The sequence below is a fragment of the Brevibacterium sp. K72 genome (genome assembly GCF_050562175.1).
Taxonomy (GTDB): Bacteria; Actinomycetota; Actinomycetes; order Actinomycetales; family Brevibacteriaceae; genus Brevibacterium; species Brevibacterium casei.
Genome location: NZ_CP191582.1, coordinates 1,423,441 through 2,331,818 on the forward strand (window position 1 = coordinate 1,423,441; position 908,378 = coordinate 2,331,818).

The following is a 908,378-nucleotide window of genomic DNA, read 5'->3' on the forward strand; positions in this document are numbered from 1 at the left end:
GGCGTGGCGGACGCTCGATCTGGGCATCCCCAACGCCGACGGATCGCTCGTCGTCGACTTCAACCGCGCGGTGAACTACCCGTTCGCGTTCTCCGCGTTCGCCACGTGCCCGGCTCCGGTGCCGGGCAACGTCGTGCCCTTCGCCGTCACCGCCGGAGAACGGCGGCCCCCGTTCTTCTACTCGGAGGCCGGCATCAATGTCCCCTTCCTCTTCTACCGCTGGTGGGACGAGGCGAGCGCCGAGGCGACCCGACCGTGGTACGCCCGGTTCGGCCTCGACATGACCGTCCTCAACCCCAACGAGGATGAGATCGACCAGTCGCTCGTCGGCTTCGACGGGGTCGCGATGTCCGGCGGCGATCTCTCCCCGCTCACGCGCAAGGCGCGCTCGCGGTTGGTCAGGGTCGCCACCGATGCGCTCACCTCACGGCTGCCGGTCATCGGGATCGGGGCGTTCGCGGAGTTCGTCATCACCGCCCAGCGGGAGCTGCGCGACCAGCAGGGCCACACCGAGGCGACCCCCGAACCGCCCGCGACGACACCCGGGCGGGTGCCGATCGTCATGAACAACGAACTCGACCCGGCCTCGGTGGGACTCGACGTCGTCGGCACCGACGCGACCGGACTCATCTACGCGGAGGCGGACATGACGCTGCCGCTCGAATCGACGTACCGCGAGATCGGCGAATTCGAGGCGGCGCTGGCGGCGAAGGCGCCGATCGGCAGCTGGGAGGAGTTCGACTTCCGCGTCGTCACCATGGTCCGCCGGCACCGCTAGAGGCGCGGCGACCCCGATTCCGGCAACCCTCCGGGCGCTCGGCAACCCCGCGCAGGGTTGCTCAGCGCCCGGAGGGTTGCCGGGACGAGATCTACCAGATCGTCACGCGGGCCTCGGGCGCGAGGTACATGGCGTCGGACTCGCTCACGCCGAAGGTGTCGTGGAAGGCCGTCATGTTCTTCACGACCTGGTTGCACCGGAACTCCTCCGGCGAATGCGGGTCGATGCTCAGTCTGCGGACGCGCTCCTCGGTGCGCATCTTCGTCCGCCACGCCTTCGCCCATGCGGCGAAGAACTCCGCGGCCTCCGCCTCGGTGGGGGTGCGGCCGAGCTCGAGTTCGAGCGCCTTCCACCCGATCGACAGTCCGCCGAGGTCGCCGATGTTCTCTCCCACGGTCAGTGCCCCGTTGACATGCTGACCGGCCTCGAGACCGGCGGGAACGAGCGCGTCGTACTGGTCGATGAGGGCCTTCGTGCGCTCCTCGAAGCGCTCCCGATCCTCGGCCGTCCACCAGTCGACGAGGTTGCCGTCACCGTCGTAGCGCGAGCCCTGATCGTCGAAGCCGTGCCCGATCTCGTGGCCGATGACCGCGCCGATCGCCCCGAAGTTCGCCGCCACCGAACCCTCGGCGTCGAAGAACGGAGGCTGGAGGATCGCGGCGGGGAAGACGATCTCATTCATCACCGGGTGGTAGTAGGCGTTGACCGTCTGCGGGGTCATCAGCCACTCGGTGCGGTCGATCTCACCGCCGATGCGCGTGATCTGGCGGGCGTGCTCGGCCCGGGCGGCGCGGCGGACGTTGCCGACGAGGTCGTCGGCGGCCATCTCGGCCGGGTACTCTCGCCACTTGACCGGGTAGCCGACCTTCGGCGTGAACTTCGAGAGCTTGACGAGCGCCCGCTGCTTCGTCTCCTCGCTCATCCAGTCGAGTTCGGTGATCGACTTCTCGTACGCCTTGATGAGCATGTCGACGAGGTGGTCGATCGCGTCCTTCGCGGCAGGCGGGAACTCGGCTTCGACGTAGAGCTTGCCGACGGCCTCGCCGAGGAGGGACTCGACGAGCCCGACCCCGCGCTTCCAGCGGTCCCGCAGCGCCGGAGTGCCCGAGAGGGTGCGGGAGTTGAAGTCGAAGTCCTCTTCGACGATCTCGTCGGTGAGCAGGGACGCCGTCGAGGTGAGCACCGACCACCGCAGCCACACCTTGAGCGTCTCGAGGTCGGTGTCCTCCCAGACCTGGGCCATGCCGGCGACGTACGAGGGCTGGCCGACGACGACGGTCTCGAGTTCGCCGTCGATGTCGGCGGCGACCGCGGCGAACCACGCATCGAAGTCGAACCCGGGGCCGAGCTCGCGCAACTGCGCGAGCGTGTGCTTGTTGTACGTCTTCTCGGCATCACGGGTGGCCACGCGGTCCCAGTGGTGGCGGGCGAGTGCGGTCTCGAACGCCATGACCTTCGCGGCCACCTCGGCGTCGGTGATCCCCGCAGCCTCACCGAGGCCGGCGAATCCGGACATCCTCTGCACATGCGCGAGGAACTTCTCCCGCACCTCGGCGAAGTCGTCGTTGAAGTAGTAGTCCTCGTCGGGCAGGGAGATCCCGGCTTGGACGAGGTAGAGGGCGTAGATGTCGGAGTCCTTGGCGTCGGCGGTGACGTACCCGCCGAGCAGCCCCCCGATGCCCTCGGTCTCCAGCCGCCCGAGGAGGTTCGCGAGCTCCGCCTTCGACTCGGCTGAGTCGATGGCGGCGAACGTCGCCTCGAGCGGGGTGATGCCGAGCTCGTTGATCCGCTCGAGGTCCATGAACGAGGAGAAGAGGTCCGCGACCTTCTGCCCCTCGCCGCCGGCCTCCTGCGGGTCGTCGACGACGGAGCGGATGATCGAGCGCACCTTCGTCTCCGCGGTGTCGAAGAGCTCGCGCATGGCTCCGTCGCCGGCGCGGTCGTCGGGGATCGTGAACGCGTCGATCCACCGCCCGTTGATGTGGCGGAAGAGGTCGTCCTGCGGGCGCACCGACTCGAGGGGAGCGATGTCGGCAGAGGCTCCCGCGGACTCGGGATTCACCGGTGACGTCGAGGTGTGAGAAGTCATGGTGCAACAGTATCGTGGACGGTGGCCTTGTCCCCTGAGTGAGGAGTGAGAGTATGGCTCTGCCGTCCGTCGTGTTCGTGTGCACCGGCAACATCTGCCGGTCCGTCACCGCCGAACGCGTCCTCGAACGTCACTTGGAGACCATCGGCGCCGAGGCGGTCGTCGACTCAGCCGGCATCAGCGACGAGGAGGAGGGCAACCCCATCGACCCCCGGCAGGCGCGGGTGCTCGCCGCCGCCGGCTACCGCACCGACGACCATGCCGCCCGGCAGATCACCGCCGAATGGCTCGCCGACCGCGACCTCGCCGTCGCGATGACCGCCCGCCACTACCGCGCCCTTGAGCGTCTCATCGCCGACCTTCCCGCCGAGGCGCGCCCGGAGCTGCGCATGCTGCGCGAGTTCGACCCCGAGGCGTCGGTCGACCCCCGCCGAGGCGGGACGGCGGATCCGTACGGGAGCGGGGGCCGCCTCGGCGGGGGAGACGATGACGCACCCGCTCCTGACGTCCCCGACCCGTGGTACGGCGGCCGATTGACCGATTTCGAAGAAACCCTTGAGACAATGGAGAGGTCTGTGACCGGCCTCACAGATCACCTGCGCGCCGTCGCCGCGCATCCTCGGTGAGGCTGGGATCTGGGATACTGGAGGGGGCGGGACTCGCCGATGGCGAAGTCCCCTTGCCGTGACAATCGTTGAAGGAGAATCGCAAATGACTCGAACACAGTGGTCCGCTCTCAGGCTCGTGTTCGCCGCCCTCATCGTCGCCGCGCTCAGCGTCGTCGCGGCGGCACCGGCCAGCGCCCATGATCAGCTGATCTCGACGAACCCCGAGAACGGGGCGCAGCTCGACAAGCAGCCGGAGTGGCTCGAGATGAAGTTCTCCGGCGAGATCCAGGCCGTGGGCTCCGAGGTCATGGTCAAGGTCGACGGCACCGACGTCTCCGCAGGTGAGCTCACCGCGGAAGGCACGACGCTCTCCGTCGCGCTGCCCGACAACCTCAAGCCCGGCGCGTACACCGTGGTGTGGCGCGTCGTCTCCTCCGACGGTCACCCCATCTCCGGCGACTTCGCCTTCACCATCGGCGACGCCGAGGGCGCCGGCGGTTCGGTCGAACAGTCGACGAAGGCCGGCCTCGGCGGAGCCGTCGTCGACGAACCCGGCAAGAACACCGAAGAGCGCGGTCAGATCGGCGAATCGACCGGCAGCGACACCGGCATGTCGATGCCGATGATCATCCTCCTCGGCGTTGGTGCGCTCGCCATCATCGTCATCGTCGTCCTCCTCATGCGCCGCAAGGCCCAGGGCCTGCCCGGCACGAAGGACGACGGCAACGGCGGCACGAACAGCTGAGACTCGTCACCGCGGGTCGCATCCCGCGCTGAGCCTCGACTCAGCACAGCAGGTCCCCGGACGGAGGCGTCAGGGGACCTGCTCTATTCATGGGTGGCTGGGTGCTGCATTCACGGGTAGTGGGGTGCGAGCCGGTCGCATTCACGGGTGGTGGGGTGGCGGTCGGTCGGCGGTGGGGCTCGGCTCTCCATCCACGCGGGGCTCGAATATCGACGCTCCGGCGAATCCCGGTTCTCTCGTTCCACGCGGGGCCGGAAATCCGCGTCGCCCGCGGCGCGGATTTCGAGTGTCGCGTGGATCGGGGGTTGCGAGCGCTGATCGGGGGGTTGCGAGCGTGGATCGACGGGCTCGCGGTTGGCGGTTGGAAGCGGGGCTCAGGTGTCGGGCCAGGTCGAGGCGCGGGCCACCCGTGCCCCGGTCGCGGAGTCGCTGATCGCGCTCGCGGTCTCGGTCGTGTGCTTCGCCGAGGCGGTCGCCGCCTCGAGGATGTCCCGGATCGGTGCGCTCGCCCACGCGGCCATCGCCACCTGCTGGGCGACCTTGTCATCCCAGGTCAGCGGCGGGGAGATCTGCCGGGCCGCCTCGGCGCCGTGGAGGAGCGCGATGATCGTGCCCGTGCGGACGTCGACCGACTCACCGCCGTCGAGGACGGCGCCGATCTCCGCGCGCAGCCGTTCCTCGGGTGCCGGGTCGAGCACCTGCCACGACGAGGTGGGGAAGAGTCCGAGGAAGCGGGAACTGCGGTGGTGGAGAACGCCGTGGTTGCCGAGCCGGACGAGGAGGACGTCGTCGAGGCGGGGGAGGAGGATCGGCAGCGCCGACGACAGCGGTCGCTCCTTCTGCCCGAGGAGCGCGATCGCGTTGACGAACATCGGATCGGTCGGGCGCGGCACCTCGGCGGGACGGACGAACGGCGAGGCCGGGTCGGAGCCGGGGAGGATGTCGATGAACCCCGCCTCGGCGAGGTCGACGAGGAGTGCCCCGGTGAGTGCGGACTCGAGTCCGGGGGTGATCTCGGGGATCTTCCCGGATTCGGGCAGGAGCAGGAGCATGAGGTCCTCGCTGATGAGGAGGTCGCGGCGATCGGGGCCTGCGGTCATGGTCGGGTCCTTCCTCGGGGCGGGCAACCATTCGAACGGATGGTGCGGTGACCTGTGCCACGCAGTCTAGCCGCCAGGGCGCGACAGGTCAGCCGGCCGCGATGACGGCATCCGATCAAATAGCCCCTATCACTTGTTTACATCGTAAGGTAATGTTCGATCGGCAGGGTGTGTTGCTGCTCGTCCGTGCGCTGCCGCACGTGCGTGCATTGCCGCTTCTGCATGCGGGGACGACGGCCTGAGCACTGAGAAGACTGTGAGCGCCGAGGAGACGGGACCGGCCGTTCTCAGCGTTCCGACCATGACGATTCGACGGAGGTGACAGGGTGACAGCGGAGAGGATCAGAGCGATCTCCCTTCCCGCCGATCACCCCTACGTTCTCGCGATCACGGACCCGACGGCGGTCGAGATCCTGCCCGCGCCGGGTGACGGATCCTCCGGTGCCGACGCCGTCGTCGAACAGTTCCTCATCGAGGCGTGGGACGAGGACCAGGCAGCGGACGCCGATCTCGTCCACGTTCACTTCGGCTTCGAACTCGTTCCTCTGTCCGCACTCGAGCGATTCGTCGCAGCCCTCGACAGGCTCGGACTGCCGCTCGTCCTCACGGTCCACGACCTCGAGAATCCGCAGCTGCCCGAGCATGCCCAGGACGACTTCGCTCGCCGACTCGAGGTCCTCCTCCGGCATGCCGTCCGTGTCATCACCCTCACCGAGGGCGCACGTGCGGAGATCATCCGGCGGTGGTCACGCGAGGTGTCCGTTGTGCCGCACCCGCCGCTGGGCTCCGACGTCGCCGAGGCTGTGGTGGCGAGCACTCAACCGCCCGGCGCGCCCGTCGCGAACCGTCCGTCGTCGCCCGGCGCGCCCGTCGCGGCGCGGCAACCGTTCGCCGCACGGCGACCGTTCACCGCGCGGCGACCGTACACTGCCGGAATCCTCCTCAAGGATGCCCGCCCGTCGCTTGATCTCGCGGCGATCGCCGCCCTCGCCCGGGCCCTCGGGACCGATCCTCTCCGCAATGATGACTGGCGGCTCACCGTGATCCGGCGACCGACCGTGCGCGCCGGTCGGGAATCCGAGGTCGCCGAGCTCAAGCGCCTGCTCGACCGGTCCGAATCCGCCGACGTCGAGGTCTGGGCGTCGATGTCGGATCGCGAACTCGAGGACTGGCTCGCCCGTCTCGATGTCCTCGTCCTGCCCTACCGGCACGGAACTCACTCAGGGCTGCTCGATCTGGCCAACGACCTCGGCACGCGGGTCCTCTACGCCGAGGTCGGCCATCTCGCCGATCAGCGGCCCGGGACGAACCTCGGCGTGGACTTCCATGATGCCGACTCGCTGCGCGCTGGCCTGCACGCGATCGCCGAGGCGCCGCCGCTGCCACCCCGCTCCCGTGAGGACGGACTCCGCCTGCTCGCCGAGGTCCGTGACGCGCACACACGGCTCTACCGGTCGGTCGCGGCGAGACGGGCGAAGACGCCAGCCGCGGCTCCGGCAGTGACGCCGCCAACTGCGACACCGCCAGCCACTGCGGCAACTGCAACGACACCGGCAACGCCCTCACCCGCTGACACGGCAGGTGCCCGGTGAACCGGCCGCTGCGCATCCTCGTCATCGCCGACTACCGCTACCCGTTGCGCGAACCGCTGCGCGGCGGGCTCGAGACGCACGAGTGGAACCTCGTGCGGGAGCTGCGGCGGCGCGGCCACGACGTCACCCTCGCAGCGAAGGAGGGCTCCGACTTCCTCGAGAACTCGCCGCCGGCCCTCGTCTACCCCGAGCTGCCATGGCCGCTGAGCGCTCCCCGATCGGATGCGCACCTGCCCGACGAGGTCGCCGCTCACCAGGCCGCGTGCCTCCACACCGTCATGGACCACCTCGCGGTCGAAGGGCGAGGGTTCGACGTCGTCCACAACCACGCCGTGAGCACCGTCCCCCTCACCCGAGCGGCCGAGATCCCGGTGCCGCTGTTCACAACCCTCCACACCCCGCCGCGGATGGACCTCGTCGACGTCATCGACTCCGCCGGAGCGGAGCGGGTCTTCACCGTCTCCCGGTACGCCCAGTCCTCGTGGGCGAACGCCGGAGTCGCCACCGACGTCGTCACCAACGGTGCGGACGCGACCGTCTGGCCGCTGGGCGCGGGCGGCCCCGGCCTGTGCTGGTTCGGGCGGATCGTGCCCGAGAAGTACCCGCACCTCGCTGTCGACGTCGCCACCCGCATCGGGGTGCCGCTGCGGATCATCGGTCCGATCGGCGACCCCGACTACTTCGACGCCTACGTCGCCCCCGCGATCGCGCGCTCCCATGGACTCGTCGACTACCTCGGGTGCCTCAGCCAGCGGGAGACCGCCGAGGTCGTCGGCGCCTCCGCTGCCACCGTCGTCACCCCGATGTGGAACGAGCCGTTCGGCCAGGTCGTCATCGAATCCCTGTTCTGCGGCACCCCCGTCGTCGCACTCGAGCGTGGTGCCTTCGCCGACCTCTACTCCGACGTCGACGGCGTCACCCTCGTCCCCGCGGCCCGCGCCGACGACGAGGTCCTCGACGACCTCGCCGAGGCGACCCGCCGTGTGCTCACCGCGAGCAGTTCCGGCGCGGTCGGCACCGCTCGCGCGAGGATCCGAGACCACGCCGTGTCCCGGTTCAGCGTCGGGGCGTGCGCCGAGGTCCTCCTCGACCGGTTCACCGCCGCCGTGGCCGCGCGCACCCCTGACCTCGGAACCGTCGGGCCCGATCGCGAGGGCTCCCGCCTCGGCGCCTCCCGGCTGGCGCGGACCGGAGGCGCCGGGTGATCGGCTGGTACGTCCACCACCACGGGCACGGGCATCTGCGGCGGATGACCGCGGTCGTCCCCCACCTCGACGACGACGTCGTCGTCTTCTCGAGCCTGCCCCGGCCGCAGCGGCTGCCGCGCTCGCGCACGAGTGACGTGGAGTGGATCGAGCTCGAGGCGGACACGCCCCCGCACGGGGAGCCCGCCGACCCGACCGCCGGTGGGCACCTCCATTGGGTGCCGACGAACGCTCCCGGTCACCGGCGAAGGATGGTCAGGATCGCCGAGGCGGCACCGCGTCTCTCGGGCATGGTCGTCGACGTCTCGGCTGAGGTCGTCCTCCTCTCCCGTCTCCTCGGCGTGCCGGTGACGGTCATCGCGCAGGCTGGAGAGCGCACCGACGCCGCGCACCGGCAGGCCTACGCGCTCGCCGACGCACTCCTCGTCCCCCTGCCGGCACCGCAGGCCGCCGATGACGCGGTCTATGCCCGGGCTCTGCCGCACACGGTCAGGCATGCGGCGAAGACGACGTTCGTCGGCGGGATCTCCGCATCCGCGCCCACCGACGACAGCACCGAAGCGGCCGGCGGCAGCACCGCTCCGACCGATGACAGCACCACTCCGACCGATGGCAGCGCCGAGGCGGGTGAAGGTCGACGCTTCCTCCTCCTCGGATCGCGCGGCGGAACGAGCCTCGGAGCCTCGACGTTCGAGCGGCTGCGGGAGAGGAGTCGCCATGACTGGAGCGCGATCGGACTCGATGTGCAGTCGTGGACCTCTGACGTCCATGCCGCGCTGAGGTCCTCGGCGCTCGTGCTCAGCAATGCCGGTCTCGGTGCGATCGCTGACATCATGGCCGCGCGCAGCCCCGCGATCTTCGTCCCTCAGACCAGGCCCTTCGACGAGCAGGTCGCCAACGGCCTCCTCCTGCAGGCGCTCGGGTTCCCCGTGCGCGACCGACTCGAGATCGGGGAGCCTTTCGACGCGGAGGTCGACGCCGTCTCCCGGTGTGACTTCCCATGGGAGGCCTGGCAGACCGAGGGGGCACCCGGCCGGGCCGCCGACGTCATCCATCGGGTGTGCGCGAGTTCCGGAGGTCTGACCCATGTCGTCTGAGCGGACCGTGGTCATCAGCCTCGCCTCACCCGACCGCTTCGACCGGATCCGGAGTCAGCACGCGGAACTCCGGCGCCTCCACCCCGACCGCATCGACGACGGCAGTCTCCGCCATGTCGTGTGCCTGCTCTCCCCCGGAGCCTCCGCGGAATCCGTCCTCGCCGATCATGCAGGCGCGCTGCCGGCGACGATCGACACCACCGCCGCCGACGCGACGGGCGGGAAGGTCAGACTCGGAGCGGCACGGAACGCCGGAGCCGCCGCCGCAGTCGAGCTCGGCGCCACGCTGCTCGTCTTCCTCGACGCCGACTGCCTGCCGGCAGAGCGCCTCCTCGAACGCTACGAGGAAGCTGCCGGGACTGTCGAGCGCGCTGCGGCCGGGCGCGACGGCACTGCGACCCGTCGGCTCCTCCTCGGGCCGGTCACCTACCTCACGGAGGAGGAGACGGAAGGGCTGGCCGCCTCGGCGCCGGTCATCCCACACCCTCACCCCGCTCGACCCGATCCGAACGATGGCGAGGTCGTCGACGTCGACCCGGACGCGACGGCAGACGGACCGGGCGCTCCCGATCCGTTCGCCCTCTTCTGGTCGCTGTCGTTCGCGTGCCGTCCCGAGGTCTTCGCCCGGATCGGCGGATTCGACGAGACCTACGCCGGATACGGGGGCGAGGACACCGACTTCGCGTTCGCTGCCAGGAGGGCCGGGGTGGGACTGCGCTGGGTCGGCGGCGCGCACGCCTTCCACCGGTACCACCCGGTGAGCTCCCCACCCGTCGAACACGTCGCCGACATCGTCGCCAATGCGCGGATCTTCTTCGACCGGTGGAGGATATGGCCGATGGAGGGGTGGCTGCACGCCTTCCGCGACCTCGGCCTCGTCACCTTCGATGCCCGTTCCGGATGGCGTCTGACGGCAGAGGGCTGAGCACACTCCATCGCAGGGCCTCGACCTCGATCAGCTCTCGGGCGGGCGATCCTCCCCGTGGGCGAGGGCGATCGCGTCCTGTCGCCGGCTCACCCCGAGCTTCGCGAAGAGGGCGTTGATGTGGGACTTCACAGTCGAGACGCCGAGGAAGAGGCGCTCGGCGATCTCGGGGTTCGATGCGCCTTCGGCCATGAGGTCGAGGACCTCGGCCTCCCTCGCGGTGAGCTCGGGGAACCGGTCGCGCACCGAGGCCGGGCGCGCCTCCGGGAGGCCGGCGACGACCCGTCCGGCGATGCGGGTGTCCAACGGAGTGCCGCCCACGGCCGTCGCACGGATGGCGGCGACCATCTCCTCACGACCGGCGTCCTTCGTCAGATAGCCTGCGGCACCGGCCCGCAGCGCCGAGTCGATGCTCGCGTCGTCGGCGAAGGTTGTGAGCACGAGGACTCGGATGTCGGGACGGCTCTGCGTCAACTGTGCGGTCGCCTCGGCCCCGCTGAGGCCGGGCATGCGCAGGTCCATGAGGACGACGTCCGGCTCGAGTTCCGCGGCGAGGGCGATGGCCTCGGTTCCGTTGCGGGCTTCGCCGATGACCTCGATGCCGTCGGTGAGGGAGAGGACGACGACGATGCCGTCGCGGACGAGGGCCTGGTCGTCGGCGACGAGCACCGTGATGCTCATCGGTCGGCCCTCGATGGTGTGACGGGTGAGGTCGTGGAGTGATCCGCATCGGTCGGGGGCACCACCGGCACCCATGCCTCGGCGACGAAGGTTCGCCCGCCGACGAGGCGCCCCTCCGCGCCGCCGCCGAGAGCCTCGCAGCGTTCGCGCATGCCGAGCAGTCCGAACCCGCCGGTGCCTGTTCCCGCCGCGGGAGTGGAGGAGCGTGACATCGCCTCACGCATCTCCGAAGTGTCCCCGACGAGGTTGCGGGCGCTGATGCGCACGATGGGAACGGGAGGCACCTCGGCGCCGGCAGGGCCGGGTCCGTGGCCCGCGCCCGAATCGAGAGAGGCGTCCGCGAACCTCATCTCGAGGGTCACCGCCTGCCCGGGCGCATGGCGGCGGACATTGGTGAGCATCTCCTGGACGGCGCGGAGCAGGGCCTCGACCCCTTCCGGGCTGAGCCGGGCGAGCACCGCCTGCGGTCGGTTCGGAAGGATCGTGAGCACGTCGGCGCCGCTGTCACGATGAGCGCGCAGCAGCTCGGCGACGCCGTCGAGCAGGTCCTGGCGCGGCTGCTCCCTCAGGGCTGCCACCGCCCGGCGGGATTCGGCGAGACCGTCGGCGGCGAGCCCTCGCGCCCGGTCGATGCGGGCGTCGAGTCCCTCCCAGCGGCGGGCCTGGGCGAGCGCGGCGGCCGCGTCGAGCTGGAGCGTCAGCGCCCCCAGGGAGTGCGCGAGCACGTCGTGGAGGTCGCGGGCGATGCGGGCACGTTCGGCGAGCGCCGCGGTCGTCGCCCGCTCGCGCTGGGAGATCAGCTGCTCTTCGAGGAGCGCGCGTTCCTGGGTCTCGGCGAGGAGGCGGCCGGCCCGGAGTCGGGTGAGCAGTCCCACGCCGGCGCCGACGAGCAGGTAGATGATGAGGAGTTCGGTCGGGGCGCCGACGGCGATCGCCGCTGCGAGAAGGGCGCAGGCATCGGCGACGATGGTGAGCGTGACGACGAGGACCGAGCGGTCGGAGCGGCGGACCAGTCGGGCGAGGCCGGCGACGGCGAGCGGGATCATCGTCGACCCCGGGGCGAAGGCGAGGGCGCACGCGATGATCTGGGAGACGACGAGCAGCCCCGTGCCCACCGCGTGCTGTCCGGGTGAGGCCCGGCGGTAGTCGTTCGTCGTCGCCCCGAGCATCATCTCCGCGACCCAGAGCGCCACTGCCGCCAGCGCCACTGCTCGCAGTTCGGGTACGGACACCTCCCATGCGAAGAGTGTGAAGAACCCGCCGAAGACGACGCCGAGGATGAGGGTGAGGACATCCGCGGGTCGCCATCGACTGCTCAGATTCCCGCGTTCGTCGGTGCGGCGGGACGGATCCGGCCTCATGGCCGCGATCCTACCCCACCACCGAACGGGCGAGACGGCGTACGCGAATGCGGTCCGGACCTTGGTCGGCTCACGGGCGAGGAGGGTCGCGGCGGACCGGCGCCCCGGCATCGACTCCGCCGCTCAGTTGGTGAGCGGCCCACCGGGCGGCGATGCGGGTGCTCGTCAGCCGGGCGAGGCCGATCGAGATGAGGAGCAGTCCGGTGGCGGTGGCCATCTCCGGGGAGATCACGGCCGCCAGCCCGAGATCCATGCCGATGCGCACGGCGATGAAGCCGAGCCAGAGGGCGACACCGAGCCATCCCCCGCGCATGCGGACTTCACCGTCCGGGCCGGTCGAGACCTCCGCGAACCGGCCCATCACCCATCCGCCGGCGAGCGAGACGGCGACGATGAGGACGATGGCGGTCACGGCCGATGCCCAGGTGAGGTCGGCGTCTCCGAGCTGGAGGGGCAGGGTCATCGTGCCGAGGACGATGACGATGACGGCGACGCGCACCATCCGGGACAGGCGCCGCCAACTGAGCTGACGGTAGAGGATGAGGGCGAGGACGACGAGGGCGAGCAGCACGTTGGCGATCGGGATCCACGGGGCATCGAGAGTCACGGTTGGTCTCCAGAGTGAGGGGGATCGCCGGGTGCGATCCGCTGCCCCCATCCTTCGTCGAGGTCGAGCCGACGCGAACCACCCGCGGGTGGAGATCCGGGTGGAGACCGCTCACCCGACCCCGTCGCCCTATCCCTCGAGCCGTACGTACCGGGAGAGCTCCGACTCCGCCGAGGCGAGTGCCCGGGCCGTGCTCAGCACCGTCCTCTCCATCGCCGAGGCGGCCGTGGTCGGCCGTACGTCCGCGCGCTGGGCGAGGCTGACGGCGCGCGAGAGGCCGGGGTCGACGAGGCGGACCGAGCGCAGCCGCGGCCGGTCGACGAGGACCATCGCGGGGACGATGGCGATCCCGAGTCCGCGTTCGACGAAGCGGATCGCCGCATCCATCTCGACCCCTGCGACGACGACGTCGGGGGTGAGTCCCGCCGCCTCGAACGCCGCCGAGGTGGCTTCCCGGAGGTCGTAGCCGTGGTGGAAGACGACCTGGGGGCGGCGGGCCACCTCGGCGAGGGTGATCGTGTCCCCGAGGGCCGGCGCGGATGCCGAGCCCGTATCCGCGGTTCCGGGTGCGTCGGCCGCCTCCGGTGCGTCGGCGGCTGCGATGACGACGAGGTCTTCGCGCAGCACCTCTTGCATGTGCAGGCGCGGGGCGATCGCCCCGAGGTCGAAGGTCCGGGTGATGAGCGCGAGGTCGAGCTGCCCGGCACCGAGGGCCTCGACGAGTTCGCGCGAGCCCTTCTCCATGACCTCGAGTTCGATTCCGGGATGCTCGGCGTGGAAGCGGCTGAGCGCCTCGGCGACGAGGCTCACGCACAGGGTCGGAGTCGCCCCGAGACGGACTCGACCCTGCCGCAGACCGGCGAGTTCGTCCATGTCGAGGCGGATCGCCTCGGCGTCGGCGAGCATCCTCCGCGCGGTCGGCAGCAGCGCCTCACCGGCCGCGGTGAGGGTGATGTGGCCGCGGGCGCGATGGAAGAGCTCGGCCCCGAGCTCCTTCTCCAGGGTCGAGATCTGCCGGGACAGGGAGGGCTGCGCGAGATGGAGGGTCGCGGCGGCCTTCGTGAAGTGCCCGGTGTCGGCGACCTCGACGAAGCTCGCGAGCTGTTCGAGATTCATGGCAATAGTCTATTGCTATCGTGTTCAGTCGAACAATGCATTGGACGTATCGTGTAGGCGATCCTAACGTGGAAGGCATGAGCAGAACACAGGGCAACGCCCGCATCAGAGAACACGCTCTCTCGACCTCCGTCCTCGTCATCGGCACCGGCGGCTCCGGTCTCCGGGCGGCCATCGAGGTCGCCGAATCCGGCGTCGACGTCATCGCCGTGGGCAAGCGTTCGAAGGACGACGCCCACACCTCCCTCGCCGCCGGCGGCATCAACGCCGCTCTCGCGACGATGGACCCCGAGGACTCGTGGCAGCAGCACGCCGCGGACACGATCAAGGAATCCTACGACCTCGCCAACCCGCGCACCGTCGAGATCGTCACCCAGGGTGCCGAGCAGGGCATCGCCGACCTCGAGCGCTACGGGATGGACTTCGCGAAGGAGGACGACGGCCGGATCTCGCAGCGCTTCTTCGGCGCTCACACATGGCGGCGGACCGCCTTCGCCGGCGACTACACGGGCCTGGAGATCCAGCGCGCCCTCATCCACCGCTCCGCCGAGCTCGACATCCCGATCCTCGACACCGTCTACATCACCAAGCTGCTCACCGCCGACGGCCGGATCTTCGGCGCCTACGGCTTCGACCTCGTCGACGGCACCCGCTATCGCATCCACGCCGACGCCGTCATCCTCGCCGCCGGCGGTCACAACCGGATCTGGCGCCGCACGTCCTCACGCCGCGATGAGAACACGGGCGATTCCTTCCGCCTCGCCGTCGAAGCCGGCGGCCGGCTCCGCGACGCCGAACTCGTCCAGTTCCACCCCTCGGGCATCCTCGAACCCGAGAACGCAGCGGGCACGCTCGTCTCCGAAGCCGCCCGCGGTGAGGGCGGCATCCTCCGCAACGCCCTCGGCGAGCGGTTCATGGAGCGCTACGATCCCGAGCGGATGGAACTGTCCACCCGCGACCGGGTCGCGCTCGCCGCGTACACGGAGATCGCCGAGGGCCGGGGCACGGAGAACGGCGGCGTCTGGCTCGACGTCTCCCACCTGCCGCGCGAGACGATCATGTCCCGGCTCCCGCGCGTCTACCAGACGCTCATGGAGACTCAGATGCTCGACATCACGAAGGACCCGATCGAGATCGCTCCGACCGCGCACTATTCGATGGGCGGAGTGTGGGTCGATCCCGTCGACCACAGCACCGACGTCGAGGGACTGTGGGCGATCGGCGAGGCCTCGTCCGGCCTCCACGGGGCCAACCGCCTCGGCGGCAATTCCCTCATCGAACTCCTCGTCTTCGGCCGGATCGTCGGACAGTCGGCGATCGCCTACTCCGATGAGCTCGAGGCTCAGGTGCGCTCGCAGGAGTCCCTCGCCGAGGCGCGGGCCGAGATCGATGACCTGCTCGCCTCCGATGGGGCGGAGAACGTCCGGGCCCTGCAGCGCGAGGTCCGCAACCTCATGACCGAGCACGCCGGCGTCGTCCGCGACGAGGCCGGACTGCTCGCGGGTCTCGAGAAGCTCGCGGCGATCGAGGCGCGGATGGGCGACGTCGGCATCCACCCCGACATCGCCGGCTACTCCGACCTCGCGCACGCCTTCGACCTCAGGTCCTCGGTGCTCGCGGCCCGCGCAACGCTTGAGTCCGCGCTCGAGCGGCGGGAGACCCGCGGCTGCCACAACCGCAGCGACTACCCCGAGCTCGACCCTGAGCTCACCGTCAACCTCGTGTGGTCGCCTGAGACCGGAGTCGTACGCGAGACGATCCCGGCCGTCGACCCCGAGGTCGCAGCGCTCATGCACTCCGGGGAGATCAGCGTCGAGGGCAAGCTCGTCGAGTGAGGCGGACGCGTGAAGTGAGCACGTGAGCCGAGCGCGGGACCCCGGAGGTCCCGCGCTCGTGCGTTGGTCACCGCGCCGAGGTGGTCGGGCCGACATCGCGTCCCCGACCTCGGGGGAGTGACCACTGAATCCGACCGCCTCGGGGGAGTGACCACTGAATGGGCTGCTGTGGGGGCGACCGCCTCGTCGGGGTGTCAAAAGTGCGTTAGGAGGTGTTAAGACCGCGTTAGGATCCGGGTCCGTGACCTCGGGAGACGTGTGTGATGGGGGAGTACCGCACAGCGGCGCACCGCGCCGTCGTGCACTGACCCACCCGCACGAGAAGAACGAGGCCACACCGTATGGACGCTCCTTTCGCCGATCTCCTCTACCTGCTGCTCGCCGTCGCGACTGTCGCTGGGCTTGCCGCCCAGGCGTTGGTCTTCGAGAAGGTCACCGCTGAGAGCGCGACGACCGCGCGCATCACCGACCCGAGCAGCACCCCCGGCACGACGCCCGGAACCACCGGCAGCACCCCCGGCACCCCCTCCACCCCCGATTCGAGCGGGGAGGCGCGCGCATGACCTGGTTCACCGGCATCACGCAGATCCTCCTCGTCCTCGCCGTCCTCGCCGCCGTCCATGTGCCCTTCGGCAACTACATGGCAGGCGTCTTCCTCTCGACGAAGGACACGAAGGCCGAGCGGCTCTTCTACCGTCTCACCGGCGTCGATTCCTCATCCGAGCAGCGGTGGAAGACCTACTTCCTCTCCGTCCTCGGGTTCTCCCTCGTCTCGATCCTTCTCCTCTACGGCCTCATGCGCCTCCAGGAGTTCCTGCCCCTGTCCAATGGCAAGCCCGCCGTCACCGCCGATCAGGCGTTCAACACGGCGGTCTCGTTCGTCACGAACACGAACTGGCAGTCGTACTCCGGTGAGGCGACGATGGGCTACCTCGTCCAGATGGCCGGCCTCGCCGTGCAGAACTTCGTCTCCGCCGCCGTCGGCATCGCCGTCGCCGTCGCCCTCATCCGCGGGTTCATGCGGCAGCGCTCGCTCTTCATCGGCAACTTCTGGGTCGACCTCACCCGCACCGTCCTCCGCATCCTCCTGCCGGTCTCGGTGGTCTTCGCCCTCATCTACATCGGCTTCGGCGTCATCGAGAACCTCACCCCGGACCAGGTCGTCCAGACCGTGGCCGGCGGATCACAGGTGACGCAGACGATCCCGGGCGGACCGAATGCGAGCCAGGAGGTCATCAAGCACCTCGGCACGAACGGCGGCGGCTTCTTCAACGCGAACTCCGCCCACCCGCTCTCGGCACCGAGCCCGCTCATCAATCTCGCCAACATCTTCCTCATCCTCCTCATCCCCTCCGCCCTGCCGCGCACCTTCGGCGTCATGGTCGGCAGCCGCAGGCACGGATGGGCGATCCTCGGCGCGATGGCCTCGTTCTTCGCCCTCTCCCTCGTCGCCGTCATCCTCACCGAGACGACGCTGTCCACGCCGGCCACCGATGCGGCCGGAGCCGCGATGGAAGGCAGGGAGACCCGCTTCGGCGTCATCACCTCCGCATTCTTCGCCGTCTCGACGACGCTGACCTCGACGGGTGCTGTCGACTCGTTCCACTCGAACTACTCCGGCCTCGGCGGCGGCGTCCTCATGCTCAACATGATGCTCGGCGAGATCGCCCCCGGCGGCGTCGGCTCCGGCCTCTACGGCATGCTCGTCGTCGCCGTCCTCGCCGTCTTCATCTGCGGCCTCATGGTCGGCCGGACACCGGAGTTCCTCGGCAAGAAGATCGGACGCACGGAGATCACGCTCGCCTCCGCCGTCATCCTCATCACCCCGACCCTCGTGCTCACCGGCACCGCGGTCGCGACGATGTGGCCGAACGCCGCGGACTCGATCCTCAATGCCGACAGCCCCCACGGTCTGTCCGAGATGCTCTACGCGTTCACCTCGGCGGCGAACAACAACGGATCCGCGTTCGCGGGACTCAACGCGAACACCCCGTTCTTCAACACCGCCCTGGGACTCGCGATGCTCATCGGTCGGTTCGGTCCGATCTGTGCGGTCCTCGCGCTCGCCGGGGCGTTCGCCGCCCAACCCTCCACCGAGGCGACCCCCGGCACCCTGCCCACCCACCGACCCCTTTTCGTCGGGGTCACCGTCGGCACCGGACTCATCGTCAGCGCCCTGACGTTCCTGCCCGTCCTCGCCCTCGGCCCGATCAACGAAGGACTCCTCTGATATGCGCACCGACACCAAGGCCTCCAAGCTCACCAGCAGCCCGACGCCCTCCCGCCTCGTCGAGGACACCCCGACGACGCCGTCCGGCACAGGACACCGACCCGAACCCACCGACCGGCCGACGAGCACCGGCCACTCGATCACGGTTCCGGCGCTCACTCAGGCCGTGCTCCTCGGGCTGAAGAAGTTCGACCCCAGGGTCGCGTGGCGCAACCCGGTGATGTTCCTCGTCGAGATCGGCGCGGTCGTCACCCTTGTCCTCGCGATCACAGGCCCCACCCCGTTCACGTGGGCGATCAGCATCTGGCTGTTCCTCACCTGCGTCTTCGCCAACACCGCCGAGGCGCTCGCCGAGGGCCGCGGCAAAGCGCAGGCCGATTCCCTGCGGGCGACCCGGGTGACGGCGAACGCGACCCGGATCCTCGACAAGGGGCAGCGGGAGACCGTCCCCGCCTCCCAGCTGCGCGCCGGGGACCGCGTCCTCGTCACCGCCGGTGAGGTCATCCCCGGCGACGGCGACGTCATCGAAGGCGCAGCCACCGTCGACGAATCGGCGATCACCGGTGAGTCCGCCCCGGTCATCCGCGAGGCAGGCGGCGACCGGTGTGCCGTGACCGGAGGGACGAAGGTCCTCTCCGACGAGATCACGGTCTCGATCACCGCGAGCCCCGGCGAATCCTTCCTCGACAAGATGATCGCGATGGTCGAAGGCGCGAGCCGCCAGAAGACCCCGAACGAGGTCGCCCTCGGCGTCTTCCTCTCCGTCCTCACCCTCATCTTCATCCTCGTCGTCGCCACCCTCGCCCCGATCGCGGCGTTCTCCGGCGCCCCGCAGTCCCTCACCGTCCTCATCGCCCTCCTCGTCTGCCTCATCCCGACGACGATCGGCGCGCTGCTCTCGGCGATCGGCATCGCCGGCATGGACCGGCTCGTCGCCGCGAACGTCCTTGCGAAGTCCGGGCGCGCCGTCGAGGCCGCCGGCGACGTCTCGACGCTCCTGCTCGACAAGACCGGGACGATCACGATGGGCGACCGCCAGGCCACCGACTTCGTCGCCCTCGGTGGGACGACCGATGAGGAGATCGCCGAGGCGGCCCGCCTGTCCTCACTCGCCGACGAGACCCCGGAGGGCCGGTCCGTCGTCGCCCTGGCCGAAGGCGACTTCCGCATCGACGCCGCCGGCCTCGAGGCCTTCCCGACCGCCGAGTTCATCCCGTTCTCCGCCGCCACCCGTCTCTCGGGCATCATCCTTCCCGGTGAGAAGGGAGTCGGGTCGCGCACGATCGTCAAGGGGGCGGCCCGTGAGGTCATCGCGTGGGCGATCGACCGGGGTGCCGACATCCCCGCCGAGGCGAGCGCCGAGGTCGAGCGCATCAACACCGGTGGAGGCACCGCCCTCCTCGTCGCCGAGGCGACCGCCTCGACGGTGGATGCCGCCGACGCCTCCTCCGCCCGGGTGCTTGGGGTCATCGACCTCCGCGACATCGTCAAGCCGGGCATGGCCGATCGCTTCGCACAGCTGCGGGAGATGGGCATCCGCACGGTGATGATCACCGGCGACAACGAGCTCACGGCCCGCTCGATCGCCCGGGAGGCCGGGGTCGACGACTACCTCGCCGAGGCGACCCCGGAGGACAAGCTCGCCCTCATCAAGTCCGAGCAGGCCGGGGGCCGGATGGTCGCGATGACGGGGGACGGGACGAACGATGCGCCCGCGCTCGCACAGGCCGACGTCGGGGTCGCGATGAACACCGGCACCTCGGCGGCGAAGGAGGCCGGCAACCTCGTCGACCTCGATTCGGATCCGACGAAGCTCATCGACATCGTCGCCATCGGCAAGCAGCTGCTCATCACCCGAGGGGCGCTGACGACGTTCTCGATCGCCAATGACGTCGCGAAGTACTTCGCGATCGTACCCGCGATGTTCCTCCTCGCGTTCCCCGGGCTCGGGGCGCTCAACATCATGGGCCTGCACAGTCCGGAGTCGGCGATCCTCTCCGCGGTGATCTTCAACGCCCTCATCATCGTCGCCCTCATCCCCGTCGCTCTGCGCGGGGTGCGGTTCGCCACGACGAGCGCGGCGAGCCTGCTGCGGCGCAACCTGCTCATCTTCGGACTCGGCGGGCTCATCGTCCCCTTCATCGGGATCAAACTCATCGACCTCGTCATCAGCCCGTTCCTCTGACCGGCCGCCACACCCCCCGTCCGCGGCGGCCGGGTCTCACGCCGCCGCGGCGCCCCTCCCGGGGCAGCCGGATCCCGGTCGGCACCCCCGCCCCGGGCCGATCGGCCCACCGCCCACCTCACTCAGACAGGACAGACCATGCTCATCCGTCAGGCCTTCACCGGGCTCAAAGCCCTCTTCGTCTTCACCCTCCTCCTCGGCCTCGCCTACCCGCTGACGATGGTCCTCATCGCCAAGGTCGTGCCCAGTCAGGACTCGACGATCCGCAACTCAGAGGGCGCGGTCGTCGGCTCCGCGCTCATGGCCCAGCCGGTCACCGGCGACGAATGGTTCTACCCGCGCCCCTCGGCAGGCGACTACGACGGGCTCGCCTCGGGTGCGTCGAACCTCGCCGCGACCAACCCCGAACTCGTCGCCGCGATCACGACCCGCCGCACCGAGATCGCCGAGCGCGAGGACGTCGATCCGGCGAGGATTCCCGCGGATGCGGTGACCGCCTCGGCGTCGGGTCTCGATCCCGAAATCAGTCCTGAGTATGCTCGACTGCAGATCGATCGCGTCGCCAGGGAGACCGGACTGAGCAGGGAGGAAGTCGAGACGATGGTGGAGAAGAACACGAAGCAGCCGATCCTCGGCTTCATCGGCGAACCCCGCGTCAACGTCGTCACCCTGAATAACGACCTGCAGAACACCCCCGGCACCGCCGTGAACGTCGCGGATCCCGAGAACTGATGGGGTCACCTCGGCGGGGGAAGCTCACGGTCTTCCTCGGGTACGCACCCGGAGTCGGCAAGACCGTGGCGATGCTCGAAGCCGCCGCAGGTGCCAGGGATGCAGGGCGTGACGTCGTCGTCGGCATCGTCGAGGACCACGGCCGCGCCCACACCGCGGCACTCGCGCAGGGGTTCGAGACCCTGCCGCGCGCCCAGGTGCCCTACCAGGGGCGGACCTTCGAGGAACTCGACGCCGAGGCGGTGCTCACCCGAGCGCCCGAGCTCGTCGTCATCGACGAACTCGCCCACACGAATGTCCCCGGCTCCGGGGACCGGGAGAAGCGGTGGGAGGACGTCGCGGCGATCCTCACTGCCGGGATCGACGTGTTCACGACGATCAACATCCAGCACCTCGAATCCTTGGGCGACGTCGTCGGCTCGATCATCGGCCGCGTCCAGCACGAACGCGTCCCCGACCCGTTCCTCCGCACCGCCGACGAGGTCGAACTCGTCGACATCTCCCCGGTCGCCCTGCGCGCCCGCCTGTCCGAGGGCAACATCTACGCCGCGGCGAAGGTCGATGCGGCGATGTCGAACTACTTCCGGCTCGGCAACCTCACCGCCCTGCGCGAACTCGCCCTCCTCTGGCTCGCCGACCGCGTCGACGAAGGCCTCGAGGAGTACCGGGATGCCAAGGGCATCCGCGACACGTGGGCCGCCCGCGACCGGATCATCGTCGCCGTCACCGGGGGTGCCGAGTCGATCACGCTCATCCGCCGCGGCCTGCGCATCGCCGGTCGGGTGGCCGGCCGGGAACTCCTCGTCGTCCACGTCGTCGAACCCGACGGCACCCGCTCGGCCACCGCCCCTGACCTCATGCGCGCCCGCGAGCTCGCCGAGGCGAACAATGCGACGTGGCACACCGTCGTCGGCGACGACGCCGCCACCGCGCTCGTCGAGTTCGCCCGCACCGTCAACGCCTCCCAGATCGTCCTCGGGGTCTCCCGCACCCCCTGGTACGGCCGGATCTTCAGCCCCGGGGTGGCCAATCGTGTCATCGCCTCCGCCGCGGACATCGACGTCCACATGGTCACCCACTCGCAGGCCGCGCGCGTGTGGCGGCCCCGCCGGGAAAACCGGCCGGGCAGTGCGATCTCGAAGCTGCGCCGGATACTGGGCTGGGTCATCGGCGCGCTCGCCCCACTCGCACTCACCGTCCTCTTCATCGCGCTCGGACCGGGAGCGGTGTCGCTGAGCATCAACTTCCTCAGCTACATCACCGTCGTCGTCATCGTCGCCCTCATCGGCGGGCTGTGGCCGGCGGTGATGACAGCCGTGCTCGGCACCGCCCTCATCAACTGGTTCTTCACCCATCCCGTCGGATCATTCACGATCGCCGAGTTCGAGAACATCCTCGCGCTCGCGATCTTCATCGCCGTGGCCGTCGCAGTCGCCACCGTCGTCGACCTCGCCGCGCGCCGCAGCCGGCAGGCCCAGGCCGCCGAACACGAGGGGTCGGTGCTCAGCGAGCTCGCCCGATCGATGATCGCCGAAGGCGACAGCACCGAGTCGATGGTCGAGAGCATCCGCACGACCTTCGTCCTCGACGGTGTCGCCGTGCTGAGCAAGGACGAGGCAGGGGAGTGGGCGGTGACCGCCTCGGCGGGGGAGCCGGTGACCACCCGGGCCGAGGCGACCGAGACCTTCGACCTCGACGACGACACCGCCCTCCTCCTCAAGGGCCAGCCGCTCAGCGCCGGCGAACAGCGGATCCTCGACGCCTACGCGGGGCGTCTGCTCCGGGTGCTCACGGAGTCCGAGCTCGCCGCGACCCGGTCGCAGGCCCGCGAGCTCAGCGCCGGCAACGCCGTGCGCACGGCCCTGCTCACCGCGGTCTCGCACGATCTGCGGACCCCGCTCGGGGCAATCAAGGCGGCGACGTCGACGCTCATGCTCGACGGGATCGAGCTCTCCGACGCCGATGAGCGCCTCATGCTCACGACCATCGAGAACGGCACGCTGCGGCTCGAGAAGCTCATCGACAACCTCCTCGACATGAGCCGGATCCAGTCCGGTGCGGTGACGATCTCGACGTCCCCGGTCCCCGTGTCCGATCTCGTCGTCTCTGCCCTCGCCGAGGTGGGGGCCGACAACGTCCGCACCGTGACCGCGGGCGAGCGGGGTGCGGGTGGGGATGCCGAGGGTGCGGGCGCCGGGGCTGTGGTCGGGCCTGCTGGTGGCGCGGCCGCGTCGGTCGGGAACGCGGACCGGTCGAGTTCGCGCACTGTGTCGGGCCGGGGTGCCGCAGACGGTTCTGGCCCCGAGATCACCGTCGACATCGATCCCGACGCGTGGGTCGATGTCGACTTCGGGCTCCTCGAGCGGGTGCTCGTCAACATCGTCGAGAACTCGCTCAAGTACGGTGACGGGGCGCCGCTGACGATCGATGCCTCGACCGGCGCCGAGGCCGTCTACCTCCGCATCGCCGACTCCGGACCGGGCGTGAGCGATGATGCACTCGAGACGATCTTCACCCCGTTCACCCGGCTCGATGAGTCGAACGCGAAGGGCCTGGGACTCGGCATGGCCGTCGCGCTCGGCCTGTGCCGGGCGATGGGCATCGACCTGGCCGCCGAGCACACGCCGGGCGGCGGCTTCACCGCGGTGCTCACGTTCCCGCGCTGCGGGAAGGGTGCGATGACGCCGCCGGACGGGTCAGACGCCGGCCCCGCGACCGACGAACTCATCGGTGCCGCCGCGGGAACCGCCTCGGCGGACGAACCCGGCGGCGAGGACGACGAACTCATCGGCGCCGCCGCGGGAACCGCCTCGGCGGGCGACGATGACTCGGTGAGGGCAGACGTCGGCGAGAAAGCGACCGACGACATGGCGACGACGACCGAGGACGACCGACTGCAGGCAGGGGAGGGCCGCCGATGAAGCGGGTGCTCATCGTCGAAGACGATGCCGATATCGCCACGGCTGTGGGCATCGGCCTCCAGGCGAAGGGGCACGATGTCGTCGTCGCCGGCAGCGGACGGCGGATGAACGAGGTGCTCAGCGAGTCCGAGGTCGATGTCATCCTCCTCGATCTCGGACTGCCCGATGTCGACGGGATCGAGCTCATCTCCCAGGTGCGGCGGTGGAGCGAGGTGCCCATCGTCGTCGTCTCGGCCCGGCACGATTCGCACGGGAAGATCGCCGCTCTCGACGCCGGTGCCGACGACTATGTGACGAAGCCGTTCTCGCTCGGCGAGGTGCTCGCGAGGCTGCGGGCGATCGAGAGGCGGACGGGCCGGACGGGGGAGTCCGGTGTCGTGCGCACCGCGGACGGGCGCGTCGTCATCGACCTCGCCGCCCACCTGCTCGAGGTCGAGGGCGCGCCGGTCCACCTCACTCCGATCGAGTGGAAGATGCTCGAGGTCTTCGTCAAGCACAAGGGCGCGCTCGTCGAGGCGCAGACCCTCCTCACCGAAGTGTGGGGCCCGGAGTTCGGCAAGGAGCGGAACTATCTGCGCGTCTACATGTCGCAGCTGCGCTCGAAGCTCGAGGCCGATCCGGCGCGCCCGCAGTACCTCCACACGCAGATGGGCATCGGCTACCGCTTCACCCCGTAGGGCACGAAGCGATTTGCTGGTCGCTCCACCGAGGCACCCCTTGATTTGCTGGTCACTCCGCCGAGGCGGCTGGGCTGATTTCGGCCGCGCCACCTCGGCGCAGTGACCAGTGATTGTCACGCCACCTCGGCGCAGTGACCAGCAAATCGCCAGGCCGGTCTCCCAACCCGCCCGGCGCCCCTCACTCCTCGACGCGGGCCCTGCGGCGGTCCTTCTCGATGCGGACTTCGTGGCTCGACCGCGACGGGTTGAGCAGCTTGAGCAGCGAGAGCGCGAGGATCGCCCCGAGCACCGCACAGCCTGCGGGCAGGAGCATCGCAGTGTGCGCCCCGTAGTGGTCGATGAGGTTGCCGGCGATCGCCGACCCGAACGCGACGCCGAAGCCGAGCGAGGTGCCCAGCCACGCGAAGGCTTCGGTCAGCCGCCTCGGCGGGGCGAGCTGCTGGATGACGGAGTTCGCGCCGACGAGGCTCGGGGCGATCGTGAAGCCGACGATGAAGAGGATGAGGCCGAAGGTGACCATGTCGCGGGCGAGCAGCATCGTGCACGTGCCGATCGCCAGCAGCGAGACCGTCACCCCGAAACGGTGGTGGGTCGCGGAGTTCCAGTTCCTCGCCCCGTAGATGGCACCGGAGATGAGGGATCCGAGCGCGAACGCGCTGAGGAGGAAGCCGGCGAGCGACTTCACGCCCTGCTCGTCGGAGAACGCGACGGCGATGACGTCGATGGCGCCGAAGTTCACGCCGAGGAAGACGTTGACGATGATGATCGTGAAGATCCCCGGGTTGGAGAAGACGTGGCCCTTCGCCTCGGTGGACCGTTCGATCGGCGGCGGTTCGGTCGACTTCTGGATGTAGAGCAGTGCGGATCCCACACCGGCGGAGATCATCGAGAGGATGATGCCCGCGGGCGGCCACACGGCGGTCGCGAGCACCGTGGCGAGCACCGGTCCGGAGACGAAGAGCAGCTCGTCGGCGACGGATTCCCAGGAGAACGCCGTCTGCAGCTGGTTCGGCGAGTTCACGAGGTGCGACCAGCGAGACCGCACGAGCGATCCGACGGAGCCGACGGTGGCGCCGCCGATGCCGGCGAAGACGAAGGTGAGACCGACCCACCAGTCGAGGTAGACGGAGACGATGAGGAGGGTGAGCGCGATGAGGTGCGTGATGACGATGGGCACCATGACCTTCGCCTGGCCGCGACGGTCGACGAGGCGCGCAATCCCGGGACCTGCAAGGGCTTGGACGATCATGTACACGGCGGCGACGATGCCTGCCAGGCCGTACGAACCGGTGACGCCTTGGATGAAGAGGACGATCCCGAGTCCGAGGACGGCGATCGGCATCCGTGCGACAAGACCTGCCAAGGAGAACTTGAGAGCACCGGGAAGCGACAGAATTTCCCGATAGTTTGTGAACATCAGACGAGTCTATCTCCGCCCTTACGGCTCGCAACCGCGGATCCCGCAGGTTGAGTGGCATCTCACCCTGTGATCTCACCGGGATCCGTCGCCGTTCCGTCCTCTTCCGTTGGATCCTCCTGTTCTCGATGCGGAATCCGTGTCCGTCGTCGTGGGTGGTCATCCCCTCGCCGAGGTGGTCCTCCGACCGGCATCGCCCCTTGCCGACCCGTCCCTCCAGGACGCCTGACGGCCCCCGCCGCAACCGGCTCCCGACCCGGCAAGCAGCCCTGCCATCAGGGGTTCGACAGGCCACGCGAATCGGCAGAGTGGGTCATCGGGACGTCATCGGACCCCTATACAATGAGCGGGATTGCCCACTCTCCTCTGCCGGCCCCTGCGCCGCCCCGAACCCAGATCCGGAGCGCCGATGACGGACAACAACCCGTTCGATGACATCTTCACCAACGACAACGACAGTGAGGAATCCCGGCGACCGCGACGGAAGAAGAAGCGCGTGTGGCGCAAGGTCCTCGTCGGCGTCCTCGTCGTCGTCGTCCTCGGCGTCCTCGGTGTCGGTGTCTACCTGTGGAACGTCGGTCGGTCCTTCGACGACAATGCCAATCAGCTCAGCGATGAGCAGGTCTTCGGTTCGCAGCGCCCCGAGGCGAAGAATGAGGAGGGCGGAACGAACATCCTCCTCCTCGGCTCCGACGAGCCGATGAAGGACGTCGACGTCAACTCCTCGCGCGGCCTGCGCTCGGACTCGATCCTCGTCATGCACCTGCCTGAGAACGGGTCGAACGTCCAGATCATGTCGATCCCGCGCGACAGCTGGGTCGACATCGAAGGCCAGGGCAAGGCGAAGATCAACGCGGCACTGTCCTACGGCGGACTGCCGTTGGCCGTGAAGACGGTCTCTGACTTCATCGGCACCCCCATCGACCACGTCGCCATCATCGACTTCGAGGGCTTCAAGGGACTCACCGACAGCCTCGGCGGGGTCCGGGTCAACTCCGAACAGGCGTTCACCCAGAACGGGTACACGTTCGAGAAGGGCGAGAACCTCCTCAACGGCGACGAGGCGCTCACCTTCGTGCGCGAGCGCAAGAGCTTCAAGGACGGCGACTTCCAGCGCGCCCGCAATCAGCAGGCGTTCATCAAGGGCCTCATCAATGAGCTCATCTCCGCCGACACCCTGTCGAATCCGGCGAAGATCCAGGAGATGGTCACCGAGTTCGCCCCGTACATGTACGTCGACTCCGGTCTCAACGCCCAGTACATCTCCTCGACCGCGTTCGCGATGCGCGACGTCCGCCCCGGCGACATCGAGTTCTTCACGTCCCCGACCGCCGGCGTCGGCCGTTCGGCCGACGGTCAGTCGATCGTCAACGTCGACCAGGACGAGCTGAAGAAGCTCCAGGACGCGTTCAAGAACGACACCGTCGACGAGTACGTCAAGTCTGCGCCCGAAGCTCACCTCTGATCATTTCGGTTCCGACGGCCCCTCGCCGAGGCGGTCCCGTCCTGGCCGTCGACGCGCAGTGACAGCTGAACCCCGTTCCGGGTGATCCTGGCAGCGGGGTTCTGCTGTGTGCCGCAGGCCTCCGCTCAGCTTCCCGGTGCCGCAACAACCTTCAGCCGAGCTGATCGGACAGCGACCGTCCACCGAGGAGATGAAGGTGCGGGTGCGTGATCTTCTGGTTCGTGTCCGGCCCAAAGTTCCAGGCGAGCCGGTATCCACGAGACTCGAAGCCCAAGGTGCGCGCAGTCTGAGCGGCCCGGCGCATCAGACGTCCGGCCCCTCTGGCGAACTGTCGAGATACGAAGGCAGATCGGCTGCGTGCTCGCGCGGGAACAGGAGAACGTGTGCCGGGGTCATCGGGCGCAGTGGAGTGATGGCCAGACAGTCGTCATCTTCGAAGATGATCTCGGCCTCTTCGGTCCCGTTGGCGATCGCACACAGGATGCATGTCATGCCTCAATTCTGGCACCTGTCGAACCACAGTCTGATGACGCGACTGAACTCGCTCGAGGATGTGAGTCGTAGACAGACCTGGTGAGGGCCAGCCTCATGGCACGTCAAATGCGTCAAACTGATGAGGCGAAGTACCTCTGATGTGTCGAGCGCAGAGTCTCTTCATCTCGGCTCGTGAGAACCGCCAATTCCCAGTCGGAGCCGAAGTGAGTTTCGGCCAGCTCCATACGCCGTCGGACGGCGTCCTTGGACTCACCGAACTTCTCCAGAACCACGAGCTCAGCGGTGCGCTTGTTATAGGCGAGGACGAATTTAGTCATCACGGTCCCCTCTCACTAACGCGAGTAGCCTTTGCTCCATGTCGTGCAACGACCGCAGGATCGGCTCCTCACCCTTCTTGTCTTCATTGTACTTGGACGCCAGGATCTTGCGTGTGGCTTCGTCGACTGATTCGGAAACGTGAGACAAGTGACTGAGAAGGTTCAGGCGACCCTCGAACTCTGCGATGGTCCGTGATTCTTGCAGCATCGACACTACGAGGCTTCGCCCGGGAGCATTTGACGGCATACCTCCGTAGCGAATCTCTCGTCCCACAATCATCGCGAGAAGTTCATACGCGTTGGCCCATGCGCTCTGAAGCTGCGTTCGAAGCTGAATTTCGCATCGGCCCGCCGGATACTTGGTCAAGACGTGGACTGCACGATACCCACTGTGTTCGCCTCCACGCAGATCTTTAATGAAGACGTTCGCATCACCAACCTCGTCGCGAATTGTGGCCGCGACCGAATCAGCGAACGCAGTTTGCACCGAAAGAGACATATCGGCGTCGATGCGAACCCCTGCCAGGTCGCCGATGTTCTGCAATGGAGTCGAGCGATCTCGCCGGAGTTTTTCGATCAAAGTGCCAACTGTCTTTGGGCGCGATGTTCCGGGCGCCGCTGCCAATCCCAGTGGCGACCAATCGAGGCCCTCGAGGTGCTCCAGGACATCGCCAGAGAAGTCGAGGTACCACGCAAGTACCTCCTCATAATCTGGTGCCCTGCCTGGGGGCGTTGTTCCATCCCGGAGTGCCTTCCCGAGCGCCCTGAGGTCGTTTTGAGACCAAGGTGGCGTCTGCAGCCGAGGTGGATTGGCCATTTCGCAACTATAACCGGATGATCATCTGGCCTAGGGTCTTCGCGTGGCCGCAATCGAAATTCCTCCCAGACACAGCGAACCCCGTCCCAGGTGATTCTGGGGCGGGTTTTTGCTGTGTACCGCGGCATCCGCTCAGTCTCACCGAGGCGGTCGTCCGGAACCGTGCGAACCCCGCCGAGGCGGGTGATCACAGCAGAGCGCCCCGCCCCGGATTCCTCCGGGACGGGGCGCTCTGCGCTGCTCAGCTCTCTGGCCGGTTCATTTCGCGGCCGGCGACGCTGGGGCGGCGAGCGGGGCCGGGTTGCGGACGAACCAGCTGCCGACCACGGCGATGAGCGAGAGCACCGCGCCGGCGAGGAATGCCACCGAGACCCCGTCGGCTTGCGCGGCGACCGAGGCCGCGCCCGAACCGGCGGCCTGGACGGTGCCGATGCTGAGCACGGTGATGAACAGTGCCGTGCCGATCGCCCCGGCGACCTGCTGGATCGCGCCGACCGTCGCCGACCCGTGCGAGTAGAGCTGCGGGGTGAGCGATCCGAGCGCCGAGGTGAGCAGCGGCGTCATCATGAAGGCGACGCCGATCGAGAGCCCCATGTGTCCGAGGAGGACGAACCACGCCGGTGAGTTCTCGTCCAGCTGGGTGAGCGACCAGAGCACGGCACTGGCCATGAGCGCCCCGGGGATGACGAGCGGTCGCGGACCGAAGCGGTCGAAGAGGCGACCGACGATCGGCGCGGCCAGGCCCATGACGAGGCCACCGGGGAGCAGGAGCATCCCGGTCGTCACCGAATCGAGGGCGAGGACGTTCTGCAGGTAGATCGGCAGGAGGATGATCGAACCGAACATCGCCGCCATCATCACGACGACGAGGCCGATGGCCAGGGCGAACGTCCGTGACCGGAACACTCGCAGATCGAGCAGGGCCCGGTCGTCCCGCTGGAGGACGATCTGCCGCCAGATGAACAGTCCCAGGCTGAGCACACCGACGGCCAGGGCGGTCAGCGCTTGAGGGGCGGAATCGGGCGTGGCGCTGCCGAGGGTGCTGAACCCGTAGACGAGTCCACCGAAGCCGAAGGCGGACAGCGGCAGGGAGACCCAGTCCAGCGGTGAGTGGCTCTGTTCGCCGATGTTGCGCAGACGCAGCGCCCCGATGATCATCATGAGGATCGCCACGGGCAGGATCGTCCAGAACAGGAAGTGCCAGTTGAGCACGTTGAGGATGAACCCGGACAGCGTCGGTCCGAGGGCCGGGGCGACGGCCATGACGATCGTGATCCGTCCCATGAACCGACCGCGTTCGTGCGCGGGAACGAGGGTCATGATCGTCGTCATGAGCAGCGGCATCATCATCGCCGTGCCCGAGGCTTGGATGACGCGAGCGACGAGGAGGACGGAGAACTCCGGTGCGAGTGCGCCGAGCAGCGTTCCGGCGGTGAAGAGGCTCATCGCCAAGAGGAACACCTGTCGCGTGCTCAGGCGCTTGAGCAGGTAGCCCGTCGTCGGGATGACGACGGCCATCGTGAGCATGAAAGCCGTGGTCGTCCATTGGGCGAGGGTGAGCGTGACGCCGAGGTCGGTGACGAGGTGCGGGATGGCGACACCCATGACCGTTTCGTTGAGGAGGGTGACGAAGGCGGCGCCGAGGAGGAGCCAGATCACCCCGGTGCCTTTGCGCGGGGTCGCTGACTCGGGAGTCGGGTCAGCGGCCGCGGCCCGGTCGACTGCAGTGGATTCCCTCATCGTCATCAGACCCCTGCGATGCGCAGAACAGCGACAGCGAGTGCGACGACCATAACGATGATGTTCATGGTGAATGCCTCGTTGTGCTTCCTGTGGGCGAAGATCGCGAGGAACTGGATGAGGGCGAGCCCGAGTGCGGAGACGACGGTGAGCCAGGGGAGGATGCCGAGGAGTGCGGGCAGGATGATGCCGATCGCCCCGAGGACTTCGACGATGCCGATCCACCGGACCTGACCGGGTGTGTAGTCGAGGAGGGTGGGCATCGGCTTCGTCGAATTGTGCGGGCTGCGCACCTTGGCGAGGCCGGCCATGAGGAAGAGTGCGGCGAGGAGGCCGGAGAGGGCCCACGTGATGATGGAGAGAACGAGCATTGTGCCCCTTTCGGACGGTTCGTACTGTCAATAGTTACCAGTGGTAACCTAGATACCGTCGGTAATTATTCCGCAGGGTGTGGCACGCACAGCAACGTCACCGAGTCACACGGAGGTAACCATTTGACCTGGCCAGGGACGATCTCTGGGGTGGGTCGCCTCGGTGAGGAGGGGCACGACAGGGCCGCCGCACCGAGGCGAGTCGGCAATGCGAGGGGATGAGAGGAAGGCGATGACTGACCCATCAGTGAGGACAGTGAGCGAGGCCCACAGAGGCATCGATGAGCCGCGCATGGAGGCGATCTGCGAAGGTCCGAATGTTGATCCCGAGGTGTTCCGGTCGATCCTTGCCCGCGTCGGCGACAAGTGGTCGATGATGCTCATCGGCATGCTGCAGGAGGGTCCGCGGAGGTTCACCGAGCTCAAGTCGATGACTCCGGGGATCTCGTCGCGCATGCTCACACAGACGCTGCGTCAGCTCGAGCGCGACGGTCTCGTCGAGCGGGAGATGTTCGCCGAAATCCCTCCGCGCGTCGAATACCAGGTGACGCCGTTGGGTCTGTCCCTCGTGCCCGCCGTCCTCGCGCTGGCCGAATGGGCCGCTGCCCACACGGCCGAGATCGCTGCCAACCGCGACGCCTACGACGCGGCAGCCGAGTGATCCGCGTCCCCGCGGGGACGTCCCGGACCGTCTCGCCGGCGACCGCACACGAGCAGGGCGCCGGTTCCCGACGTGGGAACCGGCGCCCTGTCTGCGCGTCTCAGCTGATCAGCCCTGGCGCGACTTGAAGCGCGGGTTGAGCTTGTTGATGACGTAGGTGCGTCCGCGACGACGGACCACCTGCGAACCCGGCTGCTTCTTGATCGAGCGAAGGGAATTCCTGGCCTGCATGACTGCCTCCTAGTTGACGATTGAATGAGTCAACGGAGAACCAGGCGAGAGTATTCCGCAGGCCCTAGCGTCCGAGCCTCACCCTTGCGGCTGTTTGCCGAGCACCCCGTCGACGAGGCTGCGGGCATCGTGCTGGACGGCGCGCAGGTGGTCCTCGTCGCGCAGGGACTCGGCATAGATCTTGTAGACGTCCTCGGTGCCCGACGGTCGCACGGCGAACCACGCGTTGTCGGTCGTCACCTTGAGTCCGCCGATCGGCGCGTCGTTGCCGGGTGCCGAGGTGAGCACCGAGGTGACGTCCTCCCCGCCGATCGTCGATGCGGTGACCTGCGAGGGTTCGAGGGCGCCGAGGCGGGCCTTCTGCTCGCGGTTGGCCGGCGCGTCCTGGCGGGCGTAGGCGCTCGTGCCGAACTTCTCGGCGAGCCCCGCATAGCGCTGTGACGGTGTCTGCCCGGTCTTCGCCGTCATCTCCGAGGCGAGCAGGGCGAGGATGATGCCGTCCTTGTCCGTCGACCACACCTTGCCACCTCGGCGAAGGAAGGACGCACCGGCGGACTCCTCACCTCCGAACGCGAGGGTCGAGTCGAGGAGGCCGGGGACGAACCACTTGAAGCCGACGGGGACCTCGAAGAGGCGGCGCCCGTGGGCGGCGACGACCCGGTCGACGATCGAGGAGGTCACGAGCGTCTTGCCGATGGCCGCCTCGGCGGGCCAGTCGGGACGGTTCTCCAGGAGGTAGTCGATCGCGGCCGCGAGGTAGTGGTTGGGATTCATCAGACCGGCGTCGGGGGTGACGATGCCGTGGCGATCGGCGTCGGCGTCGTTGCCGGTGGCGATGTCGTAGTCGTTCCGGGAGGCGATGAGGCCGGCCATCGCGAACGGCGACGAGCAGTCCATGCGGATGTTCTCGTCCCAGTCCAGCGTCATGAACGACCAGGTGGGGTCGAGTTCGGGGTGGACGACGGTGAGGTTGAGGTCGAAGTCCTCGGCGATCGCGGCCCAGTAGTCGACGCTCGCCCCGCCGAGAGGATCGGCCCCGATCCTCAGCCCGGAGTCGCGGATGAGGTCCATGTCGATGACCGACGAGAGGTCGCCGACGTAGTTGGAGATGAAGTCGAAGTTCTCGGTGTTCTCGAGATGGAAGGCGCGCTGGAAGCTCGTGCGCGGGATCTTCTCCCACCCTGCTTCGAGGTAGGCGTTGGCGCGGTCGGCGATCCACTTCGTCGCCTCGGTGCCGGCGGGGCCGCCGTGGGGCGGGTTGTACTTGATGCCGCCGTCGGCCGGGGGATTGTGGCTGGGGGTGATGATGATGCCGTCGGCCTGGGCGTCGCCGATCGACTTGCCCGCGTTGAAGCCGAGGATCGCGTGCGAAAGCGCCGGGGTCGGCGTGTAGCCGTCGCGTTCGTCGATGAGGGCGGGGACGTCGGCGGCGGCGAGGACCTCGAGGGCGGTGAGGAACGCCGGTTCGCTCAGTGCGTGGGTGTCACGGCCGAGGAAGATCGGTCCGCGCACCCCATGATCCTTGCGGTAGTCGACGATGGCCGCGGTGATCGCGGCGATATGGGCTTCGTTGAACGCCCGATTGAAGCTCGAGCCGCGGTGCCCCGAGGTCCCGAAGCTCACGGCCTGTCCCGGCACCGACGGATCGGGGACGAGGTCGTAATAGGAGTCGAGGAGTGCGGGGACGTCGATGAGGTCCCTGTCCTGGGCGAGCTGGCCGGCACGAGTAGTCATATGCCTACCTTGCCAAACACGTCCGCATCGACACAGTCAGGGCCCCCGAGTTCTTGCATCGTGGACGCAGACGCCCATGCATGAGGGCAGGTCACAGGCGGTGGTCAGCCCACGTCCAGGGTCGCGGCGTCGTGCCGCGACTGCCTCACTTCACCCAGGGTTCCTGGCCGGTCTCCGAGACGATGGGCTTGCCGTTGTCGATGTTCCACGAGCCCATGCCGCCTTCGACGTTGTAGGCGTCGAAGCCGTTGAGGTTGAGCCACGCCGTCGCCCGCAGCGACCGTCCGCCGGTGCGGCAGATGATGTACATGTCGTCGTCGAGCGGCAGATCGTCGAGGCGTTCGGGCAGTTCGCCGAGGGGAACGTGGATCGCGCCCTCGATGTGTCCGGCTTCCCACTCGTCGTCCTCGCGCACGTCGACGATCGCGGCGCCGTCGGGGATCTCGGTCACGGTGACAGATGGTTCGCTCATGCCTCCCAGTGTAGGACCGTGCCCTGACGCTCGCATCAGGCCCATCCCCTCGCCGAGGCGGTCGGACCGTCCCCGGTGGGTCCGCGGTTCCGCAGTCTCAGCGATTCGCCGAGGTGGCCGAACGCGCTCAGGCGAGTGCAGAGCGCCCGCCGCCGGTTGAGAACCGCCAGTTGAGACAAGGCCACTGTTGTTTTCGGCGCGCTCGTGTGAGAATGACGGCATGACCGTCCGTGGTCTGCCGGGCAGCCGCTCGAGTGTAGGCACTCGAGGACGGAATCCGTCTGCGAAGGGGAGCATCATGAGCCGCAACAGGAATGAGTCCAACGGAGAAGAGACGGCACGCGACGCCGCTGCCGGCCTCGACCACGCCACTGAGAAGATCGGCGGCACGTCCGACATCGAAGAGGGTGCGAAGGTCGGCTACACCGAGGAGAACGTCGAAGCCCGCGCTCAGGAGACCGCGACCGCCGAGGGCTTCACCCTCTACCGCAACCCGGACGGCTCGCACACCGCGATCGACGAGTCCGCGACCGTCGGATACGCCGCCACCGGTCCGCAGCGCGACGCCACTGACCGTCGTCACCGACGGGACGAGTCCGGAACCGACGGCCTCGACCAGCGCGACGTCGTGCGCATCCTCCGCGACTCCAAGTACGTCATGCTCACGACGGCGCTCGCCGACGGCAAGCTCCTCGCCCACCCGATGGTGCCGCAGCAGGTCACCGACGATGCCGACGTCTGGTTCTTCATCGGCCTCGACGGTGATCAGGCCGGAGCCCTACGGCAGAACCCGCACGTCAACATCGCCGTCTCCGAGGCCGGGAACTGGCTTTCGGTAGCCGGCATGGTCGAATTCGTCGACAGCCGGGCGAAGATCGACTACCTCTGGAACGACGATGCGGCCACATGGTTCGAGGGCGGCAAGGAGGACCCGAACCTCGGCCTCCTCCACGTCGTCACCGACTCCGCCCAGCACTGGGGGCTCAAGGGCGGGAAGGTCGCGGGCCTTGCGCAGATGATCAAGGCCAAGGTCACCGGCCAGCGTCCCGAAGGCGGAAGCCAGACGACGGAGCTCTGAGTCCGGCCCTCGGTCAAGCCGGAGCGCACTTTTCGACGGTTCCTCGCTTCGATATGTGCGCTCCGGCTTGACCGAGAACGGTCTTCGGCTTCACAGGTCGAAGAACGTCGACAGCGGTACCGGCTGCGCGACCGGTCGCTTCATCGTCTGCGCGAGTGACGCAGCTGCATCCTCGGCGTGCGCCGGATGGCCGGCACCGGGTGCAGCCTCGCCGCCGCGACCCGACAGGCACGTCACGGCGAACCCGCACTCGCGGCCCTGGCACCAGCCCATGCCGGCACGCGTCATGTTCTTCTGCGACCGGGCATCGGTGGCGGCCAGCCCGTCGCGAGCACGGACGATCGCACCCGCCGGCACCTCCTCGCACCGGCAGACGATTGTGTCCTCGCCGAGGCGGCCCTCCCACCCCGCAGGCACCGGATGAGCCCGGTGCATCGATGCGGCGAACGCCCGGTGGCGAGCGATCGTCGCCCGCTCGGCGCGCAGCCCCGGCGCCGTCCGCCCGGTGACCTCAGCGGCGGCGACGGCTCCGGCCACACGACCCTCGGCCACCGCGAGGGCAGCACCGCCGACCCCGGTGACCTCGCCTGCGAGGAGGAGCCCGGGCTCCGAGGACCGCTGACCCTCGTCGACGACGGCGACGAGCGACCCGTCGACATCGACCCGTGTGTCCGCCCCGAGGGCGACCGGCAGCTCGAGCTGCGGGGTGAACCCCCACCCCAGACCGACCGCGTCGATGTCGTCGAGGATCCGTTCAGTGCCGGCAACCACCTCGCCGAGGCAGTCGATCCGTGCCGTGCGCACGGCCTCGACCCGATCGTCGCCGAGGATCTCCGTGATCACGGTCTGGGTCCGATAGGGGATGCGCTCGCGGAGGAACGTCCACGCGTAGCCGGCACCTTCGAGCGCCTTCTCCGGCACCCTTGCGGCCGACCTCATGTGCGGCAGCCACCCGCTGAGGCGGGAGGATTCGAGGACGGCGGCGACCTCGCCGCCGAGCCGGACGACGGTGTCGGCGACGGGGAGGAGGAACGGGCCGGTGCCGGCGATGACGAAGCGCCTGCCCGGCAGCAGGTCGTTCTGCTTCGCGAACCCCTGGATGCCGCCGGCGGCCATGACCCCGGGCAGGTCCCAGCCGGGGATGGGGATCTGCCGGTCGTAACCGCCGGTGGCGATGATGAGGCGCGACGCCCGGACGACCGGGTCGGGAGACTGTCCGGGGCCGTGGCTCGGGGCGAGCCGCAGGATGAAGCCGTCCTCGCCCGCTGCCACCGCCCACACCGAGGTTGAGGGCCGGAAGTCGATGACGCCGGTGGCGATGCTCGCATCGAAGGCCGCCCGCAGAGCGAGGTAGTCGTCCCACCCGTGGTGGAGGTGCCCGTCATCGCCCGCCGAGGCTTCGGTGCGGTGCCGCCAGAACTGACCTCCCGGTTGGATGGCCGAATCGACGACGAGGATGGTCGACGCTCCGCCGGCGGCAGCGGCATTCGCTGCCGCGAGGCCGGCCGGCCCGGCTCCGATGACGGCGATGTCTGCCGTGAGAGCGGGACTCATCGTCTGCCCCGATTGTCGGCGGTCGTCCCATCGTCACCGCGGGGAGGTGGGCCGTCGGCGCGGGGAGGTGGGCCGTCGGCGCGGGAAGGCCGACCGCCACCGCGGGGTGTCGGACGCACCCGACGAGCGTGTCCGCCCGCACTGCGGATGTCCATGCCCTCGGCGAGCGGGATCATGCACGCCCGCTGCCCGGTCTGACCGTCGATGTCGACGAGGCAGTCGAAGCACACGCCGATCCCGCAGAAGAGTCCGCGCGGCCGACCAGCCCGGGTCGTCCGCCAGCTCGTGCGTCCCGAAGCGAGGAGGGCGGCGGCGACGCTCGCTCCCGCGGGCGCGCTCAGCGGGGATCCGTCGAAGGACGCGGTGACCTCATCGCTCATGCCGACTCCTCCCTCCATGTGGGGACAGCATTTCGCCCTGTCGTCTCGACCCCCGCCGGCCCGACGATCCCCGAATCCCCGGTGACTTCTGCCGGCCCGTCGAGGAGTCCCGACTGCTCGAACCGTTCGGGGGCGAACGGCGTGAGGTCGCGGTCCGCGTCCTCGCCTGCCATCGCCTGGGCAAGGAGCTTGCCCGTGCCCACCGACAGTCCGATGCCCGCACCTTCATGACCGCACGCATGCCAGAGCCCCGGCGCCCGCGGATCGGGTCCGATGACCGGCAGATGATCGGGACAGTACGGGCGGAAGCCGTGGTAGTGACGGAGGATGCGGGTGTCTGAGAGGAACGGGAAGAGGGCGGCGGCGTTCCGGGCGATCGCCCCGAGCGCCTCACTGCTCACCCGTTCGTCGAAGCCGACGCGCTCCCGGCTCGAACCGATGAGGATCGACCCGGCCGGGGTTCCCTCGACGACGGGACTCGCCTGGAGGTCGTCGGCGGAGCTTCCGACGTTGTCGATGTACTCGGCGGCGTAGACCTTGTGGGCGATCATCGGCGGCAGGGGTTCGGTGACGAGGACGAAGCCGCGCCGCGGCAGGACGGCGAGCTCGATCCCGGCCATCGCGGCGATCTCGCTCGCCCACGTCCCTGCGGCATTGACGATGTGCCCGGCGGAGTACGACCCGGTCGGCGTCCGCACCCCGGTGACCCGATCGCCGGCGCGCAGCAGCTCGACGACGGGGGAGTCGGTGACGAGCCGCGCCCCGCGATCCTCGGCAAGAGCGAGGAGGTGACCGGCGGCGAGCATGGGCTGGACCTGGGAGTCATCGGGATAGAACGCGGCCCCGAGCGCCTCGGCGGTGATATGGGGTTCGAGCTCGCGCAGCTGATTCGGGTCGAGCGGGATCGCTTCGACGCCGAAGGCCCGCTGGGCAGCGGTCACTCGGTCGAGAGAGGCCAGGCTCGATTCGCGGGAGGCGACGATGATCCCGCCCTTGGCCTCGAACTCCCAGCGGTCGGCGAAATCGGCGAGTTCGCCCTTCCACAGGCTCAGCGAATACTGGGTGAGGGCGAGCTCGGGTCCGAGTTCCTTGTCGGAGACGAGGAGGTTGCCCTCACAGCGGGACGAGGTTCCCGAGGCGGGCAGACCGCGCTCGACGACGGTGACGCTCAGTCCCGCCCGGGTCGCATAGTAGGCGATCGCGCTGCCGACGATGCCGGCGCCGATGACGAGAACGTCGCTGGTCCCGTCCGGCCGCCTCATGCGCCCGAACCCGTCACGGTGCATCTCCCAGGCCGCCGAAGCCTCCCGCACTGCCGACACCCGCACCGCCGGAGCCTCCCGTGTTGCCAGCACCCGCATCGCCGGCGTCGCCCGCCTCGCCGCCGGTTGCCCAGATCGAGCGGGCATGGCCGATGTGGGCGCGCATGAGCGCTTCGGCGCCGGCCCCGTCACGGTCGCGGAGGAGACGGATGAGCTCATGGTGCTCCTGCGCGGAGGCGACGAGCCTGCCCTGGCGGGCGAGCGCGGCGATGCCGTAGAGGCGGGTGCGCAGGCGCAGGGAGGTCGCGAGTTCGGTGAGCTGCGGGTTGTCGGCATAGGAGAGGACCCGGGCGTGGAAGCTGCGGTCGTGGGCGAGGTACTCGGCGAGGTCCTCCTCGGCGGCGCCCCGGGCGCACGCATCGGCGAGTGCCGTGAGCTCGGCGAAGGCCTCCTCGGTGATGTTCTCGGCGACCGCGTGCATGACTGGCGGTTCGATGAGGAGGCGGATCGCGGCGAGGTCGTCGAGGTCCTTGTCCGTCATTGTCGTCACCCGGAAGCCCTTGTTCTTCACGGTCTCGACGAGGCCCTCGCGGGAGAGGTCCATCATCGCCTCGCGCACCGGGGTCGCCGAGACCCCGAGCTGCTCGCCGAGCACCGGTGCCGAGACGAGCTCCCCCTCGGCGAGGTCGCCGGTGATGATCGCCGTGCGCAGGCGGCCCAGCACGGTCTCGCGCAGGTTCTTCGGGCGATCGAGGCGGGGGAGATCCGGCACGGGAGAGTCCTTTCGTCGGCTGACTACGAGGATACTCATAGGAGGAATCCCGCCGGGAACGGATCGGACGGATCGAGGAAGTACTGGGCGGTGCCGGTCACCCAGGCCCGGCCGGTCACGGTCGGCACGACCGCAGGCTTGCCGCCCACCGTGGTCTCCCCGACGAGGCGGCCGACGAACCGGGAGCCGATGTAGGACTCGTTGACGAAGTCGGTCTCGAGGGGCAGCTGCCCGCGGGCGTGGAGCTGGGCCATCCGCGCGCTCGTGCCCGTCCCGCACGGGGACCGGTCGAACCAGCCCGGGGCGATCGCCATCGCGTGCCGGGACCGTGCGGCATCCGAGCCCGGGGCCGTGAGGTAGACGTGGTGGAGGCCGCTGATGTCGTCGCGCTCCGGGTGGACGGGCGGATCGCTCGCGTTGACCGCGTCCATGATCGCCATCCCCGCCGCGAGCAGCTCGTCCTTGTTGCTCCGGTCCTCCCGGAACTCGATGCCGAGGCTCTCGGTGTCGACGATCGCATAGAAATTGCCCCCGAACGCGAGGTCGTAGGTGACTGTTCCGAGGCCCGGCACCTCCGCCTCGGCGCCGAGGCGGTCGGAGAAGGAGGGGACGTTCGTGATCGTCACGGAGTCGGCGTGACCGTCGGTGACGGCCACCTCGGCGAGGACGAGCCCTGCCGGGGTGTCGAGGCGGATCGTCGTCACCGGTTCGCTCACCTCGACCATTCCCGTCTCGACGAGGACGGTGGCGACGCCGATCGTGCCGTGACCGCACATCGGCAGGCATCCGGAGACCTCGATGTAGAGGACACCCCAGTCCGCGTCGGGTCGGGTCGGGGGTTGGAGGATCGCCCCCGACATCGACGCGTGCCCGCGGGGTTCGGTCATGAGCAGGGTGCGCAGCTCGTCGCGGTGGGCGATGAACCACGTGCGGCGCTCGGCCATCGTCGCGCCCGGGAGCACGCCGACCCCGCCGGTGATGACGCGGGTGGGCATGCCCTCGGTGTGCGAGTCGACGGCGTGAAAGACGCGGGATGTGCGCAAGATGGCCTCCTCTTCGACGGCCAGGGTCCCCTCGGCGGTGAGGGGGTGCGGTTCGGGTGACCGGATCCCGGGTGGTCCCGGGATCCGATCGTCGCATGATTCCTAGAGCGCCGAGGCGTTCGCCCGGGTCTCGGACGCGTACCCCTTCGCGGCGGCCGTTTCGGTGTCGGCGACGATGCGCTCGACCAACGGCTGGGACAGGGGCAGGCGCGGGGGACGGCAGAGTCCGCCGCGCAGGCCGAGGACGTCCATCGAGAGCTTGATCGCCTGGACGAACTCGGTCTTCGAGTCCCAGCGCAGCAGCGAGTGGAGGTCGCGGTAGATCTCCTGGGCGCGGACGAGGTCGGCGACGTCGCCGGAGGTGCACAGCTCGAAGAGCTCGATGCACGCGCGGGGGATCGCGTTCGGGTAGCCCGAGACCCAGCCGACGGCACCGGCGAGGCCGACCTCAAGGACGGTGTCGTCGGTGCCGATGAGGATGTCGAGGGTGGGGGCGAGCTCCTTGATCTCGTAGATGCGGCGGGGGTCGCCGGAGAACTCCTTGACGCCGACGACGTGGCCGGCGGCGTGGATCTCGGCGATGAGGGAGGGGACGAGGTCGACCTTCGTGTCGATGGGGTTGTTGTAGGCGACGACGGGCAGGCCGACGGAGGCGACCCTCGCGTAGTGGTCCTTGACGATCTCGGCGTCGGCCCGGTAGGTGTTCGGCGGGAGCTGCATCACCGAGGTGGCCCCGGCCTCCGCTGCCTGTTCCGCCCACCGCTGGGACTGGAGGGCACCGTAGGCGCCGGTGCCGGCCATGACGTGGAAGCCTGCCGGGCTCGCCTCAACGGCGGTGGCGATGACCCGGGCGCGTTCGTCGTCCGAGAGCGTCTGGTACTCGCCGAGCGACCCGTTGGGGGCGACACCGTCGCAGCCGTGGGCGGCGAGCCACGCGACGTGCTCGGCGAAGGCGTCGTAGTCGACGGCGAAGTCGTCGGTGAACGGCAGGGCGGTGGCGACGATGACACCGTGCCAGGGCTTGGTCGACATGGGTTCTCCCTCTGGTTCGATCGCATCTTCTTTAATGCGGTGTGACATGTTACTGTGCAATGGTACACACATGGAGTGGCGTGTGTCACGTTCACCGGTTCACCGTTCAGCGGTCCCGTTTCCGCAGTCCCTGTCACTGAGTCCATGTCACAAAGGAGTAGACCTATGGACGACCTGCTCGACGTCATCGGCACGATCAACACCGGTATCTGGAATCCCATGGCCTATATGGCCCTCGGTCTCGGCCTGCTCTACACGATCTGGACGGGGGCGGTGCAGATCCGGCGGCTGCCCGATCTCGTGAAGATCCTCAAGGAGAGCTCCGCCGGCGACGAGGGAGGGATCTCGAGCTTCCAGGCGCTCGCCCTCACGCTCTCGAGCCGCGTCGGCGTCGGCAACATCGCCGGTGTCGCCACCGCGATCGCCGTGGCCGGGCCCGGTGCCCTGTTCTGGATGATCGTCATGGGCATCCTCGGCGGGGCGACGGCGTTCGCCGAGTCGACGCTCGCCCAGGTCTTCAAGCGCCGAATCGACGGCGAGTACCGCGGCGGCATCCCCTACTACATCGAGCGCGGCCTCGGGCAGAAGTGGCTCGCCGTCATCGCCGCCGCTGCCACCGTCATCCTCTACGCGATCCTCGCCCCCGGCGTGCAGAGCTTCAACATCGCCAACAGCGCCAACGTCGCCTTCGGCGCCCCCGAATGGGTGACCGGCCTCATCGTCGCCGTCGTCTTCGGTGTCATCGTCATCGGCGGGACGAAGCGGATCACCGCGGTCGCCGACAAGGCGGTGCCGTTCATGGCCGCCGGCTACATCCTGCTGGCGATCGTCGTCATCGTCGTCAACCTCGACAAGGTGCCTGCGGTCATCGCGCTCGTCTTCAGCTCGGCCTTCGGTGTCCACGAGGTCTTCGGCGGCATCGTCGGCGCGGCCGTGGCGTGGGGTGTGCGCCGGGCCGTGTTCTCCAACGTCGCCGGAGTCGGTGAGGGAACGTACGCCTCGGCGGCGGCATCGGTCTCCCACCCGGCCAAGCAGGGCATCGTCCAGGCGTTCTCGATCTACGTCGACACGGTCCTCGTGTGCTCGGCGACGGGGATCATGATCCTCATGACCGACAGCTACAACGTCGTCACCGAGGCGGGGCGGACCCTGGTGGAGAACCTCCCCGGCGTCGAGGCCGGCACCGAGAACACGCAGGTCGCCCTCGACTCGGTCTTCCCCGGATTCGGGTCGGTCTTCGTCGCCCTCGCCCTCTTCCTCTTCGCGTTCACGACGCTCATCGCGTTCAACTACATCTCCACCTCGGCGGCCGCATACCTTTTCAAAGGTGCCGCGCTGCGGATCGTCACCCGCATCCTCCAGGTCCTCATGGTCGTCATCGCGTTCGTCTCCGCAATCCTTCCCGCGGATCTCATCTGGGGCATCGGCGACATCGGCTACGGTTCGCTCGGCTGGATCAACATGGTCTGCCTCGTCTTCCTCGCCCCGCTCGTCGCGAAGGTGCTCCGCGACTACACGGCGCAGAAGAAGGCGGGACTCGACCCGGTCTTCGATCCGATCAAACTCGGCATCCGCGGCGCCGATGCGTGGACGGGGGAGAACCCGCCGGCCGCCGTCGCCGTGGCCCGCGCGAACAGTGAGCGGCTCGAGGCCCGCGAGGCGGACGTGCGCCAGCGGTAGCAGCGCCCTCGCTCAAGCCTGAGCGCACTTTTCGGCTGTTCCTCGCGTCGACAAGTGCGCTCCGGCTTGAGCGAGGCGGATCCCGCGTCGTTCGTCATCCTGCCACGCGGTTCGAGCGGACGACGTTCGCCTCTCGCGGGGATGAGACGAAGGTCGGCGCTCACGCAGATGTCTGGAAAGCGGTCTGTGATCGTCGGACCACGCCCGGGGAAGGCCAATCGATGATTGAAATAGAAACACTACAGATGCCTGCGCAACTGTGTGACGATTGACGGATGAACGAGCAGGGCGAACAGGAAAGTTCGGACTCCCCTGGGTGGTTTGTCATATCGCTGATTGTGATAGTCGTCGTCGCCATCGCATTGGTGATTCTGGCCGTGATCGGCCTCGTGGCAAGCCTCATCGTCTGGGCGATCATCGAAGTGGTGACCGACCACGACAACGCGTTCCGGGTGATCGGAGAGAATGCCGGCCCCTTCGGCGCGTGGGCCGCCGCCATCGTCGGGCTCACGACAGTGGCGGTCTTGGCCAAGACCAATCGCACGCGAGCGCGTGAAGCTGTTCGGAACGACTTCCGCGAGTTCATGCAATGGGCTCTCGAGAACCTCAACCAAAACGATGACATCGTGTCGAGACTGTTTGCGTTTGAGGTCGTCAAACAGTTTGCTGAAACACCGCCGAAGTTCCTTGATCAGAAGAACAAAGAGTTGGCGGCCGAGGTTCACTCCAGGGTCTTGGCGGAGTTGGAGAAGGAGCAGCAGGAAAGGAAGAGGAAAGGAGGGAGGAACAGCAGGAAAAGAAGGACGAGATGGACGTTGAAAAATCCGGAGCCGACGCCGACAATTGAGAGACGCCGGTTGAGATCTCGACCGGGCAAGTGAGTGGAGTCGTGATGACCGATCCCCGGATTGATCCCGAATCGGTGCCGGGCCTGAGCAATGAGCGAGCCCAAGTGCTCTTCGACGAGATGGTCCGCGACGCACTGGCCAAGCAAGAAGAACGCGAGCGAGCCGAGGAGCATGACGGCGGCGGGTCCGACCGTCACTCCTCGACGTCCTACGCAAGGCGGGTCTGGCGCGACGTCAAGAATGTCCTCAACCCACCACCCCGCAAGAAGCGCACGTGACCGCATTGGCCCAGACCGGGTAATGCTGCACCCGCCTGGACCGGGTCTGACCGAGGCTGGAGTCAGTGCGCTTCGGTCCTGAACTCTGACAACGGCGCGGCGATCATTGACCCGGCCAGCCGTCACCGATAGCGTGCAGACGTCGAGGCACACCGTGGTGCCCGCTGCCGAAGGGACTCCGATGATCACCGTGACCACGCGTGAGGACACACTGCTCGACGGCTCCGCGACAGCGCGGTTCATCGGCGACGACCACGGGGCCGACGTTTCCTTCTTCTGGGTCGATGCCGCCCCCGGTAAAGGCCCGGGTTTCCACTGGCACCCCTACACCGAGACGTGGGTCGTCCTCGAGGGTTCGGCCCTGCTCGAAGCCGACGGTGAGAGCGTCGACGCCCGCCCGGGCGACATCGTCACCGTCGGCGCTGAGACCGTCCACCGCTTCCGCGTCACCGGGGAAGGCAACCTGCGGCCACGCCTCGCCGACGATGATCCAGACCTTCGTCGAAGAGGCCTGAGCGAGCGCGAAAAGTGCGCTTGTGCTTGAGTGAACCAGCCACCCACCAGGCAGTGACGACGCTCACTCCGACAGGCACGTCACCCGGTCTGACATGGGGCGGTCCCGGTCTAGCATGGAGCTATGGGGAAGCAGATCGTCATCATCGGTGCCGGCTTGGCCGGAACCACCGCCGCCAGAGAACTCAGCCAGGCGGGCCAGCCCGTCACCCTCATCGACCCGGAGGCGGGTGACACGTACGAGCGGCCGCCGCTGTCGAAGCACCTCTTCGACGACGCCCGCTACCACCTGCCCTATCACCTCGAATCCGATGAGGGCATCACTTTTGTCCGGCATCGCGCCGTCTCCCTCACCCTCGCCGAGGCGGGGGCCGAGATCGCCGGAACCGTGCACCTGGCCTCGGGGGAGACCCTCGACTTCACGCACTGCATCCTCGCGACGGGAATGGAGGCCGACCGGCCGGAGATCCCCGGGTACCCGGATGCGGTGCCGGTCTACAACCTCGGCGATGCGGAGTGGATCCGCGATTTCGTCGCCGAGGCGGGCGACCCGCTCGACGTCGGTGTCCTCGGGTCGGGGTACCTCGGGATCGAGGTCGCCAGTGCCGCGGTCGCAGCCGGGCACAAGGCGACGGTCTACCTGCGCGGGACCGAGCCGCTGCGCCGACAGCTCTCGGCGCCGGTGCGGCAGGCGCTCTTCGCCAAGCACAGGGAGGCGGGCGTCCGCTTCGTCACCGAGCACACCGATGCCGCGGCGATCCCGCAGGGCGTCCACGATCTCTTCGTCACGAGTGTCGGCGCCCGCCCGGTGCGGATCCCCATCAACGGGGCTCTGCCGACGACCGACGAGCATCCTGCCGATCCCGAGGGCACGGTGTCGGGAGAGGCGCCGACGTTCGCATGGGACGTCGACGCGCACCTGCGCACCGCCTACCCGGGAGTATGGGCGGCAGGTGATTGTGCCCACATCACCGGCGGCCGGTTCCCGCTCGACCATCCGTGGGCGTGCGAGCCGGTGGCCGAGAGCCACGGGAAGTACCTTGCCGAGCAGATCCTCGCCGAGGATGCCGACAGTGGCGTACGGGACTGGACGACCGCCTCGGCGGGGGTGGAGCCGTGGGACGACGTTCCGTGGCACTGGAGCTTCCAGGGTCCGGAGAAGGTCTTCACGGCGGGTCTGACCAGCCCTGATGCCACTGACACGATCGTCCGCAGCGATCCCAGTGGCGCGAAGTTCCAGGTCTTCCACTTCGAAGGACCGGAGCCGGAAGCTGAGCTCGTCGGCGTCGAAACGCTCAACTGGCCGCCGATGCAGGCCGCGGCCCGGCGGGTCCTCGCCAGTTCCAACCGTCCCACCCGAGCGCAGCTTGAGAATCCCGAATTCGACTTCAAGGCTCACAGTCGCTTGTGAGATCGGCAGGCAGTCATCGCGTAGACTTCCTGTGTTCAAACCCCCATTGTCGACGAGAGAATCTTTACCTACATGGACATGGCCAAGCTTGCTGCCGAGCATGGACTCGACAGAGTGGGTGGGCGGCCGTCTCTCCCCCAATACATCAAGCAGCTGTGGAAGCGCAGCGATTTCACGCTGACGCTGTCCCGGTACCGGATTCAGTCCGAGAATGAGCGCAACCGGCTCGGCATGCTCTGGGTCGTGTTGCGACCGACGTTCTCGGCGATCATCTACGGCGTGATCTTCGGCGTGATCCTCGGCGGTGCCGGAATGCGGCCGGATGATTTCGTGCCCTTCGTCGTCATCGGCGTCTTCATGCTCGAGTTCTTCAACTCGTCGATGAACGGCGGCGCGAAGTCGATCATCTCGAACGCCTCTCTCGTCCAGTCCCTGCCGTTCCCGCGCATCGTCCTACCGATCGCGACGGTCATGCAGAACCTGCTCAACTTCATGCCGACGATGGCGCTGATGATCATCGTCGCGGTCATGTGGGGGGCGAGGCCTTCGTGGGAGTGGCTGCTCTTCATCCCGCTCATCATCCTCTTCTGGATCTTCTGTCAGGGTATTGCGTTCATCTTCGCGCGTATCACCGTCCATTTCAGGGACCTCAGTCAGGTGACGCCGTTCATTTCTCGGATGATCTTCTACACGTCCGGCGTGTTCTTCTCCCTCAACGAGATGATCGCGAAGACCTATCCCTCGCTGCAGCCCTTCGCGGATTGGCATCCGCTCAACGAGGTGCTCTCGATCTCGCGCGGCATCCTTATGAAGGGCTACGAGATCCCCTATGAGTATTTCGGGTACTTCGCCATCTGGGCCTTCGGCATCTTCATCTTCGGGTTCGTCTTCTTCTGGCAGGCTGAGGAAAGGTACGGTCGCGATGAGTGAGGCAGAGAAGGTCCACGACGAAGTGCACGAGTCCACCCCGCCTGTCGTTATCGCCGATGATGTCCACGTCATCTATAAGACTCTGGCCACGGGCAAGAAGCTCAAGCTCGGCGGTGCCGGAGGCATGCTTCAGAAGACCCGCGGACTGCGCGAGGTCCACGCGCTCAAGGGCGTGAGCTTCGTTGCCCACGCCAATGAGTCGATCGGCGTCATCGGCAGCAACGGTTCGGGCAAGTCGACGCTCATGCGGGCGATCACCGGATTGACTCCGACGACGCAAGGCGCGGTCTATGCAAGTGCCCGGCCGAACCTCCTCGGTGTCGGTGCCGCGCTCATCCCCGACCTCTCAGGTGGACGCAACATCGTCCTCGGCGGTCTGGCTTTGGGCCTGTCGCGGTCGCAGATCGAGGAGAAGTTCGACGACATCGTCGACTTCACCGGCCTTGGCGACTTCATCGACATGCCGATGCGCACGTACTCCTCAGGAATGTCGCAGCGCCTCAAGTTCGCCATCGCGACGGCGGTGCAGCACGAGATCCTCATCGTCGACGAGGCGCTCGCCGTGGGCGATAAGAAGTTCCAGCAGCGCAGTGAGGGGCGGATCCGCGAGATCCGCGAGAACGCCGGTACGGTCTTCCTCGTCTCGCACTCGATGCGCTCTATTCGCGACACGTGCAATCGCACGCTGTGGATCGAGAAGGGCGTTCTGCGGGCCGACGGTCCCACCGACGACGTCGTCAAGGAGTACGAGTCGTTTAAGTAGGGGAGTGGTCGTCGACCGAGCTCAGGTCGACGATCAGTTGACCGAACGACTGTGGGCGCCCGGATCATCCGGGCGCCCACAGCCGCATTCAGTTAGTTTGAGAGGCGGTCAGTTCCACACGCCTCGGGTGTCGTGGACGATCTTCTGGGCGAGCAGCGAACGGTCAATGCGTGCGAACTCGGTGTGGTCGACGAGCAGCAGGACGATGTCCGCGTCCTTCACAGCATCGTTGAGATCGGTGAGGGTGACATTGGCCCGCTCAGCGAGATCGGACGGCAATTCGTCGATGTTCGGCTCGACAGCCATGATGGTCGCGTCGGGAAGCTTGTCCGAGAGCTCATTGACGATCTGACGGGCCGGGCTCTCGCGAAGGTCGTCGATGTTCGGCTTGAACGCGAGGCCGAGCGCGGCGATCTTGACATCCTTGATGCGGTTGGCCTGCGGAAGGAGCTTGTCGAGGACGAACTGCGGCTTCGAGTCGTTGACCTCGCGGGCGGTCTTGATGAGCGAAGAGAAGTCGGGAGTCGTGGCGACGATGAACCACGGGTCAACGGCGATGCAGTGTCCGCCGACTCCTGGACCGGGCTGAAGGATGTTCACTCGCGGGTGGTGGTTGGCGAGGTCGATGAGCTCCCAGACGTTGATGTCGAGCTTGTCGGCGATCATCGACAGCTCGTTCGCGAAGGCGATATTGACGTCGCGGTAAGCGTTCTCGGTGAGCTTCGACAGTTCTGCGGTGCGAGCATCGGTCATGAGGAACTCGCCCTCGCAGAAGAGCTGATAGAGGTCGCGTGCGCGCTCTCCCGCGTTGCCGTTGAGGGTACCGACGATTCGGTCGTTCGTGCGGAGCTCGATCATGATGCGGCCCGGAAGCACACGCTCCGGGCAATGCGCGAAGTAGATCGACTGCGCCGTGCCCGGCTTGAGGGTGAGGTCGGGACGAGCTGCGATGATCGTCTCGGCGAGGAACTCCGTGGCCCCAGGGGGAGACGTGGATTCGAGGATGACGAGTTCGTTGCCCTCGAGCAGGGGCGCGATCTGCTTACCGGCTGCCTCGATGTAGGAGAGATCGGGCTTGTGCCCATCGGTGAACGGAGTCGGAACCGCCACGATGTAGTTGTCGGCGTGGGGAGTATCAGTTGTTGCCCTGAGGAAGCCCTGCGAGACCACACCGGCGACTGTGGTCGCCATGTCCGGTTCGACGAACGGCACCTGGCCCGCGTTGATTACGTCGACGTTCTTCTGATTAATGTCGACTCCAACGACATCCGCACCGGTGCTCGCGAGAATCGCTGCGGTGGGAAGGCCGATGTAACCGAGGCCGATCACGGCAACGGACGGACGTGCGGTGTCCACGGGGGCATTCATGTGGTTGGGCTCCAAATGGTCGAGGCGCGATGGGCTGCTGGACGAATCGCCAGCGGGCAACTCAGCGCCGTTGGTTGGTGATGCGATGAACTTCCCATTCTGCGAACGAAAGCTGACACCACTGAAATCAGGCTCAACTATATCAACGACGCCGAGATGAAGTATTTTCGTCGTACACGTGAATAGAATTCTGCGCGGGAAAAGCGACATCAACGCCCGATGCTATTCTGTCCCGGGGATCGACGGGCACCTTTTCGACGCCCCGCCGCGCTGGGCTTTGGGCCCAATCGCTAAAATCAGCACAAGTGCTGGTCATCCACCGGTAACCAATGGATCATTGAAGCCCGACAACGGGGGTAGAGGAGTAGCTGTGAGCGAAGTCGAGGCGGCCGCGAAGCCGACGGTCATGGTTGTCTACGGGACGCGCCCTGAAGCGATCAAGGTGGCCCCGGTGATCAAGGCTCTCGAAGAGGATCCTCGCCTGACGCCGGTGGTCGTCGTCACCGCCCAGCATCGAGAGATGCTCGACCAGGTCAACGAGGTCTTCGACATCACTCCGAACGTCGATCTCAATCTCATGGCACATGGGCAGACTCTCAATGGGATTGCCGGGACGGTCATCTCGAAGATCGACGAAGTTCTCGAAGCGCACAAACCCGACGCCGTTATTGTGCAGGGCGACACCACAACTGTCATGGGAGCGGCAATTGCTGCTTTCAACCGCGAGATTCCCGTTGTTCACCTTGAGGCGGGACTGCGCAGCGGAGACATCAATTCTCCGTTCCCGGAGGAGGCGAATCGCAAGATCGTTTCGCAGATCGCCCGGATCCACCTGGCCCCTACCGAGGTGTCCCGAGCCAACCTCCTCGCTGACGGGGTGCCTGATGAGAACATCCACGTCATCGGCAATACCGTGATCGACGCTCTGCATTGGGCGGTCGCTCGCCCCACAGAGAACACCATTCCCGAGCTTGAGGATAGCGCGGTCGAGGACAGGCGCGTGCTTCTCGTGACCACTCACCGCAGAGAGAATCTCGGGGATAACATGGTCAATATCGGTCGAGCGATGAGGCGCCTTGCGCTTGATTATCCGGACCTCCTCATCGTCTGGCCGGCACACAAGAACCCGAAGGTCAGGGCATCCATCGCTCCGCAGATCGCTGACCTCGACAACGTCGTATCAATCGAACCGGTCGAGTACGGCGAGTTCTCACACCTCATCGCTCGCTCGGACATCGTCCTCACAGATTCCGGCGGGATCCAGGAAGAGGCGCCCAGCCTCGGAAAACCGGTACTCGTCCTCCGGGAGAACACTGAGCGGCCGGAAGCTGTCGATGCAGGAACGGTCAAGCTCATCGGCACGGATACCGAGCGGATCGTCTCGGAGGTCTCCAACCTGCTCGACGATGAGTCCGCCTACAAAGAGATGGCAAACGCAGTGAACCCCTACGGAGATGGACTCTCTGCGGGCCGGAGCGTGGAGATCCTCAACTCACTACTTGTGAGGTGAAAACCTAGCTGGACCCACTTTGCGTCGGCTTCGCTCAGAACAGGTAATGATCGGGTGAGAATCCGAAGGAGTGGACGTTGCTGTTGGCCAACAGGAGGTCATCTTCGACGGACCAGGTATGCGTGTGCTCACCCCGCACCTGGACGAAGTTGAATCGGTCTGCCGAATAGATGCGCGCGCCAGCGTCGACGATTCTCCGTTGGAACTCGGTGTCCTCACCCAGCGTGCGTTCCGCGAACGGATGCGTAAGGAACAGTTCGCGATCGCCTACGAGGGTCGGACCCATGACGAGATCTGTGAACCGATGTTCGCGTTCGGGGAATCGGCACATGACGATGTTCCGGCTGCGCAGGTGCAGGTAATGCGCTTGTTTTCCGACAAGATCCGCTCCGGAGTATCGCAGGGCGGCCAACTGATCCGCCAAATAGTGTCGTCCGTAGAGGTCGTCGTCATCCATCTTGGCGATGATGAGTCCATCGGCGGCTTGGATGCCTCGGTTGAGGCAGGCGCCCAGCGTCTCGGAGGCGTCGACGCGAACAACCTCCAACTGGTCGATACCAATGTCGCGTGCCCTCGCGATGAGGTCTGTCGGAACGTCGATGCCATGCGCGACAAGGATCAGCTGCCTCTGCGAAAAGCTCTGCTTGGCGTGGGTGTCGATGATGTCGGATAGGTGATCCGGGCGATTGGTGGAGACGATCGCGGACACGGTGGTCCGCAGCGGATCATCGAAATCGATGCCGACGGAGTTCATGACAGTCATTGCCCTGTGACTGTACGTGTGTTCGTCCCAGATGCGGCGCTGCGCCTTGTGAACGATTCGATTGCGCAGTTCCGGGCTGCGCACCAGAGCGCGAAGCGTCCATTCGGCGTCTTGTTCCGTGTCCGGCTGCGGCACCTCGTCCTGCTCGAAGAATTCTCTTGTCGCGGCACTGGGCGTCGTCACGACAGGAGTCCCGGAGGCAGAAATCTCAAAGATCCTTCGTGCGCACATACTGGGCGAATCCACAACGGAGTTGACGTTGAGGAAGACCTTGTAGTTCTTGTATGCGGTGAGCAGATTGCGATACGGCAGTGAACCGACCACCCGGTCGGCGAGCCTGCCCGGAAATTGGTAACGTTCGTCGTCGCCGAGGAACCGCGAGAAGATCTCCAGCCCGTAGTCCATCCGATCCGAGACTGCGTCCGCTGCTCCCAGCAGGAGGTCCATCTGTTCCCTGCGCTCAGGGAACTTGTGGGCGAAGTACATCCCAGCGAACGCGATGTCGCGGGCCGCGAAGCCTCGAGCCGGCCGCGCCGGCGAATGGATTGCCGGTTGTGCGGCAAAGGGCAGGACGCCAACCCTGTCATGTCCCAGCTCCGCGCGGTACCGCGGTATCAAGCGCACGTCACTCGTGAAGACGACGTCGCAACGTTCTGCCAGTGGAAGGAAATCGTCGAAGTGCGGAGGATCCTCCTTGTTCCAGAACACCGTCGCGATTCCCCGGCGCCGACATTCATCCAACAGTGCGATGACGTCTGGTTTGAGCCCGGAGTCGCCAGTGAGCTGATACTTCCATTCTCCCTGGTTGCCGTTCCACGCAGATTCGATGAAGACGAAGTCAAGCTCGTCGAGCTGTCTGTGCCAGCCAGCGCGTGTGAGCGGTTCCAGGGTCCATTCGTAGCCGAAGCTCTCGGCTGAGAACTCGTCGAGAATCACTCCAACTTTGATATCGCCGAAGACTGGGAGTTGAGCTGACCGCGGCATCGCCGGAAACTGTTCAGTCAGAGACACGGCGCCCAGCTTGGTTGCTTTGGCCGCTGGGGCGACCTCTACGATTGGTTGCAGGATGCGCTGCCTTCGTCGCCAAGTCTTCAGTTGGCGAACCCCTCCGTGCCTGAGATGCCACAGTGCGGTCCTGACTGTGCGCAGTCGCGTCGCAATCAACGTTCATGTCCCTTCTGAGCCGACAAGCTCATTTCGCTCGTTGAACGATGCAAACATGAACTCGAATCGAAATCTTCATGCTGAGGCTGACCTCGTGAACGTTATGACCGTCGGAAAACCCATCGCTGATGGTGACGTACCACGTGTTTCCGTTCTATCGAATTCATCTCAGGCACGACCACTGTATCTGGCCTATCCGGATCAATAGTACAATCGTGGAGTTGATCGGCGCTGGCCTGCAACCTCGAGAGCTCTAGGCGACAGGGGTGTTGGTACGACAGTAGCGCTTTGGCTGAAAGAAATGAGGATTGTGGGACGCAGTATTGGGCCCGACGCCTCAAGTGCCCGTGTTGCCAAGGGCCTACGGGCTGTAGTCCGATCGTTGGCGGATGGCCTTATATTTGCACTGATTGTCTGTGCAATGGTGCTCTTCCGTTTCGACTTCCACCTAACCTCGTTAAGTCTTGCCGGGATGCTCGTCTCCGCGGGAATCGCAGTGATTGTCTTCCTGATCTGTGGACCGCTTGCAGTTTATCGCGGGCGCTATTATAACGGTTCTCCGGATCAGTTTGCTGCAATTGCGGGCACCGTCGCTCTAGGTGTCGGCCTCATGTGGGTTGCCGAATTCGCGTTCGTTTCCCGTCTGCTCATTCCGACTAGTGTCCCTATTGCTGCAGGCGCAATGATGCTTGTAGTAAAAAGTTTGGAGAACTGGATTCGGCGAAACTATCGGCAGAGGCTGCGTTTGGGGTCTCGCTCGTCCAAACCGGCACTCGTCATTGGGGCGGGGACCCAGGGCATGCGGGCTCTAGACATGATCGCTGAAGACCGCAATCATGAGTATTCGGCTGTTGGCCTGCTCGATGACGATCCCCATAAGCGACATCTGCGCTACAACGGAATTCGCGTCGTCGGTCCAATCTCAGACCTCGCCAATCAAGTCGACCGAACCGGGGCTACGGTCGTCATCATCGCAATTGCGGATATTCCTCCCGAGATGCTTCAGCGCGTTGCTTCGAGTCTCGACGGTCGACCCATCGAGATCAAGATCCTCCCGACAATCGCCGAATCTGATCTCGGTCGTCAGGAATCGCACTCAACTGCGGTGGCAGATCTGCGTTCCAAAAACTTCCGCGATATTAGCCTCGAAGACCTAATCGGACGCAAACCGATCTCAACAAATATTGACGACATATCAACTGCGATCAGCGGTCGGGTGGTCCTTGTCACCGGAGCCGGCGGATCGATAGGATCCCAACTTTGCAGGCAGGTCGCGCGGTTTGCGCCCGCTAGATTGGTGATGACCGACCGTGACGAGTCCGGCCTGCACGCAACGCAGCTCGGGCTTGAAGGATCGGCCCTTTTGACTAGCGACGATCTCGTGCTGGGGGACCTCAGAGACACCGCATTCATCGACGCTCTGATCGCAGATACCAGACCCGACATCATCTTCCACGCGGCGGCGCTCAAGCATCTAACCTTCCTCGAGCGGTTTCCCGAGGAAGCAATTCGCACCAACGTCGGCGCTAGCCTGGATCTGCTCAATGCCTCCCTCGCCAATGACGTCGAATCGTTCGTCCATATATCGACGGACAAGGCTGCGAATGCGATGTCGGTCCTTGGTCGGACAAAGTTCTCCATCGAACGCGCCATTGCCTCGGTCGCCGCTGAATCGGGTCGTCGCTATATGTCCGTTCGATTCGGCAACGTTCTTGGTTCTCGGGGGTCGGTCCTTGAGACGTTTGTCGCTCAGGTCGCAGCTGGCGACCCGGTTACGGTGACGGATCCGGAAGTCTCTCGATACTTCATGACTGCGGACGAAGCTTGCGAATTGGTACTGCAGGCCGCAGCGATCGGTCAACCGGGTGAAACGTTGGTTCTTGATATGGGAGTGCCCATCAAGATCGACGACCTTGCTCGTCGAGTTATTGCATTAAGCGGGCGGTCAGACGCTGAGATCGTCTATACGGGGCTACGCCCAGGTGAGAAGCTTACTGAGTCGCTTCTGTCACCCGGTGAAGAAGACATCCGACCAGTGCACCCGCTGATAACGCAGGTGAAGATCGTCCCTATCGAGATTTCTGCTCTGCGCGACTTAGTGTCTCACGCTCGTGAAGCTAGCTCTTACGGGCGTCGCGACAGTTTGGCGTCTGAACTCGCGAGTGCCCTCGATATTACCGATCTCGGAGCCGACGGCGAGCCTTCAGGTGGGTCCGCCCCACCAGTGGAGAATAGGTGTTCGCTCACCGGAAAAACGGCAGAGGTCGCTCCCGATGATGGTATGGGTGTGGGAGACACGGCCAAATGACCGTGCTGTCCGTTGTTGTGCTTATCGTCGCGGCAACAACGACGATCGGCACCGCCTTAGCAGTGTTCCCTCTACTCCGCCGTGCGGGAGTTGTTGATATTCCGTCGCACAGATCTTCGCACACCGAGGTGACTGTGCGCGGTGGAGGGATCGCGATCGGTTGCGGTGTCACTATTGCGACACTCGTCGCCACTGTGTGGAATGTTCTTGAGAACGGGGTTTTCGGCCTCGGGGGCATCTTTATGTCGGTTGGATTCCTCGTCCTGACGTGGTGCTATTCGGTCATCGGAATGAGCGACGATCTCGATTCGCTCCAACCGGTCGCACGTCTGATCGGTCAAGTGGCACTGGCTCTCATCTTCAGCGGATGCATCACTCTTGTCTCGGACCATGGAATCTCACAGGTCTTCGTCTTCGCGGCAGTTGGCGTGACACTAGTCAACGCCGTAAACTTCGTCGACGGACTCAACGGTTACGTAACGGGCTGGACGATCGTCACCGGAGCCTGGTATGCGTTCGTTGCTTCGTGGACTGGGCAAGACGACGTCATGATGCTCGCACTGGCATTGACCGGATCCGCGTGCGGCTTCCTACCGTTCAACGTTGGGAGTGCCCGCGCGTTCCTCGGAGATACAGGAAGCTACGGGATCGGGGCGGCAGTGTTTGCCCTTGCGGTATGGCTTTTCGTCTCGGAGGTGCCTATCGTCGTTGTTGTCGCTCCTCTTGTTTTCGTTCTGTTCGATGTCGGTTCGACGATCGCGTGGCGACTGTTTCAGGGGGAGAACATCCTGCTCCCCCATCGCAAACACATCTATCAGCGGATGCAACAGGCCGGATGGTCTCACGGGTCCGTTTCACTATTCCACGCGGCACTTACAGTGGTTGCGTGTGTGCTCGCCGTTCCGACCCTCATTTCAGGCAACACACCGTCGACGTATCCGGCTCATGTGTTCTGGGTCGGGCTCCTCGCGCTTTATGCACTTGTTCCTCTATGGCTGCGTCGGCGGGCCTCGACCTGGGCGGTGGCGTCGTGAGGATCCTTTTGCTCTCGCACTACTATTGGCCGGAGGTTGGTGCACCACAGCGGCGGTGGAGCACTATGGTCAGTCATCTAGTCGCCAAGGGCCACGAGATCGTTGTTGCAGCCCCACATCCTCACTATCCGTACACGTGTCGCGACGAGTTTTTCGGTTCAGGTGTGGGGCGTCGACGCGCTCGCGTACGTGCGAGTTTGGCAGGAAGTTGGGACACCGGGGAGTTCGGCGAACGGGTCATCCGCGTGCCTTATCTTCGCAGTGGGGCATCCATGGCCCGACAAATTCTCGACCAGGCCGTAGCCGCCTTCGGGGCAGTGAGCACGTCGCTGAGGATCATGCGCGGAGCGAACCGTCCCGATGTCATCATCTCGACGACGCCGGGGTTGCCGACGCTGCTGGCCGGCGACTTCCTATCTCGGGTACTCGGTGTGCCCCATGTCGCTGAGGTGCGCGACGCATGGCCAGATCTCATCCACGAGCTGTCCCTGGTCACGAACGCAACAGGACGGTTCTTGCCGAAGATGCTGACTGGGAAACTCGAGGACACCGTGCTGCCCGGGTTACTCACTCGAGCTCAGCAACGAGCTGCGGCCGTCGTAGTAACCACCGATAGCTTCTGCAAGCGCCTGCAGGATCGAGCAATCAACGCGACAGTGGTCCGGAGCGGAGTGGGCCGCGCGGAGATCGAATCAGATCCATTTGAAGCCAGTAGCCCCCTGCGGCCTCGGAGCGGAGTGAACCTTCTTTATGTAGGCACGGTCGGCTGGTCACAGGATTTGAGAACGGCCGTTCGCGCCGCAAGCAAGGTGCCTGGGGTGCGGTTGAGAATAGTGGGAGACGGCGCGGACAAGGTCGCGCTCGTCGCGCTGGCGCAGGAACTTGGTGCTCCTGTGAACTTCTACCCCCAATCAACCGGTACGGAACTGGCATCACACTGGGACTGGGCGGAGGCTGGCTTAGTCAGCCTCGGCGACCTTCCCGCACATACTCGTACCGTGCCGTCGAAGTTGTACTCGCTCATGGTTCGGCGGGTGCCCATTCTGGGCATCGTTGCTGGCGAGGCAGCCGAGATTATCACTGCAAACGGTGCTGGAACTGTGGCGCATCCAGGCGACGTCGACTCGGTCGCCAATGCGATGAGGCTCTTCGTCACTTCCGTCGTCGAGCCAAGCCACCGTGCGCGTCAGTGGGCGATCGACCATGCTTCGGTGGAAATCATGGGCCGGGCCTACGAAACACTTCTGGAGGACGTGTGCCGATGAATCCACTCTTCTTGGGCCGCCAGATCATCAACGCGATCGCCACAACCACAGCTCATGTGCGTGAGGACAGAGTCTTCTTCGGAATGCAGCTTGCCCGACGCCTGCCATCCGCGGCGTCAAAAGTCGTCGGCCGGATTCTTGGCCACCTACCTGATCCCGCCTCACGAACTGCTGCGGCATGGCTCCTCGGGCACGAATCCCACGCACGCGAACTTGTCCTCGACTATGAAACGACTCGACCTTCACGTCTGCTCGGCGAGATCGCGTTGAATCTTGGGCAATTTGAATCGGCATCGCGGATCGCCGATAGCGTCGCCGGCGGCGCCTCGTTGCGTTCGCGAATCCTCTGGAGCGATGGTCGCATCGATGAAGCGATCGCTGTACTCCGCGACGGCGGCAGGCGCCGGCGTCTCGTCGCTGAGAAGCGGTCTCTCGAACCCGGATGGTGGCCGGAGGTCTCCGGCAGGATCCTAGGGGCCCACGATATTGCTGGTCATCGTCCTGAGTCTCCGACGTCGTTGCATGTGCTGACCAATTCCCTCCCGCACACGCGCTCGGGCTACGCCTACCGCAGCCATCTCATCCTCAAGACCCTGCAGGATTCTGGTCATACAGTGATGGCTGCGACCCGCCCGTCGTACCCGATGACGATTGGGAGACTCAGCTCAACCCCCCTCGAGACGGTGGACGGAGTCGAATATCTTCGTCATGTCCCGCTGCTTCCGACAGCTACCCCTACGGCTCGACTGTCTCAACAAGCACGGTGGATCGCCGACCGGGTTGCCCAGGGAGGTGTCGATGTTCTGCATACCACTACGCATTACGTCAACGGTCTGGCCACCGGTGCAGCGGCACGCGCTACTGGAATTCCCTGGGTGTACGAAGTCAGAGGCGTACTAGAAGAGACCTGGGCGGCGTCCGGTGGCGGAGACGCTGAGCGCGTTGCCCGGCGAGCCAGCCAGCGCTTTGCCATGATGCGGGAGAAGGAGATCGAGGTTGCTCGAGCCGCCGACGCCGTGATCACGTTGGGCGAAACCATGCGCGCGCATCTCGTTGACAACGGAATCCCCGCCGACGCAATCACTTTGATTCCCAATTCCGTGTCGGAAGCCGTAGTCGGCGCGGAGGTCACAAGAAGGCCGGCCGAATTGCGAACAGAACTCGGCCTTCCCGAGGGCGGCGTCTGGGTCGGCACGGCGGCGTCTATCGTCGGTTACGAAGGTCTTGATGACTTAGTCGACGCTGTAGCCATCGCCCGTGCGCAAGGAGTCGATCTCCGCCTCCTAATCGCTGGGGACGGTACAGCGCTTCCCTCGTTGCGCGAGCGAGCGAGACCACTCGGGGACAACGCGGTTTTCACAGGACGTGTCTCTCAGAAGTCTGCGATTGCACATCAGCTTGCCCTTGATGCGATCGTAGTGCCTCGGAAAGACGAACCGGTATGTCGTCTCGTCACCCCAATCAAACCTGTCGAGGCCATGGGTTTGGCCCGCCCCGTTGTCATCTCCGACCTACCCGCTCTGAGAGAATTGGTCCCGGCTAGTGCCGGACTGTGGACAGAGCCGGAGAATCCGCAGTGCTTGGCCGCTGTGTTGGCCGAGCTCGCTCTAGATGCAACGACTAGAGAGAGCTTGGGAAATAATGGTCGGGAACATGTTTTGTCAACGAGGCGATGGAAGGACATCGGTCAACGCTATGGAGAAGTCTATTCTCGGCTCGTGGGAGCGAACGCGAAGTGAGTGATCCTCGTAATCCACTCGGCTTGACGTCCATCCCGTCGGTTTCGAGTGAGGGGCTAGTTCCGGTCGGCAAGCGAACGAGCCTGCGCAGCTACCTGTCGAGCCTGTGGGACCGACGGCACTTCATTGTCGCAGAATCCAGGGCAAAAGTGTCCGGATCGACACGCAAGAACCTCCTTGGCTATGGTTGGATGTTCCTCAATCCGATGCTGTCAGTCCTCGCGTTCTGGTTCATCTTCGGCTTCATCTTGCAATCTTCCGAAGGTATCGAGAACTTCGTCGGGTACCTCGTAATCGGCGTGTTCTTTTTCCAGTACACAGGCAAGAGCATGACCGGGGGCACGAACGCTATACGGTCGGGATCATCGATGATCAAAGGGTTCCAGTTTCCCCGCGCAGCGCTCCCAATCTCCACGGTTGTGCGGAACTTCCTCGACTTCATTCCAAGCTTTGTCGTCATGGTGCTCCTGATTGTCATCGTCCCACCACCGGAAAATATCACGTGGCGGGTCGTTCTGATCCTCCCGGTCATCATTCTGCAGACGGTGTTCAACATCGGACTGGCGTGTCTGCTCGCGAGAATCGGGCACAAAATCCCCGATTTAAGCAACGTTATGACGATCATTAGCCGATTCTGGCTCTACGGTTCGGGAGTATTCTTTTCCTTAGAAGACCGATTGGCGCAGTATCCTGAGCTCCTTACTGTGATGCAGCTCAATCCGATGCATTCCTTCCTGACTCTGGCGCGGAATTCATTGCTCTACGGAATCGATTCGCCACTGTGGATGTGGCTCATCGCCGCAGCGTGGTCCTTCGGGCTGCTGACGGTAGGGTTCCTGTATTTCTGGCGGGGGGAGGAGAGTTATGGTCGGCTCTGACCTAGACGAACCGAACATTGTCGCTGAGAACGTCCAAGTTCGCTACACGGTCAACACAAATGACCCTACGCAACGACCAAAGAACTTAATGCAGCTTCTTGGGCGCACAGTAACCGGGCGTGGCGGAACGACGACAGTCCGAGCTCTGCGAGGGGTGAACTTCGTCGCACGCGAGGGCGAGATGGTGGGCATCGTCGGCACAAACGGCTCGGGCAAATCGACGTTCCTACGCAATGTCGCGGGGGTTGAACAGCCTGACCGAGGACGAATTCTCGTGCGTTACCAACCGCTGCTTCTCGGAGTGAGTGCCGCTTTGCAACCTGCACTATCAGGCAGCGAAAATGTCCGTCTGGGTTGCCTGGCTATGGGGCTCACTCCCGAAGAAGCCGCGAATGCATTTGATTATGTCGTCGAACTGTCAGCTTTGGGATCCGCGATCCACCGTCCAATGGGTACATATTCGTCGGGCATGGGATCTCGACTGAGGTTCGCCATCGCCCTGGCCGCAAGGCCTAAAATCCTCCTCATCGATGAGGCATTGTCGACTGGTGACGCAACCTTCGCCGAGCGGAGCGAAAGAGCCATGGACGAGCTCCTTGCTGAGGCGGGGACCGTGCTGCTTGTCAACCACGCAGCGAAGGTGATCCAGGAGTTGTGCACCCGCGCTGTATGGATGCACAAAGGTGAGATCCTCATGAACGGTCCCGCCGAGGCTGTCGCCGAGAAGTACCGGTGGTGGGCCTGGAATGTAGCAAAAGGCAATGAGGATGTTTCCGATAAACTGCTCCATGACGTGATGAGCAATGCGCAGCACGAAGGGATCAATATACTTGAGCCCGAGTTGGTCAAGAATCCCGTTCCGCGCCACGCCACTAGGCCAGCGGCTGTAAGAAAGAAGGGTTCAAGCGCCGCAAGACACGTTCGTCGCCAGAAGCACAAAGCCGAAGTCGAAGAGGCTCCACTCGAACTACTTGCCTCGGCAGAGTCTCAAGTATGGCCGGACCACATCCAATCGCCGATGCCACAGGCGAAGTTTCCGGTTCTTCCGAAGCCAGCATCGGACGCTGTCAGCGCCCAGACGAAGTACGACGACCCGCCGCCCCTACGACTTCGCCCTGGCGACAAGAAGGTAGTTCTCCGGGCAGCCGATCCAAAGGATCGCGCGTCTTCGGTCGCCGAGGACAATGACTTGGCGGGCCGCCGTCTCGCGTCCCAGGCACGTAAATTCGCTGATCAGAGATATCAGGAACGGCAGCGGCGCAGAGCATTGGATGGCAGCTCGCCCGCTCCGGACCTGGCTGCCGAGCACGCGAACTCTCGCGACCAGAAAACGGTCCGAGCTGGGCGGGGCAGCTCGAAGTGAATATCGCGATCTTCGGCTCCTGTGTCAGTAGGGACACTTCCGAATTCATTCCGGACGCGAACGTAATTGCCTACGTCGCGCGTCATTCCGTGACCAGCCTCGAGACACCACACGGGGCAGAGGGCGTCGACCTTGGGCAACTGAGGTCGTCCTTCCAAAAGCGTATGGTTACTAGCGACCTCCTTGGTAGTGGACTCAAACAGGTATGTGACGGCCGCGACGCTGTGGATCTAGTTCTAATTGACCTCGTCGACGAACGACGCGGATTTTGGAGCTTTCCCAACGGTACGACTATGACAAACTCACTTGAAGTTGAAGCTTCCGGTGCGGGAGAAGCGGCCGAAAAAGCAGGAGCACGGCTCGTTGTATTTGGCTCTGATGAGCACTTCGAAGCGTGGAGTCGGGGTTTCGCCGTTCTTGTCGAAGGCTTGAGAGGCGCTGGCTTGTGGGAGAAAACTATCATTCTCGATGTCGAGTGGGCGTGTGCTGTCGACGGAGCCCTCCACCCGCAGTCTCACCGGATGAACAAGCTGGGGCGTAAATGGCGAAGATTGCAGCGAGGCGTGAAGGAAGCGAACCGTGTACTTACCGATAGGCGCTCGATTCGCGAAGCGTTGACCAGCCTCACCGACGTGGCGCCCACTGAGGCGGAGGTCTTCGCAGATAGAGCAACCGCCGCTAACCGCGAATACGTCCGGTACCGAAATCTGGCGCGGTCGCAGTTACGGTTCGCCGTCGTACGTTCGAGCAGCGACGTCCGAATAGATCGTGACCATAAATGGGGGCCTGAGCCCTTTCATTACCGCCGCGAAGATTATGAGTCGATCGTGCAATCTATTTCAGCCATTATGAGTGACGAAATGGATCGCCCCAAAAGTGACGGGTAAGAACCCAAGAAAGCTCTTGTTAACTCAATATTCATCAAATAGTGCATTGTCGGAGAAGATTTCAGAAAATGCAGTCGATCGGGAAGCGAGCGTTGGGAACGGCAATTGTGAATGATGCTGTATTGTAGTCGGAAGCATGTCGTTTTCATGCGCCCACTACCTCGGGCCGACCTAGCTAGACGATGCGATGAACCCTGCCCCGATGAGACGAATTGGAGAATCATGTGACTGACGAATGGTCCGACCCGGTGGTGCTCTTTGCGGAATCAAAAGAGCTGGCACCTGGCCAGGCGATTCCGCTGGCCAGCTACAAATGGAACGGCGATACGAATCCAGGAGCGGTGCTGCGGTGGGGTTTCCGTACCGACGGGGCACCTTCTCCAGATCAAGTATCAATGGAGTACTTGAACGCGGCCGGCAAGGTGCTGAAGAGTGGAAGGCCATCGTTTAAGATCACCCGGGATGCCGATGGCCTGTTCGCCGTCGCGATGGAGGTCTCAGTACCCGCAGACTGTGCTTCTCTAGTGCTGAGCGGCACGGATAAGGGCCGGCACATAGCAATGATCGGGCCGGTTGGAAGGGAAGAATTTTCTTCATCCCGCAATAGGGCGTTTCTTGGTCGGACTGCCTCGTTCAATATTCCAGACGGCCAGGGAAGCCTGCAATTGGAGAGCCTGGTCGTAAGCGGTGAAGATAGCACTCCCGTCCATTTCGCAATTCAATTCTACAACTCGTCAGGCATGGAGATCATGCCTAGTTCCGAAACCAGTATCAGCCCGATTCTCGGATCCTACGTAGTTTTGGACAAAAACGAGTCAACCAGCTGGACCGCGCGACAAGTGTTACTTCCTGAGGGCACTTCCAGCGTTACTGTATCGGCGTTGAAGTCTCGACCCGAAACTGGTGTGGCGTGTGGGCTGCGGGTTCGGACCCGCTCCCGATCGGCCGAGTCGCTGATTGCATTTTTGGAAGAACTGCCTTCAGGAACGCCTTTGATCTTTATTGATTCCACTGCACCACCTTTAGGATCTGGCTTAATTACTATCCGACCGAATAATATGTCGGTCCAGTACACCTCGTTGGGGTACGCTGTCGTTTCTGTAGGCTACGGGGGGCTCAATGGCGTAGACCGTCGCGCGATGGATTTGTTCTATCAAGCTCCTCGTGACGAATTTGGTGAAGTGATCGAGACACTTTCCGACGAAAGTCGTCGCCGAGAATGTCTATATGTTTGCAGTTCCTTTCCGTCGCCGACCGCGGCAGTTGCTGTAGATACTCTTCGACGAAAAGGTTGGAAGACGTTGTACGAAATTCGAGACGATATGGAGGAGTTTAAGCGTGTCGGATATTCGAAATGGTACACACCGGAAGGTGAAAGCCTGATCTGTCGGCGCGTCGACTACATTACGACCGTGAGCCCGGCGTTGGCGCACAAGGCATCCGCCCTCTCACTGCAGCGTATTGATCCGAAAGTTATTCCCAATGGGATCCAGCCGAGGTTTATTGACAAGGCAGTACCACTTCGGTCCCTGGAAGTCGTGGAAAGAAAGCGATTGAACGGTGTCGTCGGTTACGTCGGTCATCTTACAGATGCGTGGTTCGACTGGGACTATGTGCTGCGGTGTGCTGAGGCGTTGCCTAATAATCGGTTTGAAATTATTGGTCCTGGAAAGCCCGATTCATTGCGTTTGCCTGCAAATGTTGAGTACCTGGGCCCGCAACCACAGGAGTTGCTCCAGGATTTTACCGAGAATTGGGCGGTCGGTCTGGTTCCATTCAAGAAATCGCCGTTGACTCGAGCAGTTGATCCAAATAAGTTGTTCGAGTACGTTGCCTGGGGTATGAGGACGGTCGCTGCCCAGATGGGCTCTATAGATGAGTGCCCAACTGCTACGTCTTATCACACTTACGAAGAAATGATCGCGGGTGTACGAGACGCTCTGAATCGTCCCTGGACGCAGCACGAATTGGATTTGGCTGAGCAATTTCTGCTCGAGTCGACGTGGAGACGTCGCGCTGAGGCTACGTTGGAGGTAGTTGGACTGTGACCGCGATTTTGAGAATTGCCACTGATCTGGGAATGGACGAGCTTCGAGATTTGTCGTCAAATCACGATTTTTCGGTTGCCGTTGTGGGCAATACCGAACAAGTTGCACCACATCGAGGACTGACGTGGCGTCATGTCACACGTGCAAGGCTCGAGAACATGGCTCGTGCTTGCAGCGGTGTTCGGGCATTCAACGAGGTGAGAATTTCGGACGACGCGAAAGTTGCAAATGCGGTCTTCGGAAGTAAAGGGCTTAAAAGTCGGTTGAATACCTGGATGGTTCGGTCGACTGAGGCTGGTCGAATTCAAACCGAGATCGACGCTCTGGATTTTACCCATGTTGATCGTGTATATGCTACGTCTGTTACGGCTGCAAACTTCCTCAAACGCAGAGTGCCTCCGGAAACGATCATTGAAACTTTGTCGCCGTCGCGATTGAGCGGTGTCGGTATCTCGAACCAGCCAGTTGAGCGTCTTAGTTGGATCGGCTCGGCCAATCCGGATGAAGGGTTACAGGACTTCTTGCGCATCGCGGCGCAGGTAGATCTGCCAGTAGAGATTGTGTGGACGCGCACTCCGGCGCCTACTGAGTTCACTTCTGCCGTATCATCGATTTCCATGCTCGGTCTCGAGGACAGGGTTGAGTTCGGTGTTCCCGGTACTTTTGAAGCATTCGAGCAATTGGGCAGGACATCCTCAGAAGTAGGCAGATTGTGGTTCTTGGCGGCGCGAGACTATCCGGCCCGGTCGGGTTACGAGCTGTTGGTCCAGCTGGGAGCGCGTGTGATGGCTTTCGACAGCCTTTACGCTCGTAACCTTGCCGCTTTATACCCTGGCCGTATTGAGCTTGTATCTGAAGGGGATGTACTTGAGGCGGCCGACTCGATTGAAATCGCACGGAAGGCGGTCGCATAGTGATGAGTACTGTCGAGGCAAAGGTTCTTGGAGGAATCGTTGCTGTCACTGCTGTTCTCGCCGTTGCCGCTATAATTGCAGGTCTATGGCAAATTTCAGGGATTCTTGCGGTCTGTTTGATACTTGCGTCAGTACTGCTAATGCTTGTTGTGTTACGGCGCATAAGCAATCTGTCATCAACTCAAGGTAAAAACACGAAAACTCGGTTGGCGCAATTGAGCGAGACCACGAACCAGATGCGGTCATCTGTCTCAGCGCTGGATGCGAAGGTCGCGCGGGTAGAGTCCGCTCAGTCTGCCCTGAAGAGCTCGCTGGGCGACATGAAAAAGCAAATCAGTCAGACAGCGAACTCTGGGTCGTTGCCACAAGCAACTGGGTCCGCAACGCGTACCAAGAAGACGACGATCTCTGTGATTCCGGAATCCGGGAAGACCCGTAATGTGGCCGACGTGGATATCTACACCGTTGGTAGACGACCCGACGACACTAGTCTCGGGACAAGTGGAGTAGTGCAGATCTACCCGTCGTCAATCCCGGCGCCGGCAACGGTGAAAGCTGGCTCAATTGTTCTGATCGATGAGTCAGGCTTCCAGCGGGGGGCATGGAAGAGCTTCGGACAGCAGCACGACTCCTATTTGCTCGGCGCATTGAACGACTTGCAGCGCCTTGTTCAGAACCGAGGCTTGGAGGTACATACAGTAGTTGTCGACGATACGCCAGGTCCGTTCAGAGTCACACGCAGCTGGGGAGAAGTAGTCAGCTCTGTAGAGCAGTATCTAGACATGCGATCCCGGGTTCAGAATGTGCGGCTTAGTGCTCACAAATGACGCATCCAGATACGGCTTATGTGACTTGAAAGGTTCGTATACATCCTTGGGTGATATAGTCGGTCATATTTTGGAAACTTCCATTCGCCCGGATTTACTGGCTCTTCGCGGTTCGTGGTGAATGACCCTGTTGGGGCGGGTATTCACGCTACGGTTTTCGCGGCGCTGGCCAGCAGGATACGCATCCGGTAGTTCTCCGCGTTTCGGAAGCCGCGGCCGGTGCGTTTGATGTTCTTGATGCCGGTGTTCGCGGCCTCGACTCGGGCGGTGGTCGCGCCGGTGACGATGAGGACCTCGATCGCGTCCCACCAGGTCACGATGGTGTCGTAGAGCTTGGTCGCCTCGGGCATATTCGCGATCTGGGAGAAGTAGCCCATCCGCATCCGTTCGTCCCAGGCCTGGGCGAGGGTGTCGGTATCCAGGAGGCGGCGGAGCTGCTCTTTGATGCCCCAAGCGGCGGAGAGCTCGTCGGTGGGATCATCGGTGCGGAACACCGTCTCCAACCGCTCCCAGGCACGCGGGCTCAGGGTGTCAGCGCCGCGCAGCAACAGCATCCGGTGCGCCCAAGCCGGGTCATCCTTCCGGCCCCGACGACCGCGATGAGTGCGAGCCAGGCGTTGCCGCACGGCGGTGACCATGTCGTTCCCGAGCTTGACGAGGTGGAACTTGTCAACCGAGACCGCAGCACGGGGCAGGTAGGTCCGCAGTGCCTTGCGGAACGCGGCCGACGGGTCGATCGCAACGATCTCGATCCGCTCCCGCCAGGCGTCCGAACGCTGGGCCAGCCAGTCCCCGACGGCGGTGGAGTCCCGGCCGTCGACGACGCCGAGGACCTGCCCGGTGGTCAGGTCGACCAGGGTCGTCATCCATGGCTCGAACCGTCTCCAGGCACCTTCATCGGTGCGGAACCAGCGCACCGAACGGTAGCGGTGCTCATCGATGCCCAGGCGCGTCACGGGCACGTCCTCGGCGGCGGGGAGGACCACGGCGGCCGCCGCCAGCGCTGCCTGGACCAGCCACCACGAGACGCCATGGGCCCGGGCGACCTCGGAGGCAGCCCGGCCCGAGGTGATCACCGCGGAGACGACCTGATCCCGCAACCGGGTCGTCGAACGCGCACGGTAAGGGACCTGGTCGGTGGCTTCCCAGAACGTGCCCCGGGCGCAGGCCGGCTCGAGGCAGAACCAGCGCCGCTTGGCCCACACCACCTCCACCGCCCCGGCCACGGGGACGTCGCGCACCTTCTGGGACCGGCGGGAGTGGACCTTGGTCGCGAGCACCCCGCAGGACGGACATCCGGGCGGGACGGTCGAGGCGATCACCACTCGACGGCCTCCGTCGGGCAGGTCGATCGCGTCTGTGACGCGGTAATCGGGCAAGTTGAAGATCGTGCTCGCAGCATCACGCTGCGAACCAGTATTCTCGTGCACAGGCTCGTGGTCCTCTGAGGTGTGGATGTCTTGACAACACCCATCACAGCAGGACCACGGGCCGTTCTACGCCAGCGACGCGACGCTCTCCTTCACCACGAGCCGCGAAGAGCCGATTTACTGTGGGTTCGTCAAACGGCGCTTATGCGAGCGTGGAGGGCAAAACGTTCGCCCACAAAAAATAAACTCCGAACGAGTTTATGCAAGCTTCCAAGACAGCAAAGAAGGGTAGTTCGGCGTGCTGAGTGATGAACCCGCGGTTACACCAGAATACGGATTCTCGTCTCTAGATTCCGCAGAGATGATTATCGACCTGGGAGGAATGGACTCGCAAGCGGTCGAGTCATATCTACGGGACGTCAGACGGGGTGCCGGCCTCCATACGTTCAGCTTGATAGTAATCGTTGATGAGCTGCCCGCAGAGTTAGATGACGTCGATGTGACATTCGTCGAAGCGGGACAAAACTTCGACGCTACAGAACGTCTCAGTCTTGCATTTCAGATGGTGTCATCCGAACGGGTAATTGTCTCGAACTCAGCGCTTGAGTTTGATGCCAGAATGATTGACTCGCTTCTTGATGGTTTGGATCGTGTTTCCGTTGTGGAAGCCGATATACCGACCAAGGTTCCCACACAGGATGGCATGCTCGATGTCCGATCCTCACGGACAGTGGTCTTCGGGATAAGCTTCGATCTGTATTGCCAGATTCGAGGCTTCGATCTAAGAATCAGGACTGCTCGTGATGCTTTCGGCGATCTTGTACGGAGGGTGCGACAATGGCACGGCACATACGAACGTCTATCGCTCGAGAACGTTTGGGCATGGGCTCCAAAGACAATACTACCTTCAAAGCCCCAGTCTTTCGCCTTCTGGAAATCGAGCTCCATCTTCGTCAATCTTCCTAGATGGAAATTCATGCCTTTCCACGCGAGAAGCTTTGTCGACGTGGTTCGTATTAATCACACCCCGGTTTCGGATTTCGATGGCATTGAAGCACAAAGTATCGACGGTTACACGATTGTCGATTTGACGGCTGGGCCCGGAGACGAGCTCAATGTGCTGAGATCCTATTGTGCTGAGAACGGTGATAGACTTATAGCTCCGGTATTCAGTAACCAGGTAATTCCGCCGTGGCGGATAGTCGAGCAGATTCAGCAGATCCGGACCGGAAGTACTTATTGTGTGGCCCGGGCAGCCATCTCACAGGACTCTCAAGTCGGAGTGATCTCCGCATCGCAGACCGACCAGCCGCTGACTGCCCCCACAATCACCGCATTGACCACGGTACTCGCTCGCGCCGACGATATGGTCTCGCTTATCGAGGGGCGCCCCCAGTCAGATTTGAAAAGGGTTCAATCGAATTCCATCGTGGTGGCTGGCGACCCCGAACTGATGTGGGATGGTTGCGCTGTACCTGCCACAAATACGGAAAAGTCACGCCTCGCTCCGTACCTTGACGGGATCAATTCTGAACGCTATTTGATTTTCGATCAGTACACTGTCGGTCGTATTGACTACGTCGACGGATATGACCGAATAGACGCGTTGGTAACGCTGATCGGTGAAGACGGCCAACCAAAGCGAGAAGTCGCTGCTATCTCAGCTCCGACTCAACAAGATTTGGATACCTTAGCGAAGTTGGGTCTGCCTTTCAGTCTTATGGGGCTTAATGAATCGGAATCCGATATTGTTGGCATTCTTGCGAATGAAGTTCTTACCAAGCATTTTCGTAACGATACGCTCCTGCAAGCGGTTCCGGCCGGCAGTAAGGCCCAAACATTGGCCACTTCTCACCCCCATCCAATGTTATTCTGTAAACGCTACCCTGGCGATTTCAAAATCTTTGAACTGCGAACTGAAAGCGCACCCGCGCTTCCCTCAACGATCGACAACATAGATCTCGGCTTGCTAGATAAGGAAGTTGCCGTATGGATGGCGTGATGGAGCAGAAGTTTCATATTCTGTTGCCCGTACACACAGTTGCTGATTGGGGAGGACTCCAGGACTGGACGGTCGGCATGGTCAAGGGTCTGGTCGCAAACGGAGCCACAGTTACCTTGGTCTCAAATAATTCCCGAATAATCAACGAATGCCGAGGATATGTTGCCGGTTCGTACCTCGTAGATTGGAATAAGTGGGACGCGCCGGCGAAGCGTATTGCAAAAGAATCCGATTTCGACATCATCTTCGCCCAGCCATTCAAATCGCGCGAACTTGCGTTGGAACTTCGCAGGATGACTGGTGCCCCGGTCGTGTACATGTTCCACGGAAACAACTCCGATTACGCATACCTCTGGAAAGACGAGGTGCAAAAGTTTCTTGTGGCGAGTTCCTCCCTAATTCCAATGCTCACAGATTTTTGCCAGACTGGATCGATACCAATTGAGGTGTTGCCTAACGGCGTTCCGTCGAAGCTTTTTCTTGAGGACACAGTCGGCTACGAGACTCGGATGGCGGAGGGATCCTATGACTTTGTTCTGGCCGCTCGTCTGATGCCGGATAAAATTTCGCAGGTTGAGGGTCTCGTTCAAATAGCAAGCACTCTTCTTGATAACGGGATTATTCCGCGTGCAAGCGTGCATGTCATGGGAGGGGGGCCGTCTCGTGGTGAATTCCAGTCACGACTGAACGCATTCGCGGACCGGATGGGCGTGGTTGATGTTCAATTTCACGGTTGGGTTCCACAGAGCACTGTCCTCGATTATCTTCGGGCAGCAGTGTTTTCGGTTGCTGGTGGCGTTACCGGGGCTCAGAGTGTGGCACTTGGCACCCCGTGTCTTGGTGCCGGCATTCGGGGGATCTGTGGTGTATCGACTCCAAATAACATTGACCGAGTGCTTGGTAGCAATTTTGGTGATCATAGCGCGAGATTGAATATGACCAAAAAGGAAATAATTACTGATTGTCAAGCCATACTTTCTGAATCGAATTTTGAATCGTTCCAGAATACTTATGTGCCATTGATGCGTGAGCAGAGAACGCATGAAGCGATAGCAGCCCTGGCGCTCGATCAAATTTTAGATGCTTACAATTCTGTTACATACTGATATTAAGATTTGAGGACGTCTATTGCGGATTCCCTGGCTGTCTTTATCTTAAATTATGTGATTTCCTCGTTTTGGTCGCCCTTGTGCGGCCCCAGTTTGTTGTCACAAAGGGTGCAGGCTCAACGGTAGGCAATCCAGGGTATTGCGCCCAACGCTAAGACTCCACGAACAGATGGCGGTTTTGAATCCCTGCTGTGTACAGTTTCGACTAGAATGGACTCATGGACTACTTCGAACGAATGCAACGCCGCCTCGACGGCAAAGAGCCGTTTGTCCCTGGATTTCTCGGCGCTAAGAATAGGGTGCGTCAGATCGCCGATCTGATGGGTGTTCGCACTCCTCGGATACTCAAATCGGGGTCGATTGCCCAGTTGATGGATGGGGACCTTCCCAATGAGTTCGTCCTCAAGCCATCGTTTGCCTCTACGTCGTTGGGCGTCCGTCTTCTTCGGAAAACACGGGACGGTTTCAGGGATCTCGTTACTGGGGATGATCATTCGCGTGAGGAGATAATCGGTAGCGCCAACGAAATCAATACGCGCTATTTTGGAGAAGGCGAGGGCGGTGACTTCTTTATCGAAGAGCTGCTTTTAGACCGGCAAGGAAACTTCCCTCCAGACGATATTCGCGTATATAGCTTCCAAGGGGAGGTTGGGATGGTGCTGATGGAGCAGCACCTTTCGAGCCCTGCTAAAGCCATGTATTACGATGGCGACTTCTTGCCGTTTCCTGACGTGCATTTGCGATACGGTGTGGCCGACAATCAGGAGCATTTGGAAGAAATAGTCGAGGCGAAGACTCCTGAACACTGGCGGGAAATCTTGAACGTCGCTCGTCGAATTTCATGTGCAATGCCGACTGCTTTCTGTCGTGTTGATCTATACGACACGCCTAATGGGGTTTATTTGGGCGAGATAACATTTTATCCCGGTACCTTTATTACTCGTACCCGGAAGATCATGAGTCAGTCTGAAGCTGAGCGGCTGGGTAGGATTTGGGGAGATGCTGAAGATAGGTTGTCGGGTAGTCTGGAATTGAAGTACGGTTCGCAGATTCGTGACGTCGTTCGCACTGACAGTTCGAAGTAACCTATTTGGACGGTCGGTTTCGCCCTGAGGATCGCTCTTTCGTTGGGGTTTGTCTGAGTTACTTTTTGCGTTGAGGCGTAGGTTTTAAACCGGCTGCTTTGATGTGGTCTAGTGGCGGTTGTTGGCACAATTGGGGGGCTCACCCGCGGGGGCGAACCTGACGGGGTGTCGAACGTCATCGGACACTGATTTTCGGGGGTGGTGAAGTGTGAAGCGAACGCTGCATATCGTTGGCGCTTTGGCCTCAGTGCTGGTGATCGCAGGATGTTCGTTCAACCCTGCGACGAGGGACTCCGCGACGGAGTCGTCGGCGTCGTCGCTGAGCCCGACTTCGACGGCGTTCGCTCAGAACCTCGGCCCCAGACCGACCGGCGATGCCGGCACGATTGCCATCTCCGAAGACGGATCGGGCGAGGACTTCGGCGCGTCAAATATCGGCATCTCGTTCGAGGCGACCGACCTCGCTGATCCCCGACTCGACCCGGCGGCCTCCAACCTTGACGATCTGCTTGTTTCCCTTGGCAGTCCGGCGTTGCGGTTCGGAGGTAACGGACTCGACCGACGGACCTTCTGGACGTCGACGGGAGAGACCCCGCCGACGGCCGAGCAGGTGGCTGTTACCCCTGACGATTTCAAACGGTTGAAGAAGCTTGTCGACCTTACGGGTTCCACCGTGACGATCGGTATCCCTCTGGGTGAGTATGACCCTAGACGCGGCGCTGATATGGCTGCCAATGCAATCGACATTTTGGGCGAGGCCCTGGTTGGAATTTCCGTTGGCAACGAGCCGAATGGCTACACGGTCGAAGATGTTCCAGGTGGTGCTGTTCGAGGTGACGACTGGGACAAGACGAAGTACGTCGAACAGCTGAATGCGTACGTTGAAGCAATTCGGTCTCAACGTCCAGACGCGCCCATCATCGGGCCGGATGCGTTCGACGGAGCATGGATGGACGCTTTCCTCGGCGCAGATGTTGAGAATACCGCTGCACTCGCACAGCACTGGTATCAGCTTTACGATTGCGATTCTGATGTTGTTCCGGGCCGTGGTCCCGAACCGGAGAATCTTCTGGACCCGTCCGCCAAGGAGGCCGCAAAGAAGAATATCGGCATCGGCCTGGCCAAGGCCGACGCCGCCGGCCTCCCGCTCTGGCTCGAGGAGACCGGCCCGACGAGCTGCGGCGGCACGAACGACACCTCTCTGACCAACGCGATGTCCCTGTGGGCTGCCGACTTCACGCTCTACGCAGCCTCCCTCGGCGTCGACCGCCTTGCCATGCACTCGATGCTCGGTGCCTGCAACGGCGGTGCCCCGATGTCGCTCGTCTGCGACCCCGCCGACCACGGCACCGCCTCGAATACGTTGCAGGGTCGCCCGCACTTCGCGGCGATGCGCCTCCTCGTCCCGAGCATCGGCGGCACTTTCACGAAGACGGACATCGACGGCGGCGGGAACATGAGCGCCTACACCGTCACCAAGAACGACGGCCAGAGCCTCGTCACCACGGTCATCAACGCCAACGACGCCGCTGACATCGGCGGCAACCCGGTCACACTCGAGATCCCCGACGGCTTCTCCATCGACCGGGCCTCCCAGATCTACGGGCCTTCGAACGAGGCGAAGAACGCCACCCAAGTCATCCCCGCCAACCCGCTGCCGGACACTGTGCCCTACAGCGGGCCGGCTCCGACGGCGAGCCCCACGGACGACAACGAGCTGCGCATCGATCTTGCCGCCAGCTCAGCGACCGTGTTCATCATGAGCAAGGACTGACCCGGCTAGCACTCTCGCGGCTTCGCCTCAGTACCCGAGCGACGCGACGTAGCGGAGGAACTCCTTGAGGTCGTGCCCGCTGAGGGCTTGCCGCAGAGCGGGCAGCGCCTCGGCGTCGAAAGCCACCCTTACCGTCCCGTCCGCCAACCGCTCGGATTTCGCCGGCACCGTCACGGCGATGACGTCGTCCTGCGGGATCTGCCGGATGACATTGGCGAGCTTGCCCAACTCGATCGTCGTCAGCCCTCGATCGGTGCGGACCCCGGCTGACACCGCGTTGAGCACCGCCGTGAGCTTCGCCGGATCCTTCGCCAGCCCGCCCTGTCGCAGCGCCTGGACGAGCGCGCGCAGCAGAGCCCGCTGGTTGCGGGTGCGCGTCTGTCCGGCATCGTCGACGGCGGCCGCCGAGGCGAACGTCACCGCGGCGGCGCCGTCGAGTGAGTTCGTCCCCTCGACGAACGACGTGCCTTCGGCCTCGAACGGGGTCCTGCCGTAGACGGCTACGGGGCCGATGACGTCGATGACGTTGCCGAGCGCCTCGGCGGAGAGCTCGACGACATGGTCGACGCGGACACCGAAGACCTCCTCGGCGATGGCGACGAAGACCGGCCATCCTCCCTCGTCGACGAGGGAGGCGAGGCTGCGTCCGGATTCGATCTCGACGGACGGGTTGAGGACGAGGAATCCTGCCGTGTCACCGGTCGCGGGCACATGGACGAGGGCGAAGAGGTCGTTGACGCTCGAGTCCGCCGCCGCGGCGGGTTCGGCCGGAGCCGTGCCGGGCACGGACCCAGCCGCCTCCCCGGGCACGGTCGGAGTGGTGACGCGCAGAGCAATCGTCCGCGCGTCGCTGGCCGTGGGGCGGATGTCGGCGGGTGGGAACGCCTGCTCGTCGGCGAGCTTGCGGGAGGAGTCGTCGAACGCTGCCCGGGCCTTGTTGATGTCGCCGAGCGACCCCAGGGCCGATGCCACCGTCTTGAGCCTGACCATCGCCGTTCCCCTCTCAGCGCATTTCGATTCTTCACGTCGGTGAGCCGGATCCGTGAACCCGACGACCATCGGCTCCGCCCGGGCTCGCAGCCTCATCGCCGACCACGGACGAGATCCTGGTGGAAGGGGAGGTGAGAGGCTCACTGACGCACCTCAAACTCTATCGCCACCGGCAGGGCAAAGGGAGCGAACACGACGGGGGCGGAGACGCAATCGCGCCTCCGCCCCGCCGGGTCTCTCACAGTTCAGTCCGCCGTCACCTCGCGCTCACGTCCGCGATAGCGTTGCGGGCGCGACAGCCTCACGTCCGCGACAGCGTTGCCGGTGCCCCGGACGCCGGTGCCTCGGACTGCGGTGACCCGGACTCCGGTGCCTCCACCTCGGGCGATTCGACGGTCCCGCCGTGGTTCTCCGGGTCGAGGCTGAGCTCGTCGAAGGGACTCGACCCGTTCAGTGCCGCCCGCGCCTGGTCGAGGTCGAGCTCCTTCGTCCACCGGCCGATGAGCAGGGTGGCCACGGCGTTGCCGGTGAAGTTCGTCAGCGCGCGGGCCTCGGACATGAACTTGTCGATGCCGACGATGACGCCCATGCCGTCAAGCAGCTCGGGCCGGTGCGCCTGGAGGCCTGCGGCGAGGGTGGCGAGTCCGGCGCCGGTGACACCGGCTGCCCCCTTCGAGGCGATGATCATGAAGACGAGGAGCGAGATCTGCTGCCCAAGGTCCATCGGCATGCCCATCGCACTCGAGACGAAGAGCGCGGCCATCGTCAGGTAGATCGCGGTCCCGTCGAGGTTGAACGAGTACCCGGTGGGCACGGTGATGCCGACGACCGGCTTCGAGACCCCGGCATGCTCCATCTTCGCGAGCAGCCGCGGCAGCGCCGACTCCGAGGACGAGGTCGAGAAGATGAGCAGGTACTCGCGGGCGAGGTACTTCATGAGGAGGAAGATGTTGAGTCCGGTGACGATCTTGAGCAGACCGCCGAGGACGATGACGATGAAGAGGGCGCACGTGAGGTAGAAGGCACCCATGAGCACGGCCATCGACCCGATCGCCGCCCACCCGGTGGCGCCGACGACCGCGGCGATCGCACCGAACGCGCCGACGGGGGCTGCCCACATGATCATCATCATGAGCTTGAAGACGACGGCCTGGATGTGGCGAATGCCGGTGATGACCGGTTCGCCCGCCTTGCCCATCGACTGCAGGGCGAACCCGACGAGGAGCGCGAGGACGAGGGTCGGCAGCACCGGGATGTCCCCGGGGATGAGGCCGAGGAGGAAGACGACGGTGGCGTTCTCCTCCCCGCCGGCAGCATCCTCGTAGGGCTTGAGCTGGAGTCCGGTGCCGGGGTGGATGAGGTTGCCGACGACGAGGCCGATGATGAGCGCCAGGGTGGCCATGCAGAGGAAGTAGATCATCGCCAGGCCCCCGACCTTGCCGACGGTCGCGGCCTTCGCGACCGACCCGACGCCGAGGACGATCGTGCAGAAGATGATCGGGGCGATGATCATCTTGATGAGCGCGATGAACGCCGTGCCCAGCGGCTTGAGCGCGATGCCGACCTCAGGGGCGATGAGGCCGATCGCGGCGCCCGAGACCACGGCGACGATGACCATGATGTAGAGCCAGTGGGTGCGGTCCCGCTTCTTCGCAGGAGTCTGCGCTGTGGGCGCGGGGGTCGTGTTCTCAGGCGGCATTGCCTTGTCTCCTCATTGAGTGATCGATGGGTCTTTCGCTCACCCAGAGTGGCAAGGGCCGTGACGCCTGTCACGGTTGCGTTCATAGTGTTCATGGCCGGGCGGGCGTGCGAAGCTTGTCTCGGTGGGAAGGAGAGACGATGGCGACATCACGCACGTCCGGGCGTCGGTCGGTGCCCTTGGCGCGGCGGCTCTTCGTCCTCCAGCTCGTCCTCATCGTCGCCGTGTGCGCGGTCCTCAGCGTCACGAGCTACCTCACCGCCCGTGACTCTGCGCGGGATGCGACCGCGGACCGGGTCCTCAGCATCGCCGAGACCCTGGCCAACGACCCCTTCGTCGCCGAGGCGGTGACCGGCCCCGACCCGTCCGCCCGGCTCCAGCCGTACGCGCAGACCGTCGTCGACACCGCCGACGTCGACTTCGTGACGATCATGGACCGCGACCGCACCCGCTACACCCACCCGGATCCCGACGAGATCGGCCGGCCCTACATCGGCAGCATCGACACCGCCCTGACCGGGCGGGCCGAGACCGAGGAGTACGTCGGCACGCTCGGCCCCTCGGTGCGGGCGATCGTCCCCATCGTCGACGACACCGGTGGAGTCACCGCGATGGTCTCCGTCGGCGTCACCCTGGAGACGATCTCGCTCACCCACGCCGCGGCGCTGCCGCAGATCCTCATCATCGCCGCCGTCGCCATCGCCCTCGGCGGGCTCGGCGCGTGGATCCTCAGCCGCTACCTCCGCCGTGTCACCCTCGGCTACGGGCCCGAGGAGCTCAAACGGCTCTTCGCGTTCTACGACTCCGCGCTCCATTCGCTCCGTGAGGGCCTCATCCTCGTCGACGACCGGGGACAGCTCGTCCTCTACAACGATGAGGCCGCCGCCCTCCTCGACCTTCCCCGTCCCACCGACGATGAGCCGGTTCCCCTCGCCGAGGTGGCCCTGCCGACCTCGATCCGTGACCTCCTCGACTCCGGTCGGGTCGCCGTCGACGAAACCCACCTCACCGCCGATCGTGTCCTCGTCCTCAACCAGAAGCGGGCCGCACAGCCTCACGCTCGCGTGTCCCGGGACGGGGAGGCTTCTGCGGCGAGCGGCACCGTCGTCACCCTGCGCGACCGCACGGACCTCACCGAACTCACCGGTGAGCTCGAGACGATGCGGACCCTCTCCGAGGCGCTGCGCGCGCAGACCCATGAGCACGCCAACCGCATGCACACCGTCTCGACGCTCATCGAGCTCGGGCGCAGCGCCGAGGCGGTCGACTTCGCCGTCCGCGACGAACAGGAGTCCCAGCGGCTCACCGACACCTTCGTCGGCTCCCTCGACGAACCCTTCATCACCGCGCTCATGGTCGGCAAGGCCGCCCAGGCCCACGAACGCGGCATCGAACTCACCGTCTCCGCGACCGGGGAGCTGCCGCCGGGCAGCCTCGACGCCCGCGATCTCGTCACGATCGCCGGCAACCTCATCGACAACGCCCTCGACGCCGCCGCGGACTCGGAGGAACGGCACGTGTGGGCGGACTTCGTCGCCGCCGACGGCGAGCTCATCATCACCATCGCCGACTCCGGTGCCGGAATCGACGAGACGGAGATCGAGGCGATGCTCCGCCTCGGTGCCACAGGCAAAGCCGAGGCCGCGCACCCCGGCGGGCGCGGCTTCGGCCTCGCGCTCGTCCGGCAAGCGGTCGCCCGCCTCGGCGGACAGCTCACGGTTGAATCCGACGGAGGGGCGATCGTCACGGTGACGCTGCCGGTGACACGGGCCGACGATCCGGCGGCAGGGAACGATCGCCTCGGCGGGGGAGATGAGGCGACGACGGAGACAGATACAGAGACAGAGACAGAGACAGGGACAGGGAAGGGGCGGGAGCGCACGGATGGCCGCTGAGAAGAACGACCTGCGGGTCCTCATCGTCGAGGACGACCCGATGGCGGTAGAGGCCCACGCGGACTTCGTCCGGCGGATCCCCGGCTTCACGGTGGCCGGGATCAGCCTCGGCGGGACTGCGGCACTCGAGCGCTTCGACGCGTTGACCGCGGAGGGCAGGCCGGTCGACCTCGTCCTCCTCGACATGAACCTCGTCGACGCCCACGGGCTGGAGGTGGCCAAGCGGATGACGAGCCGGAACACCGGGGTCGACATCATCGCGATCACCGCGGTGCGGCATCTGCCGGTGATCCGCTCGGCGATCGCGGTGGGGATCACGCAGTACCTCATCAAACCGTTCGCGTTCGCCGCGTTCCGGGAGAAGCTCGAGAACCAGCGGGCGTTCCGGCAGGGCCTGAGCGGGGGAGGGGAGCTCGCGACGCAGGAATCGGTCGACAGCGCGCTCAGCGCCCTCCGGTCGGTCGCCCCGGGCCGCCTGCCCAAGGGTCTCATCGAGGAGACGCTCGAGACGGTCTCGGCGGCGGTGCGGGAGGCACCGGCACCGGTGTCGGCGACCGAGGTGGGGCGGGAGCTCGACCTCTCCCGGGTCACGGTCCGTCGCTACCTCGAACACCTCGTGACCACCCGGCAGGCGGTCAAGCAGCCCCGGCACGGCACCCCGGGCCGCCCCGAGTACGAGTACCGCTGGGCGTAGGGGCGCGCGGAGAGGACCGGCAGCGCGGCGGCAGGTCACCGTCGGCGCGTCACTGCCTGCCCCTCACTGCAGGGCGCTCAGCCTCGGCAGGGCTCCGGGGGTCTCGTGGACCGCGGCCTCGAGGTCGTCGAGGAACCGGGTGGCCCACCGGCAGAGACTGTGATCTGCCACCGTCGTCGCCATCGCCTCGATGCGCGAGTGCGCGCTCGCCGCCTCCGTCGCCACCGCCTCGGCGATCGCGTCCTTGAGCGCATCGCGGTCATGCGGGTTGACGATGAGGGCCTCGGTGAGCTCATCGGCGGCACCGGCGAACTCCGAGAGGACGAGCACCCCGCCGCGGCCGCGCCGGGCGGCGACGTATTCCTTGGCGACGAGGTTCATCCCGTCGCGCAGCGAGGTCGCGAGCAGGACATCGGCGGTGAGGTACCACTTGACGACGTCGTCGAACGGGTACTCGCGGTGGAGGTAGTGGATGCTCGCCCCGCCGAGACCGCCGAACTTCCCGTTGATCCGCCCCACCGTCCGTTCGACGTCGGCGCGCAGCTGACGGTAGGCCGGGATCGCCTCACGCGAGGGCACGGCAATCTGGACGAACCGTGTCGTCGCCGGGTCGAGGGTGCCGTCGTCGAAGAGCTCCTCGACGGCGAGCAGTCGCTCGAGGATCCCCTTCGTGTGGTCGAGTCGGTCGATGCCGAGGAGCACGGTCTCCGGATCGCCGAGCTCGGATCGGATTCTGGACGGTGCCCCGTCGCGCACGGCGCTCTTCGCGAGCGTGCCGATGCGCTCGGAGTCGACGGAGACCGGATAGGCGCCGACGATGGTGCCGTCCTCGCGCGGGTCGACGCCGAGGATGCGGGTGCACGCGGCGATGAAGTTCTCGACGTCAGCCTGTCGTTGGAAGCCGATGACGTCGGCGCCGAGGATGCCCGAGAGCACCTCGGTCCGCCACGGCAGCTGCGCGAAGAGCTCGACGGGCGGGAACGGGATGTGCGTGAAGTACCCGAGCCGCACATCGGGCCGCATCGACCGGACGAGTCCGGGAACGAGCTGGAGCTGATAGTCATGGACCCACACGAGCGCATCGGGTGCCGCCGAGGCGGCGACCTCCTCGGCGAAGCGACGGTTGACCCGCTGGTGGGCCTCCCACCATGACCGCTTGAACTGCGGAGCGACGACATGGTCGTGATAGAGCGGCCAGACGGTGCTGTTGGCGAACCCCTCGTAATGGGATTCGACCTCGTCTGCACTCAGGCGCACGGGGATGAGGGCCATGTCGGACTGCTGCTCGGGTTCGGTCTCGTCGTCGGCGATGCCGGACCAGCCGACCCACGCGCCGCCGTGGCGCTGGGCGACGGGGGAGAGGGCGGCGACGAGACCGCCGGGAGAGGACCTCCAGGCGTCGGCGGCCCGCTGGCAGGGCAGCCGGTTGGCGACGACAAGGAACCTGTGGCGCTGTGATTCTGTGGACACGATGATCTCTCAGCGGCAGCCGGACGGCTGCCGCGATTCTCGGGGCCGGGCGCACCGGGAGGCACTGCCTGTTCGCGACGAGAATACCGCCCTCTACTTTACGTCGTAAAGCCGGAAAAATGAACCCTGGTCGACTTGCCGGTGAATCGCCTTCTCGCGGCGGCCTCATGGCTTTTGTTGGCATTGCGATCCCAGTGGGATTACAGTGTAAGAAAGCAGCGAGGCGGCTTGTCTCCGCGCTGATCTCCTGGACCTGGAAACCAAGGCCAGGCCGCTGATCCGCGACTCCTGTGAGCTCGAGCGACCGATACGGTCGCGGCGGACTCAGAGGCCCACCGGATCCCATTATGCAGTTGAAGGAAGTTACTTATGGGTTTCATCGCTTATCTCATTCTCGGCCTCATCGCCGGTGCCATCGCCAAGGCCATCCTGCCCGGTCGGCAGGGCGGCGGCTGGATCGCCACCCTCATCCTCGGCGTCATCGGCGCCCTGGTCGGAGGCTGGCTCGGTGGCCTGATCTTCGGCGCTGAGATGAACGCGTTCTTCTCGCTCTCGACGTGGCTGTGCGCCATCGGCGGTTCGATCATCGTCCTCCTCATCTGGGGACTGATCACCGGTCGTTCGCGCGCGACCAACGCGTGAGTCGCTGACCTGTGAACACAGCGTCGCAGGTCATCTCGGTGGGCGCGTTCAGTGCACTAAACTGGGCAGTGAACGCGCCCGCCGCCGACGCCGGTCCGACGGTTCGGGCACGAACGAGGACCTCGCGACAGATCGCGGTCGGGGTGGCATCGGCCTCCCCGACCGGGATCAGTGATTCCAGGAGTAGTAATGGCCCGTCAGCGCTTGCGCCAAGAGGACATCGTCCGGGCGGCGATTGCCTTCATCGATGAGTTCGGTGTGCAATCGCTGTCCATGCGCCGACTGGGGATGTCGCTCGAGGTGGAGGCAATGGCCCTGTACAACTATGTCTCGGGACGCGAAGAGCTCGTCTCGCTGGCCGTCGATGAGCTCATCGACGATCTCTTCGACGACGAGCTGATGCAGGAGCAGCCCGCATCATGGGAGGCGTTTCTGCGGTTCGTCGCGAACGCAATGCGCGACCTCGCGCTCAGCCATCCGCGGATGTTCCCGCTCATGATCACCCAACCGCCGGAGGCGCCGTGGCTGCGCCCGCCGCTGCGCAGCGTGCGCTGGGTCGATTATTTCCTCTCCACGCTCCAGGACTACGGCTTCTCCGACGACCGTGTCGTCGACGCCTACAAGGCCTTCACGAGCTTCCTCCTCGGTCACCTCGTCCTCGAGGTCTCCGCGCTCGGCATCGACATCGCCTCTGAGATCGACGACGACGCCGACGGCGGGGAGAGCAGTGAGAGCCTCGGGAACTACCCGACGCTCAACCGCCTCCAGGACATGCTCGCCGAAGACCACTCCGACCGCGAGTTCGATGACGGCCTCGACGACCTCATCGAACGCATCCGCACGACAAAGGACTCGTGACCCGAGCCGCCCCCACCGAACGGACCACCGCGCCGACGTCGGCGCGGGCCGCCGACGGCAGCCAGGCGCCGCCGCCCTCACATCATGACGGTCAGGTCCTGACGGGTCCTCGACTGTCGACTTCGGAACCGCCCCACCGATCGAAGGGATGAGTCCCGCCCATGCACACACCGCTCGTCGGAGCCCTCACCGAACTCACCAAGCCCTGGTACCGGCCGGGCACCGATTCGCCCCATGAGGACGAATTCCTCAAACTCGTCACGAGCACCGCACCGCTGGCCACGCGGCTCGCAGCACTCCAGGGGTTCTGGAACCTCACCGGCACCTCCTCGGCGCTCAAGCAGTGGGACGCGCTCACCGCCATCGCCTCCGCTGATGTCGCCGTCGCCCGCATGCTCGAACCCCACATCGACGCCCTCGGCATCCTCGCCGAGGCGGGACACCCCACCCCGGGGCCGGAGTCCTCATGGGGCGTCTTCGCCGCCGAGATCCCCGGCAGAGTCGTCACCGCGACCCCGGCGGCCGACGGCACGCTCGTCCTCCACGGGGAGAAGGCCTGGTGCTCGCTCGCGACCGAGCTCACCCACGCCATCGTCTCCGTCCGCCTCGGCGAGGCCCGACAGACCGTGGCCGTCGACCTCACCGGGCCCGGGGTCCACCCCGCCGAGGCGGACTGGCCGGCCCTCGGGCTCGCCGAGATCCCCAGCGGCCCCATCGTCTTCGACGGCGCGCGTGCCACCGCGGTCGGACCGCCTGAGTGGTACCTGCAGCGGCCCGGGTTCGCGTGGGGCGGCATCCGCGTCGCGGCGTGCTGGTTCGGCGGGGCGCTCGGGCTCGCCCGCAACGCAGCCCAGCGCCACTTCGGAAGGCCCCAGCCCTCACCCCTGGGGGCGATGACGCTGGGACAGATCGACACGGAGATCACGGCCGCCCGCACGGTCCTCGCCCACGCCGCGCAGCTCGCCGGCAGCGGCGACATCGACTCCCACGACGACTCGTGGACCCAGGCCCTGCGCGTGCGCAACCTCGTCTACCGCGCGTGCCAGCGCATCCAGGAGCTCAGCCGCGAACTCGCCGGTCCCGCAGCGCTCACCGGCGACCGAGAGTTCGCGAAGGCCGACGCCGACCTCACCGTCTACCTCAGCCAGCACCACGGCCCCCGCGACGAAGCCTCCCTCGGCGAGGCGATCGTCGCCGACGCGACACCACGATGACCTTCACCCACCTCGACGAGACGACCCCGGAGGACGCGTGGGCGGAGGCCGGGGTCGCCGGGCTGCCCCGGTTCGCGCCGGACACCCTGCCGGGCGGGTCCGTCGTCGTCCTCCTCGCCCACCCCGACGACGAGGCCCTCGGCTGTCCGGGACTGCTCACCCGCCTCGGTGCGGAGGGGCGCGACGTCGATGTCCTTCTGTGCACGGCTGGGGAGAACTCCCACCCGCAGTCCCCGACGCACACCCCCGAGCAGCTGCGGGAGATCCGCCTTGCCGAGTTCGACTCCGCCCTCACCGGGCTGGGAGGGTCGATCACGGCGCGGTTCCTCGACCTCGGCGACGGTGGGCTTCCGGCCCGGTATGAGGAGATCCTCGCCGAGGTGGACGCCGCCGTCTCCGCCCTGCCCGCCCCGGTGACGATCGTCGCTCCGTACAGCCGTGACGGCCACGGCGACCACGAGACCCTCGGGCGGGCGGCCCTCGAGGTCGGCCGGCGGCGGTCGGCGACGGTGCTCGAGTTCCCCATCTGGTACTGGCATTGGGCCGACCCCACCGACCGTGCATGGCGAGAGTGGGAGTTCCTCCCCGATCCAGCCGGTCTCGACAGGCAGGCACTGTGGGCGCACTATCCCTCGCAGATCCGACCGCTGTCGGACCGGCCCGGCGACGAGGCGATCCTCCCGGCAGAGTTCCTCGCGCACTTCGCCCGCGGCGGGGACACGTTCGCCGTCACCCGCTTCGGACCCGCCGACGGCCACGCCGGAACGGGAAAGGGGCGGGAGACGAACGATGCCCGCACCGCCGAGGCGGTCTTCGATCGCGTGCACACCGAGCGACCCGACCCGTGGGAGGTGCGCACCTCGGCTTACGAGATCGCCAAACGCCGCGCCCTCATCGCCGCCCTGCCGGAGGGACGGTTCGACCACATCCTCGAGATCGGGTGCTCGATCGGCGAGCTCAGCCGTGCCCTCGCCGAGGTCGCCGACCACGTCACCGCGGTCGACGCGAGTTCCGCAGCGCTCGCCGAGGCGCGTCGCCGGCATTCCGGGCACGGCATCGACTTCGTCCACGGCACCCTGCCCGACGATTGGCCGGCAGGCCGCTTCGACGCCGTTGTCCTCGCCGAGACCGGCTACTACCTCACACCCGTGCAGCTCGAGCAGACCCTCGACCAGATCGCGGAGTCGACCCGCGACGACTTCATTCTCGTCCTCTGCCACTGGACCGGGGAGATCGAGGACTGGCCGCTCGACGCCGCGCAGGTCCACGCGATCTGCCTCGACCGCTGGCCGGATGCCCTTCGCCTCCACCACGATGTCGGCGAGTACCGGCTCGACGTCCTCCACGTCTCCCGCACGGTGCGCGTCGGCGGGGAGGAGGCGTGATGATCGACCACGTCGCCGTCGTCGTGCCCGCCCACAACGAGGAAGCGGAGATCCTCGGCTGCCTCACCGCGCTCGTCGCCGCGGTCGAGGCCGCGAGCCCCCTGTCCTCGGTGCAGATCATCGCCGTCGCCGACAGATGCGCCGACGGCACCGCCGACCTCATCGAGCGCTTCGCCGCCAGGCACCCGGTCGTCACTCCTATGACCGTGCCCTTCGGCAACGTCGGCCGCGCCCGCGACGCCGGGGCACAGGCGGCGCTCGATGCGATCGCCGCGGTCGATGCCGACGAGGCTGTGCTCGAGCGCACGTGGCTCGTCTTCACCGACGCGGACACCCGGGTGCCCGAGAACTGGATCACCGCGCACCTCGACCATGCCGGGCAGGGCGCGGACTGCGTCGTCGGCACCGTCGAACCCCGAGCCGACGTCGGCAACGACGACCTCATCGAGGCATGGTTCGCCGCGCACCACCTCGGCGAGGGTCACGACCACGTGTTCGGAGCGAACCTCGGGATCCGGGGCTCGCACTTCGTGCGGATCGGCGGATGTCCGCCGCTGCGCCTCGGCGAGGACGTCGCGATGGTCCACGCCGTGACCGCGGTCGGGGGCACCGTCCGGCGGACCGACGACTGCCGGGTCGTCACCTCGGCGCGGATGCTCGGTCGCTGCCACGGAGGATTCAGCACCTACCTGCGGGAGCTCGCCGACGAGACGGACGGCCGCCTCGGCGACATCGATGCTGAGAAGTCCCACGCAGGATGATGTGAGAATCCTGTCGCGTCAGGGGAACTTGGTACGCTGGGGAGAGTTGACTTTTCAAGAACCGAAATGGAGTGAAGCCGCACGTGGGAACCACCGCGGATATGGGGTCGTCGTCCGACGACCCCGGCGACTGTTGGAATTGTGAACTGAGCGCGCATCGTCGCGCCTCTGATCGGCCGGCCGGGGCGGGGGTGAGCGCCCCATGGGCTCCGAACTCCTGATGCTGGCGATCGGCTGCGTCCTCGTCCTCATCATCATCGCCGCGAACGGGTACTTCGTCGCCCAGGAATTCGCGTACATGTCCGTCGACCGCTCGCGGCTCGCAGCCCGCGCGGAGAACGGGGACCCCGCCGCCAAGCGGGCGCTCGCCGTCACCAAACGCACATCATTCATGCTCTCCGGCGCGCAGCTGGGCATCACCGTCACCGGTCTGCTCGTCGGCTACGTCGCCGAACCGATGATCGGCCAGTCCCTCGGCGCGCTTCTCGGGGGACTCGACATCCCGCCGGCGGTCACGGTCGCCGTGACGACCGTCGGCGTGCTCCTCGTCGCGACGATCGTGCAGATGGTCTTCGGCGAGCTCTACCCGAAGAACCTCGCGATCGCCGCCCCCGAGACCCTTGCGCTCGCCCTCGCCCGGTCGACGCAGATCTACCTTGCCGTCTTCGGCTGGCTCATCGCGATCTTCGACGTCGCCGCGAACCTCTTCCTCAGGCTGCTGCGCGTCGAACCCGTCCACGACGTCGACCCGAGCGTGTCCGCCGACGAACTCCGCCGCGTCATCGAGGAGTCTCGGCAGACCGGTGACCTGCCCACCGACCTCTCGCTCCTCATCGACCGAGTGCTCGAGTTCCCCGATGCCGACGTCGAACACGCGATGATCCCCGGCTCCCGTGTGGCCACGGTCGACCACGAGGTCACCCTCGGGGAGCTGCGCGAGCTCATGGCCCACGCGCACAGCCGCTACCCGGTCCTCGACGAGACCGAGGCGCCGGTCGGCGTCGTCGAACTCGTCGACCTCCTGCGCACGAGCGAGCCGATGGACGCTCCGGTGACGACGATCATGCGTCCGCCCGTCGTCGTCCCCACCCTCATGGCTCTGCCCGATGCGCTCGCGGAGATGAACCGCGGCGATTCGCAGCTCGCCTGCGTCATCGACGAGTACGGCGACCTCGCCGGCATCCTCACGACCGAGGACGTCGCCGAGGAGCTCGTCGGCGAGATCACCGACGAACACGACGAGGAGAGCCCCACCGCGATGGTCGAAGAGGCCCCGCAGACCTGGATGGCCGACGGAGGCATGCCGCTCGACGAGGTGCGCCGCATCGTCGGCTACGACCTGCCCGAGGGCGACTTCGAGACCCTCGCGGGGCTCGTCATCGCCACGAGCGGCGGGTTCCCCGAGGCCGGCGACCGGGTCACCGTGCCCGTCCTCGCCGAGGCGTCCGACCTCCTCTCCGACGACCCCGTCGAACGCGAGCTCGACGTCGAGGTGCTCACCGTCGACCGCCACGTGCCCGGGCAGATGCGGGTGACGCTCATCGAGACCACCGCCGATGAATCGGCCGCCGACGACCCTGTTGCGGATGGCCCCGACGCGGGAGGCCGCGACACGGGTGAGTCCGCCGCTGAGGAAGGGAGGGACCGATGACCGACTCACCGCTCTTCGTCATCATCGGCACGATCGCACTCATCGTGCTCAGCGCGTTCTTCGTCATCATCGAGTTCTCTCTGCTTGCCGCCCGCCGGCACCGGCTCGAGGAACAGGCGTCGACCTCGGCGCCTGCGCGGGCGGCGCTGCGGGGAATGAACGAGCTGACGATCATGCTCGCCGTCGCCCAGTTCGGGATCACGATCTGCACCTTCGCGCTCGGCGCGATCACGAAGCCCGCCGTCGACGCGTGGCTGGCCCCGCTCTTCAGCGCAGTGGGCGCGCCGTTCTGGCTCGCCGACTCGGCCGCCTTCGTCCTCTCCCTCCTCTTCGTCACGTTCCTCCACCTCGTCATCGGTGAGATGGCGCCGAAGTCGTGGGCCATCGCCCACCCCGAGCTCGCGGCGACGATCATCGCCCTGCCGGCCCGAGCCCTCGCGTGGCTGCTGCGCCCCTTGCTCGTCTGGGTCAACAGCGTCGCCAACAGGCTCGTGGCCGCAAGCGGATACACCCCCGCGGAATCGCGGGCGCTCGGCGGGCAGGACATCGATACGATCCGGCAGCTCGTCGAGCATTCGGCGGCCGCCGGCGAACTCGACGACGCCTACCGCGACCAGCTCACCCACGTCTTCGAACTCCAGAGGATGAGCGTGGGCAGCCTGCTGCCCGGCGGGACGCGTGCGCTGACCTCGGTGCCGGAGACGGCGACGGCCGGGAAGGTGCGCGACCTCGCGGCGGAGTCCGGACACATGCGCATCCTCGTCGAGCGCGCGGGGAAGGCACCGGGGGTCGTCCACGTCCGCGATGTGCTCCTCCTGCCCGCCGACCACGGGATCGAGGAGTTCACCCGCGACTGCCTCGTCCTCGACGCGGAACTGCCGGTCCACGAGGCACTCACCCTCATGCGCGATGAAGCCGAGCAGCTTGCCGTCGTCACCCGCGACGAGCGCATCGTCGGTGCGGTGACGATGGCCGACATGCTCCGGCGGATCCTGCCCGACGGGTCGAGCATCACGCTCTGAGTTCGGGCCGGACCTTCGGGAGCCAGCCGGGCGGAGAGCTGGAGTCAGCCGGGCGAAGAGCACGGGTGCGCACGGAGTGGACCGGCCGCCTCGGCGGGGTGAGCTGGGACACCTCCGCGTCCGATCCATGGGTTATGCTGGCACGACGACCGACCTAGGAGGTCCGCGCCCGCCTCAGGCGGGCCGGTCGTGGAGCGCGCGATCGTCCGACCCCCACCCCGGTCGGCAGGGTGCGCGCGGCGTCACCGGCCACCCTGCGGCGACTGCGACTGCGCCAGCGTCCGACCGGCTCACCGGTCCGACCTGCAATGTGAGACCACGACGACGGCCGCCGAGGCGGGCCGTCCCCACTGACGACGAGGATCATCGATGACGACACCGACCGCTGACGACAAGGGACAGGCTCCGGCCGCCGCCATCACCGAAGACGAGATCTTCGCAGGACACCACCACGGCAAGCTCGCCGTCGAACTCACCCGTCCGCTCGAGACCCAGCGCGACCTCTCGATCGCCTACACCCCGGGCGTCGCCCGTGTGTGCACCGCGATCGCCGAGGAGCCCGAACGGGCGAAGGAGCTGACGTGGTCCGGGCGCCTCGTCGCGGTGATCTCCGACGGATCGGCCGTGCTCGGACTCGGCGACATCGGCGCGAGCGCGTCCCTGCCCGTGATGGAGGGCAAGTGTGCCCTGTTCAAGCGCTTCTCCGGGCTCAACGCGATCCCCATCGTCATCGACACCAACGACGTCGACGAGATCGTCGACACGATCGTGCGGATCTCCCCGACCTTCGGGGCGATCAACCTCGAGGACATCTCCGCGCCGCGGTGCTTCGAGATCGAGGACCGGGTCAAGGCCGCCCTCGACATCCCCGTCATGCACGACGACCAGCATGGGACCGCGATCGTCGTCCTCGCGGCGCTGATGAATGCCGCGCGCGTCGTCGGCAAGGACATCACCGACCTCAAGGTCGTCATCTCCGGCTCGGGTGCGGCAGGCGTCGCCGTGACGAAGATCCTCCACGAGGCCGGTGTCTCCGACATCGTCGTCCTCGACTCGAAGGGCATCGTCGAATCCGGGCGCAGCGACCTCACCCCGACGAAACAGGCGATCGCCGCGGACTCGAACCCGCGGGGGATGAGCGGGGGAGTGGAGACAGCCCTTGACGGAGCCGACGTGTTCATCGGGCTCTCCTCGGGCACGATCGACCCGGAGCTGCTCTCGACCATGGCCGACGACGCGATCATCTTCGCGCTCTCGAACCCCAACCCCGAGGTCGCCCCCGACGTCGCCGCGCAGTACGCCACGGTCGTCGCCACCGGTCGCAGCGACTTCCCGAACCAGATCAACAACGTCCTCGCGTTCCCGGGGGTCTTCCGCGGAGCGCTCGACGCCGATGCCACGTACATCACCGAGGAGATGAAGCTTGCCGCGGCGAGTGCGATCGCCGCGCTCGTCGGCGACGACCTCGCGCCGGACTACATCGTCCCCGGAGCTCTCGACGAGCGGGTGGCCCCCGCAGTCGCCGCCGCGGTCGAGGCGGTCGCGCGCGGGTGATCGAGGGATGACTGCACATGACTGATCAGTGACCGGAAACGGTCAGCGGCCCCGGGAGGACTCCCGGGGCCGTTTTTTGTTGAACAATCGAGGCGCGAATTGTGGAACGAAAACAGGAAGATGTCTTGACGCGCCGGCGTTCGAGTGCGGCGTCGGGAGAACGGTGTGGCGGGCGTTGGGGTCTCTGTCCAGTGCTGATGTCTGCGGTGTGGGGGTGCGAGGCGACTCTCGGCAGGCGTTCTTGACGTCGATGAACGGCCGAGGCCGTGGTATGACACGCCGAAACGGATCCGTGGATCTCGCAGTCGATTCGATGGCGCGGGAAGCGGTCTTGCCCGTGGGATCTCAGCGTTCGCACAGGGGAGCCGTACCGTGGGCGGAGGGGAATCAGCCAGGCGAATCACAGGGAATCTTGTGAAAGTTATGAATTCGTGACCGAAATCATGGGTTCCCATAGTAGATTGATCGTTGAACTTGCAACGAGAGCCTGCCGTGTCTCCAGCTCGGTGAACCCTGCATCCCCGACATCCCCCATATCCGGCTCTCAGTGATCCTCCAGCCCCACGCGCACCATCACGATTGAGGAACAGTATGGCGTCGACCCACTCCATATTCTCCGCTGGTTCCCAGCGGAACTCGGACATCGCTTCGCGAGCCCGGGTGGTCCTCTCTGCGTTCGTCGTCCTCGTGCTGCTCTTCGCCGTCAGCGGCGTCCTCATGGCGCCCGCCCCAGCCGCCGCAAGCGGTTCCGGACTCGGCGAGGCGCCGTCATCGCCGAGCGGGTCCTCGACGCCGAGCGAGTCTTCGCAGCCGAGTGAGAAGTCCTCAGGCTCGGGCCTCCAGGACAGCGGAGGCCCTTCGCAGTCCGAGCCCGCACCGTCGGGTTCGTCGAGCCCCTCGCCGTCGCCGAGCCAGTCGGAACCGGCTCCTATGCCGACCCGGGTGGAGCCGCAGGCTGTGACGATCGCCTGCAGTGCGGGTACTGTCTACGCCTCGACTGGCTCCGGACAGATTCGGCGGATCGACGCGAACGGCCAAGTGACGAATATCAGTACTCTGTCGCCGGCTCCGACCCAGCTGAATGGGCTGGGGATCAGTGCCGGCGGCCAGATGATGTATGCGTTCGATCGCACTGGAAGCACCTACGGTATCGCAACGATCTATTCGTTCAACCCCGCGACGGAAGCCTGGTCAAAGCGCTCTCAGCCGTATGACACCACGTTGGCAAGCAACGGCGGTTTCAACGGTGCTCTCATCGGTGGAGCCGTCGATCTCTCACCCACCGGCGGAAACTACTACTTCGGTGGATTCACATCCAATGGCCAGGAGTTCAAGCTGTGGAGCTTCAACCCCGGGACCGGCGGTTTCCGTTATCTGGGGTCAGTGGACACGAGGGCCGGAGCGGGAACGAACAGCAACGGTGACATCGCCTTCGACAACCAGGGCAACTTGTTCATCGTTCGCGGAATCGGTACGACCACCACGGTGTTCAGCGTCACGAACGATGCTATTGCCCTCGCGAATGGCGGCCTCATCCCCTCATCGGCGGGAACCTCAGTGGACGCTCAGATGTCCGGGGTCAACGGTGTCGCCTTCGACGCCAACGGAAAGGTCTACCTCAACAACGGTACAACTGTCCGGTCGTACAACATGCCGAACTTCTCGGGTGGCACCGCTATTCCAACGAACCCGGCTCAGACTGGGCTCACCGACCTCGCGTCGTGCTCGTCGCCGGCGACGATCACTGTCGAGAAGGACGTGAAAAACCGCGTCGCTTCCGGCGATCAGTTCGGGTTGAGGATGGCTCAAGGTTCGACAGAGCTGGGAACAACGACGACGGCCGGCACTGCCAACGGGATCCAAAGCCAGCGGCTTGGACCATTGCCAGTGGCGCGGGGCGCGCAGATCAGCTTCTCCGAATCGGCAGCGGGTACGACGAATTTGAGCAACTACGCGTCGAGCTATTCTTGTTCGGTCGACGGCACGCCGATGAGTACTTCAGGCAATGGCACGTCGGCTACAGTGACGATCCCGGCTACCGGAAACGAGATCATCTGTCGTTTCGTCAACTCGCCGCTCACGGCGAACGTGACGATCAACAAGAAGACCCAGGACCAGAACGGCGGCAACGAGCAGAACGCCTCCGGCTGGACGGTTGGGTCCAGGGCGACAGCAGCGACCGGCACCGTCACCCAGTCACCGACGGCCGCGACCCAACAGACCGGCACCGACGGCAACGCCAAGTGGACACTCAACTTCGGCTCCACCTCGGCGCGCGCCAACCTTGCTGTCCTCGAGCAGCAGCAGTCCGGCTACGAATTCGTCAGCGGGTCGTGCCGCATCACTCGCCTTGACGGTACGACCGCCAACGTCACTCTGACCAGCGCCAGCGAACAGACCCTGTCTCAGCAGATCCAACCGGGTGACAAGGTCGAATGCGGGTACGTCAACAAGAAGTCCTCAGCCGACGTCACGGTGAACAAGAACTGGGTGATCGACGGCAAGACGGTCGCCAACGGCAGCCAGCCGGCGGGTATGAGCGCCAAGCTCCTCCTCGACCCGGCCGGCCAGCCTGCCGGTGACCCGGCCTTCGGCCAGAAGCGCACCGGTTTCGCCGTCGGCGACACCGTGAAGATCGGCGAGACCGCGACGATCGACTCCCAGAAGTTCCCAGGCTGCTCGGTGAAGACGAAGACGATCTCCGGTCCCGGCATCACCGGCACCGTGGCGCTCACGGACACCTTCAGCACGAAGCTGCCCGGGGCCTCGAACACGTACACGGTGACGAACACCGTCGAGTGCCAGACGCTGACGATCACGAAGGACGTCGAGAACGACAACGGCGGCACCCTGACCGCCGCTGACTGGAACCAGCGCCTCTTCGCGAAGCAGGGCACCAACCCTGCTGTGCCCTACGACTCGGGTGAGAAGAAGTACGTGACCACAGGCTCCTACGTCATCTCCGAGAACAGCCTGCCCGGCTACGAGCAGGTCTCGATCAGGTGCACCGGCGCCACCTATGACGAGTCGACGAAGACGGTGACCATCGCCGCCGGGCAGAACGCCCAGTGCATCGTCGCGAACGCGGACTCCTCGGGCACCGTCTCGTGGGAGAAGGTCAACGAGTCCGGAGCTCCTCTTGAGGGCTCGGAGTGGACCATCCGCGACGCGGCCGGCAATGAGATCCCCCTCGACGACTGCGTGGCGACCTCGGCTGAGGGATGCACCGGCCGTGACGTCGACCCGGAGGCGGGCCAGTTCCGCGTCGAGGACCTCGACTGGGGCGACTACACCCTCGTCGAGACCAAGGCTCCGGCCGGGTACGTCCTCGACGAGACCCCGCGTCCGTTCACCATTTCCCGCGATCGGCTCGACTTCGCCTTCGAGGAGCCGATCGCCAACGAGCAGGCCAGTTCGCCTGAGCTGCCGTTCACCGGCGGCATCGGAACGACCGGTTACATCATCGGCGGGGTGGTTCTCCTCCTCGGCGGTGCGGCCGGCGCGATCTGGCAGTACCGACGTCGAGCGCACGGGAGGAGCTGACCCACTATCCGATTCCCCTCACGGGGTGTGACTGACATGCTCCACACACGTCACGTGCAAACGACAACCGACTCACAGATTTATACGAACACCGGAAGGAACAACCAACCATGAAAGCGACTCTGTTCACGCGGATGAGGTGGATCCCTGTCCTCGCCGCAGCAGCTGCGCTCAGCCTCGTCGGGGTCAGCCTCGATGCGCCGACTGCCGAAGCTGCGGGCAACATCAACCCCGACACCCCGTCGTCACTGACGATCAACAAGTACGACGGTGACCAGGGACCGCGCGGCGACGGCACCGAGATCGAGGACACGTCGTCCCTCGGCACTCCGCTCGCCGGCGTCGAGTTCACGATCCGGCAGGTGCTCACGGCCAACGGAGAAGAGGTCAACCTCGACACCGCGGCAGGCTGGGACGCCATCGACGGAGTCGTCGTCGCAGATGTGCTCGCCGGCGACGGGTTCACCTTCGGCGATCCGATCACCGTGACCACCGACGCCAACGGACAGGTCACGCAGTCCCTGCCTCACGGCCTCTACATCGTCGAGGAGACCGATCCGGGTCCGAACAACATCGTCTCCCCGGCGCAGCCGTTCCTCGTCACCCTGCCGCTTCCGCAGACCGGCGGTCAGTGGCTCTATGACGTCAACGTCTACCCGAAGAACAAGACGAACCAGACGACCCCGACCAAGGAGGTCTCGGGTCCGACCGCTCCGGTGCTCGGCAACGACGTCACCTGGACCATCACCGCGCCGATTCCGGGCAAGGCGGGCGACGACACGTACCGGTCGTTCACCATCACCGATACCCTCGATCCGCGACTGACGTGTAAGAGCATCACGGCCGAGGGCTTCACCGCCGGGACCGACTACACGGCCACCTGCTCGGGTCAGACCGCGAACATCGAGTTCACGTCGACCGGACTGGGCAAGCTCGAAGGCGGTCAGAACGTCGTCATGAACGTCGTCACCACCGTCACCTCGCTCGGTGACAACGGCCAGATCGAGAACAAGGCGATCGTCTCGACCAACGGCTCCGAGGTCACGACCAACCCGGCGAAGACCAACTGGGGACCGCTCGAGATCCTCAAGTACGCCGACGACGACACGTCTGCCACCCTCGGCGGGGCACGGTTCGAGATCTACGAATCGCGCGACGCCGCGGAGCCCATCGGCGAACTCACCACCGGTGAAGACGGCACCGCGTCGATCAGCCTGTGGGTCGGCAGCAACGATGTCACCTCGCGGGACTACTACCTCAAAGAGGTCGCGGCACCGGCCGGCTACACGCTGCCTGCGGATCCGTGGACGACCGTGACCGTCCAGGCCAACGGCGAGTCGAACCCGACGGTCGTGCAGATCTCGAACCAGCAGAAGGAGCGCGGTGAGCTTCCGTTCACCGGTGCCAACGGCCAGCTCATGCTGACCATCCTCGGCATCGCCCTGCTGCTCCTCGCGATCGGCGCAGCTGTGGTCCGCTACACCCGGGCCCGCAAGGCCTGAGGACAACGTCTCCTGCCGAGGCGGCGGTGAGCCTCCGCGTCGGCTGAGACACCCGAGAGGGCCGAGTGACTTCCACGTCACTCGGCCCTCTTCTGTGCTACCTGCCGACCTCGCGAACCGCGGCGCGTGCGTGCCCTGACCAGCGATCACTGTCGCACCGAGTCGCGCGCGTCACCCTGGGTTGCGCATCTCACACCAGGTGTTGTGAATGTTATGAGTCCGTAATCATTTTCAAGTTTCCGGCTAGTAAGTTGGTCATTGAACTTACAACAACGGTCTGCCGAGTCCCCAGCTCGGCCCCCGCAGCATCCCCGACATCCCCTACGTTCCGACTCCCCTCAATCCCCGGCACCACCACGAAATAGGATCAGCATGGCGTTTTTCAGGTCCGCATCCCCCGCGAATCCCCGGCGCAGCCCGAACCAGAGCTCACCCCTGAGGGGGCTCCTCGCTGCGTTCGTCGTTCTCGTGCTCCTCTTCTCGGTCAGCGGTGTCCTCATGGCACCGACCCCCGCCGAAGCGGCCGGAAAGGGAATCGACTCTGCTCCCTCATCGTAGGGGGAGTCGTCGAAGCCGACCGAGAAGTCGTCGGGCTCAGGCCTCCGCGACAGCGGCGACGCCGCGCAGTCCGAGCCTGCTCCTTCCGAATCTCCGAAGACCGAGTCGGCGCCGGTGCCGAGCAGGGTTGCCGCGCAAGCCGCAGTCTCGATCTCGTGCGCTCCGGGCGTCGTCTACTCGATCAACGCTACACCCGGGCAGCTGCAGCGGATCAACCCCGACGGGTCCTGGGTTCCGGTCGGTGCTCCTGCCAATGCGACCACTCAGCTCAACGGCCTCGGCATCGGAGCCGGGGGGACCTCCGTCATTGCCTACGACCGCGGACCGAACCCCTACCAGGCGACTTTCCTCAGGTTCAACCCCGGCACCGGAACGTGGTCGTCCACCGGGCACACCTTCAACTCCGAGACGACTGCCAACGGCGGCGCGAAGGTCAACCTCATCGCCGGCGCTGTCGACCTGTCGACCGGACTCTACTACTTCGGCGGCTTCTTCGATGTTGCCAAGAAGTTCCGCCTCTGGAGCTACAACCCGGCGACCGGACAGATCTCGCTCAAGGGAACGATCGCCACCGACGGTCTCAGCGACAGCGCGAACGGTGACATCGCCTTCGACAACCAGGGCAACCTCTTCATCGTGCGCAACGAGAACAACAACTTTGCGCAGACCCAGACGAAGATCTTCAGCGTGACGAATGAGGCGCTCCAGGCGGCCGGCGGCAACGTCACCATTCCGGCGTCGGAGGCGTTCGGCCAGTCGACCGTCGGGGGAGTCAACGGCATCGCGTTCGACTCCAACGGCAAGGTCTACCTCGGAACCGCGGCATCCGGCGGCACGGAACGAGTCAACGCCATCACCGCGTATGACATGCCCGGTTTCACCAATCGGAAGCTCGTGAACAGCGCCAACCTCGGCACCACCGACCTGGCGACATGCTCGTCCCCGCCGACGATCACCATCGAGAAGGACGTTGTCAGCCGAGTCAACACCGGTGACCAGTTCAAGCTCAACCTCAACTCGGGATCGACGACACTCGCGACCGCAACGACGACGGGCTCTGCCAACGGAGTACAGAAGGAACAGGTAGGTCCTCTGCCGGTGGCACGGGGAACGTCATTGACCTTCGGTGAGACCCCGGCGGGGACGACGAACCTCGGTCGGTACGCCTCTCGGTACTCCTGCACCGCCGACGGCAAGCCGATCAGCCCGTCCGGCAGCGGCACCGGAACAACGTTCACCTTCCCCGCCACGGGCGACGAGGTCATCTGTCGGATCACGAACGCCCCCGCGACAGCGGATGTGACGATCAACAAGAAGACGCAGGACCAGAGCGGCGGCAACGAGCAGAACGCGTCCGGCTGGACCGTCGGCGCCAAGGCGACCGCGGCGTCGGGAACCGTGTCGAAATCGCCGACCGCGGACACGCAGACCACCGATGCCTCGGGCAATGCGAAGTGGACGCTCAACTTCGGATCGAACACCTCGTCGGCTCGCCTCGCCGTCTCCGAACAGCAGCAGACCGGCTACGAGTTCGCCAGCGGCACGTGCCGGATCACGCGGTTCGACGGGACGACCGCGAACGTCACCCTCACCGGTGCGGCAGAGCAGACGCTGTCCGAACAGGTCCGCCCCGGCGATACGGTCGAATGCGGGTACGTGAACAAGAAGTCCTCCGCCGATGTCACGGTGAACAAGAAGTGGGTCATCGACGGCAAGACGATCGACAACGGCAGCCAGCCGTCCGGCATGAGCGCGAAGCTCCTGCTCGACCCCGCCGGGCAGGGCTCCGGCGAGCCGGCCTTCGGCCAGAAGCGGACGGGCTTCGCCGTCGGCGACACCGTGAAGATCGGCGAGACCGCGACGATCGACTCCCAGAAGTTCCCGGGCTGCTCGGTCAAGTCGAAGACGATCTCCGGTCCCGGCATCACGGGCACCGTGGCGCTCACGGACACGTTCAGCACGAAGCTGCCCGGCGCCTCGAACGTCTACACGCTGACGAACACCGTCGAGTGCCAGACGCTGACGATCACCAAGGACGTCGAGAACGACAACGGCGGTGAGCTCACCGCCGCCGACTGGAACCAGCGCCTCTTCGCGACCCGCGACGGAGGAGCAGCGGTGCCGTTCGACAGCGGAGAGAAGAAGTACGTCACCAGCGGCACCTATCTCATCTCCGAGAACAGCCTGCCCGGCTACGAGCAGGTCTCGATCCGATGCACCGGCGCCACCTTTGACGAGAAGACGAAGAAAATGAGCATCGCCGCCGGGCAGAACGCCGAGTGCATCGTCGCCAACGCCGACTCCGCGGGCACCGTGTCCTGGGAGAAGACGAGCGAATCCGGCGACCTCCTCGACGGGTCGGAATGGACGATCCGGGATGCCGACGGCAACGAGATCGATCTCGATGACTGCGTCGCCGCCTCGGCGGAGGGATGCTCCGGCCGGGATCGGAACCCCAAGGCGGGCCAGTTCCGCGTCGAGGACCTCAAATGGGGCGACTACACCCTTGTCGAGACCAAGGCTCCCGCCGGATACGAACTCGATGAGACCGAACGACCTTTCACCATTTCCCGCGATCGGCTCGACTTCGCCTTCGAGGAGCCGATCGTCAACAAGCAGGCCGAGTCACCGCAGCTGCCGTTCACCGGCGGCATCGGAACGACCGGCTACATCATCGGCGGAGCGGCTCTGCTCCTCGCCGGTGCGGCGGCCGCTGCCTGGCAGCACCGACGTCGAGCGCAGGGGAGGAGCTGACACCCCTTCCATTCCCCTCGCGACCACACGACCATCGACCCCAGAATTCACAGAAAGCACCGAAAGGAACAACCACGAATGAAAGCGACTCTGTTCAAGCGCATGCGGTGGATCCCCGCCCTTGCCGCAGCAGCTGCGGTCAGCCTCGTCGGCGTCGGCGTCAACGCGCCGGCCGCCGAAGCCGCCTCGGGCAACATCGACCCGAACCGCTCGACCTCGCTGACGATCAACAAGTACGACGGTGACCAGGGACCGCGCGGCGACGGCACGAAGATCGAGGATCCCTCGAGCCTCGGCACCCCGCTGGCCGGCGTCGAGTTCACCATCACCCCGGTGACCCAGCGCAACAGCCAGGCGATCGACCTCAAGACCGACGCCGGCTGGAACCTCATCGACGGCGCCACCATCGACAACGTCACCGAAGGCAACGGCTACACCTTCGGCACGCCGATCACGGTGACCACCGACGCCAACGGACAGGTCACGCAGGACCTTCCCTTCGGCCTCTACAAGGTCGAGGAGACCGGGTCGGGCGACAACAACATCATCTCGCCCGCGCAGCCCTTCCTCGTCACCCTTCCGCTTCCGCAGACCGGTGGCAAGTGGCTCTATGACGTCAACGTCTACCCGAAGAACAAGACGAACCAGACGAAGCCGACCAAGGAGGTCTCGGGCCCCACGGCTCCGGTCCTCGGCAACGACGTCACCTGGACGATCACCGCTCCGATCCCGCAGGTCGCCAACGACGACGAGTACAAGTCCTTCGTCGTCACCGACAACCTCGATCCGCGACTGACCTGCAAGTCGGTCACCGTCGAAGGCTTCGATGCCGCCGACTACACCGTCGACTGCTCGGGTCAGACCGCGAAGGTCACCTTCACCTCGTCGGGACTGGCGAAGCTCCAGGCCGGCCAGAACGTCAAGGTCAACGTCGTCACCACCGTCACCTCGCTCGGCGGCAACGGCGTCATCGAGAACAAGGCGATCGTCTCGACCAACGGCTCCGAGGTCACGACCAACCCCGTGACCACCAACTGGGGTGCGCTCGAGATCCTCAAGTACGCCGACAACGACAAGTCGGCCACGCTGGCCGGCGCGAAGTTCGAGATCTACGAATCGCGCGACGGACAGCCCGTGGGCACGCTGACGACCGATGCCAACGGCAAGGCCTCGATCAGCCTCTGGGTCGGCAGCAACGACGTCACCTCGAAGGACTACCACCTCAAGGAGATCGAAGCTCCGGCCGGCTACACGCTGCCGCAGGATCCCTGGACGACGGTGACCGTCAAGGCCGGCGGATCCTCCGATCCCGTGCTCGTGCAGATCTCGAACAAGCAGAAGGACCGCGGTGAGCTTCCGTTCACCGGTGCCAACGGCCAGCTCATGCTGACCATCCTCGGCATCGCCCTGCTGCTGCTCGCGATCGGCGCCGCCGTGATGCGCTACACCCGGGCCCGCAAGGCCTGAGGACAACGTCTCCTGCCGAGGCGGCGCTGATGCCGCCGCCTCGGTGAGAGGCAGAGCCGGGGCCGAGAGATGATCACGTCTCTCGGCCCCGTCCCGCACAAACCATGAGATGCTGGAGATATGACCGCGACCATCACTGATCCCGCACCAGCGGATCCGACACCGCCGAAGCCTCGGTGGAAGCTGTCGGTGCCCGCGGTGATCATCGCGGTGCTCTTCCTCGTCGGCACATGCGTGTGGACCTACCCGTCGATGGCCGCCTGGTTCTCCCAACTCGACCAGTCGGAGGTGCTCAAGAACGCGACGACGACCGAGGACCCCAACGCCCCGCAGAACGCGGAGCAGCTCAGACTCGCCGACGAGTACAACAAGAAGCTGCAGGCCGGAGGCGCGCGGATCAACGCCGGACAGCGTCTGCCCCAGCCCGGCCAGAGCGCGGGCAAGGACCCGAGCGGCACGCTCGGCTACAACGACATCCTCACCTCACCGTCCAGCGACGTCATGTCGCGGATCCAGATCCCCAAGATCAACGTCGATCTGCCGATCTACCACGGCACCTCGGACGAGACCCTGCTGCGCGGCATCGGCCATCTCGAAGGCACAGCGCTGCCCGTCGGCGGTGTCGGCATGAACACCGTCGTCACCGGTCACCGCGGCCTCGCCGAGGCGGAGATGTTCACCAACCTCGACAAGATCGGCAAGGGCGACTACTTCACGTTCAACACCTTCGGTCGCGTCGTCACCTACCGGGTCATCGAGACGAAGATCGTCGACCCCGACCAGACCGAGACGCTCGACCCCGTCGCCAGCAAGGACCTCGCGACCCTGGTCACCTGCACCCCGCTGGGCATCAACACCCAGCGCATCCTCGTCATCGGCGAACGCGTCATCCCCACTCCGCCCGACGCCCTCAAGGACGCGACCGAACCGCCGGACATCCCAGGATTCCCCTGGTGGATCGTCATCATGGCAGGCGGTGCCGTGGCCGGTGCCGGCTACGTGTGGTTCGCCGGCCGTCCCGTCAAGCCCAAGCCCCGCCCCGCCCGCAAGCCCGCGCACTGACCGGCTGGGCATCCGCCTCGGCGAGAACCGCCTCGGCGAACCGCCTCGGCGAATCGGTGAGTCCCTCCCCGAGGCTGAGGGCCTCCTGCACGCCCGCCGAGGCGGGGGTATGGGAGGATTGAGAGCGTGCCGAACGTTCTCACCCCCCTCACCCCCGAAGGGCTTCCCCCGCTGGCGGAGAAGCCCGGAGTCTCCTACATCATGCCCGTGCTCAACGAAGCCGAGCACATCAGGCAGGCGATCACGACCGTCCTCTCCCAGGACTACGACGGCGTGAAGGAAGTCGTCCTCGCCCTCGGCCCCTCGACCGACGACACGGACGCGATCATCGCCCGCATGGCGCAGGCCGATCCGCGCATCCAGACCGTCGACAATCCCGAGGGCGCCACTCCGATCGGACTCAACCGCGCGATCCGGCACACCCGCCACCCGATCGTCATCCGCGTCGACGCCCACTCGGGCCTCGAACCCGACTACACCCGCCAGGCCATCGAGACTCTGCGGGAGACGCAGTCGGCCAACTGCGGCGGGCTCATGCGCGCCCGCGGGAAGTCGGCCTTCCAGAAGGCCGTCGCCCGCGCATACATGTCCCCGATCGGACTCGGCGGACCCGCCTACCACTCCGGCGACGAGGCGGGGGAGTCGGAGTCGGCGTACCTCGGCGTCTACCGCCGGGAGGTTTTCGACCACCTCGGCGGGTTCGATGAGGACATCCGACGCGGACAGGACTGGGAGCTCAACCTGCGCATCCGCTCGGCCGGGGGACGGATCTGGTTCAACCCGGACATGGAGGTCACGTACTGGCCGCGGGGCACCTGGTCGAAGATCGCCCGACAGTTCTGGGCGACGGGCATCTGGCGTGCCGAGCTCATCCGGCGGTACGGGTCGAAGAACTCCCTGCGGTACTTCGCGCCGCCGCTGCTCGTCCTCGGCATGGCCGCGAGCGTCATCGAGGCCCTCCTCCAACTGGCCGGGCGCACGAAGCGGTGGCCGAAGCCCGTCCGGCGCTTCACCTCGCTCGTCCACGTCCCCAGTCTCACGTATATCGCCGGCATCGTCGCCGCCGCGGGGACCGCGAAGGACTGCGGACGCCGCGAACGGTTCTGGTTCGGCCTCATCCTCCCGACGATGCACCTGTGCTGGGGGGCGGGCTTCCTCCGCGGCCTCGTCACCGGCGCCGGATCGACGAAGGACGGCAGCCGATGAGCGAGGACCGCATCCCGATGCCCGAACAGCCGGAGCCGAAGAAGTTCAACGCGCCCCTGTGGGCCGGAGCCGTGGTCGTCGTCGGCCTCATCATCGTCCTCCTCGTCAACGTCTTCGGCGACAAGGACACGCTCAACGTCGACGACCTCAACCCACCGGCCGTGGCTGCCCTCGACGGCGGCTCGGAGGTCTACCCGCCGAACTCGGAGCTCGCCTTCACCGAGAACGTCAAGTTCGGCTACCTCCCGGCCCCGACGCTGACCACGCTCGACGACGGCACCGTCGTCGCCGCCGACCCCGAGACCGCCGCCGAGACGCTGGGACTGCCCGACGGCCTCGGCGGGCTCACCGTCGATGAGTTCGAGGACAGGACGATCAAACCCCCGCGCGAAGGCACCGAACCGGGCACGCCGATGACATGGCAGCAGGTGCTCGACGCCGTCGCCGGCAGCACCGTGGTCGTGCCGCTCATCCCCGACACGGCCACCGCGGAACCGGCCCTGGCCGCGATCGCGAAGGCGGACATGGCGGCCTCGACGATCGTGCGCACCGCCGACGCCGAGGTGGCCCGCGCCGCCGCCGATGCCGGGATCGCTGCGATGTTCGTCGGGGATCCGACCGCCACGGCGGAGAAGGAGCTCGCCGATCAGGGGTACACGATGGTCGCCGTCGACGCCGCCGACGCCGGTGACTGGACGGACTCGGGTCTGGGGGTCTGGGCGACCGGAGTCGCAGACAAGAAGCAGCTCGACGACCTCGCCTCACAGGGCGTCATCGGCGCGCTGGCGACGAATCCGTACGCGGTCCTGCCCTCGACCGTGAAGACGAACTGAGTGTGACACGATGACCGGGGACCCGCCTCGGCGGATCCGCACCGCTCGCCCAACGAACAGGAGACGACCATGACGCAGCCCATCGGCAATCCCTCCCACATCGGCAACCTCGATGCCGGGCAGCTCGGCCCGCAGCCGACGTTCCTCCCCGACGACCACCCCGACGTCGAGGCGAAGCGCCGCCTCGATGCCGGTGAGGAGGCCCTCGACATCGTCGCCGACCTCCCCGCCTCGTCGCTCGCGTGGGCGGTGCTCGCCGATGAGGCCCACGCCGAAGGTCGACTCGTCGACTCCTATGCCTATGCCCGTGTCGGCTACCACCGCGGACTCGACGCCCTGCGCGCCGCGGGTTGGCGCGGCGCCGGTCCGATCCCGTGGTCGCACGAGGTCAACCGCGGGGTCCTCCGTGCGCTCTATGCCCTCGGCCGCGCCTCGGCGGGGATCGGGGAGAGCGAAGAAACCGCGCGCATCGAGGAGTTCCTCCGCTCCTCCGACCCGGCAGCGATCGACGCCATCGTCGCGGGGTGAGCACTTCCTTCGACGATCTCATCGCCCTCGGTGCCGACGCCGACGTCTCCGGGTGGGACTTCGCGTGGCTCGAGGGCCGCGCCACCGAGGAGCGGCCCCCATGGGGCTACGCCCGGCAGCTGGCCGAGAGATTGGCTGCCGCCTCGGCGTCGCTCGACATCCAGACCGGTGGGGGAGAGGTCCTCGCCGAGGCGACCCGGTTCCCACCGACGGCCGTGGCCACCGAATCGTGGCCGCCGAACATCGCACGGGCCACCAGCCTCCTCCATCCTCGTGGCGTGGTCGTCGTCGCCGATCCCGACGAACCCCCGCTGCCCTTCGCCGATGCCGCCTTCGACCTCGTGACGAGTCGACATCCGGCGACGATCTGGTGGGAGGAGATCGCTCGCGTGCTCCGACCGGGTGGGACGTACTTCGCCCAGCACGTCGGTCCGGCGAGTGTCTTCGAACTCATCGAGTTCTTCCTCGGCCCCCAGCCTCAGGCCAGGCGGGCGCGGCACCCCGACGACGAGGCCGCTGCCGCCGAGGCGGCGGGCCTCAAGGTCGTCGACCTCCGGACCGCGGACCTGCGCATCGAGATCCACGACGTCGCCGCTGTCGTCTACCTCCTGCGCAAGGTCGTCTGGTGGGTGCCCGGCTTCACCGTCGAGGGATACCGGGACCGCCTGCGCGAACTCCATGAACGCATCGCCTCCGACGGTCCGTTCGTCGCCCACTCGACCCGCCATCTCATCGAGGTGCGGCGGGTCTGAGGCGTCTCCCCGAGGAGGATCCAGTTCGAAATCGGGCTGGGATTCGCACCGGATCCTCCTCGCGAAGAGTGCTTGGTCGCCCTGCCGGGCTGTCTTCCCGCCACCTCGGCGACGCCCAGTGACTCGATCGGTTCCCTTCGTGCAGTTAAGGCAATAGAATGGAATGCACGATACGCACGATTGGAGTGGGTGATGGGCGCAGTTTCCGGGTCGCGTGCGGTCGCCGATGGCGGACAGCCGGTCCACGACGCTGTCGAATCTCTGCGCGCTTCGCTCAGAGGACTCTCTCCCCACGCTGCGATCGCCCGTCTGGACGAACTCGAAGACGAACTGCGCCTCCTGCGATTCGAGGTGCTCGAGGGCGAACTGCAGAGCAGCATCGCGAGTGCGCAGCCGAGCCCGGCCATTGCTGCGGGCTTGGCGGCATCCCAGCGACGGCTGGCCGCGCTCGAGAACAGTGACGAGACGCGTCTGCTCAGCGCGGGTGAGGTGGCTGAGTATGTCGGCCGCGGACGCAACTGGGCGGCTCAGCGTTCCAAATCCGGCAGCCTCATCCGCGTCGAGCACGCAGGCAGGACGCTCTACCCCGCCTTCCAGATCGATCCCGAAACCCGCGCCGTCCGTGATTGGGTCGCTCCGATGGCTGCCATGCTCGACGAGCTCGGGTTAGACGGTCGAGACTTCGCGATCTGGGCGGCCGCGCCCTCTCCGAGGTTCTCAGGCGACCTGCCGGTGCGGAGCGCGGGAGACCCCGAGTTCCTCTCCACGGCAGCGGCCGCCCTCGCGGACGTCTGATGGCGCGACCGGTGGCGACGCCGCCAGACCCTTTCGACCCCGCCGAGGACCTGGTTCCCGCGGGGACCGTTCTCCTCCGCGTGTACTCGCCGGGGCCTACGAACCGTGCGCCGAACGACTTCAATCCGGGAACGTCCTTGGCAGTCCGGGCGACGCAGAGGGACGATGTCTTCCCGGTTTCGCGGTTCTCGTTCTTCCTCGACGATGCAGAGCCCGCGAGGCCGGTCCCGACGCTTTACGCGTCGCCCTCAGAGAACGTCGCGCTCTGGGAGACGCTGCTTCGCGACCGCGCCCCTGACGACACCGATGCCCTCCCACGCGTACTGTTCCGCGGTCGGGTGTTGGCACAGGTCCGGGCGAGCCGGGACCTCAGGGTCGCCTCTCTGGCAGGCGCTGACATGCACACGCTGAACATGCCGCGGGACGAACTGACATCTCCCGGGTCGAACCGATATGCGGAGACGATTCACTGGGCGCGCACCGCTTGGCGAGCGGGCTTCGACGGAATCCGCTATGTGTCTCGGCGAGATCCCTCAGGGCTGGCCTTCGTCTTCTTCGACTCGGGGCAGTCGGCCCCATCGTTCGAGCGAGCCCGGCCAGGGGACATGCTGCAGTCGTTCGACGACCTCAGTGACGATGGCGGCTTCGACTGGCTTGCGGCCCGACTCGCCCGTTGGGGCATCGTCGCTGAACTCTGACCTGCCGACGGAGCGAGGAGTGGGGGAGCCAGAGGCTGCGGTGGGTCGACGCGGCGAGTGTGAGGACTCGCCACCGAGGAGGACCGGGTGCGAAAACCAGCCCGGTTTCGAACCGGATCCTCCTCGCGGAGGCAACCGACGGTTGGGCGAGGGCAGACTTGGGCGCTCCTGGCGGCGGAGGTCGAGCCTCGGGCCCGCGCTGTAGCATGGGTGGGAGACTCACGGGGTGCGATGGGCCCCGGAATGACGAGGCAGAGTGGGAGCAGGGCGTGGCGAGCGAAGCCGTCGAGAGATCGGCCGTCTATGACGTCGACGCCAGCGACCCGCAGCAGAGCCTCGTCGACCGCTCCGGCATGGACCCCGCCGACGTCGAGCAGATCACGGAGCTCATGACCGCCTTCGGCGAGCTCCGCGACACCGAGCAGGAGATCTCCGAGGCCTCCCGCCGCTATATGCGCCTCGGCGCCACGGACATGAAGGCGCTTCATTACCTCATCGTCTGCCGTCATCGCGACATCCTCGGCACACCCGGCGGGATCGCCGCCCACCTGACCATCTCACCGGCGGCGACGACGAAGCTCCTCGACCGGCTCGAACGCGGCGGCCACATCACCCGCGCCCCGCACCCGCACGACCGCCGCGCGCAGACCGTGTCGATCACGCAGGGAACCTACGCCTCGGCGATGGAGACCGTCGGTCGGCAGCAGGCGAGGCGCTTCCACGCCGCAGCCCGACTCACTCGGGACGAACGTGAGGTCGTCATCCGCTTCCTCCGCGACACCCGCGAGGAGATCGCCCTGAGCGGGCAGAGCTGGGCAGAGGCCGACGCTGAGTCAGACTCCGCCTCCGACCAACCGGGCACCTGAGACGGCCTCGGCGGACGGCCTCGGCGGGCGAGGCCAGTGGGCGCCGCGCGCACGCGCCGGAACTGCGTGACTTGCCCGGCAATCACCGCACCCCCGCCGCTGTGGTGAGCGTTCAACACTCAGCCACGGCGTTCAGCGCTGAGCCAGGAGCCTCGTCGCCGACGACTCGTCCGCGGCCGTCGTCGCTGAACGCGCATCGGGACGGCGCGGACGCGCGAGCCGCGAGGGCCACCACAATCGGTCGCCGATCCAGATCGCCAGCGCCGGCACCAGCAGGGTGCGGACGACGAGGGCGTCGAGGAGGACGCCGAGGGCGACGATGATCGCGAGCTGGAGGAGGAACTGGATCGGGATGACGACGAGGGCGGCGAAGGTCGCGGCGAGCACGATGCCCGCGCTTGTGATCACCCCTCCGGTCACCGACAGGCCCCGCAACGTCCCCTCCTTCGTGCCGTGACTGAAGGTCTCCTCGCGGACCCGGGTCATGAGGAAGATGTTGTAGTCGATGCCGAGCGCGACGAGGAAGACGAACGCATAGAGCGGCACGGACGGATCCGACTGCGGCTGTCCGATGACCTGGAAGATGAGCGCGCTGAGCCCCAGCGCCGTGCCGAAGCTGAGCACCGTCGTCGCGAGCAGGACGAGCGGCGCGACGAGGGAGCGCAGAAGCAGGGCGAGCATGATCGTGATGACGACGAGTACGATCGGGATGATCACCGATCGGTCGGACGAGGAGGTCTCGTTCGTATCGAGGTCGACGGCCGTGCTCCCACCCACCGCCGCATCGTAGGGGCCCAGCTCAGTCCGGAGGTCGCGGACGGTCTGCTCGGCCTCGAGGGAGTCCGCAGGATCTGAGAGGGTGACGGAGAACATCACCTCACCGTCGATGACGGTCGGCTCGGCTGCCGGGGCCGGCGCACCGCCGGGACCGCCTCCGGCCGGGCCTGCGCTCTCGACCTCGCCGGAGGCGTCGACGGGAACGGTTCCGGACGGTGAATCCTGGGCGATGAGCGCGACCCCGTCGATTCCGGGGGTTCGGGCGATCGCCTCGGCGACGTTGTCCCGTTCCGAATCATCAGCGAGGACGTAGGCGGGGGTGCCCGATCCGCCGGGGAAGTGACGGTCGATGACGACCTGCCCGTCACGGGCCTCGGACTCGCCGAGGACGAACTCGCTCTGCGGGACTCCCTCGGCGTCGAGGACGAGGAGACCGCCGCACCCGAGGACGAGGACGACCGTGACCCCGGCGGCCATCCGCTTGGGTCCTGCGGCGACGACACGGCCGATGCGGGACCAGGGCCCGGTCGCCTCGGGGCCGGTGAGGACAGGATGGGCGGTGCCGAACCGCGGGGCCCGGGGCCAGAACGCGACACGGCCGGTGACGGCGAGGAGGGCCGGGAGGAACGTCAGCGAAGTGAGCATCGCGCAGACGATGCCGATCGCGGCGACCGGGCCGAGAGCGGAGTTCGACCCGAGGTCGGACAGGAGCAGGCAGAGGAGGCCCGCGATGACAGTGCCGCCGGAGGCGGCGATCGGCTCGAGCACACCCCGCACTGCCCGCCACGCGGCCGTGGGCGGCGACTGGGTGTCGCGCAGCTCCTCCCGGTATCGGGCGATGAAGAGGAGGGAGTAGTCCGTGGCCGCGCCGATGACGAGGATGAAGAGGATCCCCTGCACCTGGCCGTTGAGCGTGACGACGTCGGCTCGGGCGAGGGCGACGTTGAGGAGGACGGCGGCGCAGAGCGCGGTCATCGACGCGAGGAGGACGAGGATCGGCAGCAGGGGGGAGCGGTAGACGATGACGAGGATGACGAAGACGACGGCGAGGGCGACGAGGAGGAGGATGCCGTCGATGCCGCTGAACGCCTCCTGCAGGTCGGCGGTGAACCCGGCGGGCCCGCTCACCCACACGCCGAGGTCATCCGGCAGGACCGTCTGCGCCTCGGCTTCCAGCGCGGTGACGGCGTCGCCGACCTCGGCGTCGGAGGGAACGGCGACGACGATCTCCACTGCCTGCCCGTCCTCGGAGGGGATGACCGGGGACGCCGACGCCCCGGGGACCGTGGTTGCCGCGCTGTCGGCGAGCTCCTCGAGACCTGTGCGGTCCGCCTCGGCGAGGCCGTCACGGCGTTCGGCGACGATGATCGCGGGAACGGCATCGGATCCGGTGAACTCCGTGATCTCGTTCTGCACGCGGGTCGACTCCGCGCTGTCGGGGAGGAAGCTCGACCGTTCGTCGGAGGAGACCTCGCTGATGTCTGAGAAACTCGCGCCGCCGAAGCCGAAGACGGCGAGCCAGGCGAGGATGAGCACGATGGGGATGAGGATGCGGAGGGCGCCGGGTGATCGAGGGGAGTCCTTCATGGAGTCAGTATTTCACCAAGTTAACTAAATTGCCAGACGACGAAGCGCCCGAACGCCGAACCGCTTCCCGTGGGGGAGGCGGATCGGCGCTCGGGCGCTCGGACCGGGCCGCGGCTCACCCGACGGTGGGCCGGGTGCCCGTGGGCGAATCAGCCCTGGCGGTAGCCGTCCTCGATAGCCTGGCCGACCTCTGCGTCGATGTTCTTCCAGTAGGCGAACACGTTCGAGAGGACCGGTTCCTCGAGATCGGACTTGAGCATGTCGACGACCGTGTTGACGAGCTCCTGGCGCTCCTCCTCGGAGTAGACCTCGCGGACGAGGGTGTGCGCCTGGCCGAAGTCGTCGTCATCCCGGTGCAGGGTGTAGGCCATGCGGACGAGCTCGCCGTCGGCCTCCCACCCGTTGTCGACGACGCCCTGCGTGTCCTGGTAGGCGCGACCGTACGAGTTCGGAGCGTACACAGGTGCAGCACCGGTGTGGTGGTACTGCATGTGCCCTTCCTTGTCGTAGTTGTTCGTCTTGACGACGGGAGCGTTGACCGGCAGCTGGTTGAAGTTCGTGCCGACGCGGTTGCGTTGCGCATCCGGGTAGGAGAACACTCGGCTCAGCAGCATCTTGTCCGGGGAGACTCCCGTGCCGGGCACGGTGTTCGACGGGCTGAACGCGGCCTGCTCGATCTGCGCATAGTGGTTGATCGGGTTCTGGTTGAGCGTGAACCGTCCGACCTCGATGCGCGGGTAGTCGTTCTTCGACCAGATCTTCGTCAGGTCGAAGGGGTTGAACCGGTAGGTCTTCGCGTCCTCGTACGGCATGATCTGCACGTGCAGCGTCCACGACGGGAAGTTGCCGTCCTTGATCGCGTCGAAGAGGTCGCGACGGTGGACGTCGGCATCCTCACCGGCGAGCTTCGCGGCCTCCTCGTTCGACATGTTCTCCACACCCTGGTCGGTGAGGAAGTGGTACTTGACCCAGAACTTCTCGCCGTCCTCGTTGACCCACATGTAGGTGTGCGAGGAGTAGCCGTTCATGTTCCGCCACGTCTTCGGCAGGCCGCGCGGTCCCATGAGGTAGGCGACCTGGTGGGCCGACTCGGGCGAGAGCGACCAGAAGTCCCACTGCATGTTCGGGCTGCGCAGACCCGAATCGGGCAGGCGCTTCTGCGAGTGGATGAAGTCGGGGAACTTCATCGGGTCGCGGACGAAGAACACCGGGGTGTTGTTGCCGACCATGTCGAAGTTGCCGTCTTCGGTGTAGAACTTCAGGGCGAAGCCGCGGACGTCGCGCCACGAGTCCGGCGAACCGAGCTCACCAGCGACGGTGGAGAAGCGCGCGAGCATCGGGGTCGTCGTCCCGGGCTGGAGGAACTTCGCCTTCGTGTACTTCGAGACGTCGCCGGTGACGACGAACTCGCCGAACGCGCCGGAGCCCTTCGCGTGCGGGCTGCGCTCGGGCACGCGCTCACGGTCGAAGCGGGCGATCTTCTCGACGAGGGCGACATCGTGAAGGAGCAGAGGGCCGTCAGGACCCACGCTCAGCGAGTGTGCGTCTGACTCCCGCTTCGTTCCCACCTCGGTCGTCGAGGGCTTCTTCGGATCGAACCACTGGTCGACCTGTTCTTCGGGCGTAGGCATATTCGTTCTCCATTCGCTTCGATGCTGAAGAGGAGTGACACGCGTATGACTGCAGGTCACACGGCAACCTCTGTTCCCACTCTAGGCATGTCAGGCCGTGACAGTAAAGGCCGGTGAACCTGCCGTTCTCACCAGGCAAGATGACTGCCGTGATGCGGTGAGGGTGGGGGCATCTGCGGAGATTTGAGCAGAACGTGCATTGCCGGAAAGAAGGCTGAGGATCCGCCGGTGGGCGGTGGTTGAGATGATCAGCCCGCCGAGGCGGATCAGACCAGCCCGCCGAGTAGGAGCCCGAGGCCGGCCGCAGTCGTGGCGAGCACGAGGGTGCCGAGCCCGCTCATCGCGCTCGCCCACCACGCGCGCTGTTCGAGGAGGCGGATGGTCTCGTAGCTCGCCGTCGAGAACGTCGTGTACCCGCCGAGGAAGCCCGTGCCGATGATGAGGAACCACTCCGTGGGCAGGAGGTTCCCTGCCGCCAGCCCGGTGAGGAATCCGAGCACAAGAGAGCCCGAAACGTTGATCGCGATCGTCCCCCACGGGGTGGCCCCTGCCAGCCGCGATCTGATGAGTCCGTCGAGGACCATCCGCGCCGCCGCGCCGATCCCGCCGGCCACGGCGATGCCTGCGAAGAGCAGCGGCGTCATCGGCGGTCACCGTCCCGTCGGCCCGTCCCGGCGGCGCCGGAATCGTGCGGATCCGATTCCACCGGAAGGACCGCCTCGGCGGGGGAGCCTGTCGCCTCCGCGCGGCTCCCCGCCGTACGGGTCGCGGTCGTGCGAGTCGCAGCGTGCGGGCACTGGGCTCGCGTGAGCGCGCCGATGGCGATCCCCGCCCATGTCGCGAGCCCGCCGATGATGACGGTCGCGAGCCCATAGCCGACGCCGATCCCGGTGGAGGCGGTGACCGCGGGGACCCCACCCGCCGACTCCGTTCCCGGCACCCCGCCGAGGAAGAGCGCCGCATCCGTGGCCAGCGCACTGTACGTCGTGAACCCGCCCATGAACCCGGTGCCGACGAGGAGGCGCACCCGGCGTCGAGCGCCCTCATCCGGCCCGCGCCGGGCGAGGGCGGAGAGGAGGAGTCCGAGGAGGAACGCGCCGAGGATGTTGATGCCGAAGATCGCCACCGGGATCCCCGCGAGGGAGGGAACGGTGAGACTGATCGCCTCCCTGGCTGCCGTCCCGAGCGTGCCGCCCGCAGCGACGAGGATGAGGGAGGACGCTCGCAGGTGGGTGGGGGCGGTGCTCATGGTCTCTCCTACCTTTCGGGCATGCTGGCGCCGGTCGAGGTAGGGACTGTTGTCGGAGCGGACTGCTCCGAGGTTGGGTACGGCGAGCCCCACCGCCGTGACGGATGCGCGTCTCTGTCATTGTGGCACATGCGTCGAAGCGGTGGGGCTCGCAGCGATCATCGTGGGGCGGGGTGTCGGCCGCCGATGTGGTCAGCCCTCGCGGATCGTCATCGAGGTGAGCTTGTCTCCCTTGGTGGTGAACCTGAACGAGGACCGCCCATTGGCGTAGTTCGACTTCCAATCGCCGACCACGGTGACGGAGTCGTCGTCAGCGCTGACTTCCTCAGGGGTGAGGACGCCCTGTGAGCCGATGAACTCCTTGTCACTCCAACCTTTGATCTCGTCACGGCCGGTGAAGGTGCGACCCCAGTCATCGACGAACGCGTCATCGGTGAATGAGTCGAGGAAGCCTGCGTCGTCATGGGCGTTGACGGTGGCGATGAAGTCGGCGACGGGCTGGGGGATGGACTGGTCGGTCATGATTCCTCCTGGGTCGGCTGGTCTCAGCCTAGGGGCTGGGGTCGCAGCGGTGAACGGGTGGACGCGGGCTCAGCGGGTGCTGAAGCCGCCGTTGGGGAAGATCGTCTGGCCGGTGATCCACCAGCCGTCGGTGGTGAGGAAGCGGACGATCGGGGCGATGTCCTCGATCTTCGTCAGCTGGTCGCCCATTGCCTGCGACTTGAGGAACTCGACGCGCTCAGGCGTCTCCTGGCCGTAGAGGAACGGAGTGTCCATCGGACCGGGGGCCAGGGTGACGACGGAGATGCCGCGCTCTGCATACTCCTTCGCAGCGGCCCTCGTGAAGTGCTCGACCGGGGCCTTGCCGCCGGCATACGTCGAGTACCCGTCGGTGAATGCCGCGAGCAGCGAGGTGGCCATCGTGACGATCTTCCCGTTGTCGGCGAGGTTCTTGCCCGCCTCCTTGATGAAGAAGTACGCGGCCTTGGCGTTGACGGCGAACATCTCGTCGAACTCCTCCTCCGTTGTCTCGACGATGGGCTTGCGGAGCACCTTGCCGACGGTGTTGAACGCGATGTCGATCGGGCCCAGCGCCGAGGCGGCATCGGCGAAGAGCTTCTCGACGTTCGCCGGCTGGGTGAGATCCCCGGTGAGGAGAACGCCCTTGACACCTGCGGCTTCGACCGCCGCCAGGGTTTCCTCGGCATCCGGACGGGAGGATTCGGAGTTGTAGTGGATCGCGACGTTGGCCCCCGCCTCGGCGACCTGCCGGGCGACGAGGCCGCCGAGGTTCTTGCCGCCGCCGGCGATGAGGACGTTCTTGCCTTCGAGGGTGTGGGTGGTCATGTCTGCTCCTGATCGGTCGTGACGATAGGGACTCTGCGGGCACTGCCGTGCGGTGGTCCCGCAGAGACGAGATGTAGCGTCGGTACATCTCGTTATATCGACAGTACACGATAGTATTGCGATATGACAGAGGGATCTTCGCTCGATACACAGGCGGTCGATACACGCACCCGCCTCCTCAACGCCGCGGCCGACCTCATCGCCGCCGCGCCGGGAGAGGACTTCTCGCTGCGCGCCGTGTGCGACGCGGTCGGGGTGAAGATGCCGACGCTCTATCACTTCTTCGGCAGCAAGCAGGGACTCATCGACGCCGTCATCGAACGCGGATTCGACATGTACCTCGCTGAGAAGTCCGCAGCAGAGCCGAGCCACGACCCCATCCAGGCGCTGCGCCAGGGCTGGGACGCCCACGTCGCGTTCGGGCTCGAGAATCCCGGCTTCTATACGCTCATGTACGGCAAGGTCCGGCCCGGCCATTCGCCCGACAAGCAGTCGAGGCCCGGCGAGATGCTTCGGGCAGTGACGAAGCGCGCCGAGGAGGAGGGGCGACTCGTCGTCGGCTACGAGGAGGCGGCCGCCCACATCATCGCGACGAACATCGGGGTGACGCTGCGCCAGATCATCCTCGGCGAAGCCGATCCCGACCTCTCAGCGCACGTGCGCGAAGGCGTAATCGCAGCGATCACCGGGACCGGGCCAGCCGGGGCGGGCGACGAGGCCGATGCCCGCCTCGGGCACGCGGTCATCGAACGCGCCGCCGCGAACCCGGAGATCCTTGGCGAGACGGAGACTCAGCTCCTCATCCAATGGATCGGTCGCCTCGGCTTGGAGATAGGGTAGTCTGATCCCACAGTGTCCCCGCTGCCGATCCGGACGCAGGGGCCCGCACCGAGACGCAGCGACGCGCCTCGCCTACCCATCAGCGAGGACCCGATGGCCGCGACCGATCTCACCGAGACCATCCCGTCAGCCCGCCATCCCCGCTCTGTGCTCGTGCTCGGGGCCACCGGCTACATCGGCGGCCGCCTCGTGCCCCGCCTCCTCCAGGCCGGGCACGCCGTGAGCGTGGGCGTGCGCTCGCCGGACAAACTCAGCGCGGTGCCCTGGGCCGATGAGGTCACCGTCCACACCGTCGACCTCGACGACGGCACCGGCCTGAAGGCGGCGATGGAGGGCATCGACGACGTCTGCTACCTCGTCCACTCGATGAACTCCGGCCGCGACTTCGAACGACACGAAGCGCAGGCGGCGACGAGACTCGTCGAGGCCACCGCTGCGGCCGGGGGCCGGCAGATCATCTACCTCGGCGGCCTCCACCCCGAGTCGGCGAAGCTGTCGATGCACATGCGCTCCCGAGCGAAGGTCGGGGAGATCTTCCTCGCCTCGAGCACCCCGGCGATCGTCTTCCAGGCTGGGATCATCATCGGCTCCGGGTCGGCGTCGTTCGAGATGATCAGGCACCTCGCCGACGCCCTGCGCTGGATGCCCGCGCCCGACTGGGTGGCCAACCGGGTCGAACCGCTGTCCGTCCGCGACGTCCTCTACTACCTCGTCGCCGCCTGCGACCTCCCGAAGCCGGTCAACCGCGCCTTCGACATCGGCTCCGGAGACGTCCTCACCTACGCCGAGGTGATGAAGGACTTCGCGCGCATCCGCGATCTGCCCCCACGTCACGTCATCGCCCTCCCGCTGCCGGCCCCGACGCTCTCAGGCATCTGGGTCGGGCTGGTCACCCCGCTGCCGTTCGCGCTCACCCTCCCGCTCGTCCAGTCGCTGCAGGAGGACGCGGTCACCCGCAACGACGACATCGACGCCGTCATCCCGCCGCCGAGTTCGGGACTGCTCAGCTACGACCAGGCGGTCCGGCTCGCCCTGCGCCGGGAGAAGGAAGGGGCGGTGGCGACGAACTGGGACGCCGATTCGGGGGAGCTCGAACAGGCGGCGAAGCCGTTGCCCAACGACCCGCAGTGGGCAGGCAAGAAGGCGTTCGTCGACGACCGCCGGCGGCTGCTGCGCGACCTCGCCGTCTCCGACATCTGGCCGGTCATCGTCAGCATCGGCGGGCGCAACGGCTGGTACTCGTGGCCGCTGGCGTGGAAGATCCGCGGCCTCTGGGACAAGATCGTCGGCGGGGCCGGTCTTAACCGCGGACGCCGACTGCCCGATGCCCTGCGGGTCGGCGATCCTGTCGACTGGTGGCGGGTCGAGGAGATCGTCCCCGACCACAAGCTCCTCCTGCGCGCGGAGATGAAGGTCTCCGGAGACGCATGGCTCGAGTTCACCGTCGACCAGGTCGGCCCCGACTGCGAATACCGGCAGCGGGCGATCTTCTTCCCCCGCGGCATCCGCGGCCGCCTCTACTGGGCGTTCGTCTCACCCTTCCACCGGTTCATCTTCCCGGCCATGGCCTGCAACATCGAACGGGCTGCTCGGCGCAACGAGAGGCGTCGGCGATGAGTGAACGCTCCTCCCTCGAGACCTATTCGCGCACCGCCGAGCGGGCCGCGAAGTCCGTCATCGACGGGTATTCGACGTCGTTCGGCGCGGCGACGGCGCTGCTGGGCCCCTCCCACCGGTCCCACGTCCGCAACGTCTACGCCCTTGTCCGCGTCGCCGATGAGATCGTCGACGGGTTGCCGAGCAGTGCCGGGGTGGGGCCCGACGAGGTGGGGGAGATGTTCGAGGACTTCGTCGCCGAGACCTATCGGGCGCTCTCGCGCGGGGTGAGCACCAATCTCATCATCCACGCGTTCGCCCGGACGGCGCGGCAGACGGGGATCGGCAGCGACCTCATCGAACCGTTCTTCGCCGCCATGCGCTCCGATCTCGACGCCGAATCGCCTGCGGGACACCCGGCGGCACCCGGGGTGCGGTGCCTGAGCGCCGGGGAGCATGCGGACTATGTCTACGGATCCGCCGAGGTCGTCGGCCTCATGTGCCTGCGCATCTTCCTCCACGACAACCCCCGCGACGACACTCAGCTGCCCATCCTCGAGTGCGGGGCCCGCCGCCTCGGCGCGGCCTTCCAGAACATCAACTTCCTCCGCGACCTCGCCGACGACCGTGACCGCCTCGGTCGCAGCTACCTCACCGAGGAAGCGCGCCTGAGCACGAGTGCGCGGGACGCTTGGATCCTCACCATCCGTGATCAGCTCGCCGATGCCGAGGCTGCGATCCCGCTCCTGCCCTACGACGCGAGGCTCGCCGTCGGCGCCGCCACCGCGCTCTTCGCCGCGCTCATCGACACCATCGCCGCCGCCCCCGTCGAGCGGCTCTACCGGGAGCGGATACGCATCCCCGGCCACGTCAAGGCGCGTCTCCTCGCCCGCTCGACCCTGGGCACCCTGCGCGGCCGGAGTTCGTGATGGCGCAGGTGAGCGTCATCGGGGCGGGTGCCGCAGGACTCGCCACCGCCGCCCTGCTCGCCCGAGACGGTCACAGTGTCGACGTCTTCGAGAAGAACGCCGAGGTGGGCGGGCGCATCGGTCGGATCGTCCGGGACGGGTTCCGCTTCGATACGGGCCCGTCCTGGTATCTCATGCCCGAGGTCTACGACCACTTCTTCGCGCTCATGGGCACGAGCGCGGCGGTTGAGCTCGACCTCGTGTCCCTCGATCCCGCCTACACCGTGTTCACCGACCCGGACGCGTCGACCGCGCCGAGCGTCACCGCCGAGGCGGCACCGGTGAGTGTCCCGCTGGGACGGGACAGAGTCGTCGCGGTCTTCGAGGACCGCGAGTCCGGCGCGGGCAGGCGCCTGCAGGCCCATCTGCGCTCGGCCGCCCATGCGAAGGCGATGGCCGAGCGGCTCTTCCTCTACAACCCGTTCACCTCTCCGCTCTCCGTCCTCGACCGTTCGCTCCTGCCCTCGATTCCGTCCCTGGCCCGCCTGCTCACGGAGAGCCTGAGCAGACGGGCCGAGCGAACCGTGTCCGATCCGCGTCTGCGGCAGATCCTCCAATACCCTGCCGTCTTCCTCGGCACCGACCCGCGCCGGGCACCGGCGATCTATCACCTCATGAGCGCCCTCGACCTCGACGAGGGGGTGGACTACCCGATGGGCGGTTTCCGCACGGTCGTCGACGCTTTCACCCGTCTCGCCGAACGCGCCGGGGTCCGCATCCACACTTCGGCGGAGGTCGAGGCGATCGAGACCGAGACCACCGGTCGCAGGCGACCGCGGGTGACCGGGGTGACCTGGACCGATGCCCGATCAGGTGCCCGGCGTACGGGGGCTGATATCGTCGTCTCCGCCGCCGATCTCCACCACACGCAGACCCGGCTGCTCCCTCCCGCTCTCCGCGGTCGTTCGGAGGACCGGTGGTCGCGGATGGTCAGCGGCCCAGGGGCGGTGCTCGTCTTCCTCGGCGTCACCGGCGACCTTCCGCAGCTGCCCCACCACTCTCTCTTCTTCACCCCGGACTGGACGGAGAACTTCGACGCGATCTTCGGCCCGCGCCCGCGGGTGCCCCACCCGGCTTCGCTCTACGTCTGCCGTCCCAGCGCCACGGACCCGACCGTGGCACCGCCGGGATGCGAGAACCTCTTCGTCCTTGTCCCCGTCCCCGCCGATGCCGGGCTCGGGGGCGGTGGTCCCGAAGGCAGCGGCGATCCCCTCATCGAGCGCGCCGCCGATCGGGCGATCGCGCAGATCGCGGAGTGGGCGGACATCCCCGACCTCGCCGAGCGCATCGTCGTCCGCCACACGATCGGTCCGACCGACTTCGCGCGCGACTACAACTCGTGGCTCGGCGGCATGCTCGGGCCCGCGCACACTCTGCGCCAGTCCGCGATGTTCCGGACGCAGAACGTCTCCCGCACCGTCGACGGCCTCTACTTCGCCGGTGCGACCACGGCGCCGGGGGTGGGCGTGCCGATGTGCCTCATCAGCGCCGAGCTGGTCCTCAAGCACATCCGCGGCGACTCGAGTCCCGGTCCACTTCCGGCCGGGGACGGCGTCTAGGGGTGCCTGCCCGCGCGGCCCTGTCTGGGCCGTGTGGGCCGCCAGTGCCGCCGCACATGCCGCCTGAGCACCGTGCCGCCTCTGCGGCGTGCCATCTCCCGCCGTGCCGTAGTTTCCCGCCGTGCCGTGGTCTCCCGCCGTCTCAGCCGCGCGTCGTCGTCCGCCGCATCCGCCCGAGCAGGCCGCGTCGGAGCAGGCCGCGCGGGGGCGGTGACCACAGGTCGGTGCCCGCGACCCGCCACCGGGCGAGCAGAGCGTTCGCGGCGAGCGCACCGGTCGTCGCCGCGCGCTCCATGAGGGCGACGGGCGCATCGCAGCGCACCCAGTCCCCGGCGAGGACGAGTCCGGTCAGCGGGGTCTCGACGCCAGGCCGCTCGTGCCACGGGCGCGGGTCGGTGAGTCCGCAGTCGTCACGGATGAGCAGCTGCGACTCGCGGGCGGTCAGTCGCGACGTCTCCGGCCAGACGGTGTGGAGGTCGGCGAGCAGCCGGTCGGCGATCGCCTTCTCAACCACCGCCCGTGGAGCCACCGCGCCCTGGGACGCCCCACCCTGGGGCATCGCGGTCTCCGGCACCGCGGTCTCCGACACTCCGGCCCCCGACACCGCGGTCTCCTGCAGCGCAGTCCCCGTCAGCGCGTAGGCGTGGAGTTCGACGACGGACCCTCCGTGCTCGCGCACCCAGTCCGCGGCGCCGGCCTCGAAGCGGTCGAGGCGGGAGACGTTGTCGAGGAGGTCGAAGCCGCTCGTCCCGAGGAAGGCGGGACGGTCGGGGTCGACGGGTCCGTCGAACCACAGTCTGAGCACCGCGAACGGGGGCGCGTTGCGGGTGGCGGCGACCCGGCTCGCCCACTCGGCCTCCGCGGGCTCGTCAGCGCGCAGCGTGGCGACGAGTCTGCGGGCCGCGGCCGGATCGGCGGCGAGGACGACGGCGTCGGAGTCGACCTCCCGGCTGTCCGTCGTCACCGTCCACCTTCTCGGGCCACATCTGAGCGCGGTCGCGGTGCGGTCGGTCTCGATGCGCACGCCGAGGTCGGCGAGATGGTCCCCGAGCGGTGCCCACAGCGCGGTGTCGTAGTCGTCGGTGGGGACGTCGAAGAGGAGGCCTTCGGAGGAGCCGGCGAAGTACGTGTGGAACATCGCGACGAGTTCGCCGGCGGAGAAGTCATCGGGGTCAGCGAAGAACGACCGGGCGAACACCTCGAGTGCGAGATGCCGGGCCTCCGCCGGGAAGCGCAGGCGGTCGAGGAAGGCCGCCGCCGATTCGCCGTCGTACCGGGCGAAGGAGTCGGGGAAGTCGACGTCGATGAGTTCGAACGCCGCCGCGGTGTCGATCTCGGTCAGTCCCGACAGGGGGAAAGTCGGGCTCGAGAGGACGAACCCGGCGAGGTTGAACGGCGGTGTCGTCGGGATCGCGGCGAACGAATCGGTGGCCCCGCCTCGGCGGGTGAGGGGATAGTCCGCGAGAGGACGCAGACGGGAGAGGTCGGGATCGGCACGGCGGAGCAGGTCGCGGAGGTTGTAGTACTGCCGGAAGAACGCGTGGAACCCGCGACTCATCGTCCGCCCGCCGGGCAGCGGCCATGCACTCACCCGCCCGCCGAGGCGGGGGCCCGATTCGACGAGCACGACGTCGACTCCGCGTTCGGCGAGGACGGCGGCGGCGTTGAGTCCCGCGATCCCGCCCCCGATGACGGTCACGCTCTTCGGCCGCAGCGGCCGCGACCTGCCGGGGGCGGCCGGGAGCCGGACGGCATGACGGTCGGCGGGGCGGAGACGGCCCTCGGTGCCGGCACCGGAACCTGTGCGGGTCCGGGCGGTCATCCGTCCGCCTCGGTGGGGGAGTCCGCCTCGGCGCTGCGCCGGTTGAGGTTCCACTGCCAGAGCATGAGGACCGCGGTGATCATTGCGAAGCCGAAACCGAAGTCCTCGATGGGGATGTCGAAGGGGACGCGGATGCCAGAGAACATATCCGGGTTGTAGACGACGATGGGGTCGCGCAGCTTCGTCAGCCAGCCGTCGACGAGGCATTGGAAGAAGAGGCAGATCGCCAGCGCGGCCCAGTACTGGGCGCGTCGGAAGATGCCGCTGCGGAAGACGAAGAGTTCGAGGGCGATGACGAGGACCATGCCGGCGACCGTCATGACGGTGTATTCGGGGATCATCGCTCCTTCCTCCTCGTCAGCCGCGCCCACCAGTGCGGGGCGCGGGCAAGCACCGTGCCGACGGCCTCGTAGCTGAGCAGGGCGCAGATGGGGATGACGACGAAGAACCCGAGCTCTTCGAGCGGCAGGGCACCGAATTCGATTCCCGTGACGAACTCCGGGTTGTAGGACCAGTGCTCGCGGGCGATCGCGATGAGGTCCCAGACCGCGAAGACGATGACGACGGGGATGAGGGCGGCGAGCAGGAGCCTCCACCGGCGATAGACCCGCGCGGCGAACACGAACTCGAGGGGCAGGGTGATGAGCACACAGGCCGCCATGAGCGCGAGGTACTCCCACTGGCCGAACATCAGCGCCGCCGCGGACGGGACGGGACGGTGAAGCCGAGGTCGAGACCACGCAGGCGGGCCCCGGCAATGACGGAGTCGTGACCGACGATCGGGGTCGTGAGGAGGGTGGGTTCGCACGCCAGGAGGCGGTGGAGGAGAGCGTCGGCGACGACGAGCGCCACGGGCTGTCCCGGGCAGCGGTGGGCCCCGTCGCTGAAGCTCAGTCCCGCGGGAAGGACGGTCCGTCGCCGGCCGGTCTGGCCATTGTGCTCGGTTCGGGCCGGACAGACCGCCTCGGCGGCCGTCCCGAACGCGGACGGATCGACGTTGGCGGCTGCGACGTCGATGTCGACGAGGTCGCCGGCGGGGATCGTCGTCGCCAGTCCGTCGATGTCGACGGTGAGATCGTCGGTGACGCGCCGGTAGAGATGGCCGACGATGGGGTCGAGGCGAATGACCTCCTCGAGCATCGTCAGCCGGGCGTCCCGGGCGGCGCCGAGGTAGTCGTGGCGGAGCTCATCGTCCCTGAGCAGCCGCCACGCGGCGAAGGAGATGAACTCACGTGTGGTGACCATGCCCGCGGTGCCGTAGGTGACGCATTCAACGAGGATGTCCGCGGTGCCGGCACCGGTGTCGAGGAGGTGGGAGATGATGTCGTCGCGAGGACTGCGACGGTGGTCGCGGATGGCGGGCAGCACGTCGCAGACGTGGAAGGCGGTGAGCGGGAAGAGCCCGTTGATGGCGGCCTGCAGCCATTGGCGGTTCGTCCGCCCCCAGTTCGGGGCGGCGAGGTCGACCGGCGGCTGCCGGAAGAACGCCGTGAGCCGCGAGGCGAGGGCCGGGACCGGGGACGCGGTGAGGCCGACGATGCCGGCGGTGACGCCGACGGTGTAGAGCAGAGCGGCGTCGTCGAGGCGGCAGCGACCGGTGACGACGGCCTCATCGACGATCGCCTGGGCCTGCGCCTCGATGTCTGCCCCGTACCGTTCGTCGACGACGGACGGCGCGAAGAAGCGGGCGAGGGCACGCCGCTGCTCATCATGCGCGGGGCCGTCGGAGATGAGGATCGGGTGGCGGCTGAACCACCCGCGGGGGATCCGCTCCGCGGTGAAGCCGGCCTGGACCGTGGAGCGGCGGGCCCGGAGGACCTCTCGGGCCGCCGCAAACGAGCGGATCCGGTGGTAACCCGGGGCAGGGTCGGCGCGCGCGGAGTCGTGTCCTCTCACGGCCGCAGGCTCTCGAAGACGCCCGCGGCGAACTGATCGACCATCCACGGGCTGAAGACGAACGGGGTCGCACTCAGCGCCGCACGGACCTCAGCGATCGGAGTCCAGGACCATTCGGCCACCTCGGCGGGGGAGGGGTCCAGCGGCGAGGCGATCCGGGCGACGTAGACCGGGCACACCTCGTTCTCGACGATGCCGCCGGCATCGACGGCACGGTAGCGGAAGTCGGGGGCGATGACCGTCACGGCGCTCACGGTCGTGCCGAGCTCCTGGTCAGCCCGCCGGACGAGGGCGTCCTCGATGTCCTCCCCGGGCGCCGGATGACCGCAGAAGCTGTTCGTCCACACGCCCGGCCACGCCGCCTTCGTCAGGGCGCGGCGGGTGAGGAGGATGCGGTCCTCGTCGTCGATGAGATAGCAGGAGAACGCGGAGTGCAGCGGGGTGTCGGCGGTGTGGACCTCGGACTTGGGCATCGACCCGATGGGGCGGGCCGCCTCGTCGAGGAGGACGACGCGTTCGACGGCAGTGTCAGCGGTGCCGGGAGTGGTCATCGATCATCAGCTCCTTCGAACACCGGACGGTCAGCCCCATGCTACCGGTGCGAGGGCCGTATCGGGGCGGGGCCGGGGACGGAACGGGGGCTGCATCGGGGCGGGGCCGCGGACGGAACGGGGGCGATGTCATGACCAGCAAGTAGACTGTGGAGGTAATGATCCCCTTCTTTCACTTGAGGTGAAACACTCATGCCAGCAATCGTTGTCGTCGGCGCTCAGTGGGGCGACGAAGGTAAAGGGAAGACCACCGACATCCTCGGCACCAGCGTCGACTACGTCGTCAAGCCCAACGGCGGGAACAACGCTGGTCACACAGTTGTCGTCGGCGGTGAGAAGTACGAGCTCAAGCTCCTTCCCGCGGGGATCCTCTCGCCCAACGTCACCCCCGTCATCGGCAACGGCGTCGTCGTCAACCTTGAGGCGCTCTTCGAGGAGATCGACGCCCTCGAATCGCGCGGCGCCGACACCTCGAAGCTGCGGATCTCGGCCAACGCGCACCTCGTCGCCCCTTACCACCAGACGCTGGACAAGGTGACCGAGCGCTTCCTCGGCAAGCGCGCGATCGGGACGACCGGCCGCGGCATCGGGCCGGCGTACATGGACAAAATCGGGCGCCTGGGCATCCGCGTCCAGGACATCTTCGACGAGTCGATCCTGCGCCAGAAGATCGAGGGCTCGCTCCACCAGAAGAACGAACTCCTCGTCAAGGTCTACAACCGTCGCGCGGTGAGCGTCGAGGAGGTCGTCGACTACTTCCTGCCTTACGTCGAACGGCTGCGCCCCTACGTCGCCGAGACCGAGCTCATGCTCAACGACGCCCTCGACCGGGGAGACGTCGTCGTCATGGAGGGCGGTCAGGCGACGATGCTCGACGTCGACCACGGCACGTACCCGTTCGTCACGTCCTCGAACCCGACCGCCGGCGGTTCGTGCGTGGGCTCCGGGATCGGCCCGACGCGGATCAACCGCGTCGTCGGCATCGTCAAGGCCTACACGACCCGCGTGGGCGCCGGACCCTTCCCGACCGAGCTCTTCGACGAGATGGGCGAATACCTGCAGAAGGCCGGCGGCGAGTTCGGCGTCAACACCGGACGACCGCGCCGCTGCGGCTGGTACGACTCGGTCATCGCTCGGTACTCCGCACGGGTCAACGGCTTCACCGACTACGTCCTCACGAAGCTCGACGTCCTCACCGGCATCGAGCAGATCCCCGTCGCCGTGGCCTACGACGTCGACGGTGAGCGCTTCGACGAGATGCCGATGACGCAGACCGACTTCCACCACGCGACGCCGATCTTCGAGTATTTCGACGGCTGGACCGAGGACATCTCCGGTGCCCGGACCTTCGAGGACCTGCCGGAGAACGCACAGAAGTACGTCCTCGCCCTCGAAGAGCTCTCCGGCTGCCGGATCTCCGTCATCGGCGTCGGCCCCGACCGCGAGCAGTCGATCGTCCGCCACGACCTGCTGGACTGAGGGTACTGGTTGCGCCTGGGGCGCGACTTGGCCTGGGCGCGACGGCTCGAGTCGCTGAGCCTCGGCGTCGATCCACGCGCAGCTGGAAATCAGCGTCGCCCGCGACTCGGAATTCGAGCCTCGCGTTGATCGAGCGCGCCGCGGTTCGTGGGAGGCGTGGAATTCCTGCCAGCCGTGGATCGAACGCGCGGACCAGCGCAGCATGCTGCTCGGGCGGCAGCGCGGCCGTCGATACACGCGCAGCCGGAAAGCCGAGTGTCGATCCACGCGCAGCCGGAAATCCGCGTCGCCCGCGACTCGGAATTCGAGCTTCGCGTTGATCGAGCGCGCGGCGATTCGTGGGCGACGCGGAATTCGAGCCCCGCGTTGATTGAGGGCGCGGCGATTCGTGGGAGGCGCGGAATTCGAGCCAGCCGTGGATCGAGAGTGAGAGGGCGTGCGGGTATCGGGTGCGGCTTGCGGTACGGTGCGGGACCAGATTCGCCGAGGCGGCCGCAGCGACTCCGCGTGGATCGACATCGCGCGTTTGGCAGGCGGATCGTGTCACCAAGCGGTGCTGCTGCGCCGGCTTCTCCCCGACCGATGCCGTCCCTCCGCAGATCAGGCATGCTTGACGCCAAAGTCGTTGAAAGACGATAGATTTGCCTCCCCGGTGATCGCAGCGATCGACCTCATCCCCTCAGGAGGACGCCATGCCGAAGAACCAGCCCGAACCCGTCCGCGATCCTGCCAGTGACCACCTGCTCACCCCCAGCAACTGCGCCATCGCGCTCATCGACTATCAGCCCGAGCAGTTCTCGACAGTCGGGTCGACGACCCGCGATGAGATCCTCCTCGGCGTCGTCACCCTGGCCAAGCTCTCCCGCGCCTACGAGATCCCCACGGTGCTCTCGACCGTCGGCGTCGACCTCGGCGTCAACACCGGCACGATCTCCGAGATCAAGGACGAGCTCCCCGACCTCGAGGAGATTGACCGCACAGGCGTGAACTCGTGGGAGGACGCGGACTTCCGCGCCGCCATCGAGGCGACCGGTCGGAAGAAGATCGTCCTCGCCGGCCTGTGGACCGAAGTCTGCCTCACCTTCCCCACCCTTGACCTCCTCAAAGAGGGCTACGAGGTCTACCCCGTCATCGACGCCGTCGGCGGAGTCTCGGACGACGCCCACAACTCGGCGGTGACGAGGATGGTCACCGCCGGAGCGCACCCGATCACCTCGCTCGCCTTCGGAGCCGAGCTCATGCGCAACTGGGCCCGGTCCGACTCCGACCGCTACCGCACGATCATCAACGACTACTTCCAGCGTCGACGTGCGATCGGCGACACCTTCGGGAACTGAGGCCCGAGCGCCCGGACCGCCCCAGCCAACCGGGATCCGGCCCCCGCAGCGAACCCCGCCGCTGCTGACAACTGAATCGCATTACCGCTGACCAGGAGAGATGACCGCATGACCGACACCGCTCAGGCCCCTCCCGAAGAGCGCATCGCCCTGGTCACCGGAGCGACCGGTGCGATCGGCGCCGCTGTGAGCAGAGCTCTCGTCGGCCAGGGGATCCGGACCGCGATGCTCGCCCGCAACCTCCGTCGACTCGAGCGGCTCGCCGAACAGCTCGACGCGCCCGACCTCACCCTGCCGGTCCGCGCCGATGTCACCCAGCCCTTCGACCTCGTCGAGGCCCGCGACGCCATCCGTGACCGCTTCGGCGCCGACCCGGACCTCGTCATGGTTTCAGCCGGCGTCATGCGCGCCGGCGACTTCGAGCAGGCGGTGCCCTCGGAGTGGAAGGCGATGATCATGACGAACGTCGAGGGTGCCCTCTACACCGCGCAGACCTTCGCCGACGGGCTACTCCGGATCGGCGAGACCGGGCACCGGGCCGACCTCATCTTCGTCGGCTCGGCCCCGGCACCGCAGCGGGCGAAGAGCTACGCGGTCTTCTCTGCGATGGCGACCTCCGTCGAGCAGCTCGCCAAACACCTGCGCGCCGAGTACGGCGAACGCGGTGTGCGCGTGCACCACATCGCCCCGTTCTACGTCACCTCCGAACTCGGCGCCGACATGAGCGACACCGAGCACTACCAGCGGTTCCTCGAACGCGCCGACGAGTTCTCCTCGATCGACCCGGGAAGCGTCGCCCATCTCGTGAAGTTCATGATCGGCCTTCCCGCACGGTCGAACCTCGCTGCCGCCACCATCCGACCGGTGAGGAGCTGACATGGTCACACGCTTGAGCAGAGGACTCGCCGCGTTCTTCCGCACGGAGAGCGCCGGTGCCGTCGTCCTCCTCGCAGCCACGGTGATCGCGCTGCTGTGGGCCAATCTCTCCCCGGACAGCTACAACACGGTCATCAAGACGGAGTTCGGCTTCGTCGCCGGTGGATCCGAACTCGAGATGTCGCTTCAGCACTGGATCAACGATGCCGTGATGATGGCCTTCTTCTTCCTCGTCACCCTCGAGGTGAAGAAGGACGTCGTCCTCGGCGAACTGCGGTCGTGGAAGCGCGCGGCCCTGCCGATCGTCGGCGCGGTGGCCGGCCTCATCGTCCCCGCCCTCATCTTCGTCGCCATCACCCGCGGCACCCCCGAGGTGGGGGCGTGGGGTGTCGTCATCTCCACCGACACCGCGTTCATCGTCGGCATCCTCGCCGCCTTCGGTTCCCGCATCCCCGCCCAGCTGCGGGTGTTCATCCTCGCCCTCGCGGTCGTCGACGACATCGGGGCGCTGGCCGTCATCGCGTTCTTCTACACCGAGGACATCGACCTGCTCTGGCTCGGCATCGCCGCAGCCCTGGCGGCGGTGACCTGGTTCGTCCAGAGGATGCAGGCGTGGCGCGGCCTCGTCTACGCGATCCTCGGCGTCTTCCTCTGGTTCGCCGTCCTCCAGTCCGGGGTCCACGCGACAATCGCCGGTGTCATCCTCGGCCTGATTCTGCCCGTCTTCCCGCCGAAGCACCAGCTCGTCGACGAGGCGGAGGACCTCACGCAGAGCTTCCGCCGCAGCCCCAACGCCGAACGCGGGATGTCCGCCGCCGAGGGCATCCTCCGCTCCGTGTCGATCAACGACCGGTTCCAGCTCTCCCTGCGCCGCGTCGTCAGCCTCGTCATCGTCCCGGTCTTCGCGCTCGTCAACGCCGGCGTCCTCATCACCCCTGAGTCGCTGTCCCACGCGTTCGGGTCGGCTCTGACCTGGGGCGTCATCGCCGGTCTTGTCCTCGGCAAGTTCGTCGGCATCTTCGGTGCGACGATGCTCGGGCGTCGCCTGCACATCGGCGAGCTCTCCGAGGCGCTGCGCCCCCGGCACATCGCCTCGGGTGCGATGCTCACCGGCATCGGGTTCACGATCTCCCTCTTCATCGTCGACCTCGCGATCACCGACCCGGTCGCCCAGTCCGACGCCCGCATCGGCATCCTCACCGCGTCCGCGCTCGCCGCGCTCATCGGCGTCATCAGCCTGCAGCTGACCGCCCGCTACGACCGCAGGCACGCGCCCGCCCGGGTCCAGCTCAACCGGCCGATCGACCCCGAGCGCGACCACATCTACGGACCGCCCGAGGCGAAGAACTCCCTGACGGTCTACGGCTCCTTCGGCGGCCTCGACGACGCGAACACGGAGGAGATCCTCGACCAGGTCATCGACCACTACGAGGGCGACATCAACTTCGTCTTCCGCCACATCCGCCCCACCGCCGAGGGCGCGCCCGAGCAGACCGCCGAAGCCCTCGAGGCCGTCGCCGCCCAGCAGCGCAAGCTCTTCTGGCCGATGCGCCACGAACTCAACGAGATCAGTGAGGAACGCAGCTTGGACAATCGCGAACTCCTGCGCGCCAGCGTCAACATCGGCGCCAACCTCAGCCGCGTCGAAGACGACCTGCGCCGCGGCAACCACCTCGGCCGCGTCGACGAGGACTACCTCGACGCCGAGAACATGGGGCTCACGCGCGGTCCCGTCCTCTTCGTCAACGGTCTGCTCTACAAGGGGGACATGGAGCCGAACGCGATCATCGCCGACCTCGACGCGACCCGCGCCGAGGCCCCGGATCCGAAGACCCGACCCGACCACATCCTCACCTCGGACTGTGCCGTGCAGGGCGGCGCACCCGTCCAGGCGAGCGCGGGGAGGTCGGCATGACGGAGTCGACGACCGCCTCGGCGGAGGTCCCCCACGTCATCACCGGAGGAGCCCGCGGCGTCGGCCTGGCCACGGCCAGGCGGCTGCTCGACCGGGGGGACTCGGTCGTCGTCATCGACCGGAACCCGCTCCCGGACGAGTTCGCCGACCACCCGAAGCTGACGTACTTCGAGCAGGACGTCGCCGATCTGGCGGGCCTGACCGAGCTCGGCGCCACGATCCGGCAGCGGTGGCCGCGATGCGCCTCGGTGATCGCGTGCGCCGGCGTCACCTATGTCGGCTCCTTCCCCGACACCGAGTTCGCGAAGTGGAACGAAGTGCTCACGACGAACATCACCGGTGCCGTCCACATCGTCCACGCCGTCCTCCCGTCCTTGGAGGCCACCGCCGAGGCGGGGGAGCGGGCCGACGTCATCACGATCGGATCGATCGCCGACCAGGCCTACTTCGACGATGCGACGATCTACGGCGCGTGCTCGGCGGCGCTCAAGGCCTTCGCCGACCACCTGCGCATCGAACTGCGAGAGCGGAACGTGCGCGTGTCGAACATCGCGCCCGGGTACATCCGGGGAGCGTTCGCCGAATTCCTCGGCGGGCTCGAGCAGGAGTACACGCAGCTCGGCGAAGGTCTGCTCCTTCCCGACGACGTCGCCCACGTCATCGAGTTCACGCTTGACCAACCTGCCGGGGTCCACCTCGGCGATCTCGACATCGTCGCGACTGCACAGGGCTGGGCATGACCATGCGACGGCGAACCCGGCGGGGAGGGCGAGGGCGATGACCCTCGAAGACCTCTCCCGGCTGCAGTTCGCGCTCACCGCGATCTTCCACATCATGTTCCCGGCGATGACGGTGGGGCTCTCGGTGTTCCTCACCGTCGTCTACGGGCTGTACTGGAAGACCAGGCGTCCGGTCTACCTGCAGATGTTCCGATTCTGGCGGCGGATCTTCGGGGTCGGCTTCGCCCTCGGCGTCGTCGCCGGTGCCGTGCTCACCTTCGAGTTCGGACTCAACTGGGGTGTGTTCTCCCGGGTCACCGGTCCGATCATCGGACCGATCATCGCGATGGAGGTCGTCACCGCGTTCTTCGTCGAAGCCGGATTCATCGGCATCCTCCTCTACGGCGACGGGCGGGTGAAGGAGCGGACGATGTTCGTCTCCACCCTCCTCGTCTCGATCGGCACCCTGCTGTCGACGACGTGGATCCTCATCGCGAACTCGTGGATGCAGACCCCGGCCGGGTTCGCCATCGCCGACGACGGCACCTTCGTGCCGACGAACTGGCTCGAGATCATCTTCAACCCGTCCTTCCCGCTGCGCTTCCTCCACATGTTCCTCGCGGTCCTCATCTCCGCATCGACCTTCATCATCGGCATCGCCGCGTGGTACCTCATCCGCGGCCGTTCGCTGCCCTTCGCGAAGCGCTCGTTCTCGATGGCGATCGGCGTCCTCGCGGTTCTTCTGCCCATCCAGATCTCCGTCGGCGATGACGTCGCCCTCGAGGTCGTCGTCGAACACCAGATGCCCAAGTTCGCGGCGATCGAGGGACACTGGCAGACGGACAGCAACGGCTACAACCTCCTCATCGTCACCGACCAGGCCGACCAGGAGAACCTCGCGGACGTCGAGGTGCCCTTCCTCGGCGCCCTCATCGGACAGGATCTCACCGGCCAGAACTTCCTTCCCGGCCTGAACGACGTCGAACCCGATCCGGACCTGCAGCCGCCGATGTGGATGACGTTCTGGGGCTTCCGGCTGATGTTCTACGGGTCGATGGTCCTCTTCGGCATCGCCATGGCCGGCGTCGTCCCCCGCCTGCGCGGGCGCCTCTTCACCTCCCACCGCTTCCACAAGGTCTGCATGTGGTCGGCACCCGTGGGGATCCTCGCGATCATCGGCGGCTGGGTGACCGCAGAGACCGGGCGCCAGCCGTGGGTCGTCTACGGCCGTCTGCGCACCGAGGATGCCGTCTCCGACCTCGCCCCCGCCCACCTCGTCTTCTCCGTCATCGGGTTCGTCGTCCTCTACGCCGTCATGCTCGCCGCCTACATCGGCTACATCGTCTGGGCCGTGCGCCGCGGACCCGAGCATGACCGTCCCGGAGCGATCATCGCCGACGACGATGATCTCGATGATCTCGACGCCGAGGCGACCGCCGGGTCCACAGGTGCCGCCGCTTCCGCGTCGGTGGGGAGCGGGGGCACCCCGGTGACCGGCGGGAGCCCGCCGATGACGGACGGGAACGCCGAGGCGGCCGAGGGAAGGGCGGAGTCATGACCATCGCCGACGTGTGGCTCATCGTCCCCGTCCTCTGCCTGACGATGTACATCGTCCTCGACGGATACGACCTCGGCATCGGCATCCTCCTGCTCGTCGAACGCGATCGTCGGCGCCGCCGCGAGGGCGTCGAAGTCGTCGCGCAGACGTGGGACATCAACGAATCGTGGCTCATCCTCCTCGGCGTCTCGCTGTGGGCCGGATTCCCCGCTGTCTACGGCGCGGCCCTGCCGCACCTCTACATCCCGCTCATCGTCATGCTCTTCTGCCTCATCGTCCGCGGCTTCTCCACCGAGCTCATCTCGCACCGGCACGACACCGCCGAGGCATGGGTGCGGGCCTTCGCGGTCGCCTCGCTCGGTGCGGCGATCGCCCAGGGTGTGGCGCTCGCGGGCCTCGCGCGGGAACTCACCCTCGACGCCGAGGGAGACTTCGTCGGTCCGACCACCCCGTGGGACGCCGCTTCGGTGCTCTTCACGATCGTCGTCGTCATCGGCGTCGTCGCCGTCTACACAACACTCGGGGCGTCGTTCATGCGCACCAAGGTCGACTCCCCGCTCGCGGTGCGCACGAGCCGCTCGCTCGTCGCCGCGGCAGCCGTCGTCCTCGCCCTCATCGTCGCTCTGCTCGGGACGACGGCTGCGCCGCTGACCTGGTCGGGGGTCCAGGGTGTGCTCGTCACCGCCCTGCTCGTCCTCGCTCTGGCGGCGGCGATCCTCGCATGGCGGCAGCTCGGCCCCGGGCCGCGGCGCGCCGGGGGATACCGGGCGGCCCTGACCATGGTCGTCGCAGTGCTCGCCGCGATCGTCGTCGGTCGCTATCCCGTCATCCTCAGCCCCGGCGTCACCGTCGAGGACGCAGCGGCGCCGAGCCTCGCCCTCTACGCCCTGCTCATCGGGGTGGGCATCAACATGCTCCTCATCGTCTTCTACACGATCTTCGCCCACCGCACGTTCTCCGGTCCCCTCTACCAGGACGCGATCCCGGGAAGCACCGAGGCGGGGAGCACGCGCCCGGCGGGGAGCGTGCGGGCGGCGGGACGCACAGGCGAGAGGGAGGTGCCGCGATCATGAGCGACCCGAGCCCACACGAGCCGGAGCAGCGGGAGCCGGAGCCGCGAAAGCCTGGCGGGCACGGCCCGGAGCAGTCGGGGTCGTCGACGCATCGGCCGGAGTCGTCGACGCACCGGTCGGGCACGCCCGGTGCGACGGCCGGGCGCGGGAAGCGGATCCTCCGTCGCATCGGCCTCGTGCTCCTCGGCATCATCCTCTACACGATCAGCATGAATATGTACTCCGGCTACCCGGAGGTCGGTTCTCAGTGGTTCAACCGGGCAGCGATCCTCGCCATCGTCGTCTTCGCCGCCGTCGTCTTCATCCGCGATGAGAGGCGCCGCGCCCACGAGGACGACCACGACGACGATGGCGCCTGATCGGGGAGCAGCCACCTCGGCGCCCTCGCAGGACCCCACCCCGATGCGGGACGCGTCGGCGATGGAGTGGATCGCCTCGCAGTCGGGACCGGGTCGGACGCTGTTCCGGCTGTCGGGACTCACCGAGGTCGCCGCGACGGTGGCGCTCATCGGCCAATGGGCATTCCTCGGCGCCGGGGTCACGGCGTGGATGACGGGAGCGGGCAACGTCGTCGGCCTGCTCATGGTCGCCGCGACGGCCGCGCCGATGCGCCTGCTCTTCCGGGCGCTCGCCGCGCGCCTGGCGGCAGCCGGACGCGAGCGGGTGAGCACGCGGATCCGCACCGACCTCGTCCCCGCCCTCCTCGCCGCGGCGGGACGGACACCCGCGACGGAGGCCGCCGACGTCCTCATCGACCACGCCCCGGTTGTCGCCGGCTATCTCTCGGGAACGCGGCCGCTGCGCGTCGCGGCCGTGCCGTCGACGCTGCTCATCCTCGGCGCCGTCGCCCTCGTCCACTGGCCGGTCGCGGTCCTCCTCGCCGTCTGCACGCTCCTGCTGCCGCTCAATCTCCGCCTCGCAGGCCAGGCGACGGTGACCGCAGGGGAGAGGCAGCTCGCCGCAACCCGCCGACTCTCGGCCGTCATCACCGAGAGCGTGCGCGGACTGCCGACCCTCGTCAGCCTCCGCGCAGTGGCTCGGAGACGAGCGGTCCTCGACCGGTCGTCCACGCGGCTCGAGGCCTCGACTCTGAGAGTCCTCTCCTACGCGTTCCTCTCCGGGGCGGTCATGGACGTCGCGGTGACGTTCGCGATCGCGGTGTCGGCGACGTACACGGGTCTCGTCCTCCTCGGCTTCGTCACCCTTCCGGGGGCGCCCGGCCTCGACCTCGGCGAGGCGCTCTTCGTCCTCCTCCTCTGTCCCGCGTACTTCGCTCCCGCGCAGCGGGCGGCCAGGGGCTTCCACGATCGTGACGACGCGCTCGTCGCCGCGCGCGCGATCTGCGAGGCGGCGGGGGTTGAGGACAGCTCCGCGGGGGTCGCGGACGAGGCGGCGGGGGACGAGTCCGCACGGCCAGGCTCTGCCGCCGCGGAGCCACGGCCCGATGCCCCCGAGCCGAACCCCGATGCCGCGACGGGCACGACTCCGGCGCCATACCGCGGTGCCGAGCCCACCCCCGGCACGACTCTGACCCCGGAGGGCGGCACCGACCCCGGACCTGACCGGGTTTCGGCCCCGCGTCGCGCCGCGCTCGCCCCGCGTGTCGACCTGCGAGGCGTGAGAGTCGTCGAAGGGGATGCCGTCATCCTCGACGACCTCGACCTCACGATCCCGGCCGGGGAGTGGACGGCGATCAGCGGACCGTCCGGGTCGGGCAAGACGACGCTGCTCCAGCTCGTCGCCGGCACCCGGATTCCGGCGGCAGGGTCGGTCGAGGTGATGAGGCGTGGGGCCGGTGCCATGCACAGTGGGGACACGTCCGACGGCGGTCACGGATCGGGCACCTCCCACGGCTGGCTCGGAGCGGACACCGTCATCCTCGAGGCCACCCTCGCCGAGAACATCGGCCTCGGCGATCCGACGATCAGCCCTGACGCGATCCGCACGGCTGCCCACGACGCCGGCCTCGAACAGGTGCTCGCCGATCTGCCCGAGGGCATCGACACCGTCCTCGGCCGCCGCGGCCGCGTGCTCTCGGCAGGGGAGAGGCGGCGCGTCGCGCTCGCCCGCCTCCTCGCCGCCGACCGCGACCTCTGGGTCCTCGACGAACCGACCGCCCACCTCGACCACGAGACGGAAGCGGAGATCCTCTGGACCCTGCGCCGGGTCGGGGCGGGGCGCACCGTCGTCATCGCGACCCACTCGCCGACGGTGACGGCTGCCGCCGAGCACGCGTGGGAACTGCGCGCCGGACTCCTCGACGTGCAGACTCGAGTGGGCGGGGGCACGGCGTGAGGAACCGACCTCGCAGGCACGTGCTCGCACTCACCGTCGCCGTCGCCGCCGAGCTCTGCTCGCTCGGTCTGCTCGCCGTCTCCGGGTGGTATCTCGCCGCCTGCGCGCTCGCCGGTCTCGGCCTGCTCGCGACCTTCTCCTACCCGACGCCGAGCGGCATCGTCCGCCTCCTCGCCCTCGGCCGCATCGGCGCCGGTTACGGACAGAACGTCCTCCTCCACCGAGCAGCCCTCGCCGACACGACCCGCGACCGCCTCCGCGTCTTCGACGACCTCGCGGCCGCCGGTGCCCGACCCGTCGACGACCGGACGGTCGACCGCCTGCTCACTGAGGCCCAGGTCGAAGGGGAGCGGGTGCTCCGCGTCACCGCCCCGCTCGTCGTCACCGTGAGCGCGATCCTCACGGCGGTCGTCGTCATCCTCCTCACCTCTCCGCTCGCTGTCATCCCGCTCGTCATCGGGGCGGTGACCCTCTTCGCGTTCGCGCTCGTCCCCGCCGAGTCCGACCCCGGCCGCGGTCGCCTGCGCGCCGAGGTGCTCGCGAGCATGGACGCCGCCCCCGAACTCGAGTCGCTGGGAGCTGCGCCCCTGCTGCGCGCGCGGATCCTCGACCAGCTCGACGACCTCACCGCCGCCGAGCAGCGCCGCGATTCCCGACAGCTGCGCCGACAGGTGGTCGCAACACTCGCCGGTGGTCTCGCGTTCGGCGCGGTCATCGTCGTCAGCGCCGCCACCATCGGAATCGGCGACCTTGTCGAGGTCCCGCTCTTCGTCATGATCGTCTGCCTCGCGTTCGGGGTCGTCGAGCGCACCGTCGCGATCAGCGCCATCGTCCCCCACCTCGAACGACTCCGCGGACACCGGGCCCGCCGAGGCAGCGATCCCAGCCGTGTCCCCGTGCCCCCGCCCCCGGTCGACGTCGCCGCCGACGGCACGATCACTCTCGGGACTGGTACCGGTTCGGCCACGCTGCTCACGATCCCGCCCCGTGAGAGCGCGGCGATCATCGGTCCGTCCGGCGCGGGCAAATCGACCCTGCTCACCTCCATCGCCGAGGCGGTGCGCGGTGCCGGGACCGCGACCGCCGCCGAGCGCACCGCCGCGGTCCCCTCCGTCGCCCATGTCGCCGACGACGAGTTCCTCTTCACCGGCACGATCGCAGCGAACCTCCGCCTCGGCGCGCCGACCGAGCTCACCCCGGCTGACCTCACCGGGGTCCTCACCGCCCTCGGGCTGGACGTCGACATCACCCCGGACACGCGCACGGGAATCGGCGGGCGTGCGCTCTCCCGCGGAGAGACGCGGCGCCTCGTCATCGCCCGCGCCGTCCTCACGGCACCGGATGTCCTCCTCGTCGACGAGCCCGATCTCGGTCTCGACACCGACACCTTTGTGCGGATGCTCGAGTTCATCCGCACCCGACTCCCGGCCGCGACGATCATCGTCGCCGCCCACCGGAGCCCACCGGGAGTCGAGTTCGTCCTCGACCTCAGCCGCAGCGAAGCTGCCGGAACCCGCGTGCCCGCCGACGCCGACGTGCCACCCTGCACCGACGGGCCGACCGATGACCCGCGACCTGGTCAATGACCGAGTGCCCCACTGACCCGCGTCCCGGCCGGATCAGTGACCGAGCGACACGCTGACCTGCATCCCTGCCGGTGACCTCCGCGCTCGTCGGCGCCCAGTGACCCCGCGCCGCGAGCGGGTTAGACTGCCCCCATGTCCGCACCGGACGACGACCGGATCCGCGCTCCGCATCCGCGGCTGCGCCCCTACCTCGGCGACTATGTCGGCTACGACATCAGCGGCGTCCCCGCGGGGACGCACCTCGGTCTGCCGTCGGGGGCGCTGACGTTCATCGTCACGATCGGCGAGCCGCTGCGCCAGGTCGATGCGGGACGCTTCGACGTCCTCCTCGCGGGCCTCCACCTGCGCCCGACCCGCATCCGTCACAACGGGACGATGGCGGGGATCCAGATCAACGTCTCCCCGTTCGCCCCGCGCGCCCTCTTCGCCCTCACTGCCGCCGAGCTCACCCACCGGACCGTCGGCCTCGACGCCGTCTCCCGCCCGCTCGCCGCCGAACTTCACGACCGCGTCAACGCCGCCGCCACCTGGGCGGAGCGATTTGCGGCGATCGACGCCGTGCTCCTGCGCGTGCTCAGCGACGATGCCTCCCCGCGCCCCGAGGTCGGCCGGGCCTGGGCGCAGATCGTCCGCAGCCGGGGTCGGGTCCCGGTCGGCACCCTCGCCGAGGAGGTCGGGTGGAGCCGCCGGCACCTCAGCGCCCGCTTCCGTGCCGAGCTCGGCATCGGCCCGAAGGAGGCCGCCCGTGTCATCCGGTTCGACCGGGCTAGGCGGATGATCGCCGGCAGCGCTGGGAGCACCGGCCGGGACGAGAGTGCAGGCCGTGCGGACGGTGCGGGCAATGGTGCGTCCCCGACCCTCGCCGAGGTGGCCGCCGCCTGTGGCTATGCCGACCAGTCCCATCTCGACCGGGACTTCGCCGCCTTCGCGGGGACCTCCCCGACCGCGTGGCTGCGCTCGGACCCTGTGGCCGCGCGCGGATCCAGCGCCGAACTCGCCGCACGCTGACCGGTTCCCATTCGTCCAAGACGTCGGCGGGCACGGTGCGCGAGGCTGGAGCCATCCACCCGCGATGAGAGGACGAACCATGACGACGAACAACCCCACGACCGACCCGACGACGACCGATGAGAACCGCACGACCGATGCGAACCCCACGGCCGCCTCGGCGAGGGGAGAGGCGAACATCTGGCCGGCTTTCCGCTACCGGGACGCGAAGGCGGCGATCGCCTTCCTCCGCTCGGCATTCGGCTTCGAGGTCACCGCCGAATACACGAACCCCGAGGATCCCGGTCTCGTCGACCACGCCGAACTCACGTGGCCGGGCGGGGGAGGGATCATGCTCGGGTCCGCCCGCGACGACGGGAGCGTGATGTCCGACGTCGGCATCGCCAGCGGCTCGGTCTACATCGCCGTCGACGACGTCGATGCGCTCTTCGATCGGGCCGTCGCCGCCGGGGCCACTGTGGTCAGCGGTCCGAGCGAGAAGGACTACGGGTCCCGGGACTTCAGCGTCACGGACCCCGAGGGCGTGCTGTGGAACTTCGGCACCTACCGGGGCGCCGGCCGCGGCTGAGCACCCTCGATCCGGGCGTTCACACCCTCGGCCCACCGGTAGGGGCGGGTGGCGATGAGGGCGCCGATCGAGCGGCGCAGACGCGAGACCTCGGCACGGACGGTGACGACGTGGTCGGCATCCCCGTAGAGGAGGGTGCTCAGCGCCGAGGCGCTCACGCCCGCCTGCCCCGCCGAGGTGATCGCGGCGAGGATCTGCGCGCGTCGCGGGGTGAGGGGGACGACGAGCGGATCCGCTGAGGAGGCGACGTCGAGGACCGCGGGATCGGTCTCGAGTCGCAGGGTCACCGAGGTCTGCCGGTCTCCGGCAGGACGCAGCACCCAGCCGCCGGTCACCCGCTCGGGCAGGCAGAGTCCGGCACCGGGGATGAGCACGGTCCGTTCGGGAATCGGCGCCTCGATCCGCTCCCGGGTCGTCACACCCTGCCGGTAGGCGACCCAGCCGTCGTCGTCGACGATGAGCGCCGGCTCCCTGCTGGCGCTGAGCATCGGCGAATACCGGTCGCGCAGACCGCCCAGGCGCTCCTGATGACCGAGGAGGAGCCGTGCCTCGGCGAGCCGGACGGCCGTGGTGACCAGGGACTGCACCGTCGGATGGAGGGTGAGGGCGGGGCCGCTGATGTCGACGACTCCGAGCAGCTGCCCGTCGCTCGGGTCGTGGATGGGTACGGCGCTGCAGTACCAGGGGTGCTGGGAGGTCTCGAAGTGCTCGGCGGAGAAGAGCTGGACCGGGGCCTCCTCGGCCAACGCGGTGCCGATCGCGTTCGTCCCGAACACCGATTCCGACCAGTGGGCGCCCTCGACGAAGCCGAGTCCGTCCGCCTGCCGCTTGGCCCGGGAGGCGCCGTCGCGCCAGAGGATGACGCCGTCGGCGTCGGTGACGACGAGGATGAAGCCCGCCGAGGCGGGGGTGCGGAGGAGGACCGACCTGAGTTCGTCGACGATGAGGCGCAACTTCGACCGGTGCCTGCGGGACTCGACGTCGGCCTCGGCGGAGTGGACCCGACGATTGCCCCCGCCGGGGTCGAGGCCGAGGCGGAGCATCCGCTGCCACGAGCGCGCAACGATGTCCCGCGGCGGCGACGGCGGCGGACCGCCGGTGACCACGGCATCGTGGATCCTGGTCAGATCCCTGGCAAGATGCGCCAGGTCCGGCTGAGGCATGCCACGAGTATAGGGCCTCGGGATCGGAGTAGCCGTGGAGTCGGGGTGGCGGTCGGCGCACCGCCTCGGCGCGTGCATGGAGCCGGGGCTCGGACGGCGGTGATGCAACCGAGTGCAACCCTTTCGACGGCGGACCCCGGAGCATAGCGTGATCGCACACCGCTCAACGACGAGGAGTGCATCATGACAATGACAGTGGACCGTCCCCAGCTCACGGCCGACGACATCGCCACCGGATGGCTGAACGACTTCGCCTCGACCCTCGGCAGCCGGGACATCGAGGCAGCGATGGGGCTCTTCGCCGCCACCAGCTTCTGGAGGGACCTCGTGTCCTTCTCGTGGAACCTCACGACCACGGAGAACCACGACGGGATCCGTGACCTCCTCCAGGAGACCCTCGACCGCGTCGATCCGAGCGACTTCGCGCTCGCCGAACCCGCGGAGACCGCCGACGGAGTGACGACGGCCTGGTTCACCTTCACCACCTCGGTGGGGCGGGGCAAGGGACTCGTCCGCCTCATCGACGAGGACGGGACGAAAGCGTGGACCTTGCTCACCTCGCTCCAGGAGCTCACCGGTCACGAGGAGCCGCGCGGCATCCGCCGGGTCAAGGGCGCCGAGCACGGGGTCGATCCGCAGCGGAAGAGCTGGTCGGAGAAGCGCGCCGAGGAGGATGCCGCGTGGGGCGAGACGGCCCACCCGTACGTGCTCGTCGTCGGCGGGGGACAGGGCGGGATCGCGCTCGGGGCCCGACTGCGGCAGCTCGGGGTGCCGGCGCTCGTCATCGACCGCTGGGAGCGGCCGGGGGACCAGTGGCGGTCACGGTACAAGTCGCTGTGCCTGCACGACCCCGTCTGGTACGACCACCTGCCCTATCTCAAGTTCCCCGACAACTGGCCGGTGTTCGCACCCAAGGACAAGATCGCGGACTGGTTGGAGTTCTACACCCGGGTGATGGAGATCCCGTACTGGTCGTCGACGACGGCCACCTCGGCGAGCTATGACGAGGGGAGCGGGCAGTGGACGGTGGTGGTCGAGCGCGGAGGAGAGACGATCACGCTCACTCCCACGCACCTCGTCATGGCCACGGGCATGTCGGGCAAGCCGAACATCCCGAGCTTCCCCGGCAGCGAGGTCTTCCGCGGCGAGCAGCAGCACTCCTCGCAGCACCCTGGCCCGGACGCGTACGCGGGGAAGCGGGTCGTCGTCATCGGCAGCAACAACTCCGCGTTCGACATCTGCGGGGCCCTCTACGAGAACGGCGCCGACGTGACGATGGTCCAGCGCTCGAGCACCCACATCGTCAAGAGCGATTCGCTCATGGAGATCGGCCTCGGCGCGCTCTACTCGGAGGAGGCGGTCGCCGCCGGAGTGACGACGGAGAAGGCCGACCTCATCTTCGCGTCCCTGCCCTACCGGATCATGCACGAGTTCCAGATCCCCCTCTACGAGCAGATGAAGGAGCGTGACGCCGACTTCTATCGGCGGATGGAGGAGGCCGGGTTCGACCTCGACTTCGGTGACGACGGGTCCGGGCTGTTCCTCAAGTACCTGCGCCGAGGCTCGGGCTACTACATCGACGTCGGTGCCGCCGAACTCGTCGCCGACGGCAAGGTGCGCCTCGCCAAGGGGCAGGTCGATCATCTGAGCGAGGATGCCGTGGTGCTCGACGACGGCACGGAACTGCCCGCCGACCTCGTCGTCTACGCCACCGGGTACGGGTCGATGAACGGCTGGGTCGCCGACCTCGTCGATCAGGAGACCGCCGATCGGGTCGGCAAGTGCTGGGGACTGGGCTCGGACACGACGAAGGACCCCGGTCCGTGGGAGGGCGAACAGCGCAACATGTGGAAGCCCACTCAGCAGGAGAACCTCTGGTTCCAGGGCGGCAACCTCCACCAGTCGCGGCACTACTCGCTCTACCTGGCTCTCCAGCTCAAGGCCCGGTTCGAGGGGATAGACACCCCCGTCTACCGGCTGCAGGAGGTCCACCACCTCGGGTGAGGGGTCGTGGGGCGACCGCTCTGGGGTGGGGTGGTCGCCCTCGGGGCTTTCGCCTCTGGGGCTTTCGCCCTTGGGGGGGCGGAGCTGAGGACGCTGGGTGTCGATTCGCGAGTCGCAGATCGACACTCAGCGTCCTCGGCTCGTGCCTGCACTGTTCAGCTCAGGCCGAGGTGGCGTCGGATCTTGGCCTCGAGCTGTCGGTAGTCCGTGCGGCCGGTGACTCTGAAGACCGTCCACCCGTCGAGGCGCATCGCCTCGTCGCGGGTGATGTCCCTGTTCCACTGGTCCTTCGACGTCCGGTGGTGGTCGCCGTCGTATTCGAGCGCGAGCTTCTCGTTCTCGTAGCCGAGATCGGGTTCGACGACGCGGTCGATGCTCGGGCAGAAGATGCGCGGATGGACCGTGGGTTCGGGCAGACCGACCGAGCGCGCCCACAGTCGCAGGTCGGTCTCCCGCGGCGAGTCGACCGTGGGGCGGACGAGCGCGAGAGCATCGAGCAGGTGGCGACGGGAGCGGATTCCTCGCGTCTCGGAGACGTAGGCGCGCAGTCTGTCGAGGTCGATCTGGGGTGGCCCATGCCAGTTGCCCACTGCGGCATCGCCGATCCGCACCAGGTCCTCGACGGACAGGTCCCGCCCCAGCGAGGTGAAGGCCTCCGCAGGACGGAGCAGCGGCAGATCGAAGTACTGATGCACGGCGAACAGCTGTGATCGCAGGAACCGGACGTCTCTGGATCGCACTCGCACGTTCAGATCGCTGGCGACGACGTGGAGGGGTAGGAGCCGTTGGTTCGTGGGAAGCGGCCACCCGTAGAGTCGGGCCGCTGTCACATGCCCTGCCGCCACGCAGGGAAACGTCAACACCACTGCTCTGAGGTACTGAGCCGTTGATGCCCACGTGTCATCCGCCCAGACCGGCATCGGCCGCATGACCAGCGACGCCGGATCTTGTCTGACTCCTCTGACGACCGCGGGGTACTTCGCCGTGTGGAACAGCGAGTGCCGACTGATGCCCATCTGTGTGGCATCCCCGGTTCTGAAGAGCCGAGGCGCCTCACGAAACTCCCATTCACCGATGTGTTCGCCGCCGAAGAACATGACGACGATGGTCTCCCACGCCGTGGGGTGGACGAAAGGTCGGCCATCTCACCTGTGGAAGGCGCCCGGGCGTCCACAGTCCTTGCGCGCACGAGTGGCCAAGCGCGTGCACAGCGCGTCGCGCACGGCATTCCGGGGAGATCGTTTCCGTGCATGACGCGAAGCAGCTCGAGCGAGAGGTGAGAACGCCTCAGCGCACGAGAGGCCCGAAGGGCTGCGTGTGCCGGCCTCCATCCGCCGGTATCCCCAGCCTGGCGCACACGAGTCGGCGTCCTGGACAGCGGAGTCGAGGACGCTCAGTGTCGATTCTGGGCGCGCAGATCGACACTGAGCGTCCATGAGTCGCGGGTGGCGGTGCTTGTCGGCAACCTCAGGGGCCCTGAGTACCCTCGCGGCACTGCACCGTGACACTCGCTGGCACCCTTTGGGGTGAGGGCGGAGCGCATTGGGCCGGGCGCAGAGGCTGGGCGTGGCGCGAGGTACGGGGGCGGAGGCGGCATTCGTCCACACGGCAGGCAGGCGTTGAGCCGCGAGTCGAGGACGCTCAGTGTCGATCTGCGCGCCCAGAATCGACACTCCGGGTCCACAAGTCGCCGGAGTGGGGCGCCCTACAGCCCGAGGCGGGCCAGGACGTCCTTGACGTGGACGAGCGCCTCGGACTCCGAGAGCCCGAAGTTCTGGTTGAGGTACATTCCGTCGCCGATGAGCTGGATCGTCATCGCCAGGTGCGGGTCGCCGAGGTGGTCGTTGAGGACGGCGAACCACTGCTCGCGCGTCTCCCGCAGCGCCACCCGCGCCTCGTCGTGCTCCTGGGCGAGGCGGGTCGCGGCGATGAGGCTGAGGTCGAGTGGCGTCCCCATCTCCGCCGAGGTCTCGAGGTAGTAGATGTGGGGGCCGAGTTCGGAGGATCGCATCGCCGCGATGTCGGCGTCGACAAGGCGGCGCAGGCGGTCGAGGCTGCCCTGCATGAGCTTCGCCTTCGACCCGAAGTGGTAGAGCAGGCCGCCCTTGGACACTCCCGCCTCGGCGGCGACGGCGTCGAGCGTCGCCCCGGCAGTGCCGTGCTGTTCGAGCAGCCTGTCGAAGGCGTCGAGGAGCTTCTCCCTCGTATCGGCGGAATTCCGTGCCATGGACACGAGCCTAACCGAGATCCTGCGCACCGACTGTGAGTCCGGCCTCACCGTCGCCCCAGACCTTGGAACTGTACCGTCTAGACGGTACAGTAGAGGCATGTTCACAACGCAGACTCCACCTGTGCGCGCCGGCCGGCGTGAATGGCTCGGCCTGGCTGTGCTGATGATCCCTGTCCTCCTCATCTCGATCGACAACACGGTGCTCGGCTTCGCCCTGCCGGCGATCAGCACCGGCCTCCACCCCACAGGCACCCAGCTGCTGTGGATCGTCGACATCTACGCGCTCATGCTCGCCGGACTCCTCGTCGCGATGGGCAGCATCGGCGACCGCTTCGGGCGCCGGCTACTCCTCGTCATCGGTGCCATCGGCTTCGGGGCCGCGTCCCTGCTCGCGGCGTTTTCGACGACCCCGGAGATGCTCATCGTCGCCCGCGCCCTCCTCGGCGTCTTCGGCGCCACGCTCATGCCCTCGACGCTCTCGCTCATCCGCAACATCTTCCTCGACGCCAGGGACCGGCGGATCGCGATCGCGACGTGGGCCGCGCTCTTCGGCGGCGGTGCCGCGCTCGGCCCCGTCGTCGGCGGCATCCTCCTCGAGCACTTCCACTGGAGCTCGATCTTCTTCATCAACCTCCCCCTCATCGCGCTTTTCATCCCGGCCGCGCTCCTCCTCCTGCCGGAATCGCGCGACCCGAATCCCGGCCCCATCGATCCTCTCTCGATCGTGCTCTCGATGCTCACGCTCACCCCGCTCGTCTTCGCCATCAAGCACGGGATGTCCGAGGGCCTCGACTGGCTCCTCGTCGCAGCGGTCATCGTCTCGCTCATCGCAGGGTTCCTCTTCGTCCGCCGGCAGCTGGCGTCCGCCAACCCGATGCTCGACGTCCGGCTGTTCGCCAACGCCGTGTTCACCTCGGCGGTGACGGCGAACCTGCTCAGCCTCATGGGGCTGGCCGGGTTCCTCTACTTCGGCACGCAGGTCCTCCAGCTCGTCCTCGGCCTCTCCCCGGTCGAGGCCGCGCTCGCCCTGGTCCCCGGACTGATCATGTCGATCGCGGCCGGCTACCTCGCCGTCCCGCTCGTCGCCCGGATCCAGCCGCGCATCGTCGTCCCCGCCGCGCTCGCCCTCAACGCGACCGGCCTCGGCTTCGTCGCCTTCACCCCGGAGCCGAGCGTGCCCGGCATGATCATCTCCTTCATCGTCCTCGGCGCCGGCATCGGCACCGCCGAGGTGATCACCAACGACCTCATCCTCTCCGCGGTACCGGCGGACAAGGCCGGAGCCGCCTCGGCGATCTCCGAGACCGCCTACGAGTTCGGCTCGGTCATGGGCACGGCCGTCCTCGGCGGCCTGACGACGATGGTCTTCGGCCGCCAGCTCGCCTCCCACCTCGGCGAGAGGGCCGAGGATCCGGCGTTCGAGACGCTCGGATCCGCGCTCGAGCGCGCCGGTGAGATCGGCGGCCGCCTCGGCGATGAGCTCGCCGATACCGTTGTGCGCGCCTTCGACCTCGGCGTGCAGTGGGCGGCCGGGGGTGCGACCGTCGTCGTCCTCACCGCCGCCGTCCTCACGGCCTTCGGCCTCAAGGGCGCCGGCCGCGGACCGCAGACTGAGGCCGCTGAGGTGCGGGAGCCCGTGTCCGCGCACTGACGCTCCCGCGATGAGAAGCGCCGAGGTGGGGCGGACACGATCGTCCGCCCCACCTCGGCGCTTCGGTGCCTCACATCCCCGCGGTCAGCGAGCGGCGAGGGCCTCGGCCCGTGCCCGCTGCCGCCGGCGGGCGAGGACCCGGCCGGTGCCCGTGTAGATGAGGGCGGCGATGAGGATGAGGTAGAGGACGACGGCGATCGGCGAGGAGATGAGCACCGAGAGGTCGTTGCCCGAGGCGAGCAGCGCATCCCGGAGGTTCGTCTCGGCGAGCGGGCCGAGCACCATGCCGATCATCAGCGGTGCTAGCGGGACGCCGTAGCGTTTGAGGACGAAGCTGATGATCGCGATCCCGAGGAGGACGAAGAGCTCGAACGTCGACGCCGAGGTCGCATAGATGCCGAGCCCGCAGAAGACCGCGATGCCGCCGTAGAGGTAGGGCTCGGGGATCTTGAGCAGCTTCGCCCACAGTGGGGCGAAGGGCAGGTTGATGATGAGGAGGACGATCATCGCGATGAAGAAGCTCGCGATGAGGGCCCACACGAGTTCCGGGGCCCGGTCGAAGAGCAGCGGCCCCGGCTGCAGACCGTACTGGCGGAATGCGGCGAGCATGATCGCCGCGGTCGCCGAGATCGGCAGACCGAGCGCGAAGAGCGCCCCCATCGCGATGCCCGTCGTCGCACTGCCGGCAGCCTCCGGGGCGGCGAGGCCGCGGATCGCGCCCTTGCCGAACTGCGGGTCCGCCCGGCGGGAGTCGAGCTTGCGTTCGAGCCCGTAGGCCATGAAGGTCGGCACGTCGGCACCGCCGACGGGGACGACGCCGAAGGGCAGGCCGATCGCCGTGCCGCGCAGCCACGCCGGCAGCGCCTCCTTGAATTCGCGTCCCGAGAGGAACGGCCGGCCCGAGGCGTTGATCGTGTTGTCGGCGGCCTTCCGCCGGATCCGGGAGGCGATGTAGAAGACCTCGCCGAGGGCGAGCATGCCGACGGTGACCGTGACGAGCGAGACGCCGTCGAAGAGCTCGGGCACCCCGAACGTGAACCGCTCCGTGCCCGAGACCGAGTCGATGCCGATGACCGAGATCCCGATGCCGAGGAGGAGCGCCATGAGCCCCTTGAGCACGGAGTCGGCGACGACCGAGGAGGTCGCGACGAAGGCGAAGAGTGCGAGCGCCAAGAACTCGGCGGGACCGAAGTTCGCTGAGAGGTCCGCGAGCAGGGGCCCGATGAAGACGACGAGGAAGCACGAGACGAACCCGCCGATGAACGCCCCGATCGCCGCTGTCGCGAGCGCCTGCGGGGCTCTGCCGGCCCTGGCCATCTTGTGGCCCTCGAACGTCGAGGCGATCGCCGAGGCCTGCCCCGGGGTGTTCATGAGGATCGCCATCGTCGAATCGCCGAAGAGCCCGCCGAAGTAGACGCCGGCGAACATGATGAACGCGCCCGTCGGGTCGAGGGCGAAGGTCATCGGCAGGAGCAGCGCCACAGCCATCGACGAGCCGAGACCTGGGAGCACACCGACAGCGGTGCCGAGGAAGCAGCCGACGAGCACCCAGAGCAGGTTCATCGGGGTGAGCGCGTGGGTGAACCCTTCCATGAGGGAGGAGAGAGCATCCATGTCAGAACCCCCCTCCGAGCAGACCCGAGGGCAGATTGAGTCCGAGGAGGACCGCGAAGGCGAGGTAGACGAGAGAGGAGAACGTCAGCGCGAGCGTGAGGTCGAAGAGCGGGCGCCTCGATCCCATCGCGCGGGCCACGCACCAGAAGAGGAGGGCGGCGGCGATGATCCACCCGGCGAACTCGAGGATCCCGGCGAACGCGGCGAAGCCGCCGATCGCCCAGGCCAGGGAGGTGAAATCGGAATGGGTCCGGTGCCTGGCATCCTCAGCGCGCGCCTCGGCGAGGGCTCGACGATCCGCACTCGGCTCGTCCTCCTCGTGCGGGGACAGCCGGGAGGCGGCGACCGCCGAGGTCACCGGGGTGGAGAACGCCTTCTCCTCCCTCGCCTCGGCGGGGGCGGCCGTGTCGGCGTCGACGGGTTCGGGATTGCGGATGATCGCGAGGACGAGGAGGACCGTGATCACGTACCCGAGGACCATGATGATCATCGGGAAGAACTGCGGGCCGGGCGGATCGGAGTCCTCGGCGACCTCCATCGTGAGGATCCCGATGAGCAGGTACGTCGAGAACGCACCGAGGATGAGCGGGACGAGCAGACCCGAGCGGCCGTGCCACCAGGTCCCCTCGCCGAGGTGGCCCGTCCGGGTCCGTGCGGGTGTGTCCGTTGTCGTGCTCACAGTCCCAACTCCTCAAGGAGCGCTTCGATGCGCTTGGTGTCTTCGACGATGAAGTCGGCGAACGCCTGACCAGTCAGCCACACGTCCGTCCACTGGTTGCGTGTCAGGGCGTCCTTCCATTCGGCGCTGTTGCGGGTCGCCTCGAGCATGCCGACGAGCTCCGCGGTCTCGTCGGCGGTGATGCCGGGGGCGCCGAGCCAGCCGCGCCAGTTCGTCAGGGTGACCTCGAAGCCCTGCTCGCTCATCGTCGGGATGTCCTCGAAGCCGGCCAGGCGTTCGGGGGCGGCGATGCCGATCGCCTTGACGCGCCCGGCCTCGATCTGGTCGGAGACCTCGTTGAACCCGGTCGAGGCGAAGTCGGTGGTGCCCGAGAGCAGGGTCTGGATTGACTCGCCGCCGCCGGACTTGGGGATGTAGGTGATCGACGAACCGGGGATCCCGCCGAGCTGCGCGAGCTGGGCGATCGTGAGATGGTCGACCGAACCGGCCGACCCGCCTGTCCACACGAAGCCTTCGGGGTCCTCCTGCCATGCGGTCATGACGTCCTCGAGGGTGTCATACGGGGAGTCGGCGGCGGCGATGAGGACGTCGTAGTCCTCGGCGACGCGGGCGAGCAGCGTCGTGTCGTCGAAGCCGACGGGGGAGTCGTTGAGGGCGATTCCGCCGACCATCGCGGTGCCTGTGGCGAGGATCGTGTCCGCGCGTCCGTGCATCGTCGAGAACTTGCCGAGACCGATGGTCCCGCCCGCGCCGGGGATGTTGACGACCTGCGCGTTGTTCGCCGTGCGGGTCGCCCGCATCGCCTGCTGCGTCTCGCGGGCGAATCCGTCCCAGCCGCCGCCGGCGCCGGCCGGGGCGATGAGCGTGAGGTTGGAGGAGAGATCTCCCTTCGCCGAGGCGGACCGGATCGAGTATCCCGTCGCCGTGCCGATCGCGGCCACCGCGAGGACGCCGTAGGCGACCCGTCCGAACATGCGCCGGGAGACGCCGGAGTTCCTGTTGCCGGAGTTTGCGGCGTTGGGGTTTGCGGTGTTGGGGTTTGCGGTGTTGGGGGAGGGGTCGGTGTCGCCAGCGCCGGTGCCGCCGGGATCGGGGCTGCCGGGCGGACTCGCGTCGCCGGAGGACTGCATCATCGGGTCCCTTCTTCATCATCGAAGACGTGTATGTGTGCCGGCGGCGGCGCTCGGCCTCACCGACATATGTGCGACCGATTCTATTGTGGCCCAGGTCACGGTGCCTGTTTGAGCGCATTGATCTCGTTTCGCGCGTTCTGCGCCTTCTGCGCATTCTGCTCATCTTTGAGCGCGTGGGATTGGGAGTGAGTGGCTGGGCGTACCCCTCCCGAGCCCCGTCAGTGGCTGGGGTCGTCCCCTCGAGCCCCATTTGTGACTGGGACCGTCCTCTCGAGCCCCGTTTGAGGTCGAAAAACCGAGGAGATTCGGCCCAGAGAGGCGATTTCCCTCGGTTTTTCGACCACAAACCGGTTGGAGTGATGGGTATGGGCGGGGTGGCGTGGCGGTGCGTTGCGGTGCGTGTGTGGGCGGGAGTGTGCGGCCGGGAGTGTCCCCTCGAACCCCGTTTGTGGTCGCAAAACCGAGGAGTTTCGGCCCAGAGAGGCGATTTCCCTCGGTTTTTCGACCGCAACCAGGTTGGAGAGGCGGTGGGGTGGCTGGGACCGTCCTCCCGTGCCCCGTTTGTGGTCGCAAAACCGTGGAGATTCAGCCCAGAGGCGCGATTTCCCTCGGTTTTTCGACCGCAACCAGGTTGGAGAGGCGGTGGGGTGGCTGGGACCGTCCTCCCGTGCCCCGTTTGTGGTCGCAAAACCGAGGAGTTTCGACCCAGAGAGGCGATTTCCCTCGGTTCTTCGACCGCAACCAGGTTGGAGTGATGGGTGTGGGCGGTTTTGGGTGGTGGCTGAGGCTGAAGAGGAGCAGTGGGTGTGGGCGGGGTGGCGTGGTGGCTATGGTGGGGGCATGACGTCTTCCGACTCCTCGCAGTCCAGCACCCCCACGCCCTCCTCCGCAGGGTCCAGCGACTCCACGCCTGAGACGACAGCCGCGCCCACCCCCACCTCGGCGCCGGTGGCGAAGAAGATCCCGCACGAGCGCACCCACCACGGCCACACCTTCGTCGACGACTACGAGTGGATGCGGGAGAAGGACTCGCCCGAGGTCATCGCCCACCTCGAGGCGGAGAACGCGTGGACCGAGGCGCAGACCGCCGAGCTCGAACCGCTGCGCGAGGCGATCTTCACCGAGATCAAGACCCGCATCAAGGAGACCGACATGTCTGTGCCGACGCGGCGCGGCGGCTACTGGTACTTCACGCGGACGAAGGCGGGTCTCGACTACGGCATCCACGTCCGCGTCCCTGCAGCCGACGACGGCGACTGGACTCCGCCGGAGATCGGCGAGGATCCGCTGCCCGGCGAAGAGGTCGTCTTCGACTCGAACCAGGCGGCGCGCGGCACGGACTTCTTCTCACTCGGCACGTTCTCCCTCACCGAGGACGGCCGCTACCTCCTCTACGGCGTCGACACCGCCGGCGATGAACGCTACGTCCTGCGCATCCGCGACCTCTCGACGGGCGAAGACCTGCCCGACCGGATCGAGAACACGTTCGCCGGCGCGACGATCGATCCGAGCGGCCGGTTCGTCTTCTACACGACGGTCGACGAGGCATGGCGTCCGGAGAAGGTCTGGCGCCACACGGTCACAAGCGACGGCGCCGACGACTCCTCAGCGACCGACCCGACCGCCGCCCCCGAGGCGAGCGGCGCCGAAGACGTCTGCATCTTCCACGAACCCGACGAGCGGTTCTTCGTCGGCGTCGGCTTCTCCCGGTCCGAGCGCTACCTCTTCATCGTCACCGGCTCGAAGACGACGACCGGGTACTGGCGGCTGCGCGGCGACGACCTCGAGGCGGCCCCGCAGGAGATCTGGCCCCGGGTCGACGGGGTCGAGTACTCCGTCGAACACGCCGTCGTCTCCGGCGAGGACCGCTTCCTCATCACCCACAACCGCGACCGCGCCGACTTCGACATCGTCGACGTCCCGGCCGCCGATCCGACCGGGGACGCGACCGAGACCGCCGATGCCGTCGACGAACCCGCGGGCACCGGTGCGGATCCGACGACGACCGGACGGCGGGTGCTCGCCGACGTCTCCGGGCTGCGCATCGAGGAGGTCGACGCGTTCGCCGACTTCGTCGTCATCTCCTATCGCCGAGGCGGCTTCGCCCGAGTCGGCATCGTCCGTCTCACCGGCGACCCGACGGTCCCGTACGCGCCGCTTGTCGAGCTGCCATTTGACAGGGAGACGGGCACCCTCGGATTCGGGCCCAACCCCGAGTTCGACCAGCCGACCGTGCGCCTGACCTTCACCTCGATGTCGACCCCGGCCGTCGTCTACCAGCACGATGTCGCCACCGGCACCGACACGGTCCTCAAGCGCCAGCCCGTGCTCGGCTCCGTCGACCTCGGCGCCTACGGGGAGAGCCTCGTGTGGGCGAGTGCCTCCGACGGCACCCGCATCCCCGTCTCGCTCGTCTACCGCACCGACCTCGTCGACGTCGACGAGGAGGGTCTGCCGACCGCCTCGGCGCCGCTCATCCTCTACGGCTACGGATCGTACGAGATCAGTGTCGACCCGTACTTCTCCGTCGCCCGGCTCTCGCTGCTCGACCGCGGGGTCGTCTACGCGATCGCCCACGTCCGCGGCGGCGGGGAGATGGGCCGGCACTGGTACGACGAGGGCAAGACGACGGCGAAGGTGACCACCTTCACCGACTTCATCGCGGTCGCACGCCACCTCGTCGAGGCGGGATGGACGACCCCGGAGCAGCTCGTCGCCACCGGTGGGTCCGCCGGCGGCCTCCTCATGGGCGCGATCGTCAACATGGCCCCCGAGCTCTTCGCCGGCGTGAGCGCGCACGTGCCCTTCGTCGATGCGCTCACCTCGATCCTCATGCCCGAGCTTCCGCTCACCGTCATCGAATGGGAGGAGTGGGGCGACCCACTCCACGACCCCGAGGTGTATGAGTACATGCGCTCCTACACCCCCTATGAGAACGTCGCCGAGGCGGCCCACCCGAAGATCCTCGCCGTGACCTCACTCAACGACACCCGGGTCCTCTACGTCGAGCCGGCCAAATGGGTGGCCCGTCTGCGCGAGGTCGGCGCCGACGTGATCCTGCGGACCGAGATGGCCGCCGGGCACGGCGGCGCGTCGGGGCGCTACGACGCGTGGAAGGAGACGGCCTTCGACTTCGCGTGGATGCTCGGGGTTCTGGGACGTTCCGACGTCGTCATCGAGCCCTGAGCGGACGTTCGGCTCGGCAGATAACGATCTGCTGACGAAACGTCCCCAAAGCGTGATTCGGGCCACTGGCGCCTCAGGTGCCGAATAGAGTGGTCACTATGGCAGTCGTCCCCACCCGGACTTCGCCCTCATCGGAGAGGGCGAAGTCCGGGTGGGGACGGCTGATGCCTTGATCGTCGCCGACGACGGAGACGATCGAGGACGCGCATGGGTTCGTTGCGGTCCGCAGATGCCGGACCGAATTTTTCAAAGGGGAGAAGTATGCGTCTCAAGCAACTGGCTGTCGCGATCGTCGCCGTCGGCTCGATGGCTGCGGTGTCCGCGTGTTCCGGCGGTGACAGCGGCGGAGGTGAGGGCGGAGGGGACTCCTACAGCATCGGCATCTCCCAGCTCGTCCAGCACCCGGCGCTCGACGCCGCGACCTCCGGCTTCAAGAAGTCGTTCGAGGACGCAGGAGTCGAAGTCGACTGGGATGAGCAGAACGCCAACGGCGAACAGGCCAACGCGACGTCGATCGCACAGAACTTCGCGAGCTCCGACCTCGACCTCGTGCTCGCCGTCGCCACCCCCGCCGCGCAGGCAGCGGCGCAGGCGATCACGGACAAGCCGGTCCTCTTCACCGCGGTGACCGATCCGGTCGAAGCCGGTCTCGTCCAGTCCAATGAGGCACCGGGCGGCAACGTCACCGGCACCTCGGACCTCAACCCCGTCGCCGATCAGCTGCAGCTTGTCAAGGACGTCAAGCCGGACGCGAAGACCGTCGGCATCGTCTACAGCTCCGGTGAGGTCAACTCGCAGGTCCAGGTCGACCTCGCGAAGGAGGCCGCGAAGGGCATGGGCCTCGAGATCAAGGAGGCGACGATCGCGAACTCGGGTGAGCTCGGCCAGGCCGTGGACTCGCTCGGCAAGGTCGACGCCTACTACGTGCCCACCGACAACAACGTCGTCTCCGCGGTGACGACGATGGTCCAGGCCGCGGAGAAGAACAAGGCGCTGCTCGTCGGCTCCGAGGCCGGACAGGTCGAGCAGGGTGCGGCGATCACCCGCGGCATCGACTACACGAAGCTCGGTGAGCAGACGGGTGCGATGGCGCTGAAGGTCCTCAAGGACGGCGCGAAGCCGGCCGACCTGCCGGTCGAGACGAGCGACACGCTCGAACTCGTCGTCAACCCGGAGGCCGCGAAGCGGCAGGGCGCGGAGATCCCGCAGAACCTCATCGACGAGGCCGCCACCGTCATCGAATGACGCCGAGGCGGGCCCGCGGGAGCTCCCTCCCGCGGGCCCGCCTGCGACCTCACCCATCCTGACGAACCGATCGGACAGCAATGTACGGAGCATTGGAGCTCGGGCTCATCTACGCAGCCATGGCCTTGGGCGTCTACCTCACCTTCAAGGTCCTCAACTTCCCCGACCTCACCGTCGACGGAAGCTTCACCACGGGCGGCGCCACCGCGGCCTCCCTCATCATCGCCGGGGTCAACCCGTTCCTCGCGACACTGGCCGCGATCGGAGCCGGCCTCGTCGCCGGCTTCATCACCGGTCTCCTCCACACGAAGGGAGGCATCGACGGTCTGCTCGCCGGCATCCTCACGATGATCGGCCTGTGGTCGATCAACCTGCGGATCATGGGCGCGGCGAACCTCTCACTGCTGCGCGAGGACACCGTCTTCACTCCTTTGCGGGAGAACATGTGGCTGGGGTCGTGGGTGTCGATCGCGATCCTCGTCGCCTTCACCCTCGTGCTCAAGTTCCTCGTCGACTGGTTCCTCACCACCGACCTCGGGCTCGCCATCCAGGCCACGGGCAACAACCGTGAGATGATCCGCAGCCTCGGCGTCAACACCGACAACACGACGATGCTCACGCTCGCGCTCTCGAACGGTCTCGTCGCGCTCTGCGGGGCGCTCATCGCGCAGTACCAGGGCTTCGCCGACATCAGCATGGGCATCGGACTCATCCTCGTCGGTCTCGCCTCGGTCATCCTCGGCCAGGCGATCTTCGGCAACCGGAACATCGTCATGGCCAGCCTCGGTGCGATCCTCGGGTCGGTCATCTACCGGATCATCATCTTCCTCGCCCTGCGCGCGGGCCTCAACACCGATGACATGAAGCTCACCACCGCGCTCCTCGTCATCGTCGCCCTCCTCCTGCCGAGGTGGGGCTTCCTCAAACGGATCCCGTCGTTCGGAAGCCGCGGCAACCGGGCGCCGACGAAGCTGCCTCCGGGCACCACCGACGACCCCGCCGCCGTTCACGCCGCGCCCGCCGGGGCGGGTACGGGGACGCCGGGGACGACGACCGCCTCGGCGGGCAGGGAGGGCTGAGCCATGCTGACCATCGACACGATCTCGAAGACCTTCTTCCCCGGCACCGTCAACGAGCGCAAGGCTCTCCAGGGGCTCTCGCTCACCCTCGAGGAGTCCGACTTCGTCACCGTCATCGGCTCGAACGGTGCGGGCAAGTCGACGCTGCTCAACACGATCTCCGGGCGCCTGCCCATCGACTCCGGGTCGATCACCATCGACGGCGCCGAGGTGGCGAAGAAGCGCGAATACCATCGTGCCGCCTACCTCGGGCGGGTGTTCCAGGACCCGATGGCGGGCACCGCGCCCGACCTCACGATCGAGCAGAACCTCTCCCTCGCCCTCAAGCGCGGACAGCGGCGGGGGCTGGGGAGGGGGACGACCTCGGCGAGGCGGAAGCGGTTCCGCGCCGAACTCGAGACCCTCGAACTCGGACTCGAGAACCGACTGAAGACGAAGGTCGGGCTGCTCTCGGGCGGCCAGCGGCAGGCGCTGAGCCTGCTCATGGCCGGATTCACGCAGCCGCGGATCCTCCTCCTCGACGAGCACACGGCCGCGCTCGATCCGCAACGGGCAGCGCTCGTGACCGAGCTGACGGAGAAGATCGTCGCCGCCGACGGTCTGACCACGCTCATGGTCACGCACAACATGGAGCAGGCGATCGCGCTCGGCAACCGGCTCATCATGATGCACGAAGGGCGCATCATCTACGAGGCCGACGCCGAGGCGAAGAGGACGCTCACCGTCGAGACCCTCCTCGGCGAGTTCTCGAAGCTCAAGGGCGCCTCGCTGGGGGATCGCGCACTGCTCAACTGAGCGCTGTGCGCTGCCGGGATGCTCGGCAGCCCCGCCCCGACCACGGCCGGTCCGCGACTCCGCGGGCCGGCCGTAGCCGTGCCGGGCAGCCGGGTCCGCGTGCCCCGTCTGCCGGTGTGCAGGCGTCGGTGCGACAGGGTCGACTGCCGGGTGCCGATGCGTCCGAATGCGTCGCCGCGGCGTTGAGAAGCCCGCGCGATGCTGTTAGCCTCAACGACCGTGGGCCGCAACGGGTGAGCCAAGTCCCGTTGCCGTGACCGGCCCCCTGCGCCTCCCGCGCGGCTGAGATGGTTCGCGTGGTCGTGAGTGCCGCGGTCGTCGTGCCGCCGGACTGCTGAGCAGCCCCGGCCGAGATGCCGCGGCCCGGAGGCCGGTGCGAGATCGACAACTGAGAAAGGCCCTTCGTCATGTCCGATGATTCGGTCAGCGACACCCAGCGCTCCGCGCATCATCACACTCCGCCCGAGCACACCACCGCCCGCAGAGCCACCCGCGACCGCTTCAAGGCCGACGCGCGACGAGTGGGCAGGGATGCGAAACGGGTCGGCCGCGATGCCAAGCGCGTGGGCAGGGACACCGGCAAGCGCCTCGGCGCCCTCGACTACGCCCGCCCCAAACGGGACTCCGCGACGGCGGCCGATCCGACGCTCGATCCGAACACCCAGTACCCGCACGACATCCACCCGATCCTCGTCCCCGGCATCGCCATCGACGAGCAGCGGCGACGGTACTCGATCGACAAGGTGATCTTCGCGGTCGCGGGCTCACTCACGGTCGCCTTCGTCATCTGGGGCATCTCGGATCCCGGCAGCGTCGCCTCGGTGGCCCAAGGCGCCTTCGACTGGTCGACGCTCAACGTCGGCTGGTTCTTCAACCTCGTCGCCATCGTCGTCCTCGTCTCCCTCCTCATCCTCGCGTTCTCCCCGTACGGGAGGATCCCGCTCGGCAAGGACGGGGAGAAGGCCGAGTTCAGCACGTTCGCGTGGGTGGCGATGCTCTTCGCCGCAGGCATCGGCATCGGCGTCCTCTTCTTCGGCCCCTCCGAACCGCTCACGTACTTCATCACCCCGCCGCCGCTGACGAACGACCCCGAGACGACGGAGGCCCTCCACGGCGCGATGGCGCAGACCTACTACCACTGGGGCTTCCACGCGTGGGCGATGTACGCCCTCGTCGGCGGTGCGATCGCCTACGCCGGGTACCGGCGCGGACGCTCTCTGCTCCTCTCCTCGATCTTCCGCACCCTCTTCGGCAAGCGCCAGACGGAGGGCTTCGCAGGCAAGCTCGTCGACATCTTCGCGATCGTCGCCACCCTCTTCGGCACGGCCGCGGCCCTCGGCATCGCCGCGATGCAGATCGGCACCGGGGTGAGCATCGTCACCGGTGTCGGACCGATGACGAACGCGATGCTCGTCGGCATCATCTGCGTGCTCACGATCGGCTTCATCATCTCCGCGGTCTCCGGGGTCTCCCGCGGCATCCGCTACCTGTCCTCGATCAACATCGTGCTCACGATCGGCATCGTCGGCCTCGTCCTCTTCCTCGGCCCCACCCTCTTCCTCCTCAACCTCCTGCCCTCGGCGCTCATGGAGTACCTCGGGTCGTTCTTCGACCTCATGGGCCGGTCGCTGTCGTGGGGTGCCGAGACCCAGGAGTTCCAGTCCGTGTGGACCGTCTACTACTGGGCGTGGTGGATCTCGTGGTCGCCGTTCGTCGGCACGTTCATCGCCCGCATCTCCCGTGGCCGTTCGATCCGCCAGTTCATCCTCGGCACGATCTTCATCCCCTCGACGCTCCTCTTCGTCGCCTACGGGATCATGGGCGGAACGTCGATCTGGCTCTACCGGGAGGGCGCGGCGGGCTTCACCGACACCATGGCCGCCCCCGAGGTGTTCTTCACTCTCATCGACAACCTCCCCTTCCTCGGCTGGCTGCCGGCGGTCGCGATCGTCGTCCTCGCGATCTTCTTCATCACCTCGGCCGACTCCGCGTCCGTCGTCATGGGCATGCTCACGAGCCGCGGCGACCAGTCGCCGCGGAAGTGGGTCGTCGTCTTCTGGGGTCTCGTGATGTCGGGCATCGCCGTCGTCATGCTCCTCCTCGGCGACGCGAGCGCACTCGAGGGTCTCCAGCAGCTCGTCATCGTCACCGCCGTCCCCTTCGCCCTCGTCATGCTCTTCATCATCGTCGCGTGGGTCAAGGAGCTGCGCACCGACCCGATGGCCCTGCGTCGCCGGTACGCGCAGAACGCCGTCGACAACGCCGTCGTCGCCGGCGCCGAGACCTACGGCGACAACTTCGCCCTCCAGGTCGTGCCGACGGAACCCGGCGACGGTGCGAACGGCGACATCGTCTCCGAGGACGAGGCCTACACCGACTGGTACCAGCGCACCGATGAGGACGGCGAGCCCGTCGGCTACGACTACGGCACCGGGGAGTGGGAGGACGGCTGGACTCCGGAGACGAAGGACACCGCCCCCGCCGAGGCGACCCCCGACTCCGCCTCGGGCGCTGAGACCGGGGATGCTGAGTCCGCAGACGCCGAGCCCCGGTCGGCCTCAGAGGTCGACGGCGAGGCGAAATCCCGTGTGACCGAGTGACGTCTCCGGGGTGACCGCGCTGCGCGCCGAGGTGCGGTAGCGGCGGCAGTACGAGGCGTGGCAGAGGTGTGAGCCGCCGCGGATGACCGCCCGCGCATCATCGGGCCCGAAGCTTCCGCTCGTCCACTCCCAGACGTTGCCGGTCATGTTGTGCAGCCCGAAACCGTTCGGCGGGTACGCGTCGACAGCGACGGTGCCGACCGGTTCGGTGGGGTGGTCGGGGAAGGTGCCGACGAAGGTCTTCATGCGCGGGACACCGTCAGGTTCCCGGATCGACCCCCACGGGTAGGGCTGCTGGTCGAGTCCGCCTCGGGCCGCGTACTCCCACTCGGCCTCGGTCGGCAGCCGGGCGCCCACCCACTCGGCATAGGCCTCGGCGTCATACCGCGTCACGTGGGTGACGGGATGGTCGGGGCGTGCGACGATGAATCCATGGTCCGCTCTCAGCCTCGCGTCGGCACCGCGCTCCTGGCCGGTGCCGCGCTCGCCGCCGCCGGCGGCGCCCTGCCCGACCAGAGTGCGGCCCGGGCCCTCGGGGTGCAGCCACGACGCACCCGCGACCTGCCGCCACCACGGGGTCGCCGCCACAGCCGGGGAGGTTTCGAGGGCCTCGGCGTCGAGGAGACCGGCGAAGACGAGCGAATCACCGTACGCCTTGGCGCCGGTGCGGTGACCGGTGGCGAGGACGAACGCGGCGAACTCGGCGCGTGTGACCGTCGTCGCCGCGATCGCGAACGGAGCGATATCCACCTCACAGACCGGCCCCTCACCGTCCTCCGGGTAGGCGAGGGCATCCTCGCTGCCCATGCGGAAGACCCCGCCGGTGAGGCCGACCATGCGCAGCTCGGCGGACGCGTGCTCGGCGAGGGCGGCGATGACGCCGTCCTCGTCGCGGGACGGTTGCCGGCTCGGCACAGCCACCTCGGCGGGGGATTCTTCTTCCACAACACCCACCTCGGGTGGGGGCGACGCCTGCCCGTCGGACTCGGTCGGCGATGTCCGCGAAGGACCGCAGCATGACTCCATTCCCCACCTCACCGACGTAGCTCACGGCGCGCCCGACGATGGTCGCGCCTTCATTCGCAAGGACGTGACCAGCATATGCAACCCCCGAACATCGTCGTCATCCAGGCCGACCAGATGGCGGCCGAAGCTCTCGGCGCCTACGGCAACGAGGCGGCCCTGACCCCGCACATCGACGAGCTCGCAGAATCCGGTGCCGTCTTCGACCGTGCCTACTGCACGACTCCGCTGTGCGCCCCCTCGCGGGCGTCGATGATGACCGGGCGCATGCCCTCGGAGATCGACTGCCTCGACAACGGCGATGACTTCGCCGCCTCGGTGCCGACGTTCGCCCACCGGCTGCGCAAGCTCGGCTACCACACCGCCCTCATCGGGCGGATGCACTTCATCGGCCCCGACCAGCACCACGGCTTCGAGGAGCGGCTGACGACCGACGTCTACCCGGCCGACCTCGACATGGTTCCCGACTGGACGCGACCGCTCCACGACAGGCTCCAGTGGTACCACGAGGCCGACCCCGTCTTCACCGCGGGAGCGGCGACGGCGAACGTCCAGCAGGACTTCGACGACGAGGTGATCTTCCGGACCCTGCGCCATCTGGGCGACCGGAAGCGGGCGAACCAGGCGGCCGGCGAGGACCAGCCGTTCCTCATGGTCACCTCGTTCATTCACCCCCACGACCCGTACGAACCGCCCAGGGAGCACTGGGACCGCTTCGCCGAGGCGGCCATCCCCGACCCCGCCCACCCCGAGGTTCCCGACCCGGCCGTCGATCCCCACAGCCACCGGCTGCGGACGATGTCCGGGCTCGACGAACGGGAGCCTGCCATCGAGGATGTCCGCCGTGCGCGGCGGGCCTACTATGCCGCCGTGTCCTACATCGACGACCACGTCGGGGCGATCACGGCGCGCCTGCGCGATCTCGGACTCGACGCGAACACCGTCGTCATCGTCACGAGCGATCACGGCGACATGCTCGGGGAGAAGGGGCTCTGGTACAAGATGTCCCCGTACGAGCAGTCGTCCCGGGTCCCGCTCATCGTCGCAGGCCCCGCCGAGGTGGTCCTCCCCGGCCGGTACGCCAACCCCGTCTCCCTGCTCGACCTCGCCCCCACCCTCGTCGAGATCGCGCACACCGGCACCGGCGGGGTCGCCCACCACGCCGATCGGGGGCTCTCGGGGCTCTCCCTCCTCGAATCGGCTCGCCGGGAGGCGGCAGGTGAGCAGGGGCCGGGGGACAGGGACATCCTCATCGAGTACTTCGCCGAGGGGACGTACCGACCGCAGGTGACGATCGTGCGCGGGACCCTCAAGCTCACCGTCTGCCCCGGCGATCCCGACCTGCTCTTCGACCTCGCGGACGATCCGGACGAGCTGCACAATCGCGCGGATTCACCGGAGTATGCTGAGGCCGTCGCGCAGCTGCGGACGGCGATCGCTGCCCGCTGCGACCTCGAGGTCATCGAAGACCATGTGCTCGCCTCCCAGCGCAGCCGTCATCTCGTCGCCGATGCCCTCCGGGTCGGGCACGTCCGCCACTGGGACTTCGAACCGACGGTCGACAACGGGTACGTCCGCGGGGACTTCTGGGCGGCGTTCCGGTTCGGGAAGATCCCCGACCTGCGCGAGCAGGCGGCTGGGCGGCGACCGGCGGCTGGGCGCGATTCAGAGGTCGAGGGCGTCGGCCGTGGCGACGACCTCGATCAGCGCCGCGAAGAACTCCTCCCGGCGCTTGCGGGACCAGCCGGCGGTGAGCCGGTCGGCGACCTCGCCCTGCCACTGACGGGCATCGACGAGCAGCCGCTGCCCGGTCGGCGTGAGGTGCACGGTCCGCCGTCTCGCGTCATGGGCCGAGGCGGCGGTGGCGACGAGTCCGGCGTCCGCGGCGGCCGTGATGAGCCGTGACGCTCCGGACTGGTCGATCCCGATCTCAGCGGCGACAGCGTTGACCGTGGGCTCGATGTCCTGCCGTGCGAGGGCATCGACCGCCTCGGCGACGAGGACGAGCCGACCATTCTCGGCCACGGCGTCTTCGCCGGTGATGGGCATGCGGGAGAACCGGCGGACGAAGGCGAAGAGCGGGTGGGCGGCGGGGGCGCTCATGGTGTGGGCGGTTCCTCGGTGGCCGCCATCTCCCTGGCGAGTTCGAGTGCGGACCGGAGATCCGGGAGCCGCAGGGCGGCGGTGACGACATCGCCGGAGGCGCGGAAGACCGTGGCCACGCGCGTCGGCGTCGGAGTCTGCGGCCAGGTCGCGTCCTGCTCGACGACGATGAGGCGTTCGCTGATCGGGTGCCAGGAGCGGGGGCGCAGACGGATGCCCGAGCGTGCGACCCAGCCGGCGAAGTCCGCGGGACTGATCGGTCCCGCCCCCTTGGGACCGAGGACGACGACGGGATCGCCGACCGCCTCGGCGCACCGGTCGAGGTCCCCTGAGTTCACTGCCTCATGCCACGCATTCACCGCGGTCTCGAGGTCGGAGTGCTGGGGCGTTGCCATGCTGGGAATCATATGCGTCATGCATACATCTGTGCAATGGGTGCCGACGGTGATCGGTCAAGGTCGGTTGTCTGCCAATTCACCGGGCATTGGGCGAGTTGTGGATCACACTTTGAGGTTGGGGTGGGAAGATCGGAGGACAGGAGGGATGTCATGACCAAGTTCGAGTGGACCTCGGAAGTCCCGCTCGCCGCAGAGACCGTCTTCGACTGGCACGCTCAGCCCGGAGCACTCACCCGCGTCTCACCGCATTGGGCCCAGGAGGTCGTCCAGGAGAGCTATCCTCCGCTCGCACCCGGCTCGGTCGCCGAGGTCAAGGCGAGCCTGCCCGGCAGCTACGGACTCGTCCGCCGCCCCTTCACCGCCGTCCACTCCGAAGGGCCGTCGCGGTTCTCCTTCGTCGACGAGCTGATGAAAGGCCCGCTCAGCCAGTGGAAGCACACCCATGAGTTCACCTCGGAGGCCGGGGGCTCACAGATCACCGATACGATCGAGTTCTCGATGACCCCGCAGGGCTTCGAGACGATCGACCGCGGCATCACCCACTACATCGAGGCGACGTTCGAAGCCCGTCAGCGGCGCCTGCTCATGGACTTCGCGTTCCTCGAGCGGATGAGCGCACCGCTGCTGCGGATCGGCAAGGGCAGAGGCAAGCACATCCTCATCGCCGGCGGCAGCGGACTCGTCGGGCGGCAGGTCGCGGCTCTCTTCTCCACCGGCGGGCACTATGTGCGCCTCCTCGTGCGCGGGACGCCGAAGTTCCCCTACGAGGTGCACTGGGATCCCGAGGTCGGGATCCTCAATCCGCAGAACCTCGCGTGGGCGGATGCGGTCGTCCACCTCGGCGGGAAGTCGATCGCAACCCGGTTCACGAAGAAGGCGAAGGAGGAGATCCGGTCCTCGCGGATCGACTCGACGACGCTGCTCGCCGAGACGATGTGCTCCCTGCCCGAGGCGAAGCGCCCCGAGGTCTTCGTCTGCGCCTCGGCGGTCGGCGCCTACGGTGCCCATGCCGAGGTGCCCGTCGACGAATCGGGAGCGTTCGGGGAGGGGTTCCTCGCCGAGCTCTGCCGTGACTGGGAGGCCGCCGCCTCCCGGGTCGAGGACGCCGGCATCCGGTGGGTCTCGATCCGCTCGGGCATCGCGCTGACGACGCTCGGCGGGTTCCTCAGAGCGCAGGCCCCGCTCTACCTCGCCGGAGCTGGCGGGCGGCTCGGCAGCGGAGAGCAGGGCCTGGCCTGGGTCTCCCTCGACGATCTTGCCCGCTCGTACGTCCACGCGGTGCTCACCGACTATGTGCGCGGCCCGGTCAATGCGGTCGCCCCCGAGCTCATCACACAGAAGGAGTTCGCCGAGGCGCTCGCCTCCCACCTCCACCGCCCCGCCCGGATCCCGACGCCCGGGTTCGTCACCGAACTCGTCCTCGGTCGGGACGGTGCCAGGGAGCTCGCCCTGGCCGATCAGAAGGTCCTGCCGACCAAGCTCGAGGAGACCGGGTACCAGTTCGCCCATCCGACGCTCGACGACTGCCTCGTCGAGGAGCTCGGCAAGGGCGCCTGAGCGACCGGCTCGGTGCGGGCGACCGGTGTCAGAGTCGCGCCGAGGCGAGTGCCGCGCCTTCGGTGAGCGCCTTGAGCTTCGCGACGGCGATCTCCGGGTGGACGCGTCCGCCGAGGCCGCAGTCGGTCGAGGCGACGACGTTGTCGGGGCCGACGAGTTTCGCGAAGCGGCTGATGCGTTCGGCGACGAGCTCGGGATGCTCGACGACGTTCGTCGCATGCGAGACGATGCCGGGGATGAGGTACTTGCCCTCGGGCAGTGTCGTGTCCTCCCAGATCCGCCACTCGTGCTCGTGGCGGGCGTTCGCGGCTTCGAAGGTGATGCCGGCGGCGTTGATCGTGAGCACCTGGTCGACGATCTCGGCGAACGGCAGGTCGGTGACATGCGGGCCGTGCCAGGAGCCCCAGCACGTGTGGACCCGGACCTGGGCGGGATCGATGCCGCGCAGGGCGTGGTTGAGGGCGTCGATGCGGATCTGCGTGAAGGCCCGATAGTCGTCGAAGCTCGGCTCGGGATTGATCTGGTCGAAGTTCTCCGCGAGCGAGGGGTCGTCGATCTGGACGGTCAGCCCCGCCTCGGTGATGGCGAGGTACTCCTCCCGGAGGACATCGGCCCACGCCCAGATGAACTCCTCCTCGGTGGCGTAGTGCTCGTTGGCGATGCGGGACGCCGAGCCGGGTGAGAGCGCATTGATGTAGCCGTCGCGAGTGTCGTATCCGGCAGCCGACAGGCCGGCCTTGAGGTTCGCGATGTCGGCGGCGACCTGAGCGTGGCCGATGTAGCTGATCGGTCCGGTGGCCTTGGGGAACTGGGGCTGGGTGCCGGTGTCGGTGCCGGAACTCTCATCACCGTAGACACCGGCGAAGAGGTTGCGGTCGCGGCGGTCGCCGAAGCTCGTCAGGCGGATCGCGCCGGGCTCGGAGCGCTTCGCCGGGGCCTCCCACTTGTCGACGTCGTCGAGTTCGAGGCCGTCGGTGCGGGCGAACGAGTAGTGCCACCACGCGCCGTAGTCGAAGTCGGCAGCCATCGCATGACCGTACTCGCCGTCGTTGGGGAGTGAGATCCCCAGTTCCCGCTGGCGCCCCACGAGGTCGACGACGCTCGCGGTGAGCAGATCGTCGTAGCGTTCGGTGTCGACGTCGGTCACGGTCTCCCCGGCGAGGCGGGCAGTGTTCTGGGCCTGTTTGGCCCTGTTCGCCTCGAGAAGTTCGGGGGTGCGGGGCAGTGAGCCTGCGTGCGAGGTGCGGATCGTGGCCATGGAGGTACTCCTTCTCTCGTTCGGATGTCGTTCGCCGAGGTGGTCGCCGCGGTGGTCGCCGGGCGGCGGCCGGCGCCGGCGCCGAAGGGTGTCGGCGGGTCGTCTTCAGGCAATCACATGAGAGTCCGTGCAGGGGTGTGAGTCGTCATCTGCGGTCGCAGGGGGCGAGGGAGTCGCCTCCGCGCCCCGGTCGAGCGCATAGAGTGAGGGCATGAGCGACCTTTACCCGCATGGCAGGGCCGACCAGTGGAACCGGCCGAATCAGTGGACCGGCCCCGGGAACGTGCCGCCGCGGAACGCGGGTGTGCCCGCTCACCTCCGCCAGGACGGTCCTGATGCGGGATGGGGACAGGCGGGCGGGCAGCCCCCGCGCACGTCGGCCCTGGGGCAGGCGGGTCCCTTGGGGTCTCGGCCTGCTGCGGTGATCGCCCCGAACACGACGGGGTGGCTTGCGCGGTTCCTCCTCTGGGCAGGGATATTCATCGGCTTCCTCCCGGCGGTTCTCCTCGTGCCGATCCTCATGAGTGCAGATTTCGAAGAGGTACGACGTCTCCACTCGCTCGTCACGGTATTCACGGGAATCCTCTCGTTGCTCCTCGCCGCGGCGGCGTTCGCGCTCATCCGGAACACGTCGTGGGCGAGGCGGTTGATCGGCGGAGGGCTCTTCGTCTTCGCTGAGATCCTTGGTCTGACGGTCCCGCTCGCCCTCGTAGCGGTCGTCGCTGAGATCTCCTACCAGTTCAATGCGGGGTTGTGGGTGAGCACGGTCGTCTTCGCCGTGTTCTCCGCCTTCACGCTCACTCTCCGGCTCGTCGGATGGTCGATCGCGCGCAATCGGCGCTGGTGGGTGCTCCTCGTTGCGGCCGGCTGCGGTGTGGTCATTCCGGTGATCAGTGCGCTGCTCCAATCTGCGACGAGCACCACGCTCGATCGTCCCGGACTGCCGTACTGGGTGGGCGGCGTCATCGTCCCGATCATCGCGCTGCTTCTCGTCTTCGGTGCGCTCGGGCTCCTTCACATCCTCGGCGGACTCCGCGGCGGAGCGGCTCCCGTCGTCGCCCAACCGACGCTCGGCGAAGGACGGCCGCGCCGCAGCGCGTCGAGCACAGCGCTGGCTCCGTATCCGGGCGGGGCGCCGGGCCAGGGTCCTCTCGGCCAGGGGCCCGGGCACGACGCGAACGGTCAGCAGTCGTCCGGTCAGTTGCAGCCCGGCCAGGTGCCGTACGGCGGCCAGCAGCCCTATGGCCAGGCCGCCTACGGAGGTCAATCGCCATACGGCCAGCAGTCGTCTGGCGGCGGTTTCAGTGGACCGGCGAGTCGGCCCCAGCCGAACGCTGGGCCTGATCCGTACCGGGCGCCCGATGACTCGAGGCAACAGGCGGACCGTCGACCTGGCCAGGCAGGGGACCCACAGCGGTGGAAGCCGAGGCCGTCGGATCAGCAGCCGGGCCCGGCAGGTCAGCAGCCGAACTCCTCAGACCAGCAGTCTCCGCACCGCCCCCGGCACTGACACGGGGCGACCCGCACCGCGGCGGCGAGGTCTTAGGCCCACCTGTCGTCGACGACGTCGGCAAAGCTGCCGATCTCGTCCCGCAGGCGCTCGATGAGCGCGTCGCCTTCAGTCTGGCTTCGCCGTCGACTTTCCTCGGACTTCCAGCCGTCGAACGGGTCGAAATGACTGTTCCAGTACGAGTTCCAAGCAACGATGTCTGCGCTGAGTGCCTCCGACAGTCCGAGGTCCTCGGGGTAGAGCGCGTAGTTGGCCGATCCGTTCTCCCAGAGGACAGTTCGACAGTAGTCAGGGAAGAACCTGATCGTCCGCCTGGGGTTCCCGCTCGGCTTTGTTGATTGCGGGTTGTCGTCGCGTGCCATGATGCCTTCTCGTTTCTGCGAGATCGGGGTGCTCAGGGTCATCGGAGCGCTCGGGGTGTTCGGGGTGCTCAGAGTCTTATCGGTCGGACCGCAGTCACCGTCCTCGTCCGGTCCTTCGAGGTGAACACAGACGGGATGGACTCGTCAACCACACCGGTACCTCGACTGCCGACCTCGGCGCGAACGACATCGGTGTATTCGACGGCTGTGCGCTCCCACCAGCGACGTTGCCTTGTCTGCGACGTGCTGCACCGTTAGCGTAGTGAGCACCACGGCGAGCGACGAGACACCCCGAAGGAGCTGATCGTGTGAACCCGAAACGAGACCGCATCGTCGGACTGATCTGCGGCGTGCTCGGCGCCGCGGTCATCGGCATCGGAGTCTTCTGGGTGAGCCTGCCGGCGCTCATCCTCGCGGCCGCGATGGCAGCCCTGCCGATCGCCCTCATCGTTCGCGGAAGCGACGATGCCCCTCCGAGACAGCCGTGGCACCGCTGGGTCGTCGTCGGACTGCTGTTGGCCACGGTGGTCGTCGCGATCGCCTCCCTGCTCGACATCGCCCCACTGTGGCCGGTGGTCTTCGGTTGCCTGGGTGCGGCGTACTACAGCCTCGGCATCCTGCTCCTGGCCAGGCGCAGGCCGGTGGCGCCGAACGCGGCGACAGACGCCCGACCCCTCAGCTGACGAGAACCATCCCCGCCGAAGGCACATCCCCGCCAACGCTGACGACAGAGCCCCCCCAACGCAAGAGCCCCGCATCCCGACAGTGAGATGTCGAGAGGCGGGGCTCTGCGCTGTACGGTCCGGCCGGACGGCTCAGCCGAAGTGCTTCGGCAGGGTCTCCGCGTGGGCGTTGCGCAGTTCGTCGAGACCGACGGAGAAGTGGTCGACGACCTCGAGCTGAGGCGAACCGTCCCCGGTATCGGTCATGCCGATGCGGATGAATGGGAAGTTCCTGGCGGTGCACATGTCCTTGAACCGGACCTCCTCCGAGCGCGGGACGGCGACGATCGCCCGCGCCGTCGACTCGGAGAACAGGGCGGTGAAGACGTCGATGCCGTCGCGCTCGCACAGCTCGTCGAGCCAGATCCGCGCCCCCGTGCCGTAGCGCAGGCACGACTCGACGAGGGCCTGCGAGAGGCCGCCCTCGGAGAGATCGTGGGCGGCATCGACCATCCCGTCGCGCGAGGAGTTGATGAGGATCTCCGCGAGTTCGCGCTCGGTCTCCGGCCGGTACTTCGGAGGAACCCCGCCGAGGTGGCCGGCCGTGACGTCGGCCCACGCCGACCCGTCGAGCTCGGCCTCCGTGGTGCCGAGCAGGTAGATCGTCTGTCCCGGCTCCTTCCAGCCGCTCGGGGTGCGGCGGGCGACGTCGTCGAAGATGCCGAGGACGCCGACGACCGGGGTCGGGTGGATGGCCACGCCGCCGGTCTGGTTGTACAAGGAGACGTTGCCGCCGGTGACGGGGATGCCGAGGTCCTGGCACGCCTCGGCGAGGCCTTCGACGGCGGCGGCGAACTGCCACATGATCTCCGGGTCCTCCGGGGAGCCGAAGTTGAGGCAGTCGGTGACCGCCCGCGGGATGGCGCCGGCGGTGGCGACGTTGCGGTACGCCTCGGCCAGGGCGAGCTGCGCACCGCGGGCCGGGTCGAGGTAGCCGTAGCGGCCGTTGGCGTCGGTGGCGATCGCCACGCCCAGACCGGACTCCTCATCGACGCGGATGACACCGGCATCGTCGGGGAAGGCCTGGGCGGTATTGCCCTGGACGTAGCGGTCGTACTGGGTGGTGATCCACTCCTTCGACGCGAGGTTCGGCGAGCCCGCGAGGGCGACCATCGTCGCCTTGAGCTCCTCATCGGTCTCCGGTCGCGGAAGGCCTGCGGACTCGACGGAGTTCGCGGCCACCTCGGCGGTCCATGACGGTTCGGTCATCGGACGCTGGTAGACGGGACCGTCGTGGGCGACCGACCGCGGGGGCACGTCGACGATGACGTCGCCATGCCATTCGATGATGAGGCGGCCGGTGTCGGTGACCTCGCCGAGGACGGAGGTCTCGACGTCCCACTTGTCGACGATGGCCATGAACTCGTCGAGGCGGTCGGGCCGGACGACGGCCATCATCCGCTCCTGCGACTCGGACATGAGGATCTCCTCGGGCGTGAGCGTGTCATCACGCAGCAGGACGTCGTCGAGGGCGATGTGCATGCCGCCGTCGCCGTTCGAGGCGAGCTCCGAGGTCGCGCAGCTGATGCCCGCGGCACCGAGGTCCTGGATGCCCTCGACGACGCCGGCGCGGAAGAGCTCGAGGCAGCATTCGATGAGGACCTTCTCCGCGAAGGGGTCGCCGACCTGGACGGCCGGGCGCTTCGAGGGCTTCGTGTCGTCGAAGGACTCCGAGGCGAGGATCGAGGCCCCGCCGATGCCGTCGCCGCCGGTGCGGGCACCGAAGAGGACGACCTTGTTGCCCTTGCCCGAGGCGTTCGCCAGCCGGATGTCCTCATGGCGCATGACGCCCACCGCCAGCGCATTGACGAGCGGGTTGCCCTGATAGACGGAGTCGAAGACCGTCTCGCCACCGATGTTGGGCAGGCCGAGGGAGTTGCCGTACTGGCTGATGCCGGAGACGACGCCGTGGACGACGCGGGAGGTGTCGGGGTGGTCGATGGCGCCGAAGCGCAGCTGGTCCATCACAGCCACGGGGCGGGCGCCCATCGAGATGATGTCGCGGACGATGCCGCCGACGCCGGTCGCAGCACCCTGGTGCGGTTCGACGTAGCTCGGGTGGTTGTGGGACTCGACCTTGAAGGTCACGGCCCAGCCGTCGCCGATGTCGACGACGCCGGCGTTCTCGCCGATGCCGACGAGGAGGTGCTCCTTCATCTCGTCGGTGACGTAGTCGCCGAACTTCGACAGGTGGACCTTGGAGGACTTGTAGGAGCAGTGCTCGGACCACATGACCGAGTACATCGCCAACTCCGCCGAGGTGGGGCGACGTCCGAGGATCTCCTTGATCCGTGCGTATTCGTCGGCTTTGAGGCCGAGTTCGGCGAACGGCTGGTCGACGTCGGGGTTCGCGGTGGCGAACTCGACCGTCTCCCTGACCTTCTTCGAGGTCGCCGGGACCTCCTGGGACTCGTCCGCGCGAGCAGACTCGGAATTCGCGGAGATGAGGTTTTCTGACATGTCCTCTGGGTGGCCCTTTCCTACGACACGGAGCTCGCCGTCCATCTTATCCGGGCAGGGCAACGCCGCGCGCCCTCGCCCCTGGGACAGCCCGCCTCGGCGAGGACGGGGCAACCGCCTCGGCGAGGGCGATCGGGCTCCGCCTCGCCGGACGAACTGTCCGCAAATTAGACTGGGAGCCATGGCAACTCCCAAGATCGTGCTCTTCTACGTCTTCACCCCACTGCCCGACCCTGAAGCGGTCAGGCTGTGGCAGCACACGCTCGCGCAGAGCCTCGGGCTCAAAGGGCGGGTCATCGTGTCGAAGGATGGGATCAACGCGACTCTCGGCGGTGACATCGACGAGGTCAAGGCCTACGTGCGGGCGACGAAGTCCTACGAACCGTTCCGGAAGGCCGACATCAAATGGTCGAACGGACAGGGCGATGACTTCCCGCGTCTGAGTGTGAAGGTCCGCCCCGAACTCGTCACCTTCGGCACCACGGACGAGATCACGGTGACGACCGACGGCGTGCAGGGCGGGGGAGTCCACCTGGGGCCGGGAGCGCTGCACAAGCTCCTCGACGAACGCGGCGATGAGGTCGTCTTCTTCGACGGGCGCAACGCGATGGAGGCGCAGATCGGGAAGTTCCGCGATGCGATCGTCCCCGACACCGAGACCACCCGCGACTTCATCGCCGAGATCGAATCCGGCAAATACGACGACCTCAAGGACAAGCCCGTGGTCACGTACTGCACCGGCGGCATCCGCTGCGAGGTGCTGTCCGTGCTCATGAAGAACCGCGGCTTCGATGAGGTCTATCAGCTCGAGGGCGGCATCGTCCGCTACGGCGAGACCTTCGGCAACACCGGCTACTGGGACGGTTCGCTCTACGTCTTCGACAAGCGCATGCACGTCGAATTCGGTGAGGGTGCCGAGTCGATCGGCCACTGCGTCGAGTGCGGGACGCGGACTCCCGAATTCGTCAACTGCGCGAACCTCGAATGTCGGAAGCAGTACCTCCGGTGCGCGGAGTGCACGGCTGCCGGGCTCCAGCCCGAGTGCACGGACTGTGCCGAGGATCCCGCCCTCGCCGAGGCGGCCGCCGGCTGAATCCCGTCGTCGACCGAGGGTCGACAACGCCCGATCGTCGCCGTCACGTGAGGAGCCGGCGTCGGACGTCAGGCGAGGAGTCGGTCGAGGATGTGCTCGCGGGCCGCGTAGGCAGAGCGGCTCTCCGCGATCGCGGGCATGAGGTGATCGCCGAGGCGGGTCGACATCGCGATCACGCACCGGGCCTCGACCTCGACTGGATCGGCGCAGATCTCGCCGACGAGCTCCCGGAGGTAACCGAGGTGCTTCTCATCGACTCGGCGCAATCGGCGTGCCACATCCGGATCCCGGAGACCCCAGTGGCGGATCGCGAGCTCGACGTCGACACCGGTGGCAGGTCGGTCGTCTGCCTCGTCGACGACGTCGACGAGACGCCGCAGCCGCTCGCGAGGGTCGTCTCCGGCGCTCTGCTCGGTCCGGTCGACGATGCGGTCGGTCACCTCGTGCTCCCACACGTCGAGCATCTCCGTCAGCAGCGCCGACCGATCGGCGAAATAGCCGTAGAAGCCGCCCTTGGTGACGCCGAGGGACTGCGCGAGAGCCTCGACTCTCACCGCCTCCGGACCGCCGACGGCGAGTGCCCGCAGGCCCTCGTCGATCCAGGCGCGCCGGGGAGTTCGTGGATGGGCCATGGTCACCTCTCTCACTTCAGATCTATACGGTAGCGCATAGACCGTGGTAGCGTGCTTCTATACGCTGACGTATATATCGAGGTGACCATGAGACTGCCCCGGAGCGCCTACACCTCCAGGCACTGGCGCATGCACGAGATCGCTCCCGACTTCACGGTCGAAGACGTCTGGGAGCTGCCGATCCGCGGAGACCGCGACGAGCTGCCCCGGGTCGTCGACGCAATCTTCGGCAGCGCGTTCCCCGATGAGGCGCCGGCCGTCGTCCGCGTCCTCTGGGCAGCCCGGTGGAAGATCGGCGCGCTGCTCGGGTGGGACGACGTCGGTGGCGGACTCGACGAACGCGTGCCGTCTCTGCGGCAGCGGCTGCCCGACGACCTCCGACCCGACGCGGACGTCCGAGTGGACCCCTTCACGCTGGTCTTTGAGACCGAGGACGAGTTCGCGGCCGAGCTGGCGAACCGCACCGTCCACACGGCGATGCACCTGGGCTGGCTGCCCGGCGACGCCGGCCGCTATGTCTGCCGGATGACCGTGCTCGTCCGCCCCAACGGCCGACTCGGCGCGTTCTACATGACGGCGATCAAGCCCTTGAGGCTGCTCTTCGTCTACCCGGCCCTGCTCCGGTCGATCGGGCGGCGCTGGGAGGCGTCCGCCTCGGCGCGGTGATCCCGCCTCGGCCAGGACCCGCGCGCCGAGACGATGAGGACGGCGCCGATCTGGAGGACGACACCGTAGCGGACGACCTCGGCGAAGCCGACGGTCGGCAGCATCGCGATGAGGAAGCAGAGGAGCAGGCCGGCCGCGAGTTTGCCGACCCAGCGCCACAGCGGACCGACGATGAGCAGGGTGCCGAGTGCCGCCTCGGCGACCGTCGCGATCACCCCGGCGACGGCGGCGAGCGGACTCGGCGCCCACGGCAGCAGCACCCCGACATAGGCGAGGAACTCCGGCCACGATCCCCATGAGACTCCGGGAGCGCCGGGCGCTCCGAGGAGTCCGAAGCGATCGGCGACCGAGAGCAGCAGTTCGATCCCGACGACCGCGCCGAGGAGACGGCCGGTCAGCCACCGTGCCCACCGACTGCGGGTCAGAGCTGCCACGCCCGCGATGACGGTGAGTGCGGTGAGGGCCGTGACGATTGGACCGACCGTCACGCCCTGCAGCACGCCGATGCCGGCGACGATGACGCCGAGTGCCGTCCAGATGAGACCGCCTGCCAGGCGGTACCTGTCCATGTACTCCATGTTCACTCCTGTGCTCCTGAACCGCCGTGGTCCGCGGCGGTGGTCATGGTGATTGCTGCCCGCCCCACGTCTCGGCCTGTGACGCCTGCTGTGGCTCCGATGCCCGTCCTGACGCACTCCCCGCGCCCTCACGGCCGCCGCCCGAATGGTAAGGTGGTTGACTGATTTCAGGATAGGAGGCTGGGGAGAAATGGTCAAGGACTTTACCAATCCTCTGCGGGAGCGACCGCTGCCGCTCGGTTCCCTGCTCTCGTCGACGGCGCAGCACCTCCTCGGCGGCCTCGACGATGCCCTCGCTCATGCGGGACTGGCGGGGATCCGGTCCGCGCACGCGCCGCTGTTCCTCGTCATCGATCCCGAGGGGACGAGGGCGTCGGAGCTCGCGAAGCGGACGAAGATGACGAAGCAGGCGATGGGGGAGCAGGTCCGTCACCTCGAGAGGCTCGGCTACGTCGAGGTCGTGCCCGACCCGAGCGACGGCAGGGCACGGCTCGTGCGGCTGACCGCATCCGGTTGGGAGGGAGTCGAGATCGCCGAGGCGGTGATCACCCGCTTCGACGCGTGGCTTGATGAGCGCATCGGCGCCGAGGCGGTTGCGCAGGTGCGTGTGACGCTTGGCGAGATCCTCGGCAGTGACTCATCCGAATGGGGTGCTCGGTCAGCGGAGCCGAATGCGACAGAGAGCGCAGACGAGCAGGCCTGACTGCGGGCGGACGACCCAGGCGCTCGATGCCGGACACCAACCGTCGCGCTTCGGGTGTCGCCTCACTCCGCCACCGTCTCACCTCTTCGTCAGCGCAGGAGACTCCTCACCGCCGCGCTGACGTCGGTCCAGCGGAAGTCGAAGCCGGCGGCTTCGAGCCTCTCCGGCAGGACCCACCGGCTCTTGAGGACGAGCTCCGACTCCTGCCGGAGGACCGCCATGCCGGTCTCGAGGAGCCACCTCGGCGCGGGGATCCCGATCGGCATCCGCACCGCGCTGCGCAGGGCGGCCATGAGTGCGGCGTTGTCCGAGACTCCCGGGCTGGAGAGATTGACCGGCCCCGAGATCTCCGGATGCGTGTCGATGAAGCGTATCGCGGCGACGAGGTCGTCGATGTGGATCCAGCTGAAGCGCTGACGGCCGTGAGTCGGCTCGTGCCCCCGCCACACGGTCGGTCCGGAGGCGTGCGGTCCTATTCCACGGTAACGCCGATGACCGAACCACCGTCCCTCGAGCTGGCGACCGCCTGCGCCGAAGCGAGCGGCCGTCGCGAGCATGCTCAGGGCCGCACCATCACCGAGGACGATCGCCATCCGGGCGGCCACGCGGCGAGTGCGCGGCAGTTTGCCGCGGAAGAACTCCGCTTCCCAGCCGGTGGCGACGTCGACGGAGAATCCCTCCCCGATGTCTCCGGTCGATTCGGTCTGCGGGCGGTCGATCGCGTGACGGTAGATCGTCGCCGTGCTCGCGTTGATCCACAGCCGCGGCGGCGCCGAGGCGGAGCTCACCGCGTCGTGGAGTGCCCGGGTCGTGAGGATGCGGGAATCCCAGATCTCTTGCCGATTACGGTCGGTGTAGCGGCATCCGACGCTTCGGCCGGCGAGGTTGATGAGGAGATCGGCGCCGTCGACTGTGACTCTGATGCCGTCCGGGTCATCCCATCCGGTATCGGCAGAGCTACCGCGACCGATCGTGCGCACCCGGTAGCCCCACTCCTCGAGCGGGCCGATGAGTGAGCGGCCGATGAATCCTGAGGCGCCGGCGATGACGGCGGTGGGGGAGTGGACGGGAGATGCGGCAGGCTCGCTCATGAGGTCACCGTAGCGTGGCGAGCATCGGACTCTCGGGTGCCGGCTTCTGGCGAAACGCTGCGTCTCAGCGCGCGGCTCGCTGATGGTCCTGGTCCTGGGTTGCAGTGCTCGATTCGAGGCGGCTGGCGCGGCCCGATTCGGGTGGCGTGGGTCATGTGGTGGTTGTCACCCTGCCTGGTGTGGTTTCGGGGTTGCGTGGGGGTGTTCTGGTGGTCTAGAGTTATATCTCGTTCGCCTCACCGGGAACACCACAACAACGCGGTGTTTCCACCGGGTGTCACCAGCGCAAACACAAGTTTGGCCAGGACAGTCCGGGTGTGTGGATCGGGCGGACGCAATCCTGTGGATGCCCCCAGCGAGCACGCGAATATTCGTGTGTGGTGTGGGTGTGTGTTTGTGGTTTGAGAATCCAATAGCGTGTTTGTTTGAACAATGTGATGCCAGAAATTTTTTCTGGTAAGACAACCAAAAACCCATGGACTGTTTCGGTTCATGGTGGGGTCACCGTCCACCCCCGTGGATGGGTGACTGTCTTGCCGGGATCACTAGAAGTAAATTTTTTATGGAGAGTTTGATCCTGGCTCAGGACGAACGCTGGCTGCGTGCTTAACACATGCAAGTCGAACGCTGAAGCCTGGTGCTTGCACCGGGTGGATGAGTGGCGAACGGGTGAGTAACACGTGAGTAACCTGCCCCTGACTTCGGGATAAGCCCGGGAAACTGGGTCTAATACCGGATACGACTGTCGGACGCATGTCTGGTGGTGGAAAGTTTTTTCGGTTGGGGATGGGCTCGCGGCCTATCAGTTTGTTGGTGAGGTAATGGCTCACCAAGACGACGACGGGTAGCCGGCCTGAGAGGGCGACCGGCCACACTGGGACTGAGACACGGCCCAGACTCCTACGGGAGGCAGCAGTGGGGAATATTGCACAATGGGGGAAACCCTGATGCAGCGACGCAGCGTGCGGGATGACGGCCTTCGGGTTGTAAACCGCTTTCAGCAGGGAAGAAGCGCAAGTGACGGTACCTGCAGAAGAAGTACCGGCTAACTACGTGCCAGCAGCCGCGGTAATACGTAGGGTACGAGCGTTGTCCGGAATTATTGGGCGTAAAGAGCTCGTAGGTGGTTGGTCACGTCTGCTGTGGAAACGCAACGCTTAACGTTGCGCGTGCAGTGGGTACGGGCTGACTAGAGTGCAGTAGGGGAGTCTGGAATTCCTGGTGTAGCGGTGAAATGCGCAGATATCAGGAGGAACACCGGTGGCGAAGGCGGGACTCTGGGCTGTAACTGACACTGAGGAGCGAAAGCATGGGGAGCGAACAGGATTAGATACCCTGGTAGTCCATGCCGTAAACGTTGGGCACTAGGTGTGGGGGGCATTCCACGTTCTCCGCGCCGTAGCTAACGCATTAAGTGCCCCGCCTGGGGAGTACGGTCGCAAGGCTAAAACTCAAAGGAATTGACGGGGGCCCGCACAAGCGGCGGAGCATGCGGATTAATTCGATGCAACGCGAAGAACCTTACCAAGGCTTGACATACACCGGACCGTCCTGGAAACAGGTCTTCTTCTTTGAAGCTGGTGTACAGGTGGTGCATGGTTGTCGTCAGCTCGTGTCGTGAGATGTTGGGTTAAGTCCCGCAACGAGCGCAACCCTCGTTCTATGTTGCCAGCACGTGATGGTGGGAACTCATAGGAGACTGCCGGGGTCAACTCGGAGGAAGGTGGGGATGACGTCAAATCATCATGCCCTTTATGTCTTGGGCTTCACGCATGCTACAATGGCTGGTACAGAGAGAGGCGAACCCGTGAGGGCAAGCGAATCCCTTAAAGCCAGTCTCAGTTCGGATCGTAGTCTGCAATTCGACTACGTGAAGTCGGAGTCGCTAGTAATCGCAGATCAGCAACGCTGCGGTGAATACGTTCCCGGGCCTTGTACACACCGCCCGTCAAGTCACGAAAGTCGGTAACACCCGAAGCCGGTGGCCTAACCGTAAGGAGGGGGCCGTCTAAGGTGGGACTGGTGATTGGGACTAAGTCGTAACAAGGTAGCCGTACCGGAAGGTGCGGCTGGATCACCTCCTTTCTAAGGAGCACACCAGTATGGTGCCCACCAACAGAACCCATGTGTGGTTCGGGTGGGTTGCTCAAGGGTGGAACATCACACACTTTCCGCTCATCCTTTCCGTGTGGTTCGGTTCGTGCCGTGACTGTGTGGGGGTGATGGTCGGGATAGGACGAACACGCTGTTGGGTCCTGGAACCACAAGTGGTTTCAACAGGCACCGACCCAACCCAGAGGCAGCAGCAGTGCTGGTGCTGGCTGGGGTGGTGATTGGTAGTGGTTTGAGAATCGTATAGTGGACGCGAGCATCAAGCACCAGCCGGCTGGCTGGTGTGTAGTGTGATTTTCTTTGAGTCAAAAAATCTTAGTGTGATATTTTCGCGCACACTGATACCAACCTCTAGGGGTGGGTGTGAGTGTGTAAGAGCGCATGGTGGATGCCTTGGCATCAGGAGCCGATGAAGGACGTGGAAATCTGCGATAAGCCTCGGGGAGCCGATAAACGGGCTGTGATCCGAGGATGTCCGAATGGGGGAACCCCGCCGCATGCGAGTGCGGTGACCCGCACCTGAATATATAGGGTGTGTGGAGGGAACGCGGGGAAGTGAAACATCTCAGTACCCGTAGGAAGAGAAAATAAGAATGATTCCGGGAGTAGTGGCGAGCGAAACTGGATGAGCCTAAACCGTGTGCGTGTCAAGCGTGCTGGTGTTGCGTACATGGTGTTGTGGGGTGTGTGTGTTCGGTTCAGCATGACCGAGACGCTGATGAGTGCTGCGTGTAGTCGAAGCTGGTGGGAAACAGTACCGGAGTGGGTGAGAGTCCCGTAGACGAAACGCGTGGCCCCGGTGTTACACACTCTCCCGAGTAGCACGGAACTCGTGGAATTCCGTGTGAATCTGCCAGGACCACCTGGTAAGGCTAAATACTTCCTGATGACCGATAGCGGATCAGTACCGTGAGGGAATGGTGAAAAGTACCCCGGGAGGGGAGTGAAAGAGTACCTGAAACCATGTGCTTACAATCCGTCAGAGCACCCGTGTTGGTGTGATGGCGTGCCTTTTGAAGAATGAGCCTGCGAGTTAGCGGTGCGTGGCGAGGTTAACCCGTGTGGGGTAGCCGTAGCGAAAGCGAGTCCGAATAGGGCGAGTCAGTCGCGTGTCCTAGACCCGAAGCGGAGTGATCTAGCCATGGGCAGGGTGAAGCAGCAGTAAGATGTTGTGGAGGCCCGCACCCACTTCAGTTGAAAATGGAGGGGATGACCTGTGGTTAGGGGTGAAAGGCCAATCAAACTCTGTGATAGCTGGTTCTCCCCGAAATGCATTTAGGTGCAGCGTTGCGTGGTTCTTGCCGGAGGTAGAGCTACTGGATGGCTGATGGGCCCCACCGGGTTACTGACGTCAACTAAACTCCGAATGCCGGTAAGGTTCAGCGTGGCAGTGAGACAGTGGGGGATAAGCTTCATTGTCGAGAGGGAAACAGCCCAGACCATCAACTAAGGCCCCTAAGCGTGTGCTGAGTGGGAAAGGATGTTCAGTTGCGAAGACAACCAGGAGGTTGGCTTAGAAGCAGCCACCCTTGAAAGAGTGCGTAATAGCTCACTGGTCAAGTGATTGAGCGCCGATAATGTAGCGGGGCTAAGTACACCGCCGAAGTTGTGGCAGCATCACGATACTGTAATGGTGTGGTGTTGGGTAGGGGAGCGTCGTGTCGCCAGTGAAGTCGCCGTGTGAACGAGTGGTGGAGGCGTCACGAGTGAGAATGCAGGCATGAGTAGCGAAAGACGGGTGAGAAACCCGTCCACCGGATGACCAAGGGTTCCAGGGCTAGGCTAATCCGCCCTGGGTAAGTCGGGACCTAAGGCGAGGCCGACAGGCGTAGTCGATGGACAACCAGTTGATATTCTGGTACCGACACACAACCGACAATACCAAAACACATGAGACTAACTCCCCGGTCCACCCGTGGCGTCTTCGGATGTCTGGTTGGTGGTCTGGTGAGGACCTGAGTGTGGAGTCGGTAAGCGTGAGGTGTGACGCAGAAAGGTAGCCAGGCCACGCGATGGTAGTCGTGGTCTAAGGTCGTAGCATGTGGGGGTAGGCAAATCCGTCCCCACGCAAGTGTGAGAGCTGATGGGCGCCCCACAGTGGTGGGGTGATCTGGTGATCCTCTGCTGCCGAGAAAAGCATCGACGTGAGGGTGTGTGTTGCCCGTACCCTATAACCGACACAGGTGGTCAGGTAGAGAATACTAAGGTGATCGAGAGAATCGTGGTTAAGGAACTCGGCAAAATGCCCCCGTAACTTCGGGAGAAGGGGGGCCATCCTGGTGAACGACCCTTGCGGTTGGGAGCTGGTGGTGGTCGCAGAGGCCAGAGAGAAGCGACTGTTTATTAAAAACACAGGTCCGTGCGAAGATGTAAGTCGATGTATACGGACTGACGCCTGCCCGGTGCTGGAAGGTTAAGAGGACCCGTTAACCCTTTGGGGTGAAGCGGAGAATTTAAGCCCCAGTAAACGGCGGTGGTAACTATAACCATCCTAAGGTAGCGAAATTCCTTGTCGGGTAAGTTCCGACCTGCACGAATGGCGTAACGACTTCTCTGCTGTCTCAACCACGAACTCGGCGAAATTGCATTACGAGTAAAGATGCTCGTTACGCGCAGCAGGACGGAAAGACCCCGAGACCTTCACTATAGTTTGGTATTGGGCTTCGGTGTGGTTTGTGTAGGATAGGTGGGAGATGTTGAAGCCTGGTCGCCAGATCGGGTGGAGTCGGCAAGTGAAATACCACTCTGACCATTCTGGATTCCTTAACTTCGGACCCTGATCGGGTTCAGGGACAGTGCCTGATGGGTAGTTTAACTGGGGCGGTTGCCTCCTAAAGAGTAACGGAGGCGCCCAAAGGTTCCCTCAGCCTGGTTGGCAATCAGGTGTCGAGTGTAAGTGCACAAGGGAGCTTGACTGTGAGACGGACGTGTCGAGCAGGAGCGAAAGCTGGGACTAGTGACCCGGCCATGGCTTGTGGAAGCGTGGTCGCTCAACGGATAAAAGGTACCTCGGGGATAACAGGCTGATCTTGCCCAAGAGTCCATATCGACGGCATGGTTTGGCACCTCGATGTCGGCTCGTCGCATCCTGGGGCTGGAGTCGGTCCCAAGGGTTGGGCTGTTCGCCCATTAAAGCGGTACGCGAGCTGGGTTTAGAACGTCGTGAGACAGTTCGGTCCCTATCCGCTGCGTGCGTAGGAAATTTGTGGAGGGCTGTCCTTAGTACGAGAGGACCGGGACGGACGAACCTCTGGTGTGCCAGTTGTACCGCCAGGTGCATGGCTGGTTGGCTACGTTCGGGAAGGATAACCGCTGAAAGCATCTAAGCGGGAAGCCTGCTCCGAGATGAGATTTCCATCCCTTTGTGGGGGGAGGTGCCCAGGAGAACACTGGGTTGATAGGCCGGGTATGGAAGCACTGTGAGGTGTGGAGTTGACTGGTACTAATACGCCGATCACTCACACAACCCAAGAGGGTTGGTGTGTGCGTGAAGGTATTGATGGGTTTTTTGATTGAAGTCGCCTGTTGTGGTGCTCGCGTTCGCTGTACGGTTCTTGGACCACTACCACACACTCTCGTGTGTGGTGGTTGTCTGATGGTTTTGCGGTGGTGATAGTGGTGGGGAAACGCCCGGTTAACCGTTCCGATCCCGGTAGCTAAGCCCATGTCATGCTGATGGTACTGCAACTTGGTGGTTGTGGGAGAGTAAGTGACTGCCGCAATAATTGTTGGTGGGGGCACTCCTTTTCGAAGGGGTGCCCCCACTTTTTCATTCACAGGCAGATCCGATTCGTGGGGGACAGGCAGATGCGTGCCTTCACGGGAGTGGACGCCTGCGAATGAGTGGTGGGGGGCGACCCAAGTGGGTCGCCCCTTTTCTGCATTCACGATCACTGCGCTGCGCCGGCTGATTCGCTCGGCCCGCGCGTCCACGAGGCTGCTGAGGAAGACCACGACATTGCCGGGGAATTCGGGGTACTGTCGGGTCATGATCATTCGCCGCGAGACCGAGGCCGACATTCCTGCGATCCGATCGGTGACCGCTGCAGCGTTCGCTGCCGCCGCGCACAGTGCCCCTCCTGTCACTCCCGGAGGCGATCCCGGCGAGGTCACACTCATCGAATGGCTGAGAGAAGACGAGAGCTGGATCCCCGAGCTCTCCGTGGTCGCCGTCGTCGACGACACCGTCGTCGGCCACCTCGTGGCCACTCGAGCCCATATCGGATCATCGCCGGCGATCGGCATCGGCCCTGTCAGCGTTGTGCCGGAGATGCACGGCAGAGGTGTCGGCTCGGCGCTCATGCACTTCGCGCTCGGCGCCGCGGACGCGATGGGGGAGACCGTCGCCGGCCTCCTCGGTGACCCTGCGTTCTACACCCGCTTCGGTTTCGCGCCGGCCGCGGCGATGGACATCACCGGCCCCGATCCCAGCTGGGGCGACTACTTCCAGGCGCGAGCCCTCTCTTCGTATTCCGGCCAGCGTGGCGCCTTTCGCTATGCGGAGCCGTTCTCCAAGCTCTGAAGCCTGTCGTAAACAGTTAATGGCGCGTGTTTTAACCAGTAGAACCGTTTATGCCTGCGATCAGCGACAAGAGGAGGCGACATGGACGTCACACGGTCCGTCTCTCGACGCCTCGTCGACATCGGCGGATCGATTCGACGATGGCGCCTCATGCAGACTCTCAAATCCGAGGAGCTCGCCGAGCGTGCCGGCATCTCGAGATCGACATTGCAGAAGACCGAACGGGGAGAAGCTGGCGTCTCGATCGGGGCCGTCATGTCAGTCATGCACGCCTCGGGCAACTCGACCACGTTGCGGGCGCATTCGACCCCCTGAGCACGGATGTCGGCCGATGGCGGTCCGCTGAGACGCTGCCGGAGCGGATCAGGCGGTGAGCACCGAGGTCTCCGTGGACCTCGATGTCGACGGCGCACCAATGCCCGTCGGCACCGCCTGCTTCCACTTCGCGCGAACTCAGATCTCGACGACTTTCATCCACGGAGAGTCGTATCTCGCGCAGCGCTGGGCGTACGCGATCGACCCCGTCCTGCCCCTGTCCTCCGCCCCGTTCAGTGTCAGCGGACTCCACGGTGCTTCAGCGACTGTGAGGAGCTGTTCCGTCGGATGGTCTATTCCGTTGCGATGCACAACACCGATGACCACCTCCGCAATCACGGCTTCGTCGCCGACATGCGGGATGGGAGCTCAGCCCGTCAATCTCGAACCGGACCACGCCGCCGAACGGCAGACTGCTGTCAATGGAGCGAAAAGCGTCAACGACGATGTTGAGGCCTTGGTCCAATTCGGCACGCTCTGTCACCTCGAAGAGTCAGCGGTGCGGCAGACCGAGGTCGACGTCGCCGAGGCTGCAGGTCGTTAGCGATCCGTCGCCGGACGACTCAACCTGCCGGATTCCGATATCGCCATGTTCGCATCCGTCATCGATCGGCAGGTCGACGCGATCCGCGCCGCAGCTATGTCGTGAGAAGCCCTGAACCGGTGACGACGACCAAGCCACCACTGCCCTGACCAGCGGATTCATTTCAGACAACAGTGGGCCGCCCCCGTTGTTAGGTCCGGTCTCTGTGTGAGTCGTCGGGTTCCATTTCGTGGGTGCAGTGGCGAGCATAGTCGGCCGGGGTGAGGTAGCCCAGCGCCGAGTGGCGTCGCACGGTGTTGTACTCGACCTTCCAGTCGCCGATGACGACCTGGGCGTGCAGCAGTGAGTAGAAGCTGTTGATGTTCAAGCACTCGTCGCGCAGGCGGGAGTTGAACGACTCGACGTAGCCGTTGAGCCACGGCGAGCCGGGCGGGATGTACGACAAGCCGGTGCGGGTGCCGGCCCAGTCGGCGATCGCCTGGCTGATGAACTCGGGCCCGTTGTCGCTTCTGAGGACCGCGGGCGGTCCGTGCAGCTTAACGAGGTCGTCGAGATGGTCGGTGAGACGGTCGGCGGTGATGGAGCGTTCCACGAGGCCGCCGAGGCAGACCCGGGTGTGCTCGTCCACGATCGACGCGATTTTGATCGGACGCCCGGCCTCGTCGACGTCGAACTGGAAGTCGATGGCCCACACCACGTTCGGGGCGCACGCCTTGGGGGCGTCCGTGGTCGAGGAGCCGATGCGCTTACGGCGACGTCGCTGGGGCACGCGTAGGCCTTCCTCGCGCCATAGCCGCTGGATCTTCTTGTGGTTGACCTGCCAGCCCTCGCCGCGGGCGTCGTGGCACGCGCGCCGGTAGCCCCAGCGGGGGTGCTTCTTCGCGTAACCGCGCAGCCATTCACGCAAGGCGGCGTCGGGGTCGGCGACGGTATCGGCCTTGAGGGTGCGCCGGTAGGCGGACCTGGATAGCCCGGTCAGCCGGCACGCCATCCGCTCGCTCACCCGCATCTTCGCGATGAGGTGAGCGACAGCGGCGCGCCTCCTGCCCGGGCCTAGAAGTTTCCCTCTGCCAGCTCCTTCAGCGCCGCCTTCTCCAGCTCTGCTTCAGCGAGCAGACGCTTGAGGGTGGCGTTCTGCTTCTCGAGCTCCTTGAGGCGCTTGGCGTCGTCGGCCTTGAGCCCGCCGTACTGGTTGCGCCACCGGTAGTACGTCTGTTCCGACACGCCCAGCTCGCGGCACACCGCCGCGACGTCCGCGCCATCGGCCAGCATCCGGTCGGCCTGTCCGAGCTTGCGCACGACCTGCTCAGGCGTGTGCCGCTTCCTCGTGTTCGTCATGATGAGACCAGTCTTCCTGCCCGCAGCAGCGAGCATCAAGACGACTCACACAACGACTGGACCTACATCCCGGGGTCAGCCCAACAGGTGTGTGGTGGTTGTCACCCTGCCTGGTGTGGTTTCGGGGTTGCGTGGGGGTGTTCTGGTGGTCTAGAGTTATATCTCGTTCGCCTCACCGGGAACACCACAACAACGGGGTGTTTCCACCGGGTGTCACCAGCACAAACACGAGTTTGGGCAGGACACTTCCGGGTGTGTGGATCGGGCGGACGCAATCCTGTGGATGCCCCCAACGAGCACGCGAGTTCTCTCGTGTGTGGTGTGGGTGTGTGTTTGTGGTTTGAGAATCCAATAGCGTGTTTGTTTGAACAATGTGATGCCAGAAATTTTTTCTGGTAAGACAACCAAAATCCATGGACTGTTTCGGTTCATGGTGGGGTCACCGTCCACCCCCGTGGATGGGTGACTGTCTTGCCGGGATCACTAGAAGTAAATTTTTTATGGAGAGTTTGATCCTGGCTCAGGACGAACGCTGGCTGCGTGCTTAACACATGCAAGTCGAACGCTGAAGCCTGGTGCTTGCACCGGGTGGATGAGTGGCGAACGGGTGAGTAACACGTGAGTAACCTGCCCCTGACTTCGGGATAAGCCCGGGAAACTGGGTCTAATACCGGATACGACTGTCGGACGCATGTCTGGTGGTGGAAAGTTTTTTCGGTTGGGGATGGGCTCGCGGCCTATCAGTTTGTTGGTGAGGTAATGGCTCACCAAGACGACGACGGGTAGCCGGCCTGAGAGGGCGACCGGCCACACTGGGACTGAGACACGGCCCAGACTCCTACGGGAGGCAGCAGTGGGGAATATTGCACAATGGGGGAAACCCTGATGCAGCGACGCAGCGTGCGGGATGACGGCCTTCGGGTTGTAAACCGCTTTCAGCAGGGAAGAAGCGCAAGTGACGGTACCTGCAGAAGAAGTACCGGCTAACTACGTGCCAGCAGCCGCGGTAATACGTAGGGTACGAGCGTTTTCCGGAATTATTGGGCGTAAAGAGCTCGTAGGTGGTTGGTCACGTCTGCTGTGGAAACGCAACGCTTAACGTTGCGCGTGCAGTGGGTACGGGCTGACTAGAGTGCAGTAGGGGAGTCTGGAATTCCTGGTGTAGCGGTGAAATGCGCAGATATCAGGAGGAACACCGGTGGCGAAGGCGGGACTCTGGGCTGTAACTGACACTGAGGAGCGAAAGCATGGGGAGCGAACAGGATTAGATACCCTGGTAGTCCATGCCGTAAACGTTGGGCACTAGGTGTGGGGGGCATTCCACGTTCTCCGCGCCGTAGCTAACGCATTAAGTGCCCCGCCTGGGGAGTACGGTCGCAAGGCTAAAACTCAAAGGAATTGACGGGGGCCCGCACAAGCGGCGGAGCATGCGGATTAATTCGATGCAACGCGAAGAACCTTACCAAGGCTTGACATACACCGGACCGTCCTGGAAACAGGTCTTCTTCTTTGAAGCTGGTGTACAGGTGGTGCATGGTTGTCGTCAGCTCGTGTCGTGAGATGTTGGGTTAAGTCCCGCAACGAGCGCAACCCTCGTTCTATGTTGCCAGCATGTGATGGTGGGAACTCATAGGAGACTGCCGGGGTCAACTCGGAGGAAGGTGGGGATGACGTCAAATCATCATGCCCTTTATGTCTTGGGCTTCACGCATGCTACAATGGCTGGTACAGAGAGAGGCGAACCCGTGAGGGCAAGCGAATCCCTTAAAGCCAGTCTCAGTTCGGATCGTAGTCTGCAATTCGACTACGTGAAGTCGGAGTCGCTAGTAATCGCAGATCAGCAACGCTGCGGTGAATACGTTCCCGGGCCTTGTACACACCGCCCGTCAAGTCACGAAAGTCGGTAACACCCGAAGCCGGTGGCCTAACCGTAAGGAGGGGGCCGTCTAAGGTGGGACTGGTGATTGGGACTAAGTCGTAACAAGGTAGCCGTACCGGAAGGTGCGGCTGGATCACCTCCTTTCTAAGGAGCACACCAGTATGGTGCCCACCAACAGAACCCATGTGTGGTTCGGGTGGGTTGCTCAAGGGTGGAACATCACATACTTCGCTCGCCCAACCAGCCGGGCTGGGGTCAATGCCCCGGGCACGGTGGGTGGGTGGTCGGATAGAACAGACACGCTGTTGGGTCCTGGAACCACAAGTGGTTTCACCAGGCACCGACCCAACCCAGAGGCAGCAGCAGTGCTGGTGCTGGCTGGGGTGGTGATTGGTAGTGGTTTGAGAATCGTATAGTGGACGCGAGCATCAAGCACCAGCCGGCTGGCTGGTGTGTAGTGTGATTTTCTTTGAGTCAAAAAATCTTAGTGTGATATTTTCGCGCACACTGATACCAACCTCTAGGGGTGGGTGTGAGTGTGTAAGAGCGCATGGTGGATGCCTTGGCATCAGGAGCCGATGAAGGACGTGGAAATCTGCGATAAGCCTCGGGGAGCCGATAAACGGGCTGTGATCCGAGGATGTCCGAATGGGGGAACCCCGCCGCATGCGAGTGCGGTGACCCGCACCTGAATATATAGGGTGTGTGGAGGGAACGCGGGGAAGTGAAACATCTCAGTACCCGTAGGAAGAGAAAATAAGAATGATTCCGGGAGTAGTGGCGAGCGAAACTGGATGAGCCTAAACCGTGTGCGTGTCAAGCGTGCTGGTGTTGCGTACATGGTGTTGTGGGGTGTGTGTGTTCGGTTCAGCATGACCGAGACGCTGATGAGTGCTTACGTGTAGTCGAAGCTGGTGGGAAACAGTACCGGAGTGGGTGAGAGTCCCGTAGACGAAACGCGTGGCCCCGGTGTTACACACTCTCCCGAGTAGCACGGAACTCGTGGAATTCCGTGTGAATCTGCCAGGACCACCTGGTAAGGCTAAATACTTCCTGATGACCGATAGCGGATCAGTACCGTGAGGGAATGGTGAAAAGTACCCCGGGAGGGGAGTGAAAGAGTACCTGAAACCATGTGCTTACAATCCGTCAGAGCACCCGTGTTGGTGTGATGGCGTGCCTTTTGAAGAATGAGCCTGCGAGTTAGCGGTGCGTGGCGAGGTTAACCCGTGTGGGGTAGCCGTAGCGAAAGCGAGTCCGAATAGGGCGAGTCAGTCGCGTGTCCTAGACCCGAAGCGGAGTGATCTAGCCATGGGCAGGGTGAAGCAGCAGTAAGATGTTGTGGAGGCCCGCACCCACTTCAGTTGAAAATGGAGGGGATGACCTGTGGTTAGGGGTGAAAGGCCAATCAAACTCTGTGATAGCTGGTTCTCCCCGAAATGCATTTAGGTGCAGCGTTGCGTGGTTCTTGCCGGAGGTAGAGCTACTGGATGGCTGATGGGCCCCACCGGGTTACTGACGTCAACTAAACTCCGAATGCCGGTAAGGTTCAGCGTGGCAGTGAGACAGTGGGGGATAAGCTTCATTGTCGAGAGGGAAACAGCCCAGACCATCAACTAAGGCCCCTAAGCGTGTGCTGAGTGGGAAAGGATGTTCAGTTGCGAAGACAACCAGGAGGTTGGCTTAGAAGCAGCCACCCTTGAAAGAGTGCGTAATAGCTCACTGGTCAAGTGATTGAGCGCCGATAATGTAGCGGGGCTAAGTACACCGCCGAAGTTGTGGCAGCATCACGATACTGTAATGGTGTGGTGTTGGGTAGGGGAGCGTCGTGTCGCCAGTGAAGTCGCCGTGTGAACGAGTGGTGGAGGCGTCACGAGTGAGAATGCAGGCATGAGTAGCGAAAGACGGGTGAGAAACCCGTCCACCGGATGACCAAGGGTTCCAGGGCTAGGCTAATCCGCCCTGGGTAAGTCGGGACCTAAGGCGAGGCCGACAGGCGTAGTCGATGGACAACCAGTTGATATTCTGGTACCGACACACAACCGACAATACCAAAACACATGAGACTAACTCCCCGGTCCACCCGTGGCGTCTTCGGATGTCTGGTTGGTGGGGTGGTGAGGACCTGAGTGTGGAGTCGGTAAGCGTGAGGTGTGACGCAGAAAGGTAGCCAGGCCACGCGATGGTAGTCGTGGTCTAAGGTCGTAGCATGTGGGGGTAGGCAAATCCGTCCCCACGAGTGTGTGAGAGCTGATGGGCGCCCCACAGTGGTGGGGTGATCTGGTGATCCTCTGCTGCCGAGAAAAGCATCGACGTGAGGGTGTGTGTTGCCCGTACCCTATAACCGACACAGGTGGTCAGGTAGAGAATACTAAGGTGATCGAGAGAATCGTGGTTAAGGAACTCGGCAAAATGCCCCCGTAACTTCGGGAGAAGGGGGGCCATCCTGGTGAACAGCTCTTGCGGTTGGGAGCTGGTGGTGGTCGCAGAGGCCAGAGAGAAGCGACTGTTTATTAAAAACACAGGTCCGTGCGAAGATGTAAGTCGATGTATACGGACTGACGCCTGCCCGGTGCTGGAAGGTTAAGAGGACCCGTTAACCCTTTGGGGTGAAGCGGAGAATTTAAGCCCCAGTAAACGGCGGTGGTAACTATAACCATCCTAAGGTAGCGAAATTCCTTGTCGGGTAAGTTCCGACCTGCACGAATGGCGTAACGACTTCTCTGCTGTCTCAACCACGAACTCGGCGAAATTGCATTACGAGTAAAGATGCTCGTTACGCGCAGCAGGACGGAAAGACCCCGAGACCTTCACTATAGTTTGGTATTGGGCTTCGGTGTGGTTTGTGTAGGATAGGTGGGAGATGTTGAAGCCTGGTCGCCAGATCGGGTGGAGTCGGCAAGTGAAATACCACTCTGACCATTCTGGATTCCTTAACTTCGGACCCTGATCGGGTTCAGGGACAGTGCCTGATGGGTAGTTTAACTGGGGCGGTTGCCTCCTAAAGAGTAACGGAGGCGCCCAAAGGTTCCCTCAGCCTGGTTGGCAATCAGGTGTCGAGTGTAAGTGCACAAGGGAGCTTGACTGTGAGACGGACGTGTCGAGCAGGAGCGAAAGCTGGGACTAGTGACCCGGCCATGGCTTGTGGAAGCGTGGTCGCTCAACGGATAAAAGGTACCTCGGGGATAACAGGCTGATCTTGCCCAAGAGTCCATATCGACGGCATGGTTTGGCACCTCGATGTCGGCTCGTCGCATCCTGGGGCTGGAGTCGGTCCCAAGGGTTGGGCTGTTCGCCCATTAAAGCGGTACGCGAGCTGGGTTTAGAACGTCGTGAGACAGTTCGGTCCCTATCCGCTGCGTGCGTAGGAAATTTGTGGAGGGCTGTCCTTAGTACGAGAGGACCGGGACGGACGAACCTCTGGTGTGCCAGTTGTACCGCCAGGTGCATGGCTGGTTGGCTACGTTCGGGAAGGATAACCGCTGAAAGCATCTAAGCGGGAAGCCTGCTCCGAGATGAGATTTCCATCCCTTTGTGGGGAGAGGTGCCCAGGAGAACACTGGGTTGATAGGCCGGGTATGGAAGCACTGTGAGGTGTGGAGTTGACTGGTACTAATACGCCGATCACTCACACAACCCAAGAGGGTTGGTGTGTGCGTGAAGGTATTGATGGGTTTTTTGATTGAAGTCGCCTGTTGTGGTGCTCGCGTTCGCTGTACGGTTCTTGGACCACTACCACACACTCTCGTGTGTGGTGGTTGTCTGATGGTTTTGCGGTGGTGATAGTGGTGGGGAAACGCCCGGTTAACCGTTCCGATCCCGGTAGCTAAGCCCATGTCATGCTGATGGTACTGCAACTTGGTGGTTGTGGGAGAGTAAGTGACTGCCGCAATAATTGTTGGTGGGGGCACTCCTTTTCGAAGGGGTGCCCCCACTTTTTCATTCACAGGCAAAAGTGACCATGCGCATCGGGTGGGGTTTTCCAGTCCCCCACTGACGTGGAATCCGCATGGAGGCGCCGCCTCGGCGACTCTAGCCTGAAGACATGCGCAACGACACTGCAGTCTCCACAGCACCTGACCAGGGAACGCATCCGTCCCGTTCCCGCACTCGAGCCGTGGTGACCAGCCTTCTGTGGGCCGGCCACTGGCTGCTGCGGCTCTGGCTGGCCGTCTACCTCCTCATCTACGGCTGGTCGAAGATCTTCCACATGCAGATGGGCTACGCGGACTTCGCCGATGCGCTCGTCCAATACGGTGAGATGAGCCCGATGGGCCTGCTCTGGCGATTCATGGCGTTCTCGCCGACGGTGCAGTTCCTCGCCGGCCTCGCCGAAGTGGTCGCTGCCGTGCTCCTGCTCTTCGGCCGCACCGCCTGGCTGGGGGCGCTTCTCGCCGCTATCGACATGTCGGTCGTCTTCCTGCTCAACCTCACGTTCGACGTGCCCGTCAAACAGCTCTCCGGGCTGATGGCACTCGTCGGGCTCATCCTGCTCCTTCCCAACATCCTGCGCCTCGGACGGTTCGTCATCGGGCTGCCGACCGGACCGCCGGTGCAGGGCACGATCACCGAGAACCGTCGCTTCCGCGCCGTTGTGCGGTGGGCAAGTCCACTGCTCGCCCTCGTCCTCGTCGTCGGCTCGGGCCTCGCCCTGGGGCTCCGCGCGAACTGGGGCCAACCCGACGCGCCGTCGGCGATCGCAGGGGTCTACCGCGTGACCGACGTCGGACAGCGGACCCTCGCGGGGTCCGAGATCAGTCAGGTCGCGTTCGGGCAGATCGCCGTGGCAGGGAGGGCGAGGGCGGCCATCCGGTACACCGACGGGACCTACCAGGACGGCATGCACACGCTCGAGGACGGCAGCACGGTGACGCTGTCCCTCTACCCGAAGCGCAACGGCGATCAGGGCCTCATCCGAGACGTGGAGACGACGATCAGCCTCGCGTTTGTGAAAGCCGGCTCGGGAGACCTGAGGCTCTCGGGCGAGGGCCTCGACCTCACACTCGTCAGCGACGAAGAGAGGCGCTACCTCTTCGACCGCGACTTCAGCTGGTCTCCCCGGGAACCGATCAACCGCTGATCGTGCCCATAGACGGCAGGGTTCGCCTTGCCGCCGCGACCCCGACAGCGCGGAACGGTTCGCGACACTCAGCGGCCGAACAGGCGGGAGAACAGCCCCTTCTTCTTCTCCTTGGGCTCCTCGCTGCGCGCGGCCTCGTCGGTCGGTGCGGCCTCGTCCTCGGCAGCGGCGGCGTCCCGCTCGCGAGCGGCGGGTTTGGACTCAGCCTCCGCGCCACGGTCGGTTCCGGCCGTGGCAGCGGCCGCCTCGGCGGGGGAGGGTCGGACATCGGAGCGCTCAGGGGTCTCGGCAGCCGGCACTTCGGCACGGTCGGACCGAGGCTCCTCCGGACGTGCAGGAGTCGAAGTCCCTGCGGACGATTCCCCACCCGTGGTGCCCTCCGCAGCGGCTGCCTCGTCGGCCTCGGGGGAGGAGTCGGCAGCGACCGGAGCCTCGGCGCGGTCGGGAGTCGGCGTCTCCGCAGGCGAGGCGGCGGCCGGGGTCGGCTCCTCGGTCGCCACCGTGATTCCGGTGATCTCCGAGTACTGCGTCGCGGCTTCTCCCTCGAGGGGTGCGTGGACCTCGCAGTTGGAGATCCGTCGCATCTCGTCGAAGCTGATGTCGGCGCTGCCGTCGGCGAAGAGCAGTCGCAGGCCGCCACCTGCCAGCGGTGCGGTGGGGATGCCGCGCTTGGCGACGTACGCTTCGAGGGCGGCGCGATGGTCGTTGACCGTCGTCTGGGTCAGCCCCTGCATGAGGGCGCGCACGGATGCCTTGACCGTGGGCTCGGGAAGCACGAGCTCGGGCACGTCGACGAGCAGCCAGACCGTCGTCCCCGCACCGGCCGCAGCCGGATAGTGCGCCCACTTGCCGGTCGCCTCCTTCGCCGCGAGCGTGAGACGCAGAGCGAGCTCGTCGTCGAGGTCGAGTTCCGGGGTGACGAATTCGCTGAGATCCTCTGCGGCTCCGAACTTCCGCACCTCGTGGGAGAGGCCGACGACGGCCTCGGGGAACTCGTTGATGTTCTCCCACCCCCACAGCCATGTCCCCTGGGACGTCGACTCCGATCCGAGGAGATGCGGTCGGGTGCGCAGCGCTGCGCCGTCCTCGTCGGTGAACGTGAGATGCGGATCCGCGGTGAAGTCGACCTCCCAGGCGGCATCGGCGATGAGGCCGCCGAAATGCGTCTGCGTCTCCGTCGAGAGGAAGACGGCGCGGTTGACGAGGTCCTGCAGTGTTGTGCTCATGCCCTCAAGCGTACGGGGGTGCACCGACAATGCGAGGAGGCACGCGGACTCCCGGCTCGTGTCAGTGCCGTCTGGTGTCCTGAGGGCACGGCGCTCGGTGGATCCGGATCATGCGAAGGAGGAGGATCGATGTAAGATAATGTGTTGCGCTCTCAGCACTCGACTGTTCAGTCTCGAATCACGAACCCCAGGATGTCCACTGTGGCCCTCTTGCGCCTGACCCTGAAATTTGCGAAGTCCTATTGGCTCTTCATCGTCTTCGTCGTCGTCCTCCAGCTGGCGTCGACGATCGCCGCCCTCTACCTGCCGAGCCTCAACGCCCGGATCATCGACGAGGGTGTGGCCGAGGGCGACACCGACTTCATCTGGTCGACTGGCATGACGATGCTCATCGTCTGCCTCGTCCAGGTCATCACCGCGGTCACCGCGATCTACTTCGGGGCCCGGTCGGCGATGGGAGTCGGCCGCGACATCCGCCGTGCGATCTACAGCCGCGTCGACGAGCTCTCGACGCTCGAGGTCGGGAAGTTCGGCAGCGCCACCCTCATCACCCGCAACACCAACGACGTCCAGCAGGTGCAGATGCTGGTCCTCATGACGCTCAACTTCATGGTCTCGACCCCGATCATGTGCATCGGCGGCATCATCATGGCCTTCCGCGAGGACCCGGGGCTCTCGTGGCTCGTCTGGGTCTCGGTGCCCGTCCTCTTCGTCGTCGTCGGCATCCTCGTCGTCCTCCTCATGCCGCTGTTCCGGCGCATGCAGGACCAGGTCGACGGCATCAACGGAGTCCTCCGGGAGCAGATCAGCGGCATCCGGGTCATCCGCGCATTCGTCCGCGAGCCGTTCGAAGCCGACCGGTACGCCGACGCCAACCGCGCCCTGACCGAGACCTCGGTCAAGGTCGGCAACCTCTTCGTCCTCATGTTCCCTGCGATCATGATGATCCTCCACCTCGCCACCGCAGCCGTCCTCTGGTTCGGCGGGCACCGCGTCGACGCGGGTGTCATGGAGGTCGGGTCGCTCACCGCGTTCCTCCAGTACCTCCTCCAGATCCTCGTCGCCGTGATGATGGGCGTGTTCATGGTGATGATGATCCCGCGTGCCGTCGTGTGCGCCGAACGCATCTGCGAAGTCCTCGACACGAAATCGTCGATGGTCGTCCCCGACGGAGTCGCGGAGCTGCCCCGCCGAGGCGAGCTCGAGTTCCGCAACGTCACCTTCGGTTATCCCGGCGCCGAGGTTCCGGTCCTCGAGGACCTCACCTTCACCGCCCGGCCGGGAACGACGACGGCGATCATCGGGGCGACCGGATCCGGCAAGTCGACGATCGTCGGGCTCATCCCGCGGCTCATCGACCCGCAGGCGGGCGAGGTGCTCATCGACGGTGTGCCCGTGAGTGCATTCAACCGCCGGCAGCTCGCTCAGCTCGTCGGCCTCGTCCCGCAGAAGCCGTACCTGTTCTCCGGCACGATCGCTTCGAACCTGCGCTTCGGCAGCGAGTTCGCCGACGACGCGCAGCTGTGGGAGGCGCTCGAGACCGCACAGGCCGCCGACTTCGTCGCCGAGAAGCCCGACCGGCTCGAGGAGAGCGTCGCCCAGGGCGGGACGAACTTCTCCGGCGGTCAGCGTCAGCGACTGTGCATCGCCCGAGCGCTCGCTGCCAAACCGCTCGTCTACGTCTTCGACGATTCGTTCTCCGCCCTCGACGTCGCCACAGACGCCCGTCTGCGGGAAGCCCTCGGACGCACCACCGGTGAGTCGACGGTCGTCGTCGTCGCCCAGCGGGTTTCGACGATCCGCGACGCCGACCAGATCCTCGTCCTCGACGATGGGAAGATCGTCGGCCGCGGCACCCACGACGAACTCCTCGAGACCAATGCGACCTACCAGGAGATCGTCGAATCCCAGCTGACCGCGGAAGGGGTGAACTGACATGGCGAAGAAGGACCCGCACGACGCCGAACCCACCGCGACGAGCGGTGCGGCCGTGGCCGCCGAAGCCGAGGACGCCTACGTTCCCCACGGCGACGACGGAGACATGTTCGGGGGCACCCCGGCCCGCAAGCCCAAGCACTTCTGGCCCTCGGTCAAACGGCTCTTCGGGCTCATGGCCAGTGAGAAGGCGGGACTCGTCAGGGTCGTCCTCCTCGTCATCGGCTCGGTCGTCCTCACCGTCATCGCCCCCAAGGTGCTCGGCAAGGCGATGGACGTCATCTACTCCGGCGTCATCGGCGCTCAGCTGCCCGCCGGAGCGAACATCGAGGACATCATCGCCGGCGCACGTGCGCAGGGCCTCGACGACTACGCGGAGATGCTCGCCACCGCCGGAGTGGTGCCGGGACAGGGCATCGACTTCACCGCGCTCGGCCAGATCATCATCATCGTCCTCCTCATGTACCTCGTCGCCTCGATGCTCATGTGGGCGCAGGGCTACATCCTCAACGCCCTCGTCATGCGCGTGATCTACCGACTGCGTGAGGACATCGAACGCAAGATCAACCGTCTGCCGCTGCGGTATTTCGACACGCGGCAGCGCGGTGACGTGATGTCGCGGGTGACGAACGACGTCGACAACATCCAACAGGCCCTGCAGCAGGCGTTCTCCCAGCTCATCCAGTCGGCGCTGACGATCATCGGCATCGGCGTGATGATGTTCGTCGTGTCCTGGCAGCTCGCGCTGCTCGCCCTCATCGCGCTTCCGCTCTCGGCGATCATCGCCGGGGTCATCGGCACCCAGGCGCAGAAGAGGTTCAAAGCGCAGTGGAAGTACACCGGCGAGGTCAACGGCCACGTCGAGGAGTCCTTCTCAGGACTCGACGTCGTCCGGGCCTTCGGTCGTGACCAGGTCATGCTCGACGAGTTCGACCGCCGCAACGAGGAGCTCTACCGTGCCTCGTCGGGTGCTCAGTTCGTCTCCGGGATGATCATGCCCTCGATGCAGTTCGTCTCCTACCTCAGCTACGTCCTCATCGCCGTCGCCGGCGGTCTGCGCGTGGCCTCGGGGCAGATGACGCTCGGCGACGCCACGGCGTTCATCCAGTACTCCCGGGAGTTCTCGCAGCCCATCTCCGAGATGGCCGGGGTGGCGAACATGCTCCAGTCCGGCGTCGCCTCGGCGGAGCGGACGTTCGAGCTCCTCGACGCCGACGAGGAGGAACCCGACGACGCGAGGGCGCAGCTGCCGCCGCGGACTCCCGGTCAGGTCGACTTCTCACACGTGAGCTTCCGCTATGCCGAGGACAGCCCGCTCATCGAGGACGTCTCCTTCACCGCCGATCCCGGGCACACCATCGCGATCGTCGGACCCACCGGTGCCGGCAAGACGACCCTGGTCAACCTCGTCATGCGGTTCTACGAACTCACCGGAGGGACGATCTTCCTCGACGGCGTCGACATCCGCGACCTCACCCGCGCCGATCTGCGCTCGCATGTCGGCATGGTCCTCCAGGATGCGTGGCTGTTCGAGGGAACGATCCGTGACAACATCCGCTACGGGCGGCTCGATGCCACGGACGAGGAGGTCGTCGAGGCGGCGAAGGCGACGATGGTCGACCGCTTCGTCCGCCAGCTTCCCGACGGCTATGACACGGTCATCGACTCCGACGGGGGAAGCGTGTCAGCAGGTGAGCGTCAGCTCATCACGATCGCACGGGCCTTCCTCGCCGATCCCTCGCTGCTCATCCTCGATGAGGCCACCTCGTCGGTCGACACGCGCACCGAACTCCTCGTCCAGCAGGCGATGGCCGCGCTGCGCACGGACAGGACCTCGTTCGTCATCGCTCACCGCCTCTCGACGATTCGCGATGCTGACACGATCCTCGTCATGGAGAACGGCGCGATCGTCGAACAGGGCACTCACGAGGAGCTGCTCGCCGCCGAAGGCGCCTACCACCGGCTCTACATGACCCAGTTCCGCGGTGAGGACGCGGAGGAGCACTTCACCTCCGAGGTCCTCGACGAAGCGGAATCCGAGCCCGGCATCCGCGGCGATGCGGCGGCCCTCGCCGAGGACGAGGCCGACGCGATGGTGGCTCGGGCCGAAGCGACAGAAGGCGACGAGGTCGAGAGCCCCGGTGTCGCCGACGCCGCGGTCGAGCGATCGAAGCCGGAGTAGCATCGAGCGTCGGTCCCGTCGACGACGGGGCCGACGCGTCGCCGCAGCCGCAGCGCAAGGAGTGCTCGGTTGCCTATGAGGCGGGAGAACCCGGGCGGTCCGCAGGTAACGATATTCGGCGATGGATCGGCCGACTTCGCACAATCGCAACATCGTGACATCTCCTCGGCGGACGCCGACCCACTCGACCGGCATCGCCCAGCGCGGTGCCCGACGCGGCTCGAGGCGGCAGTCTCACCAGGACCGATCGACGCATGGCCGGTGCCGACGGTGAGCGCGGCAGGAGCTGACAGGCGATCTTGTCCACAGGTTTGACCACAGCTGTGGTGACAATGTGATAACGGTCGGCCGTGATGTGCATCACAGATCCGTCATGAACTCAATGAACGAAACTCCCCAGTCGCGCTCAACCTGAGTACCGTCCAGATCACCCACAGCAACAGGTCCGCCGGCCGAGCGGACACCGTTGGAAGGACGATCATGAAACGGCTCATCCTCGCGACCACCCTCGCACTCGCCGTCACCACCCTGGGTGCCATGCCTGCCGCTGCAACGGCACCGGACATCGTGGCACAGGCGAGCAGCACCACGGACCCATCCCCAGACCCTGCTGCCGATGCCGACGGCTCCACCGACGAGCCCGACGGCACGTCCACCTCGGAGGGCACCGACGACGCCGGCGCCGCCGACGGAACGGACACCGACTCGGGCACCGCCGACACGCAGGGACAGGCAGAAGGCGGTGTCGACGGCACCACCGGACCCACCACCCCCGGTGAAGCCGATACCGACGGCACCGACGAGACCGAAGGCACCGACGACACCGACGGCACCCCCACTGAATCCCCGGAGGCAGAACCTCTCAATCCCGCGCTGTTCCTCGATTCCGGCGAGGTCACCGTCAGCGACATCACCAACCCTGACGTGGGACTCCGATTCTTCGTCGAGGGAGTCCTCGCCGGTGACACCATCGCCTGGGGCGACGGCGACGGAACCCACGCGACGGCCCAGGAGGACGGCACCTTCACCGGGACGTTCTTCACCACCCAGGACGTCTCGCCCGGCGACACCGTCACGGTCACCGTCGACGTGCAGCGGGGTGAGGAGAGCGCGACGCTCTCCGCATCCGCCACCGTCATCGAAGGCGAGGGGGAGACTGAGCCTCCGGCAGACACGTCGACTCTCGACATCAGCCCCGGATCACAGCAGCTCAACGACTTCCTCAAGGGCGGCGTGGACCTGATGATGACCGGCTGCAACGTCGACTCCGAGGTGAGCTTCCGCATCAGCACCATGTACGACCCCGACACCACGGTGTGGGAGACCACCCAGGTCGCCGGTGAGGATGCCGCTGCGGCAGTCAACTACACCCCGCCCGAGGTCGACGACGGCTACGGCTTCATCGGCGAATACCTCGTCATGGCCTCATGCGGCGACCAGTATGAGGAAGGGTCGTTCACGGTGACGCCGAACGGCAGCGACACGATCGACCTCACCCTCTCGGTGGATCCTGAGCGACTGCCTGCCGTCGACTTCATCAACCGCGACAAAGGCGTGACCATGACGATGAACAACTGCACTGCCGGTGAGGTGCGCTTCCAGGTCTGGGGCTTCGAGCCCGGAGAACTCCTCTACGATCGGACTGCTCCGACCAACGAGGTGGGACGCGCAGCCGTCCAGACCTACGGCCTCTCGAACGATGCCTCAGCCTACGTCGGCAAGTACCAGGTCGAGGCCACGTGCGGTGAGGAGACGCTCACCGGACAGTTCGTCGTCACCGCCTCCGGCGGCGGAGGTGGAGGAGACAACGGCAACGGCGGCGGCAGCGGAGGCGGCGGAGGCAACTCCGGTTCGATGCCCCGCACGGGTGCCGAACTCACCGGACTCGGAGCAGGTGCACTCCTCATCCTCGCCGGTGCAGGCGCAGTCCTCTTCGCCCGCCGACGCGGACAGCTCGAGAAGTGACAGGTCTCCCGTCAGGTCGGTGACCTCACCCGGCCCGACGGCGAACGCAGAACGGCCCCGGAGCCTCGACGAGATGTCGAAGCCCCGGGGCCGTTCACTGTGCTCAGCCGGCAGAGATCAGCGCTGCGCTCGGCAGGCTGAGGCGATCTCCGGGGTCAGCGGGTCGAGACGAGGGTGCGCACAGCGGAGGAGAAGAACCCCTGGCCGTCGACACCGCTGCCGTCCGGACCGAAACCGGCCTCGACGGCGTGCTCAGGGTGGGGCATGAGGCCGACGACGTTCCCGGCCTCGTTCGTGATCCCGGCGATGTCGCGCATCGATCCGTTGGGGTTGCCGCCCTGATAGCGGAAGACGACGCGACCGGTGGCTTCGAGCTCGTCGAGGACCTCCGGGGTTGCGACGTAGCCGCCCTCACCGTTCTTCAGCGGGATCCGGATCGTCTGACCCTGCTCGTAGTCGCTCGTCCACGGAGTGTCCGCGTTCTCGACGAGGAGGTCCTGATCGCGGCAGATGAAGTGCTGGTGGTCGTTGCGGATGAGGGCGCCCGGCAGCAGGTGCGATTCGCAGAGCACCTGGAAGCCGTTGCAGATCCCGAGGACCGGCATCCCCGACTCAGCCGCTTTGACGACGGACTCCATGATCGGGGCGAACCGGGCGATCGCCCCGGCGCGCAGGTAGTCGCCGTAGGAGAATCCGCCCGGCAGAATGACCGCGTCGACCCCGTCGAGGCTCGTGTCGGCGTGCCAGAGATTGACCGCCGAGGCGCCGGCCAGGGTGACGGCGCGTGCGGCGTCACGGTCGTCCAGGGTCCCGGGGAACGTGACGACGCCGATCCTCGCACCGGAGTCGGCAACCGCCTCGGCGGCGGGAGCGGTCGTTGCCGTCATCAGGCGTCCTCGGCGACGCGCACGGCGACGACGTTCTCGATGACCGGGTTCGACAGCAGAGTCTCAGCGGCTTCGCGAGCCTGCGCGAGAACCTCATCGGTGGCCTCGCCGTCGACCTCGAGTTCGAAGCGCTTTCCCTGCCGGACCTCTCCGAAGCCGGAGAACCCGAGTCGGGTGAGGCCACCGGCGAGCGCCTTGCCCTGCGGATCGAGGATCTCGGGCTTGGGCATCACTTCAACGACGACACGTGCCATGCGTGTTTGACTCCTTTGAGAATGTGGTCGGGAGCCGCCTCCCGCGCTCGCCCCAAGTCTAGCAAGCACGGGGAGCACACAGCCGCCCCGGCTCCCGGTGCGGACACCGGGAGACAGGGCGGGCGGAGGTGGTCGGCCTCAGGAGTCGAAGCCCATGCCCACGGCGTCGAGGATCTTGAGCAGCGGGCCGCGGCGTCCCTGGTTCTCATCGGCCTTGATGAGCGCCTTGGTCGTCATCGTGATCCCCAGCCACGCAACGGGTTCGGGCGGGAACGGCAGCGGCTGCTTCCGCACCATCTCGAGCCGGGTGAGCTCGGTGTCCTCCCCGGAGAGGAGATCGAGCATGACGGTGCCCGCGAAGCGCGAGGCGCCGACGCCGAGGCCGGTGAAGCCAGCCGCCATCGCCACCTTCCTGTCGTAGGCGACGGTGAAGAACGCGAAGAAGCGCGAGCACGTGTCGATCGCCCCGCCCCACTTGTGGGTGAAACGCACCCCCTCGAGCTGCGGGAACGTCTCGTAGAAGTGCCGGGCGAGGGTTTCGAACGTCTCCCGATTCTGGTCGTACTTCCACGACACCTGACGGCCGTAGTGGTACACGGCGTCCCACCCGCCGAAGAGGATCCGGTTGTCGGCGGTGAGCCGGTAGTAGTGGAACCGATTCGCGCAGTCGCCGATGCCCTGCCGCCCCTCCCAGCCGATCGCCGCCATCTGCTCATCGCTCAGCGGCTCCGTCATGAGCGCATAGTCGTAGACCGGCACGGTGTGGAGACGGGCGCGCTTGAGTAGGGAGGGGAAGACGTTGGTCGCGAGCGCCACCCGGTGGGCGCTGATCGACGCCTGCCCGGCGCGGCCCGTCCGGTCACCGGAGACGGGTTCGGTGGTCACGGTCACCGTCGTCTTCCGATCGCGGAGCCCGGTGACCTTCGTGCCCTCGTACACCTCGACGCCGAGTTCCCGGATGACGCGCAGCAGCTCCCAGCACAGCTTCGCCGGGTTGAGCATCGCGACCTCGCGGGAGTCCCAGAGCGCTCCTTTGTACGTGGGGGAGCGGACGAGGTCGGCGAGCTCCTGCTGCGAAAAGAAGATGAATCCGGCCTCGGGGTCGTGGCCTGCGCGGAGGTCGGCGACCTGGTAGTCCTCGGTCGCGACGTCGAGTTCGCCGGTGCGTTCGAACTCGCAGTCCATGCCGTACTTCGCGACAGCGGCCTCGATCGCGTCGAGGTTCTCCCGGCCGAGCGCGGCGAGGCGCTCGTTCTCCGCCGGCAGGTGGGTCTCACCGTTGTCGTAGCCGTGGGTGAGGCTCGCGGCGCAGAAACCGCCGTTGCGTCCTGAGGCCGCCCACCCGACGGTGTTGGCCTCGACGAGGATGACCCGCCGATCGGGGTCGCGCTCCTTGGCCTGGAGCGCGGTCCACAGCCCGGTGAACCCGCCGCCGACGACGACGAGGTCGGCGTCGGTGTCTCCGGTCAGCGGCGGCAGGGGTGCCGGGCGCTCATCGGTGTCGAGCCAGAACGGAACGGTTGAGGCGTCGGCCAGGGCGGCTTTGACGTCCATGTCACTTCGCTTTCTGCCTTGCGGCAATGCTGGTGCTGGGTGGGTCAGTGGGGTCCCCACCGTCATCCTGCCATCGTCTTGATGATCTCGGTCGAGTTGCTGCCGGCCCTGCGCAGCACGAAGCCGACGAAGGCCAGGGCCGCCAGGGTGAGGACGAACATCACCGTTGAGATCGCCGCGACCTCGGGGCGCAGGGCCACGCGGACGGCGGAGAAGATGTAGACCGGCCACGGGGTGTAGCCGGGCTGCTGGACGAAGCTCGAGAGGATCGTGTTGTCGAGGCTGACGGTGAAGGACATGAGCGCACCGGCGAGGATGCCGGGTGCTGCGATCGGCAGGGTGATGTCGCGGAACCGCCGCCACGGGGTGGCGCCCAAGTCGGCTGCGGCATCCTCGAGCTGGGTGTCGATGCCGGCCAGGCGGGCCCGGACGATGAAGGTGACGATCGCCATCGAGAACATCGCATGGGAGATGATGAGGCGCACCAGGCCGTTGTTGATCGGGGTGATGCCCCAGTCGACGCCGAGGGTGACGAACCACGGCAGGAACGAGATGCCGTCGACGATCTCCGGGGTGACGAGGGTGAGGGCGAGCAGGCCGGTGAGTCCGAGCGCCCACCACGCGCCCTTCGGCGCCCGGGCCAGCGCCACTCCGCCGAGGGTGCCGAAGACCGTCGAGACGATCGCGGCACCGACGGCGGCCTGGAGGCTGGTGACGACCGAGGAGATGATGATGTCGTTGTTCAGCCCCGTGATGTAGGCGTCGAGGCCGAAGCCGCGGAAGGCCGCGAGCACCCGTCCGGTGTTGAACGAGTAGGCGATGATCACGGCGATAGGGATGAAGAGGTAGATGAAGACGAGGATGCCCCAGACGTTGAGTCCGATGTCCGTGGGCGTCCTCCGGGCGAAGGTGTTCTTCTTCGACATGTCATGCCCTCCCGTCGGTGAGCGGAACGCTGTTCAGCTTCGCTGCGATCTTCTGGCCCAGCCACAGCAGCGCGAACCCGATGCCGACGACGGCGAGGGTCGCTGCGATGAGGATGAGCGCCATGGCCGCCCCGAGCGCCCAGTTCTGCGAGGCGTTGAACTGGTTGGCGATGAGCTGGCCGATCATCGACCCGCTGGCCCCGCCGAGGACGGTGGCCGTGACGTAGTCGCCGTTGAGCGGGATGAAGACGAGCAGGCAGCCGGAGATGATGCCTGGCATCGCCATCGGCAGGGTGACCCGGAGGAACGTCGTCACCTTGCCCGCGCCGAGGTCGTAGCTGGCTTCCCGCAGTCTGCTGCCGGAGGCGTCGATGGCGACGAAGAGCGGCAGGATCATCAGCGGCAGGTAGTTGTAGACGACGCCGATCTGCACCGCGGCACGGGTGTAGAGGATGTCGAGCGGGGCGTCGAGGATCCCGATGCCCTGCATCCACTGCGAGAGGAACCCGTCGGGGGAGAGCATGATCTGCCAGCCGAGGGTGCGGACGAGGAAGTTCGTCCAGAACGGGACCATGACCAGCGCCAATGCGAGCGAGCGCCTCGCCGGGGCGACCTTGATCGCCAGCCAGTACGCGAACGGCAGGGCGATGACGAGGCAGAGGAACGTGCCGAGCAGTGAGATCCGCAGGGTCGCGAAGAACGTCGCGATGAAGCTCGCCGACAGTGCTTCTGGGTAGCGGTCGAAGGAGAGCTGATCGGTGGCCACGGCCGTGAACTGGTCGGGTTTGTAGCCGAAGCTGTAGAAGACGACGAGGGCGACGGGGATGACGAAGAAGAACAGCGCGTACGCCCAGGTCGGGAACGACATCGCAGCCGCACCGAAGACCCGGGTGGACAGGCCACCGGACCTGCGCTGCGGTGCCGGCGCCGAGGCGGCCGTGCCGTTCTCGTCGGGACGGTCTGCTGCCGTGGTCGGCTGCTGGGTGGGTGTGCTCATGCTCCGCTCCTTGCCTGGGCGTCGGCGAGGATCGTCGTCCGGATCTGGTCGGCCGGAGTCTGAATGCTCGGCTCCAGTCGGTCGAGGACCTCCTGCGTGGGGAAGATCAGTGCCTGTTCGCTGAGATCGGCGGCCTTCGCCTGCTCGGCGAGGCCCTTCGTCCCGATCGGGTAGCCGATGTAGTCGAGCTGGGCGACCGCGGTCTCCGGCGAGATCATCTGGTTGATGAACGCGTGCGCCGAGTCCGGGTGCGGTGCCCCGGTCGCGATCGCCCAGTTGTCCATCCACAGGTTCGCCGTCGGGGTCGGGAAGACGAACTTCCAGTCCTCGGGGTTCGTCACCTCCGACAGGCCCTGCCGGGCGTCGCCGTTGAACGCCTGGAGGAGCGTGAAGCTGCCCTGGATCATCCCGGTGGCGACGTTGCCGATGTAGGCCTTCGTGTTCGGGGCGATCTGGTCGACGACGACGGCGCGGGCCTCCTCGAGTTCCCTCTCGTCCTCGGTGTTGAGGCTGTAGCCGAGGGTGGCCAGGGCGATCGCCGTGACCTCCCACGGGTCCTCGAGCAGCGAGGTCGTGCCCGCCGCCTCGTTCTGTGCGGTGTCGATGAAGTCCTGCCAGCTGGTGAGCTCCCGGTCGATGGCCGAGGTGTCGTAGACGAAGCCGGTGGTGCCCCAGGCCTTGCAGATCGTGTACTCGTTCTTCGGGTCGAAGTACTGACCGGTGAAGTTCGGATCCATGTTCGAGAAGTTCGGGATGAGGTCGAGGTCGAGCTTCTGGAGAAGATTGTGGTTGAGCATCTGCGGGATGTTCGACCCGGTGGGGACGACGACGTCATAGCCCGAGGTCCCGCGCGTGGTCGAGAGCTTGGCGACGAGCTCCTCGTTCGAGCCGTAGCTGTCGACCTGGACGAGGACGTCGTTCTTCTTCTTGAACGCGTCGATGAGCTCGGGGTTGTCGTAGTCACCCCACGTGTAGAGGTTGAGCTTCGACTCGAGTTCGCCGTCGACCGGGGGAGAGGCCGCCATCTTCGTCGTCTTCCCGCACGCGCTCAGCGCCCCGAGCGAGGCGACGCCGAACCCGGCGAGCACGGCCCGCCGGCTCAGCCGCTTCGCCGCCGCCCGTGGGGCGAGGAAGTGCACATCGGCCACCTCACTCACCGCCTTCCGTGCCGTAGACGGCGACGGCGTCGGCATCCCAGCTCAGGTCCACCTCGGCGTCGGGACCGAGGATCTGGGAACCGGCGGCGGGCACGCGGGCGAGGATCTCGTCGTTGTCGCCGACGACGACCATGTACTGGACGACATCGCCGAGGAAGGACGTCGAGAGCACCCGGCCGCGGGCACCGTTCGTGGTCGGGGGCTGGGAGCCTGCCGGACTCACGCGCATCCGTTCGGGTCGGATGGCAGCACGGACCCGGTCGCCCACGGTCAGGGTGCGGGCCTCGGTGCTCGCCGAGGCGGGACGGAGCTCGGTCACGGCCGTCTCCATCACGGTGTTCGCCGTCCGCAGCCGCACGGTGTCGCCGTCGGCGGCGATCACCTCGGCGGGGACGAAGTTCTGCTTGCCGATGAAGCCGGCGACGAAGCCGTTGGCCGGGTCCGCGTAGATCTCCTCCCCGGAGCCGATCTGCTGGATGACGCCGTCGTACATGACGACGATGCGATCGCTCATCGCCAGCGCCTCCTCCTGGTCGTGGGTGACGAAGACGAACGTCGTGTCGAGCTTCGCGTGGAGGCGTTTGAGCTCGAGCTGCATCTCCTCGCGCAGCTTCCGGTCGAGGGCCGACATCGGCTCGTCGAGGAGGAGGACCTGCGGCCGGTTGACGAGTGCCCGGGCCAGGGCGATGCGCTGCTGTTGGCCGCCGGAGAGCTGCTCGGGTTTGCGGCCGGCGAAGTCCTCCATCCGCACGAGGGAGAGCACTTCGCGGACGCGGTCGGCGATCTCGGCCTTCGGGGTCTTCGACTGCTTGAGGCCGTAGGCGATGTTGTCGGCGATGTTCATGTGCGGGAAGAGCAGGTAGGACTGGAACACCGTGTTGACCGGCCGCTTGTGCGGGGGCAGGGAGACGATGTCGCGGCCGGCCAACAGGATCTGCCCGTCGGTCGGCGCTTCGAAGCCGGCGATCATCCGCAGCAGCGTCGTCTTCCCGCAGCCCGAGGGTCCGAGCAGGGAGAGGAACTCGCCCTGTCTGACGCCGAGGTCGAGTCTCTCGATCGCGGTGTTCTCACCGAAGACCTTCTTCACTCCGCGGATCTCGAGGTGATCGGTTCCGGCCGGGGCGGGGTGGGCCGTGGCGGCCTCAGTCGTGACGGTCATGATGGCCTTTCTTCAGAGGTGGTGTCGTGGACGACGATGCCGCCCGCGATCGTCAGCGCAGTCCGGGTCTCGGAGATGCGGCCGGGGTCGAGGTCGAGGGGGTTGCGGTCGGCGAGTGCGAGGTTGGCTCTCTCGCCGAGGCGGATCCCGCCGTTGGCCTCCGAGCGCAGCAGGTGCGCGGAGCCGGCGGTGTAGGCGCGCAGCGCGGTGGCGACGTCGATGGCCTGCGCAGGCACAAGCGGAGCAGGGTCGCTCGACTCGGGGTGCGAGCGGTTGACGGCGACGTGGATGGCGTCCCACGGGTTCGGCGTCGACACCGGCCAGTCCGAGCCCATCGCCAGATGCGTCCCGGAGTCGGCGAAGCCGCGGAACGGGTACTGCCAGTCGGTGCGCTGCTCGCCGAGGCACGGGATGTTGAGGTCGACCATCTGTTCGTCGCGGCTGGCCCACAGGGCCTGGAGGTTCGCGGTGATCCCGAGGTCGGCGAAGCGGGGGATGTCGGCGGGGTCGACGACCTGGACGTGGGCGATGTGGTGGCGGGCATCGGGTCTGCGGTCCGCGCCGAGGGCGGCGAACGCGTCGAGGGCCGCGCGCACCGCGGCGTCGCCGATCGCATGGCAGTGGATGTCGAAGCCGGCGGTGTCGAGCGCGGCGAAGGCTTCATGGAGGTGCTCTCTCGTGAAGTAGCTCGTGCCGAAGCCTCCGCAGCCACACGTGTACTCCTCGCTCATCGCCGCGGTGCGGGATTCGACGATGCCGTCGAGCATGAATTTCACCGAGGTAGTGCGGAAGGATCCGTCCGTGCGGCGGCGGGTGGTGAGCTCGGCGACCTGGGCGGGGACGTCGTCGACGTCGCGCGGCCACCACAGGCTCCCGACGACCTCGGCGGTGAGCTCGCCGGACTCTGCGGCTCGGACATAGCTGTCGAAGTTCGACCGGTGCCCGCCGTAGTCGCCGACGATCGCGTCCATCCATGCGGTGACCCCGAAGGAGGCGAGGTAGGACTGTCCGGCGAGCAGTCCCGCGCGCAGGTCCTCATCGGAGGAGGGCGGGAGGTGGGAGGAGACGAGGTCCATCGCGGACTCGTGAAGGCAGCCGATCGGCTCGCCGGCCGCGTCCTTCTCGATGACCCCGCCCTCGGGGGTCGGCGTCCGCGCGTCGAGACCGGCCAGGCGCATCGCCGCACTGTTCACCCACGCCGAATGGTGATCGGCGCTGAGCAGGAGGATCGGACGGTCGGCGCTGAGGTCGTCGAGGAGGTCTGCGGTCGGCACGCCGCCGGCGAAGTCGGCCATCGACCAGCCGCCGCCGACGAGCCAGTTCGCGCTTGCCTCGCCGCGGTCGGCGGTCGCGGCGAGGTGGTCGGCGATGACCGCGCGCACCTCGTCCGCGCCGTGGGTCCCGCTGAGGTCGCAGCCGAGCGATTCGAGGCCGCCGAACGTCGTGTGGACGTGAGCGTCGACGAACCCGGGGGTGAGGAGAGCGCCGGCGGCGTCGACGGTGCGGGTGTGAGGGGTCGCCGGGGCAAGTGTGCCGACCGTGGCGATCCGGCCGTCGCGGATGCTCACGGATGTCGCGGCGATGACTTCGGCGCCGTCGAAGACGACGGCATCGACGATGTCGAGATCGGCCGGGGTCGCACCGGCGGGTGCGGCCGTAGTGTCAGGGGTCACTGGGGTCCTCCGACTTCCTTGTCGTCTGGTGTGCGCATCCCGAGCAGGGGTGCACAGGCTGGGGTTGGGGTCGCTCCCGGCGGCTGTGGCGGGGGGCCGGGATCCGCTCGTGTCCCGGAGGTGACCGGGACGGCCCATCACGTCGTGAAGATCGTGTCCTGCCACGCGTGGTGCGGGTCCTCATGCTGGTCGATGAAGACGTGTTTGATCTGCGTGTACTCGTCGAACGAGTACTGGCTCATGTCCTTGCCGAAGCCAGACGCCTTGTACCCGCCGTGCGGCATGTCGGAGACGATCGGGATGTGCTCGTTGATCCATACGCACCCGGCTTCGATGTCCGCGGCCGCCCGCAGCGCCCGGTTCGTCGACCGGGTCCACGCGCTCGCCGCGAGCCCGTACCGGGTGTCGTTGGCCAGCGCGATCGCCTCGTCGTCGGTGTCGAAGGGGACGGCGACGAGGACGGGTCCGAAGATCTCCTCCCGCCACACCTCGGCGTCGGTGTCGATGCCGGTGATGAGCGTCGGAGCGTAGTAGGCCGTCGACTCGGGGTCTCCGGGAAGATCCCCGCCGAGGTGGTCCCGGGTGGGGATCTGCCCGCCGGTGCGGATCGTCGCCCCGGCCTCCCGGGCGCGCTCGACCATCGCGGCGACGCGGTCGCGATGGGTGAGCGAGATGAGCGAGCCCATGTCGGTGGCCGGGTCGGACGGGTCGCCGAGGCGCACGCCGGCCATGAGCTCGGCGACGCGGTCGGTGAAGGCGTCGAAGTGCTCGGCGGCGACGATCGCGCGGGTCGCCGCGGTGCAGTCCTGTCCGGAGTTGATGAGCGAGCCGGCCACGGCGCCGCGGGCTGCGGCTTCGATGTCGGCGTCGGCGAAGACGACGAGCGGGGCCTTGCCGCCGAGTTCGAGGTGGACGCGGGCCCCCTTGCGTGCGGCGAGCTCCATGATCCGCCGGCCCACGGGAGTCGATCCGGTGAATGAGGTCATGACGACGTCGGGATGGGTGACGAGCGCTTCGCCGGCGTCCTGGCCGTCACCGGCGATGACGTTGATGACTCCGGGTGGGAATCCGGCTGCGGTGGCCGCCTCGGCGAGGATGAGGGAGGTCCCCGGTGTCATCTCCGAGGTCTTGAGGACGATCGTGTTGCCCGCGGCGACGGCCGGCAGGATCTTCCACGCAGCCATCTGCAGCGGGTAGTTCCACGGCGCGATCGAACCGATGACGCCGAGGGGCTCCCGACGGATCATCGACGTCGACTGCTCCCAGTAGGTGCCTGCCGAGAGTCCTGTGAGCTGCCGGGCGGCGCCGGCGAAGAAGCGGGCGTTGTCGATCGACCCGGGGACGTCGAACTCGGTGGCCAGCCGGATCGTCTTGCCCGTCTGCTGCGACTCGAGGGCCGCGATCTCCTCGCTGCGCGCCTCGAGCTCGTCGGCGAGGCCGAGGAGGAGGTCGGCGCGCTCGCCAGGGGTGAGCGCCTTGAACGCCGGGTACGCCGCCTTCGCGGCAGCGACGGCCTCGTCGACGTCGTCAGCGGTGGCGAGCCGATACGTACCGGTCGTCGCTGCCGTGGCGGGGTTCGTCAGGGTGAACGGTGCTCCCCGTCCCTCGTGCTGTTCGCCGTTCCAGTGGTGCATGCATATCGGTTCCCGCCTTGTGCGTGTGGACCTGCGCCGGTGATGCGGTGTGGCGCGGGTCACTGTTTCGGATCACAGTAACGGATTTCGCTCGTGAGTTCCACTAGATCCGTCGTATCAGACCGGAAGTGACGGGAGAACGCTTGCCGAAAGCGCGAATGACCTGCTGAAACAGTGGTCCGCCGAGGTGGTGGCGAGGTGAGGGGCCGTGCGCTCGCTCGAGTGGCCGGCGCGCGCCCACCGACGAGTCGAGGACGCTGAGTGTCGATTCCTCAGTCGGAAATCGACACTCAGCGTCCTCTGCTCGTGTTGGAGGCGCTGGCTGCGCGCCGGGAGCGCGGGGCAGCTGCCTTACGCGGGGAAGGACTCGCCGGTGAGCGTCTCGAACGCCTCGATGTAGCGGGCGCGGGTCTTCTCGACCACCTCGGCGGGCAGGGCCGGCGGGGGAGTGTCCGAGGACCTGTCCCACCCGGACTCGGTCGTCAGCCAGTCGCGGACGAACTGCTTGTCGAAGCTCGCCTGCACGGTGCCGGGCGCGTAGGACTCGGCGTCCCAGAAGCGCGAGGAGTCCGGGGTGAGGACTTCGTCGGCGAGGACGATCGTCCCGTCGGGCAGCGTCCCGAACTCGAACTTCGTGTCGGCGAGCACGATGCCGCGCTCCCGGGCGATCTCCTCGGCGCGGGAGTAGATGTTCAGGGTGAGGTCGCGGATCCGCTCGGCCTGGTCGGCGCCGATGGTCTCGACGACCTGCTCGAAGGACACGTTCTCGTCGTGGTCGCCCAGTGCTGCCTTCGTCGCCGGGGTGAAGATCGGCGGCTCGAGCCTGTCGGCCTCGGTGAGACCCGCGGGCAGCTCGACGCCGCACACGGCACCCGTCTCCCGGTAGTCGCTCAGGCCGGAGCCGGTGAGGTAGCCGCGGGCGACGCACTCGACGGGGATCATTGTGAGGTTCTGGACGATGAGCCCGCGCCCGCGCACGGCCGCGGGGACGTCGGTGCTGATGACGTGGTTGCCGATGATGTCGGACAGCTGGTCGAACCACCACAGGCTCAGCCCGGTGAGCACCCTGCCCTTGTCGGGGATCTCGGTGTCGAGGACCCAGTCGTAGGCGGAGATCCGGTCGGAGGCGACCATGAGCAGACGCTCGGCCGAGGCGATGTCTGCTGCATCCTCGGGGATGTAGAGGTCACGGACCTTGCCCGAGTACACATGCGTCCAGCCCGGGAGGACCGGGGCACCAGAGCCGGGCGCTGCGGTGGGAGCGGTGTCACTCGAACCGGCAGGGCCCGCCTCCGCTACTGCCTCGGGGGCGGCATAGATGTCGGCGACCTCGATCGTCCCGGCCGCGGCCGCCTCGGCGATGTCGCTGCGGTGCTGCTCGCCGTCCCAGGAGATCTCGTCGACGGCGGCATATGCCCGGGCCCGTGCCTCGTCGAGGTCGCCGCCGAGGGCGACGACCGAGAGGACGCGTCCCCCGGCGGTGAGGACGTCGCCGGCGACGTCCTCGGACGTGCGGGTGCCGGCGTGGAGGACGGAGACGTCCTCGCGGGCGTCGGCGGCCTCGAGTCCGGAGATGACATCGCCCGTGCGCGGGCTCTCCGGGTAGCCTTCGGCGGCCATGACGACGGTGACCGCGGTGCGCGGATCCCAGTCGAGCTCGCCGACCTCGTCGAGGCGGCCCTCGGCGGCGGCGAGCAGCGTCTGCCCGAGCGGGGTGCGCAGGCGGGCGAGGACGGACTGGGTCTCGGGGTCGCCGAAGCGGACGTTGAATTCGACGACGCGCAGGCCCTTCGAGGTCAGGGCCAGCCCGCAGTAGAGGAGACCGGTGAACGGGGTGCCGCGGCGGGCCATCTCGTCGACGACGGGCTGGGCGACGGTGCTGACGATGTCCTCGACCATGCCCGCAGGTGCCCACGGCAGCGGCGAGTAGGCGCCCATGCCGCCGGTGTTCGGTCCCGAGTCGCCGTCGCCGATGCGCTTGAAGTCCTGGGCGGGGGCGAGCGGCACGGTCCGGGACCCGTCGCAGAGGACGAAGAGGGAGACCTCGGGTCCGTCGAGGTAGTCCTCGATGACGACCCGGTCGGAGACCTCGAGGCACGAATGCGCGTGGTCGAGGGCTGCCTGCCGGTCGGTGGTGACGACGACGCCCTTGCCCGCGGCGAGCCCGTCGGCCTTGACGACGTACGGGGCGCCGAAGTCGTCGATCGCAGCGGCCGCCTCGTCTGTGGTGTAGGCGACGACGGTGCGCGCGGTCGGCACCCCCGCCGCCTCCATGATCTCCTTGGCAAACGCCTTCGAGCCTTCGAGGTGTGCGGCCTCGGCGCTCGGACCGAAGACCGGGAACGAGGCCTCACGCAGGGCGTCGGCGACCCCGGCGACGAGCGGGGCCTCGGGTCCGACGACGACGAGGTCGACGTCGAGGCGTTCGGCGAGCGCGGTCACCGCCTGCGCGTCGGAGGCGTCGAGCGCCTCGGTGTGGGCGATCGCCGCGATCCCCGGATTCCCGGGGGCGGCGATGACGGCGTCGACCTGGGGGTCGCGGCTGAGAGCAAGGACGAGGGCATGTTCGCGGGAGCCCGACCCGATGACGAGAACCTTCACACGACCAGCCTATAAGGTCGTACGCTTGAGTGCGTGAGCCTCTCCACCTTCCATCCCGCCGAGGCGGTCGAGCTCGCCGTCGTCGAGCGCAGCGGATTCGTCGAGTCCCGTCACCTCGGTTCCGCCGTCGTCCTCGACCCTGACGGGTCCCCGGCGCTCAGCCTCGGGTCTCCCACTGCGCCGATCTTCACCCGCTCGAGCCTCAAACCGCTTCAGGCGCTCGCCGCGATGTCGCTCGGCGCCGACCTCACCGGGACCGCGGCGGCGCTCGCCACCGCCTCCCACCGCTCAGAGGCCGGGCACGTCGAGACCGTGACCGCGATGCTTGAGTCCGCGGGACTGAGCGCCGACGACCTCCGGTGCCCCTCCGTCCACCCCGCCGACGGGGCGTACCGGCGCAGCCTCGCCGAGGCGGGAGACCCGATCTCGCCCGTGCACTTCAACTGCTCCGGCAAGCACGCAGCCTTCCTCCGTGCGGCGCTTGCCGTCGGTGCGGACACCGCGAGCTACCTCGACCCCGCTCATCCCGTCCAGGTCCGGGTCGCCGAGGTCGTCGCCGCCTTCGCCGATGAAACGCCTGCCGCGGTCGGCACCGACGGGTGCGGGGCTCCCGTGTTCGCGCTCAGTCTCACCGGTCTCGCCCGGGCGATCGGCCGCGTCGTCGGCCTCGGTGCTGATGCGCCCGGATCCGCGGCACCCGGACTCGCCGACTTCGCCGACCACGCCCGCACCCTCATCGAGGCGGTGTTCGCGCAGCCGTGGGCGATCGAAGGGCACGGGCGACCGAACACGACGGTCATCGACCGCCTCGGCATCTTCGCGAAGGGCGGTGCCGAAGGCGTCATCGTTATGGCCACCCGGGACGGTCACGCCGTTGCCCTCAAATGCCTCGACGGCTCGTCGCGGGCCACCGGCCTCGTCGCCCTCACCCTCCTCCGGCGGGCAGGCGCCCTGCCGGAGGTCGGCGACGACGAACTCGCCGAGGTCGCCCGTCTCATCACCGAGCCCGTCACGGGAGGCACGGATTCCGAGGGGCGGACAGCGGTCGTCGGCACCGTGCGCGTGAGCGAAGATGCAGCAGGAGGAGGGAGCTGAGATGGCGATTCGACGACGGATAGACCCCGACGAGGGCAGGCGCGCACTCGAGATGTGGGTGGCCCACGCAGACGCCGACGCAGCCCCGGGCGACCGGGCGACACTGGCGACCGCGGTGCGCTACACCCTCGAGGAGCTCGCCTCCCGCGCCGAGGGCAACAGCGTCGAGGTCCGGGTCCCGCCCTTCGGCGTCACCCAGTGCATCCCCGGCCCCCGGCACACCCGCGGCACCCCGCCCAATGTCGTCGAGACCTCCGCCGAGGTGTGGCTCGACCTCGTCACCGGACGCACCGACTTCGCCGAGGCGCTCGCCGCCGGCACCGTCGACGCCTCGGGCACCCGCGCCGACCTCTCCGACTTCGTTCCGCTCTTCACCTCAGCCGAGCTCGAAGGACCGCGATGAGCGCCCAGATCACCCAGACGACCTCGTTCATCGGCGGCCGACACGTGCCCTCGCTGACGACGTACGCGAACATCGACCCTGCCACCGGCGACCACCTCGGCGACGTCTCCCGGGGCGGCGCGGACGAAGTCGACCGGGCGGTCAAGGCGGCGGCGAAGGCACAGCGGGAGTGGAAGCGCTCGAGCCCCGAGCAGCGCTCCCGTCTCCTCGTCGCCACCGCCGAGGCGATCCGCACCCACCGCGACGAACTCGCCCGCATCGAATCCGAGGACACGGGCAAACCGCTCACCCAGGCCTACGCCGACGTCGATGTGTGCGCCCGCTACTTCGAGTTCTACGGGCACACCATCGAGGCGTACTACGGCACGACGATCCCGCTGGCCGAGGACATGCACGTCTACACGCGCCGCGAACCCTACGGGGTGACCGGGCACATCGTCGCGTGGAACTACCCGCTCCAGCTCATCGGCCGGGCTGCGGCCACTTCGCTGGCCACTGGCAACTGCGCGGTCGCCAAACCCGCCGATGAGACTCCCCGGTCGACCGTTCGCCTCGCCGAGCTCCTCCACTCCGTCGGGTTCCCCGCAGGGGCCTTCAACGTCGTCACCGGTCTCGGCGCCGAGGCGGGGGCGGCTCTGGCCGCGCATCACGGCGTCGCCCACCTCGGCTTCGTCGGCTCCACGGAGGTCGGTGCGCAGATCGCCCACGCCGCGGCCGAGAGGGTCGTGCCGACGATCCTCGAACTCGGCGGGAAGTCGGCGAACATCGTCTTCGCCGACGCCGATATCGATGCGGCGATCCCCTCGCTCGTGCGCTCGATCATCCAGAACGCCGGACAGACGTGTTCGGCCGGAGCCCGCCTCATCGTCGCCCGCGAGGTCCATGCCGAGGTCATCGAGAAGCTCGCTGCGGCCATGGAGCAGGTGACGATCGGCCACGGACTCGACGACCCGATGCTCGGCCCGCTCATCTCGGTGGGGCAGCAGGCCCGGGTCGAGGGCTTCCTCACCGACATCGGCGACGCCCGCATCGTCACCGGTGGGTCCCGTCCGCAGGGACTGGCCGACGACCTCGGCGGGGGTGCCTTCATCGCCCCGACCCTCGTCGACGGCGTCACCCCGGGGTCGACGATCGCCCAGCAGGAGGTGTTCGGCCCCGTCGTCGTCGCGATGACCTTCGCCGACGACGAGGAGGCCGTGGACCTGGCCAACGGCACCGAGTACGGTCTCGTCTCCGCCCTGTGGACCCGGGAGCTCTCCCGTGCCCACCGGATCGCCGCCGAGGTGGAGGCCGGGCAGGTCTTCGTCAACACCTACGGGGCCGGCGGGGGAGTCGAACTGCCCTTCGGCGGGTTCAAGAAGTCAGGGTACGGCCGCGAGAAGTCGATCGAGGCCCTCGACGAGTACACGCAGACGAAGACGGTCGTCATCAGACTGTGACTCCGGCGGTCCTCACCCTGGTGCTCGTCGCCGCGGTCGCCCACGCCGTGTGGAACCTCGCGGCGAAGACCGTCGCCGGCAAGGGCTATGCGTTCGTCCTCGCCTACCACGGGCTCTCCGCGATCCTGCTCGCCCCGATCGCGATCTGGCTCGTCGCCACCGGTGCGCAGCCGCTGGACTGGGCGCTCATCATCGCAGCGCTCGTCTCCGCTGTTCTCCACATCGGGTACTCGATCTCCCTGCAGTCCGGCTACGACCACGCACCGCTCGGGGTCGTCTACCCCAGCGCCCGGGGGTTCGGGCCGGTGCTCACGATCATCGTCGCCGTCGCCTTCCTCGGGGAGAGGCCGAGCGGGTTCGAGATCACCGGGGCCCTCATCGTCCTCGCCGGCATCGCCGTCGTCACGCTCCAGCCGCGCCGGACCACCGGTCAGCCGCGCGGGATCACCGGGCGGGCGGGGTCCGCCGGCGTCGTCCGGGGCCTCGCGTGGGGCGGTCTCATCGGGGCGTTCATCGCCGCCTACACTCTCTGGGACGACTTCGCCGTCAACCACATCACCGGCTCCCCGCTGCTCTACTTCGCCGTCTCCGAGGTATGCGTGGCGCTGGTCATGGGCGCGGGCATCGTCACGCTTCCCGGTGGGGCGAGCAGGCGGGCGGACCTCCGGTCGATCGTCACCGAGCACAGGTGGGCGCTCATCACGGTCGCGGTCCTCTCCCCGGTCGCCTACCTGCTCGTCCTCTATGCGATGCAGCGCGCCCCGGTCTCCCTCGTCGCACCGGTGCGCGAGACGTCGATCATCGTCGGCACCCTGCTCGCGTGGTGGTTCTTCGGTGAGCGGGGTGTGGCCGCGAAGCTCATCGGTGCGATCGTCGTCGTCGCCGGCATCGGCCTCATCGCTCTCGGCTGAGCGGACGATGAGCGGACGACGAGCGGGTCAGCCTTCGGCTGTGCCTCAGCTCTTGGCGGCCTTCTTCCGACGGGGGACGCGGACGACGCGGACGGGGCAGAGCGCATGCGCGAGGACACCCTGCGAGGTCGACCCGAGGAGTGTCGCGGCGAAGCCGCTGCGCCCGCGCGAGCCGATGACCATCTGGTCGGCCGTCTGGGTCGCCGCGACGAGGACCTCCGTGGCCGGGGCGTCGCAGATCGTCCAGCGGACGTCGAGGTCGGGGAACTCGTCGCGCAGGGTCGCGGAGGCGAGTTCGAACCCGGCTGCGGCCTCGTCGTAGAGCTTCGTCAGGTGCTCTTCGCTCGGCAGCCACTCGGGGGAGAGGATGTGGGCGGCGGTGACGCCGACGAGGTGGAGGGGCTTGCCGTAGATGCGGGCCTGCTCGGCGCCGGCGCGCAGCACCGGGCTGTCGGTGTCGAAGGGGTCGAGGCCGGCGACGATCTGCCCCGTGAACTCGGGATGAGCGCCCGGGCCCTTCGAGGCGTCGACCGTCGGACCCTCCTGCGAGGTGCGCACGGGCGGTTCGATGGGGTTGTGCTCATCGTGCGGCGGGCGCTCGGGCCATGTGGTCGGGATGACGACGGTCGGGCAGTGCGCGTGCGCGGGCATCGCGAGCGCCACCGAGCCGAGCAGGCGACCGGAGAACCCGCCGTGGCCGCGGGCGCCGACGACGGCGAGGTCGGCGTTCGTCGATGCGTCGATGAGGACGCCGGAGGCGTCTCCGGAGGAGACGAGGGTCGACACGGGGACTCCGGCTTCGGTGACGACGGCGGCGGCCGCCTCGGCGAGCTGCTTCGTCGAGTCCTTGACGGTGGTGTCGAAGTCGGCCGGGTAGACGATGTCGGCCCGGCTCATGTTCACTCCGGGGACCGTGTACGCGGCGATGAGGCGGATCTGCGCGCCGGTGAGCTGGGCGTGGTCGATGGCCCAGTTGAGCGCACAGCGGCTGTTGGCGGAGCCGTCGATTCCGACGATGATCGTTTCTGACATGTCCACCCCTTGTGAGAGCCTTCGCGTATCGTCTCCTCAGTCTATGGGATTGCCTGGGAATCGGGGCAGGGCCGCTGGACTAGACTGTGTGCGACTTCGTCGGCCCGGCCGACGCCATCCCCCGCGCAAGGAGATCATGAAGGACCAGATCGACGTCTCGGTGCGTCGCAGCCCCAAGTACGCCGCGTTCATGGCCGTGGGCGCGATCCTCGGCGTCCTCGTCGCCGGACTGCTCACGCTCGTCGTCGATCCCAGTGAGATCCCCGCGGAGACGACCGTGGCCAAGGGCGCGGGCCTCCTCGTCGTCTTCCTCGGCATCATCGGCCTCTTCCTCGGCGGCCTCGTCGCGCTCCTCCTCGACTGGCGCGGCCGGCGCAGGGCCCGCGAATTCCGGGTTGAGGCGCAGATCGACATGGTCGACGATCCCAAGGCCGTCGCCGCCCGGCGTCTCGCGGAGATGCGCGGTGAGCCGGTCCCCGATCCCGGGACCGAACCCGGCCCCGAGGCGGGCGGTGAGTCCCCGGATTCCCCCGCCGAGGCGGCCCCCGGGACTCCTGCCGACGACACCGGCGACCGGGGTGACCTGGGACGCTCCGAACGGCCGGGTTCCGGCGCCTGAGGCGGCGGTCGGCGGCCCTCCGGCAGTGTGAGACAATTCTTCACGTGGCAAGAGGAGACGGGCAGCTGACCCACGAAATCGACCCCCTGGACCGCGGCCCACAGGACGCCTGTGGAGTGTTCGGAGTCTGGGCTCCGGGCGAGGAAGTCGCCAAACTTTCGTACTTCGGGCTCTACGCCCTCCAGCACCGCGGGCAGGAGTCCGCGGGCATCGCCGCCTCGAACGGCAGCCAGATCCTCATCTACCGGGACATGGGACTCGTCTCCCAGGTGTTCCAGGAGCGCGATCTCGAACTCCTCCAGGGACACATCGCCGTCGGGCACACCCGGTACTCGACGACGGGATCGCCGTCGTTCGAGAACGCCCAGCCGACGCTCGGACCGACCCCGTTCGGCACGGTGGCGCTCGCCCACAACGGCAACCTCACGAACTTCGACGAGCTCGAGGCCCTCGCCGACTCCCGCAGCGACCACGCGCACCGTGTCGTCGCCGAGGCGACGAAGAAGCGCACCCGCACCCGGGCCTTCCGCGACTCGTCCAACGACACCTCACTCGTCACCGAGCTCTTCGCGACCGAGCAGGGCGAGGACCTCACCGACGCCGCGCTCAAACTCCTGCCGCAGGTCGAAGGCGCGTTCTCGCTCGTCTTCATGGACGAGAACACGCTCTACGCCGCCCGCGACCCGCAGGGCGTGCGACCGCTCTCGCTCGGCCGCCTCTCCACTGGGTGGGTCGTCGCCTCGGAGACCGCGGCCCTCGACATCGTCGGCGCCTCGCACGTGCGCGACGTCGAACCCGGTGAACTCATCGCCATAGACGAGGACGGACTGCGCTCGTTCCGCTTCGCCGAGGAGAAGCAGGCCCGCTGCGTCTTCGAGTACGTCTACCTCGCTCGTCCCGACAGCGTCCTCGACGGGCAGATCGTCCACGGCGCGCGCACGGAGATGGGACGCAGGCTCGCCCGGGAGTACCCGGTCGACGCCGACCTCGTCATCGCCACCCCCGAGTCGGGCACTCCCGCCGCCGTCGGCTACGCCGAGGAGTCCGGGATCCCGTTCGGACAGGGGCTGATGAAGAACGCGTACGTCGGACGGACGTTCATCCAGCCTTCGCAGACGCTGCGCGAACTCGGCATCCGCCTCAAACTCAACCCGATCCGCGAGAACATCGAGGGCAAGCGCCTCGTTGTCGTCGACGACTCGATCGTGCGCGGCAACACGCAGCGGGCGCTTGTGCGCATGCTCCGGGAGGCCGGGGCCAAGGAGATCCACATCCGCATCTCCTCCCCGCCGGTCAAATGGCCCTGCTACTACGGCATCGACTTCGCCACCCGTGCCGAGCTCATCGCCAACGGTCTGGGCGTCGAGGAGATCTGCACCTCGCTCGGCGCCGATTCGCTCGGCTACATCTCCCTCGACGGGATGATCGAGGCGACACGGCAGAAGCGCGACCAGCTGTGCACCGCCTGCTTCTCCGGCGAGTACCCGATTCCCGTCAACACCACCCCCGTCGACAAAGGATGCTGAGTTGAGCCACGACGACAATGCTGTGGAGGCTGCCCCGCAGTCCACGACCTATGCCGCGGCCGGCGTCGACGTCGAAGCCGGCGACCGGGCCGTCGAACTGATGAAGTCAGCGGTCGCCGCCACCCACAACGCCAGCGTCGTTGGCGGCGTCGGCGGGTTCGCGGGACTCTTCGACGTCTCCGTCCTCAAGGACTACACGCGTCCGCTGCTCGCGACGTCGACCGATGGGGTGGGCACGAAGGTCGCGATCGCCCAGGCGCTCGACATCCACGACACGATCGGCTTCGACCTCGTCGGCATGGTCGTCGACGACATCATCGTGTGCGGCGCAAAGCCGCTGTTCATGACCGACTACATCGCGTGCGGGAAGGTCCACGCCGAACGCATCGCCGCGATCGTCCGCGGCATCGCCGAGGCCTGCGCGCAGGCCGATGTCGCGCTCGTCGGCGGTGAGACCGCGGAGCACCCGGGTCTCCTCGGCGTCGACGAGTACGACGTCGCGGGCGCTGCGACCGGTGTCGTCGATGCCGAGAACCTCCTCGGGCCCGACAAGGTCACCGCCGGAGACGTCCTCATCGCCCTGCCGTCCTCAGGGATCCACTCCAACGGGTACTCGCTCGTCCGGCACATCATCGCCGAGGCGGGATGGACGCTCGACCGTGAGGTCCCCGAGTTCGGGCGCACCCTCGGCGAGGAGCTGCTCGTTCCCACCCATGTCTACACGGGCGAGCTCAACGCGCTCTTCACCGCGCTGCCCGGTGCCGTCCACGCCGTCTCGCACGTCACCGGCGGGGGACTCTCGGCCAACGTCGCCCGGGTGCTGCCGCCCGGACTCGTCGCCGCGATGTCGCGCGACTCGTGGGAGATCCCCGCGGTCTTCTCCGTCCTCGGCGACCTGGGCGGGGTGCCGCGCGCCGACCGCGAGAGGACCTGGAACCTCGGTGTCGGCATGGTCCTCGTCACGGCCGCCGAGGCCGCCGACGAGGTGCTCGCCGCCAGCCCCGGGTCGTGGGTCCTCGGCGAGGTCCGCACCGACGACGGGGCACTGGCCACAGAGCTCGACTACGTCCAGGGCGCGAAGGGCGTCGACGGGGGAGCGGCGATCCTCCGCTGACGGGCCGCAGCCGGCGGGCGTCCGCCGGCGGGCCACAGCCGCACGCGCGGCGAGCTGCGCACACGGAAGAGGGGCGGAGACCGAAGTCTCCGCCCCTCTCTCAGTGTCTGAGTTCAGCGTGTGTGATCAGCGTCTGCGATCAGGACCGGCGCTCGGAGTAGTCGTCGTCGTCTTCGTCGTCGACGTTGTACTTGTCCGCGTACTCGGAGTAGTCAGGCTCATCGTCGTAGGGATCGGAGGCGCCGGACTTCTGCGAGTCGGAGCCAAGCTCTTCTTGGAGACGATTCAGGTCGGTGTCCGGGCTGTAGTACTTGAGCTTCCGGGCTACCTTGATCTGCTTTGCCTTTGCGCGGCCGCGACCCACTGGCGTGACCCCCTCCGTCGTCATGTGGGGTGTGCAACCCCGGACTAGATCTCTGCTATGCGCTTAAATCCTACCTGTTCGCGGTGGGAAGTTCCATTTCGCGAACCGACCTTGGATAGGGTGATCCCATGTCCTACAGTCGCGAATATCTCGTCTCCCTGCGGATCTTCGAACCCATCGTGGTTCATTCCGAATTGCAAGACAGGCAGGTCGAGGACAACCGTGCGCGCATCGAGGCGCAGGTGGCCGATGACGCGGATCAGCGCCTGATCTCGCTTCCTCCTAGCCCGGTCGCCGAGTCGTTCCGGAACACACCGATCTTCCTTCCCGCGTCTCAGACCCCGGACGGAGTGGATCGGTTCTCGCCCGCGCAGGAGGACATCCGCGGGTGGGAGGCCCTCGAATCGCTCACCGAGCACACGTCGAAGGCGACCCTTGACATCATCGCTCCGAAGTCCGCGCGCAGGCGCGCGGCGAGCCTGCGTGCGGAGTGGCTCCAGGACACCAAGGACACGCGGATCTTCGCTCGGGTCTCGGCGTGGGATGTGCCCCCGGCGTGGTGGCTGTTCTTTTCCCTCGGGGAGGACCAGGTGATCACCGAGGAGACCGACGAGGGGCTGCGGGTGCTCATCCGCACCGACATCCTCGCCGCCTCGGCGCGTATGGAATGGGCGTCGGAGACCATTGCGGAGAAGTCGAAGGTCGTCGACATGGTCGAGCAGACGAGCGTGCTCGCGCAGTGGATCGACAGCTTCGACATGAACTCGATCCTCGAACTCGACCTCGGCGGGATGAGCGAGGTGCTCTGGCCCAACGAGGGTCCCGAGCTCGTCGACGCGTGGGTGACGGCGCTGAGCAATGACGACCTCGAATCCGCGACCGCCGCGTTCCAGAAGTACGCGGCGGCGTGGGAGCAGCTCAACCTCTACGCCCGCGGTTCGTGACCGACCGTCCCCGGCAGCCCTGCGAGCGCTGAGCAACCCGGTGCCGGGTTGCCCAGCGCCCGGAGGGCTGCCGAGAGTGCGAGATTCCGGCCACAGGTGCCTCGCTCGCTGAGCGTCGGTCGTGACCCGGGACGCTACGATTGTCTCCGAGATCGACGAGGTGGGGCCCCTGCATCGTCTGAGAACACCGTCCGCGCAGCCCAGGTGCCGGACTGAGGGACCGACCGCGGCATGAGAAGGTGAACCCCGCAGCACATGGATGAGAAGAAGCGCCGACTCCTCACGAGCACCCCGCCCGGCGAGCCCCCGACGGACGCCTCCGGAGTGACGGACGCCCCCGGAACCGCGGATGCCTCCGGCGCGTCAGCCGCCTCGGCGAAGGCAGGGGCCGCGAAGGCCCGCACTGGGAAGTCCCCGAAGCCGATGTCGAGGATCGGCATGGGCTGGCGCATCGGGGCGACGGCGATCGCCCTCGTCATCCTCACGGCGGGGCAGTTCCTCAATACCAACGACTTCTTCCCGCTCGGCTCGCTCACGCAGTACGCGACGGCGAAGGATCTCAACGGTGAGGTGAATTCGACGTGCATCGCCGCGCAGTTCCCCGGCGAGGACGAGCCGACCAAGCTCGCGTTCAACATCGACACGGTCGGCATCGAACGCGGCGACGTCGAGTCCCAGCTGCCGCGGGTCATCGCGAACCCCGAGCTGCTCCAGACGCTCGCGGACTCCTACATCCGCCTCCACCCCGGCCAGCCCGAACCCGAGCGGATGATCCTCTGCCGTACGACCACGCAGCTCGAGAACGGGCGCAGCGTCGGCGAACCGGTGACGAAGGTCCTCGCGGAATGGGAGGTGCGATGAGCCCGGCCCCCGCCGCAGCGCCCGGCACAGCGCCGGACACCCGCAATGCGTTCCTCCGCTGGTTCATGCCGCAGCTCCCGCTCGCCCGGGTCGCGGTCTTCCGCGTTGTCATCTACCTCTTCATCATCATCGACGTCCTCACGATCTCCGCCGACGTCATCCCGCACGGCTGGACGCCCGAGCTCTACCAGCCGCTGTGGCTGGCCCGGGTGCTCGGCATCCCTCCGGTGAGCGTGCTCGGCGCGCAGCTCCTGCTCGCCGCGATCATCGTCTTCTCCCTCCTCGCCGCCGCCGGCATCCTTCAGCGCATCAGCGGCTGGGCGGTCGCGGTCACCTTCGGGCTGTGGATGTTCTACACGCAGGGCTACGGGTACGTCGCCCACGATCACATGGCGCTCGTCATCGCCTCCGTCGTCCTCCCCACGGTCGGCGTCGCGCGGTTCCGGGACGGGGGAGCCACCTCGGCGAAGGCGGGATGGGCGCTGCGGGTCGTCCAGATCGCCGTCGTCCTCACGTACTTCTACTCCGTGCTCATGAAGTGGATCGCCTCGGGCAACATCACGCACTGGGCCAACGGCGCGGTGATCATCTGGGCGCTCATGCGCCGCGGCGCGGAGTGGTCGAAGCCGTTCCTCGAGATGCCCGGCCTCCTCATCGCCGCGCAGTGGGCGACGCTCGCCTTCGAGTTCCTCTCTCCGATCGCGCTCTTCCTCAAGGGCAAGTGGCTCTACTTCGTCGTCGCGTTCTTCTGCCTCTTCCACCTCATGACGTACTTCGCTCTCGGCATCCACTTCCTGCCCACCGTCATCTGCTGGGCGGCGTTCCTGCCTCTGGAGAAGCTCGTCCCTCGTCGGTTCGCTTCAGGGCGTCGAGCACGCGCCTGACGGCGACGCGCTCGGCGGTGTCCGGGCGCATGACCGCGACGACCCACCGCCTCGTCGCGACCCCGGTGAGCGGGATGAGGGTGATGCCGGCATTCCGCGGGGTCGTGTATCGGGGGAGGAGCGCGAGCTGGTCCGAGGAGGCGACGATCGCCTCGATGAGGCGGTTGTCCCGGATCCGTTGGACGACGTCGAGGTCGCGACCGGTGACGTGCTCGATCGAGGTGAGAACGGAGTTGAACGGGTAGCCGATCGGAACCCCCACCCACTGCCAGTCGACGACATCGGTCGGGTGCAGTGACGTGCGCCCGGCGAGCGGGTGGGCGTCGGCGACGGCGACGTCGATCGGCTCCCTCGCCAGGGGGACGACGGTGAGTCCCTCGGTGCCCGCCGGCCGGGCCGAGACGAGGCTGTGGGCGATGACGATGTCGACCTCACTCGTCAGCCCTGCGAACTCGTGTTCGGCGAGGTCGACGTCGTGGGTGCGCAGGACGATTCCCGGGTGCGTGTCGGCGAGCTCACGCAGCGCATCGGGCAGGAGGTGGGTGAGCGCGCTCGGCAGTCCGGACAGGGTGATCTCCCCGACCGGTTCGCCGAGGTGGCCCTCCCAGTCCGCCTGCACGCGGGCGATCGCGCGGGCCACGTCCCGCCCGCCCGCGGCGAGCAGTCGGCCCGCGGCAGTGAGCCTGAGTCCGCGGCCGGCGGGTTCGACAAGAGCGTGGCCGAGTTCGCGGGCAGCCTGCCTGAGCTGCTGGGAGACCGCCGAGGGCGTGCGGTGGCTGAGACGGGCGACCTCGGTGACGCTGCCGTGCTCATCGAGGGCGCGGAGCAGTTCGAGGTGCCGCGGATCGAGGGCACGCTGCTCGGGGACCATGAAGTCATGCTACACAGTCGATGAAGAACTTTGCGATTGTGCTCAACAGTGGCGGCGTCGAGGATGGAGGCATGTCCTTCAAGCACTGTCTCCTCGCCGCCTCGGTCGCCGTGATGTGGGGGTTGAACTTCCTCGCGATCGACCTCTCGCTCGAGCAGTTCCCGCCGTTCTTCCTCGTCGCATTCCGCTTCGCCCTGCTCGCGATCCCCACCCTCCTCTTCGTGCCGATGCCGAAGGTGAGGTTCCGCTGGATCCTCGGCTACGGGCTCGGCTTCGGGATCCTCCAGTTCGCGTTCCTCTACTGGGGCATGGCCGCAGGCATGCCGGCTGGACTCGCCTCACTCGTCCTCCAGGCTTCCGGGCCGTTCACGGTCTTCCTCGGGATGACGGTCCTGCGCGAGCGGGTCCGTCCGTCCCAGATGGCGTTCCTCCTCGTCGCGATGGCCGGGCTCGGGGTCGTCGGCTGGCAGCGCTTCGACTCCTCGGCGAGCCTCCTGCCCTTCCTCCTCACCCTCGCCGGCGCCTTCGGGTGGGCGATCGGCAACATCTGCAACCGGCAGGCGCATTCGACCGAACCGGTGAAGCTGACGATGTGGATGTCCGTCGTCCCGCCGGTGCCGATGCTCATCGTCGCCCTCCTCGTCGAAGGACCCGACCGGATCGGGCAGTCGTTGACGACGCTGGCGACCCCGACAGGTCTGCTCGGCCTCGCGGGGCTCATCTACACCGTCGTCATTGCCACCGTCATCGGCTCGGGCGTGTGGTCATGGCTGATGTCGCGCAACCCCGCCGGAGTCGTCGCCCCGTTCTCCATGCTCGTGCCGATCGTCGGGATGAGCGCGGCGTGGCTCGTCTTCGGAGAGACGGTGAGCCTCGGCGAACTCTGCGGTGCCGGCCTCGTCATCGTCGGCGTCCTCGGTGCCGGACTCAAGGCCGCGAAGGGGGCGCGGATCGCCGGTGCCCTCGCCGAGGCGGTGCCCGAGCCCGTGCCGGATGTGACCGAGCCAGCCGGGGAGTCGAACCCCGTGTCCGACGTCCCCGCTGGGACGCGGGAGGAGGACGTCCCCGCGGGGACGGCGACGGGGTCCCACCTCGGCTGGGCAGCTCACCCCAGCCGCGAACGGCCGTAGGTGAGGCGACGGAGGACCACCTCGGCGGGGCCCTTGTGGTTCCTCGACTCCATCCACATCGCCAGGGCGACGGAAACGACCCACACCCCGATGGCGAGGAGGAACGCCGGGGTCGTGTTCCACGTCCGACCCAACCCGAGGCCCCACGCGGCGAGCAGCGGTGCGAAGACGACGGACTGGAAGAGATAGAAGCTCAGCGAACGTTTGCCGAGGTAGGCGATCGGCAGGAGCAGCCTCGGCGGGTTGTCCTGGAGGCGCAGGCCGATGAGGCCGAAGAGGGCGGCGTACCCGATGCCCGCGCACGCCCCGGTGGCCGTCGAGAGGACAGAGAGCAGCTGGACGGGGCCGGAGTCCTCGGCGACCCAGCCGAGGTAGGCCAGCGCCTGCGGGACGCTGCCGAGCACACCGAGAGGGATGCCGATTCCGGCGACGAGGCCGAGGCGGGGACGACGGGGTGCCAGCGGGTTGCGGGACTCGATCCACCGGTGCCGGGCGGCGAGGCCGCCGAGGATGATGCACAGGGGCACGATGAGGGAGAAGGTGCCGAGCACGGTCGCCATCACCCACACGAGGAGGCGGACGCCGATCGCCGTGAGGTAGTTCGTCTCTCCTGTGCCTTGGGTGAGGAGGGTGTCGGTGATCGCCCCGAACGCCGCGGATTCCTCGGGCGTCATGTCCGCGCCGGTGCCCGAGTCGCCTGCGAGGACGAGGGAGACGACGATGAAGAAGACCTGGACGAGGACGAAGAGCGCAAGGATGCCGGCGAGGATCCAGACGGTGATCCTCAGTGCTCGGTCCCCGGCGGCCTGGATGAGGTAGCCGAGGATGAGACCGCACAGACCGTAGGCGCCGAGGATGTCCCCGCCGAAGAGCAGCGCGGCGTGGATGAAACCGAAGACGACGAGCCAGAGGCTGCGGCGCACGAGCATCGAGGTGATCGTCCGCGGGTCGTCGCCGGCGGCGGTGCGGCTGCGGGTGAACTGGACGATGCCGTAGCCGAAGAGGAACGCGAACATCGGGTAGATGCTGCCGTCGACGAAGAGGATCGTGAGCACGGACAGGGTCGTATCAAGCGGGGAGTCGCTCGTCGGGTGGCCGCTCATCATCGTCGCGGCCTTCGTGCCCCACAGGTACGCCGAGACGTTGGCGATCGCGATGAGGCAGAGCATGAGACCGCGGGCGAGGTCCGGGGCGAAGGCCCGCCGAGGCGCGGGAGTGGGAGGGCCGGGCGCGCGACTGCTGTGCATCATCGGAGCCGGCTGGTGCGGGAAGTCTGGGTGCGTCATGTGATGTTTCGGGTCGAGGACGGTTGGACGGTGTCGGACGGGTGAACGGCGACCGCCTCGGCGAGGATCCGGTTTCAGTCCTGCGGGGCGAGGCTGGGGACCTCGGTGATGCCGAACCGGTGCTTGAGCGCGCGCTGCGCGGCGAACCAGCCGTTCATGCCGTGGACGCCGGGGGCGGGTGGGGTCGCCGACGAGCAGAGGTAGGCGCCGGGCACGCCGAGGCTGTAGTTGTCCCAGTTCGTCCGCGGGCGGGCGAGCATCCGGTAGAAGGTGATGATGCCGGTGGCGATGTCGCCGCCTGTGTAGTTCTGGTTGTGCTCGGACATCTGCGAGGCCGGCACCGACCGGTAGTCGACGATCGTGTCGCGGAAGCCGGGGGCGAAGCGTTCGAGCTGCCGAGTAATGTACTCGGCCGGGTCGATCGGACAGTCGAAGGGGACGTGGCAGTACGTCCACAGCGGCCGCAGGCCGTTGACCTCACGCGAGGGGTCGAAGACCGTCGGGTCGGAGACGAGGCAGACCGGGTGCTCGGGCATCCGCCCGGCGACGACGTCGCCTTCGGCCGCGGCCATCTGCTCCCGGGTCCCGCCGAGGTGGACGGTGCCGGCGCGCGCGACGTCCGGATCCGCCCACGGGACGGGCCCGTTGAGGACGAAGTCGACCTTGGCCGCGGCGTTGCCGTGCTTGAAGGTCCGCAGGGCGCGCTCGACGTGAGCGGGGAGGAGGCCGGAGAAGATGTCCGCGGCATTGCCCGCCGAGGTGTCGAGGATGTAGGCGCGGGCCGCGGGCATGTCGGCGACGTGGTCGACGCGGACCCCGGCCGTCACCCGACCGCCGTGGGCTTCGAGATCGGCGACGAGGGCGTCGGTGATCGCCTGCGAACCGCCGACGGGGGAGGGCCACCCGCCGGCGTGGGCGATGGTGGCGAGCATCGTCGCCGTCGCTGCCGTGCCCATCCCCGGCAGGGGGCCGATCGCGTGCGAGCCGACGCCGGTGAACAGCGCCTGGGTGGTCTCGTGGGAGAGCGGGATGTTCCACGCGGGACTCGCCTGGGAGAGCAGCCGCATCCCGAACTTCACGACGTTGGCGATGCCCGAGGCATCGCGCAGGGTCGGCGGCAGCGACCGCTTATCGCCGAGGGAGAGCCAGATCGTGTCGTCGACGCGCTCGAGGAGGGGACGGAAGAACCGGTCCCATTCCGGTCCCGCCTCGCCGAGGTGCTCGACCGTCTTCGCAAGATCGTGGAAGGCCAGCGCGGCGGGCCGACCGTCGAGCGGCTGGGCGTAGGAGATCTCCGGGGTCGTGAACTCGAGTCCGCGGGCCCGGAGGTCGAAGTCGACGAAGAAGGGGCTGGCGATCGCGAGCGGGTGGACGGCCGAGCAGATGTCGTTGACGATCCCCGGGGCCAGCCCGAGGTCGAGAGTGCGCGAGCCGCCGCCGATCGTCGGCTGGGCTTCGAGGACCTCGACCGAAAGCCCCGCCCGAGCCATGGTGACGGCGGCCGCCAGACCGTTGGGGCCGGATCCGACGACGACGACATCAGGCTGGGTGCTCATGGCTTCAGTCTAGGTCAGACGCCCGAGGCGGGCTGAGAGTGCGTGCCGCGGGCTGCGCGCTGCGGTGCGAATCGCGATCAGAACTCGCCGATCCCGTTGTGGAGGATGTCGCGCAGGGCCGAGCGGATGAGGCCGAGCTCTTCGAAGCCGTCGAGCTCGGCGTCGCCGAGGACGACCGTGTCCGCCGTCAGCTCCCTGACGCTCACGACGCTGCTCGTTCCCAGTTGGTCGGTGCCGAAGAGGAAGAGGTTCGCGACGATCGGGGTCTCCCCCTCGGGCAGGGCGCGAGTGGCAAGTGCTCCCACCCGCGGGTCGAGGGGGCCGGTCGGTGAGTCGGCGGGGACGAGGGTGCTGAGCTCGGGAAGCGTCTCGCGGGTCAGCCGCGAGGCCTCGTCGTCTTCGTCGAAGCTGTCGATGAGTCCGAGCTCGAGTTCGAACGCCGTTCTCGAGAGGACGCCGGTGAGCAGGTTCTCGTCGAGGAGCGGTGTGCGTCGGGTGTACCACCGGATGACGTCGTCGGCGTCGTTGGTGAGGATGAGCGACCAGACCGCGCTGACATCGACGTCGGCGGGCAGGGGGAGGAAAGCCCAACCGGCGAAGAGGTCCCCGAACGTCGTGACGGGAGGCGGCGGCACTTCGGCCGCCGGGCCGGTCGACTCTGCCGCGGCTGCGGTGGTGCGAGCGTCGCCTGCCGACGCCCCGGCGTCGTCGGCCTCGTCGTCGAAGGGGCTGAAGGAGAGCGTCTCGGCGAAGCGCATCTGCGCGACACGCAGCAGGCCCTCGATGAGTTCACTGCTGACGTCCTCGTTGAGGAGTTCGACGTTGCCGGATTCGAACGGGTCGTCGTCGCAGAGGATGGCGACGTAGCGGCCGGTGGGTTCGTGGCCCTCGGGCAGAGGGTAGATCTTCAGCCGGGACAAGGCCGCCGAGGCCTCCTCGACGAGGACGTCGCCGCTGAGATCGGACAGGGTGCTGTTGACCGGGGCGTCGGCGCTCGTGCCGTCGGTCTCCTCGTCGACGTCGTCGTCGACCCATGCGTTCGCCGACTCGGTCTCGACGAGGAAGCCGGCGATCTGCGAGAGGATCGTCGCATACGACGCGCCCTCGGTGGTCCGTTCGATCCACCCTGTCTCGCCGTCCTCATCCTCCGTCTCGAAGTATCCCCACACCATGGTGGGGAAGAACTTCGGCGGCACGGATTCGATGATGTCGGGGCGGAACAGCCCGAACGGGATCCATTCGGAATCGTGGTCGACGGGGGAATCGTTCATCGGTCAATAGTGCCACGAGCCGGGCGGATCCGCCGACGGTCGGCAGGTGAACAGCCACCCTGCCACTCCGCCGGGCAGGTATAGCATGGCACCGTCCGCACAGCCGGTGGCCGTCGACTGCCCACCGGACCGGCACACGACGCTGACCTGCGAAAGGATCTCCATGAGCGCGTTCTTCGTCTCGCCCACCCCGACCATCAGTGCCCTGCGCGGCTTCGCCCGCGCCCACTCGGACCGTGTGGCCCTCACCGAGGACCCGCTCTTCGTCCGCTCCCGCACCCGGACCCCTGAACGCCGAGTCGGCCTCGTCTCCGGCGGCGGATCGGGCCACGAGCCCATGCACGTCGGTTTCGTCGGGCAGGGCATGCTCGATGCGGCAGTGCCCGGCGAGGTCTTCGCCTCCCCGCACAACGCGCAGATCTACTCCGCCTCGCGCGCCGTCGCCGGAGCAGACGGGGTCCTCCACATCGTCAAGAACTACACCGGCGACGTCATCAACTTCGCCATCGCCGCCGAACGCCTCCAGGCCGCGGGCATCCCGACACGCACCGTCATCGTCGACGACGACATCGCCACCGACAGCGACGAGACCGAGACCGGCCGCCGGGGCACCGGAGCGACCGTCGTCGTCGAGAAGATCCTCGGTGCCGCCGCCGACTCCGGGCTCGGGCTCGACGAACTCGCCGACCTCGGCGCCGAAGTGGCCGACCGTTCCCGCAGCCTCGCCGTCGCCGCCCGCGCCCAGACCGACTCCCACACAGGGAGGCCCGCCTTCGATCTGGCCGAGGGAACGCTCGAGTACGGGGTCGGCATCCACGGTGAACGTGCCGCTTCCTCGATCGACCGGGAGGACTTCGACGCACTCGTGGCGAGGATGGTCGACGAGGTCCACGCCGCCGTCGCAGGCGACCCCGCCGACGGCGACCTCCTCGTCTTCGTCAACGGACTCGGTGCCAGCACGCAGATCGAGCTCTTCAACGTCTTCGACGCCGTCACCCGCGCCCTCGAAGCCAAGGGCGAGAAGGTCGCGGCGTCCCTCGTCGGCGACTACGTCACCGCCCTCGACATGACCGGCTTCTCGATCACGCTCACCCGAATGCAGCCGCAGTGGTTGGACTGGTGGGAAGCCGCCACCTGCACTGCGGCCTTCCCCGCGCCCGTCGCCGACGGCACACCGACCGCATCTATCGCCGAACGCGTTACCGACCAGGGTGGCGCAGACGAGACCGACGTGGGCACACTGCGCACCCGCGCACAGGATCGCAGCACCGACCTCGAGACCGCCGTCGTCATCCGCTTCGCCGAACTCGCCGAAGAGCATCACGGCCACCTCACGCGACTCGACCAGGTCACCGGTGACGGCGACTTCGGCGACAACCTCCGCGGCGGTCTCCGCCATGCGACCCGACTCATGGAGGAGGCCGACGCGGCGGGATTCGCCGCCGCCGAACGTGCCTTCCTCAACGGCGTCGGCGGCACGAGCGGGCCTCTGCTCGGCCTGCTCTTCCAGGAGCTCAACGCCGGATACGCGAAGCTTGGGGACGACGAGCACCCGAGGACCGTCTGGGAGCAGGCGACCGCGGCTGGCTCGGCGGCGATCCGCCGCGTCGGCGGAGCCGAGCCCGGCGACCGGACGGTCATCGACGTCCTCGAACCGACCGCCTCAGCGCTGAGCGGAGGATTCGCCTCGGCCGCCGAGACGGCCGCCGACGCCGCCCAGGCCACGGCCGAACTCCAGGCCAGGCGCGGTCGTGCGAGCTATGTCGACGGGCGCGGCCATGGCACCCCCGACGCGGGCGCGGTCGGGATCTCGCTGCTCTTCACCGCGGCCGCCGAGGTCTACGAACGCTGAGCCCGGTACGCCTCATCGAAGAACGCGCGCTCGAGCCCGACGGCCCGCCCCCACAGCGCGGTCAGCCGCTTTCGGGTCGTGACCGACTCGGCGTCATCACCCCGGGGAAAGACGCGTTCGAGTTCGTCGACGAGGAACTGCACCCACGCGGAGAAGTCCTCACCGCGGTGGAGGTCGATCCAGCCGACGTGGACGGCACGGGTGGGCATCTCCCGCTCGAGCTCACCCCAGTCGAGGTAGAGCCATTCGGCGATGACGAGGACGACGAGGAGATCCGGGTACGACGCCGAGGCGACGGCGGTCCGCATGACCTCGCGGAAGCCTTCTGTCGGAGCGAGGAGGACAGGGTCGGCGTAGTCGTCCTCGGTCACCCCTACCTCGGCGAAGGCGCGGATGAAGTACGAATCCTCATCGGCTTCGAGGAACCCCAGCTGCCGGGCGAAGCGGAGCTTCGCCTCGATCCGGTCGGCATGCGCGACGCACGCGCCGAGCATCGCGAGAAAATCCTCGAAGAACTGGTAGTCCTGGACGAGGTAGGTCGCCATGACGTCGTCAGGCACGGTGCCCGCGAAGAGCTCCTCGACGAACCGGTGGCCGACCGCGGCCGACCAGTCCTCGTCCGCTGAGTCGCGCAGCGCCTCGACGGCGCCGCCCTGGGACACAGTGATCATTCGTCTCCTCCAACTTCCTCCGCCGGCATCATCCGGATCAGGTGTAAGGGTCTGCCTTCGCACTCTCAGCGCCGGGTCAGGCGCTCCCCTGTGGTGGTCTGAGACTATCAGGCCCGGTCAGGGCACGGGAATGCCCGCAACCGCGCCGAGGCGCAGGCTCAACTCCTCGGCGATGCGCGCTGCCGCGGGCTGCCGGCCGGCCGCACGCTCGGCCTCCTCGACGGCCGAGTTGTAGTTCGTGTTCGTGTTGATGTCGTAGACGACCTGCCGGCCGTCGGTGGTCTCGATGAACTCGACACCGGCGAAGTCGATGCCGAGGTCGCGGAGCAGTTCCTCGAGTCGGCCGATGAGCGGGGTCTGTGCGGTGATCTCCTCGCGCCGGGTGAACTGGCTGACCGGCGCCGAGGCGGTGCGCTGGTCCCCGGCGGTCCCAGCGGTCAGGATCTCGCACGCGTCGGCGGGGCAGAGTTCGAACGAGCCGGCAGAGACATCGACTCTCACGGCATAGTGAAACCGGCCGCCGATGAACTCGGCGCGGGTGATGAACGGTGCGGCCGGCTGCAGGTACTCCTGGATGAGGGTGATGCCGTCGATCGGCTCGTCCGCGCCGTCGGGTCCGAAGTCGGCGATCGCCTGCTCGAGGTCGGCGTGGGAGTCGAACCGGCGCACGCCCAGGCCCTTGCCGCCCTGGTTGTGCTTGGTGATGAACGGGGGAGCGAAGTCCGCAGCCGCCTCGGTGATCGCGGTGCTCCCGAACGCGGCGGCGGTCCTGGGGACGTCGAAGCCGTGGGCTGCGAGTTCACGGTGCTGGCGGATCTTGCTGACCTCGAGCTCGTAGACGTCGGAACCGTTGATGACCGTCCGACCGGCGGCCTCGAGCCACGCGAGCACCGCCCGGCCGAAGTCCTTGACATGCGGGTCGGTGCGCGTGTGCGAGGACGCGGAGAGGCGGGACCAGAAGAGGGCCTCGGGCGGCTCGGCGGCCAGGTCGATCGTCGCTCCGGGCAGCAGCCATTCGACGTAGTCGACGCCCTGGGACTCGAGCGCCTCGGCGAAGGGGGTGATCCACTCCGGGTTGTCGTGGATGATGTAGACCGCGGGCCTGTCGGCGACGGGCAGCTGCTGGGTGCTCATGGAAGGCCTCTCGATGTCGTGTCGGAACGCTGGACGTATTGCTCAACAATCCTACGGGTCCGGGGATTCCCGGCCGAAGCCGTTCACCGCGTCCGTCCACCGGCGTAGACTCAGGCTATGGCTATCGCAAAGCAGCCCGTGATCGTTCTCGACGCTCCGGATGCTGGTGAGCTCGCCCGCTTCTCCGGCGACCTCCTCGACTGGCAGGTCCGCGTCGACGACGACGGCACGTGGGCTGAGATCACATCCGACTCCTGGCCGCCCATCTGCTTCCAGCAGGTCGAGGACTACCACGCCCCGAGCTGGCCCAGCCAGGAGCATCCGCAGCAGATGCACATCGACGTCATGGTCGACGACCTTGACACCGCAGAGGCACAGGTCATCGAACTCGGTGCCGGCAAGGCCGCGGTGCAGCCGGGGGAGACCTTCCGCGTCTTCCTCGACCCCGCCGGCCATCCGTTCTGCCTCTGCGTCAGCTGAGGCGGTGCCGGCCGACTGAGGCGGCGCGGGCCAGCCGTGACGGCGCCCGCGTCTACGATGGCGAGCATGGACCTCATCGCGTCGTTCGACGACATCGCACCGAGACCGTGGGCCAATGGCGCAGGTGAGACGACCGAACTCGTCTCACTCGACGAATCCGCGCGCCTCACCCCGGATCGCCGCCGGTGGCGGCTGAGCATCGCCCGCCTCGATCGTCCGGGTCCGTTCTCGTCCCTGCCCGGACTCGATCGGATCTTCTGTCCCACCGCCGAGGTGGTCCTGTCGATCGACGGCACCCTCCACCGGGCGGGCCCCGGGCGTCCCCTGCGTTTCAGCGGCGATGCCGACGTCGCTCTCACCGAACTGCGAGAGTTCTGCTTCGCGATCAACCTCATGACCGAGCGCGAAGGCGACCACCCTGCCCTGACGATGCTGCCCGCACCCGCCGAGCGGCCACGATTCGTCCTCACACTCGAACCGGTCGAGGGATGGGGGCGGTTCACCCTCCTCGAACTCGACGGTTCCGAGGAGCTGCCGGGCCGCCTCGGCGTCATCGAGATGAGCTGAGGAGGGGGAGGCTCCGGTCGCGCCCACACGGAAGCGAATCCTGAGGAAAACGTGCGAGTCGGGTGTACCGGCGGTCACAGGTCGAGGCGTCGTTGCTGGTCATCAGCGGAGTCGTCGGCCGGGCGTCCAGGAGGCTCCCAGGCTCGGGTGGGCCCGGTCAGGGTCTCTGGACTTCCACGGAGAATACTGGGAGCTGACACACGTTCTGGGAGGTACTTTGGCGTCGCAACAGAGAGACCCGCACAACTCGTCCGATCCCGCAGGCGCGAACGGCGCCGCGGGATCGATGCCGCAGCCGACCCCTGGTGCCCAACCGACCCCTGGTGCCCAGCCGACCCACGGCACCCAGCCGTCACAGACGCTGCCGCTCATCACCGAGGAGATGACAGCGGCGCATCCGGCGACGACCCCGGTCATGCCGCCCAACCCCATTCGTCATGATGCCCAGCCCGCGGCAGCACAGCCGACGGCAGCGCAGCCCGCTGCGGGGCATACCGAGTCCACGGCTGTCGCGCCCGCCGTGGCACAGGATGCTCAGACCGGCGAGGACCAGGACGGCGAGAAGAAGGAGAAGTCCGGGAACGGGATGTCGGCCACCCAGCTGCTGGCCGGCGCCGGTGCGGCAGCGACGTCATCGGTCATCGGCGGACAGCTCGGCGTCGCCGGCACCGTCATCGGCGCAGGCATCGCGAGCATCGTCACTGCGGTCGCCGTGAGCCTCTACAGCAAGAGCCTTGAGAAGGGCAAAGAAGCGGTCAAGGAGGTCGGCGCAAAGCTCGCCCCCGCGGTGAAGAAGGGTGCAGGTCTGCCGCTTGCCGGAGGCGGAGCTGCCCTCGGTGGGGCGGCCGCGGCCGCCGGTCCCCAACTGCGCACCCCTGACGCGAACCCGGACGCGAACCCTGACGCCACCGCCGTCTACGGAACGACCTCGCCGACCGGCGGCACTGCCCCTGATGAGACGGCCGTCCACGGAGCCGTGGGCGACGGCGATCGCAGCGACACCGCGTTCGGCAACCTCGACGAGGCCGAAGCGGACGCCGAGGCCGCGGCCGGTACAGACACCGACGACGAACCGAAGTCGTGGTGGCAGAAGCTCAAGCGCAAGCGCGTCCTCTACCCTGTGGCGATCGGCGTCGCGGCCTTCGGCATCGGCCTCGGCGGAGTCGTCATCGCCGAGAACCTCACCGACGCCGACATCTCTCCGGGCACCTCAGAGATCTCGAAGTCGGTGACGGGCGGCTCCGGTGGCGGGGAATCCGACACTTCGCGCGAGGGCGGCAGCGACGGCGGTTCGGGTTCGTCGAACTCCAGCGCGAACGGTGAGCAGGCCAACACCAGCAGCAACAGCAGCTCGTCGACGACCGGTGAGAGCGACCAGAGCTCGACGTCGACCACCCAGGGCGACCAGACGGGCACCGAACAGGGAACGGACTCGAGCAGCGACACGAGCGGGACGTCCTCGGACACCTCGGGATCGAGCAGTTCGGGCTCGGACTCCTCGACCACCTCGGACGGGTCGGGCAGCACCTCCGGCAGCGATTCGGGTACGTCCGGCTCCGGCAGCAGCTCCGACGGCTCGGGATCGAGCGGCAGCGGTTCCGGTGGGAGCGGAAGCGGATCGAGCGCTTCCGGCGGTTCAGGCTCGGGCTCCGGTTCCGGTGGTGCGGGCAGCGGCTCCGGTTCGGGAAGCTCGGGCTCCGGCGGCAGCGCAGCCACCTCTCAGGGCTGAGCCGGCGCACAGCTGAGCCACCCCGGCACCATTCACCTCTGCGTCGGGCGGTCACCGTGACCGCCCGACGCTTTGCTGTCCGCGGCCGGGATCGTTAGCCTGAGAGCGTGAGCACACCAGAAGCATCCAGGACCGGGCTGTCGGCACGCCGATAGCCCGATAGACCTCAGCGCGCACGTCTCAGCCGCACACAGGCCCGGCATCGGCAGTGCCCTTCGGAAGAATCCATTCACTGCTCATCCGAAAGGCCGGCTCATGCCTGCTCTGCTCTATTTCCTTGCCCTTGCCGTCTTCGCGCAGGGCACCTCCGAATTCGTCCTCGCCGGGCTGCTCACCGATATCGCCGCCGACCTCGGCATCACGCTCACCGAGGCGGGACTGCTCACCACGGCGTTCGCGCTCGGCATGGTCCTCGGTGCCCCGGCCATGGCGATCCTCGCCCGCCGGTTCTCCGCGCGGACGGCACTGACCTCGTTCCTCATCGTCTTCGTCGCAGCCCACATCGTCGGAGCGCTCACCGACTCCTTCCCGCTCCTGCTCCTCACCCGCGTCGTCGCGGCCGTCGCCAACGCCGGCTTCCTCGCCGTCGCGCTCGCCCTCATCGTCCGCATCGTCGAACCGCACCGCCAGGCGAGAGCCGTCGGCGTCGTCCTCGCCGGGACGACCCTGGCCCTCATCGCCGGAGTGCCGGCGGGAGCGGTCCTCGGTGCATCCTTCGGGTGGCGAGCGGCGCTGTGGGCCATCGCAGTCCTCTGCGTGCCGGCCCTCCTTGCCGGCCTCACCGCGCCGACGGGCGCAGGCGGCGGCACCGGTGGAGCACAGCGGCCGCCGCTGCGCACCGAACTCGCCGTCCTCCGCTCCCGCACTGTCCTCGGCGTCATTGCGGTGACGGTGCTCGTCAACGCGGCGACATTCGGTGCGTTCACGTATCTCGCGGTCATCGCCGAGGCGGGGCTCGGTCTTCGGCCCCTCGCCGTGCCCGTCCTGCTCGCTCTCTTCGGCGTCGGTGCCTTCGTCGGCGTCACCGTCGCCGGCCGGTACGCCGATCGGCACTGGGCTCGGATCGTCGGTCTGCTCGGTCCCTGTCTCGTGCTCGTCTGGGCGTCGCTCACGGTGGTGGTCGCAGTGGCCGGCCTAGGGGCACGCGGTGGGGGCGACCACCTCGGCGTGGGGATCTTCTGGGTGCTCACCCCCGTAGCCGGGGCCCTCTCCTTCGCTCTCGGCAGCACTCTCATCGCCCGGATCGTCTCCGAGGCGAGGCACGCGCCGAACCTCGGGGGAGCGTTCGCGACGGCCGCCCTCAACCTCGGTGCCGCACTCGGGCCGGTCGTCGCGGGACTTGCGCTCAGCCGCCTCGGCGAGGTCGGACCCTTCGCGGTCGCAGCGGTCTGCGTAGGATCTGCCGTTGGGATCTGGGTGCTCATCCGTCGGGCAGGACTCCTTGCGCCCGGCTGAGCACGGGCCATACTGGGGGTATGCCGGAACTGCCCGAAGTCTCAGCGCTCGTCGAGTTCCTCCGGCCCCGTGTGGTCGGCGACTTCATCGCGCACGTCGACATCGCCGAGCTCGCGCTCCTGCGCACCGCGGACCCGCCGCTCGATGCGGTCATCGGGCTCGAGATCACCGGCGTCATGCGGGTCGGCAAAGCCCTCATCCTCGAGTTCGAGGGACTCTTCCTCGTCTGCCGCTTCGCCCGTGCAGGGTGGCTGGTCTGGCACGATGCTGTGCCGACCGGGCCGGTGCGGATGGGCAAGGGCCCGCTGGGGATGCGGGTCGGCCTTGCCTCCGGTGCCGGTTTCGACCTCACCGAGGCGGGGACGAAGAAGAATGCGTCGGTCTCCCTCGTCCGCGACCTCAGCGAGGTCGAGGCGATTGCGCAGGCCGGACCCGATGCGCTCGAGCTGACGGCCGACGAGTTCGCCGAGGTGCTCGCGGGAAGTCGGTCGCGGATCAAGACGGCGCTCGAGGACCAGTCGCTCATCTCCGGGATCGGCAATGCGTTCTCCGACGAGATCCTCCACACCGCGAAGGTCTCACCCTTCGCCACCGCCGAGAAGGTCGATGCCGCGGTCGTCCACGATGCGATGGTCGCGGTGCTCACCTCAGCGCGGGAGGCGCTCGTCGGCCTGCCGCCGGCGAAGGTCAAGGCCGCGAAGAAGAAGCTCCTGCGCGTCCACGGGAGGGCGGGGGAGACGTGCCCGGTGTGCGGGACGACGATCGCCGAGGTGTCCTTCGCCGACAAGTCCCTCCAGTACTGCCCCGGCTGCCAGACGGGCGGCAAGCGGCTGAGCGACCGCCGGATGGACCGGCTGCTCAAGTAGGGGCACGCACCAGCAGCGGGCGCATCGCAAGGAGACCGAGGACGGGGCCGGGCAGGAGGAGCCACAGGGCCATCGGGCCGAGGGCTGTGAGCACGCTCTGGAGGAGGACGATGCTTCCGACGCTGACGGCGAAGCCGATCGCATTCATCGCCGTGAGACCGGTGCCGGTGAGATCGGCGGGAGCGAACCGTGAGGCGAGCTCGGAGAACTGCGGGGAGTCGGCGACGACGAAGAATCCCCAGAGGACGAGGGCGACGAGCAGGAGAACCGGTGCGTCGGGCAGAAGCGGGAAGAGCAGGCACATGAGCCCCGACCCCGCGAGAGTGGTGGCCGCGACGCGGGCGCTGCCGAGGCGCCGGCTCGCCATTCCGCCGAGGACGCACCCGAGCGTGCCGACGGCGATGACCACGAAGCTCGCCGCCGCGATGCCGGTGACATCGGCGCTCCGCGCGAGAACGCTCAGCGCCAGCACGGGCACGACGGCCCAGAAGGCGTAGAGCTCCCACATGTGCCCGACGTAGCCGAATACCGCGGCCCGGTATCCCCTGTCGGCGAAGAGCCGCCGCAGAGCCGAGCCCGCCCCCGCGCCCCGTGCGGGCCGGCTCGATGATGGGGACGCAGCCGTCGCCTCGGCGGGGGTTCCGGTTCCGGCGATCGTCGCGATGAGCACCGCCCCGACGACGGCGAGGCCCGTCGATCCCCACATGATCGACTGCCACGGCAGCGCGGTGCCCACGGTCGCGAGCAGCTGCGGCATCGCCGTGCCGAGCACGAGCATCCCGACGAGCCAGCTCAGCGCCTGCGCCGAGCGCTGAGGCGATCGCTTGACGATCATTGTCATGCCCATGGGGTAGACGCCGGCCAGACACACTCCGACGGCGAACCGGGCGAGCCACACGAGCACGAGGTTCGGCGCGAAGAGCGTCCACGCGAGGTTGAGCGCGGCCCCAAGCAGGCTCGAGACGATGAAGATCCGCTCGGGCGGGAAGCGGTCGGCGAGCCCGGTCGTCGCGCTCACGAGGGTGCCGACGATGAAGCCGATCTGGGTCGCGGCGACGATCCACCCGAACTGCGCCGCGGTGGCGTCGAGCCAGTCGGCAAGGCCCGCGGCCGCCCCGCTCGGGCTGAACCACAGCGACGTGCCGAAGCACTGGGCGATGACGATGATGCGCGCAGACGAACCGCGGCGTCCGTCCGTGTCGGTCAACGCTTCTCCTCCGCGGTGAGGCAACGGGTGGGTCGAGCCTCATCCTAACGAGTGCTCACCCCAGACTACGCTCACCCCTGACAGCGCTCACCCCTGACAGCAGTGTCCTCCGGACTCCGGCGCGGGCACGTCGAGGACGGGCGAGCGGTCGAAGAATCCCTCGGGCCGCAGCGTGAAGCCGACGGTGTCGACGGGCATGATCGGCCAGTCCTCGATGCGCGGGAAGTGCGTGAGGCCGAAGGTGTGCCAGACGACGATGTCCTCACCGTCGATGTCCCGGTCCGCCTGCGTCCACGTCGGCAGACCGCCGTGGCCGCCGTGCTGGTTGGGGAAGTCCCCGGTCGGGTACCGCTCGTCGACGGCGTACTGGCTCACCCACAGCGCCTTCGACGCGAACGTCGCCCGCCGGTTCACCGAGGAGTCCGCGGCGGCGAGGAGGGTCGGCAGTCCCGTCGGGTGGAGTTTGTACGCCACCGGTTCGCCGAGGCGGTTGATCGACTCCGGGTTCGACACCACCCAGGTCCGGGCGACCGACTGGTCGGCGTCGCGCTGGGCCGCGAGCTCGGTGGGCAGCAGGGTGCGTCTGCGGGTGAAGGCGTTGCCGCGGGGGTTCGCCTCCGAGAAGGGAAGTCGGACGACGTCCTCCTCCTCGACGCGGCAGCCGCCGCCGTCGAGGGCGAAGTCGAGCCTGGCGCCGAAGAGGTGCTGGTGGAAGGGGGCACCGAGGCCGGGCGCGATCTCCGAGGCGAAGTCGCTCGACCCCTCAGGCAGCGCCGAGGTGAAGACGATGCCCGTCGCCTTCGCCTCGAACTCGATCGTCCCGTCGAGGTAGAGGTACCAGTAGAACCCGTAGTCGTAGTTGCCCACCGTTGTGAAGAACGAGACGACGAAGCGGCGGTTGCGCCGGGTGTAGGCGACCCCCGACCACAGGTCGGTGTGCTTGGCGAGGACGCCCGAGTCCTCCTCATGCATGCAGATGCCGTTGCGGATCTGCCGGGGCTCACCGAGGTTGTTGACGACCCACGGGGAGAGGTAGGTGATGTCGCCGAGGCAGTCGCACCCGAGTTCGAGCGAGTTCGCCCACTGTCCGACGAGGTACTCGCCGGTGTCGAAGTAGTTCTGCCACGACCGCACGGGGGAGGGGTCGCCGTAGGGGACGACCATCTCCGCGATCGCCGCCCGGTCGAGGATCATCCTCGTCTCGTCACCGTCGGCGAAGGCGATGTTGTGGAGGATGAGGCCCTCGCGCATGTCGAAGCCGACGTCGAAGGACCATTTCTCCCACTCGATGTGGTTGCCGTCGGTGACGGTGAAGCTCGGGCCCTCGGGCTGGGTGATCTCGATCGGCTTCTGGCTCGTGCGCAGCGGGCCCGTGAGCGCAGGGTCGGTGTAGTTGCCGTGCTCGGCGGGCACCGGCATGACGCCTAGGTCGATGACCTGGTCGACGGTGCGGTGGGTGACGTCGACGTAGGCGACGAGGCCGTCGATCGGGTGTGCCCACGCGCTGTCGCTCGCGTGCTGCTGGTGGAAAGCGAGGCCGCGGAGGATCCGCCGGCCCTGCTCCTCTGGGTACTCGAAGACCCCGGCCGAGAGCGGGGCGACACGGACCTCGTCGAGCGGGATCTCCCGCTTCGCGATCGCCTCCTGCCAGGCGGGATCGGCGGCGAGGACCTCCTCGACGACGGCGAACTCCTCCTCCATGACGGGGAACTCGCCGGCGAGCGAAGAGTCCACCTCGGTGACGGATTCGACGGTGCCATGGGTGGCGGAGACGACGATGTCCCGGGCGGTGCCGGCGGTCTTGTCGAGGACGAAGGTGCGGAAGCGGCGGTCGACGTTCGTCGTCGTCCGGGGCTCGCCACGGACGGGATCGAGGAGGCCGAGGTAGGCCATGCGCGCCGAGGCGGGGAAGAGGCCGGCGTCGCGGAGCACCTCGGTGACGGTCGTGATCTCAGCCTCGGTGGGCAGGGAGAACGGGGTCGTGCGGACATCCGCGGTCGCGCGGACGTCCGTCGTCGGGGATGGGGTGTGAGCGGACATGAGGCACCTTCGCTTCTGTTGTCGGCGTGAGCCGGATCACGCTAAAATCTACATGCGTAGAGAATAAAGTCAAGACCGCGGAGGACAGATGCCCAAGATCGTCGACTATGCCCAGCGCCGTCGCGACCTCGTCGAGGCGACGACGCGGATCATCGTCCGGCAGGGGCTTTCGGGCACGACGATGCGCGACATCGCCGCCGAGGCCGGCTTCGCCAACGGCGTCGTCAAGTCCTACTTCGGGTCGAAGGCCGATCTCCTCGCCGCGACCTATGTCGACGTCTACGAGGCGACGAACGCCCGGGTGGCGCTGGCGACCGAGGGGCTGCGGGGGATGGCCGCCCTGCGCGGATTCGCCGCCGAGGTCGTGCCCACGACGCCGGCCCTCCATGACGAGGCCCGCGTCGTCCTCTCCTTCCTCGCCGAGGTGGCCCAGGACCCCGACCACGCCCGCGCGGTGAGCGCGACGATGGCGAGGTGGCGCGGATGGATCCGCGGGTGGCTGGCCGAGGCGGCGGCGGACGGGCAGATCAGCGCCGAGGTCATCGTCGAGACCGAAGCCGACACGTTCCTCACCTACCTCCTCGGGGCGCAGACGACGGCGATCGTCGGCGGGGAGGGGTTCGACTTCACCGGGATGCGCGCCCAGCTCGACTACCTCATCTCCCGGATGCAGACTGGGATGAGCGCCGACACCGACGTCGGCGAATGAGCTGAGGAGAGCGATGATGCTTCTGGACGGCACGGCCGCGGACTTCGACGAGTGGCGCAGCCTCGTCTCGGACTCCTTCGTCCCGCTCGAGACCGAACCCCAGCGCCGGGGCGGCTTCACGGGCAGGATCAGCGCCCGCGACTACGATGCCGTCGTCATGTCCCACATCGCCGCCGACCCGCACGCGGTGCTCCGCACCCCGGAGCTCATCGGGCGCGGCGACCGTGACTACTACAAGGTGTCCCTCCAGCTCAGCGGGCACGGGCTCCTCATCCAGGACGGTCGCGAGGTCGCGCTCGCGCCGGGCACGCTCGCGATCTATGACACCTCCCGGCCGTACACGCTCAGCTTCGACGCGGACTTCTCCTCCTACGTCATGATGTTCCCGCAGGCCCGGGTCACCCTCCCCGCCGACACCGTCGCCCAGCTCACGGCGACCCCGATCGGAGCCGACCACGACCTCGGCGAGGTCGTCACCGGGGTCATCGCCCGGGCCGGGACGATGCTGCCGACGCTCACCCGGTCGGTCGGGGTGCGGTTGGCCGGCAACGTCGTCGACCTGCTCACGACAGTCATGGCCGATGAGCTCGACACCGGCGCCGAGGCAGCGGATGAGCGATCGCGACTGTGGGCTGAGGTCATCGCCCACATCGACGCGCACCTGGCCGATCCGCAGCTGAGTCCGGGGTCGATCGCGGCCGCGCACTTCATGTCGGTCCGCGCCCTCCACCAGCTCTTCGAGGGCGGTCAGAGCGTGGCCGGCGAGATCCGCCGACGCCGGATCGAACGGTGCCGCACCGACCTCGCCGACCCCCTGCTCGCGCATGTGCCGGTCGCCGCGATCGGGGCCAGGTGGGGCCTGAGCGATCCCGCGCACTTCTCCCGCCTCTTCCGCCGGGTCGTCGGCGAACCACCCGCGCTCTACCGGCGGACCGCGCTCGGCGGGGCTGCGGCGCACTGAGTCATCGGCTGAGCCCTGCGCTCACGGTCAAGGGATCTGCTCCCAAAGCCAAGACGCCGGGGACGGGCCTGGGGCATCCTGGCTGGGACATCGTCGTCTGTCAGGGGGATCACATGAGCGCAGATATGGGGCAGCGTACGGAAACGACCCCCACCTCGGCGAGCCTGGAAGGGCGACGGATCGGGACCGCCTCCCTCGTCTTCATGATCATCGCCGCCTCGGCGCCGCTGACCGTCGTCGCCGGGGGAGTGCCGAGCAACTTCGCGGTCACGGGGCTGCTCGGGATCCCGCTGTCGTTCCTCGTCCTCGGCGTCGTCCTCATCCTCTTCGCGATCGGGTATGCCGCGATGAGCAGGCACGTCCACAACGCGGGGGCGTTCTTCGCCTACATCGCGAAGGGGCTCGGGAAGCCGGCGGGCGTCGGGGCCGCGCTCACCGCGCTCGTGGCCTACAACGCGATGCAGATCGGGATCGTCGGGATGTTCGGCTTCGTCCTCTCCTCGATCCTCGATGCGCTCTTCGGGCTCACGGTGCCGTGGGCGGTGTGCGCGCTCATCGCGTGGGCGGTCGTCGGGCTCATGGGCATCGCCCGGGTCGACTTCTCCGCGAAGGTCCTCGGGGCCATCGTCACCGCAGAGTTCCTCGTCGTCATCGTCTTCGACCTCATCGGACTCGTCCAGAGCCCCGAGGGCGTCACCGCCGACGGACTGCTGCCCGATTAGCTCTTCGCTCCCGGGATCGGGGCGGCGCTCGCCTTCTCGATCGCGGCGTTCATGGGCTTCGAATCGGGGGCGATCTACAACGAGGAGGTCACGGATCCGACGCGGACGGCGGGGCGGGCGACGATCATCGCCGTCAGCCTCATCGCCGGGTTCTATGCGCTCTCGGCGTGGGCGATGGTCGTCGGCGTCGGGCCTTCTCAGGTCATCGGGCAGTCGCAGGAGCTCGGTCCCGACCTCATGTTCGCCTTCCTCGCCGACCATGCGCCGGTCTGGTTCGTCGACCTCGCGAACCTCCTCTTCCTCACCTCGCTGCTCGCGGCCCTCGTCGCCTTCCACAACATCGTCGCCCGGTACTTCTTCGCACTCGGCCGGGACCGGGTGCTCCCGACCTTCCTCGCCCGTACCTCGCGGCGCTCGGGTGCGCCGGTCGCCGGCTCGCTCACGCAGTCGGGACTCGCCCTCGTCGTCCTCCTCGTCTTCGCGATCGCCGGAATCGGGAGCACGGATCCGCTCTTCCCCGTCGTCACGCTCTTCACGTGGCTGACGAACATGGGGGCGTTCGGACTCGTCCTCCTCATGGGACTGACGGCGCTCGCGGTCATCGGCTTCCTCCGCACCCGCAGGGACGAGTACTCGACGTGGACGCGGATCATCGCGCCCGGCATCGCCGCGCTCGGACTCTTCGCCCTCTTCGTCGCCATCGTTGCCAACTTCGACGTCCTCATCGGGGCGCGCGAGCCGACCGTGCTCTCGTGGCTGCTGCCGGCGATCGTCCTCGTCCCCGGCCTCGCCGGCACCCTGTGGGCGCTCACCCTGCGCCGCCGAGACCCGCACCTCTATGCAGGAATCGGTTCCGGTGGAAGTCTGGGATGAGAAGGACATACCCCCTGACCCCAACTTGCCGCCCACAGCAATCCGCCGGCCGCCACAACCCGCCTCCCACCGCAACCTGCCTGCCACTGCAGCCCGCCACCTGTCACCCGCGGCAACCCGCCACCACATCAAGGAGAATCATGACCACCCACGAGACCACTGCTCCGGCCGACGCTTCCCAGTCCTCCGGCCCGGCCGCTGACCTCACGACCTTCGGCGGACTGCTCGCCGCGGTCACCGACCCGACCGGGCGGGAGATCCTCGATCCGGCGACCGGCGCGGTCGTCGGCCGCACCCGCGAAGGCAGCCCTGCCGACATCGACGCCGCTGTCCTCGCCGCTGCCGCCGCGCAGCCGGCGTGGGCCTCGCGTCCCGTCGAGGAGCGCAACGACCTCCTCAACAAGGCGGCCGATGCCATCGAGGCGTCTGCCGAGGCGCTGGCCGAGCTGCTCTCCCGTGAGCAGGGCAAACCGCTCAACGGACCGAACGCCCGCTTCGAGGTCGGTGCGTGCGCGGCGTGGCTGCGCGCGAACGCCGCCTTCGCCCTCGAGCCCGAGGTCCTCGTCGACGAGGACGGCACCCATGCGGAGCTCCACTACGCACCGGTCGGCGTCGTCGGGGCGGTGGGGCCGTGGAACTGGCCGATGATGATCTCCGTCTGGCAGTTCGCACCGTCGCTGAAGATGGGCAACACCGTCGTCCTCAAGCCCTCCGAGTACACGCCGCTGTCGGTCCAGGCCCTCGTCGCCGTCGTGAACGAGGTGCTCCCTGCCGATGTGCTCACCGTCGTCCCCGGTGACGGGAAGGTGGGTGCGGCGCTGACCGACCACGACGGCGTCGACAAGGTGATGTTCACCGGCTCGACGGCGACGGGCCAGGCGATCATGCGTGCGGCGGCCGACAATCTGGCCAGGCTCACCCTCGAGCTCGGCGGCAACGATGCAGGCATCGTCCTCGAGGACGCCGACCCCAAGGCGATCGCCGCCGACCTGTTCTGGGGTGCCTTCATCAACACCGGTCAGACGTGTGCGGCGATGAAGCGCCTCTATGTCCCCGATTCGCTCTACGACCAGGTCTGCGACGCACTCGTCGAGGTCGCCGGGCAGATGCCGATGGGTGTGGGGCTGGAGGAGGAGAACGTCCTCGGGCCTCTGCAGAACCGGCAGCAGTACGACATCGTCGCGGGTCTCGTCCAGGCGGCGAAGGACGGCGGGGCGACGATCCTCCTCGGCGGGGATCCGGACGAGGATCAGCCCGGGTACTTCTACCCGACCACGCTGGTGGCCGACATCGACAACGACAATGCACTCGTCGCCGAGGAGCAGTTCGGTCCGGTGCTCCCGATCGTGAGGTACTCCGATCTCAACCAGGCGATCGTCTGGGCGAACGAGCTCGAAGTCGGCCTCGGCTCCTCGGTGTGGGGGACCGACCTTGAGGAGTGCAAGAAGGTCGCGTCACGCCTCGAAGCGGGCTCGACGTGGATCAACAAACACGGCGCGGTCGACCCCCGCGTCCCCTTCGGCGGCGTGAAGAAGTCCGGCTACGGCCTCGAGTTCGGCCTCGAGGGCCTCAAGCAGGTGAGCGTCCCCCACGTCATCAGCTGGTAGGGGTCGGATTCCGCACCGGGCGGGTCGCGATCGTGAGACCTCAGGAAGTCGACCGCGCTTCCGCTTCCGCAGACGAGTTCGACGAAGAGAGCATCCGCTGGCAGGTCAGCAGCCGCTCTGGCTGCACGCTTTTCGCACAGCAGAAATGTGTTCTGTCCGGTGGATCCGCGTTCCGGCGCCGTGACCGGAGTCTGTCGACGATGCAGGGTCCTCTCCGATCCGCACTGGAGATCTCTCCGTCGACCGACGGTCGAAGCTGGTCATGAGGGCCTGACCGACGTGGAGGCGGCAAAGGATTGGAGGTGGGCGAGTTCGCGTCGACGCGGGCGTGGGCGGCCGAGTGTCCGCTGACGATCGCCGCAACACGCCTCACCCTCTTCTCATTCAACAGAAAAACCCTGTGTCTGACATTCGCCGAACCATAGCGTGAGCCCTGCATCGACGGGGATGTGCGGACCGTTTCGTGAGCAGTCTGCTGCAGCGTCCCTTCCCAACGAAAGGGTGCAGCCATGTCCATCCGCGAATCGATCGACCGAGCTCCGATCACTGCGTTCCAATTCGGTGTCGTCGGCACCTGTCTCCTCATCCTTCTCACCGAAGGCTACGATCTTCTGATCATGGCGTTCGCCGCCTCGAGCATCGCTGCCGAATGGTCCCTGACCGGATCGCAGATCGGCCTCCTCCTCAGCGCGGCACTGGTGGGAATGGCACTCGGTTCCGCATTCGTGGCGCCGCTCGCCGATCGAATCGGCAGAAGACCGCAGACCCTCGGGTGCCTGACCGTCGTCGCCGGCTCCATGACCCTGGCCTCGATGACAGGGAATGAGATCCAGCTCGGTCTGTGTCGGTTCGTCACCGGCATAGGCATCGGTGGGCTCATCGCGACACTGCCGGTGGTCATTGCGGAGTTCTCTCCCCAGCGGCGCAGGGCGACGATGGTCGCCATGTACATCAGCGGGCTCCCGCTCGGCGGTGTGATCGGAGGACTCGTTGCCAATGCACTCCTGGCCAACTACTCCTGGCGAGCCAGCTTCGTTGTCGGCGCGATACTGACTGGCATCCTCCTGGTGGTCGTCTATTTCTTCCTTCCCGAATCCATCGACTTCCTCCTCGAAAAGCGCCCGCCTCGGGCACTGGATTCCATCAACCGGACGTTGCGGAAGCTGCACCTCGATACGGTCTCGGAACTTCCCGAACCCGTTCGGGCGTCCGGCGGCGCAGTTCGATCAGCAGGACTGAAGGAAATCAACTGGGTGCGAACGACTCTGCTCGGTGCCGCATTCTTCGTCATGCTGGCGGGATTCTACTTCGCCACCAGTTGGACTCCGCAGCTGCTCGAGCAGAGCGGATTCTCTGCAGAGCAGGGTATCAGCGGAGGAATGCTGCTCAACCTCGGCGGCGCAGTCGCGTCCTTCGCGTTCAGTCTGTTCGCTATGCGTTTCAACAGCCAATGGCTGACTGCCGCGACGCTGGCAGGAAGCGCTCTCATGTTCGCGGCGATGAGCATGTCGATGGGCACACTCGGCATCGCTCTGATCGCAGCGATCGCGGTGGGCGGATTCACCAATGCCGCCGCCGCGGGGCTCTTCGCACTCGCTCCTGACTGCTTCCCCGCGTCCGTGCGCTCAACCGGTGTTGGCTTGGTCTCGGCGATCGGTCGCCTCGGCGCGATCGGCGCACCGATCGTCGCCGGCATGCTCATCGACCTGGCGTGGTCTCCGACGTCCCTCTTCCTCGTCTTCGCCGTTCCGCTTCTGCTCGGAGCAGTCTTTGTCCTCGCGATCAGAGTTCCGCGTGAACCTCACGCGCGTGCGACCGGTTCGGAAACCACTGACCGGGGCACCGCTGAACCCGAGCGGATGTCGTGAACGAGGTCTGCGCCCCGGAACTCCGGACGGGCCGGTGGGCCGAGATGCGACAGAACGGTCCGCCGAGGCGGTGTGACAGAAGATGTTAGGGTAACCTATGTGCCGCTGACTCCCTCCTCCGGCGCGGCGCTCCTGCGACGCGCGGCCCGCCGCCGTCTCCGGCTCCTCGTTCCCGGGGTCATCGCGATGTCGCTGTGGCAGGTGTGCGAGGCGCTCGTGCCGGTGGCCATCGGCATCGTCGTCGATGTCGCGATCATCCCGCTCTCGTTCCCGCTGCTCGCCGTCTCGATCGCCGGTCTCCTGCTCCTCTTCACCGTCCTCAGCTACGGGTACCGCTTCGGTGCGCGGTGGTGCAATGCCGCGCGCGAGCATGAGGCGCACGCGCTGCGGGTCGAGATCACCCATGCGGCGCTCACCTCGGCGAACCTGCCCGCCGATCGCGCCTCCGGGGAGGTCCTGTCGATCGCGTCGGCCGACGCCGACACCGCCGCGCAGTCGTTCTCACAGCTCGGTCGCGGCATCGCCGCGGTCCTCGGAATGATCACGGCCGCCGTCTTCCTCCTCATCGCCGATCCGGTCACCGGCCTCGTCGTCCTCGTCGCCGTCCCGATCGGCTTGGTCGTCGTCTCGCTGCCGGGCCGCTCGGTCTCGGTGAAGGCGAGTGCCCAGCTCGAGGCCGTCGCGCGGGCCGGTCGCTCGGCCGCCGACCTCATGAGCGGGCTGCGCGTCATCAAGGCCCTCGGCGGTGAACGGTGGGCCGCCGAACGCTACCGCGCCACCTCGGATGCCGCCGCCGAGGCGGGTGTCGCCACCGGTGAGCGCACCGGACGCCTGGCCGGCCTCGGCGCGCTTGTCATGTCCGTCGTCCTCGCGATCGTCCTCGTCCTCGCCGGCCTGCGCCTCATCGACGGCCAGCTGAGCATAGGGGCGCTCATCGGCATCCTCGGCATGACGGCCTTCCTCACCGAGCCCATGCGCGCGCTCGCCGACATCGTTGGCCTCTTCGCGCAGTCCCACGGCGCCGCCGGCCGGATCTCCCGCCTCCTCACCGATATCGAGCACGTCGACCGGAACGGCACCCCACCGAATCGCGCCGGTGCCGCCCACATCGACCACGCCGGTGCCGCCCAGGTCGACCGCGCCGGCGATGCTGCCGCCGACCGCGACCCCGCCCACGTCGACCCGGCCGACCGCGACCCCAACGCCGTTACCTCCACCAAGGCGACCGGCCCCACACCGACCGACGATCCGGCCCATCCCACAGGCCAACTGGGTCCCGCAGACGTACAGCGTCCTGCGGACCCCCAGCGTCCTGCAGGCCCACAGAGTCCCCGACACCCACAGCGCCCTGCAGGACTACAGCGTCCCGCGGAACCCGAGGTCCACCTCGGCGAGGGCGGTCTGACGGTGCGGAACTGGACGGTGGGGGAGCAGCGTATGTGTGCGTTCGACGTGCCGGTCGCTACGTTCACGTGCCTCGTCGTCGAGGACCACGCGCACGCGTCCGCGTTGGTGACCGCGCTGGTGACCCACGCGCGGGGGCGCACGACCGAGGACATCGTCGTCGCCCCGCACGCGGTCGACCTGTTCGAGGGGACGATCCGCTCGAACATCACCATGCTCCCCGGTGAGCGGACCGCCGAGGTCGATGTCGAGGTGCTCACCGCCTCGGGCACCGACGAACTCCTCGACCTCGTCGAGGACGGGCTCGACCATCGGATCCTCGAGCTCGGCGGCAACCTCTCGGGCGGTCAGCGCCAGCGCATCGCTCTGGCCCGCGCGCTCCACACGGGGCCGCAGCTGCTCGTCCTCGACGAACCGACGACGGCGGTCGATGCCGTCACCGAGGCGCGCATCTGTGCGGGACTGACCCGGCTCCGGCGCTCGTCGGAGACGACCGCGACGCTCCTGTTCACGAGCTCCCCGGCCTTCCTCGCCGCCGCCGACTCCGTCGTCTTCGTCCCGGCCTCCGGCCGTGTCCGCGTGGGCGCGCACGCGGATCTGCTCGACGTTGAGGCCTACCGGACGGCGGTGACCCGATGAGCGCGACGACGACCCCGACCACCCTGCCGATCGCCACGAGACGCGAGGCCTTCGCGCGCCTGACCCCGCTGCTGCGTGCCCGCGGCTGGTGGATCGTCCTCCTCGTCGTCGCCGGGACCGCGAATGCGGCGGCCGGGCTCGTCGGACCGTGGGCGATCGGTCGCCTCGTCGACGAGCTTCCCCGCGGTGCCGGCGCCGAGGTGGTGTGGCAGAGTGCGATCGCGGTCGCGATCGCCGGCGTGGTCATGGCGCTGGGGACGTGGATCGGGGCATGGGCGCTCGCCCGGATCGCGATGCCCGTCGTCGCCGAGCTGCGCACCGAGGTCGTCGAATCGGCGCTGTCCCTCGAGGCGCAGAAGGTCGAGCGGACGGGCACCGGCGACCTCGTCTCCCGAGTCGCCGACGACTCCCGGATGATCAGCGAGGCCGCCGCGCAGGTGCTGCCGATCATCGTCGAATCGCTTCTCGTCGTCATCGTCTCGGCCGTCGGCATGGCCGCCATCGACTGGCGGCTGGGGATCGTCGGGCTCATCGCGCTGCCGATGTACTGGCTCACGCTTCGCTGGTATCTGCCCAGGTCGGAGCCCATCTACCGGGAGCAGCGGGCCGCGTTCGGCAGGCGAGCCGGGCGCCTCCTCGGCGGGTTGACCGGAGCGGGGACGCTGCGTGCCTTTCGCGCCGAGGCGGGGGAGCTGCGCCGCATCGATGCGGCCTCCGGTGAGGCGCGGGACCTGTCGATCGGCGTGTTCCGCTTCCTCACCCGGGCGTTCAGTCGGAACAACCGCGCCGAGGCGGTCGTGCTTTCCCTCATCCTCATCGCCGGTTTCGCGCTCGTGTGGTTCGGGGAGTCGACCGCGGGTGCGGTGACGACGGCGGCGCTCGTCTTCCACCGTCTGTTCAACCCGATCGGGGCGCTCGTCGGCCTCTTCGACCAGGTGCAGTCCGCCGGTGCGTCCCTGACCCGGATGGTCGGTGTCATCATCGAAGCCGAATCCTCGCCGAGGCGGGAAGCCGGGGTCGATCGTGCTGCCGGTGGCGCGGACGGCCTCAGTGTCTCCTCGGGCTCTTCGGTCCGACCCGGCCCGACACTCGTGCTCGAGGACCTCTGGTTCACCTATGACGAGGATCCCGCCTCGGCCCATCAGGTGGTCAGAGGAGTGAGCCTGCGCATCGAACCCGGTGAGGTCGTCGCCGTCGTCGGCACGACCGGAGCCGGGAAGTCGACGCTGGCGCGGATCGCTGCCGGCCTGTCGGCGCCGACGCGAGGTCGAGCCGAACTCGTCGTGACGGGCGGAGACCCTGCTGCTGGCGAGACATCCGAATTCCGCGTCTCCTTGGACGCGCTTTCCGAACCGGTGCTGCGCTCGCACATCGCGATGGTCGCGCAGGAGGTCCACACCTTCGCCGGGACCGTGCGCGACAATGTCGCCCTGCCGGTGCCCGGCGCCGGGGAGGATGAGATCGCCTCGGCTCTGCGGGCAGTCGGTGCGACGTGGGCGTTCGAGCTGCCCGATGGGCTCGAGACCGAGGTCGGCGACGGAGGGACACGGCTGAGCCCGGTCCAAGAGCAGTCGCTGGCACTGGCGAGGCTGGTGCTCGCCGATCCTGATTTCGCGATCCTCGATGAAGCGACTGCCGAGGCCGGGTCCGCCGGAGCCCATGTCCTCGAGCAGTCGGCCAGGGCTGCACTTGAAGGCCGCGGTGCCCTCGTCGTCGCCCATCGTCTGAGCCAGGCCGAAACGGCCGATCGGGTTCTCGTTATGGAACATGGCCACATCGCCGAAGAGGGCACGCATGCCGACCTGGTGGCGTCGGGTGGTCGGTACGCCCGTCTGTGGGAGGCGTGGTCGGGTTAGGCTGCTCGTGCGGAACACATGGACGTGTGCCGATCACGTGGAAGTGTGCAGGTCACTGTGCAGGTCTCATGGGGAAGGGAATCAGAACGGCGGTGGTCCGCCGGGATCCCAGACCCAGCGCTTCTTCCGCGGCTTCTTGTAGATGATGTTGCCCTCCGCCGGGACCCATCCGGCCGCTCCGTCTCCGCCTGCGGGCTCCGGGCATTCATCGGCGAATCGTTCGTCGCCCGGTGACGGCGGCGGTTCCTGCCCATCATCCGAGTCGATCGGATCTGTGACGATGGCCTGCATGAGGCGGGCCTGCTCGACGTCGACAGGGTTGTCCCCTGGAGAGAAGATCGCTTCCACACCGTGGGCGAACCGGTATTCGAGCACGCCGGGACAGTCCATGCGCACCGCGTATCTGCAGTCGGTCTTCGCCTGGTGGTGGAGCTTGCACATCGGGTGGAGGTTGCCGAAGACTGTCAGCCCGCCTGAGGCCGGATCATCGTGGTCGAACGGGATGATGTGGTCGACTTCCGACGTCTCTGCTCGACGCCGGCATCCGGGCACACTGCACCATTGCCATTGGGCGACGAGCGTCTGCCTCACCTGAGCGGGAATGTAATAGGACATCGCCTTCGCATCGATCGGGGTGCCGGTCGCGGGATCGGTGAGGATACGGGTCCACGTCGAGCACTGGCCGGCGATCGTCCGAGCCATCTCCGGCGGGACGGGCGAACCGTCGGAGAACGTGCCGGGCAGATCGGCGAGGCCGGCGAGCGAGATGAAGGGCACTGTGGTGATCATCTTCGACTGGCCGCCGAGCCAGAACGGCGTCGTCGGCATCGTCAGACCCAGGTAGAACGCGTATCGGCCCTGTTCGTCTGGATCGGAATCCTCGATCCGGGTCAGTTCCCCCTGCCTTGCGTCCGGAGAGCAAACGGAACCATCCGGTCCATCGTCATCCGTCGATCGAGCACCGTCATCCGTCGATCGAGCATCGCCGACCGTCCGGTTCTCCGTATCGGGACCAGTGCAGTCGACTGCGGGCGCACCGCCGACGGGTACTGCACGGTCGACAGGAATGACATTGCCGAACGAATCGGTGGCTGCTGCCTGGGCAGGAGCAGCTGTCGGTGCGTCGTTGAGACTGCCGGCCGTCGGGGCGACGGGATCACCCTCGTCGACACGGACGCCGCCGAGGCTGCTGGGGTCGATTCCGACGGATCCGACGGCAGTGCCGATCGCCTCGGCGATGTCATGGACGGTGCGGGCATTCTCCAGGTCGAGAGGGATGTCGCGGCTCGAGTTCTGCCCGGTGTCGGTGTCGTGTGCGCGGATGTGGATGCGAGCCTGCGGGATGGTGCGGGTGATGATGTCGAACATCAGGGCGTCGATGCTGCGGTCGTCGTCGATGATCGCTCCTGCGGGCATCTGGTCGGTGAACGCCGCAGTGTTGCCGTTGCGGATGGCTCTCGCGAAGGCCTCGATGCGCAGGTAGCACGCTTGAAGTTCGGCTGACGGTCCGGTGAGCGTCAGGCACGCGGTGCCGTCGGGGAAGGTGGTGATGCCGACTCGACGACGCTCATGGGCCGCCTCGGTGCGCTCCTCCTCGGGCTGGACGATCGAGACCTTGAGCGAGAGCGACTTCCTGAAGGTCTCGACCGTGATGTCGGCTCGCCGCTCTTCGAGGTAGCAGTCGATGACGGTGAGGCGCTGGAATTGGAGGTCTTGGCACATGCGGGTCGCGGCGATCGCATGCTCGATGGTGAACTCCCCGGCAAGGCAGCGGGCGTAGAACTTCGGAAGCCCGTGGACGAGGGTCATCGCCGCAGTGACGTGAGCGTAGGTCGCGGGGATCGTCGAGCCCCGGATCGCCGAGAGCTCGGCGATGTCCTCGGTATGGGAGAGGGAATGGACCCACCCGTAGATGGTCTGGGTCTCCCGGAACTTCGGGAACCCGGGGAGGGGCGCCGGGACAGTGAAATCAGGCACCGAGGTGGGGGCGGCTTCGGGATCCCCGGCAGCGGGTGAAGGAGCCGGGTCAGGGTCGACCTCGGAGACCCAGTCGGCGTCGGAGCCGTGGGTCCGGGCGTGACGGCGGGCGGTCTCGGTCAGCGATGCGTGCCGGTACGGGGATTCCGGAGAGGGGTTGAGGAGATCGAGGTGAGCGATGACATCGTGGAGGAAGAGGGATGCGGTCGTCTCCCATGCGGCCAGCTGCGCGCGATCGCAGGCGCTGTAGACGGAGAGCGCATCAGCATAGGGGGAGTCAGGATCTACGCGGAGGCGGCGAGGATCGGGAGGCTCGTCATCGGCGGCACCGCAACCGGCCCCTAGGGGGTCCGAAGGATCCTTCATCGCCGTTCACCTGCCTTTCCACGTCAGTGTGGATCGTTACCCTTAGTGTAGAACGCGTCACGAATCGTGTCAATACATTTTTCGAAACTGATCCGAACGAAAATTTGTTTGAATTCATGATGCTCAGCGAAAATCGCAGGCTGACTCTCGCGAGATCGGGCTGCGTTCGGGGCCTCGATCGGGGGCTGCGATCGGGCGCGCCGGACGTTCGGCCACGCCAGAACCGCTCGGCACGGGCGCACGAGTACGCTCGGCACGCGCGCACGAGAACGCCCTCCCACCTCGGCGAGCGAGGGGAGAGGGCGGTGGAACCGGCCGCAGGGGAGGCGGTCAGTCCTCCTGGTAGGCGTTGTCGATGGTCTCGGGCATGCCGTCGATGACGTCGACCTCTTCGACGCCGTCGTCAGCGAGGGCGTCGACGTCGAGGTCGTCGCCGCTGAGTTCGGCGACCTCGGAGTCGTCGTCGCCGTAGGAGACCATCTCGTCGCCGTCGCGATTGCCCTGCTCTGCGGCGGTGATCGGGTCGGTGTCGAGGTCGCCGTCGAGCGCGGGGGCGTCCTGTTCGTCGTCCCAACCCGCATCGTCGATGAGCGCATCGTCGGCACCTTCGATGCCGGTGCCCTCGGGACCTTCGGCGCCGGGTTCGATGTAGGGCTCGTCCTCTTCTTCGGAGTCGGCTTCGAAGTCGGGATCCTCGGCGTCGGCCTCGGCCGCGTCCGCGGTCTCTTCGAGTCCGTCGAGGTCGACGCCGGTGGGCTCGGCGTTGTCCTCTTCCGTCTCCTCCGCATCGAATTCGTCGTCCTGCGTGAGGAAGTCGGCGTCGTCGGTGGGATTCTCGCTCATGATCGCTCCTTGAATCGGGTCGGTTTCACCTCATTGTCGCACTGTTCCCCGCACGTGCACATGGGTGCTCTCGCCGGTCGCAGCGGTCGGCGCGATGGCAAACCATCGGCAGTGTGGGTTGCCGTTCGCAGCGGCCCGGGCTGCCGTTCGCGGTCGCTCGGCTGACTTTCCCCCGTCCGCGATTGTCTGGGCTGACTCCCACTGTCCGCTGCGGCCTGGGCCGTCGTCCGCGCTGGCTGGGCTGCCGTCCGCGATTGCCCGGGCCGTCGTCCGCGCGGCCTGGGCTGTCGTCCGTGTGAGCCCGGCTCGTCGAACAGCGCAGCCGCATGAGTCCCGCGTTCGTCGGTGCGAAGCCGCACGCGTCGAAATAGAACTCGCGGAGGTGATCGTCGAAGTCGACGTGGAGCCACTCGCAGCCGGCCGCGGTCGAGTGCTCGCGCGCGATCTCGATGAGTCGGCGTCCGATGCCTCGGCGACGGGCGCGCACGGCGACCGCTGTGTCCTCGATGAACGCGTGGACGCCGCCGTCCCAGATGATATTGACGAAGCCGACGAGCCCGACGGCGTCGCGGGCCGTCACCCAGCCGAGGCTGAGCGCCTCGAGGTGGGTGAGCCAGTCGTCGTCGAGGACCCGGTGCTCGAACGCCTCGGCGTGGAGGATGTTGATCTCGTCGTTGGTCACCTCGCCGCGCCACTCGAAGGCGAGAGACCGATCTGTGACAGGGGCAGAGCCGTCAGGAGTGGTCATTGCATGGGCCCTTCTCGATCGGTGCGTTCATGAGCGCATGCTAGCGCCACTGCGCGAAGTCCGGGACAGCGTTGAGCGAAGTCCGGGATTGTGCAGCGCAGATCGCGGCACTGCGCAGCACACGTCCGCGAACCCCGGCGAGTCAGCATCGGCATGATTCCCGCGGCATGCGGCGAGCCCCGCGAGGATCCGCGGGGCTCGCCGTCGGTGGCAGTGAGGCTGGTTCAGGCGCTCAGCCCACTCACACCACCGCCCGGTCTGATTCGATCGTCGCCCGCTCCGGCGCGTCGGTCGCCCGCTCCGATGCGGCGGCTGCCTGGTTCGGTGCAGCGGCAGCGCCGCTCCGCGCGGCCGACGTGTTCTGCGCGGCCGACCCGCTCTGCGCGGCCGACTGCGGTGAGGCGAGGATCGCATCGAAGACGCGGTTGAGCTCGTCGGCGGCGTCGGCCACGGAATCGATCGACCGGTAGGCGACGTAGCGGTCCGGGCGCACGATGACGACGCCCTCCGAGCTGATCCCGCGGTTCTTCATCCATGCCATCCGCACATCGACGTAGTCGCTGCCTTCGAGCCCGACGGTATGAGCCCTGATCCGCAGGCCGCGGTCAGCGGCGATCTGCTCGGCGGCGGCGACCCAGTCGTGACCGTCTTCGCCGGCAAGGACGAGGAAGTGTCCGCCGTCGACGAGACTGCTGAGGGCGAAGCGCTCGTTCGACTTCTCGACGAAGGCATGGGGGAGCGGATGACCCGGTTTCGTCGACGGTTCGTAGAGTCGGACCGCGTCGATGGGCACATAGTCGGGAGAGCCGTCCGATACGACTGCGGTGGAATCGTAGCGGTACCCGAACTCGACGTTGTGGTGGCGGAACTCCATGGTCTGCGTGCCGATCGCGCGGTTGAGCGCGTGGCGCTTCTCTGCGGCGTTGGGCTTCGAGTCGTCCCAGATGGGTTCGAGCTCCGCCCAGTTCTCAGCCGCGGAGGCCTCCGGAGAGAGGTTGAGGGCTCGGTCGATCGTGAAGTGATTCATCGCCGAGGCGACCGCAGCGTTGACGTTGTCCTGATCGACCGGCTTGCGTTCGGCTTCGTAGGAGTCGAGCAGTGCATCGCCGGCTCTGCCCTCGAGCACGAGAGCGAGCTTCCATGCGAGGTTATAGCCGTCGTGGATCGCAGAGTTGAGTCCGAGGCCTCCGGTCGGCGGGTGCCGGTGGGCTGCGTCCCCGATGATGAAGACGTCCCCGGCGCGGAACCTCTCCGCGACGACGCCTTCCATGATCCACGGTGACACCTTGTGGATCTCGAGCGCCGAGCGATCGACGCCGAGCACCGTGCAGAGGCGGGCGATGACCTGGTCGTCCGTGAGCGCCTCGGCATCATGGGTCGCATAGTCGAGGTGGACGACCCACTCCTCGGACTTCGTGCCCCAGTGCTCCGGGCCCATGGCCACGAGGACTCCTGAGGACCATGATCCCCCGAACTCAGGGTTGACGAGCCAGCGGATGAGCACATCGTCGTCGAGGGCCCATTCCGAGAGGTCGGCGGAGAAGTGGACCGAGACCATCATCATCAGGTCCGTCGGTCCGGTCATCCCGACTCCGAGGGCCGGACCCACCGTGCGGCCCCGGTCCGCGGCGATCGCATACCGGGCGCGCACCGTGTATTCGGAGCCGGAGTCCTTGTCGAGCACTGTCGCGAGGACTCCCTCGTCGAGGAGCTCGACAGCGGTGACCTCGTGATTGAACCGAACGCCGTCGGGACGTCGGTGCAGTCTGCGCGCGTGGTCGAGGAGCAGAGGCTCGAGTCGGATCTGCGGAAGGTTGCATGTGCGCTTCGCACTCGCCGCGATGTAGTCGGGGTCGGTGTAGCCGCCTCCCCAGACCTCGAGGTGGCCGAGGCGACGACCGGAGTATTCGTGATCGCCGACGAGACCGGCGTACCACCCAGTGCTCTTCATGTTCTCCGCTGGGGTGCTGCGCTCCTCGATCGCCGGCGCCACCCCGAGCTCCTCGAAGATCTCCATCGTGCGCTGATTGAGCACGTGGGCCTTCGGCAGCTTCGACGTGTAGGGGAGTGAACTCACCAGGAGGTGATCGACTCCGAGTTTCGACAGGTTCATCGACGCGGACAGTCCTGCGCCTCCGCCTCCGATGATGAGCACGGGTACTTCGATGTCAGCCATGGTGCCTCCTTGCATCCTGGCGCCGGTGCTTCTGTGGCACCGACGGTGGTCCGACGGGAGCGACGAAGTGGACCGCCGCGTGACCTCCACGGTATGAGCTGAATCACTATATTGCAATAGAAAAAAGATATTTTGGCAGGGTCTCGTCGAAATACGCATATGTCTATACTGGCGACATGGCTGCATCTCGGGTCGGAAGCACTCTGTCCGCCGAAGCGTATGACCGTCTGCGGGCGGAGCTTCTGCGGGGATGCTTCACGCCCGGCTCCAAGCTGCGCATCGGCGAGATCGCCGACCGGTTCTCCGTCAGCCCGTCCGTGCTTCGTGAGGCGATGACGAGACTGGCTCAGGACGGACTGCTCAGCGCCAGCCCCCAGCGAGGGTTCTCGGTTCCCGAGCTCACTGCGGGTCTGCTCGAAGATCTCACGCGTGCGCGCCGGATCATCGAAGCCGCCGCGCTGCGGGAGTCGATCGCCGACGGCGATCTGGCGTGGGAGTCCCTGGTGCTGGCGGCCCATCACACGCTTGAGAAGACGCGCTTCACCGACGAGGGCGGGCACATCACCGGGGAGTGGGATCGCGCTCACAGGGCGTTTCATGCCGCCATCCTCGCCGGTGGACGGAGTGAGACCCTGGCGAAGGTCGCGACGGATCTGCGTGCCCGCTCCGAACTCTTCGTCCATTGGTCCCGCGAGCTCGTCGCCGATGAGACCCGCGACGTGCCCGAGGAGCATCGGCGGATCGCCGAGCTCTCGGTCGCCCGTGATGTCGCCGGCGCTGTGGAGGCGCTCGAATGCCATATCCAGCGGTCCGCCGACGTGCTCATCGCGAGTGCGGGCTCTCAGATCAGCGCGTGACCGTTCCACTGGGGGCGTGATCGATCCACCGGGGGAGTGCCCTGATTATGCCCGTGAACGTTCTGCCGGCGAATGCGAAGAACCCCGCGGAATCCGCGGGGTTCTCGTTCTGTGGTGGCTCCGACCGGCGTCGATCCGGTGACCTTTCGATTTTCAGTCGAACGCTCTACCAACTGAGCTACAGAGCCTGGTCGCCGACATACGTGATGCATGCCGAGAGAAACAAAGGCTCTTCCGAAGAAGAGCCTTATGCTCCGCGACCCTGACGGGACTCGAACCCGCGACCTCCGCCGTGACAGGGCGGCGCGCTAACCAACTGCGCCACAGGGCCTTGCTGTTGTGGTGCGCGACCTTTCGATCTTACACCGTACCCCCAACGGGATTCGAACCCGTGTCGCCGCCGTGAAAGGGCGGTGTCCTAGGCCTCTAGACGATGGGGGCCTAGTTTGCTCTCGGATTCCCCGTGGGCAACGACGTTAAGCTTATCCCAACCATTTCCGAGAATGCAAAACAGATCCCGGTGTCCTCCGTCACAGATTTCCGGGCCCCGAAATCGGCTTCCGCAGGAGCCCTCGACCCCTCCTTCTCACCCCATCGCCGAGGCGCTCGCACCGCCCCGTCCGACCCCGCCGAGGCGGTCGTGCGGTGCCCACCCCGCCGAGGCGGCCGTGCGCATCCGTGACCGCCCCACCCCACCTCGGCGAGGGGATGACGACGAGGTGAACGGGGAAGGATCCCGTGTCACGGGTGCCCGATAGGATCGGGCCATGGAGTACCTGAGCGAGGAGGAATTCGAGGCGATCCTCGACAAGGCGATCGAGGACCTGCCTGCCGGGGTCACCGACGAGCTCGACAACGTCGCCCTCTTCGTCGAGGACGCGCCCGAGGACGGGAGCCCGACGCTGCTCGGCCTCTACGACGGCACTCCGATCGGCGAGCGCGGGCAGCGTGGCCTCGAGATGCCCGACACGATCTTCCTCTACCGCAACAACCTCATCGCCTACGCCGAGGACCGTGACCACCTCCGCGAGGAGATCGTCGTGACGATCGTCCACGAGATCGCCCACTTCTACGGCATCGACGACGACCGCCTCCACGAAATCGGTTGGGGGTGACAAGGCACCTGACCTCAATCTCCCCGCGTGAACAGGAGGGAAACAGGCTACCGGCGAGTTCGCGGACGCGCCATTGATTGGCATTGGACTTGACGCTTCGCCTATTGTGGGCGGGTACGGAAACAGCAATCGAGAACAACATTCCGTCCGTATCGACGCGGGACATCTCGGGGCCGCCGGGCCTTGGAGGGTGTCCCGTTCGGTCCACGGGCAGGAGGCACGATCCCCCCTATGACAGTTGCATCCAAACCGGCAAGCGCGGCGACCCCGGCCGTCCGAGTCCTCAATCTCGCAGGAATCGACTACAGCCTGCACAGCTTCGACCACGATCCCGCCACCCGACGCTACGGCTCGGAGGCCGCCGACAAGCTCGGCGTCGGATCCGACCAGGTGTTCAAGACCCTGATGATCCAGGTCGACGGCTCGCCCGTCACCGCCCTCGTCCCCGTCTCCGGACAGCTCGACCTCAAGGCGCTGGCCTCGGCGCGGGGAGCGAAGAAGGCCCAGCTCGCCGGCGTCGCCGAGACCGAGCGCCGCACCGGCTACCCCGTCGGCGGGGTCTCCCCGTTCGGGCAGCGCCACGCCGTGCCCGTCGTCATCGACCGCACCGCCCTCGAGCACGCCTCCGTCTTCGTCTCCGCCGGCCGCCGCGGACTCGAGATCGAGATCCGACCCGAGGACCTCGTCATGCTCACGAACGCGCAGGTCGCGAAGATCGCCGCTCTCGACTGAGCGATCCGCCGGCAGGCTCAGCGCACGCGCACCCTCAGGCCCATTCGACGTCACCGACGTTCGGATGGGCCTGACCTGCTGTGAGGTCGGCGAACATCGCCAGTGCCGGGTCCACCTCGGCGACGGGGACGAGGACGGTCAGCCCCACCTCGGCGCCGTAGCTGGCCCGCACCGACCATCCCCGCACCTCGGCGGCTCGTTCGAGGGCGTTCGCCCGGGCATAGTCGACGCTGGCACGCACCGGGACGAGTTCCCGTCTGACCACGACGGGGGCGCGATCGACCGCCGCCGAGGCGGCCTGACCGTACGCGCGCACGAGTCCCCCCGCACCGAGCAGGGTCCCGCCGAAGTACCTGGTGACGACCGCGACGACAAAGGTGAGCTCGTGGCCGAGGACGACGTCGAGGATCGGAGCGCCCGCGGTCCCGGCCGGTTCGCCGTCGTCGCTGAACCGCTGGGTGCGGGAGTCGGGATCGAGGACGAACGCGGTGCAGTGGTGACGGGCCTTGGGGTGGAGGGCGCGCTGCTCGGCGATGACCTCGCGGGCCTCGGCCTCATCGGCGACCGGGGCGACGAGGCCTAAGAACTTCGAGCGCTTGATCTCGATCTCGGCCTCGGCGCGGTCGGTGATCGTCCGGTAGGGCATGCGGCCCACTCTAGCGAAATGCCACCGGCACGCCCTGACCTGCCCTGCGCAGTCCCGACCTCCTCTACCATGGCCGTAGGCGGCGCCGCCGCACCGAACCCCACGGCGAAAGGCCATCGACATGGAGAAGTTCAGCGACGCGGAGCTCGAGGCGATCCGAGCCGAGTCGGCCCGTGCCTACGATCTCGACCGGGCCCACGTCTTCCACTCGTGGTCAGCGCAGAGGACGCTCGACCCGATGACCGTCTCCCGGACCGAGGGCTCCTACATCTATGACGGCGAGGGCCGGCCGCTGCTCGACTTCTCCTCCCAGCTCGTCAACACGAACATCGGTCACCAGCACCCGAAGGTCGTCGCCGCGATCAAGGAGCAGGCCGACCTCATCTGCACGATCAGCCCCGCCCACGTCAACGCCGCCCGCTCCGAGGCCGCCCGCCTCATCACCGAACGCACCCCGGCAGGCCTCGACCACGTCTTCTTCACCAACGGCGGCGCCGACGCGAACGAGCACGCGATCCGCATGGCCCGCCTCCACACCGGCAAGCACAAGGTCCTTTCCCGCTACCGGTCCTACCACGGCGGCACCCAGACGGCGATCAACGTCACCGGGGATCCGCGGCGGTGGAGGAACGACCTCGGCGACTCCGGCGTCGTCCACTTCTTCGGTCCCTTCCTCTACCGCAGCGAGTTCGACTCGACCACCGAGGCCGAGGAGACCGAGCGCGCCCTGCGCCACCTGCGGCGCACGATCGAACTCGAAGGCCCCTCGACGATCGCGGCGATCGTCCTCGAGTCCATCCCCGGCACCGCCGGCATCATGATCCCGACCCCCGAATACATGCAGGGTGTGCGCGCACTCGCCGACGAGCACGGCATCGTCCTCATCGCCGACGAGGTCATGGCCGGGTTCGGCCGCACCGGGAAGTGGTTCGCCTTCGAGCACTTCGACATCGTCCCCGACATCATCACCTTCGCCAAGGGCGTCAATTCCGGGTATGTGCCGCTGGGTGGGGTGATCATGAGCAACGACATCTACGACTCCTTCGCCGAGGTGGCCTACCCCGGAGGGCTGACGTACTCCGGTCATCCGCTCGCGTGCGCCGCCGCGGTCGCGACGATCGATGCGATGGAGAACGAGGGGATGGTCGAGCACGCGGCCCGCATCGGCGAGGAGATCATCGGACCCCGCCTGCGCCAGATCGCCGAGTCCTCGAAGCACGTCGGCGAGGTCCGCGGCACGGGTGCGTTCTGGGCGATCGAACTCGTCTGGGACAAGGAGACGAAGGAACCGCTCGCCCCCTACGGCGCAGGCTCGCCCGAGGTCGCCTCGGTGCTCGCGTCTCTCAAGGAGTACGGTCTCGTCGCGTTCACCAACTACCACCGCATCCACGTCGTCCCGCCGATCAACATCAGCGAGGACGACCTCGAGAAGGGCCTCGGGATCCTCGACAAGGTCCTCACCGACCTCGATTTCGCCCGCTGAGGCAGCTACCTCGCGTCGTGGGTGAATGCGCCGCCGAGGACGGTGGCGCGCACGGGGATGTCGGCGATGTCGGCCGGGGCCACCTCGGCGGGGTGGGCGTCGAGGGCGACGAAGTCGGCGAGCTTCCCACGGCTCAGCGTCCCCTTCTCCGCCCCCTGCCCCGAGGCGATCGCGGCGACCGAGGTGTAGGCGGCGACCGCCTCGGCGGGGGAGAGCCTCTCGGAGGCCGCCCCCATGACGTCGCCCTCCCGGGTGGCGCGGGTGACGAAGGCGCCGATCCCGCGCAGGGCGGTGCCGTCGGCACACGGTCGATCCGAGCTGCCCGGCAGCAGGACCCCGGCGTCGACGAAGGACTTCGCACGGTAGAGCAGCCTCCGACGCTCGGGCCCGAGCGAGCGGTTCATCCCATCCCCGATCGCCTCGGCGAACGCGGCCTGCGGGGTCACGGCGATGCCGTGGGAGGCCAGGGTCTCAAGGTGCTCGTCGTGGACGAGGCCCGCATGCTCGATCCGGTTGGGCACGGCCCGTCTGCCGAAGCGGGTCTGGGCTTCGACGATGTTCGCGATCGCCGCATCGACGGCGGCGTCGCCGATCGCGTGGACGGCGAGTGACCATCCGGAGGCGTAGGTGTCGAGGATGCGCTGCCGCAGCTCCTCGGCATCGGCCTGGAGGTAGCCGGGATGGTCGCGCCCCTCGTAGTTCTCCCGCAGCGCCGCGGTCTCCCCGGACATCGCCCCGTCCATGAAGAACTTCACAGGCCCGATGCTGATCATGTCGTCGCCGAGGCCGGTGCGGAGCCCCGCGTCGAGGCCGATGCCGAACCCGTCGGCGGAGTTCGCAGCGATCGGGTGGAGGCCGTCGGCCTGCGGCATGAGCTGGGCTCGGGCGCGCAGCTTGCCTTCTTCGCGGGCGCGCAGGTACGCGGAGATCTCGATGGGGGAGTGGCCGATCCACCCGTAGGCGATGCCGCACTCCCCGAACGAGGTGATGCCCTCCCTCGCGTACTGCGCGGTGGCGAGGTCGAGGGCGTCGACGATCGTGTCCAACGAGTACGGGCGGATGAGGTCCTGAACAAGTCCCTGCGCGGTCTCCTCGACAAGGCCCGTCGGGTGCCCGGCGGCGTCGCGGACGACCTTCCCGCCGATGGGGTCGGCGAAGTCGGCATCGAGGATGCCGGCGAGCTTCATCGCCGCGGTGTTGACGATCGCCGCGTGCCCGGAGGTCTGGCGCATGAACAGGGGGCGGTCTCCGGTGATCTCGTCGAGGCGGCTCAGTTCCGGGTACTGTCCGTCGTAGTCGCGGTGGGCGAAGCCGGTCGCCTCGATCCACTCCCCGGCAGGGGTGACTGCGGCCGCCTTCTCAAGGGCCGCGTAGACGTCGGGCAACCCGCCCGGCATCGCCGTGACGTCGACCGAGGCAAGCGTGAGGCCGTACCACGTCGTGTGACAGTGGACGTCGTTGAAGCCGGGCAGCACGGTCGCCCCGCCGAGCGACTCGACGCGGTCGGCGCTGATCCCGTCGAGCTCCTCGTCGAAGCCGATGATCCGCCCGGAGCTCACGCCGATCTTCGTCGCCCGGGCGCGGGCGGGGTCGAGGGTGTGCGCGTCGAGATCGGTGAAGATCGCGTCGATTCTCACGGAGTGCCTTTCGCGTGTGCGTTCAGAGTCTCGGCCCGCGGATCGCGGGATCGGTGATGCAGTGGACGATGGCCGGTCCCCGGTGGGCCAGTGCCGCGGCGAAGGCCTCCCGGAAGTGCTCGGTCCGCTCGACCCGGATCCCGAGTCCCCCGAACGCCGTGGCCATCGCCGCGAAGTCCGGGTTCTCAAGCGTCGTTCCCGTCGCCCGACCCGGGTAGTCGCGGTCCTGATGACCGCGGATCGTGCCGTAGACCGAGTTGTCGTTGATGACGATCGTGACATCGACCCCGTACTGGACGGCCGTCGCGAGCTCCTGCCCGGTCATGAGGAAGTCCCCGTCGCCGGCGATGCAGAACACCGTCCGGTCGGGGGCGACGAGTCCCGCGGCGACCGCGGCGGGCAGACCGAAGCCCATCGACCCGTTCCGCGGCCCCAGCGCCGAGGGGAATCCGTGCGTGGGCAGGAACCGTGTCGCCCACCCGGAGAAGTTCCCCGCCCCGAACGTGATGATCGCGTCCGCCGGCAGCAGCTCCCTGACGTGGACGAACGCCTCGTCCATGTCGACGAAGGTGTTCCCCGCCGAGGCGGCCGTGGCCACCTCGTCTGCCCCTCCCGGCTCCTTCGCCGAGGCGGCTCCCGCCGAGATCGCCCCCGCCGGGACCGGGACCGGCTTCGGCTGCCGCCAGTCCGACAGCTCAGCGCGGGCCTCCTGGATCCAGGAGGGCAGGGTCGTGTCGTCGGAGCCGGCGTCGTCGGCCGCCCCGCCTCTCGTCCCACCGTCTGCCACCTCGGCGATGCTGCCGTCGGCGGAGATCGTGTACGCGGGGGTCCCGTCCTCGGTGAAGAGCCGTTCGGCGAACCGGTTCACCGAGGTGACGATGTGCTCGTCGAGACGCCCGAAGTGCCCGTGCGCGTCCGGATCGGGACCGATGATGATCGTGCGCTGATCCGTGCCGATCGTGAACCCGTCGGTGGCGACATCGGTGCGCACGCAGCCGAGGAAGATGTGGAGGTCGGACTCGGCGAACACCCGCTTGGCCACGGGAGCGGCACCGTAGCCGAGGATCCCGAGGAAGTTCGGCGCATCGTGGTCGATGCCGTCGTAGGCGCGGAACGTGGCGATGACGCCGAGCTCGCGGTCGCGCGACCACCGGGCGATGCGCTCGGCGGTGGCCGGGTCCCAGTCCTCGCCGCCGATGACGAGCACGGGACGTTCGGCCTGGTCGATGCGGGCGCGCAGCTCGGTGAGGTCCCCGTCGGCCGGGGCCGGGACTCCGAGCGCCCGCGGGGCCAGCACCGGCGCGGATGTCCGCTCGGTGAGCACCTCCTCGGGCAGGCCGATGACGACGGGACCCGGCCGGCCGGACACGGCGGTGTGGAGGGCATCGACGACCACCTCGGCGGCCTTGTCAGGATCGTCGAGGACGAGGACCTTCTTCGCCGTCGTTCCGAACCACGCGGAAAGGTCGAACTCCTGGAACGCCTCACGCCCGCGCGCGGCGGTGGGGATGAGGCCGACGAAGACGACGAGCGGGGTCGCATCCTGGTAGGCGGTGTGGACGGCGGCCATGACGTTCGCCGCCCCCGGCCCGCGGGTGACCATGGCGATGCCGGGGATCCCGGTCATCCGCCCCTCGGCCACTGCCATATAGCCGGCACCGCTCTCCTGCCGGCACACGATGGTCTCGATCGGGGAGTCGTGGAGGCCGTCGAGGACGTCGAGGTACGACTCCCCGGGCACGAGATACGCCCGCCTCACTCCGTGGGCCTCGAGCTCCTCGACGATGAGATGGCCGGCGGTCTGTGACTCGGTGACATCCATGATTCATGCTTATCACTCTTTCGTCTCAAGTGGGCACCGCGGTGTCCACGCGTTCGAGGGGAGGCCGTATGATCGTCAGCACAACGGATTCCGCACCAGCGCACCACCAGCCAGGAGGCTCCAGCATGACCGGCATCGATTCCGACGATTTCCCGGGAGGCGCCCCCTTCGCCTCCGGCCTGTCCTCGGACAGGGGCGGCAAGCCGGTGTCGACCCGCCAGGGCTTCCTCACTCGGCCGGAGAAGGCCAGGCTCGAACGTGACCCGGGGATGCCTGCGAGCACGTGGCGGCTGCGCTCGGACGCATGGGAGTACCTCAAGTACGCGATCAAGCGCCTCGTGATGAGCGGCGGAGACTTCTCGATGATCGCCGCCGACGGTGAGGTCTGGCGGTCCCTGCGGTCGCTGAAGACGATCGAGCTCTACTGGGGCGGGTTCGGTCAGCGCTACGTCGAGGAGATCGCCCAACTCCTCTCCGACGGCGAATTCGACAAGGCCCATGACATGATCACCCGCGCGGTCAACCGGCTGCGGGGAACGACGGTGCCGGACACGATCGACGAGGAGCTCACCGAGGAGGAGCGTGCGGAGATCCGCGACCGGCAGGACCCGCGGCCCCGCTTCGAGGTCCTCATCGTCGACGAGACGACCGAGGGTGGGCGCGACGAACTCCACGCCGACCTGCTCAAGCTCCGCAGCGCCTCCGACCAGTTCATCTACGACTACGTCATCGTCCCCACCGCCGATGACGCCGTCGTCGCCGCGCTGACGAACCCCAACCTCCTCGCGTGCGTCATCCGCCCCGGTTTCACAGACCGCACCCGCGAAGTGCTCAGCCGCGATCTCCGCAACGCCGTGGCGCTCGCCCACGAGGGCACGACCTCGTCGCCGACGGGTCCGATGAGCCCGCTCAACTCGGTTCGCCGGGTGCTGCGGCTGGCCGACACGCTCGCGGGCCTGCGCCCCGAACTCGACCTCTACCTCATGGCCGGAGCCCACATCGAGAGCCTCGCCGGGGCGCTCACCCACCGCTTCCGCCGGGTGTTCCGGCGCGAGGACCAGTTCGAACTCCACCTCTCCCTGCTCCGCCGTGTCCAGCACCTCTACGACACCCCGTTCTTCGCCGCCATCCAGGAGCACGCGAGGCGGCCGGCCGGCGTCTTCCACGCTCTGCCCGTCTCCCGTGGCGGTTCGGTCGTCGGGTCGAAATGGATCTCCGACTTCGTCGACTTCTACGGCCTCAACCTCCTGCTCGCCGAGACGAGCGCGACCTCCGGTGAGCTCGACTCGCTCCTCGCCCCCGTGCGCACCCTGAAGAAGGCACAGTCGCTGGCGGCCCGCGCGTTCGGGGCGAAGCGGACGTACTTCGTCACCAACGGCACGTCGACGGCGAACAAGATCGTCCACCAGGCCGTCGTCGCCCCGGGCGAGATCGTCATGGTCGACCGCAACTGCCACAAGTCCCACCACCATGCGCTCATGCTCACCGGCGCCCGCCCTGCCTACCTCGAGGCGTACCCGCTCAACGACTTCGCGTTCTACGGCGCGGTGCCCCTGCACCGGATCAAGCAGCTCCTCCTCGACTATCGGGCCGCCGGCCGCCTCGACGAGGTGCGGATGATCACGCTGACGAACTGCACGTTCGACGGCATCGTCTACGACCCCGAGCGCGTCATGGCCGAGTGCCTCGCGATCAAGCCCGACCTCGTCTTCCTCTGGGACGAAGCGTGGTTCGCCTTCGCCCGCTTCCACCCCGTCACCCGCAAGCGCACCGCGATGGTCGCGGCCGAACGCCTCGACGAGACCCTGCGGACGAACTCCCACGATGCGGCCTACCGGGAGCAGCGCAAGCGCCTGTTCGATCCCGTCACCGGGGAGCCGGCCCCCGACGAGGTGTGGCTGAACGAGACCCTGCTCGCTCCGCCGGACGCGACGATCCGCGTCTACGCGACCCAGTCGACGCACAAGACGCTCACCGCGCTGCGGCAGGGCTCGATGATCCACGTCTACGACCAGGAGTTCGGCTCCGGCGCCGAGGAGGCCTTCCACGAGGCGTACATGACGCACACCTCGACGTCGCCGAACTACCAGATCCTCGCCTCCCTCGACCTCGGCCGCCGGCAGGTGGAGATGGAGGGCTTCGCGCTCGTCCAGAAGCAGCTCGACCTCGCTGTCAGCCTCGCCTCGGCGGTGGCCAGGCACCCGCTGCTGAAGAAGACGTTCCGCGTGCTCACCGCCAAGGACCTCATCCCCGCCGAGTACCGGGAGACGACCCGGTCGATGCCGCTGCGGGATGGACTCGCGACGTTCTGGAACGCGTGGACGACGGACGAGTTCGTCGTCGACCCCAGCCGGATCACCGTCGAGATCACCGGCACCGGCGTCGACGGGGACACGTTCAAGCACGAGTACCTCATGGACCGCTACGGCATCCAGGTGAACAAGACGAGCCGGAACACCGTGCTCTTTATGACGAACATCGGCACCTCCCGATCCGCCGTCGCCTACCTCATCGAGGTCCTCGTCAAGCTCGCCGAGCGGTTCACTGACCCGTACAAGGTCGGCCCCTCCGACGCCTCGACCGAGCCGAGCGCGGTGATGCCGCCCCTGCCGGACTTCAGCGCCTTCGCCCCCGAGTACGCCGCCGAGGTGCCCGCCGACGACCCCGCGGCGCAGCTGCCCGACGGGGATCTCCGGTCGGCCTACTACGCGGGCCTGCGGCAGAAGTCCGTCGAGTACGTCCTCCCGCACGAACTGCGGCGGCGCGTCGAGAACGGGGAGGCCCCGGTCTCGGCCGGGTTCGTCACCCCGTACCCGCCAGGGTTCCCCGTGCTCGTGCCCGGTCAGGTCATCACCGCCGAGGTGCTCGACTTCATGTCCGCCCTCGACACCCGGGAGATCCACGGCTACGACGCCCGCCTGGGCTACCGCGTCATCCTCGCCGAGGTGGCCGGAGAGGCAGAGGTCACCGACGTATAGGTTACGGACAGTGTGACCTGTGCCATACTCGGTGCATGGACATCCGACTCGAACCCGGAGACATCGATCCCTCAGTCCCGCCCTCAGGGCCCGGCTGCGTCGAGTGCGAGGAGACCGGCGGGTGGTGGGTCCACCTGCGCCGGTGCGCGGCATGTGGGCACATCGGCTGCTGTGACACCTCGCCCTCACAGCACGCGAGCAGGCACGTCAAGGAGACCGGCCACCCGGTCACCCGCAGCTACGAGCCCGGGGAGGAGTGGTTCTTTGACTTCCGCACCGAGCAGGCCTTCGAGGGCCCGGAGCTCGCGCCGCCCCTGGCCCACCCCGAATCCCAGTCCGTGCCCGGGCCCGCCGACCGCGTGCCGGCAGACTGGATGGACAAGATCCACCGCTGAGGCCCACCCCTGAGAGAGGACTCCCCATGACCACCGACAAATCGATCCACGAGCAGATCAACGCCGCCGTCGAGGAGGAGCGCGAGCTGCGCCGCCGCCTCGGGCAGGGAGAGATCACCGAGGAGCACGAGCACCAGCGCATCGCACAGCTCGAGGGCGAGCTCGACCAGCTCTGGGACCTGCTGCGCCAGCGCCAGGGAGAGCGCGACGCCGGACGCGATCCCAACCTCGCCAAGGAGCGTCCCGTGAGCGAAGTCGAGGGCTACCTCCAGTGACCGAGGCCGTCCAAGGCTCAGGGGACTCCGTCGAGGACGCACCCGAGTACGACTTCGTCATCGTCGGCTCGGGGCCGGTGGCGGTCCGCTCGCGGCCAACCTCGCCGAGGAGGGGTTCACCGTCGCCGTCCTCGAGGCCGGCGGGAACCACGAGTGCGGGTACTACGACACCCCCGTCATGCAGGCCTATGCGAGCGAAGACCCCGACATGGTGTGGAACTTCGCCGTCTCCCACTACGACGATCCCACCCGGGGGCGGGAGGACTCGAAATGGGACGACGACCTCGGCGGGATCCTCTATCCCCGCGGATCGACGCTCGGCGGCAGCACCGCGGTGAGCGCGATGGTCCACATCGCCCCGCAGCCCCGGGACTGGGACGGACTCGCGGAGCTCACCGGCGATGAGAGCTGGGGGCACGGCCCGATGCGGGAGATCTTCGAGCGCATCGAGGACTGGCAGGGCGTCGACGCCCTGCCGCTGCCCGGTGACAGCGAGGCCGACCGGGACGCGAAGGCCCGCCACGGGCGCGACGGGTGGTTGCAGACGACACGGGCGGACCCCGCGATCGCCGGCCGGGAACCCCGCTTCCTCGACATCATCAACGCCACCGAGACGACGAGTCGGCAGCTCTTCGGCATCCCCGAGGACATCTCCCTGCCGCGCGACATCAACGCCGCCGACACCCCGCCGAGCTATCAGGGCATGTCCTTCGTCCCCGTCGCCGCCGGCGGCGGCCGGCGCAACGGCAGCCGGGAGCGCCTGCTCGCCGCACGCGCCGCACATCCGGATCGGCTGACGATCATCGAGGATGCGCTCGCCACCCGGGTGCTCTTCGACGGCACCCGTGCGATCGGCGTCGAATACCTGGCCGGGGCCGGACTCTACGCTGCGACCCCGCCGGAGCGACGCTCCGATGATCCCTCGCCGAGGCGGTCGGCCGTCCGTGCCCGCAACGAAGTCATCGTCGCGGCAGGGGCCTTCAACACCCCGCAGCTGCTCAAGCTCTCGGGCATCGGACCGGCGGCGGAGCTTGAGGAGTTCGGGATCCCCGTCGTCGTCGACGCGCCTGGGGTGGGGGAGAATCTCCACGACCGGTATGAGGTCTCCGTCGTCAACGAACTCGATGCCGACTTCCCGATCTTCGACGACTCGACGCTCGACCTGCCGGCGCCGGGTGAGCCCGATGACCATCTGCTGCGCGAGTGGAAGGACGATCGCGGCGGGCCGTACTCGACGAACGGGTCGCTCGCGGCGATGGTCGCGCACACGAGCGCCGGGGACGGGGACAACGCCGACGTCATCATCTTCTCGCTCGCGGCGGACTTCCACGGGTACTACCCGCACCACTCCTACGATGCGAAGCCGCACCACGATCGGATGAGCATGCTCGTCCTCAAGGGGTGGACGCGGGACCGAGCGGGCTCTGTGCGACTGCGCTCGGCGGATCCGCGCGATGTGCCCGACATCCGCATGCGGTACTTCGACGAGGGGTCTCCCGGGTGGGAGCGCGACCTCGACGGGGTCGTCGACGGACTCGAGATGGCGCGGACGATCGTCGGCAGCATCGAGAACACGAAGGTTGTGCGCGAACTCGTGCCCGGTGCCGAAGTCGCCAGTCGCGAGGAGCTGCGCGAGTTCGTCAAGCGCGAGGCGTGGGGCCACCATGCCTGCGGAACGGCGAAGATCGGCACTGACGATGACCCGATGGCCGTCCTCGACGGAGACCTGCGCGTGCGCGGGGTCGAGGGTCTGCGCGTCGTCGATGCGAGCGTGTTCCCCGACACCCCGGGCTTCTTCATCGCCAGCGCCGTCTACATGGTCAGCGAGAAGGCCTCGGACCAGATCATCGCGGAGTATCGCGACCGCTGAGTGCCGCTGGTGCCGAGGGGACCACTGCGCGGCGAAGGGACTGCCCAGAGCTCGTCCCCTCGCCGCGGAGCAGTCCGCTCGGCGGACAACAGAAATGAAGTGCCGCCACTCTCTGGACCATTTGATGTTGTTTGCTGTACATTAATGACTTATGGTCACGGTCTTCAGTTCGAAAGAACTGCGGGATCTCGGGTTCTCCGACTCCCGTCTGCGCGAACTCCTGGACTGCTGTGCGAAACAGGTGAGACGAGGCCACTTCGTGCTGTGGGAGGAGTGCGCGAATGATGAGCACGCTGTGCTCCATGACCTCCACGTGGAGACCGGCCGGCCCTATCCCCAGCAGTTCGATGACATCCGCGACAACACTGAGCAGCTGAAGATCCTCGTGCGCTCATACGCAGGGGAGCTCCTTCCCGATGCCGTCTTCTCGCACATCTCCGCTGCCATCATCCACGGGCTCGATCCCGCCTTCCCGGCAGCGAGCGCAATGGAGATCATTCGACCCAACTTCCACCGGGTCACGACCAGGTGCATCTGCCACCAGCGGACACTGCGGGATGACGAGAAGGACCGTGTCGGGGATCTGCCGGTGACGGCTATGCGACGCACGCTGCTCGACATCGCTCACGACTATCCGCTGGAGACATCGGTGCCTCTGATCTCTCAGGCTCTGCGCGAAGGGAGAATCGACAAGAGCTCCCTTCAGAACGGGATCCGGCCGCGCACGCGTGGCTGCGCGGTTGCACGGAGGGCAGTCGAGCTCGCGAGTCCCTTGTACGAGTCTGCAGGTGAGGCATTGTGCGCCGTGAAGTTCCACCGCTTCGGGATCACCGGCATGGTTCCGCAGGTCGGCTCGTACGATGCCAACGGCTCCTGGATCGCCCGCAACGACTTCCGACACGAGTCTTTGCCGCTCGCCGTCGAGTTCCACGGACTCGGCAAGTACTTCCTCAACGAGGGCGGCCCTGATCAGGCGAGTGCGAAGAACCATGAACGGCACATGAAGCTGCTCAACTCCGGGCTGCGCGTGTTCAACCTCGTGTGGGGGGACCTCTTCCGCGCCCAGCCGTTCCGGCAGATCAAGGCCGAGCTCGACGCGCTCGCCTCATCGAGACCGCCACTTAGCGCCGAGACCGACACTTCTAAGCGTCGGTCTCGGCGTTAACTGGCGGTCTCGATGCTCAGCCGCTGCTCTCGGGGCTGAAGCGCTCGATGTAGCGGCGCTGCCACGGCGTCTCGACCGCGCGGGGGTCGTAGTGCTCACGGACGAAGGCGACCGCCTCGGCAGGCGGGACCCCGTCGAGGATGGCGATGCATGCCAGCGCAGTGCCTGTCCGACCGCGGCCGCCGAGGCACGCGACGCCGACGCGCTCGGACTGCGACCGGGTCCACGCCTCGGTGAAAGCGGCAGCGGCGTTTCCAGAATCGTGCGGCAGGCGGAAGTCAGGCCACCTCACCCAGCGGTGCTCCGTCAACGCTCGACCTCCGGCCACCGTACCGCCGACCACTCCACTCGCCCTCGCCTCGAACTCCCGGCGCGAGCCGAGCAGGATGAGCTCGAAGTCCGCCGGCCCTGAGCCGCCTGAGCCTCCGACGTCACCAGAGTGTGCGAGCGAGCGCCCGCGCACCAGGCGACCTGACGGCAGCTCGAGGACGCCCGGCTCCGTGGCCTCCCACGTGGTCACAGCGTCCCTTGAGCGGACTGCGTCGGGGCGAGGGGACCGCTCCGGGCTGGTCCCCTCGCCCGCAACAGGTCCGCTCGGCGACTCCGACGTCTCACTCGAGCTGCCCCGGGTGGAGGACCCGGGAGAGGAAGTGCTTCGTGCGCTCGTGCTGGGGGTTGCCGATGACCTCGCGCGCGGGACCCTCCTCGACGACGACGCCGCCGTCCATGAAGACGACGCGGTCGGCGACCTGCCGGGCGAACTCCATCTCGTGGGTGACGACGACCATCGTCATCCCCGCCTCGGCGAGACTGCGCATGACGAGGAGGACATCGCCCACGGTCTCCGGATCAAGCGCTGAGGTGGGCTCGTCGAAGAGCATGAGGTTCGGGTCCATTGCGAGCGCTCGGGCGATCGCGACGCGCTGCTGCTGACCGCCGGAGAGCTGGTCGGGGTAGCGGTCGGCGAGTTCGGCGAGACCGACCTGCGTGAGCTTCTCACGCGCCACCTTCTCCGCCTCCGCCTTGCCGCGCCGCAGCACTCGGCGCTGCGAGATCGTGCAGTTGTCCACAACGGTGAGGTGGGGGAAGAGGTTGAACGCCTGGAAGACCATGCCGACGTGGCGGCGGAGGCTGTTGATCTCGACGTCGGGGTCCGTCGCGTCGTAGCCGGCGACGGTGATCGTGCCCGCATTGGGCTGTTCGAGGAGGTTGACGCAGCGCAGCAGCGTCGACTTGCCCGACCCTGAGGGGCCGATGAGGCAGACCACCTGTCCGGGCTCGACCTCGAGGTCGATGCCCTTGAGCACCTCGACGTCGCCGTAGGACTTGTGGAGGCCGGTGATCGTGCAGCCCTCGGCATGGATGTTCTCTGCCGGATTCGATGTGGTCGACATGTCCACCTACTTCTTGATCTTCGCGGTGCGGGATTCGAACCGTCTGGCCAGCAGCCCGAGCGGAACGGTGATGACGAGGTAGCAGACGCCGGCGACGACGAGCGGGGTGAGGCCCGCCTCGGGATTCGAGATCGCCTCCCGGCCGAACTTCGTCAGTTCGTACTGCGACGCGGTGAGCCCGAGGATGTAGATGAGCGAGGAGTCCTTCGTCATGAGGATGATCTCGTTCGTCAGCGGCGGCAGGATGATCCGGAACGCCTGCGGGATGACGATCGTGACCATCGCCCTCGTATGCGACATGCCCAGTGATCGGGCGGCCTCGTACTGACCTTTCGGCACCGCCTGGAGTCCGGCGCGGATCGTCTCGGCGATGTAGGCGGACTCGACGATGCCGAGCGCGAGCATGACCGTGACGTACGTGTCCATGCGGATGCCGAACGCGTAGGGCACCGCGTAGCCGAAGGCGAGGAAGACGAGGAGGGCGGGAACGCCGCGGAAGAGCTCGATGTAGGCTGTCGCGATCCACCGGTACGGGGCGACCGAGGAGATCTTCATGAGCGCGAGCAGGATGCCGAGCGAGAGCGCGAGGACGAACCCGAGCGCGGTGTAGATGAGGGTGTTGACCAGTGCCGTGGTGATGACCGCGGGGAACTGCGCGGCGATGACCTCGGGGTTGAAGAATTTGAGGTAGATCGTCTGCCAGTCGGCGAAGAACGCCGCGGCGAGGACGGCGATGATGAGGATGGCGTATTGGATGCCGCGCGATGTCCGTTCGCGCTGGCGCACGCTGAGAGCCAAGGTGTCTCCAAGGATCAGGGCTCGGCCTGAGATCGGTCAGGGCTCGAGCCGAAGGCGGGTCGGGTGCGTCGGGCGACGCTGGTGGTCCGCACACGGCTGGGGTCCGAGCGGCGAACGATCGCCGGTCGGACCCCAGGTGGGTGCATCAGCCCTGTGAGGCTCCGCGGTCGGCTTCCGGAATCCGGGCCGCGTCGGCGACATCGCCGAACCACTTGTCGACCGACTGATCGTAGGACCCGTCCTCGTACAGGCGCTGCATCGTGTTCTCGAACGCGTCGAGCATCGGCTTGTTGCCCTTCTTCACGGCGGCCCCGAGGACCTCTCCCGTGTCGAACTCCTCGACGAAGACGAGCTTGTCATCGGCGGCGACCGCCGTCGAGATGATCGAGATGTTGCCGATGACCGAGTCGACCTGCCCGGTCTGGATCGCCTGGGTCATCAGTCCCGAGTCCTCGAACTGGACGGGGGTCGCGCCGTTGTCCTTCGCGTACGTCTCACCCGTCGTCGCCTGCTGGACGCCGACCTCCTTGCCCTTGACGTCGGCGATGCCCTTGATGCCGGACTCCTTCGTCGCCATGAGCCCGAGGTTGTCCTTGAGATAGGGGGCCGAGAAGTCCATCTTCGTCTTCCGGTCCTCCGTGATCGACATGCCGGAGATCGCGATGTCGCACTGTGAGGTGTCGAGTGCGGAGCCGGACTGGATGGCCTCGAAGGCCGTGGTGATGACGTTGAGCTCGACACCGAGGTCGTCGGCGAGGCCCTGCGCGAGGTCGATGTCGAAGCCGACGTTCTCCCCGTTCTCGACGAACTCGAACGGTTCGTAGGGGATGTCGGAGCAGACGGTGAGCTGTCCTTCGCTGACGACGGGGACTCCGCCCTCAGCCGTCGGCCCCGCATCCGACCCCGAGCCGCCCCCGCCGCAGGCGGAGAGCGCGAAGAGGGCACCGGCGGCCACGGCGGCCATGGTCAAGCGTCGTTTCATGGATCCTCCCAGATCATCCGTGACGTCGGCGTCACGCGGGTGTGCGCCGCCCAGACTCTCAAACCTGGGCGGCATCTGTGAAGAATCGTACCGTGTCCTGTGTCACACCCATGTTTCCCCGGCCCTCGCCGAGGTGGTCGTTGCCGAATCGTATCCTTGCCGGGTCCCAGCCCGGCTCAGCTCAGTTCGGCCTCGATGTCGAGGTCCGCGGTCTCCTTCGCAAAATAGAGCGCGACGAGGGTGAGGATCGCGGCACCGACGATGTAGAGGCCGCACCAGAGGATCGTTCCGCCCTCGGCCTGCCAGAGGGCGACCATCGCGAACGGCGCGGGCCCGGCACCGATGACACCGGCCATGTTGTAGCTCACCGCCGAGCCCGTGTAGCGGACGTTGGCGGGGAAGAGTTCGGGCAGGTATGCGGCCATCGGTCCGAAGGTCAGGCCCATGAGGGTGAAGCCGATGATGAGGGCGGCGACGACGCCGACGGTGCCGGCGTTGAAGAGCGCATTCACGCTCAACCCGTAGGCGGCGATGAGGACGGTGACCCCCATGAGCATCTTCCGGCGTCCGAGCCGCTCGGCGAGCGGACCGGAGACGACGGTGAAGATGCCGAAGAACACGACGCCGATGATGAGATAGGTGAGGAACTCGTTCTTCGCATACCCCAGCCCCGCGACGAAGCCCGCGGGATCGAAGGGCTTCCCGGCCGCCTCGGCGGCTGCCTCTGCCTGACCCACGGTCGCGGGCGAGGTGCCGTACGTGAGCGTGAACGCGGTCATGAAGTAGAAGATGACGTAGGTCGCGAGCATGATGAACGTGCCGAGCAGCAGCGGCAGCCAGCTGCCGGTGAAGACGCGGCCGATCGGGGCGCGCGAGATCTGCTGGCGCGCCTCGACGAGCTGGAACGCCGGGGTCTCCATGAGGGTGAGGCGGACATAGAGGCCGACGGCGACGAGGAGGGCGGAGAGCAGGAACGGGATGCGCCAACCCCACGACAGGAACGCCTCGGGTGAGATCCACGTGCTCAGCCCGACGAAGAGGAGGTTCGCGAGGATGAAGCCGACGGGGGCTCCGAGCTGCGGGAATGTCCCCCAGATCGCGCGCTTGCCCGGAGGGGCGTTCTCCGTGGCGAGGAGTGCTGCACCCGACCATTCGCCGCCGAGGCCGACACCCTGGCTGAAGCGCAGAAGGACGAGGAAGAGCGGGGCGAGGACGACCCAGCCCGGCGTCGAGGCCGTGGGCAGGAGGCCGATGAGGAACGTGCCGATGCCCATGATGAGCAGGGATGCGATGAGCGTCTTCTTCCGCCCCACCCGGTCGCCGAAGTGGCCGAAGATGATCGACCCGACGGGGCGGGCGACGAAGGCGACGCCGAAGATCGCGAACGAGCTGAGCATCTGCGTCGTCGACGTCTGATTGGGGAAGAAGAGGGCGGGGAAGACGAGCGACGACGCGGTCGCGTACGCGTAGAAGTCGAAGAACTCGATCGTCGTGCCGACCATCGAGGCCGAGAGGACCTTGCCTCGGGTGTTGTTCTTCCGGGTCGCAGCGATCCGGTCGGACTCCGCTGCCGACTCCGCGCCGGGCTGTGTTTCAGTGGACATGTTCTCGTGTGCTCCGCGGTGGTGATGAGAGGAAGGCACGGGCGGTGGTGCTCGTGTCGGACGGACTGACAGTACGCCTGTCTCAGGGAGTGCACATGAGATGTCCCGGACTGTGAGATTGTTCTGATGTCCGAGTATTTCGGGTCAGAATCCTTCCCTCGCCGAGATGCTCGTCCTTCCCTCGCCGAGGCGGGGGTCCGGGTCCGCCTCAGACGTCGAGCTTCGTCCGGTGGGAGGTGTGCGGGCCGCCTCGGCGGAGGGCGATCGCGATTCCGAGGACGATGAGTCCGGCGAGGCAGAGCCCGACCCCCACCCAGGCCGGCGCCCGGTAGCCGAGGCCCGCGGTGATGACGATGCCGCCGAGCCACGCGCCGAGGGCGTTGGCGAGGTTGAACGCGGCATGGTTCATCGCCGCCGCCAGGCTCGGGGCATCGGTCGAGTCGCGGAGCAGTCGCATCTGCAGGGCAGTGGTGATCATCGAACCGGCGATGCCGATGAAGAAGAGGGCGACGATCGCGATCGCCGCGATCTGCGTGAACGCACCGAAGATCGAGAGCACGATCGCCGAGAGGACCATGCCGGCGACCCCGGAGCGCTCGATCGACTTGTCGACGAGTGGCCCGGCGATGAGGGAGCCCGCGGTCATCCCGAGGCCGTAGACGGCGAGCACCCAGGGGATCGCGGTGCCGGGGACGTGGGCGACCTCGGTCATCGTCGGGGTGATGTAGGTGTAGACGGCGAACATGCCGCCGAAGCCGACAGATCCGGCGACGAGGGTGAGGATGATCTGCGGCCTCGCCAGGGCCTTCATCTCCCCGCGGGCAGACGGCGCCTGGCTCAGCCTCACCTTCGGCACGGCGATGGCGACCATGATGACGGTGAGCACGCCGAGGGCGGCGACGAGGGCGTAGGCGCTGCGCCAGCCGAAGGCGTTGCCGAGCGCCGCGGCGACGGGGACGCCGACGATGTTCGCGATCGTCAGGCCGAGCATGACGCGGGCCATCGCCCGTCCACGTCGATTGAGTGGCACGAGAGAGGCGGCGACGATCGCACCGATGCCGAGATAGGCGCCGTGGGGCAGGCCGCTGACGAAACGCGCGATGTTGAACGTCGCTGGGTTCGGCGCGAGCATCGAGGCGATGTTGCCGAGAGCGAAGAGACCCATGAGGCAGAGCAGGAGCACCTTGCGGTCCATGTGGGCGGCGATCGTCGTGATGAGCGGTGCCCCGACGACGACGCCGAGGGCGTAGAGCGAGACGGCGTGTCCCGCCTCGGGGACGGTGATGTCGAGTTCCGCGGCGATGTGCGGCAGCAGACCCATCGTCGCGAACTCGGTGACGCCGATGCCGAAGGCGCCGATCGCGAGCGCGAAGACGGCGAACTTGTACGTGCTGCGGGGCACAGGGGCATCGCTCATGGCTGTCCTCTGGACTGGGGTGCGGGTGAGGTCGTGGGCGGCAGGGGCGCTCGCCGCAACCGGACCAGCCTAGTGGCCAGGGCTCGGCGCGGGAAGTCCCGGTCGTCACAATGTGAGCGGTCGAACAGGCGCCGCTGTGTCAGTGCACCGGGCTGCCGTGTCAGCGGTCGGGTCTACGCTGAGGGTGGTCGCAGCAGTCGAGGCAGTCTCGAGAGGAGTGTGCCATGGGCGAGAGCGTTGCCGCGGATCCGCACGCCGCGGACCCCGAACCGCCGCCGGGCGGGCAGCGGACGTTCCTCCATGTCCTCGTCAACACGGCGATCGCGAACGTGACGACGAGCTTCCTCTGGTTCGCGCTCACCTTCTGGGTCTATGTCGAGACCCGCTCGGTGCTCGCCACCGGCGTCATCGGAGGGGCGTACATGCTCCTCGTCGCCGTCTTCTCGATGTTCTTCGGCACCGTCGTCGACCGATTCCGCAAACGCCGGGTCATGGTCACCGCGACCGCGGGCACCCTCGTCCTCTTCGCGCTCACCGGGCTCATCTACCTCTCCGTGCCCGACGCCGTCCTCCTCGACGTGGCCGGGCCGTGGTTCTGGGTCTTCAGCCTCGTCATGCTCGCCGGCGCCGTCGTCGAACAGCTGCGCGGCATCGCCCTGTCGACGACCGTGTCCCTGCTCGTGCCCGGGCCGAGGCGGGCCAACGCGAACGGCCTCGTCGGCACCGTCCAGGGTCTCGGCTTCCTCGTCACCTCGGTGTTCAGCGGGCTGGCGATCGGGTACCTCGGGATGGGCTGGTCGATCCTCATCGCCGTCGTGTGCATCGGGCTCTCGCTTGCCCACCTGCTCACCCTCCGGATCCCCGAACCGGTCATCGTCCCCGCCGAGGGACAGCCCGGCTGGATCGACATCCGCGGCGGACTGACTGCGGTCCTCGCCGCTCCTGGGCTCTTCGCTCTCGTCCTCTTCACGACGCTGAACAACCTCGTCGGTGGCGTCTACATGGCGCTCATGGACCCCTACGGCATCGAGGTCTTCGGCACCGTCCAGACCTGGGGCATCGCGCTCGCGGTCGTCTCGACGGGCTTCATGGTCGGCGGCGCCCTGGTCGCGAAGTTCGGGCTCGGGCGCAACCCGATCCGCACCATGCTTCTGCTCTGCTGCCTCATCGGCGCCCTCGGAGCGGTCTTCGCGATCCGGGAGGCGTGGCTGCTCTACGGGCTGGGCATGCTCGGGTTCTTCATCGTCCTGCCCGCCGTCGAAGCCGCCGAACAGACCGTCATCCAGCGGGTCGTGCCCTACCGCCAGCAGGGGAGGGTGTTCGGCTTCGCAATGACCTTCGAGACCGCGGCAGCCCCGATCACCGCATTCCTCATCGCCCCGCTCGCGGAGTTCTGGATCATCCCCTACATGGACTCACCCGCAGGTGAGGACCGCTGGGGCTGGCTGCTCGGAACCGGAGAGGTCCGCGGGATCGCGCTCGTCTTCGTGTGGTCGGGAGTGATCTCGATCCTCCTCGCTCTCGCGGCCTTCGGCACCCGCGCCTACCGGATGCTCTCGACCCAGTACCGGGAGGTCGCGGCGAACGATGAGAAGGACGTCGCCGAGGACAGCGACCCAGCCACCGGCGACCGGACCGCCTGAGTCCTCAGTCGAGTCCCTCGGCGTCGACTTCGGCCAGCGCCTCGGAGGCGACGGCGAAGGCGGTGTTGGCAGCGGGCACGGAGCAGTAGATTGCCGACTGGAGGAGGACCTCCTTGATCTCGTCACGGCTGAGCCCGTTGCGCAGGGCGGCTTTGACGTGCATCTTCAGCTCGGCCTCGTGGCCGCCGGCGACCATCGCGGTGAGCGTGATCGCCGAGCGCATCCGGCGGTCGAGTCCCGGCCGGGTCCAGATCTCTCCCCACGCGAAGCGGGTGATGAGGTCCTGGAAGTCGGCGGTGAAGTCGGTGACCGCCGCGTTCGCACGGTCGACGCGGGCGTCGGAGAGGACCTCGCGGCGCACCCGCATGCCCGCGGCCCACACCTCGTCTCGGTCGGCATCGCGGGGTCCCGACTCGGTCGGCAGTCCCGCCGCATCGTCCGCCTCGCCGACGGCCGTCACCCCGTCGGAGATCCGGCCTGAGAGGAAGTCGGCGAGCAGCGTCGCGGTGAGCGCGGGCGCCTCGATGGGCACGAGGTGGGCTGCGCCCTCGATGACCTCGAGATGGGACTCGCGCACGCCCGAGGCGATCTCGGCGAGCTTGGGCGGCGGCGTCGGCTTGTCCTCGGATCCGGCGACGGCGAGGACGGGAACGGTGATCTCCGGCAGCCGATCGCGGATGTCGAAGTCGGCGAGCGTGAAGCACAGCGCGGCGTAGGAGAACCGGTCGGCGTCCTGGAGGGAGTGGAGGAGTGCGGCCGAGGCCTCCGGCTCCCGCTCCATGAACCCGGGAGCGAACCAGCGCTCGGCCGAGCCGATGACCTGCGTCGGGGTGCCCGAGATCGCGACGGTCTCCGCCCGCTCCTCCCAGCCTTCGCGTTCGCCGATCTTCGCCCCGGTGCAGAACGCCGCGACACGCTCGAAGCGCGTCGGGTGGTCGAGGGCGAGCTGGAGGGAGAGGGCCCCGCCGATCGAATCCCCAGCCACGGAGACCCGGGAGTCGGGGGCGGCGACGTCGGGCAGGACGCGGTCGAGGGTTGCGAGCACCGCCTCGGCGAGGTCGGTCATCGTCACCGTCGGCACGTCCGAGCGGACGGTTCCCGCGGGGACGTCGAGGGCGGGGGAGCGGCCGTGGCCGGGCAGGTCGATGCCGACGACGGCGGTGTCCGGGGTGAGCCGTGCGAACTCCTCGGCCGCGGTCTGCCACAGCGCGCCCACGGAGGTGCCGAGGGAGGGGAGGACGACGAGCACCGAGGCGGCGGGGGTCGTCGGGGCGGTGAGGACAGAGGCGGTGAGTTCCACGGTGGTCGCTTTCGTCGGGGCTGTGCAGGTCAGAGCTGGTCGGGTCAGTGCTGATCAGGTCGGGGGTTGCGCTCGGCGATCGTCGCGATGATCGTCTGCCGGATGTCCTCGGCCTCGCCGAGGCTGTTCTCCGGGGCGAAGAATCCCGTGAGATCCGGTGGGGTCGGGTCGTCCGACGACCCGGACGACTGCGCGAGAGCGTGTCGCAGCCGCTGCTCCGGGTCACCGCCCGGGGCGGTGATCTCCGCGATCTGCGCCTTCGACAGGCGGTCGCCGAAGACGGTCGTCACCTTCTCCGCGAAGATGCCGGGACTTGCGGCGTCGAGGTTGGTCCGCATCCGCGCCGCGTCCGCGCTCAGCCCGGCCACCGTCTCCTCGAGGAGGGTGAGCGAGGACAGGGCGAGCGTCATGAGCTCGGCCAGGGTCGGCCATTCGGCGTGCCACGCTCCGTCGGAGCGCTCCTCGACCGCCTCGGCGGACGTCGTCACCAGGGTCGCCATCGCCCCGGGCACGCGCATCCCGTTGCGGTGGAGGAGGACCGCCGAGGTGGGGTTGGTCTTCTGCGGCATCGCCGAGGATCCGCCGGTCGCCGCCAGGCGCAGCTCCCCGACCTCGGGGCGGGTGCCGATGAGGACGTCGCGGGCGATCGAGGCGCCGACGGTCACGCACTGCGTGAAGTGGGTCCCCCACGTCAGCACGCGGACCCGGTCGGTGTGCCACGGCACCGGCACCGCGGCCAGGGCGGCATCGGGTCCGCGCAGCTGGACCTGGAACTCCCGGAGGAGGACCTCGGTGCGCTCGCCGGGGAACTCCCGGATCGCCGCCCGGGTCCCTGCGGCACCGCCGACCTGGACATAGTTGATCGCGGGAGTCAGCCGCCTGACTTCGTCGACCTCGGCCGCCCATGTCGCGACCCGCAGCCCGAAGGTCGTCGGCAGGGCCGGCTGGGTGAGCGTGCGGGCGAGGCAGAGGGTCTCGGCGTGGGCGTCGGAGAGCGCGACGAGCCGGGCGCTGATCCCCTCGAGTGCGGCCTGCGTCTGCCGGACGGCTCGGGAGACGAGGACACCGAGGGCGGAGTCGAGGACGTCCTGGCTCGTCAGGCCCCGATGGACGATGCGACCGGTCGCGGGGGCGAGGCGGGATCGGACTGCGGTGAGGAACGGGATGACGGGGTTGCCGCCGGCCTCGGCGTCGGCGGCGAGGGTCTCGAGCGCGGTCGCATCGGCGGCCAGCGACCACGCGCTCGCCTCGATGGCCTCGACCGCATCGGTCCGCTGGTCGGCGGAGATGAGGCCGGCGGCCGACTGCGCGTTCACCCATGCCGCCTCGACGTCGCCGATGGCCGTGATGAGTGCCGCGTCGTCGATGCTCTCAGCCCCCCGGAGGTCGCCGGGGGCGAAGAGGAGGCGGGTGTGGGCCACCGGGTCGCTCATGCGGTCTCCCTCGTCGATGCTCGGTGCTGCCTCAGTCGTCGTGGCTGGGGAAGCGGAGGAACGGGGTCTCGTCCTCACCCTGCAACCGTATGTCGAAACGCAGGGATCCGTCAGCCTCCCGGACGGCGATGAGACGCTGCCGCTCCGCAGACTCCAGTGAGCTGAGGAGCGGATCGGTCGCGTGCGCCTCGGTGTCCTCGGGGAGGTAGACGCGGGTGAAGAGCCGGTTGAGCAGGCCCCGGGCGAAGACGACGACGCTGATGAACCGGGCCCGTCCCGCCTCGGTGGGGCCGGGTTCGACGGTCGAGAAGCTGAAGCGCCCTTCGGGGTCGGCCGCACACCGGCCGAAGCCGGTGAAGGTGAACCCATCGCGGCGCAGGGACCCGGTCCTGAGCACGACGGTCCCGGTCTCGTCAGGCTGCCAGATCTCGAGGATCGCGTCGGGCACGGGGTCTCCGGCCCCGTCGTAGACGACGCCGTGGAGCTCCACGGCCCGGCTGGAACCCGGCGGGACGAGTTCTCGGTCGCCGGGGTAGGGCAGGGCGTAGCCGTAGAAGGGCCCGACGGTCTGGCCGGGGGTGGGGGTGAGGCGCGTCTGCTCAGTCATGGTCTTCCTCTTCCATCCAGGTGCGGTTCGACCCGGTGAGCACGATGTCCCACTGGTAGCCCATGAGGTACTCGTGTTCGGTGAGGTCGTGGTCGTAGGTCGCGATGAGGCGCTGCCGGGCCTTCTCGTCGGTGATCGACTGGTAGATCGGGTCGAGGGCGAAGAGCGGGTCACCCGGGAAGTACATCTGCGTGACCCTCCGCTGCGTGAACTCCGAGCCGAAGAGCGAGAAGTGGATGTGGGCCGGCCGCCACGCATTGTGGTGGTTCTTCCACGGGTAGGGGCCCGGCTTGATCGTGAGGAACGAGTACGACCCGTCGGGGCCGGTGAGCGTGCGGCCGACACCGGTGAAGTTCGGGTCGATCGGCGCCGGATGCTGGTCGCGCTTGTGGATGTAGCGTCCCGCCGAGTTCGCCTGCCAGATCTCGACGAGCTGACCGGCCACGGGGCGGCCGTCGCCGTCGAGGACCCTGCCGGTCACGCGGATGCGCTCGCCGATCGGCTCCCCGCCGTGCTGGACGGTGAGGTCGGATTCGAGGATGCCGATGTCGCGGTGGCCGAAGGCAGGGGAGTGGAGTTCGATCGTCTCCGGGTCGGCGTGGCGCAGGTCCTTCGTCGGGTGGCGCAGGAGCGATGACCGGTAGGGCAGGTAGTCAAGACGCGGCTGCGTCTCGGCCGGGGCTCCGCCGGCAACGGCGTCACGGTATTCGGTGCCGATCGCATCGATCTCGGCGCTCAGGGTCGCCTGCGACTCCGCGGCATCGTCGGGACCGGGGACTCTCGTCGCACTCATGGTCGGGCCTCTCTTCTCTCGTGGTCAGGTCTCTCGTGGTTTAGGGAACTGGTCAGCTGTGCGGCCATCCGGTGTAGCACTCGGCGAGGTAGCGTCGGCCGTGCTCGGAGTCGAGCAGGGTGGTGAGCTCGCCGAGGCTGCGCTTCGTCTCGAAGGCATCCGCGGTCGGGTCGGTGTGGAGCATCCGCGTCATCTGGTAGGAGAAGTTCTGCGCCTTCCACACCCGCTTCGTCGCCGTCGTCGAGTACCGGGCGAGCGCCTCGGCGTCGGAGTCGCGCAGTGCCGCGACCAGCGCGGGGGCGAGGACGGCGACGTCGGCGAAGGCGAGGTTGAGTCCCTTCGCCCCGGTCGGGGGCACGGTGTGGGCGCTGTCGCCGGCGAGGAAGAGGGAGCCGTGCTGCATCGGTTCGGTCACCGCCGAGCGGAAGGGGAGGACGACCTTGTCGATGATCGGTCCTGTCTTGAGTTCGAACCCGTCGGGGCCTGCGACTCGGGCCTGGAGTTCGGTCCAGATGCGGTCGTCGGACCAGTCGTCGGGATCCGTTCCCGGGTCGGCCTGGAAGTACATGCGCTGGACGTCGGCGCTGCGCTGGGAGATGAGCGCGAAGCCGCGGTCCGAGCGGGAGTAGATGAGGACCTCGTGGCTCGGCGGGGCCTGGCAGAGGATCCCGAACCAGGCGAACGGGTACTCGTGGAAGAAGCGCTGCCTCGAGGCCTCGGGGATCGACGCGCGCGACGGGCTGCGGGAGCCGTCGGCGCCGACGACATAACGGGCGGAGATGCTCAGCTGCTCACCGTCCTCGGTGACCGCGCGGAGGGACGGGGACGTCGAGTCGATGTCGGCGAGGCGAGTGTCGGTGACGGAGTAGAAGGTCGGGCGGCCGGTCCGGGCACGGGCGGCGGCGAGGTCGACGAAGGCCTCGTTCTGCGGGTAGAGCCACACGGACTCCCCGACGAGGGAGGGGAAGTCGAGAGGGTGGCTGATCCCGTCGACGCGGACGTCGATGCCGTCGTGGCGATGGCCTGCGGAGTGGACACGGGAATCGACGCCCGGAGTCTCGAGCATCCGGACCGAGGCGGCTTCGAGGATGCCGGCACGATGGGTGGCGGCGATGTCGTCATGGCTGCGGTTGTCGATGACGACCGAGTCGATGCCCGCGGTGTGGAGCAGGTGGGCGAGCATCAGCCCCGCGGGTCCTGCGCCGACGATCGCGACGTCGGTGTGGAGATCTGGCACCGTGGCCTCCTTGCCTGTGTGGGTGATCCCAGTGTGCTCTGGGCCACTCCGCTGCCGCGAGGGCGTTCCCATTGAACGGAAAAGAGATCCTTGACGTCGTCGTGCAGATTGCTCAACAATAGAGGGCGTTGTCCATCGAACCCGTATCTCGTTACCAGACTGTATGAACGATCGGTGCGGAGCCGATGCTCAACAGTCTCCGCCTCCTGGTGTGTGCCGGGAGGCCTCCCACAGAAGGACCACTCATGATCATCACCGGACTCGTCGTCGGTCTGCTCCTCGGTTTCGTCCTCCAGCGAGGGCGCTTCTGCGTCACCGGCGCGTTCCGCGACCTCACTTTGACGGGGAACACGCGATGGTTCTCCGCCCTCATCGTCATCATCGCCGTCCATGCGGTCGGACTCGCGATGCTCACCTCTCTCGGCATCATCGCCCCGGAGGCGACGGCCTTCCCGTGGCTCGCATCGATCCTCGGCGGGCTGATCTTCGGGTTCTCGATGATCCTCGCCGGCGGCTGCGCGACAGGGACCTACTACCGGGTCGGTGAGGGCCTCGTCGGCAGCTGGATGGCGCTCATCTTCTTCGCCCTCACCGCCGCCGTGATGAAGACCGGTCCTGCGGCCGGGCTGACCGACGGGCTGCGGTCGATCACGGTCGCCGACGGGTCGCTGTCGGCGACGACCGGTCTGAGTCCCTGGGTGTTCGCCGTCGGCCTCTCCGGTATCGCGGTGTGGCTGACGATCCGCCACAATCGCAGACTCGGTACGCCGGTGGCGACTCTGTCTCCGCGGAAGACGGGGCTGGCGCATCTGCTCACCGAGAAGCGCTGGAATCCGTTCGCGACAGCGGTCGTCATCGGCATCATCGCCACGGTCGCGTGGCCCCTGTCTGCGGCGACGGGGCGGAACTCGGGGCTGGGCATCACGACTCCATCGGCGAATCTCGTCTCGTTCTTCGCGACGGGCGACCTCACCCTCGTCGACTGGGGAGTCATGCTCGTCATCGGCATCCTCGTCGGCTCCTTCATCGCGGCGAAGGCCTCAGGGGAGTTCCGGGTGCGCGTGCCCGATCGGGACACGCTCCTCAAGGCCATCGTCGGCGGAGTCGGCATGGGCATCGGCGCGGCGATCGCCGGGGGATGCACCGTCGGCAACGCGATGGTCTCGACCGCACAGTTCGAATACCAGGGATGGGTGGCGACGTTCTTCATGATCGTCGGCGCAGGAATCGCTGCGAAGGCCACCATCCGTCCACGAAGCACAGCGGGAGCTCCGGTGCCCGCGGAAAGCAGGACAGCATGAAGCAGATCCTCGAGACCAACGGGCTCGTCTGCCCCTTCCCTCTCGTCGAGGCCAAGGACGCGATCGGGCAGCTGAGCGCAGGCGACGAACTCGTCATCAACTTCGACTGCACCCAGGCCACCGAGGCGATCCCGCAGTGGGCGGCCGAGAACGGCTACCCGGTCACCCACTTCGACCGCACCGGCGACGCCTCGTGGACGATCACCGTCCAAAAGGCGTAGCCCCTGACTAGACTCGCCGTATGAGGATCACGGTACTCGAAGGCGACATCACCACGGTCCACGTCGACGCGATCGTCAACGCGGCGAACTCGAGCCTCCTCGGCGGAGGCGGCGTCGACGGGGCGATCCACCGCGCTGCGGGGCCGAGCCTGCTCGAGGAGGCCCGCGAGATCCGGCGGACGACGCATCCGCGGGGACTGCCTCCCGGTCAGGCCGTCGCGACCGGGGCCGGCGACCTCCCCGCCCGCTGGGTCATCCACACGGTCGGCCCCAACCGCAATGCCGGGGAGGCCGACCCCGAGGTGCTCGAGTCGTGCTTCGAGTCGAGCCTCAACCTCGCCGAGGAGCTCGGGGCGAGCACGATCGCGTTCCCCGCGATCGGCGGCGGGGTCTACGGGTGGTCGCCCCGGGACGTCGCCGAGGCGGCGGCCTCCGTCATCGTCGACGGCCGGGCCCGCGGGCGCTGGGACTCGATCGCCGAAGTCCAGTTCGTCCTCTTCTCCGACACGATGACGAGCGTGTTCTGCCAGGTCTTCGACCACGACCAGTGGTGAGGGGGAGTCATGAAGGTCCACAGCATCATCGCCGATCTGCCGGTGCCCGACATCGACGGGGCCAAGGAGTTCTACGCCGACTACCTCGGACTGTCGACGGAGGAGTTCAACCTCGGCTGGGTCGCCCGGTTCACCTCCCCGGAGACCGGTGCGCACCTCCAGGTCGTGACCAAGGATGCGACGTCCCCGGTCGATGCCGTCGTCTCGGTCAAGGTCGACGACGTCGACGCCGCCTTCGCCGAGGCGGTCGACCGCGGGTATGAGATCGTCCACCCGCTCACCGACGAGGAGTGGGGAGTCCGCCGCTTCTTCGTCCGCGCCCCCGACGGCAACGTCCTCAACATCGTCGCCCACCGGGAGTAGGGGGCGCTAGGCTCAGGACATGCCCCTTGCCCTCATCACCGGTGCCGCCCGGGAGAACAGCATCGCCGCCGGCATCGTGCCCCGATTGCGCGTCGACGGCTGGACCGTCGTCACGAGCGACCTCGAGAACGCCGACTACGCGTGCGACCTCGCGACGCCGACCGGACCCGAGGAGCTCATCGCGGCGGTGAGGGCCGGCCACGGCACGATCGACGCGCTCGTCCTCTCCCACGCCCACGACGTCGAATCCGGAATCCTCGACACGAGTGCCGAGAGCTTCGACGCCCACCTCGCCGTCAACGCGCGGGCTAGCCTCCTCCTCATCGCCGACTTCGCCCGTCAGGTCTCCGATGACGGCGGGGCGATCGTCGCCTTCACCAGTGACCACACCACGGGCAACCTCCCCTACGGGGCGTCGAAGGGCGCGCTCGACCGCATCGTCATCTCCGCGGCCCGCGAGCTCGGCCCCAAGGGGATCTCGGCGAACGTCGTCAATCCCGGTCCCATCGACACGGGGTGGATGGACGAGGAGCTGCGGTCGTCGCTGCGCCCGCACCAGCCGCTCGGGCGCCTCGGCACTCCAGGCGACATCGCCGGCGTCGTCGCCTTCCTCCTCTCACCCGAGGGGCGGTGGGTCTCCGGTCAGCTGTTCGGCGCCGACGGTGGGTTCTCGGCCCGGTACTGAGCGCCGCCTCGGCGGGCTCACCCCTCGTCGCGGGTGAGTCTGAGGAGGAGGCGGAGGAGTTCGCCGTCGGAGTCGTCGTCCTCCGCGGGACTGTCGACGTCGTGGACCTCGGCGTGGAGCTGCTCCATCTTGCGATCGAGCTCCCCGGCGGCGTTCGCTGCCCTGGTGAGCTCCTCGACGAGGCGGTCGGGCACGTCCCCTTGGTACTTGTAGTGGATCTTGTGCTCGAGGCTCGCCCAGAAGTCCATCGCGATCGTGCGCACCTGCACCTCGCAGACGATCGGCACCGGACCGGCCGAGAGGAAGACGGGGATCTCGAGGATCGCGTGCAGACTCTTGTACCCGTTCGGCTTGGGGTGGGCGATGTAGTCCTTGATCTCGATGATCCTCACGTCGTTCTGCGAGGTGAGCGTCTCGAGCACGCGGTACGTGTCGGCGATGAAGCTGCACGTGATGCGGATGCCGGCGATGTCGGTGATGTTCGCCGTGATCGCGTCGATCTCGAGCGGCAGGCCCCTGCGGGTGATCTTCTCGATGAGGCTGCGCGGGGACTTCACCCGCGAGCTGATGTGCTCGATGGGGTTGTAGCGGTGGAGGTGGAGGAACTCCTCGCGGAGGATCGAGACCTTCGTGAGCATCTCATCGATCGCGAACTGGTGGTGCATGAGCATGCGCGCGAAGTCGGTGCGCAGTCGCCGGACCCTCTCGGCTTGGCCTGGGGTGAACGGGTCTGCGGGGCTGGCCATCGACGCTCCTGGGGTTCTCATTCCTCACCGGGTGCGAGGACGCTGTCAGTCTACGACGGCCGGTGCGGGGGTTCCCGTGTTGCCGGGAATGTGATTGAGTCAGCTCAAGGAGGAGTGATGGGAAAAGTGACATGGGGCTTCTCGTGCTCGCTCGACGGGTTCATCGCCGGACCCGGACACGACATGTCGTGGCTTTCGGCAGCCGAACCGCTCGCCGACGGCACCACCGAGGCGATGGCCGCGCAGGTCGCCGTCATCATCTCCGGCCGCCGCGGCTACGACGCGGCCAAGTCCCAGGCCGAGATCCGCGACGAGATGACCGCGGAGGCCTACGGCGGCGCGTGGTCGGGCACCGAGTTCGTCCTCACCCACCGGCCCGAGGAGCTCGCCGATGACCCGTCGGTCATCCCCCTCGACTGCTCCATCGCCGAGGCGGTCGAGCGCGCCCAGGCCATCGCGGGTGAGCGGGACATTCAGATCATCAGCGCCGACATCGCCCGGCAGGCGCTCGAGGCCGACCTCATCGACGAACTCCAGTACTTCTCCGTGCCTGTCTTCCTCGGCGACGGGGTCCGGATCTTCGATGTCCCCGGCGGTCGGCGCCTCGACTGGGAGCTCGTCGACATCGACGAGGCGAATCCGCGCAGCTTCGGCAGAACCTACCGCCCCAAGGGCCGTGCGGCGTACCGTTGAGGCATGTGCCGGAACATCCGAACCCTCCACAACTTCGAACCCGCCGCCACCTCGGACGAGGTCCACGCCGCGGCCCTGCAGTACGTGCGCAAGATCGCGGGGACGACGAAGCCCTCGCAGGCCAACGCCGAGGCCTTCGATGCGGCCGTCGAGGAGATCGCCTACGCCACCCAGCACCTCCTCGATGCGCTCGTGACGAATGCCCCGCCGAAGAACCGTGAGGTCGAGGCCGAGAAGCGCCGGGCGAGGTACGCCGCCCGCACGTGAGCTCACTCGCCCGCCCGGGTCCCCTGGGCGATGAGGTCCTGCGTGATCCCCGCCGAGGCGGTCCGCAGTGCCTGCATGATCGCAGGCATCCCGACATTGCGCTCGGAGTCGACGACGACGCCGAGGCCGGCGATCGTCAGCCCGCTGCCGTCGAAGACGGGCACCGCGATCCCCGTGGTGCCCTCGTCGATGTGTCCGACGAGCTCGGCCCGATGGTAGGTCCTGATCGTCTGGAGCATCCGGCGCAGGATCGTCGGATCCGTCGTCGTGTGCTCGGTGAAGGCCGAGAGCGGACCGCGCAGGTACGCCTCACGGACGTGACGGGGAGCGTGGGCGAGGAGGACGAGACCGCACGACGAGGCATGGGCGGGCAGACGTCCCGCGGTGCGCGAGCGGTGGACGACCGCGCTTGGCTTCGACATCCGTTCGACGAAGAGGACCTCGCGTTCGCGGAGGATCCCCAGCTGCGTGTTCTCCCCGACGAAATCGTGGAGGTTGGTCATGTGCGGGCGGGCCAGGGAGGCGAGCTCGACGGCGTCGGAGGCGCGGTTCGACAGCTCCCACATCCCCACCCCGATGCGGATCCTCCCCGACGGATCCCGCTGCAGGAGGTCGTGGCGCATCATGTCGTTGATGAGGCGATAGGCCGTCGACTTCGGCAGCTGCGCCCGCGCCGAGAGCTCGTCGGTGCTCAGCGACGGGTGGTCCGGATCGAAGGAGCTGAGGACGCGGACGAGCCGATCGATCATCGAATCGCCCGATGGTGAGTTCGCCATGTCAGCCATCGTAGCTGCGCAGCGGTCCGCTTCCCAATGAATGAAACACTTCTCGCTCTCGGTGGTGCGCGTCACTATCGTGGCAAGCAGTGCGGTGCGCACCGCGGATCCGCGGTGCGCACCGCAGCCATCCTGGTCCCGCCTCAAAGGAGAGCAGCGTCGATGACGACGGTCTCGGTCCGACACGCAGTCCACGAACTCATGGCCTTCCACGGCATGTCCACGATCTTCGGCAACCCCGGTTCGAACGAGCTGCCGTTCCTCAAGGACCTGCCGGCCCACTACGTCCTCGGACTCGGCGAGAGCTCCGTCGTCGCCATGGCCGACGGCTACTCGCAGATCACCGACCGACCCACCCTCGTCAACCTCCACGCTGCATCCGGGACCGGCAACGGACTCGGTGCGCTGACGAATGCGACCATCTCCCGGTCGAAGCTCGTCCTCACCGCCGGCCAGCAGGTCCGGGACATGGTCGGCCCCGAGGTCATGCTCGCCAATGTCCGGGCCACCGCCCTGGCCGCGCCGCTCGTCCACCAGTCCCTCGAACCGCTCTCGGCCGCCGATGTGCCCCGCGCGTTCTCCCAGTCCGTCTTCGCCGCTGAGGCCGGACCCGTCTACCTCTCCGTGCCCTACGACGACTGGGACGCCGAGGTGCCCGCTGCCGTCATCGACCAGCTCTCCCGAACCGTCACCGCAGGTGAGACCGTCGATGCGCAGACCGTTGCCGAGCTGCACTCCCGTCTGCTCGAGGCGAACGACCCCGTCCTCGTCCTCGGTCCCGACGTCGACGACCCCCGCGCCTGGGAGTCCTCCATCGCACTCGCCGAGGCGCTCGATACTCCTGTCTGGGCCGCGCCCTCCCTTCCCCGGCTGCCCTTCCCCAACCAGCATCCGCTCTTCCGCGGGGTCCTGCCAGCATCCATCGCCGGCATCGGGGAGATCCTCGGAGCCCACGACCTCGCGCTCGTCATCGGTGCCCCCGTCTTCCGCTATCACCAGTGGCAGCCCGGCGAGTACCTGCCCGAGTCGACGACGCTCATCCAGATCGGCGATGACCCGGCCGCGGCGGCCCGCGCCCCGTTCGGCGACGCCGTCCTCGCCGATCCCGTGGCCCTCGTCCGCGCCCTCGCCGAGGCGGTCGCCCCCGCACCCCACACCGTGAGCGAGTGGACGGCCGAGATCGACCCGCCGGTCACCTCGGCGAGTGAGGGAACCCTCCACCCGGAGGAGGTCTTCGCGACCCTGCGGGAGGAGCTGCCGAAGGACACCCGGTTCGTCGTCGAATCGACATCGACGAACGCCGCCTTCTGGGCGCAGATGGACCTGCGCGAGCCCGGCTCCTACTTCTTCCCCGCCTCGGGAGGCCTCGGCTGGGGTCTGCCCGCCTCCATGGGCATCGCGCTCGCCGACCCCGATCGCCCGGTCGTCGCGATCATCGGCGACGGATCGGCCCACTACTCGATCGCCGCCCTGCGCACCGCCGTCGACGAGGGCATCGAGCTGACCATCGTGGTGCTGCGCAACCGTTCGTACGCGGCACTGGACTGGTTCGCAGGCATGCTCGGCGTCGACAAGGCACCGGGACTCGACCTCGGCGAGGTCGACTTCGTCTCGATCGCCCGCGGCTACGGAATGACCGCCCACCACGCCGACGACAGCTCTGACCTCGCCCGACTCCTGGGTGAGGCGTCCGGACCCACGCTCATCGAGGTGAGCACCGAGAAGACCCGACCCGAGAAGAAGTAAGAGGAGACCACGATGAGCACGGACACGTTCCTCGGCACCGACTGGCACGGATCGATCTTCACCGGGGCGTGGAGCCCAGGCGGAGGCGAGACCTACCCTGTCGTCGAACCCGCGACAGGTCAGACCCTGGCCGAGATCGGTGCGGCGAGCGCCGACGACGTCTACGCGGCGGCCGCCCGTGCCGCCTCCGCCCAGAAGCAGTGGGCGAGGACGACCCCGGCGGAGAAGGCGGCGGTGCTGCGCCGGGCCGGTGACCTCTGGGCCGAGCACGCCGCGGAGATCGGCGAGTGGATCGTCCGCGAATCCGGGGCGATCCAGCCCAAGGCCGACCTCGAGACGACGATGGCCGCGCAGATCTGCTACGAATCGGCGAGCCTGCCCAGCCACCCGAAGGGCGAGGTGCTGCCCTCGAACGAACCGCGCTGGTCGTTCTCCAGGCGCCTGCCCGCCGGAGTCGTCTCGGTCATCGCACCGTTCAACTTCCCGCTCATCCTCTCCATCCGCTCGGTCGCGCCTGCGCTCGCCCTCGGCAACGCCGTCCTCCTCAAACCCGATCCGCGCACCGCGGTCTCCGGTGGCGTGACCCTGGCCCGGATCTTCGCCGAGGCGGGACTCCCTGAGGGGCTCCTCCAGGTTCTGCCCGGAGGCCGGGACGTCGGCGAAGCCGTCGTCGACGCCCCCGAGGTCTCGGTCATCTCCTTCACCGGGTCGACCGCGGCGGGGCGGAAGGTCGGTGAGGCGGCCGGTCGCCTCCTCAAGCGCTGCCACCTCGAACTCGGTGGGAACAATGCGCTCATCGTCCTGCCCGGTGCCGATCTGGCGGCGGCCACCTCGGCGGGGGCCTTCGGATCCTGGATGCACCAGGGGCAGATCTGCATGACGACGGGCCGTCACCTCGTCCACGACAGCCTCTACGACGACTACGTCGGCGCCCTGTCCGAGCGCGCCCGGAACCTGCCGGTCGGCAACCCCGCCGCCGAGGAGGTGGCGCTCGGGCCGATCATCGACGAAGGGCAGCGGAGACGGGTTCGGGACATCATCGACAAAGCCCAGGCCGACGGCGCACGCCTGGCCGCGGGAGGGGCGGGGGAGGGCGCGTTCGTGCCGCCGACCGTGCTCGCCGACCTCACGCCGACGAACCCGGCGTGGACGCAGGAGATCTTCGGCCCGGTCGCCCCGGTCGGACGCTTCTCGACGCTCGAGGAGGCGGCCGAACTCGTCAACGCGAGCGAATACGGGCTCTCGCTCGGCATCCTCGGCGATGTCGGGATGGCCCTCGAACTCGCCGACCTCGTCGACACGGGCAAGGTCCACATCAACGAGCAGACCGTCTCCGATGAGGCCAACGTCCCCTTCGGCGGGATGAAGGACTCCGGCAACGGATCCCGCTTCGGCGGGGCGCAGGCGAACATCGAGGCCTTCACCGAGACCCAGTGGGTGACGATGCGCCCGGAGATCGCTGCGTACCCGTTCTGATCCCTGCCCCGCCTCACCCCTGCCACCGCCTGGCCCGACCACACGACCGGAGACACCGATGTCCGCACCCGCCGCTCCCTCCCTGCGCCCTGCCGGGGAGACCCGCTGGCCCGCCGTTCTGTGCTGGCTCGCCGTCGCCCTCGAGGGCTTCGACCTCGTCGTCCTCGGCGCCGTCATTCCCCAGCTGCTCGCCACCGGCGCGCTCGGATTCACCCCGGAGGGGGCGACCCTCGCGGCGACGATGAGCCTCGTCGGCGTCGGCCTCGGGGCCGCAGGCGTCGGACCGATCGTCGACCGGGTGGGCAGGCGCTGGACGATCATCGTCTGCGTGATCGTCTTCTCCGTGTTCACCCTCCTCGTCGCGTTCGCCCCGAACGTCGCCCTCTTCACGCTCTTCCGGTTCATCGCCGGGCTCGCTCTGGGCGCGGTCATGCCGAGCTGCCTCGCCTACATCAGCGAGCACAACCGCTCCGGCAGGACGGGGAAGGCGACGACCCTGACGATGACCGGGTACCACGCGGGTGCCGTCGCGATCTCCCTGCTCGCCGTCTTCTACTCCCACAACTGGCATCTGCTCTTCATCGCCGGCGGCCTCGCGGGGCTCCTCCTCGTGCCGCTGCTGTGGTGGAAGCTGCCGGAGTCGAGCGAGTTCCTCGCCGCGAAGGCGGCTGTCGGTGCCGGTGCGTCGACCCCCGCCGAGGCGGTCCCGAAGCCGGGCATGGCCTCGCTGTTCACCGGCCGGTTCGCCCTCGTGACGATCGGCGTGTGGCTCGGCAGCTTCATGGGCCTCCTCCTCGTCTACGGGCTCAACACGTGGCTGCCGAAGATCATGGCCGATGCCGGCTACGAGGTCTCCGATTCCCTCGTCATGCTCCTCGTCCTCAACCTCGGCGCCGTCGTCGGCCTCGTCATCGCCGGCTGGCTCGCCGATAGACACGGCACGAAGCGCATCGTCCTCCTGTGGTTCGTCCTCGCAGCGGTCTTCCTCGCGGTGCTGAGCATCCCGATGACGAGCCAGGTGCTGCTCAACCTCATCGTCTTCATCACCGGAGTCTTCGTCTTCTCCGCGCAGGTCCTCATCTACGCGTTCGTCTCCGGGATCTACCCGGCGACCGTGCGCGGCACGGCACTCGGCATGGCGTCAGCGATCGGTCGACTCGGCGCGATCACCGGGCCCTTCATCACCGGCACCCTGGTGGCAGCGGGCATCGCCTACCCGTGGGGGTTCTACCTCTTCGCCGTCGTCGCCGTCCTCGGCTTCGCCGCGATGGCGATCGTGCCGAAGTCAGTCGCTCCCGCGGCAGGGGAGGGGCGTTCGACTACCCTGGCCTCATGACGCGATGGATCGACGCCGCCTTCGTCCGCGGCGGGACGAGCAAGGGCGTGTTCTTCCGCGCCGACGACCTCCCGCCGCTCGCGGACGACACGGGTGGAGATGATCCCTCCGCGGGCCGAGACCGCTCCGCGTGGGATGCGATCTTCACGGCCGTGATGGGCTCGCCGGACGCCTTCGGCCGTCAGCTCGACGGCATGGGCGGCGGGATCTCGTCCCTGTCGAAGGTCATGGTCGTCTCCGCCTCCGAGCGTCCCGGCGTCGACCTCGACTACACGTTTGCGCAGGTCGAGATCACTGAGGCGACCGTCGACTACTCCGGCAACTGCGGCAACCTCTCCTCCGGAGTCGTCCCTTTCGGCCTGCTCGCCGGGCTCATCGACGCCGGCGACGGATGGCACGTCTTCCGCCTCTTCAACACGAACACGGGCAAGCTCGTCGACGTCGGACTCACCGTCGAGGGCGGTCAGGCCGCCGTCGACGGCGACTTCACCCTCCCGGGAGTACGCGGCACAGGCGCGCCGATCGAGCTCATCTACCCTGACCCTGCAGGCAGCAGGACCGGTGCGCTCCTGCCGACCGGGAAGGCGAGCGAATCGATCGATGCCGATGGGATCATGTTCGATGCCACCCTCATCGATGCGACGCTTCCGCTCGTCATCGTCCCCGCCGCGGCTGTCGGCCTGAACGGAGACGAGCTGCCCGAGAGGATCGACGCCGACGGACCTGCGATGCGCGTCATCGACGACCTCCGGCGGAACGCGGCCGTGCGCATGGGGCTGAGCGAGACCCGGGAGACCGCTCCGCAGGTCGTGCCCAAGGTCGCCGTCGTCACCCCTCCGACGCCGACGCGTCTCCTCGACGAGACGACGCTCGCCGCGGAGGACGCCGACATCGTCGTCCGGGTGATCTCGATGGGGCAGGCGCACAGGGCCGTTCCCGGCACCGCAGCGATGTGCCTGGCGGCCGCGGCCCTCGTGCCCGACACGATCGTCAATCTCATCCTCACCCGCTCCGAACGCCCTCCGGCAGGACCCGAACTGAGGATCGGCACGCCCTCCGGTGTCGTCACGGCCGCCGCTGTGCGCGATGAGAACACAGGGTCGGTCACCGCGGCGTCCCTCTTCCGCACCGCGCGCGTGCTCATGCGCGGACAGGTCGCTGTCCCGGACTGAGACTCGCCGTCCCGGACTGAGAATGCTGCTGTCGTGGGCTGTGGCTCGGAGATGACACGGGCCGAGACAGGCGTGAGCCCCGGACCGAGCGGTCCGGGGCTCACAGTCTGCTCGGGGCTGCGACTGGGTCAGTGCTGTGGCTGCATCAGCGCGTCGGCGAGATCAGTGCTCGGCACTCGCCTTGCGACGCCGAGCGATTGCCACGGCTGCGGCTCCGACGAGCAAGAGGCCCGCCGCGATCGACACCGGCGCGGTGAGCTCGGAACCGGTCCGCGGGAGGTTCCCGCCGCGGCCTGCATCGCTCGCGGAGGTCCCATTCGCCGAGGTCCCATTCGCGGTGCTGCCGGAGTTCGCGCCGGCTGAAGAGCCCTGCCTGCCGCCGTCCTCGTCAGCATCGTTCTGCGAACCGTCGGAGTCGGCACTGCCCTGATCGCCGTCGGAATCGTCCTGTCCGCCGTCGGCGTTCCCATTGTCCTGCGAGCCGTCGGCCTCGGCATCGTTCTCCGCGCCGTTGTCGTCCGCCGTGGCGTTCGCCTGGGCGCCGTCGGCGTCATCACCTCCGCCGCTGCTGTCCTCGTCGAAGAGACCGACGAGAACGGGATCGTGGTCAGAGGCGCGGAACTGATTCGGCTCGTAGAGGTCGCTGATGTTGTAGTTGAAGCGGCTGTACTCGAAGGCGAGCGGTTCGACGGAGTTGATGCTCCAGATGTCGGCTCCGGTGACCGCGTCGAACGCGCTCGTCGGCAGGTCCGCCTGGCTGCCGGTGCCTGCGGTCCCGGAGGTGTCGAGGGCGAGGATATGGTCGAGGCTGCCCGTCCGACCCTTGAAGACGTACGTCGACTTGTCCGTCATCTCCGAACCGACGTCCTTGTACCCGGACTCGTAGAGGACCTGCATCGGGTCCTCCTGCGTGTACGAGTTGAAGTCGCCGAGGAGGTAGACGTAGTCGGAGTCCGCTGCTTTCTGCTGTTCGCCGGCGAAGTCGACGAGCGATTTCGCCTGCTTGACGCGGTCGGCGTTCGAGAAGCCCTGCCCGTCACCGGTGTCCTCGTTGCCTGGGCCCTCGCCCGAGCCCTTCGACTTGAAGTGGTTCGACACGGTGACGAAGGTCTTCTCGGCCTCCGGGGTGCCGGAGGCATCCTTCGGGGCGTAGGCCTGGGCGAGCGGTTCGCGCGCATTGGAGAAGGCGTCTTGGTCGTCGAGGATGACGGACTCACCCTGCGGGGCCACCTCGGCGGGCTGATAGATCTGCGCAGTGCGGATGACGTCCTCGTCGGCGGGAACCTTCTCCGGGGAGGGGACGAAGGCCCACTTCTCCGACCCGGCCGCCTCGTTGAGGCGGTCGACGAGCGTCTTCAGCGCGGCGTCGCGGTCGTCGCCGAACCTCGCTGAGTTCTCGATCTCCATGAGCGAGACGACGGAGGCGTCGAGGGTGTTGATCGCGGTGACGATCTTCGTCTCCTGGCGCTCGAGGCTCTCAGCGGTCGCCGCACCGCGGGCATCGCAGCCCCCGCGGACCGTGATCGGGTTGCCCTCGCGGTCCTCGTAGAACGTGCAGCCGGGGACCTGGTCACCGGTCGTCGTGAAGTAGTTGAGGACGTTGAATGCCGCGAGACTGACCTGGCCGCCGACCGCCTCAGGCGTGTCCTGTCGGGTGTTCGTGAACGTCGCCGGCTGGACCGCCTCGGCGTTGGCCCCGGTCAGACGCGTCAACGGCTGGAACCGCCACTTGCTGTGGTCGAAGCCGAGGACGACGGGCGAGGTGAACGTCGCGCTCGCCCCGACGCGGACGGGAGCATCCTCGGTGAGGTAGGGCAGCGGGACGTCCTTGTCGCTCTTGAGGTAGTCGACCGTCGCACCGTCGTCGAGGACAACCTCGCGGGCGAGGTTCTCCTCCTCGATGGCCTTCGCCTCGGCGCTGCCGGGACGGGCGACATCGGTGGGCTGGCGCAGGACCCCGTCGCCGGTGGCGAGCGTGACCTCGCCGTAGGTGTTCGTGTTGTAGTTGTCGGTCACGGTGAGCTCACCGCTCGGCTGGAGGAGCATGCCCTCAAGCGCCTCGCGCTCGGCATCGCCGGTGGGGAACGCCTCCTCGACGGGCTTGACCGCCTCGGCGGGTTCGTCGAGGGTCGTCGCACCGGAGGCGGCGACGCTCATCTGGGTCTGGCCGTAGCGTTCGGACACGGTGCCGGTGAGTTCGAGGTGGTCGCCGATGCTGATGTCGCCCACGGTGTCGGGGGAGTAGACGAAGATGCCGTCGGAGGCCCCCGGGGTCGCGTCCTCGGCGCCCCCGGTGCCGGGCGTCTGCACGTAGTAGCCGCCGAGCCCACCGCTCGGGTAGGCGGCGGTGACGACGCCGCGGGTCCTCACCGTCTGGCCCTGCAGCGGACTCTCCGCGCCGGTGCCCTGGATGTCGGCGATCGGGGTGATCTCCCTGGGCTCGGGGTTCTCCCCGCCGTTACCGTCGGGCAGCACGTTCGGGGTCGGGGGAGCCGAGGTCCACGAGCCGTCGACGAATTGGATCGACTGCCCGCCTGCCGCGACGGCACCAGTCGGCTCGGCCTCCTGGTCGACGACGGGATCCGGGGTGTACGTCCCTGACTTCCCCGTCACACCCCTGCCGCCTGTGACTCCGCCGATCTGGTCGAAGTCGATGAGGCTGCCCGAGTCGTCGATCGCGAACGCCGAGGAGCCGTACTCGCCGTCAGCGGCGGAACCGGACTTCACGGAGTTCGTGATCGGCACCTCGATCGCCAGCGCCCCGGAGTCGCCGACGGTTGTGCCGTCGGGAACCGTGACGGCGTTCTCGGCGGCCTGGACGCTGCCGCCACGGGTGACCGAGCCGATCGTCCACCCGGAGAGATCGGTGCCCGGATCAGCGGCGATCTCGATGAAGTCGGCATCGAGGGTGTAGCCGATCTCGCTGATGTGCGGGCTGACGGCTGCTGCGGCCGGGCCGGTCGGCGCGACGAGACCGATACCGGCGACGAGGCCGAGGACAGCTGCGGAGGAGAGGGTGGTCGAGACTTTCATGGAGGCCTTTCGGGTCACGATGGCACACGGAGTCACAGAGGCAGGAACCCTTGCACACTATCGGGCCCCATGGAGGCGACGACGGCAACCATGTGAACGCGATGTGAACACTCGGGAAGTCCACTGAATGCTGGAAGTGTGACCGAGCCTACATGGAGGTCAGGACATGGGCGGGGAGCCGCGCTGTCAGCCCTGCGGATCGACGATCACGGCTTTCTCCGCTGCGTCGAATCGCACCTTCCCCATGTCGGAGAGCCGCACCTCGGCGGCTAGGGGGATCTGCGGGTCGGCGTTGATGCCGATGACCGTGCAGCCGGCGGCGGTGGCTGCCTGTGATCCGACGGGGGAGTCCTCGAAGGCGACCGCCGTCGCGGCGGCGAGCCCCAACTTCTCAGCCGCACGGAGATAGACGTCGGGTGCCGGCTTCCCCTGCTCGACGTCGTCGATCGTGACGATCGCATCGAAGAACCCGAGCAGTCCCGCTCGGTCGAGGAGTCCGCGGACATCGTCGCCGCGGCCGTTGCTCGCGACAGCGATGGGGACGGTGCCCGAGAGCGCCCGGTCGAGTTCCGGTGCCCCCGGCATGGGGGAGAACACCTCGGCGAGGGCGGCCGTGTAGTCACGGTCGACCTCGGCCGCCGTCGGCGCAGTCCCACTGCCGGCCTCGACTTCGGAGCTCACGCGCCGCAGCTGCTCCGCCGCCTCGGCGCCGGTCAACCCCCGGAACGACTCCGCGGGAACCCCACCGGCACCGAGGCGGTCGAGGTAGGCGGCCATGAGGTCGATCCACGGCTGCTCGGAGTCGACGAGGATGCCGTCGCAGTCGAAGATCGCACCGCCGAGAGGAATGGTCTGTCGAAGAGTCACAGCGTAACTCTAGCGGCAACCCGAAGGGCGCTCAGCCACCTCTCGCAAGGTGGCTGAGCGCCCTTTGGGTCGCTGGGGTGATCAGGCTCGGGTGATCACGCCTTGAGTTCGGCGGCGAGCTCGTGGAAGTCACGGCTCGGGTTGCCGAAGCGGTGCAGCGTCATCGACACGGCCTGCTCCTGCACGTAGTAGCGCAGCTCGACCCGACCCGAGGAGGTGACGGGCTCGTCGATGACGGCGACCTCGGGACGCTTCGCCGCAGCGGCGAGCAGCTCCGGCTCAAAGTCGCCGAGCACGCGGATGCGGGCACCGACGGTGTCGTCGTACCTGCCGTCGGCGACCATCGTCGCGAAGACCCCGGCCGATTCGGTGCGGGAGGGCACCCCCGCCTCGGTGACGGCGATCTTCACATCGGCCGAGACGTCCTCGGCGACGCTCAGCTGCACCGTCGACCCGACGGTCGCGGCTGCCGAGAGCGAGCGCTTGAGGTCGAAGACCGTGGCGGCCGAGGTCACGCGCAGGGTGACGGGACGTGGACGGTAGCGGAAGATGTTCGCCTCCGAGCGCAGACCCGTGTGGTCCTTGGCCGCACCGAACTCGGCCTCGAACCAGCGCTTGTCATCGGCCTGGGCCCGCTCGAGGCTCTGCCCGCCGCCGACCGAACCCGGCAGGGTCGCCGGATCGTCGGTGTAGTGGCCGAAGAGCATGAGGTAGTTCGGACCGCCGGCCTTCGAACCGAGCCCGACCGAGGACTGCTTCCAGCCGCCGAAGGACTGGCGCTGGACGATCGCTCCGGTGATGCCGCGGTTGATGTAGGCGTTGCCGACCTCGACGCGGTCGATCCACTCGCGGACCTCCTCCGGGTCGAGGGAGTGGATGCCTCCGGTGAGACCGAAGTCGACGGCGTTCTGGAACTCGATCGCCTCGTCGAGGTCCTTGGCGTGCATGAGGCCGAGCACGGGACCGAACACCTCGGTGAGGTGGAAGAACGACCCCGGCTTGACGCCCTCCTTGATGCCCGGGCTCCACAGGCGACCGGTGTCGTCGAGCTGCTTGGGCTCGAGCAGCCAGGACTCGCCGGGCTCGAGCGTCGTCAGCGCACGGCGCAGCTTGTCCGAGGGATCCTCGGTCAGCGGGCCCATCGTCGCCGAGAGGTTGACCGGCCAGTCGACGACCATCGAGGACGCGGCGTCGACGAGCTGCTTGCGGTAGCGCTCCGAGTCATACGTCGACCCGACCATGATTCCCAGAGAGGCGGCCGAGCACTTCTGTCCGGCATGGCCGAACGCCGAGTAGACGAGGTCGGCGACCGCGAGGTCGCGGTCGGCGGCCGGGGTGACGACGAGCGCGTTCTTGCCCGAGGTCTCCGCGTTGACGTGGAGTTCGGGGCGGAAGGACTTGAACAGCGACGCGGTCTCCGAGGCACCGGTGAGGATGACGCGGTCGACATCCGGGTGCGAGACGAGGTGCTGGCCGAGCTCCCGCTCGATCGGGGCGCACAGCTGGAGGACGTCCCGGGGGACACCGGCCTCCCACAGGCATTCGACGATGAGCGCCGAGCAGTACGGCGTCGGCTTCGACGGCTTGTGGATGACGGCCGAACCCGCGGCGAGCGCTGCGACGGTGCCGCCGGTCGGGATCGCGATGGGGAAGTTCCACGGCGGGGTGACGACGACCATCTCGTCCGGGTGGAACTGAGCTCCCTCGAGCTTCTCGAGTTCGAGTGCGTGGAGTGCGTAGTAGCGGATGAAGTCGATGGCCTCGGAGATCTCCGGATCCGACTGCGACGGCATCTTGCCGACCTCGGCGGCCTCGACGGCGATGAATTCGCCGCGGCGGGCGGCGAAGACCTCGGCGGCGCGGTGGAGGATCTCCCCGCGGGCGGCAGCGCCCATCTCACGCCAGTCCTTGGCGGCGGCGCGGCCCTTGGCGATCATCGCGTCGAGCTCATCGGTCGAGTCGATGCGCGGCGCCTGCGGGCGGGTCTCGAGGTAGCCGGGAGCGGTCGCCTCGGCGATGATCTCCTTGACCCACTTCTGGTTCGCCGGCAGGGAGGGATCGGTGTCGGGTTCGTTGGCGAAGACGACCTGGGCGGGACCGGGAACGTGCGGGGCCGAACGGTCCTGCGTGCGATTGGGCGCGGGAGCGGCCTCACCGTCGGCGGCGAGCTCGGCCTCGAGCTGGGCGACCGAGGCGCGGAAGCGGTCGGCTTCGCGGTCGAAGATCTCGTTGCCGTTGGCGAGCTCGAAGATGCCCGACATGAAGTTCTCCGTCGCGGAGTTCTCCTCGAGGCGGCGCACGAGGTAGGAGATCGCGACATCGAACTCCTTCGGGTGCACGGCCGGGACGTAGAGGAGGAGGTCGCCGACGTCCTCGGTCACTGCCGCCGCCTGCTCGGTCGCCATGCCCTGGAGCATCTCGAACTCGACGCGGGAGGTGACGTCGCGCTCGACGGAGAGGTGGTGGGCGAAGGCGATGTCGAAGAGGTTGTGCCCGGCCACGCCGATGCGCAGGCCCTCCATCCGCTCCGGGGTGAAGAGCCAGTGGAGGACGCGCTTGTAGTTGGCATCCGTCGACTGCTTCGAGTCGCACGTCGTCGTCGGCCAGCCGGCGACCTCGGCGTGGACGGTCTCCATCGCGAGGTTCGCGCCCTTGACGAGGCGGACCTTGATCCCCGCACCTCCGGCGGCCACCCGCTGGCTGGCGAACTCGCTCAGGCGCTGGATCGCGCCGAGCGCGTCGGGCTGGTAGGCCTGGATGACGATGCCGGCCTCGAGGTCCTTGAACTCCGGTTCGGAGAGCAGGCGGGTGAACACGGCGAGCGTGAGCTCGAGGTCGCGGTACTCCTCCATGTCGAGGTTGACGAACTTCGCGCCCGTCGGGGCCTTCGCGGCCTGCGCGTAGAGGGGGCGGAGGCGGTTGACGACGTACTCGACGGTGTCGTCGAAGGCCCACATCGACAGCTGCGAGGCGACCGAGGAGACCTTGACGGAGACGTAGTCGACGTCGTCGCGGGCGAGCAGACGGTGCGTCTCCTCGAGATGGTGGTCGGCTTCCGCGTCACCGAGGACCGCCTCGCCGAGGAGGTTGATGTTGAGTCGGTGGCCCTCGCCGGTGAGCTTGGCGACGGTCGAGCCGAACTGCTTGTCGCGGGCGTCGACGACCATGTGCCCGACCATCTGGCGCAGGCGGGTGCGGGCGGCGGGCACGACGACCTGCGGCATCACCTTCGCCAGTGCTGCACCGGCCTTGATCTGCGCACGGTCGAGAGCCGACATCGTCGCCGGCGCGAGCTTGCCGACCTCGTTCAGCGCGTCGGCGGCGGCGTGGACGTCATCGGTGCGCACGACGCGGTCGACGAAGCCGACGGTGAAGTCGAGCCCGTTGGGATCGGAGAGGACCGCCGAGAGGCGCTCCGCGGCGGGGTTCTTCGCCGCCGTCTTGTTCGTCGCGACCCGCAGCCATTTGCGGACCGTGTCGACCGAGCGGGTCGTCAGCGCTTCGAGATCGGTGTCAGTGTGCAGCACCTGCTATCCGTCCTTACTTCTAGTGGTTGTTCCCGGTGTTCGGGAGTCCACGTGGTCGTCGTCGACCGCCTGCCCCCGCCGTTGTCCCCTCAGTATGCGCCGGGCCCAACCGGGGGTGAATGGTCGGCGACCGCCCGCCGAAACGTTTGAGTCAGAAGTCGTGAAAGCGAGCGTAGAATGAGGGAATGTTCACCCCGGAGTTCCGTCGCAGTGTGGTCGTCCGTGCGGCTGCGACGTCGATCGCTGAGGCGGCCGCCGAGGCGGGGGTGTCCGAGTCGAGTCTGCGCCGCTGGGTCCGTCGCTCGGACCTGGCCGACCGTCCCCGCAGCGGCCGCCCGCAGATCCAGAGCACGGCGACCCAGGTCGTCGAAGCCCTCGTCGGGACCGCCGGGGCGCGGATCTCGGGCAAGGACTATTCGACCCGGGCGATCGCCGAGGCGACGGGTCTGAGTCAGAGCATCGTCTCCCGCGCGGTGCGGGAGATGACGGTGCCGCTGAGCGACCTCCACACGATCCGCGAGGACGGGGCCGGCGGCGACGAGGTCGTCGTCGCGGCGAGCGGCTTCCCGCTCATCGTCGTCGGATTCCGCCTCGGGGCCGGTGGCGCCGATCCCTCGCCGGTGCCGGCCCGGCGCATCCAGCGGCGCATCGCCGGGGTCGTCGCCGGCCTGCGCTCGGCCGGCGTCACCCGCTGGCCGCAGCGCTTCGGCAGCGAGCACCGGCAGACCGATGAGGCCGCGATGGGCATTCTCCTCGACGGGGTCGCGGGGATCGACCCGGTGCGGCTGCGCCTCGTCGTCTACGATCCCCTCGGCGAGGCCGCCGAACTCGTCGCCGACCCCGATGCGGGTCTTCCCGCCTTCGATGTCCTCTCCCTCCACCACGGACCCGAGGACTTCATCGACGCGCTCAAGGCCGGCCTTGCGCACTGCCAGGACATCCCCGGGTCGCTGCTCGACCTCGTCGCCGGTCGCGTCCGCCACGGTCTCGAGGGCGTGAGCTGGCAGGCGGGGCGGCAGGCGGACGTCCCGAAAACTTCCACGAATTCTGACTCAATGGAGATCTCCTCGTGGCTGCCGAGCTCGACCCGGTCGATCACCGAGCACCTCGCGATCGCCCTGCGCGAGGAGATCATCGACTCCGGCTACCAGCCCGGCGACCGGATCAATCCGCGCCTGCTCTCCCGCCGCATGGACGTCCCCCGATCGTCGGTCGATGCGGCACTGCGCCGCATGGTCGACGACGGACTCCTCGACGGGTCCCGGGGCGGGGCGCGGATCCCGCTCATCACGACGCTCGACGTCCTCGACCTCTACGCCGCGCGCATGGCCGTCGGCGAGGTGGTGCTGCGCTCGCTCGCTCTACGTCCGCAGCGGTTCCTCGTTCCCGTCCAGCTCGCCCTGCGCCAGGTCGAGGCCTCTGCCGCGACGCGCAGCGGCATCGACGTCGAGGACGCCGACCTCCACTACCAGCAGGAGCTCGCCCGCGCCTCGGGTCTGCGGCAGAGCGCGCGGGCCTTCGAATCGCTCACCCTTCGCCTGCGCCTCTTCATCTCCGTCCTCCGCCTCGACTATTCACCGGCGGCCGACCGCATCCTCGGCGACGACCGAGGGATGTACCGGGCGCTGTCCCGCGGGGATGCGGAGACGGCGATCGACGTATGGCGCGGCAAGGTCGACAACGCCGTCCGGCACATGTCCGGTCTGCTCGCCCGCCGCCGCTTCGATCAGGAGCTGTGGGACCAGCTCACCCGCAGCCTGCGGTGAAGTCTGCCCTCACAGCCCCATGATCGAGATCGCGATCGTGAAGTAGACGAGCAGACCGCTGGCATCGCAGAACGTCGAGATGAACGGCGTCGAGACGACCGCGGGATCGACCCGGCACGCCTTCGCGACGATGGGGATCGACCCGCCGACGAAGGCGGCGACGGGGCAGTTGACGATGAGCGTGAGCGCGATGATCGCACCGATCTCGATGCCGTAGAGCGGGGAGGCGATCGCGAACGCGGGGACTGCCAGGAGGACGCCGAGGAGGAGACCGGTGGAGAGCTCCTTGCCGGCGACCCGGAACCAGTCGCGCAGCCCCACCTCGTCCATCGCCAGCGCCCGGGTCACCGTCGTCGCCGCCTGCGACCCCGTGTTCCCGCCGATGCCGGTGAGAAGGGGGATGAAGAGGGCGAGGGCGACCACCTCGGCGAGGGTCGACTCGAAGACCTCGAGGACATGGACGGTGAGGACCGCGGAGACCGCGAGGACGAGCAGCCAGACGATGCGGCTGCGGGCGAGGTGGACGATCGGCGTCGGCAGGTACCGGCGGTAGAGCGGCTGGGTGCCGCCGGAGAGCGCGAAGTCGGCCTCGTCGGCCTCGGCGATGATGCGGGCGGCGTCGTCGATGGGCACGATCCCGACGAGACGGTCCTCGCTGTCGCACACGGGCAGGACCGTGATGCCGCCGGTCAGGGCCGCGCGGGCCGCGGTCTCCTGGTCGTCGCTCGTGTGGGTGATCTCCTCGATCGGGTCCATCACCTCGGCGATCGGGGCGTCGGGCGGGCAGCGGAGGAGCTCGAGGGGATCGAGCGTGCCGAGCAGGGTCCGGTCGGGGGCGAGGACGGGGACGAGGCGGACGTCGGCGAGATCGACGTCGGTGTCGCGGATGCGGGCGGCCACCTCGGCGACGGTGTCCGCATCCCACGCGACGACGGCGGTCGGGGACATCCGGCGGGCGATCGAGTTCCGGTCGTAGCCGGCGATGGCCATGACGGCGTCGAGGTCGGACCGGGAGACCGCGGAGAGCAGCTTCGTCGCGACCCCGGCGGGGAGTTCGTCGACGAGGCGGGACTGGTCCTCGGGATCGAGGTCGGCGAAGATCGCGGTGAGCTCCTCGGTGCCGAGGGCCGCGATGAGATCGGAGCGGGTGCCGCGGTCGAGGCGGTCGAAGACGTCGACGGACTCGTGCTTGGGCAGGAGGCGGAAGACGACGGCCGCCTCGGTGGCGGGGAGCTCGGCGATGAGGTCGATCGTCGCGGACTCGCCGAGGTCGCGCACGGCGGCGGCCAGCCGCGTGAGGTCACGGTCGTCGGTCAGCGATCGGATGGTGGTGGCGTCCATGATGATTCTCCAGGCAGTCGTCGGGAGGACGCCTGGGCCGTTCGATGTCGGCAGGGCAGGGCGCGGCGGTGCCGGAGCGCAGGCGTCAGTGAATGGGGGAGGCGGTGCACAATCGAGAGTCGGAATCCATCGACGACCACCTCCTTCGACGAGCTGCGGGCATCACGCACTGAGGTGCGGATGCGGTTTCCTCCACCCTATCCGAGGGCGGGGCGGATCGGGGAATCGGGTAGATTTGGGGAGATCATTGTCCGCAGCCGTCGGCGGCTGCGGCGGCACCCGTGGGCGAGTGGGAAAGTGCGAACGTGGAGATTCTGACAGTGGGCGTGGCCGGGGGCACCGGCAGCGGGAAGACGACGCTGACGCAGGCGCTGCTGGCCAAATGCGCAGGCGTGTCCTCGGTGCTCTACCACGACAACTACTACAAGCGGCAGGACGAGCTCACCTTCGCGGAGCGGGAGAAGGTCAACTACGACGACCTCGACGCCTTCGACAACGACCTCTTCGTCGACCACCTCGAAGCCCTGCGCTCAGGCATCGCCGTCGAGAGCCCGATCTACGACTTCGCCGACCACAACCGCGCGGCGGAGACGACCGTCGTCGAACCCGCGCCGGTGATCATCGTCGAGGGCATCCTCATCTTCGCCGAACCGCGCATCTGCAGCCTCCTCGACATCAAGCTCTTCGTCGACACCGACGCCGATGTGCGCCTGCTGCGCCGGATCAAACGCGATGTCGTCGACCGGGGGCGCACCCTCGAATCCGTCGAGGAGCAGTACCTCGGCACCGTCAAGCCGATGCACGAACTCTACGTCGAGCCCTCGAAACGCAACGCCGACCTCATCATCCCCGAGGGCGGTCACAACATCGTCGCGATGGACATGATCATGCGGAGGATCCAGGCCGGGGCGTAGGGGGTCGTCGGCGGGGTCGGTTCTCGTGTCAGAGTCGGCGCGATTCTCGTGTCAGTGGCGAGGTCTACTGTGATCACATGGACGTCGAACCCGTCCGGGAGCCGATGGAGGCTCCCGATCTCCTCGCCGAGGTGGCCCGGCTGAGCGCAGTCCTGCGCGGTGCCGCGCCGGCTGAGACCGAGGATGAGGCGCTCGCGCGGATCACCGCGCTCGAAGAGCTGACCGGGACGATCGTCGCCGCCCAATCCGCCGAGGCCGTCGCCTTCGCAGAGCTGCGCCGCGACCGGGACAGGCTCAACGGCCTGCCCGTGCATGAGTGGGCGCTGCGTGCCGGCGACGAGGTGGGGCTGGCCAAACGCGTCTCACCCGGGTCGGGGCGGAAGTTCCTCTCCGGTGCCCGTGCGATCGTCACCGAGATGCCCGAGACGTTCAAGGCGCTGAGCGCCGGGGAGATCTCCGCCGAGAAGGCTCGGATCATGGTCGACGAGACGGCGACGCTCGCTTCGCCTGATCGCCGCCGTGTCGATACGCGGATGCGGGAGAGTCTGGGCCAGTCGGGTCCGCGGAGTCTGCGCGCCGAGGTGCGGGCGATGGCGATGCAGGTCGACGGTGAGGATGCCGATCGGAAGGCGCGGGAGGCCGCGAAGCATCGGAGGGTCACGCTGACGACGCTCGCCGACGGCATGGGGCGGGTGAGCGCGATCCTTCCGCTGACCGAAGCCGTCGCCGTCTGGACGGGGCTCAAGGAGACCGCCGATTCGCTCATCGCCGCCGGTGACGCGGGCGGGCGTCGGCAGCCGCAGGTCATGGCCGACACGTTCGTCGAAAGGCTCACGGGCCAGGAGTCCGCGGCCGCGGTGCCGACCGAGGTCCATGTCGTCATCGACGCCGAGTCGCTGTTCTCCGACGGCATGGTGCCCGCGTGGATGCCCGGCTTCGGGCCGCTGCCGGCGGCGACCGCGCGCAGTTTTCTCGCCGCGAACGAGGCCGAGGTCTTCATCCGGCGCATGTTCACGACCGTGTCCGAAGGTCAGCTCGTCGGCACCGAGGCGAGGGGTCGGGCCTTCACCGGACGGCTGCGGGAGATGGTGATCTTCCGTGACGACCGGTGCCGGACCCCGTGGTGCGATGCGCCGATCAAGCACGCCGACCATGCTCGGCCCTTCGCCGAGGGAGGGGCGACTTCGTGGGAGAACGGGTCGGGACTGTGTGCGTCGTGCAACTTCGCGAAAGAGCATCCCGGGTGGTCGCATGAGGCGAGTGCCGAGGGACTGACCGTGACGACTCCGGCGGGCCGCTCGTACACCTCGATGACACCACCGTTCGTCAGGCGGATGAAGTACCCGCGCCCGCCGGTTCGGGCCGGAGATGAGGCGGTGCAGGCCGGCGATGAGGCGGTGCAGGCCGGCGATGAGGCGGCACCGCCGCCGGGACCGGATTGGCGCCGGCAGCTCTCAGGCCTGCTCGAGGTGAGCACCCTACCCCCGCGGGGGAGTCCGCCGTCGGGTGCCTCGTCGCCCCCTCGCGATCCGATGCTCGGCGATGATCCGATGCTCGGCGATGATCCGGAGTCCGGCGTTGAGCGACCGAGGGGGACCGTGGTGAACTCGCCAGGCGCGGAGGAGTCAGCACCGCCCCGCGCGGAGAACCGCCTGAGCACTGCAGTCGAGCGGAGCGACCCCGAGACCGTGCCCATCCCTCCGGGTCTCCGAGTGGTCATCGCCCCGACCGGTGGATTGATTCGTCCGGCACCCGCTCCCGCCTTGCTCAAGCGGACCGGCAGTGTTTCCGATGCCGAGGAGCTCCTGCGGACACGGATCCTCGCCGCCGGGTGAGGGCGCCTGACGCGAGCCGGTGACAGTTCTGCAACATCGCTGTCACCGGCCCGGCCGGGCAGCGCCGAAGAATGATGGTCATGAACACCGTGGACCGTCCCGACGCGATCGGCACGCAGCTGCTCCCCCAGGGCAGGCGCGCACGCTGGATCGCCCGGTGGCTGCCGCTGATCACGGTGGCCGCGTGGATCGCGATGATCTGGATCCCGGTGCTCGACAGCGGCAACGACAGAGGTCCACGCCTGCTCGTCACCTCACTCGGTGAGCACCCGATCAGCCCCGAGAACTTCGACGTCGCCTTCGTCCTGCCCTGGGCGGCGATCCTCGTCTGCGCGGTCACCGCGTGGCTCTCCCGATCGCTCACTCTCTGGTCCCCGGCCGCCGTCATCGTCGGCCTCGTCCTCCTCGTCGCCCTCGTGGCGATGATCATGGACCCGCCGTTCTTCATGTGGGACGGCCAGGACGAGCAGGGGCGCTGGATCGGCGGCATGGAGATCGGCTACCCGGCTCCCGGCGCCGCACTCTGGGCGCTCGGCAGTGCCGCCCTCATCGTCGGGGGCATCTTCGGGCTCGCCGGCAGCCGCCACTGCCGCCACCGCAGGCACGCGGAGCGCTTCTCCGGCTCGCGGTTCTGAGGCGGCGGCGGTCGAACGGCCGCGTCAGCCACCAGCGGCGACCCGCGCGACGTCAGCGATCGGAGACGGCGGCCGCGAGCTTGTTGAGCGACTCGTCGAGCTGCTCCTCGCTGACGACAGGGAAGAGCGGCAGAAGCTTCGGGTCGTCGACCTTCGACCAGTCGTAGGTGAGCGTCACCTCGGTGGAGTCGGGTCCGGCCGCGTTGAGCTCGTACAGCCATTCCCAGCCGCCCGGCTCCTTCGGGTCGTCGGCCTGCGCCGGCTGCCAGCCGACCATCTTGTTCTCGTCGTACGCGGTGACATGGTTGTGCATCTGGTAGTCGCCGCCCATCGCCTCGGCGTACATGTTCATGACGAACACGTCGCCGACACCCTGGATGCGCTGGGACTTCTCCGCCGACTGCACCATGCCCGAACCGTCGAACTGCGTGTGGTTGTCGGGCAGGGTGAGGACGTCGAAAATCTCCTTCGTCGGGTGGTCGATGGTCCGTGTGACTGTGATGCTCTTCTCATTCGTAGCCATACGTTCACCCTGCCACAGACAAGCTGACTTTCCGATACCTCGGCGCAGGTCGTCAGTCAGCTCTCAGCTCGCCCGCACTCCACGGGAAGCGGGTGCAGCCGCTCCCAGGAAACCCGCGCCTCACTCCTCGGGGAGGAAGACCCCGGCGAAGAACTTCCCGATCTCCTCGCGCGCATCGAGCGGGAAGACACCGGAGACGTACTGGTCGGGGCGGACGATGACGACGGCGCCGTCCCGGCTGATGCCGCGGGTCTCGAAGATGTCGTCGTCGGGCAGGGCGGCGTAGATCTTCTCGAGGTACTCGAGACCGAACTTCCCGACGTAGGGGCGGAAGACCTGCGGCACGTCGGTGAAGTCGAACTCCGTGTGCGGCTGCTGGTAGATGACGTTGAGTTCGACGAGGGCGTCGATGTCCTCGCCCGTGCGGCGGTACGCGACGAGCGGAGACGCCGGATCGGATTCGAACCACTCCGCCAGTGCGGGCACACCCGTCACCGCCGCCTCGTCGACACCGGCCGCGGCTTCCACGGCCGGTGCAGGTGCCGCCCGATCAGCGAAGACGTAGACCCGCCAGCGTCCGTCGGCCTTGGCCTCATGCCCGAGGTGAAGGGGGTAGGCGTCGCAGACGCGGTTGACCATAGCCGACTTGAACCGCTTGCCCACGGGGAATCCGGTCGCGAGCTCCTGGTTCTCCGTCGTCGCCGTGATCATCGACTCCGTGTACTCGGTCATGAAGCCGGCGGGGAACTCCGCGGTCTTGACGTAGAACTCCTCGAGGTACGCCTTGTCCGGCAGCTCATCCTGAGGGGTGGCCATGAGCGTCGACCACTCCTTGTCGAAGTCGATGAGGTTCTTCGCCGTGACCTGCCGTTCGGCCGAATACGTGCGCAGCAGCTCGTCCGAGGAGCGTCCCGAAGCGACCTGCCCGAGCTTCCACGCGATGTTGAACCCGTCCTGCATCGAGACGTTCATGCCCTGTCCGGCCTTCGCTGAATGCGTGTGGCAGGCGTCGCCGGTGATGAACACGCGCGGGCAGGGGGAGCCGGGGGTGGTGTCGTCGGTGTCGTCGAAGGCGTCGGTGAGCCGGTGCCCGACCTCGTAGACGCTGTGCCACGCGACGTTCTTCACGTCGAGCGAGTACGGGGTGAGGATCGCATTGGCCTTCGCGATGATCTCCTCGATGCTCGTCTGGCGCACCTTCCTGGCATCGTCGGCAGGCACCTCGCCGAGGTCGACGTACATGCGGAAGAGGTGACCGCCCTCGCGCGGGATGAGGAGGATGTTGCCGTGCTTCGACGAGATCGCGCACTTCGTCCGGATGTCGGGGAAGTCGGTGTTCGCGAGCACGTCCATGACGCCCCACGCATGGTTGGCCTGGTCGCCGGACATCGTCCGCCCGATCGCCGAGCGCACGCCCGAGCGGGCGCCGTCGCTGCCGATGACGAAGCCCGCGCGGATCGTCCGCTGCTGACCGGCGCGTTCGCCCGCGGTGTAGCGCACGATGACGGAGACCGGGTGCTTCGGGTCGGCCGCCGTCGCCGGGTCCTCGACGGTGAGGTCGACGAACTCGATGCCGTAGTCGGGTTCGATCCGTGCCGGGGACTGCCGGGCGAACTGGGCGAAGTAGTCGAGGACGCGGGCCTGGTTGACGATGAGGTGGGGGAATTCGCTCACCCCGGTCTCGTCGTCCTTGGGTCGGCCGGTGCGGATGATGTGCCCGGGATTGTCCGGGTCGGGGTTCCAGAACGCCATCTCGGTGATGTGGTAGCCCTCGCGCATGATCTCCTCGGCGAACCCGAAGGCCTGGAACGTCTCGACCGATCGGGCCTGGATGCCGTCGGCCTGACCGATGACGAGCCGGCCGTCGCGCTTCTCGATGATGCGGGTGTTGACGTCGGGGTATTGCGCGAGTTGGGCGGCGGCGACCATGCCGGCGGGACCGCTGCCGACGATGAGTACGTCGACGACGTCGGGCAGGGACTCAGGTCGATCGATGCCGTAGCCCGCTGCGTCCTCGATCCGTGGGTCCGCGGACACGTACCCGTCCTGGTGGAAGTGCATTTCAGCCTCCGGTTCCTCACACGCCTTTGTGCGCCGTGGTGATCGTCTGTGATCCGGCGCGCACCTTGTGATCCAGATCGTATCAGTTCATATACGATCACGCCGAGGCGGGGGTGCGTTCCGACAAAATTCGGTCGAACCCTTGTCGACCGCTTCTGCATCGTATACGATCCAAGAAGTCAACGACGAGAGAACGAGGTTTCGATGACGAACGCAGCAGTCCCCACCCGGCCCGGCAAGATCATCGCCGTCCACGTGGCCTACGAGTCCCGTGCCGCCCAGCGCGGCCGCCGACCCGCCGCTCCCTCGTACTTCCTCAAGGCGACGAGCTCGCTCGCGGACAGCGGTGAGACGATCTCCCGTCCCGCCGGCACCGAACTGCTCGCCTTCGAAGGCGAGGTCGCCGTCGTCATCGGCACCCCTGCCCACCGCATCCCCGCCGAGGCCGCATGGGACCACGTCTCAGGCGTCACCGCGGCCAACGACTTCGGCCTCTATGACCTCAAGGCCCCCGACAAGGGCTCGAACGTGAGGTCGAAGAGCCGTGACGGCTACACCCCCCTCGGCCCCGAACTCATCCCCGCCGCCGAGGTGGACCCCGAGGCCCTGCGCATCCGCACCTGGGTCAACGGCTCCCTCGTCCAAGACGACGGCACCGGTCCCGAGCAGCTGATCTTCCCGCTCATCCGGATCATCGCCGACCTCAGCCAGCACTTCACCCTCGAACCCGGTGACGTCATCCTCACCGGCACCCCGTCGGGCTCGAGCGTCGTCGTCCCCGGCGACGTCGTCGAGGTCGAGGTGAGCACCGCCTCGGCGAGGACGGGGCAGGAGCTGAGCTCCGGTCGCCTGCGCACCGAGGTCGTCGAGGGCCCCGGCGACTTCGACGCCGACCTCGGCAGCACTCCTGCCGTCACCGACGACCTGCGCATCGACGCGTGGGGCTCGGCGGAGGCCGCCGGCCTGCCGGCCGAGGGCGGCACGGACAGTGCCGCCCTCGGCGCAGCCCTCCCCGCAGAGCTGCGGGCGAAGCTCGCCGAGGCCCCGACGGCGGGACTCTCGGCCCAGCTGCGGGCCCGCGGGCTCAACAACGTCGTCATCGAGGGCGTCGCCCCGCTGACCCCGGGCAGCCGGATCGTCGGCGTCGCGAAGACCCTGCGCTTCGTGCCCAACCGTGAGGACCTCTTCACATCCCACGGCGGCGGCTACAACGCGCAGAAGCGCGCCTTCGACAGCCTGGGGGAGGGCGAGGTCATCGTCATCGAGGCCCGCGGTGAGTCCGGATCGGGCACCCTCGGCGACGTCCTCGCGCTGCGGGCCAAGGCTCTCGGCGCCGCCGGGGTCGTCACCGACGGAGGAGTCCGCGACTCCGCCGAGGTGGCCGGCATCCTCCCGGTGTTCGCGACCTCCCGCAACCCTGCGGTGCTCGGCCGCAAGCACGTCCCGTGGGAGTCCGATGTGGCCGTGGCCTGCGGGAACGCGACCGTCCTTCCCGGCGATGTCATCGTCGGCGACGACGACGGCGTCATCGTCATCCCCCGGAACCTCGCCGAGGAGGTCGTCGACGCCGCCCTGGCCAAAGAGGTCGAGGACGGCTGGGTCGCCGAGCAGGTCGCCGCCGGCAACCCGATCGAAGAGCTCTTCCCGCCCAAGGGCGAATGGAAGGCGAAGTTCGAGGAATGGAAGTCCGCGCGATGAGTGCGCAGCCGGTGTCGCCGAGCCAGCCTCTGAGCAAGGCCGAGCACGCGTACCAGTGGATCCGTGAGCGCATCGGCGATCACACCTTCGACGCCGGTGACAAGCTTGTGCTCTCCCAGATCGCCGTTGAGCTCGACACCTCGGTCGTCCCCGTCAGGGAGGCGATCCGCCGGCTCGAGGCCGACGGACTCGTCACCTTCGAACGCAACGTCGGGGCCCGGGTGGCGATGGTCGACCACGGATCCTACGTCCAGTCGATGGAGGCCGTCGCCGTGCTCGAAGGCGCGGCGACCGCACAGGCCCTGACCCACATCACCGCGGCCGACCTCGCCGCGGCGGAGGACCTCAACGAGCAGATGCGGGCACTGCTCACCGACTTCGACGCCGTCGAATTCACCCGCCTCAACCACGAGTTCCACGCCGCGCTCTTCGCCCGCTGCCCCAACGACCGGTTGCGCACGCTCGTCGGCCTCGAATGGGATCGGCTCGCGCACCTGCGGAACTCGACGTTCGCGTTCGTGCCCGGACGGGCACGCGACTCCGTCGACGAGCACTCCCGGATCATCGCACTCATCCGGGCGGCCGCCTCGGCGGACGAGGTCGAACGGGTCGTCCGCGCCCACCGCACCGCCACACTGCACAGCTACCAGGAAGCCACCACCGCACCAGAGAGGGACAAGTCATGACCGATTCCACCACTGCACCTGCGAACCTGCCGGAGAAGATCCGCCACTACATCGGCGGGGAGTTCGTCGACTCCCTCGACGGCGACGAGTTCGACGTCATCAACCCGGTGACCAACGAGCCCTACATCAAGGCCGCCTCCGGCAAGAAGGCCGACATCGACCGGGCCGTGGCGGCAGCGAAGAAGGCCTTCGAGGAGGGGCCGTGGCCGACGATGCTCCCGCGTGAGCGCGCTCGGGTGCTCAACAGGATCGCCGACATCGTCGAGAGCCGCGAGCACGAGCTCGCCGAGATGGAGTCGTACGATTCCGGTCTGCCGATCACCCAGGCCAAGGGCCAGGCGCGTCGGGCGGCGGAGAACTTCCGCTTCTTCGCCGACCTCATCGTCGCCCAGGTCGACGACGCCTACAAGGTTCCCGGCCGGCAGGCCAACTACGTCAACCGCAAGCCGATCGGCGTCGCCGGCCTCATCACCCCGTGGAACACCCCGTTCATGCTCGAGTCGTGGAAGCTCGCCCCGGCGATCGCGACCGGCAACACCGTCGTGCTCAAGCCCGCCGAGTTCACCCCGCTCTCGGCGTCGCTGTGGCCGGGCATCTTCGAAGAGGCGGGCCTGCCCACCGGCGTGTTCAACATGGTCAACGGCTTCGGGGAGGAGGGCTTCGCCGGGGACTCTCTCGTCAAGCACCCCGACGTCCCGCTCATCTCCTTCACCGGTGAGTCGAAGACGGGACAGACGATCTTCGCCAACGCCGCACCCTGGCTCAAGGGCCTCTCGATGGAGCTCGGCGGCAAGTCCCCGGCCGTCGTCTTCGCCGATGCCGACCTCGACGCAGCGATCAACGCGACGATCTTCGGTGTCTTCTCCCTCAACGGGGAGCGCTGCACCGCCGGTTCGCGCATCCTCGTCGAGGAGTCGATCTATGACGAGTTCGTCGAGCGCTACGCCGCGCAGGCCAAGCGCGTCAAGGTCGGCCTGCCCTCGGACCCCGCCACCGAGGTCGCAGCCCTCGTCCACCCCGAGCACTACGAGAAGGTCATGTCGTACGTCGAGATCGGCAAGGGCGAGGCGCGCCTCGTCGCCGGCGGCGGCCGACCCGAGGGATTCGAGACCGGCAACTTCGTCGAACCCACCGTCTTCGCCGACGTCATGCCCGACGCCCGGATCTTCCAGGAGGAGATCTTCGGACCCGTCGTCGCGATCACCCCCTTCTCCACCGACGAGGAGGCGCTCGCGCTGGCCAATGACACGAAGTACGGGCTCGCCGCCTACATCTGGACTTCAGATCTCAAGCGGGCGCACAACTTCTCGCAGGCCGTCGAGTCCGGAATGGTGTGGCTGAACTCGAACAACGTCCGAGACCTGCGCACCCCGTTCGGCGGCGTCAAGGCCTCGGGTCTCGGCCACGAGGGCGGATACCGCTCGATCGACTTCTACACGGACCAGCAGGCCGTGCACATCAACCTCGGCGAGGTCCACAACCCCGTCTTCGGGAAGCAGTGAGAGGAACACCATCATGACCGAATCGATCACCACCCCCACCGTCGCCGCGCCCGATGTCGTGCGCTGCGCGTACATGGAACTCGTCGTCACCGACCTGCAGAAGTCCCGGGACTTCTACGTCGACGTCCTCGACCTCCAGGTCACGTGGGAGGACGAGAACACCGTCTACCTCCGGTCGATGGAGGAGTTCATCCACCACAACCTCGTCCTCCGGAAGGGCCCGGAGGCCGCCGTGGCCGCGTTCTCGTTCCGGGTCCGCACCCCCGAGGACGTCGATGCCGCCGAGGCGTTCTACCGTGAGCTCGGATGTCCCGTTGAGCGGCGGTCCGAGGGCTTCGTCCGCGGCATCGGCGACTCCGTGCGCGTGCAGGATCCGCTCGGCTTCCCGTACGAGTTCTTCTACGACGTCGACCACGTCGAGCGCCTCGCCTGGCGCTACGACCTCTACTCGCCCGGTGCGCTCGTCCGCCTCGACCACTTCAACCAGGTCACCCCGGACGTCCCGAAGGCCGTGGGCTACATGGAGGACCTCGGCTTCCGCGTCACCGAGGACATCCAGGACGACGAGGGCACCGTCTACGCAGCGTGGATGCGGCGCAAGCCCACCGTCCACGACACCGCGATGACCGGCGGCGACGGGCCGCGCATGCACCACGTCGCGTTCGCCACGCATGAGAAGCACAACATCTTGGCGATCTGCGACAAGCTCGGAGCGCTGCGCCTCTCCGACATGATCGAGCGCGGACCCGGCCGCCACGGCGTCTCCAACGCCTTCTACCTCTACCTGCGCGACCCCGACGGCCACCGCATCGAGATCTACACGCAGGACTACTACACCGGCGACCCGGACAATCCGCGGGTGACTTGGGACGTCCACGACAACCAGCGCCGCGACTGGTGGGGCAACCCGGTTGTGCCCTCGTGGTACACCGATGCCTCGACCGTCCTCGACCTCGAGGGCAACCCGGTGCCGCTGACGAAGCGCACCGACGACTCCGAGATGGAGGTGACCATCGGCGCTGACGGATTCTCCTACACCCGCCGCGAGGATGCCGAGAGCGACACCGCCGCCCACTCGGGCGCCGATGACGGCGAAGAGGAATTCAAGCTCGGCCACCAGCTCTGAGCCGACCGCGGGGAAGAGCCCAGAAGGAGGATCACCATGCTCGATGAGACGGTCATCGCCGGCATCGCCGACGATCTCGCCGCCGCCGAGAGGTCACGGGAGAAGATCGGGCTGCTCACCGCCGCCCACCCGGACATGACGGTCGAGGACTCGTACGCGGTGCAGGCGGAATGGCGGCGCCGCGGCGAGGCCGAGGGACGGCGCGTCGTCGGTCACAAGATCGGGCTGACGTCGAAGCCGATGCAGCAGGCAACCGGCATCACCGAACCCGACTACGGGACGATCTTCTCAGACCAGGTCTATGAGACCGGGGCGGTCATCGACCACTCGCAGTACTCGGGGGTGCGCGTCGAGGTCGAGCTCGCCTTCGTCCTCGGCGAGGACCTCGCGGGTCCCGGCGTCGGTCTCGTCGACGTGCTCAGGGCCACCGAGTACGTCGTGCCCGCCCTCGAGATCCTCTCCTCCCGGATCGAGATGGAGGGACGGACGATCGTCGATACGATCTCCGACAATGCAGCCCTGGGCGCGATGGTGCTCGGCGGTCGTCCCGTGACCGTCGACTCAGTCGACCTCCGCTGGGTCGCAGCCCTGCTCTACCGCAACGAGACGATCGAGGACTCCGGCGTCGCCGCCGCTGTCCTCGACCATCCCGGGCGGGGCATCGCGTGGTTGGCGAACAAGCTCGCCGACCACGGGGAGACCCTGCGGGCGGGCGAGACCGTGCTCGCCGGCTCGTTCACCCGCCCGATGTGGGTGCATCCGGGCGACACCGTCCACGCCGACTACGGAGACCTGGGAGTCATCACATGTCGTTTCGCCTAGACCTGCCCCCGACCTTCGCCGACCGCCTCGCCGAGCTCGAGGACGGCGGTCATCTCGCGGGGATGTGGGTGAGCTCCGGCTCGCCGGTGTCCGCGGAGATCGCCGCCGGATCCGGTCTCGACTGGGTGCTCCTCGACGCCGAGCACTCGCCGTTGGGTCTGGAGACGACGACCCGTCTCCTCCAGGCCATGAACGGCTACCCGGCGACCCCCGTGGTCCGGGTGCCCGCGTGCGACCGCGTGCTCATCAAGCAGCACCTCGACCTCGGTGCGCAGAACATCCTCGTGCCCATGGTCGACACCGCAGCCGACGCCGAGGAGGCGGCCCGGTCCGTGCGCTACCCGCCGCACGGGGTGCGCGGGGTCGGCTCCGCCCTCGCCCGGGCATCGAGGTGGAACACCGTGCCCGACTACCTGGGGAGGTCCGACGAGCTTGTCTCCCTCACCGTCCAGATCGAGTCGGTGACGGCGGTGGAGAACGCCGAGGCGATCGCCTCCGTCGAGGGCATCGACGCGGTCTTCGTCGGTCCCTCCGATCTCGCCGCCTCGATGGGACTGCTCGGTCAGCAGACGCACGAGCGGGTGACCGCGGCGGTGCTCGAGACCTTCGACGCCGTCCGTGCCGCCGGCAAACCCGTCGGCGTCAACGCCTTCGACCCCGTCCAGGCGAGGAGGTACCTCGACGCCGGTGCCTCCTTCGTCCTCGTCGGCGCCGACGTCGGACTCCTTGCCAACGGCTCCCGGGCGTGGGCGAAGGAGTGGGCCTCGGGAGTCTGAGGTCGAGTCAGCGCCGATGCCACCGGCGTGCGGCATCGGCGTGCGCAGCGGCGAGGAGGTCGAGCGCGAGCCCCATCGTGTTCGGTCCCGGTGCGACGATCGCGACCCACCCCTGCGTGCGGTAGAGAGGATGGGGGAGGAGCGTGTCCGCGGCGGCGAAGTCCCAGCCCGTCTCGGCGCCCGGCGCGGTGGGCTCCTCGCCGAGGAGGTCGGCGAAGCGATGCCGCCCGACATGGATGTTCACCCGCCACCGCCCTGTCTCGCTCAGTCGTGACAAGGTGTCGTCGGGGTAGTCCTTCGTGATGATCGTCGCGTAGGGCTGGACCCGCTGCGGGACCTCGCCGTCGGGGGCGAAGTAGAGGAAGTGATCGCCCCACGCGACCTCGGGATACTCACTGCCCGGAGTCGGAGCGAGCTCGAGGACCCCGTCGAAGCGGCGGACGGCGTCTAGGATGTCGTTCATGCTCATGCTTCAAGTGTGCACTTCAAGTGCTTATGTCGGATCGCGCCCGTGGGCATGACGACGGCCGAGGCGGCACGGGCGGCCGGCTGTTCGGTGCAGCAGGTGCGCAGGCTCGAGACCCTCGGAGCGATACCGGCCGCCGAGCGCCTGCCGAACGGCCATCGCCGGTTCACCGAGACCCATGTCCGCGCACTCATCGCCTATCGGCGCCTCGCCTCGGCGATCGGTCCCGTGGCCGCCCTCGATACCTTCATCTCGCGGTCGGAGCGCTCGCCTGCCGACACGGCAGCGGTCCTCGGCGGATTCGCCGCCGGTCTCGACGCGGAGCGGACCCGGGCGGTCGCGGTGCGGGAGATGCTGGTCGGCCTCGATGCGGAGACCGACGACGGCGCCGAGTCGATGACGATCAGTCAGCTCACGCACGCCCTCGGCGTCCCGGCCTCGACCCTGCGGTTCTGGGAGGACGAGGGCCTGGTCTCGCCCGACCGGGTGGCCCGCGGCGCAACGCGCGCACGGATCTACCGGCCGGCCGCGATCCGGGAGGCGAGGATCACCGCGGAGCTGAGGGCAGCCGGGTATCGGATCCCGGCCGTCCGCGAGTTCCTCGATGCGCTGCGTGTCCACGGCGAGGTCGATCAGGCCCGCGCCGCCCTCGAGTCCCGCATCGAAGCTCTCACCGGACGGCTCCTCGACCTCTTCCGCGCAGCGGCGACGATCGTCGAGGGCGGCTGATCCGTGAGCGGGCCGATCACTCATCGCGGTTCCGGCGTCCGGTGACGAAGAGGATCGCGCCTCCGAGGCCGATGAGGACGATGCCGACCCCGATGAGCATCGTGTGCCCCTGGGCTCCCGTCCGCGGCAGTTCGTCCGGGGCGCGCGGAGCCTCCGGCTCCTCTGCGACGGGTTCGACCGGTGGGGGAGTGCTCGGTTGCTCGGGTGCCGGCGGCGGACTTGGCTGCTCCGGTGCGGGCGGGGTCGACGGCTGCTCGGGTGACGGCGGGGTCGACGGCTGTTCGGGTGACGGAGGCGCCGGAGGCGTGCTCGGCGTCTCGGCCGGCGGACGGCTGACGGTCTCCGACGGGATGCCCCAGTCGCTCGTCCACCCGCGGTGGACGTCGTCGGCGTGGATCGTCGTCACGAACGTCACCCACCCGACGGGCATGTCGATCGGCTCCGTGCTCACCGTGGCCGTTCCCTCCTGGTCGGCGACGACGGTGATGTCCTGGGAGGCGAGCTCCGTGCCCGACGCCTCTGTCGACTGCTCGGGTTCGGAGTCGGTGCGGTACGCGGTGACGGTGAGCTTCGCCTCGGCGCCGGGACGCAGGCCGGTGACGGCGACCTCGTCGGTGACCTGGGATCCCTCGATCTCGGCACGGGTGTCAGCTGTCGGCGTCCATGGGACGAATCCCGTCTCCTTCGGCTGGCCGTGGATGCCCTTCCACTCCGACGTCTTCTCGTCGGCGGCGATCGTCTCCGTGAAGTAGACCCAGCCGCGCACATCCTCAGGGATCCGGATGCCCGCCGAGGTGTGTGTGCCGTTGCCGATGTCCTTCGATGTCACGGTGCCGATGACTTCGGCATCGTCATTGCGGGTGCCGATCGCGGGCTTCGACGAGGTGGTCCACAGCTCGTGGACGACATCGACCCTGTGATCGCCGATGAGACCGGAGACCGTGAACGCATCGGTGACCATGTCTCCCGGCTGCGGTCGGTCCTCGGAGATCTCCGTGGTCACCCGCGGCTGCGAGTCGACGTCGAGTGAGACCTCGTCGGTGACGGTCACGGGTTCGTCGGCGGTGATGACGCGTTGGACGCGGGTGCCGGAGGTCGGCTCGTAGAGGCGCACGGTCTCCGGGGCCACGGCTGCCGTGGCGGTGACGCTCACTGTCCCCGGCTCGGTGGCCCTGAGCATCTCGGTGATCTCTGCCGTCCCGCTCGTCACTCTCGTCGGACCTTCGGCTCCCTTGATGGTGAGTTCGATGGGGATGTCGGGGACGAACGCTCCGGAGGCGCTGGTCAGGGAGACGGTGAGGGTGACCGCGCCCGAGGTCGGAGGGACGTCGGCCGTCGACGGCGCGGCATCCTCCTCGGTGCTGCCGTAGGGTTCGAGGACGGGCATGTCGAGGGAGCGTTCGAGGGAGACGTCGAGCGTGTACGGGCCGGCGAGCCTCTTCGCCTCCTTCGTGATCGCCGCATACTGCTGTGCGGCCCCGGCGAAGTCCGCGCCGAGTTCGCCCGGCTCCTGCGGCGGCACCGCATGGTCGTGGTCGATCCGTTCGTCGAGTCGGGCCATCGTGCTCAGTGCCGCCTGGACGTCGGCGGAAACCGAGGTCCCGTACGTGTGCAGCGCCCACGCGGTCTGCGCCGAGGTGACCGTGCGCGGTCGCGCACCGTCGAAGTTCTCCGGCTGCGGGGACTGCCGTCCGGCGTCGATGCAGTAGGCGTACCTGTCGTCGAACGTGCGGTAGGCGCCGTACCAGGTCCTGCCCTCGGCGGCCTCATGCCAGAGGCCGGGACCGTAGAGTCCGGAGCCCGCTGAGAGCGGGACCTCACCGAGGTTCGACCTCCCCGCTGCCGGGGACGATCCCAAGGAGAGGAGGAGAGCGAGGACGACGAGGAGGACGGATGGACATGTGAGAGGTCTGTGAGTGCTCATGGCACGATTGCACGCCCGACAGGCCGCGGTGACCAGAGGCGATTCTGCGCCTGTGGACAGCGGATCGAGCCTCCACAGGCGAACGAGCACGAGTGGCAGCGGCTGGGGAGACGAGTGGGGGACGGCACACCACCGGGGTCGGCGCGGGACGGACCGACCGCCTCGGCGAGGACGAGGGGATTCGGCAGGGCGACGAGACGCGAACGCGGGAAGGGGATCCACACCCGCTGGGACACGAGTGGGTGGGAGACGGATGGCCAGGCGGGTTGTTGCCGAACAGACACGAACCGCTCGGCCCGGTGTCAGCGATCAACCGTAGACTGGACGAGCAGTCAACGCCCTGCATCCGATCGAGAAGGACGGTGTATGTCGGAACATGCAGGCCCTCCGCACGGCCCGGGCCCGAATCACGGTGGTCAGCATCCTGGCCCCGTCGTCGATCCCCGCCGCAGCGATGACCGCTTCCGCCCGCGGCCGCAGAACCCCCAGCGCACCGCGGCCCCGCCGCCGATGCGGCGGCAGGCCCCCGGACCGGGTCCCGACCTCGGCCTGCGCATCCCGCCGCCGGGGCAGATGACCCGTCCCGGCCACCAGTCCCATCCCGGCCAGCCGATGCAGTCCCGCGTCTACGAGCAGCCGCGGTTCGCGCCGACGGTGACGCAGGAGATGCGGGTGCGCGCACAGATGCAGCCCCCGCAGCACCGGGTCGCCGAGACTCCGTGGACAGGGGCCGTGCGGCGCACGCCGGAACCGGCCGAGCCGGGATCGCCGGGCAACGTCGTCCGCCTCGTCCTCGCGATCCTCGCCGTCTGCGCCCTCGTCTTCGGTCTCCTCGTCATGGCGATCTGGGGCGGCTTCAGCTTCGGTGCCCGCCTCTTCGGGCTCATCGGACTCTCGGCCATCCCCCTCATCGGGATCATCGTCTACGTGCTGTGGCTCGATCGGTGGAAGCCCCAGCCGAAGCTCCTCCTCGGCCTCTGCCTCCTTTGGGGAGCGGTCGCCTCCGTCGTCCTCACCCTCTTCGTCTCCCTCGTCGGGGAGGTCGCCCTCTACTTCGCCGGCGTCGGCGCGGTGCCCGACGTGTTCAAGACCGTCGTCGAAGCCCCCGTCGTCGAGGAGACGACGAAGACCGCCCTCCTCGTCGTCATCGTCCTCCTCGCCCGGCGTCATTTCGAGGGGCCCCTCGACGGCCTCGTCTACGGCGCGCTCATCGGGGCGGGCTTCGCGTTCACGGAGAACGTCCTCTACCTCGGCGCCGCGTGGGAAGAGAGCACCTCCGGCCTGTGGGTGACCTTCGTGCTCCGCTGCCTCTGCTCACCCCTGCTCCACACGGCGTTCTCGTCCTGGGCCGGGGTGACGATCGGCTTCGCCGCCCGCAAATGGCCGTGGTGGGCGGTCATCCTCATGTGGTTGCCCGGACTCTTCGTCGGCATGTGCCTCCACGCGATCTGGAACGGGTCGATGACCGGTCTCCAGCTCATCAGCCCCATTGCGCAGATCATCGGCCTCATCGTCCTCAGCTTCATCCTCACCACCTGCTGGGTCGTCGCCGGCCTCATCCTCCGCCGCAGCGAGCGTTTGCACACCCGCAACATGCTCGGCGACTACGCGAACTCCGGGTGGCTCTCCCACGCCGAGGTCGACATGCTCGGAACGTGGAAGGGCCGCAAGCAGGGCAAACGCTGGGCGAAGACCTTCCCCGGGGGCAAGCAGGAGATGCGGACGATGATCCGCCTCGCCGGGCAGCTGGCGACGACACGGATGCGTCTGCTCGCCGGTCTCGGCGGACCCAAGGAGCGCACCATCGAGAACTACGAACTGCGTGAGTTCGCCGGAGCCCGTGACCGTCTGCTCTCAGCCTCCCGAGGTGAGGCGAGGCCGGCGTGATCGTCGACGTCATCATCGTCCTCCTCGGTATCGCTGCGCTCTTCCTCGGCTTCCGGCAGGGCTTCATCATCGGCCTGTGCACGGTCGTCGGCTTCGTCGTCGGCTGGATCGCCGGGCGGCTGACCTCCCCGCTGGTCGAGAACATCTCCGCGGGCACCCAGGCGATGGAGAACCCCGGGGTCATCGCCCTGCTCGCGGCGATGCCGCTCGTCCTCAGCGTGCTCTTCGCGTTCGCCGGCAACGGCATCGGCATCGCGATCCGGCGGGCCATGGACTCCGAGCTCGGGCAGGGCATCGACTCGATCGGCGGGACGGTGACCGCGGGCATCGTCTACGTCCTCGTCCTCTGGCTCGCCGCCGGATTCGTCCGTGCCTCCCCGCTCGTCGAACCCAACCGGTGGGTCGCCGACTCCGCGGTCATCGCCGCGATCGACCGGACGATCCCGTACTCCTCGCAGGTGGCGCTGGGCGACCTCGCCTCGACACTGCGCGCCACGGGCTTCCCACAGGTCTTCTCCGGCCAGACCGAGGAGATCCGCGGTGTCGGCGAACCCGACTCCGGTATGGTCGAGGTCGGCCGCAGCGTCGAGGAGTCCGTCGTCAAGGTGACGACGACGACCACCCGATGCGCCGCCGGATCCGAGGGCACCGGGTTCGTCTACAGCGACGGCCTCGTCGCCACCAACGCCCACGTCGTCGCCGGGTCGACGAGCCTCGCCGTCCAGGTCGGAGGGACGGGGCGTCCCTACTCCGCCGAGGTGGTCGAATTCGATCCCGAAGCCGATGTCGCCGTCCTCAGGGTCCCCGAACTCGATGCTCCCGCGCTCGAGTTCGGCTCACCGGCCGGTCCCGGTGACGACTCTGTCGTCGTCGGCTTTCCCGCCAACGGTCCGTACACGATCTCTCCGTCGCGAGTGCGCGAGAGGATCAACGCCCGCGGGCTCGACATCTACGACGAGTCCAGCGTCGTCCGCGAGGTCTACTCGGTGCGCGGAATCGTCCGGGAGGGCAATTCGGGCGGACCCCTCCTCGACTCCGACGGCAACGTCATCGGCATGGTCTTCGCCCGCTCCGCCACCGATGAGGAGACCGGCTATGCGCTCACCCGGGCCGAGATCCGCGACGAGCTGCAGGCGGGAGCGAGCAGCAGCACCCCGCAGCCGACGGGCCAGTGCACGAAGTGAGTGTGCTCGTCAGCTGAGGTCGAGTCCGGCGATGACGGCGCGGTGGTCGCTCGTGCCCCGTCCGAGCACGCGGTCCGAGGTCGCATCGAAACCGCGGTAGAGGATGTGGTCGAGACGGGTCACCGGGAACACCGACGGCCACGTGAAGCCGAAGCCGCCGTGGGCCTCGACCCGGGAGTCCTCGAGCGGGGGCACGAGTTCGGAGAAGTTGCGGTCCGTCGTCGCGGTGTTGAAGTCGCCGGCGACGATGACCCGCTCGGCCTCGTCGGCGGAGACGATTGTCGCGAGGCGGCGCAGGGCGGCATTGCGCATCGCCTCATGCCCGGGCCGGACCGAGGGCATGTGCACGGCGTAGAAGCGGACATCGCCGTGGTCGGTCGACACCGTCGTTGCGAAGGCCCGCTCCCACGGCAGACCGAGGTCGACCGCCTCGGGGGCGGACATCGGCCACTTCGACCACACCCCGACAGTGCCGACGACCTGTGAGTTCTCGAACGCCGAGTCGAGCTCCTTGCGGATGATCTGGCCTGAGAGCGACTCGAGTTCCTGGATCGTGAGGATGTCGGGCTCTGCGTCGATGAGGTTCTTCGCCGTGGCGGTGGGCTGCGGCAGGCGGGCTCCGACGTTCTGGGTGGCGACCGTGAGGTCGGCCGTGCCCGCGTCCTTGCCCGGCAGGAGTGCTGTGCCGAACATCGTCAGCCACACGATGGAGGGTACGAGCACGCCGATGACCGAGAGCACGGAGAAACGGAAGAGCGCCATGAGGGCGACGAGGCCGACGATGACGCCCGTCCACGGCAGGATGCTCTCGACGAGCAGGGCGATGCCTGCTCGGGAGGGGAGGAGGTGGTGGAGGAGAAGGAACGCGGCATAGAGGATGCCGAAGACGAGTGCGGTGACTCCCTTCGCGGACCTCCGCGCGGAACGGGTTCGGGGATATGCCTGATTCATCGATCAACGAGCATAACCGCGAAGTCTGACCCCCTCCTGGGTGGGTGGTGCGACCCGGATCACCGGTGCGCGGTCGCCGACCACACGGTGACGTCGGGGTGCGTGTCGTACCGGTAGCCGGCACCCCTCATCGTGCGGATGACCGAGGAGTGCTCGCCGAGGCGGCGCCGGAGCCGGCGGATGTGGACGTCGACGGTGCGCTCGTCCGGTTCCTCCGAGCCCGACCACACGGCGGCGATGAGGGCGTCGCGCGGCAGGGTCTCATCCGGGTGCGAGACGAGGGTGGCGAGCAGGTCGAACTCCTTCGTCGTGACGTCGACGAGGTCGCCGTCGATGCGCACCTCCCGGCGGGGGATGTCGATGCGCAGACGCTCGGCCGCCTTCTCTCCGAAGGCTTCGCCCGGGTGGGCGCCGTAGCCGCCAGCAGCGGCGTCGTCGCGCAGCGCAGGCGGGTGGATGCGGTTGGGAATGCGGGAGCGCACGGGTCCGTGGGTGCCTGCGGGGGTGCCGCTGGCGGCCGGCGAGCCGTTGGCGACGGCGCGGACGGCATCGATGTCGCTGCCGCGGCCCTCCGGGGCCAGGGCGATGACGGCCTGCGTCTCGGCCTGCGAGGCGAGCTCCTTCGCGTACGCCTGGAGTTCACCGGCGATCGCGGAGAGGTTCGTGCCGTCGGCGGCGGCCTTCGATTCGTCGAGGCCGATGTAGACGATGATCCCGCGGGCGGCCTTCGGGGAGGGGACGACACCGCTGGGTCCGTACGTGTGCGGAGGGTTCTGCGGATCGACGGCGCTCAACCTGGCTCCTGCCCTCCGGACGGCGACGGCACTGCGGGGGTGGACGTAGTTCGGCTCTGGATTCGGCATGGCTGTCCTCTGAGTGAGTCGTGGGGGTCCGCTGCGTGGCTGACGTACACTCGTTCGCGGTCGGACAGCGGAAGGACGATCACCGACGACGAACGCAGGGCATACACATGGCTGCCGCGCACATTCGTGGCTGATACGTCACAGAGGTCATGTCTTCATTATTCGTCACAGTCTGACGCGCCTGCAAAGGATTCGCCGTTTTTGAGACGAGTGTGACGAACTATGACGCCGAGGCTCTCAGTCGACGATGCCGTACATCCGGTCCCCGGCGTCGCCGAGCCCGGGGACGATGTACCCCTGCTCGTTGAGGCGTTCGTCGAGGGCCGCGGTGTAGATCTCGACGTGCGCCGACTCCCCGTACGACTGTTCGATGCGCTTGACGCCCTCGGGGGCGGAGACGAGGCAGACGGCAGTGACGTCGCGGGCACCGCGGGCCAGGAGGAAGTCGATGGCCATGGCCAGGGTGCCGCCGGTGGCGAGCATCGGATCGACGACGAAGATCTGACGACCGCTGAGGTCATCGGGCAGCCGGTCGGCGTAGGCGGTGGGTTCGAACGTCGTCTCGTCGCGGACCATGCCGAGGAATCCCACCTCGGCGGTGGGGAGGATGCGCAGCATCCCGTCGAGCATGCCGAGGCCCGCGCGGAGGATGGGGACGACGACGGGACGGGGTTCGGCCAGGCGGGTGCCGGTGAACGTCGAGACCGGGGTGGACACCTCGCGGTCCTCGACGGCGACCGAGCGCGTGGCCTCGTAGGCGAGAAGCATGACGAGCTCCTCGGTGAGCTGCCGGAACCGCGCGGAATCGGTGCTCTCGTCACGGAGGACGCTGAGCTTGTGGGCGATGAGCGGGTGATCGGCTACGTGTAGGCGCATACAGGAAATGGTACGTCGAAACACAGGCGGAGAAAGAGCGGATCCTGTGGTGAAAGGACTGAGAAGAGTCCACAATGGAGACATGTCCTACTTCAGTGAGATCCTTGCCGAGTCCAGCGACGGCTTCCGCGCCCTCGACGTCGACGTCCGTGACGCCGCGGACCTCGACGGCCTGGTCGACATGATGCGCACCGCAGGCTCCGACGACGGTGAGGCGATCGCCGTCATCGAGCACGAGGACGAGTGGTTCGGCCTCGTGCGGCTGTGCCGGGACAACGAGGTCAAGGTCTTCCTCTCCGACCTCCGGGCCGTCGAGCTCAGTCCCTTCGCTGCGATCTTCGCCGACTACCTCGACTCCCGCCCCGACGCCTACGAGGCCGAGCCGGAAGAGGAGTTCGGCCTCGACGAGGAGACGCAGACCTCCGAGGACGAGGACGAGGACGACAACGACGACGAGATCGAGATGCTCGACTTCGACGGCGACGCCGAATGGGGCGGGGACGCCGACATCTACGCCGACCGGGGGCTCCCGGCGGCCGACCTCATCGAGCAGGTCGAGCAGCACCGGTCGGACCCGGCCCGCGTCGTCGCCCACGTCGGCGAGACCGTCGGCTTCGCCGATCAGCTCGAGGCCGCACGCTGAACCGCTTTCCCGAGTGGATGGATCTTGCCCTCGCCGAGGCGGCCCGGGCGACCGCACATGACGACGTCCCCGTCGGCGCCGTCGTCGTCGATGAGGACGGCCGGGTCATCGGCGCTGGCCACAACCGGCGCGAGGTCGACGAGGATCCGCTCGGCCATGCCGAGCTCATCGCCCTGCGTGCCGCCGCCGAGGCGACCGGACGCTGGCGCCTCGACGGCTGCACCCTCGTCGTCACCCTCGAACCGTGCGTGATGTGCGCGGGCGCACTCGTCGGCTCCCGCATCGCCCGCCTCGTCTACGGCGCCTTCGACGAGAAGGCCGGAGCCGTCGGCTCGATCTGGGACATCCCGCGCGACCGTGCGGCTCTCCACCACCCTGAGGTCTACGCGGGCGTGCGCGCGGAGGAGAGTGCGGCGCTGCTGCGCGAGTTCTTCACCGCCCTCCGAGGGTGAGGTGCCGACAGAGGTGACCGCTCTCACGGTGCGATGATTTGGCCCTCCTGCGGCACCGACTGTATTGTTGTCGGCGGTGGCGTGTCCGAGCGGCCGAAGGTGCAACACTCGAAATGTTGTGTACGGTAACCCCGTACCGTGGGTTCAAATCCCACCGCCACCGCCACATGAACCCCCTGGTCATCCAGGGGGTTCTCTGCTGTCCGGAGTCGTCACGGCGACCCGGAGACTACACTGGTGTCAGTTGTGTCTCGATTCCCCTCACGGCCCTGTGACGATTGACACACCCCTGGGTGTGACGCGAGACTGTCCAAATGAAATAGAAATAGTTTTCCGCATCGTGGAAGTCCTGGCGGGGCCTCCCGTGCGCTGACTGTCTCGTTTCAATGCGCACGTTCAAGGCGCAGGGCCGCGACGACGATGTTGCGGCCGACCAAATCGAACAGTTTGAGGTGGTCCATGAAAATGGCTGACAACGATTCAGGGCGGGACACGGCACCCGTCGAGCACGGCAGTCCCAGTGCACTGGACAGATTCTTCGAGATAACCCAGCGCGGATCCTCGGTGCGCCAGGAGATCCGCGGCGGCATCGTCGCCTTCGTGGCGATGGCCTACATCGTCGTGCTCAACCCGCTCATCCTCGGCGGCTCCGCCGACGTCACCGGCGGCACGCTCGACTTCGCGCAGCTCACGGCCGTCACCGGCCTCGTCGCGGGTCTCATCACGATCCTCTTCGGCGTCGTCGCCCGGCTCCCGTTCGCGCTCGCCGCCGGCCTGGGGATGAACAGCTTCCTCGCCGTCTCCGTCGTCCAGGAGGTCACCTGGGCCGAGGCGATGGGGCTCGTCATCATCAACGGCGTCATCATCGTCGTCCTCGGCGCCACGGGCATCCGCACGGCGATCTTCAATGCCGTTCCCCACGCCCTCAAGGTCGCGATCACGGTGGGCATCGGCCTCTTCATCGCGTTCATCGGCTTCGTCAACTCCGGCTTCGTCACCCGCACGCCCGCCGGTCCGCCCGTCCAGCTCGGGCAGGACGGATCGATCGCCTCCCTGCCGACCGTGGTCTTCATCGGCGCGCTCATCCTCATCGGTGTGCTCGTGGCCCGGAAGATCCCCGGCGGCATCCTCATCGGGATGATCGTCGCGACGATCGCCGCGATCATCATCCAGGCGTTCGCGAAGCTCGGCACCGTCGGCGACCCGGTCAACCCGGACCCGCAGGGCTGGAACCTCAGCGCTCCGCAGCTGCCGAGCCAGATCGTCGCTCTGCCCGACTTCTCCCTCATCGGCGCCTTCGACCTCTTCGGCTCGTTCGAGCGCATCGGAGTCCTCGCCGCGACGATGCTCGTCTTCACCCTCGTGTTCACGAACTTCTTCGACGCGATGGGCACGATGACGGGTCTCGCCCGCAGTGCCGGCCTGCAGACGAAGGACGGCATGTTCCCCCGCATCCGCGGCGCCTTCATCATCGAGGGTCTCGGCGCGGTCGCCGGCGGCGGCGCCTCGGCGTCGTCGAACACGGTCTTCGTCGATTCCGCCGCAGGCATCGCCGAGGGTGCACGCACCGGTCTCGCCGCGTGCGTGACCGGCGTCCTCTTCCTCCTCTCGATGTTCTTCGCTCCGCTCATCGGGGTCATCCCGATGGAGGCCGGCGCGGCAGCCCTCGTCGTCGTCGGCGCGATGATGGTCTCCCAGATCCGGGAGATCGACTTGAGCGACTTCCGCACCTCGCTGCCGGTCTTCCTCACCATGGTGACGATGCCCCTGACCTACTCGATCGTCAACGGCATCGGCGTCGGATTCATCTCCTGGGCGCTCATCCACGCGTTCAGCCGTCGCGGACAGCACGTCCACTGGCTGCTCTGGGTCGTCTCCGTCGGATTCGTCCTCTACTTCGTTCGCGGTCCCATTTCGGCTATCTTGGGAGGGTGAGCATTGTGACGGAGCAGACAGCTTGGACGAAGGGGCAGATCGCCCACGGCGACTGACGCACGCCGGTCCGTCGGTGGCCTGTGCCCCGACGCCCTCACTGCTCTCCGCTGCTGTTCGCATGGATAACCAGAAGTCCGGGAGAGCGAAGGCATCTGTTCCAACCATGCACTGTGCGCCTCACCGACGAGGCGCAGGAGGTGAGTGCGATGTCCGCGTCGACCACGGAACGCTCGAGCTGTCGGATCTCGGTCAACGGCACCGATCACGACTTCGACGGCCCCACACATACCAACGCCCTTGACTTCCTCCGCGGTCAGGGGCTCACGGCAGCCAAGGAAGGCTGCGCGGAAGGCGAATGCGGAGCCTGTGCCATCCTCATCGCCCGACCCGATGGCGAGAACGGCACCCGCTGGACCTCGGTGAATGCGTGTCTGCTGCCGGCAGCGGCCCTCGACGGCCAGGAGGTCATCACCGCCGAAGGCCTCGGCTCGGTCGACGACGTCCACCCCGTCCAGGAGGAGATGGCCGTGCGCGGCGGCTCCCAGTGCGGCTACTGCACCCCGGGCTTCATCTGTTCGATGGCCGCGGAGTACTACCGCCCCGAGCGCCCCACCGACTCCGACCACGGTCCCAACGGATTCGACATCCACGCCCTCTCCGGCAATCTCTGCCGCTGCACCGGCTACCGCCCGATCAGGGACGCAGCCTACGCCCTCGGCGACCCCACCGACGATGATGCCCTGGCCGCGCGCCGCAGCGACCCGGCGCCGGCCTCGGCGGCCACGGACCTCCACCGACCCGACACCCCCACCGGTGAGCTGGGACGGTATCGTCGTCCCACCCGCCTCGCCGAGGCGGTCGAGATCCTCAGCCTCGAACCCGACGTCCTCGTCGTCGCCGGCGCCACCGACTGGGGTGTCGAGGTCAACATCAAGGGCGCCCGGGCGAAGTCGCTGCTCGCGATCGACCGGCTGCCCGAGCTCCGCGGCGTCCGCTGGACGGAGACCCATGTCGAGATCGGGGCGGCGAACACCCTGAGCGAGATCGAACGCGAACTCGCCGGATCCGTCCCGCTGCTCGGCAAGCTCTTCCCGCAGTTCGCCTCGCGCCTCATCCGCAACGGTGCGACGATCGGCGGCAACCTCGGCACCGGCTCGCCGATCGGCGACACCCCGCCGGCCCTCCTCGCCCTCGAGGCCGAGCTCGTGCTCACCTCGGCGGGCGGGGAGCGGGTCGTGCCGCTGGCCGACTACTTCACCGGCTACCGGCAGACCGTGCGCGAGCCCGGCGAGCTCATCACTGCGATCCGGATCCCGCTGCCGCTCTCCCCGCTCACCTCGTTCCAGAAGATCACCAAGCGCCGCTTCGACGACATCTCGTCGGTCGCCATCGGCTACGCCGTCGACGTCTCCGACGGCATCGTGGACAAAGCCCGCATCGGCCTCGGCGGCGTCGCGGCGACCCCGCTGCGCGCCCTCGCTACGGAAGCGGCGATCGAAGGCAGGCCGTGGACGCTCGAGACCGTCCATGACGCGGCCGAGACCCTCGCCGCCGAAGGCACCCCGATGGACGACCACCGGGCGAGCTCCCGGTACCGCACTGCGATGCTGCGCTCCTCACTCGAGCGCTTCTTCGCCGAACAGCTGGGCGCGAGCGGGCCCGGCATGATCCGAACGGAGGCAGGACGATGAGCCATCTCTCCCAGCGCCCCGCCGACCCTGTCGTCGGCGAATCCCACCACCACGAGAGCGCCTTCGGTCACGTCACCGGCGCCGCGCTCTACACCGACGACCTCGTCGGGCGACTCACCGGCGTCCTCCACGCCTACCCCGTCCAGTCCGAGCACGCCCACGCGAGCCTCGACCGCGTCGACGCGGCGCCTGCGTACGCGGTGCCCGGAGTCGTGCGCGTCATCACCGCAGCCGACGTTCCCGGGGTCAACGACCAGGGCGTCAAGCACGACGAACCGATGCTGCCCACCGACGAGGTGATGTTCTTCGGCCAGCCGGTCGCCTGGGTCCTCGGCGAGGACCTCGAGGCGGCGAAGGCCGGCGCCGCCGCGGTCGTCGTCGACGCCACCCCGCTGCCCTCGCTCATCACCGTGCGCGATGCGATCGCCGCCGGCAGCTACCACGGGGTCCAGCCGGTCATCGACAAGGGCGACGTCGACGGCGCCTTCGCCGACGCCGCGCACGTCTTCTCCGGCGAATTCGAATTCGCCGGGCAGGAGCACTTCTACCTCGAGACCCAGGCCTCGCTCGCCCACGTCGACGAGTCCGGCCAGGTCTTCATCCAGTGCTCGACCCAGCACCCCACGGAGACCCAGGACATCGTCTCCCACGTCCTCGGGATCCCCGCCAACGAGGTCACCGTCCAGTGCCTGCGGATGGGGGGAGGATTCGGCGGCAAGGAGATGCAGCCCCACGGGTACGCAGCGCTCGCCGCCCTCGGCGCGAAGCTCACCGGTCGGCCCGTCCGGCTGCGGCTGAGCCGCACGCAGGACATGACGATGACCGGAAAGCGCCACGGCTTCCATTCGACGTGGCGGATCGGCCTGACCGAGGACGGGCGGATCCTCGCCCTCGACGCCACGCTCACCGCCGACGGCGGGTGGAGCCTCGACCTCTCCGAACCCGTGCTCACCCGCGCGATGTGCCACATCGACAACGCGTACTGGGTGCCCAACATCCGCGTCCACGGCCGCGTCGCGAAGTGCCACAAGACCTCGCAGACGGCGTTCCGCGGCTTCGGCGGCCCGCAGGGGATGCTCGTCATGGAGGACATCCTCGGCCGCATCGCCCCGCAGCTGGGGCTGAGCGCCCGTGAGCTGCGCCGCCGCAACTTCTACCAGGCCGGACAGGACACCCCCTACTACCAGCCCGTGCGCCATCCCGACCGGATGGAGGCCTGCTGGGATGAGGTCGTCACCTCCGCCGAGGTGGCCGAGCGGGAAGCGGAGATCGCCCGGTTCAACGCCACCCACGACCACGTCAAACGGGGGATTGCGATCACCCCGGTGAAGTTCGGGATCTCGTTCAACCTCACCGCCTTCAACCAGGGCGGCGCGCTCGTCCTCGTCTACAAGGACGGCTCGGTCCTCGTCACCCACGGCGGCACCGAGATGGGTCAGGGCCTGCACATGAAGATGCTCCAGGTCGCGGCGACCACGCTCGGGGTTCCCCTCTCAACCGTGCGGCTCGCCCCCACGCGCACGGACAAGGTCCCCAACACCTCGGCGACGGCGGCGAGCTCCGGCTCCGACCTCAACGGCGGGGCCGTCAAGGATGCGTGCGAGCAGATCCTCGGCCGTCTCCGGCAGGTCGCGGCAGGACTCCTCGGGGCCCCGGCGCACGAGGTCGAGATCAGCCGCGGGATCGTCAGCGCGCTGTCCTCGCCGAAGACGATCACGTGGGAAGAGCTCATCAACACCGCGTACTTCCAGCGGATCCAGCTCTCGGCCTCCGGCTTCTACCGCACGGAGGGACTCCATTGGGACCTCTCGACGATGCGGGGTGAGCCGTTCAAGTACTTCGCCTACGGGGCGGCCGCCTCCGAGGTCGAGGTCAACCGCTTCGACGGGTCGTATGTGCTCCGCCGGGTCGACATCGTCCACGACGTCGGCGACTCGCTCTCCCCGCTCATCGACATCGGCCAGATCGAGGGCGGCTTCGTCCAGGGCGCCGGATGGCTCACGCTCGAGGACCTGCGCTGGGACACGAGCGACAAGCCGAGCCGCGGTCGGCTCGCCACTCAGGCGGCGAGCACGTACAAGCTCCCGAGCTTCTCCGAGATGCCCGAGGTCTTCAACATCGCCCTCCTCGACAAGGCCCACGAGGAGGGGGCGGTCTACGGCTCGAAGGCCGTCGGCGAACCTCCGCTCATGCTCGCCTTCTCCGTCCGCGAGGCTCTGCGGGAGGCGATCGCCGGCTTCGGACCGGCAGGCACCTCGGTCGAACTCGCCTCCCCGGCGACCCCGGAGGCCGTGTTCTGGGCGCTCGAAGCCGTCCGTGATGCGACCCCCGATCGGCAGCCTGTGCCGTCATGACCTGGATGGACGCAGCAGCCGAGCTCCGCAGCGCTCGGGTGCCGGCGGTCCTCATCACCCTCGCCTCCGTCCGCGGGCACGCACCGCGGGAGGCGGGAGCGAAGATGATCGTCACCGCCGATGACCTCTATGGGACCATCGGCGGGGGCAATCTCGAGATGACCGCCGTCACCCGCGCCCGCGAGATGCTCACCGGGGACTCCGGCGATGCGGGCGACCGCCCCTTCGAACCGGAGATGCTCACCCTGCGGCTCAACGACAAGGCACCGGCGAAGTACGGTCGGCAGTGCTGTGGAGGCGAGGTCGCCCTCCTCCTCGAGCCGTTGCCCGTGCCCGCCACGGTCGCGATCTTCGGGGCCGGCAACATCGGCCTCGAGCTCACGCGGATCCTCGCCCGCCACGAGCTCGACCTCCACGTGACCGACTCGCGGCCCGAGCACTTGGGCGAGCTCGACCGGCTCGAGCCCCCGGTGGCCGAGCTCAGCCGCCACTTCGCCGTCGTCGGCGAAGAGGTGCTCACGTCCCTGCCGCCGGGCTCGCACGTGTTCATCATGACCCACGACCACGCCGAGGACCTCCACCTGTGCCAGGCCGCGCTGAGCCGCGGTGACCTCGGCACGATCGGGCTCATCGGCTCGAGCGCGAAATGGCAGCGCTTCCGCAAGGCCCTCATCGCCGACGGCCACGCCCCCGAGGTCGTCGACACGATCTCGTGCCCCATCGGTCTGCCCGCCCTGACCGGGAAGCAGCCCGCGACGATCGCGCTCAGCGTCGCCGCGGACCTCCTCACCCGGTTGCGCTGACCCCATTCCCACCCTCCTGAGAGGAGCACCACCATGCAGATCTTCCGTGCCCGCGTCTTCGACACCCCCACCGATCCCTTCGCCGGGGGCACCCTGCGATCGGAGTCCGACACCGCGCTCGTCGTCGACTCCGGACGCATCGTCGCCCGCACCGACTTCTCCACCGCCAGGGACCGCCATCCCTACGCCGAGGTCGTCGACCTCCGCTGCGGCGTCCTCCTGCCCGGCTTCGTCGACACCCACGTCCACTTCCCGCAGATCCGGGCGATCGGCCACCTCGGCCGGCCCCTGCTCGACTGGCTCGACCAGTGCGCCCTGCCCGAGGAGGCGAAGCTCGGCGACGACGCCTACGCCCGGGCGCTGGCCGGGGAGTTCCTCACCGGACTGACGAGCGCCGGGACCACCTCGGCGATGGTCTTCGGATCCCATTTCGCCTCCGCGGTCGACATCCTCTTCGCCCAGGCCGCCGAGGTGGGGCTGCGGATCACGACGGGACTGGTCACCAGCGACCGGAACCTCCCCGACATCCTCCTCACCGACGTCGACCGCTCCGTACGCGAGAGCCAGGAGCTCATCGACCGCTGGCACGGGAAGGGGCGGCTGCGCTTCGCGGTGACCCCGCGGTTCTCGTTCTCCGCCGGACCCGAACTCCTCGCCGCGGGCGGGCAGCTCGTCGCGGACAACCCGGGGATCTGGGTGACCTCGCACCTCAACGAGAACCGCGACGAGGTCGCCGGGGTCGCAGAGATCCACCCGGAGGCGAGCGACTACCTCGACACGTACGACCGCGCGGGACTGCTCGGGAGGCAGACGATCCTCGCCCACAACGTCCACCCCACCGACCGGGAGCTGGGGCGCATGGGGGAGGCGGGGGCGGCGGCAGCGCACTGCCCGACGTCGAACTCGGCGCTTGCGAGCGGCTTCTTCCCGCTGCGGCGCCACCTCGACGCAGGCGTCCGGGTGGCGCTCGGCTCCGACGTCGGGGCCGGCACCGGGTTCTCCCTGCTCAAGGAGGGCGTGCAGGCGTACTTCATGCAGCAGCTCGACCCCGCAGGCGGAGTGCCGCTGACCTCGACCCACCTCCTCCACCTCGCGACCTCGGCCGGAGCCGGGGCGCTCGGCCTCGACGAGACGGTCGGCGACCTGTCCGTGGGCAAGCGCTTCGACGCCGTCTTCGTCGATCCCGCGGCCGGGCAGCCGCTCGACGTCGGCCTCGCCCACGCCGAATCCGATGAGGATGCGCTCGCGAAGATCTTCGCCCTCGGCACCCCCGCCGACCTCACGCGGGTGTGGGTCGACGGAGACCTCGTCAAAGGCTGAGGCTTCGTCAGAGCCTGAGGTCAGCCTGCCAGCAGCCCTCCGGGCGCTCGGCCACCCCCAGCAGGGTGGTCAGCTCCGGAGGGCTTTTCGCATCGAGGGCTGCTGGTCTTGACTCCCCACTCCGCCGATGCGTATGCTGTTTTCATCCAACGGAAATGAACTTCCACAATACGGAAACTTCCGCAAATCGCAGAGTCGCGAAGGAGACCCGATGTCGACGTTCGACTTCACTCAGGCAGACAGCTACATCCTCACCTGTTCCACCCTGCTCACCGAACTCCCCGTTCTCGAACGCGCGCAGGCCGCGAAGGACGCAGGCTTTGCCAAGGTCGAGTTCTGGTGGCCCTTCGACGGCGACCCGACGCCGAGCCCCGCCGAGGTCGACGCGTTCATCGCCTCCCTCGAATCCGCCGGCGTCGAGCTCAAGGGCCTGAACTTCTGGGCCGGGGACATGGCCGCAGGTGACCGCGGCATGGTCTCGATCCCCGGCTCGCAGGCCGACTTCACAAAGAACGCGGAGATCGTCGCCGGCATCGGCGAACGCACCGGGTGCCGCGCCTTCAACGCCCTCTACGGGCTGCGCGTCGACGACTCGACCCCGGAGGAGCAGGACGCCGTGGCGCTGGAGAACCTCGCCGTCGCCGCCCGTGCCGTGGCCGGCATCGGCGGCACCGTCCTCGTCGAACCCGTCTCCGGGGCGGACGCCTACCCGCTCAAGACCGCCGCCGATGCGGCCGCAGTCGTCGAGGCGGTCCGTGCCGGCGGGGCGGAGAACATCGCCGTCCTCGCCGACTTCTTCCACATGGCCGTCAACGGCGACGACGTCGCCGCCGCGATCGAATCCGGGGCCGCGGACTTCGGCCACATCCAGATCGCCGACGCCGAGGGCCGCGGAGCCCCGGGAACCGGGCAGCTGCCGCTGAGGGAGTGGATCGACCGCTCCTTCGCCCTCGGCTACTCCGGGCAGATCGCGCTCGAGTACAAGCAGGACCGCGAGACCGCCTTCGCGTGGCTCGCCCACTGACCGACCGCCTCGGCGGCTGACCACCCCGACCCATTGCAAAGGACAGAGAACATGACCACCATCGCCTTCATCGGACTCGGCATCATGGGACTTCCCATGGCGAAGAACCTCGTCGACGCCGGCTTCACCGTCCGCGGCTTCAACCGCACCCCCGCCAAGGCCGAGGACCTCGCCGCCGCCGGCGGGCAGGCCGCCTCCACGATCGCCGAGGCGGTCGACGGGGCCGACGTCATCGCCACCATGGTCCCCGACTCGCCCGACGTCGAAGCCGTGCTGGACGGGATCCTCGCCGCCGCGAAGCCGGGAGCGATGTGGATCGACTTCTCGACGATCCGGCCCGACGTCGCCAAGGAGCTCGCCGCGCAGGCGAAGGAGGCCGGACTCAAGCCCCTCGACGCCCCGGTCTCCGGCGGTGAGCCCGGCGCCGTCGACGGCGTCCTCTCGATCATGGTCGGCGGTGACGAGGCCGACTTCGCGGCCGCCTCCGAGGTCTTCGAGGCGGTCGGGAAGACGATCGTCCACGTCGGCCCCTCGGGCGCCGGCCAGACCGTCAAGGCCGCGAATCAGCTCATCGTCGCCGGCAACATCGGACTCCTCGCCGAGGCGGTCGTCTTCCTCGAGGCCTACGGCGTCGACACCGCCTCGGCGCTCGAAGTCCTCGGCGGCGGACTCGCCGGCTCCAAGGTGCTCGAGCAGAAGGGGCAGAAGATGCTCGACCGCGAATTCGCCCCCGGATTCCGGCTCGCGCTCCACCACAAGGACATGGGCATCGTCACCGCCGCCGCCCGCGAGGCCGGGGTGACGATCCCGCTCGGCGCCGCCGTCGCCCAGCTCGTCGCCGCCACCGTCGCCCAGGGCAACGGCGGACTCGACCACTCCGGCCTCCTCACCGTCGTCGAGCAGCTCTCGGGAACGACCGCCTCGGCGGAGGATGAGGACGCGGACGCACAGGAAGGAGCGGCGTGATGACGAGAATGCGCGCAGTCGACGCCATCGTCCTCATCCTCGAGAAGGAAGGCGCGACCGAGACCTTCGGCCTGCCGGGAGCCGCGATCAACCCGCTGTATGCGGCGATGCGGGCCCACGGCGGGATCCGCCACACGCTCGCCCGCCATGTCGAGGGCGCCTCGCACATGGCCGACGGATTCACGCGGGCGGCACCGGGGAACATCGGGGTCTGCCTCGGCACCTCGGGACCGGCGGGCACGGACATGATCACCGGTCTCTATGCGGCTGCCGCGGACTCGCAGCCGATCCTCTGCATCACCGGGCAGGCGCCGGTCGCCGTCCTCGACAAGGAGGACTTCCAGGCCGTCGACATCGCGGCGATCGCCGCCCCCGTGACGAAGATGGCGAAGACCGTCCTCGAAGCGGGGCAGGTGCCCGGTGTCTTCCAGAAGGCGTTCCAGCTCATGCGCTCGGCGCGTCCGGGGCCCGTCCTCATCGACCTGCCCATCGACGTCCAGCAGACGGAGATCGACTTCGACATCGACACCTACGAGCCGCTGCCCGTCGACCGGCCGCAGGCCACCCCGGCGCAGGCGGAGCGGATCCTCGACCTCATCGCCGAGGCGAAGCATCCGCTCATCATCGCCGGCGGCGGGATCTTGGGTGCCGATGCCAGTGAGCGGCTCGTCGAGTTCGCCGAACTCACCTCGATCCCCGTCTCGCCGACGCTCATGGGGTGGGGCACGATCCCCGACAGCCACCCGCTGGCCGCCGGCATGGTCGGGATCCAGACGCACGTGCGCTACGGCAATGCGTCCTTCCTCGAATCCGACCTCGTCATCGGCATCGGCAACCGTTGGGCCAACCGTCACACCGGTGACCTCTCCGTCTACCGGAAGGGGCGGAGGTTCGTCCACATCGACATCGAGCCGACCCAGATCGGGCGCGTCTTCGCCCCCGACTACGGCGTCGTCTCCGACGCCGGGGCCGCCCTCGACGCGCTGCTCGACGCCGCCCGCGGCCGGGCCGCCGGTCGTGGCCTGCCCGACTTCACGGAGTGGGCGCACTCGTGCACGCAGCGGAAGTCGACCGAGCATCGGAAGACGAACTACACGGAGAAGCCGATCAAGCCGCAGCGGGTCTACCAGGAGATGAACACCGCCTTCGGCGAAGACGTCACGTACGTCTCGACGATCGGGCTGAGCCAGATCGCCGGCGCGCAGATGCTCCACGTCTACCGGCCCCGGCACTGGATCAACGCCGGTCAGGCCGGTCCGCTCGGATGGACGGGGCCGGCGGCGCTGGGAGTCGCGAAGGGCAAGCCCGGGCAGACGGTCGTCGCGCTCTCGGGCGACTACGACTTCCAGTTCATGATCGAGGAGCTCGCCGTCGGTGCGCAGCACCGGATCCCCTACGTCCACGTCGTCGTCAACAACTCCTACCTCGGCCTCATCCGGCAGTCCCAGCGCGGCTTCGACATGGACTATCAGGTCTCGCTCGCCTTCGACAACATCAACTCCACGGGCGAGACCGCCGGCTACGGCGTCGACCACGTCGCCGTCGCCCAGGGGCTCGGCTGCAAGGCGCTGCGCGTCGAGGATCCCGAGCTCATCGGGGAAGGGCTGCGCGTGGCCAAGGAGCTCATGGACGAACACCAGGTGCCCGTCGTCGTCGAGATCATCCTCGAGAGGATCACGAACATCTCGATGGGGCTCGCCCTCGATGCCATCAACGAGTTCGACGTCCTCGCCCAGACGCCGGCCGACGCGCCCACCGCGCTCACCCCGCTGAGCGAACTCGCAGCGGCGAAGTGATCGACCGCCGGTATACCATGGCCCCGTGAGCGGGGCCGACCCTAGGCTCAGGAATTCGAGGAGGAACCCATGAGCGTCGATGGCGCACAGACCCAGACGCCGACCGAGGCCGATGCCGGCGTCGATCTCATCATCCGCGCGAAGCGCGCAGTCCTGCCCGAGGGCATCGCCGCCGCCGAGGTGGCCGTGCGCGACGGACGGATCGTCGAGATCGCGACGGGGGAGGACCGGGTGAGCACCACCTCGGCGCAGGTCCTCGACGTCGACGACACGCAGGTGCTCCTGCCCGGCCTCGTCGACACCCACGTCCACGTCAACGATCCCGGACGCAGCGAATGGGAGGGCTTCGCCTCGGCGACGAAGGCGGCGGCGGCCGGGGGCGTGACGACGATCCTCGACATGCCGCTCAACTCCCTGCCCCCGACGGTCGATGTCGACGCCCTGGAGACGAAGCGGGCAGTCGCCGCACCCAAGGCCTTCGTCGACGTCGGCTTCTGGGGCGGGGCGATCCCTGGCAACACCGGGGAGCTGCGCCCCCTCCACGAGGCCGGGGTCTTCGGCTTCAAGTGCTTCCTCGAGGACTCCGGGGTCGACGAGTTCCCGCCGCTCACCCCGGTGGAGATGGAGACCGACCTCGCGGAGATCGCGGGCTTCGACGGCCTCCTCATCGTCCACGCCGAGGACCACGCGGTCATGGCCGAGGCCCCGACCGCCTCGGGGCGGAGGTTCGCCGACTTCCTCGCCTCCCGCCCCCGCGAAGCCGAGAACGTCGCGATCGGACGCGTCATCGACGCCGCACGCGCCACCGGCGGGCGCGCGCACATCCTCCACCTCTCCTCGGCCGATGCGCTGCCCCAGATCGCCGAGGCGAAGGCCGAGGGGGTCCGGCTCACCGTCGAGACCTGCCCCCACTACCTCGTCTTCTCCGCCGAGGAGATCCCCGACGGGGCGACGACGCACAAGTGCTGCCCGCCGATCCGCGAGGAGGCCAACCGGGAGGCCCTGTGGCAAGGGCTCATCGACGGCACGATCGACTGCATCGTCTCCGACCACTCGCCCTCGACCGCGGAGCTCAAACTCCTCGAGTCCGGTGACTTCGGAGCGGCATGGGGCGGGATCTCCTCCCTCCAGCTCGGCCTCCCGCTCGTCTGGACGGAGGCGCAGCGGCGGGGCATCGAGCTCGCCGAGGTGGTCCGCTGGATGTCGGCCGCCCCCGCGGCGATCGCCCGCGTCGAGGGCAAGGGGTCGATCGCGGTGGGCAACTCCGCGGACTTCGCGCTCTTCGCCCCCGAGGAGGAGTGGACGGTGTCTGCGACCGAGCTCCACCACCGCAACCAGATCACCGCCTACGACCAGCGCACCGTGCGCGGGGCCGTGAGGCAGACCCTGCTCGCCGGCACCCCCGTCGACTTCGACGCCCCGCACGGCCGCCTGCTCACGGCCTGATCGCGCCCCGACGACGACGCGGCACCGCAGGACTTCTGCGGTGCCGCGTCGTCGTGTGCCCTCAGGCTCAGGCGTCGAGCCTCAGACGTCGAGGGTCTCTCGGAGGCGACGGACATGGCCGTCGGGGGAGACGTTGTACTCGGCGAGCTGGAGCGCGCCCGACTCGTCGACGACGAAGGTCGAACGCAGCGTGCCCTCGACGGTGCGGTCGCCGATCGTCTTCTCCCCGAAGCTGCCGTAGGCCTTCGCGACGGCGCTGTCTGGGTCGGAGAGCAGCGGGAAGGTCAGCGACTCGTCGGCGGCGAACGACTGGAGCTCCTCGGGGCTGTCGGGGGAGACCCCGAGCACGGCGAAGCCCCCGGCGGTCAGGGAGGCGAGGTTGTCGCGGAAGTCGCACGCCTCGGTCGTGCAGCCCGGAGTCGCGGCCTTCGGGTAGAAGTAGAGGATGAACCGCTGTCCTGCGAGACCCTCCTTCGAATAGGTCCGGCCGTCGGCGTCCTGGAGGGAGAAGTCCGGTGCCTGCTGCCCGACGGTGAGTGTGTTCGCCATGATCAGTGCCCTTTCGGTTGGTGTCCTGCCTGCTGGTGCCCGGCCGCCACGAGCGCGCATGCATGTGCGGCGGTCGATTCGATGAGGTCCTCAGCCTGCGCCGAGAGTTCGGAGAGGTCCGCCGGCCCCGGGGCGATCGAGAGCGCCGCGGTGATGCCGGCCTCCCGGCACTCGGCGGGAGTGAGTGCGACCCGTCCGGCGACGACGATGATGCTCGCCGAGGCGGGGGCATGATCGCGGACGGCCGCGACGACCTTGCCCCCGAGCGACTGCGAGTCGAACGACCCCTCCCCGGTGAGGACGAGATCGGCGTCGGCGAGGGACTGAGACAGCCCGACCGCCTCGGCGACCATCGTCGACCCGGGCACGACCTCGGCGCCGAGGAGGGCGGTGAGCGCGAGCGGGATCCCGCCGGCGGCTCCGAATCCGGGGGTCGCGGCCATCGACTCGGCCTCGGCTGCGGACCCGGCGAGCACCTCGGCGACGTGGGTGAGACCGGCATCGAGACGCTCGACGGCGGGGGCATCGGCGCCCTTCTGCGGACCGAACACGGCAGCGGCGCCGCGGGGACCGGTGAGCGGGTTGTCGACGTCGACGGCGATGCGCCAGCGCACGGCGCGGGCACGCGGGTCGAGGCCGGAGTCGTCGATGGCGGACAGCGACGCCAGACCACCGCCGCCGGGCGGGATGGGTTCGCCCGCCGCATCGGTGAACCTGGCCCCGAGCGCGGTGACGATTCCGGCACCGCCGTCGGTGCTCGCCGAGCCGCCGATGCAGAGGAGGATCTCGTCGACCCCCTCCTCGAGGACGCGGGAGGCGATGAGGCCGACGCCGTAGGTTCCCGCCCGCTCGGGTTCGAGAGGCACGTCGGAGACCTGGGGCAGGCCGTTGGCCTGGGCCGCCTCGATGACCGCGGTCCTCCCGTCGGCGGAGAGCCCGTAGCGGGCGGTGGTCGGGCGCCCGAGCGCGTCGACGACGTCGACGGTCCGCGCCGGGGTGCCCCAGACGGCCAGCAGCGCTTCGAGCGTGCCCTCACCGCCGTCGGCGAAGGGCAGCTGCGTGATCCGCGCGCTGGGGAAGGCCTGGGCCGCTCCACGGGCGAGTGCCGCGGCCGCGGCGGGGGCACCGGCTGAGCCCTTGAAGGAATCGGGCGCGCAGACGATGACGGGGGCTTCTTCGCTCATGAGCACATTCAACCTCACGGTTCCACTCGACACCACTGGCGCACTTGCGTTCATCATACGGAAAAATATTTCCGAAAGCGATGACTTTCCCGGTGCTACCGCGGGCGTCATCGCCGCTGTCGGCGGATTTGACATCGCTGTGAGACCCGGGCCACACTCGAGGCAACGAATGGAAGAGTGCTTCCGAGATGCGAAACGAGGTCGATGTGGACCTGATCGAATTCGATCGGCTGCCGGAGGGTGAGGCCCGCGAGGTCGTGCGCCCGTGCCTCGACGTCGAGCGCTGGATCTCCGGCGTCGTCGCCGGTCGCCCCTACGCCGATGTCGAGGCGGCGCTCGAGCGTGCCCGCACCGTCGCCTCGCCGCTTCGGCCCGAGGAGATCTCCGCCGCGCTCGCCCATCATCCCCGGATCGGGGAGAAGGCCGCAGGCGATTCCGCCGAGGCTGCCCATTCCTCCCGCGAACAGGCCGGACTCGGCGCCCTCGACGGATCCGTCGAGGAGCGTCTGCGCGCCGGCAACGCCGCCTACGAGGAGCGCTTCGACCGGGTCTTCCTCATCCGCGCCGCCGGCCGCTCGCCGGAGGAGATCCTGGCCGAACTCGACCGCCGCATGACCAACACGCCCGAGGACGAACTCGCCGAGGTGGGCGACCAGCTCATCGAGATCGCCGTCCTCCGACTCTCAGGGATCCTCGCATGAGCTTCATCACCGCCCACGCCCTCGACTCGACCGCAGGCACTCCGGCCGTGGACCTCGCCGTCACCCTCTTCGACGGGGACACCGAGATCGTCAGCGCCCGCACCGACGCGGGCGGCCGGGTCAGCGACTTCGGACCCGAGCGCCTCGAGCCGGGAACCTACCGAATCGTCTTCGGCACCGGAGAGTACTTCGAGGCCCAGGGCATGGACCACTTCCACCCGCAGGTGACGATCGACTTCACCGTCAAGGAGGGCGAAGCCCACTACCACATCCCGCTGCTGCTCAGCCCGTTCGCGTACAGCACGTACCGGGGAAGCTGAGGCACCACAGCACTGCGCGACCACAGACACCAGGGGAAGCAGGCCCCCTGCAGGATCTCCATCCTCAACAAACCGCCGAAGCTCGCCGGAGACCCGGCAGCCTCGTTTTCGATATCCGGGCCGATCACGGCACAACGAGGAGTACGGCAATGAGCACAGTGAAACTCACGACGAACCAGTACGGCAAGGCGGAGAACCGCCTCATGCGGGTCTACCGCGACACCGACCGCCACGAGATCCGTGATCTCAACGTCACCTCCCAGCTGTGGGGCGACTTCGAGACCGCGCACACCGAGGGCGACAACGAGCACGTCGTCGCCACGGACACCCAGAAGAACACGATCTTCGCGAAGGCGAAAGAGCTCGGAGTGACCTCCCCGGAGCAGTTCCTCCTCGGGCTCGCCGACCACTTCACCTCAAGCTTCGACTGGGTGAGCGGCGGACGCTGGGAGGCCGAGGAGTTCGGCTGGGACCGGATCAACGACCACGACCACTCGTTCTACCGAGCCGCCCCCGAGGTGCGCACGGCGCTGCTCACCCGTGACGGCGACAAGGACACCCTCATCTCCGGCTTCCGCGACCTCACGGTGCTCAAGACCACCGGCTCCGGATTCGTCGGCTACCCGCGGGACAAGTACACGACGCTGCCGGAGACCGAGGACCGGATACTGGCGACCGACATCGCCACCCGCTGGGTCTACAACACGACCGACCTCGACTTCGAGGCGACGTACGAGAAGGTCAAGGCGATCATCCTCGACGCCTTCACCGACCACTACTCGAAGGCCCTGCAGCAGACCCTGTACAAGATGGGCGAGAAGGTCATCGACCAGGTCGACGAGATCGACGAGATCCGCTTCTCGTGCCCGAACAAGCACCACTTCCTCTACGACATCGAGCGCTTCGAGCTCGAGAACCCGAACGAGGTCTTCATCGTCGCCGACCGTCCCTACGGTCTCATCGAGGCGACCTTCACCCGCGACGGCGTCGAGGAGTCGAAGGACGCCTGGACGAACGTCCGGGGCTTCTGCTGACCCGCTAGAGCGGACTCGGACCCGCGGGAGACCCTCCCGCGGGTCCGTTCGTCGACCCCCGCACCGCGTTGACCCCGACTTTTCGTCGACCCCGACTTTTCGTCGACCCCTGACAGAGAGGCAAACCCCGATGACTGCACTGTCCTCCCGCCCCGACCACACCACCGCAACCAGCACCACCGCAACCACCGCCGACGAGGAGGTCGACGAGTGGCTCGAGTCCTGGGAGGGGCTCGTGAGCACCCAGGGCACCCTGCGCGCCGGTGAGATCATGGAGGCCCTGCGCCGGAGGGCGGCGACGAACTCCGTCGCCCAGCCCAAGGTGACGACGACGGACTACGTCAACACCATCCCGGCCGACCAGGAGCCCGCCTATCCGGGGGATGAGCGCCTCGAGCGCCGCTACCGGAAGTGGCTGCGCTGGAACGCCGCGATGCTCGTCCACCGGGCCCAGCGGCCGGAGATCTCCGTCGGCGGGCACATCTCGACCTATGCCGGGGCGGCGACACTCTACGAGATCGGGCTGAACAACTTCTTCCGCGGCCAGGACCATCCCGGCGGCGGCGACCAGGTGTTCTTCCAGGGCCATGCCTCCCCGGGCATGTACTCCCGCGCCTACCTCGAGGGCAGGCTCACCGAGGCGCAGCTCGACGGCTTCCGCCAGGAGGCCTCCCGGGCGCCGAACGGCCTGAGCTCCTACCCGCACCCGCGGCTCATGCCCGGCTTCTGGCAGTTCCCGACCGTGTCGATGGGGCTCGGGCCGATCAACGCGATCTACCAGGCGCAGATGAACCGCTACCTCCACCACCGCGGGATCGCCGACACCTCCGAGCAGCGGGTGTGGGCGTTCCTCGGCGACGGGTAGATGGACGAACCCGAATCGCGCGGCGCACTCCAGCTCGCGGCGAACGAGGGACTCGACAACCTCACGTTCGTCGTCAACTGCAACCTCCAGCGCCTCGACGGGCCCGTGCGCGGCAACGGCAAGATCGTCCAGGAGCTCGAGGCGGTCTTCACCGGCGCCGGCTGGAATGTCATCAAGGTCCTCTGGGGCCGCGAATGGGACTCCCTGCTCGCCGCCGACCGCACGGGTGAGCTCGTGCGGATCATGAACGAGACCCTCGACGGGGACTACCAGACGTTCAAGGCCGAGTCCGGAGGGTTCATCCGCGACAACTTCTTCGGCCGCTCCCCGGTGACGAAGGGCCTCGTCGAGCACCTCAGCGACGATGACATCTGGAACCTCAAGCGCGGCGGCCACGACTACCAGAAGGTCTTCGCCGCCTACGACCGGGCGGTCCGGGAGCCCGATCGGCCCACCGTCGTCCTCGTCCAGACCGTCAAGGGCTACGGGTTGGGGACGAGCTTCGAGTCGCGCAATGCGACCCATCAGATGAAGAAGTTCTCCGCCGATGACATCAAGGCCTTCCGTGACCGGATGGACATCCCGATCTCCGATGCCGTCATCGATGCCGACCCGTACCAGGTGCCCTACTATCATCCGGGACCCGACGACGAGGCGATCGAGTACCTCATCGAGCGGCGCCGCCGCCTCGGCGGGTTCGTCCCCGAACGGAGGACCGAGCGCAGTGCGATCACCCTGCCCGCGGTGAGCGAGAAGGCCTTCGCCCAGACCAAGAAGGGATCAGGGCAGCAGAAGGCGGCGACGACGATGGCCTTCGTCCGCCTGCTCAAGGACCTCATGCGCGAGAAGGGCGTGGGGGAGCGGATCGTGCCGATCATCCCCGACGAGGCGAGGACCTTCGGCATCGACGCATTCTTCCCGACGGCGAAGATCTACAACCCCAACGGGCAGAACTACCTCGCCGTCGACCGGGAGCTCTTCCTCTCCTACAAGGAGGCGAGCTCCGGTCAGCTCCTCCACGTCGGGATCAACGAGGCGGGGGCGGCCGCCGGGTTCACCGCCGCCGGCACCGCGTACTCGACGCACGGGCAGCCGATGATCCCCATCTACGTCTTCTACTCGATGTTCGGCTTCCAGCGCACCGGCGACGCGTTCTGGGCGGCAGCCGACCAGATGACCCGCGGGTTCATCATCGGTGCGACCGCGGGGCGGACGACCCTGACCGGGGAGGGACTCCAGCACGCGGACGGGCACTCGCCCGTGCTCGCGGCGACGAACCCGGCCGTGCGGATCTACGATCCGGCCTTCGGCTACGAGATCGGCCACATCATGCGCGACGGCCTCCACCGGATGTACGGCGAGCACGACCTCGGCGAGGCGGCGCGCAACGTCATGTACTACCTCACCGTCTACAACGAGCCGATGGTCCAGCCGGCCGAACCCGAGGACGTCGACGTCGAGGGGATCCTCAGGGGCATCCACCGGATCGCCGAGGCGGGGGCAGGGTCGCGTCCGCGCGTGCAGCTCCTCGCCTCAGGGGTCGCGGTGCCGTGGGCGCTCGAGGCCCGCGGGCTGCTCGCCCAGGACTGGGACGTCGATGCCGCCGTGTGGTCGGTGACCTCGTGGGCGGAGCTGCGCCGGGACGGACTCGAGTGCGAGGCCGCGCGTCTGACCGATGTCGAGGCCGCATCGCGGGTGCCCTACGTCCGTCGCCGCCTCGGCGGGGAACCCGGTCCGATCGTCGCCACCAGCGACTTCGACTCGACGCAGCCGGATCTCATCCGGCCCTTCCTCTCCCAGGACTTCGCGACGCTCGGCGCCGACGGGTTCGGCTTCTCCGACACGCGGGCCGCGGCTCGGCGTCACTTCCGCATCGACGCCCATTCGATGGTCGTCCGGGCCCTGCAGCTCCTCGCCGACCGGGGCGAGGTGCCGACTGCGGCCCCCGCCGAGGCGGCCCGGAGGTACCGACTCGACGACGTCAGCGCGGGCAGCTCGGGCACGGCGGGCGGGGATGCCTGAGGGGGCTCAGGAACCGCGGCGCATGTCGCGGGAGATCTGCTCGGCCGCCGAGCGGAGCAGGGGGATCGCGCGGTCGGCGAAGTCCTCGTCGACGCGGCTGATCGGCCCGGAGACGGAGATCGCGAGCGGGGACGGGGCATCGGGGACGGACATCGCGAAGCAGCGCACCCCGAGCTCCTGCTCCTGTTCGTCGATCGAGTACCCGCGCTGACGGATCCGCTCGAGTTCGGCTTCGAGCTCCTCGATCGTGCCGATGCTGTGCTCGGTCGGGGTGGGCATGCCCGCGGTGGTGACGATGTGGCGGACCTGCTCGGGGTCGAGCTCGGCGAGGATCGCCTTGCCCACACCGGTGTCGTGCATATGGGTGCGGCGTCCCACCTCGGTGAACATCCGCATCTGCCGCTCGGAGGCGACCTGATCGACGTAGACGACCATGTCCCCGTCGAGGGTCGCGACGTTCGCGGACTCGCCGAGCTCCTCGACCAGCGTGCGCAGGTAGGGTCGGGCGATCGCCCCGAGCTGCGCACCGGCGAGATTGCCCAGGCGCACGAGTCCCGGCCCGAGTGCGTAGCCGCGGCCCGGCAGCTGACGGACGACGCCGAGGCCGAGCAGGGTCGAGAGCAGCCGGTGGATCGTCGGCAGGGGGAGGTTGACGTCGGCGGCGATGTGGCTGAGCGTGGCCGAGCCGGAGGAGTTCGCGATGCACTCGAGGAGGCCGAACGCGCGCTCGACGGACTGCACCCCGCCCTTGGTCTGGCGGATCGCGGGGGTGGCTGAGTCGTTCGTGGTCATCCGTAGTCCTCTTCCTCGAAGTGGGCGACACCTCCGCTCAGTCTACTGCGGAATGGAAGAAAGTTTCCGTTGACCGCCCGCTCCCGCTAGATTTTCCATGATGCAGAAGCTAACATCCGTAATACGGAAATGATTCCATCAGAGAGGATGACATCATGGCTGTTCCCAGCCCCGGATACTCCATCACCCTGCGTGTGGCCACGGCCGTCGGGCAGTCGTCGACCTCGGATCTCGTGGCCGCGGCCGCGGCGACCGGCGCCGGCATCACCGCGCTCGACGTCGTCGAATCCACGCCGGACACCGTCGTCATCGACGTCAGTGCCGACACCCGCGACGTCGCCCACGCCGAGGAGGTCTCGACCGAGCTGAGCGCCCTGCCCGGCGTCGACGTCCGGAAGGTCTCCGATCGGACCTTCCTCCTCCACCTCGGCGGGAAGCTCGAATCGACGCCGAAGGTGCCGCTGCGCAACCGCGACGACCTCTCCCGTGCCTACACCCCCGGCGTGGCTCGGGTGTGCAAGGCGATCGCTGCGAACAAGGACGACGCGAGGCGCCTGACGATCAAACGCAACACCGTCGCCGTCGTCACGGACGGGACCGCGGTCCTCGGCCTCGGCGACATCGGGCCCGAAGCGGCGATGCCGGTGATGGAGGGCAAGGCCGTCCTCTTCAAGCAGTTCGCGGGGGTCGATGCGTGGCCGGTGGCCCTCGACACGAAGGACACCGAGGAGATCATCGCGATCTGCAAGGCCATCGCCCCGGCCTACGGGGGGATCAACCTCGAGGACATCTCGGCCCCACGCTGCTTCGAGATCGAACGCCGCCTGCGCGCCGAACTCGACATCCCCGTCTTCCACGACGACCAGCACGGCACGGGCATCGTCACGCTCGCGGCGCTGAAGAACGCCCTCAAGGTCGTCGGCAAGGACATCGCCGAGGTGCGCATCGTCGTCTCCGGGGTCGGCGCTGCCGGGCACGCGATCATCCGTCTCCTCCAGGTCGCCGGGGCGCAGACGATCATCGCGTGCGGTCGGGACGGGGCGATCGGACCGAACTCGACCGTCGACACCGAGCACAAGGTGTGGCTGAAGGAGAACACGAACCCCGAGGGCTTCGAGGGCAGCCTCAAGGAGGCGGTCCGCGGTGCCGACGTCTTCATCGGCGTCTCGGCTCCGAACGTGCTGAACGGTGACGACATCGCCGCGATGAATGACGGGGCGCTCGTCTTCGCGATGGCCAACCCCGATCCCGAGGTCGACCCCGCCGAGGCGCTCAAGCACGCCGCCGTCGTCGCCACCGGGCGCAGCGACTACCCGAACCAGATCAACAACGTCCTCGCGTTCCCCGGGATCTTCCGCGGTCTCCTCGACGCCGAGGCCACCGACGTCGACGAGTCGATCATGGTCGCCGCCGCCGACGCGATCGCCTCGTGCATCCCGGAGGAGGACCTCCATCCCGGCTACGTCGTGCCCTCGGTCTTCGACCCCGAGGTCGCGAAGAAGGTCGCCGAGGCGGTCGCCGCGGTCTCGCGGTGAATGTGGGTGACAATGGTGGGGAGCCGGCACGCTCACTCACACGGCAACGGAAGAGGATGAAGTGAAGCAATCAACGCTCGATGACATCGATGCTCTGCTCGCGGACACGGACGAGCTGCTGAGCACGCGTTATCCGGGCGATCGGGACGTGCGCCAACCCATCCACACGGTCTACGTCCCAGGTCACCAGGCCGATCCGACCGTCCCCCGGCAGTGGGGTGAGCAGGCGCTCGCTGCCGTCGAGGACAACGGCGGCATGGTCCAGCTCGCCGAACGCGTCATCGTCGCCGCCCGCAGGGAGGCCGACGAGACCCTGGGGCTCACCCCGCCGAGCCTCCACCAGGTCGCCCGGGAGGCGGAGCTGCTCGCCGAGGCGGTGACGCGGAAGCTGACGACGGAGCCGATCGAGGATCTCCGCTACGACTTCGAGGACGGCTTCGGCGACCAGGGCGACGAGGCCGAGGACGCCGCGGTGCGCGAGGCGGCCCGTGCGGTCGTGGCCGGGATGGCCGAGGACACCGCGCCGGCGTTCGTCGGGATCCGGTTCAAGTGCCTCGAGGCTGCGACCCGGGCACGGGGTCTGCGCACCCTCGACCTCTTCGTCTCAGGCGTCATCGCCGCCCACGGTTCCCTGCCCGAGGGGCTCGTCCTCACCCTGCCGAAGGTGAGCACCGCCGACCAGGTCACGGCCATGGTCGCGGCACTGCGCGACCTCGAGGAGGAGCACGGCCTCGACGACGGGGCACTGACCTTCGAAGTCCAGGTCGAGACCCCGCAGCTCATCCTCGGCGCCGACGGCACCGTGCCCGTGGCCCGGGTCCTCGACGCCGGAGCGGGACGCATCACCTCGCTCCACTACGGCACGTATGACTACTCGGCGTCGATGGGCGTGGCCGCCGCCTACCAGTCGATGGAGCATCCCGTCGCGGACTTCGCGAAGAATCAGATGATGGTCGCCGTCGCCGGCACCGGCGTCCACCTCTCCGACGGGTCGACGAACATCCTCCCGGTGGGGGAGCCGGCGGCGATCGAGCAGGCATGGAGCCTCCACGCCCGCCTCGTGCGCAGACATCTGCGCCGCGGCATCTACCAGGGCTGGGACATGCACCCGCACCAGCTGCCGACCCGGTTCCTCTCGACCTTCCGGTTCTACCGGGAGGGGCTCGAGCTCGCAGCGCAGCGGCTGCGCAGCTACGTCGGGCAGGAGGACTCGGCCGTCCTCGACGAACCGGCGACGGCGAAGGCGCTCGCCCGCTACCTCAGCCGGGGCCTGTCCTGCGGGGCGCACACGCCCGAGGACATCGCCGAACGCACCGACATGTCCGCCGAGGTGCTCGAGCAGATCGCCCGCACCGGCGGCATCGCCACAGAGAAGGAGACCCGCGCATGAGCATCACCACCGACCCGTACACCTATTGGGCTCCGACCGGTGGGCACCCGCCGCAGTCGGATCTGCTCACCGACAGGGCGATCGTCACCGAGGCCTACACGGTCATCCCGCGTGGGGTGCTGCGCGACATCGTCACCTCGGCGCTGCCCGAATGGTCGGACACGCGCTCGTGGGTGCTGAGCAAGCCGGTGGCAGGGGGAGCGGTGACGTTTTCGCAGACGATCCTCGAGGTCCAGCCCGGCGGCGGCTCGCAGGCCCCCGAACCGCAGCCCGAGGTCGAGGGATTCCTCTTCGTCATGGCCGGTGAGCTCACCGTCACCCATGAGGGCACCGACCATGTGCTCACCCCGGGCGGGTTCGCGTACCTGCCGGCCGGATCGACGTGGTCTGCGCACTCGACCGGCGCCGAGGCGGCCCGCTTCCACTGGGTGCGCAAGCGCTACCAGCCGGCGGCCGGGCTCATCCCCGAGGCGGCCTTCGGCAACGAGGCCGATGTCGAACCGTCCCCGATGCCGGGAACCGACAACCGGTGGCGGACGACGAGGCCGTTGGATCCTGGGAACCTCGCCTACGACATGCACGTCAACATCGTCACCTTCGAACCCGGCGCGGTCATCCCGTTCGCGGAGACGCACGAGATGGAGCACGGCCTCTACGTCCTCGAGGGCAAGGCCGTCTATCGTCTCAACGGCGACTGGGTCGAGGTGCAGGAGGGCGACTTCATCTCGATGCGCGCCTTCTGCCCGCAGGCCTGCTACGCGGGCGGACCCGGCCGCTTCCGCTACCTCCTCTACAAAGACGTCAACCGCCAGGTCGAGCTCTGAGAGCGGGACCTGACGGCTGAGGTGTGGAGCTGGAGCGCCTCAGATGAGCTGCAGCGTCCTGGCGGTGTACTCGGAGAGCTCGGTGAGCAGAGTCTCGTCGTCGGCGAGGCTGCGCCCGAGCGAGGGGACCATGTCCTTGAGCGCGGGCTCCCATCCGTCGTACTGACGGGGGAAGCAGGTCTTGAGCAGGCCGAGCATGATCGCCACCGCGGTCGACGCACCCGGTGAGGCGCCGAGGAGGGCGGCGATCGAACCGTCGGCCGAGGACACGAGTTCGGTGCCGAACCCGAGGACGCCGCCGCGCTTGGCATCGTGCTTCATCACCTGGACGCGCTGACCGGCCTGGATGAACTCCCAGTCGGCAGGGTCGACCTCGGGGATGAATTCGTTCATCGCCGCGAATCGGGCCTTCTTCGAGGCTGCGAGTTCGGAGAGCAGGTAGGTGACGAGGTCCGTGTTGTCCTTGGCGACGCCGAGCATCGTCGGCAGGTTGTTCCCGCGGACGGAGAACGGCAGGTCGGTGAAGCGACCGCGCTTGAGGAACTTCGGCGAGAACCCGGCGTAGGGGCCGAACATGAGGTAGTCGTTGCCGTCGACGACGCGGGTGTCGAGGTGGGGCACGGACATCGCGGGTGCGCCGAAGGAGGCCTGGCCGTAGACCTTCGCCTGGTGGCGGGAGACGAGCTCGGGGTTCGCGGTGCGCAGGAAGATGCCGGAGACGGGGAAGCCGCCGTAGCCGCGTCCTTCGGGGATCCCGGACTTCTGGAGCAGCGGCAGGGCGCCGCCGCCGGCGCCGATGAAGACGAACTTCGCACTCACCTTGTGCGTCTCGCGGGAGAGCAGGTCACGGACCGTGACGGTCCAGCCGTCGGAGGAGCGGTCGAGGTCGGTGACCTGGTGGCTCGTGCGGATCGTCGCACCCTTGTCGGCCATGTAGCGCAGGAGCTGGCGGGAGAGCGAACCGAAGTCGACGTCGGTGCCGATCTGGGTCCGGGAGATGCCGTTGACCTGGCCCGGTCCGCGGCCCTCGAACATCAGCGGCAGCCATTCGGCCTGCGTGGCCGGATCGTCGGTGTACTCCATCTCGGCGAAGAGCGGGTTGCGGACCATCTGCTCACGACGGTTCCTGATGTAGTCCCGACCCTTCTCGCCGCGGCCGTAGCTGATGTGCGGGACCTGGTTGATGAAGTTCTTCGGCTCCGGAAGGACGCCGGTGTCGACGAGGTGCGACCAGTACTGGCGCGAGTGGTGGAACTGCTCGTTGATCTGCGAGGCCTTCTTCAGGTCGATGTGGCCGTTCGCATCCTCGGGGGTGTAGTTGAGCTCGCACAGAGCTGCGTGACCGGTGCCGGCGTTGTTCCACGGGTCGGAGCTCTCCTTGGCGACATAGTCGAGCTTCTCGTAGACCCGGATATCCCATTCGGGCTGGAGTTCGGTCAGCATCGCGCCGAGGGTGGCGCTCATGATGCCGCTGCCGATGAGGACAACGTCGACCTTTTCCTGCGTTGAGGGCATTTCCGCTCGCAATCTTCGTCAGAGGTGTGAAGTATCGACCTTCACATTACTCCCCGCCGGGGTCCGGGCCGAAGTCGGGGCCGTTGGCGCCCGCACGGACCCCGATCAATGGCAGTGCCAACCCCAGCCGACATCGTGGCAGTTGTCACCGGGCTCCGTCGGCGTCGGAGACCGAGTGGGAGGGCTCGTCGGAGGAGGTTCTGTCGGCGGCGGGCTCGTCGGTGGAGGTTCCGTCGGAGGAGGCTCCGTCGGTGGCGGGCTCGTCGGCGGAGGGCTCGTCGGTGGAGGTTCTGTCGGCGGAGGGCTCGTCGGTGGAGGTTCTGTCGGTGGCGGACTTGTCGGCGGTGGTTCCGATGGCGGAGGATCGGTCGGCGGCGGAGGCGCGGGCCGTCCCGGGCCGGGATCCCCCGGTCCGGGATCCCCCGGACCAGGATTGTTCGGGCCGGGATCGCGAGGTGCCGGCGGCGCCGCGTTCGGACCGCCGGGCTCGCCGGGAGCCGGAGGAGCAGGGGCCGGGTTCCGAGGTCCCTCGTTCGCCGGGACCGCGGGCACAGCGGCATCGGGAGAGCCGGCCGCCGGAGGGGCGACCGGAGAGCGCAGGTCCTCGCCGGGGTCGTCGTCGGCCAGGCCGGTCTCCGGCTGCACGGGCGAGGAGGTGGGACCCTCGACCTCCGGAGCGTTCGGGCTCGGGTCGAGTGCCCACACGGTCGCGGCGATCGCCGCCGTCGCGATGAGGGCGGCCGCGGCGATCTTGAGGCCGAGGGCAAGACCCGAAGGCGAGCCTGCCGCGCCGCTGCCGGACTGGGAACTGAAGAAGACGGTCTCGGAGTTCTGCGCGCCGGCCGGCTCTGCTCCGGCCGACTCTGCTCCGGCCGGCTCTGCGCCGGCGTTCGCGGCGGCGACGGGCGGGACAGCCGGGAACTGCTCGGATTCGATGAGCGCGGCGGCGAGGACGGCGGGGGTCAGCCACGCCCCGAGCTTCGTGTTGATGCGCCCGAGCAGCAGCGTCTGCCGGCGGCAGTACTGGCAGTGCCGCAGATGCGTCTCGATCGATGCTCCCCGTCGGCGGCCGAGCTGCTTGCGGACGTAGCGGGCGAGTTCGGAGGAGTACGCCGCGCATGCGGGCCTGGCCGGTTCGACGAGCTCCTGGAGGTAGGCGGTGCGCAGTCCTTCCCGAGCCCGGCGGAGCAGGGAGTTGAAGGAGTTCGGGGAGAGGCCGAGGGCCCCTGCCGCCTCGGCGGTGGGGGTGCCGTCGATGTCGATGAGCGTGATCGCGGTCTGCCAGGTCTCCGGCAGTGAGGAGAACGCACGGGCGAGGTGCTCGCGTTCGGCGATCTCGTTCGCGTGATCCCGCGAGCTGCTGCCGGCGAGGACGTCGAGGACCTCGGGAAGGACGGCGGTCGTCGCGCTCGTCGTCGCGGTGCAGCGGTAGGACTCTGAGCGCACGGCGGTCATGAGGTAGGACTTGAATGCGTCTTCGGGGCCCGCGCCATTGCCCCACGCGCGCCAGATCTTCGCGAACGCCTCGGCGACGGCGTCCTCGGCGCGCGGGCGGTCGCCGGTGAGGCGGATCGCGTAGTGGAGGGCGGGATCGTGGTGGCGGGCGTAGAGCTCTGCGAAGGCCTGCCGTCCGCTGGCCGAATCCGGGGTGTGCTCCCGGATGAGAGCGACGAGCTCGGCATCGGTCGCCGTCCCGCCGTCGTCCACGGGACTCTCGTCGTCAGGGGTGGGACTGGGGGATTCGGTCATGGACTCGTCATCGTCGGAAGCGGGGAATTCGACCGTCGAACCCGCGCGAGGGGAGGGTGCCGCGCTCGTTCGCCGGTGGGGTGCGCAGGGGAAGCACTGACCTCCCATTCTAGATACACCCGTCGTGCTCTCACAATGCGGAATCTCCTGATGTGGTCGGCAATCTGTGCCAACCCGCTGACCTGGGAGTTTGCCGAATCGAGAAAAATCTTCCCGGAGTCGCGAACGAACAGGCGCAGTTTCCGGTCTAGATGAGTGAAGGGGTCGCCACCCACGTCCCCTTCCGCGTTCGGCACGACACGCGTCCCCTCGAGTCCCGGACTCATCATCCCCGGTGGCCCTGATCGATCCCGCGATCTCAGGGCCACCTCCCATGTGCGGGCACGGGCACCCCTCTCGAATGCCGGCCGCTGTGCCGAGCATTCGTTGCCTGTGTCACGATATGTGCATGTCGAAACGATTCCTCCTTCGCGATGCCCTGACCCAGTTCCCGCCCTATAAGCCCGGCAAACCGCCGTCGGATGCCCCGGGGCTGGCCCCGTACAAACTGTCGTCGAACGAGAACCACTTCGCCCCGCTGCCGGGCATCACCGAAGCCGTGGCCGCCGCGACGCAGGTGCCCGCCGCCTATCCTGATCCGAAGTCGGCGAAGCTCGTCGCCGAGATCGCCGCCTACCTCGACGTCGACCCGAGCGAGGTCGTGCCCGGGGCGGGCGCCTCGGAGATCCTCTCGGCCCTGACGAACATCACCCTCGAGGCTGGGACCTCCGTCGTCTACCCGTGGCCGTCGTTCGAGATGTACCCGATCCTCGCGTCGGCCCGCGGTGCGGAGAAGCGCGCGGTGCCCCTGCTGCCCGACGGCCGGCACGACTTCGCGGGGATGCTCGCCGAGATCGACGACACGACCCGCCTCGTCCTCCTCTGCTCACCGAACAACCCTACGGGTCCGTCCGTGCGCACGTCCGAGCTCGACGGATTCATGGCCGAAGTGCCCGCCGGGGTCATCGTCGCCCTCGACGAGGCGTACTGGGAGTTCGCCACCGACGCCGAGGCGGTCGACGGTCTCGCCGCGTTCCGGAAGTACGACAACCTCGTCCTTGCCCGCACGTTCTCGAAGGCGCACGGACTCGCGGGACTGCGCGTCGGCTACGGCGTCGCCGATGCCGAGATCGCCACCGCTCTGCGTCAGGTCGTCGCCCCGTTCAGTGTGACGACCGGCGCTCAGGCCGCCGCCTCGGAGTCGCTCGCGCGGGTCGGCGAGGTGCTCGTCCGGGCGAAGGAGGTCGCAGCGACCCGTGACCGCTTCGCCGCTGACCTGCGCGACCTCGGCTTCGACGTCCCTGATGCGCAGGGCAACTATGTGTGGATCGCCCTCGACGACGAGGCCGCAGCCGCGTTCGAAGACGCGTGCGCAGCCCAGGCCGTGGCGATCCGCCGACTCTCCGGCGGCGTGCGGGTGAGCATCGGCGCCGATGAGGCCCTTGACCGCGTGCGCGCGGTGGCCAGAGAGTTCGCCGCCCGCTGATGAGCGTCGAGGAGGCGGCGGCCGGCCTCGGCGTGCTCGCCGAGCAGCTCAGCCCCGGTGCGCTCGTGACCGACCGCGACGTCGTCGACGGCTTCGCCTCCGACCGGGCGCTCTTCTGCCCGGCCGGGCGGGCGCTCGGTCTCGTCCGGGCCAGGAGCGTCGATGATGTCGTCGCCGTCATGCGCTTCGCCACCGACCACCGCATCCCCGTCGTCACACAGGGGGCGCGGACGGGGCTCTCGGGCGGGGCGAACGCCGTCGACGGCGCCCTGCTGCTCAACCTCGCCGGAATGGACGCGATCGTCGAGATCGATCCCGTCGACCAGATCTGCCGGGTCGAGCCCGGCGTCATCAATGCCGACCTCAAGGCCGCCCTCGCCGCCGAAGGACTCGCCTACCCGCCCGATCCGGGGTCGGTGGCGATCTCGACGATCGGCGGGAACGTCGCGACGAACGCCGGCGGCATGTGCTGCGTCAAGTACGGGGTGACGAAGGACTACGTCCGTGGACTCACCGTCGTCCTCGCCGACGGCACGGTGACGAAGCTCGGCCGCGCGACGGCGAAGGGCGTGGCCGGCCTCGACCTCGCCGCTCTCCTCGTCGGGTCGGAGGGCACGCTCGGGGTCATCGTCGCGATCACCTTGGGACTCACCCCGCTCCTGCCGCCGCCGCTGACCGGGGTGGGGATCTTCCCGGACACCGAATCGGCGGGCCGCACGGTCGCGGAGTTCATGGCCTCCGGTGCCCAGCCGTCGATGCTCGAATTCATCGACGCTGCGACGATGGCGATGATCAATGACTACGGCGACTTCGGCCTGCCCGCCGACGCCGGTGCCCTCCTCCTCGTCCAGTCCGACAAGCCCGCCGCCGAGGCGGCCCGTGACCTCGCCGGGTTCGAGGCGATCGCTGAGGCCAACGGGGCGACCGAGACCGTCGTCTCCGACGACCCCGACGACAGCGACATGCTCGTCGCCGCCCGGCGGGCCGTGGCACCGGCGATGGAGAGGTACGCGAACACCATCGGTGGGGGAGAGCTCGTCGACGATGTCTGCGTGCCCCGCTCGCGCCTCGGCGAGTTCTTCGCCCGGCTGCGGGAGATCGACGATCGCCACGACGTCGTCGTCGCCACCGCGGGACATGCGGGGGACGGGAACATGCATCCCTCCGTCGTCTTCGACGCCCGCGACGAGGCGATGGTCGCCCAAGCCCAGGAGGCGTTCGCGGAGATCATGCAGCTCGGCCTCGACCTCGGCGGGACGATCACCGGCGAGCACGGGGTCGGCTACCTCAAGCGAGAGTGGCTTGGCCGCGAGCTCGACGCCGGTGCCCAGCGCATGCAGGCCGCGATCAAGGACTCCCTCGACCCGCTGGGGATCCTCAACCCCGGGAAGATGCTCTGAGCACGAGCTCTGCGATGTCCGCGGGCGTCGTCCGGCAGCAGCCGCCGACGATCCGGGCCCCGCGGGCGATCCAGTCCGCGACCGGCCACGCGCCGAGGCGCTCGCCCGCCTCCGCGGTCGGGTCCTGCCACGTCATCGACTCCGCATCGTAGGTCTCGCCCGAGTTCGGATAGGCGATGAGGGGCAGCTCGGTGACCGCGGCCAGCGCCTCGAGCGCGGGAGACACCTGGTCGGGCCGCACGCAGTTGACGCCGACCGCGCGGACCGTCGGATGGGCGGCTGCCACCTCGGCGAGGGCCGTGAGCGGGGTGCCGTCGGGAAGTCGCGGGACGCCAGTGGGTCCTCCGTCGGCGAGGGTCACCGACAGCCACGCAGGGACGCGGGTCTCCTCGACGAGGTCGGCGAGGACCCGGATCTCGGGCAGGTTCGGTTGGGTCTCGAGCGCGATGACGTCGGCGCCCGCCTCGGCGAGGGCTTCGATGCGGGGACGGTGGAAGGCGGCGAACTCGGCATCGGTGAGCGCATAGTCGCCGGTGTACTCGGACCCGTCGCCGAGGACGGCCCCGAACGGGCCTACCGACCCGGCGATGAGGACGGGAGCGGCGGTGCCGCGTGAGGCAGCCTCGCGGGCGAGGGTGACGCTGTCGGCGCACAGTCGACGCACCGCAGTGTCCGTGAGCCCAGTGTCCGTGAGCCCAGCGCGCGGGCCTATCTGATAGCTCGCGGTCGTGACGATGTCGGCACCGGCTCTCGCGAAGGCGGCGTGCACCTCGGCGAGGGTGTCGGGATCGTCACGGAGGAGACCGGCCGACCACAGGTCGTGGTCGAGGACGATCCCGCGGGACTCGAGCGCGGTGCCCAGCCCTCCGTCGGTGACGAGGGGACGGCGGGAGCGCACGGCGGTCTCGAGCACGGCGGTGAGTCTCGGTCGCATCCACCCAGTTAAACTTGGCGGGTGACCGACATCGACACGCGTGCAGCATCTGAGACAGCGACACCGCCCATCAACGACCGTTCGCAGTTCGGCTTCGAGGTCGGCACCAGGCTCGAGACGGGCGGGCGCACCGGGGTGATCTCCACCCCGCACGGGCAGATCCGCACGCCTGCGTTCATTCCGGTCGGCACGAAGGCCACGGTCAAGGCCGTCAAGCCCGAGGACGTCGCCGCCCTCGGCGGGCAGGCTGTCCTCGCCAACGCCTACCACCTCTACCTCCAGCCGGGCTCGGACATCGTCGACGAGGCCGGGGGACTGGGACGGTTCATGAACTGGCCCGGCCCGACGTTCACGGACTCGGGCGGATTCCAGGTGATGAGCCTCGGCGCCGGGTTCAAGAAGGTCATCTCGATGGAGGTCACGGGCGAGCAGAACGACGACGCCATCGCCGCGGGCAAGGAGCGGCTGTCGAACGTCGACGACGACGGGGTGACGTTCAAATCGCACCTCGACGGCACGATGCACCGGTTCACGCCCGAGGTCTCGATGCGGGTCCAGCATGAGCTCGGGGCCGACATCATGTTCGCCTTCGACGAGCTGACGACGCTCGTCAACACCCGCGGCTACCAGGAGACCTCGCTCGAGCGAACCCGCCTGTGGGCGATCCGCTGCATCGAGGAGCACCAGCGGCTGACTCAGGAGCGCTCGCGCCGGCCCTACCAGGCGCTCTTCGGGGTCCTCCAGGGTGCGCAGTACGAGGATCTGCGACGCAAGGCGGCCCGCGACCTCGGCGCGATGGACTTCGACGGATACGGCATCGGTGGGGCCCTGGAGAAGGAGAACCTCGGGACGATCATCCGCTGGGTGTGCGAGGAGCTGCCCGAGGACAAGCCGCGGCACCTGCTCGGAATCTCCGAACCCGATGATCTCTTCGAGGCGATCAAGACCGGCGCGGACACCTTCGACTGCGTCTCCCCGTCCCGGGTCGCCCGCAATGCAGCGGTCTACACCCGCGACGGCCGGTACAACCTCACGGGGGCGAAGTACCGCCGCGACTTCGGACCCCTCGACCCCGAGTGCGACTGCTACACGTGTGAGAACTACTCGCGCGCCTACCTGCGCCACCTCTACAAGGCCAAGGAGATGCTCTTCTCGACGCTGTGCACGATCCACAACGAGCACTTCGTCGTCAGCCTCGTCGCCGAGATCCGGCAGGCGATGGAGGACGGTCGGTTCTCCGAACTCGAGGCCGAGGTGCTCGGACGCTACTACGCGTGAGTCAGGCCCAGCCGTGCGGCTCAGACCTGCGCGTAGCTCGGTTCGTGGCGTTTGACGAGCGTGATCACTCGGTACGTGACGGGCAGGAGGATGACCTCGACGCCGACCTTGTAGACGAAGCCGACGACGACGTAGTTGACGAAGTCCCAGCCGGGGATGACGCCGGCGAAAGCGATCGTGCAGAAGAGGAGCGTGTCGACGAATTCGCCGACCCCCGTCGAGGTGAGCAGTCGCACCCACAGCTTCGACTCGCCCATCCGCTTCTTCACTGCGACGAGGACGTACGAGTTGAGGAGCTGTCCGACAAAGTAGCCGGCCAGTGAGGCCAGGACGATGCGTGGGTAGAAGCCGAGGACGGCGGCGAAGGCCTCCTGGTTCTCGTATCCGGGGCCCGGTGGTGAGATGAGGACGAGCCAGAAGACGAGGGTCGCGAGCACCTGCAGGGCGAAGCCGGTGATGACGGCCTTGCGTGCGGCCTTGAAGCCGTAGACCTCGCTGATGACGTCGCCGAGGATGTAGGCGATGGGAAAGAGGAACGCCCCGCCGTCGGTGACGATGGGGCCGAAGCCGATGACCTTCGTCGCCGAGATGTTCGAGATGATGAGCACCGCGCAGAAGACCGCGAGGAAGATCGCGTAGTACCGACCGCGCGAGGACGCGAAGGCCGCCAAGCGGTGAGAGGGGGGAGCGTCTGCCGAGTCGGGCGTCTCAGGACTCGTCGGCGACAACGGCGATCTCCTTCCCCCCGGTGAGCGTGACGAGCTGGTCGTAGGTGAGCGGCATCATCGACTGCGGGGTGCCCGCCGCCGCCCAGAGGACGGGGAAGTCCCGGAGGGCCGTGTCGATGAACGTGGGGATCGGCGCGGGGTGGCCGATCGGGGCGACGCCGCCGATGACCTGGCCGGTCGCCGCCCGGACGAGGTCCTTGTCCGCGCGGTCGAGCGAGTCGACGCCGATGAGGCCTGCGACGTGGTCGGTGTCGACGCGGTGGGCGCCCGAGGTCATGATGAGCACCGGGTCCCCGCCTGCGGAGAAGACGAGGCTGTTCGCGATCGCTCCGACCTCGACCCCGACCTTCTCCGCCGCCGAGGCGGCCGTCGGGGTGGCCTCGGAGAACACCGTGATCTGCGGGTCGATCCCGTTGTCGGTGAGGATCTCGGCGATGCGGGTGTTGTTCGCGTGGTGCTTCGGGGCGGGGGCAGGGTCACCGGCGGGGGACGGGTCACTGTCCTCAGGCACCGGCTCCGCGAGCCCGCGACGGCGCAGCAGCGGTGCGACGTCGGGACGGACGCCGAAGAACTTCTCGATCGCCGTCATCGGGTCGACGGAGTAGCCGGGGGCGAGGATCGCCTCGCGGAACGCCTCGCCGGCCTCACGGTTGAGCCCGCCCTGGGATTCGAACCATTCGCTCACCCACGCGGCGATGACCTCGGAGTAGAGGTACGAGTAGTAGCCGGCCGCATAGCCGGAGGCGAAGATGTGGCCGAAGTACGTCGTGCGGTAGCGCGGGGGCACGAGCGGGGAGAAGCCGGCGGCGTCGAGCACCTCGGATTCGAAGGAGAGGACGTCGGTGATGTGCTCTCCGGCCTCGAGCGAGTGCCACGAGAGGTCGAGCATGGCGGCGGCGAGGTACTCGATCGTCGAGAAGCCCTGCCCGAAGTCCTCCCCGGCGATGAGGGAGGCGACCATGGCCTCGGGCATCGGCTCACCGGTCTCGACGTGCTTCGCATAGTGGGGGAGGACCTGCGGGTGGAAGCGCCACATCTCGTTGAACTGGGAGGGGAACTCGACGTAGTCGCGGGGCACCGAGGTGCCCGCCGTCGAGGGGTAGGTCGAGTTCGCGAAGAGGCCGTGGAGGACGTGGCCGAACTCGTGGAAGAGCGTCGTCAGCTCGGTCGGGGAGAGCAGGGTGGGCCGGCCGGGACCGGGCTTGGCAAGGTTGAGGGAGAGGGTGACGACCGGGAGGTCGCCGGTCAGCCGGGAGGCGGGCACGAGCTGGTCCATCCACGCGCCTCCCCGCTTCGTGTCCCGCGCATAGGGGTCGATGAGGATGAGGCCGAGGGTGCGACCGCCGACGTCGGTGACCTCGTAGGCGCTGACGTCGTCGTGCCAGCCGACGACGCCCTCCGCGGGAGCGAAGGTGATCCCATAGAGCCCCGTGGCGGCGAAGAAGACGCCGTCCGTGAGCACAGTGTCGAACTCGAAGTACTGCGCGACCTCGTCGGGGTCGATGCCGAACTCGTCCTGCCGGTACTTCGCGAGGTAGTGCATGACGTCGGACGGGGCGATCTCGTCGAGGCCGTAGCGGTCGCGGACGGTGTCGAGCTCGGCCGCCAGCTGCGCATTGGCGGGCGCGATGAGGGAGGAGACGATGTCGGCTGCCGCGTCGGGGCCGCCCGCCGTCTGGTTGTCGATCGCGTAGGAGGAGTACGACGGGTAGCCGAGCAGCTTCGCCTGCAGGGCCCGCAGGGCAGTGATGTCCGAGACCTGCGCCCGGGTGTCGCCGTCCCCGCCGCGTGCACCGCGCGCCATCGAGTTCCGCAGCACGTGCTCCCTCGTCGCGGCGCTCTCGAGCGGTCCGAGGACGAGCTGCTGAGTGAAGTTGTTCAGTCCCAGCAGGTAGCCGGATTCGTCGCGTTCGCCCGCGCGGGTGGCTGCGGCCGCGATCTGGTCCTCACTCAGCCCCTTGAGCTCGTCCGCCTCGCCGAGGTGGACCGCGAGTTCCCTTGTGTCCGTTCCCAGTGCCCGGGAGAAGGAGGTCGAGAGCGCGGTGAGTTCGGCTTCGATCGTCGCCATGTGCGCACGGTCCTCCTCGCCGAGGCGGGCGCCGGCCCGGACGAAGTTCTCGACCGTGAGCTCCTGGTGGCGCTTGTCCTCGGGGTTGAGGTCGGTGACCGGGACCTGTTCGATGCGGTGGAAGAGATCGACGCCCAGCAGCATCTCGGTGCGGGTCGCGGACAGCCGGACCCACACCTCGGCGACGGCATCGGTGAGCTCAGGGGTGAGGTGGTTCGATTCGAGGGTGCGGACGAGGGCGGCGAGCCGGGCCATCGGCACGGTCGCGGATTCGAAGCGGACGGTCGTGGTGACGAAGGTCGGGTCGGCGTCGTCGGTGACGATGTGCTCGACCTCGGCGAGGGCGAAGTCGGTGGCGGCCCGGGCCGCGGTGCTGAGGGTGTCAGGGGTGACCGCGGAGAAGTCCGGGAGGGAGAAGTCGCCTTGTGGGTCGAGGAGTGCCTCCCAGACATCGATGGCTGTTGGTTCGGAACTCATCGTCGACGTACCACTTTCCTCACGATCTTCTCTCATGACGCCTCCGATCCTAACGTGTGGCGGCCGCCCGGTGCATGGTTGCTGGCTAGACTGGGGCGCATGAGCAGCGCATCCTTCCCTGTCACCAATGCCTTCCGCGTCGGGTTCGTCGGAACCCTCGGGGTAGGGCTCGCGATCGCGCTCATCACGGCGCTGCAGTCGGTGGGGACGGTGCTCATCTACATCGGCCTGGCGCTGTTCCTCGCGCTCGGCCTCGATCCCATCATTCAGTGGCTCGTCGCGCGCAAGGTCTCGCGGACCCTCGCGGTCATCCTCGTCGTCGTCGCGTTCATCGGCGTCGTCGTCGGCGTGGTGCTGCTCATCGCACCCGCCGTCATCTCGCAGATCCAGCAGTTCATCGCCGATCTGCCGCAGATCGTCTCCCGTCTGCAGACGACCGAGTGGGTCGCCGATCTCGAGCGGCGCTTCACCGGAGCCGTCGACCTCGACTCGATCTTCGCGAGCGTGAGCTCGTGGGTCTCCGATCCGAAGAACGTCCTCTCCCTCGGCGGCGGCGTCGTGTCGATCGGGGCGGGGATCCTCAGCTTCATCACCGGGGTGATCATCGTCGTCATCCTCACGATCTACTTCGCCGTCACGCTGCCGACGATCAAGTCGGCGATCCTCTCGCTCGTCGCGGCGAGCTCACGGGACACCGTCGACTCGGTGTCCGAGGAGATCACGCGGTCGGTGGGGCGCTATGTGCTCGGGCAGGTGTCGCTCGGCATCATCAACGGCGTGTGCTCGGCGATCTTCCTCACGATCATCGGGGCGCCGCTGCCGGCACTGCTCGCGTTCGTCGCCTTCCTCGCCTCGCTCATCCCGCTCATCGGTCCGATCTCCGGCGCGATCGTCATCACCGCATCGTGCCTCATGGTCTCCCCGGGCCTCGGCATCGCGGCGGGCATCTACTACCTCGTCTACATGCAGATCGAGGCGTACCTGCTCAGCCCGCGGATCATGAACGCGGCCGTCGCCGTGCCCGGTGCGCTCGTCATCATCGCCGCGATCGCCGGCGGCACGCTCGGTGGGGTCCTCGGCGCCGTCGTCGCCGTGCCGGTCGCCGCCTCGTTCCTCATCATCATCCGCAAGGTCATCATCCCCGCGCAGGACAAGAAGTAGCGGCCGGACTCCTGCGGAATTGGCTGCGCCGAGGTGGGTCTCAGGCCTCGTCGAGGTGGTTCAGGCCTCGTCGAGGTGGTGCTCAGGCCTTGTCGTCGCCGTCCGTGCCGCTGTCGCGGGCGGAACCGCCGTGGTCCGTGCCGTGTCTGCGCGCGGAGTTGCTGTCGCGCGCGGAGCTGCGGTCGGCGAGGCGGCCGATGACGAAGCGGCTGAGGAAGAACGTCGCAGCGCAGGTGAGGGCGCCGATGACGATTCTCATCATGACGTCGACATCGCGACCGAGGGGGAACCCGACGAAGACCATGGCCGCGATCCCCAGCAGATAGGGGAGGACCCGGAGGGTGGGGCTCAGCTCGCTGCTCATGCGCTCAAGCCTAGCGCGCGTGCTTGAGCATCCGAGTCGGATGAACACGGGGCCCATACAGGGATGAACACGGTCCCATACAGGACAGTCGAGCGGCAGTTCGCGGCAGGTGATGCACGGAGACCCGCGCGGACCGTGAGTTGGTCACGATCCGCGCGGGTCGGCCGACGAGGGGACTTCCCGCTCAGCCAGCGGTGCGCTTCCCTCTGCGAAGGGTGCGCTTCAATCAGCGAACGGCGCGCCTCACTCCGTGAACGGTGCGCTGTCCTCGTGGAGGGCGTTGTGGAGGAAGTCGATGGCCACTGTGCGGGCGAGGTTCGCCGCCTTCGTGTCGCGGAGACTGTCGAGGAGGAGGAAGTCGTGGACCATGCCCGCCACGCGCAGCGACGTCACAGGGACACCGGCTTCGCGGAGCCTGTTGGCGTACTGCTCGCCCTCGTCGCGGAGGACGTCGGCCTCGTCCGTGATGACGAGGGCTTCGGGCAGTCCCTTGAGATCCTCGAGGCTGGCCTGCAGCGGTGAGGCGTACTTCTCCTTCCGCTGTGCCTCGTCGGTGGTGTAGGCGTCCCAGAACCACTTCATGCCGTCGCGGGTGAGGTAGTAGCCGTCCTCGAACTGGATGTACGAGGGGGTGTCGAAGTCGGCGTTGGTCACCGGGTAGAGCAGGGCCTGCGCCTTGAGGTCGAGCCCGCCGCGGTCCTTGTTCATCAGCGCGAACACTGCCGACATGTCCCCGCCGACGGATTCGCCGGTGACGGCGATGCGTGAGGTATCCATGCCGTGATCGGCGCCGTTCGCTGCCACCCATTGGCCGACGGCGTAGTTCTGCTCGACCTGGGTCGGGTACTTCTTCTCAGGAGCACGGTCGTAGACGGGGAAGACGCCGACGGCGTTCGCCCCGACCGTGAGCTCGCGGAAGAGCCGGTCATGGGTCTTGTCGTCGCCGAAGACCCAGCCGGCACCGTGGATGTAGAAGAGGACGGGCAGGTCGCCGGTGGCACCCTTGGGTCGGATGATGCGCGTGCGCACGGTTCCCCATTCGCCGGCGTCGACCTCGACCCATTCCTCGTCGACGTCAGGACGCTCGACGCCCTCGCCGCTCTGGAGGTCGAGGAGGATCTTGCGACCTTCCTCCGGCGGGACTTCGTAGATGCGCGGATGCGGGGCGGTCGCCTCGGCGAGCTCTTTGGCTTCGGGCTCGAGGAACGGGGTGATGGGGGCTGGGATCTCGGACATGGGAACGTGCTCCTTTTCATCGGATGAGGTCTCGCCTCAACGAGTGCGGCTGGGCCGAGGTCGGAGGATTCTGACAACCGACCTGTTCCCCCAGGCTATGAGTGCGCCTAAGCTGACGCCATGGTCACAAACGACATGCACCCGGGCGATGATGACAATCGGCGGCAGGCGAGCGACCTCGGGGACGGTCCGAGAGACGGTCCGGGGGACGGTGCGGGAAACACCGAGGAGCCTCGTTCGGAGATCGCCATCGTGCGGTACCGCGAGTGCCAGCTCGCCGCGGTCTACGGACTCACCGATGTCTTCCGCGTCGCGAACGAACAGTTGGCGCTGCTCGGCCGAGACGAGACTGTGCGAGTGAGCCACTGGGAGTGGTCGGAGGACGGGGTGCAGTGCGTGTTCGACTCGCACCCGGGGAGGCCGAATGCGCCGACTCACGTCGTGTTCCCGCCGAGCCTCGTGCCACCGCAGGGGATGGATTCGGCCCATGCCCTCCGCGATTGGGCTCTTGCGCGCCGAGGTGACGGGGCAGTGCTCTGCGGACTGTGCGCGGGCGTGTTCGTGCTGGCTGAGACGGGTCTGCTCGATCATCGGTCGGCGACGACGCACTGGGCGTTCGCCGAGGAGTTCACCGAGAGGTTTCCTGCGGTGCGCCTCGATGCCCGGAGGATGGTCGTCGACGAGGGAGAAGTCATCACGGCCGCCGGCATCATGGCGTGGCTCGACTTCGGGCTGTCGCTCGTCGAGTCGATGTTCGGTCCGAGCATGATGATCCGGACGTCGCGGTTCATGCTCGCCGATGCGCCGCGGACGGATCAGCTGCCGTACATGGGGACGCTTCCGTCGACGACTCATCAGGACGAGGTCGTCCTGCTCGCCGAGGAGACGATCGATCGGGAGCTGGGGTCGGCGATGACGCTCGGCCGGTTGGCCGCTGTGACGGCCACGCACCCGAGGACTCTGCAGCGCCGGTTCAAAGCCGCAACGGGGAAGACGGTGACGCAGTACGTCCAACAGCTGCGGGTCGAGCGAGCGAATCATGCGCTGGCGACGACGGACGACACCTTCGAGTCGATCGCGCGCTCGGTGGGGTACGACGATCCCACGACGCTGCGCAGGCTCATCCTCCGCGAGACTGGTCTCACCCCGACCGGGTACCGGCAGAAGTTCGGCGCGAAGTCGTTGGTCGGGGGACGCCGAAACTGACAGCGTCAGTGAATTGGCGCGGAGTTCCGGCAGTAGGGCAGATCAGAAGGGGCTGATCAGAGCTGTGGCTCAGAAGGGCGGAGGATCGCCGTTGTCCCAGACCCATTCGGTTTCGGTCCGCTTCTTTCCGTTGTAGCTGCGAAAGAAGTCGGTCCGTTTCACCCACCCCGGTGTCCCGATGCTGCCTTCGGGTCCTGGGCACTCCTCACCGGTGCGGACGTCGCCGGGCTGGGGGTCGGGTTCCGGTGGCGGTGGTGGGAAGCGCGGATCGAAGTATTCGTCCGATGAGCCGCTCTTCATGAACTCGCCCTTCTCCATGAGTCTGGCGTGCTCGACATTGACAGGGTTGTCCCCTGCCGCCACCGAGGCCCGGATTCCGTGGGGGAATCGGTACTCGATGATCCCTTTGTCGTTCATGGCCACGGAGTAGTTGCCGTCGGTCTTGCTCTGATGGTCCTTCTTGCACAGGGGATGGAGGTTGCCGAACACGGTCAGACCTCCCAGAGCGGGATTGTCGTGGTCGAAGGGGATGATGTGGTCGACTTCGGATGCTTCGGCGCGTCTTCGACAGCCGGGCATCGTGCATGCCTGCCATTTGGCGGTCAGGGTCTGCCGGATCCTCGCTGGAATGTAGTAGCTCGTGGCGTTGGCGTCGACAGGGGTTCCTGTTGCGGGATCGGTGAGGATCCGCGTCCACGTGGAGCATTCCCTGGCGATCCTGCGTGCCGTGTCGGCAGGGATCGGCGAACCGTCGGGAAAGGTGCCGGGCAGGTCGGAGTATCCGAGGAGAGTGAGGAACGGCACCGTGGTGATCATCTTGCCCTGCGCGGCCAGCCAGTAGGCGTCAGTGGGCATAGTCAGGAGGATGTCGACCATCCGGCCCTTCCCGCGGACGGTGCCGATGAGGTGGTCGTCTGTGCTGTCACCGCCGATGCCGTGGGCGGTGCGGGCAATGGGACCGAAGGCCGAATCGGTAATCTCGGATCCCGAAGCGTTCTCCGCGTCTGCCCCCGGGCCGGCAAGAGCGTCAGTGCTGGCTCCGGTAGTGATGCCGGCGCTGTCGCCGGCGATGCATGCCCCGGTTCCGGCGAGCGATCCTCGGTTGTCGGTCACCGAGGGGTCCGCGGAGATGCCGACCGCCTCGGCGGCTGCGGTGATCCGCTCGGCGACATCGGCGACGTTGCGGACGCCTTCGAGGTCGAGCGGCAGTTCGCTGGTGCCGATCACCCCGGTGTCGGTCTCCTCGGTGCGAACCTGGATGCGGACCTGTGGGCAGGTGCGAGTGAAGATGTCGAACATCAGTGCCGCGATTGCGCGGTCGTCCTCGATGACGGCACCGTCGGGGATCTGGTCGCCGAACGCAGCCGTGTTGCCGTTGCGGATCGCCTTCGCGAATGCTTCGATGCGGAGGAAGCACGCCTGCAGTTCTGCCGATGGCCCGGTGAGGGTGAGACACGATGAGCCGTCGGGGTAGGTGGTGATGTCGACGCGGCGACGCTCGAATGCCTGTTGGGTGCGCTCGTCGGCGGGTTCGAGGACGCTGACCCTCATCGCGAGCGACTTCTTGAACGTCTCGATGGTGATGTCGGCGCGCCGGGTCTCGAGGTAATCGTCGATGTGGCGGAGGTCGGAGAACCGGACGCTCTTGCACAACCGAGTCGCGGCGTGGACGTGGGCGATGGTGAACTCTCCTGCCAGGCACCGAGCATGGAACTTCGGCAGGCCGTGGACCAGAGTCATCGCGTCGTTGATGTGTGCGTAGGTGCCTGCGGTGGTGGTGCCGAGAATGACGGTGAACTCGCCGATCTCCTCGGTGTGGGAGTGCATGTGGACCCATCCGTCGATGGTCTGGGTCTCCCGGAACCTCGGGAAGCCGGGTACGGACGTCGCATCAGGGGTGGCTGAGGGGGCTTCCACGAGCGCGGCATCGCCGTCCGCGGTCGACTCAGCGGATGGATCCGACGTGCTTTCCGCATCCGCCTCGGCGGGAGGCGTGGCAACTCCGTCGCCGCTGATGGACTCGCCCTCCCTATTAGCGGCATCTGCGAAACGGGACGCGGTCTCGGTGAGGGTTGCGTGCCGGTAGGGGGATTCCGGATTGGGGTTGAGGAGGCCCAGGTGGTCGATGACTTCGGCGAGGAAGAGCGAGGCCGTGGTCTCGAGGGCGGCGAGCTGAGCACGATCGCTGCTCGTGTAGACGTCGAGGACGTCGGCGAAAGGGGAATCGGGGTCGACCTCGAGGCGAGGAGGCGTGCTCGGTTGATCGGGAGGCTCCTCGTCGGCAGCACTCGAGCCGGGTCCTGCGGGGTTCGCGAGGTCTGTCACTGCCGGTCACCTGCCTTCTCCACAACGGTGTGGATCGTTGCTCTCAGTCTAGACCTCAGAGGGAATCTTGTCAATAGAAAGTTCGAAACTCGTTCGAACTAAGGTTCATTTGAATTCACGCAGGTGAGCGAGTTTTGAAGCGCTTCGACCTCGCCGTGGACCACTCTTGTTCTCTGGTCTGCCGAGGCCTAGGCTGGAACGACGGAGTCGGTCGACGGGAGGCTTGTCGCCTGCAGACGAGTCGGCGGTCGTCCGCCGGAGGTGGACTGGGATCGGCGATGAGGAAGTTCGACATCGACCCCATCATTGCGGAGGTGGAGGACAACGGCGCGATCGCGCCGCCTCAGCGATCCGCGAGAACCGGCTCCTGCGACAACCGATGGAGGTCATGTCATGAGCGAACAGATCGACACCGCGAAGGTCGGTGACGACCGGATCCCCGCCGACCGGAGCCCAGCAGAGTCGACGCCCGCTGGCCGCAGCGCACCCGATGAGCACGCCGAGCCAGCCGACCAGACCGCTCCGACCGCACTCGAATCGTCACCGACGATCGAGGGGGAGACGAAGTCCCGGGTGGCGATGACGCAGGCCACGGTCGACCTCCTCGGCGACCTCGTCGCCAAGCACGGTCAGCTGATGTTCCATCAGTCGGGCGGCTGCTGCGACGGCTCCTCGCCGATGTGCTTCCCCGAAGGCGACTTCCTCACCTCCGATGCCGACGTCCTCCTCGGCCACTTCGACCTGCCCCTGCCCGAGGCCGACGCTGACGGCGCCACCACCTCGGGGATCGACTTCTGGATGTCGGCCGAGCAGTTCGCGTACTGGAAGCACACCCACCTCACCGTCGACGTCGTCCCCGGCCGCGGCGCGGGCTTCAGCGTCGAATCCCCGACGGGAAACCGCTTCATCATCCGCTCGACGCTCATGGACGTCGGATAACGGGCGATATCGGGTAGGCAAGCGTCGGACGGGAAGGCGTCGGACAGTGTGCCGGACCGCCGCATCCGGCAGTCCCGCCGCGCCTACCTCGTCTTCCCCGATGCGATGAGCTCGGGCTCTCCCAGGGAGAGCATGAGCCGGTTCGCCCAGTTGAAGAACGCCGCCCCACCGAGGACATCGATGATGTCCGCATCGGTCAGTCCCGCATCCCGCAGCGCCGCCACCCGGTCCGGTCCGAAGGCCGGCGGGGTGAGGCTGAGAGCGACCGAGGCGTCGACGACGGCATCCCACACCGGATCGCCGAGGTGGGACGGCTCATCCGTCCCCGTATCCAACATCTGCTGGACGAGGTCCCGTCGGCCGGACTCCTCGCTCGCCCGGTCCGAGTGGATCGACGCGCAGAACAGGCACCCGTTGAGTCGGGAGGCCGCCGTTGCCGCGAGCTCGCGCTCCGCCCGGCCGAGGCCGTCGCTGACGTTGAAGAAGATGTCGAAGTCGGTCAGGGTGCGCGCCCGCAGCGCCGCCGGATCCCGCGCGAGCAGGCGGAAGTACGGGTTCTTCGCCCGCCCGGCCTCGATGAGGGCATCGCGCTGCGCCTCGGTGAGGTCCGCCTCGGCGACGGGCGCGATCCACGGCACCCAGCCGAGCCCGGACTGCTGGAAGACCTCCGGCCGCGCGAGGTCGGGGTACGTCTTCACCCGGGCCCCCACCTCGGCGAGGGCCCTGGACCGCGATCCCGGCGCACCCGTATCGGAACCGGATGCCGCATCCGCCGAGGTGAGTGGGCGGGAGGGGATCTGCTCCTCGGCCGCGGCGGGGGCGTGGAGGAGGGCGGCGAGCCCGGCGCTCAACCGGATCTGGAAGTTGAGGAACGAGATCAGCTGGGCGAGAGTGACGATTCCGTCCTCGTCCCAGCCGGCGGCGAGCAGCCTGGCGAGGTCCTCGGGCCCGGCATCGCGGGGATGGAGGACGAGGAGGTGGGCGAATTCGATCCCCGCCGAGGTGACCGGCCCGAGCGTGTCCCGTGCCTTCGCACCGACGCTCAGCCAGGGACCGTTGACGTTCTCTGCGACCAACCTCGCGGATCCGTAGTTCCCGTACGGGCCGCGGACGGGGTTCGTCGCGTCGAGGTCGACGACAGTGTCGTCGAGGAGTTCGGCGATCGCCCACGCCGCAGCTTCGTCCTCGTCGCGCAGCAGGTCCCGGTAGAACTCCTCGCCGGCGGTCGAGCCGAGCAGCCCGGCGGTGAACGCGGCGATGACGTAGCGGTCGCGGTAGGAGAAGTCGCCCGGCTCCTCGGGTTCGAGGAGTGCCTCGAAGCTCAGCTGCGCGTTCTCCTTCGCCTGAGGGCGGTGGTCGCGGAGGCGGTCGAGGGGGTCGCCCTCGGTGAGGCCGGCGAGGAGGTTGATGATGTCGGGCATCTCAGCGCGCCGATCCGGCCGCCGCAGCCCCGAGACCGACAGAGCCGCCGCCGGCGCCGGCAGCACCAGCTCGCGCACCCGAGCCACCCTCGACCTTCAGCCCGAGCGCCGGAGCGACCTCGGTGGCGAGCAGTTCGATCGAGCGCAGCGTGTGCTCGTTCGTCGCCGGCACCGAGTGGACCTGGAAGCTCACGTCGCTCACCCGCGGCAGCACCCGGTCGGCGGCGAGGCTCTCGATGACCTGCTCGGGCGTGCCGAGGTGGGTGTCGGTCGCGATGAGCAGCTCGTCGAGGCTGAGACCGGAGGTGTCGTAGCCGACAAGGCGGTTCGCCTCGGCGCGCAGGGCGGGTTCGGTAAGTTCGCGCAGCCGGGGGAGATCCTCGGCGTCGGCGACGACCGCGGTGCGCGAGGCGAGGATGCGCGGCTCGACACCGTCGGGCAGCGCGGACAGGTAGGTGTCGATGACGGGCAGCTGCACCTCGTCGAGGGTCGCGGAGATGTTCTCCGCCGGGCGCGGCTGGGTGCGCGAGAGCATGAGTCCGTCCCCTGCTGTTCCCGCGGCACCTGCCCCGACCGCGGAGAACGTCGCCTGCCACAGACGATCGGCCAGCCCCGGCGCCTGCGGGTAGAGACGGTAGCCGTCCGGCTGGACGTCCCCCGCGGCGAGCGCGTCGCCTGCGAACAGGGTCCTCAGCGCCGCGAGGTTGTCGGCGAAGACGGTGCGCCGATCGTCGAAGGTCGTCCCGAAGGCGGGGAACGACTTGGGGTTCCCGCCCGAGCCGAGCCCGATCTCGAGGCGACCGCCGGTGAGCGTGTCGACGACGGCGGCGTCCTCGGCCACGCGTACCCCGTTCTCCATCGGCAGGGTGATGATCGCGGTGCCGAGCCGGATCCGCGAGGTCCGTGCCGCCGCGTGGGAGAGGAAGACGAGCGGCGAGGGCAGTCCTCCCTCGGTCGCGGAGAAGTGGTGCTGGGCGACCCAGGCCGTGGCGAAGCCGAACCGCTCGGCCGTCTCGATCTGCTCGAGCGCGAACCGGTACCGCTGCTCGGCGGGCGCGTCCTCGAGGAGGCGGGTGAAGAACCCGAGCCGGGGGCCGGTCGTGGGCGTGGGGTTGGTGATCGTGTCGGTCATCGTGGATCTCAGCTCTCTGCCGCGGCGAGGGTGCCGGCGGCGGTGGGGTCGGAGGGGGTGGCGGAGTTAGGGGCGGAGGTGTCGGGGAGGCCGGAGGCACCGTGGGCACTCGGGGTGCCCGGGGTGCGGCTTCCCTGGAGCGCGAGCGGGCGGGGGATCGCGTCGAGGAGGGTGCGCGTGTACGCCGTCTGCGGCCGGGTGAAGAGGTCCTCGGTGCGCCCGGACTCGACGAGGTGGCCCCCGGACATCACCGACACCGTGTCCGCGATCTGCCGAACGACGGCGAGATCGTGGGAGATGAAGACATAGGTGAGTCCGAGTTCGTCCTGGAGCTCGCCGAGGAGGCGAAGGATCTGCGCCTGGACCGTGACGTCGAGCGCGGAGACCGCTTCGTCGAAGACGACGAGTTCGGGTCCGGCGATGAGCGCGCGGGCGATCGCCACCCGCTGCAGCTGCCCGCCCGAGAGCTCGCGCGGCCGCCGCTGCACATACGATCCCGGCAGGGCGACCTTCTCGAGGATCGACGCCACCCGCTGCCCGCGGTCGGCGCGGGTGCCGATGCGGAAGTTCCGCAGCGGCTCGGTGAGGATCGCCCCGATCGACTGCTTCGGATCGAGCGCGGAGTAGGGGTTCTGGTGGACGAGCTGGACCGTGCGCCGCAGTTCGCGCAGCCGCCGGCGCCGCTGTCCTCCCTCGCCGAGGCGGGCCGCATCGATCTCGCCGATCCGCACCGACCCGGCCTGCGGGGTGAGGAAGCCGGCGAGTGCCTTGCCCGTCGTCGTCTTCCCCGACCCGGATTCGCCGACGATGCCCTGCGTCGTCCCGCGGGCGACGGTGAGGGAGACGTCCTCGACGCCGATGACCGGGGCGGGTTCGGCGGCAGAGGTTCCGGTGGCAGGGTCGTCGGTACGCGCGTAGACCTGCGTGAGGCCCTCGACCGAGACGAACCCGGCAGCCGCCTCGGCGCCCTGACCTGCCGCCTCGGCGCTCGCATCTGTCCGCACCTTCGTCTCTCTGACCTGCAGGGCTGGGGCGTCGGCGAGCAGCCGCGAGGTGTAGTCGGTGGCCGGGCGGGAGAAGATCTCCTCGGCCGGTCCTGCTTCGACGACCCTGCCCGACTGCATGACGACGACGTCGTCGGCCCGTTCCCCGGCGACCGCGAGGTCGTGGGTGATGAGGAGGACACCCATGCCGGTCTCCGCACGCAGTTCGTCGAGGAGGTCGAGGATGCGCTTCTGCACGGTGACGTCGAGCGCCGAGGTCGGTTCGTCGGCGATGAGCAGCCGCGGCCGCAGCGCGATGCCTGCGGCGATGAGCACGCGCTGGCGCATCCCGCCGGAGAGTTCGTGCGGGTACTGATCGGCCCGCAGTTCGGGACGGTCGATGCCGACGCGCTCGAGGAGGTCGAGGACCTCGGCGCGAGCGGTGCGGCGATCGGACCGCCGGTGGATGCGCAGCGCCTCGGCGACGGACCGGCCCACGGTCTGCAGCGGGTTGAGGGAGCTGCCGGGATCCTGGGGGACGTAGCCGATCTGGGCTCCCCGCACATCGCGCCAGGCACGGGGTGACAGGGAGTCGAGTGCTACCTCGCCGAGGTGGATGCTCCCGGCCGTGACCCGCGCGGATTCGGGGAGGAGACCGAGGACGGCGTTCGCCGTCGTCGACTTGCCCGACCCGGATTCGCCGACGACCGCGGTCACGTGTCCGGGGCGGACGGTAAGGTCGAGCCCATCGACCGCAGGGTCACCGGTCCCGCCGCGGTGGGAGTAGTCGACGGTGAGTCCGCGCACGGACAGCAGAGACGCGGTCGGGGGAGCGAGGAGGTCGGTCATGATGTCGCCTTTCGCAGGGTGTTGCCGATCTGGTGAGTGGCGAGCACGATCGCCATGACGACGAGGCCGGGCAGGACCGTCAGCCACCACGCGGTGGCGACGAAGTTGCGGCCCTCGGCGATGATGAGGCCCCATTCCGGAGTCGGCGGCGGCGTGCCGTAGCCGAGGAATCCGAGCGTGGAGATCTGGAGGATCGCCGAGCCGATCTGGAGGACGGCGAGGGTGAGCACCGGCGAGATCGAGTTCGGGAGGATGTGCCGGACGAGCACGGACCAGTAGGTGCCACCGGACCCGTACGCGGCGGCGACGAAGTCGCTCGTATCGATCCGCACGGCCTCGGACCGGGCGAGCCGGGCGAACTGCGCGATTGCGGTGACGCCGACCGCGATCGCCGCGTTGATCGTGCCGAAGCCGAGGACGATGACAATCGAGAGGCTGAGCAGGATCGCGGGGATCGAGAGGAGGACGTCGACGGCGCGCATGAGGACGTCGTCGACCCAGCCGCGGCGGGTGCCCGCGATGAGTCCGATGGTCGTGCCGACGAGGAGGCCGACTCCGACCGCGATGAGCGCTGCAAGCAGGGACTGGGAGGCGCCGTAGACGACGCGGGTGAAGACGTCGCGTCCCGTCTGGTCGGTGCCGAACCAGTGCTCGAGGCTCGGGGCGAGCAGTGCCGGCGTCGTTCCGCCGTCGTTGGGATCGTACTGCGTGAACAGGCCGGGCAGGAGAGCCCAGAGGACCGCGATGAGGAGGACGAGGCCGGAGACGACGGTGGCCGGTCCGATGAGCGCACCGGCACTTGAGCGCCGTCGCCCGGAGCCAGGGCGGGTCCGTCGGGAGTTCGGGCGCACGCGTCCGGTGCCCTGCGCTGTGCGCGTGAGGCTGAAGATGAAGCTCATGGGGTCCTCTTTCCGTTCAGGGCTCGGCCCGGCTCGGCCGCGTCCTGGGCAGAGGTGGCGGGTCCGTCGGCGGCAGAACTGTCTGCGGGGCCGACGGCAGAGCGCTCTGCCCAGTTGAGGGCGACGCCGACGCTGGACGCGCTCGCCGCCAGCGCCTCCTTCGTCGTGGGATCGGTGGCGGTGACTGCGCTGTGTGCGGTGCTCGAACGAGCGCCGCCTCGACCACTTCCGCGTCCTGCCCTCGCCGAGGCGGTTCCCGGCTTCCCGCGCAGACGGACGTCGATGACGGGGTAGAGGAGGTCGACGGCGAGGTTGATGACGACGTAGCCGAGCGTGGCGAGAACGACGACGGCGAGCAGGATCGGGTTGTCCCGGTTCGTCACGGCCTGCGCGGTGATCTGGCCGATGCCGTTGCGGCCGAACACGGTCTCGGTGACGACGGCCCCAGCGACGAGCTCGCCGAAGACGAGTCCGACGATCGTCAGGCCCGGCAGCAGGGCGTTGCGGGCGACAGTGTGGATGAGGATCCACCGCTCGGACGCGCCCTTGGCGGCGGTGACCTTGACGAAGCCCGCGGCTTTGACCTCGGTGATCGAGCGGATGAGGACCTGCGCGATGGGGGCCGAGAGCGGGACGGCCACAGTGAGCGTGGGGAGGACGAGCGCCTCGGCGGGGGTGGGGGAGACGACGGAGACGATGCCGAGCTGGAAGGAGAAGACCTGGATGAGGAGGATCCCCAGCCAGAACACGGGGATGGAGATGAAGAGGCTCGGCACGGAGTCGAGGACCCTGCGCACCCACGCCTGCGGGCCGGTCGCCGGACCGTAGGTCGCGAAGACGGCGATGAGAACGGCGAGGACGACCGCGGTGAGGAAGCCGGAGACGGCCAGGGCGATCGTCGACGGCAGGGCCGCTGCGACGATCGTCGAGACCGCGGCCCCCGTCTGGACGGAGAAGCCGAAATCGCCGGCGAGGAATCCTCCGAGCGTGATGAGATAGCGGGCGAGCAGCGGCTCGTCGGCCCCGGTCTCGGCACGGATCGCCGCGACCTGGTCGGCGGAGAGGCCGAGCGCGGGATCGGCGAAGCGTGCCGTGACGCCGTCGCCGGGGATGACCGAGAGGAGGATGAAGGCCGCGGTGAAGGCGAGGAGGAGGACGAGCACGGCTTGGCCGAGTCGGAGGAGGACATAGCGGAGGTCGATCATCATCAGCTCGCAATCCAGGTGCTGTAGAAGTCGGGACGGCCCACGGGTTCGGTGGTGAAGCCGTGGACGCGGCGACGGAACGCGAAGACCTGGGGCTCCTCGAAGAACGGGAGGACATAGGCCTGGTCGACGAGGTAGTCCTGGACCGCCTCGGCGGCGGCCTGGCGCTTCGTCGTCTCCGGTTCGGAGGCGAGCTCCTCGAGGAGGCGGTCGATCTCGGGGTCGACGGTGTCGTCGGCGGCATCGTCACGGCCGGCCGCGTTGAGGAAGACGTCGCGGTTGACCGAGGAGTAGTTCGACCGGAGGTTGTCGTAGTCGGCGCGCGCGACCATCGAGTGGTAGATCTGGATGCGGTCGAGTTCGAGGGCGTCGAGCGTCTGCTTCGCCTGGTCACCGGGGTTGATCGACAGGCGCACGCCGACGCGGCGCAGCTGCTGCTGGATGAGCGTCTGGACCTCGTTCGACCGCGGCTGGGGCAGCGCCGTGTTCACCGTCAGGGCGAGCACCTGCCCGTCCTTGACCCGGTACCCGTTCTCGCCGAGGCGCCAGCCGGCCTCGTCGAGGAGGCGGGCCGCCTGCCCGGGGTCGTAGACCCACGACCCCGACTGGTCCTTGTAGCCCATCGCCCCCTTCGCGAGGAGACCGGTGGCCAGCGGGTAGTTCGGGGTGAAGAGCTTGTCGACGATCTCCTGCCGGTCGATCGCGGCGATGAGCGCCCGGCGTACCCGGATGTCGGCGAGCAGGTCCGTGCGGAAGCGGAAGTTGATGCTGTTGTTGATCCCGTTCGTCGCCTTCGCATAGAGGCGCAGCCCCTGCTCCTCGACGCGGGTCTCGTCCGGGGCCTGGACGTCGCGGACCCCGTCCGCCTGACCGGAGAGGACGGCGCCGATGCGCACCGAGTACTCGTTGTTGACCAGGTAGTCGATGCCGTCGAGGTAGGGCCTGCCCTGGTGCTTGAGGTGCGGCGGTGCCCAGTCGTAGTCCTCGCGGGCGCGGACGGAGAGCTTTGTGCCGATCGTCTCCGCGGTGATGCGGAAGGGGCCGGCGGTGTGGATCTTCGTCGCCTCGCCGGGTCCGAAGCCCTCGGCGTCGAGGTCGAGGGTGGAATCGGCGAGGAGGCCCGCGTTCATCGTCGACGTCGCCTGCGCGAAGCCCGGGGACGGGGCGCTGAAGTGGAAGCGGACGCGGCGGTCGTCGAGGACTTCGCTGCGCTCGTAGTTCGAGATCTGCTCGGACACGGGCAGGGTCCGGGCTTCGTCGCCGCGGCCGAAGAGGTCGAAGTTCTTCGCGACGTTCGCCGGTGTCAGCGGCGACCCGTCGGAGTAGGTGACGCCGTCGCGCAGGGTGAACGTGTACTGCGTGGCGTCGGCATTGACCTCGGGCAACTCGGTGGCCAGCCACGGATGGAGCTCGAGGGTCGTCGGGTCCTGCCAGAGCAGGCGGGCGGAGATGTTGTTCATGATCCCGCCGTTGGGGTAGAAGCCCACCGACGGCGGGTAGAGCAGCGTCCATGTCTGCGGCTCGAAGTACGTGAGCACCCCACCGGTCACCGGCGCTCCGTCGGTGAGCGGGTCGGTGTCCGTGGGCGTGCACGCGCTCAGCGTGATGAAGGTGCCGAGTCCGAGGCCGACGCCGAGGATGCTGCGGCGGGTCCGCATCGCCCTCGCCGAGGCGGGGGAGCGGGTCTCCGTCGGGGTGGGGACGGTCATGGGGTGAAGTCCTTAGAGCGGGTGGGAACGCGGAGGATCCCGACAGCGGTGGAGCGACGGTGCAGAGTCGAGCCGATTCGGATCGGAGCTGTTTAGCTCAACAATCGATGGGCGGCATCAATTCCGGGGTGGCGCACGTCGATGTCCGACATGTGGCGCGCTGTGGGGTCATCTGCATGGAATGAGTCAACCGCACCGGGATATGTGGCGTCAATTCGTGCCTTAATATTGAGACATGCTGCTGCCGCGCACCTTCGATCACGTCGTCATCGCTGTCCCCGATCTCGCTCGATCTGTTGAGCAATGTGAGTCTGTCCTGGGGGTTCGTCCAGTTGAGGGTGGGTCTCATCCCGGCGCCGGGACCGCCAACGCCCTCCTCGGCCTCGAGGTGGCGGGATCTCCGCTCATCCGCGGCTATCTCGAGATCCTCGGCCCCGACCCCGAGCAGGATCCGGCCCTGGCCGAGACCAGGCTCGCCGGGGTCACCGAACCCATCGTCCAGCGGTGGGCGGTCCACCCGGATGACTTCGACGGCCTCGTCGCGGCTGCTGCGGTCTCGAACGATCCGCCCGTCGACCTCGGCGGGGTCTATGACATGAGCCGGCGGACCCCAGAAGGTGAGGTCCTCGACTGGCGGCTGACGCGGCGGACTCCGCTCGCGCTCGGGGGAGTCCAGCCCTTCCTTATCGATTGGAAGGGCTCACCGCACCCGGCCGAGCAGGACCTGCCGCGGGTCACGCTCGACCAGTTCTGGGCGACGAGCCCCGACCCCGGAGCCGTCCGCGCCGTCCTCGCGACCCTCGATGCGAGGATCGAGGTCGAGGAGGGTGAGGTCGACGCTCTCTATGTGCGGCTCGAGGGGCCGGGTGGACAATGGATCCTGTGATCCCTGCTCATCTTGACCACCTCGTCGTCACCGTTCCCGACCTCGCTGCCGGGGTCGACGACTTCGCGCGGGCGACCGGAGTGAGGCCGGTGCCCGGGGTTCGGGACGGCGAATTTCCTCGTCGGACTCGCCCCGGCCGGATTGCAGGCGGGAGCGCGCACGTACCTCGAGATCCTCGGCCCCGATCCTGGGCAGGAGCGCCCTGCCGACGGGACCCTGCCGCTCGATGCGCATCTGGCGACAGCCCCGACCCTGCAGACATGGGCGATCCACCCGCCGGAGTTCCCGGACAGGGTTGCGGCGGCGAACTCCGCGGGCGTCGACATCGGCGAGGTGAGGGACATGTCGCGTGAGACCGCGGACGGCGAGCTGCTCGAGTGGCGACTGACCTCCCGGGCGCCCCTGCCGGCGGAGGGGACGCAGCCGTTCCTCATCGACTGGGGAGAGTCGGCGCACCCCGCCGAGGCGGGACTGCCGACCGTCGAGCTGCTGTCCCTGCAGATCGTGTCGCCCGATGTGGGAGCCACACGGCAGGCGCTCGAGGTGCTCGGGGCCGGTGACGCCGAGGTGATCCCCGGTGATGAGTACCGCGTGCGGGCGGTGCTGCGCGGGCCGGGCGGTCGGCTCGAGTTCTGAGGGCAACTCCCCGTTAGACTCGCCCTGTGACCCATCCCCGTTCGCGCGCCGTCCGCGCCGCCTCGGCGCTCGCCGTCCTCACGCTCCTCGCCGGTATCGGCGCGTGCGCGCCGGCTGCTGAGCCGACAGAGACGCGGCGGACGCCGCAGGTGGTCGAGACGATCGCCGCCCCCTCGGTGACCGAGCCGGCCGAGCCGACCACGGGTCCGACCACCGGGTCGACGCAGGAGGCGGTGAGCGAGGACGACATCGAGATGGAGGGCAGCGGAGAGTGGAAGCGGCCCGCCGAGGAGGTCGGTCCCAATCGCGACGGCGGCCGGACCTTCCAGGTCGCGCTGCGGGTCGAGGACAACCTGCCGATCGACGTCGACGAGGCGGCCGGCTTCATCATCGACACGCTCCAGGACGAGCGGGGCTGGCAGGACATCGACGATGTCTCGATCGAGCTCGTCGACAAGGGACAGGATGCGATGATCAGCATCGCGAGCCCGAACACCGTCGACGAGATGTGCCTGCCGCTGCGCACCCTCGGCAAGCTCTCGTGCCGCAACGGGCCCAATGTCATCCTCAATGCGAAGCGCTGGGTGAGTGCGACCGAGGAGTTCGACGATCTCACTCAGTACCGGCAGTACCTCATCAACCACGAGGTCGGCCACGCCCTCGGCCACGGACACGCATCGTGCCCGGGCACGGGAAAGACCGCCCCGCTCATGCAGCAGCAGACGAAGGGACTCCAAGGCTGCAAGCCCAATGGCTGGCCGTCTGAAGGTTAGGGGCACAGAGGGTTAAGGGGCACAGGCTCCCCTCAGCCCTCAGCCCTCAGCGCCCGAATCTGCGTCCCTGAACCTCCGGGTCGCGACATCCTGCTGGGCCAGCCGGCGCAGGGCGAGCAGCACGGGTTCGAGGAGCAGAGTGCCGAGCACGGCCTGACGGACGGCCCCGTCGATCTCATCGGTGGGCACGGTCGCCACCTCCGCCTCGGCGAGGTCATGGATCGTACGACCGTATCGAGCGAGCCCGCCGTCGAGGACCTCGACGCCGCCGGCCTCGACGGCGCGCAGCGCGCTCGCAAGCTGGCGGACCTCGACGCTCTCCGGATCCACCGACCATCCGAGTTCGGCGATGAGCGCAAGGGCAGGGCCGTCGTCGGGGGCATCGGCGGGCTCCTGCGCGGTCGCCTCCTGTGCGGCGCCGAGGACGCCGATGAACGTGTCCGGCGGATCGTCGATGACTCCGAGCACGCGCTTCGCCTTCTCGATCGAGAGCCGTGCCGGGCCGAGAAGCGCGCGGATGAGCTCGAGGCGGTTGACGTGCGCCTCGGTGTAGACCGCCTGCGTCGCCGAGGTCCGCTCGCCGGCGGGCAGCAGACCTTCACGCAGGTAGTACTTGATCGTCGCCACCGGCACGTCGCTGCGGCGCGAGAGCTCGGAGATGCGCATGCGGACCTCGTTTCGTTCATCGGAGACGAATGTCGACCGACCCTTGACATTGGAGAGTCAAGGTATCCAATATTGGAGAGTGCAGATATCCATTATGGCAGGGGCGAGCGATGGCGACGACAGCGAACACACCAGAGGCGACTGATCCACCGACCGGCGCAGGCGCGCCGACGAGTTCGCGGCGAGCGGTCCCCGGGCCGGAGAAGCTCACCCACGACTACGACGGCGAGCTCGTCGTCTTCATCATCGGCATGCGGATCCGCCGATGGTGGCGCTTCGACCAGTGGATACCGGTCTTCGCGGCCATGCCGCGGATGCTCGCCGAGCTCTCCGCGGACCCGGACTCGGGAATGCGCGGCTACCGGCTCGTGTTCGATCTCCGTGGACCCTGGCTCGTCCAGTACTGGGATTCGCTCGAGAAGATCTACAGCTACGCCGCCGCCCCCGAATCCGAGCACCGTCCGGCCTGGACGGCGTTCAACAAGCGGGCCCGCTCGGCGCCGAACGCCGTCGGCGTCTGGCACGAGACGTTCCCCGTCGCCGGAGCCGAGTCGATGTACGTCGGCACGCCGCCGTTGGGACTCGCGAAGGCCGTCGGCACCCGTCCGGTCGGTCCGCGCAGCGTCCGCGCCCGTGACCGGCAGGCGCGTCGCGACCGGTGAGGGACCCGCGCCGCAGCGGCCGCGGAGACCTCGCTCACGCTCGGATTCGGGCGGGGAATAACCCCGAAGTGATTCTCGTTGATTGGGTCAAAGGACTTAACTGAGTCACCCTGACTCAACTTTCAAGAGGAGGTCACTTTGGCTAACTTCTTCGGACCTTCCAGCGGCGGCGAGGGCTCGTTCGACGAGTTCCTCGCCCGCTACCTGCAGGGTCAGAACACCCCACGTCAGGGCCGTTCCGTCGACATCAACCGGCTGCTGTCCAAGCGCACCCGGGAGGTCGTCGACGGTGCCGCCGCCCTGTCCCGCGGTCGCGGCCAGGAAGAGGTCGACGCGCTGCACCTGCTGCGCGTCATGGTCGAATCCGAGCACGGCTCGGCGTCGCTGCGTCAGATGGGCGCCGACCCCGAGGCGATCGTGACCGCGATCGACGAACGACTGCCCGAGGCAGCCGAATCACGCACCGGCGACGGTGCGCCCACGCTCACGGGCGCTGCTCAGAAGGCGCTGCTCGACGCCTACCAGGTGGCCCGGGCGTTCGGATCGACCTACATCGACCCCGAGCACGTGTTCTTCGCCTTCGTCCTCAATCAGGAGATGCCCGCCGGGCGGATCCTCGCACAGGCCGGGGTCACCCAGGCCACGCTGCAGGCCGGTGCTCAGGCCGCCGAGGCGAAGCAGAATGCGAACGCCTCCGGTGAGACCAATGGGGAGGAGTCGATGCTCGAGAAGTTCGGCACCGACCTCACCGCGCTCGCCGCTGAGGGTCGGCTCGACCCGGTCATCGGCCGCGGCGACGAGATCGAGGAGACCATCGAGATCCTCGCTCGCCGAACGAAGAACAACCCCGTTCTCATCGGCGAAGCCGGTGTCGGCAAGACCGCGATCGCCGAAGGCCTCGCCCAGGCGATCGAGTCCGGCGAGATTCCCGCGCAGCTGCAGGGCAAGCGCGTCATCGCCCTCGACATGCCCGGCATGCTCGCCGGTACCCGCTACCGCGGTGACTTCGAGGAACGACTGACCAACACGCTCGACGAGATCGCCGCCGACGGCGACACGATCGTCTTCGTCGACGAGCTCCACACGCTCGTCGGCGCCGGCGGCAACGGCGAATCGAACTCGATGGACGCCGGCAACATCCTCAAGCCGCGGCTCGCCCGCGGAGATCTCCACCTCCTCGGCGCGACGACGCTGCGGGAGTTCCGGACCATCGAGAAGGACTCGGCACTCGCCCGCCGGTTCCAGCCGGTCATGGTCGGGGAGCCGAGCATCGAGGACGCCGTGACGATCCTCGACGGCCTCTCCGGTCGCTACGCCGACCACCACGGCGTCACCTACGACGCCGAGGCGATCCGGGCAGCGGTCGAACTCTCGCACCGCTACATCACCGACCGGTACCTGCCGGACAAGGCGATCGACCTCATCGATCAGGCCGGAGCGCGGCTCTCGCTCAAGCGCGGACCCGTCGTCGACACCTCGGCGCTGCGGGCACGCCTCGGCGAGCTCGAAGCGGAGAAGAACTCCGCGATAGCCGCCGAGCACTACGAGCGGGCCGGGGAGATCCGTGACGAGATCTCCGCCCTGACGGATCAGCTCGAAGCCGTCCTCGGCTCAGCGGCCGCCTCGGCGAAAGAGGGCGGCGACCGCGTCGTCGATGCCGAGCAGATCGCTGCCGTCGTGTCCCGGGCGACCGGGATCCCCGCGTCGTCCATGACGCAGGAGACGAAGATCCGCCTCGCCGGGCTCGAGGACATGCTCCACGAGCGCGTCGTCGGTCAGGACGACGCCGTGACCGCGGTGTCGAAGGCCATCCGCCGGTCGCAGACCGGCATGGGCGACCCGCAGCGGCCGATCGGCAGCTTCCTCTTCCTCGGCCCGACGGGCGTGGGCAAGACGGAGCTGGCGAAGGCCCTCGCTGCGACCCTGTTCGATGACGAGGCGGCGATGATCCGCTTCGACATGAGCGAGTTCGGGGAACGGCACACCGTGTCGCGTCTCGTCGGTGCTCCTCCCGGCTACGTCGGCTACGACGAGGCCGGACAGCTCACCGAGCAGGTGCGCAGGCGCCCGTATTCGGTCATCCTCCTCGACGAGGTCGAGAAGGCGCACCCGGATGCGTTCAACCTGCTCCTCCAGGTCCTCGACGACGGTCGGCTCACCGACGGTCAGGGTCGGACGGTCGACTTCCGCAACACCGTCATCATCATGACCTCGAACCTCGGGTCCGAGTTCATCGGCCAGAGCACCCCGCTGGGCTTCACCTCGGCGGATGCGACGGTCACGGACAAGGACCTGCGGGCGAAGGTCAAGGGCCGGCTCAAGGAGGTCATGCGTCCCGAGTTCCTCAACCGGATCGACGAGACCGTGATGTTCTCCCGGCTCGACCGCACGCAGCTGCGGGAGATCGTCCGCCTCCAGCTCGAACTCGCGATCGAGCGGCTCTCCCGTCAGGGGATCGCCCTCGAGATCACCGAGGAGGCCGTGGACTTCCTCGCCGAGGCGGGCTACGAGCCCGAGTTCGGCGCCCGTCCGCTGCGCCGGGTGATCCAGCGCGAGCTCGACGACCGGATCGCCGACATCCTCGTGACCGAGGCCGTCGCCGAGGGCGGCACCGTCGAGGTCTCCGTCTCCGACGGTGAGCTCGTCGTCGCCCCGCGAGAGGAGCGCGCGCCGCTCGCTGCGTGAGGAGCGCGCGCCGCTCGCTGCGTGAGGTCGGTTGCGTGAGGCTGGCCGCGTGCGGTCAGGCGTGTGAGATTGGCTGCTCGAGGCCAGGCGTGTGAGGTCGGCCGCGTGAGGTAGGCCATGCGAGCGCCTGACCAGCGACGTTCCTCGAGCATCGTGTGTGACTGCACGGCCAGTGCCCGGGTGGGAAGCGTATTCCCACCCGGGCACTGTGCTGTCTGGGCGCCGAGAGCTGTCTGGGCACCGAGTGCTGTCTCGGCGGAGCGCACTCTGGGAGCGATCGCGGCGAGTACGTCACCGACGCGGTGAACCGACACGAACGCGGTGAACCGACACGACGCAGATTACCGACGCGGTGGTCCGACATATACGCGGTCTGCTAACCGCGTATATGTCGGACCACCGCGTCGGTGTTGTGCGCCCGCACCCCGCCGAGCCCGCACCCCGCCGACTCAGGCGAGCGGAACCGTGATCTCCTTCATCCAGGCCTTGCGCTTGAAGTCACGCGCGCGGACCGTCACGGAGTCGTCCGAGACCTCGACCTGGAGTCCTTGGTTGAACCCGCCGGGCACGCTCTTCTCGCCGCCGGTTCCGTTGTCGGTGTAGCCGGTCTCGATCGCGCCGGTGTTGAAGACATTGAAGCCGGAGAGGTTGCCCGAGGAGGGGACGACGCGTCGCGTGTACCAGTCGGAGAGCTCGAGGTCCCAGTGCGTGTGTCCGGAGAAGAGGAAGACGTTCTTGTACGGCCCGAGCAGGTCGAGGAGGCGATCGGACTGCAGGTAGTTCGAGAGGTAGAGCTTGTTCCTCGTCCCGGAGACCGTGTTCGGCAGCGGGTGGTGGGTGATGATCATGATCGGCTTGTTCCGCCGGTTCCAGTAGTCGAGGCGATCCTCGAGCCACGAGAACTGCTTGTCGCTCATCCAGACCTCGTCCCAGAGCTTCTCGTCGTGGTACCGCATGTAGCGTTCGGTGCCGATCGCGAGCACAGGGATGCCGCCGAAGCTGAACTCCTCGTAGATCGAGTTGCGGCCGGCGAAGTTGTAGAACGACTTGAACAGCGAGTCCTCGACGACGTCGTTGGGCCACGTGTCCTGGGACAGCGTGTTCGGGTCCTTGTACTTGGGAACGTAGAACTCGTGGTTGCCGATCGCCCACGCCACCGTGCCGGGGGACGTGTGCTTGTCCATGCGCTTGCGCACGTTCGCGTACTCGAAGTCGTATCCGCGAGGGGTGATGTCGCCGGCGATCGCGAGGCCGGAGCTGCCCGGGTTGATCTTGGCCATGTCGTCGAGTGCGACGCCGAAGTCCCCGAGGTCGCCCTGGATGTCGGAGATGACGTTGAAGGTCGTCACCTGGCCCTTGTCGCGGCCCCGGCCGCGGCCCCTTCCCTTGTCGTTGCCTCCCGGTTTCGCCGAGGCGGGTGCTGCCAAGCCGAGCGATGCGCCGAGGGCGCCGACGCCGGCGGTGGTGATGAGTGTGCGTCTGTTGACCATGGCGTCACGATAGGGGCGCCACACAGAGGCGAAGTGTCCGCTCGGTTGACCGGACCTGAACCGGGGAGTTCAATTCGAGTTCATGTCCGTCACCTCAGGACCAACTACAGTTCACGTGGCGCGCCGGTGTGATCGACCCCGAGGGCGCGGTTGATGACCAATCGTTCGCCGAGCGTCCACGCCGTCGTCGTCAGGAGGTAGAGGGTCGCTGCGAGCGGCACGAAGGCGGCGATGACCGCGGTGATGAACGGCATGAAGCTGAGCATCCTCGTCATCTGCGTGAGATCGGGCATCGTTCCCTGACCGGGTCCTGAGCCCGCCGAGGCGGCCCTCCCTGAGGCTGTCGCCGCCGTCTCGGGGATGGGTGGGGTGAGCAGGTGCCGGGAGAGGCCGGCGATGACGGCGATGAGGATGATGAGGACCGCGAACAGCGTTCCCGAGACCCACGTCAGCGACCCCGAGCCGATGAGCCCGACGAGGCTCGAGCTCAGCGGGATCCCGAAGAGCGTGTGGCCGAGCAGCTCGTTGGCCTGTCCGCCGATCGTCGCCTGGACGAAGAGGCCGTAGACGGCCATGAGGACGGGCGTCTGTGCGAGCACCGGCAGGCACCCGGCGAACGGGGAGGCGTTCTCCTCCCGGTAGAGCGCCATGAGCTTCTCCTGGAGCACCTGCTGGTTGTTCCGGTGCTTGGTCTGGAGCTCGGCGATCTTCGGGGCCAGACGCCGGCGGGTGATGCCGGCCCTGACCTGGGAGAGCCCGACGGGGATGAGGAGGCAGCGGACGGCGATCGTGAGCACGATGATCGCCAGTGCGGCACCGTTTGCGCCGGCGAGCGGTGCGAGCAGGTCGCTCAGGGTGGTGACGAGCCAATAGGCACCGCCGAGGAGGAGGCGGATGGGCAGGAAGTCGTAGATGTTCATGGTGAGGTCCTTCGCGAGGTGGTGGGGTGGAGGAGTTCACCTGAACGACGGGGCAGTGACCTCGAGAGAGGCGAGCCCCGACCCGGCTGCGGTCGTGGACCGGAGATCCTCGAGTGAGTTCTGCAGGGCGGGACCTGTGCGTCCGCGGAGCCGGCCTAGGCAGCGAGGCGTTGCCGGAGGCAGAGACGCGGTCGGCCAGCAGTCGGTCAGCGACGGAGCGACATGTCCGCACGGGCCGAGCCGAGAGAGCCAGTCAGCCCGTTCGCCGGTCTCGCCGTGGCTGATCGCACACGAGCGAGCGGCTCCGATGCGAAGTCAGCGACTGGCGGCGCGATCAGCGGCCGGCAGAGTGCGTGCGTGAGCAGAGGTCGGGGGTTGTCGTTCAGGCGTGGGCGCGAAGGACGGACGAGGGCGCTCTGGCCAGGGCGGTGCCGGGAGTGCCCGGGGCCTCCGGGAGGAGGACGTCACGGACGAGGCCGGGTTCGCGGCGTCGCCACGGACCGTGCGGGGCCAGGGAGAGGACCCGGACGAGGGCGCTGCTCACCCAGGCTCCGGCGGGGGAGAGGAGAGCGGCGCCGAGGAGGACGAGGACGAGAAGATGCGCCGGGGACTGCGGAAGGACCGCGTCGAGGTCGGCGCTGAGCACGACGACGATGAGCTGGATCGCCATCCACAGACTCAGCATCGCACCCGCCTCTCATTCATCGTTGGGCTTCGATGCTATCACCGTGACCTGACGGAACCGCGCAGCTCAGACTCCGTCATCGTCGCCTCACGGCAGCGCCGTCCCCTCACGACAGCGCCGTCTGCTCACAGCAGTTCCCCGCCGCTCACGGCAGAATCCTGCCCTGCCCGTTGCATGTCGGTGCCACGGTGGGCACATGTCCACACACACTGCTCCGCCGGCCTGGACCGATGACGAGAGCCCCACCGCGACCACCGTCCCCGAATCCCACCGGATGCTCTACGCGTACCGCTCCGTCGTCTTCAACGGCGAACTCCGCGACGACAACGGCATGGAGATCGTCTCCCGCCTCACCCTGCTCTCCGCCGAGGACCCCGACGCCGACATCTTCCTCTGGATCAACTCCCCGGGCGGTTCGGTGCCGATGATGCACGCGATCACCGACGTCATCGCGACCCTGCCCAACGATGTCGTCACGGTCGCGTTCGGGTGGGCCGCCTCGGCGGGGCAGTTCGTCCTCACCCTCGGCACCCCCGGGAAGCGGCTCGCCCTGCCCCACGCCCGCATCCTCCTCCACCAGGGATCCTCGGGGATCGGGGGTGCGGCCGCCGACATCGAGCTCCAGGGCAGCGACCTCCGTGCGGTCCGCGACTCCGTCCTCACGCGGATCGCCGAGGCGACGGGCCAGGACTACGACCGGATCTTCGCCGATTCCCTCCGCGATCGGTGGTTCTCCGCCGAGGCGGCCCTGAGGTACGGTCTCATCGACCGCATCGTCGACTCCCCGTCCGATCTCTTCGCCCCGATGGGGACCGGCCGACCGTTCGGGCTGAGCAAGGTGGGGGTCCGGTCATGAGCCAGTACACGATTCCCCACGTCATCGACCGCTCGGGTGGGAGCGAGAGGATCGTCGACGTCTACTCGCACCTGCTCGGCAATCGGATCATCTACCTCGGCGTCCCGATCGACGACGGGGTCGCGAACACGGTCATCGCCCAGCTCCTCCACCTCGACTCCTCGAGCCACGAGCTGCCGATCCATATGTACATCAACTCCCCGGGCGGCTCGCTCACCGCAATGACCGCCGTCTACGATGCGATGCGCCACGTCGGATCGCCCGTGGCCACGACGTGCGTGGGGCAGGCCGTCGCCGATGCCGCGGTGCTGCTTGCCGGGGGAGAGCCCGGACAGCGATCGATGCTCGCCCACGCGCGGGTCGTGCTGCGCCAACCCCACGCCGAGGGGGCGCGGGGGACGATCCCCGACCTCATCGTCGCCGCCGACGAGATCGTCAGGCAGCGCCGTGAGGTCGAGGCGGTGCTCGCCGCCGACACCGGGCGCAGCCCTGAGCAGATCCACGCCGACCTCGACCGGGATCTCGTCCTCGACGCCGAGGCGGCGAAGGCGTTCGGCCTCGTCGATCAGATCGTCTGACGACGGCGCTCGCCCGGACCGCTCAACGACGGGCGTGCGCGACGCTCAGGCGGCGAGGGCGAGCATCGCCTGGCCGGTCGGGCGGAAGTCCGCCGTCCGCGCGGGGCCGCGGAGGTGTGGGCCCGGCGCCGACGCGAGGGCGCCCAGGCTCGCGAGCTGCAGGGATCCCTGTTCGGCGTCGGCGGCGGCGAGGACGAGGACCTGGGGCAGGGCGAGACCGAGGACGTCGGCGATCGCCTCGATGACCTCCGACGACGGGTCCTTGAGTCCGCGTTCGATCTCCGAGAGGTATTGGGTCGAGACTCCGGAGAGGCGGGACACCTCGGCGAGGGTGAGGCCGAGTTCGGTCCGACGCACACGGACGACGCGGCCCAGGGCCTGACGCCACAGCCGCGGCGGGGGCGGGGATGCTCTCATGCTGTGAGCCTAGAGCCGGCGGGCACGGGGAGCGAGCCTTTCCGCTGTGAGCAGAGGCGAGATTTCAAAACTTCTGAAAAGTTAAGTTAGGCTGTCCTTGTCAAAGTTCCGGCCGAGTTCCGGCCACCCCGACGAAAGGGCAGGGATGTCGCTCAACTTCGTGCGTCGCACCATCGCCGCAGGCACGATCATCGCGCTCGCACTCACCGCGAGCGCCTGCAGCCCGGATACGCCGACCGAGGAGTCCTCAGGCTCCGGCGACTTCACCCCGGTGACGATCGAGCACGCCCTCGGCAAGGCGGTCATCGAGTCTGAGCCCGAACGCGTCGTCACCCTTGGACAGGGGTCGACGGAGACGGCGATCGCCCTGGGCAAGACCCCCGTCGGGATGGAGGAGTACGCATGGGGCAGCGACGACACGGGCTACATGCCGTGGATCTACGAGGCGGTCCAGGAACGTGGCGACGAGCTGCCCCAGCAGTTCCAGGGCGATACCGAACTCGACGTCGAGAAGATCGCCGAACTCGCTCCCGACGTCATCCTCGCGCCGTGGTCGGGCATCACCCCCGAGCAGTACAAACAGCTCGATCAGATCGCTCCGACCGTCGCCTACCCTGAGCAGCCGTGGACGATCAAGTGGGACGAGCAGATCACGACGATCGGCAAGGCGCTCGGTCAGGAGGACGAGTCGAAGAAGCTCGTCGATGACGTGAAGAAGCAGCTCGACGACGCCAAGCGCGAGGAGTACAAGGACCTCACCTTCTCCTTCATCTACAACTCCGGACCCGGTACGCTCGGCGTCTTCTACCCGCAGGAGCAGCGCGTCGCGATGGTCTCCGCGCTCGGCCTCACGCCCGACCCGGTCATCGAGGATCTGCGCAAGGAGTACGACGCCCCGGGCACTGACTCCGCGCTCATCGGCCTCGAGAACGCCGACAAGCTGAACGACTCCGACCTCATCTTCACCTTCTACTCCGACGAGAAGAACCGGAAGGAGATCGAGTCGCAGGGCGTCTACGCGAACATTCCGGCGATCAAGGCCGGCGCCGTCGTCGCACCCGAGGACCAGCCGTTCGTCACCGGGTCCTCGATCATCAATCCGCTCACTGTGCCCTGGGCGCTCGAGCGTTACGTCCCGATGATCGACGAGGCCGTGAAGAAGCTCGACAGGTAGGGCTGAGCTCACTCCCGGTCGCGGCGCAGGCGCTCCCTGTGGCGTGACCACGCGGCGGCGAGGTCGACGTCGTCGATGAGCCACGACATGTAGTCGTGCATGTTCGTCACCCGGGCATGGGCATCCGTGCCCGGGTCGACGTGCGTGAGCGCTGCCGCGGCGAGTTCGCGCTGAGCCCGGAGGTAGGCGTACTCGCGTTCGAGGAAGCCCGCCCACACGTCGGCGTCCATGACGAATCCGTCCGCCCGCGAACCCGGCCGTCGGACCCGGCGGACGAAGCCTGCGTCGATGAGGCGCCTCGTCGCCGTCGACACCGTGCCCGTGCTGATGCCGAGCGTGTCTGAGAGTTCGGCGGCGCTCACCCCGCCGGAGGAGTCGAGGAGCAGGTAGCCGGCGATGCGACCTTCGAGCGCCGAGGCCCCCGACATCGCCCACAGTGTGCCGAAGCGGACGGCGAACTCGACGCGGAAGTCCCCGTCGTCGTGCGGTCGCGTCGTCATCAGCTCAGCGCGCTCATCTTCTTCCAGTCCTCCCAGTCGTAGACCCAGTCCGAGATGTCGCTGTCCTCGGTCGAGAGGTCGACTGAGGAGTCCTTGACGATGACGGGGTCGCCGTAGATCGCGGAGTCGTAGTACTCCTTCGCGCGCTTCGTCGTGAGGTTGATGCAGCCGTGGGAGACGTTCTGCGAGCCCTGCACACCCGCCGACCACGGTGCCGCATGGACGAACTCGCCGTTGTTGTGGATGCGCACGGCCCACTTCACCGGGGTCGTGTACCCCCACCGCGCCGAGGTCATCGTGTAGTCCGAGTGCTTCGACATGACGACGTGGACGCCGTTGTACGACGGTGCCTTCGCCGATCCGAGCGAGGTCGGGAAGTCCATGACCTCTTTGCCGTCGCGGGTGACGACCATGCGGTGGGTCTTCGCGCTCGCCTCGGTGATCTGCTCCCGCCCGATCTCGAAGTCGAGGGTGAGGTCGTTCTCACCGACCCGCCCCTTCGCTGTGGGCACGTTCTTCAGCGGCGCGTCGACGGAGACCTTCGAATGCGCCGGCCAGTACTCCTTGGGGCGGAAGTGCAGGCGCGACTGCGGATCGTCGGGCAGCCACGCCCACGAGCCCTCGACCTCGCGCTTCTTCCCGTCCATGTCCGTGACGTCGACGCTGAGGCGGTGCTCGACGTCGTCCCGGTACTGCTTCGCCACGGTCGACCCGAAGCTGAGGATGATCGGCGCGGCCACGCCCACCGTCTGGTCGTCGGAGAGGACCGTGCGCACCGCCATCGGATCGCCCACGGAGTCATCGACTGTCGCCGAGGCGGTGAAGTCGTGGTCCTTCCCGTCCGGGGTCGTCGCGGTGGCCGTGACCTCGTAGGTGCTCGAGGCAACGAGGTCGAACTCCGAGACCCACGACGCAGACCCGTCGGGAGCGGGGACCCTCGCGTCGTCGGCGGGATCCTCGGCCTCGATGACGGTGCCCGCGTCGTCGAAGAACGTTCCGGGATCGGCGCTGATGCGCGGGTGGTCGGCGTCGGTGATCGTCACGTCCTTGAGGGTGGCGCCCTCGACGCTCAGACTGATCCGCTTGCCCGCCTTGACGTCGACGGACGATCCCGACGCGACGGTCTCACCGGTCGGTGCCTGGCTGGGGTCTGCGGTCGCGCTGGGACTCCCGGGTGCCTCGGCGGCGGTCTTCTCAGCCTTCCCGGTGTCGTCGACGGCACCGACGCGGAAGGTCGGGGCGGGGGAGGCCTCGGTGGTGGCGGAGTCCTTCCGGGTGGCATCGGGATCGGAATTCGTCGGAGTGCAGGCGGCCAGCAGCGCCAGTGCTGAGACAGCGGCGACTGCTCCGGTGGATTTCAGACGTGACAAATCGGGGACCTCGTTCGCAGGACGGGAGCGGGGAGCACGCACAATGCTAGGAAAGCCACATCTCGAAACTATGACGGATGTTGTCTCGCGCTCATGGATGCGGCCGGCGGATCGGCTCTGACCTGGGGAATCAGTCGGAGAGGGAGTTGCCGAATCGTGATCTGGGCAAAGAGGACTCCCCGTGCACCCGCCAGAGCTCGCTTACCCTTGCTGCCTTCCGGCCCTGGGGGAGTTCACAAGATGACGCCGCACGGGGAGCCACCGACCAGTCTAGGCGAGAGCGACGCCGGGGGACAAAATGAGCGGGTGCGAGGTCGCTCACGGCGGCGCGGTGAGCCGGCGCTCACCCCTGCGCGGTGAGCCGGCGCTCACCCCTGCGCATCGACGACTGCGGCATCTGCCCCGCCGAGCCGCCGGGCCTTCCCACGCAGCACCTCACGCTCCCGCTCATTCGTCGCCAGCTCCGCGGCCCGTGTGAACTCCGCAACCGCCTCGGCGTCCCGGCCGAGCCTCGCGAGAAGCTCGCCGCGGACGCTGGGGACGAGGTGGAAGCGGGCGAGATCATCGGCGATCCCGCTGTCGTCAAGGAGGCGCAGGCCCGCGGCCGGACCGTCGGCCTCGGCGATCGCGATGATCCGGTTGAGCCTCGTCACCGGCGAGGGCGCGAGCGCCTCGAGGTCGGCGTAGAGAGCGGCGATGCGCACCCAGTCGGTGTCGGCGAAGCGGCGGGCCGAGGAGTGGACGCCGGCGATCTGAGCTTGCACCGTGTAGGATCCGCGCCGCTCGCGCAGTCCCAGCGCCGTTGTCAGGGAGGCCTCGCCGAGGCGGATGAGCGACCGGTCCCACCGGGACCGGTCCTGATCGGCCAGGAGCACCGGCTCGCGTGCCGGCCCGAGCCTGGCGGGGAAGCGGGCCGCGGTGAACGCCATGAGGGCGACGAGTCCGTGGACCTCGGGTTCGCAGGGGAGGAGGCCCGCGGTGATGCGGGTCAACCGCAGCGCGTCCATCGAGAGCTCCGGTCGCATCCAGTCCCGGCTCGCGGTCGCGACATGCCCTTCGGAGAAGAGGAGGTAGAGGACGGAGAGGACGGCGGAGAGTCGGGCCGGCCACTCGTCGGCGGGTGGGAGTGCGAAGGGGACATCGGCCGCGGCGAGCGCTTTCTTCGCCCGGACGATGCGCTGCTGGATCGTAGAGACCGGGACGAGGAAGGCGCGGGCGATCTCCTCGCTGGTCAGGCCCCCGACGACGCGGAGAGTGAGCGCGAGCTGAGCCTCCCGGCGCAGGACGGGATGACAGGAGATGAAGACGAGCCGGAGGACGTCGTCGTCGATGGCATCGGGGTCCCAGGGCAGTGCGTCCGAACCCGAGACCTGCTCATCCTCGAGGCTGCGCCCGAGTGCTGCGATGCGCTCATCGAAGCGCTCACGCCGCCGCCACGCGTCGATCGCACGTCGCTTCGCCACGGTCATCAGCCATCCGGCGGGATTCGCCGGCACCCCGGACTCCGGCCACGCTGCCAGGGCCTCGGACAGCGCCTCCTGCGCAAGGTCCTCGGCGAACCCGAAATCGCCGACGTGGCGGGTGAGGGAGGCGACGATCTTCGCCCCCTCGATCCGCCACGTCGCCGCGATCACCCGGGCCACCGCCTCGGCGGGGTCCGGGGAATCAGGACCGCCTGAGGTCACGATGTCCCGCCGACCTTCCCCTCGGCGATCCATTCCTGCTCCTTCTGGATCCATTCGTTGTCCTGCGGGAAGTCCTCGGGACCGGTCACCCGACGGATCTCGATCTGGGATCCGACCCCGAGCGGAGCGCGCTTGGCCCATTCGATCGCCTCCTCCTGCGAGGGCACCTCGAGGATCCAGAAGCCGTTGAACAGCTCCCGCAGCTCGCCGTAGGGGCCGTCGGTGACGGCGGGATCGTCCTCGCCGAAGTCGACGACCGCGCCCTCGGAGGCGTCGGTGAGTCCGGCCCCATCGGCGAGGACTCCGGCGTTGACCATCTGCTCGTTGTAGGCGCCCATGGCGGCGATGATCTCGTTGAAGTCGGCCTTTTCGAACGCGTCCACGGCGGCCTGGTCGACGGTGCGCATGATGAGCATGTACTTCATGATGACTCCTGTGTCAGGGGTGTCGGAGGATCCCGGGCGGGACCCTCTCATGCACTGCGTCGAACAAGCGTATGCCGGATCGACACCTTCCCGGATCTTTTTCGCCGAGGCGGTCGGCGGCTGCTCCGTCCGTGTGGACCGGGGGTCCGCCGAGGTGGTCGGGTTCTCCCCGCCGACGACGAGGGGATCTCCCTGCTGTGACGGTGGGGAAAGCCGCCCACCTGCGGATCGAGACCACAGTGTTATGGCCTCGTGACGCGAACGCGACCGAATCGTGCTGGCCCCCTGCATAGGGTGGAGTGTCCGCTCCCCGAACCCCCAAGGAATCATGCAGATCTTCCGCCGTGTCATCCTGCCCAGTGCGTTTCTTCTCGTCCTCGTCGTCATCGCGGCGATGCTCGCGTGGATCGCGTTCAAGCCGGCGCCGGAGGACGGGTTCGATGCCGCCTCGGCGAGCGGTCAGCCGGTCGGTTCCTCGGTCGTCGCCGAACGCGGGTCGATCGCCAACACCCTCGAGCTCAAGGGTGCGATCGCCGTCGACAGCCCGACCGCGGTCAAGGCGGGACGGGAGGGCACCGTCAACCACTTCTTCGTCGAACCCGGCGCCGAGGTGCTCGAAGGTGCAGAGCTCTTCCAGGTGAGAAGCGAGGGCGAACCGTCAGCACCGTCCGAGGACGGTGGAACCGGGGACGGTGGAACCGGCGACGGAGCTGCGGCGCCCGCGGCCCCGCCGAAGCCGAAGTACCACACGGTCGTCGCTCCCGCCGACGGCACGGTCGGCGACTTCGCCGTCGACAAGGGCGACACGGTCACCGCCGAGACCGAGGTGACGCAGCTGCTCAAGGACTCCTTCACCGCGCAGGCGTCGATTCCTGCAGTCGACCTCTACCGCGTGCCGAAGCTGCCGGAGACCGCGTCGATCACGATCACCGACGGACCCGAGCCCTTCGACTGCACGGCGCTGCGCCTCGACCAGGGGGCCGCGGTCAAGCCGGCGCCGAAGGCCGACGGCAGCGGCGGCGAGTCCGACCCGGCGGCCGAGGACCCGGGCACCGACACCTCGGCGACGGCCGGTGACGGACCCAAGCTCATCTGCGCGATCCCGGAGAAGCAGACCGTCTTCAACGGTCTCGATCTCACGATGACCGTCGAGGCGGGGGAGGCCTCCGACGTCATCGTCGTCCCCGTCACCGCGGTGCGCGGACTCACCGACACAGGCACCGTGTGGGTCATCGGCGACGACGGACAGCCCACGGAGCGGGCGATCGAGATCGGCCTCAACGACGGGGCGATGGTCGAGGTGAAGTCCGGGCTCGAGGAGGGGGAGGAGATCTCCGAGTTCGTCCCCGGCACCGAACCCCAGGACGAGGGCGACATGTCGGGTGACATGTCCGGCGAGGAGTTCGACTTCTGATGGCTGAGGTGCCACTGCTGGCCCTGCGCCACGTTGCGAGAACCGTGCCCATCGGCGAGGGGAGACTCCTGACGATCCTTGCCGACATCAACTTCACCGCGAGCTCCGGAGAGCACATCGGCATCGTCGGCCGCTCCGGCACCGGAAAGTCGACCCTGCTCAACATCCTCGGCCTCCTCGATGCCCCGACCGGCGGGGAGATGGAGTTCGAAGGGGTGCCCGTCCACTCGATTCCCCGCAACCGGGCGGCGAAGATCCGCGGACGCGACGTCGGCTTCGTCTTCCAGCAATTCAACCTCCTGCCCGGCCGATCGGCGGTCGAGAACGTCGAAGCACCGCTCATGTACGGCACCGGCAGGGAGTTCCGGAACCGGCGGCGGATCGCCTCGGAGATGCTCGATCGCCTCGGCCTCGGCGACCGCCTCGACTCGAAGCCCAACCGCCTCTCCGGCGGCGAACAGCAGCGGGTCGCGATCGCCCGAGCACTCGTGCGTTCACCGAAGATCGTCCTCGCCGACGAACCCACCGGCGCTCTCGACGTCGAGACCGGTCAGCACGTCATGGCCCTGCTCGACGGGATCACCCGGGAGTCGGGAGCCGCTCTCGTGACGATCACCCACGACCTCAGCATCGCGAACATGGCCACCAGGCGGTACTCGCTCCACCGCGGGGCGCTTCATCCGATCACCGCGGGGGCGACCGCGGAGTCGCTGGTGGGAGGTTCACGATGATCTCAGCATTCGCCGCCTCGATCGTCGAGGCGTGGCAGGAGCTGCGCGTCCACAAGGTCCGGGTCCTCATGTCCCTCATCGGCGTCGGTGTCGCCGTCTGCGGCCTCACCCTCGTCGTCGGCTTCGGCGACATGATGCAGAAGGGCCTCGCCGACGACTTCGAGAAGCAGAGCGGTCGGGAGGCGACGTACACGTACACGCTCACCTCATCGGGTCGGGCCACGCCGGCGGAGACCGAGCGGATCGCCACGGCGCTCGCCGAGACCCAGAAGCGCTTCGGCATCGACTACGTCTCGGCGAGGGGGTACGCGGAGACGCGCGTGCAGAGCCCCTCGGGTGCGGTCACCGCCTCGGCGAACATCGTCGATCCCGACTTCGCCGTGATGCACCGCGTCACCGTCGAGACCGGCCGCTGGTTCATCGCCGGCGACGCGGAGAACCTCTCCCCGCCCATCGTCGCCGACACGACGTTCCTCGAGCAATACGGGATCGATCCCGAGGCGCTGCCGGCGACCGTCGAGCTGCCCGGTCATCAGACGGGTACGGCCACGGTCATCGGCTCGGTGCGCGGCTACCCCGACGCCGAGGCGGGCGAGATCTACGTCCTCAACGGCCAGGAGCAGAAGTTCGGCCCCGACGTCACCGCCCCCACCGACTACGAGATGTGGCTGCCGCCCGACGTCGCGAAGCAGCTGAGCAAGCAGGTCGAGACCGATCTCAAACGACAGCTGCCGGGAGTCGGCGTCGAGACGATGCGCTCGGATATGGCCTCCGACATCGGGGATGCCCTGGGACCGGTGAAGAACGTCCTCCTCTTCATCAGCGTCCTCATCCTCTTCATGGGCATGCTCGGCCTCGTCAACATCTCCATGGTGACGATCCAGCAGAGGATCAGGGAGATCGGCATCCGCCGCTCCTTCGGTGCGACGAGCAGGCGGATCTTCTTCTCCGTGATGATGGAGAGCGTCGTCGCGACGACGCTGGCCGGCGGCATCGGGGTGCTCATCGCGGTCCTCGTCCTCAAGGCCCCGATCGTCGGGGAGACCGTGTTCCAGGGCATGACCGCCCCGCAGGTCCCGTTCACCGCAGTCATCGTCGGCATGATCGTCTCGATCGGCATCGGCGCGCTCGCCGGACTCGTTCCCGCGCTCGTGGCGATGCGGGTGCGCATCATCGACGCGATCAGGGCATAGGCACCTGACCCTCGCCGAGGCGGGACCCGGGTGGGCGCGGTGCCGCCGGGTCCCGCCTCGGCGAGGTCATCGGGCGCGTTCCCCAGGGAGGGCCGCCTCGGCGAGTTCAGGCACCTGCCCGGCCCGGGTCAGGCCGGCGTCGCCGCCCGCTGGACGCGCAGGAGCACGAGGGCACCGGCGCCGAAGACGAGGCTGAGGACGATCTGGGTGAGGCTCGCGAGTGCGAAGGCGTCGTCGTAGCCGAACCAGGCGGTGAAGACGTGGAAGAGTGCGCCGAGGAGGGCGACGCCGACGGCGATGCCCGCCTGCTGCATCGTCGCGATGAGTCCGCCGCTCAGTCCCGCCACCCGGTCGGGTACGGCGCTGACGACGGTCCCGACGAGGGGCCCGAACTGGAGGGCCTGACCGGCGCCGAGGATGAGCGCCGGCAGCTGGAACCACAGGTTGAACTCCCGACCGGCGGCGTCGGCGACCTCGGCGACGCCGAGGAGGCCGAGGATCTGCAGGCCGGTGCCGAGCAGCATCGTGCCCGGTCCGCTCAGGCGCCTGACGATGCGGGGGACGAGGAGGGAGACGGCGAGGAACGCCGCGGCGAAGAGGCCGAGCGTCATCCCCGAGACGAACGCGGGATCGCCGTGCCCGGTCTGGCTGGTCAGGGCGAAGTTGAAGAGGAACGTGCCGAACCCGCCGAAGAAGACGAACGACATGAGCATCCCCACCCACGCCGCGGGGGCGCGGACGACCTGCGGCGGGATGAGCGGGTCGCGGCCGCGCGCCTCGGCGACGGACTGCCAGACGGCGAACGCCGCCAGCGCTGCGGCGGAGACGACGAGGAGGGTGGCCGGCAGCGGCACCCATCCGGTGACGGGACCGAGGGCGAGTCCGATGACGAGGCCGACCATCCCGATGCCGAGCAGTACGGCCCCGCCGAGGTCGAGCGGCGCCGGTGACGGTGTGCGGGATTCGGTGAGCCGAAGTGAGCCGAGGAAAGCGGCCAGAGCAACGACCGCGCAGCTGAGGAACGCCGCACGCCAGCCCCACGTCGGACCGAAGGCGGAGATGAGGCCCCCGCCGATGACCTGCCCGCTGACGGTGCCGACGCCGGAGAAGGCACCGAAGAGGCTGATCGCCTTGAGCCGCTCGGCACCGAAGAGAGCGTGCTGGATGCTCGCGAGGATCTGCGGCATCATCACGGCCGCCGCGAACCCCTGGACGGTGCGGGCGATGAGGAGTTCGGCCGTCCCCGGAGCGAGGCCGACGGCGAGGGAGATGACGACGAGGGCGGCGGTGCCGAGGGTGAAGAGGCGCCGACGTCCGAACCGGTCGCCGATGCGTCCGCAGAGGATGAGACCGGAGGCGAAGGCTGCGGAGAAGAGGCCGACGACGAGCGCCGAGGCGGAGTCCCCGGCACCGAGCGCCTCCTTGACCGCAGGGATCGCGATGTTCGACACGGAGAACATGTAGGTCGCGAGGAACGCCCCGACGTGGAGCGGCCAGAGGACCGCGCGGTCGGTCGCCTCGGCGGGGGTGGTGTGGTCGTCGACGGGAGCGCTCGATTCTGCCTCAGCGGCACCAGGGGTGATTCTCATGCTTCCATTCTTCGGTGCCCGTGACCAGAGTGGGAGGGCGTGGTCATGGTGGTGGTCGCGCCACCTGGATGCGGGCGGGGCAGTGGGCGGAGAATGGGGAGCATGGCACAGGAGAGGACGAGCGAACTGGGACGGTTCCTGCGGTCGCGCCGCGACCGCGTGCGGCCCTGCGACGTCGGACTGGCGAAGGGACCGCGGCGGCGGGTGCCCGGGCTGCGGCGCGAGGAGGTCGCGGTGCTCGCGAACATCGGGACGAGTTGGTACACGTGGCTCGAGCAGGGGCGCGAGGTCCATCCCTCCGAGTCGGTGCTCGAGGCGATCGCCGAGGCGCTGCTCCTCGACCGCGAGGAGCGCGCGCACCTCTTCCTCCTCGGCGGGTACCCGGATCGGGTGACGAACCCTGGGGATTCGGAGGTGGGGGAGCAGCTGCGGACGATGCTCGAGGAGCTCCTGCCGCTGCCGGCGATGGTCACCGACCCGACCTACACGATCCGGGCCTTCAATCCCGTCGAACGCTACCTCGTCACCGACCTCGCCGAGGTGGCCCCCGCCGACCGCAACTGTGCGATCCAGGCGTACGAGAACCCCGAATGGGCGGAGATCTTCCAGCCCCTCGACGAGCACAAGCGCCTCCTCGTGGCGAAGATGCGCGCGGCCTACGCCGAGTCGCTCGAGGACCCGGAGTGGGGACCGCTCCTCGAGCGCCTCGGCCGATTCGAGGAGTTCCGCACGCTCTGGGACTCCGGCAACGTCGGACGCAGGCCGGGGCGGACGAAGGTCATCGAGAACCCGTACGTCGGCACCCTCAACCTCACGATGACGACGCTCATCGCGCAGGAGAACCAGCGGCTCACCCTCTCGGTCTACCTGCCCGTCGACTCGGTGACGCGGTCGCGGCTCGAGACCCTGCACGGGTGGATCAAGGACGGCAGCATCGAGAAGCGGCGCGCAGAGGTGGTGGCGGCGCGGGAGGCTGCCGCGCGCGAGGCGGTTGAACGGGCGGCGGCTGAACGGGCGGCTGCTGAACGGGCGGCTGCTGAACGGGCGGCAGTTCCGGGGCGTCACCTGCGGGCCGTCGGTGACTGAGCGGGCCGTTCACCTGAGGGCGGGCGGGCCGTTCACCTGCGGGCTGTCGGCGACTGGGCGGCCCGTTCACCTGCGGGTCGTGTGATGGTTCACACTTCGCCGCCGCGATTTCGCATTGCGGTGACGACTCCGATAAGCTGATCCGCGGAGGATTCGCCTAGTGGCCTATGGCGCTCGCCTGGAACGCGGGTTGGGTTAACGCCCTCAGGGGTTCGAATCCCCTATCCTCCGCCACACGACGAAGCCCCTCACCGGTAGTGCCTCGGTGAGGGGCTTCTTCGTGCCGCCACGATATCGCCGACGCGATGTGGGTTATAGGACAGAAAGTGTGTCTTTTCCGGGCGCGTCACCCGCGTCGTCCTCCCCACCCCTTCTGGATGCCGATGCCGTCTTCCCACGAGAACCCTGTCCCGTACTCCACCGGTCCGATCGGCTCCTCACGAGGAGCACGCACACGCTTCGGCGGTGCCCAATGCTCCGGCCCGACCAAGGACCACCCCGTCCCGGCCTGATGAGACCTCTCGAAGAGGAACCAGTCCACCCCACGCCGGGCATGCCCCTCACTCAACCCGCGGTGTGCCCGCAGCAGTCCTTTGATGCCCGCATTGATCCCGCCTTCTAACGCGTTCGTCGTCCGCGCGAGCTCGATACCCTCGTCAGCGGCATCCAACCAGGTGAACAAGTGTCCTTTCGCGATGATCCGTGAGAGGAAGAAATACGCTCGACGGGTCCGCAGATGCGTGTACCACCACGACTGTCCACGACGGACATGCGCCGGCCTCGCACCAGCGTCTTTGGCCCTGGTGCGGTGTTTGAGGAACCTTGACCACTTCGCCTCCCACGACGCGAACGCCGCCAACCACGCTGCTGCTTGATCGCGGGAGTCAACCCGCGGCAGCGCCTGGTACAGGCGCAACAGTTCCTGGTTGGCCGGCAAGCTCGGATTCCGGGTCAGGTGCCGGTGTCCGGCCTGCCGGATATGGAAGAAACACCGTTGGATGCGGGTATCTGGCCACAGCGTCTCGATCACAGTGGTCAAAGGACCGTTGCCATCGACGACGGCGTATCTCGGGGCAGGGATACGGGCGATCAACGCCGTCCAGGACGCGGTCTTCTCCCGATCACACCACTGCCAGTGAATGACCTTCTCCCCGGTGTAGGCGATGAGGACGCACCACCCGTTGAAATAGGTGCCATCGAGCATGATCTGGTCATGGATCTCCCCAGTCGCTGACACGGTCGGGGCGATTCGCCAGCACCATTGAGTGCGGCGGCGGAAGGTTCGGGTCGACCCGAAGTGATCGACAGCCGTCTGTGGTGCGGGACCGAGTAGCCAGTCGAGGAAGACCCGCAGCTCGGTTCTTCGTGTCGATACGGCCCGTGTACCGGTGCTGCTGGCCCCGCAGTTCGGGCACCGGTACCTCGGTGTACCAGCACTGGTCGTGCCGTTCTTCTTCAGCCTTGTTTGACAGATCACGCATGTACGTCGATTGCAAGCACCCCATCGATGCTAAGCCCGATCAGCTAAGCAAACCGGGTATTGCCGTTGGGATTGCTGGGCACGAGCCTGATCCGAGACACACTTTCTGTCCTATAGCCCACAACCGCTCGGTTTCGATCCGCACGCTATGGATCGGACCAGCGCGTGCGGATCGAAACCGAGCGGTTGCTCCGGCTGCGGCTCGGAGCGACGCCGCGCGCGTCACCCCATCGTGAACGACGCCGACTTGAGCTTGAGCGCACTGCGCAGCTCCGCACCCGTGCGCGTTGCCGTCTTCCCTGTCGTCGACGTCGCCTTCGCCGAGGTGACGAGACCGGAGGAGGAGCGCTTGAGGTCGACGCGGGCGATGTCGGGGAGTCCGAAGGCCTTCGCCATCGCTGCCTGCGAGGGTCGCACCGTCCACGACGCATTGGGATTGCCCGCGGACTTCGATTTCGCTGCCGCGTCGTCGCGCGAACGGAGGTAGGGGACGTCGCTGCCCCACACCTCGGCGGCGGAGTTCGTCTTCCCACCCGAGGACGACGAGTACACGGCATCGATGAGCGCGCCCTTGTACATGACGACCTTCGCGTTCCTCACGGTCGACCCGGACCCGGACTGGGTGGCGCGGACGGCATTGCGCCACGGTCCGCTGTCCTTCGCGTTCTCATGCCCCCAGCCCTTGAAGTGCTGGGAGGTGACCTCGTCGTAGACGTTGCACGCGCACGCCGACTTGAGCGGTCCGAGATTCCGATAGGCGTACGTGCGCGCGGCGATCGCCTGCGCCTCGAGGGCGGGTGCCCTCCACGAGGCGGGCACCTCGGCGACGCCGGGCAGGTACTCGCTGTTCGTGCGCATGACGCCGAGGACGTTGAGCGCGTTCTTCAGCTGCCGGATCTCGATCTTCCCGTGCCGATACGTCCCCGTCGACCCGCTCTGCGCCTTCGACACGGCGACCGTCGTCTTCTGCGAGCCTGACCAGTAGCGGGTGCCCTGCCATTCAACGGTCAGCCATGAACCCTCGTACGACTTCTTCCCGACCTTGGCCCGCACTTTGCCCGCCGAGGTGCGCTCGACGGTGATCTTCCCACTCGACTCCGCGGTCGTCTTCCCGACCCGCACCCGCAGTCTGCCCGAGGCGGGGGTGAGCGTCACGGACCTCTCACCGGCGAGCAGCTGGACGGTGATGTCCGAGTTCGCGTTCGTCGTCGTCGAGGTGACCTTCGCCGGGTTGTAGTAGTGCTCGAGGATCTGGGTGGCGGTCTTGCCCTGGGCGGCCATGCCCTGGGCGCCGTACTGGCTCATCCCGACGCCGTGGCCGAACCCTGAGCCCTTGAGCGTGAACGACGACGGCGCCGCCTCCTTGACGACGACTGTCGCCCCGCCTCTGCTCGTCCACGTGATCCGGCCGTTCTGAAAGTCCTGGCGGGTCTGCGAGCCGGACCTGTACTCGTTGCTCGTCGGGTACCCGAGCGGACCGTTCTCCCAGCCCGATCGCTGCCAGGCCGCGCGGATGGCACCCCAGGTGGCATGCGCCCCGGTCGCCTTCGTCCAGTGGATCGTGCCCGACCGGAAGGTCTGATAGCAGCCGCGGTCCTTGAGCGTGCAGCGCTCCGGGCCCGTCGCCGGTCCCAGCCGTCCCTTGTCCCCTCCGAGCGAGCGGTGCGTCGCGCCGATCCCGCCCTTCGTCGGGTAGGCCGCCTCTGCCGGTGAGGCGACACCGAAGAAGATGAGGAGCACGGCGATGAGCAGGCAGGACACGAGGCCGGACGCATTGCGCCCGGGGGAAGAAGCACGCATGGCATGATCCTATGCCGAGGTGTCAATTCCTCCGGGCAGACGCCGGATGACGAACAGACGAACTCCCCGGACCGGGGCTATCAGGCAGGGTCCGGGGAGTCCGCTCAGGTGTGTGGGGTCAGCTCAACTTCTCGCTGATCGCCTGGTTGAAGGCGTCGAGATCCCCGGGGTTGCGCGAGGTGATGAGGTTGCCGTCGACGACCACCTCGGCGTCGGTCCAGTCGGCACCCGCGTTCTCGAGGTCGACCTTCGTCGACTCGAACGAGGTGAGCTTCCGGCCCTTCGCGACTCCCGCCTCGGCGAGGATCCACGGGGCGTGGCAGATCGCGGCGACGGGCTTGTCGGCGTCGAAGAACGCCTTGACGAACGCCACGGCGTCGTCATCGGTGCGCAGGGTGTCGGCGTTGATCGTGCCGCCGGGCAGGACGAGGGCATCGTAGTCAGCGGCGTTCGCCTCGGCGAGCGGCACGTCGACGTCGAAGACCTCGGCGTGGTCCCAGTCGCCCTCCATCGCCTGGAGGGTGCCCTCGGACGGGGAGATGAGCACTGTCTTTGCGCCGGCCTCGTCGAGTGCGGCGCGGGGGCTGGTCAGTTCGACCTGCTCGACTCCGCGGGTGAGGAGGAATGCGATCGTCTTGTCAGAGACTGCCATGGTCGTTCTCCTTCGCTGGGTTTCGGCAATACCGGTTGTCATCATAGAACGCCATCGGGGTGCGCGGGTATTCCCTCCCAGGGGAAGAGTCCGGTGGGTGAGAGGAGTCTTCCCAGTCCTCCCGGGTGTCGTCGTCGACGGGGAGTTCAGCTGACGTCCGGCCCGTCCCCGAGGGCGACGATCGCCCCCGCCGAGGCGGCGACCGCGTCATCGACCCAGGCGGGAACCTCAGTGCCGATGAAGGGGCGGACGATGCCGTACGGGGCGAGCCGCGTGCCCATCGACAGCAGCTCCCGCCGGTGCGGGGTCGGGTCCGGGAAGCGGCGGACGAGCAGCTCCTCCATCGCCGCATCGATGTCGTCGTTGATGTGGAGGGCGTCGTCACGCACGCCGACCGGCCCGTCGGCGGCGAGTCGGGATGCCCGGTGAAGGAGCATCGAGCGGGCCTCCAACGGGTGGTCGCGGCAGAAGGCGGAGACGTGCCTCGCCGAGGCGGTCACCGCCTCGTGCGGATCGGGCAGGGCGTACGCGGCGAGCAGGCCCTCGTGGAAGTGGGCGATCGAGCGCAGCCAGAGTCTCGCGAAGACGTCGTCGCGTGAGGCGAAGCGGTGGTAGATCGAGCCGGTGGGCCCACCGATGGCGCGGGCGACGTCGGCGATCGTCGCGCGAGGTCCGTGGTCGGCGAGCGCGCGAGCGGCGCCGTCGAGGATGTCGTCGTCGGAGAAGCGTGAGGGTCTTGCCATGACACCTCATCATAGCTAGTTTTAGAGCATGAGTTTTAGAACAAAAGATTTAAAACCGTCCGCACCCACCGTCCCGGTCCAGCGCTGGGCGCTCCTCGCAGGGTGGGGGAGTCTCCTGCTGCCGCTGCCGAGCGTGCTCTGGCGACTCCTCATGCTCGCCGGCGTCGACGTCGGGTTCGGGCTCAGCGGTGAGGTGCGGGAGTCGGCGGCGGGGATCGGCTATGTCCTCGGTCTCGAGGTGCTCACCGTCCTCGTCGCGGTCCTCGGCTTCGGACTCATCCGACGCTGGGGAGAGGTGGTCCCCGGATGGGTGCCCCGCCTCGGCGGGCGGACGATCCCACCCCTGGTCCCGATCATCGTCGGCGGCATCGGGAGCGCGGTCCTGCTCGGCCTCATCGGCTCGATGCTCGCCACGTTCGTCCTCGCGTGGACGGGGACGGTGCCCGGCTGGACCCCGGATGTCGGGATGACCGCCGGTGAGCGGGCCTTCCTCCTCACCTGCTACGTCCCGTTCTTCCTCTGGCCGGTGGCGATCGCCGTCGCCCTCATCGGGTATGCGCGCAGACGGCTCGGGACCCGCCCCGACCGCACGAGGGTGCGGCAGGGACGGGCCCCGATCCTGTGCTGAGGCGCGCGGCTCAGCCGACGAGGAACTCCCGCTGGGAGTCGGTGAACGGCTTCGGCTCCGTCTTGAGCAGGACCTTCCCGGCCGGGTGGCCCTCACGGAGGAAGCGGTAGGCGGCCTGGACCTCGGCGAGATCGAAGACGCCGCCGATGGGCACATAGACGTGACCGTAGGCGATGGCCTTGCCCAGCCACGCGAGATCCCCGCGCCCTGCTGCGGCCTCACCGGAGGTGTGGACGCCGAACCTCTCGGCGACCTCTCCTCCTGCGGCGATCGAGTTGATCCGATCGGCCGGCACGCCGAGGCGCAGCAGCATCTCGATCTCGTCCTCACCGCGCGTCGAGTACGCGGCCTGGATGCCTCCTGGCGCGGCGTCCTTGAGGCGGTCCTCGAGTCCGTCGCGGTAGTCGATCGCGTCGATGCCGAGCGCCCGGAGGAGTTCGACGTTGTCCGGGCCCGCGGTGCCGATGACGCGGGCGCCGAGGCCGAGCGCGAGCTGGGCTGCGATGATGCCCACTCCGCCCGAGGCGCCGGAGACGAAGACCGTCTCCCCGGCGGTCGGGGCGATCGCACGGATGCCGGCGATGGCGGTGCGGCCCGCGATATAGAGTCCGCCGGCGACGTCGGCGCCCAGGCCCTTGGGGATCGGGTCGAGGCGGTTCTCGGGGTCGGCGATGACGATGGTCTCGGCCTGTGAATGGTTGGGATAGCCGCCGAAGACGAGCTGGCCGGGGGAGAAGTCCTCGACGCCGTCGCCGACCTCGGTGACGATGCCGGAGAAGTCCATGCCCACCCCGCGGGTGCCCTTCGTGGGCCCGAAGCCGCCGGAGAGGATCGTGAGGTCGACGGGGTTGAGTCCGGCGTAGAGCACCTGGACCCTCACCTGACCCGGGCCGGTCTCGGGGACCTCGACCTCGGCGGTGTGGAGTTCGTCGATGTCGCCGTTGCGATCGAATTGCACGCGTGTGGTCATGGGGCACTCCTCGCTTCTCCGTCATGGCCGGTGGCGGCCACCGGCCGGCACTGGTGACAACGATTCGGGCCCCGAAGTTGTTCCGCGCCCTGCCCGCGAACACGGCGACGATGTCTGGGGCGGGGACTATTCTGAGAGGAATCTCGCCGCCGATGTCGAGAAGCCGATCCCAGCTCCGACCCAGTGATGTCAGCCCGCACACCTCAGTGCCCGGCGACGCCGAACAAGGAGAAAACCATGGCCAAGTACCTCATGCTCAAGCACTACCGCGGTCACCCCGACTACATCGACTTCGTGCCGATGGACAAGTGGACGCCTGAGGAGATCGACGCCCACGTCCAGTACATGAACGACTTCGCCGACCGCCTGCGGGAGACCGGTGAGTTCGTCGACGCGCAGGCGCTCTCGCCCGAGGGCGTCTTCGTCCGTGCCGACGGTGCCGGCAGGCCCCCGGTCACCGACGGGCCCTTCCCTGAGACGAAGGACCTCATCGCCGGGTGGATGGTCATCGACGTCGGCAGCTACGACCGGGCGCTCGAGCTCGCCGCCGAACTCTCCGCCGCCCCCGGCTACCTGGGGAGGCCGATCAACGAGTGGCTCGAACTCCGGCCGTTCCTCGGGCCCGCGCCCGGCAGTGACGGGTGGGAGGGCAGTGCCGGCTGAGTCCGGCAGTGACTCCACGGGCGAGGGGGCTCGTGCCCACCGTCATCGGCATCGCGTGCCCGCGCCGTTCCCGTGGGGGAGGCTGACGGCGCACAGGCCGGGCTCGCGGCTGAACTATCATCATGAACACCAGCCGCACAGCCGACGAAGGAGCGCACCATGGTCGAGGCGACGGTCGAGAGCGTGCGAGCTTCGCTCGACGCACTCGAGGACCCCAAGGCCCGGGAGATCAACGAGCGTCATGGCGGCTCTTCAACTTTGAGCGTGGTGCTGGGTGTTCACGCCGCGATCGGTCGGGGCGCATAGCCAATGATGCGGCATCTGTAGTTCCGATGGTTGCGGTACCCGCGCCCGACCCTCTTGATCGTCTTGGCGGTCAGGTTCGCCGCCTCGGTGCGAGCGTTCGTGACCCTGGTTCGGCAGAAGGTGAGCAGCTCACGACGCCAGGCCAGCAGGGTCCGGAACAGCGCGGCCGGCTCGGGCAGGTGGGTGGCTCGCACGGCGCTCTCAAGGCGGGCCCAGTGCCGCTGGAAGGAGGGCGTGTCGGTGGCGGTGAGGACCTGGCGGACGTGTTCCTTGATGCCCCACGCGACGGCCAGCTCGACGTCCTCGGCCAGGATCTGCTGCAGCTTGGTGCGCTGCCGGACGGTGAGCCGGTCACCGGCGCAGGTGAGCAGCTTGCGGTACTTCCACGGGGTGTCGGTCGCCCGCCCTCGGCGCTCGTGCAGCTCCCACACCCGGCGCCTCCTCACCTTGGTGACCATCTCGTTGGCCAGCCGCACCACGTGCCAGTGGTCCACGCTGACCTTCGCCCGCGGTAGTGCCTTGCGGACCGCGGCCCGGAACTCACTCGACATGTCCAGGGCGACGACCTGCACCCGCCGGCGCCACCACCGCGGCCGCGCCGCGAGCCAGGAGGTGACGACCTTGCCGCGGCGGCCGTCGACGACGTCCAGGATCGCGCCGTCGTCCAGGTCGGTGAACACGATGGACCACGGCTCGACCCGCTTCACCGCGTGGGTGTCCGGGTCGCGCAGGTAGCGCACGGTGCGGAACCGGTGCTCATCGATCCCCAGGTGCCGCACGTGCCGGCGGTCCACGCCGGTGTCCAGGTCCAGGGTGGGGGGGCTTGACCCCGGTTCTTGGACACGCTGAATCCAGCACCTGCTGGGGAAGCGAGATGATCCAGGAATCATGGCCAGGAAGAACTACTCCGAGGAGTTCCGTCGTCAGGCCGTCGACTTGTACGAGTCCACCCCGGGCGCCACGGTCCGCGGCATCGCCGAGGATCTCGGCATCGTGCGCGGCACGCTGCGGCACTGGCTCGAGGTCTACGGGACCGGCAAGAAGACCGCCGCTGACGGGACATTGACCTCCAGCCCACTGCAGTCCAAGCCGTCGCCGACAAGCCCTACGGGTCCCGCCGGTGAGACGCCTGAGCAGAAGATCGCCCGGCTCGAGGCCCGGGTCAACGAGCTCGAGGTCGAGACGACGAAGCTGACCACCGAGCGGGAGATCCTCCAGCGGGCGGCCAAGTATTTCGCTGGGGAGACGGGCTGGTGAGTCGCTTCCAGTTCGTCGCCGACAACTCCGCCACCTTCGAGGTGAAGCGACTGTGTGAGCTCGTCGAGATCGAGCGCTCGTCCTACTACGCCTGGCTCAAGGCTGCCCCGGCCCGAGAAGCCAGGGCAGCTGACGACGCGGCGCTGGCAGAGCGGATCAGGGCTGTCCATGCCGAGGACAACACCCAGGGTGCGCCACGGATCACCGCCGAGCTCAACGACAGCGCGCCTGCCGGTGAGCGGGTAAACCACAAGCGCGTCGCCAGGGTGATGCGGCTGCAAGGAATCCGGGGCTATGTGAAGAAGCGGCGGGTGCGGACCACGATCCCCGAACCGTCTGGCCAGAAGTACCCCGACCTGCTCAAGCGCGACTTCACCGCCCCGGCGCCAGGGCTGCGCTACGTCGGCGACATCACCTATCTGCCGATCGCCGACGGCACGAACCTCTACCTGGCGACCGTGATCGACTGCTACAGCCGTCGGCTTGTCGGGTGGGCCATCGCTGACCACATGCGTACCGAGCTCGTCGAGGACGCGTTGAAGGCCGCCGCCGCAACCCGGGGCACCCTCAAGGGCAGCGTATTTCATAGCGACCACGGGTCGGTCGGTGAATTCAACTGGTCGTCGCATCACCTTGACCGTGGAGGTGTTCAGCTGTGGCGACGAGGGACTGGGCCGCGAAGACGAGCGATGTGCCCGAGGGTGCGCGTCGGCAATGGCGTGCGGATCGGGCGTTGCGTCCGCCGATGCGTTCGCCCGGGCGGCCTGAGCCCTCGCGGGCGGTGCAGCGGCAGTTCTGGCGTCTGATCGCGACGGGCATCACCTCAGCCGAAGCGGCTCTGAAGGTGGGCGTGTCTGTGCCGGTCGGGTCCCGTTGGTTTCGCCACGCTGGCGGCATGCCACCGATCTCACTTGCCGAGCCCAGCGGCCGTTACCTGTCCTTCGAGGAGCGTGAGGAGATCGCGCTCCTGCGCGCCAAGCAGGTCGGCGTGCGTGAGATCGCGCGCAGGATCGGCCGCGACCCGGGAACGATCTCCCGCGAACTGCGCCGCAACGCGGCCACGCGCAGCGGGAAGCAGGAGTACCGGGCGTTGGTAGCGCAATGGAAGGCTCAGCAGACAGCGAAGCGCCCGAAGACGGCGAAGCTCGCGACCAACGACCGGTTGCGTGAGTACGTCCAGGAGCGCCTCGCCGGAAACGTCCGTCGGCCTGACGGCAGCATCGTCGTGGGGCCGGAACCGCTGGCATGGAAGGGGCTGAACAAACCTCACCGGCAGGACCGGCGGTGGGCGACCGCGTGGAGCCCGGAGCAGATCTCGCACCGGCTGAAGGTCGACTTCCCGGATGATGAATCCATGCGCATCAGCCACGAGGCGATCTACCAGTCGCTGTTCATTGAGGGCCGTGGTGCGCTCAAACGCGAGCTCGTCACGTGCCTGCGCACCGGCCGCGCCCTCCGGCAGCCGCGGGCTCGAGCACAGAACCGCCCGCAAGGTCACGTCACCGCCGATGTCGTGTTCTCCGAACGGCCCGCAGCAGCCGCGGACCGCGCCGTGCCCGGGCATTGGGAGGGCGACTTGATCATCGGCACAGGCCGGTCCGCGATCGGCACTCTCGTCGAACGCAAGAGCCGGTCGACCCTGCTGGTGCACCTGCCGAGGCTGGACGGGTGGGGCGAGGCGCCGCCGATCAAGAACGGGCCCGCGTTGGGCGGCTACGGCGCAGTCGCGATGAACGCCGCGCTCATCGCGTCGATGATGAAGCTCCCCGAACAGCTCCGCAAGACGCTCACCTGGGACCGCGGCAAAGAACTCTCCGCGCACGCCCAGTTCGCGCTCGAGACGGGCACGAAGGTGTTCTTCGCCGACCCCCACTCGCCCTGGCAGAGGCCGACGAACGAGAACACCAACGGGTTGCTGCGGCAATACTTCCCGAAGGGCACCGACCTCTCACGATGGTCCGCTGAAGACCTCGAAGCAGTCGCCCTCGCACTAAACAACCGACCCCGCAAGAGCCTCGACTGGAAGACCCCCGCCGAAGTATTCCAGGAGCAGTTAAACTCGCTCCAACAACCCGGTGTTGCAACGACCGGTTGAACCCAGGGTCTACTGCTCGAAGGACTACGCCAAGCTCTGTCGCAAGCTCGGCGTCACCCAGTCCATGGGCGCCGTCGGGTCCAGCGCGGACAACGCGTTGGCCGAGTCGTTCAACGCCACCATGAAGCGCGAGGTTCTCCAAGACGCCGCCTGCTGGAGCAACGAACTGGTCTGCCGCCGGCAGGTCTTCAGGTGGCTCGTCCGCTACAACACCAAGCGACGCCATTCGTGGTGCCGCTACGTCCCGCCGGTCCTCTACGAGACCGGCAACACCGCTACGCTGCCGACGGCTGCGTAATCACACCCCGTGTCCAAGATCCGGGGGTAGGGCCCTTGCGCGGTGCCGTCTACTACACCGACGGTCAGCTCGAGGACGACGCCCGCCTCGTGATCGCGCTGGCCCGCACCGCCGCGGCGCACGGCGCGGACGTCCTCACCCGGTGCGCCGCGACCGACCTGCGTGAGGACCGACTCACCCTCACGGACGAGACGACGGGCGAGAGCGTCGAGGCTCGGGGCACGGTCGTCTCGGCGACCGGCGTGTGGGCCGGTGAACACGACCCGTCGTTGCGGATCTCGCCGAGCCGCGGATCCCACCTGGTCGTGCGGGCCGAGGCGCTCGGGTGTCCCAGCGCCGTGTTCACCGCGCCGGTGCCGGGTCACTTCGGCCGGTTCGTGTTCGCTCTGCCACAGAGCGACGGCCTCGTGCTCGTCGGCCTCACCGACGACGCCGCTCCCGGGGTCGACGGCATCGCTCCGCCGGTGCCGGAATCCGACGAGGACTTCCTCCTCGCCACGATCAACCGCGCGCTGGAGCGCCCCCTGACCAGGCAGGACGTGGTGGGCCGGTTCGCCGGGCTGCGGCCGTTGGTGCTGCCGACTCCGTCGGGCGGGTCGACGGGAGGGACGAAGAGGCGGATCGGGAGGCACGGGTTCGGGGAGAGGCGCGAGCACGGCGCGTCGGGGGATCTGTCGGAGGGCGCGGAGCGCGCACTCGTCGAGGCGGGCGCGACCGCCGACGTGTCCCGACGGCACCTGCTCATCGACGAACCTGGCCGGCCCCTGACGATCGCCGGGGGCAAGCTCACGACCTATCGCACGATGGCCGAGGACGCCGTGGACGCCGCCTGCCGTCGTCTCGGGACGGACCGGGAGTGCCGGACGAGGACGCTCCCGCTCGTGGGCGCGGCGCCGCGGGAGGTGCTGGCCCGTCTCGAGGAACCGACCCGTCCCGTGCGCCGTTACGGCACCGAGGCCGGTCGTGCCGCGGAGTTGGGCCGTCGGTACCCCCGGTTCGCGGGCCCCGTCGCCGAGGGCGTCGCCTACACCGGTGCGGAGATGCTCTTCGGCGTGCTGGCGGAGGGCGCCCTCACGGTGGAGGACCTCGTCGAACGCCGCACCCGCACCTCCTTCGTCGAGTCCGCCGTCCCCGCCGCGCGCGAGGTCGCCGCCCAGGTCCTGGAACTCGCGACCACCTGACCCCCGCCCCCCGGATGACGTCATCGGGAAAGGGGGAGAGGAGGAAGGGGCAGGGGGCCATCGACACGGCTGAGCGCGTCGAGCGCGTGCTCGCCCTCGTGAGGTCCGAGGGCGCGGACGGCCCCAGAGCCACGGCGTTCCAAGTCGAGAGGCCCCCTCCCGGGTTGGAAGGGGGCCTCTCGCTCATCGCCGGTGCGGACGACCGGGCGAGCGCCGGTCTCGATCCGCCGGCCTGGTCAGCTCTCCCAGCCCGCGTCGGCGATCCAGCGGAGGGCGGTGAGGGAGGGCATGAACATGTATTCGCCGCCGCGGAGGCGGTTGAACGTGGTCACGCCGTCGACGCGCTTGCGGACGGGGCGGTCGGGGATGGTGAACCGGCCCGGTTCCTCGTGGAGTCCGACGACGGGGTCGCGTTCGGTGCCGAGGTCGACGAAGTTGCCGCGGTTGATCCACTCCTGCTGGAGGAACTCGACCGTGTCGTAGGCGCGGGCGCTGATGAAGATGAAGAACAGGCCGCGCTCGTCGTCCTTGTCGTCGGCGGCGGTGAGGTCGGGGTCCCATTCGGGGCCGAACGTCGAGGAGCGGCGGATGATCCGGTGGATGTTCTCGTCCGAGAGGATCGTCAGCTCGCTGCCGCGGGGGTTCATGCGGCGCACGTGCGCCGAGTGGGGGCACATGAGGCCGCGGCGGTCGTCGGAGTAGTCGAAGTCGTCGTTGCGGGACTGATCCATGCCGAGGTCGACGTCGTCCTTCTCGGGGGAGAGGACGAGCGGCGCCCCCGACCGCCACCGGCCGACGAGCTTCGCGCCGAGGGCGTCGCGGGACTCCTGCGTGTCCTCCTCCGCGTGCTCGCGGAGGAAGTCGTTCCAGGCGCCGACACGGCTGTCGTACTTGCGGAGCACGACGAACGAGCCGTTACGACCCAGCACGTCCGGCGAGGGCATGGCGACGGGCGAACCCGTCTCGCTGTCCTCCCCGAGGATGAACTCGCCCGCCGCGATGGCCCGCTCCTGCCCCGGGAGGGCGTCGACGCCGGCGCCCGCGACGCGCGGCTGGCTGAGCGAGTCGTGGTAGCCGAACGGGTTGGCCGCATCCGGCGCCCCGAACGCGTGCGTGCCGAGCAGGGTGACCCCGTCGATCTCCTCCAGGTACCCCAGAGCCTTCTCCACGGCGTCCGCCAGGGACTCCTCCGAGTCGGCGTAGATCGTCACCGCGACGTGCAGGGAGTCGTCCTTGTAGAACTCCTCCCACGTCTCCGGGGCGTTCTCGCCCGTGTCCATGAGCTGGCCCGCGCGGGCCGCCATGCCCTGCCGGAACGGCAGCGGGAAACTCGCGAGGGACTCCTCCGGCAGGCCCATCGCCTTGAGGCCGGCGTGGCTGATCGCCACCCCCGTCCACGCGTGCATGTCCGCGGTCCAGTCCTGCGCCGAGGGGACGTACTCGACGAGCCGCCCCAGCAGGGCACGACCCCCCTCGGGGGTGTCGACCCGCAACCCCGCGTGGATCCCGACGTAGGGCTCGGGCCGCGACCGCAGGATGAGGGACTGGATGTCGTCGAGCTGCAGCGTGACGCTCTCCCGACGGAACCGCTTGCGCAGCTCCCTGAGGTGCTCGAACGGCATCAGTAGTCCACCCCCTGCGGCGTCGCCACCGCGTCCGACAGCGCCGACAGGGCCTCCCGGGTCGTCGCGTCCATCGCGGTGTTCGCCGCCATCGCGTCGAAGAACGTGTCCAGGGCCTGCTCCATGCGCTGGTACCGGCGCACGTCCACGACCGTCACCTGCGGGTTCGCGACGAACCACGCGGCGGCGTCGATCTGGTGGTCGGCGATGTAGTCCTTGACCTTCGGGGAGTCGATCCCCGGCCAGCCCTCGACGTTGGCGAACAACAGGTCCATGAGCTCGGGGATCTTCGTCGCGAAGTCGTCGATGTAGGTGTCCCAGTCGCCGTCGTAGGCCGTGGCGAACAGCACACGCGTGTCGTCGTCGAAGACCACGAACCGCATGTTGTGCAGCGTCGAGACGCGCTTGGCGCCGTCGAAGTCGCCGCCGGTGAGGCCGAAGATGCGGCGCAGCCGGTCGGCGCCGCCGGGCCTGAGGTCGGCGATGGCGGTCAGCTCGGACACGTTGCCGGAGCGGGCACCGGCCCGGCCGGCCGACTCGTACGTGCCCTCGTGCAGCGGGTTCTTGTCGGTGAGCAGGGAGTTGATCGCGATCTGGGAGATCGTCGGCGCGTCGGCCGCGACCTCCTTGACCACGCGGCGGAACTCCTCCATGCGGCTCTCCTCCGAGAGGCGCGGGTCGATGCGGGTCTGTTCGGACGTCAGCTTCTCGTTCATGGGGTCCTCCAAGGGGGTGAGGGGTCAGGCGGTGAGGTCGGCGAGGGAGTCCGGCTCCCGGCGGGCCACGGCGTTGAGGTCGTGCCGCTGCCGCGAGGACGACTCGTAGGCGAGCTTGCGGACGCGCATGATCGAGCCGAGCGGCCGGTGCGCCTCGACGCCGTTCCACGGGTTGAACGCGAGCCGGTCGTCACCGGCGACCCGACGTTCGGGGGTGAACACGTCCTGCGGGTCGAAACGGACCGTCGCGACCACGCGGAACGGGGACTCGTCCTCGTCCCAGAGCACGGCGGCGTCCTCGACGGGCATGGTCTTCAGGTCGGTGCACAGCTGCGCCCGCAGCTCGTACGTCGCGCCCTTGGTCATGAAGTGGCGGACGACCGCGGTACGCATCGCGTCGAAGTCGTCGCCGACGTCGACGCCGGTGAGCTCGGCGACCTCCCCGGTCGGCGCGAGGGACATCTTGGCGACGTGGTCGCCGTAACGGATCGCGGCCTGGGTGTAGAAGGTCTCACCGAGCATGTGGGAGTAGTCGTTCGCGAGGCCCTGGACGGTCGCGCCGGGGGTGCGACCGAGTTTCTCGGTGATCGAGGCGATGCCCCGGGCGGCGGCGGAGACCGCCTTCTGCGCGGCGGCCGGGTTGCTCGCGTTCTTCTCGAGGATGTCGAGCATGTCCTCGTACTTGGTCACGGTGCCGAACGCGAGCGTCGGGAAGTTCACCATGAGGAAGTCCTGGTTGGCGCCACCGAGGTCGGGGGACAGGCGCTCGCCCTCCACGCCGATGATCTTGAGCGCGAAACCCCGCGGGGCAGGGATCTCGTCGGAGTGGATGTCGCCGGGTGCCGACGAGAGGCGGGCGACGACCTCGTGGGTGCCGGGGGTGGCGAAAATGCCCTGCGCGAGCTCGTGCGGCAGGTCGTCGTGGACGGTGAGTTGCCCGGTGATGATCGCGTGGCTCTTGGCGTGCGCGTCGCGGTGGGCGTGGCGGTGACGGTCGGCGTTCTCCGCCTGGGTGGCGGCCATTCGTTCGACGATTCGCTGGGAGATCTCGGCCTCGTTCTCGACGGGGACCTCGACGTCATCGTGGTAGCGGATGGGGTTCATCGGTATGCCTCCTCGACATCGCGACAACAATATTGTACTGGACTCAATTTGGCTCTTCAACTTTGAGCGTGGTGCTGGGTGTTCACGCCGCGATCGGTCGGGGCGCATAGCCAATGATGCGGCATCTGTAGTTCCGATGGTTGCGGTACCCGCGCCCGACCCTCTTGATCGTCTTGGCGGTCAGGTTCGCCGCCTCGGTGCGAGCGTTCGTGACCCTGGTTCGGCAGAAGGTGAGCAGCTCACGACGCCAGGCCAGCAGGGTCCGGAACAGCGCGGCCGGCTCGGGCAGGTGGGTGGCTCGCACGGCGCTCTCAAGGCGGGCCCAGTGCCGCTGGAAGGAGGGCGTGTCGGTGGCGGTGAGGACCTGGCGGACGTGTTCCTTGATGCCCCACGCGACGGCCAGCTCGACGTCCTCGGCCAGGATCTGCTGCAGCTTGGTGCGCTGCCGGACGGTGAGCCGGTCACCGGCGCAGGTGAGCAGCTTGCGGTACTTCCACGGGGTGTCGGTCGCCCGCCCTCGGCGCTCGTGCAGCTCCCACACCCGGCGCCTCCTCACCTTGGTGACCATCTCGTTGGCCAGCCGCACCACGTGCCAGTGGTCCACGCTGACCTTCGCCCGCGGTAGTGCCTTGCGGACCGCGGCCCGGAACTCACTCGACATGTCCAGGGCGACGACCTGCACCCGCCGGCGCCACCACCGCGGCCGCGCCGCGAGCCAGGAGGTGACGACCTTGCCGCGGCGGCCGTCGACGACGTCCAGGATCGCGCCGTCGTCCAGGTCGGTGAACACGATGGACCACGGCTCGACCCGCTTCACCGCGTGGGTGTCCGGGTCGCGCAGGTAGCGCACGGTGCGGAACCGGTGCTCATCGATCCCCAGGTGCCGCACGTGCCGGCGGTCCACGCCGGTGTCCAGGTCCAGGGTGGTGGTGAGCATCCGCATCACCGTGGGCCAGGACAGGTGCGCCTCGTGCGCGACCCGGGACACCGCCCGCGGCTCGGCCCGGCAGGCGGATATCACCTGCTCGGTCAGCCGGGTCGTGACCCTCGCCCGCGCGGGCAGCTGCTCGGTCTCCTCGGTGAACGACCGCCGCGGGCACAACGACTCACGGCAGGCGTAGCGGCGCTTGCGCACGAGCACGTCGAGCCGCTCACCCCCGCACGGCACGTCCTTCACGCGCTGGGTAGGTCTTGCCTGGATCCGCGAGGACAGCACCCCGCAGGAGGGGCAGGCGCCCTCGCTCGTGGTCGTCTCGATCAGCACCTGCCGCGGTTGCTCAACGCCGACGCCAGGGGTGGCCGAGACGACTCGGTAACCGGACAGGTTGAACAGGATCGACGCCGCATCGACGTCGAACGTAGGCTTGTGCACGCTCGCGGTCCTCGCTCATGAGATGTCTAGACAACACCCATGCTGGCGTAGGGCCGCGAGCCCTACTTCAGGGCCCCACCACGCTCAAAGTTGAAGAGCCGTCATGGCGACGATCACGGTGTCAACCTCACCAAGCTGCGGGGCATCGCCAAGGAGCTGAAGAAGAACGACGACCTCGCCGTCGAGCTGTGGGCGACCGGGGATTCGGCGGCCCGCCTCGTCGCGCTGCTCATCATGCGGCCGAAGTCCTACGATGCCGAGCAACTCGATGCGATGCTGCGCGAGTCCCGGACTCCCAAGGTCCAGGACTGGCTCGTCAACTACATCGTCAAGAAGTCCCCGCACGCCGAGACCCTGCGACAGCGGTGGATGGACGATCCCGATCCCACCGTTGCCTCGGCGGGGTGGGCGCTCACCTCGGACCGGGTCAACCGGAAGCCCGAAGGCCTCGACCTGCCCGGCCTCCTCGACGTCATCGACGCGGAGATGAAGGACGCCCCCGAACGCCTCCAGTGGGCGATGAATGCGACCCTCGCCGCCATCGGGATCGAGAACCCGGACCTCCGCGACCGTGCCCTTGAGATCGGCGAACGCCTCGGAGTCCTCAGGGACTACCCGACCCCGCCGAACTGCACCTCACCGTTCGCCCCCATCTGGATCACCGAGATCGTCCGTCGCCGTGCCGAGGCGTGAATGCGCGAACGGCCCGGCCGTCGATGGCCGAGCCGTTTCGCGAAGCGCGCCTGAAGCGCAGCGCCTGAGTCCTCATCCCCCTGCGAGCTCCCGCAGGGCTTCGACGTGTCCGTCGAGGCGGCGGGCACCGTCCTCGGTGAGCGAGACCCACGTGCGGGGTCGTTTGCCGACGTAGCCCTTGGCGACGGAGACGAGTCCCGCCTTCTCGAGTGCGGTGATGTGCCGGGAGAGGACGGAGTCGGAGACTCCGAGGGAATCGCGCAGCAGCTTGAACTCCGCGCGCTCCCGGTTCTTCAGGCTCGCGACGAGTCCGAGCCGGGTCGGGTTGCCGAGGTCGGGGTCGATCCGAGCCAGGGACTCGCCGAGGTGGGGGATCGTCTCGTCGGCATCGTCGGTTTCGGGTTCGGTGTACGGGTTCATCGTGTGCTCCTTCATCTCCGGGCGCCTCAGCGGCGCAGCCCGAGGAGGGCGAAGACGGGGGCGGCGAGCCAGATGAGGCCGGCGGCGGCGAAGGTCACCCACGATCCCTGGGCGAGCGTGTCGGCGACGACGCCGACGATGAACGCGATTGCGACGACGGGCAGCCATGTGAAGAGGAGCATCGTCGAGCGCCTGCTCCAGCTCAACGCTGAGGTGAGGTAGACGACGAAGGCCGGGATCATCCATGCCGCGCACGCAGCGAGGAGGGTCAGCTGCAGCGTCTCATCGGCGATGACGCCGATCGCGAAGAGCCCGATCGAGGCTGCGGCACTGAGGACGATGAGAAGGATGACGAGCGGCCAGGCGTCGCTGGTGCGCGCCTGTTTCTGCGTCGAATCGATCTGGGCGAGAAGGTCGGTGGCCTGCTGCGGGGTGGGCGTGGTCATGGCGACTCCTTCGGTGCGGTGATGACTCCTGCTTCCCGGGTGGAAGTGATTTCATCGTAGCAACTACTTTCCATGATGGAAAGTACTTTCGCAAAGAAATCTCTACAGTGCCGATGCGGCCACCGTCGCGGCCAGTTCCGTCGCCGTCTCGAGGTCGTCGTCGGTGACCTCGCCGGTGAGGACGAGAGGGTCGAAGACGAGTGACCAGCCGAGGCCCGTCGTGATCTGACTCATCGCCCGCTCCGCCCCGGTCGTGTCGTAGCCGCCGTGGATCCAGTACGAGAACGGACGGCCCGCCGTCGGTTCGCGCACGGCGTCGTACGTCGTGTCGAAGAAGTGCTTGAGGGCTCCGGAGATGTAGCCGAAGTTCGCGGTCGTCCCGAGCACGAAGGCATCGGCGGCGAGGACGTCGTCGACGCTCGCCTCGAGCGCGGGGCGGACGACGACGTCGATGTCGCCGAGTTCGGGCAGGCGGAGTCCGGCCTCGGCCGCCTCGGCGATCCTGGCCGTCGCCGGTGACGGTGAGTGATGAACGAGCAGTACGCTGGCCATAGCGGTCAGCCTAGCCTGACTGGAATGGGGGAGGACATGAGCGAGGAGTCAGAGGAGACCATGGCCGTCATCGTCGATCCGCTGCGCGGACGCACGAAGCCGATCGCGAGCCACACCGATGAGCAGATCATCGACGTGCTCACCACCGGGCACTCACCCTCCGACTGGGCGGTGCTCACGGGTGCGGGGATGAGCACGGACTCAGGCATCCCCGGCTACCGGGGCCCCGACGCCGATCCGCGGCGGCCGATGACGATCCAGAACTTCCTCTCCCACCCCGACCAGCGGGCCCGCTACTGGGCCAGGTCGTGGGTGGGGTGGCCGCGGTTGCGCTGGGCCGAGCCGAACGCCGGACATCTCGCGCTCGCTCGACTCGGCGTAGGCGGCATCATCACGCAGAACGTCGACGGCCTCCACCAGGCCGCCGCCGAGGAGGTCGGCAGTTCGAGCCCCGTCATCGACCTTCACGGCAGCCTCGACCGGGTGGTGTGCCTGAAGAGCGGCCATCTCTTCGACCGCGACTGGGTCCAGGAGCAGCTCACCGCGCTCAACCCCGACTTCGCCGCGCTCGCCGGCATCGACCCGATCGACGTCGAGACCGCCCCCGACGGCGACGTCGACCTCGAGGAGACCGCGCACTTCCGCGTGCTGAACTGTCCGATCTGCGGGGGACTGCTCAAACCCGACGTCGTCTACTTCGGCGACGCCGTGCCCGCCGCCCGGGTCGAGGTCGCAGCGGAGATCTGCGACACCGCATCGGGGCTCGTCGTCCTCGGAACCTCGCTTGCCGTCCTCTCGGGGCTGCGGTTCGTCCGAGCGGCGGCGAAGGAGGACAAGCCCGTCGTCATCGTCACCGACGGTCCCACCAGGGGCGATGAACTCGCCGACTATCGGTCGACGTCCCGGGTCACCGACTTCGTCACCGCGTGGGCGTCCAGAGGAATCCAAGCCGAGACTGAGAGACTGCCCCTATGACCAGTCTTGCTCGCACAGAACGACTGCGCCTCGTCGCCGCCGCCCGCGCCGCCGGCGAGGACGCCCCCACCCTCTGCGAAGGGTGGACGACCCGTGACCTCGCGACCCACCTCGTCATCCGCGAACGCGAACCCGTCGCAGCCCTCGGCATCGCGCTGCCCGCCTTCTCCGGACGACTCGAGGACACCGCACGCGACTACGCCCGGATGCCCTACGTCGAACTCCTCGGCCTCGTCGCCTCCCCGCCGGGGTGGACCCCGGGTGCGTGGCCGGGCGTGGGCTCGGTGCTCAACACCGTCGAATACCTCGTCCACCACGAGGACATCCGCCGCGCCGAGATCGAATGGTTCCCGAGGCGGCTCTCGCAGAAGGACAACGAGACCGTGTGGGCGCAGGCCCGCATGGCCCTCCTGCCGTACGCGGCGAAGTCCAAGGGCCGCATCGAGATCGTCAGCCCGGGCTTCGGTCGGCGCGCCGCCGGCCGCGGGGAGACGACGACGGTGACAGGAGAGCCCGTCGAGATCCTGCTCTGGCTCATGGGCCGGAGCGACCACGCCCTCGTCGACGTCCGCTGAGTCCGACCCCGAGCGACCGTGAGGTCGGGTTTTCCCCACCGAGGCGGGCGGTTATGTCCATTCCCCGCGGCTCTGCCGGTTCCTAGGCTGAAGTCACCAGCACGAACCCGCAGAGAGGCACCGTCATGGACCAGCAGCCCTACGCTCCGCAGTCCCACCGTCAGCCCTACCCGCCGTACGAGTCCGATCCGCAGCAGCCCTACCCGCTGCAGCGGGCGACCGAGGATCCGGGCAAGGTGCTCGGCATCATCTCCCTCATCGCCACCCTCTCGACGTTCATCGGCTTCAACTTCGTCGGTCCGGCCATCGGCATCGTCACCGGTTACATGGCCCGGAGGAACTCGAAGGAGGCCGGCTTCGCCGACAACGAGATGGGCAAGTGGGGCTTCATCCTCGGTCTCGTCTTCCTCGGCATCGCCGTCGTCGGCGGCTTCCTCGGTCTCTCGATCAGCGTCATCGGCGCGATGGTCGCCGCCCTCGCCTGACCGCACCCAGCACGTCTCGGCTCAGTACCCCACCCACGCTCCGCGCTCCTGATCGAGCACGCGCGGGTGGAGGAGGGTCGAGGGTTCGACCCGACCGACGGAGGCGCGGTCGCGATCGGGTGGGAACGTCGTCGAGGCGGCGAGCACCTCGGCGGTGGCGAACCTCAGCCCCTCGGGCGCATCCGGCGCCAGGGTGACGACCGGGCCCCCGGACTCGGTCCGGGTGATCGCAGGATCCCCGGGAACGGCGGCGAGGAAGTAGCCCCAGTCGCCGAAGCTCGGGACGTCGACGTGGTACGGCGTCGTCGTCAGCCCCGCCTCGGCGACGGCCTCACCGATGCCCCAGTACGCCTCGGGGGCGAAGTACGGGGAGCCGGCCTGGACGACGAGGCGGGCGCCGGGAGCCATGACCTGGCGGATGAGCCCGTAGAACTCGATGCTGTAGAGCTTCGAGGTGGCGACGTCGTCGGGGTCGGGCAGGTCGGCGATGATCGCATCGTAGGCCGGGTGCTCGGCCTCCCGCAGCCACGTGAAGGCATCAGCGGCGATCGTCGTCACCCGCGGATCGTCGAGTGAGTCCTCGTTGAACGCGGTGAACCGCTCGGAGTTCCGGGCGAGGTCGAGGATCCGAGGATCGAGGTCGACGAGGGTGACCGACTCGACGTCGGGGTACTTGAGGATCTCACGCACCGCGAGCCCGTCCCCGCCGCCGAGGACGAGGACGTTCCTCCGGCCCCCGTTGAGCAGGGGATGGACGAGGGACTCGTGGTAGCGGTACTCGTCGGCCGAGGCGAACTGGAGGTCCCCGTTGAGGTAGAGGCGCGTATCGCCCGTGCGGAGGGATTCGGTGAGGACGATCTCCTGATAGTCGGTGCGCTCGGAGAGGACGATGGGGTCGCGGTAGAGGCGCTGGCGGGTGGTCACCTCGATGTCGTCGGTGAAGACCCACACGACGGTCAGCCCTGCGACGATGAGGACGAGGAGGGCGGCGAGGAGCACCCGCATCCGGGCGGTGAGTTCGGCGCGGAAGAGCCAGAGGACGATGAGGATGCCGACGACGGTGTTCGTGATGCCCACGGCCAGGGCCCCGCGGGGGAGACCGAAGAGCGGGAGGAGGACGAACGGGAAGGCGAGTCCGCCGATGAGCCCGCCGACGTAGTCGGCCGCAAAGAGGTCGGCGACCGCGCTCGAGGCGCGCTGGGCGCGGATGCGCTGGACGAGCTCCATGAGCAGCGGGATCTCCGCGCCGATGAGGCCGCCGATGACGAAGGCGAGGCCGATCATCGCAACCGTGTAGACGTCGGCGAAGGCGAACGCCAAGTAGAGGAGGATGACGGAGAGACCGCCGATGATGCCCAGCGCCGCCTCGATGAGGGCGAAGGCGAGTGCCGCGAAGCGGGTGAGCCGCTTCGTCGCGAGCGAGCCGACGCCCATCGCGAAGACCATGACGGCGAGCACGATCGAGGCCTGGACGATCGTGTCGCCGAGCAGGTAGGACCCGAGGGCGACAAGCGCGAGCTCGTAGACCATCCCGCAGCTCGCGCAGATGAAGACGGCGAGGAGGACGAAGAAGCGGGCGGGACCGGGCTGGAGCGGAAGCGTCAGGGGTGCCGGTGCGAGCGAGCTCACCGCGGTCGCGTCCCGCCGGGTGGTGCAGGCGGTGCTGTGGTCACAGGAGCGCGGCGGCCATGATGCCGGCGATGCCGATGTGCGCGGACGCGTTGACCCACACCTCGGGGTGGAGCGAGGAGGCGTGGACGATGTCCCCGCGCTTGCCCGGGGTGAGCGCATCGATGAGGAGGAAGCTCACGGCCATGAGGATGATGCCGATGATGCCGAAGAGCAGCGTCGTCACGATCCCCGCACCGAGGTCGTCGGCACTCGCCCGGATCGCTGCGATGACGATGATCGCCACGCCGAGGAGGTCGGAGGCGACGAGGACTGCGGCATTCGGGGACTTCTGCTCCCAGAGGATGACGTGGAGCTTGCCCGGGGTGAGAAGATCGACGACGAAGTAGCCGACGAACATGAGGAGGATGCCGCTGCCCGCATACGCGAGGACGACCCCGGTCTCGTAGAGGAGCATGTCGAGGATCATGGCTGCCTTTCCTGGTGCTGTCGTCGCTGTCTCTGACTGGTCATTTGCCCGATCCCGGGCCGCCGCCGCGGAAGCCGGAGCCGTCGCCGTAGTTCGAGCCGGTGCCTCCGCCCCCGCCGCCGAAGAAGAACGGGAAGAAGAAGAATCCTCCGCCACCGCTGGAGCGTGAGGGATCGCAGCCGACGTAGTCGTAGCTGTCGCCGTTCCTCACGTAGTCCCCTTGGTTCGGGTTCTCCACGTACTGGCCGTCGACGAGGTCGTAGTCCCCGCAGTTCGCACTGCCCGAGTTCGCCCCGCAGCTCTGGAAGAGCATCGCGACGAGGAGAAGGACGACGACGAGCCCGATGACCGCGCCGCAGCCGAAGCGGCGCGGCTTCCTCCCCGAGCCCCCGCCGGGTCCGCCGCCCGGCCCATTGCCGAACGGGCCTCCCGGACCACCCGGACCGCCCGGGCCGCCACCGGGGCGGTGTTCGGCGTCGAAGTCGAAGGAGCCGCCGCCGGTGGAGATGTTCGGGTTGTTCGTCATCGCACGCCCCTCGCCGAGGCGGACGGGACGTCGGGTGCGTTCGTCAGCACGGTCGTCGTGTGGACGATCTCGGTCTGCTGCGGGTAGACGTGCCACGTCTGCCAGCTCAGGTGGCCCGCCTCGGCGCCTGAAAGGGCGAGCGCGGTGATGGCGTCCGGGTCGCCGGGGAACCCGACGACGAGGTGACGGTCGTGGCCGCGGACACGGTCGAGCGCCTCGGCGACGGCGGTGCGGAACTCATCCGCAGCGGTGGTGCGGGTGGCGCGGAACCCATGGCAGGTGAATCCCGCCCACGCTCCGCGGGTCACCTGCCGGGTGCCCCAGTGGGGCGTCCCGTCGTTCGCGACCTGCGGTGCGGGGCCGTCCGCGGTCGGAGGGCAGGCGAAGGTCTCGATGAGATGGTCCTCTGACCCGGCGGGATGGTCCTCTGACCCGGCGAGGACGACCTGGTGGGAGGAGCCGATGACGTGGAGTTCGAGGCGCAGCCCGGGGCAGCCGAGCGGTTCGAGGTCGACGATCTCGGTGGCGAGCGCGGCGATGCGCGGGCGGTCGAGGGAGAAGCGCAGCTGCTCGGAGCTCGTGTCGGCGAAGGGGACGTCGACGGTGATGGGAAGTGGGGGTGCGAGGCTCATCAGCTGCTCGAGTAGATGGTGAAGGAGCCCACCGGGACGGACTCGCCTGTGCTCACTTCCCACCGGCCGTGGTCGAAGCGCTCGAAGGCGAGCATCTTCCCGTCGGGGGCTTCGTAGTCGACGTAGTCGAGGCCACCCTTCTCGTTGAGCCCCGTCGTGCCCTCGGAACGGTAGGAGGCGGTGCCGTGTTCGACGATCTCGTACTCGGTGCCGTCGATCGTGATCGTCTTCGACGTCGGTTCGATGTCGAGGTCGGGGCGGTCGCGCCACCGGGAGACCTGGAGGTCGGGGTCGTGTTCGACGGTGAGCCAGAGGCGGGTCGCGGAGTCGTCGGACTGGAAGAAGTGCTCGGCCCAGTCGTAGCCGCCCTCCGAGATCCGCAGGGTCCCGCGGACGAAGTACTTCTCGTTGCCGAACTCGAGGAGGTCGCCGGCCTTGATCGCCGCCGGGTCGCCGCCGGTGTTCTGGTCGGAGGCGAACGGGTCGCGTGGGGTGGAGGCGGCCGCGGCCTGGGTCTCGCGCTCCCGCTTCGCCTTCGCCGAACGCGCCCGGATGATGAGGATCGTCACGAGCACGACGATGACGAAGACGACGATCATGATGATGACGTTGGAGGACACGGTAGCCTGCTTCGCTTCGATGCGGGTGCGGTCACTGGTCAGTGTAGTCGAGAACGGGGCCTTCGAGGGCCGTCATCGTGTCGACGACTCGGAAGCCGAGGTCCTCGTTGAGGGCGAGCATCGCGGCATTGTCGGTCGAAGTGTACGTCTGGATCCAGCGGGCACCGGCGGCCTCGGGGACGTCGTGGAGCTGGCGCATGTTCGCGACCTTGAGGGCCCGTCCGATGCCGAGGCCGCGATGGGACCGGTCGACGAGGGTGTCCTCCTGGATGATGATGTCGGGATCGTGCGCGGAGACCATGATCTCCGTGTAGCCGACGGCGAGCGTCTCGGGGTCCACGTCGTCTGCGCCGGACTCGGTGCCCGGTTCGTCGACCTGCGCCATCGAGCTGACGAGGATCCACCCCTGTTCGGCCATCCTTTCCTCATACGTGCGGATGGCTGCGACGTCGGCGTGATGGTCCGAACGCGTGAGGTCGCCGAGCGGCACGTCCTCGTCCATCTGCCGCCGCAGCCGCGCCCACGACTCGACGAGCTCCTCGGGACACATCCCGATCCAGGACACGATCGTCCAGTCCGGTCGCGGATGGACCTCGGTCGGGTCGGCGGGGCCGACGGTCGGCTTCGGTCGCTGCCGCTGCTTGTACCGGTTCGCGTCGGCCTCGAGGTAGGCGGGCAGGTCGAGGAGCATCCGCTGCTCCTCATTGCCGATGTGCAGTCCCCGGGACTCGGCGAATGCGATCCCCTCGGGCGTATAGGTCTCGGTCTGGACGAGCGTGGCGGGGGAGTCGCGGAGGATCGCCTCGACCGCCTCGGCGAGGGCTGTGCCGTGACCGGACCGACGGTGCGCCGGGAGGACGGCGAGTTCGACGATGGCGGGGGAGTCGGTGAGGAGATTGATCTCGGCCCCGCCGATGGGTTCCCCGCCGAGGTGGGCGAGGAGGGCGATGTCGGTCTTGTCGTGGCGGGGGTGGGCGAACTGCGTGAGCATCGCCGGCTCGCTCGCCCACCATGCCCCGGTGCGACCGGCCGTGTAGCCCTCGCGCATGACGGCCAGCCACTGCCTCAGTCGTGAGGCATCGTCGGGGGCCAGACGGGTGATGCTGAGCTCAGCCATGAGATGAGTGCATCACGCTCTGACCCCGCAATCAAGGGGTGCGGGAAATATTCTCCCAGGTCAGTGCCCCTATTAGGTCAACGGTCCCTGCCGTCGCCGAGGTGGTCGTCCGGTCCCTCGTCGCCCTTGTCCCAGCGAGGATCGGTGGGGTCCCAGCCGGGGGCGGAGGGGTCGGTCCGTTCCGGGGAGGGGCCGCCTCGGCGGGGGTCGTCGCGATTCGGGTCAGGCTTGGGCAGGCGTGAGCCGATGTGGGAACCGGGCTTTGTCATCACCCGATGGACGAGGAGAAAGCCGATCGCGAAGACGATGATGATGGCGATCGTGAGGAAGATGACCGCATCGAGGCCGGGAGGCATCAGCGGGCCATCCGGCGGCGGTCGAAGTAGTTGGCGAAGCGGGCACGGAAGCTGCCCATGCCCACCGAGCCGCTGACGACGACGGTCGGGGCGCCGGGGGCGGGGAGCGCGTTCGCCGCTGACTTCACCGAACCCCATGACTTCGCGAGGTCGTCGACGTTGACGGCCCACTCGTCGGGGACGACGATGACGAGCGTGCCGGCCCCGGCGACGACGTCGATGTCGATCGTCGTGAGGTCGGTGTCGACCTCGAGGAAGTTGAGTTCGATCGTCGACATCGACGGTTCGCAGCGGATGTAGGGCGGGACCTGCCATCGGCCGCGGCGGTGCTCAGAGTCCCACGTCGCCTTGATGACGAGCGGGTCGACGGGGTCCCAGCCGTGTGCGGACCGTGCGGGCGGGAGCCGGCGGGCCACCTCGGCGCGGGGGCGGTAGCGGTCCGACGGCAGGTCGGGGGTGAGGTCGGAGAGGACGGCATCGAGGTCGACAGGGTACTTCGCGGCCTGGACGGCCTCCATCCGCTCGTCGAGTTCGTCGACGGTGATCCGGCCGTCGCCCACGGCCTCCCGGAGGAGTTCGATCGCTTCGTCGCGCTCCTTGTGTCCGATGCGGAAGGTGCGGGCCGGATCGGGTGGTTCGGGGGAGGAGGTGGAGTCCGTCATACCGACTATCGTGCCCGAAGTGAGTCCGCGGTCTCAACGGCCTGTGCAGTGTCTCTGTGTCGCGTCAGGGGGTGGCATTAGGCTAGGGCTGTGTCCACCGCACTGTACAGACGATACCGCCCAGAGACCTTCGACGAGGTCATCGGTCAGGAGCATGTGACCGAGCCGCTCAAGGCCGCGATCGACCGTGGTCGCATCAACCATGCCTACCTGTTCTCCGGGCCGCGCGGCTGCGGCAAGACGACCTCGGCGCGGATCCTCGCGCGGTGCCTCAACTGCGAGAAGGGGCCCACACCTGTGCCCTGCGGCGAGTGCCCGAGCTGCCGCGACCTCGCCAACGGCGGACCCGGCTCGCTCGACGTCGTCGAGATCGACGCGGCCAGCCACAACGGCGTCGACGATGCCCGTGATCTGCGCGAACGCGCGATCTACGCACCTGCTCGTGACCGGTACAAGGTGTTCATCCTCGATGAGGCGCACATGGTCACCTCGCAGGGCTTCAACGCCCTGCTCAAGATCGTCGAGGAGCCGCCGCCGCACATCAAGTTCATCTTCGCGACGACGGAACCCGAGAAGGTCATCGGGACGATCCGCTCACGCACCCACCACTATCCGTTTCGGCTCGTGCCGCCCGAGGCGCTCGGGAACTACCTCGAGGAGCTCTGCCGACGCGAGGACGTCCAGGTCGACAAGGGCGTGCTCCCGCTCGTCGTGCGTGCCGGCGGCGGGTCAGTGCGCGACACCCTCTCCGTGCTCGACCAGCTCATCGCAGGCTCCGGTCCGAACGGCGTCGACTATGCGACGGCCGTGGCGCTGCTCGGCTACACCCCGGATTCTCTGCTCAGCGACATCGTCGACGCGTTCTCCGCCGGTGACGGCGCCGGTGTCTACCGGGCGATCGAGCGGGTCATCGAGTCGGGTCAGGATCCGCGCCGGTTCGTCGAAGACCTCCTTGAGCGGATGCGCGACCTCATCGTCATCCATGCCGCCCCCGAGGCAGCCCATGCCTTCCTTCCGGAAGTGCCGCCGGATCGGCTCGAGCGCCTCACCCTGCAGGCGCGCGGCTTCGGTCAGGCCGAACTCTCCCGTGCCGCCGACATCCTCAACCAGGGACTGACCGAGATGTCGGGGGCGACCTCGCCGAGGCTGCAGCTCGAACTCATCGCCGCCCGCATCCTCCTGCCCGCCTCGGGTCGCAGTCGCGACGCCGTGCTCAGCCGCGTCGAGCGGATGGAGCGGCGCATCGGCATGTCCGCGTCCGGTTCGGGCGGGAACGTTCCGCCCCAGGCCGGTGGTCAGGGGCCGGGTGGTGCTCAGGGCGTTCCGCAGAGTGCGGCGACGCAGGGCGGAGCGCCTCAGGAGGCTGCTGGGGCTCGGGGCAACGGACCTCAGGGTGTCGGACCTCAGAGCGGATCGACTTCGGCTGAGTCGGCTTCGGTCGAATCGCCTTCGGTCGGGGCGGGTGCCCAGACCGGTCGGGCCGGTGCGCCGGGGCAGAGCCCCGTTGCGCCGTTGTCCGCTCCTGCGCCCGACGACTTCGACGAACTCACCGCAGCCGCGGCGGCCGCCGAGTCGCTGCTCAACGACACTCCGGCGCCGGCCTCGACTTCGTCGGCACCAGCGTCGGCTTCACCGGCACACGGTGCTGACCGGAAGCCTGCACCTATGCAGAATCGCCCCGCTCAGACCGAACGCGCATCGCAGGACGACCAGCCTCGCGGAGCAGCTGGCGACGATCAGAGTCGCGGAGTCTCTTCCGACGATCAGCGGCGCGAAGCGCCCGCCGCCGATCAGCGTTCCGGCAGGGTGCCGCAGGCGCGTCAGTCCGGTCAGACTCCGCAGGCACAGCCCCCGGCAGATCAGCACGCGTCATCAGGGCGCTCGAACCAAGAGCAGGCTCCGACCGGTCAGCAGCCGATGCGCGAGGCCGCTGCCGGCCAGACCTCTGCGTCGTCGCCGGCGGGCGGCACGTCTTCGAACGATCGTGCAGCGAACGATAGCGCCGCGAACAGTGGCGGCGGTCGGACCGATGCCGAGCCGCCTCAGTCGCCTGCAGCAGAATCACAGCCGGGGCCGGCCGGAGCCGGCGGCATCGGCGGAGAGATCGAAGCGATCCGTCGCGCCTGGCCGAGCATCCTCGCAGCCGTCGAGAAGCGCAGTCGTCTGACGCGTGCGATCATCGCGGCCAATGCCATCCCGCAGTCGTTCTCCGACGGCGTCGTCTACCTCGGCTTCAACAACGCCGGTTCCGTGCAGGGCTTCCAACAGCGCGATCATGCCGCGAAGCTCGCCACGGCGATCAACGACGTCCTCGGCATCGACGCGCGCATCGACATCGGCGACGTCGGCCGCATCGGTGGGAACTCGGGCGGAGCGCCCGGGGGAGGAACAGGCTCGCCAGCGCCGCAGCAGAATCAGAATCGCGGACCCGGAACCGAGTTCCGTCGCCCCAGCCCTGAAGAGGTCGCCGCGGTCGTCGGCACCCGCGAGGTCGACAAGCCGCAGGTCGATCGCGAGAAGTTCTGGGAGACCGGCGACGCCCCGCAGGGCCCGTGGTCTGCCGACGACGAGGAGGGCGAAACAGGCCCCCGCCCCGAAGCGGCGGATGACTCTGCCCGTGATGAGCCCCCTGAGGCTCGCGCCGGACAGGGCGATGCCGGAGCCGAATCGAGCAACGCCGCTGCCGCACCGGCAGAGACAGCATCCTCCGACCTTCGCGTCGATTCGTCAGGCGCCGGTGATGTGAACGCCGCGGAAGCAGAAACCGATCCCGGTTCGAGCGCGCAACCAGCCTCGCGTCCCGAGCAGGGCGCGTCGCCGTTCGGAGGCACTGACGCTCCGTCCCACAGCGAAGAGCCATCGGTATCGCAGCCCTCGTCCCCGGTCGACGACATCGTCGTTCCCGACCTCTCGGACGAGGACTTCTTCGGCCCTTCTGGCGGCGGTGCGAACCCCGCCTCCTCCGTACCGTCGCCTGCTCAGGAACCGACTCCGGCATTCGATTCGACCACCCGTGGTGGGGAATCGGAGTCCCATGGCGGACAGTCGTCACGTGACTTCTCCGACGACGAGCCGATGGAGTATGTCCAGCCGCGGTGGGAGGAACCCGTGTGGCACGACGCGCCGCAGCAGTCGGCTCCCGCCGGTGACGACGCCGATTCGACGAGTGCCGGCAGCGGTGCCGTCGATGTCGGTGCCGTCGTCGTCCCGCCGCCCGAGGACGACGAGGGGGACTACCTCGGCGCCTATGGGGATTCCGATCTCGATTCCGGGGGCGCGGGGATCGCGAATGGTGCGCAGGGGAACGCTTATCCTCAGGGAAGCACGAACGGCTCCGCCTCCGCGCCTGCCAGCGGTGCGAAGCCATTCAAATCCCGGTTCGCTGCGATCGCCGAACGCCACGGCATGGACACCGGCGGATACTCGGCTGGCAGCTCCGGCACAGGCAGCGGTGGGTTCGATGCGCCTGCACCCACCTCGGCGGCGGCACCGGTCGATGCTCAGCCCACCGGCTCCGGCCGGGACGAGGACGAGTATGATCCGGAGACGGACCTCGACATCACCGACGCCCCACAGGTCGGAGTGGCCGTGATCGCCAAGGTCCTCGGCGGAGAGATCATCGATGAAAGAGAAGTATGAGCGCAGTGTATGAGGGTGCCCTCCAGGACCTCGTCGAAGAGTTCGGCAAGCTCCCGGGCATCGGGCCGAAGTCGGCCCAGCGGCTCGCGTTCCACATCCTCCAAGCCGATTCCGGTGATGTGAACGCGTTGGCTCAGGCTCTGAGCAACGTCAAGAAGCGTGTGCGCTTCTGCGAGATCTGCGGCAACGTCTCGGAAGAGGCCGAGTGCACCGTGTGTCAGGACCCGCGCCGTGATCGGACGATGATCTGCGTCGTCGAGGAGCCCAAGGACGTCGTCGCCATCGAGCGCACTCGCGAATACCGCGGTCTCTACCACGTGCTCGGGGGAGCGATCGATCCGATGGCCGGCGTCGGCCCGGACAACCTGCGGATCAAGGAGCTCATGCCTCGCCTGCAGAACGGCGAGGTCACCGAGATCGTCATCGCCACCGACCCCAACCTCGAAGGCGAGGCCACCGCGACCTACCTCGTGCGGCTGCTGAGCACTCTCGGGGTGACGGTGACTCGGTTGGCTTCGGGTCTGCCCGTCGGCGGAGACCTTGAGTACGCCGACGAGGTCACGCTGGGCCGGGCGTTCTCCGGTCGCCGCGAAGTCGACTGAGCAGATCCCGCCGCGGCCGAGCAGGCCTCTCAGCGGCCGTTGGTCGTGACGGCTCCCTGAGGCGTCTCCACTCACCCGGCCACCACACTCTGAGGCGACGCCACCCCGCCTGCCAACCTGTTTGCGGTCGAAGAACCGAGGAGAATCCGCGATTTTCGCGATTTCGCCTCGGTTCTTCGACCGCAACTCGTCCGCAGCGGCGGCTCACCTCGCAATATTCTGGTTCGACGCCCTTGACACCTTATCGATTATCGTGAAGCATGTTGTTTATCGATATATCGAGTATCGATAAGAGCAGCCCGAATGCGACCAGACGGAGTGTCCCGGTCGTCGAGATGGAAGGTGTGACCAGTGATGGGTGAAACGAACGGAATGCCGGTGGAGATGACGAAGTCGAGCGAAGGCAAGTCGAGGTCGGGAATGGAATCCGTCATCAGCGGAGTGCTCGGAGTCTACGGCGTGTACTTGGCTTACATTCTCGTCAAGGGACTGATCGCCAACGAGATCGGTATTCGGTTCGAGTTCGCCGATGATGCGTCGGCAGCCATCGACGTCGGAGGCAGCGCGGTTGCTCTCTCCGGTCCCGCTGACGTGACCGTTTCGACGGTGCTGCTCGCTCCCGAGACGATGGTGCTCCTCATCATCTCGAAGCTCACGGTGATCATCGGCCTCATCGGTGCGGCGATCATCTGCTTCCCCATCCTCAGGGACATCGCTCATGGAACGCCCTTCACGTCGCGCGCACTCAAGGCGCTGTCCGTTCTCGCGCTGTCGGTCGCAATTCTCGTCGTCATCTACGCGATCGCTGCGACGCTCGGCTCCAACCTCGCCTCGCGCGACCTCGGCATCTCCGACTCTGTCAGCGGCGGTCTCGGAGTCACCCAGGTGTTCCTCTTCCTCGGCATCGCCGGCGGCATCGCGCTCCTGCAGCGCAGCTTCGCATCCGGGCGGAAGGCGCAGGAAGAACTCGAGGGGCTCGTCTGATGCCGGCCGACCTCGGCGAAGGGCGAGTGGTCTGCCACCTCGACGCGCTGCTCACCCAGCGGGAGATGACGCTCACCGAACTGTCGAACGCCGTCGGCGTGTCCCTGGCCAACCTCTCCGTGCTCAAGAACAACAGGGCAAAGGCCATCCGGTACTCGACGCTCGTCGCCCTCTGCGCCGCGCTCGACTGCCAGCCCGGTGACCTCTTCACCGTCACCACGGCGGAGGACTGATCGCGGCCACCGGCGGCTCGGTCAAGCCGGCCAGCACTTTTCGAAGCGAGGAACGTTCGAAAAGTGCTGGCCGGCTTGAGCGAGCGTCGCGAACGGCTGGGGGCGTCGAAAAGTGCTGGCCGGCTTGAGTGAGCGTGGCAATCGGCCTGGAGCGTCGAAAAGTGCTGGCCGGCTTGACCGAAAGAGACCACTGCCCAAGGTGAGACAGGTGTCTGTATGACGGGCACCCCCTCGGCCCGAAGTGCCCACCTCCTACAATGGTGGGGACGCCGGTCCGCCGACGCCGTCTGCCTCACCGCAGCGCTCGGCACTGCGAGAGCAGTCGATCGGCGCAGTCCGCATCAGCGAACAGGAAGAGACTTCAGTGAGCTTAGTCGTCCAGAAGTTTGGCGGGTCCTCGGTTGCCGACGCAGAGTCGGTCAAACGGGTGGCCCAGCGCATCGTCGAATACCGACAAGCCGGCCACGAGGTGGTCGTGGTGGTCTCGGCGATGGGGGACAGCACGGACGACCTCATCGACCTCGCCCAGCAGGTCTCTCCGCTGCCGCCTGCGCGTGAGCTCGACATGCTCCTCACCGCCGGAGAGCGGATCTCGATGGCCGTGCTCGCTATGGCGATCGCCAACCTCGGCTTCGAAGCCCAGTCGTTCACCGGTTCCCAGGCCGGAGTCATCACCGATGAGCAGTTCGGCAAGGCGCGGATCATCGACGTCACTCCGGGGCGGATCCGCTCCGCCCTCGACGACGGCAACATCGCCATCGTCGCCGGATTCCAGGGCGTGAGCCAGACGGCGAAGAACATCACGACGCTCGGCCGCGGCGGCTCCGACACCACGGCCGTCGCCCTCGCCGCCGCCCTCGACGCCGACGTCTGCGAGATCTACACCGACGTCGACGGCGTCTTCACCGCCGACCCTCGCATCGTCTCGACCGCGCGCAAGATCGACGAGATCGGCTTCGAGGAGATGATGGAGATGGCGGCCTCGGGCGCCAAGGTCCTCATGCTCCGGTGCGTCGAGTACGCTCGGCGCTACGACGTCCCGGTCCACGTGCGCTCGTCCTTCTCGCGCAAACAGGGCACCTGGGTGACCGATTCGGCCATCCCCGAAGCATTTCTGCCGGCACGGAGTGCGAAGGCAGCGGAAACAGAAACGGAGTCCACCATGGAACAGGCAATCATCTCCGGAGTCGCGCACGACCGCTCGGAAGCCAAGGTCACGATCGTCGGCGTCCCCGACGTCCCGGGCAAGGCGGCGGAGATCTTCAAGACGATCGCCGCGCAGGAGATCGACATTGACATGATCGTCCAGAACATCTCCACCCGCGAACCGGGGAAGACGGACATCTCGTTCACGCTGCCGAAGACAGACGGAGCGAAGGCCATCGAAGCCCTCGACGGTGCGAAGGCGAAGATCGGCTTCGACCAGGTCCGCTACGACGACCAGATCGGCAAACTCTCCGTCGTCGGCGCCGGCATGCGCTCCCACCCTGGGGTCACCGCGACGCTCTTCGAAGCGCTCAGCGACGCCCAGGTCAACATCGACATGATCTCCACCTCGGAGATCCGCATCAGCGTCGTCACCCGAGCGGACCTGCTCGACGACGCCGTCCGTGCCGCCCATGCGGCCTACGGACTCGACACAGAGGACAACGAAGCAGTGGTCTACGGAGGTACAGGACGATGAGCGTTTCAATCGGAGTGGTCGGAGCCACCGGCCAGGTCGGCGGTGTCATGCTCGACCTCCTCGCCGACGATCCCGGGTTCGAGATCGAGAACCTGCGGCTCTTCGCCTCGGCCCGCTCGGCAGGCAAGGTCGTCGAATTCCAGGGCCGTGAGATCGTCGTCGAGGATGCCGCCGAGGCGGACCCGACCGGACTCGACATCGCCCTCTTCTCCGCCGGCGGGGCGACCTCCCGTGCCCAGTCTGAGCGGTTCGCCGCCGCCGGGGTCATCGTCGTCGACAACTCCTCGGCCTGGCGCTCGGACCCCGAGGTGCCCCTCGTCGTCAGCGAGGTCAACCCCGACGCCCTCGACACTGTGCCCAAGGGCATCATCGCCAACCCCAACTGCACGACGATGGCCGCCATGCCGGTGCTCAAGGCGCTCGACACGGAGGCGGGGCTGACCCGCCTCGTCGTCTCGACCTACCAGGCCGTCTCCGGATCAGGGCTGAGCGGCGTCGAGGAGCTCGCCGGTCAGCTCGAAGCCGGCATCGCCGACGCCCGGGCGCTCACCCGCGACGGCAGCGCCGTCGAACTTCCGGCGCCGAACAACTACGTCGAACCGATCGCCTTCAACGTCCTGCCGATGGCCGGCAGCATCGTCGACGACGGCGAACTCGAGACCGACGAAGAGAAGAAGCTGCGCAACGAGAGCCGGAAGATCCTCGGACTCCCGGACCTCCTCGTCGCCGGCACCTGTGTGCGCGTTCCCGTGTTCACCGGGCACAGCCTGAGCATCCACGCGGAGTTCGCCTCCGACATCACACCCGAGCGGGCCACGGAGATCCTCGCCGAGGCGCCCGGAGTCGTCCTCGACGACGTCCCCACCCCGCTCAAGGCGGCCGGCACCGACCCGAGCTACGTCGGCCGCATCCGCGCCGACCAGTCGGCTCCCGCCGGCAAGGGCCTCGTCCTCTTCGTCTCCAACGACAACCTGCGCAAGGGTGCGGCGCTCAACACCGTCCAGATCGCCGCGCTGCTCGCGGCGAAGCTCGAGGCGCAGGCGGCCTGAGCGGTCGTGCGGTCCCAAGCGGACCGTACTGGGAACCATAAACAGGTCGCTATATATAAATATTTATATTAGTGGCGGGCCCTTCGGCTGAGTACTGTGATCGGAGAGATCACCGACTCGACACGAAAGGCCCGCCATGCGCTTGTCCCGACACCTCCTCCCCGCCGGGTCGATCGGTCTCGTCACCGGCCTGGTCCTCAGCGGGTGCGGCGGCGGGCAGAGCGGGGATTCGGCCGAGCTCTCGGTCGTCACCTCGACGAACGTCTACGCCGACATCATCTCCGCCGTCGCCGGGAACACCGCGGACGTCACGGCGATCATCGACGATCCCAATCAGGACCCGCACTCCTACGAGGCGACGACCCGGGACCGGCTCCGCCTCTCCAAGGCCGACCTCGTCGTCATCAACGGCGGCGGATACGACAGCTTCATGACGACGATGCTCGAGGCCTCCGAAGTCAAACCCGAGGTCATCGACGTCGTCGCACTCTCGGGCCTGCCGGGCTCCGAGGACGCCGCCGGTGAACCGCACTCCCACGACCACGCCGACCACGACAGCGCAGACAACGCCGACCACGACCACGCCGGGCATGGAGAGGACGAGTCCGCAGAGGCCGACGGCCATGCCGGACACGACCACGGGGAGTTCAACGAACACCTCTGGTACTCGGTGCCGACGATGACGAAGCTCGTCGACGATGTCGCGCTCCACCTCGGCGAGGCTCTGCCCGACCAGGCGGAGACGATCACGGCGAACGCGGAGGAGTACACGGACCGCCTCGGCGAGCTGGAGTCGACGATCGCTGCGGTCAAGGACGAGCACGGCGGAGAGAAGGTCGCGGCGACCGAACCGGTGCCGCTGCGGCTCTTCGACGACATGGGGCTCGAGACCATCACGAGTCCCGAATTCCTCGCCGCTGTCGAGGAGGGCAATGACGTGCCGCCCCTTGTCCTCGAGGACGCCGAGGAGCAGATCTCCTCCGGGGAGGCGGTGCTGTTCGGATACAATACGCAGGCGGCCGGACCTCAGGCAGAGCAGCTCAAGGCCACGGCCGAGGGGGCAGGCGTTCCCGTCGTCGACCTCGCCGAGACGATGCCTCAGGGCGCCGAGTACACGGACTGGATGGGCGGGCACATCGACGCGATCGCCACGGCACTCGAAGGGCATGGGCACTGATGATGACAGGGGATTCCGACACGGTGACGAGGACTCGGCCCACCGCCGACGCCGGGCAGGCGAGCCGGTCGCTCCACGGTGGGGGCCCGACCCCCGCGATCAGCCTCCACGATGCCGAGCTGCGTTTCGGCGACCGGGTGCTCTGGCACGATCTCAACCTCGCGGTCGCACCGGGGGAGTTCCTCGCCGTGCTCGGCCCCAACGGCACCGGCAAGACCTCGCTGCTCAAGATCCTCCTCGGCGAGCATGGGCTCTACCGGGGCACCGCCGAGATCGACGGTCACCGGGTCCATTCGGGCAACCCGGCCATCGGCTACATCCCGCAGCAGCGCGGCATCGACCCGCACACGCCGATGCGCGGACGCGACATCGTCCGCATGGGCATCGACGGGTACCGCTGGGGTCCGGGCTGGCCGTCGCGGAAGCGACGGAGGCACGTCGACGAACTCCTCGCCTCGGTGGGGGCCGAGAGCTATGCCGACGCGCCGGCGGGCACCCTGTCCGGGGGAGAGCTGCAGCGGCTGCGGGTCGCCCAGGCGCTCGCGAGCAACCCCTCGGTGCTCCTCTGCGACGAACCTCTGCTCTCCCTCGACATGCACCATCAACAGGTCGTCGCAGGACTCATCGACGAGCAGCGGCGGGCTCGCGACGCCGCGGTCCTCTTCGTCACCCACGAGATCAACCCGATCCTGCCCTACGTCGATCGGATCCTCTACATCGTCGGCGGGCACTTCCTCATCGGCACCCCCGCCGAGGTGATGACCTCGGAATCGCTCACCCGCCTCTACGGCTCTCCCGTCGAGGTGGTCCGCGTCGGCGGTCGCCTCATCGTCGTCGGCGGTGAGGACGAATGCACCGACCATCATGTCCACCACCGGGGTGACGTCCACGCCGATGCACCGGCGGTCACCGAGACGGAACGGGGGTCGATCTGATGTCGATCGCCGAGATCGTCTCCAGCCTGTTCTCCTTCGAGGACTACGGGGAACTCGTCGCCCTGCTCACCAATTCCCTCATCGCCGCCGCCCTCCTCGGCGTCGTCGGCGGTCTCATCAGCGTCTTCGTCATGGCCCGGGACATCCCGTTCGCCGTTCACGGGGTCTCCGAGCTCTCCTTCGCCGGAGCCGCCTTCGCCCTGCTCGTCGGCTTCGACGTCGTCGGCGGGTCGATCGCAGGCTCCATCCTCGCGGCCCTCATCATCGGCATCGGCGGGGCCCGGGCCTCGGAGAAGAACGCGATCATCGGCGTCCTCATGCCCTTCGGGCTCGGGCTCGCGATCCTCTTCCTCGCCCTCTACGACGGGCGCTCGGCGAGCAAGTTCGGGCTGCTGACCGGACAGATCGTCGCGATCACCCCCGGCCAGATCCTCACCCTCATCGTCTGCGCCCTCATCGTCCTCGTGGTCCTCGCCGTCGTGTGGCGGCCGCTCCTCTTCGCCAGCCTCGACCCCGAGGTGGCGCGGGCCAAAGGGGTGCCTGTGTCCGGGCTGACGATCGTCTTCATGCTCGTCCTCGGTCTCGCCGTGGCGCTGAGCGTCCAGGTCGTCGGCGTCCTCCTCGTCCTCGCCCTCCTCATCACGCCCGCTGCCGCCGCTACCCAGGTCTCCGCCTCACCGGTGTGGGTGCCCGTGCTCAGCGTCGTCTTCGCCGTCACCGCCTCGGTCGGCGGGATCCTCCTCGCCCTCGGCTCACCGGTCGTTCCGATCAGCCCGTTCGTCACGACGATCTCCTTCCTCATCTACCTCGTCTGCCGAGTCGTCGGGCACCGCCGGCTCAGCTCCCTCCACCGGCGTCGGGCTGCCCGGGGCGAGGGGGGGCACCGAGCATACGCAGTCGGTGTGACAAGGTCGGTTGGTGCTTGAGGGTATCCGACACCGACTAAACTGTGTCGAATGAAGACACGCGCACTCGCCGTAGGCAGCCTCGCCCTCCCTGCGGCCGCCGGCCTCTGGGGTGCAGGCATCGAGCCCCATCTCTTCGCCGTCCGCCGCCACACCCTGCCGCTGCTGCCGGCCGGACACGAGCCGCTGCGCATCCTCCACGTCTCCGACCTCCACCTCACCTCGTGGCAGAAGCACCGCGCGGCGTGGGTGAGTGCGCTCACCCGCCTCGAGCCCGACCTCGTCGTCAACACCGGCGACAACCTCTCCGCCGACATCGTGCCGCAGGTCCTCGAGGTCTTCGACGGGCTCCTGAACGTCCCCGGCGTCTTCGTCCTCGGCTCGAACGACTTCTTCTCCCCGCAGGCGAAGAACCCCGCGAAGTACCTGCGCTCGCCCTCCGAGGTCAAGCACCGCACGAGCCCCGACCTCGACGTCGACGCTCTCATCAAGGGGTTCGAGGACCGCGGGTGGATCTTCCTCGACAACGCCGAGGCGACCATGGAGATCCGCGGCACCCTGATCGACCTCTCCGGCCTCGGCGATGCCCACATCGACCGCGATCGGATCCGCTGGACCGAGGACGGCGAGCTCGTCCACCCGCGCTTCGATCGGGCGGCTGACCTCAAGGTCGGCGTCACTCACGCCCCATACTCGCGGACTCTGGAGGCGTTCGCCTCGGCGGGGGCGGACCTCATCATGGCCGGGCACACCCACGGAGGGCAGATCCGGGTGCCGTTCTGGGGCGCACCGGTGACGAACTGCGACCTCGATCGGACACGCGCACGCGGCGTGTTCCCCTATCGGGGTTCGACCGTCGAGATCTCTGCAGGGCTCGGCTTCTCACCGTTCTCACCTGTGCGTTTCGCAGCCCGACCCGAAGTCAGCCTGCTTACGCTCGTGCCCAGGACGTAGCACTTTCACCGTTCTCTGAGACGGCGCTCAACTCCGGTTGGTTAAACTTGGTTTCATGGTGTCTCCTGAGTCAAATCCCGAACCGACCAAGATGGCGGCCTTCCTCCAGTTCGTCGCGGTGAGCGCGGTGGCCGGAATCGTGGCCGCCGGTCTTGCCATCCCCGGCGTCGGTGTCGCCACTGCCAGCGCGAACAGCGCCGTCGAGATCTTCAATGCGCTGCCGGCCACGCTCGAGGAGCGCGACCTCGGCGAGAAGTCGACGATGCTCGCCGCCGACGGCTCGAAGATCGCTGACTTCTACTGGCAGAACCGCGTCGAGGTTCCCCTCGACCAGATCTCCCAGGAGATGCAGGACGCGACGATCTCGGTCGAGGACTACCGGTTCTTCGAACACGGAGGCATCGACCTCGAGGGCATCGCCCGCGCGGCGGTGCACAACATGGTCTCCTCGACGACGCAGGGCGGTTCGACGCTGACTCAGCAGTACGTGAAGAACGTGCTGGCCGAGAACGCCCACGCGGAATCGAACCGGGAAGGCGTGGAGGCCGCCAGGGAGTCCAAGGGCACGGCAGGCTACGCGCGCAAGCTGCGTGAGGCGAAGCTCGCCGTTGCGGTGGAGAAGAAGTACGACAAGAAGGAGATCCTCAACCGCTACCTCAACATCAACAACTACTCGGGATCGCCGAACGTCTACGGCGTGCAGGCAGCGGCTTACCGCTACTGGGGCATCGACGCGAAGGACCTCAACATCCAGCAGTCGGCGATGCTCGCCGGCATCGTGCAGAACCCGTCGGCGTTCAATCCCGAGCGCTTCCCCGACGCCGTGCTCGAGCGCCGCAACGTCGTGCTCGGGCAGATGCTCAAGTACGGTCACATCACGCAGAAGCAGTACGACGAGGCAGTCAAGACCGGCCTCGACCTCAAGATCAGAGAGACCCCGAACGGCTGTTCGGCGGCGGAGAACAGCGCCGCGTTCTTCTGCAACTACGTCGTCAACGTCATCAAGAACGACGAGAGCTTCGGCAAGACCGTCGAAGATCGCATCGCCACCCTCCAGCGCGGCGGCCTGACGATCAAGACCAGCCTCAATCCCGACATCCAGAAGATCGCGGACAAAGAGGTCAAGAAGCGCGTCCCCGTCGGCGATCCCTCGGGAGCCGGCCATGCCCTCGTGACGATCGAACCGGGTACCGGTGAGGTCATCGCCATGGCTCAGAACCGTGAGTACACAGAGGGCGAGGTCGAGAAGAAGGACAAGAACAAGAAGACGAACATCAACTACACCGTCGACAAGAAGCACAACGGCGGTGCCGGCTTCCAGGTCGGTTCGACGTGGAAGCCGTTCGTGCTGGCCACGTGGCTGAAGTCGGGCAAGAGCCTCAACGCCTCGGTGAATGCGACCAAGCGCAACTTCCCGGCGAGTTCGTGGAAGTACAGCGGCTGTCCCAACATGGCCGGTGACTGGGATCCGAACAACGCCGGCGACGGTTCGGGCAAGGGCTCGATGACGGTGCTCAACGCCACGAAGAACTCGGTGAACACCGGGTATGCGGCCATGGGCAACCAGCTCAACATGTGCAAGATCATGGACACCGCGATGGATCTCGGCATCCGCTACGGCAGCGGAGAGAAGCTCGACTACGCCGACAAGTCCGGCTTCATCCAGGCGCTCTCCCCGTCGTCGATCCTCGGCACCACGGAGACGACCCCGATCGCGATGGCCGCGGCGTTCGCGACCTTCGCCAACGACGGGAAGTTCTGCGGACCGAAGCCGATCCTCGAGATCACGGACCGCAACGGCAAGAACATCGACGTCCCGGGCGAGGAGTGCAAGCAGGTCCTCGACAAACAGGTCGCGCGCGGCGTCGCCTACGCGCTGACGCAGACATTCAAGGGCGGTACGACCAGCAGTCTGGGAATCGGAGTGCCCGCCGGTGCGAAGACCGGTACGACGAACTTCGAGGTCGGCCACACCTGGCTGCTCGGATTCACCAAGACCCTGTCGACGGCTGTGTGGACCGGTGACCCGCGAGGCACCCGCGACTGGCGCAAGAACGGCAAGGGCAAGGTGCGCGGTCAGATCTACGGTGCGACAATCTCCGGTAAGACCTGGCAGGCGTTCATGAGCAAGGCCGTCAAGGAGACCAAGGGCAACACCGGATTCCCGAAGCCGAGCTCGAAGTACTTCCAGGGCGGGGGCTCCGGTGGCGGAGGCGGTTCGTCATCGACCGGCACCAACCGCGGCGGCGGAGGCGGAAACGGCGGCGGCGGTTCCTCCAACGGCGGCGGAGGCGGCGGCGACCGTGGCAACGGCGGTGGCGGCGGCAACGGCGGCGGTGGAAACGGCGGCGACGGTGGCGGCGACAACGGCGGCGGGGGAGACGAAGCCCCCGGCCTCGGCGGCAACTGAGTCGACGGCGGCTGACATCGGTGGGGCGGAACGATCTTCTCGATCGTTCCGCCCCACTCGCGTCTGCGACGTCCCCGTCGCCATTGTTCCGCCTTCTCCGCTAGTGTGGGGTGGGGCAATGAGCGACGCGTGAACACGCGCCGAGACTGCCAGCCCGCCCGGGCCGAGACACGTGCACCGGGTGCCGACGAACCGAGTAGGAGAGCCATGACCAAGTGGGAATACGTCACCGTTCCGCTCATCGTCCATGCGACGAAGCAGATCCTCGATCAGTGGGGTGAGGACGGCTACGAACTCGTGCAGGTCGTGCCGGGGCCGGACAACAACGGTCTCGTCGCCTACCTCAAGCGCCCCAAGCCCTGACCCCCGCTCAGCAGTCTGCACTCTTCGTCGAAGGAGACCACCCATGTCGACCGTCCTTGACCGCATCAGCGAACTCGGCCTCGAGCTGCCGAAGGTCGCAGCCCCCGCCGGCGTCTACGTCCCGGCCCTGCGCACCGGCAACTACGTCTACACCTCCGGTCAGCTGCCGGTCGTCGACGGTGCGCTGCCGACGACGGGCCACCTCGGCGCCGAGGTCGACGTCGACACCGGCTACCAGCTGGCGCGGATCGCCGGGCTCAACGCTTTGGCCGCGATCGCCTCGGTGATCGGCGACCTCGACAGGATCGTGCGCGTCGTCAAGGTCACCGGCTTCGTCAACTCCACCGACGACTTCACCCAGCAGCCGTCGGTCATCAACGGCGTCTCCGAGCTCTACGGGGAGATCTTCGGGGACAAGGGCCAGCACGCCCGCAGCGCCGTCGGAGTCAACACGCTGCCGCTCGGCACTCCCGTCGAGGTCGAGGTCGTCGTCGAGGTCGAGGACGATGCCGCTTAGCGGACGCTCCCTCCCGGTCTCCACGGAACTCACCTGGCTGCTCGACCTCTGGCGCTCAGAGGGACGACGGCCGGTTCCCGAGCCCCCACGGCCCGCCTCGGCGATCATCCTCGTCCGCGACACCCGTGAGGGGCTCGAGACGTTCGTGACGCGTCAGCTCGACGCGCGCGGCGTCGAGGACCGCAACCGCTGGGCCTATCCCGTCGGGGACCTGCGCCCGAGCGATCTGCGCAAGCTGCCGGTCACCGGATGGAAGTCGTCCCGGTGCGCGATGACGCTGAGCATCGAGAACAAGTCACGCGCCCTGCAGCAGTTCTCCGCTGCCGCGCGCGTCGCCTTCGCCTCGACCGGGGTGCTGCTGGCAGAGAACGTCGACCACGACCTCGTCGCGAGTCCGCAGACGGAATGGCAGGCGACACGGTATCGGCTGCTTTCGAACGAGGTGTCGTGGTCGCAGGTGCTGCGCGAGCGGGACCTGCGGCTGCGCCCCGACCTCCTCAAGCCGTGGCTGCGCTGGATCAACACGGCGACCCAGCTCCACCGCTTCGACACCACGTACTTCCTCGCCGCCGTGCCCTTCGGCCAGGAGGTCGACTTCCTCGCCTCGAACGAGAGCTCGGGCGGGTGGAAGCGACCCGAGGAGATCCTCGCCGACGCCGCCGACGATCCCGACCGGATCAGCGCGAGCACGCGGCTGATCGTCGAGAGCCTGCAGACCGTTCCGACCGTGGGAGCGGCCATGGCCCAGGTCCGCGACGTCCACCCCCTGCGTCCGGAGATCGCCGACGAGGACGGCGAATGGCGGCTCGTCATCCACCCCCGCCGGGACTTCCACCAGAAGGGCACCCTGCGCGACCGCGATGTGGCCGTCGGCGACGATGAGGAAGAGGACCGCACCGGGCTGATGAGCCTGGGCGCCGACGACGATGACCCGACCAGCGCAGACGAGGACACCGACGACTCATGAGGATCCGTGCGAACAACCCGTCCCCGATGACCCTGACCGGGACGAACACCTATGTGCTCACCTCCCGCGACGACACCGCGGCCGTGATCGTCGACCCCGGACCAGAACTCGCTGAGCACCGTGAGCGCTTCCTCGCCGAGGTGGGGGACCGGAGGCTGGCGGGCATCGTCCTCACCCACCAGCATGCCGATCATTCCGAGATGCTCGGCAGCGTCGCCGACTGGGCGCCCGAGGTGCCCGTCTACGCTGTCCTCGACCGGTTCGCCCGCCACACCCCACCGGTGGCCGACGGCGATCGCATCGTCTTCGGGGATGATCCTCTCGACGTGATCGAGGTCGTCGCGACGCCGGGGCACACCGGTGACAGCATCAGCCTCCTCCATGACGGCGTCCTCTACAGCGGCGACACCATCCTCGGTGAGGGGACGACGATAGTCACCCACCCCGAGGGGTCGCTCGGGGACTACCTGGTGAGTCTCGATCGCCTCCGCGAGCTCTATGACTCAGGGGCGTATGCGCGCATCGAACCGGCCCACGGCCCGACGATCGACTCACCCGCCGAGGTGATCGACCACTACCGCGACCACCGCCGTGAGCGCATCGCCCAGGTCAGGGCCGCGCTCGAGCAGGGCGCGACGACCGCGGCCGAGGTCTGCGACATCGTCTATCACGACGTCGACCCGCGGGTCCGCGGAGCCGCCGAGCAGATTGTGCGCGCCCAGCTGAGCTACCTCGGCGCCCTGTCCCCGGACGACGCATAGGACAGGGGCACCAGGCGAGGTGCCGCCCGACCCGACCGCCTCGGTGAGGAAGTGGTGCCCGGCCAAGTTGTTGATGCCCGGCCAGGTTGTGGTCGAAAAACCGAGGAGAATCGGCCGTTTTGGCTCATTTCCCTCGGTTTATCGACCACAAACGCTGGGGTGAAGGGGGGGGGAGACGTCGCTGAAGGCCCCGGCAGACGGCGAACGCCCCGACAGTGACTGTCGGGGCGTTCGTCATCGACCGGTCGAACCGGCCGGCGTGATCAGCGGGCGCGGTTGCGCATGCGCTCCATGTCGAGGATGACGACCGAGCGGGCCTCGAGGCGGATGAAGCCGCGGGCGGCGAAGTCGGCCAGCGCCTTGTTCACGGTCTCACGGGAGGCGCCGACGAGCTGCGCGAGCTCCTCCTGCGTGAGGTCGTGGGCGACGAGGACGCCGTCGGGTGCCGGCTTCGAGAATCGGGCGGCGAGGTCGAGCAGCGCCTTGGCGACACGGCCGGGGACGTCGGAGAACACGAGGTCGCCGACGGTTTCGTTCGTCCGGCGCAGGCGCTGGGCGAGGGCCTTGAGGAGGTTGAGCCCGGCCTGCGGGCGGTCCTTGAGCCAGGTCGTGAGGTCTTCGTGCTTGAGGCTGAGAAGTTCGGACTGGGAGACCGCGGTGACGGAGGAGGACCGCGGGCCCGGATCGAAGAGGCTGAGTTCGCCGATGATCTCACCCGGTCCGACGACGGAGAGGAGGTTCTCGCGGCCGTCGGAGGACTCGCGGCCGATCTTGAGCTTCCCGGTGGAGACGATGTAGAGCTCGTCCCCGGCGTCGCCTTCGTGGAAGAGCACGGTGCCCCGGCGGAGGCTCCGCGGCTTCATGAACTTCATCAATGCGCTCGTCGATTCGTCATCGAGTCCGGCGAAAAGCGTTGCGCCCCTCACAACTTCAATATCCACAGTGTCCTCCTTGTGATGGTCTCCACACATAAATCTACCTGGTCAAGGGTACCTGGACCACCAAATACGCGCGGGTCGTGGGAATTGAGGGTCCCTTGTGTCGTTTCCTCGGCCCTCGCCGAGGTGGGTCCCGGTTGCGTGCGCACGCTGTGAGCCGGACAACTGCGGTATCGGCTCCTGCGGATTAGAATCGACACTTGTGTTGACCGTGGCAGAGAAGAGCGCGCGCAGGTTCGCCAAGGAGACCCCTCTGGGGAAGAAGCGCCGCGCGCGCAAGATCAATCGGATCCTCGCCGAGGTCTACCCCAATGCGCAGGTCGAACTCGACTTCGCGACCCCGTTCCAGCTCCTCATCGCCACCGTGCTCTCGGCGCAGACGACGGACATCCGCGTCAACTCCGTGACCCCGGGACTCTTCGCCGCCTTCCCCGACGCGCACGCGCTCGCGGTCGCCAACCTCGGCGAGGTCGAGGAGCTCATCCGCTCGACCGGGTTCTACCGGGCCAAGGCTCGCAACATCGTCAAGCTCGCGAACGACCTCGTCGACGACTACGACGGCGAGGTGCCGCGGACGATGGAGGAGCTCGTCAAGCTCGCAGGGGTCGGGCGGAAGACGGCCAACGTCGTCCTCGGCAACGCCTTCGACACCCCCGGCATCACCGTCGACACGCATATGGGCCGCCTCGCCCGGCGGTTCGGGTGGACGACGGAGACCGACCCGGTCAAGGCCGAGGAGGACATCGCCGCGCTCTTCCCGACGAAGGAGCTCACGCTGCTCTCCCACCGGGTGATCTTCCACGGCCGCCGGATCTGCCACTCTCGCAGACCGGCGTGCGGGGCCTGCCCGCTGATGGCGCTGTGCCCGTCGTTCGGCATCGGCGAACTCGACCCGGTCAAGGCCGAGGCGATGCTCAAGTACGAGATGGCTCCCTTGGCATGAGCGAATTCCTCGACGGCCTCAAGGGACCCGGGAGGCATGCTGCTGACGGTGGAGTCCCCGTTGCCGACGGGGCGGTCCCGACTGCCGACGCCGAGGCGGTTCCGCCGAGGTCGGCGGATCCGCAGCGCGCGGACGATCCGGAGCTGCGCGACCAGCTGGCGCGTCTCGCCGAGTCGAAGGGGTCACCGCTGTGGCTGCGCCGCGCGAAGGCCCGCGGCGATGCCGTGGTCCGCGACGCCGCTGTCCTCATGCTCTTCGGCCGCGGCGGCGCCCCGCGCACGGATGCCGGTCGAGCCGCCCTGCCGCACCTCGAGGAGAAGGGCGTCGCCGACGTCGACATCGTCCTCCTCCAGCGCGCGAGCACCCTGCGCCTCCACGCCGGGCAGGTCGCCTTCCCCGGTGGGGGTCGCGATCCCGAGGACGACTCGATGGCCGCCGCCGCGCTGCGTGAGGCCGAGGAGGAGGCCGGCATCGTCCCGGCCAGCGTCGACGTCCTCGGTCAGCTCGAGCCCCTCTACATCCCGGTGAGCAAGTTCCAGGTCACCCCCGTCGTCGGCTACTGGGCGGTGCCCGGGGTCGTCGCCGTCATGGACGAGGCCGAGTCGTATTCCGTCTACCGGGTCGCGATCGCCGACCTCGTCGCCCCCGCCAACCGCGGCAGCTTCTCGAGGCCTGATCTCGCGATCACCACCCCGGCCTTCGACGTCGGCGTGCTCAAGGTGTGGGGCTTCACCGCGGGCATCCTCGACTTCGCCCTCGACGAACTCGGTTGGGCGCTCGACTGGGATCGCAAGGCCGCCATCGACATCGACTACTGAGCCGGGACGCAGGCCGGACGTCCCCGCGGGGACGTCCAAAACGCGAATGGCGCCGAGTCCCACGCGGGGACTCGGCGCCATGCCTGTCGATGGTGGTCGGGTCAGTACCTCGGACCCGAGGGGTTCGTCAGCGCCCGCTTGACCGCGGCGACGATCGACTTCGCCGAGGCGATCGCCCCGCCCGGAACCGGGTTGCCCTTCTTCAGCAGCGGGACGGCGATGAGCACGAGGATGACGGCGATGACGGCGAGGATGCCGAAGATGATGAGGAAGCTCGCCCACCACGGCCAGTCCAGTCCTTCGCGGAACGCTGCGGCTCCGGCGAAGATCACCATGAACGACCCGAGGAACAGGAAGAACAGGGCCGCGAGCGCCAGGGCCGATCCGATCCCCAGGTTCTTCGCCCCGGCGGTGGCCTCGGCCTTCGCCAGCGCGAGCTCCTCCTCGGCGATCGCCTTGGAATCGTCGCCGATGTCCTTGATCAGTTCGCTGATCGACCTCTCGGCCATGAGTGCTCCTATCGCCAGAAACGTTGTGACAATCTTTCTCAAGAGTAGTCTGAACGTCCCTCGTCACCAAAGACGTCTGAGCTCAGTGTCGACTCACGATTTCGCCACCGATTCCTCGATGAGCTTCATCACCGACGAGTCGGCCAGCGTCGTGGCGTCACCGACCTCACGGTTCTCGGCGACGTCCTTGAGCAGACGGCGCATGATCTTGCCCGACCGGGTCTTCGGCAGCTCGGAGACGATGTGCACCTGCTTGGGCTTGGCGATCGGACCGATCTCCTTGCCGACGAACTGGCGCAGCTCCTCGGCGGTCTCCGGACCGTCGTCGACTCCGCCGACGGTGATGACGAACGCGATGACAGCCTGGCCGGTCGTGTCGTCGGCGGCACCGACGACCGCCGCCTCGGCGACGGAGGGATGGGCGACGAGGGCGGATTCGATCTCCGCGGTCGAGAGGCGGTGCCCGGAGACGTTCATGACGTCGTCGACGCGGCCGAGGAACCAGATGTCCCCGTCCTCGTCACGGCGCGCACCGTCCCCGGCGAAGTACGTGTTCTCGAACCGGGACCAGTAGGTCTCCTTGAAGCGCTCGGGGTCCTTCCAGATCCCGCGCAGCATCGACGGCCACGGCTGCCGGATGACGAGGAGGCCGCCTTCGGGGCCGGCAGGGTTCTCCCCGGTGTCGTCGACGACGTCGACGGAGATGCCGGGGATCGGACGCTGCGCCGATCCCGGCTTCGTCGCGAGCACCCCGGGCAGGGGCGCGATCATGTGGGCGCCGGTCTCCGTCTGCCACCACGTGTCGACGATCGGGCAGCGCTCCCCGCCGATGACGCGGTTGTACCAGCGCCAGGCTTCGGGGTTGATCGGCTCGCCGACGCTGCCGAGGAGGCGCAGGCTGCTCAGGTCGTACTTCGCGGGGATCTCCTCGCCCCACTTCATGAACGTCCTGATCGCCGTCGGCGCGGCGTAGAGCGTCGTCACCTTGTTCTTCTCGACGATCTCCCACCAGCGGCCCTGGTCGGGCGTGTCCGGTGTGCCCTCGTAGATGACCTGCGTCATTCCTGCGGCGAGCGGTCCGTAGGCGACGTACGAGTGACCGGTGACCCAGCCGACGTCCGCAGTGCACCAGAAGACATCGGTCTCGGGCTTCGCGTCGAAGACGGACTTCATCGTGTAGAGGACCTGGGTGAGGTAGCCGCCGGAGGTGTGGAGGATGCCCTTGGGCTTTCCCGTGGTGCCGGAGGTGTAGAGGATGAAGAGCGGGTTCTCGGCTTCGAAGAACTCGGCCTCATGCTCGGGGCTCGCCTTGTCGACGGTGTCCTGCCACCACTGGTCCCGGCCCTCGGTCATCTCGACGTCCTGGCCGGTGCGGCGGACGACGATGACGTGCTCGACCGGGGTGTCGCCGTGGGAGAGCGCCTCGTCGACAGCCGGTTTGAGGCTCGTCTCCTTGCCGCGACGGTAGCTGCCGTCGGCGGTGATGACCACGCGCGCCTCGGCGTCGATGATCCGCGAGCGCAGGGCGTCGGCGGAGAAGCCGCCGAAGACGACGGAATGGGCAGCGCCGAGGCGGGCGCAGGCGAGCATCGCGATGATCGCCTCAGGGATCATCGGCAGGTAGATCGCGACCCGGTCTCCGGCCTCGACCCCGAGTTCGGTGAGTGTGTTCGCCGCCTTCGACACCTCGGCGAGGAGCTCGGCATACGTCAGCGTCCGGGAGTCCCCGGGCTCGCCTTCGAAGTTGATGGCCACCCGGTCGCCGTTGCCGGCGAGGACATGCCGGTCGAGGCAGTTGTACGCGACGTTGAGCTTTCCGTCGGCGAACCACTTGGCGAACGGCGGGTTCGACCAGTCGAGCACCTCGGTGAAGTCGTCCTTCCAGTCGACGAGTTCACGGGACTGCTCGGCCCAGAAGCGCTCGAAGTCCTCGGCACCGCGCTCATAGGCGTCTTCCCTGACATTGGCGGCGGCTGCGAACTCCTGTGGCGGGGCGAAGGTCTCGGTCGCCTCGGCGCTGTCGGTCATGATTCCCTCCGGCTTCTTTGATGGAACGAAGATTCCCTCCGACTGTATACCCGCAGAGGTGACGCCGGTCACCCTGACCCCGGTGATGAGCGGGGGTGAGCGGGGGTAGTCATGACGGGTCCCATGTGCTAAAGCGGTGTGCGGCGGAGCTTCGGCAAGGGGACTGGCGGCGAAGAATTGGGTGCGCACGGGTGCCGGGGTCTGCAAGGATGGCCCTAGGTCTGCCAGGATGGACCCCGCAGACAGCACAGTGTCCCTTCGATCGACTGGAGCAAGCGATGAGTTCGCCGCACCATCCCACAGGACCAGGAGCGCCGCAGTGGCGCGACCAGCCGGGACCCCACCCCGGACCCAACAGCCAGCCGCCCGCCGGCGGTCAGTACGGACATGGCCCGGGAGGTCAGGCCCCCGGTGGCCAGTACGGACAGGGCCCGGGAGGTCAGGCCCCCGGCGGCCAGTACGGACAGGGACCGGGTCCGTATGGTCCGGACGCCCAGGGCGGGCAGCCGACTCCGTACGGATCCGGTCCGGGACCCTATGGTTCGGGACCCGCGCAGTACGGTTCGGGGCCGGGGCCCTACGGTTCGGGGCCGGGACAGTACGGCCAGGCGCCAGGCCAGTATGGGTCGGGACCGAGCCAGTACGGGTCGGGCCCAGGACCCTACGGGTCCGGACCGGGGCAGTTCGGGTCGGGACCCGCCCCGCAGCGTCCTCGCCGCACGGGACCCGGGCTTGTCGGCCCGCTCACCCTGCGCGACCTCTTCCTCCTCTTCGCGGGCCTGCTCGCACTCATCGTGCTCTTCGTGCCCTACAAGAACTACGACATCATCACGATGCCGCTGTGGTCGTGGAACATCGATTCGATGGGGACGCTCGTCTTCGTCGTGCTCGCCATCCTCCTCATCGTCGGGGCCGTGCTCATGAACAAGTTCGGCAACGGTCGGATGCGTGTGGGATCGCTCGGCCTCGACCAGTTCATCTCCGTCCTCTCCTCGGTCGCGTTCGCCTTCGCGTTCGTCCAGCTCATCACCTCGGCGCCGTACTGGAGCGTCGGCGCCTACCTCGCGTTCTTCGCCGCGCTCATCGCGTTCTTCGCCGGTGTCTTCACGATGCTGCCGTTCTTCGCCGCTGAGTTCGCCGGACGCGAGGACGTCCCCGCCCACGCCAAGGCGCGCCCGGTGACCAAGACCGCTCAGCATCCCGCGCCGCAGGCCCACGTGCCCGGCGGATTCGACGGCGGGTACGGCAGCGGCCCCCACCCCGGTGCGCAGGGACCCCAGGGTCAGGGTGGCCCCGGCGGGGTCGGCCCGGGCCAGTACGGGCAGGCCGCGCCCGGTCAGGGCGGCCCGAGCCAGTACGGCGCCCCGCAGGGCGGCTTCGGCCAGCCCGGCTACGATTCGGCACAGCCCAACTGGGGATCCGACCAGCCCTCGTACGACGCAGGGCAGCAGGGTGGACCGGGCGAGCAGGCCGCGTCCGGCCGGCACGCCTACTCCGATGATGCGGGCAGCCCGTTCACCGGTGGAACCCCGCGCCCGCAGGCCTCCTTCGCCCCGCCGGCCGAGGACCGCTCCTCCGGCACCGATGACGCCTCGGGACAGCCGGTGCAGAGCACGGGATCCGGGCAGACGTACCTCGGCGACCAGCATCCGCGGGACCCGCGGCATTCGCAGAGCGAGCCGACGCAGACCTTCGGGCTGGGCACCGAACCCGAGGAGTCCGCGTGGACGTCGACCGCCTCGGCCGCCGAGCCGACTCCGGCGGCATCGCCCACGGCATCGCAGACCGATGCTGACGACGCGTCTGCGGCACGTCGCGACGGGACCGCTGGTGACGGCAGTGCCGACGCCGCGGCCCCGCAGACCAACGCCGATGACACCGTGGCGATCAGCCGGACCGTCGTCGAGAGCGGCCCGACCTCGACCGAGGAGGAGACCATCACCTCGGTCTCCGAGCGCCGCCGCGGACGCCATTCCGCACCCGAGTCCACCTCGGAGACCGAGACCTCGGCCAGCGCCGCGTCACCGGATTCCGAGGCACGGTCGGGATCGAGCACGGTCTCGCAGCCCGGCACGGTGACCTCGTCGACCGTGACCTCGGCCGACGAGCCGGGCCCCGGCCCGCTCGGGGTCTTCGACGGCGGCACGAAGGCCGCCGCGTCTCAGGGCACAGAGTCCCGGTCGGCAGCTGCCTCACCCGAATCGAGGGAGGGTGCGTCCACGGACGCGACGTCTTCTAATGCGGCGTCCGCGAACACGACATCGTCAGACGCGACGACGACCTCCGCATCCGCCGAGGCCGACGAGAGCAACATCCGCTCGACCGAGGCGACCGTGGTCAACGCCGAGGGCGTCGTCGAGACCGATCCCGGTGCGGATCCCACCGGCAAGGAAGCTCCCGAGTCGAGGACGGATGACTCCCGCTCCTCGACCGAGCGCCGAGGCGTCGTCGCCGCATCGAGCGGAGTCACCGTCGCGTCGGGAGACGACGTGACGACCACCGAGGCTGAGTCCGAGACCGAGCGGAGCGCGACGACGGGCGACCGCGTTGCTGGCTCGGGCGACGGCGACTCGTCCGACCGCGCTCCGGACTCGGCCGACCGCGGGTCGGCCGGTGACCGGCGACCCGAAGGCCAGGGCTCGACCGAGACCGTCAGCCGCGAGACCGTCGGCGACGAGACCGTCCAGGTCGACGCCGTGACCTCCCAGGGAGGCGGTGCCTCGGCGGAGCCGACGACCGAGCGGACCACCCCGCCGGACTCCGACGAACCGACGCAGTACGTGCCGATGACGAACTACCGGGACTCCTCGGAGCAGCGGACCGCCTCGGCGGATGGGGAGTCGTCGGACCGCAGCGCATCGGGCTCGAGGGAGGACCGGCAGGCGTCGGACTCCGCGGAGACGACCGAGGAGAAGACGGTCATCCAGGCGTTCTGGTTCGCCGTTCCCGAACCGCGCGAGGCCGTCGACGCGAAGACCGGGATGCCCGTCTTCACGATCTACCCGGGTGACTGGTTCCTCGCGCTCGAGGATCACGGGACGTCGTTCACGGTCCGTGACTCCGACGGCAAGGAGGGCGTGCTGCGCAACCTCGAAGGGATCCAGCGCGGCTGACTCGTGTGCCGAGGCTGTGGACGGTGCGGCCGGTCAGCGCCGCACCCGAGCAGCCGTGAGGCGCGCACCCGGCGTCGCACGTCCGGTCTGACCGGGCGCGATGCGCTGGCGAAGCGATGAGGGGCGGCCCCTTGTGACTTGTGTCCACAGGCGCCGCCCTTCGTCGTCCCCGTCCACAGCCCTGGCCCGACCACTGGTCGCAGCCGCCGCATCGGGGCCAGTCTGGGCGCATGGAGATCGCGCTCATCACCGACCTCGGCGCCATCACGGAGGAATGCGCCCGTGTCGCCGAGAGCATCGGCGTCGACCTCAAGGTCCTCCCACCCGATTCGGGCGGGTGGCAGAAGGCGGCGCTCATCCTCCTCGGCGAGGACGTCACCGAGGTGCCCGCCACCGACGGTGCGGACCGGATCCTCGTCGTCCTCGACGGCGACGAGACCGCCTCGGCGTGGCGGCGGGCCGCGCACCTCGGCGTCGAACAGCTCGCGATGCTGCCCTCGGCCGCGGAATGGCTGAGCCAGCGGATCATCGCCGCCGTCGAACCCCCGGTGACCCCCGGGGTCACGGTCGGCGTCGTCGCCGGCTGCGGCGGGGCGGGCGCCTCGGTGCTCGCCTGCGCCCTGGCCAGGCGGGCCGGCGGCGAGGTCCCTACGGTCCTCGTCGACGCCGACCCGCTCGGGGGAGGCCTCGACCTCGTCCTCGGCGCCGAACAGGTCCCGGGACCGCGGTGGTCGGACCTCAGCGCCTCCCGCGGGCAGCTGCGCCCCTCGGTCCTGCGCCAGGCCCTGCCCGTCCACGACGGCCTGGCGATCCTCTCGTGGGGACGCGACGACACCCTCGACCTCGACCCGGAGATCTTCGACGACGTCCTCTCCGCCGCCGCCCAGGCCTTCGACCTCGTCATCGTCGACCTGCCCCGCCACGCCCCACCGCAGTGGACCAGGCGCTGCCACCACGTCCTCCTCGTCGCCCCCGCCCGGGTGCGTTCGGCCGTCGCCGCCTCCCAGGTCGCCAAGCGCCTCTCGCACTCCCACCCCGACGTCCGCCTCGTCGTCCGGGAGACCGGCAGCGGCGGACTCGACGCCGACCTCCTCGCCGACTCGATCGGACTCGGCCTCGCCGGCAGCATCCGCGACGACCGCGGGCTCTCGGCCGCCGTCGACCGCGGTGAGGGCATCCCGGGCGGGGCGAGGCTCGGCCGCCTCGTCGACCGCCTGCTCGGGGAGTGGGTGGGATGAGCGAATGGCTCGACGCCTCCCTCGTCGCCGAGGTGCGCAAGACCCTGCTCGACAATCCCGGACCGGTGACGACGGCCGCCGTCGCCGAGGCGGTCCAGCGCACCGGCCGCGTCCTCGGATCCGCGGCCCTCCTCGACCTCGTCACCCGGCTCTCGGCCCAGCTGTCGGGAGCCGGTCCCCTCCAGGCCGTGCTCGACGTCCCCGGCACGACCGACGTCTTCGTCAACGGCCCCCGGGAGGTCTTCGCCGACACCGGTGCGGGCCCGGCCCGGCTCGAGCTCTCCCTCGGCTCCGAGGAGGACGTGCGCTCGCTCGCGGTGCGCCTGGCCGCCCTCGGCGGGCGCCGCCTCGACGATTCGAGTCCCTTCGTCGACGTCCGCCTCCCCGACGGGGTGCGGATGAACGCGATCGTCCCGCCGATCTCGGGGGAGCACACGTCGATCTCCTTCCGCGTGCCCCGGCGTTCAGGCTTCACCGTCGACGACCTCCGCGCCGACGGATTCATCCCCGCCGAGGTCGCAGCCCTGGTCACCGAGGCCGTGGGCTCACGGGCGAACATCCTCATCTCCGGGGGCACCGGCACCGGCAAAACCGTCCTCCTCGGCGCCCTCCTCGGCCTCGTCGACCCGCTCCACCGCATCGTCGTCGTCGAGGACTCCCGCGAACTCATCGTCGGCCACCCCCACGTCGTCCAGCTCGCCGCCCGCCAGGCCAACGTCGAAGGCGGCGGCGAGGTCACGCTCACCGACCTCGTCCGCAACGCCCTGCGGATGCGCCCCGACCGCCTCGTCGTCGGCGAATGCCGCGGCCCCGAGGTCCGGGACATGCTCACCGCCCTCAACACCGGGCACGAGGGCGGGTGCGCGACGATCCACGCGAACACCGCCGAGGCCGTCCCCAGCCGCCTCGCCGCGCTCGGGGCGCTTGCCGGAATGAGCCCGCAGGCCGTGCACTCCCAGTTCGCCACCGCCATCGACCTCGTCATCCACCTGCGCCGGGTCGGGGTCGACCGGGGCCTGACCGAACTCGCCATCCCCACCCGGGACACCGGCGAGTCCCTGACGATGGAACCCGTGTGGGGGCGAGCCTCCCCGCGCTCGCCCGGGGAATTCAACCGGCGGGCGCTCGCCCGCTTCGAGGCCGTGCTCGAGCAGAGGTCGACATGATCCTCCTCCTCGCCGTGCTCGTCGCGGCCGGCATCGTCCTCGCCGCCCCCTCCGACCCCGGCGTGCGCCTGCGCGAGCTCCTCGCCCCCCGCCGAGGCGGGTCCGCGGTCCCCGTGTCCCCTCGCCGAGGCGGGCGCCGGGGTGCCGATGACGAAGCGGAGCGGCTGTGGGCGATCGGGGCGGTCGAGAACTGCGCGCATCTGCTCCGGGTGGGCATGACGCCGCAGGCGGTGATGGCGACCCTGAGCAGGCAGGACGAGCGGCTGCGCCCGATCTCGCGGGCGATCGCGCTCGGGGAGGACCCGGGTCGGGCGATCGCGAACCGCGGGCAGGCGCTGCCGACCTCCGCCGCCGAGGTGTTCGCCGGCATGGCCGCGGTGTGGACGGTCTCGGAGCGCTCGGGTGCTCCGGCCGCCGACATGATCCTCCGCTATGCGACGGCACGTCGGGACGCCCTCGACGCCGACCGGGAACGGCGGATCGCGATGGCCGGGCCCCGGGCGACCGTGCGGGTGCTCAGCTGGCTGCCGCTCATCGGGATGGGGCTCGGGCTGCTCATCGGCGTCCGCCCCCTCGAGCTCATCGGCGGTCTGCCCGGACAGCTGAGCATCGGGGCGGGACTCGTCCTCTACGTCCTCGGCCGCTGGTGGATGATGCGGATGATGCGGCGGGCGGAGCGCTGATCCCGATGAGCGCCGTCGTCGTCGGTCTCCTCGTCGGACTCGGCGTCCTCCTGTGGTCGGGCCGGTCGGCGGGACGCCTGCGGGGCCTGCTCGAAGGAGCCGATCAGTCGGCCACGGACGTCCGCGGACGACGGGACGGGGTGGTCGGGGGCGGAGCGGTCGCGGGCGGCGGGACCACCGCCTCGGCGAGGGGAGGGGGCCCCGCCTCCGGGAGGTCAGGGGTAAGCGATGAGGAGCTCGCGTTCGACCTCGACCTCGTCGCGATCTGCCTCACCGCGGGACTGCCGATCCCCGTCGCCCTCACGCTCACCGCCGAGGCGACAGGGGACCGGTCGGGCCTGCTGCGGATCGCGCGGGCGAAGACGATCGGCGGCGACGACCTCGCCCCCGACGACCGCCTGCGGCCGGTGCTCGAGGTGTTCGCCTTCTCCGAGCAGACCGGGGTCGGCCCGGCACCGCTCATCGAATCGGTCGCCGGCGAACTCCGGGCGGCCTCCCGGCGGCGACGGCAGGAGGCGGCCGCCGCACTCGGGGTCGGCCTCGTCGTCCCGCTCGGGGTGTGCATCCTCCCGGCGTTCCTCCTCCTCTCCGTCGTCCCCGTCGTCATCTCCCTGCTCACCGACCTCACGACGGTGTTCTTCTGAGATGACAGCTCGTCTGCGGTTGATAGGGTCGGGCCATGTCTACTGTGACACCGTCCTCTGTGGCACCCTTCCAACGGCTCACCGACGTCGCCGAGGCCGAACGGTACGCCGGTCACCTCTTCGTCGGCACCTCCGTGCGGCTGCGCCCCCTGCAGTCCGACGATCTGCACTATCTCGAGCAGTGGTGGTTCGATCCCTCGATCGTCGTCCTCCAGAACCCGACCGTCCTGCCGCGGCCCGAAGGCGGTGTGTCCGAGCAGTTCACGCAGTGGAGTGCGAACACCGACTCGAGTTCGGTGGGCTTCAGCATCGAGCTGCTCGAGACCGAGGAGTTCGTCGGTCACGTCACCCTCTTCGGCCGCGACACGATCAATCAGTCGGCGACGCTGGCGATCATCCTCGGACCCGAGTTCCACGGTCACGGGTTCGGCGCCGACGCCGTGCGCCTGGCCCTGCGCTACGGGTTCCTCCAGCTCGGGCTCAACCGCATCGAACTGCGCACGTGGGCATTCAACACCCGCGGCATCGCCGCCTACACGAAGGCCGGCTTCGTCGAGGAGGGCAGGCGGCGCGAAGCCGTGTTCTTCAACGGTCGCCGCCACGACGAAGTGATCATGGCCGTCCTCAGGGACGACTGGGCCGACTGAGGGCCTTCCGGCCGGGCGGCGGCCGAGCCGGCCGGGCGGCCGAGCCGACCGGCGACCAGAGCCGACAGGTGACCGCGCGACTCGTGTCCGTTCTCCTGTGGAGAACGGTGCGACTCGTGTGCCACGGGCCTGTGGACGCCCAACCGGTTTCCACAGCCTCGGATCCGCCCCTCGACCCGACCCCTGTGCCTCCTCCACGGTGGAGGACCGTTCGCAGAGCGCGCACGGTCACTTCTTCGAGGAGGAGAACATGAGCACAGACACCTCGACGACCCCGACCCCCGACGAGGCACCGCCGCCGGAGATCCGGCCGCACGAGGGTCCTCCGAGCGCCGAGTCGCCGCTGGGGCCCGATGCCGAATGGGGTCCGGACACCGGGGCGACGACGGCGGAGTACGCGATCACCACACTGGCCGCGTGCGGCTTCGCCGCCCTCCTCGTCGTCATCCTCAAGTCGGAGCCGATCAAGGAGCTCGTCACCGGCGTCATCCAGACCGCTCTCGGCCTCGGAGGCTGAGATGGCCGTCCGCGGGCACGCCGGCGCGGAGGGCAGGGACCGGGGGACGGCGACCGCGGAGTTCGCCGTCGTCCTCCCCGCTCTCGTCCTCCTCGTCGTCGTGCTCGCCGGGGCGGCGGCGATCGGGTTCACCCAGCTGCGCGCCTTCGACGCCGCGCGTTCGGCCGCCCGCGAGATCGCCCGGGGCGAACCCCACGCGGCGGTCGTCGACGAGGCGAAGAAGCATGCGGGCGCCGCGTCGACCGTGCGAGTGGGCTCCGACGGCGGCTACGCGACGGTGACCGTCACCGTGCGGCTGCCCGAGGCGATCTTCTTCCTCGACGAGGTCGAAGCGGCAGCGACGGCCCGGACCGAGGGCGGACGCTCGGGCGGTGATCCGGGATGACGAACATCGTCATCGGACTGTGCGCGGTCATCCTCGGTCTCGTCACCGCCATCGGGGCGCTGAGCCAGGCGTTCGTCGCACACAGCACCGCGCAGGCGGCCGCCGACCTCGCGGCGCTCGCCGCCGCCGACGCCGTGCGCGGACTGTCGCCCGGTCAGCCCTGCGAGGTCGCGAAGGAGGTGAGTGAGCGCAACGGGGCGGTCATGCGCGACTGCCGTGCGTCGACCGCGGAGCAGAGCGCCTATGTCGAGGTCGCCGTCGACATCCCAGGGCCCCTGCCGGAGGTCGCGGAGAAGGCCGTCGCCGGCAAGTGATCTAGAGTACGGCCCGGAGCAGGCGCAGAGCGGCATCCTTGTCGAGCGGTTCGTTGCCGTTGCCGCACTTCGGCGACTGGACGCACGAGGGACAGCCGTCGACGCACTCGCACGCGGCGATCGCATCCCGGGTGGCACCGAGCCACTCCTCGATGACCTCGCTGCCGCGCTCGGCGAAGCCCGCGCCCCCGGCCAGACCGTCGTAGACGAAGACCGTGGCCATGCCCGTGTCCGCGTGCAGGGCCGTCGAGACGCCGCCGATGTCCCACCGGTCGCAGCCGGCGAAGAGGGGCAGCAGACCGATCGAGGCGTGCTCGGCGGCATGGACGGCACCGGGCAGATCGGCCTTGAGGACCTCCGCGGACTCGAGGAGCGCGCGCGGGATCGTCCACCACACGGCAGAGGTCCGCAGGGTGCGCTCGGGCAGGTCGAGTTCGTGTTCGGCGAGGATCGTCCCGCCGCGCTTCGCCCGCATCCGATAGGCGACGACCTGGTCGGTGACGTCGACGGTGCCGCTGGCCACGCCGACTCCCGAGGGGAGGGTGCGCTGGCTCACGGTGTCGACGATGGAGATCTCCGTGAGCGACCGCGCCTGCGTCGTGTAGTCGACCTCCGTGCGGTCGACCAAGGCGATGCGTTCGTCGAGGTCGAGGTCCGCGACGAGGAAGTCCGTGCCCTGGTGGGTGTAGACCGCCCCGGGGTGCGCGCCCCGGTGCGCACCGGTCTCGTCGACCGTGCCGAGCAGAGTGCCGGTGCTCGCTTCGACGAGGCGGAACTGACCGCCGCCGGAGCCGCGGATGTCGGACTGATCGGTCGCCGGTTCGTCCTTCGCCCAGAACCAGCCCAAGGGCCGGGCGCGCAGGAGCTTGCGTTCGACGAGGTCGTCGACGACTTCGGCGGCGTTGTCGGGGAAGTGCGCGAAGTCCGAGCGGGTGAGCGGCACCTCGGCGGCGGCCGCACAGAGGTGGCCTCCGAGGACGTAGGGGTTGCCGGGGTTGATGACGCCCGCGTCGACGGGGGCGTCGAAGATCACCTCGGGATGGTGGACGACGTAGGTGTCGAGCGGGTCGTCGCGGGCGATGAAGACCGCCATCCACCGCTGACCGTCGCGTCCGGCGCGACCGGCCTGCTGCCACAGGGAGGCCAGCGTCCCCGGCCACCCGGAGACGATGACGAGGTCGAGGCCCGAGATGTCGATGCCGAGCTCGAGCGCGTTCGTCGACGCCACCGCGAGGAGCCGCCCCGAGCGCAGCGCCGATTCGAGGGCGCGGCGCTCCTCGGCGAGGTACCCGCCCCGGTAGGCGGCGACCTTGCCGGTGAGGGACTCGTCGACCATGCCCACCTGCTCGCGGACCGTCGCCGCGAGCGTCTCGGTCCCGCGTCTCGAGGCGATGAAGGCGAGGGAGCGGTAGCCTGCGCACATCGCATCGGTGAGGACATCGGCGGCCTCGGCCATGCCCCCGCGCCGGTCACCGGCAGCCGACATCGGCGGCTCCCACAAGGCGAAGCTGCCCGCGGCCCGCGGTGAGGCGTCCTCGGTCACCGGATGGGCGGGGCGGCCGGTGAGCCGGGCGAAGGCGACATCGGGCTGGGCCATCGTCGCCGAGGCGCCGATGACGACGGGGTGGGCGCCGTAGTGGGCGGCGATGCGCAGGAGTCGGCGGAGGATGAGGGCGACGTGGGATCCGAAGACGCCGCGGTACCGGTGGGCCTCGTCGACGACGATGTAGCGCAGGGACTTGAACAGGCGTGCGAAGCGCTCATGCTGGGGGAGGATCGCCCGGTGGAGCATGTCGGGGTTGGTGAAGACGATGTTCGCATGCCGCCGGGCCCAGTCCTTCGCCGCTTGCGAGGTGTCGCCATCGTAGGCGGCCGGGCGGACCCCGCGGACGATGAGCTGCTCGAGCTTCGTCAGCTGGTCGGCCGCGAGCGCCTTCGTCGGGGCGATGTAGATCGCCGAGGCGGTGCGCAGACTGTCGCGGGTCGTCTGGATCGACTCGAGGACCGGCAGCCAGAAGCCCAGTGACTTCCCCGAGGCGGTCGGGGTGGCGATGACGACGTCCTCGCCGTCGCGGGCGGCCTGCGCCGCCTCGACCTGGTGGCGCCACGGTCGGTCGACGCCGATGGCCGCGGCAGCATGGCGCAGCTCCTCGTCGACCCAGTCCGGCCAGTCCGACTCGTGCTCGACACGCTGTGGAATCTCGCGGAGGTGGACGATCCGATCGTCCCTGACACCGAACCCGGAGACGATGTCGTGGAGAGCGGAAGAGGACATGTCTCAATTATGTCCCAGGCCCGCCTGGCTAGGATTCATCTGTGACCGAAGAGACGCACCCCCTCACCTCCGACCAGTTGGCCGGAGCCGAACACCTCGGCGCCACTCTCTATGCGGCCGGGTACACCGAACCGTATCTGCGGCAGTTCTGGGGCGGTGCCGTCTCCGACGCGCTGACCCGCTCCAACGCCGCCCCGGCCCTTCACCACTGTCGCAGCGTCCTCGACGAGAGACTCGTTGAGGTGATCGGCAGCGGTGCCGCCCGCCTCGCACCCGCCGAATCACCCGCCGATTCGGCCGACGACGCCGGGTCCGATGCCCTCCCGCCCCTGTCCGGTGACGAACGGCTGGCCGCGATCACCCTGGTCTTCTGGCTGCGCGAGCAGGTTCCCGCGATCGTCCTCGCCGCAGCCCTCGGCCTCGAGGCGTACCGGGCGGCCCGCGATCTCGGCCTCGTCGACGAGGTCCGCCCCGACGGGACCAACCTGCGCGCCTTCGCCCCGTACGCGCTCACCCCGTACGAGATCCCCGTCGGCGTCCCCCGGGGCCTGCGCCGCGGCGATGAGAACCTCTACCTCGTCGCCGACCACGGCACGCTCACCTCGCCCGAGGTCCTTCCCGGCGACTTCGTCCTCGGCCTCGGCGGGGCCGGTCGCACGCTCGTGGCCCTCACCCCGCGCGAACCGGTGACCACCGCAGCCGACATCGGCACCGGCTGCGGCGTCCAGGCGCTCCTGCTGGCCCGCCACGCCGAGCGGGTCATCGCCACCGACATCTCCGCCCGGGCGCTGCACCTCACGGCGCTCGGCGCCGCGCTGGCCGGGGCGACGAACATCGACCTGCGCCAGGGCTCGCTGCTCGAACCGCTGAGCGAAGACGTCGACCTGCTCGTGTCGAATCCGCCGTTCGTCATCACCCCGCGCACCACCGCCGCCGAGGCGGTCGTCCCCGACTTCGAGTACCGGGACGGAGGCATGAGCGGGGACCGCCTCGTGCGCGGCCTCTTCGCCGAGGTCCCCTCCGTGCTGACCGCCGGCGGTCGCGCGGTGTGCCTGGGCAACTGGGAGGTCACCGCAGACTCGTCGACCGGACCCGAGACGTGGGTGGTCGACTCGTCCACCTCGGTGCTCGTCATCGAACGCGAAGTCCTCGATCCTGTCGCCTACGCCGAGACGTGGATCCGCGACGGCGGCATCCAGCGGGCGAGTGAGGAGTGGAACGCGGCGACCGCTGCGTGGCTGGACGACTTCGCCTCCCGACAGGTCACCGGCATCGCCTTCGGCTACGTCCTCATGCACCGGGCAGATAACGATTCCCCAACTCTTTCGCCGGACGACCAGCCCTCCACCGAGGCGGCAGCGGTGCCCGCGTCCCGCGAGAAGGTCCGGATCACCTCGGCGCAGGCGACCAACCCCCACGGGATCGGCGCGTTCCTCACCACAGTCGAGGAGCTGCGGTCGTGGCTGGCGCAGGCGAGCGACGAAGAGATCGCGGCGACCGCGTTCACCCGCTCGCCCGACCTCGTCGAACACCGTCACCACGTGCCGGGACAGGAGGACCCGACGTCGATCACGCTCGAGCAGGGGATCGGCTTCGGCCAGGTCTTCGACCTCGACACCGCGCTCGCGGGCTTCGTCTCCGTCGCCGACGGATCGCTCACGCTGCGGCAGACGGCCGCCGCTCTTGCGCAGCTCCTCGACGTCGACGCGGCAGCCCTCGAAGCCCAGCTCATCGCCCAGGTCAGGGGCCTTGTCGGGGCGGGTGCCCTGCTCCCGGGCACCCCCTGAACCGGGTTCGCCCAGCCCCCTGCGCCGAGGCGGGGGAGGCGATCCGTACGCGAGCGGGTGCGCCCGCCCCGATGGAGAGGGCAGGGTGACAACAGTGTTACATTGGGCCGGATCGTCCATACTGTCGATCACCGCACCGCCGTGAGAGGAATGAGTGAACGTGGCCACAACCGAGAAGCAGCCCCGTCGTCTCGTCATCGTCGAGTCCCCGACGAAGGCGCGCACGATCGTGGGGTACCTCGGCGACGGTTATGACGTCGAGGCCTCGGTCGGGCACATCCGCGACCTGCCGACGCCGTCGGAGCTCCCGGCCGACATGAAGAAGGGCCCCTACGGGAAGTTCGCGGTCGACGTCGACAACGGCTTCGACCCCTACTACCGCGTCGACCCGGGCAAGAAGAAGAAGGTCACCGAACTCAAGCGCCTGCTCAAGGACGCCGACGAACTCTACCTCGCCACCGATGAGGACCGCGAGGGCGAGGCCATCGCGTGGCACCTGCTCGAGGTGCTCAAGCCGAAGATCCCCGTCAAGCGCATGGTCTTCCACGAGATCACCCCCGAGGCGATCGCCCGGGCGCTGGAGAACACCCGCGAGATCGACGACGCCCTCGTCGACGCGCAGGAGACCCGACGCATCCTCGACCGTCTCTACGGCTACGAGGTCTCCCCGGTGCTGTGGCGCAAGGTCCGCGCCGGACTCTCCGCCGGCCGCGTGCAGTCGGTGGCCACCCGCCTCGTCGTCGAACGCGAACGCGAGCGCATGGCCTTCGTGCCCGCCGACTACTGGGACCTCGACATCGACCTCGGCCTGCCCGACGGCTCGAACCCGTTCGCCGCGAACCTCACCACCCTCGACGGATCGCGCGTGGCCAGCGGCCGCGACTTCGACGACAAGGGCCAGCTGAAGACGAAGTCCGCGGTCGTCGTCGACCAGGCGAAGGCCGAAGAGCTCGCCGGTCTGCTCTCGGGCAGCGCGAAGGACGCGCTCACCGTCACCGCCGTCGAGTCGAAGCCGTATTCGCGGCGTCCCGCCGCGCCCTTCACGACCTCGACGATGCAGCAGGAGGCCGGCCGCAAGCTGCGGATGAGCGCGCGCCAGGCGATGCGCACCGCGCAGTCGCTCTACGAGCACGGCTACATCACCTATATGCGCACCGACTCCTCGGCGCTGTCCGGGCAGGCGATCTCGGCCGCTCGGCGCCAGGTGACCGAGCTCTACGGCCCCGAGTTCGTCCCCGAGGCACCGCGTCAGTATTCGAGGAAGCAGAAGTCCGCGCAGGAGGCGCACGAGGCGATCCGTCCCGCCGGTGACTCGTTCCGCACCCCCGCCCAGGTCGCGAAGTCGCTCAACGGCGACGAGTTCCGCCTCTACGACCTCATCTGGAAGCGCACGGTCGCCAGCCAGATGGCCGACGCGAAGGGCAAGACGGCGACGATCCGCGTCGCCGCCGACCTCGGCGACGGCCATGAGGCCGGCTTCAGCGCATCCGGCACCGTCATCACCTTCCGCGGCTTCCTCGCCGCCTACGAGGAGGGAACGGACGCGAGCCGGTACGACACGAAGTCCGGCGAGTCCCGGCTGCCGCAGGTCGAGGAGGGCCAGGCGCTCTCCGTCGTCTCCGTCGAAGCCGACGGGCACACCACGGCACCGCCCCCGCGCTTCACCGAGGCGAGCCTCGTCAAGCAGCTCGAGGAGCTCGGCATCGGCCGCCCCTCGACGTATGCCTCGATCATCTCTGTCATCCAGGACCGCGGCTACGTCACCTCGCGCGGCAACGCGCTCGTGCCCAGCTGGCTCGCGTTCTCCGTCGTCCGCCTCCTCGAGGAGCACTTCACCGAACTCGTCGACTACGAGTTCACCGCCGACCTCGAATCCGAGCTCGACCGCATCGCGATGGGCGAAGAGGACCGCAAGGCGTGGCTGGCGCGGTTCTACTTCGGAGCCGAGGGCTACGACCGGGAAGGGCTCAAGGAGATCGTCGACGACCTCGGCGACATCGACGCCCGCGAGGTCAACACGGTTCCCATCACCGACGGCGTCGCCCTGCGGGTCGGCCGCTACGGTCCCTACCTCGAGGTCGCCTCGGCGGCCGAAGGGGAGGACCCCAAGCGCGTCTCCCTGCCCGACGACCTCGCCCCCGATGAGCTCACCGCCGCGAAGGCCGCGGAGCTCATCGAGAGCCAGGGCGACGGCGACCGCGAACTCGGCGTCGACCCGGAGACCGGGCACACGATCGTGGCGAAGAACGGCCGGTTCGGCCCCTACGTCACCGAGGTCCTGCCCGAGCCCGAGGAGAAGCCGAAGCGGGGCGCGAAGAAGCCCAAGCCGCGCACCGGGTCCCTGTTCAAGTCGATGGACCTTTCGACGATCGACCTCGAGACCGCGCTCAAGCTCCTCAGTCTGCCCCGCATCGTCGGCCAGGACGAGGAGGGCACGGACATCACGGTGCAGAACGGCCGCTACGGCCCGTACCTGAAGAAGGGCACCGATTCGCGGTCGCTGACCGACGAGGAGCAGATCTTCACGATCACCCTCGAGGAGGCGCTGAAGATCTACTCCGAACCCAAGCAGCGCGGCGGCCGCACGGCCAAGCCGCCGCTCAAGGAGCTCGGGGAGGATCCGGAGACGAAGAAGCCGATGGTCGTCAAGGACGGGCGCTTCGGTCCCTACGTCACCGACGGCGAGACGAACGCGACCCTGCGCAAGGACGACGACGTCGAGTCGATCACGCCTGCCCGCGGTGCCGAACTCCTCGCCGAGAAGCGCGCGAAGGGCCCCGCGAAGAAGAAGGCGCCGGCGAAGAAGGCTCCCGCGAAGAAGTCCACGGCCAAGAAGACGACCGCGGCGAAGACCACGGCTGCGAAGAAGACCACGCCGAAGTCGACGACTGCGAAAACGACGACTGCGGCGAAGAAGACGACTGCCGCGAAGCGGACGACGAAGCCGAAGACCCCCTGAGGTCAGGCGCGGCGCGGGTCAGGATCTTCGCCCGCGCCGCACAGGCACCGTGGGACTCTGCGCGGCTCGAACTCAGAGCGCGTGCTTGGCGGCCTGCTCGGGCAGGGCGGCGAGCTCCTCGGGGGTCGGTGAACTCGGCGTGAGCACACGGTCGCGACCGTAGTAGGAGGCGAACGCCTCGGCGACGGCATCGACCGTGATCCCCGGGGCCATCTCACTGATCGACCCGCCCGTGGTCGGATCCCACTCGACGCCGAGGGCCGCCTCGACGTCGGTGAGGACGGCCCTGATCGGGTCGGGATCGGTGACGACGACCGAGGACGAGAACAGCCACGCACCGGCCACGACGCGCTGCGCTGTGCCGATCGCCTTGATCCGGCCGGCGACGTTGACGCTGTACTCTCCCGGGCAGTACTCGCCGGGGATCTCCCCGACCCGGGCGTCGACGCCGAGGGAACGGAGCACCTCGGCGTAGTCGGCGCCGAAGGTCGAGAAGCGCTTCGTCGTGTCCGTGATGAACGCATCGCTCGGTTCGATGTGGTCGATGACGACGGACCCGGGATGGTAGGCCGCTGCCCGCCCGCCGAGGCTGCGCAGGGCGGGGGTGAATCCGTGGGCGCGGGCGGCCTCGATCGCCGCGGGGAACCCCGGGAGGAAGCGGTCGCGGGCACCGAAGGCGAGCGTCGGGGCCGGCCGGTAGATCCGCAGGGTCGCGCCCCGGCGCCCGGACTTGACCGAGTCGAGGAGGACGCGGGCGAAGGCGAGCTCATCGACGGGGCCCAGGCCCTTCGTCTCGACGACGTCCATCGTCTCTCGTCGGTCCTGGTCCTCGGATGCGCGCTCTCTCGTCACGGAACAAGAGTAGAGGACAAGCCGACCCGCCGCCGCGCCCGACCCGTCGTGACGCTCAGCGGCCGACCCGTCGTGACGCTCAGCGGCCGGGTGAGGCAGGGCGCCGACCGGGACCGCCCTTCCAAGAGAGATGTCAGACGCTGCCGATAGGGTAGAGGCGTGAGCATGTTGACGACTACAGGACATCGGCTTCCCGGCGCACCCGGCCGGTTGGTCACCGAAACCGCGGTCTGGGGCGCACTCATCGTCCTCGCCGCGATCAGCTACGTCGTGGCCGGCACCAGCGGCTATCTCACGACGGTCAGCGGTCGCGCGTTCACGATGATCGGGGAGACGCTCGTGGCCGGGGAGTTCGACAACCTCGCCGGCAGCCTCTCCCTCCTCATCGTCTTCGTCCTCGCCGGGGCGCGCCTCTTCATCCCGTCCACCGTGTTCGCCCGCCGCGGTCCCGGGGTGCGCAAGCTCGCCCTGAGCATCGCCATCATCGCCGAGGCGGTCCTCCTCATCGTCCTCAGCCTCGCTCCCAGCGCCTGGCTGACCTGGGTCTGTGCCCTCATCCTCGGCGCCGTCATCGGGCTGCTCATGAGCCTGACCCCCTTCACCAACGAGAAGCCGTGGCGTCGCGTCGGCGTGCCTGCGACCGTGCTGCTCTTCCTCGCCTGCTCCTTCCAGATCATGGGCGGATCCTCCGCCGGTACCCAGGCCCTGGGTTGGATGAGCCTCGCCGTCGGCATCGCCATGGCCATCGGCGCCGTGATGATCTACCTCACCCCCGAACGCGCCCTCCACGCGGAGTCGGCGACGACCGGCGCCTTCCCGGTCGCGAAGGCGAAGATCGCCAGGCCCCCGGCGACCATCGACAAGCCGTGGGTGCCGACCGCGCTCTTCGCGGTGCTCGGAGCGGCGTTCATCCTCGCCCAGCCGACCGCCATCGAGCACGGCTTCGGGCAGGCCGGATACGCACTCATCCTCGTCGTCGCCCTCCTCGGATGGGCCATCGGCTTCGAGATGGGTCCGACCTTCGCACCGGGCATGTCCCGCCCCCGCGTCTCGGCCTTCGCCCTCACCGTCTCCGGCATCCTCCTCGTCGCCACCGGCGCGATCGACGAGCTCTCGGGCAAAGTGGTCCTCACCGGAGCCGTCGCGTTCCTCGTCGGCATCGGCGTGCGCTCGCAGGTCTACGACTTCTCCCGCCGCATCGGCGCTGTTGCCGGCGGTCTCATCGCCCTGCTCATCAACGCCGTCAACGTCACCGTCGACCCCATCGGCGCCGACCCGATGTGGTCGCTGCCGCCCGCCGACGTCGCCTTCGTCCTCATCGGCCTCGCCGCGCTCATCGCCGGCATCGTCGGCCTCTTCGTCTTCGACCCCCACGGCATGCAGGGCCTCTCGGTCGACATCGTCCACGGCTTCCGTCCGCACGCCCACACCGATGATGCGAGCAGGGACGGCGTCGGCGCGCTCGCCGACCGGTTCGGCCCCGGCTTCTTCATCGCCATCGAAGGCGGCGACGGGTCGGGCAAGAGCACGCAGATCGCCCGGATCTCCCGGGCACTGGCCGATGAGGGCTACAGCGTCGAAGCGACCCGGGAACCCGGCGGGACCGAACTGGGCCGACAGATCCGGTCGGTGCTCTTCGACTCCGAACCCCCGAGCCCGCGCACCGAGGCGCTCCTCTTCGCCGCCGACCGTGCCCATCATGTCGCGTCCCTCGTCGACCCCGGTCTCGACGCCGGCAGCATCGTCATCACCGACCGCTACATCGACTCGACCGTCGCCTACCAAGCGGCCGGCCGCGAGTTCGACCCGACGACGATCCTCGCCCTAAGCCGGTGGGCGACCGAAGGGCTCATCCCGCACCTGACGATCGTCCTCGACATCGACCCCGAGGTCGCCGCCGAGCGGATGAGCGCGCGCGGAGGCAGCAACTACCTCGACGAGGAGAGCCAGCAGTTCCACCAGCGCGTGCGCCAGACCTACCTTTCGCGTGCGCAGAAGGACCCTGAGCGCTACGTCGTCCTCGACGCGTCCGTGACCGCCGACGAACTCACCGGCCAGATCCTCGAAGCCGTCCATGCGCGGCTGCCGCACACCCTGACCAAGGGGTCGGGGAACGCGGCCGACGCCGAGGCGGTCGCTGAGTCCTCGCCACCGCCGGTCACCGCCGTCGCCGAGGAGTCGGAGACCATCGTCCTCGGAACCCCCGGTGCGCCTGAAGCGCCGAGCACGGGTGCACCCGATGCGCCTGGCCCCGCGGCAACTGACGCGCCGAGCCCCGGTGGGGAACACCGGTCTGACGAGCGCGAGTCGGCGGGGGACGACGAGGCCGATGAGCGGTCGCGGTTCATCCCCGTCTCCGACGAGCGCGTCGTGCCGACGGCACGTGCCGATGCCGATGAGGACGGTGTCGCGACCGATCGCGTCGACCTCGGCGCCGACCTCAGAGACGACCGTTCCGACGAGGCGGACGCCGACTCCGCCGCAGGCAGGAACGACGAGGACGACCTTGACGACGAGATCGTTGTCATCGAACGCGAGACGCCCGTGTCTGGTGCGCGTGCCGCATCCGCCACCGACGCCGAGGCGACCGACCGCGAAGCCGCCGACCGCGAAGCCGCCGAGCGTGGGGACAGGGATGAGCCGACGCGGTCCGCCGACCAGCCGGGCGATCCCGGGGAAGCGGCGACGACCGTGCTGCCGGCCCAGCGATTCACCCCCAGGGCTCCGCTGACCGATGAGGACGACCCCGATGAGGCGCCGACGAATGTCATCGACACCTCGGCGGCACGGGGACATGACCGGTCGGCCGATGACGGACCTGCCGCTGACGAGGCGGAGACGACCGTCCTGCCCGCCCGCAGCGCCCGGCAGACGAGCCGGGAGCGCCTGCAGGCGCAGGCCGAGATCGAACGCCAGGCACGCGAGCGGGTGCGTCGACAGCGTGAGCGCAACCGCTCCCGCGGCAATGGTCCGGGGGGAAGCCGGTGAGCGTCTTCGACGAACTCGTCGGCCAGGACGATGTCGTCCGCCAGCTCGAGTACGCCCTCCACTCTCCGGGGGCGATGACGCACGCGTGGCTCTTCACCGGTCCTCCCGGGTCGGGGCGCTCGAACGCCGCGCGCGCGTTCGCCGCCGCGCTCATCTCCGGGGGAGAGGCTCCCAACGAGGTGACCGATCGTGTGCTCAAAGGTCACCACGAGTCGCTGACGATCATGTCGACGCAGAAGTCCGTCATCGCCATCGACGAGGTCCGCGATCTCGTCGGCACTGCACAGTCGGCGCCGGTGAATGCGCCGTGGCGCGTCGTCATCATCGAGGACGCGGACCGGATGACCGAACGCACCGCCAACGTCCTGCTCAAGGCCATCGAGGAACCGCCGCCTGCCACGGTCTGGCTGCTCTGCGCGCCGAGCCCGATCGACGTGCTCACGACGATCCGGTCCCGGTGCCGTCCGGTGCGGCTGCGCATCCCCTCGCGCGAGGCCGTCTCGACGCTGCTCATCGAACGCGACCACGTCGCCCCCGAGCGGGCGCGCTGGGCGGCCGCGGTCGCCCAGAACCACATCGGGCGGGCCAAGCACATGGCGCTGAGCGAGACCGCTGCGGACGAACGGCGGAAGATCCTCGACATCCCCGGCAAGCTCACCTCGGTGGGGGCGACGATCCGGTTGGCCGGTCGCATCGTCGACGAGGCGGCGGAGACGGCGAAGGCCCGGGTGGAGGAGCGCAACGCGAAGGAGCGCAGCGATCTCATGGAGACCCTCGGCATCGCGGGGGAGAAGACCGTGCCCCCGTCGGCCAGGGCGCAGATCCGCAGGCTCGAGGAGGAGCAGAAGCGGCGGTCGGTGCGGGCGCGCAACGATGAGCTCGATCGGATCTTCCTCGAGCTCATGAGTCTCTACCGGGACATCCTCATGTACCAGCTGGGGATCCGCGACGGGTGGATCAACGCCGGTGAGGACGAGCTCATCGCCGAGCAGGGCAACAGGGACACCGCCGATACGACGCTGCTGCGCATCGACGCCATCGCCGAGGCGAGGCGACGCCTGCAGACGACGATGTCACCGGTGCTCATCGTCGAATCCGCGTTCGTCCTGCTCTCGAATCCGTGGCTGGCCGCGGACCGGGACGGCGCAGCCTGACCGACCTCGGATCAGTCCTGCACAGCGTGGGGCTGCTCAGGCTTCGTCGAGGATTTCGCCGACGAGGGCGGCGGTGAGTTCGACCCGGCGCGGGATCCACAACTGCAGGGCGTGCTCGGTGCGAGCATGCGAACCGCCGCCGACGGTGCCGAGCCCGTCGAGCGTGGGCGTGCCGACTCCGGCGGTGAAGTTGCCGTCCGAGCCGCCGCCGACGGCGACCGAGCGCAGCGGCGGGTGGCCCAGGGTCGAAGCGAGGCGCTGCGCTCGGGCATAGAGGGCCATGGCCATCTCCTCCTCGAGCGGTGCGCGGTTGATGCCGCCGCGCAGGTTGAGCTTCGCTCCGGCGACGGACGGGGTGAGGGACCGCAGTTCGGCGTCGATGCGCTCCTGTTCGGACACGGTCGCGGCACGTGAGTCGATGCCGACGACCGCCTCGGCGGGGACGGTGTTCGTCGTCGATCCGCTGTGCATGACCGTGGGGACGACGGAGGTACCGACGGCCGGGGCGTGGAGGGCCGCGATCCGCACGACTTGGTTGGCGATCTCGACGGTGGCGTTGATGCCCTTCTCGGGTTCGACTCCGGCGTGGGCGGCCAGGCCTTCGACCTCGAGGGAGTAGATGGCCACCCCCTTGCGGGCGATCTTCACCGAGCCGTCGGGGGCTCCGCTTTCGAAGACGAGGGCCGCTTTCGCTCCGCGGGCCTCGTTCTCGATGATCTCGCGCGAACCGGGGGAGCCGAGTTCCTCGTCGGCGGTGATGAGGATGCTCACCCCGTCGAGGCTGCCGCGTTCGGCCCGCATTCGTGCCATGGCGTAGAGGGCGATGAGGACCCCGCCCTTCATGTCGTCGGCGCCGGGGCCGCGGACGACGCCGTCGACGGCGGAGTAGGGGAAGGTCTTGAGGGTGCCGGTCGGCCAGACGGTGTCGTGGTGGCCGATGAGGACGACCTCGCGAGGGCCGTCGCCGAAGCGCCAGAGCAGGTGCGGGCGTGAGTCCGTCTCGATGACGTGCGGCGCCGCACCGAGGAGTCCTGTGCCGATGCGGGAGATGAGGCGGGCGCTGCGGGCGAGCGCCTCGGGGTCGTGGGAGAACGATTCGCATTCGATGAGCGCTTGGAAGTCGCTCATGAACTCTGTGGAATCGAACTCTCTCACGGACTGTGCCTCTCTTCTGCTTTCAGATCGTCCTCCCAAGGTTAGCTGGTCAGCGGCCTGTGATCCGTGTCGCATGGGAGTCGGGCGCTGGGCGGCTGATCCGTCCGGCTTCCGAGCACGGCGGGATTTCCCTGGATGAATGCGCTGATCAGAGGGCTTCCCGTCGAGGTGAACACGTCCCCGCGGGGACGTCGCTGACTGGGCTTCGCCGTTTTGACCCTGGGCACGGACATTGGCTAGAGTTGGTGCGGTTGCCGCCTTAGCTCAGTCGGCAGAGCGATTCACTCGTAATGAATAGGTCGCGGGTTCGATTCCCGCAGGCGGCTCGGTGACCAGGCCGGATACTCAGGTATCCGGCCTTCGTCATATCCGAATGACACGATTACGCCACGCTTTGTGTGGGTTATAGGACAGAAAGTGTGTCTTTTCCGGGCGCGTCACCCGCGTCGTCCTCCCCACCCCTTCTGGATGCCGATGCCGTCTTCCCACGAGAACCCTGTCCCGTACTCCACCGGTCCGATCGGCTCCTCACGAGGAGCACGCACACGCTTCGGCGGTGCCCAATGCTCCGGCCCGACCAAGGACCACCCCGTCCCGGCCTGATGAGACCTCTCGAAGAGGAACCAGTCCACCCCACGCCGGGCATGCCCCTCACTCAACCCGCGGTGTGCCCGCAGCAGTCCTTTGATGCCCGCATTGATCCCGCCTTCTAACGCGTTCGTCGTCCGCGCGAGCTCGATACCCTCGTCAGCGGCATCCAACCAGGTGAACAAGTGTCCTTTCGCGATGATCCGTGAGAGGAAGAAATACGCTCGACGGGTCCGCAGATGCGTGTACCACCACGACTGTCCACGACGGACATGCGCCGGCCTCGCACCAGCGTCTTTGGCCCTGGTGCGGTGTTTGAGGAACCTTGACCACTTCGCCTCCCACGACGCGAACGCCGCCAACCACGCTGCTGCTTGATCGCGGGAGTCAACCCGCGGCAGCGCCTGGTACAGGCGCAACAGTTCCTGGTTGGCCGGCAAGCTCGGATTCCGGGTCAGGTGCCGGTGTCCGGCCTGCCGGATATGGAAGAAACACCGTTGGATGCGGGTATCTGGCCACAGCGTCTCGATCACAGTGGTCAAAGGACCGTTGCCATCGACGACGGCGTATCTCGGGGCAGGGATACGGGCGATCAACGCCGTCCAGGACGCGGTCTTCTCCCGATCACACCACTGCCAGTGAATGACCTTCTCCCCGGTGTAGGCGATGAGGACGCACCACCCGTTGAAATAGGTGCCATCGAGCATGATCTGGTCATGGATCTCCCCAGTCGCTGACACGGTCGGGGCGATTCGCCAGCACCATTGAGTGCGGCGGCGGAAGGTTCGGGTCGACCCGAAGTGATCGACAGCCGTCTGTGGTGCGGGACCGAGTAGCCAGTCGAGGAAGACCCGCAGCTCGGTTCTTCGTGTCGATACGGCCCGTGTACCGGTGCTGCTGGCCCCGCAGTTCGGGCACCGGTACCTCGGTGTACCAGCACTGGTCGTGCCGTTCTTCTTCAGCCTTGTTTGACAGATCACGCATGTACGTCGATTGCAAGCACCCCATCGATGCTAAGCCCGATCAGCTAAGCAAACCGGGTATTGCCGTTGGGATTGCTGGGCACGAGCCTGATCCGAGACACACTTTCTGTCCTATAGCCCCTTTGTGTCCGGGCGATGAACGCGTCGAGAACCCCGACAACATCGGCAGGACCGCGATTCTCGTGCTCTATGTAGTGCTTGCTGGTCACGCCCACCTCGGAGTGCCCAAGCTGCTGTGAGGCCCCCTTGAGGTCCGACGAGCGGTAGACCTGCGTAGCGACAGTCTTTCGGATGGTGTGCGATGTCACCCATGACAGATCCACACCGTCGGCCATCTCGCGAACCTGCCGAAAACGCGCAGCGTAGTTGTTCTTGTCTAGCCAGGTGCCGACTGATGTGGGGAAGATTGCACCCGAGTCGGGGACTCTGTCATGCCCCGGGGATAAACGAGGCAGGGAGATTGGAAGAAGGAGTTTCTCTCTTGCCAGTGAAATACACCGACGAACTCAAGGCTCGTGCCGTCGAGCTCGTCATCCATGCCCAAGCCGATCCCGAAACTGCGAACGGAGCCATCACCCGCGTCGCGAAGGAACTCGGCCTGAGCAAAGTGACCCTGCGGGTTTGGGTGCGCAAGCACAAGGAATCCGGCAAATCCACGCCGACTGAGTCAGTCGACCTGGAAGCGGAGAACCGCCGGCTGCGGGCTGAGCTGGCCGAAGCGAAACGAGCCAACGAGATCCTGAAGAGAGCGTCGGCTTTCTTCGCGGCGGAGCTCGACCGCCCATCGAAGTAGTCGTTGATTTTATCGACGACAATCGTCACGAGTTCGGAGTCGAGCCAATCGTGCGCGCCCTGAAAGGGACTGCTGCACGGATTGCTGTGAGCTCGTATTACGCGTACAAGAAGCGCCCACCCTCGGCACGTGCGATCAGAGATCGGGAGCTCATGGTCGTCATCAGAGACGTCTATGAGGCGAACTATTCCTGTTACGGGGTGCGGAAGATGTGGAAGGCGATCAACTGCGAATACGCCGATGAGTTCGGTCCTGTTGCCCGCTGTACGGTGGAGCGGTTGATGCGTCGGTTGGGCATCGACGGGGTACGGAGGAAGCGCAAGCGTCCGAAGACGGTCTCGGCCCGTGCTGAGGAGTGTCCGGACGATCTCGTTGAGCGTGAGTTCACAGCACCGGGCCCGAAACGCGTCTGGGTCGCCGACATCACGTACGTCCCGACTCAGGCTGGGTGGGTGTACACGACGTTCATTCTTGATGTGTTCCATCGGGAGATCGTGGGCTGGCAGGTGACGAACCATATGCGGGAGTCTCTGGCCAGAGACGCTTTGACGATGGCGTTGGCGGCGAAGTATCGGGTTGGTGAAGACGTGTCCGGGCTGGTGCATCACAGCGATCGCGGGGTTCAATTCCGGTCGATTCGCTATGGTGAGGCCCTCGCGGAGTCAGAGATCGTCGCGTCTGTGGGATCGCGTGGGGATTCGTTCGATAATGCGATGGCTGAGGCACTGAACTCGGTGTAGAAGGCTGAGTTGATCGACCGTAAGGTGTGGTCGGGGTTGATCGAGGTGTTGGCGAAGACGCCTGCGTGGGTGGCCTGGTACAACCAGTCCAGGCTGCACTCAGCGATCGGGTACCGCCCGCCGCTCGAGGTCCATTCGGAATGGAGCAACCTGTCCGCGACAACACCCGCAGCTGCAAGGAAACCAAGAAAAGGAACCTCTACGAAACCCGGGGCTTGACATTACGAACCGAGGCACTGACCTACGCCCCGTCGCTCACACCGAGCGGCGGGGCCACCTTTGATGCCTTCCAGCGCGGCGCTACACCGACAGGTTCGAGGTGACGTATGGTGATACAGAGATTCGTGTCAGTGACGCGTGGAATAGTCTCTTTGACCAAGGCGCTCTTTGAGAAACCTACAGGAGAGAGGGGGACGGCGATGGCTGAACTTGTTTACCAGGCCGCAAGGAGAGAAGCCAAGCGACTCCTTGACACGGTGTGGAGTGGCAACTATCCGGTCCGCATGAAGCCCTTCAACTCAGAGGTGGGGGCGCAGGCTTACGAAGCAGACTTGGGCGACGATCTGTCTGGCGTTGTCTCGAAGGAAGCTGGGAAGCCAGCAAAGATCGTACTCAACTCCCGACACGTCAAGCGCCGGAACCGGTTCACGTGGGCGCACGAAATTGGGCACATAGTTGAGCGTCGCGAACTTGCCGACGACGACGACTATTCGTTCGAAGAACTGAAGCGGAGCACCGACTACGATCTGCATGAGTTCTTCGCAGACGAGTTTGCCGGAGCTTTGCTGATGCCTGAGGCGAAGATCCTCGAGCTCAAAGAAAGTGGTTACACACTTGCAGAGATGGCTGAGTTCTTCGACGTTTCCGTTGACGCTGTTTCGAAGCGTCTGCAGCGCCTGAGGAAGCACCCGAGGTGAACAAGGCGAGCGACGACTCTCTCGGGGACGCCGGTGGTGTCATAGCGTCGAAGCAACACTCCCGGTCGGCGGGGGTCTGATCGGTGGAGTGTGCAGATGGCGCGGGTGGGGTTGTCGTTCAGCGACAGGTCGGAGATCTCGGCGGCCTCGAAAGCGGGCTGGTCGGTGCGGAGGATCGCCCGTCACCTGGGGCGTTGCCCGTCGGTGATCTCGCGGGAGCTTCACCGGAACTCGACGAAGACCCGCGGCTACCAGGCCGTGACCGCAGACGTCAGAGCGCAGCGTCGGCGAGCTCGCCCGCAGCAGCGGAAGGTCGCGGGGGATCCGGTGCTGCAGGCGAGGGTGGACGCCGACCTGGCCGCGTCCTGGACGCCGAACGAGATAGCGGGCCGGTTGCGTCTGGAGGCGACAGACCCGACCGTTGAACGCATGGCGAACTCTCCTGACGCACGCGGCCGAACCGTCTCCGGTGAGGCTATCTACCAGTACATCTACGCAATCCCGAAGGGTGAGCTCGCCCGCAAGGGCATCTTCCTGCAGTCCAAGCGGACCAAGCGCCGACCACGTACGACCGGGCGGACGCGCGGTGGCCCAATCGTAGGTATGGTCCCGATCGCGGAGCGAGGTGAGGACGCCGCCCAGCGTCGGGTGCCGGGGCACTGGGAGGGTGACCTGATCATCGGGAAGAACGGCACCTCGTGCGCGGCGACGCTGGTGGAGCGGATGAGCGGGTTCACCGGGCTGCTGGCCCTGCCCTCGAAACACGCCGAGCCAACCGCTGACGCGGTCATCGAGTTTTTCAACGACCTGCCCGAGATGATGAAGGCATCGTTGGCGTGGGACCAGGGCAGCGAGATGGCCCAGCACGCGAAGGTCTCCCTGGCCACGGCGATGCCGGTCTACTTCGCCGATCCCCACTCGCCCTGGCAGAGGCCCAGCAACGAGAACACGAACCGGCTCTACCGGGAGTATCTGCCCAAGGGCACGGTGATCCCCGATCACCAGCCCTACCTCACCACCATCGCCGAGGAGATCAACAATCGACCCCGCCGCCGACTGGGCTATCTCACGCCCACCGAGGCATTCGCTCGACTGCTCGCCGGCGAGCCCCATGTTGCTTCGACGCCTTGACATCGCCGCCCCGGCGGAAGAACTAAAGACCAATGTCAATCGCTCGGAAAATGTGTCGGACCTTGCCGGCGAAATTGCACAAGGAGTCAAGCAGCGCAACGGTCAGCAGAAGATTCTCTTTGTGGGAGTCTGTTTTCTCGTCGTCATCAGCTTTTTGCTGACTGTGATTCTCGTTTTCATGCTAGGTATAGGGGCTCTTCGCAGCTGAGAGTGTAGTCGGGTTGGGCGCGTCGGTCGCTGGATAGGGGTCGAGGCCCTCCGAGGATGGAAGTTCTGACACTGCCCATCCTGAGGACCTCGACATGGATCACGCTACCTTCGTTCGCCCTGACCTGACCACGTTCTGCCGTCTCGACGAGCTCGGCCTCGAGGCCGTCGGGCAGCGGGTTGAGCCTGATCGTGCGGTGATCCAGTGCCGGGTCCTGGAGCCGGACCCGTGGTGCAGGGAGTGCGGGGCCGAGGGCGTGCCCCGAGACACGGTGATCCGCCGGTTGGCGCACGAGCCGTTCGGGCACCGGCCCACGACCTTGATGGTCCGGGTCCGCCGGTACCGGTGTGTTACCTGCCGTCGGACGTGGCGGCAGGACACGTCGAAGGCCGCGGCGCCGCGGGCGAAGATCACCCGTGGCGGGGTGGGCTGGGCGCTGACCGGTGTGGTCGTGGACCACCTCACCGTCAGCCGCGTCGCTGCCGGGCTGGGAGTGTCCTGGCATACCGCCAACGAGGCGGTCATCGCCGAGGGCAAGCGGGTGCTGATCGACGATCCGGCCCGGTTCGCCGGGGTCACCACCATCGGGGTCGATGAGCACGTGTGGCGTCACACGCGCCACGGCGACAAGTACGTGACCGTGATCATCGACCTCACCCCGGCCCGGAACAAGTCCGGGCCCGCGCGGCTGCTGGACATGGTCGCGGGCCGGTCGAAGGCCGTGTTCAAGCAGTGGCTGGCCGATCGTCCTCGGGCGTGGCGGGACGGGGTGGAGGTCGTCGCGATGGACGGGTTCACCGGGTTCAAGACCGCTGCCGCCGAAGAGCTACCCACCGCAGTACCGGTCATGGATCCGTTCCACGTCATCCGTCTGGCAGGTGAGGGACTGGACCGGTGCCGGCAGCGCGTCCAGCAGCACACCCTCGGGCACCGGGGCCGGGCCGGGGACCCGCTCTACCGGGCGCGGCGGACCCTGCAGACCGGCGCGGACCTGCTCACCGACACCCAGCGCGCCCGGCTGGACACGGTATTCGCGGCAGACGAGCACGTCCAGGTCGAAGCGACCTGGGGCATCTACCAGCGGATGGTCGCCGCCTACCGCGAGCCCAACAAGACCACGGGCAAGCAGAGGATGCGAGCGGTCATCGAGTCGGTCGCCAGCGGCGTCCCAGACGCGCTGGTCGAGATCCGCACACTCGGCCGGACGCTGAAGCAGCGCGCCGCAGACGTGCTCGCCTTCTTCGACCGGCCCGGGACCTCGAACGGGCCGACAGAGGCCATCAACGGCCGACTCGAACACCTCCGCGGCTCCGCCCTCGGCTTCCGCAACCTCACCCACTACATCGCCCGATCTCTACTCGAGGCCGGCGGATTCAGACCCCGACTACACCCTCAACTGCGATGAGCCGGTATAGGGAACATGGAATTGACGGCATCCGGTCAGGTAGCTGCGATCGCGGCATTCGGCGTGCAGCCGTTCATTCTAGTCGGCGTCCTCACGTCGAACGTTTACCGAGGCAGCCCCTTCGAGCTCAGCGATAAGTCAAACGGCGCCAACTAACGTGTCACCAAAGGCCTCGAGCTGGATAGAAATGGCCCCCATCGCATCACGCGGTGGGGGCCTTTCGTCAGGCCTGAAACCGACTTTGGCTGTGCGGCGGAATGAAGGGTTCAGGAGTGGAGGTAAATCGTCCCTTCCGAGTAGCCGGGGTCTCGAGTCTCGCCCGGCTTTAGCGAGGGGCGATGATCGTATCTCGCGATTCTAACGCTGTCCTTGTGCCTCCCGGTGGTGACGACGGCAAACACCTCAACCAAGCGGGGGGCCGGATTTTGCGATCGTTTAGCCCACTCCAAAGTCTCGTCAAGGCTCGCCTTGGAGGATTCGTACACCGCGACAGACGTGAGATCTTGCGGATCAGATTCGTTGCCGTGCCAGAACGCAACGCGAAAGGCGTCGACTACATCCTCGTGTCGGACGTCTCGCTCGTCGATTAGATGAAACGTTTCGGCGCTCATTGTTCCCTCAACTGGTTGTGTAAATGCAGACTCCAGTCACGCAAGGATCGCTGTTTCATATCCTTTTCCAGACCGTCTTAGATTGCGTAGCTGTTCGCTTGCCCGCGAGGGATGGGTGGCTGGTGATGATCCACGTGCTTGTGCCGTTCCAGAAGCCCGTTCCTCTGCCGCCGTTCGATCCCACGACCGGGGTGTAGTATGGATCGGAGAACCTCCCAGTATTGGCCGTGAGTGTAATTCTCGCATCGCTCCGAGCCCTTGTCTGAGCCTTTCCCGGCCGCGAGCTTGAACTGGCAGCAGGATACAGACTGAGTAAGCCCCTGACTCGCAGGCTGATTTTGGTGCTGACTCCTTTCGACTCGCATTTGTACCTAGTCTTGTATATAGCTCCACGTGCTCCATTTGAGTAATGCGGGTAGTCAATTCTCGCGGTGCACTTTACGAAGCGGGCATTTTCTTCCTCGGATGATTCGGCACTTCGAGAAGCGACCTGGCCCCCGAGCGTCACCGTCGTTTCCACGTACTCCCGGGTGTCGCCAGCCTGTCGAAGGATTTCCTCTTCCGACATATTGAGTGCGTCCGTCTCGACTCTTTCGGACCATGCTTCGTACTGCAGCATGGTTGAGGAGGCAATTTGCGCATCTTCGTCTTCTTCTGCGGATGCGGGAGACGAGACGCCTGCGGCAAGCAGGATCGACATGCCTATCGCCAGAACTACCTTGGGTGGCTTCACGCGATTCCAATTCTGCTAGCTCCGCCTCGGCAGCCACGATGCGACCGAGCGTCGGAGTGAGGTGGGTTGATACTAAGCAGTAGCCGACCGAAAGGGTGCAGGGATGCACGAGCGATGTCGAGATTGTGATCGAATCGAGACCCGAACTCCTGGTTCGCCTGTGGACTTACTCTCCTGGCGAAAGTCCAGGCTTGATCTAGCTCACACGGATCTTTTGGTCGGCGCCGCCAATATGATCCTGAACAGGCATTTCGAGGTTGATGATTGCTGTGGGCACCGTCGCGAGTGTGATGAGGACCCAGCCGGGGACGTCTCCGCGATCGGGGCGGTCACGGTCGAGATGATCGCGGCCGGTTCGCGCAAGGGAAAAGCCCGAACCGGAGCCGTCGATGATCTGGCGGCGGTGGCGCGCCGTGCGGCGGGGGACAGAGGTCTGCCCCGGCGACGACGTGGGATCGGCTGCCCAGCCGAGGGCGAGCAGCGTCAGGCTGGTCGTGAGGTGCCGGAACATCGGGTCTCCTCCGTGGGGGTCGGGTTCTGTCAGCGGCGAGGCGGTCGGGTCGGCTGTCATGGGCTGAGGTCGAGGACGGCGAGGCCGATGGTAGCGAATTCCTTGTTCATGAACGTAGAATGAGGGACCCGATTTCCCCGGTTGGAGCAATTTGCTCTTGCTCTAACCGGGGATCCCTTATTTCTTTTGCTTCTTCCTGATGAAGAGGCTCAGAAGGCCAGTGGTTGCTTTGATCAATGCGGCTAATCCGAAGAGTATCGCGGCGATTCCGGCCAGTGGGTGGTGTCATAGCGTCGAAGCAACACTCCCGGTCGGCGGGGGTCTGATCGGTGGAGTGTGCAGATGGCGCGGGTGGGGTTGTCGTTCAGCGACAGGTCGGAGATCTCGGCGGCCTCGAAAGCGGGCTGGTCGGTGCGGAGGATCGCCCGTCACCTGGGGCGTTGCCCGTCGGTGATCTCGCGGGAGCTTCACCGGAACTCGACGAAGACCCGCGGCTACCAGGCCGTGACCGCAGACGTCAGAGCGCAGCGTCGGCGAGCTCGCCCGCAGCAGCGGAAGGTCGCGGGGGATCCGGTGCTGCAGGCGAGGGTGGACGCCGACCTGGCCGCGTCCTGGACGCCGAACGAGATAGCGGGCCGGTTGCGTCTGGAGGCGACAGACCCGACCGTTGAACGCATGGCGAACTCTCCTGACGCACGCGGCCGAACCGTCTCCGGTGAGGCTATCTACCAGTACATCTACGCAATCCCGAAGGGTGAGCTCGCCCGCAAGGGCATCTTCCTGCAGTCCAAGCGGACCAAGCGCCGACCACGTACGACCGGGCGGACGCGCGGTGGCCCAATCGTAGGTATGGTCCCGATCGCGGAGCGAGGTGAGGACGCCGCCCAGCGTCGGGTGCCGGGGCACTGGGAGGGTGACCTGATCATCGGGAAGAACGGCACCTCGTGCGCGGCGACGCTGGTGGAGCGGATGAGCGGGTTCACCGGGCTGCTGGCCCTGCCCTCGAAACACGCCGAGCCAACCGCTGACGCGGTCATCGAGTTTTTCAACGACCTGCCCGAGATGATGAAGGCATCGTTGGCGTGGGACCAGGGCAGCGAGATGGCCCAGCACGCGAAGGTCTCCCTGGCCACGGCGATGCCGGTCTACTTCGCCGATCCCCACTCGCCCTGGCAGAGGCCCAGCAACGAGAACACGAACCGGCTCTACCGGGAGTATCTGCCCAAGGGCACGGTGATCCCCGATCACCAGCCCTACCTCACCACCATCGCCGAGGAGATCAACAATCGACCCCGCCGCCGACTGGGCTATCTCACGCCCACCGAGGCATTCGCTCGACTGCTCGCCGGCGAGCCCCATGTTGCTTCGACGCCTTGACATCGCCGTGTCCCTGCATCCATATTCTCAACTCTCGCGTAGTTGTGGTCTCAGATCTGGTGACCGAACGCGATGAGATTTTCGTCTCGAAGTAGAGTTCGTGCATGCCGAATCGCTGAACTCGCCTCTGCACTGATGTCGTCACAGATTTATTGCCAAAGCTTGTCGGATTCGTAGCAATCAACACGGTCGTGTCCGTGCTATCCCTCAAGCTTGGGAGAGTCCGCACAGAAGAACAACCAGGAGGATCCGCTTGTCCATCTACGACGAAGCAATTCAGCGTGCCGGTCGAACTCTCACCGAAGGTGTTCGCCGCTTACTAGAGGGCACGACCCGCGAAGCTGCGGAACGCACCCACACTTTCCGTGGCCCGAGTACCGGCGATCTTGAAGCCCGGGGTATCACCCGGTTCCGCTTTGTTAGTGATCAGGGAGGGGGAGAGGGCAAATGAACCGACTTCTCACCGATGATGAGGTGGCCGAGCAGATCGGTTGCTCGAAATCTAAGCTGCACAACGACCGGGGTCTCGATCGTGGGGATGGAGGCGACCGTGTACCCAAATGGATTGAAGTCGGCACCTCGTGGCGCAAGCGAACAAGAGGTACAAGGCAATCAGCTGTCGACGAGTGGCTCGATCGACATGAATTCGGCTCTTCAACTTTGAGCGTGGTGGGGCCCTGAAGTAGGGCTCGCGGCCCTACGCCAGCATGGGTGTTGTCTAGACATCTCATGAGCGAGGACCGCGAGCGTGCACAAGCCTACGTTCGACGTCGATGCGGCGTCGATCCTGTTCAACCTGTCCGGTTACCGAGTCGTCTCGGCCACCCCTGGCGTCGGCGTTGAGCAACCGCGGCAGGTGCTGATCGAGACGACCACGAGCGAGGGCGCCTGCCCCTCCTGCGGGGTGCTGTCCTCGCGGATCCAGGCAAGACCTACCCAGCGCGTGAAGGACGTGCCGTGCGGGGGTGAGCGGCTCGACGTGCTCGTGCGCAAGCGCCGCTACGCCTGCCGTGAGTCGTTGTGCCCGCGGCGGTCGTTCACCGAGGAGACCGAGCAGCTGCCCGCGCGGGCGAGGGTCACGACCCGGCTGACCGAGCAGGTGATATCCGCCTGCCGGGCCGAGCCGCGGGCGGTGTCCCGGGTCGCGCACGAGGCGCACCTGTCCTGGCCCACGGTGATGCGGATGCTCACCACCACCCTGGACCTGGACACCGGCGTGGACCGCCGGCACGTGCGGCACCTGGGGATCGATGAGCACCGGTTCCGCACCGTGCGCTACCTGCGCGACCCGGACACCCACGCGGTGAAGCGGGTCGAGCCGTGGTCCATCGTGTTCACCGACCTGGACGACGGCGCGATCCTGGACGTCGTCGACGGCCGCCGCGGCAAGGTCGTCACCTCCTGGCTCGCGGCGCGGCCGCGGTGGTGGCGCCGGCGGGTGCAGGTCGTCGCCCTGGACATGTCGAGTGAGTTCCGGGCCGCGGTCCGCAAGGCACTACCGCGGGCGAAGGTCAGCGTGGACCACTGGCACGTGGTGCGGCTGGCCAACGAGATGGTCACCAAGGTGAGGAGGCGCCGGGTGTGGGAGCTGCACGAGCGCCGAGGGCGGGCGACCGACACCCCGTGGAAGTACCGCAAGCTGCTCACCTGCGCCGGTGACCGGCTCACCGTCCGGCAGCGCACCAAGCTGCAGCAGATCCTGGCCGAGGACGTCGAGCTGGCCGTCGCGTGGGGCATCAAGGAACACGTCCGCCAGGTCCTCACCGCCACCGACACGCCCTCCTTCCAGCGGCACTGGGCCCGCCTTGAGAGCGCCGTGCGAGCCACCCACCTGCCCGAGCCGGCCGCGCTGTTCCGGACCCTGCTGGCCTGGCGTCGTGAGCTGCTCACCTTCTGCCGAACCAGGGTCACGAACGCTCGCACCGAGGCGGCGAACCTGACCGCCAAGACGATCAAGAGGGTCGGGCGCGGGTACCGCAACCATCGGAACTACAGATGCCGCATCATTGGCTATGCGCCCCGACCGATCGCGGCGTGAACACCCAGCACCACGCTCAAAGTTGAAGAGCCATGAATTCGGACGCGGTTCAGGCGGCGAAGGTGAGCGGAGTTGATCAATCTCGAACGGTTGCTCACGGCGAAACAGGTGGCAGAAATACTGAATTGCTCAGTACAGCATGTCAACCGTCTTCGCGGTCGAGGTGATCTCGCTGCTATCGCAGTAGGAGGCATGTATCGATATTCCCCGGACGAGATTAGCCGGTATATCGACAGATAGGGCTCCTTGGGTCACCAGTCTTTACAACGCGATGTTGGCCAAGGTGAAGTCGCGACACGGCGATGTCAAGGCGTCGAAGCAACATGGGGCTCGCCGGCGAGCAGTCGAGCGAATGCCTCGGTGGGCGTGAGATAGCCCAGTCGGCGGCGGGGTCGATTGTTGATCTCCTCGGCGATGGTGGTGAGGTAGGGCTGGTGATCGGGGATCACCGTGCCCTTGGGCAGATACTCCCGGTAGAGCCGGTTCGTGTTCTCGTTGCTGGGCCTCTGCCAGGGCGAGTGGGGATCGGCGAAGTAGACCGGCATCGCCGTGGCCAGGGAGACCTTCGCGTGCTGGGCCATCTCGCTGCCCTGGTCCCACGCCAACGATGCCTTCATCATCTCGGGCAGGTCGTTGAAAAACTCGATGACCGCGTCAGCGGTTGGCTCGGCGTGTTTCGAGGGCAGGGCCAGCAGCCCGGTGAACCCGCTCATCCGCTCCACCAGCGTCGCCGCGCACGAGGTGCCGTTCTTCCCGATGATCAGGTCACCCTCCCAGTGCCCCGGCACCCGACGCTGGGCGGCGTCCTCACCTCGCTCCGCGATCGGGACCATACCTACGATTGGGCCACCGCGCGTCCGCCCGGTCGTACGTGGTCGGCGCTTGGTCCGCTTGGACTGCAGGAAGATGCCCTTGCGGGCGAGCTCACCCTTCGGGATTGCGTAGATGTACTGGTAGATAGCCTCACCGGAGACGGTTCGGCCGCGTGCGTCAGGAGAGTTCGCCATGCGTTCAACGGTCGGGTCTGTCGCCTCCAGACGCAACCGGCCCGCTATCTCGTTCGGCGTCCAGGACGCGGCCAGGTCGGCGTCCACCCTCGCCTGCAGCACCGGATCCCCCGCGACCTTCCGCTGCTGCGGGCGAGCTCGCCGACGCTGCGCTCTGACGTCTGCGGTCACGGCCTGGTAGCCGCGGGTCTTCGTCGAGTTCCGGTGAAGCTCCCGCGAGATCACCGACGGGCAACGCCCCAGGTGACGGGCGATCCTCCGCACCGACCAGCCCGCTTTCGAGGCCGCCGAGATCTCCGACCTGTCGCTGAACGACAACCCCACCCGCGCCATCTGCACACTCCACCGATCAGACCCCCGCCGACCGGGAGTGTTGCTTCGACGCTATGACACCACCCACGTTAACGACACGGAATCAAGCTGAAACTTTCACTTAGGCGGGGGTTGGGGCGCAGATGCTCTGCTGCTTGACGGCGCCGTAATTGCAGGTCAGAGAGTGACTGAAGCAGACTCGTGCATACCAGGAGAAACAATCCTCCACATAATGAATAGGTCGCGGGTTCGATTCCCGCAGGCGGCTCGGCAACGCCCCTCCCCAGTCTCAACAGGCTGGGGAGGGGCTTTTTCTGTTCCGCCTGCACCCCTTCGCGAGGAGGAACTCTTTGCCATCGACGGATCGCCCGGCGATCACATCTTGAGTGTTGAACGATCACGCCTGTAATGGTGAACGATTCTGCTACAGTGCATCCCGTAACTGTGTTGTGAACCACACCGGCGTGGTGCCGGCCCTCAGGCATCCGATCGTTGAAAGCAGAAGATGAAACCAGTCTCGAAGCGCCTATTCGCCCTGTCGGCCGTCGCCGCCGTCGTCGCCTCATCACTGTCGCTGAGCAACCCTGTCGCAGCAGTCGAATCGACCTTCACCCCACCCTGTGTCGACGACCCGGTCGCCCTCGGACCCGAGGAGGAACTCGTCACGAAGCCGGCTCCCCGCGAGCTCCTCCGCTCCAGCGGCCTCGCCGACTTCGTCACTGCCTTCGCCGAAGACCTGTGCGCCCGGTCCGGGGAAGAGGCGATCGATGCCCTCGTCGAGAACCGGTCACGGGAACTGTGGACCCGCGGCATCGACGCCGCTCGAGCGATGACCGGGGGCGATGGTCTCGACGCGGACGACCGCCCCCTCTACTGGGCCCGCCTGGCGATGATCGGCGCCCTCAAGCAGTGGTCGGCGGAGAACCGGGTCTCGGACGAGACCCTCGCGGCCCGCACCGCCGTCATCGATCGGCTCTCCCGCGGTCAGGACACCCTCGACCCCGATGCGAGCGAACGCGACGTCGCCGTCATCACCGGATTCGACCCCTTCTCCCTGCGCTCCGAACCGCGGATCTCCAATCCCTCGGGAGCCATCGCGCTCGCGCTCGACGGTGAGGTCATCGACGGCCCGAACGGACCGGTCGAGATCCAAGCGGCGCTCTTCCCCGTGCGCTGGCGCGACTTCGGCGACGGGATGGTCGAGAAAGCCCTGACGCCCGCGTTCTCGGCCGAGAACACCCCCGAGCTCTTCTTCACCATCAGCCAGGGACGTCCCAACCAGTTCGACCTCGAAGCCTTCAACGGTGCCTGGCGTGGAGGCTTCGTCGACAACGAACTAGTCTGCTATCAGGGAATCGCTCCCATTCCCGCGGGCGTGACGACGGTCTCGCCGCAGCCGCAGTGGACGGAGTCGACCCTGCCGCGCGAGGCAATGGTCGCGGATACTGCCGGGAAGCCGTTCGCCGTCAATGATCGACGCTCGGTCACGGAGCTGCCCGGTGACACTCCGGCGACCGAACCCAGGCTCGGGTGCCCGGCGGACTCCGCGCTCAACGAAGGAACCCAGCGCGAAGACGGACCGAGCGAAGGCTCCGTCGCCCGAGCCGGCGGTGGCGGGGACTACCTCTCCAACGAGATCGCCTACCGCGCGACCCTGCTCCGAGACGCCCTCGGTCTCACCGACCTGCCGGGCGGCCACGTGCACACTCCGGTGCTCGAGGGAGTCCAGAAGACCGAATCGGAGATCAGCAATCCCGAGTTCGTCTCCAACCGGCAGGACATCATCGCCCAGACGAAGCTCCTGCTCGAAAGCGCCCTCGCCCAGCAGCCCGTAGACGACCCGGAACCGACGGACGAGCCCACTGACGAACCGACCGGCTCGCCGACGGAGACGCCCGCCCCCACCGAAGGCCCGACAGAGCCGACGTTGCCCACGAGCGGCCCGTCGACACCGGCGGACTCAGGGGCATCTGCAGACTCCGGTGCGACCGCGGACGGATCCAACGTCGCAGCCTCGGCGGACGGTGGCGACGGAGCAGGCCGAGGCGAAGCGATGCCGCGCACCGGTGGTCTGCCGATGTCCACGGCCGTCATCGGTGCGCTGCTGACCGTCGTCGGAGCTGGACTCGTCTTCGGTGTCCGTCGTCGCAGGCGGGGGTGACGTCGTCGGCTCACTGAGCGACGAGGCGGGCTAGAGCATCTTCCCCTGGACGTTCCAGCCCTGCGTCTTCACCTGGCTCAGCGCCTTCATCCTCCGGAACCCGACGGCATGACCGGAGAGGAAGTTCGACAGACGCAGCCAGAAGCCGTTCTTGTGCCGGTCGACGGACCGGATGTAGGCGTCGACATCGACCCGTGAGGCGAGGTTCTTGCCGGAGAAGAGGGCGATCATCTTCATGGCGTCCTCGGGCGCATAGTACGACGCCGTTCTGTCGGCGGTGTACTCCTGAGCGCGTGACAGCGTCGGGGAGAGCCGCAGGAGGACGAGGATCGGCTGGATCCCGCTGCGCCACAGGTTCACGTGCCCGCATCTGATGTGTCCCAGCTCGTGGCCCATGATGAATCGCAGCGCGCCGAAGTCTCCGTGGACGTAGGCGAGGTCGACGAGGTCGCTGTAGACGACGACATATCCGCGTTGCAGCTGGCATTTGGCGGCGTAGGCGTTCATCGTGCCGTTGCCGTTGATGACGTAGATCTGCGGGATCCCCGACATCCTCCCGGTGCCGGCGCCGAAGCCCATCTCGAGCGCGAGTTCCCGGTAGACGGCGTAGAGCTCCGGGAACTGCTCGTCGGTGACTTCGACTCCGTTGGAGATCTTCGACCAGTAGAGGTAGCGGATGTAGATGAAGCTCGCCACCGGAGCGAAGAGGCCGATGAGCACGCCGAAAGCCCACTCATCGAGGGGGAGTCCGACGAGGATGAAGACGAGCGCTCCGGTGACGACGATCGCTGTGAGCTCGATGCCGACGACGAGCATCGGCATCTCTGCCCGATGCCGCAGTTCGCTGACCGTGGGGCCGGTGGGTCTGAGCGCGGTGGAGGGGTCGGTGAGTGCCATGGGTCAGTTTCCTCGTGAGATCCGTTCGGTGCGAACCGGGGGGGTCGGAATGCGGTTCGCGTCCGAGGAGCCAGCGCGATCACGCCGAGGTCATCACGCTGACAGCGCTCGGAGAGTACGCGAAACACTAACATGGGGACACCCGATCGAGGGATCGACGAGAGTCCGGCACCCATGAGCGCCGCGGCGCCTGGGGCTCAGAGCCCGAGCAGCTCGTAGGCTCGGCGGTACTTCTCCGTCAGCCGCGCCCGGGTCGCCTCGTCGAGGCGAGCCTGCCTGGCCGGATCGGTGTTGTCGGCGAGATCGGCGGTCTTCACGCGCACGGCCAGCGGGTTCGCGCGGACCCGAGCGAAGTAGTCCTCGACGTCCTCACCGGAGCGCTTCGTCACCGCGATGACCGCGTCGACCACCCCGGCGGGGAAATCCCCGCGCAGATCATCCTCCGTCACCGAGGTGTCCTCGACGACATCGTGCAGCCATGCGGCCGCGACGACCGCGGTCGACTCGTCGTCGCCGAGGTCATCGGCGACGAGGGCCGCCCGCGCGTTCGCCGCGACCCGGCGCGGATGGTCGATGTAGTCGAGACCGGCCTTGTCGACCTGCCCGCGGTGAGCCTCACGGGCGACCGCCTCGGCGCGGGCGATGATCTCGTCGTTCATCGCCAACGCTGCCACGCCGCCTGCCGGCTGACATCGGCGAGCTCGGCGACGCGGGCCCAGGAGTTGTGCTCGGCGAGGAGGCGGGCGCTGGTGCCCAGTGCCTCCCCGACCTCCGAGGACAGGGAGATGAGGGCGGAGAACGCCGCGGGATCGGGGGAGTGGGCGAGGCCGTTGATCGCCTCGCGTGCCTTTGCCACGAGTTCGGCGACCTCGGCCACTGCGGCATCCTGTGACTGCGTGCCTCCGGTCGCGCCGCCAGAGGGGGTCACGCGCGTGCCGGCCGTGCCGGAAGTCGAGCCGCCCGTGCCGGAAGACGTACCGTTCGAGCCGGTGAGGTCCACGGGTTCGGTGCTGTCGTCGAGGGTCACCACGATCATCTCCTCCGGAGAACTGAGGCTGCGGGTCCACCTGCGGGAGTGCCACCGGTACTCGACCTCGCCGCGCAGGGGTCGATAGACGGCAGTGTACAGGGTGCCGAAAGCGTTGTCGTAGTCCCCGCTGAAGACCCCCGGGCCGAGCATCGCCTCGGCCATCTCGTCGACTCCGCGGCCCTCGTCGAGGGCGTCGGTGAGCAGGTCCTGACGCTCGACGCTGCGGAAGCGGCGGGCATGATCGGGGTACTCCGGGTGCCGGCCGCGGTGGTTCGTCGCCACCGGGTCCTCGACGACCTCCGGGGCCATGCCGGGACCGACGTAGGCGGTGGCGCGCCTGCCCGCGGAATCGACCATCGTGAGGTTGTAGTACATCGACACCGGAACGGTCTGCAGCCTCCGCAGCGCCTCGGGCACGTCACCGGCGACCTCGAGGAGGAAGCGGACGACGAGGGGAGCGGCGAACCCGTCCCCGTCACCGGGCCGACCCCCGAAGGCGAGCGAGACGGCCAGTCCGTCCTCATTCATCCCGTCGAGCAGCCCCCACAGGCAGTCCGAGGTGCCGATCACCCGGCGGGTGCCGAAGCGCGTCGAAGCGTGGACCTGCTCGAAGAGCTCGAGTCCGTAGTCGTAGTTGCGCAGCAGCGCGGGTTCGGGGGAGCGCATCGCGACCTGGGAGCAGCCGGGCAGGAAGCGCGGCGGGTTCCACAGGGTGAGCATCCGGGCAGCCGTCTCATCATCGCCGGTGAGCTCGACGAGGCGCTGCCACGTGGGCACGAGCTCGGGCATGTGCTCACGCAGCTTCGCCTCGGCGGTGGCCAGGTCGGGGCGGGCCCAGTCGCCGTCGCGGAGATACCAGGCGCGGTAGGCCGGCCACACGGCGTCGAAGAGTGCCTTCCAGCGGGTCGAGGGGCGGTCTTCGGTCATTCCAAAGAAGGTGAAAGAAGTCATGTGTCAAGGTTAGGTTGACACTCTTCCAGGTGTCAAGAAAAAGTTTACAGATCGTCGTGGTCCGCCGGTGACCCGCGGCTGTGTACTCTGAGAGCACGCGCATCGTCGAGGCGAACGGAGAATCGCATGTCGCTGCTCATCCACCTCGTCGTCCTGTGCGGCCTCTTCCTCATCATGGGGTTCCTCACGACGCCGCCGGGGCACCGGACGTGGCGACGGGTCGGCGGCTTCCTCGGCGCGATCGGGCTCGGGCTGGCGATGACCGTCGTCGGCATGGTCATCGTCATCATCATGCTCGGCCTCTACATCGGCGGCGTCGCCCTCCTCGACATCAGCCTCGGCCTCTTCCTCGGCGTCATCTCGGTGGCTCTGGCATCGGGGATCGTCATGTTCCTCATCGTCCAGCCGATCATCCAGCGCACCGGAATCAGCGCCGAGCTGCTGACGATCACCGAGTACTACATCCAGTGGTTCCTCATCTACGTCACCGTCTACCAGGTGATCTTCGAGCAGCTCAACGGCCTCGGCCGGGTGATCAACGAACGCGACGTCACGCAGGAGCTCAACTCCTACCTCTCGTCGGTCCTCAATCCCTCCGCCCTCATCGCGATCCTCCTCCCGGTGCTCCTGTCCATCTGGGTCGCCGTCGCCATCGCCAAGATCCGAATCGACGCCGACCCCGCCGAGGCGGCGCCCGGTTCCGCGGGGGAGTCGCCTGCCGCTGAGGTCGAGTCCCCGGACGCGGATGCCGAGAGGGCGCGCAGACCCAAGCACTGAGTTCCGCGAGATCACTTCTTCTTCGGCGTGAACGACGTCGAGCACGACCACGATGTCTTGCCCTTCTTCGCGGTCACCGTGACCTTGACCTTCTTGCCCGGTGTCGCCCCCGAGATGTAGTACTTGAGGTTCGCCGTCCCCTTCTTCGAGGCGGTCGCGGACTTCTTCGTCTTCGTCGTCTTGTAGTGCGCGGTCGTCGTCACCTTCGCCTTCGCGCCGACCTTCGTGACCTTGACCGTCGTGTTCGAGTACTGCTTCGGCTTCGAGTTCGACATCGAGACCTTGCACGACTTCGTCGCCGCCTCTGCAGGGGAGGCGTCGAGAGCGATGGGGCCGGCGAGCAGACCGGCGGCGAGGATGAGAGCGAGGCCTGGACGCAGGCGGGCAGGGGTGAGCGCGGACATGATTCTCCTGAATCTCGAAGGGATGGGGTGACTGCTCGGAGCGAGGCGTCGCCTTATCCTAATCACTGCGCCTGTTGTCCGGGTGTCCCGTGACCGAACCGAGATGTGACCTTCGGCACGCGCCTGCAGGCGGCGTCGTCCCTCGCGAACGGCGCTCGCGATCCGCGCTGACAGGCGGTGGATCGGGCGTGTGTTGACCATCACAGCGATGCGGTGTTCAATGGGATCGACACCATTAGTGAACGATCGATCAGCTTCGATCGGCGGGCTCACCGGCGACGGTTCGCTGTCGCTGCGAGTGCGAGTCACCACCATTGCGGGGAGAGGTGCGATCTCCCTGACGACTGTGAGGAACACATGAGCGAAGCGTTTATCTACGACGCCGTGCGCACGCCGCGCGGCCGGAACCGCGGCGGCGCCCTCCACGGCACGAAGCCCATCGACCTCGTCGTCGGCCTCATCGACGCCGTGCGCGAGCGCAACCCCGACCTCGACGACGCCCAGATCGACGACATCGTCCTCGGCGTCGTCTCCCCGGTCGGCGAACAGGGCTCGGACATCGCCCGCACCGCGGCGCTGGTGGCCGGACTCGACGAATCCGTCGCCGGCGTCCAGATCAACCGCTTCTGCGCCTCGGGTCTCGAGGCCGTCAACCTCGCCGCCCAGAAGGTCGCGAGCGGCTTCGAATCCCTCGTCCTCGCCGGCGGCGTCGAATCGATGTCACGCGTCCCCCTCGGCTCGGACGGCGGCGCATGGTCGCACGATCCGACGACGAACTTCGACACCTACTTCGTCCCCCAGGGCATTGGTGCCGACCTCATCGCCACGACCGAGGGCTTCTCCCGCACCGACGTCGACACCTACGCCGCCGAATCCCAGCGCCGCGCCGCCGAGGCGTGGGAGGCCGGGCGCTTCGCCGACTCAGTCATCCCCGTCAAAGACCTCAACGGAGTGACGATCCTCGACCGGGACGAGCACATGCGTCCCGGATCGACCGTCGAATCGCTGTCCCAGCTGCCTCCTGCCTTCGCCAAGCTCGCCGCGCAGACCGGCTTCGACGACGTCGCCCTGCAAAAGTACCACTGGGTCGAGGAGATCGACCACGTCCACACGGCGGCGAACTCCTCGGGCATCGTCGACGGCGCCGGCCTCGTCATCCTCGGCGATGAGAAGGTCGGGCAGGCCATGGGCATGACCCCACGCGCCCGCATCGTCGCCACCGCCGTCGTCGGATCCGAACCGACGATCATGCTCACCGGACCGACCCCGGCGACGAAGAAGGTCCTCGACAAGGCCGGAATGACCGTCGACGACATCGACCTCTTCGAACTCAACGAAGCCTTCGCCGCCGTCGTCCTCAAGTGGATGAAGGACCTCGACATCCCGCACGAGAAGGTCAACGTCAACGGCGGTGCGATCGCCATGGGCCACCCGCTGGGGGCGACCGGGGCGATGATCCTCGGCACCGTCCTCGACGAACTCGAACGCCGCGACCTCAGGCGCGGACTGGTCACCCTGTGCATCGGCGCAGGCATGGGCATCGCGACGATCATCGAAAGGGTCTGACATGACGAACGCTGAATACTCCCGCACCACCGACGCCGACGGCATCGTCACGATCGTCCTCGACGACCCCGACTCCTCGGTCAACACGATGAACGACCACTTCGGGGCGGCCCTCGAAGAGACCGTCGACTGGCTGGAGGCCAACGTCGACGACATCACCGGCGTCGTCCTCACCTCGGCGAAGAAGTCGTTCTTCGCCGGCGGCGACCTCGAGAGGCTGCGCCGCGCGGACCCGGACAACTCCGAAGCCGAGACCGCCCAGGTCGAGCACATCAAGGCGCTCCTGCGCCGACTCGAGACGCTCGGCAAGCCCGTCGTCGCCGCGCTCAACGGAGCGGCGCTCGGCGGCGGCCTCGAGATCGCGCTCGCCACCCACCATCGGATCGCCGCCGACGACGTCAAGTCCGCGCGCTTCGGTCTGCCCGAGGTCACGCTCGGACTCCTGCCCGGAGGCGGCGGCGTCTCCCGCGTCGTGCGGATGCTCGGTCTCCAGGACGCCCTGCAGAAGGTCATCCTCCCAGGCACGAAGTTCACGGCAGCCGACGCCCAGGCACTCGGCCTCGTCGACGAACTCGCGCCCGCCGCCGAGCTCGAGGACCGGGCGAAGGCGTGGATCAAGGCCAACCCCGAGGCGGTCCAGCCCTGGGACGTCAAGGGCTTCACAATCCCCGGCGGGGCGCCGAGCTCGCCGAAGATCGCGATGATGCTGCCCGCGCTGCCGGCGACTCTGCGCCGCCAGACGAAGGGAGCGCCGATGCCTGCCCCGCGCGCGGCCATGGCCGCCGCCGTCGAGGGTGCGCTTGTCGACATCGACACCGCGCTCACCGTCGAGACCCGCTACTTCGTCAGCCTCACCCACACGCAGGTGGCGAAGAACATGATCAAGGCGTTCTTCTTCGACCTCGGCCACATCAACGCCGGGGGCTCGCGCCCCGACGGCTTCGAGCCGCGTCCGGTGACGAAGCTCGGCGTCCTCGGAGCCGGAATGATGGGGGCCGCGATCGCCTACACCGCGGCCCGGGCCGGGATCGAGGTCGTCCTCAAGGACGTCGAACTCGCCAACGCCGAGAAGGGCAAGGACTACGCCCGCAAGCGCGAGGAGGCCGCCCTGGCCAAGGGCAAGACCACCCCGGAGAAGTCCGAGGCGGTACTCGCCCGGATCCACCCGAGTGCGTCCGTCGACGACTTCGACGGCGTCGACTTCGTCATCGAGGCCGTCTTCGAGTCCGTGCCCGTCAAGCAGCAGGTCTTCGGTGAGATCGAGGACGTCGTCGCCCCCGACGCCGTGCTCGGATCGAACACCTCGACCCTGCCGATCACGGAACTTGCGACCGGAGTCGAACGGGAGAAGGACTTCATCGGCGTCCACTTCTTCTCCCCGGCGGACAAGATGCCCCTCGTCGAGATCATCACGGGAGAGAAGACCTCTGATGAGACGCTGGCGCGGACCTTCGACTTCGTCCAGCAGATCAGGAAGACCCCGATCGTCGTCACCGACTCCCGCGGGTTCTTCACCTCCCGTGTCATCGGGACCTTCATCGCCGAGGCGGTCGCCGCCGTCGGTGAGGGTGTCGAACCCTCCAGCGTCGAGCAAGCGGCCCTCCAGGCCGGGTATCCGACCGGGGCGCTCCAGCTCCTCGACGAACTCACGCTCACCCTGTCCCAGGAGATCCGCCAGGAGACCCGGGCCGCCGTCGAGGCGGCCGGGGGCACGTGGGATGAGCATCCCTCGGAGGCCGTCATCGACTGGATGGTCGAGCAGGGACGGACCGGGCGCAAGGACGGTGCCGGGTTCTACGAGTACGACGAGACCGGCAAGCGCACCCACCTGTGGCCGGGCCTACGCGAGCACTTCGAGTCCGGGTCGACGACGGAGCCCTTCGCCGACCTCCAGGAGCGGATGCTCTTCGCCGAGGCGATCGAGACGATCAAATGCCTCGACGAGGGCGTGCTCACCTCGGTGCCCGACGCCAACATCGGCTCCATCTACGGCATCGGATTCCCCGCGTGGACCGGCGGCGTCCTCCAGTACGTCAACCAGTACGAGGGCGGGCTGGCAGGGTTCGTCGAGCGTGCGAACGAGCTCTCCGCCACCTACGGTGAGCGCTTCACCCCGCCCGCCTCACTCATCGAGCGCGCGAAGACCGGCGAGACGTACGAGTGAGATGACCTCGACCGCCCGTAGAGCTCACGGGCGTGCCCATCCGCCGGAGGCCCGGACGACGCGATTCGTCCGGGCCTCCGGCGTCGTCGACGCAGGGTCGGCGGTTGGTCAGCGGGAATAGTCGGCGGTCGTGCGCTCGGCCAGCTGCGGGTAGTCGATGACAACACCGTCCTCGTCGAGCGTGAGCTCGGCGGTGAAATCCCTCGTCCCGCTCGTGTATCGGACGTGCTCGGCGTCGATGCCCGCGTAGATCTGTGGGCCGGCGATGACCTCGAGTGAGGGCATGTCGATCCACGCCATCGTCAGCGGGTGCTCGTCGGCGGTGTCCGTCTGGACGTCCAGGCGCCGGATCGGCATCGTGTTCGTCAGCGGGCACAGACCGAGGTCGCAGTCGAGGGCCCCGGAGAGCGCTTCGGCATCGACGATGCCCGGCTCGGCCAACGGGGTCGTCGGCTGTCCGGACGCATGTGTCTCACCGGCCCACCAGCCGGTGTCGGGATCGCGGGACAGGGTGAGCGTTCGCCGCCACCCCGTACCCTGCACGGCGATATCGACGGTGCGCGTGACCCATCCTGCTGAAGCGTCGACCGTCCACGCTGCGGCATAGTCCTCGGTGACCTGTCGGCCGAACGCCCGCAGTCCGTCGTCGAGGAGGATGTCCGCCGAGTCACGGCGGGCCGGGTCGTCGACCCCCACCCAGGACACCTGGCGCGACCGAGCGTTGCCGACACCGGCCTCGAAGACGAGCAGCGACTGATCGTAGTACCTCGTCGTCTCCCCGAGCGCGGTCATGCCGATGCGCCGGCATACCGCGTGCGACGCGAGGTTGTCGGCGTCGACGACGGCGATGACCCGATCGAGACCGCTCGCCAGACACGCGGACAGGAGGAGCTCTCCCGCCTCGGTGGCGAAGCCCCGGCCCCCGAAGTCCGGATGGAATCGCCAGCCGACCTCGACCTCGTCGCCGGACTCCCCGCTGCTGTAGGGAATAGGCTTGGCGATCACCGCACCCACAGGCGTGCCGTCATGGAGGGTCACGCACCAGCGTCCGCGAGCGTGGCCGCTCATCGTCTCCGCCTCGGCGATCCAGGCCAGGGCGTCATCGGCGCTCGACATCACCGCCGAGGGGATGAATCGGGCGATGCCGGGATGCGCATGGAGCCCGAGGACGAACTCGGCATCTTGGTCATCGAAGCGACGGAGGATGAGACGGTCGCTGACGAACTCGGGCGGAGGAGAGTCATGGAAGGCCATGGCACGAGGCTACGCCGGCGAACTGACACGACCTCGGCGTGACGGAGTCGACCGACGACGTCAGTCGAGGCCGACGATCGGGACGTTCGGAACAGTGGGCCGACGATCGGAATAGCGGATGGGCCGGGGATGTTGTGCGTCGCATGGGCGCACAACACGGTGCGGCCAGACATCTCACTCCGCACCCTGCCTGAGGAGACACCATGCGCGCAGCCGTCTACGACCGGTTCACCGACGACTTCGATGACATCGAGGTCCGCGAGATCGACGACCCCAAGGTCCCGCCGGCCTCCGTCCTCATCGAGGTCAGAGCCGCAGGAGTCAACCCCGTCGACTGGAAGCTCGTCGGCGGCGGTCTCGACCGGTTCCTCCCCACACAGTTCCCCGTCATCCCGGGCTGGGACGTCGCCGGCACCGTCATCGGCCTCGGCTTCGACACCCCCGAGTTCGTGATCGGCGACGAGGTCGTCGCCTACGCCCGCAAGGACGTCCTCGGCGGCGGCACCTTCGCCGAGAAGGTCGCCGTCCCCGTCCACGCCGTGACGAAGAAGCCCGCGGGGCTGAGCTGGGAGCAGGCCGGCGGACTGCCGTTGGCCGGCAACACCGCCCTGCGCACGCTCGACGCCCTCGGCGACCTCGACGGGAAGACCCTGCTCATCCACGGCGCCGCCGGCGGGGTGGGCAGCATGGCCGTGCAGATCGCCAAGGCTGCAGGTGCCCGCGTCATCGGCACCGCCTCGGAACGCAACCACGACTACCTGCGCGGGCTCGGTGCCGAGCCGATCACCTACGGCGACGGCCTGGCCGACCGCGTCCGCGAACTCGCCGGTGGTCCCGTCGACGCCGTCGCCGACTTCGTCGGGGGTCAGCTCGAGATCACGCTCGCCGTCCTCGCCGATGCTGGCACGCACGCTTCGATCGCCGACCCCACTGTCACCGAGCACGGCGGCCGCTACATCTGGGTCCGCCCCGATGGGGCGACGACCGCGCGCCTGACCGAGCTCGTCGACAACGGGCAGCTCACCGTCGACGTCGACCAGATCTTCCCCCTCGCCGAGGTGGCCGACGCCTTCCGCTCAAGCGCTGAGGGTCACACCCGGGGCAAGCTCGTCATCGTCCCCTGAGGTCGTCGACCTCCGCCGGGAGCCCCAGCGCCGCCGCAGCGGCGGCCCGCAGCTCCCGGCGGACCACCTCGGCGGCGGATCCCCGCGCCTGATACGGCGTCGAATTCATCATCCCGAACGCCGCATGCACCCGCACCGTCGCGGCCTCGAGACTCCACTGCGGGTGCACGAGCACGGCGACCTGCGCCCACTGGCTGACGTACGCCCGCTGCAGTCTGCGCACGGCCCGCCGCGAGGCCTCAGGCAGGGCCGCGAAGTCACGGTCCTGGATGCGGATGAGATCGGGTTCGGCCATCGCGAACGCGATGTGGAAGTCGATGAGCGCGCTCAGCGTTGAGTCCGCGCCAGCGGGGGACGGGGGAGTCGGGCCCACCTCGGCGGGGGAGTCGTCCGACCGCGCCACGAGCGCGTCTCCGGGGATCTCAGCGTCGCCGACGATCTCCGCGTCGCCGACGATCTCCGCGCCCCCTGACTGGAGGTACTCCGAGATCCCGACGAGCAGCTCCTCGAGCACCGCCTCCTTCGAGGAGAAATGCCTGTAGACCGCGGGTGCGGAGATGCCCGCCCCCTTCGCGAGGTCGTCGAGCCGGACACCATGGAAGCCGTGCCGGGCGAAGAGCGTCTTCGCGACCTCGAGCAGCTGCTCGCGCCGGGCGGCCTTCGCCTCGGCGCGCGTCGACGTCGTCACTGCCATCCTCGCTCCTCCCAGCCATCTGCCTCGGTGCTGTCTGCGTGGGCGTTGTCACATCCGCCCTGTGGGCAGTATCATAGCAGTCAGTTAACGACGATTAACTGAATCTGCAGCAAGGGGACATGGAATGAGAGCAGTGGGAACTGCGGTCGATCCGGCGAAGGGCCAGGCCAACGCCGAGGCACACGCCGCACTCATCGCCAAACTCCGGGAGCGCATCGGCGCCACCGCCCAGGGCGGTTCGGAGAAGGCCAGGCAGAAGCACCTCGACCGCGGCAAGCTGCTGCCCCGCGACCGCGTCGAAGCCCTCCTCGACCCGGGCTCCCCGTTCATCGAACTCTCCCCGCTGGCCGCGAACGGCATGTACGGCGACGCCAGCCCGGGCGCCGGGATCATCACCGGCATCGGCCGGATCTCGGGTCGCGAATGCGTCATCGTCGCCAACGACGCGACCGTCAAGGGCGGCACCTACTATCCGATGACGGTGAAGAAGCACCTGCGGGCGCAGGAGATCGCGAAGGACAACCGACTCCCGTGCATCTACCTCGTCGACTCCGGCGGGGCGAACCTGCCCAGCCAGGACGAGGTCTTCCCCGACCGCGAGCATTTCGGGCGGATCTTCTACAACCAGGCCACCCTGTCTGCCGCAGGCATCCCGCAGCTCGCCGCCGTCCTCGGCTCCTCGACCGCCGGCGGCGCCTACGTGCCCGCGATGGCCGATGAGACGATCATCGTCTCCGAACAGGGCACGATCTTCCTCGGCGGCCCACCCCTGGTCAAGGCAGCGACCGGTGAGGTCGTCAGCGCCGAGGACTTAGGCGGCGGCGCCCTGCACTCCCGCACCTCGGGCGTCACCGACCACCTCGCCGCCAACGACTCCCACGCGCTGGAGATCATGCGCGACATCGTCACCACCCTCGGCCCGCAGCCGGCCCCCAACTGGGAGGTCATCGAGCCGGAGGAGCCGCTGCACTCCCCGGACGAGCTCACCGCGGTCGTGCCCGTCGACTCGAAGGTCCCCTACGACGTCCACGAGGTCATCGCCCGCCTCGTCGACGGATCGAAGTTCCACGAGTTCAAGGCCGAATACGGCACGAGCCTCGTCACCGGGTTCGCTCACATCGACGGCCATCCGGTCGGGATCATCGCGAACAACGGCATCCTCTTCGGCGAGTCTGCGCAGAAGGGTGCACATTTCATCGAACTCTGCGACCAGCGCACGATCCCGCTCGTCTTCCTCCAGAACATCTCCGGCTTCATGGTCGGCCGCGACTACGAAGCCGGCGGCATCGCCAAGCACGGGGCGAAGATGGTCAACGCCGTGGCCACCGCGCGCGTGCCGAAGTTCACCGTCGTCATCGGCGGCTCCTTCGGCGCCGGCAACTACTCGATGTGCGGCCGTGCGTACTCACCGCGCTTCCTGTGGATGTGGCCCAACGCCCGCATCTCCGTCATGGGCGGCGAACAGGCCGCCAGCGTGCTCTCGACGGTCAAACGCGACCAGCTCGAAGCCCACGGTGAGACCTGGTCCGCCGAGGCCGAGGACGAGTTCAAGCAGCCCATCCGCGACCAGTACGAAGCCCAGGGCAACCCGTACTACTCGACCGCCCGGCTCTGGGACGACGGGATCATCGAACCCGCCGACACCCGAGAGATCCTCGCCCTCGCCCTCGACCTCGCCCGTTTCTCGCCCCTGGCCCGGCCGCTCGATGCCGACGGCTACGGCGTCTTCAGAATGTGAGCTGACTATGTTCGACACCATCCTCATCGCCAACCGCGGCGAGATCGCCCTGCGCGTCATCCGCACCGCCAAGCGGCTGGGCATCCGCACCGTCGCCGTCTACTCCGACGCCGACGCCCACGCCGCCCACGTGAGAGCCGCCGACACCGCCGTGCGCCTCGGCCCCGCCCAGGCGAGCGAGTCCTACCTCGACATCGACAAGGTCATCGCCGCCGCGACGGCGACGGGAGCAGAGGCCATCCACCCCGGCTACGGGTTCCTCTCCGAGAACGCCGACTTCTCCGCCGCGTGCGATGCCGCGGGCATCGTCTTCCTCGGCCCCGGCCCCGAGGCGATCCGGACGATGGGCGACAAGATCACCGCGAAGCAGGCGGTCTCCGCTCGCGGCGTCCCCCTCGTGCCGGGCACGAAGGACGCCGGGTCCTCCGACGAGGCGCTCATCTCCGCCGCCAGCGACATCGGCTTCCCCGTCCTCATCAAGCCCTCCGCCGGAGGCGGCGGCAAGGGCATGCACGCCGTCTTCGAGCCCTCCGAACTCCCGGCCGCACTCAAGACCGCCCGCCGTGAGGCCCAGAACTCCTTCGGCGACGACACGCTCTTCCTCGAACGCCTCGTCGCCACCCCGCGCCACATCGAGGTCCAGGTCATGGCCGATGCGCACGGGAACGTCATCCACCTCGGCGAACGCGAATGCTCGCTCCAGCGCCGCCACCAGAAGGTCATCGAGGAAGCGCCGTCGGCGCTCCTCGACGACGAGACGCGGGCCCGGATCGGTGAGGCCGCGATCGAGACGGCCCGCTCGGTCGGCTACCGGGGTGCCGGCACCGTCGAGTTCATCGTCGGCGCCGACCGTCCCGACGAGTTCTTCTTCATGGAGATGAACACCCGCCTCCAGGTCGAGCACCCCGTCACCGAGGAGGTCACCGGGGTCGACCTCGTCGAACTCCAGCTGCGCGTCGGCGCCGGCGAGGAGCTGCCGCTGAGCCAGGACGACATCACGCTCACCGGCCACTCCGTCGAGGCCCGCATCTACGCCGAGGATCCCGCCCGCGGCTTCCTGCCGACCGGCGGCCGCGCGATCGACGTCGTCTTCCCGAACGGCGAGGGCATCCGCGTCGACAACGGCCTCGAAGCCGGCCAGGCAGTCGCCTCCGACTACGACCCGATGATCGCCAAGCTCATCGCCACCGGACCCGACCGGGCGACCGCTCTCGACCGACTCGAGTCGGCACTGGCCGCCTCGGCTGTGCCGGGTGTCGTGACGAACATCGACTTCCTCCGCACCCTCATCACCCTGCCCGAGGTCGCCGCCGGTGACCTCGACACCTCGCTCATCGACCGCCTCGGCGAGGAGCAGCTCGCCCACACGGCCACGGACATCGACCGGCAGTTCGCCGTCGCCGCCGTGCTCGCGACCCAGGGTCGGGCGGGCGCGGAGATCACCGGGGAGTTGACCGCGGACACGCTCGCGATGGCGGGCGCCGCCTCGGCGTGGGCAGGGCCGCGGACCTTCCGCACCTCCCGTCCGGACTTCCGGCCCACGGTCGACCTCACCGTCGACGGGGAGTCCGTGCACGTGGAGAGCCGCGTCGACGACGTCGTCGTCGATGACGACGGGATCTGGCACGTCCTCGTCGACGGCGTCCAGCACACCGGGAGGGTCTTCTCCGACGCCCGCGACCGGACGATCTGGGTGGCGGGGGACCGGGGCATCCACGTCTTCACCCGCACCCAGGCCGACACCTCGCTCACCCCGGGCGAGGGCGGCGCCGAGGTGCTCGCCCCCATGCCCGGATCCGTCGTCGAGGTCCGCGTCGACTCCGGCGACCACGTCGAGGCGGGCGATGCGATCGTCGTCGTCGAGGCGATGAAGATGGAGCACGTGCTCACCGCCCCCGCGGCCGGCACCGTCACCGTCACCGCAGTGCCGGGAGCCCAGGTCGCCCTCGACGAGGTGCTCGCCACCGTCGTCGACGACACCGCAGACTCAGCCGTCGTCGACGACACCGCCGACACCGCCCCCGCGAACACCGACCGATGACCACCGCACCCACCAAGGAGACCACCATGACCACCGCATTCGCACCGGGCATGCTGCCCGAGGAGTACGAAGACCTGCGCCAGGGCGTGGCGAAGTTCGCCGACGAGGAGGTCGCCCCCGTCAGCGCCGAACTCGACGCCAAGCACGAGTTCCCCTACGCCCTCGTTGCCAAGATGGGGCAGATGGGCCTCTTCGGCCTGCCCTTCGACGAGGAGTACGGCGGCATGGGCGGGGACTACTTCGCCCTGTGCCTGGCGATCGAGGAGATCGCCCGTGTCAACCAGTCACTCGCGATCACCCTCGAGGCCGGGGTCTCCCTCGGCGCGATGCCGATCTACCGGTTCGGCACCGAGGAGCAGAAGCAGGAGTGGCTGCCGAAGCTCACCGACGGCTCGGGGTTGGCCGCCTTCGGTCTCACCGAACCCGAGGCCGGCTCCGATGCCGGCGGCACCCGGACGAAGGCGACGCTGGAGAACGGCACGTGGACGATCAACGGCTCGAAGTCCTTCATCACGAACTCGGGCACCGACATCACCCGCCTCGTCACCGCCACCGCCGTGACCGGGACGAAGACCTCGAAGTCGGGTCGTGAGGTCCCGGAGATCTCGACGATCATGATCCCCGCCGGCACCCCCGGCTTCACCGCCGAACCCGCGTATGACAAGGTCGGCTGGAACTCCTCGGACACCCACCCGCTCACCTTCGACAACGTCGAGGTCCCCGAGGCGAACCTGCTCGGCGAACGCGGCCGCGGCTACGCGAACTTCCTCCGCATCCTCGACGAGGGCCGCATCGCCGTCGCCGCGCTCTCCGTCGGCGCCGCCCAGGGCTGCGTCGACGAATCTGTGAAGTACGCGAAGGACCGGCAGGCGTTCGGGCATGCGATCGCCGACTTCCAGGGCATCCAGTTCAAGATCGCCCGCATGGAGGCCCGCGTCGTCGCAGCCCGCACCGCCTACTACCTCGCGGCCTCCCGGATGCTCGCAGGCCTGCCGTTCAAGAAGGAGGCGGCGATCGCGAAGATGATCGCCGGCGACGCGGCGATGGACAACGCCCGCGACGCCACGCAGATCCACGGCGGCTACGGCTTCATGAACGAATACCTCGTCGCCCGCCACTACCGCGACTCGAAGATCCTCGAGGTCGGCGAGGGCACGACCGAGGTCCAGCTCATGCTCATCGCCCGCGAACTCGGACTCTGAGATCTCGTGACCTTGAGGTGACCCTCCCGGTCTCTGCGCCGGAGTCGCACCACCCACCCCTCGCCGAGGCGGTCCCGTCGTTCCGTACGGAGCGGCGGACCGCCTCGGCGAGGGGTTCGTCCGGTTAGGGTGGACCTCAACCGAGGAACGGAGGTCGCGGATGGAGCCCATCGACTGGTCGTCGATCAACTGGACGACGGTGCTGTCGGTGACCTGGATCGTCATCGAGTACATCGTCAAGATCATCGCCATCGGCGTCGTCCCGGAGAACCGGCGGCCGTCGTCGTCATCGGCGTGGCTGCTCCTCATCCTCTTCCTGCCCATCGTCGGCATCCCCCTCTTCCTCCTCATCGGCAGCCCCTACATCAACCGCAGGCGGGCGCGCATCCAGGCGATGGCGAACGAACTCATGCACAAGGGCGCCGACGACCTGCCCGATGTCCCGCCGTCGCTCAAGGCGCCGCGCGACTTCGACCTCATCGCCGAACTCGCCCGCAACCTCACCGAACTGCCCATGGTCACCGGGACCAACCACGGCATCAGCATGGACTACGACCGGACGATCGAGCGGATGGCCGAACTCGTCGACGGAGCCGAGAACTACGTCCACGTCGAGATCTACATCATGGCCTGGGATAGGACGACAGACGTCTTCTTCGAAGCGCTCAAGCGGGCAGCCGCCCGCGGAGTGCACGTGCGCGTCCTCTACGACCACATCGGATCGCGGAAGTACCCGGGATTCCATTCGCTCGGCAAGCGTCTGACCGCGGCCGGGATCGAATGGCACCTCATGCTCCCGTTCATCCCGTGGCAGGGCAAGGCGCGGCGCATCGACCTGCGCAACCACCGCAAACTCCTCGTCGTCGACGGCAAGCGGGCGATGATGGGCTCGCAGAACATGATCGACTCGAGCTACGACATGAAGGCGAACATCAAGGTCGGGCGGCACTGGCACGACATCATGGTCGAGGTCAGCGGGGAGATCGTCGCGACGATCGAAGCCGTCTTCGCCACCGACTGGTACACCGAGAGCGGGGAGGAGCTCGGCATCCGCGACTACGTGTGGGGCGTCGAGGTCCCCGACGTCGGGGGAGACGTCTGCGGGATGCAGCTCGTGCCCTCGGGGCCGGGGTTCACCACCGAGCCCAACCTCAAGGTCTTCAACTCCCTCTTCTACCTCGCGCAGGAGAAGCTCTCGATCGTCAGTCCCTACTTCATCCCCGACGAGTCGCTGCTCGCGGCCATCAACACCGCCTCCTACCGGGGCGTCGACGTCGAGCTCTACGTCAGCGAGGAGGCCGACCAGTACGTCGTCGGCCGCGCCCAGGCCTCGTACTATCAGGCGCTGCTCGAGGCGGGTGTGCGCATCTTCCTCTACCCCAAGCCCGCGGTCCTCCACACGAAGTGCTTCGTCGTCGACGGGAAGTACGGGGTCATGGGCTCATCGAACATGGACATGCGCTCCTTCGGGCTCAACTACGAGATCAGCCTGCTCACCACCGGCGGCAACCTGGTGGGCGACATCTCCGCGGTCATCGACGACTACCGGGAGAAGAGCCACGAGCTCACCCTCGAGGAGTGGATGCAGCGGCCGTGGACGCGGAAGTACATGGAGTCGGCGATGCGGCTGATGTCGGCGCTCGCGTGAGGCGCGGATGACCGCGGTCCCAACAGGATCGGTACCCCTCTCGCCGAGGCGGCGGCTCAGTTCCGTTCGGCCCCGCCGATGCCCTCGGGGTCGGCGACGGTTGAGAGCCGGCGATCGAGCGGGTCGTCCCACCACCGGTCGGTGCCCCGGTCGAGGACGGCCACACGTTCGCTGAGCGCCTGATGTTGGGATGCCGGACAGATCGAGGCGAGATCGGCGAAGAGCGCGCGCAGGCGGCGCTGGATCTGGATCGAGGTCGTTCCGAACTGGCGGATCTCGTCGGTGGCGGCGGCGACGTACTCCGCCCAGCTGCGCATCCAGTCGCGCAGCACCGACGCGTCGGGACGGGAGGCGAGCTCCTTCTCCTGAGCGTCGATCATCGGTGAGAGCCGGATGAGGATCGCCTCGATCTGGTCGAGCGCCTGGACTGCTCGGGACGGGTCGTTGACCGCCGGCGAGAGCGCCTTGAGCGCGATGTCGGAGATCGTGCGGATCGCCCCGAAGGGACCGTTCTCCGGGGATTCGATGTCGCCGAAGGCCACCGCTTTCTCGAGTTCGGCCTCCTGTCTGCTCGTCAGCGCCTCACTCGTCCGGAAGAGCAGGGTGTGGACGGGCACCGGGGTTCCCACCGTGGGCACGAGTTCGATCGTGCATCCCCACGCGTCCTCGAAGTCGAGCAGACGAGGAGTGTTGACGGCGAGCAGAGCGTCGCCGCCGGAGCCGTAGTGTCGACGTCGGACGAGGTGGCCGTCGGGCACCGAGCGTTCGGAGACGGCGACGGCGTGGGTGTGGAATCGGTCCGGGGAGAAGCGCAGGGCCTTCCACCCGTCACGGGCGAGTCGGCGCAGCAGCGCCCCGGAGTTGAGCAGTGTGCACACGCGCACGACGAAGGCGAGGAACATCACCGCGCAGGCGAGGGTGACGAGGACCGCTCCGACGGTGCCCGTCCACGGTTTGTAGCTGTCCTCGCCGAGGGCGATGCTCAGGGCGATGAGCAGCGAATAGACGAAGGTGGCGACGAAGGAACCCAGGGCCCATTGAACGACGCGGTCGCTCTGGAGGAGGGGCGCCAGGCGCACGGACATCGTCGTGATCCCCAGGCTCATCGCCGTCGTCAGGGCGGCGAATGCAAGACCGGCCAGCGTGACCATGGCACCGGAGATGATCCCGAGCAGCGAGGCGACGCTGCCGGAGTCGAGATCCGGATACGGGGAGAAGACCTGGGCGAGTCCGCGGTCGACGAGCGGGGTGAGCAGACCGAGGACCACCGAGGCGATGAGAAGGCGCAGCGGGACGTCCCACATCGTCGTCGGCCGGATGTGCCGGCGCATCTTCCGCCATTCCCGGCGGTCGGCAGCGCTCTCCCGGGGCGGACCGGTCTTCTCTGACGGGGAGCTCGACTCGCCGGTCGCGGAAGGATGGGGGTGGGCCTGCGCCATCGGCTGCCTCCTTGGAAATCCGGTGTCGGTCGCCGTCGACGCGGTGCTGCGGCCTCCGGCGGAGCAGGGGCAGTTGCGAGTCTAGCGCGGGCTGGCACGGTGCGCTCAGGCGTCGACGACCTCCGGGTTGAGGACTCCGGCATCGTGGCGGTAGAAGGCGGGTGCCCGACCGGCGGGTTCCTCCCAGCTCTCCTGCCGGCCGAGCGCGGTGAGATCGAGCATGCGGTATGCGGGCATCATCACCTCGAGGCCCCGGGCGTAGACGGAGTAGGGGTGGAAGACGTCGTCGCCGTCCCTGAGGAAGGTGCTGATCCCCGGCTGCTCGCCCCGATACGTCGTCAGCCACCCCTGGTCAGCGGCGATGAGCTCGTCCCCGTCCCGGAAGTTGTATGAGTTCGGGGCGAGGTCGGGATCGAGGGTGACGTGGAAGTCGAGGTTGAAGTCGCTGCCCGCCGAGGAGACCCAGGGGAACGACCAGCCCTTTGCTTCCCGGTAGGCGATGAGCTTGGACAGCGGTGCGCGGGAGACCGCGGCGAACGCGGTGCCGCGGCCGGCGAGCTGGTCGAGCAGCGCCGGATGTGCGGCGGAGCTCGCCATCGCGGTGCAGCTCGAACAGCCCGCGTCCCAGGCGGGATCGAACATGAAGTGCTGGACGATGAGCTGTCGGTGGTCGCCGAAGAGGTCGCGGAGCCCGACATCGCCGTCGGGGATCTCGAACCGGTAGTCCTTCGTCACCGGCACCATCGGCAGGCGTCGGCGTTCGGCGTTGAGGCGATCGATCTGCGCGGTGAGGTCCTTCTCCTTCTCAAGCAGGCGCCTGCGCGCTTCGTACCATGTGGCTTCGTCGACGATCTCTGGAATGGACATGTGACTCCGATCACAGCGTGAGCATGGTGGGAATGAGTCTACGGCGTGTGACTTTCATCATGCAAGTGGATAACGGTAGGATTTCTGAACATGTTGGGAAGCAAGTACGCACGTGAGAACTGCTCGGCGGCCCGAGCGCTCGACGTCGTCGGAGAGAGGTGGAGTCTGCTCATCATCCGCAATGCGGCGTTCGCCGGGATGACGCGCTTCTCCGAGTTCGAACGCAGCCTCGGTATCGCGCCGAACATCCTCACCAAGCGCCTCGCCGACTTCGTCGCCAACGGCCTCATGGCCATCGACGAGTCGGCCACTGGAGGCGGGAGGGAGTACCGGCTGACAGAGAAGGGCGCCGAACTCGGGCAGGTCGTCATCGCGCTCACCGCGTGGGGCGACCGCTGGGCTGCACCCGACGGCCCTCCCGTCGTCTACCGGCACTCCGGCTGCGGGGGAGAGTGCGGGGCGCGGACCGCATGCGATCGCTGCGGTGCCGAGGTCGCCGTCCCCGGCATCGAGGCCCACCCCGGCCCCGGTGCCACCGAGGCGCAGAGACAGCGTCTCGAGTCCCGCCTCGGCGGGTGACCGGGGAGAGCGGGGTGCGCTGAGACCGAGACGCCTCCCCGAGGAGGATCCGATGCGAAATCGGGCCGGATATCGGACCGGATCCGCCTCGGGGGCGCCGCGATACGACCGGCGCCTACGCGGAACCGGTGACGTCGGCGCCGAGGCTGCCCTGCTCCTCGAGCGGGACGTCAAGGAGGTCGAAGACGCCGTCGAGGATCTCGTCGGGGCGGAACGGATACTTCCGGACATCCTCGGCGGTGGAGATCCCCGAGAGGACGAGGACGGTGTGCATGCCGGCCTCCATGCCCGCGATGATGTCGGTGTCCATGCGGTCGCCGATCATCGCCGTGCTGATCGAGTGCGCTCCGATCTTGTTGAGCGCCGAGCGGAACATCATCGGATTGGGCTTGCCGACGACGTAGGGCACCCGGTTCGTCGCCTTCGTGATGAGGGCCGCGATCGCGCCGGTCGCCGGGAGCACGCCCTCGGGGCTCGGGCCGGTCGCGTCGGGGTTGGTGACGATGAAGCGCGAGCCCGCATCGATGAGCCGGATCGCCTTCGTGATCGCCTCGAAGGAGTAGTTGTGGGTCTCGCCGACGACGACGAAGTCGGGGTCGTGCTCGGTCATGATGAACCCGGCTTCGTGGATGGCCGTCGTCAGTCCCGCCTCGCCGACGACGTAGGCCGTGCCGTGCTCGACCTGATGGGAGAGGAAATCGGCCGTGGCCATCGCCGAGGTCCAGATGTTCGCCTCGGGGACCTCGAGCCCGTTCGAGCGCAGGCGCGCAGAGAGGTCCCGGGCCGTGTAGATCGAATTGTTCGTGAGCACGAGGAACGGGATGTCGGCCCGCCGCCATTGGGCGAGCAGCTCGGCGGCACCGGGCAGGGCGCTGTTCTCCCTGACCAGGACGCCGTCCATGTCGGTCAGCCAGCATTCGATCGATTCGCGATCCATGACTCTCCTCGTGCTAGTCCGGGGGCCGAAGCGCCTGCCTCCTAGCCTAGTCGGCTTTCGACGCTTCAGTCGGATGACGAGGTGAATCCTCCCTGTCCGAGGCGCATCGAGACGGTTCTCGACAGCACCCAGTAGAGGCCGCCGGCGACCGCCATCGACGGCAGGGATGCCGTGAGCCAGCGGAACGGCTCGGACGGGACGTAGTCGACCGGGTTGAGGAGGAGCGCGTAGACGAGCGCACCGGCGGCCATCGAGGCGAAGGCGACGAGGTTGAACCCGCCGGTGTAGTGGTACGGAGAGCCGGATCGGTTGTCGTACATCGAGCGGATGTCGAGGCGCTGCCTGCGCAGGACGAAGAAGTCGACGAGCTGGATTGCGCACAGCGGTCCGAGCACGATCGCACCCCACGAGACGAACCGACCGTAGTTGTTGTAGGTGGCGTCGGGGAAGAAGACGAGGACGACGGCGGGGATGAGGATGACCGCGCCGAGTACCGGCCAGGGCATCCTCCGGCCGATGTTGCCGGTGCCTCCGCGCACGGCGACGAGTGCGGCATACCCCTGGGCGACGATCGAGGTGATGTTCGCGAAGCCGACGAAGACGAGCGCCAGTCCGCCGAGGACGAAGCCGCCGAGCGGGATCATCCACTGCGTCGGGTCGTCCGAGCCGAGGGCAAGCGCAGAGAACGCCCCGACGACGGCGGCGATGACCGAGGCGAGGAAGAGGCCGATCATGTTCGGCCAGTACGCCGCCCGCGCACTCCGCGTCAGCCGGGCGAGGTTGCCGACGTTCGGCCACCATGCGAGGCCCCCGGCGATGTTGAGCTCGATCGCGAGCATGAACGCCATGTGCTTGTCGGTGTCAGAGGCCAGCGGCGGCAGGTCGACGAGCTCGGACCATCCGACCTGGGTGAAGATGAGGGCGAGCATGACGAGGGTGACGACGACGAGGCCCGGCGCGACGATCTTGTTGACCGTCTCGATCGAGGTGGGACCGCGCATGAGGATGATCCATGAGACGACGACCGCGGTGAGGCCCATGAGCTTGACGGTGAGGCTGTCGGTGGCGAAGTCGGTGCCGAAGAGCGCATTCCGCACGTTCGCGAACGCGTGACCGCACATGATCGCGAGCACCGCGGCCCACGCGGCGGCGAGCAGGGCGGAGAGGGCGAGCATGATCGCCCGGGCACCGCCGGTGCCGAAGGCCGAGCGCAGGGAGACGAACTGCTCGATCCCGTAGCGGACGGCGGGGATGCACGGGGCGAGGGCGACGAGGACGATCGAGATCCCGTAGCCGATGACGATACTCGCCACGGCCTCCTTCGCTCCGACGTAGTAGGCGACGGCCCCGCCCTGGAGGAAGGCCCAGGTCGCGATCGCCAGACCGATGTTCGCCGCCGAGAAGTCCCAGAAGCTCCAGATCCGGTCCCTGCGCAGCAGCGGCAGGTCGCTCGTCGATCCGGCATCGGCGAGGTCGGTGCGCTGGAAGCGGCGCTGCGCCCGGCTCACAGCAGGCACCACGCGAGGAGGGCTGCGGAGAGGACGGCGAGGACGGCGACGGAGACGCCGAGGTCGCGCCACGGCAGGGGATCGAGGATGCCCTCGTCGCTCTCGGGGTCCTCGTAGAGGTCGAAGCGGCGGTCGAGTTCTGTGCGGAAGTCCCTGTCCATCATCGGCTGTGGTCTCCTTTGACCGTTCGTCCTGCATTGCGCGGCGTCTGAGAGCCATGCGCAGGTGCGACTCTATACCGTCCGGACGGTTCTGTCGTGGAGATCGTCACAGAGCGGACAGGGCGCCGACTACGCCGCGACGAGGTCCTCGACGATCCGCCGGGCATGGGTGAGACGATGATCGTCGCCGTCGATGCCGCGGTGGACGATGCCGCCTTCGAGGAGGAGGAAGATGTGCTCGGCGAGCGACCGCGGATCGGGGCTGTCGCCGAGGATGTCCGCGAGCAGTCCTTCGACCGCACGCTTGTGGGCGCGGATGACGCCGCGCGCAGGATGATCGGACGGAAGCTCGGCGGCGGCGTTGACGAAGGCGCAGCCGCGCGCGGTCGTCTCGGAGTCGAGGGTGTAGGAGTCGAACACCGCGAGCGCGCGGCTGCCCGGTGTCGACTCCGCCGAGAGCGCGGCCAGGCGTTTCTCCAGGCGAGCCCACCAGGCCTCATGTCTGACCTGGAGGTAGGCGGCGATGAGGGCGTCCTTCGACCCGAAGCGGTCGTAGAGGGTCCGCTTGGTCAGCCCCGACTCCTCGGCGATGGTGTCGACGCCGACGGCGTGGATGCCGCGGGAGTAGAAGAGCGCGGCGGCGGTGTCGAGGATCCGTCGCGCGCCAGGCGTCAGTTGCGGGGGAGTGAGGTCGTCGTGCGGGTCTGGCCTCATCGCTGCTCCCTCCCTCGGGTTCCGTGTCGACCGCCGTTCGGCGTCCGGTCTTCACCGGCGTCGATGTCGATTCGGACTTTACAGATCAGTGTACCTGCCTGCAGGATGGTTCACAGACCTGTGAAGTTCGAGGGCGGCGACGCGCTCTGAGACTCGCTCCGACGAAGCCCTCCGGAGAGGACCGACGATGACCACGACGAGCACCGGCGGACAGACTCTGGGGCGCTGGGCTACCCTGCGCCTGACCGCGGCGGGGCTCTGCCTCATCGCCGTCTGCTACGGCCTCGCCCGATTCGCCTACGGCATGTTCCTCCCCGCCTTCCGCGCCGAGTTCGGACTCGACGCACAGACCGCCGGCGCCATCGCCTCCGGCTCCTACATCGCCTACTGCGTCGCGATCGTCGTCTCGACGATCCTCACACCCCGCCTCGGTGCTCGCGTCGTCGCCGTCAGCGCAGGAGCCGTCGCCGCGGTCGGCACCGCGGTCGTCGCCGTGGCCCCGAACGCCCTCGCGCTCGCGGCAGGCGTCCTCCTCGCCGGATCGAGCACCGGCATCGCCTCGCCGCCGCTCGCCCATGCCGTCGCCCTCTTCGTGCGCAGCGGCGTCCGAGATCGGACGCAGACGGTCATCAACGCAGGCACCGGCGCCGGTGTCGCCCTCGCGGGACCGGTCGCCCTGCTCACCGTCGGACAGTGGCGGCTGGCGTGGTGGGCCTTCGCCGTCATCGCCGCGGTCGTCACCGTCTGGGTCGCTCGCGCGGTTCCGCGCCGCGGCGACGAGCCCGCGGTCGCCGGCCCAGGCGCCGCGAGGCGACGACCGCGCATGCCCGGACCGCTGCTGCGAGCGGGCGGGGTCCGACTCATCGCCGCCGCCGCACTCATGGGAATCGCGAGCTCAGCGGTGTGGACCTTTGGCCGCGACCTCCTCGGCGGGGCCGAGGGGATCGGTCCGACCGCCTCGGCGATCGCCTGGATCCTGCTCGGGGTGTGCGGACTCGTCGGGGCGATCACCGGCGATGCTGTGCGGCGGCTGGGCCTGCGCCCGGCGTGGACGCTGTCGATGCTCGTCCTCGCCGCCGTCACCATCGCCTTCGCCCTCGTCCCCGGCAGCCTCGCCACAGCATGGACGTCGGCAGCGGTCTTCGGTGCCGTCTACATCGTCCTCACCGGTCTGCTGCTCATCTGGGGGACGGAGATCTGCGCCGACGCACCCGCGGCCGGGGTCGGACTCGGGTTCCTCGTCCTCGCTCTCGGCCAGGCCATCGGCTCCCCGCTGGTGGGAGCTCTCCTCGCCGAGGCCGGACCGATCCCGGCGTTCTCCGTCGCCGCCGCATGCGCAGCTCTCGGCGCGCTCATCCGCCCGCGCCCGCACTGAGCCGACCTCACGCGGACCTCCCACCCGTCGGGTGTGTCACGGGCGGACGGTATGGTGAAGAGCATCACGACGAAGGAGCGGAGAATGAGCGAGAGCAAGGTCGTCGAGCAGCGCGGACTGTGGCTCGACGAGATGGAGGTCGGCACCGTGTACAGGCATGCGCCGGGCCGGACCATCACCGAGGCGGACAACACGTGGTTCACCGCGGTGACGATGAACACGCAGGCCCTCCACCTCGACGCCGCCTTCGCCGAGACCGAACCCTTCGGCCAGCGCCTCGTCAACTCGATGTTCACGCTGGCGACCCTCATCGGGCTCTCCGTCTCCCAGCTCACGCAGGGCACGATCGTCGGCAACCTCGGCTTCTCCGAGGTGAGCTTCCCCGCCCCGCTCTTCCACGGCGACACCCTCTACGCGGAGACGACGATCCTCGACAAGCGCGCCTCGAAGTCCCGCCCCGGGCAGGGCATCGTCACCCTCGAGCACCGCGGATACAACCAGAACGGGCAGCTGGTGGCCAAGGCCGTGCGCCAGACGATGATGTTCGACTCCTCGCATGCCAAGCCCTCCGGTTCTGCGGCACCTTCCGCGGATGCGGCGGCGCAGTCGCAGAACTCGGATTCGCCAGCCCCGTCAGCGCAGTCCCCGCAGACCTCGACCGGAGAGTGAGGAGACCACCCATGGCACTCGATTTCGCCCCCGCCTGGCTCTTCGTCCCCGGAGACCGGCCCGATCGGTTCCAGAAGGCCGCCGAACGCTCCGACATCGTCATCCTCGACCTCGAGGACGCCGTCAACGACGCCGACAAGGCCGAGGCCCGCGAAGCGATCGTCGACTACCCGCTCGACCCGTCCCGCACCGTCGTGCGCGTCAATCCCCGCGACTCCGACCACCTCGGCGAGGATCTGCGGATGCTCGAGCGCACCGACTACACGACCGTGATGCTGCCGAAGGCGGAATCCGCCTCGGACCTCACCGTCTTCGGAGGCCTCGAGGTCATCGCCCTCATCGAGACGGCATTGGGGGCGATCAACGCGGCCGAGATCGCCGCCGCCCCCAACGTCCACGGCCTCATGTGGGGCTCCGAGGACCTCATCGCCGATCTCGGCGGGGGATCCTCGCGTCGCGCCGACGGCACGTGGCGCGACGTCGTCTCCCACGTCCGCAGCTCGACGCTGCTCGCCGCGCGCGCCCACGGCAAACACGCCCTCGACTCGATCTGGGCCGACATCCCCGACCTCGACGGTCTCCGCGAGGAAGCCGAGGACGCCTGCGAATCGGGGTTCAGCGGAAAGGTCTCCATCCACCCCAACCACGTCCCGGTCGTCCGCGAGGCCTTCCGCCCCAGCGAAGAACAGTTCGAGTGGGCGCGCGCGGTCCTCGACCTGGCACGAACGGAGAAGGGGGCGTTCGCCTATGAGGGGAAGATGATCGACGCCCCGCTGCTCAAGCACGCCGAACTCATCGTCGCCCGCGCCCGCTGACCGGCCCGACCACCAGGAGTTCCCCGTGAACCTCACCGATGCGATCGTCGCTCAGCAGATCGACGAGGTCCTCGCCGCGGCGGACGCCCACGACGGCATCGCCCCGATCGTCGGGGCCGGCGATCCGATCCTCCGCACCCCGGTGCTGCCGTACTCCGGTCAGGTCGACGACGCGACCCTGGCCCGCCTCGCCGAGGTGATGGCGAAGACGATGCGCGAGGCCCCCGGTGTCGGACTCGCCGGCCCCCAGGTGGGCGTCGGACTCTCGATCTTCGTCGCCGAGGATCCCGCAGCCGTGTCCGCCGAGGTCGCCGCCGTCCGCGAACGCGAGCCGCTGCCGCTGCGCACCGTGCTCAACGCGCAGTGCGAACCGGTCACCGGTGAGCTCGCCGCCTTCTACGAAGGGTGCCTGTCCATCCCCGGCTACCAGGCCGTCGTCGCTCGGCCCCGCACGATAGGGCTGCGCGGAGTCGACCTCACCGGTGCGCCCATCGACGAGGAGATCACCGGCTGGTCGGCGCGCATCGTCGCCCACGAGACCGACCACCTCGACGGCATCCTCTTCCTCGACAAGGCCGAGATGCGGTCCCTGTCGACGAACGCGGCGGTCGCGAGACTGTGGAACGAGCCCTCGACCCAGCGGGCTGCGACGGAACTCGGGTTCACCCTGCCGAGCGGCCTGCTGCTCTGACGACGGTGCCGGTGCTCTGACGACGCTGCCGGAATCTCGGCGCACGGAGGGGCGGTTCGGGTCGTGGCCGGGAGACTCACACGCGCACCTCAGGTGCGCATGATTCGATGAGGGCATGCGCCTTCCCGACATCCCAGCACGCCACCGTCTCCTCGTCCGCACCGTCTCGACCATCGGCTCCGGTGCACTGAGCATCGTCCGCCGCCGCGACTTCGCCGCCGAGCACCAGAACACGGCACGGGCCGCCTACGCCGTCGCGACCGCAGCGATGACGTGGCTCGGCGGGACGAGGGCCTTCGCGGACACCGATGTCGACCTCGTCGCCCCCGGCGGCGCTGAGGCGGGAGAGCCTGCCCGCTACGCCGAGGACGAACCGTTCGGATACGTCGACGGCGGCGATCCGGAGGCCTGGTGGATCGAGGATGCGACGTGGAGGTCGCGGGCGTTCCTCAACCTCGCAGCCGCCGCCGCGGCCGGTGCTGCGAGCTGGATGCTCTGGGGACCGATCCAGAACCTCAAGGACTCCTGGGACGAGAAGCTGCCCGACGGGCTCGGTCGCGGACTGGGTGCCGTCATCAACTCCTCAGTCGTCGCGGGCACCGCCTTCGCCGTCGACAGAGCCGAAGAGTTCGTCGCCCGCGAAGCCCTCGACGGGCACATCGACGTCGCTCCCGTCGAGATCGAACTCCCCGCGCACGTGCGGGCCTCCCTCGACGCCCTCCTCGACGAACCCCACCCGCAGTCCCAGGACGTCGCCGAGGTCATCCGCGCCCAGCTCGACCACGGCCGCTTCTTCATCACGGTGCCCTACTCGAGGAAGCAGTTCCCCGGGGATGACCCGATCGAGCTCTCCGATGCCGACCTCTCCGCTCTGCTCGCCGAAGAGGACGTCTCGAGCATCGACGTGTACCTCGACGCAGAGGCTCCGAGGGCGATCCCCGCGAACCACACCTACCCGGTCAGTGCGCTCTTCGAGCGGGACGCGGACAGGTCCGGATCCAGCGCTGACCCCGCACTCTACGAACTCAGCCTCGACATCCGGGACGGACTCCTCGACCGCATCGACCTCTACGGAGTCGATGCCGAGCTCGATGCCGAGGTCGCGGCGATGACGGCCGACAACCTCGGCGCCTCAGCACCGGGAACCCTTCACCCCGAGGGGATCGAAGGGTGGGTCGAGCCTGACCTCAGCGACGGCGAGGACGTCGACGACGCTGACCTCGCGGCGGTGAGCATCGAAGCGCCCCTCACGCTCGCGGACTGGCCGGCACCCGAGGACCTCACCTTCCGCACCGACGGTGCTTGAGCGGTGCGGGAATAAGCGGGCACGGACGTCGTTGTACCTGTTATGAGCGAACTCCGCACTCTCACCCTCGGCGCAGGCTGCTTCTGGTGCCTCGACGCCGTCTACCAGCGCACCACGGGCGTGACCTCGGTGATCTCCGGATACACCGGCGGTCACACCACCGACCCGCACTACCGTGAGGTGTGCTCGGGCACGACCGGTCACGCCGAAGCCCTTCAGGTCACCTTCGATCCCGAGATCGTGCCCGAGAGCATCATCCTCGGACTCTTCTTCACCGGGCACGACCCGACGAGCCTCAACCGGCAGGGCTACGACGTCGGCACACAGTACCGTTCGGCGATGTTCTACCGCGACGGGGAGGAGAAGGCCCGGTTCGCCGAGGCGATCGAGGCGGCCCAGGAGTACTTCGACAAGCCCATCGTCACGACCCTCGAACCGCTCGGTGTCTTCTACCCCGCTGAGACGGTCCACCAGGACTTCTACTCGAACAATCCCGACAACGGCTACTGCCGGGTGATCATCGACCCCAAACTCTCGCAGGCACGGAAGGCCTATGCGAACTGGGTGAGCTGAATGGGGAGCAGGAAGAAGTCCGGGTGCGCGAAGAAGGACAAGCGCCGGAGGAAACGCGAGCGGCCCGACCACGAACGGGAGCTGACACGGGCGTACTTCCTCGACGGTGAGACCGGTCCGTGGGCGATGAAGCTCGCGGCCAGGGAATCCCTCACTCGCCTCGGCGCGGGGGCCGTCGAGGACGACACGGTCGTCGGCGGTGCTGCGCTCGGCGATGGGACGAGTGTCGGCGACGAGACGAACGTCGGTGACGCCGCGGGCGGCGGCTTCGGCACCACCGGCGAATCACCCGCTGCCGCCGACGGTGCCCGTCTCGCTCCCGCGAAGGCGGACAGAGGGCGCACCGGACCGGACTACTCCGCCCCGAGTTCGATCGACTCACTCACCGATCCGGTGCTCCACGCGATCGCCACCCGGCGTTCGATCTCCAAGGTGGGCCCGGAGACGCCGAGCGACTCCGACCTCCGGGAGATCATCCGCATCATCTCGACCGTCGCCGACCACAAGGCTCTCAAACCGTGGCGCTTCCTCATCCTCCGGGGAGACGACCGGATCCGCCTCGGTGAGGCCCTCGACGAAGCCGACGGTGTCACGCGCAAGGACGGTGAGGTCAATATGAAGCCGCTGCGGGCCGAACTGCTCCTCGCGCTCGTCTCGTCGCCGACCCCGCACCCGAAGGTCCCCGAATGGGAGCAGCACGCGACCGCGGCGGGAGCCGGTCACCTCCTCGAACTCGCCCTCTGGCAGGCCGGGTGGGGAGTGATGTGGCGCAGCGGGCACCTGACGAACGCCCCGGCCGTGCGCAGGCTCCACCGCCTCAGGGACGGCGAGCTGCTCATGGGCTGGTTCTACATCGGCTCGGTCCCCGAACGGTACCGCGCGCGGCTCGCCGCGGGCACCCGACCCCGGCCGGACCCCGACCAGTTCCTCGACACCCTGTGAAGGGCGAGGACCAGGCAGCCAAGGACCCGTCGACGCCGAGGCGGCTGCCTACCGAGATCTACGTCCTCGTCGCTGCGGCCTTCATCGTCGCGCTCGGCTACGGCATCATCGCCCCCGTCCTCCCGCAGTTCGCCGCGAGCTTCGACTTCGGGGTGACCGCGGCGTCGATCGTCGTCTCCTCCTTCGCCCTCTTCCGGTTCGTCTTCTCACCCACATCGGGTCGCCTCGTCGACGCCTTCGGCGAACGTCGGATCTACATCACGGGTCTCCTCATCGTCGCCGCCTCCACCGCGGCCGTGGCCTTCGCCCAGAACTACTGGCAGCTCCTCGTCTTCCGGGGACTCGGCGGCATCGGATCGACGATGTTCACCGTCTCCGCGATGGCGCTCATCATCCGACTGGCCCCCGTCGACGCCCGCGCGAAGGCGTCGAGCACGTACGCCACGGCGTTCCTCGTCGGCAACATCGCCGGACCGGTCCTCGGCGGACTCATGGCCGGGTGGGGGATGCGCGTGCCGTTCATCATCTACGCCGCAGGCCTCGTCGTCGCCGCCGCCGTCGTGCGGATCTTCCTCGCCTCGACCGCCTCGGCGGGATCGGCGACAAAGCTCGGCCGGGCGCGGATCGCCGCAACCGCGGATCTGCCTGCGCAGGAGGTGATGACGTTCCGGCAGGCCTGGCGGGACTCCGCGTACCGTGCCGCACTCGTCTCCGCGTTCGTCCAGGGCTGGTCGGCGATGGGCATCCGGGTGGCGATCTACCCCCTGTTCGCGATCCAGGCGCTGCGCGCCGACACCGCGGCGGCCGGACTCGCGCTGACGATGTTCGCCCTCGGCAACGCGGCAGCCGTCGCACTCGTCGGCCGCTTCGCCGACACCTACGGACGCAGGCCTTTCATCATCTGGGGTCTGCTCACGCTCGGGCTCTCGACGGCCGCGCTCGCCTTCACCGATGCACTCTGGGTCTTCTTCGCGCTCTCGATACTCGCCGGCATCGGCTCCGGGCTGGCCAATCCCGCCCAGCAGGCCACGGTCGCCGACGTCGTCGGCCGTGAGCGCAAAGGCGGGCGGGTGCTCGCGAAGTACCAGATGGCGCTCGACGGGGGTGCGATCCTCGGCCCCGTCCTCGCCGGAGTCATCGTCGACCACGCCGGCTATTCGTGGGCGTTCGCGCTCACCGGGGCACTCGCCGTCCTCGCCGCCGCGTACTGGCTCACCGGACGCGAGACCCGCCCGCGAGAGCTGCGTTGACTCCGACGCGGTGAACCGACAAAAACGCGGTCTGCTAACCGCGTATTTGTCGGATGACCGCGTCGGTGCGGCTGAGGGTTCGCAGAACCTGCACAGGGTGCACTGAGGAGAAAGCGCGGCGCCGGGTCACTAAGATGAGCGTGGTGTCGCCGAGCGCCGGTGACCCAGCCGGCCACCCGAGCAGAAAGAGCCCACGTGAGCTTTCTCACCCGCCTGAGTCTGAAGAACCGAGCGCTCATCGCCCTCATCTCCGTCGTCGCCGTGATCTTCGGCGTCATCGGAGCAGGAGCACTCAAGCAGGAGCTCTTCCCCTCCCTCGACAATCCCCAGGCCACGGTCACCGCGACCTATGAAGGGGCCACGCCGCAGGCCGTGGAGAGTGAGGTCACCGACCCGCTCGAAGCAGCGCTCTCACCCCTGCCGGAGGTCGAGGACATGACCTCGGTGTCCTCGGCCGGCAGCGCCACGATCACCGTGAGCACGAAGTACGGCGAGAACTCCGACGACATCGTCCGGTCCCTCCAACGCGCCGTCTCCCAGGTCCAGCCCCAGCTGCCCGACGGAGTCGAACCCAATGTGCTCACCCTGAGCACCGACGACATCCCCGTCCTCGCCCTCTCCGTGACCTCCGACGCCGACGAGGACAAGCTCGCCGCAGAGCTCAACGACATCGTCGAACCCGAGCTCTCCAAGGTCGACGGCGTCTCCCAGGTCCAGATCGCCGGCGCGAAGACCAAGCAGGTCGAGATCCGCATCCGCGAGGACGACCTCGAGGACGAAGGGGCGAGCATCGACGAGATCGCCGGCGTGCTCCAGGCCAACGGCGTCCCCACCTCGGCGGGGGACCTCGAAGGAGGCGACGGGACGGCCCCGGTCGAGGTCGGGTCCCGCATCCGATCGGTCGACGCGATCAAGGACCTCGTCGTCTCCGGCACCGACGGTCCGGTCAAGCTCTCCGACGTCGCCGACGTCGCCATCGCCGACGCCCCGATCGAATCGATCTCCCGCACCAACGGCAAACCCTCCCTGTCCCTGTCGGTGATGAAGGAGTCCGATGCGAACACCGTCGACGTCTCCCACGCGGTCTCGGCGAAGCTGCCGGAGCTCGCGAAGACGCTCGGCGACAACACGGAGTTCGTCTCCGCGTTCGACCAGGCCCCGTTCATCGAGCAGTCGATCGACGACCTCCTCAAGGAGGGCATGCTCGGCCTCGTCTTCGCCGTCCTCGTCATCCTCGTCTTCCTCCTGTCCGTGCGCGCGACGATCATCACCGCGATCTCGATCCCGCTCTCCCTCCTCATCGCCCTCATCGGCCTGTGGATGGGCGGGGAGACGCTCAACATGCTCACCCTCGGGGCGCTGACAATCTCCGTCGGCCGCGTCGTCGACGACTCGATCGTCGTCATCGAGGCCATCCGCAGGCGGCATGCGGCCGGCGGCGACAAGTTCGCCAACATCCTCGCAGCCGTCGCCGAGGTGGCCGGAGCCATCACCGCCTCGACCCTGACCACGGTGGCCGTCTTCCTCCCACTCGCCTTCGTCACCGGGCAGACCGGGGAGATGTTCCGCCCGTTCGCGCTCACCGCGACGATCGCGCTGCTCTCGAGCCTCTTCGTCGCGCTCACCATCGTCCCCGTCCTCGCGTACTGGTTCCTCCGCCAGCGGGAGGCCAAGGTCAGGCTCACGCGGGAGGAGAAGGCGGAGATCAGGCAGAGCCGCAGGCAGATGCTCACGCAGTGGCGGGCGGAGAAGAGGGCCGCGCGCAAGGCTGCGAAGAAGCAGAGCATCACCGCCGCCGGCCGCCACGACGCCGGCGGCGACGTCGAGACCGACGAAGGCGTCGTCCCCGCAGGCCGAGCCGCCGGACTCGGTGCCGCAGCGGGAGCGTCGGAGGCCGCCGAGGTCGATGAGCTCGCCGCCCTGCGCTCACCGGTCACGCGCCTGCAGAGGACCTACCTCCCGGTGATCTCGTTCTCGACGAAGCACCCGGTGCTCATGATCGTCGCCGCGCTCATCATCCTCGCCGGCACCGGCGCGATGGTCCCGCAGCTGAAGACCGAACTCTTCGGCGACACCGGGCAGGAGCAGTTGCAGGTCACACAGACCTTCGACCCGGGCACCGACCTCGACGAGGCCTCCGAGCAGTCGCAGCAGGTCGAGGACATCCTCGTCGCCGATGACAGCATCGAGTCCTACCAGGTCTCGATCGGCGGCTCGACGTTCGGGTTCGCCGACGACTCCGGGCTGAGCGGCACGTTCATCGTCAACGCGAAGCCGGGCACCTCCGCGCAGTCGATCAGCGCGGAGCTGCAGAGGAAGTTCGATGCCCTTGAGGGTGTCGGACAGGTCGAACTCCAGGACCAGAGCTCGGCACCGGGCGCGCAGACCATCGACGTGACCCTGACCTCGAGTGACACCGCCGTCCTCGAGGACACCACGGAGAAGGTCGCCCAACGCCTCGAGGATGTGCCCGGAGCGCAGTCGGTGACGAGCGACGTCGAAGCCGTCCAACCCGTCATCGAGGTCAAGGTCGACCAGGAGAAGGCCGCCGAGGAGAACCTCACCGAGGCGGCGATCGGTCAGTACGTCCAGCGCGCGATGCGAGGCCAGAGCATCGGAGAGGTGATCATCGACGACGTCACCCACTCCGTCCTCCTCTTCGACCGGGAGGCGAACACCGTCGAGGAGCTGCGCGACCTGCAGATCCCCGGAAAGCCGGAGACCCCCGACGCACCGACCGGAGCAGGCTCCGGCGCGGGAGCCGGTGCCGGTGCAGGCGCGGGAGCCGGGGCAGGTGCGGGTGCAGGCACCGGTGCGGGTGCTGGCACGGGCGCCGGGGCGGGCGCGGGTGCTGCGCCGGCCGCTGAGCCGCGTCTCATCGATCTCGACGACGTCGCCGACGTCGAGGAGGTCACGACCGCGCCGAACATCCGGCACACGAACAGCCAGCGGTCGACGACGGTGTCCGTGACCCCTGAGGGCGACGACCTCGGGGCAGTGTCGGCCGCGGTGCAGTCGGCACTGGGCGAGGTCGATGTGCCCGACGAGGTCTCCGTCGACACCGGCGGCGCCACCGAGGAGCAGCAGGACGCGTTCTCGCAGCTCGGCCTCGCCATGCTCGCTGCGATCCTCATCGTCTTCGTCATCATGGTCGCGACCTTCAAGTCGCTGCTCCAGCCGCTCATCCTCCTCGTCTCGATCCCCTTCGCAGCGACCGGATCGATCGCCCTGCTCCTCCTCACGGACACGGCGATGGGGCTGACGGCGATGATCGGCCTGCTCATGCTCATCGGCATCGTCGTGACGAACGCGATCGTCCTCATCGACCTCATCAACCACTTCCGCGCCCGCGGCGTCGAGCTGCGACCGGCGATCGTCGGGGGTGCCCGGCTGCGCTACCGGCCGATCCTCATGACCGCGGCCGCGACGATCTTCGCGCTCGTGCCGATGGCGCTCGGGCTCACCGGCGGGGGAGTGTTCATCTCCAAGCCGCTGGCGATCGTCGTCATCGGCGGTCTCGTCAGCTCGACGATCCTCACCCTCATCCTCGTCCCCGTCCTCTATCTCCTCCTCGAGGGGGCGAAGGAGCGCCGAGCCGAGAAGAGGCGGGTGAAGAACATGGCCCGCGGAGAAGTCCTCGACGCCGCCGAGGCGCGTGCCGAGAGGGAGACGGCGACCGCGACGACCGGTGCCGCGGCAGGCGGCGGTCCCGCAGCGCGCACCGACGACGGCGGCGATGCGCGAGGCGATGAAGCGAAGCACTGAGCCCAGAGGCGAGGAGGAGCGGTGAGCACAGCGAGCGAACTCGCACCGAAGGAGCGGCGACGCCTGTGGTTCGAACTCGGGCTCGTCGCCGCACTCTCGCTCGGGCAGTCGGCGGTCTACGCCGTCGTGCGCCTCCTCGACATCGTCACCCGCGGACCGATCAGCGACGCCGAGGCCAAGCTCAACACCTCCCTCAACCCCCGACCGATCTTCGACCTCGTCTACCAGCTCCTCGACATCGGCTTCAGCCTCGTTCCCGTCGCCCTCGCGCTCTACCTGCTCACCCGCGACCCCACCCCGAAGCCGCTCGCCCAGCGTCTCGGAGTGCAGGGGAAGGCGGTGCGCGACTTCGGACAGGGCGTCCTCCTCTTCCTCGTCATCGGTCTCGGCACCCTCGCCGTCTACGCGGGCGGCCGGGCACTCGGGATCACAGCCGAGGTGCAGCCGGCCAACCTCGGCGATCATTGGTGGACGATCCCCGTCCTCGTGCTCGCGGCGGCGAAGAACGGCGTCCTCGAAGAGGTGCTCATCTTCGGCTTCGGCGCCGAGCGGCTGCGACAGCTCGGATACGGCCCGTGGACGATCATCATCGCCCTCGCGCTCTTCCGCGGCAGCTACCACCTCTACCAGGGGATCGGGCCGTTCATCGGCAATGTCGCCATGGGGATCATCTTCGGCTGGTTCTATATGCGCACCCGCCGGCTCATGCCCATCGTGTGGGCGCACACGATCATCGATGTCGTCGGGTTCCTCGCCCCCGGGGTGCTCAGCCTCGTCGACCCTGGTTGAGTTCGCACGGAACGGGACCACCTGACGTCCCGGCGGAGGGTGGGGAACGAGCCCTGCCGGGAAGCGGCCCCGGGAATTTAGGTCAGTTCTCCATGACGAAATGCACTGGTCAGCGCCGGTTCATCCCCGGTTCACCATATGGTCGGGCCAGGGAAAACCTCCCCTGGAAGCCTCGACCGGGTGAGCGCCGGATGCCGGTGCGGACCCTGACATCGACCCCCGAGGAGACGAATGATGGCACCACTGCGCGAACTGCTGCCCATGGCCGGACACGTGCGTGGCAAGCGGAGTCCTGTGACCTGCGCGCTCAAATGCGACAACGCGTGCAGCAAGGCGATCTGCAACACCTCGTCCAACGGCTACTTCCGTGACATTGTCGGCGCGCAGCTCTCCCGCCGGGCCGTGCTCGGCGCCTCGGCCGCCGGGGCGCTGGCCATCGCAGTGACCACGGCACCGAGTCCCACCGCGCGTCGGGCGGCAGCGGCCCCCGCCGGGACCCTCGACTTCTCCGCGATCGACCCGGTGCCCGCCGAGGTCGACGACCTCATCGTTCCCGACGGCTACTCGTGGCATCCGATTATCCGGTGGGGGGATCCGATCTTCCCCGACTCACCGAAGTTCGATCCCGAGAACCAGAGCGTCGAGGCGCAGCGACGTCAGTTCGGCTACAACAACGACTTCCTCCAGATCCAGATCGACGAGTCCGGTGACGGCAGCCGGGCCGTGCTCTTCGCCAACCAGGAATACACCAACGACGCCATCATGTACCCCGACAGCATGGACGGGGCGACGAAGCGGGCGATCAGCCGTGACGCCCACGGACTCACCGTCGTCGAACTCACCCGGGCGAATGAGAGGACCCCGTGGAAGGTCGACGTCAACGGCGAGCGCAACCGCCGCTTCCTCATCGACACCGAATACGCCTTCACCGGACCCGCCGCCGGCACCGACCTGCTGCGGACCAAGGACTACCCGCAGGGCGACAAGGTCCAGGGCACGCTCGGCAACTGCTCGGGCGGGCTCACTCCGTGGGGAACCCTCGTCTCCGGCGAGGAGAACTTCAACTCCTACTTCAGGGCGCAGGGCACCTCGGAGGCGGACAAGCGCTATGGGCTGACGAACGACGACTCCGCCTACGGCTGGGAGGCCGACCTCGACCGCTTCGACACGAACTCGAACGGCTTCGCCAACGAGGCGAACCGGTTCGGCTGGATCGTCGAGGTCGACCCGTGGGATCCCACCTCGACGCCGCTCAAGCACACGAGCATGGGCCGCTTCAAGCACGAGGGCGCGAACATCACGATCGCCGACTCCGGGCACGCTGTGGCCTACATGGGCGACGACGAGAAGTTCGACTACCTCTACAAGTTCGTCTCGAAGGACCGCTACGTCGAGGGCGACCGGGCGGCGAACATGCGCCTGCTCTCCGAGGGCGACCTCTACGTCGCGAAGTTCACCGGCAACTCGCCCAAGAGTGAGATCGACGGCAGCGGAACGGTCCCCTCCGACGGTGAGTTCGACGGTGCCGGACAATGGCTGCCGCTGGTCAAGGGCGGGAAGTCCCAGGTCTCGGGCATGACCGTCGCCGAGGTGCTCGTCAACACCCGTCTCGCCGCCGACAAGGTGGGGCCGACGAAGATGGACCGCTGCGAGGACGTCGAGCCGAACCCGGTCAACGGACGGATCTACGTCGCGTGCACGAACAACTCCGACCGCGGCGTCGACGGCAAGGCCGGCGCCGACGAGGCGAACCCGCGCACCGAGAACCGCGACGGTCACATCGTCGAGATCACCGAGCGCGGCGGCGACCACACCGGCACCGAGTTCGACTGGACGCTGCTCCTCGTGTGCGGCGACCCGAAGCAGGGGGACGCGACCTACTTCTCCGGGTTCCCCGCCGAGCAGGTCTCGCCGATCTCGTGTCCGGACAACGTCACCTTCGACACCGCAGGCAACCTGTGGATCTCCACCGACGGGGCCCCGTCGGGAATCGGGTACTGCGACGGTCTGTTCAAGGTGACCATCGACGGCGACCAGCGCGGCCGTGTCGAGCAGTTCCTCTCCGTTCCCCGCGAAAGCGAGGTGTGCGGACCGCTCGTCCACGACGCGTACGATTCGGCGTTCGTCGCCGTCCAGCACCCCGGCGAGGACGGGGAGTGGTCGAACCAGCACTCGCGCTTCCCCGACTACGTCGATGAGACCGATGTCGACGCGGGTCTCGCCGCCCTGCCGAGGCCGACCGTCGTCCAGGTGATCAAGGGCGCGGGCGAGGAGCCGACCGAGACGCCGACCGAGGACCCGGGGGACGCCGACGAGGACGCGAACTCCGCGGCCGAAGGCGACCAGGACGGGGCGAACGAGGACGAGGACAACGCGCAGGCCGACTCGTCGGGCTCGAAGAGCGGCGCGCAGGACGCGGCGAAGGACGCCGCCGCGGCGGGAGCCGGTGCGGCCGGTGACGCCGGCGGCTCCGGCTCAGGCGGCTCCGGCTCGGGCGGCTCCGGCTCAGGCGGCAGCGGATCCGGTGGTGCAGGCGCGAACGGCGGTTCGGGTGCAGGCGCGAACGGCGGAGGCTCCGGATCCGGTGGTGCGGGAGGCGACCTGCCGCGGACCGGCACGGACGCGACGCTGCCCCTCCTCGGCGGGGGAGCGGGGCTGCTCGCGGCCGGCGGTGCACTCGCCACCGCTGCGCACCTGCGGCGGCGGAGGGCCGCCGACGGCGATGACGTCGCCGAGGCGGGAGACGGATCCCAGGGTCCGACCCCGGCCTGACCGGGCCGGGCTGGAGGAGTCCGGCCGCAGACGACAGTGGTCACAGGACCGAGGCGGAATCGCTGACAGGGCGGTTCCGCCTCGGTTCTGTGACCACAGCTGAGGCGCAGGGCCTCAGATCGTCACGAGACCGTTGCGCTCGGTCGCGAACGTCACCGACATGATGCCCGGGGCACCGTGCGGCGCGGACCAGTCGATGTGGATCTCCGGGATCGGCTTGGCGTCGTCGGTGCCGAGCCAGTCGCGAAGGCGATCGCGGTCGCCGGCGATCTGCAGGGTGTCGATGGAGACATCCTCATTGGTCTTGTACGACGAGGGGTGCTGGGACGAATCGGCGGACCACTTGATGAAGAACGGCAGCTGGGGGTCGGCGATGAGCCCCTTGACTCCGATCTGCAGCCACTTGAGCTCCTCGCCGGACTCCGGAGTGCGGTTGCCGTCGACGGCTTTGCGCTCGAGGCGCGTCTCGACCTCCGAGAGGTCGTCGACGGACACGCACCAGCCCATCCAGCCGCCGCCGAGCTCGGACCGGGTCCGCACGGCTTGACCGAAGGGGGTGGAGAGAGCGGCCGGGTGCTCCAAGGCTTCGACGACTTCGAGGTAATGGCCGCCCGCGAGGGGGAAGATGAGATTCCTGGTACCGAAACGCGGATGCACTCCACCGTCGTAGGGAACCACTCCGAGCTGCTCCGAGATGCGCTCGGCGGTTGCTCTGTAACCGTCGGGTTCGCTGGCGAAGGACACATGGTCGAGTTTCATGTCACGAGAATCGCATAACCTGGCTCACACTTCTCATTAGGCTCACCTAAGCTCCGGTTTCGCTCCCGGAGGCGGACTCGGGGCGGGATCAGCCGAGGGCAGGATCACTTGACAGGGTAAGGGAACGCAGCAGCAGAAGGCCGCTCTCGCGGCTCCGTGAGCCCTTCACCTGGAGCCTCGGTTCAGATGGGTATGACAGGATTCTCCCTATGCCTCCCACACCCGTCCCCACCCAGTCCGAGGCCCCGCTCTTCGTGCGGTGGCTGCCGCGAGTGCTGACGATCGTCGCCGTCTTCATGCTCGTCCAGCTCATCACCCCGGCCGGAAGCTGGCTCGACCGGTTCTTCGAGTTCATGTGGCGATGGTTCGTGCCATTCACTCCGGTCGACTTCGTCACCTCGGTCGTCTTCATCGTCCTCGCCGCAGCCTTGGCCATCCGCAAGCGGGCGGCGTGGTGGATCACGCTGGTCTTCCTCTCCATCATCTTCGCTCTCTACGCCGTCATCCTCTACGGCTTCATCGTCTTCGCCCCCGACGAGATGACCGGTGACCTCTTCACCGGGATGATCCTGCCGGTCATCGTCTTCATCGGCCTGATCGTCCACCGCAGGTGGTACAACGCGAAGACCCAGCCGCGGGGATTCCTCAAGGCCATCGGTGTCCTCGCGCTGGGCATCGTCATCACCGCCGCGATCATCCTCGTCGTCCAGTACTTCATCGGCGGGCTCACCGGAGTCCAGGCGCGCCAGATCATCGCCGAACTCGCCGGACTCAAGGAGAGCACGGAGGCGAGCTGGATGCTCTCGGTCTTCGGCTTCGGCACCGGCGCAAGCATCATCCTCGCGTTCTGGACTGGCCTGCGCTCGGCCAGGGACGCCGAGCGCATCGACATCGATCAGGAGCGCAGGATCCGCGAAGGTCTGGCCGCACACTCCTCGGACTCACTCGGCTACTTCGGCACCCGCCGCGACCGTTCGGCGTTCTTCGCCGACGACTGCGTCATCACCTACCAGGTCCACGCCGGCGTCTGCCTCGTCGCCAGCGACCCGGTCGGACCGCCGCAGCAGTGGGCGGCGGCCGCGCGGTCCTTCGTCGCGCACGCCGAGTCCTTCGGCTGGGTGCCGGCCGTCCTCGCCGCCTCGAAGCAGGGCGCTCAGGCCTATCACGATGCCGGCCTCAAAGTCCTCCACGTCGGCGACGAGGCCGTCCTCCACACGAAGGACTTCACGCTCTCCGCGCTGCCGGAGGTCCAACGGGCCGTGACCAAGCTGACCGGTCTCGGCTACACGATCCGCATCCGTCACCAGTCCGAGATCCCCGCCGCTGAGCTCGAGGAGCTCGCGATCTTCGCCGACGAATGGCGCGACGGAGAGAACGAACGAGGCTTCTCGATGGCCCTCGGTCGCTTCGGCGACCCGGCCGACGGCGGAAACCTCTTCGTCGAGGCGCTCTTCCCCGCCGACGCGGGAACCCTGGCAGGGACCACCGCCGGACTGCTCGGCTTCGTGCCGTGGGGCGCCTCGGGAGTCTCGCTCGACGTCATGCGCCGACACCCCTTCGCGGAGAACGGCGTCACCGAATTCATGGTCGCCGGTCTCATGCGCGAGGCAGGAGACCTCGGGATCGCAGCCGTCTCCCTCAACTTCGCGGTCTTCCGCTCCGCGTTCGAGCAGGGCAAGGAGCTCGGGGCGGGACCGCTCAAGCGGCTGTGCGCAACATCCTCCTCTACCTCTCCCGGTTCTGGCAGCTCGAATCCCTCTATCGGTCGAACGAGAAGTACGATCCGGAGTGGGTGCCGCGCATGCTCTGCTACCCGGAGGGATCCGACCTCGCCCGCATCGGTCTGGCCGTGAGCATCGCCGAAGGCTTCCTCTCCCCGCCGAAGATGTTCACCAAGGGCAATGAGAGCCAGCCGATCTACACCCGTGAGCAGGCGGCGCCGCTCCTCGACATCGCCCCGCCCGAACCCGCGCCCACGGGCAGAGTCCGGGTCTCCGACCAGGTCAGGCACCGCCTCGGCGTGCGCGATGCGATGCTCGAGGCCGGGGTCGAACCCTACCCCGCCGAGGCGGCACCGGCGGCGGCGAAAGGCACCGTCCTCACCGGGCGGGTGCTCGGCATCCGCGATCACGGCGGCGTGGTCTTCCTCGACCTGCGCAGCGAGGGACATGACCACCAGCTCGTGTGCGAACGCGAGGTGCTCGGTGAGGAGTCGCTGAGGCGACTGTCCGCGTGGGTCTCCCGCGGCGACCGGATCTCCGTGAGCGGGCGCGAGGGCACCTCTCGCAACGGGACCCCGTCGTTCCTCGTCACCTCATGGACGATGTCGGCGAAGTCCCTGCAGCCCTGGCCGAGCCTGTGGCAGGGACTGAGCGATCCCGAGGCGAAGGTCCGTCAGCGCTACCTCGACTTCACGATGAACACCGGCCAGCGCGACCTCATGGTCATCCGCTCGAACACGTTCCGCACGATCCGCGAGACCCTCCAGTCCCGCGGCTTCCTCGAGGTCGAGACCCCGATTCTCCAGACGGTGCACGGGGGCGCGAACGCGCGGCCGTTCCTCACCCACATCAACGCCTACAACCTCGACCTCTACCTGCGCATCGCCCCCGAGCTCTACCTCAAGCGCCTCCTCGTCGGCGGGTTCGACCGGGTCTTCGAGATGGGCCGGAACTTCCGCAACGAAGGCGTCGACGCCACCCACAACCCCGAGTTCTCGATGCTCGAGGCCTATCAGGCCGGCGGCGACTACAACACGATGCGCGAGCTCACCCGCACGATGGTCATCAACGCCGCCGAGGCGGCCCTGGGCACCACGGTCGTGCGCGGCACCGTCGACGGCGTCGAACACGAGATCGACCTCGCCGAGGAATGGCGGACCGTCTCGCTCACCGACGCGATCTCGGAGAAGATCGGCGAGGAGGTCTCGACGGCCACCTCGATCGAGACCCTGCGGAGGATCGCAGCGCGAACCGGGCTCACCGTCAATCCGAAGTGGGGTTGGGGCATGCTGCTCCAGGAGATCTACGAGGAGGTCGCCGAGGGATCGACGGTGGCGCCGACGTTCTACACGGACTTCCCGGCCGAGACCTCCCCGCTGACCAGGCAGCACCGCACCGACCCGATGCTCGCCGAGAAGTGGGACCTCATCATCTTCGGCTCCGAGCTCGGCACCGCCTATTCGGAGCTCGTCGACCCCGTCCTCCAGCGTGAGCGGCTCACCGCGCAGTCCCTGGCGGCAGCCGGCGGCGACCCCGAGGCGATGCAGCTCGACGAGGACTTCCTCACGGCCCTCGAATACGGGATGCCGCCCGCCGGCGGCATGGGCATGGGCCTCGACCGGCTCGTCATGCTGCTCACCGAGCAGACTATCCGCTCGACGATCACCTTCCCGCTGGCCAAGCCCAAGGGCCACTGAGCCGCGCCCGACGACGGTTGCCCGGACCGCAGAGAGACGAACGGAGACAGATGCGCCGGATCTTCGCAATCCTGCTCGCGGCAGGGGTGCTCATCACCTACGACTCGTGGGTGCTGCTCTTCCTCAGCCCTCACCCGCAGCCGCTGTCGGGCTACCTCTCCGAGCTCGCCGCGATGGATCAGCCCGCCTCCTGGGTCTTCCGCAGCGGGGACGCGATCGCCGGGACCCTCATGGTCCTCATCGCCGTCCTCGGTGTGCGCGGGTGGCGCTCCCGCTTCGGTCGGGCGACGGTGCCGCTCGCCATCGCAATCGGCCTCACGGGGCTTGCCACGATCGGAGACGCGATCGCCGCCCTGCCGTGCACGCAGACCTTCGATCCGGTCTGCTACGCCGAGTACACGGCGAACCCGCTGCGCGCCGACTTCCTCCTCCACACGATCGCCTCGACGATCGTCGCGCTCGCCGCCCTGGCGAGCATGGTCATCGCGGTCATCGCCCTGCGTCGTCGCGGCAGACTGGGCACACCCTACGGTCGCGGCGTCGTCGCCGTGCTCGTCGTCCTCCTCGTCACCAACCTCGCCTCGGTGATCATCGAGGCCGTGTGGCGCTCCGGTCAGGGCTATGTGCAGGCGATCGCCGTGCTCACCATCGCCGCGTGGAGCGCGCACCTGGGCTACCTCGCCGTCGTCGGCCGAGGCGAGGCCGACAGGTCCCCGGAGAAGCGGAGAGAGGCGGGCGATGTCGGCTGAGCCGGAGTTCGCGCGGTGGTCGCGCGCCGTCGTCGACGGCTTCACCGTCTACCAGCGCCCGGCGACCGCCTCGGCGGGGGAGGGGAAGGATCCCGTCCTCTTCCTCAACGGCTGTGCGCTCGCCGCCGCCGGCTGGCTGCCCGTCATCGCGGAGATGCCCGACCGGGACGTCATCGCGCTCGACCGTCCGGGCTTCGCCGGCACCCGGTGGCCGGGCACGCTGCCCGACCTCGCCGGCGAGCTCGCCGCGATGGAGCGGGCGATCGCGGGCCATTCCCGGGTCGTCATCGTCGCCCATTCCATGGCGGCGTTCCGGGCCGAGGCCTTCGCCCGGCTGCGTCCCGAGCGCGTGGCGGGCATCGTCCTCGTCGACCCCTCGATCGAGGACTACCGGTTCCGGGGCCCGGCCGGCCGCTTCTCGCTCGCCACATGGATGCCGGTCCTCGGGGCGCTCGTCACCCGTGAGCAGATCGGTGAGGCCGCCTCCTGGCTCTCTCATCAGGGATTCCTCCGGCAGAGCGGTTCGGGTCGCGCCCTCGATCCCGAGGCGTTCAAGGATCCGTACACGGATCCGGACACGCTCAGGGCCGCGATCGCCGAATGGCTGAGCTACCGCAGCCAGGCCGCCGACCTCGAATCGCTGCGGGGCCGGATCGAGCCGGTCCGGGCCAGGACCTCGGCGCTGCTCGCACCTCCTCTGCCGAGCCGGAGCCGCTCCCGCATCCTCGAGGCGGCCTTCGCCGATCTCGTCCGTCATGAGATCCGCGATTCCCGGCACCTGATGATGATCGACCGCCCCGACATGATCGTCGAGGCGGTCGATGAGGTGAGCTGAGGTGAGCTCGGCTCCAGAGGCTCAGAGGCCGATCAGTGCGCGTCCTTCTTGAAGCGCTCGATCGAGGCGGTTACCTCGGCCTCGGCGGCCTCCCGGCCGACCCAATTCGACCCCTTGACGAACTTGCCCGGCTCGAGATCCTTGTAACGGGTGAAGAAGTGCTCGATCGCGTCGAGGGTGAACTTGTCGACGTCGCCGATGTCCTGGTAGGAGTCCCAGCGGGGGTCGCCGGCGGGAACCGCGAGGACCTTGTCGTCGCCGCCGGCCTCGTCCTCCATCTGGAACATGCCGATGGGGCGGACGTCGACGAGCACACCCGGGAACAGGGGTTCGGTGAGGAGGACGAGCACGTCGAGGGGGTCACCGTCGTTGCCGAGAGTGTCCTCGATGAAACCGTAGTCCGCGGGGTACTGCATCGACGTGAAGAGGTAGCGGTCGAGCTTGACCCGGCCGGTCTCGTGATCGACTTCGTACTTGTTGCGCGAACCTCGAGGGATCTCGATGGTGGCCAAGAGTTCCATAGTGCTCCTTACGCGTTAGGGTGGCATCACTAGGATAGAGCCTACAAGTCCCCGCCGAGACATCCTCAGCCCTCCTCCTCGGCCCAGAGAGGGCCCGCCGCCGAGACGAATGGGAGCCCGCTTTTGAACCCCACCTCCGATCACCGTCCGCAGGACTCCGCGGACGGTCCCCGCCGCACGCGCAGGCGGGGTCGGATCGCAGCAGGGGTGAGTGCCGGCGTCCTCCTCGCCGGAGCGCTCGGCTACGGCGTCGCCGACGCCGCCGACGTCGTCCCCGGATTCCTCACCACCGAGCCCGCGATCGAAGTCGACCCCGTTCCCACACCCGAAGCGCAGGGACGCGACGTCCCGGCCCCCGCCTCGGCGCTCGACGACACCGCACCGATCCCGACGAAGGTGGGACCGGAGGTCGAGCGCATCCTCGGCGATTCGAAGGTCAAGGGCTTCGGCGTCGAGGTCCGCGACGGTCTCACCGACAAGGTCCTCTTCGCCGCCGACGGGGACAGGGCCCGGACGCCGGCGTCGGTGACGAAGGTCCTCACCGCCTCGGCGGCGCTGCTGGCCATCGGCGGAGACGAGCGGCTGACCACGACGACGACGTTCGACCCGGCCACGGGGACGGTCTCGCTCGTCGGAGGCGGGGACGTCCTCCTCGGCGGCGGCGTGTCCCAGCCGGGATCCGTCAACGGCCATGCCGGACTGACGACCCTGGCCCAGGAGACTGCGGCGGCGCTCAAGGAGCGGAAGACCACCGAGGTGGCACTGCGCCTGGACACGAGTCGATACCCCGGCACCGACTTCAGCCCCGGCTGGGAGCGCGCGGACATCGGCAAGGGCGTCATCACCCCGATCCAGCCGCTCATGGTCGACAGCGGATACCTCGGCGACCCGAACAACGCGTGGCGGGCGCGCAGCGACAAGCCGGCCCAGGTCGCCTTCGACGCCTTCCGCACCGAGCTCGAAACCGCAGGGATCACCGTCACCGAGGCTGCCCCCGCCGAGGCGAACGCTGAGTCGGAGCAATCCGCTGGGTCAGGGGAGACCGCCGGGTCCGGGGAGACCGCTGGGTCCGGGGAATCCGCGGAGACGCTCGCGTCCGTCGAGTCCGCGACAATCTCCGAGATCGTCGAGTACGCCCTCGTCCACAGCGACAACGTCGTCGCCGAGGTGCTCGGCAACGAGGTCGCGATCGCGCAGGGGATGCCCGGCAGCCTCGAGAACGGACCCAAGGGCGTCATCGCCGCCCTCGAGGACACCGTCGACCTCGGGCAGACCCAGCTCAACGACACCTCCGGGCTCGACTACGGCAACCGGATCAGCCCGCACGACCTCACCACGGTCCTCCAGTCCTCGGTGACGGCGAAGGACTCGCTCTCGAGCCTCATCAGCTCTTTCCCGGTCGGGGGCCTGACCGGCACGCTCACCGACCGCTTCGGCGACGACGTCAACGCCGCAGGGACGGTGCATGCGAAGACCGGGACGCTCTCGACGGTGACCTCGCTGGCCGGGGGAGTCCTCGACGCCGACGGTCGGTACCTCGTCTTCAGCGTCCAGATCGACGGCGTCGACAAGGACAAGATCCTCGAGGCCCGGAAGACCGTCGACGATCTCGTCTCCGCCCTCGCCGACTGCGGGTGCCGATGATCGTCGACGAGAGGTTCGCCGTCCGGACGGCCAAGGAGGTCGTCTCCGCCGCGAAACTGCCTGCACCCGGAGAGGTCGAGGCGCTCGTGGCGGAGATGAAGGAGAACGCGCTCACCGCCCAGGACCTCGTCGTCGACGCCTTCCTCCTCGACCCCGCCCATGCCGACGACGTGCGGGGCAGGCTCGGGGCGGGTGCGGTGCTCGTCCTCGACCAGGTCGGCTGGATCAAGGCCAACGCCGAGTCCCTCAACGGCATGGTCGACGTCTCCGCGTTGCCGGTCGCCCCCGGTCCGGCGGCGCGCAGGGCGGCCGGAGCCGAGGTCGCCGGGGTCCTCTCCCTGCTCTCGACGCGGGTGCTCGGCCAGTACGATCCGTTCGCCACGGACGCCGGTCGCCTGATGTTCGTCGCGCCCTCGATCCTCATCGCCGAGGAGGCGATGAAGGTCAGACCCCGCGACTTCCGGATGTGGGTCGCCCTCCACGAAGCCACACACCAGGTCCAGTTCGCCACCGCACCGTGGCTGCGCGAGCACATGCGGGGTCTGCTCTCCCAGCTGGTGGCCACCCCGCTCTCGGCCCCGGGACTCTCGACGCTCGCCGAGGTGTTCGCCGTCCTCGGGCGGATCGTCCGCGGACAGGCGAGCATGGTCGATCTCATCCGGGACGAGAGTATGCGCACGGCACTCACCGACGCCTCGGCGATCCTCAGCCTCCTCGAGGGACATGCCGACGTCGTCATGGACGAAGTCGGCCTCAGCGTCATCCCCAGCGTGCGGAAGCTGCGCCGCCGCTTCGAGGCGCGCCGCGACGCCGGACAGGGCGGGTTCCTCTCCAACCTGCTCGGGATGGACCTCAAACTCGCACAGTACCGCGACGGGGCGAAGTTCGTCCGCGAGGTCCGCAACGAGGTCGGGCAGACCGGCTTCGGCGCCGTCTACTCGAGCCCGGCGAACCTGCCCACGAGCGCGGAGATCCACACGCCTCGGCTGTGGCTCGACCGCGTCCACGGGTGAGGCCCGCGATGGCTGAGCACGCACGCCGTCCGACCCTCGATCCGGCGAGCGGGGCGATCCGCAACGCCGTGCGCGCCGGGCTGGGTGCCGGCTCCGTGCCCCGGATCGTCGTCGCCGTCTCCGGGGGAGCGGATTCGATGGCGCTCCTCCACGCGTGCGCATTCCTCCACCGGCGCGGCGAGGTCGAGGCCCGTGCCGTGACCGTCGATCACGGACTCCAGCCCGGATCCGCCGAGGTGGCCGCCGAGGTGGTGGCGGCCGCGGAGTCGTGGGGCGTGCCGGCCGAGGCGGTGCGGGTCGACGTCACCGCCGGACCCGAAGGCCTCGAAGCCGCCGCCCGCGACGCCAGGTATGCGGCATTGGAGGAGGTGCGGGCGCGGGTCGGCGCCGAGTGGATCGTCACCGCGCACACGCGCAGCGATCAGGCCGAGACGGTGCTGCTCGGGCTGCTGCGCGGTTCGGGGACGCGGTCTCTGGCGGGAATGGCGGTGCGCGCCGGGTCCGTGCTGCGACCGCTGCTCGACATCGACCGGGCGACGACCGAGGCGTCGTGCACAGCACAGCGCATCACCGTCTGGGACGACCCGATGAACGCCGACCGTGCCTATGCGCGCGTCCGCGTCCGGTCCCTGCTCACCTCCCTCGAGGCCGATCTCGGTCAGCCGGTGACCGACAACCTCGCCCGGACCGCGCAGCTGTGCCGGACAGACGCCGACTTCCTCGACGCATCCGCCGCCGAGGCGGTCGCAGCCGTCCGTGGTCGCCGCGAACTCCGGCTGGCCGAGCTCGCCGACCTCGACGATGCTCTGCTCACCCGCGTCCTGCGCGAATGGCTGATCTCCCTCGGGGTGCCCGCGCAGAGCTTCGGCGCGGCACGCGTCGCCGAGCTCGCGGTGCTCATCAGGCAGGGCGCCGCTGCGCGACACGGCGGGGGAGCGGGGAGGCACCTTTCGCTGCCCGGCGACACCGAGGTCGTCGTTTCAGGCGGCAGTGACGGAGCGGGCACCGTGTGCTTCGGACCGGCCGCGAAGGCCGCCCGCGGCTGACGCCAGGAATCCGCGCCTGCAGCGTCACACACAATCCGCGAACGCAATCACAACCCGCAACGTCACAGACAACCCGCAGCCACGCACCTCGTACCCTGAGCGTCACAGACAACCCTGGGCCTCGCGTTGCTCCGGCAGACGCACACGCAACCCGCAGCCTCACACACCGCTGAGCGCCGCACGTCCTCCACGGAGCGTCACGTCCTACATGTGCAGACGGTGGTTTTGTCGCTGCGGGTGGGGATACGCGAGGGAGGCGATTCCGATTGTGCCGCGCGGGGGCGGTCAGCGAAGGCCGCCGAGGAGCTCCCCGCCAGAGGCGACGAGACGCCCGCCCTTGTAGACGTCCCGATCGGTCGGGCAGTCCATGATCGCCGAGGTGACCGTGTCCGCATCGACGAGCAGGAAGTCCGCAGGCGCCCCGACGCCGAGGCCGTAGGCCGCATCGTCGACGAGTGCGGTGCCATCGGGGCGGGCACCGGCCATCACCTGCGCTCCGCCGCGGGAGGCGATGTCGAGGCAGTGCTCGATGTCCTCATCGCGGCGGAAGCCGTTGGTGAAGGCGAGCTGCCATGTCCGCCGCAGCAGGTCACCGTCGCCGTAGGGACTCCAGTAGTCGCGCTGACCGTCCTCGCCGAGGCCGACGGCGACCCGATGCGCGGAGAGCAGGCTCTGCGGCAGGCTCCCCTTGGCCGGGGCGACCGTCGTCAGGGACACTCCCGCCTCGGCGAGGAGTTCGACGAGGTCACGGACGACCGGTTCGGGGTTCGTGTTGAGCGCGAACGCATGGGAGATCGTCACCTTCCCCTGCAGGCCGAGCGCCGTCGTCCGGTGGGCGATCTCCTCGAACGAGTACACGCCTGCGGTCCCGCCCTCGTGGAGGTGGATGTCGAGGCCCTTGCCGTGCTTCTCCGCGAGACCGAAGACGATGTCGAGGTGCCTGACCGGGTCGCGGTCGTACTGGACGGGGTCGAGGCCGCCGACGAGATCGGCGCCTTCCCGCAGTGCCGCGTCGAGCAGATCGGCCACGCCCTTCTCCCGGACGATTCCGGCCTGCGGGAACGCGACGATCTGCGAGTCGAGGACGTCAGCATGCGCGGACAGGGCGTCGCGGACTCCGGCGAAGCGCTCGAGTCCGGTGTCGGAGTCGACCTGGGCGTGCGAGCGGATCCGCGACCCGCCCGAGGCGATGATCGCAGCGATCGCATAGCTCGCCTGGTCGCGCACCGTCCGTTCGCCGTCGCGCCAGTTCCGCCGGTCGTTCATGATGTAGCCGTGCAGGGTTCCGTCGGCTGTGTGCGGGCGGAACGTCTGCCCCATCCGGTTCGAGTCGAGGTGCGCGTGGACGTCGCCGAGCCCGGGCAGCAGCACCCGGCCCCTCCCGTCGACGATCTCGTGCGCGGATGCGGCATCGGCGTCGCCCGTATCCGATGCGGCACCGGGGTCGCCCGAACCGGCCGCCCCGTCGCTCGGGACGACCGCGGCGATCCGGCCGTCGTCGACGACGACGTCGACGGCCGCCTCGTCGGGGCGACGGGGGGCGATCCTGACATTCCTCACGGTGATGGTCATCGGGTACTCCGTTTCGTTCGTCGGGGCGGCAACCGGCGTCGAGCTCGGGCCCGTCGCCGCTGCGGCGACTGCGTTCGACGCATCCACCCAAACGGTATACCATTATTCGGTTCGGTGGGAACCGGCGGTGGGCACCGCCTGCGCCCGGCACCGGCTCCCGCCGAACGTCCCGGCACCGGCTCCCGCCGAACGTCCCGGCAGTCACCCCGGATCCGGCACCGCCGGAGACCCCCGTGCCGGAGCGCGGACGCCGCGGACCCGAGACGAGACCGAGTGAGAGGATGGGCGCATGATGAGCACCCCCGGGACCGAGCATCCGCGCACAGGTCCCGGGCTCGACATCCTCGCTCTCGTCTGCCTCGTCCTCATCGCCTCGTCGCTGCGCCCTGCCGCGTCCTCACTCGGCCCCGTCCTCGCCGAGGTGCAGACCGCCTACGGCCTCGCCGAATGGCAGACCGGCCTGCTCACCGCCCTGCCCGGCCTCATCTTCGCCCTGTGCGGGTTCCTCGCCGTGCCGCTGCTGCGCCGCGTCGGCCTCTTCGCCTCGCTCGCGGTCTCGTGTGCGCTCATCGCCGCAGGGATCGGTGCCCGCGTCCTCGTCGACTCATCCCTGCCCTTCGCTCTCCTCACCGTCACCGCACTGGCCGGGATGTCGTTCGGAAACGTCATCCTCCCCGTCTTCGTCAAGACCCGCTTCCCGCACCGCGTCCACCTCGGGGCGACGACCTTCACCGTCTCCCTCGGCCTGGGCGCGATGGTCCCCGCCTTCCTCACCGCGCCGCTCGCCGAGCACTTCGGCGACTGGCGGATCGGACTCGGCGCATGGATGCTCGTCCCGCTCGCCGCCCTGGCGACGTGGGCGGTCCTGCGCGCGACGGGCTCGGTGCCCGTCCTCCCTCGTCCGCGGCGTGAGCGGGGGGAGACGCCCGCGCCGAGGCGGCACATCCATTCGACGGCGAAGGCGAAGTACATGGCGATGTTCTTCGGCCTCCAGTCGGTCAACGCCTACGTCCAGTTCGGGTGGCTGCCGCAGATCTACCGTGACGCCGGCCTCGACGCCGTGACCGCCGGAATCATGCTCACGATCGTCACCCTCGGCGGTCTGCCCGGCGGCTTCCTCGCCCCGCAGATCATCATGCGCGGCCTCGCCCCGCGGGCGTTCCTCGTCTCCTTCTCAGCCAGCGCCGTCGCGGGCTACACGGGCCTCCTCCTCGCCCCCGCCTCGGCGCCGGTCCTCTGGGCGGTCCTGCTCTCCTACGGCGGATTCGCGTTCCCGGCCGCGCTGGCCCTCATCACCAGCCGCACCCGAGACGTCTCGATCACGGCGCGCACCTCGGCGTTCGTCCAATCCACCGGGTACGTCCTCGCCGCCCTCGGGCCGCTCGCCGTCGGCGCCCTGCTGGGAGCGAGCGGATCGTGGACGCCTCCGCTCGTCCTCCTCATCGTCGTCTCCGCCCTCATGGGGGTCACCGGGTACCTCTCGGCCGCGCCCGGCACCGTCGACGACGAACTCGCTGAGGCGGGGCCCGGGTGAGGTGGCTGTGGGGTCATCCGTCACCCATAATGGAGGCACACCCACCCCACACGAGGAGAATCGACCGCAGTGGACATCAACGATCTCGGCAATGACATCGAAGAAGTGCTCGTCTCGGAAGAACAGATAGCCGCCCGACTCGTTGAACTGGCAGCCGCCATCGATGAGGACTACAAGGACAAGGACATCCTCCTCGTCGGCGTCCTCAAGGGAGCGGTCATGGTCATGGCCGACCTCGCCCGGGCCCTGCACTCTCCGGTGACGATGGACTGGATGGCGGTGTCCTCGTACGGGTCGGGCACGAAGTCCTCGGGCGTCGTGCGCATCCTCAAGGACCTCGACACGGACCTCACCGGACGCCACGTCCTCATCGTCGAGGACATCATCGACTCCGGCCTCACTCTCTCGTGGCTCGTGCAGAACCTGCGCTCGCGCGGAGCCGCCGACGTCGAGATCTGCACGATGCTGCGCAAGCCCGAAGCCGTCAAGGTCGACATCGACGTCAAGTACGTCGGCTTCGACGTGCCCAACGAGTTCGTCATCGGCTACGGGCTCGACTACGCGGAGAAGTACCGCAACGTCCCGTTCGTCGCGACCCTCGCCCAGCACGTCTACAGCTGAGCGAACCCGCCGCCGGTCGACGCACGCAGCTGAACGCGAACCCCGCGTTCGCTGACAGCTGACCTGGCCTGGGAACAAAACCTCACGGATTCCCGCTATCCCAGAGGTACGTACTAGGCTGTGGGGGATGCTCCCAGGCAGCCGCGGCGGCCTGGCCGGGCTGTCGAGACTGAATTCCTGAGAGGATCTATGGCCGAGTCCAACAAGCGACGTCCCCTGCTCACCAAGGCGACGAAGGGTCCGTTGATCTGGATCGTCATGGCACTCCTCGTCGTCTCCATCGGTGCGCTCCTCTTCAGTCGGGTCGGGTTCAGCCAGATCGACACCGAACAGGGACTCAAGCTCCTCGCCGACGACAAGGTCGAACAGGTCAAGATCGTCGATCGCGACCAGCGCGTCGACCTCACCCTCAAGGACGACCTCAAGATCGACGGTCAGGACTTCGGGAACAAGGTCCAGTTCTACTATGTCGAGCAGCGCGGCGATGAGGTCGTCGAGGCCGTCACCGAGTCGAACCCGACACAAGGCTACACCGACGAGGTGCCGCAGCAGAGCTGGCTGATGTCGCTGCTGGGCACACTCATCCCCTTCGTCATCATCTTCATCGTCTTCTGGTTCCTCATCTCCCAGATGAGCGGCGGGAAGATGATGAACTTCGGCAAGTCGAAGGCCAAGCTCGTCAACAAGGAGAACCCCGACGTCACGTTCAAGGACGTGGCGGGAGTCGACGAGGCTCTCGAAGAGCTCGAGGAGATCAAGGAGTTCCTCGCCGAACCCGAGAAGTTCAAGGCCGTGGGCGCGAAGATCCCCAAGGGCGTGCTCCTCTATGGCCAGCCCGGAACCGGCAAGACCCTGCTCGCGAAGGCCGTCGCCGGCGAGGCAGGAGTGCCCTTCTACTCGATCTCCGGCTCCGACTTCGTCGAGATGTACGTCGGCGTCGGCGCCTCCCGCGTCCGCGACCTCTTCGAACAGGCGAAGGCGAACGCCCCCTGCATCATCTTCATCGACGAGATCGACGCCGTCGGCCGCCAGCGCGGCGCCGGCATGGGCGGCGGCCACGACGAGCGCGAGCAGACGCTCAATCAGCTCCTCGTCGAGATGGACGGCTTCGACGTCAAGACCAACGTCATCCTCATCGCCGCGACCAACCGTCCCGACGTCCTCGACCCCGCGCTCCTGCGCCCGGGCCGCTTCGACCGGCAGATCCCCGTCGAGGCCCCGGACATGAAGGGCCGCAAGCGGATCCTCGAGGTCCACGCGAAGGACAAGCCGCTGGCCCCCGACGTCGACCTCGGACAGATCGCCAAGCGCACGCCCGGCTTCTCCGGCGCCGATCTCGCCAACGTCCTCAACGAAGCCGCCCTGCTCACCGCGCGGGAGAACGCGAAGGTCATCGACAACCGCATCCTCGACGAGGCGATCGACCGCGTCATCGCCGGACCGCAGAAGCGCACACGCCTGATGAACGACAAGGAGCGCCTCGTCACCGCCTACCACGAGGGCGGGCACGCGCTCGTGGCGGCGGCGATGAACGACACCGACCCGGTGACGAAGGTGACGATCCTCCCGCGCGGTCGCGCGCTCGGCTACACGATGGTGCTGCCGACCGAGGACAAGTACTCGACGACCCGCAACGAACTCCTCGACCAGCTCGCCTATGCGATGGGCGGACGCGTCGCCGAGGAGGTCGTCTTCCACGACCCGACGACCGGGGCGAGCAACGACATCGAGAAGGCGACGAACATCGCCCGGAAGATGGTCACCCAGTACGGGATGAGCGAGAAGCTCGGCATGGTCAAGATCGGCGACGACCAGTCCGAGCCCTTCGCCGGGCGCGGCTACGGCGGCGGCGACGAGTACGGCGATTCGACGCTCTCGGCCATCGACAAAGAGGTGCGGCTGCTCATCGACACCGCCCACGCCGACGCCTACTGGGTGCTCACCCACAACCGCGACGTCCTCGACAGCCTCGCCTACCAGCTCCTCGAACGCGAAACCCTCGACCAGGCGGCACTCGAGGCGATCTTCGCCACCGTCGTCAAGCGCCCCCGCCGCGACGTGTGGCTGGCCAACGACGAGCGTCCCGTCTCCGACCGGGGACCCATCGTCCCGCCGGCGCCCGCCAGCGGCCGCGGCAACGGCGAGACGGGCCACAGCGGCGGACCCGGTCCCGACACCACCGACCTGCCGGGGGCCGGACCCACCGGCACCAACGGCCCCGACGTTCCCCACAACCCGCCGGGACCCGTCGACCCGAACGGTCCGACCGGCCCCTCGGGACCGACCGGGCCCACCGGCCCGATCGGTCCGTCCACGGGTGGAGGCTACGACCCAGGAAGCGACCGCTGATGACCGACTACGTGTTCAGCGACCTCGGCGAGACCGCTGAGGAACGACCGACGATCGACCATGACCGCATCGCCGCGGCCGTGCGCGAGATCCTCTTCGCCGTCGGCGAAAACCCCGACCGTGAGGGTCTGCAGGAGACCCCGGCCCGCGTGGCCCGGGCGTACGAGGAGATCTTCGCCGGCCTCCACCGGGACCCCGCCGAGATCCTCTCGGTGACCTTCGACATCAGCCACGAGGAGATGGTCCTCGTCCGCGACATCGACCTCTACTCGATGTGCGAACACCATCTCGTCCCCTTCCACGGGGTCGCCCATGTCGGCTACATCCCGGCGAAGAACGGCAAGGTCACGGGTCTGTCGAAGCTCGCCCGCCTCGTCGAGGTCTATGCTCGCCGCCCGCAGGTGCAGGAGCGGCTGACGAGTCAGATCGCCGACGCCCTGATGAAGCACCTCGAACCGCAGGGCGCGATCGTCGTCGTCGAAGCCGAGCACCTGTGCATGACGATGCGCGGCGTGCGCAAACCCGGTGCCTCGACGATCACCTCGGCGGTGCGCGGCCAGCTGCGCGAACCGGCCTCCCGGGCGGAGGCGATGAGCCTCATCCTCCGAGGCTGAGCGATGGCGACGCAGATCATGGGCGTCCTCAACGTCACGCCCGACTCCTTCTCCGACGGCGGCCGCTGGTTCGACCAGTCCTCGGCCGTCGCCCACGGGCTCGACCTCCTCTCCTCCGGAGCCGACATCCTCGACATCGGCGGAGAGTCGACGAGGCCGGGAGCCACCCGCGTCGATGAGGCCGAGGAGCTGCGTCGCGTCATCCCCGTCGTCCGCGAGCTCGCCGGCGCAGGGGCCCGCATCAGCGTCGACACGATGCGCGCACGCGTGGCCGCGGCCGCCATCGACGCCGGGGCGCAGATCATCAACGACGTCTCGGCAGGCCTGTCCGATCCCGCGATGCTCTCCGTCGCAGCCGACACCGGCGTTCCCATCGTCCTCATGCACTGGCGCGGTTACCTCGACCGGGCGGATGCGAGCTTCCACTACGACGACGTCGTGGCCGAGGTCATCGCCGAGCTGCGCACCCGCATCGACGCCGCCGTCGCCGCCGGCGTCGACCCCGCCGACATCATCGTCGACCCGGGTCTGGGGTTCTCGAAGAACGCCGAGCACAACTGGCAGATTCTGGCCGGGCTGAGCGAGTTCGCCGTCTTCGATCAGCGCCTGCTCGTGGCCGCGAGCCGCAAGCGCTTCATCGCCTCTCTCGTCTCACCTGAGGATCCGGCCCAGGCCGGAGAGGCTGAGAAGGACGAGGCGACCGCCGTGATCTCCGCCTTCGCCGCCCAGGCCGGAGCGTGGGCCGTGCGCGTCCACGACCCGGCCTCCTCGGCGCTGGCGTGCCGGGTCGCAGGCGCCATCGCCGACCACGCCCCGTCCCCGGGGACGCAGCGGTGAGCGGGCTGCCGGACCGGATCGCGCTGCGCGGACTCACCGTGCGCGGCAACCACGGCGTCTTCGACTTCGAGAAGCGCGACGGCCAGGACTTCGTCATCGACGTCACCCTCCACGCGTCGACGGCGGCGGCTGCGGCCACCGACGACATCGCCGACACCATCCACTACGGCGAACTCGCCGAGGATGTCGCCCGCATCGTCGAGGACAACACGTTCGACCTCATCGAGACCCTCGCCGAGGCGATCGCCGCCCACTGCCTGACCCTGACCGAGCGTGTCGAGGTCGTCGTCCACAAACCCAGTGCCCCGATCGACCACACCTTCGCCGACGTGACCGTCACCGTCGACCGGTCCCGGGAGACGGCGCCCCAGGCCGACGGATCGGACCCCGCGTCGGCCAGCGCCTACCTCAGCCTCGGTGCCAACCTCGGTGAGGCCGCGACCACCCTCGATGAGGCCGTCGCCGCCCTCGACCGGCACCCGCGCATCAGCGTCGCTTCCCGCTCCTCGCTCTACCGCACCGCACCGTGGGGAGGGGTCGAGCAGAACGACTTCCTCAACCTCGGCGTCATCGTCGAGACGACCCTGCCCCCGCGCGAACTGCTCGCCGTCTGCCAGGGCATCGAGGTCGCCTGCGGACGGACCCGTGAGCTGCGATGGGGGCCGAGGACGCTCGACATCGACGTCATCGCCTACACCGCCGAGGGAGTCGACGTCGTCCTCGACTCCGCCGCCCTCACCCTGCCGCACCCGCGCGCCCACGAGCGGGCCTTCGTCCTCGTGCCCTGGGCGGAGATCGCCCCGGACACGGTCGTCGACTCACCGACGGGGCCGCGACCGATCGCCGAGGCCATCGCCTCCCTCGACGACCAGGGGATCGAGCGCGCAGACGCCTGATCTGCAAGACTGGGACACATGCAGCGAACGACACCGGGCACCCTCGTCCTCTGGGCGACCGCCGGCACCCTGCTCGGCGTCGTCGTCGACGTCCTGCTCGAATCCCAGGGCCTCGCCCTGCCCGGTCAGCCGTGGTTCGCGATCATCGGCATGCTCATCCTCTCGGCCGTCCTCCTCGTCCTCGGGTACCCCATCAAGCGATGGAACGACGGTGACCGGACCCGCGAGATCGACCCCCTCCAGGCTGCGCGCGTGGCGGTGATGGCCAAGGCCAGCGCCCTGACCGGAGCCGGACTGGCCGGATGGTACGTGGGCAACGCCGCGTACTACTTCCTCTCCGCGCCCGGCATCCGCAACGACCTGGCTGCCGGTATGCTGTTGGCGATGGCGGCCGCGGCCGCGCTGATGATCGTCGGCATCATCGTCGAGATCTTCTGTACTCTCCCGCCCCAAGACCCTCCAGGAGCCGAAGCCGCATGACAGCCACTCCGGATGACGTCGTCTTCACCCGAGTCAGCCCCAAGTACTGGCTCAAAGAGACCATCGCCTCCCTGTGCTTCTTCGTCCCGTTGCTGGCCGCCGCGATCGCCCTGCCCGTGATCGTCAGCGACCAGCCCTGGCTCCACCTGCCGTGGGTCGCCGTCCTCATCTGGACGATCGTCTACCTCATCGTCCTCTACCGTCAGGCCAAGGTCATCGGCTACGCCGAACGCGACGACGACCTCCTCATCCGCCGCGGGATCCTCTTCCGACGCACCACCGTCGTGCCCTACGGCCGCCTCCAGTTCGTCGACGTCGACTCCGGCCCGATCGACCGCATGTTCGGCCTCGCCACCGTCAAGCTCCACACCGCCTCAGCCGCCACCGATGCGACGATCCCCGGCCTGCCCCGCGCCGACGCCGACCGCCTGCGCGACAGTCTCGCGGGCCTCGGGCAGGCGAACCTGGCAGGCCTGTGAGCATGGCAGCGCAGAACGGGACCGACACCCTCGCCGAGGTGGCCGCCCCCGACGTCTGGCACCGTGTCCACCCGCTCACGCCGCTGCTCGAGAGCCTCGGCATCATCGTCGTCTTCCTCGTCGCCGGCGGCTACGTGGGTCAGAACTTCATCCAGCAGGCCATCAGCGACCTCGCCAGCGGCGACGCGATCGACCTCTCCTTCGCCGCCTGGCTCGGCTCCCACCAGCTCGTGCTCCTCGCCGTCATCGGCGGAATCGTCCTCATCGTCCTCATCGGCGCCCTCTACAGCTGGCTCGCGTGGCGGGTCATGGGCTACCGCGTCGACGACGAGGCGATCTACGCGCGCTCCGGACTGATCGCGAAGAAGGTGCGCAAAGCCCGCCTCGACCGCGTCCAGTCGATCGACCTCCAGCAGAAGCTCCTGCCGCGCCTCCTCGGACTCGCCGAACTCGTCTTCGACGTCGCCGGCGGCAAGGGCTCGAACGTGTCGCTGAAGTACCTCAGCAGGAAGCGCGCCGACCTGCTGCGCGACGAACTCCTCGCCGCCGTCCGCGACGTCAAGCAGGCCGCCGCGCCCGCCGATGCCCCGGGCCCGGGGGAGGGCCAGGGCGCGACGGAGACGGGGGACCGCCTCGGCGAGGGAATTCCCGGTGACGGGAGAGACGGAACCCGCGCACCGACGATCGACCTCTCAGCCCCCGAACGCGCCGGAGACAGCGTCGGCGTGCGGCTGACCAAACGGCTCTCGACGATGGCCGGCGACGCGCTCGGGGAGGCCGAAGGCAGCCTCAACGACATGCTCGCTCCCTATGGGGTGTCGGCCCAGGTCAAGGACGAGGGCGAGATCATCCGCGTCCCCGTCCACCGGGTGGTCATCGCCTCCCTGCTCAAGACGGACTTCCTCATCGGCGTCCTCATCTTCGTCGCCGTCATCGTCGCAGCGATCATCCTCTTCATCAGCGGCGTCCGCGAAGCCGCCGTGCCGATGCTCTTCGGCGTCCTGCCCGCCGGCATCGCCGCCTTCGCCTCGGTGAAGAAGGACCTCAACAATGCGAACTTCGTCGTCCGCCTCACCGACTCCGGGCTCGCCGTCAGCCACGGTCTCGCCTCGACCTCGCGCAAGGTCATCCCGCTCGACCGGGTGCAGGCCGTGGCGCTCCACCAGCCGCTCCTGTGGCGGAAGGCCGGATGGTGGAAGGCCGAGTACAACATCGCCAGCTCCGGTGAGTCCGGTGAGTCGAACCTGCTCCTGCCCGTCGGCGACCTCGACCAGGCGCTGACGATGATCGGCCTCGCCCTGCCCGAACCCCGGGTCTCAGGTGGGGTGAGCGTGCGCAGCCTCATCCTCGCCGCGATGCACGGTCCGGTCGCGGACGGTGCTGAGGCAGCCGCCGCCGAGGCGGAGTTCCATCGGCAGCCGCGGTCCTCACGGTGGATCGATCCGCTCGTGTGGAGGCGTCGCGCCTTCGCGCTCACCGATGCGCTGCTGATCATCCGCCTCGGCCGTTTCGAACGCCGAGTCGACTTCGTCCCGCATGAGCGCGTGCAGTCGATGCAGTTCCAGCAGGGGCCCCTCCAGCGGGCCCTCGGGCTCGCCACGGTCGCCGTCCATTCGACGGCAGGGCCCATCAAACCCCATGTCACCCATCAGGCCACCGAGGATGCTCTGGCGTTCTTCGCCGAGCACGCCGACCGCACCCGCATCGCCCGGCAGCGCTACGACGAGCAGGTCCGCAGCGGGACGGGGATCGGCCGATGAGCGTCCCCGACGCACCGCGGCTGGGCATCGGCATCATCGGCGCAGGGCGGGTCGGTGCCGTGATCGGGGCCGCCTGGCGGGCGGCCGGGCACGCGATCATCGGGGTGAGCGCCACCTCGGCGACGAGCCTGGAGAGGGCCGAGGAGATGCTGCCCGGGGTTCCGGTCCTCCCACCCGACCGGATCGCCGAACGCGCCGAGCTCCTCCTCGTCGCCGTCCCCGACGATGAGATCTCCTCCCTCGTCTCCGGTCTCGTCGCCCTCGGGCGCATCCATGCCGGACAGATCATCGTCCACTGCGCCGGACGCTTCGGCACCGACGTCCTCGAACCCGCGACCGGCGTCGGAGCCCTGCCCATCGCCCTCCACCCCTCGCTCACCTTCACCGGCACCGCCCTCGACCTGCCGCGGCTGCGGCAGTCGACGGTCGCCGTCACCGCCCCGGCACCCATTCGCCCGGTCGGGGAGGCCCTCGTCGTCGAGATGGGAGCGGAGCCGATCGAGATCGCCGAGGCCGACCGTCCGCTCTACCATGCCGCGATCACCCACGCCTCGAACCACACGATCACGATCATCTCCGAAGCCCTCGACATGCTCACCGAGGCGGGGGTCGACGATCCCTCCCGGGTCCTCACCGCCCTCGTCGACGCCAGCGTCGCCAACACCCTGCAGAACGGTGCGAAGGCCCTCACCGGCCCGGTCAGCCGGGGCGACGCGGGAACCCTGGCCGCGCACCTGGCCGCCCTGAGCGAATACAGTCTCAGCGTCTCCAGTCCGGCGACCCGCAACAGCTACATCGCACTGGCCCGGTCGACGACGGCGAAGGCGCTTGCACTCGGTCGGATCACCGAGGCGCAGGCCCAGGAGATCCTCGCTCTCCTCGACTGAGACCGGGGTCTCGTCGGGCTCACGCGAATTCCCCCGCAGGGCGGGCGCACGGTAGCCTTGATCCCATGGCAGAAACTGAGTCGATCGCCCCCGAAGCCGCAGAATCCCAGCAGGAGCACCTCGATCCGGAGCAGATCCGGATCCGCAAGGACAAGCGGCAGCGGATGTTGGACTCCGACACCGAGGCCTACCCCGTCTCGGTGCCCCGCACCCACACCCTCGCCGAGGTGCACGCCGCCCACCCCGATCTCGAGGCCGGAGACGAGACCGACGACGTCGTCGGCGTCGTCGGCCGTGTCGTCTTCGTCCGCACCACCGGCAAGCTCGCCTTCGTCACCCTCCAGTCCGGTGACGGAACCCGCCTGCAGGGCATGCTCTCGCTGCGCGAGGTCGGCGAGGACCGTCTCGCGGACTTCAAGGCCGACGTCGACCTCGGCGACTTCCTCTTCCTCCACGGTAAGGTCATCAAGTCCAAGCGCGGTGAGCTCTCGGTGCTCGCCGACTCGTGGGCGATGGCCTCGAAGGCGCTGCGCCCCCTGCCGGGACTGCACACCGAGCTCGCCGAGGACACCCGCGTGCGCCAGCGCTACCTCGACCTCATCACCCGCGACGCCGCCCGGGAGACGATGCGCACCCGCGCCAAGGTGATGGCCTCCCTGCGCCGGACCTTCGCCGAGCAGGACTTCATCGAGATCGAGACCCCGATGCTCCAGGTCATGCACGGCGGAGCGGCGGCCAGGCCGTTCAAGACCCACATGAACGCCTACGACATCGACATGTACCTGCGCATCGCCCCCGAGCTCTTCCTCAAGCGGGCGATCGTCGGCGGCATCGAGAATGTCTTCGAGATCAACCGCAACTTCCGCAACGAGGGAGCGGATTCGACGCATTCGCCCGAGTTCGCGATGCTCGAGGCCTACCAGTCCTACGGTGACTACCATTCGATCGCCGAGCTGACGAAGACGCTCGTCCAGAATGCGGCCCAGGACGCCACCGGCTCCCTCCAGGTCACCCTCGAGGACGGAACCGAATACGACTTCGGCGGCGAGTGGGCGGTCGTGAGCATGTACGAGACCCTCTCCGCTGAGTCCGGGGTCGAGGTCACCCCGCTCACGGGCATCGAGGAGCTCGAGAAGATCGCAGCGGACAACGACGTCGACCTCGGCGGGGTCTTCCGGTCCCACGGCAAATACGTCGAGGAGCTGTGGGAGCACTTCTACAAGGACAGGCTCTGGGCGCCGACCTTCGTCACCGACTTCCCCGTCGACACCTCACCCCTGGTGCGCGAACACCGTGCGAAGCCCGGCGTGGTCGAGAAATGGGACCTCTACGTGCGTGGGTTCGAACTCGCCACCGGCTACTCCGAGCTCGTCGACCCCGTCATCCAGCGCGAGCGCTTCGAAGCCCAGGCCGCCGACGCCGCCCGCGGCGACGACGAGGCGATGGGCCTCGACGAGGAGTTCCTCATGGCCATGGAGCATGGAATGCCCCCGACGGGCGGAATGGGAATGGGTCTCGACCGACTTCTCATGGCGCTCACCGGGCTCGGTATTCGAGAAACAATTCTCTTCCCCTTCACCAAACCGATCGCGACCGCGAATTCGGAATCCCGAGAGGAAGGCTGAGTCGTGCTCGACCTCATCAAAGCCCTGCTTCCCTCGATATGCGTCGGATTGCTCTTCTGGTACGTGATGCGCAACATTGTTCGCGCGGATCGGCGCGAACGCGAGCAGATCGAGAAATTCTATTCCGAACATGAGGTTAGCGAATTGGACGCTAATGCGGAAACAGATGTTATGCTTACACCCGTAAAGTCTTCTGAACACGAAAAGGGTGAACATGGCACGGGAGATGCGACTCGTCCTCACGGATGATTTCGATGGCTCGGAAGCAGCGGAGACCGTTCGCTTCAGCCTCGACCAGGGCACGTACGAACTCGAGCTCTCGACGAAGAACGCCGAAGAGCTGAGGGAGACGTTCGCCCCGTACATCGCCAAAGCGCGCCGCGTGGCCAATCCCGGCTCACGTGGACGCCGCGGAGGATCGTCGAGTTCCGGACCCAAGCGCGATACCGCCAAGATTCGCGAATGGGCGCAGGAGAACGGCTACCAGCTCGGTGACCGCGGACGCATTCCGCAGGAGATCGTGCAGGCCTACGAAGCCGCCGAGAACTGAATACCCGGTCGGACTCCGCCGATAAGGCGGTCGGTCCGATGCGGACAATAGAAGGGCACCGCGGGAGCGACGAGAGGATCGTCGTTCCCGCGGTTCTCTGTTTACACCGTTATTCGCGGTGCCCGATCGTCTCGCAATTCGGGAATCCGGGGAATGGGAATGTTTTGAGAAGTTCCAACGATTCTTGTGAATGAGCTGAGCGCGAACGGTCAAATAGAACCTGTCGCCAGACATTACCGCCGAGTTAAGTCCAGTCCGCAAGATCGGTTGTCACCCCGGTGCCGGATGCGGAACAGCGGTGAAATCATCCAGCGGGCATCCGTTCGGATCCCCGCTCCGAACGGTCGGTGAGGGATCGGATATCGGTCGACCGCCTCGGCGGTGTCCGGCAGACGGCAGGACGCATGGGTGCGGCCGGGAGCACGGGTATGGTCGGCAACCGATTTCGCCCTCAGCCGAACGGTTTCGGCTGAGGGCGAAACGTGCAATAGATCCAGGGGGCGGGTCGTTACGCTCTACAGAATACGAAGACTCCAGGAGGGTGAATATGTTCGAGCGGTTCACTGACCGAGCCCGCCGAGTGGTGGTGCTCGCCCAGGAAGAGGCCAAACTCCTCAAGCATAACTACATCGGCACCGAGCACATCCTGCTCGGCCTCATCCACGAAGGTGAGGGCCTGGCAGCCAAGGCACTCGAAGGGATGGACATCTCCCTCGAGCAGGTGCGCGATCAGGTGCAGGAGATCATCGGGCAGGGCCAGCAGGCGCCGAGCGGGCACATCCCGTTCACCCCGCGCGCGAAGAAGGTCCTCGAGCTCAGCCTCCGCGAGGCGCTGCAGCTGGGCCACAGCTACATCGGCACCGAGCACATCCTGCTCGGCCTCATCCGCGAGGGAGAGGGCGTGGCCGCTCAGGTCCTCGTCAAGCTCGGCGCGGATCTCGGGCGTGTGCGTCAGGAAGTCATCAAGCTCCTCTCCGGCTACCAGGGCAAGGAGCCCGTGGCCGCCGGCGGACGTGAGGAGGGCACCCCGTCGGGTTCGCTCGTCCTCGACCAGTTCGGCCGCAACCTCACCGCCGCCGCCCGCGAGGGCAAGCTCGACCCGGTCATCGGCCGCCACGAGCAGATGCAGCGCGTGATGCAGATCCTCTCCCGCCGGACGAAGAACAACCCCGTTCTCATCGGTGAGCCCGGCGTCGGCAAGACCGCCGTCGTCGAGGGTCTGGCCCAGGCCATCGTCAACGGCGAGGTCCCCGAGATCCTCACCGACAAGCAGCTCTACACGCTCGACCTCGGGTCGCTCGTCGCCGGGTCCCGCTACCGCGGTGATTTCGAGGAACGCCTGAAGAAGGTGCTCAAGGAGATCCGCACCCGCGGAGACATCATCCTCTTCATCGACGAGATCCACACCCTCGTGGGTGCGGGTGCCGCCGAAGGTGCGATCGACGCCGCCTCGATCCTCAAGCCGATGCTCGCCCGCGGTGAGCTGCAGACGATCGGTGCGACGACGCTCGACGAGTACCGCAAGCACATCGAGAAGGATGCCGCTCTCGAGCGCCGCTTCCAGCCGATCCAGGTGCCCGAGCCCTCGCTCGCGCACTCGATCGAGATCCTCAAGGGTCTGCGCGACAAGTACGAAGCCCACCACAAGGTGACGATCACCGAGGGTGCGCTGGCCGCGGCGGTGAACATGTCCGATCGCTACATCAACGACCGGTACCTACCGGACAAGGCGATCGACCTCATCGACGAGGCGGGTGCGAAGCTGCGCATCTCGCGTCTGTCGGTGCCGCAGGAGATCCGCGACCTCGAGGAGAAGATCCTCGAGGCTCGTCACCGCAAGGAAGCAGCGATCGATGCGCAGGACTTCGAACTCGCCGCCTCAGAGCGCGACTCGGAGATGAAGCTCCAGCACGAGAAGGAGGAGCAGACCGAGGCGTGGCGCAAGAGCGGCAAAGACACCTCTGCCACGGTCGATGCCGATCTCATCGCCGAGGTGCTTGCCTCGGCCACGGGCATTCCGATCTTCAAGCTCACCGAGGAGGAGTCCTCGCGTCTGCTGCGGATGGAAGACGAGCTGCACAAGCGCATCATCGGCCAGAACGACGCGGTCAAGTCGATCTCGCGGGCGATCCGTCGCACGCGCGCCGGCCTCAAGGATCCGAAGCGTCCCTCCGGTTCGTTCATCTTCGCCGGCCCGACCGGTGTCGGAAAGACCGAGCTCGCGAAGGCGCTCGCCGAGTTCCTCTTCGGGGATGAGGATTCGCTCATCAGCCTCGACATGTCGGAGTACTCGGAGAAGCACACCGTCTCGCGTCTCTTCGGTTCGCCTCCCGGCTATGTCGGCTACGAAGAGGGCGGTCAGCTCACGGAGAAGGTGCGCCGGAAGCCGTTCTCGGTCGTCCTCTTCGACGAGGTGGAGAAGGCCCACTCGGACATCTTCAACTCGCTGCTGCAGATCCTCGAAGACGGCCGACTCACCGACTCGCAGGGTCGTGAGGTCGACTTCAAGAACACGATCATCATCATGACGACCAACCTGGGTACGCGCGACGTCTCCAGCGGCCTGCAGATGGGATTCCAGGTCGAGGGTGACACCAAGACCAACTACGACCGGATGAAGCAGCGGGTCAACGAAGAGCTCAAGCAGCACTTCCGTCCCGAGTTCCTCAACCGCGTCGACGACACGATCGTGTTCCCGCAGCTGAACAAGGAGGAGATCATCGAGATCGTCGACCTCTTCCTCGAGCGTCTCGACACGCGTCTGGCCGATCAGGGCATGAAGGTCGAGCTCACCGATGCGGCGAAGAACCTCCTCGCCGATCGCGGCTACGATCCGGTGCTCGGTGCCCGTCCGCTGCGTCGGACGATCCAGCTCGAGATCGAGGACCAGCTCTCGGAGAAGATCCTGTTCAAGGAGATCGGCCGCGGTCAGACGATCAAGGTCGACATCGAGGGCGAAGGCAAGGATGCGAAGTTCACCTTCGACGGCGTCGAGACGGAGACGTTCCCGACGTCGGGAGGCGATGATTCGACCTCCGGTGAGGAGCTCGCCGGTGCCGGTTCGTCCGGATCCTCAGCGTCCTGAGCGAAGCGGTCGGCTGATCTGATCGGCTGACCGAACCGACGCCCACCGCAAGCGGCCTCGGGGCGAAGAACCACGGTTCTTCGCCCCGAGGCCGCTTCGCTGTCTGCGGAGGAGCTCAGCCCGCCCCCGCCTCGGGTGCGGACAACGATGAGTCCTGCGCCGACGATGGTGTTGAATGAGGGCATGAGCTCAGCCGCCTTCGACCACGGACTCGTCGCCGCAGACCACCACCAGCCGCATGGGCTGCCGAGCGGGCTGCGCCTGCGCCGGGCGAGGACATCAGACGTCAAGGGCATCGAAGCGCTCGTCGAGCCTCTGGCCGAACAGCGGATTCTGCTGGCGAAGGACACCGTGACCTACTTCGAGTCCCTCCAGGAGTTCTGGCTCGTCGTCGACGAGCAGCCTGACGGTTCGGAGATCCTCGCCGGCTGCGCGGCACTGCACATCATCTGGGCCGACCTCGCCGAGGCGCGCACCGTAGCGACCTCCCCGGACTACCGGGGGAGGGGAGTCGGCAAGGCGCTCATCCGCCAGCTGCTCGCCGACGCCGTCGAGATCGGCGTCAACCGAGTCTTCTGTCTCACCTTCGAGACCGGGTTCTTCGGGTCCCTCGGGTTCGAGCCGATCAAGGGCATCCCCGTCTCGCCCGAGGTCTACGTCGAACTCCTCCATTCCGCCGACGAGGGCGTCGCCGAGTTCCTCGACCTCGCCAGGGTCAAGCCGAACACACTGGGCAACACCCGGATGATCAAGTACCTCTAGGCAGCTGCCGATCCCGGGTCGCGGCTCAGCGGGACTGCGACCAGAACTCCCGGAGTTCGGAGACCAGGGTCTCCGGCGCCTCCTCGGGGATGAAGTGGCCGCAGTCGGGGATGGCGCGTCCGTCGACGTTCTCCGTGTAGGACTCCCACACGGTGGCGATGTCCGTGTTCGCGGCCAGACCGCCGGCACCCCACAGCGCGAGCACCGGCATCGTCAGCTTCCGCTGCGCGCGGAAGTCCTCTTCGTCGACGGCGACATCCTCGTGGGTGGCGCGGTAGTCATCGAAGGCCGCCCGCATGGCCCCGGGCTGCTCGAAGGCGCGGACGTAGTCGTCGATGTGCGGATCGAGCCGGTCTCGGCGGACCGTCCAGCGTTCGAAGAAGTAGCGCAGGTACTCAGCGGTCCTGCCTGCGGTGAGCGCTTCCGGCAGGTCCTTCTGCATGTGGAGGAGCCAGTGGAAGTAGCCTTCGGCCGTCCGCATCCGCCCGTTGGTGAACATCGCATGGGTGGGGGCGATGTCGAGGACGGTGAGCGTGGCGACCCGCTCGGGCGAGTCGAGGGCGAGTCGATGGGCGACTCGACCGCCGCGGTCATGGCCGACGAAATGGGCGCGGTCGATGCCGAGGGAGTCCATGATGCCGAGGATGTCCCAGGCCATGCTCCGCTTGTCGTAACCGTCCGCCGGTTTGTCGCTGAGCCCATAGCCGCGCAGGTCGGGTGCGACGACACGGTACCGGGCATCCGCGTCCGGTCCGTGCAGTCTGGAAACGACATCGCGCCAGCAGCCTGCCGTCTGCGGCCAGCCGTGGAGCAGAATCACTGCTTCAGCGCTGTCGTCAGCAGGCTCGCTGACCAGGCAGTGGAACGAAATGTCGTCGACGGTGATGAAGCGCGCGTCCATGGTCTCATCTAACAACAGGATCCGCGCACGAGGCAAGGTGCGTTGAGGGAATTGTGAGGGTCCGAAGGAGTCGAGGACTCCGATGTCCGTGTCCCGTGTCCGCACCGTGGCCGGCGGCCGATCCGTCACCGCGGCAGGCTGAGACGATCCCCGTGTCGTGTGGCCAGACCGTCCGAGACGAGATCGGCTGCCAGCCGCGCGATCCGCTCTGCGTCGGCGCTGAGGTCGCGCATCCTCCTCAGCTTCGCCGAGGTGGCCGTTCCGAGGGATTCGACCATGTCCTCATCGAGGGCCGCCGTGGGGGCGGTGAGGAGGTCGAAGGGAACGCCGTCGTGTCGATCGTCCGCCGCCTCGTCGAGGGTGTCTTCGTGCCGGGCCTTGAGGACGTCCATGATCGCCCCGCGCAGCTGTCGGTCCGTCCCGGCCCACTTTTGGGTCTTCGGCTTCGTCGCCGAGGTGGGACGTCCCGAGCGATTCCAGGCGCACACCTCGGCGAGGGGGCAGTCATCGCACTTCGGACTGCGGGCGGTGCACACGAGGGCCCCGAACTCCATCACCCCGGCGTTCCACCGCACATGATCGACGGCAGGCACGAACTGTTCGGCCCATTGAGTCTCCCGCCTGCTCGGTGAGGTGCTGGGCCGGTCCCGGCCGGCGAAGACCCGGATGAGGACCCTGCGCACATTGGTATCAAGGACGGTCGTGCGCTGGCCGTGGGCGAAGGAGGCGACCGCGGCCGCGGTGTAGGACCCGATGCCGGGCAGGGCCTCGAGCTCGGCGGCGGTCTCAGGGACTCGGTTGTCCCGCTCCTCGGCGATGACTCGGGCGGCCTCCTGCAGCCTCAGCGCCCTGCGAGGGTAGCCGAGACGATCCCAACTGTGGAGCACCTCGGCGGTGGGGGCGGCAGCGAGATCAGCCGGGGTCGGCCACTTCGCCATCCACGCCCGCCACCGGGGTTCGACGCGGGCGACAGGAGTCTGCTGGGACATGATCTCGCTGACGAGGACCGCCCAGGCGGTAGTCTCAGGATCCCGCCAGGGAAGGGGTCTTTCGGCGGTGGCGAACCAGTCGATGATCGTCGCCTGAACCTCGGCGATATCGGCCTCGGGAACGTCCGGGAAGGCCGCATCTGTGGGGGTGATCCCAGTTTGGGACGTGGTGCGGTGTGTCATTTGGATGCTCATTCGCAATTGCCTAGGCTCATTGCGATGACTCCTTCCGATCGTGGTTCGCAGCCGCAGCAGCCCCGCCAGTCTAGCGGGAAGCTGCCTGCGCACGTCTACCGTCGACGTCGGATCACGCTCGGTGTGCTCAGCCTCGTCGTCATCGGTCTCCTCGTCCTGGGCATCGTCGGGATCACGAAGGTTCTGACCGGCGGCGGGGGAGAGCAGACGGCCGAGCCGGCCCCGACCACCGTTTCACCCACCCCACAGGCTCCCGTGCCGGACGAGAAGGCGGCCAGCGGTGCGTGCCCGGAGAAGGCCGTCGCTGTGAGCGCGAAGGTCGACAAGAAGAGCTACGACGAGAACGCGAAGCCGAAGTTCGAGATGACGGTGGCGAACAACCACACGGCCACCTGCCTCATCGAGGTGGGGACGAAGCAGCAGGAATTCGTCGTCATGCAGGATTCCGACGTCGTCTGGTCGTCGAAGTACTGCGCCGCCGACGATGACGAGAACGCCGAGGCGCCGACGGAGTTCGCGCCGCAGTCGCAGAAGACTGCGCAGTTCGAATGGAATCGGGTCCGCGTCGACAAGAACTGCAACAAGACGGACAAGGGCTTCGCCCCGGGGAAGTACGCCCTCGTCGTCAAGCTCGGCGACAAGGAGAGCGCTCCTGCGCAGTTCGAGCTCGAGAAGGATGAGGCGACCAAGGCCAAGGAGAAGAAGGAAGCCGAGGAGAAGAAGGCGAAGGACGAGGAGAAGAAGAAGTCCGAGGACGCCTCTCCGAAGGAGACTGCGGGCTCGGAGGATTCTTCGCCCTGACGGGCCTGAGGGTTCTGCTTCCGGACGGGTCTGAGGATTCTAGTCCAGGACGGGCCTCAAGCCCCGCGGTAGGACCCCACGCCCCACGAATTGCCGTCGTGGTCACGGAAGTCGAACTCCCTGCCGCCGTGCGGTTGTGTGGCCACCGGTCTGACGATCGCATGGCCGAGTTCCATGATCTCCCGGTAGAGCCTGTCGACCTCCCTCTCGGTCGCGACCACGACGTAGATGGAGGCTCCGCCGACGCTGTCGAGGGCCGAACCGTCGTGGCGCACCGAACCGACCATGATGCCTCCGGTGTCGCCGAGTGCGTATTCGGCGTGGAGGATGAGACTCGGGTCCTCGTCGTCGCGAACCGTGAGTCGCTCGGTGAAGCCGAGGGTGACGAGCAGGGTGGTCGTGGCCTCCATGTCGGTGGTCCTCAGCGTGGGAAACACTGTGGTCGTCATCTTCCAAGCATGCCCTGTTTTCACTCCGTTGTCCCGGACTTTCTCCGGGCCGACGGCAAGCTCACTTGCTGTCTGCGGGGTCCTCGGATTTGTTCTTGACGACGGTAGCGACCGCCTCGGCGATATGCTCGCACTCCTTGACGACCATGCCGTCGGGGACGGTGACCCCGCGCAGGGCGCCGCGGGCGACGATTGCGCGGTTCATGCCCAGTCTCGCCGCCTCGCTGAGCCGCTGGCCGATGTTGGGCACGTTGCGGATCTCACCGGAGAGGCTGATCTCGCCGATCGCGACGAACTTCGCATACAGGGCGCTGTCCTTCGCCGCCGATGCCAGGGACAGGCAGATCGCCAGGTCACTGGCGGGTTCGGTGAGTCTGGCGCCGCCGACCGTGGCGGTGAAGACGTCGGACTTCGCGAAGCTCGTCGTCGAGATGTTCTGGCTGAGCACGGCGAGCATCATCGCCACCCGGGAGGAGTCGACACCGGAGACGGATCGACGCGCCTGCCCGGCGGCTGATTCGGTGACGAGGGATTGGACCTCGACGAGGAGTGGACGCTTGCCCTCCTGGGTGACGGTCAGGCACGTTCCGGCGGGATTCGAGCCGGTGCTGCGGGAGAGGAAGAGGCCGGAGGGGTCCTCGAGGCTCCTGATCCCGTTCTCCTCCATGTCGAAGCACCCGACTTCGTCGGTGGGCCCGAAGCGGTTCTTCACCGCCCGTAGCATGCGCAGTCGGGAGTGCTTCTCGCCTTCGAACGTGCAGACGACATCGACCAAGTGCTCGAGCAGACGGGGTCCGGCGATCGTGCCGTCCTTCGTGATGTGTCCGACGAGCACCGTGGAGAGCGACCTGGCCTTGGCTTCGCGGATGAGGGCGGCGGCGACTTCGCGCACCTGCGTGACACCGCCGGGAACGCCGTCGACCTCGGAGGAGGCCAGGGTCTGGATCGAGTCGACGATGAGCAGGTCGGGGTCTTCGGCTTCGATCATGCCGAGCACGGTTCCCAGGTCCGTCTCCGCGGCGAGCAGGAGGTTCTCCTCGAGGGCGTTGATCCGGTTCGCCCGCAGGCGCACCTGTCCGGCCGACTCCTCGCCGGTGACGTAGAGGACGGTCGATTCGAACTTCGCGGCCCGGGCTGCGACGTCGAGCAGCAGCGTCGACTTGCCGACCCCCGGCTCACCGGAGAGCAGGATGACCCCGCCGGGGACGATCCCGCCGCCGAGCACGCGGTCGAACTCATCGACGTAGGTCCTGCGTGCCACCGCGAGCGTCGAGTCGACCTTCGTGATCGACTTCGCGCCGCTCGACTTCTTCACCTTCGTCTTCACCGTCGAGGCGGTCTGGCCCTTCTCCTCGAGCGTTCCCCAGGCTTGGCATTCGGGGCAGCGGCCGAGCCATTTGACGGTCGAGTAGCCGCATTCGGTGCAGGTGTAGGACATGGGATCAGTCTGGCATGCGGCACAGACACGGACGCTCAGTCGAGCGTCGTGAGCACTCTCGGGCCGTCCTCGGTGATGGCGATGGTGTTCTCCGAATGCGCGCCGTTCGAGCCGTCGGCCAGTCGCAGCGTCCAGCCGTCCTCGTCGACCTTGAGCTTCTTCGAGGTGAACGACCACCACGGTTCGATCGCCAGCGTCAGGCCCGGCTTGAGCACCATGCCCCGGCCGCCCTTGCCGCGGTTGGCGACGTGGGGGTCCTCGTGCATTGTGTGCCCGAGCCCGTGCCCGCCGAAGTCGAGGTTGACCGGGATCCGCTGTTCGTCGGCGACGTCCCCGATCGCCTGCGAGATGTCGCCGAGGCGGCCCCCCGGCTGGGCGGCGCCGATGCCGGCTTCCAGCCCGGCCCAGGTCGAGTCGATGAGGCGCTGGTCCTCGTCGCTGCCCTCGCCGACGACGACCGAGCGGGCCGCGTCGGCGACCCAGCCGTCGATGGAGACGGCGAAGTCGAGGGTGAGGAGGTCACCGTTCTGCATGACGTAGTCGTGCGGCTTGCCGTGGAGGACGCCGTCGTTGACGGAGAGGCAGATGACGTTGCGGAACGGGCCTGAGCCGAACGAGGGGGCATAGTCCCAATAGCAGGACTTCGCGCCGGCCTCCTCGATGAGTCTGCGCGCCCGCTTCTCCAGGTGCATGAGATTCATGCCCGGTTCGGCTGTCTCAGACAGTTCGGTCAGCGTCTTCGCCACGAAGCGACCGGTCACCGCCATCTTGTCGATCTCGGCGGGTGTCTTCAGCTCAATCACGGGTGTGCTCCTTGTCGTCTGTGCTCACCGGCAATTCTAGTTCTCCGGGGCAGATGCGGGCGCGGCGGGTTGCCGGTGGCATCATCGCGTCAACGAAGGTGGTTGAGTCGAGACGTGGACACCGATAAGTTCGCGACCATGAGGAATCTCATCGTCGCCTTCTCCCTCGGAACGTCGTTGGCGCTCTCGCTGCTCAACGGAGAGGAAGCGCTGCGCAACGGAGAGCAGTGGTGGCCGCTGTGGCTCATCGTCTTCCCGCTCGTTTCCCTGGGCGGCCTGGCCGCAACTCTCTATGACCATTGGAAGCGCTTCCACTCCCGCCGGAGACGTGGCGAGGACTCAGCCTCGATGAGCAGCTGAGGCAAGTCAGCGACCACGTGTCCGAACCCGCCGGGGGCGAAGAGCGGTTCGCAAGCTGAGGATGCTGATCGCGGTGCAGCCTGTCAGGACCAGCCAGACGACAACCGCAGATCATGCGACGTCCTGGCGTCGGGTTCCGGTGATGAAAGGATTCTCGGAAACCATCGGCATGGTCTCCGGTGGGCCCAGACATTTGCGCGAGGATCCCCTGTCATCGTCCATTCGGTTCGCACCTTGAAGCGGTGCAGATATTCGGCAAGAGCCCTTTTCATCCGGATGCGGGTGTGCCTAAGGTGGATGGGCAACGGACCTTACGCATTGGAGCTTTGAGATGGCGTCACTAGACAATCCGGACCCCGCCGAACGCCGAGCGTACTTTCCTTCGACGACATCCTTGGCCCATGCTCCGCAAGTCACTGACTACGATGGTCCGAGTTCACCTCCGGACAATCCATCGGTCGGACGGATCCTCATGGTGGGCACTGACGAGCGGTACCTGCCGATCAAGGGAGACATGTGGTTCTCGACCGGCAACCATCCGATCGAGACACTCGTGCCGCTCCTCCATCTCGAGGCAGCGGGATACGACATCGACGTCGCTACGCTCTCCGGCCGCATGGTCAAATTCGAGCACTGGGCCTTTCCGTCCGAGGATGAAGCAGTCGAGGGCATCTACGAACGCTTCGAGTCCAAGTTCGCGAACCCGCTGACGCTCTCCGAGATCAGCGATCGTGACCTCGACGAGTACACAGCGATCTACTTCCCCGGTGGACACGGTGCGATGATCGGTCTGCCGCAGAGCCCGGAAGTCGCTCGCGTACTGCGCTGGATCCAGGATCGCGACCGCACCCTTATTGCTATCTGTCATGGACCCGCGGCTCTGGCGGCAGGGGGTCTCGGCGGACAGGAGAATCCCTTCGCGGGGTTTGAGACCGCAGCCTATCCCGACGAAGTCGATTCCGAACCGAGCATCACCAGTGGCTATCTGCCGGGAGAGATGACCTGGTACGTCGGCGAAGCACTGCAAGCACAGGGCATTACGGTGATCAACCATGACGTCTCCGGTCTCGTACACCGCGATCGCAACTTCGTCTCCGGAGACAGCCCTCAGGCGGCAAATGCCCTTGGTCGGCTCGCAGTCGAATACCTCTCCGAACGCCGGTCCGCTGCAGACCCCCACGAATCCTGAAAGAAGGCACCCGCTATGGACGATCAGAGCACCCCACCCGTCACCGGCCTCCATCACCTCTCGTTGACTGTCACTGACCTCGACAGAAGTCTTGAATGGTATCAGCGCGTACTCGGTTGGGAGCGCCAGCCGGGAACGTTTCCCCATTACGACCGCGAATCGACCGGCTACGGCGTCCTCCTCGCCGACCCCGCATCGGGCATGATCATCGGACTCCACACCAACACTGCGAATGAGGGTGAGACTTTCGAAGAGTCGCGCACCGGTCTCGATCATGTTTCGCTGCAGGTCGAGGACCGTGCGACCCTGGAGAACTGGGTCGAGTGGCTCGATGAGCTGGGAATTGCGCACACCGGTATCCGCGACCTCACCGAACCGTTCTCCTATTCGACTGTCGTCTTCAGGGACCCCGACAACGTCCAGCTCGAATTCGTGGCGGTGGGTTAGAGAAGTGGGATCCACGACCACCCCGATGGAGCAGTACATGGGACTGCTGCTCGAATCCTGCCACGAGGACGGCGGAGCTGTCGCCGATTACATTCCCGAACTCAAGCACGCTGATCCTGATCGGCTCGCGATCGCTTTTGCGACCCCCGACGGCGAACTCTATTCGGCGGGCGACGACGAGGACCGCTTCTCGATCCAGTCGATCTCGAAGCCGTTCGCGTACGCCCTGGCCATTGGGGACAACGGCCTCGATGATGTGCTCGCCCACATCGATGTCGAGCCCTCCGGCGATGCCTTCAACGAGATCTCCCTCGACCCTGTCTCAGGCCGCCCGCGCAACCCGATGATCAACGCCGGAGCCATCGCCTCCCACGCGCTCATCGCCGGAGACAGTGCCGAAGAGCGCGTGGACCGAGTCCTCGACTTCATGTCGCGACTCGCCGGTCGGGAGATCACTGTCGACGAGGACGTGTTCGAGTCCGAGTCGGCCAATGCCGACCGCAACCTCGCGATCGCCTACATGCTCAACTCGGTCGGTGTCCTGGAAGGCGACCCCACCGAGGTCGTGCGTGGGTACACTCGCCAGTGCTCCGCCTCGGTGACGGTGGGCGACCTTGCACGCATGGCCGCTGTCCTCGGCGCAGGAGGCCGCACCCCCGAAGGGGAACAGGTCATCGATCCCGAGGTCAACCGTCAGGTGCTCAGCGTCATGACGACGTGCGGAATGTACGACTCCGCCGGTGACTGGCTCACCGGCGTCGGCATCCCTGCCAAGAGCGGCGTTGCCGGCGGTCTCATCGGCGTCCTCCCCGGTCAACTCGGCATCGCGGTCTTCTCCCCGCGGCTCGATGAGCACGGCAACAGCACCCGCGGAGTCCGGATCTTCGAACGCTTCAACCACGACATGGGCCTGCATCTCATGGACGTCGCCGAGGTGGCCTCCTCCGTCGTCCGCCGCAGCATCGTCGACGACATCCCCGTCCACGAGATCTTCGGCGATCTGCGCTTCGTCGAATCCGAACGAGTGCTCCGCTCCTTCCTCGCTGAAAGCACCGGGCGCGGGCCGCTGGTCGTCGACGTCACGCGTGTGCACCGGGTCAACGACATCGCCCGCAGAATCGTCCTTGAGGGAATGCGGCAGCTCGACCAGCGCGGTTTCGACGTCAGGCTCGTCGACCCCGACCGCGTCCTCGGCGAACCGGAGGCCGGGCACGGTGAGATCCTCCGCGGTGAGCAGCCCAGCGGCGGCTACTCACCGAAGCGCGCCGACGAACTCTCCGACGCGCTCCGCGGCTGAGGCCACGGGCGCCAACGCTGGCTCAGAGGAACTCGACGCCCTGCGCCAGAGGCAGCTCACCGGAGTAGTTGATCGTGTTCGTGGCCTGGCGCATGTAGGCCTTCCACGAATCCGACCCGGACTCCCGTCCTCCGCCGGTCTCCTTCTCCCCGCCGAAGGCGCCGCCGATCTCAGCACCCGAGGTGCCGATGTTGACGTTGGCGATACCGCAGTCGGACCGGGAGAGGAAGGTCTCCGCCTCGGCGAGGTCTGAGGTGAAGATCGCCGAGGACAGACCCTGCGGCACACCGTTGTGGAGCGTGATCGCCTCGTCGAGGTCGGTGTACGTGACGACGTAGAGGATCGGGGCGAACGTCTCTGACTCCATCACCGGGGTCTGTGCGGGCATCTGCACGACGGCGGGTTCGACGTAGTGGGCGTCGGGTCGCTCGTCGGCGAGCACCCGGCCGCCGCCGACGAGGATCTCCCCGCCTTCGTCCTCCGCCTGGCGCAGCGTCTTCTGCATCGCCTCGTACGCTGCTTCGTTGATGAGCGGGCCGACGAGGACGCCGTCCTCGGTGGGGGAGCCGATGCTCAACGTCCGGTAGGCAGCGACGATCTTCTCGACGAAGGCCTCGGCGATCGATTCATGGACGATGAGCCTTCGCAGAGTCGTGCACCGCTGACCAGCCGTCCCGGCGGCGGCGAAGACGACACCACGGAGGGCGAGGTCGATGTCGGCGCTCGGGGCGACGATCGCGGCATTGTTGCCGCCGAGTTCGAGCAGCACCCGCCCGAAGCGCTCGGCGACGACGGGCCCGACCTCGCGTCCCATCCGCACCGACCCCGTCGCCGAGACGAGGGCGACGCGGTCGTCGCGGACCATCGCATCACCGATGTCCCGGCCCCCGATGAGCACGGGCACGAGCCCTTCCGGTGCCCCCACCTCGGCGGCGGCTCGGGCGAGCAGGGATTGGGCACCGAGGGCGGCGAGGACGGCGTTCTCCGAGGGCTTCCACACGACGGCATCCCCGGCCACGAGCGCGAGTGCGGTGTTCCACGAATACACGGCGACGGGGAAGTTGAAGGCGGAGATGACCCCGACGACGCCGAGAGGATGCCACGTCTCCATGAGCCTGTGGCCGGGGCGCTCGCTCGGCATCGTCTTGCCCCACAGCTGGCGGGACTGACCGAGGGCGAACTCGCAGATGTCGATCATCTCCTGCACTTCGCCGGCGGCCTCGGATGGGGTCTTGCCGGCCTCGACGGTGACGATCTTGGCAAGCTCCTCCTTGTGCTCGGCAAGCAGCTCACCCCACCGGGCCACCAGCTGACCGCGCACCGGTGCCGGGACGTCGCGCCAAGTCTCGAAGGCCGTGAGAGCCTGTCCGATCTTCGCCGAGGCGGTCTCCGGGGTGTCCGCGACGAGGGTCCCGAGGACCTGGCCGGTGATGGGGGAGCGGGCCGTGAGCCTCGCCCCGGCGCCGGCATCGGGTGACAGGACCGCGGCGTCGACACCGCAGGCCCTTAAGCCCTCATCGAGGAGACCGGTGATCGTGTCATCGGAGGGCAGGGCGGTCGTGGCCGTGGGTGCGGTGGTCATCGTGGTCCTTTCGTCAGCGGAGATCTGCTCCGGTGGGTTGTGTCAGTGGCGTCGGTTAGGGTGCGGGCATCGATCGGGTCGGTGCGGGCCGACCAGGAGGGAGGGGCATGGTCAGCAGTCATACGATGTTGAGCTCCTTGCGCAGGCCGGTGGCGGCGAAACGGTCCTTGCTCAGGGGTGAGACGTCGACGAACGGTGTGCGTCCGGTCATCATGTCGGCGACGACCTCACCGACCGCGGGACCCATGAGGAACCCGTGTCCGGAGAACCCGCACGCGTAGGTGAATCCGTCGAGCTCGGGCGCCTGGCCGATGAGTGCGTTGTGGTCGGGGGTCATCTCGTAGAGACCCGCCCACCCGCGTTTGACTTCGACGTCGGCGAGGTCCGGGGTCCGCTGCTCGATGAGTTCGGAGAGTCGGAACAGCCACTCGGGGTCGCGGCGTTCGTCGAAGCCCCACCGGTCCTCGATATCGGGGCAGCCGAAGAGGAGGCCGGGACCTTCGGGGTGGACGTAGTAGCTCGTGGCGAAGTCGATGGTGAACGGCATCGTCGATGTGTCGAAGTCGACCGGTTCGGACACCATGATCTCGCGGCGCAGCGGGGTCACGGGAAGGTCGACGCCGGCCATCTCCCCGATGAGGCCCGACCATGCCCCGGCCGCGCACACGACCTGCGAACAGGTGATGGGACCCAGCGAGGTCTCCACCGCGGTGATCGTCCGCTTCCCTTCGGCGCCCCTCGTGGCGAAACCCGTGACCTCGCATGACTTGCGCACCGTGACTCCGCGCGCCCGGGCGGCCGAGATGTAGCCGGCGACGACGGCCTCCGGCGTGCAGTGCCCATCGCCGCGGTTGAATGCCCCAGCGAGGAGACCCGTGGTGTCGACGAAGGGAGCGAGCTCGGCGACCTCGGCGACGGTGAGCATCCGGGAGTCGAGGCCCATGCGCTGCTGGAGGGCGACGTTGGCCTCGAACGCCGCGACCGACTCAGGAGAGTCGAGGAGGAAGAGGTAGCCGTTGGACACGAGGTCGATGTCGACGCCGTAGTCCGCCTCGAAGGTGCGGAGGATCTCGAGGCTGCGCACGGACAGGGCGATGTTGACCTCGTCGGAGAACTGGCAGCGTACTCCGCCTGCCGCTTTCGACGTCGACCCGCATCCCGGGACGTCGCGTTCGACGAGGACGATGGTCCCGGCGCCGCGTTCGGCCAGGTTCGCAGCGATCGAGGCGCCCATCACCCCGCCGCCGATGACGACAACATCAGCCTGCACGTTCCACCTCGCTCTGTGTACGGCCGACGCCTTCGTCGGCTTGCACACCATTGTGCTGTCCCTCACAGTTAAGGACAAGGCAGAGTTCGTGAACACGCTTTTCACGATTCCTTAAAACACATAGGGTGAGCCCATGGCATGGACGCTCGGGCAGCTGCAGACCTTCGTCACCGTCGCCGAGCTCGGGTCGATGACGCGAGCCGCCGACCAGCTCGGCTACAGTGTCGGCGCGGTCTCCCAGCACATGAGCGCACTGCGGCGCACCGTCGGTGCCGACCTCGTCCTCCGTCGCGGTCGGGGTCTCACCCTCACCGAGGCCGGTCGCACCCTGCTGCCGCGCGCCCGCCACATCCTCGCCGCCCACCAGCAGGCGGAGACGGCGATGCTCGGCCGTGACTTCGGCTCGGAGGCGATCGTCACCCTCGGCGTCTTCGGGTCGACGTCGGTCGTCGCGCTGCCGGCGATCGTCGCCATCCTCGCTCGCCGGCATCCGAACATCGAAGTCCGCGCCCGCGAGGTCAACGTCGAGACGATGTCGGCGGCCGTCATCGAAGGCGCGATCGACCTCGGCATCGGCATCGACTACCCGGCCGTGCCGCTGCCGCCGATGCGCGGACTGAGGTGGACGACGGTGGCGACCGAACCCTTCGGGGTCGTCACCCCGCGAGGTGCGCCGCTGCCCGGACCCGATGACCTGGCCGAGGCCGACTGGATCCTGCCTCCGGCCACGGACCTCTTCGGGCGGGCGATGCGGTTGGCCACCTCGGCGATGGGGATCAACGCGAAGGAGACGCACATCGTCACCGACACCGCAGTCGCGCTCGCCCTCGCCGGCACCGGGCTCGGACTCACCCTGGCGACGCCGATCATGATGGCCCTCGTCGGGCACGACATCGACCTCCATCCCGTGGACGGCGCCGGAGGACGGAACATCATCGTCCTCACGTCGCCCGAACCTCCCGCCCCCGTCGCCTCCGTCGCCGAGGTGGTCGCCGAGGTCCTCGCATGAGCGGTTCCGGCGCTGCTGGGAGGCGCCCGGGGAATACACTGAGGCCATGAGCTTCGACCACCAGTGGAACCGGATCCGCGCGAACAACCCCGACCATTCCGCGAACTACGCCCAGCGCTGGCGCAAGCTCGTCGACGCCGGGCACGACATCGGGGGAGAGGCGCGATTCGTCGACGCCATGGCACCGCGCGGGGGACGGATCCTCGATGCCGGCTGCGGCACCGGCCGAGTCGGCGGACTGCTCATCGGTGCCGGTCACACGGTCTACGGGGTCGACCTCGACGAATTCCTCATCTCCGTCGCCGAGGAGGACTTCCCCTCCGGCGAATGGCACACCGGCGACATCGCCGATTTCGACTTCGCGGCGGCGGGCATCACTGACATCGACGTCACCGTCTGCGCCGGCAACGTGCTCGCCTTCCTCGATCCGGCCTCCCGGCGACAGACGCTTGCCAACATCCGGTCGACCCTCAAGCACGGCGGCCGCTTCGTCGCCGGCTTCGGGGCCGGACGCGGGTATGACTTCGACGACTTCATCGACGATGTCGAGGCGAGCGGAATGATCGTCAGCCTCAAGCTCTCGACGTGGGAGATCCACCCGTTCGAGCCCGACAGCGGCTTCCTCGTCCTCATCGCCGAACGGGTCTGATCGGCAGGCGGAAGGCCGCGGGCCTCAGCGAGGAGCATCCGATCCGAAATCGGGCTGCGAATCGCACCGGATCCTCCTCGCAGGGAAGGGAACCGAGCCGGCGAACTCGTCAAAGTGCGCGGTTCATGATTGGGTGGTGACAGGGCCGGTTGCCCGCAACCGGTACCTGATGACATGACCGGAGAACCAGCTGCCGAGAGACAAGGAAGCACAATGATCTTCATCGTCGCGAAATTCGACGTCAAGCCTGAGAACGCGGAATCCTTCCCCGCCGTCGTCAAGGACTTCACCGAAGGCACCCGCTCCGAACCGGGCAACCTCTGGTTCGAATGGTCGCGCAGCCTGGACAAGCCCAACGAGTTCGTGCTCGTCGAGGCATTCACCGACGAGGGCGCCGAGCCGCACGTCAACAGCGACCACTTCGCCGCCGGCCTCGAATCCATGCGTCCGCTGCTCGCCTCGACACCGAAGATCATCTCCCGCAAGATCGACGGCGAGGGCTGGGACGAGATGGGCGAACTCGTCATCGACTGAGCTCGTCGTCATCGACTGAGCTCGCTCAGAGCCTCCTCGGCTCGGGTCAGCCGTTCATCGACGGGGAGCTCCCACCATTTCTCCCCGCGCTCGCCCAGCCCTCTCTTCGCGAGGTCGACGCGATCCCGGGCTCGCCGCAGTGCCGCTGAATCCTCGGCCTTCCTCGCCGACTTCACCGCGTTGCGCGCCCGACCGAGGTGGCTCTTGAGGTCCTCGACGACACGATCGGGCAGGGCGGGATCGGTCCGCCGCCATCGCCGACCGCGAACGACCAGCCACTTCTCGTCGTCGGTGTACTCAGCCTCGCCCGCCATGGCGGCAGTCTACGTCGAGCAGGCAGAGCCGCAGCGATGCCGCGACCGCGCACGCGTCATAGACTCAGACCATGGCGACGAAAGCGCAGAACATCGAGTCCATCGAACGGGCCCTCGGCGAGCCCTGGTCCACGACCCGGCAGCGCCTCGAGAAGGCCGGCGGGAAGGACGCGAGCCACAAGGAACTCGCCGACGCTCTCTACCCGCAGTTCGACGGCGTCGTCGACAACCACGGATGGTGGGTGCAAGGGGCCGTCGTCGCCTATGAGCAGGAGATCGGGCGCCGCGTCCCCGGCCAGCGCGCCGACGGCACCTTCGACGTCGCCGTCTCCCGGACGGTGACCGGCGAGCGCGGCGACGTCATCGACCGCGTCGCCGCCCTCGTCGACGGCGAACTCGGCGGAGTCGCGCTCGACGGTGATCCGCGGGTCTCGACCACACCCAAGCGCTCCTACTGGCGAGCGAACCTCGTCGACGGCACAAAGGTCGAAGCCGCCGCCGAACCCAAGGACGACGACCGCACCCTCCTCGCCCTCACCGCCTCGAAGCTGCCCAGCGCCGAGGCGCTCGAGGACTGGCGCTCCCACCTCAAGGACCTCATCGGTCAGGTGTGAGCCCGCCTCAGCCGGGGATGATCGGGTTCCATGTCCCCAGCAGGTGCGCCGAGGCGATCGCCGCCACGGTGACGGCCATCGCGGTGAGCACGACGACCGCGTCGGCGATCCCGAATCGTGAGCGTCGCCGCCACGTGCGTCCCCGTCGCCCGAAGGCGCGACCCTCCATCGCCATCGCCAGCCTCGTCCCCCGCCTGATCGACTGGACGAGGAGGACGAAGATCCCGGCGAAGAGGCTGCCGGTGCGCCGCAGCACGGAACCTCCGGCCAGCCCCCTGGCGCGACGCGCCATCGCCAGGGTCTGCCATTCGGTGACGAGGAGGCCGAGCAGACGCGAGGCCGCGAGCACCGAGACGACGACGGTCTCCGGCAGTCGCAGATGTTGGACGAGCGCATCCGAGAGATCCCTCGGATCGATCGTCGAGGCGAGGACGACAAGCGGGACGGCAAGCGCGAGGGCACGGACGAAGATCGCCGCCGCGGATTCGAGGGACCCGGTCGTCATGAGGATCGGACCGAGATCGACGACGACCGCCCCGGTCTTCTCCGCGAGGATCGCCGTGCCCCATGCCGCGAGCAGCGCCCCGAGCGGCAGGAACCACAGGCGCTTGAATGCCGCCCACAGGTCGAGCCCGCTCAGCGGCAGAGCGAGCAGCGAGAAGCCGAGGATGACCCCGGCCGAGACGATGTCGATGCTCAGCAGCGCCCCGACCATGAGGATGAGGGCGACGGCGATCTTCGTCAGTGGATTGCAGCGGACCAGCGCAGTCGACCGGACGACGGGAATGAGCTGACCGGGATCCTCGATCGCGACCCTCTCTCGGGCCGGCGCAGCCTCACTCAACGCGCTCACCTCGCAGCGGCTGCGCGCTCGTTCCGAGGCTCACACGCCTCGCCCCGATCGCGTCGAGGAAGTCGTGGTCGTGGCTGACTGCGACGACCGCACTGCCGTGGTCGAGGACGTCGAGGAAGAGCGCGACGAGTCCCGCCCAGGTCAGCGCATCCTGACCGAATGTCGGCTCGTCGACGATGAGGACCCGCGGCCTGGGCGCGATCATCGCCGCCACTGACAGCCGTCGCATCTCGCCCCCGGAGAGTCCCTGCGGGTGGGCGTCGGCGATCTCGGTGAGCCCGAGTGTCTCGAGCAGGCTGGTCACCCGCGATTCGACTTCGCTCTCACTCCATCCGGCCAACCTGGGGCCGAGGGCGAGCTCGCCTGCCACGCTGGCCTTGAGGAACTGGTGTTCGGGCTCCTGGAAGACCATTCCGATCCTCGGTGCGAGGAAGGCCGACGGCCAGCGGAAGGGCCGGTCGTGCTTTGCGCCTTCGGCCAGTGTCCCGTGGGCGCGCACTTCGCCTGCGAACTCGGGAATGAGTCCGGCCAGGGTGAGCGCCGTCGTCGACTTGCCGGCGCCGTTGGGTCCGACGATGCCGACCGCCTCGCCGGCTCGGATCTCGAGCGAGAGGTCGGTGGTCGCAGGCACCCCCGCCCGTGGCCGGGCCGCACTCAGCCTCTCAGCGGTGAGCACCGTCCCTCCCGGCTCGCCGGATCGCAACGCTCCCGGCTGACGCGGGGGAGTGCGGGAGCCGGACTCGGGCACCCAGATCCCGGTGGCCCGGAGCACCTCGGCGAGGGCGGGATCACCGAAGACCGCGGACGGCGACCCGTGCGCGACGACGCCGTCCTGACCGAGGACGATGACGGTGTCGACGTCGTCCGACCACAGCCCCACCCGGTGCTCGACGACGATCATCGTCGCCGAGGTGGCCGCCTGGACCGTGAGCACCGCGTCCCGGACCGAGGCCGCCGAGGCGGGGTCGATGTTCGCCGTCGGTTCGTCGAGGACGATGACCTCGGGTGCCATCGCGTGGATGCCGGCGAGTGCGAGGCGCTGCTTCTGGCCCCCGGAGAGTGCGGCCGTGGGGTGGTCGAGGGGCAGGTCGAGGCCGAGCGCTGCCAGGGAGGCGGGGATGCGCTCGTCGATGACTTCGGCGCTCATCCCGAGGTTCTCCATTCCGAAGGCGACGTCGTCGCCGACGCGGGAGAAGATCACCTGCGAATCGGGGTCCTGGAGGACGAGCCCGGTCACACCTCGGCGAGGGTCCGGTGGGGCGTCGCCGATCACGAGGTCTCCTTCGGCCTCACCCGATTCGACGGGGAGGACACCCGCGATCGCGTGGAGCAGCGTCGACTTCCCCGCCCCTGACGGGCCGAGGAGGAGAACCTTCTCACCTGCGGCGATGTCGAGGTCGAGGGGGCCGACGGCGAGCGTGTCCCGATCGGCGTGCCGCCACGAATAGCCGCGAGCGCGGATCGGCAGACCCATCAGCGGATGCGGCCGGAGGCGAACGAGGACAGCGCCCCGGTCTTCGCGATCGCACGGTAGGCGTACCACGCACCGATGCCGGAGATGACGATGCCGGAGACGATCGCGCACACGGCGTAGGCGAGCTGGTAGGTCAGCTGCCATTCGGCGTTGTAGAGGATGTTCTCGCTCACGGCCATGAAGGCGGCTGCGACGAGACCGGACAGCGTCGTCACCCACAGCGTGAACCTCCGGTAGCCGAAGGCGGCGAAGACGAGTTCGGCACCGAGGCCCTGGATGAAGCCCGACAGGAGCACGGTCGAGCCGAAGTGGGAGCCGAGGACGCCCTCGACGATCGCGGCGAGCACCTCGCAGAGCAGCGCGGCACCGGGCTTGCGGATGATGGCGCCGGCCAGAGGTCCGGCGAGCACCCAGAGTCCGGCGATGAGTCCGATCGAGGGCGGGAAGGCCTGGAAGCCGAGTTCGATGACCTTCCAGCTGGCGGCGAGCACCCAGAAGATCAGGCCGACCGCGATGCCGAGCACCGCGGTGACGACGTAGTCGACGACGCGCCACTTCTTCGTCGGCGGGGCCTGCGTGTAGGCGGGTGCGGACTTCGCGGCGGTTCCGGGCGCGGTGGTTCTCGGCATTGTGCCTCCTCGTGTCGCAAGGAGGGGTAGAAGAGTCTCGACTTCCTTCGGCGGTGCTAGCCGCATCAGGTTCGAGGGTCTGCAGCATGATCTGCACTCTCAGCGCCCCTGCTGGCGCTCCCCTGTCGTGAGACTTACTGTACAGCACCCGCCGCGCCGCCTGTCGGGACCGCGTCAGGCGATCAGGCAGGCGGCGATGGTCGTCATGTGTCGTGCGGCTGTGGTCAGCTCGGGACGATCATCACCGGACCCTCGGCATGGTGGAGGACCCCGCGGGAGACCGAGCCGAGCAGCGCGCTCTTGACCGCTCCGCGACCACGCGTGCCCATCACCGTCAGCTGCGCCCGCTTCGTCGCCTCCGAGAGCATCGCGGTCGCATCGCCGACGACCACCGAGGTGGAGATCGGCAGACCCGGGAACTGCTCGCCGAGCGCATCCGCCTCCGCCGAGAGCGCGGTCTCGAGCTGCTTCTGCCGACGGTCGGCGACGTCGGCGCCGAGCTCGAGCTCGGGATACCAGTAGAGCCACTCCTCGCCGGCGGGCAGGACGGAGACGACCTCGAGTCCGGCCTCCCTCGAGGCGGCCACCTCGGCGGCGGTGAACATCGCGATCCGCGCGGCCTCCGAACCGTCGACGGCGACGACGACCGGTCCGCGGGCCTCGCCGCGCTGTGCTGAGTGCTGGGGGACGACGATCGTCGGGCAGTGCGCGTGCGGGGGCAGGGCCGTGGAGACCGATCCGAGCATGCGACCGAGGAACCCGCCGCGCCCTCGGGCGCCGACGATGACCACCTCGGCGTTGGAGCTGAGGTTGACGAGGACGCCGGCGGCGTCGCCGGATTCGGCCGCGTACGTCACGGGTTCGGGATGATCGGCGAGGAGTTCGGACGCCTCGGCGAGGAGCTTCTCGGCTCCCCGCAGTGCGGCCTCGTCCTCGGGTTCGGAGGGTATGGAGGCCATGTTCGGGTAGATCATCAGCGGCATCGTGAACGCCGTGACGACGGTCAGGGGGACGCCGCGGTGGAGGGCTTCGATCGCGGCGTAGCGCAGGGCCAGGGCCGCGAGTTCGGATCCGTCGAAGCCGACGAGGACGCCGAGGTCGCGGCTGAGTCCGGACTCGGCGGGCCGCGGGTCGGCGGCGCGGTCATCGGTCGGGTTCGCAGCGGCCTGGCGAGCGGGGTTCCGGTGGGCGTCAGCGTTCATGGCAGTCCTCTCGACGGGGCCTGACCAACCCTGACGATGACGGCGGCCCCGAAAACCACATCCGTCGTCGTCGCCTCCAGTCTACCAGTGCACTTCTACAGCGTGTAGAAAAGTCGCCGAGGCGGTCGCCGGGTTGCCGTGCGTTCGCCGGGTGCGTGGGATTGCCGAGCAGTGGACGCGCAGTGTCGATTCTGGGCGCGCGAATCGACACTGCGCGTCCATAACTCGCCGGGTTACGCCATGGCACGGGCCCGGTGCGCGCTGTCTCAGATGGGAAAGCCGAGGTAGCTCAGGGCTGCGCGGATGATGTGCTCCTGACCGTGGGAGAGTTCGCTCGCGATGTCCTCGCGCAGCGCCTCCGACGGCGTGAGCCAGTCGAGGCTGAGCGCGTCCGCGCGCGGGGTGCACTCGCCGCGGACCTCCATGACGAAGCACATCGAGATCGCGTGCTGACGCGGGTCGTGGAGGAGCGCCGCTCCCTCGGTGGGGAAGTACTCGGCGATGTGGAACGGCGCGATGGCCGGGGGGACGACCGGCAGCGCGAGCGGACCCAGGTCGTTCTCGGCATGGCGCAGCAGCGCCGCGCGGATCGACTCGTGGTAGCGGATGCGGCCGCCGACGACCTCGCGACCCAGGGTGCCGTCGTCGAGGCGGCGCAGCAGGAGGCCGATCTCCTCGACATCGCCGGCCTCTCCGACGCGGACGGGGATGGCATTGACATAGGGGATGGGAAGTCGGCGACGAAGCTGGGCGAACTCGTTGTCGTCGAACCAGTTCTCGTCGAAGTCGAGGGCAGTGCGGGTCATATCCCGATTGTGTCACAGTTCACCTCGACGGACGGGTGGGAGGAGGGGGGTCGAGGCGGCTCATGCCGGTCGGGTAAAGTATCTTGATGTCAAGATAAAACTCCGGCCGGGCCGCAGCGTCGCAGTGACGTGGCCTACAGTTGAGTCAACCACTCTCCGGCCAGCGGCGGTCGTGACATGGCCCGCAGCGGTCAACGACGATTGAAGGGATTGTCCATGATTGATCATGAGGTCCGTACCCACAAGAGCTCAGAGAACCTGGCTCGTGAGGATCAGCTCGCCTGGAAGATCGCCGAGGTCGCCTCCGACTCGACGCCCGTCGATCCCGAGGTCACCGAGATGGTGATCAACCGCGTCATCGACAACGCCGCCGTCGCGGCCGCCTCGGTGAACCGTTCGGCCCCCACCCACGCCCGCGAGCAGGCACAGGCGCACCCCTTCACCCCGGGTGCGACGATCTTCGGACTTCCCCTCGCCGAGCGCTTCTCCCCGGAGTGGGCGGCCTGGGCCAACGGTGTGGCCGTGCGCGAACTCGACTTCCACGACACCTTCCTCGCCGCCGAGTACTCCCATCCCGGTGACAACATCCCGCCGATCCTCACCGTCGCCCAGCACATGGGCATCGGGGGAGCGGACCTCATCAACGGCATCGCCACCGGGTACGAGATCCAGGTCGACCTCGTCAAGGGCATGAGCCTGCACCAGCACAAGATCGACCATGTCGCCCACCTCGGCCCCTCGGCCGCGGCCGGCATCGGTGCGATGCTCCACCTGCCCACCGAGGTGACCTTCCAGGCGATCCAGCAGGCCCTGCACGTGACGACGGCGACCCGCCAGTCCCGCAAGGGTGAGATCTCCTCGTGGAAGGCCCACGCACCGGCCTTCGCCGGGAAGATGGCCGTCGAGGCCGTCGACCGAGCGATGCGCGGTGAGGGCGCCCCGAACCCGATCTACGAAGGCGAGGACGGCTTCATCGCGTGGATCCTCTCAGGCCCCGAGGCCCGCTACACGATCCCGCTGCCGGGCAAGGGCGAGGCCAAGCGCGCCATCCTCGACACCTACACCAAGGAGCACTCCGCCGAATACCAGGCGCAGGCGCTCATCGACCTGGCCCGCAAGCTCGGCGGTGAGATCGAGGACCTGACGAAGATCAAGCGCATCGTCATCCACACCTCGCACCACACGCACAACGTCATCGGCACCGGCGCGAACGATCCGCAGAAGATGGATCCGAAGGCCAGCCGCGAGACGCTCGACCACTCGATCATGTACATCTTCGCCGTCGCCCTCGAGGACCGCGGCTGGCACCATGAAGACTCGTACACCCCCGAGCGGGCCGCCCGTCCCGAGACCGTCGAGCTCTGGCACAAGATCGAGACGACCGAGGATCCCGAGTGGACCCGCCGCTACCACTCGACCGACCCGAACGAGAAGGCCTTCGGCGGCCGCGTCGAGATCGAGTTCGAGGACGGGTCGACCCTGACCGACGAGATCGCCGTGGCCGACGCCCACCCGCTCGGCGCCCGCCCGTTCGTCCGCGAGAACTACGTCGAGAAGTTCCGAACGCTGTCCGCTGGCATCCTCACCGAGGCCGAGGCGAACCGCTTCCTCGACCTCGCCGAGAACCTCGAGAGCCTCGACGCGGCAGGCGTGGGCCAGCTGAGCTTCGCCGTCGAAGGGCTGAAGCACAGCGGTTCGAAGGGCATCTTCTGATGCTCGGGGCAACGACCACACCGGCCGAGCGCCGGAAGCGGTTCCGCGAGCTCCTCGCCGGCGACGAGATCGTCCAGTTCCCCGGCGCGATCAACCCGATCAACGCCCAGATCATCGAGCAGATCGGCTTCGAGGGCGTCTACATCTCCGGGGGCGCGTTCTCCGCAGCCATGGGCGTGCCCGACATCGGTCTGACCACCCTCACCGAGGTGGCCGACCACGGTCGTGCGATCGCCCGGGTGACGAACCTGCCGACGTTCATCGACGCCGACACCGGCTGGGGCGAGGCGATGAACGTCGCCCGCACCGTCCAGGAGTTCGAGGACGCAGGCATCTCCGGCATGCACCTCGAGGACCAGGTCAACCCGAAGCGGTGCGGCCACCTCGACGGCAAGGAGGTCGTGACCACGGTCGAGATGACCAAGCGCATCGCGGCCGCCGTCAAGGGCCGCCGGGATGAGAACTTCGTCATCTGCGCCCGCACGGACTCCCGTGCGGGAGAGGGACTCGATGCCGCGATCGACCGGGCGAAGGCCTACGTCGACGCCGGTGCCGACATGATCTTCCCCGAGGCGATGCGCGACTTGGATGAGTTCGAGCGCTTCGCCGCCAGCGTCGACGTGCCGATCCTGGCGAACATGACGGAATTCGGAAAGAGCGAACTGTTCACCACAGAGCAGTTGGCGAACGTCGGGGTCAAACTCGTGATCTACCCGGTCACGACCCTGCGTCTCGCCATGGGTGCGATCAAGTCGGGCCTGCAGACGATCCGGGACAAGGGCACCCAGGTGGACCTGCTCGAGGGGATGCAGACCCGCGCGGACCTCTACGACACCATCGACTACGCCGCGTACAACGACTTCGACGCGGCCGTATTCAACTTCTCACAGGAGGGTCACCAGTGACCGAAGAAATCAAGAAGGGCCTCGCCGGAGTCGTCGTCGACACCACGGCCGTCTCGAAGGTAGTCCAGGAAACCAACTCGCTGACCTACCGCGGATACCCCGTGCAGGAGCTCGCGGCCAAGCGCAACTTCGAGGACGTCGCCTACCTCATCTGGAACGGCGAACTGCCCACCGAGGAGCAGCTGGCCGAGTTCAAGGCCCGTGAGCACGCCCAGCGGGAGATCTCGCCCGAGCTCGTCGACATCATCCTCGACCTGCCCAAGGACGCTCACCCGATGCACGTCGTGCAGACCGCGGTCGCCTACCTCGGCGCCGTCGACCCCGAGGCCGACGTCGAAGGGCCCGAGGCCAACCTCGCGAAGGCCGAGCGCCTCTACGCGCAGCTGCCGACGATCGTCGCGATCGACCACCGTCGCCGCCACGGGCTCGACCCGGTGGCGCCGACGAAGGACCTCGACTATGCGGCGAACTTCTTCAAGATTGTCTTCGACGAGGTTCCCGCCGACGAGGTCGTGCGCAGCTTCGACATCTCGATGATCCTCTACGCCGAGCACTCGTTCAACGCCTCGACGTTCACCGCCCGCGTCATCACCTCGACGACCTCCGACCTCTACTCGGCCGTCGCCGGTGCTGTCGGTGCCCTCAAGGGACCCCTGCACGGCGGCGCGAACGAAGCCGTCATGGCGATGCTCGAAGAGGTCGGCACGGCCGACAAGGCCTCGGCATGGATCGACGACGCCCTGGCCCGCAAGGCGAAGATCATGGGCTTCGGACACCGCGTGTACAAGAACGGCGACTCGCGCGTGCCGACCATGCGCAAGGCCTTCGAGGAGATGGCCGAGGTCAAGGGCGCAACCGACCTCCTCGACCTCTACAACACCTTCGAAGAGGACTTCGTCTCCCGCAAGGGCATCTATCCGAATCTCGACTACCCGTCGGGTCCGGCCTACCACCTCATGGGATTCGACACCGAGCAGTTCACGCCGATCTTCGTCATGGCCCGCATCACCGGCTGGACCGCGCACATCTTCGAGCAGCAGGCCTCGAACGCGCTCATCCGCCCGCTCAGCGCCTACGACGGTCAGCCGCAGCGCGAAGTCCCCGACAGCCGGGGCTGAGCATGAGCACCGACGGTCGGTCCACCCCGGGCCGGTACCGTCCGGTCGACCTCGAGGGTTTCGACTTCACCGTCACCGGTGGGGTCGGGACCCTCGTTCTCGATCGGACGGAGAAGCGCAACGCCCTGTCCCGGGCGATGTGGCGGGCTCTGCCGGAGATCATCGCCGGCGTCGACGCCGATGACACGATCGCAGCGCTGATCATCACCGGTGCCGGCGGGCACTTCTCCGCCGGATCGGACATCGCCGACCTCGACGTCCCCATCGCCGACTTCTGGGAGCTCAACTCCTCCGCCGAGGCGGCCCTGGCCTCTGCGCGGACCGTGACCATCGCCGCGATCGAGGGCAACTGCGTCGGCGGCGGCACCGAGATCGCCGCCGCCTGTGACATCCGCATCGCCGCCCCCGGGTCGACGTACGGGGTCACGGCCGCGAAGCTCGGACTCGTCTACCCGCCGGGTCCGACGAGGAGCCTCGCCCGCGTGCTCGGCGACGCGTGGGCACGGTACCTGCTGCTCACGGCCTCGATCGTCGACTTCGACCAGATGCAGCGCCTCGGCTTCATCCACGAGACCGCGGACGACCCGCTCGCCCGCGCCCAGGAGCTGGGGGAGCGCATCGCGTCCCTGTCCCAGCTCAGTCAGATCGGGGCCAAGGCCGTCCTCGACGGCGAGTTCGACGGAGGCGGGCAGCCGCCTCGGTGGCTCGATGGGGCGTACCGGGCGGAGATCGCCCGCGGCCAGGAGGCGTTCTTCGCCAAGAAGACCCCCGAGTTCGGCTTCAGCGCAGGCGACTGGCGGGGCTGAGGAGCCCCTGCCGCGGGATACACTGAGCCAATGCGCCTCGCCGTCCTCGATATCGGATCCAACAGCGTCCACCTCCTCGTCGTCGATGCCCACGTCGGGGCACCGCCGCTGCCGGCGACCTCGCACAAGGAGATCCTCCGCCTCGCCGAGTACCTCGGCCCGGACGGCTCGATCGGTGAGGAGGGCCAGCAGCGGCTGCGCGACTTCGTCGCCGAGGCAGTCGAGATCGCCGAGGACCAGGGCGCGGAGCAGATCCTCGCCTTCGCCACCTCGGCGGTCAGGGACGCCCCCAACGGGGAGGAGCTCATCGCCTCGATCAGCAAGCAGATGGGCGTCACCCTCACCGTCATGTCCGGCAGGGACGAGGCGCGGGTGACGTTCCTCGCCGCCCGCCGATGGTTCGGATGGTCGGCCGGGAAGATCCTCCTGCTCGACATCGGCGGGGGCTCGCTCGAGATCGCCGCGGGCCAGGACGAGTACCCGCAGGCGGCGGTCTCCGTCCCGCTCGGGGCCGGACGCACGTACGCCGACTTCCTGCCCGGGGAGATCCCCGACGCCGAGGACATCCACCGGCTGCGCAAGTACGCCCGCGCCCAGATCGGGCGCATCGCCGGGGAGATCAACCGCGTCGGCACCCCCGACCACGTCGTCGGCTCCTCGAAGACCTTCCGGTCGCTGGCCCGCATCGCCGGAGCCGCCCCGAGCGGGGACGGCATCTACGTCCCGCGCAAGCTCTTCCGCCGCGACCTGCCCGGCATCATCGACACCCTGTCCGCGCGCACTCCCGCCGAGCGCGCCACACTGCCCGGGGTCTCCGAGGCCCGCGCCGGTCAGGTGCTCGCCGGCGCCATCGTCGCCGAGGCGGCCTTCACGATCTTCGACATCACGGTGATGAACATCTCCCCATGGGCGCTGCGCGAAGGCATCATCATGCGGAAACTCGACCTGCTGGATTCGGCGGAGACCACCTCGGCGATGGGCAGAACCGCCGACTGAATCGATGGCCGGTCTCACAGTCGGATCTGTTCCCATTTGCTCTCCGCACCTGTTAGCTTGTGATTACCGGCCAGTCACCTTCGGCCGGCCGCCACGGGGCAGATTCCCCGATCTCTGGAGGCATGAGCGCAATGCGAAACGGCGAGCTATCCCCCTCGTTCCGTGAAGAATCCCTGCACACCATGGAAGCGACGAGTCCGGACGACCCGCTCGACGCCTTCGTCGTCGGGGGAGGGGTGACGGGAGCGGGCTCCGCCTTCGACGCCGCCACCCGCGGACTCAAGGTCGGCGTCGTCGACGCCCACGACTGGGCCTCGGGCACCTCCTCGCGGTCCTCGAAGCTCATGCACGGGGGACTGCGCTACCTCGAGATGCTCGACTTCAAACTCGTCGCCGAGGCGCTCAAGGAACGTGACCTGCTGCTCACGCACACCGCACCCCACCTCGTCGAACCCGTCGCGTTCGTCTTCCCCTTCGAGCACCGCCTCATCGACCGGGCCTTCATCGGCTCCGGCGTCCTCCTCTACGACACGATGGCCACGCGGCCCGGGCGCAAACGCGCCGTGCCGATGCACCGCCACCTCGGCAAGAAGGCGCTGAGCGCGCACTTCCCGGGCCTCGCCGACGACGCAGCGGTCGGTGCGCTCGAATACTACGACGCGAAGGTCGACGACGCCCGCTTCGTCATGACGCTCGTGCGTTCGGCCGTGAGCTTCGGCGCCGCCGCAGCCAACCACGTCTCCGTCATCGACTACCTCCACGACGGGGACCGGGTGTCCGGGGTCCGCGTGCGCGACGAGGTCTCGGGCCGTGAGTTCGACGTCTACGCCCGCCGGACCATCCTCGCCGGCGGCGTCTGGACCGAACAGCAGCAGGACCTCGCGAAGGCCGACGCCGGACTCAAGGTGCTCGCCTCGAAGGGCATCCACATCACCGTCGACCAGGACAAGATCAAGGCCGACCCGGACACCGGCATCATCTCGAAGACCGAGAAGTCCGTGCTCTTCGTCATCCCGTGGGACGGCTACTGGGTCATCGGCACCACGGACACCCCGTGGAAGGAGGACGTCGCCGCCCCGGTCGCGACCTCCGACGACATCGACTACCTCCTCGAGCACGCCAATGCGATCCTCGAGAACAAGCTCAGCCGCGACGACGTCATCGGCGTCTACTCGGGTCTGCGACCGCTCCTCCAGCCGGTGGAGAAGGACGGCGAGGCGTCGACGAAGGTCTCCCGCGAGCACACCGTCATGGAGGTCGAGCCCGGCCTCTCGGCGATCGCCGGCGGCAAGTTCACGACCTACCGGGTGATGGCCGAGGACGCCGTCGACTTCGCACTCGGCGACGAAGCCGCCGACCGGACCTCGCTCACCGAGTCCGTGCCGTTGCTCGGCGCCCAGGGCGTGGGCGCGGTCCGCCGCGGCCAGGCCGGCATCGCCGAGCGCTACGGCTGGGACGAGGCCCGGGTCAAGCGCCTCATCCGCCGCTACGGGACGATGCTCGAGGACCTCCTCGACCTCATCGACGACAACCCCGAACTCGGTCAGCCCCTGCCGGGAGCCGAGCGCTACCTCGGCGTCGAAGCCCACTACGCTGCCACCTCGGAGGGCGTCGTCCGTCTCGAGGACGTCCTCGAGCGCCGGATGCGGCTCAACTACGAGGTCAGGGACCGGGGCAAGGCCGCCGCCGAGGCGGTCGCCGAGATCATCGCCCCCGTCCTCGGCTGGGACGCGGAGAAGGTCGCCGCCGAGGTCGCGGCCTTCCGCACCCACGTCGACGCCCAGGTCGCCGCGGAGTCCACGCACGACGACGCCGCCGCGGCAGCGCTCGTCACCGACAGCTGGAGCGCACGCTAGGAGGACACGGCACACCGCCTCGGCGGGGGAGGGACGAGGACGTCGCCCCCGCCGCTCCGACCCTCACCGGGTCAACCACGATCCCCATCTCATCCCATCTCAACAAAGGAGTTCACCCACTATGGGAACGATTGGCACGATCCTCCTCCATGAGACGGCGGGCACGGCGATGCTGCTGCTGCTCGGCGTCGGCGTCGTCGCGAACGCGGTGCTCGCCAAGACCAAGGGCAATGCCGGCGGCTGGCTGATGATCTCGCTCGGCTGGGGACTTGCGGTCTTCGCCGGCGTCTACGTCGCCTACAAGTCCGGCGCCCACCTCAACCCCGCGGTGACGCTGGGCATCCTCTCCAGCGGCGCCACCGAGTACGCCCCGGGCATTCCGATCACGGTGGGCACGACCTTCGCCTACCTCTTCGCGCAGCTCCTCGGTGCCACCCTCGGTGCGATCCTCGCGTGGCTGGTCTACAAGAAGCACTACGACGCGGAAGGCGAGCCGGGCAACATCCTCGGCACCTTCTCCACCGGGCCCGAGGTGCGCAGCTACGGCTGGAACGTCCTCACCGAGGCGATCGGCACCTTCGTCCTCGTCTTCATCATCCTCCTCTTCGGCGGGACCCCCAGCGGGCTGGGACCGCTCGCCGTCGCACTTGTCGTCGTCGTCATCGGCGCCTCCCTCGGCGGGCCGACCGGCTACGCGATCAACCCTGCTCGCGACCTCGGTCCCCGCATCGCGCACACGATCCTGCCGATCCCGAACAAGGGCAGCTCCGACTGGAGCTACGCGTGGGTGCCGATCGTCGGCCCCATCCTCGGCGGCGTCCTCGCCGGCCTCGTCTCGAACGCCTTCATCTGAGAACAGTGACATCCTAGATACCACTACGAAGCTCGGCGCCCCGGGCGCCGAACGGACACAGGAGTCTTCATGAGCCAGGACAAGTACATCCTCGCAATCGACCAGGGCACCACCTCGTCGCGGGCGATCGTCTTCGACCACAACGGGCAGATCGTCTCGAGCGGGCAGCTTGAGCACGAGCAGATCTTCCCCCGCGCGGGCTGGGTCGAACACGACCCGAAGGAGATCATCCGCAACACCAACGAAGCGATCGGCCAGGCGCTGTCGCGGGCGAACATCAACCGCCACCAGCTCGAGGGCGTGGGCATCACCAACCAGCGCGAGACGACGGTGGTGTGGGACAAGAACACCGGCGAACCCGTCTACAACGCGATCGTCTGGCAGGACACGCGCACGCAGAAGATCGCCGACGAACTCGGCGGCGACGAGGGCGCCGACAAGTACAAGGACCGTGTCGGCCTGCCGTTGGCGACCTACTTCGCCGGCCCCAAGGCCAAGTGGATCCTCGACAACGTCGACGGCGCCAGGGAGGCCGCGGAGAACGGCGACCTGCTCTTCGGCACGATGGACTCGTGGGTGCTGTGGAACCTCACCGGTGGTGTCAACGGCGGAGTCCACATCACCGACGTCACCAACGCCTCGCGGACGATGCTCATGAACATCGACACCCTCGACTGGAACGAGGAGATCGCCGCCGACATGGGCATCCCGATGTCGATGCTGCCGGAGATCAAGTCGTGCTCGGAGATCTACGGCTACGGGGCGAAGAACACCCTGCTCATCGACACCCCGATCTGCGGCATCCTCGGCGACCAGCAGGCGGCGACCTTCGGGCAGGCGTGCTTCGAGAAGGGGCAGGCGAAGAACACCTACGGCACCGGCAACTTCATGCTCATCAACACCGGCACCGAGCCGGTGGCGAGCAAGAACGGCCTGCTCACGACCGTGGCCTACAAGATCGGCGAGGACGACGCGGTCTACGCTCTCGAGGGATCGGTGGCCGTGACCGGTTCGCTCGTCCAGTGGATCCGCGACAACCTCGGACTCATCAAGGACGCCCCCGAGGTCGAGGTGCTCGCGAAGCAGGTCGAGGACAACGGCGGCTGCTACATCGTGCCCGCGTTCTCCGGTCTCTTCGCCCCGCACTGGGAGTCCGACGCCCGCGGCGTCATCGTCGGCCTCACCCGGTACGTCAATAAGAACCACATCGCCCGGGCCGCCCTCGAATCGGTCGCCTTCCAGTCACGTGAGGTCCTCGATGCTATGAACCTCGACTCCGGCGTCGAGCTCACCGAGCTCAAGGTCGACGGCGGCATGGTCGCCAACGAGACGCTCATGCAGTTCCAGGCCGACCTCCTCGGCGTGCCCGTCATCCGCCCCGAGGTCATCGAGACCACGGCGCTCGGTGCCGCGTACGCAGCGGGCATCGCCGTGAAGTTCTGGAGCGGCGAGGAGGACGTGAAGAACAACTGGCACGAGGACAAGCGCTGGGAGCCGGAGATGGACGACGAGACCGTCGCCCGCGTCTACCGTCTGTGGAACAAGGCCGTCGACAAGTCCAAGGGCTGGGTCGACGAGGACGTCGAGGAGCTCTACGGCTGACGCGCGCCGTCTCAGCCGCCTTCCGGGCGCTCAGCCACCCTTCGCCGAGTGGCTGGGCGCCCTTCGGGTTGTCGGAGCCGGGTGTCTGTCGCCGGGTCAGCGGACCAGACCCCCGCCGAGGCGGCCGGACTCAGAGCTCGACCGTGTACATCCGCTCGGGCACCGCGGGTTCGACGCCGTCGTAGACGTGCGTGATCTCCGTGCGCGCCCACCCCCGCTTCTCGTAGAAGCGCATCGCCCGGTCGTTGCCCTCGGCGACCATGAGGTAGGCGCGTGCATAGCCGTCGCGGCGCAGCTCGTCCTCGAGCGCCGTGAAGAGGACGGCGGAGACGCCGGTGCCGAAGGCCTCGGGGGCGAGGTTGATGTGGGCGAGCTGACCGAGGTCCGCGGTGACGGGGAGACGGTCGAGCACCTCGGCGGGGTCACGGGGTGTGCTCACCCCGCCGAAGCCGAGGATCTGGTCGCCCGCGACGACGACGAAGTTGCGGACCCGGTTGTCGGGGTCGCTGAGCGCATGAGTCCAGTTCGCGGCGAAGCGGTCCTCGTCCAATCCGTCGAGGAACTCGTCGGCCATGATGCCGCGATAGGCGGCCCGCCATGCGGCGACGTGGATCTCGGCGAGGCGGGGGACGTCGGAGACGCGGGCGGGACGGACGTCGGCAGGAATCATGGGCACAGACTATCGGGTCACCTCGGCGAGGGGGACCTCCCGAGCCACGGCGAGGCGGCGATTCCGCGGAGACGGCGGGGGACGATTCCGAGGAAAACCGGAGCGGCAGGGCGGGCTCGGAGGACTAGACTGGTGGAGATGAGCAAGGCGAAGAAGTCGAAGTCGGGACGCAAGGTTCTGACCACGAAGAACTCGGCGCGGTCGAATTCCCGCCGCCACCGTGCGTTCTTCGCGGCGAACCAGGTCTACGACCACGACACCCACCATGTCTCCGATCATCCGATCCGGATCGGCCTCTCCTCGTCGTCGGTCTCGCCGATGACCGTCGAGGAGACGTTCGCGCAGGCCTCGTCGATCGGCTACGACGGTGTGGAGATCATGGTCACGCACAACGCCGAGACGAGGGACGTCGACCTCATCACCGGCCTCGCCGCGGACACCGGCCTCGACGTCATGTCGCTGCACGCACCGACCCTGCTCTTCCTGCCCCGCGTGCTCCACAAGTACCATTGGGAGAAGCTGCGGATCACCGCGAACCTCGCCCGCGAGGTCGGGGCGACCACCGTCGTCCTCCACCCGCCCTTCCGGTGGCAGGGAGCGTACGCGCGCGGCTTCGTCGACGGGGTGCGGAAGGTCTCCGAGGAGACCGGGGTCGTCCTCGCGGTGGAGAACATGTACCCGTGGCGGGCAGGCGTGCGTGAGATCCTCGTCTACTACCCCGACTGGAACCCCCTCGACGAGGACTACGACGCTCTCACCTTCGACTTCTCCCACGCCTCGACGGCGGGGATGAACGCGCTCGACACCGTCGCCGAGATCTTCCCCCGCCTGCGCCACGTCCACCTCACCGACGGTGCGGGTTCGCTCAAGGACGAGCACCTCGTCCCCGGGGCCGGCACCATGCCGGTGGCCGAGACGCTCCAGTACCTCGCGAAGCACAACTGGTCCGGCGACGTCGTCGTCGAGGTCAATACCCGCTTCGTCGCCAAGAAGTCCACCCGTGAGCAGATGCTCGCCGACTCCCTCGCCTTCGCCCGCAAGCACCTCGGACTCGACGGTGTGCCGGGGGAGGGGTCGGGGTCCGCGGGCTCCGGAACCGGAGTTGCAGGCGCTGGTGCACCGGACGGTGGGGCCTCCCACTCAGAGCCGACGACTCCTGGGGAGGCGACGCCTGTGGAGACCTCGCCGGAACCGGGGACTTCTCACCGGTCAGCGTCGTCGAAGCGCGCCTCCGCCGACGCAAGCTGACCATCTGACCTCGTCAGCTGCCTGCGCCGTGCCTGCGGCGTGCCCGCACGGAGGGCACCTCTTCGGAGTTCCGCCCACTCTTGTCGCGCGGTAGCGGCGCCGATTTCGCGGTCACCGGCTCCTCTGACACCATCGGGGAGGGACGACTTCAGAAAGGCAGACCTCCATGACCACGATCGCTTCCATCGGCACCGGCAATATGGGCACGGCGCTCATCAAGGGCATCCTCGACGCGGATCCGAGCATCGAGGTGCGGGCGACGACGCACTCCGCCGCCTCGGCGCAGCGCCTCGCCGCCGCCCTGCCTGCCGCCACCGTCACCTCGGTGGAGGATGATCCCGACGCCAACCGGGCGGCGGCCGAATCCGCGGACTTCGTCTTCCTCGGCGTCAAGCCGTGGATGATGGCCGAGACCGTGCGCGACCTCGCCCCCGCCCTGACCGGGCAGTCCGTGCTCGTGTCGATGGCCGCCGGCGTCTCCGCCGCCGACCTCGCCCGACTCGCCCCGAACAGCCCGATCGTGCGGATCATGCCGAACACCCCGAGCGCGATCGGCCACGGCGTCATCGCCCTGTCCCCGGCTCCCGGAGTCGACCCGACCGCCGCTGCGACTCTGCGCAGGCTGCTCTCGGGCGCAGGCCTCGTCGTCCCCCTCGACGAAGCCGAGATCCCCGCCATGACCGGGATCTCCGGGTCCGGTGTGGCGTACTTCTTCCTCCTCGCCGAGGCGATGATCACCGCCGGGGTCAAACTCGGACTCACCGAGGAGACCGCAGCGAAGATGGTCGTCGCCACCGCCGACGGCGCCGGACGCCTGCTGGCCGACAACCCTGACCCCGCGGCCCTCCGGAAGGCTGTGAGCAGCAAGGGCGGGACCACCCTGGCCGCGCTCGACACCTTCATCGACGGCGGCCTCTTCGACCTCGCCGAGGCGGCCGTCACCGCGGCCGCTGACCGCTCGCTCGAGATGGAGAAGGAGAACTCCGCCGCGATCGACGGGTGATCTGTGCGATCGGATGCGGTTCGAGCGGGCAGCGCGGGTGCGTTCGGAATCAGTCGGGCGGCAGCGGAGCCGGTCGGTCGGACTGAATCGTCGCGTTCGGGCGGGATGCCGCGGCACGGCGGCCTGAGTGCGGTGCCGAAGCCGGGCCGGGTGCCGGGGCAGGCCCGGGTGCTGGGCGTGGCGTCAGGGCAGGATGCCTGCGGCGCGCGCGACCGAGACGGCTTCGTGCCGGGTGCGTGCGGTGAGCTTGACCATCGCGGTGTTGAGGTAGGACTTCACGGTCGACTCCCGCAGTCCCAGTGCCTCGGCGATGCGGGCGTTCGACCATCCCAGGGCCACGTGCGAGAGGATGTCGGTCTCCCGTGGTGAGAGGCTCACCGATGTCGTCGGTTCGGGAGACGATTCCGGGTTGTGGCCGGAGAGGATGTCGGCGAGTCGGGCCTCGATCGAGGTAAGCCGTTCGCGGGTGGCGTCGTCGGCGACGTCGGAGCGGATCGCCCGCAGCTCGGCGAACGTGCGGCGCAGCGCTTCGCGACTCGAGGAGTCGAGGTCGGCGAGAGGCTCGACGACCGGGGTGACCGGCTGCGGACGGCGCAGTCCGAGCCGCCCGAGGTCGACGGAGAGCTGACGCACCCGGCGGACGAGGTCGCCGGTCTGCGGGGCCGCCTCGGCGTAGGCCTTGCGATGTCCGCAGTAGACCATCCCGGTGACCTCGCCGCCGAGGAGGGTGGGGACGGCGATGAGCACCTGGATGCCCTCGCCGAGGACCTCCTCGTCGTAATGGTGCGTGATGAACGGGTCGATCTCGTAGTCACGGGTGAGCTGCGGGGTGCCCTCGGTCAGGGCGCGCCCGCCGAGGCCGCGGCCGGTGCTGACGATGAGCGAGGCCAGGCCGTCCCGGCTCGCCCCGGCGACCGCCTCGACGGCGACCGCCCCCTCTTCGACCATGCCGCCGAAGACGACGTCGCCGGTGCCGTTCGCGTGCAGGGAGTCGACCGCCTCGGCGAAGAGACGGCGGGATTCGGATTTCAGCGCCCGAGCTTCCTTGGCCATGACGTTCATGTGAATACGCTACCAACTTTCGGTGGTATTCCCCATGACCGAGCGGACGATAGGTTGACGATGTGTGATTCAGACCACTGACGCTCGAACCACATTCGAATGGAGAAACCATGTCCGATCCGTCGCCGAGAGGGGTGGACTTCCTCGCCGAGGAGGAGAACCCCGAATTCAAGGCCCTCAAGCGCAAGCGCTTCTCAGTGGTGATCCCACTGTCGATCGCGTTCCTTGCGTGGTACTTCCTCTACGTCATCCTCAGCACGTACGCGCACGACTTCATGTCGACGAAGGTCGTCGGGGAGATCAACGTCGGCCTCGTGCTCGGCCTGCTGCAGTTCGTCACGACGTTCGCGATCACGATGTTCTACGTCTCGTTCGCCAACAAGAAGCTCGACCCACCGGCCACCGCGATCCGTGAGCGCCTCGAACAGGAATCGGAAGGAGTCACCCGATGACCGAGATCTTCGCTCAGGCGACCACAGAGGTCGAGAACAACCCGATCCTCAACATCACGATCTTCGCGGCCTTCGTCGCGGTCACCCTCTTCATCGTCCTGCGGGCGAGCCGGAACAACAAGACCGCGTCGGACTACTACGCGGGCGGACGGTCGTTCAGCGGGCCGCAGAACGGGTTCGCGATCTCCGGCGACTACCTCTCGGCGGCGTCGTTCCTCGGCATCTGCGGGGCGATCGCCGTCAACGGCTACGACGGGTTCCTCTACTCCATCGGCTTCCTCGTCGCCTGGCTCGTCGCGCTCCTGCTCGTCGCCGAGCTCATGCGCAACACGGGCAAGTTCACGATGGCCGATGTGCTCTCCTTCCGCCTCCGGCAGCGCCCGGTGCGCATGGCCGCGGCGATCTCGACGCTGGCCGTGTGCTTCTTCTACCTGCTCGCGCAGATGGCCGGAGCCGGCGGTCTCGTCTCGCTGCTCATGGGCATCGACGGCAAACTCGGACAGTCGCTCGTCATCGCCGTCGTCGGCGCCCTGATGATCCTCTACGTCCTCGTCGGCGGCATGAAGGGCACGACCTGGGTGCAGATCGTCAAGGCGGTCCTCCTCATCGCCGGAGCCGGGGCGATGACGATCTGGGTGCTCGCGCTCAACGGCTTCAACCTCTCGACCCTGCTCTCCAACGCAGTCGCCAATGCCGCCGAGGGAGTGGGGGAGGGCGTGCTCAATCCCGGACTCCAGTACGGCTCGAACCCGCTCGACTTCATCTCACTCGCCCTCGCGCTCGTCCTCGGCACCGCGGGTCTGCCGCACGTGCTCATGCGCTTCTACACGGTGCCCACGGCCCGGGAGGCGCGGCGGTCGGTGGTCTGGGCGATCTGGCTCATCGGCGCGTTCTATCTCTTCACCCTCGTCCTCGGCTACGGTGCGGCCGCGCTCGTCGGCGCCGATGCGATCAAGAACGCTCCCGGCGGGGTGAACTCCGCGGCTCCGCTGCTCGCCCTCCAGCTCGGGGGTCCGCTGCTCATGGGCTTCATCTCCGCGGTCGCGTTCGCCACGATCCTCGCCGTCGTCGCGGGGCTCGCGATCACCGCAGCCGCATCCTTCGCCCACGACATCTACGCGAGCGTGATCAAGAAGGGCAAGGTCGAGGACCCCGACGCTGAGGTGAAGATCGCCCGCCGCACCGTCGTCGTCATCGGCGCGGTCGCCATCCTCGGCGGGATCGGGGTGCAGGGACAGAACATCGCGTTCCTCGTCGCGCTCGCCTTCGCGGTCGCGGCGAGTGCGAACCTGCCGACGATCATCTACTCGCTGTTCTGGCGCCGCTTCACCACGCGCGGTGCGGTGTGGTCGATCTACGGCGGACTGGGCTCGGCGATCCTGCTCATCGCATTCTCCCCGGTCGTCTCCGGTTCCGAGACCGCGATGATCCCCGGCGCCGACTTCGCGATCTTCCCGCTGTCGAACCCCGGCATCATCTCCATCCCGCTCGGGTTCATCCTCGGGTGGCTCGGTTCGATCACCGACAGGACGGTCGAGAGTCCCGAGCTGGCAGCCGAGATGGACGTCCGTGCCCACACCGGCTTCGGCGCCGAGGCGGCCGTCGAGCACTAGACGAGGTGAGGCGCGCCGGTCGGCGCGGCGCTGCGGCGGGCGGCCGTTGCGGCGCTGCCTCCGACGCCCCGCTGCCGACGCCCCGCTGACCCGCTGCAGCGGCAACCGCTCGGTTCTGATCCCCAGGTAGGACTCTGATCCATGCCATCGGGATCGGAACCGAGCGGATGCCTTGTCTGCGACTTGCGCGCGCCGCGCTGTGGATGACACTGCGACCAGCCGCCGGCGTCTGGGCCTCGCCCGCGGCCAGCCGGACGAGCAATCGGTTGGGTCTGAGATCAGAGCGACGGGCATCGTCCGGGCTCGGGTGCCCTGTTCTCCGGTTGCCCGCTGCTCGCAACGATCGATGCCACTTCTGTGCGATCGGCTGTGGGAATGTCTGCGACCGGTGCTCAGATCGCCTGAGGACGCCGACGAACACTCCACAGGCCGACTGCGTCCCCATTGACGGTGCCAGTGACCCGCGGTGACCGTGTGCAGATGTACAACGTCATCCGCTCACAGGAGCTTCGAGCACACGGAGTGCACAGCCGAGTCGTCAAGTCCGCGGTGGACTGCTGTCTGCTCAGACTCACCCGCGGGATGTACAGCGTCATCCGCCGGTGCGAGAATCCCCAGCATGCGCGGATCGCCGAGCTGATCACCGATGAGGACTGGCTGCGGCGAGTCAGGGAGCACACTCAGAGCACACAGAAGCACGACTACGAATACGCCGACCTGCTCGAGAAACTCAAGATCGCGTCCTACCCCCACTACCGGGTGGATGACGTCATCTGCGGCGTCTCTGCGGCTCGCATCCACGACCTGCCGTTGTATCGTGTGGGAACCCAGCGCATCCACATCGCTTCGCCATCGCACAGACTGAGGACCGGCATCGTCAGCCGGACGACGCGAGAGGTGCCTGCAGCCGACACCGTCATGGTCGGCAAGATGCGACTCACCTCACCTGCGCTGACAAGCCTGGACCTGATTCCGCAGATCGGGGAGCCGGGGGCGTTCGCCGCGATGGAATCGGTCGTGAGGCGCTCAGTCTTCGGGGCCGAGGAGGCAAGTGCAGGGCGATTCGGATATCCGCCCGACGTGGGGCAATTAGAGCGGAAGGCGGTAGAGGAGCACTTCGCCCCCGTGCTCGCGCGTCTGCCCAAGGGGCGGGCGCGTGCCGCGCGGCTCATCGGTCGGATCGGCGCTCGCTCGGAGAGTTACGCGGAGAGCCGGTGCTCCTACAATCTCAGCGTACTCGGGCTCTGCGGGTTCGAACAGCAGGTGCAGGTCCACGAGAAAGGCCGACTCGTCGCGCGCGTCGACTTCATGGACCGGGTGGCGAAGACTGTGCTCTTCGTTGACGGGGCCGCCAAATACGTGGAGAACGGGGGAGCGCGGCTGCAGAAGGAGGCGACTCAATTCAACCGCCTGGTCGCCTTGGGCTACCGCATCGTGAGGTTCACCTTCGCCGAGGTGATGGACCTCGAAGCATTCGCGACGAAGCTCTACGGGCAAGCTCCGTGGCTGCGAGGGCGCGTGACTCGAAATCGCTCGGTGTGAATCCGTATGGCATGGATCGATCCATGCCATACGGATTCACACCGAGCGATTGCCACAGGAGAGCGCGGCGCCCCCTACGGCCGTCCGGCGAAGCGGCTGAGGAGTTCGACGTTGCCCGCGACGATGAGGAGGTCCTGCTTGCCGACGCGGGTGGTCGGTTCGGCGTACGTGAAGTCGCGGCCCGGGCTCTTGATGCCGACGATCGTCACACCGTACTTGTCGCGGACCTTCGCCTCGCCGAGGGTGAACCCCTGGATCTCCCGCGGCGGGCGCATCTTCACGACCGCGAAGTGGCCTTCGTCGAACTCGATGTACTCCATCATCCGGGAGCTCACGAGGTGGGCGACGCGGATGCCGGCATCGGACTCCGGGTAGAGGACATGGTGGGCGCCGATGCGGTGGAGGATCTTGCCGTGCGCGGGGGAGATCGCCTTCGCCCACACCTGCGAGACCCCGAGGTCGACGAGGTTCGCCGTCGTGAGCACGCTCGCCTCGATCGAGGTGCCGATGCCGACGACCGCGGTCTGGAAGTCCGCGGCACCGACCTGGCGCAGGGCGTCGATGTTCGTCGAATCGGCCTCGACGACGTGGGTGAGTTTGCCGCTCCAGTCCTTGACGAGCTCGGCGTTGTGCTCGATGGCCATGACCTCGCGTCCCAGTCGCGTGAGCGTGACCGCAGTCGCCGAGCCGAAGCGTCCGAGCCCGATGACGAGGATGGAGGAGTTCTCGTTAGCCAACGACCGGCCTTTCTTCGGGGTAGCGGTAGAGACGGGCAGAGTCCTGCATGGACAGGGCTGCCGCCAGTGTAATCGTACCGAGACGCCCGATGAGCATGAGGACGGACAGCGTGTAGAGCCCCGGTTCCGAGACCGAGGCGGACACGCCGGCGCTCAGCCCGACGGTGCCGAACGCCGAGATCACCTCGAAGAGCACCCGGTCGAGGGATTCGTCGCTGATCTGGAGCATGACGAGGGTGCCGACGAAGACGATCGTCGCGCCGGTGAGCAGGATGGAGATCGAGAGTTTGATCGTCGAGGCGGTGAGCCTGCGACCGAACACGTTGACATCGGTGAGGCCCCGCGCCTCGGCGTAGGCGGCGAGGACGAGCACGGCCACTGTGGTCACCTTGATGCCGCCCGCCGTCGATGACGACCCGCCGCCGATGAACATCATCACGTCCATGAGCAGGTGCGTCGACTGGCTCATATCGGCGACATCCATCGTCGAGAACCCGCCCGAGCGCGGCATCACGGCCATGAAGAGGACCTCCATGAGCGTGTGGCCGGCGTTCTTGTCCCCGAGGGTCTTCGGGTTGCCGGATTCGAAGAGGAGGAGGAAGACGAACCCGAGCGCGAGCACGATCGTCGTCGTCGTCAGGGTCAGGCGGGTGTGCAGGTCCCAGTTCTTCGGCCGGTTCCAGTTCATCGCGATCATGAGGACGACGGGGAACCCGAGGGAGCCGACGAAGACGCCGATCATGATGAGCGAGAGGATCCACGGATCCTCGGAGAAGTACTCGGCCCCACCCGGGTGGATCGTGAAGCCGGCGTTGTTGAACGCGGAGATCGCGTAGAACACCGAGTACCAGATCGAATCGCCGACGCTGTCGCCGCGCATGAGGAAGCGCGGGAAGAGGAGGATCGCCAGGATTGCCTCGGCGGTGAGGATCGTGACGAAGACCGTCTTGAGCAGGGTGCCGACCTGACCGAGGTTGAGCGCCGAGGTGGCCTGCTGGGCGATGAGGCGCTGCCGGACTCCCAGCCGCCTCGAGACCGCCATCCCGAGCAGCGAGGCGAGGGTGAGGATGCCGAGACCGCCGACCTGGATGCCGGCGGTGATGACGGAGATGCCGAAGTCCGACCAGTAGTCCTCGGTGACCACCGGGGTCAGGCCGGTGACGCAGACCGCGGAGACGGCGACGAAGACGGCGTTGGCGATGTGCTCGGAGAGAGGGACCGATGCGGGGTCGCGCATGCTCGCCGGCAGCATGAGGATGACGGCGAAGACAGCGACGACGGCGACGAACGAGACGATCGCCAGCCGCGCGGGGGAGGCGACGGCGAGGTCGTCGACGAAGTCGCGGACCCAGCGCCCCGGGCGCAGGAAGCGGTCGAGGCTCCAGGGGGAATTGGTGGACACAGACTCCATGGTAGGACGGACGAGGGGCGAATCCCCGTAGGTGAGCCGCGCCATATAGCATTGCCCCATGGCAGATAGCGATGTCTACGTCGTCTGGGACGAGGCGGTGACCGGGTACGACTTCGGTCCCAGCCATCCGATGCACCCCCTGAGACTCGACCTCACCGCGAAGCTTGCGATCGACTTCGAGCTCTTCGACCGCGACGGCGTCGACGTCCGCTCCATCTCCGACCTCGACGAGGCGGCGCTGGCCCGCGTCCACGACGACGACTACATCACCGCCGTCAAGGAGGCGGGCAGTCCCGCCGGACTCGACCATGGGGAGGCGGAGCGGTTCGGGCTCGGCACCGACGACGTGCCCGTGTTCGAGAACATGCACTCCGCCTCGGCGATGCTCTTCCAGGGGTCGGTCGATGCGGCCCGGGCGATCACCAGCGGCGACTACCGCCGCGCGGTGAACTTCTCCGGCGGCATGCACCATGCGATGGCGGATCGGGCGAGCGGATTCTGCGTCTACAACGATGTCGCCGGGGCGATCACCGAGTTCCTCGACGCCGGTTTCGAGCGCATCGTCTACATCGACCTCGACGCCCACCACGGTGACGGCGTCGAAGCCCTCTTCTGGGATGACCCGAGGGTGCTGACGATCTCCATCCACGAGTCCGGCAAATACCTCTTCCCCGGCACCGGGTACCCGGCAGACATCGGCGGACTCCGGGCGGCCGCCTCGGCGGCGAACATCGCCCTGCCCCCGCGCACCGGCGACGAGGACTGGCTGCGCGCCTTCGATGCCACCGTGCCCGCCCTCGTCGAGGCCTTCTCCCCGCAGGTCATCGTCTCCCAGCACGGGTGCGACGGACACCGGATGGACCCGCTCACCCACATGCGTCTGAGCATCGACGCGATGCGCGTCGCCACCGAACGCGTCCGCCGGCTCGCCGAGGACCATGCCGAGGGCCGGTGGCTCTCGACCGGGGGAGGAGGGTACGCGATCATCGATGTCGTGCCGCGCGCCTGGACGAACCTCATCGCCATCGCCGCCGACGCCGACATCGACCCGGGGACACGGATCCCCGGGCGCTGGGCGCACTACGCGCAGACGAAGACCGGCCGCGAAGCGCCGCTGACGATGACCGACGGCTTCGACGGCTCCTTCACCCCGTGGTCGCACGGATTCGACCCGGAAACCGAGCTCGACCGCGCGGTCATGGGCACCCGGAAGAACCTCTTCCCCTTCTTCGGCCTCGACCCGTACTTCGACTGACCCGAACGGCCTCCGCGCCCGCTGTGGATCTCGACACAGTTTTGGGAAAGAACGGGCCGGGGCGATAGAATTGCACGGTTAGTTCAAAGGGTGGGCACCTGAAGTTCACCTCCACCGACAAGCACAAGGGGTACCCGCGTGGGCTCAGTCATCAAGAAGCGCCGCAAGCGTATGTCGAAGAAGAAGCACCGCAAGCTGCTTCGCAAGACACGTCACCAGCGTCGCAACAAGAAGTAAGACCGGGTACGGTCCTACGCCCCCGCTCGAATCCCATTTCGGCGGGGTTTGTTGTCACCTTCACAACAGGAGTGTGTCGTGGTCGAGCTGACCTTCCTCACCCGCGCCGGTTGCCACCTGTGCGAGACCGCGAAGGCCACCGTCGCCGAGGTGGTGTCCGGCAGGGACGTCACCGTGACCGAGATCGACATCGACACCGACGAGGAGCTGACCGGCCGGTACGGCTGGGACGTCCCCGTGGTGCTCCTCGAAGGACGACAGCACAGCTTCCACCGGGTCGACCGGGACAGGCTGTCCCGGGCGCTCGAGGCGCTGGGCGCATGAGGCGCCCAGCGGCCGCAGCCCGGAACGCATGAGCAGAGTGAAGGAGTGACACGGTCCAGTGGGCGAGATTCTCTCCGCGGGCAGCATCGAGGGTGTCGTTCGCAAGGACGTCCCCGAGCGCGTCATCTCCCGACTCCCGATCTACCTCCAGACGGTCGAGACGATCGCGGCCACCGGCCAGACCACCGTGTCCTCGGAGGCGCTGGCCAGCCGCAGCGGCGTCTCCCCGTCGATCCTGCGCAAGGACCTCTCCCAGCTCGGCCGCCCCGGACGCCGCGGCGTCGGCTACGCGTGTGCGGAGCTGGCGGCGACGCTGCGGTCCTTCCTCGGCCTCGACCACGCTCAGAGCGTGGCGATCATCGGCGCCGGACGGCTCGGCTCCGCGCTCGCCGACTATGCCGGCTTCCGCGGCCGGGGCCTGCGGCTGACAGCGATCTTCGACGTCGACGAGGCGAAGATCGGCACCACCATCGGAGCGCTCACCGTCTCCGACCTCAGCGAACTCGCCACCTGGCCCGATGACATCGACCTCGTGGTCATGGCGGTTCCCGCCTCCGCGGCACCGGCGGCGGCGCGCATCGCCGCCGACGCCGGCGTGCGCGGCATTCTCAACTTCGCACCCACAGTGCTCGAGACCCCGGACTCCGTGCGGGTCCGACAGGTGGATCTGGCCAGTGAGCTGCAAGTACTCGCGTATTACTCGGCGCTCGATGACAACGCCGGCACTCCAGTTGAGGAGCACAGCAATTGACTCTCTTGGTTCTCGGCATCTCCCACCAGTCGGCGCCGATCGACATGCTCGACGCCCTGGCCTTCGGCACCGATGACGTCGACCGTCTGCGGACCGACGCCCTCGGCGGTGCGAGCGTCGACGGTCTCGCCGTCCTCTCGACGTGCAACCGCCTCGAACTCATCGCCGACGTCTCCGCCTTCCACGGCGGGCTCGCCGACCTCGGCAACGCACTCGTGTCCTCGATCGACAAGGAATGGCAGGACATCGCCGGGCACTTCTACGCCCACTACGACTCCCAGGCCCTCCAGCACCTCCTCAAGGTCGCCTGCGGACTCGACTCGATGGCGATCGGCGAGGCCCAGATCCTCGGTCAGCTGCGCTCGACGTTCACCGATTCGATGGCCGCCGGAGCCCTGACCTCCGACCTCTCCCATGCCCTCCAGCAGAGCCTGCGGGTGGGCAAGCGAGCCCATTCCGAGACCGGCCTCGACGAGGTGGCCCGCTCCCTCTTCGGTGCCGCCCTGGAGGCCTCCCAGGCCCACATCGGTTCGCTGCGCGCGGCGAACGCGCTGGTCATCGGGGCCGGCGCGATGTCGGGCCTCGTCGTCGCAGGCCTCCACAAGGAGGGCGTCAACCACCTCACCGTGCTCAACCGCACGATCGAGAAGGCCGAACGCCTCATCGCCGAGGTGGGCGGTCGTGCCCGTGAGCTCACTCCGCGGACACTCGCCGAGGAGATCGCCGACGCCGACCTCATCATCTCCTGCACCGGCGCCCGCGGCGTCGTCGTCACCCGCGACGACATCGTCGCCGGTCTCTCGCAGAGTTCGAAGTCCGCGGCGAACAAGGCCTTCATCGACCTCGCCCTGCCGCATGACATCGACCCGAGCGTGCGCGAGTTCGAACACGTCGCCCTCTTCGGCCTCGGTGAGATCCGCAATCTGCTCACGAGCTCCGCGAACGAACGCGACGCCGCCGTCGTCGAGACCGTCGAAGCCGTGCGCGCTATCATCGCCGAGGAGGCCGACAAGCTCGAGTCCGGGGCGAAGGAGCGCGCCGTGGCCCCCACCGTCACCGCCCTGCGCACGCATGCCAAGGACGTCATCGCCGCCGAGACCGAGCGCCTGGAGAAGAAGATCGGCGAATCCGTCGACGAGAAGGTCTTCGCCGAGATCCGCAAGTCGCTGCACCGTGTGGCCGAGAAGCTCATCCACACCCCGACCGTCAAGGTCAAGGAGCTCGCGGTCTCCGACTCCGACGTCGACTACGCCCAGGCCCTCATCCAGCTCTTCGACCTCCCGACGATCAAGGTCGCCCACGCGAAGGCGACCCCGGAGACGAAGGTCGCGAAGGCCTCGAGCCCCGAGCACATCGAAGCCGACGGACTTCGTCCCGTCGCCGACCACACCCTCGACGTCGTCGAACCCGAGCATCCGACGGGCCGGACGATCCGACTCGGCACCCGCCGCTCCCAACTCGCCCGCTCGCAGTCGACGGCGATCGCCCACCAGATCGCGGCCCTGACCGGCTGGCGGGTCGAGATCGTCGAGGTCGTCACCGAAGGCGACGTCAACATGTCCCCGCTCGCCGGATTCGGCGGCACGGGCGTGTTCGTCTCCGCCGTGCGCCAGGCCCTCCATCAGGGCCAGATCGACGTCGCCGTCCATTCGCTCAAGGACCTGCCGACGACGCCGGAGCCGGGGATCCAGCTCGCAGCGATCCCGCCCCGCGTCGATCCCGCCGACGTCCTCATCGGCCGCGACGGCCTCAGCCTGAGCGAGCTGCCCGCCGGCAGCGTCGTCGGCACCGGTTCGCCGAGGCGCGCCGTCCAGCTGCGCGCCGCCCGCCCCGACATCGAGGTCCGCGGGGTCCGCGGCAACGTCGACACCCGCATCGCCCATGTCCGCGACGGCCGCCTCGATGCCGTCGTCCTCGCCGCAGCCGGTGTCCGTCGCATCGGGCGCCTCGCCGAGGCGACCGACCTCCTCGACTTCGACACGATGCTTCCCGCTCCCGGACAGGGGGCGCTGGCGATCGAGACCCGCGGCGCCGACAGCCCGTTCACCCAGGACGAGGAGCTCATGGCCGGCGACGTCGCCATCCGCACGGCCCTGCGCCGCCTCCACGACGAGGCCACGGACCTCGCCGTGACCTGCGAACGGGCCATCCTCTCCCGCGCCGAAGCCGGCTGCTCGGCCCCGATCGGGGCCCTTGCGACGATCGAGGGCGATGAGGTCGTCGTCACCGCGATGATGGCCGATGACGGCGGCACCATCGCCCGCACCCGGATGTCCGCGCCGCTGCCCGTCGTCGACGGCGACCTCTCCTCCCGCGACGACGAAGCGCTCAAGGTTGCGGGCAAGGAGATCGCCCGTGTCGCCGACGAACTCGGCACCGCCGCCGCCGAGGACCTGCTGCGCCGACTCGACATCGACCCTGCGCAGTCGTCGGACCACCTCACCCCCGTCAAGGCCGCCGCCCAATCGTCGTCCCAGGGGCGCGCATGAGCAGCGCGGAGATGCCGGAGAAAGCGCCGACGGGACAGGTCCAGCCCCGTCGGCTGCTGCCGGTGGCCCCACGCGTCGTCTTCATCGGCTCCGGACCCGGGGAGGCGGGACTGATGACCGCCCGGGGTGCCGACATCCTCGCTGACGCCTCCCTCGTCGTCTACGACGCCCAGGTCCACGCAGAGATCGTCACCGCCTACGTCCCGCAGGCGGCCGAGGTCATCGACGCCGCCGAACTCGGCCAGGCCGCCTCGACCCGCGGGCGCCGCCTCGCCGACCTCGCCCGCCCCGACAAGACCGTCGTGCGCCTGAGCTCGGACGACGGGCTCCTCTTCACGACGACGACCACCGAGGCGGCCGTGTGCCGCAAGGCCGGCATCGACGTCGAGATCGTCCCCGGAGTCGGCCTGTCCGCGGCGACCGCCGCCTACACGGGCACTCCGCTGACGACGAACCGCGTCCGCTCGGTGCGCTACATCGAGTCCGGCCCGCAGACCCACGTCGACGTGTCCAAGCACCGCAACACCACGCACGTGCTCACCGGCACCGCCGCCGAGCACGAAGAGGCCTTCCGTGCCCTGCTCGCCGACGGCTGGGACGAGACGACGAAGGTCCTCGTCGGCTGGGGGATCTCGACGACGGAGCAGACGACGGTGGAGACGACCCTCGGCCAGGCCGCAGCCCTGTGCCGGTCCGCGGGGGACCGGATGGTCGTCATCATGGGCCAAGGCGTGGAGGACCGCGGAGAGCTCAGCTGGTTCGAGACCAAGCCCCTGTTCGGCTGGCAGGTCCTCATCCCGCGGACGAAGGAGCAGGGGACCTCGACCGCCGAGGCGCTCGCCGAGCTCGGCGCCGTCGGCACCGTGGTGCCGACCATCGCGGTCCAGCCGCCGCGCACCCCCACGCAGATGGAGAAGGCGATCCGCGGCCTCGTCGACGGATCCTACGAATGGGTGGGCTTCACCTCGGTCAATGCCGTGCGCGCCGTGCGCATGTGGTTCGAGGACTTCGGCCTCGACGCCCGCTCCCTGGCCGGTGTCAAGGTCGCCGCCGTCGGCGGACGCACCGCCGCGGCGCTGCTCGACTGGGGGATCACCCCTGACCTCGTCCCCGACGGCGAGCACTCCGCCCGCGGACTCGCCGCCTCCTGGCCGGACTACGTCGACGACATCGACCCGATGAACACCGTCCTCCTGCCGCGTGCCGACATCGCCACCGAGGTGCTCGTGGCCGGCCTGCTCGAGAAGGGCTGGGACGTCGACGACGTCACCGCCTACCGCACGGTTCGCGCCTCCCCGCCGCCGGCGCCGATCCGGGAGGCGATCAAGGCCGGCGACTTCGACGCATTCCTCTTCACGTCGTCGTCGACGGTGCGCAACCTCGTCGGCATCGCCGGCAAGCCCGCGGCCACCTCGGTGATCTGCTGCATCGGACCGGCCACCGCGAACACCGCGGAGGAGCACGGCCTGCGCGTCGACGTCCTCGCCGAGGAGGCCAACCTCACCTCCCTCATCGACGGTCTCGTCGCCTTTGCGACGAGGATGCGCGATGAGGACCTCGCCGCGGGGCAGACCCCGATGCGCCCCAGCCAGAAACGCCGGAGAAAGAAGGCCTGACATGGCACCGATCATCCGTCCGCGCCGCCTGCGCTCGACACCGGCGATGCGCCGCCTCGTGAGCGAGGTGCGGCTCCATCCGGCCGACCTCGTCCTGCCCATGTTCGTCAAGGAGTCCCTCAGCCAGCCCGCGCCGCTCTCGGGCATGCCGGGGGTCGTCCAGCACACCCTCGACTCGCTCCTCGACGCCGCACGCGAAGCGGTTGCGGCCGGAGTCGGCGGGCTCATGCTCTTCGGCATCCCCGAGGTCCGCGACGAGACCGGGTCACAGGCCGATGATCCCGAAGGCATCCTCAACCGGGCGCTGCGACTGCTGCGTGATGAGTTCGGCGACGAGACGGTCATCATGGCCGACCTCTGCCTCGACGAGTTCACCTCCCACGGCCACTGCGGCGTGCTCGACGAGACCGGCCGCGTCGACAACGACGCGACCCTCGTGCGCTACGCGTCGATGGCGGTCGCCCAGGCCCGCGCCGGTGCCCACGTCGTCGGTCTCTCGGGGATGATGGACGGCCAGGTCGCCGTGTGCCGGGAGGCCCTCGACGACCACGGCTTCACCGATGTCGTCGTCCTCGGCTACACCGCGAAGTACGCCTCGGCGTTCTACGGGCCCTTCCGTGAAGCCGTCGACTCCGAGCTCAAGGGCGACCGCAAGACCTACCAGCAGGATCCCGCGAACGGCCGCGAGGCCATGCACGAACTCGACCTCGACCTTGCCGAGGGCGCGGACATCGTCATGGTCAAGCCCGGCCAGCCCTATCTCGACGTCCTCGCCGAGGTGGCCGCCGAGTCCCCGGTGCCCGTGTGGACGTACCAGGTGTCCGGGGAGTACGCGATGATCGAGTTCGCGGCCGCGGCCGGGGCGATCGACCGGGAGAGGGCGATCGAGGAGTCCCTCATCGGCTTCAAGCGCGCCGGAGCCGACGCGATCCTCACCTACTGGGCCACCGAGGTCGCCCGGCAGCTGACGGGAGGCCGACGATGAGCGAACCGCGCTGGCTCTCGACCGCCGAACAGAAGTCGTGGCGCAAGTACCTCACGGGCAGCCAGCTGCTCCACACCCAGGTCGAAGCCGACCTGCGCGAGCACTTCGGCATCGGCCTGCCCGAGTACGAGATCCTCGTGCGCCTGAGCGAGAGCGAGAACCGGTCGCTGCGCATGGCGCAGCTCGCCGCGGACACGACGATGTCGCGTTCGCGTCTGACCCACAGTGTTGCGAGAATGGAGAAGAAGGGGCTCCTGGCGAGGTGCCCGATCCCCGAGGACGGTCGCGGCGTGAGCTGTGCGATGACCGACGCAGGATGGGACCTCCTCGTCTCGGCCGCCCCGACGCACGTCGAGAGCGTGCGCGACAACCTCGTCGATCTGCTCGAACCCGAGGAGATGGCGACGCTGGGAACCATCTTCACGAAGGTCACCCGGCACCTCAGGGCGAAGGAGAACTCATGACCGAGACCCGGACCACCGCGACCCAGCCGACCACGGAATCGGCAGCGCTCTTCACCCGCGCCGAACGCGTCATCCCCGGCGGGGTGAACTCGCCGGTGCGGGCGTTCCGGGCGGTCGGGGGCACCCCGCGCTTCATCACCTCGGCGACGGGGGCCTGGCTGCGCGACGCCGACGGGAACGACTACATCGACCTCATCGGCTCGTGGGGGCCGATGATCATGGGCCATTCGCGCCCCGAGGTCCTCGCCGCAGTCCAGGAGGCCGCCGTCAAGGGCTTCTCCTTCGGCACCCCGTCCGTCGGTGAGGTCGAACTCGCCGAGGAGATCGTCTCCCGAGTCGACCCCGTCGAGGAGGTGCGCCTGGTGTCCTCGGGCACCGAGGCGACGATGAGCGCGATCCGCCTCGCCCGCGGCTTCACGGGCCGACCCAAGGTCGTCAAGTTCGCTGGCTGCTACCACGGTCACGTCGACTCGCTGCTCGCGCAGGCCGGATCCGGGCTCGCGACCTTCTCCCTCCCCGACACGCCGGGGGTGACCGGGGCCCAGGCCGAGGACACCATCGTCGTGGACTACAACGACGCCGAGGGCCTGCGCGCCGTCTTCGCCGAACACGGGGACTCCATCGCCTGCGTCATCACCGAGGCGAGTCCCGGCAACATGGGCGTCGTCCCGCCCCGGGACGGCTTCACGAACACGATCCGCGAACTCACGAAGGCGCACGGTGCGCTGATGATCAGCGACGAGGTGATGACCGGGTTCCGCGTCTCCGCCGCCGGATGGTACGGCTACGAATCCGAGACGCTGGGCTACCCCGAGGGTCCGGCCGACCTCTTCACGTTCGGCAAGGTCATGGGCGGAGGCTTCCCGGCTGCGGCCTTCGGCGGTCGCGCCGACGTCATGGCCCACCTCGCTCCGGCCGGTCCCGTCTACCAGGCGGGCACGCTCTCGGGCAATCCGGTCGCCACGGCAGCGGGACTCGCGACGCTGCGGCTGACCACCGACCTCGACGTCTACTCGCACATCGGCCGGGCTGCCGACATCCTCCGTCCCGCGGTCGCCGAGGCACTCGACGCCGAGGGGGTGGCCCACACGATCCAGTCGGCGAACTCGATGTTCTCCGTCTTCTTCACCGACCGCGAGGTCGTCGACTACGACGACGCCCGGGCGCAGAACGTCGAGCGCTATTCCGTGTTCTTCAACTCGATGCTCGCCTCGGGCATCCACATGCCGCCGAGTGCCTTCGAAGCGTGGTTCCTCTCCTACGCCCACACCGACGAGATCCTCGAGCGGATCATCGCGGCCCTGCCGGCCGCCGCGAAGGCCGCCGCCGCGGTGCCCGATAAGCCCGCCGGCCAGGAGGCGTGATGAGCACGATCCACCTCGTCCGCCACGGCGAAGTCGACAACCCCGAGGGCATCCTCTACGGCAGGATCCCCGGCTTCGGGCTGACCGAGCGCGGTCACGAGATGGCGCGCCGGGTCAGTGAGCACTTCGCGGAGGCCGACACGCAGCCCGTCGCGCTCGTCGCCTCCCCGCTGCTGCGCGCGCAGCAGACGATGGCCCCGCTGTCCGAGCGCCTCGGTCTGCCGGTGACCACCGACGACCGCGTCATCGAGGCGGCGAACTCGTTCGAGGGGCAGAAGCTCTCGGCGCGCAAGCTCAGCGAACCGAAGAACCTCGTGCGCCTCTACAACCCGCTCATCCCCTCGTGGGGCGAGCCCTACCGGCAGATCGTGCTGCGGATGCAGGCGGCCATGGCCAGCCTCCGAGCCCGCCTCGCACCTCACGGCGAGGAGGCCGAGGCCGTCGTCGTCTCCCATCAGCTTCCGATCTGGATGGCCAGGCTCGCCGGCGAAGGACGCTCCCTCGTCCACGACCCGCGCAAACGTGAATGCGCTCTGGCCTCTGTCACGAGTTTCACATTCGACTCGTCCACACTGGTGTCCGTGAGCTACGAGAACATCTGCGCGGATCTCCAGCCCGGCCACGCGGTGGCAGGAGCATGATCGGCGGCAACCGGCCCCTCGGCCGACGAGCGGTCCTCTCCGGCATCGTCGCAGGCACAGCGCTCGTCCTCAGCGCGTGCAGCGAGAACGACGACCTCGCCGCCCAGGCGGGATCCGATCAGGGGTACGTCTCCGGATCCGGCGTCGTCTCCCAGGTGCCGGTCAAAGACCGCGGCGAACCGCTCGACCTGAGCTTCACGACGATCGACGGCACGCAGATGTCGCTGGCCGACATCCGCCCGAAGCCCGCCGTCATCAACCTCTGGTACGCCGCGTGCCCGCCCTGCCGAGTGGAGGCCCCCGACCTCAAAGCCGTCTCCGAGGAGTTCGCCGACCGGGCACAGTTCATCGGCGTCAACGTCCGGGACCAGGAGCCCGAGGCGAGCGCGTTCATCGCGAACTACCAGATCCCGTACCCGAACATGATCGACTCGAACGGTGACATGGTCGCCCTCCTCTCCGGTGTCCTGCCTCCGCAGGCGACGCCGTCGACTGTCATCCTCGACGCGCAGGGCCGTGCCGCGGCCCGCGTCGTCGGCGCCGTCGACGAGTCGACTCTCAGGGGACTCATCGAGGACGTGCTGGCGGAGTGAATGGGATCGGGGCGGACTTCGCCCAGGCGGTGCTCACCGGTCCTCTGCTGCTCGCGGCCGGTGCCGCAGCGCTTGCCGGACTCGTCTCCTTCGTCTCTCCGTGTGTGCTCCCGCTCGTGCCCGGCTACGTCGGCTATGTCACGGGACTGAGCGGATCCTCCCTCAAGGACAAGGAGACGTGGCGCGTGGTCCTCGGGATCACGCTCTTCGTGCTCGGGTTCACCATCGTCTTCGTCATCCTCGGCACCGGCTTCTCCGCCCTCGGCGCCCTGTTCTCCCAATGGCAGGACATCGTCATCCGGATCCTCGGCGTCGGAGTGATGATCGCCGGGCTCGTCTTCATGGGAGCCTTCGGGTTCCTTCAGAGGGAACGGCGGATCCAGAAGAAGCCGAAGGCGGGACTCTGGGGTGCGCCGGTGCTCGGAGCGACGTTCGCGATCGGGTGGGCACCCTGTGTGGGGCCCACGCTCTCAGCCGTGCTGACGATGTCGCTGAGTTTCGGCTCCGACGGAACGCTGTGGCGCGGCGCCTTCCTCGCGTTCGTCTACTGCCTCGGCCTCGGCATCCCCTTCATCTTCCTGGCGATCGCCATCCACAAGGGTGCCGGCCGCCTCTCCTGGGTGCGCGAGCACCAGACGACGATCGTGCGCATCGGCGGCGCCCTGCTCATCGCGCTCGGCTTCGTCATGGCCATCGGACTGTGGAACCAGTGGATGAATTCCCTGCAGGGACTCATCTACGGATTTGAAGTGGTGATCTAGTGGCAGACAAGACTGCTGACAACACGACGACCGCGGGCGGCCGCGACGCAGGCCCGACGGCGCCCGCGTCGGGGAAGGGCCCGGATCGCACCGCTGTGACCCAACCGCAGCTCGGCTTCATCGGCATGTGCCGGTGGGCGTGGCGGCAGCTGACGACGATGCGCGTGGCGCTCATCCTCCTCCTCGTCCTCGCGCTCGCGTCGATCCCCGGCTCACTGCTGCCGCAGCGGATCCAGGATCCGGGGCGGGTGAACACCTTTCTCGACGAGAACGGGGCGTGGGGAGGCTTCCTCGACGCCATCGGAATGTTCGACGTCTACTCCTCGATCTGGTTCTCCGCGGTCTACCTGCTGCTGATGATCTCGCTGGTCGGATGCATCGTCCCACGCGCCGGCCAGCACTGGAAGGCGATGCGCTCCGCGCCTCCCAAGGGACCGCGGCGGCTGGGAAGGATGCCCGGATACGTGGCGTTCACCTCGGCGGAGGTCGAGGACGGGGAACTCACCGACGAGGAGTTCCTCGACGCCGCGCAGGCCCGGCTGAAGAAGCTCGGCTACCGCACCTCCCGCTACGGTGACCATGTCGCGGCCGAACGCGGCTACCTGCGCGAGACCGGCAACCTCGTCTTCCACATCGCGGTCCTCATGACGACCCTGACCATGGCGATCGGATCGCTCTTCGGGTACGAGGGTCAGCGCGTCCTCGTCGAGGGGGACACGTTCACGAACTCCCTCGTCGCCTACGATTCCTTCGACCCGGGCACCTACTACGATCCCGACAATCTTCCCCAGTTCCGCCTCACCCTCGACGACTTCGAAGCGACCTTCGACGACCAGGCCCTCGGCAACCAGTTCGGTCAGCCCCGCACCTTCGAAGCGCAGGTGACCTCGACGGTGGACGGGAAGTCGAAGACGGAGACGCTCAAGGTCAACGAACCCATCCGCGTCGCCGACACCGGCATCTACCTCACCGGCAACGGGTACGCTCCCGAGGTGACGGTGCGGGACGCGACGGGCAAGGTCGTGCGCTCCGGCCCACAGGTCTTCATCCCCGCCAACGGCGACCCCGGCTACACCTCGGAGGGGGCCATCAAGGTTCCCGATGCCGCGGGTGAGCAGATGGGATTCGTCGGCGTCCTGCTGCCGACGGCGACGCAGAACGAGCAGGGCGACCTCGTCTCGAACTTCGCAGAGCTGCGCAATCCCTACCTCGTCATGAGCGGGTACACCGGTGATCTCGGCCTCGATTCGGGGGTGCCGCAGTCGGTGTACACCCTCGACGCCTCGAGGATGACGCAGATGACCGATGCCTCAGGCGATCCGCTCGTCATCCAGCTCGTTCCGGGGGAGACGCAGCAGCTGCCCAATGGGGGTTCGGTGACGTTCGACGGGGTCAAGCGCTTCATCGCCGTCGACATCTCCCAGGACCCGACCCAGGCGCTCATGTTCATCAGCTCCGCCCTCGTCCTCATCGGCCTCGGACTCTCCCTGTTCATCCCGCGCCGTCGGATGTGGGTGCGGATCAAGGGCGCCGATGTCGAAGTGGCGGCGCTCGCCCGCGGCGAGGATCCGATGGTCGAACGCGCCGCGCGCGAACTCGCCAAGGACCTCGGCAGCGAGAGCCGCGACGACGATGACGACAGGGAAAGATGAGCCGGGCCTACTACAGGGAGTAGAATCGTGTCCGTGTGCTGCCCTGCAGCGAGCACGGCAGTCCGACAACGCTAGGAATTGAGCACCTCACGGTGCGGAGGAATCATGGACGTCAACCTTGATCTGGCGATGTGGTCGAACCAGCTCATCGTCTCCGCGATGGTCGTCTACGCCGTTGCGATGATCTTCTACGCCTTCGACCTCTTCGGCGGACGTGAGCTCAAGCGCTCCGAAGGTGCGACGGTCGCCGCGAAGCCGAGCACCGTCAGACGCACCAACAGGCGGACCGCGACAGCTCTGCTCGATCGGCCGGGTGCCGGTGACGACTCCGGCTCCGGGGCGGCGTCCGGCGGTGCCGAGGACCTCAAGGGTCGTGCCCGTCGCGGCGCCCGCATCGGCACCTCGCTGCTCGTCCTCGCCATCATCCTCCACGTCGCCTCGGTGCTCACCCGCACGTTCTCGGTGATGCGCGTGCCGTGGGGCAACATGATGGAGTACGTGCTCACGGCGACGGCCATCACCGTCATCGTCTACCTCATCGTGCTCACCCGCAAGGACATCCGCTACCTCGGGACCTTCCTCTCCGGTGCGGTGCTGCTCTCGCTCGGCCTGGCGATCACGGTGTTCTACACGCCCGCCGCGCAGCTCATCCCGGCGCTCGACTCCTACTGGATCGCCATCCATGTGCCGATCGCGATCCTCTCGACCGCTCTGCTCTCGATCTCCGCGATCCTCGCCGTCTTTCAGATCCTCAAGACCGTCAGCGAGGACAAGGATCCCAAACTGCTGCGCTTCATGCGCCGCCTGCCGTCGAGCACCGACCTCGAGCGCACCTCCTACATGCTCGCCGCGGTCGGCTTCATCACGTGGACCTTCACCCTCATCGCTGGCGCCATCTGGGCCGAGGTCGCCTGGAGCCGCTACTGGGGCTGGGACACGAAGGAGATCTGGACCTTCGTCGTCTGGGTCATCTACGCCGCCTACCTCCACGCCCGTGCGACCCGCGGCTGGGGTCCGACGAAGGTCGCCGTCCTCAACCTCATCGGCATCGCCTCGGTGATCTTCAACTTCACCGTCGTCAACGTCTACTTCAACGGACTCCATTCCTACTCCGGGCTCGGGTGAGGCTCTCTCCTCCCTACCGAGACCGTTTGTGGTCGATAAACCGAGGCCGAAACGCCGTTTGAGCGTTTCGGCCTCGGTATATCGACCACAACTGCGTTGGTTCGCGCCGAGGCGGGAGCGGTGGCCGGTGTCCGGTGGCCGCCACCCCGTGTGCGGTCGGAAGACCGAGCCAGATCGGCCATTTTCGCGTTTTGGCCTCGGTTCTTCGACCACAACTGGGGTCACAAGTGGGGTCTTGGGTGATACAGGGGTGGGCAGCGCCGTCACGGCCAGCACCATGGCCCCATGGTCTCAGCTCTGTGTCCCGGCCTTGTGCGCTGCGCCTGACGGACACAGAAGGCACTCGATCGGGCAGAAGTCAGCGCGTCGGCTGCTCTCCGCCGTTGACGGCGAACGTTTGGCCGGTGATCTGACCGGCGCCGGCCGATGCGAGAAACCATATGGTCTCTGCGATGTCCTCCGGAGCCCCGGCGCGCTTCGTCATCGCAGCGTCGATGAGCGATGCCCGGCGCTCGTCGGTGAGGTTGTCACCGAAGAACTCCGTGTCTGCGATGTATCCCGGAGAGACGACGTTGGCGGTGATTGCGCGGGCGCCGACCTCGCGCGCCAGGCCGATGTTCCATGACGCGATTCCGGCCTTGGCGGCACCGTAGGACTCCGCGCCCTTGTCGGCGGCGATGGATCCGATCGACAGGATGCGACCGTTCTCGCGCATGCTCGGCAGAAGAGCGCTTGTCATGAGCACGGCGCTGAGAAGATTGGCGTCGAGGTTCGCATGCCATGCCGCCGCGATGTCGGCGAGGCTGGCGGGTCGCGGGCGTTCGAAATCGGTGTTGCCCCCGGCATTGTTGATGAGGACGTCAACGGCTTCCAGCTGTTCTGCGAATCGTTCGACCTGGCCGGAATCGGTGCCGTCGACGGGTCTCACAACGATGTCACCCTCGACTTCCCGAGCCGTAGCCTCGAGGACGCTCCGGCGCCGCCCGGTGATGATGACGTGCTCGCCCTCCCGTGCGAAGCGTTCTGCGCAGGCGCGGCCAATCCCGGTTCCGCCCCCAGTGATGACGATTGTGCGTGGCATGGTCAGTCCTTCCGTTCAGATCTAAACGTTTAGATCTAAACACGGTAGGCTGAAGACATGAGCTCTGACAACCCCGGCGACGCTGCTGATTCGATCACCGGTGCTTGGGCACGCGAACGCCCCGACCTGCCGGGCGACTCGATCGGCATCGTGACGCGGATCTGGCATGCGTCGAAACTGCTCGGAGATGACCGGAATCGACTGCTGAGGCGACACGATGCCGATCCGGCCACGCTTGATCTGCTGTCGACACTGCGGCGCGGAGGACAGCCGTATCGGATGTCGACGGGTGAGCTGGCGAGAGCATCGCTCATCACCAAGGGGGCGATCACGCAGAGGGTCGATCGTGCAGAGGCGCAAGGGTACGTGCGCCGTGTGACCGCGCCTGGAAGGAAAGTCGCGGAAGTCGAGCTGACCGACCGCGGGCGGCGGGTCAGTGACGAATTGGTCGAGGCCGTCCTGCGCCACGAGGAAGGGCTGCTTGCGGGTCTCCCACAGCATGAGCGTGATGATCTGGCTGCGTCACTCCGACGTCTGCTCGCACATCTCCATAGGGTGCTCGGCGCTCAAGGTGATGGCAACCCAGGACAGGTCGGCACCCGCGACTGACGCCGGCCTCAGCCCGTGTGGCCGCGGCCCTCTCCCTTGGAGCCTTCTGAGCCGTGCTCGTCCTCGGAGTCCGGGTCGTCGGGACGGTCCTCGGGATCGAGGGTGTCCCCGGGAGGGGTCTCGGAGTCGGTCGGCTCGTCGTCACGGGGGCGATGCTTGCCGAGCTTGACCTCGCGGTCGACCTGGCGGAGGTAGTCCTCGTCGTCGTCGGGGGCGGTGGGTCCGCTGCGCCTCGGCGAGGGGTCGGGCCTGGCCTCGGAACCGCGCCCGAACACGTACCAGAGGACGAAGCCGATGATCGGGATGATGAGGATGATGAGCGCCCAGACGGGCTTGGGCAGGACTCGGACGAGACTCCGATCGCGCAGCAGACAGTCGAAGAGTCCGTACAGTGTGATCGCTGCCGCTAGGACTATCCCGGCAATGAGTACTCGAGCCATGGATCAAGGATAGTCGACCAACCTGAAGACCCGCTCAGTCAGGGGGTGATGAGTTTCGACAGGACGCATTGCCCGATCACCGGTGCACGGCTGCACCCCGGACGGCCGCGCGCGGTTCTGAGAGTCCACGCAGGCTGACCCGACTAGAATGGGTGCAATGCGCAGCTTCTGGATCTACACCCTCGCCCGGCTCGGCATCATCGTCGCCGTCGGGCTGCTTCTCCAACCCTTCCTCGGGTTCACTCTCGTCATGGCCGTCGCGGCGATCCTCATCGGCGCACTCATCAGCTACCTCGCGCTTGGTGGGATGCGGGCGAAGGTCGCCGGCGACATCGAGCACCGGCTCGCCAACCGCAGGAAGTCCAAGAAGCGCAAGGGCGCCGATGAGTCGTTCGAGGACAGCCTCGTCGATGAGAACGCCGCCGACGAGGCCGCAGCGACTGAGACGAAGTCAGAAGCCAAGAAGCCCGAATCGGGAGCCTGAGACTCCCACAGCTCCGCCGCCGAGCTCGGCACTCAGTCGCTGAGCACGAATGCCGTCCGCGGCTTCCCGCCGCAGAGATCGACTAGAGCGCGAGACCGAGCGCCATGAGCGCCGCGAAGCACAGTGCCGTGAGCCCAGTCGACTTGATCGTCGGAATGAGCCCTTCGCCGGTCGTCCCGCTGAGCACGGTCTTCAGCGTTGAGAGCGCGGGCACGAGAGCAAGCACCGCAAGCGCCACAGCAGGGTGCCCGTCGAGGATGGCGAGAGCCAAGAGCGCGAAGGGTGTGAGGACGAGCATCGCGTAGGCGATGCGCGCGCGATGGTCGCCGAGGCGGACGGCGAGAGTGATCTTCCCCGCCTCGGTGTCGGTGGGGATGTCGCGAAGATTGTTGACCATGAGCACCGCCGAGGCGAGCAGCCCGATCGAGACGGCCCCTGTCCACCCGCTCAGGGTCAGGGCTCCCACCTGCATCCACATCGTGCCGAGGGTGGCGACGAGACCGAAGAAGATGAAGACGAACACCTCGCCCAGTCCGAGGTACCCGTAGGGCCGCGTCCCGCCGGTGTAGAACCACGCGGCGGCCACAGCCGCGGCCCCGACGAGGAGGAACCACCACGCCTGCGAGATGAGGACGAGCGCGATTCCGACGAGACCGGCGATGCCGAAGCAGATGAACGCCGCGCGCTTGACCGCTGACGGCTCGGCGAGACCGGTCGCCGTCAGCCGCACAGGTCCCACACGCACATCGTCGGTGCCGCGGACGCCGTCGGAGTAGTCGTTGGCGTAGTTCGAGCCGATCTGGAGGAACAGGGAGACGAGGAGGGCGAGGAAGCCCTTGAAGACGATCCCCGAGAACGAGTGCTCGTGCCCGTCGTTCGTGTAGTCGCCGATGATGAACGACGTGAAGCCCCCGACCGCTCCGATCGCCGCTCCGGTGCCGATGAGCACGGGGGCGAGTGCGAGCGGCAGCGTCCGCAGTCGCGCGCCGGAGATCCACTGCGCGGCAGTTGCCATAGGGGTCGGACACCTTCCTCCGGGTTGGTTGAACCGTCTCATATTACCGAGAGTTCACTTGATCGGGAATTTCCCTCCGGTCATCGATCGGTCACGGTTCGGTGAGCATCTGCAGCCGTGCCCGGGCCACCTCGGCGGCCTGTCTGCGGTCGGGTTTGCCGATCGAACGGACGGGGATCTCATCGACGACGAGGACCTCCCGCGGAAGCATTCCCGCCGTGTCCGGGGGGACGAGGCCGCGCAGCACCTCACCGAGTCCGGTGGGGGATCCCGATCGTGCCCGCACCGCCTCCGAGGCTGCCTCGCCGAGGCGGACGAGGGCGACGATCCGCTGGCCCCACTCCGCATCGGGCACGGAGGTGACGAGCACCTCGGCGATGCCGTGGCCCTGCCAGGCCGGCAGGAGGGCGGATTCGAGGGCGTGCGGGGAGACGTTCTCCCCGCCGGAGACGATGACGTCATCGACGCGGCCGAGGACGCTGAGCACCCCGTTATCGATCCGCCCGAGGTCGGAGGTGCGGATCGTCCTCCCCGCACCCGTGCCCACGAGGGCCGGGGAGTCGATCGGGGTGAGGGCACCGTCCCCGGCGATGGCGACGTAGGCGTCGGCGACGACGGGTCCGGTGAGGTCGATCGTGCCGGCCTCGGTGATGCTCACCTCCACGCCGTCGAAGGGTCGGCCGTCGTAGACGCACCCGCCCGCGGTCTCCGACATCCCGTAGGTCCGCACGATCTTCAGCCCCGCCGCTTCCGCTCCTTCGAGCAGGGCGGGGGAGATCGCGGATCCGCCGAGGAGGATCGCCGTGAAGTCCGCAGCCGCCGAGGTGGCCGCGGGGTCGGCGAGGATCCGGTGCAGCTGCGTGGGGACGAGGGAGGTGTACCGCGGGCGCTCGCCTCCGCGGGCGACGAGCGCCCGGACGTCCTCGGCGAAGTTCGCTGCGGTGAACGAGGCGGCGGTCGAGCGGACCGGGTCCTCCCCGGCCAGGCGCGCGCGCATTTCGACCTGGAAGCCCGCGATGTGGTTGACCGGCAGGGTGAGGTACCAGCGGCCGGGACCGGAGAGGAAGCGCTCCGTCGCCCGCGCCGAGGTGGTCAGGGCCTCGGACGAGAGGGCGACGGCCTTCGCTGCCCCCGTCGACCCCGAGGTGTGGAGGATGAGGGCGGGGGAGGGTCCGTCTCCGCGCCAGAGGGCGGGGTCCGCCTCGGCGATGGACCCGGTCCGGGAGGTCGGCAGGAGGAGGATCGACTCCCCGGCAAGGGCCCGGTCGATCGCCTCCGGCAGCTGTGCTGGGGTCAGCTCTGCCACGGGCTCAGTAGTACCAGGGGTACGGCGACCAGTCGGGGTCGCGCTTCTCGAGGAATGCGTCACGGCCTTCGACGGCCTCGTCGGTCATGTAGCCGAGTCGGGTCGCCTCCCCGGCGAAGACCTGCTGGCCCATGAGGCCGTCGTCGACGAGGTTGAAGGCGAACTTGAGCATGCGCTGGGCGTTCGGGGACTTGCCGAGGATCTCTTCGGCCATCGTCAGGGCCGCGTCTTCGAGCTCGGCGTGGTCGACGACTTCGTTGACGGCGCCCATGTCGGCCATCTCCTGCGCGGAGTACGTGCGGCCGAGGAAGAAGATCTCGCGCGCCTTCTTCTGGCCGACCATCTTCGCCAGGTACGCCGAGCCGTACCCGGCGTCGTAGGAGCCGACATCGGCGTCGGTCTGCTTGAACTTCGCGTGCTGCCGCGAGGCGATCGTCATATCGCAGACGACGTGGAGGCTGTGTCCGCCGCCGGCCGCCCAGCCGGGGACGACGGCGATGACGACCTTGGGCATCGTGCGGATGAGGCGCTGGACCTCGAGGATGTGGAGGCGACCGGCCCGTGCCGGATCGACGCTCTCGCGGGTCTCGCCCGAAGCGTACTGGTAGCCGGAGCGGCCGCGGATGCGCTGGTCACCGCCGGAGCAGAACGCCCACCCGCCGTCCTTTTCACTCGGTCCGTTGCCGGTGAGCAGCACCGCCCCGACGTCGGAGGTCTGGCGGGCGTGGTCGAGAGCGCGGTAGAGCTCGTCGACGGTGTGCGGGCGGAAGGCGTTGCGGACCTCGGGACGGTCGAAGGCGATGCGCACGGCACCGACGTCGTCACCGTCGGCGTCGATCGCCCGGTGGTAGGTGATGTCGGTGAAGTCGAAGCCTGCGACCTCGCGCCAGCGGGTCGGATCGAAGATCTCGGAGACGGTCATGGTCCCCAGCCTAACGCGCGCCGAGGTGGCGCCGAGGTCAGGGTGTGCATGCCGGTCACGGGTCCTATGGGGCGGTCCCGCACCCTATGGGTAGGGTGGCCCCATGACCGCCACCGCCCGGGATCTCCCCGCCTCCATCGCCGACCTCCTGCCCCGCGTCCACGTCCTCCGGCTGCCCATGATCACGCGGTTCCGGGGCATCACCGAGCGTGAGGTCATGCTCCTCGAAGGCCCCGCAGGCTGGGCGGAGTTCTCCCCGTTCCTCGAGTACGGGCCCCTCGAGTCCTCCCGGTGGCTGCAGGCGGCACTCGAGTTCGCGGGTCTCCTCCCACCGGAGTCAGGGCAGGACCGCCCCCTCCCGGGGCAGGCGCGCCCGGGTTCCACCTCGACGGCCCCGACTCCGGCCTCGACCGAACCCGGCCGTCCCACCGCCCGTACGTCCGTCCCTGTCAACGCGACCCTTCCCGCCCGTCCCGTCGCCGAGGTCGAGTCGATCCTCGCCCGCTTCGGTGCGGTGGGCACGGTCAAGGCGAAGGTCGCGGAGAACGGGATCGCCTCCCTGCCGGAGGACCTCGCCCGCCTGCGCGAGCTGCGCCGACTCCGCCCCGACGTCGAGCTGCGCCTCGATGCGAACGCGAAGTACACCCTCGCCGAGGCGCTCGACGCCGCCGAGGCCTTCGCCGGGTTCGGTCTCCAGTACTTCGAACAGCCCGTGCCCGGGGTCGAGGACCTCGCGCGGCTGCGGGAGGAGTTGGCCGCCCGGGGCCTGCCGGTGCGCCTGGCCGCCGACGAGTCGATCCGTAAGGCCGAGGACCCCCTGCGGGTGGCCGGGCTCGGTGCCGCCGAGGTCGTCATCGTCAAGGTCCAACCGCTGGGTGGGGTGGCTGCGGCCCGGAGGATCGTCGCGGAGAGTGGGCTGCCGGCGGTGGTGTCCTCGGCGCTCGAATCCTCCGTGGGTCTGGCCGCCGGTGCGCAGCTGGCCGCGAGCCTGCCGGTCACCGCGGCGAGCAGGGAGGTCCTCGGTGAGATGCCCGCGTGCGGTCTCGGCACGGCTCGTCTCTTCGCCGAGGATGTCGTCGCCGATGGCCTCGTGCCCACGGACGGTCGGATCCCCGTGACGCGGATCGCCCCGGACCCGCAGCGCCTGAGGGCACTGGATGCGGGTCCGGGGCGATCGGAGTGGTGGCTGCGGCGGGCTCAGGCGTGCTGGGACGTCCTGCGCTCGCCCACCGAGTGAGGGCTGAACTCAGCCGGCGTTCTTGACGGCCCGAGACCCCAGTATTCGTTGACGGCGCCTAGTGAATCATGGGTGAGGGTGAAGTTGGCCAATGGGGCCAACACAGTTCAAGGAGCCGACCGTCGAAAGGGTGGTTGAACTCTTCTTCTCCGCAACCGAGATCGACTCATAATAACGATTTGACAACGGTGGACAGCAGGGTCAATTGCGTAGGCAATGGATCGGCAAAACTAGGTCTGTACTGCGGAAATCGCGTGAGTCTTGAGTTGCAACTGAGGTACGTATATGTCGAAATCTGTAATTGGAGCAATTGCACTTGTTGTATTGACGCTGTCCGCCTGCGTGGCCGGTGATGCGGAACCCAGCGGGCAAGAGTCACCAACGCAATCTGCGGAGGCAGTGCCGCAGGCGGTGCAAGACAAGATTGCGCAGTGGTCCCGTTTGTCCGATGTCGAGATTGAGCCGTTCAACAAGGACATGGGGCTCTTCAGCGGGGATCAGGTCGAGCTCGTCAGTCAGGACGTCATCGAGCTTGCGAAATCCCAACTTCGTGCGGATCGCGCTTCTTCGAGTGCTGAGATGGAACAGCAGGTGAAAGATCTTGCTGCAGGAGCACCTGGAAAACTCGGTGAATCCATGACCGACCAGGTGGAACTGGATAGAAAGGACGAGTCCGAGAAGTTCTGGACCATGCCGTACGTTCAGCCTCTCGATAGCTCTCTGGATGTTGTTGAAGACAGCCGAATGAGCTATGCGTGGGATGCCAAAGTTGAACCGGTCGCGGATGGAACGGGTGTGACTGTCACGCTTTTCACCCGAACTGCTCATTGGGTAAACATCGATGATGGTGCCCGGACATTGATCGGGATCTCCAGTTGGATCGCCTTGAGTACGGTTGACCCGGAGTATGCGGGTGGTGTCATAGCGTCGAAGCAACACTCCCGGTCGGCGGGGGTCTGATCGGTGGAGTGTGCAGATGGCGCGGGTGGGGTTGTCGTTCAGCGACAGGTCGGAGATCTCGGCGGCCTCGAAAGCGGGCTGGTCGGTGCGGAGGATCGCCCGTCACCTGGGGCGTTGCCCGTCGGTGATCTCGCGGGAGCTTCACCGGAACTCGACGAAGACCCGCGGCTACCAGGCCGTGACCGCAGACGTCAGAGCGCAGCCTCGGCGAGCTCGCCCGCAGCAGCGGAAGGTCGCGGGGGATCCGGTGCTGCAGGCGAGGGTGGACGCCGACCTGGCCGCGTCCTGGACGCCGAACGAGATAGCGGGCCGGTTGCGTCTGGAGGCGACAGACCCGACCGTTGAACGCATGGCGAACTCTCCTGACGCACGCGGCCGAACCGTCTCCGGTGAGGCTATCTACCAGTACATCTACGCAATCCCGAAGGGTGAGCTCGCCCGCAAGGGCATCTTCCTGCAGTCCAAGCGGACCAAGCGCCGACCACGTACGACCGGGCGGACGCGCGGTGGCCCAATCGTAGGTATGGTCCCGATCGCGGAGCGAGGTGAGGACGCCGCCCAGCGTCGGGTGCCGGGGCACTGGGAGGGTGACCTGATCATCGGGAAGAACGGCACCTCGTGCGCGGCGACGCTGGTGGAGCGGATGAGCGGGTTCACCGGGCTGCTGGCCCTGCCCTCGAAACACGCCGAGCCAACCGCTGACGCGGTCATCGAGTTTTTCAACGACCTGCCCGAGATGATGAAGGCATCGTTGGCGTGGGACCAGGGCAGCGAGATGGCCCAGCACGCGAAGGTCTCCCTGGCCACGGCGATGCCGGTCTACTTCGCCGATCCCCACTCGCCCTGGCAGAGGCCCAGCAACGAGAACACGAACCGGCTCTACCGGGAGTATCTGCCCAAGGGCACGGTGATCCCCGATCACCAGCCCTACCTCACCACCATCGCCGAGGAGATCAACAATCGACCCCGCCGCCGACTGGGCTATCTCACGCCCACCGAGGCATTCGCTCGACTGCTCGCCGGCGAGCCCCATGTTGCTTCGACGCCTTGACATCGCCGCGGCGACGTCAGGCGATTATGCTTGGCAAGTTTACGCACATGCATCAAACGCGGACATTTGTGTCGCAGTCAAGGGCAAGCCGTTCGTCCCTTTACCTGCAGACGAGACCGGCTCTTCGCAGCTGAGAGTGTAGTCGGGTTGGGCGCGTCGGTCGCTGGATAGGGGTCGAGGCCCTCCGAGGATGGAAGTTCTGACACTGCCCATCCTGAGGACCTCGACATGGATCACGCTACCTTCGTTCGCCCTGACCTGACCACGTTCTGCCGTCTCGACGAGCTCGGCCTCGAGGCCGTCGGACAGCGGGTTGAGCCTGATCGTGCGGTGATCCAGTGCCGGGTCCTGGAGCCGGACCCGTGGTGCAGGGAGTGCGGGGCCGAGGGCGTGCCCCGAGACACGGTGATCCGCCGGTTGGCGCACGAGCCGTTCGGGCACCGGCCCACGACCTTGATGGTCCGGGTCCGCCGGTACCGGTGTGTTACCTGCCGTCGGACGTGGCGGCAGGACACGTCGAAGGCCGCGGCGCCGCGGGCGAAGATCACCCGTGGCGGGGTGGGCTGGGCGCTGACCGGTGTGGTCGTGGACCACCTCACCGTCAGCCGCGTCGCTGCCGGGCTGGGAGTGTCCTGGCATACCGCCAACGAGGCGGTCATCGCCGAGGGCAAGCGGGTGCTGATCGACGATCCGGCCCGGTTCGCCGGGGTCACCACCATCGGGGTCGATGAGCACGTGTGGCGTCACACGCGCCACGGCGACAAGTACGTGACCGTGATCATCGACCTCACCCCGGCCCGGAACAAGTCCGGGCCCGCGCGGCTGCTGGACATGGTCGCGGGCCGGTCGAAGGCCGTGTTCAAGCAGTGGCTGGCCGATCGTCCTCGGGCGTGGCGGGACGGGGTGGAGGTCGTCGCGATGGACGGGTTCACCGGGTTCAAGACCGCTGCCGCCGAAGAGCTACCCACCGCAGTACCGGTCATGGATCCGTTCCACGTCATCCGTCTGGCAGGTGAGGGACTGGACCGGTGCCGGCAGCGCGTCCAGCAGCACACCCTCGGGCACCGGGGCCGGGCCGGGGACCCGCTCTACCGGGCGCGGCGGACCCTGCAGACCGGCGCGGACCTGCTCACCGACACCCAGCGCGCCCGGCTGGACACGGTATTCGCGGCAGACGAGCACGTCCAGGTCGAAGCGACCTGGGGCATCTACCAGCGGATGGTCGCCGCCTACCGCGAGCCCAACAAGACCACGGGCAAGCAGAGGATGCGAGCGGTCATCGAGTCGGTCGCCAGCGGCGTCCCAGACGCGCTGGTCGAGATCCGCACACTCGGCCGGACGCTGAAGCAGCGCGCCGCAGACGTGCTCGCCTTCTTCGACCGGCCCGGGACCTCGAACGGGCCGACAGAGGCCATCAACGGCCGACTCGAACACCTCCGCGGCTCCGCCCTCGGCTTCCGCAACCTCACCCACTACATCGCCCGATCTCTACTCGAGGCCGGCGGATTCAGACCCCGACTACACCCTCAACTGCGATGAGCCACGAGACCGACAAGGAATCTCTCGATTTCTTTACTTCATTCGGCAAAAACGAATTCGTCGCAATTGAAAAATTCAAGACGCCTCAAGAGGAAATCGAGAAAGATATCGCCAAGTGCGAATAACGCGTATTCCAGTTTGTGGTTTAAGTCGCAAGTTTGCATGGCTTCTGAATATATAATCGACGGGAGGACGTATATCATTTGGCAAATGAATTTTTCAAGGCCATGAGGAACATCGAGGAGATGTCCAAGAAGAACGTCGAGCAATTCGAGGAAATCAACCGGATCGGTAAGGTCAGTGCAGCGGCAAATGTTGCCATCGCAGTGAACTCGGCTCGGCAGGTAGCTATCCAGACCGAACAGTTGAATCTGGGGCGCGAAAGAGCCGTAACCGACCAGAGATACCAGCTGTCAATGTGGCGTCAGACTCCGGAAGGTCGCGAATATACGGCGTGGAGCCACAAGGCCCGGCAGTTGCTGCAGGTCTTTCAATCCAGAGAGGAAGCATGGCGCACTGCCTGGATGTCGGCAGTCGCGCGGACCGTTAATGAGATTCCTCTGGAGGAGCTTCAGCGATTCAAGCGCCGAAGCTGGTTGCTTCGCCAGCTTCCGTTGCTGCTGGTTGCGATAGTCTTTGCGCTACTTGCCTTCTTGTCGGTCTGGATTTCTGTCTACGCGTTCGCTCAGGTCTCCGCAGACAATGGCTGGTCGCAGGGCACGGCGATGTCAAGGCGTCGAAGCAACATGGGGCTCGCCGGCGAGCAGTCGAGCGAATGCCTCGGTGGGCGTGAGATAGCCCAGTCGGCGGCGGGGTCGATTGTTGATCTCCTCGGCGATGGTGGTGAGGTAGGGCTGGTGATCGGGGATCACCGTGCCCTTGGGCAGATACTCCCGGTAGAGCCGGTTCGTGTTCTCGTTGCTGGGCCTCTGCCAGGGCGAGTGGGGATCGGCGAAGTAGACCGGCATCGCCGTGGCCAGGGAGACCTTCGCGTGCTGGGCCATCTCGCTGCCCTGGTCCCACGCCAACGATGCCTTCATCATCTCGGGCAGGTCGTTGAAAAACTCGATGACCGCGTCAGCGGTTGGCTCGGCGTGTTTCGAGGGCAGGGCCAGCAGCCCGGTGAACCCGCTCATCCGCTCCACCAGCGTCGCCGCGCACGAGGTGCCGTTCTTCCCGATGATCAGGTCACCCTCCCAGTGCCCCGGCACCCGACGCTGGGCGGCGTCCTCACCTCGCTCCGCGATCGGGACCATACCTACGATTGGGCCACCGCGCGTCCGCCCGGTCGTACGTGGTCGGCGCTTGGTCCGCTTGGACTGCAGGAAGATGCCCTTGCGGGCGAGCTCACCCTTCGGGATTGCGTAGATGTACTGGTAGATAGCCTCACCGGAGACGGTTCGGCCGCGTGCGTCAGGAGAGTTCGCCATGCGTTCAACGGTCGGGTCTGTCGCCTCCAGACGCAACCGGCCCGCTATCTCGTTCGGCGTCCAGGACGCGGCCAGGTCGGCGTCCACCCTCGCCTGCAGCACCGGATCCCCCGCGACCTTCCGCTGCTGCGGGCGAGCTCGCCGACGCTGCGCTCTGACGTCTGCGGTCACGGCCTGGTAGCCGCGGGTCTTCGTCGAGTTCCGGTGAAGCTCCCGCGAGATCACCGACGGGCAACGCCCCAGGTGACGGGCGATCCTCCGCACCGACCAGCCCGCTTTCGAGGCCGCCGAGATCTCCGACCTGTCGCTGAACGACAACCCCACCCGCGCCATCTGCACACTCCACCGATCAGACCCCCGCCGACCGGGAGTGTTGCTTCGACGCTATGACACCACCCACACCGTTGAACCTTATTGTGTTCGTCTTGATGTTTACGATTCCATCACTGTGCTTAGTGGCGTCAGTGGGCTTCTTGTTCTACGTGAGACATCGTCGGATCCGTAGATTCAAAGCGGATAGGCAATTTGAAGACGAAAGGTCGAGGCGTCTTCAGACCTGGGGATTCGACCCGTTGGCTGTTTCCGATGATTATGTCGGCTTTTCTTGGTGCGCGGACGACCAGGTCAGTGCATATTTGACCCAAGTGCGGGTTCTGTTGAACTCCGAGTCCCAGTTTCCCGAGCCGTCTAGTTTGGTGGAACTAAGTTTGCCCGCTTCGAAGTGCGTCGACGATGTGCTTGCGCCGCGCGAGATCGTGGATCTACTGCACCGGTATCGGGCCGATCCTCGTCCCGGAACCAGGATTGGCACTTCTGAGTGAGGTCCAGCGACGAATCGTCTCGTTGACGTGCGATCGAGTCATGGTGAAGGAGGACCGCGATCGATCGCTCGGTGGACGAACTGCGAAGGCGCTGCATTCTGCTTGTCATTTGCCCTGAAAGCACCGCAGACGCCCCGATCCTGTTCGGCGTTCTCGCGGCTGGGATCGGGGCGTCTACTGGATCAACCTGCGTTCTTGACAGCCTCAACAGCAGTTTCGGCGAGCTTGACGGCGTCTTCCTGGTCGCCGCCGGGTGCCATGTTGGCGGCAGAGACCAAAGTGTTCCCGGTACGCGCGTAGACGGTGTCCGTACTCGGCATCTGCTGCCCCCCGCCGCCCATTGACATGTTGATTCCGAGTGATTCGTCAGCGCCCGGCACAGCTGCGTCAAAGGTTTCGACAGTCATCTGCATCTCCATGCCCTGCATCGTCATCGTCACATCGCCACAGGTCTCAGCCATCTGTCCGAAGGTCGAGAACTGCTCGGTTGTGGCCTGTTCGTCGGGGAAGCTCGAGAAGCCAAGGCCCATCGAGTTGTCGGAAGCGACGCCTGCGACAGTGGTTGCCCCACTCGTCTGCGCGGCGTTGAGGCCGGCCATCGCGAGGTCCTTGCACTCGGCGGGCTCAAACTCCGCCTGCTCGAGGGCCTTCGCGGCCTCTCCACCGGTCACAGCGCCAGTGTCGACGGGCTTGAACGTCTTGTCGTCGAAATCGGTGGTCTCGATGATGTTCGTCAGGGCTGCCTCGTCGAGCTGCTTCGCGGCCTGGGTCTCCTCGGCTGCAGGCTGCGAGCCGGAGTCCTGGCCGGAGTCGGCGGAGTCCGAGGAGCCGCCGCCGGTGCATCCGGCCAGGGCGAGGACGGCGGTGAGGGTGATGGCGGGCAGAAGGCGTTTCATTGGTCGACCTCTCGAGTCTGGGTACAGCCGTCAGGTGCGGCTGGAGCGGGGGAGCGGCGGGGCGTCACGCCCGGCTTTCAGGCGGGTGCCTGGTAGTCCGCTGGGTGGCGGCTGGGATCAACTGTAATCGAGTGCTGACGGGTCCGTTCCGCGCGGGTGTGCCGATTCGGGCACATCGTCGTGCACATCCGACACACCCTCTGCAGGGTGCCCTGTCGTGTGGTCGTGCTCCTCTCGGATCGGCGTCTCCGGTTCCTCCGCGGAGGCGATGCGCACGGTCGTCACCTCCTCCTGACCGAGCGTCGTGAAGTGCTGTGTGCGCCGACCAGGGATGATGGGGTCGTGCATGGCTGCGGCGAGCCGCCCGGTGAACGTCAGCCGCCCCTTCTTGTCGGCCCGCTGGGGGTACTCGTTGACCCCGGTGGGACCGGTCACGGTGATGTCGTACTTCCCGCCCGGCTGGAACAGGCCGGGGGTGCGCACGCGGAAGCTTCCGGTCCCGGTGAGGGAGAAGCCGGCGGCGCTCACGGACCCGAAGCGGATGATCTGCGCTCGCCGCCGGGAGATCTCGACCCGCCAGCCATGGATGTCGAAGAGCGCATGGCCGGTGAGGTAGGAGAATTCGCCGCCGTCGGCGATGCGGGAGTCCTCCCGGCGCCGGGACGGTCGCGAACTCTCGTAGTTGCGGTGCCTCTCGAGTGTCGTCAGCCACGCCCCGAGCTCCCGCTGCCAGCTCGTCCAGTTGTGCAGGCCCGTCGTCCGCGGGAACCACGAGTGGCGGATCCCGAGCGCGTTGAGCCGGGCGGAGAACCGTTCGCCCTGCTGGTTGACCATGGTCTCGAGGAGGTCGCGGTCCTTCGACTCCTCGAGGCTGCCGGAGCCTGCGGAGAACCACAGGTCGATGTCGCGGAGATTCTCGGCGAGACCGTACGGCGAGTTCGCGATCCATTCGCTGCGGTCGGCCTCCCGGTCGCCGAAGAGCGTCATCGACCGGGCGCCCTCGCGCATCGCGATGATGTCGAAGGCGGGAACCGCGGAGAGTGGGTCGAGCGGGGAGGAGAAGGCCGCTGCCGCGCCGTAGCGGTCGGGATGCCAGGCCGCGTACTTCATCGCCCCGTACCCGCCCATCGACAGCCCCGCGAGCAGCTGGGAGTGTCGGTCGGTCTCGACCGAATAGGTCTTGGCGAGGAACTCGGGGATCTCCTTGGTGTGGAAGGTCGGCCAGTCGTGGACCTCGCTGCCGACCGCGACCCGCGAATACGTCCCGGCGCCCCCGTCGGGCATGACGACGAGGTAGGGGGAGTCGGCGGTGAGCTCTTCGGCGCCCCCGAAGTCCGTCCACGACCGGAAGTCGTCCCCGCCGCCGTGGAAGAGGTGGATGACGGGGCTGACCTCGGCGGGGATCCCGGGCAGGAGGACGCGGACCCCGACGGTGCGGCCGAGGGCGGGGGAGTAGAGGAAGAACTCCCTCAGCCTCGGCGAGAGCTTGCGTTTGTCGCGGATATGCCACTTGCGTGCGTCCTTGCCCCGCGGTTCGGGGCCGAGGAATGCGCTGTTCTGGTCACGGGCAGGGAAGCGGCCGCGGTACGAGCGGGCTGCCGTGAGGGATCGGACGGCGCGTGCTCCAACCGCGATGAGGATCGATCGGCGCATAGGTCGAGCGTAGTGGGCCAATGTGAACCTCAGGTGGGCAAGTGGTTGAATATCGGGTGATGTCGAATTCTTCCGCAGTGGCGCAGCAGATCGCCCGCAGTCTGGTCGCCTCCGGAGTCAGGGAGGTCGTCCTCGCGCCCGGATCGCGGTCGGCGCCCCTCGTCTACGCGCTCGCCCCCCTCGCCGAGGCGGGGGTGATCCGCACGCACATCCGCCTCGATGAGCGTGATGCCGGGTTCCTCGCCCTCGGTCTCGCCCGCGGTCTGCGGGTGCGCGGCAGCGAGTCCCCGGTCGCACTCGTGACGACCTCGGGTTCGGCGGTTGCGAACCTCCACCCGGCCGTGCTCGAAGCCGCCTACGGTCATCTGCCGCTCATCGCGCTCACCGCCGACCGTCCCGCCCGCCTGCGCGGGACCGGGGCGAACCAGACGATCGACGATCAGGCCCACGTCCTCAGCGACGTCCGCGCCCGGTTCGACGTCCCCGCCGGTGACGCGGTCACCACCGATGATGTGGAGGATGCCGTCGCCGAGGCGGTCGCCCGATCGATGGGCACCGCAGAGGGTGGGTCCACACCGTCCCTGCCGGGTCCCGTCCAGCTCAACGTCCAGTTCGACACCCCGCTCGTGCCCACCGCCGACGAACTCGAGGCGTGGACCTCCGAGATCGCAGAGTTCGCCGGTGCTGATCCCGGACACGGGGACTCAAGCGTCGCGCGCGCGGACGCCCTGCCGCCGGCGGACCCGTCGGCCGGGAACCCGACCGTCGATGTCACCCTCACCGAGGGCACCGTCATCGTCGCCGGTGACGCCGGCGGGCACGCAGCCGATACGCTGCGGGCGCTCGCCGAAGAGCACTCGCTTCCTGTGCTCGCCGAACCCTCGAGTCCGCTCGCGTTCGGCGCCCAGGACTCGGCGACCTTCGTCCCCGCCCATGCCCGGGTGCTCACCGACCACCCGGAGCTGGCAGGCGCGATCCGCACCGTCATCGTCCACGGCAAACCGACCCTGACAAGGCCGGTGGCGGCGCTGCTCGCCGACACCTCGGTGTCCGTCAAGCGCGTCCCCGACGACATCGATGCGCACCCCCTCACCGTCACCGGCGAGCAGCGCGACGGCGGTGCTTGGGTGCGCGACTGGGTCGAGGCGGGCAACGCCGCCGTCGGGGCCGTCCGGGACGCGCAGTCCGCGCAGACCGCACGCGCGATCACCGAACACCTCGCCGCACAGGACATCACCCTCTTCGCCGCGAGCTCGAACACCATCCGCTACCTCAGTGAGGCCGTCGACGTCCGCGCCCGCGTCCACGCCTCGCGCGGTCTGGCCGGCATCGACGGTCTCGTCTCAACCGCGACCGGGCTCTCCCTCGGACTCGGGGAGCCCGTCGTCCTCCTCATCGGGGACGTCGCGATGCTCCACGACGTCGGCGGCCTGCTCACCCCCAGCGCGGAGGAGTCGGGTGCGGTGACGATCGTCGTGCTCAACGACGACGGCGGGGCGATCTTCTCCGGGCTCGAGCATTCCCAGCCGCACGTCGCCCCCTACCTCGAGCGGTACTTCACCGTGCCCCACGGCAGGGGATTCGGCGACCTCGCCGCCGCCTACGGGTGGGAGCACACTCAGGTGAACGACCTGCCGGCCTTCGAGGAGGCCCTATCCGGAACTCTCGGCCCGGCCGACGTGACCAGGCGCATCATCGAAGTCCGCCTCGGTTGAGCACACCGTGGATCAGACGGGGTCAGCATCCTCGGGTGCCAACTCCGTCAGCAGTCCGAAGAGCTCGTCGATCCGCTGGTCGAGGACCGAACGAAGGCGCTCGGCCAGACGCTCCCAATCCTGGCGCGTCGGCACCTGGCCGGGAGGGAGCGCCTTGAGCGCCTCGCGGATCTCGGCGACGCTGAGACCGACCTTCTGCGAGGCGCGGATCATCGCTATCCGACAGCACGCATCGGCGAAGAACCGACGGTGGTTCTCAGTCGTCCTCTCGCTGGGCAGGAGACCGTGGTCGTCGTACCAGCGCACAGCCGACGGCGCGATCTCCATCCGCTGCGCCAGCTGCCCGACGCTCAACCCGCTCTCATGCCAGTCCACACCGTCATGGTGACACGGCTCACGTTTGCCTTCAACCGCGGTTGAAGGCATAGGCATGGAGTCATGAATGCGAATGAGAAGACCAGAGTGCTTGTCATCGGTGCCGCAGGCAACGTCGGTGGACAGGTGTGCGCACAGCTCGCAGCCGCCGGTGCGGACGTGCGGGCGGCCACCCGGCGCCCGGAGCTTGTGGAGAAGGGCAGGCACATCGAACCTGCAGCCGTAGACCTCACCGATCCCGACTCCCTTGCCCGTGCCGTCGATGATATCGACGCCGTCTTCCTCATCTGGCCGTTCTTCGATGCCGAGGAGGACGCACGGCGGAAGGTCGCTCCGATCGCGGAGATCCTCGGGAATTCAGTGCCCCGCGTCGTCTACCTCTCATCGCAGGGGGTGGAGAAGGATCGACGCAATTTCTGGTCGGTCGTCGAGGACGCGGTCGCCGACCGCGTGGGCGAGTGGACGATGCTGCGACCGACGGGGTTCGCTGCGAACGCGAGGCAGTGGATCCCGCAACTTGCGGAAGGGGATGTCGTGCGGTGGCCCTTAGGTCGGATGGCTCGTCCCCTCATCCACGAGTCAGATATCGCAGCCGTCGCCGTTGTCGCCCTCCTCCACGATGGGCACGCACGAGAGGACATCGTCATCACGGGTCCCGAGCTCATCTCGCAGGAGGCTCAGATCCACGCGATCGGTGCCGCGACCGGCAGAGACCTGCGCTGGGAGGAGCTCAGCCGGGACCAGGCGGCAGCGGAGTTCGGCCTGCCGGACATGATGCTCGACGCATGGGAGGGCTTCATCTCCGACCCCGAGCCGATCACCGACGAGGTCGGGCGACTCACCGACCGGCCGGCTCTCAGCTTCGGCGAATGGGCGCGTGAACACGCCGACGACTTCCGGTGATGGAGACCTCAGGGGCGACTGAGGCCTCAGATGAGACCGAGCGCCCTCCGCATGGGGGCGAACTTCGCCTCGGTCTCGGCCACCTCGGCGACGGGATCGGAATCGGGCATGATCCCGGCACCGGCGAAGAGTCGGATCCGGTTGCGGTCCTCGAGCTGTCCGCACCGCAGGGCGATGCCGAACTGACCGTTGCCGCGGTCGTCCATCCAGCCCACGGGACCCGAGTAGCGGCCCCGGTCGAGGGGTTCGAGCTCGTCGACGAGGGCCACGGCGCTCGCCTGCGGGTACCCGCCGACCGCGGCCGTCGGGTGGACGGCGGCGGCGACGTCGAGGGCGTTGAGGCCGGAGTCCTCGGGCAGGTGGCCGGTCGCGTCGGAGGCGGAGTGGATGACGTTGGCCAAGGGCAGGAGGTGGGGGCGGTCGTCGACGGAGACGTCGGCGGCCACAGACCCGAGGCTGCGCTGGAGGGAGGCGATCGCGAACGCGTGCTCGGTGCTGTCCTTGTGCGCGCTGAGCAGCTTGCGGGCCTGCGCCATCTCCGCGGTCGGATCCTCCTCCACCCGGTACGTGCCCGCGAGCACGCGTGAGGTCACCCGCCCGTGCTCGACGCCGATGAGCAGTTCGGGGGTCGCACCGATGAGACCGGCGATATCGAAGGTCCAGCAGCTCGGGTAGCTGCGGTTGAGCGCGCCGAGGACCGACCGGACGTCGATCTCGTCATCCGTGGTGACGACCTCGTCGCGGGCGAGGACGACCTTGCGCAGGGTCGCATCATCGGAGGCGGGATCCACCTCGGCGGGGGAGCCGACGGGGGTGAGCATCGCCGAGACGGTGGCCACAAGGTCCGCCCACGTGTCCTCGTCGAGGTCACCGGGGGACTCGCTCGCCGAGGTGACGGGACGCAGCGCCTCCTCCCTGAGCACCGGGGGAACCGGGGTCGCGCCCTCCGCGGCGATCGTCGTCATCCACACGCGACCGCCTCGGCGGCCGAGGACGAATTCGGGGATGTGGAGGAGGGAGTCGACCTCGGAGTCCTGGGAGTAGGTGACGGTCGCGAAGCACATCAGCCCCGACCCGAGGTGGTCGACCTCGTCTTCGATGACGGCGGCCGCGGTGATCGCCTTCCACGCGTCCGAGAGCTCGGTGAACCGGTTCCGGCCGCGGGCGCGGATGCGCAGGGTCCGTCCGAATCCGATGAGCCCCGAGGTGTCGCGGACCCAGCAGGAGAACGCCGAGGTGGGCAGCAGCGCCAGCGTCTGCTCGACGGTGGTGGGCAGTCCGGATTCGAAGGGGAATCCGGGACCGGGGTCGACGTCGTCGACGAAGCGGGAGCGGACGGTGAGCCGGGGGGTGTCCGCGGTGATGTCGGAGGAGGAGAGCGTCGTAGTCATGTCACGCTCACTCTAACCGAGGCGGCATCAGGGGACCCTGGGGGTCCCCGCCCTGTCCGCCGGCCCCGTCGTCGGCTGTGTCGAGTCGCACACGGCCGAGTGTGACCGCGGATTCGCCCGCAGCCGCATCGTGTTGAGACAATGAGGCCATGAACCGTGCCCAGCTGGACAAGCAGCCTGCTGACGTCGCCTCGATGTTCGACGATGTCGCCTCCCGATACGACCTCACCAACGACATCCTCTCCCTCGGGCAGGCGCGGTCCTGGCGTCGCACCGTCGCCTATGCCGTGGCCGCCGGCCCCGGAGAGAAGGTCCTCGACCTCGCCGCAGGCACCGGCACGTCGTCGATGGCGTTCACCCATCACGGCGCCGAGGTAGTCGCCGGTGACATCTCCGAGGGCATGCTCGCCGAGGGCCGCCGCCGGCACCCGAAGATCGACTTCGTCTATGCCGACGCCCTCGATCTGCCCTTCGATGACGAGACCTTCGACGTCGTGACGATCTCCTTCGGCATCCGCAACGTCCACGACGTCGACCGTGCCCTTGACGAGATGCGCCGGGTCCTCAAGCCCGGGGGCCGCCTCGTCGTCTGCGAGTTCTCGACGCCGACGTTTGCGCCCTTCAGCGTTGTGTACAAGGAGTACCTCATGCGGGCCCTGCCCGCCGTCGCGACCGCCGTGTCCTCGAACCCCGAGGCCTACGTCTACCTCGCCGAGTCGATCCGCGCATGGCCCGACCAGGACGCGTTCGCCGTCCAGATCCGGGACGCCGGATTCGACCAGGTGAAGTACCGGAACCTCTCCGGCGGCATCGTCGCGGTCCACCACGCGCTCAAGCCGTGAACGAGTTCGACGCCGACGTCGTCATCGTCGGGGCCGGTCCCGCCGGATCGGCGCTCGGAGCGTACCTCGCCCAGGCCGGCCATGACGTCGTCATCCTCGAGAAGTCCGGTTTCCCGCGCGACAAGATCTGCGGCGACGCCCTCACCCCGCGCGCGGTCAAGGAGGTCGGGTACCTCGGTCTCGAGACTCCCGAATCCGAGGGCTGGCATCGCAATCGGGGCCTGCGCCTCATCGGCGGCGGCCACCGCCTCGAGATCGACTGGCCCGACATCGACGGCACCCCGAACTATGGTCTGACCCGACCCCGGATGGGCATGGACGAAGCCTTCGCCCGGCATGCGCAGCGCAGCGGGGCCAGACTCTTCGAACAGGTCAAAGCGCTGAGTCCCGACATCGGCGAGGACGGCTGGGTCCGCGGAGTCCACGCCACCGGCACCGACCACCGGGGCCGCCGGGTCGGCCCCGACGCGCACTTCCGCGCCCCAATCGTCGTCGCCGCCGATGGCGTCTCCTCCCGTCTCGCCGTGGCCATGGGTCTGGAGAAGCGCGACGACCGCCCGATGGGGGTGGCCGTGCGCGCCTACCATTCCTCGCCGAGGCATGCCGACGAGTACATCGAGAGCTGGGTCGAGATGCGCTCGACGAACCCGGCAGGCGAGTCCGAGGTCCTGCCCGGCTACGGCTGGCTCTTCCCCATGGGCGACGGGACGATCAACATCGGCGCCGGCCTCCTCGACTCCTCACCCCAGTTCGGCTCCGTCGACCTGCGGGCCGTGATGCGGGAGTGGATCGCCGACATGGGCGAGGAGTGGGGGATCGACGCGTCGACGGAGATCGGTCCGATCAAGTCCGCGGCACTGCCGATGGCGTTCAACCGCACCCCGCACTTCCATCGCGGCCTCCTCCTCATCGGCGACTCCGGGGGCATGGTCAACCCGTTCAACGGTGAGGGCATCGACTACGCCCTCGAGTCCGCTCGCCTGGCCGCCGAGGTGATCTCCACCTACGCCCGGTATCCGGAGTCGATCATGCGGGAGAGGCTCGCCGAATACCCTGCGCTCGTCGGGGATTCGCTCGGGCGTTACTTCACCCTGGGCCGAGTATTCTCTGCGATCATCGGCCACCCGTCACTGATGCACTTCGGAATCAAGTACGGTATGGGTGTTGATGTTGTGATGGAGTTCGTCGTCCGACTGCTGGCGAACCTCTACCGCGACCCCACGATGTCCGAGGCCGATCTCATCGATCGGGTGATCGCAGGACTCACCCGGATCGTCCCGGCCACGAGCAATGCCTGACCCAGTGACTATGAATGACGAGGACATGAGCCACCTAGCCTCCCCGGTGACGTTCATCGGCGCCGACGCCCAGCTCGCGGCCGACATCTCGACTCAGCTCGAAACCGTCGAACGCCGCCTCTACGAGGTCACGGATCAGACCAGGAAGCTTCCCGACACCGCGTCGAAGCACCTGCTCGCCGCCGGCGGGAAACGGGCCCGTCCGAACCTCGTGCTGCTCACCGCCCGCCTCGGCGAACCTCACTGCGACGAGGTCATCGAGGCAGCGGTCGCCGTCGAGCTCATCCACCTCGCCTCCCTCTACCACGACGACGTCATGGACGACGCTCCCGTGCGCCGGGGCGCACCCGCCGCTCATGAGGTGTGGGGCAACTCCGTGGCCATCCTCACCGGGGACCTCCTCTTCTCGAAGGCCTCGCTCGTCACCGCGGGCCTCGGTCCGGAGGCTGTGAAGATCGAGTCGGAGACGTTCGAGCGCCTCGTCCTCGGCCAGCTCGCCGAGTTCGCCGGGCCCACTCCCGATGAGGATCCGATCGGGCACTACATCGACGTCCTTGCCGACAAGACGGGGTCGCTCATCGCCGCCTCTGCGCAGTTCGGGGCGATGTTCTCCGGCGCCGATCCGGCGCTCGTCGATCCCGTGCGGATCTTCGGTGAGCGCGTCGGTGTGGCCTTCCAGCTCGCCGATGACATCATCGACCTCACGACGACGGGCAGCCAGTCCGGGAAGACCCCGGGCACCGACCTGCGCGAACGCGTGCCCACTCTGCCCGTGCTCTACGTCCGTGCCGCAGCTGCCGATGGGGACGCCGAGGCGGCTCGGGTCGCCGAACTCCTCGACGCCGATCTCAGCTCGGATGCCGCCCTCGAAGAGGCACGGGCCGCGCTGGCCGCGCATCCGGTCACCGAGGCCGCCCGCGCCGAGGCGGTGCGCTGGGCGGAATCGGCGAAGGAGGCTCTCGCGCCGCTGCCGGAGGGCATCGTCAAGGAGTCCCTGTTCGAGTTCGCCGATTCCGTGGTCTCGCGCTCGCGCTGATCACTCCGACGTCAGCGGCCTTCGGCTGTGGCGGACCATGTCCGTGCACAGGAGGATGACGGCGATCCAGATGATGAGGAACCCGATCCACCGGGTCGTCGACATCGCCTCGCCGAGGACGGTGACGCCGATGATGAACTGGAGCGTCGGGGCGATGTACTGGAGCATCCCGATCCACGACAGGGGGATCCGCCTGGCGGCAGCGCCGAAGAGGATGAGCGGAATGGCCGTCACCGGTCCAGTCGCGAGGACGATGATGACGTGGAGCGGTCCGAACCCGGTGAACGTCTGCGCCCCCTGCGAGCCCAGCCAAGCCAGCCAGGCGAGGCTGGGCACCGCGAGGATCGCGGTCTCGACCGTCATCCCCTCGAGCGCCCCGACCTTCGCGCCGACCTTGTTCTTCACCAGCCCGTAGAACCCGAACGAGAGCGCCACGGAGAACGCGAGGTAGGGGAAGCGGCCGAGTCCGAGGCCGACGACGATGACGGCGACGAGACCGAAGCCCACGGCAGCCCACTGCAGGGGCCGCAGCCGCTCACCCAGGAAGACGACGCCGAGGCCGATCGAGATGAGCGGGTTGAGGTAGTAGCCGAGGGAGATCTCGACGAGGTGGCCGGTGTCGATGCCGTAGATGAACGTCGTCCAGTTGATTGCGATGAGCACGGCCGCCAGGGCGAGCAGCCAGAACGTCCGACCTGACCGCACGACCTGCCAGGTGCGCGCGAAGCCGCGGGCGAATACGAGGAGGATCGTGCAGAACACGAGCGCCCAGATCACGCGGTGCGCGACGAGTTCGAGAGCGCCGGTCGGTGCCGCCGCGGCGAAGAGCAGGGGGAGGAGACCCCAGAGCAGGTAGGCGGACGTTCCGTAGATGAGGCCGAGGCGACGGAACGCGCTCTCGTCAGGGGCGGCAACAGTGTTCACAAGGAGAGTCTAGGGTTCTCCCAGCAAACTGTGGGAGTGGTCTGCCACGCGGGACGCAGAGCGCTCATTGGGACTGACGGGCCGGTGCGAGTTTCGTCACGTCTGTGTTAGGGATACCTACATCGGCGATAGAATTGACCTCGATTGTCTAGAGAGGTGTGAGAATGACCCGTCCTTTCCGTGTGGCTATAGTCGGTGCCGGTCCCGCTGGGATCTATGCGGCTGATCTGTTGACGAAGGCTGAGCGTGATTTCGAGGTCAGCATCGATCTCTTCGAGCGACTCCCGACCCCGTTCGGTCTGGTCCGGTACGGGGTGGCTCCGGATCACCCCAGGATCAAGGGCATCATCAACGCCCTGATCAAGGTCCTCGACCGGGGAGACATCCGGATGTTCTCCAACGTCGACTACGGAGTCGACATCACCCTGGACGAGCTCACCGATCGCTACGATGCCGTGATCTTCTCCACCGGCTGCTTCGTCGATGCCTCGCTGGACATCCCCGGCGTCGACCTCCCCGGTTCCTACGGTGCCGCGGACTTCGTCAACTGGTACGACGCGCACCCCGATGTGAGCCAGGACTGGCCGCTCGAGGCTGAGCAGGTCGCGGTCATCGGCAACGGCAACGTCGCACTCGACGTCGCTCGCGTGCTTGCCAAGCAGGCCGATGACATGCATGTCACGGAGATCCCGGATCATGTGTATGAGGGTCTGAAGTCCTCGAAGGTCACCGACGTCCATGTCTTCGGTCGCAGGGGGCCGGCGCAGGCGAAGTTCACCCCGCTCGAGCTGCGGGAGCTCGGGCATGTGCCGGATGTCGACATCATCGTCTATCCGGAGGACTTCGAGTTCGATGAGGGGTCGATGGAGGCGATCGAGTCATCGAATCAGGTCAAGCAGGTCGCGAAGACGCTGACCGATTTCACGCTGCGTGAACCGACCGGAGCGAGCAGGCGGCTGCATCTGCATTTCCTCCATGCCCCGACCGAGATCCTCGGCGATGGGCAGGTCGAAGGTCTGCGCACGGAGCGTCAGGAGCTCGACGGGACGGGCAACGTCCGGGGTACGGGCGAGTTCGTGGATTGGCCGGTGCAGGCGGTCTACCGCGCCGTCGGCTATGCCGGCTCAGCACTGCCGCAGCTGCCCTTCGATCCCCGCCGCGGGGTGATCCCGAACCATGAGGGTCGCGTCGTCGACGCCGTGGATCAGAGCGAGGCGGCCGAGTCCGATGTCGTTGCCGGCGTCTACAGCACCGGGTGGATCAAGCGGGGCCCGGTCGGCCTGATCGGTCACACGAAGGGCGATGCCCTCGAGACGATCACTCACATCCTCGCCGACCGCGCCGCCGGTGTGCTGGCCGAGCCGGTCGCTCCCGCCGAGGACTCGATCGTCGAACTGCTGGAGTCCAAGGGCGTCGAGTTCGTCGACTGGCAGGGCTACCACCGCCTCGATGCCGCCGAACGGGCCGCCGGAGCGCTCGAGGGCCGTGAACGGGTGAAGATCGCCACCCGTGAGCGGATGCTCGCCGCCGCCCGCGACCACGCCGCGATCGCCTCGGCGCCGGTCTCCGGGCACTGAACCGTTGTCACCGAACCTCTCATCGTGAACGCCGATTCCGACCTCCGTCGACACGTCGATGCCGCCTACGCCCAGCGGTACGACGTGTGGGAAGCGACGGCGACGCGGATCAAGGCCTGGCTCAAGGAGCAGCAGCGGGGCCTGCTCAAGGACAAGGACATCTCCCGCCTCGACGTCGACGGTCACCGGATCAAGGATCCGGCACGGACCCTGGCCAAGCTCGCTGAGAAGGTCGCCGCCGAACCGGACATCACGGTCACCTCGGCGGAAGACGTCGAGGACCAGATCAGGGACATCGTCGGCGTCAAGGTCCTCTGCAAATCCCCGCGTGATCAGAAGATGATGTTCGACTCCCTGCGGGACCCCGAACAGCTGGGGTCGTTCGTCCTCATCGAGGAGAAGAACTACGTCGACCGGCCCAAGCCCAGCGGCTACCGGGCCTGCCATGTCACGCTGCGCATCCCCGGCGATCACGGCGAGCCGGTGTTCGCCGAGATCCAGGTGAAGACCCGACTCCAGGACGCGTGGGGCGAGCTCACGCATGAGGACATGTACAAGCCCGGCGCGGCGATGAAGCCCAGTGAGCTCCACGGCGAGTTCGCCCGCGCGATGGCGAATATGCTCGCCACCGTCGACGAGATGGCCGACACCCTGGCCGTTGAACTCTCGGCCCTGACGAATCCCGAACCGGAGCCGGACCTCATCGCCGCAGTCGTCGAGCGTGCGGCCATCGATGTCCGCGTCCGCGCGACCGGACCGAAGTACGCCCTCGCCGTCGATGCCGCCGGCCGCCAGGGACTCATCCCCGCGTTCGCCGTCCGGGAGCTCAGCGGTGAGAAGGGCACGATCAAGGTCAGCGACTTCGTCGCCGTCGACGATCGCCTCCGCGCCACCGTCGAAGAGGACTCCAAGGGCCTCTACTACATCCCCATCGCCCTCGCCGGGGACACGGGAGAATCCCAGGCCGGCTGAGGCTCAGGCGAGCCGGTCGACGAGGGCTGCGAGCCCGTCCGGGTTCTCGAGATGGGCCATGTGCCCCTGACTGGGCAGGGCATGGACTCGAGAACGCGGCGTGCGGGCGAGCACATCGTTCACCGTCGTCCCGTAGGGTGCCTCGCCGAGGTTGTCCCCGCCGACGATGACATCGATCCTCTCGGCCCGCTGGGCGAATTCCTCCGGCACTGGGGCGGTGCCGATTGCGAGGACTTCGGGGTAGAGGGGGCGAGCAAGGGTGCGGAGTCTCTCCCATGCGCGAGGATCAGCGCGCAGCCGGGCGATGTGCTCATCGTCGAATCCCGAGATGTCGCGGTTGACGATCTCGACGGATGCATCCCAGTCGGCGGCAGCGTGGGCGCGCTCGAGCGACGGCAGGGCAGGGGCACCGAACGGCGCCATCACGGGCTCGTAGGCGATGAGGTGGTCGAGGCTGCGCTCGTTCGCGCTGTGGAGGGCGACGAGTCCGCCGAAGCTCCACGCGAAGACCTGCCGGGCCCCGAACTCATCGAGGACCGCGTGGAGGTCGGCCACCTCGGCGCCGATCGAATGCGGCGCGGGCAGAGGCGTCGACGGCGGCCGCCCGCGACGATTGATCACCGCGACGATCGGCCACGACCGCAGCGCCGCGGCGAACCTCCGCCACGCATGGGAATCGCTCATCACCCCGGGGAGCATGACGAGCGTCCCCGCCGACGCCCGTGTGTGGGGCCGATCGGCGTAGACGTCGACGACGATGCGTCCGCCGTCAGGCAGCCGCATCTCTTTCTGAATCATCTGCTCCATAAATTGATTATGAAGCATCTGCTCTAGAATTCAAGGATGATCCGCGGACGGCCCCCCGAATTCGATCGAGAGCACGCACTGCTCGAGGCTGCTCGCCTGTTCTGGCGGCGCGGCTACAGCGGAACGTCGACGCGCGCCCTGACCGCGGCGATCGGGATCTCAAGCTCGAGCCTCTACTCGGCGTTCGGCAGCAAGGCGGGTCTCTTCGCCGAGGCGGTGGAGGTCTACGCGGACCGGTACGCCGAGATCTACCGCAGCGCCGTCGCTGCCGATTCCATCGGCGAGGTCGTCGACGAGCTGCTGCGCGAGTCGGTCATCGAATTCACCCAGGACCCCGCGGAGCATCCGGGGTGCATGGTCACCAGTGCGATCATGACGGATTCGGCCGAGACCATCGAGGCTGCCGGACACATCGCCGCCATGCAGGAAGAGGGCGCGCGTCTGCTCGAAGAGCGATTCGCCCGGGGGCTGGCTGCCGGAGAGCTCGTCGCCGGCTCCTCCCCGACAGCGCTGGCCGACGCCGTCCAAGCCGTCTGGCACGGTCTCTCAGCTCAGTCGAACCAGGGAGTGGGCCGCGACCGGCTCCTGGCAGCTGCCCGAATCGCGACCCACGCCCTGAAACAGACCTACACGGCAGTCGGCTGAGCCGCACCGATCCTCGCCAGCGCCGCATCCCGGGCGGTGACGAGGTTCGCCAGGGCCGCCTCGACCTCGGCGTAGCCACGGGTCTTGAGTCCGCAGTCGGGATTGATCCACAGGCGGCTCGCATCGACGCTCTGCAGGGCCGAGTCGACGAGTTCGGTGAGCTCCGCGACGCTCGGCACCCGCGGCGAGTGGATGTCATAGACGCCCGGACCGATGCCGCGGTCGAAGTCCGCCTCGGAGATGTCGGCGAGCACCTCCATCCGGGACCGTGCCGCCTCGATGCTCGTGACGTCGGCGTCGAGGGCGTCGATCGCCTCGATGATCTCTCCGAACTCCGAATAGCACAGGTGCGTGTGGATCTGCGTCGCCAGTGCCGCATTCGCCGCGACGAGGCGGAACGCCCGCACGGACCAGTCGAGGTAGGCGGGCCGGTCGACGCGGCGCAGCGGGAGGAGCTCGCGCAGCGCGGGTTCGTCGATCTGGATGATCCCGATGCCCGCCTCCTCGAGGTCGGCGACCTCGTCGGCGAGTGCCAGGGCGATCTGATCAGCGGACTCGGCGAGGCTGATGTCCTCCCGGGCGAACGACCACGCGAGGATCGTCACCGGGCCGGTGAGCATGCCCTTGACCGGGAGTTCGGTGCGCGAGGCGGCATACGTCGACCAGCCGACGGTGATCGGGGTGGGACGCGAGACGTCGCCGTAGAGGATCGGCGGCCGGACGCACCGGGATCCGTACGACTGGACCCAGCCGTTCTCCGTCGTCGCGAAGCCGTCGAGGTGCTCGGCGAAGTACTGGACCATGTCGTTGCGCTCGGGTTCGCCGTGGACGACGACATCGAGGCCGATGCCCTCCTGGAGGGCGACGACGCGGTCGATCTCGGCGCGCATGATCGCCTCGTACCCGGCGTCGTCGATCCGTCCGGCACGATGGTCGGCGCGGGCACGCCGGACCTCACGCGTCTGCGGGAACGACCCGATCGTCGTCGTCGGCAGCACCGGCAGGTCGAGGCTCGCCTGCGCGGCTAGCCGGTCGGCGTACGCGCCGCGCCTGCCATCATGGTCGCGCAGCGCCGCGGTGCGGTCTGCCACCGCAGGATTGTGCACCGTCGTCGATTCGGCCCTCGTGCGCTGCGCCCGGTCGGCGCGGGCGAACGCACTCTCACGGCTCTGCCTTCTCTCGGACAGCGCCGCGGCCAGCGCCTCGACCTCGGTGACCTTCTCCTCGGCGAAGGAGAGCCAGGTCGCGACATCGACGGGCAGGGCGGGTTCGTCGGCGACGGTGTGGGGGACATGGAGCAGCGACGTCGACGTCGACACGCTCACCTCGGACTGCGGCAGCGAGCGCAGGGTCTCCAGGCTCGCCGTGAGGTCGTTCGCCCACACGTTGCGGCCGTCGACGATGCCGGCGACGAGGCGCACGGAGGATGGGACCGCCTCGGCGAGGCGATCGACGTACCCGGGATCGAGCGTTCGGACGGCCGGGGAGAGGTCGACCCCGAGCGCCCCGATCCCGGAGTCCGCCAGCGCGGGCAGGCCCGCCCGCAGTGAACCGTACGGGGCGGTGACGAGGAGCCGGGAGTGGGGGAGGGCCGAGGTCAGCGTCGCATAGGTCCGGGCGGCCGCCTCGGCGAGCTCTTCATCGGAGTACTCCCCGGAATCGGTGACGAGGGCGGGTTCGTCGAGCTGGATCCACTCGACGCCGGCGGCGGAGAGGATGCTGAGGACGTCGAGGTAGACCGCGGTGAGCTCGTCGAGGCGCTCGAGCGGCGAGGTCGCCGTCCCGGGCGCCGTCTTCGCCAGGGTGAGGAGGGTGACGGGACCGACGAGGACGGGCCGGACACGGTGCCCGGCGGTCCGCGCCTCGGAGACGAGGGTGAGCAGGTGCTGGGGGTGGGCCTTGAACGTCGTCGCGTCCTCGAGCTCGGGCACGAGGTAGTGGTAGTTCGTGTCGAACCACTTCGTCATCTCCAGCGGTGAGCGGTCGGCCGTGCCACGGGCCAGGGCGAAGTACTCACCGAGGTCGAAGTCCGTGCCCGTCGTCGCCGAGGGGATGAGCCCGACGGTGAGCGCGGAGTCGAGGACGTGGTCGTAGTGGCTGTGGGTCGCGGGGATCGCGTAGTCCTCGGTGAGGCCGAGTTCGCGCAGCCGGTGGTAGGTCTGCACCCGCAGGGAGCGGGTCGTCTGTGCGAGCTCGCCGGTGTCGATGCGCCCGGCCCAGAGGGATTCGAGGGCGGTCTTGAGTTCGCGGCGGCGTCCGATGCGCGGGTAGCCGGTGATCGTGGCGGCAGGGAACGGGGTGGTCATGTCTCTCCTTCGGTGGTGGTGACGTGGTTGTGCGGTGGTCAGGACGGTTGCGGGGCGGACGCGGGCACCGGGGCGGGTGCCGAGTCGAGGCGGATGCCCAGGCGGTCGAGCATCTCGAGGAGGTCGAGCGTGGTCGCCCGGTCGTTGAACGTGTAGATGTGGAGTCCGTCGGCGCCGCCGGCGAGGATCGCGGCGATGTGCTCGGCGGTCATCTCGAGGCCGATGCGGCGAGCGGTCGCGGGATCCGCCGCGCCGTCGAAGCGGCGGAGCAGGTCATCGGGCACGGGCAGACCGGAGAGGCGGCTCATCGTGTGCAGTCGTCGCGGATCGGTGACGGGGAGGACGCCGGGGATGAGGGGGATCGTGATCCCCGCGAGTTCCGCCCGGCGCCGCAGGTCCGCGTACGCGCGCGGGTCGAAGAAGAGCTGGGTGATGGCGAAATCTGCGCCGAGGCGCTGCTTGGCCGCGAGCACGTCGAGGTCCTCGTCGGGACCGGAGGATTCGGGATGCCCGGACGGGTACGCGGCGACCCCGATCCCGAGCCGTCCCGCAGCGAGCCGGGCGGTGTTCGCGGATTCGATCTCGCGCAGCAGGTGGACGAGGGCGTCGGCGTGGGGGAGATGGCCGTCGGGCACCGCGGTCGCACCGTCGGGGAAGTCCCCGCGGATCGCGAGGAATCCGCGCACCCCGACGCCGAGGAGGTGGTGGATCCACGTGGTCAGCTCGGCGCGGGTGCCCGCGGTGCAGGCGAGATGGGCGAGCGGGCGCAGGTGCGTGGTGGCGGTGACGAGGCGGATGAAGTCGGCGGTGCCGTGCAGCCAGCCGCTCTTCGCCGAGCTCGTCACCGCGAGATAGTCGGGTGCGAGGGTGTCGAGTTCGGCGAGCAGCGCGGGCAGGGCCGCCGCCTGGGTCTGTGAGCGGGGAGGGATGACTTCGAAGGAGAGCGCGAGTCGGTGCGGGCGCCCGGCGTCGAGGTCGGTCTCGAGGGCGTTCTCCGGCGCCGAGGCGGAGGTGCGCAGCCGTGGCCTGCCCGTGAGGGAGGGACCGATCGGGGGTCGCTGGGCGACGTCCCGGAAGGTCGAATCGAGTGTGGGGTCGGCGTGGGTGAGTGTCGTTGACATGCCGTCATCGTGCCAAGCCCCTCGCCGAGGCGGTGGGGAAGCCGATGATCGGTGTCACGGTCCGACACACACCGGTCGCAGTCGGTCGCGGAAGGTCACGGGACGACGGATTCCGTCATCTGCCGCGTCGACCGATGTGGGCCGGATATACGGCAGCGCCCGGCTCGACGAGGGCGAGCCGGGCGCTGTGGGGTGTCGGTGGTTCAGCGGTAGTTGGTGAATTGGAGGTCGACGTCGAGGTCCTTGCCCTTGAGGAGGGCGATGACCTCCTGGAGGTCGTCGCGCTTCTTCGAGCTCACGCGCAGTTCGTCGCCCTGGATCTGGGCCTTGACGCCCTTGGGGCCCTCGTCGCGAATGATCTTCGAGATCTTCTTCGCCTCGTCCTTGTCGATGCCCTCCTTGAGGGAGGCGTCGATGCGGTACTCCTTGCCCGAGGGGTAGGGGTCGCCGTCGTCGAGGGACTTGAGCGAGATGCCGCGCTTGACGAGCTTGGACTGGAAGACGTCGAGGATCGCCTTGACGCGGTCCTCGCTGTTGGCCTTCATGAGCACGGCTTCACCGCTCCACGCGATCGACGCGTCGGTGCCGCGGAAGTCGTAGCGGGAGCCGACCTCCTTCGCGGCCTGGTTGAGGGCGTTGTCGGCCTCCTGTCGATCGACCTTGCTGACGATATCGAATGACGATTCGCTGGCCATGGGCGCTCCTTTGTCATAGATTGCGATGCCGGTCTGTTCTGCGCAGAAGTCTAGTCGAGTGATCCCGCTGTGACCTGCGTCAACCGAGTTGGCAATCGCGTCACGGGCCTAGTATTCTTCTTGAGTGCTCTTCGAGCGCGCACTGCGGCAGATTGCCCGAGCGGCCAAAGGGAGCTGACTGTAAATCAGCCGGCATTGCCTTCGCAGGTTCGAATCCTGCATCTGCCACGCAGAACCACAGGGCCCGACGCACAGCGGAAACGCTGAGCGTCGGGCCCTGTGACGTTGTCACACCGCTGTGCAGCCCCTACCGTGGAAGGACGACCGTCTGCGGGGGGAGGGAGCATGGAGGAGAAGGAACCGCCTCGGCGGATCAACTCGCTCTCCGATCGCACCGAGATCGTCGAATCCGCCCTCGACCGCGCGATCAAGCGCGGCGACTTCGACGACCTGCCCGGCATGGGCAAGCCGCTGCGCGGCCTCCACAACTCCGAGGATCCCGACTGGTGGATCAAGCAGAAGCTCGATTCCGAGGACATCAGCGGTGTCGCTCCGGCAGCCTTCCAACTGCGCAAGGAGAACGCCGTCCTCGAGGACACGCTCGATGAGTTCGCTCGCGAATCCGATGTCCGCGCCTACCTCGCCGGGTTCAACGCCCGCGTCCGGGAGGCGATCATGGACCTGCGCGGCGGCCCTCCCGTGTTCACCCCGCCCCGTGACATCGACGCCGAGGTGATCGCCTGGCGTGCGCGCCGCGTCGCCGCCCGTGAGGCAGCGGAAGGAGCCGGTGAGCAACCCGGTGATGCGACGCCGGCACCCGACTCTGCCGCCAAGCCGCGGTGGTGGCACCGCTGGCGTCGACGGCGCTGACGCCGGTCCCGGGGAGGGCGCCCGAGGTCAGGAGCGAGCAGCGGCGACGAGTCGCCGGGCCGCGAGATGGGCGAGCACGACGGCCTGCTCGGCGAGGACGGAGTCGTCGAAGACGACGAACGGCGAATGGTTGTCGCCCTGCCGCTCCTCGGGCACGTCGCTGCGCTTCGCCCCGATCATCATGTACGTGCCCGGCACCTGGTCGAGGACGAAGGAGAAGTCCTCGCTCGGCATGATCGGATGCGCGAGCACCTCGACCCGTTCGGGCCCGAGCAGGTCCCGCAGCTCGTCGAGCACCCACGCGGTCTCAGCGGCATCGTTGACGGTCACGGGGTACTGGACCTCGAACTCCACCTCGGCGGTGCATCCGTGGGCTGCGGCGATGCCTTCGGCAAGCTGCCGCGACCGATCCCGCACGGTGGCCAGGGACTCCTCGGACAGGGTGCGCACGGTCGCCCCGAGGGACGCCTCGGCGGGGATGACGTTGACGGCCTCGCCGGCACTCAGCTGGGTCACGCTCAACGCGATCGGGTCGAAGACGTCGATCCGGCGACTGACCATGGTCTGCAGGGCGGTGACGATCTCAGCGAGGGCGGGCACTGGATCGACCGCGCTCGTCGGCTGTGACCCATGTCCGCCGCGCCCGCGGACGGTGATGCGCAGGACGTTCGACCCGGCCTGCAGGGTTCCTGGCCTCGTCGAGACGATCCCGCGCTCGCCGACGTGGACGTGGACTCCGAATGCGGCGACGGCCCGGGATCCGGCGGCGTCGAGGACACCCTCGTCGATCATCACCGAGGCCCCGTCGTACCCCTCCTCGCCGGGCTGGAACATGAAGACGACGTCGCCGGCCAGCTCTGCCCGTCGCGCCGCGAGCAGTCGCATCGCCCCGACGAGGCCGGCGGTGTGGAGGTCGTGCCCGCACGCGTGCATGTTCCCGTTCGTCGCCGCGAACGGCTCGTCGGTGGCCTCGGCGACGGGCAGGGCATCCATGTCACCGCGGAGCAGGACTGCGGGCGCCTGCGCCGGACGCTCGGGGTGGGTGCCGCGCAGCACCGCGACCACCGAGGTGGCGCCCTCGCCCGTCGTCACCTCGACGTCGAGACCGGCGATCGCGTCGAGCACAGCCGCCTGGGTGCGGGGCAGGTCGAGGCCGACCTCGGGGTGGGCATGGAGGTCGCGACGCAGGGTCTGGAGGTCGGGGAGGAGGTCGGCCGCCTCGGCGAGGAGATCGCTCACAGCAGGGAGACGAGGATGCTGGCGATGACGACGGACCCGGCGCTCACCGAGGTGAATCCGCCGACGAGCATCGGCGGGAGCATGACGTTGAGGAGGGCTTCCTTCTCGTCGTCGTCACGGGCGATCGACCGGGCGACCTCGTTGGTGAGCAGGTAGTCGGCGGGGAAGCCGTACATCGCGGTCAGGGCCACCGACATGCCCAGCGGGGCCTTCCATCGGAGCAGCTTCGTGGCGATGAACCCGCCGATGACGATGCCCGCGCCGCCGACGATGAGGATCGCGATCGTCGGGAGGAACGCGCGGATGACGTCGTCGACGGAGGCGGCGACGAGTGGGGCCATGACGATCGCGATGACACCGGCCATGGCGATGCCGAAGGAATTCGAGCGCTCCATCGCCTTGTCGGGGGAGAGCCCGATCGCGGTGGCGAGGATGCCGAGGATGAGCGCGAGGATCGAGGACGGGATGTGGGTGGGGATCGCGAGCAGGGTCGCGACCGTACCGCCGACGAGGACGAGGAAGAGCATGAAGAGCTGATTGTCGACGAGGTAGCCCGGGAGGGTGACGAGCTTCTTCTTCGTCGCCGCCTGAGCCTCCTCCTCGTGGTGGGCGAGGGCGAGTTCGTGGAGTTCGCCACTGTCGCGCAGCTTCGTCGCGTACCGGCGCAGGAGGAAGTTCGTCAGCGGCATCGACGGCAGCGACTGGAGCATGAGGACGAGGGCGGGGAGGACGATGATCGACGAGGCGGCGCCCGCCGCGGTCAGTCCCTCGGTGGTGAGGCTGGTGGCGACGATGCCGCCGGCGAGCGGTCCCGAACCGGCGACGAAGGTCTCGAACCCGAAGAGCGGAGCGACAACGGCGAGGATGAGGAGGACGGCGACGAGCATGCCGGAGACCGCGATGATCACCGAGCGCCACTGCTTGAGCATGATCCGCAGCGGGATGAGCGTGCCCATGTGGAAGAGCAGCGGGGCGACGAGGATCGTGTAGATCTGGACGAGCATCGAGTCGTCGACGACGGACTCCGGGACGATGCCGAGCTTCGCGAAGATGAAGACGCCGAGCATCGCGACGAGGAGGCTCGGGATGCGCGCCTTCGACCAGATGGAGACCAACTCGCCGAGAGCGATGAAGGCGAGAAGGATGGTGGCGGCGAAGATAGCCTCCATGACGGACCTTTCGACAGGCTGCGATGGAACGAGTCGCCGGCGACAGCAGGGCGTGTGAAGCAACTCACTGCACCGTAGGCTACTCCGCCGTTTCGCCCCATCAGACGTAGTCGTCCACGATGCGAGACCTGCGAAGGGTGCCCCTGAGGGGCTGGGCGGATTCGTCCGGACAGGGAATTAGGGTGGAGGCATGAGCTTTCTCCAGTTCCTGCGCGAGCGGGGCATCGCCGAGCGTCCCGGGTCGGGAACCCGGCCGCTCGTCATCGCCCACCGCGGCTATTCGGCAGTGGCCCCTGAGAACAGCCTCGCGGCCGTCGATGCCGCGCGAGCGCTCGGCGTCGACTTCATCGAGGTCGACGCGTCGACGAGTGCCGACGGGGTGCCGGTGATCATCCATGACCCCGACCTCGACCGGACGACGAACCGCAAGGGCCCCGTCGTCAGCCTCACCGCCGAGGAGCTCTCCTTCGTCGATGCGGGTTCGTGGATGGGGCCCGGGTTCACCGGTGTGCGGGTGCCGACCCTGGCCGCGGTCATGCGCGACATCCAGCATCGCGGGGGCGAGCTCCTCCTCGAGCTCAAGGGGGAGTGGTCGCCGGGTGCCGTCGCGAGGATCTCCGAGCTCGTCGTCGAGACCGGAACGGCCGATCGCATGGTCGTCCAGGCCTTCAACACCGACACGCTCGCCACCTGCCGGGACCTGCTGCCCATGGTCACCCGGTTCCTGTTGCGGATGGTGCCCCGGCCGGAGGACATCGCCACGGCGCGCAACTTCGGCGCGGTGGCGATCAACCCGTCGTACCGGGGATTCTCGCTGCGGAAGTCCGTCGTCGCCGAGATCAGGGACAACGGCCTCGGCGTGTTCGTATGGACGGTCGATGAGATGAACGAATGGCGTGAACTCCTCGACGCCCAGGTCGACGGCATCATCACAAACCATCCGGGACGGCTCCAGGGCTTCCTCGCCGGGCGCTTCGACCCGGTGAAGTAGGCCGGTGGGGACGGCGGACGACGGTCTGTGAGTGAGGTCACCGGGAGCGGATTTGCCCCGGTCGCGCTCAGCCGTGTAAATTCTTACCTGTTGCCCCGATAGCTCAGTCGGCAGAGCATCTCCATGGTAAGGAGAAGGTCAAGGGTTCGATTCCCTTTCGGGGCTCTCGTGCCGCGTGAAAACGCGACGCATGCGATCGAGGCGCGGTAGCTCAGCTGGTTAGAGCGCACGACTCATAATCGTGAGGTCGGGAGATCGAGCCTCCCCCGCGCTACTCGATAGGCCCCTCACCTGGTGTTCCATCAGGGAGGGGCCTTTTTCGCGCGCGTGTCACCTTCGGTTGCGCCGCGCCGCACCGGTGGGTTATAGGACAGAAAGTGTGTCTTTTCCGGGCGCGTCACCCGCGTCGTCCTCCCCACCCCTTCTGGATGCCGATGCCGTCTTCCCACGAGAACCCTGTCCCGTACTCCACCGGTCCGATCGGCTCCTCACGAGGAGCACGCACACGCTTCGGCGGTGCCCAATGCTCCGGCCCGACCAAGGACCACCCCGTCCCGGCCTGATGAGACCTCTCGAAGAGGAACCAGTCCACCCCACGCCGGGCATGCCCCTCACTCAACCCGCGGTGTGCCCGCAGCAGTCCTTTGATGCCCGCATTGATCCCGCCTTCTAACGCGTTCGTCGTCCGCGCGAGCTCGATACCCTCGTCAGCGGCATCCAACCAGGTGAACAAGTGTCCTTTCGCGATGATCCGTGAGAGGAAGAAATACGCTCGACGGGTCCGCAGATGCGTGTACCACCACGACTGTCCACGACGGACATGCGCCGGCCTCGCACCAGCGTCTTTGGCCCTGGTGCGGTGTTTGAGGAACCTTGACCACTTCGCCTCCCACGACGCGAACGCCGCCAACCACGCTGCTGCTTGATCGCGGGAGTCAACCCGCGGCAGCGCCTGGTACAGGCGCAACAGTTCCTGGTTGGCCGGCAAGCTCGGATTCCGGGTCAGGTGCCGGTGTCCGGCCTGCCGGATATGGAAGAAACACCGTTGGATGCGGGTATCTGGCCACAGCGTCTCGATCACAGTGGTCAAAGGACCGTTGCCATCGACGACGGCGTATCTCGGGGCAGGGATACGGGCGATCAACGCCGTCCAGGACGCGGTCTTCTCCCGATCACACCACTGCCAGTGAATGACCTTCTCCCCGGTGTAGGCGATGAGGACGCACCACCCGTTGAAATAGGTGCCATCGAGCATGATCTGGTCATGGATCTCCCCAGTCGCTGACACGGTCGGGGCGATTCGCCAGCACCATTGAGTGCGGCGGCGGAAGGTTCGGGTCGACCCGAAGTGATCGACAGCCGTCTGTGGTGCGGGACCGAGTAGCCAGTCGAGGAAGACCCGCAGCTCGGTTCTTCGTGTCGATACGGCCCGTGTACCGGTGCTGCTGGCCCCGCAGTTCGGGCACCGGTACCTCGGTGTACCAGCACTGGTCGTGCCGTTCTTCTTCAGCCTTGTTTGACAGATCACGCATGTACGTCGATTGCAAGCACCCCATCGATGCTAAGCCCGATCAGCTAAGCAAACCGGGTATTGCCGTTGGGATTGCTGGGCACGAGCCTGATCCGAGACACACTTTCTGTCCTATAGCCCGCACCGGTCAGTGTCAGCAGGCTCTGCAGTCCCGCCTCGGTGCCGGGCCAGTGCCGCTCGACGCTTTCGAGACCGGCATGGCCGATCGCCCACCGGAGGACAAGGGCGATCGCGACGGCATCGTCGGCGTAGCCGAGGACGGGGATGAAGTCCGGGACGAGATCGATCGGCAGCGCGAGGTAGACGAGCAGGCCGCCGAGCATCCAGCGTGTTCCCCGAGGTGTCCGCGGGTCCGCCGCCAAGCGTTTGACCAGGCGCAGCACGTCGGGGACGAGGCGGACGATCTCCTTCCAGTCGACCGACCGACCCATGCGGCGCGACTGGACCCAGAGGACGGCGATGAGGGCGACCCAGAGGAGGAGCAGACCGGCGACGATCGAGAGGACGATGACGAGCCAGTCGGGCATGGAGCACTCCAGTTCTCAAGGACAGGATCCGAAGGAGATTGTAGACCGGAGAGCGCATCCGGGTGGGATGAGTCCGTTTCGAGGGGAGTCGTCGGTTTGCGATCCGAGCGATCGGGACCAGACGAGTCGGTTTCCGCCGGATCGGTCGGGTCGCGACCCGATGCATCCGGCGGAAAGTGAATTGTAGCCGTAGGCGGAGGTGCCGTGGCCGTAGGTCCCGCGGGCGGGCGGAGCGTCGCCGGCGGGAGGACTGTCACCGGTGGCGGTCAGCCGGTGGTCGGTGCCTCCGCATACGCCTGGGTCGTGCGGGCGAGGAGGAAGAGCCACGCGAAGAGCACGCCGGCTGCCATGGTCTCCATCCCGGTGAGGTTGTAGTAGCCCAGGGGCACCCAGAGGAGGATGGCTGCGGCGACGGCGGCGACGACCACGAACGAGGTGGCGGTGAAGTCCTTCGGCAGACCGGGCGCGAGTCGGAGCAGCGTGAGGAAGAAGGCGAGGAAGGAGACGACCATGCCCGCCCCGGCGCTGACGTGGACGGGGAAGTTCACCGCGTCGGGGACCGAGCCGACGACGATCATGCAGATGCCGATGGCAGCGAATTCCCAGGTGAGGATCGTGATGCGGCGAGGGTCGCGGATGCCGCGGTGGCGCAGCCCCAGGGCGATGTCGTGCCCGATGTGGTTGGCGAGCGTGGTGAGCAGGAGGCCGGCGATCTGCAGCGAGATGTTGAACTGGTACCCGTTGATTCCCGTGTCGTTGCCCAGACGGGAGAAGTGGAACTGCCACCACGTGGCCTCCGGGGACTGGATCATACTCGCCAGTGTGCCGAGGAACAGATCGGCGACGACGAGGCCCACGACGACGACACTCGTCACCTCGTCGGCGATGATCACCGCGAAATAGGCGCACGCCGCCGCGGCCGCCCCGGCGAGTGCGGCGCCGCCGAGCGGATCGACCGTGAGCCCGCGGAAACCGAGCTGGAAGACCTGGAAGACGGCGTGGACGATGATGCTCGCCACCATTGCCACCGCTGAGATCAGGGCGATGAGGTCGATGATGCGCTTGACCCATGGCAGCCTCCGCCGCCATGCGAGATCGGGCCGTCTGCTGCTGCGCAGATAGGAGAGGGCGAACCCGAGCCCGGACGCGACGGAGGCGGGCCACGCTGCGAGGGCTCCGAGCGAGTCGGCCCCGCCGAGCGGCAGCCGTTGTCCGGCCATGACGAGGACGACGACGATCGCGGTGAGGACGAAGGCGACGACTGCGAAGCGAGTGGCCAGCGATTCGAGGCGGGTCTGCGGTGACCTCAGCGTCAGCGGTGCCTCACCCCGGCCGCGACCCGTGGTGAGAAGCCGGGGACCGCCTCGGCGGGGTGCGGACTCAGCCATCGGAGTCGTCACTCAGACGAAGGACGAAACGACCCTGTTCCGGGGTGTAGCCGAGGTCGGTGACGAGTTCGCGGTCGACCTCGGTCGTCATCTGGGTGAGGTCCGCGCCGCGGTTGATCCCCTGCTCGTGGACCCACCTGAGCATCGCCGCTCCGATGTCGGAGGTGATCGCGCGGAAGCCGGCGACCTCGAGGCGCAGCGTCCCGCCCTGGGAGAACCCGGGAACGAAGGTGAGCTCCATCGTCCCGACCACCGCACCGGATGCGTCCCGGACGACGGCGAGGTAGTGCGAGCGGTCCCGGGTGATCGCCGCGTGGAGGCGGTCGCGCACCTCCGTGCTCGGCATCTCCTCGCCGAGGAGGTCGAGGATCGCGGGGACATCGGCGCGCTTCGCTCGCGAGACCCGGAACTGCTCACCGTCGACGTCGAGGACATCGCCGACCGAGTGGGCGGCGATGTCCTGCATCCGTGCGACGAGGGCGTCGAGCCACCCGCCGACGTTCGCCCGTGCCTCCTCGGTGTCAGGATACCGGCAGCGCAGGTGCAGACCGTTCTCGTCGAGGATGAACCACAGCATCACCCCGTCGGTGCGGATCGTCGCCCCGACGTACTGGGCGTCGAGCCCCGTCGAGTCGATCCGGACCGGAAGCCTGCGCAGGTCGAGCCACGAGATCGCGAACATCCCCGGGGCCTCGGGCATGCCGCCCCACGGGGCGAGCACCTCGGCGAGGGGATGCGAACCGAGTTCGATGGCCTCGCGCACCGACCGGGAAGTCGCCTGCGGGGCGGGATCGGTGACTTCGAGGACGGAGTTCGTGATGAACCAGCCGACGGCGTCGTTCCACTTCTCCTCGAAGCGGCTGTGGACGGGGAAGACCGCGCGCAGCGGGGCACCGCTGACCGTGCGGGTGACCTCCGCCATCGCCGAGAGCGCCAGGGTGAGCGTCGAGACGCCGTCGGCTCGCGCCTGCGCGGAGAACGCGGCCGAGGAGTGGACGTCGAAGACATCGCGGACCTCGACGCGTTCGAGGTGGGCGGCGGCCTCACCGAGGGGGAGGGGGAAGCGCGGCATGAACCCGTCACCGGCCTCGAGGATCTCGCGCCACCGCCTGCTCACCTCGGGCGGCGGGGGACCGGGCTCGGACAGGGCAGCCGTGTGCTCGGCGAACTCGGGGGCGGCGTCGAGGGCCGGGGCGACACCGGAGGAGATCGCGGCCAGCGCCGAGAGGAGGTCGCGGGCGATGACGAGCATCGACCACATGTCGACGTGGGCGTGGTCGGCGCCGATGATGACCGTCGATCCGGCAGCGGTCTCGAGGACGCAGAGACGATGGGACGGGCGGGCGAAGGGGGTGCACGCCTCATCGAGCACCTCGCGCAGGGCGTCGTTGACGGCCTGGCCCTGGGCGATGGGGTGCTCGCGCCAGCGACCGGAGAGGAGCGCGATCTCGCCGAGGGCGAGCTCACCGGATTCGTCGGTGGAGAAGGCCGACCGCAGCGTGCCGTGGCGTTCCATCACCGCCCACCACGCGGACGCGAGGTCGTCGCGGTCGACGTCGCCGGGCAGCTGCAGGGACAGCGCCATCCACGAGCCGGGTCTCGACCCCGCTGAGACGTGGCGGCGCTGGTCGAACGAGATCGGCAGCCGGCGTTCGGGGGGACCCGCCTCGACGTCGTAGCCGTAGAGACGACCGAAGGGCAGCCGCAGGTGAGACACGTTGGTCAGACGCATGCCGCTACTCTAACGTGAGAGGCACCGCAGTGGGCCGACAGCCGGGAGGGCACGTGATTCATCGTCTCGATGGTGCTGACATCGCCGCGGAGCTCTCCGATGAAGGCGGCGCCCCCGTCGTCCAGCTCCACGGACTCACCTCATCCCGGGCGCGCGACAGGGTGCTTCAGCTCGATCTCGGGGTGGGGCTGAGCGGAACCCGGCTGCTGCGCTACGACGCCCGCGGACACGGCCTCTCGACGGGCCGGCCGGTCGCCGAGGACTACCGGTGGCCGAGCCTGGCCGAAGACCTTCTCGCCCTCCTTGACATCCACTTCCCCGGGGAGCGGGTCCACGGCGTCGGACCCTCGATGGGCGCTGCCACCCTCCTCCACGCTCTCATCCTCGACCCCGACCGCTTCTCGGGACTCACCCTCGTCGTGCCCCCGACTGCATGGGAGACGCGTCCGGCCAAGGCCGAGGTCTATCGGCAGGCCGCGGATCTCATCGAGGGCGGCGGCTTCGATGAGTACCTCGCAGCCAGTGCCCAAACTCCGCAGCCGCCGACGCTCGCCGACGCGCCGAGCACCCGACCTGAGGTGCCGCTGCCGCTCCTTCCCGCAGTCCTGCGCGGTGCCGCCGGCAGCGACCTGCCCGATCCCGCACGACTCGAGGGGCACGCGATTCCAACGCGGATCCTCGCGTGGGTCAACGACCCCTCCCATCCGCTGGCGACCGCACAGGGCCTGCATGCGCTGCTGCCCGAGTCCCGGCTCACCGTCGCCCAGACCCCGACCGACCTCGTCTCCTGGCCGCAGATCCTCGCCGAGGAGGTCGCGCGCCACGGGGTCTGGCCCGCTGGTTCCTCACCCGCCTAGACTCGGACCCAGGACCCGAGGTCCGGGTCCCGGCGCGCAGGCGCCTCGGCGGAGGATCGACGATGATCGCTGCGAACGTGACCGACTGGCTCCTCGACTCCGATCCGGCGCTGCGATGGCAGGTCGAGCGCGACCTCCTTGGCGCCGATGAGCAGACATGGCAGGCGACGAGGGCGCGGGTGCCCAGCGAGGGGTTCGGTGCCGAACTCCTCTCCCATCAGGACGCCGACGGCCAATGGGCAGGCGGCCCCTTCTTCCCCGCTGGATTCCGCGGTGAGGGCCCGCAGCCGTGGACGGCGACGACGTGGGCGCTCAAGGACCTCCGCGAATGGGGTGTCGATGCCGCGGTGCTCGCCGGGACCGCGGAGAAGCTCGAGCCCGTGCGCTGGGAGTACGAGGAGATGCCGTACTGGGGCGGTGAGGTCGACGTCTGCATCAACTCGTGGACGCTGTCGAAAGGCCTCTGGCTCGGTGCCGACGTCGACGGCATCGTCGAATGGTTCCTCGATCACCAGCTGACCGACGGCGGGTGGAACTGCGAATGGGTCAACGGTTCGACCCGGTCGTCCTTCCACTCGACGCTCAACGCCCTCGTCGGCCTCCTCGACTATCAGCAGCGTACGGGGGATTCCGCCCGAGTCGCCGACGCACGCGCGGCGGGGGAGGAGTACCTGCTGGTCAGGAGCCTCTTCAAGCGAGCGTCGAACGGCGAGCCGTACTCGATGAACGCGTTCAGTCTGGCGCATCCGCGACGGGCCTACTACAGCATCCTCGCCGCGGCCGACTACTTCCGCGATGCCGGCCTCACAGACGGCACCGCTCCCGACCCGCGCCTGGCCGAGGCGATCGAGCGCATCCGCGCGCAGCGACAGGACGATGGAACGTGGCTGCAGGGGCACCGCCTAGCCGGAGACGTGTGGGTCCACGTCGATGCCCCGACGGGAGAGCCGTCGAAATGGGTGACGGCGCAGGCGCTGCGGGTCCTCGACTGGTGGGATGCGGAGCGGACGCCGACCGGGTCCGCGTAGGTATCGGCCGGGCCCACAGGGTCCGCCTCAGAAATCGACGTCGTCCTTGTCGATGCCGGGGAACATCACCTCGTACTCGACCATGTTGTCCTTGTGGTCGATGAGTTCGATGGTTCCGAAATAGGTCATCTCCTCATCGACGACATTGCACGATTCGAACCCGGACCAGTCCGTCACCGTCATGTCCTGCTCGCACTTCGCCTCCTTGACCGACATATCGAACTTGTTCGCGAAGAGGTCGACGAGATCGGCTTCGAGGGAGGCGGCGGGAATCGTCCCGTTGCCGTCCTTGTCGATCTTCATCGCCTCATCGCTTGCCCACGAGGTGGTGCGGGCGGCATCGGCGAACGGGTCCTCCGAGGCGTCCGGCGAGGCAGACTCCTCGGTCGGCGTGGGACTCGGCGTCGGGGTCTCCGCCCCGATAGTCGAAACCTCGGGCGGCTGCTGTGCGTCAGAGGAGTCTCCGCCCATCCCGCATCCCGCCAGTGCCAGCGCCATCGCTGCCACCGCTGCCGCTCGTCGCCCTGCGCTGCGCATCACTCTCATCGTCCGTCTCCTCTGCTCGTCGGTGATCACCATCATCTCCCGCTCCGCACCCCACGGAGGACGGAATCGTGTGCGCGATCCGCGACGGCTGTTGCCGTCCTGGCACAGGAACGATGACGTCGCGTTGACCGCGCCTGCGCGGTCTTGGCACGATGAGGCGATGCAGCCTGTCCTCGGTCTCATCTCCCACGGCACGTCCTCTCCCGACGGTCAGGCCGTCATCTTGGCCCTCGCCGAGGCGGTCGCCGCCGACCTGCGCGAGCGCGGGATCACCGACACCCTCGCCCTCGGCCACGTCGACGTCCAGGCCCCCGACGTCGCCGAGGTGCTCGCGACCCTGCCCGCGGATCGCACCACCGTCCTCGTCCCCCTCCTCCTCTCACCGGGCTACCATGTCCACGTCGACCTCGCCGAGGCGGTCGCAGGCGCCGGCGGTCCCGCCCCGGACGGAATGGGCTCGGTTCCCGGCCGGCCTGTCCGCGACATCCGCGTCGCCGGGACCCTCGGTCCGGACCCTCGCCTCGCCGAACTCCTCGCGGCGAATCTGCCGGCCCTCGACGACGGCGACGAGGTCATTCTCGTCGCGGCCGGATCGAGCGACGAACGCGCCAACGACGCGTCCCGCGCCGTCGGAAACCTCCTCGCCGAGACCCTCGCGCGTCCTGTGCACACGACCTTCCTCGCCGGAGACCGCGACAACCTCCGCGACATTGTTGAGCAGAAGAGTCACCTCGGCCGTCGGCTCGTCGCCGCCAACTACCTCCTCGCGCCCGGCTACTTCGACGACCTCGCGGCCCGACTGCTCGCAACAGTCGGCGGTCGCCTCTCCGCACCGCTCCTCCACCCGTCGTCACCAGCCCCAAGACAGCTCGTCGACATCGTGCGCGACCGTATGGTCGCAGTCCTCTGAATCGACGTCAACCCCGTCCCTGCGATCCGTCATGCGGCGTCGCACAGCGTCATATGTCGAACAATGACGAGCTTATGCGAGCCTAATTTGTTGAGCAATCCTGTCGGTGTGTAGCGTGGCTGACCTAGCAATCGCACCAGCATGGGGAGATGGCAATGTCCACAGACGTGGAGCAGCGCGCCGCAGGCCGCGCAGACAGGGCCGCGACGCGACCGAAGAAGTCCAACGGGCAGTGGAAGATCGACGGCCGCGAACCGCTCAACGGCAACGAGGTGTTCAAAGCCGAGGACAACGGCCTCAACGTCCGTGCACGGATCGAAGAGGTCTACGCGAAGTCCGGGTTCGCGTCGATCGACCCCGATGACCTCCACGGCCGCTTCCGTTGGTGGGGCCTCTACACCCAGCGCAAGCCGGGCATCGACGGCGGGCGGACCGCCACCCTCGAGCCGCACGAGCTCGAGGACGAGTACTTCATGCTCCGCGTGCGCATTGACGGCGGCAGGCTCACGACCGAGCAGCTGCGCACGATCGCCGACATCTCCAACGACTTCGCCCGCGGCACTGCCGACCTCACTGACCGGCAGAACATCCAGCTCCACTGGATCGCGATCGAGGACGTCCCCGAGATCTGGCGACGACTCGAAGCCGTCGGGCTCCAGACAACCGAGGCCTGCGGTGACGTCCCCCGCGTCATCCTCGGCTCACCGGTCGCCGGCATCGCCGCCGATGAACTCATCGACCCGACCCCGGCGATCGAGGAGATCTCCCGCCGCTACATCGGGGATGAGAGCCTGGCGAATCTGCCGCGGAAGTACAAGACCGCGATCACCGGGCACCCCAGCCAGGACGTCGTCCACGAGATCAACGACTGCTCGTTCGTCGCCGTCGAGCATCCTGAGCACGGCATCGGCTACGACCTCTGGGTCGGCGGGGCACTGTCGACCGTTCCCCGCTTCGCCGAACGCCTCGGCGCCTGGGTCGCCCCCGACCAGGTCGTCGAGACCTGGCTGGGCGTGACAGAGATCTTCCGCGACTACGGCTACCGCCGCCTGCGCAACAAGGCCCGCCTGAAGTTCCTCATGGCCGAATGGGGTCCGGAGAAGTTCCGCGAGATCCTCGAGACCGAGTACCTCGGCTACCGCCTCGCCGACGGCCCGGCCCCCGCGAAGCCGCTGACCGAAGGGGACCATGTCGGCGTCCATCGCCAGGCCGATGGGAAGTACTACATCGGGGTCAGCCTCATCGCCGGCCGCGCCTCGGGAACCCTGCTCGGACAGATGGTCGACATCGCCGAGAAGTACGGCTCGACCCGGCTGCGGACGACCCCGCACCAGAAGATCCTCTTCCTCGACATCCCGGAGGAGGACATCGACGCGGTCGTCGCCGACCTCGACGCGGTCGGCCTCTCGAGCCGCAAGGACCTCTTCCGCCGGTCGACCATCGCATGCACGGGCATCGAATTCTGCAAACTCGCGATCGTCGAGACGAAGCAGACCGCCGCGGACACCATCGCGACCCTCGAAGCGCGCCTGGCCGAGATCGACCTGCCGCACCCGATCAGCCTCCACCTCAACGGCTGCCCGAACTCGTGCGCGCGCATCCAGACTGCCGACATCGGACTCAAGGGCCAGTTGGTGACCACCGACGACGGGGAGCAGAAGCCCGGGTTCCAGGTCCACGTCGGCGGGGGACTGGCCTCGAGCGACCGCGATGAGGCCGGCCTCGGCCGCACCGTGCGCGGCCTCAAGGTCACCGCGGACGATCTCAGCGACTACGTCGAGACCCTCGTGCGCCGCTTCCTCGCCGGCCGGTCCGAGACCGAGACGTTCTCCGAGTGGGCACACCGAGTCGACGATGAGGAGCTCGTATGACGAAGACCCAGCCCACTGACACCCAGCCCACTGACACCCAGACCGCCGGCACCCAGCCGACTGCGACCGCCGAGGCCGCGGTGACGCCGCCTGCCAAGCGCTCCCTCGAGGAGCTGCGCGCCCTCGCCGAGGCGGGAGCCCGCGAGCTCGCCGGTGACCCCGAGAACGGGGTGCCCGAGGCGAGTCCGGCCGACGTCATCCGCTGGGTCTCGAAGCACGTCGACGTCCGCGCCGCCGCCGTGGCCTGCTCGATGGCCGATGCGGCGCTGCCGCACTACGTCGCGCAGTACCTGCCCAGCGTCGACGTGCTCTTCCTCGACACCGGCTACCACTTCCCGGAGACGTACGAGACCCGCAACGAGGTCGCCCGGACGATGGACGTGCGCATCGTCGACGTCATCCCCGAACAGACCGTGGCCGAGCAGGACGCCGAATTCGGTGCCGATCTCTTCGCCCGCGACCCCGGCCTCTGCTGCGCCCGCCGGAAGGTCGCGCCGCTCAAGCAGTCGCTGTCCGGCTACGAACTCTGGTTCACCGGGGTCCGCCGCGACGAGGCGCCGACACGGGCGAACACCCCGTTGGTGACCTTCGACGAGAAGAACGGCCTCATCAAGGTCAACCCCGTGGCCGCGTGGTCCTTCGACGACCTCCTCGACTACGCCGGGGCCTTCGGGGTCCCGGTCAACCCCCTCCTCAACCAGGGCTACCCGTCGATCGGGTGCCAGCCCTGCACACGCAGGGTCGCCCCCGGAGAGGATCCGCGGTCCGGGCGCTGGGCAGGTTTCTCCAAGACAGAATGCGGGCTGCACGTATGAGCATCGACACCACCACACCGACGACCCTCGACGTCCTCGAATCCGAGGCCATCCACATCATCCGCGAGGTCGCCGCCGAATTCGAGAAGCCGGTCCTCCTCTTCTCCGGCGGCAAGGACTCCGTCACCGTCCTCCACCTCGCGGCCAAGGCGTTCTGGCCGGCGAAGATCCCCTTCGGCCTCCTCCACGTCGACACCGGGCACAACTTCCCGGAGATACTGAACTACCGCGACCGCACGGCAGAGCGCTACGGGCTGAACCTCACGGTGGCCAAGGTCCAGGACTACATCGACGACGGGCGGCTGTGCGAACGCGCCGACGGCACCCGCAACACCCTGCAGACGCAGCCGCTCATCGACGCGATCGCCGCCGGAGGGTACGACGCCGTCTTCGGCGGGGCCCGCCGGGATGAGGACAAGGCGCGAGCGAAGGAGCGCATCATCTCCCTGCGCGACGAGTTCGGCCAGTGGGACCCGAGCAACCAGCGCCCCGAGCTGTGGAACCTCTACAACGGCCGCCACACCCCCGGAGAGCATGTGCGCGTGTTCCCGATCTCGAACTTCACCGAACTCGACGTGTGGACCTACATCGCCCGCGAGGGCATCGAACTCCCACCCCTCTACTTCGCCCACGACCGGGAGGTCTTCTCCCGCGACGGCATGTGGTGGGCGACCGGGGAGTTCTCCCAGCCGCGACCCGGCGAGGACGTCGTCACCCGGTCCGTGCGCTACCGCACGGTCGGGGACATGAGCTGCACCGGAGCGGTCGAATCGACCGCCGCCGACATCGCCTCCGTCGTCGCCGAGGTGGCGGTGACCACCGTGACCGAACGCGGCGCCACCCGCGCCGACGACAGGATCTCCGCCGCCGCCATGGAGGACCGGAAGAAGGACGGATACTTCTGATGACGACTGTTGCCCCCACGACCACGAAGACGCTGCTGCGGTTCGCCACCGCCGGCTCCGTCGACGACGGCAAATCGACCCTCGTCGGACGCCTCCTCCACGATGCGAAGGCGATCCTCGCCGACCAGCTCGCGGCCGTGACCGCGACGAGCGCCGAACGCGGCTTCGTCGGCGGCGAGTTCGACTTCGCCCTCCTCACCGACGGCCTCCGGGCCGAACGCGAACAGGGCATCACGATCGACGTCGCCTACCGGTACTTCGCCACCGACCGCCGCTCGTTCATCCTCGCCGACTGCCCCGGACACGTCCAGTACACCCGGAACATGGTCACCGGCGCGACGACCGCCGACGCCGTCGTCGTCCTCATCGACGCCCGCAACGGCGCGACCGAGCAGACCCGCCGCCACCTCACCGTCGTCCACCGCCTCGGCATCCGCCACGTCATCGTCGCGATCAACAAGATCGACCTCCTCGACTACGATGAGGCCGCCTTCGCCGAGGTGGCCCGTGAGGTCGGTGCGATCACCGAGGAGATCGGCCTCGAGGCACCCCACCTCATCCCCGTCTCCGCGCTCGCCGGGGACAACGTCGCCGCCGCCTCGGCGAACACCCCGTGGTACCAGGGTCCCTCCCTGCTCGAACTCCTCGAGACCCTGCCGAGCATCGAGGAGGACCAGGCCGACCTCGAGCCCTTCCGCCTCGACGTCCAGTCCGTGCTCCGCCCGCAGGGCGGACTCGCCCCGGGACTCGATCCCGAGGACTTCCGCGACTACCGGGCCGTGACCGGGCAGATCACGTCGGGACGGGTCCGCGTCGGCGACGAGATCGACGTCCACCCGGCCGGGATGCGCACGAGAGTGACCGGCATCGACACCGCCGACGGCCCGCTCGAATCCGCCGGAGCCCCGCTCTCGGTGGCGCTGCGGCTGGCCGACGACATCGACACCGCACGCGGCAGCGTGCTCGCCGCCGCCGGCAGCCTGCCGCCTGTGCGCAAGACCCTGCGCGCCGAGGTCTTCCCCTTCACCGCCGCCGGCCTCCGCACCGGCGACCGGGTGCTCGTCAAGGCCGGGACGACGACCGTCAAGGGCATCATCGGCATCGAATCCCGCCGGAACCTGCTCACGAACGCATCGGAGCCCGCCGAGGTGCTCGCCGGCAACGACATCGGCGTGGCCGAGGTGCGGCTGTCCGCGGCGCTCACCCTGCCCGACTTCCGCACCCACGGCCGTGCCGGAGGATTCCTCGTCATCGACGAGCAGACCGGAGCGACCGTGGCCGCCGGCATCCACACCCCCGCCGAGGAGGACGAAGGATGAGCATCGACCGCTTCGCCCCCGGCAGCGTCCTTCTCGTCGGCGCGGGACCCGGGACCCTCGACCTGCTCACGGTTCGGGGACTGCGCGCGCTCGAGACCGCCGACGTCATCGTCGCCGACCGCCTCGGTGCCCGCACCGTCCTCGACGAACTCGCCGCCGAACGGGGAGAGCCGCTGGACGCGGAGATCATCGACGTCGGCAAGACCCCCGGACACCACCCGGTGCCGCAGCAGCGGATCAACGAGATCCTCGTCGAACAGGCCCGCGCCGGCCGCCGGGTCGTGCGCCTCAAGGGCGGGGACCCGTTCGTCTTCGGCCGCGGGAGTGAGGAGCTCGCCCACCTCCGGGAGGCGGGGATCGTCGCCCAGGTGGTCCCCGGCGTGACGAGCGCGAACTCGGTGCCCGCGGTCGCCGGGATCCCGCTCACCCACCGCAGCCTGGCTACGACGTACACCGTCGTCACCGGACACGACCAGCTGAGCGACCTCGGCGGGGGACGCGACCACACCGTCGTCATCCTCATGGGCATCGGGACGCTCACCCACTCGGCGATGGTGCTCGCCCGCGGCGACCGCGGCGGCGACTGCCCCGTCGCGATCATCGAGGACGGCTACGGCGAGAACCAGCGGGTGACGGTCGGGACGCTGGGCACGATCGCCTTCCAGGCCGCACACCGGGGTGTGCGCTCACCGGCCGTCGTCATCGTCGGCGACGTCGTCCGGCTCAGCCCGTACGCCGCCGGTGCCTTCGACCAGACCCACCGACCAGCCCTGACGAGGACCCCATGACCTACATCATCGCCCAGCCCTGCGTCGACGTGAAGGATCGGGCCTGCATCGAGGAATGCCCCGTCGACTGCATCTACGAAGGCGAACGCAGCCTCTACATCCATCCCGACGAATGCGTCGACTGCGGGGCATGCGAACCCGTGTGCCCTGTCGAAGCGATCTACTACGAAGACGACGTGCCCGAGCAGTGGGAGTCCTACTACACCGCCAACGTCGAGTTCTTCGAGACGATCGGCTCTCCGGGAGGTGCCGCCGGCTTCGGCGTGAGCACCTTCGACCACCCCATCATCGCGGCCCTGCCGCCGCAGAACGCCGAGGAGTGAGGGCAACTCCCTCACGACCTCGCCCCCGACCGGGCACACAGTCGATGTGCCCGACAACGACTGAGGAGAACCATGACCCGTCCTTTCCGAGTGGCTATTGTCGGTGCCGGTCCCGCTGGGATCTATGCGGCTGATCTGTTGACGAAGGCTGAGCGTGATTTCGAGGTGAGCATCGATCTCTTCGAGCGACTCCCCACCCCGTTCGGTCTGGTCCGGTACGGTGTGGCTCCGGATCATCCGCGGATCAAGGGCATCATCAACGCCCTGATCAAGGTCCTCGACCGGGGTGATATCCGCCTGTTCTCGAACGTCGACTACGGCTCCGACATCACCTTGGACGAACTCACCGACCGGTATGATGCGGTGATCTTCTCCACCGGGTGCATCACGGATGCGCCTCTGAACATTCCCGGTGTCGACCTTGAGGGCTCGTATGGGGCGGCGGATTTCGTCAACTGGTACGACTCGCACCCGGATGTCTCCCAGTCCTGGCCGCTCGAGGCCGAGTCCGTGGGGGTGATCGGGAATGGAAATGTGGCCTTGGATGTGGCCCGGGTGTTGGCGAAGCAGGCCGATGACATGCAGGTCACGGAGATCCCGGATCATGTGTACGAGGGTCTGAAGTCCTCGAAGGTCACCGACGTCCATGTCTTCGGGCGCAGGGGCCCCGCGCAGGCGAAGTTCACCCCGCTCGAGCTGCGGGAGCTCGGGCATGTGCCGGATGTCGACATCATCGTCTATCCGGAGGACTTCGAGTTCGATGAGGGGTCGATGGAGGCGATCGAGTCATCGAATCAGGTCAAGCAGGTCGCGAAGACGCTGACCGATTTCACGCTGCGTGAACCGACCGGAGCGAGCAGGCGGCTGCATCTGCATTTCCTCCATGCCCCGACCGAGATCCTCGGCGATGGGCAGGTCGAAGGTCTGCGCACGGAGCGTCAGGAGCTCGACGGGACGGGCAACGTCCGGGGTACGGGCGAGTTCGTGGATTGGCCGGTGCAGGCGGTCTACCGCGCCGTCGGCTATGCCGGCTCAGCACTGCCGCAGCTGCCCTTCGATCCCCGCCGCGGGGTGATCCCGAACCATGAGGGACGCGTCGTCGACGCCGTGGATCAGGCCGAAGCCCCGTCTGCTGATGTGGTGGCGGGTGTGTATGCGACCGGCTGGATCAAGCGTGGTCCGGTGGGTCTGATCGGGCATACGAAGGGTGATGCTCTGGAGACGATCGGGCATCTCATCGCTGATCGTGGTGCTGGTGTTCTTGCGGAACCGGTGTTTCCCGAGGAGTCGGCGATCGTCGACCTCCTCGAGTCCAAGGGTGTGGACTACGTGGATTGGGAGGGGTACCACCGGGTCGAGGCTGCTGAGAAGGCAGCCGGTGAGGTTCGGGGTCGTGAGAGGGTGAAGATCGCCACCCGTGAGGGGATGCTCGCCGCCGCCCGCGACGCCGCACGCGCCCAGTCCGTGAGCTGATCCTCTACGAGAAGTAGCCGTTGCGGTACCCGTACTCGACCGCGTCCCGGCGGTTGCGGACCCCGAGCTTGCGGTAGATCGCGGAGAGACGGTTCTTCACCGTGCCCTCGGCGAGGGAGAGATCGGCGGCGATGCGCGCGAGCGGCGTGGCCTTCTCGAGCCGGTAGAGCAGATCGAGCTCATGGGAGTCGAGCAGACGGTTCTCCACCCTGGCCTCCGACATCGTCACCGGCAGATCGAGGAGACGCGCCCGCAGCTGGGCTCCGGTGACCGGGGACATCGCGAACGTGTCCGCGATCCACTCCCACTGCGGGAAGTCGACGGTCATCTCGACGAAGTACGACCGGAGGTCGCTCGGCAGCAGCGCGAAGGGCAGGACCGAACCGGAGACGACGCAGTAGTCGAGGGCGTTGCGCACGTCGGCCAGTGCCGCCGCCTCGCGGCCGCGGCGGACGAGGGCCGCGGCACGCAGTGCCAGGGCCGCGCCCTTCTCCCGCGGGTCGGTGCCGGTGATGAGCACCTGGGAGGTGAAGGAGTCGACGACGTCGTGCTGGCCGAGGGCGAAGGCGACACGGGCGCGGGAGAGACCGTGTTCCCGGTCGAGTCGGGACGCCTTCGACGCGAGCGCCTGCGCCTCCCGCAGCGCTCCGGTCGCCACGGAGAGCATCGTCGTCAACGAGAACGTCGACCCCATCACCTGCGGTTCATGACCGGCCATCGGGGACTCCGGGGCCAGCGCGTGCTCCTTGAGATAGAGTTCCGCATTGCCCGAGTACATCGCGTGCAGGGCCTCGCCGTAGCGGAAGACGCCGGATCCGCGATGGGCGGGGGAGAGGGTGCGCGCGAGCGCGATCGCCGCGGCGGAGGCGACGAGGTCGAGCTGGTCGAGGGCTCGGTGCAGGCGCGGGGTGTTGGCGATGTAGTCCGTCTGCAGGGTGTGGAATTCGAAGCGGGCCCGCAGCTCGTCGTAACGGGAGAGCACCTGCTCGCTCTTCGGGCCGAAACCCGCAGCGATGTAGCCGACGGCCGCCACCGCGAGTGACGGGAGCAGAGGGAAGGGCTCGAAGGGGAGGATCGATTCGGCGATGACGACGGCGCGTTCGACGAGGTGCAGGCCTCGGCGGACGTCCCCGGTGCGAGCGAGATCGAGGCCGCGCTCCATGAGGAGACGGGCATCGTAGAGGCGCGAGAGCGAGCCCGAGCCGGACTGCCGGGCGAAGATGAGCTCCATGCCCGCCTCGGCGGCGGCCACTGCGCCGTCGAGATCGCCATGCTGCCGGCGGTCGCGCATGGTCCGCAGGGTCATCACCGCCACCTCGTCGGCGGTGAAGTCACCGTCGTCGAGGCGCGCCCTCTCCTGCTCGAGAGTGGGGACGTCGAGGCGGTCGAAGGTGACGAGCGGAAGGACCTCACGCGGGTCGGTCGATCCTGTGCGGTTGCTGATGTTCGCGATCTCTCGGGCCGCGCTCTGCGCTTCGGCGAGGACGAGCGACCCGCGGACGACGGAGGCGGGGACGGAGAGGATCGTGTGGACGGCGGCGACGAACTCCGGGTAGAAGACGTTGAAGCCCCGCTCCGACCACACCTCGGTGAGCAGAGACCACGCCCCGAGATCGCCGATGAGAGCGAGCAGCGCATCGGGACGCACCGTGCCGACGTCGAGCAGGGAGCGGTGGGACTCCTCGAGCTCGAGTCCGAGCGCCTGCCTCGGCGAGATCCGGCCCTCCGGGGGATTCGGACCGATCCTGCGGGCCACGGCACGGATGAGGCCCGGCATGACATAGCTGCCCGCGTGCTTCGGGCAGAGGCTGAGCACCCCGGTGAAGACGAGTTGGGAGGTGAGCTCGTCGGCGCTCGGGACGGCGTCGTCGGGTGCCTCGCCGATGCGGGGGATCGCGCGATGGGCGAGCGCGATGAGGGGCGCCTCGATGGTCTCGACCTGCGCGACGAGGAGGAACAGGCGCACGGCGGGGGAGTCCCAGTCGAGGGAGGCCGCATCGAGGGAGAACGGGGCGAGCAGGGTGCTGTAGTCCTCGGCGGCGACGGCGTCGAGCGCGACCCGTGCGCGCTGGGCGCCGCTGACGACGGTGCGGGCGAGGCTGATATGACCGGCGGTGAGGTCGAAGAGCGTGCGGACGGTCTCCTCCGACAGCGTCCCAGCGGTCAGCCCGGCCGAGAACTCGGCGAGATCGTCGATCCGCTCACCGAGGATCGCGTCGAAGGGGCCGGGCTCGGGGGAGGAGTGCGTCGGGGGATGGGGGATCACCTGTGTGCCTTCGGTCGTGCGTGAGGCGAACCTCGGCGGAGGCGCCGCGGCTCACTGGCGCAGCTGGGGAACGCTGCAGCTCCTGGGTCGGAGCACTTTCCAAGGCTACATTCAGCCGGGGCGCGAATCTGCGCGGGAAGCGCCGGGATGACCCGTCGGTAACCTTCGATGACGTCGATGTGACTTCGGGGTCGCAATTGTCCGGCAGGAATCCCTGCCGCCGGGCGGCCGGGTCCGCCGCGGCGGATGAGTGGTCCGCAGCCCCCGGGGCACGAGGGCTGCGGCTGACCTCACCGCGCGGCGGGAGCGTCGACGTCGGGGCGGGCCACGGTCTTCGCGAGGGCGTCGAAGGCCCGGATCGTCGGGAAGAGCTTCCGCGCGTCCTGCGGCAGCCCCCAGCTGGAGAGCTTGACGCCGACGAAGGAGGCTCCGGGGTTGATGTAGATCATCTGCCCGTGGATGCCGAGCGCGAGGAAGGCGTGCGAGTCCGGGTACGGGAACCAGAACTGGTTGCGGTACATCCCGCCGGGCATCCGGTTGTCGCCGGGGCTGTCGGCGAATGCCTGCCTCGTGTCCTCGCTGCCGGTGAGCGTGTCGCCGATCCACGAGGTGGGGACGACCTGTTCGCCGGTGAGCGAGACGCCGCGATTCGAGTAGAGGTAGCCGAAGCGTGCGAGATCGCGCAGGGTGGCATTGATGCCGCCGTCGAACATTCCGACGCCGAACTGGTCGGTGGCGATGAGGGCGTCGCGTTCGGCACCGATGCGCGACCACAGCACCCGCGACATGAGCGTCTGCATGCTCTCACCGGCGACCTTCTCGCACACCCAGCCGAGCACGTCGGTCTCGCACGAGCGGTACTCGAACGGTCCGCCGTGCGGGGCCTTCTGCTCAAGCGTGCGCAGGTAGGCGTACATGCCCACCGCCTCGGGGGAGGGCTCCTCCTCCGACCAGCCGATGGCCCGCTCGATCTGCCGGACCTCGGACTCCGGGTCGAGGTAGTTCTCGGAGAACCGGATGCCCGAGCGCATGTCGAGGATGTCGCGCACCGTCGCTCCTGCATACCCGGACTCTGCGAGCTCGGGGACGTAATCGGTGACGAGTCGGCTCGTCTCGATCTCCCCGGCGCCGACGAGGACCCCGGCGACCGTGCCCACCAGCGACTTGCTCACCGACATGAGGAGATGCTCGGTCTCCGGCCGCATCGCGCCGAAGTACTCCTCGGTGAGCACGGTTCCCTGGTGGAGGACCATCCACGCGTCCGTGTCGCTGGACTCGATGACGCTGCGGACGCTGCGGGTCGCGGAGTACTCCGTCTCCGGGATCTCGATCCCGCCGAGATCCCGGAGGTCGACGGGGAACTGCGCGACCGGGCCGTCTCCACGGGAGATCGGCGTCGTCGGCAGCACCTCGTCGACGTGCTGGAACGACCAGCGCACATGCTCGGCGTCCTGCCAGTTGTCCTTGTCGACGCCCTCACCGGAGTCGACCGGGGTCGGCTCGGCGTGCGGGGCGAGCGACTCAGCGGGGTCGGTCGGGGCGACGACCGCCTCCGCGGAGGGACCGGCAGGAGCCGACCCTTCCGCCGCGAGGGCAGGGTCGGGCAGGGTCGGATCCGAAGACGCTTCGGTCACACTTCACCTCTCGATCTGTGCAGGGGTTGAGGACGAGACTATCAGTCGCCCTTCGCCCCCGGTCCGCCGATCGTCGGCGCGGGATCCTCCGCGGCGACGGGAACTCCGGCGTACATCGCACGGATCGAGTCGATGAAGTGCTTGGCACGGATGCTCAGGGACTTCTTGCCGTCGGCATCGACCTGGAGCGGGTTCTTCGTCACGAGGACACCGAGGTCGGCGCCCTTCCACCGGTACTCGCCGGCTCCGTAGATGCGGAGGAAGAAGACCTCGCTGCCGTTCTGCAGAGGATGCCAGTCGAGTGCTGCCCGCTTGTACGTCAGCGTCCCGTACTGGTCGAGGAAGTACTGTCCGGTCAGCGGCGAGTGCGTGATGTACTCGGTGATCGGCGCGGTCTCCTTGATGACCATCTGGCTCCACTCGTCGGCTCCGGAGAGCTCCTCCCACCGTTCGTTGATCTCGTCGACGTCGAGGTCGAACTCGACGTCGAGGTACTCGAGGAGGTGGAAGAGGAAGAGCGGAACGTCGGCGTAGGCTCCCGCGGTGACGTTGGTGATCGCCGAGGCGCCGGAGATCCGGGGGTTGAGCTCGCCGAGGTAGACGTCGTTGGTGTCGAGATCGACGAGGACGTCGACCTCGAAGAACCCGCGGTAGCCGCGCTTGCGCAGGCCTTCGCCCATCCGGCGGACGAGCTCGCGGGCCCGCCCGCGCTGATCGGCGGTGAGGACATCGGGCGTCATCTCGTTGCCGCACCAGCCGCCCTTGTAGGGGGTGAGCTCGGGGAATCCGGCGAGCTCGGTGAGGAACGGGCCGACGACGACGCCGCTGCTCGTGATCACGGCCTCGACCGCCACAGGCGTGTTGTTGATCCGCTTCATCACCTTGAGCTGCTCGCCGATGATGTCGTCCCGGTGCTTGTCCCATTCTTCCTCGGAGGAAATGAAGAACGTCGTCTTGCCCGAGTCGCCGTAGGGGGTCTGTACGACGAGGTCGGTGCCGAGACCGGCCTCCGTCGACGCCTTCGTCAGCTCCTTATACGTGTCAGCCGTCGTGAGGACGTTGGGCACCGAGTAGGCACCGGCTTCGTTGCCGAGCTTCGTCGTCTCGATCTTCGAATCCAGCTGGTTGCGCAGCTTCGCCGAGGGGAGGATGAGGTCGTAGCCGAGCTCCCTGCAGATCCGTTCGGTCTCCTCGTCGAAGAAGACCATGGCGACCTTCGGGCGCTCGCCGTGGGGGACGTTGCGGGTCATGTGCGCGCGGACCTCGGCGTTGAGCAGGAGCCAGTTGTTGATCGCCTCCCCTGATTCGAACTCGACGAACGGCTTGTAGCGGGGCGAGAACACGCGCGGGTGTCCCCCGTCCCAGCCGTCGTAGTACGTGATGTAGGAGAAGTTGCGGACCCAGCGGTCGAGACCGAGGAGGTTGAACGGGGTGGCGCCGATGAAGTAGATCGGCGTCTGGTTCGTACGGAAGAAGTGGCGGACCTCGGAGATGTTGCGCAGCGGGCGGCGCAGCTGGGCGCGGTCGGCCTCCTTTCCGGCGTAGGCGGCGTCGGTGCCGACGTGGACCTCGGCCTCGGCGGGGTCGGTGAGTCCGGGCTCGACGGGAGCGAGGGGCTCGACCGGCGCTGCAGCGGGTGCGGTCACCGGGGCTGCGGGTGCCGCGGCCGGGGCGGCCACCGATGCGGCGGCCACTCCGGCGGCTGGTGCCGGCGCGGGTGCGATGGGGGTGCCGGGAGCCGGCGGAAGGGCCGGTTCGACCGGGGCGGCCGGTGCGGGTGCCGCAGCGGCCGGGGGAGCTGCGGCTGCCGGTGCTGCGGCGGCGGGTGCCGCAGCGGTGGCGGGGTCGGTCGCTGCCGCAGCGGGCACGGCGACTCCGTCCTTGACCGCCCGTCGCTTGGCCTCCGGAGCGGCGGGCGCGGTCGACTTCGCCGCCGGAGCCTTCGCAGCCGTCGACCTCTCAGCTGCAGACTTCGTCGCGGCAGTCTTCTTCGCCGTTGGAGCCTTCTTCGTCGAGGGAGCCTTGGCAGCCGTGGACTTCGTCGTAGTCGATTTCGTCGTCGTCGACTTCTTCGCCGCGGGCGTCTTCGCTGCCGAGGACTTCGCCGTGGAGGACGTGCTCGCGGCGGACTTCGTCGCCGCGCCCGTGGTCGGCTTCGCCGCCTTGCTCGCGCCCGTGGTCGGCTTCGCCGCCGTGCTCGCGGCAGCCGGCGTCGTCGACGACGACTTCGCCGGTGAGGACGAGTTCGTCTTCGCCGCGCCGCTCCAGCCGCCGGACGTGCTCGTGCTCGCCGGTGAACTCTTCGCCGTCGAGGCGCTCTTCGCGGACCCCGACTTCGCCGTCGAGGACGTCTTCTTCGCCGTCGGACTCACCTTCGTCGTCGCCGTCTTCGTCGTGGGCTTCTTCGCAGCGGCCGATGTCGCCGTCGTCGTCTTCGCCGCAGGCTTCTTCGTCGCTGACGTCTTCGCAGCCGATGCGGGCGACTTCGCGGAGGTCGAGCCTCCGGACTCCTTGTTGCCGCGGGGGGCGGCGGACGATGAGCTCGAGGGGTGGTTCGTCATTGCAGTGCTCCTTAGGGAAACGCCCGACGCCGGGGTTTCGTCGGCTCTGCCGAGGCTTCGGGTGACGCCTACAGCAGATGTGATGGGGACAACTTATCTCAGTTTTCGACGCCTGAGGTCGATGGTGCACCAATTGAGTGAATGGGAAGCGAAATCGTGACCACGGGAGAGGGTGCCTTGACCGAAGTCGCCGATTCCGCGTGCCCGGGTCGGTGAAGTTAGGCTGGGGCGAGTACCGACCTTTGTCGAAAGAGAGCAGACATGCCGGTGAATGCCGACAAGCAGGGAACCTCGTACACCCTGCCGCGTCCCTATGACGTCTCCCGTGAGGCGATCGCCGAGTTCGCCCGCGCGACGAACGCGACGGCCGACTACCACTTCGACCCCGCCGCCGCTGAGGCCCTGGGGTACAGGGACGTCATCGCCCCGACGACGTTCGCCGTGATCGTCGCGCAGCGCAGTGAGGCCGCCTACATCTCCGACCCCGACTCCGGCATCGACTTCTCGAAGGTCGTCCACGGCTCGGAGCAGTTCAGCTTCGCCCGCTCGATCGTCGCCGGCGACAGCCTGCGTGCGACGACCCACGTCGACGGCGTCCGTGCAGCCGGCGACAACGCCATGATCACCACCCGCACCGAGATCACCGACGCCGCCGACCAGCCGGTGGTCACGGTGACCTCGACCATCGTCGTGAGAGGAGACGGAGAATGAGCCTCGTCGACCTGTCCCAGCTGAAAATCGGCGACGTCGTCGTCGAGACCGAGATCCCGCTCTCACGCGCCTCGCTCATCGACTACGCCGCCGCGTCGGGCGACCACAACCCCATCCACTGGTCGGAGCGCTTCGCGCAGGAGGTCGGCCTTGAGGGCGTCATCGCCCACGGCATGCTCTCGATGGCCGTCGTCGTCTCCCCGATCGCCGAATGGCTCGGCGACCCGGGGGCCATCGTCGACTACCGCACCCGGTTCTCCGCCCCCGTCCTCGTCCCCGACGCAGAGTCGGGTCCGCCGTCGACGCCGACCACTGCGCTCACCCTCACGGCGAAGGTCGGCGCCGTCGACCCGGCCGTCGGCACCCTGCGCATCGACGCCACCGTCACCGCCGGCGGCACCGACGTGCTCAGCCGCACTCAGATCCGGGTCGGACGGTGAACCTCTCCGAGCTCACGACGTTCCACCTCGGCGGGCCCGCCCCGGACCTCACGGTCGCAGGCTCCCGGGAGGAGCTGCTCGCGTTCGCCGCTGACAATGCCCTCGACCCGAGCGCACCCCGGATGCCCGGCATCCTCCTCGTCGGCGGCGGATCGAATCTCCTCATCGCCGATGCGGGCTTCGCCGGTCCCGTCGGCGTCGTCGCGACGAAGGGCGTTGAGACCACGGAGCTCTCCGACACCCATGCCCAGGTGACCGCCGAGGCGGGGGAGGACTGGGACGACTTCGTCGCCGGCACGCTCGCGCAGGGTCTCACCGGGCTCGAGGCCCTCTCCGGGATCCCCGGATCGGTCGGGGCCACCCCGATCCAGAACGTCGGGGCCTACGGGACCGAGGTCGCCGAGCTCATCACCTCCGTCGAGGTCTACGACCGCGTCGCCGGGCAGATCCGTTCGCTGAGCGCCGCAGAGCTCGAGTTCGGATACCGCACATCACTGCTCAAACGCGCCCAGCAGGCCGCGGGCACCCCCGCCCACATCGTCCTCTCGGTGACGTTCACGCTCCAGCGCGGACCGGGATCTCTGCCGGTGCGCTACGCCCAGCTCGCCTCGGCGCTCGGGGTCGGGATCGGCGAGACCGTGCCCGCCGCAGACGTCCGCGACGCCGTGCTCGCGTTGCGCCGGTCGAAGGGGATGGTGCTCGACCCGGACGACCATGACACGTGGTCGGCAGGGTCGTTCTTCACCAACCCGATTGTCGACGCGGAGGCCGCGCTGCCCGCGGAGGCTCCGCGCTTCCCGGTCACCGATCCCCTCAGCGGGGCACCGATCCCCGGGCTTACGAAGACCTCGGCCGCCTGGCTCATCGAGCGCGCCGGGTTCGACAGGGGCTTCGCCCTGCCGGGCGCTCGTGCGAGCCTGTCGACGAAGCACACGCTGGCTCTGACCAACCGCGGCGGGGCGACGACCGCCGACGTCCTCGACCTCGCCCGAACCGTCGTCGCCGGAGTCGAGGAGCGGTTCGGGATCGTCCTCGAGCCCGAACCCACCTTCGTCGGCGCGAGCCTGTAGGCCTGGGCCCGGGGCCGGAACCCGGCCCCTCAGGCCGTCGTCCGGTCCTCCAGCCACGCGTCGATGTCGGCTCCGGCGGCCTCGCGCACGGTTACGGGGGCGGCCGAGATCGCGAACGAGTCACGGGCCAGGCCGGCGAGGTCGGCCGGCGTGAGGCCCAGCTGCTGAGCGAACCGGTACTGGTCGACCAGTCGGGTGTGGAAGATGAGCGGATCGTCGGCGCCGAGGGCGACCTTCGCACCCGCATCGAGAAGCGTCCGCAGCGGCACCTCATCGATGTCGGGGTAGACGCCGAGGGAGACGTTCGACCCCGGACACACCTCGAAGCCGACACCTGCCTCGACGATCTCGCCCAGCAGCTGCGGATCCTCACCGGCCCGGATCCCATGCCCGAGGCGGTCGGGGGAGAGGTCGCGGACGACCGAGCGGATGTGCTCGGGACCGAGCAGCTCCCCGCCGTGCGGGACCGAGAGCAGCCCGGCGCGGCGGGCGATGTCGAAGGCCCGGGCGAACTCCGCGGTCTCACCTCGGCGCTCGTCGTTGGACAGTCCGAAGCCGATGACCGTGCCCGGACCCTCACCGGCGTGGTGGGCGGCGAGACGGGCGAGCATCCGCGCATCGAGGGGGTGCCGCGTGCGGGAGGCGGCGACGATGATCGCCATCCCGAAATCGTCGTCGCTGGCCTTCGCCGCCTCGTCGAGGATGATCTCCAGGGCCGGGGTGATGCCGCCGACGAACGGGGCATACGAGGTCGGGTCGACCTGGAGCTCGAGCCAGCGGGACCCCTCGGCCCGGTCGGCTGCCGCCGCCTCACGGACGAGCCGGCGCATGATGTCCTCCCCGCGGACGACGCCGCGGGCCATGTCGTAGAGGCGTTGGAAGCGGAACCAGCCGCGCTCGTCGGGGCTCAGTCCCGTGACCTTGTCGGCGAAGAGCTGATCGGACAGGCTCACGCCCGCCTCGGCGGCGAGGTCCTGCAGGGTGTCGGCCGACATCGAACCGGTGAAGTGCAGGTGCAGGTGTGCCTTGGGCAGGGACACGAGAGGGTCCGTCATCTGCCCAAGGATAGTCCGACGACCAGGGCGCATCCCTAGAATGGGTCCGTGTCGTCACCCCGTCTCCTCCTCCTGCTCCTCGTCCTCACCGTCGTCACCCTGCCCTGGGCGCTCTTCACCGCCCGTGCCGATCTGAGCTTCGGCCCCCATGAGGCGCAGTACCGCGTCACCGCCGATTCGCGGCTCACCCTCGACTTCGGGCCGCTGGGCACCCTCCTCGTCCCTGCCGGGGACTATCTGCCGCTCGGACTGGGGGTGAGGGTCGACATCGGGGAGATCCCCGTCTCCGGTGCCGCCGAGGACACGACCTCGGCCTCCGGCGGTGCCGCCGACAGCGGTGGAGGGACGATCGACGCCCTCGGCGGGGACATCGCCTCCTATGCCTCGCTCTTCTCCGCCCCGCAGGTCCAGATCGACCTCATCGTCCAAGGCCTGACCCGGGAGATCCTCATCCGCTGGGCGCTCGCGGTGTGTCTGCTCTCGGGAGCCGTCGTCGGCGGCATCCACCTGCTCGGACCGGCACGGATCGCCGCGCTGCGGCAGGGACTGGCGAGCCGGGAGCTCACGGCGATCGGTGCGGTCGTCGTCCTGCTCCTCTCCGGGGTGAGCGCGATCGCGCTCACCCGTCCGGAACCGCTGCGGCCGGACCCGGCGTTCGCGGGAACCCCGCTGGCCGGATCGCAGGTGACCGGCCGCCTCGGCGGGATCATCGACCAGGCGTTCACCGCGGTCAGGGACTTCTCCGAGGACAACGACGCCTTCTACGACGCCGTCCTAGCCGGCCTTCGCGGAGCGTGGAGCGAACGCCCCCTCAGCGGCGACTGGACCTCGCAGGGCATGGTGCCCCCGCCGGCAGGGAAGGCCGGCGTCTCGACCTTCGTGCTCAGCTCCGACGTCCACTGCAACATCGGCATGGCTCGCGTCGTCGGTGCGGTCACCCGGCTGAGCGGGGCCGACGCACTCATCGACGCCGGCGATGTGACGATGACGGGGACCTCGGCCGAGAACTACTGCATCGACGTCCTCGGGAACGAACTGCCCGAGGGACTGCCGCGGATGTTCGTCAAGGGCAACCACGACTCGCAGGAGACCGCCCGCCATGCCCGGCGCAGCGGGTGGACGGTCCTCGATGACTCCACGGCGGAGCTCGCGGGCGTGCGCTTCTTCGGCGGTCCCGATCCTCGCCGGACGGTGTTCGGCTCCGGACCCCAGCTCGAGACCGAGCTCACCGCCGACGAATACGCGGCCCGGCTGCGCGACGAGGCGTGCACGGCGGACTTCGACGTCATGCTCGTCCACGACCCCAGGATCGTCCAACCGGCCCTCGACTCCGGGTGCGCGGACTACGCCCTGAGCGGACACTGGCACCGCACCGTCGGACCCGAGGCCTTTGGTCGGGGAGTGCGATACGTGAGTTCGACGACAGGCGGAGCGCTCGCGAACGCGCTCACCCCGGGTCCCTTGAAGATGGATGCCACGGTGAGCATCATCCGCGTCGACAACCGGACGAAGAGACCCATCGACCTCCAGATCATCACTGTCTCCCCAGGTGAGGAGGTCAGCATCGGTCCGTGGGTGCGTTTCCCCGAGCCGCAGCCTCTCGTCGCCGACCCCGTCGAACCGAGTGAGTAGGGGGCCACGGCACACGCGGACCGTGCTCGGTTCGACGGATCGCGGTGGGAGACGGTATGCTCGTTTCTCGTGGTTGGACACCCCCTCAGCTGGGGGAGTCGAACCGAAGGGGTGTGGCGCAATTGGTAGCGCAACGGTCTCCAAAACCGTAGGTTGCAGGTTCGAGTCCTGTCACCCCTGCGCAGTCGAAGCCTGCCGCGGCGATCACCGCCGGACAGAGCGCAGACTGACTGGCTGAGGCAGTTGAGCAGTCCCAAAGGATTCCGACCGAGTGAGGATGTGTGAGCGACACACCGGCAAAGAAGACAGGAAACGCGTCTGAGAACGCCTCCCGTCGCAAGCAGCTCGGATTCTTCGGACGGATCATCCAGTTCCTCCGCGAAGTCGTGGCGGAGCTGAAGAAGGTCGTCACCCCGACCCGCAAGCAGCTGGTCAACTACACACTCGTCGTGCTGGGGTTCATCCTCGTCATGATGGTCATCGTCACGGTCCTCGACCTCGTGTTCGGCAAGCTCGTCGGATTCGTCTTCGGCGGAACTCCGCTCTGGCCACTGTGGTGAGTCGCCCCGTGCGGCGATAACCTGGATACAAACAGCACATCCTTCGGACACGCAAGCCGTCCGACTACACGCGAAGCGAGGAATTGATCGGTGTCGGATACCAGTTCACCCGAACAGGACGCCCCTGAGACTGAGGTCGACGCGCCTGAGACCGAGACGGTCGAGGAGTCGACGACCGAGGCGACCGCCGACGTCGACGCGACCGCTGCCGATGAGGCACCGGCTGAGGACTCCGCCGCTGACGATTCCGCCGAGTCCGGCGACGACGTCGACCCTGCCGAGGAGTTCAAGGCCGAGCTGCGGATGCAGGAGGGCGACTGGTACGTCATCCACTCCTACGCCGGCTACGAGAACCGCGTGAAGCAGAACCTCGAGAACCGCGCCGTGAGCCTCAACCTCGAGGACTTCATCTTCGAGTCGCAGGTCCCCATGGAGGACGTCGTCGAGATCAAGAACGGTCAGCGCAAGCAGGTCCGCCGTGTGCGCGTGCCCGGCTACGTGCTCGTCCGGATGGAGCTCACCGACGAGTCGTGGGGCGCCGTGCGCCACACCCCGGGTGTGACCGGCTTCGTCGGCAACGCCTACGACCCGGTCCCGCTCTCGATCGACGAGGTCTTCACGATGCTCGCTCCCGTCTTCGAGGAGCGCCAGGCCGAAGCCGCTGCCGCTGAGGGCGTGGCCGCCGAGGCTGCGGCGAAGTCCGCCCCCATCACCGAGGTGGAGTTCGAGGTCGGCGAATCCGTCCTCGTCAAGGAGGGCTCGTTCGAAGGCCACCCCGCCACGATCCAGGAGATCCGCCCGGACTCCCAGAAGCTCACCGTGCTGCTGTCGATCTTCGAGCGAGACGTTCCCGTCGAGCTCGGCTTCGACCAGGTCTCGAAGCTCTGACCCGACCAGCGCACACCATCGCAGGGGCCCGGTTCCGACCGGGCCCCTGACGCGTTCTTCCACCCTGTGTTCCCGCTCACGACCATTTGCCCGAAGCCGGGCGAGCGTGGAATGATGGTGTGGTTTGATTGTCGGCCCTGTATCGGCAGGCCGGCATCGGATGATGCGCCGCGTTCTCTCGGCGCATGGACACTCTCAAGATTAAGGACCGCACATGCCTCCCAAGAAAAAGGTAGCCGGCCTCGTCAAGCTCCAGATTCAGGCAGGTGCCGCCAACCCGGCGCCTCCGATCGGTCCGGCGCTTGCCCAGCACGGCGTCAACATCATGGAATTCACGAAGGCGTACAACGCTGCGACTGAATCCCAGCGCGGGAACATCGTTCCCGTCGAGATCACGGTCTACGAAGACCGTTCGTTCACCTTCGTCCTCAAGACCCCGCCGGCCGCGGAACTCATCAAGAAGGCCGCCGGCGTGAAGTCGGGTTCGGCGACCCCGCACACCGTCAAGGTCGCGCACCTCAGCGCCGACCAGGTCCGCGAGATCTCCACGACGAAGATGCCCGATCTCAACGCCAACGACCTCGACATGGCCGATCGCATCATCGCGGGCACCGCTCGTTCGATGGGCATCACCACCGACATCGAGGTCTGAGACCAGACATCCCACTGTGGCAGGGCGGACGCAGCCCCGACCACGACTGCAAGGAGAGAAGCAGATGGCAAAGCGCTCGAAGGCCTACCAGGCCGCGGCTGAGAAGATCGCCGCAGATGTGAAGTACGAACCGGCTCAGGCGATCGACCTGGCCAAGGAGACCTCGGTGGCGAAGTACGACGCCACCGTCGAGGTCGCCCTCCGCCTCGGGGTCGACCCCCGCAAGGCGGACCAGATGGTGCGCGGCACCGTCAACCTCCCGCACGGCACCGGCAAGACCGCCCGGGTCCTGGTGTTCGCCGCTGGCGACCGTGCAGAGGCAGCCCGCGAAGCAGGTGCCGACTACGTCGGTTCCGATGACCTGCTGGAGAAGGTGGCCGACGGCTTCACCGACTTCGACGCAGCGGTTGCGACCCCCGACATGATGGGCAAGGTCGGACGTCTGGGCAAGGTGCTCGGTCCCCGCGGCCTCATGCCGAACCCGAAGACCGGCACGGTGACCATGGACGTCGCCAAGGCCGTGTCCGACATCAAGGGCGGAAAGATCGAATTCCGCGTCGACAAGCACTCGAACCTCCACTTCATCATCGGCAAGGCCTCGTTCTCCGAGCAGGCCCTGCAGGAGAACTTCGATGCTGCGATCGAGGAGATCCTCCGCCTCAAGCCGTCCTCCTCGAAGGGCCGCTACATCACGAAGGCGACGATCACGACCTCGAACGGTCCCGGCATCCCGGTCGACGCAGCCGCGCTGCGCGCCTGATTCCGACCGTGGAGTGATCCGCGCCTGAAGGGCGGGAAGTGAGTCTCTCACTTCCCGCCCTTCGTCGCATCTGCGCCTCTTCGCCTCCCACGGGTCCTCACGTGCGCCGGTGACCTTGCTCACGTTCGTCGCAGCCGATAGATTGGGATGACCCCAGTGACCTGCATGACGACCGCCGACGGAGGTGGAGCGGACTGCGATGAGCACGCCACCGCTGCTGCACGACGACTATCAGCTCATCGTGCGTCGGGCCCACAGCGACCTCGCCGCACCCAACCCTGAGCGGCGCGGCGTCCCCGGGGTGCGATCGACGGTCCTCGAGTCCTGGACCCGTTCCCTCGATCGACTCCGCGACCCGTCCGGCGTCCGTGCCCGGCTGGCCTATGAGGACGCTCAGCTCGCCGAGGTGCGCCGCCGTCATCCCTTCCACTCGATCATGCCGCTGCTGCGCTCCCACCTCATCGAACCGGCCACCGGCGCGGGCCTCCTCGTCGCCCTCGGCGATGAGCAGGGATGTCTGCTCTGGGTCGAAGGGGAGCGGTCTGTGCGCGAGCGTGCAGAGTCGATGGGCTTCGTCCCCGGCTCCGACTGGTCCGAGGATGCGATGGGCACCTCGGCACCGGGTCTCGCCCTCCAGTCGCGGTCGGCCGTCCAGATCAGCCAGGCCGAGCACTTCGCCAGCGACGTCCACGCGTGGAGCTGCAGCGCGGTGCCCGTCACCCATCCCGGCACCGGCGAGCTCATCGGCATCATCGACGTCACCGGGGGAGACGATGCCGTGTCCTCGATCGTCCTGCCCCTGCTCGGGTCGACCGCTCAGGCCGCCGCCGCAGGCCTCTCCCGGCTCTACCGCGCCGATGCCGCCGAGGCGGGGGACCGGGACTCCGCCGCCCGCGTTTGCCTCGCGGTCAGCGGTTCGGCTCCCGCCCTGACCGGGCCCGACGGCGCGCGCATCGAACTCTCGAAGCGCCACGCCGAACTCCTCCTCCTGCTCCACCGCAGCCCTGCCGGGCTGACCAATGCCGAACTCGCCGATCGGCTCTGGCCGACCGGAGGCAGCGACGTCACCGTGCGCGCGGAGATCGCGCGCCTGCGCAAGACGATCTCCGCCCTCAGCGACCTCGAGGTGGCCGGACGGCCCTACCGCCTGGTCGGCGATCTCGACAGCGACGTCGACACCGCCCATCGGGCCCTGGGCCAGGGCGACGTCGAGACCGCACTCGAGGCCTACCGCGGCCGGGTGCTTCCCGACTCCGACGCCCCCGGGGTGCGGGAGATCAGCGGCGAGCTCGAGGCGCTGCTGCGCGAGACCCTGCTCCAGGACGGGACCTGGCAGCAGCTGTGGCGCTTCGCCAGGCTGCCGGAGAACCAGTCCGACACCGAGGTGCTCATGGCCGTCCTCCGGCTCGCCCCGCCCGACGCCCCCGAGCGCACCGCCGCACTCGTCCGTCTCGAGGCGCTCGGCAGCTGAGGTCCCGCCTCGGCGATGCAACGCTCATGCAACGTTGCCCTCTGTAGCGTGATCGTCAATCGGGGATCACTCCCGAGGACATCGCAGCAAAGGAGTTGCCATGACGGTATACGCACGGCCGGGCGAAGACGGCTCTCTCGTCACCTTCAAGCCCCGCTACGAGAACTACATCGGCGGGGAGTGGGTGCCGCCGACGAACGGAAACTACTTCGACAATCCCACGCCCGTGACCGGCCAGCCCTTCACCGAGGTGCCCGCCAGCACTGCCGAGGACATCGAACTCGCCCTCGACGCCGCCCACGCCGCGGCCCCCGCATGGGGGAAGACCTCGCCGACGGAGCGGGCGAACATCCTCCTCCAGGTCGCCGACCGCATGGCGGAGAACCTCGAGATGCTCGCGGTCGCCGAGACCTGGGACAACGGCAAGGCCGTCCGCGAGACCCTCAACGCCGACCTGCCGCTGGCCGTCGACCATTTCCGGTACTTCGCCGCGGCGATCCGCACCCAGGAGGGCGGGCTCTCCCAGCTCGACGAGCAGACCGTGGCGTATCACTTCCATGAGCCGCTCGGCGTCGTCGGACAGATCATCCCCTGGAACTTCCCGATCCTCATGGCCGTGTGGAAGCTCGCTCCGGCCCTCGCCGCCGGCAATGCGGTCGTCCTCAAGCCCGCCGAGCAGACCCCGGCCTCGATCCTCGTCCTCATGGAGCTCGTCGGCGATCTGTTGCCGCCCGGCGTCGTCAACGTCGTCAACGGCTTCGGGCTTGAGGCGGGCAAACCGTTGGCCTCGAACAAGCGCATCCGCAAGATCGCGTTCACCGGTGAGACCACGACGGGCCGGCTCATCATGCAGTACGCCTCGCAGAACATCATCCCGGTCACCCTCGAGCTCGGCGGCAAGAGCCCGAACATATTCTTCGATGATGTCATGGCCAAGGACGACGCCTATTGGAACAAGGCGCAGGAGGGCTTCACAATGTTCGCCCTCAACCAGGGCGAAGTCTGCACGTGCCCGTCGAGGGCGCTCATCCAGGAGGGCATCGCCGCGGACTTCCTCGAATCCGTCGTCGCCCGCACTGAGAAGATCGTCCAGGGCAACCCGCTCGACACCGACACGATGATGGGTGCGCAGGCCTCGAACGATCAGCTCGAGAAGATCGTCTCCTACCTCGACATCGGCAAGCAGGAGGGCGCCGAGGTCCTCATCGGCGGCGAACGGGCCGAACTCGACGGGGACCTCTCCGGCGGCTACTACGTGCAGCCGACCATCTTCAAGGGCGACAACGGGATGCGCATCTTCCAGGAGGAGATCTTCGGCCCCGTCGTCTCGGTGACGACGTTCACCGACTACGACGACGCGATGCGCATCGCCAACGACACCCTCTACGGCCTCGGCGCCGGTGTGTGGAGCAGGGACGGCAACACCGCGTACCACGCCGGCCGTGACATCCAGGCCGGTCGCGTGTGGGTGAACAACTACCACGCGTATCCCGCGCACGCGGCGTTCGGCGGCTACAAGGCCTCGGGCATCGGACGCGAGAACCACAAGATGATGCTCGACCACTACCAGCAGACGAAGAACCTCCTCGTCAGCTACTCCGACGAGGCCCTCGGCTTCTTCTGAGCCGACCTCCCGCCGGTCCTGCGCGCCGGACCCCTGCGCGCAGGACCGTCACGGCCGACCGCCTCGGCGGTCCTCCGCATTCCCCTCCACCCAGTGCATCCGCCCCATCGCAGCCACCCCCACCTCGGCGAACGCCGCCCCTCCAAGCGAAACCCCGGAACCACCCCATCACAACGAAGGAGTCGATGATGTCGGCAATGAAAGCAGCAGTCGTAGAAGGATTCGGCGAGGACCTCGTCGTCGGGGACAACCCGATTCCGGAGCCGGGTCCGGGTCAGGCCCTGGTCAAGCTCATCGCCTCGGGCGTGTGCCATACCGACCTCCACGCCGCCCACGGGGACTGGCCCGTCAAGCCGAAGGTGCCCCTCATCCCCGGCCACGAAGGCGTCGGCATCGTCGAGAAGGTCGGCGAAGGGGTCACCGAGGTCGAGGTCGGCCAGATGGTCGGCAACGCCTGGCTGTGGGCGGCCTGCGGAGTCTGCGAGCACTGTCGGCAGGGCTGGGAGACGCTCTGCGAATCCCAGGTCAACGGCGGCTACGGCGTCGACGGGTCGTTCGGGGAGTACATGCTCGTCGACGAGAAGTTCGCCGCCGTCATCCCCGACGGCGCCGACCCCTATGAGATCGCCCCCGTCCTCTGCGCCGGAGTGACCGTCTACAAGGGACTCAAACGCACCGAGGTCAAACCCGGACAGTGGGTCGTCATCTCCGGCATCGGCGGGCTCGGGCACATCGCCGTCCAGTACGCGGTGGCCATGGGCATGCGGGTCGTCGCCGTCGACGTCGCCGACGACAAGCTCGCCCTGGCGAAGAAGCACGGGGCGGAGATCACCGTCAACGCCTTCGCCGAGGACCCGGCCGAGGTCATCCAGGAGAAGATCGGCGGCAGCCACGGCGTGCTCGTCACCGCCGTCCACCCGACAGCGTTCGGGCAGGCGATCGGCATGACCCGCCGAGGCGGCACGATCGTCTTCAACGGCCTGCCCCCGGGCGACTTCCCGGCCCCGATCTTCGACATCGTCCTCAAGGGCCTGACGATCCGCGGATCGATCGTCGGCACCCGCCAGGACATGGTCGAGGCCCTCGAGTTCTACGCAGCCGGCAAGATCCACCCGACCTACTCCAAGCGCCCCCTCGAGGACATCAACGCCGTCTTCGATGAGATGCTCCACGCGAAGATCGACGGTCGCGTCGTCATCGAGTTCTGACCCGCCGAGGCGGTGCCCGCTTCCGCCCACACCGACCGAGGACCGTGCCGTCGTCCGCTGCGAACGCCGGCACGGTCCTCCCATGTGTGTCAGGGAAGGGTCATGTCAGGGCGGCATGCGACCATGACTCCATGTTCGAGTCATTCACCGCGGAGACCTTTGGGACCGGCGACGCTGAGATCTATGTCCGCCATGGTGGGGATGGCCCGGCCGTCGTCCTCCTCCACGGTCACCCGCGTACCGGGTCGACGTGGTACGCCGTTGCGCCGGCTCTTGTCAAAGCCGGCTTCACGGTGGTCGTTCCGGACCTCAGAGGCTATGGGCGATCGCGAGGACCGCGCCCGGCCTCGGATCACCGACCGCATTCCAAACGTGCCTCAGCTGGAGACATCGCGACGGTTATGACCGCCCTCGGCCACGAGCGTTTCAGCATCGTCGGTCACGACAGAGGCAGCTACGTGGGTCTGCGGCTCGCTCTCGACTGCCCCGAACGGACGCAGGCGGCCGTCCTGATCGACTGTGTGCCGATCAGTGAGCACCTGCGACGGGCGGATGCGAAGTTCGCCGCGCAATGGTGGCACTGGTTCTTCTTCGCACAGCCCAATGTGCCGGAGCGCGTGATCAACGCCGATCCGGATGCCTGGTATTCCGGCGACCCCGCTGTGATGGGGGAGGAGAACTTCGCGGAGTTCCGCCGAGCGACCCGCAATCCCGAGGTGGTCAGTGCAATGCTCGAGGACTATCGAGCGGGACTCACCGTTGATCGGGCTGACGAGGAAGCGGACAGAGCTGCCGGCAAACGCCTGCGGATGCCGGTGCAGATCCTCTGGTCGCGCCGCGACGACCTCGAAGACCTCTACGGCGATCCATTGGAGATCTGGCGCGAGTGGGCCGATTGCCTCGCGGGGCATTCGATCGATTCCGGTCACCACGTGGCTGAGGAGGCTCCCGGTGAGCTCGTCGAATCTCTCGTCCCCTTTCTGCGTTCGCATACCGCATGAGGACTTCGGCGGTGTGACCAGTGTCTCCGGGGTCGAACGGCTCCCGATTGGACTGAGCGCGGGGGGACTGGCTAAGCTGGAGACACCGAAGACCGTCGGTCTCTGTGGGAATGCATGAATCCGCCATCGGATCCCTGTGCCCGCAGACGAAGACTCCGCAAGGAGTGACCCTCGCAGGTGAGCCAGAGATCCTTCAGTGAGAACCCCGTTCTCATCCTCGAAGCGTTTCGCGCGTACCTGCGTGGAGCGCTTTTTTCGTTGTCGGGACGCAGACCGGCGCCTGTACGAAAGGAATACCATGGCGAGGCCAGACAAGGCAGCCGCAGTCGAGGAGCTCAAGCAGCAGTTTGAGAACTCCGACGCTGTATTGCTGACCGAGTACCGCGGTCTCACCGTCGCGCAGATGAAAGAGCTGCGCGTCTCTCTTGGTGAGAACGTCAGCTACGCCGTGGTAAAGAATACGCTGACCAAGATTGCAGCCAAGGAAGCCGGCGTGACCGGTCTCGATGAGCTCCTCAACGGGCCCACCGCGATCGCGTTCGTCAACGGCGAACCGCCTGAGGCTGCCAAGGCTCTGCGTAACTTTGCCAAGGCGAATTCTCAGCTCGTCGTCAAGGGTGGCTACTTCGACGGTGCCGCCCTCAGCGCTGAGAATGTCAACCAGCTCGCCGACCTCGAATCCCGCGAAGTGCTGCTTGCGAAGGCAGCCGGTGCCATGAAGGCAAGCCTCCACCAGGCGGCTTACCTCTTCACCGCTCCGCTGGTCAAGGCCGCGCGCACTGTCGATGCCCTCCGCGAGAAGCAGGACTCCGCTCCTGCCGAAGACGCCTGAGCATCACCCCATCAACCCGGTCACCGCAGGTGACCACCACAGGAAGGATTGGCCACCATGGCTAAGCTCACTGCAGACGAGCTCATCGAAGCTTTCAAGGAGCTCACGCTCATCGAGCTCTCCGACTTCGTCAAGAAGTTCGAAGAGGAATTCGACGTCGAGGCCGCTGCCCCGGCCGCTGTCGCCGTTGCCGCTCCGGCAGCCGGTGGCGGAGAAGCCGCCGCTGAAGAGAAGACCGAGTTCGACGTCATCCTCGAGTCGGCCGGCGACAAGAAGGTCCCCGTCATCAAGGAAGTCCGTGGACTCACCTCCCTCGGACTGAAGGAAGCCAAGGACCTCGTCGACGGCGCCCCCAAGGCCGTCCTCGAAGGCGCTTCGAAGGAAGACGCCGAGAAGGCCAAGGAGACCCTCGAGGCTGCCGGCGCGACCGTCACCCTCAAGTGATCACCTTCGCGGCAGCCTGACTGACCGCAGAGACACGAGCCCCGCAGCCGATCCGGCTGTGGGGCTCGTGTCGTCCCAGGGACCCGCCCGGGCGGCAGGTGGCAGATCCGCACCATGGCTGTGACAACAGGTGTGAGCGCCCACCGTAGAGTTGGAACCATGACGACGACCGACCGCCTGCTCGGACAGCTGCGGGACCGCATCAGAGGGGCCTGGGACACCGGCCCCCTCTGGGTCGACCCCACGCTCGCCCCCGGTCTCACCGACAGGCAGCGGAGCGCGGTCGAGACGGCGACCGAGAACGCCGCCCGATCCGGACTCCCCGTCTTCGTCGCCGTGACTCCGGAGATCTGGATCGGCTACCACGACCAGTGGGACGCGTTCACCGCCGACCTCGCCTTCGAGATGTTCGACCGGACGGGAGAGGACCAGGCTCTCGTGCTGTTCACCGAGGCCGAGACCTCCGCCCGCAGCCGGTCCTACCTCGTCGATGGGAACGGTCCGAGCGTGCCGCCGAACTCCCAGGTCCTGCAGCGCTCGTCAAGCGACGACTTCCTCCCCATCGAGCTCGCCGTCGACTACCACCTCCGCGTCCTCGTCGCCGCCGCGACAGGGGAACCGGCACCGCCGCTGCCCGACTTCGACCCGGTCGACGTCGGCGAGTCACGGGGGGACTACATCGAGGCGACCGGCCTCGACCTCGGCAACCCCGACGGCATCGTCTTCGGCGTCTCCACCCTCGCCGCCCTCGGGCTCACCGCGTGGGTGCTCACCCGGAAGACGCGGTACCGGTGGAAGTCGGAGCTGACGACCGAACCGGAGCTCGTCCGCCGTCACCGCCTCGTCCCCGAGGTCACGCGGGCGCTCGAGCCCTTCCCGGAGCCCACCTCCGCCGACGAGGAGGGCTGGGCGATCCGCGACCGCGGGCTGCGGGTGCAGCGGGCCATCGACGCGGTCACCGACGCCCACCCCGACTGGGCATCCTCTCCCGACCACTCCCACCGCCAGGCGATCTGGGCCCTCGTGCGCACCGACAGGGCGCTGCGGGCGATGAACCGCCTCGGCCGCCGAGCGGCATCGGCCGAGACCGCCGCGCCCGAGTTCTGCTACTTCTTCCCCGCGCATACGAAGCCCGTCGAGAGCATCGCGTGGAAGCAGTCGGGGACCGTGCTCACCATCGATGCCTGTCAGACGTGCATCGCCGACCTCGACGCCGGACACGACCCCGTCTGCCTCATGGTGCCGAAGGACCCGACTATCCTCACCTCCCGACCCGTGCCCTACTTCCGGCGCGACGACGCCTACGCGCTCTCCGGGTTCGGCAGCTTCACCCCGCTCGAGGACGCCATCCTCGACGACGGCGTGCCCGGTGCCGAACGCCCAGTCCGGACGGGGAGGCGGTCATGACACGCTCCGGTGCCTCCCGCACTGCCCTCCTCATCCGCCTCGCGATCTCCGCCGTCGTCTTCTCCGCGGTCACCGCCGGGGCGATCGTCTGGAGCGTCTCCCTCTTCGACGACGCGAAAGACGAGCGCATCGAGCGGGCGAACAGCGACGACATCCGCGTCGACTCGATCTACTCCGACCGCATCGAGTCCCGCTTCGACGCCGACTACGACCGGACCCGCTACCGCACGATCGCCGAGGACCTCGCCTCCGACCCGATCTACGTCGACGCGTACCAGGCGTGGGCGGTCACCGACCCCGAACTCGACACCCTGCGCGACGAACTCGACGGGTCCGAGGTCCCCGTCTACGTCGCGTTCATGACGCTGTCCGATCTCGACGACGCCGACGGTGAGGGGAAGCTCGTCGCCGCCCGCATCGCCCGGGAGCTGCCGGAGGAGAAGGCGACTGTGCTCGTCGTCGGCAGCACCAGTGAGGACGTCGCGGACAAGGGCATCGAACGAAGGATCGTCGACTACCCCCGGCCGGCCGCGGATTCCACCCCGCCCGGCAGGGCGCTGGACTGGGTGCGGGTGCTCAAGCAGACCGAGGTCGACGAACCCTACGCCGAGCTCGAGTACGTCGACGAGCGCAGCGATGAGCAGCGACCCGAGGAGCTCGCCTACCCTGCGGTGTCCGCGATCACCTCTGTCGGCTTCGGCCTCGTCCTCGGCGTGCCCGCCGCGATTCTCCTCGTGTGGGTCGTGCGCAGGGTCCGCAGTCGGAAGGGTGCGCCCGTGCGGTCGGGACCGACCGGAGGGAGGCGCCGATGACCGCGACCGGAGAGCAGATCGCCGAGGCGCTGGGGGCCGATCCGTTCTGGATCGACCCGGCCGTCGCCGACCGGCTCAACCCCGCCCTGATGGAGAAGGCGACGACGACGGTCGAGGGTCTCGACTTCCCCGTCTACGTCATCGCCGTCGACGCCCCGAGCGTTGATCGCGAGCTGCTCCAGCAGGTCAAGGTCGCCCACGGCGGCGAGGGGGCCTTCGTCATGATCAACGGCACCGACGGTCTCATCGCCGACCAGACGTTTGCGGACACGGACCAGAAGATCGAGGTCATGGACCAGTACACGAACGCCATGGGGGAGTGGAACGTCTCGACCCCGTCGACGACGAAGCTCAACATCCTCCTCGGCTACTACGCCGATCCGCAGGAGCGCACCGAGGCGCAGGCGGGCACGGGGCAGGAGGTGCCCGGCAGCGAAGTCGTCGTAGACAGCGGTTCGGGATCACTCGCCCCGCTCCTCCTCGGCGGCTCCATCCTCGTCCTCGCCCTCGTCATCGCCGGTGTCTGGCTGTTGCGCCGTCGCCGGCAGGGCGCGGCCTACCGACTGCCCTCGCGGCTCCTCGACCGCGTCGACACCCTCCAGCGCGACTCGCTGCGGGATTCGATCAGCGACGACACGACGGCATTGGCCGAGTCGATCGACCGCCTCCACACCGCGGACCTGCCCGCCGCCGATGCCGACCGCGTCGAGCGGGCCCTCGACGCCTACCAGATCGCCCGCCGCATCGTCGACGACACGAGCTCGTCGCGGATCGACCTCGCCGGGGCCATGGTCCTCATCCGCCAGGCGGGCAGGGAGATCGCCGAGGCGCAGCGCGGTGGCCGGAGGAGGCGCGGTCGCACGGGCAGCCTTCCGGAGAGCCTGTGCACGGTCAACCCGCTCCACGGTGAGGCGCAGTCGACCTCCCGGGTCGACGCCGACGGGCAGAGCATCCGCGTGCCCGTGTGCCGGATGTGCGCAGAGGACCTCGCCGCCGGGCGCGAACTGCAGTGGATCTTCGACGGCGACAGGCCCTACGTCGAGGCCCGGAGCATCTGGGCGCGCACACTTTTCGGTGCGATCGGCGGCGACCTCGTCACCGCGCTCCACCGCGAACGACCAGAGTTCGACCGCGAGGCCTGACCAGACCGGCTCCATCTGCTGAGAGTCACCGGCGTCCAGCGGCCGTGTCCAGGACGCTGAGTGTCGATTCTGGGCCGGCAGATCGACACTGAGCGTCCAAAAGTCGAGGCCCCGAGTGGCCGGCTCACTCCATCGGCAACGTCAGCTCCCGCGGGATCGTGCGGTCGCGGTCACCGGGCATGGCACGGGAGGGCAGGGTCACCTCGGCGTCGGGCCCGTGCTCATGCTCCTGCGCGTCCTCCCACACGTCCTCGCTGTCGGCACCGAAACCCCCGGTCGACAGGTCGGTGTCCGGTCTCTGCCCGGGCACGGACGCGAGCCGGAAGCCGTCGATGTCCTCGAGCTGTCGTTCGACGAACGCCCGATCGACAGGAACCCCGTGCCCGGGGACGAAGACCTCGGCCCCGGGGAGAGCGAGCAGCGCGTGGAGGCTCTCGACCCAATGGCTCAGGGACGCGTCGGCACCGGCCTGCGGGGCGGAGCCCTCCTCGACGAGGTCCCCGGTGAAGACGATCCCGGCCTCGGGGAGGCTGACGATGACATCGGCCGTGGAATGTCCGCCGAGCACCGAGAGTTCGACGGGGAAGTCGCCGAGGTCGACCACCGTGGGCTCCGCACCCGCCTCGGCGATGGGGGTGACCTCGACGAGGAGGTCGCCGGGATCCTCCGGCAGGCTCGCGGCGAAGTCCGCGGTGTCGGGATTGGTCCGCAGGGCGTCGAGGGAGATCCACGTGCTCGCGGCCTGATCGGCGGCGAAGGCGGGGGAGGCGAAGACGCGGTCGATGCCGGCGGCGACGAGGGCGGCGGCTCCGAGGTGGTGGTCCCAGTGGTCGTGGGTGATGACGAGATCGATGGGGGTGACGATCTCATTGGCAGCGCGGCTGAGCTCCTGTGCGCGCTCGACGAGGCGGGCGGCCGTGTCCGGCCCGGGACTCGAGTCGACGATGAGGGTGCGGTCGGCGCCGGTGATGATCCCGGAGTTGACGGCGGCCGGGTCGAACGTGAGCACGGTGATGGTCGTCATGGCCCCAGTGTACGGGCGGGCACCGGCCCGAATCCGGTCTCGACGGCCTCGCCGTCGTCTGCGGTTAGACTCGCTCTCGGAGCGCTTCGCACCGCGGCGGGCGCAGGCACGCGAGGACAAGGAGATCGATGGAGATCACGCACATCCCGGCAGGCTCGCTCACCGAGTCCGAGATCGAGGACACCGTCGCCGAGGTGGTCGCCTTCGATCGCGTCGTCAACTCAGCCTCGGGTCTCGGCCCCGACTTCGACCCCCGCCCCGGAGAGGTGCGCCGGACGTTGCGGAGGACGAACGACTATCTCACGCACGCGCTGTGGCTCGGCCGCCTCGGCGCGGACATCGTCGCCAAGGGCATCGCCTACCTCAGCCTCAAGGACAACGAGGATGCCGCCGAGATCCACGTCGCAGTCCACCCCGAGCACCGCCGGCAGGGACTCGGCACCGAGCTGCTCGCGGCTATGGAGGAGCAGCTGGCCGGCGACGGACGGACGAGGTTGACGAGCTTCGGTGAGTCCCCGGCCGCGGTCGTCGATGCCGATCCGCGGATCGCGCGAGTCGCCGCGGCCTCGGGGACGGGGGCGCTGCCCTCGACCCTGCCGGAGGTCGCCTTCGCCCGCACCCACGGGTACTCTCTGCGGCAGCTCGAACGGTGCTCGGTCGTGCGGATCCGCGAGGCCGGGGGAGGGCTGGGTGCGGAGGACGAGGGCGACGACGGCTACACGATCCTCACGTGGGCCGGACCCACCCCCGAGGAGCACCTCGAGGCGCTCGCCCTCCTCCACCGGAGGATGTCGACGGACACGCCCGGGGCCGCCGACCTCGAGGAGGAGGAGTTCTGGGATGCCGACCGGGTGCGTGCGAACGACGCCGACCGGGAGGCATCCGGCAAACGGATGATGACGGCGCTGGCGATGAAGGGCGACGAGGTAGCCGGCTACACTCAGGCCGCCCACTTCGCCGACCGCCCCGAGGTCGGCGACCAGGGTGGGACTCTCGTCATCCGCGAGCACCGCGGGCACCGCCTCGGCGCGAGGCTCAAGAGGGCCAACCACGCGGCGCTGCTGCAGGAGTCGGCGGTCGAGCGGGTCTACACGTGGAATGCGGCGGAGAACACGTGGATGCTCGCGATCAACGACCTCGCCGGATTCGAGACGTTCGCGTGGACGAGCGTGTGGAAGAAGGTGCTGCCCACGGGCGCCACGGCGGGGGAGTGAGGCCGTCACCAGCCGAGCGCGATGACAAGGACGGCCACCGTGAGCACCGCCCCGGTCGGCACCATCGTCGCGCGTTCGGTCCGGCTGCCGGAGACTGCGTTGGCCACCGTGCTCAGGGCGAGCACGCCGACGAGCACCCATGTCGCGACGATGACGACGGTGGAGTCCCGGCCGGGCAGCACCCCCGTGCGGCTGAGCAGCAGGGCGGCGAAGACCGCGTAGGCGGCGAGGGTCGCGAGACTCGAGAGCCGCAGCCGGGTCGGCAGCACGCGTTCTCGCCCGCCCCAGAGCAGACTGCCGACGGGCAGCCCCGCCGCCCCGAGGATCTGGAGGGCGGCGAGGGCGGCGAGCAGCACCAGGGCGATGATCAGGGCGAGGGTCACGACTGCTCCAGGTCGTCGAGCCACTGCACTGCCAGGGCGTGGGAGCGCAGCCCGTAGTCAAGGGTGGCCCTCTCGAAGCGATGGTTCTCCCGCGCGGCATCCGGCACCTCGGCGGCATCGAGGTCAGCGGCGAGGGCTGTCAGCGCAGACGCATCGGCGTCGAGTCGCGAGCGGATCTCCGCGAGGCATGCCGCGCGCTCGGTCTCCGGCAGCCGGCCGAGCAGGTAGACCTTCGCGAGCATGGTCTGCTCCGGATTCGACCCGGTGGGTGGTTCGCCCATCCATTCCCGCCAGCGTGTCCGCCCTGCGGCCGTGAGCGAGTAGAGCCGGCGCCCGCGCGCCGAATCGGGAACGTCGTCGACCGTGACCCAACCGCTGTCGCGAGCACGGTCGAGGGCCCGCTGGATGCTGCCGAAGCTCGCGGCGTAGAACAGCGAGATCCCGCGGGAGAACCTTCGGTGAAGGTCGTAGAGGGTGCGCGGTCCGTCGTGGAGGAGTCCGAGAAGGAGGAACACCATGACCTGAATATACCCTTGAGGGATATCGATGTCACGGGTGGGAGACGGGGTTCGGAGACGGACCTTGCGGGACTTGACCGAATGCTATAAGCTTGATATTTGCGTTGCTGTGCCTGTGGCGTGCCTTCATATAGCGGGGGGCAGGCCAGTTCCACTCCAGTGAACCACGTCGTCGCCCGGTGTCGAAACCGACAAACGGATCGGCAGCCGGTCGGGGTGGGGTGGCAACGCGTCAATTGGTGAAGCACTCGGAAGGATCCCATTGGCCGCCGCCAACGATAACACCAGGACCGCTAATCCCCCCAAGAGAATCTCGTTCGCGAAGATCCGCGAACCGCTCGAGGTTCCCGACCTGCTCGGACTCCAGACCGACAGCTTCGACTGGCTCATCGGATCGGAAGCGTGGCAGGACCGCGTCGCCGAGGCCATCGAAATCGGAGACGACTCCGTCGCGACCACCTCCGGTCTCGAGGACATCTTCGAAGAGATCTCGCCGATCGAGGACTTCGGCGGATCGATGTCGCTGTCGTTCCGTGAGCACAGGTTCGAAGCTCCCAAGTACTCGATCGACGAGTGCAAGGAACGCGACATGACCTACTCGGCGCCGCTCTACGTCACCGCCGAGTTCATGAACAACAACACCGGCGAGATCAAGTCCCAGACCGTCTTCATGGGCGACTTCCCGCTCATGACCGACAAGGGCACGTTCATCGTCAACGGCACCGAGCGCGTCGTCGTCTCGCAGCTGGTCCGTTCGCCGGGCGCCTACTTCGAGTCGAGCGTCGACAAGACCACGGACAAGGACATCTTCTCCGCGAAGATCATTCCCTCCCGCGGTGCATGGCTCGAGTTCGAGGTCGACAAGCGCGACCAGGTCGGCGTCCGCCTCGACCGCAAGCGCAAGCAGTCGGTCACCGTGCTGCTCAAGGCCCTCGGCTGGACCGAGTCGAAGATCCTCGAGGAGTTCGGCGAGTTCGAGTCGATCCGCGAGACCCTGGCGAAGGACACCGTCTCCACGCAGGAGGAGGCGCTGCTCGACATCTACAAGAAGCTGCGTCCCGCCGAGCCCGCGACCGCCGAGGCTGCGCGCAACCTGCTCAACAACCTCTACTTCAACCCCAAGCGCTACGACCTGGCCAAGGTCGGCCGCTACAAGGTCAACCGGAAGCTCGGCGTCGATGCCCCGCTGTCGGACTCGGTGCTCTCTGTCGACGACATCGCCGCGACCATCCGCTACCTCGTCTCCCTCCACGCCGGAGTCGAGACGACGAAGGGTGAGCGCGACGGCGAGGAGATCGAGGTGCGCGTCAAGCTCGACGACATCGATCACTTCGGCAACCGCCGCATCCGCGCCGTCGGCGAGCTCATCGAGAACCAGGTCCGCACGGGCCTCTCCCGCATGGAGCGCGTCGTGCGCGAGCGCATGACCACCCAGGACGTCGAGGCGATCACGCCGCAGACGCTCATCAACATCCGTCCCGTCGTCGCCGCGATCAAGGAGTTCTTCGGAACCTCGCAGCTGTCGCAGTTCATGGATCAGAACAACCCGCTCGCGGGTCTGACCCACAAGCGCCGCCTCTCGGCGCTGGGACCCGGCGGCCTCTCGCGCGACCGTGCGGCGATGGAGGTCCGAGACGTCCACCCGTCGCACTACGGCCGCATGTGCCCGATCGAGACCCCCGAGGGTCCGAACATCGGTCTCATCGGTTCGCTCGCCTCCTACGCCAGGATCAACCCGTTCGGCTTCATCGAGACCCCGTACCGCAAGGTCGTCGACGGCGTCGTCACGGACGAGACCGAGTACCTCACCGCCGATGACGAGCTCGACTACAACATCGCGCAGGCGAACGCCCCGCTGACCGACGATCAGCGCTTCGCCGAGGAAGAGGTCCTCGCCCGTCCGAAGGGCGGCGGCGGCGAAGCCGAGCTGGTGCTCCGCGACCAGATCGACTTCATGGACGTCTCCGCACGTCAGATGGTGTCCGTCGCCTCGGCGCTCATCCCGTTCCTCGAGCACGACGACGCGAACCGCGCCCTCATGGGTGCGAACATGCAGCGCCAGGCTGTGCCGCTGGTCATGTCCGAGGCCCCCGTTGTGGGCACCGGCATGGAGTACCGTGCGGCCGTCGACGCCGGCGACGTCATCGTCGCGGAGAAGGCGGGCGTCGTCACCGAGGTCTCGGCTGACTTCGTCACGGTCCTCGCCGACGACGGCACGATGCAGACCTACCGGGCCGCGAAGTTCAAGCGCTCGAACCACGGCACGTCCTACAACCAGCGCATCATCGTCGACGAGGGAGACCGCGTCGAGGCCGGTGCTGTGCTCGCCGACGGACCGTCGACGGAGAACGGCGAGATGGCTCTCGGCAAGAACCTCCTCGTCGCGTTCATGTCGTGGGAGGGCTACAACTTCGAGGATGCGATCATCCTCTCGCAGCGTCTCGTCCAGGACGACGTCCTCTCCTCGATCCACATCGAGGAGCACGAGGTCGACGCCCGCGACACGAAGCTCGGTGCCGAGGAGATCACCCGGGACATCCCGAACATCTCGCCCGACGCCCTGGCCGACCTCGACGATCGCGGCATCATCCGCATCGGCGCCGAGGTCACTGACGGCGACATCCTCGTCGGCAAGGTCACCCCGAAGGGTGAGACCGAGCTGACCCCGGAGGAGCGTCTGCTCCGGGCGATCTTCGGTGAGAAGTCCCGTGAGGTCCGCGACACCTCGCTGCGCGTGCCCCACGGCGAGATCGGCACCGTCATCGGCGTGCGCGTCTTCGACCGTGAGGACGACGACGAGCTCTCGCCGGGCGTCAACCAGATGGTCCGCGTCTACGTCGCCCAGCGACGCAAGATCACGATCGGTGACAAGATGGCCGGCCGTCACGGCAACAAGGGCGTCATCTCGACGATCCTGCCGGTCGAGGACATGCCGTTCCTCGCCGACGGAACCCCCGTCGACGTCATCCTCAACCCGCACGGTGTGCCCCGTCGTATGAACATCGGCCAGGTCTTCGAGATCCACCTCGGTTGGATCTCGAAGCAGGGCTGGAAGATCGAGGGCAACCCCGAGTGGGCCGAGGAGCTTCCGCAGCTCGCCCGCGAAGCCGAGGCCGGCACTAACCTGGCCACCCCGGTCTTCGACGGTGCCCACGAGCAGGAGCTGCGCGGACTGCTCGACGCCACGACCCCGAACCGCGACGGAGACCGACTCATCGACTCCTCGGGCAAGGCCCAGCTGTTCGACGGTCGCTCCGGTGAGCCGTTCCCGTACCCGATCTCGGTCGGCTACATGTACATGCTCAAGCTCCACCACCTCGTCGACGACAAGATCCACGCGCGGTCGACCGGCCCGTACTCGATGATCACCCAGCAGCCGCTCGGTGGTAAGGCGCAGTTCGGCGGTCAGCGCTTCGGTGAGATGGAAGTCTGGGCCCTTGAGGCCTACGGCGCTGCGTACACGCTCCAGGAGCTGCTGACGATCAAGTCCGATGACATCCCGGGCCGCGTCAAGGTCTACGAAGCCATCGTCAAGGGTGAGAACCTGCCCGACCCGGGAATCCCCGAGTCGTTCAAGGTCCTCATCAAGGAGATGCAGTCCCTGTGCCTCAACGTCGAAGTCCTGTCTTCCGACGGCGGCCAGGTCGAGATGCGCGACTCGGAGGACGAGGTCTACCGCGCAGCCGAAGAGCTCGGCATCGACCTGTCCTACCGCGAAGCCCAGACCGTCGAAGAAGTCTGAGCACTTCCACTCCAACCGACACAAGAATTTCTGATGGACCACGAGTCCATCGCCAGGAAAGAGGATTTACGTGCCTGACGTTAATTTCTTTGATGAGCTGAGGATCGGTCTCGCCACCGCGGATGACATCCGCGGCTGGTCCCACGGCGAGGTGAAGAAGCCTGAGACCATCAACTACCGCACCCTCAAGCCGGAGAAGGACGGACTCTTCTGCGAGAAGATCTTCGGTCCCACCCGTGACTGGGAGTGCGCCTGCGGAAAGTACAAGCGCGTCCGCTTCAAGGGCATCATCTGCGAACGCTGCGGCGTCGAGGTGACCCGTGCCAAGGTGCGCCGTGAGCGCATGGGCCACATCGAGCTTGCCGCTCCCGTGACCCACATCTGGTACTTCAAGGGCGTCCCCTCGCGCTTGGGCTACCTGCTCGATCTCGCGCCGAAGGACCTCGAGAAGGTCATCTACTTCGCCGCGTACATGATCACCTCTGTTGACGAGGAGTCCCGTCACCGGGATCTGCCGAGCCTGCAGAACAAGATCGACGTCGAGAAGCAGCAGATCGGCGACCGCCGCGACGCTGACATCGACCGTCGTGCCAAGAAGCTCGAAGAGGATCTCGCAGCGCTCGAGGCCGAGGGCGGCTCCGCCCAGGCGAAGAAGAAGCTGCGCGATGTCGCCGACAAGGAGATGGACAAGCTGCGCAAGAACGCCGATCGCGAGATCGACCGTCTTGAGCAGGTGTGGGACAGGTTCAAGAACCTCAAGGTCAACGACCTCGAGGGCGATGAGAGCCTCTACCGCGAGATGTTCGCCCGCTTCGGCCTCTACTTCACCGGTGCCATGGGCGCCGAGGCGATCCAGAAGCGCCTCCTCGACTTCGACCTCGAGGCCGAAGCCGAGAAGCTGCGCGAGCTGATCAACACCGGCAAGGGACAGCGCAAGACCCGCGCGCTCAAGCGCCTCAAGGTCGTCAACGCGTTCCTCACCACGGACAACAACCCCGAGGGCATGGTCCTCGACGTCGTCCCGGTGATCCCGCCCGAGCTGCGCCCGATGGTCCAGCTCGACGGCGGCCGCTTCGCGACCTCGGATCTCAACGACCTCTACCGTCGTGTGATCAACCGCAACAACCGCCTCAAGCGGCTCCTCGACCTCGGCGCCCCCGAGATCATCGTCAACAACGAGAAGCGGATGCTCCAGGAGGCCGTCGACTCGCTGTTCGACAACGGCCGTCGCGGACGTCCTGTGACCGGACCGGGCAACCGTCCGCTCAAGTCGCTCTCCGACATGCTCAAGGGCAAGCAGGGCCGGTTCCGTCAGAACCTGCTCGGCAAGCGCGTCGACTACTCGGGCCGTTCGGTCATCGTCGTCGGTCCGCAGCTCAGCCTCCACCAGGCCGGTCTGCCCAAGACCATGGCCCTGGAGCTGTTCAAGCCGTTCGTGATGAAGCGCCTGGTCGATCTCAACCATGCGCAGAACATCAAGTCGGCCAAGCGGATGGTCGAGCGCCAGCACCCGCAGGTGTGGGACGTCCTCGAAGAGGTCATCACCGAGCACCCGGTGCTGCTCAACCGCGCACCGACCCTGCACCGCCTCGGCATCCAGGCGTTCGAACCGCAGCTTATCGAGGGTAAGGCCATCCAGCTCCACCCCCTCGTGTGCTCGGCCTTCAACGCCGACTTCGACGGTGACCAGATGGCTGTCCACCTGCCGCTGAGCCCCGAGGCGCAGGCTGAGGCCCGCATCCTCATGCTCTCGGCGAACAACATCCTCAAGCCCTCCGACGGCAAGCCCGTGACCATGCCCTCGCAGGACATGATCATCGGCCTCTACCACCTCACCTCGGAGCGCAAGGGACTCGCCGGCGAGGGCCGGTCGTTCTCCAGCCTCGGCGAGGCCATCATGGCCTTCGATCACGGCGAGCTCGACCTCGGTTCGGTCGTGACCATCCGCCTCGAGAACGTCGTTCCGGGTGCGGACCTCGAGGTTCCCGAGGGCTGGGAGCCGGGTATGCCGCTCGACGTCACCACGACGCTGGGCCGTGCCCTGTTCAACGAGTACCTGCCCGCCGACTACACGTTCGTCAACTCGACGATCGACAAGAAGGCGCTGAGCCGGATCGTCAACCACCTCGCCGAGGAGTACCCGAAGGTCGAGGTCGCGCACACGCTCGACAACTTCAAGTCCGGCGGCTTCCACTGGGCGACTCGTTCGGGTATCACCGTGGCGATGTCGGACATTGTCTCGCCCGAGGCGAAGACGGAGATCCTCGACAACGCCGAGGCGCTCGACACGAAGGTCCAGCAGCAGTACGAACTCGGTGCGCTCACCGACGACGAGCGCCGCAACGAGCTCGTCAAGCTGTGGACCGAGACCACCGAGAAGGTCGACCAGGTGATGCGGACGAACTTCCCGGAGGAGAACTCCGTGCTCCGCCTTGTCGACTCGGGTGCGTCCGGCAACTGGATGCAGGTCCGTCAGCTCGCCGGTATGCGCGGTCTGGTGACGAACCCGAAGGGTGAGATCATCCCGCGTCCGATCACGTCGAACTACCGTGAGGGACTCTCGGTGCTCGAGTACTTCATCGCCTCCCACGGCGCCCGCAAGGGCCTCGCGGACACGGCGCTGCGTACCGCTGACTCCGGTTACCTCACGCGTCGACTCGTCGACGTCTCGCAGGACGTCATCATCCGCACCGCGGAGACCGATTCGACCAAGGGCATCACCCTGCCCGTGGCCGAGCGCGACCACGACGGCAACCTCGTTCCGCACGAGTTCGTCGAGACCAGCGTCTACGGCCGTCTCACGGTCTCCGACGTCACCGACGCCGACGGCAACGTCATCGTCCCGGCGAAGACGGACGTCACCGCTGAGGTCGTCGACACCCTCGTGGCCGCCGGCATCGAAGAGCTCAAGGTCTACTCCGTGCTCACCGCGGATTCGGACACGCAGATCTCGGCGATGCACTACGGTCGTTCGATGGCCACCGGCAAGCTCGTCGACATCGGCGAGGCGATCGGCACGGTCGCTGCCCAGTCGATCGGCGAGCCCGGCACGCAGCTGACGATGCGCACCTTCCACACCGGTGGTGTGGCGGCGTCCTCGGGTGACATCACCCAGGGTCTGCCCCGTGTCACCGAGCTCTTCGAGGCCCGCACCCCGAAGGGCTTCGCCCCCATCGCCGAGGCGACCGGTCGGGCGAAGATCGACGACAGCCGCAAGACCCGCTTCGTCGTCATCACCCCCGATGACGGCAGCGAGGAGATCGAGCACGCAGTCTCCAAGCGCGCCCGCCTCCTCGTCGAGGACGGTCAGCACGTCAAGGCGGGCGAGCAGCTCGTCGTCGGTGCTGTCGATCCGAAGCAGGTGCTGCGCATCCGCGGTCGCCGTGAGGCCGAGCGCTTCCTCGTCGAGCAGGTGCAGAAGGTGTACCGCTCGCAGGGCGTGGGCATCCACGACAAGCACATCGAGGTCATCGTACGGCAGATGCTGCGTCGCGTGACCGTCATCGAGTCGGGCGACACCAACCTGCTGCCCGGCGAGCTCGTCGACCGCGGCCGCTACCAGGCGGAGAACCGTCGCGTCGTCGCCGAAGGCGGACAGCCGGCTTCGGCCCGTGACGAGCTCATGGGCATCACGAAGGCCTCGCTGGCCACCGAGTCGTGGCTCTCGGCTGCGTCCTTCCAGGAGACCACGCGCGTCCTCACCGAGGCCGCGATGGAAGGCAAGTCGGACACGCTCATGGGGCTCAAGGAGAACGTCATCCTCGGTAAGCTCATCCCGGCCGGCACCGGCCTCCAGACGCACCGCAACATCGTTGTGGAGCCGACGGAGGAGGCGAAGGCCGAGATGTTCACCAACAGCTACGGTGACTTCTACGCGGGCATCGGCGCCGACTCCGGCTCCGCGATCCCGCTCGAGGACTACGACTACGGCGCCTTCAGCTGAGTCTGAGTTCCAGACCGCCTGAGGTCTGAACGGCAGAGGGGCACCCACCGACACGGTGGGTGCCCCTCGTGCATTCAGCGCTTGGGCCGCCGCTCGCGCGGTTGCGACGCCTTCCGCGCGGATCGCGACTACCCGAAGAGAACCTGCGCCTCTTCCCAGCGGTCGAGCGGCACCGTCTTGAGGCTGTCGACGGCCGAGGCCATCTCGACGGCGACGATGTCGGTGCCCTTGAGGCTCGCCATCTTCCCCCATTGCTCGTCGTGGGCGAGGTCGGCTGCGGCCATGCCGAGCCGGGTCGAGAGCACCCGGTCATACGCGGTGGGGGAGCCGCCGCGCTGCAGGTGTCCGAGGATCGTCGCGCGGGTCTCGATGCCCGTGGTCTCCTCGATGAGGGGTGCGAGGTAGTTCGCGATGCCGCCGAGGCGGGCCCGGCCCCGGCTGTCGAGACCGCGGTCGGCGATCTGCTCGTCGAGGCCCTCGGGCACGAAGCCTTCGGCGACGACGACTATCGGGGCGCGACCGCGGTCCCTCGCCGAGGTCACCCACTGCCCGATCTGGTCCATCGAGACGGGGAACTCGGGCATGAGGATCGCGTGCGCGCCGCCGGCCATACCCGAGTGCAGCGCGATCCAGCCGACGTTGCGGCCCATCACCTCGATGACCATGCACCGGTGGTGCGACTCAGCGGTCGTGCGCAGCCGGTCGATCGCCTCGGTGGCAATCGACTGGGCGGTGTCGAAGCCGAACGTGTAGTCGGTGTTGTCGAGGTCGTTGTCGATCGTCTTCGGCACCCCGACGATGTTGAGCCCCTCCTCCTCGACGAGGCGCGAGGCACCCGAAAGCGTCCCCTCGCCGCCGATCGCGACGATCGCATCGATGTCGTGGGCGGCCATCACCTCGCGCATCCGCGCCGGACCGCCGTCCTCGTAGGGGTGAGTGCGGGAGGTGCCGAGGATCGTGCCGCCGCGTCCGGACAGGCCGCGGACATCGAGCATCGACATCTCGAACACGTCGTCCTCGAGGAGTCCCCGCCAGCCGTCCCTGATCCCGACGAACGAGGAGCCGTGGGAGCGGATGCCCTTGCGGACGATGCCGCGGATGACGGCGTTGAGTCCGGGGCTGTCGCCGCCGGAGGTGAGGATCCCGATTCTCATGTCAGCTGTCCCTGGTCCTTTCCTCGGTAGCCCTTCGCCAGGTGGATGTCGTGGCCGGCCATGAGCGACATGCCCTTGAGCACGAGCGTTCCGTTCGATCCGTCGCCGCGGGCGGACTGCCGGACCTCGTTGCCGGCCATGATGTTGATCGTCTCGTCCTTGATCCGCACGCCCGGCGGGACGTAGATGTCGTTGCCGCCCCACATCGCGAAGGAGTGGAGCTCGACGGTGACACCGGGGCCCATCACCTCGCAGAGGTCGATGTTGTCCCCGCCCATGAGCGCGTACGTCGTCACCTCGGCGGTGCCGGCGGGCACGTCGATCTCGCGCCCGGACATGATCGCCACGGAGTTCACCGGCGCCGAGGTGCCGGGTGCGGCGAGCGGCGACAGCGGTGCGGGTCGGTTGCCGGGGACGATCTGCGATCCGGGGGTCGTTCCGCCCGTCTGCGCCTCGAGCGATCGGTGGAGGTCGTTGCCCTCGGGAAGGTCGACGATGAGCGGCATGAGTTCGTCGAGGTACTTCGCCGCGATCGCCTCGTCCTGCCGCTCAGCGGTCTCCTCGGGGTCGAGGCGACCGTTCGAGACGGCGTCGGTGATGACGGCGAGCACGGCGTCGCGGTCCTTGTCAGAGGCGCGGATCCGCGGACGGGAGGGGAGCTCTGGCTGTTCGTCGGACATGGTCACCAGTGTAGCGGGGACCACACCCGCCGACCGGGGACAGCACACGGGCGGTGCCCCTGGTTGGGGCACCGCCCGTGCGGTGCGGAACCGTGCCCTCGCCGAGGCGGTGGCGCGGGGTCCGTGCCACCGCCTCGGCGAGGGGGTCGGCTCAGCGCTTCAGGTCGTAGCGGTCGGCTTCGACGACCTTCGTCCAGGCACGGACGAAGTCGGTGACGAACTTCTCCTGCGCATCGTCGGAGGCGTAGACCTCGGCGATCGCACGCAGCTCGGAGTTCGCACCGAAGAGCAGGTCGACGCGGCTGCCCGACCACAGCTTCTCACCATCGGGGGAGTAGTTCTCGTAGAGGTTCGTCGTCGCCGAATCGCCGACGGCCTTCCACGTGTTGCCGAGCTCGAGGAGGTTGACGAAGAAGTCGTTCGTCAGCTGCTCCTTGCGGTCGGTGAAGACGCCGAGCTCGGAGTCCTCGTAGTTCGCCCCGAGGACGCGCAGGCCGCCGATGAGGACGGTGAGCTCGGACGGGGTGAGCCCGAGCAGGCTCGCCTGGTCGAGCAGGAGGAACTCCGCGGCCAGGGGCAGATCCGGGGTGAGGTAGTTGCGGAAGCCGTCGTGGGTGGGCTCAAGGTAGGAGAACGACTCGATGTCGGTCTGTTCCTGCGAGGCGTCCCCGCGACCGGTCGAGACCGGGACGGTGATGTCGTGGCCGGCCGCGGCGGCGGCGGTCTCGACGCCCACGGCACCGGCGATCGCGACGACGTCGGCGAAGGAGGCGCCGGTCTGGTCGGCGATGCCCTCGAGGACGCCGATCACCTCGGCGAGCTTCGCGGGCTCGTTCGCCGTCCAGTCACGCTGCGGTTCGAGGCGCAGGCGCCCGCCGTTGACGCCGCCGCGCATGTCGGAGACGCGGTGCGAGGAGGCGGCGGCCCACGTCGTCGAGACGAGCTGGGACACGCTCAGACCCGAGTTGCGGATCGAGGCCTTGACGAGCTCGAGCTCACCGTCGTTGAGAGGGGTGCCGACGGGAACCGGGTCCTGCCAGATGAGCTCCTCGGTGGGAACCTCGGGTCCGAGGTACCGGGTGGCCGGGCCCATGTCACGGTGGGTGAGCTTGAACCAGGCCCGGGCGAACGCGTCCTCGAAGGCGGCCTGGTCGTCCTTGAAGCGGCGCGAGATCTTCTCGTAGGCGGGGTCGAAGCGCAGGGAGAGGTCGGTGGTGAGCATGCGCGGCTCCCGGCGTCCCTCACCCTGGGCCATCGGGACCATGTCGTCGCCGCCGCCGTCGATCGGACGCCACTGGATGTGGCCGCCCTCGTTCTCGAACTTCTCCCACTCGTAGGCGAAGAGGATGTGGAAGAACTCGTTGTCCCAGCGGGTCGGATGGTAGGTCCACGTGACCTCGATGCCGCTGCCGATCGAGTCATTGCCGTGCCCGGTGCCGAAGTCGGACTTCCAGCCCAGACCCTGCTGTTCGAGCGGGGCGCCCTCGGGGTCGGCGCCCTTGTGGCTCTCGGGGCCGGCGCCGTGGGTCTTGCCGAAGGTGTGACCGCCGGCGATGAGGGCGACGGTCTCCTCGTCGTTCATCGCCATCCGACCGAAGGTGTCGCGGATGTCGGCAGCGGCCTTGAGCGGATCGGGCTCGCCCTCAGGGCCTTCCGGGTTGACGTAGATGAGACCCATCGTCGTCGCCGCCAGCGGCTTCTGCAGCTCGCGGTTGCCCGCGTAGCGCTTGTCGGTGCCCAGCCATTCGGTCTCCGAGCCCCAGTAGACGTCGTTGTCCGGCTCCCAGACGTCCTTGCGTCCGCCGGCGAAGCCGAAGGTCTTGAAGCCCATCTGCTCGAGGGCGACGTTGCCCGCGAGGATGAAGAGGTCGGCCCAGGAGATCTTCTTGCCGTACTTCTTCTTCAGCGGCCACAGCAGACGCCGGGCCTTGTCGAGTCCGACGTTGTCGGGCCACGAGTTGAGCGGGGCGAAGCGCTGCTGGCCCTCACCGCCGCCGCCGCGACCGTCCTGGACGCGGTAGGTGCCCGCCGAGTGCCAGGCCATGCGGATCATGAACGGGCCGTAGTTGCCGAAGTCGGCGGGCCACCAGTCCTCGCTCGTGCGCTGCATCTCCGCGAGGTCGGCCTTGAGAGCGAAGTAGTCGAGGCTGTTGAACTCGGCCGCGTAGTCGAAGTCCTCATCCATCGGGTCGCGGGCCGGCTGGTTCTTCGCGAGGATCTTGAGGTTGAGGCGGTTGGGCCACCAGTGGGAGTTGGCGTCGCCCTGCATCGGAGAGGTCAGGGACCCGGGCTCGGTGGTCGCGGTTGCCGTCGAGTCGCCGTGGACGACCGGGCAGCCGCCCGTGGTGGAGGTTTCGGACATGGGGGTTCCTTTCGGGTTCGAGCCGCAGCGCGGCTCAGCTGTGGTCCTCGGCAGCGGTTGCCCGCAGGCGTCTGCGCCGGTTCACGCGACAGAGGTGCGTTGCTCAGTCTCCCCGGTCGCTCGGTCCCTCACTGCCGCTGCGGCAGTCGGGGCAGAGTCCCCAGAACGTCACCTCGGCCTGGTCGACTGCGAATCCGTGATCGTGCGACGGACTCAGACAGGGCGCCCGGCCGACCGTGCAGTCGACATCGACGATGAGACCGCACGACCGGCAGACGAGGTGATGGTGGTTGTCGCCGATGCGCCGCTCGTACCTGGCCACGGACCCGGACGGCTGGATGCTCCGGACGAGGCCGACCGCGGTGAGCGTGTGCAGCGAATCGTAGACGGCCTGATGGGAGACGTCCGGCAGGCTCTCCCTGACGGACCGGATGACGGTCTCGGTGTCGGCATGGGGGTGGGTGTCCACCGCCGCCAGCACCGCGACCCTCTGCTTCGTCACGCGCAGGGAACTGCTCCGCAGGGTCGCGGAATAGTCCTCGGCGTGCACGCGTTCTTCCTCTGACACACCTTCACCCTGCCCCGTTTTCTTGAATGAGTCAAGGAAGCGGGTCCTCAGCCGTGCCTCCTCGCCGAGGTGGCTGCCGGGCCGGAGGGCCGTGTGACCCCGGTCTCGCCGGGGCGGAGGCCCTCGCGCTCCCGTTCCGGCAGGGTGCCGGTGGTTTTGACCAGAGGCTCGCGCACGCGATATTCTGGGATGCGACTGATTGTGTTATCTGCGTCGTCGGACGATCATGCCAGGTGTTCTGTGAGGCCTGGGACCAGTGTGAGTGCGACCGGCGCAGGCCGCCGAAACCGCGGGCCTCTGCGCGTGTGTGTCCTTGCGACACTCCCGACCGCAGGGTGCGTGACATCGCGCGGATACTGGCATCGGGAGTCAAGCTTCACCCGGTGTTCAGTCGGATATGTCCCACGGTTCACAGACGCGCATGCGCGACCGATGTGGGAATTAGGTTCATCGAGAAGCAATGGAGAACGCTTAGTGCCGACAATCCAGCAGCTCGTCCGCAAAGGACGGCATAACAAGTCCGCAGGGTCCGACGCCCCTGCCCTCAAGGGCAGCCCCCAGCGTCGCGGCGTGTGCACCCGTGTGTACACCACGACCCCCAAGAAGCCGAACTCGGCTCTTCGCAAGGTCGCTCGTGTCAAGCTCTCGAGCCAGATCGAAGTGACCGCGTACATCCCCGGCGAGGGACACAACCTGCAGGAGCACTCGATCGTGCTCGTCCGCGGCGGCCGTGTCAAGGACCTCCCGGGTGTGCGCTACCGGATCGTGCGCGGTTCCCTCGACACCCAGGGTGTCAAGGGCCGTCAGCAGGCCCGCAGCAAGTACGGAGCGAAGAGGGAGAAGAAGTAATGCCGCGCAAAGGTCCCGCACCCAAGCGACCGATCGTCATCGACCCGGTCTTCAACTCGCCGCTCGTCACGCAGCTGATCAACAAGATCCTGCTCGACGGCAAGCGGTCGACGGCCGAGCGCATCGTCTACGGTGCCCTCGAGGGAACTCGTGAGAAGAACGGCAACGACCCCGTCGCCAACCTCAAGAAGGCCCTCGACAACATCCGTCCGTCCCTCGAGGTCCGCTCCCGCCGTGTCGGCGGTGCGACCTACCAGGTTCCGGTCGATGTCCGTCCTGCTCGTTCGACCACCCTCGCGCTGCGCTGGCTCGTCGGCTACGCCCGCCAGCGTCGCGAGAAGACGATGACCGAGCGCCTCATGAATGAGATCCTCGACGCCGGCAACGGCCTCGGTGCCGCAGTCAAGCGCCGTGAGGACACCCACAAGATGGCCGAGTCCAACAAGGCCTTCGCCCACTACCGCTGGTAATCGTCGCCCCCGCCCCCGGTCGGTCCGCTCCGGACCGACCGGGGGCCGGGGGAGTCGATCAAGTCATCGATTGAGAGAGAGACACCGTGGCACTTGACGTGCTCACCGACCTGAACAAGGTCCGCAACATCGGCATCATGGCCCACATCGATGCCGGTAAGACCACCACGACCGAACGCATCCTGTTCTACACCGGTGTGAACTACAAGATCGGCGAGACCCACGACGGTGCCTCGACGATGGACTGGATGGAGCAGGAGCAGGAGCGCGGCATCACGATCACGTCGGCCGCGACGACCTGCTATTGGCACGACTACCAGATCAACATCATCGACACCCCCGGGCACGTCGACTTCACCGTCGAGGTGGAGCGCTCGCTCCGCGTCCTCGACGGCGCCGTCGCCGTGTTCGACGGCAAGGAAGGCGTTGAGCCGCAGTCCGAGACCGTGTGGCGTCAGGCCGACAAGTACAACGTTCCGCGCGTGTGCTTCGTCAATAAGATGGACAAGCTCGGTGCGGACTTCTACTTCACCGTGCAGACCATCAAGGACCGCCTCGGTGCGAAGCCGCTCGTCATCCAGCTGCCGATCGGCGCCGAGTCCGAGTTCGAGGGCATCGTCGACCTCCTTGAGATGAAGGCCTACATCTGGCCTGACGAGTCCAAGAAGGGTCAGGACATGACCGAGATCGAGATCCCCGCGGATCTCAAGGACAAGGCCGAGGAATACCGCGCCCAGCTCGTCGAGGACGTCGCCGAGAGCTCTGAGGAGCTCATGGAGAAGTACCTCGAGGGCGAAGAGGTCTCCATCGAGGAGATCAAGGCCGGCATCCGCTCTCTCGTCATCAACTCCGAGGCCTTCCCGGTCATGTGCGGTTCCGCGTACAAGAACAAGGGCGTCCAGCCCATGCTCAACGCGGTCCTCGACTACCTCCCCTCGCCGCTCGACGTGCCTCCGATGATCGGACACAACCCGAGCAACGAGGAAGAGGAGATCGTCCGCAAGCCCGACGTCAAGGAGCCGTTCTCGGCGCTCGCGTTCAAGGTCGCCACGCACCCGTTCTTCGGTGCGCTGACCTACGTCCGCGTGTACTCGGGACAGGTGAAGTCGGGTGAGCAGGTCCTCAACGCCACGAGCGGGAAGAAGGAGCGCGTCGGAAAGCTCTTCCAGATGCACTCCAACAAGGAGAACCCGGTCGAAGAGGCGATCGCGGGTCACATCTACGCGTTCATCGGCCTCAAGGACACCACCACCGGTGACACCCTGTGCGACCCGGCACACCCGATCGCGCTCGAGTCGATGACCTTCCCCGAGCCCGTCATCTCCGTGGCCATCGAGCCCAAGACGAAGGGCGACCAGGAGAAGCTCTCGGCTGCCATCCAGAAGTTCGTCAAGGAAGACCCGACCTACCAGGTCGAGCTCGACGCGGAGACCGGTCAGACCGTCATCCGCGGCATGGGCGAACTCCACCTCGACATCCTCGTCGACCGCATGCGTCGCGAGTTCAAGGTCGAGGCGAACGTCGGCAAGCCGCAGGTCGCGTACCGCGAGACGATCCGTCGGGCCGTGGAGAAGTACGACTACACCCACAAGAAGCAGACGGGTGGATCGGGACAGTTCGCGAAGGTCCAGGTCACCTTCGAGCCTCTCGAGGTCGACGGCGACACGATCTACGAGTTCGAGAATGCCATCACGGGCGGCCGCGTGCCGCGCGAGTACATTCCGAGCGTCGACGCTGGCATCCAGGACGCCATGCAGCTCGGTGTCCTCGCCGGCTACCCGCTGGTCGGCATCAAGGCCACCCTGGTCGATGGTGCCTACCACGACGTCGACTCCTCGGAGATGGCGTTCAAGATCGCCGGTTCGATGGTCCTCAAGGAGGCCGTCCGGAAGGCGAACCCGGTTCTGCTCGAGCCGGTCATGGAAGTCGAGGTGCGCACCCCTGAGGAATACATGGGTGACGTCATCGGCGACCTCAACTCTCGGCGTGGCCAGATCCAGTCGATGGACGACGCTTCCGGCGTGAAGGTCGTCCGCGCGATGGTCCCGCTCTCGGAGATGTTCGGCTACATCGGCGACCTGCGGTCGAAGACCCAGGGCCGTGCGGTGTACTCGATGCAGTTCTCCAGCTACGCGGAGGTCCCGAAGGCTGTTGCCGACGAGATCATCCAGAAGGTGCGCGGCGGAGAGTGATCTCCTAAGGCTCATCGCCAAGGTGATGTAGAACAACATCACCGGAATGAAAGATAACCAACAAAGGTCTAAGATATGAACCGCATATCTTTTGCCAACCACGAGGAGGAACCCAGTGGCAAAGGCTAGTTTCGATAGGACTAAGCCGCACGTCAACATCGGCACCATCGGCCACGTTGACCACGGAAAGACCACCTTGACCGCTGCGATCACCAAGGTCCTGGCGGACAAGTACCCCGATCTCAACGAGGCACGTGCCTTCGACCAGGTGGACAACGCACCTGAGGAGAAGGAGCGCGGCATCACCATCAACGTCTCGCACGTTGAGTACCAGACCGAGAAGCGTCACTACGCTCACGTCGATGCCCCGGGTCACGCCGACTACATCAAGAACATGATCACCGGTGCTGCTCAGATGGACGGCGCGATCCTCGTCGTCGCCGCCACCGACGGTCCGATGCCGCAGACCCGTGAGCACGTCCTGCTCGCGCGTCAGGTGGGTGTGCCCTACATCGTCGTGGCTCTCAACAAGTCCGACATGGTCGAAGACGAAGAGCTCCTCGAGCTCGTCGAGTTCGAGGTCCGCGACCTCCTCTCCAGCCAGGAGTTCGACGGGGACAACGCTCCCGTCGTCCAGGTCTCCGCTCTCAAGGCCCTCGAGGGCGACGAGAAGTGGGTCAAGACCGTCGAAGAGCTCATGGACCAGGTCGACGACTTCGTTCCCGAGCCGGAGCGCGACGTCGACAAGCCGTTCCTCATGCCCGTCGAGGACGTCTTCACGATCACCGGTCGTGGAACCGTCGTCACCGGTCGTGTCGAGCGCGGCGTCCTCCTCCCCAACGAGGAGATCGAGATCGTCGGCATCAAGCCGAAGTCCTCGAAGACCACGGTCACGGCCATCGAGATGTTCCGCAAGACCCTGCCGGACGCCCGTGCAGGTGAGAACGTCGGTCTGCTTCTCCGCGGCACCAAGCGCGAAGACGTCGAGCGCGGTCAGGTCATCGTCAAGCCGGGTTCGATCACCCCGCACACCAAGTTCGAGGCCCAGGTCTACATCCTGAGCAAGGACGAGGGCGGCCGTCACAACCCGTTCTACTCGAACTACCGTCCGCAGTTCTACTTCCGGACCACGGACGTCACCGGCGTCATCACGCTGCCCGAGGGCACCGAGATGGTCATGCCCGGCGACAACACCGACATGTCGGTCGAGCTCATCCAGCCGATCGCCATGGAGGAGGGCCTCCGCTTCGCCATCCGCGAAGGTGGACGCACCGTCGGCGCCGGTCGAGTCACCAAGATCATCGAGTGATCTGACTCGTCTGAGTGAACTCAGCCTTCGGACCCCGGTCTGAAGCAGTTCAGGGGCCGCAATCCCGTACAGGGATTGCGGCCCCTGTCGCGTCTATGCTGGAGACGTCGGACTTCGATCCCGTGAGGAGACCCATGACGACAGATGCAGCGAGGCCGCAGGAGCGCGGCAGGCCCCAGCCTTCGGTCCCGCCCTCGCCGAGGTGGTCCGACGACGCCGTCATCTACCAGATCTACCCCCGGTCGTTCGCCGACGGAGACGGCGACGGAGTAGGGGATCTGCGGGGCACCCTCGATCGCCTCTCGCACATCGTCGACCTCGGGGTCGACGCGATCTGGCTCTCGCCCTTCTACCCCTCACCGCAGAACGACGCCGGCTACGACGTCGCCGACTACGTCGACGTCGACCCGCTCTTCGGCAGCCTCGACGACTTCGACGAGCTCGTCGCCCGCGCCCACGACGCAGGCATCCGCGTCATCGTCGACCTCGTGCCCAACCACACCTCGTCGACGCATCCGTGGTTCCAAGCGGCCCTGACCGCCGAGGCGGGGGACCCCGCCCGCGATCTCTACGTCATCCGCCCCGGCCGAGAGGGTGGGGACGCCCCGCCGAACAACTGGACCTCGGTCTTCGGCGGTCCCGCCTGGACCCGCCTGCCCGGCAGCGACGACTGGTACCTCCACATCTTCGACCCCACCCAACCCGACCTCGACTGGTCGAACCCGGCCGTGCACGAGGAGTTCGCCGATATCCTGCGCTTCTGGCTCGACCGCGGCGTCGACGGCTTCCGCGTCGACGTCGCCCACGGACTCGTCAAGGCCGAGGGGCTGCCCGACCATGTCCCCGCGCTCGAAGCCTCGGGCGAGCCGGTGCCCTCGTCCTCACCGACGGCCGCCTCGCCGTTCTTCGACCAGGACGGGGTGCACGAGATCTACCGTGAGTGGAGGAGGATCCTCGACGCGTACCCGGGGGAGAGGATCCTCGTCGCCGAGGCGTGGGTCGAACCCCTCGAGCGTCTCTTCCGCTACGTCCGCGCCGATGAGATGGATCAGGCCTTCAACTTCACGTTCCTCATGGCCGGCTGGGATGCTCCCGGTCTCGCCCGTGCGATCGAGGGCACCTTCGCCGCGGCCGCTGAGGTCGGCGCGGCACCGACCTGGGTGCTCTCGAACCACGACACCGTCCGCCACCCCAGCCGCTTCGGGGTCGCCGAACCTCCGCCCCACCAGCGGGGCATCGGACCCGACGACCCGCAGCCGGATCTCACGCTGGGACGTCGTCGCGCCTCGGCGATGGCGCTCATCGAACTGGGACTGCCGGGATCGGCCTACATCTACCAGGGTGACGAACTCGGGCTGCCCGAGCACACGCAGCTGCCCGCCTCGGCGCGGCGCGACCCGGTCTATGCGCGCAGCCGCGGAGCCGAACTCGGCCGTGACGGGGCCCGCACCCCGTACCCGTGGTCCGCCTCGGCGCCGCATCTGGGTTTCGGCACGCCGGCGGGGGAGGAGACGTGGCTTCCCCAGCCCAAGGGCCACTCCGTCCTCGCCCATGACATCCAGAACGACGACCCCGAGTCCCAGCTCCACCTCTACCGGGGACTGCTCCGGACCCGCCGGGAGCTCGGGATGGGTCGGGGAGCGTTCGCGTGGCACCCCCTCCACGATCCGCGGCGGGGACTCCTCGCCTTCACCGTGACGACGGAGACCGCCGCGGTGCTCGTGGCCGCGAACCTCTCGGAGGTGCCGATCGCCCTGCCCGAGGCGGTCGGGCGGCCGACCCTGGCCGCAAGCGGACCTGCCGCATGGGACGAGGGGACGCTGTCGGGCGAGAGCGCAGTGTGGGTGCCACTGGCATGAGTGCCGACTTGAGGTAATGTGTGATCCAGGTGGCAGTGCCACCGGCAACGTCGCAGACTGGCAGGTAGGCAATGAGGCATACGGCAAGGAAGCTCCGGCCCTGGCGAACGGGCCTGGCCGCGTTCGCCCTGCTCGGACTCGTCGGGATCACCGGCTGTGCGAGCGGAACATCGACACCGACGCTGACGTGGTACATCAACCCCGACAACGGGGGTCAGGCGAAGATCGCCGAACAGTGCACCGCGGAGGCGGACGGGAAGTACCGGATCTCGACGAGCCTGCTGCCCAACGACGCACCCAGCCAGCGAGAGCAGCTCATCCGCCGCCTCGCCTCGCAGGACTCCTCGATCGACATCATGAGCCTCGACCCGGTCTACGTCGCCGAGATGGCCAACGCCGACTACCTCACCCCGGTTCCCGAGAAGTACGTGAACGAGTTCACCGAAGGCGTCATCCCGTCCTCCGTCGAGTCCTCGACTCGCCAGGACGAACTCGTCGCGACCCCGTTCTGGGCGAACACGCAGCTGCTGTGGTATCGGAAGTCCGTCGCCGAGGCGGCGGGCCTCGACATGTCCCAGCCGGTCACCTGGGACCAGATCATCGACGCCGCCGCGGAGCAGGACAAGCGCGTCGGCGTCCAGGGCATTCGGGCCGAGTCCCTGACCGTGTGGATCAATGCGATGATCGAATCCGCCGGCGGATCGATCGTGACGAACCCCGACTCCGACGGCGCCGACGAAGTCAAGCTCGGCATCGACTCCGAGGCGGGCAGGAGCGCCGCGGAGATCATGTCCAAGATCGGCTCCACCGGTGTCGGCGGACCTCAGCTGTCCAACCTCGACGAGAATGCCTCGATGCTCGAGTTCCAGTCCGACGACGGCGGGTTCATGGTCAACTGGCCCTTCATCTACCCGGCGACGAAGGCCGCCGTCGACGAGGGAAGCCTCGACCAGGCGGTGCTCGACGACATCGGCTGGACGATCTACCCCCGGGTCGACGAATCCCAGGAGGCGCGACCGCCGTTGGGTGGGATCAACCTCGGCGTCGGCGCGTTCTCCGAGAACCCCGACCTCGCCTACGAGGCCGTCGCGTGCATCAGGCAGCCGGAGAAGCAGGCGGAGTACTTCCTCACCGACGGCAATGCTCCCTCGAACCTCGCCGCCTTCGACGACCCTGAGGTCCAGAAGGAGTTCCCCGTCGCCGACACCGTCGCCGAGTCGTTGAAGATCTCGGCAGCCCGCCCGCTCACCCCGTACTACAACGAGGTGACAGGCGGCATCCAGAAGTCCTGGCATCCGCCGGGCAGCGTTGACCCCGAGTCGACGCCGGCACGATCTCAGGAGTTCATCCTCGAGATCCTCCGAGGGGAGAGGCTGCTGTGAAGGCACGTGTGTCGAACCGGCAGCGAGGGGAGACGCGGCTGGGCTGGATGCTCTCGGCCCCCGCGGTCATCATCCTCCTCGCCGTCACCGGTTATCCCATCCTCCAGGCCGTCTACTTCTCGTTCTTCAACTACCGGATGACGGACCCTGACAACCGCTTCGTCAACTGGGGGCAGAACTACATCGTCATCCTCACCGATCCGCTGTGGTGGCAGACGGTCGGGGTGACTCTGCTGCTCACCGTGGTCACGGTCGCCGTCGAACTCGTCCTCGGGTTCGCACTCGCCCTCGTCATGCTCAATGCACTCAAAGCAGTGCGCCCGTGGGTGCGCACCGCGATCCTCATTCCCTACGGCATCATCACCGTCGTCGCCGCCTTCTCGTGGAAGTACGCCTTCGACCTCGGCACAGGCTTCGTCGGGACGTGGCTCTCGATGCCCGAGTTCGACTGGTTCGGCGACTTCTGGTCGGCGTTCCTCGTCATCTGTGCGGCCGAGATCTGGAAGACGACGCCGTTCATCTCGCTCCTCCTGCTCTCTGGCCTCGCGCAGATCCCCGGCGACATGCTCGAGGCGGCGACCGTCGACGGCGCCTCGTGGTGGCAGCGGATGTCGAAGGTGATCATCCCGAACATGAAGGCCGCGATCATGGTCGCCCTCCTCTTCCGCACCCTCGACGCCTTCCGCGTCTTCGACTCGGTCTTCGTCATGACCGCCGGCGCCCAGAACACGGCGACGGTCTCCTTCCTCACGTACAACCAGTCGATCGGTCAGCTCCAGCTGGGAATGGGTTCGGCGCTCTCGGTCCTCCTCTTCCTCAGCGTCGCCCTCATCTGCTTCATCTTCATCAAGGTCTTCAAGGTCGACTTGGCCCAGGCGAGGGGAGAGTGACGATGTCGGGTCGCAAGCACACAGTCTGGTGGATCGTCATCAGCCTCATCGTCGCCGTCTACGCACTGTTCCCGGTGCTGTGGATCGTCTCCCTGTCGCTCAAGTCGCCCGGGGACATCGCGAACAAGCGGTTCTGGCCCACGGCGATCGACTGGTCGAACTACGAGCTCATCTTCACGGGTGCGGCCAAGGACCTCTTCCTCCCGGCGCTCGTGAATTCGATCGGCATCTGCCTCATCGCCACCGTCATCGCTGTGGTGCTCGCCACCCTGACGGCCTACGCGGTTGCCCGGCTCGACTTCCCCGGCAAGAAGTTCATCCTCACCATGGCGCTCGCGGTCTCGATCTTCCCCGTCATCTCGCTGGTCACCCCGCTGTTCCGGATCTGGTCGGCGATCGGGCTCTACGACACGTGGGCGGGCCTGATCATCCCCTACCTCTCGCTCACCCTTCCGATCTCGATCTGGACGCTTGCGGCGTTCTTCCGGCAGATCCCGTGGGAGCTCGAGCAGGCGGCACAGGTCGACGGGGCGACGAGCTTCCAGGCGTTCCGCAAGGTCATCGTGCCCTTGGCCGCGCCCGGCGTGTTCACCACCGCGATCATCGCCTTCTTCATCGCCTGGAACGACTTCGTCTACGGCATCTCCCTGACCTCCACCTCGGCGGCGCGCCCGGTGCCGGCGGCACTCTCGTTCTTCACCGGAGCCAGCCAGTTCGAAGAGCCGGCGGGGGCGATCTCCGCGGCCGCCATCATCGTCACCATTCCGATCATCATCATCGTTCTCCTCTTCCAGCGCCAGATCGTCTCCGGCCTGACCTCGGGAGCGGTGAAGGGATGATCAGCCCAGAAGCCACAGCCACCGGTCGCGGGAGCGCAGAGCAGCACTCTGCGGACCCGCGGATCGTGACCGCACAGATACGGAGCACACGACCATGTCAGTGATCGAACTGCGCAACATCGTCAAGCGCTACGGCGACGGATTCCCGGCGATCAACGACGTCAGCCTCGACATCGCCGAGGGCGAGTTCGTCATCCTCGTCGGCCCCTCCGGTTCGGGCAAGTCGACGCTTCTGCGGATGATCGTCGGCCTCGAGGACATCACCGAGGGGGACCTCCGCATCGACTCCGAACGGGTCAACGACTCCGCACCCCGGGAGCGGGACCTGGCGATGGTGTTCCAGAACTACGCCCTCTATCCGCACCTCACCGTGGCCGAGAACATCGCGTTCCCGCTCATCCTCGCCAAGGGCCAGTACAGCAGGCAGGAGATCGACGAGCGGGTGTCGCGGGCGGCGAAGCTCCTCGAACTCGGCGACCACCTCGACCGCAAGCCTGCGAACCTCTCCGGCGGTCAGCGTCAGCGCGTGGCGATGGGGCGGGCGATCGTCCGCGATGCGAAGGCCTTCCTCTTCGACGAGCCGCTGTCGAACCTCGATGCGAAGCTGCGGATCCAGATGCGCACGGAGATCGCGCGGATGCAGCGCAACCTCGCGGTGACGACCGTCTACGTCACCCACGACCAGACCGAGGCGATGACGCTCGGGGACAAGGTCGCCGTGCTCAAGAAGGGCGTCCTCCAGCAGTACGCCAGTCCGCAGGAGCTCTACGACGAGCCGGTCAACCTCTTCGTCGCCGGCTTCATCGGCTCCCCGCCGATGAACTTCCTGCCGGTGGAGAACGTCGACGGTGAGCTGCGCTCGCCCTTCGGCGTCTTCACCCTGCCCGAGGGCGAGCGGGAGAAGCTGCGCGACGCACCCCAGTACCTCGTCGCCGGCATCCGACCCGAGGACTTCCACGATGCGGCGACGATCGACGAGGAGCGCCGCGGACGTGGCGCCCTGCTCAGCGCCGAGGTCGACGTCACCGAATGGCTGGGCAACGAGGTCTACGCCTACCTGCCCTTCGAGGCGGCGCCCGCCGTGCGCGAGGCCCTCGAAGAGCTCGACCGGGACCTCGACGGCGAAGGCGCGCGCACTCAGGTCGTCGCCGTCCTCGATCCGGCGACGAATGTCCAGGAGGGTGACACCGTCGACCTCTGGTTCGACCCGGCCAAGGTCATGGTCTTCGACCCCGAGACGGGGGAGAACCTCACCCGCGACCCGGAGAACGCGAAGCGTCTGGCAGCCGAATCGGAGGCCGCCCGGAAGCGCGCGCTCGACCGTGCCAAGGCCCAGCAGAACGGGAACGGGCAGGCGCAGCGCAACGGCGGGGTCCGGGCCGACGGCGAGGTCCAGCAGAACGGTCAGACTCAGTCCGCCACCGAGGCATAGCCCCACTCAGTTCACCACCGCCGTCGAAGCATGAGAACGACTCCGGTTGCGTGAGGGCAGACCGCCTCGGCGGGGCGGCTTGTACGGGTGGAGGACGACCGCTTCGAGCAGGTGCAGCGCCGAACCAACCCGTGTGTGGTCGATAAACCGAGGCGAATCGGCGATTTCGGCGTATTCTCCTCGGTTCTTCGACCACTAACGGGACGGTGAGCTTGCGGGTCCACGGTTCTTCGACCACTAACGCGCTGTTGCCGCCCTGAGAAGCGTCGTCATCGCTGCGGTTAGAGGTCGAGGCCGCCTCGGCGGGGCGGCTCGTGCGGTGGAGGACGACCACCTCGGCGGGGCGGACATGACGGGTGGAAGACGATCGCCTCGAGCGGGGGCAGCGCCGAACCAACCCGTGTGTGGTCGATAAACCGAGGCGAATCGGCGATTTCGGCGTATTTACCTCGGTTTATCGACCACTCACGGGACGGTGAGCTTGCGAGTCCACGGTTCTTCGACCACTAACGGGTCGGTGAGCTTGCGAGTCCACGGTTCTGCGACCACAGACGCGACTTCGGGCCGAAAAATCCCGACGGAGACTTCGCGGACTGGTGAGTCAGTCGGGCGCGAGCTGCGCTCTTCGGGACGGAAGAAGTTCGGGGCTGAGACCCTTCTCACTCGTGAGGGGTCGGCGGCGGGGAGCCGGAGTGGTTCGCTGAGACTTCTCTCACAAGCGAGAAGCCCGGAATTGCGCGGGACACCGGGACTGTGACAAGATGGTCAGGTTGCGTTTCGGGTGTTGACCCCTGCACTGCGGCCTTCGGCCGCGAACAGCCCGGAACACTATCGGATCGATGAATCTGCTTCACTGCGGGTTCGGACCGAGCAGCCAATGAGTAGAAGCGCCGTCGGACCGCGCGAGGAAATCGAAGGATTTCTCCGCAAGGAACAGCCGACACGCCCGACCGCGGGGGCCGGTCATAGTCAGCCGGCACAGACCACGCCCGAGCATTCTCGGGTGATGGTTGATGGCCGGAAGGAACTGAAGAAAGAGACGACGCCATGGCGGGACAGAAGATCCGCATCCGGCTCAAGTCGTACGACCACGCTGTGATCGACAGTGCTGCACGCAAGATCGTGGACACCGTCACTCGCGCTGGTGCGACTGTTGTGGGCCCCGTGCCGTTGCCGACGGAGAAGAACGTGTACTGCGTCATCCGTTCGCCGCACAAGTACAAGGACAGCCGTGAGCACTTCGAGATGCGCACGCACAAGCGTCTGATCGACATCGTCGATCCGACGCCGAAGGCAGTTGATTCGCTCATGCGTCTCGACCTCGCTGACGACGTCAACATCGAGATCAAGCTCTAAGGGAGGGAAAAATGGCGAACACTCGTTCCTCAGCTCTCCCGACCACCCGCAAGGTCAAGGGCCTTCTGGGTACCAAGCTGGGCATGACCCAGGTGTGGGATGAGCAGAACAAGCTCGTGCCGGTGACCGTTGTGGCCACCGGAAACAACGTTGTCACCCAGATCCGCGACGAGGAGACCGATGGTTACCCCGCCGTGCAGATCGCATTCGGCGAGATCGACCCGCGCAAGGTCAACAAGCCGACCGCAGGTCACTTCGAGAAGGCCGGCGTGACCCCGCGTCGCCACCTCGTCGAGCTGCGCACCGCTGACGCCGGCGAGTACTCGCTCGGCCAGGAGCTCGGTGTCGACACGTTCGAGGCCGGAGTCAAGGTCGACGTCACCGCGAAGACCAAGGGCAAGGGCACCGCCGGTGTCATGAAGCGCCACGGCTTCGCCGGTGTCGGCGCCTCGCACGGTGCTCACCGCAACCACCGCAAGCCCGGTTCGATCGGTGGAGCGGCTACGCCGGGTCGCGTGTTCAAGGGCATGCGCATGGCCGGCCGCATGGGTGCCGTCAAGCACACCACCCAGAACCTCACGATCCACGCCGTGGACCCCGAGAACAACTTCCTGCTCATCAAGGGCGCCGTTCCCGGCCCCAAGGGCGCCGTCGTTCTCGTTCGCTCGGCCGCGAAGGAGGCCTGAACGATATGTCTGATGTCAAGACAGTCGACGTCGTCGATGCCACCGGTGCGAAGACCGGCTCGGTCGACCTGCCTGCCGAGGTCTTCGGCGTGCAGACGAACGTGCCGCTCATCCACCAGGTCGTCGTCGCGCAGCTCGCTGCTGCCCGTCAGGGCACGCACAAGACCAAGACCCGCTCCGAAGTTCGCGGCGGCGGTCGCAAGCCCTACCGTCAGAAGGGAACCGGCAACGCCCGTCAGGGTTCGATCCGCGCTCCCCAGTACAACGGCGGTGGAATCGTGCACGGTCCGGTGCCGCGCGACTACTCGCAGCGGACGCCGAAGAAGATGAAGGCCGCCGCCCTGCGCGGTGCCCTCTCCGACCGCGCACGCCTCGATCAGGTCTTCGTCGTGAAGAACCTCATCACCGGCGACGCCCCGTCGACCAAGCAGGCGAAGCTCGCGCTCGCCGGCCTCTCCGACCGGAAGAACACCCTCGTGGTGCTCGACCGCGACGACGAGGTCACCTACCTCAGCGTGCGCAACCTGCCCCACGTCCACGTGCTCACCTCCGATCAGCTCAACACCTACGATGTGCTGATCGCCGATGACATCGTGTTCACCGAGGCAGCTCTTGCCGCGTTCCTGGGCGGAAACCGCAATTCGGAGGACGCATCATGAGTCTCAACTTCAAGGATCCGCGCGACATCATCATCGCGCCGGTCGTCTCGGAAAAGACCTACAGCCTGATGGACGAAGGCAAGTACACCTTCATCGTCGATCAGCGCTCGAACAAGACCGAGATCAAGAACGCCATTGAATCGATCTTCGATGTGCAGGTCGCCAAGGTGAACACCCTGAACCGTCAGGGCAAGCGCCGTCGCACCCGCACCGGCTGGGGGAAGCGCAAGGACACCAAGCGTGCCATCGTCGCCCTCAAGGACGGATCGATCGACATCTTCGGTGGATCGCTCTAAGCGATCCTTCGCCAGAGAAGGACAAGACTCATGGGAATCCGCAAGCACAAGCCGACGACCCCGGGCCGCCGTGGCTCTTCGGTCGCCGACTTCGTCGAAGTGACCCGGTCGACGCCGGAGAAGTCGCTTCTGCGCCCGCTGCCCAAGCGCGGCGGCCGCAACAACCAGGGACGCGTGACCACCCGCCACCAGGGCGGCGGACACAAGCGCCAGTACCGTGTCATCGACTTCCGTCGCCATGACAAGGACGGCGTGCCCGCCAAGGTCGCACACATCGAATACGACCCGAACCGCACCGCGCGCATCGCCCTCCTGCACTACGCAGACGGTGAGAAGCGCTACATCATCGCCCCGCACAACCTCAAGCAGGGCGCACAGGTGGAAGCGGGACCGGGCGCCGACATCAAGCCGGGCAACAACCTCGCCCTGCGCAACATCCCGGTCGGCACCGTCGTCCACGCCGTCGAGCTCCGCCCCGGTGGCGGCGCGAAGATCGCCCGCTCTGCCGGTTCGTCCGTGCAGCTCGTCGCGAAGTACGGCCGTTTCGCTCAGCTGCGGATGCCTTCGGGCGAGATCCGCAACGTCGACGCCCGCTGCCGTGCCACGGTCGGCGAGGTCGGCAACGCCGAGCAGTCGAACATCAACTGGGGCAAGGCAGGCCGCATGCGCTGGAAGGGCAAGCGCCCGACCGTCCGCGGTGTTGTGATGAACCCGGTCGACCACCCGCACGGCGGTGGCGAGGGCAAGACCTCCGGTGGTCGTCACCCGGTCAGCCCTTGGGGTCAGCCAGAAGGCCGCACTCGCCGGCCGAAGAAAGAGAGCGACAAGTACATCGTGCGCCGTCGCCGGACCGGCAAGAAGCGCTGATTGGAGTACTGACTTATGCCTCGTAGCCTCAAGAAGGGTCCTTTCGTCGATGAGCACCTGTACCAGAAGGTCGCTCGTCAGAACGAAAAGGGCACCAAGAACGTAATCAAGACATGGTCGCGTCGCTCGATGATCATCCCGGACTTCCTGGGACACACCATCGCCGTTCACGACGGACGCAAGCACGTGCCGGTCTTCATCACTGAAGCGATGGTCGGGCACAAGCTCGGCGAGTTCGCACCCACACGGACGTTCCGTGGCCACGAAAAGGACGATCGCAAGGGTCGCCGCCGCTGAGGCGGGGGACTCTCGATCTTAGACAAGAGAGAAGGAAGCGATGGAAGCCAAGGCTAAGGCGCGTTACCTGCGCGTCACGCCTCGCAAGGCTCGGCGCGTCATCGACCTCATTCGTGGTCAGCAGGCGACCGAAGCACTTGCAGTGTTGAAGTTTGCAGAACAGTCCGCATCCGATCCGATCTACAAGCTCGTCGCCTCGGGCATCGCCAATGCGCGTGTCAAGGCCGACGAGGAGGGCCTTGCGTTCGACGAGAACGACCTGGTCATCTCGGAGGCGTTCGTGGACGAAGGACCGACCATGAAGCGGTTCCGCCCGCGTGCTCAGGGACGTGCGTTCCGCATCGAGAAGCGCACCAGCCACGTCACCGTGGTCCTGGCCAGCGGCGATGACCTGCCTCAGCGCAAGAGCCGGAAGGGGAACCGCTAATGGGCCAGAAGATCAATCCGAACGGATTCCGACTCGGAATCACCACGGACCACAAGTCGAAGTGGTTCGCTGACTCGACCAAGCCGGGGCAGCGCTACAGCGACTACGTGCTCGAAGACGTCAAGATCCGTCAGATGATGACCAAGGGCCTCGAGCGGGCCGGCATCTCGAAGGTCAACATCGAGCGCACCCGTGACCGTGTCCGCGTCGACATCCACACCGCCCGTCCGGGCATCGTCATCGGACGTCGCGGCGCCGAAGCCGACCGCATCCGCGGTCAGCTCGAGAAGCTCACCGGCAAGCAGATCCAGCTCAACATCCTCGAGGTGAAGAACCCCGAGATCGACGCTCAGCTCGTCGCTCAGGGTGTTGCCGAGCAGCTCGCGAGCCGTGTGGCGTTCCGCCGTGCGATGCGCAAGGCGATCCAGTCGGCGCAGCGCGCCGGTGCCAAGGGCATCCGCGTGCAGTGCTCGGGTCGTCTCGGCGGCGCCGAGATGAGCCGGTCGGAGTTCTACCGCGAAGGCCGTGTGCCCCTGCACACCCTGCGCGCGAACATCGACTACGGATTCCACGAGGCGCACACCACCTTCGGACGCATCGGCGTCAAGGTGTGGATCTACAAGGGCGACATGACCGACAAGGAGCTTGCCGCCGAGCAGGCGAAGGCTCCTGCTGCCCGCGGCCCCCGTGGTCGTGGACGCGGTCGTGGCGGCCGTGGCCGCGGTCAGGAAGGCGGAGCCCGCCGGAACGACTCGGCCCGTACCACTGAGAACAGCGCCGAGGCCCCCGCGGCTGAGGCCGGAACGGAGGGCTGAGACATGTTGATCCCTCGTCGAGTGAAGTACCGCAAGCAGCACCACCCCAAGCGGGGCGGCGCCGCCAAGGGTGGCACGACGGTGGCCTTCGGTGACTACGGCATCCAGGCCCTCGAGCCGGCCTACGTCACCAACAGGCAGATCGAAGCCGCACGTATTGCCATGACGCGCTACATCAAGCGCGGTGGCAAGGTGTGGATCAACATCTACCCTGACCGACCGCTGACGAAGAAGCCCGCCGAGACCCGCATGGGTTCCGGTAAGGGCTCTCCCGAGTGGTGGGTCGCCAATGTCAAGCCGGGACGGGTCATGTTCGAACTCGCCGGCGTGTCCGAGGAAGTTGCTCGCGAGGCCCTGCGCCTGGCGATCCACAAGCTTCCGCTCAAGGCCCGCATCGTGGCCCGCGAAGGTGGTGAGTGAGCATGGCAATCGGTTCGAAGAACCTGTCCATGGACGCGCTTGACGGTTTCGACAACGAGCGTCTGGCAGAGGAGCTCAAGAAGGCCAAGGCCGAGCTGTTCAATCTGCGTTTCCAGTCGGCCACCGGCCAGCTGGAGAGCCACGGCCGCCTCAAGGCTGTGCGTCGCGACATCGCTCGTATCTACACCGTGCTCAACGAGCGGGAGCTGGACATCCGTCCGAACCCCGCTGATGCGAAGGAAGAGGACAAGTGATGGCGGAGACCACCAAGCCCGAGGCGACGACCCCCGAGCGCAACTCCCGCAAGACTGCGCGTGGCTACGTCGTGTCCGACAAGATGGACAAGACCATCGTCGTCGAGATCGAGGAGCGCATGAAGCACCGCCTCTACGGCAAGGTCATGCGCAAGTCGGTCAAGATCAAGGCTCATGACGAGGAGAACACCGCCGGTATCGGCGACCTCGTCGTCGTGGCCGAAACGCGGCCGGTCTCGGCCGCAAAGCGCTGGCGGCTCGTCGAGATCGTCGAACGAGCCAAGTAAAGCCGGCGTCGCCCCTCCCTCCTGGTCCCGCCCATGGTCTCGTCCGCGAGACCATGGGCGGCTACCGGGAACGGGGTGAGTATGTCAATGAATCCGTTCCGCAAGGCTCGCAGCACCATCGTGAGAACCAGCGCGACGACAGGAGAAAACAGTGATTCAGCAAGAGTCGCGACTCAAAGTCGCCGACAACACCGGAGCCAAGGAGATCCTGGCCATCAGGATCCTCGGCGGTTCCGGTCGGCGCTACGCCTCGATCGGTGACACCATCGTGGCCACCGTCAAAGACGCAATCCCCGGCGGCAATGTGAAGAAGGGTGACGTCGTCAAGGCCGTCATCGTCCGCACCGCCAAGGAACGCCGTCGTCCGGACGGCTCCTACATCAAGTTCGACGAGAATGCAGCAGTCATCCTCAAGAACGATGGGGAACCGCGCGGCACCCGCATCTTCGGACCCGTGGGACGCGAATTGCGTGACAAGAAGTTCATGAAGATCGTCTCCCTGGCACCGGAGGTGTTGTGAGCATGGCGAACAAGCTCAAGATCAAGAAAGGCGACCTCGTCCAGGTGATCGCAGGTGCCCGTCAGTCGCGCGGCGGCGATCGTGGGAAGCAGGGCAAGGTCCTTGCCGTCTACCCCGAGCGCAACCGCGTCCTCGTCGAGGGCGTCAACCGCGTGATCAAGCACAAGAAGGCAACCCAGACTCAGGCCGGCGGCACCGCCGGTGGCCGTGAGACTCACGAAGCCCCCATCCATGTGTCCAACGTGGCGCTCGTTGATCCCAAGGACAACAAGCCGACCCGCGTCGGATACCGCGAGGAGAAGGTCGAGCGGGACGGTCGCACCAAGACCGTCCGCGTCCGCTACTCGCGTCGCACCGGGGAGGAGATCTGATGACGGAGACAAGCACGAACCGTCCGGCGCCGCGCCTCAAGCAGGTCTACCGCGATGAGATCGTCGGTAAGCTCCAGGACGAATTCGACTACGCGAACCCGATGCAGGTTCCCGGCCTGACCAAGGTCGTCGTGAACATGGGTGTGGGTGACGCTGCGCGTGACTCGAAGCTCATCGAAGGTGCGATCAACGACCTCACCCTCATCACCGGCCAGAAGCCGGTCGTGACCCGGGCGAAGAAGTCGATCGCCCAGTTCAAGCTGCGCGAGGGCCAGCCCATCGGTGCGCACGTGACCATGCGCGGCGCCCGCATGTGGGAGTTCGTCGACCGTGTCATCTCCCTGGCGCTTCCGCGCATCCGCGACTTCCGCGGACTCTCGGACCGTCAGTTCGACGGCAACGGCAACTACACCTTCGGTCTCACGGAGCAGTCGATGTTCCACGAGATCGACCAGGATCGCATCGATCGCGTCCGCGGTATGGACATCACCGTCGTCACGACCGCCAAGACCGACGATGAGGGACGTGCTCTGCTGCGTCACCTCGGGTTCCCGTTCAAGACCAAATGATCTCTACGTTGCAGGTCCAAGCGCGCACGTCGCGGGCGGAAACCGTAACGAGGAAGGGCATGAGCCCACAATGACAATGACTGATCCAGTCGCAGACATGCTCACGCGTCTGCGCAACGCCAACTCGGCTTACCACGAGGACGTCAGCATGCCGTTCTCGAAGCTGAAGTCGAACATCGCCGAGATCCTCAAGGAGGAAGGCTACATCACCGGGTGGAGCGTCGAAGACGCGACCGTCGGGAAGACCCTTCGCCTCGATCTCAAGTTCGGCCCCAACCGTGAGCGTTCGATCGCCGGCCTCCGCCGTGTGTCGAAGCCCGGGCTGCGCGTCTACGCGAAGTCGACCAACCTGCCGAAGGTCCTCGGTGGACTCGGCATCGCCATCCTGTCGACGTCCTCAGGTCTCCTGACCGATCGACAGGCCGCCAAGAAGGGTGTGGGTGGGGAAGTCCTCGCCTACGTCTGGTAAGGAGAGGAGAGAAGAGCATGTCACGCATTGGCAAGAACCCGATCTCCGTTCCCTCTGCTGTCGAGGTGAAGATCGACGGCCAGGATGTCGCCGTCAAGGGACCCAAGGGCGAACTGTCCGTGACCATCGCCGAGCCGATCACCGTGTCGCTCGAGGATGGCGTCGTGACCGTGGCCCGTCCTGACGACGAGCGCGAATCGCGTTCGCTCCACGGACTGTCCCGCACCCTGATCAACAACATGATCATCGGTGTCACCGATGGCTACTCGAAGGGCCTCGAGATCGTCGGCACCGGCTACCGTGTGCAGGCGAAGGGATCGAACCTCGAGTTCGCTCTCGGCTACAGCCATTCGATCACCGTCGAACCGCCGGAGGGCATCTCGTTCACCGTCGAAGGACAGAACAAGGTGGCCGTCCACGGCATCGACAAGCAGCTGGTCGGCGAGACCGCTGCGAACATCCGGAAGCTGCGCAAGCCTGAGCCGTACAAGGGCAAGGGTGTGCGCTACGCCGGCGAGAACGTCCGTCGCAAGGTCGGAAAGGCTGGTAAGTAGAGATGGCCTTTGGCAAGAAGGAAAGCTACGGCAAGGGCAGGGCAGCTGCTCGCAAGCGTCGTCACGCTCGTCTGCGCAAGCACGTCAGCGGCACGGCCGAGCGCCCGCGTCTCTCAGTGACCCGTTCCACGCGCCACGTCTTCGTCCAGGTCATCGACGACACCGTCGGCAAGACCCTGGCATCGGCGTCCACCATGGAAGCCGAGCTGCGCGCACTCGAAGCAGACAAGACCGGCAAGGCCCGCAAGGTCGGCGAGCTGGTTGCTCAGCGCGCCAAGGAAGCCGGCGTCGAGGCTGTCGTGTTCGACCGTGGAGGCAACGCCTACCACGGCCGAGTGCAGGCCATCGCCGAAGGTGCCCGTGAAGGAGGATTGGCCCTATGAGCACTGAAGAGAACAAGGAATCGCAGGAGACTGCGGAGAACCGCGGCGGCGACAGCCGCGGCGGTGACAACCGCGGCGGACGCGGCCAGGGTCGCGGACGTGGCGAAGGCCGTGGACGCGGCGGTCGCGGAGACCGCGAGGAGAAGAGCCAGTTCATCGAGCACGTCGTCACGATCAACCGCGTGTCGAAGGTCGTCAAGGGTGGACGTCGGTTCTCCTTCACCGCCCTCGTCGTCGTCGGTGACGGAGACGGCATGGTCGGCATGGGCTACGGCAAGGCGAAGGAAGTGCCCGCCGCGATCGCGAAGGGTGTCGAGGAGGCGAAGAAGAACTTCTTCCGCGTCCCCCGCATCCAGAAGACGATCCCTCACCCCGTCCAGGGTGAGGAAGCGGCAGGCGTCGTCCTGCTCCGCCCGGCCGCTCCGGGTACCGGCGTCATCGCCGGTGGTCCGGTCCGCGCCGTGCTCGATGCCGCCGGCGTCCAGGACATCCTGTCCAAGTCGCTGGGTTCGTCGAACGCGATCAACATCGTCCACGCTGCGATCAAGGCTCTGCAGAACCTTGAGCGTCCCGAGGAAGTCGCGGCCCGCCGCGGCCTGCCCGTCGACGAGGTCGCTCCGCACGCTCTCCTGCGTGCGGCCGCCGAAAGCGGGGCGAAGTCCTGATGGCGAAGCTCAAGGTTACTCAGAAGAAGTCCGAGATCGGCGGCAAGCAGAACCAGCGTGATTCGCTGCGTTCGCTCGGCCTCAAGCGGATCAACGATGTGGTGGTGCACGAGGATCGTCCGGAGATCCGGGGAATGATCAACGTCGTGCGTCACCTTGTGACTGTGGAAGAGGTGGACTGATATGGCGAACAACGACGCACTCAAGCTCCACGATCTCCGTCCGGCCCCGGGCGCCAAGACCGCGAAGACCCGTGTGGGTCGCGGTGAGGGCTCGAAGGGCAAGACCGCCGGACGCGGAACCAAGGGCACGAAGGCCCGCTACCAGGTTCCGCACGGCTTCGAGGGCGGCCAGACGCCGATGCACATGCGTCTGCCGAAGCTGCGTGGGTTCAAGAACCCCGCGAAGGTGACCTTCCAGGTCGTCAACCTCGACAAGCTGTCGGCACTGTTCCCGGAAGGCGGCGACGTCACCGTCGCCGATCTGGTCGCCAAGGGCGCTGTGCGCCCGAAGCAGCCGGTCAAGGTTCTGGGCACGGGCGAGATCACTGTGGCGATCAACATCACCGCAGACAAGTTCTCGGGCTCCGCGCTCGAGAAGATCAAGGCTGCGGGCGGCAACGCCACCGAGGCCTGATCCGTTCGGCGCCCTGCGCTGAGTCGGACCACGGCTGAGAGGGGACGGTCACTTCGGTGACCGTCCCCTTCGTCGTCCCTGCGCACCCAGCCACCGCCTCGGCGGGCGAGCGGGGACACCATCGCCGAGGCGGCACCCGGCACCCGCGGAGACCCCGGTCACGGCGGGGCGGGGAAAACGGCGAGAAACCGGGGGAGAGGGGCCCGTCCGGTTTCGGTCTGGACCCTCGACCCTGGTAGTCTTTTGCAGGTATTTGTCTCATTCGCCAGGTCGTGACAGCGACCCTGACTTCCATCCCCCACTGAGGAGGACGCTTGATCGGCGCAATTCGGAGGGCCTTCACCACGCCTGACCTGAGGAACAAACTCCTCTTCACCCTGGGCATCATCGTCATCTTCCGACTGGGCTCGTTCATCCCCTCGCCCGGCATCGACTACACGAAGGTCCAGGAGTGCGTGGCCTCCCCTCAGCTGAACTCCGGCGGGTTCGCGATGATCAACCTCTTCAGCGGCGGCGCCCTGCTCCAACTGTCGATCTTCGCTCTCGGCATCATGCCCTACATCACGGCGAGCATCATCGTCCAGCTGCTGCGCGTCGTCATCCCGCGCTTCGAGGCCCTCCACAAGGAAGGCGCCTCCGGCCAGGCGAAGCTCACCCAGTACACGCGCTACCTCACGATCGGTCTCGCGGTCCTCAACTCGACGACACTGGTCGCCACCGTGGAGTCGGGTGCGCTCTTCGGCAACATCCAGGGCTGCACCGACCTCATCGTCAACAACGAATGGTGGGGTCTGGCGATCCTCGTCCTCACGCTCACGGCCGGCACCGGTCTGATCATGTGGCTCGGCGAGCAGATCACCGAGCACGGCGTCGGCAACGGCATGTCGATCCTCATCTTCACCTCCGTCGCCTCGGCGTTCCCCTCCTCGCTCGGGGCGATCCTCAGCGAGCAGGGCATCGACGTCTTCCTCATCGTCATCGCCGTCGGACTCGTCCTCGTCGCCCTCGTCGTCTTCGTCGAGCAGTCGCAGCGACGCATCCCCGTCCAGTACGCCAAGCGCATGGTCGGGCGCCGTATGTTCGGCGGCACGTCGACGTACATTCCGATCAAGGTCAACATGGCCGGCGTCATCCCGGTCATCTTCGCCTCCTCGGTCCTCTACCTGCCGAGCCTCATCGCTCAGTTCTTCGACCCGCAGACGGGCTGGGTCGAGTGGATCAACACGTACTTCACGCGCGGCGACCACCCGATCTACATCGCCGCCTACGCGGTGCTCGTCATCTTCTTCTCCTACTTCTACGTCGCGATCACCTTCAACCCGGAGGAAGTCGCGGACAACATGAAGAAGTACGGCGGCTTCATCCCCGGCATCCGCGCCGGCCGCCCCACCGCCGACTACCTGAGCTTCGTGCTCAGCCGGATCAACTTCCCCGGATCGCTCTACCTCGCGTTCGTCGCGCTCATCCCGCTCATCGCCCTGGTCCTCATCAACGCGAACCAGAACTTCCCGTTCGGCGGCACGTCGCTGCTCATCATCGTGGGAGTCGGCCTCGAGACGGTCAAGCAGATCGACGCCCAGATGCAGCAGCGCCACTACGAGGGCCTGCTGCGCTGATCCCGCGCCACCACGAGGGCCTGCGGCGCCGCACCGGCGTCGGTCACGGCCCTGGAAGCACAGACCGATCACGGTCTGGGAAGGACAGATATGAGTTCACGCATCATCCTCATCGGCCCGCCCGGAGCGGGCAAGGGCACCCAGGCGGCACGGCTGGCCGAGGCCCTGAACATCCCTGCGATCTCCACCGGTGACATCTTCCGCGCCAACGTCAAGGGGGAGACGGAGCTCGGCAAGCTCGCCAAGCGCTACATGGATGCCGGGGAGTACGTCCCCGACGAGGTGACGAACAAGATGGTCGCCGATCGTCTCAGCCAGGACGACGCCCGTGAGGGCTTCCTCCTCGACGGCTACCCGCGCACCGCTGCGCAGGTCGCCGAACTCGACCGGATGCTCGCCGAGGCGGGAACCGAGCTCTCCGCTGTCGTCGAGCTCACCGCCGACACCGACGAGGTCGTCGCCCGCCTGCTCGCGCGCGCCGAGAAGGAAGGCCGCAGCGACGACAACGAGGACGTCATCCGCCACCGCCTCGACGTCTACGCCGAGCAGACCCAGCCACTGACCGACATCTACCGCGACCGCGGTCTCCTGCGCGAGGTCGACGGCCTCGGCGAGGTCGCCGAGATCACCGACCGCATCCTCGCCGCCCTGCGATGATCTTCGGTCCGCGGATCGAGCTCAAGTCCCCCGCCGAGCTCGTGCGGATGCATCGGGCCGGCCTGGTCACCAGGGCGGCTCTCGATGCGGCCCGTGCAGCCGTGGTGCCGGGGGCCACGACCGCGGAGGTCGACGCGGCAGCCGAACGCGCGATCGCGGACGCCGGAGCGACGTCGAACTTCAAGGGCTATCAGGGGTTCCCCGCGGTCCTCTGCATCTCCGTCAACGAGGAGATCGTCCACGGGATCCCCGGGAAGCGTGTCCTTGAGCGCGGGGACCTCGTCTCCATCGACGGCGGGGCGATCGTCGAGGGATTCCACGGCGATTCCGCGTTCACGATGGTCGTCGGCGGGGACGACGCCGGCACCGAGGCGGACCGTGCACTTTCCCGTGCCACTGAAGGCGCGATGTGGGCGGGCATCGCGGCGTTCGCGACGGGGACGAAGGTGAGCGACATCGGGGACGCCATCGACGACTACGTCACCGAGACGGCGCCTGCGCTCGGCCTCGTCGAGGAGTTCACCGGGCACGGCATCGGCACGGCCATGCACATGGCACCCGAGGTGCTCAACTACCGGGCGAAGTCGAACGGCCCGAAGATCCGGCCCGGAATGTGCCTGGCCATCGAGCCGATGCTCACCGCCGGCAGCCCCGAGACTGTGACGCTCGCCGATGACTGGACCGTCGTCACGGCCGACGGTTCCCGGGCCAGCCACTGGGAGCACAGTGTCGCCCGGCACGCAGACGGGGTCTGGGTGCTCACCGCGGAAGACGGCGGCGCGGCCGGGCTCGCCCCGTACGGGATCGTGCCGGTGCCGCCGGCTGGCAGCTAACGCCCGCCGACTGCTAGCGACCGCATGCGGCCGGCACCCGAGGGCAACTGACGCCCGCCGGCCGCCGGCCGCCGGCCGCCGTGACGGCGCGGTGCCGGGCAGGGTGAGGGGAGGTCGGCGAGGACCGGATCAGGCGGCCGCGTCGACTCGGGTCCGCTTGCCGGCGGCAGCGTAGCCGAGGTAGCTGGCGACGAAGACGCCGGAGAACGTCATCGCCCCGAGCGCGAACATCCACGCGGCGGTGTCGAGGATCCCGGCTCCGACGATCTGGAAGATCGCGAACGCGAGGAACGTCGCGATTCCTCCGGCGATTGCGGCGGTCGTGCGGGCCTGGTGGTAGGTGCGCAGGGTCTGGGTGTGCTTCTCATCGTCCATGACTGACCTCTCTTCACATCGGCGCAGGTGGGGAAGCGTTCCGAGCAGGGGGAACATCCCCGGATCCGCGGGGGCTGACTGCCTGCTCTCAAGGTACGATCAGGCTGTGGGCCGAGTCCAAGATGTCACGAAACGGAGCTCAGATGTGGGCGATCGCTACCGGCTGACCAGGATCACCTTCGACGTGATCTCCGTCTTCGGGTGTCTGCGTGCCAGCGCCGTGCCCGGTCCGATCATCGTGCGCATCCTCGCCGACCACGGGTATTCGGCCTCAAGCGTGCACAACCAGCTCACCCGCATGGTCCAGCGCGAACTCGTCAGCGCCGAGCGCCGAGGCCGGGTGACCCTCTACCGTCTGCGCGAACGCATCCTCTCCCAGTTCCACGACATCGGCGGAGAGCGGACGGCGCCGGAGTTCGACGGGCACTTCCACGCCGCGATCTACACGATCCCTGAGGCCTCCCGCCAGCTGCGCGACCGCTTCCAGTACTCGGCGCGGATGCTCGGGTACCGGCAGCTGCGGTCGGGTCTGCTCATCGGCTTCCACGACCATGCCCGTGCTCTCGTCGCGCAGCTGCCGGAGATGACGAACGGCGGCTGGTACGAGTTCACGCGCCTCGTCCCTGACGACCTCGAGTCCGCGAAGCGGCTGACGGCCATCGCCTTCGACCTCGACTGCGCGCGCACGGAGATCGAGTCCCTCGAGGCCGAACTCGCGCTCCTCGCCGGGGAACAGGGCAGACCCGGCACCGGGCTGCCGGAGCTGCCGATCGGCCGGTTCTTCGACCTCTACTTCCGGGTCGGTCGCGCGGTGATGGAGAATCCGCTGCTGCCTGTCGACCTCGTCGGCGAGGAGCAGCCGTCACAGCGGTTCCGGGCCGTCATGGACCGCTGCAACCTCGAGTACTACCTCCGCTACGACCAGCAGGTCCGGGAGGCTGCGGCGGAGAGCCCCTCCTATGACCTCGTCGACTGGCTGCCCGAGGGCTGATCCGGGCCGATCCCTCAGCCGTCGGTGCCTCGACCCTCGTTGACCCCGCCCCGCGGCCTCAGCTGTCTGCGCCTCAGCCCTTCGTCGCGGCGGCGATGCGCTCGACCGCCTCGCGCAGGAGGGGGCGGGGGAGGGCGAAGTTGAGGCGCACGTGTCCGGCCCCGGCCTCTCCGCACAGCCGGCCCTCGGTGAGCGCGACCTTCGCCGTCTCGGTGAAGTGCTTCGTGAGGTGGTCGTCGAAACCGTAGCCGCGCATGTCGAGCCACGCGAGATAGGTGGCCTCCGGGGGCAGGAAGGGGATGTTCGGCAGCTCCGCCGAGAGGAGTTCGGTGAGGAGGTCGCGGTTGCCGGCCAGGTACGCGGTGATCTCAGCGAGCCACTCACCGCCGCGGGTGTAGGCGGCCGTCGTCGCAAGAATCCCGGGATTCGACGCCGCCTGGGAGACGAACAGTCCGCGTCGCTTCCACTCCGCGCGGTCCTCCGGTGAGGTGAGGATGAGCTGAGCGCACTTGAGGCCGGGGATGTTGAAGGCCTTCGAGGCGGCGGTCGCCGTGACCGTGTGGGCGGCGGTGGTCTCGCTCAGACTCGCGTAGGGGACGTGGCGCGCCGGTTCATAGACGAGCGGAGCGTGGATCTCGTCGGAGAACACACGGGCACCGTTGGCTTCGACCACCTCCGCCAGCGCCGTGAGTTCGGACTCCGTGTAGACCTTGCCGATGGGATTGTGCGGGTTGCACAGGACGAGGATGGCACCGGGGCACAGCGCGGCGTCGATGGCCTCGAGGTCGACCGACCATCCGGTCTCGGTGCGCAGCATCGGCACTTCGATGAGCTCGCGACCGGTCACCCTGGCGACGTCGAAGAACGGCATGTACGCAGGGGTGGGGAGGACGATCGGCGTCCCTGCGGGGGTGAGGAGGTCGAGGACGGCGATGAACGCGGCGATGACGTCGCTCGCCGGTTCGACGTGCGCGGCGGGGAACCGCCAGCCGTAGCGTTCGGCACAGAAGTCGGCCGTCGCCTCTCGGAGATCGGCGACGATCTGCGCCGGCGCATAGCCGAAGAGGTCGCGCTCATCGATCTCCGTCAGCGCCTCCCGGACGACGGGAGCGACCCCGAAGTCCATCTCCGCGATGAACGCACCGAGGCTGCCGGGGTAGGTCGACCACTTCCGCCCGCCCTTCGCGACGAGCGATTCCTCGGTGATGGCGTCCAGATCGTCCATGGTCCCTGCTCTCCCCTCGATGATGGCCACCTCACTCACGCTAGCAGTCGACCCACCGGCCGCGATCGTCCGTCCGACATGCTCCGTCACAGCCGCGACCGCCTCGGCGAGAGCCCGGCAACTGTGACCACGGTCACGAAACGATAACGAAAAACTTGAAAAGTTCCTGACCGTTATCTGTGCGTTACGATGACGAGCATGACCCGAATCACATTGAGAGGGTCTTCGCGTGTCCTGGGAGCGTCGATCATCGGCGCTTCTCTGCTGTTCGCGGGGGCTCTGCCCGCCGCGGCCGCCGGTCCCGCGGAGTCACCCGCAGAGTCCATCCAGAAGCCCGCAGCCGACGAAGCGACAGACGTCGACGAGCTCGAGATCGTCCTCGGCACCGACGCCGAGGTGACCGCCTCGACCTCGCTCGTCATCCCCGTCACCGTCCGCGCCTCCGATGCAGCGACGACGCTGCGCATCGTCCACGCGGCGAACAACGAAGCCGTCGCAGGCACGGACGCCGTCGTCCCCGCTGGATCCGGCACCGTCGAGACCGAACTCGACGGATCGGGACTGACCCCCGGCACCTACATCGTCAAGTCGGACGACGGGCTGAAGACGAGCGAGGACTTCACGGTCGTCGCTGACGAGACCGCAGCACCGACACCGACCGACGACCCGACGCAGACTCCGACCGAGTCGCCCAGTCCGAGCGCCGAGCCGACGGAAGAGCCCAGCGAGGACGCGAATCAGGCCGGTGAACTCGACGAGTACTACCCGCAGCTGGCGAAGGAGCTCTTCCGCCAGGACGACGGCACCTACCGCATCCCCGACCCGAAGGGCGGCGGCAAGGGCGCGGGCAACATCCCCGCGGGCCTGAAGAAGTACTACAACCAGAAGGTCGACCTCAGCGCCGAGAACTGCGGCAAGCTCGGCTACCCCGACTACACCGAGCGCATCGGACGCACCCCGGTCTGCGGCTACCTCATCGCTCCCATCGACGCGAAGGATCCTGCCGCCGGCAACGTCGCCATCGCGATGATGAAGGTCCCCTCCGGCAAGATGGTCGACGGGAAGTTCGTCAAGACCACCCCGCAGGGCACCGTCGCCTGGAACCCGGGCGGACCGGGCGGTTCGGGCATGACGCTCGGCGTCGCCGGTGCACTCTTCGAACCCGACCTCGCAGCGAACTTCGACCTCGTCGGCTTCGACCCGCGTGGCACGGGCGGCTCGATGCCCTTCTCCCAGTGCTCGACCGATGAGCAGATCGACGCCGACCGCGCCGAGGACGCGTGGGCCGGTGACCGCGAGGACGCCGAGGACATCCTCAACGACCAGGCGGAGAGATTCGCCGGTGACTGCATCGAGAACACCGGCAAGCTCTTCGACCTCGGTGAGGGAGGCCAGGAGAACCTCATGAAGCACCTGGGGACGTGGGACGCCGTCGGCGACCTCGACCTCATCCGTTCGACGAGCGGCGACGACAAGCTCGACTTCATCGGCTTCTCCTACGGGACCCGGCTCGGGTACGTCTATGCGCAGAAGTTCGGCGACAGCGTCGGCCGGCTCGTCCTCGACGGCGCCGTCGACCCCGGCAACGTCTCCGCGTACAAGGCTCTCAAGGACATCAACAAGGACCCCCAGGCCTACCTCGACGCCGACGGCAAGCTCGTGAGCAAGGCCGACGCCGAAGAGGACGCCGACGACTCGGTCAAGCAGATCGCCGGCTTCCAGGACACCTTCGAACAGTTCGCGCTCGACTGCTCGGCCAAGGGCACCGAGGGCAGGACGTGGGGCGAGACCTACCCGAACCTCGAGTACCCTGACCGGCTCGCCGACCTCAAGAACGCACCGTTCACCTGCGCCCTCGGCGACGGGATCACCGACAGGGCGGAACTCACCACGGCCGTGCAGGGGATCCTCCGCTCCCTCGAAGGCAAACCGCTGCCGGCGGGATCCGAAGGCGATGACCGCGAGGTCACCTTCGGCGATGCCCGCACCGGCGTCATCCAGGCCCTCTACTCCGAGGACCTCTGGGCGCAGCTCGCGCTCGGGCTCACCGAACTCAAGGCCGGAGAGACCGCCGGGGTGCTCATGACGCTCGCCGATTCGTACAACTCCCGCGACGAGACCGGCCACTACGACCCGATGCTCCAGGCGTTCACGAACATCCGCTGCACGGATGAGAACAGCTACGGGAACAAGCCGGACATCGAGGAGCTGCGCGACCTGGCCAAGCGCTACGACGAAGCCGGACCGTTCCAGGCGGCGTCGGTCTCGCCGGGCGTCTACGACTACTGCGATTTCTGGAAGTTCAAGGGCACCCTGCCCAAGCCGGAGAAGCTCACCGCGGTGCCGAACATCCTCGTCGTCTCGACCTCCCACGACTCGGCGACCCCGTACGCCTCGGGCGTCAAGCTCGCCCGCACGATCGACGGCAGCCTGCTCTCGGTCTCCGGTGCCTCGCACACCTCGTACATGTCGCGGGACGAGAACAAGGCGTGCACGGACCAGACGGTCAACGAGTTCCTCTCCGCAGGCACATTGCCCAAGGTCGGGGACTTCGGACCCAAGCTGCCGACACCGGACACCGCGGTCGATGACCGCGGGGAGACGATCACCCTGCCCAACCGGTGCCGGATGGACACGTTCCGCGCCGATGACTTCTCGCTCGAGAAGGAGAAGGTCGCAGCAGGGGAGAGCGTCATCGCCTCGGTCAAGCACCAGGCCTCGGAAGCCGACTACACCGTCGCCTTCGAGACCGGAGGCACGCTCGGCACGCTGACGACCGACAACGGCGGCAACGCCGTGAGCAAGGTCGTCGTCCCGAAGAAGGCGAAGCCGGGCACCTACGTCGTCCAGCTCCTCGACGCGAAGGGCAAGACCGTGGCGAACACGACGCTCACCGTCGTCGGCGACGACGACGGCAAGGGCGGCAAGGGCGCCGACGGAGGCAAGGACTCCGACGGCGGCAAGGACTCCGACGGCGGCAACGGCTCCGGTGGCGGCGATGACGAGAACCCGAAGGGCGGCGGGGACGCCCCCGGCGCGGGCAGCGGCGGATCCGGCAGCGGATCCGGCGGAAGCCTCCCGCGCACCGGTGCCGACATCTGGCCCCTGCTCGCGGGAGCGCTCGCCCTGCTCACCGCCGGTGGAGTCGTCTACCGGATGACGCGCGGAAAGGGCGCGAAGCACTGAGCTCGGGCCGGGCTCGGCGGCCCTGACCGTCGGGCCTGACACCACCGGTCGAGCACTGCAGGCGGCCGGGAGCGGATCTCACCACCGTTCCCGGCCGCCTCGGCGTCTGCGGTACTCGGCTAGCATCGATGCGGACCGAGGATATGAGGAGGGGAACGTGGCGAGCACGTTCGTGCGCAATCAGTGGGCGCTGTGTCTGGCGCAGCTCTTCGCCGGCATCGGCGTGGCCACCGGGTTCGCCGTCGGCGGCATCCTCGCCGAACAGCTCACCGGTCGCACCGAACTCGCCGGGTTCGCGCAGACGGCCTCGATCCTCGGCGCAGGACTGCTCGCTCTGCCGCTCGCGCGTCTCGCGCAGGTGCGCAATCGCCGCTGGGCGCTCGCCGTCGGCTATGGACTCGCCCTCACCGGAGCGCTCCTCATCGTCGTGGCCATCCTCGCGGGCATCGCCCTGCTCTTCTTCGTCGGTATGGGCTTCTTCGGGTCCGCGACCGCCTCGGGCCTGCAGAGCCGGTACGCGGCCACCGACTCCGCGCCTGAGCAGCTCAAGGGTCGAGCGATGTCGATCGTCGTGTGGGCGACGACCGTCGGGTCGGTCCTCGGACCCAACCTCGCCGAACCCGGTTCCCGGCTCGGGCGCTCGCTCGGCATCGACCCCTTCGCCGGTCCCTTCCTCATCGCCGTCGGCGGATACCTCCTCTCCTTCGTCTGCGTCCTCTTCCTCCGGACCCCGCGCTCCGATCGACCCGGCGTCGGGGCGGACCGGATCGTCGCCGCCCCGACGGCCCCTCGCAGAGGCGGCACCTGGGCGGCCGTGCGCCGATCCCCGGGTGCGCTCCTCGGTCTCCTCTCCGTCGTCAGCGGGCACATGATCATGGTCGTGACGATGGTGATGACCCCGGTCCACATGGACCATCACGGGTTCGGCCTCGGGCTCATCGGCGTGACGATCGCCGGGCACATCTTCGGCATGTACGGACTCTCTCCGGTCTTCGGCTACCTCACCGACCGGTTCGCTCCCGGACGCGTCATCCTCCTCGGGCAGGTGCTCTTCGCCGCCGCGCTCATCCTCGGCTTCATCGACGCGGCAGGCGAGTCCTCCTTCGTCCGGCTCTCCCTCGCGCTCTTCCTCCTCGGACTCGGGTGGTCGGCGTGCCTCATCGCCGGCTCGACCCTGCTCACCCAGGAGATCGACCCGGCGCATCGGATCCCCGTGCAGGGACTCTCGGATGCGGGGATGAACCTCGGAGCGGCCGCGGTCGCCGCACTCGCCGGTCCGCTGCTCTCACTCGGCGGCTTCGCATGGGTCACCGTGCTCGGCTTCCTCGTCCTCGCCGTCGCCGTGGCCATGGGGATCCGCACCGGCTACGGGGCACGCGCCCGCGGGTGAGTGCCCCGCCCCGGCGAGGGACTCGGGGCCGGACGATGGTCGGGCAGCGCCGCCTCGGCGAGGGAGCGGGGTGCGCGGAACGGACGTGGGCATCGCTTCGGGGCACCGCCTCGGCGGGGTGACGGGGTGTGAGGAACGGACGTGACGCCGATCCGGCGGGCCGCCTCGGCGAGGGGAGCCGGGATTGTAGGGGAAGTCACGCGCGGAATCCAGGACCGCCTGGAAGATCTTCGGATCGTGGTGTAGAGTAGATGATTGGTCTGTTCTCACTCAACTCATCCATTCACGGTTGTGGGCGGCGTCACGCCATCCACAGCCTTTCATGTGGTGGGGGAGGGCCGGAGCAGTCTGTGGGGATCGTCGGTGCCGACCGACGATCGACGATTACGTCGAACGCGAAGGTTTCGCGGGAATACGAGGTTAGCGAACGATATGGCCAAAAAAGAAGGGGTCATTGAGATCGAGGGCACCGTTGTCGAAGCTCTCCCGAACGCATCGTTCCGGGTCGAGCTGAGCAACGGGCACAAGGTGCTCGCGCACATCTCAGGGAAGATGCGGCAGCACTACATCCGAATCCTGCCCGAGGACCGAGTCATCGTGGAGCTGTCTCCTTACGATCTCTCGCGTGGACGAATCGTTTACCGCTACAAGTAAGGATCTTCGATCATTCGCGCCGGATTCCCTGGGAAGGGAGACCGGCCGAGAGAAGGAAAAACGATGAAGGTTAAGCCCAGCGTCAAGAAGATCTGCGAGAAGTGCCAGGTGACCCGCCGTCACGGTCGAGTCATGGTGATCTGCTCCAACCCGCGCCACAAGCAGCGTCAGGGCTGAGCAGCTCTTCGAGCAGAGGGAGCCCCGAGACGGGGCTGCCAGCAGCACCACACCCACGCAGACCTCGCCCCCTGCGCATGCCGGACCGGCATGAGCAGGACGATACCTTCGGTCGGGGGCCGAGGACCTCAGGTCACTGAGGACAGGTCTGCATCAGCACCTCCGAAACATCAACAGGAGTAAGAACCTATGGCACGTCTTGCCGGAGTCGACATCCCGCGCGAAAAGCGCGTGGAGGTCGCCCTGACATACATCTATGGTGTGGGCCGCACGCGTGCGCGCCAGACCCTGACGGAAACCGGGATCAACCCCGACACCCGTGTGAAGGACCTGAGCGACGCCGAGCTCGTTCAGCTGCGTGACTACATCGAGGGCACGTTCCAGGTCGAGGGTGACCTCCGCCGTGAGGTCGCCGCCGACATCCGCCGCAAGGTGGAGATCGGCAGCTACGAAGGCCTGCGCCACCGCCGCGGTCTCCCGGTTCGCGGACAGCGGACCAAGACCAATGCGCGCACCCGCAAGGGACCGAAGCGCACCGTGGCCGGTAAGAAGAAGTAACATGCTCACCCGGTTGACCGGCGTCAACCACCTCGATCAGGAGTAAAACCTATGCCTCCCAAGTCACGCGCCGCTTCAGCGCGCAAGCCTCGCCGCAAGATCAAGAAGAATATCGTTGCCGGCCAGGCGCACATCAAGTCCACCTTCAACAACACCATCGTGTCGATCACCGATCCGACCGGTGCTGTCATCTCCTGGGCCTCCTCCGGTGAGGTCGGCTTCAAGGGCTCGCGCAAGTCGACGCCCTACGCCGCTCAGATGGCTGCGGAATCCGCCGCCCGCCGCGCGCAGGAACACGGCCTGAAGAAGGTCGACGTCTTCGTCAAGGGACCGGGCTCGGGCCGCGAGACCGCGATCCGCTCCCTGCAGGCCGCCGGCCTGGAACTGGGCACCATCCAGGATGTCACCCCGGTTCCGTTCAACGGCTGCCGTCCGCCCAAGCGCCGCCGCGGCTGACCCTTTCCGTGGAACTGCCGCAGGCGACGGGCCGCTGTGCCCGCCGCCTGAGGCAGAACGGATTCATCGCATAAACCGAACCGTTCTTCATGGCCGACTGCCATGACGTGCAGTGCGAACGTCATATAGCGGATGTTCGCTGAAAGGAAGCCCACGTGCTCATTGCACAGCGCCCAACACTCACGGAAGAAGTCGTCTCCGACAACCGCTCCAGGTTCGCCATCGAGCCGCTCGAGCCCGGATTCGGCTACACCCTCGGCAACTCGCTTCGTCGCACTCTGCTGTCGTCGATTCCGGGAGCCGCCGTCACCTCCATCCGGATCGACGGCGTCCTCCACGAGTTCAGCACCGTCCCGGGAGTGAAGGAGGATGTCACCGAATTCATCCTCAACCTCAAGTCCCTGGTCGTGTCGTCTGAATTCGACGAGCCTGTCGTTGCGTACCTGCGCAAGCAGGGCCCTGGCACCGTGACCGCTGCCGATGTCTCGGCTCCCGCCGGAGTCGAGATCCACAACCCGGACCTGCACATCGCCACGCTCAATGGCGAAGGCCGTCTGGACATGGAGCTCACCATCGAACGCGGACGCGGCTACGTGTCGAGCGCCCAGAACAAGAACGCCGATGCCGAGATCGGCCGGATCCCGGTCGACTCGATCTACTCGCCCGTTCTCAAGGTCACCTACAAGGTCGAGGCCACTCGTGTCGAGCAGCGCACCGACTTCGATCGCCTCGTGCTCGATGTCGAGACCAAGCCGTCGATGACCCCGCGCGACGCCATCGCGTCGGCAGGCAAGACGCTGGTCGAGCTGTTCGGTCTGGCACGCGAGCTCAACGTCGAAGCCGAGGGCATCGAGATCGGCCCGTCGCCGGTCGACGCCGCTCTCGCCGCCGACCTGGCGCTTGCCATCGAGGACCTCGATCTGACCGTGCGCTCCTACAACTGCCTCAAGCGTGAGGGCATCCACACCGTCGGCGAGCTCGTCGCCCGCAGCGAAGCCGACCTCATGGATATCCGCAACTTTGGTTCGAAGTCGATCGACGAGGTCAAGGCCAAGCTCAACGAGCTCGGACTCAGCCTCAAGGACAGTCCTGCCGGGTTCGAATCCGGTCTCGCGGAAGAGGACCAGTCCTACGTCGAAGACGAACAGTACTGATCAAGACCTAGGAGTTTTCCACTATGCCTACCCCAACGAAGGGCCCCCGCCTCGGCGGTTCGCCCACCCACGAGCGCCTCATGCTCAACAACCTGGCAGCGCAGCTCTTCGAGCACAAGCGCATCACGACGACCGTGACGAAGGCCAAGCGCCTCCGTCCGGTGGCCGAGCGCCTCATCACCGCCGCGAAGAAGGGCGACCTCGCCGCCCGTCGTCGCGTGCTCGCCCAGATCGCCGACAAGTCGATCGTCCACGAGCTCTTCACGACGATCGCCGAGACCATGGCCGAGCGTCCGGGCGGATACACCCGCATCACGAAGATCGGTCCCCGCAACGGCGACAACGCTCCGATGGCCGTCATCGAGCTCGTCCTCGAGCCCTACTCGCCGAAGCAGGCCACGGTGAAGGAGGCCGAGCAGGCCACCGCGACCGCCGCTGCCGCCTCGACTGACTCCTCTGACTCCTCCGACGAAGAGGTCGTCTCCGACGACGTCACCGTCACCGAGGATGCCGATGGCGACGTCGTCGTCGACGAAGTCAAGGTCACCGAGGATGCCGAAGGCAACGTCGAGGTCGACGAGACCGTCGAGACCGTCGAGACCGTCGACCCCGAGGCCGGCAAGGACAAGTGACTCTGATCTAGAGTCGGTCCGATCCCGATACTGCAGGCGGGTGCCCACTGGGTGCCCGCCTGCAGTACATTCACGGGTCGGCGCGCGGTTGCGCAGGCCGTTGCTCGGTCCACGCCTGGCCGGGTTTCCGCGTCGCCCGGGACACGGATTTCCGCGCAACTGTGGATCGAGCGAAAAGGTCTCCGTCAGACCGCGCTCGATCCACGAGTGGCTCGGTGTCCGCGGGATTGGGAAGCGGAACAGCCCGCCAGCCCGGTGAGGGGGTGCACGTATATAAATCTATAGATCTCGAACGGGGTTGGGTCGCTGGTCCTGGTAATGTCATGCACGCGGTCTAGCCCGAGCTGGCCAAACGCGGGATCACGGTGAACTCGGTCGCGCCTGGCACCATTGGCACCGACCCCGATGCCGATTGGATCGACGCACCCGGAGCCTGCGACGGCGCCGTGCAGGTTTCCGCGTTCGACAGAATTGGTACTCCTGAGGATATTGCGGATGTGATCAGTTTCCTCGCCGGCTATCGTGGACACTGGGTCACCGGGCAGACGATAGACACCACCGGCGGCTCCAGCCTCTGAACGGGCGCGAGATGCATGACTAGTACCGAAACCTCTGTCCATTCCCACATCGCGTTTTCGCGTCAGTCGCTTGAGAGTGCAGAAGGCTCAGTCGTTCTGATCGTCCTGGAAGGTCTTCTTGCTTCTCGTCTTATGGATTGGCTCCACTGTCATCCCGGTTGCTTCAACCCATGCGCCCTGGCTATAGGTGCGCAGAACCTTCACCGTCTCACGGGACTGCAAGTAACCATATCTTCCAGTCTCCCAATCCATTCGGGACTGATGCAAGGAGAGGTGACAATTCGGGTGTCACGCTGCGACTGCAGGTGACTCAATAATTGCTTCGTACTCGACAGGTGTCAAACGACCCAACCGGGCTTGCCGCCGACGACGGTGATACGTCTGCTCGATCCACGTCACGATCGCGATTCTCAACTGCTCCCGACTCACCCACCGGCGACGGTCGAGAACGTTCTTCTGCAGCAGGGCGAAGAATGACTCCATGGCCGCGTTGTCGCCAGCAGCACCGACCCGGCCCATCGACCCAACAAGGCCGTGGCAAGCCAGACTCTGAGTGAATTTCCTTGATCGAAACTGACTGCCACGGTCGCTGTGTACTGAATCGCCCCGGGGATAATAGAGGCAGGGAGATTGGAAGAAGGAGATTCTCTCTTGCCAGTGAAATACACCGACGAACTCAAGGCTCGCGCCGTCGAACTCGTCATTCATGCTCAGGCCGATCCGGAGACGGCGAACGGGGCAATCACCCGTGTCGCCGGCGAGCTCGGTCTGAGCAAAGAGACCCTGCGAGTCTGGGTCCGTAAGCACAAAGACTCCGGCAAGGCCACACCGACTGAGTCAGTCGATTTGGAAGCGGAGAACCGTCGGCTGCGGGCGGAGTTGGCTGAAGCGAAGCGGGCCAACGAGATCTTGAAGAGAGCGTCGGCTTTCTTCGCGGCGGAGCTCGACCGCCCATCGAAGTGATTGTCGTCTTCATCGACGACAATCGTCACGAGTTCGGAGTCGAGCCAATCGTACGCGCCCTGTCCGGGACTGCGGCACGGATTGCTGTGAGCTCGTATTACGCGTTCAAGAAACGCGAACCATCGGCCAGGGCCCGCCGAGACCAGGCGCTGATGGTCGTCATCCAGGATGTCTATGAGGCGAACTACTCGTGTTACGGGGTGCGGAAGATGTGGAAGGCGATCAACCGCGAGTACGCGGATCAGTTCGGCCCGGTGGCCCGCTGCACGGTGGAGCGGTTGATGCGCCAGTTAGGCATCGACGGTATTCGACGCAGGAGGAAGCGCCCGAAGACGGCTTCGGCTAGGGCTGAGGAGTGTCCGGATGATCTTGTCGAGCGTGAGTTCGCAGCACCGGCACCCAATTGTCTATGGGTCGCGGACATCACCTATGTTCCGACGACTGCTGGGTGGGTATACACGACGTTCATCCTCGATGTCTTCCACAGGGAGATCGTCGGCTGGCAGGTGACGAACCACATGCGGGAGTCCCTGGCCAGGGACGCTCTGACGATGGCTCTCGCTGCGAAATATCGGGCCGGTGAAGACGTTTCCGGGCTGGTGCACCACTCGGATCGCGGGGTGCAATTCCGATCGATTCGCTATGGCGAGACCCTGGCGGAATCCGAGGTCGTGGCGTCGGTGGGGTCGCGTGGGGATTCGTACGACAACGCCATGGCCGAGGCGCTGAACTCGGTCTACAAGGCCGAACTCATCGACCGGAAGGGGTGGTCGGGGTTGATCGAGGTGATGGCGGAGACGTCGAAGTGGGTGGCTTGGTACAACCAGTCCAGGTTGCATTCAGCGATTAACTACCGACCGCCCGTCGAGGTCCATTCCGAATGGATCAACCAGTCCGGGACAGAACCCGCGGCTGCTTAGGAAACCAAGAATAGGAGCCTCTACGAAACCCGGGGCTTGACATACCGTGCATCCGCCCACATCACCACCCCTGCGGGCCACCGCCATCTCGAGAGCGTCAACAGCCAACCGGGCCTTCATCCGCGCACTCATCGAGTAGCCGACGATCCGGCCCGAGTAGACGTCCTTGATCGCACAGAGGTACAGCTTGCCCTCATCGGTGTGGTGTTCCGAAATGTCGGTCAACCAGAGCCGGTTCACGCCATCGGCTGTGAACTTGTGCCGGGTCCGACCGTCCTCGTCGACCACGGCACACAGGTCGTCGTGGACGGGTGGACCGGGCTTCTTTCCATTCTTACCCCGGCCCTTGCCGAAGGCTGAGAACCAGGAGTTGGTCGAACACAACCGCCACGCGGTGCGCACTGCCATGGGATGGCCGGCCGACTCTGCTTCATCGGCGAGGTATCGGTATCCGAACTCGGGATCGTCGCAGTGGGCGTCGAACAGGGCGTTGGCCCGGTACGCTTCGACGATATCGGCTTCAGGGACCGGCGTGGCCAACCACCGGTAGTAGGGCTGGCGCGAGAGCTTCAAGACCCGGCACGACACCGCCACGGGAATACCGTCGACGGCGAGCTCTCTCACGAGCGGGTAGAGCCTTTTGACGGCAGATTCGCCTGCGACAGATACGCAGCCGCGCGGCGCAGGACTTCGTTCTCTTGCTCCAACAGGCGAGTCCGCCGCCGCAGCTCCCGCAGTTCAGCGGATTCGTCGGTGGTATTGCCGAGCTTGTTACCAGCATCGATCTCGGCCTGGCGGAGCCATTTCGCGATGGTGCCTTCGTGGACGCCGAAGTCCTTGGCGATCTGTCCGATCGTGGTCTTCTCGTCGCGGTTCAAGGCCACGCGGACGACGTCATCGCGGAACTCTTTCGGATAGGGCTGGGGCATGGTGTCTATCCTTCCAGGCTTGCCTGTGTACAAGCCAGATCAGATGTCACCAAACCCTGCATCAGTCCCTTCCGCTGACTTTGCTGTCTGCGAAGAAGGCTTCGTGGTTGTAGGACTGCACTTGGAGCGTGCCATCCAGAATTGCATATGCGTGGCCGCCCTCAGAGGTGTTGGTTTCACCAGAACCTTGAAAACTAGGCGCGTACCTGTGCATAGTGCCATCCGTGAGGGTAATGACGACGTCGCTCGCTTCGGACCACTCGACTCGTCTGCCGTCACCGAGCTCTTTGGGAGGTTCAGAATGAGGACTGGTTGAATCCACGAAGAATTGTATTTTGCTATCCATGTTTTCTCTGCTCCTTTGATTCAGCGATCCTTGTCTGGGGTTGTATCACAGCCGTTCGACGATCTCCTCGATACGATCATGGCCGTAGAACACTGGGATGAGAGCGTGTTCCCATTCACGGCCAACGTAGGCTGCTCCGTCTTCGAGCATGTGAGGGTCCAGAGCAGCGTCACGTTGGACCGCGCCGGCTATCTCTTCAAGGTACTCGGCGTGCATCTCCGTCCATTCCATGTTTTCCGTGGCATGGGGAGAGGCTCGCATAAGACGTGCTATCGCGTTCAGCACATAGACGGCGTCTGCGGCACTTCGTTGCTCCGCACTCATAATTGCTTCCCTTCAACTACTTCGGCTGTGCGTAGTATCTAGTGTCCCATAGGCCCCTGACGCAGTTGTTGAGCCGACCGCTCTATTTTTGCGGGGGTGCCCTATATTTATTGGCAGGCCCCATAGGGGGCCTGGTCGCTGGTTCTGGCATGGCTGATTCGCCCTGTCATTGATGATCCGGCGGGTGTTGCCGCAAGGAATCCAGGACACGCGTTGACTGCTGATAGGGGCTGGACCCAGGTGTACTGAGGTCTCGTCGTAACGTGGGTGCCAGCATCGGGTGTCATGGCAGACCGAGATCGAGGCTGAAGCGGAGGAACTGGCTGACTCGCTCCCTCTTTTCTTCAGGTCTCAACGTAAATGCCGGGAGTCGGCGTTAAGGCCGCAAACCAGATCCTCCTGGCAGCCGGTGATTTCAGCGCGTTCAAGACTATTGCACATTTGGCTGCGTATGCCGGAATCGCTCCGGTGACGCGTCGGACGGGGACATCGATTCGGGGTGAGTTCCCGGGTGGTGTCATAGCGTCGAAGCAACACTCCCGGTCGGCGGGGGTCTGATCGGTGGAGTGTGCAGATGGCGCGGGTGGGGTTGTCGTTCAGCGACAGGTCGGAGATCTCGGCGGCCTCGAAAGCGGGCTGGTCGGTGCGGAGGATCGCCCGTCACCTGGGGCGTTGCCCGTCGGTGATCTCGCGGGAGCTTCACCGGAACTCGACGAAGACCCGCGGCTACCAGGCCGTGACCGCAGACGTCAGAGCGCAGCGTCGGCGAGCTCGCCCGCAGCAGCGGAAGGTCGCGGGGGATCCGGTGCTGCAGGCGAGGGTGGACGCCGACCTGGCCGCGTCCTGGACGCCGAACGAGATAGCGGGCCGGTTCCGTCTGGAGGCGACAGACCCGACCGTTGAACGCATGGCGAACTCTCCTGACGCACGCGGCCGAACCGTCTCCGGTGAGGCTATCTACCAGTACATCTACGCAATCCCGAAGGGTGAGCTCGCCCGCAAGGGCATCTTCCTGCAGTCCAAGCGGACCAAGCGCCGACCACGTACGACCGGGCGGACGCGCGGTGGCCCAATCGTAGGTATGGTCCCGATCGCGGAGCGAGGTGAGGACGCCGCCCAGCGTCGGGTGCCGGGGCACTGGGAGGGTGACCTGATCATCGGGAAGAACGGCACCTCGTGCGCGGCGACGCTGGTGGAGCGGATGAGCGGGTTCACCGGGCTGCTGGCCCTGCCCTCGAAACACGCCGAGCCAACCGCTGACGCGGTCATCGAGTTTTTCAACGACCTGCCCGAGATGATGAAGGCATCGTTGGCGTGGGACCAGGGCAGCGAGATGGCCCAGCACGCGAAGGTCTCCCTGGCCACGGCGATGCCGGTCTACTTCGCCGATCCCCACTCGCCCTGGCAGAGGCCCAGCAACGAGAACACGAACCGGCTCTACCGGGAGTATCTGCCCAAGGGCACGGTGATCCCCGATCACCAGCCCTACCTCACCACCATCGCCGAGGAGATCAACAATCGACCCCGCCGCCGACTGGGCTATCTCACGCCCACCGAGGCATTCGCTCGACTGCTCGCCGGCGAGCCCCATGTTGCTTCGACGCCTTGACATCGCCCCGTCGCGTGCTGGCAATAAAAGGTTGAAGAACGCGTTGTTCCACTCAGAGTGGGTGGCGTCGTGTCATGACTCGGTGTCGAAGGCGTATTACGAGGGGAAACGGGCTGAGGGTAAGCGACACAATGCTGCGGTGATGTGTCTGGCTCGCCGCCGGCTCAACGTCGTGTTCGCGATAGTCAAGGCCGGGGTCTTCTACGAGGCGAAGACCCCGGCGGCTGCTTGACAACGAATCTAACGAGGCGCGGATCAGCTCGCGACCTCCTCGGCGCTCACCTCACCTTCGAAAGCTCCACGCCCTCATCGAACTCGGCGTCGATCTCCGGGTTCGGCTTGTAGGTTGCGAGGCTGACGACGACCGCGACGATGAGGTTGATTGCGAAGCCGGGGATGATCTCGTAGATCGAATCCGTCAGGGGAGTGTTGAGCTGACCCCAGACGAAGGCGACGACGGCACCGGAGATGAGGCCGAAGAGCGCGCCCCAGTTCGTCAGCTTCTTCCAGAAGAGGGTGAGCAGGACGATCGGGCCGAACGAGGCGCCGAAGCCCGCCCACGCGAAGGCGACGAGATCGAGGATGCTGTTCGACGGCGAGATCGCGAGAAGGACGGCGATGACTGCGACGATGAGGATGCCGAGGCGGCCGAGCAGCACGTACGTCTTGTCCTGGAGGGTGCGCGTCGACCCAGCGCGCTTCGCGACGATCTTGAAGAGGTCCTCGACGAGTGCCGAGGAGGTGACGACGAGCTGCGAGGAGATCGTCGACATGATCGCCGCAAGCACCGCGGCGAGGACGAGCCCGGCGATGAACGGGTGGAAGAGGATCTGCGCGAGGTCGAGGAAGACCGTCTCCGGGTCGGTGGGCGCCTGATCGGCGTGCTGGGAGAAGTAGGAGATGCCGACGATGGCCGTGGCGATCGCACCGGCCGCCGAGATCGCCATCCAGCCCACACCGATGCGCCGGGCGACCGTCGCGTCGGCGGGGGTGCGCAGGGCCATGAAGCGCACGATGATGTGCGGCTGGCCGAAGTAGCCCAGACCCCACGCAAGCGAGGAGATGACGGCGAGATAGGTCCCACTGGCCCAGAACGAGCCGGAGCCGAAGAGGCTGAGCAGGCTCGGGTCGATCTCCCGGACGTTGGCGATCACCTCGGCGGGTCCGCCGGCGTTGATAACGGCGACGATGGGCACGGCGATGAGGGCGGCGAACATGAGCAGCCCCTGGGCGACATCGGTGAGCGTGGCGCCGAGGAAGCCGCCGAAGAGCGTGTAGACCATCGTGATCGCGGCGACGATGAGCATGCCCGCGAGGTAGTTGAGGCCGAAGCTCGATTCGAAGAACTTCCCGGCCGCGACCATCCCCGAGGAGACGTAGAACGTGAAGAAGACGAGGATGATGAGGCCGCAGACGATGCGCAGCAGATGCGTGCGATCCTGGAGGCGCTGCTCGAAGAAGCTCGGGATGGTGATCGAGTCACCGGCGGTCTCCGTGAAGGCGCGGAGCCGAGGCGCGACGAACTTCCAGTTCACCCAGGCGCCGACGGTGAGACCGATCGCGATCCAGGCTTCGACGAGGCCCGAGAGGTAGATCGCGCCCGGCAGGCCCATGAGCAGCCAGCCCGACATGTCGGAGGCTCCGGCGCTCAGCGCTGCGACGCTCGGGCGCAGGCCCCGGCCCGCGAGCATGTAGTCGTCGAGACTGTCCTTCGTCTTCCGGTAGGCGAACCAGCCGATGGCGAGCATACCCGCGAAGTAGAGGATGATGGCGATGGTGCGGAACGTTGTCTCGGACATGGGGTTTCGTCTCCTTTGATCAGCACCGGAGACTTTACAGTAAAGCATGAGCCGGGTGTGAATACCGTGTGAAGATCCGCCCAGGGGTGGAATCGCGGTCCGATCGACAGGTATGAAGGCGGGTTGTCGACGGTTCCGTCCCCGTCGAGGCGGTTGTCCCGTCCCGCTGAGGTGGTCCGGACTCCCCGCCGAGGCGGCTGTCCCGCCCCGGCGAAGTGTCCCGCACTCCCCGCTGAGGCGGTTGTCCCGTCCCGCTGAGGTGGTCCGGATACCTCGCCGATGCGGGCGACGGTTCCGTGGGCCGTCCCGGTCGGGGTGTTGTTCCTCAGGCGTCCGAGCGCCGATGCGAGCGGGGAACCCGGGTCGTCGACCGGCCGACGGAGAACGCGGCGATGGGACGGGTGAACCTGGCGCTGCCGTCGGGGAGGGTTTCGCTGCCGGCACACTTCTGTCGGCCGAGCAGGTCGCGCAGAGAGGCGTGTGTCTCCGGGCAGTCCTTGATCTCCGAGTGGACATCGACGCGCAGGCCCGCCCGATCGAAGAGCAGCCAGGTGCGCAGCAGATCGCGTCCGAGACGGAGCTCCCGCGCAGCAGCCATTCCCGCCACGTCAGACATTGCCTTCACGTCAGCCGGGGCCGTATCAGCCGGGACTGTATCCGCCCGGGCCGCGCTTGCAGAGTCTGCCTGACCAGAGTCCGCAACTGCCGAGGCAATCGTCGTCGGGTTCGCCGCGGGCGTTCCGTCGTCAGCGACTTCTGTGTCCTCGGCAGCCTCAGCGGCGGCAAGGATGAGGTGATGGGGTGCGCCGGTGCGCCTCGGAGGAGTTTCGGCGGCAGGCCCCTGCGGGCGGCGCGTGAACCACCCGACCGGTGTGAGAGCACCGGAGACCGCCCGGGCGATGAATGGGCGCAAAGGCGCCCGATTGAGGAGTGCCGCCGCTCGTGCCCCAAAGGACGGGATGCGCAGGCACTCGGCGGTGAGTCCGTCCGCGCGGTACGCCGGATCGCGCGGGTCGAAGCGCAGCCATGCGAGGGTCTCGGTGAAGACGGCGGGCGTGGAGAATGACCAGTGTTCGGCGCGGTCGAGCAGTCGCGCCCACAGTCCGTCCGTGACCTCGACGAGCCGTGCCCCGGACTGTGCGAGTGCGATGTTGGCCGTCTCGACGGCGGAGTCGAGGGCCGCCTCGTCACGGGCGAGGGGGCCGCGGTCGACCTGCCGGTGCTCGAGATCGGCGACCGTGAACGGCGGCCAGGCAGCGACAGGGGAATCTGAGCCGCCCGCGCGGCCGGCTCCGCTGCGCACGTCGAGCCCGACGGTGAGCCCCGGTCCCCACCCGTCGACGGAGGAGACGTCGACCGCGAGGTCCGCCTCGGCGGCGGCGATCGCGAACGCCTCGATCCAGCACCCGAGCGAGAGGTGGAGGTCCTCGGAACGGGGATCGCCGGCCGGCAGGGTCCGGTCCGGGTCGACGGTGAGACCCACCTCGGCGACGGCACCGTCCTCAGCGATGCCCGCGACGGTCGGCGTCCACGGCTGGGTGTTGTGCGCCGAGGGTGCCCGCCCGGCCGTGCGGAACAGCGACGTCAGTAGGCGTGCGCTGATGCCGGGGGACGACTGCGGGCCCGACCCCGCCGTGACTGAGGTTCCCGGCCCCGCCGTGACAGAGGTGCCCGACCCCGCCGTGACTGAGGCTCCCGTCCTGGTCGTGTCGGACGCATCCGCCCCCTCAACGTCGGACGCGTCCGACCCCGTCGTGTCCGCGTCGTCCGTCGCCGCAGTGTCTGAGGCATCCGCCACCGGCCGTTCGACGACCAAGTCCGTTCCCTCCGGCGCGGACTCGAGCCTCCGGTCGAGGAAGCAGAGCGAGTGCAGGGGCGTGCCTCCGGCCTTGGCGAAGACCGCCGCCGAGGCGGGATTGTCCTCGGCGATGAACGTCACCCGCAGACGCCGGTAGCCGCCGGCGACGAGTCCCGCGTACACCTCCCTGGTGACGAGGGAGAGCAGACCCTGACCCTGGAAGCGGGGATCGGTGCCCTGGATGATGAGCACGGCGTCGGTGAGGCGGGAGCGGTGACGGAGCAGGTCCCAGAGCGCTGCCGGACCGAGCCGGCCGCCATGGCGACGGAGCACCGGGACAGGGTCGGGAACGACGAGGGCGAAGCACCGCGACGGCGCGTCATCGCCCTCCTCGGCGCCGACGACATCGACGATGAGTGAGGGATCGGCCAGCACTGAGAGCCCTGCCATCTGCGATCTCAGCTGGGCGGGGGAGATCTGCGTGAAGTAGGGCAGGGCTGAGAACGCGGCGTTGAGCGTCGGCAGCAGCCGGGCTGCGAACCCGCGCATGCCCAGACGTGTGACGGGCCGGCGACGCAGTCCGTGTTCGGACCATTCGGCGGGGCTGACTGCGGTCGCGCGAGCGCGGGGGACCGCGTCGAGCCTGACCTCCCATGTCTGCGCGGGACCCCATGTCGAGAATCCCGCGGCGGCGAAGGCCTCGGCGATGAACTCCGGATTCCATGCGGTGTCGAAGAATCCGGGATGCTCGAAGCCTGCCGTGACAAGTCCGCCGGTGACATTGGGCAGCGGGGAGACGGGACCGAAGACCCGGCAGGCGCCGAGCGCGTCCGCCCGATCGAGGACGAGGGCGATGATCTCCTCGATCACGGCCGCATCGAGGGCCTCGAGCGCACCGAAGAAGAGGGTCTCTGGTGCCTGCGCTCCCGGACCGTCGCTCAGCCGTTCGGCGAGGAGACGGGACCGATGGCAGAGCACCCGGCCCACGGCCGCACCGGAGTCATCCGTGAGTAGCCAGAGCTCGACCTCCTCGGCGAACCAGCCGGACCCCGAGGCCCACGCGGTGATGTCCGAGGCGACGAGGGGGACGACATGATCGGACTCGCCCCGGGCGGACGCGATCGAGGCGGTGAGGTCGATGAAGCCTCGCAGCTCGGCCTTCGTCGTCACCCGGCGGCGCGTCAGTCCCGACCGTGGACCTCCGGCCTCCACGCTCACTCCTCGGAGATCGGGGTGAAGGAGTCGATCATGGCGAGGCGGCCGTCCTCGGCGCGGAACTCGCCGTTCGTGTAGCCCCACTCCTCGGCCTCGAGGAGGCGGATGAAGCCGCCGCGGGCCGGCGACTTCTCACCGTCGCCGATGAGCCAGTGCATGATCTCGACGTGTTCGGGGGTGCGCGCGAACCGCAGGAGGTCGTCTCGGGTCGCGAAGGCGACGAAGAGGCCGATGCGGTCGGGGAACTCGTAGTAGCTGCGATGCCAGAGGTAGCCCGGTGCCCGCCTCAGCGCCTTCGCGAGCTTCGGCCAGCGCCGGAGCTGGCCGAGCATGACGAGCGGGCTGCGGTACCGGTTGGCGCCGAGGAAGTACGCCCCGGCTCGGGCCTGCGGCGGGGCCTGTGAGAAGTCATTCGATCGCATTGCTCTCCCCTGACTGAGTTGCGGGTGCGGACGCGGACGCTGCAGGCTGCTTCTGGAGGTAGACGTTCTTGATCTTCGTCGATGTCTCGGCGAAGGGGCCGGTGCCGAAGTCGTGGATCTCGATCTCGAGCTCCGCGGTCGTCGGGTCCTCCTTCATGCTCTGCGCGAAGTCCCGGGAGACCGAGGCGAGGTGGCCGAGGACGCCGGTCCGGATCGTCTCGGCGAGTTCGGCTCGCTCACCGGCGGAAAGCGCCGGAGCGGTCTCGCGCAGCTGGATGTGCAGAGCCGGGCGGTGCTCGTGGTCGGGCAGTTCGCGCAGCTCGATCCGGAAGGACTCGATGAGGTGGGCGCGGGGGTTGTCCCGGTAGAGGCCGTTCTCGATGTCGAGGGGGTAGATGTTCGCGCCCATGTACGAGATCGTCGAGTCCGAGCGGCCGAAGAGGAGGACGAAGGGCAGCTTCATCCCGTTGCCGGAGAACGCCTGCGAGCATGCGCGAGCGAGGTCGGGGTGTCGGCGGGTGAGTTCGACCATCGTCGGGAAGTCGATGAGTCTCGCCTCGTCGCCGATGTTGTAGCGCAGCCTGGGACTCATCACCGACGCGGAGTTGATCGTCGCGACGAGCTCCCCGTCCTCGGTCGTCTCGAGGTAGGTCTCGAGCGGGTTGTACTGGAAGACCATGGGCACGCGGGACTCGTCGGGTCCGAGCACCTCGGCGCGGAAGTCGAGGTCATGGGCGAGCGCCCTGCGGATGACGACGGAGAGGTCGGACTCCCCGGCCATCCCGATCGTCAGGTCGGAGGCCCCGTAGCCGGAGTAGACCCGGTCGAAGCGCTGTTCGAGGTAGTCGCGCAGCCCCTCGGTCATCGCCTCACCGCCGACGAAGCCGCTCATCCGGTAGTCGTCCCAGGCGCCGGGCTCGGAGTCCATCCGGTCGACGAGATGCTTGAGGAACGGAGGATAGGCGCTGATGAGGTACGTGTGGTCGGGCCCGAAGTGACGCATCGTGTCGAGGATCTTCTCGAGGTCGGGCCCGGTGTTCTTGACCATCGCGACCTTCGCCATCGCCAGACCCGTGTTCGTCCCCGTCGCCCACGCGCCCATCGAGAACGCGTTGATGCAGAAGAGGTCCTTGTCCCCGAAGAGCATCGTCACGTACCCGGCGACGTTCTTGTGCACGGTGTCGAGTTCGCGCTTCGAGCGCATCCAGTTGAACGGTGTGCCCGAGGAGCCCGAGGACTCGTCGACGACCGTGCCCACCCGCTCGATCCTCCCGCCCCAGCACCGGTGCTCCTCAGAGTACTTCCGGACGAAGGCGTCCTTCGACGTCGGGGTGTAGGCCTCGAGGTCCCACCATGAGAAGGCGAAGCCGGTGCGCGCGAGGTAGTCCTGGTAGGCGGGGACGTCGAGGGAGGCCTGCTGGCAGATCATCCACGCGTTGAGCCGAGCGAAGGGCTCGAGCTTCGGCGAGTAGTGCCGGGCGGTGAAGCGCCAGATCGCCGGGTGCATCCGGTACGTCCCGTACGCGGCCGTCAGCCCGAGGTTCGCGGTCCGCAGCAGGGCCTGCCGGGCGAGGTTGACGGGTCCGCGCGGGATCGGCAGGCGGCGCAGGCCTGTGGGCTGAGTCTCACTCATACAGTGACAGTAGCCCAGCCCGGGCCCGCGCGGGCCGGCTCGGAGGGATTTGTGTCAGTTCCGCACCACGTCGCCGAGGTGGGGGTGCGGATCCCGCCGAGGCGCACGCCCCCGCATCCCGCCGAGGCGGGCCCCGTTCCCCGCCGAGGCGGGCCCCGTTCCCCGCCGAAGCGGGGCCTCGTTCCGCTCAGTCGAAGACGACCGTGCGGTGACCGTCCATGAGGACGCGCCCCTCGGCGTGCCAGCGCACGGCGCGGGCGAGGACGGCCGCCTCGACGTCCTGACCCTGGGTGATGAAGTCGGCGGTGTCGTGGTCGTGGTCGACACGGGCGACGTCCTGTTCGATGATCGGTCCCTCGTCGAGGTCGGAGGTGACGTAGTGGGCGGTCGCCCCGATGATCTTCACTCCCCGGGCGTGGGCCTGGTGGTAGGGCCGGGCGCCTTTGAAGCTCGGGAGGAAGGAGTGGTGGATGTTGATGACGCGGCCTTCGAGGGCCGCGCAGAGGTCGGGGGAGAGGATCTGCATGTACCGGGCGAGGACGATGAGTTCGACGTCGAGGTCGGTGACGAGGCGACGCAGCTCCGCCTCGGCGCTCTCCTTCGTCTCCGGGGAGATGGGGATGTGGTGGAAGTCGTGGCCGTGGAACTCCGCGAGCGGACGGAGCACGTCGTGGTTCCCTGCCACCCCGACGATGTCGATGGGCAGGCGGCCTGCGCTCTGCTGGAAGAGCAGCGTGTTGAGGCAGTGTGCGGCCTTCGAGACGAGGACGAGGGTGCGGGTGCGCTTCTCGCCCGGCTGCAGGCCGATCTCCATCGCGAAACGGTCGGCCACCTCGGACAGCGAGCCTTCGAGGTCTGCGGCGGTGACCGGGGTCGGTGTGGAGAAGGAGAGGCGGAGGAAGAACTGGTGCGAGTCGGGGGAGGAGAACTGCTGGGATTCGGTGATGTTCGCTCCGATTCCGGCGAGCACCCCGGTCACGGCGTGGACGATTCCGGTCGCATCGGGGCAGGTCACTGACAGTATCCATTCACGGCTCATGCCCGGAATCCTATCGTCGCCGACCCTGCCGGCCGCTCACGTGTCCGGGATCCGGCAGGCGGTCGGCCTGAGCCGGGCGGGGGCAACGCTGTTAGCATTGCCTCGGAACGCGCGCGGGCCGGATCCGTGCCGCCAGTCCTCGACGCCACAGGAGTGCATATGTCCGACACCTCGCTGCAGGCTTCGCTTGCAGACATCGACCCGCAGATCGCCGAAGTCCTCGACCTCGAGTTGGGCAGGCAGCGTTCGACGCTCGAGATGATCGCCTCGGAGAACTTCGTTCCCCGCGCGGTCCTCGAAGCCCAGGGCTCGGTGCTGACGAACAAGTACGCGGAAGGGTACCCGGGCAAGCGCTACTACGGCGGCTGCGAGTTCGTCGACATCGCCGAGAACCTGGCGATCGACCGGGCCAAGAGCCTCTTCGGCGCCGAGTACGCCAACGTCCAGCCGCACTCGGGTGCCTCGGCCAATGCCGCGGTCATGCATGCGCTCGCCCGCCAGGGCGACAAGATGCTCGGCCTCTCGCTCGCCCACGGCGGCCACCTCACCCACGGCATGAAGATCAACTTCTCCGGCCGCCTCTACGACGTCGCCTCCTACGAGGTCGACCCCGACACGTACCGCATCGACATGGACAAGGTGCGTGAGCGCGCCCTCGAACACCGTCCCGAGGTCATCGTCGCCGGCTGGTCCGCCTACCCGCGCCAGCTCGACTTCCAGGCCTTCCGCGACATCGCCGACGAGGTCGGTGCGAAGCTCTGGGTCGACATGGCCCACTTCGCCGGGCTCGTCGCCGCAGGCCTCCACCCCAACCCCGTCCCGTTCGCCGATGTCGTCTCCTCGACGGTGCACAAGACGATCGGCGGCCCCCGGTCGGGCTTCATCCTCGGCAAGGAGGAGTACGCGAAGAAGCTCAACTCCGCGGTCTTCCCCGGCCAGCAGGGCGGTCCGCTCATGCATGTGGTCGCGGCGAAGGCCGTGGCGTTCAAGCTCGCGGCGACCGAAGAGTTCAAGGACCGTCAGGAGCGGACCCTGCGCGGCGCGCAGATCCTCGCCGACCGTCTCCTCGAGGCCGATGTCGCCGAGGCGGGGGCGACCGTGCTCACCGGCGGCACAGACGTCCACCTCGTCCTCGTCGACCTGCGCAACTCCGCCCTCGACGGGCAGCAGGCCGAGGACCTCCTCCACGAGGTCGGCATCACCGTCAACCGCAACGCCGTGCCCTTCGACCCGCGCCCGCCCATGGTCACCTCGGGTCTGCGCATCGGCACCCCGGCGCTGGCGACCCGCGGATTCGGCGACGCCGAGTTCACCGAGGTCGCCGACGTCATCGCCGAGGCGCTCAAGCCCGGTGCCGACGTCGAGGCGCTCGCCGCCCGGGTGAAGCGGCTCAGCGACGACTTCCCGCTCTACGAAGGTCTGGAGCAGTACTGATGGCCGCGCAGATCCTCGACGGCAAGGCCGTCGCCGCGCAGATGAAGGACGAGATGCGGGCGCAGGTCGGTCAGCTCGCTTCGCGGGGGATCGTCCCCGGTCTCGGGACGGTCCTCGTCGGCGACGATCCGGGATCGAAGTGGTACGTCGCCGGCAAGCACCGCGACTGCGCGGAGGTCGGCATCGAGTCGATCCGTCGCGACCTGCCCGCCTCGGTGACGCAGGAGGAGCTCGAAGAGGTCATCGACGAGCTCAACGCCAACGACGCGTGCACCGGCTACATCGTGCAGCTGCCGCTTCCCGACCACATCGACACCGATGCGATCCTCGAGCGGATCGACCCGGCCAAGGACGCCGACGGACTCCACCCGACGAACCTCGGTCGGCTCATGCTCAACGTGGGCCGCCCGATCACCACACCCCTGCCGTGCACCCCGCGCGGGGTCATCGAGCTCATGGTCCGCAACGGCATCGAGCTCGCCGGCAAGCACGTCGTCGTCATCGGCCGCGGGGTCACCGTCGGCCGGTCGATCGGCTCGCTGCTCACCCGCCGGGAGTACAACGCGACGGTCACGCTCACCCACACGGGCACCCGGAACCTCCCCGAGCTGCTCAAGCAGGCCGACGTCATCGTCGCCGCCGCCGGTGCCCCGCGCATCGTCCGGTCCGAGGACGTCAAGCCCGGTGCAATCGTCCTCGACGTCGGGGTCTCCCGTGAGGAGGACCCGGAGACGGGGAAGTCGAAGATCGTCGGTGACGTCGATCCCGGTGTCGCCGAGGTGGCCGCCTGGGTCTCGCCCAACCCCGGTGGGGTCGGTCCGATGACCCGTGCCCTGCTGCTCAAGAACGTCGTCGACACCGCGCAGCGCTCCGCCGAGTGACACGCTGAGCCGACGACGCAGAACGGCCCGGATTGTTCCGGGGAACTGCAGACGGCCCGGCCGCCTCTCATGAGGCGACCGGGCCGTTCGCAATCTCTGCTCAGTCCGGAGTCGGGCCTGCGAGGAGCCTGCCCTGCTCCCGCAGGGCGTCGAGTCCCGCGGCGATGACCGGATGGGCGGCGCTGCCGGGACGGACGTGGGCGCGCAGCAGCCGATGGGGAATGGACGGGGAGTCGGGCCACGTCACCGGGATCCTCGAGACGGCGGCACCGGCCGGCAGGGAAGCGGTGCGCGGGAACAAGGCGATGCCGTGGCCGTGACCGACGAGCGCGGCGACCGCCGACCAGTCGAGCGCGTCGTGGCGCACGCGCGGGCGAAAGCCCGCCTGAGCGCAGAGGTCGGCGAACACCACCTGCTGGTCGCGGATATCGCCGGCCCCGATCCAGGTCTCGTCGGCCAGATCGGAGAGGCCGACGGATATCGCGTCGGCAAGCGGGTGGGCCTCCCCGACGAGGATGTCGAGCGGGTCGACGAGGAGATCGTGCGCTTCGCCTCCCCGATCCTCTGCGGCCCCGACACGGTGAGAGCCGGCGACGGCGACGACGATGTCGGTCTCCGCGTCCGCGAGCATCCGGAACCGGTCCCCGATCGCGTCCTCGCGGATCTCCACTGCGATCCGCGGGTCGATGTCGCGAAGGCGGTCGACGGCGGGACAGATGAGGGAGACGATCGCCGAGGCGATCCCGGAGATCCGCAGACGAGCGCCCTCGTCCGCGCGCAGGGTCGCGAGGTCCGCGAGCGTTCGCTCCCATTCGGCGTCGAGCGCCGAGGCATGGGAGAGGACGATCTCCGCGGCCTCTGTGAGACGGACATTCCGTCCGACGGGTTCGACGAGTTCGGCACCGACGAGGCGGGAGAGCTGCTTGAGATGCTGGGACACCGTCGACGGGGTGACATGGAGGGTGGCCGCGGCTCCCGTGACGGTCCCGACCTCGCGGACGGCTCGGAGAGTGCGCAGGCGCGGATCGATCATGGTGAAACACTACACAATGAATGGCGAAATCTTCGATAGACGCGAACGGTTCGGATGAGCCATCGTGGCCGTATGTGGCAGGCATTCGGACTCGGACTCTGGGCCGGCTACGGACTGGCGATCCCCGTCGGTGCCGTCGCCGTCCTCCTCATCCACCGCAGCGCGTCCGCGACGCTGCGGCAGGGACTCGCGGCGGTCCTCGGGGCCGTGGCCGCGGATGCGCTCTACGCCGTGGCGGCGCTGCTCGGCGGCGCGGCCGCCGCCCGCCTCATCGCACCGTGGCAGTCGGCGGTCACCGTCGCCGGTGCCGGTGTCCTCCTCGTCCTGGCCGCCCGCATCGCGGTCGACGGTCTCACCCGCGACCCGGGGGATCCCGAGCGCGGAACCGCCGGTGGTGGACCGGAGTGCGGCGACGGACAACCGCCTCGGACCGCGCCCGCGACCGGGCGCGCCTGGCGTGAAGCGCTCCTCTTCTTCTCCCTCACCGCGCTCAATCCGTGGCCGCTGCTCTACTTCGTCTCGGTGGTCGTCTCCGGGGGGCTGCTGAGCGCGGGCACCGCATCCGAGGCCGTCGCACTCCTGACGGGCATCGTCCTCGCCTCGGCCTCGTGGCACTGCGTGCTTGTGCTCATCGGCCGCAGTGCGGGGAAGGCGCTCCTCTCCGGATCCGGCCGGCGGATCACTGCGATGGTCTCCGCGGCGGTCATCGCCGGTCTGGCGCTGCGGCTGTTCGCCTCGGGGTGAGCGGTGAGAGCACGGACGACGACGGCCCGGTCACCTCGTTGGAGATGACCGGGCCGCGTGCGGCGCTCCGGGGGAGGCGCCTCAGTCCTGGTTGAGCTTGAGCTCGAAGAACACGCGCGGGTTGCCGGGGCCCGCGTAGTCCTCGACGAGTTCGCCGCTGAAGCCCATCGACGAGTGGAACGAGATCGCTCCGGTCTGCTCAGGATCGGTCGTCGCCTGCACCGTATCGCCGCCGAACTGGCGCACGTGGTCGAAGAACGCGCGGTAGAGCTCACGGCCGATGCCGAGGTGGCGGAAGTCCGACCGGGCGGCGACGAGATGGATGTAGGCAGGCCCTCTGGCGGGGATCTCACCGAGCAGGTAGCCGACGATCTCCGAGCGGTAGCGGGCGACGAGGCCGGAGGCGACGAACTGGCGGAACCAGTACGCGTCGTGGTCGGCCCGCAGGTCGCGGTCTCCCCAGAAGTTCTCCTGCGCACTGAGGAGGAACTCGCGCATCTCGCGGGCGTCGACCTCATCGAGCGGACTGATGCTCAGCTCTTCCGGATCGAATCTCTCATCAGCCATTGCCCCTCCTCAGGTGGTTCGTTCGTGCTCTCACTCTATAACGCCGGTGCGCGGAAGAGTACTTCGCTCTGCCATCATAGAGGAATGATCCGCATTGCCTCAGTCAACGTCAACGGTGTCCGCGCAGCATGGCGAAAGGGGATGCCCACCTGGGTCGATGCCTCCGCCCCCGACCTCATCACCCTCCAGGAGGTCCGTGCCGCCAACGACATCGCCCTCGGCGTCCTCGAAGGTGCGGGGTACACGACGATCAGCCATGACGCCGAGGCGAAGGGCCGTGCCGGAGTCGCCGTGATGGCGAAGGCCGAACCCCTCGCCACGCGGGAGGGCATCGGCTCCGACGGCTACTTCGACCGAGCCGGGCGGTGGCTCGAGACGGACTTCCGCCTCGGCGACGACACCGTGCTCACCCTCGTCTCCGCCTACGTCCACTCGGGTGAGGCGGGCACCCCGAAGCAGGACGACAAGTACCGGTTCCTCGACCGGATGACCGAGCGCCTTCCCGAGCTCGCTGCCGCCTCCGACCATGTCCTCGTCACCGGCGACCTCAACGTCTGCCACACCGAACGGGACCTGAAGAACTGGAAGGCGAACCGGAAGAAGGCCGGGTTCCTGCCCGAGGAGCGGGCCTACTTCGACCGGTTCTTCGGCGAGGTCGGCTACGTCGACGTCCACCGGCAGCTGGCCGGCGACATCGACGGCCCCTACACGTGGTGGTCGATGCGCGGCCAGGCCTTCGACAACGACGCGGGATGGCGCATCGACTACCACATGGCGACCCCGGGGCTCGCGGCGACGGCCAGGGGAGCAAGTGTCGACCGGGCGAACAGCTGGGGCGAGCGCTGGTCCGATCACGCCCCGCTCGTCATCGACTACGCGATCCCCGAGCTCAGATCTGCGAGCCGACCTCGATGAGGAGGACGCCGACGATGATGAGGGCGATGCCGGCGATCATCACCCGGGTCAGCCGCTCCCGGAAGAGGACGCGGCCGGCGAGGGCGGTGAGGGCGACGCCCGTGGCCGCCCAGATCCCGTAGGCGACCCCGAGCGGGAACCCGGTGCGCAGGGTGAGGCTGAGCAGGCTGAAGGAGACGATGTAGCCGCCTGCCACGCCCGCGTACCATGCCTTCGATCCGCCGACCGAGGCCATGCGCAGGCAGATCGTCGCCGCGACCTCGAGGAGGATCGCGCCGATGAGGAGGATCCAGCCGACGATCATGCGTCCTCCCCTCGCCGAGGCGGCAGGTCGATGCGCGCCGACGCCGGCTTCTCCTCACCGCGATGGCCGACCTCGACGAGAACGACCCCGGCCATGATGCAGACGATGCCGATGCCCATGACCGGGGTGATCGGCTCCCCGAAGAAGCCCGCCGAGGCGGCGGCGGTGAGCGCGACCCCGGCCGCGCCCCAGATCCCGTAGGCGATGCCCAAGGGCATCCCCGACCGCAGGGTGAGGCTGAGGAAGACGAACGCGCACGCGTATCCCAGCGCCATGAGGACATAGAGGGCGGGGTGCTCGAGGGCGGCCTTCATCGACAGCGTCCCCGTCACCTCGGCGAGGATCGCCCCCGCAAGAAACAACCACGTCCGCATGCCTCCATCTTCGACGATGGGAGGAGCCGACGACAATCCGTCTCAGCGGCAGAGCTCTGCTGTGACAGAGCCCTGTCCCCGCGGCCGAAGTCGTCTCAGCCGCGGGGACGACTCAGCAGCAGCGGGCCTTCGGGTTGCGGTCCTGCTCGTCGGTGACGTCGCGCCAGAACTCGCGCTCACCCATCGCTCCCTCCCGGGTGCCGTGCCTGCGCTCGTAGGACTCGAGGTAGTGGATGTAGGCGTTCTCGCCCATGATCTCCTTGAGATACCACAGCAGCCAGGCCCCGCCTCGGCGCAGCGACCCCCACGGGTCCCTGACGAGGCGGGTGAGCGGATGGGTCTGCGTGTCGGTCATGGCCGTGGCTCCGTGCCCGATCGTTCCTCCCACTGCGCCTGGACCTCGCGCTCGGCCCGGCGGGCGATGAGCCCGGCGGGGGCGAAGAGCTTCGACTCCGTGAAGGGCTCCTCACTCGTGGGCATCGAGCCCTTGCGGATGGCTTCGATCGACTTCCACAGCGCCATGACGACGACCATCGCGACAAGGAGGGCGAAGACGATCGAGAGCGTGCCCTGGACGAAGGTGTTGCGCACGACCGCGTTCATCGCCTCGACCCCCTGCGTGGCTCCGACCGAGGTCTCCCCGGCCGCGAGTGCGTCACGGTAGGTGAAGTGCTGGGCCCAGTAGCCGAGCTTCGGGTCGGAGGAGAAGATCTTCTGCCACGAGGCCGTCATCGTCACCACGAGATCCCATGCGAGCGGGATCCCCGGGATCCACGCATACCGGGCCAGACCCATCTTGCACACGATCGCGAAGATCACGGCGAGCGCGATCGCGGCGAGCAGCTGGTTCGAGATGCCGAAGAGCGGGAAGAGGGTGTTGATGCCGCCGAGCGGATCGGTCACGCCCATGAGGAGGATCGAACCCCACGCGCCGACCATGATCGCCGTCGTCAGCCAGGCGCCGGGCGTCCACGAGGGATCCCGGAAGCGCTTGGCGAAGTTGCCGAGCGCATCGCTGAGCATGAAGCGGGCGACGCGGGTGCCGGCATCGATCGTCGTGAGGATGAAGAGCGCTTCGAACATCACAGCGAAGTGGTACCAGAACGACATCCACGCCGGTCCGCCGAAGACGTTGTGGAGGATGTGCGCCATGCCCATCGCCAGCGTCGGGGCACCGCCGGTGCGGGAGACGATGCTCTCCTCACCGACATCGGTGGCCGCCTGCTGGAGGTACTCCGGGGTCGTCTCGACCCCGGACATGCCGAGCGAGTTGTTGATGAAGTCGGCCGCGCCCTGGACGGTGCCGCCGGTGAGCGGTTCGGCGGCGTTCATCGCGAAGTAGAGGCCCTTGTCGAGGCAGATCGCTGCGACGAGCGCCATGATCGCGACGAAGGACTCCATGAGCATGCCGCCGTAGCCGATGAGCCGGGCCTGCGACTCCTTCTCGATGAGCTTCGGGGTCGTGCCCGAGGAGATGAGCGCGTGGAATCCGGAGAGGGCACCGCAGGCGATCGTGATGAAGAGGAACGGGAAGAGTGCGCCGGCGAAGGCCGGGCCCGCAGTGTTGAACGCGAACTCCGTGAACGCGGGCATCTGCACGGTCGGGTTGACGATGAGGATGCCGACGGCCAGCAGCACGATCGTGCCGATCTTCATGAACGTCGAGAGGTAGTCGCGCGGGGCGAGCAGGACCCACACGGGCAGGACTGCGGCGAGGAAGCCGTAGATCATCAGGCACCATGCGAGGGTGACCTTGTCGAGGAGGAAGACCTCCGACCAGTACGGGGAGCTGTTGACCCACCCGCCGGCGACGATCGCCGCGACGAGGAGGACGATGCCGATGACCGAGGTCTCGACAACTTTGCCCGGTCGCAGGTAGCGCATGTAGACGCCCATGAAGATCGCGATCGGGATCGTCATGGCGATGGAGAACACGCCCCACGGGCTCTCGGCGAGCGCGTTGATGATGACGACGCCGAGGACCGCGATGAGGATGACCATGATGAGGATGATCCCGATCGAGGCGATGATGCCGCCGGTGCGGCCGAGCTCGTCGCGGGTCATCTGACCCAACGAGCGTCCGTTGCGTCGCATCGAGAAGAAGAGGACGAGGTAGTCCTGGACGCCGCCGGCGACGATGACTCCGAGGATGATCCACAGGGTGCCCGGCAGGTAGCCCATCTGCGCGGCGAGGATCGGGCCCACGAGCGGTCCGGCACCCGAGATCGCAGCGAAGTGATGGCCGAAGAGGACCCGGCGGTCGGTGGGAGCGAAGTCGCGGCCGTTGTCGTTGAGCTCAGCGGGCGTGGCCCGCCTGGGGTCGGGACGGGCGATCTTCCATTCGATGAACTTCGCGTAGAAGCGGAACGCGATGAGGTAGCTGCCGACCGCGGCGGCGACGAACCAGCTCGCCGACATCTCCTCGCCGCGGACGAAGGCGACCATCGTCCACCCGGCACCGGCGATGAGCGCGATGGCCACCCACAGCACGATCTTCGCCGGAGTCCACCGGGGCCTTTCGACCACCGCGACAGGAGGCAGGCTCTCCTCCGTCTTGACGTATTCAACCGACACTCGGTCCTCCTCATTGAGCTTGGGGCACTTCCGGTCACAAGTCGATCAGCGTCGTCGCAGGCAGCGGGTGCGAACCCGATCCTGAGAGTCGCCTTGGCGAATCATGTGTCCTTCATCGCCAGTGTACTCGCAGGTGTGGTCCGGATCTCACCCCCGCCTCGGCGAGGGGACGGACACGGTGGGGAACGGGCCGCACACACGCCCGCGATTGGCGGGGGTGAGCAGGTCAGAGGCATCATAGAGGCATGACGACACCTTCACTGCCCCGCACGGTCTCGGGCATCCAGGCCACCTCGGATTCCCTCCATCTCGGCAACTACATCGGAGCCCTGCAGCAGTTCGTCACCCATCAGGAGTCCCACGACGCCTTCTACTTCATCGCGAACATGCACGCGATCACCGTCGAGCAGGATCCCGCCGAACTGCGTGAGCGGACCCTGACCACTGCGGCGCAGTTCATCGCCGCCGGCCTCGACCCGGAGAAGTCGACGATCTTCGTCCAGTCCCAGGTCCCCGCGCACCCCCGGCTGAGCTGGGTGCTCGAGTGCACGACCTCGATGGGCGAGGCGACGCGGATGACGCAGTTCAAGGACAAGTCCGCCAAGCAGGGCCATGTCTCCCTCGGCCTGCTCACGTATCCGGCGCTCATGGCCGCCGACATCCTCCTCTACAACCCGCAGATGGTGCCCGTCGGGGAGGACCAGCGTCAGCACCTCGAACTCACCCGCAACCTCGCCGAGCGCTTCAACCACCGCTTCGGGCAGACCTTCGTCGTGCCCGAGGCGCAGATCCTCAAGGCGACGGCGAAGATCTACGACCTCCAGAACCCGGAGGCGAAGATGTCGAAGTCGCTGCCGTCCCCGCTCGGGCGCATCGACCTCCTCGACGAGCCGAAGGCCCTGACGAAGAAGATCAAGTCCGCCGTCACCGACGACGAGACGGAGATCCGCTTCGACCCCGAGGCCAAACCCGGCGTGTCCAACCTGCTCACGATCTACTCCTCGCTCACCGGTCGCCCCGTCGCCGACATCGTCGCCGACTACGAGGGGAAGATGTACGGCCACCTCAAGGTCGACCTCGCCGAGGTGGCGGTCGAGGCGCTCGCCCCGATGCGCGAGCGCACCACCGAGCTCCTCGCGGACCGGGCCCAGCTGCAGCGCCTCCTCGACGCCGGAGCGGAGAAGGCGAATGCCATCGCCGAGGTGACACTGCGCGAAGTCTATGACAAGGTCGGTTTCATCTGATCCGACCTCGGCGCATCGGCGCCGGCGGTCGCAGAGAGCACTGACCACACCCTGACGACAGCGAGCCGGAGGATCACCCGTGGCCAAGAAGAAGCCCGACGAGGGACCGCTCAACCTCACACCCGACATGCTCCACACCGCAGCCCGGCTCGAGGACCGGTTCAACCGCTGGATCCAGAATCGGGCGACCGATCAGAACTACCAGCGCACCGTGCTCGCCTACGACACGTACGGGGGCACCGACTGGGTGCGGGTCCTCGCCCGACTCGTCCTCACCCCGGACGGCCATCCGTCGGCCGACGCGCAGGCGAGCGTGCGCGGCTGGCGGTCGTTCGTCAGCGTGCCGCTGCCCAACGACACGGCGTGGGTGCGCATCAACGACGAAGAGCACATGGTCACCTCCGACCGCGGCGGGATCATCGACACGGTCATCCCCGGCAATTTCACCCCGGGGGAGACGGAGATCGAGCTGTGGACCGACGGCTCACTCGTCGACTCCGCGGCGGTGCGGATCATCGGGGAGGACTCGACGTTCGGGATCATCTCCGACATCGACGACACCGTCATGGTCACCTCGCTGCCGAGGCCGTTCCTCGCCGCCTGGAACACCTTCGTCCTCAGCGAGCACGCCCGCTCACCCGTGGCGGGCATGTCGGTCCTCTACGACCGGATCACCTATATGCGCCCCAACACCCCGATCCTCTACCTCTCGACGGGGGCGTGGAACTCGGCGACGACGCTCAAACGTTTCCTCTCCCGCAACCTCTATCCCATCGGGCCGCTCCTGCTCACCGACTGGGGGCCGACGACGACGCGCGTGTTCCGCTCGGGCAAGGAGCACAAGCGCAACACGCTCGAACGCCTCGCCCGGGACTTCCCGTGGATGAAGTGGCTGCTCATCGGCGACGACGGGCAGAACGACGAAGAGATCTACGGCGAGTTCGTCGAGAACCACCCGAACAACGTCGCGGCCGTCGCGATCCGCCAGCTCACCGTCGGCGAGGCCGTGTGGGCGGGCGGTCGCTCGAAGCGCCACGGCCGCGGCCAGGGCGTGCCGTGGATCTATGCGCCCGACGGCGCCGGTCTCGCGTCCCGCCTGACCGAGCGGGGGATCATCTCGACCGTCTGAGCTCCGGCGGGCTGCCCTGGGGGACGAGGACGACGAGTCCGACCCCGACGAGGGTGAGCACGGTGCCCGTCCACTGGACGAAGCTCAGCCGCTCACCGAAGAGCAGCGCCGCCTCGAGGGCGGCCAGCGGGGGTGCGCCGAGGACGAGAGCCGAGACGTAGGCCGCGGAGCGCACGCGCACGAGGTGGACCATGATGAGCATCGCGAGGATCGAGATGCCCAACACCGACCACACGAGTCCGGCGAGGAAGGGCCAGCCGAAGTCAGCGCCCCGCTCGTCGGTGAGGATCGCCGCGACGAAGGCGACGCCTGCCGCTCCGAGGGACTGCCAGGCCAGGGTCGGCAGCAGAGGATGGGCGGCGACGCGCTTCTGCCAGATCGTGCCCGCGGACAGGCACGTGACCGCGGTGAAGGCGAGGACGATGTGGATCGGCCGCACCGGGCCCGCGGTCCCGAGAACACCGGGCACGAGGACGAAGGCGATGCCGACCAGCGAGACCCCGACGCCGAGCAGAACGGCCTGATCAGGGCGCCTGCGCACGACGAGCGCGGTGACGACGAGGGTGAGCACCGGCTGCCAGCCGCCGACGAGAGCCATGATCCCGGCCGGAAAGCCGTCGACGACGGCGAAGTACGACAGGCACAGGTACGCGCCGTTCTGCAGCGCACCGATGAGGAGGAGCGTCCACACCGTGCGCACTCCTGAACCCGGCTCCGCGGTCTCGGCACCGACAAGAGCGGCCGCCGGCTTCCACAGTCGCAGACGGTGGGGCAAGCGGGTGACGAGGTGGCGACAGACGACGCAGACGAGACCGAGGACGAGCGCCGCGCCGAGGAAGCGGCAGAAGAGGAACGTCTGCGGGGCATCGCCGATGGCTCGGGCGACGATGAAGCCGGTCGACCAGATGAGGACGAAGGTCACTGAGGCGAGGATCTGCATGCTCGAAGCCTAGGTCCGGGACACTTCGGAGACGGCCGAAGTGTCCTGGGCGTAGACTCCGACCATGAGAAGCGCAGCTCCCGCCCCGGTCGTCGTCCCGCCGTTCTGGGAGCTCGCCCGGCTGCTCGCCGACCCGACCCGGGCGAAGGCCCTCGATCTCCTCCTCGACCGCTCGCGCACCCCGGTGTCCTATCTCGCGAGCTACTGCGGCGTGAGCGCGCAGACGATGACCGGTCACCTCTCCGTGCTCCGGGAGGCCGGATGGGTGAGTGTGCGGCGCAGCGGACGCTACCGCTATGTCGAGCTCGCCGAGAGCGTCCGGGCCGACATCGCCGTCGTCATCGAGCATCTCGGAGCGCTCTGCGCCCCTCCTGCGGTGACATCGCTGAGCAGCCACCGTGAGCTGGCGGCGCTGTCACGGGCACGCACGTGCTACGACCACCTCGCGGGTCGCCTCGGCGTCGACCTCCTCGGCGTCCTCGTCGAACGCGGCGGCATCGACCGCGACGACGTCGACCCCGACGATCCCGATCGGGTGACCGGTGCCGACTGCCCCCTGCACCTCGGCGACGAGGTCGAGGCCGTGCTCGAGGACATGTTCGGCGTCCGCCTCGAGCTCCCACCCGGGCGCGGGCGGGGGATCGGAGCGTGCATGGACTGGTCGCAGCGGGAGATCCACTGCTCGGGCCGGTTCGGGCGGCGTCTGCTCGCCGTGTGCGAAGACCTCGCGCTGGTGCGCAGGCGCCCGGCGGGGCGATCGTTGGAGATCACCCCGCTGGGCGTCGAACGGTTCTCGGCTCTCGGCATCGACTGCGCGTGAGTCCGTGAGTCTGCCTCAGAGGGTGCCGGCCGCCTGCGTCGGTGCGGACTGGGTGCGGGCGAGGCGGGTCCGCAGCTGCGCCTGGGCCGCCTCGTACTCGCCGACGAGGCGATCGACGAGGTCGGCCGTCGAGCACTGGAGTCCGAGGGCGCCGATGCCCTGACCCGAGCCCCAGATGTCCTTCCACGCCTTCGCGCTCGTGCCCGACTCCGGGTCGGTGCCGAAGTCCATCTTCGTCGGGTCGGCCTCCGGCAGGGCGTCGGGGTCGAGGCCGGCGGCGACGATCGACCCGCGCAGGTAATTGCCCTTGACCCCGGTGAAGTAGTTCGAGTAGACGACGTCATCGGCGACCGAGTCGACGATCATCTGCCGGTACTCGTCGACGACGTTGGCCTCGTGGGTGGAGAGGAACGCGGAGCCGATGTAGGCGAAGTCCGCGCCAGCCGCGAGCGCGGCCAGGATCGACTGGCCGTGCGCGATCGCCCCGGAGAGCAGCAGCGGTCCGTCGAACCACGAGCGGATCTCCTGGACGAGGGCGAAGGGGGAGAGCGCACCGGCATGCCCGCCGGCACCGGCGGCGACGGCGATGATGCCGTCGGCGCCCTTCTCGACGGCCTTGTGCGCGAAGCGGTTGTTGATGACGTCGTGGAGGACGACCCCGCCGTAGGAGTGGACGGCCTCGTTGACCTCCTCGCGGGCGCCGAGCGAGGTGATGACGATCGGCACCTCATGGCGGACCACCTCGGCGAGGTCCGCTTCGAGGCGGTTGTTCGAGCGGTGGACGATGAGGTTCGCGGCGAACGGGGCGGCCGGACGCTCAGGGTGCGCGGCGGTCCAGTTCGCATTCGATTCCGTGATCTCGGCGAACCAGTCGGCGAGCATCGACGCCGGGCGCGCGTTGAGCGTGGGGAATCCGCCGATGATGCCCGACTGGCATTGGGCGGTGACGAGCTCGGGGCCCGATGCGATGAACATCGGGGAGCCGACGACGGGGAGTCGCAGGCGCAGGTCGAGCGTCTCGAACAGGTTCACGATGCCTCCTTGGATGAGCGAACAGCCCCACTCTAACTGAACGATTGTTAGGTTGCGGTGAGGGCCCACCATCCGGGCGCTCTTCGCGGGCCGGGAGACGACGCAGGGCGCGGACGGGATCGCCTCCCGTCCGCGCCCTGTGGCGTCGCGCGCTGTCAGCGTCGGCGGCTACGAGTCCGTGAAGTTCGGGTCGCGCTTCTCGACGAAGGCGGCCATGCCCTCGGACTGGTCGTTCGTCGCCAGGGCCGAGTGGAAGAGCCGACGCTCATAGCGCAGACCCTGTTCGAGGGTCGTCTCGAAGGCGACGTCGATCGCCTCCTTGACCATCGCCGAGGCGATGAGGGACTTCCCGGCGATCGTCCGAGCGATCTCGTTCGCCGTCGCCAACAGCTCCTCGGGAGCGACGACCCGGGCGACGAGCCCGGAGCGTTCGGCCTCCTCGGCGTCCATCATCCGACCCGTCAGGCACATGTCCATCGCCTTGGCCTTGCCGACGGCGCGGGTGAGACGCTGCGAGCCGCCCATGCCCGGGAGCACGCCGAGGTTGATCTCGGGCTGGCCGAACTTCGCCGTGGTCGCGGCGATGAGGATGTCGCCCATCATCGCGAGTTCGCAGCCGCCGCCGAGCGCGTAGCCGCCGACGGCGGTGATGATCGGCTTGCGGACGCTCGTCAGCCGCTCCCAGCCGGCGAACCAGTCGGCACGGTAAGCGGTGGCGAAGTCGAGGTCGGCCATCTCCTTGATGTCGGCACCGGCGGCGAAGGCCTTCTCGCTGCCGGTGATGATGATCGCGCGCACGGAGTCGTCGGCGTCGAAGGCCGTGGCCGCATCCGTGATGTCGGTGAGGACCTGGAGGTTGAGGGCGTTGAGGGCCTTCGGCCGATCGATCGTGATCGTCGCGACGCCGTCGTCGACGCTGGTGAGGATCGTTGCGAATTCGCTCATGAGAACACCTTGGCTTCCTGTTCGGTGGTGAGGATCTGCTCGACGGTGGCGTCGTCGACCTCCGCGAGGGTGGCCGGGGACCACCGGGGGTTGCGGTCCTTGTCGATGACCTGCGCGCGGATGCCCTCCCTGAGGTCAGGGCGACGGGTCATCTCGACGGCGGTCCGGTAGTCCTGCTCGAGGACCTCGGGCAGGGTCATCGTCGCCGCCTTCCGCAGGGCCGCCAGCGTCACCTTCACCGAGGTGGGGGCCTTGGTGAGGATGAGTTCGGCGGCGGCGCGGGCGTCGGGGCTCTCGTGGGCGGCCAGGGCTGCGACGATCGCCTCGGCGTCATCGCCCTGGTAGCATTCGTCGATCCAGGCGGCCGCCTCGGCGAGTTCGCTCTCCGGGGGTTCGGCCGCATACCGGGCGATGACGGTCTCGACGTCCCCGCCGGACTCGAGGTCGGTGATGAGGTCGGCGATGTCGGCCTCGGGCACGTAGTGGTCGGCCAGCCCGAGCGCGATCGCCGCTCCGGGGCCGACGGCGGTGCCGGTGAGCGCGAGGTGGGTGCCGAGCTCTCCGGGGGCGCGGGCGAGCAGGTACGTGCCGCCGACGTCGGGGAAGAGGCCGATGCCGGTCTCGGGCATGCCGACCTTCGTCGAATCGGTGACGATGCGGTGGGAGCCGTGCCCGGAGATCCCGACGCCGCCGCCCATCGTGATGCCGTTCATGATGACGACGTAGGGCTTCGGGTATTCGGCGATGGCCGCATTCATCCGGTATTCGCGGTTCCAGAACCGGGAGTTCTCGTCGCTGCCGGCGACGATGTCGGTGTACACGGCTTTGATGTCCCCACCGGCGCACAGACCGCGGTCGCCGCGACCGGTGACGAGGACGAGCGCGACGCCGTCGTCGTCATACCAGGCCCGCAGGGCATCGTCGATGCCGGCGACCATGTCGAGGCTGAGCGCATTGATCAGCTTCGGTCGGTTGAGTTCGATGCGTCCGACTCCGCCGGAGTCCGAGGTGAGGATGCTCGGCTCTGCCGAGGCCTGTGTCGTCATATCAGCCCACTCCTGTGCTCTTGCGCGAGATGATCACGCGCATGATCTCGTTGGTGCCTTCCAGAATCTGGTGGACCCGCAGGTCACGGACCAGCTTCTCAATCCCATACTCTGTCAGATACCCGTAGCCGCCGTGGAGCTGGAGGGCGCGATTGGCGACATCGAAGCCGGAGTCGGTGGCGGTGAGCTTGGCCATGGCCGAGAGCAGTGAGGTGTTCGGATCCCCGGCGTCGTAGGCGTTCGCGGCGCGCCAGAGCAGGGACCGGGCGGCTTCGAGCTTCGTCTGCATCTCGGCGACCTCGAAGCGCAGGGCCTGGAAGCCGGTGAGTTCGGTGCCGAAGGCCTGGCGCTCGCCCATGTACTCGATCGCCTTCTCCAATGCCGACTGTCCGCCGCCGAGCGAGCACGCGCCGATGTTGAGTCGGCCGCCGTCGAGTCCGGACATCGCGATCTTGAAGCCCTGCCCCGGTTCTCCGAGCATGTTCTCCTTCGGCACCCGGACGTTCTCCATGATGACCTGGCGGGTCGGCTGCGCACGCCAGCCCATCTTCTGCTCGTTGGCGCCGAAGGTCAGTCCCTCCATGCCCTTCTCGAGGATGAACGCGGAGATGCCGCGGGCCCCCTCCTGCCCGGTGCGTGCCATGACGAGGTAGGTCTCGGACGATCCGGCACCGGAGATGAACTGCTTGACCCCGTTGAGGACGAAGTGGTCACCGTCCTCCCGGGCGGTCGTGCGCAGCGCTCCGGCATCGGAGCCGGCATTGGGCTCGGTGAGGCAGTAGCTGCCGAGGTGCTCCATCGAGACGAGCGGGAGCAGGTACTTCTCCCTCTGCTCCTCGTTGCCGTACTTGTCGATCATCCACGCGACCATGTTGTGGATCGAGATGTAGGCGGCGACCGAGGGGCAGCCGGTCGACATCGCCTCGAAGATGAGGGCGGCGTCCATCCGGCCCATCCCCGTGCCGCCGGACTCCTCGCGGACGTAGATGCCGCCCATGCCGAGGTCGGCGCTGCGCTTGATGACGTCGACGGGGAAGTGGTGCTGCTGGTCCCATTCGAGGGCGTGCGGGGCGATCTCGGTGTCGGCGAAGTCGCGGACCATCGCGGAGATGGTCTGCTGCTCCTCGGTGAGTCCGAACGGCAGGGCAGTCGCAGTGCTGCGGGACATGGTTCCTCCAGGAAGGCGAATGGGCGCTCAGCGCGCAGTTCCGAGGTGACCGCGGTCACCGTTTCCACCAGGATACGGAGGATTTACTTGGACGTCCAACTAAATGGGGGAGTCCGGTCCCGTGGCAGCAGGAGTTTGCCGTGCCCGCGGTTCAGGGACGGGGTTCGAGGCTGGTGCGCAGCGCTTCGAGGTGGGGGAGGAGCTCGCCGAGGTCGGTGCCGGCGAAGGCCGGGGACGTGAAGACCTCGTCGTTGAGCGCCGAGGTGGCCCGTGCGGCGAGTTCCCGCCCGGCCTCTGTGAGGTCGACGAGAGTGGTCCGGCGGTCGTCGGGGTGGCTGCGGCGGCGGACGAGTCCGGCCTTCTCGAGCCGGTCGACGGAGTTCGTCGTCGACGTTGCGTGGACCTGGAGCCGGGCGGAGATCTTCGACATCGGCAGGGTGCCCGCGCGTGTGAAGGAGAGGAGGGTGAGGACCTCGTACCGCGAGAAGGTCAGTGCGAAGGGCTTGAGCGCGGAGTCGACCATGGCGAGGAAGAGCTGATGGATGCGCATGACCGAGATGACGGTGTTCATTCCGTCGGTCGCCTCGTCCCACCCGTGGGCGAGCCACTGCTTCCGAGACTCCTCGATGGGATCGAATCTCAACGCTGTGCTCTTCTCCGCCGCCATTGTCGACAGTGTAGTGAAGTGAGAGGATTGGCGCATGTGCGGTCGACTCAATCTGTCCTCGGATCCGGCGGACCTCGCCGACGAGCTGCGACTCGACGTCGTCTCCTATGACTACACCCCGCGCTACAACGTGCCTCCGGGAGCCGACATCCCCATCGTCGTCGAACGCCTCGACGACGAAGGGGAGGTGACGAGGCGCCTCGAGACCGCTCACTGGGGTCTCGTCCCCAGTTGGGCGAAGGATCCGGGAATCGGCTTCAAGGCCTTCAACGCGCGGTCGGAGACCGTGCTCGAGAAGCCGATGTTCCGCCAGGCGATCAAACGCCGCCGTTGCGCGCTGCCGATCCCGGGCTACTACGAGTGGGAGGTCACCGAGGACGGTAAGCAGCCGTGGATGATGTCAGCGGCCGGAGCCGATCCGCTGTTCATGGCCGGACTCTTCGAGTTCTGGAAGCAGCCGGACGATGCGTGGCTCGTCTCCACCTCGATCCTCACGATGGAATCCGCCGGGCACCTGCGCGAGGTTCACGACCGCATGCCCGTGTTCCTCTCCCGGGAGCACCTCGACGACTGGATCGACCCGGCGGTGCCGAGCGGTGAGGTTCCCGATCTGCTCGCCTCGACCCTGGCCCAGGTCGACCCGGCCTCGGTGACGCGGCACAAGGTGGGCCGGGCCGTCGGCAACGTCCGTAACGACTCGCCCGAGCTCGTCGCGCCGGTGGCGTGAGGCTGCTGCCGTCGCATCGGTGGCGTCGCGCCGGTGGCGTGAGAACGCAGGCGCGGAGCTGAATGAATTCGCCGGGGTTCCGGCACTCAGCGGCCGGCGCCGGGATCGCGGTGAGCGAGATCACCTCTGCAAGGCCCTTCTCGGCCTTGCCTGAGCGGATCGCACTCGTGTAGAGTAGATCGAGCTGCTGAGGCAGCGAACGCTTCAGTTCGATGACGAATCCGAGTGACGCGAAGATGAACTTCGAGTTGCACGGTTCGGAAAGACACTGTAGAGTAGACATCCGCTGGTACGGCGGGCCGCAAGGCGAAAAGTGCGAAATCTGTGGATGCCCCCAACGAGCACGCGAGTCCTCTCGTGTGTGGTGTGGGTGTGTGTTTGTGGTTTGAGAATCCAATAGCGTGTTTGTTTGAACAATGTGATGCCAGAAATTTTTTCTGGTAAGACAACCAAAATCCATGGACTGTTTCGGTTCATGGTGGGGTCACCGTCCACCCCCGTGGATGGGTGACTGTCTTGCCGGGATCACTAGAAGTAAATTTTTTATGGAGAGTTTGATCCTGGCTCAGGACGAACGCTGGCTGCGTGCTTAACACATGCAAGTCGAACGCTGAAGCCTGGTGCTTGCACCGGGTGGATGAGTGGCGAACGGGTGAGTAACACGTGAGTAACCTGCCCCTGACTTCGGGATAAGCCCGGGAAACTGGGTCTAATACCGGATACGACTGCCGGACGCATGTCTGGTGGTGGAAAGTTTTTTCGGTTGGGGATGGGCTCGCGGCCTATCAGTTTGTTGGTGAGGTAATGGCTCACCAAGACGACGACGGGTAGCCGGCCTGAGAGGGCGACCGGCCACACTGGGACTGAGACACGGCCCAGACTCCTACGGGAGGCAGCAGTGGGGAATATTGCACAATGGGGGAAACCCTGATGCAGCGACGCAGCGTGCGGGATGACGGCCTTCGGGTTGTAAACCGCTTTCAGCAGGGAAGAAGCGCAAGTGACGGTACCTGCAGAAGAAGTACCGGCTAACTACGTGCCAGCAGCCGCGGTAATACGTAGGGTACGAGCGTTGTCCGGAATTATTGGGCGTAAAGAGCTCGTAGGTGGTTGGTCACGTCTGCTGTGGAAACGCAACGCTTAACGTTGCGCGTGCAGTGGGTACGGGCTGACTAGAGTGCAGTAGGGGAGTCTGGAATTCCTGGTGTAGCGGTGAAATGCGCAGATATCAGGAGGAACACCGGTGGCGAAGGCGGGACTCTGGGCTGTAACTGACACTGAGGAGCGAAAGCATGGGGAGCGAACAGGATTAGATACCCTGGTAGTCCATGCCGTAAACGTTGGGCACTAGGTGTGGGGGGCATTCCACGTTCTCCGCGCCGTAGCTAACGCATTAAGTGCCCCGCCTGGGGAGTACGGTCGCAAGGCTAAAACTCAAAGGAATTGACGGGGGCCCGCACAAGCGGCGGAGCATGCGGATTAATTCGATGCAACGCGAAGAACCTTACCAAGGCTTGACATACACCGGACCGTCCTGGAAACAGGTCCTCTTCTTTGAAGCTGGTGTACAGGTGGTGCATGGTTGTCGTCAGCTCGTGTCGTGAGATGTTGGGTTAAGTCCCGCAACGAGCGCAACCCTCGTTCTATGTTGCCAGCACGTGATGGTGGGAACTCATAGGAGACTGCCGGGGTCAACTCGGAGGAAGGTGGGGATGACGTCAAATCATCATGCCCTTTATGTCTTGGGCTTCACGCATGCTACAATGGCTGGTACAGAGAGAGGCGAACCCGTGAGGGCAAGCGAATCCCTTAAAGCCAGTCTCAGTTCGGATCGTAGTCTGCAATTCGACTACGTGAAGTCGGAGTCGCTAGTAATCGCAGATCAGCAACGCTGCGGTGAATACGTTCCCGGGCCTTGTACACACCGCCCGTCAAGTCACGAAAGTCGGTAACACCCGAAGCCGGTGGCCTAACCGTAAGGAGGGGGCCGTCTAAGGTGGGACTGGTGATTGGGACTAAGTCGTAACAAGGTAGCCGTACCGGAAGGTGCGGCTGGATCACCTCCTTTCTAAGGAGCACACCAGTATGGTGCCCACCAACAGAACCCATGTGTGGTTCGGGTGGGTTGCTCAAGGGTGGAACATCATGTTTTCCGCTCGTCCAACCAGCGTGCCCAGGTGATGTGCCTCGGGTGACGGTGGGTGGGTGGTCGGATAGAACAGACACGCTGTTGGGTCCTGGAACCACAAGTGGTTTCACCAGGCACCGACCCAACCCAGAGGCAGCAGCAGTGCTGGTGCTGGCTGGGGTGGTGATTGGTAGTGGTTTGAGAATCGTATAGTGGACGCGAGCATCAAGCACCAGCCTTTGTGCTGGTGTGTAGTGTGATTTTCTTTGAGTCAAAAAATCTTAGTGTGATATTTTCGCGCACACTGATACCAGCCCCTAGGGGTGGGTGTGAGTGTGTAAGAGCGCATGGTGGATGCCTTGGCATCAGGAGCCGATGAAGGACGTGGAAATCTGCGATAAGCCTCGGGGAGCCGATAAACGGGCTGTGATCCGAGGATGTCCGAATGGGGGAACCCCGCCGCATGCGAGTGCGGTGACCCGCACCTGAATATATAGGGTGTGTGGAGGGAACGCGGGGAAGTGAAACATCTCAGTACCCGTAGGAAGAGAAAATAAGAATGATTCCGGGAGTAGTGGCGAGCGAAACTGGATGAGCCTAAACCGTGTGCGTGTCAAGCGTGCTGGTGTTGCGTACATGGTGTTGTGGGGTGTGTGTGTTCGGTTCAGCATGACCGAGACGCTGATGTGTTGCTGCGTGTAGTCGAAGCTGGTGGGAAACAGTACCGGAGTGGGTGAGAGTCCCGTAGACGAAACGCGTGGCCCCGGTGTGACACGTGTCCCCGAGTAGCACGGAACTCGTGGAATTCCGTGTGAATCTGCCAGGACCACCTGGTAAGGCTAAATACTTCCTGATGACCGATAGCGGATCAGTACCGTGAGGGAATGGTGAAAAGTACCCCGGGAGGGGAGTGAAAGAGTACCTGAAACCATGTGCTTACAATCCGTCAGAGCACCCGTGTTGGTGTGATGGCGTGCCTTTTGAAGAATGAGCCTGCGAGTTAGCGGTGCGTGGCGAGGTTAACCCGTGTGGGGTAGCCGTAGCGAAAGCGAGTCCGAATAGGGCGGTCCAGTCGCGTGTCCTAGACCCGAAGCGGAGTGATCTAGCCATGGGCAGGGTGAAGCAGCAGTAAGATGTTGTGGAGGCCCGCACCCACTTCAGTTGAAAATGGAGGGGATGACCTGTGGTTAGGGGTGAAAGGCCAATCAAACTCTGTGATAGCTGGTTCTCCCCGAAATGCATTTAGGTGCAGCGTTGCGTGGTTCTTGCCGGAGGTAGAGCTACTGGATGGCTGATGGGCCCCACCGGGTTACTGACGTCAACTAAACTCCGAATGCCGGTAAGGTTCAGCGTGGCAGTGAGACAGTGGGGGATAAGCTTCATTGTCGAGAGGGAAACAGCCCAGACCATCAACTAAGGCCCCTAAGCGTGTGCTGAGTGGGAAAGGATGTTCAGTTGCGAAGACAACCAGGAGGTTGGCTTAGAAGCAGCCACCCTTGAAAGAGTGCGTAATAGCTCACTGGTCAAGTGATTGAGCGCCGATAATGTAGCGGGGCTAAGTACACCGCCGAAGTTGTGGCAGCATCACGATACTGTAATGGTGTGGTGTTGGGTAGGGGAGCGTCGTGTCGCCAGTGAAGTCGCCGTGTGAACGAGTGGTGGAGGCGTCACGAGTGAGAATGCAGGCATGAGTAGCGAAAGACGGGTGAGAAACCCGTCCACCGGATGACCAAGGGTTCCAGGGCTAGGCTAATCCGCCCTGGGTAAGTCGGGACCTAAGGCGAGGCCGACAGGCGTAGTCGATGGACAACCAGTTGATATTCTGGTACCGACACACAACCGACAATACCAAAACACATGAGACTAACTCCCCGGTCCACCCGTGGCGTCTTCGGATGTCTGGTTGGTGGTCTGGTGAGGACCTGAGTGTGGAGTCGGTAAGCGTGAGGTGTGACGCAGAAAGGTAGCCAGGCCACGCGATGGTAGTCGTGGTCTAAGGTCGTAGCATGTGGGGGTAGGCAAATCCGTCCCCACGAGTGTGTGAGAGCTGATGGGCGCCCCACAGTGGTGGGGTGATCTGGTGATCCTCTGCTGCCGAGAAAAGCATCGACGTGAGGGTGTGTGTTGCCCGTACCCTATAACCGACACAGGTGGTCAGGTAGAGAATACTAAGGTGATCGAGAGAATCGTGGTTAAGGAACTCGGCAAAATGCCCCCGTAACTTCGGGAGAAGGGGGGCCATCCTGGTGAACGACCCTTGCGGTTGGGAGCTGGTGGTGGTCGCAGAGGCCAGAGAGAAGCGACTGTTTATTAAAAACACAGGTCCGTGCGAAGATGTAAGTCGATGTATACGGACTGACGCCTGCCCGGTGCTGGAAGGTTAAGAGGACCCGTTAACCCTTTGGGGTGAAGCGGAGAATTTAAGCCCCAGTAAACGGCGGTGGTAACTATAACCATCCTAAGGTAGCGAAATTCCTTGTCGGGTAAGTTCCGACCTGCACGAATGGCGTAACGACTTCTCTGCTGTCTCAACCACGAACTCGGCGAAATTGCATTACGAGTAAAGATGCTCGTTACGCGCAGCAGGACGGAAAGACCCCGAGACCTTCACTATAGTTTGGTATTGGGCTTCGGTGTGGTTTGTGTAGGATAGGTGGGAGATGTTGAAGCCTGGTCGCCAGATCGGGTGGAGTCGGCAAGTGAAATACCACTCTGACCATTCTGGATTCCTTAACTTCGGACCCTGATCGGGTTCAGGGACAGTGCCTGATGGGTAGTTTAACTGGGGCGGTTGCCTCCTAAAGAGTAACGGAGGCGCCCAAAGGTTCCCTCAGCCTGGTTGGCAATCAGGTGTCGAGTGTAAGTGCACAAGGGAGCTTGACTGTGAGACGGACGTGTCGAGCAGGAGCGAAAGCTGGGACTAGTGACCCGGCCATGGCTTGTGGAAGCGTGGTCGCTCAACGGATAAAAGGTACCTCGGGGATAACAGGCTGATCTTGCCCAAGAGTCCATATCGACGGCATGGTTTGGCACCTCGATGTCGGCTCGTCGCATCCTGGGGCTGGAGTCGGTCCCAAGGGTTGGGCTGTTCGCCCATTAAAGCGGTACGCGAGCTGGGTTTAGAACGTCGTGAGACAGTTCGGTCCCTATCCGCTGCGTGCGTAGGAAATTTGTGGAGGGCTGTCCTTAGTACGAGAGGACCGGGACGGACGAACCTCTGGTGTGCCAGTTGTACCGCCAGGTGCATGGCTGGTTGGCTACGTTCGGGAAGGATAACCGCTGAAAGCATCTAAGCGGGAAGCCTGCTCCGAGATGAGATTTCCATCCCTTTTGGGGGGAGGTGCCCAGGAGAACACTGGGTTGATAGGCCGGGTATGGAAGCACTGTGAGGTGTGGAGTTGACTGGTACTAATACGCCGATCACTCACACAACCCAAGAGGGTTGGTGTGTGCGTGAAAAGCATTAACGATTTTTTGACGAGATGACACGATGGTGTTCGCGTTCGCTGTACGGTTCTTGGACCACTACCCACACACGGGTGTGTGTGGTGGTTGTCTGGAGAGTTTTGCGGTGGTGATAGTGGTGGGGAAACGCCCGGTTAACCGTTCCGATCCCGGTAGCTAAGCCCATGTCATGCTGATGGTACTGCAACTTGGTGGTTGTGGGAGAGTAAGTGACTGCCGCAATAATTGTTGGTGGGGGATCCTGTCCTTGGGGCAGGATCCCCTCCTTTTTTCATTCACGACCGCTGCGAGTCAGCCTTCTCGTCGGTGATTCCGAGGAATCGGCGCACCGCCTCGGCGCCGGCGACCTCGACCGCATCGTCGTGGACGATGTCATCGGCACGCAGCACCATCTGATGCTCCGTGCACGCCTCACCGCCCTGGACGACGATCGTGAAGTCCCCGTTGGGGGAGTACCCGAGCTTCTCGGACACCCGCCGGCTCGCATCGTTGCCCTCGACATACCCGGTGTGGAACGTGCGGGCACCGAGATGATCAGCGAAGGCGGTCACGAGCGCACGGCGCATCCGGGTGCCGTACCCGCGTCCCTGCTCGGACCGCGCCAGCCATGACCCGGTCTTCACCGACCGCGTCTTCGGAAAGTCCGTGCTGCTCGCCCCCTGCAGGCCGACGACGCGTCCGTCGACGCGGACGGTGAACTCGATGGTCCAGTCACCGGGGGAGTAGTTCGCGCGCGTCCCCCACTGATACTGAGCGATCGACCGGCCGATCTCCTCGTCGGTGCCGGAGTCCCAATCGACGAGGAACGCCCGCACACCGTCTCGGCGGACGCCGCCGCGGGCGATCTCGGCGAGCTCCGGAAGATCCGCCTCCCGCGTCGGTGTGAGCTCCATGTCTCCGGTCGTGATGCGGAGGCCGAAGGGCGGCCAGATCTCAGCGAGGTCCATACCGGAAGTCTAGGGGCTCGGAAGCCCGGCGCGGTTACTCACGCTCAGGACGGTGGCCCGCCGCGGTGACCCACCCACAGGCCGGTGGCCAGCTGCCTTCCCGGTGATGGTCCTCAGCGACGGCCGATCGTGCCGTAGGCCTTGCGCCACCGCAGGAGCGGCTGCAGCTGACCGCTTCCTGGCCCGGCCCCCAAGGCCACCACCTCGCCGACGACGAGACTGTGCGTGGCGACCTGGACGATCTCCGTCATCCGCAGCTCGAACCACGCGACGGAACGACTGAGGATCGGCTGACCCGACCGCGGACCCGGAAAGGTGTCGATGCCGGACAGCGCCCCGTAGAGCGGCTGCCCCGAAGCGCCGAGACGTTCCGAGATGTCGCGCTGCTCGGCGCTGAGGACGGAGATCGCGAAGTGATCGGTCATCTCCAAGGTCTCCATCATCCTCGAGCCTGAGTAGACGCTCACCGCCATCGTGGGCGGATCGTAGGAGACGTCGAGGAACGAGTCGACGGTGATCGCGTGCGCGGCACCGCCTCGCTTGGCCGAGACCACGGCGACGGCCGCGGCGATGTCGTCGCTGAGCTCGCGATAGCGCTCTGTGAGCGAATACTCGTGGGACCGATCCATGGTTCTCATTCTAGGGAACTACAATGGAGCCATGACCTATCCATCTTCAGGCGGTTCAGCCACGATCGAGCGTGAGCAGACAGAGCAGCTCGTCGAACCGGGCGACCACGAGCGGTTCAGCCACTACGCTCCCAAGGACAAGATCATGGAATCCATGGTCACCGGGACGCCGCTCATCGCCCTGTGCGGAAAGGTGTGGGTCCCCACGAGGGATCCCGAGCGCTTCCCTGTCTGCCCGAAGTGCAAGGAGATCTTCGAATCGATGCCTGAAGGACCCAAGGAGTAGATGGCCGCGGAACGTCTCCCAGGGACCTCCGCCGCCGAACAGCTCTCACCGGCCTTCCCCGAGCGCGCCGCTTGGGGAACGGCCGGCAAACTGCGCGCGTGGCAGGCCGAGGCCCTCGAACTCTACTTCCGGGACCAGCCGAAGGACTTCCTGGCCGTCGCGACCCCCGGTGCGGGCAAGACGACCTTCGCCCTGCGCCTGGCCGCTGAGCTCCTCGCCCAGCGCGTCGTCAACCGCGTCACGGTCGTTGCCCCCACCGAGCACCTCAAAGTCCAGTGGGCGGACTCCGCTGCGCGCGTGGGAATCAAACTCGACCCGCACTTCAAGAACTCCCAGGGCAAGCACGCCCCCGGATTCCACGGTGTCGCCCTCACTTACGCCCAGGTCGCCGCGAAGCCGGTCCTCCACCACAACCGCACCGCAGCCGGGCGCACGCTCGTCATCCTCGACGAGGTCCACCACGCCGGTGACGCCCTGTCCTGGGGTGACGCGGTCCGCGAGGCCTTCGGTCCGGCCGTGCGCCGCCTGTCGCTGACGGGCACCCCGTTCCGCTCCGACACCTCGCCGATCCCGTTCGTCACCTACGCCCCCGACGCCGAGGGCATCCGGACTTCGGTCGCGGACTACTCCTACGGCTACGGCCGGGCACTCAAGGACTCCGTCGTCCGACCCGTCCTCTTCCTCGCCTACGCCGGGGCCATGTCGTGGCGGACGAAGGCCGGCGACGAGATGTCCCACGTCCTCGGCGAGGAGACGACGAAGGACATCAACTCCCAGGCCTGGCGCACCGCCCTCGACCCGGCCGGCGACTGGATCCCCGCCGTGCTCAAAGCCGCGGACATGCGTCTGACCGAGGTCCGGCGCACGGTCCCCGACGCCGGTGGTCTCGTCATCGCCACTGACCAGGATGCCGCTCGCGCCTACGCGAAGGTGCTGCGCGAGCTCACCGGGGAGAAGCCCACCGTCGTCCTCTCCGACGAAGCCGGGGCCTCGGCGCGCATCGAGGAGTTCCAGAACTCGACCGACCGCTGGATGGTGGCCGTGCGCATGGTCTCCGAGGGCGTCGACGTCCCCCGTCTGTGCGTCGGCGTCTACGCGACCTCCTCCTCGACGCCCCTCTTCTTCGCCCAGGCCATCGGACGCTTCGTCCGCGCCCGCAAACGCGGAGAGACCGCTTCCGTGTTCCTTCCCTCGGTGCCGATCCTCCTGGCGCTCGCGAACTCGATGGAGGTCGAACGCGACCACGCCCTCGACCGGCCGCGCAACGAGGATGAGAACGATGTCGTCGTCTTCGACGATCAGGCCCTCGAGCAGGCCAACCGCAGCGAGGGCGCCTCCGACCAGCTCGGCTCCTTCGAAGCCCTCGGTGCCGAGGCGCTGTTCGACCGGGTGCTCTACGACGGCGGCGAGTTCGGCACCGGTGGAGCGATCGGCTCCGAGGACGAACTCGACTTCATCGGCATCCCCGGCCTCCTCGAACCCGAACAGGTCCACGAACTCCTGCGCACCCAGCAGGCCAAGCAGGCCCAGCGCAAGACCGCCGCCGCACCGCCTCCTGCCGCCGAGGTCCACACGAGCGAACTCGAGCACCGGGCGATGAAGGAGGAGCGCAACCAGCTCCAGAGCCTCGTCGGCGCCTGGTCACGGCGCACCGGCACCCCGCACAAGACCGTCCACGTCGAACTCCGCAAGGCGTGCGGAGGACCTGCGGTGGCCCAGGCCACCCGTGAGCAGATCCAGGCGCGGATCAAGAAGCTCCAGGGCTGGTTCGTCGGCCAGAAGTGAGCCGGCCGGAAGTGAGTCAGCCCGAGTAGAACACCGTCGGGATCACCGGCTCCCCGTCCTGGAGGCGCCTGGCCGACCGCGGCAGCTCCGCCAGGGACTCGTCATGGCGGGCACACGCCTTCTTCACTCCGCCCGCCCCCGTGAACGACCGGTCGATCTCCCCGCCCACGACGAGGTCGACCGACAGGTGCCGTCCGTCGTCGAGGTCATCGGGCAGGTCGGGGATGCCGACGGCCTCTTCGACGGCGATCGCACCGTCGATGAGTCGCCTGGCCTCCTTGTGCCCGCCCCGGGAGGGCTTGCCCGTCGAGTTCTTCGCCACCGCCGTCCACGTCCCCGATTCGTCGGCGCGCGCGACGAGCTTGTAGACGAGCCCCGCCGCCGGCGCGCCCGAGCCGGTGACGACGCGAGTGCCGACGCCGTAGGCGTCGACAGGGGAGGCGGCGAGCGCTGCGATCGCGTACTCGTCGAGGTCGCTGGTGACCGTGATCGTCGTGTCCTTCGCGCCGAGGCGGTCGAGGCCCGCCCTGACCTCGCTCGCCTGTTCGATGAGGTCGCCCGAGTCGATGCGCACCCCGCCGAGGCGGGGGCCGGCGAGTTCGATCGCCGTCTTGAGCGCCTCCTCGACGTCGTAGGTGTCGAGCAGGAGGGTCGTATCGGTGCCGAGCGACTCGAGCTGCGCCGCGAAGGCTTCGCGCTCCGAGTCGTGGAGGAGGGTGAACGAATGCGCCGAGGTCCCGATCGTCGGCAGCCCGTACCGCAGTCCCGCAGCGAGGTTCGACGTCGAGGAGAAGCCGCCGATGACCGCGGCCCTGGCCGCCGCCACTGCCGCATGCTCGTTCGTGCGACGACCGCCCATCTCCGCCACCGGTCGGTCGCCGGCGGCCTGCGCCATCCGGGACGCCGCCGAGGCGACCGCGCAGTCGTAGTTGAGGGCGGAGAGGATGAGCGTCTCGAGGATGACACCCTCGGCGAAGCTCGACTCGATGGTGAGCAGCGGGGAGCCCGGGAAGTAGATCTCGCCCTCGGCGTAGCCCCGGATCGTTCCCGAGAAGCGGTAGTCCGCCAGCCAGTCGATCGTCGCGGCATCGACGATGCGCTCACGGCTGAGGAACGCAAGCTCCTCCTCGTCGAAGCGGAAGTCCTCGAGCATCTCGAGGATGCGTCCCGTACCTGCGACGACGCCGTAACGGCGTCCGGCGGGAAGGCTGCGACCGAAGACCTCGAAGAGGCTGGGCCGGTGAGCAGCGCCCGATCTCAAGGCGGCCTGCACCATCGTCAGCTCGTACTGATCGGTGAAGAACGCAGTGGAATCGGTGCGTGTGAGATCACTCATAGGCGTGATCTTACGTCACGACAGCATCACGGATCTGCCGTATTGTGGAAACGTGAGCAATCCAACGACCCCTGTTCTGGAGCCGGACGTCGGCGTCCGCACCGCCGTGGATCCGGCCAGGCCGTGGAGGACCGTCGTCTTCAACGACCCGGTCAATCTCATGAGCTATGTCAGCTACGTCTTCCAGTCCTACTTCGGGTACTCCGCGGAGAAGGCTCACCGGCTCATGCTCGAAGTCCACGAGAAGGGCCGCTCCGTCGTCGCCACCGGAGGACGCGAGGAGATGGAGCGCGACACCCAGGCGATGCACGAATACGGACTGTGGGCCGCGTGCCAACCGGAATCAGGATCAGACTGAGGCATGGCAGCCATCGACGCTCGTGGGGACGACGTCGTCCTCAGACTCGAGGACAACGAACGCTCACTCATGCTCACGGTCTTCACCGACCTCGCCGCCCTCCTCGCCGAGGATGAGGGGGAGGACGGTCGTCCCGATTCGGAGAACTGGGAAGCCAGGCTCGGCCTCGTCGAGCGCCCTCGCCCCGACGATCCGGCGCTGCTGCGGCTCTTCCCCGATGTCGACCCCCTCGACGACGAACGCTCGCAGGAGTTCCGGCGGCTCACCGAGTTCGACCTCGCCCAGGCGAAGGCGCACAACGTCCGCATCATCGTCGCCGGACTGAGGCGAGGAGCGGCGATCACGCTCAGCCATGACGAGGTGCTCGCGTGGATGAAGGGCCTCAACGACCTTCGGCTCGTCCTCGCCGTCCGCCTCGGCATCGACACCGAGGAGGCGCAGGAGGAGAAGTACGCCCACCGCGACCAGCTCGACGAGTCCGAAGAGCTCACCCTGACCCTGTACGACTTCCTGACCTGGATTCAGGACCGACTGACGATGACCTTGCTCGCGCAGATGCAAGGGGATGACGACGAATGAAACTCACCGCCCTCGGCACCGCCGGCTCCTTCCCCGGCCCCGGTTCCTCCGCCAGCTGCTACCTCGTCGAGACCGAGGAGGAGAAGCCGACCCGCATCGTCCTCGACTTGGGCTCCGGAGCGCTCAGCCCTCTGCAGCGAGCAGTCGACCTCGACTCGATCACCGCTGTCGTGCTCAGCCACCTCCACCCCGACCACTGCATGGACATGCTCGGGTTCTACGTCCGCCACAGCTACGACCCGCGCTTCTTCTCCGGGGACGTCACGGACACCGGCACGATCCGCACCCGCACCGCCGTCTACGCCCCGGCCGGAGCAGAGGAGCGACTCACCCGCGCCTATCACACGGATCCCGGAAAGGCCCCGTCCGCCGACGGCTGCGAAGACACCGACTTCTCCCGCGCGTTCGAGTTCATCGACCTCGACGACCGATCGGTCTGGCAGATCGGGTCGCTGACCATCGAGACCTTCCTCGTCGACCATCCCGTCGAGACCTACGCCGTGCGGATCACGGACGCGACCGGATCCGTCATCGCCTACTCGGCTGACACCGACGAGTGCGCCAACCTCGTCGAAGCCGCCCGCGGGGCCGACCTCTTCCTCTGCGAGGCCGCGTTCCAGGAGGGCAGGGACTCCGCCCGCGGAGTCCACCTCACCGGCAAGCGCGCGGGCCGTGTGGCCACCGACGCCGACGTCCGCTCCCTCGTGCTCACGCACATCCCCGTGTGGACGGACTGCACGATCGTGCGCGGAGAGGCCGCGGGGGAGTACCGCGGCCCCATCGAACTCGCGAAACCCGAAGCCTGGTGGAGCGTGTGAGCCCCACCGCAACCGAGACCGAGACAGGAAAGAGGACCATGGCGCGCGCAGACGGACGAGGAGCCGATGAGCTCCGCGAGGTGAAGATCACCCGGAACTGGATCACCACCGCCGAGGGCTCGGCCCTCATCGAGTTCGGCAACACGCGCGTGCTCTGCGCGGCGTCCCTGACCGAAGGCGTCCCCCGGTGGCTCAAGGGGCAGGGCCGCGGATGGGTGACCGCCGAGTACGCGATGCTCCCGCGCGCCACCGACTCCCGGAGCACCCGTGAGTCCGTCAAGGGCAAGCTCGGCGGGCGCACCCATGAGATCTCCCGCCTCATCGGGCGCAGCCTGCGAGCGGTCATCGACATGACGAAGCTCGGGGAGAACACCCTCGTCCTCGACTGCGACGTCCTCCAGGCCGACGGCGGGACCCGCACCGCCTCGATCACCGGTGCCTACGTCGCCATGGCCGACGCGATCGACAAGGGCCGCTCGTCCGGACTCATTCCCGCCGCCCACCAGCCGCTGACCGATTCGGTCGCTGCGATCAGCGTCGGCATCGTCGACGGTCAGCCCCTCCTCGACCTGCCCTACGTCGAGGACTCGACCGCCGAGACCGACATGAACGTCGTCATGACCGGCTCCGGGAAGTTCGTCGAGGTCCAGGGCACTGCCGAAGGTGCGCCGTTCGACCGCGACGAGCTCTCCTCGCTGCTCGACCTCGCCGCGAAGGGCTGCGCCGACCTCACCGAGCTTCAGCGCGAGGCGCTGGGACGATGACGACCTTCGTCCTCGCCACCCACAACGAGAAGAAGAAGCGCGAGCTCCTCGCGATCCTCCTCCCTGTCCTCGGTGAGGGCACGGAGGTCCGCACCGCCGCCGAGGCGGGGCTCGGGGACATCCCGGAGACCGGGGTGACGTTCGCCGAGAACGCGCTCATCAAGGCCCATGCCGCCGCGGCGGCCACCGGGCTGACCGCGATCGCCGACGACTCCGGGATCGCCGTCGACGTCCTCGGCGGGGCGCCGGGGATCTTCTCCGCCCGATGGGCAGGACGCCACGGCGACGACCAGGCGAACCTCGAGCTGCTGCTGTCCCAGCTGCGCGACATCGACGCCGCACACCGGGGAGCGCAGTTCCGCTGCGCCGCCGCGGCCGTCACCCCTGACGGGCGCGAGTTCGTCGCCGAGGGTGCGATGCCCGGCCGCCTCGCCACCGCACCGCGTGGGGACGGCGGCTTCGGCTACGATCCCATCTTCATCCCCGAGGGCTCGGAGAAGAGCGCGGCCGAGATGACCCCGGAGGAGAAGAACGCGCGCTCGCATCGGCGCATCGCCTTCGACGGCCTCGCCGGCATCCTCGCCGAGCAGACGGGACTCTGAGACCGCCACCCGCCTCGGCGACCGCAGGCCGCTGACCCGGCATCCGCCCCGAGGACCGGGCCCCGTTCACGGTGAGCGGCCCGGGATGTGACACGGGACACATTCGCGCCCTGCCGTGTCGGTTAGACTGAGCGAGCCGATCGGCGTCCCGAACTACGAGGTGAACCATGAAGTCTCCGCGCACCGCCCTCTGGGTCGCAGCCGCCGCTGCCCTCACCCTCGTCCTCTCCGCGTGCTCGGCGGGCGCCTCCGATCCCGGATCGGACGAGCAGCGCGATTCGATGGCGATCGCCTTCACCGCCGAACCGGTCAACCTCGACTTCACCTCGACCTCGGGGGTCGCGATCCCCGAGGCCCTCATGGAGAACGTCTACGAGTCCCTCGTCCGCCTCGACGAATCCGGTGAGATCCAACCGGCGCTCGCCGAGGACTGGACGGTGTCCGAGGATCGGAAGACGTACACCTTCACCCTCCGCGAGGGAGTGAAGTTCTCCAACGGAGCAGACCTCACCAGCGAGGACGTCAAGTTCTCCTACGAGCGAGCGAAGAACGAGTGGACGAATGCGCTCGGGGCGAAGATGGACGTCGTCGACTCGATCGCCACTCCCGACGACTCCACGGTCGAGATCACGCTGGCCACACCGTCGAACCAGTGGCTGTTCAACCTCACGACACTCATCGGGGCCGTCTTCGACACCGAGGGCACCGAGGACCTCGCAAACGAGGCGATCGGCACGGGACCGTACGCGATCGAGAAGTTCACGCGCGGGCAGTCGATCGACTTCGTCGCGCGCGACGACTACTGGGGCGAGGCGCCGGCGGTGAAGAACGTCGAGTTCAAGTACTTCACGGACGCCGTCTCCGCCGCGAACGCCCTGAAGTCCGGCGAGATCGACGTCGTCTCCAACCTCCAGGCCCCGGAACTCGCCGGGGACTTCCAGAGCGCGGACTACCAGATCATCTCGGGCACGACGAACGGCGAGGTCGTGCTGACGATGAACAACGCCGACGGGATCTTCAAGGACAAGCGCGCCCGTGAAGCGGTGATGTATGCGATCGACCGCAAAGCCGTGCTCGACACCGCATGGGCCGGATACGGAGAGCTCATCGGATCGATGGTCCCGCCGACCGACCCCTACTACGAGGATCTCACCGGGGTGTGGCCCTACGACCCCAAGAAGGCGAAGCAGCTCATCGACGACGCCGGGCTCACCGGCGAGGAGTTCACCTTCACCGTGCCCAACCTGCCGTACGCGAAGGCGATCTCCGAGATCGTGTCCTCGCAGCTGAGCGAGGTCGGTCTCACCGCGAAGATCGAGACGCAGGAGTTCCCCGCAGTGTGGTTGGACAAGACCTTCACGAAGCACGAGTACGACATGTCGGTGATCAACCACGCCGAACCCCGCGACATCCTCACCGTCTTCTCCTCCGACTACTACACCGGCTACGACGATGCGAAGATCAGGGAGCTCGCGGAGAAGGCCGACACGGGCACCGAGGAGGAGTACATCTCCGGGATGAAGGACATCGCGCGCACGATCACCGAGGACGCGGCCGCCGACTTCCTCTTCCTCTTCCCCAACCTCGTCGTCGCCAAGGCCGATGTCGCAGGCATCCCCGTCAACCGCGTCTCGGATGCCTTCCGCATCGCCGACCTCAGCTGGAACTGACCTGTCCCGACCATGATCGCCTACGTCCTCGGTCGGCTCGTCCAGTTCCTCCTCTCCCTCCTCGTCGCCTCGGTGGCGGTGTTCGCCCTCATGAGCGTCCTGCCGGGCAATGCGGCGCAGGTGGCCCTGGGGACGAACGCCACCGCTGAGGCGGTGGCGGAGCTCGAGTCCCGCTATGGCCTCGATGAGCCGGCGCTCGTGCGCTACCTCGACTGGCTCGGCGGGATGGTCCGCGGGGACTTCGGAACGTCCTACGTCACCGGCGCCCCGATCACCCCGGTCATCGTCGACAGCGTCCAAGTCACCGCGATCCTCGTCGTCGCGGCGATCATCGTCGCCGTGCTCATCGCCGTGCCGCTGGGCACCTTCGCCGCCCTCGAGCAGCGCAGCTGGGTGGGGGCGACGATCTCGGCGCTCAGCCAGATCGGGATCGCGATCCCCAGCTTCCTCGCCGCGATCCTCCTCGTCATGGTCTTCTCCCTCACCCTCGGGTGGTTCCCCTCCCAGGGGTGGATGGCGCCGATCGAAGGCGTCGGCGGCTTCCTCGCCCGCCTCGTCCTCCCCGTCGTCTCCCTCGCCCTCGTCCAGGCGGCGATCCTCACCCGCTACGTCCGCTCCGCCGTCCTCGACGTCATGCGCGAGGACTACATCCGCACCGCCCGGGCGAAGGGGCTGACCCGGACCCGGGCGCTGTTCCGGCACGGACTGCGCAATGCGGCGATCCCGGTTATCACCGTCGCCGGGGTCCAGCTCGCGACCCTGCTCGTCGGCGCCGTCGTCATCGAACAGATCTTCGTCCTCCCCGGCATCGGCTCCGAGCTCGTGCGAGCCGTATCCAACCGCGACCTCGTCACCGTCCAGGGCATCGTCATGGTCCTCATCGTGCTCGTGCTCCTCATCAACTTCGTCGTCGACCTCCTCTACCCGGTCGTCGATCCGCGACTGAGGGCTGCCGCATGAGCGCGACGAACCCACGCGACCGCGTCCACGCCGACGGCCTCCCGGCCGCCGAGCATGTCGTCGGTGCCCGCGGCCGGGGACGGCGTCCGCGCAGACGTGTCGGAGCGCCGATGATCATCGGTGCTGTCCTCGTCGCCCTCGTCGTCCTCCTCGCCCTCGTCTCCTTCGTCTGGACACCCTACGATCCCGCTGCCGTCGACCCGGCAGCCCGGCTGCAGGCGGGCAGCCCTGCCCATCCCCTCGGCACCGACCGCTTCGGCCGGGACACCCTTACGTGGATCATGTACGGCGCACGGATCACACTCATGGTCGGCGTCGTCGCCGTCGGCATCGCCCTGCTCATCGGCACCCCGATCGGGATCCTCGCCGCGGTCTTCGCCCAGTACCCGTGGGGTCAGTGGCTGGGCGCCCTGATCATGCGCGCCAACGACATCCTCCTCGCCTTCCCTGCCCTTCTGCTCGCCATCATCTTCGCCGCCGTCTACCAGCCGGGGACGGGCCCGGCGATGGTCGCCGTCGGCATCGCCTCCATCCCCGGGTTCGCCCGTGTCGCCCGGTCGGGGACGATGCAGGTGCTCGGCTCCGAGTACGTCCGGGCCGCCCGCGCCGCGAACCGGGGCACCGCCGCGATCGCCGTCGTCCACGTCCTGCCGAACATCGCCGGCATGGTCATCGTCCAGGCGTCGGTGACGTTCGCGATCTCCGTCCTCGCCGAGGCGGGGCTCTCCTTCCTCGGCCTCGGCACCCAGGCGCCGGTGCCCTCGTGGGGGCGGATGCTCCAGGAGTCCCAGCAGTTCCTCGCCACCCGTCCCGAACTCGCGCTGTGGCCGGGCCTGGCCATCGCGGTGGCCGTCCTCGGCTTCAACCTCCTCGGCGACGGACTCCGCGACCGCTTCGACCCGAAGATGGAGGTGCGCTGAGATGACCGAGACCCTCGTCGACGTCACCGACCTCACGATCACCCCGGCCGGAAGCGGGGAACCGGTCCTCGACTCCGTCTCTCTCCGGCTGGTCCCGGGGGAGCGGGTCGGGCTCATCGGCGAATCGGGGTCGGGGAAGTCCCTGACCGCGGCCTCGATCATGGGACTGCTTCCCGACGAACTCCACGCGACGGGGACGATCCGCCTCGCCGGCTTCGACGGCGACGTCCTCACCGCGAGCGAGAAGCGGCTGGCCCGCATGCGCGCGGATCTCGTGTCGATGGTCTTCCAGGAGCCGATGAGCGCGCTCAACCCGCTCATGCGGGTCGGCGACCAGATCGCCGAGGCGCTGCGCCTCCACGGCGGCGTCCCCCGCGCGCAGGTCCCCGGACGGGTGCTCGAACTCCTCCGCGACGTGCGGATGCCCGCTCCCGAGAGCGCCCGCCTGGCCTACCCGCACCAGCTCTCCGGAGGGCAACGGCAGCGGGTCATGCTCGCGATCGCCCTCGCCAACGCCCCGCGGCTGCTCATCTGCGACGAACCGACGACCGCCCTCGACGTCACGGTGCAGAAGCAGATGCTCGACCTCATCGCCGAAAGGGTCGACGCCGTCGGGGCGGGGCTGCTCTTCATCACCCACGACCTCGCCGTCGTCGCGGGACTGTGCGACCGGGTCATCGTCATGTACCAGGGCCGCATCGTCGAGACCGGCACGGTCGAAGAGATCTTCACCGACCCGCAGCACCCCTACACCCGGGGCCTGCTCGCCTCCTCCGATCTCGACGCCACCGACGCCGACGGGCACCTCTTCACCCTGCGCACGGCACTCGACTACACGGGGCCGGGCGAAGACCCATCGGGGACGCCGGCCGGGAAGGCGACGACCGCCTCGGCGGCAGAGGAGGGCCTTGCGGACCCGCCGGGCCACGGCCCTTCGCCGCGCGGACGGGATGCATCGCCTCTCATCGAGGTCGCCGACGTCTCGAAGCTCTACCGATCCGGGGGACTGCTGCGGCGGCGGGCTCCGGTGCGCGCACTCGACGGGGTCGGCTTCACGGTGGCACGGGGCCAGCGGCTCGGGATCGTCGGCGAATCGGGGTCGGGGAAGTCGACGCTGCTCAACATCCTCTCCGGTCTCGACCGACCGACGAGCGGCCATGTCCGCGTCGGCGACATCGCCGTCGAGTCGGCGTCCGCCTCGGCGCTGCGCCGTCTGCGCGAGGACCTCCAGATCGTCTTCCAGGATCCCTTCGCCTCCCTCGACCCGCGGATGCGGGTCGAGGACATCGTCGCCGAACCGCTCATCGCCAAGGGCATCGGACGCGACGAGCGCCTCGCCGAGGTCGAGGCGATGCTCGCCGCAGTCGACCTCGACACCGCAGCGATGCGGCGCTACCCCCACCAGTTCTCCGGCGGACAGCGGCAGCGGATCTCGATCGCGCGGGCACTGGTCACCCGGCCCCAGATCCTCGTCGCCGACGAGCCCGTCTCCGCCCTCGACGTCTCCGTCCGGGCGCAGGTGCTCAACCTCCTCACCGACCTCGTCGACGACTACGCCCTCACCCTGCTCTTCGTCTCCCACGACCTCGGCGTGGTCAGGCATCTGTGCTCCGATGTCATCGTCATGAAGGACGGATGCATCGTCGAGGCGGGGACGACCGAGCAGGTCTACACCGCACCCCGAGAGGAGTACACGGCGAGCCTCATCGCCGCGACCCCGACCCTGGCCGCCGCGCTCACCGGCTGAGCCGAGACGCCGACCCGAGACCCACGACGAAGGAGAAGAGGACGATGACGGCTCTGTCCGATCTGACCGCAGCGCAGATGGCCGCGGGATACGCCGAGGGGGAGTTCTCCCCGCTCGAGGTGCTCGCGAGCGTGCAGTCGCGGATGGACGCATGCGAACCCGTCATCAACGCCCTCCACCACCGTGACGACGAGCGCTCCCGTGAGGCCGCCGAAGCGAGCGCCCGCCGCTTCGCGGCCGGGGCTCCACTCGGACCCCTCGACGGGGTGCCGGTGACGATCAAGGAGAACATCGCGCGCAGGGGAGTGCCGATGCCGTCGGGCCATGCGTGGCTCGACGTGCCACTCGCCGACCACGATGCGCCGATCACCGAGAGGCTCACCGAGGCCGGGGCCGTCATCGTCGGATCGACGACGATGCCCGATTGGGGCATGCTCTCCTCGGGGGTCTCCTCGCTCCACGGCATCACCCGGTCCCCGCTCGACCCGAGCCTGACGACGGGCGGATCGAGCGCCGGTGCCGGTGCCGCGGCCGCGGCCGGCTACGGGCCCATCCACATCGGCTCCGACATCGGAGGATCGATCCGCCTGCCGTGCACCTGGCTCGGCCTCGCCGGCCTCAAGCCGAGTTTCGGACGGGTCCCGCTCGACGCCCCCTACATGGGACGCTGCGCGGGCCCGATGGCGCGCACCATGGCCGACGTCGCCGCGGCGATGACCGTCATCTCCGCCCCCGACGACCGTGACTGGACGCGGCTTCCCGCCGGCGCCGCCGATGGTGCCGATGCGTCATCGTCGCCGTTCGATCCTGCGGGCCTGCGCATCGGCCTCCACCTCGACGCCGGGTGCGGGGTCCCTGCGACGTCGGAGACGACCGACGCGATCGCCGAGGCGGCCGCGGCATTCCGCACCGCCGGAGCCGAGATCGTGCCCGTCGCCCCCTTCATCGACGACGGTCTGCTCGCCGACATGGACCTGTTCTGGCGGGTCCGGTCGTGGAACGACCTCCGGGCGCTCCCGTTCGCCGAACAGCAGCTCATCCTGCCCTACATCCGGGAGTGGGCCCAGGGCGGGGCCGACGTCACGGGTTCGCGCCTCATGGAGTGCTACCACAGCGTGCAGGAGATCCGACGGCGCACCGTCGCTGCGACGGGCGACCTCGACCTCGTCCTCTCCCCGGTGGCCCCGGACGCGGCGTTCGCAGCCGAACAGCCGATGCCCTACCCCGATGCCACCGCGCCCATGGGGCACATCGGGTTCACGATGCCCTACAACATGTCGGAGCAGCCGGCGGCGACCGTGCTCGCGGGATTCACCGGCGACGGGCGGACGATCGGCGTGCAGATCTCCGGGCGCCGCTTCGCCGACGACCTCGTCATCGCCGCTGGCCGGTGGTTCGAAGCCGCCGCCGCCGTCCCCCTGCCGCGGCGCGCAGTCCTCGACGGAGCCTGAGCGAGACGAGAATCGCCGGGACTCCGACAGGAGTCCCGGCGATCACCGTCGGAGGGAGAGCGTCAGAAGTCGAAGAACTCGACGGAGAGCTTGTCGCCCTCGATCGTCACACTTCCCGACACCGACAGCGGATTCCCGTTCGAGAAGTACGAGGAGCCGCGCTGCTTTCCGTCGACGCTGAAGTCGAAGCTGCCGTTCTTCTCGGTGAAGAACGACCCCGTGTTGGTGTCACCGACCCCGAAGGAGGCCTTGACGTCGGGCATCTCCTTGATGTTCCACTTCGCGGTGTTCTTCTTCGCGAGCTCATCGAGCTTCTTGTCCGTGCCGCCGACCGGGATCTGCGTGGGATCGAACTTGATGAACTTGCACTTGGGCTTGATGTCCTTGTTGTCGAAGCACTTCTCGAGCTCGGCATCGACCTGCTTCTGGACCTCCTTCTCGAAGTCCGGGGTCGGGGCGAGATCGAGGTTGAGCGTGAGCGGTGAAACCTGCTCGCCGCTCGGCTGATCACCCGGGGCATAGGCCTGCGGGAAGTTCGCCGCAGCGGTGTCCGAGGCCTCGGAGACCCACTTGCTCGCAGGGATCGCGAACTCGTACTTGCCCGGGTAGACGGCGAAGGCCGTCGTGCCCGCCTGCGCCTTGTAGTCGGTGCCGTTGATCGTCAGTCCGTCAGCGGCGGGGACGTCGAGGGAGATGACGTGGAGCGCGGGCCCGGTCAGCGCCCACTTGTCGAAGAAGAGGTTCTGCTTGCCGTCCTTCTTCGCGGTGAGATCGACGTTGTAGTTCGCTCCGTCGAGCGTGTAGCTGACGGTGACTTTGCCGTTGTCACCGTCGACGTTCGAGGATTCGACCTTCGCGTTCTTGATCTTCGCCGGCGACGACTCGGTGAAGTTCGTCGACAGCAGGTCGAGGTTCGTGCCCTCAGGACGCGGGGACGGGGCGATCTTCTCCGCAGCGGCGAAGTCACCCTTGTTCAGCGCCGCGACGTAGTCCTCGGCAACCGAGTCCGGTCCGTAGTTGTTCTTGTTCACCGAGTTGACGACGAGAACACCGACGAGGACGAGCACGAGGACGAGGACGACGGCACCGAGGGCGATGAAGAGCGGCAGCTTCCCCTTCTTCTTCGGTGCCCGGGACTCTGCCCGGGTCGTCGCTGCGGTCGAACCGGCGAAACCGGGGGCCGGTGCCGGCTGCGGGAGGGCCTGGGACGACCCGGGTCCCGAACCCGTCCGCTGCCCCGAACCGGTCTGCTGCGGTCCGCTCTGGTAGGGGTCGGACTGGTTCTGGTACGGACCCGCCGGGTTCCGGTACCCGCCGTTCTGCTCCGGTACGGCGGGGTAGCGGCTCGTGCCCTGTTCGTTCGAATAACCGCCGGGGCCGCCCTGCTGAGGGCCGCCCTGCTGAGGACCGTTCTGCCCCGGACCGCCGAACTGGGGGCCGGGTGCGCCGTACTGCGGGCCGCCGGGCTGCGATCCACCTTGGTCGGGTCCGCCGTACTGGGGTGCGCCGGGCTGCGATGGGGACCCGCCGAAATGCGGTGCCGACTGAGGACCCTGCTCATTGCGCGATCCCGACCACTGCGAGCCGTTGTCGGCACCGGGGCCCTGCCCCTGCGGGCCTCCGGCGCCCGGGCCCGACGGAGCGCCGCTTTCGACGCGCGGCTGGGGAGTGGTCGCAGCGCCGTCCGAAGTCTGCTGCGATCCGGGACCTCTGCCCTGGTCAGCGGCCCCGAACGGGGGAGCGTCGGAGCCGAACGACGTCTCGTCGGCTTCCTTCGCCGCGGTGTTCTGCGCATCACGATCCGCCGCGGGTTCCCGCGCATCACGGTCCGAGGAGAACGGGCTCGGCATCGCGACCGTCTCCTCACCTGCGGACGCTCGGTTCGGACCGCTTCCCGAACCCGTCACGCCCGTACTGCCCTCGCCGGTCGACGCGTCCGTGTTCCGGTGGGGAGGATCGTTCGGTGGGGGCGGAACATTCTGTTCGTCGTTCCCGTTGCTCATCGCAGTCTGCTTCCTTAACTTCCGACACGCGCGTTCTGGCGCAATTGTACGTCCCGGACGTGGGAATCGCGTGGTCAATACCGCAATGTGCGCTTGCCGTCGGCGAAAATGGTACCGATGCACACTTCTCCACCTCAGAGCTCCACGCGCCATCCCGTCCTCCTGGGCATGGTCGAAGCCTTCCGCCTCGGCCTCATCGTCGTGCCCTCGGCGTTCGTCGTCGCGACGGTCTTCTGGCTCGTCGGCCTCGGCGCCCAGCTCGACTACTCGATCATCCCCGAGTGGGCCTTCGCCCTCTGGGCCGTCGTCCACGGTCTGAGCATGTCGACGATGGGCTTCGACTTCTCACTGCCCCCGAGCCTCGTCACCCTCGGAGTGTGGGCCCTCCTCGCCTCGGGGGCGGCCCGACTCATCACTGTGCTCTCCGATGCCGATCCTCAGCCCGGCGATGAGGCGGAGGAGACTCCGTGGTGGGCGACGTGCGCCATGGCGCTCTCGGGCTTCGCCCTCGTCTACGCGGGGCCGCTCGTCGTGCTCGCCGTCCTCGTCGGGGAGGCGACTCTCGATCCGCTCGGCGTCCTCCGGCTGCTCGCCCTGCTCGCGACGGCCTTCGCCTTCGGCTATGTCCGGGTCCGCGGCGTCGTCGACCTCCCGTGGCTGAGTGGACTCGACGAGGAGGTCTGGAGTGCCGCGACCGCCCTGGGCAGGCGCGTGCTCTTCGGCGCCCTCGGACTCGCCGTCGTCGTCATCGCCGTCGGGCTCGGACTGCGGTGGGCCGACCTCGCCGAGGCGATGGAGGCCTACAGCTCCCCGCTGTCGGCCGGCATCGGCCTCGTCGTGGTCCAGGTGCTCTTCGCTCCGGGAGCGCTCTTCAGCGCGCTGTCGTGGATCGCCGGCACAGGGGTGGGCATCGGCGACGGCGTCTCTTCGGCGTTCCTCACGGCCTCGGGACCTGTGCCCGACGTTCCCGTGCTCGAACTCCTCGTCGGGGGATACCCGGTGTGGGCGAAGGCCGCACCGGTCCTCCTCGTCCTCCTCGGGATCGGCTGCGTCGTCATCGGCCGCGCGCATGCCCGCCGGGTCCATGCCGCCGGATGGATGAGTGTGGCCGTCGCGTCCGGGCTCGTCCTCATCGTCGGTGAGACCGCTGCGCTCTTCTCCTTCGGTGCGATCGGTCCCATCGGGCTCGCCGCCTTCGGTCCCTCACCCCTCGTCTCCGCGCTCGCGGTCACCGGATGGGTCGGTCTGGGTCTGAGCATCGGCTGCGGGCTGACCATGCTCTCGCACATGGAGTTCGACCGCGAGGACGACGAGGCTCTCGCGGGAAGCGAGCGCAGCTGATCGCCGGCACCCCGGGTGGTGGTCGGACTGGTGGGGTCGGAACTGCGGCACCGGAGGCCGCTCAGAGGTGCGCTGTGCTCAGTTCGAGCCGGGCAGCTCGAGGTCCTGTCCGGTGATCTGCTTGAACCAGGAGCCCAGTCCGTCCTCGTAGTCGCTCGCGCACTTGAGCTCCGCCTGCTGGGTGATCGCATCCCGCACGCACTCCTCGTAGCTCGACTGGACGGGCCAGAGCACCACGGAGGAGAGGGTGGAGAAGACGAGGTAGACGCTGAGCAGTCCGCCGAGGACGCCGAGGGAGATGCTGCGCTTCTGCTTCGCTCTGACCACGGCGATGATGTAGCGGACCGACCAGACGATCGCGGCGATCGCGAAGCCCGCGGCGGCGAGTTTGAAGGGCAGCGGATAGGTGAACGTCAGCACCGCGGCCAGGACGAGGAGGATGAGGATGAGTCCGTGCCGCGCCGGCGCGGCCTGCCTCTCCTCCTCGGGGGTGGGGGCATTCTTCTCTTCGGTGCTGTTCGGTGACGTCACCCCGTCATTTTGTCACAGTCGACTGGCAATCGCCTCGGCGCCCGGTCCGGCCCCAGCGGAAGCCGGCACGGTCCGGGTCGGTGCGCCCGTGACGGCGAGGATAGAATGGCCTTCGTGCGCATCGTTCTGCTGGCCTCCGGCTCAGGTACCCTCACCCAGGCCGTCATCGACGCCTTCACCGGACCCGGATCCGCCGACGTCGAGATCGTCGCGATCGGCTCCGATTCTCCGACCGCGGGTGTCCTCGCCCGGGCCGAGTCCGCGGACATCCCCACCTTCGTCGTCCGCCCTCGGGACTTCTCCGACCGCGATGCATGGAATGTGCGGCTGCGCGACACGGTCGCCGACCTCGACCCGGACTGGGTCGTCTCCGCCGGCTTCATGCGCATCCTCGGCGCCGACTTCATCGCCGCCTTCGACCAGCGGATCATCAACACCCACCCGGCGCTGCTGCCGGCCTTCCCCGGCGCCCACGGCGTCCGCGACGCGCTCGCCCACGGCGTCAAGGTCACCGGCGGGACGATCCACCTCGTCGACTCCGGGGTCGATACGGGCCCGATCATCACGCAGTTCACGGTCCCGGTGCTCGACGGAGACACCGAGGACAGCGTCCACGAGCGCATCAAGACCCGGGAGCGGGAGGAAGTCGTCCGCTTGCTCCGCTTCCTCACCACCCACGATCTCACCATCGACGGCCGCCACGTCTCGGGATACCCCGCCGCGGCGGACGTCGTCGTCTGAGCCGATCACCCACCAAGCCCTCAAGGAGGACCTGTGACAGGAACCCGCGCGATCAGGAGAGCGCTCATCAGCGTCTACGACAAGACCGGACTGACGGAGCTCGCCCGTGGGCTCGCCGCCGCCGGAGTCGAGATCGTCTCCACGGGATCGACGGCCGCGCGGATCGCCGAAGCCGGAGTCGAGGTCACCGAGGTCGAAGCGCTCACCGGGTTCCCCGAGACCCTCGAAGGCCGTGTCAAGACCCTCCACCCCAAGGTGCATGCCGGGATCCTCGCCGACTCGCGCAAGCCCGAGCACCTCAGCCAACTCGATGACCTCGGGATCGAGCCCTTCGACCTCGTCGTCGTCAACCTCTACCCGTTCGCCGAGACGGTCGCCAGCGGTGCGGGCTTCGACGAGTGCATCGAGCAGATCGACATCGGCGGACCCTCGATGGTCCGTGCCGCGGCGAAGAACCACCCCACCGTCACCGTCATCACCGACCCTGCCGACTATCCGGCCGTCACCGAGGCGGCGGCAGGGGAGGGCTTCGACCTCGCCTCCCGCCGGGCCTTCGCCGCCCGCGCCTTCGCCCACACCGCGGCCTACGACTCCGACGTCGCCTCGTGGTTCGCCGGGGAGCTCGCTCCCGCGGGCGAGCAGCCCGACTTCGCGGGACTGACCGGGAACAAGCTCGCGGATCTGCGCTACGGGGAGAACCCCCACCAGTCGGCCGCCGTCTACTCCGACGGCACGCGCGGCATCGCCGGGGCGAGACTGCTCGGCGGCAAGCCGATGTCGTACAACAACTACACGGACACCGATGCCGCGATCCGGGCCGCCTATGACTTCGACCAGCCGGCAGTCGCGATCATCAAGCACGCCAATCCGTGCGGCATCGCCGTCGCCGAGACCCCCGCCGCCGCCCACCGGGCAGCCCACGCCTCGGATCCGCTCTCGGCCTACGGCGGTGTCATCGCCGTCAACCGCGAGGTCGACGCCGAACTCGCGGAGTCGATCAAGCCGATCTTCACCGAATGCCTCGCGGCCCCGTCGTTCTCGCCCGAGGCGCTCGAGATCCTGGCATCGAAGAAGAACCTGCGCCTCATCGAACTCGGGGACATCGACGCCCCGGCCGAGGAGATCACCCAGATCACCGGCGGTTTCCTCGTCCAGGACCGTGACGTCTTCCAGGCCGAGGGCGACTCGCCGAAGTCCTGGACGCTCGCCGCCGGTCCGGCCGCGGACCCCGCGGTGCTCGCCGATCTCGAGTTCGCATGGAAGGCGTGCCGGTCGGTGAAGTCGAATGCGATCCTCCTGGCCAAGGACGGCGCCTCGGTCGGCGTCGGCATGGGTCAGGTCAACCGGGTCGACTCGGCGAAGCTCGCCGTCGAGCGCGCCGGTGCCGAACGCGCCTCCGGCTCCGTCGCCGCCTCCGATGCGTTCTTCCCGTTCGCCGACGGACTCCAGATCCTCCTCGACGCCGGTGTCACCGCCGTCGTCCAGCCCGGTGGGTCGATCCGCGACGACGAGGTCATCGCCGCGGCCGAGGACGCCGGAGTCTCCCTCTACCTCACAGGGAGCCGCCATTTCTTCCACTGAGCGGACCCGCACCTCCCCCCGCCATGCCCGGCGGGGGAGAGGGGCGCTCGCCAAGCGGTGGATCTACTGGAAGCGGCGCTACTCGCATCCGGTCTCGAAGGACTGGGTGCTGCTCGGCTGCCTCGCGGCGACCGGTGTGGCCGCAGCGTGCGCATTCATCGACTTCCGGCTCGGGGCCTTCGTCCTCGCCGCCGTCCCCGGGGGACTCGCGCTCATGCGGTCGATGCCCTCGCCGTGGGGCGAGTTCTGGGTCAACCGCTCGAAGGGCGTCGACATCCTCACCTGCCTGATCTTCACAGCCCTCCTCGTCGGACTCGCGATCGTCGTCCCGCAGAGCCGCTGACGTCAGCGAGAGTGACGGGCAGGGCTGCCGGCGCCCGGAGTCGCCGAGAAGTTACCGAGGCAGTGGCGATGGTCACATTGGGAGATCTCTGTGAAAGTCGGAGGTTCCGGTTGCCCTCGGTGACGAAAGTGGCATCGTGGTCTGCGTCAGGAGGTCCGTACGGGCCTCTTCCGATGAAAGGAGACAGCATGGGATTTGATGACCTGACCAACAAAGCCAAGGACGCCGTGAATAGCGATAAGGGCGAAGAGATCAGCGACCAGGGTCTCGACAAGGCCTCCGATGCCGCCAACAATCTCTCCGGCGGGAAGTTCGAAGACCAGATCAACCAGGGCCGCGACGGCGCCGATGGAGCCATCGGCAACCAGTGATCCTCAGTCCATTGCCGCGTCCGGCATGGACGAAGCGCCGAGGTGGATGATCACCTCGGCGCTTCTCTGTGCCCTGGGGGCGGTCAGCTGAGTTTCTCGACCGGGGCGTAGCGGAGGAGGAGGCGCTTCGTGCCGGCCGAACCGAAGTCGACGACGGCGACGGTCTTGTCGCCGGTGCCGTTGACCTCGGTGACGGTCCCGAGGCCGAAGGACTCGTGGGAGACCTTCTCGCCCACGGACACCGAGATGACCTCACGGTTGGGGCGGATGCGATTCGGGAAGCCTGCCGAGGGCGCACTCGCGGCGCGAGAGCCGCGGGAGGCTCCCGAGGTGCGTGAGGACCCGCCGACACCGGAAGCGCCGGAGCCTCCGCGCGAGGAGGACCCGCCGCCGTATCCGCGCGCACCGTAGCCGCCGAAGCTGCTCCCGCCGCCGCTGCCGAGGGCCGAAGAGAAGCTGCCGGTGCTCTCCCATTCGATGAGGTTCTCGGGGATCTCGGTGAGGAAGCGGCTGGGCGGGTTGTATTGCGGCTGACCCCACATGCTGCGCGTCTCCGCGCGGGTGACGAGCAGTCGCTGCCTCGCCCGGGTGAGGCCGACGTAGGCGAGGCGCCGCTCCTCGGAGAGTTCGCTGGGATTCTCGAACGAGCGGGCGTGTGGGAAGCCGCCGTCCTCGAGGCCGGTGAGGAAGACGACGGGGAACTCGAGGCCCTTCGCCGTGTGGAGGGTCATGAGAGTGACCTGCCCGAGCTCGGCGTCGGGGATCTGATCGGTGTCCGAGGCGAGCGCCACCTGTTCGAGGAATGCGTCGATCGATGCGTCTGCGGCCGCCTCGGCGGGGGACTGCGCTTCGGCATCCGATGCGGACTGAGCATCCGAGGCGACCTGCGCTTCGGCACCCGACGGTCGGCCCGCCTCGGCGGGGGTGGGGTCCGCGTCAGCAGCCTCGGACTGTCCGGGGTCGGCGTCGGCGGCCTCCGGATCGGCGGCGACAGCACGGGTCGCGGAGAAGTCCTCGGCGACGGCGACGAGCTCGGCGAGGTTGTCGACCCGGGACTCGTCCTGCGGGTCCGTGCTCTTCTGCAGGGATTCGAGGTATCCGCTCTGTTCGAGGATCGCTTCGATGACGCGGGAGACGGGGGCCACCTCGGCGGTGGCGGAGAGATCGCGGAGGAGAGCGTAGAACTTCTCCACCGAGGACTGGGCGCGGGTGGACAGGTGCGGGATCTCGCCGAGGCGACCGAGTGCGGCATAGAAGCTGATGCCCTCCCGGTCCGCGAAGTCGGCGATGATTCCCTCGGTGCGGTCGCCGATCGAGCGCTTGGGCACGTTGAGGATGCGGCGGAGGTTGACGTCGTCGTCGGGATTGGCGATGACGCGGAGGTAGGCGAGGGCGTCCTTGATCTCCTTGCGCTCGTAGAACCGCGTGCCGCCGACGACCTTGTAGGGGATGCCCGAGCGGACGAGCGCGTCCTCGATCGCCCGGGACTGGGCGTTCGTGCGGTAGAAGACGGCGAAGTCGCCGTAGGTGTACTTCTCCTCGTCGATGAGCTCGTCGATGCGGTCGACGACGAAGCGTGCCTCGGCCTGTTCGTTCTCCGCGACCCAGCCGACGATCGGCTTGCCCCCGCCCTCGGAGGTCCACAGGCGCTTGTCCTTGCGGTCCTGATTGTGGGCGATGACGGCGTTCGCAGCATCGAGGATGTTCTGGGTCGAACGGTAGTTCTGCTCGAGGAGGACCACCTCGGCGGCGGGGAAGTCCTGCTCGAACTCGACGATGTTGCGCACAGTCGCTCCGCGGAAGGCGTAGATCGACTGGTCGGCGTCGCCGACGACGGTGAGCTCGGCACCGGTCGACCCGCCCGCGCCGTCACCGGCGAGTGCCCGGATGAGGGCGTACTGGGCGGGGTTCGTGTCCTGATACTCGTCGACGAGGATGTGGCGGAACCGGCGACGGTACGAGTCGGCGACCTCGGGGAAGGCCCCGAAGAGGTGGACGGTCTCAGCGATGAGGTCGTCGAAGTCATAGGCGTTGGCCAGGCGCAGACGCTGGGTGTAGCGACGGAAGACGTCGCCTAAGACCTCGTCGGCGGGATTGTTCGGGCGCGGGACGAAGTCCTCGGCCGTCTGCAGCTCGTTCTTGAGGTTGGAGATCCGGTGGAGGATCGACCGCGGCGCGTACTTCTTCGAGTCGAGGCCGAGCTCCTTGAGGATCTGCGCGACGAGGCGCTGCGCGTCCTGGGCGTCGTAGATCGTGAAGTTCGTGCTTCTGCCCAGCGTCTTCGCCTCCCGGCGGAGGATGCGCACGCACGCGGAGTGGAACGTCGAGACCCACATCGCCCGCGAGGCCGGTCCGACGATCGCGGAGACGCGTTCGGCCATCTCCTTCGCCGCCTTGTTCGTGAAGGTGATCGCGAGCACTTCGCCCGGATGCGCGCGGCCGGTGGCCAGGGCATAGGCGATGCGCCTGGTGAGCACCGTCGTCTTGCCGGATCCGGCACCGGCGACGATGAGCAGGGGAGAGCCCGTGTGGACGACGGCCTCCCGCTGCCGAGGGTTGAGGCCAGAGAGCAGGTCGTCGGCGCGGGAGTCGGCGGTCATCGAAGTGTGGTCAGCTGCAGCAGTCATGTCGGAACCAACGATACCGTCCGCCCCTGACGCAGGCAGACGCCCTCACCCGAGCGCCCGGAAGGTGGCTGAGCCGGGGGAGGAGACGAAGGTCAGCCGACGAAGACCGCGACGAGGACGTTGAGGATCGCGAAGGCGAAGGTGAGGTGTGCCATCGTCGCCGAGGGGTGCCGCACCGCGGTGACGGCTCCGTTCGCCGAGGCGGTCGTGCCCGCCGCCGCTGATTCGACCGCCGTCTCTGCGGCGAAGCGCTTCTCCTGCCGGTTGCCGAGGAATGCGAAGACCGTGACGAGGATCGCGACGACGAGTTTGATGCCGATCTTCATGTGATCGACCTGGCCGCCGCCCATCTCCGCGAGGCCGACGAGGAGGAGTCCGGTGACGAGCTGGAGGTAGGACGCGTGGAGCATTCCCGGCAGCACCCGAGGCGAGCGGATGACCGTGAAATAGCCTCCCACGATGATCGCCATGCCGATAAGATGAAGGGTGAGGAGCACCTCGCGCAGAATTTCCATACCGTTCATCGTAATGGCATGATGGGTACTCGTGAGCGCGGGCCCTATGACTGGCGCACGCTGTTCCGCCCTGGTGTAATGGCAGCACGCCGGCCTTTGGAGCCGTGCAGTATAGGTTCGAATCCTATGGGCGGAGCTGGCCCCATCCGACTTGCGAAGGATACCTTTTCAATGCCGCAGATCCGTCCCACTGCCGTCATCGTCCTGGCCGCCGGCCAGGGCACTCGCATGAAGTCGGCACTGCCGAAGGTGATGCACCCGATCGGCGGGCGCTCCCTTCTCCATCACGCGATCGCCGCGGCCGAGGGTACCTCGCCCGACCACCTCGTCGTCGTCGTCCGCCACGAGCGCGACCAGCTCGTCGCCCACCTCGACCAGCTCACGGTCACCTCGACGCGCACCGTCCTCGTCGCCGACCAGGACGAGGTCCCCGGCACCGGCCGGGCCACCGAGTGCGCGCTCACCCAGCTTCCCGCCGACCTCGCCGGCACCGTCGTCGTCACCTACGGCGACGTCCCGCTGCTGACGACGGAGACGATCAACGGTCTCGTCGAGGTCCACGAGGGCGAGGGCAATGCCGTCACCGTCCTCTCCGCCGAGGTGGACGACCCCACCGGCTACGGCCGTGTCGTCCGCGACGCCGCCGGCAACCTCCTGCGCATCGTCGAGCAGAAGGACGCCACCGAGGCGGAGCGGGCCATCCGTGAGATCAACTCCGGCATCTACGCCTTCGACGCGACGGCCCTGCGCACCGGTCTCGCCTCCCTGACCACGGACAACGCCCAGGGCGAGAAGTACCTCACCGACGTCGTCGGGGTCTCCCACGACGCGGGCCTGCCCGTCGCCGCCACCGCGACCGACGACCTCTGGCAGGTCGAGGGCGCCAACGACCGCGTCCAGCTCGCCCAGCTCGGCAAGGAGCTCAACCGCCGCACGTGCGAGAAGTGGATGCGGACCGGCGTCTCGATCATCGACCCGGACACGACGTGGATCGACGTCGACGTCTCCCTCGGCCAGGATGTCACGATCCTCCCCGGCGTCCAGCTCCTCGGAGCCACGGATATCCACGATGGTGCCGTCGTCGGACCCGACTCGACGCTCAAGGACACCGAGGTCGGCGCCGGAGCCCAGGTCGTGCGCACCCACTCGGAGCTCGCGATCGTCGGACCCGGCGCCTCGGTGGGACCCTTCGCCTACCTGCGCCCGGGCACGAAGCTCGGCGCAGACGGCAAGATCGGCACCTTCGTCGAGACGAAGAACGCCGACATCGGACCGGGTGCGAAGGTGCCGCACCTGAGCTACGTCGGCGACGCGGAGATCGGGGAGGGCACGAACATCGGCGCCGCCTCGGTGTTCGTCAACTACGACGGAGTCGCCAAGCACCGCACGACGATCGGCAGGCACGCACGGATGGGCTCGGACAACATGTACGTCGCCCCGGTCACAGTGGGCGACGGCGCCTACTCGGGTGCGGGCACCGTGGTGCGCAAGGATGTCCCTGCAGGAGCGCTCGCCATCAATGTGGCCCCGCAGCGCAACCTGGAGGGCTGGGTCGAAGCCAACCGCCCCGGCACGCCTGCAGCGCAGGCCGCCGAGGCCGCATCCGATAGGGGAACGGATAAGTGAACGAGATAACGACGGCGGGCGACAAGAAGCTCGTCCTGGTCAGCGGACGGGCGAACCCCGAACTCGCTGAGCAGGTGGCGGAGAACCTGGGCACCGAGCTCCTGCCGACCGACATCTACAACTTCGCCAACGGCGAGATCTACGTCCGGTTCTCCGAATCCGTGCGCGGCTGCGACGTCTTCGTCCTCCAGTCGCACAGCGCTCCCATCAACGAATGGCTGATGGAGCAGCTCATCATGGTCGACGCCCTCAAGCGCGCCTCGGCGAAGCGGATCACCGTCATCGCCCCCTTCTTCCCCTACGCGCGCCAGGACAAGAAGCACCGCGGCCGTGAGCCCATCTCCGCCCGCCTCGTCGCCGACCTCTACAAGACCGCCGGTGCGGACCGCATCATCACCGTCGACCTCCACACCGCCCAGATCCAGGGCTACTTCGACGGACCGGTCGACCATCTCATCGCGATGCCGATCCTCGCCGGCTACGTCAAGGACAAGTACCCCGGCGACCTCGCCGTCGTCTCGCCCGACGCCGGCCGCATCAAGGTCGCCGAGAACTGGTCGAACGCCCTCGGCGGCGTGCCCCTGGCCTTCATCCACAAGACCCGCGACATCACGCGGCCGAACGAGACGAAGGCCAACCGCGTCGTCGGTGAGGTCGAAGGCCGCACGTGCGTCCTCGTCGACGACATGATCGACACCGGAGGCACCATCGTCCAGGCCGCGGACGCGTGCATGGCGGCGGGGGCGAAGAACGTCATCGTCGTCTCCACCCACGCCGTGTTCTCCGGGCCCGCCGTCGAACGCCTGTCGAACTCCGTGGCCGACGAGGTCATCGTCACCAACACCCTGCCGCTGACCGAGGACAAGATCTTCGACAAGCTCACGGTGCTCTCGATCGCCCCGCTCATCGCCCGCGCGGTCCACGAGGTCTTCGAGGACGGGTCGGTCACCAGCCTCTTCGAGGTCTGAGACCCGCCGTCTACCGCACCGTGGACACCGACGAACCCCCGCCCCCGAGCGGGGGTTCGCTCTACACTGGAGGCAGGAGAGGGAAGGGAGCCCGGAGGATGTCGACCCATGACTACAACCGCTACAGGGTGGACGTCGCCGGAGGCGCGCTCTCCGTCGGCGTGTGGGAACCGGTCTCCGCCGAACCCGGACCCGTGCCCACCGTGTGCGTCATCCACGGCATCACCTCGAACCACCTCTTCTTCGCCGGGCTCGTCCCGCTCCTGCCGGGCGTGCGCATCATCGGACCGGACCTGCGCGGACGCGCGGACTCACGCCTCCTGCCCGGTCCCTTCGGCATGCGCGTCCACGCCGAGGACGTCCTCACCGCCATCGAGACGTTCTCCGACTCGGGCACCGTCACCCTCGTCGGGCATTCGATGGGCGGATTCGTCGCGATGACGCTCGCCAGACTGCCTGCGGTCGTCGGTGCCGACGACACCACCACCGACACCGAGGCAACCGTGCGCTTCCGCGGCCCCGTCCTCATCGACGGCGGCCTTCCCCTCCCGCTCGCGCTGCCCGGCGCGGGGGAGGAGCTGTCGCCCGGCGAGGCCGAGAGCGAGGAGCTCAACGCCGCACTCGACACCGACGACCTCATCGCCGCCGTCCTCGGCCCAGCCGCCGAGAGGCTGTCGATGACCTTCACCACCGTCGAGGAGTACCTCGCGTTCTTCGCCGCCCATCCCGCCTTCGTCGACGGACTCGACACCGTGGCGACCGAGAGCTTCGTCTACGACCTCGCCGCCAAGGACGACGACACGTTCCAGCCCTCGACCTCGGTCGAGGCGATGGAGGCCGACTCCGCCGACATGTATCAGGGCGCTGCCTACCCGGCGGCGCTGGCCGCGGTCATGGCCGACGAGGAGCAGCAGTCCGACGTCGCCTTCCTCGCCGCCGAACGCGACCTCGTCGCCGCCGAGCCCGGCCTCTACCCGCCCGAGCTCGTCGCCTCCTACCGGCAGCGATGGCCGCGCATGGAGGTCGTCGAGGTCCTCGGCACCAACCACTACGACATCCTCCTCACCGCGGAGGGACTCGCCGCGTGCGCGGCAGCCGTTCAGGAACGACTTGGAGCACTCACCGAGGGTGCCGTAGAATAGTCGGGTTGCCTCGGCGAGGGAGACGCCTGTCTCCGTGATCGACGCGGTCCTGACCCACCTCGGGTGCGCTGATATGCGGCCCCGGGTGCGGCCTCAGACTGTTTCGCCGTGGTGCATGAGAGATCACCACGAAGGAGAGAAACATGGCTGACTTCAAGCTCATCGCAGAACCCCGCGACGAATTCGGCAAGGGCGCTGCCCGCCGCATCCGCCGCGCCGGTCGCATCCCCGCGGTCGTCTACGGCCACGGCGGCGACCCCGTCCACATCTCGCTCGAGGGACACGCCACGATGATGGCCCTCAAGCACGCCAACGCCCTGCTCGAGATCGAGAGCACCGACGGCGCGAAGAACGTCCTCGCGATCGCCCGCGACGTCCAGATCGAGCCCGTGCGCCGTGAGATCGAGCACGTCGACCTCATCATCGTCAAGCGCGGCGAGAAGATCGAGGTCGACGTCCCCGTCCACGTCGTCGGCGATGCCGCCCCCGGCACGATGGTCTCGCAGGTCGAGTCGACGCTCGCCGTCCTCGCGGACGCGACCAAGCTGCCCGAGCTCTTCGAGGTCTCCGTCGAGGGCCGCCCCGCCGGTGAGCACATCCTCGCCGAGCAGGTCGAGCTGCCGGCCGGCGTCGAGCTCGTCGCCGACCCGGAGCTGCTTGTCGTCAACATCTCCGAAGAGCTCGAGATGGACACCGAGTCCGATGCCGACGAGACCACCGAGGACGAGGCCGCCGACGAGGAGTCGACCGACGAGGCCGCCTCCGAGGACGAGGCCTCCGAGGAGGAGTGAGAACACTGATCCGACCCTGACCGGGGTTGGACCGGCACTCACCCGAGTGTGACCACGACGATCGGCGGGCCGCCACCACGGCGGCCCGCCGATCTGCCTATCCTGGGTCCGGACACGCCTTCGGCGGGCGGCAGGGATGACGAGATGAGGAGAGGGTGACGATGAGCAGCGAAGCCTGGCTGGTCTTCGGACTCGGCAATCCGGGACCGGAGTACGCGGCGACCCGGCACAACATCGGACAGATGGTCGTCGCGGAACTCGCCTCGCGCATGGGCATCAGCCTGACGCGGACGAAGCTGCGTGCGAACGTCGGCACCGGCCGGCTCCCCACCGGGTCCGTTCCCGGGGTGCCGGGACCTCGGGTCGTCCTCGCCACCTCGACGGGATACATGAACAACTCCGGTGGGCCGCTGAGGCAGGTCGCCGACTTCTACGGCATCGACCCGGACCACATCATCGCCGTCCACGACGACGTCGACCTGCCCTTCGACACGATCAAGGCGAAGGTCGGCGGGGGAGAGGGCGGACACAACGGCCTGCGGTCGATGACCTCGGCGCTGGGCACGAAGGACTACGTGCGCATCCGCGCCGGCGTCGCACGGCCCACCGGCCGCCAGGACACCGCCGACTACGTGCTGCGGCCGTTTGCGAAGGACGAGCGCACGACCCTGCCGATCTTCGTCTCCGACGTCGCCGACGCCGTCGAGATGTGCATCATCGAGGGCCTGCTGCCCGTGCAGGCGAAGTTCCACGCCCGCAGCTGAGGACTCCGGGACCGCCTCGGCGAGGGCGGGAACGAACCGGTCGGAAGGACCGCCGGATCAGACGATCACTCAGGCCACGGGACGGGCACCGCTCCGGCGGTGGATGTACCACGCGGCGATGATGCCGCCGATGAAGCCGAAGAGGTGACCCTGCCACGACACGCCGTTGGCCTGCGGGAAGAGCCCGAAGACGAGGGAGGCGCCGTAGGTGACGAAGACGAAGAGCCCGATCGCGAAGTAGATGATCCTGCGCAGGACGTCCTCGGTGAACCACGTGCGCACCGCGAGGTAGCCGAAGTAACCGAAGACGATGCCCGAGGCGCCGACGATGTAGTGGCCGGGGAAGGTCGTCAGCCACGCGCCGAGGCCGGAGACGACCGCGGAGATCACCGTGACGAGCCAGAAGCGGCGGGCGCCCTCGGCGGCGATGAAGAGGCCGAGGATGAGGAACGGGAACGTGTTGGCCAGCAGGTGTCCGAACCCGGCGTGGAGGAGGGGCCCGGTGACGATCCCGTAGAGGGCGATCGGATTCCACGACTGCAGGCCGAAGGCGTCGAGGTCGGCCGGCAGGATCGCGTCGACGATCTCGACGATCCACATGATCGCGAGCAGGATGAAGACGGGGGCGAAGCGGGAGAACCCGCCGGAGTACATCGAGCGCAGGCGCGCACCGGGGGACTGGCGGGTGCCTGGCTGGGGTGAGTGCGGAGAGTCGGTGCCGAAGAGGGCCCGGGACTCCTCGGCGGTGAAACGAGGGGAGTTGTCGGAGCTCATGCCTCGATTATCGGCCACGAACTTTGGAGAACCCCCAGAGACGCGGGCCCGTGACCGTACTGTTAGGGAGTCCGGCGGCGGGTGTCGGCCCCGGTCGACCCTCCCGTTCCCGGTCCCTGTCCTGGTCAGGCGCGCACAGGTCGGATCGGGTCCGAGTCAGGGGCGTGGACTAGAATTGCCAGGTGCTCAACGGACTCGATCTCACATTGCAGAATCCCACCGTGACCGAACTCGTCGAGGCCATGGCCGACCCGACGACGACCGGCGGGACCATCGACGCGACCAAGGGACTGTGGCCCTCGATTCTGCGGCGCACCGTCTCCTCCGGGCCCGCCGCCTCACCGCAGCTCATCGTCACCGCCACGACCCGGGAGGCCGAGGACCTCGCGCGGTCGCTGGCCGACTGGGTGCCTGCCGACTCGATCGCCGTCTTCCCCAGCTGGGAGACCCTGCCGCACGAGAAGCTCTCCCCGCGCTCGGACACTGTCGGTCAGCGCCTCGAGATCCTCCGCCGCCTCGCCCACCCGAAGCCCGGGGGCGCACTCACGTTCATCATCGCCCCCGTCCGCGCGTTCCTCCAGCCCCTGGCCAAGGGACTCGGGGAGATCCCGCCGATCGAGCTCGCCGTCGGCGACGAAGCCGAGATCGAGGCGTTCTCCGCGCGTCTGACCGAACTCGCCTACACCCGTGTCGACATGGTCTCCCGCCGTGGCGAGTACGCCGTGCGCGGCGGCATCGTCGACGTCTTCCCGCCGACGGTCGACCATCCGCTGCGCATCGAGTTCTTCGGCGACGAGGTCGACGAGATCCGTGAGTTCGCCGTCGCCGATCAGCGCTCCATCCCCGCCGAGGCGGACGCCGACCCCCTGCGCCTGTCCGCGCCCCCGGTCCGCGAACTCCTCCTCACCGACTCCGTCCGGGCGCGGGCCGCCGAGCTCGCCCCCACCCTTCCCGCCGCCGCCGACATGCTCGAGAAGATCGCCGCAGGCATCGCCGTCGAGGGCATGGAGTCGCTCACCGCGGTCCTCGCCGACGGGATGGAACCGCTCATCGCGCTCCTGCCCGAGGGCACGAAGATCATCGTCACCGAACCCGAACGTGTGGCCGCGCGCGCCGCCGACCTCGTGGTGACGACGAACGAGTTCCTCGAAGCCGCGTGGTCGGGTGCCGCCGCGGGCGGGGACTCGCCGATCGACCTCTCCGCCGCGACCTTCCGCACGCTCGAGGAGATGCGCGAGGGCGCCGGACTCATCGGACTCGCCTGGTGGGAGATCGGGGGGTTTGCGACCGACGCCGAACTCGTCTCCCCGCACGCGAACCTCTTCTCCATCCCCGCCCGGCCGCCGAAGGGCTACGCCGGTGACGTCGAGGCGATCCTCACCGACGTGCGCGGGCTCGTCCACGACCAGTGGCGGATCCTCGTCCTCACCGAAGGACAAGGGCCGGGCCAGCGCATGGTCGAGGTGTTCTCCGAGGCCGGGGTGCCCGCGACCTTCGTCGAGGACCCGACCGATGCGCCCGAGGCCCTCGTCACCGTGACCACGGCCGCCCCGTTCGGGGGCTTCGTCTTCGACGACCTCAAGCTCGCCGTGCTCACCGAGGCCGACGTCCTCGGGCGGGCGGCTGCGACCTCGACCCGTGACATGCGCCGACTGCCGACCCGCCGCAAGCGCAACCAGGTCGACCCCCTCAACCTCGCCCCCGGAGACCTCGTCGTCCACGAGCAGCACGGTGTCGGACGGTTCGTCGAGATGACGCAGCGGACGACGGGCAAGGGCGCCGCCAAGCACACGCGCGAATATCTCATCATCGAATACGCGCCGGCCAAACGCGGCCAGCCCGGTGACCGACTCTACGTGCCCTCCGACGCCCTCGACCAGGTCAGCCGCTACGTCGGCGGTGAGAACCCGAGTCTGAACAAGATGGGCGGCGCCGACTGGCAGTCGACGAAGGCGAAGGCGCGCAAGGCGGTCAAGGAGATCGCCGGGGAGCTCATCCGCCTCTACTCGGCCAGGCAGGCGACCGTCGGCCACGCGTACGGGCCCGACACCCCGTGGCAGCGCGAACTCGAGGACGCCTTCCACTACGTCGAGACCACCGATCAGCTCACGACGATCGACGAGGTCAAGGCCGACATGGAGAAGTCGGTGCCGATGGACCGGCTCATCTGCGGCGACGTCGGCTACGGGAAGACGGAGATCGCGGTGCGGGCGGCGTTCAAGGCGATCCAGGACGGCAAACAGGTCGCCGTCCTCGTCCCGACCACCCTCTTGGTCCAGCAGCACTTCGAGACCTTCGCCGAGAGGTACGCGGGATTCCCCGTCACCGTCGGTGCCCTCTCCCGGTTCCAGACGAAGCAGGAGTCGGAGAAGGTCGTGTCCGACCTCGCCGACGGCAAGCTCGACCTCGTCATCGGCACGCACCGCCTCCTCAGCGGGGAGGTGCGGTTCAAGAACCTCGGGCTCGTCATCATCGACGAGGAGCAGCGCTTCGGCGTCGAGCACAAGGAGACTCTCAAGGCGATGCGCACGAACGTCGACGTGCTGGCGATGTCGGCGACCCCGATCCCGCGCACGCTCGAGATGGCCGTGACCGGCATCCGCGAGATGTCGACGCTCGCGACCCCGCCCGAGGAGCGCCACCCCGTCCTCACCTACGTCGGCAAGTACGAGGACCAGCAGGTCAAGGCCGCGATCCGGCGCGAGCTCATGCGCGAGGGCCAGGTCTTCTACATCCACAACCGGGTGCGCGACATCGAGGCCGTGGCCGCCCGCCTCGCCGAACTCGTGCCCGAGGCCCGGATCGCGATCGCCCACGGCAAGATGAACGAGCACCGTCTCGAGCAGGTCATCGTCGACTTCTGGGAGAAGAAGTACGACGTGCTCGTGTGCACGACGATCGTCGAGACCGGCATCGACATCGCGAATGCCAACACCCTCATCATCGACCACGCCGACCGCTACGGCCTCTCCCAGCTCCACCAGCTGCGCGGCCGCGTGGGTCGAGGCCGCGAACGCGCGTACGCGTACTTCCTCTACCCCGCCGACACCCAGCTCACGGAGACCGCCCTCGACCGGCTGACGACCTTGGCCGCGCACACCGAGCTCGGCGCCGGGATGCAGGTAGCGATGAAGGACCTCGAGATCCGCGGCGCCGGCAACCTCCTCGGCGGCCAGCAGTCGGGACACATCGAAGGGGTCGGCTTCGACCTCTACGTCCGCCTCGTCGGCGAGGCGGTCGCGAACTTCCGCGGCGAGGACACGGAACCCGAGGCGGAGATGCGCATCGAGCTGCCCGTCGACGCCCACCTGCCCGCCGAGTACGTCGACCACGAGCGGCTGCGCCTCGAGGCGTACCGGAAGCTCGCGGCCGCGGCGAACGAGGACGAACTCCAGGAGGTCCTCGACGAACTCGTCGACCGCTACGGTCCCTACCCGGAGGCCGTGGGCGTCCTCGCCGACGTCGCCCGGCTGCGGATCCGGGCGCGCGCCTCGGGCGTCAACGACATCGTCGTCCAGGGCAACTTCGTCCGCTTCGGACCCGTCGAACTCGAGGACTCCCAGGTCGTGCGGCTCAAGCGCCTCTATCCGAAGTCGCTGCTCAAGCCCGCGATCCGCTCGGTCCTCGTGCCCAAGCCGATGGACGGCAACGGGTTCGGAGCCAAGGAGATGACCGACTCCGACATCCTCCGCTGGGCCCACCAGTTCCTCGACGCGATCCTCCCGGTTGTCCCCGCCGAGGTGGTTCCCTCCGAGGTCGTTCAGGCATGACCGGCGACGGCGGCACGTCAGCGGAGGCGGCGCCCCGCGTCGACGGCATCGTCGAGGCGATGGCGGTGCTGCGCTCCCGGTGCCCGTGGTCGTCCGAACAGGACCATGCGAGCCTGGAGAAGTACGCCAGGGAGGAGACGGAAGAGCTCATCGAGGCGCTGGCGGACTTCCGCGCCTCGCCCGGCCCGGCGACGCGGCAGGCCGTCATCGACGAACTCGGCGATGTCCTCTACCAGGTGCTCTTCCACTCCGCGCTGCTCGATGAGAGCGGGGGAGAGGACTACGGCCACAGCCTCGGCGCCGTCATCGACGGACTCGAGGCCAAACTCGTCCGTCGCCACCCCTTCGCCTTCGACGGTCAGGGGCGGGGCGGACCGATGGCCTCGCTCGAGGACGTCGAAGCCGAGTACCGTCGGATCAAGGACGACGAACGCGTCGCCGCGGACGAAAGCGAGGAACAGTGAGCCTGGACAGGATCGACATCGAGGGGACCTTCAACTTCCGCGACCTCGGCGGGGCACCCGTGGGCGGGGGAGAGTCCGTGGCGACGGGGAAGGTGTTCCGCGCCGACGGCCTCGCCCAGCTCACGGACCGCTCGCGCGAGGAGCTGCGCCGCTTGGGGATCACGACCGTCCTCGACCTGCGGGACATCGGCGAGCGGGCGAAGCACCCCGACGCCCTCGCCGGCCTCGACGTCGACCACATCGAACTCCCGATCTTCGAGGACCGGTTCTTCCCGGTAGCGCCGCTGAGCGCCGAGGAGATGAGGGAGCTCGCCGAGACGACGGGACTCGACCTCACCGACCGTTCCCTGCGCCGGATCTACGACTACCTCATCGACCACTTCGGGCCGCGACTCGCACTCGCCGTCGACACGATCGCGAACCGGTGCGGGGACGGCATCGTCTTCCACTGCTCGGCGGGCAAGGACCGCACCGGCCTCGTGGCGGCGTTCGTCCTCGACCTCCTCGGCGTCGACCGGGACGACATCCTCGACGATTACACGGTCACCGAGGACCACCTCGGCGGGGCGTTCCTCGAATCCGTCCTCCGCAACTACTCGGACGCCGGGATCTCGGGCAACCTCGTCGAGACGGCGACGGCCGCACCCCGGGATCTGCTGGCGGGCATCCTCGATTCCCTCACCGAGACCTACGGTGATGACGCCGTGGAGAAGTACCTGCTCGAGCATGGGATGGATCCGCAGACACCGGCACGGCTGCGACAGCGGCTGCTCGAGGCAGGCGACGACCGAGCCGCGTGAGGACGGGCGCCCTCGCGTTGTGCACTAAGCTGAACCGCAGGCACATGTTCCACATGTGATACCGACTGCTAAGGAGTGATCAGTGGCTGAGATCGTCGCCGCAAATGCCCGCGAAATCCTGGATTCCCGGGGAAATCCCACCGTCGAGGTGGAAGTGCTCTTGGCCGACGAGTCCGTCGGTCGCGCCGGAGTCCCCTCCGGTGCCTCGACGGGTGAGTTCGAGGCCGTCGAGCTGCGCGACGGAGATCCCGAGCGCTACCTCGGCAAGGGTGTGACGAACGCCGTCGACGCCGTCATCGACGAGATCAACGAAGCCATCGTCGGCCTCGAGAGCGACGACCAGCGCCTCGTCGACCAGGCGCTCATCGAACTCGACGGCACGGAGAACAAGTCCCGCCTCGGCGCGAACGCGATGCTCGGCACCTCGCTCGCGGTCGCGCGGGCGGCGGCGGTCTCGGCCGACCTCCCGCTCTACCGCTACCTCGGCGGCCCCAACGCCCACGTCATGCCCGTGCCGATGATGAACATCCTCAACGGCGGATCGCATGCCGACTCGAACGTCGACATCCAGGAATTCATGATCGCCCCGATCGGCGCGGCGAGCTTCCATGAGGCGCTGCAGTGGAGCGTCGAGGTCTACCACGCGCTCAAGGGCGTGCTCAAAGAGCGCGGCCTGTCCACCGGACTCGGCGACGAGGGCGGCTTCGCCCCTAACCTCGAATCGAATGCCGCGGCCCTCGACCTCATCCTCGAGGCCATCGAGATCGCCGGCCACCGTCCCGGCCGTGACATCGCGCTCGCCCTCGACGTCGCCTCCTCGGAGTTCTTCAAGGACGGCGCCTACGAGTTCGAAGGCGAGAAGAAGTCGGCTGCGGACATGGCAGCCTACTACGAGGAGCTGCTCGGCAAGTACCCGCTCGTCTCGATTGAGGACCCCCTCGACGAGAACGACTGGGAGGGCTGGGCGAAGCTCACCGAGGCGATCGGTTCGAAGGTCCAGCTCGTCGGCGACGACCTCTTCGTCACCAACCCCGAGCGCCTCGAGCGCGGCATCGACAACGACACCGCGAACTCGCTGCTCGTCAAGGTCAACCAGATCGGCACCCTCACCGAGACCCTCGACGCCGTGGCGCTCGCGCAGACCCACGGGTACACGACGATGATCTCGCATCGCTCCGGCGAGACCGAGGACACGACGATCGCCGACCTTGCGGTGGCCACCAACGCCGGGCAGATCAAGGCCGGTGCGCCCGCCCGCTCCGAGCGCGTCGCGAAGTACAACCAGCTCCTGCGCATCGAAGAGCAGCTCGGCGACGCCGCCCGCTACGCCGGCAAGCGCGCGTTCCCGCGCTTCGACGCCTGAGGCCCTGCATACGGGTTGTCCCGGCTGCACTGCGGCTGACGTCGGTGCGCCTCACGCTGGCTGACGTCAGTGGGCCTCACGCTGGCTGACGTCAGTCGGTCGCACGGTGGCTGAGCTCAGCCGGCCGCACGGTGGCTGAGGTCAGTGGGCCGCACGGTGGCTGACGTCAGTCGGCCGCACCACTGCGCCGAGGCGGGGGCGGGTGACCATCAACGGTCACCCAGCCCCCGCCTCGGCGATTGCGCGTCGGCTGTGCTCACCCCTGGTCGCCTCACCTACCCTGAGCGCCACGTCGCACCCTTGGCTCCATAACGCCCCGTTCGCTCCGCACGTCCTACCCGGAGCACCGAATCCTTCCCTTTCGCGGGTTGTTTTTGTCGTTGCACCGGCGGGGAGGACGCAACGTCACCTCGCCGAGGCGGTCGTCACCTCGCCGAGGCCGTCGTCATCTCGCCGAGGCGGTCGAGGCGGTCGTGGCAGTCGTGGCCCCCATCACCGCCCGCTTGATCTCTTCGAACTTCGCCTCCTGGAACAGTTCCTTCCAGCTGATGCGCACGATGCGCCACCCGCGATCGCGCAGCCACTGCTCGCGTCGACGCTCCCGTTCGAGCTCGTCGCGAGGCACACCCGAACCGAGGTAGAGCTTGCCGATGCCGTCGACCTCGACGATGAGATTGGCCGCCTGATGACAGAAGTCGACCCGGATGGTGGTGCCGAACGTGTCGGTCGTGAAGCTCACCTGCGGGGTCATGCCGACGATGCCGTGCTGGTAGAACCGCACGGCTGCGACCGACTCCGCGGGTGACTCGCGGCGGGCATCGGCGAGATCGAGCGCGAGTTCCACGCGCTTCGAGTTCCGCTTCTCGAACGACTGGGCGAAGACCGTGCGGATCTTCGCCGGGGTCGTGAGCTTGCGACGCAGGGCGTCATCGAGCATGGCCACGGAGATCTCGAGGCTGTACGTGCGGGCGACATCGACGAGTGTGCGCTCGAGCGTCGTGACCTGCAGGCCGTAAGGGGTCGTCTGGATGTGCTGTTTCGGGATCGTCGCCCCACGCACGTGGAGGTTGGGGAATCGGCGATTGACTCCCGGGCGGACGACCTCGACCTGGTGCGTGACTGGGTAGGCGACCGGCAGTCCGTGCATGAGCGCCGCGGAGATGTGGGTGATGATCTCCGCGTCCGCCGGGGACGCGGCATTGCCGCGTGCATCGTCGGTCTCCGGGACTGCGATGTGCCGCTGCCCCTGCTGGAACCGCACCTCGCAGTGGGCCATGACGGCGGCGTTGAGGGCTTCGATCGTGTCGCGCTGGTCGCCGTGTGCGACGAACTCGTCGTGGGTGCCCTCGTCGATGCTGCTCCAGAGAACGCGGTGGCTGTCGACGCTGCATACGTGACGCACGAGGTAGACGCCTCGGGACAGGCGGAGCAGACAGCAGTCGCGAGCGAAGCGGAGGTCGGTGTGGGTGAAACCGAGGCGGGTGAGCTCTTGGGTCGTGAAGATCTTGTACATGAAACCAAAGTGCATCAAATGAACTCTAAGCACAATAGACAGTTTGATAACTGTGGATAACTCTGTGCATGGGGTGTGGATAAGAGTGTGGACGCCGAGTCGGTTGCGACGGCCGAGCGCGCGCGAGCTGGGCGTCGCGAGCGGCGAGGGCGCCATCCGTCATGGCTGCCGCTGAATCATCCCCGTGCAAACGTAGGACATGCGGCTCCGGGTGCGGGAAGCTGAGCTCCGGGTTGTGTGTGCTGCGAAGTGTGTGATTCGCCGCTCTGGGTAGGACGTGCGGCCTGTTGGGAGGGCCTTCCCCGGGCGGAGGACGCGAACACGCCACGACGGCGAAATCCTCGCCGAGGCGAAGTCGACACGGCAGACTTGTCAGTACTGCGACTGCCTTCCCAATCCCCGGTCGCACTAGGAAGAGTCATGGTTCCGAGCAAACCGAGAAGATCTGCCCCGAAGACGGCCCCCGGCAAAGCCTCCCCTCGGCGTCGCCCCAAGCCGGTCGTCGAGGTGCCCGCGCAGCGTGAGGCGCGCGGGCGCCGCATGTCGTGGCAGGCCGGAGTGTTCCTCGCCGTGCTCGCCATCGTCCTCGTCACCTTCCTGCCCTCGATCAACTCCGCTCTCAAGCAGGCGCAGCAGATCGCGGCGCTCAACAACGAGATCGACGCGACCCGCTCCGAGGTCGAGGCGCTGCGGGAGAAGAACGAGGATCTCAAGGACCCGACCCACATCGCGCGCAAGGCCCGGGAAGAGCAGTACTACGTCGAGAAGGGCAAGAACGCCGTCATCGTCACCAATCAGGAGACGAGCGAGGATGACGATTCGGACACAGTGTCCCCACAGCGCAGTCAACCCTGGTACCTTGAGTTGCTGGAGTCGATCGAAGAGGTCGGCAATTCGAGCAACACGACGGGAACCGGTCAATGATCACAGAGTGCACCGAGGCGGACTTCGCGACGCTGAAGGAGCAGCTCGGACGCATTCCCCGCGGTGTCGTCGGCATCGCCGCCCGCAGCACCACGGGAGAGCCGCTCGTCGTCGCCACGGCCCCGAGGCTCGAGGACGGCACCCCGTTCCCCACGACGTTCTACCTCACCCATCCGGCGTTCGTCGCCGAGAGCTCGCGCCTGGAGGCCTCGGGCATCATGGCCGAGTGGACCGCTGAGCTCGGTGAGGACGAGACCCTCGCCGAGGCGTACCGACGTGCCCATGAGGCCTACCTCGCCGTGCGGGCGGAGATCGGCGAGGCCGCCGGCATCGCCGAGGTCGAGGAGATCGCCGACTTCTCCGCCGGCGGCATGCCGACCCGGGTCAAGTGCCTCCATGCCCTCGTCGGCCATGCCCTGGCTGCGGGCCCTGGCGTCAACCCGATCGGCGACCGCGCCCTGTCGTTCATGGACGACGTCCCGACCCCGGCCGTCACCCCCGCCGAGACGACCGACTAGGAGGAGACCATGCGCGTAGCCGCATTCGACTGCGGAACGAACTCGCTGCGCCTGCTCGTCGCCGACATCGATGACCACGGCGCGATGACCGAACTCCGCCGCGAGACCCGCATCGTCCGGCTCGGCCAGGGCGTCGACGCCACGGGGGAGTTCGCCCCCGAGGCCCTCGAGCGCACCTTCGCCGTCACCCGCGAGTACGCCGAGCTCGCCGCCGAGTACTCGCCGGAGCGGATCCGCTTCGTCGCCACCTCGGCGAGTCGGGACGTGAGGAACCGGGACGAGTTCTTCGCCGGCATCTTCGCGATCCTCGGCGTCGTCCCCGACGTCATCACCGGTGACGAGGAGGCCCGTCTGTCCTTCCTCGGCGCCACCGCCGGACGCAGCGCCGATGAGGGCCCGTTCCTCGTCATGGACCTCGGCGGGGGATCGACCGAGCTCGTCCTCGGTACCGGAGACGTCGAGGCCGCGGTGAGCATGGACATCGGCTCCGTGCGCCTGACCGAACGCCACATGGCCTCCGACCAGCCCGACGGCGAGCAGATCCGGGCGGCGGTGACCGACATCGACACCCACCTCGATGACGCCGCCGAGGTGGTCGACCTCGGCGCCGCCCGCACCTTCATCGGCGTGGCCGGGACCGTGACGACGCTGACCGCCGGCATCCTCGGACTCGACAGCTACCAGCGTGAGCGGATCCACGGGGCCCGTCTCACCGTCTCCGAGATCGAGCGGCAGGCCGACGACCTCGTGCGCATGGATCGGGACGCCCGCGCCGCACTGCCCTACATGCATCCCGGTCGCGTCGACGTCATCGCCGCCGGCGGCCTCATCTTCGCCCGCACGGTCTCCCGAGTCGACGACGCCGTCCGCACCCGCGGAGGCGAGCTGGCGATCACGGTGTCCGAGACCGACATCCTCGACGGCATCGCCCTCGACCTCGCCTCATGACCCACCCGACCGCACGCACCACGGGACGCCGGCTCACCGCCGGTGCGCGCCGGCTCGCGCTCATCGGACTCGTCATGGGTCTCATCGTCGGCACCGCCCAGCCCGCTCTCGCCGCGCCCAAGGCCGGGCCCGGACAGTGGTTCATCGAGGACTACGGCATCGACGATCTGTGGAAGACCTCGACCGGGGAGGGCATCAACGTCGCCGTCATCGACTCCGGGGTGAACAAGGACCACGCCGACCTCAAGGGCGTGGTGACGAAGGCCAAGGACTTCAGCGGACTCGGCAAGGACGGCACGACCCCGATCGGGGGCAAGGAGACGATCCACCACGGAACCGCGGTCGCCGGCGTCATCGCCGGCCAGGGGGAGGGGCCGGGTCCCGTCGGCGTCGCCCCCGACGCGAAGATCCTCTCCGCCTCGATGTGGCTCGGACCCGACCGCCCGAAGGAGTCCGGTTCGACTCGCGAGCAGGCGGCTGAAGCCGTCCGCTGGGCCGTCGACAACGACGCGAAGGTCATCAACATGTCCCTCGGCTGGGACGATCCCGCGTGGCCGGAGAGCTGGGACAAGGCGTTCGCCTACGCGTACGAGAAGGACGTCCTCGTCGTCGCCTGTGTCGGCAACGCCTCCCAGGGTGCGACCCAGGCGTGGTCGCCCTCGACCGTGCCCGGCGTCATCGGCGTCGGCGGTCTCGGCAAGAACGGACGCGTGCTCGACGCCTCGACCGCACCGGGGACCGCCGTCGACCTCATGGGACCGGCGGCCGACATCCCGATCCCGTACTACTCAGGCGGCTACGCCGAGGGCCAGGGGTGTTCGTTCGCAGCACCCGTCGTCTCCGGAGTCGCCGCCCTCATCCGCGCGGAGAACCCCGACCTCAGTGCCGACGAGGTGGCGGCGAAGCTGCTCACCACCGCCAAGCCGGTGAAGGGCTACAAGGGTCAGAGCACTGCGGACAAGCCGGATCCGATCGTCGGCTGGGGCCGCCTCGACCCCGTGGCGGCGATGAAGGCAGACGTGCCGAATTCGGTGCCGAGTGCCGCCGAGGCGCTCTCGAGCTGGGTGACGATGCACCGTCGCGCCGACAAGGATCCGACCGAGACCGAGACCGCTGCCCCGACCGAGGAGGGCGGTCAGAAGGCGGTCGCACCCACCGACGTCGTCTCCTCCCAGTCGACGCCGACCCTCGGATACTGGACGCTCGGCGTCGGCGGGGCCGTCGCCCTGAGCCTCATCGTCCTCTCCCTCGTCGTCCACCTGCGTCGCCGCCGCTGATCCCGAGGGCGTGATACGCGTCTCATCTGGGGCGTCGTCGGATGATTAGTGAAAGTTTTCACAAGGGCCTAGGATGGGGCTATGGCTCTCATCAGAAACTCGAAACTGCGTCCACGCATCCTCGTCGTCGGCGGCGGATACCTCGGTCTCGTCACGGCCCAGAATCTGCTGAAGAATCTCGGCCGCGGTGAAGCCACCGTGACCGTCATCGACCCCAACCCGTACATGACGTACCAGCCCTTCCTCCCCGAGGTGGCTGCCGGTTCGATCGAACCCCGTCACGCCGTCGTGCCGCTGCGCCGCAACCTGCCCGGCGCCGAGGTCATCACCGGCAAGGTGACGTCGATCAACCACGCCGACAAGTTCGTCGTCGTCGAACCCGAGAACGACGAGCCCTTCGAGCTCGACTACGACCACATCATCATGGCCGCCGGCTCCGTCGCCCGCACCCTGCCGATCCCCGGTCTCAAGGAGAACGCGATCGGCCTCAAGCGGATCGAGGAAGCCGTGGCCCTGCGCGACCACCTCCTCTCCCGTCTCGCCGACGCCGCCCTCATGGAGGACGACGAGGAACGCCGCAAGGCGCTCACCTTCGTCTTCGTCGGCGGCGGCTTCGCGGGCATCGAGCTCCTCGCCGAACTCGAGGACGTCGTGCGCTCCGCGATCTCCCAGTACGAGACCCTCACCGAGGCTGACGTCCGCTTCGTCCTCGTCGAGGCCCTCGGCCGCGTCATGCCCGAGGTCGGCGAGGCTCAGGCCCGCTGGGTCGTCGAGCACCTGCGCGAGCGCGGCATCGACGTCTACCTCGAGACCTTCCTCCAGGACTGCACCGACAAGCACATCAAGCTCTCCAACGGCGAGGAGTTCGACGCCGACACGATCGTGTGGTCTGCCGGCGTCAAGGCCAACCCGGTCCTCGTCGACTCCGACCTGCCGATCGACGAGCGCGGTCGCGTGACCGTGCGCGCCGATCTCCGTGTCGAGGGCGAAGACGGCGTCGTCGAGGGTGCCTGGGCTGCCGGTGACAACGCCGCCGTGCCCGACCTCTCCGGTGGCGGCGTCGGCGGATACTGCGTGCCCAACGCACAGCACGCGGTGCGCCAGGCCCCGGTGCTCGCAGCGAACGTCCTCGCCGCCCTGCGCGGTGAGACCGAGTTCAAGCAGTACTTCCACAAGACGATCGGTTCGGTCGCCGGGCTCGGCCTCTACAAGGGCGTCTCCCAGATGGGCGACTTCGAGGCCCGCGGACTGCTCGCCTGGCTCATGCACCGTGCCTACCACGGCTACGCGATCCCGAGCATCGACCGCAAGGTCAAGGTCTTCGGCAACTGGATCCTCAACTTCGCGCTCGGCCGCGACAACTCGGCGCTCGTCGACCTCGACGTGCCCCGCAAGGCCTTCGTTGAGGCCGCTGAGTCGAAGCCGGTTCCCAAGAAGGAAGCCGTCTCGGCCTGAGGTCCGCCTCTGACTGACGCGCCGACGGCGCCGGAAGTGTTCGCACTTCCGGCGCCGTCGTCGTTTCAGGTCACGATTGGGTCTCCGCCGGGTCCGCGGACTCGCGATGAGGCTACTCTGAGTCCATGAAGCGCACCGTCGGCATCGCAGCCCTGGTGGTCGCCCTGCTGCTCGGCGGCTGCGGAGTCGGCGGGGAGGATCAGGCGTCACCCGCGCCCGAGGCGACGACCGCCTCGGCGGCGGAGGCGCCACCGGCCGCAGGCACCCCGACGGCCGCTGAGGAGCCGCTGCCCCGCGGGCACTGCGGCACCGCTCCTGCACCCCTGGAGGATCAGAGTGTCTACCAGGGGACGCCGGAGACGGACTGCGGTGAGGCGATGCGGGCGGTCGGGGCGTTCGGCCGCGGAGACGACGCGGTCGACGAATCCGGGCACGGCACTCAGGTCGACGGGTGGCAGTGCGTGTTCCCGATGGACGCCGAGGTCGCCGACTACGGTCTCACGCTCGCCTGCGAGAAGGGCCCGCAGCGGTTCGTCGTCCGTCCCGCCTCCGTCGAGGCGCCCGCCGGCTACCACGTCCGGCCGTGGGACTACGAGGGCACGGCCACGGGTGCCGAGGGCATCTACTTCACCACCGAATCCCGCAAGCACCACTGCAGCTTCGCCGCCGACGGCGTCGGGTGCGACAACCTCAACTTCCCCGACGACCTCCCCGAGGTCGGATACATGGGCCAGCGGCAGCAGCCGACGGCGATCGTCCTCGGGACCAGGGGCGCCGCCCGGTTCGCGGCCTTCGGGGATCCGACGTTCACCCAGTTCTCCGATTCCGGCGGCTGGGGCACGCAGACGCGGGTGCTCGGCTACGGTGAGCTCCTCATCGTCCGCGGCATCGCCTGCACGACGGATGAGGACCGCGGTGTCGTCTGCGTCAACGGCGACCACGGCTTCGCGATCTCCTCCCGGGACTACTCGCTCGACTGACCTCCCCGAGGCGGGACCTCGCCGAGGCGGTGGCCGAGCGGGACCCGGCCGCCGCCTCGGCGAGAGGCGGGTCAGTTGGCGACGGTGAAGCGGGAGTTGATGTGCGCGGGCTTCTCGATCTCATCGACCATCGCGATGGCGAAATCCTCCGCGGAGATCGCATCGCCCACCGGAGAATCGGTGCCGACGGTGAACTTCTCGGTGCGCTCTCCCGGAGCGATGACCGGGGCAGGGGAGATGAGCGTCCACGGCTCGTAGTCGCCTGAGCGGAGGATCTCGAGGGCGCGGGTGCCGGTCTCGGCTTCGGCCTTGTACTCCTCCGGGAAGCCGGGAGTGTCCTTGAGCATGACTCCGTCGACGAGGAGCGACCCGGCGCCGCCGACGACGAAGATCCGCGTGTCGCCGCTGGCGGCGGCGATGGTGCGGAGGGCATCGAGCCATTCTCCGTGGTCGCCGCCGGTGCGGCTGGGGCCGGTGGTCGAGACGATGACGTCGTGATCGGCGACGATCTGCGCATCGAAGGCGGCGTCGCCCATCTCGCCCGTGATGCTGCGTGCGGCGCCGGGAACCTCGGTGCCCGAGCGGGTGATGGCGGTGACTTCGTGGCCCCGATCGGCGGCTTCCTTGGTCACGCGCGAGCCGACCATTCCCGATGCTCCGAAGAGTGCGATCCTCATGGTGAGTCCTTTCGACGGTGTTGCTGAGTTGACATCACAAAGATATGCTTTGGATACCGGATACCTCAAAGATACTATTGGAGCCATTCCATGGGAATCAGCTGGGAAGGCAACGCCTTCGACCCCGAATGTCCGACGCGGGTGATCCTCGATCGGATCGGCGACAAGTGGACCGTGCTCATCATCGATGTCCTCGAGAACGGGCCGCTGCGGTTCAACGAGATCCGCCTGGCGATCGGGGGCATCACCCCGAAGGTGCTCACGTCGACGCTGCGATCGCTGGCCGCCGACGGGCTCATCACCCGGGAGGCCTACGCCGAGGTGCCTCCGCGTGTCGAATACCGGCTGACCGACCTCGGGCGCTCACTGCGCGAACCCGTGGCCACTCTGCGCCGCTGGGCCGAACTCAATGCTGCTGCGATCACCGACAATCGGGAGCGTGAGGAGTCGGCGGCCGGCCGCTGAGCGCGGCCACCACCTCGGCGAGCTCGCGCAGCTCCCCGGCGATCCGATACCGGCGGGGGTGGCCGGAGTGCACCCAGTTGTTCGTGATCATCGACGCACTCGCCCCGTTTGTGATCGCCTTGAACTCCTCGACGTCGAGGCCGGCCGCGCGATCGGCGAGGAGCCGGTCGCTCACCTCGGGGGAGAGGGCGGACCAGTGATCGGCCGCCTCGGAGCCGATGACATGCCACTGCCCGCCGGCCTCGCGGTAGGCGAGCGGTCGCGAGGTCGGTGCAGCGGATCGTCCGGCGGCGTCCTCCTCGGACGGGGTGACGATGACTGCCGGGCCTGGGGCATCGACGGCGCGCGGGTCGTCGATGCCGATGACAGGCTGCGGCGGCTGCCCGGGGGAGAGGAGGAGAGAAGTCATAGGGCCATCATGCCCGAGAGTCGCGAACGCGGCGAGCCGATTCCATGGGTCCCCCCACTGGGACTCGAACCCAGACTGAATCGATTTTAAGTCGACTGCCTCTGCCGATTGGGCTATAGGGGGAGGAGCGCCGTCGCATCGCCAGCACTCACTCTACCGTCCCGTGTTCCCGGGTGCGCGGTCGCGCGTCCTCCGGATCGGCTGCCACCGACGGCAGCGCCCTCGAGGTCATCCCTTGAGATGGATTGCCTCAGATCGTGAACCGGGACTAGCGTCACCTCCATGACCCCGACCCCGCCCAGCCGACAGGCCTGGGTCATCCTCGTCGTCGGAGTGGCCTCGCAGATGGCGGCGACGGTGGCGATCACCGGTCCCGCCTTCCTCATCCCGCACCTCACCCGCGAGCTCGGCTACTCGCTCACCCAGGCAGGCACCGTCGCGGTGGCCCCGAGCTTCGGACTTCTCCTCACGCTCATCGCCTGGGGCGCCTTCGCCGACCGGTTCGGGGAGAGGCTCGCGATGTCACTCGGTCTCGGCCTCACCGCGCTCGCCTCGGCTGCGGCCGTCGCCGTCGCCGGCTCACCGATCCTGCTCACCGTCGCCATCGCCGCCTCGGGTGCCGCAGCCGCCTCGGTGAACTCGGCGAGCGGTCGCGTCGTCATCGGCTGGTTCCCCCGACACCGCCGGGGGCTTGCGATGGGCATCCGGCAGATGTCCCAGCCCCTGGGCACTGCGCTCGCCGCCCTCACCGTCCCACCCGTCGCCGCCGCCGGCGGCATCGCCGCCTACCTCTGGTTCGCCGCCGCCGTCACCGCGCTCATGACGATCGTGTGCGTCCTCCTCGTCCGCAATCCTCCCCCCGCCGAGGCGGCCCCGAGTCTCGCGCCCACCGCCGAGGACGACGGGGTTCGGGGGAGTGCGGGAGCCGAGGAGACGGATCGTGACAGGCAGAGCGGGGGCGCAGCCTCGGCGGGGAATCCCTACCGGTCGGATGCCTTCCTCTGGCGCATCCACGTCGTCTCCGCACTCCTCGTCGTCCCCCAGTTCGCATTCTCGACGTACGGACTCATCTGGCTCATCGCCGACCAGGGCGTCTCGGCGGCGATGGCCGGAGGCATCGTCGCCGCCGCTCAGCTCACCGGTGCTCTCGGGCGCCTCGTCGTCGGCGGTGCCTCGGACGCGCTCGGAACTCGAGTGGGCCTCATCCGCGTCATCGCCGTCGCGGCCTGCGCACTCACGGCCGGCCTCGCCCTCGTCTCCCTCACCTCTCTCCCCGTCATCGCCGGGATCGTCTTCGTCCTCGCCTCGACGGTGTCGGTCGCCGACAACGGACTCGCGTTCGCCTCGGTGGCCGAAGCGGCCGGCCCCCGCTGGTCGGGGAAGGCGCTGGGAGCCCAGAACACGGGACAGTTCGCGGTCTCCGCCCTCGTCGGGCCCGGCCTCGGCGCGCTCATCACCGTGCTCGGATACCCGCTGTCGTTCGCGATCGTCGCCGTGTTCCCCCTCATCGGGGCAGGGCTGGTTCCGAAAGGCGACATCGATCGCATAACCTGATGTTCACCTCGACCCAATACCGTCCCAGTTGCCGGCACCGCTCCCCACAATCCCCACCCGGTGCAGGCACCGCCTAAGCGAAGGAGAGACCGTGTCCATCCTGCCGAACGAGAACCTGCGCGAGTACATCGACAAGCTGCGCATCGAGGGATACACGGTCACCGACAGTCACACCCCGGACCCGCAGCTCATCGATCCGCTCGGACGCGCCGTCGAGACCTGGCGTGAAGGCTACCCGTACCCGGACCTCATGGACCGGGAGGAGTACGAGATCGAGAAGTACCGCCTCCAGGTCGAGCTGCTGAAGTTCCAGTACTGGGGGCAGGACACGGACGCCAAGCACGTCGTCGTCTTCGAAGGACGCGACGCCGCGGGCAAGGGCGGGACGATCAAACGCTTCACCGAGCACCTCAACCCGCGTGCGGCGAGGGTGGTGGCGCTCAACAAGCCCTCGGACCGGGAGGCCGGTCAGTGGTACTTCCAGCGCTACATCTCGCACCTGCCGACCAGCGGCGAGATCGTCATGTTCGACCGTTCGTGGTACAACCGGGCCAATGTCGAACGGGTCATGGGCTTCTGCACGGAATCCGAGTACCAGACGTTCATGGAGCAGGCTCCCGTGTTCGAGAAGATGCTCATCGACTCCGACGTCCACGTCACGAAGTTCTGGTTCTCCGTCACCCAGCGCGAGCAGCGCACCCGGTTCGCCATCCGGCAGATCGACCCCGTCCGCCGATGGAAGCTCTCGCCGATGGACCTCGAGTCCCTGGGGCGGTGGGACGACTACACACTCGCGAAGGAGGAGACCTTCCGGCGCACCGACACCGACCACGCTCCGTGGATCACGATCAAGAGCAATGACAAGAAGCGCGCGAGGCTCAATGCGATGCGCTACTTCCTCAACCAGTTCGACTACGCGGGCAAGGACACCTCGGTCGTCTACGCCCCGGATCCCCTTCTCGTGCGCCGCGGACGCGACGCCGTCGACGACTGAGCATCGACGACACGAGCCGCCGACGACACCAGCCGCCGACGACACAGACCAGCCGCCGACGACACAGACCAGCCGCCGACGACGGGTGCGTCATCGGCGGCTGGTCGGCAGGGGTGGGTCTCGGGCGCTCAGGCCGGAGGCTCCGGGGGTCCGTCGTCCTGAGATGACGAGTCGTCCGTGAGGACGGCGTCGACATCGACCGGACCTGCGTCCTCGGAGCCGAACTTCTCCGAGTCGACCTCGTGCTCCTCGGTCTTCCCGTCGCTGCTCGATGCACTGCCTCCCACGGAGTGCTCGTCGCGGTCGACAGTGACTTTCGGTGCGGTGGTCTCTGCCACGGCCGGTTTCGAGCTCTTGTCCGGAACGGTCTCCTCGGTGGTGTGCTCATCGTCGGTGCTCATGTCTGCCTCCTCCTTCGTCGTGGTGGTTCGTCGGGCGTGGGTGCCCGGCGTCTGTGGGATGCGAGTGCGCCGGTGCCGGCGGCGGTCACGGCGAGGGCTCGCCGCCGTTGACGTTGAGCGTCTCACCGATGACGTAGCTCGATTCGGGCGAGGTGAGGAAGACGTAGGCGGGGGCCACCTCGGTGGGCTGTCCGGCCCGTCCGATCGGCGTCGACTTCCCGAACTCCGGCAGCGCCTCCTTGGGCTGGCCGTCGGAGACCTGTAGCGGAGTCCAGAACGGGCCCGGGGCGACTGCGTTGACGCGGATGCCCTGCGGGGCCAGCTGCTGGGCGAGGCCCTTGGTGAAGTTGTTGATCGCCGCCTTCGTCGAGGCGTAGTCGATGAGATGGGCCGAGGGGCTGTAGGCCTGGACCGAAGTCGTGTTGACGATCGTCGAACCGGCAGGCAGCAGCGGGATCGCTGCCTTGGAGATGCGGAAGATCGCCGCGATGTTCGTCTGATAGGTCGCATCCCACTGCTCATCGCTGAGGTCGGCGATGTCCTCGACGGAGATCTGGCGTCCGGCATTGTTGACCACGGCGTCGAGCCCGCCGAGGGCGCTGGCTGCGGACTCGACGAGTTCGCGGCAGAACTGGGCGTCGCTGAGGTCGCCGGGGAGGAGGTGGACGCTCTGCCCGGTCGCCTCGATGACCGTCTTCACCGCCTCGGCGTCGGGCTGCTCCTCGGGGAGGTAGTTGAGGGCGACATCGGCGCCCTCCCGGGCGAAGGCGATGGCCACGGCGGCACCGATTCCCGAGTCGCCGCCGGTGATGAGCGCCTTGCGACCCGTCAGCCTGCCGGTGCCGCGGTAAGAGTCTTCTCCGCGGTCGGTCTGGGGTTCGAGGTCGCGGTCGAGGCCGGGTTCCGGCTGGTCCTGCTCGGGTGGGCTGATGACCGGGTAGCGGGTCACGGGATTCTGGAAGGTCAGCTGGTCCGCCATTGTCGGCTCCTTCGTCGGGTGCTTCCGATACGGCATGGTGCCTTGCCTTCAACGGTAGTCACGATGAGGCATGGGCGCAAGGCCGACCGGACGGTGGCTGCGCCGCCGGCTCCCCTCCGCCGAGGTCGACCGTGGAGCCGGTGATGACAGCGATGCGGCCGGGTGGAAGGGGAAAGACCACCCGGCCGGAACCGTGGGGGCGCTCACGCGCCGAGGGAGACCGTGCGGGCGCACGGTGTGGAATCAGATCGCGTCGGCCGCTTCGCGCTGAGCCTTGCGGGCGGCGCGGCGCTTCTTGTGACCGGCGAAGCTGAAGAGGAAGACGATGATGGCGAGCAGCAGGAAGATCGCTCCGGCGCCGATGCCCGCATCGACCCAGAACTGCGGCGGGAAGAGCCGGATGAGCGAATCGTCGGCGTAGAACTCCCACGTGCCGTCGGCGAAGAAGACGCGGTGGAAGCCGCGGAAGAAGCTCTCCCAGCCCAGCAGTGCGACGACGGCGATGCCGGCCATGGCGATGATGCTGAAGATCGCGCCGAGCCGGAAGCCGAAGCGCATCCCCATGCCGCCCTTGCGCGAGAGGTAGAGCGAGAAGAGCACGGTGCCGATGAAGGCGATGATCGCGATGAGGTAGAGCAGAGAGATGAGCCCTTTGACGTCGGCCATGTGGTTGAGCTCGTCGGAGATGAAGACCGGTTCTCCGGTGGGCAGGATGACATCGGCGAGGTAGCGCCGGGAGTCGAGGTTGTGGAGGTAGTCGATGACGTACGTCGCGTAGTGCTCGCGATCGGCCTGGCCGAACCCGAACTGGTCGGCGGGGAAGCCGGGGCGGAAGTACTCGAACTTGAGGAACATCCCCGAGGCGATCGTCCGCACGGCCAGGGCGAGGAGGATGAAGGGCACCGAGAGGGCGATCCAGATCGTGCCGATGATCTCGAGCGGGTTCCTCCGCCGCTCCGGGAACTCGGGTTCATGGGTGTCGCGCGAGGTCGCCGCCTTCGTCACCGCCGCCCAGTCGGCATCGCTCATCACCGAGGACCGGGAGCCGGTCGTCGCGGCCGTGTTCGACGTCGCGGCAGGCGCCGCCGAGGTGTCCGCCTGGTGCGCTGGGACCTCCCGGGTCCGTGCGGTGTCCTGGGGGGCGGTGGAATGGGCGGGGGTGACCCGAACCGGTCCCGTCGAGGGCCGGGGTTCGTCCTTGCGGATCGGGTCCGTGATCGGATCGAACGCCTCGGTGTCGGTCGACGGGTCGTTCGCTGCCGTCAGCGGTGCCTTCGACGGTGTCTCGGCAGCACTGTGCGACCCCGAGCTCATTCGCCTGCTCAGAAGGTCATCGGTCTCGTTCTTCTCGTCTCCAGCCACGTTCCCATTGTCGGCGACGGGTGCCGGAGAGCCCGGGAGGACACGCCCTGAAGCCGGAGATCGCCGAGGCGGCAGGTCCGCCGGTGGGGGAGCCCGGTCCCAGCCTGCTCACCGTCAGGGACGCGTCATCCGAACAGCGCGGCGACGATGACGAGGGTGGGCACCGCGAGGACGGTCGTGATGAAGACGGCGTCGCGCATGAGCGCCTCGGACTGCCGGTACTGCATCGAGTAGATGTAGACGTTCTGCGCCGTCGGCAGACTCGAGGTGACGATGATGGCGAAGAGGTCGATGCCCGAGTAGCCGAGCAGGGGACCGCCGATGACCCATGCGACGAGCGGTTGGAGAACAAGCTTGCCGACGGTGATGTAGCTCAGCTGTGAGCGCGTCCCTCTCACCGGCAGCGCCCAGCCGTCCTTGAGGGAGATCCCGAAGGCGAGCAGGGCACCGGGCACCGCGGTCGCCCCGATCATGTCGATGGGTTCGAAGACGAAGCGGGGGAGTTCGAAGCCGGTCGCCGAGGCTGCCACCCCGGCCGCGGCACCGAGGAGGATCGGATTCTTGAGCACCTGGAGGATCGTCGAGTACCAGTGTGTGTCGTGCTTCTTCTTCCCCGCCGCGTCGAGCACGGCCATGCCGATGGGGGCGAGGATGATGAGCTGGAAGAGCAGGACCGGAGCGACATAGCCGACGTCATGGAGGACGTAGGCGGCGATGGGGATGCCGAGATTGCCGATGTTGACGTAGCTGACCGCCCATGCGGAGAACATCGCCTCTCCTGTGCTGCGCTTCCTGATCCAGCGGGTGAGGGCGAAGAGGACGAAGCCGGCGATGAGCGAGGACCCGCCCGTGGCGAGGAGGGCCGAGTTGAAGATGAGCCCGAGGTCGGTCTGGGAGACCGTGACGTAGAGGAGCGTCGGGGTGCCCGCATAGAAGACGAGCTTCGCGATGACCTGCTGACCGGTGGGGCCGAGCACCCCGGAGCGTCCCAGCAGGAACCCGACGAGGATGACCCCGGCGATGACGGCGAATCCTTCGAATACGGCCAGCATGGCTTACCGGTGGTCCTCGCTTCCTGGGGCCTCGGCGGACGGGCAGGGGCGGGTCAGGCGGTCTCGCCGCGGGCGTCGACGGCGAGGTGGGCCGCTCCTGCGGAGGCGGCAGTGACCGTGAGCACCGCAGGCCAGGCGCCGATCTTCTTCGCCAGCGGGTGGGAGAGCCCGAAGCCGCCGAGGTAGCCCAGGCCGAGCGCGGTCGCGGTCGGCCACCCGCGCTTGGCGTACCACGTGCGGGCGGCGTAGGCGCCGGCAGCGGCGAGCACGACGCCGCCGAGGGGCCGGATGCCGGTTTCGCGAGCGGTGAGGAACCCGCCGACGAGGCCGAGGGCGACGAGCGGGGCGGTGGAGACTTCGTGTGCGTCCTTCATGCCCTCCAGTCTAGAGACGCCGTCGGCCCCGCGGTCACGCGGTCTCACGACGAGGAACATCGATCCGCCGCTCAGCCTCCGGAACGACTCAGCCGACGGTGAGTCGGATCACCGAGGCGATGCCGAGCCCGGCGATGAGGCACACCGAGGTGGTCAGGCCGAGGATCGGCCACGGACTCGGCCTGCCGCGCTCGTCGCGGATGGATCCTGACCCGGCCCGGTACCGATGGACCTGGAGGGAGATCACCGCGGCCGCGAGTCCGATGCAGACGACGAAGACGGCGACGGAGAGGACGGGGAAGAGGGTGATCCAGCGGATGAAGAGGAGGCTGACGACCGTCATCGTCAGACTCGTGCGCAGCCACGACTGGGTCGTGCGCTCCGGCTGCAGGCCGGGGTCCTCGTGCGGGGCCAGCCTGGGCGCGCTCACAGCACTCCGGCGAAGACGAGGACGAGCAGTCCCGCTCCCAGTGCCGAGGCGAGGCTGACGATGGGGATGATGAGCGGCAGCGGCAGCGACTGCTTGCGGCGCATCGCCGCTTCGATCCGGTACCACCGGAAGGCCGCTCCGGCGGCGAGGACGAAGCCGATGGCCATGAGCACGATCGACAGCGTCGCCCGCAGGCCCGGGGAGAAGATCTCCCCGGTGAAGGCCTCGACGGCGATGCCGCCGCCGATGAAGGCCAGCGCCGTGCGGATCCAGGACAGGAACGTGCGTTCGTTCGCCAGGGTGAAGCGGGGGTCGGGATCCTCCCCGTCGGGAAACATCCGACGGGCGAGTCGGCCGCGTGCATCATCGGATTCCACGTTCCGAGGATACACGCGCAGGCTCGCCGACCGGGGGCGACGTCCGGGATGAGCGCGGTGCGGCGCCGGGACATCGGCGGCGCAGGCTCGGGGCGAAGGCTGTGTCAGGGCCGCCGGATACGGTGGCACCATCATGGACGATCACCAGCTGGACCAGCGGATCAGGCGCATCACCCGGGCGCCGTTCCGATCGCGTTTCCACCTCCGCGGGGCCGAGCTCGACTATGTCCTCGACCGGGCACCGGAGACCGTGCGAGCGCACGCCGAGGACTTCATCGCCACCCGTCTGGCGCCGGCCCACCCGCCGAAGGACGGCAAGCAGACACCGTGGAAGGGACACCCGGTCTTCCTCGCCCAGCATGCGACGGCGACGTGCTGTCGCACGTGCCTGCAGAACAGCCACGGCATCGCCGCCGGACATGCCCTCACCGAGGCGGAGCAGGCCGACGTCGTCGCCATCATCTGCCGGTGGATCGAACTCGAGGCCGCAGCCGCCCCGCCGAGGCGACCGTCCCCGCAGCCGGAGCGGGAGAGGAGGACGCCTCAGCCCACCCTGTTCTGATGTTTCCCGCCCGGCCCGTGCCCTTCGGCCTGTGCCGGTCCCAAGGACCCCGCCGCCCTGCGCTGTCCGCGATCCGGGGTGCCGTGTGGTGGCCGACACACCCTGTCGTAGCATGTCTCCAGACCCGTGTGGGTCGATGTCGACGAAGGAGACGCATGACTGACGGAGCGAGCCAGCCTCCCACCACCGGTGGGGATTCCGGTGCCGATCGCCTCGGCGAGGCCGAGGGCAAGCCGAAATGGAAGATCATCGGTCCCGGACTCGTCGTCGCCGCCACCGGTGTCGGTGCCGCGGACATGGTCGCCACACTCGTCGCCGGCAGCCGTTTCGGGTACGCGCTGCTCTGGGCCGTCATCGTCGGCGTCATCCTCAAGATCGTCCTCGTCGAGGGCGCGGGCCGCTACACCCTGGCGACGGGCAAGACGATCTTCGAGGGCTGGCGGAGCCTCGGTCGGTGGACGACGTGGTACTTCGGGCCCTACATCATCATCTGGGGCTTCGTCTACGGGGCGACCGCGATGAGCTCGGCCGCCCTGCCCTTGGCCGCGCTCTTCCCCATGGTGCCGCTGACGGTGTGGGCGATCGTCATGGGACTCGCCGGCTTCACCATGGTGTGGCTGGGCAGGTACACGGTCTTCGAGCGGATCACCGCGGTGCTCGTGGGCATCATGTTCGTCACCGTCGTCGGACTGGCGATCATCGCCGCCCCGAACATCCCCGAACTCCTCAGAGGACTCATCCCGCTCATCCCCGACGGGGGAGTCGTCTACACGCTCGCGCTCGCCGGCGGCGTCGGCGGCACGATCACTCTGGCCGCCTACGGATACTGGCTGCGGGAGAAGGGATGGATCACGCCGAAGTGGATGCGGGTGATGCGCATCGACAACACGATGGCCTATGTCATGACCGGCATCTTCGTCATCGCGATGCTCATCGTCGGTGCCGAGGTGGTCCGGGCGGCGGGCGTCTCGCTCTCGGCCGGGGACGAAGGGCTCCTCGACCTCACCGATGTCCTCAAGGCCCGCTACGGCGACGTCGTCGGCGTCGGATTCCTCATCGGGTTCTGGGCTGCCTCGTTCTCCTCGATCATCGGTGTGTGGAACGGCGTCTCGCTCATGTTCGCCGACTTCTGGGGGCACATGCGCAAGAAGCCGGCCGGTCACCCCGACACCCTCACCGGGGGCAGGTACTTCAAGTTCTACCTCCTGTGGCTGACGTTCCCGCCGATGCTCCTCTTCCTCCTCGGCAAGCCGATCGGGCTCATCCTCGCCTACGGGGTGCTCGGCGCGCTGTTCATGCCCTTCCTCGCTCTCACCCTCCTCGGGCTGCTCAACGGCAGGCGGGTGCCCAAGGAATGGGCGAACAAGTGGCACACGAACATCGCCCTCGGCATCACGGCCCTGCTCTTCCTCATCCTCGGCATCCAGCAGCTCATCGACGCACTCTCACCCCTGTGGAGCTGAGACACCGCAGTGGAGCTGAGACACCCCTGTGGAGCTGAGACACTGCGGAGGATGTGAGGCACACTGAGACCATGGGCGACGACGACGTTCTCAAGGACCATCTCCGCGCTGCGCTCCATCGGACACAGGAGAACCTCCTGTGGAAGCTCGAGGGACTGAGCGATCGGGAGCTGCGGCTGCCGCGGACTCCGACGGGGTTCAACCTCCTCGGCGCGGTCAAGCACATCGCCCAGACCGAGTACACCTACCTCGGCGAGACCTTCTCCCGTCCCTGGCCGCATCCCGACGAACTCATCACCGCTGCGCAGATCGCCGCCGACCCGCAGGCCGACTGGTATGCGACGGCCGACGAGACCACGGAGGACGTCCTCGGCTTCTACCGGCGGGTGCGCGCCTTCGGCGATGAGACGATCCGGGAGCTTCCTCTCAACGCGGTCGGAACGGTCCCGCATTGGCCGATGGTGACGGCGAGCGTGACGCTGGGCCAGATCGTCGTCCATCTCCTCGTCGACGTCACCCGACACCTCGGGCAGGTCGACATCGTCCGTGAGGGCATTGATGGGAAGGCGGGGTTGGGTGAGGCCAAACCGAACCTGCCGCAGAGCCACGACTGGGCCGCCTACACAGCGAAGCTCACCGCCCTCGCAGACGGCACCCGCTGACGGGTGCGGTCACCGGCCGCGCCGAGGCGTGCCGGGCGGACGATAAACTGGGAGGTGAGATGGCAGACGAGAACTCGGAAGCGCCCAGGCAGCAGATCCCCTCCCGATCCGGTGAGCGCGCGCACGGTGAGCGGACCCCGCCCCGGGGCAGGGGCGGATCCCGCCGCGGCGGGCCGAAGAAGCGCGGCCGCGGACGGGGTCGCACCGGCGCTGAGCACCGTGAGCGCCGCGCGCGCCTGCGCGAGGCCCGCGCGGCCCACCCCGTCACCGTCACCTACCCGCCGGAGCTGCCAGTCAGTGCGGCTAAGGATGAGATCGCCGAGGCGATCCGCGACAACCAGGTCGTCATCATCGCCGGTGAGACCGGTTCGGGCAAGACGACGCAGCTGCCGAAGATCTGCCTCGAGCTCGGCCTCGGCGTCGAGGGGATGATCGGACACACGCAGCCACGGCGCATCGCCGCACGCACCGTCGCCGAACGCATCGCCGACGAACTCGGCGAAGACCTCGGCGGCACGGTCGGCTATCAGGTCCGCTTCACGGCGCAGGTCGCCGACGAGACCCGCGTCAAGGTGATGACCGACGGAATCCTCCTCTCCGAGCTCTCGCGGGACAAGCTCCTGCGCGACTATGAGGTCATCATCATCGACGAGGCCCACGAACGCAGCCTCAACATCGACTTCCTCCTCGGCTACCTCAAGGAGGTGCGGAGGAAGCGGCCCGACCTCAAGATCATCATCACCTCGGCGACGATCGACCCCGAGTCCTTCGCCGCCCACTTCGACGATGCCCCGATCATCGAAGTCGAAGGCCGGACCTACCCCGTCGAGGTCCGCTACCGGCCCCTGACCGACGAGACCGCCGACGACGACGTCGACGGTCCCGGCGAATCCGGGGACTATGAGGCCGGGGCCGAGGACCAGATCGAGGGCATCATCTCAGCCGTCGACGAGCTCAGCGCCGAGGATCCCGGTGACATCCTCGTCTTCCTCTCCGGGGAACGGGAGATCCGCGACACCGCCGACGCGCTCGAGGCGCACCTGCGTAAATCGCAGCGACTGCGCGACTGGGAGGTCATCCCGCTCTTCGCCCGGCTCTCCGCCGGCGAGCAGCAGAAGGTGTTCAAGCCGCACACCAGGCCGCGCATCGTGCTCGCCACGAACGTCGCCGAGACCTCCCTGACCGTGCCCGGCATCAAGTACGTCGTCGACGTCGGCACCGCCCGGATCTCGCGCTATTCGAACCGCACCCGCGTGCAGCGTCTGCCGATCGAGCGGATCTCGCAGGCGAGCGCGAACCAGCGCAAGGGACGGTCGGGCAGAACGAGCGAGGGCATCTGCATCCGCCTCTACTCGGAGGCCGACTTCGCATCCCGTCCCGAGTTCACCGACCCGGAGATCCTGCGCACCAACCTCGCCAGCGTCATCCTCCAGATGGCCGACCTCGGATTCGCCTCGAGCGACGAGGAGATCCTCGGCTTCCCGTTCCTCACTCCGCCCGATGCCAAGGCCGTCCGCGACGGGCGCACACTGCTCACCGAACTCGGTGCCCTCGAGACCGAGAAGTCGGGCACGATTAGGGTCACCCCCACCGGCCGGAAGCTCTCGGTCCTGCCCATCGACCCGAGGCTCGCACGCATGGTCATCGCCGGCGCCGAGGCGGGTGTCGGGGGAGAGGTCCTCGTCATCGTCGCGGCTCTCTCCATCCAGGATCCGCGTGAACGTCCCGCCGAGGTGCGGGCTGCCGCCGATGAGAAGCACGCCCGTTTCGTCCACCGCGGCAGCGACTTCCTCTCCTATCTCAACCTGTGGAACTACCTCGAGGACTCGCAGGCGGCGATGTCGTCGTCGAAGTTCCGCCGTCAGTGCAAGGCCGAGTTCCTCAACTTCGTCCGCATCCGCGAATGGCAAGACCTCGTCGGTCAGCTCCGGTCGCTGCTCGGTTCGGCGGGCATCCGCGTCGAGCGTCCGAGCTGGCGCCAGCACGCAGCCGATGACAGTCGTGCCGGTGGGGGCCGACGTGCCGACGGAGCCGACTCCGACGGGGAGGTCTCAGCAGACTCCCGCCGAGGCGGGGGCCGGGAGACCGAGGATACGCGCGGACACCGGGGAGGGACCGCCTCGGCGAGGCAGGGATCGACCGCCCGGACAGCGCAGGGAAAGATCGGGTTCGCCGAGCTCACGGCGGCGAAGAAGCAGGCGAAGAAGGCACGCGGCGGGGTCGAGGGCGGACGCGGTGCCGATGCCGCGGCGATGAAGCTCGACCCGACGGCCGTGGCCATCCACCGCGCTCTCCTCACCGGTCTGCTCTCGATGATCGGGTCCCGGTCGGAACGGCTGGGGGACTACCAGGGGGCCAGGGGCACGCGGTTCGCGATCTTCCCCGGATCGGGCCTGTTCAAGGTCAACCCGGACTTCGTCATGGCCGCCGAACTCGTCGAGACCTCCCGCCTGTGGGCGCGCACGGTCGCCGCGATCGAACCCGATTGGGTCGTCGAGGCCGCCGGGGACCTCGTGAGCCGTCAGCACTCGGACCCGCACTGGTCGACGAAGGCCGGATCGGCGATGGTCTACGAGAAGATCGCGCTCTACGGGGTCACGCTCATCAGCGACCGTCGGGTCGCGTACGGGACGATCGACGCCGCAGCGGCCAGGGACATGGTCATCCGCAAGGGACTCATCGACGGCGACTGGCGCGAGAGGTTCGGGTTCGAAGACCACAACGCTGCCGTCATCGAGGAGGCCGAGGAGCTCGCCTCGCGTACCCGCAACCGTCGTGTGCTCGACCAGGACGATGCCCTCTTCGAGTTCTTCGATGAGCGCATTCCCGCCACGATCACCTCGGCGGCCGACCTCCGCTCGTGGTGGAAGGGTCAGAAGCGCCGCGATGCGCACCTGCTCGACCTCACGACCTCGGTGCTGCTCAGCGACGACAGCGAGTCACTGACCGCTTCGGTGGCCGAGGACTACCCGATGGAATGGGAGCTCGCGGACGGGACGACGGCGAAGCTGCGATACTCGTTCGATCCCGGCTCGAGTGAGGACGGGGTGACCGTCGAGATCCCGGCGAGCGCTGTGCCCGTCGTCGACCCCGACGAGTTCAGCTGGCAGGTTCCGGGGCTGCGCGAAGAGCTCGTCGCCGCCTACATCCGGTCGCTGCCGAAGGCCAAGCGGCGCTACTTCGTGCCCGCGCCCGACGTCGCCCGCGACATCCTGCCCTCGCTCACGCCGTATCAGGGCAGCCTGCCCGAGGTCCTCGCCGCGCATCTGAGCGAACGCGCCGGCGGGGGAGGACTGCAGGACCTCGTTCCGATCACCGTGAGCGCCGATGACTTCGACCGCGACCGGATCCCCGCCCATCTGCGCATCCGCTTCCGCCTCGTCGACGGGACGACGACCGTCGGGCTCGGCGACGACCTCAGCGCCCTGACGACGCAGGCGAAACCGGCTGTGAGGAAGGCCCGAGCCAAGGCGTCGCCGTTCGCGGAGAAGCGGGGCCTGACAGGGTGGAGCGTCGGCGACCTGCCCGATCCTGATGCCGCCGAGGCGGGGGTCGTGCCCGGACTCGCCGACCGCGGAGACAGCGCCGACCTCGTCGCCTTCGACACGGCCCTGCAAGCGCGGATCGCGAGCAGGGAAGCGGTCATCACGCTGCTCGCCCTGCGCACAGGAGAGACGCTGAAGTACCTGCAGGACGGCCTGACGACGGAGGAGAAGCTCGTCCTCGCCGGGCATCAGAAGCGCTCGGACGAACTGCTCACCGCCCTCATCCGATCAGGGGTGCGCGGAATCGTCGAATCCGAGATCGGGCCCACGGAGTCCTCGTGGGTCGGTGGCGAGGCGGAGTTCGCTCGGCTCGAGACGGCGGTGAATGCGCAGCTCATCGAAGCGACGACGAAGCTCCTGCCCTCCCTCATCACGGCGCTGCGGCGAGCGACGGAGTTGGACAGATTGGTCTCGAACTCTTCGTCGCTGGCGATCCTGTCCAACCTCGCTGACGTCCAGGCCTGGGCGGCTTCGCGGGTGAGTGCGGCGGCGATCGCGGCGATGACCCCGCAGATGGTGGCAGCGCTGCCGAAGTGGGTGGAGGCGGAGAAGGTGCGGATCGGGGCGATGGTCGATTCGCCGATGCGTGACCGTCAGCTCATGGATCGGGTCACCGGGAGCGCCGAGGCGGTGGCGAAGAAGATCGCCAACCGCTTCCCCGGACTGGGGCAGGCGGCGTGGGACCGGTGGCTCGTCTCTGTGCCGAGCCCCTGGCGCGACGTCCTCGTCAAGCTCGAGGAGCTGCGAGTCAGCCTCTATGCGAACTCGCTCGGCACCACGCACCCGGTCTCGGAGAAGCGGATCGCGAAGGCGCTCGCGCAGCTGTAGGCCGCTGCGGGGCGGGGGCGAAGCTCCGGGAAGGACGTTCTAGAGTGAGGCGCCGGTGAAGAACCCGCCGAAGAGCCACCAGAGGGGGAGGGCACCGGCGGAGACCAAGGCGCCCGCCGCCCACCAGATGCGCCACCGCCACGTCCGTCGCCGCGAACCGACGAAGAGGCAGACGAGGTAAACGATGACGCAGAATGCGCCGGAGAGGCTGAGCAGGACGAGTCCGGCAGCCTCCCATCCCGATGTCCCGAGGTCGAAGACGTACTTCGTGATCTGGGCGATCGACAGGGAGAAGAGGATCGCCATGCCGAGCAGCGGCACTCCGAGGACCCCTGCGATGATGAGCGGCAGGGCTTTGAGCCACCGCTCCTTCGGTTCCGACCGGCCGGCGTAGTCAACGTATTCCTCAGTCATCGACACTCAGCATAGACACCCAGTTCGGCAACTCGCTGGAAGCAGACCGAGCATAGGGGTTTCCGCGGTGAGCTCCGCCGACGCCGCCGCTGCCTCGGCGCCACTGTGACTGATCGGACAGGGACTCGGCGGGCGATCGGCGGTAGGATATTTTGGTGACTTCTGGCCGATATTCCGACAAAGAGATCCGGACGCAGGCGGCACGCCGCCGCACGTTCGCCGTCATCTCCCACCCCGACGCGGGCAAATCGACGACCACCGAGGCGCTCGCCCTCCACGCGCGGGCGATCGGTCAGGCCGGCGCCACCCACGGAAAGGCCGGCCGCCGCGCCACCGTCTCCGACTGGATGCAGATGGAGCAGGACCGCGGGATCTCGATCTCCTCGGCGGCCCTCCAGTTCGAGTACCGCGATGCCGTCTTCAACCTCGTCGACACCCCCGGCCACGCCGACTTCTCCGAGGACACCTACCGTGTGCTCTCCGCCGTCGACTGCGCCGTCATGCTCATCGACGCCGCCAAAGGCCTCGAGTCGCAGACGATGAAGCTCTTCGAAGTCTGCGCCCACCGGAACATCCCGATCATCACCGTCGTCAACAAGTGGGATCGTCCCGGACTCGATGCGCTCGCCCTCATGGACGAGGTCCAGCAGCGCACCGGCCTCCTTCCCACCCCGATCACGTGGCCCGTCGGACAGTCCGGTGACTTCCGCGGCGTCCTCGACCGGATCACCGGCGAGTACACGAAGTACACCCGCACCGACGGCGGCGCGACGATCGCCGGCGAGGAGACCTTCGCCCCCGAGGCCGCAGCCGAGCTCGAGGGGGAGGCGTGGACGACGGCCGTCGACGAATCCGAGCTTCTCGACATGGAGGATCAGAACCACGACCAGGAGACGTTCCTCGCGGGGAAGTCGACCCCGGTGATGTTCGCCTCGGCGGTGCTCAACTTCGGCATCCACAAGCTGCTCGACACCCTTGTCGACCTCGCCCCCGCCGCCGAGGCGCGCGAGGACAAGGAGAGCGCCCCGCGCGACGTCGCCGCTCCGTTCTCCGGATTCGTCTTCAAGGTCCAAGCCGGCATGGATTCGAACCACCGTGACCGCCTCGCCTACATCCGCGTGTGCTCCGGTGTCTTCGAACGCGGCAGCGTGCTCACCCATTCGGCCACGGGCAAGCCGTTCGCGACGAAGTACGCCCAGCAGGTCTTCGGCCGCGACCGCGACGTCGTCGACGAAGCCTTCCCCGGTGATGTCGTCGGCCTCGTCAACGCGAGCGCCCTGCGCGTCGGCGACTCCCTCTACCTGGACAAGAAGGTCGAGTTCCCCGGGATCCCGACGTTCTCGCCCGAGCACTTCATGGTCATCCGCGCGAAGGACTCCTCGAAGTACAAGCAGTTCCGCCGCGGCATCGAACAGCTCGACCACGAAGGCGTTATCCAGGTCCTGCGCTCGGACCTGCGCGGTGACCAGGCACCTGTGCTCGGCGCGGTCGGACCGATGCAGTTCGAAGTCGCCGAGGACCGGATGACGAACGAGTTCAACGCCCCCTGCTCGCTCGAACGACTCAACTTCTCCCTCGCCCGGCGCACGACACCCGAATGCGTGCCGACGCTCGCCCGCGAACGCAACGTCGAGGTGCTCAGCCGCTCCGACGGCGAACTCCTCGCCCTGTTCTCCGATCGCTGGCGCCTCCAGGGCGTGGAGAAGAACCATCCCGACCTCGTCCTCGAACCGCTCGTCGTCAGCTGATCGAGGACCGCGGACGCCGACTCCGCGGTTTTGACGAAGTCACTAAGATTGACAATCGAGTCCGCGCGCACGCGGACACCGCCGGGCTCACCCGGCACCCGGGGAGACCCGAGAGGACTGAAGGAGAATTCGTGGGAACGAAGAAGATTCGAGTCGCCATTGCCGGTCTCGGCAACTGTGCCTCGTCCCTGATCCAGGGTGTGGAGTACTACCGCGATGCGGCCCCGGGGACGAAGGTGCCCGGGCTCATGCACGTGGAATTCGGGGACTATCACGTCGGTGACATCGAATTCGTCGCGGCCTTCGACGTCGACGGCAAGAAGGTCGGCGCCGACATCGCTGAGGCGATCACGGCCAGTGAGAACAACACCATCACCCTCGCCGAGGTTCCCCCGACCGGTGTGTCCGTCCAGCGTGGTCCCACCCTCGACGGTCTCGGCCAGTACTATCGTGAGACCATCGTCGAATCCGACTCCGAGCCCGTCGACGTGGCGCAGGCGCTGCGTGACGCAGAGGCCGACGTCCTCGTCTGCTACCTGCCCGTCGGTTCGCAGGAGGCCACCGAGTACTACGCGCAGGCCGCGATCGACGCGAAGGTCGCCTTCGTCAACGCTCTCCCCGTCTTCATCGCCGGGACGAAGGAGTGGGACGAGAAGTTCCAGGCCGCGGGCGTGCCCATCGTCGGCGATGACATCAAGTCCCAGATCGGTGCGACGATCACCCACCGGGTGATGGCGAAGCTCTTCGAGGACCGGGGCGTCGTCCTCGACCGCACCTACCAGCTCAACGTCGGCGGCAACATGGACTTCAAGAACATGCTCGAGCGCCAGCGCCTCGAGTCGAAGAAGATCTCGAAGACCCAGGCCGTGACCTCGAACACCGGCGCCGAGCTCTCAGCCCGCGACGTCCACATCGGACCGAGCGACTACGTCGAATGGCTCGACGACCGCAAGTGGGCGTTCGTCCGCCTCGAGGGCCGCAACTTCGGCGATGCCCCCGTCTCGCTCGAGTACAAGCTCGAGGTGTGGGATTCGCCGAACTCGGCGGGCGTCATCATCGACGCAGTGCGTGCGGCGAAGATCGGCCTCGATCGCGGCATCGGCGGAGCGCTCATCTCCGCCTCCTCCTACTTCATGAAGTCCCCGCCCGAGCAGAAGAACGACGATGCCGCCCACGAGGCGGTCGAAGCGTTCATCCGCGGCGACATCGAACGCTGACCGCAGCCCCCGAAGGACGGGGCGCGAGGCCGAAGCCGGTCACACCACGGGTGTGGCCGGCTTCGTCGTCTCAGCCCCGTCCACCCGCCATGCGAGACCCGGTGGGAACAACGGAAGCTGTCGGTGGGCTGGTATCTTTCTCAGTGACCGCGATCACGTGGCCGACCGGCCGCCGATCACGGTGACCGACCGTGCGCACCCGCGCCGAGCACCGCCGACCGACCGAGGAGCACCCCATGTCGACCACCACCGCCGACACCGGAAAGGCAGCCGGCAGCCCTGACCGCCTCAGCTGGCTGATGAAGGTCCTCGTCGTCATCGAGAAGGCCGGCAACAAGCTGCCGCACCCGTTCTGGCTCTTCCTCTCGCTCGCCGTCATCGTCATGATCCTCTCCGCGATCTTCTCCGCGACCGGGCTGAACGCGGTCAACCCGGCCACCGGGGAGACGGTGACCGTGACGAACCTCTTCACCACGGAATCCCTGCGCGAGATCGTCGGGGGAGCGGTGATGAACTTCGTCACCTTCCCACCGCTGGGTCTCGTCATCATCGTCCTCCTCGGCGTCGCCGTCGCCGAGCAGTCCGGTCTCATCCCGGCGATGCTTCGCGGCACCATCGCCGGCGCCTCGCCGAGGTGGATCACCTTCATCGTCGCCCTGGCCGGCACCGCCTCGTCGATCGCCTCCGACGCCTCGTACATGATCATGATCCCGCTCGGCGGGCTCGCCTTCCGCGCCGTGGGCCGCAACCCGATGCTCGGCTGCATCGTCGCCTATGCCGCGACCTCCGGCGGGTACTCCGCGGCCCCGATGGTCAATGCCATGGACACCGTGCTCGGCGGTCTCTCCACCTCGGCGGCGCAGATCATCGACCCCGAGTACGTCGTCAGCCCGGTCGCGAACTTCTACTTCAACTTCATCTCGATGTTCGTCGTCGCCGGGGCGATCACCCTGGTCACCGAGCTCCTCCTGTCCAAGCGCGCCGACGCGATGGAGCTCGACCCCCTCGATGAGGACGATCCGGAGGCCTTCGACGTCAAGATGGCCCTCGACGCGAAGGAGAAGCGCGGTGTGCTCTTCGCCGTCATCACCATCGTCGTCTGCGCCGCGATCCTCTTCTTCCTCGCCCTGCCCGCCGATTCGTTCCTCCGCGACGAGGCAGGCGGCTTCGGACCCGAATCCGGGCTCATGGCAGGCATCGCCGCGATCATCGGCTTCGGCTTCTTCATCGTCGGCATCGTCTACGGCTACGCGACCGGTTCGATCACGAAGATCACCGAGATCCCGGAGATGATGGGCAAGGGCCTGCTGCCCTTCGTCCCCGTCATCGTCCTCTTCTTCGCCGCCAGCCAGTTCCTCGCCCTGTTCAAGATGTCGAGCCTCGGCGAGATCCTCGCGATCCGCGGGGCGGACTTCTTCGGCTCGCTCGACACCTCGACGTTCGTCATCCTCCTCGGTGGGTGGCTCCTCGTCGCCCTCGGCGCTCTCTTCCTCACCTCCGGCTCCGGTCTGTGGACGCTCATGGCCCCCGTCCTCGTCCCGATGTTCATGCTCCTGTCGATCTCCCCGGAGACGACGCAGGCGCTCTACCGGATCGGCGATTCGACGACGAACATCATCTCCCCGATGTCGCCCTACTTCGTCGTCGTCCTCGGCTTCATCCAGCGCTACAAGCGCGACGCCGGCATCGGCACGCTCCTGTCGTTCACGATCCCGCTCTCGTTCACGATGTTCCTCTTCTGGGGCCTGCTCTTCTTCCTCTGGTGGTTCACCGGCCTCCCATGGGGACCCGGTGCGGCCATGCACTACCAGATGAACTGACGTCTCCCGCAGAGGGCGAAGGTGAGGAATACGGCCGAATCGCCCAGCGTTACAATCACACAACGCTCTGTCGCCCGACCCTGCGGTCACAGTTGCCATCCAGGTGTGACGGCTAGACTTGAGCGTGATGTTCGATTCGCGCGACGACCGGTCTGCGCGACCCGCATACTCAGATCGAAAGGATCTCGACCGTGAGTAACCCCATGATGGACCGCACCATCAGAGAAGGCGTCCAGGCGGGACGCAACCAGCAGCCCGTCATGACCGACCAGCAGCTCAACGACCTCTTCAACCAGCCGGCAGCGGAGAACCGCAACACCGGCCGCCCCGTCGACGACCGGGCGATGACCTACGACGACGTCATGATGAAGACGGGCGTCCTCTTCGCCATCCTCCTCGCCGGCGCCGTCCTCGGTTGGTTCGTGCCCGTGCTCGCCTTCCCGGCGATGCTCATCGGCCTCGTCCTCGGCCTCGTCAACGCATTCAAGCGGGAACCCAACAAGGGCCTCATCATCGGCTACGCCGCGTTCCAGGGAGTCTTCCTCGGCGGCATCTCGATGATCTTCGAGACCCAGTTCTCCGGCATCGTCCTCCAGGCGGTGCTCGCGACCCTCTGCGTCTTCGGCGTCATGCTCGCCCTCTTCAAGTTCAAGGGCGTGCGCTACGGCTCGAAGATGATGAAGTTCATGATGATCGCCGTCGGCGGCTACGCGATCTTCTCGCTCATCAACTTCGGTGTCGCGATGTTCACCGGCACCGGCGGCGCCCGCGCCATCGAGATCAACATCATGGGCATGACGATGCCGCTCGGCGTCATCATCGGCATCTTCGCGACGATCCTCGCCGCGATGACCCTCATCGCCGACTTCCAGATGGTCGAAGAGGGCGTCAAGCAGCGCATCCCCGAGAAGTACTCGTGGCTGTGCGCGTTCTCCCTCATGACCACCCTCATCTGGCTCTACATCGAGATCCTGCGCCTCATCTCCTACTTCAGGAACTGACGCAGGGGCGTCGCAGTGCCTGCGGCGCCTATGATTGAGCCATGAACTCGCAGACGGCGGACCTCGACACCGAGGTCCGCCGTCTGCGTGTGCGCATCATCGGGCTCACCTCCGCCCAGCTCGCCGAGGCAGGGGAGGGGTCGACGACGTCGCGTCGGGACTCCATCGCCGCGGCGCTCGCCGAGTTCTCAGCGATCGGCTCGAATGGTCGCGCGGTTCCCGATCTCGGAGACCAGAGTCTCGCCGACCAGGTCGTCGTCCTCATCGAGACCGGCAGACGTCGGGCAGAGATGCTCGATTCCGCATCGCGCGAACAGCTGCTCGGCCGCCTCCTCGACGCCGCAGTGGACCTGCGCCGGAGACTGGCGTAGGCCATGACCGATCGCCGACCCTTCGTCTTCGCGCTGGCCGGAGCGGTCGCCGCGCTGACCTACTTCGGCTCCTCGGAATTCCTCGCCGGGATCCTCTCGCTCACCTCGGCGCCGCTGCTCGTCCTCGGGCAGACGGTCATCCCGCTCGTGCCCACAGCCCTCATCAAAGCGGCCATCGCGCTCTTCGGGACGGGTGACAAACTCGCCCTCGTCATCACCATCGCCGTCGTCGGCGTCCTCATCGGCGGTCTCATCGGGTGGCTCGGCGCGCACCATCGCAGCCTCTCCCTCATCCTCCTCATCGGGTTCGGAGCCCTGCCGGTCGTCCTGCAGCTCACCACCGGAGGGACGCTGGTCGGCGCGCTGCCTGCGCTCGTCGGGATCGGTCTCGGCTGTGCGACGTATCTCGGGTTGCTCCGCCTCGGCAGGGCGGACCACCGCACCGAACGGGTTTCTGCGCCTCCCGCCGTGGTCCCGGCATCCGCGAAGACCGGTGGGCCCGCGGAGACCGTCGAGCGTACGGACACAGCCGATCGTTCGGGGGCCGTCGAACAGGCGGAGACGGCCGACGGTCCCGACCGGCGGCTGTTCCTCGGCATTGCCGCGGGGCTGAGCGCGATCGGGGTCGCGGCGATCGCGGCCGGACAGTCCGCAGCGGTCCTCGCGCGGAACGCGGCAGGTACGGTGGCGAACCTGGTGCTGCCACGACCGGCCGCCTCGGCGCCACCCATCCCCGCGGGAGCGGACCTCGAGATCGACGATCTCGCCCCGATCGTCACACCCAACGCGGACTTCTACCGGATCGACACCGCGCTCGTCCCACCCGCCGTCGATGCGGGAACGTGGTCGCTGCGCATCCACGGCATGGTCGAACGCGAAGTGACGGTGACGATGGAGGAGCTGCTCGCGTTGCCCCTCGAGGAGCACTACTTGACGATCACCTGCGTGTCGAACGAGGTCGGCGGGGACCTCATCGGAAACGCGAAGTGGCTCGGCTATCCGCTGCGCGAGCTGCTCGCCCGGGCCCGGCCGAAGCAGGGAGCCGACATGGTGCTCTCGGGCTCCGACGACGGCTTCACCGCCTCGACGCCGCTCGAAGTCCTCACCGACGACCGCGCCGCCCTGCTCGCCGTGGGGATGAACGGAAAGCCGCTGCCCCGCGACCACGGATATCCCGCGCGCCTCGTCGTCCCCGGCCTCTACGGGTTCGTCTCGGCGACGAAATGGGTGACGAGTCTCGAGGTCACCCGGTTCGCCGACAAACAGGCGTACTGGACGACCCGGGGCTGGTCGACCCACGGACCGGTGCTCGTCGCCTCCCGGGTCGACGTGCCGCGGGCAGGTGCCCGGGTGCCGGCGGGCAATGGGCAGGTCGTCACCGCCGGCATGGCCTGGGCCCAGCACACCGGGATCGGGCAGGTCCAGGTGCGCCTCGACAACGGCGACTGGCAGACGGCCGATCTGAGCGAAGATCTGAGCGTCGACACGTGGCGGCAGTGGCGGCACGTCTTCACCGACGTCGCACCCGGCAGCCACACGGTGACTGTGCGGGCCATCGACAAGGACGGCACCGTGCAGATCTCCGACCGCAGGCCCGCGATCCCCGGCAGCGCGACGGGCCTCCACGACCGAGACTTCATCGTCGAGTGAGAACGGCGGGCGGCGGGCGGGCCTCTCGGCACCGACGCGGTGAACCGACAAAAACGCGGTCAGCACACCGCGTTTTTGTCGGTTCACCGCGTCGATGGCCGTCCAGCCACCGAAATCGTCGCCGAGGCAGTGGCGAAGCTTGCGGTCGGCCCCTCCGGCTTTCCCCGCCGCCTCGGCTGTATCCTCGGAGGGACAGCCCGACTCCGAAGCTGTCGAGCGGTACCCTGCCGGTCTGAGCGCCGGCGCTGAGAGTCACAGCGAGGTGATCTTCATGTTCGGCCTGCCGATGACCACGGTCGTCATCATCTTCGGCATCCCCGCCCTCTGGGTCCTCTACACCCTAGTCTTCGTCTTCCTCTCTCGACGCTGGTCGGCGGAGGATATCGACGACCCGGGCGCTGCCTCGGCGAGCGGATCCGTAACCGGCACAGACCCCACCGCCGGACCTGACCGCAGCGTGGGACCGGAGAACGGGGGACGGCCATGAACATCGAGACGTGGTTCCTCATCATCTACTTCGTCGCGATGGCCGGCATCGGCGTGTGGACGATGCGGATCGGCTCGCAGGGGTCAGAGGGCTACCTCCTCGGCGGACGCAGCCTCGGCCCCGCGGTCACCGCGCTGCGCCTCCAGTCCTCGTCGATGTCGGGGTACATGTTCCTCGGCGCCGGGTCGCTCGGCTACACGCAGGGGTACTTCTCGCTGTGGTACGCGATGGGCGACATCGGCGGCGGGGTCCTCAACCTCTCGATCCTCGGCCGGCGGATGCGCAAGCTCTCCCAGATCCTCGGCTCGCTCACCTCGATCGGGTATCTCGAGCAGCGGTACCCGTCGAAGTGGATCCGGGCGATCGCCGCCCCGATCGCGCTCTTCTGCATCTTCTTCTACGTCATGAGCCAGTTCATCGCAGGAGGTCGCGGCCTCGAAATGGTCACTGGCATCCCGTACGCGTGGGCGCTGCTCGTCGCCGTCGGGGTCATCGTCTTCTACACGTTCCTCGGCGGCTATCTCGCCGTCGCCTACACCGACTTCGTCCAGGCGATCATCATGTGCATCGGCATGGTGTGGATCCTCATCGGCACCCTCCAGGCCGTCGGCGGGTGGACCGCCGGCAACGAGGCGGTCGGACAGATCAACCCGAACCTGCTGACCATGTGGGGTCCCGGAGGATTCGCCGACGTCCAGTGGGGCATCATCATCGGCGCCGTCCTCGTCTTCTCGATCGGCTACATGGGCTGGCCGCACGTCAACGTCAGCCACATGGCGATGCGGAAGCCGTCGGTGGCGAGGACGGCGAGCCTCTACGCCACCGGGTTCAACCTCCTCTTCATCCCAGCCCCGTACATCGTCGGGATCATGGCGCTCATCATCCTGCCCAGCCTCGACAATCCCGAGCTCGCGGTCTTCCAGGTCGCCGACACTGTCCTGCCCGACTTCGCCGTCGGCATCGTCATGGCCGGCATCATGGCGGCGATCATGTCCACCGCCGACGCCCTGCTCCTCCAGTCCGGGACGATCGCCAGCCAGGACCTCTTCCAGCGCTTCGTCCGCCCGACCATGAGCGACCGGCAGTCGGTGTGGGTTTCCCGCTTCACCGTCCTCCTCCTCGCGATCATCGGCTACGTCGTCGCCGTGGGCGACCCGCCCGCCGTCGCCGAGGTGGTCATCTTCTCCACGACCGTCCTCGGCGCCGCCTTCGTCCCCGTCTACATCGCCGCCGCCTGGTGGAAGAAGGCGAACGTGCCCGGTGCGATCGCCTCGATGCTGCTCGGCACCGTCTCCTCGGTGGGATGGCAGCTCAGCGGCCTCGTCGACGTCACCGCGATCGACCCCATGGGAGTCGGCATCGTCGCCTCAACCCTGGGAATCATCGTCGTCTCCCTTGCCACCCAGAAGTCCCACCCCGTGCCTGCGCACATCGTCGCAGCCCTCGAGGAGACGGCGAAGATCGGTCCGATCCCCGCGCGCATGCTCACCGGACAGAACGACGCGCTCGCCTCCCAGGTGCCCAAGGATGTCTGAGCGCACGGGTCCCGACGCCGACCGCCGCCCCGCCGACCCGAGAAGGGAGTCGACCGTGGGGAGGTCGGAACAGCCCCCGGAGATCCTCCGGCTCACCCCGCACATCACCCCCGCCGAGGCGGTCGCCGTGTTCGGACGCAAGCTTCCCGACGCTGCCGCGGAGGCGACGGAGGCACTCCACCCGTTCTGGTGGGTCGCCCTCGACGTGGAGACGAGCGGTCCGCTCCATCGGGGGACCGCTGCGTCGCGAGCCAACGTCCTCGTCGACGCGGCGACGGGGAAGGCGTCGATCGCCGACTTCGCACCGCGGGGCCTCACCGTCGATTCCGCCCGGTGGACCGGTCCGGAGACTCCGGATGACGCGGTGGTCCAATCGGCCCGGGCGCTCGTGCGGACGAAGGCGATCCGGACGTTCCGGCTCGGCATGAGCGTGCGCGTGCGACAGGCCGGACCCGTGCGCGGTGTCCTCAAACCCAATTGGCTCGTCCGCGGGGCGAACCATCAGCATGCGGCGACGATCCTCGTCGACGGACTCAACGGCTCGCACTACGTCGTCAGGGTCGAGAAGGCCTGAAGCGGCCGGTGAGTAAAGATAGATACGCCAAATACGGAAAATACGGTAAAATACGGAGTGCGGTCACGAACTCCCGACGATGAGCAGGTCAGTCATGACGATCACCATCCCTCCCGCCTCGGCGAGCAGCGGCGAATCACCCTATCGCCCGGGGTTCGGGACGACGCCGCCCGTCGCCGTCGGACGCCAAGCTGAGGTCAACGCATTCGCCAGGGCGCTCGACCAGCGTGGGGGAGCGGGACGGACCGTGTTCGTCACCGGTCAGCGCGGAGTCGGCAAGACGGTGCTGCTCAACATCTTCGAGGACGTCGCCGAGTCGCGTCAGTGGCTCACGGTGCGCGAACAGGCCTCGCCCGGATTCGTCGGCAGGCTCACCGGGGCGAGGCTGCCTGAGGCGCTCGAGGCGCACGATGCCCATGAGACGACGAAGTCCAAGGTCGTCGGCATCACCCTGCCGGCAGGGGCCGGGGGACTGACGACTCGGACCGAGACGACGAGCGCCCTGCAGCCGGACTTCCGGCACCACCTGATGAAGGTGCTCGAACTCCTCGACGCGCACGGCACGGGGCTCGTCATCTCCCTCGACGAGGTCCACCGCTCGAACCTCGACGAGTTCCGCGCCGTCACCGATGCCGTCGCCTACGCCATGTCGCAGGAGGCGCCGCTCGCGTTCGTCGCCGCGGGCCTGCCGGCGAGCATCGACACGATCGTCAACGACGAGGTCTCGACCTTCCTCCGACGCGCGAGTCGGATCAACCTCGGCAGCTTCACCCCGGACGAGACGGCGCTCGCCCTCCGCCTGCCGGCCGAGGAGTCGGGCAAGCGGTTCGACGCGCAGGCGCTCGCCCTCGGCACCGAGGCCTCGCTCGGGTATCCGTACATGGTCCAGATCATCGGCGACCTGGCTTGGCGGGAGGCATCCGACGCCGAGGTGATCACCGCCGACCACGTCGAGGCCATTATCGGCGAGGCCAAGGAGATCCTCATCCAACAGATCTACGAACCCACCCTGGCCGCCCTCACTCCGGGTGCCCGGCGCTATCTCAACGCGATGGCCGCCGACGACCGGATCTCCCACACCGGGGAGATCGCCGAACGTCTCGGAGCGAAGAAGCAGACGGCCAACGACTACCGGCGGATGCTGCTTGCGCATGGCGTCATCGAGTCTCCCGCCCACGGCCTCGTTCGCATTGTCATCCCGCACCTGCGCGACTATCTCCTCGAGCAGACGCGTGGGCACTGAGCCCGCGCCGACCGAGGGGGTCGGGCAGAGCGCCCGGGCCGCCCCGGATCAGAGAAGTTCCGACCTACTGCCAGTTCTTCGCGTCCGTGACGCAGAAGGGATGACCGGCCGGGTCGATGAGGACCGTCCAGGTCTCGCCCGGCTGCGGTTCGGCGCGGGTGGCACCGAGTTCGACGCACCTGGCGACGGCGGTCTCGATGTCGTCGGCGGCGAGGTCGAGGTGGAACTGCTTGTGCCCGTCGTCGGGCCAGTCCGGTCGCTTGTAGTCGGGGATCGTTCCGATGCCCAGGGCGTGGCTCGGTCCCTTGAGCATCGCGTAGTTCTCGTCCGAGTAGACGATGGGCCAGCCGAGGACAGCGGTCCAGAACTTCCCGAGCTCGGCGGCGTCGGGAGCGTCGAGGGTGACCATCGCGAGGCTGGCCACCGGTGAGGTCGAAGAATCGGAGGAGGCTGTGTCTGTCTGTGTGTCGGTCATGTCTGCCATTCTTGTGTCATGGACGACGTCGCCGCTAGGAAAAACCCGCCAGGTGCGGAGGCCGGCGTCGGTGTCGCCGATCCCGGGCCGCCGGAGCACATGCTCGGTCGAGTGCTCCGGCCCAGTGAGTTGCTCGATCACGCGCGCTACCGCGTCGCCGATCCCGCCGAGGCGTTGCAGCCGTGGATCGAACGCTACTGGTCGGTGAGGTGGGACCTCGAGCCGGGGGAGCGCTACCGTGCGGCGACGGTGTCCGAACCCGCAGTCAATCTCACCGCCGAATGGGGCGACCTGCGCCGAGCCGGCATCACCGGCCCGGGACTGTGGGTGACGGGGCCGGTGACGCGCACGCGCTTCGACGTAGAGCTCTCCGGTGTCGGAGGCGTCGTCGGGGTGAAGTTCCGCCTCGGCGGGATGCGTGCGTTCACGACCGGGCGGCCCGCCGATATCCGCGACTCGACCGTCGCAGCGGAGCGGTGGTTCCCCGGGATCGACGCGGAGCTCGCCGTCCCGCATGACCTCGATTCCGCCGCCGAGGTGCTCGATCGTTGGCTGCTCTCCCAGGCACCGGAGATGACGACGGGGTACGAACGCGTGCGTCTGGCACTGGCGGCCATGTCCGATCGGGCGGTGACGAACCTGCGAGCACTCGCCGAGGCGGTCGCGATGAGCGAACGCAGCCTGCAGAGGCTCTTCCTCGACCACTGCGGGGTCGGGGTGAAGCGGATCCTCGTGCGCTCACGGGTCATCGACGCCGTCGCCGCCCTCGACCGCGGTTGGGACGGTTCGCTCGGGGACCTCGCGACCGGGTTGGGATGGTTCGACCAGTCCCATTTCACCGCCGACTTCCTCCGCGTCACCGGATACCGGCCCACCGAGTACCTGGCGCTGCGGAACCGAGCCCGAGCCGGGAGAGGTTAGGTCACGCAGGCGTCGCTCCGAGTCCGCTGGCCGCGGAGCGCATCGCGGCTTCGGCGTCCGCGACAGTGAGCAGGGAGTTGCCCGCAACGATGTGCAAACCGTAGGCATCTTCCAGTGCGACGAGATTGAGTGCGAGCTGCTCGATGCCGATGACAGGGGAGAAGTCTCCTGAATCGGTGCCTGCGGTGAGGACCCTGCGATAGATGTCGAGCTGCCGGGTGAACATGTGTTCGACCATTTCGTCGTGAGCACTTGACGTGCCCGCGAGGACATCGAACTCATAGAGAAGCCGCATGAGCGCGTCGTCAGGACCGGTCGGCAGTCCTTCGCTGATCGCGGCGGAAAGCTGCCGACGGGGATCGTCGAGTGCAGCGATGACAGCTTCTCTGGCATCGCAGAATCGCTCGACGCCTGCGCGGTGCGTCTCGAGCAGCAGCGCATCGAGGTCATCGTAGTAGTAGAGGATCGCACCCCGAGTCAGGCCTGCTCGCCGTGCCACATCAGCGAGCGAGACCGATCTCAGACCGGTTTCGCCGACCGTCTTCAGCGTCGCCGAGATGAGTGCGTCACGCCGTTGGGATTGGTTCTTGGTCCGTGCCATGGGATGAGACTATCGCGTTCCGCTCTTGACATCGTCGGGCCGCGGTGTGAGCCTGGAATCAATTCTTTGACACTAGCGTCAAAGAATAGATCTGACCGTGCAACGATGCATCGAAACGGGGCCGCACATGCTTGACCTTCTGCTCACCGACGCCAAAGTCCGCACCTTCGATCCGAACCTTCCGTGGGCGGGCGCCGTCGGGATTCTCGGTGGTCGAATCGCATTCGTCGGGGCAGCGGATGAGGCTCCGAAGGCGCGAGGGGTCAGGCATCTCGAAGGGCGGTTGCTCACGCCGGGCATCATCGACAGCCATAATCACCTGCTGCTCGGGTTCGACCCAGACGCCGTCAGCCTTGAGGGTGCAGAGACGCTGTCGGAGGTTCGCCGTCGAATTCGCGAACTCGCCTCGCAGCGTCCGGAGCTGTCGTGGGTGTGTGCCGAGAACGCTGTCTACTCAGTGGTGGAGAACCGTCGACCCAACGCGGCCGACCTTGCCGGCCTCACGGACCGACCGATCTTCGTCACCACCTACGATCAGCACTCAGTATGGCTCAATGACGCCGCGTTGGCAGCGCTCGGAATCAGCGATGGGCGCGACATCGCGTGGGGAAACCCCGAGTTCGGACCCGACGGGCGCCCAACCGGTTGGGTCACCGACTTCTATACCTCGGCGATGACCAGCGCAGGACTCGAAGCGCTGCAACGCGACATTCCCATGTACTCGCCCGATCGGCGGTACCGAAAGCTGCTCGGAAGCCTCGAGATGGCGACACGGTCAGGCATCACCACCGTCGTCGAACCGCAGGTTCCTGTTGCGGAGATCGGGTTGTTCGAACGAGCACTGAGTGAGGGCAGGCTCTCGTCGCGGGTCATCGCCGCTCTCTTCCACCCGGTCGATGCCGCACCGGAATTTCGCCAGGACCTGAGAACCGCAGTCCACGATGCCCCACGAACTGACCGTCTCCGCTTCGGGCCGGTCAAGCTCTATGCCGATGATGTCATCGAGCCGCACACCGCGTGGATGCTGGACGACTACGCCAACCGGCCGGGCCACCGTGGACACCCCTCGGCACCGATCGGCGAACTGAGCAAGATCATCACGGAGCTCGACCGGCTCGGCTTCCAGACGCACACTCATGCCACTGGTGACGGAGGAGTCCGGCTCGCGCTCGACGCCATCGAAGCCGCCACGGTGGCCAATTCGACACAGGATCGTCGTCACGGAATCGTCCACGTCGAGTGCCTCCACCCCGACGATCTGTCTCGATTCGCGTCTCTTGGGGTGACAGCAGCGATGCAGCCGCGCCACGCCTCTCCCGATCTCATCGAGGGAACCTGGATGGAGAATGTCGGCGAGGCGAGATGGGACCGCGCCTGGAGAGTCCGGTCGCTCATGGATTCCGGTGCTCATGTCGCGCTCTCGAGCGACTGGCAGGTCGGGGAGATGGATCCGTTGGTCGGCATCTATTCTGCGCTCACCCGTGCAGGTCTCGAAGGCAGGACGTCGTGGACGACTGCCGAGGCCATCACGCTCGATCGAGCGCTGGAAGGCTACACGCGGCAGGGCGCCTGGGCTTGGCATGAGGAGCAGAATCTCGGAGTGATCACGGTCGGGGCGAAGGCGGATCTGGTCAGCTGGTCTGCCGATCTCTACTCTCTCGATGCGGCGGGAATCCTTGAGCAGCGAGCCGACCTGACGATTGTCGGCGGCGCCATCGTCCACGACGCGGAGGGTCGATCCGCGTCCGATCTTCGCGTCGACGCCGCTGCCAAGACTCGAGGCAAGGAACTGAGCTGCTCTGGCCACGTACACGACTGACGAAGCTCCATCCGACGAATCATCTGGAAGGCAGAACAATGCGAACCGATTCAACGAAGAACCGTTCGACGAACGCCGAAGAGTACGAACCCGGTGAGAGGAAAGAGATTGAAGCAGACGGTGCCCGCAGACTGCGCAGACGCCTGCGACTGCGACACATCGTCTTCCTTGGACTCGCGTACATGGCCCCTTTGGCAGTGTTCGACACTTTCGGCATCGTTGCCGAAACGACCGACGGACGTGTGCCCTTGGCATACATCATCATCTTCGCCGCAGTCGTCGTCACTGCGCTGAGCTACGCGAAGATGTCGAAGTACTATCCGCGAGCCGGATCCGCATACACCTACGCCCGGGAGACGATCAATCCTCACGTGGGATTCATGGTGGGGTGGGCCGCTACGCTCGACTACCTTCTGCTGCCGATGCTCAACGCTCTCCTCGCTGCGATCTACATGGGCGCTGTCCTGCCAGAGGTGCCGTCGTGGATCTGGGTGATCTCGACAATCGTGATCTGCACGATCCTCAACGTCGTCGGAGTCAAACTCGCGGCCCAGGTCAATGTCATCCTCGTCGTCGTTCAGCTCGTTGTCGCTGCCGCATTCGTCTTCTTCGCCGTCCGGAACATCATCGTGGGTGCTGGAGGAAGCGAGCTGAGTCTGATGCCCTTCGATCCCAGCGGAGTGCCGACCGGAGCCCTTCTGGGAGGCGCATCTCTGCTCGCTCTGTCGTTCCTCGGGTTCGATGCGGTGACCACGATGTCAGAGGAAGCGGTCAGACCCACGGTCGACATTCCTCGCGCGATCATTGTCATCGTCATCTCTGCCGGCGTGTTCTTCGTCGTGGTCACCTACACCATGCAGGTGCTCTTCCCTGATGTGTCGACGGTCGGTGACATCGTCGGTGCATCGCCGGAGATCGCGAAGTACATCGGTGGTGCGGCGTTCCAGGCGCTGTTCGTCGGCGGGTACATGTTCGCAGTCCTCGGCTGCGGGCTGACCCAACAGATGAGTGCGGCCCGCCTTCTCTACGCCATGGGACGAGACGGGACCTTGCCGGAGCGGGTGTTCGGACGGATCAATCGCAGGTCCGGAGTTCCTGTGGTCAATATCGTCATCATCGCCGTGCTCGCCTCCACGGCAATGTTCCTCGACCTGGAATCGGCGGCCTCGCTGATCAACTTCGGTGCCTACGTTGCCTTCGGAGCGGTCAACCTCTCGCTGATCCTGGCCACGTTCAAGTATCTGCGACCCGCAGGAAGAATCGGCGTCTGGGCAGGATATGTTCTTCCCGGAGTCGGCCTCGTCATCAATGTCGCCTTGTGGCTGAGTCTTGACGCGAACGCGAAGATCGTCGGTGTTGTCTGGGCCCTGGGTGGCTTCGTCTTCCTGCTTGTGCGCACCCGCGCCTTCAGAGTCTCGGCACCGACGATGGCCGAGCCGGAACTCGACTGAACGCTTCGGACTCTCCGGCGGCAGATGCTTCGTCTCGGCCGAGCCCGAGTGCTCGGTCGGTGCGGAGTTCGCTGGCAGCCACCGCCTCGGCGCTCCAGTCCTGCCGGGCGAGGTCGGGCACGGCGTCGATCATGCGCTCCTCCCAGGACCGACGCCACTGGGCTGGGAACGACCGCCGCAGCAGGTCGACCATGATCGGCACTGCGGTCGAGGCACCGGGGGAGGCGCCGAGGAGACCGGCGATCGATCCGTCGGCGGAGACGACGAGCTCGGTGCCCTGCTGCAGGACTCCGACCCGCTTCGGATCGGGTGTGACGAGCTGCGCCCTCTGGCCGGCGGGAATGAGCTCCCATTCATTCGGTCGCGCATTCGGGTAGTACTTGCGCAGCTGTGCGAACTTCTTCGCTGGGCTCGCGGCGAGCTCGCCGATGAGGTAGCGGACGAGGCTGAGATTCTGCAGGCCCGCAGCGGCGACGACGTGGAGGTTGTCCGGTCGCAGGGTGGTGAAGAAGTCGCTGAGGCGACCGTGCTTGAGCAGCTTCGTGCTGAAGGTCGCGAACGGTCCGAAGAGGAGATGCTCCTCATCGTCGACGACCCGCTTGTCGAGATGCGGCACCGACATCGGGGGAGCGCCGACATCGGCCTGCCCGTAGACCTTGGCATTGTGGCGTCTCACCACGGCGGGGACAGAACACCGGTAGAACGCGGCACCGACCGGCAGCACCGCATAGCCCTTGACCTCAGGAACACGGGCCTTCTGCAGCAGCCGCAGCGCGAAGCCGCCCGCGCCGACGAACACCGTTCCCGCCCGGATCGCGAACCGGCTGCCACCGGTCGCAGGCGTCTCGCCGATCGTCCCCGTGACCATCCAGCCGTCACCGTCTCGACTCAGACCGGTGACGGTGTGCCCCGTGAGCACCTCGCCCCCGCCTTCAGCGGTGATGACCGACGTCAATGCCCGGGTGAGGGCACCGAAGTCGACGTCCGTGCCACGGCGGACCCGAGAGGCCGCGACCGAGCCGTCGGGCCCTCTGCCCTCCATCGTCAGCGGTGCCCACGCGGCGATCTCCTCGGCATCCTCCGAGTACTCCATATCGGCGAAGAGCGGATCGGTCCGCAGCGTATCCACCCGCCGGCGCAAGTAGGCGACGTCGCGGTCGCTGAAGACGAGATTCATGTGCGCCGTGCGGTGGATGAACGTCGCAGGATCGACGAGGCCCGCCTCGGCGAGATGCGACCACCACTGTCGGCTGAGCTGGAACTGCCGGGCGATCGCGGCAGGCTTCGTCCCGTCGTTCGGATCGGGCATGTAGTTGAGTTCGCAGAACCCCGAGTGACCGGTGCCGGCGTTGTTCCAGGGGTCGCTGCTCTCGGAGGCGAGGTCGACGGACTTCTCGAGCACGACGATCCGCCACGACGGTTCGAGGACGGCGAGCATCGACCCGAGGGTCGCTGACATGATGCCGCCGCCGATGAGCACGACATCGGCATAGGGGAGAGTCTCGGTTCGCGGTGTGCGGGGCATGGTGTCCTCCATGTCGGATGCAGGTCACGGGCGGGTGTTCCCGGGCCGTACCACCACGATCCTCCCAAACGAATCATCCGTCCAATGAGTGGATCGATGAGTATGATCCGAATATGGATGAAAAACTCGATGCCCTCGTCCCGCATCTCAGGGCACTCGTCGAACTCGCCGATCAGGACGGTCACATGACCGACGCAGCCGCGGTCCTCGGCATCCCCCAGTCGACGATGAGTCGGCGCATCCACGGCCTCGAGGACCACCTCGGCGTCCCGATGGTCGTCCCGCGGGGGCGCACGGTCGGTCTCACTCAGCAGGCCAGGGACCTCGTCGCGGAGATCCGGGCTCCGCTGCGGGAGATCGGGATCGCGATCTCCGACCTCGCCGAGGCGGCCGATCCCGACCACGGCGTCGTCCGCTTCGGCTTCCCCCTGACGATGGGCGCCGGGGTCATCCCCGATCTTCTCGCCGCTTTCAGCGACGCCCATCCCGGGATCCGCCTCGACCTCAAACAGGCCCACGGAGCCGTCCTCGTCGACGACCTGCAGGCGGGTCTGCTCGATCTCGCGATCATCATCCCGCCGCCGAGGGAGCTCGCGCACGAGGTCCTTGCACGTCAGACCGTCGTCGCGACGGTCCCGGCCGACCACCGGTTGGCCCGGCGCCGAATGATCTCCTTGGCCGAACTCGCCGACGAACGGTTCATCGCCAACCCCGAGCCGTACAACCTGCGCACCCTCACCGACGCGTGGTGCCTGGCTGCCGGATTCGTCCCCGAGGTGAAGACCGAGGTGACGGAGTTCTCGACGATCCGCGAATTCGTCAGTCGGGGCATGGGCATCGCCCTCATCCCGCGCAGCGTCCGCCCCATCGAGGGCCTCACCGAGGTGGAGCTGAGGGGAACGCACGTCCGGGAGATCGCGCTCGTCTCCGCCGTCCGCCGGCCCAGCCGGGTCGTCGCGCGGCTGCGCGACTACATCACCGAGGCGGCAGAGGAGTGGGGAGAGGGGTCTGCGTCCTAGCCCCGCCACTCCTTCGCCGCGCTCACGGTGCGGAAGGACCGGACGAGGGCGAGAGTGGCAGGGGATTGAACGCGTTCAGCGAGTTTGGCGAGGAGGATCCGCCGCGGTGCCGGATTGCCGCGGATCGCGACGACCCTGACGTCGGGACCGTGCGCGCGCACCGCCAGCCGCGGGGCGACTGCGACGCCGAGACCTGCCGAGACCATGCCGAGCAGCTCCGGGTAGTCGTTGGCCTCGAAGACGATGTCCGGGTCGAACCCGGCATCGCGGCAGATCCGCTCGAGCACTGAGGCGACCGGGTGCGAGGACCGGGTGATCCATCGGTCGTCGGCAACCTCCTCGAGATCGACGATGCGTCGGCGCGCCAGACGGTGCCCGGCCGGCAGCAGGAGCATCGTCGGCTCCTTGAGCAGTGTGGTCTGCACGGGGATGTCCTGCCCGATCGGCGCCCACGGATAGTCCCAGAGTGTCGCGAGGTCGACCTCCCGGCGCTCGAGTGCCTCCCCGATGCGGTCGAGGCGGTAGCTGCGCACGGTGACCTCGACATCGGGGTGGAGGTCATGGAAGTGGAGGAGGACCTTCGGCATCACCGAGGCGGCGAAGGTCGGGAACGTCGCGATCCGCACTTCGCCGCGGTCGAGCTGCGCGAAGGCCTCCATGTCGTTGCGGGCGGCTGCGAGTGCGTTGTCGATCGTCATCGCGTGCGCGGCGAGCTTGAGTCCGGCGTCGGTCAGGCGCATCCCCTTCGGGTGCCGGACGACGAGCGGAAGGCCGACTTCGCGTTCGAGCTTGCTCATCTGCTGCGACACCGCCGAGGTGGAGAGCGCGAGCTCATCGGCGGCCGCGGAGAGGCTGCCTGTCCGAAACACGAGAAGCAGGAGGAGGAGTCGATCGACGCTGTACGGCGCTGAACTCATGGTTTAAGCATAGCTTAGATCGAGGTAACAAAGTGTTGATTGAACTTAATCATGCTGCGTGACACCGTGAATCGAAAGCCGCATCACCGCGGCGTCGGATTCAGGAGACACACGTGAACGGTCAACTCCACGGACAGTGGTATCGGGGCGGCACATCGAAGTGCTGGCTCTTCATGGGCGATGAGATGCCCGCGGATCGAGCCCAGATCGCGACCGCCCTCGCGGCGGTTTTCGGGTCGGGCGACGACCGGCAGCTCAATGGGGTCGGGGGTGCCTCCTCGACGACGTCGAAGGCGGCGATCATCTCGCCCTCGGCGATCCCGGGCATCGACATCAGCTATCTCTTCGCCCAGGTCGGGATCGGGCAGACCGCGGTCGAGTTCACGTCGAACTGCGGCAACTGCGCCTCGGCCGTCGCGCTCTTCGCGATCCAGAACGGGCTCGTCCGTGCTGGCGGAGACGTGACCGAGGTGAGGATGATCAACGAGAACACCCGATCCGTCCTCGTCGCCGAGGTGGCCACCCCTGGTCGGGCGATCCCCACCGACGGCGACGAGACGATCCCCGGCAGCGCCATGCCCGGGGTGCCCGTCAACGTCTTCTTCGAGAACGTCGACGGCACCTCGACCGGGGAGCTTCTGCCCGCGGGTGCGGCGACGACGGTGCTCAGTGCCGCCGGGCGCACGGTCACCGTGAGCGCCATCGACGCCGGAGCTCCCGCATGCTTCGTCTCCGCAACCGACCTCGGGATGACCGGCAGCGACACCCTTCCCGAGGTGCGCCTGCGCCTGCCCGAACTCCTCGCCATCCGCGAGTCGGCGTCCCAGGCGATGGGGCTGACCCTGCCCGGTGAGGACCCCAGCCCTGCCGTTCCGAAGGTCGGCATCATCGGTCCTGCCGAGGACTTCACGACGACGACGGGAGAGCGGGTCGCCGCCGCCTCCTACGACCTCTCGGTGCGGATGGTCTCGATGTTCGACCCGCACCCGGCGATCGGCCTCACCGCGGCGATCGCCCTCGCCCGAGCGGCATTCGTCGACGGCAGCCTCGTCCGCTCACTCATCGGCCCGGACCGACTCCTCTCGCGCGGCGGCGAGGTGAGCATCCGCATCGGCACTCCCGCCGGGGTCATCACCTGCGAAGTGCAGCTCGACTCCGCCGGCGACGTCGCCCGACTCGGGGTCAGGCGCGTGGCCAGGCGCATCGCCGCCGCCGACATCGATCTTCCGCACGCCGACACCGCACTGCAGCTCGTCGGCTGACCCCACCCGCTCGGTCATCGGACCGGACGGCACCACGCAACCGCAATCAGAGACAATCACACTGACAATGAAGTTGGAGGACCTCCCATGACCCTCGTCCAGATTCTCATCCTGGTGGTACTGGTGGTGATGTTCATCGCCGCCACAAAGTGGCCGATCAACATCGGCATCATGGGGTTCGTCGGAGCGTTCCTCTTCGGCACCTTCGTCTTCGGCATGGACGACAAGGAGATCCTCGAGGAGTTCCCCGCGAGCATCGTCCTCACCATCGTCGGAGTGACGTTCTTCTTCAGCATGGCCCAGCGCAACGGGACCATCAAGATGCTCGTCGACCTCGCCGTGCGCGCCGTGCGCGGACGCCTCGGCATCGTCCCGTGGATCTTCTTCGTCATCGCCTCGATCCTCACCTCCCTCGGCACGTTCTCCCCGGCGGCCGTCGCCCTGCTGGCTCCCGCAGCGATGGGCTTCAGTGCCGCCTCGGGCTACAGCGGCGTGGTCATGGGCGCGATGATCATCAACGGCGCCCACGCCGGAGCGTTCTCACCGATCTCCGTCTCGGGCATCATCGTCCGCGACATCGCCGCGGAGAACGGCTTCGACATCGACCAGGGCGCCCTCTTCGCCGCCTCGTATGCGATCAACGTCATCGTCACGATCCTCACCGTCGCCGTGATGCGGGTCTTCGGTCGTCTGCGCACCACACCGGAACCCGAGGCCGTGGATGAGGCCGACGGCCCCACCGAGGCGACACCCTCGAGCGGTGCGGGCGCACCCGCGGGCCGCCTCGGCGGGACGGCGGCCCCCGCGGGCACCGGGACGTCGTGGGGCAAGGGCGGAACGACACTCGTGGACCCGGCACCCACCTCGGCGCCGGTGGGGCGCTCCGTCCTCACCCCGCAGGTGTGGCTGACGCTCTCCCTCATCGCGGTCATGGTCATCGGTGCGGTCGGCTTCGAGCTGCCGATCGGATTCCTCGGACTCACCTGCGGTCTCGTCCTCGCATTCACCTCGATGAAGCACTCGGACACGTTCGTCTCGGGGATCTCGTGGTCGACGGTGCTCCTCGTCTCGGGCATGATCGTCTACATCTCCCTGCTCACGAAGGCCGGCGTCATCGACTCGCTCTCGACGATGGCCGTCTCGATCGGCATCCCGCTCCTCGTCGCCGTCGTCCTCTGCTACGTCATCGGCATCAGCTCCGCCTTCGCCTCGTCGACGGCGCTGCTCACCGCGTTCATCCCGCTCTCGATCCCGCTGCTCGAGCAGAGCGAGCTCAGCGCGACCGCGGTCATGGCCGCACTCGCGATCTCGGCGACGATCGTCGACGTCTCCCCGTTCTCGACGAACGGCGCCCTCATCATCGCCAACGCGAAGGGCAGTGCGGCGAAGACGATCTGGCGCGACCTCATCATCTACGGTGCGATCGTCGTCCTCCTCGCCCCGCTGCTCACGTGGCTGCTCCTCGTCGTCTCGGGCATCATGTGACGACGTGACAGACGCGGGTGGGCTCCTCCGAACGGAGGGGCCCACCCGTTGTCATGTGCCGGCCGTCCTCGCCGAGGCGGTCGTTCCCTAGGCCCGTGACCGCGCGAGCAGCCTCACGAAGTAGGGAGCGCCGATGAGGGCGACGATGAGGCCTGCCGGGATCTGTGCGGGGGCAATGACGGTGCGCCCGAGGGCGTCGGCGACGACGAGCCCGAGGCCGCCGAGGAGCATCGCGACGGGGATGACCCGGGAATGGCGGCTGCCGACGAGGGCGCGCGCCGCGTGCGGGGCGACGAGCCCGACGAAGCCGACGACGCCGACCGCGGAGACGCTCACCGCTGCCAGGACGGCCGCGGTGATGAGCACGCCGAGGCGGACGGGTTCGCGGGCGACTCCGACGAGCCTCGGCGTGTCGTCGTCGAGGGCGAGGAGGTCGAGCTCCCGACTCCACACCGCGGCGAGCGGGATCGCGATGACGAGGACGAGGGCGACAGGGGCGACATCGGCCCATACGCGCCCGTACGTCGACCCGGACAGCCACGTGAAGATCGCCGGAGTGTCCCACGGGTTCGCGCGGATGAGGAAGAGCGTGGTCAGAGCCGTGAAGCCGTACCACAGGCCGATGCCGATGAGGACGAGGCGGTCGGTGTTCATCCCGCCCCGCCACGACAGGCCGTAGACGATCGCGAAGGCGACGAGTGCCCCGATGATGCCGAAGGTGGAGATGAGGACGACCGTGGCGCCGGGAACGAGGGTGACGACGATGACGGCGCCGAGCCCGGCCCCGCCGGTGATGCCGAGAAGCCCGGGCTCGGCGAGCGGATTGCGCGCACTGGCCTGGACGAACGTGCCCGAGAGGGCGAGCGCGGCACCAGCGAGGAGGGCAGCGGCGACCCGCGGTGCCCGGGAGTCGAAGGCGAAGCCGATCACCGGGGCCGTCTGATCGCGCAGCCACAGAGCGACGTCGCCGAGGAGGTAGAACCGCTCCCCGGTGAGCAGGGCGAGGACGGTGGCGACGAGGAGGCCGACGGTGAGGGCAGTGATGACGAGCGCGGCGCGACGGCCACCGTGCACCGTGCTCCGCGCCGCCGAGGTCGGCTGTGCCGGACCCGTGGTGCGCATCCGGCGGGCGAGGAGGACGAGGATGATCGCGCCGAGGATGGTCGTCGTCACCCCGGACGGCAGGGTGATCGCGGCCGTGGCTCCGACGATCGCGCGGAACACGGCGTCGGCGAGGACGACGATGATCGCCCCGATGAGTGCGGTCGCGGGGATCATCACGACATGCTTGGCGAGCACCGGGACGAACCGCGCGAGCAGGCGGGTGATCACCGGCGCGGCGAGGCCGACGAAGCCGATCGGCCCGGCCAGCGTCACTGCGGTGGCGGTGAGGAGGACGGCGAGGATGACGCCTATGGCCCGCGTCGAGCGGATCGGAACGCCGAGCACCGCAGCCGTGTCGTCGCCGAGGCTGAGCAGATCGAGGCGGCGGGCGAGCAGGAGGGCCGCGGCGACGATGACGGCGATGACCGGGGCGCTGCGCAGGGCGGCCGAGCCGTCGAGCTGATTGAGGGTGCCGGAGCCCCAGGAGAAGAGGCTCGTCGTCTCCTCGGCGAAGAGGATGAGCAGCGTCGACGTGCCCGCCTGCAGTGCCAGCGCCGTGGCGGTGCCGGCGAGGACGAGTTTCGTCGTCGACGCCGCGGCCCCGCCGGCGAGTCCGAGGACGAGCGCGGCGGCGAGGAGCCCGCCGGCGAACGCGACGCCACCGGAGGCCCACACCGGGACGGCGAGCCCGAAGGCGGTGACGAGGGTGACGGCGAAGTAGGCCCCGCCGGTGACCGCGAGCGTGTCCGGGGAGGCGAGCGGGTTGCGGGCCAGCGATTGGAAGAGCGCGCCGGCGACGCCGAGGGCGATGCCGACGAGGACGGCGGCACCCACGCGCGGCAGCCGCGACCCGATGAGGATGTCGCGGACACTGGGGCCCGCCTCGGCGGGGGAGGCGGCACCGGTGAGCGCCCCGAGGAGGTCGCGCAGACCGATCCCCGAGGTGCCCTGCGTGATGTGCCACGCCGAGAGCACGAGGAGGACGACGGCGAGACCGACGAGGACCCCGGTGGCCGTGAGCGCACCGAGGAGCCCGACGCCCCGGGACGGCGCCGCGGCACCGTCCCGGACGTCGGTCTCAGCGGCGTCGGTGGACGTCTGGGTCACTTCGTCAGGGCGCCGACGTAGGCGTCGAGGGCCTGTGCGGAGGACTTCGGGCCGCCGAAGGTCCAGATGCCGGCAGGGAACGGTGTGGCCCGATCCTCCTTGACGGCGGGGATGTTCGCCCAGATGTCGTTCTTCTTCAGCAGTTCGACGTAGTCCTCGGACTCGGGATCCTCGGTGCCGGTGTAGTAGAAGTTCGCGTCGCCGACCTTGGAGAGGCCCTCGATGTCGGTCTGGCCGAGCCCGTAGGCGGGGTCGACCTCACCGGTCCAGACGTTGGTCAGCCCGATCGTCTCCCCGAGCTCACCGATGAGCGAGCCCTGACCGAAGGGTCGGATGGCGACGTTCGAGCCGTTGACCCAGCCGTCGAAGTAGACGAAGTCCGTCGTTTCGGGCTTCGCATCGGCGATGGCCTGCTTCGACTCCTCGACCTTCGCGTCGAAGTCCTCGAGCACCGCCTGTGCGCGTTCGCTGCGACCGGTGGCCTGGGCGACGAGGGAGAACGTGTCCTTCATATAGGCGATCGGATCCTTCGCATCGGCGCCGGTCATGACCATGACGGGCACGCCCTGGTCTTCGATCTGCTGGATGACCTTGTCGTCGCGCGATTCCTTCTCGATGATGACGAGGTCGGGGTTCGCCGAGAGGATCGACTCGACGTTGGGCTCCTGACGGGTGCCGACGTCGGTCGTCGTCTCCGGCAGCTTCTCAGCGGTGTCCCACGCGGTGTAGCCCTTGACGTCGGCGGCGGCGACCGGGTCGACGCAGAGGGAGAGCAGGTCCTCGGTGTACTGCCATTCGAGGGAGACGACCTTCGCCGCGGGCTTGTCGAGTTCGATGGTCGTGCCCGTGTCGTCGGTGACCGAGACCGGGTCCGTCGAGGTCGCGGTCTGGTCGTCGGCGCACGACGCCGAAGTCGACTTCTGTGCGGCGTCATCCGCCGAGGCGTCGGTGTCGGTGGTCCCGCACGCGGAGAGTGCGAGGGCGCAGATCGCGCTCGCCGAGGCGAGGGCGAAGGTGCGTGGCAGTGTGGCCATGGGTGGGTCTTCCTTCTCGTGGGCGCACTCCGGGGACGAGTGCCGGCTGTGACAGGGAGGGGGAGAGCGGTTCAGGGGGCGGTGGTGACCGCGGTCGGCTGCGCCGATGATCGCTGCGATCGGGGCGCGGTGGGTCGGCGCCGTCGGCGCGGCAGAGCCTCGACGCGCACGAGGCCTGTGTCCTCGTCGGTGGTGACGGTGATCGGCAGGCCGTAGACCTCGGTGAGCATCTCGGCGGTGAACACCTCTTCGCAGGTCCCGACCGCGCGCGCTCGTCCCGCATCGAGGAGGATGACGTGGTCGGCGACGGCGGCGGCGTGGCCGAGGTCGTGGAGGACAACCCCGATCGCCGTGTCGTGGTCGTCGGCGAGTTCGCGCATGAGGTCGAGGATCTCCGCCTGGTAGCGCAGGTCGAGGTGGTTGGTCGGTTCGTCGAGGAGGAGGACCCCGGTGTCCTGGGCCAGGCAGGTGGCCAGCCACACGCGCTGGAGTTCCCCGCCGGAGAGCTGGTCGACGGGACGCTCGGCCATGTGCGCGGTGCCGGTGAGGGCAAGCGCCTTGTCGATCGCCGCGTGATCGGTCTCGGTGAGCGCGGCGAAGCGCTTGCGGTGCGGGTGCCTGCCGTAGGCGACGACGTCGTGGACGCTCACCCCTGAGGGGTGCGGGCGCGACTGCGAGAGCAGGGTGACGACCGTGGCGAACTCCCGCGAGGACAGCGCCGAGGACGGTGTCGTCGACCCGCCCGCCGTGATCGAGACGGCACCCGAGTCGATGGGGTGGAGGCGGGCCAGGGACCGCAGGACGGTCGACTTGCCGCTGCCGTTGGGCCCGACGAGCGCAGTGACCCGTCCGGAGGCGATCGAGAGCGAGACGTCGTCGACGACCGTACGGCGTTCGTAGCCGAGACGGAGGCGGGCCGCGTTGAGCGTCGCCCCGCCGTGCGCATCGAGGACGGACGGCTGCGCCTGAGCTGTCATCTTCACAATTGCATAGCCTATCCTAAGTTCCTGGGCGGCGGCGCGAATCGACCGCGATCCGCGCAGATATGGCGAGCATCACAGGCCGTGTCCGTGCCGACTCGTACTCTGGGGCCCATACATAGGATGGTGACGACGTGAGGAGGGCACCGATGAGATTCATCGCCACCGGAGACTGGCAGCTGGGCATGACCGCGCACTTCCTCAGCGCCGAGGCCAGGCCCCGCTTCCATCGGGCCAGGCTCGACGCGATCCGCCGGATCGGCGAGCTCGCCGAGGAGCGGGGCGCGGAGTTCGTCCTCGTCTGCGGGGACGTCTTCGAGTCGAACCAGCTCGATCGCGCGATCGTCTCCCGGACCTTCGAGGTCCTCTCGGCCTTCACCGTGCCTGTCGTCCTCCTGCCGGGCAATCACGATCCGCTCGATGCCGCGTCGATCTACGACTCCCCGGCCTTCACGTCCCGGCAGCCAGAGCACGTCCGGGTTCTCCGCGACTCCGCTCCCGTCGAGGTGGTGCCGGGCACCGAGGTCGTCGGAGCTCCGTGGTTCTCGAAGCGCCCCCTCCACGACCTCGTCGCGGCCGCGACGGATGACCTCGCCGAGGTGGCTCCCGGCCGGATCCGCATCATCGCCGGACACGGGGCGGTGAGCAGCCTCGATCCCGACCGGGAGTCAGTGGCGACGATCGACGAGGCGAACCTGCGCCGCGTCCTCGACGCGGACCGGGCGCAGTTCGTCGCTCTCGGCGATCGGCACTCGACCTACGAGGTTGCCGAGCGCATCTGGTATCCGGGCGCGCCGGAAGTGACCTCGCGGCGCGAGGACGATCCGGGCAACGTCCTCGTCGTCGACGTCGACCCGCAGACCCATGCCGTCGACGTCGAGAAGGTGCCGGTGGGCCAGTGGTCGTTCGTCGTCATCGAGGAGGACGTGGACTCTGCTGAGGACGTCACCGCGCTCGAGTCCCGGCTCGCGGCGATCGCCGACAAGGACCGCACCGCGCTCTGGCTCATCCTCCGCGGCACCCTCTCGACGGCAGCGAAGGCGAGGCTCGACGAGGTCCTCGACCACGCGGGGGACCTCTTCGCGCTCGTCTCCCTGTGGGAGCGGCACACGGATCTAGCCGTCATCGCCGCCGACGAGGACTTCGCCGGTCTCGGGTTGAGCGGGTACCTCCAGGAGTCCCTCGACGACCTCGCCGAGCGGGCCGCCGGCGACGACGCCGCCGCCCAGGATGCCCTGGGACTCCTCTACCGATTCGCGAGGAGCGGGACATGAGACTGCATTCGATCCGCCTGCAGAACTACCGCGGCATCGTCGACGCCACCGTCGACTTCGCCGACGGGGTGACCATCGTCGAAGGTCCCAACGAAGTGGGGAAGTCCTCGATCCACGAGGCGATCGCCCACCTGCGAGAGGACAAATCGAGTTCGAAGAAGGCGAGCGTCAAGGACACTCAGCCGATCGGCGTCGACGAAGGACCCGAGGTCTCCCTTCACCTCACGACCGGCGACATCGAGCTCAGATACGCGAAGCGCTGGCTGCGTGGCCAGTACACCACCCTGGAGATCCTGCGACCGCGCCCCGAGCAGCTGAGTGGAGACGAGGCCCACGAGCGTTTCCTCTCCGTCCTCGCCGACACCGTCGACGTCGACCTCCTCGTCGCCCTCGATGTCTCGCAGGGCGAGAGCCTCGCCCAGGCTCCGATGGCGCAGATCAGCGCGCTCCAGTCCGCGCTCAGCGAGACCGGGGCGGAGGTCGCCGATCACGATGCGTTCCTCGACCGGGTCGAGGACGAGTATGCGAAGTACTTCACGAAGTCGGGCAGGCCGACGGGGGAGTACCGGGACATCGACGCCGAGGTCACGGCGGCCCAGGAGGCCCACCGTGAGCTCACCGTGCGCAGCGCGGAGATGGACGACCTCGTCGAGAGGCATGCTCGGGCCTCTGCCCGACTCGAGTCCGTGCGCGAGCAGCTGACTGCCGCGGTCGCGGACAAGGAGGCCGCTGAGGAGGAGTTCGCGGCGCTGAACGCACTCAAGTCCGCGCTCACCGACGCCGAGCAGCGCGCCGAGGCGATCGCCCGCGACGTCTCGCTGGCCGAGGAAGCGCGGAAGCGACGGACTGCCCTCGTCGACGATGCCGATGCTGCGGCACAGACGGTGATCGCCGCGAGCGAGCGTGCCCACGACCTCGAGACTTCGCAGGCGGAGAAGGACGAGTCCTTCGCGCAGGCACAGCGTGAGGTCACCGCTGCCCGTGAGGTGCTCGAGGCGGCTCGGGCGGAGGCCAAGCGTACGGCGCAGCGTCTCTCCCGGACACGGGCGCGCGGTGACTATGCCGACCTCCGGCGTCGCCTCGGTGAGATCCGGGTGCAGGAGGAGCGGCGGGCCACTGCTGCGGCGACGGTGCGGTCGATCGCCGTCACCGCGGCCGATGTCGACCGTCTCATCTCGCTTGAGACCGACGTGCGCATCGCCGAGAGCGCGAAGACCTCCGCTGCGGCGCAGATCGTCGCCCGCCGCCTCGGTGAGACTCCGGTCCGCATCGATGGCGCGGAGCTCGAAGAGACGAGGGAGACCGAGCTCGCCGTGGTCAGTGATGTGCGCATCGTCGTCGACGGGGTCGCCGACATCACCGTGCGTCCCGGGGCGTCCCCGGTCGAGCTCGACCGGACGCTCGAGGCCGCGCAGTCGGCGCTTTCGGCAGAGCTCGAGCGCCTGCAGGTCGATTCGGTCGCTCAGGCACGGGAGCGGGCACACCGCCGCGCGGACGCCGAGGCTGAGGCAGCGGAGGCCGTATCGACGCTGACAGCCCTGCTCGGAGCGGACGGGCGCGAGGACCTCGAAGCGGCGTTCGCGCGGGCCGAGGCGCTCATCGCCGGCAGCGGAGACGACGGGGAGTCCGGTGACGAAGCATCGGACAGCGAAGGGTCGGCGGACGGCGCGCGGACGGACGGCGCGGGCGACGACGACGATTCTGCTGAGACGGTCGCCGATCTCGAAACGGCTCTTGCCGACGCTGACACGGCCGTCGATGATGCCCAGGCGGACATGGACGAGGCGACTGCGCGACTCGAGACAGCGCGAGCGAACCGCGACGACGCTCGCGTCGAGACCGTCCGCGCGCAGACCACCCTGCAGGAGGCGCGGACGCAGGCCGAACGTCTGGAGAAGGCGCTCGCCGAGGCCAGGGCGGCAGAGTCGGACGAAGCGCTCGGGTCGGCGGTGAGTGCCGCGACCGAACAGGCACGTGCTGCCGAGGCGCGAGTGGCCGAGGCCCGGTCCGCCTATGACGCCGCGGATCCGCAGACGCTGGAGATGAAGGTCAACAACGTCCGGCAGCTCGTCGTGAGCAAGGAGGCGCAGCGGGAGAAGGATCGGCAGGAGGTCGATCGACTCACCGCGCTCATTGACGACCGGGCCGGTGAGGGCATCTACGAGAAGCTCAAGAGCGCCGAGGAAGCACTCGAGACAGCGCAGAGGAGATGTGCTCGTCTCGAGCGCAGTGCGCGGGCGATCGATCTGCTCCGCTCGACGGTGCTCGCGCATCGCGATGAGGCCCAACGGAAGTACGTCGCGCCGTTCAAGGCGCAGATCGAGCGTCTCGGGCGACCGATCTTCGGTCCCGATCTCTCGGTCGAGGTGTCCGAGGATCTCGCGATAGCCTCACGGACACTCGACGGGACAACGGTGCCGTTCGAATCGCTCTCGGGCGGAACCCGGGAGCAGTTGGCCCTCATCGGCCGGCTCGCCGTCGCCGCCCTCGTCGACCCGTCGGCGGGTGCCCCGGTCATCCTCGACGATGCCTTCGGTTTCGCCGACCCCGAGCGCTTGGCCGCCCTCAACGTCGTTCTCGGCACCATCGGCGAGTCCGCGCAGGTCATCCTGCTCACCTGCCAGCCCGAGCGCTTCGCCTCCGTCGGCGGCGCGACGACCGTGAGTCTGGGGTAGTCGCTCGAATACTGCCGAACTCAGCTGTCAGTATCCACCAATCACACAGTACAAGAGTGGGCTAATATGAACTTGAAGTCACGAAATTCTAACCAGCGCCGAGTTTCCGCTATTCATGGGCGAGTGGCGTTGTCAACATTTATGGTGGCTTCTCTTGTGGTTCCGATCGTCATCGTCTTCCCATTTATATTTTCAATTTTTATCGGAGATGACTATCGGGCTGTCCAGGCAGGGTGGGCTCAATCAATTCTGCGAGAGTTCGTTGATAATGGATATGGATATCCAGGTCAGGTTGTCGGTATAACCGCCATTGGAGTGGCCCTTGCGGCATTTGGATCAAGAAGGTCAGAGTCGCTGACGTGGGGCGAGGAAGACGAGGCGGGAGATGTACGTAATTATGTTGATTTCTTGAATCTTATTTTTGCTGCTTATTTTTCAACTGTTGCGTTGTCGTCACTGACTCGTTTTGTGTCCGTGGGCCCACGTGAGACGAGTTTAGGTGTCGTATTTATTAGCCTGCTTGGAACATTTATCTGCATTCTGACCTCGGCGTCGATGGGGCCAAGTCGATTTTCTCGTTCGAAGGCTAGGGAAGAGAACATGCTGGAGCGCGAGAAGGTGAAGGAGCTTCTCGACAGTTTACGAGATGGCGCGACCGATCGCGGGCGCAATCCTTATACGATAGTTTGCGGCTGTGCAATTTTGTTGGTTGCAGTTCTTTCGGTAGTTACATCTATATCTCGCCTCCCATACGAGATCATTGCAGGGTTCTTGGTGGTGTCGTGTACCTACGGAATAATATGCACCCTATTTCTTGTTTATCTTCGGGTTTCTTCGTGGAGCAACTGGCTGCGAGGTCGCAATGCAAATAGAGGATTGTATATTCTGCTGAGAATTCTTGAGGCATTGTCGGTTGGGATGGCTGTTGCTGTGACTGGGGCGCTGTCGGCCAGTTCTGGTTCGTCTATCAGTTTGCCAGATTTGATAACTGTCGGCGTTTTGGTGGTAATTGTATTTGTGGCTATTGAAAAATTTGTATACTCATCTTCGCGACTAGGGGAAGCGATCAAAGTTCGACAAGAGAAGATTGTCAATAGGAGACTGATTTCGATTGACAATTGGTTAGATGTAAACGAACGTTGGCTGAAACCGGCGAGCCCTTAGAATCTGAGTGCACGCATTTTGTGCGAAAGTATGTGGTGGTGTCATAGCGTCGAAGCAACACTCCCGGTCGGCGGGGGTCTGATCGGTGGAGTGTGCAGATGGCGCGGGTGGGGTTGTCGTTCAGCGACAGGTCGGAGATCTCGGCGGCCTCGAAAGCGGGCTGGTCGGTGCGGAGGATCGCCCGTCACCTGGGGCGTTGCCCGTCGGTGATCTCGCGGGAGCTTCACCGGAACTCGACGAAGACCCGCGGCTACCAGGCCGTGACCGCAGACGTCAGAGCGCAGCGTCGGCGAGCTCGCCCGCAGCAGCGGAAGGTCGCGGGGGATCCGGTGCTGCAGGCGAGGGTGGACGCCGACCTGGCCGCGTCCTGGACGCCGAACGAGATAGCGGGCCGGTTGCGTCTGGAGGCGACAGACCCGACCGTTGAACGCATGGCGAACTCTCCTGACGCACGCGGCCGAACCGTCTCCGGTGAGGCTATCTACCAGTACATCTACGCAATCCCGAAGGGTGAGCTCGCCCGCAAGGGCATCTTCCTGCAGTCCAAGCGGACCAAGCGCCGACCACGTACGACCGGGCGGACGCGCGGTGGCCCAATCGTAGGTATGGTCCCGATCGCGGAGCGAGGTGAGGACGCCGCCCAGCGTCGGGTGCCGGGGCACTGGGAGGGTGACCTGATCATCGGGAAGAACGGCACCTCGTGCGCGGCGACGCTGGTGGAGCGGATGAGCGGGTTCACCGGGCTGCTGGCCCTGCCCTCGAAACACGCCGAGCCAACCGCTGACGCGGTCATCGAGTTTTTCAACGACCTGCCCGAGATGATGAAGGCATCGTTGGCGTGGGACCAGGGCAGCGAGATGGCCCAGCACGCGAAGGTCTCCCTGGCCACGGCGATGCCGGTCTACTTCGCCGATCCCCACTCGCCCTGGCAGAGGCCCAGCAACGAGAACACGAACCGGCTCTACCGGGAGTATCTGCCCAAGGGCACGGTGATCCCCGATCACCAGCCCTACCTCACCACCATCGCCGAGGAGATCAACAATCGACCCCGCCGCCGACTGGGCTATCTCACGCCCACCGAGGCATTCGCTCGACTGCTCGCCGGCGAGCCCCATGTTGCTTCGACGCCTTGACATCGCCTGTTGCTTTTCGTGTAAATCGTTACTCATGGGTATGCGTAAAAGAAGCTGGACGTAGATTACGATTCTGGGGAATGGCCATTGTTTAGCTCTTCGTATACTCGGCGGCATCGGCGCGGATCGTGCGGCGCAGGATCTTGCCCGAACTCGTTTTCGGCAGCTCGTCGATGAACGTCACCTGGTGGGGTGCCTTGAACGAGGCGAGCCGCTCCCGGCAGTAGGCGATGATCTCCTCGGCGGTCGCCTCGGTGCCCGGCTGCAGGGTGACGAACGCGGCGACATCCTCCCCGCGGTACTCGTCGGGGATCCCGACGACCGCTGCCTCCTGGACGGCCGGATGCGTGTAGAGGACATCCTCGACCTCTCGCGGCCACACCTTGTAGCCCGAAGCGTTGATCATGTCCTTCTTCCGGTCGACGATGAAGAGCCAGCCGTCCTCATTCATGTACCCGACGTCCCCGGTGCGCAGCTCGCCGCCGGGCAGGTTCTCATCCGTGGCCGCAGGATTGTTGATGTACTCCGAGACGACCTCCGGCCCCGAGATCGCGACCTCACCGACCTCACCAGGGCCGAGAGGTTCGCCGAAGTCATCGAGGATGCGGATCATCGTGTCCGGCTGCGGCAGACCGCACGAGAGGTTGCCGCTGTCAGGATCGACGGGAGCCTGCAGACCTGCGGGCACCGCAGCCGCCTGCCCGACCGTCTCCGTGAGCCCGTATCCCTGACCGATCGCCACCCCGAACCTCTCCTCGAACTTCCGCACCAACCCCTCGGGAAGGGGTGCGCCACCGGACATCACACGCTTGAACGAGGCGAAGTGGTCCGGTGTGACCGCAGGATGGGCGAGCATCGCCGTGAACACCGTCGCCGGTCCCGCCATGTACGTCGGTCGCTCGTTGACGAGGAGTGCGAGGAACGACGCGGGCTCGAACCGGTAGTTGGCGATGAGCCTCGCACCCCCGGAGACACCGGCGATGAAGAGGCAGATGAACCCGGTGATGTGGAAGATCGGCGCGAGCGTGAGATAGCCGTCACCGGGTTCGAAGAGCGGATTGCGGACGTTGTAGCGGGAATTGCTCGACACCGAGGCGTGAGAGCCCGACGCTCCCTTCGACCGCCCCGACGTGCCCGAGGTGTAGACGACGATCGCCTCATCCTCCGGCGACGGATCGGCGGGGGTGAAGCCGGTGTCGCGATGCTCCTCGACGACCGCCTGGAAGTCGGGACCGCCGAGGTCGTCGCCGGTCTCCGGATCCCCGCTCACCCCAGGCCTCCCAGGAAGTCCGTCGAACATTCCGAAGATCGACTCCGGGCCGGTGACCTGGTAGCCGCGGTCGTCCGCGAGGACCACGGTGGGGATCGACTCCGCATACGGCTTCACCCGATCGAGGTAGGCCGCCTTCGAGACGACGAGGGCCTGGATGTCGGCATCGGCGAAGACGTGCTCGAGCTCCCCGCGGTACATCGGGTTGAGGGGAACGACGACACCGCCGGCCTTCCAGATCCCGTAGGTCGCGATCATGAACGCCGGCGTGTTCTGGTCGTAGATCCCGACCCGGTCCCCGCGCCCGATGCCCTGCTCGGACAGATACGCGGCGAACGCCGTCGAGTCCCGATCGAAGTCGGTCCATGTCGGCTCGTAGCCGTAGTAGCTCACCGCGGTCTTCTCGCCGCGGGCGGCGACGGTCGCCGCGAGGTCTCGCAATGGTGTCGAGGTCTCCAGGGTGTGGGGTATCGGGGCGATGTCGCCCCATGTCTGCAGCCACGGGCGGGCGTCGAACCATGAGCTCATTGCGTCACTTCCTCCAGCGTCGTCGGTGGGGGTGCGTCGTCGGGAAGTCTGCGCTGACCCTCCGAGTGAACATTCGTTCAGTGGTTCTCACCCTATTCACCCGCGGCGGGGGAGTCAACGGTCGATCATGCAGGACGGTTCCGCTGGGCGATGTCGCGCCCGATGAGCTCCTTCATCACCTCATTCGCGCCGCCGAAGATCGCCTGGATCCGGTTGTCCTTGAAGGCGCGGGCGATGGGGTATTCGAGCATGTAGCCGTAGCCTCCGAAGAGCTGCAGGCACCGGTCGATGACCTCGATCGAGAGGTCGGAGCCGAGGTACTTCGCCTTCGCCGCATCGACGGCGGTGAGCTCGCCGGCATTGAGCGCAAGCGCGCAGCGGTCGATGAAGGCCTCGAGGGCGTCGACGCGGGTCTCGAGCTCGGCGAGTTCGAACCGGGTGTTCTGGAAGTCGCCGATCGTCTGCCCGAAGGCCGGCCGTGAGAAGACGTACTCGCCGGTCCATTCGAGGGCCGCGCGTGCCGCGGCGAGCGTTCCCGACCCGATGAGGAGGCGCTCGGTGGGCAGGTTGACCATGAGATGGACGAAGCCCCCGTCGAGCTCCCCGAGCAGTGCATCGGCGGGGACACGGACATCGGTGAAGGAGAGCTCCGCGGTGTCCTGGGCCTCGAGTCCGAGCTTCGCCAGCTTGCGTCCGCGCTCGAATCCCGGGGTGTCGGCGTCGACGATGAACAGCGAAGTCCCGCGCGCGGCCTTGACGTCGGGGTTCGTGCGGGCGACGACGATGACGAAGTCGGCGTGGTGGCCGTTGGTGATGAACGTCTTCGCGCCGTTGATCACCCATTCGTCACCGTCGCGGACCGCCTTCGTCGTGATCCCCTGGAGGTCGGAACCGGCGCCGGGCTCGGTCATCGCGATCGCCCCGATCATCGCCCCCGAGGCCAGACCGGTGAGGTACTTCTCCTTCTGGGCCTGCGTCCCGAAGGCCATGAGGTAGCCGGGGACGATGCCGTCGGAGACGCCCCATCCGCCGGTCACCCCGCCGACGCCTCGGCGGGCGATCTCCTCGGACCGGACCATCTCGAACCGGAAGTCCGCGACCCCGGCACCCCCGAACTCCTCGGGGATGGCCAGGCCGATGACGCCCGCCTCGGCGGCCTTGACCCACATCCCACGATCGACGAGGTGGTTCTCCTCCCACTCCTCGACGTGGGGGACGACCTCACGGTCGAGGAAAGCCGCGACGGTCGCGCGGAAGGCTTCGTGGTCGTCGTCGTACAGGTTCCGCTTCACTGAGTCCGTCCTCCGTGGGTGCCGGATCGCAGGCCTTCGGCATCCTCGCCGAGGCGGTGACCGCGATCACTGATCGTTCGTTCAGTCTCGCACCGGGGTCGGGGACGGTCAAGCGGCGGCTCAGCCGTTGAATTCCTGCCGGATCTCACCGATGCCCTCGATCGTGGAGACGAGGACCTGACCGGGCTGGAGGAGCTTCGGCGGTTCGCGGGTGAACCCGACGCCCGAGGGGGTGCCGGAGTAGATGACATCGCCGGGGGAGAGGGTGAGGATGCGGGAGAGGCTCTCGACGAGGGCGGGGACGTCGAAGATCATCTGGCTCGTGCGGCCGGACTGGACGACCTCGTCGTCGAGCGTGCAGGTGATCGCGAGGTCGTCGCGATCGGGCAGCTCGTCGGGCGTGACGAGCCACGGCCCCTGCGGCGAGTAGCCGGGGAACGACTTGCCGAGACCGAACTGCGGGGCCGGCCCTTCGAGCTGGGTGGTCCGTTCGGAGATGTCCTGGCCGACGGTGACGCCGGCGACGTAGTCCCAGCCGGTGCCCGTCGGGATGTCATGGGCTTCGCGCCCGATGACGATGACGAGTTCGGCCTCCCAGTCGTTTCGGCCCTCTGGCACGAGGGCCACCGTCGTGTACGGCCCGGTGATCGAGGACTGGAACTTCGGGAACACCGGCGGCAGCGAGTCGGGTCGGTCGAATCCGCTCTCGGTCACGTGCTCGTCGTAGTTGAGGCCGACCCCCATCGACTGCAGGGGTCTTGGCGAGACCGCCCCGAGCTGCGTGGGGTCGATGCTCACGGTCTCCCCGGCGGCATCGGGTGCCCAGGCGAGGAAGTCGTCCCACTGGTCGTAGACGTCCTGGATGTCGGGGCCGAAGCGGCCCTCGCTGGCGGTCGCGACGTCGATGCCCTCACCGTCGGAGGTGAGGATGACGGCGCGGGAGCTGTGATTGGCGAGTCTCATGGTTGTCCTTGTCTGTGAGTAGTCGGTTCGCAGGGTGGCGGTCCCTGGGTGTCGAGGTTCGGTGGGCAGCGCCTCAGCGGTCGACGTTGGCGACCCCGTGATCGAGGATGCCGGGAGGCACCTGGCCGTCCCACTGGTTGATCCAGTAGAGGTCGTCGGGATCCCAGTGTCTGGCCGGCCGGCCCTTGTCGCGGATCGTCTCCATGTCGCAGTAGTACTCGATGACCGTGCCGTTGGGTTCGACGTAGTAGACGGCGACGTTGTCGCCGGCACCGTGGCGCACCGGCCCCCATGCCAGCCGGGCACCGCGACGTGCCAGGCGATCGCCGAGGCGCATGAGGTCGAAGACGTTGCCCGCCTGCCAGGCATGGTGGTGGATGCCGGTCTTGTTCGAGGTGAAGACCGCGATGCCGTGGTGATCGTTGTTGCAGCGCATGAAGAAGTTCTCATTGCCGATCTGGTCGGAAACGACGAAGCCGAAGACGTCGTGGAGGAAGTCGCGCTGCGTGAGGGCATCCCGAACCTGGATGTTCGTGTGCCCGAGGCGGTCCGGAGCGCTCGATCCGCGCTTGAGCATGCTGTAGTCGAGCTTCTCGGTGTAGATCTGCCATGTGAAGCCCTCAGGGCCGACGAAGGCGAAGCCCTCTTCGATGTGGTCTTCGATCGGCTGCTCGGAGATGACCTGGTAGCCGCCGCGGGCGACCTTCTCGCGGATCGCCTCGAGTTCGGCGGTGCTGTCGACGATGAGCCCGGTGTGGTCGAGGGCGTCCTTGTCCGACTGGGTGTAGACGATCTCGTGGTGCTTGTTCTGTGCCGTGAGGAACGCCTTCTTGCCGGATGAATCCGACTCGACGAGCCCGAAGACGTCGATCGCGTTCGTCAGTGTCGCGCCGAGGTCGCGGGTGTGCAGGGAGACGTACCCGATCTCTGAGACTGATCCTTCTGCCGACATGGTCCACTCCTCTTCGAGTCAATAAATCATAATGATTATGCTCAATACGATAGCAGTGAATCCCGGACAATCAAGGGTGCGGTCACGGATGTGCTCGAACTCGACGTCACGAAGGCAGGCTGACCAGGGCTTTCCGGTCCCGCAGAGGGCTCGAGCCGAAGCGCTGTCGGTAGCTGCGGGAGAACTGCGCCTGCGAGCGGAATCCGCTGGCCGCGGCGACCTCGGCCATGCTCATCTCCTGGGCACGTGGGTCGGCGAGCAGGTCCCGAGCCGTCTCGAGTCGGTAGGCGAGCACTGTCTCCGGCACGCTGTGGCCCGCCTCGGCGAAGAGTCGTGAGAGGTGGCGTTCGGAGAGTCCAACGCGCCGGGCGATCCGGGAAGCCGTGAGTCCGGGATCGCGGTGGTGCTCGCTGATGAGCGCTCGCGCCTCGTCGAGAGCTCCGGCGTCTCCTGTGGCGTCGGTGAGCAGGGTGGCGAGCAGGTCGAGCATGCGCTCGTCGAGGCGGGAGCCTCCGCGCAGTCCGCGGGCCGCCAGGGCATCGGCGATGTGGGCGAACTCGCGGCCTGCGGCATCGCGGGGCGACCCGTGCCCGGTGACGAGCGGCGTCGGTCGACGCCACGAGGCCGCGCCGGTGAGCTCGAGGAGCGATTCGCGGGGAAGCCTGACGACGATCTCGTCGACTCCGGTGCTCAGTTCGCGGGTGAACGAAGTGTCTCCGCTCAAGACGACACCGCGCCCGGGGCTGATCTCGAGCCGTCCGAAGCGGTGGGAGAATCTGCTCGACCCGGTCAGCGGAAGGTAGACGAGTGCCCCGGAGACCGGGTGGGCGGCGATGTCGGCCGACTCCCGCCGGACCGTATGCGGGCTTCCCGTGACCCTGGCGATGCGCATCCGCGGCAGCTCGAGCGTCGAGGTCTGCGCGCGGAACCGCGCGCCCACGGCGTGTTCGGTGCGCAGGCCCACGAGCGTCGAGGCGTGGTACGCCTCCCAGCCCTCGACCCGCTGGTGCGCAGGCACCGACCCGGTCGAGAACCGTGCGAGCACGCTCCCTGTCTCAGCTCCTGCAGACATGGACACCATGGTAGACGCCGGAGTGTGACGCCGCTCTCACGTTTTTGACGATTTCGGCCACGATCGCCTCGGCGGGGTGACGGGGAGCACCCGACCTGCCACGCTCGGTCTCAGTTGTCCTGTTCCACCGCAGCAGCAAGACAAGGAGCACCACCATGGTCATCTTCAACGACGGCGTCGCAGAGACCGCGACCCCCGACGGCGATGCCGTCGACACCGACGTCCTCATCGTCGGCTCGGGACCGGCCGGAGCCTCCGCCGCACTCTTCCTCTCGACCCTCGGCGTCGACAACGTCATGATCACGAAGTACCGCTGGACGGCGAACACCCCACGCGCCCACATCACCAATCAGCGGACGATGGAGATCTTCCGCGACGTCGGCATCGAGGATCAGGTGCTCGCCGAGGCGACCCCGCACGAGATGATCGGCGACACCGTCTTCTGCACCTCGATCGCCGGGGAGGAGATCGGACGCATCCTCACGTGGGGCAACCATCCGGCCCGGCACGCCGACTACGAACTCGCCTCGCCCTCCCTCAACTGCGACATCCCGCAGACCTACCTCGAGCCGATCCTCGTGAAGAACGCGACGATGCGAGGGACGCAGACCCGCTTCTCCACCGAGTACCTCTCCCACGTCCAGCATCCCGACCACGTCGACGTCACCGTCCTCGACCGACTGACCGGTCGCACCCAGCTCATCCGCGCGAGTTACCTCATCGGCGCCGACGGAGCCCGGTCGAAGGTCGCCGCCGACATCGACCTGCCGATGGTCGGGGAGATGGACATCGCCGGGTCGATGAACATCACGTTCACAGCCGACCTCGAGAAGCTCGTCGGTCACCGTCCCTCTGTCCTCTACTGGGTGATCCAACCCGGCTCGAACATCGGCGGGATCGGTGCGGGGCTCGTGCGCATGGTCAGGCCGTGGAACGAATGGCTCATCGTCTGGGGCTTCGACATCACCCAGGGGGTGCCGGAGGTCACCGAGGCCGACGCCCTCGAGATCGTGCGCAATCTCATCGGCGACCCCGAACTCGACGCCGAGATCACCGGCATCTCCCTGTGGGGCAACAACGAGCAGTACGCCTCCCGCCTGCAGTCGGGGCGCGTCTTCTGCGCCGGCGACGCCGTGCACAAGCACCCGCCGTCGAACGGCTTGGGATCGAACACGTCGATCCAGGACTCCTACAACCTCGCGTGGAAGCTCGCGGCGGTGCTGCGCGGCACGGCGGGGGAGGAGCTGCTCGAGACCTACTCGAGCGAACGGGCCCCGGTGGCCCAGCAGATCGTCACTCGCGCCAACCAGTCCGGGCGTGAGTTCGGTGAGCTCTTCGCAGCCCTCGGCCTCGAACCGGGACAGTCCGAGGAGGAGATGACCGCGGCGATCGCCTCCCGCAAGGACGCGACCCCTGCCGGTGCCGAGCGCCGCCGACAGGTCAAAGCGGCGATGGAGCTGAAGAACTACGAGTTCAACGCCTACGGGGTCGAACTCGGGCAGCGCTACGCCTCGACCGCCGTCGTCGCCGACGGGCGCGCGCAGACCCCCAACCCGCGCGACCCCGAGCTCTACTACGAAGCGTGCACGGACCCCGGGGTCCGTCTGCCGCACGCGTGGGTGGGCAACTGGATCGACAAGCACTCGACCCACGACCTCGCGCCCTACTCCCGCTTCACCCTCATCACCGGCACCACTGGCGCGGCCTGGGAGGATGCGGCACGTGAGGTGAGCGACCGCCTCGGCGTCGACGTCGAGACCGTCGTCATCGGACCCGACCGCGACATCACCGACCTCTACTTCGACTGGGACCGGATACGCGGCACCGCCGAGGACGGCGCGATCCTCGTCCGCCCCGACAAGCACATCGCGTGGCGGGTTGAGAGCCTTCCCGCCGACCCCGCAGCCGACCTCGAGGCGGCACTCACCGCCGTCCTCTCCCGCAGCGGAAGCTCAGTGCGCGCGAGTGCCGCGGACGCCGGTGCTCCGGAGGCGGCAGAGTCTGCCGCCGCCGAACAACTCGAGAAGCAGGAGGAACCGGCATGAGCCTTGACTTCACCCACACGACGCTCGGCCAGCGCGTCGTCTTCGCCCCCGGACAGGCCGCGGCCCGGATCGCCGAGGAGATCGAGCGCCTCGGTGCCGAACGCATCATGGTCATCGTCTCCGGATCCGCCGCCGACAAGGTGAGCGACTTCTCCTCCCACTTCCCCGTCGCGCTGTGGCACCGCGAGGTCGTCATGCACGTCCCCGCCGAGGTGGCCGACCGGGCCGTGGCCGCCGCCCAAGAGGCCGAAATCGACCTCGTCGTCAGCGTCGGCGGGGGATCGGCGACCGGGCTGGCCAAGGCGGTCGCCCTCGAGACCCGGATCCCCATCATCGCCGTGCCCACGACCTTCGCCGGTTCCGAGGCGACGAACGTGTGGGGGAGGACGGAGAACGCCCGCAAACGCACGGGCACCGACGACGCCGTGCTGCCGAGAACCGTCGTCTACGATGCCACCCTGCTCGCCGATCTGCCCCACGACCTCGCCGTGGCCTCCGGCCTCAACGCGCTCGCCCACTGCATCGATTCGATGTGGGCGCCGCGAGCCGACCCGATCAACCGTGCGCTCGCCCTCGAGGGAATCCGGGCACTGACCCTCGGGCTTCCCCGGCTCGACCCCGACGGCGAGGACCTCACCGGCCTCGAGGACACCCTCTACGGTGCCTACCTCGCCGCCGTGGCCTTCGCCTCGGCGGGGTCGGGCATGCACCACAAGATCGCCCACGTCCTCGGCGGCACCTTCGACCTCCCTCATGCCCAGACCCATGCCACCCTGCTTCCCTACGTCCTCGCCTTCAACGCCCCGGCCGTCCCCGAGGCCGAGACCCGCATGGCCGAGGCCTTCGGGGCGCCGACCGCCGTCGCCGGACTCGAACGCCTCCGTGAGGCCGTCGGTGCCCCGCGGGCCCTGTCCGAGCTCGGCTTCACCGAGGCCGACATCGCCGAGGCGGTCGATCTGTCCCTGGACGCGATCCCCGAGGACAACCCGCGGGCAGTGACGAAGGAGAACCTCACCAACCTGCTCACCGCGGCCCTCCGCGGTGACGAACCGACGTCCGCTGCGAAGAGAGCCTGATGCGAACCCACTGCGGCGCACAGCACGAGCGCCGCCGAAACGAAGGAGCGACACCATGACCAGCACCACCCCTTCGAACCTCACTCCCGAAGAGGTCGAGCAGCGCCTGACCGAGACGGTCATCGCCTCGTTCTCAGGCACCTCCGACGAGCGGCTCAAGGAGCTCATGACCTCCCTCGTCACCCACCTCCACGGCTTCATCCGCGACGTGCGGCTGACCGAGGAGGAATGGAACCAGGCGATCGCCTTCCTCACCGCCGTCGGCCATATCACCGATGACCGCAGGCAGGAATTCATCCTCCTCTCCGACGTCCTCGGGGCGTCGATGCAGACGATCAACGTGAGCAACACTCCGTACAAGGACGCGACCGAGGCCACGGTGTTCGGCCCGTTCTTCGTCGACGACGCCCCGCGCATCGACAACGGCGGCGACATCGCCGGCGGGGGAGTGGGGCAGCCGGCCTGGGTCGAGGGCGTCGTCCGGGACACGGACGGCAACCCGGTGCCAGGAGCGCGGATCGAGGTGTGGGAGGCCGACGAGGACGGCCTCTACGACGTCCAGCACGATGACGAGCGCGTCTACGGACGCGCCCATCTCTTCTCCGAGGACGACGGATCGTTCCGGTTCTGGGGACTCACCCCCACCCCGTATCCCATCCCCGACGACGGCCCGGTCGGCGCACTGCTGGCGGCCACCGGCCGGTCGCCGATGCGCGCGAGTCACCTCCACTTCATGGTCACCGCCCCCGGACTGCGCACACTCGTCACCCACATCTTCGTCACCGGCGACGAACTGCTCGCCACCGACTCGGTGTTCGGCGTCAAGGAGTCGCTCATCAAGGACTTCGAACAGCAGGAGCCGGGGACGCCGACGCCCGACGGGCGCGATCTCGGCGACGCCTCATGGTCGCGGGCCCGCTTCGACATTGTCCTCGCCCCCGAAGGAGCGTGAGGGGTTGCCAGGGGGGGGCGCGAGCGCGAATACTGCGAGGCACGGTGACTCGGCGACAGAGGAGCGGTGATGGGCGAGACGGTGCGGATCGCGCAGGTGAGGATCGACCACGCGGACAAGGTGCTCTTCGGCCCTGACGGCCCACCGGTGACGAAGGCCGATCTCGCCCGCTACTGTGCCGACATCGCCGTGGCGATGCTGCCTCACACCCGGGGCCGGCCGATCTCGATGGAGCGCTTCCCCCACGGCATCGACGGGGAATCGTTCTTTGAGAAGCGGGCACCCGCGTACTTCCCGGACTTCGTCCACCGGGTGCGGGTCGATGTCGAGACCGAGCATCGCAGCCAGGACCAGGTGGCCATCGACAACACGCAGACGCTCGTCTATCTCGCCGACCAGGCGTGCCTGACTCCGCACACGTGGCTCTCGACCGCGGCCGACCTCGAGCGGCCCGACCAGCTCATCGTCGACCTCGACCCGACTGTGCCGGGACTCGAGGCGGTGCGCCGGGCGACGACGATGGTCGGGCAGCTCTGCGCGGAGCTCGGACTCACGGCCTTCGTCAAGACGACTGGATCCCGCGGCTACCACGTCATGATTCCCCTGCGCCCCGACCATGACTTCGACGTCGTCCGCGACTTCGCCCACCGCTTCGCCGAGGTCCTCGTCGCCCGCGACCGCGACCTGCTCACCACAGCGGCGCGCAAGGCGAAGCGGGGTGACCGGGTCTACCTCGACGTCGCCCGCAACGCCTACGCGCAGACGGCCGTGCCGCCCTTCGCGGTGCGCGCGCGTCCGGGAGCGCCGGTGTCGATGCCGATCACCTGGGACGAGGTGGACACCGTCGCACCGCAGGAGTTCACGATCGCCTCCGCCGCCCGGCGCCTGAAGACCCACGGCGATCCGTGGGCGGGCATCGCCCGGCACCGGCAGGGCCTGAGCAGGGCGATGGAAAGGCTCGAGCGGCTGAGCGGCACCTGAGCCCGCTCAGCCGGTCGTGCCTCCACCCGTCTCGTCGATCCAGATCCATCCTGCGGGCATCGGTGCCCATGCTGCGACCTCACGGCCGTCCTTCGACGAGTCGGCGAGGACGACGACCTGCCGGGCGCGTTCGGCGATGAGCTCCTTCGTCCGCGCTTCGGCCAGAGTCGGCTCACCGAGGCCGACGGCCGGGTCGATGGCGTCGGCGCCGAGGAAGGCTAAGTCGACGTGGATCCGGGACAGGGCATGGTCGGAGAGCGCTCCCGTCGTGCCGTGCGACATCGTCGAGACCTCGCCGCCGACCATGACGACCGTCGGGCCCTCGGGGTGGGCGAGGGTGAGGGCGATCTCAAGCCCGCGGGTGATGACGGTGAGGTCGCTGCGATCGCGGATGCGCTCGGCCAGGCGCACCGTCGTCGACCCAGCGTCGAGGAAGACCGTGCGCACGCTCGGGTCGGAGAGATGGTCCGCCGCGGCCGCCGCGATCACGTCCTTCGCCTCGGCGTTGAGCTCCATCCGCTCACCCAGCGGAGGTTCGACGTAGCCGGCGGCAGCTGCTCCGCCGATCGTGCGGATGACCTCTCCGGCCTCGGCCATCTCCCGCAGGTCCCGCCGGATCGTCGACTCCGAGGTTCCGAGTTCGGCGGCCAGGCGCGGAATCGACCAGGACCCGGTCTTGAGCAGGGACATGATGTCGTCACGTCGCCGCTGCGTGCCCGTGCGGATCGCCATCGCACACCTCTCCCTTCTCGTTCGCCCTCACCTCGGCAGGTCGGTGAAACCTGCCGCGGACTCTGTCACCGCGGCAGGTACTCCGCGCGGATCCCGTCGACGAAGGGAGCGTAGCCGATCGCTGCCCGGTAGGCCGAGCGCATCGTGCCCGCGTCGGCGAGTCCCTGCCCGGCGATGTCGAATGCGGTGCCGTGATCGACCGAGGTGCGCAGGATCGGCAGGCCCACCGTGACCGAGATCGTCCCGTCGAAATCGTAGGTCTTCGCGGCGATGTGGCCCTGATCGTGGTACTGCGAGAGGATCCCGTCGAAGCGACCGGTCAGGCCCTGATGGAAGACGGAGTCGGCGGGGATGGGGCCGGCGACGTCGAAGCCGCGGGAGGCGTTGACCGCCTCGACGGCGGGGCGGAGGATCTCGATCTCCTCATCCCCGAACGCCCCGTTCTCTCCGCCGTGCGGGTTGAGGGCGGCGACGGCGAGCCGGGGCTCGGTCACCCCGTAGAGCTGAAGGGCGCGGTGGGCGCGTTCGATCGAGTCGACCTGCGTCTCGACCGTGAGCGCGTCGATGGCCCGCCGCAGGGACATGTGCCGCGTGGCGAAGAAGATCTGGAGCCTGTGATCGGGGATCTTCGTGTCCTCGACGACGAACATCGTGTCCTGCTTCGTCACCCCGGTGAGCTCACCGAGCATCTCCGTGTGCCCGAGGTGGACCGACCCCGACTCCCACACGGCCTCCTTGTTGATCGGGCCGGTGACGATGCCGGCGATCTCCTCGTCCATCGCCGCCTTCGTCGCGACCTCGATCGCCGTCACCGCCGCTCGTCCCGCGCGGGCGTCGACGACGCCCCAGTCGGGCAGATCGTCACCGAGGACGCCTAAGTCGAAGACGTCGATGACGCCTTCCCCCGCCGAGGCGGTCGACCAGTCGCTCACGGCCCGCAGTTCGACGTCGAGTCCGAGGACGTCGACGGCGCGCCGCATGACCGCGAGGTCGGCGACGGCGATGCCGTGCTGGTCGCCCTGCCCGGCGAATTCGGCGAGCACCTGTGCGGTGATCTCGGGACCGATCCCGACGGGGTCTCCGACGGTGACGGCGAGGACGGGTGCGGACATGTCATGCTCCTTCTCTGGGGGCGAAAGGGGTGGGAGGTCGGGTGGACGGGGTCTCATCCCGCACCGACCCGCGAGGTCGCCATGAGGTAGTCGAGGCAGAGCGCGGCCGTGCCGGAGTCGCCGATGAGCCCGCCCTTGGTGACGATGGGCATTCCGTCGGCACGGCCTCCGACGAGGCGACCGCCGACGGCGAGGGGGATGATCTCCTTCTCGATCTCCATCCCCACCGCCCCGACTGCGGACATCACCGCGGCGGTGACGTCCCCGCCGGTGGTGTAGAGGCCGGTGACCTCGGGGGCCTCCATGACGATCCCCGCGATCTCAGCCAGCCTGCGCGTCGTCTCCTCCGCCGCGGCATCGGTGAGGTCGACGACGTCGGAGGCCTCGGTGACGGTGGCGACGATGACCGCCTTCGCCGAGGTGACCGACCCGATCCGTGCCAGTGTGGCCTCGACGTCGGGCAGGCCCTCGCCGTCAAGGACCGTGCGGACCACGCAGACGGACGGATCCTCGCTCAGGGTCGCCAGCTGTGCCCGGGTGACCTCGGTCGCCGAGCCGGAGATCCCGAAGACGACCCCGCGGGAACGGGTGGGCAGCAGGGACCTGGCGAGGGCGAGGCTGCCGGGACCGGGATCGATCGTCACCCAGTCGAGGACCTCGCCGTGGCGCAGATTCGCGTGGAGCCGAGCGTGCTCGCCGGGGGCGTCTGCGGGGATGTCCGCGATCTCGCGTGTCACCGAGGCGACGACGGACCCGACGAGCTCGATGTGCTCGGTGGTCAGGGCATCGACGACGATGACGTCGGCACCGGAGGAGATGCCGGAGATCACCCCGGCGCGAACGGCCCGTCGGCCCTGCAGGACCCGGGAGAGCTCGATGAGGTGGCATTCGAGGTCGGTGCCGTCTTCGAGGATCCGGTCGACCTCCGAGGTCCGCATCGGCGAGCGCACGTCTCGGGCGAGCTCGGTGTGCTCGAGCAGCGTGCCGTCGAGGAGTTGGAGGCCCTGGACCGTGGTGCGTCCGGCGGCAGGGAAGGCGGGCACGCACAGACCGATGACCCGGCGGGGCACCCCGCCGGCTGCCTGAGCCAGCTGTCGGCGGGCCTCGAGCGCCGCCTCGGCGGTGACCCCGACGTTGCCGCGCAGGGTCGTGTCGATCCGGCACGCGAGGAGGTCGACGTCGCCGGCGACGCGGATGAGGGCATCGGTGAGTTCGGCGGCCTTCCGGGCGGGAAGGTGCCTCGAGTCGGCGTTGAGGACGACGGCGTCGTAGTCGTCGAGGAGGACGTCGAGGTCGACCCTCTCGTGCGGACTCGTCCCCGTCACGGTGATCGTGCGCAGCCCCGCCTCGGCGAAGAGGGCACCGCACGCGTTCCCACCGGTGAGGTCGTCGGCGACGATGAGGATCCGGGAGTGCTCCGGTTCGATCGGGTCGCTGTTCATACGACCAAGTCGAGCACGAAGAGCAGCGGAATGGAACCGAGCCACACGGCGGTCGTGATCCCCGACCAGCCCTTGATCGCCTGGATGCCGTCGAGCCCGGCGAAGCGGGTGACGACCCAGAAGTATGAGTCGTTGAAGTAGGAGAAGACCATCGACCCGGCCGTGCACGCCATGACCGCGACGAGCGGGCTGAGCCCGAGAGGCTCGATGAGCGGGGCGGTGACGGAGGCGGCGGTGATCATCGCGACCGTGCCCGACCCCTGGGCCAGGCGGACGAGGGAGGCGATGATGAACGGGACGAGGAGCGCGGGCAGGCTGATCGAGGCGATCGCCTCCGCCAGGGCGTCGCCGACGCCCGACTCGCGCAGCACCATGCCGAAGCTGCCGCCGGCCCCGGTGATGAGGAGGATGAGGCCGGCCGAGGCGGCGGCGTCGGCGAGCCAGCTCTGGACCTGCGAGCGCGGGGTGAACCGCGGCAGCAGGGTGTAGACGGCGAGGACGAGGCCGATGATGAGGGCGACGACGGGGTTGCCGATGAATGCGAGCGGAGCGACCCAGCTCGAGGGTTCGTAGTCATCCCCGGAGAGCACGCCCTGGGCGTTGCGGTCGATCGCCGTCGACACGGTGTTCGCGACGATGAGGAGGAGGGGGATGATGAGGGGGAGGAAGCCGAGGAACGCCCCGGGCTTCTTCCCGCCGGCCGCGGTTGCGGGAGTCTCCGTCGTCGTCTCCTCGGTGACCGTCACCTCGTCCCCGGTGACCGTGTCGACTGTGGTCGCCGAGGCGGTCGCCGCTCCGACGCCGGCCGTTGCGTAGACGTCGCGGCTGACCTTGGCGTTGAGGTACGGCTCGAGCTTCGGGCCGATCCAGCGCGCGTAGATGACGACGACGGGCAGGAGGAGGACGGTGAAGACGAGGCCGGTGAGGATGACTCCGCCGATGTCGGCACCGAGGATGCCGGTCGCAGCGAGCGGGCCCGGGGTGGGCGGAACCATGTGGTGGGTGAGCGTCATGCCGGCACCGAGGGCAAGAGCGAGCGTGATGTAGCCGCCGCGCTTGACGCGGGCGATCGACCGGGCGAGCGGATTCATGATGACGTACCCGGAGTCGCAGAAGACGGGGATCGACACGAGCGAGCCGACCGATCCCATCGCCCACGGTTCGCGTCCCTTGCCGAAGGCGCGGAGGAACGCGCGGGCGAGGGAGTCGGCGGCTCCGGAGACCTCGAGGATCTTGCCGATGCCCACGCCGAGGCCGATGACGATGCCGATGCTCGCGAGCGTGGTGCCGAAGCCCGTTGTCACCGCGTCGATGAGGGAGAGCAGGTCCTGACCGGCGACGACGCCGGTGACGAGAGCGGCGATGAGCAGGGCGATGAAGGCGTCGAGGCGGGTCGCGAGAACGATGATGACGATCGTCGCGATCCCGGCGACGAGTGCCGCGATGAGCTGCAGGTCCATGGGTTCCTCCACGTTGAGGCTGGCCGGGGGATCCGGTCAGGGAGCCGACTGAACCGGCTCAGAAGTTGCACAGTATGAGCAAGTATGGGCCATAGATGCGCATGAAAGCAAAGAAAATTTCTCGAGATCACCTCGGATTGGCCCTTGAATAATACCCGTGGGGGGTATATGTTCGAGGTATGGACACACAGCGCGAGGACAACACGGGCACCGATGTGCACGCCGGTCACGAGCACATGGACCACGCTCCGACGGACCACGGCGAGGACCATTCGCACATGGACCACTCCGGTATGGAACACGGCGATCATGGCGACCACGCCAGCCATGGCGATCATTCCGATCACGCGGGCCGTGGCGAGCACGCCGGCCACGGCGACCACTCCGGCCACGGTGGTCACGGCGGGCACGCCGCGGTGTTCGGCCGCCTCTTCGTCGTCAATCTCATCATCGCCGTCCCCGTCGTCGCGTTCAGCCCGATGTTCGGCCACCTCGTCGGCTACATGGTGCCCGAGTCGGGACCGTGGGGTTGGCTGCGCTGGATCGCGCCGATCCTCGGCACCGTCATGTACGTCTGGGGCGGTCGGCCCTTCCTCACCGGCGGGCTGAGCGAGCTGCGGTCGCGCAAGCCGGGCATGATGCTCCTCATCGCGCTCGCGATCACTGTCGCCTTCCTCGCCTCATGGGGTTCGTCGCTCGGACTCCTCCACCCCGAGCTCGACTTCTGGTGGGAGCTCGCCCTCCTCATCGTCATCATGCTCGCCGGCCATTGGCTCGAGATGCGCTCGCTCGCGCAGACCACCTCGGCGCTCGACAGCCTCGCAGCCCTCCTGCCCGACGAGGCGGTCAAGGTCGTCGACGGGCAGATGGTCACGGTCTCACCCGAGGACCTCGTCGTCGGCGACATCGTCGTCGTCCGTCCCGGCTCCGCGGTTCCCGCCGACGGCCGCATCGTCGACGGCACCGCGGAGATGGACGAGTCGATGATCACCGGCGAGTCCCGCCCGGTGCGCCGCGGCGTCGGCGACACCGTCGTCGCCGGCACCGTCGCCACGGACTCCGGGGTGCGCATCGAGATCACCGCGACCGGTGACGACACCGCCCTCGCCGGCATCCGCAAGCTCGTCGCCGACGCGCAGAACTCCTCGTCCCGCGCGCAGCGCCTGGCCGACCGGGCCGCCGCCTGGCTGTTCTGGTTCGCCCTCGGCGCCGCTGTCATCACCGCGATCGTCTGGACGCTCGTGGGCATGCCCGACACCGCCGTGGTCCGCACGATCACCGTCCTCGTCATCGCCTGCCCCCATGCGCTCGGTCTGGCGATCCCGCTCGTCGTCTCGATCGCCACGGAGCGCGCCGCCCGCGCCGGCGTCCTCATCAAGGACCGTCTCGCGCTCGAGACGATGCGCACCGTCGACGCCGTCCTCTTCGACAAGACCGGCACCCTGACCAAGGGCGAGCCGACCGTCACCGCCGTCGAGACCACGGGAGAGCGCGGCCAGGACGAGGTGCTCGCCCTGGCAGCAGCGGCCGAGACCGACAGTGAGCACCCGCTCGCCCGCGCCATCGTTCGGGCAGCCGAGGACCGGGGGCTGCGCGTGCCGAGCGCGCAGAACTTCTCCTCGTCTCCGGCCGTGGGCGTGCGCGCCGAGGTCGACGGGTCCGTCGTCGAGGTCGGCGGACCGCATCTGCTCACCGAACGCGGAGCCGCCGAGGCGCAGGTCGCCGAGAAGTGGCGCAGTGAGGGGGCGATCATCCTCCACGTCCTCGTCGACGGCTCCGTCGTCGGTGCCCTGCGCCTGGCCGACGAGATCCGGCAGGAGTCACGGGAGGCAATCGACGCACTCCACCACCAGGGGATCGAGGTCGTCATGATCACCGGTGACGCCGAGGCGGTCGCCCGGTCCGTGGCCCGTGACCTCGGCATCGACCGGGTCTTCGCGGGAGTCCGTCCCGCGGACAAGGCCGCGAAGGTCTCCGAACTCCAGGCGGAGGGCAAGACGGTGGCGATGGTCGGCGACGGCGTCAACGACGCCCCGGCGCTCGCGCAGGCCGATGTCGGCATCGCGATCGGCGCCGGCACGGATGTCGCGATCGGCTCGGCCGGCGTCATCCTCGCCTCCGACGATCCGCGGTCCGTCCTCTCCGTCCTCGAGCTCTCCCGGGCCAGCTACCGGAAGATGAAGCAGAACCTCTGGTGGGCGGCGGGATACAACCTCATCGCGGTGCCGCTGGCCGCGGGCATCCTCGCCCCGATCGGCTTCGTCCTGCCGATGAGCGTCGGCGCGATCCTCATGTCCGCCTCGACGATCGTCGTCGCCCTCAACGCGCAGCTGCTGCGTCGCCTCGACCTCAGCCCCGAGGCCGCGGTCGCCGCCGCGGAGCGGTGAACCGCCCGGCCCCAGCGCTCGGGCCTCAGCGCTCGAGCACCTCGTCGAGCGCACTCGCTCCGGCGGCGACCGTGACCTGGGTGCCCCACGGGTCGGTGAGGCGCAGGGAGCGTCCGTCGTCGGCGAAGTCGAGGGAGTGGCGACGCAGACGCTGCCCGAGGGCGTCGAGGTCATCGCGGCCCGGCACGGTGATCGCGAGGTCCCCGAGGCCGAGGCTCGCCGCCCGCGGTCCGGCGCCGAGGCTGTTCCACGTGTTCATCGCGACATGGTGGTGGTAGCCGCCCGCGCCGGCGAAGAGCGCCCCGGGCATCGTCGAGTGCGTGACGCCGAACCCGAGGGCATCGACGTAGAAGGCCCGCGCCCTCTCGATGTCGCCGACCTGGAGATGGACGTGCCCGACGGTGCCTGCGAGTTCCGAGGTGTGCGCGAGGGCGTCGGTCGTCAGGTGCTCACGGAGGAACGCGTCGGGGTCGAACCGGATCGAATCCATCTCGACCTCACCGTCGGGGGAGTGGCCCCACGTGGCGCGATCGCGGTCGACGTAGAGTTCGATGCCGTTGCCCTCCGGATCGGTGAAGTAGAAGGCCTGGCTGACGAGGTGGTCCTGGGAGGCGACGAAGCGGCTGCGCGTGTTCTCCGCGGCGTGGGCGACGGTCGCGGCCAACGACTCCGGTGTCTCGAAGAGGAACGCGGTGTGGAAGAGCCCCGCCTGCCGAGGGTCGACACCGGGCAGACCGGGCGTCGCGACGAACTTGACCATGGGCGTCCTGCCGCGCCCGAGCGCCCGGTGGACCTCACGCCCCCGGCTCGACTCCTCGAGCGGTTCGAGGGCGAGTGCGTCGGCGTAGTAGTCGGTCATCGTCTCGAGGTCGCCGACGCGCAGGGTGACGGCGTCCATGCCGAGATCGGCGCTGAGCGCCGTCTCGGAGGTGGGATCGGTGGACATGGCCTGCTCCTTGCTGTCTCCGGCGGACTCCGCTGTGCCCGAGGTGCTGACGTCGCCCGAGGCGCTGAAGTCTCATCGTAGTCCCGCAGGGCGAGAGGGGTCCCATCGCAGACGGGTCACGCCCGGGGTAGGGGAGCGTGCGCATCCTTGCCGGGCCTGCGAGGGGAGACGATGATGGGGACATGACAGCGCAACGGCAGCCCCATCCCCACGAACCCCACGAGCGCGGCACCGGTCAGAAGCTCAACTGGCTGCGCGCGGGCGTGCTCGGTGCCAACGACGGCATCGTCTCGACCGCCGGTGTCGTCATCGGTGTCGCCGCAGCGACACCGGACAACATCGCCGCGATCGCCACCGCCGGCGTCGCGGCCCTCGTCGCCGGCGCGTTCTCGATGGCCGGGGGAGAGTACGTGTCGGTGAGCACGCAGCGCGACACCGAGAAGGCGCTCATCGCCAAGGAGAAGCAGGAGCTCACGGAGATGCCCGACGACGAGCTCGCCGAGCTCGCCGGCTTCTACCAGGAGAAGGGGCTCTCGCCGGAGCTCGCCCGCGAAGTCGCCGTGGAGCTGACGAAGCGGGATGCGCTGGCCGCCCACGCCGAGGTCGAGCTCGGCATCGATCCAGAGCAGTTCACGAATCCGTGGGCGGCGGCGGCGTCCTCGTTCGTCTCGTTCACCGCCGGCGCCCTCATCCCGCTCGTCCTCATCCTCCTGCCCGTCGGCGCCCACCGTGTGTGGGTGGCGGCCGCGGCCGTCGTCGTCGGTCTCTTCCTCACCGGGTGGATCAGTGCGGGCCTCGGACGGGCACCGAGGCGGCCCGCCGTCATTCGCAACGTCCTCATGGGATCGGCGACGATGGTCGCGACCTACCTCATCGGCCTACTCTTCGGAGTCGCGACGGGCTGACTCCCTTGTCCGGCAAGTCATCCAATGTATTGAAGGTAATTCTCATATCGGATGGGAAACGTTTGGCGAAGATTCTTGTCATTGACGATCGAGGCATCTAGTCTGAACTACAGACATAGGATGTCTTAGGTATTCAATGAGGAGTCCCGCCAGATGTCAGATACCGCGAGCACCCCGCTGCTCGACATCCGCGGCGCCGGGAAGTCGTTCCCCGGCGTCCGCGCCCTTGCCGATGTCGATCTCGATCTCCGCCCCGGCGAAGTCCTCGGACTCGTCGGGGAGAACGGAGCCGGGAAGTCGACGCTGATGAAGCTGCTCTCCGGGGTCTACACGCCCGACACCGGAGAGTTCCGCATCGACGGGAAGCCGGTGTGCATCGGATCGACGACCGAGGCCGAACGCCTCGGCATCGCGATCATCCACCAGGAGTTCAACCTCGTCGACGACCTCACCGTCGCCCAGAACATCTACCTCGGCCGGGAACCGCGGATCGGTCCCTTCATCAGCGAACGTCGGCTCAACCGGGATGCCGCGGCGCTCCTGGCAAGGCTCGGTCTCACCCTCGACCCGAAGGCGGTCGTCGGTCGCCTCACCGTGGCTGCGCAGCAGATGGTCGAGATCGCCAAAGCGCTCAACCAGGACGCGCGGATCCTCATCATGGACGAGCCGACCGCCGCCCTCAACGATGAGGAGGTCGAGATCCTCCACGGCCTCATCCGCCGCTTCGTCACGCCCGAGACCGGGGTCATCTACATCTCCCACCGAATGCCCGAGCTCAAGGCGATCACTCAGCGCATCACCGTCATCCGCGACGGAGAGAAGATCGGAACCGTGCCCACAGCGACGACGGACATGCCCGAAGTCATCCGGATGATGGTCGGACGCGAACTCGACGCCGTCACCGAGGTCCCGAGCTATCAGGGCACCGCCGAGGTGGTCCTCGAGGTCCGCGACCTGGCGACGAAGGCGAAACTCAAGGGCATCAGCTTCGGCCTGCGGCGCGGAGAGATCCTCGGTCTGGCCGGGCTCATGGGCGCCGGGCGGACGGAGACGGCGCGGGCGATCATCGGTGCCGACCCGCTTTCGGCGGGCGAGATCCGCTTCGGAGGCAGGCGCGTGCGCATCCCCAATCCCGCCGCCGCGGCACGGATGGGCATCTGCTATCTCTCCGAGGACCGCAAGCAGCTCGGCGTCCTCACCGGACAGAGCGTGCGCGACAACATCGCCCTGCCGAGTCTGCGCCGCTTCAGCCGCGCCGGCTTCACCGACGAACGGCGGATCGACGCCGCTGCCCGTGACTTTGTCTCCACCCTGAAGATCCGGACCCCGTCGATCCAGCAGATCCTCGAGCGGCTCTCCGGCGGCAACCAGCAGAAGGTCGCGATCGCCAAATGGCTCGTGCGCGACTGCGACGTCTTCATCTTCGACGAACCCACCCGCGGCATCGACGTCGGGGCGAAGGCGGAGATCTACGCGCTCCTGCGCGAACTCAGCCGGCAGGGCAAGTCGATCATCGTCATCTCCTCCGAACTGCCCGAGGTCCTCCTGCTCTCCCACCGCATCGCGGTGCTCAGCGAAGGCCACCTCACCGGCATCCTCGACGCCGCCGAGGCGACGCAGGACTCGATCATGGAACTCGCCACCCGGTACACCGAATCGATGGGAATCGTGGCCTGAATGAACACCGAACTCGCCTCCGCCCCCGCGTCGCAGACGACCGCAGCGTCGTCGCCGAGTCGGCCGGCGGGCACCCGCAGCCGGTGGCGCAACTCGCTGCAGCAGCTGCTCGCCGTCGCCAGTCTCGTCATCATCGTCATCGTCTTCGCGATCATCAATCCCGACTCGTTCCTCACCCTGACCAACCTCTCGACGATCCTCACCACGGTGACGACGGTCGGGCTGCTCGCCCTCGGCGTCACGTTCATCATCATCACCGGCGGCATCGACCTCTCGGTGGGAACGGGCATGATCCTCTGCGGAGTCATGGCCGGGGTCTTCATCACGAACATGGGCCTGCCGCTGCCCGTCGGCATCGCCCTGACGATCGGCTTCGGCGGGCTCATCGGGCTCATCAACGGATTCAACGTCGCCGTCCTCGGGCTCCCGTCCTTCATCGCCACACTCGGGATGATGATGGTCACGCAGGGGCTCTCCCTCGTCATCAGCGGCACGAAGCCGATCTACTTCACCGAAGAGCCGGGGTTCGGGGCGATCATGAATGCCTCGCTCGTGCCGGGGATGCGCCTGCCCCTGGGCACCGTGCTCTTCCTCGTCCTCATCGTCGTCTCCGTGATCATCCTGCAGCGCACCCTCATCGGACGCACGGCCTTCGCGATCGGATCGAATGAGCGGGCCACCCGGCTCTCGGGCGTCAACGTCCGGGCGTGGCTCATCTCCGTCTACGTCCTCTGCGGCCTCTTCGTCGGCCTCGCCGGGGTGCTCTCGGCCTCCCGTCTCAGCTCGGCTCAGCCCACCGGCGGCGCCGGCATCGAGCTGCAGGCGATCGCCGCGGTGATCATCGGCGGCACCTCGCTCGCCGGCGGCCGGGGGTCGATGATCGGCACGGTCATCGGCGCGCTCATCATGGCCGTCCTCGACAACGGCCTGCGGATGGCAGGGGTCGCCCAGGAATGGCAGCAGGTCGCCATCGGCGTCGTCGTCCTCCTCGCCGTCTACCTCGACATCGTCCGGAAGAAGAACTCGGCGAGCGGGTCCTCGACCTAGGAAGGCCCACCGTCCCATCACGTTCCACCACGGCACCCACACACCGCCTCATCATTCGAAGGAGAACACCATGAGGACCAGCAAGCTGCTCACCTCGCTCGCGGCTCTCTCTGCCGCAGCGCTCATCGCCACCGGCTGCGGGTCGGGCGGATCAGGTGGGGGAGGTGAGGGCGAACGGACCATCGCGATCATCTCCAAGGGCTACCAGCACCAGTTCTGGCAGACCGTGAAGAAGGGCGCCGAGGAGAAGGCGAAGGAGCTCGGGGTGACCGTGACCTTCGAGGGCCCCGACAGCGAGACCGACGTCGAACAGCAGGTCACCCAGCTGCAGGGAGCCCTCGACAAGCAGCCCGACGCCGTCGCCATCGCCGCGCTCGACAGCAAGGCCGTCATCCCTCTGCTCCAGCAGGCGCAGTCGAGTGACATCCCCGTCATCGCCTTCGACTCCGGCGTCGACAGCGACATCCCGCTCACCACGGTCGCCACCGACAACAAGGCGGCCGCGGCCGAGGATGCGAAGAAGCTCGCCGAAGCCCTCGACGGGAAGGGCAAGGTCGGCATCGTCACCCATTCGGAGACCGCGCAGACCGGTGTCGACCGGCGCGACGGCTTCGTCGAGTACCTCGAGGCCAACGAACCGGGCATCGAGATCGTCGCGGAGCAGAACGCCGACGGCGACCAGGCGAAGTCCGCGGATGCGACGAAGGCGATGCTCCAGTCGAACAAGGACCTCGCCGGCCTCTACGGCACGAACGAAGGCGCGGCGATCGGCGTCGTCCAGGGCGTCAAGGAGCTCGGGAACACCGATGTCACCGTCGTCGGATTCGACTCCGGCAAGGCGCAGATCGATGCGATCAAGGACGGCTCGATGCTCGGAGCGGTGACGCAGAGCCCGCTCGACATCGGCGGAAAGACCGTCCAGGCCGCCGTCGACGCCATCGACGGCAAAGAGCTCGAGAAGGAGATCCCGACGAGCTTCTACTGGTACGACAAGTCGAACATCGGGGACCCGAAGATCGCCGAGCTGCTCTACGAATGATCCGCTCGGAGGACGGCGCGACCGCCTCGGCGAGGACGGACTCCCACCTCGCCGGGGTGCGGTCGTCTCCGCCGAGGCGGTCGTGTACTAGGTTGGGGCCATGGCACTGACGGACGACGCGCTCGACAAGATCAAGGACCTCATCGTCTCCGGCGAGCTTCGGCCCGGCGACCGACTGCCGCCGGAGGCCGAGCTCGCTGAACGCCTCGGCCTGTCACGGAACTCGCTGCGCGAGGCGGTCAAGGCCCTCGACTTCATCAACGTCCTCGACGTCCGCCGGGGATCGGGCACCTACGTCACCTCGCTCTCGGCCGAAGACCTCACCGAGGCGGTGTCCTTCCTCGTCGACGTCCACGCCTCCGGGTCGCTCAAGGAGATCCTCGAGGTCCGTCGGATCTTCGAGGCCGAGACCGCGTATCGGGCGGCCGAGCGGATCGACGAGGAGGGTCTCGCTCAGCTGCGGCAGACGATCAGCGACACGGATCCCGCCTCGGTCGAGTCCCTCGTCGCCCACGACTTCGAGTTCCATTCGACGATCGCGAAGCATTCGGGCAACGCCTACCTGGCGGCGATGCTCGAGGCCGTGTCGATGAAGACGACCCGGGCCAGGACGTGGCGGGGGATGACCGAGGCCGGAGCCGTCGAGCGCACGCTCGAGGAGCATCGGCTCATCATCGATGCGCTCGCCGCCGGGGACGCCAGGCTGGCCCAGTCGATCATGATCCTTCACGTCTCCGGCGTCCAGCGCTGGGTCGACCACGTCGATGTCGTCACCGAGGAGGATCTCGACGACATCGCCGAAGCCTGAGGAAGCCGTCTCATTCGGGACGCAGACGCAGTCCCTGCATGCCACCGTCGACGGCGACGGCCGTGCCCGTCGTCGATCCCTGGAGGGGACTGGCGAGGAAGACGATCGTGCGCGCCACCTCCTCGGGTTCGACGAGGCGACCGTGCGGCTGGCGGGCGTTGAGCGCCCGCAGCTCCGCCTCGGGGTCCTCGGCCCTGGCCATCAGCCCGGTCATCACCCACGGGGTGTTCGCGGTGCCCGGGCACACGGCGTTGACGCGGATGCCCTCACGGACGTGGTCGGCGGCCATGGCCAGCGTCATCGAGTAGATCGCTCCCTTGCTCGCCGAGTAGAGGACACGGTCGGGCAGTCCCGCAGTGGCGGCGACCGACGAGGTGTTGACGATCGCTGCGTGCTCCGAGCGGCGCAGGTAGGGCAGGGCGGCGGCGGTGACCCGGGCGACGGAGACGACGTTGACGCTGAGCACACGCTCCCATTCGGCATCGTCGTTGGCATCGACCTGCCCCTGTGCCCCGATCCCCGCGTTGTTGACGACGATGTCGATGCCGCCGAACTCCGCGGCCGCCGCCTCGACGGCGGCCGCGACGGAGGCACGGTCGGAGACGTCGCAGGCGAGCCCGAGTGCGCCGTCCGGAGCGCCTGCGGGGTTGAGGTCGAGGACGGCGACGTTCGCCCCGCCGTCGAGAAGGAGCTCGGTCACGGCCCTGCCGATGCCCGATGCGCCACCGGTGACGAGGGCGGTGAGACCGGCGAATTCCGATATGGTGCTCATGCTGTGCAGCTTTCTCTCTGGAGTCGGATGGTGGAGGTCGACGTCACAGGCCGATGGACGTCGGCCGGTCAGTCGAGGAGGAGGTCGGCGCCGGTCCCGGCGGGAGCGTCGACCCGGAAGTAGGCCTGCCGCTGTCGACCGAGTCCCTCGATCTCGACCTCGGAGACATCCCCGGGTTCGAGGTAGGGGAAGCGGCCGGAGAGGGCGACGCCCTGCGGGGTCCCGGTGGAGATGACGTCGCCGGGCTCGAGCTGCATGTACTGGCTCAGCCGCCAGACGATGTCCTCGACGGGGAAGATCATGTCAGAGGTGTTCGAGTCCTGCCGGGGTTCCCCGTTGACCCAGCTGGCGAGCCGGAGCCGGTGCGGGTCGATCGCGTCGGCGGTGACGAGGCAGGGTCCCAGCGGCATCGAGTCCTTGACGACCTTGCCCTTCGACCACTGCCCTCCCGAATGCACCGTCTGGTAGTCGCGTTCGGAGAGGTCGTTGGCGACGAGGTAGCCGCCGATGACCTCGGCGGCGGCCTCCGGGCTCTCGAGGTAGGCGGCCCGGGCACCGATGACGACGCCGAGCTCGACCTCCCAGTCGAACGTCGTCGCACGCGGCGGGATGCCGATCGGATCGTAGGGTCCGGTGATCGTGTTCGGGGTCTTGAGGAAGATGATCGGCTGGGTCGGTGCCGCGGCACCGGATTCGGCGGCGTGCGCGGCGTAGTTCTGGCCGATGCAGATGACGGCCGAAGGCCGGGCGATCGGTGCGCCGATGCGCTGCCCGCTGATGTCGATCTCCGGCAGGGTGCCGGCCTCGAGCGCCGCGGCGATCCGGGCAGGGCCGTCCGCCCAGAACGTCGGGTCGATGTCGGTGACGACGGCGCTGAGGTCGAAGTGTCGGCCGTCGACGTCGACGACGGGGGTCTCGGCATCGCGGTCGCCGATTCTCATGAGTCTCATTCGCAACTCCTCTGTGCTGTCAGGGTCGGGTCGAGTGGATGGGCGGTCGGTGGTCGCGGGGCCTCACGGGCCCAGCGTCGCAGGGTCGGCGGTGAGGAGTCCCGCGGCGACCGCGCGGGCCCAGAAGTCCTCGGGTACGGGGTGGGCGGCGAGTTCGACATTGCGTCTGACCTGGTCAGGTGTGCGCATGCCGAGGGTGACGTTGGTGATCGCGGGGTCCCGGAGGCTGAATTGGACGGCTGCCGCCGGCAGCGTCGTCCCGCACTCCGCGGCCAATGCTGCGAGCGCCTCGGCCTTGTCGAGGACCTCTCGGGGTGCGTCCTCGTAGTTGTACTTCGCCTTCCTGCCCGGGTCGGCGTTGGCGAGGATCCCGGAGTTGAAGACGCCGACGTTGACGATACCGACCCCGCGGGAGGCGCACGCCGGGATGAGGTCCTCGCGACCTCCCTGTTCGAGGAGCGTGTACCGGCCCGCCTGCATGACGACGTCGATGTCGGTCTCGGTGACGAAGCGGGTGAGCATCTCCGCCTGGTTCATCCCGGCACCCCACGCGCCGATGATCCCCTCGTCGCGCAGGCGTGCGAGTTCGGGCACGGCCCCGTCGATCGCCTCGGTCCAGTGGTCGTCGGGGTCGTGGATGTAGACGATGTCGATGCGGTCGAGGCCCAGCCTCTCGAGGGACTCCTCGAGGGAGCGGCGGATGCCGTCCGGGGAGTAGTCGCGCACACGGGCCTGGTCGCCGGGCACGGCGAAGCCCTCGTCGTCCCACTCCTGCGGGTCCTCCGCGGGGCGGACGAGCCGACCGACCTTCGTCGAGACGAGGTACTCCTCACGGGGCTTGGTCCGCAGCACCTCGCCGAGGCGACGCTCGCTCAGCCCGAGACCGTAGTGGGGTGCGGTGTCGTAGTACCGGATTCCCAGTGACCAGGCTTCCTCGATCGCTGAATGGGCGGTCTCGTCGTCGATCTGCCGGTAGAGGTTTCCGATCGGGGCGCCTCCGAATCCGAGCGTGCGCATGTCGTGCAGGCGCTGCACGACGGAGTTCCTCAGAGTCATTCGCTCCTCCTTGAGAGATAGAAGTCGGCGGCGGTCCCGCCCAGGACGGCGGCGAGGTCCGCCTCGTCGAGGACGGTGCGCAGCGCGGAGGTCGCAGCCTCCTCCCACACGGGCAGTCCGAGACCGTGGCCGGTCGTCGAGACGGGGTGGTCCGAGCCGTACATCGTCCGGGCCGGGCCGAAGGCCGCGAGAGTGTCGGCCGCATAACGTGCGGCGAGGGCGTTCGCGGCCTCGCCGCTCACCCGCCCGGGCACCTGACCGGGGAGTCCGGAGAACTTCACGTGGAGGCCGGGGTGCAGGGCGAGCGAAGCCATCGCCGCTGCCCATCCGTCATGCGCGAAGTCCGGATCGGCGGGCAGGGGCTTGCCGAGGTGGTCGATGACGACCCGGTCGGCCGAGCCGCGGGCGCTGACGATCGCGGAGACGAATGTCTCGAGTTCGCTCAGCTGTTCTGCGCGCACGCAGAGGTCGATGCTCAGCCCCGCGTCGAGGGCGGTCAGGGTTCCGGCGAGCAGCGTGTCGGCGGTCTCCGAGGCTCCGACGGCGAGGTCGCCTGTGGCCCGACCCTCGAAATTGTCCCTCACCCCGACGACGAGGGGGTGGGAGCGGAGCCGGTCGACCGCCTCGGCGAGGCCCGGATCAGTGCAGTCGACGGCGGCGACGATGCCGCGGATGAGCGGGGGCCCGGCGGCGATCCGGGTCAGCCATTCCACCTCGGCGAAGGCCTCATCACGGGCGGCGCCGGCTTCGATGACGATCGCCCCGGTCGCCGCCGTTTCGAGCTCGCCGGGCCGGGAGGTGCGCGGCAGGTCCGGCAGGCCGGCCATCCACGGGTAGGTGAAGCGGTCGCGGTCCCAGAGGTGGAGATGGGAGTCGATGAGCTCTGTCATGGCACGACGACTCCGACCGTGAGGAGGAGGTTCGCGTATTGGCGCTGGTCCCCGGTCGCGATGACGAGGCCGAGGTCCCGGCTGCGGGCGAGGTCGTAGAACGCGAAGCGCTCGTGCCCGGTGAAGGGCACGTCCGGCAGGATCACCGTATAGCCGACCACGGCGGGAGCGGTGCCGGCCTCGGCGGTGAGCATGAACGCGCACGCTTCGATCGGGATCATCTGTGCCAGCGGGGCGAGGATCTGGTCGACGGTGAGGAGACCGGGGGCGACGTTGAGGGCGATCCGGGTGGCGCCCTCAGCTGCGCCGGTGAGGTGGGGATAGTTGCCGTCGGCGAGGAGGATCGTCGTCCCGTGACCGCACCGGGCGAGGGCGGCGAGGAGTTCGGGGTGGGTGATCGGGGTGGTGAGCATGGGCTCTCCTCTGCGTCGGTGCGGGGTCAGTCCTGGTCGGTCGCCGAGGCGGATGCCCCTCTCGTCCTCCAGTATGCTTCGATCTCCTCGAGGGAGCGCCCCGACGTCTCGGGGACGCGGGTGAGGACGAACCACAGGGCGGCGGCCGAGAGCAGCGCGAAGACGAGGAAGACGAGCGGACCGATCGCGTCGAGGGCGACGGGGAAGGCCCAGGCGAACGTTGCGTTGAAGAGGTACTGGGTGAAGGTGATGACGCCGGTGCCGATGGCGCGCACGGACAGGGGGAGGACCTCGGGGACGAGGAGCCAGAAAACCGGCCCCATGCCGATGCCGAAGGCGAATGTGTAGGCGAAGACGGCGGCGATGGACACCCAGCCGGCGTCGGGCAGGAGCCAGAGGGCGATCATCGCCACGGTCTGCCCGAGCATGGAGATCGCGAGCAGGCGGACGCGGCCGAGCCGGTCGATGATCGGCAGGGCGATGGCCGTGGAGACGACGAGGGCGATGCCGACGCCGTAGTTCGCGTAGCTTCCGGCGCGATCGCCCATGCCCGACTGGGCGAAGATGATCGGGGCATAGTAGACGACGGCGTTGATGCCGGTGAAGACCTGGAAGAACGTGAGGACGAGCAGGACGATCATGGGGCGGCGGGCCGAGGTCGTCAGTCCGCGCAGTCCGGCCTCCTGCTGGGCGAGGCTGTCTTTGATGTCGGTGAACTCGAGGCGGGCGATCTCCTCGGTTCCGCGCAGGGCGCCGAGCACCCTGAGCGCGTCGGCGTCGCGTCCGCGGGTGATGAGCCAGCGCGGACTGGCGGGGGAGAGGACCATGCCGCCGAAGAAGACGACGGCGGGGATCGCTCCGACGCCGAGGATCCACTGCCACAGACCCGATGTCTGGAAGGCATCGCCGACGATGTAGGCGGCGAGGATGCCGAAGTTCACGGCGAGCTGGTAGAGCCCGGTGAGCAGTCCGCGGATGCGAGTGGGGGAGAGTTCGGAGAGGTAGATGAGGCCGAACATGTTGGCGATCCCGACGCCGAGGCCGAGGAAGAAGCGGGCGGCCCCGAGGACCGCGGGTGTCGGTGCGAAGGCGCAGGCGAGCGAGCCGACGAAGAAGATGACGGCGGCGACGATGAGGAGGTGGCGGCGGTCGAAGCGGCGGGCGGCGAGCGTGGCCCCGATGATCGAGGGCAGGGCGCCCCAGAGGAGAAGGGAGGTGATGAGCCCCTGCTCGCCGGCGTCGAGGCCCATCTGGTCGATGAGCAGCGGCAGGGCGCCCGAGATCGCGCCCGAGTCGTAGCCGTAGAGGAGACCGGAGAAGCCGGCGAGGACGGCGATGAGGATGATCCGGCGGGGGATCGGCTCACTGTCGTGGCTGCGGGTGAGCGGGGTGTCGGTGGTGGTGCGGTCGGTCACGTCGTCGATCCTCATTGTTCGGTTTCGGTGCTCGGAGTCTGTGCGCCGGGACGCGGGCTGCGCTCAGGCGATCTCGCGTGCGTGCCACACAGGACCGCCGGGGAACGCGTAGTCGGAGAGCGTCCGCCGGTGGATCTCGGCACCGGCGCCGGGTGCCGTGGGCGGCCAGTAGCGCCCGTCGTGGACGTCGACGGGGGTGAGGAAGTGCTCGTGGAGGTGGTCGACGAACTCGATGCAGCGGTCGTCCATGGTCGCGGAGACGGCGACGAAGTCGAACATCGAGAGGTGCTGGACGAGTTCGCACAGCCCCACGCCCCCGGCGTGCGGGCAGACGGGGACCTCGGCGTGAGCGGCGAGGAGGAGGTTGGTGATGTTCTCGTTCACCCCGGCGACCCGGGTGGCGTCGATCTGCATGACCCGCAGTGCGTCGGCCTGGAGCATCTGCTTGAAGACGATCCGGTTCTGGCAGTGCTCACCCGTGGCGACGGGGGTCGGGGCGATGTGCTTCTGGATGTGGGCATGGGCGAGGATGTCGTCCGGCGAGGTCGGCTCCTCGACCCAGCGGAGACCGAAAGGAGCGAGGTCGTCGATCCAGTCGACCGCCTCGGCGGCGTCCCAGTGCTGGTTGGCATCGACGGCGATGGGGAAGTCAGGCCCGCAGATCTCCCGGGCGATGCCGAGGCGGCGGATGTCGTCGTCCCGGTTGGCTCCGACCTTGAGCTTGATCTGGTCGAAGCCCTCAGCGATGGCCTCCCGGCACAGCCGCGCGAGCTTCTCGTCGGAGTAGCCGAGCCACCCGGGTGTCGTCGTGTACGCCATGTATCCGGTCTCGCGGAGCTCGGCGATCCGCTCGGCCCGACCGGGTTCTGCGCGTTCGAGGATCGCGAGCGCGTCGTCCCTGGTCATGAAGTCCGAGAGGTAGCGGAAGTCGATGAGGTCGAGGATCTCTGCCGGGCTCATGGCGGCGAGCAGCTCCCACAGCGGCAGGCCCGCCCGCTTCGCCTTGAGGTCCCAGAGGGCGTTGACGACGGCGCCGATGGCCATATGGCTCACGCCCTTCTCAGGTCCGAGCCAGCGCAGCTGCGAGTCGTGGACGAGTTCGCGCCAGAAGCCGCCCATGTCCTCGAGGATCGGTTCGACCTCGCGTCCGATGAGGGTCTCGGCGATGACGCGCACGGCTTCGGTCTCGATGTCGTTGCCGCGCCCGATCGTGAAGACGAACCCGTGTCCCTCATGGCCGTCGGCTGAGTCGGTGGAGACGATGAGGTAGGCCGCGGAGTAGTCGGGGTCCGGATTCATCGCATCGGAGCCGTCGAGGCTCGCCGAAGTGGGGAATCGGAGGTCGACGACGTCGATCGAGGAGATGGTAGACATTGCGTCCTTTCACACAACTGCGGTGTTGTGATCGGATGTCTGAACGGGGCGATCGTCCAGATACTCGGTCACGCTCATCAACCCGAGTTTAAACATAGGATGTTTAAGTGGTCAAGGGTGAGGATGGTGTGGTTGCGGCCAATGAGCAGGGGAGTGGGCAGTGACTGCAGTGACGAGTGATCGGATGTCTGCGCGCGACCGTTTGGTGTCTGAGGGGCCGATCACCATTGATGGCGTCGAGCGGGACCTCGAAGCGGCGATGGAGACTCGTGGCAATCTGCGGGTCTGAGGCCAGCCCCGTGGCCGAGCGGGCGATCGAAGCCATGCTCCAGTCGACCTCGGAGGGCTGGTGTTTCTGGGACGCCGCCTCCGTTGTGTGCGGACGATGGCGAAGTCCGACGATCCAGTTCGCCATGGGTCAACCTCCCTGCCCCTGGTGTTGCATCTCGCAGACAGATGGACCTGAACCGGTGTTCTCATTGCCCGTTCAGCGAGTAGAAAATTGCACAATCTTTGAGGTGCATGGAGGGCAGACGAGAACTCTTGGGCCATTTCGCAGTTATGGGGTTCGGCGCATGTCTCGCTGCCTTCGCCTGCCGATGTGGATGGGATTCGATACGTAGTCGCGAAGGGTCCTGATTTCACGTGCGTTCGCCGCCTCGCGGCTGGCCCATCAATCCGTTCAGAATGACTGCGAACTTGTCTATCGCGTTGGCCAGTCGACGAGTCGATCTGAGTGTACATTGAGGTTCTGAACAGGACGTTGAGTGCAATTGCAAGGAGTCTGAGGTGTCCAAGTATTCAGTGAGGCAGGACCAGGTCCAGACATTGCTCTCGTGGGTCCGCAGTGGCCAGATCGCGATCCCCGAGATGCAACGGCCGTTCGTCTGGTCTTCGACGAAGGTGCGCGATCTTCTCGATTCCCTGTACAAGGGCTATCCTGTCGGTTACCTCATCACGTGGCAGAGTCAGGACGTCGGGCTCAAAGACGGTTCCACTTCCGGCTTCAAGCAGATCCTCATCGACGGTCAACAGCGAATCACTGCTATGACTGCTGCTCTGGTCGGTGCCGAGGTCGTCGACAAAAACTACGCCAAGAAGCGGATACAGATCGCCTTCAATCCGCAAGAGGAGAAGTTTGAGACACTGACTCCGTTCCTTGACCGTGACCCAGCCTGGATATCGGATATCTCCGAGTTTATGAACAGCCGATCGACATTCCGGTCGATCAGTTCGTATCTCGAAGCCAACCCGGAGGCAGATGCCAACGCAGTCGAGGACGCTTTTGAGCGGCTTGCTGGAATTCAGAATGCTCAGGTCGGCATCATCACACTCGCTGACGATCTCGACATCAACACGGTCACCGAGATTTTCATACGCATCAACTCGAAAGGCGTTACCCTTTCCAGTGCCGATTTCGCGATGAGCAAGATCTCAAGCCACGGAATGTACGGCTCGAACCTCCGCAAGCTCATCGACTATTTCTGCCATATGGCGCGTCACCCGCAGGCGTACGATGACATTTCGGCGAATGACAAAGCGTTCGCTGATTCCGGATTGATGGAACGAATCGCTTGGCTGAGGAATGACACCTCCGATCTGTACGACCCTGAGTACACGGACGTCATTCGAATCGCCGGTTTGCGAGGCTTCGGCAGAGGAAGGATGGCTTCGCTCGTCAGTCTGCTGTCCGGCCGGGATTTCGAAACTCGGTCCTTCAGCGAAGAGCTCGCCGTGCAGTCATTCGAGACTTTGGAAAACGCTCTGCTGGAGATCGTCAATCAGTACAATTTCCAGCAGTTTGTCCTCACCGTAAAATCGGCAGGTTTCACTCAGGCGAAGATGATCACCTCTAAGAACGCGCTCAACTTCGCGTATGCGCTGTTCATCCGGTTGCGCGCCGAGAAGCAGATGACAGACGGTGAGATCAAGAGCGTGGTTCGTCGATGGTTTGTCATGTCAATGTTGACAGGGCGCGCGTCAGGATCTTTCGAGACGCAATTCGAGGTCGACATGCGTCGAATCGGCGAACTGGGCGTCGCCAACTATCTCGATCAGATCGAGCGCGGACAGCTCACCGACGGCTTCTGGGAGATCGAACTCCCGTCCAGTATGAACACTACGAGCATAAGGAGTCCGTATTTCTCGGTCTTCCTCGCCGCGCAGGTGCACAAACAGGCTAAGGGGTTCCTGTCGAAGCACATCACCGTGGGGCAGATGATGGAGGAGTCCGGGGACATTCACCATCTCGTTCCGAAGAACTACCTGATGAAGTCTGGCGTTACGGACCGTACGCAGTACAACCAGATCGCGAACTTCGCATTGACCGAGACGCCGATCAACATTGGAATCAAAGACAGTGTGCCCGCCGCCTATCTTGGACGCGTTCGAACACAGATCGAGGATGGAAAACTGTCGCTCGGCGAGATCAATTCGCTGGAGGAATTGCAAAAGAGTTTCGCTGAGAATGCGGTCCCGCTGACACTCGAGGAGACGACTGCTGCGAACTACCAGGAGTTCCTGGCCAATCGCAGAGCCACGATGGCCGAGTATATTCGCGACTACTACTTTTCACTTTGACAATGTGAGTTGCGACGCCGAGCGTCCGATCTCGTCAGCGTTCGACGACGACTCCGTCGGCATCGGCGAAGACCATCGCTCCGGGACGGATCGTCGCCCCGCCGAACTCGACGACGATGTCCTGCTCTCCGTCGCCGGTCTTCCCGCTCTTGCGCGGATTGCTCGCCAGGGCCTTGACGCCGAGGTCGAGGGTGGCGAGGACCTCGCGGTCGCGGACGGCGCCGTTGATGACGACGCCGACCCACCCGTTGCCCAGGGCGAGTTCGGCGATCATGTCGCCCATGAGCGCGGTTGCGATCGATCCGCCGCCGTCGACGATGAGGACGGAGCCGTCGCCCGGGCCCGAGAGGACCGACTTCACCAGCGCGTTGTCCTCGAAGCAGCGGACGGTGCGGGCCGGCCCCGAGAACGCGACCTTGTCTCCGAAGTCGATGAAGTTGAGCGCGATGGAATGGAGTTCGGGACCTCGTTCGTCCCAAAGGTCGGCGGTCGAGACGGTCACATGTCCTCCACAGTCATTCGGCGGCGCGGGCGGTCTGCTCATTGCTCACGAGCTCCCAGACGTGATCGTCGGGATCGTGGATGTAGGCGGTGTGCGAGCCGTCGAGGTCGACCGGCGGGTCGGCGCGACCTCCGGCGGCTGCCGCCCGCTGGGCGACGTCATCGACCTCGCCGGGGGAGGTGATCGCGCACGAGACGATGACCGCACCGGGAGCGGGGACGGCCGCGGTGCCGACACCCGCACGGTCGAGGTAGGTGCGGTACTCCGCCTCGGCGATGAGGAAGAGGGAGAGGTGGGGGAGTTCGAAAGCGACGATGATGTCGTCGGCGTCGGAAGGCTCGAGGTCGAAGCACTCCCGGTAGAAGCGCAGAGAGCGATCGAGGTCGGCGGCGGGCAGGCAGACGACGACGGCAGCGGGTCTCATGCCAGCACCGTAGCACGGGACCGAACCCCCTCACAGGGGCCCGGCGTGATTGGCCCAGGTCCCGGCGTTGTCGATAGAGTAGAGGGGTGCCTTCTTCCGTTTCGACCCTCCGGCAGTCCGTCCGCGACGCCGTTTTCCCGAAGTCGAAGCTCATGACGACTCTGTCGAACGGCACGAACGGGTGGATGAGTTCCTGGGGGACGAACGCCCACGGTGAGATCGCCGGCTGCCCGCCGCCGCGCCGCTGACACGCGGATCCGCCCTCTCGGGGTGGATCGACGCGCCCGCGCGCCCTCATCCCATCTCTGCGAAAGCGACCTCACCGATGTCTTCGGCCACCCCTGATTCCTCTGCTCCTGCTCGTTCCCTCCGCCAGACGATCGCCCGTGTGCTCAAGCACGACGCCGTCGGCGGCATCCTCCTGCTCGCTGCGACCGCAGCCGCGATCGTCCTTGCGAACTCCCCGGCGGCCGACTGGTACGAGAGCCTCCGCTCGACGAAATTCGGCCCCGAGTCCCTCAAGCTCAACCTCTCGGTGAACAGCTGGGCTTCGGACGGGCTGCTCGCGATCTTCTTCTTCGTCGTCGGCCTCGAACTCAAAGAGGAGTTCGTCGCCGGCAGGCTGCGCGACCCGAGGACCGCGGCGATCCCGGTGGCCGCTGCCATCGGCGGTGTCGCCGTGCCCTCGCTGCTCTACGTGCTCGTCAACCTCGATTCGGGCGGCGGTGCACTCAACGGCTGGGCGATCCCCGCGGCCACGGACATCGCGTTCGCCGTGGCGATCATCGCGATGGTCGGCAGATTCCTGCCGCCCGCGCTGCGGACCTTCCTCCTCACCCTCGCCGTCGTCGACGATCTCCTCGCCATCGCCATCATCGCGGTCTTCTACACCGACGATCTGGCATGGGCCCCGCTCGGCCTCGCGCTGCTTCCGCTGCTCGCGTTCGGCTTCGCCGTGCAGCGGGGGATCCACGCGTGGTGGATCCTCATGCCGCTCGCGTTCGCGACCTGGACCCTCGTCCATGCCTCCGGCATCCATGCGACGATCGCCGGCGTCCTCCTCGGATTCACCGTGCCGGTGGCAGCGAAGGCGCGTCGCGGGAAGGTGCGCCGCGGGAAGGCGGCTGAGCGCGGATTCCACGCCCATGACGGCATCCACGGCGCCGAGGGGCACGGGCCAGCCGCCCGCTTCGCCGATGCCTGGAGCATCCCCTCCGCGGTGATCGCGGTGCCGATCTTCGCGTTCTTCGCCGCCGGGGTCGACGTCGGCGGACTCTCGGGCCTCGCCGAATCACTGGTGAGCCCGGTCGCCGTCGGGATCATCCTCGGGCTCGTCCTTGGCAAGCCGGTCGGCATCGCGGTCTCGGCCTTCGTCGTCACGCGGATCCGAGGATTCTCCCTCGACCCCACGTTCCGGTGGGTCGACCTCATCGGCGTTTCGTGCCTGGCCGGAGTCGGCTTCACCGTGTCCCTGCTCATCGGCGATCTCAGCTTCGGCGAAGGCGACGACCGCGCGCAGATCGTCAAGGTCGGTGTGCTCTGCGGCTCCCTTCTCGCCGCGCTCATCGGGGCCGTCTGGCTCGCCGTGCGCAACCGGCACTACCGTCTGGCCGGTCGCACCCACGATCTCGTCCGCGACGGCGGCATGACGCGCTCGTCCGCCTGAGGGCGACGGTGCCCTCGCGGAGGTGACCGGTCACCGGTCGCCTCCGCCGACGGCGTGTCGGGCGCCGATTCCCGAATCGGCCAGGCTTCCTGTATCCGAATCCGTTCTCACCGGGCAAAATGGAGATGACACACTCATCACCGATGGAGGCACGCGATCATGTCCGAGACTTCCGAACCCGCAGACGAGCCCACCGAGACCACCGGCCCCACGGCCGAGGAGCTCGACGCCCAAGCCGCCGACCGCGCTCACCAGGACGAGCTCGTCGAGGAATGGGGAGACGAGTCGTTCCCTGCCAGTGACCCGCCGGAGAACTACTGATCCGATGAGCCGCTCTCGTCGTCGGACGGGGGCGGCTCTGTCTTTCGGGCCGAGCCGGAAACCGGGCCGGTCTCGTCGTCGAGGCGGCTGGGCGGGCGGCGGCGCACCGTCACCGACCACCGGCCGGCGGCGTCGAGGGCATTCGTCACCCGTGCCCCCACTCCCGGGCGAGGGCGAACTCGATGAGGGCCTCCACCCGTGCGGGCAGGGTGATGCCTGAGGGCCAGATGACCTCGACGCCGACCGGCTCGACCGCCGGCTCGATCTCCTTGATCACCAGGGGGTAGCCCTCATAGCTGGCGGGATTGCGCAGGCGCTGGACGAGCACTCCATAACCGAGCCCGCGACCGACGAGCGTGCGCACGACCTCGTAGCTCGTCGTCCGGTGCCGCACCTTCGGCTGGAGGCCGCGGTCATGGAACATCGAGAGCGTGTGCTGGCTCGACGGGGGCGAGTCGAGGAGGATCATGTCGCGCTCGACGAGGTCCTCGAGGCGCACCGTCTCCCGGTCGGCGAACGGATCGTCGGCGGCGAGGACGACATGGGCGGGGAGGTCGAAGAGGCGTACGTGGTTGGGGGTGCCGGGGATGAGCGTCTCGTAGACGAAGGCGACGTCGATCTCACCCGATTCGAGACGTCCCGCGAGGCGGTCCTGCGTGGTCTCGACGATCTCGAGGCCCACCCGCGGGTGCTGGTCGCCGAACTCGGCGAGGAGGACGGGGAGGATCACCGGCGCCAGGGTCGGATAGCAGCCGATCGTCACCGGCCCCGCGAGTTCGCCGTCGGTGGTCGTGAGTTCGCGCTGCAGTTCGTTCGCCTCGGCGATGAGGGTCTGCGCGCGGGCGACGACCTGCTTTCCTGCGGCCGTGAGGACGAGTCCCTGCGCCTTCCTCCGCACGCACAGATGGGATTGGAGCTGATGCTCGAGCGCGGTGATGGCGTCCGAGATCGCCGAGGAGGAGACATGGAGTTCCGCCGCTGCGGCTGAGATCGTGCCCAGGCGGGCTGCCGTGACGAGGTAGGAGAGCTGGCGCAGGCTGAAGTTGGGGACGAGGTCTGCATGCATATTCGACTTTTCCGAACTAGTAATGCGATTAATTCCGCTTTTCCTTTTCTTCCATTCTCCACATACTGGTCTGTGAACGCCATCACAGATCTCGAAGATGAGGGGGAGACAACGATGACTTCTCAGCTCCACGCCGACGCGCCGCAGACCGCGGACCAGGTTCCGGTCGCCGATTGGGTGACGATCCCCGACCTCTACGCGGACCCGTTCCCCATCTACGAACGACTGCGCGCCGAAGGCGGAGTCCACTGGGTGCCGTCGGTCAACCGCTACCTCATCACCAGCTATGAAGCGGTCAGCGAGACCGAGCACGACCAGGAGGTCTACTCGGCCAACGAGAAGGACTCACTGCAGATCCGTGCGATGGGCCACTCGATGCTCCGCCGTGACGATCCCGAGCACTATGCGCAGCGCCGCGCCTGGCAGCCCGTCCTCAAGCCGGGCTACGTCAAGCGGATCTGGACGAAGATGTATCGCGAGGTCGCCGAGGACCTCCTCGCGAAGCTCATCGAGAAGGGTCCGGGATCGGACCTCATCTGGGACTTCGCCGCCCCGTACGCCGCCGAGACGCTGCGGCGGATGATCGGGCTCTACAACGTCGGCCAGGAGGACATGCAGCGCTGGTCCCAGACGCTCATCGACGGCGTCGGCAACTACTCCGACGACCCCGTCGTCTGGGCGAAGGCCGAGCGGTCCTTCAACGAGGTCGACCTCGCCCTCGACGAGATGCTCGACCACCACCTCACCCACCGCGACGACTCCCTCCTCTCCGGGCTGCTCTCGATGCCCGGGGACAGGATGCCGATCGAGCAGATCCGAGCGAACATCAAGATGACGATCGGCGGGGGACTCAACGAACCCCGCGACGCCCTCGGAGTCGCAGCCCTGGCGATGTTCGAACACCCCGAACAGCGGGCCGCGGCCATGGCCAACCCTGCTCTGTGGGCGACGGTCTTCGAGGAGACCATCCGGTGGATCGCCCCCATCGGCATGTACTCCCGCCAGGTCACCCGCGACACGGTCCTCGCCGGCACCCCTCTGCCGGCGGGTGCAAAGCTCGGCATCTGCGTGCTCTCAGCCAACCGCGATGAGACCGTCTGGGCCGAGGCCGAGAAGTTCAACATCCATCGCGAGGTCAAGCCCCACCTCGCCTTCAGCAAGGGCGTCCACGTCTGCCTCGGCAACTGGGCGGCCCGAGCCGAGATCGCCGACGTCGCCCTGCCGCTGCTCTTCAACAGCCTGAAGGGCCTCGAGATCGACACCACGCAGGAGACGACAATCGGCGGATGGGTCTTCCGCGGCATGCTCACGCTGCCGGTGACGTGGACCGGGGCCACAGCCGGACCCGACTACGGTGCCGCCGTCACCGGGGGGACCACCTCGGCGGGGGAGTCGGGCACTGACCGCGGACCCGGACCCAAGGTCGCCGTCGTCGGCTCCGGACCGTCGGGCTGCTTCTCCGCGAAGGAGATCCTCCGTCAGGTTCCCGGCAGCTCCGTCGACGTCTTCGACCGACTTCCCGTACCGTACGGACTGCTGCGCTACGGTGTCGCCGCCGACCACCAGGGCACGAAGTCCGTGTCCACGCAGTTCGACCGACTCTTCGCCGACCCCCGGGCCCGCTTCATCGGCAACACCGAACTCGGCCGCGACATCTCGATGGACGACCTCAGGTCGAACTACGATGCCGTCGTCCTCGCCAGCGGACTCTCCCACGACCGCGACCTCGCGGTGCCCGGAGCCGACCTCGACCGGGTCTATCGGGCAGGCACCCTCACCCGGATCCTCAACGGTCACCCCGACGAGGCGGCCGCTCCTGCCGTGACCCTCGGCTCGCGTGTCGCCATCGTCGGCCAGGGCAACGTCGCCGTCGACATCGTCCGCCTCCTCACCAGTCAGGACGAGACACTCGAGGGCAGCGACCTCGACGACCGCGTCTACCGGCCGCTGCGCGCCGACATCTCCCGCCTCGACGTCATCGGCAGGTCGGGGCCGAGCGCGGCGAAGTTCGATCCGGTGATGATCCGCGAACTCGCCCGCGTCCGCGGACTCCGACACGTCCTCCACGGTGTCGACCTCGAGACCACCGCCCCGGGCAAGGACGCGAAGTTCGACGCGCTGCGCGACCTCCTCGATCCCGCGATCGACGGCCATGCCTCCGGTGCATCGATCGAGGTCCACTGGTGGTTCACCGCCGTTCCGGAAGCGATCACCGGAACCGACGGCGCGGTGTCCGGCATCGACATCGACGTCGCCGGGGAAGCCGTCCACCTCGAGGTCGATTCGGTGATCACAGCGATCGGCTTCGTCCGCGACACGGCCACCGTCGCCCGCCAGGGCATCTGCCCGGTCTCGCCGATCCCCGGCGACGGACGGATCAGCGATGGTCTCTTCGCGATCGGCTGGCTCAAGGGCAACGGCCGCGGCACGATCCCCGACCAGCGCACCGAGGCGAAGACGCTCGCGGCGTCGATGGCCGCCGAGGTCAACGCCGG

General features: G+C 67.7%; 785 protein-coding genes, 12 tRNA genes, 9 rRNA genes, 1 other RNA gene, 13 pseudogenes, 2 riboswitches and 2 other annotated features (2 of these 824 only partly in view). Of the genes and pseudogenes, 514 read left to right on the forward strand and 306 right to left on the reverse strand.

Annotated elements, in window-relative coordinates:
* Positions 1 to 778 carry the 3' portion of a DUF1684 domain-containing protein gene (locus ACQ1RG_RS06310; protein WP_308443592.1) on the forward strand. Its footprint begins 734 nt before the window's first position, so the window shows 778 of its 1,512 coding nt (coding positions 735-1,512); its start codon lies off the left edge, out of view; its stop codon occupies positions 776 to 778.
* 91 nt (positions 779 to 869) lie between these two features.
* On the opposite strand, the gene ACQ1RG_RS06315 is transcribed toward ACQ1RG_RS06310, so the two are convergent.
* On the reverse strand, positions 870 to 2,867 hold the full coding sequence (locus tag ACQ1RG_RS06315; RefSeq protein ID WP_201671758.1) for a M13 family metallopeptidase: 1,998 nt from the start codon (positions 2,865 to 2,867) through the stop codon (positions 870 to 872).
* Between the two features lie 53 nt (positions 2,868 to 2,920).
* Between ACQ1RG_RS06315 and ACQ1RG_RS06320 the strand changes: the two genes are divergently transcribed.
* A complete protein-coding gene (locus tag ACQ1RG_RS06320; protein ID WP_063250396.1) occupies positions 2,921 to 3,493 on the forward strand; it encodes a low molecular weight protein-tyrosine-phosphatase in 573 nt (190 codons plus the stop codon).
* A gap of 85 nt (positions 3,494 to 3,578) precedes the next feature.
* Entirely contained in the window at positions 3,579 to 4,220 is a 642-nt protein-coding gene (locus ACQ1RG_RS06325; protein ID WP_063250397.1) for a copper resistance CopC family protein, read from the forward strand.
* 374 nt (positions 4,221 to 4,594) lie between these two features.
* On the opposite strand, the gene ACQ1RG_RS06330 is transcribed toward ACQ1RG_RS06325, so the two are convergent.
* Positions 4,595 to 5,320, reverse strand: coding sequence for a GOLPH3/VPS74 family protein (locus ACQ1RG_RS06330; RefSeq protein WP_063250398.1), 726 nt, complete (start codon positions 5,318 to 5,320; stop codon positions 4,595 to 4,597).
* A 326-nt stretch (positions 5,321 to 5,646) separates the two neighbouring features.
* Here ACQ1RG_RS06330 and ACQ1RG_RS06335 point away from each other — a divergent pair, with 326 nt between their 5' ends.
* Genes ACQ1RG_RS06335 through ACQ1RG_RS06350 form a run of 4 tightly spaced genes read left to right on the forward strand, consistent with a single transcriptional unit; the run spans position 5,647 to position 10,139 of the window.
* Positions 5,647 to 6,912, forward strand: coding sequence for a glycosyltransferase (locus tag ACQ1RG_RS06335; RefSeq protein ID WP_063250399.1), 1,266 nt, complete (start codon positions 5,647 to 5,649; stop codon positions 6,910 to 6,912).
* A complete protein-coding gene (locus ACQ1RG_RS06340) occupies positions 6,909 to 8,117 on the forward strand; it encodes a glycosyltransferase (protein ID WP_063250400.1) in 1,209 nt (402 codons plus the stop codon). The genes ACQ1RG_RS06335 and ACQ1RG_RS06340 overlap by 4 nt, the downstream gene beginning before the upstream one ends.
* Positions 8,114 to 9,214, forward strand: a complete 1,101-nt coding sequence (locus ACQ1RG_RS06345; RefSeq protein ID WP_063250401.1) for a glycosyltransferase — start codon at positions 8,114 to 8,116, stop codon at positions 9,212 to 9,214. The genes ACQ1RG_RS06340 and ACQ1RG_RS06345 overlap by 4 nt, the downstream gene beginning before the upstream one ends.
* A complete protein-coding gene (locus tag ACQ1RG_RS06350) occupies positions 9,204 to 10,139 on the forward strand; it encodes a galactosyltransferase-related protein (protein ID WP_095375105.1) in 936 nt (311 codons plus the stop codon). Before ACQ1RG_RS06345 ends, ACQ1RG_RS06350 begins: the two co-directional genes overlap by 11 nt.
* Positions 10,140 to 10,169: 30 nt before the next feature.
* Here ACQ1RG_RS06350 and ACQ1RG_RS06355 read toward each other — a convergent pair whose 3' ends face one another.
* The 4 genes from ACQ1RG_RS06355 to ACQ1RG_RS06370 all read right to left on the reverse strand — a co-directional run bounded on the left by ACQ1RG_RS06355 (position 10,170) and on the right by ACQ1RG_RS06370 (position 13,904).
* A complete protein-coding gene (locus tag ACQ1RG_RS06355; RefSeq protein ID WP_430600721.1) occupies positions 10,170 to 10,820 on the reverse strand; it encodes a response regulator in 651 nt (216 codons plus the stop codon).
* The gene (locus tag ACQ1RG_RS06360) at positions 10,817 to 12,181 is read right to left on the reverse strand and encodes a sensor histidine kinase (protein ID WP_162909100.1); all 1,365 of its coding nucleotides are present in this window, start codon (positions 12,179 to 12,181) and stop codon (positions 10,817 to 10,819) included. Before ACQ1RG_RS06360 ends, ACQ1RG_RS06355 begins: the two co-directional genes overlap by 4 nt.
* 70 nt (positions 12,182 to 12,251) lie before the next feature.
* Positions 12,252 to 12,788 (reverse strand): hypothetical protein, encoded by a 537-nt coding sequence (locus ACQ1RG_RS06365; RefSeq protein ID WP_063250405.1) that lies wholly within the window; start codon positions 12,786 to 12,788, stop codon positions 12,252 to 12,254.
* A 129-nt stretch (positions 12,789 to 12,917) separates the two neighbouring features.
* Positions 12,918 to 13,904, reverse strand: coding sequence for a LysR family transcriptional regulator (locus ACQ1RG_RS06370; RefSeq protein WP_063250406.1), 987 nt, complete (start codon positions 13,902 to 13,904; stop codon positions 12,918 to 12,920).
* A 77-nt stretch (positions 13,905 to 13,981) separates the two neighbouring features.
* Here ACQ1RG_RS06370 and ACQ1RG_RS06375 point away from each other — a divergent pair, with 77 nt between their 5' ends.
* The 7 genes from ACQ1RG_RS06375 (at position 13,982) to ACQ1RG_RS06405 (ending at position 24,484) form a co-directional block, all read left to right on the forward strand.
* On the forward strand, positions 13,982 to 15,739 hold the full coding sequence (locus ACQ1RG_RS06375) for an FAD-binding protein (protein ID WP_430600723.1): 1,758 nt from the start codon (positions 13,982 to 13,984) through the stop codon (positions 15,737 to 15,739).
* Between the two features lie 341 nt (positions 15,740 to 16,080).
* A complete protein-coding gene (locus ACQ1RG_RS06380; protein WP_140955343.1) occupies positions 16,081 to 16,302 on the forward strand; it encodes a hypothetical protein in 222 nt (73 codons plus the stop codon).
* Positions 16,299 to 17,969: a potassium-transporting ATPase subunit KdpA gene (gene kdpA / locus ACQ1RG_RS06385; RefSeq protein WP_280559034.1), complete on the forward strand. Its 1,671-nt coding sequence runs from the start codon at positions 16,299 to 16,301 to the stop codon at positions 17,967 to 17,969. Before ACQ1RG_RS06380 ends, kdpA begins: the two co-directional genes overlap by 4 nt.
* A 1-nt stretch (position 17,970) precedes the next feature.
* A complete protein-coding gene (gene kdpB / locus ACQ1RG_RS06390) occupies positions 17,971 to 20,154 on the forward strand; it encodes a potassium-transporting ATPase subunit KdpB (RefSeq protein ID WP_430600725.1) in 2,184 nt (727 codons plus the stop codon).
* 138 nt (positions 20,155 to 20,292) lie between these two features.
* Positions 20,293 to 20,886 (forward strand): potassium-transporting ATPase subunit KdpC, encoded by a 594-nt coding sequence (gene kdpC, locus ACQ1RG_RS06395; RefSeq protein ID WP_144589187.1) that lies wholly within the window; start codon positions 20,293 to 20,295, stop codon positions 20,884 to 20,886.
* Complete coding sequence (locus ACQ1RG_RS06400) at positions 20,886 to 23,807, forward strand: DUF4118 domain-containing protein (protein WP_430600727.1); 2,922 nt, start codon at positions 20,886 to 20,888, stop codon at positions 23,805 to 23,807. The genes kdpC and ACQ1RG_RS06400 overlap by 1 nt, the downstream gene beginning before the upstream one ends.
* Positions 23,804 to 24,484, forward strand: a complete 681-nt coding sequence (locus ACQ1RG_RS06405) for a response regulator (RefSeq protein WP_140955338.1) — start codon at positions 23,804 to 23,806, stop codon at positions 24,482 to 24,484. The genes ACQ1RG_RS06400 and ACQ1RG_RS06405 overlap by 4 nt, the downstream gene beginning before the upstream one ends.
* Positions 24,485 to 24,665: 181 nt before the next feature.
* Here the strand turns inward: ACQ1RG_RS06405 and ACQ1RG_RS06410 are convergent, their stop codons facing one another.
* Entirely contained in the window at positions 24,666 to 25,904 is a 1,239-nt protein-coding gene (locus ACQ1RG_RS06410) for an MFS transporter (RefSeq protein WP_040341563.1), read from the reverse strand.
* 409 nt (positions 25,905 to 26,313) lie between these two features.
* On the opposite strand from ACQ1RG_RS06410, the gene ACQ1RG_RS06415 reads away from it, so the two are divergent.
* Positions 26,314 to 27,369, forward strand: coding sequence for an LCP family protein (locus ACQ1RG_RS06415; RefSeq protein ID WP_009377310.1), 1,056 nt, complete (start codon positions 26,314 to 26,316; stop codon positions 27,367 to 27,369).
* Between the two features lie 151 nt (positions 27,370 to 27,520).
* On the opposite strand, the gene ACQ1RG_RS06420 is transcribed toward ACQ1RG_RS06415, so the two are convergent.
* The 6 genes from ACQ1RG_RS06420 to ACQ1RG_RS06445 form a co-directional block, all read right to left on the reverse strand.
* Positions 27,521 to 27,673, reverse strand: a complete 153-nt coding sequence (locus tag ACQ1RG_RS06420; RefSeq protein WP_430600730.1) for a hypothetical protein — start codon at positions 27,671 to 27,673, stop codon at positions 27,521 to 27,523.
* Complete coding sequence (locus ACQ1RG_RS06425; protein ID WP_430600731.1) at positions 27,673 to 27,861, reverse strand: HIT family protein; 189 nt, start codon at positions 27,859 to 27,861, stop codon at positions 27,673 to 27,675. Before ACQ1RG_RS06425 ends, ACQ1RG_RS06420 begins: the two co-directional genes overlap by 1 nt.
* Positions 27,862 to 27,974: 113 nt before the next feature.
* Positions 27,975 to 28,181, reverse strand: coding sequence for a hypothetical protein (locus ACQ1RG_RS06430; RefSeq protein ID WP_009377306.1), 207 nt, complete (start codon positions 28,179 to 28,181; stop codon positions 27,975 to 27,977).
* On the reverse strand, positions 28,174 to 28,761 hold the full coding sequence (locus ACQ1RG_RS06435) for a hypothetical protein (protein WP_162909099.1): 588 nt from the start codon (positions 28,759 to 28,761) through the stop codon (positions 28,174 to 28,176). Before ACQ1RG_RS06435 ends, ACQ1RG_RS06430 begins: the two co-directional genes overlap by 8 nt.
* A 495-nt stretch (positions 28,762 to 29,256) precedes the next feature.
* Positions 29,257 to 30,738 carry an MDR family MFS transporter gene (locus ACQ1RG_RS06440; protein WP_197464193.1) on the reverse strand — a complete coding sequence of 494 codons (1,482 nt, stop codon included), beginning with the start codon at positions 30,736 to 30,738 and terminating at the stop codon, positions 29,257 to 29,259.
* A 5-nt stretch (positions 30,739 to 30,743) separates the two neighbouring features.
* Positions 30,744 to 31,109, reverse strand: a complete 366-nt coding sequence (locus ACQ1RG_RS06445) for a DoxX family protein (protein ID WP_009377301.1) — start codon at positions 31,107 to 31,109, stop codon at positions 30,744 to 30,746.
* A gap of 232 nt (positions 31,110 to 31,341) precedes the next feature.
* Between ACQ1RG_RS06445 and ACQ1RG_RS06450 the strand changes: the two genes are divergently transcribed.
* Positions 31,342 to 31,770 carry a winged helix-turn-helix transcriptional regulator gene (locus tag ACQ1RG_RS06450; protein WP_278372130.1) on the forward strand — a complete coding sequence of 143 codons (429 nt, stop codon included), beginning with the start codon at positions 31,342 to 31,344 and terminating at the stop codon, positions 31,768 to 31,770.
* Positions 31,771 to 31,878: 108 nt separating this feature from the next.
* Here ACQ1RG_RS06450 and ykgO read toward each other — a convergent pair whose 3' ends face one another.
* From ykgO to ACQ1RG_RS06465, 3 genes are all read right to left on the reverse strand, one after another.
* Entirely contained in the window at positions 31,879 to 32,001 is a 123-nt protein-coding gene (gene ykgO, locus ACQ1RG_RS06455; protein ID WP_009377295.1) for a type B 50S ribosomal protein L36, read from the reverse strand.
* Between the two features lie 78 nt (positions 32,002 to 32,079).
* On the reverse strand, positions 32,080 to 33,735 hold the full coding sequence (pgm, locus tag ACQ1RG_RS06460) for a phosphoglucomutase (alpha-D-glucose-1,6-bisphosphate-dependent) (protein ID WP_430600734.1): 1,656 nt from the start codon (positions 33,733 to 33,735) through the stop codon (positions 32,080 to 32,082).
* Positions 33,736 to 33,880: 145 nt separating this feature from the next.
* Complete coding sequence (locus ACQ1RG_RS06465; RefSeq protein WP_430600736.1) at positions 33,881 to 34,207, reverse strand: rhodanese-like domain-containing protein; 327 nt, start codon at positions 34,205 to 34,207, stop codon at positions 33,881 to 33,883.
* Between the two features lie 298 nt (positions 34,208 to 34,505).
* On the opposite strand from ACQ1RG_RS06465, the gene ACQ1RG_RS06470 reads away from it, so the two are divergent.
* Positions 34,506 to 35,285 carry a pyridoxamine 5'-phosphate oxidase family protein gene (locus ACQ1RG_RS06470; protein ID WP_430600737.1) on the forward strand — a complete coding sequence of 260 codons (780 nt, stop codon included), beginning with the start codon at positions 34,506 to 34,508 and terminating at the stop codon, positions 35,283 to 35,285.
* A gap of 90 nt (positions 35,286 to 35,375) precedes the next feature.
* Here ACQ1RG_RS06470 and ACQ1RG_RS06475 read toward each other — a convergent pair whose 3' ends face one another.
* From ACQ1RG_RS06475 to ACQ1RG_RS06500, 6 genes are all read right to left on the reverse strand, one after another.
* Entirely contained in the window at positions 35,376 to 36,839 is a 1,464-nt protein-coding gene (locus ACQ1RG_RS06475; RefSeq protein ID WP_009377287.1) for an NAD(P)/FAD-dependent oxidoreductase, read from the reverse strand.
* Complete coding sequence (locus tag ACQ1RG_RS06480) at positions 36,836 to 37,219, reverse strand: (2Fe-2S)-binding protein (RefSeq protein ID WP_009377286.1); 384 nt, start codon at positions 37,217 to 37,219, stop codon at positions 36,836 to 36,838. The genes ACQ1RG_RS06475 and ACQ1RG_RS06480 overlap by 4 nt, the downstream gene beginning before the upstream one ends.
* Positions 37,216 to 38,481 (reverse strand): NAD(P)/FAD-dependent oxidoreductase, encoded by a 1,266-nt coding sequence (locus tag ACQ1RG_RS06485; RefSeq protein ID WP_430600740.1) that lies wholly within the window; start codon positions 38,479 to 38,481, stop codon positions 37,216 to 37,218. The genes ACQ1RG_RS06480 and ACQ1RG_RS06485 overlap by 4 nt, the downstream gene beginning before the upstream one ends.
* A gap of 13 nt (positions 38,482 to 38,494) precedes the next feature.
* Entirely contained in the window at positions 38,495 to 39,253 is a 759-nt protein-coding gene (locus ACQ1RG_RS06490) for a GntR family transcriptional regulator (protein ID WP_430600742.1), read from the reverse strand.
* Between the two features lie 35 nt (positions 39,254 to 39,288).
* On the reverse strand, positions 39,289 to 40,296 hold the full coding sequence (locus ACQ1RG_RS06495) for a proline racemase family protein (RefSeq protein ID WP_430600743.1): 1,008 nt from the start codon (positions 40,294 to 40,296) through the stop codon (positions 39,289 to 39,291).
* A gap of 102 nt (positions 40,297 to 40,398) precedes the next feature.
* On the reverse strand, positions 40,399 to 41,328 hold the full coding sequence (locus tag ACQ1RG_RS06500; protein ID WP_430600745.1) for a dihydrodipicolinate synthase family protein: 930 nt from the start codon (positions 41,326 to 41,328) through the stop codon (positions 40,399 to 40,401).
* Between the two features lie 165 nt (positions 41,329 to 41,493).
* On the opposite strand from ACQ1RG_RS06500, the gene ACQ1RG_RS06505 reads away from it, so the two are divergent.
* From ACQ1RG_RS06505 to ACQ1RG_RS06535, 7 genes are all read left to right on the forward strand, one after another.
* Complete coding sequence (locus tag ACQ1RG_RS06505) at positions 41,494 to 43,008, forward strand: amino acid carrier protein (protein ID WP_131248583.1); 1,515 nt, start codon at positions 41,494 to 41,496, stop codon at positions 43,006 to 43,008.
* Between the two features lie 275 nt (positions 43,009 to 43,283).
* Complete coding sequence (locus tag ACQ1RG_RS06510) at positions 43,284 to 43,889, forward strand: hypothetical protein (RefSeq protein ID WP_430600746.1); 606 nt, start codon at positions 43,284 to 43,286, stop codon at positions 43,887 to 43,889.
* Between the two features lie 11 nt (positions 43,890 to 43,900).
* Complete coding sequence (locus ACQ1RG_RS06515) at positions 43,901 to 44,134, forward strand: hypothetical protein (protein WP_430600748.1); 234 nt, start codon at positions 43,901 to 43,903, stop codon at positions 44,132 to 44,134.
* Positions 44,135 to 44,315: 181 nt separating this feature from the next.
* Positions 44,316 to 44,678, forward strand: a complete 363-nt coding sequence (locus ACQ1RG_RS06520) for a cupin domain-containing protein (RefSeq protein WP_430600749.1) — start codon at positions 44,316 to 44,318, stop codon at positions 44,676 to 44,678.
* 93 nt (positions 44,679 to 44,771) lie between these two features.
* The gene (locus tag ACQ1RG_RS06525; protein WP_430600750.1) at positions 44,772 to 46,058 is read left to right on the forward strand and encodes an FAD-dependent oxidoreductase; all 1,287 of its coding nucleotides are present in this window, start codon (positions 44,772 to 44,774) and stop codon (positions 46,056 to 46,058) included.
* A gap of 78 nt (positions 46,059 to 46,136) precedes the next feature.
* Positions 46,137 to 46,988 (forward strand): ABC transporter permease, encoded by an 852-nt coding sequence (locus ACQ1RG_RS06530; RefSeq protein WP_227006988.1) that lies wholly within the window; start codon positions 46,137 to 46,139, stop codon positions 46,986 to 46,988.
* The gene (locus ACQ1RG_RS06535; protein WP_211978248.1) at positions 46,981 to 47,751 is read left to right on the forward strand and encodes an ABC transporter ATP-binding protein; all 771 of its coding nucleotides are present in this window, start codon (positions 46,981 to 46,983) and stop codon (positions 47,749 to 47,751) included. Before ACQ1RG_RS06530 ends, ACQ1RG_RS06535 begins: the two co-directional genes overlap by 8 nt.
* A 108-nt stretch (positions 47,752 to 47,859) precedes the next feature.
* Here the strand turns inward: ACQ1RG_RS06535 and wecC are convergent, their stop codons facing one another.
* Positions 47,860 to 49,119, reverse strand: a complete 1,260-nt coding sequence (gene wecC / locus ACQ1RG_RS06540; protein ID WP_211979340.1) for a UDP-N-acetyl-D-mannosamine dehydrogenase — start codon at positions 49,117 to 49,119, stop codon at positions 47,860 to 47,862.
* 406 nt (positions 49,120 to 49,525) lie between these two features.
* On the opposite strand from wecC, the gene wecB reads away from it, so the two are divergent.
* Positions 49,526 to 50,629: a non-hydrolyzing UDP-N-acetylglucosamine 2-epimerase gene (gene wecB / locus ACQ1RG_RS06545; protein WP_211979339.1), complete on the forward strand. Its 1,104-nt coding sequence runs from the start codon at positions 49,526 to 49,528 to the stop codon at positions 50,627 to 50,629.
* Positions 50,630 to 50,663: 34 nt separating this feature from the next.
* On the opposite strand, the gene ACQ1RG_RS06550 is transcribed toward wecB, so the two are convergent.
* Positions 50,664 to 52,328 carry a glycosyltransferase family protein gene (locus ACQ1RG_RS06550; protein ID WP_249120932.1) on the reverse strand — a complete coding sequence of 555 codons (1,665 nt, stop codon included), beginning with the start codon at positions 52,326 to 52,328 and terminating at the stop codon, positions 50,664 to 50,666.
* A gap of 649 nt (positions 52,329 to 52,977) precedes the next feature.
* On the opposite strand from ACQ1RG_RS06550, the gene ACQ1RG_RS06555 reads away from it, so the two are divergent.
* The 10 genes from ACQ1RG_RS06555 to ACQ1RG_RS06600 all read left to right on the forward strand — a co-directional run bounded on the left by ACQ1RG_RS06555 (position 52,978) and on the right by ACQ1RG_RS06600 (position 65,819).
* Positions 52,978 to 54,864 carry a polysaccharide biosynthesis protein gene (locus ACQ1RG_RS06555; protein ID WP_201671732.1) on the forward strand — a complete coding sequence of 629 codons (1,887 nt, stop codon included), beginning with the start codon at positions 52,978 to 52,980 and terminating at the stop codon, positions 54,862 to 54,864.
* Entirely contained in the window at positions 54,861 to 55,898 is a 1,038-nt protein-coding gene (locus ACQ1RG_RS06560) for a hypothetical protein (RefSeq protein WP_211978247.1), read from the forward strand. The genes ACQ1RG_RS06555 and ACQ1RG_RS06560 overlap by 4 nt, the downstream gene beginning before the upstream one ends.
* A 272-nt stretch (positions 55,899 to 56,170) precedes the next feature.
* Entirely contained in the window at positions 56,171 to 57,163 is a 993-nt protein-coding gene (locus ACQ1RG_RS06565) for a glycosyltransferase (RefSeq protein WP_211978246.1), read from the forward strand.
* Positions 57,160 to 58,902 (forward strand): glycosyltransferase family 4 protein, encoded by a 1,743-nt coding sequence (locus tag ACQ1RG_RS06570; protein WP_211978245.1) that lies wholly within the window; start codon positions 57,160 to 57,162, stop codon positions 58,900 to 58,902. Before ACQ1RG_RS06565 ends, ACQ1RG_RS06570 begins: the two co-directional genes overlap by 4 nt.
* A gap of 23 nt (positions 58,903 to 58,925) precedes the next feature.
* Positions 58,926 to 59,780 carry an ABC transporter permease gene (locus ACQ1RG_RS06575; protein WP_201671718.1) on the forward strand — a complete coding sequence of 285 codons (855 nt, stop codon included), beginning with the start codon at positions 58,926 to 58,928 and terminating at the stop codon, positions 59,778 to 59,780.
* A complete protein-coding gene (locus ACQ1RG_RS06580; RefSeq protein WP_249120931.1) occupies positions 59,767 to 61,143 on the forward strand; it encodes an ABC transporter ATP-binding protein in 1,377 nt (458 codons plus the stop codon). Before ACQ1RG_RS06575 ends, ACQ1RG_RS06580 begins: the two co-directional genes overlap by 14 nt.
* The gene (locus ACQ1RG_RS06585) at positions 61,140 to 62,030 is read left to right on the forward strand and encodes a DUF6270 domain-containing protein (protein ID WP_249120930.1); all 891 of its coding nucleotides are present in this window, start codon (positions 61,140 to 61,142) and stop codon (positions 62,028 to 62,030) included. Before ACQ1RG_RS06580 ends, ACQ1RG_RS06585 begins: the two co-directional genes overlap by 4 nt.
* A 212-nt stretch (positions 62,031 to 62,242) precedes the next feature.
* A complete protein-coding gene (locus ACQ1RG_RS06590; protein ID WP_430600753.1) occupies positions 62,243 to 64,078 on the forward strand; it encodes a hypothetical protein in 1,836 nt (611 codons plus the stop codon).
* The gene (locus ACQ1RG_RS06595; protein ID WP_211978242.1) at positions 64,075 to 64,992 is read left to right on the forward strand and encodes a hypothetical protein; all 918 of its coding nucleotides are present in this window, start codon (positions 64,075 to 64,077) and stop codon (positions 64,990 to 64,992) included. The genes ACQ1RG_RS06590 and ACQ1RG_RS06595 overlap by 4 nt, the downstream gene beginning before the upstream one ends.
* Before the next feature lie 2 nt (positions 64,993 to 64,994).
* Positions 64,995 to 65,819, forward strand: coding sequence for a hypothetical protein (locus tag ACQ1RG_RS06600; RefSeq protein ID WP_211978241.1), 825 nt, complete (start codon positions 64,995 to 64,997; stop codon positions 65,817 to 65,819).
* Between the two features lie 143 nt (positions 65,820 to 65,962).
* On the opposite strand, the gene ACQ1RG_RS06605 is transcribed toward ACQ1RG_RS06600, so the two are convergent.
* Positions 65,963 to 67,249 (reverse strand): ISL3 family transposase, encoded by a 1,287-nt coding sequence (locus ACQ1RG_RS06605; protein WP_430600222.1) that lies wholly within the window; start codon positions 67,247 to 67,249, stop codon positions 65,963 to 65,965.
* Between the two features lie 301 nt (positions 67,250 to 67,550).
* Here ACQ1RG_RS06605 and ACQ1RG_RS06610 point away from each other — a divergent pair, with 301 nt between their 5' ends.
* The 4 genes from ACQ1RG_RS06610 to ACQ1RG_RS06625 all read left to right on the forward strand — a co-directional run bounded on the left by ACQ1RG_RS06610 (position 67,551) and on the right by ACQ1RG_RS06625 (position 73,159).
* Positions 67,551 to 69,191: a hypothetical protein gene (locus ACQ1RG_RS06610; protein ID WP_201671701.1), complete on the forward strand. Its 1,641-nt coding sequence runs from the start codon at positions 67,551 to 67,553 to the stop codon at positions 69,189 to 69,191.
* A complete protein-coding gene (locus tag ACQ1RG_RS06615) occupies positions 69,179 to 70,297 on the forward strand; it encodes a glycosyltransferase family 4 protein (RefSeq protein ID WP_211978239.1) in 1,119 nt (372 codons plus the stop codon). Before ACQ1RG_RS06610 ends, ACQ1RG_RS06615 begins: the two co-directional genes overlap by 13 nt.
* A 221-nt stretch (positions 70,298 to 70,518) precedes the next feature.
* Entirely contained in the window at positions 70,519 to 71,385 is an 867-nt protein-coding gene (locus ACQ1RG_RS06620; protein WP_211978238.1) for an ATP-grasp fold amidoligase family protein, read from the forward strand.
* A 208-nt stretch (positions 71,386 to 71,593) separates the two neighbouring features.
* Positions 71,594 to 73,159, forward strand: a complete 1,566-nt coding sequence (locus ACQ1RG_RS06625; protein WP_249120929.1) for a hypothetical protein — start codon at positions 71,594 to 71,596, stop codon at positions 73,157 to 73,159.
* A 27-nt stretch (positions 73,160 to 73,186) separates the two neighbouring features.
* On the opposite strand, the gene ACQ1RG_RS06630 is transcribed toward ACQ1RG_RS06625, so the two are convergent.
* Together ACQ1RG_RS06630 and ACQ1RG_RS06635 are read right to left on the reverse strand one after the other, a co-directional pair.
* Positions 73,187 to 74,149: an LCP family protein gene (locus ACQ1RG_RS06630; RefSeq protein WP_430600755.1), complete on the reverse strand. Its 963-nt coding sequence runs from the start codon at positions 74,147 to 74,149 to the stop codon at positions 73,187 to 73,189.
* Between the two features lie 301 nt (positions 74,150 to 74,450).
* Complete coding sequence (locus tag ACQ1RG_RS06635; RefSeq protein WP_211978236.1) at positions 74,451 to 75,848, reverse strand: cation:dicarboxylate symporter family transporter; 1,398 nt, start codon at positions 75,846 to 75,848, stop codon at positions 74,451 to 74,453.
* 140 nt (positions 75,849 to 75,988) lie between these two features.
* Between ACQ1RG_RS06635 and ACQ1RG_RS06640 the strand changes: the two genes are divergently transcribed.
* Both ACQ1RG_RS06640 and ACQ1RG_RS06645 read left to right on the forward strand, forming a co-directional pair.
* Positions 75,989 to 77,743 carry an ATP-binding protein gene (locus ACQ1RG_RS06640; RefSeq protein ID WP_063249991.1) on the forward strand — a complete coding sequence of 585 codons (1,755 nt, stop codon included), beginning with the start codon at positions 75,989 to 75,991 and terminating at the stop codon, positions 77,741 to 77,743.
* The gene (locus ACQ1RG_RS06645; protein WP_211978235.1) at positions 77,733 to 78,437 is read left to right on the forward strand and encodes a response regulator; all 705 of its coding nucleotides are present in this window, start codon (positions 77,733 to 77,735) and stop codon (positions 78,435 to 78,437) included. Before ACQ1RG_RS06640 ends, ACQ1RG_RS06645 begins: the two co-directional genes overlap by 11 nt.
* 63 nt (positions 78,438 to 78,500) lie before the next feature.
* Here ACQ1RG_RS06645 and ACQ1RG_RS06650 read toward each other — a convergent pair whose 3' ends face one another.
* Positions 78,501 to 79,907 carry an alpha,alpha-trehalose-phosphate synthase (UDP-forming) gene (locus tag ACQ1RG_RS06650; protein ID WP_430600756.1) on the reverse strand — a complete coding sequence of 469 codons (1,407 nt, stop codon included), beginning with the start codon at positions 79,905 to 79,907 and terminating at the stop codon, positions 78,501 to 78,503.
* Positions 79,908 to 80,276: 369 nt separating this feature from the next.
* Here ACQ1RG_RS06650 and ACQ1RG_RS06655 point away from each other — a divergent pair, with 369 nt between their 5' ends.
* The 20 genes from ACQ1RG_RS06655 to ACQ1RG_RS06750 all read left to right on the forward strand — a co-directional run bounded on the left by ACQ1RG_RS06655 (position 80,277) and on the right by ACQ1RG_RS06750 (position 105,558).
* Positions 80,277 to 80,549 carry a GlsB/YeaQ/YmgE family stress response membrane protein gene (locus tag ACQ1RG_RS06655; protein WP_009380367.1) on the forward strand — a complete coding sequence of 91 codons (273 nt, stop codon included), beginning with the start codon at positions 80,277 to 80,279 and terminating at the stop codon, positions 80,547 to 80,549.
* A gap of 189 nt (positions 80,550 to 80,738) precedes the next feature.
* On the forward strand, positions 80,739 to 81,407 hold the full coding sequence (locus tag ACQ1RG_RS06660) for a TetR/AcrR family transcriptional regulator (protein ID WP_063249994.1): 669 nt from the start codon (positions 80,739 to 80,741) through the stop codon (positions 81,405 to 81,407).
* 161 nt (positions 81,408 to 81,568) lie between these two features.
* Entirely contained in the window at positions 81,569 to 82,621 is a 1,053-nt protein-coding gene (locus ACQ1RG_RS06665; RefSeq protein ID WP_119296806.1) for an acyl-CoA dehydrogenase family protein, read from the forward strand.
* Complete coding sequence (locus ACQ1RG_RS06670; RefSeq protein ID WP_430600757.1) at positions 82,618 to 84,006, forward strand: PIG-L family deacetylase; 1,389 nt, start codon at positions 82,618 to 82,620, stop codon at positions 84,004 to 84,006. Before ACQ1RG_RS06665 ends, ACQ1RG_RS06670 begins: the two co-directional genes overlap by 4 nt.
* Positions 84,006 to 84,767, forward strand: coding sequence for a glycosyltransferase (locus ACQ1RG_RS06675; RefSeq protein ID WP_430600758.1), 762 nt, complete (start codon positions 84,006 to 84,008; stop codon positions 84,765 to 84,767). The genes ACQ1RG_RS06670 and ACQ1RG_RS06675 overlap by 1 nt, the downstream gene beginning before the upstream one ends.
* A gap of 202 nt (positions 84,768 to 84,969) precedes the next feature.
* Positions 84,970 to 86,418 (forward strand): hemolysin family protein, encoded by a 1,449-nt coding sequence (locus tag ACQ1RG_RS06680; RefSeq protein ID WP_430600759.1) that lies wholly within the window; start codon positions 84,970 to 84,972, stop codon positions 86,416 to 86,418.
* Positions 86,415 to 87,440, forward strand: a complete 1,026-nt coding sequence (locus tag ACQ1RG_RS06685) for a CNNM domain-containing protein (protein WP_430600760.1) — start codon at positions 86,415 to 86,417, stop codon at positions 87,438 to 87,440. Before ACQ1RG_RS06680 ends, ACQ1RG_RS06685 begins: the two co-directional genes overlap by 4 nt.
* 369 nt (positions 87,441 to 87,809) lie before the next feature.
* On the forward strand, positions 87,810 to 88,994 hold the full coding sequence (locus ACQ1RG_RS06690; protein WP_009380353.1) for an NAD(P)-dependent malic enzyme: 1,185 nt from the start codon (positions 87,810 to 87,812) through the stop codon (positions 88,992 to 88,994).
* Between the two features lie 957 nt (positions 88,995 to 89,951).
* A complete protein-coding gene (locus ACQ1RG_RS06695; RefSeq protein ID WP_430600762.1) occupies positions 89,952 to 92,537 on the forward strand; it encodes a SpaA isopeptide-forming pilin-related protein in 2,586 nt (861 codons plus the stop codon).
* 110 nt (positions 92,538 to 92,647) lie between these two features.
* The gene (locus ACQ1RG_RS06700; RefSeq protein ID WP_313450901.1) at positions 92,648 to 94,039 is read left to right on the forward strand and encodes a SpaH/EbpB family LPXTG-anchored major pilin; all 1,392 of its coding nucleotides are present in this window, start codon (positions 92,648 to 92,650) and stop codon (positions 94,037 to 94,039) included.
* Between the two features lie 672 nt (positions 94,040 to 94,711).
* Positions 94,712 to 97,351 carry a SpaA isopeptide-forming pilin-related protein gene (locus ACQ1RG_RS06705; protein WP_131248506.1) on the forward strand — a complete coding sequence of 880 codons (2,640 nt, stop codon included), beginning with the start codon at positions 94,712 to 94,714 and terminating at the stop codon, positions 97,349 to 97,351.
* Between the two features lie 78 nt (positions 97,352 to 97,429).
* Positions 97,430 to 98,818 carry a SpaH/EbpB family LPXTG-anchored major pilin gene (locus tag ACQ1RG_RS06710; RefSeq protein WP_131248505.1) on the forward strand — a complete coding sequence of 463 codons (1,389 nt, stop codon included), beginning with the start codon at positions 97,430 to 97,432 and terminating at the stop codon, positions 98,816 to 98,818.
* Positions 98,819 to 98,938: 120 nt separating this feature from the next.
* Positions 98,939 to 99,880, forward strand: coding sequence for a class C sortase (locus ACQ1RG_RS06715; protein ID WP_131248504.1), 942 nt, complete (start codon positions 98,939 to 98,941; stop codon positions 99,878 to 99,880).
* A gap of 126 nt (positions 99,881 to 100,006) precedes the next feature.
* The gene (locus ACQ1RG_RS06720) at positions 100,007 to 101,086 is read left to right on the forward strand and encodes a glycosyltransferase family 2 protein (RefSeq protein ID WP_131248503.1); all 1,080 of its coding nucleotides are present in this window, start codon (positions 100,007 to 100,009) and stop codon (positions 101,084 to 101,086) included.
* Positions 101,083 to 101,919: a hypothetical protein gene (locus ACQ1RG_RS06725; protein WP_131248502.1), complete on the forward strand. Its 837-nt coding sequence runs from the start codon at positions 101,083 to 101,085 to the stop codon at positions 101,917 to 101,919. The genes ACQ1RG_RS06720 and ACQ1RG_RS06725 overlap by 4 nt, the downstream gene beginning before the upstream one ends.
* A 69-nt stretch (positions 101,920 to 101,988) precedes the next feature.
* A complete protein-coding gene (locus ACQ1RG_RS06730) occupies positions 101,989 to 102,447 on the forward strand; it encodes a DUF3151 domain-containing protein (RefSeq protein ID WP_119296801.1) in 459 nt (152 codons plus the stop codon).
* A complete protein-coding gene (locus ACQ1RG_RS06735) occupies positions 102,444 to 103,199 on the forward strand; it encodes a class I SAM-dependent methyltransferase (RefSeq protein WP_259820672.1) in 756 nt (251 codons plus the stop codon). Before ACQ1RG_RS06730 ends, ACQ1RG_RS06735 begins: the two co-directional genes overlap by 4 nt.
* A gap of 192 nt (positions 103,200 to 103,391) precedes the next feature.
* Positions 103,392 to 103,994 carry a hypothetical protein gene (locus ACQ1RG_RS06740; RefSeq protein WP_430600763.1) on the forward strand — a complete coding sequence of 201 codons (603 nt, stop codon included), beginning with the start codon at positions 103,392 to 103,394 and terminating at the stop codon, positions 103,992 to 103,994.
* Positions 103,995 to 104,005: 11 nt separating this feature from the next.
* Entirely contained in the window at positions 104,006 to 104,692 is a 687-nt protein-coding gene (locus ACQ1RG_RS06745) for an RES family NAD+ phosphorylase (RefSeq protein ID WP_430600764.1), read from the forward strand.
* 269 nt (positions 104,693 to 104,961) lie between these two features.
* A complete protein-coding gene (locus ACQ1RG_RS06750; protein WP_082834921.1) occupies positions 104,962 to 105,558 on the forward strand; it encodes a MarR family winged helix-turn-helix transcriptional regulator in 597 nt (198 codons plus the stop codon).
* A gap of 132 nt (positions 105,559 to 105,690) precedes the next feature.
* Here ACQ1RG_RS06750 and ACQ1RG_RS06755 read toward each other — a convergent pair whose 3' ends face one another.
* The 6 genes and pseudogenes from ACQ1RG_RS06755 to ACQ1RG_RS06780 all read right to left on the reverse strand — a co-directional run bounded on the left by ACQ1RG_RS06755 (position 105,691) and on the right by ACQ1RG_RS06780 (position 112,149).
* A complete protein-coding gene (locus ACQ1RG_RS06755; protein WP_063250010.1) occupies positions 105,691 to 107,922 on the reverse strand; it encodes an MMPL family transporter in 2,232 nt (743 codons plus the stop codon).
* Between the two features lie 149 nt (positions 107,923 to 108,071).
* The gene (locus tag ACQ1RG_RS06760) at positions 108,072 to 109,553 is read right to left on the reverse strand and encodes a catalase (RefSeq protein WP_009380325.1); all 1,482 of its coding nucleotides are present in this window, start codon (positions 109,551 to 109,553) and stop codon (positions 108,072 to 108,074) included.
* Positions 109,554 to 109,819: 266 nt separating this feature from the next.
* A complete protein-coding gene (gene crcB / locus ACQ1RG_RS06765) occupies positions 109,820 to 110,197 on the reverse strand; it encodes a fluoride efflux transporter CrcB (protein ID WP_009380322.1) in 378 nt (125 codons plus the stop codon).
* Positions 110,198 to 110,373: 176 nt separating this feature from the next.
* Positions 110,374 to 110,802 (reverse strand): annotated as a pseudogene (locus tag ACQ1RG_RS06770) (fluoride efflux transporter FluC); the annotation flags it as partial.
* Between the two features lie 192 nt (positions 110,803 to 110,994).
* A complete protein-coding gene (locus ACQ1RG_RS06775) occupies positions 110,995 to 111,324 on the reverse strand; it encodes a nuclear transport factor 2 family protein (protein WP_063248929.1) in 330 nt (109 codons plus the stop codon).
* Positions 111,325 to 111,393: 69 nt separating this feature from the next.
* A complete protein-coding gene (locus ACQ1RG_RS06780; RefSeq protein ID WP_063248930.1) occupies positions 111,394 to 112,149 on the reverse strand; it encodes an SDR family oxidoreductase in 756 nt (251 codons plus the stop codon).
* A 123-nt stretch (positions 112,150 to 112,272) separates the two neighbouring features.
* On the opposite strand from ACQ1RG_RS06780, the gene ACQ1RG_RS06785 reads away from it, so the two are divergent.
* The 4 genes from ACQ1RG_RS06785 (at position 112,273) to crtI (ending at position 117,112) form a co-directional block, all read left to right on the forward strand.
* Positions 112,273 to 112,989 carry a TetR/AcrR family transcriptional regulator gene (locus ACQ1RG_RS06785; protein WP_119296797.1) on the forward strand — a complete coding sequence of 239 codons (717 nt, stop codon included), beginning with the start codon at positions 112,273 to 112,275 and terminating at the stop codon, positions 112,987 to 112,989.
* A gap of 93 nt (positions 112,990 to 113,082) precedes the next feature.
* Complete coding sequence (locus ACQ1RG_RS06790) at positions 113,083 to 114,606, forward strand: SDR family oxidoreductase (protein ID WP_063248932.1); 1,524 nt, start codon at positions 113,083 to 113,085, stop codon at positions 114,604 to 114,606.
* Positions 114,603 to 115,514 (forward strand): phytoene/squalene synthase family protein, encoded by a 912-nt coding sequence (locus ACQ1RG_RS06795; RefSeq protein ID WP_119296796.1) that lies wholly within the window; start codon positions 114,603 to 114,605, stop codon positions 115,512 to 115,514. Before ACQ1RG_RS06790 ends, ACQ1RG_RS06795 begins: the two co-directional genes overlap by 4 nt.
* Positions 115,514 to 117,112, forward strand: coding sequence for a phytoene desaturase family protein (crtI, locus tag ACQ1RG_RS06800; RefSeq protein WP_095375053.1), 1,599 nt, complete (start codon positions 115,514 to 115,516; stop codon positions 117,110 to 117,112). Before ACQ1RG_RS06795 ends, crtI begins: the two co-directional genes overlap by 1 nt.
* A gap of 142 nt (positions 117,113 to 117,254) precedes the next feature.
* Here the strand turns inward: crtI and ACQ1RG_RS06805 are convergent, their stop codons facing one another.
* From ACQ1RG_RS06805 to idi, 5 genes are read right to left on the reverse strand one after another with little or no spacing between them, the layout of a single operon-like run.
* Positions 117,255 to 118,934, reverse strand: a complete 1,680-nt coding sequence (locus ACQ1RG_RS06805; protein WP_119296795.1) for an FAD-dependent oxidoreductase — start codon at positions 118,932 to 118,934, stop codon at positions 117,255 to 117,257.
* Positions 118,931 to 119,275 carry a lycopene cyclase domain-containing protein gene (locus ACQ1RG_RS06810; protein WP_095375051.1) on the reverse strand — a complete coding sequence of 115 codons (345 nt, stop codon included), beginning with the start codon at positions 119,273 to 119,275 and terminating at the stop codon, positions 118,931 to 118,933. Before ACQ1RG_RS06810 ends, ACQ1RG_RS06805 begins: the two co-directional genes overlap by 4 nt.
* Positions 119,272 to 119,625 carry a lycopene cyclase domain-containing protein gene (locus ACQ1RG_RS06815; RefSeq protein ID WP_009380302.1) on the reverse strand — a complete coding sequence of 118 codons (354 nt, stop codon included), beginning with the start codon at positions 119,623 to 119,625 and terminating at the stop codon, positions 119,272 to 119,274. Before ACQ1RG_RS06815 ends, ACQ1RG_RS06810 begins: the two co-directional genes overlap by 4 nt.
* A complete protein-coding gene (locus ACQ1RG_RS06820; RefSeq protein ID WP_197932298.1) occupies positions 119,625 to 120,830 on the reverse strand; it encodes a cytochrome P450 in 1,206 nt (401 codons plus the stop codon). The genes ACQ1RG_RS06815 and ACQ1RG_RS06820 overlap by 1 nt, the downstream gene beginning before the upstream one ends.
* Positions 120,827 to 121,381, reverse strand: a complete 555-nt coding sequence (idi, locus tag ACQ1RG_RS06825) for an isopentenyl-diphosphate Delta-isomerase (RefSeq protein ID WP_009380298.1) — start codon at positions 121,379 to 121,381, stop codon at positions 120,827 to 120,829. Before idi ends, ACQ1RG_RS06820 begins: the two co-directional genes overlap by 4 nt.
* Positions 121,382 to 121,573: 192 nt before the next feature.
* Here idi and ACQ1RG_RS06830 point away from each other — a divergent pair, with 192 nt between their 5' ends.
* The 12 genes from ACQ1RG_RS06830 to ACQ1RG_RS06885 all read left to right on the forward strand — a co-directional run bounded on the left by ACQ1RG_RS06830 (position 121,574) and on the right by ACQ1RG_RS06885 (position 135,795).
* Positions 121,574 to 122,860 carry an adenylosuccinate synthase gene (locus ACQ1RG_RS06830; RefSeq protein ID WP_009380296.1) on the forward strand — a complete coding sequence of 429 codons (1,287 nt, stop codon included), beginning with the start codon at positions 121,574 to 121,576 and terminating at the stop codon, positions 122,858 to 122,860.
* A 692-nt stretch (positions 122,861 to 123,552) separates the two neighbouring features.
* Positions 123,553 to 124,197 carry a hydrolase gene (locus ACQ1RG_RS06835; protein WP_009380295.1) on the forward strand — a complete coding sequence of 215 codons (645 nt, stop codon included), beginning with the start codon at positions 123,553 to 123,555 and terminating at the stop codon, positions 124,195 to 124,197.
* A 108-nt stretch (positions 124,198 to 124,305) separates the two neighbouring features.
* The gene (locus tag ACQ1RG_RS06840) at positions 124,306 to 125,073 is read left to right on the forward strand and encodes an SDR family oxidoreductase (RefSeq protein ID WP_009380294.1); all 768 of its coding nucleotides are present in this window, start codon (positions 124,306 to 124,308) and stop codon (positions 125,071 to 125,073) included.
* 1 nt (position 125,074) lies between these two features.
* A complete protein-coding gene (gene nhaA, locus ACQ1RG_RS06845) occupies positions 125,075 to 126,988 on the forward strand; it encodes a Na+/H+ antiporter NhaA (protein WP_009380293.1) in 1,914 nt (637 codons plus the stop codon).
* Entirely contained in the window at positions 126,985 to 127,728 is a 744-nt protein-coding gene (locus ACQ1RG_RS06850; protein WP_009380292.1) for an SDR family oxidoreductase, read from the forward strand. Before nhaA (ACQ1RG_RS06845) ends, ACQ1RG_RS06850 begins: the two co-directional genes overlap by 4 nt.
* Before the next feature lie 37 nt (positions 127,729 to 127,765).
* Positions 127,766 to 129,265 carry a cytochrome ubiquinol oxidase subunit I gene (locus ACQ1RG_RS06855; RefSeq protein ID WP_009380291.1) on the forward strand — a complete coding sequence of 500 codons (1,500 nt, stop codon included), beginning with the start codon at positions 127,766 to 127,768 and terminating at the stop codon, positions 129,263 to 129,265.
* Positions 129,262 to 130,338 (forward strand): cytochrome d ubiquinol oxidase subunit II, encoded by a 1,077-nt coding sequence (locus ACQ1RG_RS06860; RefSeq protein WP_009380290.1) that lies wholly within the window; start codon positions 129,262 to 129,264, stop codon positions 130,336 to 130,338. The genes ACQ1RG_RS06855 and ACQ1RG_RS06860 overlap by 4 nt, the downstream gene beginning before the upstream one ends.
* Entirely contained in the window at positions 130,335 to 130,697 is a 363-nt protein-coding gene (locus ACQ1RG_RS06865; protein WP_009380289.1) for a hypothetical protein, read from the forward strand. Before ACQ1RG_RS06860 ends, ACQ1RG_RS06865 begins: the two co-directional genes overlap by 4 nt.
* Positions 130,687 to 132,633 carry an ATP-binding cassette domain-containing protein gene (locus ACQ1RG_RS06870; RefSeq protein WP_009380287.1) on the forward strand — a complete coding sequence of 649 codons (1,947 nt, stop codon included), beginning with the start codon at positions 130,687 to 130,689 and terminating at the stop codon, positions 132,631 to 132,633. The genes ACQ1RG_RS06865 and ACQ1RG_RS06870 overlap by 11 nt, the downstream gene beginning before the upstream one ends.
* A complete protein-coding gene (locus tag ACQ1RG_RS06875; protein ID WP_141236307.1) occupies positions 132,630 to 134,219 on the forward strand; it encodes an ATP-binding cassette domain-containing protein in 1,590 nt (529 codons plus the stop codon). Before ACQ1RG_RS06870 ends, ACQ1RG_RS06875 begins: the two co-directional genes overlap by 4 nt.
* Before the next feature lie 132 nt (positions 134,220 to 134,351).
* Positions 134,352 to 135,227 (forward strand): helix-turn-helix domain-containing protein, encoded by an 876-nt coding sequence (locus tag ACQ1RG_RS06880; RefSeq protein ID WP_009380283.1) that lies wholly within the window; start codon positions 134,352 to 134,354, stop codon positions 135,225 to 135,227.
* A gap of 79 nt (positions 135,228 to 135,306) precedes the next feature.
* Positions 135,307 to 135,795, forward strand: coding sequence for a VOC family protein (locus ACQ1RG_RS06885; protein WP_009380282.1), 489 nt, complete (start codon positions 135,307 to 135,309; stop codon positions 135,793 to 135,795).
* Here ACQ1RG_RS06885 and ACQ1RG_RS06890 read toward each other — a convergent pair.
* Positions 135,771 to 136,958 (reverse strand): GAF domain-containing protein, encoded by a 1,188-nt coding sequence (locus ACQ1RG_RS06890; RefSeq protein WP_430600768.1) that lies wholly within the window; start codon positions 136,956 to 136,958, stop codon positions 135,771 to 135,773. The genes ACQ1RG_RS06885 and ACQ1RG_RS06890 overlap by 25 nt on opposite strands.
* Before the next feature lie 183 nt (positions 136,959 to 137,141).
* On the opposite strand from ACQ1RG_RS06890, the gene ACQ1RG_RS06895 reads away from it, so the two are divergent.
* Positions 137,142 to 138,962: a flavin-containing monooxygenase gene (locus ACQ1RG_RS06895; protein WP_040342314.1), complete on the forward strand. Its 1,821-nt coding sequence runs from the start codon at positions 137,142 to 137,144 to the stop codon at positions 138,960 to 138,962.
* A 155-nt stretch (positions 138,963 to 139,117) separates the two neighbouring features.
* Here the strand turns inward: ACQ1RG_RS06895 and ACQ1RG_RS06900 are convergent, their stop codons facing one another.
* Together ACQ1RG_RS06900 and ACQ1RG_RS06905 are read right to left on the reverse strand one after the other, a co-directional pair.
* On the reverse strand, positions 139,118 to 139,657 hold the full coding sequence (locus ACQ1RG_RS06900) for a hypothetical protein (RefSeq protein WP_236586905.1): 540 nt from the start codon (positions 139,655 to 139,657) through the stop codon (positions 139,118 to 139,120).
* A gap of 1,010 nt (positions 139,658 to 140,667) precedes the next feature.
* Positions 140,668 to 141,189, reverse strand: coding sequence for a TetR/AcrR family transcriptional regulator (locus ACQ1RG_RS06905; RefSeq protein WP_009380274.1), 522 nt, complete (start codon positions 141,187 to 141,189; stop codon positions 140,668 to 140,670).
* A gap of 100 nt (positions 141,190 to 141,289) precedes the next feature.
* Between ACQ1RG_RS06905 and ACQ1RG_RS06910 the strand changes: the two genes are divergently transcribed.
* Positions 141,290 to 142,843 (forward strand): MFS transporter, encoded by a 1,554-nt coding sequence (locus ACQ1RG_RS06910; protein ID WP_040342310.1) that lies wholly within the window; start codon positions 141,290 to 141,292, stop codon positions 142,841 to 142,843.
* A gap of 84 nt (positions 142,844 to 142,927) precedes the next feature.
* On the opposite strand, the gene ACQ1RG_RS06915 is transcribed toward ACQ1RG_RS06910, so the two are convergent.
* The 3 genes from ACQ1RG_RS06915 to ACQ1RG_RS06925 are packed head-to-tail and all read right to left on the reverse strand — an operon-like array spanning position 142,928 to position 146,269.
* Positions 142,928 to 144,457, reverse strand: a complete 1,530-nt coding sequence (locus ACQ1RG_RS06915) for a tripartite tricarboxylate transporter permease (RefSeq protein ID WP_009380271.1) — start codon at positions 144,455 to 144,457, stop codon at positions 142,928 to 142,930.
* 1 nt (position 144,458) lies between these two features.
* Entirely contained in the window at positions 144,459 to 145,136 is a 678-nt protein-coding gene (locus tag ACQ1RG_RS06920) for a tripartite tricarboxylate transporter TctB family protein (RefSeq protein ID WP_009380269.1), read from the reverse strand.
* Positions 145,133 to 146,269, reverse strand: a complete 1,137-nt coding sequence (locus tag ACQ1RG_RS06925) for a Bug family tripartite tricarboxylate transporter substrate binding protein (protein WP_009380267.1) — start codon at positions 146,267 to 146,269, stop codon at positions 145,133 to 145,135. The genes ACQ1RG_RS06920 and ACQ1RG_RS06925 overlap by 4 nt, the downstream gene beginning before the upstream one ends.
* An 840-nt stretch (positions 146,270 to 147,109) precedes the next feature.
* Here ACQ1RG_RS06925 and ACQ1RG_RS06930 point away from each other — a divergent pair.
* The 5 genes from ACQ1RG_RS06930 (at position 147,110) to ACQ1RG_RS06950 (ending at position 155,174) form a co-directional block, all read left to right on the forward strand.
* Positions 147,110 to 149,455 carry a S9 family peptidase gene (locus ACQ1RG_RS06930; RefSeq protein WP_051995611.1) on the forward strand — a complete coding sequence of 782 codons (2,346 nt, stop codon included), beginning with the start codon at positions 147,110 to 147,112 and terminating at the stop codon, positions 149,453 to 149,455.
* Between the two features lie 261 nt (positions 149,456 to 149,716).
* The gene (locus tag ACQ1RG_RS06935; protein ID WP_009380263.1) at positions 149,717 to 150,700 is read left to right on the forward strand and encodes an ABC transporter substrate-binding protein; all 984 of its coding nucleotides are present in this window, start codon (positions 149,717 to 149,719) and stop codon (positions 150,698 to 150,700) included.
* 80 nt (positions 150,701 to 150,780) lie between these two features.
* Positions 150,781 to 151,779 carry an ABC transporter permease gene (locus ACQ1RG_RS06940; protein WP_040342308.1) on the forward strand — a complete coding sequence of 333 codons (999 nt, stop codon included), beginning with the start codon at positions 150,781 to 150,783 and terminating at the stop codon, positions 151,777 to 151,779.
* 3 nt (positions 151,780 to 151,782) lie between these two features.
* On the forward strand, positions 151,783 to 152,574 hold the full coding sequence (locus tag ACQ1RG_RS06945) for an ABC transporter ATP-binding protein (protein WP_009380259.1): 792 nt from the start codon (positions 151,783 to 151,785) through the stop codon (positions 152,572 to 152,574).
* Between the two features lie 407 nt (positions 152,575 to 152,981).
* A complete protein-coding gene (locus ACQ1RG_RS06950) occupies positions 152,982 to 155,174 on the forward strand; it encodes a BCCT family transporter (RefSeq protein ID WP_095375038.1) in 2,193 nt (730 codons plus the stop codon).
* Here ACQ1RG_RS06950 and ACQ1RG_RS06955 read toward each other — a convergent pair.
* Positions 155,133 to 156,119, reverse strand: a complete 987-nt coding sequence (locus ACQ1RG_RS06955) for an SUMF1/EgtB/PvdO family nonheme iron enzyme (protein ID WP_201671608.1) — start codon at positions 156,117 to 156,119, stop codon at positions 155,133 to 155,135. The genes ACQ1RG_RS06950 and ACQ1RG_RS06955 overlap by 42 nt on opposite strands.
* Positions 156,120 to 156,275: 156 nt before the next feature.
* On the opposite strand from ACQ1RG_RS06955, the gene betC reads away from it, so the two are divergent.
* Positions 156,276 to 158,102: a choline-sulfatase gene (gene betC / locus ACQ1RG_RS06960; protein WP_430600770.1), complete on the forward strand. Its 1,827-nt coding sequence runs from the start codon at positions 156,276 to 156,278 to the stop codon at positions 158,100 to 158,102.
* Here betC and ACQ1RG_RS06965 read toward each other — a convergent pair.
* Both ACQ1RG_RS06965 and ACQ1RG_RS06970 read right to left on the reverse strand, forming a co-directional pair.
* Positions 158,091 to 158,300 (reverse strand): annotated as a pseudogene (locus ACQ1RG_RS06965) (hypothetical protein); the annotation flags it as partial. The gene betC and the pseudogene ACQ1RG_RS06965 overlap by 12 nt on opposite strands.
* Positions 158,297 to 158,695, reverse strand: a complete 399-nt coding sequence (locus tag ACQ1RG_RS06970) for a hypothetical protein (RefSeq protein WP_095375036.1) — start codon at positions 158,693 to 158,695, stop codon at positions 158,297 to 158,299. The gene ACQ1RG_RS06970 and the pseudogene ACQ1RG_RS06965, both read right to left, overlap by 4 nt.
* A 153-nt stretch (positions 158,696 to 158,848) precedes the next feature.
* Here ACQ1RG_RS06970 and ACQ1RG_RS06975 point away from each other — a divergent pair, with 153 nt between their 5' ends.
* Positions 158,849 to 160,255, forward strand: a complete 1,407-nt coding sequence (locus tag ACQ1RG_RS06975; protein ID WP_167560112.1) for a TIGR01777 family oxidoreductase — start codon at positions 158,849 to 158,851, stop codon at positions 160,253 to 160,255.
* Positions 160,256 to 160,283: 28 nt separating this feature from the next.
* Here ACQ1RG_RS06975 and ACQ1RG_RS06980 read toward each other — a convergent pair whose 3' ends face one another.
* Positions 160,284 to 161,513, reverse strand: coding sequence for a cobalamin-independent methionine synthase II family protein (locus ACQ1RG_RS06980; protein ID WP_167560110.1), 1,230 nt, complete (start codon positions 161,511 to 161,513; stop codon positions 160,284 to 160,286).
* Positions 161,514 to 161,724: 211 nt separating this feature from the next.
* On the opposite strand from ACQ1RG_RS06980, the gene ACQ1RG_RS06985 reads away from it, so the two are divergent.
* The gene (locus tag ACQ1RG_RS06985; protein WP_430600772.1) at positions 161,725 to 163,023 is read left to right on the forward strand and encodes a hypothetical protein; all 1,299 of its coding nucleotides are present in this window, start codon (positions 161,725 to 161,727) and stop codon (positions 163,021 to 163,023) included.
* Between the two features lie 32 nt (positions 163,024 to 163,055).
* Here the strand turns inward: ACQ1RG_RS06985 and ACQ1RG_RS06990 are convergent, their stop codons facing one another.
* Positions 163,056 to 163,385 (reverse strand): hypothetical protein, encoded by a 330-nt coding sequence (locus tag ACQ1RG_RS06990; RefSeq protein ID WP_167560106.1) that lies wholly within the window; start codon positions 163,383 to 163,385, stop codon positions 163,056 to 163,058.
* A 308-nt stretch (positions 163,386 to 163,693) separates the two neighbouring features.
* Here ACQ1RG_RS06990 and ACQ1RG_RS06995 point away from each other — a divergent pair, with 308 nt between their 5' ends.
* On the forward strand, positions 163,694 to 164,068 hold the full coding sequence (locus ACQ1RG_RS06995) for a hypothetical protein (protein ID WP_009380240.1): 375 nt from the start codon (positions 163,694 to 163,696) through the stop codon (positions 164,066 to 164,068).
* A gap of 132 nt (positions 164,069 to 164,200) precedes the next feature.
* Here the strand turns inward: ACQ1RG_RS06995 and purL are convergent, their stop codons facing one another.
* A complete protein-coding gene (gene purL, locus ACQ1RG_RS07000; protein WP_009380238.1) occupies positions 164,201 to 166,567 on the reverse strand; it encodes a phosphoribosylformylglycinamidine synthase subunit PurL in 2,367 nt (788 codons plus the stop codon).
* Between the two features lie 181 nt (positions 166,568 to 166,748).
* Between purL and ACQ1RG_RS07005 the strand changes: the two genes are divergently transcribed.
* A complete protein-coding gene (locus ACQ1RG_RS07005) occupies positions 166,749 to 167,660 on the forward strand; it encodes a rhodanese-related sulfurtransferase (RefSeq protein ID WP_009380236.1) in 912 nt (303 codons plus the stop codon).
* 68 nt (positions 167,661 to 167,728) lie between these two features.
* Here the strand turns inward: ACQ1RG_RS07005 and ACQ1RG_RS07010 are convergent, their stop codons facing one another.
* Complete coding sequence (locus tag ACQ1RG_RS07010) at positions 167,729 to 168,292, reverse strand: TetR/AcrR family transcriptional regulator (protein ID WP_009380234.1); 564 nt, start codon at positions 168,290 to 168,292, stop codon at positions 167,729 to 167,731.
* 87 nt (positions 168,293 to 168,379) lie between these two features.
* On the opposite strand from ACQ1RG_RS07010, the gene ACQ1RG_RS07015 reads away from it, so the two are divergent.
* Complete coding sequence (locus tag ACQ1RG_RS07015; protein ID WP_009380232.1) at positions 168,380 to 168,958, forward strand: DUF2867 domain-containing protein; 579 nt, start codon at positions 168,380 to 168,382, stop codon at positions 168,956 to 168,958.
* Here ACQ1RG_RS07015 and ACQ1RG_RS07020 read toward each other — a convergent pair.
* On the reverse strand, positions 168,898 to 169,536 hold the full coding sequence (locus ACQ1RG_RS07020; RefSeq protein ID WP_009380230.1) for a hypothetical protein: 639 nt from the start codon (positions 169,534 to 169,536) through the stop codon (positions 168,898 to 168,900). The genes ACQ1RG_RS07015 and ACQ1RG_RS07020 overlap by 61 nt on opposite strands.
* Positions 169,537 to 169,726: 190 nt before the next feature.
* Here ACQ1RG_RS07020 and ACQ1RG_RS07025 point away from each other — a divergent pair, with 190 nt between their 5' ends.
* Positions 169,727 to 170,239 carry a MarR family winged helix-turn-helix transcriptional regulator gene (locus tag ACQ1RG_RS07025; protein ID WP_009380229.1) on the forward strand — a complete coding sequence of 171 codons (513 nt, stop codon included), beginning with the start codon at positions 169,727 to 169,729 and terminating at the stop codon, positions 170,237 to 170,239.
* An 89-nt stretch (positions 170,240 to 170,328) separates the two neighbouring features.
* Here the strand turns inward: ACQ1RG_RS07025 and ACQ1RG_RS07030 are convergent, their stop codons facing one another.
* Positions 170,329 to 171,330 carry an epimerase gene (locus ACQ1RG_RS07030; RefSeq protein ID WP_009380228.1) on the reverse strand — a complete coding sequence of 334 codons (1,002 nt, stop codon included), beginning with the start codon at positions 171,328 to 171,330 and terminating at the stop codon, positions 170,329 to 170,331.
* A 559-nt stretch (positions 171,331 to 171,889) separates the two neighbouring features.
* On the opposite strand from ACQ1RG_RS07030, the gene ACQ1RG_RS07035 reads away from it, so the two are divergent.
* The 6 genes from ACQ1RG_RS07035 to ACQ1RG_RS07060 all read left to right on the forward strand — a co-directional run bounded on the left by ACQ1RG_RS07035 (position 171,890) and on the right by ACQ1RG_RS07060 (position 178,732).
* Positions 171,890 to 173,415 (forward strand): 16S ribosomal RNA (locus ACQ1RG_RS07035).
* 388 nt (positions 173,416 to 173,803) lie between these two features.
* A 23S ribosomal RNA gene (locus ACQ1RG_RS07040) occupies positions 173,804 to 176,908 on the forward strand.
* Between the two features lie 136 nt (positions 176,909 to 177,044).
* Positions 177,045 to 177,164, forward strand: a 5S ribosomal RNA gene (gene rrf / locus ACQ1RG_RS07045).
* Together the 16S, 23S and 5S rRNA genes form the textbook arrangement of a ribosomal RNA operon.
* A 266-nt stretch (positions 177,165 to 177,430) precedes the next feature.
* The gene (locus ACQ1RG_RS07050; protein WP_009381344.1) at positions 177,431 to 177,964 is read left to right on the forward strand and encodes a GNAT family N-acetyltransferase; all 534 of its coding nucleotides are present in this window, start codon (positions 177,431 to 177,433) and stop codon (positions 177,962 to 177,964) included.
* Positions 177,965 to 178,045: 81 nt separating this feature from the next.
* A complete protein-coding gene (locus tag ACQ1RG_RS07055; RefSeq protein WP_009381343.1) occupies positions 178,046 to 178,279 on the forward strand; it encodes a helix-turn-helix domain-containing protein in 234 nt (77 codons plus the stop codon).
* A 288-nt stretch (positions 178,280 to 178,567) separates the two neighbouring features.
* Entirely contained in the window at positions 178,568 to 178,732 is a 165-nt protein-coding gene (locus tag ACQ1RG_RS07060; protein WP_197464212.1) for a hypothetical protein, read from the forward strand.
* 281 nt (positions 178,733 to 179,013) lie between these two features.
* On the opposite strand, the gene ACQ1RG_RS07065 is transcribed toward ACQ1RG_RS07060, so the two are convergent.
* Positions 179,014 to 180,161, reverse strand: a protein-coding gene (locus tag ACQ1RG_RS07065; protein WP_100227560.1) for an IS3 family transposase whose coding sequence is annotated in 2 segments (ribosomal slippage) — positions 179,014 to 179,891 and positions 179,891 to 180,161 — 1,149 coding nt in all. Because the reading frame shifts where the segments join, the coding sequence is not laid out codon by codon here.
* A gap of 497 nt (positions 180,162 to 180,658) precedes the next feature.
* Between ACQ1RG_RS07065 and ACQ1RG_RS07070 the strand changes: the two genes are divergently transcribed.
* The 4 genes from ACQ1RG_RS07070 (at position 180,659) to ACQ1RG_RS07085 (ending at position 187,120) form a co-directional block, all read left to right on the forward strand.
* A 16S ribosomal RNA gene (locus ACQ1RG_RS07070) occupies positions 180,659 to 182,184 on the forward strand.
* A 386-nt stretch (positions 182,185 to 182,570) separates the two neighbouring features.
* Positions 182,571 to 185,676: ribosomal RNA gene (locus ACQ1RG_RS07075) — 23S ribosomal RNA — on the forward strand.
* Between the two features lie 136 nt (positions 185,677 to 185,812).
* Positions 185,813 to 185,932: ribosomal RNA gene (gene rrf, locus ACQ1RG_RS07080) — 5S ribosomal RNA — on the forward strand.
* Positions 185,933 to 186,157: 225 nt separating this feature from the next.
* On the forward strand, positions 186,158 to 187,120 hold the full coding sequence (locus ACQ1RG_RS07085) for a DoxX family protein (RefSeq protein WP_240388911.1): 963 nt from the start codon (positions 186,158 to 186,160) through the stop codon (positions 187,118 to 187,120).
* Between the two features lie 68 nt (positions 187,121 to 187,188).
* On the opposite strand, the gene ACQ1RG_RS07090 is transcribed toward ACQ1RG_RS07085, so the two are convergent.
* Positions 187,189 to 188,346 (reverse strand): DUF6882 domain-containing protein, encoded by a 1,158-nt coding sequence (locus ACQ1RG_RS07090; RefSeq protein ID WP_009377581.1) that lies wholly within the window; start codon positions 188,344 to 188,346, stop codon positions 187,189 to 187,191.
* A 201-nt stretch (positions 188,347 to 188,547) separates the two neighbouring features.
* On the opposite strand from ACQ1RG_RS07090, the gene ACQ1RG_RS07095 reads away from it, so the two are divergent.
* The 3 genes from ACQ1RG_RS07095 (at position 188,548) to ACQ1RG_RS07105 (ending at position 194,428) form a co-directional block, all read left to right on the forward strand.
* A complete protein-coding gene (locus ACQ1RG_RS07095) occupies positions 188,548 to 190,281 on the forward strand; it encodes an ABC transporter ATP-binding protein (RefSeq protein WP_009377582.1) in 1,734 nt (577 codons plus the stop codon).
* Position 190,282: 1 nt separating this feature from the next.
* On the forward strand, positions 190,283 to 192,463 hold the full coding sequence (locus tag ACQ1RG_RS07100; protein ID WP_009377583.1) for an ABC transporter ATP-binding protein: 2,181 nt from the start codon (positions 190,283 to 190,285) through the stop codon (positions 192,461 to 192,463).
* A 480-nt stretch (positions 192,464 to 192,943) separates the two neighbouring features.
* Entirely contained in the window at positions 192,944 to 194,428 is a 1,485-nt protein-coding gene (locus ACQ1RG_RS07105; protein WP_009377584.1) for a hypothetical protein, read from the forward strand.
* Between the two features lie 155 nt (positions 194,429 to 194,583).
* Here the strand turns inward: ACQ1RG_RS07105 and purQ are convergent, their stop codons facing one another.
* From purQ to purD, 10 genes are all read right to left on the reverse strand, one after another.
* Positions 194,584 to 195,315: a phosphoribosylformylglycinamidine synthase subunit PurQ gene (purQ, locus tag ACQ1RG_RS07110; protein ID WP_009377585.1), complete on the reverse strand. Its 732-nt coding sequence runs from the start codon at positions 195,313 to 195,315 to the stop codon at positions 194,584 to 194,586.
* Positions 195,315 to 195,569, reverse strand: a complete 255-nt coding sequence (purS, locus tag ACQ1RG_RS07115) for a phosphoribosylformylglycinamidine synthase subunit PurS (protein WP_009377587.1) — start codon at positions 195,567 to 195,569, stop codon at positions 195,315 to 195,317. The genes purQ and purS overlap by 1 nt, the downstream gene beginning before the upstream one ends.
* Before the next feature lie 138 nt (positions 195,570 to 195,707).
* The gene (locus ACQ1RG_RS07120; protein ID WP_009377588.1) at positions 195,708 to 197,123 is read right to left on the reverse strand and encodes an NAD(P)/FAD-dependent oxidoreductase; all 1,416 of its coding nucleotides are present in this window, start codon (positions 197,121 to 197,123) and stop codon (positions 195,708 to 195,710) included.
* A 62-nt stretch (positions 197,124 to 197,185) separates the two neighbouring features.
* The gene (locus ACQ1RG_RS07125; RefSeq protein ID WP_009377599.1) at positions 197,186 to 198,049 is read right to left on the reverse strand and encodes an ABC transporter permease; all 864 of its coding nucleotides are present in this window, start codon (positions 198,047 to 198,049) and stop codon (positions 197,186 to 197,188) included.
* Position 198,050: 1 nt separating this feature from the next.
* Positions 198,051 to 199,046 carry an ABC transporter permease gene (locus ACQ1RG_RS07130; protein ID WP_009377601.1) on the reverse strand — a complete coding sequence of 332 codons (996 nt, stop codon included), beginning with the start codon at positions 199,044 to 199,046 and terminating at the stop codon, positions 198,051 to 198,053.
* Positions 199,043 to 200,203, reverse strand: a complete 1,161-nt coding sequence (locus tag ACQ1RG_RS07135; protein ID WP_009377602.1) for a polyamine ABC transporter substrate-binding protein — start codon at positions 200,201 to 200,203, stop codon at positions 199,043 to 199,045. Before ACQ1RG_RS07135 ends, ACQ1RG_RS07130 begins: the two co-directional genes overlap by 4 nt.
* On the reverse strand, positions 200,196 to 201,362 hold the full coding sequence (locus ACQ1RG_RS07140; protein ID WP_009377603.1) for an ABC transporter ATP-binding protein: 1,167 nt from the start codon (positions 201,360 to 201,362) through the stop codon (positions 200,196 to 200,198). The genes ACQ1RG_RS07135 and ACQ1RG_RS07140 overlap by 8 nt, the downstream gene beginning before the upstream one ends.
* Positions 201,359 to 203,035, reverse strand: coding sequence for an amidohydrolase (locus ACQ1RG_RS07145; protein WP_009377604.1), 1,677 nt, complete (start codon positions 203,033 to 203,035; stop codon positions 201,359 to 201,361). Before ACQ1RG_RS07145 ends, ACQ1RG_RS07140 begins: the two co-directional genes overlap by 4 nt.
* Before the next feature lie 137 nt (positions 203,036 to 203,172).
* Positions 203,173 to 204,669: an aminobutyraldehyde dehydrogenase gene (locus ACQ1RG_RS07150; RefSeq protein WP_009377605.1), complete on the reverse strand. Its 1,497-nt coding sequence runs from the start codon at positions 204,667 to 204,669 to the stop codon at positions 203,173 to 203,175.
* 351 nt (positions 204,670 to 205,020) lie between these two features.
* The gene (purD, locus tag ACQ1RG_RS07155; RefSeq protein ID WP_430600777.1) at positions 205,021 to 207,270 is read right to left on the reverse strand and encodes a phosphoribosylamine--glycine ligase; all 2,250 of its coding nucleotides are present in this window, start codon (positions 207,268 to 207,270) and stop codon (positions 205,021 to 205,023) included.
* 33 nt (positions 207,271 to 207,303) lie between these two features.
* Here purD and ACQ1RG_RS07160 point away from each other — a divergent pair, with 33 nt between their 5' ends.
* The 4 genes from ACQ1RG_RS07160 to ACQ1RG_RS07175 are packed head-to-tail and all read left to right on the forward strand — an operon-like array spanning position 207,304 to position 211,118.
* Positions 207,304 to 208,365 carry an asparaginase gene (locus ACQ1RG_RS07160; RefSeq protein ID WP_430600780.1) on the forward strand — a complete coding sequence of 354 codons (1,062 nt, stop codon included), beginning with the start codon at positions 207,304 to 207,306 and terminating at the stop codon, positions 208,363 to 208,365.
* Between the two features lies 1 nt (position 208,366).
* Positions 208,367 to 208,768: a sterol carrier family protein gene (locus tag ACQ1RG_RS07165; RefSeq protein WP_009377610.1), complete on the forward strand. Its 402-nt coding sequence runs from the start codon at positions 208,367 to 208,369 to the stop codon at positions 208,766 to 208,768.
* On the forward strand, positions 208,765 to 210,207 hold the full coding sequence (locus ACQ1RG_RS07170; protein ID WP_095376173.1) for an aldehyde dehydrogenase family protein: 1,443 nt from the start codon (positions 208,765 to 208,767) through the stop codon (positions 210,205 to 210,207). The genes ACQ1RG_RS07165 and ACQ1RG_RS07170 overlap by 4 nt, the downstream gene beginning before the upstream one ends.
* Positions 210,204 to 211,118: an EamA family transporter gene (locus ACQ1RG_RS07175; protein ID WP_095376172.1), complete on the forward strand. Its 915-nt coding sequence runs from the start codon at positions 210,204 to 210,206 to the stop codon at positions 211,116 to 211,118. The genes ACQ1RG_RS07170 and ACQ1RG_RS07175 overlap by 4 nt, the downstream gene beginning before the upstream one ends.
* A 45-nt stretch (positions 211,119 to 211,163) precedes the next feature.
* Here ACQ1RG_RS07175 and ACQ1RG_RS07180 read toward each other — a convergent pair whose 3' ends face one another.
* On the reverse strand, positions 211,164 to 212,150 hold the full coding sequence (locus tag ACQ1RG_RS07180) for a universal stress protein (RefSeq protein ID WP_101624198.1): 987 nt from the start codon (positions 212,148 to 212,150) through the stop codon (positions 211,164 to 211,166).
* A gap of 136 nt (positions 212,151 to 212,286) precedes the next feature.
* Between ACQ1RG_RS07180 and ACQ1RG_RS07185 the strand changes: the two genes are divergently transcribed.
* Genes ACQ1RG_RS07185 through purM form a run of 3 tightly spaced genes read left to right on the forward strand, consistent with a single transcriptional unit; the run spans position 212,287 to position 215,409 of the window.
* Positions 212,287 to 212,769: a hypothetical protein gene (locus tag ACQ1RG_RS07185; RefSeq protein WP_197932306.1), complete on the forward strand. Its 483-nt coding sequence runs from the start codon at positions 212,287 to 212,289 to the stop codon at positions 212,767 to 212,769.
* A 44-nt stretch (positions 212,770 to 212,813) separates the two neighbouring features.
* Positions 212,814 to 214,295, forward strand: a complete 1,482-nt coding sequence (gene purF / locus ACQ1RG_RS07190) for an amidophosphoribosyltransferase (RefSeq protein ID WP_040341654.1) — start codon at positions 212,814 to 212,816, stop codon at positions 214,293 to 214,295.
* A gap of 1 nt (position 214,296) precedes the next feature.
* Positions 214,297 to 215,409: a phosphoribosylformylglycinamidine cyclo-ligase gene (purM, locus tag ACQ1RG_RS07195; protein WP_101624196.1), complete on the forward strand. Its 1,113-nt coding sequence runs from the start codon at positions 214,297 to 214,299 to the stop codon at positions 215,407 to 215,409.
* 139 nt (positions 215,410 to 215,548) lie between these two features.
* On the opposite strand, the gene ACQ1RG_RS07200 is transcribed toward purM, so the two are convergent.
* A complete protein-coding gene (locus ACQ1RG_RS07200; RefSeq protein ID WP_009377627.1) occupies positions 215,549 to 215,773 on the reverse strand; it encodes a DUF3073 domain-containing protein in 225 nt (74 codons plus the stop codon).
* A gap of 128 nt (positions 215,774 to 215,901) precedes the next feature.
* On the opposite strand from ACQ1RG_RS07200, the gene ACQ1RG_RS07205 reads away from it, so the two are divergent.
* The 3 genes from ACQ1RG_RS07205 to ACQ1RG_RS07215 all read left to right on the forward strand — a co-directional run bounded on the left by ACQ1RG_RS07205 (position 215,902) and on the right by ACQ1RG_RS07215 (position 218,462).
* Positions 215,902 to 216,717, forward strand: a complete 816-nt coding sequence (locus tag ACQ1RG_RS07205) for a hypothetical protein (protein ID WP_009377628.1) — start codon at positions 215,902 to 215,904, stop codon at positions 216,715 to 216,717.
* Between the two features lie 255 nt (positions 216,718 to 216,972).
* The gene (locus ACQ1RG_RS07210; protein WP_101624195.1) at positions 216,973 to 217,578 is read left to right on the forward strand and encodes a hypothetical protein; all 606 of its coding nucleotides are present in this window, start codon (positions 216,973 to 216,975) and stop codon (positions 217,576 to 217,578) included.
* Positions 217,575 to 218,462 (forward strand): hypothetical protein, encoded by an 888-nt coding sequence (locus ACQ1RG_RS07215; protein ID WP_227007003.1) that lies wholly within the window; start codon positions 217,575 to 217,577, stop codon positions 218,460 to 218,462. Before ACQ1RG_RS07210 ends, ACQ1RG_RS07215 begins: the two co-directional genes overlap by 4 nt.
* On the opposite strand, the gene ACQ1RG_RS07220 is transcribed toward ACQ1RG_RS07215, so the two are convergent.
* Complete coding sequence (locus tag ACQ1RG_RS07220) at positions 218,383 to 219,333, reverse strand: LysR family transcriptional regulator (protein ID WP_095376170.1); 951 nt, start codon at positions 219,331 to 219,333, stop codon at positions 218,383 to 218,385. The two genes, ACQ1RG_RS07215 and ACQ1RG_RS07220, sit on opposite strands and share 80 nt — an antisense overlap.
* Before the next feature lie 71 nt (positions 219,334 to 219,404).
* Between ACQ1RG_RS07220 and ACQ1RG_RS07225 the strand changes: the two genes are divergently transcribed.
* Positions 219,405 to 220,463 (forward strand): EamA family transporter, encoded by a 1,059-nt coding sequence (locus ACQ1RG_RS07225; RefSeq protein ID WP_095376169.1) that lies wholly within the window; start codon positions 219,405 to 219,407, stop codon positions 220,461 to 220,463.
* Here ACQ1RG_RS07225 and ACQ1RG_RS07230 read toward each other — a convergent pair.
* From ACQ1RG_RS07230 to ACQ1RG_RS07240, 3 genes are all read right to left on the reverse strand, one after another.
* Positions 220,439 to 221,749: a DUF418 domain-containing protein gene (locus ACQ1RG_RS07230; protein ID WP_232254174.1), complete on the reverse strand. Its 1,311-nt coding sequence runs from the start codon at positions 221,747 to 221,749 to the stop codon at positions 220,439 to 220,441. The genes ACQ1RG_RS07225 and ACQ1RG_RS07230 overlap by 25 nt on opposite strands.
* Positions 221,750 to 221,823: 74 nt before the next feature.
* Positions 221,824 to 223,305 carry a phytoene desaturase family protein gene (locus ACQ1RG_RS07235; protein WP_101624191.1) on the reverse strand — a complete coding sequence of 494 codons (1,482 nt, stop codon included), beginning with the start codon at positions 223,303 to 223,305 and terminating at the stop codon, positions 221,824 to 221,826.
* 77 nt (positions 223,306 to 223,382) lie between these two features.
* The gene (locus ACQ1RG_RS07240) at positions 223,383 to 224,576 is read right to left on the reverse strand and encodes a hypothetical protein (protein WP_430600786.1); all 1,194 of its coding nucleotides are present in this window, start codon (positions 224,574 to 224,576) and stop codon (positions 223,383 to 223,385) included.
* 163 nt (positions 224,577 to 224,739) lie between these two features.
* Here ACQ1RG_RS07240 and ACQ1RG_RS07245 point away from each other — a divergent pair, with 163 nt between their 5' ends.
* Positions 224,740 to 226,428 (forward strand): dihydroxyacetone kinase subunit DhaK, encoded by a 1,689-nt coding sequence (locus ACQ1RG_RS07245; protein WP_095376166.1) that lies wholly within the window; start codon positions 224,740 to 224,742, stop codon positions 226,426 to 226,428.
* Here ACQ1RG_RS07245 and ACQ1RG_RS07250 read toward each other — a convergent pair.
* Both ACQ1RG_RS07250 and ACQ1RG_RS07255 read right to left on the reverse strand, forming a co-directional pair.
* Entirely contained in the window at positions 226,416 to 227,099 is a 684-nt protein-coding gene (locus ACQ1RG_RS07250; RefSeq protein WP_095376165.1) for a TenA family protein, read from the reverse strand. The two genes, ACQ1RG_RS07245 and ACQ1RG_RS07250, sit on opposite strands and share 13 nt — an antisense overlap.
* A riboswitch (TPP riboswitch) is annotated at positions 227,097 to 227,199 on the reverse strand. Its footprint overlaps the gene before it by 3 nt.
* Positions 227,200 to 227,216: 17 nt before the next feature.
* Positions 227,217 to 228,233: an ATP-grasp domain-containing protein gene (locus ACQ1RG_RS07255; protein WP_095376164.1), complete on the reverse strand. Its 1,017-nt coding sequence runs from the start codon at positions 228,231 to 228,233 to the stop codon at positions 227,217 to 227,219.
* A 117-nt stretch (positions 228,234 to 228,350) separates the two neighbouring features.
* Between ACQ1RG_RS07255 and ACQ1RG_RS07260 the strand changes: the two genes are divergently transcribed.
* The 5 genes from ACQ1RG_RS07260 to ACQ1RG_RS07280 all read left to right on the forward strand — a co-directional run bounded on the left by ACQ1RG_RS07260 (position 228,351) and on the right by ACQ1RG_RS07280 (position 233,330).
* Positions 228,351 to 228,713 carry a VOC family protein gene (locus tag ACQ1RG_RS07260; RefSeq protein ID WP_095376163.1) on the forward strand — a complete coding sequence of 121 codons (363 nt, stop codon included), beginning with the start codon at positions 228,351 to 228,353 and terminating at the stop codon, positions 228,711 to 228,713.
* 66 nt (positions 228,714 to 228,779) lie between these two features.
* On the forward strand, positions 228,780 to 229,280 hold the full coding sequence (locus ACQ1RG_RS07265) for a HutD family protein (protein WP_430600788.1): 501 nt from the start codon (positions 228,780 to 228,782) through the stop codon (positions 229,278 to 229,280).
* 217 nt (positions 229,281 to 229,497) lie between these two features.
* Positions 229,498 to 231,009 carry a hypothetical protein gene (locus ACQ1RG_RS07270; protein ID WP_197932307.1) on the forward strand — a complete coding sequence of 504 codons (1,512 nt, stop codon included), beginning with the start codon at positions 229,498 to 229,500 and terminating at the stop codon, positions 231,007 to 231,009.
* 255 nt (positions 231,010 to 231,264) lie between these two features.
* Positions 231,265 to 232,464, forward strand: a complete 1,200-nt coding sequence (locus ACQ1RG_RS07275) for an MFS transporter (protein ID WP_197932308.1) — start codon at positions 231,265 to 231,267, stop codon at positions 232,462 to 232,464.
* A 20-nt stretch (positions 232,465 to 232,484) separates the two neighbouring features.
* Positions 232,485 to 233,330, forward strand: coding sequence for a DNA-formamidopyrimidine glycosylase family protein (locus ACQ1RG_RS07280; protein ID WP_197932309.1), 846 nt, complete (start codon positions 232,485 to 232,487; stop codon positions 233,328 to 233,330).
* Here ACQ1RG_RS07280 and ACQ1RG_RS07285 read toward each other — a convergent pair.
* A complete protein-coding gene (locus ACQ1RG_RS07285) occupies positions 233,323 to 234,537 on the reverse strand; it encodes an MFS transporter (RefSeq protein WP_259788217.1) in 1,215 nt (404 codons plus the stop codon). The genes ACQ1RG_RS07280 and ACQ1RG_RS07285 overlap by 8 nt on opposite strands.
* 87 nt (positions 234,538 to 234,624) lie before the next feature.
* Positions 234,625 to 236,577: a primary-amine oxidase gene (locus ACQ1RG_RS07290; RefSeq protein ID WP_197932313.1), complete on the reverse strand. Its 1,953-nt coding sequence runs from the start codon at positions 236,575 to 236,577 to the stop codon at positions 234,625 to 234,627.
* An 88-nt stretch (positions 236,578 to 236,665) separates the two neighbouring features.
* Between ACQ1RG_RS07290 and ACQ1RG_RS07295 the strand changes: the two genes are divergently transcribed.
* The 7 genes and pseudogenes from ACQ1RG_RS07295 (at position 236,666) to ACQ1RG_RS07325 (ending at position 247,216) form a co-directional block, all read left to right on the forward strand.
* Positions 236,666 to 237,286 carry a TetR/AcrR family transcriptional regulator gene (locus tag ACQ1RG_RS07295; protein WP_009377664.1) on the forward strand — a complete coding sequence of 207 codons (621 nt, stop codon included), beginning with the start codon at positions 236,666 to 236,668 and terminating at the stop codon, positions 237,284 to 237,286.
* A 13-nt stretch (positions 237,287 to 237,299) separates the two neighbouring features.
* Positions 237,300 to 238,247 (forward strand): helix-turn-helix domain-containing protein, encoded by a 948-nt coding sequence (locus ACQ1RG_RS07300; RefSeq protein ID WP_063250333.1) that lies wholly within the window; start codon positions 237,300 to 237,302, stop codon positions 238,245 to 238,247.
* A gap of 125 nt (positions 238,248 to 238,372) precedes the next feature.
* Positions 238,373 to 239,842: pseudogene (locus ACQ1RG_RS07305) on the forward strand (APC family permease).
* Between the two features lie 140 nt (positions 239,843 to 239,982).
* Entirely contained in the window at positions 239,983 to 241,449 is a 1,467-nt protein-coding gene (locus ACQ1RG_RS07310) for an aldehyde dehydrogenase family protein (RefSeq protein ID WP_238614649.1), read from the forward strand.
* A gap of 509 nt (positions 241,450 to 241,958) precedes the next feature.
* Positions 241,959 to 243,317, forward strand: a complete 1,359-nt coding sequence (locus ACQ1RG_RS07315; RefSeq protein ID WP_063250335.1) for an MFS transporter — start codon at positions 241,959 to 241,961, stop codon at positions 243,315 to 243,317.
* A gap of 99 nt (positions 243,318 to 243,416) precedes the next feature.
* Positions 243,417 to 245,360 carry an ABC transporter transmembrane domain-containing protein gene (locus tag ACQ1RG_RS07320; protein ID WP_119296484.1) on the forward strand — a complete coding sequence of 648 codons (1,944 nt, stop codon included), beginning with the start codon at positions 243,417 to 243,419 and terminating at the stop codon, positions 245,358 to 245,360.
* Complete coding sequence (locus ACQ1RG_RS07325) at positions 245,357 to 247,216, forward strand: ABC transporter ATP-binding protein (RefSeq protein WP_119296485.1); 1,860 nt, start codon at positions 245,357 to 245,359, stop codon at positions 247,214 to 247,216. The genes ACQ1RG_RS07320 and ACQ1RG_RS07325 overlap by 4 nt, the downstream gene beginning before the upstream one ends.
* 81 nt (positions 247,217 to 247,297) lie before the next feature.
* On the opposite strand, the gene ACQ1RG_RS07330 is transcribed toward ACQ1RG_RS07325, so the two are convergent.
* The 4 genes from ACQ1RG_RS07330 to ACQ1RG_RS07345 form a co-directional block, all read right to left on the reverse strand.
* Positions 247,298 to 249,559 carry an HNH endonuclease signature motif containing protein gene (locus tag ACQ1RG_RS07330; protein WP_430600793.1) on the reverse strand — a complete coding sequence of 754 codons (2,262 nt, stop codon included), beginning with the start codon at positions 249,557 to 249,559 and terminating at the stop codon, positions 247,298 to 247,300.
* 330 nt (positions 249,560 to 249,889) lie between these two features.
* Positions 249,890 to 250,402: a hypothetical protein gene (locus ACQ1RG_RS07335; RefSeq protein ID WP_009377676.1), complete on the reverse strand. Its 513-nt coding sequence runs from the start codon at positions 250,400 to 250,402 to the stop codon at positions 249,890 to 249,892.
* A gap of 25 nt (positions 250,403 to 250,427) precedes the next feature.
* A complete protein-coding gene (locus ACQ1RG_RS07340; protein ID WP_009377677.1) occupies positions 250,428 to 251,150 on the reverse strand; it encodes a GNAT family N-acetyltransferase in 723 nt (240 codons plus the stop codon).
* Between the two features lie 241 nt (positions 251,151 to 251,391).
* Positions 251,392 to 253,326: an FAD-dependent monooxygenase gene (locus ACQ1RG_RS07345; protein ID WP_119296488.1), complete on the reverse strand. Its 1,935-nt coding sequence runs from the start codon at positions 253,324 to 253,326 to the stop codon at positions 251,392 to 251,394.
* A 176-nt stretch (positions 253,327 to 253,502) separates the two neighbouring features.
* Between ACQ1RG_RS07345 and ACQ1RG_RS07350 the strand changes: the two genes are divergently transcribed.
* Entirely contained in the window at positions 253,503 to 254,183 is a 681-nt protein-coding gene (locus tag ACQ1RG_RS07350; protein WP_101624184.1) for a GntR family transcriptional regulator, read from the forward strand.
* A gap of 112 nt (positions 254,184 to 254,295) precedes the next feature.
* Here ACQ1RG_RS07350 and ACQ1RG_RS07355 read toward each other — a convergent pair.
* The 3 genes from ACQ1RG_RS07355 to ACQ1RG_RS07365 all read right to left on the reverse strand — a co-directional run bounded on the left by ACQ1RG_RS07355 (position 254,296) and on the right by ACQ1RG_RS07365 (position 254,624).
* Positions 254,296 to 254,371, reverse strand: a tRNA-Phe gene (locus ACQ1RG_RS07355).
* 69 nt (positions 254,372 to 254,440) lie between these two features.
* Positions 254,441 to 254,514 (reverse strand) — tRNA-Asp (locus tag ACQ1RG_RS07360).
* 37 nt (positions 254,515 to 254,551) lie between these two features.
* Positions 254,552 to 254,624 (reverse strand) — tRNA-Glu (locus tag ACQ1RG_RS07365).
* 326 nt (positions 254,625 to 254,950) lie between these two features.
* Between ACQ1RG_RS07365 and ACQ1RG_RS07370 the strand changes: the two genes are divergently transcribed.
* Positions 254,951 to 255,298 carry a metallopeptidase family protein gene (locus ACQ1RG_RS07370; RefSeq protein WP_101624183.1) on the forward strand — a complete coding sequence of 116 codons (348 nt, stop codon included), beginning with the start codon at positions 254,951 to 254,953 and terminating at the stop codon, positions 255,296 to 255,298.
* A gap of 231 nt (positions 255,299 to 255,529) precedes the next feature.
* Positions 255,530 to 256,030: a Cys-tRNA(Pro) deacylase gene (ybaK, locus tag ACQ1RG_RS07375; RefSeq protein ID WP_009377682.1), complete on the forward strand. Its 501-nt coding sequence runs from the start codon at positions 255,530 to 255,532 to the stop codon at positions 256,028 to 256,030.
* A gap of 34 nt (positions 256,031 to 256,064) precedes the next feature.
* On the opposite strand, the gene ACQ1RG_RS07380 is transcribed toward ybaK, so the two are convergent.
* A complete protein-coding gene (locus ACQ1RG_RS07380; protein WP_063249978.1) occupies positions 256,065 to 256,676 on the reverse strand; it encodes an IMPACT family protein in 612 nt (203 codons plus the stop codon).
* 121 nt (positions 256,677 to 256,797) lie between these two features.
* On the opposite strand from ACQ1RG_RS07380, the gene ACQ1RG_RS07385 reads away from it, so the two are divergent.
* Entirely contained in the window at positions 256,798 to 258,159 is a 1,362-nt protein-coding gene (locus ACQ1RG_RS07385; protein ID WP_063249977.1) for an aspartate aminotransferase family protein, read from the forward strand.
* A 5-nt stretch (positions 258,160 to 258,164) separates the two neighbouring features.
* Here ACQ1RG_RS07385 and ACQ1RG_RS07390 read toward each other — a convergent pair whose 3' ends face one another.
* Together ACQ1RG_RS07390 and ACQ1RG_RS07395 are read right to left on the reverse strand one after the other, a co-directional pair.
* Positions 258,165 to 259,796 carry an amidohydrolase gene (locus tag ACQ1RG_RS07390; RefSeq protein WP_063249976.1) on the reverse strand — a complete coding sequence of 544 codons (1,632 nt, stop codon included), beginning with the start codon at positions 259,794 to 259,796 and terminating at the stop codon, positions 258,165 to 258,167.
* A 22-nt stretch (positions 259,797 to 259,818) separates the two neighbouring features.
* A complete protein-coding gene (locus ACQ1RG_RS07395; RefSeq protein ID WP_430600797.1) occupies positions 259,819 to 261,618 on the reverse strand; it encodes a thiamine pyrophosphate-dependent enzyme in 1,800 nt (599 codons plus the stop codon).
* Between the two features lie 125 nt (positions 261,619 to 261,743).
* Between ACQ1RG_RS07395 and ACQ1RG_RS07400 the strand changes: the two genes are divergently transcribed.
* The 5 genes from ACQ1RG_RS07400 to ACQ1RG_RS07420 all read left to right on the forward strand — a co-directional run bounded on the left by ACQ1RG_RS07400 (position 261,744) and on the right by ACQ1RG_RS07420 (position 268,301).
* Positions 261,744 to 264,596, forward strand: coding sequence for an aminotransferase class I/II-fold pyridoxal phosphate-dependent enzyme (locus tag ACQ1RG_RS07400; RefSeq protein WP_131248422.1), 2,853 nt, complete (start codon positions 261,744 to 261,746; stop codon positions 264,594 to 264,596).
* 35 nt (positions 264,597 to 264,631) lie between these two features.
* The gene (locus ACQ1RG_RS07405) at positions 264,632 to 264,991 is read left to right on the forward strand and encodes a UBP-type zinc finger domain-containing protein (RefSeq protein ID WP_063249973.1); all 360 of its coding nucleotides are present in this window, start codon (positions 264,632 to 264,634) and stop codon (positions 264,989 to 264,991) included.
* Positions 264,992 to 265,017: 26 nt separating this feature from the next.
* Entirely contained in the window at positions 265,018 to 265,266 is a 249-nt protein-coding gene (locus ACQ1RG_RS07410; RefSeq protein ID WP_009377690.1) for a DUF2630 family protein, read from the forward strand.
* A gap of 178 nt (positions 265,267 to 265,444) precedes the next feature.
* Entirely contained in the window at positions 265,445 to 267,136 is a 1,692-nt protein-coding gene (locus ACQ1RG_RS07415) for a GMC family oxidoreductase (RefSeq protein WP_341456227.1), read from the forward strand.
* 151 nt (positions 267,137 to 267,287) lie between these two features.
* Positions 267,288 to 268,301 (forward strand): hypothetical protein, encoded by a 1,014-nt coding sequence (locus ACQ1RG_RS07420; protein WP_227007338.1) that lies wholly within the window; start codon positions 267,288 to 267,290, stop codon positions 268,299 to 268,301.
* Positions 268,302 to 268,317: 16 nt separating this feature from the next.
* Here ACQ1RG_RS07420 and ACQ1RG_RS07425 read toward each other — a convergent pair whose 3' ends face one another.
* From ACQ1RG_RS07425 to ACQ1RG_RS07450, 6 genes are all read right to left on the reverse strand, one after another.
* Positions 268,318 to 268,821 (reverse strand): protein-tyrosine phosphatase family protein, encoded by a 504-nt coding sequence (locus ACQ1RG_RS07425; RefSeq protein WP_063249971.1) that lies wholly within the window; start codon positions 268,819 to 268,821, stop codon positions 268,318 to 268,320.
* 91 nt (positions 268,822 to 268,912) lie between these two features.
* Positions 268,913 to 269,695, reverse strand: a complete 783-nt coding sequence (locus ACQ1RG_RS07430; protein WP_063249988.1) for an amino acid ABC transporter ATP-binding protein — start codon at positions 269,693 to 269,695, stop codon at positions 268,913 to 268,915.
* Between the two features lie 6 nt (positions 269,696 to 269,701).
* Entirely contained in the window at positions 269,702 to 270,493 is a 792-nt protein-coding gene (locus ACQ1RG_RS07435; RefSeq protein WP_095376139.1) for an amino acid ABC transporter permease, read from the reverse strand.
* A gap of 145 nt (positions 270,494 to 270,638) precedes the next feature.
* On the reverse strand, positions 270,639 to 271,475 hold the full coding sequence (locus ACQ1RG_RS07440; protein WP_095376138.1) for an ABC transporter substrate-binding protein: 837 nt from the start codon (positions 271,473 to 271,475) through the stop codon (positions 270,639 to 270,641).
* 176 nt (positions 271,476 to 271,651) lie between these two features.
* On the reverse strand, positions 271,652 to 273,079 hold the full coding sequence (locus ACQ1RG_RS07445) for an MFS transporter (protein ID WP_009377701.1): 1,428 nt from the start codon (positions 273,077 to 273,079) through the stop codon (positions 271,652 to 271,654).
* Between the two features lie 208 nt (positions 273,080 to 273,287).
* Positions 273,288 to 274,496: an MFS transporter gene (locus ACQ1RG_RS07450; RefSeq protein ID WP_193338815.1), complete on the reverse strand. Its 1,209-nt coding sequence runs from the start codon at positions 274,494 to 274,496 to the stop codon at positions 273,288 to 273,290.
* Between the two features lie 224 nt (positions 274,497 to 274,720).
* Here ACQ1RG_RS07450 and ACQ1RG_RS07455 point away from each other — a divergent pair, with 224 nt between their 5' ends.
* Positions 274,721 to 276,139 (forward strand): MFS transporter, encoded by a 1,419-nt coding sequence (locus tag ACQ1RG_RS07455; protein ID WP_430600802.1) that lies wholly within the window; start codon positions 274,721 to 274,723, stop codon positions 276,137 to 276,139.
* Positions 276,140 to 276,143: 4 nt separating this feature from the next.
* Here the strand turns inward: ACQ1RG_RS07455 and pcaC are convergent, their stop codons facing one another.
* Genes pcaC through ACQ1RG_RS07480 form a run of 5 tightly spaced genes read right to left on the reverse strand, consistent with a single transcriptional unit; the run spans position 276,144 to position 281,509 of the window.
* Positions 276,144 to 277,439, reverse strand: coding sequence for a 4-carboxymuconolactone decarboxylase (pcaC, locus tag ACQ1RG_RS07460; protein WP_375542996.1), 1,296 nt, complete (start codon positions 277,437 to 277,439; stop codon positions 276,144 to 276,146).
* A gap of 44 nt (positions 277,440 to 277,483) precedes the next feature.
* Positions 277,484 to 278,872, reverse strand: a complete 1,389-nt coding sequence (locus ACQ1RG_RS07465; RefSeq protein WP_144588338.1) for a lyase family protein — start codon at positions 278,870 to 278,872, stop codon at positions 277,484 to 277,486.
* 31 nt (positions 278,873 to 278,903) lie between these two features.
* Complete coding sequence (pcaG, locus tag ACQ1RG_RS07470; protein WP_009377711.1) at positions 278,904 to 279,479, reverse strand: protocatechuate 3,4-dioxygenase subunit alpha; 576 nt, start codon at positions 279,477 to 279,479, stop codon at positions 278,904 to 278,906.
* Positions 279,472 to 280,272, reverse strand: a complete 801-nt coding sequence (pcaH, locus tag ACQ1RG_RS07475; protein ID WP_063249963.1) for a protocatechuate 3,4-dioxygenase subunit beta — start codon at positions 280,270 to 280,272, stop codon at positions 279,472 to 279,474. The genes pcaG and pcaH overlap by 8 nt, the downstream gene beginning before the upstream one ends.
* 52 nt (positions 280,273 to 280,324) lie before the next feature.
* The gene (locus tag ACQ1RG_RS07480) at positions 280,325 to 281,509 is read right to left on the reverse strand and encodes a 4-hydroxybenzoate 3-monooxygenase (protein ID WP_063249962.1); all 1,185 of its coding nucleotides are present in this window, start codon (positions 281,507 to 281,509) and stop codon (positions 280,325 to 280,327) included.
* Positions 281,510 to 281,754: 245 nt separating this feature from the next.
* Between ACQ1RG_RS07480 and ACQ1RG_RS07485 the strand changes: the two genes are divergently transcribed.
* From ACQ1RG_RS07485 to ACQ1RG_RS07505, 5 genes are read left to right on the forward strand one after another with little or no spacing between them, the layout of a single operon-like run.
* Entirely contained in the window at positions 281,755 to 282,810 is a 1,056-nt protein-coding gene (locus ACQ1RG_RS07485; RefSeq protein WP_259788391.1) for a YeeE/YedE family protein, read from the forward strand.
* Positions 282,807 to 283,031 (forward strand): sulfurtransferase TusA family protein, encoded by a 225-nt coding sequence (locus ACQ1RG_RS07490; RefSeq protein ID WP_009377718.1) that lies wholly within the window; start codon positions 282,807 to 282,809, stop codon positions 283,029 to 283,031. Before ACQ1RG_RS07485 ends, ACQ1RG_RS07490 begins: the two co-directional genes overlap by 4 nt.
* A 20-nt stretch (positions 283,032 to 283,051) precedes the next feature.
* Complete coding sequence (locus ACQ1RG_RS07495) at positions 283,052 to 283,585, forward strand: O-acetyl-ADP-ribose deacetylase (protein WP_063249960.1); 534 nt, start codon at positions 283,052 to 283,054, stop codon at positions 283,583 to 283,585.
* Positions 283,586 to 283,594: 9 nt separating this feature from the next.
* On the forward strand, positions 283,595 to 283,948 hold the full coding sequence (locus ACQ1RG_RS07500) for a VOC family protein (RefSeq protein WP_063249959.1): 354 nt from the start codon (positions 283,595 to 283,597) through the stop codon (positions 283,946 to 283,948).
* 19 nt (positions 283,949 to 283,967) lie between these two features.
* Positions 283,968 to 284,633, forward strand: a complete 666-nt coding sequence (locus tag ACQ1RG_RS07505) for an SDR family oxidoreductase (RefSeq protein WP_063249958.1) — start codon at positions 283,968 to 283,970, stop codon at positions 284,631 to 284,633.
* A 17-nt stretch (positions 284,634 to 284,650) separates the two neighbouring features.
* Here ACQ1RG_RS07505 and ACQ1RG_RS07510 read toward each other — a convergent pair whose 3' ends face one another.
* Positions 284,651 to 285,379 (reverse strand): GTP pyrophosphokinase, encoded by a 729-nt coding sequence (locus ACQ1RG_RS07510; RefSeq protein ID WP_063249957.1) that lies wholly within the window; start codon positions 285,377 to 285,379, stop codon positions 284,651 to 284,653.
* 117 nt (positions 285,380 to 285,496) lie between these two features.
* Between ACQ1RG_RS07510 and ACQ1RG_RS07515 the strand changes: the two genes are divergently transcribed.
* On the forward strand, positions 285,497 to 286,072 hold the full coding sequence (locus tag ACQ1RG_RS07515) for a dihydrofolate reductase family protein (RefSeq protein WP_063249956.1): 576 nt from the start codon (positions 285,497 to 285,499) through the stop codon (positions 286,070 to 286,072).
* A gap of 3 nt (positions 286,073 to 286,075) precedes the next feature.
* Positions 286,076 to 286,339 (forward strand): DUF2277 domain-containing protein, encoded by a 264-nt coding sequence (locus tag ACQ1RG_RS07520; protein ID WP_063249955.1) that lies wholly within the window; start codon positions 286,076 to 286,078, stop codon positions 286,337 to 286,339.
* Positions 286,340 to 286,341: 2 nt separating this feature from the next.
* Here the strand turns inward: ACQ1RG_RS07520 and ACQ1RG_RS07525 are convergent, their stop codons facing one another.
* A complete protein-coding gene (locus tag ACQ1RG_RS07525) occupies positions 286,342 to 287,115 on the reverse strand; it encodes an IclR family transcriptional regulator (RefSeq protein ID WP_009377735.1) in 774 nt (257 codons plus the stop codon).
* Positions 287,116 to 287,277: 162 nt separating this feature from the next.
* Here ACQ1RG_RS07525 and mdlC point away from each other — a divergent pair, with 162 nt between their 5' ends.
* From mdlC to ACQ1RG_RS07545, 4 genes are read left to right on the forward strand one after another with little or no spacing between them, the layout of a single operon-like run.
* A complete protein-coding gene (gene mdlC / locus ACQ1RG_RS07530; protein ID WP_063249953.1) occupies positions 287,278 to 288,861 on the forward strand; it encodes a benzoylformate decarboxylase in 1,584 nt (527 codons plus the stop codon).
* Positions 288,862 to 288,873: 12 nt separating this feature from the next.
* Positions 288,874 to 290,337 carry a benzaldehyde dehydrogenase gene (locus tag ACQ1RG_RS07535; RefSeq protein ID WP_063249952.1) on the forward strand — a complete coding sequence of 488 codons (1,464 nt, stop codon included), beginning with the start codon at positions 288,874 to 288,876 and terminating at the stop codon, positions 290,335 to 290,337.
* Positions 290,338 to 290,395: 58 nt separating this feature from the next.
* Positions 290,396 to 291,673 (forward strand): MFS transporter, encoded by a 1,278-nt coding sequence (locus ACQ1RG_RS07540; RefSeq protein WP_063249951.1) that lies wholly within the window; start codon positions 290,396 to 290,398, stop codon positions 291,671 to 291,673.
* Entirely contained in the window at positions 291,670 to 292,845 is a 1,176-nt protein-coding gene (locus tag ACQ1RG_RS07545; protein ID WP_063249950.1) for a PrpF domain-containing protein, read from the forward strand. The genes ACQ1RG_RS07540 and ACQ1RG_RS07545 overlap by 4 nt, the downstream gene beginning before the upstream one ends.
* A gap of 162 nt (positions 292,846 to 293,007) precedes the next feature.
* Here the strand turns inward: ACQ1RG_RS07545 and ACQ1RG_RS07550 are convergent, their stop codons facing one another.
* The 3 genes from ACQ1RG_RS07550 to ACQ1RG_RS07560 form a co-directional block, all read right to left on the reverse strand.
* Positions 293,008 to 295,878, reverse strand: a complete 2,871-nt coding sequence (locus ACQ1RG_RS07550) for an ExeM/NucH family extracellular endonuclease (RefSeq protein ID WP_101624164.1) — start codon at positions 295,876 to 295,878, stop codon at positions 293,008 to 293,010.
* A gap of 186 nt (positions 295,879 to 296,064) precedes the next feature.
* Complete coding sequence (locus tag ACQ1RG_RS07555) at positions 296,065 to 296,745, reverse strand: HAD family hydrolase (RefSeq protein WP_101624163.1); 681 nt, start codon at positions 296,743 to 296,745, stop codon at positions 296,065 to 296,067.
* A gap of 95 nt (positions 296,746 to 296,840) precedes the next feature.
* Complete coding sequence (locus tag ACQ1RG_RS07560) at positions 296,841 to 300,272, reverse strand: bifunctional proline dehydrogenase/L-glutamate gamma-semialdehyde dehydrogenase (RefSeq protein ID WP_223290015.1); 3,432 nt, start codon at positions 300,270 to 300,272, stop codon at positions 296,841 to 296,843.
* 185 nt (positions 300,273 to 300,457) lie between these two features.
* Here ACQ1RG_RS07560 and ACQ1RG_RS07565 point away from each other — a divergent pair, with 185 nt between their 5' ends.
* A complete protein-coding gene (locus ACQ1RG_RS07565; protein ID WP_095376114.1) occupies positions 300,458 to 302,038 on the forward strand; it encodes an FCD domain-containing protein in 1,581 nt (526 codons plus the stop codon).
* Positions 302,039 to 302,047: 9 nt separating this feature from the next.
* On the opposite strand, the gene mgtE is transcribed toward ACQ1RG_RS07565, so the two are convergent.
* On the reverse strand, positions 302,048 to 303,379 hold the full coding sequence (gene mgtE / locus ACQ1RG_RS07570) for a magnesium transporter (RefSeq protein ID WP_095376113.1): 1,332 nt from the start codon (positions 303,377 to 303,379) through the stop codon (positions 302,048 to 302,050).
* A gap of 305 nt (positions 303,380 to 303,684) precedes the next feature.
* Between mgtE and udk the strand changes: the two genes are divergently transcribed.
* The 3 genes from udk (at position 303,685) to ACQ1RG_RS07585 (ending at position 306,763) form a co-directional block, all read left to right on the forward strand.
* A complete protein-coding gene (udk, locus tag ACQ1RG_RS07575; protein WP_040341667.1) occupies positions 303,685 to 304,293 on the forward strand; it encodes a uridine kinase in 609 nt (202 codons plus the stop codon).
* A gap of 77 nt (positions 304,294 to 304,370) precedes the next feature.
* Positions 304,371 to 306,128: an HNH endonuclease gene (locus ACQ1RG_RS07580; RefSeq protein WP_119296495.1), complete on the forward strand. Its 1,758-nt coding sequence runs from the start codon at positions 304,371 to 304,373 to the stop codon at positions 306,126 to 306,128.
* An 80-nt stretch (positions 306,129 to 306,208) separates the two neighbouring features.
* Entirely contained in the window at positions 306,209 to 306,763 is a 555-nt protein-coding gene (locus ACQ1RG_RS07585) for a hypothetical protein (RefSeq protein ID WP_119296496.1), read from the forward strand.
* A 52-nt stretch (positions 306,764 to 306,815) separates the two neighbouring features.
* Here the strand turns inward: ACQ1RG_RS07585 and ACQ1RG_RS07590 are convergent, their stop codons facing one another.
* On the reverse strand, positions 306,816 to 307,286 hold the full coding sequence (locus ACQ1RG_RS07590; RefSeq protein ID WP_063249942.1) for an SRPBCC family protein: 471 nt from the start codon (positions 307,284 to 307,286) through the stop codon (positions 306,816 to 306,818).
* Between the two features lie 120 nt (positions 307,287 to 307,406).
* Positions 307,407 to 309,347, reverse strand: a complete 1,941-nt coding sequence (locus tag ACQ1RG_RS07595; RefSeq protein WP_193338399.1) for an FAD-binding monooxygenase — start codon at positions 309,345 to 309,347, stop codon at positions 307,407 to 307,409.
* Between the two features lie 204 nt (positions 309,348 to 309,551).
* Between ACQ1RG_RS07595 and ACQ1RG_RS07600 the strand changes: the two genes are divergently transcribed.
* From ACQ1RG_RS07600 to ACQ1RG_RS07625, 6 genes are read left to right on the forward strand one after another with little or no spacing between them, the layout of a single operon-like run.
* Entirely contained in the window at positions 309,552 to 311,045 is a 1,494-nt protein-coding gene (locus ACQ1RG_RS07600) for a fumarylacetoacetate hydrolase family protein (RefSeq protein WP_193338398.1), read from the forward strand.
* Positions 311,042 to 311,731 carry a GntR family transcriptional regulator gene (locus ACQ1RG_RS07605; protein WP_040341697.1) on the forward strand — a complete coding sequence of 230 codons (690 nt, stop codon included), beginning with the start codon at positions 311,042 to 311,044 and terminating at the stop codon, positions 311,729 to 311,731. The genes ACQ1RG_RS07600 and ACQ1RG_RS07605 overlap by 4 nt, the downstream gene beginning before the upstream one ends.
* Complete coding sequence (gene hpaE / locus ACQ1RG_RS07610; RefSeq protein ID WP_193338397.1) at positions 311,728 to 313,233, forward strand: 5-carboxymethyl-2-hydroxymuconate semialdehyde dehydrogenase; 1,506 nt, start codon at positions 311,728 to 311,730, stop codon at positions 313,231 to 313,233. The genes ACQ1RG_RS07605 and hpaE overlap by 4 nt, the downstream gene beginning before the upstream one ends.
* A gap of 13 nt (positions 313,234 to 313,246) precedes the next feature.
* Positions 313,247 to 314,359, forward strand: coding sequence for a 3,4-dihydroxyphenylacetate 2,3-dioxygenase (gene hpaD / locus ACQ1RG_RS07615; protein WP_009377961.1), 1,113 nt, complete (start codon positions 313,247 to 313,249; stop codon positions 314,357 to 314,359).
* 36 nt (positions 314,360 to 314,395) lie between these two features.
* A complete protein-coding gene (locus ACQ1RG_RS07620) occupies positions 314,396 to 315,181 on the forward strand; it encodes a fumarylacetoacetate hydrolase family protein (RefSeq protein ID WP_009377963.1) in 786 nt (261 codons plus the stop codon).
* Complete coding sequence (locus ACQ1RG_RS07625) at positions 315,166 to 315,957, forward strand: HpcH/HpaI aldolase family protein (RefSeq protein ID WP_308443553.1); 792 nt, start codon at positions 315,166 to 315,168, stop codon at positions 315,955 to 315,957. Before ACQ1RG_RS07620 ends, ACQ1RG_RS07625 begins: the two co-directional genes overlap by 16 nt.
* Positions 315,958 to 315,964: 7 nt before the next feature.
* Here the strand turns inward: ACQ1RG_RS07625 and ACQ1RG_RS07630 are convergent, their stop codons facing one another.
* Positions 315,965 to 316,426 carry a DUF6194 family protein gene (locus ACQ1RG_RS07630; protein ID WP_227007105.1) on the reverse strand — a complete coding sequence of 154 codons (462 nt, stop codon included), beginning with the start codon at positions 316,424 to 316,426 and terminating at the stop codon, positions 315,965 to 315,967.
* Between the two features lie 48 nt (positions 316,427 to 316,474).
* On the opposite strand from ACQ1RG_RS07630, the gene ACQ1RG_RS07635 reads away from it, so the two are divergent.
* Entirely contained in the window at positions 316,475 to 317,152 is a 678-nt protein-coding gene (locus tag ACQ1RG_RS07635) for a MerR family transcriptional regulator (protein WP_190247514.1), read from the forward strand.
* Between the two features lie 16 nt (positions 317,153 to 317,168).
* Here the strand turns inward: ACQ1RG_RS07635 and ACQ1RG_RS07640 are convergent, their stop codons facing one another.
* Complete coding sequence (locus ACQ1RG_RS07640) at positions 317,169 to 319,076, reverse strand: LPXTG cell wall anchor domain-containing protein (protein WP_430600810.1); 1,908 nt, start codon at positions 319,074 to 319,076, stop codon at positions 317,169 to 317,171.
* Positions 319,077 to 319,442: 366 nt separating this feature from the next.
* On the opposite strand from ACQ1RG_RS07640, the gene ACQ1RG_RS07645 reads away from it, so the two are divergent.
* Both ACQ1RG_RS07645 and ACQ1RG_RS07650 read left to right on the forward strand, forming a co-directional pair.
* Entirely contained in the window at positions 319,443 to 320,963 is a 1,521-nt protein-coding gene (locus ACQ1RG_RS07645; RefSeq protein ID WP_193338394.1) for a PrsW family intramembrane metalloprotease, read from the forward strand.
* A complete protein-coding gene (locus tag ACQ1RG_RS07650; RefSeq protein ID WP_144588360.1) occupies positions 320,960 to 322,147 on the forward strand; it encodes a MarP family serine protease in 1,188 nt (395 codons plus the stop codon). Before ACQ1RG_RS07645 ends, ACQ1RG_RS07650 begins: the two co-directional genes overlap by 4 nt.
* A gap of 9 nt (positions 322,148 to 322,156) precedes the next feature.
* Here the strand turns inward: ACQ1RG_RS07650 and ACQ1RG_RS07655 are convergent, their stop codons facing one another.
* The 3 genes from ACQ1RG_RS07655 to upp all read right to left on the reverse strand — a co-directional run bounded on the left by ACQ1RG_RS07655 (position 322,157) and on the right by upp (position 324,837).
* Positions 322,157 to 323,098: an endonuclease/exonuclease/phosphatase family protein gene (locus tag ACQ1RG_RS07655; RefSeq protein WP_009377976.1), complete on the reverse strand. Its 942-nt coding sequence runs from the start codon at positions 323,096 to 323,098 to the stop codon at positions 322,157 to 322,159.
* 59 nt (positions 323,099 to 323,157) lie between these two features.
* Complete coding sequence (locus ACQ1RG_RS07660) at positions 323,158 to 323,961, reverse strand: winged helix-turn-helix transcriptional regulator (protein ID WP_009377977.1); 804 nt, start codon at positions 323,959 to 323,961, stop codon at positions 323,158 to 323,160.
* 237 nt (positions 323,962 to 324,198) lie between these two features.
* A complete protein-coding gene (upp, locus tag ACQ1RG_RS07665; RefSeq protein ID WP_009377978.1) occupies positions 324,199 to 324,837 on the reverse strand; it encodes a uracil phosphoribosyltransferase in 639 nt (212 codons plus the stop codon).
* A gap of 82 nt (positions 324,838 to 324,919) precedes the next feature.
* Here upp and ACQ1RG_RS07670 point away from each other — a divergent pair, with 82 nt between their 5' ends.
* The 12 genes from ACQ1RG_RS07670 (at position 324,920) to allB (ending at position 339,267) form a co-directional block, all read left to right on the forward strand.
* Positions 324,920 to 325,480 carry a tRNA adenosine deaminase-associated protein gene (locus ACQ1RG_RS07670; protein ID WP_101624146.1) on the forward strand — a complete coding sequence of 187 codons (561 nt, stop codon included), beginning with the start codon at positions 324,920 to 324,922 and terminating at the stop codon, positions 325,478 to 325,480.
* A gap of 17 nt (positions 325,481 to 325,497) precedes the next feature.
* On the forward strand, positions 325,498 to 325,932 hold the full coding sequence (locus ACQ1RG_RS07675) for a nucleoside deaminase (protein ID WP_063249934.1): 435 nt from the start codon (positions 325,498 to 325,500) through the stop codon (positions 325,930 to 325,932).
* 75 nt (positions 325,933 to 326,007) lie between these two features.
* Positions 326,008 to 326,098 (forward strand) — tRNA-Ser (locus ACQ1RG_RS07680).
* 299 nt (positions 326,099 to 326,397) lie between these two features.
* Entirely contained in the window at positions 326,398 to 327,867 is a 1,470-nt protein-coding gene (locus tag ACQ1RG_RS07685; protein WP_193338393.1) for an NCS2 family permease, read from the forward strand.
* Positions 327,868 to 328,073: 206 nt separating this feature from the next.
* Positions 328,074 to 329,558, forward strand: coding sequence for a xanthine dehydrogenase small subunit (locus ACQ1RG_RS07690; RefSeq protein ID WP_063249985.1), 1,485 nt, complete (start codon positions 328,074 to 328,076; stop codon positions 329,556 to 329,558).
* Entirely contained in the window at positions 329,555 to 331,912 is a 2,358-nt protein-coding gene (gene xdhB, locus ACQ1RG_RS07695) for a xanthine dehydrogenase molybdopterin binding subunit (protein WP_009377988.1), read from the forward strand. The genes ACQ1RG_RS07690 and xdhB overlap by 4 nt, the downstream gene beginning before the upstream one ends.
* Before the next feature lie 5 nt (positions 331,913 to 331,917).
* Positions 331,918 to 332,715 carry a xanthine dehydrogenase accessory protein XdhC gene (gene xdhC / locus ACQ1RG_RS07700; RefSeq protein WP_430600814.1) on the forward strand — a complete coding sequence of 266 codons (798 nt, stop codon included), beginning with the start codon at positions 331,918 to 331,920 and terminating at the stop codon, positions 332,713 to 332,715.
* 33 nt (positions 332,716 to 332,748) lie between these two features.
* Complete coding sequence (gene guaD, locus ACQ1RG_RS07705) at positions 332,749 to 334,035, forward strand: guanine deaminase (protein WP_095376103.1); 1,287 nt, start codon at positions 332,749 to 332,751, stop codon at positions 334,033 to 334,035.
* 211 nt (positions 334,036 to 334,246) lie between these two features.
* On the forward strand, positions 334,247 to 335,059 hold the full coding sequence (locus ACQ1RG_RS07710) for a hydroxypyruvate isomerase family protein (protein ID WP_430600815.1): 813 nt from the start codon (positions 334,247 to 334,249) through the stop codon (positions 335,057 to 335,059).
* A 51-nt stretch (positions 335,060 to 335,110) separates the two neighbouring features.
* On the forward strand, positions 335,111 to 336,025 hold the full coding sequence (locus tag ACQ1RG_RS07715; RefSeq protein ID WP_095376102.1) for a 2-hydroxy-3-oxopropionate reductase: 915 nt from the start codon (positions 335,111 to 335,113) through the stop codon (positions 336,023 to 336,025).
* A complete protein-coding gene (gcl, locus tag ACQ1RG_RS07720; RefSeq protein ID WP_095376101.1) occupies positions 336,025 to 337,821 on the forward strand; it encodes a glyoxylate carboligase in 1,797 nt (598 codons plus the stop codon). Before ACQ1RG_RS07715 ends, gcl begins: the two co-directional genes overlap by 1 nt.
* 69 nt (positions 337,822 to 337,890) lie before the next feature.
* Positions 337,891 to 339,267, forward strand: coding sequence for an allantoinase AllB (gene allB, locus ACQ1RG_RS07725; RefSeq protein WP_095376100.1), 1,377 nt, complete (start codon positions 337,891 to 337,893; stop codon positions 339,265 to 339,267).
* Between the two features lie 81 nt (positions 339,268 to 339,348).
* Here allB and ACQ1RG_RS07730 read toward each other — a convergent pair whose 3' ends face one another.
* Together ACQ1RG_RS07730 and ACQ1RG_RS07735 are read right to left on the reverse strand one after the other, a co-directional pair.
* Complete coding sequence (locus ACQ1RG_RS07730; RefSeq protein ID WP_280559056.1) at positions 339,349 to 339,816, reverse strand: peroxiredoxin; 468 nt, start codon at positions 339,814 to 339,816, stop codon at positions 339,349 to 339,351.
* A 2-nt stretch (positions 339,817 to 339,818) separates the two neighbouring features.
* Positions 339,819 to 341,000, reverse strand: a complete 1,182-nt coding sequence (locus tag ACQ1RG_RS07735; RefSeq protein WP_095376099.1) for a glycerate kinase — start codon at positions 340,998 to 341,000, stop codon at positions 339,819 to 339,821.
* Positions 341,001 to 341,206: 206 nt separating this feature from the next.
* Between ACQ1RG_RS07735 and uraD the strand changes: the two genes are divergently transcribed.
* The 4 genes and pseudogenes from uraD to aceE all read left to right on the forward strand — a co-directional run bounded on the left by uraD (position 341,207) and on the right by aceE (position 345,942).
* On the forward strand, positions 341,207 to 341,701 hold the full coding sequence (gene uraD, locus ACQ1RG_RS07740; RefSeq protein WP_176472467.1) for a 2-oxo-4-hydroxy-4-carboxy-5-ureidoimidazoline decarboxylase: 495 nt from the start codon (positions 341,207 to 341,209) through the stop codon (positions 341,699 to 341,701).
* Positions 341,698 to 342,021 (forward strand): hydroxyisourate hydrolase, encoded by a 324-nt coding sequence (uraH, locus tag ACQ1RG_RS07745; protein ID WP_063249924.1) that lies wholly within the window; start codon positions 341,698 to 341,700, stop codon positions 342,019 to 342,021. Before uraD ends, uraH begins: the two co-directional genes overlap by 4 nt.
* A gap of 149 nt (positions 342,022 to 342,170) precedes the next feature.
* On the forward strand, positions 342,171 to 343,055 hold the full coding sequence (pucL, locus tag ACQ1RG_RS07750; RefSeq protein ID WP_009378007.1) for a factor-independent urate hydroxylase: 885 nt from the start codon (positions 342,171 to 342,173) through the stop codon (positions 343,053 to 343,055).
* Between the two features lie 130 nt (positions 343,056 to 343,185).
* Positions 343,186 to 345,942, forward strand: a pseudogene (gene aceE / locus ACQ1RG_RS07755) (pyruvate dehydrogenase (acetyl-transferring), homodimeric type).
* Between the two features lie 6 nt (positions 345,943 to 345,948).
* Here aceE and ACQ1RG_RS07760 read toward each other — a convergent pair.
* Entirely contained in the window at positions 345,949 to 346,734 is a 786-nt protein-coding gene (locus ACQ1RG_RS07760) for an IclR family transcriptional regulator (protein ID WP_009378011.1), read from the reverse strand.
* A gap of 155 nt (positions 346,735 to 346,889) precedes the next feature.
* Here ACQ1RG_RS07760 and ACQ1RG_RS07765 point away from each other — a divergent pair, with 155 nt between their 5' ends.
* From ACQ1RG_RS07765 to ACQ1RG_RS07775, 3 genes are all read left to right on the forward strand, one after another.
* Positions 346,890 to 348,269, forward strand: a complete 1,380-nt coding sequence (locus ACQ1RG_RS07765; RefSeq protein WP_009378013.1) for an NAD-dependent malic enzyme — start codon at positions 346,890 to 346,892, stop codon at positions 348,267 to 348,269.
* A 61-nt stretch (positions 348,270 to 348,330) separates the two neighbouring features.
* Positions 348,331 to 349,659 (forward strand): DUF6986 family protein, encoded by a 1,329-nt coding sequence (locus tag ACQ1RG_RS07770; RefSeq protein WP_197932323.1) that lies wholly within the window; start codon positions 348,331 to 348,333, stop codon positions 349,657 to 349,659.
* Positions 349,656 to 350,483, forward strand: coding sequence for a bifunctional allantoicase/(S)-ureidoglycine aminohydrolase (locus ACQ1RG_RS07775; RefSeq protein ID WP_430600817.1), 828 nt, complete (start codon positions 349,656 to 349,658; stop codon positions 350,481 to 350,483). The genes ACQ1RG_RS07770 and ACQ1RG_RS07775 overlap by 4 nt, the downstream gene beginning before the upstream one ends.
* Before the next feature lie 39 nt (positions 350,484 to 350,522).
* Here ACQ1RG_RS07775 and mqo (ACQ1RG_RS07780) read toward each other — a convergent pair whose 3' ends face one another.
* Both mqo (ACQ1RG_RS07780) and ACQ1RG_RS07785 read right to left on the reverse strand, forming a co-directional pair.
* Positions 350,523 to 351,998 (reverse strand): malate dehydrogenase (quinone), encoded by a 1,476-nt coding sequence (gene mqo / locus ACQ1RG_RS07780; protein ID WP_009378021.1) that lies wholly within the window; start codon positions 351,996 to 351,998, stop codon positions 350,523 to 350,525.
* Positions 351,999 to 352,103: 105 nt separating this feature from the next.
* Positions 352,104 to 353,747 carry an RNA polymerase sigma factor gene (locus tag ACQ1RG_RS07785; protein WP_430600818.1) on the reverse strand — a complete coding sequence of 548 codons (1,644 nt, stop codon included), beginning with the start codon at positions 353,745 to 353,747 and terminating at the stop codon, positions 352,104 to 352,106.
* Between the two features lie 448 nt (positions 353,748 to 354,195).
* On the opposite strand from ACQ1RG_RS07785, the gene ACQ1RG_RS07790 reads away from it, so the two are divergent.
* Together ACQ1RG_RS07790 and ACQ1RG_RS07795 are read left to right on the forward strand one after the other, a co-directional pair.
* On the forward strand, positions 354,196 to 355,272 hold the full coding sequence (locus ACQ1RG_RS07790; protein ID WP_009378025.1) for a histidinol-phosphate transaminase: 1,077 nt from the start codon (positions 354,196 to 354,198) through the stop codon (positions 355,270 to 355,272).
* Positions 355,272 to 356,672, forward strand: a complete 1,401-nt coding sequence (locus tag ACQ1RG_RS07795; protein ID WP_009378030.1) for an FAD-binding oxidoreductase — start codon at positions 355,272 to 355,274, stop codon at positions 356,670 to 356,672. The genes ACQ1RG_RS07790 and ACQ1RG_RS07795 overlap by 1 nt, the downstream gene beginning before the upstream one ends.
* On the opposite strand, the gene mmuM is transcribed toward ACQ1RG_RS07795, so the two are convergent.
* A complete protein-coding gene (gene mmuM, locus ACQ1RG_RS07800; protein WP_430600820.1) occupies positions 356,650 to 357,606 on the reverse strand; it encodes a homocysteine S-methyltransferase in 957 nt (318 codons plus the stop codon). The two genes, ACQ1RG_RS07795 and mmuM, sit on opposite strands and share 23 nt — an antisense overlap.
* 21 nt (positions 357,607 to 357,627) lie before the next feature.
* Between mmuM and tgt the strand changes: the two genes are divergently transcribed.
* Positions 357,628 to 358,884 carry a tRNA guanosine(34) transglycosylase Tgt gene (tgt, locus tag ACQ1RG_RS07805; protein ID WP_430600822.1) on the forward strand — a complete coding sequence of 419 codons (1,257 nt, stop codon included), beginning with the start codon at positions 357,628 to 357,630 and terminating at the stop codon, positions 358,882 to 358,884.
* Positions 358,885 to 358,904: 20 nt separating this feature from the next.
* Here the strand turns inward: tgt and ACQ1RG_RS07810 are convergent, their stop codons facing one another.
* Both ACQ1RG_RS07810 and ACQ1RG_RS07815 read right to left on the reverse strand, forming a co-directional pair.
* The gene (locus ACQ1RG_RS07810) at positions 358,905 to 359,612 is read right to left on the reverse strand and encodes a queuosine precursor transporter (protein WP_391533214.1); all 708 of its coding nucleotides are present in this window, start codon (positions 359,610 to 359,612) and stop codon (positions 358,905 to 358,907) included.
* On the reverse strand, positions 359,593 to 362,157 hold the full coding sequence (locus ACQ1RG_RS07815; protein ID WP_144588376.1) for a M3 family metallopeptidase: 2,565 nt from the start codon (positions 362,155 to 362,157) through the stop codon (positions 359,593 to 359,595). The genes ACQ1RG_RS07810 and ACQ1RG_RS07815 overlap by 20 nt, the downstream gene beginning before the upstream one ends.
* A gap of 99 nt (positions 362,158 to 362,256) precedes the next feature.
* On the opposite strand from ACQ1RG_RS07815, the gene ACQ1RG_RS07820 reads away from it, so the two are divergent.
* Positions 362,257 to 363,318 carry an AI-2E family transporter gene (locus ACQ1RG_RS07820; RefSeq protein WP_430600824.1) on the forward strand — a complete coding sequence of 354 codons (1,062 nt, stop codon included), beginning with the start codon at positions 362,257 to 362,259 and terminating at the stop codon, positions 363,316 to 363,318.
* An 82-nt stretch (positions 363,319 to 363,400) separates the two neighbouring features.
* On the opposite strand, the gene ACQ1RG_RS07825 is transcribed toward ACQ1RG_RS07820, so the two are convergent.
* Complete coding sequence (locus ACQ1RG_RS07825) at positions 363,401 to 363,682, reverse strand: hypothetical protein (protein WP_430600826.1); 282 nt, start codon at positions 363,680 to 363,682, stop codon at positions 363,401 to 363,403.
* A gap of 243 nt (positions 363,683 to 363,925) precedes the next feature.
* Entirely contained in the window at positions 363,926 to 364,918 is a 993-nt protein-coding gene (locus ACQ1RG_RS07830; RefSeq protein WP_009378037.1) for an alpha/beta hydrolase, read from the reverse strand.
* A gap of 120 nt (positions 364,919 to 365,038) precedes the next feature.
* Here ACQ1RG_RS07830 and ACQ1RG_RS07835 point away from each other — a divergent pair, with 120 nt between their 5' ends.
* Positions 365,039 to 366,124, forward strand: coding sequence for a GlxA family transcriptional regulator (locus tag ACQ1RG_RS07835; protein WP_201671517.1), 1,086 nt, complete (start codon positions 365,039 to 365,041; stop codon positions 366,122 to 366,124).
* 69 nt (positions 366,125 to 366,193) lie between these two features.
* Here ACQ1RG_RS07835 and ACQ1RG_RS07840 read toward each other — a convergent pair whose 3' ends face one another.
* Entirely contained in the window at positions 366,194 to 368,449 is a 2,256-nt protein-coding gene (locus ACQ1RG_RS07840) for an HNH endonuclease signature motif containing protein (RefSeq protein WP_430600828.1), read from the reverse strand.
* A 579-nt stretch (positions 368,450 to 369,028) separates the two neighbouring features.
* On the opposite strand from ACQ1RG_RS07840, the gene ACQ1RG_RS07845 reads away from it, so the two are divergent.
* On the forward strand, positions 369,029 to 369,388 hold the full coding sequence (locus tag ACQ1RG_RS07845) for a DUF779 domain-containing protein (protein WP_227007106.1): 360 nt from the start codon (positions 369,029 to 369,031) through the stop codon (positions 369,386 to 369,388).
* Positions 369,389 to 369,471: 83 nt separating this feature from the next.
* On the opposite strand, the gene ACQ1RG_RS07850 is transcribed toward ACQ1RG_RS07845, so the two are convergent.
* Genes ACQ1RG_RS07850 through ACQ1RG_RS07875 form a run of 6 tightly spaced genes read right to left on the reverse strand, consistent with a single transcriptional unit; the run spans position 369,472 to position 377,586 of the window.
* Positions 369,472 to 370,809: an alkylhydroperoxidase domain protein gene (locus ACQ1RG_RS07850; RefSeq protein ID WP_430600830.1), complete on the reverse strand. Its 1,338-nt coding sequence runs from the start codon at positions 370,807 to 370,809 to the stop codon at positions 369,472 to 369,474.
* Between the two features lies 1 nt (position 370,810).
* On the reverse strand, positions 370,811 to 371,941 hold the full coding sequence (locus ACQ1RG_RS07855) for a putative FMN-dependent luciferase-like monooxygenase (RefSeq protein WP_197932325.1): 1,131 nt from the start codon (positions 371,939 to 371,941) through the stop codon (positions 370,811 to 370,813).
* Positions 371,942 to 371,949: 8 nt separating this feature from the next.
* Entirely contained in the window at positions 371,950 to 373,773 is a 1,824-nt protein-coding gene (locus ACQ1RG_RS07860) for a dipeptide ABC transporter ATP-binding protein (protein WP_430600832.1), read from the reverse strand.
* A complete protein-coding gene (locus tag ACQ1RG_RS07865; protein WP_009378044.1) occupies positions 373,770 to 374,672 on the reverse strand; it encodes an ABC transporter permease in 903 nt (300 codons plus the stop codon). The genes ACQ1RG_RS07860 and ACQ1RG_RS07865 overlap by 4 nt, the downstream gene beginning before the upstream one ends.
* The gene (locus tag ACQ1RG_RS07870; protein WP_391533217.1) at positions 374,669 to 375,880 is read right to left on the reverse strand and encodes an ABC transporter permease; all 1,212 of its coding nucleotides are present in this window, start codon (positions 375,878 to 375,880) and stop codon (positions 374,669 to 374,671) included. The genes ACQ1RG_RS07865 and ACQ1RG_RS07870 overlap by 4 nt, the downstream gene beginning before the upstream one ends.
* Positions 375,880 to 377,586 (reverse strand): TIGR04028 family ABC transporter substrate-binding protein, encoded by a 1,707-nt coding sequence (locus ACQ1RG_RS07875; RefSeq protein ID WP_430600835.1) that lies wholly within the window; start codon positions 377,584 to 377,586, stop codon positions 375,880 to 375,882. Before ACQ1RG_RS07875 ends, ACQ1RG_RS07870 begins: the two co-directional genes overlap by 1 nt.
* A 235-nt stretch (positions 377,587 to 377,821) precedes the next feature.
* Between ACQ1RG_RS07875 and ACQ1RG_RS07880 the strand changes: the two genes are divergently transcribed.
* The 3 genes and pseudogenes from ACQ1RG_RS07880 to ACQ1RG_RS07890 all read left to right on the forward strand — a co-directional run bounded on the left by ACQ1RG_RS07880 (position 377,822) and on the right by ACQ1RG_RS07890 (position 379,881).
* Complete coding sequence (locus ACQ1RG_RS07880; protein ID WP_009378047.1) at positions 377,822 to 378,472, forward strand: VOC family protein; 651 nt, start codon at positions 377,822 to 377,824, stop codon at positions 378,470 to 378,472.
* Positions 378,460 to 379,108: pseudogene (locus ACQ1RG_RS07885) on the forward strand (VOC family protein). Before ACQ1RG_RS07880 ends, ACQ1RG_RS07885 begins: the two are co-directional and overlap by 13 nt.
* A 26-nt stretch (positions 379,109 to 379,134) precedes the next feature.
* A complete protein-coding gene (locus ACQ1RG_RS07890) occupies positions 379,135 to 379,881 on the forward strand; it encodes a DUF3152 domain-containing protein (protein ID WP_430600837.1) in 747 nt (248 codons plus the stop codon).
* A 39-nt stretch (positions 379,882 to 379,920) separates the two neighbouring features.
* Here ACQ1RG_RS07890 and ACQ1RG_RS07895 read toward each other — a convergent pair whose 3' ends face one another.
* Entirely contained in the window at positions 379,921 to 380,547 is a 627-nt protein-coding gene (locus ACQ1RG_RS07895) for a MerR family transcriptional regulator (RefSeq protein WP_009378050.1), read from the reverse strand.
* 110 nt (positions 380,548 to 380,657) lie between these two features.
* Here ACQ1RG_RS07895 and ACQ1RG_RS07900 point away from each other — a divergent pair, with 110 nt between their 5' ends.
* Positions 380,658 to 381,209, forward strand: coding sequence for a DUF4188 domain-containing protein (locus ACQ1RG_RS07900; protein ID WP_009378051.1), 552 nt, complete (start codon positions 380,658 to 380,660; stop codon positions 381,207 to 381,209).
* A gap of 138 nt (positions 381,210 to 381,347) precedes the next feature.
* Complete coding sequence (locus ACQ1RG_RS07905) at positions 381,348 to 383,894, forward strand: ATP-dependent Clp protease ATP-binding subunit (protein WP_009378052.1); 2,547 nt, start codon at positions 381,348 to 381,350, stop codon at positions 383,892 to 383,894.
* 449 nt (positions 383,895 to 384,343) lie between these two features.
* Here ACQ1RG_RS07905 and ACQ1RG_RS07910 read toward each other — a convergent pair whose 3' ends face one another.
* The 3 genes from ACQ1RG_RS07910 to ACQ1RG_RS07920 all read right to left on the reverse strand — a co-directional run bounded on the left by ACQ1RG_RS07910 (position 384,344) and on the right by ACQ1RG_RS07920 (position 386,989).
* The gene (locus ACQ1RG_RS07910; protein WP_063249886.1) at positions 384,344 to 385,384 is read right to left on the reverse strand and encodes a metallophosphoesterase family protein; all 1,041 of its coding nucleotides are present in this window, start codon (positions 385,382 to 385,384) and stop codon (positions 384,344 to 384,346) included.
* A gap of 104 nt (positions 385,385 to 385,488) precedes the next feature.
* The gene (locus ACQ1RG_RS07915) at positions 385,489 to 386,304 is read right to left on the reverse strand and encodes a YidC/Oxa1 family membrane protein insertase (protein ID WP_009378056.1); all 816 of its coding nucleotides are present in this window, start codon (positions 386,302 to 386,304) and stop codon (positions 385,489 to 385,491) included.
* A gap of 382 nt (positions 386,305 to 386,686) precedes the next feature.
* Complete coding sequence (locus ACQ1RG_RS07920; protein WP_063249883.1) at positions 386,687 to 386,989, reverse strand: hypothetical protein; 303 nt, start codon at positions 386,987 to 386,989, stop codon at positions 386,687 to 386,689.
* 196 nt (positions 386,990 to 387,185) lie between these two features.
* Here ACQ1RG_RS07920 and ACQ1RG_RS07925 point away from each other — a divergent pair, with 196 nt between their 5' ends.
* Positions 387,186 to 387,845 carry a ClpP family protease gene (locus ACQ1RG_RS07925; protein ID WP_063249881.1) on the forward strand — a complete coding sequence of 220 codons (660 nt, stop codon included), beginning with the start codon at positions 387,186 to 387,188 and terminating at the stop codon, positions 387,843 to 387,845.
* A complete protein-coding gene (locus ACQ1RG_RS07930) occupies positions 387,842 to 388,423 on the forward strand; it encodes a ClpP family protease (protein WP_063249878.1) in 582 nt (193 codons plus the stop codon). The genes ACQ1RG_RS07925 and ACQ1RG_RS07930 overlap by 4 nt, the downstream gene beginning before the upstream one ends.
* Positions 388,424 to 388,468: 45 nt before the next feature.
* Here ACQ1RG_RS07930 and ACQ1RG_RS07935 read toward each other — a convergent pair whose 3' ends face one another.
* The gene (locus ACQ1RG_RS07935; RefSeq protein WP_082834912.1) at positions 388,469 to 388,840 is read right to left on the reverse strand and encodes a helix-turn-helix domain-containing protein; all 372 of its coding nucleotides are present in this window, start codon (positions 388,838 to 388,840) and stop codon (positions 388,469 to 388,471) included.
* A 145-nt stretch (positions 388,841 to 388,985) separates the two neighbouring features.
* Here ACQ1RG_RS07935 and ACQ1RG_RS07940 point away from each other — a divergent pair, with 145 nt between their 5' ends.
* The gene (locus ACQ1RG_RS07940; RefSeq protein ID WP_063249873.1) at positions 388,986 to 390,014 is read left to right on the forward strand and encodes an iron-siderophore ABC transporter substrate-binding protein; all 1,029 of its coding nucleotides are present in this window, start codon (positions 388,986 to 388,988) and stop codon (positions 390,012 to 390,014) included.
* 8 nt (positions 390,015 to 390,022) lie between these two features.
* Here ACQ1RG_RS07940 and ACQ1RG_RS07945 read toward each other — a convergent pair whose 3' ends face one another.
* The 5 genes from ACQ1RG_RS07945 to ACQ1RG_RS07965 all read right to left on the reverse strand — a co-directional run bounded on the left by ACQ1RG_RS07945 (position 390,023) and on the right by ACQ1RG_RS07965 (position 393,994).
* Positions 390,023 to 390,514, reverse strand: a complete 492-nt coding sequence (locus tag ACQ1RG_RS07945) for a GbsR/MarR family transcriptional regulator (protein ID WP_063249870.1) — start codon at positions 390,512 to 390,514, stop codon at positions 390,023 to 390,025.
* Positions 390,514 to 391,884 carry an Ig-like domain-containing protein gene (locus ACQ1RG_RS07950; protein ID WP_430600840.1) on the reverse strand — a complete coding sequence of 457 codons (1,371 nt, stop codon included), beginning with the start codon at positions 391,882 to 391,884 and terminating at the stop codon, positions 390,514 to 390,516. Before ACQ1RG_RS07950 ends, ACQ1RG_RS07945 begins: the two co-directional genes overlap by 1 nt.
* 167 nt (positions 391,885 to 392,051) lie before the next feature.
* Positions 392,052 to 392,147, reverse strand: an RNA gene (gene ffs / locus ACQ1RG_RS07955) — signal recognition particle sRNA small type.
* Between the two features lie 105 nt (positions 392,148 to 392,252).
* On the reverse strand, positions 392,253 to 393,602 hold the full coding sequence (locus ACQ1RG_RS07960; protein WP_430600841.1) for an RNA polymerase sigma factor: 1,350 nt from the start codon (positions 393,600 to 393,602) through the stop codon (positions 392,253 to 392,255).
* The gene (locus ACQ1RG_RS07965; protein WP_009378078.1) at positions 393,566 to 393,994 is read right to left on the reverse strand and encodes a YciI family protein; all 429 of its coding nucleotides are present in this window, start codon (positions 393,992 to 393,994) and stop codon (positions 393,566 to 393,568) included. Before ACQ1RG_RS07965 ends, ACQ1RG_RS07960 begins: the two co-directional genes overlap by 37 nt.
* A gap of 328 nt (positions 393,995 to 394,322) precedes the next feature.
* Between ACQ1RG_RS07965 and ACQ1RG_RS07970 the strand changes: the two genes are divergently transcribed.
* The 3 genes from ACQ1RG_RS07970 to ACQ1RG_RS07980 are packed head-to-tail and all read left to right on the forward strand — an operon-like array spanning position 394,323 to position 397,332.
* Positions 394,323 to 395,408, forward strand: a complete 1,086-nt coding sequence (locus ACQ1RG_RS07970; RefSeq protein WP_119296517.1) for an efflux RND transporter periplasmic adaptor subunit — start codon at positions 394,323 to 394,325, stop codon at positions 395,406 to 395,408.
* Complete coding sequence (locus tag ACQ1RG_RS07975) at positions 395,408 to 396,139, forward strand: ABC transporter ATP-binding protein (protein WP_119296518.1); 732 nt, start codon at positions 395,408 to 395,410, stop codon at positions 396,137 to 396,139. Before ACQ1RG_RS07970 ends, ACQ1RG_RS07975 begins: the two co-directional genes overlap by 1 nt.
* The gene (locus tag ACQ1RG_RS07980) at positions 396,136 to 397,332 is read left to right on the forward strand and encodes an ABC transporter permease (protein ID WP_201671501.1); all 1,197 of its coding nucleotides are present in this window, start codon (positions 396,136 to 396,138) and stop codon (positions 397,330 to 397,332) included. Before ACQ1RG_RS07975 ends, ACQ1RG_RS07980 begins: the two co-directional genes overlap by 4 nt.
* A 128-nt stretch (positions 397,333 to 397,460) precedes the next feature.
* On the opposite strand, the gene ACQ1RG_RS07985 is transcribed toward ACQ1RG_RS07980, so the two are convergent.
* Complete coding sequence (locus ACQ1RG_RS07985) at positions 397,461 to 398,921, reverse strand: MFS transporter (protein ID WP_009378091.1); 1,461 nt, start codon at positions 398,919 to 398,921, stop codon at positions 397,461 to 397,463.
* Positions 398,922 to 399,023: 102 nt separating this feature from the next.
* On the opposite strand from ACQ1RG_RS07985, the gene ACQ1RG_RS07990 reads away from it, so the two are divergent.
* Together ACQ1RG_RS07990 and ACQ1RG_RS07995 are read left to right on the forward strand one after the other, a co-directional pair.
* Positions 399,024 to 400,007, forward strand: a complete 984-nt coding sequence (locus tag ACQ1RG_RS07990) for a helix-turn-helix transcriptional regulator (protein WP_063249858.1) — start codon at positions 399,024 to 399,026, stop codon at positions 400,005 to 400,007.
* 146 nt (positions 400,008 to 400,153) lie between these two features.
* Positions 400,154 to 400,241, forward strand: a tRNA-Ser gene (locus ACQ1RG_RS07995).
* Between the two features lie 112 nt (positions 400,242 to 400,353).
* Here the strand turns inward: ACQ1RG_RS07995 and ACQ1RG_RS08000 are convergent.
* The 4 genes from ACQ1RG_RS08000 to ACQ1RG_RS08015 form a co-directional block, all read right to left on the reverse strand.
* Positions 400,354 to 401,484, reverse strand: a complete 1,131-nt coding sequence (locus tag ACQ1RG_RS08000; RefSeq protein WP_144589524.1) for an IS1249 family transposase — start codon at positions 401,482 to 401,484, stop codon at positions 400,354 to 400,356.
* Positions 401,485 to 401,709: 225 nt separating this feature from the next.
* On the reverse strand, positions 401,710 to 403,287 hold the full coding sequence (locus ACQ1RG_RS08005; RefSeq protein WP_144588406.1) for a SpoIID/LytB domain-containing protein: 1,578 nt from the start codon (positions 403,285 to 403,287) through the stop codon (positions 401,710 to 401,712).
* A gap of 118 nt (positions 403,288 to 403,405) precedes the next feature.
* Positions 403,406 to 403,939 (reverse strand): type 1 glutamine amidotransferase domain-containing protein, encoded by a 534-nt coding sequence (locus ACQ1RG_RS08010; RefSeq protein WP_063249856.1) that lies wholly within the window; start codon positions 403,937 to 403,939, stop codon positions 403,406 to 403,408.
* 146 nt (positions 403,940 to 404,085) lie between these two features.
* Positions 404,086 to 404,682 carry a TetR/AcrR family transcriptional regulator gene (locus ACQ1RG_RS08015; protein WP_063249853.1) on the reverse strand — a complete coding sequence of 199 codons (597 nt, stop codon included), beginning with the start codon at positions 404,680 to 404,682 and terminating at the stop codon, positions 404,086 to 404,088.
* A gap of 133 nt (positions 404,683 to 404,815) precedes the next feature.
* Here ACQ1RG_RS08015 and ACQ1RG_RS08020 point away from each other — a divergent pair, with 133 nt between their 5' ends.
* A complete protein-coding gene (locus ACQ1RG_RS08020) occupies positions 404,816 to 405,310 on the forward strand; it encodes a hypothetical protein (RefSeq protein WP_119296523.1) in 495 nt (164 codons plus the stop codon).
* Between the two features lie 10 nt (positions 405,311 to 405,320).
* Here ACQ1RG_RS08020 and ACQ1RG_RS08025 read toward each other — a convergent pair whose 3' ends face one another.
* The gene (locus ACQ1RG_RS08025) at positions 405,321 to 406,280 is read right to left on the reverse strand and encodes an NADP-dependent oxidoreductase (protein WP_119296524.1); all 960 of its coding nucleotides are present in this window, start codon (positions 406,278 to 406,280) and stop codon (positions 405,321 to 405,323) included.
* Between the two features lie 237 nt (positions 406,281 to 406,517).
* On the opposite strand from ACQ1RG_RS08025, the gene ACQ1RG_RS08030 reads away from it, so the two are divergent.
* Positions 406,518 to 406,943: a YciI family protein gene (locus ACQ1RG_RS08030; RefSeq protein WP_063249849.1), complete on the forward strand. Its 426-nt coding sequence runs from the start codon at positions 406,518 to 406,520 to the stop codon at positions 406,941 to 406,943.
* Positions 406,944 to 407,102: 159 nt separating this feature from the next.
* The gene (locus ACQ1RG_RS08035; protein WP_179952585.1) at positions 407,103 to 407,249 is read left to right on the forward strand and encodes a hypothetical protein; all 147 of its coding nucleotides are present in this window, start codon (positions 407,103 to 407,105) and stop codon (positions 407,247 to 407,249) included.
* Here the strand turns inward: ACQ1RG_RS08035 and ACQ1RG_RS08040 are convergent.
* Positions 407,222 to 408,058, reverse strand: a pseudogene (locus ACQ1RG_RS08040) (ISL3 family transposase); the annotation flags it as partial. The gene ACQ1RG_RS08035 and the pseudogene ACQ1RG_RS08040 overlap by 28 nt on opposite strands.
* Before the next feature lie 79 nt (positions 408,059 to 408,137).
* Here ACQ1RG_RS08040 and ACQ1RG_RS08045 point away from each other — a divergent pair.
* The 4 genes and pseudogenes from ACQ1RG_RS08045 to ACQ1RG_RS08060 all read left to right on the forward strand — a co-directional run.
* A pseudogene (locus ACQ1RG_RS08045) lies at positions 408,138 to 409,111 on the forward strand (IS3 family transposase); the annotation flags it as partial.
* A 140-nt stretch (positions 409,112 to 409,251) separates the two neighbouring features.
* Positions 409,252 to 410,601: an IS30 family transposase gene (locus ACQ1RG_RS08050; protein WP_430600843.1), complete on the forward strand. Its 1,350-nt coding sequence runs from the start codon at positions 409,252 to 409,254 to the stop codon at positions 410,599 to 410,601.
* A 7-nt stretch (positions 410,602 to 410,608) separates the two neighbouring features.
* Positions 410,609 to 410,899: pseudogene (locus tag ACQ1RG_RS08055) on the forward strand (integrase core domain-containing protein); the annotation flags it as partial.
* Positions 410,900 to 410,934: 35 nt separating this feature from the next.
* Positions 410,935 to 412,080, forward strand: a complete 1,146-nt coding sequence (locus ACQ1RG_RS08060) for a glycerol-3-phosphate dehydrogenase/oxidase (RefSeq protein WP_063250599.1) — start codon at positions 410,935 to 410,937, stop codon at positions 412,078 to 412,080.
* A 236-nt stretch (positions 412,081 to 412,316) separates the two neighbouring features.
* On the opposite strand, the gene ACQ1RG_RS08065 is transcribed toward ACQ1RG_RS08060, so the two are convergent.
* From ACQ1RG_RS08065 to ACQ1RG_RS08080, 4 genes are all read right to left on the reverse strand, one after another.
* On the reverse strand, positions 412,317 to 413,702 hold the full coding sequence (locus ACQ1RG_RS08065) for a Dyp-type peroxidase (RefSeq protein ID WP_063250600.1): 1,386 nt from the start codon (positions 413,700 to 413,702) through the stop codon (positions 412,317 to 412,319).
* Positions 413,702 to 414,418, reverse strand: a complete 717-nt coding sequence (locus ACQ1RG_RS08070) for a hypothetical protein (protein WP_063250601.1) — start codon at positions 414,416 to 414,418, stop codon at positions 413,702 to 413,704. Before ACQ1RG_RS08070 ends, ACQ1RG_RS08065 begins: the two co-directional genes overlap by 1 nt.
* A gap of 24 nt (positions 414,419 to 414,442) precedes the next feature.
* Complete coding sequence (locus ACQ1RG_RS08075; protein ID WP_063250602.1) at positions 414,443 to 415,522, reverse strand: catalase family protein; 1,080 nt, start codon at positions 415,520 to 415,522, stop codon at positions 414,443 to 414,445.
* Positions 415,523 to 415,604: 82 nt separating this feature from the next.
* Complete coding sequence (locus ACQ1RG_RS08080; protein WP_102213537.1) at positions 415,605 to 416,894, reverse strand: ISL3 family transposase; 1,290 nt, start codon at positions 416,892 to 416,894, stop codon at positions 415,605 to 415,607.
* 90 nt (positions 416,895 to 416,984) lie between these two features.
* On the opposite strand from ACQ1RG_RS08080, the gene ACQ1RG_RS08085 reads away from it, so the two are divergent.
* Positions 416,985 to 417,587 (forward strand): DNA alkylation repair protein, encoded by a 603-nt coding sequence (locus ACQ1RG_RS08085; RefSeq protein ID WP_308443556.1) that lies wholly within the window; start codon positions 416,985 to 416,987, stop codon positions 417,585 to 417,587.
* Positions 417,588 to 417,659: 72 nt separating this feature from the next.
* On the opposite strand, the gene ACQ1RG_RS08090 is transcribed toward ACQ1RG_RS08085, so the two are convergent.
* From ACQ1RG_RS08090 to ACQ1RG_RS08100, 3 genes are all read right to left on the reverse strand, one after another.
* The gene (locus ACQ1RG_RS08090) at positions 417,660 to 418,007 is read right to left on the reverse strand and encodes a winged helix-turn-helix domain-containing protein (protein ID WP_063250829.1); all 348 of its coding nucleotides are present in this window, start codon (positions 418,005 to 418,007) and stop codon (positions 417,660 to 417,662) included.
* A gap of 26 nt (positions 418,008 to 418,033) precedes the next feature.
* A complete protein-coding gene (locus ACQ1RG_RS08095; RefSeq protein ID WP_063250785.1) occupies positions 418,034 to 418,453 on the reverse strand; it encodes a hypothetical protein in 420 nt (139 codons plus the stop codon).
* 102 nt (positions 418,454 to 418,555) lie between these two features.
* Positions 418,556 to 419,005 (reverse strand): flavodoxin family protein, encoded by a 450-nt coding sequence (locus tag ACQ1RG_RS08100; RefSeq protein WP_063250787.1) that lies wholly within the window; start codon positions 419,003 to 419,005, stop codon positions 418,556 to 418,558.
* 36 nt (positions 419,006 to 419,041) lie between these two features.
* Here ACQ1RG_RS08100 and ACQ1RG_RS08105 point away from each other — a divergent pair, with 36 nt between their 5' ends.
* From ACQ1RG_RS08105 to ACQ1RG_RS08115, 3 genes are all read left to right on the forward strand, one after another.
* Positions 419,042 to 419,980, forward strand: a complete 939-nt coding sequence (locus tag ACQ1RG_RS08105; RefSeq protein WP_119297074.1) for a Sir2 family NAD-dependent protein deacetylase — start codon at positions 419,042 to 419,044, stop codon at positions 419,978 to 419,980.
* The gene (locus ACQ1RG_RS08110; protein WP_063250788.1) at positions 419,977 to 420,555 is read left to right on the forward strand and encodes a TIGR03085 family metal-binding protein; all 579 of its coding nucleotides are present in this window, start codon (positions 419,977 to 419,979) and stop codon (positions 420,553 to 420,555) included. The genes ACQ1RG_RS08105 and ACQ1RG_RS08110 overlap by 4 nt, the downstream gene beginning before the upstream one ends.
* 125 nt (positions 420,556 to 420,680) lie before the next feature.
* On the forward strand, positions 420,681 to 421,040 hold the full coding sequence (locus tag ACQ1RG_RS08115; protein ID WP_063250790.1) for a DUF4190 domain-containing protein: 360 nt from the start codon (positions 420,681 to 420,683) through the stop codon (positions 421,038 to 421,040).
* 21 nt (positions 421,041 to 421,061) lie between these two features.
* Here ACQ1RG_RS08115 and ACQ1RG_RS08120 read toward each other — a convergent pair whose 3' ends face one another.
* The 8 genes from ACQ1RG_RS08120 to ACQ1RG_RS08155 form a co-directional block, all read right to left on the reverse strand.
* Positions 421,062 to 422,669: a polyamine aminopropyltransferase gene (locus tag ACQ1RG_RS08120; protein ID WP_201671476.1), complete on the reverse strand. Its 1,608-nt coding sequence runs from the start codon at positions 422,667 to 422,669 to the stop codon at positions 421,062 to 421,064.
* Positions 422,670 to 422,709: 40 nt separating this feature from the next.
* On the reverse strand, positions 422,710 to 423,138 hold the full coding sequence (locus ACQ1RG_RS08125; RefSeq protein ID WP_201671474.1) for a DUF350 domain-containing protein: 429 nt from the start codon (positions 423,136 to 423,138) through the stop codon (positions 422,710 to 422,712).
* Positions 423,139 to 423,178: 40 nt separating this feature from the next.
* Positions 423,179 to 423,664 carry a hypothetical protein gene (locus ACQ1RG_RS08130; RefSeq protein WP_201671472.1) on the reverse strand — a complete coding sequence of 162 codons (486 nt, stop codon included), beginning with the start codon at positions 423,662 to 423,664 and terminating at the stop codon, positions 423,179 to 423,181.
* Positions 423,661 to 424,296, reverse strand: a complete 636-nt coding sequence (locus ACQ1RG_RS08135; protein WP_119297051.1) for a DUF2617 family protein — start codon at positions 424,294 to 424,296, stop codon at positions 423,661 to 423,663. Before ACQ1RG_RS08135 ends, ACQ1RG_RS08130 begins: the two co-directional genes overlap by 4 nt.
* Positions 424,296 to 424,916: a DUF4178 domain-containing protein gene (locus ACQ1RG_RS08140; RefSeq protein ID WP_119297052.1), complete on the reverse strand. Its 621-nt coding sequence runs from the start codon at positions 424,914 to 424,916 to the stop codon at positions 424,296 to 424,298. The genes ACQ1RG_RS08135 and ACQ1RG_RS08140 overlap by 1 nt, the downstream gene beginning before the upstream one ends.
* A gap of 31 nt (positions 424,917 to 424,947) precedes the next feature.
* A complete protein-coding gene (locus ACQ1RG_RS08145; RefSeq protein WP_430600846.1) occupies positions 424,948 to 426,033 on the reverse strand; it encodes a GNAT family N-acetyltransferase in 1,086 nt (361 codons plus the stop codon).
* A 77-nt stretch (positions 426,034 to 426,110) separates the two neighbouring features.
* Entirely contained in the window at positions 426,111 to 426,389 is a 279-nt protein-coding gene (locus ACQ1RG_RS08150) for a hypothetical protein (protein WP_009380761.1), read from the reverse strand.
* Positions 426,389 to 427,051 carry a DUF1707 SHOCT-like domain-containing protein gene (locus ACQ1RG_RS08155; protein WP_009380763.1) on the reverse strand — a complete coding sequence of 221 codons (663 nt, stop codon included), beginning with the start codon at positions 427,049 to 427,051 and terminating at the stop codon, positions 426,389 to 426,391. The genes ACQ1RG_RS08150 and ACQ1RG_RS08155 overlap by 1 nt, the downstream gene beginning before the upstream one ends.
* A 90-nt stretch (positions 427,052 to 427,141) precedes the next feature.
* Here ACQ1RG_RS08155 and ACQ1RG_RS08160 point away from each other — a divergent pair, with 90 nt between their 5' ends.
* From ACQ1RG_RS08160 to ACQ1RG_RS08230, 15 genes are all read left to right on the forward strand, one after another.
* Positions 427,142 to 430,690, forward strand: a complete 3,549-nt coding sequence (locus ACQ1RG_RS08160) for a DNA polymerase III subunit gamma and tau (protein WP_144588100.1) — start codon at positions 427,142 to 427,144, stop codon at positions 430,688 to 430,690.
* Positions 430,691 to 430,695: 5 nt separating this feature from the next.
* Complete coding sequence (recR, locus tag ACQ1RG_RS08165) at positions 430,696 to 431,292, forward strand: recombination mediator RecR (protein ID WP_063250836.1); 597 nt, start codon at positions 430,696 to 430,698, stop codon at positions 431,290 to 431,292.
* Between the two features lie 354 nt (positions 431,293 to 431,646).
* Positions 431,647 to 432,276, forward strand: a complete 630-nt coding sequence (locus ACQ1RG_RS08170) for a DUF2975 domain-containing protein (protein ID WP_144588098.1) — start codon at positions 431,647 to 431,649, stop codon at positions 432,274 to 432,276.
* Positions 432,276 to 432,509, forward strand: coding sequence for a helix-turn-helix domain-containing protein (locus tag ACQ1RG_RS08175; protein ID WP_009380776.1), 234 nt, complete (start codon positions 432,276 to 432,278; stop codon positions 432,507 to 432,509). The genes ACQ1RG_RS08170 and ACQ1RG_RS08175 overlap by 1 nt, the downstream gene beginning before the upstream one ends.
* 364 nt (positions 432,510 to 432,873) lie before the next feature.
* Complete coding sequence (locus tag ACQ1RG_RS08180; protein ID WP_009380780.1) at positions 432,874 to 434,193, forward strand: aspartate kinase; 1,320 nt, start codon at positions 432,874 to 432,876, stop codon at positions 434,191 to 434,193.
* Entirely contained in the window at positions 434,190 to 435,242 is a 1,053-nt protein-coding gene (locus tag ACQ1RG_RS08185; protein WP_144588097.1) for an aspartate-semialdehyde dehydrogenase, read from the forward strand. The genes ACQ1RG_RS08180 and ACQ1RG_RS08185 overlap by 4 nt, the downstream gene beginning before the upstream one ends.
* A gap of 136 nt (positions 435,243 to 435,378) precedes the next feature.
* Positions 435,379 to 436,419 carry a metal ABC transporter solute-binding protein, Zn/Mn family gene (locus ACQ1RG_RS08190; protein WP_144588095.1) on the forward strand — a complete coding sequence of 347 codons (1,041 nt, stop codon included), beginning with the start codon at positions 435,379 to 435,381 and terminating at the stop codon, positions 436,417 to 436,419.
* Positions 436,419 to 437,354 carry a metal ABC transporter ATP-binding protein gene (locus ACQ1RG_RS08195; RefSeq protein WP_144588093.1) on the forward strand — a complete coding sequence of 312 codons (936 nt, stop codon included), beginning with the start codon at positions 436,419 to 436,421 and terminating at the stop codon, positions 437,352 to 437,354. Before ACQ1RG_RS08190 ends, ACQ1RG_RS08195 begins: the two co-directional genes overlap by 1 nt.
* Positions 437,354 to 438,280: a metal ABC transporter permease gene (locus tag ACQ1RG_RS08200; protein WP_190247493.1), complete on the forward strand. Its 927-nt coding sequence runs from the start codon at positions 437,354 to 437,356 to the stop codon at positions 438,278 to 438,280. Before ACQ1RG_RS08195 ends, ACQ1RG_RS08200 begins: the two co-directional genes overlap by 1 nt.
* 30 nt (positions 438,281 to 438,310) lie before the next feature.
* Positions 438,311 to 439,213 (forward strand): metallophosphoesterase, encoded by a 903-nt coding sequence (locus tag ACQ1RG_RS08205; protein ID WP_063250817.1) that lies wholly within the window; start codon positions 438,311 to 438,313, stop codon positions 439,211 to 439,213.
* Positions 439,214 to 439,268: 55 nt separating this feature from the next.
* Positions 439,269 to 441,623, forward strand: coding sequence for a transglycosylase domain-containing protein (locus ACQ1RG_RS08210; RefSeq protein ID WP_063250820.1), 2,355 nt, complete (start codon positions 439,269 to 439,271; stop codon positions 441,621 to 441,623).
* 207 nt (positions 441,624 to 441,830) lie between these two features.
* Positions 441,831 to 441,986, forward strand: a complete 156-nt coding sequence (locus ACQ1RG_RS08215; RefSeq protein ID WP_009380800.1) for a hypothetical protein — start codon at positions 441,831 to 441,833, stop codon at positions 441,984 to 441,986.
* Positions 441,987 to 442,029: 43 nt separating this feature from the next.
* Positions 442,030 to 442,503 carry a RidA family protein gene (locus ACQ1RG_RS08220; protein ID WP_009380809.1) on the forward strand — a complete coding sequence of 158 codons (474 nt, stop codon included), beginning with the start codon at positions 442,030 to 442,032 and terminating at the stop codon, positions 442,501 to 442,503.
* Positions 442,493 to 443,470, forward strand: a complete 978-nt coding sequence (locus ACQ1RG_RS08225) for a hypothetical protein (RefSeq protein WP_063250824.1) — start codon at positions 442,493 to 442,495, stop codon at positions 443,468 to 443,470. Before ACQ1RG_RS08220 ends, ACQ1RG_RS08225 begins: the two co-directional genes overlap by 11 nt.
* On the forward strand, positions 443,467 to 444,231 hold the full coding sequence (locus ACQ1RG_RS08230; RefSeq protein WP_119297061.1) for an MBL fold metallo-hydrolase: 765 nt from the start codon (positions 443,467 to 443,469) through the stop codon (positions 444,229 to 444,231). The genes ACQ1RG_RS08225 and ACQ1RG_RS08230 overlap by 4 nt, the downstream gene beginning before the upstream one ends.
* Before the next feature lie 263 nt (positions 444,232 to 444,494).
* Here ACQ1RG_RS08230 and ACQ1RG_RS08235 read toward each other — a convergent pair whose 3' ends face one another.
* The gene (locus ACQ1RG_RS08235) at positions 444,495 to 445,172 is read right to left on the reverse strand and encodes a Crp/Fnr family transcriptional regulator (protein ID WP_040342444.1); all 678 of its coding nucleotides are present in this window, start codon (positions 445,170 to 445,172) and stop codon (positions 444,495 to 444,497) included.
* Between the two features lie 199 nt (positions 445,173 to 445,371).
* Here ACQ1RG_RS08235 and nth point away from each other — a divergent pair, with 199 nt between their 5' ends.
* Together nth and ACQ1RG_RS08245 are read left to right on the forward strand one after the other, a co-directional pair.
* A complete protein-coding gene (gene nth / locus ACQ1RG_RS08240; protein WP_063250060.1) occupies positions 445,372 to 446,112 on the forward strand; it encodes an endonuclease III in 741 nt (246 codons plus the stop codon).
* Positions 446,109 to 446,930: an NUDIX hydrolase gene (locus ACQ1RG_RS08245; RefSeq protein WP_063250061.1), complete on the forward strand. Its 822-nt coding sequence runs from the start codon at positions 446,109 to 446,111 to the stop codon at positions 446,928 to 446,930. The genes nth and ACQ1RG_RS08245 overlap by 4 nt, the downstream gene beginning before the upstream one ends.
* A 101-nt stretch (positions 446,931 to 447,031) precedes the next feature.
* Here the strand turns inward: ACQ1RG_RS08245 and ACQ1RG_RS08250 are convergent, their stop codons facing one another.
* Both ACQ1RG_RS08250 and acs read right to left on the reverse strand, forming a co-directional pair.
* Positions 447,032 to 447,439 (reverse strand): phage holin family protein, encoded by a 408-nt coding sequence (locus ACQ1RG_RS08250; RefSeq protein ID WP_063250062.1) that lies wholly within the window; start codon positions 447,437 to 447,439, stop codon positions 447,032 to 447,034.
* A 93-nt stretch (positions 447,440 to 447,532) separates the two neighbouring features.
* Positions 447,533 to 449,467 (reverse strand): acetate--CoA ligase, encoded by a 1,935-nt coding sequence (gene acs, locus ACQ1RG_RS08255; RefSeq protein ID WP_259801183.1) that lies wholly within the window; start codon positions 449,465 to 449,467, stop codon positions 447,533 to 447,535.
* Between the two features lie 278 nt (positions 449,468 to 449,745).
* Between acs and ACQ1RG_RS08260 the strand changes: the two genes are divergently transcribed.
* From ACQ1RG_RS08260 to ACQ1RG_RS08300, 9 genes are all read left to right on the forward strand, one after another.
* The gene (locus ACQ1RG_RS08260; RefSeq protein WP_342474305.1) at positions 449,746 to 452,580 is read left to right on the forward strand and encodes a hypothetical protein; all 2,835 of its coding nucleotides are present in this window, start codon (positions 449,746 to 449,748) and stop codon (positions 452,578 to 452,580) included.
* Between the two features lie 230 nt (positions 452,581 to 452,810).
* The gene (gene ssd, locus ACQ1RG_RS08265; protein ID WP_278372681.1) at positions 452,811 to 453,818 is read left to right on the forward strand and encodes a septum site-determining protein Ssd; all 1,008 of its coding nucleotides are present in this window, start codon (positions 452,811 to 452,813) and stop codon (positions 453,816 to 453,818) included.
* A complete protein-coding gene (locus ACQ1RG_RS08270) occupies positions 453,815 to 454,984 on the forward strand; it encodes a TadA family conjugal transfer-associated ATPase (protein ID WP_063250066.1) in 1,170 nt (389 codons plus the stop codon). The genes ssd and ACQ1RG_RS08270 overlap by 4 nt, the downstream gene beginning before the upstream one ends.
* Complete coding sequence (locus ACQ1RG_RS08275; RefSeq protein ID WP_342474306.1) at positions 454,981 to 455,667, forward strand: type II secretion system F family protein; 687 nt, start codon at positions 454,981 to 454,983, stop codon at positions 455,665 to 455,667. Before ACQ1RG_RS08270 ends, ACQ1RG_RS08275 begins: the two co-directional genes overlap by 4 nt.
* Before the next feature lie 5 nt (positions 455,668 to 455,672).
* Positions 455,673 to 456,311 (forward strand): type II secretion system F family protein, encoded by a 639-nt coding sequence (locus ACQ1RG_RS08280; RefSeq protein ID WP_063250068.1) that lies wholly within the window; start codon positions 455,673 to 455,675, stop codon positions 456,309 to 456,311.
* A 35-nt stretch (positions 456,312 to 456,346) separates the two neighbouring features.
* Positions 456,347 to 456,958, forward strand: a complete 612-nt coding sequence (locus ACQ1RG_RS08285) for a GNAT family N-acetyltransferase (protein ID WP_231882229.1) — start codon at positions 456,347 to 456,349, stop codon at positions 456,956 to 456,958.
* Between the two features lie 250 nt (positions 456,959 to 457,208).
* Positions 457,209 to 457,475, forward strand: a complete 267-nt coding sequence (locus ACQ1RG_RS08290; RefSeq protein WP_082834944.1) for a DUF4244 domain-containing protein — start codon at positions 457,209 to 457,211, stop codon at positions 457,473 to 457,475.
* Position 457,476: 1 nt separating this feature from the next.
* Positions 457,477 to 457,860, forward strand: a complete 384-nt coding sequence (locus tag ACQ1RG_RS08295) for a TadE family type IV pilus minor pilin (RefSeq protein ID WP_063250071.1) — start codon at positions 457,477 to 457,479, stop codon at positions 457,858 to 457,860.
* Positions 457,857 to 458,174, forward strand: a complete 318-nt coding sequence (locus tag ACQ1RG_RS08300) for an Rv3654c family TadE-like protein (protein ID WP_063250072.1) — start codon at positions 457,857 to 457,859, stop codon at positions 458,172 to 458,174. The genes ACQ1RG_RS08295 and ACQ1RG_RS08300 overlap by 4 nt, the downstream gene beginning before the upstream one ends.
* Before the next feature lies 1 nt (position 458,175).
* On the opposite strand, the gene ACQ1RG_RS08305 is transcribed toward ACQ1RG_RS08300, so the two are convergent.
* The gene (locus ACQ1RG_RS08305; protein ID WP_201671462.1) at positions 458,176 to 460,449 is read right to left on the reverse strand and encodes a DEAD/DEAH box helicase; all 2,274 of its coding nucleotides are present in this window, start codon (positions 460,447 to 460,449) and stop codon (positions 458,176 to 458,178) included.
* Positions 460,450 to 460,490: 41 nt separating this feature from the next.
* Here ACQ1RG_RS08305 and ACQ1RG_RS08310 point away from each other — a divergent pair, with 41 nt between their 5' ends.
* The gene (locus ACQ1RG_RS08310) at positions 460,491 to 462,236 is read left to right on the forward strand and encodes a methyltransferase (RefSeq protein ID WP_063250074.1); all 1,746 of its coding nucleotides are present in this window, start codon (positions 460,491 to 460,493) and stop codon (positions 462,234 to 462,236) included.
* Between the two features lie 160 nt (positions 462,237 to 462,396).
* The gene (gene topA / locus ACQ1RG_RS08315; protein ID WP_063250075.1) at positions 462,397 to 465,195 is read left to right on the forward strand and encodes a type I DNA topoisomerase; all 2,799 of its coding nucleotides are present in this window, start codon (positions 462,397 to 462,399) and stop codon (positions 465,193 to 465,195) included.
* 72 nt (positions 465,196 to 465,267) lie between these two features.
* Here topA and ACQ1RG_RS08320 read toward each other — a convergent pair whose 3' ends face one another.
* Positions 465,268 to 466,002 carry a lipoate--protein ligase family protein gene (locus ACQ1RG_RS08320; protein ID WP_063250076.1) on the reverse strand — a complete coding sequence of 245 codons (735 nt, stop codon included), beginning with the start codon at positions 466,000 to 466,002 and terminating at the stop codon, positions 465,268 to 465,270.
* Positions 466,003 to 466,212: 210 nt separating this feature from the next.
* On the opposite strand from ACQ1RG_RS08320, the gene tmk reads away from it, so the two are divergent.
* On the forward strand, positions 466,213 to 469,035 hold the full coding sequence (tmk, locus tag ACQ1RG_RS08325; RefSeq protein WP_236586990.1) for a dTMP kinase: 2,823 nt from the start codon (positions 466,213 to 466,215) through the stop codon (positions 469,033 to 469,035).
* Positions 469,032 to 470,189, forward strand: a complete 1,158-nt coding sequence (locus tag ACQ1RG_RS08330; RefSeq protein WP_009380844.1) for a DNA polymerase III subunit delta' — start codon at positions 469,032 to 469,034, stop codon at positions 470,187 to 470,189. Before tmk ends, ACQ1RG_RS08330 begins: the two co-directional genes overlap by 4 nt.
* Positions 470,190 to 470,225: 36 nt before the next feature.
* Here ACQ1RG_RS08330 and ACQ1RG_RS08335 read toward each other — a convergent pair whose 3' ends face one another.
* Complete coding sequence (locus ACQ1RG_RS08335) at positions 470,226 to 471,317, reverse strand: M20/M25/M40 family metallo-hydrolase (RefSeq protein WP_040342462.1); 1,092 nt, start codon at positions 471,315 to 471,317, stop codon at positions 470,226 to 470,228.
* A 280-nt stretch (positions 471,318 to 471,597) separates the two neighbouring features.
* Between ACQ1RG_RS08335 and ACQ1RG_RS08340 the strand changes: the two genes are divergently transcribed.
* A tRNA-Thr gene (locus ACQ1RG_RS08340) sits at positions 471,598 to 471,670 on the forward strand.
* 111 nt (positions 471,671 to 471,781) lie between these two features.
* Here ACQ1RG_RS08340 and ACQ1RG_RS08345 read toward each other — a convergent pair.
* Entirely contained in the window at positions 471,782 to 472,912 is a 1,131-nt protein-coding gene (locus tag ACQ1RG_RS08345; protein ID WP_144589524.1) for an IS1249 family transposase, read from the reverse strand.
* A 47-nt stretch (positions 472,913 to 472,959) separates the two neighbouring features.
* Complete coding sequence (locus tag ACQ1RG_RS08350; RefSeq protein WP_430600866.1) at positions 472,960 to 473,409, reverse strand: tyrosine-type recombinase/integrase; 450 nt, start codon at positions 473,407 to 473,409, stop codon at positions 472,960 to 472,962.
* Between ACQ1RG_RS08350 and ACQ1RG_RS08355 the strand changes: the two genes are divergently transcribed.
* The 7 genes from ACQ1RG_RS08355 (at position 473,403) to ACQ1RG_RS08385 (ending at position 478,109) form a co-directional block, all read left to right on the forward strand.
* On the forward strand, positions 473,403 to 473,708 hold the full coding sequence (locus ACQ1RG_RS08355; protein ID WP_162909128.1) for a transposase: 306 nt from the start codon (positions 473,403 to 473,405) through the stop codon (positions 473,706 to 473,708). The two genes, ACQ1RG_RS08350 and ACQ1RG_RS08355, sit on opposite strands and share 7 nt — an antisense overlap.
* Positions 473,669 to 473,797, forward strand: a sequence feature (AL1L pseudoknot). It overlaps the preceding gene by 40 nt.
* A complete protein-coding gene (locus ACQ1RG_RS08360) occupies positions 473,759 to 474,448 on the forward strand; it encodes an IS3 family transposase (RefSeq protein ID WP_236586897.1) in 690 nt (229 codons plus the stop codon). Its footprint overlaps the feature before it by 39 nt.
* Before the next feature lie 45 nt (positions 474,449 to 474,493).
* Positions 474,494 to 474,667 (forward strand): integrase core domain-containing protein, encoded by a 174-nt coding sequence (locus ACQ1RG_RS08365; RefSeq protein ID WP_430600867.1) that lies wholly within the window; start codon positions 474,494 to 474,496, stop codon positions 474,665 to 474,667.
* Between the two features lie 152 nt (positions 474,668 to 474,819).
* A complete protein-coding gene (locus ACQ1RG_RS08370; protein ID WP_162909129.1) occupies positions 474,820 to 475,365 on the forward strand; it encodes an ImmA/IrrE family metallo-endopeptidase in 546 nt (181 codons plus the stop codon).
* 96 nt (positions 475,366 to 475,461) lie between these two features.
* Complete coding sequence (locus tag ACQ1RG_RS08375) at positions 475,462 to 476,496, forward strand: IS30 family transposase (protein ID WP_009381402.1); 1,035 nt, start codon at positions 475,462 to 475,464, stop codon at positions 476,494 to 476,496.
* On the forward strand, positions 476,477 to 476,704 hold the full coding sequence (locus tag ACQ1RG_RS08380; RefSeq protein WP_430600855.1) for a hypothetical protein: 228 nt from the start codon (positions 476,477 to 476,479) through the stop codon (positions 476,702 to 476,704). Before ACQ1RG_RS08375 ends, ACQ1RG_RS08380 begins: the two co-directional genes overlap by 20 nt.
* A 94-nt stretch (positions 476,705 to 476,798) precedes the next feature.
* Positions 476,799 to 478,109: an ISL3 family transposase gene (locus ACQ1RG_RS08385; protein ID WP_036316278.1), complete on the forward strand. Its 1,311-nt coding sequence runs from the start codon at positions 476,799 to 476,801 to the stop codon at positions 478,107 to 478,109.
* Positions 478,110 to 478,375: 266 nt separating this feature from the next.
* Here ACQ1RG_RS08385 and ACQ1RG_RS08390 read toward each other — a convergent pair whose 3' ends face one another.
* The 3 genes from ACQ1RG_RS08390 to ACQ1RG_RS08400 form a co-directional block, all read right to left on the reverse strand.
* Entirely contained in the window at positions 478,376 to 478,720 is a 345-nt protein-coding gene (locus ACQ1RG_RS08390) for a hypothetical protein (RefSeq protein ID WP_009381332.1), read from the reverse strand.
* Positions 478,721 to 478,775: 55 nt separating this feature from the next.
* Positions 478,776 to 479,453: a hypothetical protein gene (locus ACQ1RG_RS08395; RefSeq protein ID WP_131248704.1), complete on the reverse strand. Its 678-nt coding sequence runs from the start codon at positions 479,451 to 479,453 to the stop codon at positions 478,776 to 478,778.
* Positions 479,454 to 479,649: 196 nt separating this feature from the next.
* A complete protein-coding gene (locus tag ACQ1RG_RS08400) occupies positions 479,650 to 479,964 on the reverse strand; it encodes a hypothetical protein (RefSeq protein ID WP_009381335.1) in 315 nt (104 codons plus the stop codon).
* A 342-nt stretch (positions 479,965 to 480,306) separates the two neighbouring features.
* Here ACQ1RG_RS08400 and ACQ1RG_RS08405 point away from each other — a divergent pair, with 342 nt between their 5' ends.
* From ACQ1RG_RS08405 to ACQ1RG_RS08415, 3 genes are all read left to right on the forward strand, one after another.
* The gene (locus tag ACQ1RG_RS08405; RefSeq protein WP_009381402.1) at positions 480,307 to 481,341 is read left to right on the forward strand and encodes an IS30 family transposase; all 1,035 of its coding nucleotides are present in this window, start codon (positions 480,307 to 480,309) and stop codon (positions 481,339 to 481,341) included.
* Between the two features lie 748 nt (positions 481,342 to 482,089).
* Positions 482,090 to 483,379, forward strand: a complete 1,290-nt coding sequence (locus tag ACQ1RG_RS08410) for an ISL3 family transposase (RefSeq protein WP_102213537.1) — start codon at positions 482,090 to 482,092, stop codon at positions 483,377 to 483,379.
* Positions 483,380 to 483,487: 108 nt separating this feature from the next.
* Positions 483,488 to 483,619, forward strand: a complete 132-nt coding sequence (locus ACQ1RG_RS08415) for a helix-turn-helix domain-containing protein (RefSeq protein ID WP_368773264.1) — start codon at positions 483,488 to 483,490, stop codon at positions 483,617 to 483,619.
* Positions 483,620 to 483,684: 65 nt separating this feature from the next.
* On the opposite strand, the gene ACQ1RG_RS08420 is transcribed toward ACQ1RG_RS08415, so the two are convergent.
* Entirely contained in the window at positions 483,685 to 484,719 is a 1,035-nt protein-coding gene (locus ACQ1RG_RS08420) for an IS30 family transposase (protein WP_009381402.1), read from the reverse strand.
* A gap of 484 nt (positions 484,720 to 485,203) precedes the next feature.
* Between ACQ1RG_RS08420 and ACQ1RG_RS08425 the strand changes: the two genes are divergently transcribed.
* Positions 485,204 to 486,859 (forward strand): hypothetical protein, encoded by a 1,656-nt coding sequence (locus tag ACQ1RG_RS08425; protein ID WP_009380865.1) that lies wholly within the window; start codon positions 485,204 to 485,206, stop codon positions 486,857 to 486,859.
* A gap of 30 nt (positions 486,860 to 486,889) precedes the next feature.
* On the opposite strand, the gene ACQ1RG_RS08430 is transcribed toward ACQ1RG_RS08425, so the two are convergent.
* From ACQ1RG_RS08430 to ACQ1RG_RS08440, 3 genes are all read right to left on the reverse strand, one after another.
* Complete coding sequence (locus ACQ1RG_RS08430; RefSeq protein ID WP_009380867.1) at positions 486,890 to 487,756, reverse strand: M48 family metallopeptidase; 867 nt, start codon at positions 487,754 to 487,756, stop codon at positions 486,890 to 486,892.
* 197 nt (positions 487,757 to 487,953) lie between these two features.
* A complete protein-coding gene (locus ACQ1RG_RS08435; RefSeq protein WP_313450547.1) occupies positions 487,954 to 488,430 on the reverse strand; it encodes an HD domain-containing protein in 477 nt (158 codons plus the stop codon).
* Complete coding sequence (locus tag ACQ1RG_RS08440) at positions 488,412 to 489,713, reverse strand: C45 family autoproteolytic acyltransferase/hydolase (protein WP_430600043.1); 1,302 nt, start codon at positions 489,711 to 489,713, stop codon at positions 488,412 to 488,414. The genes ACQ1RG_RS08435 and ACQ1RG_RS08440 overlap by 19 nt, the downstream gene beginning before the upstream one ends.
* Before the next feature lie 150 nt (positions 489,714 to 489,863).
* Here ACQ1RG_RS08440 and ACQ1RG_RS08445 point away from each other — a divergent pair, with 150 nt between their 5' ends.
* Positions 489,864 to 490,514, forward strand: a complete 651-nt coding sequence (locus ACQ1RG_RS08445; protein WP_131248354.1) for an SA1002 family membrane protein — start codon at positions 489,864 to 489,866, stop codon at positions 490,512 to 490,514.
* Between the two features lie 11 nt (positions 490,515 to 490,525).
* Here ACQ1RG_RS08445 and ACQ1RG_RS08450 read toward each other — a convergent pair whose 3' ends face one another.
* Positions 490,526 to 490,918 carry a hypothetical protein gene (locus ACQ1RG_RS08450; RefSeq protein ID WP_063249292.1) on the reverse strand — a complete coding sequence of 131 codons (393 nt, stop codon included), beginning with the start codon at positions 490,916 to 490,918 and terminating at the stop codon, positions 490,526 to 490,528.
* Between the two features lie 357 nt (positions 490,919 to 491,275).
* Between ACQ1RG_RS08450 and ACQ1RG_RS08455 the strand changes: the two genes are divergently transcribed.
* Entirely contained in the window at positions 491,276 to 492,484 is a 1,209-nt protein-coding gene (locus tag ACQ1RG_RS08455) for an acetyl-CoA C-acetyltransferase (protein WP_063249291.1), read from the forward strand.
* Between the two features lies 1 nt (position 492,485).
* Complete coding sequence (locus ACQ1RG_RS08460; RefSeq protein WP_201671450.1) at positions 492,486 to 494,648, forward strand: 3-hydroxyacyl-CoA dehydrogenase NAD-binding domain-containing protein; 2,163 nt, start codon at positions 492,486 to 492,488, stop codon at positions 494,646 to 494,648.
* Positions 494,649 to 494,756: 108 nt separating this feature from the next.
* On the opposite strand, the gene ACQ1RG_RS08465 is transcribed toward ACQ1RG_RS08460, so the two are convergent.
* Complete coding sequence (locus ACQ1RG_RS08465; RefSeq protein ID WP_176472500.1) at positions 494,757 to 495,902, reverse strand: putative glycolipid-binding domain-containing protein; 1,146 nt, start codon at positions 495,900 to 495,902, stop codon at positions 494,757 to 494,759.
* Between the two features lie 203 nt (positions 495,903 to 496,105).
* Here ACQ1RG_RS08465 and ACQ1RG_RS08470 point away from each other — a divergent pair, with 203 nt between their 5' ends.
* Positions 496,106 to 497,026, forward strand: coding sequence for an NADP-dependent oxidoreductase (locus ACQ1RG_RS08470; protein WP_201671448.1), 921 nt, complete (start codon positions 496,106 to 496,108; stop codon positions 497,024 to 497,026).
* On the opposite strand, the gene ACQ1RG_RS08475 is transcribed toward ACQ1RG_RS08470, so the two are convergent.
* Positions 497,013 to 497,720 (reverse strand): TetR/AcrR family transcriptional regulator, encoded by a 708-nt coding sequence (locus ACQ1RG_RS08475; protein WP_342474447.1) that lies wholly within the window; start codon positions 497,718 to 497,720, stop codon positions 497,013 to 497,015. The two genes, ACQ1RG_RS08470 and ACQ1RG_RS08475, sit on opposite strands and share 14 nt — an antisense overlap.
* 124 nt (positions 497,721 to 497,844) lie before the next feature.
* On the opposite strand from ACQ1RG_RS08475, the gene ACQ1RG_RS08480 reads away from it, so the two are divergent.
* From ACQ1RG_RS08480 to cls, 4 genes are all read left to right on the forward strand, one after another.
* A complete protein-coding gene (locus ACQ1RG_RS08480; protein WP_342474446.1) occupies positions 497,845 to 499,458 on the forward strand; it encodes a carboxyl transferase domain-containing protein in 1,614 nt (537 codons plus the stop codon).
* Positions 499,459 to 499,465: 7 nt separating this feature from the next.
* Positions 499,466 to 501,499: an acetyl-CoA carboxylase biotin carboxylase subunit gene (locus ACQ1RG_RS08485; protein WP_197932335.1), complete on the forward strand. Its 2,034-nt coding sequence runs from the start codon at positions 499,466 to 499,468 to the stop codon at positions 501,497 to 501,499.
* A gap of 26 nt (positions 501,500 to 501,525) precedes the next feature.
* The gene (locus ACQ1RG_RS08490; RefSeq protein ID WP_095376652.1) at positions 501,526 to 502,701 is read left to right on the forward strand and encodes an acyl-CoA dehydrogenase family protein; all 1,176 of its coding nucleotides are present in this window, start codon (positions 501,526 to 501,528) and stop codon (positions 502,699 to 502,701) included.
* A gap of 160 nt (positions 502,702 to 502,861) precedes the next feature.
* Positions 502,862 to 504,349: a cardiolipin synthase gene (cls, locus tag ACQ1RG_RS08495; protein ID WP_095376653.1), complete on the forward strand. Its 1,488-nt coding sequence runs from the start codon at positions 502,862 to 502,864 to the stop codon at positions 504,347 to 504,349.
* A gap of 56 nt (positions 504,350 to 504,405) precedes the next feature.
* Here the strand turns inward: cls and ACQ1RG_RS08500 are convergent, their stop codons facing one another.
* Together ACQ1RG_RS08500 and ACQ1RG_RS08505 are read right to left on the reverse strand one after the other, a co-directional pair.
* On the reverse strand, positions 504,406 to 505,788 hold the full coding sequence (locus tag ACQ1RG_RS08500; protein ID WP_095376654.1) for a DUF2254 domain-containing protein: 1,383 nt from the start codon (positions 505,786 to 505,788) through the stop codon (positions 504,406 to 504,408).
* A gap of 105 nt (positions 505,789 to 505,893) precedes the next feature.
* Positions 505,894 to 506,655 (reverse strand): DUF899 domain-containing protein, encoded by a 762-nt coding sequence (locus ACQ1RG_RS08505; RefSeq protein WP_430600045.1) that lies wholly within the window; start codon positions 506,653 to 506,655, stop codon positions 505,894 to 505,896.
* Positions 506,656 to 506,745: 90 nt separating this feature from the next.
* On the opposite strand from ACQ1RG_RS08505, the gene ACQ1RG_RS08510 reads away from it, so the two are divergent.
* Positions 506,746 to 507,234 (forward strand): winged helix-turn-helix transcriptional regulator, encoded by a 489-nt coding sequence (locus ACQ1RG_RS08510; protein WP_063249287.1) that lies wholly within the window; start codon positions 506,746 to 506,748, stop codon positions 507,232 to 507,234.
* Positions 507,235 to 507,349: 115 nt separating this feature from the next.
* Here the strand turns inward: ACQ1RG_RS08510 and ACQ1RG_RS08515 are convergent, their stop codons facing one another.
* The 4 genes from ACQ1RG_RS08515 to ACQ1RG_RS08530 all read right to left on the reverse strand — a co-directional run bounded on the left by ACQ1RG_RS08515 (position 507,350) and on the right by ACQ1RG_RS08530 (position 510,554).
* Complete coding sequence (locus ACQ1RG_RS08515) at positions 507,350 to 508,171, reverse strand: HAD-IIA family hydrolase (RefSeq protein ID WP_101624016.1); 822 nt, start codon at positions 508,169 to 508,171, stop codon at positions 507,350 to 507,352.
* Between the two features lie 65 nt (positions 508,172 to 508,236).
* Positions 508,237 to 509,679: a purine-cytosine permease family protein gene (locus ACQ1RG_RS08520; protein WP_131248361.1), complete on the reverse strand. Its 1,443-nt coding sequence runs from the start codon at positions 509,677 to 509,679 to the stop codon at positions 508,237 to 508,239.
* Entirely contained in the window at positions 509,676 to 509,843 is a 168-nt protein-coding gene (locus ACQ1RG_RS08525; protein WP_180960595.1) for a hypothetical protein, read from the reverse strand. The genes ACQ1RG_RS08520 and ACQ1RG_RS08525 overlap by 4 nt, the downstream gene beginning before the upstream one ends.
* Positions 509,844 to 509,969: 126 nt before the next feature.
* A complete protein-coding gene (locus ACQ1RG_RS08530; protein ID WP_101624014.1) occupies positions 509,970 to 510,554 on the reverse strand; it encodes a TetR/AcrR family transcriptional regulator in 585 nt (194 codons plus the stop codon).
* Between the two features lie 187 nt (positions 510,555 to 510,741).
* Between ACQ1RG_RS08530 and ACQ1RG_RS08535 the strand changes: the two genes are divergently transcribed.
* The 11 genes from ACQ1RG_RS08535 (at position 510,742) to ACQ1RG_RS08585 (ending at position 525,501) form a co-directional block, all read left to right on the forward strand.
* Positions 510,742 to 511,929, forward strand: coding sequence for an MFS transporter (locus ACQ1RG_RS08535; protein ID WP_201671444.1), 1,188 nt, complete (start codon positions 510,742 to 510,744; stop codon positions 511,927 to 511,929).
* An 84-nt stretch (positions 511,930 to 512,013) separates the two neighbouring features.
* Complete coding sequence (locus ACQ1RG_RS08540; RefSeq protein WP_101624012.1) at positions 512,014 to 512,598, forward strand: MaoC family dehydratase; 585 nt, start codon at positions 512,014 to 512,016, stop codon at positions 512,596 to 512,598.
* Positions 512,599 to 512,609: 11 nt separating this feature from the next.
* Positions 512,610 to 513,413: an HpcH/HpaI aldolase/citrate lyase family protein gene (locus tag ACQ1RG_RS08545; RefSeq protein ID WP_101624011.1), complete on the forward strand. Its 804-nt coding sequence runs from the start codon at positions 512,610 to 512,612 to the stop codon at positions 513,411 to 513,413.
* Positions 513,414 to 513,438: 25 nt separating this feature from the next.
* Entirely contained in the window at positions 513,439 to 514,104 is a 666-nt protein-coding gene (locus tag ACQ1RG_RS08550; protein WP_101624010.1) for a peptide deformylase, read from the forward strand.
* 115 nt (positions 514,105 to 514,219) lie between these two features.
* Positions 514,220 to 515,410, forward strand: coding sequence for a hypothetical protein (locus ACQ1RG_RS08555; protein ID WP_101624009.1), 1,191 nt, complete (start codon positions 514,220 to 514,222; stop codon positions 515,408 to 515,410).
* Between the two features lie 42 nt (positions 515,411 to 515,452).
* Positions 515,453 to 515,983 carry a peptide-methionine (S)-S-oxide reductase MsrA gene (msrA, locus tag ACQ1RG_RS08560; protein ID WP_101624008.1) on the forward strand — a complete coding sequence of 177 codons (531 nt, stop codon included), beginning with the start codon at positions 515,453 to 515,455 and terminating at the stop codon, positions 515,981 to 515,983.
* Positions 515,984 to 516,925: a nitroreductase family protein gene (locus tag ACQ1RG_RS08565; RefSeq protein ID WP_223290023.1), complete on the forward strand. Its 942-nt coding sequence runs from the start codon at positions 515,984 to 515,986 to the stop codon at positions 516,923 to 516,925.
* Positions 516,922 to 518,175: an MFS transporter gene (locus ACQ1RG_RS08570; RefSeq protein WP_101624007.1), complete on the forward strand. Its 1,254-nt coding sequence runs from the start codon at positions 516,922 to 516,924 to the stop codon at positions 518,173 to 518,175. Before ACQ1RG_RS08565 ends, ACQ1RG_RS08570 begins: the two co-directional genes overlap by 4 nt.
* A gap of 195 nt (positions 518,176 to 518,370) precedes the next feature.
* Complete coding sequence (locus ACQ1RG_RS08575) at positions 518,371 to 521,940, forward strand: efflux RND transporter permease subunit (RefSeq protein ID WP_342474442.1); 3,570 nt, start codon at positions 518,371 to 518,373, stop codon at positions 521,938 to 521,940.
* A 21-nt stretch (positions 521,941 to 521,961) separates the two neighbouring features.
* Positions 521,962 to 522,729 carry a CPBP family intramembrane glutamic endopeptidase gene (locus ACQ1RG_RS08580; protein ID WP_197932340.1) on the forward strand — a complete coding sequence of 256 codons (768 nt, stop codon included), beginning with the start codon at positions 521,962 to 521,964 and terminating at the stop codon, positions 522,727 to 522,729.
* Positions 522,730 to 522,963: 234 nt separating this feature from the next.
* Entirely contained in the window at positions 522,964 to 525,501 is a 2,538-nt protein-coding gene (locus ACQ1RG_RS08585) for a PhoX family protein (protein ID WP_375542995.1), read from the forward strand.
* A 114-nt stretch (positions 525,502 to 525,615) separates the two neighbouring features.
* Here ACQ1RG_RS08585 and ACQ1RG_RS08590 read toward each other — a convergent pair whose 3' ends face one another.
* Complete coding sequence (locus ACQ1RG_RS08590; protein WP_009380913.1) at positions 525,616 to 526,260, reverse strand: VOC family protein; 645 nt, start codon at positions 526,258 to 526,260, stop codon at positions 525,616 to 525,618.
* 296 nt (positions 526,261 to 526,556) lie between these two features.
* On the opposite strand from ACQ1RG_RS08590, the pseudogene lysX reads away from it, so the two are divergent.
* The 3 genes and pseudogenes from lysX to ACQ1RG_RS08605 all read left to right on the forward strand — a co-directional run bounded on the left by lysX (position 526,557) and on the right by ACQ1RG_RS08605 (position 531,262).
* A pseudogene (gene lysX, locus ACQ1RG_RS08595) lies at positions 526,557 to 529,678 on the forward strand (bifunctional lysylphosphatidylglycerol synthetase/lysine--tRNA ligase LysX).
* A 50-nt stretch (positions 529,679 to 529,728) separates the two neighbouring features.
* Positions 529,729 to 530,427: a DUF998 domain-containing protein gene (locus ACQ1RG_RS08600; RefSeq protein ID WP_430600046.1), complete on the forward strand. Its 699-nt coding sequence runs from the start codon at positions 529,729 to 529,731 to the stop codon at positions 530,425 to 530,427.
* On the forward strand, positions 530,417 to 531,262 hold the full coding sequence (locus ACQ1RG_RS08605) for an alpha/beta fold hydrolase (RefSeq protein WP_009380915.1): 846 nt from the start codon (positions 530,417 to 530,419) through the stop codon (positions 531,260 to 531,262). The genes ACQ1RG_RS08600 and ACQ1RG_RS08605 overlap by 11 nt, the downstream gene beginning before the upstream one ends.
* Before the next feature lie 32 nt (positions 531,263 to 531,294).
* On the opposite strand, the gene ACQ1RG_RS08610 is transcribed toward ACQ1RG_RS08605, so the two are convergent.
* Positions 531,295 to 531,783: an inorganic diphosphatase gene (locus ACQ1RG_RS08610; protein WP_009380916.1), complete on the reverse strand. Its 489-nt coding sequence runs from the start codon at positions 531,781 to 531,783 to the stop codon at positions 531,295 to 531,297.
* A gap of 123 nt (positions 531,784 to 531,906) precedes the next feature.
* On the opposite strand from ACQ1RG_RS08610, the gene ACQ1RG_RS08615 reads away from it, so the two are divergent.
* The 3 genes from ACQ1RG_RS08615 to tilS are packed head-to-tail and all read left to right on the forward strand — an operon-like array spanning position 531,907 to position 535,486.
* Positions 531,907 to 533,427, forward strand: coding sequence for a D-alanyl-D-alanine carboxypeptidase/D-alanyl-D-alanine-endopeptidase (locus ACQ1RG_RS08615; protein WP_430600047.1), 1,521 nt, complete (start codon positions 531,907 to 531,909; stop codon positions 533,425 to 533,427).
* A complete protein-coding gene (locus ACQ1RG_RS08620; protein ID WP_101624001.1) occupies positions 533,424 to 534,440 on the forward strand; it encodes a zinc-dependent metalloprotease in 1,017 nt (338 codons plus the stop codon). Before ACQ1RG_RS08615 ends, ACQ1RG_RS08620 begins: the two co-directional genes overlap by 4 nt.
* 8 nt (positions 534,441 to 534,448) lie before the next feature.
* Positions 534,449 to 535,486, forward strand: coding sequence for a tRNA lysidine(34) synthetase TilS (gene tilS, locus ACQ1RG_RS08625; protein WP_101624000.1), 1,038 nt, complete (start codon positions 534,449 to 534,451; stop codon positions 535,484 to 535,486).
* 285 nt (positions 535,487 to 535,771) lie between these two features.
* Here tilS and ACQ1RG_RS08630 read toward each other — a convergent pair whose 3' ends face one another.
* A complete protein-coding gene (locus ACQ1RG_RS08630; RefSeq protein ID WP_197932343.1) occupies positions 535,772 to 537,145 on the reverse strand; it encodes an amidohydrolase family protein in 1,374 nt (457 codons plus the stop codon).
* A 202-nt stretch (positions 537,146 to 537,347) separates the two neighbouring features.
* Between ACQ1RG_RS08630 and ACQ1RG_RS08635 the strand changes: the two genes are divergently transcribed.
* The 15 genes from ACQ1RG_RS08635 (at position 537,348) to ACQ1RG_RS08705 (ending at position 553,537) form a co-directional block, all read left to right on the forward strand.
* Positions 537,348 to 538,592 carry a CynX/NimT family MFS transporter gene (locus ACQ1RG_RS08635; protein ID WP_009380921.1) on the forward strand — a complete coding sequence of 415 codons (1,245 nt, stop codon included), beginning with the start codon at positions 537,348 to 537,350 and terminating at the stop codon, positions 538,590 to 538,592.
* 69 nt (positions 538,593 to 538,661) lie between these two features.
* Positions 538,662 to 539,213: a hypoxanthine phosphoribosyltransferase gene (hpt, locus tag ACQ1RG_RS08640; RefSeq protein WP_009380922.1), complete on the forward strand. Its 552-nt coding sequence runs from the start codon at positions 538,662 to 538,664 to the stop codon at positions 539,211 to 539,213.
* 189 nt (positions 539,214 to 539,402) lie between these two features.
* Positions 539,403 to 541,562 carry an ATP-dependent zinc metalloprotease FtsH gene (gene ftsH, locus ACQ1RG_RS08645; protein ID WP_009380924.1) on the forward strand — a complete coding sequence of 720 codons (2,160 nt, stop codon included), beginning with the start codon at positions 539,403 to 539,405 and terminating at the stop codon, positions 541,560 to 541,562.
* Entirely contained in the window at positions 541,562 to 542,176 is a 615-nt protein-coding gene (folE, locus tag ACQ1RG_RS08650) for a GTP cyclohydrolase I FolE (RefSeq protein ID WP_009380926.1), read from the forward strand. The genes ftsH and folE overlap by 1 nt, the downstream gene beginning before the upstream one ends.
* 3 nt (positions 542,177 to 542,179) lie before the next feature.
* Positions 542,180 to 543,013 (forward strand): dihydropteroate synthase, encoded by an 834-nt coding sequence (folP, locus tag ACQ1RG_RS08655; protein WP_009380928.1) that lies wholly within the window; start codon positions 542,180 to 542,182, stop codon positions 543,011 to 543,013.
* Positions 543,010 to 543,909, forward strand: a complete 900-nt coding sequence (gene folK / locus ACQ1RG_RS08660; RefSeq protein WP_197464167.1) for a 2-amino-4-hydroxy-6-hydroxymethyldihydropteridine diphosphokinase — start codon at positions 543,010 to 543,012, stop codon at positions 543,907 to 543,909. Before folP ends, folK begins: the two co-directional genes overlap by 4 nt.
* An 18-nt stretch (positions 543,910 to 543,927) precedes the next feature.
* Positions 543,928 to 544,389 carry a DUF3180 domain-containing protein gene (locus ACQ1RG_RS08665; RefSeq protein WP_009380683.1) on the forward strand — a complete coding sequence of 154 codons (462 nt, stop codon included), beginning with the start codon at positions 543,928 to 543,930 and terminating at the stop codon, positions 544,387 to 544,389.
* Complete coding sequence (locus ACQ1RG_RS08670; protein WP_009380682.1) at positions 544,386 to 544,868, forward strand: PH domain-containing protein; 483 nt, start codon at positions 544,386 to 544,388, stop codon at positions 544,866 to 544,868. Before ACQ1RG_RS08665 ends, ACQ1RG_RS08670 begins: the two co-directional genes overlap by 4 nt.
* A gap of 2 nt (positions 544,869 to 544,870) precedes the next feature.
* A complete protein-coding gene (locus ACQ1RG_RS08675) occupies positions 544,871 to 546,628 on the forward strand; it encodes a PH domain-containing protein (protein ID WP_063249270.1) in 1,758 nt (585 codons plus the stop codon).
* A complete protein-coding gene (locus ACQ1RG_RS08680) occupies positions 546,625 to 547,515 on the forward strand; it encodes a Rossmann-like and DUF2520 domain-containing protein (RefSeq protein WP_101623999.1) in 891 nt (296 codons plus the stop codon). The genes ACQ1RG_RS08675 and ACQ1RG_RS08680 overlap by 4 nt, the downstream gene beginning before the upstream one ends.
* Positions 547,516 to 547,580: 65 nt before the next feature.
* Positions 547,581 to 549,140 (forward strand): lysine--tRNA ligase, encoded by a 1,560-nt coding sequence (gene lysS / locus ACQ1RG_RS08685; RefSeq protein ID WP_190247501.1) that lies wholly within the window; start codon positions 547,581 to 547,583, stop codon positions 549,138 to 549,140.
* Positions 549,141 to 549,143: 3 nt separating this feature from the next.
* A complete protein-coding gene (locus ACQ1RG_RS08690; RefSeq protein ID WP_095376677.1) occupies positions 549,144 to 549,389 on the forward strand; it encodes a hypothetical protein in 246 nt (81 codons plus the stop codon).
* Positions 549,355 to 549,690, forward strand: a complete 336-nt coding sequence (locus ACQ1RG_RS08695) for a histone-like nucleoid-structuring protein Lsr2 (RefSeq protein ID WP_009380677.1) — start codon at positions 549,355 to 549,357, stop codon at positions 549,688 to 549,690. The genes ACQ1RG_RS08690 and ACQ1RG_RS08695 overlap by 35 nt, the downstream gene beginning before the upstream one ends.
* A 547-nt stretch (positions 549,691 to 550,237) precedes the next feature.
* Positions 550,238 to 552,775 carry an ATP-dependent Clp protease ATP-binding subunit gene (locus ACQ1RG_RS08700; protein WP_063249268.1) on the forward strand — a complete coding sequence of 846 codons (2,538 nt, stop codon included), beginning with the start codon at positions 550,238 to 550,240 and terminating at the stop codon, positions 552,773 to 552,775.
* Between the two features lie 183 nt (positions 552,776 to 552,958).
* Complete coding sequence (locus ACQ1RG_RS08705; RefSeq protein ID WP_009380675.1) at positions 552,959 to 553,537, forward strand: amino-acid N-acetyltransferase; 579 nt, start codon at positions 552,959 to 552,961, stop codon at positions 553,535 to 553,537.
* 25 nt (positions 553,538 to 553,562) lie between these two features.
* Here ACQ1RG_RS08705 and ACQ1RG_RS08710 read toward each other — a convergent pair whose 3' ends face one another.
* Both ACQ1RG_RS08710 and ACQ1RG_RS08715 read right to left on the reverse strand, forming a co-directional pair.
* The gene (locus ACQ1RG_RS08710; protein WP_063249267.1) at positions 553,563 to 554,438 is read right to left on the reverse strand and encodes an alpha/beta fold hydrolase; all 876 of its coding nucleotides are present in this window, start codon (positions 554,436 to 554,438) and stop codon (positions 553,563 to 553,565) included.
* A 125-nt stretch (positions 554,439 to 554,563) separates the two neighbouring features.
* On the reverse strand, positions 554,564 to 555,610 hold the full coding sequence (locus ACQ1RG_RS08715) for an A/G-specific adenine glycosylase (protein ID WP_063249266.1): 1,047 nt from the start codon (positions 555,608 to 555,610) through the stop codon (positions 554,564 to 554,566).
* A gap of 36 nt (positions 555,611 to 555,646) precedes the next feature.
* Here ACQ1RG_RS08715 and ACQ1RG_RS08720 point away from each other — a divergent pair, with 36 nt between their 5' ends.
* Positions 555,647 to 556,423: a hypothetical protein gene (locus ACQ1RG_RS08720; RefSeq protein ID WP_223290025.1), complete on the forward strand. Its 777-nt coding sequence runs from the start codon at positions 555,647 to 555,649 to the stop codon at positions 556,421 to 556,423.
* 56 nt (positions 556,424 to 556,479) lie between these two features.
* Here the strand turns inward: ACQ1RG_RS08720 and ACQ1RG_RS08725 are convergent, their stop codons facing one another.
* The 3 genes from ACQ1RG_RS08725 to map (ACQ1RG_RS08735) all read right to left on the reverse strand — a co-directional run bounded on the left by ACQ1RG_RS08725 (position 556,480) and on the right by map (ACQ1RG_RS08735) (position 559,113).
* A complete protein-coding gene (locus ACQ1RG_RS08725; protein WP_063249264.1) occupies positions 556,480 to 556,833 on the reverse strand; it encodes a VOC family protein in 354 nt (117 codons plus the stop codon).
* 100 nt (positions 556,834 to 556,933) lie between these two features.
* Positions 556,934 to 558,310 carry a DNA repair protein RadA gene (gene radA / locus ACQ1RG_RS08730; protein ID WP_063249263.1) on the reverse strand — a complete coding sequence of 459 codons (1,377 nt, stop codon included), beginning with the start codon at positions 558,308 to 558,310 and terminating at the stop codon, positions 556,934 to 556,936.
* Between the two features lie 35 nt (positions 558,311 to 558,345).
* Positions 558,346 to 559,113 carry a type I methionyl aminopeptidase gene (gene map / locus ACQ1RG_RS08735; RefSeq protein ID WP_063249262.1) on the reverse strand — a complete coding sequence of 256 codons (768 nt, stop codon included), beginning with the start codon at positions 559,111 to 559,113 and terminating at the stop codon, positions 558,346 to 558,348.
* 138 nt (positions 559,114 to 559,251) lie between these two features.
* On the opposite strand from map (ACQ1RG_RS08735), the gene ACQ1RG_RS08740 reads away from it, so the two are divergent.
* The 4 genes from ACQ1RG_RS08740 (at position 559,252) to ACQ1RG_RS08755 (ending at position 562,406) form a co-directional block, all read left to right on the forward strand.
* Positions 559,252 to 559,473 carry a hypothetical protein gene (locus ACQ1RG_RS08740; RefSeq protein WP_167559674.1) on the forward strand — a complete coding sequence of 74 codons (222 nt, stop codon included), beginning with the start codon at positions 559,252 to 559,254 and terminating at the stop codon, positions 559,471 to 559,473.
* Positions 559,474 to 559,945: 472 nt separating this feature from the next.
* Positions 559,946 to 560,662, forward strand: a complete 717-nt coding sequence (locus ACQ1RG_RS08745) for a DJ-1/PfpI family protein (protein WP_425341695.1) — start codon at positions 559,946 to 559,948, stop codon at positions 560,660 to 560,662.
* Between the two features lie 15 nt (positions 560,663 to 560,677).
* Positions 560,678 to 561,109 (forward strand): VOC family protein, encoded by a 432-nt coding sequence (locus ACQ1RG_RS08750; protein WP_167559678.1) that lies wholly within the window; start codon positions 560,678 to 560,680, stop codon positions 561,107 to 561,109.
* 4 nt (positions 561,110 to 561,113) lie between these two features.
* On the forward strand, positions 561,114 to 562,406 hold the full coding sequence (locus ACQ1RG_RS08755; protein WP_342474440.1) for a glutaminase: 1,293 nt from the start codon (positions 561,114 to 561,116) through the stop codon (positions 562,404 to 562,406).
* Between the two features lie 22 nt (positions 562,407 to 562,428).
* Here the strand turns inward: ACQ1RG_RS08755 and amaB are convergent, their stop codons facing one another.
* Both amaB and ACQ1RG_RS08765 read right to left on the reverse strand, forming a co-directional pair.
* Positions 562,429 to 563,988, reverse strand: coding sequence for an L-piperidine-6-carboxylate dehydrogenase (gene amaB / locus ACQ1RG_RS08760; protein WP_167559680.1), 1,560 nt, complete (start codon positions 563,986 to 563,988; stop codon positions 562,429 to 562,431).
* Between the two features lie 118 nt (positions 563,989 to 564,106).
* Positions 564,107 to 565,258: an NAD(P)/FAD-dependent oxidoreductase gene (locus ACQ1RG_RS08765; protein ID WP_259801041.1), complete on the reverse strand. Its 1,152-nt coding sequence runs from the start codon at positions 565,256 to 565,258 to the stop codon at positions 564,107 to 564,109.
* Between the two features lie 133 nt (positions 565,259 to 565,391).
* Here ACQ1RG_RS08765 and ACQ1RG_RS08770 point away from each other — a divergent pair, with 133 nt between their 5' ends.
* The 3 genes from ACQ1RG_RS08770 to ACQ1RG_RS08780 all read left to right on the forward strand — a co-directional run bounded on the left by ACQ1RG_RS08770 (position 565,392) and on the right by ACQ1RG_RS08780 (position 567,450).
* Complete coding sequence (locus ACQ1RG_RS08770; RefSeq protein WP_259801042.1) at positions 565,392 to 566,267, forward strand: LysR family transcriptional regulator; 876 nt, start codon at positions 565,392 to 565,394, stop codon at positions 566,265 to 566,267.
* A gap of 46 nt (positions 566,268 to 566,313) precedes the next feature.
* On the forward strand, positions 566,314 to 566,916 hold the full coding sequence (locus ACQ1RG_RS08775) for a class I SAM-dependent methyltransferase (RefSeq protein WP_009380648.1): 603 nt from the start codon (positions 566,314 to 566,316) through the stop codon (positions 566,914 to 566,916).
* Positions 566,917 to 567,129: 213 nt separating this feature from the next.
* A complete protein-coding gene (locus ACQ1RG_RS08780) occupies positions 567,130 to 567,450 on the forward strand; it encodes a putative quinol monooxygenase (RefSeq protein WP_167559686.1) in 321 nt (106 codons plus the stop codon).
* An 8-nt stretch (positions 567,451 to 567,458) separates the two neighbouring features.
* On the opposite strand, the gene ACQ1RG_RS08785 is transcribed toward ACQ1RG_RS08780, so the two are convergent.
* Complete coding sequence (locus ACQ1RG_RS08785) at positions 567,459 to 567,764, reverse strand: biopolymer transporter Tol (protein WP_259801044.1); 306 nt, start codon at positions 567,762 to 567,764, stop codon at positions 567,459 to 567,461.
* Positions 567,765 to 567,835: 71 nt separating this feature from the next.
* Here ACQ1RG_RS08785 and ACQ1RG_RS08790 point away from each other — a divergent pair, with 71 nt between their 5' ends.
* Positions 567,836 to 568,378 carry a hypothetical protein gene (locus ACQ1RG_RS08790; protein WP_259801045.1) on the forward strand — a complete coding sequence of 181 codons (543 nt, stop codon included), beginning with the start codon at positions 567,836 to 567,838 and terminating at the stop codon, positions 568,376 to 568,378.
* A gap of 7 nt (positions 568,379 to 568,385) precedes the next feature.
* On the opposite strand, the gene ACQ1RG_RS08795 is transcribed toward ACQ1RG_RS08790, so the two are convergent.
* The 5 genes from ACQ1RG_RS08795 to ACQ1RG_RS08815 all read right to left on the reverse strand — a co-directional run bounded on the left by ACQ1RG_RS08795 (position 568,386) and on the right by ACQ1RG_RS08815 (position 573,342).
* On the reverse strand, positions 568,386 to 569,222 hold the full coding sequence (locus ACQ1RG_RS08795) for an energy-coupling factor transporter transmembrane component T family protein (protein WP_131248338.1): 837 nt from the start codon (positions 569,220 to 569,222) through the stop codon (positions 568,386 to 568,388).
* Positions 569,215 to 570,705, reverse strand: a complete 1,491-nt coding sequence (locus tag ACQ1RG_RS08800; RefSeq protein WP_430600049.1) for an ABC transporter ATP-binding protein — start codon at positions 570,703 to 570,705, stop codon at positions 569,215 to 569,217. The genes ACQ1RG_RS08795 and ACQ1RG_RS08800 overlap by 8 nt, the downstream gene beginning before the upstream one ends.
* Positions 570,705 to 571,334 (reverse strand): ECF transporter S component, encoded by a 630-nt coding sequence (locus tag ACQ1RG_RS08805; protein ID WP_009380623.1) that lies wholly within the window; start codon positions 571,332 to 571,334, stop codon positions 570,705 to 570,707. Before ACQ1RG_RS08805 ends, ACQ1RG_RS08800 begins: the two co-directional genes overlap by 1 nt.
* 25 nt (positions 571,335 to 571,359) lie before the next feature.
* Positions 571,360 to 571,468: riboswitch (TPP riboswitch) on the reverse strand.
* A 90-nt stretch (positions 571,469 to 571,558) separates the two neighbouring features.
* A complete protein-coding gene (locus tag ACQ1RG_RS08810) occupies positions 571,559 to 572,536 on the reverse strand; it encodes a universal stress protein (protein ID WP_063249256.1) in 978 nt (325 codons plus the stop codon).
* Positions 572,537 to 572,802: 266 nt separating this feature from the next.
* A complete protein-coding gene (locus ACQ1RG_RS08815; RefSeq protein ID WP_009380619.1) occupies positions 572,803 to 573,342 on the reverse strand; it encodes a DUF4916 domain-containing protein in 540 nt (179 codons plus the stop codon).
* A gap of 216 nt (positions 573,343 to 573,558) precedes the next feature.
* On the opposite strand from ACQ1RG_RS08815, the gene ACQ1RG_RS08820 reads away from it, so the two are divergent.
* The 8 genes from ACQ1RG_RS08820 to glpK all read left to right on the forward strand — a co-directional run bounded on the left by ACQ1RG_RS08820 (position 573,559) and on the right by glpK (position 583,191).
* On the forward strand, positions 573,559 to 575,055 hold the full coding sequence (locus ACQ1RG_RS08820; RefSeq protein WP_190247502.1) for an MmgE/PrpD family protein: 1,497 nt from the start codon (positions 573,559 to 573,561) through the stop codon (positions 575,053 to 575,055).
* Positions 575,055 to 575,960 carry a methylisocitrate lyase gene (gene prpB, locus ACQ1RG_RS08825; protein ID WP_063249254.1) on the forward strand — a complete coding sequence of 302 codons (906 nt, stop codon included), beginning with the start codon at positions 575,055 to 575,057 and terminating at the stop codon, positions 575,958 to 575,960. Before ACQ1RG_RS08820 ends, prpB begins: the two co-directional genes overlap by 1 nt.
* Positions 575,957 to 577,078, forward strand: coding sequence for a bifunctional 2-methylcitrate synthase/citrate synthase (locus ACQ1RG_RS08830; RefSeq protein WP_009380613.1), 1,122 nt, complete (start codon positions 575,957 to 575,959; stop codon positions 577,076 to 577,078). The genes prpB and ACQ1RG_RS08830 overlap by 4 nt, the downstream gene beginning before the upstream one ends.
* Before the next feature lie 2 nt (positions 577,079 to 577,080).
* Positions 577,081 to 577,884 (forward strand): enoyl-CoA hydratase/isomerase family protein, encoded by an 804-nt coding sequence (locus ACQ1RG_RS08835; protein ID WP_009380610.1) that lies wholly within the window; start codon positions 577,081 to 577,083, stop codon positions 577,882 to 577,884.
* Positions 577,885 to 577,914: 30 nt separating this feature from the next.
* On the forward strand, positions 577,915 to 578,880 hold the full coding sequence (locus ACQ1RG_RS08840) for a Ppx/GppA phosphatase family protein (RefSeq protein ID WP_009380609.1): 966 nt from the start codon (positions 577,915 to 577,917) through the stop codon (positions 578,878 to 578,880).
* Positions 578,881 to 579,002: 122 nt separating this feature from the next.
* Positions 579,003 to 580,736, forward strand: coding sequence for a glycerol-3-phosphate dehydrogenase/oxidase (locus ACQ1RG_RS08845; RefSeq protein WP_040342417.1), 1,734 nt, complete (start codon positions 579,003 to 579,005; stop codon positions 580,734 to 580,736).
* A gap of 130 nt (positions 580,737 to 580,866) precedes the next feature.
* Positions 580,867 to 581,589 (forward strand): MIP/aquaporin family protein, encoded by a 723-nt coding sequence (locus ACQ1RG_RS08850; RefSeq protein ID WP_040342429.1) that lies wholly within the window; start codon positions 580,867 to 580,869, stop codon positions 581,587 to 581,589.
* 69 nt (positions 581,590 to 581,658) lie between these two features.
* Positions 581,659 to 583,191 carry a glycerol kinase GlpK gene (glpK, locus tag ACQ1RG_RS08855; protein WP_009380606.1) on the forward strand — a complete coding sequence of 511 codons (1,533 nt, stop codon included), beginning with the start codon at positions 581,659 to 581,661 and terminating at the stop codon, positions 583,189 to 583,191.
* Between the two features lie 130 nt (positions 583,192 to 583,321).
* On the opposite strand, the gene ACQ1RG_RS08860 is transcribed toward glpK, so the two are convergent.
* A complete protein-coding gene (locus tag ACQ1RG_RS08860; RefSeq protein WP_009380605.1) occupies positions 583,322 to 583,861 on the reverse strand; it encodes a GNAT family N-acetyltransferase in 540 nt (179 codons plus the stop codon).
* A gap of 138 nt (positions 583,862 to 583,999) precedes the next feature.
* On the opposite strand from ACQ1RG_RS08860, the gene ACQ1RG_RS08865 reads away from it, so the two are divergent.
* Both ACQ1RG_RS08865 and proC read left to right on the forward strand, forming a co-directional pair.
* On the forward strand, positions 584,000 to 585,109 hold the full coding sequence (locus ACQ1RG_RS08865; protein WP_342474421.1) for a sugar phosphate isomerase/epimerase family protein: 1,110 nt from the start codon (positions 584,000 to 584,002) through the stop codon (positions 585,107 to 585,109).
* Positions 585,110 to 585,275: 166 nt separating this feature from the next.
* Positions 585,276 to 586,112, forward strand: coding sequence for a pyrroline-5-carboxylate reductase (gene proC, locus ACQ1RG_RS08870; protein ID WP_095376693.1), 837 nt, complete (start codon positions 585,276 to 585,278; stop codon positions 586,110 to 586,112).
* Positions 586,113 to 586,295: 183 nt separating this feature from the next.
* On the opposite strand, the gene ACQ1RG_RS08875 is transcribed toward proC, so the two are convergent.
* On the reverse strand, positions 586,296 to 587,174 hold the full coding sequence (locus tag ACQ1RG_RS08875) for a LuxR C-terminal-related transcriptional regulator (RefSeq protein WP_095376694.1): 879 nt from the start codon (positions 587,172 to 587,174) through the stop codon (positions 586,296 to 586,298).
* Between the two features lie 110 nt (positions 587,175 to 587,284).
* Here ACQ1RG_RS08875 and ACQ1RG_RS08880 point away from each other — a divergent pair, with 110 nt between their 5' ends.
* From ACQ1RG_RS08880 to ACQ1RG_RS08890, 3 genes are all read left to right on the forward strand, one after another.
* Positions 587,285 to 587,626, forward strand: coding sequence for a DUF485 domain-containing protein (locus ACQ1RG_RS08880; protein WP_009380586.1), 342 nt, complete (start codon positions 587,285 to 587,287; stop codon positions 587,624 to 587,626).
* Positions 587,623 to 589,239 (forward strand): solute symporter family protein, encoded by a 1,617-nt coding sequence (locus ACQ1RG_RS08885; protein ID WP_095376695.1) that lies wholly within the window; start codon positions 587,623 to 587,625, stop codon positions 589,237 to 589,239. The genes ACQ1RG_RS08880 and ACQ1RG_RS08885 overlap by 4 nt, the downstream gene beginning before the upstream one ends.
* A gap of 480 nt (positions 589,240 to 589,719) precedes the next feature.
* Positions 589,720 to 590,781: a hypothetical protein gene (locus ACQ1RG_RS08890; RefSeq protein ID WP_430600051.1), complete on the forward strand. Its 1,062-nt coding sequence runs from the start codon at positions 589,720 to 589,722 to the stop codon at positions 590,779 to 590,781.
* Positions 590,782 to 590,855: 74 nt separating this feature from the next.
* Here ACQ1RG_RS08890 and ACQ1RG_RS08895 read toward each other — a convergent pair whose 3' ends face one another.
* Together ACQ1RG_RS08895 and ACQ1RG_RS08900 are read right to left on the reverse strand one after the other, a co-directional pair.
* Entirely contained in the window at positions 590,856 to 591,518 is a 663-nt protein-coding gene (locus tag ACQ1RG_RS08895; RefSeq protein ID WP_009380573.1) for a potassium channel family protein, read from the reverse strand.
* A complete protein-coding gene (locus tag ACQ1RG_RS08900; RefSeq protein WP_051995634.1) occupies positions 591,511 to 592,929 on the reverse strand; it encodes a TrkH family potassium uptake protein in 1,419 nt (472 codons plus the stop codon). Before ACQ1RG_RS08900 ends, ACQ1RG_RS08895 begins: the two co-directional genes overlap by 8 nt.
* A gap of 58 nt (positions 592,930 to 592,987) precedes the next feature.
* Between ACQ1RG_RS08900 and ACQ1RG_RS08905 the strand changes: the two genes are divergently transcribed.
* The 14 genes from ACQ1RG_RS08905 (at position 592,988) to ccsB (ending at position 607,186) form a co-directional block, all read left to right on the forward strand.
* Entirely contained in the window at positions 592,988 to 594,184 is a 1,197-nt protein-coding gene (locus tag ACQ1RG_RS08905; protein ID WP_009380570.1) for an acetoin utilization protein AcuC, read from the forward strand.
* Between the two features lie 138 nt (positions 594,185 to 594,322).
* The gene (locus ACQ1RG_RS08910; protein WP_005504750.1) at positions 594,323 to 594,421 is read left to right on the forward strand and encodes a 30S ribosomal protein bS22; all 99 of its coding nucleotides are present in this window, start codon (positions 594,323 to 594,325) and stop codon (positions 594,419 to 594,421) included.
* Between the two features lie 78 nt (positions 594,422 to 594,499).
* Positions 594,500 to 594,745: a glutaredoxin family protein gene (locus ACQ1RG_RS08915; protein ID WP_009380568.1), complete on the forward strand. Its 246-nt coding sequence runs from the start codon at positions 594,500 to 594,502 to the stop codon at positions 594,743 to 594,745.
* 58 nt (positions 594,746 to 594,803) lie between these two features.
* On the forward strand, positions 594,804 to 595,496 hold the full coding sequence (locus ACQ1RG_RS08920; RefSeq protein WP_119296371.1) for a redox-sensing transcriptional repressor Rex: 693 nt from the start codon (positions 594,804 to 594,806) through the stop codon (positions 595,494 to 595,496).
* Positions 595,493 to 597,985, forward strand: coding sequence for a glutamyl-tRNA reductase (gene hemA, locus ACQ1RG_RS08925; protein WP_227007279.1), 2,493 nt, complete (start codon positions 595,493 to 595,495; stop codon positions 597,983 to 597,985). Before ACQ1RG_RS08920 ends, hemA begins: the two co-directional genes overlap by 4 nt.
* Entirely contained in the window at positions 597,982 to 599,601 is a 1,620-nt protein-coding gene (locus ACQ1RG_RS08930) for a uroporphyrinogen-III synthase (protein WP_227007278.1), read from the forward strand. Before hemA ends, ACQ1RG_RS08930 begins: the two co-directional genes overlap by 4 nt.
* 1 nt (position 599,602) lies before the next feature.
* Positions 599,603 to 600,586, forward strand: a complete 984-nt coding sequence (hemB, locus tag ACQ1RG_RS08935) for a porphobilinogen synthase (protein ID WP_009380563.1) — start codon at positions 599,603 to 599,605, stop codon at positions 600,584 to 600,586.
* Positions 600,583 to 601,050, forward strand: a complete 468-nt coding sequence (locus ACQ1RG_RS08940) for a MarR family winged helix-turn-helix transcriptional regulator (protein WP_009380562.1) — start codon at positions 600,583 to 600,585, stop codon at positions 601,048 to 601,050. Before hemB ends, ACQ1RG_RS08940 begins: the two co-directional genes overlap by 4 nt.
* Positions 601,047 to 602,414: a glutamate-1-semialdehyde 2,1-aminomutase gene (gene hemL / locus ACQ1RG_RS08945; protein ID WP_063249236.1), complete on the forward strand. Its 1,368-nt coding sequence runs from the start codon at positions 601,047 to 601,049 to the stop codon at positions 602,412 to 602,414. The genes ACQ1RG_RS08940 and hemL overlap by 4 nt, the downstream gene beginning before the upstream one ends.
* Positions 602,414 to 603,055: a histidine phosphatase family protein gene (locus ACQ1RG_RS08950; protein WP_063249235.1), complete on the forward strand. Its 642-nt coding sequence runs from the start codon at positions 602,414 to 602,416 to the stop codon at positions 603,053 to 603,055. Before hemL ends, ACQ1RG_RS08950 begins: the two co-directional genes overlap by 1 nt.
* Positions 603,052 to 603,648, forward strand: coding sequence for a TlpA family protein disulfide reductase (locus ACQ1RG_RS08955; protein ID WP_063249234.1), 597 nt, complete (start codon positions 603,052 to 603,054; stop codon positions 603,646 to 603,648). Before ACQ1RG_RS08950 ends, ACQ1RG_RS08955 begins: the two co-directional genes overlap by 4 nt.
* Positions 603,649 to 603,653: 5 nt before the next feature.
* A complete protein-coding gene (locus ACQ1RG_RS08960) occupies positions 603,654 to 604,409 on the forward strand; it encodes a cytochrome c biogenesis CcdA family protein (RefSeq protein WP_040342424.1) in 756 nt (251 codons plus the stop codon).
* Complete coding sequence (resB, locus tag ACQ1RG_RS08965) at positions 604,409 to 606,061, forward strand: cytochrome c biogenesis protein ResB (RefSeq protein WP_009380549.1); 1,653 nt, start codon at positions 604,409 to 604,411, stop codon at positions 606,059 to 606,061. The genes ACQ1RG_RS08960 and resB overlap by 1 nt, the downstream gene beginning before the upstream one ends.
* A gap of 105 nt (positions 606,062 to 606,166) precedes the next feature.
* The gene (gene ccsB / locus ACQ1RG_RS08970) at positions 606,167 to 607,186 is read left to right on the forward strand and encodes a c-type cytochrome biogenesis protein CcsB (RefSeq protein WP_063249233.1); all 1,020 of its coding nucleotides are present in this window, start codon (positions 606,167 to 606,169) and stop codon (positions 607,184 to 607,186) included.
* 358 nt (positions 607,187 to 607,544) lie between these two features.
* Here the strand turns inward: ccsB and ACQ1RG_RS08975 are convergent, their stop codons facing one another.
* Positions 607,545 to 608,267, reverse strand: coding sequence for an SDR family NAD(P)-dependent oxidoreductase (locus ACQ1RG_RS08975; RefSeq protein WP_063249232.1), 723 nt, complete (start codon positions 608,265 to 608,267; stop codon positions 607,545 to 607,547).
* Positions 608,268 to 608,324: 57 nt separating this feature from the next.
* Here ACQ1RG_RS08975 and ACQ1RG_RS08980 point away from each other — a divergent pair, with 57 nt between their 5' ends.
* Positions 608,325 to 608,876 carry a MarR family winged helix-turn-helix transcriptional regulator gene (locus ACQ1RG_RS08980; RefSeq protein ID WP_040342412.1) on the forward strand — a complete coding sequence of 184 codons (552 nt, stop codon included), beginning with the start codon at positions 608,325 to 608,327 and terminating at the stop codon, positions 608,874 to 608,876.
* An 8-nt stretch (positions 608,877 to 608,884) separates the two neighbouring features.
* Here the strand turns inward: ACQ1RG_RS08980 and ACQ1RG_RS08985 are convergent, their stop codons facing one another.
* Entirely contained in the window at positions 608,885 to 609,316 is a 432-nt protein-coding gene (locus ACQ1RG_RS08985; protein WP_009380543.1) for a PLDc N-terminal domain-containing protein, read from the reverse strand.
* Positions 609,317 to 609,473: 157 nt separating this feature from the next.
* On the opposite strand from ACQ1RG_RS08985, the gene ACQ1RG_RS08990 reads away from it, so the two are divergent.
* A complete protein-coding gene (locus tag ACQ1RG_RS08990; protein WP_009380541.1) occupies positions 609,474 to 609,800 on the forward strand; it encodes a DUF4229 domain-containing protein in 327 nt (108 codons plus the stop codon).
* Between the two features lie 82 nt (positions 609,801 to 609,882).
* On the opposite strand, the gene ACQ1RG_RS08995 is transcribed toward ACQ1RG_RS08990, so the two are convergent.
* From ACQ1RG_RS08995 to ACQ1RG_RS09005, 3 genes are all read right to left on the reverse strand, one after another.
* Positions 609,883 to 610,815, reverse strand: a complete 933-nt coding sequence (locus tag ACQ1RG_RS08995; protein WP_119296364.1) for a 1,4-dihydroxy-2-naphthoate polyprenyltransferase — start codon at positions 610,813 to 610,815, stop codon at positions 609,883 to 609,885.
* Positions 610,816 to 610,906: 91 nt separating this feature from the next.
* On the reverse strand, positions 610,907 to 612,121 hold the full coding sequence (locus tag ACQ1RG_RS09000) for an AMP-binding protein (protein ID WP_063249228.1): 1,215 nt from the start codon (positions 612,119 to 612,121) through the stop codon (positions 610,907 to 610,909).
* A 4-nt stretch (positions 612,122 to 612,125) separates the two neighbouring features.
* On the reverse strand, positions 612,126 to 613,043 hold the full coding sequence (locus ACQ1RG_RS09005) for a 1,4-dihydroxy-2-naphthoyl-CoA synthase (RefSeq protein WP_095376755.1): 918 nt from the start codon (positions 613,041 to 613,043) through the stop codon (positions 612,126 to 612,128).
* A gap of 103 nt (positions 613,044 to 613,146) precedes the next feature.
* On the opposite strand from ACQ1RG_RS09005, the gene ACQ1RG_RS09010 reads away from it, so the two are divergent.
* The 4 genes from ACQ1RG_RS09010 to ACQ1RG_RS09025 all read left to right on the forward strand — a co-directional run bounded on the left by ACQ1RG_RS09010 (position 613,147) and on the right by ACQ1RG_RS09025 (position 617,830).
* Positions 613,147 to 614,280 carry an o-succinylbenzoate synthase gene (locus ACQ1RG_RS09010; protein ID WP_095376754.1) on the forward strand — a complete coding sequence of 378 codons (1,134 nt, stop codon included), beginning with the start codon at positions 613,147 to 613,149 and terminating at the stop codon, positions 614,278 to 614,280.
* 285 nt (positions 614,281 to 614,565) lie between these two features.
* A complete protein-coding gene (locus tag ACQ1RG_RS09015) occupies positions 614,566 to 615,240 on the forward strand; it encodes a hypothetical protein (RefSeq protein ID WP_430600053.1) in 675 nt (224 codons plus the stop codon).
* Positions 615,241 to 615,256: 16 nt separating this feature from the next.
* Positions 615,257 to 616,291, forward strand: coding sequence for an IS30 family transposase (locus tag ACQ1RG_RS09020; RefSeq protein ID WP_430600054.1), 1,035 nt, complete (start codon positions 615,257 to 615,259; stop codon positions 616,289 to 616,291).
* Positions 616,292 to 616,519: 228 nt separating this feature from the next.
* Positions 616,520 to 617,830: an ISL3 family transposase gene (locus tag ACQ1RG_RS09025; protein ID WP_036316278.1), complete on the forward strand. Its 1,311-nt coding sequence runs from the start codon at positions 616,520 to 616,522 to the stop codon at positions 617,828 to 617,830.
* A gap of 728 nt (positions 617,831 to 618,558) precedes the next feature.
* Here the strand turns inward: ACQ1RG_RS09025 and ACQ1RG_RS09030 are convergent.
* From ACQ1RG_RS09030 to ACQ1RG_RS09040, 3 genes are all read right to left on the reverse strand, one after another.
* On the reverse strand, positions 618,559 to 619,593 hold the full coding sequence (locus tag ACQ1RG_RS09030) for an IS30 family transposase (protein ID WP_009381402.1): 1,035 nt from the start codon (positions 619,591 to 619,593) through the stop codon (positions 618,559 to 618,561).
* A 670-nt stretch (positions 619,594 to 620,263) separates the two neighbouring features.
* Positions 620,264 to 620,977, reverse strand: coding sequence for a hypothetical protein (locus ACQ1RG_RS09035; RefSeq protein WP_009379041.1), 714 nt, complete (start codon positions 620,975 to 620,977; stop codon positions 620,264 to 620,266).
* Between the two features lie 117 nt (positions 620,978 to 621,094).
* Positions 621,095 to 622,630 (reverse strand): alpha/beta hydrolase, encoded by a 1,536-nt coding sequence (locus ACQ1RG_RS09040; protein ID WP_009379044.1) that lies wholly within the window; start codon positions 622,628 to 622,630, stop codon positions 621,095 to 621,097.
* Between the two features lie 59 nt (positions 622,631 to 622,689).
* Between ACQ1RG_RS09040 and menD the strand changes: the two genes are divergently transcribed.
* Entirely contained in the window at positions 622,690 to 624,345 is a 1,656-nt protein-coding gene (gene menD / locus ACQ1RG_RS09045) for a 2-succinyl-5-enolpyruvyl-6-hydroxy-3-cyclohexene-1-carboxylic-acid synthase (RefSeq protein ID WP_238614637.1), read from the forward strand.
* A gap of 12 nt (positions 624,346 to 624,357) precedes the next feature.
* On the opposite strand, the gene ACQ1RG_RS09050 is transcribed toward menD, so the two are convergent.
* Positions 624,358 to 624,720, reverse strand: coding sequence for a MerR family transcriptional regulator (locus ACQ1RG_RS09050; RefSeq protein ID WP_162909039.1), 363 nt, complete (start codon positions 624,718 to 624,720; stop codon positions 624,358 to 624,360).
* A 63-nt stretch (positions 624,721 to 624,783) separates the two neighbouring features.
* On the opposite strand from ACQ1RG_RS09050, the gene ACQ1RG_RS09055 reads away from it, so the two are divergent.
* Positions 624,784 to 625,623, forward strand: a complete 840-nt coding sequence (locus ACQ1RG_RS09055; RefSeq protein ID WP_119296360.1) for an SDR family oxidoreductase — start codon at positions 624,784 to 624,786, stop codon at positions 625,621 to 625,623.
* Between the two features lie 26 nt (positions 625,624 to 625,649).
* Here the strand turns inward: ACQ1RG_RS09055 and ACQ1RG_RS09060 are convergent, their stop codons facing one another.
* Entirely contained in the window at positions 625,650 to 627,014 is a 1,365-nt protein-coding gene (locus tag ACQ1RG_RS09060; RefSeq protein WP_095376751.1) for an isochorismate synthase, read from the reverse strand.
* Between the two features lie 149 nt (positions 627,015 to 627,163).
* Between ACQ1RG_RS09060 and ACQ1RG_RS09065 the strand changes: the two genes are divergently transcribed.
* Genes ACQ1RG_RS09065 through ACQ1RG_RS09075 form a run of 3 tightly spaced genes read left to right on the forward strand, consistent with a single transcriptional unit; the run spans position 627,164 to position 630,190 of the window.
* Positions 627,164 to 627,856, forward strand: coding sequence for a demethylmenaquinone methyltransferase (locus tag ACQ1RG_RS09065; RefSeq protein WP_009379052.1), 693 nt, complete (start codon positions 627,164 to 627,166; stop codon positions 627,854 to 627,856).
* Positions 627,853 to 629,154 carry a geranylgeranyl reductase family protein gene (locus ACQ1RG_RS09070; RefSeq protein ID WP_009379053.1) on the forward strand — a complete coding sequence of 434 codons (1,302 nt, stop codon included), beginning with the start codon at positions 627,853 to 627,855 and terminating at the stop codon, positions 629,152 to 629,154. The genes ACQ1RG_RS09065 and ACQ1RG_RS09070 overlap by 4 nt, the downstream gene beginning before the upstream one ends.
* A gap of 25 nt (positions 629,155 to 629,179) precedes the next feature.
* Positions 629,180 to 630,190, forward strand: coding sequence for a polyprenyl synthetase family protein (locus tag ACQ1RG_RS09075; protein ID WP_040342007.1), 1,011 nt, complete (start codon positions 629,180 to 629,182; stop codon positions 630,188 to 630,190).
* Here the strand turns inward: ACQ1RG_RS09075 and rarD are convergent, their stop codons facing one another.
* On the reverse strand, positions 630,191 to 631,114 hold the full coding sequence (rarD, locus tag ACQ1RG_RS09080) for an EamA family transporter RarD (protein WP_009379055.1): 924 nt from the start codon (positions 631,112 to 631,114) through the stop codon (positions 630,191 to 630,193).
* Between the two features lie 164 nt (positions 631,115 to 631,278).
* Here rarD and ACQ1RG_RS09085 point away from each other — a divergent pair, with 164 nt between their 5' ends.
* On the forward strand, positions 631,279 to 632,691 hold the full coding sequence (locus ACQ1RG_RS09085) for an FAD-dependent oxidoreductase (protein WP_430600055.1): 1,413 nt from the start codon (positions 631,279 to 631,281) through the stop codon (positions 632,689 to 632,691).
* Positions 632,692 to 632,715: 24 nt separating this feature from the next.
* The gene (locus ACQ1RG_RS09090) at positions 632,716 to 633,663 is read left to right on the forward strand and encodes a GTP pyrophosphokinase (RefSeq protein WP_119296358.1); all 948 of its coding nucleotides are present in this window, start codon (positions 632,716 to 632,718) and stop codon (positions 633,661 to 633,663) included.
* A 3-nt stretch (positions 633,664 to 633,666) separates the two neighbouring features.
* Here the strand turns inward: ACQ1RG_RS09090 and ACQ1RG_RS09095 are convergent, their stop codons facing one another.
* Positions 633,667 to 634,461, reverse strand: coding sequence for an alpha/beta fold hydrolase (locus ACQ1RG_RS09095; protein ID WP_227007275.1), 795 nt, complete (start codon positions 634,459 to 634,461; stop codon positions 633,667 to 633,669).
* Between the two features lie 45 nt (positions 634,462 to 634,506).
* Between ACQ1RG_RS09095 and ACQ1RG_RS09100 the strand changes: the two genes are divergently transcribed.
* Complete coding sequence (locus ACQ1RG_RS09100) at positions 634,507 to 635,115, forward strand: TetR/AcrR family transcriptional regulator (protein ID WP_119296357.1); 609 nt, start codon at positions 634,507 to 634,509, stop codon at positions 635,113 to 635,115.
* On the opposite strand, the gene metE is transcribed toward ACQ1RG_RS09100, so the two are convergent.
* The 3 genes from metE to ACQ1RG_RS09115 all read right to left on the reverse strand — a co-directional run bounded on the left by metE (position 635,097) and on the right by ACQ1RG_RS09115 (position 639,237).
* A complete protein-coding gene (metE, locus tag ACQ1RG_RS09105; protein ID WP_201671397.1) occupies positions 635,097 to 637,421 on the reverse strand; it encodes a 5-methyltetrahydropteroyltriglutamate--homocysteine S-methyltransferase in 2,325 nt (774 codons plus the stop codon). The genes ACQ1RG_RS09100 and metE overlap by 19 nt on opposite strands.
* A 38-nt stretch (positions 637,422 to 637,459) precedes the next feature.
* On the reverse strand, positions 637,460 to 638,542 hold the full coding sequence (locus ACQ1RG_RS09110) for a methylenetetrahydrofolate reductase (RefSeq protein WP_201671395.1): 1,083 nt from the start codon (positions 638,540 to 638,542) through the stop codon (positions 637,460 to 637,462).
* Between the two features lie 203 nt (positions 638,543 to 638,745).
* Positions 638,746 to 639,237, reverse strand: coding sequence for a YajQ family cyclic di-GMP-binding protein (locus tag ACQ1RG_RS09115; RefSeq protein ID WP_101623955.1), 492 nt, complete (start codon positions 639,235 to 639,237; stop codon positions 638,746 to 638,748).
* A gap of 146 nt (positions 639,238 to 639,383) precedes the next feature.
* On the opposite strand from ACQ1RG_RS09115, the gene ACQ1RG_RS09120 reads away from it, so the two are divergent.
* Both ACQ1RG_RS09120 and ACQ1RG_RS09125 read left to right on the forward strand, forming a co-directional pair.
* Positions 639,384 to 639,465: transfer RNA gene (locus ACQ1RG_RS09120), tRNA-Tyr, on the forward strand.
* 117 nt (positions 639,466 to 639,582) lie between these two features.
* Positions 639,583 to 640,107 carry a DUF1992 domain-containing protein gene (locus ACQ1RG_RS09125; RefSeq protein WP_201671393.1) on the forward strand — a complete coding sequence of 175 codons (525 nt, stop codon included), beginning with the start codon at positions 639,583 to 639,585 and terminating at the stop codon, positions 640,105 to 640,107.
* A 27-nt stretch (positions 640,108 to 640,134) separates the two neighbouring features.
* Here the strand turns inward: ACQ1RG_RS09125 and ACQ1RG_RS09130 are convergent, their stop codons facing one another.
* Both ACQ1RG_RS09130 and ACQ1RG_RS09135 read right to left on the reverse strand, forming a co-directional pair.
* Complete coding sequence (locus ACQ1RG_RS09130; protein ID WP_201671391.1) at positions 640,135 to 641,346, reverse strand: M20 metallopeptidase family protein; 1,212 nt, start codon at positions 641,344 to 641,346, stop codon at positions 640,135 to 640,137.
* Entirely contained in the window at positions 641,343 to 642,515 is a 1,173-nt protein-coding gene (locus tag ACQ1RG_RS09135; RefSeq protein WP_095376748.1) for a hypothetical protein, read from the reverse strand. Before ACQ1RG_RS09135 ends, ACQ1RG_RS09130 begins: the two co-directional genes overlap by 4 nt.
* Positions 642,516 to 642,705: 190 nt before the next feature.
* On the opposite strand from ACQ1RG_RS09135, the gene ACQ1RG_RS09140 reads away from it, so the two are divergent.
* From ACQ1RG_RS09140 to ACQ1RG_RS09150, 3 genes are all read left to right on the forward strand, one after another.
* Entirely contained in the window at positions 642,706 to 643,506 is an 801-nt protein-coding gene (locus ACQ1RG_RS09140; protein WP_201671389.1) for a glycerophosphodiester phosphodiesterase, read from the forward strand.
* A gap of 92 nt (positions 643,507 to 643,598) precedes the next feature.
* Positions 643,599 to 643,671, forward strand: a tRNA-Thr gene (locus tag ACQ1RG_RS09145).
* Between the two features lie 35 nt (positions 643,672 to 643,706).
* Positions 643,707 to 643,780 (forward strand) — tRNA-Met (locus ACQ1RG_RS09150).
* Between the two features lie 123 nt (positions 643,781 to 643,903).
* Here the strand turns inward: ACQ1RG_RS09150 and ACQ1RG_RS09155 are convergent.
* The 4 genes from ACQ1RG_RS09155 to ACQ1RG_RS09170 all read right to left on the reverse strand — a co-directional run bounded on the left by ACQ1RG_RS09155 (position 643,904) and on the right by ACQ1RG_RS09170 (position 648,684).
* Positions 643,904 to 645,034 carry an IS1249 family transposase gene (locus tag ACQ1RG_RS09155; protein WP_144589524.1) on the reverse strand — a complete coding sequence of 377 codons (1,131 nt, stop codon included), beginning with the start codon at positions 645,032 to 645,034 and terminating at the stop codon, positions 643,904 to 643,906.
* 47 nt (positions 645,035 to 645,081) lie between these two features.
* A complete protein-coding gene (locus tag ACQ1RG_RS09160) occupies positions 645,082 to 645,564 on the reverse strand; it encodes a YkvA family protein (RefSeq protein ID WP_430600058.1) in 483 nt (160 codons plus the stop codon).
* Between the two features lie 266 nt (positions 645,565 to 645,830).
* Complete coding sequence (locus ACQ1RG_RS09165) at positions 645,831 to 646,952, reverse strand: DUF998 domain-containing protein (RefSeq protein ID WP_430600059.1); 1,122 nt, start codon at positions 646,950 to 646,952, stop codon at positions 645,831 to 645,833.
* Positions 646,945 to 648,684, reverse strand: a complete 1,740-nt coding sequence (locus tag ACQ1RG_RS09170) for a condensation domain-containing protein (RefSeq protein WP_063249200.1) — start codon at positions 648,682 to 648,684, stop codon at positions 646,945 to 646,947. The genes ACQ1RG_RS09165 and ACQ1RG_RS09170 overlap by 8 nt, the downstream gene beginning before the upstream one ends.
* A gap of 53 nt (positions 648,685 to 648,737) precedes the next feature.
* On the opposite strand from ACQ1RG_RS09170, the gene ACQ1RG_RS09175 reads away from it, so the two are divergent.
* On the forward strand, positions 648,738 to 649,541 hold the full coding sequence (locus ACQ1RG_RS09175) for an alpha/beta fold hydrolase (protein WP_131248325.1): 804 nt from the start codon (positions 648,738 to 648,740) through the stop codon (positions 649,539 to 649,541).
* 62 nt (positions 649,542 to 649,603) lie between these two features.
* The gene (locus ACQ1RG_RS09180) at positions 649,604 to 650,569 is read left to right on the forward strand and encodes a squalene cyclase (RefSeq protein ID WP_131248324.1); all 966 of its coding nucleotides are present in this window, start codon (positions 649,604 to 649,606) and stop codon (positions 650,567 to 650,569) included.
* A 27-nt stretch (positions 650,570 to 650,596) separates the two neighbouring features.
* Here the strand turns inward: ACQ1RG_RS09180 and ACQ1RG_RS09185 are convergent, their stop codons facing one another.
* Positions 650,597 to 651,151, reverse strand: coding sequence for a hypothetical protein (locus ACQ1RG_RS09185; RefSeq protein WP_240941068.1), 555 nt, complete (start codon positions 651,149 to 651,151; stop codon positions 650,597 to 650,599).
* 124 nt (positions 651,152 to 651,275) lie between these two features.
* Between ACQ1RG_RS09185 and ACQ1RG_RS09190 the strand changes: the two genes are divergently transcribed.
* The 8 genes from ACQ1RG_RS09190 (at position 651,276) to ACQ1RG_RS09225 (ending at position 659,519) form a co-directional block, all read left to right on the forward strand.
* Positions 651,276 to 652,025, forward strand: a complete 750-nt coding sequence (locus ACQ1RG_RS09190; RefSeq protein ID WP_131248323.1) for a CbiX/SirB N-terminal domain-containing protein — start codon at positions 651,276 to 651,278, stop codon at positions 652,023 to 652,025.
* A 155-nt stretch (positions 652,026 to 652,180) separates the two neighbouring features.
* Complete coding sequence (locus ACQ1RG_RS09195; RefSeq protein WP_131248322.1) at positions 652,181 to 653,896, forward strand: nitrite/sulfite reductase; 1,716 nt, start codon at positions 652,181 to 652,183, stop codon at positions 653,894 to 653,896.
* Positions 653,893 to 654,711: a phosphoadenylyl-sulfate reductase gene (locus ACQ1RG_RS09200; RefSeq protein ID WP_430600060.1), complete on the forward strand. Its 819-nt coding sequence runs from the start codon at positions 653,893 to 653,895 to the stop codon at positions 654,709 to 654,711. Before ACQ1RG_RS09195 ends, ACQ1RG_RS09200 begins: the two co-directional genes overlap by 4 nt.
* Positions 654,708 to 655,616, forward strand: coding sequence for a sulfate adenylyltransferase subunit CysD (cysD, locus tag ACQ1RG_RS09205; RefSeq protein WP_430600061.1), 909 nt, complete (start codon positions 654,708 to 654,710; stop codon positions 655,614 to 655,616). Before ACQ1RG_RS09200 ends, cysD begins: the two co-directional genes overlap by 4 nt.
* Positions 655,616 to 656,935, forward strand: coding sequence for a sulfate adenylyltransferase subunit 1 (locus ACQ1RG_RS09210; protein ID WP_009379102.1), 1,320 nt, complete (start codon positions 655,616 to 655,618; stop codon positions 656,933 to 656,935). Before cysD ends, ACQ1RG_RS09210 begins: the two co-directional genes overlap by 1 nt.
* A complete protein-coding gene (gene cobA, locus ACQ1RG_RS09215; protein ID WP_430600063.1) occupies positions 656,932 to 657,723 on the forward strand; it encodes a uroporphyrinogen-III C-methyltransferase in 792 nt (263 codons plus the stop codon). The genes ACQ1RG_RS09210 and cobA overlap by 4 nt, the downstream gene beginning before the upstream one ends.
* Complete coding sequence (gene fdxA, locus ACQ1RG_RS09220) at positions 657,720 to 658,046, forward strand: ferredoxin (protein WP_009379106.1); 327 nt, start codon at positions 657,720 to 657,722, stop codon at positions 658,044 to 658,046. Before cobA ends, fdxA begins: the two co-directional genes overlap by 4 nt.
* Positions 658,047 to 658,118: 72 nt before the next feature.
* A complete protein-coding gene (locus tag ACQ1RG_RS09225) occupies positions 658,119 to 659,519 on the forward strand; it encodes an FAD-dependent oxidoreductase (RefSeq protein ID WP_430600065.1) in 1,401 nt (466 codons plus the stop codon).
* Positions 659,520 to 659,523: 4 nt separating this feature from the next.
* Here ACQ1RG_RS09225 and ACQ1RG_RS09230 read toward each other — a convergent pair whose 3' ends face one another.
* The 3 genes from ACQ1RG_RS09230 to ACQ1RG_RS09240 form a co-directional block, all read right to left on the reverse strand.
* Complete coding sequence (locus tag ACQ1RG_RS09230; protein WP_430600066.1) at positions 659,524 to 661,785, reverse strand: response regulator transcription factor; 2,262 nt, start codon at positions 661,783 to 661,785, stop codon at positions 659,524 to 659,526.
* A 290-nt stretch (positions 661,786 to 662,075) separates the two neighbouring features.
* On the reverse strand, positions 662,076 to 663,419 hold the full coding sequence (locus ACQ1RG_RS09235) for a serine hydrolase domain-containing protein (RefSeq protein WP_430600067.1): 1,344 nt from the start codon (positions 663,417 to 663,419) through the stop codon (positions 662,076 to 662,078).
* 41 nt (positions 663,420 to 663,460) lie between these two features.
* Positions 663,461 to 665,287: a biotin carboxylase gene (locus tag ACQ1RG_RS09240; protein WP_430600068.1), complete on the reverse strand. Its 1,827-nt coding sequence runs from the start codon at positions 665,285 to 665,287 to the stop codon at positions 663,461 to 663,463.
* A gap of 13 nt (positions 665,288 to 665,300) precedes the next feature.
* Here ACQ1RG_RS09240 and ACQ1RG_RS09245 point away from each other — a divergent pair, with 13 nt between their 5' ends.
* From ACQ1RG_RS09245 to ACQ1RG_RS09260, 4 genes are all read left to right on the forward strand, one after another.
* A complete protein-coding gene (locus tag ACQ1RG_RS09245) occupies positions 665,301 to 666,140 on the forward strand; it encodes a hypothetical protein (protein WP_430600069.1) in 840 nt (279 codons plus the stop codon).
* 101 nt (positions 666,141 to 666,241) lie between these two features.
* The gene (locus ACQ1RG_RS09250; RefSeq protein WP_009379114.1) at positions 666,242 to 666,691 is read left to right on the forward strand and encodes an FAS1-like dehydratase domain-containing protein; all 450 of its coding nucleotides are present in this window, start codon (positions 666,242 to 666,244) and stop codon (positions 666,689 to 666,691) included.
* The gene (locus ACQ1RG_RS09255; protein ID WP_009379115.1) at positions 666,688 to 667,131 is read left to right on the forward strand and encodes a MaoC/PaaZ C-terminal domain-containing protein; all 444 of its coding nucleotides are present in this window, start codon (positions 666,688 to 666,690) and stop codon (positions 667,129 to 667,131) included. Before ACQ1RG_RS09250 ends, ACQ1RG_RS09255 begins: the two co-directional genes overlap by 4 nt.
* The gene (locus ACQ1RG_RS09260; RefSeq protein WP_009379116.1) at positions 667,128 to 668,201 is read left to right on the forward strand and encodes a UDP-N-acetylmuramate dehydrogenase; all 1,074 of its coding nucleotides are present in this window, start codon (positions 667,128 to 667,130) and stop codon (positions 668,199 to 668,201) included. The genes ACQ1RG_RS09255 and ACQ1RG_RS09260 overlap by 4 nt, the downstream gene beginning before the upstream one ends.
* A gap of 29 nt (positions 668,202 to 668,230) precedes the next feature.
* Here the strand turns inward: ACQ1RG_RS09260 and ACQ1RG_RS09265 are convergent, their stop codons facing one another.
* Positions 668,231 to 669,256 carry an adenosine deaminase gene (locus ACQ1RG_RS09265; RefSeq protein ID WP_040342023.1) on the reverse strand — a complete coding sequence of 342 codons (1,026 nt, stop codon included), beginning with the start codon at positions 669,254 to 669,256 and terminating at the stop codon, positions 668,231 to 668,233.
* Between the two features lie 48 nt (positions 669,257 to 669,304).
* Here ACQ1RG_RS09265 and ACQ1RG_RS09270 point away from each other — a divergent pair, with 48 nt between their 5' ends.
* The 15 genes from ACQ1RG_RS09270 to ACQ1RG_RS09340 all read left to right on the forward strand — a co-directional run bounded on the left by ACQ1RG_RS09270 (position 669,305) and on the right by ACQ1RG_RS09340 (position 683,689).
* Complete coding sequence (locus ACQ1RG_RS09270; RefSeq protein ID WP_009379119.1) at positions 669,305 to 670,888, forward strand: metallophosphoesterase family protein; 1,584 nt, start codon at positions 669,305 to 669,307, stop codon at positions 670,886 to 670,888.
* A 107-nt stretch (positions 670,889 to 670,995) separates the two neighbouring features.
* A tRNA-Trp gene (locus ACQ1RG_RS09275) sits at positions 670,996 to 671,068 on the forward strand.
* A 101-nt stretch (positions 671,069 to 671,169) separates the two neighbouring features.
* Positions 671,170 to 671,448, forward strand: a complete 279-nt coding sequence (gene secE / locus ACQ1RG_RS09280; protein WP_009379120.1) for a preprotein translocase subunit SecE — start codon at positions 671,170 to 671,172, stop codon at positions 671,446 to 671,448.
* 90 nt (positions 671,449 to 671,538) lie between these two features.
* Complete coding sequence (gene nusG / locus ACQ1RG_RS09285) at positions 671,539 to 672,336, forward strand: transcription termination/antitermination protein NusG (RefSeq protein WP_009379122.1); 798 nt, start codon at positions 671,539 to 671,541, stop codon at positions 672,334 to 672,336.
* A gap of 214 nt (positions 672,337 to 672,550) precedes the next feature.
* Positions 672,551 to 672,988 carry a 50S ribosomal protein L11 gene (gene rplK, locus ACQ1RG_RS09290; protein ID WP_009379129.1) on the forward strand — a complete coding sequence of 146 codons (438 nt, stop codon included), beginning with the start codon at positions 672,551 to 672,553 and terminating at the stop codon, positions 672,986 to 672,988.
* A gap of 64 nt (positions 672,989 to 673,052) precedes the next feature.
* Positions 673,053 to 673,748 carry a 50S ribosomal protein L1 gene (rplA, locus tag ACQ1RG_RS09295; protein ID WP_009379130.1) on the forward strand — a complete coding sequence of 232 codons (696 nt, stop codon included), beginning with the start codon at positions 673,053 to 673,055 and terminating at the stop codon, positions 673,746 to 673,748.
* Between the two features lie 199 nt (positions 673,749 to 673,947).
* Positions 673,948 to 675,219, forward strand: a complete 1,272-nt coding sequence (locus ACQ1RG_RS09300) for a GAF domain-containing protein (protein ID WP_430600070.1) — start codon at positions 673,948 to 673,950, stop codon at positions 675,217 to 675,219.
* A 100-nt stretch (positions 675,220 to 675,319) separates the two neighbouring features.
* Positions 675,320 to 676,843: an acetaldehyde dehydrogenase ExaC gene (gene exaC, locus ACQ1RG_RS09305; RefSeq protein ID WP_063249184.1), complete on the forward strand. Its 1,524-nt coding sequence runs from the start codon at positions 675,320 to 675,322 to the stop codon at positions 676,841 to 676,843.
* Between the two features lie 188 nt (positions 676,844 to 677,031).
* Positions 677,032 to 678,051 carry an alcohol dehydrogenase AdhP gene (adhP, locus tag ACQ1RG_RS09310; protein ID WP_040342060.1) on the forward strand — a complete coding sequence of 340 codons (1,020 nt, stop codon included), beginning with the start codon at positions 677,032 to 677,034 and terminating at the stop codon, positions 678,049 to 678,051.
* A gap of 131 nt (positions 678,052 to 678,182) precedes the next feature.
* The gene (locus ACQ1RG_RS09315; protein WP_040342028.1) at positions 678,183 to 679,052 is read left to right on the forward strand and encodes an alpha/beta fold hydrolase; all 870 of its coding nucleotides are present in this window, start codon (positions 678,183 to 678,185) and stop codon (positions 679,050 to 679,052) included.
* A 298-nt stretch (positions 679,053 to 679,350) separates the two neighbouring features.
* Positions 679,351 to 679,884 (forward strand): 50S ribosomal protein L10, encoded by a 534-nt coding sequence (gene rplJ, locus ACQ1RG_RS09320; RefSeq protein WP_009379140.1) that lies wholly within the window; start codon positions 679,351 to 679,353, stop codon positions 679,882 to 679,884.
* A 57-nt stretch (positions 679,885 to 679,941) separates the two neighbouring features.
* Positions 679,942 to 680,328: a 50S ribosomal protein L7/L12 gene (rplL, locus tag ACQ1RG_RS09325; RefSeq protein WP_009379144.1), complete on the forward strand. Its 387-nt coding sequence runs from the start codon at positions 679,942 to 679,944 to the stop codon at positions 680,326 to 680,328.
* 159 nt (positions 680,329 to 680,487) lie between these two features.
* The gene (locus tag ACQ1RG_RS09330; RefSeq protein ID WP_009379146.1) at positions 680,488 to 681,735 is read left to right on the forward strand and encodes a hypothetical protein; all 1,248 of its coding nucleotides are present in this window, start codon (positions 680,488 to 680,490) and stop codon (positions 681,733 to 681,735) included.
* Positions 681,732 to 682,547: a hypothetical protein gene (locus tag ACQ1RG_RS09335; RefSeq protein ID WP_009379148.1), complete on the forward strand. Its 816-nt coding sequence runs from the start codon at positions 681,732 to 681,734 to the stop codon at positions 682,545 to 682,547. The genes ACQ1RG_RS09330 and ACQ1RG_RS09335 overlap by 4 nt, the downstream gene beginning before the upstream one ends.
* Complete coding sequence (locus ACQ1RG_RS09340; protein WP_009379150.1) at positions 682,544 to 683,689, forward strand: hypothetical protein; 1,146 nt, start codon at positions 682,544 to 682,546, stop codon at positions 683,687 to 683,689. Before ACQ1RG_RS09335 ends, ACQ1RG_RS09340 begins: the two co-directional genes overlap by 4 nt.
* 124 nt (positions 683,690 to 683,813) lie before the next feature.
* On the opposite strand, the gene ACQ1RG_RS09345 is transcribed toward ACQ1RG_RS09340, so the two are convergent.
* Positions 683,814 to 684,713, reverse strand: a complete 900-nt coding sequence (locus tag ACQ1RG_RS09345) for an MBL fold metallo-hydrolase (protein WP_009379152.1) — start codon at positions 684,711 to 684,713, stop codon at positions 683,814 to 683,816.
* A 128-nt stretch (positions 684,714 to 684,841) separates the two neighbouring features.
* On the opposite strand from ACQ1RG_RS09345, the gene ACQ1RG_RS09350 reads away from it, so the two are divergent.
* Positions 684,842 to 685,927 (forward strand): GNAT family N-acetyltransferase, encoded by a 1,086-nt coding sequence (locus ACQ1RG_RS09350; protein WP_009379155.1) that lies wholly within the window; start codon positions 684,842 to 684,844, stop codon positions 685,925 to 685,927.
* 5 nt (positions 685,928 to 685,932) lie between these two features.
* On the opposite strand, the gene ACQ1RG_RS09355 is transcribed toward ACQ1RG_RS09350, so the two are convergent.
* Positions 685,933 to 686,310: a hypothetical protein gene (locus ACQ1RG_RS09355; RefSeq protein ID WP_009379156.1), complete on the reverse strand. Its 378-nt coding sequence runs from the start codon at positions 686,308 to 686,310 to the stop codon at positions 685,933 to 685,935.
* Positions 686,307 to 686,828, reverse strand: a complete 522-nt coding sequence (locus tag ACQ1RG_RS09360) for a PadR family transcriptional regulator (protein ID WP_009379159.1) — start codon at positions 686,826 to 686,828, stop codon at positions 686,307 to 686,309. Before ACQ1RG_RS09360 ends, ACQ1RG_RS09355 begins: the two co-directional genes overlap by 4 nt.
* 262 nt (positions 686,829 to 687,090) lie before the next feature.
* Between ACQ1RG_RS09360 and rpoB the strand changes: the two genes are divergently transcribed.
* Complete coding sequence (rpoB, locus tag ACQ1RG_RS09365; protein ID WP_009379160.1) at positions 687,091 to 690,570, forward strand: DNA-directed RNA polymerase subunit beta; 3,480 nt, start codon at positions 687,091 to 687,093, stop codon at positions 690,568 to 690,570.
* A gap of 70 nt (positions 690,571 to 690,640) precedes the next feature.
* Positions 690,641 to 694,513: a DNA-directed RNA polymerase subunit beta' gene (locus ACQ1RG_RS09370; protein ID WP_009379162.1), complete on the forward strand. Its 3,873-nt coding sequence runs from the start codon at positions 690,641 to 690,643 to the stop codon at positions 694,511 to 694,513.
* 128 nt (positions 694,514 to 694,641) lie between these two features.
* Here the strand turns inward: ACQ1RG_RS09370 and ACQ1RG_RS09375 are convergent, their stop codons facing one another.
* The 4 genes from ACQ1RG_RS09375 to ACQ1RG_RS09390 form a co-directional block, all read right to left on the reverse strand.
* A complete protein-coding gene (locus tag ACQ1RG_RS09375) occupies positions 694,642 to 695,667 on the reverse strand; it encodes a 6-phosphofructokinase (RefSeq protein ID WP_009379164.1) in 1,026 nt (341 codons plus the stop codon).
* Positions 695,664 to 696,347 carry a DUF1707 SHOCT-like domain-containing protein gene (locus ACQ1RG_RS09380; RefSeq protein WP_009379165.1) on the reverse strand — a complete coding sequence of 228 codons (684 nt, stop codon included), beginning with the start codon at positions 696,345 to 696,347 and terminating at the stop codon, positions 695,664 to 695,666. The genes ACQ1RG_RS09375 and ACQ1RG_RS09380 overlap by 4 nt, the downstream gene beginning before the upstream one ends.
* Positions 696,348 to 696,498: 151 nt before the next feature.
* Positions 696,499 to 698,709: a catalase/peroxidase HPI gene (katG, locus tag ACQ1RG_RS09385; RefSeq protein ID WP_009379166.1), complete on the reverse strand. Its 2,211-nt coding sequence runs from the start codon at positions 698,707 to 698,709 to the stop codon at positions 696,499 to 696,501.
* A 103-nt stretch (positions 698,710 to 698,812) separates the two neighbouring features.
* Complete coding sequence (locus tag ACQ1RG_RS09390) at positions 698,813 to 699,277, reverse strand: Fur family transcriptional regulator (protein ID WP_100227484.1); 465 nt, start codon at positions 699,275 to 699,277, stop codon at positions 698,813 to 698,815.
* Positions 699,278 to 699,751: 474 nt separating this feature from the next.
* Here ACQ1RG_RS09390 and rpsL point away from each other — a divergent pair, with 474 nt between their 5' ends.
* From rpsL to map (ACQ1RG_RS09550), 32 genes are all read left to right on the forward strand, one after another.
* Entirely contained in the window at positions 699,752 to 700,126 is a 375-nt protein-coding gene (gene rpsL / locus ACQ1RG_RS09395; protein WP_009379175.1) for a 30S ribosomal protein S12, read from the forward strand.
* The gene (rpsG, locus tag ACQ1RG_RS09400; protein ID WP_009379177.1) at positions 700,126 to 700,596 is read left to right on the forward strand and encodes a 30S ribosomal protein S7; all 471 of its coding nucleotides are present in this window, start codon (positions 700,126 to 700,128) and stop codon (positions 700,594 to 700,596) included. Before rpsL ends, rpsG begins: the two co-directional genes overlap by 1 nt.
* Positions 700,597 to 700,682: 86 nt before the next feature.
* The gene (gene fusA / locus ACQ1RG_RS09405) at positions 700,683 to 702,788 is read left to right on the forward strand and encodes an elongation factor G (RefSeq protein ID WP_009379179.1); all 2,106 of its coding nucleotides are present in this window, start codon (positions 700,683 to 700,685) and stop codon (positions 702,786 to 702,788) included.
* A 115-nt stretch (positions 702,789 to 702,903) separates the two neighbouring features.
* On the forward strand, positions 702,904 to 704,097 hold the full coding sequence (tuf, locus tag ACQ1RG_RS09410) for an elongation factor Tu (RefSeq protein ID WP_009379181.1): 1,194 nt from the start codon (positions 702,904 to 702,906) through the stop codon (positions 704,095 to 704,097).
* 134 nt (positions 704,098 to 704,231) lie between these two features.
* Positions 704,232 to 705,956: a glycoside hydrolase family 13 protein gene (locus ACQ1RG_RS09415; RefSeq protein WP_009379183.1), complete on the forward strand. Its 1,725-nt coding sequence runs from the start codon at positions 704,232 to 704,234 to the stop codon at positions 705,954 to 705,956.
* Positions 705,957 to 706,027: 71 nt separating this feature from the next.
* Positions 706,028 to 707,338 (forward strand): extracellular solute-binding protein, encoded by a 1,311-nt coding sequence (locus tag ACQ1RG_RS09420; RefSeq protein ID WP_009379185.1) that lies wholly within the window; start codon positions 706,028 to 706,030, stop codon positions 707,336 to 707,338.
* The gene (locus ACQ1RG_RS09425) at positions 707,335 to 708,228 is read left to right on the forward strand and encodes a carbohydrate ABC transporter permease (RefSeq protein ID WP_375544636.1); all 894 of its coding nucleotides are present in this window, start codon (positions 707,335 to 707,337) and stop codon (positions 708,226 to 708,228) included. The genes ACQ1RG_RS09420 and ACQ1RG_RS09425 overlap by 4 nt, the downstream gene beginning before the upstream one ends.
* A 2-nt stretch (positions 708,229 to 708,230) precedes the next feature.
* Positions 708,231 to 709,067 (forward strand): carbohydrate ABC transporter permease, encoded by an 837-nt coding sequence (locus ACQ1RG_RS09430; RefSeq protein ID WP_009379189.1) that lies wholly within the window; start codon positions 708,231 to 708,233, stop codon positions 709,065 to 709,067.
* Between the two features lie 94 nt (positions 709,068 to 709,161).
* A complete protein-coding gene (locus tag ACQ1RG_RS09435) occupies positions 709,162 to 710,499 on the forward strand; it encodes an ABC transporter ATP-binding protein (protein ID WP_009379190.1) in 1,338 nt (445 codons plus the stop codon).
* A 1,047-nt stretch (positions 710,500 to 711,546) separates the two neighbouring features.
* Positions 711,547 to 711,855 carry a 30S ribosomal protein S10 gene (rpsJ, locus tag ACQ1RG_RS09440; protein WP_009379191.1) on the forward strand — a complete coding sequence of 103 codons (309 nt, stop codon included), beginning with the start codon at positions 711,547 to 711,549 and terminating at the stop codon, positions 711,853 to 711,855.
* An 11-nt stretch (positions 711,856 to 711,866) separates the two neighbouring features.
* Positions 711,867 to 712,541, forward strand: a complete 675-nt coding sequence (gene rplC / locus ACQ1RG_RS09445) for a 50S ribosomal protein L3 (RefSeq protein ID WP_009379192.1) — start codon at positions 711,867 to 711,869, stop codon at positions 712,539 to 712,541.
* A gap of 5 nt (positions 712,542 to 712,546) precedes the next feature.
* Positions 712,547 to 713,200: a 50S ribosomal protein L4 gene (gene rplD, locus ACQ1RG_RS09450; protein ID WP_009379193.1), complete on the forward strand. Its 654-nt coding sequence runs from the start codon at positions 712,547 to 712,549 to the stop codon at positions 713,198 to 713,200.
* Positions 713,197 to 713,496, forward strand: coding sequence for a 50S ribosomal protein L23 (gene rplW, locus ACQ1RG_RS09455; protein WP_009379194.1), 300 nt, complete (start codon positions 713,197 to 713,199; stop codon positions 713,494 to 713,496). The genes rplD and rplW overlap by 4 nt, the downstream gene beginning before the upstream one ends.
* A gap of 30 nt (positions 713,497 to 713,526) precedes the next feature.
* Positions 713,527 to 714,363: a 50S ribosomal protein L2 gene (gene rplB / locus ACQ1RG_RS09460; RefSeq protein WP_009379195.1), complete on the forward strand. Its 837-nt coding sequence runs from the start codon at positions 713,527 to 713,529 to the stop codon at positions 714,361 to 714,363.
* 15 nt (positions 714,364 to 714,378) lie between these two features.
* Positions 714,379 to 714,660, forward strand: a complete 282-nt coding sequence (rpsS, locus tag ACQ1RG_RS09465) for a 30S ribosomal protein S19 (RefSeq protein ID WP_009379196.1) — start codon at positions 714,379 to 714,381, stop codon at positions 714,658 to 714,660.
* A gap of 40 nt (positions 714,661 to 714,700) precedes the next feature.
* Entirely contained in the window at positions 714,701 to 715,087 is a 387-nt protein-coding gene (gene rplV, locus ACQ1RG_RS09470; RefSeq protein WP_009379197.1) for a 50S ribosomal protein L22, read from the forward strand.
* The gene (gene rpsC, locus ACQ1RG_RS09475) at positions 715,087 to 715,902 is read left to right on the forward strand and encodes a 30S ribosomal protein S3 (protein ID WP_009379198.1); all 816 of its coding nucleotides are present in this window, start codon (positions 715,087 to 715,089) and stop codon (positions 715,900 to 715,902) included. The genes rplV and rpsC overlap by 1 nt, the downstream gene beginning before the upstream one ends.
* A 3-nt stretch (positions 715,903 to 715,905) precedes the next feature.
* The gene (rplP, locus tag ACQ1RG_RS09480; protein WP_009379199.1) at positions 715,906 to 716,322 is read left to right on the forward strand and encodes a 50S ribosomal protein L16; all 417 of its coding nucleotides are present in this window, start codon (positions 715,906 to 715,908) and stop codon (positions 716,320 to 716,322) included.
* 2 nt (positions 716,323 to 716,324) lie between these two features.
* Positions 716,325 to 716,576 carry a 50S ribosomal protein L29 gene (rpmC, locus tag ACQ1RG_RS09485; protein ID WP_009379201.1) on the forward strand — a complete coding sequence of 84 codons (252 nt, stop codon included), beginning with the start codon at positions 716,325 to 716,327 and terminating at the stop codon, positions 716,574 to 716,576.
* The gene (gene rpsQ / locus ACQ1RG_RS09490) at positions 716,576 to 716,863 is read left to right on the forward strand and encodes a 30S ribosomal protein S17 (RefSeq protein WP_063249169.1); all 288 of its coding nucleotides are present in this window, start codon (positions 716,576 to 716,578) and stop codon (positions 716,861 to 716,863) included. The genes rpmC and rpsQ overlap by 1 nt, the downstream gene beginning before the upstream one ends.
* A 151-nt stretch (positions 716,864 to 717,014) precedes the next feature.
* Complete coding sequence (gene rplN / locus ACQ1RG_RS09495) at positions 717,015 to 717,383, forward strand: 50S ribosomal protein L14 (RefSeq protein WP_009379205.1); 369 nt, start codon at positions 717,015 to 717,017, stop codon at positions 717,381 to 717,383.
* A 2-nt stretch (positions 717,384 to 717,385) separates the two neighbouring features.
* Positions 717,386 to 717,754 (forward strand): 50S ribosomal protein L24, encoded by a 369-nt coding sequence (gene rplX / locus ACQ1RG_RS09500; RefSeq protein WP_009379207.1) that lies wholly within the window; start codon positions 717,386 to 717,388, stop codon positions 717,752 to 717,754.
* The gene (gene rplE / locus ACQ1RG_RS09505; protein ID WP_009379209.1) at positions 717,754 to 718,323 is read left to right on the forward strand and encodes a 50S ribosomal protein L5; all 570 of its coding nucleotides are present in this window, start codon (positions 717,754 to 717,756) and stop codon (positions 718,321 to 718,323) included. Before rplX ends, rplE begins: the two co-directional genes overlap by 1 nt.
* Before the next feature lie 70 nt (positions 718,324 to 718,393).
* A complete protein-coding gene (gene rpsH / locus ACQ1RG_RS09510; RefSeq protein WP_009379210.1) occupies positions 718,394 to 718,792 on the forward strand; it encodes a 30S ribosomal protein S8 in 399 nt (132 codons plus the stop codon).
* A gap of 17 nt (positions 718,793 to 718,809) precedes the next feature.
* Complete coding sequence (rplF, locus tag ACQ1RG_RS09515) at positions 718,810 to 719,346, forward strand: 50S ribosomal protein L6 (RefSeq protein WP_430600073.1); 537 nt, start codon at positions 718,810 to 718,812, stop codon at positions 719,344 to 719,346.
* Between the two features lie 2 nt (positions 719,347 to 719,348).
* Positions 719,349 to 719,729 (forward strand): 50S ribosomal protein L18, encoded by a 381-nt coding sequence (rplR, locus tag ACQ1RG_RS09520; protein WP_009379213.1) that lies wholly within the window; start codon positions 719,349 to 719,351, stop codon positions 719,727 to 719,729.
* A complete protein-coding gene (gene rpsE / locus ACQ1RG_RS09525) occupies positions 719,726 to 720,394 on the forward strand; it encodes a 30S ribosomal protein S5 (protein ID WP_063249168.1) in 669 nt (222 codons plus the stop codon). The genes rplR and rpsE overlap by 4 nt, the downstream gene beginning before the upstream one ends.
* Positions 720,394 to 720,576 (forward strand): 50S ribosomal protein L30, encoded by a 183-nt coding sequence (gene rpmD, locus ACQ1RG_RS09530; protein ID WP_009379218.1) that lies wholly within the window; start codon positions 720,394 to 720,396, stop codon positions 720,574 to 720,576. The genes rpsE and rpmD overlap by 1 nt, the downstream gene beginning before the upstream one ends.
* Position 720,577: 1 nt before the next feature.
* Positions 720,578 to 721,030, forward strand: coding sequence for a 50S ribosomal protein L15 (rplO, locus tag ACQ1RG_RS09535; protein ID WP_009379220.1), 453 nt, complete (start codon positions 720,578 to 720,580; stop codon positions 721,028 to 721,030).
* A 314-nt stretch (positions 721,031 to 721,344) separates the two neighbouring features.
* Positions 721,345 to 722,646: a preprotein translocase subunit SecY gene (gene secY, locus ACQ1RG_RS09540; protein ID WP_009379221.1), complete on the forward strand. Its 1,302-nt coding sequence runs from the start codon at positions 721,345 to 721,347 to the stop codon at positions 722,644 to 722,646.
* Positions 722,647 to 722,736: 90 nt separating this feature from the next.
* Positions 722,737 to 723,303 carry an adenylate kinase gene (locus ACQ1RG_RS09545; protein ID WP_095376707.1) on the forward strand — a complete coding sequence of 189 codons (567 nt, stop codon included), beginning with the start codon at positions 722,737 to 722,739 and terminating at the stop codon, positions 723,301 to 723,303.
* The gene (gene map / locus ACQ1RG_RS09550; protein WP_095376706.1) at positions 723,300 to 724,136 is read left to right on the forward strand and encodes a type I methionyl aminopeptidase; all 837 of its coding nucleotides are present in this window, start codon (positions 723,300 to 723,302) and stop codon (positions 724,134 to 724,136) included. The genes ACQ1RG_RS09545 and map (ACQ1RG_RS09550) overlap by 4 nt, the downstream gene beginning before the upstream one ends.
* A gap of 129 nt (positions 724,137 to 724,265) precedes the next feature.
* Here map (ACQ1RG_RS09550) and ACQ1RG_RS09555 read toward each other — a convergent pair whose 3' ends face one another.
* Positions 724,266 to 724,511 (reverse strand): hypothetical protein, encoded by a 246-nt coding sequence (locus ACQ1RG_RS09555; RefSeq protein ID WP_009379229.1) that lies wholly within the window; start codon positions 724,509 to 724,511, stop codon positions 724,266 to 724,268.
* Between the two features lie 145 nt (positions 724,512 to 724,656).
* Here ACQ1RG_RS09555 and ACQ1RG_RS09560 point away from each other — a divergent pair, with 145 nt between their 5' ends.
* Positions 724,657 to 725,502, forward strand: a complete 846-nt coding sequence (locus tag ACQ1RG_RS09560; RefSeq protein ID WP_063249165.1) for a PaaX family transcriptional regulator — start codon at positions 724,657 to 724,659, stop codon at positions 725,500 to 725,502.
* Positions 725,503 to 725,575: 73 nt separating this feature from the next.
* Here the strand turns inward: ACQ1RG_RS09560 and ACQ1RG_RS09565 are convergent, their stop codons facing one another.
* Entirely contained in the window at positions 725,576 to 726,727 is a 1,152-nt protein-coding gene (locus tag ACQ1RG_RS09565; protein ID WP_342474411.1) for a MalY/PatB family protein, read from the reverse strand.
* 198 nt (positions 726,728 to 726,925) lie between these two features.
* Between ACQ1RG_RS09565 and ACQ1RG_RS09570 the strand changes: the two genes are divergently transcribed.
* The 9 genes from ACQ1RG_RS09570 (at position 726,926) to ACQ1RG_RS09610 (ending at position 735,512) form a co-directional block, all read left to right on the forward strand.
* Positions 726,926 to 729,913 (forward strand): alpha/beta fold hydrolase, encoded by a 2,988-nt coding sequence (locus tag ACQ1RG_RS09570; protein ID WP_342474410.1) that lies wholly within the window; start codon positions 726,926 to 726,928, stop codon positions 729,911 to 729,913.
* 157 nt (positions 729,914 to 730,070) lie between these two features.
* On the forward strand, positions 730,071 to 731,303 hold the full coding sequence (locus ACQ1RG_RS09575; protein WP_063249162.1) for an MFS transporter: 1,233 nt from the start codon (positions 730,071 to 730,073) through the stop codon (positions 731,301 to 731,303).
* A 432-nt stretch (positions 731,304 to 731,735) separates the two neighbouring features.
* The gene (infA, locus tag ACQ1RG_RS09580; protein WP_009379245.1) at positions 731,736 to 731,957 is read left to right on the forward strand and encodes a translation initiation factor IF-1; all 222 of its coding nucleotides are present in this window, start codon (positions 731,736 to 731,738) and stop codon (positions 731,955 to 731,957) included.
* A gap of 63 nt (positions 731,958 to 732,020) precedes the next feature.
* Positions 732,021 to 732,134, forward strand: coding sequence for a 50S ribosomal protein L36 (gene rpmJ, locus ACQ1RG_RS09585; protein ID WP_009379247.1), 114 nt, complete (start codon positions 732,021 to 732,023; stop codon positions 732,132 to 732,134).
* A 189-nt stretch (positions 732,135 to 732,323) separates the two neighbouring features.
* Positions 732,324 to 732,692 carry a 30S ribosomal protein S13 gene (rpsM, locus tag ACQ1RG_RS09590; RefSeq protein ID WP_009379249.1) on the forward strand — a complete coding sequence of 123 codons (369 nt, stop codon included), beginning with the start codon at positions 732,324 to 732,326 and terminating at the stop codon, positions 732,690 to 732,692.
* A gap of 51 nt (positions 732,693 to 732,743) precedes the next feature.
* Positions 732,744 to 733,148, forward strand: coding sequence for a 30S ribosomal protein S11 (gene rpsK / locus ACQ1RG_RS09595; RefSeq protein ID WP_009379251.1), 405 nt, complete (start codon positions 732,744 to 732,746; stop codon positions 733,146 to 733,148).
* A 155-nt stretch (positions 733,149 to 733,303) separates the two neighbouring features.
* Positions 733,304 to 734,302, forward strand: a complete 999-nt coding sequence (locus ACQ1RG_RS09600; RefSeq protein WP_009379253.1) for a DNA-directed RNA polymerase subunit alpha — start codon at positions 733,304 to 733,306, stop codon at positions 734,300 to 734,302.
* Between the two features lie 23 nt (positions 734,303 to 734,325).
* Positions 734,326 to 734,934 (forward strand): 50S ribosomal protein L17, encoded by a 609-nt coding sequence (gene rplQ / locus ACQ1RG_RS09605; protein ID WP_430600076.1) that lies wholly within the window; start codon positions 734,326 to 734,328, stop codon positions 734,932 to 734,934.
* A gap of 365 nt (positions 734,935 to 735,299) precedes the next feature.
* A complete protein-coding gene (locus ACQ1RG_RS09610; RefSeq protein ID WP_197464165.1) occupies positions 735,300 to 735,512 on the forward strand; it encodes an SDR family oxidoreductase in 213 nt (70 codons plus the stop codon).
* A 288-nt stretch (positions 735,513 to 735,800) separates the two neighbouring features.
* Here ACQ1RG_RS09610 and ACQ1RG_RS09615 read toward each other — a convergent pair.
* Positions 735,801 to 736,124 (reverse strand): annotated as a pseudogene (locus ACQ1RG_RS09615) (IS3 family transposase); the annotation flags it as partial.
* A 45-nt stretch (positions 736,125 to 736,169) separates the two neighbouring features.
* On the opposite strand from ACQ1RG_RS09615, the gene ACQ1RG_RS09620 reads away from it, so the two are divergent.
* Positions 736,170 to 736,475: a transposase gene (locus ACQ1RG_RS09620; protein ID WP_009381361.1), complete on the forward strand. Its 306-nt coding sequence runs from the start codon at positions 736,170 to 736,172 to the stop codon at positions 736,473 to 736,475.
* Positions 736,436 to 736,564, forward strand: a sequence feature (AL1L pseudoknot). (Overlaps the previous gene by 40 nt.)
* Entirely contained in the window at positions 736,472 to 737,395 is a 924-nt protein-coding gene (locus ACQ1RG_RS09625) for an IS3 family transposase (protein WP_009381362.1), read from the forward strand. (Overlaps the previous feature by 93 nt.) The genes ACQ1RG_RS09620 and ACQ1RG_RS09625 overlap by 4 nt, the downstream gene beginning before the upstream one ends.
* Here ACQ1RG_RS09625 and ACQ1RG_RS09630 read toward each other — a convergent pair.
* From ACQ1RG_RS09630 to ACQ1RG_RS09640, 3 genes and pseudogenes are all read right to left on the reverse strand, one after another.
* Positions 737,315 to 737,722 (reverse strand): annotated as a pseudogene (locus ACQ1RG_RS09630) (DDE-type integrase/transposase/recombinase); the annotation flags it as partial. The gene ACQ1RG_RS09625 and the pseudogene ACQ1RG_RS09630 sit on opposite strands and share 81 nt — an antisense overlap.
* Positions 737,723 to 738,015: 293 nt before the next feature.
* Complete coding sequence (locus ACQ1RG_RS09635; RefSeq protein ID WP_430600077.1) at positions 738,016 to 738,324, reverse strand: transposase; 309 nt, start codon at positions 738,322 to 738,324, stop codon at positions 738,016 to 738,018.
* 391 nt (positions 738,325 to 738,715) lie between these two features.
* Positions 738,716 to 738,901: a hypothetical protein gene (locus ACQ1RG_RS09640; RefSeq protein ID WP_009379259.1), complete on the reverse strand. Its 186-nt coding sequence runs from the start codon at positions 738,899 to 738,901 to the stop codon at positions 738,716 to 738,718.
* 453 nt (positions 738,902 to 739,354) lie between these two features.
* On the opposite strand from ACQ1RG_RS09640, the pseudogene ACQ1RG_RS09645 reads away from it, so the two are divergent.
* The 3 genes and pseudogenes from ACQ1RG_RS09645 to ACQ1RG_RS09655 all read left to right on the forward strand — a co-directional run.
* Positions 739,355 to 739,504: pseudogene (locus ACQ1RG_RS09645) on the forward strand (transposase); the annotation flags it as partial.
* 64 nt (positions 739,505 to 739,568) lie between these two features.
* Positions 739,569 to 740,603 (forward strand): IS30 family transposase, encoded by a 1,035-nt coding sequence (locus ACQ1RG_RS09650; RefSeq protein WP_430600079.1) that lies wholly within the window; start codon positions 739,569 to 739,571, stop codon positions 740,601 to 740,603.
* A gap of 7 nt (positions 740,604 to 740,610) precedes the next feature.
* Positions 740,611 to 740,835 (forward strand): annotated as a pseudogene (locus tag ACQ1RG_RS09655) (IS110 family transposase); the annotation flags it as partial.
* A 46-nt stretch (positions 740,836 to 740,881) separates the two neighbouring features.
* On the opposite strand, the gene putP reads toward ACQ1RG_RS09655, so the two are convergent.
* The 5 genes from putP to purU form a co-directional block, all read right to left on the reverse strand.
* Entirely contained in the window at positions 740,882 to 742,402 is a 1,521-nt protein-coding gene (gene putP / locus ACQ1RG_RS09660) for a sodium/proline symporter PutP (protein ID WP_063249846.1), read from the reverse strand.
* A 325-nt stretch (positions 742,403 to 742,727) separates the two neighbouring features.
* Positions 742,728 to 745,412: a hypothetical protein gene (locus ACQ1RG_RS09665; protein ID WP_430600081.1), complete on the reverse strand. Its 2,685-nt coding sequence runs from the start codon at positions 745,410 to 745,412 to the stop codon at positions 742,728 to 742,730.
* A gap of 2 nt (positions 745,413 to 745,414) precedes the next feature.
* Positions 745,415 to 745,837, reverse strand: coding sequence for a hypothetical protein (locus tag ACQ1RG_RS09670; protein WP_009379265.1), 423 nt, complete (start codon positions 745,835 to 745,837; stop codon positions 745,415 to 745,417).
* Entirely contained in the window at positions 745,824 to 747,470 is a 1,647-nt protein-coding gene (locus tag ACQ1RG_RS09675; protein WP_009379269.1) for a phenylacetate--CoA ligase family protein, read from the reverse strand. Before ACQ1RG_RS09675 ends, ACQ1RG_RS09670 begins: the two co-directional genes overlap by 14 nt.
* 187 nt (positions 747,471 to 747,657) lie before the next feature.
* Entirely contained in the window at positions 747,658 to 748,509 is an 852-nt protein-coding gene (gene purU, locus ACQ1RG_RS09680; RefSeq protein WP_040342043.1) for a formyltetrahydrofolate deformylase, read from the reverse strand.
* Positions 748,510 to 748,668: 159 nt separating this feature from the next.
* Here purU and glyA point away from each other — a divergent pair, with 159 nt between their 5' ends.
* The gene (gene glyA, locus ACQ1RG_RS09685; RefSeq protein ID WP_009379272.1) at positions 748,669 to 749,943 is read left to right on the forward strand and encodes a serine hydroxymethyltransferase; all 1,275 of its coding nucleotides are present in this window, start codon (positions 748,669 to 748,671) and stop codon (positions 749,941 to 749,943) included.
* Positions 749,943 to 750,824 carry a bifunctional methylenetetrahydrofolate dehydrogenase/methenyltetrahydrofolate cyclohydrolase gene (locus ACQ1RG_RS09690; protein WP_009379273.1) on the forward strand — a complete coding sequence of 294 codons (882 nt, stop codon included), beginning with the start codon at positions 749,943 to 749,945 and terminating at the stop codon, positions 750,822 to 750,824. The genes glyA and ACQ1RG_RS09690 overlap by 1 nt, the downstream gene beginning before the upstream one ends.
* A gap of 100 nt (positions 750,825 to 750,924) precedes the next feature.
* Here ACQ1RG_RS09690 and ACQ1RG_RS09695 read toward each other — a convergent pair whose 3' ends face one another.
* Positions 750,925 to 751,857: a LysR family transcriptional regulator gene (locus ACQ1RG_RS09695; RefSeq protein WP_009379275.1), complete on the reverse strand. Its 933-nt coding sequence runs from the start codon at positions 751,855 to 751,857 to the stop codon at positions 750,925 to 750,927.
* Between the two features lie 72 nt (positions 751,858 to 751,929).
* On the opposite strand from ACQ1RG_RS09695, the gene ACQ1RG_RS09700 reads away from it, so the two are divergent.
* Positions 751,930 to 752,601 carry a LysE family transporter gene (locus tag ACQ1RG_RS09700; protein ID WP_009379276.1) on the forward strand — a complete coding sequence of 224 codons (672 nt, stop codon included), beginning with the start codon at positions 751,930 to 751,932 and terminating at the stop codon, positions 752,599 to 752,601.
* A gap of 81 nt (positions 752,602 to 752,682) precedes the next feature.
* Here ACQ1RG_RS09700 and ACQ1RG_RS09705 read toward each other — a convergent pair whose 3' ends face one another.
* A complete protein-coding gene (locus ACQ1RG_RS09705; protein WP_009379278.1) occupies positions 752,683 to 753,168 on the reverse strand; it encodes a GNAT family N-acetyltransferase in 486 nt (161 codons plus the stop codon).
* An 84-nt stretch (positions 753,169 to 753,252) separates the two neighbouring features.
* On the opposite strand from ACQ1RG_RS09705, the gene ACQ1RG_RS09710 reads away from it, so the two are divergent.
* Positions 753,253 to 754,083, forward strand: a complete 831-nt coding sequence (locus tag ACQ1RG_RS09710; RefSeq protein WP_009379280.1) for an exodeoxyribonuclease III — start codon at positions 753,253 to 753,255, stop codon at positions 754,081 to 754,083.
* Here ACQ1RG_RS09710 and ACQ1RG_RS09715 read toward each other — a convergent pair.
* The 4 genes from ACQ1RG_RS09715 to ACQ1RG_RS09730 all read right to left on the reverse strand — a co-directional run bounded on the left by ACQ1RG_RS09715 (position 754,058) and on the right by ACQ1RG_RS09730 (position 757,335).
* Entirely contained in the window at positions 754,058 to 754,387 is a 330-nt protein-coding gene (locus ACQ1RG_RS09715; protein WP_009379282.1) for a DMT family transporter, read from the reverse strand. The genes ACQ1RG_RS09710 and ACQ1RG_RS09715 overlap by 26 nt on opposite strands.
* Positions 754,384 to 754,761 carry a DMT family transporter gene (locus ACQ1RG_RS09720; protein WP_009379284.1) on the reverse strand — a complete coding sequence of 126 codons (378 nt, stop codon included), beginning with the start codon at positions 754,759 to 754,761 and terminating at the stop codon, positions 754,384 to 754,386. Before ACQ1RG_RS09720 ends, ACQ1RG_RS09715 begins: the two co-directional genes overlap by 4 nt.
* 112 nt (positions 754,762 to 754,873) lie before the next feature.
* The gene (locus tag ACQ1RG_RS09725) at positions 754,874 to 755,116 is read right to left on the reverse strand and encodes a CstA-like transporter-associated (seleno)protein (RefSeq protein WP_009379286.1); all 243 of its coding nucleotides are present in this window, start codon (positions 755,114 to 755,116) and stop codon (positions 754,874 to 754,876) included.
* The gene (locus ACQ1RG_RS09730) at positions 755,113 to 757,335 is read right to left on the reverse strand and encodes a carbon starvation CstA family protein (RefSeq protein WP_009379288.1); all 2,223 of its coding nucleotides are present in this window, start codon (positions 757,333 to 757,335) and stop codon (positions 755,113 to 755,115) included. Before ACQ1RG_RS09730 ends, ACQ1RG_RS09725 begins: the two co-directional genes overlap by 4 nt.
* Positions 757,336 to 757,580: 245 nt before the next feature.
* Between ACQ1RG_RS09730 and trpS the strand changes: the two genes are divergently transcribed.
* Positions 757,581 to 758,579, forward strand: coding sequence for a tryptophan--tRNA ligase (gene trpS, locus ACQ1RG_RS09735; protein ID WP_009379289.1), 999 nt, complete (start codon positions 757,581 to 757,583; stop codon positions 758,577 to 758,579).
* A 79-nt stretch (positions 758,580 to 758,658) separates the two neighbouring features.
* Positions 758,659 to 759,708 carry an App1 family protein gene (locus ACQ1RG_RS09740; RefSeq protein ID WP_009379290.1) on the forward strand — a complete coding sequence of 350 codons (1,050 nt, stop codon included), beginning with the start codon at positions 758,659 to 758,661 and terminating at the stop codon, positions 759,706 to 759,708.
* Here ACQ1RG_RS09740 and ACQ1RG_RS09745 read toward each other — a convergent pair.
* On the reverse strand, positions 759,692 to 760,648 hold the full coding sequence (locus tag ACQ1RG_RS09745; RefSeq protein ID WP_009379291.1) for a DMT family transporter: 957 nt from the start codon (positions 760,646 to 760,648) through the stop codon (positions 759,692 to 759,694). The two genes, ACQ1RG_RS09740 and ACQ1RG_RS09745, sit on opposite strands and share 17 nt — an antisense overlap.
* A 64-nt stretch (positions 760,649 to 760,712) precedes the next feature.
* On the opposite strand from ACQ1RG_RS09745, the gene ACQ1RG_RS09750 reads away from it, so the two are divergent.
* Positions 760,713 to 761,468: an ArsR/SmtB family transcription factor gene (locus ACQ1RG_RS09750; protein ID WP_009379292.1), complete on the forward strand. Its 756-nt coding sequence runs from the start codon at positions 760,713 to 760,715 to the stop codon at positions 761,466 to 761,468.
* Positions 761,469 to 761,483: 15 nt separating this feature from the next.
* Here the strand turns inward: ACQ1RG_RS09750 and ACQ1RG_RS09755 are convergent, their stop codons facing one another.
* The 5 genes from ACQ1RG_RS09755 to ACQ1RG_RS09775 all read right to left on the reverse strand — a co-directional run bounded on the left by ACQ1RG_RS09755 (position 761,484) and on the right by ACQ1RG_RS09775 (position 766,326).
* Entirely contained in the window at positions 761,484 to 762,500 is a 1,017-nt protein-coding gene (locus ACQ1RG_RS09755) for an NAD(P)H-dependent flavin oxidoreductase (protein ID WP_009379293.1), read from the reverse strand.
* Between the two features lie 168 nt (positions 762,501 to 762,668).
* Complete coding sequence (locus ACQ1RG_RS09760) at positions 762,669 to 763,445, reverse strand: enoyl-CoA hydratase (RefSeq protein WP_009379294.1); 777 nt, start codon at positions 763,443 to 763,445, stop codon at positions 762,669 to 762,671.
* A complete protein-coding gene (locus tag ACQ1RG_RS09765; protein ID WP_009379297.1) occupies positions 763,442 to 764,491 on the reverse strand; it encodes an enoyl-CoA hydratase/isomerase family protein in 1,050 nt (349 codons plus the stop codon). Before ACQ1RG_RS09765 ends, ACQ1RG_RS09760 begins: the two co-directional genes overlap by 4 nt.
* 1 nt (position 764,492) lies before the next feature.
* On the reverse strand, positions 764,493 to 765,659 hold the full coding sequence (locus tag ACQ1RG_RS09770; protein ID WP_009379299.1) for an acyl-CoA dehydrogenase family protein: 1,167 nt from the start codon (positions 765,657 to 765,659) through the stop codon (positions 764,493 to 764,495).
* A gap of 151 nt (positions 765,660 to 765,810) precedes the next feature.
* Positions 765,811 to 766,326 carry a MarR family winged helix-turn-helix transcriptional regulator gene (locus ACQ1RG_RS09775; protein WP_040342047.1) on the reverse strand — a complete coding sequence of 172 codons (516 nt, stop codon included), beginning with the start codon at positions 766,324 to 766,326 and terminating at the stop codon, positions 765,811 to 765,813.
* Positions 766,327 to 766,360: 34 nt separating this feature from the next.
* On the opposite strand from ACQ1RG_RS09775, the gene ACQ1RG_RS09780 reads away from it, so the two are divergent.
* The 4 genes from ACQ1RG_RS09780 (at position 766,361) to rrf (ACQ1RG_RS09795) (ending at position 772,868) form a co-directional block, all read left to right on the forward strand.
* A complete protein-coding gene (locus ACQ1RG_RS09780; protein WP_009379303.1) occupies positions 766,361 to 767,053 on the forward strand; it encodes an SOS response-associated peptidase in 693 nt (230 codons plus the stop codon).
* Between the two features lie 542 nt (positions 767,054 to 767,595).
* Positions 767,596 to 769,121 (forward strand): 16S ribosomal RNA (locus ACQ1RG_RS09785).
* A gap of 387 nt (positions 769,122 to 769,508) precedes the next feature.
* Positions 769,509 to 772,613, forward strand: a 23S ribosomal RNA gene (locus tag ACQ1RG_RS09790).
* A gap of 135 nt (positions 772,614 to 772,748) precedes the next feature.
* Positions 772,749 to 772,868: ribosomal RNA gene (rrf, locus tag ACQ1RG_RS09795) — 5S ribosomal RNA — on the forward strand.
* Positions 772,869 to 772,921: 53 nt separating this feature from the next.
* Here the strand turns inward: rrf (ACQ1RG_RS09795) and ACQ1RG_RS09800 are convergent.
* Positions 772,922 to 773,593 (reverse strand): GNAT family N-acetyltransferase, encoded by a 672-nt coding sequence (locus tag ACQ1RG_RS09800; protein ID WP_009374392.1) that lies wholly within the window; start codon positions 773,591 to 773,593, stop codon positions 772,922 to 772,924.
* Positions 773,594 to 773,706: 113 nt separating this feature from the next.
* The gene (locus ACQ1RG_RS09805; RefSeq protein WP_009374393.1) at positions 773,707 to 774,222 is read right to left on the reverse strand and encodes a flavin reductase family protein; all 516 of its coding nucleotides are present in this window, start codon (positions 774,220 to 774,222) and stop codon (positions 773,707 to 773,709) included.
* Positions 774,223 to 774,253: 31 nt separating this feature from the next.
* On the opposite strand from ACQ1RG_RS09805, the gene ACQ1RG_RS09810 reads away from it, so the two are divergent.
* Complete coding sequence (locus tag ACQ1RG_RS09810) at positions 774,254 to 774,508, forward strand: DUF3039 domain-containing protein (protein WP_009374394.1); 255 nt, start codon at positions 774,254 to 774,256, stop codon at positions 774,506 to 774,508.
* Positions 774,509 to 776,293 (forward strand): DEAD/DEAH box helicase, encoded by a 1,785-nt coding sequence (locus ACQ1RG_RS09815; protein WP_009374395.1) that lies wholly within the window; start codon positions 774,509 to 774,511, stop codon positions 776,291 to 776,293.
* Between the two features lie 16 nt (positions 776,294 to 776,309).
* Here ACQ1RG_RS09815 and ACQ1RG_RS09820 read toward each other — a convergent pair whose 3' ends face one another.
* The gene (locus ACQ1RG_RS09820; RefSeq protein ID WP_009374396.1) at positions 776,310 to 777,629 is read right to left on the reverse strand and encodes a nicotinate phosphoribosyltransferase; all 1,320 of its coding nucleotides are present in this window, start codon (positions 777,627 to 777,629) and stop codon (positions 776,310 to 776,312) included.
* Between the two features lie 52 nt (positions 777,630 to 777,681).
* On the opposite strand from ACQ1RG_RS09820, the gene clpS reads away from it, so the two are divergent.
* The 10 genes from clpS to ACQ1RG_RS09870 all read left to right on the forward strand — a co-directional run bounded on the left by clpS (position 777,682) and on the right by ACQ1RG_RS09870 (position 787,498).
* Entirely contained in the window at positions 777,682 to 777,987 is a 306-nt protein-coding gene (clpS, locus tag ACQ1RG_RS09825; RefSeq protein WP_009374397.1) for an ATP-dependent Clp protease adapter ClpS, read from the forward strand.
* A gap of 3 nt (positions 777,988 to 777,990) precedes the next feature.
* Complete coding sequence (locus ACQ1RG_RS09830) at positions 777,991 to 778,566, forward strand: DUF2017 family protein (protein WP_009374398.1); 576 nt, start codon at positions 777,991 to 777,993, stop codon at positions 778,564 to 778,566.
* Positions 778,563 to 779,384 carry an MBL fold metallo-hydrolase gene (locus ACQ1RG_RS09835; RefSeq protein WP_009374399.1) on the forward strand — a complete coding sequence of 274 codons (822 nt, stop codon included), beginning with the start codon at positions 778,563 to 778,565 and terminating at the stop codon, positions 779,382 to 779,384. Before ACQ1RG_RS09830 ends, ACQ1RG_RS09835 begins: the two co-directional genes overlap by 4 nt.
* 38 nt (positions 779,385 to 779,422) lie before the next feature.
* Positions 779,423 to 780,148 carry a ribonuclease PH gene (rph, locus tag ACQ1RG_RS09840; protein WP_009374400.1) on the forward strand — a complete coding sequence of 242 codons (726 nt, stop codon included), beginning with the start codon at positions 779,423 to 779,425 and terminating at the stop codon, positions 780,146 to 780,148.
* Positions 780,145 to 780,750 (forward strand): RdgB/HAM1 family non-canonical purine NTP pyrophosphatase, encoded by a 606-nt coding sequence (rdgB, locus tag ACQ1RG_RS09845; RefSeq protein ID WP_009374401.1) that lies wholly within the window; start codon positions 780,145 to 780,147, stop codon positions 780,748 to 780,750. Before rph ends, rdgB begins: the two co-directional genes overlap by 4 nt.
* A gap of 167 nt (positions 780,751 to 780,917) precedes the next feature.
* Complete coding sequence (locus tag ACQ1RG_RS09850; RefSeq protein ID WP_009374402.1) at positions 780,918 to 782,420, forward strand: ABC transporter substrate-binding protein; 1,503 nt, start codon at positions 780,918 to 780,920, stop codon at positions 782,418 to 782,420.
* 12 nt (positions 782,421 to 782,432) lie between these two features.
* A complete protein-coding gene (locus ACQ1RG_RS09855; RefSeq protein ID WP_009374403.1) occupies positions 782,433 to 783,380 on the forward strand; it encodes an ABC transporter permease in 948 nt (315 codons plus the stop codon).
* On the forward strand, positions 783,377 to 784,300 hold the full coding sequence (locus ACQ1RG_RS09860) for an ABC transporter permease (protein ID WP_009374404.1): 924 nt from the start codon (positions 783,377 to 783,379) through the stop codon (positions 784,298 to 784,300). Before ACQ1RG_RS09855 ends, ACQ1RG_RS09860 begins: the two co-directional genes overlap by 4 nt.
* Before the next feature lies 1 nt (position 784,301).
* Positions 784,302 to 786,047: a dipeptide ABC transporter ATP-binding protein gene (locus tag ACQ1RG_RS09865; RefSeq protein ID WP_009374405.1), complete on the forward strand. Its 1,746-nt coding sequence runs from the start codon at positions 784,302 to 784,304 to the stop codon at positions 786,045 to 786,047.
* 44 nt (positions 786,048 to 786,091) lie between these two features.
* Entirely contained in the window at positions 786,092 to 787,498 is a 1,407-nt protein-coding gene (locus ACQ1RG_RS09870) for an amidase (RefSeq protein ID WP_009374406.1), read from the forward strand.
* Positions 787,499 to 787,560: 62 nt separating this feature from the next.
* Here ACQ1RG_RS09870 and ACQ1RG_RS09875 read toward each other — a convergent pair whose 3' ends face one another.
* Positions 787,561 to 789,348 (reverse strand): hypothetical protein, encoded by a 1,788-nt coding sequence (locus ACQ1RG_RS09875; protein ID WP_179952589.1) that lies wholly within the window; start codon positions 789,346 to 789,348, stop codon positions 787,561 to 787,563.
* Positions 789,349 to 789,618: 270 nt separating this feature from the next.
* Between ACQ1RG_RS09875 and ACQ1RG_RS09880 the strand changes: the two genes are divergently transcribed.
* Complete coding sequence (locus ACQ1RG_RS09880; RefSeq protein ID WP_009374408.1) at positions 789,619 to 790,842, forward strand: cell division protein PerM; 1,224 nt, start codon at positions 789,619 to 789,621, stop codon at positions 790,840 to 790,842.
* A gap of 78 nt (positions 790,843 to 790,920) precedes the next feature.
* Here the strand turns inward: ACQ1RG_RS09880 and ACQ1RG_RS09885 are convergent, their stop codons facing one another.
* Positions 790,921 to 791,373 carry a hypothetical protein gene (locus ACQ1RG_RS09885; protein WP_009374409.1) on the reverse strand — a complete coding sequence of 151 codons (453 nt, stop codon included), beginning with the start codon at positions 791,371 to 791,373 and terminating at the stop codon, positions 790,921 to 790,923.
* 114 nt (positions 791,374 to 791,487) lie between these two features.
* Here ACQ1RG_RS09885 and purN point away from each other — a divergent pair, with 114 nt between their 5' ends.
* The 4 genes from purN (at position 791,488) to ACQ1RG_RS09905 (ending at position 794,409) form a co-directional block, all read left to right on the forward strand.
* A complete protein-coding gene (purN, locus tag ACQ1RG_RS09890; RefSeq protein WP_040341032.1) occupies positions 791,488 to 792,114 on the forward strand; it encodes a phosphoribosylglycinamide formyltransferase in 627 nt (208 codons plus the stop codon).
* A 33-nt stretch (positions 792,115 to 792,147) separates the two neighbouring features.
* Positions 792,148 to 793,695, forward strand: a complete 1,548-nt coding sequence (gene purH / locus ACQ1RG_RS09895; RefSeq protein WP_009374411.1) for a bifunctional phosphoribosylaminoimidazolecarboxamide formyltransferase/IMP cyclohydrolase — start codon at positions 792,148 to 792,150, stop codon at positions 793,693 to 793,695.
* A 106-nt stretch (positions 793,696 to 793,801) separates the two neighbouring features.
* The gene (locus tag ACQ1RG_RS09900) at positions 793,802 to 794,038 is read left to right on the forward strand and encodes a hypothetical protein (protein WP_009374412.1); all 237 of its coding nucleotides are present in this window, start codon (positions 793,802 to 793,804) and stop codon (positions 794,036 to 794,038) included.
* 188 nt (positions 794,039 to 794,226) lie between these two features.
* Complete coding sequence (locus ACQ1RG_RS09905; protein WP_009374413.1) at positions 794,227 to 794,409, forward strand: antitoxin; 183 nt, start codon at positions 794,227 to 794,229, stop codon at positions 794,407 to 794,409.
* Positions 794,410 to 794,492: 83 nt separating this feature from the next.
* Here the strand turns inward: ACQ1RG_RS09905 and ACQ1RG_RS09910 are convergent, their stop codons facing one another.
* Positions 794,493 to 797,036: a UvrD-helicase domain-containing protein gene (locus ACQ1RG_RS09910; RefSeq protein WP_100227338.1), complete on the reverse strand. Its 2,544-nt coding sequence runs from the start codon at positions 797,034 to 797,036 to the stop codon at positions 794,493 to 794,495.
* A gap of 92 nt (positions 797,037 to 797,128) precedes the next feature.
* A complete protein-coding gene (locus ACQ1RG_RS09915; RefSeq protein WP_009374415.1) occupies positions 797,129 to 797,551 on the reverse strand; it encodes a hypothetical protein in 423 nt (140 codons plus the stop codon).
* A 64-nt stretch (positions 797,552 to 797,615) separates the two neighbouring features.
* On the opposite strand from ACQ1RG_RS09915, the gene ACQ1RG_RS09920 reads away from it, so the two are divergent.
* The 6 genes from ACQ1RG_RS09920 to pth all read left to right on the forward strand — a co-directional run bounded on the left by ACQ1RG_RS09920 (position 797,616) and on the right by pth (position 802,842).
* Positions 797,616 to 797,687 (forward strand) — tRNA-Gln (locus tag ACQ1RG_RS09920).
* A 35-nt stretch (positions 797,688 to 797,722) separates the two neighbouring features.
* The gene (gene glmU / locus ACQ1RG_RS09925; protein ID WP_009374416.1) at positions 797,723 to 799,177 is read left to right on the forward strand and encodes a bifunctional UDP-N-acetylglucosamine diphosphorylase/glucosamine-1-phosphate N-acetyltransferase GlmU; all 1,455 of its coding nucleotides are present in this window, start codon (positions 797,723 to 797,725) and stop codon (positions 799,175 to 799,177) included.
* The gene (locus ACQ1RG_RS09930) at positions 799,174 to 800,145 is read left to right on the forward strand and encodes a ribose-phosphate diphosphokinase (RefSeq protein WP_009374417.1); all 972 of its coding nucleotides are present in this window, start codon (positions 799,174 to 799,176) and stop codon (positions 800,143 to 800,145) included. The genes glmU and ACQ1RG_RS09930 overlap by 4 nt, the downstream gene beginning before the upstream one ends.
* A gap of 98 nt (positions 800,146 to 800,243) precedes the next feature.
* A complete protein-coding gene (locus ACQ1RG_RS09935) occupies positions 800,244 to 801,287 on the forward strand; it encodes an alpha/beta hydrolase (RefSeq protein WP_009374418.1) in 1,044 nt (347 codons plus the stop codon).
* A 143-nt stretch (positions 801,288 to 801,430) separates the two neighbouring features.
* Positions 801,431 to 802,078, forward strand: a complete 648-nt coding sequence (locus ACQ1RG_RS09940) for a 50S ribosomal protein L25/general stress protein Ctc (RefSeq protein ID WP_009374419.1) — start codon at positions 801,431 to 801,433, stop codon at positions 802,076 to 802,078.
* Positions 802,079 to 802,239: 161 nt separating this feature from the next.
* Entirely contained in the window at positions 802,240 to 802,842 is a 603-nt protein-coding gene (gene pth, locus ACQ1RG_RS09945) for an aminoacyl-tRNA hydrolase (RefSeq protein ID WP_040341036.1), read from the forward strand.
* Between the two features lie 69 nt (positions 802,843 to 802,911).
* Here the strand turns inward: pth and ACQ1RG_RS09950 are convergent, their stop codons facing one another.
* Positions 802,912 to 803,616 (reverse strand): rhomboid family intramembrane serine protease, encoded by a 705-nt coding sequence (locus ACQ1RG_RS09950; protein WP_009374421.1) that lies wholly within the window; start codon positions 803,614 to 803,616, stop codon positions 802,912 to 802,914.
* A gap of 242 nt (positions 803,617 to 803,858) precedes the next feature.
* Here ACQ1RG_RS09950 and mfd point away from each other — a divergent pair, with 242 nt between their 5' ends.
* The 4 genes from mfd (at position 803,859) to eno (ending at position 810,013) form a co-directional block, all read left to right on the forward strand.
* A complete protein-coding gene (gene mfd / locus ACQ1RG_RS09955) occupies positions 803,859 to 807,386 on the forward strand; it encodes a transcription-repair coupling factor (RefSeq protein WP_081590944.1) in 3,528 nt (1,175 codons plus the stop codon).
* Positions 807,383 to 807,850 carry a MazG nucleotide pyrophosphohydrolase domain-containing protein gene (locus ACQ1RG_RS09960; protein WP_009374423.1) on the forward strand — a complete coding sequence of 156 codons (468 nt, stop codon included), beginning with the start codon at positions 807,383 to 807,385 and terminating at the stop codon, positions 807,848 to 807,850. Before mfd ends, ACQ1RG_RS09960 begins: the two co-directional genes overlap by 4 nt.
* On the forward strand, positions 807,847 to 808,650 hold the full coding sequence (locus ACQ1RG_RS09965; protein WP_131248559.1) for a tyrosine-protein phosphatase: 804 nt from the start codon (positions 807,847 to 807,849) through the stop codon (positions 808,648 to 808,650). Before ACQ1RG_RS09960 ends, ACQ1RG_RS09965 begins: the two co-directional genes overlap by 4 nt.
* Positions 808,651 to 808,732: 82 nt before the next feature.
* Positions 808,733 to 810,013: a phosphopyruvate hydratase gene (eno, locus tag ACQ1RG_RS09970; RefSeq protein ID WP_101624499.1), complete on the forward strand. Its 1,281-nt coding sequence runs from the start codon at positions 808,733 to 808,735 to the stop codon at positions 810,011 to 810,013.
* A gap of 445 nt (positions 810,014 to 810,458) precedes the next feature.
* Here eno and ACQ1RG_RS09975 read toward each other — a convergent pair whose 3' ends face one another.
* Positions 810,459 to 811,541 carry a hypothetical protein gene (locus ACQ1RG_RS09975; protein ID WP_366232227.1) on the reverse strand — a complete coding sequence of 361 codons (1,083 nt, stop codon included), beginning with the start codon at positions 811,539 to 811,541 and terminating at the stop codon, positions 810,459 to 810,461.
* Between the two features lie 405 nt (positions 811,542 to 811,946).
* Here ACQ1RG_RS09975 and ACQ1RG_RS09980 point away from each other — a divergent pair, with 405 nt between their 5' ends.
* From ACQ1RG_RS09980 to ACQ1RG_RS10005, 6 genes are all read left to right on the forward strand, one after another.
* The gene (locus ACQ1RG_RS09980; RefSeq protein ID WP_040340891.1) at positions 811,947 to 812,450 is read left to right on the forward strand and encodes an FtsB family cell division protein; all 504 of its coding nucleotides are present in this window, start codon (positions 811,947 to 811,949) and stop codon (positions 812,448 to 812,450) included.
* A complete protein-coding gene (locus ACQ1RG_RS09985; protein WP_009374428.1) occupies positions 812,447 to 812,968 on the forward strand; it encodes a DUF501 domain-containing protein in 522 nt (173 codons plus the stop codon). Before ACQ1RG_RS09980 ends, ACQ1RG_RS09985 begins: the two co-directional genes overlap by 4 nt.
* 9 nt (positions 812,969 to 812,977) lie before the next feature.
* On the forward strand, positions 812,978 to 813,916 hold the full coding sequence (locus ACQ1RG_RS09990; RefSeq protein ID WP_430600087.1) for an exopolyphosphatase: 939 nt from the start codon (positions 812,978 to 812,980) through the stop codon (positions 813,914 to 813,916).
* A complete protein-coding gene (locus tag ACQ1RG_RS09995; RefSeq protein WP_430600088.1) occupies positions 813,913 to 815,193 on the forward strand; it encodes a S8 family peptidase in 1,281 nt (426 codons plus the stop codon). Before ACQ1RG_RS09990 ends, ACQ1RG_RS09995 begins: the two co-directional genes overlap by 4 nt.
* A gap of 81 nt (positions 815,194 to 815,274) precedes the next feature.
* A complete protein-coding gene (locus ACQ1RG_RS10000) occupies positions 815,275 to 816,648 on the forward strand; it encodes an NAD(P)/FAD-dependent oxidoreductase (RefSeq protein ID WP_009374431.1) in 1,374 nt (457 codons plus the stop codon).
* 125 nt (positions 816,649 to 816,773) lie between these two features.
* Complete coding sequence (locus ACQ1RG_RS10005) at positions 816,774 to 817,628, forward strand: hypothetical protein (protein WP_259821155.1); 855 nt, start codon at positions 816,774 to 816,776, stop codon at positions 817,626 to 817,628.
* Positions 817,629 to 817,699: 71 nt separating this feature from the next.
* On the opposite strand, the gene ACQ1RG_RS10010 is transcribed toward ACQ1RG_RS10005, so the two are convergent.
* The gene (locus ACQ1RG_RS10010; RefSeq protein ID WP_009374517.1) at positions 817,700 to 818,305 is read right to left on the reverse strand and encodes an NAD(P)-dependent oxidoreductase; all 606 of its coding nucleotides are present in this window, start codon (positions 818,303 to 818,305) and stop codon (positions 817,700 to 817,702) included.
* 90 nt (positions 818,306 to 818,395) lie between these two features.
* Between ACQ1RG_RS10010 and ACQ1RG_RS10015 the strand changes: the two genes are divergently transcribed.
* Positions 818,396 to 818,770, forward strand: a complete 375-nt coding sequence (locus tag ACQ1RG_RS10015; protein WP_009374522.1) for a winged helix-turn-helix transcriptional regulator — start codon at positions 818,396 to 818,398, stop codon at positions 818,768 to 818,770.
* Here the strand turns inward: ACQ1RG_RS10015 and ACQ1RG_RS10020 are convergent.
* Both ACQ1RG_RS10020 and ACQ1RG_RS10025 read right to left on the reverse strand, forming a co-directional pair.
* Positions 818,727 to 819,179 carry a hypothetical protein gene (locus tag ACQ1RG_RS10020; protein ID WP_009374523.1) on the reverse strand — a complete coding sequence of 151 codons (453 nt, stop codon included), beginning with the start codon at positions 819,177 to 819,179 and terminating at the stop codon, positions 818,727 to 818,729. The two genes, ACQ1RG_RS10015 and ACQ1RG_RS10020, sit on opposite strands and share 44 nt — an antisense overlap.
* Positions 819,180 to 819,228: 49 nt before the next feature.
* Positions 819,229 to 819,302 (reverse strand) — tRNA-Leu (locus ACQ1RG_RS10025).
* Between the two features lie 159 nt (positions 819,303 to 819,461).
* Between ACQ1RG_RS10025 and ACQ1RG_RS10030 the strand changes: the two genes are divergently transcribed.
* Together ACQ1RG_RS10030 and ppk2 are read left to right on the forward strand one after the other, a co-directional pair.
* The gene (locus tag ACQ1RG_RS10030) at positions 819,462 to 820,733 is read left to right on the forward strand and encodes an MFS transporter (RefSeq protein WP_430600090.1); all 1,272 of its coding nucleotides are present in this window, start codon (positions 819,462 to 819,464) and stop codon (positions 820,731 to 820,733) included.
* A 91-nt stretch (positions 820,734 to 820,824) separates the two neighbouring features.
* Positions 820,825 to 821,727 carry a polyphosphate kinase 2 gene (gene ppk2, locus ACQ1RG_RS10035; RefSeq protein WP_009374533.1) on the forward strand — a complete coding sequence of 301 codons (903 nt, stop codon included), beginning with the start codon at positions 820,825 to 820,827 and terminating at the stop codon, positions 821,725 to 821,727.
* 128 nt (positions 821,728 to 821,855) lie between these two features.
* Here the strand turns inward: ppk2 and ACQ1RG_RS10040 are convergent, their stop codons facing one another.
* From ACQ1RG_RS10040 to ACQ1RG_RS10070, 7 genes are all read right to left on the reverse strand, one after another.
* Entirely contained in the window at positions 821,856 to 822,128 is a 273-nt protein-coding gene (locus tag ACQ1RG_RS10040; RefSeq protein ID WP_009374535.1) for a hypothetical protein, read from the reverse strand.
* 85 nt (positions 822,129 to 822,213) lie between these two features.
* On the reverse strand, positions 822,214 to 823,107 hold the full coding sequence (locus tag ACQ1RG_RS10045) for an SDR family oxidoreductase (RefSeq protein WP_009374537.1): 894 nt from the start codon (positions 823,105 to 823,107) through the stop codon (positions 822,214 to 822,216).
* A gap of 243 nt (positions 823,108 to 823,350) precedes the next feature.
* A complete protein-coding gene (locus ACQ1RG_RS10050) occupies positions 823,351 to 824,469 on the reverse strand; it encodes a TIGR01906 family membrane protein (protein WP_040340896.1) in 1,119 nt (372 codons plus the stop codon).
* 125 nt (positions 824,470 to 824,594) lie between these two features.
* Positions 824,595 to 825,521 carry an AEC family transporter gene (locus tag ACQ1RG_RS10055; protein WP_009374541.1) on the reverse strand — a complete coding sequence of 309 codons (927 nt, stop codon included), beginning with the start codon at positions 825,519 to 825,521 and terminating at the stop codon, positions 824,595 to 824,597.
* A 53-nt stretch (positions 825,522 to 825,574) separates the two neighbouring features.
* Positions 825,575 to 825,895 (reverse strand): hypothetical protein, encoded by a 321-nt coding sequence (locus ACQ1RG_RS10060; protein ID WP_040340898.1) that lies wholly within the window; start codon positions 825,893 to 825,895, stop codon positions 825,575 to 825,577.
* Between the two features lie 88 nt (positions 825,896 to 825,983).
* On the reverse strand, positions 825,984 to 826,325 hold the full coding sequence (locus tag ACQ1RG_RS10065; RefSeq protein ID WP_009374544.1) for a DUF202 domain-containing protein: 342 nt from the start codon (positions 826,323 to 826,325) through the stop codon (positions 825,984 to 825,986).
* Positions 826,322 to 826,702 carry a YidH family protein gene (locus tag ACQ1RG_RS10070; protein ID WP_009374545.1) on the reverse strand — a complete coding sequence of 127 codons (381 nt, stop codon included), beginning with the start codon at positions 826,700 to 826,702 and terminating at the stop codon, positions 826,322 to 826,324. Before ACQ1RG_RS10070 ends, ACQ1RG_RS10065 begins: the two co-directional genes overlap by 4 nt.
* A 133-nt stretch (positions 826,703 to 826,835) precedes the next feature.
* Here ACQ1RG_RS10070 and ACQ1RG_RS10075 point away from each other — a divergent pair, with 133 nt between their 5' ends.
* The 4 genes from ACQ1RG_RS10075 (at position 826,836) to hrpA (ending at position 833,762) form a co-directional block, all read left to right on the forward strand.
* The gene (locus ACQ1RG_RS10075) at positions 826,836 to 827,264 is read left to right on the forward strand and encodes a DUF4186 domain-containing protein (RefSeq protein WP_063250213.1); all 429 of its coding nucleotides are present in this window, start codon (positions 826,836 to 826,838) and stop codon (positions 827,262 to 827,264) included.
* 155 nt (positions 827,265 to 827,419) lie between these two features.
* Positions 827,420 to 828,727, forward strand: a complete 1,308-nt coding sequence (locus ACQ1RG_RS10080) for an Nramp family divalent metal transporter (RefSeq protein WP_009374554.1) — start codon at positions 827,420 to 827,422, stop codon at positions 828,725 to 828,727.
* Positions 828,728 to 828,798: 71 nt separating this feature from the next.
* Positions 828,799 to 829,389 (forward strand): DinB family protein, encoded by a 591-nt coding sequence (locus tag ACQ1RG_RS10085; protein ID WP_009374556.1) that lies wholly within the window; start codon positions 828,799 to 828,801, stop codon positions 829,387 to 829,389.
* 59 nt (positions 829,390 to 829,448) lie between these two features.
* Entirely contained in the window at positions 829,449 to 833,762 is a 4,314-nt protein-coding gene (gene hrpA, locus ACQ1RG_RS10090; protein ID WP_063250214.1) for an ATP-dependent RNA helicase HrpA, read from the forward strand.
* Positions 833,763 to 833,801: 39 nt separating this feature from the next.
* On the opposite strand, the gene ACQ1RG_RS10095 is transcribed toward hrpA, so the two are convergent.
* Entirely contained in the window at positions 833,802 to 834,176 is a 375-nt protein-coding gene (locus ACQ1RG_RS10095) for a hypothetical protein (protein WP_009374559.1), read from the reverse strand.
* Between the two features lie 155 nt (positions 834,177 to 834,331).
* On the opposite strand from ACQ1RG_RS10095, the gene ACQ1RG_RS10100 reads away from it, so the two are divergent.
* The 10 genes from ACQ1RG_RS10100 to ACQ1RG_RS10145 all read left to right on the forward strand — a co-directional run bounded on the left by ACQ1RG_RS10100 (position 834,332) and on the right by ACQ1RG_RS10145 (position 845,822).
* Positions 834,332 to 835,924, forward strand: coding sequence for a peptide chain release factor 3 (locus ACQ1RG_RS10100; protein ID WP_009374561.1), 1,593 nt, complete (start codon positions 834,332 to 834,334; stop codon positions 835,922 to 835,924).
* A 131-nt stretch (positions 835,925 to 836,055) separates the two neighbouring features.
* On the forward strand, positions 836,056 to 837,141 hold the full coding sequence (locus tag ACQ1RG_RS10105) for an inositol-3-phosphate synthase (protein ID WP_009374563.1): 1,086 nt from the start codon (positions 836,056 to 836,058) through the stop codon (positions 837,139 to 837,141).
* A gap of 236 nt (positions 837,142 to 837,377) precedes the next feature.
* On the forward strand, positions 837,378 to 838,961 hold the full coding sequence (locus ACQ1RG_RS10110) for an AbgT family transporter (RefSeq protein WP_009374565.1): 1,584 nt from the start codon (positions 837,378 to 837,380) through the stop codon (positions 838,959 to 838,961).
* Between the two features lie 203 nt (positions 838,962 to 839,164).
* Positions 839,165 to 839,962, forward strand: a complete 798-nt coding sequence (locus ACQ1RG_RS10115; protein ID WP_009374569.1) for a Bax inhibitor-1/YccA family protein — start codon at positions 839,165 to 839,167, stop codon at positions 839,960 to 839,962.
* Between the two features lie 41 nt (positions 839,963 to 840,003).
* On the forward strand, positions 840,004 to 840,333 hold the full coding sequence (locus ACQ1RG_RS10120; RefSeq protein ID WP_009374570.1) for a hypothetical protein: 330 nt from the start codon (positions 840,004 to 840,006) through the stop codon (positions 840,331 to 840,333).
* A 3-nt stretch (positions 840,334 to 840,336) separates the two neighbouring features.
* Entirely contained in the window at positions 840,337 to 841,983 is a 1,647-nt protein-coding gene (locus ACQ1RG_RS10125; protein ID WP_167559993.1) for a molybdopterin-dependent oxidoreductase, read from the forward strand.
* Positions 841,984 to 842,254: 271 nt separating this feature from the next.
* Complete coding sequence (locus ACQ1RG_RS10130; RefSeq protein ID WP_040341045.1) at positions 842,255 to 842,470, forward strand: hypothetical protein; 216 nt, start codon at positions 842,255 to 842,257, stop codon at positions 842,468 to 842,470.
* Positions 842,467 to 844,005, forward strand: coding sequence for a sodium/proline symporter (locus tag ACQ1RG_RS10135; protein ID WP_009374575.1), 1,539 nt, complete (start codon positions 842,467 to 842,469; stop codon positions 844,003 to 844,005). The genes ACQ1RG_RS10130 and ACQ1RG_RS10135 overlap by 4 nt, the downstream gene beginning before the upstream one ends.
* Positions 843,998 to 844,579, forward strand: a complete 582-nt coding sequence (locus tag ACQ1RG_RS10140) for a hypothetical protein (protein ID WP_009374576.1) — start codon at positions 843,998 to 844,000, stop codon at positions 844,577 to 844,579. Before ACQ1RG_RS10135 ends, ACQ1RG_RS10140 begins: the two co-directional genes overlap by 8 nt.
* 94 nt (positions 844,580 to 844,673) lie before the next feature.
* The gene (locus ACQ1RG_RS10145) at positions 844,674 to 845,822 is read left to right on the forward strand and encodes a BREX system ATP-binding domain-containing protein (RefSeq protein ID WP_009374578.1); all 1,149 of its coding nucleotides are present in this window, start codon (positions 844,674 to 844,676) and stop codon (positions 845,820 to 845,822) included.
* 64 nt (positions 845,823 to 845,886) lie between these two features.
* Here the strand turns inward: ACQ1RG_RS10145 and ACQ1RG_RS10150 are convergent, their stop codons facing one another.
* On the reverse strand, positions 845,887 to 846,297 hold the full coding sequence (locus tag ACQ1RG_RS10150) for a VOC family protein (RefSeq protein WP_009374580.1): 411 nt from the start codon (positions 846,295 to 846,297) through the stop codon (positions 845,887 to 845,889).
* A gap of 18 nt (positions 846,298 to 846,315) precedes the next feature.
* Between ACQ1RG_RS10150 and ACQ1RG_RS10155 the strand changes: the two genes are divergently transcribed.
* Positions 846,316 to 847,218: a helix-turn-helix domain-containing protein gene (locus tag ACQ1RG_RS10155; RefSeq protein ID WP_040340902.1), complete on the forward strand. Its 903-nt coding sequence runs from the start codon at positions 846,316 to 846,318 to the stop codon at positions 847,216 to 847,218.
* 1 nt (position 847,219) lies between these two features.
* On the opposite strand, the gene ACQ1RG_RS10160 is transcribed toward ACQ1RG_RS10155, so the two are convergent.
* Positions 847,220 to 847,819: a TetR/AcrR family transcriptional regulator gene (locus ACQ1RG_RS10160; protein ID WP_009374585.1), complete on the reverse strand. Its 600-nt coding sequence runs from the start codon at positions 847,817 to 847,819 to the stop codon at positions 847,220 to 847,222.
* Positions 847,820 to 847,946: 127 nt separating this feature from the next.
* On the opposite strand from ACQ1RG_RS10160, the gene ACQ1RG_RS10165 reads away from it, so the two are divergent.
* Together ACQ1RG_RS10165 and ACQ1RG_RS10170 are read left to right on the forward strand one after the other, a co-directional pair.
* Positions 847,947 to 849,638 (forward strand): amidohydrolase, encoded by a 1,692-nt coding sequence (locus ACQ1RG_RS10165; RefSeq protein ID WP_009374588.1) that lies wholly within the window; start codon positions 847,947 to 847,949, stop codon positions 849,636 to 849,638.
* Positions 849,639 to 849,676: 38 nt separating this feature from the next.
* Entirely contained in the window at positions 849,677 to 851,089 is a 1,413-nt protein-coding gene (locus ACQ1RG_RS10170; protein ID WP_009374589.1) for an APC family permease, read from the forward strand.
* On the opposite strand, the gene mqo (ACQ1RG_RS10175) is transcribed toward ACQ1RG_RS10170, so the two are convergent.
* Positions 851,046 to 852,614 (reverse strand): malate dehydrogenase (quinone), encoded by a 1,569-nt coding sequence (mqo, locus tag ACQ1RG_RS10175; RefSeq protein ID WP_009374593.1) that lies wholly within the window; start codon positions 852,612 to 852,614, stop codon positions 851,046 to 851,048. The genes ACQ1RG_RS10170 and mqo (ACQ1RG_RS10175) overlap by 44 nt on opposite strands.
* Positions 852,615 to 852,727: 113 nt before the next feature.
* On the opposite strand from mqo (ACQ1RG_RS10175), the gene ACQ1RG_RS10180 reads away from it, so the two are divergent.
* Complete coding sequence (locus ACQ1RG_RS10180) at positions 852,728 to 853,633, forward strand: LysR substrate-binding domain-containing protein (protein ID WP_009374594.1); 906 nt, start codon at positions 852,728 to 852,730, stop codon at positions 853,631 to 853,633.
* Here the strand turns inward: ACQ1RG_RS10180 and ACQ1RG_RS10185 are convergent.
* Positions 853,630 to 854,550: a LysR family transcriptional regulator gene (locus tag ACQ1RG_RS10185; protein ID WP_009374595.1), complete on the reverse strand. Its 921-nt coding sequence runs from the start codon at positions 854,548 to 854,550 to the stop codon at positions 853,630 to 853,632. The genes ACQ1RG_RS10180 and ACQ1RG_RS10185 overlap by 4 nt on opposite strands.
* 113 nt (positions 854,551 to 854,663) lie before the next feature.
* Between ACQ1RG_RS10185 and ACQ1RG_RS10190 the strand changes: the two genes are divergently transcribed.
* Both ACQ1RG_RS10190 and ACQ1RG_RS10195 read left to right on the forward strand, forming a co-directional pair.
* A complete protein-coding gene (locus tag ACQ1RG_RS10190; RefSeq protein WP_063250223.1) occupies positions 854,664 to 855,812 on the forward strand; it encodes a PrpF domain-containing protein in 1,149 nt (382 codons plus the stop codon).
* Between the two features lie 87 nt (positions 855,813 to 855,899).
* On the forward strand, positions 855,900 to 857,297 hold the full coding sequence (locus tag ACQ1RG_RS10195; RefSeq protein WP_131248401.1) for an SLC13 family permease: 1,398 nt from the start codon (positions 855,900 to 855,902) through the stop codon (positions 857,295 to 857,297).
* Between the two features lie 87 nt (positions 857,298 to 857,384).
* Here ACQ1RG_RS10195 and ACQ1RG_RS10200 read toward each other — a convergent pair whose 3' ends face one another.
* From ACQ1RG_RS10200 to ACQ1RG_RS10210, 3 genes are all read right to left on the reverse strand, one after another.
* Complete coding sequence (locus ACQ1RG_RS10200) at positions 857,385 to 859,508, reverse strand: iron ABC transporter permease (protein ID WP_131248400.1); 2,124 nt, start codon at positions 859,506 to 859,508, stop codon at positions 857,385 to 857,387.
* On the reverse strand, positions 859,505 to 860,542 hold the full coding sequence (locus ACQ1RG_RS10205) for an ABC transporter substrate-binding protein (RefSeq protein WP_131248399.1): 1,038 nt from the start codon (positions 860,540 to 860,542) through the stop codon (positions 859,505 to 859,507). Before ACQ1RG_RS10205 ends, ACQ1RG_RS10200 begins: the two co-directional genes overlap by 4 nt.
* Positions 860,543 to 860,613: 71 nt before the next feature.
* A complete protein-coding gene (locus ACQ1RG_RS10210) occupies positions 860,614 to 861,519 on the reverse strand; it encodes an ABC transporter ATP-binding protein (protein ID WP_063250227.1) in 906 nt (301 codons plus the stop codon).
* Positions 861,520 to 861,671: 152 nt separating this feature from the next.
* Here ACQ1RG_RS10210 and ACQ1RG_RS10215 point away from each other — a divergent pair, with 152 nt between their 5' ends.
* The 4 genes from ACQ1RG_RS10215 (at position 861,672) to ACQ1RG_RS10230 (ending at position 867,768) form a co-directional block, all read left to right on the forward strand.
* The gene (locus ACQ1RG_RS10215; RefSeq protein ID WP_430600094.1) at positions 861,672 to 862,796 is read left to right on the forward strand and encodes a metallophosphoesterase family protein; all 1,125 of its coding nucleotides are present in this window, start codon (positions 861,672 to 861,674) and stop codon (positions 862,794 to 862,796) included.
* A complete protein-coding gene (locus ACQ1RG_RS10220; protein WP_063250229.1) occupies positions 862,793 to 865,471 on the forward strand; it encodes an AAA family ATPase in 2,679 nt (892 codons plus the stop codon). The genes ACQ1RG_RS10215 and ACQ1RG_RS10220 overlap by 4 nt, the downstream gene beginning before the upstream one ends.
* Before the next feature lie 66 nt (positions 865,472 to 865,537).
* Positions 865,538 to 866,635 (forward strand): hypothetical protein, encoded by a 1,098-nt coding sequence (locus ACQ1RG_RS10225; RefSeq protein WP_131248396.1) that lies wholly within the window; start codon positions 865,538 to 865,540, stop codon positions 866,633 to 866,635.
* A 98-nt stretch (positions 866,636 to 866,733) separates the two neighbouring features.
* Positions 866,734 to 867,768, forward strand: a complete 1,035-nt coding sequence (locus ACQ1RG_RS10230) for an IS30 family transposase (protein WP_009381402.1) — start codon at positions 866,734 to 866,736, stop codon at positions 867,766 to 867,768.
* Between the two features lie 91 nt (positions 867,769 to 867,859).
* Here the strand turns inward: ACQ1RG_RS10230 and ACQ1RG_RS10235 are convergent, their stop codons facing one another.
* From ACQ1RG_RS10235 to ACQ1RG_RS10255, 5 genes are all read right to left on the reverse strand, one after another.
* Positions 867,860 to 869,566 (reverse strand): class I adenylate-forming enzyme family protein, encoded by a 1,707-nt coding sequence (locus tag ACQ1RG_RS10235; protein ID WP_063250230.1) that lies wholly within the window; start codon positions 869,564 to 869,566, stop codon positions 867,860 to 867,862.
* A gap of 125 nt (positions 869,567 to 869,691) precedes the next feature.
* Positions 869,692 to 870,858: an acyl-CoA dehydrogenase family protein gene (locus tag ACQ1RG_RS10240; RefSeq protein WP_063250231.1), complete on the reverse strand. Its 1,167-nt coding sequence runs from the start codon at positions 870,856 to 870,858 to the stop codon at positions 869,692 to 869,694.
* Between the two features lie 120 nt (positions 870,859 to 870,978).
* Positions 870,979 to 871,821, reverse strand: coding sequence for a fumarylacetoacetate hydrolase family protein (locus ACQ1RG_RS10245; RefSeq protein ID WP_131248395.1), 843 nt, complete (start codon positions 871,819 to 871,821; stop codon positions 870,979 to 870,981).
* Positions 871,822 to 871,894: 73 nt separating this feature from the next.
* On the reverse strand, positions 871,895 to 872,773 hold the full coding sequence (locus ACQ1RG_RS10250; RefSeq protein WP_131248394.1) for a VOC family protein: 879 nt from the start codon (positions 872,771 to 872,773) through the stop codon (positions 871,895 to 871,897).
* A gap of 106 nt (positions 872,774 to 872,879) precedes the next feature.
* On the reverse strand, positions 872,880 to 873,845 hold the full coding sequence (locus ACQ1RG_RS10255) for a helix-turn-helix transcriptional regulator (RefSeq protein ID WP_040340906.1): 966 nt from the start codon (positions 873,843 to 873,845) through the stop codon (positions 872,880 to 872,882).
* Positions 873,846 to 874,000: 155 nt separating this feature from the next.
* Here ACQ1RG_RS10255 and ACQ1RG_RS10260 point away from each other — a divergent pair, with 155 nt between their 5' ends.
* The 4 genes from ACQ1RG_RS10260 (at position 874,001) to ligD (ending at position 878,899) form a co-directional block, all read left to right on the forward strand.
* The gene (locus tag ACQ1RG_RS10260) at positions 874,001 to 875,890 is read left to right on the forward strand and encodes an FAD-dependent oxidoreductase (RefSeq protein ID WP_009374720.1); all 1,890 of its coding nucleotides are present in this window, start codon (positions 874,001 to 874,003) and stop codon (positions 875,888 to 875,890) included.
* Entirely contained in the window at positions 875,887 to 876,966 is a 1,080-nt protein-coding gene (locus tag ACQ1RG_RS10265) for a maleylacetate reductase (RefSeq protein WP_009374721.1), read from the forward strand. Before ACQ1RG_RS10260 ends, ACQ1RG_RS10265 begins: the two co-directional genes overlap by 4 nt.
* Before the next feature lie 55 nt (positions 876,967 to 877,021).
* On the forward strand, positions 877,022 to 877,918 hold the full coding sequence (locus tag ACQ1RG_RS10270; RefSeq protein WP_009374722.1) for a dioxygenase: 897 nt from the start codon (positions 877,022 to 877,024) through the stop codon (positions 877,916 to 877,918).
* Positions 877,919 to 877,987: 69 nt separating this feature from the next.
* Complete coding sequence (gene ligD, locus ACQ1RG_RS10275; protein ID WP_009374723.1) at positions 877,988 to 878,899, forward strand: non-homologous end-joining DNA ligase; 912 nt, start codon at positions 877,988 to 877,990, stop codon at positions 878,897 to 878,899.
* A 6-nt stretch (positions 878,900 to 878,905) separates the two neighbouring features.
* Here ligD and ACQ1RG_RS10280 read toward each other — a convergent pair whose 3' ends face one another.
* The 4 genes from ACQ1RG_RS10280 to ACQ1RG_RS10295 form a co-directional block, all read right to left on the reverse strand.
* Positions 878,906 to 879,631, reverse strand: a complete 726-nt coding sequence (locus ACQ1RG_RS10280; RefSeq protein WP_009374724.1) for a DeoR/GlpR family DNA-binding transcription regulator — start codon at positions 879,629 to 879,631, stop codon at positions 878,906 to 878,908.
* A gap of 65 nt (positions 879,632 to 879,696) precedes the next feature.
* Positions 879,697 to 880,743, reverse strand: coding sequence for a 4-hydroxythreonine-4-phosphate dehydrogenase PdxA (pdxA, locus tag ACQ1RG_RS10285; protein ID WP_009374725.1), 1,047 nt, complete (start codon positions 880,741 to 880,743; stop codon positions 879,697 to 879,699).
* A gap of 53 nt (positions 880,744 to 880,796) precedes the next feature.
* On the reverse strand, positions 880,797 to 882,185 hold the full coding sequence (locus ACQ1RG_RS10290; RefSeq protein WP_009374726.1) for a four-carbon acid sugar kinase family protein: 1,389 nt from the start codon (positions 882,183 to 882,185) through the stop codon (positions 880,797 to 880,799).
* The gene (locus ACQ1RG_RS10295) at positions 882,182 to 883,645 is read right to left on the reverse strand and encodes a GntP family permease (RefSeq protein WP_009374727.1); all 1,464 of its coding nucleotides are present in this window, start codon (positions 883,643 to 883,645) and stop codon (positions 882,182 to 882,184) included. Before ACQ1RG_RS10295 ends, ACQ1RG_RS10290 begins: the two co-directional genes overlap by 4 nt.
* Positions 883,646 to 883,824: 179 nt before the next feature.
* On the opposite strand from ACQ1RG_RS10295, the gene ACQ1RG_RS10300 reads away from it, so the two are divergent.
* Complete coding sequence (locus ACQ1RG_RS10300) at positions 883,825 to 886,032, forward strand: heavy metal translocating P-type ATPase (protein WP_156491167.1); 2,208 nt, start codon at positions 883,825 to 883,827, stop codon at positions 886,030 to 886,032.
* 25 nt (positions 886,033 to 886,057) lie between these two features.
* Here ACQ1RG_RS10300 and ACQ1RG_RS10305 read toward each other — a convergent pair whose 3' ends face one another.
* A complete protein-coding gene (locus ACQ1RG_RS10305; RefSeq protein ID WP_063250236.1) occupies positions 886,058 to 886,978 on the reverse strand; it encodes a VOC family protein in 921 nt (306 codons plus the stop codon).
* A 182-nt stretch (positions 886,979 to 887,160) separates the two neighbouring features.
* Here ACQ1RG_RS10305 and ACQ1RG_RS10310 point away from each other — a divergent pair, with 182 nt between their 5' ends.
* From ACQ1RG_RS10310 to ACQ1RG_RS10330, 5 genes are all read left to right on the forward strand, one after another.
* Complete coding sequence (locus tag ACQ1RG_RS10310; RefSeq protein ID WP_009374730.1) at positions 887,161 to 887,883, forward strand: VIT1/CCC1 transporter family protein; 723 nt, start codon at positions 887,161 to 887,163, stop codon at positions 887,881 to 887,883.
* 153 nt (positions 887,884 to 888,036) lie between these two features.
* On the forward strand, positions 888,037 to 889,560 hold the full coding sequence (locus tag ACQ1RG_RS10315) for a sugar ABC transporter ATP-binding protein (protein ID WP_101624513.1): 1,524 nt from the start codon (positions 888,037 to 888,039) through the stop codon (positions 889,558 to 889,560).
* Positions 889,561 to 890,607 (forward strand): ABC transporter permease, encoded by a 1,047-nt coding sequence (locus ACQ1RG_RS10320; RefSeq protein ID WP_101624514.1) that lies wholly within the window; start codon positions 889,561 to 889,563, stop codon positions 890,605 to 890,607.
* 70 nt (positions 890,608 to 890,677) lie between these two features.
* Positions 890,678 to 891,646 (forward strand): ABC transporter substrate-binding protein, encoded by a 969-nt coding sequence (locus tag ACQ1RG_RS10325; RefSeq protein WP_101624515.1) that lies wholly within the window; start codon positions 890,678 to 890,680, stop codon positions 891,644 to 891,646.
* A 100-nt stretch (positions 891,647 to 891,746) separates the two neighbouring features.
* Positions 891,747 to 892,454, forward strand: coding sequence for a FadR/GntR family transcriptional regulator (locus ACQ1RG_RS10330; RefSeq protein WP_101624516.1), 708 nt, complete (start codon positions 891,747 to 891,749; stop codon positions 892,452 to 892,454).
* A gap of 10 nt (positions 892,455 to 892,464) precedes the next feature.
* On the opposite strand, the gene ACQ1RG_RS10335 is transcribed toward ACQ1RG_RS10330, so the two are convergent.
* From ACQ1RG_RS10335 to ACQ1RG_RS10365, 7 genes are all read right to left on the reverse strand, one after another.
* Entirely contained in the window at positions 892,465 to 893,226 is a 762-nt protein-coding gene (locus tag ACQ1RG_RS10335; RefSeq protein WP_197907841.1) for an SDR family NAD(P)-dependent oxidoreductase, read from the reverse strand.
* Between the two features lie 68 nt (positions 893,227 to 893,294).
* Positions 893,295 to 894,176: a fumarylacetoacetate hydrolase family protein gene (locus ACQ1RG_RS10340; protein ID WP_131248390.1), complete on the reverse strand. Its 882-nt coding sequence runs from the start codon at positions 894,174 to 894,176 to the stop codon at positions 893,295 to 893,297.
* Between the two features lie 63 nt (positions 894,177 to 894,239).
* Positions 894,240 to 895,232: an aldo/keto reductase gene (locus ACQ1RG_RS10345; protein ID WP_131248389.1), complete on the reverse strand. Its 993-nt coding sequence runs from the start codon at positions 895,230 to 895,232 to the stop codon at positions 894,240 to 894,242.
* Entirely contained in the window at positions 895,229 to 896,122 is an 894-nt protein-coding gene (locus ACQ1RG_RS10350; RefSeq protein ID WP_131248388.1) for an amidohydrolase family protein, read from the reverse strand. The genes ACQ1RG_RS10345 and ACQ1RG_RS10350 overlap by 4 nt, the downstream gene beginning before the upstream one ends.
* Positions 896,119 to 896,535 (reverse strand): RbsD/FucU family protein, encoded by a 417-nt coding sequence (locus ACQ1RG_RS10355; RefSeq protein WP_131248387.1) that lies wholly within the window; start codon positions 896,533 to 896,535, stop codon positions 896,119 to 896,121. Before ACQ1RG_RS10355 ends, ACQ1RG_RS10350 begins: the two co-directional genes overlap by 4 nt.
* 26 nt (positions 896,536 to 896,561) lie before the next feature.
* Positions 896,562 to 897,950, reverse strand: coding sequence for a sugar porter family MFS transporter (locus ACQ1RG_RS10360; protein WP_131248386.1), 1,389 nt, complete (start codon positions 897,948 to 897,950; stop codon positions 896,562 to 896,564).
* 63 nt (positions 897,951 to 898,013) lie between these two features.
* Entirely contained in the window at positions 898,014 to 899,324 is a 1,311-nt protein-coding gene (locus tag ACQ1RG_RS10365) for an enolase C-terminal domain-like protein (RefSeq protein WP_063250239.1), read from the reverse strand.
* A gap of 789 nt (positions 899,325 to 900,113) precedes the next feature.
* Between ACQ1RG_RS10365 and ACQ1RG_RS10370 the strand changes: the two genes are divergently transcribed.
* A complete protein-coding gene (locus ACQ1RG_RS10370; protein WP_095375661.1) occupies positions 900,114 to 901,904 on the forward strand; it encodes a GmrSD restriction endonuclease domain-containing protein in 1,791 nt (596 codons plus the stop codon).
* Positions 901,905 to 901,938: 34 nt separating this feature from the next.
* Here ACQ1RG_RS10370 and rraA read toward each other — a convergent pair whose 3' ends face one another.
* Both rraA and ACQ1RG_RS10380 read right to left on the reverse strand, forming a co-directional pair.
* Entirely contained in the window at positions 901,939 to 902,448 is a 510-nt protein-coding gene (rraA, locus tag ACQ1RG_RS10375; RefSeq protein WP_063250575.1) for a ribonuclease E activity regulator RraA, read from the reverse strand.
* Complete coding sequence (locus tag ACQ1RG_RS10380; RefSeq protein WP_063250576.1) at positions 902,420 to 902,830, reverse strand: VOC family protein; 411 nt, start codon at positions 902,828 to 902,830, stop codon at positions 902,420 to 902,422. Before ACQ1RG_RS10380 ends, rraA begins: the two co-directional genes overlap by 29 nt.
* 86 nt (positions 902,831 to 902,916) lie before the next feature.
* Here ACQ1RG_RS10380 and ACQ1RG_RS10385 point away from each other — a divergent pair, with 86 nt between their 5' ends.
* From ACQ1RG_RS10385 to ACQ1RG_RS10395, 3 genes are all read left to right on the forward strand, one after another.
* The gene (locus ACQ1RG_RS10385) at positions 902,917 to 903,078 is read left to right on the forward strand and encodes a hypothetical protein (RefSeq protein ID WP_162909073.1); all 162 of its coding nucleotides are present in this window, start codon (positions 902,917 to 902,919) and stop codon (positions 903,076 to 903,078) included.
* Between the two features lie 140 nt (positions 903,079 to 903,218).
* The gene (gene nhaA / locus ACQ1RG_RS10390) at positions 903,219 to 904,496 is read left to right on the forward strand and encodes a Na+/H+ antiporter NhaA (protein WP_222125952.1); all 1,278 of its coding nucleotides are present in this window, start codon (positions 903,219 to 903,221) and stop codon (positions 904,494 to 904,496) included.
* Positions 904,497 to 904,655: 159 nt separating this feature from the next.
* Positions 904,656 to 904,817: a hypothetical protein gene (locus ACQ1RG_RS10395; protein WP_162909074.1), complete on the forward strand. Its 162-nt coding sequence runs from the start codon at positions 904,656 to 904,658 to the stop codon at positions 904,815 to 904,817.
* A 145-nt stretch (positions 904,818 to 904,962) separates the two neighbouring features.
* On the opposite strand, the gene ACQ1RG_RS10400 is transcribed toward ACQ1RG_RS10395, so the two are convergent.
* Positions 904,963 to 905,883, reverse strand: coding sequence for a LysR family transcriptional regulator (locus tag ACQ1RG_RS10400; RefSeq protein WP_119296607.1), 921 nt, complete (start codon positions 905,881 to 905,883; stop codon positions 904,963 to 904,965).
* 114 nt (positions 905,884 to 905,997) lie between these two features.
* Between ACQ1RG_RS10400 and ACQ1RG_RS10405 the strand changes: the two genes are divergently transcribed.
* On the forward strand, positions 905,998 to 908,378 hold the 5' portion of the coding sequence (locus ACQ1RG_RS10405; RefSeq protein ID WP_131248385.1) for a cytochrome P450. The gene runs 688 nt beyond the window's last position; 2,381 of the gene's 3,069 nt are visible here — the first part of the coding sequence; it begins with the start codon at positions 905,998 to 906,000; its stop codon lies beyond the right edge, outside the window.

What these genes read in the sequence shown, in the direction of transcription:
- pcaH (WP_063249963.1), bottom strand. Translation starts at nt 280,272, where the DNA reads ATGAGTGCGACGAGAGTCCCCGGTCCCGACGATGCCGCGGAGTCGCAG.
- pth (WP_040341036.1), top strand. Translation starts at nt 802,240, where the DNA reads ATGAGCAGCGAAGCCTGGCTGGTCTTCGGACTCGGCAATCCGGGACCG.
- ACQ1RG_RS10130 (WP_040341045.1), top strand. Translation starts at nt 842,255, where the DNA reads ATGTTCGGCCTGCCGATGACCACGGTCGTCATCATCTTCGGCATCCCC.
- ccsB (WP_063249233.1), top strand. Translation starts at nt 606,167, where the DNA reads ATGGACGTCAACCTTGATCTGGCGATGTGGTCGAACCAGCTCATCGTC.
- ACQ1RG_RS08885 (WP_095376695.1), top strand. Translation starts at nt 587,623, where the DNA reads ATGACCGAGATCTTCGCTCAGGCGACCACAGAGGTCGAGAACAACCCG.
- ACQ1RG_RS09330 (WP_009379146.1), top strand. Translation starts at nt 680,488, where the DNA reads ATGACGACGACCGACCGCCTGCTCGGACAGCTGCGGGACCGCATCAGA.
- crcB (WP_009380322.1), bottom strand. Translation starts at nt 110,197, where the DNA reads ATGACGCCGCTGCTCTTCGCAGGCATCGCCGTGGCCGGCGGGATCGGC.
- guaD (WP_095376103.1), top strand. Translation starts at nt 332,749, where the DNA reads ATGCAGATCTTCCGTGCCCGCGTCTTCGACACCCCCACCGATCCCTTC.
- ACQ1RG_RS07775 (WP_430600817.1), top strand. Translation starts at nt 349,656, where the DNA reads ATGAGCATCACCACCGACCCGTACACCTATTGGGCTCCGACCGGTGGG.
- ACQ1RG_RS09210 (WP_009379102.1), top strand. Translation starts at nt 655,616, where the DNA reads ATGACGACTGTTGCCCCCACGACCACGAAGACGCTGCTGCGGTTCGCC.
- ACQ1RG_RS07060 (WP_197464212.1), top strand. Translation starts at nt 178,568, where the DNA reads ATGGTCTATTCCGTTGCGATGCACAACACCGATGACCACCTCCGCAAT.
- ACQ1RG_RS08125 (WP_201671474.1), bottom strand. Translation starts at nt 423,138, where the DNA reads ATGATCCTCGACATGCTCCTCTACGAGACCGGGGTCGTCCTCGCGTAT.
- ACQ1RG_RS10000 (WP_009374431.1), top strand. Translation starts at nt 815,275, where the DNA reads ATGGCTCTCATCAGAAACTCGAAACTGCGTCCACGCATCCTCGTCGTC.
- ACQ1RG_RS09430 (WP_009379189.1), top strand. Translation starts at nt 708,231, where the DNA reads ATGTCGGGTCGCAAGCACACAGTCTGGTGGATCGTCATCAGCCTCATC.
- ACQ1RG_RS09115 (WP_101623955.1), bottom strand. Translation starts at nt 639,237, where the DNA reads ATGGCCAGCGAATCGTCATTCGATATCGTCAGCAAGGTCGATCGACAG.
- ACQ1RG_RS08985 (WP_009380543.1), bottom strand. Translation starts at nt 609,316, where the DNA reads ATGGCTCGAGTACTCATTGCCGGGATAGTCCTAGCGGCAGCGATCACA.
- ACQ1RG_RS06655 (WP_009380367.1), top strand. Translation starts at nt 80,277, where the DNA reads ATGGGTTTCATCGCTTATCTCATTCTCGGCCTCATCGCCGGTGCCATC.
- ssd (WP_278372681.1), top strand. Translation starts at nt 452,811, where the DNA reads ATGGAGATCGCGCTCATCACCGACCTCGGCGCCATCACGGAGGAATGC.
- ACQ1RG_RS08450 (WP_063249292.1), bottom strand. Translation starts at nt 490,918, where the DNA reads ATGTCCGCGCTCACCCCTGCCCGCCTGCGTCCAGGCCTCGCTCTCATC.
- ACQ1RG_RS08880 (WP_009380586.1), top strand. Translation starts at nt 587,285, where the DNA reads ATGTCCGATCCGTCGCCGAGAGGGGTGGACTTCCTCGCCGAGGAGGAG.
- ACQ1RG_RS09775 (WP_040342047.1), bottom strand. Translation starts at nt 766,326, where the DNA reads ATGGCGGCGGAGAAGAGCACAGCGTTGAGATTCGATCCCATCGAGGAG.
- ACQ1RG_RS07445 (WP_009377701.1), bottom strand. Translation starts at nt 273,079, where the DNA reads ATGTCCACTGAAACACAGCCCGGCGCGGAGTCGGCAGCGGAGTCCGAC.
- ACQ1RG_RS06925 (WP_009380267.1), bottom strand. Translation starts at nt 146,269, where the DNA reads ATGATGCAGTCCTCCGGCGACGCGAGTCCGCCCGGCAGCCCCGATCCC.
- ACQ1RG_RS06985 (WP_430600772.1), top strand. Translation starts at nt 161,725, where the DNA reads ATGAGCGACCTTTACCCGCATGGCAGGGCCGACCAGTGGAACCGGCCG.
- ACQ1RG_RS08220 (WP_009380809.1), top strand. Translation starts at nt 442,030, where the DNA reads ATGTCGACCGTCCTTGACCGCATCAGCGAACTCGGCCTCGAGCTGCCG.
- ACQ1RG_RS06775 (WP_063248929.1), bottom strand. Translation starts at nt 111,324, where the DNA reads ATGACCGACCAGTCCATCCCCCAGCCCGTCGCCGACTTCATCGCCACC.
- ACQ1RG_RS06795 (WP_119296796.1), top strand. Translation starts at nt 114,603, where the DNA reads ATGAGTGAACGCTCCTCCCTCGAGACCTATTCGCGCACCGCCGAGCGG.
- ACQ1RG_RS07735 (WP_095376099.1), bottom strand. Translation starts at nt 341,000, where the DNA reads ATGAGCGAAGAAGCCCCCGTCATCGTCTGCGCGCCCGATTCCTTCAAG.
- ACQ1RG_RS08715 (WP_063249266.1), bottom strand. Translation starts at nt 555,610, where the DNA reads ATGACACACCGCACCACGTCCCAAACTGGGATCACCCCCACAGATGCG.
- ACQ1RG_RS06555 (WP_201671732.1), top strand. Translation starts at nt 52,978, where the DNA reads ATGGTGCTCTTCCGTTTCGACTTCCACCTAACCTCGTTAAGTCTTGCC.
- ACQ1RG_RS08200 (WP_190247493.1), top strand. Translation starts at nt 437,354, where the DNA reads ATGTCGATCGCCGAGATCGTCTCCAGCCTGTTCTCCTTCGAGGACTAC.
- ACQ1RG_RS08670 (WP_009380682.1), top strand. Translation starts at nt 544,386, where the DNA reads ATGACAGCCACTCCGGATGACGTCGTCTTCACCCGAGTCAGCCCCAAG.
- upp (WP_009377978.1), bottom strand. Translation starts at nt 324,837, where the DNA reads ATGCGCCTACACGTAGCCGATCACCCGCTCATCGCCCACAAGCTCAGC.
- ACQ1RG_RS08295 (WP_063250071.1), top strand. Translation starts at nt 457,477, where the DNA reads ATGGCCGTCCGCGGGCACGCCGGCGCGGAGGGCAGGGACCGGGGGACG.
- ACQ1RG_RS08065 (WP_063250600.1), bottom strand. Translation starts at nt 413,702, where the DNA reads ATGCCGTTCGAGCACCTCAGGGAGCTGCGCAAGCGGTTCCGTCGGGAG.
- ACQ1RG_RS08100 (WP_063250787.1), bottom strand. Translation starts at nt 419,005, where the DNA reads ATGGCCAGCGTACTGCTCGTTCATCACTCACCGTCACCGGCGACGGCC.
- ACQ1RG_RS09165 (WP_430600059.1), bottom strand. Translation starts at nt 646,952, where the DNA reads ATGGCTGAGTCCGCACCCCGCCGAGGCGGTCCCCGGCTTCTCACCACG.
- ACQ1RG_RS07565 (WP_095376114.1), top strand. Translation starts at nt 300,458, where the DNA reads ATGTTCACCCCGGAGTTCCGTCGCAGTGTGGTCGTCCGTGCGGCTGCG.
- ACQ1RG_RS08185 (WP_144588097.1), top strand. Translation starts at nt 434,190, where the DNA reads ATGAGCGTTTCAATCGGAGTGGTCGGAGCCACCGGCCAGGTCGGCGGT.
- mfd (WP_081590944.1), top strand. Translation starts at nt 803,859, where the DNA reads ATGGCCGACCCGACGACGACCGGCGGGACCATCGACGCGACCAAGGGA.
- ACQ1RG_RS07250 (WP_095376165.1), bottom strand. Translation starts at nt 227,099, where the DNA reads ATGATCACTGTGTCCCAGGGCGGCGCCGTCGAGGCGCTGCGCGACTCA.
- rplW (WP_009379194.1), top strand. Translation starts at nt 713,197, where the DNA reads ATGAGTCTCAACTTCAAGGATCCGCGCGACATCATCATCGCGCCGGTC.
- ACQ1RG_RS09850 (WP_009374402.1), top strand. Translation starts at nt 780,918, where the DNA reads ATGAAGTCTCCGCGCACCGCCCTCTGGGTCGCAGCCGCCGCTGCCCTC.
- ACQ1RG_RS07120 (WP_009377588.1), bottom strand. Translation starts at nt 197,123, where the DNA reads ATGGACGTCAAAGCCGCCCTGGCCGACGCCTCAACCGTTCCGTTCTGG.
- ACQ1RG_RS07550 (WP_101624164.1), bottom strand. Translation starts at nt 295,878, where the DNA reads ATGAAAGTCTCGACCACCCTCTCCTCCGCAGCTGTCCTCGGCCTCGTC.
- ACQ1RG_RS10165 (WP_009374588.1), top strand. Translation starts at nt 847,947, where the DNA reads ATGCTTGACCTTCTGCTCACCGACGCCAAAGTCCGCACCTTCGATCCG.
- trpS (WP_009379289.1), top strand. Translation starts at nt 757,581, where the DNA reads ATGACGACACCTTCACTGCCCCGCACGGTCTCGGGCATCCAGGCCACC.
- ACQ1RG_RS06515 (WP_430600748.1), top strand. Translation starts at nt 43,901, where the DNA reads ATGACCGATCCCCGGATTGATCCCGAATCGGTGCCGGGCCTGAGCAAT.
- rplB (WP_009379195.1), top strand. Translation starts at nt 713,527, where the DNA reads ATGGGAATCCGCAAGCACAAGCCGACGACCCCGGGCCGCCGTGGCTCT.
- ACQ1RG_RS08245 (WP_063250061.1), top strand. Translation starts at nt 446,109, where the DNA reads ATGAGCGAATTCCTCGACGGCCTCAAGGGACCCGGGAGGCATGCTGCT.
- ACQ1RG_RS07545 (WP_063249950.1), top strand. Translation starts at nt 291,670, where the DNA reads ATGACGCGATGGATCGACGCCGCCTTCGTCCGCGGCGGGACGAGCAAG.
- prpB (WP_063249254.1), top strand. Translation starts at nt 575,055, where the DNA reads ATGCTCGGGGCAACGACCACACCGGCCGAGCGCCGGAAGCGGTTCCGC.
- ACQ1RG_RS06485 (WP_430600740.1), bottom strand. Translation starts at nt 38,481, where the DNA reads ATGAGGCGGCCGGACGGGACCAGCGACGTTCTCGTCATCGGCGCCGGC.
- ACQ1RG_RS06810 (WP_095375051.1), bottom strand. Translation starts at nt 119,275, where the DNA reads ATGATCCCCGAATACACCGTCATGACGGTCGCCGGCATGGTCCTCGTC.
- ACQ1RG_RS10365 (WP_063250239.1), bottom strand. Translation starts at nt 899,324, where the DNA reads ATGTCTACCATCTCCTCGATCGACGTCGTCGACCTCCGATTCCCCACT.
- ACQ1RG_RS06315 (WP_201671758.1), bottom strand. Translation starts at nt 2,867, where the DNA reads ATGACTTCTCACACCTCGACGTCACCGGTGAATCCCGAGTCCGCGGGA.
- radA (WP_063249263.1), bottom strand. Translation starts at nt 558,310, where the DNA reads ATGTCCTACACCTGCACCGAATGCGGCTACTCGACCGTCAAATGGCTC.
- ACQ1RG_RS09960 (WP_009374423.1), top strand. Translation starts at nt 807,383, where the DNA reads ATGACCGGCGACGGCGGCACGTCAGCGGAGGCGGCGCCCCGCGTCGAC.
- ACQ1RG_RS07465 (WP_144588338.1), bottom strand. Translation starts at nt 278,872, where the DNA reads ATGAGCGACCCGGTGGCCCACACCCGCCTCCTCTTCGCCCCCGGCGAC.
- ACQ1RG_RS07100 (WP_009377583.1), top strand. Translation starts at nt 190,283, where the DNA reads ATGGCGAAGAAGGACCCGCACGACGCCGAACCCACCGCGACGAGCGGT.
- ACQ1RG_RS06415 (WP_009377310.1), top strand. Translation starts at nt 26,314, where the DNA reads ATGACGGACAACAACCCGTTCGATGACATCTTCACCAACGACAACGAC.
- ACQ1RG_RS10350 (WP_131248388.1), bottom strand. Translation starts at nt 896,122, where the DNA reads ATGACAGAGCTCATCGACTCCCATCTCCACCTCTGGGACCGCGACCGC.
- ACQ1RG_RS08270 (WP_063250066.1), top strand. Translation starts at nt 453,815, where the DNA reads ATGAGCGAATGGCTCGACGCCTCCCTCGTCGCCGAGGTGCGCAAGACC.
- ACQ1RG_RS06805 (WP_119296795.1), bottom strand. Translation starts at nt 118,934, where the DNA reads ATGACCGCCCGGACCCGCACAGGTTCCGGTGCCGGCACCGAGGGCCGT.
- ACQ1RG_RS10155 (WP_040340902.1), top strand. Translation starts at nt 846,316, where the DNA reads ATGGACGACGTCGCCGCTAGGAAAAACCCGCCAGGTGCGGAGGCCGGC.
- ACQ1RG_RS09855 (WP_009374403.1), top strand. Translation starts at nt 782,433, where the DNA reads ATGATCGCCTACGTCCTCGGTCGGCTCGTCCAGTTCCTCCTCTCCCTC.
- ACQ1RG_RS08230 (WP_119297061.1), top strand. Translation starts at nt 443,467, where the DNA reads ATGAGGATCCGTGCGAACAACCCGTCCCCGATGACCCTGACCGGGACG.
- ACQ1RG_RS09950 (WP_009374421.1), bottom strand. Translation starts at nt 803,616, where the DNA reads ATGAGCTCCGACAACTCCCCTCGTTTCACCGCCGAGGAGTCCCGGGCC.
- ACQ1RG_RS08190 (WP_144588095.1), top strand. Translation starts at nt 435,379, where the DNA reads ATGCGCTTGTCCCGACACCTCCTCCCCGCCGGGTCGATCGGTCTCGTC.
- ACQ1RG_RS09380 (WP_009379165.1), bottom strand. Translation starts at nt 696,347, where the DNA reads ATGTCCGACGAACAGCCAGAGCTCCCCTCCCGTCCGCGGATCCGCGCC.
- ACQ1RG_RS08680 (WP_101623999.1), top strand. Translation starts at nt 546,625, where the DNA reads ATGAGCGTCCCCGACGCACCGCGGCTGGGCATCGGCATCATCGGCGCA.
- ACQ1RG_RS10095 (WP_009374559.1), bottom strand. Translation starts at nt 834,176, where the DNA reads ATGACTGAGGAATACGTTGACTACGCCGGCCGGTCGGAACCGAAGGAG.
- ACQ1RG_RS08475 (WP_342474447.1), bottom strand. Translation starts at nt 497,720, where the DNA reads ATGGCAGTGACGACGTCGACGCGCGCCGAGGCGAAGGCCGCCCGGCGC.
- ACQ1RG_RS06440 (WP_197464193.1), bottom strand. Translation starts at nt 30,738, where the DNA reads ATGAGGGAATCCACTGCAGTCGACCGGGCCGCGGCCGCTGACCCGACT.
- ACQ1RG_RS07645 (WP_193338394.1), top strand. Translation starts at nt 319,443, where the DNA reads ATGTCGGAACATGCAGGCCCTCCGCACGGCCCGGGCCCGAATCACGGT.
- ACQ1RG_RS06405 (WP_140955338.1), top strand. Translation starts at nt 23,804, where the DNA reads ATGAAGCGGGTGCTCATCGTCGAAGACGATGCCGATATCGCCACGGCT.
- ACQ1RG_RS07415 (WP_341456227.1), top strand. Translation starts at nt 265,445, where the DNA reads ATGCAGGCCTATGCGAGCGAAGACCCCGACATGGTGTGGAACTTCGCC.
- purQ (WP_009377585.1), bottom strand. Translation starts at nt 195,315, where the DNA reads ATGACGGCAACGACCGCTCCCGCCGCCGAGGCGGTTGCCGACTCCGGT.
- rplQ (WP_430600076.1), top strand. Translation starts at nt 734,326, where the DNA reads ATGCCTACCCCAACGAAGGGCCCCCGCCTCGGCGGTTCGCCCACCCAC.
- ACQ1RG_RS09195 (WP_131248322.1), top strand. Translation starts at nt 652,181, where the DNA reads ATGTCCACAGACGTGGAGCAGCGCGCCGCAGGCCGCGCAGACAGGGCC.
- ACQ1RG_RS10080 (WP_009374554.1), top strand. Translation starts at nt 827,420, where the DNA reads ATGACTGACGGAGCGAGCCAGCCTCCCACCACCGGTGGGGATTCCGGT.
- ACQ1RG_RS08375 (WP_009381402.1), top strand. Translation starts at nt 475,462, where the DNA reads ATGGCGCGGGTGGGGTTGTCGTTCAGCGACAGGTCGGAGATCTCGGCG.
- ACQ1RG_RS07280 (WP_197932309.1), top strand. Translation starts at nt 232,485, where the DNA reads ATGCCGGAACTGCCCGAAGTCTCAGCGCTCGTCGAGTTCCTCCGGCCC.
- ACQ1RG_RS10015 (WP_009374522.1), top strand. Translation starts at nt 818,396, where the DNA reads ATGGGAATCAGCTGGGAAGGCAACGCCTTCGACCCCGAATGTCCGACG.
- ACQ1RG_RS09125 (WP_201671393.1), top strand. Translation starts at nt 639,583, where the DNA reads ATGGAGGAGAAGGAACCGCCTCGGCGGATCAACTCGCTCTCCGATCGC.
- ACQ1RG_RS06740 (WP_430600763.1), top strand. Translation starts at nt 103,392, where the DNA reads ATGGGCGCAGTTTCCGGGTCGCGTGCGGTCGCCGATGGCGGACAGCCG.
- ACQ1RG_RS10345 (WP_131248389.1), bottom strand. Translation starts at nt 895,232, where the DNA reads ATGACTCTGAGGAACTCCGTCGTGCAGCGCCTGCACGACATGCGCACG.
- ACQ1RG_RS07880 (WP_009378047.1), top strand. Translation starts at nt 377,822, where the DNA reads ATGCTGCTGCCGCGCACCTTCGATCACGTCGTCATCGCTGTCCCCGAT.
- ACQ1RG_RS07850 (WP_430600830.1), bottom strand. Translation starts at nt 370,809, where the DNA reads ATGCCCGACATCATCAACCTCCTCGCCGGCCTCACCGAGGGCGACCCC.
- ACQ1RG_RS10380 (WP_063250576.1), bottom strand. Translation starts at nt 902,830, where the DNA reads ATGAGACCCGCTGCCGTCGTCGTCTGCCTGCCCGCCGCCGACCTCGAT.
- ACQ1RG_RS08780 (WP_167559686.1), top strand. Translation starts at nt 567,130, where the DNA reads ATGATCTTCATCGTCGCGAAATTCGACGTCAAGCCTGAGAACGCGGAA.
- ACQ1RG_RS09020 (WP_430600054.1), top strand. Translation starts at nt 615,257, where the DNA reads ATGGCGCGGGTGGGGTTGTCGTTCAGCGACAGGTCGGAGATCTCGGCG.
- ACQ1RG_RS07580 (WP_119296495.1), top strand. Translation starts at nt 304,371, where the DNA reads ATGGACGTCGAACCCGTCCGGGAGCCGATGGAGGCTCCCGATCTCCTC.
- ACQ1RG_RS09570 (WP_342474410.1), top strand. Translation starts at nt 726,926, where the DNA reads ATGACCCGAATCACATTGAGAGGGTCTTCGCGTGTCCTGGGAGCGTCG.
- ACQ1RG_RS07535 (WP_063249952.1), top strand. Translation starts at nt 288,874, where the DNA reads ATGAGCACGGACACGTTCCTCGGCACCGACTGGCACGGATCGATCTTC.
- rplK (WP_009379129.1), top strand. Translation starts at nt 672,551, where the DNA reads ATGCCTCCCAAGAAAAAGGTAGCCGGCCTCGTCAAGCTCCAGATTCAG.
- ACQ1RG_RS09780 (WP_009379303.1), top strand. Translation starts at nt 766,361, where the DNA reads ATGTGCGGTCGACTCAATCTGTCCTCGGATCCGGCGGACCTCGCCGAC.
- ACQ1RG_RS09140 (WP_201671389.1), top strand. Translation starts at nt 642,706, where the DNA reads ATGAGCTTTCTCCAGTTCCTGCGCGAGCGGGGCATCGCCGAGCGTCCC.
- ACQ1RG_RS09935 (WP_009374418.1), top strand. Translation starts at nt 800,244, where the DNA reads ATGTCGACCCATGACTACAACCGCTACAGGGTGGACGTCGCCGGAGGC.
- ACQ1RG_RS07140 (WP_009377603.1), bottom strand. Translation starts at nt 201,362, where the DNA reads ATGACCGTCACGACTGAGGCCGCCACGGCCCACCCCGCCCCGGCCGGA.
- cls (WP_095376653.1), top strand. Translation starts at nt 502,862, where the DNA reads ATGGAGCCCATCGACTGGTCGTCGATCAACTGGACGACGGTGCTGTCG.
- ACQ1RG_RS07505 (WP_063249958.1), top strand. Translation starts at nt 283,968, where the DNA reads ATGCCCCTTGCCCTCATCACCGGTGCCGCCCGGGAGAACAGCATCGCC.
- ACQ1RG_RS08095 (WP_063250785.1), bottom strand. Translation starts at nt 418,453, where the DNA reads ATGACCACGCCCACCCCGCAGCAGGCCACCGACCTTCTCGCCCAGATC.
- ACQ1RG_RS10150 (WP_009374580.1), bottom strand. Translation starts at nt 846,297, where the DNA reads ATGACCGACACACAGACAGACACAGCCTCCTCCGATTCTTCGACCTCA.
- ACQ1RG_RS08460 (WP_201671450.1), top strand. Translation starts at nt 492,486, where the DNA reads ATGACGAACGCTGAATACTCCCGCACCACCGACGCCGACGGCATCGTC.
- ACQ1RG_RS10160 (WP_009374585.1), bottom strand. Translation starts at nt 847,819, where the DNA reads ATGGCACGGACCAAGAACCAATCCCAACGGCGTGACGCACTCATCTCG.
- ACQ1RG_RS06470 (WP_430600737.1), top strand. Translation starts at nt 34,506, where the DNA reads ATGAGCCGCAACAGGAATGAGTCCAACGGAGAAGAGACGGCACGCGAC.
- ACQ1RG_RS06350 (WP_095375105.1), top strand. Translation starts at nt 9,204, where the DNA reads ATGTCGTCTGAGCGGACCGTGGTCATCAGCCTCGCCTCACCCGACCGC.
- ACQ1RG_RS09300 (WP_430600070.1), top strand. Translation starts at nt 673,948, where the DNA reads ATGAGCACGCCACCGCTGCTGCACGACGACTATCAGCTCATCGTGCGT.
- glpK (WP_009380606.1), top strand. Translation starts at nt 581,659, where the DNA reads ATGAGCCAGGACAAGTACATCCTCGCAATCGACCAGGGCACCACCTCG.
- ACQ1RG_RS06835 (WP_009380295.1), top strand. Translation starts at nt 123,553, where the DNA reads ATGCCGAAGAACCAGCCCGAACCCGTCCGCGATCCTGCCAGTGACCAC.
- ACQ1RG_RS08305 (WP_201671462.1), bottom strand. Translation starts at nt 460,449, where the DNA reads ATGTCCTCTTCCGCTCTCCACGACATCGTCTCCGGGTTCGGTGTCAGG.
- ACQ1RG_RS07410 (WP_009377690.1), top strand. Translation starts at nt 265,018, where the DNA reads ATGACCACCGACAAATCGATCCACGAGCAGATCAACGCCGCCGTCGAG.
- ACQ1RG_RS06360 (WP_162909100.1), bottom strand. Translation starts at nt 12,181, where the DNA reads ATGAGGCCGGATCCGTCCCGCCGCACCGACGAACGCGGGAATCTGAGC.
- ACQ1RG_RS09190 (WP_131248323.1), top strand. Translation starts at nt 651,276, where the DNA reads ATGCAGCCTGTCCTCGGTCTCATCTCCCACGGCACGTCCTCTCCCGAC.
- ACQ1RG_RS09905 (WP_009374413.1), top strand. Translation starts at nt 794,227, where the DNA reads ATGGGATTTGATGACCTGACCAACAAAGCCAAGGACGCCGTGAATAGC.
- ACQ1RG_RS06375 (WP_430600723.1), top strand. Translation starts at nt 13,982, where the DNA reads ATGAGCAGAACACAGGGCAACGCCCGCATCAGAGAACACGCTCTCTCG.
- ACQ1RG_RS07495 (WP_063249960.1), top strand. Translation starts at nt 283,052, where the DNA reads ATGAGGATCACGGTACTCGAAGGCGACATCACCACGGTCCACGTCGAC.
- ACQ1RG_RS09915 (WP_009374415.1), bottom strand. Translation starts at nt 797,551, where the DNA reads ATGGAAATTCTGCGCGAGGTGCTCCTCACCCTTCATCTTATCGGCATG.
- ACQ1RG_RS08480 (WP_342474446.1), top strand. Translation starts at nt 497,845, where the DNA reads ATGAGAGCAGTGGGAACTGCGGTCGATCCGGCGAAGGGCCAGGCCAAC.
- ACQ1RG_RS06570 (WP_211978245.1), top strand. Translation starts at nt 57,160, where the DNA reads ATGAATCCACTCTTCTTGGGCCGCCAGATCATCAACGCGATCGCCACA.
- ACQ1RG_RS07710 (WP_430600815.1), top strand. Translation starts at nt 334,247, where the DNA reads ATGTCGACGTTCGACTTCACTCAGGCAGACAGCTACATCCTCACCTGT.
- amaB (WP_167559680.1), bottom strand. Translation starts at nt 563,988, where the DNA reads ATGACCACCGCACCCACGGCCACGACCGCCCTGCCCTCCGATGACACG.
- ACQ1RG_RS07910 (WP_063249886.1), bottom strand. Translation starts at nt 385,384, where the DNA reads ATGGTCAACAGACGCACACTCATCACCACCGCCGGCGTCGGCGCCCTC.
- ACQ1RG_RS08030 (WP_063249849.1), top strand. Translation starts at nt 406,518, where the DNA reads ATGGCCAAGTACCTCATGCTCAAGCACTACCGCGGTCACCCCGACTAC.
- ACQ1RG_RS08010 (WP_063249856.1), bottom strand. Translation starts at nt 403,939, where the DNA reads ATGGCAGTCTCTGACAAGACGATCGCATTCCTCCTCACCCGCGGAGTC.
- ACQ1RG_RS07245 (WP_095376166.1), top strand. Translation starts at nt 224,740, where the DNA reads ATGAGCGCGTTCTTCGTCTCGCCCACCCCGACCATCAGTGCCCTGCGC.
- ACQ1RG_RS06425 (WP_430600731.1), bottom strand. Translation starts at nt 27,861, where the DNA reads ATGACATGCATCCTGTGTGCGATCGCCAACGGGACCGAAGAGGCCGAG.
- ykgO (WP_009377295.1), bottom strand. Translation starts at nt 32,001, where the DNA reads ATGCAGGCCAGGAATTCCCTTCGCTCGATCAAGAAGCAGCCGGGTTCG.
- ACQ1RG_RS06520 (WP_430600749.1), top strand. Translation starts at nt 44,316, where the DNA reads ATGATCACCGTGACCACGCGTGAGGACACACTGCTCGACGGCTCCGCG.
- ACQ1RG_RS08955 (WP_063249234.1), top strand. Translation starts at nt 603,052, where the DNA reads ATGATCGGCGGCAACCGGCCCCTCGGCCGACGAGCGGTCCTCTCCGGC.
- ACQ1RG_RS09835 (WP_009374399.1), top strand. Translation starts at nt 778,563, where the DNA reads ATGAAACTCACCGCCCTCGGCACCGCCGGCTCCTTCCCCGGCCCCGGT.
- ACQ1RG_RS08505 (WP_430600045.1), bottom strand. Translation starts at nt 506,655, where the DNA reads ATGTCCATTCCAGAGATCGTCGACGAAGCCACATGGTACGAAGCGCGC.
- ACQ1RG_RS08445 (WP_131248354.1), top strand. Translation starts at nt 489,864, where the DNA reads ATGTCGCTGCTCATCCACCTCGTCGTCCTGTGCGGCCTCTTCCTCATC.
- tilS (WP_101624000.1), top strand. Translation starts at nt 534,449, where the DNA reads ATGGCTGAGCACGCACGCCGTCCGACCCTCGATCCGGCGAGCGGGGCG.
- ACQ1RG_RS07030 (WP_009380228.1), bottom strand. Translation starts at nt 171,330, where the DNA reads ATGAGCGAGCCTGCCGCATCTCCCGTCCACTCCCCCACCGCCGTCATC.
- menD (WP_238614637.1), top strand. Translation starts at nt 622,690, where the DNA reads ATGTCGAATTCTTCCGCAGTGGCGCAGCAGATCGCCCGCAGTCTGGTC.
- ACQ1RG_RS10235 (WP_063250230.1), bottom strand. Translation starts at nt 869,566, where the DNA reads ATGAGCTCATGGTTCGACGCCCGCCCGTGGCTGCAGACATGGGGCGAC.
- uraH (WP_063249924.1), top strand. Translation starts at nt 341,698, where the DNA reads ATGAGCTTCATCACCGCCCACGCCCTCGACTCGACCGCAGGCACTCCG.
- ACQ1RG_RS09800 (WP_009374392.1), bottom strand. Translation starts at nt 773,593, where the DNA reads ATGGACCTCGCTGAGATCTGGCCGCCCTTCGGCCTCCGCATCACGACC.
- ACQ1RG_RS07765 (WP_009378013.1), top strand. Translation starts at nt 346,890, where the DNA reads ATGGCTGTTCCCAGCCCCGGATACTCCATCACCCTGCGTGTGGCCACG.
- ACQ1RG_RS07010 (WP_009380234.1), bottom strand. Translation starts at nt 168,292, where the DNA reads ATGGCCCATCCACGAACTCCCCGGCGCGCCTGGATCGACGAGGGCCTG.
- ACQ1RG_RS07935 (WP_082834912.1), bottom strand. Translation starts at nt 388,840, where the DNA reads ATGAGAGCATCCCCGCCCCCGCCGCGGCTGTGGCGTCAGGCCCTGGGC.
- ACQ1RG_RS07795 (WP_009378030.1), top strand. Translation starts at nt 355,272, where the DNA reads ATGAGCGTCGAGGAGGCGGCGGCCGGCCTCGGCGTGCTCGCCGAGCAG.
- ACQ1RG_RS07240 (WP_430600786.1), bottom strand. Translation starts at nt 224,576, where the DNA reads ATGAACGATTCCCCCGTCGACCACGATTCCGAATGGATCCCGTTCGGG.
- ACQ1RG_RS08620 (WP_101624001.1), top strand. Translation starts at nt 533,424, where the DNA reads ATGATCGTCGACGAGAGGTTCGCCGTCCGGACGGCCAAGGAGGTCGTC.
- ACQ1RG_RS07220 (WP_095376170.1), bottom strand. Translation starts at nt 219,333, where the DNA reads ATGGTCCCCGAGCAGCGTGCCCTCGATCCGCGGCACCTCGAACTGCTC.
- ACQ1RG_RS07185 (WP_197932306.1), top strand. Translation starts at nt 212,287, where the DNA reads ATGAAGGACCAGATCGACGTCTCGGTGCGTCGCAGCCCCAAGTACGCC.
- ACQ1RG_RS08860 (WP_009380605.1), bottom strand. Translation starts at nt 583,861, where the DNA reads ATGATTCCTGCCGACGTCCGTCCCGCCCGCGTCTCCGACGTCCCCCGC.
- ACQ1RG_RS06790 (WP_063248932.1), top strand. Translation starts at nt 113,083, where the DNA reads ATGGCCGCGACCGATCTCACCGAGACCATCCCGTCAGCCCGCCATCCC.
- ACQ1RG_RS07690 (WP_063249985.1), top strand. Translation starts at nt 328,074, where the DNA reads ATGTCCGCGTCGACCACGGAACGCTCGAGCTGTCGGATCTCGGTCAAC.
- rpsS (WP_009379196.1), top strand. Translation starts at nt 714,379, where the DNA reads ATGCCTCGTAGCCTCAAGAAGGGTCCTTTCGTCGATGAGCACCTGTAC.
- purS (WP_009377587.1), bottom strand. Translation starts at nt 195,569, where the DNA reads ATGGCACGTGTCGTCGTTGAAGTGATGCCCAAGCCCGAGATCCTCGAT.
- ACQ1RG_RS08990 (WP_009380541.1), top strand. Translation starts at nt 609,474, where the DNA reads ATGCGCAGCTTCTGGATCTACACCCTCGCCCGGCTCGGCATCATCGTC.
- ACQ1RG_RS08195 (WP_144588093.1), top strand. Translation starts at nt 436,419, where the DNA reads ATGATGACAGGGGATTCCGACACGGTGACGAGGACTCGGCCCACCGCC.
- ACQ1RG_RS09035 (WP_009379041.1), bottom strand. Translation starts at nt 620,977, where the DNA reads ATGAAACGCCTTCTGCCCGCCATCACCCTCACCGCCGTCCTCGCCCTG.
- ACQ1RG_RS07335 (WP_009377676.1), bottom strand. Translation starts at nt 250,402, where the DNA reads ATGAGCGAGAATCCCACCGACGACGCCGACTTCCTCACGCAGGACGAC.
- ACQ1RG_RS10140 (WP_009374576.1), top strand. Translation starts at nt 843,998, where the DNA reads ATGTCTGAGCGCACGGGTCCCGACGCCGACCGCCGCCCCGCCGACCCG.
- ligD (WP_009374723.1), top strand. Translation starts at nt 877,988, where the DNA reads ATGGGCGAGACGGTGCGGATCGCGCAGGTGAGGATCGACCACGCGGAC.
- ACQ1RG_RS10170 (WP_009374589.1), top strand. Translation starts at nt 849,677, where the DNA reads ATGCGAACCGATTCAACGAAGAACCGTTCGACGAACGCCGAAGAGTAC.
- rplO (WP_009379220.1), top strand. Translation starts at nt 720,578, where the DNA reads ATGGCGAACAACGACGCACTCAAGCTCCACGATCTCCGTCCGGCCCCG.
- ACQ1RG_RS10245 (WP_131248395.1), bottom strand. Translation starts at nt 871,821, where the DNA reads ATGAGACTCGCCAATCACAGCTCCCGCGCCGTCATCCTCACCTCCGAC.
- ACQ1RG_RS07340 (WP_009377677.1), bottom strand. Translation starts at nt 251,150, where the DNA reads ATGACCACTCCTGACGGCTCTGCCCCTGTCACAGATCGGTCTCTCGCC.
- ACQ1RG_RS06830 (WP_009380296.1), top strand. Translation starts at nt 121,574, where the DNA reads ATGCCAGCAATCGTTGTCGTCGGCGCTCAGTGGGGCGACGAAGGTAAA.
- ACQ1RG_RS07515 (WP_063249956.1), top strand. Translation starts at nt 285,497, where the DNA reads ATGGGAAAAGTGACATGGGGCTTCTCGTGCTCGCTCGACGGGTTCATC.
- ACQ1RG_RS10045 (WP_009374537.1), bottom strand. Translation starts at nt 823,107, where the DNA reads ATGGCGGACCAGCTGACCTTCCAGAATCCCGTGACCCGCTACCCGGTC.
- pdxA (WP_009374725.1), bottom strand. Translation starts at nt 880,743, where the DNA reads ATGTCCGCACCCGTCCTCGCCGTCACCGTCGGAGACCCCGTCGGGATC.
- mgtE (WP_095376113.1), bottom strand. Translation starts at nt 303,379, where the DNA reads ATGGACGCCACCACCATCCGATCGCTGACCGACGACCGTGACCTCACG.
- ACQ1RG_RS08790 (WP_259801045.1), top strand. Translation starts at nt 567,836, where the DNA reads ATGGCGACGAAAGCGCAGAACATCGAGTCCATCGAACGGGCCCTCGGC.
- ACQ1RG_RS07385 (WP_063249977.1), top strand. Translation starts at nt 256,798, where the DNA reads ATGGAGAAGTTCAGCGACGCGGAGCTCGAGGCGATCCGAGCCGAGTCG.
- katG (WP_009379166.1), bottom strand. Translation starts at nt 698,709, where the DNA reads ATGTCCGAAACCTCCACCACGGGCGGCTGCCCGGTCGTCCACGGCGAC.
- ACQ1RG_RS08740 (WP_167559674.1), top strand. Translation starts at nt 559,252, where the DNA reads ATGAGGAATCTCATCGTCGCCTTCTCCCTCGGAACGTCGTTGGCGCTC.
- ACQ1RG_RS08170 (WP_144588098.1), top strand. Translation starts at nt 431,647, where the DNA reads ATGGGTGAAACGAACGGAATGCCGGTGGAGATGACGAAGTCGAGCGAA.
- mdlC (WP_063249953.1), top strand. Translation starts at nt 287,278, where the DNA reads ATGACGACGGTCTCGGTCCGACACGCAGTCCACGAACTCATGGCCTTC.
- rplR (WP_009379213.1), top strand. Translation starts at nt 719,349, where the DNA reads ATGGCCTTTGGCAAGAAGGAAAGCTACGGCAAGGGCAGGGCAGCTGCT.
- ACQ1RG_RS09345 (WP_009379152.1), bottom strand. Translation starts at nt 684,713, where the DNA reads ATGACGACCATCACCGTGCTCACGTTCGACCCGGCCGCCGTCAACTCC.
- ACQ1RG_RS10005 (WP_259821155.1), top strand. Translation starts at nt 816,774, where the DNA reads ATGAAGCGCACCGTCGGCATCGCAGCCCTGGTGGTCGCCCTGCTGCTC.
- ACQ1RG_RS06620 (WP_211978238.1), top strand. Translation starts at nt 70,519, where the DNA reads ATGGACTACTTCGAACGAATGCAACGCCGCCTCGACGGCAAAGAGCCG.
- ACQ1RG_RS10335 (WP_197907841.1), bottom strand. Translation starts at nt 893,226, where the DNA reads ATGAGCACCATATCGGAATTCGCCGGTCTCACCGCCCTCGTCACCGGT.
- rplC (WP_009379192.1), top strand. Translation starts at nt 711,867, where the DNA reads ATGGCGAACACTCGTTCCTCAGCTCTCCCGACCACCCGCAAGGTCAAG.
- ACQ1RG_RS06880 (WP_009380283.1), top strand. Translation starts at nt 134,352, where the DNA reads ATGTCCGCACCGGACGACGACCGGATCCGCGCTCCGCATCCGCGGCTG.
- ACQ1RG_RS09565 (WP_342474411.1), bottom strand. Translation starts at nt 726,727, where the DNA reads ATGGACGATCTGGACGCCATCACCGAGGAATCGCTCGTCGCGAAGGGC.
- ACQ1RG_RS07865 (WP_009378044.1), bottom strand. Translation starts at nt 374,672, where the DNA reads ATGAGCTTCATCTTCAGCCTCACGCGCACAGCGCAGGGCACCGGACGC.
- ACQ1RG_RS07020 (WP_009380230.1), bottom strand. Translation starts at nt 169,536, where the DNA reads ATGGAGTACATGGACAGGTACCGCCTGGCAGGCGGTCTCATCTGGACG.
- ACQ1RG_RS07605 (WP_040341697.1), top strand. Translation starts at nt 311,042, where the DNA reads ATGAGTGCGCAGCCGGTGTCGCCGAGCCAGCCTCTGAGCAAGGCCGAG.
- ACQ1RG_RS07215 (WP_227007003.1), top strand. Translation starts at nt 217,575, where the DNA reads ATGAGCCCGGCCCCCGCCGCAGCGCCCGGCACAGCGCCGGACACCCGC.
- ACQ1RG_RS07965 (WP_009378078.1), bottom strand. Translation starts at nt 393,994, where the DNA reads ATGAAGTACATGCTCATCATGCGCACCGTCGACCAGGCCGCCGTGGAC.
- ACQ1RG_RS08700 (WP_063249268.1), top strand. Translation starts at nt 550,238, where the DNA reads ATGTTCGAGCGGTTCACTGACCGAGCCCGCCGAGTGGTGGTGCTCGCC.
- ACQ1RG_RS09940 (WP_009374419.1), top strand. Translation starts at nt 801,431, where the DNA reads ATGGCTGACTTCAAGCTCATCGCAGAACCCCGCGACGAATTCGGCAAG.
- ACQ1RG_RS10305 (WP_063250236.1), bottom strand. Translation starts at nt 886,978, where the DNA reads ATGTCCACCGATCCCACCTCCGAGACGGCGCTCAGCGCCGATCTCGGC.
- ACQ1RG_RS06815 (WP_009380302.1), bottom strand. Translation starts at nt 119,625, where the DNA reads ATGTTCGGCCAGTGGGAGTACCTCGCGCTCATGGCGGCCTGTGTGCTC.
- ACQ1RG_RS07330 (WP_430600793.1), bottom strand. Translation starts at nt 249,559, where the DNA reads ATGAAGGATCCTTCGGACCCCCTAGGGGCCGGTTGCGGTGCCGCCGAT.
- ACQ1RG_RS07105 (WP_009377584.1), top strand. Translation starts at nt 192,944, where the DNA reads ATGAAACGGCTCATCCTCGCGACCACCCTCGCACTCGCCGTCACCACC.
- ACQ1RG_RS10195 (WP_131248401.1), top strand. Translation starts at nt 855,900, where the DNA reads ATGACCCTCGTCCAGATTCTCATCCTGGTGGTACTGGTGGTGATGTTC.
- ACQ1RG_RS06940 (WP_040342308.1), top strand. Translation starts at nt 150,781, where the DNA reads ATGTACGGAGCATTGGAGCTCGGGCTCATCTACGCAGCCATGGCCTTG.
- ACQ1RG_RS08710 (WP_063249267.1), bottom strand. Translation starts at nt 554,438, where the DNA reads ATGGACGCGCGCTTCATCACCGTCGACGACATTTCGTTCCACTGCCTG.
- xdhB (WP_009377988.1), top strand. Translation starts at nt 329,555, where the DNA reads ATGAGCCATCTCTCCCAGCGCCCCGCCGACCCTGTCGTCGGCGAATCC.
- ACQ1RG_RS08810 (WP_063249256.1), bottom strand. Translation starts at nt 572,536, where the DNA reads ATGAACGCTGACGCCCACCGGAACCCCGCTCGCCAGGCCGCTGCGAAC.
- ACQ1RG_RS06370 (WP_063250406.1), bottom strand. Translation starts at nt 13,904, where the DNA reads ATGAATCTCGAACAGCTCGCGAGCTTCGTCGAGGTCGCCGACACCGGG.
- ACQ1RG_RS07420 (WP_227007338.1), top strand. Translation starts at nt 267,288, where the DNA reads ATGGTCACGGTCTTCAGTTCGAAAGAACTGCGGGATCTCGGGTTCTCC.
- ACQ1RG_RS08900 (WP_051995634.1), bottom strand. Translation starts at nt 592,929, where the DNA reads ATGGAGTCTGTGTCCACCAATTCCCCCTGGAGCCTCGACCGCTTCCTG.
- ACQ1RG_RS08950 (WP_063249235.1), top strand. Translation starts at nt 602,414, where the DNA reads ATGAGCACGATCCACCTCGTCCGCCACGGCGAAGTCGACAACCCCGAG.
- ACQ1RG_RS07635 (WP_190247514.1), top strand. Translation starts at nt 316,475, where the DNA reads ATGACGACGGCCGAGGCGGCACGGGCGGCCGGCTGTTCGGTGCAGCAG.
- ACQ1RG_RS08145 (WP_430600846.1), bottom strand. Translation starts at nt 426,033, where the DNA reads ATGGCTGAGCTCAGCATCACCCGTCTGGCCCCCGACGATGCCTCACGA.
- ACQ1RG_RS10110 (WP_009374565.1), top strand. Translation starts at nt 837,378, where the DNA reads ATGTCGACCACCACCGCCGACACCGGAAAGGCAGCCGGCAGCCCTGAC.
- ACQ1RG_RS07760 (WP_009378011.1), bottom strand. Translation starts at nt 346,734, where the DNA reads ATGACCACGAACGACTCAGCCACCCCCGCGATCCGCCAGACCAAGGGC.
- pgm (WP_430600734.1), bottom strand. Translation starts at nt 33,735, where the DNA reads ATGACTACTCGTGCCGGCCAGCTCGCCCAGGACAGGGACCTCATCGAC.
- ACQ1RG_RS06990 (WP_167560106.1), bottom strand. Translation starts at nt 163,385, where the DNA reads ATGGCACGCGACGACAACCCGCAATCAACAAAGCCGAGCGGGAACCCC.
- ACQ1RG_RS08940 (WP_009380562.1), top strand. Translation starts at nt 600,583, where the DNA reads ATGAGCGAACCGCGCTGGCTCTCGACCGCCGAACAGAAGTCGTGGCGC.
- ACQ1RG_RS07125 (WP_009377599.1), bottom strand. Translation starts at nt 198,049, where the DNA reads ATGTCGAAGAAGAACACCTTCGCCCGGAGGACGCCCACGGACATCGGA.
- ACQ1RG_RS06600 (WP_211978241.1), top strand. Translation starts at nt 64,995, where the DNA reads ATGAGTACTGTCGAGGCAAAGGTTCTTGGAGGAATCGTTGCTGTCACT.
- ACQ1RG_RS09555 (WP_009379229.1), bottom strand. Translation starts at nt 724,511, where the DNA reads ATGGACGATGAGAAGCACACCCAGACCCTGCGCACCTACCACCAGGCC.
- ACQ1RG_RS07310 (WP_238614649.1), top strand. Translation starts at nt 239,983, where the DNA reads ATGACCACCCACGAGACCACTGCTCCGGCCGACGCTTCCCAGTCCTCC.
- rpsM (WP_009379249.1), top strand. Translation starts at nt 732,324, where the DNA reads ATGGCACGTCTTGCCGGAGTCGACATCCCGCGCGAAAAGCGCGTGGAG.
- ACQ1RG_RS08335 (WP_040342462.1), bottom strand. Translation starts at nt 471,317, where the DNA reads ATGAGCGACTTCCAAGCGCTCATCGAATGCGAATCGTTCTCCCACGAC.
- ACQ1RG_RS07450 (WP_193338815.1), bottom strand. Translation starts at nt 274,496, where the DNA reads ATGAGCGATGCCCCTGTGCCCCGCAGCACGTACAAGTTCGCCGTCTTC.
- ACQ1RG_RS09110 (WP_201671395.1), bottom strand. Translation starts at nt 638,542, where the DNA reads ATGTCAACGACACTCACCCACGCCGACCCCACACTCGATTCGACCTTC.
- ACQ1RG_RS09870 (WP_009374406.1), top strand. Translation starts at nt 786,092, where the DNA reads ATGACGGCTCTGTCCGATCTGACCGCAGCGCAGATGGCCGCGGGATAC.
- ACQ1RG_RS09545 (WP_095376707.1), top strand. Translation starts at nt 722,737, where the DNA reads ATGAGTTCACGCATCATCCTCATCGGCCCGCCCGGAGCGGGCAAGGGC.
- ACQ1RG_RS09015 (WP_430600053.1), top strand. Translation starts at nt 614,566, where the DNA reads ATGTCGAAATCTGTAATTGGAGCAATTGCACTTGTTGTATTGACGCTG.
- ACQ1RG_RS10400 (WP_119296607.1), bottom strand. Translation starts at nt 905,883, where the DNA reads ATGCATGCAGACCTCGTCCCCAACTTCAGCCTGCGCCAGCTCTCCTAC.
- ACQ1RG_RS06535 (WP_211978248.1), top strand. Translation starts at nt 46,981, where the DNA reads ATGAGTGAGGCAGAGAAGGTCCACGACGAAGTGCACGAGTCCACCCCG.
- ACQ1RG_RS06970 (WP_095375036.1), bottom strand. Translation starts at nt 158,695, where the DNA reads ATGGCAACGCCCCAGCACTCCGACCTCGAGACCGCGGTGAATGCGTGG.
- ACQ1RG_RS06635 (WP_211978236.1), bottom strand. Translation starts at nt 75,848, where the DNA reads ATGCCGCCTGAGAACACGACCCCCGCGCCCACAGCGCAGACTCCTGCG.
- putP (WP_063249846.1), bottom strand. Translation starts at nt 742,402, where the DNA reads ATGTCCGAGACAACGTTCCGCACCATCGCCATCATCCTCTACTTCGCG.
- ACQ1RG_RS09650 (WP_430600079.1), top strand. Translation starts at nt 739,569, where the DNA reads ATGGCGCGGGTGGGGTTGTCGTTCAGCGACAGGTCGGAGATCTCGGCG.
- ACQ1RG_RS09265 (WP_040342023.1), bottom strand. Translation starts at nt 669,256, where the DNA reads ATGACGGACCCTCTCGTGTCCCTGCCCAAGGCACACCTGCACCTGCAC.
- ACQ1RG_RS07585 (WP_119296496.1), top strand. Translation starts at nt 306,209, where the DNA reads ATGAACACCGTGGACCGTCCCGACGCGATCGGCACGCAGCTGCTCCCC.
- ACQ1RG_RS06525 (WP_430600750.1), top strand. Translation starts at nt 44,772, where the DNA reads ATGGGGAAGCAGATCGTCATCATCGGTGCCGGCTTGGCCGGAACCACC.
- ACQ1RG_RS07875 (WP_430600835.1), bottom strand. Translation starts at nt 377,586, where the DNA reads ATGACCGTCCCCACCCCGACGGAGACCCGCTCCCCCGCCTCGGCGAGG.
- ACQ1RG_RS07825 (WP_430600826.1), bottom strand. Translation starts at nt 363,682, where the DNA reads ATGAGCAGCGAGCTGAGCCCCACCCTCCGGGTCCTCCCCTATCTGCTG.
- ACQ1RG_RS08425 (WP_009380865.1), top strand. Translation starts at nt 485,204, where the DNA reads ATGAAACCAGTCTCGAAGCGCCTATTCGCCCTGTCGGCCGTCGCCGCC.
- ACQ1RG_RS09180 (WP_131248324.1), top strand. Translation starts at nt 649,604, where the DNA reads ATGATCGCTGCGAACGTGACCGACTGGCTCCTCGACTCCGATCCGGCG.
- ACQ1RG_RS08050 (WP_430600843.1), top strand. Translation starts at nt 409,252, where the DNA reads ATGCGTTCGCCCGGGCGGCCTGAGCCCTCGCGGGCGGTGCAGCGGCAG.
- ACQ1RG_RS07380 (WP_063249978.1), bottom strand. Translation starts at nt 256,676, where the DNA reads ATGCCCTACCGGACGATCACCGACCGCGCCGAGGCCGAGATCGAGATC.
- ACQ1RG_RS09880 (WP_009374408.1), top strand. Translation starts at nt 789,619, where the DNA reads ATGCACACTTCTCCACCTCAGAGCTCCACGCGCCATCCCGTCCTCCTG.
- exaC (WP_063249184.1), top strand. Translation starts at nt 675,320, where the DNA reads ATGACGGTATACGCACGGCCGGGCGAAGACGGCTCTCTCGTCACCTTC.
- ACQ1RG_RS07640 (WP_430600810.1), bottom strand. Translation starts at nt 319,076, where the DNA reads ATGAGCACTCACAGACCTCTCACATGTCCATCCGTCCTCCTCGTCGTC.
- rpsH (WP_009379210.1), top strand. Translation starts at nt 718,394, where the DNA reads ATGACAATGACTGATCCAGTCGCAGACATGCTCACGCGTCTGCGCAAC.
- ACQ1RG_RS10210 (WP_063250227.1), bottom strand. Translation starts at nt 861,519, where the DNA reads ATGACAGCTCAGGCGCAGCCGTCCGTCCTCGATGCGCACGGCGGGGCG.
- ACQ1RG_RS10325 (WP_101624515.1), top strand. Translation starts at nt 890,678, where the DNA reads ATGAGGACCAGCAAGCTGCTCACCTCGCTCGCGGCTCTCTCTGCCGCA.
- rpsE (WP_063249168.1), top strand. Translation starts at nt 719,726, where the DNA reads ATGAGCACTGAAGAGAACAAGGAATCGCAGGAGACTGCGGAGAACCGC.
- ACQ1RG_RS06780 (WP_063248930.1), bottom strand. Translation starts at nt 112,149, where the DNA reads ATGACCACCCACACCCTCGAAGGCAAGAACGTCCTCATCGCCGGCGGC.
- ACQ1RG_RS07485 (WP_259788391.1), top strand. Translation starts at nt 281,755, where the DNA reads ATGATCATCACCGGACTCGTCGTCGGTCTGCTCCTCGGTTTCGTCCTC.
- ACQ1RG_RS07510 (WP_063249957.1), bottom strand. Translation starts at nt 285,379, where the DNA reads ATGGCCAGCCCCGCAGACCCGTTCACCCCAGGCCAAGCCGAGAGGGTC.
- ACQ1RG_RS07730 (WP_280559056.1), bottom strand. Translation starts at nt 339,816, where the DNA reads ATGGCGAACACACTCACCGTCGGGCAGCAGGCACCGGACTTCTCCCTC.
- ACQ1RG_RS07670 (WP_101624146.1), top strand. Translation starts at nt 324,920, where the DNA reads ATGTCCTACTTCAGTGAGATCCTTGCCGAGTCCAGCGACGGCTTCCGC.
- ACQ1RG_RS08430 (WP_009380867.1), bottom strand. Translation starts at nt 487,756, where the DNA reads ATGGCACTCACCGACCCCTCCACCGCGCTCAGACCCACCGGCCCCACG.
- ACQ1RG_RS08405 (WP_009381402.1), top strand. Translation starts at nt 480,307, where the DNA reads ATGGCGCGGGTGGGGTTGTCGTTCAGCGACAGGTCGGAGATCTCGGCG.
- ACQ1RG_RS08005 (WP_144588406.1), bottom strand. Translation starts at nt 403,287, where the DNA reads ATGCGTGCTTCTTCCCCCGGGCGCAATGCGTCCGGCCTCGTGTCCTGC.
- ybaK (WP_009377682.1), top strand. Translation starts at nt 255,530, where the DNA reads ATGACAGTTGCATCCAAACCGGCAAGCGCGGCGACCCCGGCCGTCCGA.
- nhaA (WP_009380293.1), top strand. Translation starts at nt 125,075, where the DNA reads ATGGTCACACGCTTGAGCAGAGGACTCGCCGCGTTCTTCCGCACGGAG.
- ACQ1RG_RS08470 (WP_201671448.1), top strand. Translation starts at nt 496,106, where the DNA reads ATGCGCGCAGCCGTCTACGACCGGTTCACCGACGACTTCGATGACATC.
- msrA (WP_101624008.1), top strand. Translation starts at nt 515,453, where the DNA reads ATGAGCGAACTCCGCACTCTCACCCTCGGCGCAGGCTGCTTCTGGTGC.
- ACQ1RG_RS06410 (WP_040341563.1), bottom strand. Translation starts at nt 25,904, where the DNA reads ATGTTCACAAACTATCGGGAAATTCTGTCGCTTCCCGGTGCTCTCAAG.
- ACQ1RG_RS07930 (WP_063249878.1), top strand. Translation starts at nt 387,842, where the DNA reads ATGAGCCAGTACACGATTCCCCACGTCATCGACCGCTCGGGTGGGAGC.
- ACQ1RG_RS06325 (WP_063250397.1), top strand. Translation starts at nt 3,579, where the DNA reads ATGACTCGAACACAGTGGTCCGCTCTCAGGCTCGTGTTCGCCGCCCTC.
- ACQ1RG_RS09670 (WP_009379265.1), bottom strand. Translation starts at nt 745,837, where the DNA reads ATGCGATCGAATGACTTCTCACAGGCCCCGCCGCAGGCCCGAGCCGGG.
- ACQ1RG_RS08605 (WP_009380915.1), top strand. Translation starts at nt 530,417, where the DNA reads ATGTCGGCTGAGCCGGAGTTCGCGCGGTGGTCGCGCGCCGTCGTCGAC.
- xdhC (WP_430600814.1), top strand. Translation starts at nt 331,918, where the DNA reads ATGGACGCAGCAGCCGAGCTCCGCAGCGCTCGGGTGCCGGCGGTCCTC.
- ACQ1RG_RS07275 (WP_197932308.1), top strand. Translation starts at nt 231,265, where the DNA reads ATGCCTGCTCTGCTCTATTTCCTTGCCCTTGCCGTCTTCGCGCAGGGC.
- ACQ1RG_RS06355 (WP_430600721.1), bottom strand. Translation starts at nt 10,820, where the DNA reads ATGAGCATCACGGTGCTCGTCGCCGACGACCAGGCCCTCGTCCGCGAC.
- rplD (WP_009379193.1), top strand. Translation starts at nt 712,547, where the DNA reads ATGTCTGATGTCAAGACAGTCGACGTCGTCGATGCCACCGGTGCGAAG.
- ACQ1RG_RS08390 (WP_009381332.1), bottom strand. Translation starts at nt 478,720, where the DNA reads ATGAGCGCCGAAACGTTTCATCTAATCGACGAGCGAGACGTCCGACAC.
- ACQ1RG_RS07210 (WP_101624195.1), top strand. Translation starts at nt 216,973, where the DNA reads ATGGATGAGAAGAAGCGCCGACTCCTCACGAGCACCCCGCCCGGCGAG.
- ACQ1RG_RS07345 (WP_119296488.1), bottom strand. Translation starts at nt 253,326, where the DNA reads ATGGCTGACATCGAAGTACCCGTGCTCATCATCGGAGGCGGAGGCGCA.
- ACQ1RG_RS09985 (WP_009374428.1), top strand. Translation starts at nt 812,447, where the DNA reads ATGATCACAGAGTGCACCGAGGCGGACTTCGCGACGCTGAAGGAGCAG.
- ACQ1RG_RS09420 (WP_009379185.1), top strand. Translation starts at nt 706,028, where the DNA reads ATGAGGCATACGGCAAGGAAGCTCCGGCCCTGGCGAACGGGCCTGGCC.
- ACQ1RG_RS10355 (WP_131248387.1), bottom strand. Translation starts at nt 896,535, where the DNA reads ATGCTCACCACCCCGATCACCCACCCCGAACTCCTCGCCGCCCTCGCC.
- purL (WP_009380238.1), bottom strand. Translation starts at nt 166,567, where the DNA reads ATGTCAGAAAACCTCATCTCCGCGAATTCCGAGTCTGCTCGCGCGGAC.
- ACQ1RG_RS08585 (WP_375542995.1), top strand. Translation starts at nt 522,964, where the DNA reads ATGGCACCACTGCGCGAACTGCTGCCCATGGCCGGACACGTGCGTGGC.
- ACQ1RG_RS09820 (WP_009374396.1), bottom strand. Translation starts at nt 777,629, where the DNA reads ATGAGTGATCTCACACGCACCGATTCCACTGCGTTCTTCACCGATCAG.
- fdxA (WP_009379106.1), top strand. Translation starts at nt 657,720, where the DNA reads ATGACCTACATCATCGCCCAGCCCTGCGTCGACGTGAAGGATCGGGCC.
- ACQ1RG_RS08890 (WP_430600051.1), top strand. Translation starts at nt 589,720, where the DNA reads ATGTACAACGTCATCCGCTCACAGGAGCTTCGAGCACACGGAGTGCAC.
- ACQ1RG_RS07150 (WP_009377605.1), bottom strand. Translation starts at nt 204,669, where the DNA reads ATGCACCACTGGAACGGCGAACAGCACGAGGGACGGGGAGCACCGTTC.
- ACQ1RG_RS07350 (WP_101624184.1), top strand. Translation starts at nt 253,503, where the DNA reads ATGGCTGCATCTCGGGTCGGAAGCACTCTGTCCGCCGAAGCGTATGAC.
- rpsC (WP_009379198.1), top strand. Translation starts at nt 715,087, where the DNA reads ATGGGCCAGAAGATCAATCCGAACGGATTCCGACTCGGAATCACCACG.
- ACQ1RG_RS07015 (WP_009380232.1), top strand. Translation starts at nt 168,380, where the DNA reads ATGAGACTGCCCCGGAGCGCCTACACCTCCAGGCACTGGCGCATGCAC.
- ACQ1RG_RS06630 (WP_430600755.1), bottom strand. Translation starts at nt 74,149, where the DNA reads ATGGTCAGGCTCAAGACGGTGGCATCGGCCCTGGGGTCGCTCGGCGAC.
- cysD (WP_430600061.1), top strand. Translation starts at nt 654,708, where the DNA reads ATGAGCATCGACACCACCACACCGACGACCCTCGACGTCCTCGAATCC.
- ACQ1RG_RS07090 (WP_009377581.1), bottom strand. Translation starts at nt 188,346, where the DNA reads ATGAGCACAACACTGCAGGACCTCGTCAACCGCGCCGTCTTCCTCTCG.
- ACQ1RG_RS07315 (WP_063250335.1), top strand. Translation starts at nt 241,959, where the DNA reads ATGTCCATCCGCGAATCGATCGACCGAGCTCCGATCACTGCGTTCCAA.
- ACQ1RG_RS10395 (WP_162909074.1), top strand. Translation starts at nt 904,656, where the DNA reads ATGTCCGAGACTTCCGAACCCGCAGACGAGCCCACCGAGACCACCGGC.
- ACQ1RG_RS08385 (WP_036316278.1), top strand. Translation starts at nt 476,799, where the DNA reads ATGGATCACGCTACCTTCGTTCGCCCTGACCTGACCACGTTCTGCCGT.
- ACQ1RG_RS06760 (WP_009380325.1), bottom strand. Translation starts at nt 109,553, where the DNA reads ATGCCTACGCCCGAAGAACAGGTCGACCAGTGGTTCGATCCGAAGAAG.
- ACQ1RG_RS09725 (WP_009379286.1), bottom strand. Translation starts at nt 755,116, where the DNA reads ATGACCGACACGCAGACCCATCCGCTCACCCGCCTCGTCAGGGACCCG.
- ACQ1RG_RS10020 (WP_009374523.1), bottom strand. Translation starts at nt 819,179, where the DNA reads ATGACTTCTCTCCTCCTCTCCCCCGGGCAGCCGCCGCAGCCTGTCATC.
- ACQ1RG_RS08175 (WP_009380776.1), top strand. Translation starts at nt 432,276, where the DNA reads ATGCCGGCCGACCTCGGCGAAGGGCGAGTGGTCTGCCACCTCGACGCG.
- ACQ1RG_RS06840 (WP_009380294.1), top strand. Translation starts at nt 124,306, where the DNA reads ATGACCGACACCGCTCAGGCCCCTCCCGAAGAGCGCATCGCCCTGGTC.
- ACQ1RG_RS08150 (WP_009380761.1), bottom strand. Translation starts at nt 426,389, where the DNA reads ATGCCTCCCGGCCTCGATGCGGTCATCTTCCTCACGATCGCCATCATC.
- hpaD (WP_009377961.1), top strand. Translation starts at nt 313,247, where the DNA reads ATGACCGAATCGATCACCACCCCCACCGTCGCCGCGCCCGATGTCGTG.
- ACQ1RG_RS08400 (WP_009381335.1), bottom strand. Translation starts at nt 479,964, where the DNA reads ATGTTCCGGCACCTCACGACCAGCCTGACGCTGCTCGCCCTCGGCTGG.
- ACQ1RG_RS10270 (WP_009374722.1), top strand. Translation starts at nt 877,022, where the DNA reads ATGACCAGCACCACCCCTTCGAACCTCACTCCCGAAGAGGTCGAGCAG.
- ACQ1RG_RS10010 (WP_009374517.1), bottom strand. Translation starts at nt 818,305, where the DNA reads ATGAGGATCGCACTCTTCGGAGCATCGGGAATGGTCGGCTCGCGCGTG.
- ACQ1RG_RS09705 (WP_009379278.1), bottom strand. Translation starts at nt 753,168, where the DNA reads ATGGCTGATGAGAGATTCGATCCGGAAGAGCTGAGCATCAGTCCGCTC.
- ACQ1RG_RS06330 (WP_063250398.1), bottom strand. Translation starts at nt 5,320, where the DNA reads ATGACCGCAGGCCCCGATCGCCGCGACCTCCTCATCAGCGAGGACCTC.
- pucL (WP_009378007.1), top strand. Translation starts at nt 342,171, where the DNA reads ATGAGCACAGTGAAACTCACGACGAACCAGTACGGCAAGGCGGAGAAC.
- ACQ1RG_RS09350 (WP_009379155.1), top strand. Translation starts at nt 684,842, where the DNA reads ATGGAGATCACGCACATCCCGGCAGGCTCGCTCACCGAGTCCGAGATC.
- ftsH (WP_009380924.1), top strand. Translation starts at nt 539,403, where the DNA reads ATGGCCGAGTCCAACAAGCGACGTCCCCTGCTCACCAAGGCGACGAAG.
- ACQ1RG_RS08975 (WP_063249232.1), bottom strand. Translation starts at nt 608,267, where the DNA reads ATGCCACGCACAATCGTCATCACTGGGGGCGGAACCGGGATTGGCCGC.
- ACQ1RG_RS10215 (WP_430600094.1), top strand. Translation starts at nt 861,672, where the DNA reads ATGAGATTCATCGCCACCGGAGACTGGCAGCTGGGCATGACCGCGCAC.
- ACQ1RG_RS06420 (WP_430600730.1), bottom strand. Translation starts at nt 27,673, where the DNA reads ATGCGCCGGGCCGCTCAGACTGCGCGCACCTTGGGCTTCGAGTCTCGT.
- ACQ1RG_RS06905 (WP_009380274.1), bottom strand. Translation starts at nt 141,189, where the DNA reads ATGGCACGGAATTCCGCCGATACGAGGGAGAAGCTCCTCGACGCCTTC.
- ACQ1RG_RS07790 (WP_009378025.1), top strand. Translation starts at nt 354,196, where the DNA reads ATGTCGAAACGATTCCTCCTTCGCGATGCCCTGACCCAGTTCCCGCCC.
- ACQ1RG_RS09250 (WP_009379114.1), top strand. Translation starts at nt 666,242, where the DNA reads ATGCCGGTGAATGCCGACAAGCAGGGAACCTCGTACACCCTGCCGCGT.
- ACQ1RG_RS09875 (WP_179952589.1), bottom strand. Translation starts at nt 789,348, where the DNA reads ATGCCGAGCCCGTTCTCCTCGGACCGTGATGCGCGGGAACCCGCGGCG.
- ACQ1RG_RS10320 (WP_101624514.1), top strand. Translation starts at nt 889,561, where the DNA reads ATGAACACCGAACTCGCCTCCGCCCCCGCGTCGCAGACGACCGCAGCG.
- ACQ1RG_RS09690 (WP_009379273.1), top strand. Translation starts at nt 749,943, where the DNA reads ATGGCCGCGCAGATCCTCGACGGCAAGGCCGTCGCCGCGCAGATGAAG.
- ACQ1RG_RS09810 (WP_009374394.1), top strand. Translation starts at nt 774,254, where the DNA reads ATGACCTATCCATCTTCAGGCGGTTCAGCCACGATCGAGCGTGAGCAG.
- ACQ1RG_RS10115 (WP_009374569.1), top strand. Translation starts at nt 839,165, where the DNA reads ATGATGGACCGCACCATCAGAGAAGGCGTCCAGGCGGGACGCAACCAG.
- ACQ1RG_RS07990 (WP_063249858.1), top strand. Translation starts at nt 399,024, where the DNA reads ATGGCACAGGAGAGGACGAGCGAACTGGGACGGTTCCTGCGGTCGCGC.
- ACQ1RG_RS06950 (WP_095375038.1), top strand. Translation starts at nt 152,982, where the DNA reads ATGTCCGATGATTCGGTCAGCGACACCCAGCGCTCCGCGCATCATCAC.
- rpsJ (WP_009379191.1), top strand. Translation starts at nt 711,547, where the DNA reads ATGGCGGGACAGAAGATCCGCATCCGGCTCAAGTCGTACGACCACGCT.
- ACQ1RG_RS10075 (WP_063250213.1), top strand. Translation starts at nt 826,836, where the DNA reads ATGGACGATCACCAGCTGGACCAGCGGATCAGGCGCATCACCCGGGCG.
- ACQ1RG_RS06895 (WP_040342314.1), top strand. Translation starts at nt 137,142, where the DNA reads ATGACAATGACAGTGGACCGTCCCCAGCTCACGGCCGACGACATCGCC.
- ACQ1RG_RS07490 (WP_009377718.1), top strand. Translation starts at nt 282,807, where the DNA reads ATGAAGCAGATCCTCGAGACCAACGGGCTCGTCTGCCCCTTCCCTCTC.
- ACQ1RG_RS07625 (WP_308443553.1), top strand. Translation starts at nt 315,166, where the DNA reads ATGTCGTTTCGCCTAGACCTGCCCCCGACCTTCGCCGACCGCCTCGCC.
- ACQ1RG_RS10120 (WP_009374570.1), top strand. Translation starts at nt 840,004, where the DNA reads ATGAACTCGCAGACGGCGGACCTCGACACCGAGGTCCGCCGTCTGCGT.
- ACQ1RG_RS08225 (WP_063250824.1), top strand. Translation starts at nt 442,493, where the DNA reads ATGCCGCTTAGCGGACGCTCCCTCCCGGTCTCCACGGAACTCACCTGG.
- rpsK (WP_009379251.1), top strand. Translation starts at nt 732,744, where the DNA reads ATGCCTCCCAAGTCACGCGCCGCTTCAGCGCGCAAGCCTCGCCGCAAG.
- ACQ1RG_RS10250 (WP_131248394.1), bottom strand. Translation starts at nt 872,773, where the DNA reads ATGTCGGCAGAAGGATCAGTCTCAGAGATCGGGTACGTCTCCCTGCAC.
- ACQ1RG_RS06860 (WP_009380290.1), top strand. Translation starts at nt 129,262, where the DNA reads ATGACCATCGCCGACGTGTGGCTCATCGTCCCCGTCCTCTGCCTGACG.
- ACQ1RG_RS06700 (WP_313450901.1), top strand. Translation starts at nt 92,648, where the DNA reads ATGAAAGCGACTCTGTTCACGCGGATGAGGTGGATCCCTGTCCTCGCC.
- ACQ1RG_RS10255 (WP_040340906.1), bottom strand. Translation starts at nt 873,845, where the DNA reads ATGTCTGCAGGAGCTGAGACAGGGAGCGTGCTCGCACGGTTCTCGACC.
- ACQ1RG_RS08635 (WP_009380921.1), top strand. Translation starts at nt 537,348, where the DNA reads ATGATGAGCACCCCCGGGACCGAGCATCCGCGCACAGGTCCCGGGCTC.
- ACQ1RG_RS08745 (WP_425341695.1), top strand. Translation starts at nt 559,946, where the DNA reads ATGGTGGGCACTGACGAGCGGTACCTGCCGATCAAGGGAGACATGTGG.
- ACQ1RG_RS08600 (WP_430600046.1), top strand. Translation starts at nt 529,729, where the DNA reads ATGCGCCGGATCTTCGCAATCCTGCTCGCGGCAGGGGTGCTCATCACC.
- ACQ1RG_RS06665 (WP_119296806.1), top strand. Translation starts at nt 81,569, where the DNA reads ATGCACACACCGCTCGTCGGAGCCCTCACCGAACTCACCAAGCCCTGG.
- ACQ1RG_RS06475 (WP_009377287.1), bottom strand. Translation starts at nt 36,839, where the DNA reads ATGAGTCCCGCTCTCACGGCAGACATCGCCGTCATCGGAGCCGGGCCG.
- ACQ1RG_RS09990 (WP_430600087.1), top strand. Translation starts at nt 812,978, where the DNA reads ATGCGCGTAGCCGCATTCGACTGCGGAACGAACTCGCTGCGCCTGCTC.
- ACQ1RG_RS10330 (WP_101624516.1), top strand. Translation starts at nt 891,747, where the DNA reads ATGGCACTGACGGACGACGCGCTCGACAAGATCAAGGACCTCATCGTC.
- ACQ1RG_RS09225 (WP_430600065.1), top strand. Translation starts at nt 658,119, where the DNA reads ATGACCCGTCCTTTCCGAGTGGCTATTGTCGGTGCCGGTCCCGCTGGG.
- ACQ1RG_RS07180 (WP_101624198.1), bottom strand. Translation starts at nt 212,150, where the DNA reads ATGTCAGAAACGATCATCGTCGGAATCGACGGCTCCGCCAACAGCCGC.
- ACQ1RG_RS08155 (WP_009380763.1), bottom strand. Translation starts at nt 427,051, where the DNA reads ATGACGGACTCCACCTCCTCCCCCGAACCACCCGATCCGGCCCGCACC.
- lysS (WP_190247501.1), top strand. Translation starts at nt 547,581, where the DNA reads ATGGCAGAAACTGAGTCGATCGCCCCCGAAGCCGCAGAATCCCAGCAG.
- ACQ1RG_RS09765 (WP_009379297.1), bottom strand. Translation starts at nt 764,491, where the DNA reads ATGACGACACAGGCCTCGGCAGAGCCGAGCATCCTCACCTCGGACTCC.
- ACQ1RG_RS07295 (WP_009377664.1), top strand. Translation starts at nt 236,666, where the DNA reads ATGCCCAAGATCGTCGACTATGCCCAGCGCCGTCGCGACCTCGTCGAG.
- ACQ1RG_RS06565 (WP_211978246.1), top strand. Translation starts at nt 56,171, where the DNA reads ATGGCCCGACAAATTCTCGACCAGGCCGTAGCCGCCTTCGGGGCAGTG.
- ACQ1RG_RS08695 (WP_009380677.1), top strand. Translation starts at nt 549,355, where the DNA reads ATGGCACGGGAGATGCGACTCGTCCTCACGGATGATTTCGATGGCTCG.
- idi (WP_009380298.1), bottom strand. Translation starts at nt 121,381, where the DNA reads ATGACCACTCCCGGCACCGCTGACACTGCCGTCGAACGCGTCGTCCTC.
- ACQ1RG_RS09170 (WP_063249200.1), bottom strand. Translation starts at nt 648,684, where the DNA reads ATGCGTCTGACCAACGTGTCTCACCTGCGGCTGCCCTTCGGTCGTCTC.
- ACQ1RG_RS07170 (WP_095376173.1), top strand. Translation starts at nt 208,765, where the DNA reads ATGAGCGCCCAGATCACCCAGACGACCTCGTTCATCGGCGGCCGACAC.
- ACQ1RG_RS08035 (WP_179952585.1), top strand. Translation starts at nt 407,103, where the DNA reads ATGGTCGAGGCGACGGTCGAGAGCGTGCGAGCTTCGCTCGACGCACTC.
- ACQ1RG_RS09700 (WP_009379276.1), top strand. Translation starts at nt 751,930, where the DNA reads ATGTGGCAGGCATTCGGACTCGGACTCTGGGCCGGCTACGGACTGGCG.
- ACQ1RG_RS07920 (WP_063249883.1), bottom strand. Translation starts at nt 386,989, where the DNA reads ATGCTGAGTCTGTGGATGGCGATCCAGCTCATCGTCGTCGTGCTCAGC.
- ACQ1RG_RS09750 (WP_009379292.1), top strand. Translation starts at nt 760,713, where the DNA reads ATGAGAAGCGCAGCTCCCGCCCCGGTCGTCGTCCCGCCGTTCTGGGAG.
- mqo (WP_009378021.1), bottom strand. Translation starts at nt 351,998, where the DNA reads ATGCCCTCAACGCAGGAAAAGGTCGACGTTGTCCTCATCGGCAGCGGC.
- ACQ1RG_RS09975 (WP_366232227.1), bottom strand. Translation starts at nt 811,541, where the DNA reads ATGCACTTTGGTTTCATGTACAAGATCTTCACGACCCAAGAGCTCACC.
- rplV (WP_009379197.1), top strand. Translation starts at nt 714,701, where the DNA reads ATGGAAGCCAAGGCTAAGGCGCGTTACCTGCGCGTCACGCCTCGCAAG.
- ACQ1RG_RS07025 (WP_009380229.1), top strand. Translation starts at nt 169,727, where the DNA reads ATGGTCAAGGACTTTACCAATCCTCTGCGGGAGCGACCGCTGCCGCTC.
- ACQ1RG_RS06690 (WP_009380353.1), top strand. Translation starts at nt 87,810, where the DNA reads ATGACGACACCGACCGCTGACGACAAGGGACAGGCTCCGGCCGCCGCC.
- hpaE (WP_193338397.1), top strand. Translation starts at nt 311,728, where the DNA reads ATGACCGATTCCACCACTGCACCTGCGAACCTGCCGGAGAAGATCCGC.
- ACQ1RG_RS08070 (WP_063250601.1), bottom strand. Translation starts at nt 414,418, where the DNA reads ATGAACGAGAAGCTGACGTCCGAACAGACCCGCATCGACCCGCGCCTC.
- ACQ1RG_RS07400 (WP_131248422.1), top strand. Translation starts at nt 261,744, where the DNA reads ATGACCGGCATCGATTCCGACGATTTCCCGGGAGGCGCCCCCTTCGCC.
- ACQ1RG_RS06885 (WP_009380282.1), top strand. Translation starts at nt 135,307, where the DNA reads ATGACGACGAACAACCCCACGACCGACCCGACGACGACCGATGAGAAC.
- hemL (WP_063249236.1), top strand. Translation starts at nt 601,047, where the DNA reads ATGACCGAGACCCGGACCACCGCGACCCAGCCGACCACGGAATCGGCA.
- ACQ1RG_RS07230 (WP_232254174.1), bottom strand. Translation starts at nt 221,749, where the DNA reads ATGACGCACCCAGACTTCCCGCACCAGCCGGCTCCGATGATGCACAGC.
- ACQ1RG_RS08490 (WP_095376652.1), top strand. Translation starts at nt 501,526, where the DNA reads ATGACCACCGCATTCGCACCGGGCATGCTGCCCGAGGAGTACGAAGAC.
- ACQ1RG_RS06870 (WP_009380287.1), top strand. Translation starts at nt 130,687, where the DNA reads ATGGCGCCTGATCGGGGAGCAGCCACCTCGGCGCCCTCGCAGGACCCC.
- ACQ1RG_RS10300 (WP_156491167.1), top strand. Translation starts at nt 883,825, where the DNA reads ATGGACACACAGCGCGAGGACAACACGGGCACCGATGTGCACGCCGGT.
- acs (WP_259801183.1), bottom strand. Translation starts at nt 449,467, where the DNA reads ATGACCGACAGCGCCGAGGCGACCGAGACCTTCGCCCCGCCACAGGAG.
- ACQ1RG_RS08835 (WP_009380610.1), top strand. Translation starts at nt 577,081, where the DNA reads ATGAGCACCGACGGTCGGTCCACCCCGGGCCGGTACCGTCCGGTCGAC.
- ACQ1RG_RS06975 (WP_167560112.1), top strand. Translation starts at nt 158,849, where the DNA reads ATGACCAAGTTCGAGTGGACCTCGGAAGTCCCGCTCGCCGCAGAGACC.
- ACQ1RG_RS07835 (WP_201671517.1), top strand. Translation starts at nt 365,039, where the DNA reads ATGGTCACAAACGACATGCACCCGGGCGATGATGACAATCGGCGGCAG.
- ACQ1RG_RS07685 (WP_193338393.1), top strand. Translation starts at nt 326,398, where the DNA reads ATGGCTGACAACGATTCAGGGCGGGACACGGCACCCGTCGAGCACGGC.
- ACQ1RG_RS06680 (WP_430600759.1), top strand. Translation starts at nt 84,970, where the DNA reads ATGGGCTCCGAACTCCTGATGCTGGCGATCGGCTGCGTCCTCGTCCTC.
- ACQ1RG_RS07960 (WP_430600841.1), bottom strand. Translation starts at nt 393,602, where the DNA reads ATGGATCGCCGAGGGGAAGGTCGGCGGGACATCGTGACCTCAGGCGGT.
- ACQ1RG_RS07980 (WP_201671501.1), top strand. Translation starts at nt 396,136, where the DNA reads ATGATCTCAGCATTCGCCGCCTCGATCGTCGAGGCGTGGCAGGAGCTG.
- ACQ1RG_RS10310 (WP_009374730.1), top strand. Translation starts at nt 887,161, where the DNA reads ATGACAGCGCAACGGCAGCCCCATCCCCACGAACCCCACGAGCGCGGC.
- ACQ1RG_RS10315 (WP_101624513.1), top strand. Translation starts at nt 888,037, where the DNA reads ATGTCAGATACCGCGAGCACCCCGCTGCTCGACATCCGCGGCGCCGGG.
- folE (WP_009380926.1), top strand. Translation starts at nt 541,562, where the DNA reads ATGACCGACTACGTGTTCAGCGACCTCGGCGAGACCGCTGAGGAACGA.
- ACQ1RG_RS09435 (WP_009379190.1), top strand. Translation starts at nt 709,162, where the DNA reads ATGTCAGTGATCGAACTGCGCAACATCGTCAAGCGCTACGGCGACGGA.
- ACQ1RG_RS07660 (WP_009377977.1), bottom strand. Translation starts at nt 323,961, where the DNA reads ATGCCGAATCCAGAGCCGAACTACGTCCACCCCCGCAGTGCCGTCGCC.
- ACQ1RG_RS10040 (WP_009374535.1), bottom strand. Translation starts at nt 822,128, where the DNA reads ATGAGCACCGACGATGAGCACACCACCGAGGAGACCGTTCCGGACAAG.
- ACQ1RG_RS10265 (WP_009374721.1), top strand. Translation starts at nt 875,887, where the DNA reads ATGAGCCTTGACTTCACCCACACGACGCTCGGCCAGCGCGTCGTCTTC.
- ACQ1RG_RS07715 (WP_095376102.1), top strand. Translation starts at nt 335,111, where the DNA reads ATGACCACCATCGCCTTCATCGGACTCGGCATCATGGGACTTCCCATG.
- ACQ1RG_RS08610 (WP_009380916.1), bottom strand. Translation starts at nt 531,783, where the DNA reads ATGGAACTCTTGGCCACCATCGAGATCCCTCGAGGTTCGCGCAACAAG.
- ACQ1RG_RS08815 (WP_009380619.1), bottom strand. Translation starts at nt 573,342, where the DNA reads ATGACCCGCACTGCCCTCGACTTCGACGAGAACTGGTTCGACGACAAC.
- pcaG (WP_009377711.1), bottom strand. Translation starts at nt 279,479, where the DNA reads ATGACTGAGCAGACGCGCCTCACCCCCACCCCCGGCCAGACCGTCGGG.
- ACQ1RG_RS07540 (WP_063249951.1), top strand. Translation starts at nt 290,396, where the DNA reads ATGTCCGCACCCGCCGCTCCCTCCCTGCGCCCTGCCGGGGAGACCCGC.
- ACQ1RG_RS08840 (WP_009380609.1), top strand. Translation starts at nt 577,915, where the DNA reads ATGCGCCTCGCCGTCCTCGATATCGGATCCAACAGCGTCCACCTCCTC.
- ACQ1RG_RS09640 (WP_009379259.1), bottom strand. Translation starts at nt 738,901, where the DNA reads ATGGAATGGACGGAGATGCACGCCGAGTACCTTGAAGAGATAGCCGGC.
- ACQ1RG_RS09815 (WP_009374395.1), top strand. Translation starts at nt 774,509, where the DNA reads ATGGCCGCGGAACGTCTCCCAGGGACCTCCGCCGCCGAACAGCTCTCA.
- ACQ1RG_RS06710 (WP_131248505.1), top strand. Translation starts at nt 97,430, where the DNA reads ATGAAAGCGACTCTGTTCAAGCGCATGCGGTGGATCCCCGCCCTTGCC.
- ACQ1RG_RS08075 (WP_063250602.1), bottom strand. Translation starts at nt 415,522, where the DNA reads ATGAACCCCATCCGCTACCACGATGACGTCGAGGTCCCCGTCGAGAAC.
- infA (WP_009379245.1), top strand. Translation starts at nt 731,736, where the DNA reads ATGGCCAAAAAAGAAGGGGTCATTGAGATCGAGGGCACCGTTGTCGAA.
- ACQ1RG_RS09720 (WP_009379284.1), bottom strand. Translation starts at nt 754,761, where the DNA reads ATGCGGACGTGGTTGTTTCTTGCGGGGGCGATCCTCGCCGAGGTGACG.
- ACQ1RG_RS06715 (WP_131248504.1), top strand. Translation starts at nt 98,939, where the DNA reads ATGACCGCGACCATCACTGATCCCGCACCAGCGGATCCGACACCGCCG.
- crtI (WP_095375053.1), top strand. Translation starts at nt 115,514, where the DNA reads ATGGCGCAGGTGAGCGTCATCGGGGCGGGTGCCGCAGGACTCGCCACC.
- ACQ1RG_RS07440 (WP_095376138.1), bottom strand. Translation starts at nt 271,475, where the DNA reads ATGAAACGACGCTTGACCATGGCCGCCGTGGCCGCCGGTGCCCTCTTC.
- ACQ1RG_RS06660 (WP_063249994.1), top strand. Translation starts at nt 80,739, where the DNA reads ATGGCCCGTCAGCGCTTGCGCCAAGAGGACATCGTCCGGGCGGCGATT.
- ACQ1RG_RS09830 (WP_009374398.1), top strand. Translation starts at nt 777,991, where the DNA reads ATGGCAGCCATCGACGCTCGTGGGGACGACGTCGTCCTCAGACTCGAG.
- ACQ1RG_RS09710 (WP_009379280.1), top strand. Translation starts at nt 753,253, where the DNA reads ATGATCCGCATTGCCTCAGTCAACGTCAACGGTGTCCGCGCAGCATGG.
- rdgB (WP_009374401.1), top strand. Translation starts at nt 780,145, where the DNA reads ATGACGACCTTCGTCCTCGCCACCCACAACGAGAAGAAGAAGCGCGAG.
- ACQ1RG_RS07595 (WP_193338399.1), bottom strand. Translation starts at nt 309,347, where the DNA reads ATGCACTTCCACCAGGACGGGTACGTGTCCGCGGACCCACGGATCGAG.
- ACQ1RG_RS10180 (WP_009374594.1), top strand. Translation starts at nt 852,728, where the DNA reads ATGGATGAAAAACTCGATGCCCTCGTCCCGCATCTCAGGGCACTCGTC.
- ACQ1RG_RS07945 (WP_063249870.1), bottom strand. Translation starts at nt 390,514, where the DNA reads ATGACGACGCGACCGCACGACGACGGGGACTTCCGCGTCGAGTTCGCC.
- ACQ1RG_RS07855 (WP_197932325.1), bottom strand. Translation starts at nt 371,941, where the DNA reads ATGACCGACACGATCACCAACCCCACGCCCACGACCGGCCCCCGGCTC.
- ACQ1RG_RS08380 (WP_430600855.1), top strand. Translation starts at nt 476,477, where the DNA reads ATGTTGCTTCGACGCCTTGACATCGCCGCCCCGGCGGAAGAACTAAAG.
- ACQ1RG_RS07820 (WP_430600824.1), top strand. Translation starts at nt 362,257, where the DNA reads ATGAGCAGCGCATCCTTCCCTGTCACCAATGCCTTCCGCGTCGGGTTC.
- ACQ1RG_RS08720 (WP_223290025.1), top strand. Translation starts at nt 555,647, where the DNA reads ATGACTCCTTCCGATCGTGGTTCGCAGCCGCAGCAGCCCCGCCAGTCT.
- ACQ1RG_RS07925 (WP_063249881.1), top strand. Translation starts at nt 387,186, where the DNA reads ATGTCCACACACACTGCTCCGCCGGCCTGGACCGATGACGAGAGCCCC.
- rraA (WP_063250575.1), bottom strand. Translation starts at nt 902,448, where the DNA reads ATGAGCAGACCGCCCGCGCCGCCGAATGACTGTGGAGGACATGTGACC.
- ACQ1RG_RS09100 (WP_119296357.1), top strand. Translation starts at nt 634,507, where the DNA reads ATGATCCGCGGACGGCCCCCCGAATTCGATCGAGAGCACGCACTGCTC.
- betC (WP_430600770.1), top strand. Translation starts at nt 156,276, where the DNA reads ATGCAACCCCCGAACATCGTCGTCATCCAGGCCGACCAGATGGCGGCC.
- ACQ1RG_RS07985 (WP_009378091.1), bottom strand. Translation starts at nt 398,921, where the DNA reads ATGAGAATCACCCCTGGTGCCGCTGAGGCAGAATCGAGCGCTCCCGTC.
- gcl (WP_095376101.1), top strand. Translation starts at nt 336,025, where the DNA reads ATGACGAGAATGCGCGCAGTCGACGCCATCGTCCTCATCCTCGAGAAG.
- ACQ1RG_RS08130 (WP_201671472.1), bottom strand. Translation starts at nt 423,664, where the DNA reads ATGACGAACAACCCGAACATCTCCACCGGCGGCGGCTCCTTCGACTTC.
- ACQ1RG_RS07620 (WP_009377963.1), top strand. Translation starts at nt 314,396, where the DNA reads ATGCTCGATGAGACGGTCATCGCCGGCATCGCCGACGATCTCGCCGCC.
- ACQ1RG_RS06400 (WP_430600727.1), top strand. Translation starts at nt 20,886, where the DNA reads ATGGGGTCACCTCGGCGGGGGAAGCTCACGGTCTTCCTCGGGTACGCA.
- ACQ1RG_RS08930 (WP_227007278.1), top strand. Translation starts at nt 597,982, where the DNA reads ATGAGCAGCGCGGAGATGCCGGAGAAAGCGCCGACGGGACAGGTCCAG.
- ACQ1RG_RS09095 (WP_227007275.1), bottom strand. Translation starts at nt 634,461, where the DNA reads ATGATTCAGAAAGAGATGCGGCTGCCTGACGGCGGACGCATCGTCGTC.
- ACQ1RG_RS08705 (WP_009380675.1), top strand. Translation starts at nt 552,959, where the DNA reads ATGAGCTCAGCCGCCTTCGACCACGGACTCGTCGCCGCAGACCACCAC.
- ACQ1RG_RS06850 (WP_009380292.1), top strand. Translation starts at nt 126,985, where the DNA reads ATGACGGAGTCGACGACCGCCTCGGCGGAGGTCCCCCACGTCATCACC.
- cobA (WP_430600063.1), top strand. Translation starts at nt 656,932, where the DNA reads ATGAGCATCGACCGCTTCGCCCCCGGCAGCGTCCTTCTCGTCGGCGCG.
- ACQ1RG_RS08215 (WP_009380800.1), top strand. Translation starts at nt 441,831, where the DNA reads ATGACCAAGTGGGAATACGTCACCGTTCCGCTCATCGTCCATGCGACG.
- adhP (WP_040342060.1), top strand. Translation starts at nt 677,032, where the DNA reads ATGTCGGCAATGAAAGCAGCAGTCGTAGAAGGATTCGGCGAGGACCTC.
- ACQ1RG_RS09760 (WP_009379294.1), bottom strand. Translation starts at nt 763,445, where the DNA reads ATGAGCGAATTCGCAACGATCCTCACCAGCGTCGACGACGGCGTCGCG.
- ACQ1RG_RS08285 (WP_231882229.1), top strand. Translation starts at nt 456,347, where the DNA reads ATGTCTACTGTGACACCGTCCTCTGTGGCACCCTTCCAACGGCTCACC.
- ACQ1RG_RS06560 (WP_211978247.1), top strand. Translation starts at nt 54,861, where the DNA reads ATGACCGTGCTGTCCGTTGTTGTGCTTATCGTCGCGGCAACAACGACG.
- kdpA (WP_280559034.1), top strand. Translation starts at nt 16,299, where the DNA reads ATGACCTGGTTCACCGGCATCACGCAGATCCTCCTCGTCCTCGCCGTC.
- ACQ1RG_RS08455 (WP_063249291.1), top strand. Translation starts at nt 491,276, where the DNA reads ATGAGCGAAGCGTTTATCTACGACGCCGTGCGCACGCCGCGCGGCCGG.
- ACQ1RG_RS07845 (WP_227007106.1), top strand. Translation starts at nt 369,029, where the DNA reads ATGACGCAGGCCACGGTCGACCTCCTCGGCGACCTCGTCGCCAAGCAC.
- ACQ1RG_RS09315 (WP_040342028.1), top strand. Translation starts at nt 678,183, where the DNA reads ATGTTCGAGTCATTCACCGCGGAGACCTTTGGGACCGGCGACGCTGAG.
- rpmJ (WP_009379247.1), top strand. Translation starts at nt 732,021, where the DNA reads ATGAAGGTTAAGCCCAGCGTCAAGAAGATCTGCGAGAAGTGCCAGGTG.
- ACQ1RG_RS06580 (WP_249120931.1), top strand. Translation starts at nt 59,767, where the DNA reads ATGGTCGGCTCTGACCTAGACGAACCGAACATTGTCGCTGAGAACGTC.
- ACQ1RG_RS09065 (WP_009379052.1), top strand. Translation starts at nt 627,164, where the DNA reads ATGAACCGTGCCCAGCTGGACAAGCAGCCTGCTGACGTCGCCTCGATG.
- ACQ1RG_RS06945 (WP_009380259.1), top strand. Translation starts at nt 151,783, where the DNA reads ATGCTGACCATCGACACGATCTCGAAGACCTTCTTCCCCGGCACCGTC.
- ACQ1RG_RS06510 (WP_430600746.1), top strand. Translation starts at nt 43,284, where the DNA reads ATGAACGAGCAGGGCGAACAGGAAAGTTCGGACTCCCCTGGGTGGTTT.
- rpsQ (WP_063249169.1), top strand. Translation starts at nt 716,576, where the DNA reads ATGGCGGAGACCACCAAGCCCGAGGCGACGACCCCCGAGCGCAACTCC.
- ACQ1RG_RS09910 (WP_100227338.1), bottom strand. Translation starts at nt 797,036, where the DNA reads ATGACTGCTGCAGCTGACCACACTTCGATGACCGCCGACTCCCGCGCC.
- ACQ1RG_RS08535 (WP_201671444.1), top strand. Translation starts at nt 510,742, where the DNA reads ATGACCACGACGAGCACCGGCGGACAGACTCTGGGGCGCTGGGCTACC.
- ACQ1RG_RS09865 (WP_009374405.1), top strand. Translation starts at nt 784,302, where the DNA reads ATGACCGAGACCCTCGTCGACGTCACCGACCTCACGATCACCCCGGCC.
- ACQ1RG_RS07600 (WP_193338398.1), top strand. Translation starts at nt 309,552, where the DNA reads ATGACGAACGCAGCAGTCCCCACCCGGCCCGGCAAGATCATCGCCGTC.
- ACQ1RG_RS09255 (WP_009379115.1), top strand. Translation starts at nt 666,688, where the DNA reads ATGAGCCTCGTCGACCTGTCCCAGCTGAAAATCGGCGACGTCGTCGTC.
- ACQ1RG_RS07970 (WP_119296517.1), top strand. Translation starts at nt 394,323, where the DNA reads ATGCAGATCTTCCGCCGTGTCATCCTGCCCAGTGCGTTTCTTCTCGTC.
- ACQ1RG_RS06380 (WP_140955343.1), top strand. Translation starts at nt 16,081, where the DNA reads ATGGACGCTCCTTTCGCCGATCTCCTCTACCTGCTGCTCGCCGTCGCG.
- ACQ1RG_RS06980 (WP_167560110.1), bottom strand. Translation starts at nt 161,513, where the DNA reads ATGGCCACGATCCGCACCTCGCACGCAGGCTCACTGCCCCGCACCCCC.
- hemB (WP_009380563.1), top strand. Translation starts at nt 599,603, where the DNA reads ATGGCACCGATCATCCGTCCGCGCCGCCTGCGCTCGACACCGGCGATG.
- ACQ1RG_RS07130 (WP_009377601.1), bottom strand. Translation starts at nt 199,046, where the DNA reads ATGAGCACACCCACCCAGCAGCCGACCACGGCAGCAGACCGTCCCGAC.
- ACQ1RG_RS06430 (WP_009377306.1), bottom strand. Translation starts at nt 28,181, where the DNA reads ATGACTAAATTCGTCCTCGCCTATAACAAGCGCACCGCTGAGCTCGTG.
- ACQ1RG_RS07815 (WP_144588376.1), bottom strand. Translation starts at nt 362,157, where the DNA reads ATGAGTTCCGAACCAACAGCCATCGATGTCTGGGAGGCACTCCTCGAC.
- ACQ1RG_RS08210 (WP_063250820.1), top strand. Translation starts at nt 439,269, where the DNA reads ATGGTGTCTCCTGAGTCAAATCCCGAACCGACCAAGATGGCGGCCTTC.
- ACQ1RG_RS08565 (WP_223290023.1), top strand. Translation starts at nt 515,984, where the DNA reads ATGGGGAGCAGGAAGAAGTCCGGGTGCGCGAAGAAGGACAAGCGCCGG.
- ACQ1RG_RS07260 (WP_095376163.1), top strand. Translation starts at nt 228,351, where the DNA reads ATGGCTATCGCAAAGCAGCCCGTGATCGTTCTCGACGCTCCGGATGCT.
- ACQ1RG_RS07290 (WP_197932313.1), bottom strand. Translation starts at nt 236,577, where the DNA reads ATGTCCGCTCACACCCCATCCCCGACGACGGACGTCCGCGCGACCGCG.
- ACQ1RG_RS06530 (WP_227006988.1), top strand. Translation starts at nt 46,137, where the DNA reads ATGGCCAAGCTTGCTGCCGAGCATGGACTCGACAGAGTGGGTGGGCGG.
- ACQ1RG_RS06465 (WP_430600736.1), bottom strand. Translation starts at nt 34,207, where the DNA reads ATGAGCGAACCATCTGTCACCGTGACCGAGATCCCCGACGGCGCCGCG.
- ACQ1RG_RS06685 (WP_430600760.1), top strand. Translation starts at nt 86,415, where the DNA reads ATGACCGACTCACCGCTCTTCGTCATCATCGGCACGATCGCACTCATC.
- glmU (WP_009374416.1), top strand. Translation starts at nt 797,723, where the DNA reads ATGCCGCAGATCCGTCCCACTGCCGTCATCGTCCTGGCCGCCGGCCAG.
- ACQ1RG_RS08205 (WP_063250817.1), top strand. Translation starts at nt 438,311, where the DNA reads ATGAAGACACGCGCACTCGCCGTAGGCAGCCTCGCCCTCCCTGCGGCC.
- ACQ1RG_RS08420 (WP_009381402.1), bottom strand. Translation starts at nt 484,719, where the DNA reads ATGGCGCGGGTGGGGTTGTCGTTCAGCGACAGGTCGGAGATCTCGGCG.
- ACQ1RG_RS10060 (WP_040340898.1), bottom strand. Translation starts at nt 825,895, where the DNA reads ATGAAGGACGCACACGAAGTCTCCACCGCCCCGCTCGTCGCCCTCGGC.
- ACQ1RG_RS08115 (WP_063250790.1), top strand. Translation starts at nt 420,681, where the DNA reads ATGGACCAGCAGCCCTACGCTCCGCAGTCCCACCGTCAGCCCTACCCG.
- purU (WP_040342043.1), bottom strand. Translation starts at nt 748,509, where the DNA reads ATGAGCCGTGAATGGATACTGTCAGTGACCTGCCCCGATGCGACCGGA.
- ACQ1RG_RS09335 (WP_009379148.1), top strand. Translation starts at nt 681,732, where the DNA reads ATGACACGCTCCGGTGCCTCCCGCACTGCCCTCCTCATCCGCCTCGCG.
- ACQ1RG_RS09995 (WP_430600088.1), top strand. Translation starts at nt 813,913, where the DNA reads ATGACCCACCCGACCGCACGCACCACGGGACGCCGGCTCACCGCCGGT.
- ACQ1RG_RS10225 (WP_131248396.1), top strand. Translation starts at nt 865,538, where the DNA reads ATGAACTTGAAGTCACGAAATTCTAACCAGCGCCGAGTTTCCGCTATT.
- ACQ1RG_RS08980 (WP_040342412.1), top strand. Translation starts at nt 608,325, where the DNA reads ATGAGCTCTGACAACCCCGGCGACGCTGCTGATTCGATCACCGGTGCT.
- ACQ1RG_RS10030 (WP_430600090.1), top strand. Translation starts at nt 819,462, where the DNA reads ATGACCCCGACCCCGCCCAGCCGACAGGCCTGGGTCATCCTCGTCGTC.
- wecB (WP_211979339.1), top strand. Translation starts at nt 49,526, where the DNA reads ATGGTTGTCTACGGGACGCGCCCTGAAGCGATCAAGGTGGCCCCGGTG.
- ACQ1RG_RS09025 (WP_036316278.1), top strand. Translation starts at nt 616,520, where the DNA reads ATGGATCACGCTACCTTCGTTCGCCCTGACCTGACCACGTTCTGCCGT.
- ACQ1RG_RS08440 (WP_430600043.1), bottom strand. Translation starts at nt 489,713, where the DNA reads ATGACCGAAGACCGCCCCTCGACCCGCTGGAAGGCACTCTTCGACGCC.
- ACQ1RG_RS07630 (WP_227007105.1), bottom strand. Translation starts at nt 316,426, where the DNA reads ATGAGCATGAACGACATCCTAGACGCCGTCCGCCGCTTCGACGGGGTC.
- ACQ1RG_RS07675 (WP_063249934.1), top strand. Translation starts at nt 325,498, where the DNA reads ATGGATCTTGCCCTCGCCGAGGCGGCCCGGGCGACCGCACATGACGAC.
- ACQ1RG_RS07165 (WP_009377610.1), top strand. Translation starts at nt 208,367, where the DNA reads ATGGCGATTCGACGACGGATAGACCCCGACGAGGGCAGGCGCGCACTC.
- ACQ1RG_RS09075 (WP_040342007.1), top strand. Translation starts at nt 629,180, where the DNA reads ATGAGCCACCTAGCCTCCCCGGTGACGTTCATCGGCGCCGACGCCCAG.
- ACQ1RG_RS07050 (WP_009381344.1), top strand. Translation starts at nt 177,431, where the DNA reads ATGATCATTCGCCGCGAGACCGAGGCCGACATTCCTGCGATCCGATCG.
- ACQ1RG_RS07055 (WP_009381343.1), top strand. Translation starts at nt 178,046, where the DNA reads ATGGACGTCACACGGTCCGTCTCTCGACGCCTCGTCGACATCGGCGGA.
- ACQ1RG_RS07940 (WP_063249873.1), top strand. Translation starts at nt 388,986, where the DNA reads ATGTCGCTCAACTTCGTGCGTCGCACCATCGCCGCAGGCACGATCATC.
- ACQ1RG_RS07255 (WP_095376164.1), bottom strand. Translation starts at nt 228,233, where the DNA reads ATGAGCACCCAGCAGCTGCCCGTCGCCGACAGGCCCGCGGTCTACATC.
- ACQ1RG_RS09055 (WP_119296360.1), top strand. Translation starts at nt 624,784, where the DNA reads ATGAATGCGAATGAGAAGACCAGAGTGCTTGTCATCGGTGCCGCAGGC.
- ACQ1RG_RS07325 (WP_119296485.1), top strand. Translation starts at nt 245,357, where the DNA reads ATGAGCGCGACGACGACCCCGACCACCCTGCCGATCGCCACGAGACGC.
- ACQ1RG_RS07590 (WP_063249942.1), bottom strand. Translation starts at nt 307,286, where the DNA reads ATGGCTACGAATGAGAAGAGCATCACAGTCACACGGACCATCGACCAC.
- rplX (WP_009379207.1), top strand. Translation starts at nt 717,386, where the DNA reads ATGGCGAACAAGCTCAAGATCAAGAAAGGCGACCTCGTCCAGGTGATC.
- ACQ1RG_RS06610 (WP_201671701.1), top strand. Translation starts at nt 67,551, where the DNA reads ATGATTATCGACCTGGGAGGAATGGACTCGCAAGCGGTCGAGTCATAT.
- ACQ1RG_RS09860 (WP_009374404.1), top strand. Translation starts at nt 783,377, where the DNA reads ATGAGCGCGACGAACCCACGCGACCGCGTCCACGCCGACGGCCTCCCG.
- ACQ1RG_RS06755 (WP_063250010.1), bottom strand. Translation starts at nt 107,922, where the DNA reads ATGAAGGACTCCCCTCGATCACCCGGCGCCCTCCGCATCCTCATCCCC.
- ACQ1RG_RS10145 (WP_009374578.1), top strand. Translation starts at nt 844,674, where the DNA reads ATGACGATCACCATCCCTCCCGCCTCGGCGAGCAGCGGCGAATCACCC.
- ACQ1RG_RS06930 (WP_051995611.1), top strand. Translation starts at nt 147,110, where the DNA reads ATGACGTCTTCCGACTCCTCGCAGTCCAGCACCCCCACGCCCTCCTCC.
- ACQ1RG_RS09010 (WP_095376754.1), top strand. Translation starts at nt 613,147, where the DNA reads ATGACCGCCACCGCCCGGGATCTCCCCGCCTCCATCGCCGACCTCCTG.
- ACQ1RG_RS09005 (WP_095376755.1), bottom strand. Translation starts at nt 613,043, where the DNA reads ATGACCGTCTCCGAGATCTTCGATCCGACCCGCTGGCGCGAGGTCGCA.
- ACQ1RG_RS08015 (WP_063249853.1), bottom strand. Translation starts at nt 404,682, where the DNA reads ATGGCAAGACCCTCACGCTTCTCCGACGACGACATCCTCGACGGCGCC.
- ACQ1RG_RS08865 (WP_342474421.1), top strand. Translation starts at nt 584,000, where the DNA reads ATGAGCAAGGCGAAGAAGTCGAAGTCGGGACGCAAGGTTCTGACCACG.
- ACQ1RG_RS09135 (WP_095376748.1), bottom strand. Translation starts at nt 642,515, where the DNA reads ATGGAGGCTATCTTCGCCGCCACCATCCTTCTCGCCTTCATCGCTCTC.
- ACQ1RG_RS08530 (WP_101624014.1), bottom strand. Translation starts at nt 510,554, where the DNA reads ATGAGGCCAGACCCGCACGACGACCTCACTCCCCCGCAACTGACGCCT.
- ACQ1RG_RS10125 (WP_167559993.1), top strand. Translation starts at nt 840,337, where the DNA reads ATGACCGATCGCCGACCCTTCGTCTTCGCGCTGGCCGGAGCGGTCGCC.
- ACQ1RG_RS10085 (WP_009374556.1), top strand. Translation starts at nt 828,799, where the DNA reads ATGGGCGACGACGACGTTCTCAAGGACCATCTCCGCGCTGCGCTCCAT.
- ACQ1RG_RS08675 (WP_063249270.1), top strand. Translation starts at nt 544,871, where the DNA reads ATGGCAGCGCAGAACGGGACCGACACCCTCGCCGAGGTGGCCGCCCCC.
- ACQ1RG_RS07430 (WP_063249988.1), bottom strand. Translation starts at nt 269,695, where the DNA reads ATGTCGACCACATCGAATCCGGCAGAGAACATCCATGCCGAGGGCTGC.
- ACQ1RG_RS09160 (WP_430600058.1), bottom strand. Translation starts at nt 645,564, where the DNA reads ATGCCCGACTGGCTCGTCATCGTCCTCTCGATCGTCGCCGGTCTGCTC.
- ACQ1RG_RS08800 (WP_430600049.1), bottom strand. Translation starts at nt 570,705, where the DNA reads ATGGGTCTGCCGATCCGCGCTCGCGGCTATTCGTGGCGGCACGCCGAT.
- rplF (WP_430600073.1), top strand. Translation starts at nt 718,810, where the DNA reads ATGTCACGCATTGGCAAGAACCCGATCTCCGTTCCCTCTGCTGTCGAG.
- mmuM (WP_430600820.1), bottom strand. Translation starts at nt 357,606, where the DNA reads ATGCGACCGAGACTCACCGCCGTGCTCGAGACCGCCGTGCGCTCCCGC.
- ACQ1RG_RS08845 (WP_040342417.1), top strand. Translation starts at nt 579,003, where the DNA reads ATGAGCGCAATGCGAAACGGCGAGCTATCCCCCTCGTTCCGTGAAGAA.
- rplL (WP_009379144.1), top strand. Translation starts at nt 679,942, where the DNA reads ATGGCTAAGCTCACTGCAGACGAGCTCATCGAAGCTTTCAAGGAGCTC.
- ACQ1RG_RS10135 (WP_009374575.1), top strand. Translation starts at nt 842,467, where the DNA reads ATGAACATCGAGACGTGGTTCCTCATCATCTACTTCGTCGCGATGGCC.
- ACQ1RG_RS07860 (WP_430600832.1), bottom strand. Translation starts at nt 373,773, where the DNA reads ATGACCGACCTCCTCGCTCCCCCGACCGCGTCTCTGCTGTCCGTGCGC.
- ACQ1RG_RS07915 (WP_009378056.1), bottom strand. Translation starts at nt 386,304, where the DNA reads ATGAACATCTACGACTTCCTGCCCATCCGCCTCCTCCTCGGCGGTGCC.
- rph (WP_009374400.1), top strand. Translation starts at nt 779,423, where the DNA reads ATGGCGCGCGCAGACGGACGAGGAGCCGATGAGCTCCGCGAGGTGAAG.
- wecC (WP_211979340.1), bottom strand. Translation starts at nt 49,119, where the DNA reads ATGAATGCCCCCGTGGACACCGCACGTCCGTCCGTTGCCGTGATCGGC.
- ACQ1RG_RS07525 (WP_009377735.1), bottom strand. Translation starts at nt 287,115, where the DNA reads ATGGCGAACTCACCATCGGGCGATTCGATGATCGATCGGCTCGTCCGC.
- ACQ1RG_RS09635 (WP_430600077.1), bottom strand. Translation starts at nt 738,324, where the DNA reads ATGCCCCAGCCCTATCCGAAAGAGTTCCGCGATGACGTCGTCCGCGTG.
- ACQ1RG_RS07455 (WP_430600802.1), top strand. Translation starts at nt 274,721, where the DNA reads ATGGGCGAGAGCGTTGCCGCGGATCCGCACGCCGCGGACCCCGAACCG.
- ACQ1RG_RS08500 (WP_095376654.1), bottom strand. Translation starts at nt 505,788, where the DNA reads ATGGCGCAGGCCCACCCCCATCCTTCCGCGACCGGCGAGTCGAGCTCC.
- ACQ1RG_RS08750 (WP_167559678.1), top strand. Translation starts at nt 560,678, where the DNA reads ATGGACGATCAGAGCACCCCACCCGTCACCGGCCTCCATCACCTCTCG.
- ACQ1RG_RS07005 (WP_009380236.1), top strand. Translation starts at nt 166,749, where the DNA reads ATGGCAACTCCCAAGATCGTGCTCTTCTACGTCTTCACCCCACTGCCC.
- ACQ1RG_RS09805 (WP_009374393.1), bottom strand. Translation starts at nt 774,222, where the DNA reads ATGGATCGGTCCCACGAGTATTCGCTCACAGAGCGCTATCGCGAGCTC.
- ACQ1RG_RS09375 (WP_009379164.1), bottom strand. Translation starts at nt 695,667, where the DNA reads ATGAGAATCGGGATCCTCACCTCCGGCGGCGACAGCCCCGGACTCAAC.
- ACQ1RG_RS07395 (WP_430600797.1), bottom strand. Translation starts at nt 261,618, where the DNA reads ATGGATGTCACCGAGTCACAGACCGCCGGCCATCTCATCGTCGAGGAG.
- ACQ1RG_RS06730 (WP_119296801.1), top strand. Translation starts at nt 101,989, where the DNA reads ATGACGCAGCCCATCGGCAATCCCTCCCACATCGGCAACCTCGATGCC.
- ACQ1RG_RS09770 (WP_009379299.1), bottom strand. Translation starts at nt 765,659, where the DNA reads ATGTCCCGCAGCACTGCGACTGCCCTGCCGTTCGGACTCACCGAGGAG.
- ACQ1RG_RS06675 (WP_430600758.1), top strand. Translation starts at nt 84,006, where the DNA reads ATGATCGACCACGTCGCCGTCGTCGTGCCCGCCCACAACGAGGAAGCG.
- ACQ1RG_RS08300 (WP_063250072.1), top strand. Translation starts at nt 457,857, where the DNA reads ATGACGAACATCGTCATCGGACTGTGCGCGGTCATCCTCGGTCTCGTC.
- ACQ1RG_RS08510 (WP_063249287.1), top strand. Translation starts at nt 506,746, where the DNA reads ATGTTGGGAAGCAAGTACGCACGTGAGAACTGCTCGGCGGCCCGAGCG.
- ACQ1RG_RS08090 (WP_063250829.1), bottom strand. Translation starts at nt 418,007, where the DNA reads ATGAACCCGTACACCGAACCCGAAACCGACGATGCCGACGAGACGATC.
- ACQ1RG_RS08785 (WP_259801044.1), bottom strand. Translation starts at nt 567,764, where the DNA reads ATGGCGGGCGAGGCTGAGTACACCGACGACGAGAAGTGGCTGGTCGTT.
- ACQ1RG_RS06615 (WP_211978239.1), top strand. Translation starts at nt 69,179, where the DNA reads ATGGATGGCGTGATGGAGCAGAAGTTTCATATTCTGTTGCCCGTACAC.
- ACQ1RG_RS07205 (WP_009377628.1), top strand. Translation starts at nt 215,902, where the DNA reads ATGTCCTACAGTCGCGAATATCTCGTCTCCCTGCGGATCTTCGAACCC.
- ACQ1RG_RS09040 (WP_009379044.1), bottom strand. Translation starts at nt 622,630, where the DNA reads ATGCGCCGATCGATCCTCATCGCGGTTGGAGCACGCGCCGTCCGATCC.
- ACQ1RG_RS09980 (WP_040340891.1), top strand. Translation starts at nt 811,947, where the DNA reads ATGGTTCCGAGCAAACCGAGAAGATCTGCCCCGAAGACGGCCCCCGGC.
- rplE (WP_009379209.1), top strand. Translation starts at nt 717,754, where the DNA reads ATGACGGAGACAAGCACGAACCGTCCGGCGCCGCGCCTCAAGCAGGTC.
- ACQ1RG_RS06445 (WP_009377301.1), bottom strand. Translation starts at nt 31,109, where the DNA reads ATGCTCGTTCTCTCCATCATCACGTGGGCCCTCTCCGGCCTCCTCGCC.
- ACQ1RG_RS08250 (WP_063250062.1), bottom strand. Translation starts at nt 447,439, where the DNA reads ATGGCCGAGAGGTCGATCAGCGAACTGATCAAGGACATCGGCGACGAT.
- ACQ1RG_RS07520 (WP_063249955.1), top strand. Translation starts at nt 286,076, where the DNA reads ATGTGCCGGAACATCCGAACCCTCCACAACTTCGAACCCGCCGCCACC.
- metE (WP_201671397.1), bottom strand. Translation starts at nt 637,421, where the DNA reads ATGACCACCCCGTTCCCTGCCGCCACGATCACCGGCTACCCGCGCATC.
- ACQ1RG_RS06855 (WP_009380291.1), top strand. Translation starts at nt 127,766, where the DNA reads ATGACCCTCGAAGACCTCTCCCGGCTGCAGTTCGCGCTCACCGCGATC.
- ACQ1RG_RS07870 (WP_391533217.1), bottom strand. Translation starts at nt 375,880, where the DNA reads ATGATGATCGACCTCCGCTATGTCCTCCTCCGACTCGGCCAAGCCGTG.
- ACQ1RG_RS09745 (WP_009379291.1), bottom strand. Translation starts at nt 760,648, where the DNA reads ATGCAGATCCTCGCCTCAGTGACCTTCGTCCTCATCTGGTCGACCGGC.
- kdpB (WP_430600725.1), top strand. Translation starts at nt 17,971, where the DNA reads ATGCGCACCGACACCAAGGCCTCCAAGCTCACCAGCAGCCCGACGCCC.
- ACQ1RG_RS06890 (WP_430600768.1), bottom strand. Translation starts at nt 136,958, where the DNA reads ATGCCTCAGCCGGACCTGGCGCATCTTGCCAGGGATCTGACCAGGATC.
- ACQ1RG_RS07785 (WP_430600818.1), bottom strand. Translation starts at nt 353,747, where the DNA reads ATGACCGAATCCCCCAGTCCCACCCCTGACGACGAGAGTCCCGTGGAC.
- ACQ1RG_RS08665 (WP_009380683.1), top strand. Translation starts at nt 543,928, where the DNA reads ATGCAGCGAACGACACCGGGCACCCTCGTCCTCTGGGCGACCGCCGGC.
- ACQ1RG_RS06500 (WP_430600745.1), bottom strand. Translation starts at nt 41,328, where the DNA reads ATGTCGACCAAGCCCTGGCACGGTGTCATCGTCGCCACCGCCCTGCCG.
- ACQ1RG_RS07900 (WP_009378051.1), top strand. Translation starts at nt 380,658, where the DNA reads ATGGCGACGACAGCGAACACACCAGAGGCGACTGATCCACCGACCGGC.
- ACQ1RG_RS08280 (WP_063250068.1), top strand. Translation starts at nt 455,673, where the DNA reads ATGAGCGCCGTCGTCGTCGGTCTCCTCGTCGGACTCGGCGTCCTCCTG.
- rplJ (WP_009379140.1), top strand. Translation starts at nt 679,351, where the DNA reads ATGGCGAGGCCAGACAAGGCAGCCGCAGTCGAGGAGCTCAAGCAGCAG.
- ACQ1RG_RS08465 (WP_176472500.1), bottom strand. Translation starts at nt 495,902, where the DNA reads ATGGCCTTCCATGACTCTCCTCCGCCCGAGTTCGTCAGCGACCGTCTC.
- kdpC (WP_144589187.1), top strand. Translation starts at nt 20,293, where the DNA reads ATGCTCATCCGTCAGGCCTTCACCGGGCTCAAAGCCCTCTTCGTCTTC.
- hrpA (WP_063250214.1), top strand. Translation starts at nt 829,449, where the DNA reads ATGGCAGACGAGAACTCGGAAGCGCCCAGGCAGCAGATCCCCTCCCGA.
- rpmC (WP_009379201.1), top strand. Translation starts at nt 716,325, where the DNA reads ATGGCAATCGGTTCGAAGAACCTGTCCATGGACGCGCTTGACGGTTTC.
- rpsG (WP_009379177.1), top strand. Translation starts at nt 700,126, where the DNA reads ATGCCGCGCAAAGGTCCCGCACCCAAGCGACCGATCGTCATCGACCCG.
- ACQ1RG_RS08555 (WP_101624009.1), top strand. Translation starts at nt 514,220, where the DNA reads ATGCGCCTTCCCGACATCCCAGCACGCCACCGTCTCCTCGTCCGCACC.
- ACQ1RG_RS10205 (WP_131248399.1), bottom strand. Translation starts at nt 860,542, where the DNA reads ATGGCCACACTGCCACGCACCTTCGCCCTCGCCTCGGCGAGCGCGATC.
- rplP (WP_009379199.1), top strand. Translation starts at nt 715,906, where the DNA reads ATGTTGATCCCTCGTCGAGTGAAGTACCGCAAGCAGCACCACCCCAAG.
- ACQ1RG_RS07235 (WP_101624191.1), bottom strand. Translation starts at nt 223,305, where the DNA reads ATGAGCACCCAGCCTGATGTCGTCGTCGTCGGATCCGGCCCCAACGGT.
- ACQ1RG_RS06645 (WP_211978235.1), top strand. Translation starts at nt 77,733, where the DNA reads ATGGCCGCTGAGAAGAACGACCTGCGGGTCCTCATCGTCGAGGACGAC.
- ACQ1RG_RS07300 (WP_063250333.1), top strand. Translation starts at nt 237,300, where the DNA reads ATGATGCTTCTGGACGGCACGGCCGCGGACTTCGACGAGTGGCGCAGC.
- ACQ1RG_RS09185 (WP_240941068.1), bottom strand. Translation starts at nt 651,151, where the DNA reads ATGATGGTGATCACCGACGAGCAGAGGAGACGGACGATGAGAGTGATG.
- ACQ1RG_RS06910 (WP_040342310.1), top strand. Translation starts at nt 141,290, where the DNA reads ATGTTCACAACGCAGACTCCACCTGTGCGCGCCGGCCGGCGTGAATGG.
- ACQ1RG_RS09030 (WP_009381402.1), bottom strand. Translation starts at nt 619,593, where the DNA reads ATGGCGCGGGTGGGGTTGTCGTTCAGCGACAGGTCGGAGATCTCGGCG.
- ACQ1RG_RS09360 (WP_009379159.1), bottom strand. Translation starts at nt 686,828, where the DNA reads ATGGTGTTCCTCCTTCTCGGACTCCTCCACGACGGACCGCGCACCCTC.
- folP (WP_009380928.1), top strand. Translation starts at nt 542,180, where the DNA reads ATGGCGACGCAGATCATGGGCGTCCTCAACGTCACGCCCGACTCCTTC.
- ACQ1RG_RS06505 (WP_131248583.1), top strand. Translation starts at nt 41,494, where the DNA reads ATGGACGACCTGCTCGACGTCATCGGCACGATCAACACCGGTATCTGG.
- ACQ1RG_RS07895 (WP_009378050.1), bottom strand. Translation starts at nt 380,547, where the DNA reads ATGCGCATCTCCGAGCTCTCGCGCCGCAGCGACGTGCCGGTGGCGACG.
- ACQ1RG_RS10290 (WP_009374726.1), bottom strand. Translation starts at nt 882,185, where the DNA reads ATGAACAGCGACCCGATCGAACCGGAGCACTCCCGGATCCTCATCGTC.
- ACQ1RG_RS06320 (WP_063250396.1), top strand. Translation starts at nt 2,921, where the DNA reads ATGGCTCTGCCGTCCGTCGTGTTCGTGTGCACCGGCAACATCTGCCGG.
- ACQ1RG_RS07370 (WP_101624183.1), top strand. Translation starts at nt 254,951, where the DNA reads ATGGAGTACCTGAGCGAGGAGGAATTCGAGGCGATCCTCGACAAGGCG.
- ACQ1RG_RS09715 (WP_009379282.1), bottom strand. Translation starts at nt 754,387, where the DNA reads ATGATCGTCGGCTGGATCCTCCTCATCGGCGCGATCCTCCTCGAGGTC.
- ACQ1RG_RS06725 (WP_131248502.1), top strand. Translation starts at nt 101,083, where the DNA reads ATGAGCGAGGACCGCATCCCGATGCCCGAACAGCCGGAGCCGAAGAAG.
- allB (WP_095376100.1), top strand. Translation starts at nt 337,891, where the DNA reads ATGAGCGTCGATGGCGCACAGACCCAGACGCCGACCGAGGCCGATGCC.
- ACQ1RG_RS09085 (WP_430600055.1), top strand. Translation starts at nt 631,279, where the DNA reads ATGACCCGTCCTTTCCGTGTGGCTATAGTCGGTGCCGGTCCCGCTGGG.
- ACQ1RG_RS07500 (WP_063249959.1), top strand. Translation starts at nt 283,595, where the DNA reads ATGAAGGTCCACAGCATCATCGCCGATCTGCCGGTGCCCGACATCGAC.
- ACQ1RG_RS08995 (WP_119296364.1), bottom strand. Translation starts at nt 610,815, where the DNA reads ATGGCAACTGCCGCGCAGTGGATCTCCGGCGCGCGACTGCGGACGCTG.
- ACQ1RG_RS06670 (WP_430600757.1), top strand. Translation starts at nt 82,618, where the DNA reads ATGACCTTCACCCACCTCGACGAGACGACCCCGGAGGACGCGTGGGCG.
- ACQ1RG_RS09695 (WP_009379275.1), bottom strand. Translation starts at nt 751,857, where the DNA reads ATGATCGATCCGCGCCTGCGCACTCTCCGAGCCGTCCGCGAGGTCGGG.
- ACQ1RG_RS07655 (WP_009377976.1), bottom strand. Translation starts at nt 323,098, where the DNA reads ATGAATCAGGCATATCCCCGAACCCGTTCCGCGCGGAGGTCCGCGAAG.
- ACQ1RG_RS08905 (WP_009380570.1), top strand. Translation starts at nt 592,988, where the DNA reads ATGGCAGATAGCGATGTCTACGTCGTCTGGGACGAGGCGGTGACCGGG.
- ACQ1RG_RS10260 (WP_009374720.1), top strand. Translation starts at nt 874,001, where the DNA reads ATGGTCATCTTCAACGACGGCGTCGCAGAGACCGCGACCCCCGACGGC.
- ACQ1RG_RS10220 (WP_063250229.1), top strand. Translation starts at nt 862,793, where the DNA reads ATGAGACTGCATTCGATCCGCCTGCAGAACTACCGCGGCATCGTCGAC.
- ACQ1RG_RS07975 (WP_119296518.1), top strand. Translation starts at nt 395,408, where the DNA reads ATGGCTGAGGTGCCACTGCTGGCCCTGCGCCACGTTGCGAGAACCGTG.
- ACQ1RG_RS08105 (WP_119297074.1), top strand. Translation starts at nt 419,042, where the DNA reads ATGAGCGAGGAGTCAGAGGAGACCATGGCCGTCATCGTCGATCCGCTG.
- ACQ1RG_RS08805 (WP_009380623.1), bottom strand. Translation starts at nt 571,334, where the DNA reads ATGCCGAGAACCACCGCGCCCGGAACCGCCGCGAAGTCCGCACCCGCC.
- ACQ1RG_RS06935 (WP_009380263.1), top strand. Translation starts at nt 149,717, where the DNA reads ATGCGTCTCAAGCAACTGGCTGTCGCGATCGTCGCCGTCGGCTCGATG.
- ACQ1RG_RS08545 (WP_101624011.1), top strand. Translation starts at nt 512,610, where the DNA reads ATGGCACTCGATTTCGCCCCCGCCTGGCTCTTCGTCCCCGGAGACCGG.
- ACQ1RG_RS10340 (WP_131248390.1), bottom strand. Translation starts at nt 894,176, where the DNA reads ATGAGACTCATGAGAATCGGCGACCGCGATGCCGAGACCCCCGTCGTC.
- ACQ1RG_RS10185 (WP_009374595.1), bottom strand. Translation starts at nt 854,550, where the DNA reads ATGAGTTCAGCGCCGTACAGCGTCGATCGACTCCTCCTCCTGCTTCTC.
- ACQ1RG_RS08135 (WP_119297051.1), bottom strand. Translation starts at nt 424,296, where the DNA reads ATGAGCCTCGCACCCCCACTTCCCATCACCGTCGACGTCCCCTTCGCC.
- ACQ1RG_RS08770 (WP_259801042.1), top strand. Translation starts at nt 565,392, where the DNA reads ATGGCATGGACGCTCGGGCAGCTGCAGACCTTCGTCACCGTCGCCGAG.
- map (WP_095376706.1), top strand. Translation starts at nt 723,300, where the DNA reads ATGATCTTCGGTCCGCGGATCGAGCTCAAGTCCCCCGCCGAGCTCGTG.
- proC (WP_095376693.1), top strand. Translation starts at nt 585,276, where the DNA reads ATGACCACGATCGCTTCCATCGGCACCGGCAATATGGGCACGGCGCTC.
- ACQ1RG_RS08775 (WP_009380648.1), top strand. Translation starts at nt 566,314, where the DNA reads ATGAGCTTCGACCACCAGTGGAACCGGATCCGCGCGAACAACCCCGAC.
- ACQ1RG_RS08025 (WP_119296524.1), bottom strand. Translation starts at nt 406,280, where the DNA reads ATGACCACACGCGTGCAATTCGATCGCAACGGCGACATCGACGAACTC.
- ACQ1RG_RS08485 (WP_197932335.1), top strand. Translation starts at nt 499,466, where the DNA reads ATGTTCGACACCATCCTCATCGCCAACCGCGGCGAGATCGCCCTGCGC.
- ACQ1RG_RS06865 (WP_009380289.1), top strand. Translation starts at nt 130,335, where the DNA reads ATGAGCGACCCGAGCCCACACGAGCCGGAGCAGCGGGAGCCGGAGCCG.
- tmk (WP_236586990.1), top strand. Translation starts at nt 466,213, where the DNA reads ATGTTGACGACTACAGGACATCGGCTTCCCGGCGCACCCGGCCGGTTG.
- ACQ1RG_RS10230 (WP_009381402.1), top strand. Translation starts at nt 866,734, where the DNA reads ATGGCGCGGGTGGGGTTGTCGTTCAGCGACAGGTCGGAGATCTCGGCG.
- ACQ1RG_RS08260 (WP_342474305.1), top strand. Translation starts at nt 449,746, where the DNA reads ATGAGTTCGCCGCACCATCCCACAGGACCAGGAGCGCCGCAGTGGCGC.
- ACQ1RG_RS08590 (WP_009380913.1), bottom strand. Translation starts at nt 526,260, where the DNA reads ATGAAACTCGACCATGTGTCCTTCGCCAGCGAACCCGACGGTTACAGA.
- ACQ1RG_RS10295 (WP_009374727.1), bottom strand. Translation starts at nt 883,645, where the DNA reads ATGGACCTGCAGCTCATCGCGGCACTCGTCGCCGGGATCGCGACGATC.
- ACQ1RG_RS08275 (WP_342474306.1), top strand. Translation starts at nt 454,981, where the DNA reads ATGATCCTCCTCCTCGCCGTGCTCGTCGCGGCCGGCATCGTCCTCGCC.
- ACQ1RG_RS08875 (WP_095376694.1), bottom strand. Translation starts at nt 587,174, where the DNA reads ATGAACGTCATGGCCAAGGAAGCTCGGGCGCTGAAATCCGAATCCCGC.
- ACQ1RG_RS10055 (WP_009374541.1), bottom strand. Translation starts at nt 825,521, where the DNA reads ATGCTGGCCGTATTCGAAGGATTCGCCGTCATCGCCGGGGTCATCCTC.
- ACQ1RG_RS07225 (WP_095376169.1), top strand. Translation starts at nt 219,405, where the DNA reads ATGTCCTTCAAGCACTGTCTCCTCGCCGCCTCGGTCGCCGTGATGTGG.
- mqo (WP_009374593.1), bottom strand. Translation starts at nt 852,614, where the DNA reads ATGCCCCGCACACCGCGAACCGAGACTCTCCCCTATGCCGATGTCGTG.
- ACQ1RG_RS06785 (WP_119296797.1), top strand. Translation starts at nt 112,273, where the DNA reads ATGACAGAGGGATCTTCGCTCGATACACAGGCGGTCGATACACGCACC.
- ACQ1RG_RS08110 (WP_063250788.1), top strand. Translation starts at nt 419,977, where the DNA reads ATGACCAGTCTTGCTCGCACAGAACGACTGCGCCTCGTCGCCGCCGCC.
- ACQ1RG_RS07830 (WP_009378037.1), bottom strand. Translation starts at nt 364,918, where the DNA reads ATGTCCGAGATCCCAGCCCCCATCACCCCGTTCCTCGAGCCCGAAGCC.
- ACQ1RG_RS07265 (WP_430600788.1), top strand. Translation starts at nt 228,780, where the DNA reads ATGGACCTCATCGCGTCGTTCGACGACATCGCACCGAGACCGTGGGCC.
- ACQ1RG_RS08725 (WP_063249264.1), bottom strand. Translation starts at nt 556,833, where the DNA reads ATGGAGGCCACGACCACCCTGCTCGTCACCCTCGGCTTCACCGAGCGA.
- ACQ1RG_RS08320 (WP_063250076.1), bottom strand. Translation starts at nt 466,002, where the DNA reads ATGGACGTCGTCGAGACGAAGGGCCTGGGCCCCGTCGATGAGCTCGCC.
- rplA (WP_009379130.1), top strand. Translation starts at nt 673,053, where the DNA reads ATGGCAAAGCGCTCGAAGGCCTACCAGGCCGCGGCTGAGAAGATCGCC.
- ACQ1RG_RS09675 (WP_009379269.1), bottom strand. Translation starts at nt 747,470, where the DNA reads ATGAGTGAGACTCAGCCCACAGGCCTGCGCCGCCTGCCGATCCCGCGC.
- ACQ1RG_RS06915 (WP_009380271.1), bottom strand. Translation starts at nt 144,457, where the DNA reads ATGGATGCTCTCTCCTCCCTCATGGAAGGGTTCACCCACGCGCTCACC.
- ACQ1RG_RS10280 (WP_009374724.1), bottom strand. Translation starts at nt 879,631, where the DNA reads ATGGCGATCCGCACGGGCACGCAGCGGCGACGTGACGACATCATGTCC.
- rpmD (WP_009379218.1), top strand. Translation starts at nt 720,394, where the DNA reads ATGGCGAAGCTCAAGGTTACTCAGAAGAAGTCCGAGATCGGCGGCAAG.
- ACQ1RG_RS06640 (WP_063249991.1), top strand. Translation starts at nt 75,989, where the DNA reads ATGGCGACATCACGCACGTCCGGGCGTCGGTCGGTGCCCTTGGCGCGG.
- ACQ1RG_RS09200 (WP_430600060.1), top strand. Translation starts at nt 653,893, where the DNA reads ATGACGAAGACCCAGCCCACTGACACCCAGCCCACTGACACCCAGACC.
- ACQ1RG_RS07405 (WP_063249973.1), top strand. Translation starts at nt 264,632, where the DNA reads ATGGACATCCGACTCGAACCCGGAGACATCGATCCCTCAGTCCCGCCC.
- ACQ1RG_RS06480 (WP_009377286.1), bottom strand. Translation starts at nt 37,219, where the DNA reads ATGAGCGATGAGGTCACCGCGTCCTTCGACGGATCCCCGCTGAGCGCG.
- ACQ1RG_RS08290 (WP_082834944.1), top strand. Translation starts at nt 457,209, where the DNA reads ATGAGCACAGACACCTCGACGACCCCGACCCCCGACGAGGCACCGCCG.
- ACQ1RG_RS08820 (WP_190247502.1), top strand. Translation starts at nt 573,559, where the DNA reads ATGATTGATCATGAGGTCCGTACCCACAAGAGCTCAGAGAACCTGGCT.
- ACQ1RG_RS09415 (WP_009379183.1), top strand. Translation starts at nt 704,232, where the DNA reads ATGACGACAGATGCAGCGAGGCCGCAGGAGCGCGGCAGGCCCCAGCCT.
- ACQ1RG_RS06450 (WP_278372130.1), top strand. Translation starts at nt 31,342, where the DNA reads ATGACTGACCCATCAGTGAGGACAGTGAGCGAGGCCCACAGAGGCATC.
- ACQ1RG_RS09340 (WP_009379150.1), top strand. Translation starts at nt 682,544, where the DNA reads ATGACCGCGACCGGAGAGCAGATCGCCGAGGCGCTGGGGGCCGATCCG.
- ACQ1RG_RS09060 (WP_095376751.1), bottom strand. Translation starts at nt 627,014, where the DNA reads ATGACTACGACGCTCTCCTCCTCCGACATCACCGCGGACACCCCCCGG.
- ACQ1RG_RS08515 (WP_101624016.1), bottom strand. Translation starts at nt 508,171, where the DNA reads ATGGATCGCGAATCGATCGAATGCTGGCTGACCGACATGGACGGCGTC.
- ACQ1RG_RS08525 (WP_180960595.1), bottom strand. Translation starts at nt 509,843, where the DNA reads ATGATGGACAGGGACTTCCGCACAGAACTCGACCGCCGCTTCGACCTC.
- glyA (WP_009379272.1), top strand. Translation starts at nt 748,669, where the DNA reads ATGTCCGACACCTCGCTGCAGGCTTCGCTTGCAGACATCGACCCGCAG.
- ACQ1RG_RS08540 (WP_101624012.1), top strand. Translation starts at nt 512,014, where the DNA reads ATGAGCGAGAGCAAGGTCGTCGAGCAGCGCGGACTGTGGCTCGACGAG.